Source organism: Cytobacillus sp. FSL R5-0569 (assembly GCF_038007265.1).
Taxonomy (GTDB): domain Bacteria; phylum Bacillota; class Bacilli; order Bacillales; family Cytobacillaceae; genus Cytobacillus; species Cytobacillus kochii.
The window spans coordinates 1326441-2249186 of sequence record NZ_JBBOWW010000001.1 but is presented as its reverse complement, the minus strand read 5'-3'; the positions used below and the strand labels follow the sequence as shown (position 1 = coordinate 2249186).

Below are 922746 nucleotides of genomic sequence, written 5' to 3'. Positions count from 1 at the left end.
CAAGATGATGAACTTACACCGCCAGCGTCCGTTTTAGAAATTCGCCAAAGAATTAAAGATAGTGATGGGTTATTATTTTTAACCCCTGAATATAATCACTCCATTCCTGCCTTTTTAAAGAACGCCATTGATTGGTTTTCAAGAGTGGAAAAAGTTATGGTCAATAAACCTGCGATGATTGTTGGTGCAACGCCTGGTGCAATGGGAACAGTAAAAGCGCAAATGCACTTGCGTCAAATACTCAACTCAGCTGGAGTCGGCGCTGTCACGCTTCCAGGAAATGAAGTTTTTATCGGTACCGTCCTTGATAAAGTAAATGAACAAGGAGAACTTGTACACGAACAAACTTTAGATTTCTTAGATCAGGTTGTAATCAATTTTATTAACTGGTCAGAAAAAGTAAAATAACATTCACTTCCATTATTAGATTAAACATATAAAAATCCGTAATGTCCCAAACAACGCTAATGTTTTTGAGACATTACGGATTTTATATTTGTATAAAATTCAAACTCTTTTATCAACTAGAATCCCCATTCAAAGTGTAATTGATAATCCCCTTCCGTTTTCAATATTCTTTCACACATTGATATCATGTAACATATTAGTATAGTGGTGATTAAAAAACTAAAATTATTACACACTCAACGAAGGTATATTACCGGAAATGTCGAAACTATATTTATACACAATCCTTATTTATAATTATTATAAAAAAGTATTGATTTTCGAATGAGAAGTGTTATTATTAATATATATCGTTAATATGTTAGTCATTCTCATATTTCGTTTATTTTTCACTTTTTCTCATATGCCTTTAAGTTCTACTTAAAGGCATTCTCTACAATTACATCATTATAAATGAGGGTTATAGCATGAACAAAGACCAAATAGAAAGCTTAATTCCCTTATTAAAAGAAAAAAATTTAAGGGTTACACCACAAAGAATACAAATTTTAACGACACTGATTGACATGAATGGACATCCAACAGCTGAAGACATTCAAAAAAGAATCCCTATCATTAGTCTCGCTACCATTTACAATAACTTAAAACTATTTGTTGAATTAGGAATCATTAATGAGCTACCTTATGGCAATGGATTAAGTCGCTTTGAATTTAGTCAGTCCAATCATTATCACGTTATCTGTGAATCATGTGGAAAAATTGCAGATATTAACTATCCGGAACTTACAGAAATTGAAGAAATGGTAGCTAATCTTACAGGTTTTTCCGTCAATAAACACAATATGGAAGTGTATGGGAAATGCCAAGAATGCATAGAGAAAGGATGATTCCGATGAAAAAAGAAGATAAAATTTGCCCAGTATGTAAAACAAAATTGATTAAATTAAAGCATAGTACAATTTGCGCTTGTGGTAATAAGATTATGAAAGATAAAATTCCATCATAAAAAAGCCATCAATATAGATGACTTTTCTCTATGACGACTATAATCTCGGGTCGACTTCATCTCCTTCGAGGGCAAGTATAGCGACAATACATTCATGAATTCGACCTATTTCTTCTTGCTTTACAAAGCGATTTAACGCCTCTATCCCTAAGGAAAATTCTTGTAAAGCTAATTTTTGTTTACGTTTCGTGTTTCTTTTCTTCAACCGCTCTAAGTATTTCTCTTCTAAATAATCCATGCCATATATGATTTGTAAATACTTTCTTCCCCTTACCTTTAACGCCGGTTGTAACAGCTTCCCTTTTTCCCATACGGTAAACTGGTTGGGTTTAACAACCATTCCTTCATGCCCTTCTTCTGTCATTTCTTTCCACCAACTAATTACTTGCTCCCAATCCGATTCATCTTCAATTAGTAAATATTCAGTAGGCCTAAAAATACTACATACGTTGGATAGTTCTTCCACATGAGTCATATGCCATGTATGGGGTTTTTCGTGATATACTCTTCCACTATGTGCTAGGATATGAAATGGAGCTATCACAATGCGATCTATGTCTGAAACTTCCCAGCAATACTTTTCATACACTTTTTGAAAACTTTCTGCACGTTCTAACTTCTCTTCATTTTCTTTTAACCACTGGTTCTCAACCAATGCTTCACTTAGTGCTTTATCCAAGATTTTTCGGTCTAAGATTGCACTTTCAGCTACAAGATTATATTGTTTATTGATTAAATCTTGTGCCTTTAAATTCCACGGCATGATCTCACAATCCAGTAATACAAAGTCTGTTTCGTACTTATCAAAATAGTCATTTTTCTTTAAACTAGATTGAATAACCGTTAATATTCGCTCTTCTATATCCTTTTTAAAAAAGCGCTTCCCACTTCTTGAATATATCGCACCTAAATTCCTAATCCCAGTATAGTTTAATGCTACTTCCTCATTCTTAAAAATGAGTAAAATCCCCCGTGAACCCATATGCTTTTTCTCAACAATAAGTTGATTAACACCATAATCCCGATAATATTTAAAAGCCTCTACTGGATGTTCTAAATAATCTGGCAACTGACTCGGAATAGGAACAGGACTCATAGTTGGAGGGAGATAAACCAGTTGACCAAAATGGGTATCGGCTGTAGATAACGAACCAATGACTGGTTTGACATACTTACCTTTCACACTTACATCTTCGAATTCTTCCATTTGTATGCGATAACCTTCAATAAGCGCTTGTATATTAGGGGGTTGCAACCTCTTGCTCTTCCATTCTATAATTGGGTTATGCTCTACACCGTTATAATTTTTGAGAGCATCCACCGCGACAAATGACTTCTCGGGATATCGATAGGCTGTTAATTTCCCTCCAAATACGACACCTTGATCAATATTAATCGTAGAGTTGATAGTAGTCGGATATGGTCTCGGATCATGCCCCCATATTATGGTCATATGACCTGTATGATGATGATACCATTCATCTCTTATGGGAATACCATCTTTCATGCGACTTGATGATTCACCGTATCGACAATAATCCGATATTTGTTGGGATTTTTTACCTATATACTCATCTTTAATCCCTGCATGCGTGCATACAAGCATCGGCACACCTTCATCCTCGATTATATAATGTGCCGGAGCATTTCCTAAAAACTGAATGAACTCATCCTTCAGTCGTTTTTGCTCTTCTTCTGAATAGGTAGCTAACCATTGATTGATTTCTTTAGCCGTCAATTCGTCACCATGTTGCAAAGTGACTTGATTTCCTTTTAACCATCTGTAGATTTTCCAACCATGATTACTATCAATCATATAAGCTAAGTTATTATTGACATGATTTTTAAAAAATAAAAGCGTTTCTAAAGAGCGCGGTCCTCGACTCATAATATCACCTAGTGATAAAAACTTTCTCCCAAAGGGATGAGTATAGAGCCCTTGTTCATTTTCTTCATAACCTAACTTCTCTAATAATTGTAATAGCTCAGTATAACAACCATGAATATCACCAATGATATCAATTCCTGCTCCCACATCAATAGGAGGAACTTCATCCATTCGTGCTATTTCAACAGAGTGATTCAATTCTTTTATCATATGAAGTTGATGATAACCTTCTGTTTTTAAATAACGCTTATTATATTGGAACCTTTTCATTTGTTGTTTAATGCGTTTTGAACCCCTTGGGAATATTCGTTCGTTATCTCTCATTAATAATGTATCTAAATCGATATCTAGCACAATTGCGCTTATCGGTAAATGATGGCGATGTGCAATGGAAATCAATTTTTTGCGATCATCACTATTTATATTAGTCGCATCAATGAAACTACATTTATTTAAACGACATCTTGCTTGTAGGGTTGATTCTAGTAGTTCAAATGCCTCTTTAGAAATCATTTGATACTGTTCAAATAAGATCTGCCCCACCTTGTTATTACTGCTTTCAACTGAGGTGTACTCTTGATCTGCAACTATTTTTCTATATTTATCTGAACTTAAAACTTCTGAGTCTCTTATTTGTCCGCTATCGATCCAGTTCTGCAATAATGTTGTTTTACCACTACCAGAAGGCCCAACAAGTAAAATGACACCAGCGTTAGGAATTGTGATTCTTCTCCTCATACCATCACCTCTTTTTCGAAAACGACTATTTGAGTCGGCGCACCTCGTTCATGATCTATATCACCTATACTAGAAATGCTTGCCTTATATGCATACATAGCAGTCATCTTCTCAACCCATGCATGTAATTCTGCTCTTGTCCATTCAAAGCGATGATCATAATGGCGCATGGATTCACCAAGTTGATAAAGTGTATTATATTCTTTATTCGGTGTTGTAATAATACAAACCGCAGGCTTATACTCTTGAAAAATAAGTTGCATGGCCGTTTGCAATTTTTCTTCGGCAATATGTTCAATCACTTCACATAAAATAAAGACGTCTTTATTCTTTAGTCCATCATCATAATAAAATACCGAACCCCATTTTTGCATTGGCATTAAGAAGCCCGGATTTTCGGCAGCTTTTGCATATCTTTTTGTCGCCTTTACCGTTTCTCGTTCACTTGGTTCAACTGCGATTATTTCACTCACATTTGGTAAAAAACCTAATCTAGTACTAAGTTTTCCTTCTCCACTCCCCATATCTATTATCTTTCTAAGATGAGGTTTAGATTGAATGATCTCGATTATCTTTTCATAACGTAGTTGGTTTAGTCCTTTTTGCTTCTTTTCCTTTTCAACCTTTGTGTGTTCGGTTATATTGTCGCCTAAGAGCCCTTTATACTTTAAGGCACGTTTATAAATCCATTCTTTTTGAGGATGATCATCTAGCCAACCTTCTCCGAAACGCTGAAGCTTTTCCGCCTCTTTTTCATCAATATAATAGTGCTTATAATTATCAATAACTGGAATGAGAATAAATAACTGCCTTAACCCCTTTTGTAACGTTGTCTCACCTGTAACAGTTACATAAAGAGGACTGTTTTTCGTTTCAGATTGCACAGATAAGCTAAATCCAAGCGGTGAAAACAACTCCCGAAGATTCTCTACAGAAAGGTCTGTATTTACTGGACCAAATGAATAAGAAAATTGAAATACCTGCCCCACATATGATAAATATTCTTCCTTAGGTAAGCCATTTAGGGCTGTCGCAAGAGGAGAGCGTATGAGCGATAAAAACAAACTACTAACTGCAAATTCACGGTCATTAATATAATGTGTAATATCTAACTTCTCTCCACTATCCCTTAATAAACTTATAGCATCCAAAACGACGTATATCGTTACTTTCACCTCATTGGGAGTAAAGGATTGATAAAAGAGACGTACTTTATGCCCTTTATGCTCTCTTTCATAAAGACGTTCAGGGTGTTTAGCCAATAAAAAAGAAAGGACATTCGCTCCTTCTCCTTTTGCATGAATCGTTAATTGCATAACAATCCCCCTTTTATATGTATTTAAACCATATTATACCACCAGCCATTCCTCAAAAGGAATTTTTCTTTTATAGATAAATATCGCCTCTCCACTAGTTAAACATCGAGAAATCTAGTATGATTATTAAATGATTATGAAGAAATGAGGATTACAAAATGAGTTTACTTACAGTTGATCATCTTAGTCATACTTTTGGCGATCGAACATTATTTAAGGACGTGTCTTTTCGTTTATTAGCAGAAGATCACGTAGGGTTAGTTGGAGCGAACGGGGTAGGTAAATCTACTTTAATGAATATTATTACAGGGCAACTTATTCACGATGGGGGCAAAGTGGAATGGACACCTAATGTTCAATATGGGTATCTGGATCAACATACTGTTTTAACCCCTGGAAAAACGATGCGCGATGCATTAAGAGATGCCTTTCTACCATTATATAAAAAAGAAGAAGAATTAAATGAAGTCACAGCGAAGATGGCAGATGCCACACCAGAAGAATTAGAAGTTTTGCTAGAGCAAATGGGAGAAATTCAAGATACACTAGAAGCAGGCGGATTTTATTCAATCGACTTAAAAATAGACGATGCCGCAAGAGGATTGGGATTAGATGCAATAGGTTTGGATAGAGATGTCGCAGCACTTAGCGGTGGGCAAAGAACAAAAGTCTTACTTGCTAAACTATTGCTTGAGCAACCTCAAGTTTTACTCTTAGATGAACCAACAAACTATTTAGATGTTGAACATATAGACTGGTTATCCAACTATTTAAAAGAATATCCGTATGCCTTCATTTTAATCTCGCATGATACTGAATTTATGAACGGTGTCTCAAATGTTATTTTTCATCTAGAATTCTCTAAACTTACTCGCTATACGGCTAGTTATGAAAAATTCTTAGAACTGGCAGAAATCAATAAAAATCAACATATCCAAGCATATGAAAAGCAACAGGAATTCATCAAGAAACAAGAAGATTTTATCGCAAAAAACAAGGCGAGATATTCAACCACAGGTCGTGCAAAAAGTAGGCAAAAGCAATTAAACCGGATGGAGAGAATTGATCGTCCTGAAACAGCCGCTAAACCTACTTTCGAATTTAAAGAGTCGAGGGCTAGTAGCCGTTATGTGTTTGAAGGCGAGAATTTTGAAATTGGTTATACACATGCCCTATTGCCAAAAATGTCAATTACGATTGAAAAAGGGGATCGCATTGCCATAGTTGGTTGTAACGGTGTCGGAAAATCTACCCTCTTAAAAACAATGCTTGGAAAAATCCCAGCGATTAGCGGAAAAATTGAAAGAGGTGACTTCCTCTACCCTTCCTATTTCGAACAGGAAGTGAAAGGCGAGCAAATTACACCCATAGATGATGTATGGAACGAGTTCCCAGCGATGGATCAGCATCAGGTACGTGCAGCTCTCGCTAAATGCGGGCTAAAAAATGAACATATTTCAAGACCAATGAACCAACTAAGTGGGGGAGAACAAGCGAAAGTACGTCTTTGCAAGTTAATGATGAACGAAAGCAATTGGCTGCTGTTTGACGAACCAACAAACCACTTAGATATTACTGCGAAAGAAGAATTAAAAAGAGCCTTAAAAGCATACAAAGGCACCATTGTCCTCGTTTGCCACGAACCCGATTTTTACGAAGATTGGGTCACAAAAGTGTGGAATGTAGAAGAGTGGTCAGACGCAATGAAATAGAAATATAAACAAGCAAGGTTCCTTTATTCTTTACTAGAGGAACCTTGCTTTTTATCAGTTATTTATTCTTCATATATCATTTTCTTCGTCATACCACCATCTACAGTAATATTCTCTCCGTTCACAAAGTTATTTTCTGGATCTGTTAAGTAAAGACAGGCTTTAGCTATATCAGCTACCGTCCCGACTCTCCTTGAAGGGTGCTGATGATGATCAACTTCTCGCAGTTCCGCCTTCTCATTCGTCTCAATCCACCCTGGCGAAATACAATTAACCGTAATGTGATAATCTGCTAGGGAAAGAGCTAATGCATGAGTTAAACTAACAATGCCACCTTTTGAAGCAGCATAGGCTTCTGAATTGACTTCAGACATCATCGAACGAGTAGAAGCCATATTTACAACTGCTCCACCAGTTTCGTTATTTTTCATATATTTCGCCGCTTCTTTCGTGGCTAGAAATACGCTTCTTACATTTGTATTGATGACACGATCCCATTCGTCTAATGTTAATTCGAACAAAGGTTTAAAGACAGATACACCAGCATTATTAATGAGAATATCTACTTGTCCATACTTCTCGATTGTTTGTTCTAATAATCGTTGAATGTCTGCTTCTTCTTGGACATTTATCTGAAGGCAATCAAGCCCCTTTGCTTCAAGCGCAGCAAAGTTAGAATCATCCCAATCAGCCACTACTACGTTGGCACCTTCCCGCCTATAAGCGAGTGCAACCCCTTGACCAATTCCATTTCCTGCACCAGTGACAATAACTGTTTTATTTATAAACTTCATTCACATCTCACCCCATCTAATTCAATTGACTTGCCTTTATTTTAGTTAAAAAGAAAAAGAGATGCCAGTATCAGCACCTCAGTCATCAATCAAACGATAAATCAAACACTACTATTGTACATAAAACGAGCGAATAACTGTTCTTTCATAAGGGGCCCCTTGAAGTGTTTTACCTTTTATATCAATAGTCATATTATAAACACCACTACTTAACTTAGCATTAAATTGGCCAATTGACCCATTAAGCGAAGTGTTTTGTACATCTAAAGGTGCCACTACTGTATTGCCGTTCTTATCCACTAATTTCGTATTCATTGTGATAGATTGTATATTGTTGTTTGATTGTAGGGAGAAAGCAACTGGATCCTTTGAGAAAAGTGGATTCATCTTTAGTTCTAGATTATTTTTCCCTTCATGGGTAACATTCATCACATAGGCATTATCTTTCTTATTAGATGTTAGTTGCACTTGCCAACGGCCTGTTTCAGATATAATGCCAGTAAAACTATGTGCTGCTGCCCCATTAAATATTTCTGCACTTTTAGGTGATGAAGCGTAACTTTGATACTCTTTTCCAGTTGGCGAGATTAATCTAACTTTAACATCCTTCGTTGATGTCCAGATTTGTATGTTTTTAAGTTGTTCATCCACATGAAAGGATTGTTTATAAAGGGCATTCCCTTGCCATTCGCCACCGTGGGTATAGGAGGAAATATCTTCAGACATAAATGTGTCGCTACTTTTTACATCATCCGTTTTCAATCCGGCTACAGATGATGTACGCAAATATGGTTCAATTCTAGAAAATACAGCGGAGCCCATACGAATTTTATCATGATCGAGAGAGGTGTCATTAAAGAGATGTGTACCATATGGTAATCTTGTACTCCAATCATTAACTAAACCATCATTTTCACCTTCAGAGGATAAGTATTGGCCACCCATCCATAAAGCGGACATTGACGGTCCCTTATTTGTCCCGGAAACAGTGTAATACTTATTCTTCGTTGCATTAGAATGATGATCAGTTATTGAGCGAAAGTGAGCCATTTCACCTACCTGTAAAGAAAAGGTCCCATCATCCTTTTGCCCTAACAACGTACCTAACCACCCTGCCCACCAACTATAAGCAAGGTCAGCCAAATGTGAACCATGATGAGGGGAACCTAATGTAATGACTCGACCAACATATGCGTGTGCACCATAATGAATGAGGGCCGCTTGTGTATCTGGCCCACCTTTACTGTGAGCGACAATATTTAATTTTCTCCCTTGAAAATGCGCGGAAATATCAGCAAGCATCGAAGCGAGAAGTTCACCGTTATCAAATTGGCTTGCCGAACCTTCCCCTGCCGCATCATGCAATTGTAAAAACACAGTTTGATAACCAGATTCATACGCTTTTGTATACATATCATTTACACCATGATATTCCGTTTCTTCATACCAACTAGTTGAACTACCATTTTTTCCTTGAACAAAGACAATCGGGGGTTTACTTGTATCTAAATTCGGTGGTACACTTCCGAGAAACCATTCTCCCGGCGTGAATACTTCTCCTGGTGGCTTAAGCTTTCCTTGAGGCGTAATCGTTTTAGCAGCAAATACTTGAGAGGTTGTTAACATAAATAGCGTGACGATGGCAATACAAGCGACCATTTTTTTCACTTCACATTCCTCCCTCTAATCAGGTTGAAAGCAAAAATTGCTCCCTTAAAAGGGTTATGCAAGAAATCCCCTTTTCCTCCTTTAATTTGTAAAAACACATCAAAAGATATAAAAAAAGTATGCAAGATACGAATAATATCCTACATACCTAAAACAATCATTATAATATAGATTCATATGTGTGCACATTTGCTCCATTTATAAACGGATTCGTTTGCGATTTTTGCAGGATGACTAATTGATGCATTGCCCTCGTACACACAGTATAGAATAAAAAGCGGTCCCTCTCTTTTTTATATTGTTCACCATCAGGGATAACAACAGCATCAAATTCAATCCCCTTTGCTAAATAAGATGGAATAATGGTAATTCCTTTTTGAAATTCCGTTGTTTTTTGATGGATAAGGTTCACATTGTTAAAATGAGGAAATAATTGACGGTAACACTCCTCACTTTGACTCGCACTCCTAGCAATGATCGCAATGGTTTCATGACCTAGCGAGACGGATCGACGAACGACATCTATGAGTATCGTTAGCGCTTCTTTCTCATCCACATTTTTGATAACGGGCTTTTCGCCACTTCGGTTAAAAGGAATGATATCTTCATTATTCAAAAGTAGACTTGAAGTAAATGTCGTAATCTCTTTTGTTGAACGATAACTTTGTCTTAATTGATAAACTGTAGCTTTTTCATTACTAAAAAGGACAGACTGATTGTCAGCGTGAAAGTGAATAGTTTGATTCACATCTCCCAATAACGTCCACTTACTATGCGGGAATAACTCTTTTAAATAGGCAAAGTGAAAGGGTGAATAATCCTGTGCTTCGTCAATAAAAATATGACGTACAGACGTATGACCATCTTCCTTTAGTAATTGTTGTTTTAAATATAAATAGGGTACCACATCTTCATACAGCATATCACCAGATACAGTTGCCTCTAATCCCGAATCATCTTTGTTACTTGTACGTAAAAACTCAACGTACATTGCAAGTATATCAACAAAATAGAAAGATTTGATTTGTTTCCGAAGTGGCTTAAGTCTCCTTTTTACAACCATTTTCATCAAATACGCTTGCTCAACTTCTGGTTGCATAAAGCCATCATTATCTATTTGCTGTGCCTTTTTATATGCTTGTAAATAATCTTCTTTATCAAGTAATTCTACTTCATTCTCAACCCATGCCTTTTTCCGTTCTGCTTTCTCCTTTTTCTTTATTATAGAAAGGATCCATTCTTGTATAAGTTGCAGTCTGTTCGCGATTGAGATATTACTTTCGTAAGAATAAAATTTCTCACCGATTTCATCGACAGTCAGCCATTTTTCATTATGAAAGGTGATATCACGGAAAATCATCCCTTCTATTAATAAATGGCTAATATATTGATCCATAGAAGATTTATAGGATAAAGAGGACTTATTTTCAATTTCCTGGACTCTTTTTTCACTTGAATCATTTTCTTGAAGAAGAAATTCTAATTGATCAAGCGGTGTTTCTATCGTAAGCTTTGCATCATACTTACTTTGAATGAAGTGCCAAAAAGTATCCTGCTTCATATTTTTCTCACCCAATTCTGGTAACACTTGAGAAACATAACTATTAAATAGCGGATTTGGCGAGAATAGCATGATATTTTCAGCATGTAATGATTTCCTATAATGATATAGTAGGTAAGCGATTCTTTGTAATGCTGCTGATGTTTTCCCACTACCTGCCACTCCTTGAACAATAATCAAATCGTCTTTCACATTGCGAATAATTGCATTTTGTTGCTTTTGAATCGTAGCAACAATACTTTTCATCTGTGCATTTGCGTGTCCACCTAACACTTCCTGCAGCACACTATCGCCAATCGTTAAACCCGTATCAAATAACCCTTCAATTTTCCCCTTTTTTATAATAAATTGACGCTTTAATAACATTTCTCCCATAATTGTTTCATAAGGGGTGTCATATTTTGCTTTTCCAGGTGTGTAATCGTAATACATACTCGCAACAGGTGACCGCCAATCATAAATAAGAAACTGCTCATCGTTTTCATCCATTAATGAGGCAACACCAATATATATGGATTCCTTTTCTTCCCCATCTTCCTTAAAATCAATTCTGCCAAAATAGGGTGAGTCTTTTTGTTTCGACAATATGTTGACATATTGATCGAGCATTCCCATTCGCCGTTCTCTTTCCCCTAATAATTCTGCTTGCTGCTTTACACTTTGAAATGTCTCAATTACATCGTCCATTTCCTCTAGGTTGACTGTCACATCATCCCAAAATCCTGTTTTTAATTGCTTTACATCCTTTTGTACGTGGTCGCGATTTTCTATATAAGCGACTTGCTTCTTAATCACTTCATGTATTATTCTATCAACCCTTTTTTGCTCTTCTTGTCGCTCTTGCATAGAATCACTCCTCGATAAAAAATTAGTTGACACATCTCAATATTTTTGGTATTATTATATTGGGTACTTTTACACAATAATAACAAACAGCCATACTTATGTATCATAGCATATTTTTTCAGTAAGTATCAATAGCTAAAAAATATTCATAATATTCAAATTATTTATAAAAGGTGGACATAATGAAATCTGATATTAGTGTTTTACGAATACCTATTCCTACTCCCACTCTTTGGCCATATACAACAACAAATAGCTACATCATTGGTAATAAAGAGGAAACTCTAATCATTGACACTGGTTATAATCAACCCATTACAAGAGAAACACTACATACAGCACTAAAAAAACATGAGCTTCCCATTCCGAAAGCGATTCTTCTCACCCATGGACATAAAGATCATTCACCTGGAGTGAAACAACTTCTTGATTGGCAAATACCTATATTTGCTCATCCACTTGAGGAGCCGGAAATCAGAAGGAATGTTCAAATTGATCACCTCCATTACCTTTCTGATCACGAAGAAATATCTATAGGCGATGAATCTCTGATCGCATTACATCTCCCAGGGCATTCTTCAGGCCATTTAAGCTTTTATTTACCTTCTAAGAAGATTTTACTGGCAGGTGACAATTTAATAGAAAAGGGAACTTCTTGGATTGGTACACCAGATGGGAATATGAAAGATTATTTCATCACATTAGAAAAAATAAAATCATTATCCTTAACAATGGTTGGTCCTGGTCATGGCGATTGGATAAATAATCCATACGAACATATTGATTATGTACTGAATAGAAGGATACAGAGAGAAGAACAAATTTTACAAATTTTAAAAGAGAATGAGCCCCTGTTATTACACGAAATTACGAATAAGATATACGCTGGTCATATTCACCCCTCAAACAAAGTAGTGGCAGAAAAAACAACAGAAGCTCATTTAATTAAGTTGATAGAAGAAAGAAAGGTTATACAGAACAGAAATGCTTACTCAAGTTATTCATGAAGTTGCATCTAACCAACAAATTGCTTTTTCAAGTGAACGGATAGTCGGGTGTATGAGTTTAATTTCACCCTTCTCATATGCATGCAAAGCATCTTTTGGATATATCCACCTGGCTTCTGCCACTTCATAAGGATCAGGAATTGGTTGTTGCCGTTTTGGAAGACGCGTAATAAAGAAACGTGTATCAAAACGTATTGGACTTTTTGCTGGTGTCGTTTTATGGCCGATATATGTGAAGCAGCGACAATCTAGCGCGGCTTCTTTTTCTTTTAATAACTCGATAAAACTTATTTCCTTTTTTAAGAGCCTTTTCCTATCGTTCAAACTTTCTTCTCTTTGAAATGAGAGCGGCTCCCCTGTTCTATCACATCCAAGGAAAACTCCAATTTCTTCATAGACTTCTCTTGCGGCAGCAACATAATAAGCTAAAGGGATATTTGCCTGATCTGTTGGAGCAATTAATCTATTAGATAGCAGTGAGTCTTTCTCATCCACTGCGCCACCAGGAAAAACATAATGCCCAGCAAGAAATTTCATTGTTGCTGGGCGTTTCGTCATATATACTTGTCCTTGTGGATTGATTAATAAGACTGTCGCCGCTGGCTTAGGAATAGTTTCCATGTATAAGTCACACCTTTTTAGAAGAATATCATCTTATTCATTTATACTTCTCTAACGCTAGCAAAATTCCTCTAACTTCTAGCTAACAATTATTCTCTTATTTGTCCATTGCCTTCAATAAAATATTTACTTGATGTTAATGCTTTTAATCCCATTGGTCCACGCACATGCATTTTTTGTGTGCTAATGCCAATCTCAGCGCCAAAACCAAATTCAAATCCATCTGTAAATCTTGTTGAAGCATTATGATAAACAGCAGCAGCATCTACATGATTCATAAAGGTTGCTGCACGACTATTATTTTCAGTTATAATTGCTTCTGAATGCTTTGTCCCATATTGACGAATATGAGTAATGGCGTCTTCAACAGAGGCAACTGTTTTAACGCTCATTTTTAAGCAAAGAAACTCACTGTGAAAATCTTCTGTAGTGGCTAATTCGATGTGAGGAAGAAAGGCTTTCACATATTGATCACCAACCATTTCAATTCCCTCGTTCTCCATGTAAGCTAAAAATTCTTCCCCGTATTTTTCCAACCAATGAGTATGAATCAAAAGAGATTCGATACTATTGCAAACAGAAGGTCTTTGTTTCTTCGCATTTAATACTACTTTCTTCGCCATTTCTAATTCCGCAAACTCATCAATATACATATGGCAATTGCCTGCGCCTGTTTCAATAACCGGCACGGATGCCTCACGTACAACAGTATCAATCAATCCTTTTCCACCTCTAGGGATAAGCACATCGAGAAAAGTATGAAGATGAAATAATTCTTTGGCAGCTTCTCTACTCGTATCTTCAATTAATAAGACGCTATCAATTGGTAGCTCCGTCGATTGTAATGCCCGATGAACAGTTTGGACAAGCGCACGATTACTATGTAGAGCCGTTTTACTCCCTCGTAAAATTACACAATTATTTGTCTTTAAAGCTAGTGAAGCTGCATCAATAGTTACGTTAGGTCTTGCCTCGTAAATCATGCCTATAACACCCAGTGGGACTGACTTTTGTTGAATAAGTAGACCATTTTCTTTTTTTATTGTCTGCAATACACGATCTATAGGATCGTCAAGTTGTGCGATATCAGTGACCGCTTGTGCCATTGCTTTTATTCTAGACTCATCTAACATAAGACGATCAATCATACTGTCACTCATGTGGCCACGCGCCATCCTTATATCTTTTTCATTGGCTAAACGGATCTCCTCTTGATCTTCTATTAATTGATTGGCAATGGCCTTTAATGCTTGATTTTTTTCTGCTGTCGTAGCTCCATTTAAACGATAGCTCGCTTTTTTTGCTAACTTACCTTTTTCATATACTTCACTTGTCATTTCCCTTCACTCCTATTCGATTCCAAAACTAATTTATCACGATGAATCACTTCTTTAATTCGGTTTTTCTCATGTGCTGTTTGCGTAAGATATTGACTAGAACAACTTACTTCTCCCCTAGCAATTAGTTGATTTTCAAACCTCACTTCAACAACCTCACCCGAAAGAAAACTTCCATCAATTTTAACAATTCCAGGTGATAATAGACTGCCACCACCATGCACAAGTGCTTTTTCGGCACCTTTATCCACATAGATTTTTCCTTTGACCGTTGAATGAAGGGCAATCCATTGCCGTTTCGTATTAATCTTTTTCATTTGCTGATTAGAAAGATATGTACCGTCTCCAGTTCCATTAAGGATGCTTATAAGTTTGTCTTCACCTTTACCAGTACCGATAAAAACCGGAACATTTAATTCCATAGCTGTTTTAGCAGCATTCAACTTTGAGTACATGCCGCCAGTACCAACTTTAGAGCCCGCACCGTCTGTCGCTTTCATTTGCACATCAGTAATTTCATTTAAGAAGTCAATTCGGCTGGCATTTGGGTACTTAAACGGGTTTTGATCATATAAGCCATTAATATCTGTTAAAATTACAAGTAAATCAGCATGAACAAGCCCGCTAACGAGTGCTGATAACATATCATTATCCCCGAAAGTCAATTCCTCAATAGAAACAGTGTCATTTTCGTTAATAATCGGTATGACTTTACGATCTAACAGTTCCATAATCGTATCGTACGCATTTCTAAAGCGGACTTGATTGTTAAAGTCGGATCGAGTCAGTAAAATTTGCGCTGCCAAGGTGTCAAATTTTAATAAAGCTTCCATGTAACTTTGAATTAATAATCCTTGACCGATAGCAGCCGAAGCTTGTTTCCCTTTTAATGTAATGGGACGGGAAGAATAACCTAGTTTTCTAAAACCTGCTGCTACTGCTCCCGAGGATACGACAATCACTTCATGGCCCATCTTCTGTATTTTTGCAATTGCTAATATATGATCGGTAAATTTATAGCGGTCAATCTCTCCCCTTTCATTCGTTAATGAACTGCTGCCAATTTTAACGATCATTCTTTTCTTCCCCATATGATTCATTCCTTTTAAGAGCGCGAACACCCATGTAGTGATGTCTCAGTCTAGTTTTTTAAAAGATAAAAAAAACCTAACTCAAGCCTTAATACATAAGGACGAGTTAGGTTCGCGGTACCACCTTAATTGAATGCTCTCTTTTAAACATTCCACTTTATGAGTTAACGTCTCAATCACCGCTGATGGTTTTCACCAGACTATAGAGGCAGGTTCAATAGGTTGAAACATGGTGGAATCTTTCAGCTGATAAATTCCACTCTCTTTCATGCCAATCCCTATTTACTAGCCCTCTTTCAATCGTTCATTTATAATTTTGACTCTTTCTTCTATTAAAACGTTTCAGTATTACAACTATTATAGCAGAAATCTTTCTCATGAAAAGAAATATTTATCGTAGTAATGAAATATTACCACTTCATATGTAATATTCATCAAACACATCTTTTCTTCAACTTTTTTGATACTGTAGATGAAAAACAGTTGTTCTATTTTACGTGTTAGTTGAACCAAGAGAAACGCTCTTCCTATAAATGTCTTACCACATTAATAGAAGAGCTCATAAATGCTTTATCTGTTTTTCAGTTCTTTTTCATAAGGTGCAATAACTTGGCTGGATGAAAGTTCTGCTATTCTTTCTTGCGTATAGCCTAATGATTGTAGGACATAATCCGTATTTTCCCCTAGTTTTGGCGATGCCGTTTTCACCTTAGGTGTAGATTTACTTAGCTGAAAAGGTAGTCTTGGGAGACGTAAATCTTCAATTGTATCATGTGTTACTTGTTCCCACATGTCGAGGGCTTCTGTCTGTTTTGCGTCAATGACTTCAGATATTTTTTTCACTTTGGAACTTGGGATACCTGCCGCGCTTAATTCCGTCACCCAATAATCAGCAGTTTCCCTTTGAAGTATCAGTTCTATTTTTTCTTTTAAGATGTATTGGTTTTCCACACGATTTTTATTATCTCTAAATCGCTGATCTGATAGCCACTCCATACTATTTAAAACCCGACATAATCTTTCAAATAGCGATTGATTAGAAATGCCAATCATGATATACGTATCGCTTGCCAAGTAAGCACCATAAGGAGCAAATGCCGTGTGACCAGAGCCGTTTTTCTGTGGTTCTTCTCCTGTCGCTAAAAAGGAAAGCATATGATAACTACTCCAAAATAAACCGGTTTCATATAAAGAAGTAGAAACAAATTGCCCTTCACCTGTATGCTTTCGATGCAAAAGTGCAGATAGAATACCAATCACACCCCACATTGCACTTCCTTGATCTAAAATAGAGACAGGTACTCTCGCTAATTCAGCGTCTTTGGCTCCATTGATACCCATGATACCTGTTTCAGCTTGAGCAATAGCATCATAGCCCGGTTGCAATTTTTGCGGCCCACTTTGGCCATATGCTGATAATGAACAATAGATGATTTGATTGTTTATTGCTTTCAATTTAGCATAACCTAATCCCATTTGCTCAGCTTTTCCCTGTCGGAAGTTCTCAACGAATACATCTGCCGATTCGACAAGATCATAAACGATTTGTTTCCCATCTTGTTTCTTAAGGTCGATGACAACCGACTCTTTATTTCGATTAATATGGAGAAAATATACACCTTCTCCACTCATAAATGGCCCCATTCCTCTGGCGTCATCTCCCGTACCCGGACGTTCAATTTTAATAATTTCTGCACCTAAGTCCGCTAGAATCATTGTTAAAGTTGGACCAGAAATATTGGTTGTGACATCAACGACTCTCATGCCTGCTAAAGGTCCCGTCATCCTTATCCCTCCCTGTAGTAAAAGAAATGGTACAAGTTAATAAGACCTTGGTAATCCTAATACATGCTGTCCGACAAAGCTTAATACTAAATTATTGGCAATTGGGGCAACCTTAAATAATCTCGCTTCTCTAAATTTACGTTCAATATTATATTCTTTGGCAAAACCATAGCCACCGTAAGTATCCATTGCCGCATTTCCAGCATTCCATGTCGCTTCGGAAGTAAGGTATTTAGCCATATTTGCTTCTGCACCGCAATTGACTCCCTCATCAAATAATTCAGCCGCCCTATCTCTCATTAGCTTTGCAGCTTCTATTTCCATAAATGCCTTAGCAATTGGAAATTGTACACCTTGATTCTTTCCAATAGGGCGATTGAATACTACACGTTCATTAGCATACTGTACTGAGCGATCTATAAAGTATAAACCATCTCCAACAGATTCTGAGGCAATTAATATTCTCTCCGCATTCATTCCACTAAGAACATATTTAAACCCTTTACCTTCTTCACCAATTAAGTTTTCTACAGGAATTTCCGCATTTTCAAAGAATACTTCTGTTGTCGCATGATTAATCATTGTATCAATCGGACGAATGGTTATTTTATCGCGTTGTTCTTTCATATCTAGTATGAATAAACTTAAGCCATCTGTTTTCTTCGTTACAGTTTCTTTCGGTGTTGTTCTTGCTAGAAGTAGCATTAAATCAGAATGCTCAGCTCTAGATGTCCAAATTTTTTGTCCGTTAACTATATATTTTTCTCCCTCTTTGTGGGCAAAAGTTTCAATACTAGTTGTATCACTGCCAGCTGTAGGTTCCGTAATCCCAAATGCTTGGAGTCTTGCTTCACCACTGGCGATTTTTGGGAGAAATCTCTGTTTTTGTTCTTCACTACCATGCCTTAATATTGCACCCATTGTATACATCTGTGCGTGGCAAGCACCCGCATTCCCGCCTGAGCGATTAATTTCTTCTAATACAATACTCGCTTCTGTCATTCCCAAACCAGCTCCGCCATATTGTTCTGGAATAAGAACTGAAAGCCACCCCTCATCTGTTAAGGCTTGAACGAAACTTGTTGGATATTCTTCCCTTTCATCCGTTTCTTGCCAATACGTTTCCGGAAATCTCTCACATAAACTTTTCACACTTTTTCTAATCATGTCATGTTCAGTATTGACTTTCGTCTGTGCCATTTTTACCCTCCTTTATTTTCCTTGCCATTGTGGTTTTCTTTTTTCATTAAAAGCATAAATTCCTTCTAAACGATCGTTAGAATTAGCACAACGATAATATGCTTCTAATTCTAGTGCGATTCCCGTAGATAAATCGCAATCTGCTCCTTTATTAACAACTTTCTTTAATGCCTTTAATGAAAGTGGCGCGTTCTCTGCAATTTCTGATGCCAACTTAATTGTCTCTTCTAATAAGCTTTCTTCTCGACAAACTTTATTCACGAGTCCATATGTCTCAGCTTCTGTAGCACTGATTCTTTTACCTGTAAATAAAATTTCTTTAGCTATTGCAAGTGGTAATACTCTTATGGCCATTTGTGTACCACCTATCCCTGGTATGAGACCGAGTTTCGCTTCAGGTAAACCGAATGAAGCGTTTTCATTTGCCGTGCGCATATCACAGCTTAATGCAATCTCCATACCACCGCCTAGCGCATAACCATTTACAGCACAAATAATAGGAAAAGGAAACTCACGAATTAATTCAGTCACTCTTTCAAAAATATCATGTTGTTTTTTCCAGTCACGTTGGCTCATTCCGTTTCGCTCTTTTAAATCAGCTCCAACACAAAAGCTTTTATCCCCCTCTGCAGTTAAAATAATGACTCGTAAATCTGGATCATATTTTAAGATTTCTAAACTTGATACGATTTCACTCGCCATTTTGGTGTTCAATGCATTCATTGATTGTGGACGGTTTAAACGTAAGATAGCAATTTGATTATGATGAGTTTTTTTTAGGTCAATCGTTTCATATGTCTCAACTTTCATTTATATCCTCCTTTTTTGCTATAAATGAGCATTTATTCCATACGCAATCATTGACATAGTTGCTCCTAATATTCTTGTTGGTTTAGTATGATTCATTAAAAGAAGTGGAGACGAATACCTGCTCATTTTTCGCCAAATGTTCGTAGATGTTCTTTGTGGAAATGCATCGTAACATTCATTCAATCATTAAAGGTTCCTTTAAATGATGTTTTTAATGGTTTGCTAGGAGTAACAACGAAGCTTCACGTTTTTTCTCACAAGTTGTCGTTCGTCTTCACCCTACTTATAAAAATGGTTATCTATAGGATACTGTATCCAATTTTCAATTGCAATATTTTTTAGAATTTTCTATTTACTTAATTGCTCATTAAGATGAGAGATCGCTGATTTGGGGATAATCACCCAATTGATAACATCTTCTCCCCATTGCCATACACTTTGGTGAAAACACCGACACTTACTTTCTTGGATATGCAGATGATAATAATAACAAGCATTAAAATATTTTCTATAACTGCTTGTTTCCTTTGTTTCAATTTCAGCTTCTTTCAACAATAAGCAATTCGCTAATAAATAATAAATGCGTTGCATGATAGAAATAGCTTCCATTTCTACTTCTGTAGGGCTAACTTGCCCTATTAGATTAAGATCTTCCTCTAATAGATGCATATTAGTTAATAACTTCTTTCTCAATGGGGTAAAATCAACAAACGTCACTTCATTTAAAATCGTTTTCATTGTTTGTATTAACACAGTATTTGCCTTATTTTTTGTAATTGCTCTTAAAACATCCAGCGCAACAATATTCGTCGTACCTTCCCATATTGACCCTAAATGTGCATCACGTACAAGTTTAGCATTTGCCCATTCTTCAATATATCCATTGCCGCCTCTCATTTCCATTGATTCACCTGCAATCACTCTTGCTTGTTTGCATATTACACCTTTTAACAAAGGTGTTAACAATCTTAGCATCGTTTTTGCTTTCTCATCCTTTTTAGTTTCGGTCAAATCAAAGGTATGTGCCGTGTATAGTGACATGGATGTCGCCACTTCCGATGTTAGCATCATTTCAAATAATTGTTTCTGCATGAGAGGAAGTTTGGCTAATGGTTTTTTAAATGCGATACGTCCTCTAGTTGTGTATAAGGCTTCTAAATAAGAGCGCCTGATGAGACCTGTAGAACGGACACTATTTGATAACCTTGAAGCGTTGACCATTGACATCATTTGTTTAAACCCATGATCAAGTTCCCCAACTAAGTAACCAGTCGCCCGCTCAAAAGTTACTTCTCCTGAAGCCATTCCTTTTGTCCCTAATTTATCTTTTAATTTATTGATCGTATAATGATTTCTTTCTCCACTAGGCAAGATTCTTGGTACTAAGAACATGGCCAACCCTTTTGTTCCTTCTTTTGCACCTGTTGGTCTCGCTAATACAAGTGCTACATCAGCACTAACATTTGAACAAAACCATTTATCCCCCGTGATTAACCATGAATCTCCATTAGCTTCTGCTCTGACTGAATTGGCACCCACATCCGAGCCGCCTTGCTTTTCTGTCATAAATTGAGCAGCCGTCATTCTATCACTCTTCGTGCTAATTAATTGGGGTAAGTATTCTTTCTTTAGTTTTACACTTCCATAATCCTCCAAAATCTTCGCCGCTGAGTCTGTCATACTCATCGGACAACATAAACCAAATTCAGCTTGAGCAAATACATACCAAAAAGTGTATTTCATCACTTTATTAAAAGCCGTTTCAGCCCCTATGACACCGCTACGATGACTCATGGCAACCAAGCCGAATTCTTCATAACCGATTTCCTCGAGACGTGAATAGGATGAATGATAATTAACATCGTTTATTCGTTGTCCACGCTTATCATACATTGTTAATGTTGGTGGATGTCTGTCCGCCTCTCTCGAAAGCGGATCGATTTCATTATTTGCTCTATCCCCTAACTCAATTAACTTATCTTTAACTAATTGATAATCATCATTTACATAGTGTGCTAATAAAAAATGAATATGGGGATCTGATAAGAAATAATTGATTTCTGTCGGTTCTGGCATGCCACCTTTTATCGGTTCCGGTTGAGGTACTTTAATAGACTCATCCATAAATCCACCTCCTAACTTATCCGCTGTTTAATAGAAAAGGTACCTAGCGCTTTGGCAACAACACTTCCATCTTCCTGAGTAAGGATAGACTCAACATATTGGATTCTTCTTCCTTCATGTATCATTTTCGCTTCTGCATACAAGATCCCTTCTTTAACAGGGGCGAGAAATTGAGTTGTTAATGAAATCGTCGCAACTTTAACATCTTTCATTGACCGAATAGTGACACCTATAACCGAATCCAATAAGGAGGCAGTTGCGCCTCCATGAACCACACCATTAGAGTTTAAATGTTGTTTTTGTACTGACATCTTAATGCGCGCTCTCCCTGCTTCCAATTCATCCATTGTAATACCAAGAAGCTGCCAATAAGGAGATGTATTAAACTCCTTTTCTAGCCATTGTAAGTATTCATTCTTCATAATAGAGACTTCTCCATTCATAAGGATTCTATTAAATGATCAATTTTTTCATCCCAAACGATGACACCGTCTAGGGCAAGCACACCTTCTCCTTCTTCAAGCACAATCAGAGGATTGATATCCATCTCTTTTAATCTACCATTTTGATTAGCAGCAAAATGTGATATCTTCTCTATCGCTCGAGCTAATGCCTGAATGTCATGACTGCCTTTTCCCCTAACTCCTTGCAAAACGGCATAACCTTTTAATTCCATTAGCATCTCAATTGCGTCTTCCTCACTGACTGGAGCTTTTCTTAGCGATACATCTTTAAATACTTCAATAAATATCCCTCCTAGCCCACAGACAATAATCGCACCAAATTGAGGATCCTCTTTCACGCCAATGAAAAATTCTACACCTTCTTGCTTAACCATCTCTTCCACAAGAAAGCCATCTATCTGTGCTTCTTTATTATATTTCTTTACACTTTCTGTTATCTCCTTAACCGCTAACGCTAATTCTTGTTCATTCTGTATATTAACAATAACACCACCTGCATCCGTTTTATGAAGAATATCGGAAGAAATGACTTTGCACACCTTAGGAATATCCCAGTCTACTTTCATAGTCTCTATCTCATCTACCTTATTGATGAGTACTCCTTTAGGTGTACGGATGCCAAAGTTTGTTAATAAATGTTTAACCTTCACTTCAGTCCAAATTCGTTCTTTTATTTCATCAGTATGATAAATGTTTTCACCAGCTACCTGAACATCATTAACAGTCTTTGTTGAATATTGTACTAGTAAACTTAGTGCAACCATCGTTTCATAAGATGTTTTATATACTGGGATATTATTTTGTTGTAAATACCTTCTTCCTTTGCCTGTTAATTCATCTGTGCCAGTAATCGTCACGAGTATCGGTTTATCTGTTTTCGCGTCTATTTCCGCTATTGCTTTGCAAATATTAAAGCCTAATTCGCCTCCAAATGTCGTTTGAAAAACAATGCTGTCTATTGTTGTATCTTCTAATAATACTTTCAATGTATCGGTTAGAATATGTTGTTCTTTTAAACTTTGCGCAGTCACATCAATCGGATTCATTGCAGATCCGTAAGTAGGGATTAAATCTGCCACTTTTCTCTTCGTTTCTTCAGTCAACGTAATCATATTAAGCTGCAAATCTTCACTATAATCCGCCATTGCAATACCTGCAGCTCCAGAATTAGAAATCGTTACCACTCTATTTCCAGCTGCCCTTTTTTGATTTAAAAAGACTTTGACTGTTGTGATTAAGTCATCAATATCATTCACTGTAATAATGCCATATTGTTTGGCGATTGCTTGATACGTTTCGTCAGAACCAGTCATTGAGGCTGTATGCGATAAAGCCGCTTTCTGTCCTAATTTTGACCTTCCAGCCTTCAACATGATGAGTGGTTTATCTTTTTCTTTTGCGGCTTTCGCTAATCGAATAAATTGTTCGCCGTCTGGAATACTTTCTAAATAACCAGTAATGATTGATGTCTGCTCATCCTTTACCATATAATTCATGACATCAAGTGTCGTAATATCCATCTGATTTCCCGTATTCACGACATAGGAAAATCCTATATTCTCTTCTTGTGCCATCCCAAATAATGAAAAGCCAATCGCTCCACTTTGAGAAGCAAACCCGACTGGTCCAGAAATAAAGGGCCGATCTGTTTCAAACGAGGTAGCAAACCCCATTGGTAGTGATAAATGAACATTTAATAAACCGACACAGTTGGGACCAAGAATATGAATATTCGCTTCCTTAGCCTTTTCTAACACTTCATTCTGTAGATTTGAACCTTCTTCTCCTATTTCTGCAAAACCTGAGCCAAAAAGTACGATACTTCTAATCGCTTTTTGTTTACATTGATCGATGATAGATAACATTCTTTTAGCTGAAACAGCAATTAATGCGACATCAACGGAGTCAGGAATATCAACCAAAGAAGGGTAACACTTATAACCACCAATTTCTTCATATTTAGGGTTAACAGGATAAATATTGCCTTTATATTGATGCTGAATAAGGTTTTTGATCGGTTTACCACTAATGGATGTGAAATCTTTTGATACGCCTACAATGGCGATTGATTCTGGGTGAAGAAATTTTTGTATCGCTTCATTTTTATCCATTCGTTATACCTCCAGTTCATTGCCTTGATTATAATTACTTCTTTTTCTTCGCCATTTAAGTAAATAAAGACATAATGCAATCACGATACCACCGATAATAAACGGCCACATTGGGACAAACATCATCAATCCTGCGATAAATAAAATGATTCGCTCTACTATGGCTAAAGTACCAGCTCCCACAAGATATCCTTCTAATGAAAAGGAAATGCAAGCAATTCCTATGACGGCAACAACTATACTAAGGACCGTATCCCACGGATCTCCGCGACCAATTAATATGGAAGGATTATAAATCATGAAGAAAGGGACGATAAACTTGACGGATCCTAACTGGACAGATTGAAAAGCTGTTTTCATCGGACTTGCTCCTGCTATACTTGCTGTCGAAAAGGCAGCTAATGCTACTGGTGGCGTAATATAGGAGACAGTTGCCCAATAAACAACGTATAAATGTGCTGCTATTGGATCCACACCAACAGCAACAAGTGCCGGTGCCATAATAACTGCTAAAAATACATATACAGCGGATACAGTCATACCCATCCCTAAAATAAAGCAGGTAAGTGCTCCACCAATTAGGATTAAGAAAGTATTATCTCCAGCAGCAGCCACTAATTCACGAGAAAATGAAAACGATACACCTGTAGCAGACAACGCACCAACAATAAAGCCTACCCCAGCAATAATAACAACGATATCAGTTAAGACCTTTCCTATATTCACGACCATATTTGCTAGATCTTTAGCTGACATCCTCGTTGATTTCTTTATCATGGCAATGAGTAACAATACAGCACTTGCATAATAAGGGGCTTGCCCTTCTGAGTTTAGTACTGCTAAGAAGAAAATCATGACTACGATTGAAAAAATATAATACCAACCCTCTTTTAACGTTTTCCAGAATGATGGTATTTCCTTAGCAGCCATCCCTTTCAATCCATTTTTGGCAGCATACCCATCAATTTGAATAAATAAGCCAAGATAATAAAGAAATGCTGGGACTGCAGCTGCTAAAGCGATTTCATAATAAGGGACCGCTAAAAAAGAGGCCATGATAAAGGCTGCCGAACCCATAATCGGTGGCGTAATGGTACCACCTGTAGACGCTGTCGCTTCAATAGCTGCTGCATAATGGGGTTTATAGCCTGTTTTCTTCATTGCCGGTATGGTCATTGCACCTATTGTCACTGCATTTGAAACGGCACTACCACTCAACATGCCAAAAAATGCACTCCCTACAACGGCAACCTTCGCAGAGCCACCCCTCGTTCTGCCAAAGATAGAAAGAGCGAGGTTGAAGAAAAAGTCACCACCACCAGTTTTCGTAATGACTACACCAAATACTAAAAATCCTAGTAATAAATTCCCAATCGTTGTATAAGCAATACCAAACACGCTATTAGAACTCATGATGTGATTTCTCGCTAAGGTAAGAAAATCATAAGACTGTCCTTGGAGCAATTCTATCGGTATAATTCCAGCAATAAGGGGATACAGTGAGATTACTAGACAGATCATCGCTAAAACAAGACCAGCTGCTCTTCTTAAAGCTTCAATAATTAACCCCCATAGAAGAATACTTGCAATTGTCGGTAAAACTGGAGCCTCCCAATCCCATCCCTCAATAATAATTCGTTCACCATTCAAACCAATGGCTATAGCAATGATCATGGATAATAAAAAACAGGCGATATCATACCATTTAATCGAAAGATCCGTTTTCTTTGCGGGAAACATAAGATAGGCACAAGGGAGAAAACAGGCTAATAATAAAATCATGTAAGCATTTTGAATCGGATTTATGCCAAATAATTCAAGATAGAATAACATGTTTACAGATAAGAAAATGCCTATTAAAGTGGAGCTAATAATAATCGTTTTCCAAAAAGTGTTTAAACGTGATTGCACCATAGACTAACCTCACCTCACATTTATCAGAATGGATGGTTATGATTCTCTCATTTTTAATTTACAGATTCCCGTTCCCGTAACCAGAGCGCTTCAAATTCCTCATCTGTTAATTCTTCTTTTTCAGCGAAGGCAACCGTTTTTTCCCATACTTCATTTAACGCTTCGTACCGTTCTATTAATTGATCATTTTTTTGTTGTTTTTCTTCACTCCATAAGCCTTCTTCTTTAAAGAAACGAATTGTGCCCTCATGAAACGGAATCCCTTTTGGCTCTGTTAAGACTTCATCCTTACTATATAGAGCTAAATTAGGTAGGGCATCGCCATATAAATGGAAAGAATCATTTAACGATTTAATAAACTGATAGATTGCCTCTTCACTTTGATCTGCGTATCCACCAATTAAATAGCCATGTCCCATAACATCCATACCTGTTTCCATACCTGCTCCTTGTTTTGTATTAATAGGAAATAACCACGCAGCCACTTCCTCTACTCTTCCCCATCCCCCGTTGTCATCTTTATCCATTTCTAACCAACGAATCCCACCTTTACTATGGGCTTCAAACATTGTAGATGCAGTCGGATTAATACCGGCAACATCAATTTGCCCTTGGATAAGTGCTTCTCCTTGTCCTGAATAGGAAGTGATTTTTACTGGCTCCACATCATTCCAAGTTAAGCCGGCGAAAGCAAGCATTGCTTCATTTTTTAAATTGACGGAAGTGTTTCCAGCTATTATTGGAATTTTCTTTCCCCTTAGATCTTTGAGAGTTTGTATATCTGAGTTTTCTCTTACAGCAAATCCGAATTGACTAATGGGTGCCCAATAAGCTCGAACATTTTGCGGTCCCCATTTTTTTGAAGTGAATTCTTCCTTTCCTTCGAATGCCAGTTGAATTTCATCTCCAACTTTACCTACAGAAGCAATTTCACGCCTTAAAGGCACCATTCTTCCAACACCACTTGCAGATGGAAGCATTCTCACCTTTGTATCATATTTTTCTGTCAACACATTCGCAATAGCCGACATTTCTGCATAACCACCAGAGCCTACATCATATACACTCCACGTCATTTGCTCAGCTAGGCCCGATTCATCTGCGAGCAACGAAGCTTGAGGAGCAGAGTTACATCCAGCTAAAAGAAAACATAGTAATAGCAGCAGTACTAATGGAAGCATTTTATTCCCTTTATTCATGTAATAACCTCCCATCCAGATATGGCCAATGAAAACAAAGTTATACAGGCGTAAACATGGGTAGCGTCATCTCTCCGACTTTTTGAAAGACGACTTTTACTTGTTGATCGCAATGAATTGCTTCCATATCCGTATCAATAATGTTCGTCATCATCCTAACCCCTTCTTTTAGATCGATGAGGGCAACACAATACGGCAAATCTTCTTTAAACGCAGGTCCACCAGCCCTTCGCGCAATTGTATAAGAATAAATCGTCCCCTCTCCGCTTGCTTCTACCCAAGTAACGTTTTCCTCTCCACAGTGAGGACATAGAATACGTGGGTAAAAGATATGCAAAGAGCAACTTTGACATTGTTGTATGAATAATTTTCCTTTCTCACACCCTTCCCAAAAAAACTTCGAATCATTATCAATAATTGGTAATGGCTTCATTATCTTATCCATCTGTTTAGTCCCTCCCTAAAATGACGACTGATGTTGAGGAAAGTGTTCCCCCTGTTCCATTTACAAGTCCTATTTTTGCTTCTTTCACTTGTCTCTCTCCACACTCACCTCTTAGTTGCCTAACCGCTTCAATAATTAAAAAAATCCCGTACATACCTGGATGTGCATATGAAAGGCCCCCGCCGTTCGTATTCATCGGAAAATCACCGCCTGGAGCTGTACGTTGATTTTTCACAAAATCGCCACCTTCACCACGTTTACAAAAGCCTAAAGATTCTAATGTGAGCAACACCGTAATCGTGAAAGAGTCATAGATTTCAACGAAATCAATGTCATCATGGCCAACTCCAGCCATCTCAAACGCTCGTTTACCTGATTGCGCAGCAGATGTCATGGTTAAGTCAGGCATCGCTTGAATAGACCAATGACTATGTGCCTCACCTTGGCCAAGGATCCAGACCGGTTTTTTCCGACAATCCTTCGCCCGTTCGGGTGATACAAGCACTACTGCCCCTGCTCCATCTGTTACAAGACAGCAATCTAGTATATGAAGAGGATCAGTAATCATTGGCGATTGCAGCACATCCTCAATGGATATCGTATCCCTTTTTGTCGCATATGGATTTAATTGAGCCCACTTTCTTGTTGCCACTGCTATTTCTGCTAGGTCTTCATTCGTTGTTCCGTATTGATGCATATGACGATGTGCCGCCATCGCGTAAGCACCAGCTGGTGAAGGTAAGCCAAAAGGTGTTTCATATTGTGCAGTAAACGTAGGTGGTCTTCCTGCTAAAGATCGCGACCTCTCTGACTTCTGTGTACTTCCATATAAAATTAATGCTACTTCACAAAGCCCTGCTTGAATGGCAGCTGCAGCATGGCCAATATGAGCTTCAAATGAAGAACCGCCTATCTGTGTAGAATCTGTATAGTTCGGCTCAATCCCTAAATATTCCCCCATTACAACAGAAGGAAATGTACCAACACCAGGTACTCCCCATAGACCAGCAACAAACAGACCATCTACATCAGACTTTGTTAAACCTGCATCATCTAGTGCTCGTTTTGCTGCGATTGCTTGAATTTGCAAGACAGATAAACCGTCTTTTACTTTTCCTTCCTCAAGCTCAATATCACCTACTCCGACAATGGCAGCAGCGTTTTTAATTGACATGATAACCCTCCATATGCATTTATTTGTAGAAATCCTTATGAAAGCAGTAATACCTAATAGATTGGTAGAAATATATTTTTTATTGGGTTTGGTCTTTTACAAAGAAGTTAACAGCGAGTATTTCAGGATGTATCTTGGTTGAGGATGTTGTTAGATCATTTTGTAGATTTTAGAAGAGAGATTAAAAATGAATCGATATATTTTTCATATTTTGCAATCGCTTACATATATCTGCCACCAGTTACTTCAATTACGTTCCCAGTGATATAGTCAGCATAATTAGAGCTTAAGAAAACGACAGCTTTAGCGATATCAAGAGGTTGACCTACTTTCTGCATCGGTATTTCTGCTATTTTCAACTCCTTTAACTTGTCAGGAATGGCTTTGGTCATATCTGTTTCAATAAAACCAGGTTGAATGGCGTTCACATTGACCTGGAATTTAGCTAATTCTTTTGCTGCAGCTTTCGTCATGCCAACAATTCCAGCCTTAGCGCCAGCATAATTCACTTGCCCCATATTACCAACCTTACCGGCAATGGATGAGATATTAACAATCTTTCCCTTTTCTTGTTTTCTCATATGAAGTGCAGCAGCTTGCATACATAAGAATGTCCCTTTCATATGTACTTGAATCACTTGGTCAAATTGCTCTTCTGTCATTTTATGAAGCATTGCATCACGTGTAATTCCTGCATTATTAACAAGCACATCTATATCACCAAAATGACTAATTGTCTTAGAGAAAAGCTCGTCAACACTTTCTTTTTTGGCAACATCTACTTTAACTGCTAATCCCCTTGATCCAACCTTTTCAATTTCATTCACGACAGATTCACATGCCTCTACATTCAAGTCACCAACGACTATTTGGGCGCCATGTTGAGCTAATAAAAGACTAATCTCTCTACCAATTCCCTTCCCAGCGCCAGTAACTATCGCTACTTTATTCTTTAAATCCATGAAACTACCTCCATTTCAAAAATATGATATTAATTAAGATTTTATATATTAAAAAATTTTTTGTCAATAAAAAATTAGAAAATTAAGATTATTTAACTATATTCGATTATTCTCAGCAAAAAAGACATTATTACTCCCTATTTTCTGATTGAATAATAATGTCTTTTCTAATTAGACTAATGGGCGTTCTCCGCCTAATTTAATTGTAATTTCATTCGCAATTCCCTTTATTAGTTCACCAATTCTTTCCGCTTCCGCTCCTTGCAACTGACTGGTTAAGCCGACTAAAGAAATGGACATCTCCACTGTATTTGTATTATTAAAAATTGGTGCAGCAATGCCAATTAAACCATCAATATATTCTCCATGTGAAATGGCAAATCCCTTTATTTTTATCATTTCTAACTCTGCTAATAATTCTTTCATTTCTTTTTCCGTTAAAGGACGAAGACCATCATTATAATCAATTAAACGTTTTGCTTCTTCTCGCCTTAGATTAGCTAACAAACACTTACCATAAGCCCCATCTACAATTGAGAAATGTCTACCTACTGATACATTTATACCAAATTGTTCTGCTTCTACCTTAGCAATAATGGTCGATTTTTTCTCACCAATTCGATTGACTAGGAAACTCGTTAATCCAGTTTCTTCTGTTAATCTTTCCAAGTACGGCATTATAACAGATAAATCTAGAATATTCTCTTTCGCTCTTTCTCCTAAAACAACTAAATAGGGGCCAAGACTATATCTTTTAGAGCTTTGATCATAACGTACAACGGATAGCTCTTCTAACTTTTGCAGTATGCGGTAACATGTGGTTGGGGTTAATGATAAGGCATTTGCAATTTCAGTTAAGTTACTTTTACTAAACTTTTTTCGACTCAATAATGTAAGGATTTTAAATGCACTGTCAACTGCAGGTACATTATATTTTCTTTTCGCCTTCTTTACATGCTCATCCATCTTTTCTACCCCTTCATTATCCTTTTTTCAGTAATTTTATATACAAAAAATTTTTTTGTCAATGAAATAAAGATTGTTTTTTTGAATGATATAAATTATCTGATATCTATATGGTAAAATAGTGGGAGCAGGAAAACATGTGAGGAGCGTTAATAGAATGGATATTAAACAATTAGAAGTATTTCTATCAGTATATAAACATAATAACTTTTCTAAAGCTGCTGAGGAACTATGTATCTCACAACCAACAGTTAGCTCTCAAATCAAATCTTTAGAAGACCAATTAGGGCTGCAATTATTCAATCGTAAAAATAAATCATTAGGTAACTTAACAGATGCCGGAAAGATTCTTTATCCCTATTCCACACAAATTCTTTCATTAGTAAAAGAAGCCGAAAAATCACTCACTCAATATAAAGAAGGGTATAAAGGTTCCCTCTCTCTAGTGACTTCCGATTCATTTTGTTACTGGATCTTACCAAAAATTTTAGAAAGCTTTCATATTTCCTATCCTACAATTGAAATCATACTACATACCGCTTTTACACCTAAAATGATCGATATGCTTTATCATCGTGAAGTGCATTTCGCCATTGCACGTTCCGCTCAAAAAGAGTTTATAGAAGAAGAATTAGTCAGCCATCATATTGGACAAGATCCCATTGTACTCGTTGCCTCAGCTAGCAATCGTTTAACAAATATTCCAAGTCCTCATTTAAGTGACTTAGCTGATGAAACCTTCATTGTTTATGGGAAAGAGTCAAACTACTGGGCACAAATTGAACAAAAGCTTTTTTCCTATGGTTTCCATATGAAAACAGGAATGGAGCTTAACGACATCAATGCAACGAAAAAAATGATCGAGATCAATCTCGGGATTTCTTTCTTGCCAAGTATTTCGGTACAAGAAGAGATTGAAAATGGTAAGCTCCAAATCATTCCAATAAGTGATAACCTGCATTTGTATCGTCACTCTCACCTTGTTTACCATCAAGATACCGTAATTGCTGGAGGAATACAGAAGTTTTTATCGTTTGTAACTGAACAGAAGCCCTATTTGATTTAAGTATATAAACCCCCTTATTAATGAGGTCTCTGCACTTTGTCTCATTAATAAGGGTAAGTGAATCAACTATATATCTCTGCTTGTTTTTTCCCAACAATGACGGCGTCAACCGCGGTAACACCATTACCTTCTTTATGGACAAGGATCGGATTAAATTCCATTTCTCTCCATTCCCCTTGATGAGATAAACAAAATTCGGATAAAGTTTGTATCGTTAATGCCAATGCTTTTATATCTGACTTAGGTTTTCCCCTCACTCCATTTAGAAGTGGAAATGCCTTAATAGAAGCAATCATTTGTAACGCTTGGCTCTCTGTAATTGGTGCAGGCAAGAAAACAACATCCTCAAGCACTTCCGTAAATACCCCACCGATACCAAACATGATTGTCGGTCCAAATGTAGGGTCGTCAATTGCTCCAATAATCACCTCAATTCCCTCATCTGCCATTTCTTCAATCATGATCCCTTCGATAAGATGTTCGATATGATGATGCTTTATCCTATTAATCATCCCTTCATAAAATTGCAGTAACTCTTGTTGACTGTTGATGTTTGTTTGAACCAACTGATAGTCTGATTTATGAGTGATCTCCTTCGAAACTCCTTTTAAGACAAGAGGAAAAGGAAGACTATGCTCATGCAGACCTTCTTGATTACGAACAAAAGAACCTTTAGGCACTTTTATACCAATCGATTGTAATAGTTGCTTTCCTTCCCATTCATTTAGTTTTTCATTTACGATCATGGGTGTATGCTTACGAATTTCTTTTCTCGTTTGATCGTAAGCTTGCTTTTCTGCCGTATAGTAATTTACGACATGTGCTAGGGCATTAATGGTCCGTGTTGGTGTAGGAATCCAAGGAATACTTTTTTCCTTAAAGACTGCCTTTTTTGTTTCTTCCTGTATTCCAGACCAACAAACAACAACGGGCTTATTAGCTTGTTTAATCAACTTACTGAGTTTGTCGATAATAGGTGTAAATAAATGATCCGTCATTTGAATATAAAGCACGATGGTTTGCACTTCAATTGCTTCAACTAGCACAGATAGAGTATCAAGTATTTGTTGAGGATTTTGATTCACTTGTGCCGTCATATCAACTGGGTTTTTAATAGAAGCAAAAGCTGGAAGAGTTTGTGATAATCTCTCTTTCGTTTCTGCTTTTAAAGTGGCAAGTTTCATTCCTTTACGTTCACATTGGTCAGCCATCATTATGCCTGCACCACCTGATTGTGTGACGATAACCGCCCCTCCGTCTTTAGAGATATTTTTAGCATAATGAAACAGTGATAATGTATCAATTAATTCTTCCTCATCATCAACAAGAACCACATTGTTTGCAGCAAAATAAGATTGATAAATCTTCGCATTACCTGCTAATGATGCAGTATGCGAACTAGCCGCATCCGCCCCGATAACTGACGTACCAACTTTCATTAATACTATTGGTTTATTATTTTCATGACTAGCCTTTATTGCACGATTCATTTTAGTTATATTTCTTGCTCCCTCTAAATATCCACCAATGACTTTTATGTCAGGACTTTTAGCAAAATAATCAATATACTCAAAGAAATCAACCGTGCTTTCATTTCCGCTAGATACAAAAGCTTGAAATCCGATACCCATTTCAGTTGCTAATGTATGAGTTAAAGAACCCATTGCTCCGCTTTGTGTAACAAATGCCATCGCTGCAGCATCACATGCTTTTAAACTGGAAAAGGAAGCAATCATCTGCTTATTTAAGTTAAATAACCCGAGAGAATTTGGACCGCAAATCGGCAAATGGTTTCCTTTTGAATACTCCCTTATCTCTTCCTCTAACTTCGCTCCTTCTCCACCTATTTCTGTAAATCCAGAACTAAAAATCAAAATACTTTTTACCTTCTTCGCATGTAATTGTTTAATAATAGATAATACACTTTTAGCAGCTACACAAATCAATGCTAAGTCAATATATTCAGGTAGTTCTTCTATCTTCTGATAGCATGGAAAACCTAATATCTCTTCATATTTTGGATTTACAAGATAAACTTCACCTTGATAGCCTACCTCTTTTAAATTCGCTATTGGTTTATAGCTGATTTTCGTTTTATCTCCACTAGCTCCTATAATAGCTACTGCGTTTGGTTCTAACATTGGTTTAAGGTCGTCACTCGTAAACATATTTTCACCTTCCTCTTAATACATATTTTTAGGTAGAAACAGAGCAATATCAGGAAAAAGATAAAGAATAATAATTAATAGGAAAATGGGAATTAAAAATAAACTTGCTCCTTTAAAAATTTGTTCTAAAGTAAGGTCTGGGGCTGATCCTCTTAGCACAAAACAATTCATCCCAACAGGAGGTGTGATCATTGCCATTTCCATCACCAAAACAATAATGACACCGAACCAAATTAAATTCATATCCATCGCTAGAATGATCGGTAGAATAATCGGTAATGTAACAACAACCATAGCAAGAGCATCCATTACCATTCCTAATAAAATGTACATAAGAATAATAAGCACAAATAATAGAAAAGGGGGAACTGAGATAGATTCGAAAATATCCGCTAATAGAAAAGGCAATCTTGTAATTGTTAAGAAGTAATTTAAGATAAATGCCATAATAATTATGGCAAATAAAAATCCTGTTGTTTTTAAAGTAGCAGATAATGCTTTAACAAATGACTGAATCGTTAATTTCCTTCTGATTAATGCAAAAATAAACGTAAAGAATGCCCCAATCCCTGCTGCTTCAGTTGGGTTAAACCATCCGATATACATACCCCCAATCACAATGCCAAATAACAAAATAATCCATATTGTAGATTTCAATGCGATGAAACGATCCTTCCATTTCACCTCTGTATGAATCATCGGTGCTAATTCTGGCTTTAAAGATACAACTACATAAACGGTGATCATATATAAAATGATAAGAATAATCCCCGGTATAATGCCCGCAACTAAAAGCTGTCCGATAGATTGTTCAGTCATCATCCCATATAGAATAAACAATGTACTCGGTGGAATGAGCACACCCAATGTTCCTCCTGCGACAATCGTTCCTCCGGTTAATGATTTGTTATAACCAGCCTTTAGCATTTCCTTCGATGCAATGACACCCATTGTGGCAGTATTTGCTAGGCTTGAACCTGAAGCGGCCGCAAAAACAGCAGAAGATGCAATTGTCGCCATCCCAAGTCCACCTCTTAATCTACTAAGCCAAAGTCTGAAAGTATTAAAGAGCTCTGTACTAATTCCACAGATAAATAATAGTTCTCCCATTAGAACAAACATAGGGATAGTGCTTAACGTATAACTAAAACTATGATCCCATGTCACTGTTTCAACAACTGTGGCTAATGCCGTCCAACCTTTCAAATAAAAGATTCCTAGTACAGCTGGTACGACCATTGCGATTGCAATGGGTACTTTAAAAAACATTAAAACAAACATGATCAAAATAACGATAACACCAAACCATTCAACCGGCATGTTCATCACCTCCTATATTTTCATGATTTAATGAAAGGATGAGCTTGAGCATTCTTAGAAAAGCCTCAGCTCCCCACATGAGAAAACCGATTGTAATGATATAATCAAAGGGGTAAAAAGGAATTTCTAAAAGAGTTGTAGATATAGGCATTGTTAGTTGATGAAAGATCCCGACATGAAGATAAATATAGGCAATGAGGATGGTAATAATAAATGTAAGAAATGCGCCAAATATCTCTAATACGCGTTGCCACTTATATGAAAGTCTGCTTGTAATAATATCTATTGTAATATGTCCGTTAACTTGTTCTGTATAAGCCAAACCACACATGATTAGCACTACCATACCTAACTGAACAATTTCGATATCACCAATAATAGGTGAAAATAACATCCGACTAAACACAGCAAAGGTAATAAATATCATCATCAGTGTCATCGTTGCTAACGCAATATATTTTGTTATTGCAGTTAAAAAGTGTATGACCTCTTCAAGCTTTCTCATGCATTCCACCACCTTAACTGTTTTAATTTTCAAATGGTAAAGGGTAATCTTCTTCACGGAGAATTTCAAAAAAAGCTTCTACCATTTCATCTCCATCAAATCCACGTTTATTTGCATCTTCTATCCATAACTCCCAAGCACCTTTACCTGCTTCACGGTACTTAATGTCTTCTTCTGTTGAAAGTTTAATATATTCACCTCTTTTTTCAACTGCTTTTTCTAGCTGCTCATTAGAAGCAGCTAACTCTGTAACATAACTCTTTGTAAACATTTCTGATAATGCAGGATTCAATTCTTCTGTAAATAATTTTTGTAAATCTGGTGGGAGCTGATCATAGAAGTTTTTATTCATTACAGGAATGAGTGGGTTTACGAGTACTGACATTTGTGTAATATAAGGGGCAGGTTCATAATACCTTACTGCTTCACCGCCAATAGGTGTATAAAATGCGGTATCAATCATCCCCTTTTCTAATCCTTCGTATATGCCTTCAGATGTGATCGATACGGGTGTTCCTCCTAATGATTGAATAAAGGCATTTTCGCCTTTTCCGCTCATTCTCATTTTTTTATTCTGTAAATCTTCCATTGTGTGAATAGGAGTTGTAGAAAATAAATCATAGGCATCTGTTGAGGTTGGTGGCATAAGGATGACATTATCTAACCCTTTGTCTGCAAATCGATCTTCGAATTTACTTAAAACCTTGTTTGCCTCAACAGGTCCTTGTAATGCAAAAGGTAAACTACCGATTGTATAAGGAAAAAAAGGTGTATCATAAAAATAGTTCGTTACGAGAAGACTCACATCATAGAGCCCTCCTTTTATATCTTGGTAAACGGAGCTAGACTTTCCTAAGGCACTCCCATGATAAATATTGACTTTAACTCTTCCATTCGTCTTTTCTTCCACCATCTTTTTCCATGGCTCCCACGCATTATAAGCATAGTGATGTGTAGATGGCTGCCAATTATTTATATCCATCACATACACTTCATCGGAAGCGCTTTCATTGGATGTCTGTTGACTACAGCCATTTAATAAAATACATACAAAAAATAAAGTCAATAGAAGAACCTTTTTCATTGGAAACACCTCCATTATTGTTCATAATCACATTTTCCGCTCGGCTAACGAACCAATAACTCCCTCTTTTCTCAATTGATCAATCTCTAATTTTTGATACCCTAATGCATGTAGAAGTTCTTCTGTATGCTGTCCTAAAACAGGTGGCCCTGCTTTTGTTTTAACATTTAGGGTAGAATTTTTAAGTGGACTTTTCACCAATTTAATATGTCCAAGCTTTACATGGGAAACTTCTTCTACAACCTCTCTCGCCTCAACTTGAGGATGTTGAAAAACTTGTTCGATATTATTTACTGGTCCAGCTGGAACACCTACTTGTGATAATTGAGTGAACCATTCATCTGCCGTTTTGGTTATCATCATATCTGCGATTCTATTTGTTAACACTTCACGGTTAGTTACTCTAGCTTGATTCGTTTTAAACCTCTCGTCCCCAATCCATTCTTCACGATCTAAAACAACGCAAAAATTCGCAAATAATTTATCATTACCACAACAAACCATTAATGGACGGTCACTGCATTTAAATACTTGATAAGGAACAATATAACTATGATCATTGCCAACTCTTGTTGAAACTGTACCTGCATTTAAATAACTACTTGCTACATTGGCAAGTGCACTTAATTGTACTTCAAATAGGGATAGATCAATAGATTGTTCCTTTCCTGTTTGATCTCTTTGTCTTAAAGCTGCGAGAATCGCTATTGTTACATATTGTGACGTCATAATATCGACTAGTGGAAGTCCCACTCTTGTTGCGTCTCCCTCTGGAAGTCCAGTAACATCCATTAGACCACCTATCGCTTGCATAACAGGATCAAATCCCGGTTCCCCTTTATACGGTCCCGTTTGCCCATATCCGGTAACCGAACATAATATAATATCTTTTTTTACCTTTTTAAGTTGTTGTAGGTCGAGACCTAACTTTTTCAAAGTACCTGTTTTAAAGTTTTCTAAGACAATATCTGCCTCTTGTACGAGCTTTAAAAAGATATCCTTCCCTTTTTGGTTTTTCAAATCCAACTCTACTGATTTTTTATTACGATTAGCGGTAAAATAATACGTACTTTCTCCACCTATGAAAGGGACCCAATCTCTCATACTATCAGTACCATTCGGTGCCTCTATTCTGATGACATCAGCACCTAAATCTGCTAGTATCATTGAACCCCCAGGTCCTGCATAAACACGAGATAAATCCAATACTTTTACGCCTTCAAGTGGTTGCCTATCACTCATCGACTACACCCTCACCTTTTTAATATCACTACTTAAAGAATACTTTCTTTCGATATGATGACGATTAGCATCCTTTTCCCCTAAGGCATCATTAGCAATCAGTATACGTTGTATATTTGCCGACCCTTCACCAAAGTGAAGCATATTCGCATAGTTTACATACTTCATAATCGGATATTCATCTGCTATACCATTGCCACCAAATATCTCTAACGCACTTCTTGCAGCTTTGGTAGATACTTCTGAAGCAAAATATTTTGCGTATGCACTTTGTCTAGTCGCCGCTTCGCCTTTATCTTTTAAGTAAGCGCTTTTATACGTAAGCAATCTTGCAGCCTCTGTTTCTACTACCATATCCGCAATCAAATGTTGAATCATTTGATATTGACCAATTGGTACACCACTCACTTCTCGTTCGTTTGCATAAGATATCGACTCATCAATACAACCTTGAGCAATACCAACCAATCGTGAAGAAACAGTTAAGCGTCCATAATCAAGCGCGTTCATCGCAATTTTAAAGCCTTCTCCCTCTTTACCTAATAATTGACTTTTGGAGATTCGATAATCCTCTAAAAATACTTCACAGCTTCTTGTCATATATCCTAGAGAACTGATTTCGATTGGTTTTGCATAAACCCCTGGTACATTAGTCTCAATAATAAATGCAGAAATGCCATTATGACCAGCTTCTGGATTTGTTCTCGCAAACAACACACCTACATCTGCCTCGTTAGCAAAAGTAATCCACATTTTTGATCCATTCAGCACGTACTCATCACCATCTAAAACAGCCGTTGTCTTCATTGCTCCAGCAGGGTCTGAGCCACCACCAGATTCAGTAAGAGCGAACATACCAATTTTCTCTGCCTTTATTAGAGAAGGGACATATTTTTCAATTTGCTGCTTATTTCCCCAATTTAAGATTGTAAAAGGGCAGGTCATTGCTTGCATATTAAAGGCATAACCTAACGATGGATGTGCTTTCGATATTTCTTCAGCAATGATAGCTAAATTAAGAAAACCTAATTCAGACCCACCATATCGCTCAGGAAAACAAGCACCAAAAAAACCTAGATTGCCCATTTTTTCAAAAATATCTTTCGGGAATAATTGATTTTTCTCATAATATTTAATATGAGGTGACACTTCTTTTCGGACAAACTCCTTTACCATTTGTAAGACTTGTTGGTTTTCATTTGTGTATTCGAACTCCATCTATCCCCACCACCTAATTAGAATTTTCTGAATTTATTAATTATACTATTATATATATTAATAATATTCAATATTTTATTAATAAAACAGATAATTTATTTGGGATAATGGATACAATTGATAGACATATGAGACTTTGTCCTTTAAAAATAGTAATTAATAATTATAGAGTTGATCTTTTTTGTTGAAACTTCTCTCTTGCTTGTATATACCAGTCATTACCTAAAGAATCGATAATAACTGTAACTGGAAAATTTTCTACTGTGAGCTTGTATACTGCCTCCGGACCTAACTCAGGAAATGCCACAACCTCAGCCTCTCTAATAGCCGTAGAAAGAAGTGCGCCGGTGCCCCCTATTGCTGCTAAATAAACGGCTTTGTTTCTTTTTATACTTTCCTTTACTTCTTCATTTCGATATCCTTTTCCAATCATTCCTTTTAAGCCATGCTCTAATAATAATGGTGTATATTTATCCATTCTACTACTAGTAGTTGGACCAGCGGAGCCAATCACTTGGTCAGGTTTTGCTGGGGTCGGACCAACGTAATAAATAAAAGCATTTTCTACCGTGAATGGAACCGTTTCTTGTTGAGATAAAAGATCATAAATTTTTTTATGGGCTGCGTCTCTTGCTGTATATATTAAGCCTGATAATTCGACTTGCTGTCCTGCCCTTAATGTTTCCAACTCTTCTGGTTTTAAGGGTAAAGTTAACTGCTTTTTTTCCAATTCTATCAGCCTCACATTCTCAATTCTTTATGTCTTGACGCATGACAATTTAAATTAACAGCCACAGGAAGTGCAGCGATATGACATGGTTCTAACTCGATTTTTACATCTATGGCAGTTGTATCGCCACCTAAGCCTTGAGGACCAATCCCCATTTCATTTATGTTCTTCATTAAATCTTTTTCTAATTGGGCAACTATTGGAGACTGATGATGTTGACCAATCGGTCTAAACAATGATTTTTTAGCTAAATAAGCGCAGCGTTCAAAATTCCCACCAATTCCAATTCCAACAACTAAAGGTGGACAAGCATTAGGTCCTGCATTTTCAACGGTTGTTAAGATGAACTCTTTTACGCCTTCGATACCATCTGCTGGGGTTAACATTTTAAGTGCACTCATATTCTCACTCCCTCCCCCTTTTGCCGACATATGGATAACGAGTTGATCTCCGGCTTTCATTTCAATATGAATAATGGCAGGGCTGTTATATGTTGCAGATTTATCTCTTGTCAGGGGATTATTGACGATAGAATGCCGTAAATACCCGTCTTTATATCCTTTCATTACACCTTCATTAATGGCACTTGTAATTGTTCCACCTTTAATCAAACAGTCTTGGCCTAATTCAACTATAAAAACGGAAACACCTGTATCCTGACACATAGGCACACGGTTTTCTGTAGCGATATTCGCATTTTCAATTAAATCTAACAGTATATCTTTTCCAATTGGTGACCTTTCTGTTTCTACCGCTTGTCGAAAAGCAGAAATAACGTCCTCGCCAAGGGCAAAGTTCGCTTCCTGACAAAGCTTCGCTACTTGTTCCACTATATGGTCATAAGCAATCACTTTCATCATCAAGCCTCATTTCCATTTCCAATTGGGCTATTTGCCAGTAGCCAATCCTTTATTTTTAAATTTTCAATATTGTATATATCATCTACTCTATAATCTACATCTGTGATCTTATGAGCCACTAATGACTGGAACTTCTCAACCATTTGTTTTTTACTGGCAGGATTCTCTGGGTCTCCTTTTGGAAATTCAGTTGCGACGCTATAACTTTCTTTATTACTTAAGACAATAGTTACCTTTGCACCCCATTGTTCTGGATAGGCATCCGTAAAATCCTTTGTTGATGCTACTCGTACTTTATTCATCATTTCTCTAATTTCACTATTATTTAATGATCTTTCATTAAAGTCTTGTAGAAAAGCGCTGCCTTTAAGGGCAATTAAGCTAACACAGAATTGCACACTAAATTTTGCTGCATAAATGGAACGAGGTTTGGGATTATCTGTTATATCTAATACCGTTTGATAGGTTTCTATGAGGATTTTTTCAATTTTAGTAGAGTCAATTAAATGTTTGTTCATCAATGTATGCACACAGTCCATACTCGGATGGGTATGACGACAGGAAGCATAAAGCTTAAAACCATTTTCCATTATTTTAAACTGCTCACCGAGTCCTTCAATAATCTTTTGTTCGTTGTACGAATCACTCATTGCCTTGAAAAAACCACGATCACCTTCTAATATCTTTGAGGCACCTGTAAAGCCTTTTTTAGCAAGAAGTGCTGCAAGTACACCATTATAGGATGCCTTTGCAGTATGAAGCTGTTTTGAATTGGCTCCATCTTCAATAAATTCCCATAACCCCGCTGCCTGTGTCCCTGCATTTCCCAAAGCATGAACGATTTGTTGTTTATTAAGCCCTAATAACTTCGCTGCTGCAGCTGCTGCTCCGAAAGTGCCACATGTTGCAGTATTATGCCAATAATAATAATGACTAGGCGTAACCGCTTCACCGATACGATAACAAACTTCATAGCCGATGACGATACTCGTAATTAATTCTTCTATTGATAAGTCATACGCTTCACACACAGATAAAGCAGCAGGAATCACAACTGTTGCTGCATGAATAATCGATCCTTTATGAATATCATCTAACTCCACTATATGGCTAGCAGCACTATGAATCATGGCAGCATTTGCAAGAGAAGTCCTTTCACCGGAAATAAGGGTTGCCTGTTCATTCCCTCCCATTTCAAATAACGTCTCTTTTAATGCAACCACTGGTGGTTCATCTATTCCTGCTATTGCTGAACCGTACCAATCTAAAATACATACTTTCGTAAACTCAATCACATCTTTTGGTAAATCTTGATAGTCTAAATTAACTATATATTCTGAAATTTTTTCCGTTAAAGCCATTGTCCATTCTTCCTTCCTTCGTTAAAGTAAACGTTTGCAAAAGATAAGGCAGCTCTGAAAAATTCGTGCTGCCTTCCTGATGAATCAATATTTATTTCATTCTTTCATTTTTTAAACTGTGAATAAGTGATTCACCTGTTCTTAAAATATGATGAGACAAAATCTCACCTGCATGCTCAAATCTTTTCTCTCTTATCGCTTTGATAATCTCCCGATGCTCTTCATTTGATGTAGCCGTCTGACCTGTAATAAAATGTGGTGTTTGTTGTGGTAGCCCATTCCATAGTGTGTCAATAAAACCATTTAATCTCTCCCAATGGCAGTGCTTTAATAATAATTGATGGAATTCTATATTTCTTTCAATAAATTCATCTACATCTTCACTATCTTCCATCAAATGTACAAGATCTATTAATCTCGTGATTTCAGTATCTGTAAGCAGCTTTGCACTTTGGATAAAAGCCATCTTCTCTAACTGTGCTCTTAAGGTGTACACCTCTTGTAAATCTGATAAATGAATCGTTTTAACAATAGCTCCTTTATGTGGTACTAGGGTAATTAAACCTTCAGATTCTAATTTTCTCAATGCTTCTCTAATCGGCATTCTACTGACACCAAGTTTTTCTGCTAAATCTGATTGTTTTAATCGTTCACCAGGTTTAAACTGACCTTTTATAATTGCTTCTCGGAGAACGTTACATACTTTTAAATGCAGTGTATCGCGATTATCTAATTTCAAATCAACATCAATCGTCAATGATCACTCACCCTTTACTCCCTTTTAAAACAGGATACAAAATCCAATTAAAATTGTCTATACTTTTCTGAAATTTATTTAAAGAGTAGTAAAACTAAGTGTTCGCCGAAAAGGGGTCAGCTAATACTAGCGTATCAAACATTTTACAGTTCACAATATGAAAGTGTCATCACCTTGATTCATTACACTCACTATTTATCTGTAGTAATTTCTTAGCCTGTTTATAAACGGGATAATCCACTAAACGCCCATTCACATTAATTGATGCTTTTCCCTCCTTCTCAGCGTCTTCAAACAGTCTAATCACTTCTTTCGCTTCATGAATACGGTTGTTATTCTCTTGATGATACACATCATTGATTCGTACGACTTGATTTGGATGAATCGCTAATTTACCAGCAAAGCCTATTTTCCTGCCATGGGTTGTTTCTTTAATGAGATCATTGCTATTCTCTAAATGAAGGAACACAGAATCAATAGGGGGTAGTATTTTAGCTGCTGCTGAAGCGTTTACTAATTGTGAACGTGCGTATAATAACTCTTCCCTCCCCTCTCCTACCTCAATATTTGTATCTAAACAATAATCAACCGCACCAAAAGCCAGTCTTTCAACGGTTTCTGTTGCAGTGGCAATGTCAAATGAATAATGTATCCCTTTTGCCGTTTCGATTAAGGGAATAAGAGCTATCGATTCATCTGCCAAATAAGTTGCTATCTCCTTTATCATGTTTTTATCTTCTGCTTTTGGGATAAATAGTCCCCGTGGCTTACATACTTTAACTAATTGGAGATCATGATAAAAATACGGACTTTCACTATCATTAATCCTAATATATACCCTTTGCCTATCCCATTCATTAAGTTCACTCATATAACCAGAGACCTTCTCTCTGGCTACATGCTTTTTAGAATGGGCAATAGAATCCTCTAAGTCAAGTATGATGGCTGATTGCTTAATTGTTAAAGCCTTATTTACCATCTTGGTAGAGATCGCAGGTACGAATAAAAAACTAAACATTTGATTCATCAAATATCCTCAACCTCCTACATTCAGCCAATATTATTTTGTAATTGAAGACAAATTTTATTTGTCACTTCATCAGTCGTAGCATTTCCGCCAATATCTCTCGTCTTTATCCCTGCATCAGTAACTTCTTCCATTGCTCGTAAGACCTCTCTAGCTAGTGCGATTTCACCTAAATGATCTAACATTAACGAAGCCGTCCATATTTGCCCGATTGGATTGGCTATTCCTTTACCATAAATATCTGGCGCTGAACCATGTACAGGCTCAAACATGGACGGATATTTCCCATTTATATTGATGTTTCCTGCAGGGGCTATACCAATACTCCCCATAATCGCTCCACCAATATCAGTTAAAATATCTCCAAAAAGATTACTAGCAACGATCACATCGAAATCGCTCGGTTTGGTAACAAAAAAAGCAGCTAGTGCATCAATATGCACAGATGATGTACGCACTCCTGTATAGCGCTTACTCACATCATTAAACACTTCATCCCAAAATGGCATCGAATGGACAATACCGTTAGATTTCGTAGCTGAAGTGACATGACCCTTACGAAGAACAGCTTGCTTAAACGCATAATCCATTACTCTTTCCGTTGCTTTTCTCGTAAAAATGGCGTTTTGGATAGCGATTTCGTCTGTTTCTTTATGTATTCTCCCACCAGATTCACTATACTCGCCCTCACTATTTTCACGTACAACTAGAAAATTAAATGCCCCTGGATCAACGAGAGGGGAGGTTAGCCCTTTAAATAATTTGGCTGGTCGGATATTAATGGTCTGCTCAAATTCTCTCCTAATGTGAATGAGTAACCCCCATAATGAAATATGATCGGGAACTTTGTTCGGATCTCCTACTGCCCCTAAAAAAATCGCATCAAAATTCTTCAGTCGCTCTAGACCGTCATCACTCATCATTTTGCCATGTTTGATATAATAGTCGCACCCCCATGGAAATTCAGTTGTCTCTAATTGAATACCACCATGTAAAGTCGCTGCTGTTTGGAGCACTTTTACGGCAGAAGGTACAACCTCTTTCCCGATACCATCACCAGGAATCACTGCTAATTCATATCTTTTCATCATTTTTACCTCCTCTATGTTGTCATTGTTATATATTTTCTTTTCTTTACTTCCTTTAATAAATCCTTTTCTTTTTTCAAATATTAAGTGAAGTCTTTATACTAAGTAACCGTTAGAGCGCTTTATTTTAAAGAACATCAAGTTATTTCTTCGGCATTTTAAGCAAGAATGTTTTAAATATCTAACCAATCTCATCCTTTAGGATATACTAAGATTGTACATAAAGATTTATCATAAATTTAAAAGGGTGGTTATATTTGCATACAGCAATTTCATTTCAAAATGTACATTATCACACTGATTCATTATCAATTATTAAAGACATAACTGGTACTATTTCATCGGGGAATATAACGACCGTTGTCGGTCCATCAGGCTCGGGCAAATCTACACTATTTCATTTATGTAATGGGATGAAATCAGCCTCATCTGGAGACATTTTCATTCATGGTGAGGATATTTTGACCATTACACCAACAGTTTTACGTCGTAATGTAGGAATAGTTCTGCAAAAAGCCATTATGATAGAAGGGGATGTCTATGATAATTTATCGTTGCCGCTAACCCTCAATGGAGAAAAGTTGTCAAAAGAAAAGGCGATTGAAATGCTTAATTTGATTGGATTGAATGAAGAATTTCTTCACCGCAAAGCAACAGACCTTTCTGGAGGGCAACAACAAAGGGTGTCTATCGCGCGGACATTATTGAATGAACCAGTAATATTATTGTTAGACGAAGTTACATCAGCCCTTGACCAAACTTCACAAAGGGAAGTTGAGCAACTAATTACATCCATTAATCAAAAGAGGAAAACAACCATTGTTTGGATTACTCATAATCTTGATCAAGCACTACGTATAGGGGATGAGACGTGGGTAATTATAGATGGCAAACTAGCGGCACATGGAAAAAGTTCTGAAATTGTTTCATCCTCTAATGATAAGGTCAAGCAGTTTTTTGAAGGTGGTGAGGAAAAATGACTTTTTTTCAATTATCTCTGACATTAATATTTGTTCTTATTCCTATTCTCTTATCTAAAACATTCAAGCTAGGTCTTGAAAAGGATGTCTTGATTGCGACCATTCGCTCAATCATCCAACTTCTTGCGGTCGGTTACGTGTTGCAATTCGTTTTTGATTCAGAAAGCTTTTTCTATATCTTTTTAATGATTATTCTCATTATTACTGCTGCCGTACATAATGCAAGAAAAAAAGGTGTGATGATTAAAGGCATTACATGGAAACTAATTCTTACATACTGCTTTATTGAAGTGTTGACCCAAAGTGTCCTTATTAGTCTTAAAATTATTCCAGCAACTGCGCAATATATGATTCCCATTAGTGGAATGATTATTGGTAATGCGATGGTATTATCAATATTATTTCTTAATCGATTTACCGCGGAAATTGAAAACAGAACAGGAGAAGTAGAACTTTTTCTATCATTGGGGGGTACACCGAAACAAGCCATCCATCGCCAGTTAATGACTAGTATTCGCGCAAGTACAATACCAACAATTGAGAGTCAAAAAACGATTGGTCTTGTACAACTACCTGGGATGATGAGTGGACAAATAATTGCAGGCGCTGATCCTGTTCAGGCTGTCCTGTTTCAATTGTTGATTCTATTTATGTTGCTTTCATCTGCTGTTATCACGAGTATTATACTTGGATTCCTATCCTATCCAACAATGTTTAATGAAAGGATGCAATTTGTGACTCATACGCCAAGTAAATCGGAATGATATCCTTTATAAAACGCGGACAAATGGAAATTTGTTCGTGTTTTTTCGTTTTAATAAACTCTATGCCCTTTTGAATTATTTTTTATTTCTAAAATAAAGCAAAGATGTTTTAAGGGAAGCGTAACTACCAATAGCCCCATAACCATAAAAATAACCCATAAAGACCCCTGCAATGAGATCACCTCTATGACTAATAAAAATCGATACAATTAACCCAATAAGTATAGCCACTGTTGGTACAAAAGGTTTACTAATCCCTAGAAAATATTTTAACATTTGCGTAAAGATAATCACGATGGGAATGGCGATCATAGCATCCCAAAAATTTGTATGTATGACGGGAAATTCCATCTCTTATTGCACCTTTCAATATTTAAACCAACAACATTGTTCTTTCTATTATTCTTCATCATTGCTGAAATACTCTTATAAAAGGATAAACCTCATGAAAATTGGTTACATTATAATTGAACAATCCAAGTAAACAGCAAAGGAAAATAAACATTTAAAAGGTTTTTAAGATACGATTTATATAAGTTCTGTATTATCTAAAAGATTAGGCGAATGAAAGCCTAGTCTATCGCATTAATGCATCATTTCAAATGGAGGCGAATCTACATGGCTATTAAAAAGAATATGGAGTTTAAAATTAAAGATGGTTTTTTACCGAACTTATGTTTGTCAAAATCTTTGAAGGTTTTGGATGTAAGTGATAGTAGTATTATTATTGAAATGGGGTCTTCACAAAGACGTGGCGTTTTCCCGCCAGAAAACTTCAATTATTGGATTAATAAAGGGATATTAATTGCCGTGAAAGACCATCAAAAGCGTATATCATAAAATTTTATACATACTTTTTTACCGTCATCATACCTTTGATAATGGAGGTGACTGTAGTGGAGCGAGAAGGCAAAAAGCCAGAAAATAAAAAAACGAAACAATTAGAAGCATTCATTCGTGAAAATAAAAATCAACCGTTAACAACTAATGAAGGGGTAAAAATTGCGAATGACGAAAATACTCTAACAGCTGGTGAACGCGGTCCCACCTTGATGGAGGATTTTATATTTCAGGATAAAATGGCTCATTTTGATAGAGAGCGTATTCCTGAGAGAGTAGTTCACGCGAGGGGATTTGCTGCCCATGGGGTTTTTCGTGTATATGAATCGTTAGAAGATATAACAATGGCTCATTTTCTTCAAGATCCTAGTTTAGAAACACCAGTATTCGTCCGTTTTTCTCAGGTGGCGGGCTCTAGAGGGGTAAATGAAACGAACCGAGATGTACGGGGATTTGCAACAAAATTTTATACAGAAGAAGGTAATTTTGACCTGGTAGGGAATAATATTCCCATCTTCTTTATTCAAGACGGTATTAAATTTCCAGATCTCATTCATGCAGTAAAACCTGAACCGCATAATGAAATTCCACAAGGTCAAACAGCTCACGACACTTTTTGGGACTTCATTTCGAGCAATGAAGAATCTGCAGCAATGATGATGTGGATTATGTCTGACCGGACAATTCCCCGTAGCTTTAGAACGATGGAGGGCTTCGGCGTCCATACATTTAGACTGGTTAATAAAAATAACGAAGCGAGATTTGTTAAATTTCATTGGAAGCCTGTACTCGGCCTGCACTCGTTAATTTGGGATGAAGCACAAAAACTTGGCGGAGCTGATGCCGATTTTCACCGCAGAGATTTATGGGAAAATATCGAAGAAGGTCACTTTGCTGAGTATGAATTAGGCATACAAGTCATAAATGAAGAAGACGAATTTAAATTCGGCTTTGATATTCTAGATGCGACTAAATTATGGCCAGAAGAGCTTGTTCCCGTACGGAAAATAGGTAAAATGACATTGAATCGAAATGTAGATAATGTATTTGCCGAAACAGAACAAGTTGCTCTTCACCCTGGTAGTATTGTTCGTGGTATTGACTTCTCTAATGACCCCCTACTACAAACGCGTATTTTTTCCTATTCAGATACACAAATATATCGTGTAGGAACAAATTTTCAGCAAATTCCTATTAATCGTCCTGTTTGTCCATTTCATAACAACCAACGAGATGGAGCAGCCAGATATATTATCGATAAGGATAAAGTCGCTTATCACAATAATTCCTTGCAAAACAATACACCTTATGAAGTACCCCCAGCAAGAGGAGGATTCCTCACATATCCTTCTCAAGTTGAAGGCATGAAAGTTCGAAAAACTGCTCCAAGTTTTACAGACCACTTTTCTCAGGCGAGGTTATTTTGGAATAGTATGAGTGATGTTGAAAGGAATCATATTTTCTTAGCTTTTAGCTTTGAATTAGGTAAAGTAAAAAGTAAAATGGTCAGACAAAATGTAGTCAACCTCATTGGTCATATTAGCCACGATCTTGCCACATCCGTGGCACATAAAATTGGTGTTGAGCCACCAAATGTGAAAGAATCATCGGAAACTGCGTCCTCTAAAGCACTTAGTATGGCAAACACAACTTTTTCGCCAGCTACTTTAAAGGTGGGGATCATCGTAGCTGACCAATATGATGCAGCTATTGTACGTCCAATATTACAACAGCTACTCGCAGCAAAAACTCGCCCGTTCATTATTAGTGAAACACAGGAAACATTGAATGGAACTGATGGTAGTACGCTTCAAGTCGACGATTCCTTTTTAACAGGCTCTCCACTGGTTTATGACAGTCTATTTGTCGTATCTGGAAGAGGAGCTACACCTCACTTTAATCAAAAAGCAAAGAGCTATATAATTGAACAATATAATCATTATAAACCGATCGGCTCTTCTCGAAGTGGCATGTACTTAATCCAAGAAGTTGGTATTATTAATAAACCTGGAGTAACAATCACAAATGGCCCTTTTAAAACTTATATACAAAATGTAGGTAAACAAAGGTTTTGGGAACGAGGATAATAGACAAAATACACAAGCATCAACTACCTTTGGCACCCATTTTACATTAGACCACTATTGTAGTGGTCTTCTCTTATGCTATGTCTGTACTTAATTGTAATCTGTGAAAAAGATGAACGTTTGAACGCCTATCGTATTGAAAGATAAGCACTATTTTAAGACTTTTTCATTCGATTTTGATAAAAAGAATACCTAGCGCTCTTTGCTCTACTTCTTTCTCCCATACCTCATCCCTTATTAGCCGTAAAGCTACAACTTTTACCTAAACAATCAAAAAAAGAAACACTCTTGAATCGTATAGACACGAAGCAAGAATGTTCATTTAAGTACTATTTCATATTATTTACCTGCTTTTGCTTTGTTCCCAAAAATCTCTTTTTCTAACCTTCTACCTGTTGGTGTAGCAGCTAACCCACCTTCAGCCGTTTCTCTTAACGCAGAAGGCATCGTTTGACCAATACGATACATGGCATCAATTACTTCATCACATGGAATTCTACTTGTGATACCTGCTAATGCCATGTCAGCAGCTGTCATCGCATTTGAAGCACCCATTGCATTTCTTTTCACACAAGGGACTTCTACCAAACCAGCTACAGGATCACATACTAAACCGAGCATATTTTTTAAAGTAATCGCCATCGCATGTGCTGCTTGAGAAGGTGAACCGCCTGCCATTTCTGTAATAGCTGCAGCTGCCATCCCACTCGCTGACCCCACCTCTGCTTGGCAGCCACCAGCTGCTCCGGAAATGGATGCATTATTGGCAACAATAAAGCCAAAAGCTGCGGATGTAAATAAGAATTCAATCATTTCCTCTCTTGTTGGGTTAAGTACATCCTTAACAGCAAACAACGTTCCAGGTACAACGCCTGCGGAACCCGCTGTTGGTGTCGCACAAATAGTTCCCATTGCTGCATTTACTTCATTTGTAGCAACAGCTTTGCTAACAGCATCTAGCAGTGTATGACCAGAAAGTGCTTTTCCACTTTTTATATATTTTTGTAATAAAACCGCGTCTCCTCCTGTTAACCCAGAAACGGAAGTTACACCATTTAAACCTCTTTCTACTGCTTGTTCCATAACGGTAAGATTACGATCCATTTGGGCAATAATATCTTCACGTGCGCGCCCGGATACTTCAACTTCTTGGCGAATCATCACTTCTGCAATTTTAATTTGCTCTTTGTCTGCAATTTCTACTAATTCTGCCGCGTTCTTAAATAACATATACATCCCTCCTACATGCTGTCATTAATCCACCATCTTGATGACTTGAGTGATATGTGGTAACTGAGCAATTTCGTCCATTAAGTTTTGATCAATATTTTGGTCAACTTCAATGACCATTAAAGCCATTTTCCCTTTTTCTTTTCTTGACACTTCCATATGACCGATGTTTATTTCATGTTGTGCTAAAAGGTAAGTAACTTTTGAAATCACACCAAATTGGTCATTATGGACCACTAAGATAGCGGGATGTTCACCTGTAAGTTTAAGCGCAAATGAATTTAATTCAATTATTTCAATAGAGCCTCCACCAATGGAAATACCAACTAGCTCCATTTCTTTATCATCATCGAACAATTTAATGCGCACAGTATTTGGATGATCGACAACTGCTTCTTCAACAGAAAACACGATTTCCATTCCCAGTTGCTCGGCTAATTGAAGCGATCCAGGGATGCGTTCATCATACGTATCGTAATCAAGAATTCCCCCTACAATTGCCACATCTGTTCCATGTCCCTTATACGTTTTCGCAAATGAACCATAAAGATATATTTCCGCCTTCGTTGGCTGTCTGCCAAATAAGGTCCGAGCTACCCTTCCAATTCGAGCAGCTCCAGCTGTATGTGAGCTAGAAGGTCCGATCATAACTGGGCCGATAATATCAAATGCTGATCTATATTTCATATCTTATGCTCCTTTATCATTAACTGACTCTTTATCTTATACATACTCATGTGTGTTCTCATTCTCATTCATCACTTTTATCTTTTGTAAATAATTATAAATAGTAAACTTAGAAACTCCTAAAATAGAAGCAACATATTCATTGGCTCCTTTAATTAAGAAGGTTCCTTTTTCCTCTAACCTTTTCACTGCCTCAATTTTTTCATCAATCGTCATACTTGCAGGTGCCTTTTTAAACGGTTGAAGGACTTGTTCTACCATTTCATGAACAATATCCTGTACGGATGTAAAGAAAGTTTCATCCTTTGTATCTTCTTCATTAAAGTTTGTTAACGTTTCAAGGACACCACCAAATTGCATCATCAAGCTTATATCGTAGTTCATACATAGCGCGCCAATAATTTTATTATGTTCATCTCGTAAGAAAACGGTCGATGATTTCATTACATTTCCTTTTGGTGTCTGCGTTTTATAGTTGGCAAGATCCTCTGCCTCATGGTTACCCTTTGCTAATTCGTTCAAAACTAAATCCGTAATTGGAGCACCAATTGAACGACCAGTTACATTACCGGCAAGATGTATAAGCGATTTCTTAAAATCTGCGAAATCATGAACACCTACTTCACAATGAGGGCCAAACATTTTCACAAGCATATCTGCCGTTCTAATAGCAAAGTCAAATATATGTTGATCCTTCTTTTTCATCTTTGTCACATCCTATACTCTTCGAATGAAACCGTTTTCAAAATGGTTGTATTTCAAATCCTAATCATCATAACACACATAAACTATAATTAAAATATTTTTTTAATGCATACAATTTTTTTGTAAAATCATTCTGAAAGAACTATAAACTAAGAACAACAAATAAAAACAGTGAGTCTAAAATAGCTTATGTAAGTTTATATGAGAATAGATTATATCCACAATTCACTCGAGAAAGAAGGGGGCATTTACTTGTTACGTGTCAACGTATCCCCACGTCTAACATCAAAATCACTCACTTTTCGTACGTGAGCAGAGTTTTTTTGTTTAATTTTGCCAACGCTCATAGTTTGGGACTCTTCTTGGAAGTGGAAAACTGCTTTTTTTATTTTGTGAGGGTTTCAGCTTGGATTAAATTTATGAGAGCAACTTTAAAATACTTTCAAATCATGCTACACACATCGACCCAAAAAACAACAAATGAAAAGCGAAAGAACAAAAGTCCTCTCGCTTTATCATCAAACATTTCTTAAGACTAAATGAAGACGATTATTTCTCGTGTCTTGCTCCTCTTCATCAGCTAAATCGTATTTCTTTAATAAATGAAATACATCGTTTAGGATTTCTTGGCTATGTTCTTCTTGGAAAAAAAGGTCGAACTTTGCATGCAAATCCTTAGGCAAATACGATTGCTGATCTATATACTTATTTTTTACATCAGTCATTGTGTGATCTAATTTGCATTCGCTCATCTTTTATCCCCCTTAATCAATTTTTCAATGTATGAAGTATAACATTGAATATAAGTTATTTGCTATATTTTAACCTGAAGTTCACATTCAATACTTTAACTTTCCGCTTCATCGTCTTGAACATATTGATAGTCCTCACGATTGATAGGGGTAAACCCTGCTGGATGATAAAACCTTAATAAATCTTTTGTTAATATTTCATCTGAAAGATCAAGTTTTTCTCTCGCTGCTTGTGTCAGTTGATCAAACTCCTCCTCATACGATATCATTTTACCGCTTTTACTATCATAATAACGCTGATTAATCATACTTATATCATTCGAGACAAAATCACCATTTCGTAATGGCGTTAGTTCGATATGACCTTTAGCTAATAAATCTGTTCCTAAACCTAAATATTGATTGGTTTCAACCCCTAATAAATGTAGAAGTGTAGGCCTAATATCCAATTGTCCACCGATAGGTTGAGGATAATCACCTGTTTTCACTCCAGGGATATGAATAAAGACGGGGACTTGTTGTAGTTTTAAACTTTCGAATGGTGTAATTTCTTTACCGATAATCTCTGCCATCGCTTCATTATGATTCTCTGAAATTCCGTAGTGATCACCATAAAGGACAATAATAGAACGGTCATACAATCCACTCTTTTTCAAACCTGTGAAAAACTTAGATAATGCGGAATCTAAGTAATTTGCTGATTGGAAATACTGATTAACAACCTTATCATTTGTATTAGCTTGTGGGAAATTTGTATCCCATTCGTCCATTTCAAAAGGAAAATGATTGGATAATGTAATAAATTTTGCGTAAAAAGGTTCAGGTAATCCCTGTAATATTGGCATCGACTCTTCAAAAAAAGGTTTATCTTTCAATCCATAATTCTTCGTATTTCTCTCATTCATATCATAATATGATGCATCATAGAAACGGTCATAGCCTTGAGAACGATACATTTCATTCCGATTCCAAAATGTTTTATAATTCCCATGAAAGGAAGCAGATGTATAACCATATTCCTTTAATATTCCTGGTGTAGATTGAAAGGTATTTTGCGCTTTATTTACATAGGCCGATCCTTGCGGCATGCCATATAAAGAATTATCAAGAATGAACTCAGCATCCGATGTTTTACCTTGACCCGTTTGATTATAGATTTGATCGAAATAAAACGTCTCCTCATCTTCTACTAAAGAATTGAGAAAAGGTGTGACTTCCTTCCCTTCTATTTTCATATTGATTACAAAATCTTGTAATGATTCCATTGAGATTACTATCACATTGCGATTTTGCGCCAATTTAAAATAATCCTGAGAAGGCGAAACATAGCGATCTTGAATTTCTTTTTTAATCTTTGCCACATCTTCGCTATCTGCCATTGCTCTTTCACTAGTCGCATGTATATTTTGATAAATGTCAAAAAGTGTGAAATTGTATAACCCTAAATACTTGACTATATAGGCGCGATCAAATGAGCGCTGAAATAACCCCGGTCGTTCCTTTTCTGCTAAAATGACATTTCCTATAACCATCATTATTCCTAAGAAAAGACCTAGCAATGCCATTTTCATGCTTCGATGTCCAACAATCTTAACTTTAAATACGGTTAAAAGGACGACCAACACGATCAAATCTATAAAAAAGAGAATATCTAATGGCTGTATGAGGGCGAAGGCACTATTACTTAATTGCCCCCCATTTGTTCTTGTTTGCATTAAGACTGGTATTGTAATGAAATCATTGAAGAATCGATAGTATACAACATTTGCATAAAGAATAATGGTTAAAAAAAGATCCATGATAAGTAAATAAATCATTTGTTTACGTTTATTAAATATATACAAGATAAAAAATAAGCTAGCAGAACTTAAAATATGTGTAGCTAATATAATCATTTGCGTTCCCAGCTCAATACTCATTCGAAACTGTGTGCTATATGTAATCAAGAGCTTCATAACAAAACTACTTAATGCAATGAGAAAAATCGTATGAAATGAAATATATTTATGGCTTTTTTCTTCCATTATAAAACCTCTTTCACGTTCTTTTATAAGTATAAATGCAATATGATATAGGCTTGCTCCTATTGAAGACGAAGACAAAAATAATAAAGTTTCAAAAATGAAGCTTTTTGATATCGTCCTGCTACACAAATAAAAATGTGAAAGCCTTCAAAGGTAAAGACCTTCGAAGGCTCTAAGTCATCAATAAACTCCTGATAACTCCATATAACTTACATTACATAACGGAATAATAATCTCGTCCGTTTCAGTAGATAAATAACCAGATACGACACGAGCTATCACAAGTGAACCATCTTCTACACGTAACATGATACCTGTTTGAGAAGTAAAGTTACTTACTACAGTGACCGTACGGCCAATGTAGTTGGTACATTCTTCTTCTAGTGTAGAGGCAAAATTTGAAACCCCTCTAGACATTTAAACCCCTCCTTATCCTAATTTGACAACAGATTGAATATTTTTAAATGGTACGAAGTATGTTGAAGTCCCGTCAGTAACAACGGCATAATCTTGTCTTACTGCTGCTAATACACCTTCAACTGGACCACCAGTAGTTTCTTTTTCTACAAAAGAACCCACTAAACGACTTAACTCATTTCTTAAACCTTCGAAATTACAGAAGTCATCGCCAGTTTCAATGTTCTGAGATGGTCTTCCACAACACTCTTTCCATTCTTTTTTCTTACCACCTTGATGACGATGTTTTTTCTTAGAGTCAGTACATAACATATTGTAATACCCTCCCTTCACTCCTTAATCACTAACTATCTTATGTTGTTTTCCTCAAACTGAATGGACGAGTTTCCCAGTACAAACGCCTTTTTTCTAACAATTCCTTTAACGCCCCACATATAATGTAAAAAAACATGATTGGATGTGTTTAGGTGAAATCCATATTAATGGTAGCTGATCACTTAGGAGCAAACGGAACAGTGACTTATATATTTACAATTAGTAAAGCATTAAAGCAGATGGGTTATACGATTATTGTAATCGGGAGACCGGGCGTATTAGGAGACAATTTTAAGCAAGAGAACATTCCTGTCTATGAGGTTGAAATTCCGAACAACTTTGACAAAAAATCTACCGAAATACAAGCAAAAATAGAAGAAATCATTCATAACCATCAAATTGATCTCATTCATTGTCATCAAGTATATTCAGGTATTTTGTTACTTCATATGGCACAAAAACATAACATCCCCTATGTCTACACCCTTCATGGCCTATATAATAGAAAAGATGAGTTATTAAAAATACTGCCAAAATGTAATCAAATCATTACTGTTAGCCAATTAGTTCAAGAGCAATTGGTTCAACAATATAATCTGTCATCTATTTTCATCCCAAATGGCATTGATGGAGATGATTATTTTTATCAATCTGATATAACTGTAAGAAAAAACCTTCATATCCCAGAAACAGGATTTGTCGTCTTTTATGCCAGCCGGCTCGAATTTGATAAAGCAGATATTTGCATGCGGCTGTTAAAATCCATTGCAGAATTGAGACAACCAAACCTATACGCACTTGTTGCTGGGGAAGGTTTTAGAACGAAACAAATTCATAATATGATTAAAGCGATGAATCGGAAAAGAGCAACACCCTACGTTCATTTATTAGGCTCACAACAAGATTTACGTCCCTTTTACTATTCCGTTAATGCGGTTGTAGGAACCGGAAGAACAGCAATGGAAGCGATATGCTGCGAAGTCCCAGTTATAGCAGCAGGAGCAAAAGGTTATAGTGGAATTGTGACAAAAGAAAACTGGGAAAAGATGAAATATGGCCATTTTGCTGATCATCAGGCAGATCAACCTATTCATCAACGGAATATCAAAAATGACATCCTCCAATTAATGACTTATGAAAAAAACCTTGGAATGAAAGATATTCGTCAAGCATTATTAAAAGATTTTAACATTGAGAAAATCACAAAAGATTTAACGAGTTTGTACGTAAACCTCCTCAATTAATGTTAAAATATGCTAAAAGAAACGAAAAAAGGAGGTGCAAGCTCCCCATGCCTAGAAAGAAAATCATATTCATTTCTTTCATAAGTTTAACAACGGTTTTCACCGCCATACTTATTTGTTTTGCGGTGCTAGAGGGAGTAACTTATCAAGCAGCTTCAAAACTGGCTGACACGCTTCAAGAAGAAGACATGCAAAAATTATTAAACGACCCTACAATCCAGCCATATATAAATGAAAAAGTCGAGCTTGCAACAATGAACTTAAGTAAAACGGACTTACCAATAAAAACGAGATCAGAAGCCATGACTAAAGTAACGCAAACCTTCAGCAATCAAGACATCAAGGATTTTTCTACAAAACTAAAACAAGGGTTAACGGAGAAAGATAAAGAAGAATTAATGGATACCGTTAATAAGCATTTTAGTGAAGAAGAAATTCTTTCACTAAAAATACTTGCCATACAAGAGCTTAAAAAAAGAGAATCTCAATCACAAAAGCAATAAACAGCCTGGCATGTTCAGGCACACAAAAAAGGCGTATAATAATAGACAATTAAACATATAGGAGGCACACAAAATTTGACTAACTTTCAAACGAAAGAAACACTGCAATTATTAAAAGATTTAGTTTCCATCCCTAGTCCATCAGGGAATACATATGAAGTAATTTCATTCGTTGAGGAATACTTGCGTGAACTTGGAGTACAAACACGAAAAAACCGCAAAGGTGCTCTTATCGCAACAATTACTGGCAAAGACAATTCCCAACATAGGATGTTAACTGCACATGTGGACACATTAGGAGCCATTGTAAAGGAAATTAAACCGAGTGGCAGATTAAAAATTGATCTGATTGGTGGGTTTCGTTATAACTCTATTGAAGGCGAGTACTGTCAGATAGAATCGTCAGATGGAAAAAAATATACTGGTACGATTCTCATGCATCAGACCTCTGTTCACGTATATAAAGATGCTGGGACAGCGGAAAGAAATATAAATAATATGGAAGTACGTTTAGATGAAGAAATACACTCCATTGAAGACGTTAAAAAACTAGGAATTGCCGTAGGAGATTTTGTTTCATTTGATCCACGAGTGGAAATAACCAACGCTGGATTTATCAAATCTAGACATTTGGATGATAAAGCAAGTGTAGCTATTTTACTGCAGTTAATTAAAGAAATCGTTACTGCTCGTATTGAATTACCTTATACAACTCATTTCCTCATTTCAAATAATGAAGAAATTGGTTATGGAGGCAATTCAAATATCACTGACGAAACAGTAGAGTATTTAGCTGTGGATATGGGAGCGATCGGTGATGGACAGGCAACTGATGAATATACGGTTTCTATTTGTGCGAAGGATTCTAGTGGGCCTTATCATTATCAATTGCGTAAACATTTAGTCGCTCTCGCAGAAGAACATCAAATCGGTTATAAAGTGGATATTTATCCATACTACGGTTCCGATGCATCTGCCGCTATTAGAGCTGGATTTGATATTATTCACGGATTAATAGGACCAGGTATCGATTCCTCCCACGCTTTTGAGCGCACGCATGAAAAGAGTATTCGTCAAACTTACGACTTACTTTATTATTATTTACAGTCAGAACTAGTGGGTTAAAGCTTAACATCCAATATGCAATTTATATAACCATACCTGCCAAAAACTTATCGTTTGACGGCAGGTATATTTTTTTCCTAATGCCCATCCCTTCTTAACTCTGAGATTTTCTTTAATACTTGAATTCGATACTGTCTCTTTATAAAGAGAACTTCTTGCTTTATCTCTCTTTGATGACGCACTGTCCCCATTTCTTCATGCACACGATAATTCACTAACTTTTCAGAAAGATAGCAAAATTCCTCACTTAGGCCAACCCGCAGCCACATCTCATAATCATGTGTATATCGATAACTAACATCTAATGGACCAACTTCGCGTAATAAATCCATATGCAGCATAACTGTACAACCGTGAATAAAACATCTATTTAATAAAGCTTTTAAAAAGTGACTTCGCAATGAATAGGTTTGATTAAAATAAGCATCTATCTGTGAATCACTCTTCCCAATTGTCTCACAGCCGGTATAACAAGCTCTTACGCCATATGTTTCCATATACTTTACTTGTTTTTCTATTTTTGTTGGCTTATAGCTATCATCGGCACTAAGCCAACAAAAATATTTACCTGTTGCAATTTGAATTCCAGCATTGAGAGCTGTAGCTGTGCCTCCATTTTCCTTCCTTACATAAGTAACCTGTTTTTTATATGGTTCAAGTTTATCAAGATGTAATGTGGACCCATCATCGATGACAATAATCTCGATATTTCCATATGTCTGTGCAAGCAGACTTTCAATTGCCTCACCAATATACCGGCAATTATAAAAAGGGATGACTACTGAAACTTTATCCATAAATTAAATGCACTCCGTTCTTTCTTTCTAGACGTATTGTCCAAACCACATGTGAGACTTAAGCATATTCATAATATTAGAGGATAAATGTGATAGGAGGAGTACATCTTGAAAGTATTATTTATATTCTATGTACCAAGTGGAGGAGTCGAAACCTTAAATCGACAAAGAAGTATTGCTTTAAAGGACGTTGGAATCACTTGTCATTTTCTATACTATGAAAACCGTAGAAATTATTTAAATGAACACTATAATCCTGTATTTATTAAAAATGATGAAGAAGAAATTATTAACCTTATAAAGAAACATCAATATGACGCCATTGTCATTACTTCTGATTTTAAAATGGTACCTGCTATCAAAAAAAGTGGATACAAAGGTAAAATCTTTGTTGAAATCCAAGGTTATGGGTCGATACAACAAACAAGATATGGTTTTTCTATTGGTAAAACATTAGCAGAGAATGATATTGATGGTTTTCTTAATCCAAGAACTCCCCATATTTCCACATTATTAAGTGAGATGTTCCCAAATGTGCCTAAGTATGAATTTAATAATTGCTTTGATTGCAGTCACTTTAACTATAAAGCGACTGGCAAAAGTTTTGTCCAACCAATTATTGGTTGGGTTGGTCGAATCGAGGATAATAAAAACTGGCAGGAATTTTTGAACATTTGTTTTCTACTCAAAAGGAAACTACGTAATCAGCTACAAGTCTACCTTTTTGAAGATCCCACACTATCTTTACCCGAAGATAGAGAGGATTTTTTTAAGGTGATGAAAAAGTATCATTTAGAAAAAAACATCAATTTATTACCGAATATTCCTAATGAGAAAATGGCTGACTACTTTTCCATTATTAGTGATTCTGGTGGATTTCTTTGTTCGACATCAAAAATAGAAGGTGCCCCATTAACAGCATTAGAAGCGATGAGCTGTAGATGTCCGATACTCACAACTGACTCTAGCGGTATAAGAACAGCTGTTACTCATAATGTTACCGGCAAATACTATGAAATTGGCAACCCAAAAGAAGCTGTTAAAGAAGGAATAGAGCTGATTCAAAACCAGACGCTCAGACAGACAATTATTAATAACGCAGTATCCCATGTAAAAACGAACTTTGCCCCCTCGCTTTATGCTCAGAATTTCAAGAAAATGATGACAAGTACATTACCAGTAAGTAACTGAATATGTTTTATGGATGGAAAAACAAATAAAAAATTCAAATACCAAATCTGTTACGTGCTGTTGTTTTTTAATTGAACGTAATGTCATCTTATAAGGAATACGTTGCAACTACTCATTTAAATATTTTATTAATTCAGATGCCTCTTTAAGGAATTGAAAAAAGTAGATTGTAATAATCATACATTAGGAAATGAATTGAGCAGTACATTACACTGCTCAATTCTGTTTTTACTCTATTGGTATAACTCGGAATCTTAACTCCATTGATTTATTCGCCCTTTAGGGTTTTACCTACTCTGCAATCATTTTTTTAACCATCTCTATCAGTTTAACAATTAGAACGCACAAAAGTATTTTATGTAAAAAGAAAACACTCCATATTCGGAGTGTTCATTTGGCATGTATTCATCTAGGTCACTATTTATAAAAACTAGTATCATTTTTATATCAACTTTTTTAAGTGTTTCCTCAATTTTTTACGATAAATGGCTTCGAGTTTACGTATTTCCAGTTTCATTGCCGGCTGATTTTTAGCTGATGTTGAATTACTATGAGAACGATATTTTGTTAGACTTTCATTAATAAATGCTATTGAAGTTTTGGCAAGGACCACTCTTAACCACATATCATAGTCTTGGGTATATTTATATTGAGGATTAAAATAGCCCACTTCATTAAATACATCTTTCTTTATCATAACTGTGCACCCGTTAACAGGATTGTAGTATAAAAATGTTTCATAAATATGACCGGTAGATAGAAAATTAATCGTTAAGTTTTTCATCAAAACTTCATTATTTTCATTGATGATATCATAGTTTGTAAAACTCATATCCACTAGACGATCTTCCATAAAATCTACTTGTTTTTCAATCTTTTCATGTTCAAATAAATCATCGGCACTTAACCAGGCAATATATTTACCTTTAGCAGCTTTTATTCCCGTATTTAATGCAGCTGCTGTCCCTTTATTTCTTTGATAAAGATAGGTTAGTTTATCTTTATACGCTTGCACTAAATGTACGTATTCAGTTGAACCATCATCGACAACAATTAATTCAATATTTTGATACGTTTGTTGTAATACACTTTCAATTGCTTGATCGACATATTGGCAATTATAAAAAGGAATAACGACCGAAACTAGTGGCTCCATATTTACACATCCTTCTTTATCTTATTCCTAAAGTGAGTTAACACATCATTTAAAGATTCTTTTAACGTGTAGTCTCTCACCCAACCTAATTCTCTTAATCTTTGTGCACTCATTGATGCGACATAAGATGGTCGTAACTCTTCCACTTCTTCAAAATGAATATTTTCATTTGTAAGAGATTTGTAAATAGCCATCACTTCAAGAAGTGTGTAAGATGTTTCAGAACAAATCTCGTACACTTCACCAACTTTTCCTTTTCTTAACAACAATTCGTAAGCCTTTATAGCATCTCTTACATCGAGAAAATCTCTTGTAGCATTGACAGCAATCTCAATAGCTTCTTCCTTATCATGAGAATGCATTGCTTCTATTTCTGCGATTCGTTGACCTAAAATGGCACAAATCCCCGTCGAATTTCCTGGCCCAATTAAATTCGTAGGTTTGGCTAAGATGACTTGGCTTTCAAAGAGCTGAATCCAGGACTTTGCCAGTATGACTTGTATTGTTTTACTAAGACTATAAGGGTTTTTCAGCGTCTCTATTTGATTGGGTTCAAACTCTAAGGCAGAACCCGGTATAAGAATGCGACAGTGTTTCACATGCTTTCTAGCTTCGTCTATTAATTTGGCTGTTGCCATCGTATTAACACTTAATACATCTACTGGATGTTCCCATGAATCAGTAACACTACATCTCCCAGCTAAATGTAAAATATAATCAGGCTTACTGACATTTACTGCTTCTTCAATTTGTTCAAGCGATAATAAATCACAAATAATTATATTATATGGTAATGATAATATTGGTTGATTCCTCATTAATGCATATACTTGATAACCTTGTTTATGAAAGAAATCACATGCATGCCGACCCGTAAACCCACCAGCACCAGTAATAAGGATTGTTTTCCCTTTACCCATATTGCCCCTCTCACTCTCCAATTCGAACAACTTACTAAATAGCATATGAAGAGTTTGTCTATTTGTTTCGGGCTCAATTCGTTAAAAAAATGGTGAAACTTGTCCAAGCACCTTACACTTCATTCACATAATGTATTACTAACTGACAAGCAAAGGAGGTGAACATTATGGGAACATTTTTAGATTCACAAAGTTCACAAAACTCAACAGCTAATGGTCAGATTAGTATACCTGTAACAGCTACACCAGCATTATTCGGTACATTAGGCTTGAATTTAGCAGGTGCTGGTGCTAATCCACGTGTAACATTTTCTATCAGTGCCGCCTTCACTTCATTAGCTACAGTGTTAACACCGATTGTCGTCAACGTATATCGTGTGGTGAACGGTACCCCAAGCCTCATTTATTCAGCCACACAATCATTAGCAGTTGCAGGTCTCGGAGTAGCTTCAACTACTGTATTATCTTTCAATGGTGCTGATTACAACCCAATTGATTCAACGACTTTTCCAATTTATCGCGCAACAATCAATGTAGGAGGCGGGGTAGTGTTATTTCCAACACGAACAGGACCAGAAACATTTTATGCAGCTGCCTATTCTGATTAATTCTTGAATGACGCAAAACACGGACAATATATGTTTTTAACATGTTTTGTCCGCGTTTTAATTTGAACAGAGCTATTCTATTTATGATATTTAGCAGGTATACCCGTCTATAACCGATTATAGCGCACTGCATATACATAGTATGTGGACAATCAAAAAGGAGAGGAACATATGAGGATTTTATTTGCAACCTTTTGGCAAATTCCGCATGTTGGTGGCGTATGGAAATATATGAACCAACTAAAGAATAGATATGAACTACTTGGTCATACAGTAGATATCATTGGCTTTACTCAAGGTCATAAAGCACTTGCGGTCATTAATCGTAATATTTTTATCCCTACACCCGCTGGACAACCACCTATGGCTGAGAGTAATGATCCAATTATTGGCTCTTATTCTTCCTTATTAGACATATATATAAATTGTTTCAAACAAATTGACCTTAGCGAATATAATGTCATACATGCCCAAGATATTTTCTCTTCTATCGCAGTCAATCGATTAAAACACCCTCACACTGCATCAGTTACTACAATGCATGGATGTGTAGCTCAAGAAATTATTGATGCCCATTATCATGGGCAAATAGAAAATCGCTCCATCGAAGGTGTTCAATATTTCTGTCAACTTGAAAAACAAGGAGCCGAAGCAAGCGATTGTACGATTGTGGCAAACCAATGGATGTATGAAAAGTTGATCTCCCAATTCGGTGTATCGAGTCAGCAATTAAACATTTTACACTATGGCTATGATATTGAAGCTTTTACTGCTAGCGCTAAGGAAACAACCAATATAAAAAAACCACGGAATAAAAAAGTGATTATTTTCACAGGGAGGTTCACACCATTCAAGGGAGTGAGGTTTCTTATTGAAGCACTTTCAATGCTTAAGAAAAAAAGACGTGATTGGGTATGTTGGCTGGTAGGGAACGGTCCTGAAGAGAACGAATTGAAAAAACTTGTTAAAGAAGCACGATTAGAGAAAGATATTGTCTTTCTAGGGCAACGAGACGATGTCCCTGCCTTACTGCAACAGTCAGATATGCTTATTTTACCAACGTTAATTGAGAACCAGCCTTTATCAGTTATTGAAGCACAAATTTCTGGGAAAGCCATTATCGCTAGTCAAGTCGGTGGTGTCCCCGAGATGATTCAACATGGAATGACAGGCATGCTAGTACCTCCAAAAAACGCCTACCCCCTTTATGAAACGATTGCTTATCTCTTACAAGAGCCAGCATTCTTGAATAATCTCGGTATGCGTGCCAAACATTTCGCACATGATTACTGGCGTTTAGCCCCAGCCATTGATTGTGTTATTGCCGTTTACGAAAAAGCCTTGAAGACAAAGCAAACATAGGGAGGAAGAAGCATGAATATTGTTATTAGTGGAGGAGCAGGATTTATTGGTTCACATTTAGTAGACTATTTTGTAAAAGAAGGAGCTAAAGTATATGTGATTGATAACTTCTCATCTAGCACAAATAAAAATATCCACCCTGAGTCAATCGTTCTTGATTGTGATATAAGAAGTGACAAAATAAAGCAACATTTTTCTAACATAAAACCTGATCTTGTTTTCCATCTTGCTGCCCAAGCAGATGTAACAAAATCTATCAAATATCCAACTGCAGATGCAGATATTAATATCGTTGGTACAATCAATCTACTAGAAGCTAGTGTACAAGCAAAAGTAAAACAATTTATATTCTCCTCTACCTCAGCTGTTTACGGAGAATCATCAGAGGATATTATTCACGAAACAGATTCCACTCAACCAATCTCCTACTACGGTATGTCAAAATATGCAGCAGAAAATTATATCCGCCTCTACCACCATTTATATCAATTACCCTATACGATATTACGCTATGGCAATGTGTATGGTCCTAGACAAACACCAAAAGGAGAAGGTGGTGTTATTGCTGTTTTCCTTCAAAAGATTTTATCCGGAGAATCACTTAATATCCATGGTAATGGTGAACAAACGCGAGATTTTATATTTGTTGACGATATCGTTCTGGCAAATGTGTCTGCTAGTAAACAAGTCTCAAATGATACCTTTCATGTGAGCACAGGTTTAAAGACTTCAGTTAATCAAATCATTGAAAAAATCTCGCATATTCATTCCAAGCCGATAAAGAAACAATATGTTACAAGTCGCCAAGGAGATATAAAAGATAGCTGCCTTTCCCGAGAAAAAATCAAACAGAAACTCAATTGGATACCAAACCATTCTATCGACGAGGGCTTACTACAAACCTATCAATTTATGAAAAACAAAAGCTAACTTAATGTAAAGGAGCTTTTTTATGAAGATTCTATTAGCTACGTATTGGGCGATTCCTCACTTAGGGGGAGTGTGGAATTATATGATTCAGTTAAGAAAAGGGCTTGAGGCACAAGGTCATGAGGTAGATCTAATGGGGTTTAATACACAAAACCGTCATGTCATTATTATTAATAAAGATATTAGTATTCCGATTACAACGTTTCCTCATACAGAACTTCCGCCTGATGAATTAATTGTTAAATATACCGCTTATCAAAGCAAGGAATATGAGAAGGCAGCTGCTCAAATGGATTTGGAAGCATATCATATCATACATGCACAAGACGTTATTGCAGCCCGGGCAATTGATCACTTAAAACTCAAACACCCTGCTCTCATTACAACTATACATGGATCCCTGACAAAAGAAATAAAAGAACAGTTTTTCCAAGACCCTTCATCAAAACTGGAGAATTTATCGTATTTTAAGAATTTAGAATACATCGGTGGAATGGCAGGTTATACCACTATTGTAGCTAATGAATGGATGAAAAATATTTTATGTAATGATATTCACATCGAGAGTCATCAACTAACTGTCCTTCACTATGGGTTTGATATTGATGATTTCTTATTACGAGCTGCAAAACCTGCAAACCATATTAGAAAAAGAAAAAAAAGACAGAAACTATTCATATATACAGGTAGACTCATTAAAGCAAAAGGTGTACAGTATTTGATCACCGCGTTGTCATATTTGAAAGAACAAAATAATGACTGGGTTTGTTGGATCATTGGTGATGGCGAAGAAAAACAGCATCTACAAAAACTAACGAATGATTATCATTTAAGAAATCAAATTCTCTTTTTAGGAGAAAGAAATGATGTCCCCTCTCTATTACAACAAGCTGATCTATTCATTTTACCAACACTCTCAGAAAACCAGCCTTTATCAATTATCGAAGCACAACTATCAGGATTAGCTATTATCGCTAGTGATGTAGGAGGCATACCTGAAATGATTGAAGATGGCGTAACAGGATTTCTTACACCGATAGGAGACTCAAAGAAACTAGCCGAAAAAATGGCTTTCTTACTACATGAGGATATGGTCAGAAGAAGTATAGGTACGAAAGCATTTGAGTTTGCTACTAGTCACTGGTCGTTAGCTAACGCCATTAAACTAGTACTCCCCCTCTATCATCAGGCGATACAGAAAAAACAGATGAATAATTGAATTAAAAAAACGATCAATCCGGTTTGATTCGCTAAAAATCTAAATGCGAATAATTTAAGAAAGAACTGCACCTCCAATTGTTAGGTCATGCGTCTAACCATCAGAGGTGCAGTTTTTCCTTATAGTTGATGACAATTATTCTCTTTCCTTCATTCTTTCCATCTCTGCTTTAAGCTCAATAAGCATTTCTTTATATGTTGGGAATAGATAGGAAAAATCTTTCCTTACCGTTTGCACTGTACGATCTAACTTTTCTACATCATCAGAGATAATCGATATATCATCTTTGTGAAATACTTCTTTTATTAAAGATAAGAGCTCATATTTTGAAACAGCTTGAGGCATACCTAAATGATACAGTCCTTGTATATCCTCCTGGATCATTTGATGAATCGCTTTCGCTAATTCTAAAGTTGTTACGCCATTCCAATACACATTACTGAAACCTTTTATGGTACCTGTTTGTTCCATAAACCATAAGAATAGGCCAATACCGTCCTGCTTTAACTCCGGACCTATAATTGATGTTCTTACAGTTAAATGGGGAGGTGAAGATACTTCACCTAATTGTTTCGATTGCGCATAAATAGATGTACCATCTGTTATGTCTTCTTCAGTATATCCACCCTTATCGCCTAAAAACACACAGTCAGTACTAATATGGATGAGACGACCGCCCCTTTTTTCCATAATACCTGCCAACGCTTGTGGCAGCAGACTATTCACTTGAAAGGCAAGCTTTGTATTAGCGCTCGCATGCTCGTTTAAGATACCAACACAATTTATAACGATATCTGGTTGTACTTTATCTATAACCGCTTCGACATCTGTTGTACGGGTCACATCTAAATATAGTTGATGATCACTTTCTGAATGTCCTCTTGAAGTTGTGTAGACGTCAAAGGTTGAATACGCATGAAAATAGGAGGCAAGCATGTGACCTGCCATGCCCTTCCCTCCCAAAATTAATAATTTCATTTTAAATAAACCCGCCCTTCTTCAACATCTTCCTCAGCTCCTCTTTATCCATTAACGATTGACCAGAATTATATTCTTCTAGATTAATCGGTTGATAATCTTTATAATAAGCCTTCAAACCATCGATATGAATAGAGGGTAGGATAACATAGTATTCATCATCATAAGTGACGGTCATTGTACTTTCATAATCTGATAGTAAAAGTTCATGGATTTTTTCTCCTGGTCTTACTCCAAGAATTTCTGTTCCAATATTCGGTTTTCCTGATGCCTCAATTAATAAGTCAGCGAGATCAGTAATTTTGCATGCAGGCATTTTCATTACAAATGTTTCACCACCGATACTTTCAAAAGTTGCTTTAAATACCAATTTAATTGCTTCCTCTACTGTTAAGAAAAATCTTGTCATTCTTGGATCGGTGATACCTACCTTTCCCTTTTCTTGTATTTGTCTCTTAAACACATGAATGACACTTCCATTTGTACCAAGTACGTTTCCACCTCTTATACAAACAAACTTTGTAGCCGAGTTTAATGTATTGGCATGGATAATCAATTTCTCCCCCATCGCTTTAGATAAACCGTAGAAGTTCGACGGGTTAGAAGCTTTATCTGTGGATATATATACAACTCTTTCTACTTTATTAATAATCGCTGCATCTATGACATTTTGTGTTCCAATTACATTGGATTTTAATGCCTCAATCGGTTGGTCTTCACATACAGGAACATGCTTAAGTGCCGCAAGATGGAAAACATAATGTACTCCTTGTGTTGCTTCAATCATTGCATCTTTTTCTTTTATATCTCCAATTAAAAAATGTAATGAAGGATGATGATCAAATGCTTCTTTCATTGAAAATTGATTAGACTCATTTCTAGATAGTATTCTTATCTCTTTCGGTTGTAAGAAAAGTAATTGCTCGACGAGTTCATAGCCCCATGACCCTGTTCCGCCGGTTACTAAGATGATTTTATCTTTAAACAACTGTCAGTCCCCCTAATAGTAGTTTGATTACTTTATCTGAAACATCCTCTGCTTCGTAGCCTTCAGGCAATTTCCAACTTGTCGGCTGACTCGTCATTATTTTTGCACAGGAAAGTATTCTTTCTGCATCAATACCAGAAATCATATTACTTCCACAGGCTAATGTTTCAGGTCTTTCTGTTGTATGGCGGATCGTTACAGTTGGAATATAGAATAAACAGCACTCCTCTTGGACTGTTCCACTATCCGTTAATACACAGAAAGCATTTTTCTCAAGCTGTACAAAATCAAAAAAACCAAATGGCTGATGGAATTCGACTAATGGATGTAAAACGAAATCGGTAAGGTGATCGATTTTGGATTTTGTGCGGGGATGAATACTGCAAATGACACGTTTATTAAAATGGTCAGCTACTTGATTAACGCCATTTAATATCTCAAGCAGCCTTTCTTGATGGTCGACATTTTCAGCTCTATGTGCAGTAAGTAACAAATAATTTCCTTTTTGTAGTGATAATGAGGTTAAGATATTACTTTGATTAATTTGGACCGAATAGTGTTGGATGACTTCATTAATCGGATTGCCTGAAGTATAAATTCTTTGTGGGGCAATCCCTTCTCTTAATAGGTTTTCTTTACTTCCTGGTGTATAAGGAAGGTTAACTGTTGAAATCGCATCAATTACACGGCGGTTTTTCTCTTCAGGCACTTCTAAATCATAACAACGATTCCCTGCCTCCATATGGTATACTGGAATTCCCATGCGCTCAGCTAAAATAGCACTGAGTCCACTATTGGTGTCTCCTAATACGAGAATTTTATCTGGTGCCTCATCTTGTAATATACCTTCTAGCTCGCTATACATTTTGGCTAATTGTTTCCCTAGTGATTGCTGTTTTGATGCTAATATATAATCAGGTTGTCTTAAGCCTAGTTCTTTAAAAAAGATATCGCTTAATTCGTTTGTAAAATTCTGACCAGTGTGTACAATAAGATGTTCATCAATTAATTGATCGAGTTTTTTTATGATTAAACTTAAGCGAATAATTTCTGGCCTTGTCCCCAAAATTGTCATGATCTTCATCCCTTCACTCCCTTTCCTTTCCATTACTAGACCATAGCACTTTTTTTATCTAATATTAATTTATGCTTGTATCTCGACTTTGCTATAGGCAAGTCTTTGAAAGATAAAATTGAAACATATACCTAAAAGGGGCGAAGGCAGTGGAGTATATATAATGAAAAAAAGCTATGATGCAATGGTATTTACCATATCATCATAGCAAGCAAAATTTTAGTTCTTCATTAGTTCACTACATTACATCATCATCCTTAATGAATCGGATAAAAAAAGGCATGACAAGACAAATAAGGATAAATATGAAGCCACTGAATAGATATACAATGGTTTAGGAAGGGTTAAAAAGATAAATAAAAGCGATCATAAATGAGGAAACGAGCGGTAAAAAGAAAGTAACTTTTCTTGACCTTACACTTTGATATTGATTTTCACCGCAATACATACACTTTATTGCCCTTCTAATAGTAAATAGCCTTTTAAATGTTTGCATCCAACTCCACTTGTGATGGCAATGTTGACAAATAGGCATGACAAACCTCCATAATTCCATTATCGTTTATAACCAAATTCACCCAAATAGTGGGCGTATGTATGAAAATCTGATCCGCCTGTTTGCAGATCTCATATTTTTTTGCCATTCTTTTGTATTTTTTCACATCTTTACTCGTATGCCTGCGATGCCAAACTTCAATACCATCGAGACCTAAATGCAGTAATTCTAACACTAATTGGTCATCTTTTATGAGCCGGGGATGAGCTAGCACAGCATGTCCACCAGCCTCATGAATAGTGGCAATCGCCTCTTCCGCAGACATCGTATCGAGTGGAACATGTGTTGGGCTATCATCACTGATGTATCGCCGAAAAGCATCAATCTTACACGATGCATAGCCCTTTTCAACTATAGCCATGGCAATATGGGGACGACAAATAAGCTCTCCTACCATCTGTTTTCTAATATCTCTCATATTAATATGCACGCCATAAGAGTTTAACAGTTTTAACATCTTGTTGGCACGATCTAACCGATTTTCAAAAATTAATGCAAGCTTTTTTTTAAGATGATTAGTTGGGTGAATACCGTAACCTAATATATCAATTCTTCTGTCTTTATATGATGATGATAGCTCAATCCCTCTAATAAGTTGAATAGGGAGATTGTGGGAGATGCTATATGCCTCTTCCACACCATTAATCGTATCGTGATCTGTAATACTGATAGTCTTTAATCTTTTTTCAACAGCATATTGCATTAACTCAAGAGGTGTTAGTTCACCATCTGAGGCAGTCGTATGCAAATGCAGATCAAAACCTTCCTCTTTAGTTACAGCAGCAATATCCAACACACTCAATCCCTCCCTTAACGATAATTATTCTTCTTCTGGTGGTCTTTTCCCCCTTTGTAATTCATTAATCGATAAACCAAAGTCATATTGCAGATGCGGGTAATCTTTAAAATGCTGCCAATCCCCACCCCATTCAAATCCTAACTTTTTCGCTTCTGCAACTACTTCATCCCAGTCAGCTTGGCCATTTCCATTCCCATCATATGTCATATCCCATACAACCTCTCCACCTTTTGTGACTAGTGCAAAATCAACAGCTAACCCATAATTATGATAAGATTCTCCACCTTTGGCATGTGTGACAATCTGTCCTTCTTCAGTTCGCCCTTTTGCATACAGCTCATCTTGTTCATGTAAACTGCGATAATCATCTGTAATCAATATATTGATTCCTTTGTCTTCTAATGATGTGATTAGCTGTTCTGTCTTAGCTCTTACTTCGGGATGAACCTCAACTGGTAAAGGTACATCTTTATACTTAAATAATGAACCAAATAAATATTGGATAAATAATAATAGAATAATAATTAATATGAGCACAAATACAAACGCCCTAAAAACTTTCACCATCTTCACCTTTTCTTTTCCCCCACACAAAGTTGTCTCTTTTCAATAGTTTATCAGTTTCATAAACGAATAATCGAAGAAAAAGGTTTCAGTTTTTTGATAAAGGGAATAAATGTAACAAACGTCAAAAGGAGTGGTACAAATGAATAAAGAGCAAATGGATGGTTTTAAAGATAAAGTAAAAGGAAAAATGAAAGAAGAATATGGTGATAGTACAAATAATACATCAAAAAAATCTGAAGGTAAGATGGATCAAGTGAAAGGAACAGTTAAAGAAAAGTTCGGCGATGTGAAGGAAGCTTTTAACAAACAAAAGTAAGAAAAAAGGTGATGATTCCTTTCATCACCTTTTTTCTTCTTTACATGCTGCTATTATCGAAAAAATAGCTCATTAAGATGAGATCATCATACTCATTAAAACGATTTTTCACTGCCTGCCTTTTAACACCTTCAACTGCAAAACCAGCACTCTCATACAAGTGGATAGCAGCTTTATTTTCAGCCAGCACTTCTAACTCTATTTTTTCTACTTTTGGGTGTTGTCTCCCCCATAAAAGTAAACTTGAAAGTAACGCTTTTCCTACCCCTTTTCCACGAAAAAATTGACTCACACTCATCCCGAAAGTTCCTGTATGCGCAATTTTCTTGCGACTGGCTACACTAAAATCTAACCTGCCAATAATCTCCTCTCCAAAAACAGCAATTAACAATAACTTACTTGGATCTTCAAGTACTTGCTGAACCTTTTGCTGTTGCTGTTTGAAGGAAACTTGATATTCATTGGGCTCAATCAATAAATAGGGAGATTGCTCTATGACATCCTTAGTAAACAGTAGCAACTCATTGGCATCCGAGCTTTCAGCATGTCGTATATAAAATTTCTTCCCATCTAGCATCCGAAATCCTTTTATTAACATCTCTCCCATTTAAGGCACTCCTTAGCAACCTATCATTTAATCATGCTAATATAATTCTACTCTAAGTATTTTTTTCCTGCCTATTTTCAATCTCATAGGAGATAAATAGAAAAGAGATTCCGAATATCCACATATGATGATTCGCCATTAACTTGCCATCTTTTGAAACAAACATCGTAAATTTTTCATTTAATGGCAAACGGAAGAAGTCATTTCTCCATTGAAAATATATCCCTTCATGCGACTGCTCATTTTCTTGAAAACTAGTTAATACTAAGTTCTCTTTATCCATCTTCAGTGAAAGAATACCGGTCATAGCAGAGAAAGGAAGGGGTAGACTTATATTCATATATTTTTTCCCTAAATGTTCATGTGCTGCATATAAAGCAATAAAGCAAACGTCATTGTTTATTTTTCTCACCCACGCTCGGGGATTTGTTCGCCCATCGACTTTAGATGAGACCGATACCAGCTCACCGTTCATTTCTATTTTATTGCTATGGAGGGGTAAATGGATTTGTTTAACGAAGCGGCTCACTTGGTAATAACAGAAAGCAAATGGTTTAAACCATTTAGCCCAATGTACAGTTGCATACAAGCGAAACTCGCTTGTATGTTCATAAAAATCTCGGTATGGTTTTGGAATCGAACGGGATGAATAACTTTGTAGTTCTTCAACAAGTCCCTCTACTTGTCTATTGTCTTTCACTTTAGTTAAAACTTCTTCACCAACCATCATGCCACCTCTCACATGACTCAATGGGATACTCTGCTTAACGAAACGACTTTGGGGTCGGATAAAAAACCAAGCTAAGCAACCACATAAAGCAAAAAAGACGCTATTCGTTATACCATGAAATTGAAGCATAAAAGGAATAGTAATCCCTTCATTTCCACCAAATCGACTTATGATATAGGCAACAGAAAATAAAATGGTTACACCTAAGGAAGCAAATGAAATGACAGCTAAGGATTTGTAAAACAATCTATGAATTCGTGCACTTAATGCATAATAAATCAGTCCATAGATTCCATATATATAAAGAACGACGGATACTACTTCTAACCAATAAGAAACAGCAATGCCAATTGCAAGAAGAAGCGGTGCAATAAGGACGGCTGTGCTACAGTAATAAAAACCCCTTCGCTTCCCTTTTAGTACGCGTCCTAAAAAACCAGCAAAAACCGGTAATAAAAAAGAAGCATAATGAAAATGGATACTCGTTAACCAAGTAATCATTGGTGAAAAACCAGTATCAATTCCATTATAATGAGCAAATGTCCATAATCCTCCAATTGCTAAATAAATCAAGCCAACATCAATCAAAAATTCTTCAAAGAGAGTGAAACCTCGGTTTAGAAAGCGGCATACCCCATAAAAACATATGAAAACCGTATAAAACAGGTAAATTGTAGAGAAAATCCAATTGGTCTCAACTGAAGTGAAAACCGTTAGTATAAAAATCGAAAGGACACCAATTGTAATGAATAGCCATCCGAATCTGTCTATCCAATCCCCTTTCTCAACAATAAGCAAGATCATTGTCGGGACATAAATCATTTGTGCTACGGTCAAAAGTAAAAAATAGCCACTATCGATTGATACGATAAGTGTGATAATAAATAAAATGATGTATAGGAGAAGTAATGTTTTTTTCTGTCTATTCATCAATAAAAGTCCCTTCATATGTAAACAATGTACCTATAAGCCGATTCATAACTTTTACTTTAATTCGAAACCGGCCAATCTTCTCATCGAATTGTTCATACACCTCTGCTTTTACTTGAAAGAAAGAGGGAATCTCTAACTCGTGTTTACCAATAAGCAACTTTTGCCGACCCGACACAATCTTTAAACCACCACAAGGTTGTACTTGAAAACATAGTGATGAGTATAAAGGGGACGGATATCCTAAAAAATCATCCACTTCTCTCGTCTGTTCATTCCACCTCATGTTTGCATCAAAAAAACGTACTTTCCCACCAATGAAAAACTTCCGCTCCCAATACACTTCGTTTTTTTCTATATTCAACGTATTTTTCACTTCAAACGGAATATTTTTACCATGTTCAGGGAACATTAAGCGTCTTTTTGTCGCTAAATATAAAAAAGGGCGTAGCCACCATTTATTTTCAATCATGTCCATTTTCCCTTTTCCTATAAAAATTGCCTCATTGAAACGGTATCTTTGCTGCATTCTCTTATGTAATCTTTCAAAATGTTCACCTAATACTTGCTCATACATAGTCATTTACGCTTTTTCACTCTCCTACAATTTTTAGCAGACGGTAGATGAGCCGAACTTAACCACCCAATCAGGGCAAGTATAATTAAACTAGTGTTAAACGTAAAAGGATTAAAGGGGGCAGTCATTAAAGATGGAATTCCGACAATTGCCGCTATGCCTAAAGCAAATAAAAGCAAGAGGGCTATTATAAACAGCTTCCCTTTTCGCTGAATAAATAAAAAGCTCAAGCCAAAGGCAATCTCACCTACACCAGCTATTACCGTCAATATTTTCGCATGCGCATATGAGACTGGCAATACATCAGTAATCATTTGCACCTCTAGGGGATGTTGTGTAATCAATTTAGGAACCAAACCGTGATAGATCCATATAAAAGCAAATAGAAAAGTAACTATCCAGTGAATGATAAAATTTCGATATTGCGTCTGAGGACTTTCCCCTTTTTCTAACCATCTTCGCAATACATCGAAACTAAGGGCCGTTGACCATCCTAATAAAGGTCGGAAAAAATAGTTATCTAGCAACATACCAAACTTACCTAATGGGACATCATAGTCATATTGGGTAATAAATAATGTCTTATTTTCTCCTTTAGGTTCATATTTCCAGTATCCTCTACCTTCCCTTATTGGCGAAAACGAATAATCGGTACCGAAATGAAGCGATGAAGTCTTTTTTCCATCCCTATCTACGCTACCTTTTGTTTTCCCCCATCCTATTATTTCTAAAAGTGGTGGGATATTTCGCTTATATGTAAAAGTTTGTACATCATCATCCAGTATTTCTTCATAGTGAATGCTTGAGAACCTGATATCCCATTCCACATGCTTAGTAGGTTCTTGTGTGTATGTCCAAACGTCATCTAGCGCACGATTGATATCAATCTCCACATAAATCGGTTTAGGCTTCATCAACCCACCTCCCTTATTTACCATTATAACTGATAATAAACGGTTGAATCACCAAATGTTGGAGAATAATCAATTCATACATAGGATTCTTTAATTAGATTAAAAGACGAAATTCTCCTTCGACTATCTTTCTACTCTCGAATCGGTAAAAGATATATCGAACTCATCAAAATAAATAAAATATTCAAATAATATTGACATTAATCAAATCTTTTTTGTATATTTAAAACTATGTATTATATATAAAACAAAGGAGGAATTAACATGAAAAGCACTTTATTCACTTTATTACTGTCAACACTGCTCCTTCTGACAGCTTGTGGAAATGCTTCTTCTACTACAGAGGATGGGAAGACCGCACTTACTTTTGCAGAGCCAGCACGAATTCTTTCCTTCGCCCCTCTCTATGTGGCAATTGAAAATGGATATTTTGAAGACGAAGGGATCGAGGCAAATATTGCTTCAGGTGGTGGTGGTTCCCAAGTAACAGCGACTATTCTTTCAGGAGATACACAATTTGCGCTAGCTGCACCACGTGCCATGTTATCTGCCATTGAGGCAGGAGAAGACCTTGTAGCCATCCAAGGATTAAATTCTGCTCTCACATATGAAGTAGCGCTGTCTGAAGCCTTTATGAAAGAAAAAGGCATAACAAAGGAATCCACTGTTGAGGAGAAAGTAAAAGCATTAGCTGGTGCAAAAATTGGCTCTAATCAAGTGGGAGATTCCGGCGATGTTTATTTACGTTATTTAATGGAAAAGTATGGACAAGATCAATCGACCCTTGAAACAGTAAAAATGGAAGGAACAGGATCAAAAGTCGGTGGAATGCAAGAAGGTATTATTGATGGTGGAATTGCGTCACCTCCATTCTCTGCACTGGTTGAAGCAGAAGATGGTGGTTCACTTGCACTCGAACTAAGTGAAGAAGAAATGTACGCTGAACTAGCTTGGGAGATTGTTTTTGCGAAAAGAGACTATATCGAAGACAACCCTGAACTTACTACAAAAGTTGTAAGGGCATTAGGAAAAGCAATTGAATTTACTCGGGACAATCCAGGTGAAGCTGCTGGATTAATTACAGGGTATTTTGAAGGAGTTGATCAAGAAATATTAGAAAAATCACTCACTTCATTAAAACCAACCTATGTCGGGTATGGTGAAATGACTCAAGCTGCATGGGATCACGCACAAGACCCTTTAGTTGAATTAAGTGAAATTTCTGGTGTAAGCCAAACTCATGATACGGCTGAAGAAAAACTTTGGACAAATCGTTACTTAAAAGAGGCTTTCCCAAAATAATAGGAAAGGAAGGGTACGATGAAAGATACACAATCAATACCTAAACTGCAAAGTCAATTCCTCGATGTCACTTATATGAACCATAAAACCGGTCAAGAGGTAACTGCTTTAAAAAATATTAACCTCGCCATTCAAGAAGGAGAATTTATTTGTATTGTCGGTCCATCAGGTTGTGGAAAAACAACTTTCTTAAATACTGTGATCGGTTTTATTGAACCGAGTAATGGGTCCATTCTTTTAGATAATAAGAAAATAGTCGGACCTGGGAAAGATCGCTCTATGGTCTTTCAATCTCCGAGTCTCCTTCCATGGAGAAATGTAATGGACAACGTCTTATATGGGGTAGAATTACAAAAGAGACTGAGTCCTGTTACAAGAGAGCTAGCGAAAACATATATCGAAATGGTTGGCCTCAAAGGATTTGAAAGTCATTATCCGCATGAACTATCTGGTGGTATGCAACAACGAGTAAACCTTGCAAGAGCCTTAACAGTGGAACCCTCCTTACTACTTTTAGATGAACCATTCTCCGCTCTTGATGCACAAACAAGAGAATTTATGCAACAGGAACTTGTGAGAATATGGAGTGAAACGAAAAAAACAAGTATTTTTATCACCCATCAAATCGACGAAGCTGTTTTTTTAGCTGATCGCGTTTTTGTGTTTGGTGCAAGACCTGGCCATTTAGTAGAAGATATTTCGATTGATTTAGTAAGACCAAGAGAATTGAAGATAAAAAGAGAACCACATTTTCTACAATATGTTGACCGTATTTGGCAGTTAATAGAAAATGAGTCAGCAAAACAAGGATTCGCCTAAGGAGGAGACATTCAGTGAGTAAAACCGAAATGACATCCACCATTCCAGTGAAAAATAAATCGCTAAAAATAAAAACAAAAAAAAGCACCGTCTGGATTAGTGTAACTTCCGTTATTCTATTTTTAATTTCTTGGGAATTGATTTCTTATTATAAGCTTATTAACCCACTATTTATAAGCTCACCTATTAAAATTGTTGAAGCGGCTACGACACTTTTTGCAGATCCTAGGTATTGGCAACATCTAGGTGTTAGTGCTTATGAATTTTCACTTGGGTTTATACTGGCTATGGCGATAGGGATTCCGATTGGCATATTTGCAGGGTGGAATCGTATTTTCAACAGTATAATTAGTCCATTTGTATCCGCTCTATACGTTACGCCAAAAGTTGCATTATTACCCATAATCATCATTGCTTTTGGGATTGGTGTGGCATCTAAAATCGTCGTCGTATTTTTAATGGCATTTTTTCCTATTGTCATGAGTGCACAAAAGGCCATGTCCACTCTAGATCAAAACTTAATTAAAGCAGCTCGTAGTTTTACCGCATCTGAATTCCAAATATTTAAAACGATTGCTCTCCCCTCCACAGTTCCTTTTCTTCTAAACGGTATTCGCTTAGGGCTAGGACAGGGATTAATCGCAATTGTCGTTGGTGAAATGTATGCATCTACAGCTGGTATTGGTTATCATCTCACACATGCAGGCCAAAATTTAAAAACTGCGGAAATGTTTGTAGGTGTCGTTGTAATCGCTGTTTCTGGTGTCATTCTCACCGGCATTATCGGCTTGATTGAAAAAAGATTTAGCTCATGGAAACCTGAATAATTATCAATAAGCAGCATAAAAAGGTTGAACTTATAGTAATGATAAGATCAACCTTTTGCTATTTATTTTATATGTTTTTCATTTTTGCATGTCAGTTGGGATTTGATATCTTTGATGAGTGGATGATAATTTCATAGCTGGCCTGGCAACGATAAATCATGTTTAATACCATTTTTCCTTCTTAGTCATGCGGTATTTTTAAAACCATTTTCCCAAATACCTTTCCTTTATCCATTTTCTCATGGACACTTTCAATATCTTGTAGATCATATACTCCATCAATTACTGGCTTTAACTTATGAGCCCCGTAGAAATCAATCACTGATTTAAATTCAGAAGCACTACCCATTGTTGTCCCTAGAATATGTAATTGCTTAAAGAAGATTCTTGGCATCACAACTTGCTCTACCGGTCCTAATGTCGCACCAAAGGAGACGATTTTACTACCAGGTTTAGCCAAATAGATGAGATCATTAAAGGTAGATCCACCAATACTATCAATACTTAAATCGGCACCACCTGATAGTGCTTTTAATTCCTTCACCCAATCCTCATTGCGGTAGTTTACTCCATCAGTAGCCCCTAGTTCCTTAGCATAAGCAATTTTCTCATCACTGCTTGAAGTAACAAAGACCGTCGCTCCTTTTGCTACAGCAATTTGTAATGCAAAAGTCGCAACGCCTCCTCCAATACCCGGAATAATAACGGTATCAGATGGTTTGACCTCTCCTTTTGTGACAACGGCTCGGTATGCTGTAAGTGCGCCTAATGGAATGGCAGCTGCTTCTTCTAATGTTAAATGAGAAGGTTTTTGTAGCACATTCTCAGCAGGTACTGTCACATACTGTGCATAAGTCCCGTTTGAGGGAACACCAAGTACTGTATGTTTAGCTTGAGGATAGTCAATGTTATCTCCCCAATCAAGCCCTGGATTGATGACAACTTCACTACCTACAGCGATACCTGAAACCCCTTCACCTAATGCTGCAATGACACCTGCCCCATCAGAACCTAAAACAGAAGGAACCGCGATTCCAGGATAAGCACCATATCGGATAAATACATCACGACGATTAACAGCAGCATAATGTAATCTCACGAGCACTTCACCTTTTTTGGGCTGTGGTGTCTCTACTTCTTCATAATATAATGGAGCAATCATATTTCCTTTTTTCATTTTGTCTTTTAATACAACCGCTTTCATTTATTCTACCCCTTTCCAAACCTCTCCTGTATGTAAAGCAATTATTTTACTTAATTAAACATAATACAAGTATACCAAACCAAGTGATTAATTCAAAAATTCTGATTTATTAGAACATCTATAGATTGACTTAATATGCTTGAAACGACAAATGCGAACATATCCAATGAAGATTATCCTCTGATATGTTCGCATAAAATCACATTCATAAATAAACATAATAGCTAAAATCATTGTCTTGTTAAGCTTCTATTAGGCTATTATTCTACTTACTTCCAGCATATAACCAGTAAATATTGTTACATTTTAAGCATATTTGCGAATAAGCTCTGTAAGTTTCGCTTCCATTTGAGGGATATCATTTACAGACAAACAGACCCTTAATTTCGTCTCATCTGTTTCCATAAGTTCTGAAAGAAAGGAGCCAAAGTCTCTTGCTCGGCGGTCGACTTCAATGAGTAATTCCACATTACTTTCACTTTGCTTCATGAAGATCAATTCTATTTCATCCAACCGGCCTCGAAACTCTCCGCTATCAGGAATAAATTCCCACTCTTGAGCAAACGGATATTTATCTCTTAATCTTCTAGGTACTTCTTCGCATACTACTTCTCTTAACCTAAATCCAATATCCTCCATGCTATGTAAAATGGAAGAAGATAATTGATTAGGCTCAACCTTTATAAAATCTGTGTCGTTAGGGTCCATAGCGTTCTTAATATCCCCTGAAGTCTGTAACCAAACCTTTGTTTTTCCGTAAGTCATCGGTGTATCATAAGGTAATTGAAAAGAAAAAGGCACTTCTTTTTCTTCACCTTCTAAAACGGTTATATTTTGTGTAATCAATTGGCGACTTAGAACTGCTGTTTGTGCGCTTACCCCATTATCATCATTTTCGACATCATATTTACAGCATATTTCTATATATAAATGTTCAATCTGTTGATCTATTTTCCCACCGGTGATTGCAATGACACCGTCGATTTGTTCGCCTTGCACAAAAGATGCTTTTGCAAGTTTTGTATCCACTTTACAGCCACCTATACCCACACTAGCTAAAACTTTAGAAAAGAAACTCATTCATTTCTTCCTCCTCATCATATTCATCCTCATCTATATTTTACCATGTAGTGATAGATATCAACACATATTTTACTTGGCTTTTACTACTTCCGACACATATCCTGCTTCACATTTGCCAGGTAATTTGGTAAGGAATGATGAGAAAAAACAGGAGTTTCTCATCCATGTAAAATAGAATATCTAATGAAGTATCTTTCTGGAACCAACACATCGGAAAAAAGGTGTTATTTTATTCAAATGAAAAATTGGTAAATGAGCTATTCAATCATACAAATTTTTTAAAATATAGATCTTTCTCATATAACCCCTTGTTTTTTTAATGCTGCTATTTCTCCCTCATCCAAACCTAATTCCTCTTGTAAGAACAAATTTGTATGCTCTCCGAGGATTGGTGGTGCCAGATCATACCTTATGTTTAATCCAGAAAAACGTAAAGGACTTTTCGTTAATTTCACCTCTCCCATCACTGGATGTAACATTGTTCCAACCGTTTCTCTTGCAATTACTTGCGGATCATTAAAGGCTTGCGTAATACTATTAACTTTTCCAGCAGGAATACCGTATTGGGAAAACTTCTCTAACCAATTGTCTGCTGTATTTGCTAACATTTGTTCAGCTATCCATGGGACTAAGATATCTTTATACTCTAAGCGTTTTTCGTTTGTTTGAAACCTATGATCACTTACCCATTCTGGTTTATCTAATAGTATGCATAATTGTCTAAACAAATGGTTATTTCCTACACAAATCATTAGCGGTTGGTCTTTACAATCAAAAACTTGATAGGGAACAACATTATTATGTTGATTGCCTAATCTTTTAGATTCCATACCAGTATTTAGGTAGCCACTCGCAATATTGGCCATTGAGCTGATTTGCACATCTAGTAAAGATAAGTCGATATGCTGACCCACACCGTTATTATCTCGCATCCTTAAAGCGGCTAAGATACCTATAGCGACATATTTAGAGGTAAGAATATCCGCAATTGGAATCCCCACTTTTGTTGGCTCACCATCAGGGTGACCTGTCACATCCATTAATCCACTCATCGCTTGAATAACTGGATCAAAACCTGGTTCTGTACGCATTGGACCTGTTTGTCCAAAGCCTGTTACAGAACAAAGTATAATCCTATTATTGATTTTTTTTAATTCATCAAAGGCAATACCAAGCTTTTTCAATGTCCCTGTTTTAAAGTTTTCAAGGACGATATCAGCTTTTGCTACTAACTGCTTAAAAATAGTCAATCCTTCATGAGATTTTAAATTAAGGGTAATAGAACGTTTATTCCGATTGGCTGTAAAATAATAGCTGCTGTGACCATTCACAAACGGCCCCCAATCTCGCATGCTATCAGTACCCATAGGTGATTCTATTCTAATTACATCGGCACCTAAATCAGCTAATATCATTGAACCAGCCGGTGCAGCGTAAACTCTTGATAAATCCAATACTCTAATTCCATCCAAGGCTCTATCCACGACTACCTCCCCCTTCACATCCATTCATTGAAATTTCGGTTTTCTCTTCTCTGTTACCGCTTTTACTCCTTCACGATGATCTTCTAATTCGGTTGTGATTGCCATAAACGAAGAAATCATATCTAATGATGACCTTAGGCTCATTGTTTGATTTTGATAGACAGCTCTTTTAATGAATCGAATGGCCGTTTGTGGTCCATTTGCTAATTTTTTGGCATAGTTCTCTGTAAAACCTTCCAACTCATCATCAGCAATTACAAATGTGACCAATCCCATTTCTTTCGCCTCATTAGCCGTCAATACTTTCGCTGTCCAAAGCATATCTAAAGCTTTGTCTATTCCAACTATTCTCGGAAGAAAATAAGCAGCACCATCCCCAGGAACTAAGCCGACTTTTGTATAACTTTCAGATAGCTTCGCTCCTTCTGCGGCTATGCGGATATCACACATTAATGCCATATCAAGACCTGCTCCAAATGCCGCTCCATTAATTTGTGCAATAACAGGTTGATCAATCTCTTCCAATAATAAAGGGATCCGTTGTACCTTTTTCCATAGTGAATTTTTTCTTGCAAGACCAGTGGTTACACGATCTTCATCAGAACGATAAAATCCCCTGCCTGCGCCCATCTCTTTCATATCTCCACCAGCACAAAAACCTTTTCCATTTCCTTTAACAATCACAACACGTATATCATTAGAATCTCGCACAGTCTGTAGTGCGTCAATCCATAAATCTAGCATTTCCTCACTAAACGCATTCATTGCATTTGGGCGGTTTAATATAATTTGTGCAATTCCGTCTCTTACCTCAAAATGTAAATCAGACATTTTCTTTACCTCCTTATAAAATGGATTTAACTTCGTGATTATCCACTAATAGTGACCAAATAGTGACTGGACTGTGTGCTATATAAGTGCTTAATTCCCCTTGCCAATAGCGCTCATTTCCAGCTTCATCACGCCATGACCATAACCGTTTTGTTAAATGATGCAGCGTATGTTCATATGTCATCCCAATAGCTCCATGGAGCTGATGGGCGGTCATCGCAATATCGCCTGCAACGGCACTCACCTTTATCTTCGTCAACATGATAGACAACGAATCATGGCTACCCTGAAGCATTTCCACTGCATTGTTAACAGCAGCTAAGCAAGCAGCGGTTTCTCCTACTAGAAGTGAGATATGTTGCTGCACTGCTTGAAAACGATATAAATTCTTGCCAAACTGTTTACGCTCACTTGCATAAGACAGGCACTCCTGTACTACTCGTTCACTAATGCCAGCAAGCATCGCCGCTTTAGCCAATGCATACAGTTGCTCTACTATTTTCTTACTCTCACAATCTTCTATTATTTTGATGGCTGAATCTCCAATATGAATGTCATGAAAAATCAAGGAATCACGTGGTTCACCGGCTAGATTCACCTGTTCATGTATCTTTGACTCGTTTACTGGTACGAGGACCATCATCCACTCGTTTTGACATTTAGCGAGGGCAACGATTTCTTTTGCTACCCTTCCCCAAGGTACATTTAAAGCCTCTCCGTTTAAGATATAGTTACCGTTATGTTTCCTAACTTCCAAAGGGTTTTGTTCATTAAAATGGAATGATAACGGTTGATCATGAGTGATCTTCATCTCGTACTGTGACAGAATCCATTTACTAATTAAAGTTTCAGGTAAAGGTAGAGGAATTGGGTATTGACCAACTAATCTAATAACTGTAAAACCATCTTCATAATCTCCACCCACTCCACCATATGCTTCCGGTATATTTACTCCTGTTAGACCCATGTCATTTAGGGATGCCCATAACTCATCATCAAATAAACCCTTTTGTCCCTTTTCAAGTAAGTCCTGTGTAGATTGTTTCTTCAAAAATTTACTGGCCGAATCATAAATATACTCTTTTATTTCACTCATTCTGATACAACCCCTTTGGCAATAATTCCTCGTAAGATTTCCGTTGTTCCCCCTCTTAGAGTGAAACCTGGGCCATGCAAAATAGATTGTGTATACAGCTCACCGATAGACTTACTATTTAATAAATCAGGGTGCTTAGACAATACTAACCTCACCGTCTCTGCCACTTTTGTTTCAAAAGTTGTTCCTCTATCTTTAACAAGTGAGGCAATAAATGAAACATCCTTCCCCTCGTCAAGATACTTTGCCACACCAATAGATAAATTTCTAATGCTCCATAGCTCTGGAAGGAGCGAGAGCATTTCTGTTAATCCTTCTCTATCATTTATCCTTTTTAGTTCATCAATTACACCTGAAAATAATGGGTATGTACTGAGTATTCTCTCTGGTCCACTTCTTTCATAAGCAAGTTCTGCCATTCCTTGTTTCCAACCATTCCCGATTTGACCGACCACTTGTTCATCTGGAACGAAAACGTTTTCAAAAAATACCTCATTAAAATGATGCTCACCTGTTAAAAAAGTGATTGGGCGAATGGTCACACCATTAACATGTAAATCAACAATTAACTGACTCATACCATCATGGCGATTTTCTTCATCTTCTGGTGATGTACGACATAGTACGACCATATAGTGAGCGATATGAGCACCACTTGACCATATCTTTGAACCAGTGAGTAGCCAGCCGCCAGCCGTTCGTACTGCCCGAGTTTTGATGGCAGCTAAATCAGAGCCAGCATTCGGTTCACTTAAACCAATAGCAAAGAAACATTCCCCTTTTGTGATTTGCGGTAAAAAAGTCTTTTTTTGATTTTCCGTCCCATATTTTAGAAGCAATGGCCCCGTTTGTCTATCAGCAAACCAATGAGCAGCAACGGGTGCACCTGCTACAAGCAACTCCTCTGTTAAAATATATCTATCAATGGCGCTCTTTTCACTTCCACCATATACCTGCGGCCATGTCATTCCAATCCAACCTTTATCACCTAGCTTTTTCGAAAAAGTAGATGATTCTCCACTTAGCCATGAATCACATGTAGGTGTAAAATGCTCGGATTGTATTTCTTCTCTTAAAAATGCACGGACTTCATTTCTAAATGACTGCTGATCTGATGTCAATTGAACAGTTGGCACTTCTAATTTAACCAATACTTTTCACCCTCTCATTTTATCGGTATTCGATACTATATATCTATATATAATATTTTATTTAAAATAGTCTTTTTTGTCAATTTTAAATATTTAGAATATTTACAGAGTAATTCAGTGTTTTAACCTAAAAAAGAGCACCTAGGAACTGTCTCCCAAATGCTCTTTTAAATCCAGTTTTTATAATGCCGTTTTAGCACCCAAATATTTCGGTTTCCAATAACTTGAAGACATATCAGCAATTGTTACACCTGTACTTGTTCCAGCATGAATAAATTGATTGTTGCCTAAATAAATACCGGCATGTGATGGTCCTTTTTTATACGTTTCAAAGAAAACAATATCACCTGGTTGTGGAGATGAAACAGATGTAGTCGCTTGCCAAATCGTCTCCACTGTTCGTGGTATGGAAACACCGATTTGATTAAAAACATATTTTAGAAATCCACTACAGTCAAACCCTGAAGACGGTGAATTTCCTCCCCAAGTATAAGGAACACCGATATGTTTTTTCGCTTCTTTTATTAATTGATTTACCTGTGACTGTTGGTTATTACTAGTTTGATTTCCACCAGCCGAGGAGTTAGATGAACTCACTTTTAATACCTGACCTGGACGGATTACATCCGTTGTTAAGTTATTCATATTTTTTAACTGCGCCACTGATAACTGATGCTTTGAGGCAATTAACCAGAGACTATCACCTGATTGTACTGTATAAGTTGATTGGTTTGTATTAGGGGTTGAAGGTGCCCCCCCTGAACTCACCTTTAGCTTTAATTTCTGCCCTGGATATATTCTATCGGAACTCAGCCCATTGATGTTTTTTAAATCAATGACAGAGATACCATGTTGATGTGCAATTTTCCAAAGTGAGTCTCCACTTTTGACTGTATAGGTACTTGTTTGTTCTGCCCCATTTACCTTCAGCTTTTGACCAACAACAATTGTAGAACTCTTTAGCTGATTCCACTCCATTAATTGATTGATGGAAAGATTATATGTATTAGACAATTTCCATAAAGTATCACCTGATTGCACTGTATGTGTTTGCGCTGCTCCAACTTCTGCATATGTTGCCGCAAAAAGAGTAGTAGCCGCTGCTATTGACACGAGTTGTTTTTTCATCTCTTTGTACACTCCTAATCTATCATTTCTCATTCATGATAGAGTGCATACGAAGAAAAACAAACCGTGAAAAACATGGTTTATATGTAATATAATTACAATTTAAAAGAAAATACATACTAAACTTCCAATAGCATCCACAATAAACAGTTCTTTATCACTAAAACAAAATGTAACACAAAAGAAAATAGTTACATTTTATTTGTCCATTTTGTGACACCTATGAAAAAAATGGGCCGATTTAATCAACTAATTGTTTTTCTTTTCTCTAAAGGGTCTTTCCTCCTATCCTTAAAAGGAAGATACATAAGTACAAATAACAATACTGCTACAGCCTCAAGAACAAAAATGTAATAAGGATATGGGCCAAAAAAGTCGAGCACAGAACTCGTCGCTGGTTTTCGAGAAAGAAACATATAATTTCCATCCGTAACATAGTTAATAACAGCCGCTATAATCGCAAATATATTAAGAGAAATAAACGCAGCTACACCCCCTTTACTTGATGGAGAGTACTTGAAGCTAAATATATAAAGTAGAGCTGTCCATACGATGATCATATGGATAAAGAAAAATTGAAAATAACGAAAATGTGGGTATCCGAAAAACAATTCTGGCGTTAAGATAGCCATAGTCGCTCCCGCAATACCAATATAATAAGTTAATTGAAAGAGCAAACGTTTTTGTAAAATAAGTAATAGCAAACAAAGTAGCACACTAATCGAGCATAAGTGAAGAGGCAAAGCAAAAGAGACATCCCACTTTCCACCTATCCATAACCAATAGTGATAACTTCCTTCTAAAAAGAGCAAGAGCAATAAGAATATTACTCTTAACATCGTTTTATGTCCGGCTAACCTTTTTCTCTGGAAATATAAGAAGAAGGATCCTATTAAAAAGAGTACTACCATTACAAGGTGTGAAGTAGAAAATATCTCAAAGGAGTAGTTGCTATGGTTTTGCTCAAATAGTTGCATAACATTCCTCCAATATATGTATCTAATTGTCCCTTATTGTTCTATTACAGAGCTAGTAGCAGGATCAAACATTCACAATAATAAGGAAAAGAACAAATTATGCCAAACACGTTATTTGTTCTTCTCCAATATCCATGCTCTTATAGTTCGTTCATGTTAATCATCACTCACTTTAACCAGTTGTTTACCTAAATTATCTCCCTTAAATAAGCCAATAAAAGCATGAGGAGCATTTTCTAAACCTTCCACGATATTTTCACGATATTGAAGCTTTCCTGAATTAACCCATTCTCCAAGTTGCTTCAAGCCTTCTTCGTGATTATTTGCATAATCACCAACAATGAAACCCTTCATTAATGCGCTTTTTTGTACTAATAACCCTTGTATTCTCGGCCCATGCTCTATTTCTGTCGCATTATAGGAGGAGATTTGTCCACAAAGAATAATCCTTGCTTTGTAATTAATTCTTTTTATTACTTCATCGGAAATATCTCCACCTACATTATCAAAGTAAATATCGACGCCATCGGGTGTATATTGTTTAACCTTATCCTTTATATTATCAGTTTTATAGTTGATGACTTCATCAAAATGTAGGTCTTCTTTTAAATATTGGCATTTTTCTTCCGTTCCAGCGATTCCTATCACTTTACAGCCTTTTAATTTAGCTATTTGCCCAACCGTTGAACCAACGGCACCTGCTGCTCCAGAGACCACAACCGTCTCTCCCTCTTTAGGCTCACCTATATCTAGTAAGCCAAAATAAGCTGTTAATCCTGGCATTCCCACAATACCTAATGCTGTTGATATAGGAGCTATAGAAGGATTTAATTTACGTACTTGATGACTTTTAGCTACATTATAATCAGACCAGCCAAGCCGCCCTTCCACATAGTCACCCACTTTAAAATTACCATCCTTTGATTCAATTACTTGACCTACAATTCCACCGGATAACACTTCATTTAATGCAAAAGGCTCAATATATGATTTTCGCCCACTCATCCTGCCTCTCATATATGGATCAACAGAAAGGTAAATGGTTTGTATTAATACCTCCCCTTCATTTAAACGAGGAAGTTCTTCACTCTCTACTAATTCAAAATTTTTATCATTTGGCATTCCGGTTGGTCTTTCGACTAATAGAATACTTCGATTACCCATTTTATCCCTCCATTTTATACGTTCTACTTCTCTATACCCTTATCAATTAAGGTAAAACAAAAGATAGGACGTCTGTGAACCTTCTTCACTCACAGACGCCCTCTTTTTACTCTACATCTACTTCTTCAAACTCACCATCTTTAATTACACCCATTCTGATAAAGTTTTCGATTGCCCCATTTTCTTCAATATGTTTCAAATCATATACTTTTTTATCATCTGGTAAATTAGTTAATCCATCTTCAATGTGTTCCCGTATAAGCTTAGCATCATCAACAGATCCCGCTGCTTTCATTGCCTCTACAAATACATACATTGCTAAATAGTGATAGCCTGCTTCAGAACCTGGGTCCTTGTCATGCTTTTCACGATACTTATCAATAAACTCCTTTGTTCCAGAATATTCTGTATATATAAGCGGAACAACACCTATCGCTCCTTCTAATACATCATATGAACCTGTCACATTTTTCATTTCATCCAATTTCGCTTGGTCCATCACGATAAAACCTCCGTCATATCCAAGCTGTCTTGCCTGCGATACAATTTTAGCAGTAGGTTCTGAAGGTCCACCAATGAAGAGGACATCTGGCTCTTCTTTTAATGCATTCGTTAAAAGAGTAAAAAAGTCTGTATCTTTAGAGTAATCAACTGAAGCTTTATGAACTACTTCTCCTCCTGCACTTTCCCAGTATGGAATAATCGCTTCAGCCCAATCTTTTCCATATTGCGTAACAGGCGGAATAGCAGCTAATTTTTTTCCGAAATTATCCATCGCATAATCGGAGAATGGCTCAATATATCCTTCATAGCTCGGCGGTATTCTAACAGTTAATGTATTCCCACGCTCAACAATATCTGGTTCACTCGAATAGGCTGATACGATGAAATTATCCACTTCGTTAAATACTTGTAACGCTGAGATGCCACCGCTATGTGGCGAGAATATAATTGGTGTTTGGTTTTCTTGAACTAAGCGTTTTCCATTTGATGCTGTTTCATTAGGTAGGTATTTATCATCCAAGGCAACAACATTCAGTTTGTATTTATCACCATTTACTTCAAAACCTTCTTTATTAATGTCCTCTACTGCCATCTTCAAACCATTTAATGTGTTTTCACCATAATAAGCAGCAGCACCACTCAATGGACCACTATAACCAATATTGACGACTTTCTCACCATTGCCACCACTTGATTGTGCACAAGCTGAAAGAAAAAAGATAGTGAATACGACTAAAACACTTAACCATTTCCGCTTTTTCATAAAACTCTCCCCCTTAATAATTATTACTTATGCACCAATATAAGCCTTTCTTACCTCTTGGTTTGATAAAAGCTCATCCGCAGTCCCTTGCAATGCAATCTGCCCATTTTCAAACACATAACCTTTCTTCGCAATACTTAACGCTGCAAATGCATTTTGTTCTGCTAAAAGAATGGTTGTTCCTTCTTGATTAATATTTTTAATGCTTTCAAACATTTGCTCAACAATAAGTGGTGCTAGCCCAATGGAAGGTTCATCAAGTAACATTAACTTCGGTTTAGCCATATAAGCTCTGCCGATTGCAAGCATTTGCTGTTGTCCACCACTTAGTAAACCTGCTGCTTCATTTCTTTTTTCGTAAAGAATCGGAAAAAGCTCGAACACATCATTTAATGATTGTTTCAATTGCGCTTTACGCTTACGATGAATATAACCTCCCATCATTAGATTTTGTTCTACGTTCATATAAGGAAACAATTTACGGTCCTCGGCACATTGGACAATCCCCATTTGTACAATCTTTTCAGGTGCCGTTTGATGAATAGGTACATCATTAAAAAGTATCTTGCCTGAAGTTGCTTTTAATAGACCACTAATTGTTTTGAAAGTCGTGCTTTTCCCTGCTCCATTCGCCCCTAGTAAAACAACAATCTCGCCTTCCACAACATCAATATCAATATCTTTAATACTTAAATATTTTCCATATTTAGCAGAAACTCCATCTAATTTAAGCACTCACCGTCCCTCCTAAATAGGCTTTGATGACCTCTTCATTTTTTTGGATCTCTGCTGGTGTTCCTTCCGCAATCTTTTCTCCATAGTTTAAAACCATAATATGATGCGCCAACCGCATAATCATCGGCATCTTATGCTCAATAAGACAAATCGTTAAACCTTTATCCGCCATTTTTTGGATTAATTTTGCCATTTCATCTGTTTCATCAGGATTGACCCCAGCTGTTGGTTCATCGAGAAAAACGATCTCAGGATCAGTAGCAAGTGCTAATGCGAAAGCAACACGTTTCTTCTCTTCTTGAGAAATATTTGTTACTAGTTGATCACTTACATGTGATAAGCCAACGAAATCTAAAGATTCCTCTGCTTTGGCGATACATTGTTGTTCTTCTTCTTTTAGCCTTTTCGTCCGAAAGATACTATCAAACAGATTAGATTTCGTTCGCAAGCGATGGCCAACGATTACATTGTCTTTCACCGTCGACATTTCAAATAAGTGTGTACTTTGAAATGTCCTTGCCACACCTAGCTTTGCTATCACATTCGCTGGTTGTCTAGTAATCTCCTCATTTTTATAGATAATCGTTCCTTCGGTCGGTTCGTGCACACCTGTAATCAAGTTAAAGAATGTACTTTTCCCCGCACCATTAGGGCCAATGATGGCGTTGATCTTCCCTTGTTGGACGGAATAATCCACTGACTTCACTGCTACATTTCCACCAAAACGCTTCGTTAAGCCTTTAACCTCCAGCATTTGTCTCCTCCTCCCTGTTTTTGTAAGCAAGAGATTCCTGTTTTTTCCGTTTTCTTTGATACAACTGCATTTGAATAAACCCAACAATTCCTCTAGGAGAAAAGATGATGAGTAATGTCAATAATGGACCAAATATGAGCATCCGATAATCTTGTAAGAATTGTAGATTTTGCGAGATGATCACGATAAGAAATGTCCCTACAATCGGACCAGCAAATGTACCAATTCCACCAACAATCATATAAGTAAGCAAATCAAATGTGATCGTTGTATAAGCTATTTCTGGACCGATGAAACGGATAAAACCTGCATACATCGCTCCTGCCAAACCAGCAAAAAAAGTGGAAAGTACAAAGGCAAGAAGTTTATTCCGTTTAGTTGAAATACCAAGTGATAACGCTAAATCTTCACTATTACGAATAGCGATAAATGTTCTCCCAGTTAGTGAATGCACGATACGATAAATGACAGCCACAACGAGGAGAAAAATGAAAAACGCTAAATAATATTGAGCTGTTGGTGATTGAAAAGTAATTGGACCGATTGCCTCTGGCAAAGGGATACCAATTAGTCCTCTTACGCCACCAGTTAGACCTTCCCACTTATCAATCACTAGATAAATAATATAGCCTACACAAAGGGTATATATAGCAAAAAAGTGTTCTTTCGTTCTTAAGGCAAACAGCCCGATGATTAACCCGATGAACATCGTTACCAATGGGGCTAACAAAAAGCTTAACCAAAAACCCATCTCAAGTTTAACAGTAAGGATGCCGATAACATACGCCCCAATTGCAAAGAAACCACCATGAGCTAAAGATAAGTAACCTGTATAACCCGCAAGTAAATTCAAGCCATAAACTGCGATGGTCCAAATAAAAGCCAAAGTCATAATATGAAGATAATAAAGATTCGGAATAACGAAAGGGAAAACGATTCCGAGAACGATGAGCAAAGGTATAATTACCTTCTTGTTTGTTAGAACGTTCATTCTATACGCCTCCTTTAGAGAAAATTCCTTGAGGCTTGATTGATAGAATGAGAATTAATAATACAAAAGCGATGATGTCTTTATAATCTGCAGAAAGGTAGGTTGCTCCTAAACTTTCCGTGAACCCTAGGATATATCCACCCAATATGGCTCCTGGAATACTGCCCATTCCACCGATGATGATAATGACAAAAGCTTTTAGGATTACCAGATGTCCCATTCCAGGAAAGACGAGGTTAATTGGTGACGTAAGTGAAGCACCAATTGCCGCCAGAGCACCAGCAATAAAAAAAGTGAGGATCGCTACTTTATGTGTGTTGATACCTACTAATTGCGCCCCTTCTCTATTTTGGGCCATTGCAATGATTGTCCTACCCGTAAATGTTTTCTTTAAGAACCAGTAAAGCAAAATCATTACCGCAATTGCTGCGAATACAATGAGTATTCTCTGCAATGTCAGTGTGAGACCAAACACTTCCACCACCTGCCCAAAAGGTGTTGACATTTGGCGATAGTCCGCTCCCCATATAAACTGTGCTAATGCTTCAAGAAAAAGTAAAATACCGATGGCAGCCACTTTATCTTGAATAGGAGGAGAGTGTCTTAGAGGATAGAACACAAGTCTCTCCATTAAGACACTTAATAGTCCGACTACACAAATGGAAACAACCATTGCGAGAATATAGTGTAAACCTGCTTCAGTCATCATAATTAAAGTGATGTATCCACCTACCATGTACAGAGCACCGTGAGCGAAATTTGGAATATGGAGAATGCCGTATACTAAAGTGAGCCCTAAAGCTACTAGGGCATAGACACTCCCAATTGTTAATCCATTAAACAATTGTTGCATTAAAAGTTCCATCATTTTCCCCCTTTTTCACGTCAGTAGAAGATTAGACTTTTTGTTGATTCACTTTCGATGCTTCTTCTTCTTTCAGTTTACGCCATAATATTTTCCCGCTAGATGTCATCGGGAAAGACTCTCTAAACTCAACCACTTTCGGAACTTTATAGGCAGCCATATGCTCTTTAGCCCATTGAATAATCTCTTCAGCAGATGTCTTTCCTTTACTGTCTTCATTTAATATTACGAAGGCTTTTGCTGCTTCTCCTCGTCTCGGATCAGGAATCCCAACGACACAAGCCTGTTGAATCGCAGAGTGACGATATAGAATCGACTCCACCTCTGTTGGCCAAATTTTATAACCTGAAGAATTAATCATTCTTTTTACACGATCAACAATAAAGAAATAACCCTCTTCATCTACTTTTCCTAAATCACCTGTTCTAAAAAATTGTTTTCCTTCTATAGTAATAAAAGCGCTTTCATTTTCTTCTGGACGATTATAGTAACCTTTCATTACTTGGTGACCATGAATGATGATTTCACCAACCTCATCGATTCCCAATTCTTCATTTGTAATAGGATCTATAATTCTAGCATCCACATCGAAGAAGGGAATGCCTAAACATTGCATTTTCGGATGATCTGTTGGATTTGAATGGGTTTGTGCAATTGTTTCGGTCAAGCCATACCCTTCTAAAAAAGTTAATCCAGTTAATTTCTCTAATTTCTGACCAACTGCTTCCGGCAAAGTAGCGCCACCACCGGAAATGCCAATAAGTGAAGCTATACGATCAGCTGTTAATTTTGGATTAGAAATAAAATCAATTAACATCGTACTTATAGCTGTCCAATTACTACACTGCTTTCTCTCAATAAGTTGTAATGCCGTATCTTTATTCCATCTAGTCATAATGACCATGGTACTTCCAGCATAAATGGGTACATGCATACTTTGCACCATTCCGGTCACATGGAAAAATGGCAAAGAAGATAAAATGACATTGCTACTTGAAATCCTCCCCCATAAAGCACCACCAACGGTATTGGCTTGAACAGAATAATTCGTATGCATACAGCCTTTTGGTACACCGGTTGTTCCTGAAGTGTAAGGAAGGACGATTAAATCATCCTGTTTGCTCGTATAATAAGGAACGATTTCTCTTATCTTTATAGCGTCATCCCACCGGAAATGATCTTGCTCTTCTGTCCATTCTTTTCGTGGTTCTGCAACTACATCTGGTCTATCTATGTTATCTTGTGGGTCAATATAATCTGAATAGGAGGCAATAAGTAGGTGTTTCAAAGAAGTCTGTTCAATCAGTGGTTTTACAATAGGTTGTAATTCTTGACCGATAACTGCTGTTTCAATTTGACAATCATTAATATAAAAAGCTAACTCACTCGTAACAAGCATTGGGTTAATCGGAACGACGACTGCGCCGATTCTCATAATGCTATAGAAACTAATGACAAACTGTGGAGAATTCTGCATAAAGAGCAGGACTTTATCTCCTTTTTTTACCTGTAATTCCGTTTGAAGATAACTAGAAACACTCTTCACTTCGTCTAATAATTGCTTAAAGCTTATTTCATTTCCATAATAATGGATAGCCTCTCGCGAAGGATATTGAAGTGCTGAGAATTCCAAGTTTTGGTAAACTGAAGTTTCTGGAACAATCAGTTTTTTTGGAAGCTTTGGCCAGTGATCAAAATGTCTTGTTTGCATTAATTTAATCTCCTCCTTAACTTTTTAGAATAGCTCATAGAGGTGTCATATTTAATTTAAGAACGTTTGAAGTCAGGTTGTCTTTTTTCTTTAAAAGCAGTAATTCCTTCATGATGGTCCTCTGTTGTTACCATCGTACCTTGTGTAATCCTTTCCTGTTCTAATACTTGTTTTAATGATAACTGATAAGATTCGTTAGTAAGTTTTTTAATAAATCCATACGCAATATTTGGCCCAGCACTTAATTTTTCCGCATATTGTTTTACATCATCTTCAAAGTGACCTTTTTTGTAAATATGGTTAACGATGCCAAATTCGTATGCTTTTTCAACTGTTAATGGCTCTGCGCTAAATAATAGTTCCTTCGCACGTTGTAATCCAACTAGTCGAGGTAGAAAATAAGAGCCGCCGCCATCCGAAATTAAGCCTACTTTAGAAAAGCTTAAAATAAATTTAGTTTCTTCTTCTGCTAAGATAAAATCACATGCTAGTGCTAGATTAAACCCTGCTCCTGCCGCATATCCATGTACGGCTGCAATGATTGGTTTCTCTACAGATTGTATTAAAAGAATAAGCTCATTCAAATTCCCAATATGTTCATAAGTAGCTATAGGCGATCTTGAACCCATCCTTTTTACATCTCCACCAGAACTGAAAGCTCTTCCCGCTCCCTTCAATACAATAACACGAATATCTTTATCCGCTTTGGCTTGTTGTAGTGCTGATTTTAACCCTTGAATTAGCTCAGGGCTAAATGAATTTAATGCCTCAGGACGATTTAATGTTAATTCCATTACACCATTCTCAATTTTCATTAGTAAATGACTCATTGTTTTCGATGTCATATCTTCACCTCATTTTTTTATTAAACGCCGATTACGCCTTCATCCGTTACAATAGGGGAAACGGCAAAAATATCTTTTTGAGCTGCGAATGCTACTTCCGTCTTCATACCGTGATTTGCAATCATTTTACCTACACGTGAAGCCATTAATAATTCTGTTCCTTTTTCTTTTGCACCCAAATAAAACTGATGGGCACACAGTGCTGTATCTGACATTTCCCAAGCCTTATGACTGCTAGTTATTAAACAATCAATATAATAACCGACTCCATAAAAGTCCTCGACATTAAATGCACCAGAAGATCCCGAACAAACAAGTACTACCGTCTCATCAAGATGTTCGCTACAAACTGCCTTAGCAGAATGTTTGGCATTTAAGAGGGATGCTATATACACTTTCTTTGCATTAAGAGCATGTTTGATGGCCACTGTTCCATTGGTGGTTGTTAAGATGATATCCTTACCTTCAACAGTTTTAGATAATCTTTCTGGATGGGGTGATTCAAATCCGTCTATCGTTAGCCCGTTATATTCTCCAACTAACACATATGTTCCTTTTTCACGAATGCTTGCTTCATATAATGCATCCTCTTGATTCGCTACTGGTATGACCGCCTTTGCCCCGTGTTGAATCGCAGTTGTTATAACTGATGTGGCCATCAAAATATCAAATACAACTACCACCTTCTGCCCATTTAATTTCTCTTTATCGATTTCTTCTTTTTTCATGACTACATGAAGTTTCACCATATCAATAACCTCACAATTTTCTTCTAGATGTCTTTACAGCATGTTGTATTAAGTTATTTACATATAAGTTTAGATTAGAAAAGCGCTCGTCTTTTGTTTGTCCGCGCTTCCAACGATAATAAATTTGCTGACATATAACGGCGAGTTTGAAGTAAGCAAATGTTAAATAATAATGAATTTGACTGACATCTGTCCCACTTTTTAGCGCATATGCTTGAATAAACTCTTCTCTTGTGAAGAAGCCTGGCTTTGTCGTCACCGACTCTTCTCCTAGACCTCTCTTCAATAGATCGGAATCATTTTTTTCATGCCAGTAGCTTAAGGCAACACCTAGATCTGCTAACGGGTCACCAACAGTTGACATTTCCCAATCAAAGACACCGATTAATCTTGTTAACTGTTGATTGAACATACTGTTATTTAACTTAAAATCATAATGGATAATCGTTGTTTTTTCGGAATGTGGGAGATGTGACTCTAACCAATTTGTAAGTTCATCAATCCCATTAATTTCATCTGTTTTACTACGATGATATCGGCTTATCCAGCCATCTACTTGCCTTTGCATGAACCCAGCTGGTCTCGTCATATCTTTTAGTTTGGTCTTCTGATAATTGATAGCGTGTAATTGCACAAGAGTGTTTACCATCAATTGTGATATTCTTTGACCTACATCATAAGTACTGTCACCATCAGGAATAGTGAGGGAATCGTCTATCACCACCCCTTTTTTTCTTTCCATAATAAAGAATGGTGCACCTAAAAGTTCTTTATCACTGTAAATAAAAGGCTTCGGTGCTTGATTGAAAAAAGGGTGGATTTCCTGTAGTACTTTATATTCTCTTTCCATATCATGCGCTTTAGGTGCTACTGGTCCCATAGGCGGTCTTCTTAACACAGCTTCCCAGTTGCCAGCTTTTAATTGATAGGTTAGATTTGATTTACCTGCACTAAATTGGGAGATTTCTAATGGTTTGTTAGGTATTTCTTCTATATTTGCTTTTAAATATTGTTCTAAGCGATGAACATCAAGCCCTTCACCTTCTCGAATGGGAATTGTATCAGAAGTCATGAACACCCTCCTCTGTTTTACTTAGTAATGCGAGAGGCTGATATTTTTTTAAGTTATCCCTTAAATGTTCTGGAATCAAAATAGAATGATCATTTATGAAGTTATAACACACAGTGACACAACTTGCTTTAGCAACCAATTTCCCATCCATCTTCTTTGTCAATAAATGCTGTAATTCAAAGCTTTTACGGCCAATATTGCTAACCTCAGTAGTCACAACTAGTTCCTCACCTGCGAAAGCTGGGGCAACATAATCACAATGAATAGAAGCCAAAATCATACTACTTTGTTTATTTCTATTAGGTAAAATCTCATAAAATAATTTCGTTCTTGCCTCTTCAAAATAAAGAAAATAACTTGTATTATTGACATGGCCAACAGCATCGGTTTCACTAAACCGTACATACACCTCTATTTGATGTTTTTTATGCATCATCAAATCCCCTCTTTAACAGGCACTTCTTCAATACCTTTTAAAATAATTTCGGTATAAAATCGTGCTAATTCCTTATCCGTTAGTTCACCATCTGTGCGAAACCAATAATAGCTATAATTCGTCATTCCTAAAAATCCGAATGCAAGAATATCCGTTCGAATATGATTACTAAACTCTCTTGTCTTTTTACCTTCATCAATAATTTTTTCAAAATTTAATCGATATTCTTTTCTCTTTAATTTAATTTGTGTGACATGATCTTCATGTAAATGCCTTAACTCCCGATGCACAATTCGTGCTTCTTTTCCCTGGGTGTCAATCTTACTTAATGTTAAATAAATGTTTTCGTAGAGCTTTTCTTTATTACTTAATGTTTGATTTTGTAAGATTTCCTCTTGTTCTTGTAATAAACCTTCGATGTATTCTAAATGGATATCCCTTAATACTTCCTGCTTACTGTTGAAATAATAATAAAAAGTACCTTTCGTCACATCGAGTTGATCGACAATATCTTGAATGGTCGTTTCCTTAAAGCCTTTATCATCAAACAAATCGATGCTTTTCTTTAAAATTTGATTTTTCACTAAAAGCCCTCCTGACTATGTCTATGCCTATTCTTAGACTAGTTCTCTTTCAATGAGAAGGGCAATCCCTTGACCTCCACCAATACAAGCGGTAATTAAAGCCGTCTGGCTCAGTGACCGTTGCAATTCATACACTGCTTTCGTAACAAGTATGGCACCTGTTGCGCCTAATGGATGACCATGAGCAATCGCTCCGCCATTCACATTCAACTTTTCAGGATTGAATGATAACTCCCTGTCACAAGCAATGACTTGTGCGGCGAATGCTTCATTCAATTCAATTAAATCAATATCTTCAAGTGTTTTTCCAGTTTTCTTTAATAGTTTTCTAACAGCAGGTACAGGACCTATTCCCATAATATTAGGGTCAACACCAGCGACAGTTGATTCTTTTATGACGGCTAATGGACGTAAACCGAGTGAATTCGCTTTTTCTCTTGACATGATAACAAGCGCCGAAGCCGCATCATTTAAGCCTGAACTGTTACCGGCTGTCACACTGCCAGCTTGCTTAAATGCAGGTTTAAGTTTAGCTAACCCCTCTATATTTGTTTGTGGTCTTGGGTGTTCATCCTCATTAAAAGTAATCGGCTCACCTTTTCTAGTAGGAATCTTTATCGGAACAATTTGTTCATTAAAACGGCCTTCTGCCATCGCCTTAGCCATTCTTGCTTGACTACGATTGGCATATTCATCTTGCTCTTGACGAGAAATATCATATTTTTCTACTAAATTTTCTGCTGTTATCCCCATAGGAGGATCTCCAACTTCATCAGGTGAAAGTCGTGATTTTCTAAATTGAGGGGGTCTTGGACTATACGGTTGATCAGCCCGATCCATCAAGTAAGGTGCCCTCGACATACTTTCTACTCCACCTGCAATATAGACATCTCCCTCACCGGCTTTAATCATTGCTGCAGCAAGTGCAACAGCATTCATACCTGATCCGCATTGGCGGTCTATTGTTAAGCCAGGTAGATTAAGAGAAAGACCTGATTGAAGACTTGATAATCTAGCAATATTTCCCCCACCACTTAGCACATTACCAAAAATCACATCATCAATCTCTCCCACATTCACTTGCGCCCGCTCTACTGCTGCCTTTATAACTTCGCCACCAAATACGTGAGCTGGAACGGAGGCAAGAGCACCTCCCTGCCTACCAATCGCTGTGCGTACAGCTGAAACGATTACTGCTTCTCTATTACCCATTTCACCCATCCCCTTCTCTTTACATCGCCGTTGTTCCACCATCTACCGCAATTGTTTCACCAGTAATGAAATCGGACGCACCACTGGCTAAAAATAGAGCCACCCCTTTTAAATCAGAGTCGGAACCAAATTTCCTAAGTGGTGTCCTCTGTAAGAAGCGATCGCTATTTCTTTCAATAAGAACCTTGGACATTTTTGTTGGGAAAAACCCAGGTGCAATCGCATTGACATGAATGCCTCTTGGTCCCCATTTCACAGCCAAATCTTTTGTAAAAGAAATAACACCACCCTTACTTGAGTTATATCCAATTGCGTCCATTAACTCTGGATTTGACCCCTTAAGTCCAGCAACAGAAGCTATATTAATGATTTTCCCTTGTTTTTCAACCAGCATTGCTTTACCAACAGCTTGTGACATTAGAAATGTGCCTACAACATTTACATTGACTACTTTTTGAAAGGCTTCTAGAGGCATTTCTTCTACTGGTGCCCCCCATGTTGCCCCACTATTATTGACAAGAATATCAATCTTTCCAAAACGCTGAATCGTTTCATCGACGACTGTTTGCACTTCTTCTGGATTAGTAATATCACATTTAAAAGTCAGTACTTCAACACCAAGTTCCTTTAAACGATCGGCCACTTCATCACAATTCTCTTTTTTCCTGGAACATAACACGATGTTTGCTCCAGCTTCTGCAAACCCTTCAGCAATTTGTTCACCTAATCCTCTTCCGCCCCCAGTGACAATAGCTGTTTTTCCAGATAGATCGAACAGTTCTTTTACATGCATTATTGGACCCCCTGTGCTACTTTTTTATATTTTTTTAACTCTTGTCTTGCAATCGCTCTTTTATGGACTTCATCTGGACCGTCTGCTAATCGTAATGTTCGAATATTCGCCCAACTTGCAGCAAGCGGTGTATCTTGACTTACTCCTTTTGCACCTAGTGCTTGAATGGCGTGATCAATAACTTGAAGTGCCACATTTGGTGCGACTACCTTAATCATGGCAATCTCTGTTTTGGCAGCTTTATTTCCAACAGTGTCCATCATATAAGCAGCTTTCAATGTAAGTAAACGAGATTGTTCTATATTCATTCTAGCTTCAGCAATCCATTCTTGAATAACACCTTGTTCTGCTAATGTTTTGCCAAAGGCAATGCGCTCTTGGACACGCTCACAAAGAATAGATAATGCTCTTTCCGCTGCCCCAATCGTTCTCATGCAATGATGAATGCGCCCTGGTCCTAATCTGCCTTGTGCAATTTCAAAGCCTCTCCCTTCACCTAGTAGCATATTACTAGCAGGGACTCTTACATTGTTATATTCAATTTCTGCATGACCATGAGGAGCATGATCGTAACCAAACACATTTAATGTGCGTTTGATTTTTACACCTGGTGTATCAAGTGGGACTAATATCATCGATTGTTGTTTATGTTTTTCGGCGTTTGGATCGTTTTTACCCATGACAATGGCAATTTTACATCTAGGATCACCTGCCCCTGATGACCACCACTTTGTTCCATTAATGACATACTCATCTCCATCACGAATAATGCTGGATTCGATATTGGTCGCATCAGATGAGGCCACATTCGGTTCGGTCATGGAAAAACAAGAGCGTATTTCACCGTTTAGTAATGGCTTTAGCCACTTTTCCTTATGTTCATCCGTTCCGTAGCGTACTAATACTTCCATATTACCTGTATCTGGTGCTGCACAGTTAAATACTTCAGGTCCTATAGATGACCTCCCCATTAACTCACATAATGGAGCGTATTCGATATTGCTTAAACCTGCACCATCTTCGCTATCCGGTAAAAATAAATTCCATAATCCTTCTGCTTTTGCTTTTGCTTTTAGTTCCTCCATAATGGTTGGATGGGTACTAAATCGATTTTCCTTACTTATTTGCTCCATATAGGTTTTCTCATTTAGGAAAACATATTGATCCATGAAATCACTAATTTTTGCTTGTAAACGCTTTACTTTTTCCGAATATTCAAAATTCATTACCCGCACCTCCTCTTATCCATTTGTTTTAACAAACGTGACATCACCTTTTAAAACTGCCTTCCCTGCTTGATTGACTGCTTTCACCTCAAATGCAATTTCCTGCTCCTCTTCAGCAGTCACTGTAGCAACCAGTGTAATCACATCATCAATAAAGACCATACCTGAAAAACGAATGCGATAATCCTTTATAAACCCTTCTTCATAATATGGTGTGAATAATTTGGCCAAATTACCCATTGTCCACATGCCATGAGCGATAATTCCAGGAAGTCCCGTTTTCTTTGCTTCCTCATCAACTGTATGAATGGGGTTAAAATCTCCAGATGCACCTGAATACTTTATTAAGTCCATTCTCGATACAGGCGCTAAGGTTTCTGACAATGTTTTTCCTTTTTCTAATGTCAAGATATTACTCATACACTCATCGCCTTTCTCACAGCTTCTGTAATGATGGTAATGGCTTCTTCTTTAAAAATGAGCTTCCCATCCTTATCTTCCCCATACTTCACTACGGAAAGAAAACCCATTAAACCATTGCTCCCTTTCTTTTCATAATAATCCTTTACTTCGGTCCAAACATAAACATCTTCTCCAACTAGGAGAGGTCTTTCATAATGAAACCTTTGCTCACCATGAATCAAACCTTTTTTAGGAAGCTGTAACTCTTCAATTGTGCCCGATTCAAACACACGTGGAAAAGTAGGTGGCGCAATATTTGTGCCATACTTACTTCTCTTTCCATATTCTTCGTCAATAAAAATGGGATGGGGGTCGCCAATCGATTGCGCGAACCGTTTGACTAACCCTCGTTCAACAGTATTCTTCACCTTATCTGATACTTTGCCGATCACATCCGTGTACATCCTGTGTATCAACTCCTATTTTAATTTTTTGGACCGCCCGCAACATAGATTACTTGACCGTTCACAAATGATGATTTCTCATCTGCAAAAAAAGCAACTGCATTTGCGATATCCGCAGGTTTTCCGCTTCTCGCAACCGGTATAGCCGCAATCGCTCCATTTACAAAGTCTGCAAAAGGTACCCCTACTCTTTCTGCTGTAGCCTTTGTCATCTCTGTTTCAATGAAACCAGGTGCAACACTATTTGCTGTGATACCATAACGTCCAAGTTCAATGGCTAATGTTTTTGTTAACCCTTGTAAACCAGCTTTTGCTGTTGCATAGTTAGCCTGACCTCTATTACCGAGAGCAGAAGTAGAAGAAATACTAATGATTCTGCCATAGTTTTGCTTGACCATATATTTTTGTGCGGCACGCGATGCATTAAACGAACCCTTCAGATGTACATCCATCACTAATTGCCAATCATCGTCCGTCATTTTAAACAGTAAATTATCGCGGATGATACCAGCGTTATTAACTAAAATATCAAGTGTACCAAACTGTTGCACAACTTCCTCCATTGCTGTTTCTACTTCGCCTGCTTCCACAACATTCGCTTTTTTCACGAAGATATGATAGCCCTTTTCCTTGAATTCTGCGGCTGTTTCTGCTAATGCCTCCTCATTGATATCAATAATAGCAATATTTGCCCCCTCTTGTGCGAAAAGCTCAGCGACGCCTTTACCAATTCCTCGGCTTCCACCAGTAATAAATGCAGTTTTCCCTGTGAATCTTGTCATTTTCATATGCCCCCTGTATCATTCCTTTATATTTGTTGTCCGATTTTCACATGTCCCTTCAGTAAGTTTCTTGAGATAATCATACGTTGGATTTCATCTGTGCCATCATATATTCTCCAAAGTCTTGCCTCGCGGTACCATCTCTCAATCGGAAGCTCTCTTGTATACCCCATGCCACCATGAATTTGTAATACGCGGTCCACGACTCTGTTCCCCATATTAGACCCATAAAGTTTTGCCATTGATGCATAGTGTCGATTATCTTCCCCTTGATCCAAAGTAAATGCAGCATTTAAAGCTAGCCACTTAGCTGCCTCAATTTCAACGGCTGAATCGGCAATTTGCCATTGAATTGCCTGTCTCTCAGCAATTGGTTTGCCAAAAGTTTCTCGTTCTTTTGCATAATCTAAGGCCATTTGCAATAGTCTCTCTGCTGCTCCAACTGCTCTTGCTCCTACTATCCAACGAGCAAATCCAATCCATTCAAGGCCAAGTTTATAACCACCATGCAATTCACCTAGTATATTCTTCTCTGGCACTCGTACATTATCAAATACAAGTCCAGCTGGTCCCCATTCACCCATCGTATGGATAAATTCTGATTTCCAGCCCATTTCACGGTCAGCGATAAAACAAGTGACACCATCTCTACCCTTTGTTTTCTTATGTAGCTCCTTATCCGTTATCGCGATGACCATTACGAAATCTGCTTCATTACCACCAGTAATGAAAGTTTTCTCACCATTTAGAACCCACTCATCTCCATCTTTCACTGCTGTCATGCGAATATTTTGCGTATCAGATCCTGCTCCAGGTTCAGTCATAGCGAAACAAGATTTTTTCTCACCATTTATCGTCGGAATTAAATAATTTTGTTTTTGTTCTTCATTAGCATAATAAAGAATGTTGTCAGCAGATCCACCAAAACTAAATGGCACAAACGTTTTAGCTACTTCAATACAAACAATGGCTTGCATCATTTGTCCCAAATCAGCTCCACCGTATTCCTCAGGTGTGTTAATTCCCCAAAAACCTGCTTCCTTTGCTTTTAACTGTAGTTTCTTCTGCACTTCTTTAGAAAGGCTTGGCTTTCCTTCTCGTTCATTCTTTAACACTTCATTTTCTAGCGGAATTAATTCTTTCTCCACAAACTTTCTAATGGTTTGTTGTACCATTTTTTGTTCTTCTGTTAACCGTAAATCCATTCTTTTCACCTCTATCTATTTATTTATACTAACTAGTTAGTATGTTAGAACTTCTTTACATACTAACCGGTTAGTTTTTTCACATTATTAATAACAACATGATCATTTTGTTTGACTCTTGCCTGTAGCGAAGCATAGAGTAGCCACCTATAAATGACATTATGAATCTATTCACTTTACAACCGGCTTAGAACAATGGTGTTAAATTTCATTGAACGTAATAGTTAGGAAACGCTTTCATTTTTTGATAAAAACGTTTGGCAGAGGTAACGGAACTAAAAACAAAGAAGTGTCTACAGCCAAACCACGCAGTAATTTTGCAAAGTTCTTAGTAGTTGAATGGAAATGTGTCATGGAGTAATAAAAACATCAAATATTATCTGACTAGTCAGTATGTTTTTAATATTCATTATAATATCAGAGATTTTTTCTCTTGCCAAGACTAAACCGATGATTTTTTGAATTTTTCTTGATTGCCATTAATGATAGAAGTAACAATATGAAGCGTATCCCATTCACCATTTGATAACGCGATCATTTGATAGTGCTTTGGAAAAAGTAATTGCTGAATCTCTAAAACACTTTTTCCTTCAAGATACAATTGCATGATTTCACCACTGAGATCCTCTAAATAATTCAATTTCGCTTGCAATTGTTCTTTACCATGAGGAAAATACCCTGAATGAGAACAAAACATTGCCTCAAAGTCATAAGTTAACAATTTTTTTATTGATTGCATTATTTCCGGAATGGATTCTGTATCCATCGCAATCTTTGTATGAGGCTGAACATATAAATCACCTGTAAACATTATCCCTTTATTGCGGCAAAATAGGGCCACATGGTCATCCGCATGACCAGGTGTCTCTATTACCTCCCAATCAAACTGTCTTGACGAAACTTTTTGCGATAATGGATAAGCAGGAAACGCTTTTCTTGCTCCCCATGTTTTTTGCCTATATAAGGGGTATGGCGCCTCTTCAGAACATATCTCTATCCCTAACCGATGACAAAAAATAGGAATTTGTTGCTTGGCAAACCACGAGGCATTGCCAGAATGATCTTCATGGCTATGTGTTAAAACGACCTGATCAACAAAATAGGATTGATAAAATTGAGTGAAGGCAGATGACATCGAATACGGCCCAGTATCAATCACCAAACCGTCGATAATAAAAGAAAATATTTTTCTTGAAATTTTACTATTCTTCAATAAATTCCCTTCGGCGCAAATCACACCTTCATGTTTATAAGATTTCAACATATCCGTAGTCCTTTCTTTTTTCTTTTTCGTCCCAAAATTTCAATATACTATATAAAGACATAATCGTTGGCACTTCTATTTTTGTTTCATGGGCAAGTTTAAGAACATACCCACACATCGATTCGTATTCCATTGCCTTACCATTTAACCGGTCTTGTAGCATAGATGTCTGATGATCTTTGGCATAGGCGGCTTTTTTAAAAATAGACTGAATCACTTTTTCTTTATCAAATGGATAACCTTGTCTTGCTGCCACAGAAACGGCTTCTGCTGCCACGTTTTTCGCCAAAGCACTTAATTCCACACTCTCTAATATTTCGCCAATTGTTGCTTTTGTTATAGCCGACAACGGATTAAAGGTAATATTCCAAAGAAGCTTTTTCCACTTATGGTTAAGAATTTCTTCTGTGAATTTTGCACTTATTCCTGCTCTTTGAAATAAATCAACCATTTTTCTCGCTTGATTGCTATCTTCTTTTTGTAATGCACCTATTAATAATTGATGTGCCCCCGATTCTTTCACACAGCCTGGTTCAGTTATACTTGCTTGCACATAAGTCGCACAAGAAAAAATTTTATTATTCGTTAGACTACGTGCCAATATTTCTTCATTATCCACTCCATTTTGCATCGTTACGATCATTGTCTCATCTTTAATAACACCCTTAAGGCTATCAGCTAACTTTTTCGTATCAGTAGACTTCACACAAAATAGAAGGATGTCTACTGAAGCTAACGCATGTATGTCATTAGTGAAAATCGTATGCTCATTATTTAAGTTAAGGATAGGATATTGCTCAGTAACTACTTTTATGCCCCTCTCTTGCAATCTAGTTAAATGCTTACCTCTGGCAAGAAAGGTCACTTCATGATGAGCATTTGCAAGTAATGCCCCAAACAAACTTCCAACTGCTCCTGCCCCAGCCACACCTATTTTCATACTTCTACCTCCCCATCATGACTTAAATGGTAATCAACCTTCTTAGATCCTTCCCATAACACAGTTTCCTTAGTAAGGAGTGAAACCGCTTTAGAAAAAATCGGTCCATCATAAACAAAGCTATGATATTCTCCTGCTTCTCCCATCGGACAGACTTCTTCTAACTTAATCTTCTGAAAAAACTCATCATCAATCTCTCTGCCTAGCCAACTATCAGATAAACAATCCGGACGGACTCTTATCACTTTAGCTCTATAACCACGCTGAATAAACGATTTTAGAAGTGCATCTACTTCTTCTTTTTTTCTCCATAATGGATAAATAGCCTGTAACCCGACTGTTGAAGCAAGCTTCTCTCCCCAATCTTTATGGGGCGTAAAATAAATGTCCCCAAATGCAATAGCCTCTAAATCATATTTTAACTTCAGTTGCTTTAATTCTTCTACAAATCTATCTGTATAATTATTTATGTCTGTATCAATAAAATGAATGGGTATACCTAATGATTCACTTTGTTTTACTAACAGATTTGTTTTTTCCCCATGACCGTATGTCCTTTTTTCAGATGGTTGTTTTGTTGTAATCAATACTTCAACACTTATTCCATTAGCCAATAAGTAGTCTAATGCCAAGCAAGCGTCCTTCCCCCCACTCCATGATAAAGCCGTTTTTCCCATATAATCCCCCTTATAATAAACTGAATATTCTTATAACACATCATACTCCTTTCACTCTTAGGTAGCAAATAAAACTGTTTGCAGAAAAGTTGTATTCAAGCATAGCCATTTGCTGTTATTCATCAGCAGACATCTCCTCACCTTTTTCTGTAAAATAACGTTGAAAAGAATAGCGAAAAATAACTACAACATAAAGGCAAGTGAATGCAAATAGGAGCAAACTCAATGTAATGATAATATTTTTTAATGGAATGAGATGAGTCATTAGTATAATGATACTTAAATAACCTACTTGTAACATACTTTGCAGCAATTGAAAGATACTTGTCACTCTGCCCATCATTTCTACAGGGATATTATTTTGGTAAAAAGTTAAGGCTCCAGCATTTAAGAAACTATTAAAAAAACCTAATAGTATAAAACTGCTCATCACAGCCGTAAATGACGTGGATAATGAGTAGATAACATATCCAATAGCCATCATGAACATTCCACAAGCAATCATTGATCGGATTGATAGTCTATTTGCCATCATGGTTAATACTAAAGCGCCACCAACCGATCCTATACCTGTAATACTCAAAAGAAAGCTATAATCAGTCTCAGAAAGGCCGACTACTGTTTGAATAAAAGCGACCTCTTGCGCATCCATAATATAGGAAATAATTACCAGAAATAAATAACCTAAGTAGACAAAGCTGACATATTTCTCTTTTTTTAAGAAGCTAAAAACAATGGTAAAATCTTCCTTTATTCTTTTAACTGTTAATCGAGGGATCTCCAACTTCTTATCCACATCAGGTAGAAAGCAAATAAAAAGGGCAGCGATGACAAAAAACAAACTAGTTAATAAAAGAGTCACCTCAACGGTTGTCAACAAGATAAATACACCAGCTATCGCTGGCCCAATAATAAAAGCACTAGATGATGTGACCGAACGGAATGTATTGAACTTTTTTCTTTTCTCAACAGGGACTATCATCGTTGAATAGGTTACTGACGCAGGGACAAAAAATGATTGGGCCACACTTAAAGCAATTAAAATAAGATACAAGTAGGTTATATTCGTTGCGAAGAACATGGTTACAATTAATAAAGCACGTAAAACATAAGTAATCATCACGATTTTCTTTTTACTACGATAATCTATAAAACTACCTGTCCACAACTTTGTCATCATGTTGATTATTGGTGAAATCACCCAAAGACCGGCGACAGCCGCTGCTGAACCATCTGTTATTTTGTACACCAATACATTAATGGCTGCTAAATATACAAAACTACCAATATGGGCACTAGAAAGTGAGATTAATAAAATGATTGGGTTTTTCCATTCTTTCAAATTATGTAATGATATCAATTGTCGCGCAAATCTCCTTTTAAACTAGAATTTAGGACCTTTGTTATTTACAAATGATACCATAAATATCCTCAACAAAATAAACAGGTTAATAATTATCTAAATTTTTTACACTTCTTTTTTGCCATATTAAATAATACTGTAAAAAACATATTGATGAAAAGAGGGAAAGGAATTGCTCAAAGATTCCATATCTGTTAGGTAGCAAAAGTGGACAGAACAATAATTGCCTGAGGTTGTGGGTGTGAACCGACAAAGGATTGGCGCTCTTAAAATATACACTCTTTAATTAGTGTATTAAGCGGTCGGAACTGAACTGCTTAAAAGAGATCACAGGAATTTTCATTATAAGGGGGGAAAATTATTCAATATCACATTCGTTAGTAAAGAGAAGATAGAAAACAATGGAAAAGGAGGTTGCCCAGTACAGTGTTCCATCTTTCTATTTTTTCACGTTTACACATCTCCTTCTGTAACCGTCTTGAATATACTTATCATACGCTTAAAAATACCTCAAAAAGGTTATGCTCTGTACGAAATATTGCATGTCCTACTAGCTTTCATTTAAGATAGTAGAGAATGTACATATATTGCAAAAAGAAAGGGTTTTCCAATTGAGTTCAACATTCTTTATTTTCTTACCAGCTCTAATCTTTTTTATTCTCTATATTGTGATGGTGTTTGTTCTTAATAAATACTCTAGTAGTAAAATAGCAACTATTGCCTTTACAATTATCGGCTTATTAATCTTCATTTACATTTTATTTTTCATTTTCACCTTTGTCCTTTAAAAAAATATTTCCATAATGCGAAGAAAGACAGGTGCAAATCACATTCGGTTTGCACCTGTTTCATTACAGAGATTCTTTACTAGCAACCATTTATCTAACAAGAATAATTTTCTTATTCTAAATTGTTCTTGTCATAAACACACTATTGGGATCTTCCTTATAGTGGTCAAATGGTTGGCAATATTGAAACCCTCTACTTTCGTACAATTTTCTAGCTGGTTCAAAAGATTCCATAGAACCTGTTTCTAAACTTAAACGCAAGTACCCCCGCTCCTTTGCTTCATGAAGCAAATGATCTAATAGTTTTCCTGCTACCCCTTTTCGTAAAGCGTTTTTGGCTGTTCTCATCGATTTGATCTCACCATGTTGGTTGTCTAGCTCTTTTAATGCAGCACAACCAACAAGTTGACCAGATTCCCAGCAGCTCCAAACGGTCACAGAAGGCTGTTTTAAACCATTTAAGTTCAATGCATGTGTACTTTCAGGAGGTGATTGACTACTCATATCCTCTAAATGTTCCATTATCAATTGTTGAATATCTGTACCTGATAAATCATCAATCTTCAATTCCATCATCTATTGTCCCCTTGAATTCTTTTTCTATTATTATATTGTTTTGAACGATTAGTTTTCAATATCTACTTTCCGAAAGATGATTTGATAGCTAAAAGCGAGTACGAGAATACTAGCAAGCATAAAGTAGACGCGTTCATACTGAATATATAATGGCAATTCCCCCTGAAGATTCATTAATAATCCACATATTGTCACTCCAATTCCTCCACCAATAAATTGAAGTAGTTGTAACAGACCCATACCTGCACTGTTCAATTCTGCTGATAATAGATAGGCTGTTTCATTGGCAACGCTGCTATTTAGCATAGAAAAACCGATACTTGCAAAAATGTAAGCACCCATAATAAAGTACGAATTGTAAGCTTGTAAAAAAGCAAATAGTAATGAGGCGAGCAGTAATGTTAATTGGCCAAGAGAAATAAAACGCTTGCTTCCATATAAATCAATCAACTTACCAATATAGGGTCCAGCAAGCATAGCGATGATGGCACCTGGAAATATCAATAGACCCATAGTAATCGGCTCTTTATGATGCAAATTCCCTAAAATAAGTGGCATCATAAATAAATTTGAAAAATGAAAAATAAAACCTGATAAACCAATGACTAATAATCGGATATAGTGTTTATTTAATAGTAATTGCGGAAATATAAATGGGTGATTCTGCTTCATCAAATAGAACATTGTAATGATTGCTAAACCTACAAATACTGCGCCGAATAAATAAGATGTTTGCGAGATAGTTAAAAGGGCGGCAATAGTTGTACAACTAGTAAGAAAGCAACCAAATATATCAAAGCTACCTTCCCTTCTTTCATTTTCCGGAGACAATTGCATTAATATAGGCAAAAAGACAAGAACCATTAGCGGTATTAGAAATAAGTAATTCCAGCCAAAAAATTGTGTTGCTACCCCACCTACTACTGGACCTAACCCAAAACCTAATGCTGCACCTGAACCAATCATGGCAATTGATTTTGCTCTTTCTGATATCGGCACATATCTACTAGCAATGATCATAGATAATCCTGGAACAGCCCCAGCACCCACCGCTTGTAAGATTCGTGAACATAAAAGGATAATAAAATTTTCAGCAAAAAATCCAACCAACGAAGAGCTTATAAATATACTAAGTCCAATAAGGAGCAATTTTTTTATAGAAATATAATCGGATAATCGACTAAATGTGAGTGTAAAAATGGCAAAAGCGATGGAGTATCCAGAAACCATCCACGAACCGATAATCGGGGTAATATGCAAGTTTGTTATTATATTGGGCAAGGCTATATTAAACATTGTTGTGTTCATAACGACAAACCAGCTACAAAAACAGAGTGCTAAAATTAACTTTTTATATTGTGGGTTCTCTTGCTTATGAGCGCTCGTTCGAGTGAAGGATGCAACGGCCATGTCTTTTCACCCCCTTTAATTATTTTCTGATTATTAATAATTATACAATAATTAAACTTTGATTCCTATTATTCCGCTTTTCGAAAGAAAACATAAACAATTTTTGCTGGGGTCTTGTTAGGAGTTTTTGAACCTAATTAACTCAGGCTAGCCTTGTTTGTGTGCACGGCTTTCATTTCTATCTTTCGTTCAGAGTAAAGTTCAAACATCATACGCTCGCCTTTTTCACCTTTTGTGCTTCTAAGTGAAGTACTTACCTTTTTTACCATACTCTTATCTGTTGCTTTCGCACAAGTATTTTCTTTTTATGAAAAATTGACTATAGACAAACACTTCTATTCGCCCGAAAACTCCTAATAATAGTGAATAATCGCTCGAAAAAAAATCATTCGAGACTAAGTGATGTCGTCTTCATAACAAACCTTTTGGTTACGTAAAAAGGACCCCCTTATCAATGAAGAGAGTCCAAAATTACTTAGGTTGTAAAAATAAACTTAGTTGTACTGCCCCCTTTAGACGACTCTACCTCTAGGCGTGCATCTATTCTTTCTTTTAACTCGGGGACGTGAGAAATAATGCCCACTAATCTACCGCTACTCTGTATTTCGATGAGTGATTCAACGGCTTGTTCTAATGATTCAGGATCAAGTGTACCGAAACCTTCATCTATAAACATGGTTTCCATCGAAACACCACCTGCATGTGATTGAACCACATCAGCAAGACCTAATGCAAGGGCAAGAGAAGCCTTGAAACTCTCCCCACCTGATAATGTTTTAACATGTCTTTCTTGTCCCGTATACTGGTCAAATACAAGTAGTTCTAATCCACTTTGTACATTTCCTTTGGAACGATCTGTTTTTCTCGTTAATTCATATCTTCCGTTCGTCATTTTATATAAACGTAAATTGGCTTGAATAAGGATATCATCTAAGAAAGCCGCTAAAACGAACCGCTCGAACGTCAATCTATACGTATTTTGTCCTTTCGAAATATCGGATAAATGACCAATGAGGCGATAACGTTCTTCTAAATCAGCAATTTCTTCATGAAGACTTTCTAAACGTGTATATGCCTTTTCATTATCTCTTTTCTTATACATAAGTTGATTGTATTGCTCATTTTCAAATTGAATCTTTTTAGCGAGTTCATTTATTTTCGATTCAATTTGCTCTAGATCTGGTTTCATTATATCTCTTAATTGTTTCGTCAACTCATTTAAGCGGTCATTAACAGAACGTAATTCTTCACGATACGAACGTATCTCTTGAGCGATTTGTTCCCTAAGTTCTTCTGAAATTTGCGCATTGGCATATTCACTATAACTTTTAAAGCCTTGCTTCTGCATTCGATTAACAAAGTCCGTTCTTTCCTGATGTAATTGTCCTTGTAAATGGTCATGTTGTTGGGTGAATGTTTCATAACGCGATTTCAAAATGGTTAATTGTTTGGCCACTTTTTCTTTCTGTTCTTCTGCCAACTTTAATTGGTCTTTTAATGTCTGCAATTTGTTCTGTTTATTTTGCAAAGCCATTTTGTATTGCGGTAAAGAACGTAAATCTTCTGGAATGGTCTTAATCAACCTTTGCAGCGAGGTATGATGCTTAATATATTCATTGTTTAGATCAACAACAGACTGCTTAAGCGTATCTGTTTTTTTTGCATACTGACTTTCCTCTTCTTCTAACAAAATGATTTTTTCTTGACATTGCTTCAACCTGGATTTTTCTTTTTCTAGTTGATTTTTCTGTTGTATTTTTTTTCTTTCGTTTTCTTCCACTTCTGCTAAAACTTCTTTTGCATTATCTAATGTTAGATGATGTAGATGCTCTGATTGTATTTCTGTTAATAGTTTCGCAATAGATTTTTCTATATGTTGTAATTTAGATTGTACTAGGTAGAAAGCTTGCTCTGCCGCTATTTTTTCCTTTTCAATGACTAATGCTTGATGTTTAGCTGCATTTAAATCCTCCTCAGTTGGAATGGTTTCATGACCATTAGCAATTGACGGATGATGAATTGAACCACAAACAAGACATGGTTCACCTTGTTGAAGCTCCTTTGCTAGAATACTTGCTTGTCCTTCTATCCACTTCTTCTCGAGTTCATGCTGAAGTGATTTACTATCATTCAAGCGAGCAATTGCGTTCTGTAGATATTTATCCTTTTCTTCATAAGATTGCTTTTCAAAAACTAATTCTTGTTCTAAGTGTATAAGTGATTGTAATTGTTTGATTTCATATTTGTATTGATGAAGTTGTTGTTCTATTGAAAGCATATGTTCTTGATTTTTCTCAAGCTCTTGCTTTTCTTCTTTTACTTTTTTTAATTCTTGCTGTAAATGATTAAGTTTTTGTTGGCTTTTATCAATCTCTTTCTTTTTACTAGTCATTGCATGATCTAATAATGAAACCTCTTTCTCTGTGTCAGCAAAGATGTGGATATCATCGTGTAAATTTTTTAATGACAACCATTCTGATTCTACTAATTCTCTTTCTTTCTCCCGAAGCAACTCCTTTTCTAATACTTTATTTGCATGTAATAGCCGTTCCTTTTGGATATTTTCTTCACTTTGGACTGATTGCATTTGCTCGGAAATATGATTAATTTCTTTTTTTAGAAGGTGGCAATTTTGTTCCTGTTCGAATAAGACAGCTGCTTTGTACGCTGAGGACAAATCTTTCTCTTTCTTCGCCATTATTTCCTCAGTATCTTTTAGCTGTTCATACCTTTCAGTTAATCGTTCCTTTAATGTGAATTGTTCAATAATCCGGTTCCCTTCTATTTTCTTTTGCTGAAATTCTAAACTTGTCTTTTCAAGCTCTTTTATCTTTTTTGACCAGTCAATTATTTTTTCTTCCATTTGTGCTAATTCTTCTGATAAAAGTTTTACAAACTGATAATGATTGATAGACTCAAGCTTATCCTCTTCTAGTACTCTCTGTAACTCCTGATTCATAACAGCATGAATTTGCTGCGCGATTCTCTGCTTTTGCTCGAATTTCACTTCCACATTTTTGCGCAGTTCAGCTGCTTCATCTTTTAATCTTTCTTCTATTCTTTTATATATCTCTGTATGAAATAGTTTTTGCAGGATGACTTCCTTTTCTTTACTATCTGAAGTGAGTAATTTACGGAACTCTCCTTGGGGAATCATCAGTATTTGCCTGAATTGGTTGCTATCAATAAGCATGATTTCTTTAATCTTTTCATCTACATCCCGAACATTCGCAGCTAATTGTTGCTGTGTACCATCATTAGAGATCGAATATAATTCGGCCTTCGCACCAACGGTTGTGAAGCCGTCCCCTCTTGTTTTTTTCTTCAATTGCTGAGGAGAGCGAACAATATAGAATCGTTTCTCTTTAATTGTGAATGTGAGCGATACTTCCGTTATTAACTCTTCTTCTGCAAACTGACTACGTAAGTCTGCACCCATTCGATCTTCCCCACTCGCCTTACCATAAATGGCAAATGTTATCCCGTCAAAAATAGTTGTTTTTCCCGCTCCTGTTTTTCCGGATATAACAAACATTGAACGACCACCTAATTGAGTAAAATCAATCTTTTCTTTACCGGCATATGGTCCAAACGCTTGCATTGTTAATAACAGTGGTTTCATCGGCCAACTCCCTCCCTTCTCATTTTTTCTATTACATCGACAATAATATTTTGCTTATCCTCAGTGAATTCAGCTGTGGTTACTTCTTGATAAAAATGCGAAAATAGTTCAAGTTCACTTTTTCTCTCATCAGTTAAAACATTTAATTTCGTCTTCTTTTTCATATCTTGCAAAGTACGCTTTCGTTCTAAATGAAGAATATTAGGGTATATTTGTCTTAATTTATTGATGGGGTCAATCAACGCACCTTCATCCAATAGGGTTACTTTTATATAATCATCCTTCTTCTGCTCGCTATAAAAACGCTCGTCTAATAACTCGTCTAAATAGCCCTCAATTTCCCTCATATCTCGGAGCGGTATTAAACTTTTTCTCTCTAATTGAAAAGTACCATTAGCATTCATCTCAACAATTGAAACCGATTTTTGTTGTTTTGCCTCTGAGAAAGAATACTTCATCAGAGATCCAGCATATTTAATTTTGTTATGAGATATCGCATCTGGACTATGTAAATGACCAAGAGCTGTATAATCAAATAAATCGAAGTTACGGGCACTTACACAGCCAGAACCACCTACAGATAATATTCGCTCTGAATCTGTCGTTTCTCCCCCAAGTACAAATGCATGACCGACGAGCACATTTGGCTCATTATGGTTCATCTTCTTTTCTATTTTTTCGATAATCGCTTTCATTGCCTCTTCATGTGAGATAATCCGATCATCATTGAAAGCATATTTTACTAGACCTGGTTCAGCAAAGGGAACAAGATGGAAATTCACTCCCTTAATATTGACACTGTCAACCGTGTCTTTCAGCTTTCCAGCTAAGTAAAAATCACTTTGTTGATACCATGAACTGCCAAATGATAATCGTTCTGCACTATCATGGTTTCCACCAATTGCCACAATGGGGACACCTAATTTTACATTGATTGTAAATAATACTTCATTTAATAATTCTACCGCAGCAACGGGCGGGACAGATCGGTCATAAAGGTCACCTGCTATAACTAAACAATCTGGTTGTTCTTCCTCAACAAGCTTAACTAATTGCTTTAGCATATATGATTGATCCTCAGTCATATAAACCCCATGAACAAGCTTTCCTAAATGCCAATCAGCTGTATGAATAAATTTCACTTATTTTCCCTCTCTTCTATGTATCTTTGTTTGCCTACTTTAACCTTTTATAAAAATGAGGCAAATCTGCCTTCATATTGCTTTTCTTCCACATTGTTACAAAATCTTCTAGTGTTATCTTATCTTCAATATTAATATATCTTTATAAAGTCGTACTTTCATAGCAAGCGAATGCTGCGCCCATTGGTAATACTTACACCCCATGTCTGCAATCCATCATACAGCATCGATTCGTAAGGTCTTATTGTTAATAATGAACTAAACCTTCCTTTTCCCATAATCGAACCATTTAACTCTGTAACCAATTTTCTCACCATATTATCACAAATAATCTACTATGATTACAAGCTATATCTTAATAACATTTTCTTAATGCAAAGATTAATATATTCCATTTCATTTTTCGAATATGTTTTAAAATAAAAACAAGTAAAGGAGTGAGCATAACAATATATTAGGGAAAATATGGGCTAGAACGGACAATAATCCAATGATTGGAAGGATAATCAGATTATCATATAAAAGGTGTACCGCTTGTTATGGAGTGAACGAGGATTATTATTGGTTCATCATAGTGATTGAATAATCATCTCGATGATTACTCCTACCGAGTGCAAAAAATGAACCGTGTGGGTCACAATTAACCAATTGCTATACATATGAAAGATTCCAAATGTATAGCAATTATGATATGATGGCAAATCCTTGCAAACATATTAATGATTGTGGGGAAGTACGAAGTCAGCAGGTAATACTTTAAAAATGTTTTGGAAAGATATTGAAGCATCATACCTTCCTATTACTTTTAATATGAATGATCTTGATGAGATGTTTCGTAAGTGGGCTCAGCATCATATTAAGTGAAAGGATCAACTATTATTTTTATATATAAAAACAGCCTAACAAATGTTAGACTGTTTATCATCGAATTATATTTTATTAACGTTAGCCGCTTGAGGTCCACGAGCACCTTCAACAACTTCGAAAGAAACTTCTTGACCTTCATCTAGTGATTTGAATCCTTCAGATTGGATTGCAGAATAATGTACGAATACATCATTTCCGTCTTCGCCTTCGATAAATCCAAAACCTTTTTCTGCGTTAAACCATTTTACTTTACCGTTTTTCATAACAAAAAATCCTCCTTATGGTTGAAAAAACAACCATATAAAAATTCACCTTTAATCATTGTACTTACAAAGACCTATCCAATCAAAGGAAAAGCTTTCTTTATATACCACTAATGAGTAACGGTTAAGTTAAATTTAGCATCTATCCCCATCACTGTCAACAAATTACGCTTTTAATCTTTTAGCTTCTCAGGCAAGCTTTGAATCGATTGAACAACCACATCTAACTTCGCCTCAATGCGGTAAAGTAAATACAATGTCACAATGATAGGAAAGCCGACTTCACTGATCATTTTAACAAGCTCACTCACATTCGTTCCCTCCTAAATTTGCGTAATAAGAATATAGAAGATAAATAAAAAGATGAACCTCTTTCCTTGCAAAAGATAGAGGTTCACCTAAAATTACAACTTGGTTACAATAACCTTATATTACACTATCTCATAATCAGTAACGGTTCTTTCTACAAGTCTTGCACCTTTAACATTTGTAAGCTTTCCTTTTGTTGATTGAACCGCTTCTGAAGCAATCATTTCTTCCATTACAGTAATGACTTCAGCGATGTCAATAGGTTCTTTAGGATCATCAACTGAAATGGTCGAAACACTTCCATCTGCCGTTCCAAAAGTTAACTCTAATTTTTTCGTCATTCTTTACTCTCTCCCTTCAAATAGTATTATTGTAAAATATCATGGTTGTCATTTCTTTGGATAGAAACGAGTGGTGATTGTGCTAAAGATCCATATGCCTCGGCAAATCGATATAATTGATCAGCCGTAGTTTCTGATATCACATGGCTAAAAGTTTTCACCTTATACTCCGCTTCTCCCTTTTCATTTACACCTGTTTCAAAACTTAAACGAAGCTTTGAATCAACTAAAATTGTTTGTGCCATATTCTCTCCCCCCTTTCACTTCTTATATAAAAGTTAATATGCAAAAGAGACAGGTTATCATCAGATAAATTAAAATTGAGCTACTTACAAGGTGCTTTCATTTATTAGAACTTAGAGGTTGTTCCACCCCTATTACATACAACAGATCACCTAAAAATAAGGATTTGTTTATACTATTTCTAGTATTTCTCAAAAAATAATACCTTTCTGCTTCTAAACTTAGTGCAAGCGAACAAGCAATCTTATGCGGTTTTCATACTATATTTAATAGCCGGAATAAGGAGGTGGTGACATGAACCTTGTGCAATTTTTGAACCAAAATTATTTTGTATTAATACCGGCGCTTTGGCTCATTGGACATGCACTCAAACAGACCCCTATTATCCCTGATTGGACAATCATTTGGATTTTGTTTATTTGTTCTATCGGTATTGGGAGCATCGGATATGGTTTTTCATTAGAGGCGATTGTTAACGGTATTATTGCAGCAGGGATCGCTGTTTTTGGTCATCAGGTTTTGAAACAAACAAAGGAAGGGATAGTGATAAATAAAAAAACAGATAACGAGGGCTGATATTTGAGGAGGTATGGTGTTCGTGAGAGTAAAGGCTACCGGCATGTTTGGTAGCTTTTATCTTTTTTCTAATTGGACATAAAAAAGACCACAAGTTTAAATGGCTTGTGGCCAAAGTAGATCAAAAGATCTAATAGGGAGGAGATCTTACACAATTATAGTATGTCCACATCTTTATTTTGTTTGGACAAACATCCCCGGCGTATTCATTATTTTATATAAAAATTGGTTCTCTATATGCATTTCTAGTGACACCAGTAGAAATGGCTGCTTCACTAACTGCTTTTGCCACATTATGTGCTACATTGATATCAAATGGATCTGGGATAATATAGTCTCTAGTAAGTTTTTCTTCGTTAATCATGCCTGCTATTGCATAAGCAGCCGCAATCTTCATTTCCTCATTAATCACTTTGGCTCCTACATCTAATGCACCTCTAAAAATTCCTGGAAAAGCTAATACATTGTTCACTTGATTAGGAAAGTCAGACCGGCCGGTACCAATGATGGCTGCTCCAGCATCTTTGGCTTCCTTTGGCATAATTTCTGGACTAGGATTAGCCATCGCAAAAATTATCGCATCACGATTCATTGTTTGTACCATTTCTTTAGATAATACACCTGCTGCAGAGACTCCAATAAACACGTCCGCCCCATTCATTGCCTCTTTTAACGTACCCGATAGAGACTTACTGTTTGTTATTTTGGCTACCTCTTCTTTAATCGCGTTCATCCCTTCCTCTCTTCCGCTATAAATCATTCCTTTTGTATCACAAAGAATCATTTCGCCAACATTTAATTTTCTTAATAATTTAATAATTGAAATCCCCGCTGCACCTGCACCATTAACGACTACTTTTATTTCATCAAGCTTTTTCCCCACAACCTTCAAGCTGTTGATTAAACCAGCTACTGTTACAATTGCCGTACCGTGTTGATCGTCATGGAAGACAGGAATTCCGCATTCTTCAACTAATCTTTGTTCAATTTCAAAACATCTAGGTGCAGAAATATCTTCAAGGTTCACCCCTCCAAATGAGGGCTCTAATAATTTCACCGTACGGACAATCTCATCTACATCATTGGTCTGAAGACAGATCGGCACTGCATCGACATTGGCAAACTCTTTAAAAAGAATCGCCTTTCCCTCCATTACAGGTAAAGATGCCTGAGCACCTATGTTTCCAAGGCCTAAAACGGCACTACCGTCTGAAACGACTGCGACCATATTGCCTTTACTCGTATATTCATAGGCTGACTCTTCATGCTCAGCAATCTTTAAGCAAGGTTCAGCTACACCTGGAGAATACGCCAAACTTAAATCTTCTTTCGTTTTTACTGGCACCTTTGTGGTAATACTAAGTTTTCCCTTATGCAAACGATGAAGCGCTAGTGCTTTCTCCTTTAATTCCATCATATAATCCTCGCTTATTTTTTATTTGAAAATTCAGATAATAAAGACATCAACTTTTGTCATGAAATCACCTGATAAGTATTTACTTAAAAAATTGAGAGAAGCAACCTTGTATACCTCTTCATTTACAAAGCGCTTCCCAATATAGTTTAATATTTTTCTAACAACTCAATGATGACTTTAAAAGTTGAAGTTGTGTCCATATAAGCATATCTGCCTTTTCCGTTATAAAAATTACCTCTTTGAATAACTGGATAGCCCATTTCTTCTAAAAGTGTAATCTTTTCATCCATATCTTTTACTACAAAGGATATATGGTGAACACCTTCTCCATATGATTCTAAATGTGTCTTCCATGTGCTTGGCGCTTTTCCAGGCTCAATTAACTCAATTTCTAATAATGGTGTTCGAATGAACATATAGCGACTATCCGCATCCGTTGCTTCACCGTTATAAACAACTTTTGTTATGTCACTATGACCTGATTGAATCACTGCTGGTTTTTTCACACCTAGTAATTGGCAAAACTTATCTGCTGCTCTATCTAAATCTTTTACCACAATGGCAAGTTGTTCCACAACATTTGTACCTAAAAGTGGCTTTTCTTCTCCCGCTTTGTATGTAGTATCCCTAGGTTCTGCACTTTCTAATAATTCAATCAAAGTTTTCGTTTCATTCGTTGTATCAACATAAATGTACCTTCCATCACTTGATGTAAACTCACCTGATTGAAGAAGCGGATAACCATTTTTTTCTAGGTTCGGCAAATGATTTTGAATCTTATCAACATCAACGGCAATATGATGGATTCCTTCTCCTGTTTCATTGAGAAATTCGCGCATTGTTCCCGGCTCCATATTAGGTTCTATGAGTTCAAATTGAACAGTCGGTGTATTTAGGAATGCTAGTTTACTTTGTGAAGCGGTCGACTTTCCTTTATATATTACTTTAGAGACTTCCTCATCACCTGTTAAGAACCAGCCAGGATTAGGTATACCTAACAGTTTTGAAAAATCAGCCGAGGCTTTTTCAATATCATTGACAACAAATGCTAATTGATTGACCTCTGTACTACCAAGAAGTGGCTGTATTTTCGTATTCGATGCCATAATCATTTATCTCCTTTCTTAACTAAGACCTCTGATGGCTAGGCCGCCATCACTCGAAATGACTTCACCAGTAATGGCGCGTGATTTACTCGAAGCTAATAATAAATATGGACCAACATGATCATCAGCATTCATTGCGATTCGTAATGGATTTCTCGTTTTTATGCTTTTCGCTTTCGTATCATTGTCGATTTCTTTCACAAATGGTTTTAAAGGTGGGATGACATTAAGTGCTGTTAATGTCCCACCAGGGGCAACTGCATTCACTCTTACGTCTGGGGCAACCTCAAAAGCTAATTGTCTCATTAAACCAATTTGCGCATGTTTACTAGCGGTGTACCATACTCCACCACCATCAGGGTAAAATCCTGCACCTGAAACGGTGAAAATGATATTACCTTTTGTCTTTTGCAATTCGTGAAGGGAAGCTTTCGCACCGTTGAAATATCCTTTAACATTAATGTTCATTAATAAATCATAAGCATCATTCATTGCTTCAGCAGTCACATTTTCGAATTTTGCAAATCCATCGAATACCCCTGCATTAGCAATAAAGACATCTAGTCCCCCAAATTTTTCAACCGCTTGATATACCGCTTTTTCGTGGTCTTCAAAAATAGTGACATCTCCTTCTATACAAATCACCTGCTCACCATATTGTGCCTTGATAGCAGCTAATCCGTCTTTTGAGCGATCAAGAATCGTCACATTTGCTCCTTCATTCAGAAATGAATCCACCACAGCTCTCCCAATACCTGATGCCCCACCAGTTACATAAAGCGAGCGACCACTAAACTCTGCCATCCTAGTTGTCCTCCTCTCTTCCTTGTGAATAAATTAAATAAAGATTGCTAGATTTCGAGTATTAATTGTTGTTTGATCCACGATAAATACCCGTTTCGATAGCTTCCATTTGCCGTTCTCGAACTTGAATTCATCACGACGCTCTCCTGAAATAATATCGTGATGGATATCTGTACTTCTACTTCTATAAAGAAGTAAATAACTATTCACTGACGCAAATTCTTCCTCTTTATAATCTTCCAGTTTTACATTACTGACAAAACGTCGAGTTCGAGAAGGTGGAATTTCCGCCCAAGCATAATCTGTTTTTAAACGATCCACTCTGAGTTTTAGCAAGTCAATATCATCATCAAAACAAAACATATCTGTCGTATAATCAGGTCGCTCTGTTCCTTCCTTATTTATACGGACTGGCATCTGATACTTCAAATCTTGATGCATCAAACTGAACCAGCCATCAAAATCGATATCATCCAATAATTGTGCTTCTTTATATAGCCATTGTTCAAATTCATAATTTGCAAGCATTTTTTCCATACTCATTTCATCTATCTCCTTCCTTCAAGAAAATTTAGCTATTCATTAGCTCCAACCAGTATTTATAAAAATTTCTTTGGTTCGCTTCAGAGAATTTATCATCATAAGCAACTCCAGGACCGATAAAGTCTACTGGTTTTCTATGCAGTCCCATTGTGTAGTTATAAGTTAAATTTTTCATTACTGGCATAGGGCCTTTTGCTGCGGCAGTAATGTCAGTAAATACTTCCGTATCGTCTTGTTCAAAAATGCCTGATGGGCTGAATGTAAGGACAAAGGATTCACGTGAACGTCTCTTCCAATCTTCAGGTGCATTTTTTTCTACTAAAAACCAAGCAATCACTTCCATTTTGTCGTGATCGATTGGTCGCCATAACCTAACAGTGGTATTGGAAATCAATTGCCCTTTTACTTTCGTATGAGAAATTAAGAAAGATAGATGTGGAAAGATGTTCCCGATCATATTCTTCAAGTTACTTAATACTTCAAACTGTTCTGACGATAAATTCGATTTATATTCTTCTATTAATTCTTCTGGAAAAGCAAAATCAGGATTTGGTGTACCAAGATTTAGTCCATGGCCATTTTCACTATGAATTTGATAACCCATTTTGGAATACGTTGCAGAGGGTACCATTCCTAATTTAGCAATTGAACCATGTGTCACCATTGTATGATAGGAGTCACCAACAAAATTATCAGCACCAATCTTCCAATTCGAATGAATCACGAAACGTTGCGGAGCACCGAGAACTTCCATTTCAGCTCGACCTACTAATATATCAAGATACCATTTAAAATCTCCTAAAAAATCATCTAATGATTCTGCCTCATCATTCCAAGTACCAAATAACAATCCTTTATAGGATTCAATTCGTACTTCTGTTAAACCCATAGTAGATTTATCTAGCTCTTCACCATAGATGTTTTTTTGTAGTGGAACACCAATTAAATCACCATTGTTTTTAAAGTTAAATCCATGATATGGACAAACAAAAGCAGATTTATTCCCTTTGTCTGCACGACACAACTTCATACCACGATGCGTACACATATTGTAAAATGCCTTGATGCTGCTATCTGCATTTCTAGATACAATAATTGAATATCCGGCTAAATCTCTCAGCATATAATCATTTTTATTAGGTATTTCTGATTCATGACCAATAAATATCCATGTTTTCATAAAGACTTTTTTATGTTCAAGATCATAAACTTTGGGATCAGCCAACACGTAGGCAGGTATTTCTCCTACTTCCGGTTTGACCGTATCATTCAAATGTTCCAATAATTCCGATTTTGTCATATCCTCTATGTCTTTTGCCGTTTTAATCATAATAATCCCCCTTCTTACCAATTGATTCATCGATGTCACAAAGATTATTGTACTAATTCTTACCCCACTTTGATAGATTGATCCTTATGTTTCAATGTTGAGAGAACACTTAAAGCTGCTAAGTAACTTGTCTTTGGGTTGTTTGGCATCGGATCATTTTCAACCACTAGTTTCACTTTTCCAAACGCCCCTTTAGCTGTAATCTCATGACTATTTTTCGTTGCTTTTGGATCAGCAATAATCTTCACTTTTGTCTCTTTTGAACCAAGTCCAGCTAATGATAGAATAATTGATACGTTAATATTCTTAGGAAACTGTTTAATCGCTTCATAGGCATTACCTTCAAATAAGACTGTTTTATTCTCGAGAGTAACACCGTTTAAGGCATGCGGTGGCTTCGTTGTTGTTAACGATACTTCTTGTAAAGCACCAATAGCCTTAGCAGCTTTTAATATATCCAAGCCTCCTACTGCACCTGAAGGTAAATGAATCGTTGTCCCTTGTTCTTTACAAATCGTTTCTAATTGGAGAAAATAGTCGTTATCAGAAAATGCGCCAACACTGCTCACAACAAGATCTTTACCATGTGTGAGAACCGATGTGGCATGGGCTCGAACAACGTCTACAGTAGCTGCTTCAACTATCACATCTATATCTGAAGCAATCAGTTCATCGATTGATTGGTAGCTTCGCAAATCATACTCTTCAGCCAGCTCATTTGCTTTCTCTTGATTTCTTGTATACAATCCAACGAATTGTGCGCCATCTACCAATTTATCGCTATTGATAGATTGTAGCAAAAATTTTCCGATATTTCCTCCACCTATTAATCCCAGCTTCATTTTTTAACCCTACTTTCTAATTCGCGAATCCATAAGTGTCTGCAAAAAATTCCAAGCTACAGTGTCTCGTTTCGCGTGAAATACCACTTTCTTTTAAACCAGGAAAATCTAAATGAAGGTCCTGGAATACAGTATGGTTATTGATAAATACAGCACCGGCTTCTAATTGATCAGCAAACGCAATCGCTTTCTTTTCATTTTCTGTCCAAACAGACGCACGTAAACCAAAATGGCTATCGTTTGCAAGCTTTAATGCTTCTTCATTTGTCTTAAATGAGAGAATCGGAATTACTGGTCCAAATTGTTCCGCTTGAACAATTTCGCTATTTTGATTAACACCAGTAATAATAGTAGGTTCAATAAAGTATCCATCATTCCAACCTTCTGGATCAATTTTGATTCCACCTGTAAGGACTTCTGCCCCTCCATCTTTCGCTCTCGAAATTAACCCTTTCACATATTCATATTGTGATTGATTATTTAACGGTCCCATCTCTACATCTGGTTGAATCCCACTACCAATCCGAATATATTGGAACTTTTTCCTTAATTTTTCCACAAGCTCTTCATAACGAGATTCATGCACATATACCCTTTTAACTGCTGAGCATACTTGACCAGCTGCTCGTAAGATACCAAATCTTAACTTAGTTATTAATTCATCATCGAGTTTCGCATCTTCCAAGATGATGGCTGCATCATTCCCGCCTAATTCCATGAAGATGTTTTTCACATTGCTAGCTGACGCTTTCATAATTTCTTTACCCGTTTCCGTACTACCAACAAAGGCAACTGTTCGTACACTAGAATCTTTGCAAAGTGCATCTCCTATTACTGAACCTGACCCTGTTACAACATTCAATACACCATTTGGAAAGTATGAAGCGACTTTTTCTAGAAATGTCATAATTGTTAGCGGACAACTTGTAGCTGGTTTAACGATGACTGTATTACCTGTTAAGATAGCAGGAATAACACGCTTAAATGTTAAAATCATCGGTGAATTCCATGGAGAGATTACCGCAGTTACCCCTCTCGGCCTTCTACGAATTTGCACTTTTTGTTTTCCATCTAATGACTCTGGTTGCCACCAAGTTAATAATTCATCGGACGCTTCTCTCATAATGTCGACACATCGAAGTAAATCTTTCTTTGCTTCAACTAATATTTTACCATTTTCCCTTACGAGTAAATTCACATTCTCTTCAACGATTTTTTCAATCGCTCCTGCTGCTACCTTCATTTTTTCTGCGCGTTCGTGAATATCTGATTGAGACCAAGATTCGAATGCCGTCACTGCTGATGTTATCGCTTTATCTACATGCTCCTTTGTACAAAGGGCAACTTCTCCAACTACTTCTTGCGTATTTGCTGGATTAATGACTTCTTTTTTATTTTCCGCTTCCAACCATTTACCATCAATTAAAAATTTTCCTGAAACTTTAGGATATGTTGAAATCATTATGCTTCCTCCTTTACTCAGATGTTTACTTATAACTTCTTCGGTTTAAACGCATCAGCAGCACCAGGAGGTCCCTCAAAGGGTTTAGCCATTGGCCCTACAGCTTCCATATCTACAACGATGATTGTCGGATTAACACTTTTTGCCGCTTTATTTATTTCTACGGCAAATTCATCACTTGAATGAATTCGTACCGCATCAAATCCCATAGACTCTCCCAATTGCACAAAATCAGGACTTAGTAGATCAACAGCTACTTGACGACCGTATGCATTTTTTTGGATATTACGAAGAACGCCATAACCACCATCATCAAATAAGATAACAATAAGTGGGAGAGCCTCCTCAGCAGCAGTCGGCATTTCACCAACATTCACCATAAAGCCCCCATCACCAGCCATTAATACCACTTTGCGATCCTTTGCAGCCATTTGAGCACCAATCGCTGTCGGTAACCCTTGACCTATTCCACCACCGGAAGCATGAATAGATGTTCTCGGTTCAAGAATCTCGAACAATCTGCTGCCCCATACATTAGCTTGTACTGTCACATCTCGTACGAGCACTGTATCTTTCGGTAATGCTGCTCTCATTTCGTCCATTATTTGTTCATATGGACCTAAAGTTGCTCGTAAATTTGCTCGTAATTTTTCTCGTAGTTGCTTTACTTCAGCCTTATACGATGGTTTATCTTGAACATCTTTTGTCTGTAATTGCGTGACAAAGTGATTTAAAATATCCTTCGCGTCTCCAACAAGTCCATAACTACAAGGGTAATTTCGATTTATTCCTTGCCAATCGGCATCAATTGCAATATGATTATTCGGCACTTCAACCTTCCAATTTGACGTTTCATTTCCTCTAAATCTCACACCGACACTAATTAACAAATCCGCATTCTTGAGCATTTCTTTCGTGTCTGGATAGGCAGCAAAATGACCAATACATTGAGGATGATCTTCAGGGATGCTTCCTTTTCCGGATTGGCTCGTAATAACAGCAGCTCCTAGCTGATTAGCCAATCTTGTTAACTCTTGGGATGCATTTGCTGAAATGACACCTCCACCAGCCCAAATCACAGGACGTTTCGCTTTAGCAACCAATGAGAGAATATCTTCAGGAATATATGTATTTGAGTTAACTTCCGGAGTTTTTACCGACCAGTCTTGTAAATGCAGGTCAGGAATAATCGCAGATTGATAATCAATGGGGATTTCTAACGAAACAGGACCAGCCGGCGCAGTTTGAGCAGTTACAACAGCCTGCCTTACCACTGCTTTTGCTTGATGTGGCACTCTTAAGCGCATCGCTTGTTTAGAACATCCTTCTAACATTGATAATTGATCTTTACATTCATGAATATAGCCACGGCCAGTACCTAAATAGGGGGATGCTACTTCACCAGTTAGATGCAGAAGTGGTACACCTGCTGCCCAAGCCTCAACAAGTGCGCCTGCTGCATTACCTGCGCCTGTTCCTGTACTTGTAATGACAACACCTAACTCTCCTGTAACACGTGCGTAGCCATCGGCCATATTTACCGCGCCACTTTCACCACGTGCACATACAAGATGGATGCTTCCTTCTCGTAAAATGGCATCATAAATCGGCATATTATGTATACTTACAATTCCAAATGCTGTCGTAACGCCCGCTTTAACAAGCTCTTGAACAATCGCATCAGCAACCGTAAAGTTCATCTCCGAGTTATCTGTTACACCCGCTGTCTCCATTTGCTTTGTTTCTGTCATAGTATCTTCCTACCTTTTTTGTGTATTTATAACGCCTTTCCTAATGCACCTGCTGTTTCAATAGTTGAGCCAGCGACATAGCTTGCATGTTTGGATGCTAAAAATAAAATCACACTAGCTACTTCTTCTGCTTCTCCAACACGACCAAGTGGTATATTTCTTTTCTTCGCTAAGTCTGCATAATAACTTTCTGGATCCATATCGGGTGCATTTTTCTTCCTTCTTCTCTCCCATTGATCCGTTCTAATTAAGCCAAGACTTACAGAATTCACAAGAATATTATCACTCGCCAGTTCTTGCGATAATGTTTTACTTAAATTAAGTAATCCTGCTCTTGTCGCAGCTGTTGCAATCATATGCCTTTCTGGTTCTTTCGCGAGCGTAGCATTTATATTTACTATTCGGCCGCCGCCACGCTTAACTAAGTAGGGATGAACAGCTTTTACAGCGTGGATGATAGCAAAATACTTTAATTGAATTTGTTGTTCCCATTGATCATCAGTAACATCAAAGAAATGTCCCATTACACTTTGCCCTGCTGCATTGACTAAAATATCAATACCTGAAAATTTTTCTGCCACACCTTTGACAAAACGCTGTACATCTTCTTTATTCGTTACATCACATGTTTCGGCAAAAATGCTATCAGCAGATGCTAAATCATTTAAATATTTCTCTGCCGTATTTTTTCTTGTTTCATCTCTACCACAAATAGCAACTTTAGCACCTTCAGCTAGGAACATCTCAGCCGTTTTCAATCCAACACCTGAAGTCCCCCCCATAATAATTGCTACTTTATTATTTAATCCTAAATCCATTACACTCTTCCTTTCTTAAGTCAGCCATTAAATCAAAGATTGTAATTTTGCCCAGCCTGGATCTGGTTTTCCCCCCATTGCTGCACGTGCTTCTTTGGATGGTGGCCCAGCAATCCCCCATTGATCCATTAAGTGTGGTACACGTTTCCATACTCTTGCTTTCCATTCTGCTTCATCCTCAATCGTTTCAAGATAACAAGTGTATTCCATAACAAAATTACCTGGGTCTTTGAAATAGCAAAAGATATTATCTCCTGGTCCGTGTCTACCTGGTCCCCATAGTTCATTCAATCCAGCTTTCCGCACATTAGCAATGCCACGCATGACCTCATCTACTGTATCAACTTCGTAAGCAATATGATTGACAGATGCATGACCCTCTTGATTAAAAGCAATGGAGTGATGTTTTCGATTACAACGTAAGAACACCATTTTATCTTCACTCCAGTCTGTCACTTTAAAGCCAAGAATATCTGTATAAAATTCTGTAATCATTTGTAAATCAGCGGTATTCATTACTACATGATTAAGTTTGACTGGATCTACATTTTTTTGATTCCAAATAGATGTATGAATTTCAACCCACGTCGATAATTCAATTACACGATTTTCTGGATCAGCAAAGCGGAGACCATAACCTTTACCTTCCTCATCTAAATAGCCCGGTGCTTGCACAATCGGTACGCCTTTTTCTTGTAAATATTCTGCAGCACGGTCAACTGCATGCTTATCCACCATGCCAAATGCGATATGATGAAGAGCACTTCTATCTCCACTGTGCAAGCTAAGAATATGATTCTCAGGTCCTGCTCCTCTGAAATAAACCGTTTGTTCATCCTCAGCCGTTTTGTCTAATCCCCAAACTTTTTCATAAAAGGCTGCTTGTTCTTCAATGTTCGGAGTAATAAGACTGATATGTCTTAAATGGGTAATACCAATCATCTTGAAACCTCCTCTATAAATAAAGCGAAAGTTCGTGGTAAATGTTTCGCTCGTTACAAATTATTGGTGAATATAGAATGTTAATAAAAATCGGTAAGGATAGACCATATGAGATTGGTCTTCCTTACCTCACTTAATTATTTATCTGCAATAATTGCTTCTCTTTCTTTCGCTCTTTGAAGACGAAGTTCTTCTAATTCGCTCCCTTTAACGTAAGTTGGCAAATTCGGTTTAACTGCACCAAGCATAACCAACATTAATGCTTCTTCGTCACCATCATTATGAATCCCACGATATACGCCAGGTGGGGAACTGATACAATCACGCTCGTTTAAACGAATTTCATGAACCTCATCACTATCTACTTCTTGAATCAACGCTTTTACACTTCCTTTAATAATGAAGAAAACTTCTTCAACATCATCATGTAAATGCAATGGTCCAATACAACCTGCAGGTAATACCATTGTGCTTAATGTAAAGTGCTCAGCTGCAATAACATTAGAATCAGCATTTGCAGTGGCTCCACGACCAATATATCTCATTTGTGCTCTTTTAAATCTTGGGTCAATTTCTTCTTGGAATTTAAGAACATTCCAATCTAATGAACGATCCTGTAATCTTGCTACATGCTTCTTTTCAAATTCTTTAACATCAAATGCCATTTTCAAAAACACTCCTTTATGTTTTATATTAGAAACACTGTTTCTCTTATAAATCAATTTTAAAATCTGTTAACAAAAAAGTCAACAAATTTTGAGAAAATTTTAAAAAGATAAATAGTTGGAATGAAACGATTAACCTACTATTGACTGGTTATTATGAACAACCCTTAACTCAGTTGATTCCCGCTTAAGAGTAAATAAATAAGCAACAAAACCTAAAGTGGAGGCAAAAATTAACACAATGATTGATGTCCCAAAGTCTCCGTTTGATAAATCTCGTAAATATCCCATAATATAACTGGCGAAACCACCCATAATATTAGTAAACCCCATCATACCTGCTGCTCTACCAGCGGTTTCAGGTGTAGAGAATTTCACAATAAATAAATTACTTAGATGGAAGACGCCACCTTGTGTACCCATAGCTAATCCCATGCAAATACCTGCAACTATCGCGTTAGGCGACATAATGCCACCACATAAAAAGATTGTTGTTAATGCAAATAAAATGGTCGCCATCAGGCTTGGGCGGTTTGTCTTATCTGATAAGTAACCACAAATAAGGACAAATCCTAAGGCAAATAACCAAGATAAGGATGTAATACTACTCATTGCTTCCCTAGAAAAACTCTTCGCTTCGATTAAATAAGTAGGTAACCATATACTAATACCAAAAAATAAGAAGGAAGACATCAGCATTCCAAACCATACAATCCAGTACCTATAGTCTTGAGCAAAATTTTTCGATCCATCTTTTTTATCAATCGGGTTTTTCTCACGTATATAGGCAAGCTCCTCATGTGTAATCCCTTTATGCTCTTCTGGTATATCTCTTGTAAGAAAATAAAAAAGTGGCAGTACAAGCAATAAATTAAAAGCAGCGAGTAGGAAAAATGCAGCTTGCCAATGGAGACTAGCAATGATAGCGGTTAGCATTAATGCACCAACAGCCGGCCCTAAATAGTTACCAGATAACCATGATGCTTGTGCTTTTCCTAATTCTTTATAATGGAACCAGTTAGCAATGAATTTTCCACATACAGGAATCATCATTCCCTCACCAAACCCAAGAACGATTCTTGACAAGATAAACATCTCATATGTAGTCGACAAGCCAGCGGTAATCATCGTAATGGTCCAAACAACCAAACCTAACATTGCTGTTTTTCTGGCACCTAGTTTATCAATAATTACACCCCAAAATAGGTTTGAAACCGCATAAGCAATTGTGAATATAAAAGTGATGAAACCAATCTTGGCATTTTCACCAGCAATCCCTAAGTCACTAAGAAAATCAGCATCTGTTTGAATAATAGAAATACCAAGCTTGTCAATTTGGCCAAAAAACCAAAAGAAGAATATCGGTACAGCAATATATAACCATCTTTTCTTTCCTGTTAACATTCTTTACCCTCCTATCATATGTGGAAAAAATCACTAATTAACAAAAATCACCTCCATATAAATTTCGATCCATTCAAAACTTTGTTTTTTATACAAAACAAAGTTTATATAATCTTAAAATTTTTAAAAAATTTTGTCAATACAGATTGTTATAAATTAAAACTATTTTCACTATACTTATAATGAAAATTGAACATCCCAACTGATTTCACTTATTTTAATAGTGAATACGTATTATTTTAAAGAAGCCCAAAAAGATTCGAAATTTTAGTCACTTTATCAGGTGATTTCATATATTTTTTAGAATCTATTTAATTTAATGATCTTTTTTATTGTGAACTATTTATAAAAAGTGAGTCCCTGCCAATTAAAGGAACGACAAATGAAGAGGTTGATGATGAGAAGTAATATATTAATCTAGTAGATTAATTTGTAGAGTTATTACTATGAGAGCAACACTAGGGGAAAGATTGTACATATATAAAAAACAATTACTCTTTCATACCTAAAGAAGGATAAACTGGAAAGAAGTAAGTTTCATGTGAAAGAAAAAGGTAAATCCAATAAAAAAACCCGAATCAATTAGATTCGGGTACAACAATTGTTAATGAGTAGTTCGTGTCTTCTAGTGAATCAATTTCCAATAAGTCCGGATAATTGTTTGGATATATCAAGGATTTTCGGTAAAGCAACTTTTTCGATAAAATCATTCTGATATGTGACATCAGTGGCGACAATATTAATGGCTGCTACTACTTTTCCACTACGATCATATATTGGCGCCGCTACAGATTGAATTCCTTGATGGAATTCACCTAAAGAAATTGCATAACCGTTTTTCCTGATTGTTTCTAATTCTTCAAAGAACCCAGGTAAATCAGTTTGCGTTTTTTCTGTATACGGTTTTAAGTTAGATCCATACACTGTCTCACGTAGCTTCCCTTCTGGTTGCATAGCTAATAAAAGCTTGCCATTAGCTGTTGCATGTGCAGGCAATCTTAAACCGATATTTACATTTATGGCAGATACCCCGCGAACAGGTGCACTACCTATGTATACGACTTCATAATCATCTAATATCGATAAATGACATGACGCTCCAGTTGTATCACGGAGTGTATCCAAATAAGGCTGAATGATTTCAGGTAAGTTTAAACTATTCAAATAAGCAAACCCAAGCTCAAGCACTTTTGGTGTTAAGCTATAGCGCTTTGTATGTTCATCTTGATGTAAGTAACCTAACGTTTGCAATGTATAAAGTAAACGGTATGGTACTGTACGACTTACATTTAGTTCCTTCGCAATTTCAGCTAGAGACATCGTTGGACGTCCACCGTTGAATAATTTCAAGATTTCTAATCCTCTGACTAATGAATTGGCATTATATCTCTCTTTTTCACCGTTAGCCACTCCATCACCCCACTTTCCCAGTAAATGCTATATTACTATTTTAACAAAAAATCGATGAAAAAGATATTAAGAATCATTTTCATTTATATATTTACAGGATTTTGCAGAAATGTCCGAACGGCTTCATTAAAAGATGCTGGGTCCTCTTGATAGCAAAGATGGCCTGTATTAGGAATGATCACCAACTGTGATTCGGCAATCGCATGATGAAATATTTTTGCCTCTTCAACAGGAGTTGCCTTATCAAATTCACCACATAATATTAAAGTTGGCGTTGTTATGCTCCCATAAATGTCCGTGTGATCCAAGGAATATAATGAGTTAGCAACCGAAATATATCCTTTCGGTCGAACTTGCGCCATAATTCTTTCTGCTTCTTTCACAACCTCCAGATTTGCCTCTGGCGCTAACAATTCTCTTACTCTTTGTCTTGCTAGTTCTTCTCCTGTTAGATTTGTCACATTATAAACTCTTCTAGTTAACTTTTTCCTGTTCTCTTCTTCACTATTCCCAGCAGCCCCTCGTGTTGGATCAGCAATAATAAGTAATTCAACTCGATCTTTGAATCGATAGGTAAAATCTATAGCAATAGCAGAACCCATTGAATGACCAAGTAAGTAAAATTTTTGTAATTCTAGGGCATCGACAAATTGCTTTAGTATATCAGCAAATTGCCGGAAACTTGTAAACTCTTCCTCCGGATCACTACTTTGACCATAACCTGGTGCATCCCAAACGAATACTTGAAAGTCTTTTGATAAATCATCCAATTGTTTTGTCCACGACTGAGAATTATTACCTAACCCGTGTAAAATAATAAGCGGCTTTCCCTCACCTTTCACTCTGTAATGAATCTTCATTTCTTTACTTACTCTTATGGTAGGCATTTTACTCCTCCTCTTTATTATGTTTCTATAACAAAACATTGTTTTAATTTTAAATAGATACCCATCATTTGTCAATCATTATTCTAAATTTTTAGATATTTCACTATTGTTATGTACTACTCTTACTTTTTTTTATGAGTAATCTTTATCAAACTAGGGTATGAATTTAATAATAAACTAGGAGGTGGAGAACATGCCCTGGCATACGACAGATTATCCAGATTCATTCAAAAACTTAGAAACAGCGATGAAGAAAAAAGCCATTGAAATAGCTAACAGTCTTATTCGTGATGGCTATAATGAAAGTCGTGCTATCCCAATTGCCATTGAACAAAGTAAAAAATGGTATAGCGATGCAACAACGAAAGAACGAAACCAAATGATTCAAGCAACTGACAGTGAGTTACAACCCGAAGGAAAAGGGGATAAAGAAAAGAGTAAACGAGTTCAAGAAGGACAACATGTACTACCACACGATGATGGTTGGGCAATTACAACTGATCATGGAAAAAAACCATCTGAGATCCTTCCTACGAAGGCAGAAGCAGTCAAAAGAGCAAAGGAAATCGCTCAAAATAAAAAAACACATCTTGTAATATATAAAAAAGATGGAACCATTGACGAGAAACATTCTTATGATATAGAAGAGTAACAATATATTACTGCCTATTCAAGCACAAACACAAACAAGCCGAATAAGGTTTCGGCTTGTTTGCATGCTCTTATACTTATTTTCTATCCTTAAGAACTTAGGAAAGAGGTTATCCTTTTTTTATCTTGTTTAACACATTGTTAAACCGCCATTAACAGAAAGTGTTTGCCCGGTAATATAATCCGCTTCCTTCGAAGCAAAAAAAGCGACAGCACCAGCAATATCCTCTGGTTGGGCTAATTTTCGGAATGGAATGGCTTTCTCTAGTGCAGCAGCAATCCCTTTATTATAAGATCCTATCTCCTGGAAAAGTGGCGTATCGGCTGGACCTGGCGCAATGCAGTTCACATTAATCTGATATCTGGCCATTTCTCTTGCAATCGTCTTTGTAAATGCAATTACACCACCTTTAGCAGCAGAGTAAACTCCTTCTCCACTTGAACCTACTCTCCCAGAATCTGAAGCAATGTTGACTACCTTTCCTTTCCCATTTTCTATCATTAATGGCAGGATCATTTTACATGTGTGTACTTGACCCATTAAATTAATGTCTATTACCTTTCTCCAAGTATCGGGTTCACTTTGTAAAAATGGTTCAATTTTATCCCATCCCGCATTATTTACAAGTAAATCAATACTCCCATACTTCTGCTGCACTTCCTTTACTGATCGTTCTACACTTTCTAAACTCGTAACATCACAATGTACAGCAAACCCCTCTCCACCTATTTCTTTCACAAGTTCAATAGTTTCTTTCGCATTATTTATATTGATATCACTGGCAACCACTTGATAATTATTTGCAACAGCTAAACAAATTGCTCTTCCCATCCCCCTACCGCCACCGGTAATATAGGCTATTTTACTCATTATTCAAACACTCCTTTTTACTTAAGTTACATTCAATTCTTTAGTAACGATTCTCTTAATTTAAACTTCTGGATTTTCCCACTTGCTGTTCGTGGAAATTCCTCTAGAAGGACAAAATGTTCGGGCCAATATTGTTTCGCTACCCCTTTTTCCAGTAAAAACTGTTGTAACATAGCTAAAGTAAGCGTAGTAGCCCCTTGTTTCAATTGAATAAATGCGCATGCTTTTTCTTGCAATCGTTCATCTGGCATTGCCACAACCTGCACATCATTGATCAACTCATACTCATATAGGACATTTTCAATATAAGATACGGGGATATTTTCCCCACCTCGAATAATAATATCTTTGTTTCTACCAGTAATTCTTAAATAACCATCCTCATCCAACACGCCTCTATCACCAGTAATAAACCAATCTCGATCGAATTCAGACTGCGTTTTCTCTATTTGTTTATAATAACCGCGAAATAAAGCCGGTCCACGGCAATAAATATTACCTTCTTCTCCCGCCTGGCAAGTCTCCCCTTCTTGATTGACAACCTTTACTTCCATGCCAGTGAAAGCAACACCATCTGTTTCCGTCAATTTTTGAATGGAATCAGTTCTCTTTGTTAAGGTAACTAACCCATTTTCTGTTTGCCCCCAACCGGCCAATATTTTGAATGATACAACCTTTTCTGCTTGCTTGACTAAGTTTCTCGGAATAGGGGCGCCTAAAGCAATAAAATACTTCAAACTACTAATATCTGCTGTGCTTTTTTTAGCCGCTACGATTGTGTCTTTTAGAAAAGGTGTAGCTCCAGCCGTAAAAGTCACTTTCTCTGTTTCTATAAGCTTTAAGAATGAATCTGGATTCCAAGTATCTTGGTAGACGGCTGTACCACCATATTGTGTTGGTAACCTTACACCGTATGCAAACCCAGTTTGATGGGCAAAGGTTGAAGCCATAAATAACACATCTTCATTCGTTAATTGCAAATGATCAATCCAATAATGGGAAGTAATACATAAAGTATTATGAGTATGCATGACACCTTTAGGAAGACCTGTTGTACCTGATGTAAAGATAATCTCAGTCACTTCATTAGGATCTATTTCTATATTTAGCTCATCTCTACGCTTTTGAAGTATGTCTATAGAAGTGACTATTGATGCAAACGATTTCATTTTTTCCGGTATTGGTAACGAATTTCCTACAACAACAATATTCTCAAGTTCCGGCCATTCGTTTAGACATTTTCCTACCATTTCAATATAATCATGGCCTCTAAAACAATCTGGAATAATTAATAATTTAGCCCCTGCCTCTTTAACCATATAAGTAAGTTCTCTTTCTCGGTAAATAGGTACAAGAGGGTTCGTAATCGCCCCAATTTTTGAAGCAGCATAATGTAGAATAACAAACTCATTCCAATTCGGAAGCTGAATAGAAATGACATCGCCTTTTTTTATACCTAAGTCCAATAAACCTAGTGCGACGCGATCGACCATTGAACCTAACATTTTGTATGTGTATCGACTTTTACTATCGATAATCGCTGTTTTATTTGGTGTACGTGTGATTGCTTCATCTAAGTAATCAATCATCGTTTTATTGAGCCATTGTGAAGAATATGATGTTAATCCATCTAATTGTTCCACAATAAACACTCCTTCATCTTTCATTTAACTTCTAAACGTAGAAAAATCTACTGGGCGTTTTTCTAGGAAAGCATTTTTTCCTTCCGCTGATTCATTAGATTGATAGAATAATGCTAAATTTGCCATTGACAACTGCGTAATCCCTTGGATATTTGCACTATCTGCATTGAAGGACAGTTTCAACATTTTAATTGCTGTTGGACTTTTTTGCAGTATTTTTTGTGCCCAGTCTTCTGACGCCTGCTGTAATTCATGTAATGGTACAACTTTATTCACTAGTCCCATTTCTTTACATTCATCAGCGCTATATTGTTCACATAAGTACCAAATTTCTCTTGCTCTCTTCTCACCAACGATTCTTGCTAAATAGGCAGATCCATATCCTGCATCAAAGCTCCCAACCTTTGGCCCTGATTGCCCAAACTTTGCGGTATCAGCAGCAATTGTTAAATCACAAACTACATGTAATACGTGGCCCCCACCGATTGCATAGCCATTAACAGCAGCAATAACTGGCTTAGGGATGTTTCTTATCGTTTGATGGAGATTCTCTATTTCAAGGCCAATTCCATTTCCTAGACCACCTTTACCATCATAACCACTTTCTCCATCTTTTTGTTTTTGATCGCCACCTGTACAGAATGCTTTTTCTCCTGTACCTGTTAAAATCACCACACCAACAGTGTTATCATCCCAAGCTTCACGAAAACACCAAATTAATTCTTTAATCGTTTGTGCTCGAAAGGCATTATAAACTTCTGGTCGGTTAATAGTTATTTTCGCTACGCCATTTTTCTTTTCTAGTATCGTATCTATTAATTCCATTAGTGATTCTCCTTTTCTTCTGATTTGAATTTATATTTTTTGATAAGATCGGAATTCTTTCCCTATAAGGTGTTTGGCGATTACCATTTGGTTTGCTTGGGCTGTTCCATCACCAATCTCTAATCCAATGACATCTCTTAATCGTTGTTCAAATGGCATTTCTTTTGTATAAGCATAGTGCCCATTTAAAAGGAGGCATTCATGAATCGCTTCACTACTATATTTAGGTGCAAGCCACTTAACAGATGCTGCTTCCTTCGTATGTTGTAAACCTTCATCACGCAACCACAGTCCTCGATAAGCTTGCCATTTAACGAGCTCCAGTTGAGTATAATGGTGTACTATCGGAAAAGAGACTGCTTGATTCACAGCTAATGGTTTGCCGAAAGAATGTCTTGTTTTCACATGTTCTATTGTTTCATCCAAACTTTGTGTGGCTGTACCTATACATTGAAGTCCTATTAAAAGTCGGCTTAAATCAAAGCCATTCATCACTTGAGAGAAGCCTTCATTTAGATTACCAATCAAGTATTGCTCAGGAATCATGACATCAGTTAAATAAACGGAGCCTCTACCTATTGGGATATTTCCCATATCTTCATAACCTCTACAGTCTACTCCTGGTAAATCACTAGGTACAAGAAAAGCGGATATTCCTCTATTTCCGGCAGTTGGGTCGGTTTTAGCAAAAAGAATAAATGCATCCGCCACTGTTGCCACACTAATCCCCGATTTCTCACCATTTAGAATGAAATGATCGCCTTTTCTAATAGCTGTTGATTGTATTCCCCCTGCATCGGTACCTGCTTGTGGCTCAGTAATTGCAATCCCAACAATCGATTTTCCCTGTGCAATTTTCGGAAGCCACTCTGATTTAATAGCATTATTTGCATGAATGGAGAGAATTTCTCCTATTAAAGCATTTAACATTACTGAATAAGTTAAATTAAAATCACCTTTGCCTATTTCTTCAGCAGCAATACCTGTCGTGATACAATCTGCCGCGCTTCCACCATATTTTTCTGGAATACGCAGACCTGTTACACCTAACTCCCCTAGCTCCTCCCATAAATGTCTCGGCGTCTTTTTTTCTCTGTCCCACTTTGTATATTGAGGTAATAATACCTCTTTAGAATATTGTCTTAAAATTTTTCGAAAGTCCTCTTGCTCTTCAGTAAATGAAAATTGTAACATCATCCATCCTCCTCTCAGTTACTATTAAGCAAGAACCATGCCAAATTAGTTTATTTGTTTGAAGCTGTTTATTCAGTTTCATTCTTCTTACTATTGCGAATTTATCTCACTTTTGCGAAATATATTTGCAAAAGTGAGTCATTATACAGTAGATGAACGAGTGTTATCAACAAAAAAAACGTAAACAAATTGGCTCTCTGCCAAAATCTGCTTACGTTTTCTACTTACTTAGGTTTTGATTTGATATTTAGCCATTTTTCTATATAAACTAGCTAAATGAATATTTAATTTTACAGCAGCCATCGTTTTATCTCCATCCGATTTTTCTAAAGCCTCAACAATAGCTTTTTTTTCTGTTTCTTTCACGATCTCTTCTAAGGTTTTTGAAGTATTATTGCTTGGTAAACACTGGGTTTGACTAGTCTGAGTCGCTATTCTTTTCACCATAGCATTGTCGCCTAACTCTTCTCCTAAAGAAAGTGTTACACCTCTTTCTACCACAGCTTTTAATTCTCTTATATTACCAGGCCATTCATGCTCCATTAAGCATTTTAGCAAATGTGGATGAATCTGATTTACGTTTTTATTTAGTTGTTGATTATATTTATCTAAAAAATAGTGAACAAGCGGTAATATATCTTCTTTTCTGTCTCTTAATGGGGGGATAGGCAGATCAAATACGAATAAACGATAATATAGATCTTGTCTGAATTCCCCTGCCGAGACGAGCTCAAATAGATCTCTATTCGTGGCGGCTATTATCCGAATATCCACTCGCTTTTTTCCTATGGAACCAAGCCTCTCAACTTCCCTCTCCTGCAATACCCTCAATAGCTTTCCTTGTGCAGCTTTAGGCAATTCAGAAATTTCGTCAAGGAACAATGTGCCATTCTGTGCTAGCTCAATTTTTCCTGGCTTGCCTGTTTTTTTCGCTCCACTAAATGCGCCTTCTTCATAACCAAATACTTCAGATTCAAATAATTCTGATGGAATGGCCGCACAATTGACTGCAATAAAAGGGCCTTTTCTCCTTGGACTGGCATGATGAATCGCTTGAGCGAATAATTCTTTACCAGTACCACTTTCACCGGTAATTAAAACTGTGGATGAACTAACAGCTATACGAGCAGCTAGTTCTTTCACTTCTAATAACTTTTGACTTTCACCGATAATATGCGCAAATTCATAATTAGCTGTATGTGTCTTAGGTGTATATTGCTCTTTTTCTTGTAATAAAGAAAGAAACTGTCTTAAAACAGGGAGAGAAATTTCATCTGCTTTTAAAAAAATAGTTAAACGATAATGACCATTTTCTTTATTAACTTTGACGATACAGAGAACCGATAAGATCGTTAGACAGTGAAGTTTGCCAATCAGATAAGGAAAATTACTAACTTCTATCAACTGACCTTTCAATTCTTGTATTGTAATCGCAAACCGTTGGGTAAATATAGGGTTAGCAGTAACCATTCTTCCGTGCTCAGTTACGATTAATATAGGATTTTGATGAGATTGTTCCATCAATGTAATGTCCTTCATCTTATTCAACCTCTAGGCCCGAGTAATTGTACCACGAGCTGACCTCTAATGACTTCATGATTATCTTCGTTTATGCATGATACCTTCATCGTCAACCAATGACGTTCGTTATGACAGTCTAGCAAATCTAACTTAGCTGTAATAATTTCGTCACGGTAGACAGGGTCATAAAATAACAGTTCTTTTTGAAGGAGCACACATGGACAACCTGGTAATTTTTCACTAACTACTTGATGGATCAGTCCTTCAATTAACAATGCGGGTACGATTGCTTTATGAAAAGGTTCATCCCATTTCTTATTGTGTAATTGGTAAACAGGGCTATAATCATTTGTTAGTTGCTGACAGCTCAAAATTTCTTCTTCTGTAAATTTTCTTGCTATGGCTGCACTGTCTCCGATCTTAAAACGAATGGTATCCATATCACTCTTCTCCTTTTTTACACGATGATAGGAAAAAGGGGTCTGCATGAAAGCAGCCCCCCTCCTTATTTCATAGATAAAACCATTTCATATTGTGTGTGCACATCTTTTAAAGCAGCTAATATCGCTTGACCCGCTTTGCCTTTATAATGATCTTTTACTCTCTGTATCAAAGGTTCTAAACCATCATTTAAACTATATCCTCTTAATAACTGGCGAATAAATTCTCTTCCATGCTCTGTTGCTAACGTGCATGATGCATCAATGATTACACCATACTTTTGATCCAATTCTAATGTAATTGTAATAGAATCATATAGGTTCCTTGCCGCCATTCCTTGAGGAAGCTTAGCGTGTCCTGCTAGAAAAAATGTATTCATGATAGTTGCTCTCCTTATCTTTGTTGAATTGCCACCTCTTCTTCTTCAAAGGGCCAAGATGGCAGTGGGTTACGCAATGGCTTATCTTCACGATAGCCTAGTGCATATTCACCTTGCATAACGGTATGAATTTCTCTCGTTCCTTCGTAAATAACCGGAGCTTTTGAATTTCTCAAGTATCTTTCTACGGGGTATTCATCTGAATAACCATAAGCACCATGGACTTGTACCGCATCATTTGCCGCCTCAAACGCAGCATCACACGCAATCCATTTGGCTAAGGACGTTTCTTTTGTATTTCTCTTACCAGCATTTTTCAGCGATCCAGCTTTGAAAACAAGTAGGCGTGAAATTTCTAGGTTAGCAGTCATCTTAGCAATCATTTGTTGAACAAGTTGATGCTTTCCTATCTCTTTACCAAATGTTTTTCTTTCATGACAATATTTCACACTTGCTTCTAAACTAGCAGCGATTAAGCCTACTGCACCAGCAGCTACTGTGAATCGACCATTATCTAAAGCTGACATGGCGATTTTGAAGCCTTCCCCTTCCTCACCTAAACGGTTGGCTACTGGTACTTTTACATCAGATAAGAACACTTCTCCAGTATTACCCGCTCGTATACCTAACTTTCCTTTAATGGCCTTTGTTTCTACTCCTGCAAATGTTCTCTCAACGATAAAAGCTGTGATACCTTTATGAGCTGCATCATGATCTGTTTTAGCAAATACAAGAAAGTGATCAGCAACATCACAAAGTGAAATCCAAGTCTTTGATCCGTTTAAAATATAATAATCACCATCTTTTTTCGCTGTCGAATTCATTGCTGCTACATCTGATCCAGCATTCGGTTCAGTAAGACCAAAAGCACCTATTTTTACACCTTTTGCTTGAGGAACTAAATATTTTTGCTTTTGTTCTTCAGTTCCCCATTGCAATAAGGTCATACTATTTAATCCAGTATGAACAGACACTGCTGTTCTATATGCTGTATCTCCTCTTTCTAATTCCTCAGATACAATTGCTAGGGTGTTATAATCCATCCCCGCCCCGCCGTATTGCTCAGGAATACATACACCCATTAATTGAAGTTCTGACAGCCTTTCTAAAATACGAGGTTCAAAATGTTGTTTACGATCCCACTCTTGAATATTTGGCATAATTTCATTGTCAACGAACCGTCTCACTAATTTTTTTACACTTTCTTGTTCTTCTGTTAATTCGAAATTCATCATCATAATTCCTCCTATATCACTTGATTTTTTTTCATTTCTTTTATTTCAGCTCTGGTATATCCCACTCTCTGTAATATTTCGGCTGTCTGTTCCCCATAAAGCGGCGGATGATGTCTTACTTTGACCGGAGATTTTGACAGCTTTAATGGAGAACCTGTTAATTTCAACGACGGTATATGAGGATGATTGCCCTCTATCACCATCTCTCTTGCCAGAACTTGTGGATCATTAAACATTTCGCTAATTGTATGAATTGGACCGTTTGGAATCGCATGTTCATCAAATAAACGCTTCCAATTTTGTTTTGAATTTTTTAACAACTCTCGTTGAAGAATTGGTATTAGCGAACTACGATTTTCAACGCGACTACGATTGGTGGCATACCGTTTATCGTTTATCAACTCAGCTAATTCTAAAATATTACAGAAACGGGCAAATTGTTGATCGTTGCCAACAGCAATGACCATTTCTCCATCAGCCACCGTAAATACTTGATATGGGGCTATATTTGGATGGCGATTACCTAACCGCTTAGGTTCTGTTTGACCGACCAAATAATTACTCGCTACATTAACTAAAGCCGATATTTGACAATCTAATAATGCTATATCAATCTCTTGACCTTCTCCAGTGTGCTGACGGTGTTGTAATGCACTTAATATTCCAATACAAGTATATAATCCTGTAATCACATCAGAAATGGCAACACCAACTTTCATTGGTGAGCCAGCTTCCTCTCCGGTAATATTCATTAAACCACTCATTGCTTGAATGATGTAATCATACCCAGGTAGATCTTTATATGGGCCACTTTGACCAAACCCTGTAATAGAAGCTAAAATAATTTTACTGTTCCATTCATTTAACTGCTCGTATCCAAGTCCCCATTTATCTAATGTACCAGTCTTAAAATTCTGTACTACGATATCAGCGTCTTTTACTAATTGACGAAAAACCTCCTTCCCTTCTTCAGCTTTTAAGTTCAATGTCATACTCTCTTTATTTCTGTTTGCACATAAATAATAAGCGCTTTCACCTTCAACAAAAGGAGGTCCCCAGAATCTTGTTTCATCTCCATTCTGATGATGTTCAATTTTAATGACTTCTGCACCTAAATCACCAAGTATCATCGTACAGAATGGTCCTGCTAACACCCGTGATAGGTCGATAATCTTAACCCCTTCTAATGCAAGCCCCATCTTTTATACACTCCATTTCTACAACAATAAAATAGAGTCAGCAAAATAAACTTTCCTCCGAAAAGTTTACTCTACTGACTCCTATTCACGGCTTGTTTTTCGGCAAGAAAAATCAAGTGAATCATTGTCAATGATTTTCATATTCACAATTCAAAAAGGGAAACCATTTTTGCAGTAAGGTAATTACTGTCATTGGTTTATATATTATATAATAATTAAAATTTTTAAAAAATTCAATAGTTTTTAAAAAAATAACGTGAAATAATAAAAAGAGGAGCACTAATGGCTCCTCTTTTTATTCTCTAATCATATCGTTTGAGTTTGTACTTGATTCAGTGTCAGTAAACAACTTTTTAAAGTCGGCATAATCATAATCTGATCGATTTACAGGAGTGAAATTCTCTGGTTCATAGAATCGAAGTAAATCAGCATTGACGACTTTATCTGAATATGCGAGCTTTTGCTCAACATTTTCATTCATCTCATCGCCTTTTGCAATAACTTCTTCATCTTCTATTAGTTCACCTGTATTTGAATCGTAATATTTTCCACCGATAGCTGTAATTGTTGGACTAACAAAATCTCCATTTCTAAACGGTATTAAATCATCATGTTCTTTTGAGAAAATATCAGTTCCAAAGTGAATATACTCTTTCGAATCGATACCAAGTAAATGTAATAACGTTGGTTTTAAATCAATTTGGCCTGCATATTCATGGTTCGTTCCACCTTCCATCCCTGGGACACGAATGAATAAAGGCACACGTTGTAAACTTGTATCAAGAAAATCATTATACTCTGTATCTAATACTTGTTCCATTGCTTTCTTATGGCTACTTGAAATTCCATAATGGTCACCATACATAACGATAATTGAATTATCATAGAGTCCTGATTCTTTAAGATAATTAAAGAACTCTTCAAGTGCTTCATCCGCATATCTTGCCGTTTGGAAATAATTATCCACAGATGGATCGCCAGTTGTATGTTTATCAATTGTCGCTTCTTCTTCATCTAATGGATACGGATAGTGATGAGTTACGGTAATAAACTTCGAATAGAAAGGTTGTGGTAATTCATCCAAATAAGCTTCTGATTGCTCAAAGAATGGTTTATCCATTAATCCATAGTCAGTTAAGTTATCTGAATTCATATCAAAATAACTTGCATCATAAAAACGGTCATAGCCAAATCCTTTATATATTTCATTCCTGTTCCAGAATGTCCCATTATTTCCATGGAATACTGCAGACGTATAGCCTTTTTCTTTTAAAATGGCTGGTGCTGCATGGAATGTATTCATTCCTTTTGTAGTAAAAGCAGAACCTTGTGGTAACCCGTACAACGAGTTTTCAAGCATAAATTCTGCATCAGCTGTTTTTCCTTGAGCTGTTTGATGGAAGAAGTTATCAAAATAAGTTGTGTTTTCTTCTTCAATTAATGAATTGAGAAATGGTGTAACTTCTTCTCCATGCAATTCATAGTTCATTAAGAAAGTTTGAATGGATTCCAAGTGAAGATATATCACATTCATATCCTTCCCAATACCGAATGTTTCTGGATTTGGTTCAGCATAATTAGATTGCGTAAAGTTCACGACTTCGGTTGTATCATTGCTATCTGCCATAACCCTTTGAGCTGATGCTTTCGTACTTTGTACTGCATCATAAATAGTATAATTGTACATACCGAGATATTTAACAATATAGTTTCTATCAAACCCACGTGTTAATAATTGTGGTCGATCTGCTTCAGCCAGTCCTAGGTTTGCACATGAGATTGCTAACCCTAAAGATAATACGGCAACCATGCGTCTCTTACCATAATCTTTCTTCTCGATCTTAACAAATTTAAATGCTAATAGACCAATTAAGAAAAGGATGTCTATGAAGAATAAGAAATCATATGGGCGTAGTAGAGTGGTTACACTTTTACTAACATCTGCAAAGTTCTGTGTCATTGTTAATGTTGGTAATGTAATAAAATCCGTAAATGAACGATAATATACCACATTCGCATATAACAAGAATGACATTATGCTGTATATCACTAATGTCGCAATATACTTTCGTCTTCCTTTAAAAAATAAAGCTAAACTAAGAAAGATCAACGATGACCCTAAAGGATTTAAAAATAAGAGAAATTGCTGTATTGGGCTGTCAACCCCGAGATTAAATTGAGTTAATTGTGTTATATACGTTTTCATCCAAAGGAAGAATACAGCTAACATAAAGAAGCCAATATATTTATCGAAGAATAAACTTTGACCTTTTTTAGATAAATTATCCATTATTGCACCTACCTTCTAGCACATTATTATAACATGCTTTTAAAAAAATTCTATAAGCAATTGGTAATAAAAACCCTTTTCTTACCAACTACTTTCCTCGTTTGTATTGAACAATAGCATATTATGATTATAGTCGATAATTATGAACGTTCTATGACAATGTAAATTTTTCTTTAAACTTAACGCTATCACGAGTTATAAATATACTCTTTTTTGAGCAAAAGTCAAGAAATAACCTTAAAGTCCTCCATAATCAAGAGCTGCTTAAAATTAAGCAGCCCTTAGATGTATTACCTAACATTTCAGTATTACTGACATACACATTTTGAATTAGCATATGTCATTCTATTTAGAACTGTTCATAGAAAAATGGACTAGCTTCATTAGTATATGATGGCTAACATGAATTATGCTAGCTTCAACTGTTCCTTCAAAAACGTTGCTAGTTGTAACATGCCGTATTTACCTGCAATTGCTTCAGCGTCTGCATTATAATTCGTATTTGTATTGATGTCATACGTATAAATGTTACCATCACCATCTTTTATAAATTCAATCCCTGCTACATCAATTCCTGCATATTCAAGAAATTTCTCATATTTAACCATTTGTTCAGTATCCACTTCTTCAGTAATTTCGAATTTAGGACGTATCTGTGGCTCTTCTCCCACTGGACAAAAAGCATCGCCAATTTGACAAGCATCTGCCGGACATAATTCAAAGCCTTCTGAAGTATCAACATTTACAGCATAATAAAACTTCCCGCCAATGAACTCTGCCCTTGTAATTATCTGATCCTCCGATTTTATATATTGCTGAATAAGAGTAATCCCATCAACAGGTTCTTCGAAGGAATTGCTATTAACATACGTTCTTAAAGAATCGATTGTTTGGAATAACTGCACACCTAAACCTTTTCCTGCACGATTGTGTTTCGTTATAAAAGGAGTGGTTCCTATTTTTTCAGCTGCAGTTATAATATTTTCTTTCCCAACTGCTCCAATTGTTTTTGGTGTTTTAATCCCGCTTTTTTCTAGTAGAGCATATTGTTTCACTTTACTCACCTCTAACGAAAGTGCGTTACTCCCATTTAACACTTGTCTACCGTGACTTTCTAACCATGTAATCACACTTGCTGCTAATTCTGGAGCGAAACGATGCCCTCTCGTGTGAGATGAAGCACTCATGCGATTATAAAACACACCTTCTGGTGGTGTAGAATTTAAATCAATTATTCCCTCATGTAAGTGCCATGTTTCGTAAGGTACTTGTAATTCATCTAATCTTCTTGTCAAATGGTCTGTCCATTCATCATTCTCGTGAATAATATATATCTTTTTCAAAGAAAACACTTCCTTTTAATAAAAACTATTATGTATGGTACCTATTATTTCACGGGTATCAGAAATTCGCAATTATTTCGTATAAAGATGCAATTAATCATACTTTAACAAAATCAAAAAAATGACTGTGAGATGAGGATCTCCAGTCACTTTATTCTATCATCTTGACGATTCTGTTTCATTTAAAGGTCCCGTTTCTAATGCTTCAGTCTGTTCTTCGGGATCTTTTGCAGGTACTGAGCGTTTCATAAAGAAGACGAGAATCAACGCTATAACCGAAATAAAAGTTGAAACAAAAAAGGCAAAATTAATCCCGTCTAATGTAGATTGCAACCCAATTTGTATCATCGCTTCTTGAGATAGTTCTCCTCCACCATTTTCACGTAGAGTAGTTTTTGCTAAATCTTCTCCGACTGCGTTTGCTTTATTAGACATAATTGTAATAAGCAACGCTGTACCAATGGCACCAGATACCTGATTAAGTGTATTATTCATCGCCGTACCATGGGGATAAAACCGTGGTGGTAATTGATTCAAACCGTTTGTAGACACAGGCATCATTACCATTGACATACCGAACATTCTAATCGTATGTAATACCATAATATGAATTGCTCCTGTATCCATACCAAGACGACTAAAAAAGAAAGTCGAGATTGTCATAATGCTTAAGCCGGTTAAAGCTAATATTTTCCCACCGAATTTATCAAATAACTTTCCAGTTAGGGGTGACATTGCTGCCATTACTAATGCACCTGGCAGCATCATTAAACCGGCATCAAAAGGGGCAATACCTCGGATATTCTGTACATAGATAGGAATGAGTAGCATCCCTGAGAACATCGCCATATTCACAACCATTGTAATAATCGTTGAGAGAGTAAACATTGGAAATTGAAAAACACCAAAGTTTAACATTGGTTCTTTTTGCTTGTTTTGTCTAATTATAAAAATGAATAGAGAAATAGCACCGACAATGATGGTTAAATAAACGTTTGCAGCACTCCATCCATCATTACCTGCTGAGCTGAATCCATATAAAATACCACCAAACCCAATACTAGACAATAATAATGAAAGAAAATCTAATTTAATTGATTGCTTTTCTTTTTTATCTCTTAACCATATAAAGCCTAATAGTAAAACGATAATTGCAATTGGAGAAATAAAATGAAACAACATTCGCCAATCATAATTTTCGACAATCCACCCTGACAATGTTGGACCTATCGCTGGGGCTGCCATTAATATTAAACCAAATATCCCCATCGCAGAACCACGCTTTTCAACAGGGAAAGAAACGAGCATCACATTCATTAGAACAGGCATTAATATAGCCGAACCAGAAGCCTGCATCATTCTTCCTATAAGTAACATGCTAAAAATATCGGCAAATCCAGCTACAAATGTTCCTAATGTGAACATAAGCATCGCAAATAAAAACAAAATACGAACACTATATTTACGGATTAAGAACGCAGTTGCAGGGATTAAGACCCCATTTACTAACATATAGCCAGTTGTTAGCCACTGGACAGTAGCTGTATCTACATTCAAATCCTCCATGATTGATGGTAAGGCGATATTTAATAGAGTATTGTTTAAAAACGCAATAAACGCACCCACCATTAGGATTGCTAATAATCCATAGGGTGGTGTATTTGAATTTTGGTGATTTGCGGTCATTGTTTCCCCTCCCTATACACATTGTTCAATTGTTTATACCACTATTTCACGTAGGACTTATCATAACTGATATGATTAGTGAATGCAATCATTATATTTCGCTTTGCGAATTTTTTCTTAGGAGAATTTTATGTTATGATACTAATTATTTAAAACTTAAAAATAAGGTGATATTTTTTGAAGGACAGAAAATTACATGTCATTCATTTAGCTCATGAATTATTTATTGAAAAAGGATTTCAAGCTACTTCTATCCAAGATATATTATCTTATACAGGTATATCTAAAGGTACATTCTATAATTACTTTTCATCAAAAGCAGAATTACTAATGGCCATCTTTAAAGATAGTTACAAACTGATGGAAAAGGAGAGAGATGCTTTACTTATCGGCAAAAGCCCACAAAGTATTGATGTTTTCAAGCAGCAAGTGGAACAGCAAGTCATGTTTAATCATAAACATCAGCTCATCTCCTTATTTGATGAAATGTTCATATCAGATGACATAGAACTTAAAGCATTTATAAGAAAAGGTCAGCTCCAGACAATTAAGTGGATTTATTACCGTTTTATTGATCTGTTTGGAGAGAATCGGCGAGCATACCTTCTTGATATGTCAATTATCTTCCTTGGTATTCTTCATCAGTTGAGCAAATATTATACTGAATTATTCCAATCATCGGTCAGTATTACTAAGGTTGTTCAATATAGTGTTGAGAGAATTGTAGAAATGACAAATCAAGTTGCGACAAAAGAAGTTCAACTATTCTCACCTTCATTAATCGATACAGAGATCAATGATTTATTAGGTACTGAAACACAAGATGAAATTAAGTATTTATGTGAACTTATCTTAGAAACGGAAGCACTAACTAAGGACGAAGAATTATTGATACAGTTTATTCAAGACGAACTCCTTTTAAGAAAAAAACCAAGGAAGTTTCTTATTGATAGTGCCTTAGAGACATTAAAACGGACAGATTCAATATGTAATAAAAGTAGTATAATACGGCTTCAGTCTATTGTTCACAACACTTCTTCCCCATCATAAAAAAGATAGATATTCTAACCATTTAGGGTAGAGTATCTATCTTTTTTTAATAAGGTTTATGCTGATAATAAAAATTGGGTGACTTACTTACATTTTTATAAGGTTTATGAAAAATGTGAGTAGTAGCTGGTGATAAAGGGGGAATAAGCCAAGTCCAATCTCCAGTGACTTCTCTCTTGTGTTTTCTTTCCTTCGTTTCAAATTGTTTGAATTGTTCTGCAGCCGTATGATGATCTACAATACTAACTCCGGCCCGTCGAAAAGAATGCATGACAGCTAAATTTAATTCGATTAATGCACGATCTTTCCAAAGTGAAGCATTCGAGCGAATATTTAACTCTAACAATTCTGCTATAATAGGTAACTGATTGTACCTATCTTCATCTGCTAAATTTCTAGCACCTATTTCTGTCCCCATATACCAACCGTTAAAAGGTGCCGCTTCATAAATAAGACCGCCTATTTCCATTTTCATATCAGCAATGATGGGGATTCCATACCATTTTAACTGTAATTCTTTAAACCAAGTATATTCGGGGTGTTCGATTTCTACCTCAACAATTAATTCTGTCGGTATCGTAAACCATTTGGGTTCTTCATTGTTCTTTTGAATAACAAGCGGTAATATATCGAAATGACTATAGGTTGGCTCCCACCCTAGCTCGATGCACTTTTTTGTAAATTCAATAGAAGATGAATCACCTAATATACCATCTTTGGTGTCATATCCAGCATATCTAATCAATTGGTGATTCCATATACGAAAGGTTGTATCACTCTCGTTACTTGGAAATACAGTAATAAAAGGTTTAATTTTCCCACTATTCGTCGCTAGTTTTATGTGCTCAAAAAGCGCCTTTGCTACTTCCTCTTCTGTGTTACATAATCTCTTATCGATGACTTGAAGTGTTTCCCAAAAGAAACGCCCTATACAACGATTACTATTACGCCATGCAAGTTTGCTACCATAAGCCAATTCTTCCTGTAATTGCGTATATGTTCCAGTTGATTCTATTTCATCAAATATCATACTTAATCTTCTATCCGCTTGTTCTTTTGTTTGCCTTGTTTCTTCGTAAAACTGATAAATAAATTCCTGAGCTTTTTGAAATAGTTCTTTAGACAAGATAGACTGAATCCTCCTGAATGTAGATTCGATAATACTATCTTACCATATCCCTTTCGTATATTAGAAAAATCATGGCTTTTCTGTCATTGTTTCTTTCCCGTACATGTTGCCCTTTTCAATATGAAACAACTTCGCCAAATAGGGATTGACAAATAAATGGTTTGGATCAAGTTTTGCTCTCCAAATGAGGAATTCTCTTAGGTGGCTGTATTTACGAGTCAACTCTGAAAGCTTTGCTTGATGAATCTTCCCCCAATGAGGACGCCCATTATACTTATTCATAATTGCTTCCATATCGTTAAAATAGGTTTCATATGGCATACCTTTAAACATATGAAAAGCAATATAAGCTGAATCTCTCCCAAAAGATGGGCTTAACCAAATATTGTCTCTTTTCACGACGCGACATTCGATTGGAAAATGGACCTTGTATTGCTGCTCTTCTATCTTTTTCCTTATTTCATCGAGACAAGCAACCATATGCTCTAACGGAATGGCATACTCCATTTCAACAAACTTTACTTTTCGTGGAGTAGCAAATAAATCATAACTTGGCGCATATTGCTCACTATCACTAATGGCTTTTGCGCTTATACGACTAACTGGTTTCGTTAGATTTGGCCATTTGCGACATAAGACAGATAGAAAACCAAATATATAATTCTCCATTATCATACTTTCCATCTTACGCCATTTTCTTTTCCTCGGCTTCTTGTCTGTTATATTCATTGTTTTTATTTGCACATGGTTAGAAAAGGGGAATAAGAAGCATTCAAAATGGCGATTGTGTTGGATATATAAACTAATATGAGACTTTAAATCACTATAAAGTATTTTCCTACTTTTATAAACATAGGTCGGTGCTTGAATGACCTTTAATTTCACCTTTACAACGATGCCCAACAACCCTAACGAAACGAGCGATGCATCGTACAATTGTGAGTTTACTTGACGAGAGATTAACAGTTCCTCTCCTCCTGCTGTAATCATCACTAGTTCTTCAACTTGTGTAGAAATATTGCCGAATTTCATACCTGTCCCGTGTGTACCAGTTGATATTGCGCCGGCAATACTTTGCGTATTTATATCACCAAGGTTTTCTTGGGCCCAACCTTTCTCACCTAAGTATTTGCCGATTTCATATAATTTGGTACCACCATATACCTCTACTAAACCTTGGTCCTCATCAAAAGAAATCATACCTGATAAACGGTCTAATGAAACGAACCACTCTTCGGTTTGAATTAGATTTGTGAAAGAATGTCCAGATCCTACCACTCTAATCTTCTTCTTTTCCTTTCTTGCATTATTTATAACTTTTATGACATCCTCTATGCTTTGTGGAAAAAATAGTTGCTCAGCATTGAATTGTACATTTTCTGCCCAGTTACGGATAGATGCGAGCGAAGTTTTTCTCATAGGAAACACATCCCTTCCCCTCTATACGTTTTTACAGTTGATGTAGATTGACTTTCCGAGTAGCAATGAATCTCTGTGAACCTTTCACATACCTCCCCAGCTTTCGCAGCTCTAAAAACAACTGCACTTCCTATGGATAAACGTTCTTTTGAATAAGACAATGGTGTTTGCACCTCGCCAGCACCTTCCATTGATAAAAGTCTCATGCCATATGGATATACGGGAAGTGGCATCTTCGTTTGATCAGTAACACCGGAAGCAATGTAACCTCCGCCAAGACATGTATATATATCCGCTTTCGCTTGACGAACAATAGGTATGGCAAAGAAGAGAGCAGGTTCATATTTAATCTCTTGATAATAATCAAAAAGAAGTGGTGAATAAAAGCCTGACCCGACAGTAATTTCCGACACTTGTTCGTCTGTTGCAGTATAATGGATACTACCAGTCCCGCCACCATTCACTAAAGCAGGTGTATACCCTTTTTGTAGTAAAGCTGTAATGATTGCTTCCCTCTTCCGTTTTACTTCTCGCTTTGCTTTTTGTTTCATTAAACGGATAATGGTATTTTTCCCATATGAATGCGGGACGTTATCACCAACGCCAGCAATTTGTGCTTCATATCCCATGATTCCCTTCCAGTGAAGCACATCACTAGCATGAATAGCTTCTACTATAGCTAGGACCTCAGAGGAGCTCCTTAAAGAAGAACGTCGAACCCCAAAATGAAATCCAAAAATATTTGTACTCATATCTATATCTACACAAATTGAAAACTGGCCATTTACAGACTTTGCTAGTTTTATTAAATAATCAACATGCGCTAAAGAATCGACCATGACAGTTATTTCTTTAGGATGCTCTCGAGCAATTAGCATTAGAGAATTTTCATCCATACTTGGGTATCCAAGCAAAATGTCATTAAAACCATCTTTCACTAATACTAAGCTCTCATCAGCAGAATAAGTCATAATACCTTGATAGCATTCATTTGAAGCTAAAATACGCTTGATTACATCAATGGAACGAATAGACTTTGTTGCTACTCTTATTTTTTTGCCTTTTGCATGCATTGCGATGACCTGGCAGTTTCGATCAAGAGCATCTAAATCTAATATAAGTGCAGGCTTCGATAAATTTTCTATTCTTTCCATATCCATTAAATCCCCACCACCATTATTTCGCAAAATATAAGAAAAGCGACTTTCTAATGGAAAGCCGCTCTTGTGCGTTGTATTAAAAATATTATTTAACACCTGTATTCGCTTTAACAGTTACTTCAGCATATTTCTTCTCATCTCGTTTATTTGAAACAACTGCACCAATATAGGCTGCTAGAAATCCTGCTGGAACTGATATGATTGCCGGGTTGGTTAATGGAAATATTGGATCACCAACAAGGATTGCTGTTCCTTCAGGGCTCAATACACTTGGACTAATAGCTACTAGAACAAGTGCAGTAACGAGACCGGTAACCATTCCTGAAATGGCACCCGCTGTGTTGAACTTCTTCCAGTATATTGTATAAATGATAACTGGAAGGTTCGCACTTGCTGCCACACAGAAAGCTAAAGATACTAAGAAGGCAACATTTAACGTTTGCGCAAATAGGGCAAGAATAATCGAAAGTACAGAAACACCAATGGAAGCATATCTTGCGGCTAGCATTTGCTCTCTCTCAGTTGCTTTACCTTTTTTAATAATTTGCCCATAAATATCATGTGCGAAGGCTGAAGCTCCTGAAAGCACAAGCCCAGCAACGACGGCAAGAATGGTTGCAAAAGCAACGGCAGAAACGAATGACATTAGGAAGTCTCCACCAAGTGCTTCAGCTAATAGAGGTGCTGCCATATTACCAGCTGCATTTGCTGCAACGATATCTTGTGAGCCTACAAACGCTGCAGCTCCAAATCCTAGGAAGATCGTTAAGATATAGAATATTCCTACAATCCAAGTAGCTGTGACAACAGAACTTCTCGCTGTTTTAGCATCTTTCACTGTGAAAAACCTCATCAAAATATGAGGAAGTCCAGCAGTACCTAATACAAGAGCGACCATCATTGACAATGTGTCAACACCGTTCGTATATTTCACACCTGGGTTTAAATAAGATTCACCGTGGGATGTTACCGTTTTCATTTGCTCAAACATACCGAGAATATTAAAGTTAAACTCTTTTAATACAAGGAATGAAATAATGACTGTTCCTATCATTAATAGTGCTGCTTTAATAATTTGAACCCAACTAGTTGCCGTCATTCCGCCAAATAAAACATAAGTTGTCATCATGACACCAACGATTACAACAGCAATCCAGTAATCAATACCCAACAATAATTGTATAAGTGCACCAGCTCCAACTAATTGAGCAATCATATAGAAAATAACAATCGTTAACGTACTAATTGCTGCGACTCCTCGAACTTTCTTTTCACTAAATCTGGCACTAATCATATCAGCAATTGTATATTTACCCAAATTTCTAAGTGGTTCCGCAACTATATATAATACGACTAAATAGGCTACTAAGTATCCAATTGAATAGAAGAAACCATCAAACCCGAATAATGCAATCGCGCCCGCAATACCTAAAAAGGAAGCGGCTGATAAATAATCACCAGCAATCGCTAAGCCATTCTGCCAACCGGTTAATCCCCCTCCGGCTGTATAAAACTCACTTGCTGTATTCGTGCGTTTTGCTGCCCAATAAGTGACCACCAATGTCATTGCTACGATTAATACGAATAAAGTTAAACCAATTCCACTCATAATTAACGTTCTCCTTGTGTTTTATGACTTTCAATGATTTGTTCTGCATCTTTATCAAATTTTGCAGCTTTTTTAACGTAAATCATGCATAAAACCCAAGTCATCACAAATTGTGCAAACGCATACATCCAAGTCCATGTAATAGAACCAATTGCCGGTTGATTAAGCACATTCGTAAACGAAGTCAGTATCGGTAGCATAAAATAAAAGAGCATGAAAAAAATAATCATTGGTACTAAAAAGGCTTTCTTAGCACTTAATAAACTTTTAAAAGCTGAACTACTTGCCACAACCTCATAATCTACATTCTCTTCCTTTTGGTCATGCGCTTTCGCTAAGTTATCCAATGGATCCCCTCCCATTTTCTGAAATATATGTATATTCTAAAAAATATAATTAATATATGCAATAGTATTTGTACTAAAAGAAAAGATTTATTTTTAGACAAGTTTCGACAATAACAAGAAATTTTAATATAATAGAAAGTAAATTATTTACTATAGTTTGCGAGGGAAATCATGAAGAGAGTACGTCTATTAAAAGACTATCAAAATTTTCAAAAAGGTACCCCTTTTCTCGTCATTACTGAATCTGAATTTATAGGTGTAAAAGAATATGTATTAAGAACATATGATTTACATCATCGATTACTAATCACCGACAAGGAATACGCCACATTGTTTTCACAAATTTGGAAAAACGAACCTCTTCTGTGACGCTTGCTTGTCTGATTGCATAAGAAGGCTTATAATAATGAGAGAATAAGAACGGTAAGGGTGAAAAGAACATGCTCGATGGTTGGTTTATGTGGTTTATACTTTTTTGGGTTGTCATATTAGTAATCCTTATGTCCATTGGTGGTTTCTTTATGTTCCGAAAGTTTTTAAAACGGCTGCCTAAAGCTGACGGTAAATCTGATATGGATTGGGAAGAATATTACGTAAGACAAACACAGCATTTATGGGGACAACAAGAAAAAGAGTTATTAAATGATCTCGTTAGTCCAGTACCAGAACTTTTTCGTGATGTTGCCAGACAAAAGATAGCTGGAAAAATTGGGGAATTAGCTGTAAAGGAAAAAGCAACAAAGATAACAGAGGAAATTCTCATCCGCGGCTACATAATTGCTACTCCAAAAAAAGATCATAAATTTCTAAGAAAAAAATTGGCACAAAAAGAAATCAACATGACACCATATGAACATCTTTTTTAAAACGAAGCAGAAATTGCACAATAACAAAGAAGCACCTTTAAAAGTTAGGACACTCTTAAAGGTGCTTCTTTTCTTGTTAAGTAGTTGGTCTTGATCTAACTTGTTTGACATTTACCGCTTTGTCCATTTTGCGAAATTGAACGAACATTGCCATACGCCATGGAACAATCATCGCAAATGCTAATAAGTAAAACATTCCTGCAAGTGCACCTATGTCTATAGTCGAACTTAGCATCAGTTTGGCAACGAGCCGAATAATAAGTAAACCTATTAAGATAAATATAAACGCTTTCGATTTCTTTAAATAGATTTCGTCTTCCTTCTTTTCAAATTTAGTCGTTTTGATTAATATTAAGGAAAACAATGCCCCTACTATAACAGCTTCCATTAATTCAATTGGCGTAACGCGAAAATAGGGAAAAATAAACATTAATGCCCCCGTACTCATAAACACGGGAGGTAAAATTATCTTCTTAATCGTGACTGGATGATTAGCTGCCTTCATTCGGATGAACATAGCTAATACTGCCATAGAAACAGCTCCAATTGATGTCAACAACACCATGTCCATAAAAAACATCCTTTTACAATAAAATCAATGACACTTATTATTATAGCTAATTCCTATTCAATAGTAAATTATATGTATGATATTAAGATAACACTCGCGATACTGCATCTATCACTCTAACTTCATCAAATGGTTTGATGATAAAATCTTTTGCCCCAGCTTCGATCGCTTCTACTACCATTTTTTGTTGACCCATGGCTGAACACATAACAATTCTAGCTGTTGGGTATTCAGCTCTAATTTTTCTCATTGCTTCTAATCCACTCATCTCTGGCATTGTAATATCCATTGTCACAAGGTCTGGTGTTAATTCTTCATATAAAGCAATGGCTTGTTTACCATTCTCCGCTTCGCCCACAATATCATGATTGGCTTTTTTTAATATATTTGTTAAAGTCAGCCTCATAAATTTTGCATCATCTACTACTAGTATCTTTGCCACCTATTATTCCTCCTCCAAACACATCCGCTACAACATCTCATATTAAAGAACTACGATTTCAAAGTAATATCACTCATTACAATATATCTAATTTTTCTAATAATTTCAATTTAAACCCAACGACAATTTTCGCAAGGAACAAAAAGCGAGTTTTCCTCGCTTTTTAATCCAATTATCACTGTTAAAAACCAGTAAAACCACCTGTCAACATAGTGAGAAGGGAGATTATATCAGTCATCCAATCAAAAAACAAGACGACACCCATTACTATCATTAAAATCCCACCAATTCTCATAATCTTTACATTATGTTTTTTAATCCATTTTATTTTACCGATAAAGAAAGACAATATTAAAAATGGCACAGCAAATCCAATAATATAGGCAATCATATAAAATAGGCCAGATCCAGGATTTGTCGCTGAAAGTAAAATAACTGATGCTAAAATAGGTCCAGAGCAAGGTGTCCAACCAGCAGCAAAGGCTAAACCTATTAAAACTGAACCGAAGTAACCAGTCGGTCGATTTTTAAAATCAAATCTCCTTTCTTTCATTAAAAATGCTGGTTTAAGTAAACCTAAGATCACTAGACCAAATATAACAATAAAAATGGCTCCAATTTGACGGATGAGGTCAGCATATTCATAAAAAAAGTTACCTATATAAGAAGAACCAAAGCCGATGGCAATAAACACAATTGAAAATCCTAATAAAAAGCATAGCGTATGTATCAAACTACGTTTTTGTAGCAGTGCATTCTCCGTTTTTAATTCACCTACGCTCATTCCAGTGATATACGATAAAAATGCCGGATATAATGGTAAACAGCATGGCGAGATGAAACTCAAAAAGCCTGCACCAAGAGCAATAATAAAATTCACATCAGTCATACCAACACCTCCATACCTTCCCCTTTTTCCTTCCCCATTCTATCAAAACATTATGAGAAAAGAAATTAATCTTTTTGAATAATTTGTGTCTAACATTTAACACACACGTTAAACACCAGTTTTATTTCGATATTGTATCAATCTCGTTGAATCATTTGGTGAAATGTATAATGAATGTAAAAAGTTTTACATAAGTTTCTTTTGAATTAATTACCATTATTCGCTATAATTAATAAAAGTATATTTGGGACAAAATAGAAACTACTTCATGGTTAGAACAAAATCGCAGAGGAGTTTTAGGTGCGTGAACAAACAAGACTTACTACTATTAATTGAACAAAAAAGACGAGAACTGATACAAACCGCTATGAGAAACGGCCTCAACTCTGCTTCTGCCATAAAATATAGTCAGGAGTTAGATTCTTTATTAAATGAATATAATCGTCTTTACGAGAGCAGACTCACATTAAATAGACAAGCATAAAAGGCTAACACTTGGATTAAACAAGTGACGTGATATCAGAGAATTCGACAATATGATACTGACTAAAGAAATAGACCAAAGCTAAAGTTTAGCTTTGGTCTATTTCTTAGTTGCAATGAAGAACCGAAAAATAAAGTTTGCTCTGTTTCTATCTATATGCAATTGAACCTAGTAACTTTATCTAACTATAGTTCGTAAGTTATTTTCCAGGTTGTTGCTTATTCATCGCATTCATCATTTGGTTAATTTTCTTCTGAGACGGCTTCTAGGAAAACACAACCAAACGTTGATATATCAAGGGTTCTTATCAAAATAATACGTACTTTTCCTGCTGAGAAAAATATACCATTTATCAATCAACAAGTCTAGTAAAAATAAACTCAAGCTACTATTTAAGGTTAATCTTTTACTAGTTTCTACTATAATATATTGTTCAGAAGTAGATTCCGACACATTCAAAACTTCCGAAGTATTAGAACCTAGTTTTCAACACATTAATACACCAAATCATCCTCATAAATCTCTTCTTCAGTTTGATAATCAAACGCTTTAATATCAACACTAACCACCTCATTAATATCTATAGATACTTCTTCCCCAGCTACAATTAACTTCAAATCACCTGTAGCAGCATGTATAAGTAACTGTTCTAGTTCACTTCTTTTTGACTCTGATAAAAATCCAATATTCAATGTGATCTCTCCATTTATGTAATTCATTTAAATCTCTCCCTTTTATAAGTTTTTTTATTTACTTTTATCTCTGAGGGAACGGGATAACCTCCCCATCCCCTCTATACATTTGTAAGCTGCCAATCATCCTCGACATAATTTACACCAATGTAGATATACTTTTGAGTTAAAAAGCTAAATATACTTGTGTTATACATATGCCTGATAATCCTTTTAGCATATTGTTCATAGGTGATATCATCATGCATAATCTCGCCCAGGACAATTAACTTTGTGTTTGGTGTTTCCTCATAGATACCTGGCAACACCTCGTGAACCCTGTGCAGATACACTTGCTTATCATCAAAAGCAATGCACATCTCGTGGTTAAATAGATAAGCGACTGGATAATACTCGTAGTGATTGTCAACCTGGAATCTTAATTTTAATTCTATTAAGTCGATTTTCATGATTCACCTCTTGACTATTTTATGTCGTCAAATTCTAACTTGATTATACAATGACGTATTTTTGTAGTCAAGTGTTATTTTAGATTTTTTTACTACTTTATGTAGTCATGATATGTTATTATTTATTTGGGGTGAGGAAACATGGCTATGAGGGCAAAATCAAACTTAAAAAACATACTAGATGAAAGAAATATACCAATAAGACAATTAGCTAAAGATACAGGGATTCAATTTGAAACACTTAGAAGGCTTTATCATGATACAAGTAAACAATATTCTAGGGATACGATAGGTAGAGTTTGCGAGGTATTAAAAATTGAAGTAAGTGATCTTCTTATACTTGTTGAAGACGAAAAAAACCACCAACAATAATCTGTCGGTGGTCTATTTGTGGTTCAACTTTTAAAAATTTCTCTAATGAAAAAATCTTCAATCGCCTCCACTGCATCTTTTCCTTTTTCTTCATCCCTGCCAAAAGACACGTGAATAAGAAATCCATTCTCATTCCTCTCTTTAGCTGTAAGCTTTACCTCTTCTTCGGTTATATTAATATGGTATTTACTAAAATCTATCATTTGGTACCTCATACTTTAATTAAATTTGAAAAAGAAAACTTTATACACCCCGCAAGGATTGTAAGTCCAGATCAGAACTAATTCTTCAATCAAAAGATCTCTCTAATAAAAAATTCTCTTATTGCTTCCACTGCTTCCTTGTGTTCCTCTTCATCTCTAGTAAATGTTGCTTCTATTATAAACCCATCTTTATTTGGTTCAATAGAAACCAGCTTTACAAAGTCCTCTGTTTTGGTAATATGATATTTACTAAAATCTATCATTAAATTACACACCCCCTGCTATGTGAAATTTTCACATATTATTAATAAAATAAATACAGGGAGTTGATGGGAAAAAGTATTGCTATCTTCTATCAAAACTTTTATTGCGATTCGTTAGCGACTGCTTCGGATCATTTTCGAACCTGACCTCAAATTAATTTTATTGGACAACTGATAAAGACTCAGTTTATTTTTATACTCTTTTTTCTTCTTTTTTAATCCATAATAATCATAAATTAGTTCCACTGTCTCATTCAAAAAATTGTAGCACGTTCCAATGTTCATTAATGGATCATGCTTACCTTTTAAAATGTGCGTCATATTGTTTTCATGTTTCAATAATTGATATGAATCAAGTCCATGAACTTCTCCTGAATAAATTTGATAGTACAACATGTATTCCACTTCTAATTCTAAGTATTTACATAAGGCTTTAAAGCTTTTCAATTTCCCATTAAAGTTGTACCAATATTTACGTGATTCTCCGCTCTTCAGGCCTAAGCTTTTAGCATAACCTTCGGTAACATCTCCAATAAAATTTTCACTAGTGCTCTTTTTAAAGTCCTTTTTAATTTCGTCTTTGGTTGTGTTTAAAAAAGACCTTACATCACTAGCAACTAAATTATCATCTATTAATTCTTGATATATCTTAATAGATTTCAAATGAGAAGAATATAAATAAGCTCTCCCCCTCTGATAAGTCTCTTTTTCTAAAATATATTTCAAGTAAACATAATTTTCCATAACCATCCTAGAAATTGCATTTAATGAATATCTGTCATCGACATCAATTAAACGTATTAAAGATCCAATTTTCCCATGCATATCTTCAAATAACCCTACAATTGCCATATCGTGCATATCAAATTGCCTATTATACTCAGGAGCAAATACCTCATCGAATATAACTTGTGATAATAGGTTGGATTCAATATGTGCCTTTTTTAAAAGTTTGATCAAACATATGTCCTCCTTACACTTAACATTATCGTTTTTTTCTAATTTCACGAATCTTTAACTGTGCAGATGAAATATCCTCTTGAGTCAATGATTCCAGACTGTATACAATATAATCAAATAAAAGTATGATCTTTAAAGAATTTACTTTGCTTCCATATTTCATATCTGCTCCATGTAATATCGCATTTCTACTAATAAATGATTTTAATTTTTCTCCATGCTTAAAAGAAACTAGAATGTTATCTTTATAATATTTGTTGATAGCTTTATTAAAACTCCATATTATATCATTTTCTTTGTTAAACACTATATCTAATAAAGTATTTATAATTTCACCATTTACATAGCCAGTTACCTGAAAAGAATCAATAAGCAAGCCCTCAAATTGAGAAAGTAAAGTAGGAACAGCTACATTATAAAAACCTAGATTGTGTGCCATTATTACTTCTCTTAATATGGGAATTCTACCATTTAGACTCTCTCTTTTTTCCCACAGTGAATGGAGATCATTTATTAAGTCTTGATCATAGTAGTCCAACATTATCTGATCAATAATTGTCTTCGTATAGTTAGAATCCTCTTTGTAAAAATTTGCAATCATTCTTATGGTTGGGATATCTAAAGCCGAATGAGGAGGATAGCCCATAGCGACAATAGCAAGCTTAAATACATCCAAGTCTTGCTCAGTTTCTTCCAGTAATGTTTTCCAATCAAACTGGTTAATTTCTTTCATATAGTCATTTATTGCATTACGTATTCCTGAAGTAATATCTTCCGTAATTTTCGAAGCGCTAATTATTCCTTCTAGTAAATTATTCTCTAATTTAACTGAATCTACAAGCTTAGTTATCTGATTCATCAATTGTCTCCCTTAATAATATTTTAAGCTAATTATAGAACTTCAATTGTTGTTATACTTTATTACTTAACCGAAACTCTCAACCTATATATTTTACCATCATATTCCTATAAAAGTTAACTAAACAGTGGATATTTTATGATAAATAAAGAAAATTTTAACTATTATATGGTATAATTTAACTATATTAGGAAGTGCTATATTGTTGAAACTTTTTTACCGTATCCCCAGGCTATAAATACCTAAACTTTGAAGATAATATTTTAGTCAAGATACAAGAGTAAAAATGGTTCTTCGAGGTCATTAAAGCAAAATAAAAAACCTTCTCCTAAACGCCCAAGTTATAGAAGAAGGTACCGCAAATAATGAATTGCCTAGGGAAGAAGATACTTCTTCTCTAGGTGATAACTGTTACTATTATAGCATTTCTACAAATTAAATTCGTAACATATTGTAAAACAAGTCATAAAGAAACCTTGCCACTTTTTCTTTCCTCTATCTTGTATGGCCATAAGATCATCTCCTTACAACTATTATAGAACAAGCGTTCCTATTTGTATAATATTTATAATAACAGCGTTAGGTCTTTAGTCCTGAGAAAATCGGTCACAAAAATACCATTCACCTAAATTAAAATTAGGAAAAATAGTAATAAACTATTATTTCTTATTTATTTAGTGTCAATTTACAATATTAGACTTTTATTCTATCAACAAATACCTTATACTGGAATTTGACAGGAAATAAATATCCAATTTTGTTAAAAAGAGGCCTCTTAAACACAAATGAACTATTTTCTGAAAAAAATGTAAGGGATGATAAATCTATGAAAAAACTATTTCTAATACTTACGCTTAGTCTTGGAGTTAGCGTATTTCACTTAGCAAGTGATGCCAGTGCATCTGAAAATAATAGCTATCCCACCCTAAAAGAGGTTAACCAGTTGAATGAAGAGCTTCAAATCTTAGTTGATGAGGCAAATGAGAAGCTCGAAAATGGAGAAGAGAATATTGAAGTATCTTCAGAAAATATGACTTTAGGATTCAACGTTAAAGATAATACTACCGTTAGTAAAAATAATGTAGGTATTCAAGCAATTGGATCTAAAAGCTATCAAGCATTTGTAGCAAATACATCAGGATTTAATTTTAGGCACGGAGTAAGTGGGAAATTCACATGGGACGGCAGTTTACTTAAGGCCATTACTTATGTCGAAGATCTTAGTGGAACAATGTATGGTAAATCAGCTAGCACAAACATTCAGGGAGTAGACGGCACTATTGGAAGAGATGCAAAGATAGGAAAATTAACAAGTAAAGGGACTTTTACTGCATTAAAATGGTCACCAATCTCTTATTATACTACTCTTGTTGTTGATTTTTATGCACCTACAAAAAGCTATAGAATCATTACAGCAAAAATCAGCAGTTAATATAGAAGGGAGCTTAAGCTTATGTCGAAAATTACTAAGGGTTTAACGTTTTTATTAATACTAATTATAGCTTTATTCGTTGGTTCGGGATCTGTGTTTGCTGATGTTCATATTACTAATTTTAGTGGCACAACAAAGGAAAGTACTGCATCCCACCCAAAAAATTATCATCACTTCTACTCAAGTAAAGATACAATAAATGTTAAATTTAAGGTAGATAAATTTATAAAGACTCATAAAAAAAAGCGTGTATATGTTGAAGTACAAAAAAGCAACGGACTTTGGTGGAGCACAAAAGCCACGAAGTCAGTGACGAGTACAAGTCAGATAAGCTTTAATGTCAGTTCTGGAGATGGCGATTATCGTTTAGTGATATATGATGAAGCAGAGCGTACTGGATATGATAAGCCACCACTTTACTATGCTAAATCTAGTAAATACTCTGGTTCTGTAACAGGACTATAGTCTATTTCTAAAAAGATTGTTTCAGATATAGTTGAAACAATCTTTTTAATTTAGTATTATTTGGATAATGTCGAGTGAATGACAAATCAAATTAAGGAGCACAAAGAAAATGGATTTATTTATGGTTTTTGTAATTTTTATTATACTTTTAATAATCAGTTCTGTGTTGAATATACTGCTGAAAAACACCAGAAAAAGAGACTGGCTAATTTCTTTATTCATAAGCATTGTCTTGAGCGTAATAATCTATGCCTTATTAAAAGGTTAATATTATGTTCCATAAATTTTACTTTCATCCCAAAGAAACAAGCATACTCGCTTCTTTGGGACATTTTTAATAATTTCAGTAAAGCATCCTATAATATATATCTAGTAATTTTGTTAACAATCGACTATTTGGTCAGGTTTGATTTCTTTTGCACCTTTATTTTATTGAATAAAAAACCTTTTACCTCCAACTTCTATTTAGGTGTATAATGAAATAACTCTTTTATTTACTATAAATTTCTTCGTATTAATTCTTCCGTTGCTTTTGATATTACTGTTTCTAAACTTGTGTTTTTATCAGGGGTGGTTTTGGCATGCACTAATTCAGAACTAGAAAATTCATTAAGAATTATCTTTTCTCTATATATCCTATTAGCTGAATCACGGTACTTAATATGAAAAGTTCTCACTTCTTTATTAGCGTTATTTTCTATTCTTATAGATGTTGAAAATTGTTGACCAGGAGCAATAAAGTGATTTTTTAATTTTAAAAATGGCTGTCTGCTATAAATTACATCTCTATATTCTGGATAGTAATTTATTGATTCTATTGTTGCTCCAGTGTTGCCAAAGTTTTTGATTACTAGATATGTGTGTATACTTTTTGATACTTGAACATCAGTTTCATAAATGACTACATAAGGTCTATTAGCTTCTTCAATAGAATACCTTGTTAATTTAAGTGACTTACTAGAAATAATGATAGCAATTAAAGATGTTATAAGACTAACTATAATTGCTGCTATTTGTATCCAATCAGTTGTTTCCATAGTAAAATAATCCTCCTTTTCATTTATTTTACTATAAAAGACATTTTATTAGGTATTCATTAGTAATTCTATTTAAGGATAAATTCATTTTAACCCTAATTACACTTGCAATAAAGTTAATATTCTTATATAATTTTAAATTCTTGCCAAAAAGTATAAAAATAATCTACAAAATAATTGGTAAGATAATAATTTACTCTCTTCAGTAATTTTATCTCAGTCCATACATTTCCCATACGGTAAAAATTATTACAATGAAGTAGATGTAACATTAGATAAATTAGACAATATGAATAGAAATGAGGAGGAAACTAATAAATGAGAAAGCGTTTGAAAATTATTAAGCATAAACATATCCAAGAAAAAGCTGCAGAAGAAATCCAGAGATTAATGCCTGAATATATTCTAGTAAACTTAGTAAAGGCAATAAATAAACATTTTTAATGTAATAGAGTAGATTGTTAAACATTTACAATCTACTCTATTTTTTGTATAGCATTATTAATAGAATTTAACAGGAGGTATTAACAGTGAGAGCCAATTGGTCTTTAGAGGAAACTGAATTACTAAAAAAAATTTATCACATAAAAACTTCAAATGAATTACAGGAATTCTTCCCACAATATACTAATACACAGATTTTAAGAAAGGCTAAGAGACTAGGACTAAAGAAGAGCCCTGCAGTGGCTAAACAATCTAGACTATCTAATTCTATCATTCAACGTAATGACTTATGGTCTGATGAAGAAAAAAGGATTGTACTAGAAAACTATGAACAATTAGGTGCAAAAGGAGTTAAAGAATTACTCAACAATCATAGATCAGAAGAACAAATAAAAAAGACTGCGTATAGACTTGGTGTAAGAAGAGAACAGAAAACAACTATATGGGAACAAACTGAAATTAATATTTATCAGGAGAGATTTCTTTCTGTAGAATTTGTCTATAAAAGGAGGTAATTATGCGCAAGCATCATATTCAACAAAAAAATAATTTCGTTGAATATGTAGTTGTTTAAGAAAAAATTTTATTGCAGAAAGGTTGGGGGTAACAGTTAGACAATTAAGGAAATATGAGAAACAAGAAAGCTTGATACCTATTGATAAGGCCTATTTATTAGCTCGTATGTTGAATGTGAAGGTTGATGAGTTGTATGAGGTAGTTTATGAAGATTAAAAAACGAGTCTTTAATACTATAAAAAAAGAAAAATAATCCATAAATACGAATCTTTGTATGTTACAATCCATATATACTTGGTAATTACATGCAAAATCAGGGGGATTAGAATGAAGAAAGCATTTGTAACAATTCTAACAACAAGTTTTATATTGTTTGCTTGCGGGGGAAACGAAGAAACTACAAAAGAAGAGAAACCTAAAAAAGAAGTAAATGTAGAAATTCAAAAAACAAATGACGATAACACTCAAGAAAAATTAAGTGCTCAATTAAAAGAAGAAGCTACTAAAGCTGATTTTGTTGAATTAAATGTTGATAATCCACCTAATGGTAAAAAAGTATTTATTGACGGAGAAGTAAGTTCACTTATAAAAGATGATTTTGTAAGTGAGTTCATTTTAACCTCAAAAGAAAATGACGGTTATGGAATGTATAAAATTAAATTGCTTGACTCTACTGATCAAGACTTTAACGAGGGTGATCAGGTAAGAATTTACGGAGGAGTTTCGGGTAAAGATGACACAGGCACCCCTGAAATATTAGCGAGTATATTAGAAAAGAAATAAAAATAGCCCTCTCAAATGAGAAAGGGCTATTTTATTAGAATGAACCTTTATTTAATCCACGTTGGAGTTCTTTAACTACTACTGAAGGTCTGCTTAAAGATCCATCTTGAACAGTGCCAAGGTGTTTTTGTAAAGCCTTAATAGTGTTTTTACCAAGTAACCCATCAGCTTTAGAGCCAACTTTTTTCTGTAAGGCTTTCACCATCGTGCTACCTTTTTTACCATTTCCGAAATCGATTGTTGTTCCGTAAAATGCTGTTGTAACACTGTTGCGAGTCTGGTCGCTAATGATGCCATCTATTGGTGTACCTAATGCCTTTTGCAGCGCTTTAGTTGTTGAGTTACCCCATTTACCATCTACGGTTAAATTAGCTTTAGGTTTTGATTTTGATGGCTTAGAATCAACCTTTTTCCCAAATGTGTCTGTTCCATAACCTTCATAATTATATTGAAGGTGTGGCTTATCGATAAAACTTTTCCAATCTCCACCCCATTCAAAACCAAGGCGCTTAGCTTCTTTAAGGGCTTTTTTTACATCGGCTGCACCATATCCATTCCAAAGTGTTTCACCTTTTGCATTTACAGGAACAAAATCCAAAGCCTGTCCTACCAAATGATAAGAACGCATAGTTTGAGAAGTACCTTTATTAACATTCTCACGTTGCTTTGCTTCTGATCTGATCGTTTCATAGATAAGGATATTTATATTATCTTTTTCTAGGTACTCATGCCATTGAATAGCTTTTGCTTTAGTGTTATCTGCAAGTTTAGCAATGTTGTTCAAGTTTCTTTCTTTATAAATTAATCCCATTTTTATCACTCCTTAAAATAATTAAAGCCATCCTAATTGGATGACTTAGTAACCCCTGTTCGTTTCGCACCTAATTCAAATAAGCCAGTTGCTGATAACCCTGCTAATCCACCTGACCAAATCCTTAATACCAAATCAAGGTCAGTAAATGGTGTAGCGATTACACCAATAACAAGCCCAATAACTACTGCTATAAGTGGTAAATAGTTCTTTTTAACACTGAAAGTACGTTTTACTAGCTCAACTACAGCGAGAATAATCGGGAGCAAAACTGTTGAAAAAATTAAAATTTCTTCCATTTATAACACCTCTTTTATTTTGTTAAAGCTTCTACTATTATGTAGATTAAGCCACCCGAACCTAATAGAATAAATCCTAGCTTCCAGAATTGCTCCTGGGAAAACTTTTTACCATTAAGCACATGGTCGAGTAACTTTTGAGTCATCTCTTGTTGTTTACCAGATTCCTTAAGCACAGTCATTTCAGTTTCTGTTAATTTATTTCTGATTTCGCTATTTAGCTTCTCTTGTTCGAGTCGATACTGTTCGAGTGATTGTATCCTGTTTTCATGATCATCAACTCTGTTATTAATGTCCACTCATCTCTCGACTCCTTTCTGTTTTCATTAAAATAAAAAAGACCATCCAATAGGACAGTCAGTTATTTTGTATTTAGTTTTTAGTGTTCTTCAAGGATTTCGTTCATCTCTTCTATTTGAAAAGATAATAATTTCATATAGTTGTCATATTCATCTGAATCCATTGTCTCGTTATAACTGGCATCTAATGCGACTTCATACATACTAATAGTTTCTAAGACATTTTCTTTTAGCTTTTGTGCATTTTCATATTCAACTGACTCTGACAAAATTTTAACCTCAGCTTCTTCAAATTGATTATTGAGGTCAATATTTCTATCGAATCCTTCATTGACTTTCCACTCACTAAGTTCTAATTCATTTGTGAAACTGGTGTAGTCAGTAAAATAATCAGCAGTCTCTTTTATTAGGGGGATATATGCTTCGTCTAAAACTGCTCTGAAGTTACTGAATTCTTTATAGTCTTTATAGAACTTAATCCCAAACAAGCTAATACCCACAACTAAAATAGCCAAAATTGCAATAGTCGCTTTTCTCTTCATTGGCTTTATTCTCCTCTAGTCTTTACAATTATGTTAAATTCCGAGATTAATACTACCATATTTTCGATAAATAGGAAATAAGTAATTGTATTTTAGTCCTATTTAGCTGACGTCATTGGTAAGAACACCTTATATTTACCGCACAAAATGTTCCAAGGTTTGGTAATCAGCTTATTTTCAAACCCAGTTCTTTACCTGTTGCAATCATCAAACTATTGAGAACTAGTTTATCGGGTCTTAGAAAATTATGATAATACTCTTGATTATTTTTTTGTAATTGATAAATCAGTTCTTTATTGTTAAATAACCTTGTAGTCTGTTTAACACATTCTTCAACCGTAGTAAATTCTAAATAATTTTTATCTTGCGAGAAATCCCCTGTAACTTCATAATGTAATTTTTCAGATACTATTGCCTTGCTTGCAGCAATATATTCTCCAAGTTTCCAACCATTTGATTTGTGTAGACCTATTGTTGATATGCAAATATCAGAGTTCTTTACTAATCTCATAAAATTCATTCTGTTTGTTATAGATTCATCCAATAAACAATCTGGATAATTTTGTTTAGCAAAATCTCTAATTGAAAATCCCCCTATAAAATTATTTCCATATTCCTTTTTTAAACCTCTAATACACTCTGCTCTAAAATTATCAATTTCAAATGTCTCATTAAAATCAAGACCATCCTCATTACTCCAAGTTCGAGTTATAAATAATATCATGGGACTCGAATCAATCTTTCTTGGTAGGAATTCAAAATCATCCACATAAAAATTTTGATGATAATTCTTTCCTAATATTTCTTTTGTGTACCATTTCAATTGACTAATTAAGCTTTGATCCACTGGTTTATCTAGTATATTACCTTTTGTAGTTACATGATAATTAAAACCTATGGGATAAATATTGTAGTTATATTGACTATGATAGCTCTCATTAAAACTTCTCTTGAAATAGAAATCTGCATTTTTAGCATATTCCCTTACTATTTGTTGATCAAATACATACCCATCTGCCATGTCGTAAAGTATGTTCATTTTATTATTTAAGATAACTTCAACAATACCTGTAAATGGATGTTTATTTGTTCTGTTAATTTCTAAATCAATTATCCCTTTGTTTTTCAACATCATGAATCCAGTAACTATTTGACTAATGTGGCCTTCATCTTTTTTATTCGAAAGATTCAATTTACATATTAATTTCATCAGAGTTCACACGCCCTTTACAAAGAATATATTGTTCTTTATAAAGATTATAAACTATTAATTCCTAAATAGTTTAAGGAAAAGAACTAAAAAACACCATAATAATATGCTTCTTTTTTTCAATAATAGTTTTTATTTTATTTCAGCGATTTATCCATGTTTCCCAATTGTGGAATCTTCTTTTTCGCTTCTCTTTTAGAATTGGCTTTTACTATAGTTCACGTAATTCCTTCTTTGTAAATTGTTCCTACTGAATATAATTTCAACTTTTAACTGAATCCAGATTTAACATCCTGAAATAACTGCTTTGAAATGTATATGTGATTTTATCCTTAGGTCAATTGTTTATTTGATTGACAAATGGATCGCCATTTTTAAACAAAATAAAAAAAGCCTTACTTGGCTTCTACAGTAACTTCTTTTTCTTTTTTTAAGATTTCTAATTGAGCATGGGCTAAATCTAAATCAAGAGTCAGATTCGCAATACGGTTGCTTAATTTAGATATGGTGCTTAATAATACTTTTTCTAATTCTGTTTGCTGGTTTTCATTTGATTTATTCATTATTCCACTCCTTTTAATTCATTTAATTCAGCTTTTAAATTAGCTATTTCAGCTTTCAATTCTTCAATCTCACTTACATTGATTTCGTTATTGTAGATTATATTTCTAATTTCATCATTGTTCTCTTGGGTATTTTTAACGACATACATCAACAGCTTTGATGTATTTATTGACTTAAAATCTTCCGCTGCGACCTGATCTGACCATTCTGCAATCAATCCAATCTGATGATTAGATTTTTCATAATCCCAGTTAAAATAAAATTCTTGAACTTGTAGAGAATCTACTACATCTCGTCCACTTCTATTCATTGGAGTTATGTCTGTTTTATAGGTGTATGAAGACGATTGATCAAACGCACTTGCTTCAACAGGGCGAAAACTATCTGTAGTTCCAGTTCTTGTTACTCTTAATGAACCATTCGAAGAAGGTCTAGCATAAATATGTGTGCTGTTTGTGGAAGGATTTACATCTAAATAATCTCCTTTAAACCCTTCAGCTCTTAATGGCCTCCACACAATTGGATTATTATTAGTCATACCTAAAGAGGTAACATAAACCTCACTATTAACACCGAGGTAAAGATTGTTTCCTGCATTATTACCAATTCCATCAAAGAAACCTTTATACCCTCTTACATTTCGATATATAGGATTATTTGAAGAACCATCTACATAACCTTTATTAACAAATCGAGTTTCATTGTCGGATCCAATATAAGCGTTGGTTGAAGTTGTATTAAATCCCATTCCAAAAAGTATAGCAGCTCGTAAATTACGATACACAACTGATCCATCTTCTTGAGTAAAGCCGGAACTTGTTATTCTAACTTCTCTGTCTGTACCGATATATCCATTAAACCCAGGTCCAAAACGTAGTCCTTGCGCTCTAATCGGTCTATAACTATAGTTTTCTGCAACACCATCAGATGGAATACTATTAACATCAACTATACGTGCTTCATTGTGCTCATCAGGAGCTAAATAAACATTTGAATTACTTGTACCTAGTGCTGCACTGGTCACTAGTAATCGATCAGCTTGGAAACGTATATCTCCTCCATCATTATAGCCGTATAATCCATTAGGACTTAAATACACATACCTCCCATTATTTTGCCTTAGTCGGATATTACCACCGGTGATGTCTAACTGTGTAAGGCCATCGCTAGACCGAAATTGAGACCCATAAATATCAATACCTCGAATAGCTCCTACAGTAATTGCATCAGCGACAATACCTTCATAAGTGATGGCAGAACGATAGGTTTTCCCTCCATCTCGACTAAATCCTAAACCATCAGTATTGAACCTCATATATCCGTTAGGGTTGCTTTGATTAATACCTATGATTTCTCCAGGTAAATACCTAAACAAACTATCCTGATTTCCATTTATAATGTCAGATGCTCTTATAATTGCGTCAGGTAGCCAATCTGTTTGTATCTTTTTCTTTCCGCTTAAAATATCTTGAAAGTCTTTAAGGGTATCGTATTGTTGAGTTTTATACCTACTTGCTATCCCCTCATTACCTAAGACATATTTAACATCAACTCTGTTTCCTTCCCAATCAAAGGTCTCGTCCACTTCCATAACTCTAACTTGTTGATTTAGGTTTAACTTACTTACATAGAGCCAAACTCTATCTCCTTCATCTAGAACATACTCTGGATAGCCATTGTTAGTGAGATCAACAGCATCTATTTCCGTTGAAACATTATAACTATTTTCAACTTGATTTCTTGCTGCTGCTGTTAAAGATTCGGAATCTTTGTAATTACCATCTTTTATGGCTGGACCTTCAATCCTTCCGTATTTAGTTATTAAAGGAGATTCATACTCTACTTCTAACTGGTATTCTGGTTCTTCTACCCCGTCACCTTCAGGCAAATCACCAAATCCTTTTGTCCAAGTATGAAAGCCACTTGCATCAACATTAACGCTAACATTCTTAATGTTTAAATCTTCATGTAACATCACATCCTTGTCACTACCTATTTGGTCATAAATATATACGTTATTACCACGAACTATATATTCACAATTAAAACGGTCAATTCCATATAAGAATCTTTCGGTTTTACTTTGATTATCTTGATATGAGAAAGTGTTGGACAATAGATTGCTTACTAGAAAAAAGTTATATCCTGTACCTTGAAATAAGGTTTCAAAATAAGTACCAGGAGTAAATGACTTATCTTCCACTTTATCCTGCATATAAAATCCATTTAAGTCCACGAAAAAACTTAATACAGCTGTAATTCCTATCGAGATATATTCTCCATCTGCTGCATATCCAGGATTAGTAATCGTATACCATTCACCATCAAATAAAATTTTCCATCCAAATTCGATTTTACTAATAAAATCCTCATTAATTTCAGCATAAACAAATGATATTGTTATTTCTCTTTGACCATTAACCCTTCTTTTTCGATTAACTTGTGCTATTGCGGGATATTCCTTTGATGATAAATCTTTCACTATAATAGCTGTTTGTCCATACATGAATATCACCTCCTTCAAATAAGAAAAGCACCTCAAATTGAGATGCTTTACTGCGCAGTTTGTTCCTGCTGCTCGGTTAATTTGTAATCTCGGATACCTTGATAATTGATCCTAAATGTTTCGTTTGATGCTTCGCTTCCTTTTTTGATTCTGCTTCTATAGTCGTCCATGTAATACCTTCTTTGTTCATTGTACCGACAGCAAATAGTTTCATTCTTCCACCTCTTTATAATGAACTTTTCGTTCTTTATAAAGATTATAATACGATCGTTCAATCGATACAAGAATTAATAATACTGCCTTAATGCTCCACAAACCAAACTCGCCACACGTTTTTTACCCTCGGCTGTCCAGTGCAATCCATCAGTTAAATAAGTGGTTTGATTTTTTTCGTTGTATCCCATATTGTGGTACATATCTATAACAGGAAGGTTGTAAAATTGCCCTATTGCTTTCACATCGTCCCCATAATCCTTTAACCCATTTCTCAATGTGGTTGCCGTTGTATCTGTCCATGCTCTTGGAGGTGTCATAAGGATTATTCGAAGATTAGGGACTCTGGTTAAAAGTCCTTCAATTAGAGTTTGATAAGCCCCTATAAACGTGTTAGTATCGAAGGCTGCCCCAACAGGCTGAATTGTTCCTCTCGTAGCGCTGTTCCCTTGGTCATTCGTACCACCCATGATGGTACACAATTCCGCTGTAGTGGATATATTATCTTTTTCAACCCACATCCCACCAGAACCGGACATTCTGCGCCCAGCAACGGCAGAGTTTGTAATGGTAGGTACAGGATATTGTTTTTGAACTTCTTTCCACCACGATTCTCCTTGTGTTAGACTGTCGCCAATCAAGAACCATTCACCAATGGAAATATCATTTTTGTTGTAGATTGTTCCACCCTTTGCTCCAATTAAATGAACTGGATAAGCAAAAGGGAAAATGGAAGTATTCATAATTCCAAAAAGAACAATGCCCGTGTAATTGCCGATATTCGCTACTGTTACTAACTCGATGGTGTTACTTTTATAGCAAACATAATAAAAAGTCGAAGTACTCATTTCAGCAGAGAAGGTTTTGGTTCCCGCTGCTAGGGTGAAGGCTGCGTTAGTTGTCCAAAGATTCCACGTAGTGAAAGCTATTATTTTGGCTGTAAAATCCACAGTAAAACGTACATTACCTCCAACAACCAAGTTGGAAGCTGTAACTACGTTATTCGTACCACCACTTGAACCTGCGTTCGAAATTGCCTGATCCATTTCAGAAAGCTTAGTTTTAAGCGTTTTGCTTGAATCAACGTATACCGCTTCTGAAACAGAGACGGGATAAACATATTGGTTATTATTATCTTTTAACTTTTTTAATTTTCCTTGCATGTTTTATCCCTCCTTATTTCAATGCCTCATAGTTTTGTGTTAATTCAGCAGTTGTTAATGCACGGTTGTAATAAGCTACATTCTTAAACAACCCTGCTTTTCCGCTTTGACCGATCTTTAATGTTTGCGCTGAAACTTGCCTTACTATATCTGTGGTTAGGATGGACGTTGATGCAACTTGCACATTATCAACATGAATCGTCAATGCTGTTCCTTGACGTTTAAAAGCAAGATGATAATATTTTGTTTTATCGGTGTATGCTGAGGTTGTCGCTTGCGGATTCCACGCGGTTGTTCCGTCTGCTTTTGTTCCGTATAGATTCCCTAAAATAGTATCATTCCATGCCCATTCAAACTTCATGACGTTATCGCTTGCGCCTACTAAGAATCTACTTACCAATAAATTTCCTGCATTTGAGCCGGAAATTACAGGTTGAAAAGTAACCGATAGGGTAAATTCTTCGGTATCGTTAAAATAAGTTTCAGGGTCAGTAATGATTTCTCCGTTTGTTATTCCACTATTTTTAAAGAATATTAACGAAACATCCTGAACATGATTTCCACTAGGTGCTGATTCCTTTATATAAGTTACTGACTGAACAATTGAAGGATTCCCAGCTGTATCCACCGCATAAACCTTAACTGTAGTTGTAGCTGTCAACGTAACTGTAGAAGAATATTGTACCCGTGTTCCAGATGTAACCGGATCGCTGCCATCCACGGTATACCAAATGGTTCCCGTTTCGTTTATGCTCATGTTCACCTTCTGCGTATCGCTAAAGGTTGCCGCAGGTGTAATCGTCAATACAGGTGGTGTCGTATCTGCCGGTGTCTGCCCTGATGTATCAAGCGTATAAGTAACAGTCTGAACCGATGAATTGTTACCTGTCGTATCTCGTGCAAATGCTTTGAGCGTGGTGGTTGCGGTAACGGATAAGGGAGCCGTGTACTTAGTGCTGCTTGTTGTAGGTGTCGAGCCGTTTAGCGTATAAAATATATCGGCTGTTTCATTGACGGATATAAAAACGGTTTTAGTCCCTGTGAAGGGCCCTCCCGCTGTGATCGTGAGAACTGGAGCAGTCGTGTCAGCTGGCGGTGGAGTGTCGGTGTCAATAATAACAGACTCTCCACCAAGCCAATCCTCGAATAAAATTACATTCGAAGGAGCGCCTCCGCCTTCGATAGCCATTACGTTTAGCTTGTCATTAAGCGTTGGATAAGTTCCTTTTGCAACGGTAATTTCTTGGGAAGTTTCTGCTAACTGTGCGGAAAGCCGACTGTTAACTTCTGTTATTATTTCTCCTGATTGTTGAATATCTTCATTTGCTTTCTTTATATTATTATTTAATTCTGCGAAATTATGGTTGAGTTTATTACGTCCATCATCACTTAATGGATTATTTATACTGTATATAGTCATTTGATGTACCTCCTTTTTTAGTAATATTTAAACCTAAAGTCAAAAGTGATGAGGAATTTTGATATTCCTTCAACATTAAAAATGTTATCTCCACTTAAAATAACTGGAAAGTAACGATTAGTTCTTTCTAGGATTGATGTTTCATTCAGTGAAATATAATGCCCGTTAAGAATAATTTTTGCTCCGCTATTTAATGTCCAATTAGATTGCTTATTTGGGTTATACTCAAAACGTTTCCCGATTGCATCTCTTAGAAGAAAATTATTAACTGTCTCTTTCACTTCTATGGTAATTATGCAATGGTTTTTTTCTTGAATTGTTTTAATTGGGACAGAACCAGCATTGTACAAAGTAAATGAGCTACTACTAAATTCATAATTTAACTTGTTAGGTTCAACATCCAAACCCATTCCAAATGACCAATTACCATCAAAATTAATTCCTTTTTGTAAATCAGTACTTTTGAATCGACTGATCCAATATGGTTGCCCAATTATTTTTAACGGAATATCAGCGATAGAATAAGTCTGGCTATTTGGGATTCGGTCAAATTGATAAGAATCAACAACCCTAACCAACATCAGTTTGTTTCCTTGGGTATTCTCCGTGATGTAAAACGAACCTAATTGTTTAAAAAAAGCAAAAACACGATCTCTTTTCAATCGAAAATCTGTCTTGTCTTTCGCTTTTATTCTCGCACTAATATTCATATCTCGACTCGCATCACGAAAACCAGTTTGAATACTTCCTGATAATCCCTGTACATTGTGTTCTGTAACCTCTTGTGCAACAGAAGAAATATTTAGATCTAGTCCTCTTAACCCGTATCCGAGATCATCGATGGGAAGGGGTATTTCTTCAAATTGCTCATTAAAAATTTTAAACATTAAACTGGTGCCACCCTTCCCTTAAAGATTGAATGTTTAGCTTGTTCATTAGCATTATATTTATCGTAAGCTCTACCTATATCCCTTTCTGATAAAACTGGTTTACATTCAATGCTTCGGCTGCTTTGTAATAGTGACATTAAAATTTGATTTTGTTCTAGAACAGCATTCAGCAATTCATTACTTTCGTTTGTATGTGTCCCCACACCAGATAACTGATTAGGACGTTTATTTCCTTGAATCTTTTTACCTGCTAATGCTAACAGTTTCATTGCTGCTGTTCTTTTGCTTGGGTCAGTAGGTATTACATACTCTGGGTAGCCTCCATCAGCTAACTCATACAAACCATGAGTGTTAATTAGTCCACCTGTTTTAAATGCGTTTAATGGATTCAGTCTCACACCATTTTTACGTAACTCATAATGGACATGTGGGCCCGTACTGTTACCTGTGCTTCCAACTAATCCTAATGCTGTTCCTCGTTTTACAGATTGGCCAACTGAAGCTAAGATACGACTCATATGAGCATAGTAATGTTCAAATGCGCCTTGTTTTACTTTGACAAGATTACCAAATCCACCGTTAAAACCATTAGATGCATAAGATACTACACCAGCAGTCTGAGATGGTATTGGTGTACCAGTTGGTGCTGCATAGTCAACTCCACCATGTAATTTCCCCCATCTTTGACCGAAAGGAGATGTGAAAGTAAACCCTGGAAAACTCAACTTACCTGGCACTCCTAAATCTTGCTCTGCTTTGGCAAACATCGATTTAACATAATCAATAGCATTATCTTTAACCATGTTAAAACCACCACGAGCAATCTTACCAACGACATTTGTATTGTCTGGTTTGACTATTCCTAGTGTGTCTAGAGCAATATTTAAGATTTTTGAAGGGTTAGTTGCATAATCCCATATATTTAAAGCAACATCTTTAATTTTATTGATTGCACCACTTATCATTCCACCTGTACCATGAGCATATTTAGGTACATCACCAAGTAATGATTTTGTCTCTTTTGCTGATAATACTTGTGAACCTTTAGGTAAATTCAATAAAGTGTCTTTTGATGGACTCAGCATGGATTTACCATCTGGAGTAGTTATTAACTCTCTACCTGCATTAGAGCCTTTACCATCACCAACGATAGCTAGGCCACCTTTATGACCTTCGGTTCCGTGAGCATATTTAGGTACTTCCCATTCGCTTATGCGTGTTTTAACGCTGAGTTTACCTAATACCCAGTTGACACCACCAATAACACCATTAACTCCCTTACCTAGACCTTCAGCCATTTTATTAGCAACTGATTTTACTCCATCACTAACTTTCCCTGCCATTTTCTTGATACCGCTACCCATTTTTCCAGGTAAAGCCTTAGCACCATCAATTAATTTATTGAAGTTTTTAAGCCCCTCATCTTTGAAACTAGTAAACCAATCCTTTGCTTTACCTACAAAACTCTTAATTCCACCTATTGCAGAATCCCATCCACCTTTTAGTTTTGAACCAAAAGTTTTAACGAATCCCCCAATACCTTTGACAATACGACCAATAAAATATAGCTGAATAAGATTCCATACTAATTCTACAGCGCCAGAAAATATTTGCTTGACACCTTCCCACATCTTTTTAAAATCACCTGTAAATAAACCAGAAAAAACTTTCACCACACCCATAATAATATTAAGTGCTCCTGTTATTACACCTTTAATATTTGTCCATACTGATTGGATAATCGAAAGAATAAAAGGCATCACAAATTGGATGACTGGTAAAATACCTTTTTCAAAAATAAATTTTATAAATTTATAGATGTTTTCCAGTGCAGAGACAATTGAATTTTTATTTTCCTCCCAGAAACCTTTGATAACAGCTAACTGTTCTTTAAAAAAAGATACAACAGCATCAATTGCTGGTTTCAACATCTCAAGCAAGTCTTTACCTAGTTTTTTAAGGTTACCTAAAAGATTGCTTATGCCCAACCTAAAAGTATCAGAATTTTTATAGAGTGTTATAAAACCAGTGCCTAACAAGGTTAATATCCCTATAACAATACCCACCGGTCCGATAAATGCCATTAACCCTAACCTAAGCACTTTAAACAATCCTCCTGCTCTACCTATTGCAGATAGTACAGGTGCAAAACCAGAAACGATGTTACCCAACAAAGCTAAAAAGACTCCACCAAATCCGATAATCGGGCCGAGTGCCATAGCTAAACCTGTAAATTTAATAATAGTTTTTTGTGTTTCGCCATCTAGATTATTAAATTTATCAACGATACCTGTTATAGCTTCAGTGATTTTAGTTGCAATTGGAGTTAAAGTAGTACCTAACTTAGACACAGACTCTTCAAATTTGAAACTAGCTTCACGAGATTTAACAAGCTCTTCGTTGTTTTTACGATAAGCTTCGTTTACATCTGCCAACCCTAATTTTGAAAGTTGTTGTAAAACATAATCTTCCTCTTTACCACTTTTGATAGACTTAGATAGTCCTTTATTAAACTTTTCTAAATCGACTCCAGAACGCTCAAGCATCTCTGCAAAAGGCCCGATTGCTGCTCCAGTTGCCAATGTCTCTTGCAAACCATCTGCCAAACCTTCAATTTTCAAAGTGTCAGAAAACTTGATAGCTGCCCCTGATAAAGCATCCATAGTTTTAATCAATCCGCCTTCACTAAGATCAGTAGCTAACAAGTTTGACACTGCTTCAACGTTGGAGTCAGTTTCATCTGAAATACCTGAAAGACGTTCCATCGCTTCTCTGGCGAAGTCGACACCTTTTCCAGCTTCTTGAGCATTTGTTTCCAGGCGAGCCATGTCACCTCTAAACTCTTCGGTGCCTTTCGTTACAGCTGCGAATCCTGCTACTAGTGGTGCAGTGATAGACATAGACAAATTTTGACCTAAACCTTTTAAACCATTGCCTATTCCACTAATCCTTCTTCCTGATGTTTCCGCTGAGTCTCCTAGCCTTGTCCATCCACTCGCTGCTATCCTCTGCTCTTCCTGCATCCGTGATAATTCTGAAGTATTACGTTCGATACTTCTATTTAAATTATTTAATGCAGCAACTTCTTGGTTGTAGGCTTGAGCAGCTTTTTCAGCTTCACTTGAGCCCTCACCATGTTGCTCAACCATCTTTTGATACCTTTTTCGAGCTTGATCAGTAATCTGACTTTGTACTTGTAACTTACGATTTAATCCATCGATTACAGTTTGATATTTATTTACTGACCTTTCGGCTCGATCAAAACTTGAAAGGTTGGCATTCATCTCGCTGTTGACAGTTTTCAACTTTGATTTAAGGTTTGTTAATCCACTGTCGATTCCCATGGTGTTTAAACCTAAATCAATTGATAAACCTCTAATCCTATCTTGCATGAGTTTACCTCCTTTCCGCTAAAATAAAAAATATTCATCAATTACCACCGAAGGCAGCGATCAATGAATCTTTTTGGGTTGGTTTGTTTTTGTCTTCTAGAATTTGAATAATGAAATGAAAAGGCATATCTAAAATTTGATTAATATCTTTACCAGATTCCATTAGTTCTCTTATTAACGTATCCAAATATTCCTTTTGCTTTGTTGGAGTAAAATCCTCATCTCCTAATGTTTCTTCGCCAGGAACTTTTTTGTTTCATCACTTTGTTTCCCTTGTGCGATAAAAGTAATTTGATTCTCCAACGTTGATATTGCTTCTGGTGCATGTAGTCCATTTAGTAAATCTTCTTTACTAAATTGATTACCATAAATTCTGTTAGTCACAAATTCTAACAATTCGTCAAACTGAGCTTTCTCGGATTCGAATTTGTTTTTTACCATTTTTTCATTTAAATCTACCGCTTCATAGACAATTGAAAATGGAATAAAGTTAGGTGTGAAATATTTCTTTATCTCATATTCCCCGTCTTCTCGTACACCTGTTACTAGTTCAATCATATTTCGTTTAAAAGTTGCCATATTATCTTCTCCTTAGTTCATTAATTTTCTTTTAATTATGCGCATAATTAAAAGAGCAAGCATTACGCTTGCTCTTTGATTAGAGGAATCCCTCTCTTGTTGTTGCTAGTAGTCAATTCTTCAATTCTTTCTTTAGTTACTTTTTTACTCGCTGGCCTTGGATATGGTTTATCTTTTTTATAAACCTTGTTATTATCTTCCAAGTCTGTAAAACCAACCAAAACTGTATATCTAGGTTTTTTATTGCTCATATATTAAGCTCCTTCTGGTGTAGTAATGGCTGTTGGATACGCAACACCAAAAATAGCTTGAAACAGAGCATCTCTTTTTTCGGTTTCACCTTTGACATCTAATCCAAAAATTACTGATTTCTCTTCGTCAAATCCAACAATATGACGATCCATAAATTCTGCTGTGATTTCATCTGAAGTAAACTCAACCCCGCCACCTTTCGTCTGACCACCAATGTTAGGTCTTAAAAAGATTCCCTTTGGTAAACCTACCCACTCTTTTGCTCCATTTGAATGAGTTTTAGCAAATACGCACGCTACATATGGAGGTGTATCGTTAGATCCATAAGCGTATAATCCATTCGATTGAGTCTCTAACCCAAATAAAACTCTACGATCTTCAGCAGGTATCTTGTGGAATGTAGACGACACAGTGATATTCCCTGCGGATGTTGCCATTTCCATTGTTTTGTTATCTCCATAAGCTCTTACAATTTCTTGTGGCATTTCGATATCTATATTTTGTAAACCTGGCAACCTAGTAATAACACCTTCAATAATGCTGACACCTGTTTCATCTAATTTGGCATAATAAAACTCGTCTATACCTGTGCTTGCTTTATACATTTTTTCCATTTTCATTCTCCTTTTTTAATTAAATAAAAAAGACACTAATTGATAGTGTCTAAATCGTCACGATATAAGTTGCCTCTATATCGTCTTGCATCTCGATAAATTTTTTCATCGTATTCGTTGATCCCACCATTTTGTATAAAACCAATATCCCATAAGATATTACCAACTCGTTTAGCTATTTGTTCTGTTTGTTTTCTATCTTTTGACCAAACCTCAACTTGCAGTAAAAAATCGTAACTAAGATAAGTATTATCAGCAAGTGTGCTTGGAGTAGGGACATCTAATGGTTGCAATACAATAAAAGGGTTAGTTACGTCACCTGTTTCAGGATATTCGTAAAATTTAATCCTTCCTTTTACGTGAGTGATGATGAAATCATCTTCGATTAGATGACGATAAACTTTATCTAAAATCTCCATTATAAACCCTTCTTCAACTCTTCTTTGATTACCTTACTATAGGCTTTCTCTGACAATTTTAACGCTCTTGCAACTGCACCTTTACCTCTTGGATTAGGGTTTTTAATTGTTCCCCATTCATTTAAATGAATAATTCGGTAACGATCATGTTCGCCTCTCCATAAAACTTTAATTGTTCTTTCACCATTTTTTATTTCTGGGTCACCTATAGTAATCTCTTTAATAGATTCACCCTTATCCTCAAAAGACTCAAATTGTCTACGTAGCTCTCTCACAAACACCTGAGCGCCACGTAATAAAGCTTTATCGCTAATCCTTTTAAATTCAGATCCGTTTAATTTCTGTTGGATTTCTTTTATAATTCTTGTGTTTCCTCTGATATTTACACTCATATCTCAGTCAACCTACCTATGATAATTATAAAATCTTTATTAGCTAAATCAGGTTTGACACTCTCAATATTGTAATACCTTGGCTCATTACCGTTTTTATAATAAACTGATTCGATTGTAAAGTAGTCCTCGTTGGATGGTACATATTCACCTTGGGTGTCTCTAATTTTAATAGTTAAATCAGTTAATGTACCGTTCGCTTTAGCTACTTCAATATCTTTCATCCAAACAGTGTCCACACTGCAAAAAGCGTTAAATATTACTTCCTTTTTCCTTTCACCAGGCTCTGGGCCATCATTAGGTGTGAACCTATAAAAAGTTATAGGAGTGTTTAAATTTCCTGATGTTGTTCGAGGTGATTTATAATTAAACTTCATTCTTCATCACCTTCAAAGTTAGCTAAGTCAAACCCCAGACTATGTATTTGTGATAAAAAGTTGTCTTCAAAGAATTCAACCGCATCATTATAGGAGTATCGTGCTCTTTCCATTACGAGCTCCTTGCCCAATAAATTCTGATTGATATCAAACTCACCACATTTATCAATCAGGTAAGCATAAGAAAAGGACAACAACCTTTTAAGATTATTGTCCTCTGAGCTATGAGAAATCCTCATTCTTTCTTTAAATTCTGTTAGTAATTCAGTAGTGATGGTCATTTAGCCACCTCCTAATTATGCCCCTTCTGGGACTTCAGGAGATGAAATTCCATCTTCGATTGCCAAATCATAAACAAGTGCAGCATTATTGTCTAATGGTTTACCAGTAGCAAACTGTTTAATAGTGTATAATGTAGCATCTTCCATAGCAAATGTTTCTGTATATTTGTTGAGTTTATACCCACCTGCAATTGCGGCAAGATATTGACCCTTAACAAAGAAAATCACTTTGCCTTCTGGAACAAATTCACTTTCAGCAATCGTAGGATTAAATGGTAAATTAGTTACATAAACACCATTTGCATTTTGAACAGTTGCTGATGCCTGAATATCAAAATTGTCAAAAGGATTCACAACCATAACCACTTTACCTGCAACTTTACGGGCTTTTCCTTTCTCATTAGCAGATAGCTTCTTAATTACATTTTTCAATTCAACAATCGTTTTACGCCCTGGTTCAAATGTCAAGGTTCCTGAAGAAGCTTTATCAGGATATACTCCGTTTTGTACTGCCCCGTTAAGGTCTTTAATCAAGCCAATAGGCTCATCTTTCCCTGTGCCTAATACAAAACCTCTTTCTAGTCCAACAGAAATAAGTTCAACTGTAACAACACGTGAGTATCTTTCAACCCATTTCGGCCCGAGTTCCAACATATCATTCGGCATAACAAGAAATCCAGTTAACTTATTTTGAGTAATCTTTTCTTCGTCAAAGTTTGTTGAAATTTGACCTGCGATACCGCCCATTAATTTACCCCATACTGCGCTTCCAGATGGATCAGATGTGATAATCCTTGTTACTGCTCCTAAATCTTGTAATCCAAGCTCTGATAACAATGGATGTTCGGTAGTTAAATCTTCAAAAATTCTTTCTTGAGTTGATTCTGGTAGGATGGATTCGTCATCAAATCCACCTTTGTCAATCACATTCTGAAAGAATCTTGTTTCTTCCGATGTTAAGACATGTTGTCCTCTGTTTTGCAGAATAGATCGATCCATCATCTCAGAATTCACTTCAGAACGAATTGAATTTGACACTTCTGTTTGTAATGCTTCTAAATAAGTTTCTAATGCTTTGGTTTGTTCTTGTTCAGTTCCACCGTTTAATGAGTCAGCAAAAGCTTTCTTTGCATTTTTAAAGTCGTCTGTTTTGTTAAATTTAATAGTCATATTTATTTACCATCCTTTTATTATAAATTTAAAAAGAGCTTACTCAGATTCTGTTTTTTAACAACAGGTTCCTGAATAGGCTCTTTTGGTTCGATTTTATTTTTCAGTTGTTTTAATTCATTTTGGAGATTGTTGATTGTTGCTTTTAGTTCATTTACTACTTCATTGTCTAACGCTTCATCTTCTATTTTATCGGCTAAACCAGCATCAATCGCTTCAGATGCAGTAAGCCAAGTTTCTTTAACAATCTTTTCATCAATTTCTTCTCTTGTTCCTGTGAAGCGAGTCATATAAATATCAGCGATAGATTTATCGATACTTTCCAATGCATTAAGAGTTTTTGTGATATCTGTTTTAGTGCCATAAGCATAGGTAGAGCCTTCATGTATCATCATTATTGACCCAGTATTCATGATGATTTTATCGCCAGACATTGCGATAATAGAAGCAGCACTAGCAGCGATACCATCAATATGTATTGTTACATTAGCTTCGTGATTTTTTAAGATATTATAGATACTAATACCGTCAAATACATCTCCACCATAAGAGTTAATATGTACTTCAATATTGTTTGTAGTGATATCTTTTAATGTAGACTCAACACTTTTAGCTGTGATTGAATCATACCACCAGGACTCCCCAATGTCCCCATACATAGTAAGTTTTGTTACATCTTCACTTACAGCTTCAGCCTTAAATACCTTTTCGATTTCAGGTAGTTTATTATACTTTTCATTTTTAAATCTTTTCACTTTCTCCTTCACCCCCTTTCATCATATCAATTAACTCTTGATAGTTTTTAGTAATAAAATACATATCCATCATAGGATCATCCACCCTCTCTCTGCCTATTAATTCCAGTAAATCATTACCAGTAAATAAACCAGATGCTCTCAACTTATCTAGATTATTAGCTTCATCAAATACGTCAACCATATTTGGTCTCATAATCTCGACTCGTTTACCTTGTAGATAATCTGATTTACCAATAAACTTATGATTTAACTCATCTTTAAAAAGTTTTAAGATAGGGGATATACAACCACTGCTGTAGAGTGCTTTAATCTTTTCAACGTCTGTTACAGACCCATTTAGCATTCCAATTGGAATTCCTAATGCTTTAGCAACCTGCTCAATATAGCCTTCTAACGCTTTACCAACTTCATCTACACTTGAATTTGCTTTGTTCTCAATTTCGTTGTAGGCGACACCTTTTTGCAATGGAAATACAGCACTTGTTTTTTCTTCAAAACCCTTGACCAACTTTTTAACATAGTTTTGCATTTTCCCCATAGTTCCCTCAGACTTATCATTTACCTGAGACATGTCAAACGCTCCCCTAATTTGAGCTTTTCGAAATTGTGCTTTAAGCATCCAGCCAAATAAATCTCCATAGTCTGCAAACAAACTGTCTAAGATTGGTCTGATTTTTTCGTTGGAGTATTCAAAGTAGATAACTTCACTCGTCTTAAAATTACGAGTGACTTTATAGTCCCCTCTTACCACAACATCTTTAAATGTGTCATCAAGGTATTCATACTCAACTCGAGTAAAATCATCCGCTATTAATAAATCATCAGTGTCTGATTTGATAATTAAACACTCATTATCATAAATAAGTTTATAAATCACAGTTTGCCAGAAAAGTGTTGCTGCCTGATTAGGGTTGGGTCTAACATTCAACTTATAATAAAAGTCATCCTTTAAGACTTCCTTATTATCTTTTATATAAAACTCCGCTTGGCTAATTGTGCGAGCTATTGTGTTTATACAGACATCAATAGCAAACTTTTTAAGATACGCTCGATTAGCTAAATGCATCGGAAAGTCATCCATATCATAGATAAAAATCGCATCGGGATTTTCCCCTTTTGCTTCCCTAAAGTAATCTAACCAACTCATTTTGCACCTCCTTTCTAAAAATCGAAGTCGTCTAGGATGAAATCACCACTCGCATCATCTAATTCGTTTGCACGATACAGAGCATGAATAAAAGCCTGAAATCCATCGGTTTTACGTCTTACTTCTTCTTTTTTTAAAAACTGTTTTCCATTTTGAGTTTCCTTTACATAAACATTGTTTGTAAACCAACGCATCAATGGGTTATCGCCAAAGATGAATTTATGATTCGCAAATCCATCTTCCACTCTAGGCGCTAATAAGGGATGGATATTTGATGGTCTACGTATCTCTTCAACTTCAAAACCTTCTTCCTCTAAAAGAGGTCTGAGTATGTCAAGCTTATAATTGTCAGCAATAATCTTATCGACACCATATTCTTCACGCATTTCTACAAACCAATTGACTATATGCATAGGACTAAGAGATGGTTCATCGATTACTTTCATTAATCCGTCTTTTTCCCATTTCTTTATTGGTGCTTTCTTCTCGCTACCGAATTCATTGGCTGTATTTGAATAGCCATAATGGACATCACAGAAATGTTTAATCGCATATGTAAAAGATTTAAATGCATATTCATCACCTTTTTTAAATAAAAGCCCGCATGTTGCAAAGTCTCTAACACTACCAAAGTCCAATGATCCTATCGGCTTTGTGTCCAATTTAAAAAATGGCCTATTAGTTGCCATTATCTCTTCATATGAAGCAACTGAATTTTCCATATTGTCTTCAATGAAGTTCATGCGTTTTGTTACAAAAGCTGATCTTCCCGATGGATTGTGTGATAGTTTTTTATATTCCTTTTGCATTGTGTTAAATAATCTTTTGCCACGTTTATTTAATGGTTGTTGCAGTGCGGGATTAGCTTTTACCCAATTATCAGGATTATCCATTTCTTCTAGGTCATCCAACTCACAAATGTATGGGAATACACCAGCAAATTCAGTTAGGCCATTTAGGATATCTTCACATTCTCGATACTTTACATCAAAAAATCCTTCTCTAACAAATCCTTTTGTCCCAATGAAAAATTGTCTACCGCAGTCTACTTTACCGATACCACCTGAAAATACATCGACAATTTCACTCGTTTCCATTTCGTGGTATTCATCATAGATGACTGTACCTTCTCGCCCACCATCTTGAGAGCTAGCATTAGATGACTTATATTCAAATACTGATTGAGTGGATAATCCAGTGATACTACTTTTATAAGCTTCGAATTCTTCTTGTAAATCCTCATTTTCTTTTTTATTGATGACTCTAAAGCATTCCATAAAGCTTCTCTTTGCCTGCTTTTCTGAGTTGGCAACAATTGAAACATCATAAAAATCAATCCCATGTAAGGGACTAATAAAATAGTTGGCTAATGTGGAGATAAATCCGTTTTTACCACCACCTCGCCCCATATTGATAACAAATTCGTCAAAAACAAGTTCTTTATCTTCTTTTTTAAATAAAAAAATGAATGGGGTTATAAACTTCTCCCATTCATCTAATTCAAAGTACCATAATTCGCTAAATTCTATGTAATTTTCAATTTGTTTATTGTCAAAATAATAAAGATCATCTCTAGGTAATATATGTTTTTCAATCAAAGCAATTAATAGGATTCTTTTTTTATTTAATATAAGCTTGCCACATTTCCATTTTTTTATATAATCATCTATGTATTTATTTTGTAACATAAGCTATCCACGTAACAATTTAGATTTTCTATTTTTCTCTGGCTTTGGCAACAATTCCGTTAATTGCTTGATGATAGATTGATAGGTTTTATCTCGATTATCATAGTTTTCTACTATTGGTCTTTTGCGATCATATGGTATTTGATTTTCACTTTGCTTAAACTTTTCATACTCCCCATTTTCTAGGATGTCTTTCCAGTTGTCATCTAACAAAATTCTTAACCTTGCAGCTTGAGTGATTAACCCTTCTGTTACATCCAGTTGAATTTTCGGGATATCTTTAAATAATCCTTTTAACCTTTCAATCTCTGACCCAACTCTATTTTCCATGTCATCTATTCTATCGTTTAGCAAATAAAGTACAGACACATCCAACGCTTTTGCTATTTTTACCAAAACATCTAAACTTGGAGAGTTGTCCCCTCTTTCGATATTAGAGTAATAATTAGTTGATATACCTGCTTTTCTTGCAAATTCAACCTGTGTAAACCCTTTTTCTTTTCGTTTTTCACGCATTCTAAAACCAACTTTTTGCTTGTCCAAATTAATCACCTTCTTTCTGCACTATCCAGATGGGGGGAGGGGGTATATTTCGATGAGATAACTGCTAAATTGACCCCCCATACCGTTCCCTTGTATAGTATAGAAACGATTTTTATTGACCGGGGGTATCGACTGATAATCTTGTTAATGCTTCTACAAATTTATTTTCTTCTTTTTTTAATTTGGTTATTTCATCGGTTGTTTTACGAATGTTTGCTGCACACTCTAATAGGTCTTCTTCAAGATATCCTTTTAACTCTCTGACTCGTTCCAATCTTAGAGTCAATAACTCTTTAACCTGTTCCATCTATTCATCAACCTTTTTCACATAATTTAATATTGTTGGCATCCCACACTTGGTACACGTTCTTGCATCTGGACACTTATTATCCACTTGAATATAACTACAATTCTTATCAATACACTTATGTTTGGCACGCTTATACTTCATCTCTTCACCACATCTCATCATCCCACTTAGGCTTCTTTCTCTTCCATCCTTGAAATCTATTATGTTTGCGATTATGACACTTGATACAAAGCGCCTCTAGATTATCCATATCAATAGCTTCCTCGTATGTACAATCTTCTAAGTCCTTAATGTGATCTACATCTAATCGCTTATGCTTATCAGGATTGTGCTTATCTGTAAACACATTACCTTGTCGCTTACACTCTTGACATTCATAATTATCTCTCTCTAATACATCTTGTCTAACTCTAAGCCAATCCTTATTTCTTTTGTAGAAATTGACTCTTACTTCTTTTTGCTTAAAGTCCACGCAAATCAGACCCTATCAATAGCTTTACATAAATCCTGAAATACCGCATATTTATCAGCCATTTAATTCACCTAATACACTCTGTAAATCTTCATTAATTTTGCTTTTAATTTCACCATAACTTGGTAACTCACCATCATCACAATGGATTATAGTCTCACCTTTTAGATACGTATTACCTACTAATACTCCAAACTTAACGGATACATTCGTTAAAATAGTTGCTTCTACGCCACCATTACTATAAGCATCAACATACTCTGGATATATTCCTGTAATTTTTATCATTACTTAATCTCCCCTTTACAATAATAAAAAAATAAAAAAGAGTGTTACCATACTGGCAATAGCCAGCGATACACTCTTTAGTCTAAACTCTTCTTTTTCGTTATTCGCCAATGCAGCTACACTACTTAAAAACAAAATTACAATTAAAAAAATAATAAACGTTGTTAACACTGATAAAACACTCCCTTAAATTTCAATCCCTAAAATTCCTTCCACTAACAATAATACTATCGAAGCAGGATGAGTCTTATAGAAAACCTCCAAATGGGTGAAGAAATATTTATTATCCAAAAAATGTTCCACAATAAATGACCACATATTCCTATATACCATTAATTCCCACGATGCTATTCTAGTAAGGAAGGATTTATCCCCCTTTTTCCTTTGCAAATCTTTTTAACAGTTCCCCAAAGGAGCTGTTTTTCTTTACTATTAAAATAAAAAACCTCCAACGCAGGGGAAGGAGGGTCTTGATTATTATGGTCAATTCATGTCTAAATTGAATTGATCTAATAACTAATTAGTAATATGTAATTCTATTAATTTATCAGAGTCACTTTTTTGAGTTTTTCTTTCTTCTGTTTTCCATTAACTTTTGATTTTTTAACGCTCTTTCTATAAACTTTTGCGCTGCTTTACCTTTTAATGGTTCAGATTTTTTTTGTTTCATAAAAATAGCTCACCTCACTAATTAATATTAGTGAATAGTGAGCTTTATGACATATTTAACTAGCCTCTTCTTCAAAATATGCTTCAACAATGCTGTCATCATATAAATCCATAAACATGTAAACTAGTCCTTCTTTATTGCTTACCCTTGATTCTTCTTCTATCATGGAGATGAATCCACGCTTTGTATACCATTCTACTTTTTCGATTAATGAATCGAGAGTGACAAACCTTTCATTTGCAGAAATGGCTATATCGATAATCTTGGAAATGATTTTCGTCCCAATACCATTATCTTGACAATCCTTTTTTACAGCCAGTCTGGCAATATCTAGACTATATTCATAATCTAACTCTTCAATCTCAGAGGAGTCGGCGTCAGAGATGTCAACCTCAATATTTAACTTTTGTTTCTTTAGAGTGAAGAAACCAACCAATTCATTTTTTAAAAATACAAGGTTGGTGCTCGAGGTAAAACCAATAGTATCGTAGTATGCATCTTGTTTTAGATAGTTTTCCATACTGGTGTTACCACATTTAAAACTTTTAAGGATACTGTGATCTGACTCATTTATTAGTCTAATATCTATATTATCTAGTTGATTGAAGTTGCTGTCTACGACCATTTTCTCTTCTTTGCTTTCTAAGTTTCATTAACTCTTCATTTCTTTTAACTAAATTTAAAAATCTTTCAGCATCTTTTCCTTTTACAGTTGGACGTTCACGCATGCTTACTGCCATATTAATCCCTCCTAGGAAACTATTTCTTTATTACTATTACCCTAATTATACACAAAACTATCTTTAATGGAATATATTTCTACTAGAATTACAATATTTATTTAATATTATGGACTAGTTATAAAACTTTCATTTTATTGGATTTATCGGCAAACTATAATTTATTTCCCAGTAATCAAAGTACCGCCTAAACCAATATAATTAATCTCATCTAACCCCTCGAACTCACAATGCTTTCTTTTGTCCTGAACAATCTTTTTTACAAGTTCTAAGCCTGCCTTATCGGCTTCTAAGAAGGATTTTTCTGTTGTAATTACTTTCGTATCAACATCATACGTTGTATTAGTTCTAGTACTTTTAAGTGTAGCTTTTACTTGCCATATGTGGATGTATTGCAATGCCTCCACTCTCCTCTTTATTAGGTCAATTCCTATTTTTTTATTGGTGACACCTTGTATGTTATGTATTAAATTAAGCCTTTACTTTGCTTAGTGTATCCCTTTAAGTTGTATTGCACCGTCTGCCATACACAACCAAACTCTTCGGCCATAATTTTATAAAACTCAATCTTTTTACCGTCCCAGTTTTTAAACGCTTCAATGATAAATTTTAAATCTTCATCACTTAATCTTGTGCTCTTTTTCTTTTCAGTAATAAATGAATGGTTTTTCTTTTTACTGAGAAGCTGGAGATTGTTAAAATTGTTATCACATTTCTCCTTGTTACGATGATCAATCTCTAGGTTTTTTGATTGCCACCAATCGATAGGAAACTCTATTGCTGCTGACATAATAAGCTTATGTACTGCCACTGGTTTACCTTCACCATTGTCGTCAACAAGCCAGTTATAAACGTATCCTACATCATTTACAGTAGGCTTTAACCACTTAACTAACTTTTTACTGTAGATAAGACCCCGTTCAATATCTGCTAAATACATGCTGTATCCTGGTATTTCTTTTATTGTCGATTTGTTCATTTTTTGCTCTCCCTTTATCTTTAAATAAAATAAGACCCAGCTATATCAGCTGAGTCCAAATATGTATGTATGCACTTTCTTTTATTTACTCTCTTTAAGTATGTAATCAATCAAACTTTTAAAATCCCAACCAAACTCATCCATAATTAGACCAACAATCCTATCTTGATTGTAATCATCTAATTTGTCATAGGTATCATTAAAGATACTTGTGTATACTGATTTACCTTTAGATATGTCTTCTACTGCTTCGCATAAATGTTTTGTGGCTTCATCATCTTCAAAAAAGACATCCTTAAACGTTAACCTAACCATCATTTAGCACATGCTGCCGATCTATATCTCATATTTTCAACATTTACTCTGACCATCTCTCTAATTCGCACATACTCCTGTGCCAATCCTGCCTGACCATTATTGTTAAAACGGTCAATATTAGCGTTTAGATAATCAACTAATAAATCCCTAATATCAGCCATTGAGGTTATATGGTCTTTATACTTTTTATTGCCATGTCTCGCCTTATGTGAGCGTTTATAAGCTAACCGAGTCTTTTTATCTCGATGGTAATCTAAAAATTGTTCTACAAGGTCATACAGCTTTGATACGTTGTAGTAATCTAAATTAGCGATAAAAGTATCTACATTAAATAACACTTGCTCATGTGTTGCGTTATCGGATACAACAACACCGTTTAAACGCAATTCTTCAATTATAGTACTAACCCAATCAAAAAAATCATCTGCTTTTTCCGTTCTCGCTCTTCGGCAGATTTCCATTATTCCTCGAGCATTATATAAAATAGTACTATAAAGCTTTTTATCAGTACCTTCCACTTTGGCAGTAACTGCTTTATCAATAAATCTCTCCTTATACTTATGGTTAATTTTATCGATAGCGTTTTGAGGATCACTATATCCTAACCCTTCACCAATTTGCTTTCTGGTTGCATAAATTTCTTTGTTTACATCCATGTAAAAATCCATAACTAAATTACTAAACTGTGCTTGCTTTACTAATTTTAATTCCATTTTTCTTCCTCCAACATTTTAAATTTTTGGAGGGAATCTCACCCCTCCTATAGTCTCTGTTAGAGGTCTATCTCACGACAGTCCAAGCAGGCTATTTTCACTTCCTGCAAATTTTCTCTGTTATTAACTCCCTCCCTAAAATAGAGGGCGTGTCATCACGACATGGCATTTAATCCTCAATCAACCACCCGTACAAAATAGAAGGGAGAGTTACTAAATTACACAGGTGATTGATGCAAGATTAAATTTTAAATAAAACAAAAAAACAGAGATAGCCGATAAGACTAACTCTGTTACTATAAAAAGGAAGTAGCCATGATATTTGTACTTGAGCTTTTTCTTCCTTTAACGAACATTAAAGAATATAGTTTAAGAACCTTGATATAACAAGGTTTACAAATGGAAGTAGAATATAAAAAATGATTTCCTTCATGAATAACAAGGGTTTACAATCATTTCAATTGTCCACGTTTTTTTGATGCTTTACTCTTTTTTCCTTTTTCTTTCCTTTAACAAACATTAACAAATATGACCTATAAACGTTGATATAACAAGGTTTATCGATATTCTATAAAGTGGAAATTCTACCACGATGTTACTGCATCAAGTGTTTGATAGGTTTCTTAACTTCTAGTTTCTTTTTATCGATCCACCAATTTCTCTTGAGTTCTTTCCCTTCCTTTAACGAACATTAAGGAAAATTGCGTATAAACCTTGGTATATCAATGTTTATAAATTGTTTGATAAATAAAATCGTAGCCAATTTCAGGTGTGTCAATAGATTAAGCATTGTTCAATTGTTTACATTTTTAATTCTTTCCTTTAGAGGTTATTACGGGAAACGTTCAACAAACGTTGGTATATCAGTGTTTAAAAGAAAAACAAAAATTGAATTCAAGGTGAAATACCATTAAATCAACCTTCACAACAATTAAAAAACGGTAGTACCTTTGCTCGTATATTTTTCTTTGTTGGTGTATTTCTTTTTCTTTCCTTTAACAAACATTAAGGAAAAATGCGTATAAACGTTGATATACATGGGTTTCTTTTTTTAAAAAAAGTTTAAAATACATGTTAGATGTCTTTATATCAAGGTTGGTAAAACTTAAAAAACGGTAGTGTCTTTCTTTTTTCTTCCTTTAACAAACATTAAAGAAAAACGCGTAAAAGCGTTGGTACATATGAATTCTGGAGCAATTTAGAAAACGAAATAAAAGGTGACCTTTGTCTGATTAAGGTTTAAAGGATTTCTATTTCAAAATTTTCTTCCTTTAGGGAGTACTAACAAAATGATGCAATGAAGGTTGATACAACAAGGTTTTAATTACCGAAAAAAAATGAAATAATCCTTAATGGTTGCTAGATTAGTAGTTAATGACGTTTCTAAACTTCTAGTTATTTTCCTTTAGGGGTTACTAAGGAAAAATGGTTGAATTAGCTGGTGTGAAAGGGTTTCTAACACATAGACAAGATTGAAATATTTGTGAAACCTTATAATCTATGGTGTTAAAGCATTTCCTATTTCAAAATTTTTCTTCCTTTAGGGAACATTAAGGAAAATAGTCAAAGGATGTTGATATACAGGGGTTTATTGATAGTTATATAAAGTAAAATACAAAGAGCCCTCAACTATATCAATGGCTGAGAGTGAATTCAATTGTTTACAATTCGTTTTCCTTATCATAGTAATAGATTTACACAAAAGTCTTGTAACCCTTGGGAGAGTAAGAGAGAAGGGGTGTCTCTATTGGTCGTTAACTCGGTTTTGATTATACTTTCTAATTTGATTCTTATTTTCTTATCATAGTAACAGAAAAACTAAAAAACGCTACATCCCTTGGGAGAGTAAAGATGAAGGGTATGCCTAAAAGCGTTACACACTATTGCCTCTTTGTTTTTTCTACTCTAAGTATGTTTTTGTTTTTCTTATCATAGTAACAGAATTGGAGAAAATCGCTGTATCCCTTGGGAGAGTAAGGTTTTGTAGGCGTTTCTATTTTCCTAAAGTTTAAATAATGAAGAGATTTTTAACAACGTACTTTTTTACTATATATGTAATTAAGTATATTATTAACTTAGTAATAATTAATATAAATATAAGTGATTATTAATATTAAGATAATAGTTAAACACTATATATTATATGTATGGCAAAAAAGTACGTTGTTAAATTCGCAACCTAGTAAGGCAGCTCGTCAACTGGTATATCTACAGGGATTATGGCTCCTTCTTCGATTAATCGTTCCCTTTCCTTTTCTTTTAGTTTTATGTATTGATCTTTTGATAATATTTTCATTTTTTCATATTTATGTGGCTCCTCATTAAATTCCTCATATTCATTTGTTATGTATGTGGTAGCTCTCCTTTCATCAAGTGATATAGCAATACTAAAGTAGTCCTGATTATGTATAAAAGTAATCATATTGTAGGCTTTTAGTTGACCCAGATAATGTGTAAGAGTTTTATTAGCCAATCCGGTTTTATCTGATAAACCTTCAATTGATATGTCGTATCCACTCTCATATAGGTCATTTTTGTATTTTAGATAGCAGTATAGGTAAAACCCTTCACATCCAATCTCTGGATTATTCATGCAGTATAAAAAGGTCTCAATAGGTATACAGTGGGTGTCATAAACTTCATAAAATGTGCCATACTCCAGTTCGCCTTGGATCATTCGCCTAAAAGCCTTAACTGGATACTTTATTGTAAAATTTCTTGGTAGCTTAGGGCGAATGTGTGCAGTCATTACCTCATCATCACTTAATAATTCAAATGTTAGTTCGTCTTCATCAAATGAATAGTATATTGGCAAATCATTACTAGTCTCTGTATAGCCCATTTCATCCAGCAATCCATTTTTCTTAATTATATAAGTGACTGATCTCGTCTCAGCTGCATAACCTAGGATACGTTTTAGGATGCTGTTGCTGACTGCTCCAGGATTATCCGTATATTTAGCGTAACGGTATAGCCAAGTGATTAAATAATAATATGAATAAGCAAATGCCTTATGTGGCGAATTGTTTATCCTAGCCTTTAGGTCCTCAAATATTTCGTTGGGTATGTAAATCAGCGATTCATTTTCATATCGATCAAAAATTTTATGTAGTTCTTGTTCTATTTTATTTCTCTCCCTTTTGCTTATTTTTAACTGTGAGATGTTCTCACGGTTAACTTAACTCAAGTTATACTTAGTCGTTAGATCGCTCTTTTAAATTTGGCCTATGTTTATAAATTAATTGGTACAAATCATTCATGAAATTCCTATCATCTGATAAGTTGTCTATAATTATCTGTAATGCATTATGTATTCCACTAACAATAAGAGCTTCTTTTGATGCTTGATTTAATGTCATCACTTCATCAACGATACCTTCCAGCTCATCCAAATTTTCTTTTGATTTAAAACGGTCTAAATCATATAAATCTTTTCTCATTTGGTTTAGTAAATAGACACTCACAATTTTTTGTTTATCAACTGGTGTCAACTCTTTTGAAAATAAATCTTTATTTATGCCTTCAAAATATGGAATGTTTGTTAAATCCACCAATCTCTTTTTGGGAATTTTAGATGTTTTACCCTTAATCCAGTCAGTAATAGTTTGATTACTTACTCCTATGTCTTTTGCTACATCCTTGTATTGCATATCGTAAACTTTACATATAAACTCCAATCCAATCATCATCTCACCCCCTTTTCAAGTTATATCTATATCATAAATCTGATTGAATCAGACTGTCAACTTTTCTTCTGATTGAATCAGATTTTAATTGTCCATCTTCCACCATATCTTGTAGTTCTGGGATGAGAGTGTTTAGTTTTTTGAGGTTTCTTAGTTGCTTTGTGTCTAGACCTAATTCATTTGCTAAGTCTTTTTGAGTTTTATTGTGAGAGGAATTATTTCCCTCACCAATATTTAACCCTTTCATATTTGAACTACCTTTTCTAATCCCATAGATTCTCTCTAGCTCACCAATACATCTTGCCATCTTCATTGGATTGACATTTCCAATACCACGTTGGAGAATATATCCTCTCTTAGTTCTCTAACTGTCATCTCGTCAACTGTTTTTGTTTCGCCTGTTAATGGTATTGTATGAAGCTGCTCGATAAAATGTTGATGATCACGGTCTTTTATTTGGGCTATATGTAGTAATTTAGCAAAACCTAAATGCGAAACCAATTTCGCTTTCTCCCCTAGTTCATCTGCAATCTGCATGAACTGCTGAGCGTTTCTGGGAGTCATATCTATGGATTCGACCCACTTCCCAAACTCACCGTGCACCAAATCTTTCTCCTTAACATGCTTCAGCCTGTGTCCAATTTCGAATATAGATTCTCCCGCTACACGTTGGTAGGTTTTTATCTCTGCTGTAATTACATTTAAATCATTTGATAATGCAATTTCATTTGTCATTTCTTTATGTTTTCTTTCTTATTTTTTAATTTTCATCAAAATTTTGATTAATAATGCTTGACTTGGCTTGTCCACTAGGTTAACTTTTGGTTGAAATCGTGGAAAACGGCTTGGCAGCAAAGTTGTTACCTACTGTCAAAGATCAAAAAAATAATCGATGATAATAGGTAACAACACTATACTTTTGTATGTCAATCTGTGGTATCCGTATCGTATAGCCCTTGTTTGTCGAGAGTTATTAACCCTAATAAATCTACACACCATCAAACAGCCCTAGGCGGCCATAAAAGCCATTTTAAGACTTATATGAGTGATTTATCTTACTAGCATATCTGCTACTGTCCTTCCTTCGTCAGCACTTTATGGTAGCTTTCACCCTTCGATGGTTAGCGTTAACAAGGAAACGCTTGTACCACCTATCCCCATTTATTTGCAGTGGCTGGGTCAGCACCTGACGTAATTTATTTACTTGTGCTTAACGGCATCTCACAAGGGAACTCCCTAAAAAAGACAATAAGAAACTAAACCTTGCACATTACGATTTTTTTTCGTATGATGAAGGCAGGGTAATTCCGTATTTAATTGTACGCAAGCAATTAATATGGTAAGTTGAAGCCATGTGTTGGTAGCACAGGCTTTTTTTTTGTTTATCTCTTTTTATTAATAGTCATTAACGGACTCGATGGCATGGCTTTTTCAAGCAATTTAAAGTCCTCCAGTGATTGCAAATACCTTTGGGTAGTGCTAATTTCACTGTGTCCAAGTAACTTAGACAAAGTATAAATATCTATGCCATTCAAAATGCACTGGACTGCGTAAAAATGCCTAAATGAGTGCGGAGAGATACGTTTCCCTTTTATCTTAGCTCTCTCTCCTGCTTCTTTTATTACGTTATACAAGCCTACATGTGATAGTTCTCCACCTTTGTAAGATAAAAAGTAGCGATCATCATTGAGCTTATCTTTAAAATACTCCTTACGTTTTCTATCATATTTAATCAGTATTTTTTTAAGCTCAGGACTAATATAAACCATTCTTTCTTTATTCCCTTTACCATTTACCAAAAGATAAGCTTCTTTGACATTGCTAAACTTAAGTCCTCTAATTTCCATCGAACGAAGTCCACAGTCTGATAACATAGCAATTATTGCTTTATTACGAGCTTCCATATAGTTTTGATAAGAAAAAACATTGATCATGGTCGTAATATCTTCGGAAGTGAATCCTTTTAATACCTTCTTAGGCACTTTAGGTAGTTCAACTTTTTTAGTTATATCTTCATCTAAATATTCTTCTGACACACACCAATTGAAGAAAGCTCTAATCATTTTAAACATTGAAACAATACTTTGAGGTTTCAATCCCTGCTGATGCTTGTAACGGACATAGGCTTTTAAATCGTAGACGGTGATACTCTCTAAGTTTTCAATTCCTCTTTTTTCTTTCAAATAAAGAGCTATTTGCTTTAACTCTTGTCGTTTGTTTTTAATGGTTTTAGGAGTATACCCCTTTGCTTGGCAATGATAAAAATACTCAGATATAACTTCATCAAGACGCAAAAAAACCACTCTCCCTGGTTAAGTTTCTACAGGAAAAGTGGTTATATTTTGATATGGAGAAAGTTACACCATTTTCTAGCAATTTTTAAAGGTGAAGGATTCACCCTGTGGATATTGATAGATTTAATTCTTACATAATAAATGGTGTAACTAGTTGATGAACCCTTGATATGTCAACGTTCGTAAGTTATTTTCCAGGTTGTTGCTTATTCATCGCATTCATCATTTGGTTAATTTTCTTCTGAGACGGCTTCATTCCCATTTGCATCATCATCATTTTAAGCATTTGTTCATTAATTGGTGGATTTTTCTTTAGATAGCTCATCATATATTTACGAGCGATGAAAAATCCTAGTGCTACACCAGCAAGTAATGCTAATATACCAACTAGAATATATGTCCACATACTACTTCCTCCTTCATGTTGTCTATCATACAGTGTACTAGACCAAAGGTTATTATACAATATTTGCTGATGATTTTCTCTAATTTAGACAAACTTTCTTTCTTTTATTGGCTTTAACCAGCCAAATCGATTATGAAAAAGGTCGATAGCTAAATAAGAACTTTCTTCTTTTCGTAGGACTTCAAAGAACACCGTCTCTGCATCATAGTTTCCTTGAGCCTCTAAACTAAGAAAACGATCATAGATCATCAACTTAGCTTGACTATTTTTTTCTTTAATATAAAACGCATTACTCTTATAAGAAACTTTTTTCTCTGCATATAATTCTCTATATAAATCATTATTTACTTTATCTTTTGGAATATTCTTGGTGATAAAGGCAATTTGTTTTCCCAAAATAAATTGGATCGTCCCAGTCGCTTGTTCATATTCCTTGAACAGCTGATAAAACATTTGCTCTCTACCAAAATAATGAGACGCAAAAGGTTCATCTATTAAATATAGCTGATACGTTCTCATAGAATTACTCCTTTTTTAGACAAGTCTTTTTCTTATTATAAAATTTTATTTCTGTATTTTCTGTCTCTTTTTGTTATAAATTTCTACTTTTTTTGTCGAAAAAAAACGAAGAGGGAAATTCCCTCTTCGCTCATGTTTATAAACTTTTTAATTTACTTACGATGTTCTCTACAGTAAACCCATACTCTTTTATTAGAATATCTCCTGGTGCAGAAGCACCGAATTGATCAATTCCTAAAACGTCGCCTTCTAGACCGACGTATTTATGCCAGCCAAATGATGCTGCCATTTCAATGGCTAAACGTTTGGTTACATTTTTAGGTAATACAGATTCTTTATATTCATTTGATTGAGCATCAAATCGTTTCCAATCCGGCATACTGATTACTGCCACATCAAAGCCCTCTTCTTTTAAAGCAGCTTTAGCCTTCACCGCTAATTCTACCTCTGACCCTGTCGCTAAAAGAAGCGCATCTGGTTGCTCTTTTTCTGCTTTTGCAATCACATAAGCACCTTTTAGAACTCCTTCAGGGGCTAACTCTGCTGAGTTTGGTAGTGTAGCAATATTTTGCCTAGTTAACACAAGTGCTGTTGGTTGATCTTTTGATTCAATCGCTAACTTCCAAGCAGCTGAAGTCTCATTTCCATCAGCTGGGCGAATAACTGCTAAATTTGGCATGGCACGAAGCGCTGCTAATTGTTCAACTGGTTCATGAGTAGGTCCATCTTCACCTACAGCAATACTGTCATGTGTAAGAACATAAGTAACAGGTAGCTTCATTAATGCTGCAAGCCGAATAGCTGGTCTTAAGTAGTCAGAGAATACAAAGAATGTCCCTCCAAAAACATTTAGACCACCGTGTAAAGCCATACCATTTAAAGCGGCACCCATAGCAAATTCTCGTACGCCAAACCAAATATTTTTTCCAGCATAATTAGTTGCTGAGAAGTCTTCTGCATCTTTAATCATCGTCTTATTCGAACCTGCTAAATCAGCTGAACCACCAAAGAAAGATGGTAAGTTCTTCGCAATACTATTGAGAGCTTCCCCTGAAGACGCTCTAGTGGCTAAACTTTTACCTTCTTCATATACGGGAATATCTTTATCCCAACCATTTGGTAATTCACCTTTGATTGCACCTTCTAGCTGTTCTGCTAATTCCGGATGATTTTTTTTGTAAGCAGCGAAAAGATCTTTCCATTCACTATCTGCTTTTTCACCGTTAATAGCTACATTTTGTTTGAAGTGTGCATATACTTCTTCAGGAACATGAAAATCTTCTTCAAATGTCCACTCATAAGCATCTTTTGTTAATTTTAATTCAGATGAGCCTAGTGGTGAACCATGAGAAGCAGATGAGCCTGCCTTATTCGGGGCTCCATAACCAATTACTGTTTTAACTTCTATTAACGTCGGTTGTGTAGTATTTTGACGAGCGTTGTCAATTGCCTGGGCAATTTCATCGAGATTATTTCCATCTTCTACTCGAAGATAATGCCAGCCATAACTTTTAAAACGATCGGCTACACTTTCAGAAAATGATTGATCTAAATCTCCGTCTAATGAGATGTCATTAGAATCATACATTACAATCAACTTTCCTAATTGAAGGTGACCAGCAAGAGAAGCTGCTTCTGCAGACACTCCCTCCATTAAGTCTCCATCTCCGCATATACTATATGTATAGTGGTCTACTACATTGTAGCCATCTTTATTATATTCAGCTGATAAGTGACTTTCAGCCATTGCCATCCCTACTGCCATGGCAATCCCTTGTCCTAATGGACCTGTTGTCGCATCTACACCTGGTGTATGGCCATATTCAGGATGTCCTGGTGTTTTACTACCCCACTGGCGAAATTCTTTAATATCATCTAAAGAAAGACCATATCCCGATAAATGAAGGAGACTATACAAAAGCATAGACCCATGACCCGCAGATAACACAAAGCGATCACGATTAAACCAATCAGGATTTTTGGGATTATGATTCATAAACTTTGTCCATAAAGTATACGCCATTGGCGCAGCTCCCATTGGCATTCCTGGATGACCAGAGTTTGCCTTCTCGACTGCGTCGATAGACAATGTTCTTATGGCACTAATTGATAAAGCATCTGTTTTGTTGAACATGAACGACATCCTTTCAATATATATCCTACAAATTAAATATAATAGACTTTCACCTTCAGTTACAACCAGAAAGGTAAAAAATTATATAATTGTCATATAAAACAACAACAAAGGAAACTGTTCGTGACAGTTTCCTTTTAAAAATTTATAAACACAATCTTAGTGAAGTGGTTTATTTTGTTCACGTTTTAACTTCTCTGGTGTAACATCATTACCTTCAGGGTCAATAACAGTAACACCTTTTAATGTATTTAACATAGAAGCTCTAAACTTCTCTAAATATTCTTTTCTTAATTTAGATTGTTCCTTTGCTTCTGGTTCTGATAAACCTTCTGTTTTCGCTTTCTTAGCAAGCGAATTAATTCTCGCTAATTTTTCTTTTGAAATCATTGTGCTACACTCCTTCCCATCCAAAAAGTTCTTCATTCCATATGGAGAAGATACTTAATAGCCATATTACTAAATATGACTGCATTTTACAAGAAAGCAGTTTTACAATCATCTTTTGATTTTCATTTCAGACGCCAATAAGTTGGTATCGTATTGCTTTATTATTAGGTATGGCAATGTAGCAGTGTTCTCAACTTAAAAATGTGAGACTATTAATATAGGGAGCGTATGTATGTAAATAAGGGGAATAAGGGAATAATACTTTCACTAACAACTAACGTTAAATGAAAAAACACGGATGAATCCTCGGAAACAAATAACCATTCACAGTTCACTTGTCTGAACCCACGAACGATTGTAGAATCTTTTAGTATGCCTTTATCTTGCTTGGTATCAGTACTAATATTTCTTAGTTTTTAAGTTAAATTACAACTAATCAATCGACTTAACTTATTATGCCTATATCATGATGATTCATTATCCATCTGCTCTATATCATCTATATATTCATTATACCTACGGTTTACTGTCGCTTTAGATATTTTATAACCAAAGCCTCTTAACGTTGCAGCAATTTCTGCAAAAGTAAGGTTATTTTGTCTCAATTTTACTATTTCTTCTATTGGTACCTCTATTCGTTCTCTTCCGTTTATATTTCCTTGGTTTTTTAAATTTTTTTCAGGTCGAAAGCCTTTTTGAACAGCTTTTTGCATCCCTCTTTTTATTTTTACATTATGTAGTTTTCTTTGATACTCTTCAACCATGCTAACAATTTGTAATACCATAGAATCAGAATCTGAAAGTTGCAATTCTCCATTATGGGCAATTGTATAAATCTTCCCATTTTCTTTAAGTATACAATGTAAGATGGCAATTTTAGCATTTCCTCTTCCAATCCTGGTTTCATCTTGAATAAGAACAGCCTCTGCTTGATTTTGTTTAAGTAACTCCAATAATTGCAACACACCAATTCTTTCTAAATCATAGCCACTTGCTTTCTCACGTATGACTTCAACTACATTCATATCCTTCATTCTCGCTAAATGTAAAAGTTCTTCTTCTTGTCTAGCAAGAGACGTTTCCTGGGTATCCTTCGTCGTACTCACCCTGCAATATATAATTACATTCATTCTCTTTCATTCCTTTAGTCTTCTAATATCACACTAGCTAAATTTGTTTCAGATATTATTTCACCATTTGTAATGGGAAGATATACCGTATCACCAGGATGTATTTTACCTAAATGTATATGATTAAATTCTTCTACCCAAGCAACAAAGTCTTTAGAAGACATATTATGGGCATCTTTAAACTCCTCCGCTATTTTCCATAAAGAATCTCCTTGTTTTACTTCAACTTTTACATATTCCTCCTGATTTGCATTACCAGTGTTCAAAAATAATAAGAAAACCATACCGAAACTAAAAGCGATAAGAATAATAGCATAACTATAAGAATTCCACAATTGTTTTATCATTAATTGCCACCCCTGAATAGAATATATGTTCGATTTAATAATTTTAGTATAATGCGAACATTTGTTTCTGTCAATAAGAAAATTCGAACTTATGTTTGTATCTATTTACTACTGATGGTATAATAATCTTAATGAAATTGACGAAGGTGCGTGATAGCGTGAAATTATCTAAGAGGCAGCAAGATATATTGAATTTTATAAAAGATGAAGTAAAACAAAAAGGTTATCCACCTTCCGTTAGGGAAATAGGTGAAGCTGTTGGACTTGCTTCAAGTTCAACCGTACATGGCCATCTAGCCAGACTAGAGAGTAAAGGTCTTATTCGTCGAGATCCGACAAAACCCCGTGCCATTGAGGTATTAAATCTAGAAGAGAGCAACCCAATACCTAAAGTGCAAACGGTGAACGTACCTATTATCGGTAAGGTTACTGCTGGTCACCCCATTACTGCGATTGAGAATGTTGAGGAATATTTCCCTTTACCTGAAAGAATGGCTCCGAGTGATGAAAATATCTTCATGCTTGAAATTATGGGAGAAAGTATGATTGAAGCTGGCATATTAGATGGTGATTATGTCATAGTCAAGCAGCAACAAACAGCAAATAATGGAGAAATCGTGGTTGCTATGACAGAAGATGATGAGGCCACCGTTAAGCGATTCTTTAAAGAGAAGAACTTTATCCGCTTGCAACCAGAAAACCCTACTATGGAGCCGATTATCTTGCACAATGTATCTATTTTAGGCAAAGTTATTGGTGTTTATCGTCAAATACATTAAAAAAGAGTGTCATTATTGACACTCCTTTTTAATAGTTTGCAATTATCTTTATATGTTACTCATACAATTATAAAATTTGAAAAATTCAGTAAAATAGAATCATTACATCGAGACAAAAATATATTATAATGAAATTTACACCAAGAATCAACCTAAGGTCGCAAAAAAATCTCGGCTTTAGGAGTGTGAAGGAAAAATGTTAATGAACATTCTCTTCGCTGCGTTGATTGGTGGAATTGTCGGTGTTGCAGGACATTTGCAGAGATTAGGCAAACTAGTCAAGCCACGGATGACGAAAAAATTCATTTATTTAGGGTTCTTAGAAGACATCTTACTAGGAGGACTGGCGGCCGTATTTGTCATTGTGACAACAACACCGGATTCCCCCACTGCTGTTTTCATCATCTCTCTCGTATCTGGTATGGGAGGTGAGGGTATCTTAAAATTATTAGATACCCTAAAAGTAAAAGATCAAGAATAAAATTTTATTCCGTTCTTATGAACGGTTTTTTGTTGTATATAACAAGAACAAATTTTATTTAGACAACTTCGCTTTTTACCTACTATTCTAGCCCATAGAACCACTCTCCTGAAGTACTGTTCATCCATTCAATACGAGCTAATGTTTTTAAATTTGATACCTACTACTTGACATGATGTTTTATGGGTAAATAAATATTAAAGCATTTTTCATGAAAACAAATAGCTAGGATGATTAAATGCCAATTATTCAATTGATTGGTAACTTGAACGACCTACTTCATCATACATACACCTTAAATTCAGTTCATAAATGAATCAATTGCCCCCCTTGATTTTACATACCCAATAACCCACAAGTACTAAATCGCTTAAAGTAACTATTTCTCATTGATTTCGACTATCCGCATCATTACTTATATTTTTTCTTCCTATTATTAATAAATAAATCTGTAGACAAACTCATTTAAGGAGTTTATCTACAGTCTGAAGCAGCCGTTAAAACGGTATTTGAAGATGCCTTTTAGTTTCAGCAATAGTTATTTTCCCATATATAAGCTTCCATTAAAACACAGTAAAAGCACTCTCAACTTACGGGGTTCCTAAGTTCCTTATACTTCAACTGCAACAATATCATCACAACAGATCGTAGTAATTCTTACACGAGCTTTCTTGTCACAACAACAATGATCGTGACGATCATCGTGACGATCACAGTCTGCTTTAGCTAGGAAGACTAAATTACCGCGAATATCGATAAACTCCCCGAACACATGGCCGCCACCTTTAAGAAACACTCTCACATCCTCACCACGGGAAACGTTCTTAAAGAACTCATCGCAGCCACAATCCTTATTGTCGTCTTTGCTGTAATTACCACAACCGTGATTGTTGTTGTCATATCCATATGAGTCTGAATATCTTGGTCTTCTTCCAAAAAAACAATTATTATATCCCATATCTCTTCCTCCTTTCTATCATTATGTTAATACTATATGTCGAGGGTATTGGAGGTGTACGGGCTATATCCCCCTGTTAAAAGACCATTTATTTTCTCTTTGTTTCTATCTTTTAATTTGCTATCCTATCCTAACTAAAATAAAGAAGCAGCCGTTATGGCTGCTTTGGTTGGACTCTTTTTAGTATCTAATATAGAGATACCAAGTTGAATGTTAATACTCAACAGGTATACTCCTTGCATACATATCTGTTTAGACACAATAAAGAAACTACTAACTATCGTGTTTCAACTGCAACGATATTATCGCAACAGATCGTAGTGATCTTTACACGATTTTTCTTGTCGCAACAATCATCGTGACGATCATCGTGACGATCACAGTTAGCTTTTGCTAAGAAAACTAAATTACCGCGAACATCAACGAATTCTCCTGTCACATGGTCGCCACCTTTAAGAAATACTCTTACATCCTCACCACGGGAGATATTCTTAAAGAACTCATCACAGCCACAATCCTTATTGTCGTTTTTACTGTAATTACCACAACCGTGATTGTTATTGTCATATGAGTCTGAATATCTTGAGCCTCTTCCATAGAAATTATTATTACATCCCATTTTTCTTCCTCCTTTCTATGATTATGTTAATACTATATGTGGATAATAAAGGAGGTGTACGGGCTATATCATCCTATTAAAAGACCATTTTATTTTCTCTGTGGACCTTCTTTTTGTTGTCAAACCTATCTAACTAAAATAAAGAAGCAGCCTTTATGGCTGCTTTGAACTCGATTTTTGGTATCTATTAAATAGATACCAAGTTGAATGTTAATACTAAACAGTTATAGCCCTTGCATCCGCTAAGACACAATAAAGAAACTCCTAACTATCGTGTTTCAACTGCAACGATATTATCGCAACAGATCGTAGTGATTCTTACACGATTTTTCTTGTCGCAACAATCATCGTGACGATCATCGTGACGATCACAGTTAGCTTTTGCTAAGAAAACTAAATTACCGCGAACATCAACGAATTCTCCTGTCACATGGTCGCCGCCTTTAAGAAATACTCTCACATCCTCACCACGGGAGATATTCTTAAAGAACTCATCACAGCCACAATCCTTATTGTCGTTTTTACTGTAATTACCACAACCGTGATTGTTGTTGTCATATGAGTCTGAATATCTTGAGCCTCTTCCATAGAAATTATTATTACATCCCATTTTTCTTCCTCCTTTCTATGATTATGTTAATACTATATGTGGATGGTCTTAGAGTTGTACGGGCTATATCCCCCTGTTGAAAGACCATTTTATTTTTCTCTGTGGACCTGTTTTATTTTCAAACCTATCCTAGCAAAAATAAAAAAGCAGCCATTATGGCTGCTTTTATCTGAGACCCTTTTTAGTTTTCTATTAATTAGTTGAATGATGATACGAAGCAGTTATACCCCTTGCAAGAACTTCTTTTAGACTCATAAAAAGGACTCTTACTATCGAGTTTCAACTGCAATGATATCATCACAACAGATCGTAGTAATCCTTACACGATCTTTCTTGTTGCAACAATCTTTGTGACGATCATCGTGACGATTACAGTTAGCTTTTGCTAGGAAAACTAAATTCCCACGAACATCGATAAACTCTCCGAACACATGGCCGCCACCTTTAAGGAATACTTTCACATCCTCACCACGGGAAATGTTCCTAAAGAACTCATCACAGCCACAATCATTATGATCATATCCGTATGAGTCTGAATAGTTTTGATTATTATATCCCATATTCTCATCCTCCTTTCTATGATTATGTTAATACTATATGTGGAAGATGAAGAGTTGTACGGGCTATATTACCTTGTTAAAAGACCATTTTATATTACATCTTCTTAAGTTTTTATGAAAAATCAGATGTTAAGGCTACTTCTATAAATTAAATGTAAAGAGGTTCATAATAAACGTCTCCAGGATGATCCTCACCTCTTATATTTTCAAATAAAAAAAGACTGTAGGTACCTCGATTACACCGAGTTTACCTACAGTCTGAAAAACCACTTTGGTATTATCTATTAATACATTTGTAAATATTGCTCGCGTTCCCATGGGTGAACTTGCGTTCTGAACATATCCCACTCAATTTCTTTTGCTTCAATAAAGTGCTCAAGAATATGTTCACCAAGTGCAGCAACCATTACTTCATCTTGTTTAAGAAGTTCTAGCGCGCTATAAAGTGTAGCTGGAAGATCTTTAATACCTTCAGCTTCACGTTCCTCTTTGCTCATAACATAAATATTACGGTCTACCGGAGCTGGTGGTGTTAGGTTGTTTTTCACACCATCTAATCCAGCCTTAAGAAGAACAGCCATTGCAAGGTATGGATTGGCAGCTGGGTCAACACTACGTACTTCTACACGTGTACTGACACCACGTGATGCTGGGATACGAATAAGTGGTGAACGGTTTCTCGCAGACCAAGCAACATAACAAGGAGCTTCATATCCAGGCACTAAACGTTTAAAAGAGTTTACTGTTGGATTTGTTACAGCTGTGAAACTTGGTGCATGGTTAATGATACCTGCAATAAAATTACGTGCTGTATCACTAAGTTCTAAATCACCTTTTGTATCATAGAATGCATTTACACCATCTTTAAATAATGAAACGTTACAGTGCATACCTGATCCGTTCACACCGAATAATGGTTTTGGCATAAATGTTGCGTGTAAACCGTGTTTACGTGCAATTGTTTTAACCACTAATTTAAATGTTTGGATGTTATCACATGCTGTAAGTGCATCAGCATATTTAAAATCGATTTCATGTTGCCCTGGAGCCACTTCATGGTGAGAAGCTTCAATTTCAAAGCCCATTTCTTCTAGCTCAAGAACGATATCACGACGGCAATTTTCACCTAAATCAGTTGGAGCTAAATCAAAATAACCACCATTATCATTAAGTTCTAAAGTTGGTTCACCTTGTTGATCTAACTTAAATAAGAAGAATTCTGGTTCTGGTCCAAGGTTAAAATCTGTAAAGCCGAGGTCTTCCATTTCTTTAAGGATTCTTCTTAAGTTATTACGAGGGTCTCCCGCGAATGGCGTACCATCTGGATTATAAATATCGCAGATTAAACGTGCAACTTTTCCTTTTTCAGCTGTCCAAGGGAAGACTACCCATGTGTCTAAGTCTGGGAATAAATACATATCTGATTCTTCAATGCGAACGAAACCTTCAATTGAGGAACCATCGAACATCATTTTATTGTCCAAAGCTTTTTCAAGCTGACTAATTGGGATTTCTACGTTTTTAATTGTTCCTAAAATGTCAGTAAATTGTAATCTGATAAATTTTACATTTTCTTCTTCAGCAATTCGTGTGATATCTTCTTTAGTGAATTTTGCCACCTTGTGTTTCCTCCTTTAAAGTCAAGAAAAGATTTTTTATTTTAATGGAAAAAGCGTGATAAATCACCTTGTCTTAAAGACGATCGAGTAAACCTACCTGCTTGCATAAATTCTTTACGCAAAAGCTTTCTCAATTCGTCATCTGACAAATCGTGTCTCACTTTTTCTTCTTGCTTCTTAAATGCTTGTTCATCCATCTCTTGTTGTTGTTTCACTGTGAATAGTTGCTTTATTCCAGCCATATTGACACCTTGATCAATTAAATCTTTGATCTCTAGCAATTTATCAATATCATTCAATGAATATAGCCTTCTATTCGTATCCGTTCTAGCTGGAGTAATCAATTGGTGTTCTTCATAATAGCGAATCTGTCTTGCTGTTAGCTCAGTCAGCTGCATCACAATGCCAATTGGAAAGAGCGGCATGGAACGACGTATTTCACTTCCAGTCAACCATCTCTCCTCCTTCATTCTTTTACTTTTAATTTCTTTGTATCTTATATCCTATTATATGTCGTGTTAGATAATCTGTCAACAAAATGTTATGTTTTATCACATGGAAATCATGAAATTTTCAAACTTTTTTCCTAATACTGAAAGAAGGCAGCGTATATCCGCCTCCTTTCCCTATATTTATTAATACTTTTGAATGAGTTTTTTCTCTAATAATTGGTCTAACGCTGTACAAATGGCGATTTTTACATGAGAATAGGTTAATCCGCCTTGAACATATGCTTCAAACGGGGGCCGAATAGGTCCGTCTGCTGTTAACTCAATACTTGCTCCTTGAATAAAAGTACCCGCAGCCATAATGACATCATCCTCATATCCTGGCATATATGCTGGATAGGCAGTAACGTGAGAGTTGATTGGGGAAGCATATTGAATCGCTTGACAAAAGGCAACCATCATTTTAGCATCACCAAATTGTACTGATTGTATAAGGTCTGTTCTCTCTGCATCCCATCTTGGATTAGTTTTCATCCCAAAGTATTCGAGAATTGCAGCTGTAAAAACCGCTCCCTTCAAAGCTTGTCCTACTACATGGGGGGCTAAGAAAAAACCCTGATACATCTCCTGTAAACTATATAGTGAGGCTCCAGCTTCCGCTCCAATGCCAGGGGAAGTTAATCGATAAGAGCACGCTTCAACAAGGGCTTTTTTTCCAACAATGTAACCACCCGTTTTCGCCAATCCACCGCCTGGGTTCTTAATAAGGGAACCGGCCATTAAATCGGCACCAACATGACAAGGTTCCATTTCTTCAACAAATTCACCATAACAATTATCGACGAAGATAACGACTTCAGGGTTGATGGACTTAACAAAATGAATCATTTCTTTAATTTCATTTATTGTAAATGATGGTCTTTCCGCATAACCTTTTGAACGTTGTATACCAACCATCTTTGTTGAGGATGTCATTCTTTCTTTGAGTACCTCAAAATCAACAGTACCATCCTCTTGCAATTCAACCGCATCATACCCAATACGAAATTCTTTTAGAGACCCTACCCCTTTACCTCTTATACCGACGATTTCTTCTAACGTATCGTATGGTTTACCAGTAATATATAAAAGGTCATCCCCCGGTCGTAAAATACCAAATAGCGCAGTGGATATAGCATGCGTACCAGAAATGATTTGTGGTCTAACCAATGCTGCTTCGCCACCAAAGACATCTGCATAGATTAATTCTAAAGTATCTCTACCCGCATCGTCATAACCATATCCCGTCGACGGTATAAAATGGCTATCACTTACACGGTGTTTTTGAAAACTCCGCAGAACCCGAAATTGATTCTCATCTATTCTTTCCTCTATTTTATGTGTCACACAAGAAATTTTTTTTTCTACTTCTTGAACAATCTCAGAAAGAGATTCTCCATTTATTAAGCTTTGGAACATGATTTACACCTTTACTTTCTATACTCTATAATGATTTAGCATTTGTGTGATTGGATGATCTTTGAAGTAAAAACCTTTAGCCAAATACATTTGTTTTTCTTCTATAAACTCACTACTCCGCACAATAGTCACCGTATTTAGGAGCGATAATAACTTTCCTTCTGAAGCAGGGATTGCAGCAGTATACGAATCCATTAATTGGGTGACCGCATGTTCAATTGCTTCTTTTAGCAAATAGCGATCACGATCATTTAATGCACTCATTTGTAACGTGTGCCTACCTTTTGTTGGAATGAACCTTTCATGTGCTTCATCTTTTTTATTATAAACAATCAATTGTGGAATCTCTTCCTGCTCTAAATCATCAATTAATTGTTGTACGGTTTGTTCATGTTGGGTGTAGTCCGGATTAGACATATCGACTACATGTAAAATGAGATCCGCTTCGTTTACTTCTTCTAAAGTAGATCTAAAAGCTGCAATTAACGTAGTCGGTAAGTCTTGTATAAATCCAACTGTATCGGTTAAAAGAGCTGTATATCCACTTGGTAAAGACATTTTTCTTGTCATTGGATCAAGTGTGGCAAATAATTGATTTTCTTCATAGGAATCAGCTTCGGTTAGGCGATTAAACAAGGTCGATTTACCCGCATTCGTATAACCTACTAAGGCTATTTGCAGTGCTTGGTTCTTCTTTCTTCTTTCACGATAACGCTTTCTATGATGAACAACTGCCCTCAATTGCTTATCAATATCATCAATTTTCCTTCGTATATGACGGCGATCTGATTCAAGCTTTGTCTCACCTGGACCTCTTGTTCCAATTCCCCCGCCTAAGCGTGAAAGTGCTGTTCCTTGTCCCAATAATCTCGGTAGTAAATATTTTAATTGAGCTAGTTCAACTTGCAGTTTCCCTTCTTTTGAACGAGCTCTGCCAGCAAAAATATCAAGAATCAACTGGGTTCGATCAATAATTCTTGCCGAAATGAATTCGGATAAGTTACGAACTTGACTAGGAGATAGTTCATCATTAAAAATAATCACATCTGCTTCGGTCTCTTCTTGTAGGCGTGATATTTCTTCAACTTTCCCTTTTCCTATATATGTAGATGGATGAATTCTCTCTCTTTTTTGTACAACACTTGTAATCACTTCACCTTTAGCTGTTTTTGTTAGAGACACAAGCTCATCCATTGAATAACTATATTGCAAATCGTCTTCAGTCGTTTGACAGCCGACAAGTATCGCTTTTTCTTTAAAAGACTGTTGTTCCATTAAAGCCCTACTTTCTTTTTAACATATCATTATCATATCAAATTCTTTTGTAATTCACTAATTATTCTTTACGTTAAAGGGAGAAAATTTCCGGTTATCCAAAATGTCCCTGCTAAGTAATCAATAATTATTGTTTACCACAAAAATTTATTTATTGAAAATCATTGATTTCATGCTTTTTCATGTTAAAATCTATATGTTTGTGTTTTAGCAGGATTTTAAGAACGTGTGGTGATATGTGATGTTAACTTGGGATTTTTTAAGTATGATTGGTACAATTGCTTTTGCCATTAGCGGTGCTATCGTAGCAATGGAAGAAGATTATGATATATTAGGCATTTATATTTTAGGTATTGTCACTGCCTTTGGTGGGGGAGCCATCCGTAATTTATTAATTGGGGTACCCGTATCAACATTGTGGGAACAGGGAACTTTTTTTCAAATCGCCCTCTTGTCTATTACATTGATTATTATTTTTCCCCATCACTTATTGAAGCATTGGCATAAGTGGGGAAACTTCACTGATGCCATCGGATTATCAGCATTTGCTATACAAGGTGCACTTTATGCTGCTGATATGAATCATCCATTAAGCGCAATTATCGTTGCCGCAGTATTAACCGGTAGTGGTGGTGGAATGATTCGTGATTTATTAGCACAAAGAAAACCTTTGGTATTACGATCAGAAATCTATGCTGTTTGGGCGATTATTACTGGGCTATTAATTGGATTAAATATTTTCACATCAGCAGTAGAACTCATAATATTATTCATAACAATTACAGCCCTTAGAGTATTATCTTACACTTATAAATGGAAACTTCCTACAAAACAAATTCAAGTTAAATTAAAGATAAAATAGTAAAAAAACAGAGCCACGTTTCAGCCCACGATAAAAGGTAGGAGACTGGCTCTGCTTAATTCAATTTCCATCTCTATTAATAACAAAAACAAGCTCCTAAATTAATCGGAGCTAAAACAAGGTCAATCATCTTCTTCAAAAACTAAGTCGTTGCTTCTAATAGTCATTAATTCATGGCGGTCATAATGACTTTGCATTAAAAGCCTCATGGATTGTGCGCGTATTGCCTTTTCGATAATATTTCTTATATATCTTCCATTAGAAAATGTTTGTGGATTTAAGACTGTTTTCACCCAAAGTAAGTGATCTTTTAATTTCCTTTCACTTTCTCTACTAAGTACGTACTCTTTTTGTTTCAGCATTCTTTGCCCAATCTCCATTAGTTGTTCAATCGAATAATCTGGAAAATCTATAACTAGCGGAAACCTAGAATGTAAACCCGGATTTAAAGATAAAAAATAGTCCATTTCTTTTGAATATCCGGCTAAAATCAGTATAAAATCATGCTGTTTATCTTCCATATGTTTCACTAATGTATCGATTGCCTCTTTACCAAAATCCTTTTCCCCTCCTCTACCGAGGGAATAAGCTTCATCGATAAAAAGTATGCCTCCGATTGCTTTCTTAATTAAATCTCTCGTTTTTTGAGCTGTATGGCCAATATATTCTCCTACTAAGTCAGCCCTTTCAGCTTCGATCAAATGTCCCTTTGTCAAAACATCCATTTTTTGAAATAGCTTACTTATTAACCTCGCTACCGTTGTTTTCCCTGTACCAGGGTTTCCCTTGAACATCATATGAAGGGACTGCTTTCCCGCTTTCAGTCCTGCTTCTTCTCGCTTCTTGTTCACATAGATCCAGGCATAAATTTCTTTTATCATTCTCTTCATTTCTTCCATGCCTACTAAAGCAGCTAATTCTTCTTCAATTTCTCTAAGAGCAAGATGCTCTGATTGTAAGGTTTTTTGTACAACATTCGGTTCGGGTATTTCCTTTGTTAAGGCTTTTCTTTTTTGAGAATTTAGTACAATACTGATTTGTCCATTATTTTTCAAACGAATCGGCTGATCCAATAGCTTTCACCTCACATTCTCTTGCACCAGTATACGCTAAGATTGCCTTAATTGTGACAAAAGCCTAGTCGTTATCTCAAGTCGTTATTTAGCCTATTCTATTATTAGAAGTTAGAGTCTTCTTGTTCATATATATTCAATTTGGAGGAAAATCATTAAAGTTTTTTTAGTGAAAACAAAATTGTTACTAATTAAATATAAATTATAGAACAACAGAATTTCTTCCAACAAGGTTGTCAAAGCATAAGAAAAAGCCCGCATCATTTGCGGACTCGACAAGGCAACTTTATTATTTTTGTTCCATATCTAGCGATACATTTCGTTGAGGAGCAAATGTTGAAATCGCGTGCTTATAAACAAGTTGTTGTTTTCCTTCTGATTCAAATAGGACAGTAAAATTATCAAATCCCTTTACTTGCCCTCTAATTTGGAAACCGTTTAACAAGAAAACTGTCACATTGGCATTATCTTTTCGCAATTGATTTAGAAATTGATCTTGGATATTGATTGATGTTTTCATTACAAATCCTCCTCTTTTATCTCTATTATTATGTATTCGATTTAATTTTCAGCTTTCCTTCAATCGTTACATAAATTTCATTTATTTTTTTATGGAAACCCTTTGAATCGAGAGCTTCACTCATATCTATCCAACTAACATCCAGTTTATTACGAAACCATGTTAGCTGTCTTTTGGCATATCTTCGTGAGTTTTGCTTTAGTTGATCAACAGCTTCGTCTAAAGTAATCAAACCATCAAAATAAGGGTAGAATTCCTTATATCCTATCGCTTGCATGGACTGACAGTTTTGCAACCCCTTATCACTAAACCCTTTCACCTCTTCCAATAGGCCATTATCCATCATCATATCTATTCTCTGATTAATTCGTTTATACAAAAGATCTCTGTCCATTGTTAAACCGATTACAGCGGCATTATATACCGATTCAAGTTCCTGTTTACTTTGCCATTCTGTCATCGTTTTTCCCGTACAATGGTATACTTCGAGAGCCCGAATCACTCTTCGAATATTATTAGGATGTATTTTTCCCGCAGATACCGGATCGACCACCTGTAATTCCTTATGTATACAAACATTCCCTTCAACTTTCGCCCTTTCCTCTAAGCGATATCGAAAATCATCATCTGAGGGGGCATTTGAAAATTGATAGTCAAATAGAACGGATTGTATATATAGTCCCGTCCCCCCTACAATAATGGGTAACTTCCCTTTACTACTGATTTCAGTTATCTTTTCTCTGACAATTGTTTGAAATTCAGCTGTCGAAAAACTTTCATCTGGCTCTTTAATATCAATTAAATGATGGCTGATACCTTCTGTCTCTTCTTTCGTTATTTTAGCTGTACCAATGTCCATACCTTTGTAAATTTGCATGGAATCACCACTAATAATTTCACCATTATATTTTTTTGCCAGTTCAATACTTGTTTTTGTTTTCCCTACAGCAGTAGGTCCTATAAGAATAATGATTTTTTCTTTTTGATTTGTCATTCACTCACACTGCCTTTTAGTCTTTCAATTTCTACCTTATCGTACCATAAGCATAGGAAGGAAAAAAGACAATCAATACTCAAACATTATTCACCCTTTTTCTACAAATTAAACCTTTTTTATTGCGGATTCGATTCTTTTTTACAATGGAGATTACATTTTTATAACGTTTTATTTACATTCAGGCTTCTATAGTCGTTTCATGTTACCTTATAAAAAGCGGAGTTTAAGATAAGATGTCTTATGAATATGGTCTTATGAAAATGGATTGAGACGAAGCAGAATTATAGGAAATTAGGTGATTGATAATGATAGGAAATGCTGAAATTGGAATCGATTTAGGAACAGCTAATATACTTGTTTATAGTAAAGCAAAAGGAATCGCTCTTAATGAGCCTTCTGTTGTTGCGATTGATACAGAAACAAAAAAAGTGCTTGCAGTTGGCTCTGAAGCAAAAGAAATGATTGGTAAAACACCGGGACGAATTGTCGCCATACGCCCACTAAAAGATGGGGTAATTGCCGATTTCGATACAACAACAGAAATGTTACGTCATATTATGAAAAAAGCTGCAAAAGCTGGTGGCTTCTCAATTAGAAAGCCGAGTGTTGTTGTATGTACACCTTCCGGGTCGACAAGTGTTGAAAGAAGAGCGATTCAAGACGCAGTACGAAACGCCGGTGCAAAAAAAGTTTTCGTGATTGAGGAACCTGTTGCAGCAGCAATTGGCGCTGGTATGCCAGTCGATGAGCCAGTCGCAAATGTAGTAGTTGACATAGGTGGCGGTTCAACTGAAGTGGCGATTATTTCCTTCGGTGGTGTAGTTGCTTGCCACTCCGTCCGTATTGGCGGAGACCGTTTAGACGATGATATTATTCAGTATGTGCGTAAAGAATACAACGTACTTATTGGTGAAAGAACAGCAGAGAATATTAAAATTGAAATTGGCCATGCGCTGATTAACCATGATGAATTAAAAATGGAGATACGTGGGAGAGATTTAGTTACTGGTTTACCAAAAACCATTGAGCTTTCTTCCTTTGAAATTAGGGATGCGATGAAAGAAGCGTTACTCAGTATTTTAGAAGCACTAAGAGCAACATTAGAAGATAGCCCTGCTGAATTAAGCGGTGATATCGTTGACCGTGGAGTCATTTTAACTGGCGGTGGAGCTTTACTTAACGGTATGCAAGAATGGATCAGTCAAGAGATTGATGTGCCTGTTCACCTTGCTCCAAATCCGTTAGAATCCGTCGCAATTGGAACAGGAAAATCATTAAAATACATGGACAAATTACAAACAGCCAATGCGAAATAATTAAAAAAGAGAGAACCGCGTATCACTAATTTTGCGGTTCTCTCTTTTTATGTGACCATAAGCGTTTTAGAGTTGATTTCCTGTATCCTTCTTAAAACAAAGGTCTCTTTAAAGCAAGTCTTACATAATACGCTTAAACATTTTTTCCATTTCATATATAGAATAATGAATGATAATTGGGCGACCATGAGGACAAGTAAAGGGATCATTCGTTTGTCGTAACTCATCAAGTAATGCTTGAATTTCATCGTTACGTAAATGGCGATTTGCTTTTATGGAACCTTTACAACTCATCATGATAGCCGCTTCTTCTCTCAGTTTTTTTATATCCACTCGTTTCATATTCAGCAATTGTTCTATCATATCCACAATCGTTTCTTGTTCCTCTCCTTTAGGAAACCATTGTGGATGCGCACGAACGATATAACTGTTGTGGCCAAACTCCTCTAAGAAAACTCCCACTTTTTCAAGTTCGTCTTTATATTCTTCAATCTTTATCACATCGTCATTCGCATATTCAAAGGTCATTGGAATCAAAAGCTCCTGTAATTCACTTTCTACTTTCCCAACCTTTTCCTTAAAAAACTCATATTTGATTCTTTCCTGAGCCGCATGCTGGTCAATGATATACAAACCATTATCATTTTGCGCAAAAATATAGGTACCATGCATTTGACCTATAGGATACATCGCTGGGACTCTAGAAGGAAGCACGAATTCCTCTTCTTCTGCAAGCGTTATATTTTCTTCTTCTTGTGAATCCACTTCTTTAGATGGAGCAGAAACTTCTATTGCAGGAGCCGTTTCAAAGATCGTATTTTTTACTTGTTGATTTGGTGTTACTGAATCTTCTTGGATGAATAGTACTTCTGTTTCTTTCCTTTCTTGCTCGATCTCTTTAAATGGTTTTCTTTCAGGTAAATGATCGAGGTGAAGGAATGTTTGTTCATCTTTTGGCTTAATTATTTTCTTTTCGGTAAAGCCACTTGGAATTAATTCTTCTTTTTTAAAGACTTGTTTAATGGTGGCCGTTACTAATTCGTTTAATTCATGCTCTTTACTTAACCGAACTTCCATTTTAGAAGGATGAACGTTTACATCTACTAATAATGGGTCCATTTCAATGTTTAATAAAACAATGGGATACCGTCCTATCGGCAATAATGTATGATAACCTTCCTGAATCGCTTTCACTAAAGGGTAGTTTTTAATAAACCTACCATTGATCATCGTTGAAATATAATTTCTCGAAGCTCTCGTTATTTCTGGTAACGCTACATAACCAGAAACCTTGAAGTCAAGGGACTGAGTTTGAATGGGAATCATTTTTTTGACAATATTTAAACCATAGATCGCCGCTAAAACTTGACGAACATCACCATTACCTGTTGTTTTTAACAATTGCTTATCATTATGGAGTAACCTGAATGAAATCTCCGGGTGTGATAAAGATAAGCGATTCATGACATCTGTAATATTACCTAATTCGGTATGAATCGTTTTCATATATTTAAGTCTAGCCGGCGTATTGTAAAACAAATCTGACACGGTAATATCTGTACCTTTACGACTAGCTGCCTTTTCCATCGTTACAACTTTTCCGCCTTCAAGCACCACTCTCGTACCTATATCACTATAGCAAGTCTTCAATTCAACTTTGGAAACGGAAGCAATAGAGGGCAACGCTTCCCCTCTAAATCCTAATGTGCGAATCCTAAATAGGTCGCTCTCGTCTTGGATTTTACTTGTCGCATGTCGGTGGAACGCATGGAGAACGTCATCTTCTGCTATTCCTTCTCCATTATCGATGATGCGGATACTTGAAAGGCCAGCTTCTTCTACTTCCACTTCTATAACAGAACTGCCTGCATCAATTGCATTTTCAACTAATTCTTTTACAACAGATGCTGGACGCTCAACGACTTCTCCTGCTGCGATTTTATTTGATAGATAATCATCTAAGAGCTTGATTTTACCCATTAGGATTCACCCTTTCAATCTTTATTTTAATTTTTTTTGTATCTCATATAAGGTATTTAATGCCGTCATCGGTGTCATTTCTAGAATGTCTAGTTTCTTTAGCTGATCAAGCAACTTTCTTTCCTTTGTTGCAATATTTGTTCCTCTTTTCGCTAGCGTTTCTTCTTCAAAGAATGACAATTGGCCAACCGCTTCTTCTTGTACGTCTATTTTTGTTGCTGTTGCATTTATTTTTGTTGAATCCTTTGCTTCTAGTCGCGTAAGGATTTCGTTTGCTCTTTGAATCAATGTCTCCGGTAGCTCTGCAAGTTGGGCAACATGTATACCATAACTTTTATCTGCTGAGCCTTCTTTAATCTTATGGAGAAATAGGACCTTCCCGTTTTGTTCAACTGCACTTACATGCACATTTTCTAAATGGGGTAACTCCTCTGCCAAAACAGTAAGCTCATGATAATGCGTTGAGAACAATGTTTTCGCCCCAATATGGTGGTGAATATATTCAATAATCGCCTGAGCAAGGGCCATTCCATCATAGGTCGACGTTCCCCTACCAATTTCGTCAAATAGGATAAGACTATTTTCTGTGGCATGAACAATGGCATTCCTTGCTTCTAACATCTCGACCATAAATGTGCTTTGTCCAGAGATTAAATCATCTGCCGCACCTATTCTAGTAAACACTTGGTCAAAAATAGGTAACACCGCTTGTTTGGCAGGAACAAAACAACCAACTTGTGCCAAAATTGAGGTTAAAGCAATTTGTCGCATATATGTACTTTTACCTGACATATTAGGTCCAGTAATAAGTAACAACTCTCTTTCATCATCCATATAACAGTCATTTGCTACATATTCTTGCGCATTCATCACTTTTTCAACAACCGGATGTCTCCCGTCCTCAATGACGATTTTCCGTTCACTAGAAAAGGTCGGTTTATGGTATTGCCGCTGTTCGCTAACCACAGAGAAACATTGCAATACATCCAATTCACTTATAAGCTTGGCAAGATTCTGGATGCGTGGAATATGCTCTTTTACCTGTTCTCTTACCTCTAAGAATAATGTGTATTCTAGTTCAACCGATTTTTCTTCCGCTTGTAGAATTAATGCCTCTTTTTCTTTTAGCTCTGGAGTAATAAACCGTTCAGCATTTGTTAAGGTTTGCTTTCGTTCATATAAACCTTCTTCTAACAGATGGAGATTAGACTTTGTCACTTCAATATAATATCCGAAGACACGATTGTATCCGATTTTTAATGACTTAATCCCTGTCTTCTCTCTCTCTCTCTTCTCAAGCTGAGCGATCCAATTTTTACCGTTTTTCGTTGCGTCACGATATTGATCGAGTGCTTCATTAAAACCGTCAGCAATAATATTCCCTTCCTTGATGGTTAACGGGGGATTATCGGTAATGGCTCTTTCTAACAAGTCGGTTACATCCTCACAAGGATCAAGTTCATTTGCCAACTGTTTAGCAACGTCATTCGTTAACTGATTCACTACATGACCTATTTTGGGTACTTGCTGTAATGATTTTTGCAATTGAAATAAGTCACGAGCATTGACATTACCGAATGCGACTCTACCTGCAAGTCGCTCTAAGTCATATACCTCTTTTAAAGTATCTCTTAGCTCTTCTCGTTCGAAATAATGATTCATGAAAGTTTCCACCATTGATTGTCGTTCTATAATGGCATCCTTATTAATTAACGGACGATCTATCCATTGTTTTAACATTCTCGAACCCATCGCTGTTTTCGTTTCATCCAGCAGCCAAAGAAGTGAACCTTTCTTTCCATTTGAACGCATCGTTTCAGTTAGTTCTAGGTTTTTCTTCGAGAAGTAATCAATTTTCATAAATTGGTTCACTTCATACACTTCAGCAAGTTGCAAATGGTCAAGGCTACGTTTTTGTGTTTTGTATAAATAATTATATAATCTCATTACTGTTTCACGCAGACGATCATTTGCTAACTTTGCTACACTTTCCTGAAACACTTCCCGAGTTTGGATATCGTCTTCAATAGAAATGGTCAGTACCATTCTCTCTTTCATCTTTTTGAGCCATTTATCTGAGAACTGCGAAGAGACGACAATTTCTTTCGCATTAGAAACTGAAAGCTCATTCAAAATGGAAGTAAAACCATCAGTTATAATGGTCGCTTTTGTTTCTCCTGTTGATAAATCACTATATGCAAAACCATAGGTATCATCTTCAAATGCGCTTACTGTAGCGATATAGTTATTTTCCTTTTCATTTAACCCCTTACCTTCCATCCGAGTCCCAGGTGTAATTAATTGAACAACTTCCCTTTTGACTACACCTTTAGCCTGTTTCGGATCTTCGGTTTGTTCACATATGGCTACTTTGTAGCCTTTTTCAATTAAGCGTTCGATATAATTCGGGGCTGAATGATAAGGTACCCCGCACATCGGTATGCGGTCTTCAGCTCCTCCGTCTCTACTTGTTAATGTAATTTCTAACTCTCTTGATGCTGAAATCGCATCGTCAAAAAACATCTCATAAAAATCGCCTAAACGAAAAAATAAAAAGGCATCTTGATAATCTGCCTTTACCCTTAAATATTGTTGTATCATCGGCGTATATGTTGCTGCCATAATTTCCTCCACATAATTTATAATCTATTATTTTCTTATCTCATTATATCATACTTGAAAGTCAACAAACGATTAGAAATGCTTCATACTCTTACCCGCCTTAACTCTTCAACACTTTGAAAAAAGAAAAAAACTAGGAAGTAAAACCTCCTAGTTAGTTTTTATTCCTCTTCAGTTCCAATGATGAAGTCTGGGTTTAAGTCTTCAAATTCCTCATCTTCTGCTTCTAATCCCCAATCTTCATCTTCGCAGTCACCAGCATCAGCAACTGCTACACAAATCTTTGTTTCTCCAATGACTTCAACAATAAACTCTCTCTCCACATGTACAATAATTTTATTGCCATTTTTAGAGATTGTTGCTTCAATACAGTTTGGTTGTTGAACGACCCGTGCAACAACTTCAATATCGTCAAGGATTTCTTCATCACGATACTTCACTTTGATTACATCTTTGTATTCCACGCACTCTGTAACTACTTCAGTTTGCGTGTTATCTTTATAAGAATACCAGATATTGATATCAAAGCTTCCGCTAACCTCTACAGTATTTCCCACCTTTTTCGCTTTGTACTTATGGTTAATGATCCAAGCACCAAGAATACTAGATGGGTGGTGTTGAGGACAAACCGTGTGATTGGACTGGATAAACTTACGTCCTTTCGCAACGACTGCCTTCGTTATTATCTCTCTATAGTCTCCCATTGCGAGCGAACCCTCCTCATTCATTTTCAATTCATCCTATGCGGGATATTAGACTAGTGTGCGACATATTTTCTTGTGGGCAATTAGCCAAATCCATTAGCATGCTTTATCATATGCCGCATACGGGCGATTGTTACGGACTGAGGTGGGCAAGGGCCCAATCTAGGAAAGATTTTTCAGCAACCTCTTGAAACATTCTCTCTCACTTTTGGTTCAAATACCGGTATTGATTGTCACGTAGCTGTTAAATTAATCATACGAGGATAGAAGTGGCGTTATTGTGATAGTTGTCTTACGAAAGATTAATTGGTAAGTTAAATAATATCTTGAAAACGCATCTCACTTGTAGAAAATTTGAATTCTCAAATTTCACCTTACTGTATAGTTTGTTCCCAATTATATTGTTTTCTTATAGTACACTTTTTCATTTCTCACAAAACGGCGCAAAATTAGAGATATAAATTTACTCCTCAATAGAAACAAATAAGATACATGCATAAGTGAGATTAGCCGTTTAAATAAGCACAGATCAGCAGCGCTGGGTACTATTGCTGGTCTTTAGACTACTTTTTTACAATATCTTTATAACTTTACAGTTTTTCATCAACAAAGGTTGTGCAGCTGCAACCGATTCAATCATTGCCCAAAGCGACAACGATGCAGATGTATTATTGCTTTTAAAAAGGGCGATTATGGATTGCAGGCAATTGGTTATAAATACGGTTGCATCGAATGTGATGTATTTTTTAACAAGCAAAAAAAGATCCTATTTTCCTCTTACACAACGAAGGAAAGGGTGATAAATCCACATATTTAACCTATATTGATAATCATTCTATTCAACAATAAGAAGTCCGAAATCTAAGAATATATTCATAAGTCTAAAGTAATCCATGAGAAACACTTCCTTTCTTAAAGAACAATAAACTTATAAAACAAGTTTCTAAAAGCTGCTGATATCAATAGTGAAAAATCAAAAGGGTGATCACATCGACTTGTGATCACCCTTCAATTTCATTCTTAATGTTGACAGCCTGAATTTTTCAATTGTGAACCGGTTTGACCAGATAGTAAATCGCCACCAGTTGACGAAATAATCTCATCTGTCACTCTGTTAGAAATGGCTGAAGAGACAATTTGTAATAAATCATTCACATCCACTTGAGATTGTTTAAACTCTTGAACAACAGGAATTGCATCTAGCTCTTCTTCAAGAGAATCAATTTTCGCTTCTGTTTTTCTTAAAGCTTCCTCTTTCCCATAATGTTGTAAATTAACCGCTTGTTTTTGTAGACCTTTAATTTGCGTAATAATCTTTGAAACTTTTTCATTCTCATTAATTTGTGCTTCCGCACGTTTAAAGAAATCTACTTCTTCCGTTTCAGCAATCATTACAGCTAGTTCTCTTGCACGCTTTACAATATCATCTTTAGAATACTTCGCCATCTTAGCTCACCTCAAGATTTTCTTTTTCTTCAATCATCTCACCATTAAGTGACCAAGTTTTAGCATCCGTCACTTTCACATTGACGATTTTTCCTATTGCTGTCTTCGGTCCTTTAAAGTTTACCAACTTGTTCTTTCTTGTATAGCCTGCTAATGTATCAGGGTTGTTTTTGCTTTCCCCTTCTACTAACACTTCAACTATTTCATCTTTGTATTTCTTCATAGATTCAGCAGATATTTCATTTACTAGCGCGTTTAATCTTTGTAAGCGTTCCTTCTTCACTTCCATTGGTACATTATCCTTCATTTTCGCAGCAGGTGTACCTTCACGAGGAGAATAGATAAAAGTATACGCCGCTTCAAAACCTACTTCACGATAGAGCGACATCGTTTCCTCGAACTGTTCTTCAGTTTCATTCGGATAACCAACAATTATATCCGTAGTAAAAGTTGCTCCTGGTATGTTTTCTTTTATTTTGCGTACTAACTCTAGGAACTGTTCTCTGGTATACTTTCTAGCCATAATTTTCAATACATCATTCGAACCTGATTGTACAGGTAAATGAATATGTTCTACAAGGTTGCCGCCTTTTGCAAGCACTTCAATGAGATGGTCATCAAAGTCACGTGGATGACTAGTTGTAAAACGGACCCTAGGAATATCAATTTTATGAATTTCATCCATTAAATCCCCAAGACCATACTTTATGTCTTTAAAGTCTTTACCGTAAGCATTCACATTTTGTCCTAATAAAGTAATTTCTTGATAGCCTTTTGCCGCTAATTGACGAACTTCTTGAATGATATCTTCCGGTCTGCGACTTCTCTCTTTTCCTCTTGTATAAGGAACAATGCAATACGTACAGAATTTATCACAGCCATACATAATATTTACCCAAGCCTTGATATTACCTCTTCTCACTTTAGGTAAATTTTCAATCACATCGCCTTCTTTAGACCAAACTTCAAGTACCATTTCCTTAGACATATAAGCTTCTTGTAAAATATTTGGCAAGCGGTGAATATTATGTGTTCCGAACACCATATCTACTTGGTTATATGTTTTAAGAATTTTATTAACGACAGATTCTTCTTGAGACATACACCCACAAACACCGATAAGTAAATCAGGATTTTGCTGTTTTAAATGTTTCAAATGTCCGAGTTCACCAAACACCTTATTTTCCGCATTTTCACGGATTGCACAAGTATTTAGAAGAATCACATTGGCATCATCTACGGATTCAGTTGGTTCATAGCCTAAATTCATAAAAATCCCTGCCATTACTTCCGTGTCATGCTCATTCATTTGACATCCATATGTACGGATATAGAACTTACGACCTTCCCCTAAGCCGGCAAATTCACTCGGTATTTCAAAATCCTTATGGTATTTGACATCTTCTTTTCCACGTTTCTTCGCATCCTTTAAAGATGGAGCTGTATACACATGTTCAAAATACTTACTGTAATCCTTTTCGGATTTTTTGTCCGCAGGATTTGCGACCTTTACTTGTTGACTTTCTAATCTTTGTTTTTCATTCATTTACGACATGCCCCTTTCTATGATACTGTAGGCGATTTCTATCCATTATTTCTATACACATTACTATAGTATAAAGCGTATTTCTATTGAACACAATAGCAATGCACCTGATCTATTCTTTTTCGTAGGAAAGTATTAAAAATAGGCGTACATTCTATAAAGAATAAAAAAGACCTAAGAAAATCAACAATGGATTCTCTTAAGTCTTTTATTTAATTTACATAAATTCTTCTACTAACTTATCAAAGTACGCTTGATCTAAGTTTAAATCAGCCTTTGCTAACGGTGTCTCTGAATAACCATGTAGCATTTCCTGATAAGACTTACGCTCTGTGTCTTGATAAATAAGTCCAGTTACTAATCCTTCGTGTTTCATTAAGGTTTGCATTGCTTGTTCTCTATTGGAAGAATCGTATCCTTCAATATCTTTTAATTTAGTTAAGTTCGCTTTAAACCAATCATACGTATTGATTTTGTTATAAGTGACACATGGACTAAACACATTAATAAGTGAAAATCCATCATGTTGAATTCCTTGTTCAATGAGAGCAGTTAAATCTTTTAAGTCGGTTGAAAAACTTTGTGCAACAAACGTAGCTCCTGCCGTTAAAGCCATTTCCATTGGTGAAATCGCTTGTTCAATGGAACCTTCAGGTGTTGATTTTGTTTTAAAACCGGTAGATGAACGCGGAGATGTTTGGCCCTTAGTTAAGCCATAAATTTGGTTATCCATTACGATATACGTAACATTAATATTGCGGCGAATAGCATGAATCGTATGCCCCATACCGATAGCAAAGCCATCCCCATCACCACCAGAAGCAATAACCGTTAAGTCCTTATTCGCCATCTTAACACCTTGAGCAATCGGTAATGAACGTCCATGGATTCCGTGAAATCCATATGAATTAATATAGCCAGAAATCCGTCCAGAACAACCAATTCCAGATACTACAGCTAACTCTTCAGGTTCTAAACCAACATTAGCCGATGCGCGTTGAATAGCAGCTTGAACAGAGAAGTCACCACAGCCTGGGCACCAATTCGGTTTTACATTATTTCGAAAGTCTTTAAACGTAGCCATTTAGAACAACTCCTTGCACTTTGTATGGATTTCGTGCGGCAAGAAAGGATTCCCGTCGTACTTATTATATTTAATGATTTTATTCGCATGTCCAACATTCATTTTGATAATATTTGCTAACTGTCCAGTGGCATTGTTTTCAACCACCACAACCTTTTTAGCAGCTGCAACTAACGGCATTAACTCATCAGTTGGGAATGGATGAATCAAACGAATATGTGCGTGATTAACCTTCAAACCGTCTGCTTCTAATCTAGTAATCGCTTCTTCAATTGCACCTCTTGTTGAAATGAAACCAACTAATAACAAGTCTGCTTCTTCATGAGGGGCATTTTTATATACTGGTGTATTAAATTTCACATTTTCAATTTTACGGAACCGTTTATCCATTTGTTGAATACGATTTGCTGCTGATTCCGATGGTTTTCCAGATTGATCATGCTCTACACCTGTAACATGGTGGATTCCATATTTCATCCCTGGGATTACCCTTGGCGATACGCCATCCTCCGTCACTTCATAACGTTTAAAATATTCTTTGCTATCTATTTCAGGTAGATCACCTTGCAGCTTCCCACGGCGAATTTCTACTTCATTAAAATTCAACGGTTCCACTGTTTGTTTACCTAATGATAATTGTAGATCTGATAAAACAATTACAGGACATTGATATTCTTCAGCTAGATTAAATGCTTCAGCAGTATCATAAAACGCTTCCTGTACTGTACTTGGTGCAAGAACAATTTTTGGAATTTCTCCATGTGTTCCATAAATCATAGCCATTAAATCTGACTGTTCTTGTTTCGTTGGTAGACCTGTTGACGGGCCACCACGTTGAGTATCAACGATAACTAATGGTGTCTCTGTAATACCCGCTAGGCCAATCGATTCCATTTTCAAAGATAATCCTGGGCCGGCTGAGGCTGTGAAAGCACGTACTCCTGCATAGTTAGCACCAATCGCCATAGTTGCAGCAGCAATTTCATCCTCTGTCTGAATAACAGTACCACCAAGTTCAGGTAATTTTTTTATTAGATACTCCATAATTTCCGAGGCTGGTGTAATTGGATAAGCAGCCATAAATCGACTTCCTGCAGCTAATGCACCCAGAGCAATGGCATCATTTCCGATCATGAACATTCTTTTCTTACCATCCGCTTCATCCAACTGCATCAAGCCATCTGTTTTACCTAATTGTTCAACTGTTGTATCATAGCCAGCTTTTATCGCTTCCATATTTTTATCTACAACGGCTTGTCCTTTGCGAGCAAAAATCTCTTCTACCACTTCTTTGAAAACTTCCACATCCAAATTTAAAACGGCACAAGTTGAGCCTACAGCGACCATATTTTTCATCAGTGATGTACCCAGATCAGTCGCCATTTGTGTAAATGGAATGGATAGAAGTAGCGCGTTTGTATCTTCTGGTTTCACTGGATTAAATTTTGCATCTGCTAAGATAATCCCACCATCATGTAACTCTTTATAATTGACATCTATCGTTTCTTGGTCAAACGCCACAAGAACGTCTAAATCATCCGCAACTGACCGAGTTTGAGAGGTACTCACACGAATTTTATTATTCGTATGCCCCCCTTTGATACGAGAAGAAAAATGACGGTATCCGTATAAATAATAGCCAAGGCGATTCAATGCAATAGAAAATATTTCACCAGTACTTTCAATTCCTTCGCCTTGTTGTCCGCCAACCTTCCACGAAAGTTGTTTCACCATGTCCTACACCCCTTTTATTACATGAGAAATATGTAAATAACTTGTATAATCTCTTTTTATACATCCATTTCACCATTTAACGTACTAAACGCTTTCAATTCTAGACCTAACAATGTAAAATTGCAAGCCTTTAAGATTAAATAATTGATAGATTTGTTTATTTTTTTAGATAGTTTTGAAAAATTCATCTATTTATCTACTAAATAACATATTTTTAAAATTATAATAGGTAATCTTTTCTACGACATCGTGTGGAAAGTGCTGTAATAATGTGTCAATCAAATATTGATATTCTCCAGCATGCTCAAGCCCTCTTAGTGGTGGTTCAGTGCCATCAAAGTCTGAACCAAGGCCAATATGGTCTTCTCCACCAAGGGAGCAGATATGATCAATATGTTTTAATACATCATTGATTGAAGCTCTATGTGGCTCATTTAAGAATTCTCTAACAAAAGTCAATCCAATCAAACCATCTTTCTTAATAAGAGCTCGAATTTGGTCATCGGTTAAATTCCTTGGATGTGAACAATAATGAAGACAATTAGAGTGTGAAGCAAACGGTCTCTTAGCTATATCCATTACATCCCAGAAGCCTTTTTCTGCTATATGAGAGACGTCACATAATATATTGCGTTCATTTAATATTTCAATAACCTTTTTGCCAAATCGTGATAGTCCTCCTGCATTCTCCTCTAATACACCATCGGCAACAAAATTTCCGTAATTCCAAGTTAAGCCGACCGATTGTACACCTAACCTTAACAGCGATTTTAATTTCACTTCATCATTGTAAATCGCATCACAGCCTTCTAGAGTTAAAACCGCCCCTATTTCATTTTCCTGTAATCCTTGAAGATCATCACTCGACTGAATTACCTTCACTTGAGGATGAGGTTTAACTATTTTCTCATAAAAAATATCAACCATTTGTAGTGCTGCGTTAAACTTTAATTCTGGATGAATTTTCTCTGGTACATAAATAGCAAACAATTGGACTTTCACATCACCGGCTAATAATCGATTGAGATTAGCCTGAAGCTGCTGCGAATACTGAAACTCAATGGAAGGGTCCAAAAACATTTTTACTAATACATCACAATGACCATCAACTATCTTCACTTTCTCACTCCCTTATTATTTAAATATACAAAATATTTCATTCATTCTCTATTGTTTTTCGTTCTACAAAGAGAAAAAACCCATTTGATAATCAAATGAGCTTTTACTTTTTCTGATGGGACATGACAGCCATTATCTAGGTTCTACGATCAGCTTTATAGCTGTTCTCTCTTCCCCATCTATCAAAATATCTGTAAACGCAGGAATACATACTAAGTCTACACCGCTAGGCGCTACAAATCCTCTTGCGATTGCTACTGCTTTAACCGCTTGATTCAATGCACCCGCACCAATTGCCTGGATTTCTGCTGCTCCTCTTTCACGTAGAACACCAGCAAGCGCACCAGCTACAGAATTAGGATTAGATTTTGCTGAAACTTTTAATATTTCCATTCCTAGCTCCTCCTCATTTTTCCCCCTCCTGAATGCTCTTTTTTTAAAGAGTTCATCAGGTTTCAATAAATGTTTCCACTGCTACTATATTCATAATGAAAAAGACATATTCCAGCTTGACCAGAAAAATTAAAAAATGAGGAGGTTTTTTTTAGCTATAAAATGGGTGATCATCATTAATTAAAACGCTTTCTATCTTCTTCGCTTTTCCTGTTTTCATATCAATGTCAATGGTTACGGCACTCAATATTCCTCTTCCACTTTTCGGTACTTCAAAACGAACCGGCATATTCGTAATAAACCGCTTTAATACAGCTTCTCTTTCCATACCAAGAATACCATCGTATGGTCCAGTCATACCTACATCACTCATGAATGCTGTCCCATTTGGCAGAATGCGTTGATCTGCTGTTTGCACATGTGTATGAGTCCCAATTACTGCTGACACTTTACCATCTAAATACCAGCCCATTGCTTGTTTCTCACTTGTTGTTTCACCATGAAAATCGACGAAAATAACCGGAGTTCTTTGCTTTGCCTCTTCAATAAGTTGCTCTGCCTTCTCAAAAGGGCAATCACTTGGTTGCATAAATGTTCGACCTTGTAGATTGATAACAGCTATTTCTTCACTATTATATTTTAAATAAACTAAACCCTTCCCTGGATTATTATCAGGGAAATTAGCTGGCCTAACTAAATACTTTGCTTCCTCAATGAAATCAAATATTTCCTTATTATCCCATGTGTGATTACCTAATGTCACCGCTTGTGCTCCAGCCGATAAAAATTCCCTGTATATTTTTTCGGTAATTCCTCTACCACCAGCAGCGTTCTCCCCATTAATAATGGTTATTTGCGGTCGATACTTTTCCTTTAACTTCGGTAAATACTCTTCTACCATTTCACGGCCTAATGATCCAACAACGTCCCCTACAAATAAAATTCTCATAAAATTCCCCTTCTAAAAATACTTGTATTCATACATACGCCAATCAAGCTCTATGCTAGATTGTTAGCTCTTTAAGATTTTTTATCCTTCAAAAAAGGAAGCGATGCCTAAAAGGCATCGCTCTTATTTCGCATATTCTACGGCTCTTGTTTCCCTAATAACCGTTACTTTTATATGACCTGGATAATCGAGTTCTTCTTCGATTTTCTTCCTTATATCTCTTGCAAGACGGTGTGCTTCCAAATCATCAATTTGCTCCGGTTTAACCATAATGCGAATTTCACGACCCGCTTGAATAGCAAATGATTTTTCAACACCATCATATGACTCTGAGATTTCTTCGAGCTTTTCTAAACGTCGAATATAATTCTCAAGCGTTTCTCTTCTTGCCCCCGGTCTTGCAGCAGAAAGTGCATCAGCTGCAGCTACTAAAACAGCGATAATGGATGTTGGTTCCGTGTCACCATGATGGGAAGCGATACTATTAATGACAACTGGGTGTTCTTTATATTTCGTCGCTAGTTCAACCCCAATTTCCACATGGCTTCCTTCTACTTCATGGTCAATCGCTTTCCCAACGTCATGTAATAATCCTGCTCGGCGAGCTAATGTCTCATCTTGACCTAATTCCGCAGCAAGCATACCGGACAACTGTGCTACTTCCATCGAGTGTTTCAATACATTTTGACCGTAGCTCGTACGGAATTTTAGGCGACCTAATATTTTGATCAAGTCAGGATGTAAACCATGGACACCAACTTCGAATGTCGTTTGCTCTCCAATTTCTCGAATATGCTCATCCACTTCTCGTCTGGCCTTGTCCACCATTTCCTCGATTCGAGCTGGATGAATTCTTCCATCCTGTACAAGTTTATCAAGTGCAAGACGAGCAGTTTCTCGTCGGATAGGATCAAATCCTGAAAGAATAACGGCTTCTGGTGTATCATCGATAATCAAATCAATACCTGTCAACGTTTCAAGTGTACGGATATTACGCCCTTCACGACCGATAATACGACCTTTCATTTCGTCGTTTGGCAAGTTAACAACTGACACCGTTGTTTCAGCTACATGGTCCGCAGCACATCTTTGAATCGCTAATGATAAGATTTCTTTCGCACGCTTATCCGCTTCTTCCTTCGCCCTTGATTCACTCTCTTTTACCATGATGGCAATATCATGTGCAACCTCTTGTTCAGTACGATCTAAAATGATGGATTTAGCTTCCTCACGAGTTAACCCGGAGATTCTTTCCAGTTCAGTTTGCTGAGACTGTACCATTTTGTCCACTTTGCTTTCCATCTCTTCAATATGCTGTTGTCTTTTGCCAAGAGAGTCGTCTCTTTTTTCCAAAACCGCTTCACGCTTATCTAGCGTTTCATCTTTTCGGTCTAGATTCTCTTCTTTTTGCAATAAACGATTTTCTTGTTTTTGCAGTTCATTCCTACGTTCACGAATTTCACGTTCCGCCTCTGTGCGAAGCTTATGATTCTCATCCTTCGCTTCAAGTAATGCCTCTTTCTTTAGAGCTTCTGCTTCACGTTTTGCATCTTCTAAGATTTGATCAGCAGCTCCTCGGGCACCAGCGATTTTTGCTTCCGTAACGGATTTTCGAAAGAAATAGCCAACAAAAGCAGCAACGATTAGGCCAAGCAAAATGGAGATGATATAACCTAGTTCCATCATTTCACCTCCTCTTGCTATAAACTTTTTTGTTACGTTTTTAAAGTGTTGGCATGTATACCGTTTTAACAATATACTGCACTTAAGCTTTTCAACGCTTTCATTCTTCTTATTGTTTGCAAATAATACAGTTATTTGGAAGCATTCTCCATTGTTTGCAACAGAGATATCTTCTGAAAAGGTTATTTCTACCTTCCCTTAACAAATATGCAAATTAACATATAAAAAATGTAAATTATACAGTTTTAATTGTAAAGCCGCAGAATTTCATTGTCAAGTACTTGAAGGTAGAGTATAAGTCCACAATGCCTGTTATTATGTATAATCACGAGCTCAAGAAGATGACGATTTTCACCGCATGATTTTTCTATACAAAAAGAGATATTCAACTATATTTATAAGTTGTGAATATCTCTTTTCGAAGTAACAAGAGTTACAGTAGTCTGTACTCTGCTTTCTCTCAATTAATCGATTAGTTCGAATTCCTCTTGTTCATCATCGCTGTTAGAAGATTTATCTACGTCTAAACCATAGTACTCCCGGATTTTCTCTTGAATTTGCAAACGAATTTCCGTATTCTCTTTAAGGAATTGCTTTGCATTTTCTCTTCCTTGACCTAAACGTTCATCATTATAGGAGTACCAAGAACCACTTTTTTGTACAATATCAATCTCTGATCCGAGATCAATAATTTCCCCTTCTTTTGATACACCTTCACCATACATGATATCAACTTCCGCTACTCTAAAAGGCGGAGCTACTTTATTTTTTACAATTTTAATTTTTGTTTTATTACCGACAATCTCATTGCCTTGCTTCAAAGCTTCTGCTCTACGCACTTCTAAACGTACCGTTGAGTAGAATTTTAATGCACGACCACCTGGTGTTGTTTCAGGGTTACCGAACATAACGCCTACTTTTTCACGAATTTGGTTAATGAAGATCGCAATCGTTTTGGATTTATTAATCGCACCAGATAGTTTCCTTAGTGCCTGCGACATTAATCTTGCTTGAAGACCGACGTGAGAATCTCCCATTTCCCCTTCAATTTCTGCCTTTGGTACTAAAGCAGCTACAGAGTCAATAACTAAAATATCAACGGCACCACTTCTAACTAAAGCTTCAGCTATTTCAAGGGCTTGTTCCCCTGTATCTGGTTGTGATAAAAGAAGCTCATCAATATTTACCCCAAGGTTTTGAGCATATACAGGGTCAAGTGCATGCTCTGCATCGATAAATGCTGCTTGTCCACCTGCTGCTTGTACTTCAGCAATGGCGTGCAGAGCAACAGTTGTTTTACCCGAACTTTCAGGCCCGTAAATTTCGATGATACGTCCTCTCGGATATCCACCTACTCCTAAAGCGGTATCTAGAGCTAATGAACCACTTGGAATAGTGGATATTTTACGCTCTGCTTGTTCTCCTAACTTCATAATCGAGCCTTTACCAAACTGCTTTTCTATTTGTTTCAACGCCATATCTAAGGCTGCTTGACGATCGCTCATGCTATTTCCTCCTTTAAATTTCGATTATCTATGATAAATTTATCATTAGGTCTTTCGATTTCATATTTATACTATAGCTTTTTTTTATGACTTTGTCGAGGAAAAAATCGAACATCCATTCGTTTTTTTTATCGGTTGGTTTTTTTGGAAAAATGATCGTTTTGCCAGATAGAAATCCATTAATCAAACCTCTTTCTCAGTATAAACTTCAAATTTCTTTTAATCTCCGACTATTCCTTTAGCTATATTGGCACCCTAGCCGATCATAACAAGCATCTATTGCTTCTTTAGAAGTGAGAAATCCGAACAACGTTAATCATTGTCCGGATTTCTTCAACTACTTACTTCCTTCAGTATCTAAAACGCCTCACTACGCCAAGGATTTCAATAGAAAATAGGCGCCATAAAGAGATGACCTCTTTCTGATTGATGTGCGGGAACCACCAAGGTTGAGCTTCTCAGCTCTTGCTTCACCATCGTGATAAATCCCTATATAAACGGTACCGACTGGATTGCCTTCTAATTCATCAGGTCCGGCAACACCCGTAAAGCTTACACCAATGTCACTTTCCATTAACTTGGCGACATTTTCCGCAAGTTCCTTTGCACATGTAGCACTGACAACACCTTCATTTTTAATTGTCTCTAGCTTTACATTGAGTACTTTAGCTTTTACTTCATTTGTATAACAAACGACGCCACCATTTATTAGCCCACCAGCTCCAGGAATCGATGTAAATGTTTCTTGAAACATGCCCCCAGTTAAACTTTCCGCAGCAGACAGGGTTAATTTCTTTTCCTGCATTCTTTTTGAGAGCTCTTTAAAGAGCGACGTATCATCATAACCGTAAAAATAGTCTCCTACTACTGCCATAATTTCTTTCTCTTTTTCTTCCAAAAGTGTTAAAGCAGTATCAAGATTATGATGTTTGGCTGTCAACCTCAATGTAACTTCATGATCTCCCGCTAACGGCGCAATCGTCGGGTTTGTTTGGTTATCAAGTATATCTTCTATTTCCGCCTCTAGCATTGCTTCACCAATGCCAAAGAATCTAAGGACACGCGACGAGATAACTGCTTCTTCTACTGATTGTGATTTTATTGCAGAAAATCCGTATTTCAAAAACATCGGTTCCATTTCTTTTGGTGGCCCAGGTAAAAGCATATATTGCTTATTTTCCGTCTGATAAAACATACCAGGTGCCATACCGTAATCATTAGGAAGTACTTTCGCACCAGAAAGAACTAAGGCTTGCTTACGATTATTTTCAGTCATCGGTCGATTCGTCCGTTTAAAATATTCTTCAATAGACGCCAGTGCTGTATCATCCATTACGAGATTTGTTTGCAAATGCTTAGCAATGGTTTCTTTTGTTAAATCGTCTTTTGTCGGACCAAGCCCACCAGTGAAGATAATGAGTTCAGCTCTATTTTCAGCAATTTTTATAGCAGACTCTAACCGCCCCGCATTGTCTCCGACGACCGTATGATAAAAAACATTCACACCAAGGTCAGCTAACTGCTGTGATAAAAATTTGGCGTTCGTATTGTTAATTTGTCCTAATAACAACTCAGAGCCAACGGCAATAATTTCAGCATTCATGATGACCACTCTCCTATTATTTTGAATTGGTAAAGGCATGTTTGTTTTTAATAAAATAATCAACGCCAGACCAAACAGTAAACACCATGCTCACCCATAGAGCAAATGTCGCAAAGTCAAATGGAATCAATGCGAAGATTGTATTATGCAGCAATAACGCAGATACAGCTATAATTTGCGTCCAAGTTTTAATCTTACCTAACATATTCGCTGCAACTACCTCACCACCACCTGCTAAAATCAGGCGAAGACCAGTTATTGCAAACTCCCTACTAATAATAATAATCACAATCCAAGCGGGAGCCATCCCTAATTCTACAAGGATGATTAATGCACTGGAAACTAATAACTTATCTGCTAAAGGGTCTAAAAATTTCCCTAAATTGGTTACTAATTGATATTTTCTCGCTACATATCCATCAATCCAATCTGTAACGGAAGCGAATATAAAAATAAGCGCGCCAACAAAATGAGCAATTGGGAGCGTCACACCGATAAAATTCATGTCTCCCCATGAGAAAGGGTTGTACATAATAATAATGAAAATCGGTATTAACAAAATCCTTGAAATCGTTATCTTATTTGGTAAATTCATAAGTTCCCTCCGGTAATTATGTAATTCTTCCCTTGGTGGGATGATCATATTTTATCAAAAAAAAGTCATAAAGCCTAAATTTGCGATACAATGTTAGGATTTATTTATATTTCCCACCTCAGGGGGCTAAACACGAAAATAGTCATCAATGGTTGATGACTATTCGCCAAGCGATGTAAAACGGATTGTAATGTTTTGGTTTACATACTCTGATGGTGAGACTTCATATTCGAGTCTCTCATCATTGATTTTAATTTCAGTAGCAGTTGTATTTCCAATGATTACTTGTACTTCTTTTTGATCTGTTAAATCTAACTCTTTTTCAACGCCTTCTTCCATTGTTTCTTCATAGAAGGTTTCATTATCAGCACTAGCCACTCTTACCCAGCTTTTACCTTCTGCTAATAAAGATAGTGTAAACGTATCCGTATTTTTCAATTCATATACAGTGTTTTTACCCGAGGATTCTTGTACACTTAACTCTTGAACTGGTTTCTCCTCTTCTTCTGCATTTTCATCTGCTGCATCGTCTTTTTCTTCCTCAGGAGCAGCATCTTCATTTTGTTTCTCATCTTTAGGCATATTATTTTCAACAATTGCACCTGGATTATTATTGTCTTCATTTGATTGCTTATCACTATTAGACACGTTATTTTCAACAAAATAATAAATGACAGCAATAACACCAATGATAAAGACAATAATTAAAACTTTTGGTAAAAGATCTAAAAACTTCGAAGTTGAAGGAGAGATATTCTTACTTGTTTGCACACGTGAAAGTTTCTCTGGAATATCTTCATTGGATGTTGCTGGAATTTCACTTTTATACTCATCTAACAGCTCTTCATGATTTAAGCCCACTGCCTCTGCATATTGCTTAATGAAAGCACGCACATAAAATTTACCCGGCATTATACGGTAATTACCTTCTTCTATGCCGATTAAATATCTTTTCTGTATTTTTGTAACTGTCTGTAACTCATCAAGAGACATCCCTTTTTGTAAACGTGCTTCTTTCAAACGACTACCTAATTCTGTCAAAACTAACACCTTCCAACATTACTAAAAATCAAAACCTCCGAAGCCTGTATCGGAGAACATATTATGATTGTTACGTTCGACTACATCATAGACGATATCTTCATCATGGTCGTGACGAAGCTCGATAATATAATCAAAATCATCCAAAGTATATTCTGAATTTTGCACAAAAACATCAGGATGTTCAATTACTTTAATAGCTGGGAGTCTCATTATCTCTCTCACAAGCTGCCAATGACGTTCATTTGCTCTTTTTGTCGAAACAATCCCATCAATGATAAATAAATTATCATCGCTATACTCATCTTCAATTAATTGATTGCGAATCGTTTGTTTAAGCAACGTTGACGAAACAAACAGCCATCGTTTATTCGCACAAACACTTGATGCCACAATAGATTCTGTTTTCCCAACCCTAGGCATGCCACGAATACCAATTAATTTATGGCCTTCCTTCTTAAATAATTCTGCCATAAAATCTACTAAAAGACCGAGCTCATCTCTGACAAATCGAAAAGTCTTCTTATCATCTGCGTCTCTCTGTATGTATCTCCCATGTCTCACAGCCAGCCGATCGCGAAGCTTTGGCTCTCTTAGTTTAATGAGCTTAATCGTATCCATCGTCTTTAATATTGATTCCAATCGAACGATTTGGTCATCATCTTTAGCAAGGATCAACATTCCACGCCTACCTTGATCAACTCCATTAATCGTAATAATGTTGATGGAAAGCATCCCTAACAATGATGAAATATCTCCGAGTAATCCAGGTCTGTTTTTTTGGATTTCATATTCGAAATACCATTCTTTTTTCTCCACCTAAAACACTCCTTATTCGCCTACAGTTCCAGATATTCTTATTACACAATATTAATTTATTTTTAATTAAATCTAGGTTCTATAATATATGATTTTCCACTAATATGAAAGGAAAATCCTTTTCGTTCGTAAAAATATATGTAAAATAAGAAAAAAGCAATTAAAGGCATATACACCTTCATTGCTTTTCCCATACCCGCTAATTATTTTTGTACTAATTTCACAACTAAATTAGCAATCGCATGTTGTTCTTCCTCACTTGCGACAGACCAAAGATCAGCAAGAATTTTCTCTTGGTCGTTTTTCGGCTCTACTGAACCAGCAAGATAATCTCCAATTTGATAAGCAATTTCACTTACCGTAGATTGATTCATCCCTTGATCTTGACCTTGTTCTAAACGCTCACCTAAAAAATCTTTCCATTGTTGCCAATTATCTAGTACAGACATTTGTATTTCCTCCTCGTTATAGACATTTGCCTCAACAGGTAGATGGTGCAAATGCAAAATATTAGAACGTACAATATTATCATGCAACGAGGAGAAATAAATTATTCATTCTTTATGTATACCAGCCACCATTGACACTTATGGTTTGACCAGTTATATAAGAAGAGGCGTCAGATAGTAAAAATGCACAAGCATGAGCTACTTCACTTGGATGACCGAACCGACCGATAGGAATATCATTCTTAATATCTTCCATTTCCATTACGTTAAAAGAGGACATCATCTTTGACTCAATGGCACCTGGAGCAATTGCATTTACCCGTATGCCACTATAGGCTACTTCTTTACTCAATGCCTTCACAAAGCTAATCTGTGCCCCTTTAACAGCTGAATAGACAGTTTCACAGGCAGAGCCTGTTTGTCCCCATATCGAAGAAATAAACTGTATATTTCCTCTTTGTTTTGTTACAAGTTTTGGCATTAATGCTCTCGTTAATAAAATCGGGTTTAAGACGTGTACGTTCATTAAATGTTGGACATCAGCATCTGTCATATCAGTTAATAGACCATAATAAGCATGACCGCTGCAATGAATGATCGCATCAAGTGAAAAAATGTTTTTAACAATTTTTTGATATCCTTCAGTTGAGGTTAAATCAGCAGAAATAGCAATATATTCACCGCCATAAGTATTCAAAGCAGCCATTAACTGATCAATACGAGACTGATTTTTGTTGTAATGCAAATAAAGGGAATAACCTTCTTTCGCTAATAACTGCGCAATTGCTTCGCCAATATCTCCACTAGCTCCCGTTATTAATACAAATTTCTTCATTTTTTTCCTCCAAAAAACAAATACATAAATCAAGCTAGCCCACCTAAAACGGGGCTAGCATTGTTTATTTTGGTAAAACTTGGCACACAGACATTCTTTCTTCCGAAATTAATTCTTTTGCCGCTTCATTAATATCATCCAACGTTAACTTTTCAAGAAAAGGAACAATTTGAAAGAGGTCCATATCATTGAATGAGTAACGAGTAAATTGATTGGCTATATATTCAGGAGAGTTAAGCGCCCTTAAAAACCCACCAATCTTCTTCTTGATTGAGCGTTGAAGTGCCGCTTCATCCCAATTTGCACCATTCGTAGACTGCAATAAAATCTCTTTCACTTTTTCAGCAAGTTTATTTGGGTCACTTGTATCTCCGCCAATCATAGCAAAGCCAAACCCAGATTCTTGGGAGTAATCGTAAGAGAAAGTATCATCGATTAAACCTTCTCGATAGAGATCATTGTAATGTTGCCCACTTTTTCCAAATAACAAGTCTAACATAATATTTAGGCTTAGTTCTTTTTTAAGCATCTCCGCTCCTTGCTGGCTGGCGTCGTTTGTTTTAATGCCCACCATACATTTCGGTGTTTGCACATTCATTCTTAATGTACTTATCGTTTCAGCAACCGTTTGCGGCTCTTGATCAAAGATTCTATCAATTGCAGGCTGCTCGCTATAACTTTTATTAGCCTGATTTTCCCTTACTTGAGCAATTATAGCTTCTGGGTCAACTGGACCCACTACAAAAAGCAACATATTACTTGGGTGATAAAAAGTATGATAACATTCATACAGCATATCCTTTGTAATGTGAGAAATACTTTCAATCGTTCCCGCGATATCGATTTTCACAGGGTGATGATGATATAGGTTTGCTATTAGACCATAATATAGACGCCAGTCAGGATTATCATCATACATTGTAATCTCTTGTCCGATAATGCCTTTCTCTTTTTCTACCGTTTCCTTAGTAAAATAAGGGTCTTGGACAAAGTCAATCAATGTAGTTAAATTCTCTTGAACGTTTGAAGTACTTGAAAAAAGATAGGCCGTGCGAGTAAATGAAGTAAATGCATTGGCAGATGCACCTTGGCGACTAAATTGTTGAAACACATCTCCATCTTCTTTTTCAAACATTTTATGCTCTAAGAAATGGGCGATACCGTCTGGTACTTTAACTGGTTCATTTTTATCAAGCGGAACAAAGTGATTATCGATCGATCCGTATTTTGTCGTAAATGTTGCAAAAGTCTTATTAAAACCATTTTTCGGTAGGACATAGACATCTAACCCATTGGCCATTTTTTCATAATAGAGTTTTTCTTGAAGCTGATCAAATGCGATTTGTTCCATTATTTTTGCACCTCTTTTCCATGAAGAAAGTAAATTGTATCAAGCTGAACTTTCTTAGCTACAGTTATAATGTCTTCCTTTGTAACTGCTTCCATTCCATTCATCCATTCAGTTAAGTCCATTTTTTGTTGAGAAACGATATTATGATAGAGCACTTCTGCGACACCTCTTGCCGTATCCATCGTTTCCAACATTTGGTTCTTAATAACCGCTTTTGTCTGCGTAATCTCTTCTTCTGTAAAGGCACCCTTCTGCATTTCCTCTAATTGTTCTTCAATAATAGAAGTTGCTTGCCCATAGCTGTTGTTGTCAATTCCAGACATCACCATCAATAGACCTTTGTGACTTTCCAAACGACTGGCGACATAATAGGCTAGAGAAGCTTTTTCTCTTACATTAATAAATAATTTTGAGTGGGAGAATCCGCCAAAAATTCCGTTAAATATTTGTAACGCACTATATTCAGGATCACCATAAGTGATACCAGTACGATAACCAATATTTAATTTCGCTTGTTTCACATCCTGCTCTTCCTTAATCGTTTCTGGCTCAATCAAATCGTTTGCTCTCGCCATTGAGGTTTCTTTAATAGATCGAGTTTTTAAAGGTAATAATTCACGAACATATTGTTCAACTTCATTCGTATCAATATCACCAATCATATATAAATCAAGCTCATCTTCAGCTAGAGCCTTTTCGTAATAATGATAAAGAGACGATTCTGTAATTAATGGTAAATCATCTAATTCACCGTGTACATGGAGCGCATAGGCTTCATCTTTACACATTTCTTGTACAAGACGTAAATTAGCATATCTCATTTTATCATCATTAACTGCTTGTATCCGCTGCTTTAATGTTCTTTTCTCACTTTCAACCACCTCTCGGTCAAAAGCTCCATTATTGGATAATGGATGGAGTAAAAGCTCTGAAAGTAATTCAAAAGCTTTTCTAAGTAATGGGGTCTGATCAGATAGAAATTTTTCATTTGCCATTTCAATAGTCATAGAAATAATGTGGTACTCCCCTTTTTTTGAGAGGTCCACATATAAGGAAGCGCCATAAAGCTCATCTAAGTATGCCCTCAACTTAGCCGTGGTAGGATATGCAGCGCTACTACTTTCTAACACATGCGGTAATAAAGCCCTTAGTGTGACAGTATCTTTACTTAAAGGCGCTTTCATTTTCCAAACAATCGTATTTGTTTTATATTTATCTGTTTTAATTTGATGGAGCTTAACACCATCAATTTCTTTAACTGTTTCTGTTGTAATATTCATTAATAAACCTCCTTATTCCTTTTTACCTTAAAACATACTATTTGAATCGCACTTCTTCCTATTTTGTCATCTTTTTAGTATATGTATGAAAAGAAAACAATATTTTCTATTATATACGTTAATAACCATCCTATGCTAATCTTGCAGACATCTATAGGAGAAAATAAGTAAAATAAAAGTCTCAGGGCCAATCTCCCGAGACTTTACTTATTATCTATTTCCTTTAATATACGGTACCCCAGAAGCTTTTGGCGCATCTGCTCTACCTATAAATCCAGTGAGTGCTATAATCGTTAATACATATGGTGCAACAAGTAGATAGACATTTGGGATATTCTCTAATAGCGGTAAGCTAGAACCAATAATACTCAAACTTTGGGCAAAGCCAAAGAATATCGCTGCACCCATTGCTCCTAAGGGATGCCATTTCCCAAATATCATTGCAGCTAATGCCATAAATCCTTGTCCACTAATTGTCGCATGACCAAAATCAGAAGAGATCGCTTGGGCATATACACCACCACCTATACCACCTAGCGCTCCCGAAAGTAATACGCCATAATAGCGCATTTTTGTCACATTAATCCCCATAGTATCTGCGGCCATCGGATGTTCGCCAACAGACCGTAATCTGAGACCGAATTTTGTCTTATAAATGACATACCAAGCAACCACAGCGAAAATGATTGCTACAAACGAAGTGTAATACGTATTAGAAAAGAATATCGGGCCAATAAACGGGATATCACTTAAAAGCGGGATATCTATTTTACTGAAGCTCTCTTGAATGATATCTGTTTGCCCTTTATCATAAATAAATTTTACTAGAAATAAGGTAACTCCTACTGCTAACAGATTGATTGCGACACCAGAAACAGTTTGATCCGCTCTAAAAGTGATGGATGCTACCGCATGAATAGCTGAAAAAATGACTCCAGCAAGCATGGCTACTAATAGCGAAACCCACGGGGTCGATGCCCCTAATACATCGGCAAACGATAAATTGAAGACAATTGCTGTAAAAGCACCTATTACCATTAATCCTTCTAATCCAATATTAATTACACCTGAACGTTCTGAGAAAGTTCCACCTAACGCGGTGAAAATAAGGGGTGCTGCCCAAAGTAAAGTAGTTGGCACAATAATCATTAATATTTCCATGATACCCACTTACTTCACCCCCTTCTTATTAATCTTTCTTATGAGTAATCGAATCATATAACTTGAAGCCACAAAGAAAACAATTAAAGCAATAATAATATCAACCAACTCGTTCGGAACGCCTGCTTCTAGTGGCATATTAAGGGCACCAACCTTCAAGCTCCCGAAAAGAATCGCCGCCAAAACAATGCCTATCGGTGAATTAGCACCTAATAAAGCTACAGCGATACCATCAAAGCCGACTCCAGTAAATCCACTTTTCACAGCGGCATATCCGAAAGTCCCAAGCCCCTCCATTGCACCAGCTAAACCAGCAAAAACTCCAGATATCACCATGGAAAGAATAATATTCTTTTTAACATTCATGCCTGCATAATTTGAAGCATGTTGATTTAAGCCAACAGCCTTCAACTCAAATCCTCTCGTTGTTTTCTCCAAAATAAACCACATAATAATAACAGCAATAATGGCAATAACAATTCCCCAGTGCATACGAGAGTAATCTGTTAAAGATTCTAATAAAGGTGAACGAAGACTTGCTGTTTCAGCAATTGGGTCCGAACTATCACTACCTTCTGACAATTTTGTTCGAATAATATAGTTCGTAATATGAAGTGCAGTATAATTCAACATAATTGTGACAATAACTTCATGAACACGATATTGTGCTTTTAAGAAACCAGGTATAAATGCCCAAATCGCCCCCGCTAAAGCAGCAGCTAGCACAGCTAAAGGTAAATGAATGATCTTCGGTAGTTCAAAAGCTACACCTACCCAAACAGCAGCTAACCAACCAACAATTAATTGCCCTTCAACTCCGATGTTAAAAAGGCCTGTTTTAAAAGCAAATGCAACTGCAAGGCCAGCTAATATATAGGGGATGATTTGTCTAACGGTTTCACCGAAAAAATAAACATCACCAAATGCACCATTCCACAGAGCTATAAACCCTGCAATAGCATCATAACCTGTTACAATCATTAATATAGTCCCGACAATGATACCAAGAAGCACGGCAATGATTGGTATTAATATGTTTTGCATACGGTTAGACATTTCCATCACCTACCTTTTTCTTCGTTGAACCAGCCATTAATAAGCCCAACTCTTGCTCTGTCGTTTCCTTGGGATCAACTATTGCAATGATTTCCCCTTCAAAAATAACAGCAATACGGTCACTCACATTCATGATTTCGTCCATTTCAAAAGAAACTAACAGCACGGCTTTACCTTGATCTCTTTGGTCAATTAACTTGCGATGGATGAATTCAATTGCACCCACGTCAAGCCCCCTAGTCGGTTGTGAGGCAATTAATAAATCTGGATTACGATCTACTTCTCTGCCGATAATCGCTTTTTGCTGATTACCTCCAGAAAGAGCGCGAGCTGGTGTATATTCACTTGGTGTTCGTACATCATATTCTTCTATTAATCTATTTGCTTGGTCATAAATCGCTTTCTTATTCATCAAACCTGTTTTCGAATAAGGCTGTTGGTAATAGGTTTGTAGCACCATATTTTCACCAATTGTAAAATCTAATACTAAGCCATGTTTATGGCGATCTTGCGGGATATGTCCAATACCTGATTCAGTTACTTTTCTTGTATTTAATTTAGTAATTTCTTTATTGTTTAACAGAATTGACCCTTTTTCTACTTTTCTTAATCCTGCAATTGCTTCTACCAATTCTGTTTGTCCATTACCATCTACACCTGCAATACCGACAATTTCCCCTTTTCTGACTGTTAAGTTTAAATTGTCTACAACTGCGATATTGCGAGAATCTTTTACTGTAAGCGATTGTATTTCTAATGACGCTTCTTTCGGCATAGCTTCTGTTTTTTCAGTTTTAAACGTCACTTCCCTACCAACCATTAAACTAGCTAATTCATCGGGATTTGTTTCAGATACATTTAGCGTTCCGATTCCCTCACCTTTGCGAATAACCGTTACTCGGTCACATACTTCCATAATTTCTTTTAGTTTATGAGTAATCAGAATGATAGATTTACCCTCTTTAATCAGCTTACCCATTATTTGAATAAGCTCTGCAATCTCCTGTGGTGTTAGCACTGCAGTAGGTTCATCGAATATTAGGATATCTGCTCCTCGATAAAGTGTTTTTAGAATCTCAACACGCTGTTGCATTCCTACAGAAATATCTGCAATTTTTGCTTTTGGATCTACCGATAAACCATATTTTTGTGAAATGTCGCTAACTACTTTTTCCGCTTCTTTTAAATCAATTTTACCTTTTGATGTGATCTCTTTCCCTAAAATAATATTTTCTGTTACTGTAAATTTATCAACTAACATGAAATGTTGATGAACCATCCCAATACCCAACTCATTCGCGACATTTGGATTGGTGATTTTTTCAATGTTTCCCCTGACTTTAATCTCCCCTTTTTCAGGTTGATAAAGACCGAATAAAACATTCATTAACGTTGATTTTCCTGCACCATTTTCTCCGAGGAGCGCATGAATTTCTCCTGGTTTAACTTGAAGTGTGATATTATTATTCGCTACAATACCCGGAAACTCTTTACGAATATTGAGCATTTCAATAACATATTCCACCCTCTCCACTCCTTACCCTTATGTAGTTAGAGGTCAGACCTCGCTTTTTATTTATGATTGATTGAACATCCATGAATGAAATTTTAGGCTTATCTTTAAAAACCTAATTGAAAAGGATAATTTGTTATTCTTTTCAATTAACCTTTTAAGTTAAAAAGGAATAAGAGATTTCAAGTCCCTTATTCCTTTCCTCATTACTCTGCTGTAAATGCCTTCGCTTCTTCTACTGATTGAGGAGGAGTAACTTCTCCACTCTTAATTTTTTCAATCCATTCGTTTACTTGTGTTTCAACTTCCGCTTTGGCAGCGAACTCTTCGTTGATTGGTGCCAAAGTCACTCCATCTTCATTTAAACCGTAAACAGTAGTTTCGCCACCAGGGAAGTTCCCATCTTTTGCTTTAGTAGCGATATCTTGTACAGCAACGTCTACACGTTTCATAGCAGATGTAAGGATAATATTATGATCTCCGACTACCCCTTCTGCTGATTGGTCTGCGTCAACACCAATTGCCCAAAGTTCTCTCTCTGGATCTTTTCCTTTTAAGTCACGTGCTTCTTTGAATAATCCATTACCTGTTCCACCAGCCGCATGGAAGATGACATCAATGCCAGAAGCATACATCTTAGAGGCTATTGATTGACCAAGCTCTGCTTTGTCAAATGCACCTGAGTAATTGCTTTCTACTTTAATATCTGGATTTACAGCTCTAACACCTGCAATAAACCCTGCTTCAAAGCGTTCAATAACAGGAAGTTCCATACCGCCGATAAAACCAACTGTATCCCCTTTTGTTGCATTTGCAGCAACGACACCAGCTAAGAAACCTGACTCTTGTTCTTTAAACATAATGCTAGCTACATTATCTGCCTCTACTTCTGAATCAATAATTGAAAATTGGCTATCTTTTTGTTGTTCGGCAATTTCAGCAATCGCATCATGCATCATCGCTCCAACACCAAACACTAAATTGAATTTTTGACGAGTTAAGTTATTTAAATTTGTTGCATAATCAGCATCAGATTGGGATTGAAGGTAAGTGTATCCACCTTTACCTTCTTCTAAGCCATTGTCTTCACCAAAAGCTTTAATCCCTTCCCATGCAGATTGGTTAAATGATTTATCATCTACGCCACCAACATCTGTTACCATTGCAACCGTGAATGACTCTTCTTTGTTGCCTTCTGAACTTGATCCTTTTTCGTTTTCTTCTGAAGAACCACATGCTCCTAAAATGGTACCTGCTGCTAGTGCAAAAGAAAGTACTAATCCAAGTTTACGTTTTTTCATTTTGCTCCCCCTTAAGGAATTGGTTTACATTAGTAGATGAGTATGATTGATTAGTTAATCCGTTTTCTAAGAACATGGAAGCTAAATTTGTCTGCTCTAAAATAGTTAACCGAGAGGAGTAATGGCTCGTCTTGTTCAGTGTAATGCATCTGCTTAAGAACGAGTAGAGCTGTCTCAGGGCTACAATCTAAAATAGGTGAGACCTTCTCGTGATAACCAATCGGTTCAATTTCAGAGACCGCATATGTAATTCTTCTGCCTGTTTTTTCTTCCAAATTTTCAAAAATAGATTCTTTTTCCCAAGAGATAGAGTCTGGAATATGCTTCGCCAACATTTTATCCAAGCAATGAACAACAGGTTCACCATTTGCCGTTCTCACCCGTTCTACTACTAAGATTTCTTCATCTGCTGAACAGGAAAAAAGTCTGATATCTTCCTCACTTGGACATTGCGTCTCTGAGCTAAGGAATATAGTCCCAGGTTGCATACCTGCTTGGGTAATCATATTAGTGATACTATTTAACTGTTCAATTCCTGATGTAAATAATGGCTTTGTATTTACGAACGTGCCGACACCGTGTCTACGAATAATGACATTCTCTTCTTCTAATATCCTTAATGCCTCTCTTAATGTCGCACGACTGACACCTAATTGTTTGGCAAGATCAAATTCTGAAGGTAATTTTTCTCTCTCTTTATAAATTCCTTTATCAATATCTTGCTTCAAACGATCAATTACTTGTAAATACAAATGGCGGCTATCTGACTTAATAGACATGCTGTGCTCCTCCAAATCCAAATCTCAAGACATCAGACCTCTGATGTTCAATCATCTCTACTAATCGAAAATACTATACCATTTTTCTAAATATAAAGAAACATATTTTTCAAAAAATGTCGAAAAAGATAGTGAAAAAAGTGAATATTTTTCACATTTGTTGACTCATAGTTGATGTCTTAAAGAGTTTTGTTTATTTATTTTCCCTTTCGTTATAGGCTTCTTTTGATAAAAATCAAATGCTACTAAAATATTTTAGAAACCTTTTAAAAAAAGAATAGGTCATATTTATAATAAATATTAACCTATTCTTTGTACATACTTTCTTTCAATTGTTGATTAAAGCTGTGTTGCTAAAAAGCGTTAAATATATTTTTAAGAAGATGCCTCATCCATACTTTGGCTGACGAGTACTGTTCTTGGTTTACTTCCCTCATAAGGTCCGACGATTCCTCGCAGCTCCATTTCATCAATTAACCTCGCTGCTCGCGTATAACCGATACGGAACCTCCTTTGCAACATGGAAACAGAGGCTGTTTGCATTTCAATGACAAGCTCAACTGCTTCATCATATAATTTGTCATCAACTTCACTTGCTTGTGAATCTGGTAAATCATCGGGAATCATTTCTTCTTGATATTGCGCTTTTTGCTGACCAATGACAAAATCAACAATTTCTTCTACTTCATCATCCGATAAAAATGCGCCTTGTACCCGAATAGGTTTTGATGCGCCGACTGGCATAAATAACATATCGCCTCTTCCTAATAACTTCTCTGCTCCGCCCATGTCTAAAATCGTCCTTGAATCCGTCATAGAAGAAACAGCAAACGCAATTCTTGATGGAATATTTGCTTTTATCACACCGGTGATGACATCTACTGAAGGACGTTGAGTCGCAATGATTAGATGAATACCAGCTGCCCTAGCCATTTGTGCTAATCTAGTGATTGCATCCTCAACATCCGATGAAGCAACCATCATTAAGTCCGCTAACTCATCAACAATAACAACGATGTAAGGGAGTAGTGGTTGCTTAGCTTCCTCTATTTTATTTTGCCTTTTTATAAATTCATTATAACCTTCTATGTTTCTTGTGCCTGTATGGGAGAATAATTCATATCTTCTCTCCATTTCGCTTACAACCTTTTTCAGTGCTTGAGAAGCTTTTTTGGCATTTGTCACAACAGGCGCTAATAAATGTGGGACGCCATTATATACATTAAGCTCTACCATTTTTGGGTCAATCATCATCAATTTCACTTCATGAGGTTTCGCTCTCATTAAAATACTAGTAATAATGCCATTAATACAAACACTCTTCCCACTTCCTGTCGCTCCAGCGACGAGCAAATGCGGCATTTTATTCAACTCTGCCGTGACAGCTTCGCCAGTAATATCTCTTCCTAAACCGATTAATAGTTTTGAATCATTGCGATCTTTACCTTTAGGTTCAATGACCTCTCTTAAGGAAACCATCGCAACTTCTGAATTCGGTACCTCTATCCCGATAGCTGATTTTCCTGGAATTGGTGCTTCAATTCGGATATCTTTTGCTGCTAAAGCAAGTGCTAAGTCGTCACTTAAACTAACAATTTTACTCACTTTCACACCTACATCAGGATGTACTTCATATTTGGTTACTGCCGGTCCAAGATGAACTTGGGTTACTTTAGCTTTGACACCAAAGCTTTGGAAGGTTCTCTCAAGCTTTGCTGCATTATCATGAATAAGTTTATATTCACCGCTTTGGTCGGTGTGATTAGGTGCCTTTAATAATTTCATTGGTGGTAGTTTATAATCCTTATTTTCCACTTCTGTAAATGTAATCGGTGGTACAGTCTCATCTTGCTGCTCTTCGTCCTCCGGTTGTCTCTCGCTTATCCCTTGTACCGGGACTGTAACATCTTGTTCTTGATCATAAGCATTTTGAGAAAAACTAGAAATAATTGGTTCTTCTGGTGTATTGTCTTTATCCATGTCTTCTGAGCTGTTATGGATTGTTATTGCCCGCTCTTCTTGATTCTCTTTACTTCTTCTCGTACGAGGTTTAGCATTGCGCTTATTCTTTTTACTTACCCAACCTTTTACATCATCAAGAAATGCTAGCCATTGTTTTTTTAGAAATTGAGCAAATGAAATGGTCATATCGCCCATCGCAGGGCCAAAAGTTTTCCCTGTAATTAATATAATTCCTACGATAATCAAGAGGAATGCAATAATTTTTGAGCCAGCTTCATCAAATAAATAATAGAAAACGGCAAACATTAATGCTCCAATCATGCCTCCACCTAAATCTGAAGTGCTGGCTTGATTTGTCACCTCACCCCAATAGAGACGCCATGTATTCATGATTACACTTGGGTCGGTAAATGCTCCCCCATTTGAAAGTAATTCAAATAACGTTACATGACTTAATAAAAGAAGTGCACTAATGATGAAGTACATGCCCACTAATTTCATATGAAAGAGATCAGGTCTCTCCCTTTTCCACATTAGAAATCCTGCATAAATCACTAATCCAATTAAACAAAGCATGTACCATTCGCCGGTAAAAAACCTGAAAAAAAGTACGATTGCTCCACCTACTGCCCCTAATTTCGCTATAGCAATCACTGCTAATGCGAGCATCACTAGAGCAGTTAATTCATATTTTAAAGTTTGTCTCACTTGTTGCTTTTTTCGCGTTTTACGCTTCTTTTTTTTCGCCATTTTATCACCTGATTTATAAGTACTTGAATGATGCATGAAAGAAGAGAGCAGCCTTTTAGTGGCTGCTCTACGTTTGTTCATTTATTATAGCATAATTTCATCCATCTTTTACTTAACTGAGGGTGATTTTTACTCCAGGTCCAATATTTTCATTCATGAAATCATTTGGGTCCGTACTCATTACTTGGATTACACGATATTCAGAACCACTAGTTAATTCCACTAGTAACGGGATACCTTCAAAGTTAACCACTTTTTGTTTCGCATATTCAGATGATTCAGCTTGGTATATCCATTCACTTGGCATGGCTGTATATAATATCATTGCACAAGCCCCTCCTGATGTTCATTGTTTTCAATTAACTCCTCAAGTTTTTTTAATGCTGGGCCAATACCACCTACTTCATTAATCAAACCAAATTCAACAGCATCAGCACCAATCACATTCGTTCCAATATCTCTTGTCAAATTTCCTTTAGCAAACATTAAGTCTTTAAACTTCTCTTCAGTAATCTGTGAGTGTTTTGTTACAAAGTTAATGACGCGTTCTTGCATTTTATCTAAATACTCAAAAGTTTGTGGCACCCCAATTACTAAGCCGGTTAACCGAATGGGGTGAATGGTCATCGTTGCTGATTCAGCAATATAGGCATAATCACAAGATACGGCTATAGGTACACCTATTGAGTGTCCACCACCTAACACGATTGAAACTGTAGGTTTCGACAATGATGCTAACATTTCAGCAAGCGCTAATCCTGCTTCTACATCTCCACCTACAGTATTTAATATTACTAACAAACCTTCTATTTTTGGATTTTGCTCAATGGCTACAATCTGAGGGATAAGATGTTCATATTTTGTTGTCTTATTTTGTGGCGGTAGTTGTAAATGCCCTTCTATTTGTCCAACGATAGTCAAACAGTGAATTTTGGAATCTTGAGATAGTTGCGGTACATTTGTTTGACCTAATTGCTGTATCTTTTCCATTAAAGGCGATTGTTTATCTTCTTTAGGTTGTTGCTCTTGATCATTCCCATTCATTTCAAAATCCATAAGACTTCTCCCTTCAAACTTTTATATATTTAGTATGAACAGGGATGGGATTTTCATTCTACTAATGCTTTTAGAAACGAAGATATCTATTATCGAAATAAAAATATAAGCAGGCAACCACGAATACGTAATTGCCTGCTTTTTTAGGACTCCATAATTATCGGTAAGATCATCGGACGACGTTTTGTTTTATCAAATAAGAACTGATTGAGACCTTCTCTCATATCTTGTTTGATACCTGACCAGTCAAAAGCTTCTTTCGATAGTTTGGCTTCAACAATTTCTTTTACCAATTTGCTTGCTTCTGCAAGTAATTCTTCAGATTCTCTAACATAAACAAAGCCTCTTGTAATAATTTCTGGTCCTGCTGAAATGATTTTTTGTTTTTTGTTTAACGTAACAACCACAAGTAATATTCCATCTTGAGATAATAACTTACGATCTCTAAGGACAATATTACCAACATCACCTACACCACTGCCATCAATTAATACATGTCCGGTTGGGATTTTCCCCACATTTTTCATGGTTCCTTTTGCTATTTCATATAATTCTCCCTTTTCAGGAATAAAAATAGCTTCACTTTCCATACCAGTCGACTCAGCTACTTTTGCATGTGCCTTTAACATCCTATATTCTCCATGAACAGGAAAGAAATATCTCGGATTCATTAAATTAATCATGAATTTAAGCTCTTCTTTGCTACCATGACTAGATGTATTAAAACTCCCTTTACCTGAGACCACATGTGCTCCGCCCCTGAACAATACATCAACTGTTTTTGATAAATAAACTTCCGAACCTCTCAAAGGAGAAGCAAAGAATATCACATAATCTCCAGATTGAATATGCACTTGACGGTGAGAGTTTTTCGCCATCTTATACAGCGCATCAATTGGCTCTCCTTGCGTACCTGTCACTAAATAAATGATTTCTTCATCTGCCAAGTTTTTCACATCGTTCATAGAAACCATTACGTCTTCATAAATATCCAAAAACCCTAATCTGATGGCAATATCATATATTTTTTGCAAACTTCTTCCTACTATTGCTACTTTTCGGTTAGTCTGTTTCGCAGCGTCAAATACTTGTTGAATCCTAATTAACTCAGACGCAAATGTAGCTACTACGACTCTCCCTTTTGCTTGATAAAAATGCTTCACTAAATCATCTAATACTTCAGCTTCAGATTTTGTGTAGCCCGGCTTTTCTGCTTCTGTACTATCAGATAATAAGCACAAAACGCCATTTTCTCCGATTTTAGCCATTTTTCCAATTTCGGCTTTATAAAGTGGGCCAGCCGCTTGGTCAAATTTAAAATCCCCAGTGTAGACGATACTGCCTTGTGAGGTATGAATACATACCCCAACACTGTCTGGGATGCTATGATTTGTTTTAAAAAATGAAATTTCACAATGATCAAAGTGTAGTTCAGTATCACTATGTATTTCCACTAGTTTAGCTTTCCCTTTAAATCCTTGCTCTTTCATTTTTGCTTTTGCTAACGCAATCGTAAGCTTAGTTCCGTATACCGGGGCCTCAATTTGACGAAGCAAATAAGATAAAGCTCCAATATGGTCTTCATGTCCGTGGGTTAAAAATACTCCTTGCACACGATCTTTTTGTTGAATAAGATAGGTGAAATCTGGAATAACCGTATCAATTCCAAGCATTTCGTTCTCTGGAAGCATTAAACCTGCATCGATTACGAATAAATCCTCATCAACTTCGATTATGTACATATTCTTTCCTAATTCACCAACTCCACCTAGTGCTGCTAACTTGATGCTTTCGTTCTGTCTTTTCACTTATGTATCCTCCTATAGTTCATTCACCCGATCAAAATCAGTTATTCCCATTATACTTTAACTAAGAAAATAATAACAACCAAATTTATGCATTTTTGCGGTTATTAAGCAATTTATCCAGTTAAATTAAGTAATTAAACACTTTAGTAATTAAAGAAGACGGCACAATAAAGGATAATTTTACTTTAGCAAATACTCTCCTCAAAAAGTGATACCTAATATCAAGTTTTTAATAATTCAGTTAGTCTTGCTTTTAAAAAAGAGAACGTAAAAGACTCAAGAAACGTGTAAACTTCCTTCATCCAGATTGATATATTGGGTTTGGATTTAACAAGGACTAAATAGTAGTAATCAAGGATTTAAATATCTCTAGTTCAGCTAGTATGTGAAAACTTCTCCAAGGATAGCTGCACTACTTATGTTTGCTCAATATATTTTAGATTTGTGTGAAATATACGAAGAGCCCCCTTTTTACTCCACTATCCAGTGTAAATATGTTATGGCATCACAAAAAAAATCTGAACAATTCAAACCCTAAGGTGGGAATGAACGTTCAGATTTTTTTGCTAACTATTTAATAATGGCAATCAGTGTAGCTCTTTCTTGTTCAGAAAGTGGTACCATTGGTAAACGCACCGAACCGACATCAAGGCCTTTGACCTGCAAAGCGGTTTTAACTGGTACAGGACTTGGCGCTGCAAACATCGCTTCCATTATTGGTAGTAAGGATTGGTGCAATTTTGCAGCCTCTTGATAGTGTCCATCTAAAAATGCTTGCACCATTTCTTGAATTTCAGAGCCGATTATATGTGAGGCCACTGATACAACACCTGCTCCACCAATGGATAAGACTGGTAAAGCGATACCATCGTCGCCACTATATAACAAGAAATCGTCATCTGTTTCAGCGATAATCTTCGTCATTGCATTAAGATCACCACTCGCTTCTTTTACAGAGACAATATTTTTAATCTTGGATAGTTCAATAATTGTTTCAGGTGCAATATTAACAGATGATCGACCTGGAATATTATATAACATAACAGGTAAATCTGTACTTGCTGCGATCGCTTTAAAATGTTCATATAAGCCAGCTTGGTTTGGCTTATTGTAATAAGGAGCGACTAACATGATGGCATCTACACCAATTTCTGCTGCTTTTTTCGTTAATTCAATGGATGAGTAAGTATTATTGCTACCTGTACCGGCAATAACTGGCACGCGTCCATCCGTTACCTTCACTACATGTTTAAACAAAGCAAGCTTTTCTTCTTTCGTTAACGTAGGTGATTCGCCTGTTGTTCCAGCAACAACAAGAGAATCTGTCCCATTCTCAATCAAATGATTGATCAACTGAGTTGTCTTTGCAAAATCAATATGCCCATTGATATCGAATGGCGTAACCATTGCTGTTGAAACTCTTCCGAATAAAACCATTTTTACACCTCTTTTTAATAATCACTTATATCATTTCTACTTGATCTTTTTCTAAATGAAAGGCATCATGGAGTGCATTGACTGCTTTCGGCAAATCTTCTTGTTCAACTAAAACCCAAATAGTCGTATGGCTATCTGCTGATTGCATAATTCTAATGCCTTGTTCCGAAAGTGCTGTTACAATTTTAGAGGCAACACCAGGTACACCTTGCATACCTGCACCGACAACTGAAACTTTCGCACAGCCTCTTTCCACTTTTGGTTCATGACCTAATCCATTTAAAATTTGTATCGCTTTATCGGTCATTTCTTCGGTCACTGTATAGGTTACTCCATGTGGATAAATATTAATGAAATCAACGCTAATGCCTTCTTTAGCCATTGCCTTAAAAACCTCTGATTGTAGGTCATACTGATTTTCTTTAGCAACCACTTTAATTTGCGTAATATTCGCTACATGTGCAATCCCGGTAACCGGCCTTTCTTTTATATCTGTTCCTCTACTTTGTTTCGTAACAGCCGTAACTAGCGTCCCTAAACCGTCTGTATAAGTGGAACGGATACGAATGGGAATTTTTGATTGCATCGCGATTTCAACTGCTCGTGGATGAATAACCTTTGCACCTTGATAAGCCATATTGCAAACTTCCGTATAAGTTACGACATCCAAAGAACGTGCATTCTGTGCAATCCGCGGATCAGCTGTCATAATCCCTTCAACATCTGTGAATATATCAATCCACTCTGCATTAAGGGCAGAACCTAGCGCAGCTGCTGAAGTATCACTACCGCCACGTCCAATCGTCGTTGTATCACCGTTTCTAGCTGATCCTTGAAAGCCTGCAACGACAACAACATCATGTAATTCTAACTCGTTTTTTAAACGTTCACATTTCATATCAATAATTTTCGCATTCATATGATCATGATTTGTACGAAAACCAGCTTGCGCACCTGTTAATGCGGTCGCCGTTAGCTCATTTTCTAAAAGCATATTCGTAAATACAACACTTGAAATAACTTCTCCACAAGATAGTAATAAATCTGTTTCACGTTTATTGATTTTGGCAAGGGGCGCACCAACAAGTGATAATAACGTGTCTGTTGCATAAGGGTCTCCCTTTCTTCCCATTGCAGAAACAACAACTACCACTTTGAACCCTTCCTGAACGGCATTTTTAATATGCCTTAATGCATGACTCCTGCCTTCTTCATTTTTTACCGATGTACCGCCAAATTTTTGAACGACGATTTTCATCTTAACACCTCGAGTAATTGCAATTTATTTCACTAACTTTAATTTAACAAGACTTTCTGCGATTTGTACAGAATTCCAGGCTGCACCTTTTAGTAGATTATCAGAAACGACCCACATATGGAACCCTTTTGGCTCATCTAAGTCATTGCGAATCCGACCGACGAACACTTCTGATTTACCAACACAATCTGCTGGCATTGGATAAATTTGCTGTTCAGGGTCATCTTGTAGTTCTATACCTGGTGCGGTACTTAACAAAGCTTTTATATCCTTTGCGTTAATGCCTTCCTGATCAATCTCAAAATACACAGATTCAGAATGACCAGTTCCTACGGGTAGACGAACACAAGTCGCAGCGACTGGTAAAGAAGGCAGATGCATAATTTTTTTCGTTTCATTAATCATTTTCATTTCTTCAAATGTATAACCGTTATCAACAAATTTATCTATTTGAGGAATGGCGTTAAAAGCGATTTGATAATGCTTTTTATCACCCTTTACTGGCAATACTTCAGGCGTGTATGCTTGATTATCTAGGATCGCTCTTGTTTGCTCTTGCAATTCATCAATAGCTGCTTGCCCTGAGCCAGAGACTGCTTGATAAGTGGAGACAATCACTTTATTTAAACCAAATGCTTTTCTAATCGGTTCAAGCGCTACAACCATTTGAATGGTTGAACAATTGGGATTGGCAATGATGCCATTATGGTTATGCAAGTCTTCTTCATTTACTTCAGGTACGATGAGTGGAGTATTTTCATCCATACGGAATGCACTCGTATTATCAACCACAATTGCTCCTCTCTTTACCGCTTCTGGAGCTAATTGTTTAGATACACTTCCCCCTGCACTAAACAAGGCAATATCTACACCTTCAAAACTATCAGGTGTAGCTTCTTCTACAGTATATTCCTTACCGTTATATTGAATCTTCTTCCCAGCTGAGCGAGACGAAGATAATACTTTCAACGTTGATATCGGAAAAGCACGCTCTTCCAATGTTTTTAACATTTGTTCACCTACTGCTCCTGTTGCTCCTACTACAGCTACATGGAAGTCTTTTTTCTCTGTCATAACCATTTCTCCTTCCGGCCAACATAATGATTGATATTTTTTAGTTTACCTTTCAGCTAACAAACAAGTGAGCGACTATCTTTCAGTCGTATTTCAGCTATGAGAGCGAGCTAGAGATAGTATACTAAGATTATTTTATATTTTATCATATTCCCGCATTAAAAAATAAAATTTTATGAGAAAACATGGCTTATCGCCAAGTCTACTGGCGAAAGCCGTCGTCTGCTAAATATTCATGAGTTAACAAAAGGAACTATGATAAATCTCGAACTTAGTTACCATCTTTGTATCTTTCTACAATGACTGGCTGAATCTGTTCACCATTTATTGCTTTCACTATTGTATCAGATAATGCGGTCATACGGGCGACCATTGAGTTCGGTTTCTTCACCGGGTCATCTTGCCCAAATGGGATAAAATAAATATTTTTTGTTGACATTAAACGCATGAGATTTGTGCCATTTAAGCCAAGTGCATCATTAGTCGATATACCTAGTACAACTGGTTTTTCGTTCCTTAATGTTGCTTTGGCAGCCATAAGCACTGGAGAATCTGTCATAGCATTTGCAAATTTACTCATGGAGTTTCCTGTTAATGGGGCAACAACCATGCAATCTAATGGGATTTTCGGACCTAATGGTTCTGCTTTTACAATAGAATCGATGACTTTATTCCCAGTCACTTCTTCTATTCTTTTAATCCAATCTTCTCCATCGCCAAATCTTGTCACCGTGTTTTGAACTGTAAAAGTCACGACTGGTATTACTTCAGCTCCTGCCCCGACTAACTTCTCTATTTCCGGAAAAACGGCATCATATGTGCAATGCGACCCAGTTAACCCGAATCCTATTTTTTTCCCTTTTAAATTCATGATTGTTTATCCTCCCTTTCATCAAAATTAGCCAAAATCAATTGTGAAAGAACATTAGCTAAAATACGTCCCGCTGTTTTTGGTGCAACGATTCCTGGAAGGCCAGGTGCTAATAGTGCTTTGACCCCGCGTTTCTCTGCGTACCTAAAGTCCGTACCACCCGGTTTAGAAGCTAAATCAATAATGAGCGTATGAACTGGCATTTTCGCTATTACTGACGCCACCACGACTTGTACGGGAATTGTATTAATGCATATATCTGTATCCACAACGGCTTCTTCAATATCACTCAAATGAAAAGGCGTAAGACCCATTTCAGTTATTCTCGCTATATGCTCGCTTTTTCTAGCTCCTACTTTCACTTTAGCTCCTAAAGCATGAAATGCACGAGCTATACTCATACCTGTTCTTCCTAGTCCTAATACAGTCACATTTGATCCGTGAATTGTAAAATCAGTATGTTGAATGGCCATCATTAATGCACCTTCAACAGTGGGGATTGAATTGTATATTGCGACATCATCACGATTAAATAATTGAACAACTTCACGATCTGCTTTGGTTGAAATTTCTTGAAGATAAGGAGGATTAATACCAGAATAAATTTTACAATGTTGCGGTGTTTTCTTTAAAATTTCTTCATTTATTGTAATTTTTTCATTAGAGAAAATTGTATCAATCTGTCCATCCACCCCAGCCCCAGGCACTGGCAATATAATGGCGTCAATGCATGTAAAGTCAACTTCATCTAACTTCTCCTTTACTGCACCAGAAAAAGCGTGGTCAAGCTGTTCAAAACCAACTAAATATAATTTTGCATCCAATTCTGTCAGCTTACGAATGACCTCAAGCTGCCTTGCATCTCCGCCGATCACTGCAATTTGTAATCCTGTCAGCATGCAACACTCACCTTCTTTTAAAGAACTTTTTATGTTCTTTTACTCAATTACTTCAACATCTTATGTAGAAATGACCTATTCGGTGAGTTCTCTAACAAAGAATAGACTCTAAGTTTGAACCTTAGTTGTGAAGAGAAGATTGATAAGGAATGAAGGACGAAACTCCTTACTTTAAAAAAACATTTTAAATAAGAAAAGTTATTAAATAGTGAGGTAGCGACTCATCTTTATTCACATACAATAAAATGCTAAGTGAGGAGGAAATGAAATGAAAAACATAACAGATTCTAGGTTTATTACAACTGACGATCCGAAATCTCAGCAGTTTGTCTTCCAGTTACCTAAGGAATGGGAAACAAGACCCTATGAGTATGAATGGGCAAAAAATTTTGCAGACAAAAATGAAATTGTTCTCGATGCAGCCTGTGGATTGGGGCATCCCTTAAAATTTTATCTAAGTGAGATATGCAAACACACTTTTGCCTGTGATATCGATGAGAGATTATTAGACAGAAAAGCCATTTTGTTAGATATGAAGGAAACATATACACATGACGACATACAAGAAGGAAATGTACAGCGATTGTTAAACAACTTATCTATGAATTGCTGTTCCTTAACTGATTTACCATACAGTGGGCAACTATTTGATAAAATCTTCTGTATTTCCGTTATTGAACATTTAAGTATTGAGGATATATATAAAAGCCTTGTAGAGTTTAAACGTGTATTAAAAGAGGATGGACTTATTATTTTAACATGTGATTATCCTACCATCGATCTAGACATGTTCAATCGTATGATTCACGAAGCTGGATTAACCTTTTTTGATCATGTGACCTTCACCCGACCTTCTAATGTCCTCACATCAACTATATGGGGAGAATTAAGTTGTTTTCGTGCGGTTTTAAAAAAGAACAAAGGCTAAAGAAAATATAATTTTTATAATAAAAAAGAACAATTTCCTATCTTAACAAACGGGAAATTGTTCTCTTTTATTTATAGCCCTTGAGGTAATTCACCATCTGGACTAATTAAGGCTAATGAGTAGTCATCTGTAAAGATCTTTTTCGCCATTTCATTGACTTCATCCATTGATACTTCATCAATTTCTTCAATAATTTTATCTAATGTACGATGAGATCCAAGCAATAGTTCATTTTTGCCGTTACGGCTCATGCGACTATTTGTACTTTCTAAACTTAGCATTAAGCCACCTTTTAATTGCTCTTTACTATTGACTAATTCTTTTTCTGTTATTCCGTTTCGTTTTAAAACGTCTAATGTGTTCTGAATCGTTTCGAAAAGAACATTCATTTGTTTCGCACCGGTACCGCCATATATTGTAACCAAACCACTATCTTTAAAAGAAGAGTGATAAGAAAACACAGAGTAAGCGAGCCCCTTATCTTCCCTCACATCTTGGAATAAGCGACTACTCATGCTACCACCAAGAATATTATTTAGAACGATCAACTGATACATATCATCATGACCGACTGGAAGTCCGTTAAACCCTAAACAAAGATGCGCTTGTTCCGTTTCTTTCTTTCTGGCGATCTTATTATTGTGAAAAGTAGGTACTGTTTCGTTTACTGCCGGACTACCACCTGTATATGTACCAAAATGCGACTCAACTTCTTTAATAAATGATTCAGGCACATTACCTGCAATGGAGATGACGACATTCTCAGGTATATAGTGATTATGCATATAGTCTCTTAATGTGTCCCCGTTAAACGTTTCTAGTGTTTCTTCCGTTCCGAGTATAGGGTACCCCAATGAATGACTTTCATATACACCCTTGCTTAAAACATCATGGACAATATCATCCGGTGTATCTTCATACATTTTAATTTCTTCGTAGACAACATTTTTCTCTTTTTTCAACTCTTCGTTATCGAAGGAAGAGTTGAAAAACATATCTGCTAGTACATCTAACGCAAATGAGGCGTGAGTATCCAGTACTTTTGCGTAATAGCATGTATATTCCTTTGATGTGAAAGCGTTCACTTGTCCACCAATACTATCAAAAGACTCCGCTATTTCTCTAGCTGTTTTTGACTCTGTACCTTTAAAAATCATATGTTCAAGAAAGTGGGAAATCCCATTATTCTCTTTATCTTCATTTCTTGATCCTGTTCCAATCCAAACGCCAATGGCAACAGAGCGGACAGTCGGAATATTTTCTAATACGATTCTTGTTCCATTTTTGCAAGTATATCTTTTAATCAAGCATGCTCCTCCTGTTCTGTTTGCAAGCTGTCTTTTTTTCGAATGATACGAAATGCTTTTCAAAACAACTGTTTATCATTCATTAGAAAAAAAGACTCATGATGGTAGAATAACATAAGTGTATCTATTGTTGCTATTTTTTGCAAAATCTCGCTTGTTATTTTTTCGGCTTTTCGTGTGATCCGATTCTTTCCTCTGATAATAAGGATGTCACTGTCCCAATTTGTAAGTCTTTGTCTTTAATCCCTACAATCATTCTGTCCAGTGCATTTGCTGTTGATTCTGTTGGATGCATTAAGACCATTGAACCATTTTCTACTTTATTGACTACACGATTAATAATCGTTTCAGGTGATGGTTTTTGCCAATCTATCGTATCGACAGTCCACATCACAGTAAGTAGTCCTTGCCCATTAGCAATGTTGACGGTTTGATTACGATAACTACCACTTGGGGGGGCAAACCATTTCACCTTTTGTTCAGTCGTCGCCTCTATGACTTCGTTAGTTTTCGCAATTTCTTCTTTTGTTTTTTGATCAGAAGCAACTTTCAAATCAGGATGCGTATAAGAATGATTGCCAATTTCGTGCCCTGCGGCAACAATCATTTTTGCTAAATCAGGGTTATTTTGCGTCCATCTTCCTTCTAAAAAAAACGTTGCTTTTACATTATGTTTCTTTAATGTTTCCAACATTTTAGGAAGATACTCATTTCCCCAAGCTACATTAATTAATAAACTAACCATCGGCTTGTCTGGATGGCCCTTATAAATCGGTGAAGGTTCTAAATCTTCTAGATGGATTTTTGGTTTTACTTCGGAAAATACGAGTTTCTCTTTATCAAAGGACCCGTCCTTTTTCATCTTTTTATAAGATGCATTCACATCAACCTTTAGTCCATTTAATCCTGGAATCGCCTTCCATACTCTATCTATAACAGCATCCTCGGCAGGTACTTCAAACGTCTTCGCTTGCTCCTTTATTTCTATTAAAAGCGGATCATCTACTTTACTTACCGATATGCTTTCATTCAGGGCTAAAGACATATATTGATCTGTAAACGGGTTCGCAACGATTAAAAATCCACTAATGACTATTACCAGCGTGTATCCAATTTTTCTCATAACACCAGCCTCCCTCTTCATTAAAATATGTTAAAGGAGGACAAGGTAGAACAGTTTAACTATTTGATAAAGCGCTTACATAATAACAATCCCTTCGACAAGTAAAAGAAACAAGCCAAGGGCTCACAAAAAACATCATCATTTTATATTCTAACAAAAAAAGAAAGAAAAAAATCAGGGGACAACCCTGACTTTCTTACAAGTTTATTTATTCTCAGCTTTTTCTTTTTGTTCACGCTGCTCTTTTAATACAGCTTTACGAGAAAGGTTCACTCTACCTTGTTTATCGATTTCCGTCACTTTTACAAGGACTTCATCACCTATTGAAAGCACATCTTCGACTTTTCCTACCCGCTCTTCAGCTAGTTCAGAAATATGAACAAGTCCATCTTTCCCATTAAAGATTTCTACGAAAGCACCAAATTTCTCTATGCGCTTCACTTTACCCAAATACATTTGTCCAACTTCTACTTCACGAACGATATCTTCAATGATTTTCTTCGCTTTTTGGTTCATCGCTTCATCGACTGAAGAAATAAATACTGTACCATCTTGTTCGATATCAATTTTTACGCCCGTTTCTTCAATGATTTTATTGATTTGTTTTCCACTTGGTCCAATAACATCACGGATTTTATCTGGGTTAATTGACATCATTAAGATTTTCGGTGCATATTGTGAAAGCTCTTTATTAGGTTCAGCAATTGTTGCTAGCATAGAATCAAGAATCTGCATTCTACCGATTTTTGCTTGTTGTAATGCCTCTTCTAAAATTTCTCTAGAAAGACCATCGATTTTAATATCCATTTGTAATGCTGTAACGCCTTTACTTGTACCTGCTACTTTAAAGTCCATATCACCTAAGTGATCTTCCATTCCTTGAATATCGGTTAGAATAGAGTAATAATCACCTGATTTGATAAGACCCATCGCAATACCAGCAACTGGCGCTTTAATTGGTACCCCAGCGTCCATCATTGCTAAAGTACTTGCACAGATACTTGCTTGTGAGGTGGAACCATTAGATTCCAACACTTCAGAAACAAGTCGAATCGTATAAGGAAAATCCTTTTCTGATGGAATAATTGGTTCTAAAGCTCTTTCTCCTAAAGCACCGTGTCCGATTTCACGACGACCAGGTCCTCTCATCGGGCCAGTTTCACCAACACTGAAATTAGGAAAATTATAATGGTGCATAAAACGTTTTTCTTCTTCAATGCCAAGACCATCTAAAATTTGTACATCACCAAGCGCCCCTAATGTACAAATGCTCAACGCTTGTGTTTGACCACGTGTAAACAGTCCTGATCCATGTGTACGTGGAAGTAAATCAATCTCAGATGACAGCGGACGAATTTCCTCTAGTCCACGCCCATCAGGTCTTACTTTATCTTCAGTAATTAAGCGGCGTACTTCTTGTTTAACAATTTTATCAAGTACTTGCTTTACTTGTTTAAGATAGTCATCATCAACTTCTTGCTCTTCAAAATGGGTAATCACTTTATCTTTGACAACTTTAATGGCCGCTTCTCTAGCATGTTTTTCTTGAACTTGAATAGCAGGAATCATATCCGCTTCACACATAGCGCGCACAGTTGCATTAATCTCTTCATCGACTTGATAAAGTGTAACTTCCATCTTGTCTTTACCAATTTCTTCAGCAATCTTCTCTTGGAAGGCAATTAATCGTTTTATCTCATCATGACCAAACATAATTGCTTCAAGCATCGTTTCTTCAGGAACTTCTTCTGCCCCTGCTTCTACCATGTTGATCGCATCTTTCGTACCAGCAACGACTAAATGAATATCACTTTTTTCTGTTTGTTCTACAGAAGGGTTAATGATAAATTCATTGTCAACTCTGCCAACAGTTACACCTGCAATTGGACCGGCAAACGGAATATCAGAAACACTTAATGCAAGAGATGACCCAAACATTGCCGCCATTTCCGAAGAACAATCTTGGTCGACACTCATAACCATACTGACAACTTGAACATCATTGCGGAAACCGTCCGGGAAAAGTGGTCGAATTGGTCTATCAATTAATCGGCTAGCTAGAATGGCTCTTTCACTTGGACGACCTTCACGTTTAATAAAGCCGCCAGGTATTTTACCGACTGCGTATAATCTTTCCTCATAGTTCACAGTAAGTGGAAAGAAATCTAAGTTCTTTGGTTCTTTTGATGCCGTTGCTGTACTTAGTACAGCTGTATCACCATAGCGAACCAATACAGCACCGTTTGCTTGCTTTGCTAATTGTCCAATTTCAACAGACAACTTGCGTCCAGCCCAATCTATGCTGTAGATATGCTTATCTTGTCCCATATTTGTACCCCTCTCTACCATTTCACTTACAAAATCATATATACTAAAGCAAAATGCCATGACATATTTTCATCATTAATACTATTATGCACACTTTTTCAAATATATAAAATAACAAAATTTTATGTAGAATAGCGTTTTTAGGCTAATAAAAAAGCGGGAAAAAATCCCGCTTCTTCAAATAAGAAGACAAGCTTCTTATTATCGACGTAAACCAAGCTTATTGATTAACTCACGGTAACGTTGTACATCTTTGTTACGAAGGTAAGTTAATAGGTTACGACGTTTACCTACCATTTTTAATAGACCACGACGAGAGTGGTGATCTTTCTTATGAGTACGTAAATGTTCGTTCAAATTGTTGATTTCTTCTGTAAGGACAGCGATTTGAACTTCTGGAGATCCAGTATCATTTTCATGAGTTTTGTACTCACTGATAAGTTCATTTTTACGTTCTTTAGTGATTGCCATCCGATTCACCTCCTAAAATTTCAATCCCCTGTTACTGAGCAAGCGTCGGTGACTCGACTTGCCAAGCAAAGGTTCATCAATCAATACGTTTATAAGAATACAACTTTTTTAGACAAAATGCAAGAATTAACCGTTGTTTTTTGCAAAATAATCGAGTGTTGCTTGCTTATCTTTAGCAATTTGCTCTATTAAAGCTTCAATTCCATTAAACTTTCGTTCATCTCTAATATGTTGATGCCACTCTACTTCAACCTCTTCACCATATATATCTTGATCGAAATCAAAAATATGAACTTCAATAGAAGGGGTCTTTAAGTCATCATGGAAAGTTGGCTTATAGCCTAAATTACAGACCCCTTTACGCCATTTTCCTTGAACAAAAATTCTTACAGCGTAAACACCTGTAGGCGGGGTGATGAAATCTTCGCTAACAGCAACGTTTGCTGTTGGAAAACCTAATTGTCTCCCTCTTTGATCACCTTGCACGACCGGACCACTAACTGTATAGTATCTTCCCAAAAGCGGAGGGATTTTTTCAACGCTCCCCTCTTTTAAGTAAGACCTAATAAGCGAGGAACTAATCTTGGCATTATCTCTTTTTAATTGTGGAATCGTGGTTGTAGAGAAATACCCATTAGCATGTGTCTTTATCGTATCCATAGTGCCTTTTCCGAATTTACCATACGTATAATCAAATCCAGCAGATACATGTGATACATTTAAATCAATAATATACTGATCGATAAAAGCTTCTGGATCTAGATTAGCAAATGCTTTAGAAAAGTGCACAATAAATAAATAATCAATGCCTAACTGTGCAACAATCTTAATTTTCTCATTTATCGGTGTGATGTATCTAATTTGTTCTTGTGGATCACCTAATACAGCTGATGGATGAGGATCAAATGTCATTACGGCACTTTTCAACCCTAGTTCAGCTGCCTTCTCCTTTGCATTTTGCATCACTTTCTGGTGACCAAGATGAACACCGTCGAAAAAGCCCAATGCCATTGAAAGAGGTGGCCAGCTATCTTTAGTATGGTTATGTGGATGTACTATTTTTATAACTTCCATGATCATTCACCTTTTTATATTGTTTAAACATGAAGATAGGCATAGAACGTCTACTTTATGTTAAAGAACGTTTACCTTTACCCTATTCACCTATGTATAGAACTTTAGTTGGCTTTATTATACCTGGTTTATCAGGATGATGGATATACAGGGCTAACGCTTGATTGTTCACAGTCTCCATTACAATAGGACCAGATACACTCTCAAGTTCTTCGGGAGTAGGAAGAACTGCGCCATTCTTCACTTTCATTGCTACTTTATCATTTATTTGATATTTCGGCAAATAGCTAATCCCCCATTCCAAAGGTTTGAGCACATCAGCTATTCTTCCCTCGTTCATCACTTCCTCCACTTGTGGTAATGTCAAACAATCCTCAATAGTAAAGTCTGCAGACCGGATGCGAGTTAAATCAGACATATGGGCAGGATAACCAAGAAGTTCACCCATCATAACTGCTAATGTTCTAATATATGTTCCTTTTCCACATGCAACACGAAAACGAAAAGTAATCCGTTCCCCATTATATACTTCCTGCTCATTTAGCAAGGTGATACGATCAATGCGCACTTTTCTACTTGGCCGCTCCACTTCTTGCCCTAGTCGTGCATATTCATAAAGTCTTTTACCATTCACTTTAACAGCAGAATACAGGGGTGGTGTTTGGACAATCTCTCCAGTTAATTGCTGGAACACCGCGATAATCTCTTCTCGAGTAATCGGTTTATCTACCTTCTTCTCTTCTACCACTTCACCTGAGGCATCTTCTGTCGTTGTAGAGAAACCTATTGTGACCTCTCCTTCATACTCTTTACCTGCATCCGTAATATATTCGGCAACCTTCGTAGCACGTCCAATACAAATAGGTAATACGCCAGTTACCTCAGGGTCCAATGTTCCTGTGTGACCCACCTTTTTCGTTTTTAGAATCTTGCGTAACTTGAATACACAGTCATGAGAAGTCATTCCTTTTGGCTTTAATAAAGGTAATATTCCTTCCATTTTGTACGCCCCTTTCAAATTCAAATTAAGGTGAAATAAATACGGATAGACAAACGTCTATCCGCCAATCATTATTTATTCCTTATCTTTGGATTGACCGTCATCTTGAATTTGATGAAGGAGTGTTTCAATACGATTACCGTAATCGATTGATTCGTCAAACTCAAAAGTGATTTCAGGGGTTTTTCTCAAACGTATTCTCTGACCAATTTCAGAACGGATAAACCCTTTAGCTTTAGCCAATCCTCTCAATGTATCTTCTCTTTGCTCTTCATTACCGAGAACAGAAATATAGACAGTAGCTTGTTGTAAATCACCTGTCACATGAACGTCTGTTACTGTTACAAATCCCACTCGTGGATCTTTAATTTTTCGACCGATAATTTCTCCGAGCTCTTTTTTCATTTGCTCGCCAACTCTATTTGATCTTAGGCTCAATTGTTACACCTCTTTTTCAAAGCCATTCAATATCTGTAATTGTCCGTTCAATCTCAGGAAAAGAATCAATTAATTTAAGCGCATTTGAAAGCTCCCACTCAACGGCTTGTTTACTTGAAGCTACAGCAGTTATGGCAATTTGCGTATGTTGCCATGTATCTTGAAACCCTACTTCTGCAACAGAAATGTTAAACTTCTGTTGCAGACGAGTGAGGATTCGCTGTAATACACTTCTCTTCTCCTTTAATGAACGAGCATCATATATCATACACTCACACGAAACCAAACCTACAATCATTTACGCTCAATTTCTTGCATAATATAAGCTTCAATGATGTCGCCTTCTTTGACATCATTGTAGTTCTTAATTGTGATACCACATTCGTAATTTGTTGCTACTTCTTTCGCATCATCTTTGAAGCGTTTTAACGCATCAATTTCACCTTCGAAAATAACAACGCCATCTCTAATTAGGCGAATACCAGAATCTCTTGTGATTTTACCTTCCGTAACATAAGAACCAGCAATTGTACCAATTTTTGATACTTTAAATGTTTGACGGACTTCTGCTTGACCAATAATTTTTTCTTCAAACTCTGGGTCTAGCATCCCTTTCATTGCTAATTCAATTTCTTCAATTACGTTATAAATGATGCGGTGTAGACGAATATCAACATCTTCTGCTTCAGCAGCACGTTTTGCATTCGTATCTGGTCTTACGTTAAAGCCGATAACGATTGCGTTAAATGCAGCAGCAAGCGTAATATCTGATTCATTAATGGCACCCGCACCTGTATGAAGAATACGTACTTTTACGCCTTCTACATCAATCTTATTTAATGCGGAAGTTAGGGCTTCAGCAGAACCTTGGACATCAGCTTTTACAACGATGTTTATGTCCTTCATTTCCCCTTCTTTCATATGCTCAAATAAGTTATCAAGGCTAACACGAGATTTCTCAGATCTTTGTGCCTGTAGAGCTAATTGTGCACGTGCTTCCCCTACTTGGCGCGCAGATTTCTCGTCTTCTAGAACAGCAAATCTGTCACCTGCTTGAGGGACATCATTCAATCCTGTAATTTCTACAGGAGTAGATGGTCCCGCAGTTTTTACTCGACGTCCAAGGTCATTAACCATTGCACGTACGCGTCCAAATGTATTACCGACAACAATCGGATCACCAACCTTCAATGTTCCGTTTTGTACAAGTAATGTGGCTACTGATCCTCTACCTTTATCAAGCTGTGCTTCAATAACTGTTCCGACAGCATTACGATTAGGGTTCGCCTTATATTCTTCTACTTCACCAACAAGGAGAATCATTTCTAACAACTCATCAATACCGTCACCTTTAATGGCTGAAATCGGTACAAAGATTGTATCTCCGCCCCATGCTTCAGGAACTAATCCATGTTCTGTTAGCTCTTGCATTACACGGTCAGGATTTGCCGCTTCTTTATCCATTTTATTAACAGCAACAATAATTGGTACCTCAGCAGCTTTAGCATGGTTAATTGCTTCAATTGTCTGCGGCATCACACCATCATCCGCTGCAACAACTAAAATTGTAATATCAGTTATTTTCGCTCCACGGGCACGCATTGTTGTAAATGCCGCATGACCAGGTGTATCTAGAAATGTAATCTTCTTACCTTTATCTTCTACTTGATAGGCACCGATATGCTGTGTAATTCCACCAGCTTCGCCAGCAGTTACCTTTGTGTGGCGAATGGAATCAAGTAATGTCGTTTTACCATGGTCAACGTGACCCATAATCGTTACAACAGATGGACGTTCCTCAAGATTAGTCTCTTCATCTTCAGTGAAATATGCTTCTAAATCTGTCACATCTACTAATACTTCTTCTTCTACATCAACACCATATTCGCCTGCAATTAACTCAATTGAATCTTTATCTAGTTCTTGGTTAATTGTTGCCATCACACCAAGCATAAATAGCTTTTTAATGATTTCTGAAGGCTCTCTATGGAGCTTCTTAGCAAGCTCACCAACCGTTAGTGATTCAGTAAAAGTAATTTTCTCTGGTAATTCTTTTACTTTTTTAGGTGCTGGTGGTTGAGGTGGCTTCTGCCCTTTATTCTTTGGTTTATTTTTTTGATTATTATTGCGATTAGGTTTTTGATTCTTATTATTATTATTATTATTATTTGGCTTATTTCTATTGCCTTTTGGTGCACCTGCTGGTTTATTTTTCTGATTGTTTGCAGGTTGTGCTTGCGCTGATTGTTGTTTTTGTGGTTGCTTCTCTTCTTGCTTATTGTAAATACCGTCTAATTTTGTTACTTCACCTGGTTCTAATGTTGTCATATGATTCGAAACCTCTATATTCATTTCCTTTAATTTCGTAATTACATCTTTACTAGATAGATTATGTTTTTTAGCATATTCGTAAACGCGAATTTTACTCATGCTTTCACCCCCGCTAGAATTAATCGAGCAACGTTAATAGCTTTTTGGCGAATCCAGCGTCTAAAACAGCCACCACTACTCTTGCTTCCTTGCCAATTGCTTGCCCTAACAATTCTCTGTCTGGGACAATCTTATAAGGAACAGCATAAGATTTACATTTGTCTGTTACTTTTTTTGTCGTATTAGCAGAAGCATCTGCAGACAACAAAACCAGCTTCGCTTTCCCTTTTCTAATATCGCTTATAGAAAGCTCTTCACCTGAAGTGATTTTACGCGCTCGATTGGCCAAGCCAAGTAATGACATCCATTTTCTCTCATTCATTTTGGACGGTCATTTCTCCTTTTCAATAAGATCTAAAAGTTCGTTATATATGTCCTCATCCACTTGTACATCTAGATGACTAGCTAAAATATTTTTCTTTTTTGCAAGTAAGATGGCTTCCTTGCTTTTTGTAAGATACGCTCCACGACCGGATTTCTTACCTGTAACATCAACCGAAACTTCGCCTTCTTTTGAGCGAACAATGCGTACGAGTGATTTCTTCGGCATCATTTCTCCCGTCGCTATACATTTTCTCATCGGAATTTTTCTGCTTTTGTTCACCAGCCATTCACCTCTTATTCCTTATCTTCAGGGAATGTAAAATCTTCATCTTCATCATCTTGATGATAGCTTAAAAGAGCTTCATCTCTTGGATATGTGCCGGCTTCTCTTGCTTCTGTCTCTGATTTAATATCAATTTTCCAACCAGTAAGCTTCGCCGCAAGTCTTGCATTTTGTCCTCGTTTCCCAATAGCTAGCGATAGTTGATAATCTGGAACAACAACCGTTGTCGCTTTGTCCTCTTCATTTACTACAACATCTAACACTTTAGAAGGACTTAATGCATTGGCTACAAAGACAACTGGATCGCTAGACCACTTCACAATGTCAATTTTTTCACCTTTTAACTCGTTAACAACGGCTTGCACACGTGTACCTTTAGGTCCAACACATGAACCAACTGGATCTACCTCTGGATTATCAGAATGTACAGAGATTTTTGAGCGATCTCCCGCTTCACGCGCAACAGATTTTAATTCAACAGTACCGTCATAAATTTCTGGTACTTCAATTTCAAAAAGACGTTTTAAAAGTCCTGGGTGTGTTCTAGAAACATAAATTTGTGGACCTTTTGTCGTTTTTTCGACTTTTGTAATAAACACTTTAATACGATCATGTGGGCGATACTGTTCACTAGGCATCTGTTCACTTACAGGTAAAATCGCTTCAATCTTACCAAGACTAACGTAAATAAATTTTGCGTCTTGTCTTTGGACAATGCCTGTCATGATATCCTCTTCTCGATCAATGAATTCAGAATAGATAATGCCTCGTTCTGCTTCACGAACACGTTGAGTAACGACTTGTTTGGCTGTTTGTGCAGCAATTCTACCAAAATCTTTTGGCGTTACTTCCATTTCTACAATATCTTCAACCGTATAGTTAGGATTAATCTTGCGTGCATCCTCGATAGAAATCTCTAATCTTGGATCAAACACTTCATCAACGACTTCTTTGCGGGCAAATACTTTCATAGTGCCACTACCTAAATTTAAATCAATACGGACATTTTGTGCTTGATTAAAGTTTCTACGATAAGCAGACACTAACGCGGCTTCCATTGCATCAATAATGACATCTCGTGAAATTCCTTTTTCCTTTTCAAGCAAAATAAGAGCATCTAATAATTCACTGCTCATGTGATTCATATCCCCCTTTAAATAAGTTGCGTTACGCCAATTGCTTTATGAGAAGACAATAGCTAAGCGAGCTTTTGCGATTTTTTCATACGGTAATTCTACCGTTTTCTTTCTTGTTTTAACTTTCATTTCAACTTTAACGATATGGCCATCGAAGTCTGTTAATACACCTTCAAATGTTTTTTCTCCATCTATTGGTTCATACGTTTTTATAAATACGTTTTTACCAATTGCTTTCATGAAATCTTGTTCTTTTTTTAGAGGGCGTTCCGCTCCTGGTGAAGAGACCTCAAGGAAATAGTTGTAAGGAATTGGGTCAATTTCATCTAATTTCTCACTTAAGCGTTCACTAACTACTCCACACTCTTCTATATCAACGCCTGTCTCTTTATCAATAAAGACACGAAGAAACCAGTCTTTTCCTTCCTTCACATATTCGATCTCAACTAATTCCAACTGAAGATCGCTCAAAATAGGAGTGACTAATTGTTCAACTTCTTCAGTCACTTTACTCATCTTTATCCCTCCTTCTAGCAAGATGCCTATTCATTATAAATGTAGCAGCAAACACTAGAGTTGCTGCTAATCGAGATATACCGGATCATCTTTGTAACCGATGAAAATTTTGGTTAATAACAAGACGAAAGAGTGGGTTGCCCCACTCTTGTTTGCGAAGATATCCGTTAGTATTTCCAATAAAACTATACCATAACCATAATTTTTATGCAAATGGAATAGCTGTAAAAGCGACTTAGAACAAACTTAACTGATTTTGGTCTGGTAATTCTTCTAAACAACCATGATTATTTAAGTACTCGATAATTGTTTTAGATACCTTACCTCTTTGCTGAAGATCTTCCTTCGATAGGAAGTCTCCTTCTCCTCTTGCTTTTACAATATTCAGTGCTGCGTTCGTACCTAATCCTGGTATAGAGTTGAACGGCGGAATCAGTGTATTACCTTCAATAATAAAGTCACTTGCACTGGATTTATACAAATCAACTTTTTGGAAACTATATCCTCTTTCATTCATTTCAAGCGCTAACTCCATTACAGTCAGCAAGTTTTTTTCTTTTGTAGAAGCATCTAAGCCTTTCGCATTGATTTCTTCAATTTTTGCTCGGATCGCCTGTGAGCCTTTTACCATCGCATCTATATCAAAATCTTCTGCACGAACGGTAAAATAAGCTGCATAATATAAAAGCGCATGATGAACTTTAAAGTAGGCTATACGTACCGCCATTAAGACATAGGCAGCGGCATGGGCTTTAGGGAACATATATTTTATCTTTAAGCAAGAGTCAATATACCACTCAGGTACTTCATTCTTCCTCATTTCCGCTTCCATCTCTTCTGTCAGGCCTTTTCCTTTTCGGACTGATTCCATAATTTTAAAAGCGAAAGCCGGTTCTAAGCCTTGATAAATTAAATACACCATAATATCATCACGACATCCAATAACTTCACTTAATGTGCATGTATTGTTATGAATTAACTCTTGGGCATTGCCGAGCCATACATCAGTTCCATGTGAAAGACCTGAAATTTGAACAAGCTCAGAAAATGTCGTTGGTTTCGTGTCTTCTAGCATTTGTCGAACAAACCTTGTTCCGAACTCCGGAATACCAAATGTCCCTGTTTTACACATAATTTGCTCTTCTGTGACGCCTAACGATTCCGTTCCACTGAAGATTTTCATTACTTCTGGATCATCGGTTGGAATGGTCTTCGGATCAATCCCACTTAAATCTTGCAACATCCTAATAACAGTGGGATCATCATGACCAAGTATATCTAGCTTCAACACATTATCATGAATGGAGTGGAAGTCAAAATGAGTTGTTTTCCATTCTGAATTACGATCATCAGCCGGAAACTGGATAGGTGAAAAATCATAAATATCCATATAATCAGGAACAACAATAATGCCGCCTGGATGTTGTCCAGTTGTTCGCTTAACACCGGTACAACCAGAAGCTAAGCGATCAATTTCTGCGCCTCGAATTTGAAGATTATTATCATTTTGATACGCTTTAACATAGCCGAATGCCGTTTTGTCTGCTACAGTACCGATCGTTCCTGCCCGATATACATATTCTTCACCAAAAAGAACTTTTGTATAGTTATGAGCTCTAGGCTGATATTCCCCGGAGAAGTTCAAGTCAATATCTGGTACTTTATCCCCTTTAAAGCCTAAGAAAGTTTCAAATGGAATATCATGGCCATCTTTACGATAATGCTGAGAACAGTTTGGACAATCTTTATCTGGTAAATCAAACCCTGAACCTACTGAACCATCATCAAAAAACTCAGAGTGTTTACAATCAGGGCAGACGTAATGAGGAGGCAGTGGATTAACCTCTGTTATTTCCGTCATTGTCGCAACAAATGAGGAACCTACCGAACCCCTTGATCCTACTAAGTAGCCATCATTTAGTGACTTTTTAACAAGTTTATGAGAGATCAAGTAAATAACGGCAAAGCCATGTCCGATAATACTTTTTAATTCTTTCTCTAAACGAGCTTCTACGATTTCAGGTAGTTCTTCTCCGTAAATACTTCTCGCCATGCTATAGCTCATTTCACGCATTTCTTCGTCTGCGCCTTCTATTTTTGGCGTATAGAGATCATCTTTTATTGGTTTGATTTCATCAATCATCTCAGCAATTTTATTCGTATTATCTACTACGATTTTTTTCGCTGTTTCTTTTCCTAAAAATGCAAAGCATTCAAGCATTTCATTGGTCGTGCGAAAATGCACATCAGGCAGTTCATGACGGTTGAGCGGATTTGCCCCACCTTGAGAATTTACTAAAATCTTACGATAAATCTTATCATTCGGATTTAAGTAATGAACATTCCCTGTGGCAACAACGGGGATATTTAATTTTTCACCAAGTTGTACAACGTTCGTAATGATTTCTTCGAGCGCCTTTTCGTCACGAACTAACTCTAATTCTAATAAATGAGCATAGACCTCTTTAGGGTGAACCTCTAGATAATCATAAAACTCAGCTATCTCTTCCACTTCATCAGGCGATTTTTGCATCATCCCTTCAAAAACTTCACCTTTGTCACATCCAGAACCAACAATAATACCTTCTCTATATTTCTGTAATACCGAGCGAGGAATACGTGGCACACGATAAAAATAATTAATATGAGCAATCGAGACTAATTTAAAAAGATTCTTCAATCCTTCACTCGTTTGCGCTATCAAAGTACAATGGGACGGTCTAGCCCTTTGATAAGCATTTCCTTTACCCATATTGTCATTAAATTGATCATGGTATTCAATGCCTTTAGCCATCGCATCCTTCAGCATTTTGATTAATATATAGCCTGTTGCTTCCGCATCGTATATTGCCCGGTGATGTTGAGTTAGTTCAACATCAAACTTCTTTGCCAATGTGTTGAGGCGATGATTTTTCATTTCAGGGTGTAAAAATCGCGCTAATTCAAGTGTATCTACAACGGGATTTGTTGCTTTTCCAAGACCTAATTTCTTATACCCTACATTTAAAAAACCCATATCAAATGAAGCGTTATGGGCCACAAGCACACTATCGCCAGTCCATTCGTAAAAATCTTTTAAAACGTCAGCTACTTCAGGGGCATTCTCTACTAAATCATCTGTTATGCCCGTTAAATTAATTGTCGTAGCAGATAATGGATGATGCGGATTAGCAAAGGATTCAAAACGATCAATAATCTCGCCGTCGTGAATTTTCACGGCTGCAAGTTCTATAATGGTGTCATAAACAGCAGATAATCCAGTCGTTTCAACGTCAAACACAACATAAGTATCTTCAGCTACTCGTCTATGAGCATCATTATAAGCAATTGGTACACCGTCATCGATTAAGTTCGCCTCAACACCATAAAGTATTTTGATACCATTTTTCTTACCGGCATTAAATGCTTCTGGAAAGGATTGAGCACCAGCATGGTCTGTAATCGCAATTGCTTTATGTCCCCACTTCTTTGCTTGTGAAACAAGCGCACTAACCGAACTAACGGCATCCATTTGGCTCATTGGTGTATGAAGATGAAGTTCAACCCGCTTTTCATCTTCCTTAGCTGTATCTTTTCTTTCAATTGGTTTAATTTCATTTAAATCATTACCAATCATGACTAGGTCACGCACGAAGGTATCATTTTGAATGCTACCACGAACTTTCAGCCACATGCCTTTTTGTACCATTTGAAAGAGTGCAGCATCTTCTTTATCTCGGGAAAACATTTTTACAAGTATCGAGCTTGTATAATCAGTAATTTTGAAAGTTAATAATGTCCGACCACTTCTGAGTTCTTTTGTTTCTGCATGAAAGACGTAACCTTCGACAGCAATTCTTCTTTCTTCATCAACTATATCAATTAGTTTGCGGAAGTCAGCATCATCTTTAATTGTCAGGCCAACTGTCAATGGCCCTTGTGGTATCGGTGTATCTGATTCTTGCTCTAATGCTTTCTTCTCCATTTCAATTGCTGCTTGCATGCCGCGTTCTTGATCTTCTTTTCTCTTTGCTTCTAAGAAACGCTCATATGCTTCATTGCTCTCTTCGGTTGACAATTCTGTTTCAATTTGAAATGGTGGAAATCCAAATGATTGAAAGCTATCAAGAATAAGGGGCGCATACTTATTTTTAATAGACTGACTTTCCATATCATTACTAACGGTAACGATTACCTTATTTCCCTTTATTTTCGGCACTTGCTCATGAAGAAGCTTAAGCATCGGTGGTGAGATGCCTTCAATTTCTTTCATACAAAATGTCCAATAATCTTGAATTAAGCTCTCATCATATTCTTGATTCGTAACAGTAATAGAAAAAGAGGTACGTGCAATATGAGAAAACTTGTGGTGCAATTGAGCTGCAAATCTTTGAAGAACAGTTGCCGGTAAGATTTGTTCTAAGCTAAAGGAAAAATGCCACCTTTTTTCCTTTTTTTGAATATATACTTTCATGATTTCGGCTTGTTCAAAATAATGAACAAAAGCATCTTCTGTTAATTCTAATTGTTGTAACAGGAGCTGAAAACGTTCTTTGTTTCCTTTTACATCGTTCATTTCAGCCCTCCCCCTTCATTAACGTTCTATTTTTCTTCAATCGGTCACTATTATATCATAATTAAATACTAGATTTGATAAAGTAAAAATCACGCTAATTGTCAACTATTTTGTGGTAATGTATATTATTTCCCCGAGGAATGAACGGGTTATTTAACACTTCAAAAATGAATGAAGCGTAGGCTATTAAGCATAAGTATCAAGCTATAATTCGGAAAGTGACGCAATTTATTAATAGGACTACAATCTAATTCTATCGATGATAAATAAAAAACCGATCCCATTCTCATCTTTAACATTTGACGACTAATGGGGTCGGATTATTTTTATATAGGAATGTTTAGGTTTTTTATGCTAACTGATTATGAATGAATTGTGGTAATTCATCCACCGATACTTCAAATTGCTCGCCTGTACTTCTTAATTTAACTTCTACGATGCCTTCATTTGCCTTTTTACCAACAGTAATTCGTAAAGGTAAACCGATTAAATCACTATCAGCGAATTTTACGCCAGCTCGTTCAGCGCGATCATCCCATAAAATACGATACCCTAAATCTTTCAAAGAATCGTATACTCTTTCACTTAATTGCACTTGGTCTTCTTTTTTCATATTTAAAGAAACAAGATGAAGCTGATAAGGTGCGATATTCTCCGGCCAAACAAGTCCATTTTCATCACTATGTTGTTCCGCAATAGCTGCCATTACACGAGAAACCCCGATGCCATAACAACCCATAATCATTGGTTGTGAACGGCCATTTTCATCAAGAATAGTCGCGTCCATAGCTTCACTATATCTCGTACCAAGCTTGAATATATGACCAACTTCAATTCCTTTTGCAAAAAGAATACTACCTTCTCCATCAGGTGATGGGTCTCCTTCTTGAATAAAGCGAACATCTGCATATTGTTCTACGGTAAAGTCGCGATCCACATTTACATTGACATAGTGGTAACCAGCTTCATTTGCACCGCAGACACCATTAACAATTGCACTGACAGCATGGTCGGCAATGATCCGTACATTTGCATGAACCGGACCAATGGAACCAATTTCACAGCCAATAACGGATTTTGTCTCCTCAGCATCAGCTAATTCCACATCATTGGCAGCGAGCAGATTCTTTACTTTAATATCATTGACTTCATGATCACCACGAACAAGTATCAATACATAATCTTCATCTACTTTAAACAGTAATGATTTTATGCATTTTTCTGCTGAGACATTTAAATAATCCACAATTTCTGCAATACTTTTTTGATTCGTAGTACTAACTTTTTCAATTTCTCTTAACTCTTCATTAGATTTTTCATATGTTGAAACTACCTCTGCCATTTCAATATTTGCTGCATATTGAGATGTATCAGAATAAGCAATCGTATCTTCTCCAATTTCGGACAGAACCATAAATTCATGAGTATCTTTACCACCCATTGCTCCAGAATCCGCAATAACAGCTCTAAAATTCAAACCTGCGCGAGAAAAAATATTGGAATAAGCTTGATAAAAAAGGTCGTACATCTCATCTAAACTTTCTTGGCTTGAATGGAAAGAATAACCATCTTTCATAATAAATTCTCGACCTCTTAGCACACCAAAACGCGGACGCTTTTCATCACGAAACTTCGTTTGAATTTGATACAGAGCAAGGGGTAACCTTTTATATGATTTCACTTCATCACGTACAAGACTCGTCACAACCTCTTCATGTGTTGGCCCAAGAGCAAATTCTCGCTCATGACGGTCTTTCATTCTCATTAACTCTGAACCATATGTATACCAGCGACCAGACTCTTGCCACAACTCTGCTTGCTGAAGTGCAGGCATAAGCATCTCTACGGCATTAATGGCTTCAAGCTCTTCTCTAATAATCGTTTCAATATTTTGTAACACTTTCCTTGCCATTGGTAAATAACTATAAATACCACTAGCATTTTGACGAATAAATCCTGCTCTTAATAAAAGTTGATGACTTTTAATTTCTGCATCAGCAGGGTTTTCCCTTAAAGTTGGAATTAATACCTGACTTTGTTTCATCTTAATTTATACACCTCTATTATTTATTTTCATTATCAAGGCTCAGAAACCATTTAGTGAAAACGGATCTCTGAGCCTCAGGTTTCATCTTCTTATAAAAAGAATCGCTGAATGTCATTCCATGTTACAACTAACATAAGCAGCATTAATAGCGCAAAGCCTACAAAGTGAACCATACCTTCTTTTTGTTTGTCAATCGGTTTTCCTCTAACTCCTTCAATAGCAAAGAACATTAATCTTCCACCATCGAGAGCAGGGATAGGCAATAGGTTCATGATACCTAAATTGATGCTTAAGACGCCTGCCCACTTCATTAAATAAAATATACCTGATTGAGCAACTGTGTCAACTGAAACATAGATACCAACAGGACCTGAAAGGGCATCAATCGTAAATTCCCCAGAGATTAACTTCCCTAAAATAACAAAAATTTCTTTTGTCCATAATAAGGTCTCCTCAGCACCGTATACAACTGATTTAAATGGATTTTTTTCCATCGGACTATATACACCGATCACACCGATTGTCGGACCATCTTCTATTTCTTGTGACTTAGGTGTAACCGGGATCGTCATTTCTTCCCCACCGCGATCAATTTGAAATTCAAGCTCATTATTAGGGTTTTTCTGAATGATTTCTACAACATCTTGCCAGCTTGAAATTTCTGCACCATCGACTGAATGAACAATGTCACCTTGTTTGAATCCTGCATCAATCGCTGCACCATCTTCTGTTAATTCCCCAAGCATCGGCGCATTTGATGGCATCCCCTGTAATAAAGCGATGATGACAAAAATAACAAAAGCTAAAACAAAGTTCATCATCGGTCCAGCGAAAATAGCCATTGTTCTTTGTCCTAAAGTTTTAGAAGAAAATTGGCGATCATAAGGAGCAATCAGTGTTTCTGTTCCATCTTCCACCAATACTGCTCGGCGATTCACCTTAAAAGTTTCTAATTTTTCTTCTTCCTCACCTTCGACATACCCTTTTAATATCAATTCATGTTCAATATCTGCATGTTCGATTTCGAGAATCCTTGCATCCGGATATTTATCTTTGTTATTTAAAATAATCTTCTGAACTTCATTTTGGTCATTGAAGACTAATCCTACACGGTAACCTGCTTTCAATTCGACCATTTCAACATCTTCACCAGCCATCCGAACATAGCCACCTATCGGTAACAACCGGATCGTATAAAGTGTATCATTTTTTGTAAATGAAAAAACTTTTGGTCCCATACCAATCGCGAACTCACGACATAGGATACCTGCTCGCTTCGCAAAGATTAAATGTCCAAGTTCATGGAAAAATACTAGTGCCCCAAAAATGATAATAAAGGCTATGACTGTACTCAATTTTTAACCACCTTTTTTTCTGAATCAAAAACGAATCAGCTTGATAAAAGCGAATAGATATAGGCTCTTGTTTCCTCATCTACTTCTTGTATTTCTGATAATGTCGGTGCTTTTATACAGGAATGTCTTGTTAAAGCTTTTTCAATTAACTCTTCAATCTTTAAAAAGCTTATTTTTCCTTCTAAAAATGCTGCAACCGCTGCTTCATTTGCTGCATTTAAAACCGCAGGCATCGATCCACCTTCTTTTCCTGCTTGGTAAGCAAGCGCTAAACAACGAAAGCGATCATAATCCATCTCTTTAAAATGGAGCTGGCCAATTTTGGCTAGATCTAATCGCTTATTCTTTAATGGTAAACGGTCTGGGTATGAAAGTGCGTACTGGATAGGTACCCTCATATCCGGTGTACCTAATTGTGCGATGACACTACTATCATGGAATTCAACCATTGAATGAATGATACTTTCATTATGAAGAAGACAGTCAATCTTATCATATGGTAATGAGAATAACCAATGAGCTTCGATTACTTCTAAGCCCTTATTCATCATTGTTGCCGAGTCAATTGTGATTTTAGCTCCCATTGACCAGTTAGGATGATTTAACGCTTGTTCAACTGTTACTGCTTCTAAATCCGCTCTGCTATAATCACGAAAAGATCCTCCAGAAGCGGTTAAAATCAATCTATCGATATTCTTCGCATTCTCACCTTGTAATGCTTGAAAAATCGCTGAATGCTCACTATCAACAGGTAAAAGGTCAACACCATAGTTTTTTGCTGCTTCCATGACTAAATGCCCCGCTGTTACCAATGTTTCCTTATTTGCAATAGCAATCGTTTTTCTTTCCTCAATTGCTTGTAATGTTGGTTCTAGTCCGACACGACCTAAAACAGCATTTACCAATATATTTGCTTTATTGTATACAGCCACTTCTGTTAAACCGAGTTGTCCATATGTAAATGATATGCTTGGAAACTCAGCTTTAAGCATCTCCATCGAACTTTTTTCTAAGACGGAAACAAGCTCTGGATGGAATTCATTGATTACTTGACGGGCAAAATGAATATTTTTTCCTACTGAAAAAGCTACTAATTGGAATTCATCAGGATGCTGTCTAATGATATCTAACGTTTGTGTACCGATAGAACCTGAAGCACCCATTAAACTAATTTTTTTCATTTCTAAAACATCTCCTATTAAGAAAAGTGTCTACTAAGCCACATATCATATGGTATGATTACACTTTCCCCGCTAAAAACGGCGTCTCTATATAATCGTTTCTCTACCCTGTCTTTTATTACATGATAGATAAGATAATATACATAAATGGCCAAACAAATAACAAGCTATCGAAACGGTCAAGGATCCCACCATGACCAGGTAATATTCTACCCGAATCTTTTACCCCGTAATGTCTTTTAAATGCTGATTCTGCCAAGTCGCCAACTTGTCCAAAGACAGCTAATAGACAGGTCATAAGAATAATGAGAATAGCGGGTTCACTAATATCTGTGAAAATCAAAAACAAACAAGCAACAACAACAGATGAAATAACACCGCCAACACTACCCTCTATTGTTTTATTAGGACTAATATCTGGCCATAGCTTTCTTTTTCCAAATGCCTTTCCAAAGAAATACGCACCTGAATCAGAAGCCCATATAATAAATAGGCTAAAAAAGATCCAAATAAGACCATTCTCCATCGCTCTCGTTTCTAGAAAGTAATGAAAACCAAAACCTATATAGATAGTAGAAATGAGCATAAAGGCAATATCATCATATGTAACACGATTCTTTGTTAATACTGTATATGTAAGCAAAAGAAGTACACCAAGTACTAAAATATCTGTCTTTCCAACTCCTGCTCGTATTAACCAAGCAAAATAAAATTCTGTAGGAATCATGATCATCCATAATATAAACGTAGATATGAGTCCTGGAAGGGAAAATAGATTAAACCCTTTCATTCTTAATAGTTCGTATAAGCCTACTGTTGCAAAAAAATAGGCAAGGAGCATCAATGGCCACCCACCAATAAATACTAGTGGCAAGAGAACTGCTCCAAAAATGATTGCTGTGATTACTCTTTCTTTCATTCATTTCAACACCTTTATTAAACTCCTCCAAAACGCCTTTGACGCTTTTGGAATACTTCAACTGCTTCAACAAAATGTTCTTCCCCAAAGTCTGGCCATAAAACATCTGTAAACCAAAACTCAGCATAAGCTAGTTGCCATAGCATAAAATTACTTAAACGAATTTCCCCACTCGTTCGTATCAGTAGGTCTGGATCGGTCAACTCATTTGTCATTAAGTATGATGAAAAAACTTCTTCTGTTAACTTTTCATCATCTATTATACCACTTTGCGCATCAATTAAGACGTTTTTAACTGCCTCAATAATTTCCGCTCGACTCCCGTAGTTCATAGCGAAATTTAACACTAACCCATCATTATGAGCAGTAGATTGGATCGCTTCGTCAATCGCTTTTAATGTCGCTGCCGGTAAAATAGATTTATTTCCTATCATTTTCACTTGAACATTCTCTTCAATTAATTCGGGTAAAAACGTTTGCAGAAATTCAGATGGCAATTTCATAAGGAAATCGACTTCCATTTTCGGCCTTTTCCAATTCTCAGTAGAGAAGGCGTATAATGTTAACGTTTTAACACCCAGTTGATTGGCGAATCGTGTGATTTTTCTAACGACTTTTGCCCCTTCATGATGACCTGCAACACGTGGCAACGTTCTTTTTTTAGCCCAGCGACCATTACCATCCATGATGATAGCTACATGCTCTGGAATTGGCTGTGCTTTAATATTATCTATTCTATCTTGAAGATCTATTGAGTCATTATTATTTTTCCAAAGTTTCATTTTATCGAACATTTGAATACTCCTTTTAATCGGCTGATTTACCATTAAATAAGTAATGCCATGTATTTAATGGATAAGCACCCTTTTCCGTTCATACTACTTCGATGATTAAACGAGTGACGCTTTTGCCATTTCAGATATATTCATTATAGGCAGAATAAGTAAGCACATCAATAACTTTCCTCCAATTGTGCTCCTCATTTTAAAGATTACCACAAAACGATGCAATAAGATATTTTTTTAAGATATTAATTAAAATTAAGAGTTCGATTTCAAGGATTGCCGTTTTGGTTTATCTGCCAACAAATTCTATCAGTAAAGAAAATAGTTCCATTTTCTTCTACGCTACTGCCTTTTTCACTTCATTCATAAAACACGAAGTTTTAGAATCGGTCCATTATAGAAAAAGCCCCCTATTTATCATAGAGGGCTTCGCCTACAATCGAAAAAGTATGTCCTATATAATGTAAATAAGATTATACTTCTAAAATTTCTTTTTCTTTATCTTTTGTAAGCTCATCAATTTTCTTAATGAACTCATCTGTTGCTTTTTGGATATCATCTGAGTAACCACGTTGATCATCCTCAGTGATTTCTCCATTTTTTTCTAGTTTTTTCAGATCATCATTACCGTCTCTTCTAATATTACGGATGCCTACTTTCGCTTCTTCCGCCTCTTTTTTCACAACTTTTACAAGTTCCTTACGGCGCTCTTCAGTTAGTTGTGGAATGGATAAACGAATAAGGTTTCCATCGCTTGTTGGAGTAAGTCCTAAATCTGATTTCAAGATTGCCTTTTCAATGTCACCTAATATAGATTTATCATAGGGTTGAATGACTAATAAACGTGCTTCTGGTACAGAAACACCAGCTAATTGGTTAATAGGTGTTGGTGCACCATAGTAATCTACTGTTATTCTATCTAATATAGAAGAGTTAGCTTTCCCAGCTCTGATACCGGCTAATTCGCGTGAGTAAGATTGTGTTGCTTTTGTCATACGTTCTTTTACATTAGCTATGATATTTTTTGGCATTTAGTTTTTCCCCCTTACGATTGTACCGATTGGCTCGCCTAATACAGCGCGATTGATATTTCCTTTTTCCATAATAGAAAAGACAATCAGTGGAATATTATTATCCATGCAAAGTGATGATGCCGTTGAATCCATGACTGCTAATCCCTCTTTAATGACATCTAAATAGGATAATTCATCGTATTTTTTTGCATTTTTATCGATTCGTGGATCAGCAGAGTATACACCGTCAACATTATTTTTTGCCATTAAGATAACTTCAGCATCAATTTCTGCCGCTCTTAGTGCAGCTGTTGTATCTGTAGAGAAATAAGGGTTTCCTGTGCCTGCAGCGAAAATAACGACCCTTTTCTTTTCCAAGTGACGAATGGCTTTTCTACGGATATATGGCTCAGCAACTTGTCTCATTTCAATTGAAGTTTGTACTCTTGTTTCAATCCCAAGTTGTTCTAAACTATCTTGAAGTGCTAAGGAGTTCATTACCGTTGCAAGCATTCCCATATAATCTGCATTAGCACGTTCCATACCCATCTCTTCACCAATCTTACCACGCCAAATATTTCCGCCACCAACAACGACAGCTACTTCAACATCTAGCTCAGCTAAGTCTTTCACTTGCTGTGCGACTGACTTAATTACTGATGGATTAATGCCGAAACCTTGTTCTCCAGCCAATGCTTCACCACTTAATTTTAAAACAACTCTTTTATATTTAGGGTCGCTCATAAGAACCTCCATAATGAATAGTAAGCAAAAAAAGCTTTTGCTTAAAATTTCAAATTACATTTATTCTAACAAACAGGGAACACACAGTGTTCCCCACAAATTCATCTACTATGGTAGATTTATTATTTTTTCACTTGGCTCATTACTTCTTCTGCAAAGTTATCTTCGCGTTTTTCGATACCTTCTCCTACTTCATAACGTACGAATTCGCTAATTTTACCGCCTTTAGAAGCAACAAATTTCCCAACTTTTTCATCTGGGTTTTTAACAAATGATTGATCGTTTACACAAACTTCTTCGAAATATTTACCTAAGCGACCTTCAACCATTTTCTCAACGATTTTTTCTGGTTTACCTTCGTTAAGCGCTTGTTGAGTAAGAACTTGACGCTCATGTTCAACTTCTTCTTGTGAAACTTCATCACGAGAGATATATTTAGGGTTTAATGCTGCAATATGCATAGATACGTCTTTTGCTGCTTCTTCATCAGTTGTACCTTCAAGTACTGTAAGTACACCAATACGTCCACCCATGTGTAGGTATGCGCCAAAAGCATCGTTATCTGTTTTTGTTTTAACTTCAAAACGGCGTAATGATAGTTTTTCTCCAATTTTAGAAATAGCTGTATTGATATGAGACTCAACTGTGTTACCATTTGTCATAGATCCTTGAAGTGCTTCTTCAACTGACGCAGGTTTTACACTTAACAAGTGCTCTCCTAATTCTTTTACAAGTGTTTGGAAACCTTCGTTTTTAGCAACGAAGTCTGTTTCAGCATTTACTTCAAGAATAACAGCTTCATTTCCTTCTACTTTAATAGAAGTTAAGCCTTCAGCAGCGATACGATCGCCTTTCTTCGCAGCTTTTGCAATACCTTTCTCACGAAGAAAGTCAATTGCTTTTTCCATATCTCCGTCTACTTCTTGAAGTGCTTTTTTACAATCCATCATTCCAGCACCTGTTTTTTCACGTAATTCTTTTACCATTTGTGCAGTGATTGCCATTATGGAATCCTCCTTATTGAATATGTAAATGTCGTATATGAACATTCAGCATGATTTTTTATTATTACATTATCTTTTCCAAATATTGCGTATGCCAATCGTTCTTTTGATTTGCAGGCAACAAATACGTCATTCTTTTTAAAAAAAGGTGATAAAGGGTGCTCCCTATTATCACCTTTTCAAAAATAACGCATTTCATAGCAATTATGCAGTCGTTACTTCTTCACCTTGTTTAGCTTCTAAAATTGCATCCGCCATTTTACCAGTTAAAAGTTTAACGGCACGAATTGCATCGTCGTTTGCAGGGATTACTACATCGATTTCATCTGGATCACAGTTCGTATCAACAATACCAACGATTGGAATGTTTAATTTATGCGCTTCTGCAACTGCAATGCGCTCTTTACGAGGATCAATGATGAATAAAGCATCAGGAAGAGCTTTCATATCTTTGATTCCGCCCAAGAATTTTTCTAAACGTTCTTGCTCTTTTCTTAATTGAACAACTTCTTTTTTAGGAAGTACTTCAAAAGTGCCATCTTCAGACATTCTTTCGATATCTTTAAGACGTGCAATACGCTTTTGGATTGTTTCAAAGTTTGTTAATGTACCACCTAACCAACGTTGGTTTACATAGTACATACCAGAACGAATTGCTTCTTCTTTAACAGAATCTTGCGCTTGTTTTTTAGTACCAACGAAAAGAACTGTTCCGCCTTCACCAGCTAGTTCTTTAACGAAATTATAAGCTTCTTCTACCTTCTTAACTGTTTTTTGAAGGTCGATAATGTAGATGCCGTTACGCTCAGTGAAAATGTATTTTTTCATTTTTGGGTTCCAACGGCGAGTTTGGTGTCCGAAATGTACACCAGCTTCAAGCAATTGCTTCATAGAAATTACTGACATGGATGTTTCCTCCTAATGGTTTTTATTTTCCTCCGCTCATATCATCTTTAACTAGAAACTGTATTGACAGCACCAACTAGTTAAATCAATAAGCGTGTGTATTAACACCGTTTTATAATATAGCATAACTCCAGTAAGTAAGCAAGACTTATCATCATTCCTTAGAAAATTTCAATAAAAGTTCTACCTCTTTTTTTCCTTTATTCATGCGTTTTGCAATTTCATCGACGGAGTGCCCTTGATGATAAAGGTCCTGAATAGAAGAATGGGTAGTCGCTTCATTCTTTTCTTTTTGACGGTCAATATGAGTATCCTTATTGGCTTGATTAGCTTGATAAATAGATGCAGCCTTCTTTTTAGCTGTTGTTGTCCGATAGCGTTTATTCAACTCTTGTGGATTTGGCTCATTTTGTACGTTAGATTCGTCATTTACTGGAGATAATATATTTCTTTGCTGGACCTGCTTCAAAAAAGCTTCGTTCTCTTCACGCATTTCCGTTATGTATATCGCTAATAATTGATCCATTTGTTCTATATTATTTTTTTGTTCTTTTTCTAAAGAAACAAAACGATTTTGCCGTAAATAAAGGAGAAGAATCGCAGTGATTGCGAGTATATTCAATATGAGACTAATGATAAGGAAGAAAACAATCATTATTTATCCCTTCTTTTTTGTCAACTATTAGTGACTCTCTACTTTTTAATTTTCAATAGGTAATACAATAAATTCTGATTTATCAAAATGAATGGTAATATGCGCATTCGGCTTTTTAAAAAGCTTGGCGTACTTACCTTTTTTTATCTTTGTTTGAGGGTATAGATCTCCAAGAATTTTGATAGCTAGCTTATCCTTTTGAAAAGTGTGGTGACTTTCTATCTCTTGTTTCTTTTTCGTTAGATTTAAGATTTCTTGCTCGATATGCTTCTTAGTCTTTTTATGTTTTAATGCCAACGGATGTCCCTGTTGACCCTCCTGCAATTTAGACTCAATAGAAACTAACTTTTGTTTTACGATATTTAAATCAGCAAGTTTGTTCGAGATTTCCCCTAACTTTTCTTGTAGTGAATAATCCTCATCTTTTAATTCAATTTCAGTATATGTAAAATGGTGATTGCCAATATCTTTGACAATCATTTCACCATATGTTGATAAATGCCCCCCGATGACAGATGCATTATTAGCATAAATATGTTCCTTGGCAAACACTACACTATGAAGGATTGAACGCTCTATATATATATTACTTTCAGATTCTACTACTGCTTGATTTAAAAAATGGGCTCTTATACTACCTTGAGCCTGAATTTTACCATATTGATTTCCGAGGACTCCACCTTCAATATAAATATAGCCTTGTGCCTCTAAATTTGCGTTTTCAACTGTTCCTTCTACCCTTATATTACCTGTTGCCACTATATGGCTTCCTGTTAAGACATTCCCTTTCACAACCACGTTACCATCAAATTTCATTATACCTTTTCCTGGATGATAATCACCATCTATCAGTTGTATCGGCAACACAGACAAGCTGTTTTTTGACAGTAAGACTTCACCATCAATTAAAGAATAATATTGCTCATGATGTAAGATCACATTTTCCCCTGGAGTGATGTGTAATTCTTTTCCATTCATGCTGTTAACCCTTTGTCCATGAACATCGATTCCGTCCGTTCCAGGTGTAGCTGGAAAAATAGTTGCGATCACCTCTCCATTTGCTACTGTGACCATATACTCATGTATGTCATTAAGCTTCTCTCGCTTATCACTATGCATATTTAACTTTTCCTTTACTAAATAAGCATCTCTTCCAGCGATTGGTTTCTCACCTTTTGCAATTTCGATTGGGGAAGTGTAGGCTAGAGGGTCTTCAACTATTTTCGCGATTAGCGCATGGTCAAGTCCGTATGTAATATTCGCTTTACGAATACTTTTTTCTATTACTTGTTTAATATTATCATCTTGTATCTCACTTGCCTGTATATGTAACAAAGCAGTTAACCTATCAGGTGATACAGAAATGATATGCCCTCCTACCATAGAAAAACCCTCCTTCAAAGAACATTAGACGATTTTTTCTAATGTTTTCTTTAACTTTTGAATTGCCTTTGAATGAATTTGTGAAATCCTAGATGTAGAAAGCTGTAAAACTTCACCAATTTCGGTTAATGTCAGTTCTTCTTTATAAAATAAACTAACCACTAATTGTTCCTTTTCGTTTAATTGCTTAATTTGTGATGTTAATTCTTCAATTAATTCATTTTTAACAAGCTGTTTTTCTGGTAAAATAGCTCTCTCATCTTGAAGAACAAATGAATAATCATCATAATCATAGTCACTCGGTTTTTCATCAATAGATAATAAGTTGGCCATGTATTGTTCATTTAGAGTAGCATATACTTCCTTAGTTGATAATTGTACCTCAAGAGCAATTTCTTCAACTGTGACATTACGCATATAGGCCTGCTCTAATCTTTCAATCGCCGCTTCCACTTTTTTTGTTCTTTCTCTCGTGCTTCTTGATAGCCAGTCTTCTTTTCTTAAACCATCTAAGATGGCGCCCCTAACTCTGAAGGATGCATACGTATCAAATTTAAGGTCACGATTTGGGTCGTATTTTTCTAGTGCATCAAATAAACCCATCATGCCTAGACTTTTTAATTCATCCCTTGACACGTTTTTAGGGAGACCTGCTGCAATCCTTTGAACATGATAACTCACAAGTGGCATATATCTTTTAACGAGGAAATTACCCGCGTCTTGATTTCGTGAACATACCCACTCATCCCAAGCTTTCTCTTCTGAAACTTGTAGCATTGATTGAATCTGGTTAAATACATGATTTAAACCAGATACTCACCTCCTCTAACAAATATTTATATATATGTCACTCCTTGATTAACCGTCTTAACCATCATCTTGCCATTCTCTGGATTGAACTCTATCGTTCGTCCACAGTGACCACCTACATCCTTACCTGTCACTTCAACTTGCAAGTTTTTTAATATTCGTTCTGTAGTGGCTATATTTCTTTCGCCAATACGGATCACATCTTGACCGGATGAAAATTTAAACATATGTGCCCCACCTGCATACTTAGCCATGATGGAAATACGATGCGCACCACTTTTAATTAACTCATCATACAAATGCTTAATTCCTGAATCAGCAAACTTAGCGGGGTTAAATACCTTTGATTTTGCTAAGGATGAGTCAGGGAGCATTATATGAACCAATCCTGCTATTTTCTTTTTTTGATCATAAAGTACGACACCTACGCAAGAACCTAAACCTGACGTCCTAATTAACTGAGGTGCCTGAACAATATGACAGTCAGCTATCCCAACTTTCACGACTTCACTTGTATTCATTATATTTATCCGTCACATTTCTTTAAGATTTCAGATAACGAGTGATTATCGAGGAAGATCAATAAGTGACAAAGCTCTTCTTTCGATTCTTCAACAATCTCCATACTCGTTTGAATAACTAATAACTCATCATAATCGTATGATTGTGTAATACAAGCATCACTGATTAATGCAGCTGACATATCGATACTTATAGCAGGAAGTGAACAAAAGAGTGGTTCTTCAAAAAAATCCCCAAGTGCAGAAGCATAGGCGCCTGTTAACATATTCATTAATTCCGCTAATGCTGATTGTTCCATGTGATCGTATAGACTACTAAACATTTCATTTTGGCTTTGTAGCAAGTTTGCTATCCACCGTTCTACATTTTGATAAGACATTAATAATAATAGTTGGCTTGAAAGAGAGCCTGATACTTGCGACAGACCCCCAACCGTTACATTCTCGTCATTACCGTTCGCCTCGACTACCTCTTGATAGGTATAGATGTGAACCGAGGGAACACGCATATTTACTTTTTTATCCAGCAAAGAAGAAAGTGCTGTTGCTGCATTACCTGCACCAATATTTGCTACTTCTTTTAACATATCTATAAATTTTGGGAGATGGTGTCGATTATTAATAGAATAAGAATCAGCCATTAAACTTCTACATTCTCCTCTATATTTAATACTTTAGCTAAGTCAATCAAAATAAGAATTTGTTGATTCATTTTGGCGACAGCTTTTATATAATCAAACGACTCTGTTCCTACCACTTCAGGCGGGGGCTCTAATTGTGATGTTGCAACATCTATCACATCATTAGCTGCATCGACAATTAACCCCACTTCCTTTTCACCTTTTTTCGTAATAATAATTCTAGTATGTTCGGAATAGGGGTGTTCGGGTAAATTAAATCTCGTGCGTAAATCGACAATTGGCAATATAACACCACGCAGATTAATGACACCTTTAATATACTTCTCTGTTCCTGGCACTCTCGTAATATGTTCTATTTTTTCTATTGAGAGTACATCTGCAACAGGTACCCCATATTCTTTATCACCAAGCTGAAATACAATTAATTGAACAGTATGTTGGTTATTTTCCACAGTCCAATCACCATCTTCCTATTATTTTATCAACTCATTACAATCAATAATTAGCGCTACTTGTCCATCGCCTAATATTGTCGCACCCGATATGGCAAAAACATTCGTTAAATAATCACCTAATGATTTTAGTACAATCTCTTGTTGCCCGATAAAAGAACTCACGATTAATGCAGCCAGCTTTTCTCCTTTTCGAACGATAACAACTGAAAGCGTCTCTGGTGTTTCTTCACTTTCATCATTCACTTCAAAAATAGATTGTAAAGAAACGAGCGGAACGACTTTACCTCTAAAATCGATTACTTGCTGATTATGTGTTTTCATAATGTCAGCTTTTTTTATAATTGCTGTTTCAATAATGGAGGATAAAGGAATAGCATACTTTTCATTTTCTACTTCTACTAACATAGCGGAAATAATTGAAAGGGTTAAAGGTAATTGAATGGAGAAGGTTGAGCCGTTTCCTTCATTAGACTGAATCGTAACATATCCACCTAATGATTCAATTGTACTTTTAACAACATCTAAACCGACGCCTCTGCCCGAAACATCGGAAATTTCCTTAGCTGTAGAAAAGCCTGATGAAAAAATAAGCTGATAAATATCTTGATCTTCCATAGAAGCGATCTCTTCTTCTTTAATAATCCCTTTGGAAATGGCTTTTCGACACACATTGTCCTTATTTATTCCTGCCCCATCATCCGTTATTTCTATGAAAATATGATTTCCACTATGATAAGCCTTCAAGATAATTGTTCCTTGTTGTGACTTACCTTTCGCTAAACGCTCTTCGGGCTTTTCAATTCCATGGTCCATTGCATTTCTAATCAAATGAACGAGTGGATCACCAATCTCATCAATGACTGTTCGATCTAATTCCGTTTGGGCACCAATAATCTCTAGGTTGACAGACTTATGTAAATCTTTCGCTAGTTGTCTTACCATTTTAGGAAAACGATTGAAGACTGTATCAATTGGAACCATCCTCATATTGAGAATTATATTTTGCAAATCTCCGGAAATACGAGACATATGTTCAACGGTTTCTTGTAACCCTTGATGGTCTAAATCTTGAGAAATTTGTAGTAGACGTCCTCTATCTATCACCAATTCCTCAAATAAATTCATCAAGATATCTAGTCGTTCTATGTTTACCCTAATCGTTTTCGTTGCATGTTTGCTCTGCTGTTTGAATGATGAAGTCTGTTGTTGTGCTACTTCAACCTCTTTTTCTGTAGGCAATACCACTTGTTCTACAGCTACCGCCGCTTCTTCACTTGCCTGAGACAAATCTATCGCTATGATTTCGACAGCGTCGATTTCAGATATTTTCAACAGCTCCATTTCAATCTCTTCTTTTGTGTTAGAGGAGAGAATAGTTACTGTAAACTCAAAGTCAAATTGTTCCTCTTCAAGAGCAGTTGCCTGAGGGTGCGATTTAATGATTTCTCCATTTTTCTCTAGTGTTTCAAAAACCATAAATACTCGAACTGCTTTTAATAAACAATCTTTATGTAATTGCACCGTCACTTCATAGGGGTGATAATCGGTACCTTTTGATTGACTTAATACAGTCCATTCATAATCATCGTAGGTCAGCTTCCCAAATTGCATAGTTTCCGGTGCATTTACATTCTCAAGCTGTTCTTTGCCATCCAAGCTCTGCAATTGTTTCACTACAGTCTCTACATTCAATTGTCCATTGCCTCCACTGGCAATAGATTCTACCATTTCTTCTAAGTAATCAGCTGCTAAAAATAATACATCAAGTACTAGTGAAGATACAGCTAGTTTCTCATTACGAATAAGATCTAACACGTTCTCCATTTGGTGAGTTAATTGGGCTAAATCATTAAACTCCATCGTAGCTGACATGCCTTTTAAAGTATGAGCAGAGCGAAAAATTTCATTAACAATGAATAAATCCTCTGGACTTTGCTCTAATTTAAGCAGCAAATCATTACAATTTTGTAGATGTTCTTTACTTTCTTCAATAAAAAGATCTAAATATTGGTTCATTTCCATCTAAGGACACCTCCATTAAACATACTTCAAGATTGTAGATGAGACATTTTGTAACTCTACTACTTCATCAGCTAATCCATTATCAACTATCGCTTTTGGCATCCCGTAAACGATGGCTGTTTCTTTCGATTCGGCAATAATGGTTGTTTTCGTTTTCTCTTTTAACTTTTGTGCTCCCTTTTTTCCATCTACGCCCATTCCGGTCAATACGACAGCTACTTGTCTATAGCCCTGCAATTCACTAAATGAAGCAAACAGCATATCAGCAGATGGACAATGCCCCACTTTTTTCTCCGGTGGTAATAAATGAGCAAAAAGAAAACTGCCTTTTTGATTTATAGTAAAATGTAAGCCGCCTTTAGCAATATAAGCAACACCTTTCTCCAACTTTTCTCCATCTTCTACTTCTTTCACCGTAATATGAGTCATTTGATTCAATCGGTTTGCTAAAGAATGGGTGAAATACGGTGGCATATGTTGGACAATCAGCATTGTTGCATTTATATCCTGCGGAAAACTTTGTAAAATAGATTGAATGGCTCGTGGCCCTCCTGTTGATGCAGCAATTGTAACGAGTAAAGGTTTTTTCTCTTTTAATACTAAATGCTCACCCTTTAGTTCTATATTACTATAATCGGCAGATGTTTTTATGTTTTTGTGAGGTTGTTTTATAGGACTAATTAACGATTTCATGTTTGTTTGTCGTGCTATTTTCACTTTTTCTATTAAATCATGTTTGATTTTATATAAATCTAAGGAAATCGGACCCGATGGCTTTTCTATAAAATCAAATGCGCCATATTTAAATGCTAGTATCGTATGATCTGTACTTACTTTCGCGGCACTAGATAACATGATAACTGGTAGAGGTTTATTTGCCATTATTTTTTGCAGCGCCTCAAGTCCATTCATAATTGGCATTTCAATATCTAGTGTAACGACATCAGGCTGTTTTTGAATCACTTCACGTACGCCCTCTTCACCATTTCTCGCTACACCTATTACTTCTATTAGTGGATCTCCAGATAAAAAATCGGTAATTAGCTTTCTCATAAATGCGGAGTCATCAATTACAACTACCTTTATCTTATTCACACCCATCACCTCCTACTTAAAAGCAAATGTTTTAAACGCTGGATAAAAGAAGTACCGCTTCCTTGTTCCATTCTTTCTATTTCATTTAATAATTGAGAAGTAATGAGTGCTAATTGTTTAGCAGCTTGTCCCTGTCGATCCAATTGGACAAAAGGGACTTGGTGTTGAACGGCTTTTTTCACTTTTTTATCTTCAAACACACATCCTAAATATACAATTTCCAATTGTAAGAACTTCTTTACTACTGCCGAAATACGCTCGTATGCTTCACCAGCTTGCTGTATGTCATCGACGCGATTCATAATCATTGAAAATTGAATATCCGACTGATTTCGGGCAATTTGTTTTATCGCACCATAAGCATCCATTATAGCTGGAGGCTCTGGTGTTGTAACAACAATCACTTCTTTAGAAGATGAAATAAATGAAACAGCTTCCAAACTCATCCCTGCTCCCATATCTAAAATGATGAAATCATATGTCCTTAAAACGACACTTAAATCATCAAGGAAGTTATCCACCTTTTGTTTATCCAGTTGCAATATATTTGAGAGTCCTGAACCACCGGCAATCATATCAATACCTAATGGCCCCTTTTCTATTAACTCATTAAATGAGCGCTTTTCATGAAAATAATCAGCTAAAGTAAATGGAAAAGAACGACCGATTAGAATATCTTGATTCCCCATACCTATATCCATGTCAATTAACAAGACTTTCTTCTGTTGCTCTTTCAATAAAATGGAAAGATTCAAGGATATATTTGACTTCCCCACGCCCCCTTTACCACTAATCACAGAGATGACACGACCTTCTTGATCGATAAAGGGTTGATTATTCCTTAAATGATCACGTAGTTTAGCTGCTTGATCATACATAAGCCGAATCCTTTTTGAGAACGATATTCAAAAATTTTTCCTTTGTCATCTCTTTCAAGTCTTCGGGTACTTCTTGTCCATTTGTCATATAAGCAATCCCTTTTTGAAAACGAAGCACCATTTCTCCTACTGCATTAAGGTTGCTCGTTTCATCTATTTTAGTAAATAGGAAACGGTCAATGTCCATTCTGGTAAATTGCTCATATATCTCTTTCATATCTTCTACTTTTGCAGTAAGTGACAGCACCAGGAACGTCTCAGTCGGAAAATCAGTGGCTTTTGTTACAGAGGAAAGCTCCTTTATATTTTCCTCGAGACGATAATTCCTTCCTGCTGTATCTATAAATATCACATCGTAATGAGCAAACTTTTCTACTGCCTGCTGATAATCTTCGGCAGAATAGCAAACCTCTAGAGGTGCATGGAAAATATCAGCATATGTCCTTAATTGCTCAATAGCAGCAATACGATACGTATCAGTTGTAATAAATGCTACCTGTTTCTTATGTTTTAATACCGCTTCAGCAGCCAGTTTAGCAATGGTAGTTGTTTTCCCAACCCCTGTTGGACCTACCAGTTTAATTAATTTATTGTTAAAAGTAATACCGCCAAATGAAATACCTTCTAGTTTACTAGTCAGATATTCTTCTATCCATTCTGTCACCTTGCTATCACGTAATTGCTCTGATTCTTTATACCATCTCGATAATAGATGGTCTGTCATCTCATTGATAAGAAATGCTGGCAATTCCATATTGTGTAATCGTTCAATCATTGTTTTAACATCTGTTGGCACGGTTTCAGTTTGCCTATGTAAATTGTTTCGCTTTTCTTTCATTAGCCCTTTCACTTCATTCAATTGCGTAATAATTTGTTGCATATTCTCTAACTCACTTGAAGAAGTCTGCGTTTGAAAGGCTGGTGGTTGATCAGATTTCTGCTGCTTTGCCTCAGGGTCGACACCTGCCATAATCTCTAGTTGCTCCTTTTTAAAGAGACCGAGAAATCCCGTTGCTTTTTTAGTTTTTTTCGTTTGTAAAATCATGGCATCTGGTCCTAAATCTTTACGTATTTTCTCTAATCCTTCTGCCATTGTATTAACAGTAAATTTTTTCACTTTCATTATAGATTCACCACTCCAACGCTTTGTACTTCTGCATTAGCTTCTATCTCATTGTAAGAGAGAATAGGCACTTGAGGAAAATACCTTTCCGTCAATTGTCTTACATATAAACGAACAGCAGGTGAACATAAGACCACTGGTGTATGATTCAACATAGAGCTTTGTTCGATTTGGTTTGCCAGAGACTCTAAAATCGTTTGTGTTTGTGTCGGATCTACCGATAAAAAACGCCCCTGTTCTGTTTGTTGAATTCCATCAGCAATAATCTTTTCTACTTTTCCAGATAAAGTAATCACTTTTAACGATTCACCTTCATCATGAAATTGATCGGTGATTTGTCTAGCAAGTGCTTGGCGGACATACTCCGTTAATAAATCTGTATCAGTTGTCGATCTAACAGTATCTGCTAAACTTTCAAATATCACTGGTAGATTCTTAATAGAGATGTTTTCTCTAAGTAATTTCGCCAGTACTTTTTGAATATCTCCCGTTGTTAAAGGCGTCGGTGTGACTTCTTCCACCAAAATAGGATAACTTGATTGTAAATGATCGATTAATTGCTTCGTTTCTTGACGACCTATTAACTCATGAGCATTATTTTTGATCACTTCAGTTAAATGAGTGGACACAACTGAGGGGGGATCAACAACGGTATAACCGTAAATTTCAGCTTGCTCTTTCGTGTCTTCATTAATCCATTTAGCTGGTAAACCAAATGAGGGTTCGATTGTATCAATTCCTTCAATAGAATCTTCCTCGACACCTGGACTCATGGCTAGATAATGATCTAATAAAAGCTCCCCTTTGGCCATAACATTCCCTTTTATTTTGAGTCGATACTCATTAGGTTGTAATTGAATATTATCTCTAATGCGAACGACAGGGATGATAATTCCTAACTCTATGGCTAATTGCCTTCTAATCATAACGATTCGATCAAGTAAATCGCCACCTTGATTCCCATCTGCTAATGGGATAAGCCCGTAGCCAAATTCAAATTCTATCGGATCCACATTTAATAGATTAATCACACTCTCAGGGCTTTTCATTTCATCTGTTTGCACTTCTTCTTCAATTTCTTGTAATTGCTCTTTGTCAGGTGCTGGTGTTTTAGAAATAAAATACCCGCCTGCTATTAACAAACCTGCGATAGGAAGTGTTAATAACAAGCCAATCGGTGTAAACACACCTAAGAAAAGAATAGTCGCGCCGGCAATATAGAGCATTTTAGGATATGAAAATAATTGCCCAGTTATATCTGATCCAATATTCCCCTCTGAAGCTGATCTAGTGACAACTAAACCAGTAGCAGTAGACATTAGAAGAGCTGGTATTTGGCTCACTAACCCATCACCAATTGTTAACATAGAAAAATGAGTGGCAGCTTCTCCTATTGGTAAACCTAATTGCGTGACACCAATGATTATTCCAACGATTAGATTAATTAATGTAATAATAATAGACGCAATGGCATCGCCTTTTACAAATTTACTCGCACCATCCATCGCTCCATAGAAATCTGCTTCCCGCCCGATTTTTTCACGACGATTTCTAGCATCTTGTTCAGAGATCATCCCAGCATTTAAATCTGCATCAATACTCATTTGCTTTCCAGGCATTGCATCCAAAGTAAATCTTGCTGCAACCTCAGATACACGCTCAGTCCCTTTTGTAATAACAATAAACTGAACGATTACGAGAATGATGAACACAACTAAACCGACGATTACGTTACCTCCAGTAACAAAGGAACCAAACGTTTCAACAACTTTTCCCGCATCACCTTCGGAAAGGATGGCACGCATCGTAGAGACATTCAACCCGATGCGAAATAAAGTCATTAAAAGAACAAGCGATGGAAATATAGAAAATTCCAGTGCTTCCTTCATACTCATGGCCATGAGTAAAACCATAAGTGCGAGCGCCATATTAATGATAATTAAAATACTTAATAGCCAATGGGGAAAAGGAATGATGAGCATAGCAACAATTAGAATAACGCTCAACAACACCGATAAATCTTTTACAGCCATCTGATTCTCTCCTAACGATATATAAAACAATCTATCTCTCCATCTTTTGATAGATGGTTATTTTTAATAGTTATCATTTCTCCAATTGGTTTTTCACTTTATATACATAAGCTAAAACTTCAGCAACCGCTTTAAAAAACTCTTCAGGTATACTCTCGCCAATATCAACTTGATCATAAAGACCTCTAGCAAGCGGTCTATTCTCTACCATGATTACTTTATGTTCATTAGCGATTAATTTTATTTTCTGTGCGACATGGTCTACCCCTTTAGCTGTAAGAATTGGTGCGTCTGCTTTCGACTCATCATATTTCAAACAGATAGCATAGTGAGTGGGGTTGGTAATGATGACATCTGCTTTTGGCACTTCTTGCATCATTCTTCTTGTCGCCATCTCCCTCTGCCTTTGTTTAATTTTAGATTTAATTAAAGGGTCTCCCTCCGAACTTTTATGTTCATCTTTTATATCTTGCTTTGACATTCGTAAATTCTTTTCATAATCATATTTTTGGTATAAATAATCTAATATTGCTAGAACCAATAACGCTAAGGAAGCAAATATCCCCATTTGGATGGTTAAATCAATGACTGTTTTCATTGCAGCCCCAATTGTTTTTTGTGAGAGAATGAGAATCTCGTCAATTCTTAACCACAAAATCGAAAAAACAACGACGCCAATGATACTAATTTTAAGAATCGATTTTAACATTTCAACGATAGCACGGAGAGAAAAAATTCTCTTAAAGCCTTTAATCGGGTCTAACTTCTCAAGCTTCGGTTCAACTGGTTTTGTCGTAAATAACACGCCAACTTGTATATAATTAGCAATGATTCCTGCGATAAGGGCCACTACCATAATTGGACCTACAATCATAATTAGTTCTTTTAAGATGTCCAATAAAATCTTAAAAACAGATGCTTCCGTTACATCAAGTAATAAATATTCATTAAAAGAATGCTCAAGCATTGTGATGATGGAAGTTTGCAGAAAATCTGCGGCAAAGAAAAAGAACGTAAAAACAGCTAGTAACATAATAGCAGTATTTACATCTTGGCTTTTTGCAACTTGCCCCTTCTTACGATTATCTTGTTTCTTTTTCGGTGTTGCTTTCTCTGTCTTTTCTCCAGCAAAAAGCTGTAAATCGAGTGTGAGAAACATTTTTTTATGCCCCTCCCATCAAGTTCATCAAGCCTCGTAAGAAATACAACATTTCTTCAAACAGTTTTGAAACAACTAACATCATCACACCCATCATAATAAATAAGATGATGAAGCTTACACCAATTTTCAACGGTAACCCGACTACAAAAACATTTAGCTGAGGGAACGTTCGAGCGAGAATCCCTAATGCCACATCAACAAGAAATAAACAGCTGACAACGGGAATAGCCATTTGAAAGGCAATAACAAACATTCTACTAAAAGCTTTCACCATATATTCAGCCATATTAGCATTTCCAAACGCAATCCACGGTTGATCAAGTGGGACATATTGATAACTATAGAAGATTCCGTCTAATAATAAATGATGACCATTGACCGATAATAGAAATAGGAGTGAGATAATGTATAAAAATTGACCCGTTAGCGGACTTTGTGCACCAGTTTGTGGATCAATGACATTCGCTAGAGCAAAACCCATTTGAAAGTCGATAAAACCACCTGCAGTTTGAATCGCCGATAATAATAAATAAGCAAGAAAGCCGATAAACAAACCAACCAATGCTTCTTTAAGAATGAGAAAAATATACATATTGTCTATTTCAAGTAATGGTAAATCGAGTGTAAATACCATAATCCATGCAATAAAAAAGCCAAGCCCTATTTTCATTGTATTAGGAACATTCCTATATGAAAAAATCGGCATCATCACAAAAAATGAGGTAATTCTTACAAATACTAATAGGAAACTTGGAAAATAGTTGAATAATTCTTGCATAATAACTTTAACCTATATACCTTGTTAAATTAGAAAGAATATCACTCGTATAGCTAACCATATAATTTAACATCCATGGTCCAAAGACGACTATACCAACTAACACAGCGACAATCTTTGGCACAAATGCTAGCGTCTGTTCTTGAATTTGTGTTGTTGCTTGAAAGATACTCACAATTAAGCCGACCACTAAAGCTAGTAATAATAATGGTCCGCATACAATTAGTACTGCCATTATCCCCTGCTCGGCGATTGAAATTACGGTTTCCGAAGTCATTTCTCTAACATTCCCTTACTTAAAAACTTTGTAGTAGTGATTTCACTACTAAATACCAACCGTCAACTAACACGAACAATAAAATCTTAAAAGGTAATGAGATCATTACAGGTGGAAGCATCATCATTCCCATCGACATTAATACACTGGCTACGACCATATCAATGACTAGAAAAGGAATAAAAATCATAAAACCAATCTGGAAGGCTGTTTTAATTTCACTAATAGCAAATGCTGGCACTAGTGCTGTTAATGGAATCTCCTCGATAGAAGTAGGCTTTTCAGCTCCTGAATAATCTAGAAATAGCTGTAGATCCTTTTCTCTCGTATGAGCACTCATAAACTCTTTAAAGGGAAGGGAAGCTCTATCATATGCTTCCTCTAGATCAATTTCTTCATTGAATAGGGGTGATAATGCTTGTTCGTTAACCTCATGAAAAGTAGGCGCCATCACAAAAAAAGTTAAAAATAAGGCAAGTCCAATTATCACTTGATTGGGAGGCATAGATTGAGTAGCTAATGCCGTCCTTACGAAAGAGAGAACAATCACGATACGCGTAAAGCATGTCATTAATATTAAAATACTTGGCGCTAAAGAAAGTACTGTTAACATTAGTAACAGTTTAATAGATGTTGAAATATTATCGGGTGAACTGTTATTAAATATCTCCATTACTTCATTCATGTTCGTGTTTACCCTTCTTCAAATTTTCAAGTTGGTCGGAACGTTTTTTTTTCATATCTGCCAGTTGTTTACTAAGAATATCTTGAAAAGATTGGTTCTTAACTTGTTCACTTTCCGACTTCTTCATTATCTTGAAAGGTTGAGTAAGAAACTGTTTTGCTTGCAATGACTGGTCGCCTTGTTCTTCATAATTTTTTAATAAAGTATCCCGCTCTTCTTTATCAGCGACCTCACTGATGAGTTGTACATTTTCACCAACGCCTAGTATATACACTTTTTCACCTATTTTGACGACTTGAACCGAGCGATTTTGACCTAAGGCAGTCCCACCAAGGTGATTAACGACATTGGTTGATTTATAAGAGCGGCTCTTTTTATTAACAAACTTTAACAAGCCATATAATAAGCCAACCACAAACACTGTAGCAAAAACCATCTGAATAAAATCCCAAGCATTTAACCCGACTTCCGTAGTGTCTGCTGTTATTTCTTCTGAGTGTATATTTGGTTCAATCTCATTTTTCTCTGTGGATTTTTCCTCATCCTTCACCATTTCCTCAACACTTCTAGATTCAGCTGACGCAGTCACATGAAGTAACTGCGTCAAAAATAAGCAGGAAATGGCTAGTATACATATTCTTCCTATTACTTGTTTATACATGTTCATTACATCTCACTTCTTACGGCTTATTGATTCAATGTTTTTGAAATCGCCTCGATAACCCTATCTGCTTGAAATGGTTTAACAATAAAATCTTTAGCACCTGCTTGAATGGCATCGATCACCATCGCCTGCTGTCCCATAGCAGAACACATAATAATCTTAGCTTGACTATTAATTTTTTTGATTTCCTTTAATGCTGTGATTCCGTCCATTTCTGGCATGGTAATATCCATTGTAACTAAATCAGGCATTGTTTCTTTGTACTTTTCAACTGCTTGTAAACCATCTGCTGCCTCTCCTACAACCTCAAAACCATTTTTCACCAATATATCTTTAATCATCATTCTCATAAAAGCTGCATCATCGACAATTAATATTTTTTGAGACATTTTCTATTCCTCCTTGGTTACCTTAACTTTTTAAGACGATCTTGTTGACTGATTATTGAAGTGACCCTTACACCGAAGTTTTCATCTATTACAACCACTTCACCTTTTGCTATTAATCTACTATTTATTAAAATATCTACTGGTTCGCCTGCCAATTTATCTAATTCAATAATTGACCCTTGCGTCATATCTAAAATTTCTCTTACAGATCTTTTGGTACGTCCTAATTCGACTGTTAGCTGCAATGGTATATCTAAGAGCATATCCAAATTATTCGTTTGCTTTTCAGCTGGTTGTTGCGAACCAAACTCTAAAAAGTTGGCCGGCTGAATCTGCGCCTGTACCGCTTGTTTTTGCATTGGCTCAGTTGGTGGTTGATAATAATTAGGCTGACTATATGTATCAACATTTTCAGTAGAGCTATGAGGCATATCACTCATTGATAAAGATGAGCTTGTCTCTTCCATCTGTGCAATCTCTTGCGGTTGTACATCACTTACTTTTTGTTGTTCCATTTCCTTGTCACTTTGTTCTTCAGCTGTTGTTTGTAATAACTCTTTCACTAAGCTTTTGGCAAAGTGATAAGGTAATACTTGCATAATATGAGAATCAATTAATTGACCAATGATGATGCGAAAAGAGATTTTCACTAGAGGATCTTCCCTAGGGATCGTTTCTGTCCCTTCACCTGTCGATAAATTCAGTATATCAATTGTCGGAGGAGATATATCCACCCTTTTCCCAAAAATAGTGGACATTGAAGTAGCAGCTGAGCCCATCATTTGATTCATTGCTTCTTGCACCGCACTTAAATGAATATCTCCCATGTCTGGTGATGGTTGACTTCCATCGCCACCAAGCATCAAATCGGCAATGATCGATGCATCATGTTGATTAATAACAAGAATATTCGTTCCCTTGAACCCTTCTGTATAATTCACCTTAATGGCAACATAAGGATGGGGGAATTCTTCAATTAATTTATCATATTCGATAACAGAAACAGAAGGAGTCGTTATTTCTACCTTCTGATTTAATAATGTAGACAAAGCTGTCGTCGAACTACCAAATGAAATATTACCTATTTCTCCAAGAGCATCTTGTTCAATAAGCGTTAGTTCTTGCCCTTTGTCTTGCTCTTCTGGAGCAGAACGAAAAAATGTTTCGTTCTCGTCTCCCGTTCCTTTTAACAATGCATCAATTTCATCTTGTGAAAGCATATCATTACTCATTTTCTTCTTCTCCTTTCACAAAATCCAAAATTTGTACAGCCATTTTTTTATGGACTTTCCCAGGTTGTCCTGTGAATTTTTGAATTTCGCCAACTTTAATCTGCATCGGTTCGTGAATGCCTTGATCCAATTCAATCACATCACCAATTGTTAAATCTAAGAAATCTTCAATACTAATATCCGTCGATCCTAATTCACATACAACGGGAATACTGGCCATCTCAATATTTTTTGTTAATCGTTCTATCTCTTCAGGCTCTCTGTTCTTTACATCTGATTCAATCCAATATCTTACTGATAACTTTGGCATAATGGCTTCTAATGCCACATGCGGGATACAAATGTTGATCATTCCACTTGCCTCGCCTATTGTGGCAGTGAGAGATATTACGACAACTGTTTCATTAGGTGAAACCATCTGCAAGAATTGGGGATTGACTTCAAAATCTGCATAACTTGGCTCGATGTCTATTACATTGCTCCAAGCCTCTTTCAAGAGAAGAAAAGCTTTCGAAAACGTATTAGACATAATCTTTGTTTCTATCTCTGTTAGGTTTTCTACTTTATTTAAGCTAGATCCTTTGCCACCCATCATGCGATCCATTAATGCGTATGCGATATTGGGATTTACTTCGATCAATATTTTTCCATCAAGTGGTGGAACATCGAAAACATTAAGGATTGTCATTTTAGGAACTGAACTAATAAACTCTTCATACGGAATTTGATCAGTAGATGTCACCGATATTTGCGCATAAGTTCTTAATTGTGCTGAAAAGTACGTTGTTAATAACCGAGCAAAATTTTCATGAATCCTTGTTATGCTTCTAATTTGATCTTTAGAGAACCTAAGAGCACGTTTAAAATCATATGTTTTAATTTTGCGCTCACTCTGTTCCTTTTTCAGTTGATCAGCGTCCATCTCTCCAGTTGAAAGGGCTGATAGAAGCGCATCTATTTCACTTTGCGATAAAACTTCTCCTGGCAAAAAAGTCACCTCCATATCTTTGAATTAAACTCTTATTTTTAAAAGATGAGTAATCTGTCAGCAATTATGTTATTGGAGGATTGATTCAGTTATATAGATTTTTTCAATTTTGCCCGATTCCATCAGGTCATTTATTTTTTTTGTTAAATTTTTCTGTAATAATAGTTGACCATCTTTACCTCTTAAATCATCTGCTTGCATTTCTGATAACTCTTGGATCATTAAGTTCTTCACTTGGAAATCTCTTTTCTCTAACTCTTCTTTCGCCTTTTTACTCTCCACTTGGATAGTAAAAGATATCCGTATATAATCGTCACTTGCTAGATTTGTCGTAATCTGGTCAATAGAGACAGTGCGTTCAAGAATATCATCAATAGAAGACTCGTTTGCATCCTTCGCAAATACATCCGTAAAGTAAAATAACGAACCACTAATTACTAGTAACAATGACAGAATTCCAACGATGAGCCATTTTTTATTCATCTTCACCGTTCTCCTCCCACATAGAATGAGCTTTAATCATACCAACAGCCTGGTAGAACTGCTGAATACTTTCCACTACTTCTAATTCATTTTCCTTCACAACATACTTTTTACCATTGGTAAGTGTGATTGTTGTATCAGGAAATGATTCGACTGTTTCGATATAAAACGCATTTAACCTAAACGATTGACCATTTAATCTCGATAATTTTATCAATTTATTGTAATAGGCAAACCAAAGCTTGCCTAAACCTCCCTTTTTAACGTTTCAAGTTAACTAGTTCTTGAAGAATCTCATCAGACGTCGTAATAATTCTTGTATTTGCTTGGAAGCCTCTTTGGGCAGTAATCATTTCAGTAAATTCTTCTGATAAATCAACATTAGACATTTCAAGTGATCCTGCCGCTAAGCTCCCTCTTCCGTCACCTGCCATACCAATATTAGCCACACCTGAGTTGGCAGAAGCTTGATAAAGGTTATTACCAGCTTTTGTTAACCCTGAGCTATTGCTAAATTTGGCTAAAGCGATCGTTCCAAGAATATCGATAAGACCATTTGAATAGACACCATTAATTTCACCAGATGCACCAATATTGAAGCTTTCCAGTTTCCCTTCCGTATAACCATCAGGAAATACATTGGCATTCGATGCTCCTTCTACTTGTGTAAGTGCAGAAAAATCAAGATTAACTAATAATTGACTTTCATCTTCATCCGTTGCCATATTATCTGTTACACCTGAAGGAACTGGTATTCTAATACCTTCTTTTAACGCATCAGCACCTACGATTTGTCCATTGGCATCAAAGCTTAATGTAAGATTATCCTCAGGTTGGGTTGGTGCCGTAACATTAAACGTCCAAGTACCATCTTCTTTCACATTTGATACATCAATTTGTAAGCCATGGGCGGATAAGACGCCATTCTTAACTTGAGACGCATTTACAGTTACATCACCATCAGGTGTTGAAATCGTATATACATCATCTTTTAACTCAACTTCCCAATCTCCTGTTTGTGTCCCCTTGTAACCTTCTGGATTTTTCACACTAATATTTCCAGCGTCTTCATCTGGATTTGTGATCGTACCAACAGAAGATGGTTTTGGCTCTTCATTAAAAAAGACACCCCAGCTATTGTCGCCCATCTTTTTAAAGTAAACAGTTGACGCATGGGCATTACCGTTGCTATCAATTGTTTTTATTTGTTGATTAAATACCGTTCCAATATTCGCATCTTTTGCTAGATTTCCTTGGACTGTGATTGATTCTGTTGTCACTGCAGGAAGGGTGGCATTCACATTTACAACCACATCACCTAATACACCGTTGCTATTATATGCCTGTACTTTTAACCCCTCACTATTCACTAGACTGCCATCATCATCCAAATAAAAATTACCTGCACGCGTATAATACTGGGCCCCACCTTGCTGAACGATAAAGTAACCATCTCCTTCAATGCCCAAATCCAATGCTCTACCGGTCGTTTGCATACTCGATCCAGAGTGAATAACATCGATCGTAGCCAAAGTAGACCCTAGGCCAACTTGTGTTGCATTTCGCCCACCACGTAATTCTGTCGGTGAGGATGGACCAGCCACCATTTGATTCATTGCATCTTTAAATGTGACTCTACTCTTCTTAAAACCGGCTGTATTAACATTGGCGATATTATTACCAATTACATCTAATTTTGTTTGAAAATTCTTCATTCCACTGATCCCTGAATACATTGAGCGTAGCATTGCATTTCCTCCTTTAAATCATCAAATATATCATTTCGCTTTTATTCAATTTTCATAATTTGCTGTGGGGTAATTAATTTTTCAGAACCTGAAATATGAAAATATGTTTGTCCATCTTTAAAGGACACTGACTCCACTTTAGCTATTTGATTTTCCCCTTGATCATCCTGATAAGTAATTTCTTTTCCGATTAATAAACTAGATTGAACTAATGTATTCTCATCAATCGTTGGCTGATTTAGTTCAGAAATATTACTTGGTGATAACTCGGTTCCATCTTCAAGAATAAATGTGACAGTAGAATCTTTGAACTGTATGGAAGCAACTTTTCCAGTTCCTTGCTCAACTTCCACATTAGCCTCATTAGTATTTAATTTATGCCAAGTAATCTCTTTACCTACAAATTGAGAATAAGATAGTAATTGGTTCTGCTCTTGAATGTTGATCATTTCTTCCATACTTGTTGTCAAATTAGTCATTTGTTCTAAAGAAGAAAACTGAGCCATTTGTGATATAAATTCTTTATCATCCATCGGGCTTGTTGGGTCTTGATTTTGAAGTTGAACCATTAATAATTTTAAGAAGTCATCTTTGCCTAATGTATTGCTATTATTGGTATTGGCTGCTTGTGATTGTGATAGCAATAAAGAAGAATCAATACTGTTTGTCATATAACTTACCACCTAAACCTTTAGATTTAATAATTCTGCTTCTAATTCATCGAAGAAAGAGGTTGCTTTATCCTCTTGTTCTTCTCTTCGGTTATGACCATCACCATCTTGATTTGGTTGATTCTTCTCTCTTTGACTGAACGATTCCTCTGCATGCTTTTGTTCTAAGGAGGTATGATAAATTTCGATCTTATCGACATTGATATTTTGTGAATGAAATGCTTGTCTGAGAGTTTGTGCGCTAGATTCAAATGCATCTTTGGCTGCCTGTGTACTTGCAATAATTCTAGCAATCATCACTTGATCTTTTTGGACAATTTCTATCTTCAATGTGCCTAAATGTTCTGGTGTGAGTTGTATGCTCAGTTTTTGTATCCCATTAACAGTCGTAAATTTGGCACGGGATAAGGTATTCTCAAACTGTTTTACTAATTGTTCTGCCGGAATTGGTTTACCATTTTGTAGAATATGTAATTGCAAAGTATCGTTCTTAGAGTTTGCAACCGGATTTGTAGGAACTTGCACAGTCTTTATATCCGGATTTTGATCCTCTATTCCTTTACTAATTGTTGAAAGTATTTCCACTTCTGTTTCCATTTGCTTCTGCTCACTATTTATTAACGTCATGCTTAGTGGTGAATGATTGACCAACTGTTGTGTTCGAAGTTGTGTCTCTCGGGCTTTTAAAGAAATGGATTGAGGTATCGGTACAACTGCTTCGTTTTCTAGTATTTTCACGATGTCTTTTACGAGTCCAGCTAATTGTTGTTGATTAAATGGTGATGGTTCCGTTTGTTGATTCATCATTTGCACAAGCTTTATTGTTTGGAAGACGGCTTTGTTCTGAGTGATAAGGTCAGTTGTTTGTGTTTGTGTTAGCGTTTGCGCACGCCCACCTTCCACTACTGAAACTAACTTTGAAAGAAAATTCTCTCTAGCTTCTGCCGTTTGAAGATCTATAGAAATATCATCTTGATTTTTCAACAATGACTGGATATGAGTAAAAATCAATTCCATCTCTTCTTCTTCAATGTTTAATAACTGACTAGCCTTTTCTACAACTAGCGGTTCATCTCGTAAGTCGATATACATAAACGATTGCCATTCTTCCGGCAAATCTTCCCACACTAATACTCCGAGAAGAGATAGCAAATCATCTTGCTTTGTAACTGCATCTTTCGTGACGTCGCTATTCGAACTGACCGTTTCCACAGTCGACAGAACACTCCCTAAAAATTGAGCGAAATCGCCTTTACCCACCTTCTCATTAGCTGATACTTCTTTAGTAGATTGATGGTTATTACTTATAGGTAACAGTGACATGAGTTCCATGAAACATCTCCCTCTTTATTCAGCGGCTTTCTCATCGTCATCTGTGGTAGAAGTATTTTCTACAGACGCTGTTACCAGGCTTGTAAATGAAGCAGCTTTTGTTGGTTCCATTTTTGCCAGTATATCAGCAAGTACTTCAGGTTTTACCTCTGCCAGGATTCGCACCGCTTCTTCTTCATTCATATTAGATAAAATAGGCGCAGCTTTTTTAGCAGCCATTTCTTCATAAGTTTTAATAATGTCACTAAACGCCCGCTTATTCTCTTCTTTCATTAAAACTAATTCGTCTACTCTATTTTCTAATCGTGTTTTTTCTTGGCTTGCTTTATTTAATTCATTGTCTTTACTTTCTACTTGATTTTGCAGTTGCTCAATTCTTGCCTCACGGTCATTGACCTCTGCCTCTAGTTCGATCAGTCTATTTTCCATTGTTTGTATCATTTCTGTTTGATTTTCTTCAAAAAGGGTAGATAGAACAGGAACATTTTGACCATACTTTTTCGCCACTTCAAAGATGTTATATCCACTTACAGTTAGGATTAATAATCCAATTGCGATAAGTCCAATTAAAGTGGTGGCAATGATCATAAATATCTTAATGACCGGTCTAGACCTTTTCTCTTTGTGACTTTCCATCTTATCACCTAAAGTTCTTTATGGATAAATTGCTGGATTGAAATATCATCCATTTCAATATTTTCTAATCTCTTCATTTCTGATACGTATTGCATCTTCTTCTTATCTTTAATGACTTCATATTTCTTGTACTCTGTCATTTTTTCTGCAAGCTTTTCTTGATAATAATACATTTGTGTACGAGCATTCATTACTCTTTTTTGATAATGACTAATTGTCTTTTCTAAATTCGAAATAAACTGTTGCTGATAACGCATTTCCACTACTTGTAAACCACTAACTAGTCTTTCAGATTGCAATCTATCTAGATCTTCTTTTTTCTTTAACAATTCATATAGTTTGGTCGCAGCTTCTTCAAAACGTCTCGTCGCTTGATTATAAATATCCAAAGCTTCATCTTTTTCACGTTCTTTTACATGCATAATTTTCTCAAACTTATATTTAAAAGACATTTGTTACTGTGCTCCTTCTCCAACTAGCGCAAATAGTTGTTCAATTCCATCATCAATCGTCACTTTTTCATCCGTTTGTTGTTTAAGAAAATTTAAAATTTGTGGATATAAAGCAATCGCTCGATCTATTTCTTGTGATGACCCTTTCTTATATGCACCGATATTAATTAAATCCTCTGATTGCCTATAAGTACTAAGTGATTCTCTTAAGCTCTCAGCTGCTTTTATATGCCTCTTACTACTAATTTGATTCATTACACGACTGATACTTTTGAGTACATCTACAGCAGGATATTGTCCTTTATTAGCGAGTTCTCTATCTAACACATAATGACCATCCAATATACCTCTCACAGTATCAGCAATTGGTTCATTCATATCATCACCATCAACAAGCACTGTATAAAAGGCAGTGATAGAGCCCTCTATGGAGGTGCCAGTTCTCTCTAACAGCTTAGGTAAAACAGAAAAAACTGATGGCGTATAGCCTTTTGTTGTCGGAGGTTCGCCAATTGCTAAACCTATCTCCCGTTGTGCCATTGCTACCCGAGTAACAGAATCCATTAGCATCATAACCTTCATGCCTTTGCTACGAAAATACTCTGCAATGGCTGTCGCTGTATAGGCACCTTTTATTCTCATTAATGGCGGTTGATCCGAGGTAGCTACAATGACAATTGAACGTTTTAATCCTTCAGGACCAAGATCTCTCTCGATAAACTCACGGACTTCTCTTCCTCTTTCACCAATTAAAGCGATGACATTAATGTCTGCTTTTGTATTTCTGGCAATCATGCCGAGTAGAGTGCTTTTACCAACACCACTACCTGCAAAAATGCCCACTCTTTGGCCGTTACCAACTGTTAGTAAACTATCAATCAACCGAACGCCTACTTCAATTGGTTCGCTAATGGGTGGTCGCAAGAGAGGATTTGGTGGCTCTTGTTCTGTTGGCACCTCTCTTAATCCTTTTGGAAGTAGAGACCCGTCTAATGGTTGTCCCAAGGAATCAAGGACATTCCCTACAAGAGAAGTCCCAACTTTAATTTCTAACGGTTTTCCTGTTGTTTCTACTAAACTACCAGGTGATATATCAGTAACTGTTGTATATGGCATAAGAATAATATTCTCATCTTTAAATCCGACCACTTCTGCACGTATCTTCCTACTCTTCTTACCTTGCACATGAATATAGCAAACATCACCAATGGAACTAACCGGCCCTTGAGATTCAATCATTAGGCCAACAACTCTCTTGACCCTCCCGTATTTTTTGAAACTATCTGTATCATGAATTTCCTCTAATAACTTATCCAAGTTCATGATGGGTCTCCAACCATTCTGATAGTCTTTCTTTGATCTCGTCTATTTGACTTTTACATGTGGCATCAATTCGACCATTATCTGAATCAATTACACAATCTACTACAGAAAGTTCTTCATCGGGAAGGATATACAGGCCAGCTTCAACAGGTAACATTGCCTTAAGTTCATCCTTATAGCTTAATAACTCTAGATATTTATCAGGATGAACAATAAGTTTAATGTTTTTGTAATGCTTTGCTTCTCTTAATGCGTTTTTTACATAAGATTGATAGTGCTCCGAATGATGAGTTAATTCCGTGGCAATGATTTTTTCTGCTACATTCATACTAATCGTTAATATCGTTCGGTCCGCTGACTGAATAGTTTCTTCATAATCAGTTTTTGCTGCATTAATTATCTCTTTTACTTCTGCTAATCTAGAGGTATATGAGTTAAATCCATCTTCTTTACCTTTACTCATCCCGGTGAGGTAACCTTCCTCATATGCCTCTTTACGTACCAATTCTTGTTCTTCTTTTGCCTTTTCCTTTTCTTCTTGAACTGTTTGATATATGCGATCAGCATGCTGATTTGCCGATTGGATAATTTCTTCCGCTCTCTTCTCTGCTTCATTAATCACCTGGTCATAATAGGCAGACATCTGCTGTGATGGATGATCCTCTGATTGTTTAAACATCGGCCGAATAGAGATTGTTATTTGCTCCTCTTCGCTTAAGTAATCGTGAGTAGAATGTTTAAATAACCTAGACAATAATATCATCCCCTCCGCCTCTAGCGACGATGATTTCCCCAGCTTCTTCCAGTCTGCGTACAATTGCGACAATTCTTGATTGTGCTTCTTCGACTTCTCGAAGTCGAACTGGTCCTAAAAATTCCATTTCCTCTTTAAATGTATCTACAGTACGCTGTGACATATTTTTATAAATAATCTCTTTTACTTCTTCACTAGACACTTTCAAAGAAAGCATGAGATCTTCACTTGCACAATCTCTTATCACTCTCTGAATCGCTTTATTATCAAGCGTAACAATATCCTCAAACACAAACATTCTTTTCTTTATTTCTTCAGCTAAATCTGGATCTTGAATTTCTAATGCATCAAGAATCGTACGTTCAGTTGAGCGATCCACGCCATTGAGCACTTCTACTACAGACTCGACTCCACCAGTTTGCGTATAATCTTGTGTAACAGTAGCGGACAGCTTTCTTTCTAAAATTTGTTCGACCTCATTAATAATTTCAGGAGAAGTGCCATCCATTACTGCGATTCTTCTAGCAATATCTGCTTGCGTATTTTGAGGTAATTCCGACAGTATTTGACCAGCCTGCTGTGGTTCTAAATAGGAAAGAATTAACGCAATGGTTTGCGGATGTTCATTCTGAATAAAATTCAATATTTGTGTTGGGTCAGCTTTTCTGGCAAAATCGAATGGTCTCACTTGAAGCGAGGAAGTTAAACGATTTATTATCGCTGTTGCTTGCTCGTTTCCTAATGCCTTTTCGAGCACAGTCTTCGCGTATCCGATACCCCCTTGCGCAATGTAATCTTGAGCAAGAGCGATTTGATGAAATTCATCTAGCACTTCTTCTTTTGCCTCAGTGTCTACTTTTCTTACACCGGATATTTCTAAAGTCAACTTTTCAATTTCTTCTTCACTTAAATGTTTATACACATTAGAAGCAATATCTGGACCTAAAGATATTAATAAAATGGCTGCTTTTTGCCGTCCTGAAAGATTTTTCTTCTCCCTTTTCACGCTTGACTGGCCTCCTAATCTTCCGTAATCCATGTTCTTAGGAGCTTGGCAAAGTCTTCCGGTTTCTCTTTAGCTAGCTTCTCTAATTGCTTGATTCGGATGCTTGCCTCTGTTTCCTTTTCCTGATGTACATCAGGAATAGAATCATTTAATTGCTCTTCCACTTCATACTCTACAATATCTTCTTCTTTCTCTTTTTTATTACGTAAGAATAACCATAGTAATAATATAATTACCAATAATAGTAACCCTACAACCAAATATATCCACCAAGGAATCGTTCCTGTTTCTTCATTTGGAAACTCAACTTTTCCATTGAACTCTTGAACGGAGACAGCTATTTTATTTTGTAGCTCTTCATCGGTTAACGTTTCATCCAATGTGTCTTTATCGATGGATGTACGGATAATGGTTGATAAGATTTGCGTTATATCATTAATCCGATCTTGTGGCAATGAATTTGGATTATTAGCATCAGGTGGTTCCACCATTACTTGAATGCCCAAATCCCTTACTTTATATGGGCTTTCAACAATTTCTTTTCTTATTCTGTTTACTTCATTATTAATTGTTTCTTCTATTTTTTCATAATCGCCGTTGCTATTTGAACCTTCAACATAAGAAGAGCCGAGTGCATCCGCACCATCTTCACTTTGTGGGATACCTCCTTCTGTATCTCCATTCCCTGTAAAGGTTTCTGTTAGCTTTTGTGCACTAATGGCTATTCCTTCCATATTCTCTTCATCTACTGGTTCGACAAGATTTTCTTCTCTATTCTCTTGTGTGAAATCGACATCTGCTGTAACAGACACCACTACTTTTTCTTGACCCATTAATGTAGCTAGCATCGTTTGCACTTGACGTTGGATATCCTTTTCGATTTCTTTTTTTATTTCATGTTGTACAGCAAATTGATTGCCTGTCGAAAATTCTTCACTGTTTTTCAAATCAAAGTACTCAAAGTTTTGATTAGTTATGACGATATTATCAGTAGGTAAATTAGGTACACTTTTAGACACTAAATGATAGAGTGCTTGGATTTGTTGATTTTCAAATTTATAACCTGGATCCGTGTTTAAAACGATAGACGCCGATGCTTGTTCCTCTGTTTCATTTAAAAACACACCAGATTCAGGCATGTTTATCATGACTTTAGCGTTGTTAATACCATCAATACCTTTCATTAACTCTGCTAATTCAGACTGCATCGCATCTAGTTTCATCACGTCAAATTCATTTTCCGTCATCCCGATTCCAGCATTTTGACTAAAAAATGAGTAATCAATATTACCGCTATCTGGGATTCCTTCTGCAGCTAGCTCTACCATGAGGCTATCTACTTGTTCTTCTGGTACTTTAATAGCTGTACCACCTTCAACGATTTCTGACTTAATCCCCTTAGCATCTAAATTTTCCTTTATACTGCCTGTTTCTGAGGGTGTCAGGTTACTATATAGTGGGACTAAGGTGGTTCTAGTCGAAAGAAAAACAATGATACTAATACCAATGATTAATAATAACGGAGCACCGATTATTAAAGCCTTTTGCCCCTTTGTTTTCGCATCCCAGAACGTTCTCACCTTTGTACCATATGCTTGCAAAGAATCTTTCATCTAAAAATCCCCCGATGGTCCTTGGTTATTCATTAGACGAGAATGCATGATTTACACTTGCATTCTCATCATCTCTTGATATGCTTCGACTGCCTTGTTACGCACTTCTAGTGTTAAAGACATGGATACACTCGCTTTTTGAGCGGTGATCATTACGTCGTGGAGATCAACATCCTGCCCCGTAGCAAGCTTTGTCGTCATTTCATCCGATGCTATTTGCCTTTCATTTACACTACCAATTGCATTTTTCAAAGCCGAAGCAAAGCTATTATGTGCATCACTCGGTGTAATCTCTTTTACATTTTGAGCATTATTCGGACTATTTGTATGTACGACGGGAGAGAAGCTATTAATATTCATCTCTTAGTCTCCTTCTTATTTACCTATTTCCAATGCCTTCAATAGCATATTCTTATTCGCATTAAATACAGTGACGTTTGCTTCATATGAACGTGTTGCACTCATCAAATCTACCATTTCTCTTAATGGATCCACATTTGGCATTTCTACATACCCTTCTGCGTTAGCATCAGCATGAGATGGATTATAGACGAGTTCAAAAGGTGTTTCATCTTCAACAATTCTCGTTACCTTTACACCATTACCTGTTTGACTTTTTTCATTTATTGCCGTTTGTAAAAATGATGAAAAGCCGTTATCTTTCGCTTGAAGCACGACGGATTTTCTCCTATAAGGGTCTTCCCCAGTCACGCTGCGAGTAGAATCAGCATTCGCCATATTTGAAGAGATGACATCCATCCTTAACCTTTGCGCTGTCAGTGCGGAAGCTGTTGTATCCAAACTATGAAAGATAGTCATCAATTATCTACCTCCCTTAATTACGTTTTCAAGTCCATTAAACTTACTACTCATGCGATCAACCAATGCGTTATATTGAATTTGGTTTGCTGCAAGCTCTGACATTTCTTGATCCATATCTACGCTGTTACCACTTTCGTTATATGTTACATTTTTCTTTGTTAAGACTGTGGTATTTAAATTAGATGGCGTCAAATCAAAATGCCTTTCATCCGTTTTATATGTATTCATGTTAGATAATGCGGAATCAAAAGCAGATTTGAAGCTTACATCCTTCGCTTTATATCCTGGGGTGTCAACATTCGCGATATTTTGCGAGATCACCTTTTGTTTTGTCGATGTTTGTTGAATTGCGTTTTCAATAATCGACATGGATTGTGAGAAGACTTTCACAAACTTCACCTCGTTTTTTCCAAAATTCTCCCCAATTAGCACTTACTAATAAATTCATCTATCATCATTGTAAAGAATATGAAATAATAAGTCTATGACCTAGAAGGGTTTTTTGGTAATTCTTTTGTCCTATTTTCGACATTTTTCTTCCTAGGTAAAAATACGCTTCATTTTTCCGTTTTTTTTAAAACACTATTCATTATCAGTTGAATCAAGCGTTCGAATATATTATTTAATAGGCATAAAGGACTATAATGATTATGTTTATTGAAAATAGGTTTAAAGTTCTACTTTATTCGTTATTACTTTATTATTTCGTTCGTAATAAAGTTGTAACACAGAAAAATTTGACACCATAAAAATAACACGGTAACGCATCATTGCGTTTCCGTGTTATTTTTAAACTTTTTTTATTTTACTTCTTAGTTAGATTTTAATTTTTCTAATTCGAAAAGGAATTTATCGTTCAATACTTTAATATAAGTACCTTTCATCCCTAATGATCTTGATTCAATTACGCCAGCACTTTCTAATTTTCTTAGTGCATTAACGATAACAGAACGTGTGATTCCTACTCTATCGGCAATCTTTGAAGCAACTAATAGACCTTCTTTTCCGTCTAACTCTTCAAAGATATGCTCAATTGCTTCTAACTCACTGTATGATAAAGAGCTAATCGCCATTTGTACAACTGCTTTACTTCTAGCTTCTTCTTCAATTTCTTCTGCTTTTTCACGAAGAATTTCCATACCTACTACTGTAGCACCATATTCAGCTAAAACTAAATCATCATCTTCAAAGGCATCTTCCACTCTTGCAAGAATGAGGGTACCTAAACGTTCTCCTCCACCGATAATAGGAACAATTGTCGTTAAGCCAGCGCCAAATAACTCCTTATTTTCGATAGGGAATGCAGTATATTCACTATTCACATCTAAATTAGATGATGTCTCTTGAATGTTAAATAAGTTTTTAGTGTACTCTTCTGGGAACTGACGATCTTCAAGCATTTTCTTCATTCGCTCATTTTCGATTTGTTGATTCGCAGCATATCCTAATAGTTTACCTCTACGGCTTACTACGTAGATATTTGCTTCGATAACAACACTTAAAGTTTCTGCCATTTCTTTGAAGTTAACTGGCTTACCTGCAGCCTTTTGTAGCATTGCATTAATTGTTCTTGATTTTTTTAATAAATTCATTGATTTTTCCTCCTATAACTTTGGAACATTATTTCAATCCCTTGAATGTTTCGTTACTTTTTTTTTTGCTAAGATTTGCTTGATTAGGAGTACAATGAAATTTCATCAAATAAGGATTATAATATAAATTGACTTAAATCTTTATTCTTAGAAATTTCCCCGAGCTTCTCTTCTACATATTGTGGCGTAATCACAATCTTCTCTAATGTTACCTCAGGCGCTTCAAACGAAAGGTCTTCAAGCATTTTTTCCATAATCGTTTGCAATCGTCTTGCTCCAATATTATCGGTATTTTGATTTACATCATAAGCAAATTCTGCAATCCTACGTATAGCATCGTCAGAAAATTCAATTTGTATACCTTCTGTTTCTAATAAAGCTTGATATTGTTTGATCAAGGCATTATCAGGCTCAACTAATATTTTCACAAAATCATCCACAGTTAATTTTGTCAATTCGACTCTAATTGGGAAACGTCCTTGCAATTCAGGTATTAAATCAGACGGTTTAGCGGTATGGAATGCCCCAGCTGCAACGAATAAGACGTGATCGGTTTTTACTGTACCATATTTCGTTACAACAGTTGATCCTTCAACGACAGGAAGAATATCTCTTTGCACACCCTCGCGAGAAACATCTGCTGAGGAGCCACCTGAGTTTTTACTTGCGATTTTATCAATTTCATCGATAAAGATCATACCAGATTGCTCTGCTCTATAGATGGCTTCAGAACCTACTTCATCCATATCAATAAGCTTTTGTGCTTCTTCGTTCGTTAAAACTTTTCTAGCTTCGCTTACTGTAAGTTTTCGCTTCTTCTTTTTCTTTGGCATTAATCCACCAAGTGCATCTTGCATATTCATCCCCATTTGTTCCATACCCGAACCTTGGAGCATATCAAACATAGACGGTTGCTGTTCTTCTATTTCAACAGTGATTATTTCATCTTCTAGCTCTAAATTTTCAAGCTTTGTTTTCACTACTTTACGCTTTTGCTGAATTGACTGATCATCTTGTTGCTCATGCTCGCTCTCTTGTTGATCATTCCCACCACCAAAAAACATTTCTAATGGGTTCTTATAATTGGCGGACTTTTTATTACTAGGTACGAGCAATTCGACAATGCGGCGATTAGCATTTTTCTCTGCTATTTCTTGCACACTTGCTACCTTTTCTTCTTTCACAAGTCGTACAGATGTCTCAACTAAATCTCTAACCATAGATTCTACATCTCTACCTACATAACCCACTTCAGTGAATTTCGTTGCCTCTACCTTAACAAATGGAGCACCAACTAATTTCGCAATCCTTCTTGCAATCTCAGTTTTACCAACTCCTGTTGGTCCAATCATTAAAATATTCTTAGGACTTACTTCATCACGAAGCTCTTCATTCAGTAGGCTTCTACGATATCTATTTCTTAATGCAACTGCTACAGCTTTCTTGGCATTTTTTTGACCGATTATGAACTGGTCAAGTCTTTCGACAATTTGACGGGGTGTTAAACTTGTCATTTTAACCATTTTAGCACTCCTTTGTTTTACAGTTCTTCCACAATAATATTGTGGTTAGTATATACACAAATTTCTGCAGCCATTTCAAGCGAAGCTTTTGCAATTTCCCGAGCTGTTAAATGTTCACCTGCAAATCTCTTTAAAGAACGACCTGCTGCTAATGCATAATTACCACCTGAACCGATTGCTAGTACACCATCGTCAGGTTCAATGACTTCACCTGTTCCTGATACGAGTAATAAACCGTCTTTATTCATAACAATTAAAAGCGCTTCAAGTTTCCGAAGAACCTTATCGCTTCTCCACTCTTTAGCAAGCTCTACAGCCGCTCTCTGCAAGTTACCGTTATATTCTTCAAGCTTTCCTTCGAACTTCTCGAATAAAGTAAATGCGTCGGCAACAGACCCTGCAAATCCGGCAATCACTTTGCCATTTGCAAGCTTTCTTACCTTTCTTGCAGTATGCTTCATGACAACCGATTCACCAAATGTAACCTGTCCATCTCCAGCCATTGCATATTCGCCATTGTGTTGTACTGCAAAAATTGTTGTTGCATGAAATTGTGACATGTTTATTCCTCCTTTTGGAGTATGTTAATAATCCACTATAGACTATATATGAGTATGACTATTTTTTTATCCATCATATAGTTAAACTTCTTTAAAATCTATGCTCTAGGATGATACTGATTATATGTCTTTTTCAAGTAATCAGGTGTAACATGTGTGTAAATTTGCGTTGATGAAAGAAAAGCATGACCTAAAAGCTCTTGAACTGTTCTCATATCAGCCCCATTTGACATTAAATGTGTAGCAAATGAATGCCTAATCTTATGGGGATGGATGCCACCTTCTAGAGACGACTTTTCAATCAATTTATTTAATATACCTCTTATACCGCGGTCAGTTAATGCGCCACCTCGGTGGTTTAAAAATAAATGGTTGCTCTTCTCTTTTTGGAGTTTTAGACGTCCATCATGACAATATTTTAAAAGAGCATCGTGAGCAAAACTTCCGAATGGTATGTATCGATCTTTTTTCCCTTTTCCATGAATAAGAATAACGGAAATATCCAAATCAATATCACTCAGCTGTATAGAAGCACATTCAGCTACCCTTATGCCTGTTGCATACAACACTTCTAAAATCGCCATATTTCTTTGGCCAAGTGCTGTATCTACCTCTACACTATTAAAGAGTTGTTCCATCTCTTCTTCATAAAAAAACTGCGGTAGTCTTTTATCACCTTTTGGGATGGATGTTAATTGGAAAGGATTATCGTTAACCATACCTTCTCGTACCAATAACTTAAAAAAGCTTCTTAAGCAGGAAATTTTACGAGCAATAGTCTTTCGAGCTAAACCTTCTTGATAAAGCTTTGTTAGAAATAATCGAACATCCATATATTCGACATCATTTAACTTTTTCAAACCTTGTTCAGCCATGAACATAAAAAATCCTTTTATATCCGTCTGATAATGCTCAATTGTATATTGTGAATAATTCTTTTCGATTTGTAAATATTCGATAAATAACTTTAAAGAAATGTTCACATTTTCGCTCATTTTTTGTACTCACCTCACAAGGGCTTCATCATACTATCATATTTAAGCAACCCACGCAAGAAAATTTACATATTTTTCACAAAGTTCTGAATTGTCTCTAATGCTCGATTAGCATGTTGTTCATTTCTCTCCTGCTTACCTTTAATTCTTTTTTCTAACTCTGGGAATAAACCAAAATTGGCATTCATAGGCTGGAAATTCTTCGGATTGGCATTAGCAATATATCTTGCCATACTCCCAATAGCAGTCTCAATCGGAAACTCTACTGTTTCTTTCCCTTTCACAAGTCGGGCAGCATTAATCCCTGCAATTAACCCACTAGCAGCTGATTCAACATATCCTTCTACGCCAGTCATTTGCCCAGCAAAGAATAATGATTCTCTATTCTTGAATTGATAAGTTGATTTAAGCACTTTAGGAGAATTAATAAAAGTATTTCTATGCATGACACCGTATCTTACAATTTCAGCATTTTCTAAACCTGGTATTAAACGAAGTACCTCTTTTTGTGGCCCCCATTTTAGATGCGTTTGGAATCCAACAATATTATAAAGTGTACCTGCTGCATCATCTTGACGTAATTGAACAACAGCATATGGCCTCTTCCCTGTTTTAGGATCCTCTAAACCAACAGGTTTCATCGGTCCAAAGAGCATTGTTTTCTTCCCACGAGATGCCATCACTTCGATAGGCATACAACCTTCAAAAAAGATTTCCTTCTCAAATTCTTTTAACGGCACAGTTTCAGCATTAATTAACGCTTCGTAAAATACATTGAACTCTTCCTCGTTCATCGGACAATTTAAATAAGCTGCTTCCCCTTTATCATAACGAGATTTCAAATAGACTTTATCCATATTAATGGAATCTTTTTCGATAATTGGTGCCGCTGCATCATAAAAATAAAGATAATCTTCCCCAGACAGTTCACGTAGTTTTTCAGAAAGTAATTCACTTGTTAATGGGCCTGTCGCAATAACAGTAATCCCTTCAGGAATATCCGTTACTTCCTCATTTATCACTGTCACATTCGGGTGATTCTTCACTGCTTCAGTTACCCTCGCAGCGAAGTCATGGCGGTCAACAGCTAAAGCACCACCTGCAGGAACTGCACTTTCATCTGCTGAAGAAATAATCACAGAATCTAATTGTCTCATTTCTTCTTTTAATACACCTACAGCATTCGTTAAATTGTTGGCTCTTAAAGAATTACTACAAACTAATTCAGCAAATTTATCTGTATGATGAGCTGCTGTTTGTCTAACTGGTCTCATTTCATATAAGCGTACTTGAATGCCTCGTTTAGCAATTTGCCAAGCGGCTTCACTTCCAGCTAACCCAGCCCCAACTACGTTTACTACCTGTTCAGTCATTAATTAATTCTCCTTACTTATTGTAAAATAATTTATATCATTCATTTAATTGTTCGTTTTAACTAAATCATAAACGAGTGTAATCTTTTAATCCCAAATTGCATTGTACAATATTACAAAAAAATTTGAAAGCATAAAGTATTTTTTTAATCGTTGTCTATCTCAAAAAATCATTTGTCCATCCACTGTGTGATTTTAACGTTTTTTCATAGAATACATGATGTTATTGCTTTCAGTCTCTTAACCATCTTTACCACACTCATCGCATTTTTATCATCTCATTTGATAACATTTCATCTAATACTTCACAAAAACTTCAAATTGTATTTTGATTCCATCATTCATTATTACTGATATAGAACAGTTATAAGATATTAAATAGTTAGTTGTTTTTTAAATAGGAACGACGATTTATCTTTACTTTCATATTCACATCTCTCAAATTCAATTAAACAAGATCTTTATATGACTTCGAAAAAAACCCTATCTTCTTTAAAATCAATTTGTTTTTTTGAACACACAAAAATATGCTTTTAATATAAAAAAACGAACAATTAATATAAATAATTAATAATTGTTCGTTTCTATGTCCACCTATACTTTTATATTAGAAATGAGCAAACCATTGCTCACTTCAATTTATCCTTGTTTCTCTTCTTTATAGTCGCATTCAACACACTGTACTTGTACACCCTTTTTCAGTTTTTTCTCAACAAGTAGTGATTCACATTTCGGACAGCTTCTTGCTATCGGCTTATCCCATGAAATAAACTCACACTCAGGGTAGCGGTCACAACCATAAAAGATACGGCGCTTTTTGCTTTTTCTCTCAATGATATTACCTTCTTTACAAGTAGGGCATTTCACACCGATTTCCTTCACTATTGCCTTTGTATTGCGACACTCTGGAAAGTTACTGCAAGCCATAAACTTGCCATAGCGTCCCATTTTGTATACCATCGGGCTTCCACATTGTTCACAATCTTCTCCCGCAGGTTCGTCTTTGATTTCTATTTCCTGCATTTCTTTCTCTGCTACTTCTAATCGTTTTTCAAAACCTTGATAAAATTCATCAATGATTTTAACCCAATTTTCTTTTCCCTCTTCAATATAATCCAGATCTTGTTCCATTTTTGCAGTAAATTCCACGTCTAATATCTCAGGGAAAAACTCCATTAATAGTACGGAAACAACTTCTCCTAATTCAGTTGGCACAAAACGTTTATTATCTAATGTGACATAGCCGCGCTTCTGAATTGTATCTAGCGTCGGTGCAAAAGTTGATGGTCTACCTATACCTAGTTCTTCAAGCGTTTTGACTAACCTTGCTTCAGTATATCTTGGAGGTGGTTGAGTAAAGTGTTGTTTCGGTTCGATATCCTTCTTAACGACTTTATCTCCCTCTTTTAAATTAGGAAGCATATTAGATTTTTCTTCCGTCTGATCATCTGTTCCTTCCACATAAACTTTCATAAACCCAGGGAACTTAATCTTTGAACCATTTGCTCTAAAGGTCACTTGACCGTTGATTAAATCAACACTCATTGTATCCATTATGGCAGGAGCCATTTGACTAGCAGTAAAACGTTCCCAGATTAAACGATATAAACGAAGCTGATCTCTTGAAAGATGCTCTTTCAGCGAATTCGGTTCCCTTAATATACTAGTAGGTCGGATGGCTTCATGTGCATCTTGAGCATTAGCGTTTTTCTTTTCTTTTCTTTTTGATGCTGGCAAATACTCTTTGCCATATTGGTTTGTAATATAATCCACTGCTTCACTTTGAGCAACTTCAGATACTCTCGTAGAATCCGTTCTCATATAAGTAATTAATCCGATTGTACCTTCTTTTCCCAAATCAATACCTTCGTAAAGCTGCTGAGCAAGCATCATTGTTTTCTTTGCTCGGAAATTTAATTTTCTTGCTGCTTCCTGTTGAAGAGAAGATGTAGTAAAAGGAACTGCAGGGTTTCTCTTTCTCTCCTTTTTTGTTACATCTGTTACTTCAAACTCATTATTCTTTAACTCTTTTAAAACAACTTGCACATCTTCTTCAGATTTCAACTCAAACTTCTTACCATTTAGGGCAAAAAAGCTTGCATCAAAAGTAGATTTACCTTTGACAAACTCTCCATCTATGCTCCAATATTCTTCTGGTTCGAATTTGTTAATTTCCTTTTCTCTATCAAGGATTAAACGAACGGCAATTGATTGTACACGACCGGCGCTAAGCCCTTTTTTAACCTTTTTCCATAGTAGTGGACTAATATTATAGCCCACTAACCTATCTAGCATTCTTCTTGCTTGCTGGGCATCAACTAAATCCATATTAATCGCTCTTGGATGTTTAAAAGATTCTTTAATGGCATCTTTTGTGATTTCATTAAATACAACACGACATTTTGAATCAATATCCATATCTAAGCTATGCGCCAAATGCCATGCAATTGCTTCCCCTTCGCGATCGGGGTCAGCTGCGAGATAAATTTTCTTCGCTTTTTTTGCAGCTGTTTTTAACTCTTTTAATACGGGTCCCTTACCGCGAATCGTTATATATTTTGGTTCATAATTATTTTCAACATCTACACCCGTCTGGCTCTTAGGTAAATCCCTTACATGCCCCATGGATGCTTTCACTTTATATTTTTTCCCCAAGTATCTTTCTATTGTTTTTGCTTTAGCTGGGGATTCTACGATTACTAGAAAATCTGACATCCAGTTGTCCTCCTCAAGAGGGAATAAATTTGCTAAACCCGCTGTTTCTTTCATTTTAAATAAATGTTTATTCTTATTTATTGACCATTTTCTACCTATTTAAATGCTCAATCGTATTTGTTCTTCGAAATATCCACTATTATTAATCAATTTATTTAGCTTTGTCAAATCTAAACCGCTACTATCGCCTCTCCATTTGCTGTCATACAAACAAACTTCTGAAGCAAAATGTATAACAGTTTTTCAATAATTTCAACCTTTTTCATAAAAATTCCTGTAAAATTTATGATTTTTGCCCCTAATATACCAGCTCTTCTATAATATCTTCCGCTGAAAGTATTAATTTCGCACCATTTTGAATCAGTTCATTCGTTCCTGAGAAAAAAGGTGAAAGAATGCCTCCTGGTACCGCAAACACATCTCTACCTTCTTGAACAGCAAAGTTAGCAGTAATAAGAGAACCACTTTTCCTTTTTGCCTCAATGACTAAAGTCGCACGGCTAATACCACTAATTATGCGATTTCTCATTGGAAAATGCCATCTTTCCGCTTTTGTATGCGGTGGGTACTCTGATAACACAAGATGATTACGAGACATTTGCTGAAATAAATGGCGGTTACCTGTTGGATACATATTAAAAAATCCACTTCCCAATACACCAATCGTATGCCCACTCAAGTGCATAGCTACCTTATGAGCATGGGCATCTACTCCTTTTGCTAAACCACTTGCGATAATAAATCCTCTTTTTATGAGTGTCGGAAAAATTTCTTCGATGACTCTCGCTCCGTATTCAGTCATATTTCGACTTCCGACAACAGAAAGAATTGGTTTCATATTGAGTAACGACAAGTCTCCTTTTGCATAGAGAAACCAAGGTGGCTGATACGTTTCCCTCAAAAGCTTAGGATAATTTTCATCCATAATTGAAATGATTTTTATGTCGTTGTTTACGTACTGTGAAAGTAGCTCTTCCATGTTTAAGGTAAGAATTTCATCATTAATTTTATTTCTCATATCTGCATTTAGGAAGTGAAAATAAGGGAGAGGGTTTGGTCGCTGAAAAGAGATGGAGGAAAGGGTGGGATCTGCTTTTACAATTTGATATAGCGTTTTCCACGATACAGATCGACAATGATGGAGAGTGAGTAGTTTAGTTGTCATCAAATCATTCATAAGAACGCACTCCTTTTTTTCTGAATTTTAAGAATATTATTTTATTTAATAAAGTCCCCTTCTTTAAAAAGGGGACTTTATCTATTAATTAATGCGTTTTACATTTATCATAAAGATCAGTTTCTTTTAACACTTTAATAAGTGTTTCACCCATTACTGAAGGTGTATCAGCTACTTGTATTCCGCACTCATTCATTACACGGATTTTTTCATCAGCGGTTCCTTTACCACCAGAAATAATCGCACCAGCATGGCCCATACGTTTTCCTGGAGGCGCTGTACGACCACCAATAAAGCCAACAACTGGCTTAGTCATGTTCGCTTTTACCCACTCAGCAGCTTCTTCTTCTGCAGTACCACCGATTTCACCAATCATGATAACTGCATAAGTTTCAGGGTCATTATTAAACTCTTTTAGTACATCGATGAAGTTTGTACCATTAACAGGATCTCCACCAATACCTACAGCAGTTGTTTGTCCAATTCCAGCTTCTGATAATTGGTGCACTGCTTCATAAGTTAATGTACCAGAACGTGAAACTACACCCACATGACCTTTTTTGTGAATGTATCCTGGCATAATACCAATTTTACATTCATCTGCTGTAATAACACCAGGACAGTTAGGTCCAACTAGACGCGTTTTCTTACCTTCCATGTAACGTTTCACTTTCACCATATCAAGTACTGGAATGTGTTCTGTGATACAGATAGCAAGATCTAATTCAGCATCAGTTGCTTCCATGATTGAATCTGCAGCAAAAGGTGCTGGAACATAAATAACAGATGCAGTCGCACCAGTTGCTTCAACAGCTTCTTTCACAGTATTAAAAACAGGTACACCTTCGACTTCCATGCCACCTTTACCAGGAGTCACACCGCCGACAATTTTAGTACCATATTCAAGCATTTGTTTTGTATGGAATAGCGCAGTTGAACCAGTAATTCCTTGTACAATCACTTTTGTATCTTTATTAATAAATACGCTCATGTTTTTTTCTCCTTCCTGATTTCCGTATCTCAAAAATAATAACTAAGGCACTATGCCCATTATCACTTTTTTCGCCATCTACCTATAGGTCTTATCCTACAAGTGATACGATTTTTTGCGCTCCGTCAGCCATAGAGTCTGCTGCAACGATTTCAACATCAGATTCAGCAAGAATTTTCTTACCTAAGTCCACATTTGTACCTTCTAAACGTACAACTAGAGGAACTTCTAATCCAACTTGTTTAGCCGCTTCAACAACACCTGTAGCAATAACATCACATTTCATAATTCCGCCAAAGATATTAACGAAAATACCTTTAACATTTTCATCAGAAAGGATAATTTTGAATGCTTCAGTTACTTTCTCAGCAGTCGCACCGCCCCCAACATCAAGGAAGTTTGCCGGATCGCCGCCATAATGCTTGATAATGTCCATTGTAGACATAGCAAGGCCCGCACCGTTAACCATACAACCAATGTTACCATCAAGTGCGATATAGCTTAAGTCATATTTAGAAGCTTCAATTTCTTTTGTATCTTCTTCTTCTAAATCACGCATTTCTAAAATGTCTTTACGACGATATAATGCGTTGCTATCGAAGTTTAATTTTGCATCAAGGGCCATTACTTTACCGTCCCCTGTTACAACTAATGGGTTAATTTCAGCAATTGAACAATCTTTTTCTACATATGCTTGATAAAGACCCATCATAAATTTAACAGCTTGGTTTACAAGCTTTGTAGGGATATTAATATTAAAAGCAATACGACGTGCTTGGAACGCTGTTAATCCAACAACTGGATCAATTTCTTCTTTGAAGATTTTCTCTGGAGTAGCTTCTGCTACTTCTTCAATTTCTGTTCCGCCTTCTTCAGAAGCCATTAGCGTTACGCGAGAAGTTGCACGGTCTAAAACTAGTCCAACATAATATTCTTTTTGAATGTCGCAACCTTCTTCAATAAGCAAACGTTTTACTTCTTTTCCTTCTGGTCCTGTTTGGTGAGTAACAAGCGTTTTACCTAGAATTTCTTCAGCATATGTACGCACTTCTTCCAAGTTTTTAGCTACTTTTACTCCGCCAGCTTTTCCACGCCCACCTGCATGGATTTGCGCCTTTACAACACAAACGTCAGTACCTAATTCTTTTGCGGCTTCTACTGCTTCTTCAACAGTGAATGCTACTTTACCATTTGGTACTGCAACCCCGTATTGTCTGAGGACTTCTTTTCCTTGATACTCATGTATATTCATTTCCCATCCTCCTAACTAACTCTTCAAAAAATTAGACTGCGTTTACATTTTATATAATGTGACAAAAGTTGTCTACTGTATTAGCTGAAATATTCAATCAGCTGATTCAATACTTATTCAAAAAAAGTGCTTTAAGCCTTTATCTCATCGCATTTTTTCTATTTCAAAAAAATATTATTGTTTCAACTACTTTGCCTTTTCAAAAAGATGAATAATTACCATACTCCACTTGAATGGGTCAAAAAGTATTACTGTTGATTCAGTGAACGGACACCATTATTTCGCACTTCTTCGTCTTTCGCTTTTCTGTCTACTTGATAAATAAACGCGAAAACTTCCGCGACTACTTGATACAGCTCTTCAGGTATCTTTTCATTCATATTTAATTTTCCTAGTAACTCCACTAAAGAAGGGTCTTCTTGAATCGGTAATTCATGCTGTTGTGCAACAGTTATTATATTTTCTGCAATAAGCCCTTTTCCCTTTGCAGAAACGACCGGTGCATCCATCTTTTCTGAGTAAGTTAAGGCAACTGCTTGTTTAGCGTTTTGTCCATTCATATTCGCATATCAACACCTGTAATTTGAAATGTATCCGTCTTATCCGTCTTATCCTCTTCTACTTTACTTGTTATTTCGGAAAAATTAATTTGTGTTAATTGATAATTCGTTTCGTTTAATTTACGTTTAATCAGCTCCTCATATGGCTGGGTATCTGGGAGCAGTTTTTTGTTTTCAGTTGAAATATTCATCGTGATTACTCTGTTTTGAATCTGCAACTTTATATAGGTTTCACCCAATGTTTCCATATTTAAATGAAATAGCACCCGACAGAAACTTGGATCAATTTCCCCATTCTTTTTCCTTTTACTTGACCACTGCATTGAAAGGAGTTTACTGAATGGGCTTAGTGGAAATGGCAACTGTAGGGCAAAGTGGGAGAGTCCATTTGTATCATGTGAAAGTAGCTGCATCCCAGTGATTTTATTTAATAACTCCTTAGCAGCTTCACTCAGAGCAGGTTGCTGGATTTCTTTGATCAACTGTAAAATGAGTGGTTTAATCGCCTGAATGTTGATTGGCTGTCTTTCATTAAGTTGCTGTTCATAAGTTAAACCGAATAAAGCTAATATTTGCTTTAGTTCACCCTTTATCATCACTGGGTTATGTAATTGCTGCCTGTTTTCTTCCGCAATATTATACAAAAGTTGTTGCGTTTTTGAATAAGCGTTTTTATTTATGTTTTCTAGCACTTGAAGTTGTTCTTGCATACGAGAATAAACATCTACAAGTGGTAATGAGGTTTGCTTGATGGGGATTGATGGATGGTCATATAATTTCGCCAGACCATCCTTTATTAAACTTGTTATCTGGTTAGCATTTAATGGCAATGTAATTTCTCCATTTTTTATGCTAGCCTGTAAGTTAGTCCCACTCTCCCATGTAAATGAAAAAGCATGATTCAATTTTGTTAATGTGAGCAAAAAAGGGGCCGTTTGTTTTTGTAATCCCCCGCTTTGTATATTTTGTAAAAGAGATAATATTGCTTTATTTTTTTCATCTGAACTGGTATATAACAGCTGCTGAATGATTTGTTCTTCACTGCTTTTCGACGAAAATACACCTAACTTTTGTAACAAGGAGAAACTTTCTTTTGCTTGAACGCTATTTTTCAGCCAGCCATCCATTAAACTTGTTAACATTTTATCATTGAAAAGATGGTTAAATTTATTTAAAAGGTTATCAAGTGTTTGAGCTGTTTCGTTATTGAGATAGGGCGTAAGCTTATGTTGAAGATTGTTTATTGCGAACGTGATTGTTGGCTCATTTTTCATGCTATGTACGGCGTTGAAAACTTCTTTAGTTAATGGTAATCGTCTATCTAAAAGTGTTTTAAACACAGCGATATCTTGTTTTGTATCTCCTGTCATCCAATGAGTAAATGATTTTACAAGTGATTGAGTAAGTGGAATCTCTCGACTTTGAAACCATTTAACTAGCTCAACCTTTTCTTGTGTAGCATTTATTCCCATCGTTTGTAAAATCGCTTGGGGCGATATGCCTTTTAAAAGTTGATTTTCATCGATAATTTGTAAGTTAATTCCTTCACCATTCTTTTGCACCACAAACCAAATATCACTATTGTTAATTAGATTGATTGCGGTTTTCGCATAAATCTTCTGAGCCCCTATTTGAATTTCAGCAATGTTTTCCTCGTTCACCTTCAAAACTTTGCCCTTTAACAATTGCCCCGGCCGTAACATGAGTGGCTGGTTTTTTATTGGGTCTTTTGAAACCAGCGTTAATTCATTCACTTCCACCAACCTTATCACCTTCTATTGTCAATTAGATAGTCTTTAACTGGAGCAAAGCTACGACGATGAATGGGCGATATTCCTTTTTCTTCAATTGCACGCAAATGTTCCTTTGTACCGTAGCCCATATTCTTTGCAAATCCATAGTCAGGAAATTGTTTATCATAATCTTTCATCAACCTGTCACGTTCTACTTTTGCTACAACCGATGCAGCAGCAATACTAATACTTTTGCTATCGCCCTTTATAATTGATTCACTCGGGTAGGGTGTGGGTAATTTAACGGCATCAATAAGCAAAAAATCAGGTTGAGTATGTAAACTATTTACCGCATGTATCATCGCTTTTTTCGATGCCTCTAAAATATTCATTGTATCAATTTCATGATGATCGATCATACATGTTGAAACAGCAGTTGCTTCCTCCATAATTCTTTCATAATAATACAAACGTCTCTCTTCAGAGAGTTTTTTTGAATCATCAATACCTAGAAGCTGAATGTTCTCAGGTAAAATAACGGCGGCTGCTACAACTGGTCCAGCTAACGGTCCTCGCCCCACCTCATCTATACCGGCGATCAACCGATAACCTTCCTTATTAAATAGCTTTTCGTATTTTTGCATGAGCTCGTACTTCTCTAGTAAGGCTTCTCGTTTTTCTATTTGCTTTTCCCAGCGTCCTAATGCTTTTTGCACACCTTTTCTTTCATCTAATCTTAATGTTTTTATGTAGTCATCTTCTCTATCACTATTCTTTAATAATTGCTCTATTTCTTTAATCGATTTCATATCTGCACTCTCCTATTTCATCGACAGATTGGTCAAATTCTTAAACATTTGCATTTATGGACGAAAAAATAAAGGCCTATGATTAAGACCTTTATACTCGGATAATGTACTTACTCCATTCTTCTTTCCATTCAATGAACACATTACTCTTCTTCTATTATATCTTTCGGACTTTCTAATGTTAAGCGACCAAATTTTTCTGAGCGGAACTCTCTAATGATTAACTCTGTCACCTTATCATAATCAACTGTACCACCGCTCACTAAGCAGCCTCTTTTTTGGCCAATTTCATCAAATAGTTCTACGATTTCTTCAGGAAGCTCATTTAATTGATACCTCTCAACTAACTTCTCTGGGTAGTGTTCTGTCATAAATCTCAGAGCATAAACAGCAATATCTTGTAGATTTAAGATCGTATCTTTAATCGCACCAGTTAATGCAAGCTTTAAACCAATTTCTTGATCTTCGAATTTCGGCCATAAAATCCCTGGCGTATCAAGTAGCTCCATCTCTTTTCCAACTTTAATCCAACTTTGTGCCTTCGTGACACCAGGCTTATTACCTGTTTTAGCGATATTCTTCTTCGCCAGGCGGTTAATTAAGGTTGACTTACCTGCATTAGGTATGCCAACTATCATTGCTCGAATGGCTCGCGGCCTTATTCCCTTTGCTTTTTGCTTGTCGAATTTCTCTTGAAGTAATTGTTTGGCTGCTAGAGTAATATCCTTCATACCCTGACCATCTTGTGAATTAATACTAATTGCGGTTAATCCTTTGCTTTTAAAATATTCAATCCACTGTTTCGTTAGGATAGGATCGGCCATATCTGCTTTATTAAGCAATACTAATCTAGGCTTTTGTTGAATAATCTGTTCAATCATTGGATTGCGTGAAGATAGAGGAATCCTTGCATCAACCAATTCAAAAATAATATCGACTAATTTTAACTTCTCTGTTACTTCTCGTCTAGCTTTCGCCATATGTCCTGGAAACCATTGTATTGTCATTACGTATCATCACCTTTAAATTCACATTTCAAACTTACGCTTTATTAAACATTTAAATTACCTATTACGTACTAAAAAAACACAATCATGGCGCTTGTTTAAGGAAAAGGATAAACTCATCCTTTAAGTTAAGAGAAATCATGCAATCACCTTAAGCGCCATATTGTGTTTTAGATGTTATCATTCATTCAAATCTACTTAATTAATCTAATATCCTCAATCGGCCAATAAATAATTCCAGCAGTTCCTAATACATCTTCCATAGGAACTGGGCCAATATGACGGCTATCTTTACTAAAGCGGCGATTATCACCCATTACAAACAAATGGCCCTCAGGCACTGTTTCTTGGCCGATTTTCTCTTCTAGCGTAAATGGCTCTGTTAATGGACCGTCAGCTACTTGTTGCTTATACTCGTCAAGATATGGCTCCTCATAAGGTTCCCCATTTACGTATAATGTATCATCCTTATATTCAATTTTGTCTCCAGGTAAACCAATGACCCTTTTAATATAATCTTTATTTTCTGGTGCATGAAAAACAATGATATCGAACCGATCAGGCTCTCCAATTTTATAACTGAATTTATTGACAATCATTCGGTCTTGATCATGCAGTGTTGGCATCATCGATAATCCGTCTACCACTATCGGTGCAAAAAGAAAATATCTAATAATTGCTGCTAGCAAGACGGCGACAACTAATGCCTTTGTCCATTCCCATAATTCACTTTTCTTCTTAGCCATCGTTTCCCCACCATTCTTTCTCTTTTAAAAGCATAGCCACTTATACAGCTGCGTTTTATTCTCTCAATTATTGACATACTCTTATTTTATACATAAAAGAAGTAGACGATGCAACTATACAATGAACTATTGTTTGATTTAGTAGAATCAAACTGCTTCTTAACACTACCAATGCTGAAAAAACAGCCTATAAGTATGTTATTATCATATCAGAAATGAGAAATATGTATAGAAAAAGAGCTTGTAAAAATACAAGCTCTCCTTTCTTCATTTTAACTAAGGTAACATAAGTTGAACTTACATCCCTTTTGTTAAACCGATTATCGAATTTCTTTAATACGAGCTTTTTTACCACGTAGGTTACGTAGGTAGTAAAGTTTCGCACGACGGACTTTACCGCGACGAATTACTTCAAGCTTCGCAATTTTAGGTGTGTGTACAGGGAATGTACGCTCTACGCCTACACCGTAAGAAATCTTACGAACTGTGAAAGTTTCGCTAATTCCACCACCACGACGCTTAATCACAACTCCTTCGTATACTTGGATACGCTCACGAGTTCCCTCTACGATACTAACGTGTACACGTACAGTATCACCAGGACGGAATTCAGGTAGATCCGAACGAAGTTGTTCTTGAGTGATTTCTTGAATTAATTTATGCATCGTTTTCAACTCCTCCCAAGACGCTCATGCAAACCATTTGTGTTACAGCGGAACATCGTTATCAGACAAAAGACTTTTAACAAGCCCAAGTCACAAAGATTATAATACCATATCATCCGCAGAACATCAATGTTAAATCTGTTCTTTTTTAATTTCTTCTAACCAATTTCTTTCTTCATCAGTCAAATCTATTTGTTCAAGTAAATCAGGACGTCGTTGATACGTTCTCTTTAACGATTCCCTCTGTCGCCATTGTTCAATATGAAGGTGGTTTCCTGAGGTTAATACGTCCGGCACTTTCAATCCTCGAAAATCAGCTGGTCTCGTATAATGAGGGTGTTCAAGCATCCCAGTACTAAAAGAATCTTTCATATGTGACTCTTGATTTCCTAAAACATTAGGCAATAATCTCACCACACTGTCAATGACAACCATAGCTCCTAATTCTCCACCTGTTAACACATAATCACCAATGGAAATTTCATCAGTTACAATATGTTCACGAATCCGTTCATCATAACCTTCATAATGTCCACATATAAAAATTAGATGCTCACTTTCGGCAAGCTCTTCAGCCTTTTTCTGTGTAAATCTTTCTCCTTGAGGACATAGAAGAATAACACGAGGATTTGCATCACTTTTACTCTTTATATCACTGACAGCATCAAAAATCGGCTGTGGTTTTAACACCATACCCGCTCCGCCACCATAGGGATAGTCATCGACTGTTTGATGCTTATTATCCGCATATTCCCTAAAGTTCACTACATTATAAGATGCAGCTCCTGCTTCACTTGCTTTTTTTAAGATAGAATGACCGAATACACCTGCAAACATTTCTGGAAATAGAGATAGTACATCTATTTTCATTATAATAGGCCTTCTAACAAATCGATCATAATCTTCTGATCAGCGATATTTACTTCCTTAACGACATCAGCAATATAAGGAATGAGGATTTCTTTTTTCTGCTTACCTTTAATCACCCAAACATCATTCGCACCTGGTGAAAGAATTTCTTTAATTTCACCAAGCTCTTCACCATCCATCGTGTAGACTTTACACCCAATGATTTCGTGATAATAAAACTCATCTTCTTCTAATGCACTCAATTGCGATTCATTTACCTTTAAAATGCCACCTTTAAGCTTTTCAGCTTCTTGCATACCGACAACCTCTTCAAAAGTAAGTAAATCAAAAGACTTATGTTTGCGGTGGGATGAAACTGTTAATTCTCTCCCTTGTTTATTATCAGGCATAAATAAGGTCAATTTATTTCCTGGTGAATAGCGTTCTTCTGTAAAATCTGTTCGAGAAATGACGCGAACTTCACCACGAACACCATGGGTATTTACAATTTTACCAACATTAAACCATGTTTCCATTTCATACTCACCTCTAGCGGATATCGTCAACCAATCCATCTTTAATGATAATCGTTTTTCCTTTTTCGATCTCTTCCCAATTATCTCCCTTTTCGATGGTTATTAACGATTGAACTTCTTTTTCTTTTAATTCACTTCCAAGTGGAAGCATATGTAATTGCTCTATTTGAAAATCAAGTAATTTCATTTTTTCATTTCTTGATTCTATTTCTTTATCAAAAAAGGAGCGAAGATGGCCATTTTGGGCCTTTTGGTTCTTCTCCCACTTTCTCATTTCAAACTTAAATTGATCACATTCTTTTTGTAGTTGCTGTTTTTTCCATTCATAGTTATTTAATAATTCCTGTTTACTCGTTTCAGTTAAAACTTGTTTCACAGTAACCGTTTGAATAATTTGCAAGATCAACCAGCCTCCATTCAATAATAGAATGTGAAAATTTTGTTTAATGGTGAAAAAAGGAGGGTCTCCCCTCCTTTCTCATGTATGTTTATTCAGCTATATCGATAGAATCGATTATTTAATTTCTAAGAAAATCTTTTTTTCTTGAGAAGTACCTGCTGCATAAACAACAGTTCTTATCGCTTTTGCAATGCGCCCTTGCTTACCAATTACCTTCCCCATGTCATTCTTGTTGACAGAAAGCAAATAGGTCACCGCTCGGTTTTCTTCACGAATACTCACTTGAATATCTTCAGGAAAATCAACCAGGGGCTTCACAATTGTCTCGATAAGGTCCTTGATCATAAGTTAATCACTTATTTTGCATGCTTTGCATTATGGAATTTTTCCATAATACCAGCATTTGAGAATAAGTTGCGAACCGTATCAGACGGTTTAGCACCATCTTGTAACCATTTAAGCGCTAGTTCTTCATTGATATCAACACTTGCTGGTTGAGCAACTGGATTATAAGTTCCTACTGTTTCAATGAAACGTCCATCACGTGGTGAACGAGAATCAGCTACTACAATACGATAAAAAGGAGATTTTTTAGCTCCCATACGTTTTAAACGAATTTTTACTGCCATTTTTAAAGCACCTCCGAATAGTTTCACACAAGATAGTATATTATCAGATACTACCCTGGTTTGTAAAGGTTTTTTTCTTTACATAGTATTTTTTTATTAAAAAGGGTTAAAAGGAAGCTTTAAACCGCCCTTTTTCTTCCCTTTTTGTTGCATTCCTGACATCTGTTTCATCATTTTTTTCATTTCTTCAAACTGCTTCAGTAAGCGATTGACCTCAGGGACCGTTCGCCCACTACCTTTTGCAATTCGTTTTCTTCTACCTGCATTAATGATCTCAGGCTGACTTTTTTCTTCTTGTGTCATTGATTGAATAATGGCTTCAACATGGGCAATTTGTTTATCATCAATTTTTAAGTTATTCAGCCCTTTTACCTTGTTTGCACCAGGCATCATCTTTAATAATTCATCAAGTGGCCCCATCGTCTTCACTTGACCAAGTTGCTCTAGAAAATCATCAAGCGTGAACGAAGCTGTACGCATTTTCTTTTCTAGCTCTTTCGCTTTTTCCTCATCTACATTAGCTTGCGCCTTTTCAATAAGTGAAAGCACGTCACCCATACCTAAAATTCTTTGGGCCATTCTCTCTGGATGAAAAGCTTCAATTGCATCTAACTTCTCACCAAGTCCAATAAATTTAATCGGTGTTTCCGTGACTGAGCGAATAGATAGTGCTGCTCCACCACGGGTATCACCATCTAATTTAGTTAATACCACACCAGTGAGCCCGAGCTGTTCGTTAAAACTAGACGCTACATTAACAGCATCTTGTCCCGTCATTGCATCAACTACAAGGAAGATTTCGTCTGGATTTGTCAAGTCCTTTACATCTTTAAGCTCAGTCATCAGGGTTTCATCCACATGTAAACGACCAGCTGTATCGATTAACACATAATCATGATGGTCTTCCTTCGCTTTAGCAATGGCTTGTTTGGCAATTTCAACAGGACTAACTTGATCTCCTAAGGAAAACACAGGCATATTAATTTGCTTGCCCAATGTCTCCAATTGCTTAATAGCCGCTGGTCGATAAATATCAGCTGCCACTAACATTGGATTACGGTTATATTTCTTCCTTAATAAGTTTGCAAGCTTTCCTGTCGTTGTCGTCTTACCTGCCCCTTGTAACCCAACCATCATAATAACAGTTGGTGGACGATTGCTAACAGCGATTTTACTTTGTTCGCCGCCCATAAGCTCTGTTAATTCTTCTTTAACAATTTTGATGACTTGTTGTCCTGGAGTCAGACTTTTCATTACATCTTGTCCGACAGCACGTTCGCTTACCTTTTTAACGAATTGTTTAACTACTTTAAAGTTAACATCGGCTTCAAGTAATGCTAAGCGAACTTCACGCATCATTTCCTTTACATCCGCTTCACTTACTTTTCCTTTTCCGCGGATTTTTTGAATTGTATTCTGCAGTCGGTCGGCTAAACCTTCAAATGCCATGCACGCCGCCTCCTAATCTAATTTCTCAAGCTCTTCCAGCAAGGCTTCATATTGTTCTTTTAAGCTTTCTGGTTGAAAATTACTCTTTAATTTTGCAATAATTTTAGCGCGCTCTTGAAATTTATGAAACAATAATAACTTCTCTTCGTATTCCTCAAGCATCGCTTCTGTACGCTTTATGTTATCATAAACTGCCTGACGGCTCACGTGATACTCTTCTGCAATTTCACCTAAGGAGTAGTCATCAAGATAATAAAGGGACATATAGCTGCTTTGTTTTGGTGTTAACAACGATTGATAGAAATCATACAAATAATTCATTCTCGTTGTTTTTTCAAGCATCTCTAAACCCCCTTGTTAAGTGAAAAGCCTTTACAATGTAAAGTTTACCTATCACACACTGAATTGTCAAGCATAGACTGACTTTTATAGTGTGTCAACTTATATATAAGCTATATTAGTGAGCCAAGCTTCCGTCATTTTAAAATAACCGATTTCATTAAGTAAAGCTCATTGCATTCTTCAGCAATGAGCTTTGTTCTTATTCTTATTCTTATTCTTCTGCTTCAACCATTTCGGCAAATAATCCATACACATATTGTTCTGCATTGAATGTTTGTAAATCATCCATTTTCTCACCTAAACCAACTAATTTCACTGGGATTTCCAACTCATTTCGAATGGCCAAGACGATGCCGCCTTTAGCTGTTCCGTCTAATTTCGTTAAAACAATACCTGTTACATTTGTCGCTTCTTTAAACGTTTTCGCTTGAACCATTGCGTTTTGCCCAGTTGTCGCATCTAAAGCTAACAGAACTTCATGAGGTGCACCTGGTACTTCTCGTTCAATGACACGTTTTACTTTTTCAAGTTCTTTCATTAAATTCACTTTGTTTTGCAGGCGACCAGCTGTATCACAAATAAGTACATCTGCTTTTCTTGACTTTGCTGCCTGTACAGCATCAAACATCACTGCAGCAGGGTCAGATCCTGCCCCTTGTTTAATTACTTCAACCCCGACTCTTTCGCCCCATACTTCAAGCTGTTCAATCGCCCCAGCACGGAACGTATCTCCTGCGGCTAACATAACCTTTTTTCCTTCCCCTTTTAGCTTATGAGCAAGTTTTCCTATTGTCGTTGTTTTCCCCACACCATTGACGCCGACAAACAACATAACTGTTAGACCATCGTCTTGAATATTTAAATCTGCAGAAGATTCGCCTGCTCTTTCATAAATATCAATTAATTTTTCAGAAATAACTGCATGGACCTCTTTCGGATCTTGAATATTTTTTCTTTTCACTTCCATCTTTAATTCTTCTACTAATGTCATGACAGTATCAAAACCAACATCTGCTTGGATAAGAATTTCTTCTAATTCTTCGAAGAAATCTTCATCCACTTTACGATATCTTGCAACTAAATCATTAACTTTGCCAGAGAAATTATCTCTTGTCTTTGATAACCCGTCTTTAAATTTCTCTGTAACAGTATCCGTTTGTGAAGTGATTTTTTCTTTCAACCTCTTAAAAAAACTCATTTTCATAACTCCAATCTGCTAATAATTACTATTAATATGTATGAGGATAAGCCCCACTAACTAATTACTAATGGGACTTATCATTATGTTAGCTCATCGCCATCTCTTTTGTTTCTTCAAGCCTTACAGATACCATTTTTGAAACGCCGGATTCTTGCATCGTAACACCATACAATACATCCGCTTCCTCCATTGTTCCTTTTCTGTGAGTAATCACAATGAACTGTGTTTCATGGCTATAGTTTCTTAAGTACTTCGCATAGCGGTGCACATTAGCTTCATCTAAGGCTGCCTCTACTTCATCTAATATACAAAATGGGACAGGCCGGACTTTTAATATAGAAAATAATAACGCAATCGCAGTTAAAGCTCTTTCTCCACCAGATAAAAGCCCTAAATTTTGCAGCTTTTTACCTGGTGGTTGCGCGACGATATCAATACCAGTATTTAATAAGTCCTCAGGATTTGTAAACTTAAGATCTGCACGTCCCCCACCAAATAATGATTGAAAAACAGATTCAAAGTGGAAACGAATTCCTTCAAATGTTTCTTGAAATCTCCTTTTCATTTCCACATCCATCTCATCTATGACTTGGAAAAGCGTGTCTTTTGCAGCTAGTAAATCGTTCTGCTGTTCTAATAAAAACTCGTAACGTTCTGAAACACGTTCATATTCATCAATGGCACCTAAATTAACCGTGCCAAGTTCATCTATTGCTAATTTGATTAACTTTACCTTTTTGCGTGCATCTTCCACATCAATACTTAGTGGGAATGCCTCTTTCGCTGCTTCATAAGAGAGCATATATTCTTCACGCAAATGTGTTAAACGGGTCTCTAACTCTACGTCTAATCGATTAATTTTCACTTCAAGATCTTTTAATCCTTCTACTCTTCCTTTATGAAGACGTTTTAACTCTTTTAACTCCACTTCGATATCTTCAAGTACTGTTTGCAATGAAAATCTTTCTTCTCTGCGTTTAGCGATTAGTTCAATCGTTTGATTCTTATCTTCACGCTTTCTCATTGCTTCTTCTTCGAGATGTTGTTCTCCTGAGGAATTATTTGTCATTTCTGATGATAATAAATGCAAGTCATCTATAACGAGTTGTAATTTCTCTTCTGTGTCTGCTTTTTCTGAGACGATTGAACGCAAACGATCTTGTGCAGATTTTAGTTGCTCACTTTTAGAAGCAAATTGCACCTTTAATTCGTTTATCTCTTCTTGTAAGCTTTCTTTTGACGTTTGTTGTACATTCTTTAATTGCGTTAATTCTTTAATTTGGTTATCTAATGAGATAATTTCTTCAGCATAATTTCGCAGTATTTCTGTTAATTCGTTTTCTCGATTGACGAAGCGGCTTTTCTCTTCAACAAATTGTGCCTTATCCAGGTCATACAAAGAAAGGCGATCATTTACTCTTTTCTCTTCATACTCCATATCTTTAAGGAGACCAAGACGGCTTTGCTCTTCTTCGCGTAATTGTTCTCCCTTTTGCTTAAGCGTTTCTAATATATGCTCAGCATCTTTGAACTGTTGCTTCATTTTCTTCACACGTGCCTCAAGTTCTTTTGTTTGCTGATCCATATGAGTGATTTTATCATTCAAATCATCCAGCTCATTTTTTCTACTTAATATCGATGATTTATTCTGTTTAACCGCTCCGCCTGTCATTGAGCCACCAGGATTAACGATATCACCATCGAGTGTGACTATTCGTACGCGATACCCTAATAGCTTGGCTAGCGTATTAGCTCCTTTTAAATCACTGGCAATTATTACGTTGCCTAGTAAGCTTTCAATAGCAGGAGCATATTTAGCATCATATTGCAGTAAAGAAGCAGCTGTCCCTATGTACGCTTCGTGTTCTTTCACAATTTTTAATTGCGCTTCATTCAATGTTTTCTTTTTTAACACATCAAGTGGCAAGAAAGTCGCTCTACCATAGGATTGGCTCTTTAAATATTGAATGGCTTTTCGCCCATCAGCTTCTGTCTGCACAACGATATGCTGCATTGCCGCGCCTAACGCAACTTCCATTGCAGTTTGATATTCTTTAGGAACTTCAATTAACTCCGCCACTGCTCCTTCAATACCAGTAAGGCGATTGTTTCTTTCTTTCAGTACTTCTTTCACACCTTGGAAAAACCCGGAATAATCTTCTTTCAACTCTTCCAACATTTCTTTTCTAGACTGTGCTTGTTGTAGAAATTGAATGGCTTGATAGTATTTCTTTTCATCCTTTTCATAGGTTTGTTGCAACATTTCATATTCTTTTTGCTTTTGCCTATATTGGTGTATATGGTTGTCTAACTGTGCCTTAACTGCCTCATGATCATGCAATAACGCCGCTTTACGTTCGAGCAATACTTCTCTTTCCTCAATATATCGACTATTATCACCAATCAACTTTTCTTCACGCGTTGCTTGTTGCGTAAGTTGTTTTTGCAACATCTGCTGTTCATTCTTTGCTGCTGCTTCAGTATTTAAAAGATCAATATACTCACTTTTTAAGTTCTCAATTTGTTCATCAATATCAACGCTATATAACTTCAACTGTTCTAACTTCTCGGAAAGTTGTTTTTCATAAGTAGAGGCCTCAGACTTTAAAGCAAGCGTTTTTTGATCTTGTTCTTGTCTTAACTTTTTAAGTTCCTCTACACGTATGGTTAATACTTCTTTGTTTTTTTGTAACTGTTCTTTGTTTTGCGAAGCATTTTTCTTTCTTTCCTTAAGCACTTCTTTACGACCTTCAAGTTTTTCTAATGCTTCACTCGCATGGAGGAGTACTTCTTGTAATTCATTAACTGATTCATCCAATGCGACTGTGCGGTCTCGTACTTCAGCAATTTTCGCTTCTTTCGTTTGTACCTCTGCTGAAAGGGCTATTTCTTGCTGTTGCTGTTGATCAAAATCATTCGAGTGCTGTTCCCATTTTTTATGCAAATCCTCTATTTCATAAACTGTTAAACCGACTTCAAACTGTTCAAGCTCCTCTTTCTGCTGTAAATAATCTTTAGCAATAGAAGCTTGCATCTTCAATGGTTCAACTTGGGTTTCTAATTCGTGAAGAATATCGTTTACCCTGTTTAGATTATCTTTTGTTTCACTTAGTTTGACTTCCGCCTTCTTTTTACGTGTTTTATATTTTAAAACACCTGCAGCCTCTTCAAAAATCGTTCTTCTTTCTTCCGGCTTACTATTAAGAATTTCCTCTACTCTTCCTTGGCTTATGATCGAAAATGCTTCTCTCCCTAGCCCCGAATCCATAAATAACTCAACAATATCCTTTAATCTACAAGGTTGTTTATTAATTAAATATTCACTATCTCCCGAACGAAAAACCCTTCTTGTTACACTAACTTCACTGTAGTCAAGTGGTAAAAATTGATCATGATTATCTAGCGTTAAAGTAACTTCTGCATAGTTTAATGGTTTGCGTGTATCACTACCTGCAAAAATAACATCACCCATTTTCACGCCACGTAACGATTTAGCTGATTGTTCACCTAATACCCAACGGATGGCATCCGTAATATTACTTTTACCACTTCCATTAGGGCCAACAACTGCAGTTACACCAGTAACGAAATCAACTGTTACTCGTTCAGCAAAAGATTTAAAACCGACGATATCGAGTTGCTTTAAAAACAAAATTCTGCTCCTCCCTTACTAAATCTCCTTTTCACCTTTATAAAGATTTAGTTCACATGGTTTTTAAGTACTTCTAATGCCATTTGCGCTGCATGTTGTTCCGCTTGTTTTTTTGAACGACCTGTACCAGTTCCAAGCTCTTCACCGTTTAGATAAACAGTTGACTCAAATTCACGATTATGAGCCGGTCCCTTTTCCTGCAGAATCTTATATTCAATCATTCCCGCTGAATCTCTCTGCACTAATTCTTGTAATTGGCTTTTAAAATCCATTACATGAGAAAATGCGCCAGAGTCTATCTTAGGAAAAACATATTTTTCTAAGAAGCAAACAACAACATCAATCCCTTGGTCTAAATATAGTGCTCCAATAAAGGCTTCAAAGACATCAGCTAATAGTGCCGGACGCATTCTCCCCCCAGTCATTTCCTCTCCTTTGCCTAGTAAAACATATTGGCCAAAATCTCTTTCATTAGCAAATTCAACCAAGGAAGGTTCACACACGACCGCTGCTCTTAATTTTGTTAATTCACCTTCACTCATCATCGGATATTTAATATAGAGAAATTTGGATACTGTTAATTCCAATACCGCATCTCCTAAAAATTCGAGTCGTTCATTATCTTCATGAGGCTTTCTTCGATGCTCATTCACATATGAAGAATGAGTAAAAGCTTGTCTTAATAATTTTTCGTTTTTAAATTCAATAGATAATACCTGTTGTAATTCTTTAAACTTCTTTTCATCCGCACGTTTTCTTTTCTCTTTTTCTTTGTAATTACGCATTTTAACAGCCACCTTGTACCTTAAATAAATTTATCCTAAATGGTGATAACCACACATATTTGTCTACATTATTAGACGTGGTTTATTACTGATGACAAACCTTATCTTTTTATATACATCATTCTCTCTTAGTTTAAGCAATTTTACATAAAAACACAAAGAAACTTGGCAGAAAGAATTCTTAACCAAGTTTAAAGCGCTAATGAGGATAAATCTGGATGTACTTACTGTCCGTCACTACCTGATTAACTCAAGTCACGGCGGACAATAAGCACAAAAGTGACATCTGGCTCATTAACTGCTATTTATATAGAAAGATTGAGTGAGGGATATCCCTCACTCATACTTATCTAACGATTAGTTTTTTGCTTTTATGTAATTTACAGCGTCACCCACTGTTACAATTTTTTCAGCATCATCGTCAGAGATTTCCATATCAAACTCATCTTCTAATTCCATTACTAGTTCAACTACATCTAGGGAATCAGCACCAAGATCATCTTTGAAAGACGCTTCTTCTTTTACTTCTGCTTCATCAACACCAAGACGATCAACAACGATTTTTGTTACACGTTCTAATACTTCTGCCATGCTTGTTCACCTCCCCTCAAGATATTATAGATGAAAGTTAATAAATACGAAAGATGTTTTTAGTAAATGCAACAATCACGTAATCTTAAATCTTTCATTTATATGTAAACCCTTTAAAAAAGGACTTACTGTTTACATATACATACCACCATCAACATGCAAAGTTTGACCAGTCATATACTTACTATCTTCAGAAGCAAGGAAGTTAACTACTTTTGCAATATCTTTTGGCTCTCCGAATGTTGCCAGTGGAATATTAGCAAGCATTTGCTCTTTAATTTCTGCATTTAATTCATCGGTCATTTCTGTCGTAATAAACCCAGGTGCAATCGCATTAACCGTAATGCCTCTCGATGCTAATTCTTTGGCTGTTGTTTTAGTTAAGCCGATGACACCAGATTTAGCAGCTACGTAATTTGCTTGGCCTGGATTTCCTGTTGTTCCAACAATAGAGGAAATATTAATAATCCGTCCGCTCCGCTGCTTCATCATTTGTCTAGTTACAGCCTTCGTGCACAGAAATACTCCCTTAAGATTGGTATTGATGACAGCGTCCCATTCATCTTCCTTCATTCTCATCAATAGGTTATCCTTTGTAATGCCTGCATTATTCACTAGAATATCAATACGGCCAAAATGTTCGATGACCGTTTTAATCATATTTGTAACTGATTCACTATTAGAAACATCACATTGAATTGCAAATGCTTCTGACCCTAATGATTTAATTTCATCAACTACTTCATTGGCTCTCGCCTCACTACCTGCATAATTGACAGCTACTTTTGCCCCTTCTCTGGCAAGCTCTAAAGCTATTTCCCTACCAATCCCTCTAGAAGCACCGGTTACAATTGCAATTTTATTTGATAACTTCATTTTGCAGCCTCCTTTATGGCTTCGATAGTTGACTCAATGGACTTACTATCAGAGATAGCAAAAAGTTGAACATTACGGTCTACCTTTTTGATAAGGCCTGATAAAACCTTTCCAGGTCCAATTTCAATAAAAGTATCTACACCTAAAGCAAGTAACTTCCTTACAGTATCCTCCCAAAGAACAGGTGAATATAATTGTTGCAATAGCTTTTCTTTGATTTCTCCAGACGCAGTGATTGGCGTTGCTGAAACATTCGCAATCACTGGCACACTTGCATCCTGTAATTTGATTTCATCTAATACGCTTAATAGACGATCAGCTGCTGGTCTCATTAGTTGCGAATGGAAGGGACCACTTACTTCTAATGGTAATACTCTTTTCGCACCTGCCATTTTTGCTTCTACGCCAGCTAGTTCTACACCTTGTTTTGTACCGGAAATGACAATTTGTCCAGGTGAATTCAAATTGGCTAATTGTACAGAATGACCTGATTCAGTAATCTTATCGGTAATAGCTTGCAGTGCTTCTCTTTCCATACCAAGAACTGCAGCCATTGTCCCTTCTCCATTAGGAACAGCATCTTCCATAAATTCACCACGTTTATGAACAGCATAAACACCGTCAGTAAAAGAAATGGCTTCTGCTGCAACAAGTGCTGAATATTCTCCTAAACTATGGCCAGCAACATAATCTGCTGTGATGCCAGATTGTTTGAATGCTTCCAAAACCGCGATACTTGTTGTTAACAATGCCGGTTGAGCATTCATCGTTTGCGTCAACTGTTCTTGTGGGCCTTCGAAAATAAGTTGTGAAAGAGAGTATCCTAAACGTTCATCAGCTTGTTTAAATAATTTTAAAACGTTCTCATTCTCATCAGCTAGTGATTTCCCCATTCCGACAGTTTGTGAACCTTGTCCTGGAAAAACAAATGCAATTTTCCCCATATTATCCGCCTCCCATTATGATTGAATTTCAAGCGACGCTTTCACTTTTTCAGCTACTTCATGCTCTACCATAATTCTTGTCTGCTTTACAGCACTGTACAAAGCATTGCGATCAGACGATCCATGTGCTTTAATAACTGGTGCCTTTAGTCCAAATAATGCTGCTCCACCATATTCAGAGTAGTCCATTTTTCCTTTCAACTCTTTCAGATCAGGCTTTAATACTGCTGCAGCTAGTTTTGATTTCAGATTACTTGTCATTGCCGTTTTCAACATTTTAAACAGACTCATCGCTGTCCCTTCAATGGTCTTTAATACCATATTGCCAGTAAAACCATCGGTCACTACCACATCTGCTACGCCATTTAGTAAATCACGCGCTTCAACATTTCCAATAAAATTGATATCAGCTTGTTGCAATTTAGTAAAAGTATCCTTTGTTAGTTCGCTTCCTTTTTTCTCCTCTGTACCAATATTCAACAAACCAACTCTAGGGTTCTTAACTCCTCTTACCTTCTCTGCATAAATCGCCCCCATCAAGGCATACTGCGTTAAATGCTCAGGTTTAGCATCGACATTTGCTCCTACATCTAAAAGTAAGAAACCTTCTCCTCCTATGGTTGGCAAAGTAGGGGCTAGCGCTGGTCTTTCAATCCCTTCAATTCTACCAACTACAAATAATCCAGCAGCCATTAAGGCTCCAGTATTACCTGCAGATATACAAGCATCAGCCTTACCATCTGCAACAAGTTGTGCAGCTAACACCATTGATGCTTGTTTTTTTCTTCTTACAGCGCGAACAGGTTCATCAGTGCCCAAAATCATTTCGTTCGTATGAAGCACTTGAATTCTGTCATCATTTGATGTCAAATATTTTCTAATCTCATCTTCATTACCTACTAAAGTAATTTCAATATCATTGAAGTCTAACGCAGCCTTCATAGCACCATGAACAATTTCCTCTGGTGCATTGTCACCACCCATTGCATCTATGGCAATTTTCACATCTATTCATCCTTTAGTCTCATTTAATATTTTTATTGATGCGAGCGATACATATCAAACTCACCTTTAAAAACACATTCATTATGTACGGTACTTATAACCTCTATCTTTGTCCGATCGTTATCGATACTTATCACTTTCGCTTTACATACTACTCGTTCCCCTTGCTTTACCGAGCGAGTAAAGTGAATATTTGCTTTCGCTGTTAAGGCAAGGTCATCATTAATAACCGCGACCGCTAAAGAGTTTGCTTGAGCAAATAAGTGATGTCCACGCGCAATTTGATTTCGTTTAAAAACGTGCTCCTCTTTGACATCGAATATAGAAATGGCTACATTATCTAACTCAATATCAATGATTTCCCCTATTACTTCCTCAATAGGCAGCGCGACAACCTCGTCCTCAAAATTTTTTTCAGCGACTGTTTTTATTCTTTCTCTCAATTCAGGTATTGAGAGCTCTAACCGATCAAGCCTAATCGTCTGCACACTGACAGAAAACTTATCGGCTAAATCTTCATCCGTAATGAATGGGTTCTCTTTTATCGTTTCTACTAACAATGATTGTCGTTGCTTTTTATTTCTTTTCATTTTTTATACACCGTCCAAGAAAATTAAGACTAGGTACTAATAGTAGTATATAATTATAGCTATTATATTGCAAGAAGTAATTATTGCTACTATTGACCTTTTAAAGTCTTAAGCTTACTAGCGAGCATCTAGGCAATGTTTACCTCAAACTATTTATTCAAATAGATAGCTGCTTCTAGTCCGCATATCTCCTTTCATTCCCTTTTTATTAATCTAACTTCTCACCTTCAAGCACACCATTATCCCTTAAGTAATCCCTCAATATTTGATATTTTTTTTCATACCAAAAGCTATCTGTCTGAATTAATTGAGTAGCATCATTTCTTGCCACTTCAAGCGCACGGTAATCATGCACCATGTCAGCTACCTTGAATTCAGGAAGCCCACTTTGCTTGCGACCAAAAAAATCACCTGGACCACGTAGCTCTAAATCCTTCTCACTTAAAACAAACCCATCATTCGTTTCTGTCATAATCCGCATTCTTTCTTTACCAACTTCTGACTTAGGATCAGCTAGTAATATACAATAGGACTGTTTATCTCCTCTACCAACTCTTCCTCTTAATTGATGAAGCGTAGCTAGCCCAAAACGATCAGCATCGTAGATGAGCATCATTGTGGCATTCGGTACATTGACACCTACCTCAACCACAGTTGTAGATACTAGTACTTGCGTCTGATTGTCACTAAACTTCTTCATCACATCTTCTTTCTCATCAGGGTGTAGACGCCCGTGCATTAAACCAACTTTATACCTATCCTGAAAATATTGCATAAGAATAGTGTGGACATCAATTGCATTTTGGACATCAAGTTTCTCTGATTCTTCAATGAGTGGGCAAATCACATAAGCTTGCTGTCCTCCACGCAATTCTTTCTCCATAAAGCCTAATACCCTTTCTAACATATCTAGTTTTGCCCAATACGTTTCTATTACTTTCCTACCTGCTGGCATTTCATCAATGATGGATACATCCATTTCGCCAAATGCGGTTATGGCCAAAGTTCTCGGTATTGGCGTCGCAGTCATGAATAACACGTTAGGGTTTTCACCCTTTTGTCTTAATACACGACGCTGCTCAACACCAAAGCGATGTTGTTCATCTGTAATAACAAGTCCTAATTTTTTAAAAACAACTTCCGTTTGAATAAGCGCATGTGTACCAATAACAATATCAATGTTACCAGCCTCTAATTCTGCAAGTAGTTCTCTTCTCTTTTTCCCCTTCACTGAACTTGTTAATCTTTCAATCCTTATTGGATAATTCGCAAACATCATAGCCAGTGATTCTGCATGTTGTTCAGCTAAAATCTCTGTTGGTACCATTAATGCACCTTGATAACCCGCACTATTAGCAGCGAATAACATAATAGCAGCAACTGCTGTTTTACCTGATCCAACATCACCTTGAAGCAGTCGATTCATACGATAGTTAGATTTCATATCAAAGAGAATTTCATTGACAACTCTTTTTTGTGCACCCGTCAGTTCAAATGGAAGTGTATCTATAAATGACTTTAAGCGTTGCAGATCATAATCAATGTTCACACCTGCACTACTTTCTCTTTCTATTTTTCGTAATGCTTGGATTTTTAATTGGAAATAAAAGAACTCTTCATATACTAACCTTCTTCTTGCTTGCTTTAGCATTTCCGGAGTATCAGGATAATGTAATGTACGAATCGCTTTTTCACGCGCCATCAACCGATATGCCCCAATATATTCTGAAGGGAGTGTTTCTACTATATCGTGTCCGTATTGATCAAGTGCGTGCTTAATATAGCGACGTAAAGACTTCACTGTGACTTTGCCTTTAACAGCATAAACAGGTTCAAATGCATTCGTTTGCGTAACCTCACCTTTGCTGAGTTTACCTAGTGTAATCGTTTGGCGATGTTGGTCCCACTTTCCCGTAATAGTAACTGTATCATTTAATTCTATTTGTTTTTTTAAATATGGTTGATTAAAAGCAATTACTTGTATGAGGTAGCGATCGACTAAAACTCTAAATGTTAAGCGCGAACGTTTACGTCCATAAAAACTAAGTGTGGGCTGTGAATGAACTTTCCCCTCAACTGTAATTCTTTCTTCATGTTTGATTTCACTTAAATCTTTTAGACGATAATCTTCATAACGAAAAGGCAAGTATTCAATCAAGTCGCCTACAGTGGTGATCCCCATATCTTTCAGATTATCTGCAGCAGATTGACCCAACCCCTTTATATGATCTACTTTGTCACTTAACATACTTGACCCTCCTTTTCAAAACAGCCTTTCTTTACGAGAAATAAAGAAAACTCGCCCTTTTGGCGAGCACTAAGGCGAAGACAGAGGCATAGTTTCATAATTCAAATGATTAAATAACTAACCTCTAATTCCCCTCCTAACCATCGATATCAAATTCCAATTGCAGTAAGTAGGAGAAGGCAGTGAGTCATTTGATGAAAAAAGACCACGGGAGCAGTGTAAAAGAAGCTACCCATGGTCATTCTCTTCTATTTATTCTACCGAGAAGATAAATGCATATAATGGTTGTTTGCCGTCGTGCACTTCTACTTCGACATCATCATACTTCTCTTCTATATAGTTAAGAATTACTTCTACATCTTCTTTTGAGGCATCTTCACCTTGAATAATTGTGACAATTTCCGAATCTTCATCTATCATCTGGTCAATTAAACTTTTAGCAGATTGAAGCTTATCCTTATCTTTAACGATAATTTTGCCTTCTTCAATCCCCATAAAGTCGCCTTTTCCAATCTCAAGACCATCGATACTCGTATCACGGACTGCGAAAGTGATCTGACCTGTTTTCACATGCGATAACGCTTCAGACATATAATCCTTATTCTCTGATAGTTCCGCGGATGGATTAAAGGCAAGTAGCGCACTCATTCCTTGAGGAACCGTTTTGGAAGGAACAACAATGGCATCGGTTTCTGATACTTCACACGCCTGTTCAGCAGCCATAATAATATTTTTATTATTTGGTAAGATAATTACTTTTTCTGCATTCACTTCTTCAATCGCCTTGACAATATCCTCTGTGCTTGGATTCATTGTTTGGCCGCCTTCAATTACTACATGCGCCCCAATACTACGGAAAACCTCAGCAATTCCGCTTCCCATTGAAACAGTGATCACTCCGTATTCACGTTTTTCTTGGGGAACTTTAGCATCATTTTGTGATGCGGAAGCCTTTTCATCTTCGTCAAGAATGTTTGTGTGCTGCAAACGCATATTCTCGATCTTCATATTAATAAGATTTCCGTACTTTTGTCCATAGGATAAGCAATCCCCTGGTTGTTCAGAATGAATATGAACCTTCACAAGGTTTTCATCAGCAATCACAAGTAGGGAATCACCATATTGACTTAAGTCTTGACGGAATTTGTCTTCAGAGAATGGATTCGTAGCTAACTTCTCAGATTCAAATCTAACCATAAATTCTGTACAGTATCCGAATACAATATCTTCTGTATTCATATGGCTCTGTACACTTTTATGATGTTCCGCACTTACAAGCTCCTCCATTTTCGGAAGAGATGCACTGGAGTCAGGTAATGCTTCTCCTTTTAATTCTGCTAGAAAGCCTTCATATACAAAAAGTAGACCTTGTCCACCACTATCAACTACCCCTACTTCTTTTAACACTGGTAGTAGCTCTGGTGTACGCTCAAGAGAAGCTTTAGCTTCATTAACGATTGCTTGCATAATTTGAACAATATCATCTTCTGTTTGTGCTACTTGTACTGCTTTGTTTCCAGCATCTTTCGCAACAGTTAATATTGTTCCTTCAACAGGTTTCATCACCGCTTTATAAGCAGTTTCTACACCCGCTTCAAATGCAGATGCAAATTCAAGTCCATTTACACTTTCTTTCTGCTCAATATGCTTTGCGAACCCACGAAAAAGCTGAGAGAGAATTACACCAGAGTTACCACGAGCGCCCATTAATAGACCCTTTGAAAGAGCAACCCCAACTTTACCAATATGATTGGTTGTTATATTTTTAACTTCCTTTGCACCAGAAGTCATTGACAAGTTCATATTTGTCCCAGTATCACCATCTGGAACAGGGAAAACATTCAATGCATCTACATAATTCGCATTTGTAGATAAATGATTAGCTCCTTGGACAATCATTTTCGCAAATTGTTTTCCTTCTAAAACTTTAATTGACACGAAATTTTCCTCCTCATTACGGGTTCGTTACACGAACACCTTGAACAAAAATATTAACAGACTCAGTACTTAGACCGACTGTTTGATCTAAAGTGTATTTAACTTTGGATTGCACATTATGAGCAACTTCAGAAATTTTCGTTCCGTAGCTAACAATAATATACATGTCGATATGTACTTCATCTTCTTCCTGACGCACGATGACACCTTTAGTAAAGTTTTCTTTACGCAGGATTTCAGATAAGCCGTCTTTTATTTGATGTTTAGAGGCCATGCCAACAATACCATAGCAGTCGACTGCTGCTCCTCCTGCAATTGTCGCAATTACGTCATTTGAGATATCAATTTGCCCGTAGTTATTCTTTAGTTCGATGGACATTTTGTTGTTCCCCCTTCTGGTAAATTACTGCTTCTTCTTAGCTAGTCTTCGTTTTCATTGTGAATATCTAATGAATGACAATCATTGTTTGATGAAGCCATGGAACGAATAGACGCATGTACTACACTTTTCATAAAGAATATTTTACTATACATGTAAGCATTTTAAAAGCCATACTTACCTCTTTCATATTATAACGTATTTTCACAGCATATATGTCAAGGTTTTTTTCTTGATAGAATAGAGGCAAACTATTGCATTGTAGGTGTTTGTATGATAAATTATTAAAGTATCTTTTTAGTATGAAATTAGTGCGAGCTACTTTCATATTAAGTTAGATGTAACTGACAATTGTGATCGAAACATGAAAATAATGATGTCATGTTTTAGTAAGGAGGGAATATAGATGCCACGCCAATGTGTAATTACTGGAAAGAAAACAAAAACAGGTAATGCTCGTTCTCATGCGATGAATGCTAACAAACGTACTTGGGGTGCTAACCTACAAAAAGTACGCATTCTTGTAGACGGTAAACCTAAACGTGTATGGGTTTCTGCAAGAGCTTTGAAATCAGGTAAAGTTGAACGCGTATAATGAATGAGAGGGTACCAGTATTGGTACCCTCTTTTTTTATACAATATTCGCACTAAAGACGTTAGAAAAAAAGATTGTACTCTTTACTCCTTTTTAAATGTCCCTAGCATCGCCCTCACAATGCCTCCCAAAAATTTAGGCAGCTTGATTGTATAAAATCTCATTTAAGTCCCTCCTCAAAGTCTCACACCTTAAGTAATAAACGTACGCACTACTTCTTTTTATTCATATTAGAACAAAGGAATCAATATTAGTTATTTTTCATCCTTACTTCTTATCACCATTAATATGCCTTTATCAAAAGAAAAAGTACCATTATCATCAATAAGTTCATTACTTATACAAAGAGTTGACCCTAAAGGTACGAAGTGATTAGTTAATGGGTACTTGAATCCCGTTAATGTCAAGTTCCTCACGTTTTCTGTTACCGGAATAAAAGATATATATGGATAAGATGATTCCTTAGCAATTTGATAATGGCCGCTCTTTTTAACCATAATTTGATTTTGTTTATCAACTAAACGAATAGGTACTAGAATGTCATTTAGAAGTGGTTGAATTAACAGTTGAGTATTAGCAAAAAAATGATCTAATCTCCCACCTGTGGCTCCAAATACCGTAATTTCTTCTGGCTTTTGTTCGATCGCCCATAAAAGTGCTAGTTCCATATCCGTTTCATCCTTTTCCGGTTTTACCCTTTGTAGATGAGGAACATGCTGCTTAATCATACTGTACTGACTTTCATCAACTGAATCAAAATCTCCAAATGCATAATCAATTGCGATTCCCTTTTTAATTAATGTATAGGCGCCACGGTCAACACCTATCCATAATACTTCATCAAAACAATAGTCATTGAGATTGGGTAGATACTGTTGTGGTCCCCCTGCTAATATATTGATTTTCATCTCTACGCCCTCCACTTTTCCTATCCTTTTAGGTTATGAACTATTTATTCTTTTAATTGTTAACTATCGTAAAATGCAAGAAACATAAGAAAAGCTGACTCTAAGTATAATCTTAAAATCAGCTTTTTCAGGTCAATTCCGCAGTCTAGCGATTGCTTCTTTACGGTCTTGTTTATTATAAACGGCAGAGCCTGCTACTAAAACATTCGCTCCTGCAGCAATGCATTTTTTTGCAGTCTCCTCATTTACCCCACCATCCACTTCGATTTCGAGAGAGGGGTTAGATGTTTTACTCCATTCTTTTACTTCAGCAATTTTAGGTAAAACATTTTCAATGAATGATTGTCCACCAAAGCCAGGGTTCACAGTCATCAATAACACCATATCAACATCAGTTATCACATGCTTAATCGCTTCGACAGGTGTCGCTGGGTTAATCACAACTCCTGCTTTAACACCCAAGGATTTAATGAGATGTATTGTACGATGAAGGTGTTTACACGCCTCAGCATGAACAGTAATAATATCTGCTCCTGCTGAGGCGAAGCTTGGAATATATTGATCAGGGTTTTCTATCATAAGATGAACATCTAATGGTAGGTTCGTTATCGGTCTAATGGCTTCAACAATTAACGGACCAATCGTAATGTTAGGAACAAAGTGACCATCCATCACATCTACATGAATATAATCCGCTCCCCCACGTTCGACATCAAGAATTTCTTCTCCTAATTTAGAAAAATCTGCAGATAAAATCGATGGTGCAATTTTTACCATGCGTTAATACCTCGGCTTTCTGTCTCTTATTTCGTCTATAAAAGTAATATAGTGCTCATAGCGATAACGTGGCAAATCTCCAGATTCTATAGCTTGTTTAACTGCACATTTAGGTTCCTTCAAATGCATGCAACCTCTGAATTTACATGAGCTGCTTAGTTCTTGGATGTCAGGGAAATAATTTTGTAAGTCCTCTTGCTCAATTTCAGTAAACTCTAAAGAGCTAAAACCCGGTGTATCAGCAACAAGTCCACCATTAATCTCAATGAGCTCCACATGTCTTGTTGTATGTTTTCCTCTCCCTAAATGAGAGGATATATCGTCTGTTTTTAATTGCAAATCAGGACGTAATACATTTAAAAGTGAAGATTTACCAACACCTGATTGACCAGCAAATACGGATATTTCTCCCGTAATGAAAGGATAAAGATCCTCAATCCCTTCCGCCGTTTCGGACGAAGTCAAAACAACTTTATAGCCTGCTTTTCGATAGTTATCAGCATATACAGCTAGTGTTTCTTGTTCCTCTTTACTTGCCAAATCCATCTTAGTGATACAAATAATAGGCGTAATATGATTCGATTCTACCAGGACAAGAAAACGATCTAATAACGCTGTACTAAAGGTAGGTTCAACACTTGAGAAAATGAGAAAAGCTTGATCTACATTCGCTATAGGTGGGCGAATAAGTTCATTTTTACGCTTTTTCACTTCTAAAATATACCCTTCTTTATCATTTTCTGCTTGATAGTGTACTTCATCTCCGACTAATGGAGTTATTTTATTTTTACGAAAGACACCACGTCCACGACATTGGATGATTTCTTTATCCTTGTTCAAAACATAATAAAAGCCACTTAAAGCTTTTATGATTTTGCCTTCTGGCATAGTAGTCCTCCTACATCACTGTTCATACGGAACATTTTCTTGAATAATCATTTGTCCATCCCTCATAATTTGGTAAGAAGCGGTTTCTCCTGGTTGTATTTGCAGTGAAAAGGAAATAACTCGATCTTCAGTAATATGAATCGTATTAAATGGCTCATCAATATTGTTGTCCATATCTTCTATAAAGATTTGTACTTCTTGAGGTTGTCCGACATTATCAGGATTTGGCTTATACGGTACATTCACTTCTCTTTTCACTTCTACAGGAACTTGTTCCGGCCCACTTGATAGATAAACTTTTACTGTGTCCCCGTCATTTAAAGATGCTCCAGCTCCAGGTTCCTGCCGAATGACCTCACCTTGAGCAATCTCAGCATGATGCTCTTCTCCAGCTACTTCAATTGTTAATCCACTAGATGCTTCGTATTCTGCTAGGGCCTTATCATTATAACCGGTTAAATCTTTTAATTCTATCGGTTCCTCCCCTTTGCTGACGACAAAGATGAGCTCTTCTTCTTGGGGAATCACTTCTTCTCCGGGATCAATATTCTGTTCTAGAATTGTTCCCTTTGCTTCCTCACTAAATTCTTCTTCTGATTGGATAGATTGGAAACCCTCTTCTTTTAGTAACTCTTCTATATCACTATATGGGCGACCAGTAAAATCCTCCATTGAATAGCGTTCTTTACCGATACTTTCATAAATATTTACTGCTGTTCCTTCTTTCTGTGTCCTCCCTGCTCTCGGTTCGGTTCTTATAACTTCCCCTGCTTTCACTTCATCATTGTTTTGTTCGATTTCTTCACCAATCGTAAATCCTTCTTCTTGTAACAATGTTTTCGCGTCATCAACGCTCATATTTGATACATCTGGTACAGTAACATCATCAGGTGAAAGCATCTCAGGTAAAACAGTGACGGAAAGAACAAATAGCACAACTAATAGAACAAAAGTAGATATAAGGATCATTGGACCTTTTTTTCGTTTTTTCTTCTTTTTCGTATCTTCTTTTTCTTTTTTTGGACTTTCCTTTTTTACAATAGGTACAGGACTATCTTCATTTTTTTCTTCAATTTTATGAATAATCGTTTCGTCAGTAGGATGGTACATTTTATCTGCAGTAATGATCGGAATTGCTTTTGTAGCATCATCGTCATCAGGTACAGTAAACTTTCTTTCGTTCATCCTCTCTTCATTCAAAGATGTAGAGAGGTCTTCTTCCATTTCATCGGCACTATTATAGCGATGGAAAGGGTCCTTTGCTGTTGCCTTCAATACGATATTTTCAACACTTTGTGGTATATCTGGGTTCCATCTTCTTAAGGAAGGCGTTTCTGATTGCAAGTGTTTCAATGCAATAGAAACAGCTGATTCTCCTGAAAACGGTAATCTTCCAGTTAACAGCTCAAACATGACAATCCCTAATGAATATATATCTGATTTACGGTTTGCCATACCGCCTCTTGCTTGTTCTGGTGATAAATAATGAACCGACCCTAATACGGAATTCGTCTGGGTAATGCTAGTTGCACTTAGAGCCATTGCAATTCCAAAATCAGTAATTTTTATCTTGCCTTCATGATCAATTAAGATATTATGTGGTTTAATATCACGATGAATAATCTGGTTTTGATGGGCGTGAGAAATAGCTGATGTCAGCTGTTTCATAATATCAATCGCTGTTTCCAAAGGGACAGGCCCGTTTTTTTGTATGTATTGTTTTAATGTTTGACCGTCAACATATTCCATGACGATGTAATATAGGGTATCTTCTTCTCCAACATCATAAATCGTCACAATATTTTGGTGAGTTAGGCTTGTAGCTGATTGAGCTTCACGGTGAAATCGTTTAATAAACTCATCATCTTCAGCGAAGTCTAGACGCAACATCTTTAATGCCACGTTTCGATCTAGAATCATATCATGAGCTAAATAAACGTTGGCCATGCCGCCTCCACCGACCATTTCCAAAATTTTATAACGGCCGTTTATACGCTTACCAATCATCAACGTTTATCACCCTCTCTCACAATCATCTGCATACTCGATGATTACGAGGGTAATATTATCTTCCCCTCCATTTTCATTTGCTCTTTTAATCAACTCAGTAGCTTTCTCCTCTAATGAGTCATTTCCATTTATAATCGATTCCATCTCTTGTTCTGAAACTTTGTTTGACAAACCATCAGAGCATAGCAATAGTCTATCATCTTCCTCAAAAATAATTGTTTTAATATCTTGGTTTACATCTTCTTCCGTACCGAGCACACGTAACACTAAATTTTTCATCGGATGATTTTCAGCATCCTCTTTTGTAATTTGCCCTGACCGAAGCAGTTCATTAACAAGGGAATGGTCGTCAGTTAGCTGCTGAAAACCCGCTTCATTTCTAATATAACACCGGCTATCACCTACGTTTACAATCGTAGCAAATCGACTAGTACAAATAGCAGCAACAACGGTCGTACCCATACCTTCACATTCAGTTACTTCTTTACTGTGAGCATATATAGCCTTATTGGTTTCATTAATATGGTCATGCAACCACTTTTCTGCTTGGTCCGCGGTTTCAATCTTTGGTGCAAGCAGCCACATAGATTTTAGCTTTTCCTTGGCCATTTCACTAGCTACATCACCAGCTCGGTGACCGCCCATACCATCAGCTACAATAGCTAAGCGATCACCACTGGCGTTTGTAAAAATGCCACCATTATCTTCATTTCGCTGACGAAGTTTCCCTACATCAGTCATAAAAACAGCCTTCATACTGTCACCTCGTTTCTTCTTTTCTCTCCTTTGCACGAAGTTGTCCACATGCTGCATCAATATCATGACCTTGTTCTCTACGGATGGTCACATTAACCCCACGATTTTTCAAAGCCTTTTCAAATTGAAAAATCTGCTCTCTAGGAGTTCTTACATAGTCTCTCTCAGGTACGTAATTGACTGGGATTAAGTTAATATGACACTTCAATCCTTTAACGAGATCAGCAAGCTCTTCTGCATGCTCTACTTGATCATTGACTCCTCCAAATAAACCATATTCAAAACTTACACGTCTACCTGTCTTGTTCACATAATAATGAATAGCTTCCATTAAATCGGGCAATTTATAAGCGCGGTTGATTGGCATTAATCTTCCTCTTATATCATTATTAGGGGCATGCAAGCTGACAGCAAAATTGATTTGCATATTTTCATCAGCAAATTTATAGATTTTCGGGATAATTCCGCTTGTAGATACAGTGATATGTCTAGCACCAATATTCAAGCCATCATCATGATTAATAATTTTCAAGAAAGACATCATTTGATCATAATTATCAAACGGTTCCCCAATACCCATAATGACAACAGAACTTACTCTTTCATCTGTTTCATCTAACGCTTGTTGTACTTTTACGACTTGAGCAACGATTTCTCCTGCTTCTAGATGACGTTTTAATCCTCCTAAAGTCGAGGCACAAAATGTACAACCAATACGACACCCTACCTGTGTTGTAACACAAACAGAATTACCGTATTCATGACGCATTAAAACCGTCTCAATTGAATAGCCATCGTGTAACTCAAATAAAAATTTAATCGTGCCATCAGTAGATTGTTGCTGAATAATCGTTTTTAATGTTGTTAAAGTAAATGAAGCATCGAGCTTTTCTCGCAAACTTTTTGATAAATTTGTCATATCATCGAAGTTTGTTACTCTTTTTGTATATAACCAATCAAAAATTTGACTTGCGCGGAATGCTTTTTCATTATTTTCTTTTAACCAGTCCTTTAGTTCGTCTAATTGTAATGAATAAATGGATGGTTGATGATTCGTTTCTGTATTTTTCTTTGTTGCACTTCTTTCCATGTGATTACACCTTCTTTCTCAGACAAGCGATATAAAACCCATCTGAACCAATATATTGCGGTAATACTTGTATTTCAAAATCATTCACAAACGTTTGTAACGCTTGTGGTAGCCTTGCCTTAAGTGTTGAGTCTCCAACAAATTCTTTATGGTCACTTAAAAAACGTGAAATGACTTGATGGTTTTCAGATTCATCAACAGTGCATGTACTATACACTAGCATACCACCTTTTTTTAATAATGGGGTGATGGCATTTAATAAATCCAATTGAATGGACTGCAGGCGTGATAAATCATCTTGTTTTTTTGTGTATTTCATATCAGGTTTTCTACGCATCACACCTAAACCTGAGCACGGCGCGTCTAGCAAAATACGATCAAACGACTCTTGCGGGAAATGATCTTGAACTTGTCTACTATCGAGAGCAAGAGTATCAATATTCTCTAATCCTAATCTGTCTGCTGTTTGTGCAATAAGCTTAACTTTATGCTCATGGAGATCTATCGCTATAACCTCTCCACTCCCCGACATCGCTTCAGCTATATGAGACGTTTTCCCACCTGGAGCTGCACAAGCATCAAGGATCTTTTCATTCTTTTGAGGATTTAGGGCCAAGCAAGCTAACATTGAACTTTCATCTTGTATTGTGATAAGTCCATTTTTGAATGCTGTAGACTTGGCAAGATTTCCTCGAAGAGCATGAATGGCTTCTGAAACCCATTCACTCCGTTTCACGGCATATCCTTCCTCTTCTAATAATGTAATCACTTCTTCTGTCGTAGCCTTCGTAATATTTACACGCGCTGTTTGAGTCGGAGCTTGTAAATTAAGCTTACACATTTCCTCCGTTGTTTCTATCCCAAATTGATCCACCCATCTAGCAACGAGCCATTCTGGGTGACTTGTTGCTATTGAAATTCTTTGAATAGGATCTTTGATCTCTTCCACTTGTCTAATCCCAGTTCTTTGTACATTTCGTAATATCCCATTCACAAATGAAGCAATGCCTTTATGGCCTTTATTTTTTGCTATTTCTACGGCTTCATTTAATGCCGCGTGATCAGGAATTTTATTTAAGTGAACCATTTGGTAAACCGTGATCCTTAATAATTGCTTTACCCAAGACTCCACTTTATTTGGTTTTTTTATATAGGGCTGTAAATAATAATCTAATGTCATTTTACGTTGTAACGTCCCATAAACCAGTTCTGTCAGCAAACCAATATCTTTTTGTTCTAAATGATTTTGATTAATAGCATGGTTTAACAGGAGATTACTATACGATTGGTTCTTTTCAATTGCATCTAACAAATCCATCGCGACTTCTCTTACATTTTTCTTTCTTTGTTTTTTCATCGATTGTCCCCTAACTTCATGCCAACTTGAAGATGGGCACCTGCGCCGCGCAGGTAATCTTTCGCTTTCATGCGTTTTTTACCTGATGGCTGAATCTCCGTTAGCTTCAATATCTGACCATCGCCGGTGGAGACATTGATGCCATCCTCTTCTAATCCGACAATCGTTCCAGGCACTTGATTTGATTTTGATTCAATGATCACAGAAGCCCACACTTTCATAACTGCATCAGACAAAGTCGTATAAGCAACTGGCCAAGGATTCATCCCTCTAATATGGTTATAAATTTCTAATGCTGGTTTACTCCACTGAATTTTTTCTTCTTCACGCTTAATATTGTATGCAAATGTTGCTAAATTTTCATCTTGTTGTTTCGGAAGCAAATCACCTTTTAATAATGGTGGTAATGTTTCTAGCAATAGTTTGCTACCAGCTTCACTTAATTTATCATGTAAGCTACCAACAGTATCATCCTTAGCGATTTCGACTTCTACCTGTGTTAAAATATCGCCTGCATCCAATTTTTCAGCCATATACATAATCGTAATACCAGTCTTTTCTTTCCCTTGGATGATGCTGTAATGAATCGGTGCTCCACCTCTTAATTCTGGCAATAATGAAGCATGTACGTTAATGCAACCATATTTAGGTGCATCTAACAATTGCTTAGGGAGAATTTGCCCGAATGCAGCCGTGATAATAAGTTCAGGCTCTAGATTTAAAACAGCTTGCAAGTCCTCTTTATTTTTAACTTTCTCAGGCTGTAGCACTGGAATACCATGTTTTTGTGCTTCCACCTTTACTGGTGGTGGAGTTAACACCTTTTTCCTTCCCACTGGCCGGTCAGGTTGTGTAACAACTGCAATGACTTCATAACCTGCTTGAATAACACTTCGTAATACCGGAACTGAAAAATCCGGTGTTCCCATAAATACAATTTTCGTCATTCTTCATCCAACCTCTCTAACTCTTCTGCCTCTATATATCTGCTAACTTTAGTGGTGAATAGGATTCCATCCAAATGATCAATCTCATGTAAAATGGCTCTAGCAAGAAAACCTTCTGCTGCGAACTCATATGGCTTTCCCTTTCGATTGAATGCTTTTATTTTCACAAATGACGGTCGTGTGACATCACCATAAATACCGGGAAAGCTCAAACAGCCTTCTGGATCTGTTTGTTCACCTGATGTTTCGATTACTTCGGGATTTATCATCTCAATCGTGCCATGTTCATCTTCAATATTTACAATCGCTATTCTCTTATTGAGACCTATTTGAGGAGCAGCTAGTCCTACACCATCAAATTCAATCATTGTATCATACATATCATTTAATAGCCTTACTAATTTTTTATCAAAAACCGTTACCGGTGTACATTTTTCTTCTAAAATTGTATTAGGGTACATCACTATTTGTTTAACACTCAAAATATAAATCCTCCATAACATCTTCTCATTCAACAGGCAGCCATAGCTAGACTAAAATTATTACCATTCTCGACGATTTTCTCTATCTATAACCTTTTTTAGTTATTTTTCTTTACATCAGAATAAATGGATTAACATCCACAGATATTTTCAAAGAAGTCGAAGTCACTTCTTGCTGATATTGATCTAATATCTTTTTTAATGATTGATTTAACTCTGGCTCCCGTTTGTATTTTATCAAACATTGGTAGCGATATCTATTGTTGATTCGTGGAATAGGTGATGCGACCGGACCAAGACAGAGGGCGCTTTTAGTTAAGCGACTAGTCAGAAATGTGGTAATTTTTTCTGTGACATCTAACGCTTTCATCAATTGCTCGTGACTGACCGTAATAAGTGTAATAAAATAAAAAGGTGGGTACTTTAAACCTTTTCTGATCATCATTTCGCGCTCATAAAACTGGTCGTAATTTTGTTCAGCTGCTAACTCAATACTATAATGTTCAGGACTGTATGTTTGAATGACCACTTCTCCTGGTAATTGATGACGCCCTGCTCTTCCACTCACTTGCGTCAATAACTGAAACGTTTTTTCTGATGACCGAAAATCTGGCAAATGAAGCATTGTATCAGCTGATAATACACCGACAAGCGTTATATTTGGAAAATCGAGTCCTTTGGCAATCATTTGGGTCCCAAGTAGAATATCTGCATGGCCTTTTTGGAACTCATTTAGCAGTCGCTCATGAGAGCCTTTTTTACTCGTTGTATCCACATCCATACGAATAACTCTCGCTTCAGGCAATACTTTATGGAGTTCTTCTTCTACCTTTTGTGTCCCTGTGCCAAAATAACGAATATGATCACTCTGGCATTCTGGACAAACAGAGGGGACATGATCCTCATATCCACAATAATGACATTTCATTTGCTGCTGGTGGCGATGATAAGTTAGTGAAATATCACAGTTCGGACAATTAACAACATAGCCACAATCACGACACATGACAAAAGAAGAATATCCACGTTTATTTAAGAAAAGTACAGTCTGCTCTTTTTTTTCTAGACGTAATTGAAGCTTTTCTAATAAGGATGAAGAAAACATTGAGCGATTTCCACTTCTTAGCTCTTCACGCATATCTACAATATCCACATGTGGTAAATCTTGATTATTCATCCTCTTCGGCAAACTTAACAAAGTGTATACACCTTTTTTAGCACGAGCAAATGATTCGAGTGAAGGTGTAGCGCTACCTAAAATAACGGGGAAACTCCCTTGCTTCCCTCGTTTTATTGCTACATCTTTTGCATGGTATTTTGGGTTTTCCTCTTGTTTATAACTTGTCTCATGTTCCTCATCTATAATGATGAGACCGAGGTTTTCAAACGGAGCAAATACAGCTGATCGCGCTCCAACAACGACTTTCACTTCTCCCCGCTGAACTTTTCGCCATTCATCATACTTCTCACCAGCAGATAATCCACTATGCATCACAGCTACTTGATTCCCAAATCTTCCTTTGAAACGATGAACCATTTGTGGGGTAAGTGAAATCTCTGGCACTAAACAAATCGCTTCTTGACCTCTCTCTAGTACTTTCTGTATCGACTGTAAGTAAACTTCTGTTTTCCCACTCCCTGTTACGCCATACAATAAAAACACTTCATGAAGGGATTTTGCGATGCGATCATGGATTGGATCGATGGCTTCTTGTTGCTCATTTGTTAACAGTAATGGTTCTGTTCGTGCAAAATAACGATTTTCATAAGGATCACGATAAATTTCACGTTCGCTCTCCTCTAATACTTCTTTTTTCACTAGTTCTTTTACAACGGCATTCGATATTTGTAGTGTTGCCGTTAAGTCAGTTAAGAATATCCAATCTTTATTTTCGATAAAGTAATTAATCACGTCATGTTGTTTTTGTGCCCGTGGGGTAAGAGACGATTGATAAGTCTTTAATTCCTCTGTTGAAAGAGCGCTTCTAATGGCGAGGCGTTTTTTCTTTTTTATTTTATCTTTCACTTCATAAATAATTAGAATATGACCTTTCGTTACTTCTTGCTGTAACAATGATAAATAGCCTGTTTCTTTCGCTTCTTCCCACAGGATGCTATCTTGGTTAGTAAATAAGCCTTGTAAGGTTTGCGGCAACAACTGTTTGTTTTCAGTTGAAACTTGTAATTTTTTTTGATATTTTGCTTTAAGTGCTGCTGGTAACATCGCTTGATAAGCAGAGATCCGATAACTTAAAGTTTCTTCTGATAGCCAATTTCCTAATGAAATGAGCGATTCAGATAATACAGGTGTTAAATCTAACGGCTCAATGATTTTTTTTAATTTATTAAGCGTGGACTGAGGTTTGATCCCAATGACAAAACCTTGAATTCTCCTTGGCCCAAATGGGACAACGACTCGCATCCCAATTTGAATGACCGTCTCAAGTGATTGCGGAATAACATAATCAAAAGGTCGATCTGTTTGCTTAGCCGGTACATCAACAATGACCTCAGCAATCATTTCCCCTCATCCTCATATAAATAAAGTGCTTCTTTTAAAATGCTTTCTGCTACGTCATGTTTTGACATCAACGGGAGATCTGTTTTAGTCCCATCTCGTTTATAGAGAGTAACAACATTCGTATCTGTTCCAAATCCGGCACCCGCACTTGTTACATCATTGGCTACAATCATATCAGCATTTTTCTTTTTCAGCTTTCCTCTCGCATATACATCCACATTATTTGTTTCTGCCGCAAAACCCACCAACACTTGATTGTTTTTTCTTTTACCAAGTGCCATTAAAATATCTTTAGTTCTTTCTAATTCCAATTGTTGATCACCATCATTCTTTTTCACTTTCTGATCATAAATATATTTAGGCCGATAATCTGCTACAGCAGCCGTTTTTATCACAATATGAGCATCAGCAAAACGCGCAATCATTTCTTCATACATTTCTTCCGCACTTTCAACTTGTATCACTTTTACACCATGAGGTGGAGAAATATGGACAGGACCTGATACTAATGTCACATCCGCACCAAGTTTCGCTGCGACTTCTGCAATCGCATAGCCCATCTTACCACTCGAATGATTGGTTAAATAACGAACAGGATCAATTTTTTCTCTTGTCGGCCCTGCTGAGATCAATAACTTTTTCCCTTTTAACAACGGTTCCTTTTGATTGAAAAAATGATTCATATGCTCCACAATCTTTTCCGGTTCTTCTAATCTACCTTTTCCAACATAACCACATGCTAGATAGCCTTCACTCGGTTCAATAAATTGATAACCAAACTGATGAAGTGTATCAATATTTTTTATCACTGCAGGATGATTGTACATATTGACATTCATCGCTGGTGCAACCCATACCGGCGATGTGTGTGCTAACAATGTTGTAGAAATCATATCATCTGCGAGGCCATTTGCAAGCTTACCAATAATATTCGCAGTTGCTGGTGCAATCAATATCAAATCTGCCCAGTCTGCTAAATCAATATGAGCAATCTTACTAGCGTCCTTTTCATCGAAGGTATCAAAATATACTTCATTACGTGACATCACTTGAAAAGTTAATGGTGACACAAATTGTCTAGCTGAATCGCTCATCATTACTTTCACACAAGCTCCCGCTTGCGTTAACTTACTTGTTAAAGCTACCGCTTTATAAACAGCAATACCACCGGTTACACACAACAGGATTTTTTTACCATTCAACATCTATACAAACCCCCAATATTCAAAAGGTTATTTTTCTTTTATTATGAATAATTTCGCTCACTTTTTCATCTATCTCTTCTTGTTTTTTATAAATATTATGGCTATGAACAAAAATAACAACCTCCATACAGGTTGTTATTTTTTCATATATGTGTATTTTACCTTTTTTCCCCTTCATGCGTTGTATCACCTAAGCGATAAAATAGTTCGTTTGCATTAATCTCTTCTAACGCTTTACCCACATTTTTATGTGATACATATTTTTCCAAACGATATTGCTCTTCATTATTTTGTAATTTCCGTGCTCTTTTAGCAGCCACAGACACAAGAGAGTATTTTGAATCAATTTTTGTCATCAATGAATCAATTGATGGATTTAACATATTATTCAGCCTCCAACATTTTCAAATATCTAGGTTCAACGCGAGTGCGACGGCAATGTTCTGCCACTACAATCGCATTAATTCTGTCACAAGCGTTTTCCACTTGATCATTTTCTACAACATAATCATATAATTTCATCATTTCAATTTCTTCTTTAGCTGCACTTAAACGATTATTAATTATATCTTCTGTTTCTGTGCCTCGTGTAACAATACGATTTTTCAATTCAGATAAACTAGGTGGAACTAGGAAGATAAACAAGCCATCAGGAAACTTCTCACGCACTTGCTTTGCACCTTGTACTTCTATTTCTAAAAATACATCCTTGCCCTCGTTTAACGTTTGTTTCACATAATCAACAGGGGTTCCATAATAGTTGCCAACAAACTCAGCATACTCCAATAATTTATCTTGCTCTATTAATGTTTCAAATTCTTCACGAGATTTAAAGAAATAATCTACTCCATCAACTTCACCTTGTCTCGGTTTTCTTGTTGTCATAGAAATAGAGTATTCAAATGCCGTATCAGGCTGCGAGAAAATCTCTTTTCTCACTGTTCCTTTTCCTACACCAGATGGACCTGAGAGTACTATTAATAAACCTTTTTCCTTCATTAGAAAATCCTACCCTTCATCGATAACATCATCGCGGTCATTCAGTCGTGCAGCTACTGTTTCCGGCTGAACAGCAGATAAAATGACATGATCACTATCCATGACAATGACTGCTCTCGTTCTACGGCCATATGTTGCATCTATCAGTACACCACGGTCTCTTGCATCCTGAATAATTCTCTTAATTGGTGCCGATTCCGGACTCACTATTGATATGATTCTATTGGCAGAAACAATGTTTCCGAAGCCAATATTAATTAATTTTATTGACATATGCGTCCCCCCGTCATCAGTTAACTATTTTGACCTTTATCACGCGTTTCTAAACCGCTTTATTCAATATTTTGTACTTGTTCTTTCATCTTTTCTAATAGACCTTTCATCTCAACTACTTCTCCAGCAATGGTAGAATCATTCGCTTTTGAACCGATTGTATTGACTTCGCGATTCATCTCTTGAATCATGAAATCAAGCTTCCTGCCAATTGCATCTTCCAAGGAAAGGGTCAATTGAAATTGATTACGATGTGATGCGAGTCGTGTCAATTCTTCATTGATATCGGCCTTATCTGCAAAAATTGCCACCTCTGTAATAATTCTTGATTCATCAATATGACCATCAGCATATTCTTCCATTCGCTTTCGCAAACGGTCTTCGTATTGCTTTACCACGTTAGGGGCTAGGTCATATAAGCGGTTAAGACATTCAGTTAGTAAACCGAGCTGTTTAAAAAGATCCTTCTCTAGCTCCTTACCTTCAGCTAACCGCATCATTTGCAGCTCTTTACCAGCTTCATTTGTCGCTTCAAGAATCAGCTCATCTAGCCATTCGTCTTCTTCATCCACTTCCACAATAGCAAACACATCTTCATTAAGTAAATCTTTTAGCCCAGGCTCACTACTTAACTTATATTTTTCTTTCACTTCTGTCATTGAACGATAAAATTCGTCTAACAAATCCCAATCCACACGTATCTTCTTTTGTTTCGATCCCGTTTGTTCTATGGTTGCATAGACTTCTATTCTACCACGCTTAATATATTGATTAAGCGTTTTTTTTATTTTATCTTCCAGCTTGAGAAATTGCTTTGGAATGCGCAGGAAATATTCTGTAAAACGATGATTAACCGTTTTTACTTCAATCGTGATAGAGAAGGTGTCAGTTTGCCTTTTACCCTGTCCATACCCTGTCATACTCGCTACCATCGTTTAACCACACTTCCTTTCGCCGTTTGCGGGAAGTACCTACAACTTTCTTATACAAATTTGGCACTAACCATACCTTTTCTTACACTCATATATTATGTAGTTTTCTTTAAAAAACCAAAAGGTAATAGAGTTTCACTCTACTACCTAAAGGATTATATCATATTTCACTTCGATTTTCTTGCCAAATATGTGAAGCCAAGCAAAAATGTTGGGACAGCTGATAAGCCAACAATCATTAACCAATCACGACCAGCGATTGGTACTGTGTGGAAAATTTGTTGCAATGGCGGCCAATATAAAACAATCAGCATAAGTAAAACCGAAGAAATAACCGCCCAGACAAGATACATATTACCGAATGGATTTCGAGCAAAAACTGATTTTTCACTTCGACAATCAAACACATGAATTAATTGAGCAAGGACTAATGTCGCAAAAGCGACGGTTTGCGCATATGCGAGCTCACTAGGATCGCCTTTATATGTGAGCATAAACGCAAGTAAGGTTACTCCACCAATTAAAAAACCTCTTGAAATAACCTTCCAGCCAAGCCCTCTTGAAAAAATGCCTTCTTTAGGATTTCGCGGCTCTCGCTTCATGACATTACCTTCTGGTCGATCTAAACCTAACGCCATCGCCGGCAGGCCATCTGTTACTAAATTCACCCAAAGTATTTGTATAGGTACTAGCGGCAGAGGTAGCGCTAAAATCATTGCAAATAGCATAACCAGTATTTCGCCAACATTAGATGCAAGTAAATACCTTACAAACTTTCTAATATTATCGTAAATATTTCGCCCTTCTTTTATTGCTGATTTAATGGTTGCAAAGTTGTCATCAAGTAAAATAAGAGAAGATGCTTCTTTTGCTACATCCGTACCAGTAATGCCCATCGCAATGCCAATATCGGCAGCTTTGATAGCTGGCGCATCATTGATTCCGTCCCCTGTCATAGCTACAATATGACCGCGATTTTGCAGAGCTTTAACAATCTTTAGTTTATGTTCCGGTGATACGCGCGCAAACACAGATACATCATCCACTACATCTTCTAACTCTTCTGTACTCAATGTAGCTAATGTTTTTCCTTCCATTACTTTTGTTGACTTATTAAGAATACCTAATTGTTTAGCAATTGCTTGAGCAGTTGTAATATGGTCGCCTGTAATCATCACTGTCTTAATTCCTGCTTCTTTACATTCTTTAACCGCAGCTCGTACCTCTGTCCTTGGTGGATCAATCATTCCTTGTAAACCTATAAACGTCAATCGATTTTCTGCATCTTTTTCTGATGTTATTCTGCCCTCATTAGTCAATTCCTTATATCCTATTGCAATTGTTCTTAGTGCTTGGGAGGCTAAACCGTGAATTGCCTCATTAACTGATCTATGCATCTCTTGGGTCATTGCTTGCTTACGATTTTCCCACAGGATACTCTCACAGTTCTGCGCCAACACATCCGGTGCTCCTTTACAGACAACAAATCTTCTGCCACTGGCATCCCTTAACACGATACTCATCATTTTTCTAGTTGAATCAAAAGGAAATTCCTCGAGAATTTCATATTGATTTAATAAAGAGGGGCGACTATATCCTGCTTTCATCCCAGCGACTAACAATGCACCTTCTGTTGGATCACCGTCAATGACAAATTCTTTATTTTTCTTATGAATTTCAGCATGATTACAAAGCATACCAAACATCAATAATTGTTGTAATGTTTTTTCATTTTTCGGATCTATACGTTTTTCACTGCGATAAAAATCTCCTTTTGGTGTATAGCCAATGCCATCTACTTGCCATGTGTTCCCACCACTCCATAAATGGGTGACAGTCATTTTGTTCTGAGTCAAGGTTCCCGTTTTATCGGAGCATATGACAGAAGCACAGCCTAATGTTTCTACTGCTGGGAGCTTTCTGACAATCGCCTTTTGTTTAATCATGCGTTGGACTCCTAGCGATAAGGCCACGGTGACTATCGCCGGTAATCCCTCTGGTATAGCTGCTACAGCTAACGATACCCCTGTTAAGAACATCGTATATAATTCTTGTCCTTGTAGCACACCGATACCTACGACAAGAACCGTTAAGAATAGTGCGACAACAATGAGAATTTTCCCTAATTGTTCCAACCTTCTTTGCAGCGGTGTTGTCATCGTTTCCGCACTTTGAATCATATCAGCGATTTGTCCCATCGCTGTTTTCATTCCTGTGCCAATGACAACCCCCACTCCGCTACCCTTCGTTACGATCGTACCCATAAATCCCATATTTTCCATATCGCCGATTCCGGGGTTATCTTGCTTAATTGCTGCGACTGTTTTTTGCACCGGTAATGATTCACCTGTTAAGGCCGATTCTTCTATTTCTAAGTTATTGCACTCGATTAAGCGGATATCCGCCCCAATTCTATCACCGGAGGAGAACTTCAATAAGTCACCAACAACGACTTCTTTTGAGGGGATTTTCTTCCATTCTCCATCACGTAATACTGTTGCATGAGGTGTGGATAATTCTTTTAGCGCACTTAATGACTTCTCTGCTTTTCGTTCCTGAAAAAAACCTAATACTCCGTTGATAAGCACAATCGCAATAATGGCGATTGCATCAATATATTCACCCAGTAGCCCAGATATCAATGTGGCTACTAATAGAATTAAAGTCATAAAGTCTTTGAATTGACTAAAAAATAAGAGTAAAGCGGATTGCTTTTCTCCTTCTGCTAATTCGTTATATCCAAATTGCTCCAATCTTTTTTGCGCATCTTCTTCAGACATGCCTTCATGCCTATTTGTGTTTAACGTGTCTTCAACCTCTCTCGCTTCCATCTCATGGTATTTCATTCGGACATCACACTTCCTCCTTTTCATTTTAAGAGAATTCGCATCTACTACATGCGAACCGTCCTGCTTCCCCTACTATCTCGATGGAGAGCTGTCCTATTTTTAAGGCTCTCATGAAAGCTTATTCAGTCTCGTCCTAAAAAATGCTATGCTATTATGAGAAAGAATGTATTTTACATAAACAGAAAGCTTTTAAAAACCATTTGTTTATGGGAAAATAGCTTCCATAAAGTAAAGAGACGCCTTTCGGATAACTAAGAGCGTAGAAAAGGATGTTAGAGATGTCATTTGATGGATTATTTACAAAAGCGATGGTAGAGGAGCTACAAGCTACTCTTAAAGGTGGTCGAATTAATAAAGTTCACCAACCATATAAAAATGAAATCATCTTAGTAATTAGAGCTAACGGAAAAAATCATAAATTACTATTGTCTGCGCATCCAAGCTATGCACGCGTACAATTAACAAATGAAGCATATGATAACCCCAGTATTCCACCGATGTTCTGCATGCTTTTAAGAAAACATTTAGAGGGATATATATTAGAAGATATTCAACAAATGGACCTAGATCGTATCATAGTATTTAACGTTAAAGGTCGTAATGAAATTGGCGATATCTCATATAAGAGGCTCATCGTCGAAATCATGGGACGTCACAGTAATATTACATTGGTCGATCAAGAACGAAACATGATCTTAGATTGTATCAAGCATGTATCTTATGCGGTAAATAGTCATCGTGCCCTGCTTCCGGGTCAACTTTATGTGGCTCCTCCGGCTCAAAATAAAGCCAACCCATTAGAAGCTGATGAGACGGATGTATTACGAAGAATGGACTTTAATAGTGGGAAGTTAGATAAACAACTTGTCCAACATTACAGCGGGTTTTCTCCCCTACTTGCAAAAGAAGTTGTATTCCAATCTGGATTAGCCAACCGTACAACAATACCTGCTGCCTTTATTAAGACAATGGATAAAATAAAAAACAAAGAAGTTCAACCGACCATTACAATAAATGAACATAAAGAGACTTTTTATTTCCTCCAGTTAGATCATATTCAGGGAGAGCAGCGTCATTTTGAGAGCTTAAGTCTAATGCTTGACCGCTATTATTTCGGCAAAGCAGAAAGAGATCGTGTCAAACAACAAGGCAATGACTTGGAAAAATTTGTTAGCAATGAAAAAGAAAAAAACACAAAAAAGATAGAGAAATTAAAACTAACCATGCAAGAAGCAAAAAACGCCGAGCAATTTCAATTGTACGGTGAATTAATTACAGCTCATATGTACGCCATTCAAAGAGGGATGGATGAGATTGAAGTGAACAATTATTATGATGAAAATAACAGCAATGTGCTTATCCCTCTAGATACACAAAAAACACCTTCGCAAAATGCACAGATATACTTTAAGAAATATCAAAAAGCTAAACACGCTAAACAAGTTGTACAAGAACAAATAGATCAAGCCTATGAAGAAGTTAACTACTTCGATCATCTTTTACAACAAATACAAGCCGCTTCACCGAAAGATATTGAAGAGATACGGGAGGAACTTATTGAAGGCGGTTACTTACGTGAAAGACAAAAAAAACAGAAAAAGCCGGTCAATGCCAAACCTATCCTGGATTATTTTGTCGCTAGCGATGGGACAGAAATCATTGTTGGTAAGAACAATAAACAAAATGATTACTTAACGAATAAGTTAGCTGCAAAAGACGACATCTGGCTCCATACAAAAGATATCCCTGGGTCACATGTGGTCATTAGAGATAAAGCGCCAAGTAATGAAGTTATACAAGAAGCTGCTTGTTTAGCTGCTTATTTTAGTAAAGCGCGTAACTCAAGTAGTGTACCCGTCGATTACACAAAGGTACGTAATGTAAAAAAGCCGAGTGGTGCTAAGCCCGGGTTTGTCATTTATGATCAACAACAAACAATCTTTGTCACCCCTGATGAAGAAAAAGTCATTTCACTTAGTAAAAAGAAATAACAAAACCCAATTGAGATGAACGCCTTACTCTACCAGGCGCTCCATCCAATTGGGTTTTTTATTAGTTAAAAGTTACTGTGCTGTATAACCACCATCTACTAATAAGGTTGTACCATTTACAAAGCTCGCATCATCACTTGATAAGAATAAAACAGCTTTAGCAATTTCTTCTGGTTTTCCAAGTCTACCTTGTGGGTGAAGGGAGGCCAGGTGATTCTTCACATCTGATTCTAATTCCGATAATAAAGGCGTATCAATGTATCCCGGACAAACCGCATTTACACGGATATTTTCTTTCGCATATGCCGTACATAAGTTTTGTGTTAACAGTTTCACGCCACCTTTTGCAGATGAGTATGCTGGTATATTAGGGAGTGAGACAAAGCTATGAATAGATCCTGCATTCACTATTACACCGCCGCTTCCTTGTTTTTGGAATTGTTCGATTGCGTATTTATCTGATAGAAACACACCAGAAAGATTAATATCAATCGTTTTTTTCCATTTATCATAATCTAATTCAGCTGCTGGCCCATCACTGGCAATACCCGCATTGGCATACATGATATCCAATTTTCCAAACCGATTAACTGTCTGTGCAACGACATTTTTCACATCTTCTTCTTTTGATACATCTGTTTTAACAAATAAAGTCTCATATCCTTCTTTATTCAAAGTATCAGAAAGAGCTTGTCCCTTGTCAGAGAAATCAGCTATGACAACCTTTGCACCTTCTTTTACATATTCTTTGACAACTGCTTCACCAATACCACTTGCTCCACCTGTTACGATTGCTACTTTATCTTGTAATTTCATTTTAATCTCCTCTTTCTTTTCATTATCTTGCTGTCGCTCCACCATCAATGACAAACTCTGCCCCTGTAGTGTATGCTGAATCGTCTGAAGCTAAAAAGAGCACTGTATTAGCTACATCTTTTACTTTACCTAAATAACCGAGTGGAAATAGGTTCTTTCCTAGTGCATCTTTTGACTGACCAGTCTGTTCTGAAGCATAATCAGCCATGCCAGTATCAATATACCCTGGATGGATAGAATTTACTCTAACACCCATTGGAGCATATTCAATGGCAGCGTCCTTAGTCATGACACGTACAGCACCTTTACTTGCACCATATAAAACATGGCCTGGAGAGCCAACTAAGCCAGCAATAGAAGAAGCGTTAATCACAGAACCTTTCTGCCGCTCCGCCATTAATGGCATAATATGCTTCATTCCTAAAAACACACCCCCTACATTAATAGCCATTAATTTATTCCATTCCACTAGCTCAATTTCAGCTAGTGGTTTAATAAGATAAATCCCTGCATTATTGAAGAGAATATCTACCTGGTTATAAGCTTTTATCGCCTCATCAGCGACCTTACGCCAATCATTTTCATTACTTACATCATGGCGAACAAATATTGCTTCCCCACCATTTGCCTTGATTTCTTCGACGGTACCTTGACCAGACGTTTCATGAATATCTGTCAGAATAACTTTTGTTCCTTCTTGTGCAAAAAGAAGTGCCGTTTCTTTCCCAATCCCCGTGCCACCACCAGTAATAACAGCCACTTTTTCATTTAATCTCATAATCTTATCCCTTCTCTGCTGTCATATTTACATGAATATCCTTACTTATCAACAATTCATTCATTGTTCACCCCACATCTACAATGATACAAACTTTAACTTTTTAGCGCTATCCTATAAGATACTGTTTATGAGTAGCTATTTTACAGTCATATATAGGGGGAATTTCATGGCTCAATCTCATGATCGTTTTGAAGAAGTTACATTGCGGGAATTTATATTCTTTATGAAAACATATAGGCAAAACTTAGAAGAAAATATCCGGATCTACCTCAATGTCGAGGGGATTTCTGACGAAGAGCATTTTGAGGCGGTTACACTGCTACTCCGTTCCTTTACAGAATGGTTTCACCATATACACATGGGAGAAATGGAGGAAGACATTCATAATCAGTTAATAGATTGGCTTTATGCGCAAATATCCATTCTATCCACTGAACGATTATATTTGTTTTCATTGATTCTACAAAAAGCGGTAACAACCTTATTAAAGAAAGAAAAAATTCATAAGAACGATGGGTTTATCATGTTTTTATTTAACTTACAATCAGATTTACTGAAAACATATCAGCAAATAGCAAAAAAAGAGAAGCAAATACCTCATAGAGCACCCTTAACTAAATTAAGTCAATTATTAATTCGTTCATCGAAGACGGAACTCCCCGATATCCTAAAAAAATGTGAAGATTGGTTTGGGTTTAAACGCTGTGTTTTTTATGGTTATATTCCGTGGTCCAATGAATTTTATGGTGCAGTCGGAACAGAAGTTATCAAAGTACAGAGTATGAAAGGTCAATTAGGAGAGAATTTCTCAGTCTTCTCTACAAAGAAACCAATTTTCTTAAAAGACCCTAAGCAATTAATTAGACAAGAACATATTGAATTATTCGGCTTATCTTCGATTATCTTTCTTCCCATTTTATGTGAAGAACAATTATATGGCTGGTTAACTTTTGACCAAAAGGGAGAGGCGTTTGAATATAGTAAAGAAGAGTTAGATTATATCAATGAAGTAGGTATATTATTGGGTTTATTCTTTTCTCGAAAAAGTGGAAATGATAGGATCCAATCCTCCATTCATCTTACCCAAAGGGAGCATTCTATTCTCATCCTACTAGCTGATGGTCATGATAATAAAACCATAGCCTCCATGCTCTATTTAAGCGAGCATACGGTGAGAGATTATGTCAGTCAATTAATGACTAAACTAAAAGCAAAAAATCGCACACAAGTTGTGGCGATTGCTTTTCAATCGGGATTATTACATTAATTCCTCTTTACTGATAAAACTGTATACTGTTAGATAGGCTAAGCGAAAAGTTTGCTATTGCTAACTTTTCGCCGCCACTTATTTATGCAAATGCTTTCCCCCATGCTTGCGGGTCTTTTCTCCATTCAGTTAATACTGCAAAATCGGATGCCTCGATTGTCCCTTGATTCTTTGCAACTTCTTTTAATGATTCAAAATCGGAAAGTGTGTGAACGGAAACATTTGCTGCCTGAAGTAACTCTTCGCCTTTTGCTAATTGATAAGTAAAAATAGCGACAACCCCTAGAACTTCACACCCTGCCTCTCTTAGTGCTTCGACAGCGTTGATCACACTGCCACCTGTCGAAATTAAATCTTCGACGACGACAACTTTTTGCCCTTTCTCCGCTTTCCCTTCAATTTGTTTGCCTTTACCGTGAGCTTTCGCCTTTGACCGAACATAGCACATCGGTAAATTCATCCGATCACTTACCCATGCAGCATGTGGAATGCCTGCAGTCGCTGTCCCAGCAATCACCTCAGCGTCTGCATAATGTTCCTCAATAAGTGCTTGTAGCCCTTGCGCAATTTCATTTCTTACTTTAGGATAAGCTAATGTTAAGCGATTATCACAGTAGATTGGTGATTTAAGACCAGATGACCACGTAAAAGGATCTTTAGGATTTAGTGCGACTGCTTTAATAGTTAATAAACTTTCTGCTATTTGTTTTTTCATACGGAAATACCCTCCCAAAGATTCTTGATTTGATAATAGGCAGCAAGGGAATTAGATGCTCTAGTAATGGATCGCCCTACGACGATTGCTGAAACACCTTCAGCTCTGGCAAAATCAGGTGTTGCCACTCTTTTTTGATCTTGCTTGTCGTCAGTCTCCATTCTTATTCCTGGTGTCACGGTCAAAAAATCAGCGCCCACCTTCTTGGCAATTTGTTTGGCTTCAAAAGGCGAACAAACCACACCATCTAAGCCTGCTTGCTTTGTTATTTGGCTATAATGCAACACAGATTCATTTAAAGAAACAGGGATTAACTGTTCACTATTCATTTGCTGCCTAGATGTGCTCGTTAATTGCGTAACAGCAATAAGCTTTGCCCGTTCCTTTCCTTGCACTTTCCCTTCCTCAAGTCCTTCAACAGCTGCCCGCATCATCTCTATACCACCAGCTGCATGGACATTCACGAGATCACAACCGAGACGAGCAAGTCCTTTCATGGCACTTTTGACTGTATTCGGAATATCATGCAGTTTCAAATCAAGGAAAACTTGGTGGCCTTCAGCTTTTAATCGTTCCACAATTTGTGGACCTTCTTGATAATATAACTCCATTCCAACCTTTAAGAATAATTGCTCATTTGTGAAAGGTTTGAGAAAATCTTCCACTTGTTGACGGTTAGCAAAATCAAGCGCGATGATGAGTGAGTTTTTCAACTGTTTTCCAGCTCCTTCCGGTACATTCAGAAATATGATCAAATCCTAAAGAATGAATAAGTTCTGGCAACTCTGCTATGATTTTTGGGCAGATAAATGGATCAACAAAGTTCATCGTTCCCACTGCGACGGCGCTCGCCCCGGCATAAAAATATTCAATCACATCTTCAGCTGATTCCACGCCCCCCATGCCGATGATTGGAATCGCTACTTGTTGGCTTACCTCATGAATCATGCGAATAGCAACTGGTTTAATGGCCGGCCCAGAAAGACCACCCGTTTTATTGGCGATTACTGGTTTACCGGTCCTTATATCAATTCTCATACCAACAAGAGTATTGATCATCGTTAATCCGTCAGCACCACCTTGTTCAACAGCCTTTGCCATTTCAACGATATTTGTGACATTCGGCGAGAGTTTCACGTATACAGGAACAGCTGATACTTCCTTTACCTTCTTCGTTAATGATTGCGCAATTTCTGGCACGGTTCCAAAAGCAATACCACCTGTTTTCACATTGGGACATGAAATATTTAATTCAAGTGCATGGACATTCGGCGCTTGCGAAATTTCTTTTGCCACCTCGATATAATCTTCTTCCATTGAACCGGCGACATTAGCTATGATTGGTACATCAAACTGCGAAAGCCACGGTAATTCTTCCTCTACGACTTTCGTCAATCCTGGGTTTTGCAGGCCGATTGCATTCAGCATTCCGGCAGATGTTTCCGCTACCCTTGGTGTGGGATTACCGAATCTTGCATCTTTCGTTGTGGCCTTAATCATAATCGCACCGAGCTGACTTAAATCAAACAAGTCACTATATTCTCTACCGAAACCGAAGCAACCAGATGCCGGCATTATTGGGTTTTTCAACTCAAGCCCTGGTAAACTAATATTCAAAGCGCTCATATGACAACCTCCCCTGCCTTAAAGACTGGCCCATCGCTACAAACCTTTTTATAAGACACGCCTGTGGGATCTTCTGCTGTATGGCATACACAGGCAAAGCAAGCACCGATTCCACAACCCATTCTCTCTTCTAATGATAAAAATACTTTTTTATGTCTATATTCTTGTTCAAGTGCTTGGAGCATGGGCGTTGGCCCACAAGTATACAAAACATCGAACGTTATATTTTCATTCTTAATAATATCTGTGACAAATCCTGAATAAGCGTAACTACCATCAGCAGTCGCGATAAAAGTAGGACCTAATTGTTTAAACTCTTCTTCATAAAAAACAGCATTCTTTGTTTGATGCCCGAGGACATGAATAACTTTTACACCATTGGCAGTTAGTCTTTGCGAAAGTTCATATAGCGGGGGGACTCCAATACCGCCACCGACAAGCAATGCCGTATCAGAAGCGTCCGTCTCCTCTACAGGAAATCCGTGACCAAGCGGACCTAATACATCAAGAAGGTCGCCTTGTTGTAACGTTGCTAACAAGCGTGTACCTTTTCCTTCTGCACGATAGATCATCGTGAAAGTCTGTTCGTCTTGATTGATATTTGCAATCGAGATGGGCCTTCTTAGAAGCGGTGAAAGACCACTATTCACTTTCAAATGAACAAATTGTCCTGGCTCTTTCATTTCATGAACAAGCTCACCTTTTACGGTGAGCTCATAAATATTTGTTGCGATTTCTGTTTGATCAATCACTTGACATAATTCTTGTTTGATCATAAGAAAACCGCCTCCTGTACTGCTTTTTCTTCTAAATTATTCATTGCATCAGCAGAGAAAGTCATCGATTCAATTACTTGGAGAATGGCATCTGCTGTATCTAAGGATGTTAAACATGGGACCCCATTTTCAACCGATTCTCTACGAATTCTAAAACCATCTCTTGCTGGCTGCTTCCCTTTTGTTAAGGTGTTTATAACAATTTGCGCTTGACCGTTTCGGATGACATCAAGTAAATTTGGTTCATCTGTGCCAATTTTATTCGTAATATCAACCGGTATACCCGCACTTTGAAGATATTCTGCCGTTCCACTGGTTGCCATCAATCTATAACCGATAGAGGCAAAGCGTTTTGCTAGACTCAAAGCTTCTTCCTTATCTTTATCTGCTACAGTCATTAAAACCGTGCCATATGGATAAATTTTCATACCTGAAGCAACTAATCCTTTATATAATGCTTTCTCAAGCGTTTGATCTTTGCCCATCACTTCACCAGTTGATTTCATTTCTGGTCCAAGCGTAATGTCAACTCTCCTCAGTTTCGCGAAAGAAAATACCGGTACTTTAACGTATACGCCGGCTTTCTCCGGCACTAAACCATTTTCATACCCTTGACTTTGTAATGTTTCTCCTAAAATAACCTTTGTTGCAATTTTTGCCATTGGTACATTTGTAATTTTACTTAAAAAAGGTACCGTTCTACTTGAGCGAGGGTTCACTTCTAGCACATAGACTTCACCTTTTGAGATGACATATTGGATATTTAACAATCCGATAATGCCAAGCCCTTTTGCCAATCTCTCGGTATAATCAACCAGCTTCGCCTGAATGCTTTGGCTAATATTTTGCGGAGGATAGACAGCAATTGAATCACCTGAGTGTACGCCAGCTCGTTCGATATGTTCCATAATCCCAGGAATCACTACCGTTTCTCCATCACTAATCGCATCCACTTCGATTTCTTTACCAGTTAAGTAACGATCGATTAATACCGGATGTTCAGGATTTACTTTTACAGCATTCTTCATGTACAGCAGGAGTTCTTCTTCTTTGTAGACGATTTCCATCGCGCGACCACCTAGTACATAAGATGGTCTGACTAGAACAGGATAGCCGATATCAGTCGCGATCTCCACTGCTTCTTCAACCGATAATGCTGTTTTTCCTTCTGGCATCGGAATGTCTAATTTGTGCAATGCATGTTCAAACTTGTCGCGGTCTTCTGCACGATCAAGATTTTCAAGTGAGGTTCCTAAGATTTTCACTCCTCGTTCAACAAGTCCTGCCGCTAAATTGATCGCCGTTTGGCCACCGAACTGAACGACAACCCCTTCAGGACGTTCAAGGTCGATGATATGCATGACGTCTTCTATTGTTAAAGGTTCGAAGTAGAGCTTATCCGAAATACTGAAGTCAGTTGACACGGTTTCTGGATTGTTGTTAATGATGATCGCTTCATATCCTGCCTCTTTAATTGCCCAAACGGCGTGGACAGTGGAATAATCGAATTCTACCCCTTGACCAATTCTAATCGGACCAGACCCTAATACGAGCACGCTTTTTCTATCTGTTACAACAGATTCGTTCTCATCTTCATATGCTCCGTAATAATAAGGTGTTTCCGACTCAAATTCAGCTGCACAAGTATCGACCATTTTATAAACTGGTGTAATGCCCGCATTTTTTCTCTTTTCATAGACTTCTCTTTCTTCCATTGACCATATTTGTGCAATTGTTGTATCAGCAAACCCTAGTTTTTTTGCTGCCTGCAAGATTTCTAGATCACCAATATTCGCCGCTAATTGATCTTCCAGCTTAACAATTTTATTGAATTTGTATAAGAAAAACAAATCAATTTGGCTCCATTCATGAATGGTTTCAATGGTGACACCGCGCCTTAATGCTTCTCCGATATAGAATAATCGTTCGTCGCCTGCTTTACGAATCCGCTTTTGTAAAAGGGCATCATCTATTTCGTCTCCATTTTGTAATGCGAGATGATGAACATTTGCTTCTAGTGATCGGACAGCTTTTAAAATCGATTCTTCAAAGTTTCGACCAATCGCCATGACTTCCCCAGTTGCTTTCATTTGTGTCCCTAATGAACGGTTAGCCGATTCAAATTTATCAAAGGGCCAGCGAGGAATTTTGGTAACGACATAGTCCAATGCTGGTTCAAAGCTGGCATAAGTTTTCCCTGTTACCGGGTTCATCATTTCATCCAAAGTTAATCCGACAGCGATTTTCGCTGCCAACTTCGCGATCGGGTAGCCAGTTGCTTTAGAGGCTAAGGCAGAAGAACGGCTAACCCTCGGGTTTACTTCAATAATGTAGTAATGGAAACTGTAAGGGTCAAGGGCTAATTGTACGTTACAGCCCCCTTCAATGCCGAGTGCTCTAATAATTTTGAGCGAAGCGTTTCTTAACATTTGATATTCACGATCACTTAACGTTTGGCTCGGCGCGACGACAATGCTGTCACCAGTATGGACGCCTACAGGATCAATGTTCTCCATGTTACAAACAACGATGGCATTATCATTTGAATCTCTCATAACCTCGTATTCTATTTCTTTAAAACCAGCAATACTTTTCTCTAACAAACATTGCGTCACCGGGCTGTTTTTCAAACCGCTTATAACAATTTCATTTAGTTCTTCTTCGTCGTGGCAAATACCTCCACCTGTTCCACCTAGTGTGAAAGCAGGTCTGACGATGACTGGGTAACCAACAATTTCAACAAATTGTTTGGCCTCTTCTAGCGTGTGAATAATTTCACTATCTGGTACTGGTTCACCGAGCTCATTCATTAATGTACGGAATAAGTCGCGATCTTCTGCTTGTTCAATAGCCGAAAGTTTCGTACCTAATATCTCGACATTACATTCTTCTAATACGCCTGATTTGGCCAATTCAACCGCCAAGTTTAAACCAGTCTGACCACCTAATGTTGGCACGAGCGCATCTGGACGTTCTTTCCTAATAATTTTACTCACAAACTCAAGTGTTAAAGGTTCGATATAGACTGCATCAGCAATCTCTGTATCTGTCATGATCGTTGCTGGATTCGAATTAACGAGAATGACTCGATATCCTTCTTCTTTTAGAGCGGTACAAGCTTGTGTACCCGCGTAGTCAAATTCTGCTGCTTGCCCAATGACAATCGGTCCTGATCCAATTACAAGTATGCTTTTTATGTCTGTACGCTTTGTCATTGATAAACACCTTCCTGTCTGTTCATTTCAATTAGTGTTAAAAACTGTTCAAAAAGTCCGTTGGCATCTTCAGGTCCGGGTGAAGCTTCTGGATGATACTGTACAGTGAAAGCAGGGTGCACTTTATGCTTTAACCCTTCAACCGTGCCATCATTTAAAGCAATATGTGTTATTTCAAGGTCTGTCTGTGTAATCGATGCTTCATCTACAGAGTAGCCGTGGTTTTGTGAAGTGATCGCAATCTTACCTGTAGCCAATTCCTTTACAGGATGGTTCGATCCACGATGACCAAATTTCATCTTTTCCGTATTGGCCCCGCAAGCGAGCGCAAAGATTTGATGTCCAAGACAAATGCCGAACAGTGGAACTTTCCCAAGAATCTCTCTAACCATCTCAATTGCTTGTGGCACATCTTTTGGATCCCCAGGGCCATTTGATAACATGATGCCATCAGGACTTAAATTTAAGATTTCTTGTGCAGTCGTGTTGTATGGAACAACAATGACGTCACAATCTCTTTTATTCAATTCTCTTAAAATCCCGTGTTTCATACCAAAATCAACTAATACTACTCTTCTGCCACGCCCTGGTGATGGGTAAGGCGTTTTTGTTGATACTTGTTTTACTTGATCGACTCGCAGTTTGGTTGCTTTCATTTTTTCTAATATCTCGGCAACATTTTCTTCCATGCTACAAATCGTCCCTTTTAAAGTTCCTGCTTTACGGATGATTCTTGTTAATTTTCTCGTATCAATCCCAGCGATGCCTGGAATGTCTTTCATAGAAAAGTACTCAGCAAGCGATTGTTGATGACGAAAATTTGAAGGATATTCCGCTGCTTCTTTCACAATGAAGCCACTGATAGCTGGATGAATGGATTCAAAGTCATCACGGTTAATACCATAATTACCTATTAACGGGTAAGTTAAAGTAACGATTTGGCCACAATATGAAGGGTCAGATAACACTTCTTGGTATCCTGTCATGCCTGTATTAAACACGACTTCACCCATCGTTTGTTTACCACTACCAAAGCCTTCACCAATAAATACTGTGCCATCTTCTAAAATTAATTGTCTTTTCACGCTGTTACACTCCCCTTTTTAAAGACTACCTTTCCAGCAACAATTGTCGTTGTTGGCCAACCTTTACACTTCCAACCAGCAAATGGTGTATTTTTACCTTTTGATAAGAAGGTATCAGGATCAATTGCTTCTTCCTTTTCTAAATCAAGCAATACAATATCCGCCCTGCTTCCTTTTTGTAATAGTCCTCTATTTAAAGAGAAAGATTCAGCTGGTTTTCTTGTTAAGAAATCGATGAGTTGCTTTAGTGTGAAAATACCTTTCTTAACAAAGTTCGTATAAAGAAGTGGAAAAGCTGTCTCCAATCCTACAATACCGAATGGTGATAATGTCATCCCTTCAGCCTTCTCTTCTGCTGCATGCGGGGCATGGTCAGTTGCGATAAAATCGATTGTACCATCTAGTAGACCCTCTAACAGCGCTTCTTGATCGTCTTTGCCTCTAAGTGGAGGATTCATCTTATAGTTTGTATCAAGACCAGGGATATCTTCTTCTGATAATAATAAGTGGTGTGGTGTCACTTCTGCCGTTACTTTAATTCCTGCCCTTTTGGCATCTCTTACCACCCTAACCGATTCTTTTGTGCTAATATGACAAACATGATAATGGCAATTTGCTGCCTCTGCTAATAGCACGTCTCTTGCAATATGCACAGATTCACATACTGAAGGGATACCATTTATACCTTGTGCTTTTGAAAACTTCCCTTCATGAACAGCTCCTTTATGAATTAGTGTATTTTCCTCGCAATGAGCGACAATTGCCATATCTACTTCAGCTGCTTTCTTCATGGCTGAATACATCATATCAGCTGACTGTACGCCAACCCCGTCATCAGTAAAAGCGAAGGCCCCTGCTTCTTTAAGTGCTGCAAAATCTGTTAGTTCGAATCCAGCTTCTCTTATAGTGATAGATGCATATGGTAATACTTCTACTACGCCTGTTTCAGTGATTCTTTTATGTAGTGTCTCCATTTGTTCCTTACTATCTGGTACAGGTCTTGTATTAGGCATTGCAGCAATTGTAGTAAATCCGCCTCGTGCCGCTGCCTGTGTACCAGTTGCAATTGTTTCTTTATGTTCACCACCCGGTTCGCGCAAATGGACATGAAGGTCGACAAATCCTGCTGTTACAAGTTGACCTGTTGCATCAATGACCTCATGATCATTTACTACGATGGATTCACCGATTTCTTCAATCTTCCCATCATTAATTAACACATCCTGTTGAAGTAAGTCCCCTTCATTAGTAAGCAATTGACCATTTTTGATGATGATTCCCATTACGCTCTCCCCTTTCAAATTGTTCAATTATTCTTTTTAATACCGCCATTCTAATAAATACACCATTTTGCATTTGTTTAAAAATTCTTGACCGTCCACACTCAACTAGACTGTCTGCAATCTCTACGCCGCGGTTAACTGGTGCAGGGTGCATAATAATGCTGCCCTTTTTCATCATTTTCTCCCGTTCAAGTGTTAACCCAAATGCTTTATGGTATTTTTCAGCGTCCCATCTACCACCTTCATGACGTTCATGCTGTACCCTAAGCAGCATGATAACATCAGCTTCTTTGACCGCTTTATCGATAGACACATATTGTCCATGTTGTGCCATGTCTTGATCGAACCATATTTCTGGTCCTGAGAAAATTACGTTCGCACCTAACCGATTTAAGCTCTCTGCATTTGACCTGGCAACACGGCTATGACGTAAGTCACCAACGATGGCTACCTTTAACCCTTTAAAGCTAGCGAATTCTTGTTTGATCGTTAGTAAGTCAAGCAAAGACTGTGTTGGATGATGGCCACATCCATCGCCTGCATTAATAATCGCACTATTGGTTTTCCCAATCAGTTGATCAAAATAACAATTCTCATTATGCCTGATGACAGCTAGTTGAACACCAATTGCTTCAAGCGTCTTTACTGTGTCATAGAGCGTTTCACCCTTTGACACACTAGAAGTACTCACTTCAAATGGAATAATATCTAAGCCCAATCTTCTTTCAGCTACTTCAAAGCTACACTTTGTTCTTGTACTGTTTTCAAAAAAGAGATTAGCGATAAAAACTTTGTTTTTAGGTTTCCACATTTTACCGTTAATAAAATGCTCTGCATCGGCTAAAATCCCTTGAATTTCGTCTATTGTTAGATCAGTTGTAGTGAGACAATGTTCCATAAAAGACAGCCTCCTTTTTTTATTGAAACGTAAAGCTTGATCAACCTTGACTTCTTTGCTTTGCTATTAAAAAACACCTTGACAAAAACAAGTCAAGGTGTCGAATAAACATGAGTGTACAAAAGTGGGATTTTTCTTCCCACTTTGAACTGAGCTCTTCAACACCCTTATGAACCTCTCTGGATTCCTTTTAAAAGGCGTAATTAGTTTTCAAACATATTTTCATCTACATCCGGTTTACCCGGTAAGACTAAGTTGAGTATAACCCCAGCAATTGCAGCAATCGCCATTCCCTCTAAGTTGAATACCCAAAGTTGTAAATGCGCGCCGCCAATTCCTAATACTAGGATAACAGAGGCGATAGCTAAGTTACGGTTATTACCAAAGTCCACTTTATTATCTACAAGCATCCTTAACCCTGAAGAAGCTATGATACCGAATAGAAGGATTGAAACACCGCCCATAACAGGTGTCGGTATTGAACTTATTAAAGCTGTTACTTTTCCGACAAAACCGAAGACGATGGCAATCACTGCTGCGCCTGCAATTACATAAACACTGTAAATTTTGGTGATCGCAAGTACACCGATATTTTCTCCATACGTTGTTTTCGGTGGCCCACCAATGAGAGCTGATAACATGGTTCCCATCCCATCACCTAAGATTGAGCGATGTAAGCCTGGGTCTTTAATATAGTCTTTGCCAACGACTTTTCCGAGTACAAGTTGATGACCGATATGTTCAGAAAGAGTGACAACAGCTACTGGAATCATCAATAGAGCAAGATCAAGAGTAATTCTGACATCATAATCCATTACAGGAAAGATAAATTCAGGCATTTCAAACCATGCAGCTTTTGCAACAACCGAGAAGTCAACAATACCAATCATGAGTGAATATACATAACCGATAATTATACCAGCAAGAATCGGAATCATTCCAAACATACCTTTTCCATATACTGAGATAACTACTGTAGCAGCAAGTGTAATTAAAGCTGCCGAGAAGTGAAGCATGCTATATTCTCCTGTTACGGGGTTGTTCATGGCCATGTCTATTGCTGTTCCTGATAACGCAAGTCCAATAACGATAATAACAGGTCCTGTAACAATTGGTGGTAATAATTTTAAAATCCAACGATAACCTGCTTGCTTAATAATAAGAGCGACAATCCCATAAACGAGACCTGCCATAAAGCTCCCTATCATAGCAGCACCAGGTCCACCTTCGAGCTGTGCCGTCTGTATAGGGATAATAAATGCGAACGACGAACCTAGATAAGCAGGTACTTTCCATTTTGTAATCATTAGGAAAGCAAGTGTGCCGATACCACTTGAGATTAGTGCAATGGCCGGACTTAATCCTACTAAGTATGGTACTAAGATGGTTGCACCAAACATGGCGAATAAATGCTGTAAACTGAGAGTGAGCCAATGTACTGGCGTTGGTTTATCATGTATGTCTAATACTGGTTTATTCATGGTGGTATTTCTCCCCTTTAATATAAAACCCTCTTTGCCTGCGGACAAAGAGGGTTGGTAAGCATAGACAGGAGCAGTCTATTACTTCCCCCTTTGTCAGCCTCTCTGGACTGCATTTAAAAAGGGCTCATTTATTTTTCAAAAATACTAACTTGATCTGTTTGATCAATTTCATTTAGTTCGACAACTATTTTTTCTGAACTTGAAGTTGGAATATTTTTCCCCACATAATCGGCTCTAATCGGTAATTCTCTATGACCACGATCGACAAGCACACCTAATTGAATAGCTGAAGGTCTACCTATATCAATTAAAGCATCTAATGCTGCTCTTACCGTTCTTCCAGTATAAAGGACGTCATCAATGACAATCACTTTCTTATCGTTAATATCAATCGGGATATTTGAACCCTTAACAAGTGGTTCTTGATTAGCTGTCTTCTTTGATAAGTCATCTCTATATAGCGTAATGTCAATTTCACCAACCGAAACCTTGGCACCTTCAATTTCTTCTATTCGTTTTGCTAAGCGATTAGCAATATAAATTCCTCTTGTCTTAATTCCAATAAGCACACAATCCTCTATGCCCTTATTCTTTTCAATCATTTCATGAGCTATTCTTGTCAGTGCTCTTCTTATCGCTTGTTCGTCCAGTACAATGGCTTTTTGTGACATCTTTTTCACCTCATTTTATACTAAAAAACCCTCTCACCTAAGGATGAGAGGGTAAACGATTGTACTTTATTTGAACATACAACAACCGTATGTTCATACCGTTTCCTTCCCAGCCTCACGGGACTGTTCTTAAAGGACTTATTTAACTGAATTCATCTTATAACACTTCAACTTATGTGTCAACAATTATTTTTCCAACATAGCAATTAGCTGTTTAAAATCAGCTGGCAATGGTGCCGTAAATTCAAGGTACTCATCTGTTCTTGGATGATTAAATCCTAACACACCTGCATGAAGCACTTGTCCTCCGAATTCAAGCGTTTTTCGCGGTCCATATTTCGGATCGCCAGCTAATGGAAAGCCAATATATTTCATGTGAACACGGATTTGATGCGTTCTTCCCGTTTCGAGCTGACATTCTATCAAAGTAAAATCTTTAAAACGATCGATAACATTAAAATGCGTTACAGCATGTTTGCCACCATCCACAACCGTCATACTTTGACGATCTTTCGTATCTCTGCCAATTGGCGCATCAATTGTGCCATGATCATGATTGACAACGCCGTGAACAATCGCTTTGTATTTTCTCGTCACCGTCTTATTAACTAGTTGCTCTACTAACTTCTCATGGGCAAGATCATTTTTAGCAACCATCAGAAGGCCGGAAGTGTCCTTATCAATGCGATGGACAATACCTGGTCTCATAACCCCATTTATACCTGATAAGTCTTTACAATGTGCCAATAATCCGTTTACCAATGTACCTGTTCCATGTCCAACCGCAGGGTGTACAACCATTCCCCTCGGTTTATTGACAACTAAAACATCACTATCTTCATAGTAAATATCCAAATCCATATCCTCAGCAACTACATCTAATGGCTCTGGATCAGGAATAATAATATCAAGATGGTCTTCATTTACTACTTTATAATTTGTTTTCACTTTATTACCATTGACAAGCACATGTCCTGCTTTTATCCATTCTTGCACTTGTGTTCTTGACCATTCTGCATTCAGATTAGCCAGCACCTTATCAATTCGATCACCCGCTTGATTATCGGTGACATTATGTTCCACTTTGCTCATTTGCTTTCTCCTTTTTCACTTCTCTTTCCTCTCGTATCATCTGTATTAATAACAACACGACACCTACACATAGAGAGGAGTCCGCAACATTAAATATCGGGAAGTTATATCCGAACGGGAAAATATGAATAAAATCAACCACTTCTTTTCGCCAAAGACGATCAATAAAGTTTCCAATTGCACCACCTAATATAAGTGCTAATGAGAGCTGAAGAAGCCATTTTCCCTTCGCATGTGTTTGCATATAATAAATGATTCCGATGATGACAATAACAGTAATCAAATAAAAGAACCACATTTGACCTTCTAATATTCCCCAGGCTGCACCTGTGTTCCGATGGGAAGTAATATACAGAAAATCTTCAATGACAGTAATACTTTCACCAAGCGTAAAATTCTTGACAATTAACCATTTAGTCCATTGATCAAAAGCAATAATCAATAAAGCGATTATGTAGAAAAACACAAAGGCAACCTCCAATATTCATTTGTATACCTTTGCATTTTAGCATAAACCCATAAAAAACGGTAGCTTTGCTCTTTAAGCGATCGTTTTAATCATATAGGGCTTTACGATAGAACCTTTTAAGAGACTGACAATCGTCCATTGTTTTCAGCGTAGGGATTAATGTTAATAAATCCTCTGGCAAAAACTCACCAGAAATTTCACATGTGCCGAATTGGCCATTTTCATACTTCTCAATTGCCTTTTCAACATCATATAATTCATCTAATATCATTTCATTTATAAAGGGGTGAAGATTACTTTGCATTAACCTCTCAAGTAACTCTTGTCTCGTATTACGAAGCTCTTCAATTAGTGGAATAACATGTGGTTGATTGTTCAAAAAAATCCCCCTTCATCCTACAAGATTGTTCATAAAGTTATTATGAGCAACTGGCTAATTTTGAACGCCTCTAAAGATTTTACAAGCTGAACAAGTTTTGCAGGTTGAGGAAAATTTTATTAGTTTTTACTCATTATCATGAAGGATTAAAATGGAAAGTGTGAAAAGCCGAGACATTATAAAAACCATGCACTAACATACTTGCTTTATGGTAAAAATCATTTTTAGCTTTACTTCATTTTCTATCTTCATTAATCCTTTTTATATAATTAGAAAAAGACCCGAACGGTTAGTCCGGGCCAAAAATATGGTAGTACTTTTTAACCTACTGCCACTTAGCTCAAATGGCTATAGTTTTCTTTTACGACAGTAGCACAACGTGGGCAAAGTGTTGAAAATTCATCTACTTCCCCTACTTCTGGTGTGACAGTCCAACAACGTTCACATGTTTCGCCTTCAGCTTTGGAAACTAGGATTGCTACATTGTCAAATTTATGTGCTTCATTTGGTGCTTGTTCTAAGCTGCCTGCCACTTCAAATGCAGAAACGATAAAGAGTTGTGGTAGGCTCTCTGAAATAGAATCAAGTAATGAATTGGTTTCGTTATCGACATACAACGTTACTTTTGCTGTCAATGATTTACCGATTACTTTTTCATTTCGTGCTTCTTCTAGAGCTTTTAGGACATGATTTCTTAATTTCATGAATGCTGTCCATTTTGCCGTTAATTCTTCCGCATTGGCAAAAGTTTCTACTGACGGCATATCTGTCAATTGAACACTCATCTCTTCCACATTTGGAATGTGACGCCAAACTTCATCAGCTGTATGAGAAAGAATCGGTGATACAAGCTTAGTAAGGGCAACTAAGCTATCATAAAGCACTGTTTGAATCGCACGACGATCATGTTGATCTTGCGCTTCAATGTACAATACATCTTTCGCAAAGTCTAAATAGAACGAACTTAAGTCTAATGTGCAGAAATTATTCACAGCATGGTAAATACCTGCAAATTCATAGTTCTCATATGATTGAAGCGATGTTTCGATTAGTTTATTTAACTTCACTAACATAAACTGATCGACTTCACGTAAATCATCATAAGAAACTCGATGTACTGCTGGATCAAAATCAGCTAAGTTTCCTAATAAGAAGCGGAAAGTGTTTCTAATTTTACGGTAAACTTCTGCTACTTGTTTTAAGATTGGATCAGATACTCTTACATCTGCTTGGTAATCAACTGATGCAACCCAAAGTCTTAAAATATCTGCACCTAATTGGTTCATCACTTTTGAAGGTACAATGACATTACCAATTGATTTACTCATTTTTCTACCTTCACCATCTAAAACAAAGCCGTGACTTAAGATGCCTTTATATGGCGCCTTACCAGTTACAGCGACACCTGTTGATAATGATGAGTTAAACCAACCTCTATATTGATCAGATCCTTCTAGATAAAGGTCTGCTGGTCTTTGTAAATCTTCACGTTCTAGCAATACAGCTTGATGCGAAGAACCGGAATCAAACCACACATCCATAATATCAGTTTCTTTTGTAAATACTCCATTTGGGCTACCTGGATGAGTAAATCCTTCAGGCAATAATTCCTTTGCCTCTTTTTCAAACCACACATTAGAACCGTGCTCTCTAAATAGGTTGGATACATGATTAATGGTTTCGTCTGTAATAATCTCTTCTCCATTTTCTGCATAGAATACAGGAATTGGCACACCCCATGCGCGCTGCCTAGAAATACACCAATCGCCACGATCACGAACCATATTATAAAGCCTTGTTTCGCCCCATGCTGGTGTAAATGTTGTATCATTAATTGCTTGCAATAATTCCTGTCTAAAATCTTTAATTGACGCAAACCATTGAGCCGTTGCACGGAAAATAACTGGTTTTTTTGTGCGCCAATCATGTGGATAAGAATGCTTGATAAAAGAAAGCTTCAATAACGCGCCAACTTCTTCTAATTTTTCAGTGATTGGTTTATTCGCCTTATCATAGAAAAGACCTTCAAAGCCAGGCGCTTCTTCTGTCATTACCCCTTTATCATCTACTGGACATAATACATCTAAACCATATTTAGATCCGATGTAAAAGTCGTCTTCACCATGTCCTGGAGCCGTATGAACACAACCAGTACCAGCGTCTGTAGTTACATGGTCACCTAGCATAACAAGTGAATCACGGCCATATAATGGATGTTCAGCAGTCACATATTCTAAGTCACTACCTTGAATGGTTTGAACGACCTTAGGATTTTCCCAGCCAATCTCTTCTGATACAGCCGCTAGCAGGTCTTCAGCTACTAAATATTTTTCGTTATCCACTTCAACGACAACATATTTTAGTTTCGGGTGGACAGAAATACCTAAGTTAGCTGGCATTGTCCAAGGAGTAGTTGTCCAAATAACAATACGTACGTCATCAGTTAAAACATCTTTGCCATCTTTCACTTTAAATCCTACATAAATGGAAGCGGATTGCTTATCTTTATATTCAATCTCAGCTTCAGCTAATGCAGACTCAGATGATGGTGACCAGTATACAGGTTTCTTCCCTTTATAGATATAACCTTTCTTCGCCATCTCACCAAAAACTTTGATTTGTTGGGCCTCATAGGCAGGTTTTAATGTAATATAGGGATTTTCCCAATCTCCACGAACACCTAATCGCATGAATTGTTCACGTTGATTTTCGATTTGACCGTACGCATATTCTTCACAAAGCTTACGGAATTCTGCTACCGTCATTTCTTTACGTTTTACACCTTTATTCGTTAACGCTTGTTCAATGGGTAATCCATGCGTATCCCAACCAGGTACATATGGTGCATGGTAACCACTCATTGACTTATAGCGGTTAATGAAGTCTTTTAAAATTTTATTTAACGCATGTCCGATATGAAGATCGCCATTCGCATAAGGAGGACCGTCATGCAGGACAAACAACGGTTGATTTTTCGTGCGCTCAAGCACTTTTGCATAAATATCTTGTTCATTCCATTCTGTTTGCATTTCAGGTTCTCTTTTTGGCAGATTTCCTCTCATTGGGAAATCTGTTTTAGGCATTAATAAAGTATCTTTGTAATCCATAGCTCATTTCCTCCTCAACATACTACATAACATTATGACCAAAGTAGCGTTCATACATAAGGTACTCGGAAAAAACACAAAAAACCCCTCATCCCAAAAAAGGGACGAGAGGTTATATATTCCCGCGGTACCACCCTTGTAGATAGAGAAATTTCCTATCCGCTCAAAAATCAATTCGTAACGTGAACGTCTACGCCTTACTCTAACTTTTTAGCTCAAGTAAGGAACTCAAGGGTGATGTTCAAATTCTTCTCCTTAATATCAGGCTTTCACCTTCCCTGAATCGCTGAAGTGGAAATCCACTCTTTTAAGTAAGATAGAATGCTACTATCCCTGTCATCGTTTTATCATGTTTTTTCTAGATTATATGCGATAGGATACAACTTCGTCAAGTCGTCGTTCATCTTAAAAGATAAAAGTATCTTATACTCTAGACTCTTCTTCTTTTGTAGACTTTAATTCTGTTGTATCTAGCTCATATTCCATTAAGTGGTCCCAGTCATCATTCTGAAGCATATCTAATTGGGCTTCAATTAACATTTTAAAACGATTTCTAAATACTTTCGATTGCTTTTTCAAATCTTCTATATCTAGCGCAATCTTCCTTGCTTTAGATAATGATTCATTCACAATCCTATCGGCGTTTTTCTCCGCTTCCCGAATAATTAACTTTGCCTCTTTCTGTGCGTTTCGCTTCACTTCTTCGCCAGCTTCTTGCGCAACAACAATCGACTTATTTAACGTCTCTTCAATCGTATTAAAATGTCCGACTCTTTCATTTAAGTCGTTTAAACGCTCTTCTAATTCCTTCTTCTCACGAATAATGATTTCATAGTCTTTAATCACTTGATCTAAAAACTCATTTACTTCATCTTCATCATATCCACGAAAACCTTTGCTGAACTCTTTGTTATGAATATCTAATGGTGTTAATGGCATAAGGCCACCTCCTAGATCAGTTGGTCAAATTATGTACATTTGTTAACATGTAATTCGACAGTTTCTTGCAGATTCCTGCATAAAATTCGATACACTTTCAATTTTATATCGGTAAAACACTATAATCATTATAGCTAAAAAAGATTATTTTTGTATACCGACAACTACTTTCCATTTTTCTTTCTTCGTTTTTCCCTCTATCGCAATAACCTTACAGCGCCCATAGCCTCTTACTGAAATTGTATCACTCTCACGGCAATCGAATGCTACATTTTCTTTCATTGCCCAATTTACTTTTACTTTTTTTGCAGAAATGAGTTGTTGCGCCTTTTGTCTAGAAAAATTATAAATCGATGCAATAAGCGTATCAAGTCTTAAGGATGACATTGTAAAAACTTTTTCTTGCCACTGCTCTTTTGCATCGATAACAGATGAAAATGGCTTTTCTTCAAGTTGAACAGAAGCTTTCCCAACAGATTCTAATTGCATAGAAATATAAGAGGATACTTCCTTAGAGACAATTACTTGTATCGTATGACCTTCAAACAAAATATCTCCAAATTTACTTCTTTTCAATCCGAGTGACATCAGGCTTCCAAGTACTTGGGGATGCTCGATTAATACGAATTTATGCGGATAATTTACTTGGTATAACTCTAAGCGAAAATCGTCCATTTCCGGTATAAAATAATCAGGAAAAATAAGCGCGCGTTTTCTTTCAGCGTTTCTATGTCCACCGTCAAATTGGACGCGCACATCACTTTGAGAACCAATGATGGTGTGTAAAATATCTTGTTCCCTTGGATCGAGAAAATCTGTAAGCTTAGGCGCATACGTTTGTTCAACCGTTTGTCGCCAACTTAACACTTGATCAATAAACTCTCTCTCTTCCATACGAAAATGTTGATATATATTTGACATTAGCTTACTCCTTTAAAACTGGTTAGGCAAGAAATGCCTAATTTCTCGCTTACCCCTATGTTTACAATTGTATAATAGTATAACATTTATTTTTTTATTTGTTTTACAACTGTCTTAGAATCCGATGATTTGTTATTGATAAAAACAAAATACGAGCTAAGCATTAGCTCGTATTTTTTACATCATCCAAAAAAATATTTGTCTTATTCCGGATGTAGCTAAATTTAATACTAATATCGCTACAATCGGCGAAATATCTAACATCCCACCAATTGGCGGAATGACACGTCTAAATGGTTCAAGAAATGGTTCACAAATTTTTGTTAACATTTGCCCAATACTAGATTCTCTTGCATTCGGAAACCATGACATGAGTATGTATATAATCAATGCCCATGAATAAATCTCCACGGCTGTTATAATAATCGAAAATAAAGTTGCCATATTTAATTTACCACCTCGAGTTTTCTTCTTCATGTTCCTGAATCATTTGTGAAATATTCCCAGATACTTCAACGTTTTCAGGTGTACATAAAAAGATGTCCATTCCAATTTTTTGTATATCTCCACCAATGGCATACACAGTTCCACTTAAAAAATCAACAATGCGCTTTGCCTGGCTTTTATCAATTCTTTGGAGATTAACCACAACTGCTTTTCTATTCTTCAATTGATCAGCAATTTCTTGAGCTTCAGCATAGACCCGTGGCTCCACAAGGACAACTTTTGATGATTTTTGCTGACCGCCTTGTCCTTGAACGGATTGTAAACTTACGACATTTTGTTTTGTTGCAGCGTGCTGCCTTTGAGAAGTCCGCACAGAGGTTGTTTCTTGCTCTTCTTTACGATCCCTACTATTAGCGTAATCATCTTCTCTTGTCTCATAGTTGTCTTCTTCGTCATCTAAAAAGAAATATGATTTAAACTTTGATTTTATACTCATCTGCACCTAGCCTCCTTACTTTTCTTTTCCAACTAAAGCCGTTCCTATACGGACCATTGTTGCCCCTTCTTCAATAGCAATTTGATAATCATTGGACATCCCCATTGATAATTCTTTACACGGTGCATGAGATAATTGAAGGGATAATACTTCTTTCTGAATCAACTTCAAATTTCGAAAACAATTTCTTAATACTGTCTCATCACTTGTAAATGGTGCCATTGTCATAAGACCAACTACTTCTATTTGTTTAAAATCTGACAGTGATTTAACAAAAGGAATGATTTCTTCTTTGGATAACCCTTGCTTCGAATCTTCTCCAGACACATTAACTTGTACAAAGCATTTAATTGGTTTATTCGCTCGCTTTTCAATCTCTTTTGCAAGAGATATGCGATCTAATGAATGGATATAATCCACTTTATTGATGATATTTTTTACTTTTCTAGATTGTAAGCTTCCGATATAATGCCAAACAGCCCCATTTTTAATGACAGCTTGTTTTTCTAATAGGCCTTCATCGCGATTTTCCCCAAGGTTATTAACCCCCGCTGCAATTGCCTCCTGCGCTCTTTCTGTTGATACATATTTTGTCACAGCGATAATTTTCACTTCATCACTAGAACGATTAACTTTCTCACAAACAGCTTGTATATTTTCCTGTATATTCTCTAGGTTTGTTTGTACATTCAAGATGCTATTCCTCCTCACGCAAACCAATAAAGCTCATCAATCTACCCGTTTTTCCGTCATCTCTTCGGTGTGAAAAAAACAAGGATTCATGACAGCTTGTACAATATTCAGTAGTATGAATATTATCTCGTAAAACACCATATTTCTGCAATATGAGCTGATTACATCGTTTTAAATCTAATTGATATTGACCTTTAGCTATTTCATTATATACACTAGGAGCTATTTCTCCTAGGCAATCGTTCACTTTGTTAATTACATAATTATCTACAATATAACAAGAACGACATATACCCGGGCCTATAACAACTTCGACCTCTTGTGGATGAATTCCTTTTTCACGGAAGGCATCAATCGCATTTTTAGCGATTTCAAAGACCGTCCCTTTCCATCCTGCATGAGCAACAGCCATATGCTGACTCTTTGGATGAAAGAAATATAGGGGAATACAGTCTGCGTAACACATGGTTAATAATAAATCTTTTTCATCTGTAAACAAGGCGTCTGTAGCAGCAAATGATGTATCATACTCTTTTGCGCCCTTACCTCTATCTTTAGTTTGAACATATTCAATATGAACACCATGAGTTTGTTCTGCTCCCACCCAATTCTCTAACGGAAATTGTAATTCTTGTGCTAATGCTATTCGATTTTGAATAACATGCACTTGTTGGTCACCTACATGAAAGCCAAAGTTTTGCGATGTGTAAGCTTTGTCACTATACCCATCATTTTTAGTTGTAAACCCACAGGTAAGTCCATATTTTTCAAACCAATGTTTTATAATCAAATATTTTTCATTCGTTAATTGAAATGGCTCCATACACTTTCCCCATTTTTTTCTTTAGTTTACCATATTGCGATTAAGGTTTACAGCTATAACTATCGATTGCTATATTCTTCTTTTGGTTCATTTAATTGATATTGATGAGGAAAACGGACAAGGATCACGTCCTCCCCAATCTTTAAAATATCGCCCCATTCAATCACAATATCCTCCAGCTTATTAAAAAAAGGAAGCATTTTGTTTTGTTGACTAATGAAAATACAGTCTATTTTCCCAGTTGCTACATCGATATCAATATCACTAATAAATCCTAACTTCTTACCATCTGCAACATTAATAACATCTTTCATTTGAAAGCTTGAGATCCTCATCATTTTAAACGCCTCCTTTTAATACAATATATGTTGAGAAAGATTAAAAATACCGAGTTCATATTTGGTGTGATTTGAGACTAAGTGGATCTCAAGATGTTTACTTATAATATTTGTCAAGCAAGCATTTATTGTAGGTGTATCCTACTTTTTTGCGTAATAGTTCTTCTGCTTTTGTCCGTTTATATAAAACAAATATTTGTATCCAGTTTTACCTATTTGTGTGTATTTCCTATGAGATTTCTTACATTTCCTCTTATGCTATGCAAGCTCTAACAGAAGGATCTTTTTTGGATTAGCACTCACATCTATATAAAAAAAGAGCTTAACACATTTGTGTCAAACTCTCCTGGCATATTAGCTTTGAATATTTTTATTCATTTGTTTAATAGCTGCTTTTTCTAAGCGTGAGACCTGAGCCTGAGAAATACCAATTTCTTCAGCAACTTCCATTTGTGTTTTTCCTTGAAAAAACCTTTTGCGTAATATCATTTTTTCTCGATCATTCAGGCGTCTCATGCCTTCTTTTAGTGCAAGTTCTTCCACCCATTGAATATCCTTATTCTTTTCATCACTGAGTTGATCCATTACAAAGATTGGGTCGCCGCCGTCATTATAAATAGGCTCAAAAAGTGATACAGGATCTTGTATTGCATCAAGGGCGAAAACAATTTCTTCATGCGGAATATCCAACTCTTTCGCAATCTCTTCAGCTGTTGGTTCTTTTGAAGTTTTACTCATTAGGCGTTCTCTTACCTGCAAGGCTTTATAGGCGATATCACGTAAGGAACGAGATACCCTTATTGGATTATTATCGCGTAAATATCTACGGATTTCTCCAATAATCATAGGAACAGCATAAGTGGAGAATTTTACATTTTGGCTTAAATCAAAATTATCAATAGATTTCATAAGACCGATACAGCCAACTTGAAATAAGTCATCAACAAATTCACCCCTATTATTAAACCGTTGAATGACACTTAAAACGAGTCGGAGGTTCCCATTTACTAGGCTCTCCCTTGCTGATATATCTCCATTATGCATTTGCTTGAAGAGTGCTCTCATTTCTTCGTTCTTTAGTACTGGAAGCTTTGATGTATCTACTCCGCAAATTTCTACTTTATTTCGAGTCAATCCCATTCCCTCCTCACAGGAGCTGCTGTACAAAAATCAGTATCTCCGCGAGAAGGAAAAATATGCACAAGAAAAATGCGCATAAAATGCAAAAAAAAGAAATATCCTTTATTTAACAGATATTTCAACGACGAAAAAAATTTTTTTACACCATTTTATTGAATTCTTTTTTCAAACGTTTAATGATTCTTTTTTCTAATCTTGAAATATAGGATTGAGAAATCCCAAGCATATCAGCAACATCTTTTTGTGTTTTTTCCTCATCCTCACCAAGTCCAAAACGCAATTCCATGATCTGTTTTTCTCTATCAGATAATTGATGAAGTGCTTTGATTAAGAGCTTTTTATCGACATTTGCTTCTAAATCCTTAGTGATTATATCTTCCTCTGTGCCAAGAACATCTGATAATAATAATTCATTCCCATCCCAATCAATATTAAGTGGTTCATCAAACGAAACTTCCGAGCGAATTTTGTTATTTCTACGTAAATACATTAATATCTCATTTTCAATACATCGTGAGGCATATGTAGCCAGTTTGATTTTTTTCTCCGGATTAAAAGTATTAACTGCCTTTATTAAGCCAATTGTTCCTATACTAATGAGATCTTCAATATTAATGCCTGTATTCTCAAACTTGCGTGCAATATACACTACTAAACGCAAATTCCGTTCAATTAAAATTGACCTTGCTGCTTGATCTCCTTTAGGAAGCTTGTTTAACAATATTGCTTCTTCTTCTTTACTAAGTGGCGGGGGAAGAGCTTCGCTACCACCTATATAATATATTTCATCTGTCTTTAAACCTAATTTCATTAAAAGCTTATACCAATAATATGATAAGCGAAATTTAAGTTTACGCACTCTTTCTCCTCCCTATAATGGTTTATTTCTCATGCACTTTAACTAACCTTCTTTGCACCTGTTAACATTTTTGGATGTACAATACATTGAAAGCGATTCTCTGGGGACAATTTTTGCATAGTAAATGAAATTAACCCTTTATCCACTGCAATGACTTCATTATCTTTAACCAAAGTAATCTTCTCTGGTTTGAGGGCAAGTCGCATTTGATTATCGTTACCGACCACTTTTGCAGGGATCACTCGGACAACTGACATCCAATCGTTCGGGATTTCCCACCTGCCTTCTATCGCACCATCTGGATCTTTTGCCATTGTTGTAATCGCTTCTGGAAAAGACTCTTTATGCTGGTCAATCGAAACAATCATCACAGGTACTCTTGTTAATGGATCGTAAAGCTGATTACCACTATCTATTAGACCTTGGAACTCATAGGTTTCGCCTTTTAGTTGAATTTGCACATTTACATTCGACTCATAATTGATCTTGGTCATTTCAATAGAATCATAATTTTTCTTTGAAAAATGCCAGGCAATAGGGAAACCTAATAATACGAATAGCCAGCTAATAGGGTCACCAAAGCCCTTTACGGATGCAAGCATCACGGTTGATGTTAGATCTAAATCAAATTGAATAAAATAATGAACAGCAATTAAACTACCACCGATTAAAAAGGTTACTGCATAAAATGTACTTAACGCTTTAATAAAAAAAGTTAATCTTCTAAAACCAAATACAATAAAAACCATGAAAATAGAAAATAACCACTTACCTATTGGATGACTGGAGTATGCATGAATCGGTGTAATGGATAATAAGATTATTATTGAGCCTACCAAACCTCCTGTGGCTATTCTCCATAATTTAACTTCGATTTTCAGAAGAATAGACGTTAAATATAGGAGAAGACTATCAAACAACAAATTTAATGCCCAAATAATATCTAAATAAATGGCCAATCTGCCTTCTTCCCCCCTAAAACTAACAATGTATATTCTTATGGGTGGCTGTCTTATTGATGTGCTAAAAAAAGTATAGCCTATTCATCAAGATAAAGATGTCACTTTCTGTTGGTAAAACAGCAGAAATTTTCACTATTCTTTTCTTTTTTTGTCAGTTTTTTGCGGTCTGTCTCACGTGGGGAAAATGATGAAAATGGGGAAGTTTTTAATGTTACTAACTTTTTAGTGAGTTCTTATCTTTGATTAACATAAATATAGAATAGTATTTTACTAATCGTACATATATTTGTGGGGCATTCTTCTTTTAAAACAAAAAAAAGCCAATGTCCTTAAACTTAAGGACATTGGCTTTCTTACACAAATTGAATTATCTTCTGCGGTTACGGTTTCTTAAAAATGTTGGGATATCTAATGTATCTTCTGGATGTTCCTTTGCTGTATTCCTTGATGGCTGCTCATGTGTGGCAGCTTCTTCCCGCTCACGTTCACGATACGTTTCACGCTTTTGCACCTGTGATCCGACACCAATATTTCCTTTATTCTGGCCGAATGCAGGCTTTGATGGCTTTGTTTGAATAACTTCTTCATTGAAGCCAGTCGCGATAACTGTTACAACAATCTCATCCTTCAAATCCTCATTGATAACAGAACCAAAGATCATATTAACATCTTGATCTGATGCTGATGCAACAATATCTGCTGCTTCTTGTACTTCATACAAGCTTAAGTTTGATCCGCCTGTAATATTCATTAGAACCCCTTGCGCACCATCAATAGACTTTTCTAATAATGGAGAAGAGATGGCCTTCTTGGCAGCTTCTGCTGCTCGATTTTCTCCTGCAGCTAATCCGATTCCCATAAGTGCAGAACCTTTATTGGACATAATTGTTTTTACATCAGCGAAGTCCAAGTTAATCAAACCAGGTGTGGCAATCAAATCTGAAATACCTTGAACACCTTGGCGAAGAACATTATCTGCTTCACGGAATGCTTCAAGCATCGGTGTACTTTTATCTACAATTTCTAATAAACGATCATTAGGGATAACAATCAATGTATCCACAGCATCTTTCATAGAAGCTATTCCACCAGCTGCTTGAGTAGAACGTTTACGACCTTCAAATGTAAAAGGTCTTGTCACAACACCCACTGTTAAAGCGCCTAAATCACGTGCGATTTGAGCTATAACAGGAGCAGCACCTGTACCTGTTCCTCCGCCCATTCCAGCAGTAACAAATACCATATCTGCACCTTTTAATGCTTCTTCTACTTGCTCTTTACTTTCTTCAGCTGCCTTTTTTCCTACTTCTGGATTGGCACCTGCACCGAGTCCTCTTGTCAATTTACCACCAATTTGCATCTTCACTTCGGCTTTGGATAGGTTTAGCGCTTGAGCATCTGTATTCACTGCAATAAATTCAACACCTTGTACACCATGCTCAATCATGCGGTTAACGGCGTTATTTCCTCCGCCACCAACTCCAATTACTTTTATCGTTGCTAATGAATCTAAATTCGTATCAAATTCCAACATGACAAATCCTCCTAATTCGTCGATATTCCTAAGAACACCTTTTTTTCGATTCGCTCATTTATCTTGATGATTAACTGTTTAATAGCTAACTCACATCTACTGTAAATTTACAATCTGCCTTGCTATTAATCTATTACAATACATTGTTTTGTTTTTGCTACTCGAAAAAGTATCCAAGGAACTTTTTAACTCTTGATGTCACTTTTTGTTCCGGCTCTTTTTCTGTGCTTTTCTTCGGCTGTGTTTGCTTTTGTGTTCTCTTTTCATTTGCTTCAGGCTGATCGACAATTGCCTCCATGTTCTTTCCTTGTATCTTTGCATTTTTATATGCAAACTGTATTAAGCCAACTGCTGTACAATATTGTGGTTCTCTAACCCCAATATAATCAGGTACGGCTATTCTCACTCTATTCTGGAAGACCACTTGAGCAAGTTCTAATACCCCTTGCGTATTTGCAACCCCTCCACATAAGACATAACCACCTGGAAGGTCTGATGCCCCTAGCCTTCTTATCTCATGTTGAATAAGATCAAAGGTTTCTTCCATTCTTGCTTCAATAATATCTGCTATTTCTAGCTGATTAAATTGCTGATGTTGATCACTGCCGATAATTGGTACACTAAATACCTCTTCCTCTGAAGCATGATCATAAAAAGCATACCCATGTTTTATCTTAATTTTTTCAGCATCTTCAGTTGAAGTTCGTAAACCAATCGATAAGTCTTTAGTGATATGTTCTCCTCCAACAGGCAATACACTTGTATCCTTTAGTACCCCATTTTCAAAAATAGCAATCGTTGTTGAACCACCACCTATATCAACAAGTGCCACACCTAAGTTTTTCTCATCTTTCGATAAGGCGAAAGCACCTGCTGCTAACGGCTGAAGGGTAATATCCATAATTTCTAGGCCTGCGCGTTCAACGCATCTAAGCGTATTATGTAATAAAGTTTTAGATCCGGTTATGATGGTACCTTCCATTTCTAACCTTACACCAATCATACCTCTTGGATCATTGATTTCATCTAATCCATCTACAATAAATTGCCTTGGAATAACATCAATAATTTCTCTCTCAGGTGGCACTGATACCACTTGGGCAGCATCCATCACACGCGCTACATCATCATCTGAGATTTCCTTATTTTCACTTGACACGGCGACTACACCGTGAGAAGGCTGAAGCATAACATGGTTACCAGTGATACCTACTATCACTCTTCTAATCTCCATGCCAATCATTCTTTCAGCTTGTTCAATTGCTCTTCTAATAGAATGAACGGTTTCATCTATATCAACAATGGAGCCCTTTCTTAATCCTTCGGAAGCTACATTGCCAACACCAATAATGTTTAAAGAATCATTGACCATCTCACCAATGATTACTTTTACACTGGATGTACCGATGTCAAGGCTGACATATATTTCATTGCTGTTCATTCTGTGGCACCTCCCTTTTTGCGAGTCTACTTTTTTAGTTACTTACTCTTGCAGTTTTCATTATAAAACCTTTATATATTAAACTGATAAACCAAATTTGATATTAATAAAATTATTCGTCAAAACTAAACTATTCCCTTTTTTAAAATCAATTTTTTTCTAAATTTTCATTCTTACTTGTCCACCTGGCTAATAAAATCCTTCGAATAACAGCGATGTTTTGAAATAACCTCACACCGAAGGCAAATACAGCTGCTAAATATAAGTCTACACCAAGATGAACCCCTAGAAAAGCAAGACCTGCTGCAAGCATAATATTAAAGAAAAATCCGGATACAAAGATCTTTTCACTATACACATCTTGTAAATGGGCTCTAATACCACCAAAAAGTGTATCAAGTGCAGCAAGAATAGCGATTGATAAGTAATTGGCGTATTCATCAGGAATTTGAAAATCTGTCATAAACCCGATAAACAACCCGATAAATAAACCTAAGATGGGTAGCCACATTATGAATGTCCTCCTTCGCTCTTCTTGCCCGCCTCCTTCATATCAGTCATTTGAATTGGTTCATTGTAGGCTGGTACAGTAATCTCATTTTCCGCTAGTTGTATATCGAGTGTTAAATTTTCTATAAAAAAGTCTTCTATAGATTTAGAAACTTGCATTCTTTTATACATTTGTTCCGCATCCTGCTCATTTTCTACAATAACCCTCAATTCTAACGGTAAGGCCTGAATAGAATAACCATCTATTTTAGTTATATTATTAATATCTCTTATCACAGTAGAGTTGATTACCCGATGACCACCGATTGCTACTTCTTTCGCACCATAACGGTTGAGTTCATTTAATAACCTCTTCAATAAATCGGGTGTGACCTTGCCCACTTGTGAGCCGATAATCAATTCCTCAGCAATAGGTTGTATCGTTAAAATCAAACCTGGACCTGATTTTTCTGTCAACCCTACTTCTGTTTTGAGCTCATCCAATGTTGTTCTCAGAATCTCTTCCTTATTAGCAGCTATATTATTTTCATATTGCGCTATTTTTTCTTCTTGTGATCTGATTTCCTCTAGCAACTCAAGCCGTAATGCTTCCTCATTTTGCAGATCTTCCCGCAATTGCCATGTATCTCTTGTATCTCTTACATCTGTATTCTTGACCGTTTTAAACTGAATGGCTAGCATGACACCAATTAAGACTGTAATTATCGTAAAACCCCATTGCTTTTTGTTCATCGTTTCACCTATCTTCTTTTTCCATCAATTATTATACCTATCATGATAGAAAAAGCACTAACTACCAATTATCGGGTCCATTATGATTTCTGATTTACTCTCTAATGAAAACTGAATATTTTCATTGACAAGTAAGTCTTTAACACCGCCAGCAATATTTAGTGCCGATGTGAGAACATCCGCATCTCCAATCGCAGATATAACAAATGGGGCTGGGTGTTGCTTCCCGTCCACTTCAATGACTGGTCCGTTACAGACAATATAAGAGGAATGCGTTAAGCGCTGACCATTAATGGCGACAGCTGAAGCACCGGCAATGTATAACTCATTAATAACTTGAAACACATGATGTTCATGTACGATGTAATTATTCGCTGAATCGGCTTGAGGATTGTATTCCCCGTCCAAGAGAGTGACATTTACACCAGGGCCACTCACTTTGACTTTGCCCAAATACATTCGATATTTATCGGCATCCTCGGCAAGATTACTATATACTTGCTCATCTTGAGAGAATTCTTTTTCTATTTTTTGCAGAGCATCTTGTGACTTGTACAATTCTTGTTGAAGGCTAAGATTTTTTTCTTCCAAATCAATCAATTCACGTCTTAATTGCTGATCCCTCTCCCACTGGTTACTCGTTATACTACTGTCACCCTTTGTATCTTTCGCCAATTGAAAGGAATAAGCAATTAGAAAACCTAATCCAATGAAAACAAGTGAAAAGATAACCTGATTATTCTTCAACTTCCTCTTCTTGTTCTTTTTCATTCTCATTAGCTCCCCCTTCGCCATAAGGCTTAAAGTAAGAGCCCACTTCCAAATCAATAATTCCTTTTACTTCGGGATCAAGTTGAGCGACAATTGCCGGGTAATGAGACATTTTATCGACAAAGGTAGCTAATGTAGCGATTACTTCATACCCATCATTCATGTATAGCGTAATTGCCTCTTTATCTGTTTCTTTAGGTGTCGCGTGTATTTCTGAAATTGAATTACGAACTTCTTCTGGTAATTGACCAAGAGACGCAATCATCTTCTCTAACACATTTCCTTCAGAAAATTGAAATAAAATAGGTGCACTGGCTGGGAACTCACTTTCACCTTTTACTGAGAGAGTTTTACCGTTTTCAAGAACGGGTATATAATCCTCACCTTCCATAATATAAGCTACTCGTTTATGTTCTTTCACCGAAATAACGACTGTATTTGGAAACTCAGTTGCTACTTTTACCTCTTTCATTTCTGGTAGTTTTAAAAGCACTTGCTCAATCTCAGCTTCATCAACTTTCCATATATTCATATCTTCAGTTAATCCACTTTGATCTACAATCGTTTCATTGCTGAAGACAGTGTTACCTGATACTTTAATTGCTTTTATATTGCTCAACGGTGACTGGAAATAAACTACTAAGGCAATCAGAAATAAAAAGAAAATAAGTAGGAAAATGAGTCTACGGTTCGCTTTCTTTTTTCTCTGCTGTTTTAATTTAGGAATTCTATCTTCTATGGATACTATTTTTCCTTGTTCCAGCATCATCACCTCGTACATCGTTACTCACAGCATATATCCTTATTTTCGGTTAATTAAACTAATATATTAACATAATGAGATAATATACCTAAATCTTTATTCACTTATCATCATTCTATTGAATGATTATATCACAATAATTGGAATGGAAGTTGGTCTTTTTCGCTACTTACGCCCAATTATTTCAACTTCTGTTTGCAATGCTATGCCCTTCTCTGCTAATACCGTATCCTTCGCATGTTGAATCAGACCCAAAACATCTTCAGCAGTTGCCTGATTACTATTCACGATAAAATTCCCGTGCATTGGCGAGATTTGGGCGCCTCCCAGTGAATGTCCCTTTAAACCAACTGCTTCAATCAGCTGACCAGCATGATGTGGTAGTGGATTTCTAAAAATACTCCCTGCACACGGGGAATCCCATGGTTGTGTTTCTTTTCGATAAGCCTTATTACGTAACATCCTATCAATAATCGCTTCTTTCTCTCCTTGCACTAAGCGAAAAATCGCTTCAACAACAATGCCAGGTCGTTCTTTTTGTAAAATAGACGTACGATACGAAAATTTCATTTCTTCGTTTGTTAACCAGTGCATTTCACCATTCGGAAAAAGGATATACGCTTTCTCAAGAATAGTTGCGATATCCGATTGATGTGCACCTGCGTTCATAAAGACTGCTCCACCAACAGAACCAGGAATTCCACTTGCAAATTCTAGCCCTGCATACCCTTGTTTACTCACTTTTGTAGCTAATGCTACAAGGGGGTATCCTGCACCGACCCTTAGGAGTTCCTGTTCTAGTTCGAGGTGGGCAAAGCCTTTACCGAATTTAATAACTACTCCCTCAATGCCATCATCAGCTACTAATAAATTAGAGCCTCTTCCTATGACAGTCCATTTCATTTTATGCGAGACAATAACATCCATCGCTTTACTCAAATCTTCTATTGTCCTAGGTTCAATAAAAATATCGGCAGGTCCACCGATTTTCATCGTTGTATGATAAGCAAGCGGTTCTTTTTCTTTCACCGTTCCATTTATAGCGTTTTTCAACTTACTAAATACGCTCTGCATAACATCCGCCCTCTCTGTATCGTCATTCTATATTATGCTAATACCATCAAGAATGGGCTACATTACTACTTGTCTTTCATTAATTTTTTCATGACATTATATAACCGATCGGCTGCATCTGGGACGCCTATCTTCTTTGCAGCAGATTTCATTGCGACAATTTTGTCCTCATCTAATAAAATCCGGTCAATCGATTCAATTAATTTATTCGCACTCAAATCTCCTTCTAGGAGTAATTCTGCTGCGCCATGGTCGCTTAATGCTCTCGCGTTCTTTTCTTGATGATTATTCGTAACATATGGGCTTGGTATTAATATACTTGGGATGCCTAATGACGTTAATTCAGCTAGGGTTGTTGCCCCTGCTCTTGTTACAGCAAGGTCCGTTCCCGCTAATACTTCTGGCATATTATGAATAAAAGGCTTGATTTTGATATTTTCGGGATTTCCAGCCAATTCAGCCTCTTTCTTTACACTTTCATAATGGACCTCACCGGTGATATATAATACTTCATACGGCCTAGATGCTAACTGTGTAAATGTTTTTAACACGGCATCATTAATCGGCCTTGCTCCCCTACTACCACCGAAAATCAAAACAGATGGTTTAGCTGGATCTAGACCCACAGATAATTTACCATTAATGGCATTTTGTCCAAGCACTTCTGTTGCTCTGGGATTACCCGTCATAACTACCTTTCCTTTAGGAAAGCTTGCCACAGCTTCATCAAAGCATACAGCTACTTTATCAACATATTTACTAAGGAACTTATTTGTTAAACCAGGTACACTATTTTGTTCATGAATGATTGTTGGAACCCCCAACTTGGCACCAGCGTATACAACTGGCCCACATACATAACCACCTGTACCAATTACGACATCTGGCTGAAATTCCTTCAACATTTTTTTACTTTCTTGAACACCTTTTAAGAACCGCCAAATCGTTTTCACATTATCTAAAGATAAGCTTCTTTTAAATCCTGAAATTTCAATTGACTGAAAAGGTATATTAGCACGAGGAACAATCGATGCCTCTAGCCCATTTTTAGTACCTATGTATAAGAATTCTGCGTTTTTATCTTGCTTTTGAATTTCTCGAATTAAGGCAAGCGCAGGGTAAATATGTCCACCTGTGCCACCACCACTTAATGCAATTTTCATGCTTTCACCTCAAACAAAGCTGTTAGTTTCCTTACTGTTTACTAGTCTTACTTTATCCTATTCTACTATATTTGCACTGAAAGGAAGAAATGATAACCTACAATGTCATGCAAATGTAATGAATTTGGAAAATCTCTTTCCCTTTTGAAATAAATGAATGTTCTACACTAACAAATTAAACCAAGTAATACCACATAATTGAAGCTTTAACTATATATTCTTTTTTAATTTGCGATTTTCCTATCAGCAAAAAAAGAAACCCTAAAATGGGTTTCATTAATAACGAGAATACCGACTAATATTAAGTAGCACACCAATTGCCATTAACATAAGGGTCAATGAAGAACCTCCATAACTTAAGAATGGTAAAGTGATCCCAGTTACTGGCATTAAACCAGTGACTACTCCAATATTAATCATTACTTGTATGGCAACCATGGCGATAATTCCTACTGCCAAAAAACTACCATATAAATCTGGTGCACCAAGCGCTACTCTAATTCCTCTCCATAAAAGAAGAGCGAAGAGTAAAATCACGAATGTGCCCCCTATAAAACCTAATTCCTCAGATAATATAGCAAAAATAAAATCTGTTTGTGGTTCTGGTAAATAGAAGAATTTCTGTCTGCTTTCTCCTAAACCTAAACCGAATAATCCACCTGGACCAATTGCATAAAGAGATTGTATAATTTGAAATCCACTTCCTAAAGGGTCCTGCCAAGGATCTAAGAAGGAAGTAATTCTTTTGATTCGATAAGGAGCAGAGAGCACTAAAGCAACAAAGCCTCCTATACCGATTAAACCTAAAAATGCGAAATGTTTAATTCTTGCACCTGACACGAATATCATTACAATACAAGTCCCTACCATTACAGTTCCCGTGCCTAAATCAGGCTGTAACATGATTAAGCCGAAAGCAAGAAATACTAGACCTAATGAAGGTACTAACCCCTTCTTAAATGAGGTAATGAGTTTCTGTTTTTCGGAAAGGAACTTAGCGAGAAAAGCAATCATCGCTAGTTTCATAAACTCGGAAGGTTGAATAGAGAATGCACCAACCCCTATCCAACTTCTTGATCCATTTCTAACATTTCCTATACCAGGTATTAATACTAATAATAGCAACACAAAACAAACAATGATGATGACTTTTGCCCATGTTCTCCATGTCCAATAATCGACATTCATAAGAAAGAACATGGCTACTAAACCCACAACTGCAAATAGTAACTGCCTTTTCGCGAAGAAAAAAGCGTCATCAAACTTGTAATCTGCCCAAATGGCACTGGCACTATAAACCATCGTTAGTCCAACAGCTAAGAGCATGAGCGTAACAATAATTAATATCATATCTGGAGTGGCTTTTTTAGTTGGCAAAGTCAACACACCTCTAAATGCAAGTTTTAGGGCTGTTTGCAGTTTCCTCTACCGAACAAAATCAAGCTTAGCTAAAGGAATAGGATCATTTGAACCGGCAGACAAGCCCTTTACTTAAGCTTATGCACCGCTTCTATAAAAATGTCTCCTCTTACTTCAAAAGTTTTATATTGATCCCAACTTGCACACGCGGGCGAAAGTAAGATAATATCTCCTTCTTTTGAAAGGTCAAAAGCCAGTGGCACAGCATCTTCCACATTATTGGCATGTACGATGCTTTTTATCCCTGCACAAGCAGCAGCAGCGTCAATTTTTTCAGCCGTCTCACCGAAAGTTACGACGGCTTTTACATTTGTAAGTGCTGGTATAAGCTCATCAAAGGCATTACCACGATCAAGACCGCCAGCTAGAAGAACAATCGGCTGATCAAAGGCAGCTAAAGCTTTCGTTGTCGCTAAAATATTTGTTGCCTTTGAATCATTATAAAAACGCCTTTTATTCTTTTCGCCAACGAATTGTAGACGGTGCGCTACTCCTTGAAAAGTCGTTAAAACTTGATAGATGGCTTCATTATTAATACCGGACAATTTCGCAGCAATGATACTTGATAGAATGTTTTCTAAGTTATGTGCCCCCGGGAGAACAATATCGGTAATAGATATAATTGCTTCCTCATTAAAGTAAATGATGCCGTCTTTGATATATCCACCTTTTTCCAATTCTCCAGTGGTAGAAAACGGGATAATTGTTGCTTTTGAATGGGCAGCTACTTCCATCACTGCTTCTTGATCAGCATTTACAATGAAGTAATCTTCCTCCGTTTGGTTTTTTGTGATATTCGCTTTTGCACTGATATATTCTTTCATTGTGCCATGATAATCAATATGTGCTTCATAAAGATTGGTTAAAATAGCAATTTTTGGGCGAAATGCTTCAATTCCCATTAATTGAAAAGAAGACAACTCAATAATAATTGTATCTTCCTTCTTCGCGTTTTCCGCAACGATAGAAGATACCTTTCCGATGTTACCAGCAATAAGCGAAGACTTATTAGCAGCCTGAAAAATTTCATTAATGAGCGTTGTCGTTGTTGTTTTCCCATTTGTACCAGTAATAGCAACAAATGGAGCTTGGGATATTTGATAAGCCAGTTCTACTTCCGTAATAACCGGTAACCCTCTATCAATCGCCCCTTGGACAATAGGGTTGCTATATGGAATGCCAGGGTTTTTTACCACATATTCAAACCCTTCATCAAGCAAGTCGACTGGGTGGCTTCCACAAATTACGGTAATACCTTGCTGTAATAAGCTTTGGGCCTCCGGATTTTCATCTAGAGGTTTATAGTCATTTACCGTTACAAAAGCACCTAACTTATGTAGTAGAGATGCCGCACCGACACCACTTTTAGCAAGTCCTAACACGAGTATTTTTTTATGATGATAATGATTCACTGTTTTCATTACATCCACACCTCTACATAGATTCCGAGAATGGCACAAAGAAGACCTACTGTCCAAAATGTCACAACAACGCGCCACTCTGACCACCCTACAAGCTCGTAGTGATGATGTAATGGGCTCATTTTAAATACACGTTTACCTGTTGTCTTGAAAGAAGCTACTTGAATAATCACTGATAATGTTTCAATAACAAATACGAAGCCTATGATTAGTAAGATTAGTTCAAACTTTGTCATGATGGCAATCGCTGCAATTGCTCCACCCAATGCAAGTGATCCTGTATCACCCATAAAAACTTTGGCTGGATGTGCATTGAATACAAGAAATCCAAGAAGTGCACCAACAACTGCTACTGAAAACACTGATACTTCAAATAATGATTGACTCCAAGCTAGGACGGCAAATGCACCAAATGCGATTGCTGCTGTCCCACTTACCAATCCATCTAACCCGTCTGTTAAGTTCACAGCATTTGAAAACCCAACGAGCCAAAAAATAATAAATAAGGCATAGCCCCATCCTAAATCAATGGAAAAATCGGTTAAAGGAATCGCTACTTCTGTACTAAAACCGGTTTGCTTTAATACGAAGAAGAATATTATTGAAATAATAATCTGTCCGATTAGTTTTTGCAATGAAGTTAAACCTAAGTTTCTTTTCATCACTACTTTAATAAAATCATCTAAGAATCCTAATAAACCAAAACCTAAAGTAACGAGAAGCAGCAAATAAGTGGTACTTGTCGGTCCTTGGAATTTAGCAGTCATAATGAGCGTACTTAATGTAATTGAAAATAGAATCATTAAGCCACCCATTGTAGGCGTTCCTGTTTTCTTCTGGTGGGATTTTGGTCCTTCTTCTCTTATGCTTTGACCGAATTTAAGTCTCCTTAAAAAAGGTATGAACAACGGAGAAATGAGTACGGTAATTAAGAAACCTAGGATTATTGTAAATAATATCACTTGCTCCATCATTATTGTTCACAACCTTTAACGGGTATTGAGAATTGTTTTACTTGTTTTTTTCTTAATCGTTTTATCATATATTCTAAACCTTTCAATCATTCATGATCATGTTATTTTTTTAGTCACTTGCTACTTGTTTTCTTTTTTTCAATGGCTTCCTTCGCTACTAATCGATCATCAAAATCAAAATGCTCATGACCAATTATTTGATATGTTTCATGACCTTTACCTGCTATTAGTATACAATCCCCAGGTTCTGCCTGATTCACTGCATATTGTATAGCCTCTTTTCGATCAATAATTGAAACATAAGATTCGTTCTTCACACCAGCTTCCATATCTTTCAAAATACTTTCAGGGTCCTCGGTACGGGGATTATCAGATGTAAATATAGCATCAGTACTATGTTTACAAGTAATTTGAGCCATTAAAGGCCTTTTCGTACGATCTCTATCTCCTCCACAACCGACAACTGTAAAGATTCTTTTCTTTGCTAATTGTTGCACTGTTTTTAATGCATTCTCTAAACTATCTGGCGTATGAGAGTAATCTACAATAACGGTGAAATCTTGATGAGCATCTACCGTTTCGAATCTCCCTGCAACGCCAGCTACACTTTCAACAGACTGGATAATTTGCTCCATAGAAATATTAGAAGCAAAAGCTGCAGCAATACTTGCCAATACATTATATACACTAAATTTTCCTATTAACTGAATATGAAGAGAATAGGTTCCGATTGGACTGTCTAATTCAAATGTGGTGCCAGAAGCATTCATTTCTATATTTCTTGCCCGAAAGTCCGCATCTCGATCAATTCCATACGTTAGTATATATGCGGAAGTTGATTTTTCATAATCATATGACGCTGGATCATCTACGTTCAAAACAGCATATTTCGGTCGATCATAATGATAGGCATTCCCCAGTTGTGCGAACAGAAGGCCTTTAGCACGACGATATTCATCCATAGTATGGTGGTAATCTAGGTGGTCTTGCGTTAAATTTGTAAATACAGCTACATCAAAATCACAACCATGTACTCTACCTTCATCTAATGAATGAGATGACACTTCCATCACTGCTGATGTGACGCCAGTATCTTTCATTTGTTTAAATGTTCTCTGTAAAGTAAGACTCTCAGGCGTAGTGTTTTTAATTTCATATTTTTGCTGACCAATTTTAGTATACATTGTGCCCATCAGACCCGTTTTTTGACCAGCATCTGATAAAATTTTATCAATGATATGTGTTGTCGTTGTTTTCCCATTTGTACCTGTCACACCTATTAAGTGTAACTGTTGACTTGGCTGCCCGTAAAAGGCATCTGAAAGTAAAGATAGTGCTCTTCTTGTACTCTTCACAACAATCACGGGTACCTTTAAGGAGAGCTCTTTCTCAGAAATAACGGCTACTGCTCCTTTTTCGACAGCTGAAGCAGCAAAGTCATGACCATCAACTGTGTAGCCTTTTATACAAACAAATAAGCTACCTTCTTCTACTTTACGGTTATCATTTTCAATTGATTGAATTTCAATATTGTCTACATCATTATATTGAAGATAAGGTTGCAACTTTTGTAGCAACGTATGTAATTTCATAAAACTCCATTCCTCTCATACAAACTTCTCATAAAACATTTTTACGATCATTTTGTCTAACCTATGCGTTAAAGATGATAGGCGTATAATATTTTACATGATTCAGCGATAATTTTCTATGAGTTTCTTATAATTGCCTCGTTTAAACGGTTTTTTCTATAAAAATAATAGCACTTGATCCGCCAAAAGCCTTCTTATCATCCATTATACGCTATTTAAACCCTACTAATTATTGGACTCAACCTCTAGCTCCTTTGTTACATATGCTGATTGATTATAATCATAAACTTAGAAAAAGGCGGCTTTTAATCGCCGCCTTCCTCAGTGTCATCATGCTGTTCATCGTTGAAATAGAGGCGTATGGTGGAACCTTCTTTGATTTTTGTACCAGGAAGAGGCGATTGTTTTACAACTGTATCTCCTTGTCCACTAGCTTCAATTTGAAGGTTAATCATCATCTCACCTAACTCCAATTTTGTTATACCTACTAAATCAGGTACTTCTAAAAGCGGTGTATCTGGCCAAGCATACTCTTTTTCTACTTGATCTTTCCTAGGTTCAACTCCCATAGCTCGTAAGCTATCACCAATAATGTTACCAACAATCGGAGCAGCTACAACACCACCAAATTGGACCGTGCCTTTCGGATTATCAACAGCTGTATAAACGACAATCTCAGGGTCGTCAGCTGGTGCAAAGCCAATAAAGGAAACAATATGGTTGTTTTCTAGATATTTACCACCTTGAGCCTTCTGGGCTGTTCCTGTCTTACCTCCTACTCTATACCCTTCAACAAATGCATTCTTACCTGACCCTTGAGCAACTACGGTTTCTAATGCTCTGCGAATCTCAGTTGATGTCTCTTTTGATATTACCTTTCGTTTCGCTTCAGGTGTGACTTGTTTTAGGACATCGCCTGTTTTAGAATCCACGATTTCTTTAGCAATATATGGTGTATACAATGTTCCACCGTTTATAGCTGCAGAAATGGCGGCAACTTGCTGAATGGGTGTGACTGATACCCCTTGACCAAATGCCGTTGTCGCTTGCTCTACTGGTCCAACTTTATCTAAGTTAAATAGTATTCCTGTAGATTCCCCTTGTAAGTCAATCCCCGTTTTTTCTCCAAAACCAAAATCATGAATATATTTAAATAAAGTGTCTTTTCCTAACCGTTCACCAAGATTAACGAAACCTGGGTTACAAGAATTTTGTACCACTTCTAAATAGGTTTGTGAACCATGTCCACCTTTTTTCCAACAGCGAAGCTTGGCTCCGCCTACTTCTACATAACCTGGATCGTGAAAATGATCATGATCTAGATCAACTTTCCCCTCTTCCAATGCGGCTGCCAATGTAATAATTTTAAAAGTTGATCCTGGTTCGTAGGAGCTCCAAATAGGTAAATTACGATTATACACATCTGCAGATACATTACGAAAATTTGCAGGATCAAATGTCGGTCTACTAGACATTCCGAGAATTTCTCCTGTATTCGGATCCATCGCAATCGCTATTAATCCATCTGGATTATACTTAGCCTCTGCATTGTCAAGTTCTCTTTCAATAATTGTTTGTACTTTTGTATCAACAGTTAACTTTAATGTATCACCGTCAACGGGTGCTTGATAATCATCAGCCATATCATTCATTCTCTGTCCTTTTGCATTTGCATAAAACTTAACCGATCCTTTTTCTCCACTTAGTTCTTTATCGTAGTATAATTCTAGACCCATCAACCCTTGATTATCAACGCCAGCAAAACCGAGCACATGGGATAGATAATCACCAAACGGATAATGCCTTTTAGAATCCTCACCGATATATACACCATCTATATTTAATGACCTTACTTCTTTTGCTTTTTCATGGGTGATTTTTCTGCCACCAGTAATTCTTACACTCGATTGTTTCTCTGTAATTTCTTCAAATACTTTTTCTTTAGATAAATTAAGCGTAGCGGCTAACTTTTCAGCAGCATCGTCAGGCTCGGTAATTTGTCTCGGGACGACGTAAACCGTTGGAGCACTTACATTGGTTGCTAAAGCGACTCCGTTCCGATCAACAATTTCCCCTCTTTCAGGCTCAAAAGGGATATTCCTACTCCATAATTCTTTGGCTCCATCTGTGAGAACATTTCCTATAAAAAATTGGACATAGCCCAAGCGAACATCAATAATTAAAAAAACAAATAACCCAATAAATAATGCAGCAATTAATCTTTTTCGAACGGTTACATTAGATACACGCATAAATGGAACGAACCCTCCTTTTTTATCTGGCTCGTTCCATTTTATGTTTGTACATTATTTTTAGAACAGAAGCTCGTCTTTAACTTCTACTGTTCGCTCGCACTTTTATCATCTTTCAGTTCTTCTCCCTCATTAGTAGAGGTTTTCTTTCCACTTTGTTGAAAATCTACGATTAAGTATTCATTCTCTTTTATAGCGCTTCCTGGAGCTAGATTTTGCTTGACAGCAAAACCGTTGCCCACACTGTTAAGCTTAAGATTAGATAGCTTAACGAACTTCATCACATCTCTCATCGACCAACCAGTTAAGTCTGGAACAGTAAGCTTCCCATCCGTTTTAAGAATAACCTTTTCACCTTCTAACACACTTTCTGTAGCGCCTGGTGATTGTTCTACAACCTTTTTACCCTCACCGATAATAATTGGCTGCATACCATTTTTCTCCAATGACTTCTTCGCTTCTTCAACAGATTTTCCTTCAAAATTCAATCCTTTACTCACTTGAAGTTTATCGTAGTCAGTAGGTTCAATACTTAAATAACTTAAGCTATTCTTCATAACCGGTTTAAAAATTTCTGAAACAGGATCGCTGCCTGTTTCTGTATTTTCAAGCTCCGGTTGCTGAACAGCCACATATACTAGTAATTCAGGGTCTTCAGCAGGTGCCATTCCTAAAAAGGAGAACACATAATTTTCTCGCCCTGTAATATAGCCACCACCCTCTTTGGGTATTTGTGCTGTTCCTGTTTTACCAGCTACTTTGTAGCCATCAATTTGATAATGGTTATGGCCTGTCCCATTCTCAGAAGAGACAACCGTTTCCAATACCTTTCTAACTTCCTTGGCTGTATTCTCAGAAATCGGTTGACCCTTAATCTCTTCTTTTGCTTCTTTTACCACTTTATCATTGTTTGGGTTAATTATTTCACTTATTACATGAGGCTGCTTCATAGACCCATTACTAGCAATAGCAGTCGCCGCTTGTATTTGTTGAATGGGTGTAATAGCGGTTCCTTGACCATAAGCCGTTGTTACTTTTTCAAATGGCCATTCGTAAACGATTTTCCCTCCAGCTTCATTAGGTAAATCAATTCCGGTTGGTTCTTCAAAACCAAATTTCGTCAAGTATTCTCGATATGTTTCATAGCCTAGTTGATCTTTTACCATTTTCGCTATCGCTACATTAGAAGAACGTTGAATGCCTTCTAAATACGTAATTGAACCCCATCCTTGTCCATTATTATGGTCTCTTACTGGTGGAGATTTTTCCGTAACTTTATACGTACCAGATTCGAAGGTTGCATTAGGTGTAAATACCCCTTCCTCAATTGCCGCTGCTAACGTAAAAGCTTTCATTGTTGAACCTGGTTCAAACGAATCCTCAATAGCGAGATTACGCCATGTTTGGTCAATGCCTTCCCGTGTTTCTGGATTAAATGTAGGTCGTTGGCTCATCGCAAGAATTTCGCCTGTTTTCGGGTCAGCGACAACGGCGACCATCTTTTCTGGGTCATACTTTTCACTTACTTTGCTCATTGCTTCTTCTAAAAAGATTTGAATTTTATTATCGATTGTTAAATATACATCATTTCCGTCTTCTGCTTTTTCTACGACTTCTTCACCATTTGGTAATAAGTATCCCCAAATATCTTTTTCATAAGAAAACTTGCCATCTTCCCCTAACATTAAATCATTCAAGCTCTTCTCTAAGCCCATAATTCCTTTGTCTTCGAGTTTTCCATCTTCACCTTCTACGGAATCAACATACCCGATAAGATGCGAGGCAAAAGTTCCATTAGGGTAAAAACGGATGGTTTGCGGTTGAAAAACAATACCTGGCAACTCTAACTCTTCTATTTTCTTCTTTTGACTAACTGTTAATTTTTGACCTGCACGGCCGAATTCCACTTGGAATAACTGTTCATCCTTGCCTCGCCTCTCATTGATTGTTAATCTTTCGTAGATTTCAGACTCTTCCATATCAATGACTTCAGCTAATTGCTTTGCCGTCTCATCTGCTTCAACCACATGTTTCGGATTATCTTTATTCTTGGTCATTTTTTCTGATAAGACGGCAACTAAAGTGTAAGCTGTACTATCCTCAGCAATGACATTGCCATTACGATCGTAAATTGTCCCACGTTTAGATTCAATGGTTGTTGAACCTTGGTACAACTGTTCAGCTTGTGCAGCAATGACTTTACCACCCGCTTCACCAGACACTTGAATAGAGATAAACCGGAAAAGCAAGACAAAAAAGAGCAGACTGAATATCATAAACAATATCGCTGCTCCAACATTCATATTTCTTTGCTTCTTATACATTACTCACCACCAACAACCTTAGGAGATTCATTCATTTCAAAGCCAGATTTTTCAGCTGCTTGTTTTACACGGTCTGGACGACTTAATTCCTCGATTTGCATTTTTAAATCACTATTCACACTCTGTTGTTCAGTGATTGCTTTTTGCGTGTCTTGAATTTCCGCATTTACTTCATATAAACCTGCTTGATTTGAAATAATTGTTGTGGCGCCAAAGAAAACTGCACCCGCAAATACGATACCCATTATTTTTTCTCCAGGCGAGAGCAATGATTTACGATCTTTTATTTTCTTTTTTGGCGCTTGAGCCGGCTGATTAGATACATGTTGTTCTTGCTGTAGTTTACGAGCTACATTCTCCATATTTCCCCTCCTGAGTGTGTATCTTTTATTTTATATTTTTTCTATAATCCTGAGTTTAGCTGAACGAGATCGATTATTATGGGATAACTCCTCTTCAGATGGAATAATAGGTTTTCTGTTCACTAATTTCATCTTAGGTTGATATTCATCAGGAATAACCGGCAGTCCCGGTGGTAGATCTGGTGTTGAGCTGGCCTCTTTAAAAGCCGCTTTACAAATACGATCCTCTAACGAGTGGAATGTAATAACACTCACTCTCCCACCACTTTTTAGCAAGCCCATCGCTTGCTCTAATGACTGCTCGAATACCCCTAATTCATCATTAACAGCAATGCGTATCGCTTGGAAAATCCGCTTAGCTGGATGACCCCCTTTTCTTCTAGCTGGGGCAGGTATGCCTTCCTTGATCAAATCTACTAATTCACCTGTTGTTTTTATCGGCGCTTTTTCTCTTGCTAACTCAATTTTTCTTGCAATTTGTTTAGAAAATTTTTCTTCACCATATTTAAAAAAGATTTTCACAAGTTCGTTATATGACCAATGGTTGACAACATCATAGGCTGAAACCTCCGCTTGCTTATTCATTCTCATATCGAGCGGAGCGTCATGATGATAACTAAAACCTCTTTCCGGTGTATCCAATTGAGGAGATGAAACACCTAGGTCATACAAAATACCATCCACTTCAGAAATCCCTCTTGCATTCAATTCTTCCTTTAAATGACTAAAATTACTTTTTACCAGTGTCACTTGCCCACTGAACTTAGCAAGTTTCTCCTTCGCATTCTCAATTGCCGTTTCATCTTGGTCAAAAGAGAATAATCTTCCTTCACTTGAGAGCTGTGATAATAAATATTCACTATGCCCAGCTCCACCTAAAGTACAATCCACGTATATCCCATTTTCTTTCACATTTAGTCCATCTACGGTCTCTTTTAAAAGTACTGTTGTATGATTAAACATTGTTGCTCATCCTTCCCAACCTGTAATTGTGTGTAAAAGTCCCCTTATATATTCATTCGGGTTAGGCCTTGTTTAAATATCAAAGCCAATCATATTTTCTGCAATTTCAGCAAAAGATTCTTCTGACTCTGCAAAATATTCTTCCCAAAGGCTTCTACTCCAAATCTCAATTCGGTTGGAAACACCTAATACGACACATTCTTTATCTAATTTTGCATATTGCATTAGTGGGGAAGCGATATTTACTCGTCCTTGTTTGTCAATTTCACATTCTGTTGCACCCGAGAAGAAAAATCGGGTAAAAGCGCGGGCGTCCTTTTTTGTCATGGGTAAAGCTTTAAGTTTCTCTTCAAGCTCTTTCCATTCTGTTAAGGGATAACCAAATAAACATTGATCCAAACCTCGTGTTAATACAAATGTCTCTCCTAAGTTCTCACGAAATTTAGCAGGTACGATTAAGCGGCCCTTTGTATCAACATTATGATGGTATTCTCCCATAAACATACCCGCTTCACCCACTTTCTAACACAAATGTACCACATTCCCCCACTTTCCTCCACTATTTTAAATGATTCGCTCACGTCCAATAAATTCCTGCTGTTTTTTTATTTTTCAAATATTTTTCTTTCGCTATCTTTTTACAAAAATATTTGCTTTTTTTACCTTATCCATTTCATTTTGAATTAAGCTGAAAGAGAATTGTCAAAAGAAGAAGATTCGTTAGTCACACATTTTAAAAATCGACAAAGACATATTCTTACGGACAACTACAAAATCTTCCCTTGTCGTTTGGCTAGCCTAAACCTCTCCCACCTTTTATGTGCCTATTATTTTACTTTGTGCACAAAAAAAGACTTAAATCCTCCTCTAATATTGAGAAGTATTTAAGTCTTTTGCTTTATACCTTCATCACTTTATGCGTACCATCAAAAGGTAGTTCATGATCGAGAATCCGGGAGAAGAATGATAAACCATACTTATTGATAAAATAAAGTCCATTCCAAACCCTTTCTTGTGGGATACCGTCTGGTTTTACGGAAGATTGGATACGATCAAATTTCGAGAGTATATTTGTATATTTTTGCTCAGTCGATTGTTTAAATTTAGTTTGTATAAATGCAATTTGCTTTTGTACAAGTGCTTGATTTTTTTCTACGAGTGGGTACATACCCTTTTCTTTCTCTGAAGTATAAGCTAACAACTGTTTGTAAGATTCTTCAATTTTCGCTTGTAATTCGCTTAAGATTTCATCTCGTTCTTTACTTTGGACTGATTGAAGAAATTGATTCTTTCGTTCTTCAGTACCATTCATTAATACGTCTTCTAATTGTAATCCAAGCTCTGTCATTTCCGATTCAATTGCTCTCTCTAAAATCGTAAAATTCAAGCGCGGAACAAGTGGCGGCATTTTTAAAGAGAACTGCTCAAATACTTTTTGCAGTTCAGCCCAGTACGCGATTTCCCCTGGTCCAGCAATAAACGCTAATGTGGGGAAAAGTAATTCCTGTGTTAAAGGTCTTGTAACAACATTATTACTCAGTTTCTCGGGTGTTGTTTCAGCCATCGTTAACATTTCTTCTAATGTGAAGCTTATTTTAGCATCTGTATTCACAAAACATTGGGTTTGATGATTGTAATCAAGTAGGATTCTCTCTTTAAAAACTTCATCATAATAGAAGAGATTAGCAGCATTTTCACTAATTTCTAGCATTTTTGCATAACCATCAGCTTGTAATCTCTGTTGATTTTCAAGCACAGCTGTTGTCATTTTTGTCGAAGCTTTGATTTGCTCAGCTAATATGCCCTTTTCCAATTGTCTTAATTGCGCATTACCTGAATCAACCAATAAAAGACCATGTTCTTTAAACATCCCCATAATTAAATGAGCAAATATGTCTACATATGTTTTCGATTGTTCTATAGCCTTATGAATGAATGACATAATATCTTTTGTAAATGCGGTTTCACCAAATGACTCAATGATGTCGTCAACCCACTTGATACAAACATCTGAATCAATAGCGATATTTGATACCATCTTTTTATCATTCGGTGATTCTGGATAAACCAGCTTTTTCATTTGGTTGTTTTCATAACGATAAATATGGTTTACCTCTTGATAATCATGATCCTCACCAGCAATCCAAAAAACAGGTACAACAGGAATATTTAATTCCCGCTCTTTTTCCTTAGCAAAGGCAATGATAGAAATGACTTTATGTATGGAATAAAGAGGTCCAGTCATTATACCTGCCTGCTGCCCTCCAATAACAACTACACTTTTATCATCATTTAGCTTTTTAAGAGATTCTTGTACCTTCTCAGATGTTGGAAAGCCATTCATGAAATCACTTATATGACTTACTAGCTTATCTCGTGAAAAATTTCTCTGACCAAGTTCTTCTATACGTCTCTTTAAATCACTAATATGATTATAACGGTAGTGGAAGTATGGCTGAATTTTCTCATCTTGAGCAGTATACTCTGTTGCAAACCGATTAGTGGCCGGTATTGTGAGATGCAAAATCTCCATCTATGAACTTCCTTTCTAAACACATTTTCCAAGTATCTTTATGAGTATAGCATTGTCAGAAAAGAAAAGAAAAAAACTTTGCTTATGATGGGCTAGATTTTAACTTCTTTTGATTTCATCATTCATAATGATAATATATTTCCTTAGCCAACTAAAGAGTCTTTTTTAAAACATCAAATGACTAATTCTGTTAAAAATACCAATTGCTATTAAAACACAGTAAGCAGTGAGAAAAAACAAAAAATTAATGCGCCAATATCCTTTGAACAATTTACCGTAATCTATTTCTTGCTTAACCCGCCAATAATACAATAGATAAAGTATAGCAGTACTAATAAGGAAAAGAAAAATCAACCAAATGTATGAGCGATTCCAAATTGAAGCAATCATAAAATGGACAGAGAGAATGAGCAGCAATGTGCTAAAATCAAGAGCTAGATGTACAGATTTCTTATGCTTTTTCGTCACTTGTTTACAAATGATAAAAACGAGTAAATACCCTAGAAATGGTATAGTAATAAATGTCGCAATCATCGAGGATAAAAATACACTCAATCTTTCTCCCCCTTTTTCTCCATCCCCTTGATCATAAAATAACAAGATGTTAATAATGGTACACTTTCTTGATTTTTATTTGCTTGGGTAAGACAGTAACCAACAATTGCATCAACTTCTGTTTTCCTGCCTTCAACAATATCTTTAAACATAGATGATTGATTATGAGCAGTCTTCCTACAAATTGATATAACATATGCTTCGATCTCTTGACTATCTTTAATTAAAAGCGCAGCTGTTACTTCTGTAAATAAGATTTTAAATACTTTAAAATAAGATGGGTCTTCAATTAGTAAACCATTTCGAATCTTTAGAATGGCTGTTAAAGGGTTAATCACAGCATTTGCAACTAATTTTTTCAGCATGATGTCCTCATAGTTCTGATAAAGCATGAATGGAAAATCTTCGCTATTAGCCATTACATTTGAAAGTTGGATGGGTTCAGCATTTTCCGTTAAAGGAGCAAGCTTTGTTACTCCTAACCCCGTATGATTCACTTCATTTTTATTTACCTTTAGTGCACCATGTTCAACTGTACCAATATAGACTTGTTGATTTTTTAACCGTTCGAGCTTTTCTAAATGACCCATACCATTTTGCAGGAAGATAAATAACGTTTTTGTATGTATGCTAAGAGTGGCAAGGAGTGTGTCAAGGTGATATTCTTTTACAGCAACAAAGGTAATCTCATCTTGCCCTTTCCAATTATGTATATATTCAACATGAATACGTTCATTCCTCCGATTTTCTTTCGTATTTAAAAAGATACCTTCTAAGGAGATAATGTCCTTTTGCTCATCTGAACGCACATAAAGAGTAACCTCATGTTGTTTATTTAAATAGAAGGCATATAATAGTCCGATAGAACCTCCGCCAATAATCCCAATTTTCATCATTATCACTTCACTTACAATGTATTTAGTCTCATTTTAGCAAATTTCGCTATTGAAAGGTGAGACGATTCTTTTTTTCTTGAAAGTTTCATCTATTTTTCTTTTTTGTTTGACTAGGTATAACATAATTATTACTAAAAATTCTACATGCAAATAAACAATATAGATCTAAAAGAGTACATTCGTTTCACTTTTAAAATAAATAATGATATGAGGTAATACGAACATACTTGTGAATTTTTCAACATTTACGAAACCGATTAAACAAGAAAAGCGTATGCATAATAACGAAAGGAAATGATGATATGTATTTTCCATCAAAGAAAGATTTATGGTTGTCAATAATCTATTGGTTATGTGCATTGTTTTTTATTATTCCACCCATCTTCTTTCCAAACTTCGGTGTTTGGATAAGCCCATCGTTCCTAGATAAACAATGGATAAAAATCTCTACTTTATCGCTCATTGGATTATGTCTGCTGTGGATTTGGTTTAAGACAGGGTATACAATTAAAAGCGATGTTCTTACTATTCAATATGGCCCTTTTAGGTGGACAATCAAGTTAGCTGAAATACACAGCGTTACGGAAACGAAAAACCCGTTTACAGATCCTGCTTTGTCTATTGATAAACTTGAAATTAATTATGGGAAGTTCAAAACAATTGCCATTTCACCTAAAAACAAAACTGAGTTTATCAATCAACTGAGAAAGCAAAACTTAAACATTAGCACCGATAAGATCAATTGGTAGATTGTACATTTCCAGAAATTCAATCAATAAATATCTATAAAAGAAAAAACCCTGATTACTCTCCTAAGAAAGGTCAGGGTAGGGTCTTTAAACTGGATTTACTGGGTGTTTTCTAGAAACGATTGGTATATCTTTTGTTGCGTATAACTCAAAGCGGTTAATAAGGGCACTTCTAAGCTCGCCTGGAGCGATAATATCATCTATAATGAGTTCCGATGCCAATTTATAAATATCAATTGTTTCCTTATATTCTTTTTGTTTTTCTTGTACATACGCAATGCGCTCTTTCATATCTTCAATTTCATTAATCTTATTAGAATAAACAGCATTAACTGCAGCCTCAGGTCCCATAACGGCTATTTGAGCAGTTGGTAAGGCAATACAGCAATCCGGTTCAAAAGCAGGTCCCGCCATCGCATACAATCCCGCACCGTAAGCTTTCCTGACAATAACTGAAATCTTCGGTACTGTCGCGGAACTCATTGCAGCAATTAACTTCGCACCATGTCTAATAATACCTGCTCTTTCTACTTTTGTGCCAATCATAAACCCTGGAACATCCGCTAGAAATAACAATGGAATATGATAAGCATCACATAGTGAGATAAACTTTGCTGCTTTATCAGCCGAGTCAACAAAAAGAACGCCACCCTTAACCTTTGGCTGATTCGCTATAATCCCGACTGGCTTTCCATCTATTCTCGCTATTCCAGTAATAAGTTCAGCAGCGAATAATTTCTTCATTTCAAAAAAACTATTCTCATCAACTAGTTGTTCAATACATTCATACATATCAAATGGGGCATTTTGATTCACAGGAATGATCTCTTCTAAAGACTTACCAGCTTTAGGCGCTACAGGTTCTTTAGTTGGAGGTAACTCTTGAAAATTCCCCGGAAAATAAGATAAATAGTTTTGTGCAACCGTAATCGCTTCTTCTTCACTGTATGCTAAGTAATCGCCACAACCACTAACAGAACAATGCATTCTTGCTCCGCCCATTTCTTCTAAGGAAACCTTTTCCCCAATCACTTTTTCCGCCATTCTTGGTGATCCTAAATACATAGAAGCATTCCCGTCTACCATAATGACAATATCACAAAATGCGGGAATATACGCGCCGCCTGCTGCAGATGGTCCAAATAGTAAACAAACTTGTGGTACAACACCTGAAAGTTTTACTTGATTATGAAAAATTCTCCCAGCACCTCTACGGTTTGGAAACATATCTAATTGATCAGTTATTCTTGCACCGGCTGAATCTACTAAATAAAGCAATGGAGCTTTAAGTTTTTCAGCTGTTTCTTGAATTCGAATAATCTTTTCAACTGTTCTAGCTCCCCATGAACCTGCTTTAATAGTAGAATCATTCGCCATCACACAAACTGTGCGCCCATTAATCTTTCCTACTCCCGTGATGACTCCATCAGCTGGCAATCCTTCTTCACTACAGTTAGCAAACTTACCATCTTCTTCGTAAAAACCATCATCCAATAATAGTTCCAAACGCTTTCGTGCAAATAATTTATTTTGGCCTTCAAGCTTTTCGTGGTATTTAGGTGCACCACCTGCTTCAATTTTCTTTCGTCTCTCTTTTAAATCGTCTGTTAATGTTTGTATCGTTGTCATGATTTATCTCTCCTTATTCTAAAACTAATAAAGAATCGCCTTCATTTACAAAATCACCGATATTAACTTTTAATTCAGCTACTTTACCGCCTTCATTGCTCTCAACAGGAATTTCCATTTTCATACTTTCTAAGACAAGCACTTCCTGCCCTGCAGTAATTTCATCACCATTTGCAACTAACACATTAAGAACTGTACCTGCCATATTTGCTACGATTTCTTTCATTTTCTTTTCCTCCTTGGATGGTATTACTGTTTTTTTATTAAAGATTTATTTTTCAAAAAATCAGTTGTATATTTACCTTTACTAAAATCTTGATCAGCTAAAATTTCTACAAACAACGGAGCATTCGTTTTAATACCAGAAATTTCTAGATCATTAAAAAATTGTGCTGCCTTTTGTAATGTTTCCTCTCGATTCTCGCCATTTATAATACATTTCGCTATCATTGGATCGTAAAACGGAGTTACTTTAGAACCTTCAACATAGCCATAATCAATACGGATACCATCAAGGTTTCCCCATTTTAGTTTACTAATCGTACCAGGTGAAGGCATAAATGTAACGGGGTCTTCCGCATACAGGCGGAACTCCATCGCATGTCCAACTGATTTGATTTCACTTTGCTTAAGGGGAAGTTCATTTCCTTTAGCAATATCAATTTGCCATTCTACAAGGTCAATCCCGGTGATTTGTTCTGTGACAGGATGCTCGACTTGGAGACGTGTATTCATTTCAAGGAAGTAGAAATTCTCATCCGCATCGACGATAAATTCAACGGTACCAGCATTTTTATAACCTACTGCCTCTCCTGCTTTAATAGCAGTCTCAAGCATCTTATCCCTCGTTTTCATTGAAAGAGAAGGGCTAGGCGATTCCTCAATGACTTTCTGATGCCTTCTTTGAATAGAACAATCTCTTTCAAATAAGCTAACAATTTGTCCCTTATCATCACCAAATATTTGTACCTCAATATGACGACTACCCTCTATACACTTTTCTACAAATACTTCATCACTGCCAAAATATGCTTTCGCTCTTGATTTTGTCGAGGAGAAGGCATTTTTGAGCGCTTGCTCAGTTTCACAGCGCACCATACCGATTCCACCACCGCCCCCACTTGCCTTAAGCATAATAGGGTAACCATATGTTTCAGCTAAAGCCAGAGCAGCTTCAACTGTTACAACACCACTATTGCTACCGGGCACAATAGGTACACCCGCTTTTTCCATCGTTTGCCTAGATATAATCTTATCTCCCATTTTTTCAATTGTGTCAGGGTTTGGACCGATAAAGATAATACCTGCTGCATGAATTCTTCTAGCAAATTCTGCATTTTCCGATAAGAAACCATAGCCTGGATGAATGGCATCAACTTTCTCTGCTAAAGCTATTTGAATGATTTTCTCAACATTTAAATAAGATTGATTGACCGGTGGTGGTCCAATTAAAAATGCTTGATCTGCCTCAATAACAAAAGGCATCTCTTCATCTGCCTCTGAGTATATTGCTACCGTTTCGATCCCCAGTGCTTTACAAGTTTTAATAATTCTTAAGGCAATTTCTCCTCTATTGGCAATTAAAATTTTCTGCAATCATTTATTCTCCCTTCGTTCGTTGTTACATTAACCAAATGCAAATAAAATTAATTTATCGCAATATTCCCTATTTCTACAAGGTTCGCTCTTTTTCCTTCTTTTTTATTGAAAACGCTTACGTTTATTTTTGAACAATACATTTTTATGTCTTGAATGATAAAAGAATGACAGTTTACTAAAGAAATTTTCTTAATATTGTTATATAATGATATAGAGTAAGCGCATTCAATAAATTACATAGGTGTTTTAGGGGGATGAATCATGAGCTATAAAGTTGAAAGACTAAAAGTAAATTACAGAACCTTAGAAGATTTTAAAAAGTTTAAAGAATATGGTCTTCAAGAATTATCAATGCTCGAGGATCTCGAAGGCAATATAATAGAAAACGGAAGCCAATCGCCTTTTTATGGCATTTACTTTGGGGACCTACTTGTTGCCCGCATGAGTCTTTATAAAGTAGAAGCTAAATTCGACCGTTACTTCCAACCTTCTCATGATTATTTAGAACTTTGGAAGCTTGAAGTATTGAAGGATTATCAATCAAAAGGTTATGGAACAGCACTTGTTAACTTCGCCAAGAGCTTTAACCTACCTATTAAGACAAACACAAGAATTAAGTCAAAGGAATTCTGGGAAAAGATGGGCTTCACTTCAGCCCAATATGATATGGATAGGGATTTAGGGGAAAATCCTGTTCTATGGTTTCCCGAAGGTATGGTAAAGGAATCTTTAAAAGAAGACGAATAAACATAAATAGGCACTCCATTAGGATGGAGTGCTCTTTTATGTTTATAATTTAAAATAAAAATGGATAAGGAAATTTAAGTATAAATAGTATCAATAAATTGTAGGATAGAAACTAAACACGAACATTCTTTTCGCGATCGTCCGTTTTTAGTACAACCATTTTTCTTGCCTTCTCCATTATTTCTACAAGCGCCTTATAATCCTGCTCCAATGTTTGTATTTCTTTTAATAACCTTTCATTTTCAGCAGCTAAATAAAATGTTTGTTTTTCTAAAGAAATAATTTTCCCCTCATACTGAGATAATGAGTTTTTTTCAGCAGAATTGGCGTTTTCCGCTTGTTCAAATACAGATTTAAGGCTCTCTACAATTTCATTAAAGCTTAATTGCGGGTGGCTTGTTGAAACATGTTTATCTTTTGCCACCTCTTCAACAACCAATGATGTTAGTTCTGGGTCCTTTTTACGGTTCTTTAATTCTTTCCGTTGTTTCTTTGCTACATCTATCGCTTTCTTATATTGCTTTCTTACATAAGAGTTCCAACGAAACCCACACGCAGCACCTGTTCTTGATAGCTTTTTACCCACTTCTTCAAATGCTTGAAGTTGTGTTCCTCCCCCTCTTATCTGGCGAAGAACGACTTCAGCTAGCAAAACATCTTCATCTTGTGACCACGCATCTTGACGAGTAGAAGACATCCCTAACCCCTCCTAGTAGTGTTTTTATTTCATCTTATGCTTATACTAGAAAAGATAGACTTAAACATGGGATATTCACTCGTTTTCTTTATTTACTTATTTTTTGTTAAAAATTTATTTACCGCTTGATGATGACTTTCCATACTCCAAAGTGTCGAGCAAGTGCGAACTTCTTCTTCCATTCTTTTTTCTAATTGTGTGACCTTCCACTTACGAACAAGGATCTCTTTATAGGCAGATAAAACATTTGTATGAATTCTATTAATGTTGGCAAAGAATTGTTGCACTACTTCCATACTCACTTGATCATAAATAGCATGAATAAAACCTTTATTATACAAGTCTTCTGCCGGGAGTGGCCTAGCTTCCATCAGTAACTTTAAAGCGACTTCGTTCTCCAACTTCTCTAACAATAGGCTACCTCCGCCCCAACCTGTAGTAATGGCTAAAGTACCTTGAATAAAGCCCATTTTCGTTCCTTTTTTAGCGATGCGGAAATCACATGCTGTAGCTAGTTCACAACCACCACCTACTGCAGTTCCATTAATAAGGGCAATTGTCGGCTTGTTGAGTGTAGTGAGCTTATATAAAATCTTTGACATTTTAGATAGCATGTTATAGGCATCTTCTGCAGTGATCAAATTTTGAAAAGCGGATAAGTCACCACCAGAGCAAAAAGCACTCTCTCCTTCTCCAGTGATGACCAACCCTTTTATATTTGCTTCTTGTTTAGTCATTTTAATTACTTTAAGTAGGCCATCCATTACCTCATAATTAATGGCATTTCTCTTATGTTCTCTAGTAATCGTGAATACAAGCAAATTTTCTTCTTTATGTATTGAATAACTGCTCATTATCATCAAATCTCCTTTAAAAAGTATAATTTAACTAAAATAATTAGGAATCCGTTTTGCAAAGCATTTAGGTCCATTGGGCTTATACCTTGGTTTTTCATTATCATTTTTATGTTTGACGGGTTTAAATCCATTATTCCTACTGATTCAGCCTAATAAGATTCCACTTCGAAATGCAGTTCTTTCTCGCTCTAGTATGAACCTTTTCTCAAGTTGTAGATGCGTAATAGGTGATTACGGGTGCTCAAGAATACTCCACTGCATAACCTATCTACTTTTGCCAGCTAAATTGACAATAGAAAAAACGCTGAAGCTTTTATTGCTCCAGCGTTTTGTCATATGAAAAATTAGTTGTTTACAACTTCTTTTCCTTTGTAAGTTCCACAAGCTTTACAAACGCGGTGTGAAAGTTTCATTTCACCACAATTTGGGCATTCTACCATACCAGGAACCTGTAATTTAAAATGGGTACGACGTTGTCTTTTTGCAGTTTTAGATGTTCTTCTAAAAGGTACAGCCATTATTCCCACCTCCTTATAGAGATTTAGAGTCGTTCAAACTTGAGGATTAACTTCTATTAATAAAATAGAGTAGAAAAGACCTCTCTATATTTTGAACATACACTATGAAGAAAAAATTATTAAGACCAGCTTTCACTGTTTTCTTCCAGTTATGAATCAGAAGAATCCTTTTGATTAAGTAGCTGAGCAAGTCCAGCAAGACGTGGATCAATCTTTTCCGTTTTCTCTTGCTCGGAAATGACCTCCCAATCTTTTCCTGATTGAGGAGCGCCCTCTTCACCGCTATCATCGCAGAATACTTGCATAGGGACCTCAAGCACAAGCAGTTCATGTATAATAGGCATCATGTCTATTACATCACCTTGCACTTGATGAACTTCCTCTTCAGTTTCATAATCACTAGCTTTCAAGAGGAATGTTTCAATTGTTTCCACACTAATTGGATATTTAACGTCAACTAATGTGCGAGAACAAGGGAGAATCAAATGACCTTCCATTTTAAAATGGACAATCACTTTCTCAGAATCAATATCTGCTCGACCAGTAATTCTCATTGGTGATGCATCTCTGATTTCAGCATCCATTTTGATTACTTCATCAACATTGACGATTTCATCAAAAGAGAAGTCCTTGCTTCGATATTTCTGTAACTGACTTAAAGTCCATTTCATATAAATCACCCCAAGGCAACAAAGGTAATTATAGCTTTCATATAATTATTTGTCAATATTTTTTCTTTACAGTCAGAAGGTTATTGAAAAGAGATTCATTTATCTCATTTTCTCTTAGTATTGTAACCAATTTTGTTCAATTTGCAAACCTTTATCGTCGATTTATGTAAGCATTAGTGAAATTTTATTTCTTCATTTATAATTAAGATTTAAGAAGGAGTGGTTAACAGATGAAAGCTGTTGGTATTGTCGTTGAATATAATCCTTTTCATAATGGGCATGCCTATCAAGTAGAGCAAGCAAAAAAAGAAACAGGTGCAGACGTGGTGATTTGTGTGATGAGTGGTAATTTCCTGCAAAGAGGAGAGCCGGCAATCGTATCAAAATGGGCACGGGCTGAAATGGCATTGGCTGGTGGTTGTGACCTTGTTTTTGAACTTCCTTTTTCATTTGCGACATCTCAAGCAGATATATTTGCAAATGGAGCCATTTCAATACTCGATGCCACTCTGTGTCAATATTTATCATTTGGTAGTGAGCAAGGTAGTATACAGCCCTTTTTATCAACTTATCGTCAGTTACATCAACATGAAAAGGAGTATAACCAACTGATTAGAAATTATAGTAAAGAAGGCTATAGTTATCCTAAATCTGCATCTCTTGCTTTCCAACAATTGACCATCGATGAAGAAATAGTGGACCTAACTAAACCAAATAATATTCTTGGCTTCCAATACATAAAAGCTATAAAGCAACAAAATGCGAAAATGGAGCCAACAACCATCGCAAGAAAGAATGCCGAGTACCATGATGAAGACTTTAACTCATCAACCATAGCAAGTGCAACTAGCATAAGAAAAAAGATATTTTCTCAAGAAGCAAATATAGAAGAAACTTTTAAATATATGCCGAGAACCTCATATGAAGCCTTGCATTCGTATTATAAAAAGTTTGGAGTTCTGCATCATTGGGAACTGTATTGGCCTATGCTACAATACCGCTTGCTCAGTTCGTCACCTGCTCAACTTAGAGAAATTTATGAGGTTGAAGAAGGAATCGAATTCCGTTTAATCGAAGCGAGCAAGACTTCAACTTCTTTTCAAACATTTATGGAAGCAGTGAAAACAAAACGATATACTTGGACACGCATCCAGAGAATTTGTTTATATATACTTATCAATGCAGGTAAACAATCTATGTCACATTTAAAACAAGCACCATACCTTCGCCTCCTTGGTATGTCCAAAAAAGGAAGGGTTTACTTAAATAAATATAAAGGCGAGTTTAAGCTTCCTCTCATTTCTAAGGTCTCAGACAAAAATCGAGAGTCATTAGCACTAGATCTTAAAGCAACTAGAATATATGCGCTTGCAGCTAATTCTCCACAACAGCAGGAGCTTTTAAAACTTGACTTTAGCCAACCACCAATCATTTATGACAAATGATATAGATACGTGCCGAATGTTTACTGCGAAAAACAATATTTGAGAGATGGTCGAATAAAACTGCTTTTGCTCGTCTATCTCTCATTTTTTTAATCTGGATGGACGCGAAATTCGATTGTGACTGCTATCTTGGCTTTTTTCACTACGGATAGACGCACTTTTCCCTTTTGTTCTGCTATCTTTATCATTTTAATTCTGGATGGACGCGCAAGACCGTTTTGCTTATCTATCTTGAAGTTTTCCACTCCAGATGTACATATAAATTCCTTTGATTGGCTATTTCTAGTTGACCGAGCTAGGTCCTTCTCATCTTCATTCTTCACACTACTTGTACACCTAGGCAATAGAATTCGAATAAATTTACATAGTTTGTATAATTTGGTGTTACTTATAACTAAGCAGAAATAAATCTCATAAAAAAAACGGAGAAATTCTGATGATTGAGCAGAATCTCTCCGTTTATACATTACATGCCCCACACGACAGGGCCTTGGATCTATGATTTATTTTCTACCCCTTCTAAGTACTTCACGGCATCAGCAAAAGTGTCAATTGGGATGATTTTCATATCAGTATCAATATCTTTAGCTGTTTTAACAGCTTCTTTGTAGTTTGACTTATTACTATTATTCTCATTCGGTGCAAAGAAAATGTCTGCGCCGGCATTATCTGCAGCCACAATTTTTTGATCTATTCCACCGATGCGCCCTACTGTGCCATCTGGTGAGATTGTGCCAGTTCCAGCGATTTCATAACCCTTTGTTAAATCTCCCTCAACTAACTGATTATAAATTTCTAATGAAAACATAAAGCCAGCTGATGGACCTCCAATTTCACTTGTATCAATCGCCACTTCTGGATCTACTGATATCTCTTTATCATCCACTAAAGTAATGCCCACACCAGCCTTCCCAGTCGCAGCAATTTTCTCTAGTTCGATATCGGTTTCTCTTTGTTCCCCATTTCTTTCAAACGTAAGGGATATGCTATCATCTTCCGATTTTGATGAAACCATATCAATGAATTGCTCCGAAGATTGAAAAGATTTTCCATCTACTTTTGTTACCCTATCTGATGCTTCAAGTTTCCCTTCTGCTGGCATACCTTCCATAATATTAAGTACATACACACCTTGATAATTGTAATTCACATCTAATCCAGCATGTTGATATGCCACTTCTATGGCTGACTGCTTGGAGTTATCCATTAAGTATAATTGCCTTAACTGATATTCTCTATCTGTTTCATCATCTCTTCGAATATCCTCGATAGGATAAATATGTTGATATTTTTGCCATTTTGCCCATAAATAAGTATAAATATTAGCTTTGCCCATTCTTATAGTCGTAAGCATGAAACTACCTGTAGCGCTGTCACCATTCTCAACTTCAATGATTGGTTCTAATTCTTTCGCCATACCTGGCTTTGAGACATAATAAGGAAGTTGTATAAAAGAAGTAACAAGGACGAGTAATGCTAAGACGAAGAAGGAGCGAGCCCAAATTTTTCTTTTCATTCATTTGGCTCCTTCCAATTTTTGATAATTTCTTTTATTGTGTCGATATATTTGAGCGCTTCCTCTTCTCCTATCTTAATTATTTCATTTATATTTGTAAAAGCTTTTGAACTATACATCTCTACACTTGGTCGAATCATCACATTGGATGCTATTTCACGGTTAATCACATTCTCCATTTGTAAAATATCTAGGCTCTGCATAATAACATCATAAATGGAGTGTATCTCTGTCTGAACATTTACTCTTGAGACATCAACAGCAATAATAATATCTGCGCCCATATCTTTTACAACTGAAACAGGCACACGGTCAATAACCCCTCCATCAACTAGTAGCCGTCCTTCAACCTTTTCAGGTACAAAAATACCAGGAATAGATATACTTGCTCTAACAGCTTCTGCTATTGGCCCGTCTTGAAAAATAACCTTTTCTCCCTTCTGGATGTCAGTTGCGACTACAGAAACAGGAATATTTAAATCTTCTATTTTCTTGTCTTGTGTGAATACACGGATGAATTCCTTCACTCGATTACCAGCGACAAATCCCATTCTAGGGACCGTAAAATCTAAATAATACTTTCTTTTAAAAACAGTGGAAAATTTATATAATGTTTCAATATCTATTCCTGTAGCGTAAAAGCAGCCTACCATTGCCCCCATACTGCTCCCTGCAATCATGTCAATTGGTATATCTTCATCCACAAGCGCTTTTATTACACCAAGATGTGCAAACCCACGCGCACCACCAGATCCGAGAGCAAGACCTATTTTTGGTCGAACCAAAATCTTTCCCTCCAATCCCTTTCATAAAATGATTGTCTTTCTTCTTTAATGTATTGATATCAAACAACCAAATACTATTTATTATCTTATGTATAAATAGTTGCTTTAGTTAACAGACGAATGATTTCATTTTCAGATATTTCCATACTTTTTTTTGTGAAGTTCGAATCTTTTTAAAATGAAGATTCATCAATAGTAAGTAAATGTCATTTTGAAATCAATGGTCTAATTTTTCATCTGTCGTCGTATATTCAATAGAAGAAGGACATGCTTACATTGTGTTCCAGCCGTATTACATAAGGGAGGCTCGTTCGTGTCACGTTCAAAGTTAAAAACATTCATGCTTGCACTTTCGGCATCATTAATCGCCGTTTCACTTATATTATATCCACAAGAATCCGTTGATGCATCGAGAAGGGGCCTCGAAATGTGGTGGGAGATTGTTTTTCCTTCACTTTTACCGTTTTTTATTATAGCCGAGGTTTTAATCGGTTTTGGTGTAGTAAAATTTATTGGTGTACTATTAGAACCACTCATGCGACCACTATTCAGAGTTCCAGGTGTAGGTGGCTTTGTGTTAGCCATGGGAATGGCATCTGGTTATCCAGCTGGAGCAAAGTTCACTGTAAGATTAAGACAAGAGAAACAAATATCACGTCTGGAAGCAGAGCGACTTGTTTCCTTCTCTAACTGTTCCAATCCCTTGTTTATTTTTGGCGCAGTGTCTGTTGGTTTCTTTCATAATACAAAATTAGGGATTATCCTTGCTTTAGCCCATTATCTTGGTAATTTAACTGTAGGTTTAATCATGCGGTTTTACGGACGAAAGGAAGAAAAGAAGAACACTAAGATAGCGACGCCCCCCGCGCGAAAATTTTCATTTAAGGAAGCATTTAATGTCTTACATGAAACAAGATTACAAGAACAGCGTCCATTAGGAAAACTTGTTGGTGATGCTGTAATATCTTCTATTCATACTTTATTAATGATCGGTGGCTTTATTATTTTATTTTCGGTCATAAATAAATTATTATTCCACATCGGCATTACAGACTTTTTCGCTCATGGGCTCGGTTTATTATTATCTATTTTCCAAATCTCCCCTGATTTTAGTAAAGCATTATTTTCTGGCATATTTGAACTGACTCAAGGAAATCAGATGACTGCTCAAGTCGATCATGTTCCGTTGCTACAAAAAGTAATGATCGCCAGTGCTATCTTGGCCTTCTGTGGATTTAGTGTTCAATCACAAGTCGCAAGCATTATCGCTCAATCCGATATTCGTTTTAAGCCATTTTTCATCGCTCGTATTATTCATTCATTTATTGCTGCTTTTTACGCCTACCTTTTTTGGCATTTACTCTACGACCGTGTGTCATTTGAGCAACCATCTAACGCCATACCCGTTTTTCAAGGCGAAGCCTTTACCATATATGATTACATGATAACACTTGGACCTCTCATTACTTTATTTTCTCTTATTATATATATTTTCATCTACTATCGTAGGCATTTTCTTTCCCATTAGTACACGACCTTAAAACTAAAAGATTGTATAAAAAAAGGCAGACACTCCCTGAGTTGATCTGCCTCTTTATTTTACTTAGCGAATTTTTTATGTAGCGCATCTTGTACCACAGCTGGAACGAGGTCAGAAATATCTCCTTGATATTTTGCCACTTCTTTTACGATACTTGAGCTCAAGAAGGAATATTGATTATTCGTCATAACAAAGAATGTTTCAATCTCATCATTTAATACGCGATTCATCGATGTGATTTGCATCTCATATTCAAAGTCAGATACTGCCCTTAGACCGCGAATGATTGCTTTTGCATTTACACTTTTTGCATAATCCACTAATAAACCTTGAAAAGTCCCAACCTTGACATTAGGAATGTCTTTCGTCACTTCTTCAATTAAATGAATTCTTTCTTCAACAGAAAAGAGTGGATTCTTAGAAGAATTATTAAGTAGCACGACATGTATTTCATCAAATACTTTTGCTCCCCTTTTAATAATATCTAAATGGCCAAAAGTAATTGGATCAAAACTTCCTGGGCATACGGCAATCCCGCTCATTTTTATTCCCCCTGCTTTCTAATTTATTCATTAGGTACAATATAACGATAAATGGAAACAGCAATGATACCATAGCTTTCATACTTTACTTGTTCTAAGTCCCCGCATAATGTGGGTAATTGTATATCCGAGCTATGTTCACACATTATAATGCCACTTTGCTTTAGTAACCTCTGTTGACTAATGATTTCTAACAATTTAACGAGTTGCTGCTTTTTGTAAGGTGGATCAAGGAAGATATAATCAAATTGCAACTCCCTTTTCATAATGGCTTTTAAAGCTCTTTCTGCGTCATTTCTATAAACTTCAACGTCTTCTTCGATTTTACAAATTCGTAAATTTTCATGTACTGTATGTATTGCTTTGCTATCACGATCAACGAAAATCGCTTTTTCTACACCTCTACTTAATGACTCAATCCCAAGGCCGCCACTTCCAGCGAACAAATCAAGTGCAATGCCACCATCAAAATAGGGTCCTATCATATTAAAGATTGCTTCTTTTACTTTATCAGTTGTTGGTCTTGTTGATTTGCCAGGAACGGCTTTAAGTTGCATTCCTTTATATTGACCAGATACTACCCGCATACTACTACTCACCACTTATTCTAAATTCAATTTTTCTTCATCATCCTACCATACTTTTTATAGGAAACAAACTCATATTCTCCTAAGTATTTCAAGAGATGTCGAATAAAAATGTATAACAATGTCTTATATGGAGATAATGAAATTAACAGCATCTAAACGATGTTGTTGCCAACCGCGGAGAAGACTTACGTTTCCCCATAAGTTCTTCCTCCGGTTTCTCCTCTCCCTTTACCTTCTGCCTATTAGATGGTTGGAAGGACCCTGTAGGTTTTTGCTACAGGGATTTTTTTATTTTTATCGACGGTGAACTCATTCCACATATGCTTTCCTTTTACATGTCAAAATAAACTTTATTACCCTCTTCTCTGAAGTTTATATGAAAAATAGACTGGAGCCATTTTTTTTCTAAATAATACTCTCCATTCATCTTTTTCAGTGGATGTTCTAACAAGCCAAAAACCTCTTCGTTTCTTATAAAAATCGACTGGTCTGAATATAGACGATAAACATCTTTGTCATTAAAGATTGCCCATTCCGTTTCAGATAAACGCTCTGTTTCAAACTCGAGGAATGACATTGTCTTTTGTAGAGGTACCCACTCTATTCCATCAATTTCAATTACTTTCACAGTTAATTTTTTATTATTCCAATGATAATCTTTCATTGTATATAATTCTAAAGAAACCGGTTGTTTATTCCTTAATAATTCAGCAAAGAAGTTCGTTTGTTTTCCCGTTATTTGATAAAGTATCTCATCCATATCTTCTGGTACGAAACTTTCATCCAAGTCGGAAATATTGGCAACAAGCTGTTCCAACTCACTTGAAGTTAGCTTTTCTTTTAGTTCGTTAAAAGCATACATACTTAAATCAAACCGAGGATTTTCATCAATAATAAATGAGGTTAACAAATCCAATAACCATTCTATTTCTTCACTTTCAATAGAATGGAAATAGAGAGCGTCTACTAATTCTCTTTCTAATAATTCTCCACTAGGTAAAATGAGAATGCCTCCAAATAGACCACTTTTCAACTGATTAGTTGTAATGATACTTAAAAAGTTTGCTTCTTTTACCTTTTCTTCATGTTTTTGTATCAGTTCTTTGATCTCAGGATAGTGATTACCATAGTACGAATACTGCGTTTCGTTTCGCTCGGTGTTTATTTCTTCATTATACCAAAGCAGTGCCGGATTGTTGGTCTTACCAGAAAAGAAGTAATAATCTATTAGATCCTCTTTTACGAACCCAGATAAAGGAATACCAGCCAGCCACTTTCCATTTCGATGGTGAGATTCAATGATTTTTAATTCCACATGATCTATAGTGACACCCTTTAATTGAAATAACCAATCACGAATCAAAGTGTTAGTCTTTTTATTTAGAGGCAAACTATAGGTAATATGTAACTGACTACCTTTAGTTTCAATTATATTTTCAGCTCGCCAAACTCTCTTACACTCATCTTTATCATTATATGTACATGTCCAATTTGAAGCTTTCTCCGGTACGATTATTTCGTAAATGGATTTGTCAGATAAACTAGAAATCGTTTGAAAGACTTGCACAGATTTTTCATCTGAATGAATGGTAACATTTGTTTGTGCACTTTCTTGTGCATTGACAGTTTGCTCATCTGTTATGAATTGGTCCCATTGGTTAAAAAATATACAGAGAATAATGATAACAAAAAGAATAGAAATGACCTTTTTCATCTTGTGCTCCCTTACTACTCATTCAAGAGATAATTGTACCTAATTATATATAAACACCGAATATCCTTCTAATCAATAAAAAAAAATGATAAAGTAGGGAAGTGTTGATTAAACATAAAAGGAGAACAAATATGATTCAAAGATTTATTGAACTCGGAGAAGGGTTTTCTGACATTTATGAATTGATAGAGATAGCGAAAAGGAATGATGACCGCCTTAAACATATGATGGTTTTACATACAACCATAAATGACAAGGCGATGAGTTCACTTATCGTGATATTAAACCCACCTGCTGAAGGTAAATTCCAACCTATATATATATGCAGAGAAGGCGTGCCAAATCATACAATCAAACCTAATAAACGCTTTCAATTATTTGCGGATACAGCGAAAGAGTTAAATAAAGAACTCATCCAATTCAATGTGAAACCTTCGACACTTTTCTCTGAGAAAGACTTATATTTTCAACATTTAATCGCTATTTTCAGGTTAAATCACTATTTACCTGCACTAACTTAAACAAACCTAGGCACTATATTTACTATATGTGCCTAGGTTTGTTTAAGTTGTTAAATGCCCATCTTATAATCATACTCTTTTGCTTTATCTGGTTTTGCGTTTTCAAATTCAGTTTTTAAAAAAGGTTTGTATGAAGGTTCAACTTTTTTAACAAACGAATATGAACTAATCTTTTCAGTTAAAGCGTCGATATCCTCCATGTTACAATAAACAACTACGTACTTTAACCGTTTCGATACAAAATGAACGTTCCCAAAGCGACGTAACATTTTCGCTTGCTTTAATGAATAAAGCCAAACAATTAAACCTTGCCTCTCTCCAAGCATAATACTTCCCCTTTTGTTCAAATGATTGTTATTAGTCTAGCATATATTTCATTATTTTTACAATGTGATTGATTTTTTCATTCTCTATCTTTTTAAAAAAACAGTGCGGTCATGACCGCACTGTTAAGCAGAACAGCTACATGCTCCGCCTGATCCACAACCACCCGAACAAGCATTATCAAAAAATGGGTTACCTGTTGGGACTTTAATATGTTGAGACACAGAGTGACTTATAATGACGCTAATTTCGTCAAGCAAACTCTGTAACTCTGTTTCCGATTGCCTATACGCTGCAACATACGGATCCATATCCATTTCTCTCTTTAACTGACGTATAGACATCGTAACTCTTTTATAATCAGGATGATACTTACCAAATCGTTGTACATCCTCATAAAGATCTTTCATTTCAACAAATTGACGAATCTTTTCCTGAGTTTCAGGATTTGATTGCATCTCCTTGAGGCATTGCTTGTATTGAGTAGCTTCCTCAGACTTGACAATCATCGTGACAATCTCATCGGCTACGTCCAATATCTCTAATCTTTCTAAAGTAGCAAGCATCTGGAAGCTCACCTCCACTTTTCATCATATCATGGAATACCTAAAATCTAAAGTACTGAGAAGAATTATTCCACTTGTACGATAAATTCTTTTGTCAAAAAGTAAAGCGCGGGATCACTACTCACTACTTCTAGTTTGATATGATGTTTCCCTTGTGACAACCCTTTTATTTTGAAAGCTGCGCGGTTGATTTCTTCTGTTTTCTCCCCATCAACATAAACAATAAACTTTCCCTTCACCCCTTGTCGATCTTCTCTAAATGTTATCCCATCAACAATACATTCAATAAATACATCGTTACCTTCCACTAAATGCTTGACGAAGAAATCTTGTGGCCCTTTTGCCATTGCCGTTGTTACCGGAATAGATTCTCTAATTTCAAGCCCCTTAACAGGAGCTAGTATGCTATTTGTTTCTGGCTCTGGAATATCTTTGGTGCAAGCTACTAATAAGATGAATAAAATACAAAGCGAGAAGTATTGATATATTTTCTGCAAGCTCATCAACCCTTTTTATTATGTATTATTTGCTTTTACATAATAATTACTCATAAAAAATAGCCTTCTTCCTAAGCGAAGAAGACCATTTATGATTGACTGTTCATTGCTTGAAACATGCTCATCATCATAGATGCCATCTGAACCCCATTAGAAAACTTTTCTACATGATGAGGAATTGTTTTTTTATGATAATGTAAAGACGCTACTTCTAATTTCTGTATTTCTGTTGGGTTTCGCGATAACGTTCGATACCACTGTGGCTGTTCTCTAACGAACTTTTTTAATTCTTCATTTTGTTGAATATACTCTCTTATATCTTTACGCAAAGATTTTCACCTTCTTTAATCTTTTTTAAATGCAAATGGATTTGGCTTTTGAGCAATTGAATTTGATTTAGTAGAGCTTTTAGAGGATGTAGCTCCTCCTTGAAATTGTGATAACACCCCTTGAATTGCACCGAGAGCCTGGCTCATATTTGTAATATAACCTTGTACTTGATTAACATCCATGTTTTTTACAGTTCCCATCACTTGATTGATCCAATCTTGTTTGTTTTCAGTAGTGGTTTCGGAAGAATCACTCTTCTGATCACGCACATCTTGCTCATCATCTTCCAATAGGTACCATTCTTCATACAATTGCTGCATCGACTTTTTGCCGGACCTCACTTCTTTTAGTACTGATGGATTCTTTTTCACATAAGACTTAAACCGTTCCACAGTTGGGTGCAATTGTTTCTGTGCCACTATTATTCACCTCGTTTTCGTTACAAATGCCTACTTTATTGTATGAGTGCACCTCCATAATAGTGATAAATTTCTATATTTCTATTGGTTAGGTTTCTGTTACGATAAAGATAAGCACATATACAAAACTTCATTTTATTGGAATGAGGATGAAAACGTTATGCTTAAAGTTAATGATATAACAAGGAGTTTCACAAATTATGACAAAGAAAGATTTCTTACTTCAAAAGTTTTCACAAATTATTGCCGAGACTAATGACAAAGATTTAGCGTTAATCGATAGTATTGTGGATAGTTTAGAAAGAGAGCAAAATGGGGCTAATCGTTCATATATTGAAGCATTTATGAATGTAGAAGAACAGTTAGAAGATGATGCTGTTACAATTTCCATCCCTATTACACCTTTACTTTATAATCCGCTTGGTATTGTTCACGGAGGTATGATTGCTACACTCATTGATACTGCAATGGGTACTCTAAGCAATGAAGCAGCTCCGTTAGATAAGGTGGCAGTGACTACACAATTAAACATTCATTATTTAGCTGCAATTAAAGGCAACAACCTTACTTGTCATGCAACAATCACTCATAGAGGAAGTCGTATGATGGTCCTCTCTGCAGTCGTTGAAAGAGACGACGGTAAGAAGGTTGCAACTGCTTCCTCTAACTTTTTTGTTATCGGAAAGTGAACAAAAAAAAGACGTGCACTCATCATACAATGAGTATGCCACGTCTTTATTCTTGTTCCCATTTTTCAATAAAGTTTTGTGTGAAGTGCTTCTTATGAACACCTACACCAATGTGAGTAAATTGTTCGTTCAATAAAGTTTCACGATGCGCACTACTATTTAACCATCCCTCCATTACTGAAGGTGCATCTACATAATTAGCAGCGATATTTTCACCAGCAGATAGATAAGCAACCTCGCCCGCTTTTAGGCGATCTGACAGTTCACCATATTCATCCGACGTATGCGAAAAGGCTTCACTTTCATACATATCCACACTGTGGTTATATGCTACTTCTTGGGTCTGCTCATCTAAGCTAAGCTCATTCACATTATATCTTTCTCTCATTACGTTTGTAATATCAATAATCTGCTGCTCCATTCCTCGATTGATAGCGGCTTCTTCCTCTTCTTCTATATCATTTACGACAAATAACTCGCCCCTATAAACTAATTCATAAGGCCTTAACATCACGAAAGACTCATCATTTAGAAAACGTACACTAGAAAGCGTACCTGTAAATTTATCTAAATAAAGTAATGCATAATAATCGCCAATTCTAATAATTGGTCTCATATTCATGTCCGCTTCTGATAACTCAAAGCGATAAACACTACCTTCGAATTCAATTTCTATATTTGTTTCTGCATATAACGAAGAATAAATTTCTCCTGATGGTTGTCCTATTTTAAAAGGGGTAACATCCACTTCTTCACCTGTGGCAAATATGGAAATAACTTTCCCTTCCCATATACCGACTTGTATATATTCATGGTTGCCATTCGGATAAATCCACCATTCATAGCCTTGAAGTGTAGGATCAATCCGTTCCGGTTCACCAAACTCTTTCTTTATATCCGAAGCTTTTGACCCCATTAAAGTAAGCAACCCTTCTTCAGGCATCTCAGCAACCATTGACTCTTCATCCTGTTGATTACCTATCGTCTCATCTTGAGCAACTTCTGTACCCTCATCACTCAACAGCAGTTGATCTTCACTACTAAAATCTAAGTATAACCATATAACGGTAAGAGCCAATATCAGTACAAATACGCGTAATACACTCTTCAGAGAACTTGCACCTCCCATGACTTCTTTTAAACCCGGACACTTCTATTATATCCATGTCATAAACATGAGTATCGTTAAGAATCACATAACTTCCAATCTTTCCAATACACGAAAAAGTATTTTTTATAACATATGTTTAAATATAGTATATCATCACATAGAAATGGATAATAGCAAGTTGTTTATGAATTAAGAAAACCTTTACAACAACTATAAGGTACGCTTCAATAAAGAAGCTAATTTAAATTGTTTAAAAATCTCGATTTAAAGGTTTATACATCTTATTATACATGGAAATGAACTTTATATCATTAACCTCTATATGTATCATTCTTTTCACTAATTTTTTCATTATACATATATGAAGGATGTTGGGAATACTAGTGTTAGGTGAATATAATGATCCATTTGAAAAAGATTGCAACTTGTCCATTTTTCAACTATTATTAAATTTGAGATGATTCAATATTGGTTCTGTTTACCAATTGTTTTTTTCAGGAGGGATTGATTATTATGAAGCTTGAAAATACGGGTTTAGAAAACAAGCAAGTTGAACTAAAGCGACTAGATGACCTAATGGATTCTTATCAGTTAGTACGTGCAGGACAGTGGGATTATGAAAGAGTTACATACGATCGAAAATTTGAATTAAAAGAAGGAATCTACTATCTTCGTGTATTTGGACATGCAGTCGAAGGGGACGTTGGCGCTAGAAAGGCGACGATTCAATTACTTACTCCTTTATTAGGCAAACATTATTATCCTCATGGAGTAGAATATGGGGATGGCGAACACTTTCCACAATCACTTGTTAAGCAATCTGAAAAGATCCTAACAGACATTAATAATGATTTAGAACAAATACTTAAGTAAGCAAAAAAAACGTGAAGAACAAATCTTCACGTTTTTTCTATCGAATCGATAGAGCAATGCTCTATTTTCAAAACCACCTTACCAACGCGAAGTCCAGTCAATAATCGAATATCTTCAATAATTTGTTTTTGTAAAATCATCAAATCTGTTAATACTTCTTTATAAGGTCTAATACTTAATCTTACTTCAATTATCACCTGATCATCTAATCGCGTAATAATATCTTCACTACTTCTTCTAATTAACCTTACCTTTTCCTCTGCACCATCCATTTGAAGATAGCGTATATTGGATTCTACAATGGATGAAATGATAAATTTGCGTACTTTTTGTTTTTCCACATCTCGCTTTTCCAATTGCATCATCCATTCATTTCTGAATTCAACCTTATTAAGTAAAGGATATTATAGTTAATGCAGTTTGATCTCATTTTGTTCTGCTATGTTTACAAAAAGTACTCTTTAGACAGTAACCTAAAAACTTCCTGTTTCTTACTATTTGATGGTCTTACTTACTTTATTCTCATTTATTCTTTCTTCATTTACAGTTTTATGTATTACTGTGTCAAGTATTGACATGGAAATACAAGCAAGCAAAAAAAGTCCGAACCTATTCGAATGATACTAGCACTCGAATAAGCTCGGACTTACATGACTTTGGACTTTTTAGAATCCGAATATCGCTTTGATTAATGATGTTGTTTCTCCGCCATGATAAAAAACATATAGTAGTAAATAAACGGCTACCCCCGTAATGGCAGTAGCAAACCAAATAATACTTGTAAAGGGACCGATCTTTCTATGAAGCTTTAACTTATTCTTATATCCCGTATACAAGTTAATGATTCCAAGTACCGCTCCTGATGTGGCCAATGTAATATGAAAGACAAGAAAAAGGGTATAATAAATTTTTATATCATCAGGGCCACCAAATGATGTATTTCCGATAAAGATTGTTCGACTAGCATAAATAATAAAGAATATGATGGCAAAAATGCCAGCTAATGTCATCGATTTTTTATGTGCGTCAATTTTTCTCTTACTAATTTGAACCCAACCAATTGCCACCATAATGGCACTTAACACGATAAAGGTTGTACTGATTGTTGGTAAGACAGGCAATGAATGCTCCATAGTAACTTCCTTTCTCTTATCAAACTTCCTATATGTACTTTATTCTTCATATAATTACATGAAGAAGCTATGCTCATTTTATAAAAGTATTCCTTCTTTTTCAATCATGATTGAATGGTTTTCGTAAAAGTTCTTTAATTGTTCAAAAATGGAGCCTACCTTAGTAGCTAGGTAGGCTCGAGATTTATTCCACTGTTCTTGGGTTCATGAGCTGATTTTCAGCTTCTTTCTCCTCTGACTGTTCTTTGCGATACCATTCAAAAAATACAAGAGCCAAAACATATCCATAAACAATTTCCTGTATAATTTTCATAATAACGCCGCCTAACTGCTGATCATGCAGTAGAGACATACTATTAAACATTTCTGGCCCACTTAAATTTAATCCTGCGAGGGTTCCTGTAGGAACACAGAGAGCTAATGCTTGTCCCCATGCATGTGGATCAGAATACGTTGCATACATCGGTGCGTCTGCAAATATGATCAGTGCACAAGCAGGTGTTAATAGAATACCATCTGCAAAAATATAACCGACTTTTTTTAGCCCACTTATTCTTTGCTGCTCAGGTAACGGCGTGATAAGTGGCCACCACATACATATAGCAAAGAGAAATAAGATGATTGTATAAACTGTATGCAAAGTCATATCTACTTTAATTACATCAAAAATCAATGGGATATGGTAAAAAGAAAATAAGCCATTAAAAAAGATTAAAGCAATTAATGGTTTTGTAAAAAAGCGAAACAATGGTTTTATGATTGGTAAGGCAATAAAGGAACGCCACATCCATTTAGGAATTCCGTAAATAAACAAGATTGGCACAACTAAATAGAGTACACCCATTTGAATCATATGTGCATAAAACATCAAATGTCCCATTAGATCAAGCGGAGATCCCTTAATCAGATATAAGACTAAGATTGCACTTGAAAAGAATAGCGCTTCTTTCTTATGTAATGGTTCACTATTTGCAAAACGGTGGCGAAACTTAACGGTCACTAAAAAATACAAAATTAACAACAAGACCAATGCTAGAAGAAAATACGGACTCCATAATGCTCTAAATCCAAAAATACTAAGTGGCATTCTTACGTCACCTCATTTTATGTAATACTACAGGCCATCATTATTGTTTCTGATATCAATGTCTATTATACGCTTGTCTTAAAGACCGTGGCAACCCACTTTATGGAATCGGTGTCAACATCTTACCTTGATTGTTGTAACTGTCATAAATTTTTAAGAATTGTAGCTCAATTTTGTTATTCATCTATTACATGAATTAATTAGCAATCTATTTTAACCATTTTTAACCCACAAAAAAAACGACTGAAATTTATCAGCCGTTTTTCATTTTACCACCAAATAATTGTCATGAATGCCAGCAGAGTAATGAAAGCTACAAAGACACCTGAATACAGGAACAATGCAGGAGCTTCATGTCCTTTATGGCTCATATGCATGAAATAATATAGTTGGAAGCCTACTTGAACGATTGCTAGTACTAAGATAAACGGAATGGTAAACCATCCGGAAATATCATAGCCAACAGCAATGAAAGCCACAAATGTTAAAAAGATCATCATTGCAAATGAAACAACCTGATATCTCATTTCCTCTGCGCTTTTTCTGCGACGATATTCAATGTCAACTTTTGGGTTACCTGAGTTTAATTCTTCATTTGCCATCAGTTATCCCACCATTCCCATTAAATATACAACCGTAAAGATAAACACCCATACAACATCAATAAAGTGCCAGTATAAACTTGCAACATAAAACTTTGGTGCTGTATAAAGGTCTAATCCACGTTTTGCATTACGTACCATTAATGTAATGATCCATGCAAGACCAAATGCAACGTGACCACCATGGAAGCCTACAAGTGTGTAGAAAGCTGTACCAAATGCTGAACTTGTAAATGTATGATGGTATTCATGTACATAATGGTTGAATTCATAAACTTCTAAACCAAGGAAAGCTAAACCGAGTAATACGGTAATGCCTAACCATAACTGCATTTTTTTGAAGTTGAAATTCTTCATATGGTACATTGCATAAACACTTGTTAGTGAGCTTGTTAATAACAACATTGTCATAACAAACACTAATGGTATTTCAAAAAGGTCTTTTGCTAAATAATGGTCACTGTTTGGTACACGATCCTTTAATGCTAAATAAGTCGCAAATAAAGTCGCAAATAAAACAGTTTCACCACCAAGAAATAGCCAGAAACCTAAAAATTTATTCTTTCCGTCGAGGGTTTGCTTTTCAGGCGCTGCAGGCCATGTTTCATATGTGAATTTTTCATCTGCCTTCATTATGCCTTACCCCCTTTATCATCATCCATTAATTCCTCTTTATGAATATGATATCCGTGGTCATCTTTCACTGATCTAAAGAACATAGAACCAAAGACAACCAACATGCCGATAATAAGTACTGGGATGCCCCATGAATGTTCATTATGGTACATTGCACCAAATGCCGCGATAAACAATCCTACTGAAATAACAAATGGAACAAATGAATTGTTAGGCATATGGATGTCACCTATTGGCTCAGCAGGAGTCATCTCTTTATTACCTTCCATTTTCTCAATCCAGTAAGCATCTAACCCACGTACAAGCGGAAGCTGTTTAAAGTTATAAAACGGTGGTGGTGATGGTATTGCCCATTCAAGTGTACGTCCGTCACCCCATGGATCGCCACCAACTTTTTTATTCTTCGCAATGGTCATAACCACATTAATTAATAATACGATTGTTGCTACCGCCATAAAGAAGGCACCAACAGTACTTACCATGTTTGCCATATCAAATCCTTGACCACTGTTAAACGTAAAAATACGACGCGGCATCCCCATTAAACCTAAGAAATGTTGAATAAAGAAGGTTAAATGGAACCCAATTAAAAATAACCAGAATGTTACTTTACCAAGGGCTTCATTCAACATTGTGCCAAACATCTTCGGCCAATATAGATGTAAACCGCCAAGTAATGCGAAGACAACTCCACCAACGATAACATAATGGAAGTGAGCAACAACAAAGTAACTATCATGGTACTGATAATCCTGTGCAGCTGACGCAAGCATAACACCTGTTACTCCACCCATTGTAAAGGTTGGTATAAACGCAATAGCATACAACATTGGGGTTGTAAATTTAATGCTACCGCCCCACATTGTAAAGAGCCAGTTAAATATTTTAATCCCCGTCGGAACAGCGATTGCCATTGTCGCCACAGAGAAAATGGCATTAGCGATCGGACCTAATCCAGTTGTAAACATATGGTGAGCCCATACCATGAAACCTAAAAACCCGATTAACACAGTAGCGAACACCATTGATGAATAACCAAACAATCTTTTTCTTGAGAAAATCGCAAAGATTTCCGAAAAGATACCAAAAGCTGGTAATACTAAGATATAAACTTCTGGGTGTCCAAAGATCCAGAATAAATGCTCCCAAATAATTGTGTTACCACCCATATCTGGGTTAAAGAAATTTCCTCCAAATAAACGATCAAAAAGCATTAAGAAAAGTGCCACAGTTAATGGAGGGAATGCAAATAGTATTAATGCTGACGTCACAAACGTTGTCCATGTAAATAATGGCATACGCATATAAGTCATTCCTGGTGCACGCATATTAATAATCGTTACAAGGAAGTTAATTCCCCCTATTAATGTACCCGCACCTGAGATTTGTAATCCTAGTACGTAAAAATCTATCCCGTGACCTTCTGACGCAAGTGAAAGGGACGCATAAGAAGTCCAACCAGCATCAGGAGCTCCTCCTAAAAACCATGAAAGGTTTAGAAATACACCACCAAAGAAAAACAACCAGAACCCTAAAGAGTTAAGGAAAGGGAATGCAACATCACGTGCCCCAATTTGTAGTGGCATAACCGCATTCATAAATGCGAATATCAACGGCATCGCTGCCAAGAAAATCATTGTTGTACCGTGCATAGTGAGTATTTCATTGTATACTCCAGCACTTACAAAATCATTGCCTGGTACGGCTAGCTGGATACGGATAAACATTGCCTCTAGTCCACCGACTAGGAAGAAAAATCCACCAGCAATTAGATAAAGGATGGCGATTTTTTTATGGTCAACAGTTGTTAAGTAATCCCATAAAACGGCGCCAACACCTTTTTTCTGAGCATAGGTACTCACAATTTTACCTCCTTCTTAAACGCAAATCGCCTTATCAATCCTCAACTTTAAGGCCCATTAAGTAATCTGTTAATGCATCGATTTCTTCATCTGAAAGGTCACCATACTGACCTGTCATTTTATTTCCAGGCTTAAATTCTTCTGGATCTTTTATCCAAGCTTTCAGATTCTCTTCTGTATGCTCTAAGTATCCAGCTATATGCGTACGGTCACCAAAAGTTGTCAAGTTAGGACCAACAGCATTTGCTCCTGTAGGTGTAACTGCATGACACCCAATACAGCTTTGATTAAAGATTTCTTGCCCTTGTTCTGCAGACGCAGTTTCAGGTTGAGCTGCTTCTTCCATAGAAGCCAAGTCTTCAGCCCAAGCATCAAAATCATCTTTTGAAATAGCTTTTACTTTAAAGTCCATTAATGCATGTGATGGTCCGCAAAGCTCAGCACATTTCCCATAAAAAATATTACCTACTTCATCAGCTTTTTTACTATCAAATTCTAACCAAAACTTATTCGTATTTTCAGTATTGGTATCAAGCTTACCACCAGCAGCTGGAATCCAGAATGAATGTTTCACATCTGTTGATAGTAGATTGAAATATACTTTTTCGTCAGTAGGAACTACTAGCTCCTGGCTAGTTACAATACCTTGATTCGGATATTCGAACTCCCACCAATAAAGATTCGCTTTAACATTTACCACCGTTACATCCGTTTTCCCCTCTTCATTCTTATCTTCCATAGGAGAAACATCAGCTAAGTCAAACGTAGCTGCAACAGTCGGTACAGCTAAAACTAGAAGTAATAAAATTGGTATAACAGTCCAGATAATCTCTAATTTGTGACTTCCTTCAACTTGTTTAGGAATCTTATCGTCTTTACGACGAAACTTAAACAGTACGATAAGGAAAATGACTGTCACGACAATAATGACACCAACCATAATGAATGTACTCAATAGCATAAGGTCATATTGTGTTTGCGCAACTTCACCCGCTGGTTGTAGTGCCGATATAAATGGCTCACCACAGCCGGCTAGAAATAACGTCGTTACAGCTAACATAAATAGCAGACGCCCTTTTGCAAGCCTTTTCATAGCTTATTCATACCCCTCTTTCGTGAAAATTTCTTTGAGTGCTAAAACTTAATATGGATAAATCTCTCAACAAGAGAGAATCTCCCAACAAATGAAAAATGAGCTACCCACCAGTAAAATTAAGTAAAGCCCAACACATACTTCTAATCATATTGTTACAAACTTTGGAAAAGGTATTCCTATCTTAGAAAACAACTTTCTTAAAAAGCTTGTCTTCCTTACTATTATGTTCACTTTTTTAAATATGTAAGTAATCTCATTGTGTTTGCTATGTATTTATGAGTAAACATAATATCCAGATTATTAAAAAAATCTCAGACAGATTTCAAGCTAATTTTACGTTTTCATCCTATTTCCCTTTTAGTATGTGATACTGGAAAGCATTTAATGACAGATTAAAAGTTAAGCACTAACTCCACTATAAAGCAAATTAGTTTACATTACCATATTTGTCATTAAATTCACCAAAGCAGTAAAAATAATTAATTCCAAATCATTTACAATTCCACACAAAACAAGTGTGATGCATTCACTGTATATTAAATCACATTTTTTAGTTATTTTGTGAAATTTTCTAGAATTAATTATGACTAATTTGTGTCAGAAGTTTGTTTTCCATTATATATTCATCACTTTTCTGAGATAATTAAGTTAATAATTTTTTCATTAAATGATAAATTAAGGTAATAACACAACTTATGCTTTTTAGAAATATTTACATGACAACTATATTTCTAGCAGACAAAACTTATGTTTTCAAGGGAAATAAGGATGAATACGGAAGAATTTTTATAAGTATTGTAATATTTTGATGAATCCTGTAGTATCAAAAAAGTGAGTATACATAGACGTATTTTTTTCACATTTACTTCAATCATAACTTATCCGAATAAAATGAAGTAAATAAACATAATGAACACAATTTTTTGGTTATACAATATGACTAATATCAGCATTTAAATGGTATTTATAAGTATAATCACGCGCCGCGTAAACCTATATTCTTATAGCCATAGCGCTCATACATACCTATACATTCAGAAGAAGGTGAAAGATTTGCAACGATCATTAAAATGGTTCGCTGTCCTAACAACAATAGGCATGCTACTCATTCTATTAGGCGGGGCATTAGTTACAAAGACAGATTCGGGAGACGGCTGCGGGGCATCATGGCCATTATGTCACGGTGAATTTATCCCAAGCAATATTTCACCCGAATTAATTATTGAGCTCGCTCATAGACTTGTTTCAGGTTCTGTCGGATTTATGGTTCTAATTTTAGCCATTTGGTCATGGAAAAAGATTGGTCATGTAAGAGAAACTAAATTTCTAGCCATTTCATCTGTCATCTTTCTAGTATTGCAAGCACTCATCGGTGCAGCTGCAGTCATGTGGGGACAATCTGATTTTGTGATGGCACTCCATTTCGGTATTTCATTAATATCATTTGCCGCTGTTCTATTACTTACTTTGTTAATTTTCGAAGTGGATAAGAAGTTCCAAGCAGAAAAACTTGTTCTCGATCAACGAATGAAGCGCCACATTATCGGGGTTACACTCTACAGTTATATCGTTGTTTATACAGGTGCGCTCGTACGACATGTAAATGCTAGTCTCGTTTGTATCGATTGGCCATTCTGTAGGAATGACGCCATCGGTCTTCCCCTAAATATGTATGAATGGATTCAGATGGGACATCGTGCAGCAGCTGGTTTCATATTTATTTGGATTACCTATATCATGATACTGGCACTGAAACATTATAAGCATCAGCCAGTTATTTATATCGGCTGGATTATCTCGTTTATTTTAGTCAGTTTGCAAGTCATCGCTGGTGCACTAGTTGTAATTACCCAATTAAACTTATACATTGCGCTCGCCCATGCATTTTTTATTTCTTGCTTGTTTGGGGTGTTAAGCTACTTTATCCTTCTCACAACACGAAGCAAAGCAAATGAATTGACTCAATCAAAGAAAACGGACAATAAAAAAGACAAAAACGTTCCATTATCATAAATTTTCTTTTGATTAAAGTAAGCAAAAAAACTTTTCCTCTATTTAAGAGGAAAAGTTTTTTTTATTATGATCGCGCTAATTCAATTAAAAGATCACCAGTAGCAATCGATTCACCATCAGCTGCATAAATTTCTTTTACCGTACCTGTAAATGGAGCTTGTACAGTTGTTTCCATTTTCATCGCCTCAGTAATCATCAAGTGGTCACCTTGATTAACGACGTCACCTTTGTTTACTACTGCCTTAATAACTGTTCCAGGCATTGTCGCAGCAATATGTGTTTCATTGTGAGGATCTGCCTTTACTTTCGTTGCAACGGAAGATTTAATACTTTCATCTTTTATCACCACTTCACGAGGTTGTCCATTTAGTTCGAAATAAATCACTCTCGTTCCATCTGCCCGCGCTTGACCAATTGACACTAATTTAACAATAAGCGTTTTTCCTTTTTCAATTTCCACTTCAATTTCTTCACCTAAGTTCATACCGTATAAGAATGTAGGTGTATCAAGAACAGAAACATCACCAAATTGCGTATATGTTTTGTGGTAGTCCATGAACACCTTAGGATAAAGTGCATAGGCAATTGCATCAAAGCTTGTCACTTCTCTACCTAAATCTTTATATAAAATCGCTTTTATTTCATCAAAATCAACATGTTCTAGCAGCTCCCCAGGTCTAACAGTGATGGCTTCTCTATTTTTCAATATCGCCTTTTGTAGATCTTTAGGGAATCCTTGATACGGTTGCCCTAAATAACCTTCAAACAGCTCGACAACAGAATCAGGGAAGTCTAGTGAAGCACCTTTTTGAATGACCGCTTCTTCATCTAATTGATTTTGTACCATGTATAGAGCCATATCTCCTACAACTTTTGATGATGGTGTAACTTTGACAATATCACCAAACATTTGATTGACGCGGGAATACATCCCTTTTACATCATCCCATTTCTCTCCTAGACCAACTGCTTTTGCCTGTTGTTGTAGGTTACTATATTGCCCTCCAGGCATTTCATGTTGATAAATTTCCGTATGAGGTGCTTTCATACCACTTTCAAATTCTTGATAATATTTACGTACATCTTCCCAATAATAAGAAAGCTGTTCTAATGCATCCACACTCATCTCAGGTTGTCTTTCTGACCCTTCTAACGCATAATATAATGTATTTGCACTAGGTTGTGATGTTAATCCAGCCATTGTACTTAAGGCAACATCAACAATATCAACGCCCGCCTCGATTGCTTTTGCATAAGTGAAAATTCCATTGCCACTAGTATCATGCGTATGCAAATGAATAGGAATATCTACAGTTTCTTTCAATTCTGAGATGAGCTCAAAAGCTGATTGCGGCTTCAATAATCCAGCCATATCCTTAATCCCTAAAATATGGGCACCTTGATTCTCGAGTTCTTTTGCCAACTCTTTATAATACGCTAGATCATATTTCTTTCTTGTTTTATCAGAAATATCACCTGTATAACAAATGGCTGCCTCAGCAATTTTGCCTGTCTGTCTAACAGCATCTATTGCTACCTCCATACCTTTTACCCAGTTTAAACTATCGAAAATTCGGAAGACATCGATACCTGCATGTGCTGACTTTTCTACAAACTCTTGAATAACATTGTCCGCATAGTTTTTATAACCAACGGCATTAGATGCTCTTAACAACATTTGTAAGAGAATATTTGGCATCTTCTGACGTAATGTTAATAATCTTTCCCAAGGATCTTCTTTCAAAAAGCGATAAGCCACATCAAAAGTCGCACCGCCCCACATCTCTGAAGAAAACATTTGCGGAAGTAGTTTGGCCGTCGGTTCAGCAATATTTTGTAAATCCTTCGTTCGGACTCTTGTCGCTAGTAAGGATTGATGAGCATCTCTAAACGTCGTATCTGTTAATAGAACATTCTTTTGTTCCTTAATCCATGACACAAGCCCTTCTGCACCACGTTCTTCAAGTACTTGCTTTGTACCAGACTGATACTCATTAGGTAAAATAATTTTAGGCATTCTTGGTTGATCAAATGCTGGCTTCTTCTGCTTTTCGATTCCAGGGAAACCATTAACAGTTACATTACCGATGTATGACAGCATTTTTGTTCCCCGGTCTTTTCTTTTTGGGAAAATAAACAGTTCCGGAGTACGATCAATAAATGATGTATCATATTCACCTGTCAAAAAGTTTTTATGTTTAACAACATTCTCTAAAAACGGAATATTGGTTTTTATCCCTCTGATTCTAAATTCTTGTAAATTTCTAACCATTTTTGATGCAGCTTGTTCAAAGGTAATTGCATGAGTTGAAAGTTTCACCAATAAAGAATCATAATGGGGTGTGATTACTGCACCTTGGTAAGCATTACCTGCATCTTGACGAACACCAAACCCTCCACCACTACGATAAGCCATTAGTCTTCCTGTATCAGGCATAAAATTGTTCAAAGGATCTTCTGTCGTTACACGAGATTGAATCGCATATCCCATTGTTTTGATATCTGCTTGATCAGGTATACCAATTTTTTGACTGTGTAATTCATATCCTTCAGCAACTAAAATTTGTGTTTGAACGATATCAATACCAGTTATCATTTCAGTGATTGTATGTTCAACTTGGACACGAGGATTTACTTCAATGAAATAAAACTCTTCTCCTGAAACAAGGAACTCAACTGTTCCTGCATTAATATAATCGACGTTCTTCATTAATTGTACGGCTGCCTCGCAAATACGTCCTCTTAATTCCTCATCTAACGATACACATGGTGCGACTTCGACAACTTTTTGGTGACGTCTTTGTACAGAACAATCCCGTTCAAACAGGTGAATAATATTGCCATGTTGGTCCCCAATAATTTGCACTTCTATATGTTTCGGATTTTGTACGAATTTCTCGACATACACTTCATCATTTCCGAATGCCGCTTTTGCTTCAGATTTCGCGCGATTATATGCTTCTCTCACTTCCTCGCCACTGTTAACTATCCTCATTCCACGACCGCCACCACCAAGTGAGGCTTTAATAATAATTGGGTAGCCGTAATCTCTTCCGAATTGTTCTACTTCCTCAACAGCTTGCACCGGACCATCAGAACCAGGAATAACTGGAATATTCGCACTTTGAGCTTGTGACCGCGCCTTTACTTTATCTCCAAACATATTCAAATGTTTAGATTCAGGCCCAATAAACTTAATACCTTCTTCTTCGCATCTTCTAGCAAACTGAATATTTTCTGATAAAAAGCCATAACCAGGATGAATCGCATCAACTCCGCTATCTTTTGCGATTTTAAGGATACCCTCGATATCGAGGTAAGCATCAATCGGCTTCTTACCTTCACCAACAAGGTATGCTTCATCTGCTTTGTATCTATGATACGACCCTGAGTCTTCCTTTGAATAGATCGCAACTGTACGGATATTTAATTCCGTACAGGCACGAAAAACGCGAATGGCAATTTCTCCTCGATTGGCGACTAATACCTTACTAATCTTTTGACCCATAATAACACCCCGTATATTTTTATCGTCTATTATATGTAAAACGACCACCCATACTTGCTGTTGTATTTACTGGTTTGTCAGTCGTTACATCTTGTTCTTCTTTATCTTTATATTTCTTTTCATAGTTTACAAACATTGATACATTCACTAAAATGCCCATTGAAACCATAAGTACTAATAAAGATGATCCACCATAGCTTATAAATGGTAAAGGTACCCCAGTTAAAGGAATGACTCCTGATATACCGCCAAGGTTAATAAATGCTTGAATGCCAATCATACTAGAAACACCTATAGCCAATAAACTTCCAAATGCATCTTTACACTTGAGTGCGACAAATATGCCTTTCAGTACGATAAAACCTAAAGCAAAAAGCACAAACATCACACCAAAAACACCCAGTTCTTCAACGATAACAGCCATAATAAAATCTGTATGAGCTTCTGGTAAGTAGCCCATTTTTTGAATACTTTGTCCTAATCCTAAACCACTTAATCCACCATTACCAAGGGCGATAAATGCGTTGGACAATTGATATCCCCCTTCAGCTTCAAACGGATGGAGGAAATCGAATCTTGCTAGCCTAGTATCTGTAAAGATTTTATCTCTTAAAATAAGCATCATTGGAACTAAAAAAATAGCACCAATACCAGCTAACTTTAATAGGTTTTTCATATTCATACCAGAAGATAAAATAATCGCTAGACCAATTAAAAAGATAATTCCTGCCGTTCCATAATCTGGTTCCATCGCAATCAGGCCACAAACGAGAATCAAATAAACAAGCGGTGGTACAACGCCCTTATTAAATTCATTAATATACGATTGTTTCTTTGCATAAACGGCAGACAAATAAACAATAACAATAACCTTTACAAACTCCGATGGTTGAATAGAACGGGTACCTAAATCAATCCAGCTTTGTGCGTTATTAACCGCGTTCCCGATAATCGATACAAGTAACAATCCAAAAAATGAAAAGAAGACGATTGGAATGAGAAACTTGTTACTTTTATATGCTTTATATGGGAATAGAGCAGCAACAATAAACGCAATCGTACCGAGAATTAAATGTGTTCTTTGTTTATCATAAAAGTAGTCACTAGCAACTCCATTATGTTGGACAGCAGTCACCATGCTTGAACTATAGACCATAACCAGTCCAAAAATACATAACAGACCTAATACAACGATCAATGAATAATCATAAGATTTTAGAATTTTTTTAAACATATGCCTCTTCCTTTATTCTCTTAAGTAGTATATTTATTCTACTATAGCATTGATTTTCCTGCCAAAATAAAGATAAAAAGGAATGTAATTAAAACGTAACCCGTTAAATGATTACATCATTGTTCTGTATTATTTCATTTAATGTGACATACTAATTAATATATTTATACATCATAATTATTTATTTGTCTACTATATATGCTTAATTCATAGAATCAATTGTATAGATTAGCATAATATTGGCTATTAATTTTAAAGCAGCATAACATATTATTTCTTCTTGTTTTTTCTCTACTCTTCTCTTCTCTCCCCTTAACCAAGTTCTAATAAATAAAAAAACTCAAGCTAATATCCTTAGCTTGAGTTTTTAATATGTTTTATTTTTTTACCGATGCTTCATGTAGAATGGATAATTCTCTCTCAAGTTTATCAAGAATTTCTTTTCCATCTTTATCAGCAATTAATCCAAGTCTCACAGCAAAATCAATTTCACGAGATAAGCCAAACATCTGCGTATCAAGTACTTCTTCGTATAATGGACATTGAGGCATAGTCAAATTATCCATTTGGACTTTGATTAATTTTAATATTTTTTCAGCATCTGCTTGTAATAGAGCATTAGCTCTTTCTTTATGATCAATAACCATTTCAGAAGCCAACTTTCAATCCCCCCGTTTCCGAGCGATTATCCTATCTATAAATTTTAAACTTAAGTGAAAAAAAAAGCAAGGATAATCAGGGGATATCCGCTGATTAAAAAATACTAAAATGATATTCCTCTGCCATAATCTTCAAAATTTCTGCACCGGCAATACTATTCCCTCTCTCATCTAGGGCAGGAGAGAAAATGCCTATACCTAACTTCCCTGGCACAACTGCCATTATACCACCCGATACACCACTTTTCGCAGGAATTCCCACTTTAATTGCAAACTCACCTGAAGCATTATACATACCACAAGTTACCATGAATGTTTTGCATATTCTTGCAACTTCCTCCTCAATTAATATGTTTCCTGTTTGCGGATCACGACCATTATTGGCAAATACAGCTGCAATTCTTGACAAATCTAAACAATTCATTTCAATCGCGCATTGTTTCGTATAAATATCAATTAACTCATCTACATCTCCATCAATCACTCCATGTTGTTTCATAAAATAACATAATGAACGATTTAAGTCCGTTGTCTTATATTCCGAATCTGCTACCTCTTTATTGTAACCGATGGCTTTACCACCTAATAAGCATTGGACAAAGTGGAGAATACGGCGCCATTTCTCATCGGGAGAATTACCATTTACCATGCTTGTAACCGCCAATGCTCCTGCATTGATCATTGGGTTCAGAGGTTTAGAGTGTGAGCTCGTCTCAAGCTTAATCATTGAATTATAAGGATCCCCAGTTGGTTCCATACCTACTTTTTGAAACACATTTGTGTATCCTTGATCAATTAATGCTAGTGCTAGAACAAGCACTTTTGAAATACTTTGTAATGTGAACTTTTGTTCAATATCTCCAGCTGAAACACAAACATCACTGCCTCGAGTAATATGAAAGACAGCTGCTGAAACATTTGACTGATCAGCAGCCTTCAAAGCCGGGATATAATCTGCTACTTTACCTTTAGCAACAAGCGGTTTTACTCGTTCAATTATTCCTAACAATTCTTGATCAGTCTGACAACCCATAACACCCCTACTCTCCTTCAATATTTCCTTATAGTTTAATACATTTAGTAACATTCCATTCGAGTTGAAATGACATTTGCAGTTAAAAGCGTTATACTTTATAAGGAACATTAGATATTAGTGACACAAGCAGGGGGTATGACAAATGAAGGATATCATCCATATTACAGGCAACGTCAAATATACAATTACACTCGATCCAAGTGTATGGATTTTTGATGATCGAAAAATTGACCTTGATACATATTTTGAGAATCAAGAAGAATTACCGAATGAAAAGGAGGAATATACGAAAGCAGCCTCTAAACATTGGGATCGTGAAATAATGGAAGGTGCAGTTTACCCACCAACACTTAAAACGGAGAAGAAATTTGAAAAAGTTCGTGTCTTAACCGGTACTTTTGGGATTCCCTTCTTGCCTTTTCTTACAAATGCCGAGCCAAATAGTGGATCGAGGACAATAGAAGTACATTGTGAGAATGAAACAGTCAGTATCCCTATGACAGAGGCAGAAAGCCTCATTCTCGCCTTTTCTTTAAAGGGTAAACCTTTGAAAGAAGATGGTCCAGTGCATATTTATTATAAAGATGGAAGCAATCGCCTTCAGCCAATTAAAAACGTACAAGATTTCCATATTATATAAAAAAAAAGACTGAATCGAGAGCAACTATGCTCGTTCAGTCTTTTTTATATAGAGTTATTTAAGAGTTTCCTTATAAGATATCAGCAGCGAGTTGAGCTAGCCCTGACCTTTCCCCTTTAATCAATTTGGAATGGCCGGCAATCTTCTGATCTTTAAACTTTTCTACAACGTAAGTAAGACCATTATTATAGGCATCTAAATATGGATGGTCAATTTGTTCAGGATCCCCCATTAAGACAATCTTACTACCCTCGCCAACTCTTGTTAAAATCGTTTTTACTTCATGCTTTGTTAAATTTTGTGCCTCGTCTATAATAATAAACTGGTCAGGTATACTTCTCCCTCTTATATAAGAAAGAGCCTCAACCTCAATTGAACCCATTCCTGCCAAAATGGCATCTAATTCCCCCGGCTTCTTAACATTAAATAAGTATTCAAGATTATCATGAATCGGTTGCATCCATGGCCGTAATTTCTCTTCTTTTTCTCCTGGCAAGAACCCTAAATCTTTACCAACTGGGACAATTGGTCTAGCGACAAGTAACTTTTTGAAATCTCCTAAATCCTCAGTCTGCATTAGGCCTGCAGCTAGCGCGAGTAACGTCTTTCCAGTTCCTGCTTTACCAATTAAAGTCACAAGAGGCAAGTCCCTGCGTAAAAGCAGTTCTAATGCCATCGTTTGTTGTACATTTCTTGGTTTAATTCCCCAAATATGATCATAATCAAAAATAAGTTTTTTCAACTTCCCTTTCGTTTGATCAACAATGCCAAGTGCAGAAGCTGATGAACCAAGCGCATCTTTTAGAATGACAAATTGATTAGGATAGAATGAATGGTTCCCTACTTTATTTAGTGATAATTCTCCTTGACTGTAAAATTCATTCACCATATCTAAATGGAGATATACTTCAAGAAAACCTGTATATATATGTTCATTTTCAATCACACGATCGCTTAAAAAATCTTCGCTTAGTAAACCAATAGCATCTGCCTTTACTCTTACAAGTGCATCTTTACTCACAAGAATAACTGGTCTACCACCTTCTTTTGTCTCTTCTTCTAATGAGAGGTTCTTAGCGACAGCCAAAATCCGATTATCATTCGTTTTTTCAACAAAAATTTCTTGGAGCTGGTGAAAAGAACGATGGTTTAGTTCAATGCGTAAGCTTCCTCCATTTTCAAGAAGGATTTGCTCATGCAATTTCCCGGACTGCCTCATACTGTCAATCATTCTTGATACTTGCCTTGCATTCCTCCCAATTTCATCCATATACCTTTTTTTCGAATCTACCTCTTCTAACACTACAGCTGGAATAACGACTTCATTATCCTCAAAAGAATAAATGGAATTTGGATCCTGCAATAAGACATTTGTATCTAACACGTATATTTTACTCAACCCGATGCCTCCCGCCATTAGAAATACATTAGTGCATAAATAGTTCATTGCTTGTTAGTTTCAACATTTTCAAATATCAACATGGACAAATCTAACTTTGCTAAAATATATGATTTATCGCATAAAGATAGAAGAACTTTCGCACACTAGTTGTAAACATTTACTTTTATTAAAGTTTAATCTTGATGGAGGTAGTATAATGAAGTACTTTCACGTTCTACTATCATTATTTATCGTACTCAACTTAACGGGGTGTGGTGCACAAAATAACGCACAATCTTCACAAAATGAGAAAGGTACACCTCATACAGTTAATGTAAAAAATAGTACCATATCTGAACAAGAAGTATTGACTGGACAAGAGACTTCTAAGCACTTAGCCACATTAGCTTCTGATAATCGTCGTGTGAACGATGCAACTGCTGTCGTATTAGGTGACTATTGCATCGTAGGTATTGATATTGATGAAGATGTTGAGCGGTCTGAGGTTGGCTCAATAAAATATGCAGTTGCTGAAAGCTTAAAGCATGACCCCTACGGTGCGAACGCTGTAATTATTGCCGATCCTGATTTATATGCCCGACTTAAGGAAGTAAAAGAGGATGTGGAAAATGGTCATCCGATAAAAGGGATTTTAAATGAGTTAGCTGATATTTCTGGTCGAATGATGCCAGAAGTACCTGGTGATATCATTGAACCGAATAAATCAGAGGAAACGGAAGAATCAAAAGAACAGCTTAATGAAACAGAATCAAAAAAATTAAATAAACATCAAGAAGAACAATCGAATTATCATAAGTAATTCACAACAGCATCCTTTCATTTCAAAAACAGCTAGTTTATAATAAGGAAAATGCTTGTTTATTAGAAAAGGATGTATATAAATGAAAGTACAATGCGTTATTTGTGATAAAATTGAATCAATTGATAATGAATCTTATGAAGCAAAACGGTTAAGAAACCGACCTATTCACACATATATGTGTGTTGAATGCAATGACAGAATAACTACGAAGACGAATGAAAGAGCAGCTACAGGCAACTTTAAATTGTATAGAAGTAAGCAAGAAGAAGAAGAATGGTAATTTAAAATCCCTCCGTTAGTGATGAAACGGAGGGATTTCATATTAGTTAACAAAATGCCATCTTTTTTTCCAACCTTTTGAAATAATCCTGCTTTGATATAATTGCATTCTCTTCCTCGAAGCTGCAAAAAAAGGAGTTGGCTTAATACGAAAATGAATAAGGTCTTCTATGCCCCATGGTGCCGTTATGACTAATTGATTTTCGTTATCTAACTTTACGCCAATAGCGGTGGCCGTCTCCGGAAATTTCGCAATAGCGTCCTCTGAGGATTGATAAGGCAGCAGGCCATTAACAGAATGCATTCTAGCTTCATTCTTAACTGACCAAGGAATATGCGGTAGTATTTTATGTAATTTTTCTTCATAGTATTTTTCAATGGTTTCACTCAATTGCTGATCATCATAATAGATTACATCAACATCAGGCAATGGCGTCTTTTCTTGAAAATGATGGAGGGTATCCCATACTTTTGATCGAACAAAACCAGCACAAATCCACCAATCAGGTAAATGAAGTTGTTTAGCGGCTTTTAATATGGCCATCATTTCTTTATCATCTCTAATTAACTGTAAAATATCGCCTTCATTTCGAATCATCTATTTCCTCCCCTAAGCTTTCTCCAATCCCTTCAATAACCCACTCACCACTAAACGCCAAACCATAACAAGTTCCATGAAATTGTCTAGCTCAATCAATGGAAAAATTTCTGAAGCATACTATCAATTCCAAACAAAAGGGACAAACTCGACAATTACCTTTTCGATATAAAATAAAGCTTTCATTCACTAACTTTTGCAGGCGCACTGTTTAGTACCTTTATTTTATCGATAAAGTAGAGAGCTGTACATAAGATATTAATTGTACAAAATGCACTATCATTGTCCAAGGTGGTTTAAGAAATTATCTTCAAAATATGTTCATGAACGAAATACTCTTCAATCCGGTAGAGCCGTTTTGAACAAATAATAATGTACCCTTTTTCCTCACGTCTAATCAAGATTCTAGCCTATCACTCCTATTCTTTCTCAGTTCTGAGGCGATTGAATCTTCGCCCCATCGTCAAATCTTTAAAGGCGCACTATTTTCCTTTGTACTACTACAATATAAAAAAACGTCACAATCGGGTGACGTTTTTTTATATCGTGGGGAAGTTTTTGTATTTTTCAGGTTCTGCTAATATTTGTTTTAACATCACTTCTATTAATTCAATCGGATATTTTGTGGATTTACTATCTTCATTATCCCTATAAGAGACATGATAGAATAGATCAGCTTTTTCATATTGGATTTCGTTAATTCCATGATCATTTTTCAACATTTGTAAAAACATTTCTTCTGTTTCGGTTGCTGCTTCATCCTCTGGTCTGGCATCAGTCACAACTTTAATGGTAAGCCAATTATAAATGGTATCATGCACGTTCAATTAAAATCTCCCCCACTCTTCATTATTCCGCGCTGGCTCTTTGTTGTTTCTTTTCTTGATGAAGACGGATTTTATATATAATTAATATGACAGCAGCAACGACAAGTCCTTCTGCAATTGGTAAAAATACCCCTAAGAAAGTTAGCATTGTACATCCCATAAATAAGAACGCATATATAATTATTGATTTTAGTAAAGGGAGCTTTTTAGCAAATCCTAATTTAAAGACAATAATACAGAGCGCAACAATGGTGAGATACAACAACCACATCCCAAGATCTGAATTCTCATGAACTTTATATAGTGCTGCAAAAAAGGAAAGGCGATCTTCAATCATGCTCCAAATCCTCCTTAGTATGTATTAAGGAAGGAGGCAATATGAATTACCTCCTCTTTTTCGAGTGACTATGTTTGCTTAAGCTTCAGCGTATTTTTTCTTTTTAGCTGCTTTTTCTCGTTCGTTTTTATCTAGAATTTTTTTACGAAGACGAATCGATTCAGGTGTAACTTCACAAAGCTCATCATCATTTAAATATTCTAGTGCTTCTTCAAGCGTCATAATTCTAGGCTTTTTAATTGTTGACGTTTGATCTTTCGTTGCACTACGAACATTCGTTGCATGCTTGACTTTTGTAATATTAACAGCTAGATCATTTTCACGTGTATGTTCACCAACAATCATACCTTCGTAAATCTCTGTGCCTGGCTCTACAAATATTGTACCACGGTCTTCTACCTGCATGATACCATAAGTAGATGCTTTTCCACTCTCCATGGAAACTAGAACCCCTTGTCTTCTTCCACCTACTTGACCTTGCATCATTGGTTGATAGCTGTCAAAAGTATGGTTAATGATTCCGTAACCACGAGTTTGTGTTAAGAATTCGGTTGTATAACCAATTAATCCACGAGCAGGGACATGGAAAATTAATTTCACTTGACCGTTCCCGTTATTAACCATATCTAGCATTTCACCTTTACGCGCACCAATAGATTCCATAATGGCACCAGTATACTCTTCAGGAACATCAATTTGAACGCGTTCAATTGGTTCAGACTTAACGCCATCAATTTCTTTTATAATAACAACTGGCTTAGATACTTGAAGTTCGAAGCCTTCACGACGCATATTTTCAATTAAAATAGATAAGTGAAGCTCTCCTCGACCAGATACAGTCCATGCATCAGGAGAATCCGTTTCTTCAACTCTTAAGCTGACATCTGTTTGTAATTGCGCATGCAAACGTTCTTCGATCTTTCTTGCAGTAATATATTTTCCTTCTTTACCAGCAAATGGACTATTGTTCACTTGGAAGGTCATTTGTAATGTTGGTTCATCGATTCGTAATACAGGAAGAGCGTCTTGGTGATCTACTGGGCAAACTGTCTCCCCGACATTGATATCTTCCATTCCAGAGACAGCAATTAAATCTCCTGCTTTTGCTTCTTGAATTTCAAGGCGTTTCAAGCCAAAGAAACCAAACATTTTTGTTACACGGAATTGTTTAACAGACCCATCAAGCTTCATTAACGCAACTTGTTCGCCTACTTTCATCGTTCCGCGGAATACACGACCAATCCCAATTCGTCCAACATAATCATTGTAATCTAATAGTGCTACTTGGAATTGTAAAGGTTCTTCACTATTATCAATTGGTGTTGGGATATTATTGACGATTTCTTCATATAAGCATTTCATATCTTCATCTTGTTTTTGTGGATCTAGACTAGCTGTTCCATTAATAGCAGAAGCGTAAACAACAGGGAATTCTAATTGCTCTTCCGTTGCATCTAATTCAATAAATAGATCAATAACTTCATCAATGACTTCTTCAGGACGAGCAAAGTCTCTATCGATTTTATTGACAACGACGATTGGTGTTAAGTTTTGCTCTAATGCTTTTTTCAATACAAATCGTGTTTGTGGCATACAACCTTCATAAGCATCGACTACAAGCAATACCCCATCAACCATTTTCATAATACGTTCTACTTCCCCACCAAAGTCAGCGTGCCCTGGTGTGTCAAGTATATTAATACGCGTATCTTGATATTTGATAGCTGTATTCTTAGCAAGGATTGTAATTCCACGCTCTCTCTCGATATCGTTGGAATCCATTGCACGTTCTTCTACATGCTCATTTGTACGGAATGTTCCAGACTGCTTTAATAATTGGTCAACCAAAGTTGTTTTACCATGGTCAACGTGGGCGATAATCGCAATATTACGTATATCATCTCTATGTTTCAACTATGTTTCCTCCTAGCTGATTGTGTAAACCTTCTTACTATGTGAAGATATATAATCAGTTTATTTTCTTTTCATTTTTGACTAAAAATCACTGCCTTCATACTATAACTGATACATTATATCACATATATTGTAGAAAACTAACTTCTTTTTGTGTAAAATAAGTTCTGTGGACGATTATGGTATCCAATGTACAAAATTGGAGGTTAGGATTAAAATGAAAAATATTAAATGGCCATTATTAGCTTGTGCGATTGCTGCGGCTATATGTATAGGCGGAATTGGTATTGCTATCGGAGAAAGAAGTATTCTTGGTTTTCTTCTATGTATCGTAGGTATTGTTGCTGTTATGGGATACGGCTTTACGCTGAAGAAAAAAATGCGAGAAAACGGAGAATTATAAAGGCTAAATCACAACCTCAAGTAAGAAAAATGGTGCCGACTATCCTGAATTGGACAAGCTTGGCACCATTTTTTTATTACCAATTTCCACTGTTTAAATACTGCTGAAGAATTTCTTTATGTACACCCGGCCTTGCAACAAATACTGAAGTTTGAGGTGTAATCATCAAGGCTTCCCCTTTTAAATTAGTCGTTTTTCCTCCTACTTCATTGATTAAAATCATACCGCCACCGTAATCCCATGGAGCAAGTCGCAAACTTATATAAGCATCTAGGCGACCAGAAGCAACATAGGCCATTTCAAGCGCAGCAGAACCATACGATCTTGTTCCTCTCGCATCCTTTACTAATGGAGCAAGGTAACTAGGGTCAATACGCTTGTTACTCGTTACCCAAGTGGCATTGATGCCAATTATTGCATCTTTTACTTCACCCTTAGTCAATGGCTTCAGCTTCGTGTCATTCATGTATGCACCTTCACCACTAATCGTATGATACATTTCATCATGTACCACATCATAAATCATCCCGACTTTACCGACTCCCTCATGAAATACACCAATGGAAATGGCAAAATTTCTTTGTTGGTGAATAAAATTCATGGTGCCATCAATGGGATCAATCACCCAAATAATCCCACCTACATCCGCAAAATCATCACCAAAACCTTCTTCGCTTAAGATGCGATGTGATGGAAAATGGTCATGTATTTTACCAATAAGAAATTGCTCGGTTCCTTTGTCCATATCCGTGACAAGGTCATTGCGATGAGATTTTGTTGCAATGGTTAATTCTTCACTAAATGATGCTTTGATTCTCTCTCCAGCTTCCTTCACCCATGTGGTGGCTAATCTATGTATTTCATTCCAATTAGTCATTTTCATCCTCCACTCTTTATTAAGCGGTATAAAATACCATTAGCTTATCGAAAAAATAGCAATACTTCAAGTGAACAGCTTTAAAAAGCAATAAGCGAACTTAACTGCTTGCTGTTAAGTTCGCTTTAACATCTTTATTCATCACAACTTAAAATGCATTAAGCTTGAGAAGTTCCTGTCTGATTTTTTCAAGCTTTTTCTTTGTAGATTTTACTTCCTCTTCATCTTTCAGTTCTAAAGCTTCAAAAAGTGTTGCTAACTCATAATCCATCTCTAATCGCAATACTGCCGTTCTTTCTTTTTCAAATGTAGCCATTTTGATTGAATTAATTAGCTGCTTCATTAGACAGTGCACCCCTTTTCGTTTTAGTAATTTCACAAGAAAAGTTTTCTGATTATTTTTACTTTTATCATATGAAGCTTCTTTTCACAGTGCAACAAAATTGTACGTTTACCTATGAAGAAGATGATTTTACCCAATTGATTATTATTTTGGTGTACAAAATTGGTTCTCTCTCCCGGTTTTATGCTACAATATGCGACATAGTAAAACGGTTTAAGGAGTGTTTACATATGACATTTAATGGATTTAAGAAAGAAGATTTCGATGTTTTTACAATTGATGGTTTAGAAGAAAGAATGGAAGCCTTAATTGCAACAGTAAGACCCAAACTTGAAGCACTTGGAGAAACATTTTCCCCTTTTCTCTCTGCAGAAACAGGTGATGAAATGATTCCTCATGTGGCTAAGCATGCGAGAAGGACAAAAAATCCACCAAATGATACTTGGGTCGCTTTCGCCAATAATACAAGAGGCTATAAGATGCTTCCTCACTTTCAGATTGGTCTGTGGGAAACGCATGTATTTGTCTGGTTTGCCATTATTTATGAAGCACCGAATAAAGTTGAGATTGCTGAAAAATTGCAAACCAAAATAGATAAAATCTATGATGATATCCCACAAGACTTCGTTTGGTCATTAGATCACACGAAACCAGAAGTGATCAAACATAGCGACCTTACAAAGGATGAGCTAGAAAACATGTTTGTTCGACTACAGAATGTCAAAAAAGCAGAGTTACTCTGTGGTATAAATATGACAAAAGAAGAAGCAATTAAACTTTCTGCTTCTGAATTTATTACTTACACAGAGAGTGTTTTTAAAAAAGTTATACCCCTCTATAAATTGTAATAAACCTCTGTAAAGTTTAATCATTTTATAAAAAGAAAAAAGCAGTGAAGACTGGTTCAAACCGTCTCTTACTGCTTTTTCTTATTACATTTTAATTTTACTACTCTCATCTGCTTTTTTTGCCATTTGAACCGTGCGATAAGAAGAATACCCACTTATTTCTTCAAAATCATTACAAAGGTTTCTCTCTTGTGCTTTGCCCGGTACGATTTCTTTAAAACGACGATAAGCAGCCATGAAATCTTCACGTTGAATACCTTTTTCGTAAGCTTTTTCGACTGCTTGAAAAAAAGCAATCGCATCTATAATTTCTTCTGTTGACCAATCGCTTTCCATTGGATATTGATACTCCATATAAACACCTCTCACTTAGATTACATGCTGATTGTACGGGAGTTAACGAAGAAGAGCAAGCATATGCTAAATTTTAGAATCTAAAAAAACATAGACAAGTTTATTTAGTGGATATGCATATATCTTAGTATGGGAAGAATCCACTCAAATGAATCATTTCATACGGATAATTGAATCCTATAAAGATGATGGAGTGTTAACTATCTATCCTAACGAATGGAGTGCAAAGTTAGCGCAATAAAAATTTTTGTTTATCTTTCTATGCAGGAGGAAGGATAAATGCTATAATTCACTTGTTTGTTTGCAAAATTGATTGTTTAAAGAGGTGTGAATTTAATTGTCTCAAACAGAAACACCATTATTTAATGGACTTCTCTCCCACGCAAAACGCGAACCGATTCAATTTCATATTCCTGGACATAAAAAAGGAAGAGGGATGGATCCTGATTTCAGAAATTTCATTGGAGAAAATGCACTTTCTATTGACTTGATAAATATAGGTCCACTAGATGACCTGCATCGCCCATCAGGCATCATAAAAGAAGCACAAGACTTAGCAGCTGAAGCCTTTGGTGCTGACCATACGTTCTTTTCCGTACAAGGTACGAGTGGTGCTATTATGACGATGGTTATGGCTGTTTGTGGTCCTGGAGAAAAAATTATCGTACCAAGAAATGTGCACAAATCTGTCATGTCTGCCATTATCTTTGCTGGCGCAACCCCTATCTTTATCCACCCTGTCGTTGATAAAGAGTTAGGTATCTCACACGGTATTACAACTGATGCTGTTGAGAAAGCGTTAGAACAACATCCAGATGCCAAAGGGTTACTTGTTATTAACCCTACTTATTTTGGTATTGCCTGTGACTTAAAGGAAGTTGTTGATTTGGCCCATTCGTACGATATTCCTGTATTAGTAGATGAAGCACATGGTGTTCATATTCATTTTCATGATGAGCTTCCATTGTCTGCCATGCAAGCTGGTGCAGATTTAGCTGCTACGAGCGTCCATAAGCTAGGTGGTTCTATGACACAAAGCTCCATTCTTAACTTAAAGGGTACGAGAGTGTCAGCAAAAAGGGTACAGTCCATACTTAGCATGCTAACAACTACCTCTACCTCTTATTTACTTCTTGCCTCATTAGATGTTGCTAGAAAACGTTTAGCCACTGAAGGAAGAGCAATTATCGAGGAAACTATTGAGCTTGCTCAATATATGAGGAAAGAATTAAACGAAATTGAACATATTTATTGTGTAGGAAGAGAAATTCTTGGTACAAATGCAACCTTTAATTACGACCCTACAAAATTAATCATATCTGTGAAAGATTTAGGTATAAGTGGGTTTGATGTAGAAGTATGGTTAAGAGAGCATTACAATATCGAAGTTGAATTATCTGACCTATATAATATTCTCTGTATCATCACAGCTGGTGATGATAGAACTGATGCAGATAAGCTTATTCATGCCTTGAAAGAGCTATCTAAAGAAAGACACGGGAAAGCAGCGAAAGTAAACCCGCAAGTGTTATTACCCAATATTCCATTATTAGCACTATCTCCTAGAGATGCATTTTATGCTGATAGTGAACTTGTTCCTTTTGATGAATCAGAAGGTAGAATTATTGCTGAATTCATTATGGTATACCCACCAGGTATTCCTATCTTTACTCCTGGGGAGATTATTACAAAGGAAAACCTTAACTATATCAAAACAAATATGGAAGCCGGACTGCCAGTCCAGGGACCAGAAGATTATGATTTTAAATATATTCGAGTAATTAAAGAACATAAAGCGATAAAATAAAACTCGAGATAAAATGATAATTGGCTTAGTTTCACATTTCTATTGCGAATCAAATGACATATTTGATTCGCATTTTTTATGGAAAATTATTATGATAAGAACCCAATAAAAAATGCCATAGATTTAATCTATGGCATTTGCACTCTGTTTATTATAAAGATTAATAGTTTAATATATCATCTATTCTTCAATGTGCATCTTGCTATGCTCGTTTTTACATCCACATTGACCGTATAAAACTGTCACCTTTTCATCTTCAAAAACTTCAATAGTTTCGTCACATATTTGACAAACGATGGTACCCATTCTTTATCCATCCTTTCATCATTCATTGTAATCGTTTTCATCATATATATTATAATAATACATACTATTTAACTTATCAAGCCCTTTTTTTTAACTAATAACGATAAAATAAGACATACTAAATCACACAAAAGAAAAAGAAATCAGCACATTAACTGATTTCTTGTACCTTATTAACCTTGATTTATCTACAACCTTACTTATTTAATTCAAGCTTAAAAAATTGAATAAGTTCAGCTGTTTGTTCATTACTTTCAATTTGAAAAGCTTTTTGGAGGTAATGGCGATCATCAAGATCTTTTATATCGAGGAGAGTAGAACAACTCGTCTGCAAGCAAACCACAAGGGGTTTTGTAAAGAAAGGGACCGCAAAAATGGCAAAATCGTAGCGAGTAATAGAAGAAGAAAAGCCAACAAATCTGGCATGTACATCCTCTAAATCATCATACATTTGATTTAAAAACTTCATATCCACCCTCCTTTAAATAATTTGAATATTATTATAATTTATCTTTGATCTCTATGCAACATTTTCATTGTCACATATATTTCACTGGTGATAGAATAGATATAGTGTATACCCTAAGGATTTTTGAATGGAGGCTTTTTTAAATGAATGCATATGCATCGATTAAGCTAGTGCCTGCATCCAAGATTGACACAATTACAACAACTGAACTAAGAGGTTATTTCCAATATTATAAAGACATCACTGCGAAAACTGGAAATCAGGTGGATTGGGCCTATAGTCAAGCTGCTTTCCCATATGAGATCATTGATTCTAATGAGAAACAAGGGGAACAAATTACTCTCTATTCTGAAAATGAAAGATATCGTGCCATCCTTATTTCTATTCAAAAAGAAAAAATAATGGATAATGATGATACACCGAGGATTCAAACAAATATTTGCTTTACATTGCCTGAAGTAGCGACGTTCGGCGATAAAGGAAAAGCAAATGAATATTGCAAATTTCTCGCTAAAAAACTACAAGCCGAGCTTCATCTATTCAATGGACGAGTCATGTACTACTACAAAAGAAAACTACAATGAAAAAAATACTTCAGCTAGAGGGGTTATAATCTTCATGCGAAAACCAGTCATAATTACTTTAATCATTGCACTTATTTTCACATTCATCTCGCCTTTTATTTTTAGTAAATATCTCGAAGATGTACCAGAACCATTAGAACAATCATTTTTGTTTGGGGGGCCATTTCCATATGCCAAACAGAGCGTAACCGTTTCAGACGATACATCATCCTACCCGAAAGTAATAGAATTCACCTCACCCCTTGACGCTGAGACGAGTATCCAATGGGTTCCATTTCTTTTAAATATTTTAAGCTACTTTCTATTATTCTTCTCAATCTACTCCATTACTTCACGATTTATTAATGGGCGGGCAACAAGAAAAGAAAAAGAGGATCAGCCTTAAGCTGCCTCTTTTTCTTTTTGTATTTTGTTTGGATCTAGAAACTCATAGCCCTTCTCTTGTATGCCATTAATAATTCCTTTCAATGCTTCATTGGTCCATGAACGATCATGTGTTAATAGAATAGCTCCATTACTCAAATAAGGGTTCTCTACCATGATCTTTTCTAATGCATCTTTTGACTGGTAATCTACTTCCCAATCATACCCAAAAGTCCAATTCATTGGTATCATTTTCTCTTCTTTAGCAATTCTCAAGCTAGTGTCTGTATTCGCCCCAAACGGAGCTCTGAAAAACTGTGGTCTACTTCCAATGATCTCCTCGACTAAATCATTTAAAGAAATGATTTCCTCTCTTTGCTTATCTTCTGAAATCTCCGTTAAGTTCTCATGGTGATATGTATGGTTACCAATCTGGAAACCTAAATCAGCTATTTCTTTCAATGTCTTTTTACCTTCTTCACTTTGCAGGAAATGACCATTGACAAAAAAAATAGCAGGCACATTTTTTTCCCTTAATGTTTTTGCCATTTCCAATGCATACTTGTCCGGTGCATCATCAATCGTTAACAATACAACTTTATCATTAGCATCTTTTATCGGCTCAACCTTCCATGTTTTTTCATTAACGATATATGATGGTTGGACATCAACTTCTGCCAAATCTTCTTTCTCTTCAGTTACTTCTTCATCCTTTTCTTCTTCTTGTGCCGTTTCTTCCTCATGCTCTGTTTCTTCTATCGCTTCATCGCCTTTTGGCTCATTCGTTGTTTCTTTTTCTTCATTACCACATGCTGTAACAACTAAAACAAGACTAAGTAATAAAACGAAAAAACTGTTCTTCATCACATTCATTCCTCTCAAGTAATTCTTTTGTTAAAAGTTATCTTATTAGATCATCTATGTAGAACATAATGAAATAGAAAAATAAATATACGGTAATACTGATAGAAGTAGCTAATACTGTTCTCATTTTTGAATGTAATAAATGATTACCCAATACCATAGCAAAATAAACAAATATAAGCAGGATGATGACCTTCATACTTAATTTGTCATATCTTGATAACCATTCAACAAATGTATAACCACTCCATATGATTAACTGTAAAATAACGACCGTATATAGCCTCATACCCTCACCGTCCTGAAAATTTGCACTTTTATTTCTATCATTGTATGCATGCGAACAGAACGATATTTCCATTGTACCATACAACATATACCAAAAACTTCCGTATTATTTCCAATTAAGTGAAAAAAGTGCTAATTTCATGTAGAATTTTAGTCGTTGTGAGATCTGGGTTATCCTACATTATGAAAAATAACATAAGTCACTCTTATCAATAATCTGAATTTTTTTTGCATTCCGGGAATTTTATCTTAAACAGCCACTTTTATGCAAAAAAACTGCACCAGCAAATGTAGCAAACATTTGTGGTGCAGTTCATCATATAAACAGCTATTTGTAAAATAATTATTTTACAATATGAATAGGTGTACCTAGAGCAACCTCAGCTGCTTCCATTGTAATCTCACCTAAAGTTGGATGAGCATGAATAGTCATCGCAAGATCTTCTGCAGTCATTCCCGCTTCAATTGCTAATCCGAGCTCAGCAATCATATCAGATGCATTTGCACCAGCGATTTGCGCACCGATTACTAATCCATCTTCTTTACGCGTAATTAACTTCACATAACCATCTGTGCTATCAAGAGCCAATGCACGACCATTTGCAGCAAATGGGAACTTAGCAGCTGTATACTCAAGACCTTCCTCTTTTGCTTGGGCTTCTGAATAGCCTACAGTTGCAAGTTCAGGTTCTGAGAATACAACAGCAGGAATGCCAAGATAGTCAATTTCAGACGGTTCACCAGCAATTGCCTCAGCAGCAATTTTACCTTCATACGAAGCTTTATGTGCTAGTTGAGGTCCAGCCACAACATCACCAATAGCAAAAATGCTATTTACATTTGTACGACATTGTTTGTCAACTTCAATGACGCCTTTATCAGTCATTTTCACACCTACTTGCTCAAGGCCAAGTTCATCTGTGTTAGGACGACGACCAACCATAACAAATAAGTAATCAGCTTCTAAAACTTCTTCTTTACCTTTTACTTCATAAGTTACTTTTACACCATTTTCAGTTTCTTCAACTGACTTTGCAGATGCTTTAGTAATAATTTCTGCACCTTTTTTCTTTAAGTTCTTTTTCACAAGTGTTGTCATTTGTTTCTCAAAACCTAGAAGAATATCATCTGCACCTTCTAGAATAGTTACTTGAGAACCAAAGCTTGCGTATGCACCACCAAGCTCGACACCAATTACACCGCCGCCAATAACAGCGATTTTTTCTGGAATTTCCTCAAGCGCTAGCGCCCCTGTAGAATTTAATACACGTTTAGAATATTTAAATGCTGGTAGTTCAATTGGTCTTGAACCAGTTGCAATAATCGCATTTTTGAAAGTGTATGTTTGTGCGGAATTGTCATCCATTACACGTAACGTGTTGGCATCGACAAAATACGCTTCACCTTTAACAATGTCAATTTTGTTCCCTTTAAGTAAGCCTTGAATACCGCCTACTAACTTTTTCACTACGCCAGCTTTAAATTCTTGGACTTTAGAGAAATCAACTTTTACGTTTTCAGCTGTAATACCAATTGATTCTGATTCTTTAGCCGTTTCATAACGGTGACCAGCAGAGATCAATGCTTTAGATGGAATACATCCAACGTTTAAGCATACGCCCCCTACTTCACCTCTTTCTACGATTGTTACTTTTTGTCCTGTTTGTGCGGCACGAATGGCTGCCACATATCCTCCTGGACCTGAACCAATTACTATAGTATCTGTTTCAATTGGGAAATCTCCTACTACCATTTCTTACGCCTCCATTAGCAATAATTCTGGGTCATTTAGTAAACGCTTGATGTGATTTAGTGCATTTTGAGCAGTAGCGCCATCGATGATGCGGTGATCAAAGCTCAATGATAATGCTAGAACTGGTGCTGCGATAATTTCTCCATCTTTGACGATTGCTTTTTCAGCAATTCGACCGATACCTAAAATAGCTACTTCTGGTTGGTTAATAAGTGGTGTAAACCATTGACCACCAGCAGAGCCGATATTTGTTATCGTACAAGAAGCACCTTTCATTTCGCTTCCTGAAAGTTTTCCATCTCTTGCTTTTGTAGCTAATTCATTTATCTCATTTGACGTAGTGAATATGGATTTACGGTCAGCATCTTTAACCACTGGTACAAGTAACCCTCTATCAGTATCAGCAGCGATACCAATATTGTAATAATGCTTGTGAACGATTTCTCCCGCTTCTTCATCTAGAGAAGTGTTAAGGACTGGATATTCACGTAATGCACTTGTTAATGCTTTTACTACATAAGGTAAGAAGGTTAATTTAATTCCTTTTTCTGCGGCAACTTCTTTGAACTTCTTACGATGAGCAACTAATTTTGTTACATCGATTTCGTCCATTAATGTCACATGTGGAGCCGTTTGCTTCGTCTTAACCATTGCTTTAGCAATCGCTTTTCGAATACCACTCATTTTTTCACGTGTTTCAGGATAGCTTCCTTCAGGAATAGACTGAGTTTGGGATTTCTCCTCTTCCTTACTTTCAACCGAAGCGTCTTGTTGTTGAGGCTCAGTGTCAGCTTGTTGCTCATTTCCACCTTCTAAGAATAGATTAATATCCTCTTTTACCACACGTCCATTTTTTCCGCTACCGCTTACTTGTTGAATATCTACACCTTTTTCTCTTGCGTATTTACGTACTGAAGGCATAGCAATAACACGCTGATTAGAATCAGTGTTTGTTTCAGAGATGACTTTTCCTTCTTTTTTGTCTTCATCTTTAGGAGCTGTTTTCTCTTTTTCTACACTTTCTCCTTCTTCAGCAGTTCCTTGAACTTGAGATTCTGTTTCTTTCTTTTCCTCAGACTCTTCTTCTTCATGGTCACCTTTAAACTTTAAGTCTTCATAACCAGGTGCATCGAAGCTAATAAGTACTTGTCCAACAGTGGCTACGCTACCTTCTTCTACGTGAATCTCTTCTACTTTCCCTTTTACAGGAGAAGGTATTTCAACTACCGCTTTATCATTTTGAACTTCACAAAGAACATCATCTTCTTGAACTTCATCACCAGCTTTTACAAACCATTTGACGATTTCGCCTTCATGGATACCTTCACCGATATCAGGCAATCTAAATTGAAATGCCAATTAAATTCACCATCCTATTGTATCATAGTTATTAAAGAAATTAGGGGTCACGTTCCCTATTTTATTTAAAATTCAATTACTTTTTTTGCAGTTTGAATAATGTCTTTATAGTTCGGCAACCATACTGTTTCCGCTTGTGGAAAAGCAAACACAGTATCAGGTGCTGCTACACGTAATACAGGTGCCTCTAAGCTAAGAATCGCACGGTCGTTAATTTCAGCCACAACATTTGCTGCAACACCAGCTTGTTTTTGTGCTTCTTGCACAACAATTGCTCTGTTTGTTTTCTCAACTGAAGAAATAATTGTTTCAATATCAATTGGGCTAACTGTTCGAAGGTCAATCACTTCTGCTGAATGTCCTTCTTTTTCTAATTCGTCAGCCGCCTTTAAAGCTTCATGAACCATTGCACCATAAGTAATAATTGAAATGTCATTACCTTCACGTTTCACTTCAGCTTTACCTAGTGGAATTGTATATTCTTCTTCAGGTACTTCTTGGCGGAATGAACGATATAATTTCATATGCTCCAAGAAGATGACAGGATCATTATCTCGAATCGCAGAAATTAAAAGACCTTTTGCATCATATGGAGAAGAAGGAATAACGACCTTTAAACCGGGTTGTTGAGCCATCAATCCTTCTAAACTATCAGCATGCATTTCTGGTGTGTGTACACCGCCTCCAAATGGTGAACGAATAGTAACAGGGGCATTATATCTTCCTCCAGAACGATAGCGCATACGAGCAAGCTGTCCGGAAATACTATCCATTACTTCATAAACAAATCCAAAGAATTGAATTTCAGGAACTGGGCGATAGCCTTGTAAACCAAGTCCGACTGCAAGACCGCCAATTCCAGATTCCGCTAATGGTGTATCAAACACACGCTCTTCGCCGAATTCTTTTTGAAGACCTTCAGTAGCACGGAACACTCCACCGTTTACGCCTACGTCTTCTCCAAATACTAATACATTCGGGTCATTCTTAAGTTCTGTACGAAGTGCATCAGTGATTGCTTGGATCATTGTCATTTGCGCCATGGCTTACTTCGACTCCTTCTCTTTATAAATTTCATATTGTTCTTTAAGGTGATAAGGCATTTCTTCATACATAATATTAATTAAGTCAGTTACTTTTTGTTTTGGTGTGCTATCAGCTTCTTTAATAGCCACTTTTATATCTTCTTTTGCTTTTTCAATGACCTCGTTTTCCATATCTTCATTCCATAACTTCTTGCCTTCTAGGAATTTACGGAAGCGAACAAGTGGATCTTTCTTTTCCCATTCATTATCAAGATCACTTGTTCTGTAACGCGTCGGGTCATCGCCAGCCATTGTGTGAGGACCGTAACGATAAGTTAATGTCTCAATTAATGTTGGTCCTTCTCCATTAATAGCGCGCTCACGTGCTTCACTAACAGCAGCATAAACAGCTAGAGCATCCATACCATCAACTTGAATACCAGGAATTCCTGCAGCAACCGCTTTTTGTGCAATTGTTTTAGCAGCAGATTGCTTCTCTACAGGTGTTGAAATGGCAAAGCGATTGTTTTGAACAATGAAAATAGCAGGTGCTTTGAAGGCACCAGCAAAGTTAATTCCTTCATAGAAATCACCTTGTGAAGCTCCACCATCACCAGTATAAGTAATCGCTACTTTCTTTTCGCCACGTTTCTTAATTCCTAATGCTACTCCTGCAGTTTGAATGTATTGTGCACCAATAATAATTTGTGGTGCAATCACATGGACGTCCTCTGGGATGTTTCCACCTTCAAAATGACCTCTAGACCATAAGAATGCTTGAGCAAGCGGAAGGCCATGCCAAATGATTTGAGGGACATCTCTATATCCAGGTAAAATAAAATCTTCTTTCTCTAAAGCAAATTGTGAAGCCAGTTGAGATGCTTCTTGTCCAGCAGTTGGTGCATAAAAGCCCAGTCTACCTTGTCTATTTAAAGAAATGGAACGTTGGTCAAGAATACGTGTGTACACCATCCGTTTCATTAGTTCTTGTAATTGCTCATCTTTTAGATCTGGCATTGCTGATTCATTAACAACTTTACCTTCTTCATCTAAAATTTGCAGTGTTTCAAATTGATCTTCTACTTTTTCAAGTTGCTTCTTTACATCTAAACTAGCCTTTTTCGTTTTTGAAGCCATAAAAAGTCACCCTTTCTTATTTTAAAAACGCTTAATTGATTATCAAATGGAGAATATCACGTTTATATTTGTCTGATGACAACACATAGTATAGTTTTCCACAAATACCAACAAAAAAAACGTCTTTATTATTATAACTTCTTTTCTTCAAACTGTACTAGTTGTATCACAAAAATGAATGACACACTTTTCTTCGTTTGCATTTATTTTAATATAAGGTTTTTCATTCGTCAATTGTGAAAACCTTTATTTTTTTGGTTTTAAATCATTTCAAATAATAATAAATGAAAATTTAAAACTTTAACTGTCTTAATCTGTACTATATAAAAGAGAGGTTTTATCCATCTGTTATAATAAAGGTAATATTCATAAAAAGAGATATAATTAGACTATTTTCATTATTTTATAATCCGCTTTTTCGAAACTTTCCAGTATACTAGTCTGAATAAACTCTACCAAAATCTTTGAGCACATATTGATCTCCCTCACAAAAAACAGATTGTAACTTTTAAGTTTTATTAATCAAAAGATCACTTTTTTAAGGAAAATAATTATATAAACAAACAACGAGCAAATCCATATTATTGAATTTGCTCGTTACATATACTCTTTTAACGTATACTATTCTTTTTTCTCTTCCATTTCTATACCAGCATCTTTATAAAACGCAAGCTTCTTATCATTATATTCTTTCGTTTTCTCATTAAATGTTTCATTATTTTCTACAATCTTCTCATATGATTGATTAATTTTCTCAATTTGGGTTTCAAGCTGTTCTAATGTAACATCTTCTTTCTTAAATAGCTCATACAATTCGATGTCCATTTCAGTTGAATTCATATAATGATTATATAATTCACTGTGTACATCATAACGCTGCATCATAACATCGTATAATTCATCAGCTGACTTTTTTAAATCTTCATCTTCTATTTTATTTATTTGCTTCTCCGTTTTTTCGAACTCTTTTTGCGAAGCTTTAATGCTACCTTCTTCGTTTTTCATTAATTCTTGTCGTTCATTAACAAGTTCAATCGCCTCATTTGATAGTTCTTTAATTTGATCGAATTCTTTCATACTTAAAGCAATGATTTGATCATAAATTTCTTTTTCTTTTTTCTCAATTTCTACAAGAGGCTCCTGTTGATTTTTGAATTCTTGTTCAGCTTGCGCAACTTCCTCTAACGTATTGAGCATCTCTTCTTTTGGACTTTGACTACAACCACCTAGGAATATGATACTTGCGACCATTGTTAGTCCAATGAGTTTTACTTTCTTATACATCCTATCCCTCCACATAAATTTGTCTAGACCATTATGTATCTCTCTTTGCATAAACTTGTCTAATTATAAAAAAATTTGTCGTTTATCACTTCTACTATATCGATACTTTAAACATTTTACAATTATTAACTAGTACTATATATATTCTTGTTATTTTGAACTATGCTTTAGGCGCTGGCCCATACAATTTGCTTCTCATGGTCATAGCCTATACTAATCGTCCGCTAAGGATGAAAATGAAAAATGCTGGAGGTATAAACATATGTATGGATATGGATACGGTAATGCTGGTTGTGGAAACGGTTGTGGTGGAAGCGGATTTGCTTTAATTATCGTTCTCTTTATTTTATTGATTATCGTAGGGGCAGCTCTTTGGAACTAGTATTAGGAGGGTGTAGATCCTATCTACACCTTTACATACAGAATAAGTCAATGATTAGATTAACTTTTTCAATTTTGTTTGGTAAACTTATTTCATTACCTTTTCAATTGAAAAGATAGGGAACATAAGACATCCTTATTTCACTAAAACTTTTCAATAAATCTTAAAAAATACAAAAACATAATATTTACCTTTTCAAGGAGTGTTGAGATTTTGTTAACGATGAATGATATTGTCCGGGATGGTCATCCTGTGTTAAGGAAAGTAGCCGAAGATGTTATTTTACCAGCTTCTTTAGAGGACAAGAAACTATTAAACGATTTGATGATGTATGTACAAAATAGTCAAAACCCTGTCATTGCGGAGCAATATGGATTAAGGCCAGGAATAGGGTTAGCAGCTCCACAGATAAATGTATCAAAAAGAATGATTGCCGTTCATTGTTCGGATGAAAAAAACAACTTAATCAGTTACGCACTCTTCAACCCCAAAATTATTAGCCATTCAGTTGAGAAGGCATATTTAACAGCTGGTGAAGGCTGTCTTTCAGTGGATGAGGCGATTGAAGGGTTTGTTCCAAGGTATGCACGAGTTACAGTTAAAGGGTATAACATTGACAATGAGGAAGTTAAAATAAGATTAAAAGGCTTACCTGCTATTTGTTTTCAACATGAAATTGATCATTTAAACGGTGTGATGTTCTATGACCATATAAATCAACAAGACCCTTTCAAACCGATTGAAAATGCTATTGCGATAGAAAGAATGTAAAGTACTCGAGTTATGGAGGAGAGTATGATTACTCCCCTCCATTTTAATCTTTACCCAGGTCTTTCGTTATATTAATTCCAGCCTTCTTAAACCCTTCCATATCCCATCTTCATCTACATGTTCTGTCACCATATTTGCGACTTTTTTAACTTCTGGAAAAGCGTTTCCCATAGCAACACCGACACCACTGGCCTCAAGCATTTCAATATCATTTAAACCATCACCAAAAGCGTATACATCTTCCATACTGATGTTTAGTCTCTTAATCATCTCTTTTATCCCTTCTGCTTTTGTACCTCCAGTTGGGACAACGTCAGTAGATACACGATGCCATCTTACAAAGCCAAACTCGTCATAACCATCTAAATATAGGCTTTCATCCTCATGTTTACAGAAAACAAGTGCCTGATAAATCTCTTTCTTTTCATAGAAAATAGCATCTTCTTCAGGGTGTGGAAAATCTAGGCTATCCATACTTTCTTGAATATATGGGTGATGAGAAACAGATGACTTCATTGTCTCTTCATTTAAATAAACCATCGGATGACCATTTTTATGTGTATGTTTCTCTAATTGTCTTAACTGGACCTTATTTAATGGGTTTTTATAGATGACGTTTCCTTCAAAAACAACATATTGACCGTTAAAACTAACAAAAGACTCAATATCTAATTGCTCTCTAATATGCTTAAACATAAATGGAGCTCTTCCTGTAGCAATCGCTACATAAATGCCATTTTCCTGTAACTGCTTGACCGCTTTTTTCGTTGAATCAGGTATAACATTTTCTTTATTGAGCAAAGTCCCGTCTATATCAAAAAATACAATTTTCATTTTATAACTCCTTTTTCTACCTACATGATAAATGATTTCGGTTTATTACGATTTCCACCACTAAAACCTTATAACCTTCTTGTTTAATATGTCAAACAACTACAGTCAATAACATTTTTTACTAAAACTCTAACCGAAGGCTTTACTTTACAGACATATCGTATACAATAGGATTAAGGGAATTGAATCGAAGAGTGTTTAAAGTATGACAAATAGTAGTGAAAACGGATTTTGAGCCCTTCAAACTTGCGAAGGGCTCCTTCATTATTGTAAATTTATAATCAATACACTTAATTACATACATGACTTCAGAAATGAAATAGCAATTCGTAAAATAAAAAGTCACTGTTTTAGACATAAATAAGAATGGGCATGATGATGAAAGCCTCTAGACTGATTTAATTTTATTATACAATTAACGCTTTAACTAAGTAAATACATAAGATTGTGTTAAGAAATCCAACGATGTTAAGTATATAAGACAACTATTTGGCTTAGTCTATAAATTATTTAAACATACGATGTAAAGTCGAGTAAGTAATGCTAAACATTGATTCCTTAAAAAAGGTCTTTGTTACCTTGGTAGGTAACCATACTAAAAATAAATAATTAGTCAATGTATGAGCAGTCTTTTTTCCTTAATATACTTACATGTGACGATCTCTTATCCTATATCTCATGTTACTTTTTAAAAATATAGATAAAGACTACGGAATAAGGAGAGATACCCTATGTTATTTAAAGTTTACTATCAAGAGTCCGCGAAAGAAGTGCCTGTACGTGAGCACACAAAAACCGTGTATGTAGAAGGTAAAAATGAAAGGGACGTCCGAACTAAACTAAAAACGCGTCCAATCAATATTGAGTTTGTTACAGCAGTTGAAGGTGACTACTTAGCTTATGAGCAAGACCATCAAGATTTTAAAGTATTGGAGATTGAATAATTTATGAAATTTGTTAAAAATGACCAGACTGCTGTATTCGCTCTTGGTGGTCTTGGAGAGATCGGAAAAAATACGTATGCAGTACAATTCCAAGATGAGATTATCCTAATTGATGCGGGAATTAAATTTCCGGAAGATGAATTATTAGGGATTGACTATGTTATTCCTGATTACACTTATTTACAGAAGAATGAAGACAAGATTAAAGGTTTGTTTATTACGCACGGACACGAAGACCATATCGGCGGGATTCCGTATTTATTAAAAACGATAAATATCCCCATTTATGGTGGAAAACTAGCACTAGGCTTATTAAAAAATAAGCTTGAAGAACATGGTTTACTAAGACAGACGAAGTTATATGAGATTCAGGAAGATGATATCATTAAATTTAGAAAAACTTCTGTGACATTCTTTAGAACAACGCATAGTATCCCTGATTCTTATGGGATTGTTGTAAAAACTCCTCCAGGTCAAGTCGTTCATACTGGAGACTTTAAATTTGATTTTACGCCAGTTGGCGAACCTGCTAATTTAACTAAAATCGCTGAGATTGGTAAAGAAGGTGTCCTTTGCTTACTTTCAGATAGTACAAATAGTGAAATTCCTGAATTTACGATGTCTGAAAGAAAAGTCGGAGATAGCATTCAAGATATTTTCCGTAAAGTAGAGGGTAGAATTATCTTTGCTACCTTTGCTTCGAACATTCATCGTCTTCAGCAAGTAACAGAAGCAGCTGTAAGGAACGGAAGAAAGGTCGCAGTGTTCGGAAGAAGTATGGAAGCTGCAATTAATATTGGTCAAGAGCTTGGTTATATTACTGCACCAAAAGATACATTTATTGATGCACAGCAAATTAATCGTCTACCTGCTAACCAAGTCACTATCCTTTGTACGGGAAGTCAAGGCGAACCGATGGCAGCACTTTCAAGAATCGCAAATGGTACACATCGCCAAATACAGATTCACCCTGGTGATACTGTTGTCTTTTCTTCTTCACCAATACCTGGTAATACGATTAGTGTAAGTAGAACAATTGATCGTCTCTCACGCGCTGGTGCCGAAGTGATTTATGGTAAATTAAATAATATTCACACATCAGGACATGGTGGACAAGAAGAGCAAAAGCTTATGTTAAGATTAATTAAACCAAAGTTCTTCATGCCGATACACGGTGAATATCGCATGCAAAAAATGCACGCTGGCCTAGCTATAGATTGTGGTGTGAATGAAGAAGATATTTTCATCATGGACAATGGTGATGTGCTAGCCCTCAGTGATCAGACTGCTCAAGTTGCAGGGAAAATCCCATCAGGTAATGTGTATATCGATGGTAATGGTATTGGCGATATAGGAAATATTGTTCTACGTGACCGCCGCATTCTATCAGAAGAAGGACTAGTTGTGGTTGTTGTTAGTATTAACATGAAAGAGTTTAAGATTTCTGCTGGCCCAGACTTAATTTCCAGAGGATTTGTATACATGAGAGAATCTGGAGACCTTATCAATGATGCACAATCCTTAATCGCTAAACATTTAAATAAAGTGATGGAAAGAAAAACAACACAATGGTCTGAGATTAAAAATGAAATTACAGATACACTTGCTCCGTTCTTATATGAAAAAACAAAACGCCGTCCAATGATACTACCTATCATTATGGAAGTATGATAAAAAGCATTCGAGTTTACCTCGAATGCTTTTTTTTAGCTTAACATCTTTTTTTCTAAACGATTAATATCATTATCTGCCCCAATAACAATAAGTACATCTTTATATTGTATAATTTCCGTAGCTTGTGGCGAGACAATAATACTTGACCTGCGTTTGATTGCTACTATATTCACACCATACTTCGCTCTTATATCCAAATCAATAATCGAATGGCCGCCAATTCTTTCATTTGCTTCAATTTCAACGATGCTATGCTCATCAGATAACTCTAAATAATCAAGTATACTATTGGAGGCTAACTTATGAGCAATCCTAATCCCCATATCTCTTTCAGGGTGCACAATGACGTCTGCCCCTATTTTACTTAATACTTTGCCATGATAATCATTTTGAGCTTTAACAGTTACTTTTTTAACGCCATTTTCTTTTAACATTAATGTTGTCAGTATACTTGCTTGAATATCGTCTCCTATGGCTACAATTACGTGATCAAAGTTACGTAAACCCAAACTTTTAATAACAGCATCATCTGTTGTATCACCTACTACTGCGTGAGAGGCAATAATTGAAAACTCATTCACTCTTGCCTCATTCGAATCAATGGCCATTACTTCCATCCCTTGTTCCGTTAGCTCTTTACAAATACTACCACCAAATCTACCTAGACCAATGACAACAAAGTTTTTTCTCATAAGTAAACCTCCGAATTATCACCTATTAACGAACATTATTCTACCACATTTATGAATGGAAAAGCCATAAATGTAGTGATTCATTTTATCTTTTCGATTTCAATAAAAAAAGCTGAGATTTATGAATCTCAGCTTTTAAGCTACCCTTTATTCAGCTTTCTCCATTTCATCCAACACACGATTAACGCGCTTTGTTAACATTTTCATTCCGCTACCACCCGCTTGGAAGTGACGAAGAACACCCTCTTTATCAAATACATAATAAGCAGGGACATATTGATTTTCAAAGGCATCATTCAATTTATGTTCACTATCAACATAAATTGGTTGTGTGATATCGTGTTCTGCAGCCACTTTCTTGATTTCTTCTAAATCTAGATCATCTTCAGACCTTGGCATATGAACAGCAATCACATTTAACTTTCCATTATATTCATCTCTAAATTGATTCACTTGAGGCATGGCTTCTTTACATAGATGACAACTGATAGACCAAAAATGAATAAGTGTTGGCTTTTCACCAATAAGCTCCTCTTTTGTCACTTGTCCATTTAACCATTCTGTTGCTCCCGTTAATTCAGGCATTGGCGCACGTAATTTCATATAGTCAATCTCCCTTCATGAATATATAACTCTGAAGAAAAGAGACCTAACAAACGAATGTTAGGCCTCTTTTCTTATGTAACCCAACAATGGGTTTATAAGACTCTAAATGAATTATAGAGTTTTTTGACCTGGTTTCCAGTTAGCTGGGCAAAGGCCACCCGTTTGAAGTGCTTGAAGCACACGTAGGGTTTCATCAACGTCACGGCCAATGTTGTTATGGTTTACTACTGAATACATTAACTCTCCTTCAGGGTTAATGATATATAGCCCACGAAGTGCTACACCTTCTTCTTCAATTAAGACACCATAGTCACGTGATACAACATGGTTTGTATCCGCAGCTAATGGATAGTTAAGATCACCAAGTCCATTTTCTTTACGATCAGTATTAATCCATGCTAAATGAGTGTGAATAGTATCTGTTGATACACCAATTACTTCTGCATCAAGATCTTCGAATTCATCATAGCGATCTGACATTGCAGTAATTTCAGTTGGGCAAACAAAAGTGAAATCCATTGGATAGAAGAAAAGAACTGTCCATTTATCATTCTTCATATTTTCTTCAAGACTTACTTTACCAAATTCCTTATTAGCCAATACAGCGTCCATTTCAAATCTTGGTGCTTGTTTTCCTACCATACGTTCTGCCATGATTAATTCCCTCCAGTAATTATGTACTAAACAAGAATTGATATGTATATTCTCATTTGCAACTTGTTCATCGATAATAATTATACATTTCTTATTGATAATAGTCAAGGTAAATTAAAATGAATTTAAATTAGGATTTATTCTAAATTATTCAATTTATTATCTATATTATTATATTATCAAAAAGAGCTAGGCGATGAAAATAATTGAGCGTGCGCTCGATTGATGTGAAATGATTACGCCCTATTCCCTTTATAATTCAAGTAATCACCGATATAGTTAATCGCTAAATTAATTGCTCCCTCATCCGGCTTAAGACGTGCATGGTGTAAACCAAAAGGAGAATTAACTCCTAGCCAAAACATAAAACCGGGAATTTCACGTAGCATATAACCAAAGTCCTCACCAGTCATCGCTTCTTTACAAATAAATAGGTTTGCTTCATTATGGCCTTCTGTGAATTGCATGAGATCGGCGGTTAACACTTCATCATTGTATACTTGATAATAATTACTTCCATAATCGATTGTTGTTTGACATTCATAGCCCACTTCTACTCCTTGTACAAGCGCCTCAATTCTTTGTTTTACTCTGTTCATCGATGTTGGTGAGAGCGTTCTGATCGTTCCCTCTATTCTTGCATTTTCAGCAATAATATTTTGTACTGTACCACCAGTGATTTTTCCTACTGTTACAACAGCACTATCAAGAGGGTCAATGTTTCTTGAAACAATGGTCTGAAGTTGATTAACTAAAGAGCATGCTGCTACGACCATATCTATTGTTTGATGAGGATACGCTGCATGGCCACCTTTGCCTTTTAAATCGATAAACAATTCTGACGTATTAGCAAACAACAGTCCTTCTTTCACAGCGATTGTACCAACAGGGTATTCTGGTGCAATATGCAAAGCGAAAATCATGTCAGGTTTCCATTGTTGAAATTCTGCTGATTCTAATAACGGCTTGGCTCCACCTGGTCCTTCTTCAGCAGGTTGAAAAATAAATACCATATCATCATTAATTGGATGATTGACGATATTAGTTATTACACCAAGTGCGATTGCCATATGAAAGTCGTGACCACAGGCATGCATATTTCCTTTATGCGTAGATTGGAAAGGATAGTCTGTTTCTTCATCAATTGGCAGACCATCTATATCTGCCCTGTAACCAATCGTTTTGGACGGATTCAAGCCCTTAATCCTTAAGATAATACCAGTTCTCCACGTTTTTACTTCCATTCGCGTTTGATCCAATGAGGCAATATATTCTAATAAATATTTCTGTGTTTTCACTTCTTGAAATCCTAGTTCCGGTATTTTATGCAAGTCTCGGCGTATTCTCACAAATAGATTATCAATCAACTACCATTCTCCTCCATATACAAAAGCGTGGAAATAAACTTCCACGCTTTTTCTATATTCATTTTACCTTATGATTAAAGTTGACGAAGTTCTTGCTTAATTTCTGTTTTTGATTTTGTTTTTTCATCAATTTGTTTGATGACCTTTGCTGGTGTACCAGCTACAACTGTATTAGGTGCTACATCATCAATGACAATTGCACCCGCTGCAACAACAGCACCTTTACCAACTGTTACGCCTTCTAAAATAACTGCATTTGCCCCAATTACTACGTCATCCTCAACAATAACTGGTTTTGCAGAAGGGGGTTCAATCACACCTGCTAATACGGAACCTGCACCAATGTGGCAGTTTTTACCGACAGTTGCTCGTCCACCAAGAACAACATTCATATCGATCATTGTTCCTTCTCCGATAGCAGCACCGATATTAATAGAAGCACCCATCATAATGACCACATTGTCGCCAATTTCAACTTGATCACGAATGATTGCACCTGGTTCAATACGTGCTTTAATGTTTTTCATATCTAATAATGGAATAGCAGAATTACGGCGATCATTTTCGATTACATAATCTTCAATTTTCGCTTCATTATTCTTAATTGCTTGTTCAATTTCAGCCCATTCACCAAAAACAACACCGCTTTGACCATTCAGAAAAGATTGACTTGAGCTACCAAAATCGATATTCTCTAAATCACCTTTAATATAGACTTTTACAGGTGTAGATTTTGTACTATTTTGAATAAAAGAAATGATTTCATTTGCATCCATCATTTTCATTGTAATTCCTCCTTTGATGTTCATATATGTATAAACTAACTAGAATTAATTTAACAAACTAACGCATTGAAAACAAGTGATATTATCATTTTTGTTCTTCAGCTATATGTTGCTTAATTAATTCGACAAATGCTTGTACTTGCTTCAGCTCAAAAGCTGATTCATATCCAAGTAACCATGTATCACGACTAATAGGTTGTTCGTTTTCATCCTCTAGGGGACTAATAAATATATTTTTCTCCATCCCCGTTAATGTAATGGCAGGTAATATCGCATAACCTATCCCGTTTAAGGTCATTTGTTTACAGGTCTCAATTTGATCGACTACAATCGTCCTTTTCGGTGGTGTCTTAAATTTCCTTAGCCACCAGTCTTGTATCTCTTGATAATAATTTGAATCACTTTTGAATTGAATAAAGGGCCGATCGGTTTCTAATATTTGATTTGTATCCTTAATCTCTGTATCAACAAGATACAGACTATCTTTAAATAAAGGTATCTTAACACCTTTCCAATCTGGTGTACCGCGAATAATCCCAATATGTACATCGTCATCATAAAGTGACCTTAAAATTTCACTACTCCAGCCTGTAATCAAGGATATTTTCGCTTGAGGATAGGTATTAACAAATTTCTTTAATACTTGAGGTAACCAATTTTGCCCGACAATGGAAGCTACAGCAATTTTCAATGTCCCGTATACTTCAGTATTTAAAGACTGAATCGATTCTTTTACCTTTTCCTCAGCTATCACGACCTCATTTACAAACTTGATGACCATTTCACCTGCTGGTGTTAAGGACAATCCCTTTTGAGATCGTACGAATAATCTACTTCCCCATTCTTTCTCGATATTTTGTAACCTTTGAGAAAGAGCTGGTTGTGATACAAACAAACGTTCAGCTGCTTTACGCATATTCATTTCTTGTGCAAGTACACTTAACATATGGAATTCCGATAGAGAAGCCACTTTTGACGTTCACCACCTCTAAAACTCACACCACTCACCTTCACATTCGGGCAAGTGGGGGAATAATCTTGACAGACGGAAGCTCCCAATATCTTTTGGGAGCTCTTTAGTCCTTCTTCTTTTTGCTATGCAATGCTTTTTGCAGTTGAACTAATAAGGATCTACGGGTAAGAATACCTTCAAAGTACCCTTCATCATCTTCAACACAAATAAATGGATGATCGACTAATAGTCCTGTGGCATTTCTAAGAGAAGTATTAATATTTAGGCGTGGTATATCATGATTCATAAATTCTTCTACACGCTTTTCTTCCAATTGATCGAATTCAATTCTCTGTAACCCAAGAATAGATTCCATAATCATTGGAGTGCTAATCAATCCATGGAGCTTATAGTGAGGATCTAAGACAGGAATAGCTGTGTAACCACTTTTCGTCAAAACTAAAAGGGTGTGCTCTAAATTATTGCCGATTTGAACATGTGCCACTCGCTCTGAAGGAATGAGCAAGTCTTTAATATCAATTTCTAAAAACTCTTCACTGTGGAGACTGATCATAATTTGAAAACTCCTCAAACTTTAATGATTTGTATTCAATTATGATTTTATCATAGTTTCCTCATATCTGCCTTATATTTACCCCATAAACCTATCCTTTACTTGTATGAATATTTCTACTACGATATTGACAGTAAGGACAATGAAAAATCAAGTTTTGGTTTGATTGCGCAGTAAGTGTTTTATCCATCTTCGCTCTTCTATCACAGTTTGGACAAATAACCTCTGGTACCATATCAACATCACCTCTTTTATAGAATGACCGAAGAACGATGAAATTATTTAGCCGATGGGAATGAAGAAGACAAATCCTTATTTAACTCGATAACATGTTTTACTCTCTAAATATAATTTATCTGTTGCTTCATTCATTTATTAGCCCCTCATTGTATTTTGGAGGATTGAATATCATCTTGAATGTTCGCTTTTTTGTATCCCTACGTAAGCAAGAGCAGGTGGTGTGGTGATAAGTTTTGCCTTCCTTACCCGTAATTTTTATATCAAATAAAAAAAAGAGACCATTTAGTTGGTCTCTCCGCTTATAAGGGTATGATTACTGAATGAGCTCGAACACTTCAATTGTTATCATATCAACATTATCAAATTGATAACGTTTAGGCTTCTCTTTGTCATTGTAAACTTCCAATTCGAATGTTTCGTTTTTCGGATGATAAGTAACTTGGCATTTTCTTTCACCATTCACCTCAAAAAATCTCTGTGTGGGTTCTGAGCCAGTTGCCTGCTCTTGTAAATTCTTTAATCTAGTCAATATGCCTTGTAATTGTGACAATTGTTTATCTCCTTTCCAAAACAACCCTTTAACTTAAGGTTTCTCTCTAGGCATGTTTTTATCCTACTTCTAAAAAAGCGGTTACTAAACCGTTTTTTTCACATGCCAATATTAACAGGATAATTAATATGGTATGATTACACAAGTAAAAGAATAAAAAAAGTCCAGATTTTTTCAAAGTTCGACTTTTCAGGAGGAATGATTGTACGTGAAATCAATTACTATTTATACACAACCAGAATGCCCACCGTGTGAAATTACTAAAATGTTTTTAAAAGACTACGGATTTTCTTTTGAACAAAAAGATATTAAAAAAGACCCTAAAGCAATGAAAGAACTAACACAAACATATCATTCCTACTCAACCCCAACGGTCGTTATCGAAAACGAAGTGATTAGCGGATTTAATTTAGAAAAGCTAAAAGAATTATTAGATATAGAAGAATAATCAATGAATAAAAAAGGCTTCCAGGTCAAAAGAGGAAGCCTTTTTAGACGAAATTATCGAAAAACGTAAAAGATTGTAATGGCTGCTAAGGCAACAAAAAAAACAACATAGACGACAAGGATAGGATTGAATAAATAAGGTCTTTTCTTCACCTCATCGGGGATGTCTGCATCCAGTTCCTTATTCGTTGATGCTTTTTCCTTTAATATAGATGAAGTGGATATCAATGACCAAACGATGAGAACTAAACAAATAACTATTAAAGCAATTAACCAGCCGCTCACCCTATTTCACTCCTTTACATAATACGTTCTAGTAAAGATAGGATGTGCGCTAAAGTATGAATTATGCTGGTTGATATTGCCTTTACCTATAATAGCCCGTCTCTCTCATATAAAAAATCATAGGAAAGATCTGCGAATAAATACTCTGTTGCTGTTAACGGAAAAGAAAAAGTTCTAATTGTTTCTCCCGTCTCAATATCTGTATACAAATCTGACAATAAACCTTTTTTATTACTTTTCATTCTCATTATATGCTCTAAAAAATATGGTCTCCAGCTCCAATTTTTATGCAGGTATTCATCTTGTTGTATCCAATTCTTATTTTTCTTAAAAATATTTGGTGTTTGTTGAAAACCATCTTCATTACAAATATATAACCTAAAGGCAACATGATCTAACTTCGTTGCTAGTTTTGTCAGGAATGGCACATAAGATTCATATACATGGTTTTTCTGTAAGTATTCTGTCATCGTTTCGTTAAACTTTTCAGTTATCGTGTGTAATGAGTGCAATTTTTTCTTTTCATAGGTGATAAATTGATGACATTTTTCTTTTAATTTTTCCTTCAAGATATCTCGATCAACAAATACACTTCCAGCTTTATGTAAATAGTCTCCTTGGTAATATCTCCCACCATTTCTCCAAGCAAACTGTAACTGAAAATCCATATCAATATTTTCAAATAATAATGTTGCACCAATCTTTCTGGCTAACATCGATAGAGAATAAAGAATTTCTTGATAATGATGATTATTTGATGAAGAACGTAAAGCTTTTAAATCAATTCTTAAAATATTTGGTGCTAACTTCCCAATCTGCTCTAAATTATTATTCGCTTCTCCTAAATTATCGATGGCAATTTTAATGCCATATGTACGATAATAACTAATGAAATGATCCAAATAGTCAAAATCATCATCGATAGGTGTTCTTTTCGTCATACTGATGACAATTCGATCTAACGCAATACCTTGATCCTCATATTGTTTTAAAATATTCAGTAGATGCTCACTATCTTGATTTAATAGCAAATCAACATTTCGATTAATATATATCATTACATCATCTTTCATTTGAATAGCATGCTCTAACGCTTTTTCCAGCAAAATATCATCGACTTTATTACGATATTCTTCTGGTATGGAATCGTCAGCTAAAAATGACTTCAAATCAATCTCATTATTTTCAGTTATAAACTTACCAATCACTTCATAACCGATAATTCTATGCTCATCCGCACTAAATATCGGAAAAAAATACGGCATAATATGTTTGCTGTCTTGTAAGATTTCTAATGGTTCCATAAAGTGGCACTCCCATTTATCTGAACTTTTAATACGATATCCCATTATATCATATTCTCCCCTACATATTGCCAATAGGTCGAAAATTAAAATTATATATATGTGTGTAAAAACTATTAACCTATACACCCTTACAATTTTTTCTAGTTAATTATTACAAATTGTTATCAATGATTGGAAATATTGGTCTTTGCTGTTTTTTCGTTCATATATTTGATAGTATGAGAGAGTATATTAAAGAGATTGGTTGGTATAATGTAATGGCAGATAAAATGACTCGGAGAAGTTTTTTTAAAAAAAGTATGGGATCTTTCGTAGCTCTAGCCGCTATCGGTACTGGTGGCTTTTTTTATGCACGTGATATTGAGCCGAAATATTTACAAGTAATTCATCATAACATCATCAAACCTCAATTACCCCACTCTTTTCATAATTTAAAAGTTGTACAATTCAGTGATACACATTTAGGCTTTCATTATGACTTAAATGAACTCAAAAAATTAATGAATAAAATTAACTCATTCCAGCCTGATTTAATTTTCTTCACTGGAGATTTAATGGACAAACCTAATGAGTATCCTTACATCAATCAAATTAGTCCCATATTATCAAAACTTCATGCATCGATTGGTAAATTTGCTATCTATGGCAATCATGATCACGGTGGATATGGTTCTGATATTTACAGAGAGATAATGGAAGAGTCGGGATTTGAGGTTTTACTTAACGAGAGTAAAAAAGTAACCATTAATAATGAGAGCATATATATTTCAGGCATTGATGATGCGATGCTCGGTAAACCAAATTTCCAAACTACTTTTGCGGACATACCTAATGACGGGTATCATATATTTCTATCACATGCCCCTGACTTAGCTGATGAAGCAAGTCAATATCATGTAGACTTTCAATTTAGCGGCCATAGTCACGGTGGACAAATTCAAATCCCCTTCATTGGTGCACTGGTAAAGCCACCCTTTGGAGAAGTTTATTATGAAGGTTTTTATGATGTAGGGGATGAAAAACCACTTAAATTATACGTTAATAGAGGAATTGGGACAACAAGACTACCTTTTCGTTTTCTCTGTCGGCCCGAACTAACAATCTTTACTTTGAAAAGTCAATAACATCGTTTTTTTTATTATATTGGGTGAGTTATTCATTAAAATGAAAGCTCACCTTAAAAATAATCCACCACATTCCTATTCATTTAAAAAAATGTATGTTACAACTTCTCCTATCATATATATATGGTACCCTTCTCTAGAAAGGATGGATCGGAAATGTATCATATTGTTCAACCTGGAGAATCGATGCAGCTGATTGCCGCAAATTACCGTATACCCTATCACCAATTACTATTAGCAAACCCTGCTATTGTTAATCCATCAGTTATTTATATCGGGCAACAAATAATAATTCCTGGACTCCCTAATTCATCAGATATTCCCTATTCTATTGTTGTATCCAAAGAAAAAAGAACGCTTTCCTTATACAAAAACAGACAATTAGTGAAAACATATCCGATTGCAGTTGGTAAGATGTTAACAACTACACCTGTAGGTCAATTCGTTATCGTTAACCGTGAACCAAACCCTGGAGGTCCTTTTGGGGCATTATGGCTATCACTCTCTAAGAAGGGATACGGCATTCACGGCACAAACGACCCGAGTTCAATAGGTAAAGCTGTTTCGAAAGGATGTATTAGAATGCATAATAGTGATGTGCTTGAATTAGCTAGTTTAGTTCCCAATGGAACCTCAGTCGTTATTACTTAATAAATTATAGCGTATTTGAACTTACCCTTTTGTATTTCCTTAAAAAGGGGTATAATGTATACTAATAATTTAATTTTTTCTAAAATATGAAAGGAGTACTTCAATTGAACTCTGCAAGCAATGAGCACCACCCTCAGTTAAAACCAACGGTAGAAAACCTCTCACAAGCAATCTTCACCGTTAACCGTCACGCCAAAACGGCTCCAAATCCGAAGTTTTTATATAAAGTGAAACATGATTCGCTACAAAAACTTCTGAAGGAGGGTAAAGCAAAAAAGATTGGTCTACATTATTCACGAAACCCAAAAAATAGCCAACAACAATCAGACGTATTAATTAAGTGTGGTGCCTACACCTTTCACTTACCACCTTCAAAAATGGATTTTACAGCGTTGCCCCATTTAGGAAACCTGGACTCGTCAGTAAGAAATCCACGCTCCTCTATTTCTTTAAGCCAAGCCAAAAAGCTACTCATGACTTATACCGGTTTAAAAGAAGGCCAACATCATCCAAATAATCGTAAATCAAATAAATATGAAAAACCTGTATTTAAAAAACTAGGGGAATCCTACTTCTAAAATAGTACCTTACCTTTTTAAATAAAAATGAAGTGATTGAAGTCTAGTTTATTCTACCTAAACAAAGCTATACACCAAAAAAACCCGAACCAATTGGCACTCTCCCGTAAGTATTCAGATATCTTAACCTGTCTACTTACGTGAGGTCACAGCAAATGGTTCGGTTTTTATATTGGAGAAAATCCAATTCTACTAGAGATAAAAATGGAATCTAATTAAATTCTAAGCTTAAACAAACAAGTAAATGAGAAAATGCCAAGCAATAATGTGCACCTGTCACTTTATTTACAATAACTCTAAAATGACGTTTACAAGGTTTTGGATATCAGGCTTACTTACTTGTGCATCTGCACCAACCTTCTTTCCCTGATGTAGAAGATCTTCCGTAATAAGCGATGAAAAAATAACTACAGGTGTGGATTGCCGTTTACTATCTTGCTTAATATATTTTGTCAGAAAATGACCATTCATTAATGGCATTTCAATATCAGTAATAACAAGATCGACTTTATTTTTATCAGATGCTAAATGGTTATAACATTCTTCTCCATTTTCAAAGAAAAGTAACTGCTGAAAGCCAGCCTTATTTAATGTTTCTTTTAATATACTGCGTAGCATTGGGGAATCTTCAGCAATAACAATTCTCGCATTCTTTTTATCACCAGCAATATCCGCTTGTAAATCATCTTTGGAGAAACCAATATTGGGATTGATATCAGTCAGGATTTTTTCAAAATCAAGCATTAGAATCATATTTTCTGATTGTTTTACTACGCCAAGTGTATAACTATTATCATTATTATAAATATCATCAGGTTTTTCAATTTGATCCCATGACAGACGATGAATCTGCCTTACTTCATCTACGTGAAATATTACCTTTTGCTTATTAAACTCTACAATGAGAAAACTACTGTCATCTTTAACAATTTGTGTATACGAGTCTTGATTGGAAACCAATGCATTTCTTAAGCTAATAACGGGCAAAACTTCACCTCTTAGTTGTGTAATCCCTAAAATAAATGGATGGGCATGTGGAATAGGCGTAATCGCCAATGGTGCAACAATTTCTTTCACCTTATAAACATTCATTCCATAATGTTGATTATTTACTTTGAATTCAATTATTTCTAGTTCATTCATGCCGCTTTCTACAACTGATTGTCTCTCTGAAATCATATAAACGTCTTCCTCTCAATCTTTTTCTTACCCTTAGCTTATATCGGCTAAAAACAATAAGTATAGATAAGAAGAAGTAGATTTTTAGTTCTCTTCAGGCTTAATCCTATTTAAGAAGAATAATCCCACTAGCGTTAAGACGATTAAGGAGCCCATCCCAAACCTACTAGCTATACTACCGTGAGAAGCAAGCAGATACGTAATCGTTCCGAAAATAAACGGGCCAATAATCGATGAGACTTTGCCGGAAAACGCGAATAATCCAAAAAACTGGCCTCTCTTATCTTCTGGTGTAAGATCGACAATATAAGTTCTCGATGTTACCCACATGGATCCTAGAGCGATTCCAAACATACTACCAGCTATCCAGAACATCCAGGCATTAACGGCAAAAGTACCGATTATTAAAGCAACTAATAGGAGCAGACTCACATATCTAATGGCCCGATAAGCACCAACTGATTTGGTAATATAACCGAAAATAAAAGAGCCAATAATACTTGATACAGTTGAAACTAAATACAGTAGGATAAATTCTCCTGCAGAAAAGCCAACAATGGTGCTCGCATAAGGTGCCATCATTGCGATTGTTGTTGCTAAGGCATCATTTAAGAAAAAGTAAGCAATCATAAATGTAAAAATTACCCGATGTGATTTTATTTCTTTAAAAGTTTTATAAATCTCCTTATATCCTGACAAGAAAGAAGCTTTGTTTTCGACCTGTACTTTTTTCGGATTATCTTTTATAAAAAAGAATAAAGGTAATGAAAATAATAAAAATAAAATGGCAGTTGGAATAAAAGCATGATGGAAATCACTGTTTCCTACATATAAATATACAGTTAACCCTAGTAATGTACCTAAATATCCTATAGCAACACCAAATCCAGATATAAGAGGAACATCTTCTTTTTTCCCTAAATCAGCTATCATCGTGTCATAGAAAACAAGACTTGAATGAAAGAAAAACTTCGCTATAATAAATGAGACTATTACGAGGGCTAAATACAAAGGAACACCCATGATGGTACTTGTCAAATTTACCTCTGCAAATATGCCCATTAAAATGGTAAAGCTTACAGATAACAAGGTAAAGATAACGATATATTTTTTCTTTCTCCCTGTTCTGTCAATGAGGACACCAAACAATGGGCTAAAAATCACCAATAAAAAACTGGCTATTGAATTCGCGTAAGCAATAAAAGTATTCGCTAATTGTTCTTGTACTTCATTATTCCCGATAATTTCCTGCATATAAAATGGCCAAAAAATGGTATTAATATTGGAGGAAAAAATCGTATTGGCAAAATCATATAATGCCCATGAAATAATGGGTAAGGTTAAATATGCCTTCCACGATTGATTTCCTTTTTTCTTTTTTAATCCTCTTTCTATTTCCACTCTCATTCTCCCCTCTACATTTGCAAATTAAAATTAGGTAATTTTTTCTTTCATCATACCATTTTTTAGAATTTATTTTATCTCTTTTTTCTAAAACCTTATTTATTAGCAGTTAAGAAATTGTAAATAAAGCTACATAAGAAAAAGGTTTATCCTATAGGAAAACTTTTGTACAATAAAGAGATAAAACCATGTATTCGGAAAAGAATCAATGTAGAAAGACAACAAAATCATTTAAAATAAATCTTTTTTCGCAAATGGTTTGTATAACTACACTACATATAAATATGTTTGAACCGTTCTCATTATTTTTAATTTGAGGTGAATCCATTGGAACATTTAGTTAATCCAAAAGTTAAATCCATTGAAATTTCGGGTATTAGAAAATTCTTTAATATGGTCTCAGATACAAAAGATATGATTTCTTTGACTATCGGACAACCTGATTTTTCCACACCCACACATGTAAAAGAAGCAGCTAAATTAGCGATTGATGAAGATTATACATCGTATACACATAATGCGGGCGATTTGAAATTAAGAGCAGCAGCAACTAATTTTGTTAAAGAAAAATATCAGTTAGATTATGATGAATCAACTGAAGTGATTGTTACTTCAGGAGCTAGTGAAGCAATAGATATTACTTTAAGAACAATATTAGATGAAAATTGTGAGGTTATTCTTCCTGGCCCGGTTTATCCCGGCTATGAGCCTATTATTCGCCTCTGCGGGGCAACACCCGTCTATGCAGATATAACAAAAAATCAATTCAAAATGACAGCAAGCGTCATACTTCCTCTTATCAATGAAAACACAAGAGCAATTATTTTACCTTACCCATCAAATCCAACTGGTGTCAGTTTATCTAAAGGTGAAATCGAAGAGATTGCGCATCTAATAAGAGGAAAAGATATTTTTATTGTTGCAGATGAAATTTATAGTGAGTTAAGCTTTGATTCGCAACATTTCTCCATTGGCTCAATATTAAAAGAGCAAACCATTGTCATTAACGGCTTATCAAAATCACATGCCATGACTGGATGGCGAATCGGGTTATTATTTGCTCCAGAGAAAATAGCTAAGCATATCTTAAAAGTTCATCAATATAATGTGACCTGCGCCTCATCTATCTCGCAAATGGCTGCGCTACAAGCATTAACAAAAGGGATAGATGATGCTCTCCCCATGAAGGAAGAATATAAGAAAAGACGGGATTATGTTTTTCAGCGCCTAAAAGCGATGAATCTTGAGGTGGTTAAACCGAACGGAGCGTTTTACTTTTTTGTAAAAATTCCATCGAAACAAATATCCTCATTCGATTTTTGTTTACAATTAGTGAAGCAATCAGGTGTCGCTGTCGTGCCTGGCAGTGCTTTCTCCTCTTACGGGGAAGGTTATTTTAGATTATCTTTTGCCTATTCAATGACTACATTGGAAGAGGGTTTAAATCGATTAGCTTCTTTTCTTGAAAAACAATAAAAAAGCTTTGTCGGCCCACTTCCTGCCGACAAAGCTTTTCTTTTTATAAAAAACTACCTTTCCCAATATTTATATAATGCCTGTGTTCCACTTTCCCCTTCTCCTTCAGCAGCTAATTTTTCATACATTTCTCGCGCTAACCTTAGGCCAGGTGTTTCCATTCCCATTTTTTCCGCTTCATCTAAGGCAATTGTCATATCTTTAATAAAGTGTTTTATATAAAAACCTGGAGAGAAATCACCAGAAATCATTCGTGGGACAAGATTAGAAAGTGACCAGCTCCCAGCTGCCCCACTAGTGATACTTTTTAATACGTTTTCACTATTTAATCCTGCTTTTTCTGCATAAATAATTGCCTCACAAACACCGATCATATTCGAAGCTATTGCTATTTGATTGGCCATTTTTGTATGTTGTCCAGCTCCAGCAACTCCTTGATAGACAATGTTTTCGCCCATATATTGTAGAATTGGTAAAATTGCCCGATAGGCAGTATCTTCACCACCCACCATAATAGACAATTTTCCACTTTTAGCACCTATATCTCCACCTGAAACAGGCGCATCAATTGCATAAATCTCTTTTTGTTTTGCCCTTTCAGCAATTTCTTTCGCAAGAGTAGGCGTTGACGTTGTCATATCGATTAAATAAGTATGTGGATTTGCATTTTCAATTAATCCTTCTTCACCTAGATAGATTGATTTCACATCATCAGGATAGCCAACCATAGTAATAACAATGTTTGCTTGCTTGGCTAATTCTTTAGGTGAATGAATCCAACTAGCCCCTTGAGATATTAATTGAGCTGCTTTTTCTTTTGTACGTGAATAGACCAGGACTGTATAGCCTGCTTTAATCAAATGGAGAGCCATACTCTTCCCCATCACTCCTGTACCAATAAAACCAATCTTCGTCTCTTCTTTATTCATTCTCTCTCTCCTTCAAAATAAATATATTGATTATTCTATCATTTATATTTACTATTTGAAAGATAACGGTTTATCAAAGTTGTGAAGAAAAATGAGTTAAATAACCCTTCGCCACACTATGCTCATTATTGATTATTTCGATAGAAACTGCTTGATTCTCAATCATATTTTCAATGTCAAAAACATGTAAATCTTTTTGTAGTGGTATGGGTTCCATATAGATGAAGAAATCTTTATTCCCTTCAGGTTCAATCACTTCTACCGCTTGCCCGTTTTCATTACCATAAAAGATTTCATCTGCCCCTAAAGCTAAGGCTAGTTCTTTATTATGAATATTGACTTTAATGACATAAGCTTCTTCTTCTAATAACACTTTATCATTTAACTGAAATCTAAATTGTAATTCATTTGTTTTCGTCAATAAAGCATCTGCGTGATGATTAATAATTGATTGCTGATCATTACTCGTACATCCACTAAGAAAAAAGAGAAGGCATACGATAAATATTCGACGACTCAACATTTTCTACTCCCCTTCCAGATACGATTAATCCAGTTATCGTCAAACTTAACAACAATTATTCATACATCTATTTTCATTTATTTAAAAAACCCTTGACAATATTTCTGTCTATCCTTTATCATCATAATTCGTAAAGGCTTATAAGTTTACTCGGAATTAGAGGGGATAAATATGATACAAATGTTAATAACTGGATTGATTTGCGGTGCGTTATTAGGCTTTGTTATGCAACGTGGGCGCTTCTGTTTAACAGGGGGCTTCCGTGATATGTTCATCGCAAAAGATAATCGAATGTTTTATGCCTTACTCATTGCTATTTGCGTGCAAAGTATTGGCGTGTTTACTCTTATTCAATTAGGAATCATCGATTTCACTGCTGGTAATTTCGCTTGGTTAGGAGTTATCTTTGGTTCTTTTGTATTTGGTATCGGCATCGTATTAGCCGGTGGTTGTGCGACTGGTACATGGTATCGAGCGGGAGAAGGTTTACTAGGTAGCTGGATTGCTCTGTTCGCTTATATGGTAATGGCTGCGGTTATGAAAACAGGCGTACTCGCACCTTTAAATACAGAAATAAGTTCAATTACTTTACCGGAAAACTCAATTGCTGCTACATTTGGTATAAGCAACTGGATTTTCATTATCGCTTTATTACTTATAACTGGCGGTCTTGTTTATCGAGAGCTTAGAAAGCCCAAAATTGCGATACCATCTTTAAAACCTAAACGTACTGGACTTAGCCATTTATTGTTTGAAAAAAGATGGCATCCATTTGTCACTGCAATTCTTGTTGGGCTAATCGCTCTCCTTGCATGGCCACTAAGCGCTGCTACAGGTAGAATGTTTGGTTTAGGCATTACAACACCATCTGCTAACATTCTACAATATTTAGTGATTGGTGATGCTGCATTAATTAACTGGGGAGTGTTTCTTGTATTAGGAATCTTCATAGGATCATTTATCGCAGCCAAAGGCAGCAAAGAATTTCGTTTTAGAATGCCTGATAAAAAAACAGGTATAAATAGTTTTATTGGTGGATTATTGATGGGGTTTGGAGCTAGCCTTGCCGGTGGCTGTTCAATAGGCAATGGACTAGTAATGACTTCAATGATGACATGGCAAGGATGGATCGGTCTCTTATTTATTATTTTTGGTACTTGGACCGCTGCCTACTTTGTCTATGTTAGACCACAGAAAAGACGTGCTTCTCAAAGTACGACATCACAACAAGCTGTATAGGGGGAAACAAACATGCAAAAAACATTAGAAGTAATGGGTCAAGTTTGTCCATTTCCATTAGTGGAAGCAAAGTCTGCAATTGAATTGATCCAATCAGGAGATGAACTAATTATTCAATTTGATTGTACACAAGCAACTGAAAGTCTTCCACGCTGGGCTGCAGAAGCTGGTCACCAAGTAACCAACTATGAACAACTTGGAGATGCAGCTTGGACGATCACAATTCAAAAGAAATAAATCAATAAAATCGTTGTAACTAATAAGTTTTTAGCAAAATTATTGAACCGAACAATACCTTTGTTCGGTTTTTTTATCTACCATATACTCTTATTGAACGAGATAAAAAATATCCTCACATAATTACCCTAATACACCATATTTAGAACAAAAGAAAAGCTAGCCAATCGGCTAGCTAATAAGGGGAAAATGAGAATGATTTAGCTGACTTAAGGTTTTCTTAAGTGCATATTTAAGAATTACCCGCATCAGTCAGAACCTAAACCATTTTTTATAACTTTTTATAGAAAAAATTTTCTAGTGCCGATTCAATTTCAACAGCATTCGGCAAATTAAGGAGAATATCTATTTTTTTCTCAATCTCTGCCTTATTTAACTTACGTATATGCGCTCTGGTCTTAATTATGGCTGCTGAGTGAACAGAGAACTCATCTAAGCCCATTCCCACTAATAATGGTATTGCGACCTCATTGCCCGCCATATCACCGCAAATACTGACGGATTTCCCTTCTTTATGGGCAGCATCAATGACATTTTTGATGAGTCGTAAAATAGCAGGGTGGTAAGGTTGATATAAATACGAAACCTGCTCATTAGATCGATCGGCAGCCAATGTATACTGAATGAGATCATTTGTACCAATACTGATAAAGTCAACTTCTTTTGCAAATGCCTCAATCATTAGTGCCGTAGCTGGAATTTCGACCATCATACCAAGTTCTATATGACCAATCTCTACCCCTTCTCCTATCAGTTTCTCACATTCTTCTTTGAACATAAGCTTGCCTTGTCTAAACTCTTCAATTACAGCAACCATAGGAAACATAATCTTTAATGTTCCAAACGCACTTGCCCTTATTAATGCGCGTAACTGTGTCCGTAGAATTGATTGTTCACCTAAACAGAAGCGTATTCCTCGTAGGCCTAAAAAAGGGTTCATTTCTTTTGATAATTTTAGATATGGCAGTTCTTTATCGCCACCGATATCAATAGTTCGAACAACTACCGGTTTGCCATCCATAGACTCTAGAACCGATTTATAAACGTGAAATTGTTCTTCCTCAGTCGGTAATTGCTTTTTTTCCATAAAAAGAAACTCGGTTCTAAATAAGCCGATTCCTTCTCCCCCATGCTCGATAACCCCTTTTGCTTCCTCCATACTACCGATATTTCCAACAATAGAGAAATATTGCTCATCGAGTGAAATCGTTCTTTCTTTTGCTAACCAAGATAGTTCGGACAAATCTCTTAAAGTCTGTTCCTGTTTCTTTTCATATTCTTCAATCAATTCAGGCGTCGGGTTAATATGAACGATACCAGTATACCCATCAACGACAAGTACATCACCATTCTCGATATCACCTAAGGCCGTTTTTGTACCCACAACAGAGGGAATATTAAGTGATTGGGCAATGAAGGCAGCGTGAGAGGTTTTACCTCCCACATTTGTCACTGCCCCTTTCACTTTGCTAGGATTCAAAAGTGCTGCGTCTGATGGTGTTAAATCCTCGGATACAATAATTACATTTTCCGTCACCATGGCTGGGTCAAAAACAGGTATCCCTAAAAGATGTGCCTGCAATCGATTGGCAACATCTTTAATGTCTGCTGCTCTTTCTTTTAAATACTCGTTCTCAGTTTGTAATAATAAATGAATATAGTGATCGGTTATTTCTTTCACAGCAAATTCTGCATTATACTGTTTCTTCATTATCCGATCTATCACTGGTTCAATTAATTCCGGATCCCTCAAAACAAGAAGATGTGCATCAAAAATTGTAGCATTTTCAATTCCTGCCTCGGTACTCGCATGCTCTTTAATTTGCTTTAATTCATCAACGGTTTTTTCGAGTGCTTCATAAAAAAGGTTAACTTCTATCGTACTGTTTTCGACCTTTTTACACTCGATCTTCACATCAATTGGCTCAAAGCGAAAAGCTTTTGCAATAGCGATTCCTTCTGATGCAGGTATCCCTTGTAAGAAAGCCATTATTCCGCAAGACCTTCTTCTTTAAGCATTGTAGCAAGTTGTTCAATAGCTGCCTCTTCATCGTTACCATCAACGATAATAGTAATTTCCGCACCTTTGCCAGCTGCTAATGCCATTACACCCATAATCGATTTTAGATTTACTTTTCTCTCTTTATACTCTAATTGAATATCTGAAGTAAATCTGCTCGCTGTTTGCACCAATTGTGTGGCTGGTCTAGCATGAATTCCTGTTGGTGAAGTTACAATAAATTTTTTCTCTATCATTTTCATCGATCTCCTTTTTCATCACTCTTATATGTAATATAGATATCCATTAGAATAACATATTTTTTAGGATTCTTTTACTATATCACATGTATAAAAAACAAACCTTTTTTAACTTCTAGGTTCAGTTAAATATTGATAAATAACATCCCCACCTCTTTGTGCAATTCCTCTAATGTATTTAAAATCTTCCCTTTTTACAATGACTGAGCGAAAAGTTAAAAAATCTTCTTTTTTCACATAGTACTCTTCAATCTCTTTGTTCTTTAATTTGTTTATGATTTCATCTATTGATGATGCATCCATATTATTCACCTCTGCTTCCTTCTATTTTATAAAAAAAATGCGCTCTTTTAAAGAGAATCAAATAGATTTAGGTTATATCTATAAATCAACGTAAGAACTATGGATGACAGCAAAGGTGGAAAATGTAGACGCGTCACACAAAAGGGTTTGTATTTTTCGTATTATTAGTGTAAATTCCTTTACGAATAAACAGTTTTAGTGCAAAATGGTTATTAACAAAAAATTTGGAAAGAAAAGGGGCAATTTATGTGAAAAAAGCTGAAGTTGGAAACATTATTGAATTTAGAGATGGCTTAAGAGGCATTGTCGAAAAAGTAAATGAGAACTCCGTCATCGTTGACTTGAGCTATATGGAAAACTACAGAGATTTAGAATTAGAACACAGGACAGTAGTAAATCATAAAAACTATAAAATTGTCCAAGAAAATTAATATAAATCCGAGAAATAACTATAAAATAATCGACATTTCAATAAAAAGAAAAGTCCGAACAAAGTGAATTCCTTCATAAGAATTCAGATTTGTTTGGATTTTTTTGTTTCTGCTACTCCTACATCAATGAAAGTTGCGATGCTAACATCTAGTTCCTTCAGACAGAATATATAGTTATCACCCATACCATCTCTCTACTCCAGTTCTACCTATATACTCAACCTTTTCTTTCTCTTTGACATATATTCGTCATAAATATAATCCTCAAATGAGATAATCATATTTTTTTTACTGCTTTTTTGATAGAATAATGATTGGCTTGCATGAAAGGGGTTATATGAAATGCGTAAGAATTTACCTGACATTCGCTTAATTGTCGGGATCGTCCTTGCACATGTACTAATGTATTTCACATTTGAGGACAAATCAATCTTCTGGTATATCTTTAGTGCCACCATGTTATTTCTTATTAGTTTTGCCATTATAAGTATAGAACTAGATCATCAAGAAACCTTTACCCAAAACTTATTATGGGGTACTTTATCAGGGGTTTTTCTATATGGCATTTTTTGGTTAGGTTATACAGGATTAAGTTTTATTGGCCTCTCGATCACAGAACCTGTTGCAAAGCTCTATAGTTATTATGGAGCTAAGAATATATGGCAGTATTTGTTATTAATATTTCTTTTCGCTCCAGGTGAAGAAATTTTCTGGCGTGGATTTGTACAAAAGAGGGTAATGAACTATACCAATGGTTTTCTTGCTGTTGGCATCTCTTCTATTCTTTTTGCTTCTGTACAGTTTTATTCAGGCTCATGGGCTCTGGTACTGGCAGCATTAATAGCAGGATTATATTGGGGAACCATTTACCTTTGGAAAAGAAGCATTGTTTTACTTATCACTTCACATATTATATTTTCCTTGCTCCTTTTTGTATTCTTTCCTCTAGTATAACCAGAAAGATTTTGTAAAATAGTCGTAAGCATATATTTACTATTTCTTAGCTATTAGCTCCATCCAAAATTATTAGAGGAAAATTGTAACAAGTACGCAGCATTTCTCGTCTAATGCTTTGATCACGTAACTTAGGGAGGAAATTTGTTTTGAAGAACTTTTTTAAATTGTTAACTGTTCCCTTAGCTATCTTTCTATTAGCAGCATGCGGAACATCAGAAACAGACAATGGCAATGGTGAAAATAATAATAGTAATCCACCAAATGAAGAAGTAGATGAAGATCAAAATCAAAATGAAAACAAAGAAGATAGCCAAAAAAGTGAAAATGAAATTCGCGTGATGGAGGAAAATTTATCATATGAAATAGACGGTGAAACAAAAGAAGAAACTGCTTTTCTTAAAGAAAGTGACAATCAAGCGTTTTCTTTACATGTTTTACCTGATTTCACCTTAACTGCAGAGGAACCAAATAAAGATATCCTTCATTTAAATGATCAATCTGAGGTGTTTATGCGAATTGAGGTACTTCCTGAAGAAGTAGACATGAAACAACTTGAGGAGAATACAATGATCCAACTTCAATCTGTTAACGAAGAAGTAGAGCATCCTTCTCTTCCTCAAGATGACTTTTTCAAAGATGCTGTTATGATGGAAGCTTCATCTGAAACCGATACAGTAACGGCATTTATTATCCACAATGATTCAGCCCAAGTAAAGCTGACTTTATTTAATAAGAATGAAGATACCAACTATAAAGATGCTTTTATAGAAATGGCAAAAACGATTCATACAAAATAATAAAAAAGAGACTGTCCTAGCTGTCAGTCTCTTTTTTCATCCATAATAAGATGATAAATGTTAAACTAATATAACCAAATAAAGGATATAAATAGGAAAGCAGTTCTCCATATTCAATGAATGAACCGAAATAGCAGATGGTAAAAATCCCAATCACTGTTACAACCGTAGGAATATTAAAATATTGCCGAATTTGCCTTTCCACTCCAAAAACGTTTCCAATTACTGAAGTAAATATTTCACCATAAATAACAAATACGAATATCCAATATATTGAAGACGCAAGTGACTTCATAATTGCTGCCATAGGGATTTCATAACTTTCTAAATTAGGAATATTCACCAATGACAAATGACTAGAAACTAAAATCATTGTTAGTGCAATCCCACCAAAATATCCTCCCCATTTAATCGTATGTATATCTTTAATATCCGAAGCAACTGGAACTAACACAGCTTGCGCTAACATTAAATTAAATGCGGCATACGTAAATGGAGATACAACTGATTTCCAACCATCCTCAGCAAAAGGAATATATAAAATATTTTCTAAAAAGAAAGGCTGTTGAATAGAGAAAAACAATAAGATGAAACTAAAACTGATCATCATAGGAACGACAACAACGTTTACGGCAAATAATCCTTTTATACCTACAAGCATTGTTATAATTGATAAAGCAATTGTAAATACCACACCAATTGATTTAGATAATCCTAGTTGTTCTTCAAACACAGCACCTGCACCTGAAAGCATAACAGCACAGACACCTAATAACATGATGAGCATTAATCCATTGATAATTAAACCAAAATGCTTTCCAAACAAATGTGTATTTAACTCTTGAAAAGATCTTGCATTTATTTTTGCAGCAATGATCATTAGTTTTGATCCTAAAAACACAAATATATATCCACTCATTAAAATCCCAATTAAACCAATAAAACCAAATCTCGAAAAGAATTCGACGATTTCCCTCCCAGTTGCAAACCCTGCGCCAACAACAGTCCCTACATAAACTGCTGCGATTTGAAAGGAAGCTCCCCAATTAATTTTCGTCAAGTCGATCTCCTCCTTCTCCACAATATATGTAAAGAAGGACAAACAAAGACGAGCTTTTTCTTACGGAATACCTTTTTTCTAATTTTAATAAAAAAGATAATCAAAATACTTGAAAGTCAAATAAGGTCAAAGTATACTGTATTCATAAGGTCAAAGTTAGTCAAAGTCAAAAGGAGGAAACTTTAATGAAATGTCAAGCATGCAAACAAAATGAAGCGAATGTCAATATGAGATATGCGATTAATGGTAAGGAGACAACCATTCGTCTTTGTCAAAGCTGTTACGAGAATGAAAAACAATCTCTTCCTGCCTTTGGTCCGACGATGAATGGTTTCTCAGGTTTTATACCATTCGATGATCTTTTTAAACAATTGACAAATGAGCAAAATGCTCATCATCAAAGTCAACAACCGAATGAACCATCTCAAAGAAAACAAAGTGGTAGTGGTGGATTCATTGATCAATTCGCTAAAAACTTAACGCAAATGGCTAGAACGGGTCTCATTGATCCCGTGATTGGTCGAGATAAAGAAATAGCACGAGTAATTGAAATACTAAATAGACGAAGTAAAAACAATCCAGTATTAATCGGTGAACCCGGTGTGGGGAAAACAGCTATCGCTGAGGGGTTTGCACTAAAAATAGCTAATAGTGATGTACCAAAGAAATTACTCAATAAAGAAGTTTACTTGTTAGATGTGGCCTCCCTTGTTTCGAATACAGGTATTAGAGGTCAATTTGAAGAAAGAATGAAACAACTAATAAATGAAGTACAAACACGAAAAAACATAATCCTTTTTATTGATGAAATCCATTTATTAGTTGGTGCGGGTTCAGCTGAAGGATCAATGGATGCTAGCAATATTTTAAAACCTGCACTAGCACGTGGTGAGATGCAATTAATTGGGGCAACTACACTTTCTGAATATAGAAAAATAGAAAAAGATGCAGCATTAGAAAGACGATTCCAACCAGTTCACGTCAAAGAACCAAGTTTAGAGGAAGCAAGACATATCCTCGAAGGATTAAAAGACAATTATGAAAGCTTCCATGATGTTATTTATACAGAGGAAGCCATCACAGCTTGTGTAGAACTATCGTCAAGATATATTCAAGACCGCTTCTTACCAGATAAAGCAATTGACCTTATGGATGAAGCTGGCTCAAAATTAAACCTAACATTAGGTGTTTCATCTGATGAGGATATTGAATTGCGTTTAAAAGAAATAGCAAAGCAAAAAGAACAGTTGCTTAAAGAAGAAAGGTATGAAGAAGCAGCTCAATTAAGAGATAAAGAAACAGAATTGGAGAAGGCTCTTGGTTCAAACACAAGAGAAAGAGCGAAAGTAGAAGTCGAACATATCCAAAAAATCATTGAAGATAAAACCGGTATACCAATCGGAAAATTAATGACAGATGAACAATCTAAGATGAAACATTTACAAGAAAATCTAAACCGTAAAGTTATTGGCCAAGAAGTAGCAGTCGAAAAAGTAGCAAAAGCTATTAGAAGAAGTCGTGCAGGTCTTAAATCTAAACATCGACCTATCGGATCGTTTTTATTTGTCGGACCAACAGGTGTTGGTAAAACAGAATTAACGAAAACATTATCTGAAGAATTATTCGGTACAAAAGAATCTATGATAAGACTTGATATGAGTGAATATATGGAAAAACATAGTGTAGCGAAAATTATTGGTTCTCCTCCAGGATATGTTGGTCATGAAGAAGCAGGACAATTAACAGAGAAAGTACGTAGAAATCCGTATAGCATTATCCTATTAGATGAGATTGAAAAAGCACATCCCGATGTGCAGCACCTTTTTCTACAAATACTTGAAGATGGTCGCTTAACAGATAGTCAAGGTAGGACTGTACACTTTAACGAAACCGTTATTATTATGACAAGTAACGCCGGTGTTCAAACAAAAGAAGTCCAAGTCGGCTTTGCAACGGATAACAACGCTTGGAATGAAGCAAGTATACTCGACTCATTAGGACAATTCTTTAAACCTGAATTTCTAAACAGAGTTGACAATATTGTTGAATTTAAATCATTAACCAAAGAGCATCTTCTTATTATCACTGATTTACTATTAGAAGAATTGAATTTAATCTTAGCACAATCTAATATACACCTAAGTGTGACAGATGAGGTAAAAGCAAAATTGGCACAATTAGGTTATCACCCTGCATTCGGTGCCCGCCCTCTCAGAAGGGTCATTCAGGAACAATTAGAAGATAAGATTGCAGACAAAATTATTGATGAGGAAGAACAAAGCGAATTAACCGCAGTTTTAAAAGAAGATATGATTGTCATTCGATAAAAGGATAAATTACATCAAAAAAGGAGAGGTTTGTTGCCTCTCCTTTTTTCCACATCATTCTTTAAAGTTTTTTATCATCGACTTGATTCAGCCACTTCTCAATTGATCCAACAACGGATTCTACACAACCATCTTCAAAAGGAGAAATCAGATTTGCTTCAGATACTAATCCTGTAAATGATTGGCTACCGCCAAGTTTACATAAATGAAGATAATCATTCCAAGCTTCTTCATGGTTCTCTTGTGATTTTTGCCAAAATTGAAAGGCACAAATTTGCGCCAACGTGTAATCTATATAATAAAATGGCGAGCTATAAATATGGCCCTGTCTTTGCCAATAACCGCCTCTTTCTAGATACTCGTTGTCTTCATAATCTTTATAAGGCATATACTTTTTCTCAATCTTTCTCCATGCTGCTTTTCTTTCCGCTGGAGTAGCTTGATAGTTTTCATAAACCCAATGCTGAAATTCATCAACAGCTACGCCATAAGGCAAGAAAATTAGGGCACTGCTTAAATGGGCAAAGCGATATTTGTCTCCATCTTCTTTAAAAAACGTATCCATCCATGGCCAAGTGAAAAACTCCATACTCATTGAATGTATCTCTGCCGCTTCATGTGTTGGCCATATATATTCAGGAATCTCAAAACCTTTGCTTGCGTAAACTTGAAAAGCGTGACCTGCTTCATGTGTTAAAACATCAATATCCCCTGATGTCCCATTAAAATTAGAGAAGATAAATGGTGCTTGGTAATCCTCAATAAATGTACAATAGCCTCCACTTTCTTTCCCCTTCTTCGCGAGTAAGTCCATTAATTCATTATCAATCATGAAATCAAAAAATTCGCCTGTCTCTGGTGAAAGTTCTTGATACATCGTTTGCCCTTTATTAATAATCCAATCGGAAGAGCCTTTAGGCATTGGATTGCCAGAAAGAAAATTAAACGGTTCATCAAAATACTTTAATGAATCCACGTCAATTCTTACGCGCTGTCTTTCTTTTAATTTAGCGACCATCGGGACAATAAACTCTTCCACTTGTTTTCTAAACTTTGCAACCATATTGGCATCATATCCAATTCTAAGCATTCGATAATACCCTAGTTCAACAAAGTTTTCATACCCTAATTGATGAGCAATCTCTGTTCTTATTTTAACTAAGTCATCATAGATTTGGTCTAGTTTATGTTCGTTATCCGCCAAAAATTGGAACTTAGCCGCACTCGCTTCTTTCCTTAGTTGGCGGTCTTTCGATTCTATGTATGGATCTAGCTGCGCTAATGTTAATTCTTTGCCATCAAAATTTATTTTTGCGGAAGCGATCAACTTATTATAATCACTTGTCAGTTTATTTTCCTTTTGTAGTAATGGTACAATTACCGGCTTGAAAGTTTTCAATTCACTATCAGCTAAAGCAAATAACTGTTTGCCCCATTTGTTTTCGAGCTCTTCGCGAAACTTAGATTGCACTAGTGCTTCGTAAAATTGTGTACTAAGTCCTTCTATCTCTGGGCCTATCTCATCTGTATAATCTTGTTCTTGTTGATAAAATTGATCATTCGTATCAATCGAATGCCTGATCATAACCAAATTTAACATCGTATACAATTTATTTCGTATACGATTAATCTTTTTCATCGCTTCTATTTGTTCCTCAGCTGTTTTTGCTTGTTTAAATGCCAGTAGTGCAGCATCAAATTGAACTTTTGCTTTGTCCATTTGCGGCCTTTTGTATTCATATTCAGGAAATTTCATTCCCTACACCTCCAAGTAATAATCGCTAATTTGTATGTTTTTCATGAAGAAAAAAATTTTAAGCAAGTTAACTCTTTCTATAATAGATTATAAAATCCTGCATATTTATTATTAAATTATGCTCAGGACTTAAGTAGCGACCAACAATGATTAAATTTAATTAGAAATTTTCAATTTTCTTTTAACATAGAATTACTTCACTAAAGTTCACAACTCTATAATAAAAGAAAAAAACGATTCTGTATGAACCGTTTTTATCGATTACTAATAGATAACCCGAGTTTTTTTATTAATTTTATAGCTGTCTCTTTTTCTTCTGCATCTAATTCACTCATTAATTCATGAATATACTCTTCGTGGCCTGGAAATACGTCTTCAATAAACGCCTTACCATCTTCCGATATTTCAGCATAAGTCACTCTTCGATCATTCGGGCATGCAACTCTTCGCAAATACCCTTTACTTTCTAATTTGTCAACTACATACGTAATACTTCCACTAGCAAGCAAAATTTTACCACCTATTTGCTGTAAAGGTTGATTACCTTTATGATATAGTAATTCTAGTACAGCAAATTCAGTTGGATTTAATCCATAGGTTTGAATTTTACGATTAACAATTTCATTAATCGCTCTATTCGCTCTTGAAAGCACAATATATAGTTTGAGTGATTGGCTAGATTCTGTCATGTCTCCAATCCTCCTAAAATAATTTAAAATAGAGATTATTGAATTCAAACTAATTATAAGTAACGAACAGCATACTGTCAATTTCTATATTTTTACTAAAAATACTCATGGATCCGATTTTATGGAGAAGAAAAAGAAAATGAAAAGAAAGAATAATTATTTCCTATATGTAATTATAGTTATTATGCCGTCTATTCTAGGAATGCTTACTATTTATCATTATGTAACAGACCGTGATGAAACAGAAAGATTAAATGACGCAAAGTGGATTGCAACCATTCATCAAAAAAACTGGGATCAATTCATCTCTGAAACAGTTACCACATTAGATATTTTAGCATTATCAATTGACGCTCAAAATGATATGGAAACTGTTCGTGAAGTAGTAAGAAGCACACAATTAACTGACATGAGATATGGCAGTATGTTTCTCCTTGACGCAACAGGTACCTTCGAAACAGGAACATCAGAATTATTAAAGGATCATGACTTTAATAATGATCCGTATATCCAAGAAATTATGCGCACGAATGATTTAATTATATCCGAAGAAGTGGAAACATTAACACCTGAACAACAGGTCATCGGGATTGCAAGCCCTATTCTCGATGTTAATTTCCAACTAGAAAGAATTGTAGGTGCACATTTAAGAGTAGATTACATGCAAAATATTATGAGGATGCTTACTCCTGATGCTTCCATCTCCATTACGAACTCTAGTGGTAAGCAAATAATGAATATGAATGGTGGTATAGGTAAGAATGATCAAGTTTATACTTTACCAATTGATCGTCTACCTTGGAATATTGAAGTGAGTGTTTCAGATGTCGCTAGCGGTAATTTACTTAAGCGTACAGCAATCTTCTTCTTTCCCCTTTTTATATTACTTCATATTTTCTTTTTCTTTATAAAATATTTCATGTTAAAAAAACATGCCAAAAATGCTGAGAAAGAAAATGAAATACAGAAACTAGAGCTAGTCGGAAATTTAGCTGCAAGTACAGCCCATGAAATCAGGAATCCACTTACTGGTGTGAAAGGTTTAATCCAATTATTATCAGAGAAACATAAACAAGAAGAAGATCAGTATTATTTCTCTATTATAAATAATGAAATCAGTCGTATCAATGAAATCGTTAGTGAGTTTCTTATTCTTGGGAAACCGACAATTGAAAAGAAAGAACATATTTATGTACAAGACATTATACGTGAACTAGAACCACTTATTAAATCTGAAGCCAACTTAGCCAATATCCACTATGAAGATTCTTTACCAGAAGAACCCGTAGGAATATATTGCAACAAAGATCAAATGAAGCAAGTGTTTTTAAATATCGCCAAAAATGCTCTTGAGTCAATGAGTAGTAATGGATATTTGTCTATATCTCTCACAACAAGCGCTCATCATTGTTATCTCACCATTAAGGATACTGGAGTAGGTATACCAAAGAAAGAGATGGACAGAATCTTTGAACCTTTTTACACTTCTAAAGATTATGGTACAGGTCTTGGACTTGTTGTATGCAAAAGGATTGTCGAAGCAAATAAGGGAGAAATCACAATCGAAAGTAGTGCTTCTAACGGTACAGTTGTGACGATCATTTTACCGCTAGATTCTCATTCATTTGATTCATAAACATATCAATCATAAGGGAAGCCTTATAAAAGATTTGCTTCCCTTATAAGATGGATATGTTTCCTTCTGCTGGAAAGGCTAATAAAAAAGGAATTAACCTATATTTTTTCCATTTCCTACTTTTTGTTTTTTATATGATAGCTAAATGTCATAGGATTCGACTAAGTTCTAACATACGTAGTCTTTCAAGCAATAAGAAATAAAAAAGGATGAAAAATAGTTGTATTTCACATACAACTAATGTTTGAGGATAGAAGTACAAATGGTAACTGAAAAGGATGTCTTTTAGAATATTTCAATTTTTTTAAAGAAAGACTTGATTTTTGTTCATTTAACTCCAATAATTATTTCGTATATTGAATTATTATTACATAAAAGGAGTCCTTCCAATGAGCCAAGCTATTTCTCTTAAAGCCCTTCCTAAACAAGGAAATACTAGCTATCGTATTTTATTTATTATTGGGCTTTGTCATTTGCTAAATGACGCCATTCAGGCGATAATCCCCGCAATGTTCCCTATTTTAGAAAGATCAATGGGACTAAGTTTCACCCAATTAGGGATGATTGCATTTGCATTAAATATTGTTTCGTCTGTTCTTCAACCTGTTATTGGCAACATGACAGACAAAAAACCAATGCCTTTTGCCTTACCCATTGGGTTAACCATTACTTTATTCGGTATCATTGGACTGGCTTTTGCGCCTAAGTATGAATGGATTATCATTTCCGTCATATTTATAGGATTAGGATCTGCTATTTTTCATCCTGAGGGCTCAAGAGTTGCTTACATGGCCGCTGGTCCAAGAAGAGGATTAGCCCAATCCATTTATCAAGTTGGTGGAAATAGCGGTCAATCGCTAGCCCCATTAATTACCGCCTTGGTACTCGTTCCTTTTGGACAAAAAGGAGCTTTATGGTTTACTATTGCCGCTTTTTTAGCTGTTTGTTTTCTCGCCTATATTGCCATTTGGTATGCTAAAAATCTAAGATTGCAAGCAGCTAATAAAAAGGCAAAGAAAAAGGTAGCTGCACATAAACCACTTACTAAATCAGTAAAAATAGCATTAGCTATTGTGCTCATTCTTATTTTTGCCCGATCTTGGTATGTTTCTGGGATGACAAACTTTTATGCCTTTTACGCAATTGAGAATTATGAATTCTCTATCAGCGGCGCACAAACAATGCTATTTGTATTTTTATTAGCTGGTGCTATTGGTACCTTCTTCGGAGGACCTTTAGCAGATAAATTTGGACGTAAGACAGTTATATTTTTATCATTGGCCCTATCTTGTCCATTTTCCATACTCATTCCATTTGTGCCAGCTAGTATTGCGTTTGTATTTTTGGCACTTACAGGCTTTATACTGATGCTTAGCTTTTCTGTAACAGTTGTCTATGCACAAGAATTAGTACCTGGTAAAATCGGTATGATGTCTGGCTTAACAGTTGGATTTGCATTTGGAATGGGTGCAATTGGATCGATTGCATTAGGTTATTTAAGTGACTGGGTTGGTATAAACCAGACGATGATGTTCACTGGGTTACTTCCTTTAATCGGGTTCCTCACCCTATCATTACCATCAGATCAAAAAATTGCTGAATGGAATGAATGATTAATGAATGTTAGTTACTATTCATAATTGACATTAAAGAAGAGGTCACATTTTTTATATGACCTCTTTCCTTAATTATGCATATACTAGGCTAAATGATTACTGCATCTTATTGATAAAAATCAGGGATGATTCTAAAGAGGTGATTTATAAAATGACAGAAGTGCTATATGGAACAATCCTTTCAGCTATGTCTACAGGACTTGGTGCATTGATTATTTTGTTTATTGGCCAATCGATGACACATAAATGGCGTGATATATTACTCGCATTTACTGCAGGTATTATGATGGCTGCTTCAACAATGAGTCTTATTCCAGAGGCATTAAATGCAGGAGGGTTTTTACCATTAGTCGTAGGAATTTTTCTAGGGGTTTTAACTTTAACATTGCTAGAAAAAAACATTCCACATATTGACATCGCTCATAACAAAAAAGGGATTGAATTTGATGAAAAAGCGATGTTAATTGTTGCTGCTATTACACTTCATAACATTCCAGAAGGACTTTCTGTTGGTGTTAGTTATGCGTCCGAAAACGGAGGAGACACTGGTAATTTAATTGCATTTGCCATTGGTTTGCAAAATGCACCTGAAGGATTCTTAGTTGCTTTATTTTTGGTCAACCAAAAAATTAGTAGACTTAAAGCATTTATTGTTGCCACTTTAACAGGTACAATTGAAATTTTCACAGGCTTATTAGGATTTTATTTAACCTCTTATGTTGCTTCACTTGTCCCTTATGGGCTCTCATTTGCCGCAGGAGCCATGCTATTTATTATTTATAAGGAATTAATCCCAGAGAGCCATGGAGATGGTCATGAAAGAACATCTACCTATTCTTTTATCATTGGTTTACTTTTCATGATCTTATTAATTGACCTTTTTTAATTTCATACAGCTTTGGTTTTTATATTTACATGGTATTGTTTAATATTCAACTTAAATTCTCGGGTCCTACGGGGCTCGGAGTTTATTTTTGCCTTCTGATATTCATATATAAGCATGTCTAGTTCCTGACTATGCTGGATAGTTAATTTGTCATTAATACCTACTTTCCACGCACATTTCATCATAATTTCTCTTTTCATTTGAATCTTGTCCAATAATTCCCTTTGATTTAACTTCAACTTTTCTCCTCCTAAATTTGTCCTGCTTTCGATTATTTTTTGTCTACTTGAGAAATTATTACAAGAATTTTTATAAAAGTAAATAGATTCGCAAAATAAGACAATCTTTTTTTATATCAACATGATTCGACACTTTCTGAGAATAGTTTGCATTACTTTTCGACAAGTACTTAAAATCATTAACAGTAGTAAACTTTTTAAAAATCGTATATATTTAAAGTATAAATAAGATTGAATTAAGGGAGTTTTAACGATGAAATTACATATTGCTTGTATACAGATGGATATACAATTTGGCCATCCTGAAGAAAACTATAAGCACGTAGAAATAAAAGTAAAGGAAGCTTGTGAAGTTCAACCATATCCAGATATTATTGTCCTACCAGAAATGTGGACAACTGGATATGATCTAGAAAATTTGTCGTCCACTGCTGATGTTAAAGGTGAAAAAACAATTGAATTCTTAAAAAACTTAGCAAAAAAATATCAAGTCCATATCGTAGGCGGATCAGTTGCTACTAAGCGTGATAAGGAATACTTTAATACGATGATTTCAGTTGATAAAAACGGAGAATTGCTACAAGAATATCATAAAATGCACTTATTTAAATTAATGGATGAACATAAATTTTTATCTGCGGGAGAAGAAAAAGGCAGCTTTAATATTAATGGTGAGAAAGTAGCCGGTATGATTTGTTACGATATTCGTTTCCCTGAATGGTTTCGAGCACATACATTAAACGGGACCAAAGCTATTTTTGTTGTAGCAGAATGGCCAAAACCAAGAGTCGATCATTGGCAAACATTATTAAGGGCAAGAGCGATTGAAAACCAATGTTATGTGATTGCTTGTAACCGTGTAGGGCAGGATCCTAATAATAGATTCGCTGGACACTCGATGATCATTGATCCTTGGGGGGAAGTTCTCGAAAGTGGTACGGAAAAAGAGGAGATTGTCACAGCGACGATTGATCTTTCGGAGGTTGATCGTGTCAGGAAAACCATCCCTGTTTTCGATGATCGCAAACCTGAATTTTATTAATATTTTCAAGAAATACATGACTAGCTAAAATCAAATACGAGCAAATACTGTTATATATCTGTCAGCATTTGCTCGTATTTTTTAGAGCCAAATTAGGTTCGCAGCTTCTTTTATACTTGGCCAACCAGCACTCACAACAGTGGATTTTGCCGTCTAAAGTAGGCCAACTACTACTATTCTATTTTCGCCCACATTTCTGGTGGATTTACTTCATAGATCCCATTCTCGCGATACATATATTGATTCGTAATAAATTCCCTTCTAATCGTGGCAAAGTCATCATGAAAATTTTTAATATATTCATTTATCTCTTTCTCTTCATATTTCACACCTTTTTTCAACCCTTTTACCATATGTTCAAAAATGATAAGCTTTTTCTTTCTTTGAGCAGGAATAGATTTTAATTTTCCATCAGTTTGAATAAAAGCGTCTAGTACTTTCTTTCTATATGCGTTGTCTTGCTCCATTTCTTCTAACTCCTCCTTTTGGCTAATGATTTTCTCTAATGTAACAGCTTGATGAAGAATAATCTTTTCGTTTAAATAATAATAGACCGTATTTTTTTCTCTTCTTGTATAAACTAAATTAATATCCCTTAATTTATGAAGGTGATGTGTAATCGTTGGTGGTGTTAATCCTAACTTTCCTGCTATTGCTTGTCCGTGTAATGGCCCTTTTGATAACAAATAAACAATTCTTATTCTCGTTGGATCGCCCATGGTTTTATGAAAAGCAACAATGCGGTTTAATTGCATAATCCTTCACTCCTTTTCTTAACAACAGTTATGAATAAATCCATTTTAACATATATCTAATTAGATATATATCTAATTTTGAAACATAAATTACATTCTTCCTACTTATATTTTTAAAAAAATTAATTATTCATAGGAAGAATAATATGAAAAGTTGTTCCTACTCCCTCACTACTTTCCACTTGTACTGCCCCATTATGTTCATCAACAATCTTATATGAAACCATTAATCCAAGACCATTTCCCCTTTCTTTTGTAGTATAAAATGGCTGTCCTAGCTTTTCTAACTTATCCTGTGGTATTCCTCCACCTTCATCCTGAATTGAAATTCTTACAGTTTGATCCTCAAGACGTTTAATGGTAATTGTGATATATCCACCATCCGGCATTACTTCAATTGCATTCTTTATAATATTTATAAAAACTTTTTTTAGTTGGTTTCCTTCGCACATCATTTTTGGTAAACCATATTCATAATAAGTACGGAATTGGATATTATTCAGTAGGGCCTGAGCATTTAATAACTTAACCGTTTCGCGCATAATGTTAATTATGTCATTCTCCATATATCTCACGGCCTGTGGTTTTGCTAAAAAAAGAAATTCATTAATAATAGAATCGATTCTTGCGAGTTCCGTTGAAATAATATTAAAATACATATCATGATCAGATTCTTTTTTTAATGAGTTCTCAAGCAATTGTATAAATCCTTTTACTGCAGTCATTGGATTGCGCACCTCATGAGCAATACCTGCAGCAAGTTGTCCTAATACATTCAGTGTATCAGACTTTCTTAATCTTTCTTCCATTTCGACTTTATCCGTTATATCCTTAAATGTAGAAATTGTAAACTCTGAAAACAAATTATAGTTAACTAAATACTCAAATAATTTATTTTCATTTCCCTTACCTTGTAGTTGTATCCTTCCTTCATAAGAACCGTTCATTGTTATTTGTGTGATGATCTCTCTCATTTCATCTAAATTCCCAGAAAATCTAGCCATCATATGTTTTAACGACTTTCCGATTAATTCTTCACGACTTGCCCCTAATATTTTCTCTCCAGAAGGGTTAACGTCTTGTACCACTCCCTCGTTATCCCATAAAATGATACCTTCAAGTGTACCCTCGAATACTCTTCTAAACTTCAATTCACTCTTTCTTAACTCTTGTTCCATTTGGTTTCGCTCACTCACATTACGAAAAATACCCATATGAAAACCAGTGTAAGATTGTAATTTCATTGTAAATTCTAAAATCTTAGATTGTCCGTTAGGCATAAAGAATAGAATTTCATCTCTTATTGCCCCTCTTTTATATAATACATTTAGGATTTCCTTGTACTTTTTATCTTTATCGACAACAAAATCTTCAATCTTACATTTTGTAATTTCATTATATGAAGTTTCAAATATTCGACACGCTGATTCATTCGCATGTACAATATTACCACCATCCTCCCATAGGATGATTCCATCTATGGCTTCCATAAAGAGCTCTGAATAGATTCCTTCATCATTTGAGAGCTTTTCTAACAACTTTTGTCTTTCAAAAGAACTATTCGATGTTGGCAAACTACCTTACCCCCTAAAACAAATTATTCTACCACGAGGTTATTCTACAAAAATCGCCATAATCCTTTTTATTCATAATAAAAAAACAAGTACCCGCTTAAACTAGCAGAATACTTGTTTTCCCCATTATAGTTTAAATTTTTCTATAAGTTTACTTAATGTATTAGCCATTTCAACTAACTTTTGTACATATAGCTGGATGTTTTCCATTGAAGCATTTGTATGTGTAACAGAATTACTCGTCTCTTCTACTGCAGCTGCTGATTGTTGAGAAACCGCAGCAATATTTTCTATAGATTCGCTCATCCCAACTGAATTATCTAGCATTTCTACCATACTTGATGAAATATGTTCGATATCTCCATGGATATCAGTGATGGCAGTTGATATACTTTGGAAGGTATTGGCTGTTTGATGAATTTTATTACTACCAATCTCTACTTGCTCATAGCCGGCTTGTAACGATTCTACGACTCCAACAGACTCTGACTGAATTTTATTGACGATTGAAGTGATATCACTTATTGAATAGGAGACTTTTTCAGCAAGTTTTCTTACTTCCTCCGCAACAACAGCAAAGCCCTTGCCATGCTCTCCTGCTCTCGCAGCTTCAATCGCCGCATTTAATGCCAATAAATTCGTTTGGTTAGCGATTTCATGTATCACAGATATTAACTTATTTACTTGTTTCGTTTCTTGATCTAACCCTTTCACTCGATGCATCGAATCATTAATTATTTCATCTATCCTATTCATTTGCTCTTTAGAATTTTCCATCAATTCATTTCCTGCTAATGTCATATTCTTCACATTTGAGGCTGCTTCACGCATAGAAACACTTTTCGTTTCTGCATTCTCCACTTTAAATAAGTAATCTTCCATAATTTTTGATAAATCCGCACTTGCACTTGCTTGCTCTTCTGCTCCTCCCGATAATTCCTCCATTGTCGCCGATATTTCTTGACTAGCAGCTGCGACTTCAGATGAAACGGCACCAAGGTGAACACTTCTCTCATTTAAACTTTGTGAAACTGTAAGCATTTCTTGAATCATTTGGCGCAACTGGTGTTTCATTTGGTTAAAAGCGTCTGCGATTTCTGTAATTTCATCCTGATTATTCGAATAAATATCACTAGCTTTTAAGTTTCCTTTTGTTATTTCCTTTGAAGCTGTCACAACCTTTGTAAGACGATAAGCTAATTGTTTATTCACGATTTTATGACTAAAAAATCCGAAAATTGCTGATAGTACTAGTGACAGTACTAAGATAACAATTGAAACGATCATCATCCAACTCGCTTGGTTAATGGCAGATTCCTGCTCTTCCTTAATAATAGATGTTAGTTCATCTAATGTATTCATTGTTTGCTCGATGTAATTATCCACCTGCAACTTCCCTAAGCGGTATTCGCGTACATGTTGTAACTTCACATTTGGTGCGATTTCATCATAAAATAATTGATTTACTTCTTTATCATATTCATTGATTTTAACAAACATTTCCTGTGCTGTTTCCGATTGGATCATTGCTTGTATTTCTTGTTGTTTATTCTTTATGTCTGTTTCTAAATCTTCATATGTATTTAAATGTTTTGGATTAGAATCAATAATATAATTCCCAATTGTCCCGCCTTTTAAGTAGAAATCTGTGCCTATATCAGCGATTTCTAGCGCTCTTTCACTTGCCTTCTCTGCTTCATTAAGTTTAAAGGTACTGTAGACAAGCATAATAAAAGACAAAATCGTTGATATAGTGAATACGCCTAAAGTAAGCCACAAAGCTACCCCATACTTTTGACCGATTTTTAACTTTCTCCATTTATCTGACTTGGACACCCGTATTAACATCGCATTTAAGAAGGGGATGCTACTTTGTTTTAAACGCCATTTTTTCAGTAATTTCAATATAATTCCTCCTTTTAAAAAAATGTATCCCTTTTAACAATAATGATTCTATTATACTAGATTCTGCTAACATTATAATCGATAAAAAGGGGATATTGAAGTAGCATTTTAATTAAAAATAGTTATATATACCTATACATTTCAATGCCATATTACCTTTACATGTCCATGTTTTGGATTTTTATCCACTCGTTCACATGTTTGAATTGATTTATTTTCTTACATAATGGGTATATAATAAGTGATGTTTTAGGGGGTCTTTAATAAAGGAGGATTTATGAGACAGCGTGATTACTTTTTTGATAACGCAAAGTTTATTCTTATTTTCTTTGTGGTATTCGGACATTTGATTCGCTCTTTTATTGAAGATAGTGAAACAATTTATACGCTTTACAAAGTGATTTATACATTTCATATGCCTGCATTTATATTAGTTTCAGGCTTTTTTGCAAAAGGGTATTATCAAAAGGGATATATTCAAAAAATAGCTAAAAAATTGATTTTGCCATACCTTATTTTCCAACTAATCTATTCGGTCTTTTATTATTTCTTACATCAAGGTGCAGCCTTTAACGTGGATCCGCTTAATCCACATTGGTCGCTATGGTTCTTAATTTCTTTATTTTTCTGGCATCTATTGTTATTGATATTTGCCAAATTCAAACCTAGTGTAGCCATTATCCTCTCTTTTGCGATTGGGCTAGCTGTAGGATATGCTGATTGGGTTACAAACTATTTGAGCTTATCTAGAACTTTTGTGTTTTTCCCATTCTTTTTACTAGGTTATTTAATGAAGAAAGAGCATTTCCAAGTTTTATTTAGACCATCGGTTCGCATCGGTGCGATTGGTATTTTTGTAGCTGTCTTTGTGTTATTCTACTTTAATCCAAACATCAACTATGAATGGTTACTTGGGTCAAAGCCATATTCCGTCGTTGATGATGCATCTATTTCGTCCATGTTAACTAGATTAGGTTTCTATTTACTCAGTTTGATGATGATGGCATGTTTCTTTGCCTTTGTGCCTAATAGACATTATTCATTTACAAAGCTAGGTAAAAACACATTATACGTTTATCTTCTTCACGGGTTTTTCGTACGAGTATTTAGAGAAAGTGAAGTGCAGGATTTCTTCAATGATGCAAGAAGTTTTCTCTTGTTAGCAGGACTCGCCTTAGTGCTTACTTTGCTATTATCAAGCAAATGGGTCACCGCAGTGACTCAGCCGCTGATTGAGTTAAGCACTGCACGGTTTAAACAACTAAAGAGACAGATTAGAACGATCTTTCGATATTATCGTAGAAAATACCGAATTGGTTAAATAGGTAAGGCAGTAGTTACAGTGCTATGTAACTACTGCCTTTTATAATTTATACATCTATGGGCGCTCTTTCCCCATTATTTTAATACCATAAAAATCATTAAAAATTTTCAAAGGCTTTATTATTGACCGTTTATTTATATAGGTATATAATTTTATATTGTCAAAAGAAAAAAACAATATATGTCCCAGTAGCTCAGCAGGATAGAGCAACAGCCTCCTAAGCTGTAGGTCGTAGGTTCGATTCCTATCTGGGACGCTAATTATAAAAGGTCGATAACCCTTGGTATTAAAGGGGTTATCGACCTTTTATTTTTGTTTTTGTGTTTTATAAATCCATATATAAATTCTTATTTGGGGTCGGTTTGGGGTCGGAATAGATTTTTTTTGGTTTTTTCATCACTAAATCGCACCTCCAAGCTCCTTCAAAACCTTCAACAGCATCTGCATAATTTGTATAAGCGCTCCATTCTGAATACCAGTCCGTGCTCTAACACTTTTAATAAACATGCAAAAATGTGTGATATATTTTTCAAACAAAAAGGCGCTCTCTCATTGAGGTGCGCTCTGTATCGATAATATATCTATAAATTTAACCTTTATCGTTTCATAATTACTTTCAATATGTATTAATTGAGATTGACCATCAAGTTTAACAATTTTCCCTTGTACAGGATCTCTTTGCCACAACAATATTAAGACTTCAGTTTTCTCCCTATGCGCTTCAACTACTGCATTTCCTAGCTCTTCTAATTCAAATTCATCCCTTGAAGGTCTTTGTGGTTTTGATTTCTTCGGCATTTTCACTCCCATGATTAAGCTCCTCTCCTTACTATCCTGACTGGACCAATCGATAAGACATTACTTACCTTAAAAGTGCGCTGCTGTCTCTTGGTAAAACAATATGCACGAAAGTAATCTTCGTAAACGGCCAAAATTTTAATTCTTCTCTGGCTGATATCTCCCTTGTTATCCAGATAAATCATTTCTAATTCTTCTTTATTGTTAACTCCTCTAATAAGTAAACCTTTCATCGATTAGCCCTCCCTTACCATTATTTTATACGAACTTTTGTTCGATTTCAATTGAATTAAGAACAAAAGTTCGCATATAATATTAAAAAAGGAGATGTAGTTTATGATTCGTGACCGCGGAAAAATGAAATGGCAAGGGTTCTTTATGAGCGAACATACTGAATTACTTAAGAAGATACCAGCCGAATACGAAAAAGTAAAAAAGCCAGAATTAGATGAGCAAGAACTTGAGGAAATACAGATAATAACGATGGAATCATTAAACTACACCCTTACAATCAAAATGACCATTTGGGTTGATGGGTCCACAAAAACCTTTAAGGGCATTGTCGATAAAATCGATCATATTAATATGTGCATTCACTTGGAAACGAACAATTTAAAAATCTTAAAATTCCACATTGATGAAGTGATATCAGTCGAAAGGGTTTAACAACATGACTAGGATTAATGAAGCTGATCGTGAAGTACTAGAGCAAGCTATATACTTACCGATGATTATTATCATCCTTGAAAGAGATTTAAAGATCATTGAAAGGTCCCCGTTTAAGATTAAACAGCCTTATATTACCTTGATGGAAAATACAATAAAGAACGTTCAGCGTGATTTGAAAGAAGTAAAAAACAAGATGAGAAAAGGAAATATGAGAGTAAGCCAGATTGGACATGATGAATCATTTACCATGTATGAGTTCCATTACAAAGGTTATGATGAGCAGCATAATTATTTTAATCCAAGAATTAGGAATAAGTGTGAGGAACTTTTAAACTTTTACCTGAGCAAATAACGGGACTTTTTTACCTGTTTTTTGTTAATATAATTACATATTATAGGAAAGAGGTATGTTTTAATGAAATATGAGCCATTGGGATTTATTGATGATGGCGTTACTTATCATATTTATGCAGATGAAAATACAGTTACAGTAACTGCCAAAAAAGGAGAACTCGAAATTAAATGTATAGGAGTTACATTTAAAGAAACTATTGCAGAAGCTAAAGGACTTTTTAGTAGTGAACTTAATTCAAAAATGTAACACCCTCTCTTAATGAGAAGGGTTATTTTTTTGTCAATAAAGGACTTTTGACCTATATGTAGAATTATATCCAAAAGGAGTGATGGGTCATAAAGTTAGATAAAGAATGGGTAGAGTTGATTAAGGAGGCAAAGGAAATAGGAATTACAATTGATGAAATAACTGAATTATTGAAAGAAGGAAAGCCCCTCGATTGAGAAGGGCTTTGTCTAATTATAAAGAACACTTTTTCTACTCTAAGAAAGGTTTTGAATAATGCACAATACCTTCCACATTTTTTAGACCATTCTCAGTTAATTCTAAAGCCATAAATTGTTCGTCAGCAACATCAAATGGAGCTTGTATATTCCATAAGTGAGCTTGTTTAAAACCAAACTTTGGATAGTAATCTTTATGACCTAAAACAATAACTGAACGGTAACCAAGTTCTTTAGCTTTTTTTATCGCAGCCTGGATTAATTGCCTTCCAATTCCTTTTTTCTGATAATGAGGAGAAACGGAAACTGGAGCCAGTGCCAAAGAATCGACTTCGTTATTACCATCTACAATTTTTATTTTAGATAGAAGAACATGTCCAATAATATTTCCTTCTTCAGTTAAAGCAACTAGAGAAAGTTGAGGAATGAATGCATCCGATTTTCTAATTTTTTTTACCAGTAAATGTTCTGACTTATCGCTATACTCTTCGTAAAGAAAGGCTTCTTTAATAATATCTTCAGTTATAGTATATTCATTGTTACTCTCTGGTCGTATTGTAATGTTCATTTATAGTCTCCTTTTCTATTTTCTTACCTATAAATGACACTTTCTTTATGCGCAAAGTCATGAAGAAAGTGTTACATGACCAGCTCTAAACATAAGTGTGACAAACAAAAACCTCCAATATAATATGTCTTTATATTACAATGTGATGTAATTATGGTCAAACTTACAGTGCATTATTCCCTCTATTTTAATGGAGATTCCTTAAAAAATGGAGTAAAAGTAAATGAGCCCCTCGATTAAGAAGGATTTTTTTAAAATTTAGAGGGATACTTAATTTAATGAGGATTCAGTGACTTGGACAGAATAAGGATTAAATACAAAACTGAGGTGGAATGAATGCTTAAGCGATATGTAATAATATTAGGATTCCTCTTATTTTTTATTAATCCTATTCTAACTACAAAAGCAGAGTCAGTTCTTAACGCGGTAGGCTCTTACGTCACAACTGAGGATATTATTTTTGACCTTGTGTTTCCAACTATTGATAAAAGAGTGATAAAAGAGTATGGTGGTGATTCTCTCTTTGGTTGGAATTGGAAAAGAATTGTTGGTATAAATTACAATGACAATCACTCTTATGATGTCGCCATAAGAATTGTAATTCCCGATAAAAATAAGGAAGACCTAGTTACGGTAAGGATATCCCCCTCATGTAACAATAAGAAGCTTAATAAGTTAAAATGCAACCATGATTTTATGATAGAAGTATTAGATTACAAACACATTTCTTAAAAAAATAGAATATCTTTATCTAAACTAATGGATAGTATAATCAGGTTTATTAAAGGGCCCCCTCCGAAATGAGAAGGGCTTTTTAATTTTATAATGGTTTTGTCCAAACATCTAAAACTTTTAATGAATATACTATTCTATTACTAAAAAGGAGTGATAATATGGCTGATTGCAATAGAAATGCCTCTGGTATTTGTTCTGAAGCAGAAGGAATCAATACCATAGCTAGTGGAGAAGCCTCTCATGCTGAAGGAAGTGGGACGAGTTCAAGCGGCGATGCCTCTCACGCGGAAGGTTACAATACTCAAGCTATTGGTAATTCATCACACACAGAAGGAGCACTTACAATAGCCAGTGGTCTTGTTGCTCATGCTGAGGGTTATAATACATTAGCTTCCGGTGAAAATACACATGCGGAAGGGAATAGTACGGTAGCAGGTGGAAACGGCTCTCATGCTGAGGGTTATAGTACAAGCGCTTTAGGCATCGCTTCACATACTGAAGGACAAAGCACAACAGCCTCAGGGGACTATTCACATGCTGAAGGTGTGAATGCAAATGCGATTGGAATTTCTTCACATGCAGAAGGAATTGAAACTACAGCTAATGGGACTGCTTCTCATGCAGAGGGGTTTAATACATTAGCTGAGGGGAATAACTCTCATGCAGAAGGAGCGAATACAATAGCTAGTGAGCTAGCTGCTCACGCGGAAGGTTTTGATTCAACAGCTTCAGGAGAGGCGGCGCATGCAGAAGGAAATAATACCACTGCCAGTGGTGCTGGTTCCCATGCGGAAGGTTTAAATACAACTGCTATTATGCCAGGTGCTCATGCAGAAGGAAGCAACACAAATGCTTCTGGAGACTATTCACATGCTGAGGGTGAAGGTAGTTCTGCTGAGGAATATGCTACACATGCAGAAGGAGCCAACACAAGAGCAATAGGTTATGCTTCACACGCTGAGGGTGAGGAGACCGTGTCAAGTGGAGAGAATTCGCACGCAGAAGGCTATGCAACCGAAGCGAGCGGTGCCTTTTCTCACGCAGAAGGATTTTCTTCCATTGCATCAGGACCTTCCTCTCACGCTGAAGGTGCTCAAACATCAGCTAGTGGTATTCGATCACATACTGAAGGATACTTGACCATAGCTACAGGGGATCATGCACATGCAGAAGGTCAAGAAAATACTGCAAGTGGAGCTAATTCGCACGCCGAGGGAATATTTACGACCGCAAGTGGACAAATGTCACATGCAGAAGGGATAAACACTAGCACAGAAGGTTTTACTGCTACTCATATTATGGGGCGCTACGGTGATGCAGAAGAAAACTATTCTTGGTTTATTGGAAATGGTACAGACAGTGTTAATAGGGGATTAGGTGCAAAGTGGCTAGCAAGTAATGGAGAAATGTATATTGATGGGGCTTCTTATAATACTGGTGGTGCAGACTTTGCTGAGATGTTTGAGAGTATAGACGGAAATCCAATTGATGTGGGTTATTTTGTTACATTAGAACACAATAAAATCAGAAAAGTAACATCATCAAATGACTATGTTCTCGGTATTACTAGTGCTACACCCAGTATTATTGGTAATAGTGCTGGCCTTAATTGGCAAGGGAGATATCAGTTAGATAAATGGGGTCGTAGAACTTATCAAGAAGTAGAAATAACACCAATTTTAGATAAAGAGGGAAAAGAAATTATTTCTTCCAAAAAGGAGATTCAACCTCTGATGAATCCGAAATGGAACCCTGATCAAGAATATATCCCAAGGCACAAACGTCCAGAATGGATGGCTGTCGGGCTTATCGGACAAATCTTAGTGAGAGATGATGGAACTTGTGAAGAGAATGGGTACTGTCAATCGAATGATGAAGGCATTGCAACAATATCCAAAAATGGATTTAGAGTTATTAAAAGAACCGGTCCCAATCAAGTATTAGTATTAGTAAAAGGCAATGAACAAGAAGTGATAAATTTAAATACCAAATTCGAACAATTACAAGATGCACTTAACCAATTTCTAAAGAAAAATGATACTAATAGTTAAATTTTGACGAGAGATCTCTCTCCCTCGCTGTTTATCACTCCATTATTTTCACTTAAAGAGTATCCTTAGAATCATCCATTCTAAATAAATTTCCAAAGTTATGATTAAGAAACTTGTGCGTAATTCGGCTTAATTGTAGCGATAACTAAGAAGATTTTTAAGCCCCTCTCAAGTGAGAAGGGCTTATTTTATTCAGTAACTTCTTCCTCATTACATCTTTTTAAAGTCTTTTTTTGTTTTTTCTCATTAGTCTTTATATCGATATAAACAATAATTGATGCAACAATATAATAACATCCTAAATATGAGGTTGTATCAAAAAACTTTTCTGGTGTCCCCTTGATATACCACCAAATTATAGAAACAATAAGAAAGGTAATAGGGTATGAAATTAGTAGTGAACTGAATTTATTTGACACTTACTCTCACCGCCAATATTTATTTAAAGCCATTTTTTATGCTTTTTCAATGCTTTCTCTTCGCAGTTTGCTACAATCCAAACCATAAGTACACCCGTACCGACAATACTTGATTTAATACCAAATTTTATAATCGCTTGTGCAGCCTTTTTATATTGCCCTTTCTTTATCATTGATTTAATACCTTCAACAGTAGCTGTAGTTGCTGTTAGTCCAAAAGAAGCTTTAACTTCACTCTTAAGACAAGAATTAACAGCAGCAGTAAATTTAGGGTTTTCCTTTTTCAGTGCCATTATTTCAATCTCCGGAGGTTCAACATCATTATCGCCTCCGTTACCTCCCCCATTTCCTGCTCCGTTTCCTGGATCATTCTTATCAATAAATGCTCCAGAGGTAATTAACATATTCTTAATGTCTTGATACTCTGCCTTTCCAGTATATCTAGCATCAAGTACATCTTCATCAAATCCTAGTAAAATATCATTTTCTTCATCAACTATTGCTCCCTCTTCGACAAGAAACTGTAACTCTGAAGCTAGCTCTTCAGCCAGTATTTCTTCTTCAGCGGTTAAATCTATATTTTCAAAATCAATATCTACCTCTTGTTCCTCCGCATTAGCTCTTACTGGTATGTTCCCTATTAAAGAAAATAATAAAATTAAAACCATTAACCCCTTTAATCCCTTAGATAATCTTCCTTTTTTCATCTCTCTCTCTCTTTCTATATGATATATTTAACACATTACATTTTATTTAAATTTTTAGAAAATTTCAATGAAATTAATAATATTTTTACAAAATAGGTATTTTATACCTAAATACTAATAGATATAAAGGAATGATTCCATGAAACCTGAGAAAATGTATGTTTCTGTTACTGATGAGAAGGGTGATTAATACTATATTTTTGCCCAAAGTCATCCAGTAACTGTTGTAGGAACATCTGACAATGGAGGGATAAAAGTTGAAGGTAGCACAATAAAAGAAACCTTGCAGAAGTCATTTGAAGGAATGAAAAGATTTTAAATGAGGTAATTTTACTAAAGGAATAAACTTGATGATAAACGAAATATTAATTTATAAACTATTTTAATGCAGGAGTGATTCGCCTTGACCAAGTTAAGAATTAGTATTATTACAGTAGTTGGTATCTTATTCATATTTGCAGTTTTAGGAATAGTTTCTTTCTACAGTGCATGATCTTACAAGAGTAAAAGCCCCTCTCGATTAAGAAGGGCCTTTATTATTACTTCACTCTTAAAACTTGTCCAACACGAATTGTATAGTTTGCATCCAAGCCATTCCAACTACGAATTTGTTGTATAGTGCTACCATATCTGCGTGATAATGCATAGACCGTATCACCAGAAACCACAGTATGATAAACTGCTCCACTAGATGGCGTTAAATTAAACGCACGAACTAAGCCGTTTACGTGTCCCTGAGCAATAGATTGCAAGAATGAAGATTGTTTCAATTTATTCGCATCTGCCACAGTATCAATAAATCCATTCTCAGTAAGCAGAGCCGACATTCTTGTTTCTCTCAGCACATGGAAATTAGCTTGTTTTTTACCACGATCCCGAAAATCTACTACCTTCAAAATCTCTTCGTGAATACGACTTTGATATGTCGTTGTGGGAGCACCTACTCCGGGATAGACATAATCCTCATAGCCTGTACCACCCCCAGCATTAATGTGGATAGATAGATAGAAATCAGCTCCCCAATTATTTGCATCAGTAGTTCTTTGTGCAAGTGATACAGTTTGATCTCCTGTACGACTCATACGAACATCAGCATTACTATAATTTCTTAATAAATCACGTACCCTTGTAGCAATCTGCAAAGTTAATGCTTTCTCCTGTAAACCGTTCCCTACCGCACCTGGATCAGTACCACCATGACCTGGATCAATATAAATTTTAACCATAATTAAACCTCTCCTTTAATATATAAGTATTCCAATGGCAAATGTAACGTTTGTACACATTAACTAAATTCACATAGAAACCACCTCCTTTAATGACAATAAAAAAGACCGCCCTAATGGACAGCCTTATAATTTATCTTCTTTTTCTAACCAAGCCTTTTGATTTATTGCTTTCCTTGTAAAGCCGAAATGATTTTTATAAATTGTGTATAAAGTGATTCCTAGAGCAATACCTGCGGTAAGGACAATGCCAAATGCGTCAATACTCGCAGCTGTAAGCCACTCAAACTTAACATTAAGAGTCCCTAGAAACATCATGATAGCTGACAAGAAACCAACTACTTGAGCAACAACATCTTTATTCATGCTTATCACCTCCCTTCAATTGAATTTCAAGACCATGCACACGCTTATCTATTCTGTTAATTCTCATGTGGATGGCTTTGCGATCATCATCACTTTCTTTCATTTGCTCACGAAACTCATCTATAGATTTTTGTAGGTTGGCAATGGCATCACTTAACGGCTTTACAATAATTCCTTTAAAAATAAAAGAGATACCCCCAAAGAGAGTACCTAGTATGGCAAGTAGTGCAGCCCATTCTTGTAATGTTAATCCGATGAAAGTCAAAATTTCTCCCCCTTATGCAAAATAAAAAAGCCTTATTCGGCTTCTGGTGTTAATCTACCAAGAACTTTAGTTTTAATCACTTCAGACAATCGCCCTTCCACACCTGCCATGAAATAATCCATAATAGGCATAGTAAAGCTTCCGTCAACGTTTAATTGTTCGTTTGGTATACTTGATTGATCTGTACCCCGGAAATTCACTACCCGTAATTGTTCACCATTTTCAGTGATATTTCGGGAACTTGTTTCTATAAAAATATATTGTTCCATCATTCTGTTACCTCCTCAATGATTGGCTCTAATAGACCTAGTATCCGTGGCTTGATAGATTCGCCCAAATCAGCTAGGTTAATAACCCTTAAATCAATATCGACTTCCTGTTGCATTAACTCGTCTGATTCTTTCTGATAATTTTTCAATTTATCTTTTTTAAGCTGAATAGTACCATCCTCGTTATCTTTTTCTTTATACTTTTCGACGATTGTCTTTCTTACCTCATCACTTGCCTTAACTTCCTCCGAAATTCTTTTAAAGTTTCGCTGAACTGAAAAAGCTACCGATGTGGGTATTTCTTTGTCGAGCAAGGAGCTTAACCCATCAATTAAATTGTAAAGTTCTTGTACTGTTAATTTCATGCGATTTTCCCCTCCAATACCTTTATTTGATTGCGTAATAGTTGGTTTTCGGTTTTGAGCCAATTGATCTCATCTGAATGATTACGAGTTCTTTTATCAAGCTCTTGAATGCCCTTCATGTTGATTGAATTCATAAGATATTGTTCTACACCATCACCATCAATTAATTCATCGGCAATTTGATAGCCCTCACCTATAACTAATCCTTGTCTTATTCGAGAATGCCCACTTTCAACTTCTCTTTTAAGACGATATTGATAAATGGTTGATCTGTTGATAATATCTAACGCACTGTCTGTCCACTCTTTAATATCTTCTTTGTATGACGCCATTGAACCTGTTGGGAAACTTGCTGCTCTAATAGGGATGTACGTTCCTGTAGTTCCACTAGCTGTTGCTCTCACTTCGTTATTAGCTCTTACAAATAAATTTTGACCAGCAGTATTCGGATTTACTTCAATATAATTACCTTGAAATCCAGCTGCGACCACTTGGCGCCAAATAATACTTCCTTCATCAGCCATTCCAATACCTGTTGCTCTTATGTCACCGTTAGCACCCAGATATAAGTGAGTTCCTCCTGCTGATGTGTTTGTAGCAATTCCAGCAAAATAACCCTTATATCCCCTTGCATTACGGTATACCGGGTTACCAGAAGAACCATCCACATATCCCTTGTTAACAAACCTTGTTTCATCATCTGACCCTATATAAGCATTGATTGAATTAGTGCTGAAACCAAAACCATAAATAACAGAAGCTCGTAAATCACGATATACAACTGATCCGTCAGCTTGCGTAAACGCTGAACTTGTTATTCTTACTTCTCTATCTGTGCCGATATATCCGTTATATCCCGGTCCAAAACGTAGTCCTTGAGCCCTGATAGGTCTGTAACTGTAATTCTCTGCAACACCATCTGATGGAATACTTGAAATATTAACCACCCTGACTTCATTAGTTGAGTCCGGAGCCAAATAGACATTAGAATTACTTGTGCCTAGAGCTGCACTTGTTACTAGTGATCTATCAACACTAAATCGTTGAGAACCGCCTGAATTATATCCAAACAAACCGTCAGGATTAACATTTACATATTGCCCATTAGACTGCGTAAGACGGACATTTCCTCCAATGATTTCTAAGTTTGTTAAACCATCAGAAGAACGGAACTTAGAACCATATACGTCAATACCTCTTAATGCACCTACATTGATACGGTCAGCGTTCACGCTTGCGATTTTAGCAGCTGTTACAGCTAAATCATCAATTTGCGCTGTACCAATAATGGCATCTTGTAATTTTGCACGCGTAATAGACGCATTTGCTAATGCGCCGTTTTGTGCAGTAATACTATTTGCTGCCATTAAGTTTGCGGTAATTGAACCATCCACAATTAAGGCTGCATTGTTTTTTCTCCTAACAACTAAATTATCAATCCAAGCCCGATTTGTTGTCTCACCATTATTGGTAAAGCTTACTCGGAGCCTGATATATCCAACACCAAATGGCACTTTATAGGATCCAGTTAACTTAGTCCATGCATAAGTTTTAGTAGTCGTATATGCTACAGTAGTCCATGAAAGATGTTGTTTCTTGAGGTCGTAAGTCCTTACCCCATAGGACAATGAACCAGGTCCAACAAGATTATTAAAGCGATAATCTAGCTCGAAGTATAATTCATCACCTTCTTGAACCTTTATTATTCTTTCCTGTTGAGCATCTACATTTCTAATATCACTAGCCCACAACCCTAAGCATTTTGATGATCCATTATTGCCAGACCATGATGTCTGATCGACTACTTGAATAGTAGTATTAGAGTTTTCATTTATCCAACCAGAAGGCAATTGACCAACTTTGTCATCCTCAAAATCGCCATTATCAATAAGATTTGTAAAATCACCTACATCAAGTAATTTAGTGTGGATTTTCACATCCCCAGGTTGTACATTAATCGCACCAATAATCCCATCTCGGTCTACTTTCAATTCAATATCATCAGATAATAGCCTAATGGATGATTCTGCTGAAGTCATTCTACCGGTTAATGAATTAACTTCTTGAGTGGATGCTTTAAATGTTAAGTCATATGCTGTTTGGTCAATTTTTGTTTCTGCTGATGAAACACGGCTTTCTATGTCTTCTGGTGGAGGGGACCACCCAGCGAGTTTATTGCCTTCTATCACTTGTAAATCCCATATTTCTGCTTTCATTGGGACATATCCACCAGACCCACTGGATCTATTAGGCTGGATATACAGATGCGTATCTGTGGCTGTCATACCATTTGTTGTAAAATGTATCTCATAATCATAGATTTCTTCATCATTGGGATAAGGAGAGCCAACAGTCCACACATCACTCACTAGTTCATTATTTCTATAAACAGACACTGGATTACCCGAAGATAATTGGCTATGACCACCCATAGTAGTAATATTCCCAGAAATTTTTCTTATCTTAAACGCTAGGATATATTCAGTGAATGGCTTAAATATCGTATTGCTCAAACGTAAACCAGCTCCAGATGAACCCATTGACTCCATGGTATAGGTGTATGCATCAAATTGATACGTATTGCCCCATGGTGCAACTAGACTCTTTCTTGCTAAATTGCGCCCACTGATCTCCAAATTATTAAAATCAGACCTAAGCTCATTCACACTAGTAGAAATCCCATTAGCCTTAATATCAACCGCAGTAATTTGACTAAGAGCATTACTAACCTCACCATTTAATTCATTAACGTTAGCTTCAACATTTTGCGCTCGTAAAGACAATCCATCTAGGCTGTTATCAATTTGAAGAATTTTATTCTGGTAAACGCCATTGTCTACCTTATTAAGCAATTCCTCATTAACCAGATAAATCTTACCATCTACATAATCAAAGCCTGCTTTATTTGCAAGCTCAGACATCAAGCTAACCTCTGTTGCTGTTATCTCAGCATCAGTATATTGCTTTGAATCAGCTTGGATTTGATCGTATACATCTTGGCGAATCATATCAGCGTAAATAGTGCCATCAGCCAGTATGTCAGCAGTTTTTGATAGCTCCCTTAACTCTGCAGCGATATCGGGTCCGAATAATATATCATCACTAATTACCCTGTGTGTTGCTCCCATTACTTGCACAGACCAATCACTCGGTGTTCCATGCTGATTAACTGCTCTTACCCTGTAATACCAAACTTGATCAGTACCAACCGAATGGAGAAAACCACTAGTATTTCCCCTCCACAATAAGTGCTGTGTGTCTGGCACAAAGTCTTTTAACTGTGAGCCATATACTTCGTAGTGTTTTACATAAATCGAACTGCCGTAATCCCAATATAATTGAATAGCCCCCATTCCACCTAACGCTTCAACATTTATTGGAATAGTGGGCTTGATGTCTGGGAAACTTCCCTCAGTTACTTGGGATGGACTGTCACGAATTTTTTCAACTTCTTGTGCTAATTCTTCAAGGCGATTATCATCTAAATCAAGGAATTTCCCCATCTCAACAACCATGGTGCCATCAATATCTAGAATGTCATATTCCATGGCAATGATACGAGATTGTATTTCTATTGGTCTGGCAAACTTTCGATCTATTGCAATGGCGGTATCACCTAAACTAACTTTATCGTCAAATAAATCAACTGATAAGCTATAATTAACTACTGGCTTGTTATTGTTTTGGAGATTATCCCATGTTGCCAAAAGAAGTTCTCGAGGGTCCTCAATATCTTGATTGCTGTATTCACCAAATCGATGTAAGGCAACTCCATCACGAATACGACGGTATCGAGCAAATGCCTCTGGATTACCCACCCATTTTTCCCCTTTGGGTTTATCGAATGGATCACCATTAGCAATAGACATTTCAACATCGCCGAAATCAATGTAACGAGTGTTGCCACCGCCTTCTGTTTCAAGCGATGCTCCCCAACCATACATTGCAGTTACAGGGTAGCTTAAAACTTGTCTACCAATCTCGGTTGTATTGTGGTCGATTTCAAAGCGTTGACCTGTATCTTTGCCAAGTCGTTGGATGATTTTAATCTTACGAGCGACAATATTATTTTCCTCGTCAAACTCAACGATATCTTTAAATTCGCCGCCCCAAACTTTGATAATCTCCCAAATAGCATCAACCGACCGCATGCGATAAAAGTTTGTGGAGGCTAGTCCTAAATCAACTTCAACTTCTCCTATCCAACCAGTACCTTCAACAGCTGCATCTAATGCTACTTGTGCAGTCTTATCAGTAAATCGTTTGTCTAAAACAATATGCTCTGCAAGTTCTAAAAACTCTGGTTCACAGGTAGCTGTAGTTAATGGTCCTTCCATGCTGTCAGAGTCATCTAGCTCTTTAATAACAAATAGCCTTAAATCACCTTCATGATCACGAAAAACAACTTTATTTTCTTCAAGCACATATTTAGCATCTTCTGTATCTGCTTCAATAGTAAAAGAAAAAGGTGTTTCTGGTATCTTATTAACTTCGAGACGGTAAGGGGCACTAATAAGACCACTATCTTCAGAGATAATGGTCAATGGGTGGTCGTCTTGGTTAAAAATATATAAATCTGTCAAATTTTCACATCCTTTCTACAGGGGAATTGTCACCTCCTGTCGAAATAGGTCTATCGAAGGGGGTGAAACTAATGGCGAAAAAAATATCAAAACAGCGATTTGAACAAATAATTAATGAAGTACAAGAAGTGACTAAGAAAGAATTCGCTAAAGGTCTTGAAGAAGCTTATGGACAAGAAAGAATTGTCCCATTACAAGAGTTTACAGATGAGATACTTCCAAAATTACTTAGTAAAACTTTTGTTAATGCAAACACTCATGCAGAGTATGTGATTCATGATATTTTATCTGAATTAGATTTACTTACAGATGACGGCGATTAAGTTTATTTTTCTCAAAGTCAGATTTGATTATTTCAGCGATTGCTTTACCATTAACCTTTACAGGAGTGGGCAGCTCCTGACCTTCCAAAAGTTCAAGGATTCTGTCCATCTTCTGTTCAATTCTATCGAGTGGAGATACAGTAGTCGTTTTAACTTCTCTATTTGTATTGATATACAAATCCTTTGGTTCTTTTCCACCTAAAAAACCTTTTGCTCTAACTGGCTCATACTTTGTTTCACTCATCATTATCCCTCCTAATAAAATCTTTCATCATAAATCAAATCACAATCATGACTTGCTTTTAATATAACTTCACCTGGTTGTAACAACACATAATTAGATGACATACTGACCGCTGACCTTAAATCTTTGCCGTTTAAAAATACCTTGCGACCATCAAAGCTAATGACTAACCTATCACCAGCAACAAACTCATAATTTAACAAAATATAAAGCCCTACATTCGACTCTAACTTAAATGAGCTAGTAGCCTGGGCGAAATCCACTTCAATTACCCAAGGTGTCTCTGTCTGTCCGGTGATTATAAATTGTGCCGTTGTTGTGCTGATCAGCAATCTTTTAGTTTCTTTTGTCTTAGATGCTTCGGGGCGCCAAAATGTCATAGTGAAAAGGTGTGTACCATTTACCTCCCCATCCTCCGTAACGCTGCTGAGAATACCATAGTAGGTAAACTCTGGTTCATCAGAAAAAGAGATAGTTACTGGCTCCTCTGTAGATAAAATTCCATTTAACTCATTTAACTTTTCACGCAATTCAAAGTCAGACTCACACACCATCATAGCCTTTACTGTTAAGGGGACAGGTGTTTTTGTCCTTTTCTTAAAACGATAAGAACCGTTAAAACGCTGTGTGGCATGAATTTCATTAGGAGACAAAGAGCGACCCTTTACGTCTAATACATAAAAGTAACCAGATATATCCACTCCGTTATGGATCATACGAAACGGCTCTCCTAGATACTCATCATAAGCAATATCAAACATTAATTTGGTCGCCTCCTTTGTCTAAAACTAGCTCGGTTTTGCTCACCTGAAATGTATTTAATAACTCCTTGTGCTTCGTGACCACCAATATTGATTACCGCATATTGTTCTTCTCTGTCTGGCAATTCAATCTCATTTACTTCTGCATTAAAGGCATGCTCAATAGCCCTTGTTCCATCACTAAATGATGTATCAAAGGTTGCAGTACCACCGATATTTGCTAGTGCTATATTTGGAGTAAATGCGCTTCTTGCAGATGCAGCCAAATTTGTCATCGATGACATGATTGGTTTTTTTGCTCTGGTAATTGATTTTGTAATAGGTCCGCCAAAGTCCATACGGTGGATATCAGATAATGGTCCTTCCTTTGCAGGAGAGAACGGCCATAAATCACGAACAGCACCAACGATACCTTCAACTTTACTGACGATTTTACTTTTCATTGCCATCAATCCATCAATAGCGCTTTGAATTATCGCTTTACCTGATGCATATAGGTCCATGCCAGTAAAAAAGGATTTGATATTGTCCAAAATATTACTTACTTGTTGTTTGGCTTCATTCATTTTAGTTCGAACAGAGTTGACTATATCGCTAAACTTCGATTTAACAGTTGAAACTATATTTCCTATAATCGTAGAAAAATAAGATTTTATACTACTCCAAATCGAGGAGATTTTACTTTTAGCCGAATTCATGTTTTCTGAGATTGAATTTCTTATTGACTGGAATTTTTCTACTGTTTTCTTCCATAATTCGACTAGGGTTTTAGTGAAAAAGGATTTGATTTTTGACCAAACATCTTTGAAAAAATCACTGATTGCAGAAAAAACTTTCTTTGTTACTGCCCAGATAGAATCCCAGTTTTTGTAAATCACTATAGCCAAACTAATGACTGTTGTTATGACTAGACCAAGTGGACCGCCCGCGAATCTAAATAGATTAAGTCCGATCTTCCCTATCATCGGTAATACTTTGAGGATCGCTCCACCTACACCCGAAAACAACTTAACTCCAAATTGGACAAGCTTTGGAACGACTTTCATTATGGCTCCGCCAAATCCAGAGAAAGCTGTACGAACTGCAATAATCGGTGGAATCAATGCCATGAAACCACCAGCTAACATTACACCTAGTGCAATTAATTTACCTACCCATGGATGAGCAGCCATCATGCTACTGGTCCAAGCAAATATACTGTTTACCACTTGAAGTACTTTTGCCCCTATTGGAGCTATCGCTATTCCTAAATTAACTAAAAATGTAGTGATGTTACCGATTAATGCAATTACAGTTGGTGCATTATCTCGAATATACCCCATGAATTTTTGAAATTGCTGATTCTCCGATAAAGCTTGCCCCCATTCCTTAAAACGAGCAGTAAGATTTTGCAATCCTGTCATCATATCCGAAGCAAGTGGGCCAAACGCGGTAAACATACCTATTAAGCCAAGAGTGATGTTTTTTACTATTGCCCATATTTTAGGACCATTCGTTTGAAGATATGAAATGAAATTTTGTAGTGCGGTAGATCCCTTTATTCGTTCCGTAAAATTTACGAACGACTGACCCATATTCTTAAATCCCTGTGCCATAAAGTCTGTCATCGGAGCAAACGCTACTGTAAGGTTCATAAACCCTTGGATTAGTCCGCCTAATCCCGACATTACTTTATCTAAAATTGGAGCAGCACTTGTATTTAAATATCCAAAAAACTGTTGTGCTGACTTCGAACCCATAAACTTATCAAAGCTTGATGACAAGTCAGCGACTGTACCTGCAACGCTTTTAAACATTGGATTTAATGATGACAAAGCTTTTTCTATTCCAGTCATGGCACTTGCAAAAGCATTGGCTGTTTGTGGGGCTATTGCATCTTGAACACCACTCCACGTGCTTTTGAGCTTATTTAACGCCTTCATCGCCCTAATATTTTCCTTCGTACTTTTTGCAGTACCATCTATTATAGATTGAATAGTTGGTATAGCCGCCGCACCAAAACTAACAGCCGCACCGCCAGCAATACCAAAAGCTGCCTCAAGAGCAAATGTGTTACTTCCTGCTACAGCAATCATTGGTCCAAGAGTACCTAATAGTCCAACAACTGCCGCTATGATTGGTACTAAAGCCGGGCTAGCCATTAACATGCCCCCTTGGAACATGTTGGCTCCTACTGTTCCAAACGCTCGAATCGCATTTGCTAGTCCCTCAATCTTCCTTTGGAATTTATTTATCCGTTTATTTGCTTCGCTTGTCACTGCATTAACTCTAACTGTAGTGGTTTCAGGGAGACTTCTTATCGTTTCCCTAACCCTTCGCATTTTTCGCCTGAATTCACTAATTCTTGCACCCACGATTGCACTTAAATGAGAGCTCAAGACTCAACCTCCCTTCGGCTTGAAATTCGGCTTAAACCCTTTGAATTTATTGTTCAAATCAATCATTCGCTCAAGGTTTTTATCAGTACCCGTTATACCTTTTTCTAAGTTTCTTCTAGCTTGATTTGCATTGAAAATCTTTCGCTCACTTGCCCGTTTAGCATGTTGTGCATACCTATTCGCCATGGCTGTTTTCGCCATAAGTTCATACTGATCTATTTTTCGATTCAGCGCTCCTATCCTTAATGCTTCGTACTCCCATGGCTCCCATGACATAATGAGGTCCACATCGAATATACCCATTAATTGAGCAACGTCACTTATGACTGTTTTGTAGTCTGTTCCGTCAGAAACTTCCGGTTTTCTTTGGCTTCCTCGATCATTTCTAGAATGGCCTTTTTCTCGTTTTCGGTCTCCCCGAAGTCGCTCATCAAGTTCAAGTTCTTCCAATATTTCTTGACTTTTTGTTTGAAAAAACCCGAGTTATCCAACTTTCGAAATGCATCCTTAAACAACTGATCTGCATCGCCATTTTCCTCAATGTGTTTCAAAATAGCATTTTCAATGGATTCGAGTGAAGGTTTCTCACTTTTCAAATGAGAAAGAGCACAATCCCAAAATGCTGATAAAAATAGAATGTCAAATTCTAAGAGTTTACTATAAATATTGATTAGTCCACCTTGCTTGTTGCCCTGTGAATCTTCCTCGTTATACTTTTCATTTGCTACCTTCTCAAATTTAAAATCTGTACGTGCCTCGTATTCTCTTTCACCGATTGTTAATACAGCCATTTCAATAAAACCTCCTCATATCAAATAAAAGAGACTGGCATTAGCCAATCTCTTAAGCTCCTGTGCTTGTTCCTGTTTCACCAGGTTGTTCAAATTCATATGCACTTGCATTTGTAATACCTTCTGGTAACTCAGTAAGGGTTCCTTCAACTGATTCACCCTCAACTTGGAGAGTCGCGCTAATTTCGATGAAATTATCTCCCGGGCTAGACTTTTCAACCGATTCAACTAAGCAATAAGCAAATACAGCATCATAAGTGCCTTCTTCATTTGCAATTAAGTCAACTTCCCACACTTTCAATTTCTTCTTTTGCTTAATCGCATTAAGTACAGCTAATTGTCCAGCATCCTTTTTTACTCCATAAGCAGTTAGCTCAAAGGATTCGCTATTCTGACCATAAGCCAAGATGCGCCCCATTTTAGATTGCTCATCCACTAACTCATTCTCGATAGAGTACGTACCTTCTGTTTGTTCAGCGACGACTAGTGCATCTGAGCCAACAGTTGCATCAACCGGTTGGATTAAAAGGATAGTATCCTTACCATTTTGCTTCATTTTTAGTCCTCCTGTTCAATATAAAAACGGACATTAAGAATCCCTTGATAAGGAAAACCAATGTCCGCTGGGCTAAGCACCCTCATATTTGGATCAATCATAAATTTAAACACTTTAAAACCCTCGACATGCCAATTTTCTTTTGTTAGAGCCATTACCATTAGGTTAAGCATTTGCATCGTTTCTCGCTTACCCTGTGCGTCACTGTAGCAATGTAAAACCCAAGGTATGTTTTCGCTGTAAGATGTTTTGCTCTCAAATGGTGATACAGTAGGCTCACCAACTGTCACATAAGGAAACGGTGTATTCTGATTAACATAATCATAAACACCTGTAATTACGTCGTTTAAATCAGCATCTTCACTCAGACACTTGAAAATCGCTTGTTGTAATGGCCATAGTGCTGTTTCTTTCATACTATCACGCACCTAATCTACCTAATTCACGTTCAAAATGACGGCTCCCTGCTTCAATAGCTGGTTGCCAATATGGTTGAGGTTTCATACCACGAGTGTAGACATAACGATTTAGTTTTTCTGACCAGTAAACCCAAGGGGTACGTCGGCCGTTTCCTGTACTACTATAGATTCCTGTGCCGTATTCAACATAAATGGCATAGGCAGCACCTACTATAATCTCAGCTGATAACCCTCGATTATAATAACGAATTTCGATTGAGCTTCTTAAATGGCCATCACCTGTTGGGGCTAATGCCTGGGCTTGACCTTGTATCAATTCAGCAGTCTCAGTAATAACTCGTTTAACCTCTATGATAAATTCTTTTTCAAACCTATCAATCGCTCTATCAAACTGACGTAAACCACCCATCTCTATACCGATACTGATACTACTTCTAGCCATCAGCTAACAGCCTCAAATCAACCCTCATGATTTCACTCTGACCGCCTTGATCCAACGGTTTACCAACTAACTCATAAGTATCTCCTTCACATACTACACGCATTTTTGTCGTTATATCGGTACGATATGGAAAATACAATTGTCTATCAAACGGGTGGTTAGCTTGTTGAGCACGGTAAATAACTTCTGATTTCGGTGTATCCAAAAAACCAATAGATTCACCATATGTCTCCCATTCTCCTGGTAACCAACCACCGCCTCCATCAGGAGTCTTTTTCCCTTCTACAAGGAATGCAACGTTATGAGGAAACTCAGCGTAATGCATGAAATCTCACTCTCCTGTAAGGCTTTAGATTACGCTTAATCTTTTCTGGGAGGTCAGTGTCGTATGAATAAGATACTGACCCCATAGAACGGCTAGATAATCCATCAGCTTTGATTTTGTGCCTTAACGACTCACCTATAAAAAGCCTTACACCTGCAGGTGGATCATAGCCAACGAATGTAGCACCACAATAATCCTCTGCATACTCCAATAAGATTGGCACCATCACACTTAAGTATGTTTGGTGCTTCTCCTTATCGATTCCAGCAATAGAAGATACCTGATCAATTAAATAGTCCATCTACTCACCTGCTTTGGCATTTGATTTAGATGTAGTAAACTTCTTTTTGATTTTTTTATATCCCGGTGGCATTTGAGACGGCTGAACAATCATTTTATGACCTTTATGGTTGATTACTTCGATTTTATTCTTGGTCATTCTCATCACCTCTCAAATTATGATCCTGCTGGAGCCTGAGGAATTGTATTAAAACGGAATTTTACAATGCGGACTGCTTTAGGCTCATAAACTCGGTTCCAACGAGCTCCTACATTCAGCTCAGTGTTTGTTGGGAATATATTTGCTACACCGCCTTCGTTCCATGCAACACCACGTGGATGCAAGATAAAGATACGACGGTTAACTAAATTCTCTTCACCAGAATAAGACATCCCATTTCTAACGATTTCAGTTTCGATGATACCTGGGTGTGAGCCATTACCAAGTGCAATTGCTCCTTGGCCAAAGATATAAACCTCTGATTGTCCTGTAGAACTGTCAAATGGCAGAGAATCATCAACGATAACTCTTTTCCCAAGAAAATAACCGATTGGGCGACCTTGTTCAGATTGCGGCGCATACTCAATTAAGTCTTGTTTAATCAGTTCAGCTTCTACTGCAGAGTTCATCATTACTCCTGTTAGTAAGTTCTTCGCATCACCCATCAATTGAGTAGCATCAATAAAAGTGCGTGCATTAATTGTTCCAGCTTCACCATCACGGCTTGTAATATCATGAATCTTTGCAGACATTGAGCTACTTTTGAACACACCAGATAGAGTAGCAAGGAGATTACGTTGCAAATCTCGAGCCCAATATGCACTAACTCTACTCGCAATTGCTCCAGCAGGGTCAGCTCCACTTAATAATGCTGAAAGACCATTAGCACCCCAAGCTTGTGTACGAGCTTGTTTGCGTGCCATATCTTTGTTGGAAGTAATTTTGCTAACATCCATATCCCCTGAATCTCTCATAACTTGAGATTCAATATTTTCTAGATCATTCCAAAAAGGCATGTTAATAAGTGTATTTGATCCACCTGCAAGGGAATTGAATTCCTCATCATTTGTAATAATACCGCTCTGGATTAATTCCGATTTTTCCATTGTTGCTTGAATAGTATAAGGTGTGAAAATCTCCGGTTGAATAACATCTGCTAATCTAGTGATTGCCATATATAATCATCCTCTTTTCTTTTATTTGGCCGAAGCCTTAAATTTTTTGTATAACTCGGGGTCATCCTTTAACAGGCGACCTTGCTCAGTGAGATTAAAATGCTCTTTGCTAAATGGATTATTCTGTGGCGTCGGTCTATTAGGTTCACTAGGGTGAGGTTGTCTTCCTTTTAGTCCAGACGGTTCATCTTCACCAAATAAATACGCATCTGACTCTTTTAAACTCTTAAGCTGTTCATCTAACCCAATCAAATTATCTCCATCTAAACTAATTTTTTCTTGATCAAGAAGTGCTTTAACTGCCTTTGGATTCTTCGCTGCCGCATCCTTCAAAGCTAATTCCAACTTGAATTCCTTACGTTGTGCAGCAAGCTTACTATCAGACTCTTCTTTAGCGTCAGCATTTGCTTTTTGTAAATCTTTAATCTGGTTTTGTAAATCCTTGTTATCTCCCACCTTTCTAGAGAGGTCAACCAGTTGCGTATCTCGGTCTGCAATTTGTTGTTTATATGTGGTAATCTCATTCTCTAAATCTTTGACCCTATCTGCCTCTGACTTAAGGGGGTTAATAACTTTACCATGACTTGCCATAACCTTCTCAATTTGCTCCTCAGTTAATCCGAGAGCCTTCAAATCTTCTCTATTCATTTTCATTCTCCTCACATTGTTTTTACGTGTTATGAACACGATAGGATAGCTATTTACCGCATAACTGCGAATAAATACATAAAAAATAGCCTTGTTTTACGTCTATTGGCTAAAGACAAGTTCATCCTAACTAGCAAATTTACTTTTCCATTCTTCAAAACTGGTAAACGGCATTGTTGTCGAGGGTGGACTTATCTCCTTTTGTGCCTTTTTTAAAGCTTGTTTGTAAGTTAATCCATCAACCATGTATTTCTCGGTTCGATCAGCGATTTCTTGTTGATAATCAGGGTCCATGTAATCACGACCGCGACGATACTCGGGTAATAACCCATTTACTTTTCTTAATTTTAGACAACGACAATTAATATCCATCGATGCCACGCCCCATAAATGCGGTCCCTTGGATTTTAATCCTCTATAAGTGAAATACCCTTGCTCATTTGTTTCTTTTCCATCTAGTTCCCTGTGTGCGTGTCTAACCTTTAAATCTAAGGCAGAAAGCCACACACCAGTTATTGTTGTATATTTAGCTGCTTGCTCTTCGGATTTTTCTCCGGCAAGGCTCCTAGATCTCCCCGCTTCGGTACGGACAACGGTACGTGCTTTATGCTGGTTAAACTTGACTGAGTTTTGTAATCGTCTAGCGATAACAGCATATCCTTCACCCGCCTGGATACCCTGAGCAATCTCGATATTAATGCGACGTATAATTTGGTTTCGGTGTTCCTCAAGAACCGACGAGAGCGTTAGCTTATCTATTGGATTTTTAAGGATTTGTTGGATTAGTTCCATTGTTGGTAAAGTAACTCTCATAGAATAACCGGTGCTCATTTGATACAGATACATATGTCTAAGATATCCCTCAAGATAGACGTTTTCAGTAGATGTTTGAAGGACTTTCACTATCTCTTTATACGCTCCATTGAGAACGCTGTTTATCTGTTTGAGTTCTTTATTTAATCGATTGTACTTGTTTACATCAGTCCACGATATTTCACCATCTTTGTCTGCATACTTAACATACATATCAGCTAAAATTTTTGTAATGTCCATTAGACGGCGATTAAAGATTTTTTCAATGTTCGATTCTGCCTTTTTGGCAAGTTTGTCAAGATGTTCTTCAATCTCCAGTTGGTTCATCTTCATCCTCACCACCTAGAGACTCTTGTTGCTCGCTATAAGCTGATCTTTCCTTTTCAACTCTCTCTTGCTCAAGTTGAACATCATCAACAAATGGATGCTTGGCTCTTAAAGTTTCATCTGACACAAGCTCTCTTGATTTGTTAATATTATCAATTTGTTCAGTTTCATTAGTGATCATAGACTTGTTAAACGAAAAGGAGTAGTTTTTATAATTCGCCTGAGTATTCTCAGCTATCTCTAGATATTCGCAAATAAACCACATCAGCGACTTAAGGCCTTTATTGAACTTTCTTTCTAGCACATTCGCTTTCATGTCTAAGAAAGAGTACAAAAACTGTAAAGCCACACCTGATGGATTCTGCCCGAAGCTATCTTTTGTTGTATCAACTGCTTGCCCTGCATCATAAATTAATTCAGCCAGCCTTTTTGTTTGGCTATCAACGGCAGCAACTGGAATATCCGCTTGGATTGTATCTACCCCCGATCCGGGTTCATCTGATACACTGATCGCTTTAAACTTTTTTAGATTCGTCATGAATTCCTCTAGTGATGTGCCTTCATAACCTTTTAAGACATAGATCAAAGCTGCTACATCTTCTATTGTGTTTGTAACATCACTAATTATTAACTCATAGGCATCAATTAATTGTTTGTAAAATACTAAATCGCCAACTGCTTCTTCGTTGTTTTTGAATTCAATGAACGGCACTTTTCCCCACCCATAACCCTCTTTTCCATAAAAGAAATGTGACTGAGGATTTAAGGAATACGTAACATCCATCACTATGCCGTCATCTGATTCCTCATAAAATGTCACTTGTTGGTCATCCCAAAGTTCAATTTTACGTGTGCCGTCATCAAGATCATAGAAGCGAATACCACCGGTTAAATTTTTTCGCTTTGTATTATCATAGATTGGTATAAATTCCTGAGCAGGAACAATCATATAATCAAATTCGCCATTTTCATCAATATATGGGTGCAACCACTCTTTTCCCTTGTTCGATGCGTTTTTAATTAGCTCTGGAATAATATCTTCAAAATCATCGCCTAATAATTCAATAATCCTTTCTAAGGCGAGGTCTTCACTAACGTTGCTTTCGATAGTGATTGGTTTACCAGCCAGATATCCAACTTTCTGATCCACAATACGCTTATGCCACGCGGTGGGTAATTTGTTATTTGTTGCATCTTCATCAACAACCTTAATATCCCCTTCATACGTGAAGATCTGTCGTTTTGTAATATCAGATTCATTGAAATAATATCTCACTCCTTCATCCATTTTAGAGGTGTCGTGTTTCTCGATATATTCTTTTATGATATCTACTGTTTTAGGACTATTAGATTTAATAAAAGAAATTAATTCATCCGTATGTGTAGCCGTTTCTGGATACAATGTTTTCACCTACTTATTTCAATACTCCAAATCCGCCTTTTAAGTCTGATACTTCGTAGCCGTCTAATCCGTACCAAATAGCAGAAAAGGTATGTGGATCTATATTAAATTCATCTTCTATAATGATTCCTTCTTTATCTACTGCAAATGTTAAGTCTTTTAATTCCCTAATAGTGTTAGGACAATTTTTAGAGCAGATAATCTTTTTGAATCGTTTCACTTTCTTTGTGTTTTGTGTACGGGAACCAGGGAACTTTTTAGCGGCCCTAATTCTAAAACCATTTTGCTTGTAAAACTTTATCGTTTTAGGTTCAGCTGTGTCAGCCTTAATCAATTCTTGAGTTTCTTTAAACTCTTTTATATCCTCTGCTGTCTCAGGATCCGTTTTCCCATTCTTGTAATACTCCCAAAATATATATAAGTATTTCTTATCATGATCAACAACCATTCGAAGTAATGCATTATAGGAGTTAACAAAACCAAAGTCCATACCATTTGCTTTTATTGGATTTCTAATCTCACCTATAACCTTTAATACTTCGTCATGCTCCCACTCTTCGAACTGAGGTAATACCAAAGTTCCATTCACACCAAAACGACCTTTACGAGCGATTCTGTGAAGGTCTGGATCATGTGTTTTTAAATCCTCTAATTGTTCTATATAACTTTCAGGCAAAAACAAATTATCATCGGCTGTAGAATGATGATAATAAGTATTGTTGATTACGATTGATTTCTTTTGATAAAGTTCTTCATCATCCAAAAGAAAATAATTATTAACTTGATCTTTGAAGAAATGTTTATAGGTCCAATTCCCTTTGCTGACTGGGTTTGTAGAAAGCAACATATGAAGCGAGAAAGTAGGATGACGTAAACGCCCTAACAGTTCTTTAAAACCCTCATACTTGACCTCTGAACACTCTTCTAACCAGACGATGGATATATTGTTAATGGACTTCAACTTTTGCGGTTTATCCATTCCTTTGAAGATGATCTTGCTTCCATTCGGGAATCTAATCTGCATAGGCGAAGTAACACACCTAATTTTATGGTCCAATTCTAAGTCAATTATGATTTCTTCTAATAATGAAAAAGTTGAGTCTCTGTGAGTATCGTATACTTCACGAACAACCAAGGCTGTTCTTTTTTCTTCTAACAGTTTAAGTATTAGCTTGAGAGCAACATGATAACTTTTGCTGGAACCATATCCACCGACAAGAAAGTAGAACTTTTGTGACCAATCAAAAATAAAACCTTCAAAGTGAGGATTGACTTCTTTTTCAATCATGTTCGCTCACCTTTTCGTTTGATTAGAATCTCAATCGGTTTATCCTCATCACCATGGCTAATCTTTTCGATTTCGGCACTAGTCTTATCTATGCTTAACTGTATCTGTTCAAGTTTAAGCCTTCTCTCGTCCTCTTCATGAGCAAGGTCATTGAATTGCTTAATAAGTGATCGCAACTCACTCATCGCTCTAGATTGGGCATTTATAAATGTTGCATGACGGTCCCAAGCAAATTGATATTCCCATTCACGTTCTTCTGCGAAATCAGAATCCTTTTTCTTTTTGAGCACTTTTATGATCTCGTCTTTATCCTCTACATACATTATCTTTTGTGCTCTTATGATAGCAGCATACTGAATCTGTATCTGGTCATAAATCAAATCAGCAGGTGAACGTTCTTGCATTTGCTCCATGATTTCTAATGTCTCAGCAGGAAGGAACTTGGAGAAAAATCCGTGTTTCTCTGCTGCCTTGTTCCGTTTCGTGAATTGGTTTTGAGGATTGGGATTTCCACTTCTTTTTCTTGTTGCATCTTTTGTAAATTGGGTTGCAACCTTCTTCTTTTGGGTTGCATCCTTTTTAGTGGGATCTCTCGACCATCCTTCACGGCTTTTTCTGCTCTTCAAAGTACCAATTTTTATATCATGCTTATCAGCAAGCGCCTTTAATGTAATTTTTGATGTCTCAAATTCTTTCCTTATTTCCTCCCAATTCATTACATGGCACCTACCTCCTGTCTTTTTTTACAAAGAAAAAAGACCTCGATTTGAGGTCTAAATTTTATTCTATCTCTTCTTCAATTAATACATGGATGTGAGCGTCATATGTTGAGTCTGCCTCATGGATGAATACGTTTTTCACCTCAAAAACCCCTGCAACACTATTCAAAGGGCGCTTTATTGGATCAGGTTTATACTTTACATCAATATAATCCCCGACCCTCGGAATTATTGGCAAATTAAAACTTTGCCCATTCACAGTATCCTTCGGTGAATTTGAAGCATACACCTTAACTTTAAAACCACTCATTTTTATTCTCCCTTTCTAGTTGCATCTGAACAAAACGTAAATCCTCCTGATAATAAAATTAATTACCCACCTACTTTATTCCCCATTGTCTGCCACCGCCTCCTGGATCAATTAAACAAGAAATCCAAGCTAGCCAATCACTTCCTGGTTTCGGGTTCCTTTTCCATCCTCCACCACCTGGGTCTTGGTGATGTCCACCTCGTGGAGGGTCAGAATGGTGTCCTCCTGGCTTAGGGTCTCTTAAGATAGTATTGAGCATCATATACCTCCACAACCTGGGTCAATATGATGACCTCCTACACCTAGATCTGAATGATAGCCGCCACCACCTGGGTCCTTCTTAATTCTTCCTCCACCTGGATCTTTTCTCATTTCAAAAGCCCCCTTCGTTTTTTAATAGGAATGGAATAACACACATCACAAACGCCATCATTGTCATGGTACTCATTATAATCTGTGATTACTGCCTCACATTTAGAACAAATCCACAATCCTTGTTTCACCTGCTCCATATGCAATCCTCCCCTTTTTATAACATAATTCGCCATAAAACGGGGTAAATCCTCCTATAAAATCACCGAAAGGTGAGCAACGCACAAAAATAGAGGAAGCAGCTTGTTTAACTGCCTCCCCTGTCCTGCCTTCCATTTTAGCATGCCGATTTTTCGTGTTTCAACAAATGCACAAAGTGGCTTTTTTGGCTCAAATGGTTCAATATGGTTTCTTTGGCTTTTTTGACCTGATTTCTAGATATACACAAATGATAAGATATCTCTCGGAATGACATGCCATCTAGGATACAATCATAAATGACTTTATCGCGTTCATCTTCCAATAATTCGGCAGCAAACTCAATAACATATACTTTCTCTCTAAGTCGCTCTAGCCTGTTATATAAACGTTCTTCACGTAAATCCATGTTATTTAACTCCGCTTGGCTTTTTCCAGAGCTTCCTTTTGGCAAAGTTGCCTCTATCCCATATTGAGCAACACCCCAACTTTTCATAGGTGTAGAATATCCAAATAGTACTTTTTCAAGGCGCTCCACTTCTTTTTTCATCCAATGATAATCTTTTAACAACGATTCGATTCTTTTAATGCTGGCAGCTTCTTTCATACAGGAACCCCCTATGTTAAAATATAATTGGGTGCCGGGGATTCCTGGTCATGTCTCTGCATTGCAGGGACTTTTAATTTGCAAAAGGGAGAAGTTTTTTTCTTCCTTCTTTAGCTGCTAGCGAAGCATCTTCTACAGTTCTGTGATAACCGAAATAATAAACCTTCCCTCTATATTTGACAGTAGCTCTCCATTTTTTCTTATCTTTATCCCAAGTGACGCCTCTAGCACCAGATGTGTTATTTTTTTGAACCCTTGTATTTTGGTTGTTTTCGGACAAGGTTACTATTCTCAAATTATTTCTTTTATTGTTTAAAGTGTTCCTGTCTACGTGGTCCACAAATCTATCTGTTGGTGCGTCCATAATATATCTATGCATGCCGATCAAAGCAGGTTTCCCCTCTTTGTTTTTTGTGTTGCCCATCACATAATAGGATTCTGTCTTTTTGTTGTAATTTACAAACCAACTACCTGGGAAACTATCTACTTTTTCCAGATCAGAAGTATCAATAAATGTGTTGAACACATCACCGTTTCTACGTTTTATGAAGATGACGGTGGTCTCGCCAAGTGTCTCATATCTATTCTTCATTTAATCAACCCCTCTATATGAGCTATTTTCTTCTTTTGTTAAATTATTTATTTTTCATGCATACTTTTATTAATTATGGATAAATTATTATTGGGTAAGGAATTAAAAATCTTCCGCAGTGCCTACTTAGGTATATTTTCTTACCCACTTCCATAATATGGTCACACGATTAGAGAGAGCTTGGATGGGCTCTTTCTTTTCGTAGTAAACTTTCTCTATCTTGTGTTTACTTGTTTATCTTTAGATAGCATCTTTTGTTTAGATTTCTCTAATGCATCAATAACAACATCTATACTTTCAATTTTTGTAAAGAGCATCCGTACTGGTGTTTCTTCTACACTCATAACTTTATCTTCACCGTACTCATGATAAGCACCAATTTCATTTCTCTTCTCGTTATTCCAAAACAACACGGTACCGACTGTATCATCAGATTGCAAAAGTCCTGCAGCCACTTCAATATCACCATATCCAAATTCCAATTGCTTTGTTTTATCAATATCAACTATTGGCATAATTGTCCTCCTCTAATGTAATTTCATTCCACTTAATCAAATCTTCCCTAACCCCCTGAGCAGGACTCTCTGCGAAAAAGAGAAAGGTCAACTGGTCAAGGTGCGTAATATCTTGAACTGTGAATCTATTACCCTCGTGGATCAGCGTGCTGCCTATTGTGTAATTCATTGAAATTAACTCCTCCTACCTTTTGTTTCTTAATCATCATCTTCAACTAGAATTTTTGCTGCTTCCCATTCTGCGCCACATGATGAACAAACCCTATCGCCTTCCACTGTAGTTGGAAAATAACAATATCGACATTCCCAATGCATCCTCTTCCCCTCCTAATCAACTAATTATCCTTCGTATAAATTCTTCTTATTTAGAAAAGATAAATTTAGAAGGAGGTGTAATTTTATGTTAAAAAATGATTCTGTATTAGGACTTGGTGTATTAGCTGTCCTTCTAACAACAATATATACTGCAATATTAGCTTCCCAATTAACGGCTACAAAAAACAAAGTTGATTACCTGTACTATAAAGGCAAATTAAATAATACCGAATAAACACTTATTAGTTGTTCTAAAAGCCTTCTTTATACAAAAGTAGGCTTTCTATATTGTCCTACTCCTTTCAATTGCTAAACTGATCTATCATTTAGTTGCTTTAATTTACTATGCTTTAATAATTGGTTTCTCTAAATCAACATCATACAAATTCTCATCTAATACATCTAAAGAATCACTGTTTAAGAGGTCGTATGATTTATATGAATAAATCTTTGATGGTATAGGTAATCCTGTCTCCTTGCCAATTAAAGCATCATCGCAGTAGCACACAGGTAAATCACCATGTTCATCCAATTGTGATTCCAAGTGTTCAATCAGTTGCTTTAGGTATACTTGTTCCATCTCTATTCCTCCTTAATTAACTCCCTGCTTATCGTGTAAATTAAAATTGCCTACATACTTTTACTAATTGTGGATATGCTAATTATTGGACAAGGCTAAAATTCTCAAATGGCCATATAAGAATTCCTTGTCGTACGCAAACTCCATATTTTATAATTTCACTAAATGTTTTTCTTACTTCAGACGAACCTTCCTAGCTTTTTTATGAATAGGCTAAAGAGCTATAGGTTAGATTATTATTATCCTTTGTTGGAGGTATAGTCTATATGCTAACTCATATTTTTTTATGGTCCATGTTAATTTTGCCTTGGTTTGTTCTCCTTTTATTAGATACCAAAAGGGTGAAGTCCTTCATTCCAGGTGGATTAGTGAGTGCCTTGCTTTTGACAATATTATTTCAGCTATATCAAAGATATAATCTGGTTGAAGTTGTTGAAACAATTTTCCCTTTAACTAATACAACACCTTTCATCTATGGAATATACATAGTCTTACCCACAATATTTTTATACTTTACATTCGGTAACTTTTGGCTTTATATCACCCTTAACACTATAAGCGATGCAATCTTTTCTTTTGGAATAATGAACCTTTATGAATATTTCGGGATTTATAAAATGGATGATCACTTTCATATTGTAATTTTTATTAATTGTATTATCTGCGCTTCCTTAATTTACTTATTTCAAAAGTGGCAGTATATCGATCCATATAATTGAAAAGGTGTAAAGAATTCTTCAAAGTCAGTCGGCTCTTTTTTACTTAATCTATCTTGTGTTGCATAACCTCTAATTATTAAGAAATACTATAAACACTGATTTTTTGAAGGAGATGATTATCCTACTTTACTTAAATGAATCTATTATAGTATTGTTGGTTCTCGTATTATTTCCAGCTCCGTTTTCACTATTCTTTTTTAAAAAAATTCATTATGGCGTAGTCATAGCAACCATGTACGTAAATATTATTTTTATAATGTTTATTTTTGGATTTCTTGTAAACCTCTAACTGTTTTTTCTTAATTAATTCAAAAGGTGATTAAAACACCCAATCATTAAACCGAAATTCACATAGTATATAATGGATACGATGGATTTCTCTTTTTTTATCATTTCTTCGAAGAGCCACTGCCTGGGCTCTTCTTTTTATTTTTCTTGATTGATTAACTCTGGATCTTCGTATATGTTAAAATTTATTATGTTTCTTGCTGTTACAATTTCTACATAATGGTTGAATATTATCGATATAATCTGTTCCCCCTTTTGATAATGGCTTTATATGGTCTTTCGTTAATGTTTTTTTCTCACCACAAAGAGCACAACAATCATTTAATTTCTTCTTCAATTCCTTCCATTCTTCGAGTGTATGGCTACCTTCTGCACCGCGCTCTCTGGCATACCTTCTAGCTTTTAAATGAGAAATAACCTCAGGCTTATTTTTGACATAACGCTTGTGATAGACCTGTTTACTATCATCCTCTTTGCGCACTCCTTTATAGGCATGCTGTTCAATAAGAGGTAGTTTGTGTTTTCTAAATTCTGAATAACACAACATAGAACAAAAATGTCTCTTTTTCTTTTTATAGCTAGATGGTTTATCAGAAGAAAGTTTTCCACAATTTTCACAGTTAAATTGTATTTGCTTCCTGTTAGCATCACCGATTTTCTTTTTAGTTTCTTCTGAATGTTGATGTCCTTTTTGGAAACCTTTAACACGTTTTGTCATAAAATCACCCTATATATTTGATAATATAATTATACCAATGGGTTCTATTTTTCTAAGAGAAAGCTACTATGTTCATAAATATTGCCGATGACCTCAGCTTCACCTAAGTGATTCCCAAGTAATTCTTCCGTTGTATCAGAAAACTCGCTGACTTGAAGGATGATTTCATACAATCCATAATCTTCATTCCAAGTGCGTATATTGGCGGGTCGTTTCTTTAACAACTCGAAATTGCAGGGAAGCACCTATTAAATTTTGTGGTAGGATATAATGCGTCCTGGTACCTGTTATCACATGACTGCCTGTCACCCAATCACCAGTTAAAACTTCGATTCCGCGAAACTTGATTTCTCTCATTCCAAACCTCCTAAATACTTTTTTGTTGTTTTGCCATATTTTTTCATAGTTGGTTCTGGTAAGATTTATTTAATTCAAATCGATTGGAGGTAAATTACGATTGGACATTTTACGAAATAAAATACTCGCTCCTACTGTGGCTTTAGCATCCGGTGTTGTCTTTTTCTATTTGTTTGTAAAGTACATTGAACCGATTTCAAAGTTAGTTTTTAACTAAGATCACCCTTGGGATGATCTTAGGTTTTTTTCAAGGAAACACAATACAAAATCAGTAATCTAACCCTTTCAACTCATAAGCCCCGGCACTGTGGAAAATAACCCCATGCCGTTTGCTATATGGATTTTCATTTCTTATCTGCTGCTTCAATATGCCTTCCTCGTAGATGACAACAACCTGGAGCTTTTCTCGATCAAGACTAACTGCATTCGTTTCTACGATTCTTCTAGCCATTAACTTACCTCCACGAATCCCCTATCTCGGTCATATTTTAGTAATTTAATAGAATCCATGTATTGACGCTCGAACAGTTTTCTTTTTATTGAAAATTCTTTGGTGATTGTTCCTTTTATATCAATGATCTCGATTGTTCCATCTAATTTTTCTACTTCAAAATCCGCAACATATTCAATCTTTTTGTAAGTCTTCCCATTCTTCTTAAAGCCCTCTTGGAGAAGGTATCTCGGTTGCATCTTAAACCCTTTAATCTGTTTAGCTTGCAGCAACCATTTTAATTGGCCGTAATACATTGCTTCTGCTTTGCTATCAAACTTATGTCCATCGACAACTTGTTTATGGTTGCCGTACTTGTTGTATTTTCTTGCTCCCATTAATAACACTCACTTTGCCTCTCGTGGTTAATGACATCTTTCACATAGAATGCTTCTTCGACCTGTTCAAAGGAAAAGCCAATCATTTCACCAAGACCGATATATTCAGAGAGTAGCTCGATAAAGGTAATTGAACTTTTCGTCTTATCCAACTTAGATACGAGAGCAAAGATGTATCTGAACTGGGTTGCTATTGGCCGCCCCTTATCTGCTCCAGACAACAAGTAGATCATGTCAAAGTCTTCAAAGAATATTTCGTGACCGATATCCAGGATGAAGTGAAGCCCATCTGCATATTCGATTAACGCATCTTGTAGGTTGTTCTCTTTGTGTGCCCAAAACTTGAATACTTTCGGAAGTTCATTCGCACATTCCCCTAGCTCCACTTGAAGAGCCAGAGTAAGCTCTCCATAACGATCATCACCTTTGTAATCAATCCTGTTTCTAAATGCCTTCTGTGCCTCGTACATTGCGATTAAATCTAACATTAACCTTCCACCCTTCTTAATTTAGCCATCCACACTGACGAATAATTATGTCCAGCAAATACATTACGATTGTAGCTATCACGATCAAATGTCTTACCTTGTTTTGAGAACTCAGTCAGAGGAAAAATGATTTCGCATCCTCTTTTCACATGGTCCTGAATTGCCTTTTCGGCTTCATTTTTCCTTGCACGTCGAATGATTATATCTTGCATAGGTTAACCTCCTATTAATCTCATTAAGAGCTTCTAAGGCTAATTCTGTGTGTCGTGATATGTAATATAGCTGCCCTAGAGTTGCTTTTCTAAAATCCAAGGGTAAGTCCCCCATTTCTTTTGAAGACCATATCCTCTTTTGCTAAATGGATGAGAGCTAATAACACTTCGTCTGGATCTCTATTAAAACTACTAGCAATCAACCTAACGTCTTTTCCAACTTTCCACTGACGAGCGATTTCTTCTAGCTCCAACTCATCCCATAAAAAATCCAAATCCTCTAAAACAATGATTCTTTTTTGTCTTTGTTTTGTTGCGTTTTTAAGAACCATTACTCTCACCTGCTTCAGAATACTTCTCACCGATTGCCTTGCGAATCCGATCCAAGGTTTTCGGTCCTATACCTGGCGTTTTTTCTAACTCAAGAAATTTTTCGCGGAAAAATGATGTTGTCTTAGCAATACCTTTCAGTTCTCCCATATCCTCACCTAACGCAAAGCCCTCTTTCCTGCCTTGTTCATAAGCTTTCTGAATAACGGGGTTACGTTTCTTCATGAGGACATGTACTTCTCTGCATAGCATTTTCTACATGGCCCATCGACAAAGTATCCGTTAGGTTTCTTACACTCTGGACAAACCTTAGCCATGGTATGCCATTGATAGCCGCACTTTGTATCATCACATTCCATTAACACTAATTTTCCTGCAGGAGCTAGTAGGTATCCTTGTGTGCTACATTGCGGACATTTTAAAACTGGTTTCACATTTTGAATAGTCATTTCATATTCCTCCTTAGAACCAAGCGTTACTGCTTGTCTCTGAATCTATTTCTCTGAATGAAGCAAGTACATATTCATATTTCAAATCCTCATAATCTAGTTCATCTAATGGAAGCCCTTCTTGACTGACTGTGACGTTTAATGCTCTAAGTTTTCCAAGAATAAAATCACGTTTTAACTTCTTTTGCATTACAGCAGCTTTATAAAGGTTTCCCATTCCTTCAACTCCCCGAATTTTTTCGTAACTCCATCAAGCGCTCAAATTCGCTCATTTGTTCACCATCATTGACTGCTGGTTGATCGCTAGGCTGCGGTTTAAATTGTTGCTCATTTTCTTCAAACCAATCAGGCAGCATTTCTGTGCGTACAATACCTTTGCCTTTACGAGCGAAAGGTTTTACTTTAGAGTTGTTAAACTTCTCTCGTTCATAAGCTCGTACTCTATCGATTTCCATCAGATTGTTGCTATGCCACTCTTTAAGGATGAAATTCACAAAGTTAAAATTACGTTTGTTTTTGTTGTCAGCTAGTTTAATAGCTGCATTGACAATTTCTTGATTGCCTTTGAAGTCATCAATCCACTGATTAAGAGAATCCATTTGAATTGGTGATAATCGGCAAAGTGACTCTTCGAACAACTTGATGGGATGGTCTGTTGTTGTAGTAGTATTTTTTTCTTTAACATTATTATCTTTATTAACATTCTTATTATTGTCCCGTTGCTGTCCCATAGCTGTCTCATCGCTGTCCCACTTCTGACCCATTGATTGATTCTTATAGTGTTCAAAACCTTGATATTTAGCATAGTTAACGACTGTAAAGAGTGTCCCATATTCGGTTGATTTGGTCGTTATTCGTCCTTCATTTTCAAGTGATTTAATCTTCCTTCTCAAAGTCTCTAAAGGAGGCTTTTTGAGAGCATTTCCTCTACCTTCCTTATAAGCCAAATCATCTTGCAAATTTCTCAAAGACCTCAAATATTGACCTCTTTCAATTTTGATTCCAGCATGTTCTATTCCATCCTGAGAAAAGATCGCATTCCCAAGGATGTAAAAGAAAACCCTAAACTTAAGAACATCAGACCAAATTTCGTTTTCGAATATCTCCCTACTCACCTGGAAAGCGCCTTTCATTTTAACTACTCCTTTTACCTATTAATCTCGCAAACCGCGAATCGCTTAGTTATCCGTTTTACGGTATAATCCGGGTACTTTTGCATATAATCTAGTACAAGCGTCTTCAACTGTTCTTTGTCCTGCGCCTGCTCGAAAATCCAAGCAGGCAGGACTACATTTGTCTGGTTATTCATTTTCATCAAACACGATGTCTATATCTGCACTAGGCTTTTCATCCACTGGGGCAGCATCGATAATATCTGGTTGATCTACTTCTTCGGTGATATCCTTCATTTCTGGCACTTGCTCATCTTTTGAAACGGCCGTCTGCATTTCGACGGACAAGATACCCCATTTAGAAAGCATGTTTCTTAAGACCGTTTTCTTAGCCATAGCATCAAAGTCTTTTTTCCATCCGAAGTCACTCTTAGAGAATTTCTTTTTATGTGCTTCAATTTCTCCTCTTGTCCAGTAGACTGTTTTCTCAAAGCCATTGATCAACTTGAAATAACCGCAATACCCAATGACTTTGTCACTTGTGGCACCATCTAGATTGAGCTCTAACTCTTCAGTAAGACGATTCCACTTAACCAACTCCCCTTCTCTCACTTCGATAACATTAATTCCTTTATATTGGCCTGTACGGAGGGCTAACTGGATATAACCCTTGTAACCCAGTTGAAATTGAGCCTTGCCACTGTAAGGAACTATCCAGGCATACCCTAAATTTTTATCAACTGGTAAATCTAAAGTTGCAGCAACCATCGCGGAGGTAACTACTGTCATCGGATCAGTTTTTTGTAAATAAGAATCCCCGTTGTATAGGTTTAACAGTGATGACAAAAACTGCGGAGCCTTTTTATCAAGTACATCCTCAAATTTCTTTTTCATTGTTGGGGCATTTAATAGCCCTTTAAGTCCCCTTGCTTGAGGAGCAACCTTTTGAGGGGCTGCATCCTGTTTACTAGCAATTTGGTTTTTTAATGCTGCATTTGTTGCCATGATTAGTTCAACTCCTTAATGCCAAAACGGCGGGATGTAGATGGTTTGATTACTTCTTTATAAATGTCAGGGAATTTTTCTTTTAATGCCTTTGTATCCACTCGATTAGAAACAACATTCTTCCAAGTGATAATATGTGTGTCTACAATGCCCACCTCTGCATCTTTCAACTCTGCCTTGATCTTGTTTTCAATATCCTTTTTAGCTGTTTGAATGAGCTTCTCATCGTTCTTGATTTGCTCATAATTGATAAGCATTTCTTTATAATTGGCAGGAAGAACAATTTCTTTCCCTTCTTCTGCTTTGTTGTATTTCTCCTTGAGATATTGTTCAGCTGCACTTGAACCATCTAACTCAGGAGGAACAAAGCCAAGTACATGTTTTTCCCAGAAGTTAACCTCTGCCTCGATAATCATCTGAATTAACTCATCATCTCGCTCGATTTCTTTCCAAGTGAAGTGATTTCCACCAATCAAAACTGCGATATACGCTTTCTCTTTACCTGTTACAGCCAGATAATGTTGAACTTGCACCAGATAAGCAGCAGGGGTTTCATCTCCTTCCCATTCAGCTTTTAAATACGCACTAGCAGTCTTGCACTCTAGTAAGGCAGACTCTTTCATAACTTCGCGGTCAATGTTGGCCTTAATAAAGTGGTAATCAGGATGAGAAAACATGTAGTTGCGGCGGCGCACCTTTTTTTCAGTTCGCTTCTCAAATTCCTTAGCAACCACTTCCTCCATTTCATTGCCCCAGTATGCTGCTTCGCTACTGATTTCAGTCAGTTCAACTTGTCCTGTTTTTTCTAACCACAATTCAAAAGCTGTCTTATATTTGTTCAGCCCAAGGATAATACTTGCATCACTACCACCAATTCCTTTGGAACGTTCTTGTAACCACTCAAAACGGCTCATATCTTTTGTTGATATTGCATTGCTAACTGCCATTTGATATCCTCCCTTTACCGTTATCAAAGCTTTGTGCTAAAATAACTTTAAATATTGTTTTATCATCGGCTCCTGTTGCTCGCAGGAGTCTTTTTTATGCACTTTTGAACTCAAAGCCAAGTACCTCGCATAAATACCGTTGAAGATTGCCCTCCAAGATAATCTCACCGTCATATTCAACGATTTCATCACCTTCGAGAATCTCTTCTCCAAAGTAATCAATACCGGCATGTTCTGGCTGTACAACCAAATTCGGATAGCCTGTCCTTTGTAACTGTGTAACCTCAGGATGCTCCATCAATCAACCCTCCTTTAGATTTGTGAATTTGACACACCAGTCAATTTTCACGCCATCCTCTTGGAGTCTCTTAATCAATGCTTCAAGCGTGATTTTCTTACTCAAATGGCTCACTCCTTTCTGTTCGATTGTCAATGATCATGGCGCTTTATTCGCACCGTGCAGAGCCAAAGTAAGGGGATGGGGTGGGATTGGTAGATATACTTTGACACTGCACGGTGGGAACAAAAGTTCTTGTTTCCACACCGTATGAATGATATAATTAAGTTGGTTATTTCATATGAGTCGTTGAGTAGTGAGCCTGCCAGTTCACTGCTCATTTTTTTTGCTTGTAAAGTCTCCAATCATCAGCCCTAATATAAAAGCGTTAAAGGTAAATAAGAACATCAGAATAGCTGTATCCATTTATATTGCCCTCCTATCAATTTCTAATAGTTCCGTATCATGACCACCACTCAAAATAGCTAGTAGTGTATCTGGAGGTGTATTCGTAACTTGCCCCCATCTAATCGCATCAGATATTTTCAATTCCATCTTGTTATTCTCAATTTTCGAAATACTACTACGAGGCATATGCATGCGTTCCGCCAATTCCTCCTGAGACAATCCTCTAATCTGGCGATATCGCTTTAACAGCGAACCATATTGCAAGAAGATCACCTCCCTCCAAATGTTCGAAATTAGAACATTTTGTTCTAAAATGTGTACAGAAAATTTGAGAGAGTTGAAATATAATAGATTGTGAAGGAACACATCCGGTTTTTGCCTGGCAGCTTCGCCGGATGGTTTCTGACTCAAGAAATTTTTCGAGGCGGTATGTAGCGATGAATGGTTGGCTCCACTCATCGTTTACTACCACTAACTAACTTAAGCTGTTTATCTACTTGGATATCCATCATTGGATAAATCTCTTTTGCCTTAAGAACGTTGTAGATAAAAAGCCGTCCTTTTTGTGTCCATTGCGTATTCATGACTACCTTTGTAGTTCCATCACTTCTCAGTACATCTGTGGTTTTAGATTTCGTATATCCCTCTGACTTGTATTTGGTGTATAGTATCCACTGACCATTGATCTTATACTGGATACCTGATTCATGAAGTATCTTATTAAACTTCTGAGCTGACATTCCGTAATCAGCAGCGATTTGAGTGATAGTGACGGAATCTGTAGATGAAAGAATTTGATCTAAGTAAGTAATTTTCGGTTCGTATTCAGCAACACGTTGACCTAGCATAAGGTTTTCAGTGTGCAGTTGCTCTCTCTCCTCTTCTTTTTCAATGAGCATGAGGAGTGCTTCTTTGTATGTAGATGGGAGATTGAATGGTTGTTTAAGTTGCTGCTCCATCTTTTCGAATTGAGTTACGTAAGTTGCAGTGAAGAGCACACCTTTTTCACCAGTCATTTTATTGGCTACCATGTCGCAACCTTTTCGTGTTAGCAGATAACAAATTCTTTTTTCGCCTTTTTGATCTTCGTAAGTGCTTTTTATAAAGAAATCTAACGAACGCAATTTTGCGTTGGTTAAAATCTCGATATAATTCTCAACACTTCTTAATAAATCAGCATGTCGTTTACCTACCATTTCAGCAACTTCACGACTACCAACTAATAACTGGCCGTTTTGATTGATGATTTGCAAATTGTTCATTTACATTGCCTCCAAACTTTTTTGTTCTTGTTCTCGCATCCAAGCATCAAGTGTTTCGACCCTGAATAGGATTCTTGCACGAGCTTTGATGTGAGGAATTTGTTTCTGTCGTACCATCGTGTAGAGAGTATCTATATGGATACCAATAATTTCAGCTGCTTCTTGCGCAGTAATTGTTTTGCGGTTCAACCTTTCTTCACTCCATTCGGTTCAGTATTTTCTAACAATGAAACTACTTCTAAGAGCTTTGATAAAACCAGATCATTGGATTCACTATTCTCGATGTGTAAGGCCGCTAGAAGGATGTTGTACTTGATTTCAGCCCAAATTACTTTGTCTGTAAGGTTCATGGTGCTCCCCCTAACTTATGAAATAAGTTTCAAATTCGAATGCTCAAATTCTAGAGAAACAATCATTGTTGAGTTAATGTAGATTTTGAATGTGTCATTTTTCACGCCAATGAAGTCATCAGGCACATTCTCGTTTATCCAAGAAGGAACTTCTTTGAATAACTCGACTTGTTCATATTGATCTCCGGTTATTAGGACTAATCGTTTAACTTTCAAATTGGACCTCCTTCTAGGCAGTATGTTTCTTATTACCTTTTGGTAATTCATTTTCATAAGAAAAAACTGAATCAAAATTAAGATCAGTATAGTTCTTTAAAACACCAGCAATAAACTTGCTACCAGGATTTCTTTTTCCATTAAAAATCCTATTTACCGTACTATGTGCTACTCCAATTGTCTCAGCAAACTTACTTTCCGATAAGTTATTATCGTTAAGGTACTTTTTTAGAAAGTTCACTTTGACTATGATGTCTGTTGATTTTTTCAATTCACCACTTCCTTACCTTTTGGTAATTACCTTATGGTAATAATATATCATCTATTTTACCAAAAGGCAACACTTTTTCATAGAATTTTTAATAATTAATTGCCTTTTGGTAATACAGGGAACTAAAATGTAAATATCAGGTGAAATAATGGTTGAATGGATGGATAATATGAATGAATTTGGTACTTATATAAAGAAAATTAGAGAATCAAAAAATCTCACCTTAAATCAAGTTGCGCTATACTCTGAGATTAGTGCTGCTCAATTATCTAGAATTGAAACGGGTAAACGAGGAGTACCGAAGCCAGCTACTATAAAAAAAATTGCTGATGCACTTAGAGTAGAGTACGACAGTTTAATGATAGCTGCTGGTTATTTAGAACCTACTTTTTTAAATAAAGGGGACTCTTTTAGCAAAAAAGAAGAAAAAGACATAGCCAAAAGGCTTGAAGAATTAAGAGAAAGCAGAGGTTGGTCTAAAACTGAGGTTGCTAGGAGACTTGGCATAAAAACTGTATCTACATATGCCAACTGGGAATACGGTATAAGGACGCCAGATAAAGATATGTTATCAAAAATAGCATCTTTATATGGAACTTCTATTGATTACTTAATTACTGGTGAAAAAGGTAGTAAAAGAAATAATACAATATCCAAAGAAGAAAAAGACATTGCTAAAAGACTTGAAGAATTTAAGAAAGATCTCACAGAGCAAGATGGACTTAGTTTTATGGGAGAACCAATGAGTGAAGAAGCTATTGAATCACTAACCGACGCCATGGAACACATATTTAGACAAACACAAAGAATTAATAAAAAGTACATCCCTAAAAAGTATAGAGATAAAGAGAACGATTAGGAATGTGAGGCGCTGTTGTGAATTGGATAAAAAGCAAAGTAGATGTGTTGATAAATAAACAAAAGACTTGTGACCCATTCGAGTTAGCTGAGAAAAAGCATATACATGTAATCGAATGGGATTTGCATCATGAAATTAAAGGTTTCTATAAATATGATAGAAAAAATAAGTATATTGTTATTAACAGTAATTTGAACCAATTAGAAAAAAAGTTCACCTGTACCCATGAATTAGGTCACTCAGAACTACACCCAAGAGTTAATACACCCTTTTTAAGAGAAAAAACATTATTTTCATCAGAAAGAATAGAAGTTGAAGCAAATATGTTTGCTGTTTCTTTTCTTTTAAACCGTTGTGATTTTTCGGAATACACAGATATAAAACATGTTTGCATGGAGTATGGTATACCTATTGAACTTTCAGATATGGTAAAAAAATTTACTAGATAGCTAGGTCTAAAGATACGCGATAATAGTAGTTTAATTTACTATAGATTGGAATGATTAAAAGGTGGGAATAGAATGAGTTTTTTTGAAGGTTTGTTCGCAGTTATTGCAATATTAATAATATCATTTATTGCGGCAGCGTTTACTACTTATTGGGTGAGTGATGGAAATAATAAGCTAGGTTCCATAATTATGGTGGTTACTTTTCTAGTATGCTGCTCTTTTGGAACATGGATGATATTTTTCGTATGATGACAACAAAAATACCAGAAGGAAAAAGAAAAGATTTTAAATAGTTAACTACTCTGTCCAAAAGGCAGAGTTTCTTTTCAACCAAAAAGCGAACATATATTCTTAAGGAGGTTTTAAAATGGCAAACGTCGAGGATCGTGGAAACGGAAGCTATCGATTGACTGTAATCATCGGTTACAACGATAAGGGCATCCCCATAAGAGAAAGAAAAACAATAAAAGCAAAAAATATGAAAGCAGCAAAAAAAGAGCTTACCGTTTTTGAAGCAGAAATACTAACCGGGAAATACTTTAAAGCTGAAGATAAGCTAACATTAAAAACATTTATCCCTCAATGGTTAGATAAACACGCTAAAGATACTTTATCACCTGATACTCTACAAAATTACATCAGCATTTTAGAAAAGAGAATATTACCTAAGTATGGTCACTTCAAATTAGAAGAAATTAAAACTATCCATGTTGTAAATTTTATAAATGATCTAAAAAAAGATGGTCAACGTTTAGATGGTAAAGAAGGCAAACTTTCAGCCTCTTCCATTCTAAATTGCTATAAGGCATTTAATAATGTTTTATCCTGTGCAAAAAGATGGAAATTAATTAATGAAAATCCTGCAATTGGCGCTAAACCACCCAATGGTAAATCTAAAAAGTCAGAAGTGTACTCAAAGGAAGAACTAACTCAATTAATTGATTTACTGAAAGATAAAGATTTATTTTGGAGAACGTTAATTATGCTTGCGGTTACAACTGGAGCTCGAGAAGGTGAAATCGCGGCTCTGGAATGGAAACATATAGACTTTGAAAAAAACACAATTCGCATCGAACAAGCAATAACCGAAGTTTTAGGTCAAGGAGTCACTATAAAAGGTACAAAAACTGGTAAAGACAGAACCGTGACTGTACCTGATGGAGTTATTCTGTTATTAGATAGGCTCTATCACCAACGAAAAAAAGAAAAATTTAAAGTTGGCGATATGTTGGAATGGGAAGATCACTTCTTTGTATTTGCGAATGTATTTAATAAACCTATTCGCCCCGATAGTATCGGACAATGGTGGAGACGTTTTACATCCAAAAATAAATTCAAGCATATACGTTTCCACGACCTACGCCATACCTCAGCAACAATTCTTATAAATGAAGGTGTTCATGCAAAAGTAATTAGTGAAAGATTAGGACATGCGGATATATCTACTACTATGAACATATATGGGCATGTATTAGAAGAAGCTGATAAAACTGCCGCTAACCATTTTGACCAATTATTCAAGAAAAAAGCTTAGGGGTCCGTTTGGGGTCGAAATGGGGTCGAAATCGATAATTTTGTTCCATTTTTCATCCTATTATATCCTACACACATCCAAAAAACGTTGATTTAATAAGTATCTTTCTAACTTCTCCCCTACCATTCATATTAAGTAAGACCGCCTCCTAAGCTGTAGGTCGTAGGTTCGATTCCTATCTGGGACGCTAATTATAAAAGGTCGATAACCCTTGGTATTAAAGGGGGTTATCGACCTTTTATTTTTAATTTCCATTTCTTACATTCCAGTAAAAAATAATAGTTAGGGTCGGAATGAATTTTTTAATATTTTTATTCAAAAAATGTCCCTTCCTACTTACTTATTTATATGTAAACCTAGCTTAGCTCAATCAATCGATTATTTGTTTAATATACAGTGGTCATTAATATCATTTTTACTTCTTTAGGTTTTAAATCCAATCTTTCACATTTGATTAACATAAGATACAAAGTCAGCTGTCAATTAGATTTGAAAGGAAGTTTGATATTTATGGCTATAACTGTTCCTGTTCCAGGTTTAGGTGATGTTATTGTTCTTACCTCAGGTGGTGAAACTGCTGAATCAAGCTGTACATTTCCAGGTTCTGGAGCACCTGCACTAAAAGAATATCAAGTAGAGCAAGGTCAACTTTATATCATTGGGTGTAATAGTTTCCCATTAGGTGGAGGTACTGTTGCTTATATTTTAGATGCCCAAGATATTAATATACCAGATTTAATCAATGCAATATTAGGACTTGCTATTGTTCAGGATAGCGGCGGAAAGGTAAATAGATTCACTGCCATTTAATTTTCGATCCAGAGGGGTACAAGCCCTCTGGATTTACCCCAGCTACCTTTTGTTAATTTACGGCATCACCTAATCAACTTTAATCCATGTTAGCAAACTTTTCTATTGGTAGCATTTCCTAACGATGCATTGCTATTTTTTCATATCTGCAAGCATTTTGTTAGAATCAGCATGTTTTTATGGGTTCTCCGACTTAATGAAAACGAATAAGTTCCTCCTACGTTTTTATGTTCGAGTACTATAATTTGCTAATAAGTCCTATCTGATCAATTGAGCGCAACTTTAGTTTATTTATTTCATGGTACATTTTCTTATATTCTCATTACACACATAGTTATTTAACTTTTGGAGATAATTTAGATTAAATAACTAAAGATTACGGAGGGATGATCATTGCCTAACGCTTTTCAAGCAGTTATAAATTACATAAAATCAACATCGATAGAAGATGATCCTAAACAAAATCCACATATAGGAGAAGCCATGGGGTGTTGGTTGTACTACACTTCAATTGCTGAAGAAATTCCTGCATTAGAAACTTGTTTAAATACAACTACTGATAAAGACTTATTAGATTTATTAACTGAATCGAAAAGATTAGCTGAACACCAAAAAAGAACTTTAGAAAATTTTATGATAAATGAAGGTATCCCTCTTTCAAATACAGCTCAATCGAAGCCTAACTCTGATCCGAATAACATTCCATTAGGTGTTAAATCTACAAATGATGAAATTGCAAATTTAATTAGTATTAAAATCGCTTCAAATATCATGATGTGTTCAACTAACATGACTCAATCAATTAGAAATGATATTGGACTTATGTGGGCTAGATTTTATGCAGAAAAAATGATATTTAGTATGAATCTTAAAAACACAATGCACAAAAGAGGCTGGCTAAAAATCCCCCCTTACTTTCATCCTCCCGGAGCACCTAGACCCTGATCTTGGTGCTCATTTTGATAAAAGAATTCTTTAGATGTATGTACCCCTTTGTTTGCAATAATCTACAAAGTTCTTTCTTTATATTCCTTTGTTCATTTAATTCAGGCAAATTCAGCAGTTGAAAGAATGCTTCATCAAAATTTAATACCTTAAAAATGCTCTTGGTCAGTAACTATAATGACATCCACTTCATAAATCTCCTTGCCGTTATTGTCTTTTATTCCTATATAAACAGACTGTTTATTTAAATTTAATAAAAACACTGCGATTAATTTGGTCATCTAAATAAATTTGCGACTAAAATCTTCTTAATAAACACTACTATTTTAATCGGCACTATCCACTTCATAAATTTCTAATTATGTATCAAATTTCCTTTCGATTACCTTATTTTATCATTTCACAAAAAACACAAAATAGATTATCATTACATTATCACATATTAGTACCAGGTATAAAAGGAGTAAAACGTTTATGATGTTTCCAACAATTGTAAGTAAACAAGATAATGTAGTTCATATTGTTAAAAATCAAAAAAAGACGGAATGTGGTTTTACTTATCATCACTTTACAATAGTTAATCGTTCAGATTTAAGGCGGATAAAGTTTATTAGTAAAGATTCCATCACTTGTGCCATGTGCTTACAACATTACCTTAACCAAAAATAATTAATTCTTTCATTTATGAATGGTGCCAAATTAACTAGTGCAACCTAATTAACATGGAGGTGCCTTTAATGAGTGATATTGAAAAATCTCGAAAAATTGGCCAAAAACAATATGAAATGGATCCAATGGATCAAGGTTTAAACCTTTTCTCCATGATGATCAATCAGGCTACTGGCATTGATAAAGGAAATGATGGGATTATTGAAGAAGAAAAAAACAATCGTAAAGAATAAATAAATGGCTATAGATATTATACTTTTGATGAGTATATGTCTATAGCCATTTTTTTATATTATTTATAACAATACTACCCATGTATTGATGCTCTCCTTGTGCGTGAGGTGACCTTCTGTTTCTTCAAGAAAAAGATGAGCTTTTCTTGATGATGCATGGACTTCGAAAATAGTCGGTGAAACAACCACTCAGGTATATCACCTTCTAAAAAGTAATTTATACCAACAAACCAAAAGCGGTGCCACTGTATAATCGCTGCGATTAACATCTTATCACTCCTCCTTTGATAGGTTAATCATACCTTACCAATTTAAAGACAATATGAAGTCAATGTTAAAACTTATTAATTTTTGACTTTAGGATTTTAATAAAAATTATGATAAAATAAAATGTATTGCCTAGAAAACTGTCAAATGAAAACGTTAGTCAAAGATAAGAAGCTGTTAGGTATTTATGCCTCGACCGCTTTTCTTAATGCATATAAAAGGAGAAGAAAATGAAAGTCATTGCGTCAACATTAAACGCTAAATATATTCATACTAACCTTGCCATAAGGTATTTAAAAGCATTTGCTGAGCCTGATTTCAACGTTGAACTAGCTGAATATACAATTAAAGACCCAGTTATGAATATTGTTACTGATTTAATTAATAAGCAACCAGATGTCATAGGTTTCAGTTGTTATATATGGAATATTGAAGAAACAATTAAAGTCATTCGTATGATCAAAAAAATAAATGCGGAAGTAATAATTATACTTGGTGGACCAGAAGTGACCTATGATGTCCCTGAATGGTTAGAGAATGTTTCAGAGATTGATTTTATCGCTGTAGGTGAAGGTGAAGAAACTTTTAAACAGCTACTTCATCAAATAGATGGTGAAAAGGATTGGCGCAAAGTGAACGGCATTGCTTATCTTGAAGATGGCAAATTGCATGTTAATCCACAAAACAACAAACTTAACCTTCGTGAACTCCCCTCTCCTTTTCGATTTGAAGAGGATAAGAGGGAACTTGGCAAAAGGGTTACATATATTGAAACGAGTAGGGGCTGCCCTTTTAGTTGTCAATTCTGTCTTTCTTCCATTGAAGTTGGTGTTCGATATTTTGATCGTGAAAAGGTGAAAGAAGATATTCGTTATTTAATGCGAAACGGTGCGAAAACGATTAAATTTGTGGATCGAACATTTAATATTAGCCGGAGTTACGCGTTAGAAATGTTTCAATTTCTTATTGATGAACATATGCCTGGCGTGGTTTTTCAATTCGAAATTACAGCTGATATTATGAGGCCAGAAGTCATTCAATTTCTAAACGATCACGCACCTGCTGGTTTATTCCGGTTTGAAATTGGCGTACAATCAACTAATGATTATACGAATGAATTAGTGAAGCGAAAACAAAACTTTCAGAAGTTGACTCGAACAGTGACAATGGTAAAAGAAGGTGGCAAGATTGATCAGCATCTTGATTTAATTGCTGGTTTGCCTGAGGAGGATTATGCATCATTCAAGAAGACCTTCAATGATGTTTTTGCTCTGCGTCCAGAAGAATTACAACTAGGATTTTTAAAAATGTTGAGGGGTACAGGGTTAAGACAAAGTGCTGCCAATCACCAATATATTTATATGGATCAATCACCTTATGAAATCCTTGGAAACAATGTATTATCATTCCAAGATATTATCCGAATCAAACAAGTAGAAGATGTATTAGAAAAATATTGGAATGACCATCGGATGGATCATACGATTGAATACTTAGTTACAAACATTTTCCCTACCCCTTTTGATTTTTTCCAAGAGTTCGGAAGTTATTGGGAAGGGAAAGGCTGGTCAAGAATTGGCCACCAATTAGAAGATTTATTCCATCGATTATTTTCTTTCTTAGAGGATACAAAAGTGAAAAATTTAGAGGTCATAGAAGGCTTAATGAAATATGATTACCTATCTAATCAAAAATATAAACCTAGAAAACCTTGGTGGCCATCCTCAATTGACAAAAAAGAACGATCTTTGCTTTATCAACATTTTCTGAAAGATCCAAGTTCCGTCAGCAAAGACTTTGCTCAATTACATTTAAACGAAAAAGAACTATATAAGCATTCCATTGTAGAGAAGCTTCCATTTAATCTTGAGAAATATATTCAGACCGGTTTCATTGAAATGGATGAATCTGTGATGGTTGTATATTATGCCAAAGAACAGGCAGCTGTGTTTGCATCATAGAATGAAAAAACAAGCCAGAAAAGTAGTTTGAACTTTTCTGGCTTGTACTTTCATTTCTTATTAACCTTGACTTTTTTACTTGTAACTTCATAAATCTTTGAAGCGTTCAAATCGCCAAACTCCATCCCGAACTCAACATTCACTTGAGGAGGCTGTTTCTGTTTCCGCTCATTTTTCAACTGGTACATTTAACTTCTCCCTTTTCTTCCTTGTTTTGAATTGCGGTTGGCACCTTTATTTACATTTTCACCACTAGTAAATTCAGCTGAAAATTCAACATCTTCTTGATTGGCTTTTGGTGTCTTACTATATTTTTCAACAGCACGATGGCTAGCTTTTCTCTTCATTTTCTGACTCCTCCTTCATATTTCGTAAGAACAAACATATTTTCCGCCTAATTTAGGGTCATTATGCTTACCTTTTATTTCTTCATGTTCAATCTCATAAACGATTAAACAGAAGAGAAAGATAAAAAGAGGAGTGATAATAAGTGAAAAGAAAAAACAAGCAAGAGCGAAGCGAAATAGAAAGTTTACCACATCAAATTTCTTCACCTGACTTTCGAAAAAGTCATAAGAAGCTTCAACCACCTTTTGTAAACGAATTTGGGGTAACAATTGGGGATAGTAATTATGTATCAGAGCAGTCTCCACTTGAGAATTGGAGTGATGACGTAGACCCAGCTGTGATGGCTGGAGACAAATGGGTTCATCCAACAAATGATATTGGTTTTAATACCCCTGAGAATCGCGCACTTATAGAAGAAAAAGAATTACCGGATGCTCCCTTCTCTCACCCAACAAAAGATGCAGGTTATAAAGCAGATTAGAAAACCAAGCTCTTTATTAAGCTTGGTTTTCATATCAACCTAATTATCCAATAATAATTCTTTCCTTTGGATAATGATAATGTGGCTTTTCTTCTTTACCACCTATGATATATAAAAATGAGGTTAAGCCTATTCTACCGACAAACATTAGTATCATAATGACAATTTTTCCAGTATTACTTAAATCAGCTGTTATCCCCATGGAAAGACCAGTCGTTCCAAAAGCAGAGCAAACTTCAAATATTATGGAAATAAGTGATAAATGTGTATTGGTAATGCTAATCAACACCACTGCTACAAAGCATAAAAGCGTGGCTAAAATTGTAATAACCAAAGATTTCAATATATCATCTTGATGAATTTCTCTGCGGAAGATTTTCACATGTTTATTTCCTTTGGCAAAATTCCAGATAAATAAAATATTTAAGGCAAAGGTAGTTGTCCGTATACCTCCACCAACAGAGCTCGGTGAAGCACCAATAAACATCATAATACTCATAATCAAGAGGGTTGGTAAAGTAAATTCACTAACATCCATTGTTGCTAACCCACCACTTCTCGTCGTCGCTGACTGAAATAGTGCATAAAAGAAACTTTCATGCCATGATAGCCCTTTAAAAAAATGCTGAAACTCCATAACTAAAATAATAATTGTTCCAAAAACGAGTAAAAAAGCGTATGTAACGGTTGTTACTTTAGTAAATAAAGAAAAACGATACGGGAGAGAGTTTTCCCATTTACGTTTTAATAGAAAAGCTTTGACTTCGATTAAAACAGGAAAACCAATTGCCCCTAAAGAGATTAAAATGATTGTAATAAACTGCACGAAATAATCATGGGCATATGGAATCATTGATGAACCTGTTATATCTAACCCTCCATTTGTTGTTGCACTTACAGAGGCAAATAATCCGTGGAGAAAAGCTTCGTCCCACGTAGGATAATACTTTAAAAAATGAAAGCCAAGTATAAACATTCCTATTACTTCGATAAGAATCATTAATTTAATTATTTCTTTCACTAGTTGAACAAGCCCAGAAAGCGCATACTGATTGTGATCAACCATAATTAGTTTTCTACTCTTCAATCCAATTTTCTTACCTAACAACATCCAAAAGAATGTACCTAATGCCATAATACCAATTCCACCAAATTGCATAATAATCATAATCACAAAATAACCAAAAACACTATAGGTTTGTGATAAATCAACAACGGTTAACCCCGTTACGCTAACAGCAGTTACAGCAGTAAATACAGTATCTATAAAGCTAACTTCTACACCTTTTTGATTCACACCTGGTAAATAGAGGAGTCCTACAGAAATTGAAATCGACAAGAAATAATATGCAGTGATTATTTGTGCTGGCGAACGCCTATTTATCCAGTCTTTTAAATCTTTTAACAAACGTTTTTCACCTCAACTAAACTCAATTACACTCTATAATAATATAATCTACCCCTGTTTTGAAAGCTAATTATTCTTTCTTTGCCAAAACAAGGATACAAACAGCTAATTTACCACTCATGAAATAAACGCAATACATCATAATACAAATACAGTGATATCAATTACTGTAAATTATCTTTAGGAGATGTGTAATCATGCCAAAGAATAGTAATAAACTTTTAGTACCGGGAATTGAACAATATTTAGATCAAGTTAAATATGAAATTGCTCAAGAGTTTGGCGTACAGTTAGGTTCGGATACTGTTTCCAGATCTAACGGTTCAGTTGGAGGAGAAATTACAAAAAGATTAGTCCAACAAGCTCAAGCAGAACTTTCTGGAAAACAAAAATAACATGGCAAAAGTCCGAGGTTCAACTCGGACTTTTTATTATACCCATAAATCTTGCAATTATGGTGATTCTTTATTATATTTTTTCCTTTCATTATGTTTATCCCTTTTTTCATTATTGTGCTTGTCTTGATTATGCCTATTATGCCATTCATCGTCGTCATGAACATCGGAATTATCGGTATCATTTTGTTCTTTCTCATCATCGTCATCATCATCATTTTTATTTTTATGTTTTCCTTTAAATTTTTTATTTTCAATCTCCTTATTAGTGACAGCCGAAGAGTCATTGTGTTCATCATCAATATGCTTCTTATAACGAAACTTCTTCTCTTCAACCTCATTATTTGGTATTGATTCATTTGTCTCTATATTTGGATCGATAGCTTCATTATCATCAGAAGTGGGCACTGTCCCCTTCTCTTCCTTCACTTCTATGGATGTTTCCTTTTCTTTTTTTATTTCACTTTCTTTGTTATCTTCCTTACTTTCTTCTTTATCACTTGCAGTCTTTTTTTCTTCCTCAGATTCATTTACATCCGATTTTGCGGTATTGTCATATTCAGTCTTCTCGTTCAACTCCATGTATGCCCCTAGAGTAAGTCCTTTTTCTTGAGCTAACTCTCGTTCTGTTTTAGAGCCTTCAATTAAATGCAAACTTACATCTTCTTCATTTAATTCCCTTGTAACAAAGTCAGTATGTTTCCTTAATCTTTCTTCTTTAAAATATTGATCTGACATGACAACTGTGGCGAACGTTAATTCTTTTCCTTTTTGCATATAACCCTGACTCTTACAAATTAAAAGGATATCTGAAAATATGGTATCAAACTGTTTATTTTTCCAATCCGATATCTCTTGAATGATTTTTTTTCCATCTGCATTGTAACCCTTCAATTGAATCACTTCGAATTGTTCATTTACGGCTAGTTCAATACTTGGATTAATATCAATGGTCATATAAGCGTAGATTGTCTGTTCAGAATGATTAGGCCATAAGGATAAGCCTAAAAAGGAAAGAATAAATACAGCAGCAATCATAATCATTTTTACATATTTCGGTTTTTTAACAGATTCTACCTTATGGTTTTTCATCACAGGCTCAAACTCAATCTCTTGACCTATTTCATATATTGCTTCGTATTTATAACTAAAATAAAATTCTCCTTCATTTGTTAAAAGTGTTAAGAAACGTTCATCAATAGCGACAATCACTCCTCTTTTCACGTTTCTAACACCCCTTTCAAATAATCCTTTAAATAGACAAAGTCATTACATAGAACTAATGTCATTGCAATAATGTATTTACGATTTCTTTCTATTGTTTTTCTACTTACTTTTATTCTTGATTCCATATGCTTGATGGGTAATTTTTTGGTGGAATATAACAGGTCTTTCAACATCACATCATTGGCAATTAATTGGGCAATTTCAATAGCTGTCCTTCTTGCATCGGCATGTTTTGGCGAGCATTTTACAATCTCTTTGAAACTAATACCAAAATGAGATAAATCATTCGTGAACTTAATTATTTCTTCCTTCCTTGCCTGTTGATCTTGTATTTCTAAGTAGCCCCTTATCGATATTTCTGATTCTATTAATGCACTGGCTTGCTCATTCGAACCATCCTCATAGTGATGGCTTGCATCTAAACTAAGGTTCTGATGTTTCGATTGCTGTCTAATATAATCAATCACTCTTCGTTTAATAACAACCTCAGCAAAAGAAACGAAACTTGTCCCTTTTGCTCGATTATAATTATTAATAGCATCATTAAAAGCGATTAAACCCACGCTAAATTCATCATCGGAATCATATATAAATCTCCTGCAAACTAAAGATACCGACTTTGCTACAAAAGGTTTAAATTTATTTATAAACACATCTCTTAATTGTCGATCACCATTTTGAATTGCAAAAACTTCTTCTTCAATGGTTTTATGTTGTGTCTTCAAGCCTCTAAACAGTGATTTAATCATGCATTCACCTCTTTATTCACCCAAATTATAACACAGGAAATTTAGATGAATTGAGCATGAAGACTTGCCACAAACTTTATTAACCTATCTTTACAAATATACGGGTAAAATTAGAAAATTATAGGGGTAAAGAATATTTTTATACCACATTCACTACAATATAATGACAAAAGTTGTGCAACTTTCATACTTGTGAAATATAACTAAAAAAATGTTATCAAAAATTAAAATATATCAAAACGTCATCAAAATCTAAGACAACTTTCACTAAAATAATGGGAAAGCGAGAATATTTTATGAACTTATTTCAATAATTTTACATCCCTTTTATAAAAAAATAAAAAAGCCAATTTTCTCTTCATCTATTAGAAATCTAGAAGAGAAAATGGCTTATATTATACAAATTGAATGATTACTGCTTCTTCATTGTCCAACCTGTCCAACCATATAAAATAGTCATTAATGGACTTATTAAGCAAAATAAGGCAAATGGCAAGTAGGTTAATGTATTAACATCTAGCACTGTCGTTAGAAAGATTCCACAAACACTCCACGGTACAAGAGGATTAACCACTGTACCAGCGTCCTCTAAAACCCTGGATAAATATCGAGGATGCAAGTTCGCTTTACTAAAAGAGTCTTTATAAGCGTTACCTGTTAATAGGATAGATAAATACTGCTCACCTACAATAAAATTGATACCAACTGCCGTTGAAGCTGTTGCTGAAATTAATGGGCCACGTTTAGATAAGTAGTCAGTAATCCCACGAATAAGTGCTGCTAATATCCCTAATTTAATAAATAACCCTCCCATTGCTAAAGCCAATAGGACCAGTGAAATAGAGAAAAACATACTTTCCATTCCACCTCTAGTTAATAATGAGTCGATATCCTCAATCCCACTATTTGATGTATAACCACTAAATAAAATAGTAATAAGCTTAGCTAAATTCATTTCATTTTGCACAAAGAATGAAACAATAATTGCCGTAACGATTGAAGCTGCTAATGTAATTAAAGCAGGTATTTTCTTTATCGCTAGTACAACTAATACAAGAAAAGGTATGATTGCATACCATTTCACCAACCCTAGCGCTAATAAACCTTCCTGCATCTCATTAATTTTTACTAAGCTGGCTTCTTCCATTCCCTTCGGTGAAATTAGGAAAAAAATAATAAAGGATAAGATAAATACAGGAATTGTTGTCATACTCATTGTTTTAATATGATCAAATAAATCAACCCCAACTGTCATGGATGCTAAATTAGTTGTATCAGACAGTGGAGACATTTTATCTCCAAAAAATGCTCCTGAGATAATTGCACCTGCAGTAATAGCCGGGTTTAAATCTAATGCACCACTCAATCCCATAAATGCAACACCAATAGTCGCTGCTGTTGTTAATGAACTGCCAATACTCATACCAATAATAGCGGTAACAACAAAACTAATGGCATAAAAATAATTCGGTCCTACAATATCTAAAGAATAATAAATGAACGTTGGAATTGTCCCGCTTGCCATCCAACTACTTATTAACATACCAATAAAAAAGAATAAAAATGTAGCGCCAAGCCCTGACTTTGTCCCATCCATAATGCCTTGTTCTATTTCTCTATACTTAACGCCTTTACATAATCCATAAATAATTAAAATGATCATCGATAATACAATGGGAATATGTGGTGGTGCCTCAAGGGCAATCATACAATAACTTATACCACTAAGGAGAATGATTGTGATAAGTATAGCTTCCCATGTTTTTACTTTGATGCTTGGTTCTTGTTGCATAATAAATTAACCTCCAATATTTCTAAAAGCGTAAAAAAAGAGCTCATAAATCCCTTATTTAGGGACGAATGATCTCCGCGGTACCACCCTAATTGACAAGACACCACACTTGTCCACTTCATCTATTTTAACCTTTATAGGTAGGTGTAATTCGAAAAATTTATGACCTGAACTTTCACCAACCATTCAGTCTCTTTAGCTGTTCATAAATCCTCTACTGGCACTACCGGTTAAATTATATAAAAACTAATAATACTATTTTACTTAAACGCTTTTATGCACTAAAGTATTTTTGTAACGTATTTATACTATAATCTGTATTTCATTTACTGTCAATCATTATTTTCATATAAATAATTTGACCTTAGCCTATACTTTACGGACAACTACGGTTGCTAAAACTCGTCTGTGGATCAACCTTCTTCTTTAAAAAGCAAGATGATGTTCGTGCCAAACATGTCAGCCTTGTACGTTGATTGCTAAAATTAAAGATGCATATTAAAAGCACGCACAAAAATTGTGCGTGCCTGTAATTATACTTATTGTTGCTGCTGATCCATCGGATTATATAATGGTACATCTGGATTTTTATCTTGGAACCATCTAAGAGCAAAGTCATTTTCAAATAGAAACACTTGATGTTCATATCGGTCCTTCACAAGTAAACTACGTGAGCTAGAAAGGTTATCGTAATTGTCCTCACCTTCAACCCATCTTGCAATTTTAGAGCCTAACCTCTCCATTAATACTTCCGTGTTATATTCGTTTTTCATACGATGTTCAAATACTTCAAATTGTAATTGTCCAACTGCTCCGAGTAAATACTCATCTGTTTTCACAGTTTTAAAGAGCTGAATAGCTCCCTCTTGCACTAGCTGTTGAATCCCTTTATGAAAATGTTTTTGCTTCATTACATTCTTTGCTGTCACTCGAACAAATAATTCAGGGGTGAACTGAGGTAATTTTTCAAACTGGAAACCATTTTTATCACTTGTTAATGTGTCACCAATCTGATATGTTCCTGGATCATAAATCCCAATGATATCGCCACTTACAGCTTCGTTAACAGTACTACGATCATCTGCCATAAATTGTGTCGATTGTGCTAATTTCACTTGTTTACCGAGACGTGGAATATTTACACTCATCCCTCGTTCAAATTTACCTGAACAAATTCTAAGAAAAGCGATTCTATCCCTATGTGCAGGATTCATATTCGCTTGAATTTTAAAGATAAACCCTGAGAAGTCTTCTGTTAAAGGATTGATTTCTCCAACAGTCGATTCTCTTGGTTGAGGAGAAGGAGCAAACTGTAAATAAGATTCCAAAAACGTTTGCACACCAAAATTAGTCAAAGCACTGCCAAAGAAGACAGGTGTTAAATCCCCTGAAGCAATGCGGTCACGCGAAAATTCATTACCCGCTTCATTTAACAACATAATTTCTTCTAACGTTTGTTCATAAAGTCCCGATTGTTTTAGAGAATGATCTTCGTTAATTTCTCCTTCATCATTCAATTCAAGGAAACGATCCTCTTCATCTACCCTAAATTGTTCAATGCGATTATTAAAACGATCATAAATGCCTAGAAACTCTTTCCCCATTCCTATTGGCCAATTCATCGGATATGATTCAATCCCCATTACTTCTTCTAATTCTGCTAAAAGTTCTAACGGCATCTTACCTTGTCGATCCAATTTATTGATAAATGTAAAAATAGGAATACCTCTCATACGGCAAACTTTAAAGAGTTTTAAAGTCTGATCCTCGATCCCCTTTGCTGAATCAATGATCATTACTGCACTATCCACTGCTGTTAATGTACGATAAGTATCTTCACTGAAATCTTGGTGTCCTGGTGTATCTAAGATATTGATTTTAGCTTGATTATACTCAAACTGCATAACACTAGACGTAACCGAAATACCACGTTGTTTTTCTATTTCCATCCAGTCACTTGTTGCATACTTCCCTGTCTTTTTCCCTTTAACAGTCCCTGCATCACGAATGGCCCCTCCGAATAAAAGAAGCTTTTCTGTTAAAGTTGTTTTCCCAGCATCCGGGTGGGAAATAATTGCAAATGTTCGACGTGATAATACTTCGTCTTTAAATGTACTCATAATAAAATTCCTCACTAACATGTATAAATTCTTATCTGTCGCTACTGCGTACCCTCAATTTTATCCTTGTATTAGAAACTTTGCAATGCGTATTCAATATATGGCATTTTATTTAAAAAGATAACCAATGAGTTTGCACGTTTTATTCACAATATATAATCCTATTGTCATCCAATATTGTTTTATTACAAACAAAAAAGCTGACATAAGATATGCCAACTTTTAGTTGAAATTACTTCTCTAAATTGTTTTTCTTCTTTTCATTAGAGTCCTCATCATCATTAGCTAAACCTTTAGCAGAGTTTTTAAACTCTTTCAACGTCTCTCCCACTGCTCGTCCAATTTCAGGTAACTTCTTCGGCCCAAAAATAATGAGGGCCAGTACAAGTATAAGAATGAGACCCGGTATACCAATATTTGATAACATAGTATCACTCCTTTATGTAAGACATAACGTAAGGTGATTATTTATATTTCAATTCCCATTATAATTGAACACCAAATAAAGGCAAGTAAATTCCTTATTAACAATCCTTTTTAACACGATAAAAAGAGCCTAATGTGACTGATGTCACCCTTGGCTCCTTATCATTAGTTCATCTTCGTTCAATAAGATAGAAGGGTTTGCTTTACATAGAAAAACGGTGATTACCGATTTCTGTAACAACTTCTCTCGTATTCAACCAAGATTGCGGTACGATTGTTGGATTGTGGAAAAAGACCGTTTCATCTGGCAATGCATGATTTTTCATTGCTTGTTTTACTGCTTTTTTTGCTTCTTTATCTGCAGGCTTATTAATCGAACCATTGTCAACAGGTTGAAATTGCTTATTTTCATAAATAACATCGCGAATGGTATCAGGAAAACGTTCGTCCTGGACTCGATTAATCACAACTTCTGCAACAGCTACCTTTCCTTCAAACGGTTCGCCTTTCGCTTCTGCATGGATAAGTCTTGCTAAAAGATCCTGCTCCTCAGATGTTAACGAAATGTCAGGCTTCTTTTCTTCCTTTACCTTTTCCTCTACTTTAGGAACGATAAGCTTATCACCTTTCTGAACCGTTCGATCTTCTAAATGATTCATTATTGTTAATTCTTCCTCAGACACTTCTAATTGATCAGCAATGGAAGTAATTGTTTCGTCCTCTTTAACCTCATATATATCATAAACATCTAATGTCTCAGCATAAACGCGTAAATCAGCAGATTGGATGAAATGGACTAAAAACAATGTACTTGCTGCAAAGATAACTGCAATCAGTTTCAACATTTTTTCCTCCATTCATATATACATTTAAATCAAAATAACAAAATTAAGACTAACATGGATAGAAAGACTACTTCAAACGCAATGTTTTCCATGGGTAATTAGGATATTTCTCCCAGATTAATTTAGACTAGCATTATAATAAACTTCTACTACAATAATGGTGGAATAAAAACACAAATAAACCAAAATGTAGGGGGGGCAGTAATTGCTGGTTGAGATTTCATCCGTTTTAGATGATGACCCCTTTGAACCTGATCTGTCTCATAGCAGCGTAGGGAACATATTTAAAACAATTCATATTTTTGATATGCGCCCATGGTGAATCCTTTGGGCGTTTTTTATTTCCCTCAAGAAAATAAAAAGGAGGAAATGGAGAGAATCAAACGATTATTGGAGTAAAAAGCGAGGTGATTTAAAAGCGCATATCTTGTCTTCTCTAGAGGAATAAGATATACACTTTTACAATACTGATGACAAAAAATAAGCCATCTATCATAATAGATGGTATTGATCCCCATATGTGTTTTTCCAAATTTTCTTTAATGATTTAATAGCTCTCGTTGTGGTAATTCTCACCTTATCCTCTCTCCAACCTAAAATTTCTGCAGTTTCTTTAATGGTACATTCTTTTATTTTTCTTAACACTAATACATTTCGGTAATTCGTTTTCAAGTGGTTTATTGCCTGATATAACGCATGAACTCCCTCATCCTGAATAAATTGATTTTCTGGAATAGAATGATTTTTTATCCAAGCTTTATTTAAATATAACTCATGTTGTAACTTCTGTTGTTTTCTAATAAAATCAATCGTCGTATTTTTAGCAATACTGAATAACCAACTATGGATTTTGTCTGGGTGCTCAACCTGATTTTTTGACATAAAAGCTTTAATAAATGTATCTTGCGTTAGATCTTCCGCTGTTTCTTGTTGCTCAATCATTGAATAAATAAACCTAAAGATTTGATGATGATAAATACGATAGATTTCAATAAATGATTGGCCGTCTGATCCCAACCCCTTTTCATCCTTTCTTTATCTTTCCTACATATTACAATTCCAAAGAAACTTGAATTTTCCTTCTTTTCCTTTTCTAAAAAAAGCGACAAGTTTTTTCTAGAAAATAAGACAAGATTACTTTCAGTTTTAATCGAAACTATTTACCTAATACAAAAAACTTTCCATAACCTCCGTACTAATTTTCCTATACTTTATCTATTTAGTTCCTTTTAAGTGAAACATACCCTGTAACAATTATTTCTACTATTGTATATGCAAAAAAATATTTCTTTTTACCCACAGAACGAACATCAAATCTCTCCCCTCTTACTATCGACCCTATACTTATGAACGCAATCAAAAGACTTATAAAAAATTGTAAGATTTTCCAACACAACTACTAAATACTTAATTTTCTAAAAATTTGATCAATTATCTGTCCTTTTTTTTGAAAACAAGCAAAGAATCGGCAAAAATTCTCATAGCATTGGTTTCAAATGTACTAATTATTGATTTGTTCGCTATTACGATTAACTCATTTTAAAAAACGAACAAAAAAATTCGACATTTTCCGACAACTTTGAAGCCCTTCGTTAGCTAGAGTGTTAATCATAAGGAGAGCTACTTTTATTTTGAAAAGTAAACACTCCTTCATATATGAGGAGGTGAATACCAAGGATTATTCAAATATAATGAAAACATTTTTAGGAGGGGAATTACTTGAAGCGTAAAAGAAAAAATGGTTGGTTTCGTCTACTAAGTATTGCCATGATTGCTTTCTTAATCGTGCCAATGATGTTTCCTAGCATCAGCTCTGCTAGTAATAAAGGTGTAAGTACCTCTGTAGCAAAGTCAGCTAGTGAAGTAGCAGAAAACAAAATAAGCAAAACATTGACGAAAGAATTTAAAAAAGAAGAACAAGTCACATTTTTAGTGAAATTCAAAGAGAAAGCTGATCCTCAAAAATCAGCACAAAAAGCAGAAAAAGCTGCAGCTGCTCAAAAACAGTCTGCTGCTCAAGCAAAATATATGAAACGTTCAGCTATTGTTTCAGATATGAGAACAGTGGCAATTGAATCACAAGATAATGTGCTTTCTTACCTTGAAAAACAAGAAAAGAAAGGGAACGCAAAAGAAGTTCAATCTTTCTTTATCGTAAATGCTGTTGCTGTTACAGCAACTAAAGATGTAATGGAACAACTCGCTACTTTCCCTGAAGTGGAAAAAATTCTACCAAATGAAACAAGAAAGCTACATACACCAACGGTAGAAGAGCAAGCAAAAGCGGAAGAAGCTGGTAAGATCAATAATATTGAATGGAATATTGATCATATCGGAGCACCTGCTGTGTGGGAAATGGGCATAGACGGTTCAGGTACAGTTGTTGCTTCCATTGACACAGGTGTTCAATGGAATCACCCAGCATTAAAAGAGAAATATCGTGGGTTTGATCCTGCTAATCCAGAATCACCAAATCATGAGTACAATTTCTTCGACGCTGTAAGTGGCAATGAAGAATCTTATGATGACCACGGTCACGGTACACATGTAACGGGTACTATGGTTGGTTCTGAGCCAGACGGTGGCAACCAAATCGGTGTTGCACCTGGCGCAGAATGGATTGCTGCTAAAGCATTAGATGCTGGCGGTAGCGGTTCTGATGCTCAATTAATTGCAGCTGGAGAGTGGATTTTAGCCCCTACAGATGCTGAAGGGAATCCAAACCCAGCAATGGCGCCAGATGTGGTTAACAATTCTTGGGGCGGCGGTCCTGGAATCGATGATTGGTATAGAGAAGTAGTTCAAGCATGGCGTGCTGCTGAAATCTTCCCTGAATTCTCTGCAGGAAATACAACTTTATTTAATCCAGGTGGTCCTGGTTCAGTTGCGAACCCTGGTAACTTACCAGAAGCGTACACAACTGGAGCAACGGACATCAATGATAACCTAGGAAGCTTTTCATTATTAGGACCTTCCCCTTATGGAGGCATTATTAAACCAGATATTTCAGCTCCTGGTGTAAATATCCGCTCATCGGTACCTGGCAGTGGATATGAAGGTGGCTGGAACGGGACTTCCATGGCAGGTCCACATGTTGCAGCTGTTGCAGCTCTTCTTCGACAAGTGAATGCAAGTTTAACTGTTGAAGATATGGAAGAAATTATTTCTTCTACTGCGATACCTTTAACAAATGAAACATATACAGAAGTACCTAACAATGGCTTCGGTAATGGATTAGTAAACGCTTACGATGCTGTTAACTCTATCTTAGATGGATTGGGGACAATTAAGGGTACTGTCGCTAAAGATGGCGAAGATGAAGAAGCGCCAACATTAGAACATGAAGCAATTGAAGAAACTTATGCTGGTATGGATTTACCACTAGAAGTTTCAGCTGCTGACAATGTAAGTGTAACAAATGTAACCGTTGAATATACAGCTGCTGATGGAAGCACAAAAACAGTTACAGCTGCACGTGACAGTGGGGATTACAAATCTGGAACGTATAGTACAGTTATTCCAGGAGATGACATTGCTGAACCTTCTGTCTCCTATAAATTCATTGTGACTGACTTCGGTGGAAACACTGTTGAAAGTGATATGTATGAGGTATCTGTATTGCCTGGTATTACAGTTGGTTATTCAACAGACTTTGAATCAACTCCAGCTGGCTGGACTTCTTCTGGCGCCGCTAATAACTGGGAGTGGGGGGTACCGACTACAGGTCCTGAAAGTGCTTTCTCTGGAGAAAAAGTATTTGCAACTGGCTTAGACAGTCAATATGCAAGTAATGCAAACATGACACTTGTTATGCCTCCTATCGATTTACCAGAAGGAAATAGCTTTTTACAATTTAAACAATGGTATAACATTGAAAATAATTATGATTATGGCCATGTTTTCGTCTCAACAGACCAAGAAAATTGGACTCAACTTGCTAGATATACTAATCTTTCAAATGATTGGGTTGATGGCCAGGTTGATTTAAGTGAATATGCAGGTCAAAGAATTTATATCGGCTTTAACTTAACAACTGATGGTTCTGTAACCAGACCTGGTTGGTATATTGATGATGTTGCATTAACAGACACACCTCTTGAAACTGCGAAAACTGGAAAAGTTACATTAGAAAAGAAAGATGCGAAAACTGAAGCAAAAAAAGACGCGAAACCAGTAAACGCTGATAAGATCCAACCTAATACTGAAAATGCTACAGTTGAAAAAGGATCTGACAAAAAAGCAACTCCTATGTCTTTACCACTTGGTGCAAAGGTGAGTGTCCTTGAATCAGGTAGATCTGTAAATACGAACCCTGCTGATGGTTCTTACCAATTAGTACACGCGGCTGGAGAATTTACTCTTTTAGCAGAAACATATGGATTTGCTTCAGAAACACAAACCGTAAATGTTGAAGCAGATGGAGAAGCAGTTGCAAACTTCGTCTTAGATGAACTACCGCAAGGAACAATTAACGGTTCCGTAACAAATGAAAGAACTGGTGAACCAATTACTGGAGCAACTATCCTTCTTGTTGAGGATGCAAAAGTAACACCAGTTACAACAGATGAAAATGGTAACTATTCAATTACGGCTTATGAAGGTGAATACACTCTACGTGTAATGGCTAACTCTTATTCAAGTAAAGATGTGACGGTTACACTTGATGAAGAAAACGTGGAAGTAAATATCGAACTAAAACCATTCATCGGTTTTGAAGGTGAAATTGGCTATGATGATGGTACAGCTGAAAACGCACGTGCATTCTATGATGCTGGCAATGGCTGGGGTGTTCGTATGAGTCTTGAAGAGGGTCAAGAATCTGCAATGGTTACTGGCGGTTTATTCCGATTCTGGGATACATCTTTTCCAACACCTGGTGGAACAGATTTCCAAGTTGCGATTTATGATGCAACAGACAATGGTACCCCTGGTGAAAAACTAGCTGGACCTATTGATGCAACAGCATTAAGAAATGGTGAATGGACACATGTCGATCTTGCCACTGAAGGTGTAACAGTAGATGGTGATTTCTTCATGGTTTATATTCAAACAGACCCTAACCCTAATGCTCCTGGATTAGGAACAGATGAGAATGGAGATAACGCTGGACGAAGCTTCCAATTAGTTGGTGGCGCTTGGTCAGCTTCACCTGCTGCTGAAGGAAACTATATGATTCGTGCGGTAGTAAACTATGAATTAACATCACCTACCATTACTTCTCCAGCTGATGGAAGTTATACTAATGAAGAAACAGTAACTGTGGAAGGTTCAACACAACCAAATGTGGATGTTAAAGTGTACAATGGTGATGAAGAAGCTGGAACAACAACTGCTAGTGCAGAGGGTGAATTCAGCTTAGATGTTGAATTAAATGAAGGTGAAAATGTCTTAACTGCTACAGGTGTAAGCGAGGTTGGTGAAACGGATCCTTCAGAGCCAGTGACAATTACATTAGATCAAGAAGCTCCATCACTTGCTATTACTAGTCCTGAAGATGGTTCGAAAACAAATAAAGAAGCGGTGACTGTAGAAGGAACGGTTTCTGATGACCACTTAGATACTGTTACAGTAAATGGCCAAAATGCAAATGTATCTGATGGTACATTCTCAAAACGTATTTTATTAGATGAAGGTACAAACGAAATTACAGTTGTTGCTACTGACGAAGCGGGTAACTCTTCGACTGAAACTGTAACAATTGAAGCCAAATACTCAAGCCTTGATATTGAAAATCTTCAACCTGGTGAAGATAGAGAATTAGCCGCTGGTCAAACAGTGAAAATTGAATTTGACAGCGAGCCAGGCTTAAAAGCAACATTTGCATTAAAAATGCCTTTAACAAACTTACGTGCACAAACCACAAACGTAAATGACCTACCAATTATGGAAACATCTCCAGGTCACTATGTTGGTTATTATACTGCAACTTCTAATGTTGTAGCTCCTGGTGCAGAAATTGAAGTCACTGTTAAAGATAGCTTTGGCAATAAAGCAACGGAAATCGCTGAAGGAAAACTTTATATTAATGCACCAATAGATTAATTATTTTGCCCAAATGAAATAAAAAGAGGGAGATGCCTTTATTGGCATCCCCTCTTTTTATTTAGCAATTATCTAAAACAAGCAGCTCCAACGATGATTAAAAGGATGAATAATACAACGATCAGTGCAAAACCGCCACCGAAACCGCCACATCCGCCACCGTATCCGTAACCGCCATAACCGCAGCCTCCACCGTAACCATACATAAAAAGATCTCCTCCTATTTTTTATATTTACCCTTTATCCCAAAACCATTAGGTGATTAGCAGCAGCCACCGTATCCCCAAGAAGCTCCAATAATCACTAACAAAATAAATAAAACAACTAGGAGTGCAAAGCCTCCACCGTATCCAAATCCTTCTGACATTTGAATAACCTCCTTTATCTTGATTCTATATATCCTATTCAACTAACCTAATATGTGCGATAGTCAAATGCACATTTTTAGGGCAAATAACTATAGGCTTATCCAAGAGGAGTGTATCTTCTGTCTCTTGAACCCCTCCATCCAACTCTTACCGGTTTATATATAAATTGCTCGGCTTTCTCTTCTGGTTTACGTTCTGAATGCCGGGCAAACCTATTTTGCGAAGCACTCATTTATGGAGTTCCTTCTGAATGACTTGCTAATTCACTTTGCGAAGTACTCACTCTTCGGTTTCCTTCTGAGGGACTTGCTAGTCCCTTTTGCGAAACTCTCATTCACCGATTTCCTTCTGAGTAACCTGCTAATCCCTTTTGCGAGGCACTCACTCTTCGGTTTCCTTCTGAGGGACTTGCTAACCCCTTTTGCGAAGCACTCACTCTTCGATTTCCTTCTGAGGGACTTGCTAACCCCTTTTGCGAAGCTCTCATTTATCAATTTTCTTCTGAGTGAACTGCTAATCCCTTTTACGAAGCACTCACTCTTCGGTTTCTTTCTGAGTGACTTGCTAACCCCTTTTGCGAAGCTCTCATTCACCGATTTTCTTCTGAGTGACCTGCTAATCCCTTTTGCGAGGCACTCACTCTTCGGTTTCCTTCTGAATGACTTGCTAATCCCTTTTGCGAGGCACTCACTCTTCTGTTTCTTTCTGAGTGACTTGCTAACCCCTTTTGCGAAGCTCTCATTCACCGATTTTCTTCTGAGTGACCTGCTAATCCCTTTTGCGAGGCACTCACTCTTCGATTTCCTTCTGAGTGAACTGCTAATCCCTTTTGCAAAGCACTCACTCTTCGGTTTCCTTTTGAGGGACTTGCTAATCCCTTTTGCAGAGCACTCACTCTTCGGTTTCCTTCTGAGTGAACTGCTAATCCCTTTTGCAAAGCACTCACTCTTCGGTTTCCTTCTGAGTGACTTGCTAACCCCTTTTGCGAAGCACTCATTCACCGATTTTCTTCTGAGTGACCTGCTAATCCCTTTTGCGAGGCACTCACTCTTCGGTTTCTTTCTGAGGGACTTGCTAACCCCTTTTGCGAAGCACTCACTCTTCGGTTTCCTTCTGAATGACTTGCTAACCCCTTTTGCGAGGCACTCACTCTTCGGTTTCCTTCTGAGTGACTTGCTAACCCCTTTTGCGAAGCACTCATTCACCGATTTTCTTCTGAGTGACCTGCTAATCCCTTTTGCGAGGCACTCATTTATCAATTTTCTTCTGAGTGAACTGCTAATCCCTTTTGCAAAGCACTCACTCTTCGGTTTCCTTCTGAGGGACCTGCTAACCCCTTTTGCGAAGCTCTCATTCATCGATTTCCTTCTGAGGGACCTGCTAATCACTTTTACAAAGCACTCATTTATCAATTTTCTTCTGAGTGAACTGCTAATCCTTTTTGCGAAGCACTCACTCTTCGGTTTCCTTCTGAGGGACTTGCTAACCCCTTTTGCGAAGCGCTCATTTATCAATTTTCTTCTGAGTGACCTGCTAATCCCTTTTACGAAGCACTCACTCTTCGGTTTCCTTTTGAAGGACTTGCTAATCCCTTTTGCAGAGCACTCACTCTTCGATTTCCTGCTGAGTGAACTACTAATCCCTTTTGCAAAGCACTCACTCCTAGTTTTCCTTCTGAGGGACTTGCTAGCCCCTTTTGCGAAGCACTCACTCCTCGTTTTCCTTCTGAGTGACCTGCTAACCCCTTTTGCGAAGCACTCATTCATCGATTTCCTTCTGAATAGCGCATGTCCATTCCGCTCGACGTTTCCTAATATCTCCATACTCTCTGAATGCAGCGCATGTTTAATGTTAAGCTAACATTATAAGTTATGTATGCACCTATGAAGCTATCTTTCTTTTCTCCTGAGAACCGTGATTCTCCATATTGAGACGCTCCTTTTTTGCCCACCCCTTCTATCTCAGTGACTGAGACCACATTTTATGTGAACCAACATAAAAAGCCACAGAAACAAGAGCTGTGGCTTTCAGAGTGTAGACAAACTCCTTTTTCAAAAATTCATTTGAAGAAAAAGGAGCTTTGTTTCTTTTTTAGTTATATTGTTGTTGTTACGTAACAACAACATATATTGATGGGGTAGTAATTATAGAAAACGTTATTTAAGAATTTCTTTCCTTTGGCACAAGTTGATAAATTTCACCTGTTTCAAAACTATTCACTAATCGCCCTAGCCAATCATAATAATTTAGGGCCTCATGTAATTTTGTTACATCTTCACGAGCTGCTGCTAAAACCTCTTCTGGGGCATTTTCCTCTTCTATTAATAAATTGATTTCCTTTAATGATTTCTCGATTGCGGAAATATTCATGGAAATACTCGGTCTCCACTTCGTTGTAAAAAGATCAACAAAAGTTTGATGCCAATCTTCTTCAGCTTGATACTGATCTTTTCTTGACCCTTTTCTCCATACTTTTTCCACCATTTTTAATTCTAATAAATTTCTTACAGAGGTACTCATACTGGTTTTACTCATACCTAATTCTTCTTTCATTTCATCTAACGTCATTGGTTTTGCTTGAAAATATAATAAACCATATAACCTACCTACAGATGGTGTTATCCCGTAAAGATTCATATTTTGAGAAATGGTTTCAATTACTCTTTCTCTGGCTTTGTCTAACCTTTCTTCATACATTGTTTCATCATCACACCCATTTTTATTTCATTGATATTTATTATTGTTCATTATAGTTAACTAAAACTTGTCATGTCGAGAAATTTATAATTTTAGCTTATCATTTTTTCCTCCTATGTAAAGAAAGCACTTCAATTGGAATATCGAGCATTCAAGAGCATTTATAAGAATTCACTGTATACAGTTCGTACAGTTTTTACTGTACAAACTATATTATAGAATATGCTCATATATGAACTTTGCTCTTATTTCTTTAAACTCCTACAATTAAGGAGGTCGTAATTCACAGGAAAATAGAACGGGGATTCATAATTAAGAATGATGAAAATTGTCTCATTTTGTAGTTTTTGTTACAAAATAATTAATAATATAACGGTTTGATTCCATATATTTCACAAAGTAGGTAAATACAAAAAGTACCTAATAAGAAAAAACCATTTTTTCATTCGAATATGATCCAAATCCTGTAAAAACAAACATATACAAGTTAAACGAGGTGAAACAATGGATGAGAGAGCAAAAAAAATTAGCGTGAGTCAAGTATCAAAAATATTTGGCAAAAACACTAAAAAGGCCACTCAACTGTTAAATGAGGGTCAAAGTAAAAATGAAATTCTTAAACAGACCGGTGCAACCATTGGTGTTAACCAAGCCAATTTTGATGTTTATGATAGTGAAATCTTCGTCATAATGGGACTTTCTGGTAGTGGTAAATCTACATTAGTAAGAACCCTCAACCGACTCATCGAACCAACAACTGGAGACATTTATATTGATGGAAAGAACATTACAAAAATGTCCAAGGACGAACTAAGAGAAACTCGAAGAAAGAAAATAAGCATGGTTTTTCAAAAGTTTGCCCTACTCCCCCATCGTACCATTCTAGAAAATACAGAATATGGCTTAGAAATTCAAGGAATGGCCAAGGATAACCGTAAACAAAAAGCACTTGATGCATTAAAACTTGTTGGACTTGAAGGTTATGAGAATCAATATCCTGATCAACTAAGTGGTGGTATGCAACAGCGTGTTGGGTTAGCAAGAGCTTTAGCAAATGATACTGATATTTTATTAATGGATGAAGCTTTTAGCGCTCTTGACCCATTAATTCGAAAAGATATGCAAGATGAACTCCTTGATTTACAAAGCTCGATGGCAAAAACGATTGTCTTCATTACACATGACTTAGATGAAGCGCTAAGAATCGGGGATAGAATTGCGTTGATGAAAGATGGTGCCATTGTACAAATTGGTACACCTGAAGAGATTCTGATGAACCCATCTAATCAATATGTTGAAAGATTCGTTGAAGATGTGGATTTATCGAAAGTACTTACAGCTCAACATGTAATGAAGAGAGCGGAAACCGTACAGGTAGATAAAGGGCCAAGAGTAGCCCTACAACTAATGAAGAAACTAGGTATTTCAAGTATTTATGCTGTTGATAAAAAGAAAAATATTCGCGGTATTGTCCATGCAACAGCAGCAAAAGAAGCAGTTGATTCAGGAAAAACCATCGAAGAGATATTAGATACAAGTTATCAAACAGTAACGGAAGATACCGTACTTACAGATCTCTTTGATATTGTTTCTACTGCCTCCATTCCTGTAGCTGTGGTAAACGAAAATGGCCGCTTGAACGGTATTCTCGTTCGTGGTGCGGTAATTGCTGCACTCGCAGGCAATAACGATGCCATTAATGATTTTGAACATGATACGAGTACAACTCAAGATCAATCTATTAAGGAGGTGTACTAATCATGGAAGAAAGCTTTATTCCTAAAATTCCCGTCGCTAGCTGGATAGATGCCTTTGTAGATTGGCTGACTGTTACTTTTGCGATTGTATTTGACGGTATTACAATTGCACTTGAAGCGATTGTAAATGGTATGAATACAGTGTTAATGGCTATCCCAGCATTGATTTTAATCATTATTTTAGCAATCCTCGCGTGGAAATTGGCTAGCAAGGGCATTGCTCTTTTCACATTGATTGGACTGTTATTAATACAAAATCTCGGCTATTGGGAAGGTATGTTACAAACCCTATCCCTTGTCTTAACATCGGTTATTATTACCGTCATTATTGGACTACCAATAGGTGTTTGGGCTTCACAAAAAAGAACTGTGCAACAAATTGTTACACCCATTCTTGACTTTATGCAGACTATGCCGGCATTCGTTTATTTAATTCCAGCTATATTCTTCTTTAGTATTGGGGTTGTACCAGGTGTAGTTGCCTCTGTTATTTTTGCCGTACCACCAACTATCCGTTTAACCATTCTTGGGATTCAACAAGTCCCTACCGATATTATTGAAGCAACTGAAGCTTTTGGATCAACTGTAAAACAACGATTACTAAAGGTACAACTACCGTTAGCAACACCTACGATTATGGCAGGTATAAACCAAAGTATTATGCTTTCTTTATCAATGGTTGTTATCGCATCAATGGTTGGTGCGCCAGGTTTAGGTGCGGATGTTTATCGTGCAGTAACACAGATTCAAATTGGTACAGGTTTTGAAGCAGGTCTTGCGATTGTCGTTATGGCTATTATCCTTGACAGGCTTACTCAAAATATAGGAAAGAAAAAAAACTAGGAGGACTTTAACATGAAGAAAAAATGGCTATCTTACTTAATGGTTCCAGCTGTCGCATTAGGCTTAGCAGCATGTGGATCAAATGAAACCGACGAAAATGCAACTGTAGGAGATCAGGTTGATCACGAAATTATCGGTATCGATCCTGGTGCAGGCATTATGAAGGCGGCAAATACAACACTTGAAGAATATGAATTAAGTGATTGGACTTTAGTTGAAGGCTCTAGTGCGGCAATGACAGCTTCATTGAAAAAGGCTTATAATGCTGAAGAACCTATTATTATTACAGGCTGGAGTCCACATTGGATGTTCTCACAATTTGATCTAAAATATTTAGAAGACCCTAAAGGTACTTTTGGAGAAGAGGAAAATATCAATACAATCGTTAGAAATGGTCTAGCTGAAGACAAACCAAGCGCTTATCAAGTATTAGATGCTTTCAATTGGACTGAAGAACACATGAATGATGTGATGGTGAAGATTTCGGAAGGACAAGATCCTGCAGAAGCAGCGGCTGAATGGGTTGAGAATAACCAAGACCTCGTATCTGAATGGACTGATGGTGTTGATTCAGTTGATGGTGAAAAACTTAGCTTAGGCTATGTTGCTTGGGATACTGAAATCGCAAGTACGAATGTTATCAGTAAAGTTTTGACTGATTTAGGTTACGATGTGAATATTAGTCAAGTTGAGGCGGGTCCAATGTGGACTGGTGTTGCTGAAGGTAGTCTTGATGCCCATGTTGCTGGATGGTTACCTTTAACTCATGCTGATTATTATGAGAAATTTGAAGGTAAATTTGAAGATCTAGGTTCTAACTTAGAAGGAACGAAATTAGGAATAGTTGTACCTGAATATATGGATATTGATTCTATTGAAGATTTAAAAACAGCTGAATAAATGAATGCAAAACAGCAGTGAGTTAAGGCTCACTGCTGTTTTTTTACCCACTATTACGCTTCTTTTTTATGATTTTCCGTTTTAATATCCATACCTAATTGCTCAATGCTTTGTTTAATATTAGATTTGCCTGAGAAATTTTCGATTAATTCCTTAATATCCAAGCCTGACGATGCCTTCACAGATTCTTGCATTGTTGTCATTAAGTCAGTGGCATAGCCTGTCACTTTATTCGCTCCACCTTTTGCTCCACTACCAGTATCTACAACTGTAATTTTATCAATATTAGAAAGAGGACTTGCCACTTCTTTCGCATATGCTGGTAACATTTGAATAACCATATCCATAATCGCCGCATGCCCGTACTGCTCAAATGCCTCAGCGATTTTCCTTTTTGCTTCTGCTTCTGCTAAACCTTTCAAGCGTATAATTTCTGCTTCTGACTCACCTTGTGCCTTTTGTGCTTCTGCTTTGGCTAACCCATCTGCACGTACCCTTTCTGCTTCTGCACGCGCCTCTGATTCTATTCGATATTGATGCGCATCTGCTTGGGCAATTTGTTTCCGTTTTTCAGCTTCTGCTGACTGTTCCACTGAATAACGATCTGCGTCTGCCTTTTTCTTGACTTCGGAATCATACTGTCTTTCTCTTCGTAGTATTTCCTTTTCTTCTAATTCAATCGATTTCTGTCTTTCAATAATTTTTATTTGCATTTCTTGCTCTGTTACTTCTTGTTTAGCTCTCGCTGTTTCTAAATCATAGGCTTGGTCAGCACGTGCCTTAGCGATATCTTGATCACGACGATAATCCGCCATTTTCATTTGATTCTCTTTTTCTGCCTCAGCGATTTCCGTCGCTCTTTCTAATTCTGCTTTTTGTGCATCTTTATCGGCTTCTGCTCGCTTTATTCGCGTTTCTTTTTCTGCTTCTGCCGTAGCAATGTCTGCATCTCTTCTCACCTGTGCAATCCTCGGTTTACCTAATGAATCCAGATAGCCATTTTTATCTCTTACATCTTTGATAGTAAATGAAACGATAATTAAACCCATTTTCGCTAAGTCTTGTGAAGCGACACGCTGAACTTCTTGTGAAAATTTATCACGGTTTTTGTAAATTTCTTCAACTGTCATTGAACCAAGTATTGAGCGTAAATGACCTTCTAATACTTCTTTCGCTTCATTTTCACGATCTTCTTTCGTTTTACCTAAGAATTGTTCTGCCGCAGTCGCAATTTCACCAATCGAGCCACCAATCTTAATAATAGCCGTTCCATCTGCCATAACAGGCACACCTTGTTCGGTATATACTTCTGGAGTTGAGACTTCTAATTTGCTTGATAATAAGCTAAGAGGCTCTGCTTGCTGGAAAACAGGTAATACAAACGCTCCTCCACCCCGAATAATTTTAATACGATTACCTGCTTCATCAACATGTACATTCTTACTACCCAAATAACTACCTGTCACAATTAAAGCTTCATCTGGTCCAGCAGTACGATATTTCGTAACAAAAATTCCTAATAGCGCAACAATTAAAACCGCTACAATTCCAATAACAATCCATATTAAAAGCATAAGTTTCTCCTCCTTTATATCTGTTCATGTGTCGTAACAATGACTCGACTTTCTTTTACCTCAATGACTAATACTTTTTCGCCATTAGCGATTGCCTGCCCATTAAGGCTTTCAGCTGTTTTAGAAATTCTACCTGAATAGCTCTCAATCAATACTTCACCATAGCCCTTTTCTGGGATTGGAATGATAATAACTCCTACCCGTCCCCTTAACGAGTCTTCTGAATAGACAAGCGATTCTTCAGCAGATGACATTGGAACAAGTATAAACACATTTAATAGTACGGAAAAAATAAAGGCAATAATTACAGAGATTAATGCAATGAGAATACTATTCAACGAAGTTAATACTTCAAATAAATAACCACTTGCTGATAAAAAGACGATAAAGGCAAGTATTAATATTGGATTAAGAAAAGGGCTAGCTTCCTCTATTCCACCTAATACATCCCCAAAAAAGAATAAAAGAATAATTAGTACACCTGAGATAATCAACGCATACAAATACAGTGTTTCAACGGATAGGTTAAAAACTTCCATCATCATCATCCTTGTTTTCTATACTTTTCCTTTCTTTCACACAAATTCACACTCCCCCTCGTATAAAAATAGGTTGTAACATACATACGAATGAGCGGGCGATAGGTTTCAAATATTTCATTATTTGTCATGATTTTCTTCCATCTGAATATGTTGAATATAGAATAGGAGGGAACTGTTTGACACGTCAAGAAAGGAATAGAAAGCAACATTTTAATTTAGATAAATTACTGATTCTTCTCATAACACTTATGATTACTGCTATTACATCCCTTTACTTTTATAGTAGAAGTATCATTGTTATTGAAGCACCTAAGACTGATTATGGCGAGAAAATTGTTGTTCAACTACCTTCAGGACAAAAAGTGTTTACCTATGAAAAATTAGTAGTAAAGAAGGATGGTAAGCTAATATATCAAGGGGAACATCAAACAATCGCATTGACTGGTGGTAAAATTAAATATGAGGACTGGGATTGACAACAGGTGTCATCGTCATTTACGATAAGCAAAAATCATGAGAAAGGGGCATCAGAATGAGACAAGTGAGAAGAGCTTATCATACGATTAATGCTAAATTGGCATTAATGTTTAAGAAACAAAACAAGTTCTTTCATCCCAGCTTTCAAAAAATTGCTCATAGAGGTGCTGCCGGAACATGTCCAGAGAATACCATGATTGCTTTTGAGCGTGCGCTTCAATTAGGTGCTGACATGATTGAATTAGATATCCAGTTAACTAAAGACCGACAAATCGTTGTCATACATGATGCAACAATTGATCGAACTACAAATGGGACAGGTAAAGTATCTGATTATACATATGAAGAGTTATGCCAATTTGATGCCGGAAGTTGGTTCTCTCCAACATTCCAAGGTGAAAAAATTCCATTACTCAAAGATGTATTGAATAAATATTACAATCAGATAGGTGTTTTAATTGAATTAAAAAAGCCTGAAAAAAACCCAGGCATTGAAAGCTTACTACATTCTTTACTTATGCAATATTCTACTGATTCAATCATAATTCAGTCTTTCAACCTCGACTCACTAAGGAAGATAAAAACGCTCATGCCCTCGGTGAAATTGGCCTTATTAGTCAATTACCCCCTTCAAACTAAAGACATAAAAAGAATAGCACAGGAATTTGATTATGTGAGTTTGAAGTGGACAATGGTTAACAAAAAAGTGATGTCCGCAATAAAACAAGCTCAATTACGAACAATTATCTGGACAATTAATACTAAAAAACAATTAGCTAGTGTAAGGTGTTGGGATATAGACGCAATTGTCACTGATCATTTACAGTTATTAGCTAAAAGTGAGGAGTAAATATTAACGATCTTCACCTTTTTCCCATTCTATTAAATATTGGATGGTTTCAATGTCATTTTTCGTTTGAAGGTGAAAAATATCTTGGTAATTCTCATGCCCCTTCCCAATAACAAATATCCAATCACCACTTCCTCCTATTTCCCACATTTTCTTTATAGCCATAGTGCGATCCATTATGACTTCCCCATTTGTAAATGGTTTTGTTAAGTTATATAATTCTTCTTCTACAACCGTTTTACTCTCCCCATTTATATCATCTAATGTAAGGATAAACTGCCGACAATAAGTAGATGCCACCTTAACCATTTTAATTCGCTTGCTTTTATCCCTTTTTCCTCGAAATCCAAAAACCATATATATTTTTTTCGCTCTATTTTCCTTAGCTGTTTGGAGAAGGTAGATGAGAGCATCTTCTGTATGAGCATAATCAATAATAAATACGGCCCCTTTCTTATTGTAATATTTCTCCCATCTGCCAGGTACTCCTCTAAAATTCATTAATCCTTGCGATATTACCTCTTTTGATATGCCCGATTCTAAACAAGCAGCAATAGCGATAGCTGTATTATAAAGATTATGTTTCCCCGGTAATGGTGAATCTGCTACAATAGTATCTTTTTTAACACTTGATATTTTTAACTGATATTTTGCATCTTTAAACGTGAGCTGCAGATCATAATCGCCAGCTTTACCAATTGTTTTTATTTTATTATGTTCCTGCTCAAGTGCTATTTTCGCCCCCCATGTATCCTCAATGTTGACTAATCCAACGCCTTCATCTTTTAATAAAGAAAAGATTTTCTTTTTCTCGCTGTAATACTCTTCAATCGTATGATGATAGTCCATATGATCATGAGTTAAATTTGTAAAAATAGCTATATCAAGCAGTAATCCTTCTGTACGATGTTGATGGAGTGCATGGGATGAAATTTCTAGTATGATAAAATCATCCATACTTTCAGCTAATAAAGATTGTAGTTCTAAAGCGTCTGGAGTTGTATTTTTAGCTTTTCTTGTTTGGTTATTAATATTATTTTCTATCGTGCCTATCATTCCACAAGAATACCCTGCTTCTTTGATGAGATGGTGGATGAGATAGGCTGTAGTTGTTTTACCATTTGTGCCCGTTATCCCAATTAAGCGATGTTTTTTGCTGGGGTGGGCATAAAATATGCTTGCTAAAATGCCTAATGTTTTCCTAGAATCTTGAACTGCAATATACGGAACAGTGAGCGATAATCGCTTTTCCCCTATCACAGCAATCGCTCCATTTTTAATTGCTTCTTCTATATATTTATGCCCATCCTTTTCAAAACCGGAAATGGCAATAAATAAATATCCTCGTTTTACTTTCCTTGAATCTGTAGTTAAACCTTTCACTACTTCATGACCACTATCTTTTAAGTCCTTTTGTAATAAGTTAAATACATCAATTAATTTCATATAAAAAACTCCTTAAGGCACCAATAAAGTTACTATTTTTTGTATGCCCACGAACAAAAAAAATATGCCTTTATGAGACATATTAAGTATTACTATTAAAGTACTTGGAAAATAGAAGAATCGTAATTCTGATGTGGTACTCTACGTGCAAATTGTGAAAGGTATTTGTAACTTAAGCGACTATGTTGTGAAATAAGATACGCATCCTGTGTCGCTCCTGGCTTTCTTAGCGTATTCAATGCTTCTATCATCCCTCTTTCACTTTCCAATCCTACTCCGTGTCCAAAGTATCGGTCATTACCTAAATAGACTGCATTTTCTCCCGTCCATATTGGATGCTCGAAATCGGGATTATAAAAGTAAACAACATCTCCTGGAATGAAATCTCTTCCTATCCGTGTATCTATACCTAAGTCTTGATCATAATTCCAATCCCAAACTAAAAGACCTTGGAATAAAGTGTTAAATCGACTAATCGAAATTGAATCCAATACTGATTTATAAAATAACAATACAATTGCTGTAGAACATTCAAATGCATATAAGTGGCTATTATGAAACACATCCCTTATCGCATCCGAGGGTAATATATATGGTTTTAATACATAACCGTACTTCGTTTTTGTCCAAATCTGAGGGTTAAATCTTGATACATCAAATGGAGCGAATTCTGCTTTACTTTCATGTAACTGGTAAGCGGCTTGAATTAGTTTTTCTCTTAAGAGTAGCTCAAATTCAAAAACAAAAGCAGAATCATAAAAAAATTGCTGTGGTGAAGAATCGAGTGCTCTATAAATATCTTGTTGTATAGGACTAAATGAATGAATAGGGGGCTTCTCCTGTGACTGAATAATAATGGTCATAAACACTTACCTCCCTTTATTTAATTTTCTTCTGACAACATATAATACCAAATTATGTTCTGCCCCGTTCAGAGGTTCATAATAGCCAATAATAAGTTCATCTATTAGAAAATTATATAAAAATAACATTTTTCTGAAAAAGTATTGCTTTACAGCAAAAAAGCACTTACAATACATCATATATTCCAAAGTTTCAGAAATATATCACATCAGCAGGAGGCACTTAAATATGGCAACATTCCTTGTAGCAATTGTATTACTTATTCTTGGATACATGTTTTATTCGAAATTCGTAGAGAAAGTTTTTAGTATCGATGATAGTAGAAAAACCCCAGCGTATACAGAAGCAGACGGCATGGACTTTGTCCCAATGAGCTGGTGGAAAGGAAATCTTATTCAACTATTAAACATTGCTGGCACCGGTCCGATATTTGGCGCATTAATGGGTGCATTATACGGACCTGTCGCGTTTATATGGATTGTTATTGGCTGTATTTTCGCTGGAGCTGTTCATGATTATTTTTCAGGAATGCTTTCACTTAAACATAAGGGAGAACAATTCCCTAATCTCGTTGGTAGATATCTAGGGAATGGAATGAAAGTTTTTATTAATATATTATCCATTATATTAATGATTTTGGTAGCAGCTGCTTTTACAGCAAGCCCAGCCCAATTGATTTCTTCTATTACCCCACTTAGTTTTACTGTATCGTTAATGATTGTATTTGCTTATTTCGTTATTGCAGCGGTTCTCCCGATTAACCAAATTATTGGTAGAATTTATCCGATATTCGGTGCGATATTAATCTTTATGGCTGTGTCCATTGGTATCGCTTTACTATTTAATGGTCAACCTATTCCAAATTTAACTTTTAGCAATTTACACCCTGAAGAATTGCCAATTTGGCCATTATTAATGGTTACCATTTCATGTGGCGCTATATCTGGTTTCCACGCAACACAAAGTCCAATTGTATCAAAAACTTTAAAAAAAGAGTCTGATGGAAGAAAAGTATTTTACGGAGCAATGATTGGTGAAGGAATCATCGCCCTTATTTGGGCAGCAGCAGGAATGACATTCTTCGGAGGAACAGGTGGCTTACAAGAAGCTTTAGCGACCGGCGGGCCAGCAGGCGTGGTGAATGAAATTTCCATTTCACTTTTAGGTACACTAGGGGGCATTTTAGCGATACTTGGTGTTATTATTCTACCTATTACAACAGGAGATACAGCGTTACGTTCATCGAGAATGATGCTTTCTGAAACTATTTCGAAGTACTTGAACTTTAAAGGGAATGGACAGATACTACTTGTCACATTATTAGTTGGTGTTCCAACATTTCTTTTAGCAACGATTGATTATTCCTTTTTATGGAGATATGTTGGTTGGACCAACCAATTATCTGCCACGATTATGCTTTGGACAGCAACAAGTTTCCTACTAAAATCTAATAAGCAGCACCTCATAACAGGAATTCCAGCTATGTTCATGACAGGAGTATCTGCTACTTATATATTTTACGCACCTGAAGGATTGCAATTATCTTATCCAATATCTTTAACAATTGGGACAGTCTTATCGATCATCGTGTTAATCATTTACATCAAGAAAATAATTGACACACGAAGTCATAAGACAACTAACATAGAAATTGTCTAATCTGAAGCAGACTGGGAAAGTGTGAATCCCAGTCTCTTTTTATTATTATGGGCAATCAATTAAAATGAAGATAACTGTTGTCTACTATATACTTACAATGAGAAAACAACTCATTCACTAACAGGTAAAATGTTATTTGTCAACAATATACTTTGACAAACAACGTAAAAAAGTGCTAATTTTATAGAGAGCGTGATTTTAAATTTGCAATTATAGTAGGTGATGAATTTGAGTAAAAATATGAATAAAGATATGATTAAATTTATTAGAAAAAGTTATAATATGACACAACGAGACTTCGCTCGAATTGTGAGCTGCAGCTTCTCGCTCATCGCACTTGTTGAAGTGGGAAAAAGACGAGTCACATCGGATTTAGAAAATAAAGTCAAGGTAGCATTTGACTTAGATGATCAACAATTACAATCAATTTCTACATTAATAACTGAATTTAGTAAGGGCGTTCCACCTTTTATGTAAGCCACTATATCCAACCTTTCTCCTTTGCTTTAGTTATTGCTTCAATCCTATTCTTTGCCTCTAACTTATTAATGATTTCTGACATATAATTGCGCACCGTCCCAGCAGACAAAAAAAGGTGCGCCGAAACCTCCTTTGAAGTTAAACCCGACGCAATAAGCTTCAACACTTCCTTTTCCCTGGAAGTGAGTGGGTTATCTTGTCTCAATTGATTAAATACCAGTTCCGGAGAAAACATTCTCTGACCATTCATCACACGCCTAATGGCTTCAGCTAGTTCTTCACTCGGTCCATCTTTTAATAAGTATCCGTGAACTCCTGCTCCTATTGCCCTTTCAAAATAACCTGTTCTAGCAAACGTTGTTAAGATAATAACTTTACATAATGACTTTGCTTCAAATATTTCCTCTGCTAAATCTAATCCACCTTTTATAGGCATTTCAATATCTAATAAACATACATCTGGTGCCAATTGATGAATTAATTCTGTTGCTTCTTTTCCATTACTCGCTTGCGCTATGACTTCTATATCTTCCTCATAGTTTAATAATGTGCTTAACGCTCCTCTTAACATCTGCTGATCTTCAGCTATTAAAACTCTTATCATATCATTTAAGTACCTCCGAACTTTCTTTCTACAATTGGAATGAATACATTGACAGATAACCCTGTTTCATAATGGAAAAAGTTCAAGCTACCTTCAACTAACTCTAGACGTTCAGACATGCCTTTTAAACCATTCCCTAATTTCGTGTCTCGATTAAATCCTATTCCATTGTCTGAAATAGTTACCTCTATCCCTAAATTATTTTGCGATAATCCAATTACACAATGAGTCGCCCGAGAATGCTTAACGATATTTGTAATTCCTTCTTTTATACACATACTGATCATATTTTGCATCATTGATGTCATATTTTCACATCTATTCAGCCCTGTTACCTCCAGCGTAATATTGGCTGAATTTAATATCCCTTTGCAATCACTAATCGTTTCAGCAATTGTTAAAACTCGCATGTCTGCCACTAACTCTCTTACTTGTTTTAAGGCAATCCGTGAAGTCCGCTCGATTTCATTTACCTCTTTGGTGACAATTTGGGGATCAGCTTGATGCTTAGTCATTTTCGCTACTAGTTGAGATTTTAATGTTATATAAGATAGTGTATGACCGAGTGTATCATGTAAATCTCGAGCTATTCTCATTCTCTCTTCTCTTTTAATTAATACTTCAATCTGTTCGTTTGCTTCATTTAATTTTTCTTCTAACTCCATTTTCGTCGACATGGAGTGAATACCAAAAGGAGATATAATCATAACAACAACCATTACGAAGAGATAAGTGGATTCGCTCAACATTTCATATTGTAAAATAACAGGTAAAATCGAAGAGAATACAAATAAAATCATACTAATTGTAAACATCTTAGAATTACGCAGCCACCCGATGAAATTTGCACAATAGAACCCGAGCAATACTAATGAAGGTTGATAAAAATAGGTAAAAATAATAATAATGATAAATTGTAGTATTAACCAACCCATATAAGAGGACATTGGTGGATCAAAGAAAAGTTTCCTATAAGATAGAAAAAAAAGGAATAAAAGCATCCATCCAATCACTGCCTTTACCCCTGTTTCATTTATTAAAACAATAATCGGAAACATTAAATAGACCAAAAAAACATATGGGAGAAAACCATATTTGACAGGAAATAACTTATAACCCAAAAAGCTTACACCACCACTTCTTGCTTTCTTCTAATATAAATACTTAATACTACAAATAGAAGGAAATATCCTGCTAATACAGCAATATTCAGCAAAGAAGGGTTGCCACCTTCTGAAATCTCCCATACACCCGCTCCATAATGATAGGAAGGAATCGCTTTAGCAATTGACTTAAAAATTGATGGCAACACTTCAATTGGCATAAATAACCCCCCCATGAAAGCTAAGACCATATAAAAGAAATTACTGATTCCAGCAGCTGTCTCCACCTTGTTCATTGCACCAATAATTGTTCCAATAGCGAGAAAAGGTAAAGCGCCAATTAATATCCATAGCGCGCTTGTCAGCCATTGCCAAACGCTCAAATTAACCCCATTTATCACCGCACCAACAACAAAAATAATGGTTACAGAACAAATGTGAATCATCGTTTGCCCAACCATTTTTGCTGAGAAATAAACACTTGAACTAAGCGGGGTTGTTCTCATTAAAGTGGACCAACCATGAGCCTTTTCTTCTACTAATCGAATGCCCAACGTCAAAATACTCGTCCCCATCACACTAAAACAAGTAACGGACATTAAGAACCGACTGTTCCAACTGTCTCCCATTCCAGTATTAAATATATTTGTAAAAACAAAATAAAAAACGATAGGCATAAATAAAGACCAAAAAACAAAATAAGGATTTCTAAATATCCTTAATACCTCTACTTTTGTCTGCATCAACCATCCTCTCATTCACTGATCCCCCTTTCTACTGTTAATAATTCAAACGCATCTTCAAGTCTTGCCCGATGTAAATGAATGTCTCGCATAACGACCTTTTTTTCAAACAACTCCCCCAAAAGCGCATCAGTGGAAGAAGTTGTTAACACAATCCGTTGATCAGTTATTTTCGCACTTATGACATGAGAAAATGTTTGTAGCAAGCTGATATCAACCTGATCTGATTTAAACGAGATAGCTCCATCAGACAAATGACTTTTTAATTGTAAAGGTGAACCATCAGCAATCACCTTTCCTTGATTAAATAACATAATTCTCTTGGCAACATCATCAGCTTCTTGTAAGTAATGAGTGGTAAAAATAACCGTTTTACCTTCATCATTTAAATATTGTATCGCTTGCCAAAATTTTTTTCTTACTGTACTATCCATGCCAACAGTTGGCTCATCTAAAAAAACGATTTGTGGATTACTTATAATGGCTAATGCAAAATTCAACCTTCTTTTTTGACCACCCGAGAGTTTATGCGCCTTTTTCTTAAGCAGCTCTATAGGGATACCTGTAATTTCCAACACTTCTTCTAAACGTAAAGGGTTTTCATAATAACTACTAAACATGAGTAATACTTCTTTCACAGACAATGCATCAATGACACTGACCTCTTGGAGCATCACACCAATTCTTTCTTTCACCGCTCGCTCATGAGGTTTCTTATTTAAAATCAGTATATTTCCTGAGGTTGGTTTAACTAACCCTAATAACATCAGCAAGGTGGTTGATTTACCAGCCCCATTCTTCCCTAGTACAGCTAATAACTCCCCTTTTTCAACTTCAAAAGACACATCGTTAACTGCCCATAAATCCTTATACCTTTTAGTCAAATGTTTCGTAGCAATGATTGTTTCCATTAACACCATCTCCTTACTAAAATTATATGAGATGGCTTACTTGTCCGTTTAGTGTGTGATGTCACCCCCTTCACATGACAAATGTCACTACTTGAAATTCTTTTCATAAAAAAAACCACAGTTCAATCATCTGTGGCATTACTTCAATTAAGGTAATTTAGCTAACTTTTCATAAACATCTTGCATTGTAAAGCAGCCCTTTTCTTTGACTTTTTCAACATAACATACCCAAAGTTTAGCTGTTAACATGGCATCACCTAAAGCATGATGGCGATGTTTGACTTCAATCTGATTTTTTTCACATAATGTCTCTAGCCTAACAGAGTGTTCCACTGTATCAATGATACGATATAAAAAGGAGGTATCAAATACGCGATGTTTAAATGATGTTCGATAAAGCTGCCAAAACGCATGCTGAAAGAAGCGCTTTTCATGGTTTGAATGATGAGCAATGAAAGGTAAGCTCTCCGTATATTTCAAAAATTCCATTAACACATCTGCTAAAGGTGGCGCATTTTTTAACTCCTCTTCCTTCAATCCCGTTAAATGCTTTATTGATGAAGCTAAATCTTTTTCATATTGTATTAAAGAGTAAAAGTAATTGTCATGATCAATTCTTCCATTTAGGATTTTGACAGCTCCAATTGATAGTATCTGATCACCATTATCTGGACTAAACCCCGTTGTTTCTATATCGACAACTACAGCACTCATTTGATTTAATGACGTTTGTATCAATCGATCTTGATTTAAATCTTTTTGAAGCTGTCTCATGAAAGCCATTGATTTAGAGTCTTGCGTCTGGAGCCCACCGAACCTAGTTTGATTTAACTTTCGGACAAATTGAAAAAAGGGTTCAAAAGCCATTATTTCACTTCCTGCTCAATTACATCTTCTACATATTGATGAAGTCTTCTGCCATTTTTCAAAATCACCTTTATCTTACTTTTTTCTTCCCTATTCATGTTTCTCACATTTAAATAATGGCCATCTTCATAGGTTGACATAGGGGTAAGTAGTGAATGGCGTAATTTTAGTAACTGTTGGAAATCATGATGATACGGTAATAATGCGTGTTTATATGGCTTTTTACACATTAATCTTTCTAACCGTGACAATGTCGAGCTTTCAACTATTCCCTCCTTTATAGAAAGTAATCGAATGCCATTAACGAAAGGTAAGAATGCTGCGTACTTTATATTGATTTCCCCTTTATGTGATCCATGATTTTCCGTTAATATTTGCCCCAACGGCCCAATAGAGGTTTTTATATGCTGTATATTATCCAATAATCTCTTTAAGTTATAAGGATTTTTTTGAACTGCCTCATGCACACTTCTCTTTAAATGATTAATATATTCGCTTTCTCCCACTAACACTCTTGCATCAAAGAATATTTGCAGATGCCTCATTGTTGCCCAAGATTTTTCATCTACCCATGACTGTAGTTGCTCAAACCACTCAGGTTGTGACTTACACCAAAGGGGATTACTACTCATAATATTACCGTCACAGTATGGGTAACCAACAATATTGAGCCCCTCGGCTAATTCTTTGCCTAACTGATGAAAATATCTTTGCAAGGTGGCGTCTTTTTCTTCATAGATGATCCCATGATCTTGATCACTTATATAACCTTGTTCTTCTCTTCCACCGCTACCTGTTATAAACCAAGCAAACTCGCTCGGTGGTTTTTCCCCTAATCTTTTTACAGCATAATGAAACGTAGCTCTCATTACTTCATCATGAAAATTGTTTAATTGCACTTGATTAAACTTTTTCTTAGTTAATTCATAATCCCGCCAATCTCTAATCGCTTCATATGTCTCAAAATCATCCGTCGGCAAAAACAACACTTCCTTACAGAGGGTAAAAGCCTCCCACTATAGGAGGCTTCACCTTATGATGTTAATTTCGTTTGTTTCTCACTTGACATAAACTCTTCTGGATAACCATAGCTACCATGTTCACTCATGTCTAAGCCCATCACTTCTTCTTCTTCACTAACACGGAGACCATTCATCATTTTCTTCATTACGAAGAGAATGACAAATGAAGCAACAAAGGCAAAAAGTCCTGATGTTACAACTCCTAACGCTTGAACGCCTAATTGGCCAAATCCGCCACCATAGAATAATCCTGCTTGACCAGTTACCTGCTCTGCTAATTCTGGTGTTGCAAAGAATCCTGTAGATAAAGTACCCCATACTCCAGCTGCACCATGAACAGATAATGCGAAGATTGGATCATCAATTTTCATTTTATCAAAGAACTTTACACTAAAGAATACTAAAAGTCCGGCAACTAAACCTATAACAACAGCAGCCCAAGGTTCAACGAAAGCACACGATGCCGTAATGGCAACTAAACCTGCAAGTGCACCATTTAATGTTGTAACAATATCAGATTTACCAAGAACGATCCAAGAGATAGCTAATGCTGCAACCGCACCCATCGCTGCAGCTAAATTTGTGTTTAGTGCAACAAATCCGAAAAATGCACCATCAACTGATGTTGTACTACCTGCATTAAATCCAAACCATCCTACCCAAAGAATAAGCACAGCTAATGAAGTATAGACTTGGTTATGTCCTGCAATATTGTTACTAGAACCATCTTTATTGAACTTCCCGATACGAGGCTTTAATAAAATAGTTGCAGCTAAGGCAGCCATTGCACCTGTTAAATGGACAACTGTTGAGCCTGCGAAATCTTGCTTCTCATGTCCCGCTAACCAGCCTCCACCCCATATCCAATGTGCAACAACCGGATAAATAACAGCAGAGAATAAAATAGTAAAAACAACATAGACTGGGAACTTTGCTCTTTCAGCAAAACCACCTAAGGCGATACAAACAGCAATAGCAGCAAAGGCACTTTGGAATACAAAGAAAACCGTATCAGATAAACCTGAATCTCCACTTTCAGCTCCTGAATAGAAGAAGTCCGTCATGCCAACAAAGAAATTCGCGTTTCCTCCAAATATAAATCCATAACCTACAGCCCAGAAAACAAGGAAAGTTAATCCCACTGTAAAAATAGTTTTCCCGGTAATATGACCTGCATTTTTCATTCGTGTAGATCCTGCTTCAAGTAATATAAATCCACCAATCATAAAAATAACTAAAATTGCAGCAATCATTGTCCACACACTGTTCAGATAAAATATTTCATCCATATCTTTTCTCCCCCATTTCCTGCGTCATATAACTTAACTAATAGATGTTAGATTATATGACATCTATTAAGTTATTCTTATTTTATCGCAAAATTCTCATAAGTCAATGCTCAATTTTATATTTTTTAGAAAATTTACTCATCTTTTTACCTGTTAGTTTTTACCCATATGAATGATAGCCCTTACATTAGGAAACCTTATAAAAGAGCAATGTTTCACTTGCTCAAAATGACGAAGGAGTGATTTGTTCAATGAGCAGAAATAAATTAGTCGTTCCCGAATCAGGTCAAGTATTAAATCAAATGAAAGAAGAAATCGCTCAAGAATTTGGTGTACAACTTGGCGCAGAAACCACTGCACGTGCTAACGGATCAGTCGGAGGGGAAATGACTAAACGACTGGTTGCTTTAGGTGAACAACAGCTCCGTAATCAAAAATAACCATTAAGTAAAAAGCAATGCCCTAGGGAGGCAAAGAAAAGGTCTCCCACGGATCTTAAAGCGAGGAAGTGAATCGATTTAACGTTCACTCCCTCGCTATTTTTAATTTGTTTGTATGTACTCACCATTACCATGCAAATGATAAATGAAAAAATTAATAATTATATACTTCTCGTTCGGCTTCTTTACGGCATTCCACTTCTCATGCACACTCCTTATTTGTTCCGCTTTTTTTATATTTCCTTGTTAAACGATATTAAGTGAGAGGTATATCAAAGCTAAAAAGATCTTTATCGTAAAAGCCATGACGATAAAGACCTTTCTAATGTCAATTACCTAGAGGGGAGCCATAATTAGCACTCCAACTGCATTAGAACATCTCTTTTTCAATTATTGGCAAACGCATTTTCTTTTAACCTAAGAAAAAATATAGTGAACCAATATGAAGTAAAACATATCCCTAGGTCAATCAAAAATATATAGAACTGATTCATACTTCCATAAAAGCTTACGAAGCCTACCTTCTCTTCAATCGTTGCAAAACCAAATGCAATAATAGCACTCACAATAATTGTATATAAATAAAAGTTTCTTTGTCTATTTGTACAATATTGATAAACAAATAAAAAAACAACCGGAAGTAAAGAGGTCGTCATATTTGTTGCACTAGGTAATGAAGGAATGAGAAAATAATTATGAATAAACAAACCTTTCCGCAATAACATTGTATCGATAAAGGTCCATAACATATTCACTGTATATCCGTAGAAAAACACCTCAAATATCCGCTTTCGATCAATAAAAAAATAGACGAACACTAAAGGAGCAATAAAGAGAAAGAGTACCATCCAAAATTGCCAATGTGTATAGTCAGAATATGACTTCCAATAATCAGATAGCAATTGTTGAAATTGTTTACTATCTATATGTAATGCTGTTAGATATTCCTCCTTACTCATAACTTTACCTCCTTCACAATTAACCTCTTTCTCAATATGTTTCAAGAGATAGTTTTTTATTCACCTTTCATCGCTTTATCGACATACATAATTTACAAATAAAAGCTAAAAATACCTAATAATAACGGAAGGAGTGGCAAATAAGATGATGAAAATAATCAATGCAAAGTTAAAAACCTTGCTCGGTTTCTTTATTGGCAGTCTGGTGGTATCTATTATTTTTAATATTATTCAAATCAGCTTAATTTCTGAGGTCAAAGGAAAGTTAAGTACGGTTATGGATGAGCAATCAAATTAAAAGTACAATAGGTGAGTCCTCATAAAGCTAGAAGACTCACCAAAAAGCTATTCATGATTATTCCTTTAACTTCTTTTTATAATCGAGTGCTCTCTACTGTCGATATTAACCTCGAACTATTTGCCAAAGTTGTCTTTATTCCTTTAATAAATACAGTAATTCTAAGTAAAATGCACTTCTGTATTTGTTTTGTCTCTCCCAATACTTATAATTAAGTTCAACTATGCTATTTAACTTTCTGACACACCCCAAGGATTTGTAAATATTTTTACTAATACTAATGAAAAAAGAGGCTGCCCTTGTGGGACACCCTCTAATTATTTTAATGGAAACCTTGGTCGTCTTGATTTCGTATTTGTTGTAAATAATTCTCCGTATAAATACGTTGTGAATCTGGGACATTTTTTTCATTCTCTTCAGGATCAAATTTTGTTAAACCTTTCTTCTTCGCTACCCAGTCAATCACGAGTCCAAATCCTAGAAGGGAAAGAATCAAAATAAGAAACCACCACATTCTTTTATCACCTCTTTATTAGGATATCCTAAAAAAGAACAATTGTTATAATTATTTTTTGATTATTCTAATAATACCATAATTAGTAAAAAATATCAAATAGACACAAATGTCTTCGTGCATAAAAAAATCCTGTTATCAAAAAATATAGATGTAATAAAAATTAGAATAAGGAGATCATACAATGAAAACATTACAACGCATCGCTTTAGCGCTTGTTATTATTGGCGCGATTAACTGGGGACTTATTGGATTATTCCAATTTGATTTAGTTGCAACGATTTTCGGAGGCCAAGATGCCATTCTCTCTCGCATTGTCTATACATTAGTCGGAATTAGCGGCCTCATTTGCCTATCTCTTCTCTTTGCACCAATGACAGAAGAAGAAGACAGAGACGTCGATAATCGTGTTATTGATGGAAGACAAGTGAGTTACTCTACAGAATTCGCTGAGGAAAATGATTTATCTGATATAAAAGAAGAAGATAGAGAAAATCGAGATCAATAAATAAAAAAGTCCGGACATATATGTTCGGGCTGTATTTATGGCGTTAACTTCTATCCTACTGGTACTACAAAAAGTAGTATCCTTAAACAAACTGTGAATAAAAACTCTCTCCCCTAATCTATTTACCACGAAGCCTTGTTTAGCGAGGCTTCCTTTATTATGTTTTTAAGTTTCTCCAATAGACCTACCTACATTCATAATTCGTCTTTATGTTTTTGGCTTAGTTCGTACCTCCATCTTCCAAAAAATCAGAATAACTTTTCTCAACACAACATGGCACCTACTACTTAATCTGAATTTCACCACACTTAAAATCCTGAACCGAGGAATTCTGCAAAGAAGGTGAGCTAGGCAAAATAGGGAATCTTTAACTTCAAATTTACCTTATCATAATTTATTTACCCACTTTTTCTTAATATAACGAAATTATCACACTAATACATATTTTGTAATGTATTTCGATTGTGTGGAATTCCTCCACAATTTAAGCTTTTGTTGACACCTATTTTGAAAGGAGAATATTTTTTATGGAACATTTTTTATCATTTATATCGTGAGCTTTGTTACTTATATTCTTATATCCAATTAAGCAGAGCTTAAAGAAACGCCTCGTTTTAAAATCGGGCCTTTATTAACTATTTTCACTCATGAATAATTTATATATTGCATACACAAACTATCTATCGTGGCCAATCCTTACATAAGGAGAAAATCATGAAACTTAATAAGATAGGGAGTGTAATTATGGGAATTTTAAGCGGAAATCCAAAAGATGAACCACTACATTATGGTGAAGTTTATGGACTATTCACTAACCTTTTTACAAACAATGGAACGATATCTGGTTATGAGACACTTATGAACCATGCTGGCGATGATGACTTAAAAAAGCTAATAGAAGAAGCTATTAAAGGGTTACGTGCTGAGAACCAACAATTAGAAGAGCTTTTAAAAAGTAACGGAATCGGGTTACCACCTGCACCACCTGCCCGCCCTAATGCAGATTTAAATGATATTCCTGTTGGTGCAAGATCCACTGACCCAGAGATCAGTGCTGCAATCTCTGCTGATACTGCAGCTGGATTAGTTGCATGTAGTCAAGCAATTGGTCAATCAATCAGAGAAGATGTCGCAATGATGTATGGTCAGTTCCATATGAATAAAGCTCAGTTTGGTGCCAAAATGTTAAAGTTAAATAAGGAAAAAGGTTGGTTAATCCCGCCTCCTTTGCACATGAGTAAAGGAACAGAATCTTAATTTATAGGCGCCTCGAAATGAGGTGCTTTTTTTACTAATTTACACCCCACTCACTTTTCGCATTTTCTTCGCAGTAAGACTTGTTTACACTCGCTATTTAACGTGGCTGATTTACCTCATTTCACTTCCTTTAAGAGTCTATAGGGGTCTTTTCTCATATCCCAGGATTAACATGACATTTTCATATGAAAATTTGCAAGAAAATGATTTTATCAAGTAATATTTTAAATACTTGTTACGGGAATTCCTGAAAATAGAACTGTAAAATGCAGTTATCCCCCCCTTCAGAACTTGGTTACGAGTTATTCAAGAGTTCTGAACTAATGAAAACATAGCAGTGAATGATATGGGAAAACCACTTGAATTTATTATAGAAAATATTGGTGAAATGGAAGCTGACATTAAAGGAATAATGAAAAGTATGTAAGCTTCACCGCACCAGTTTCAATTACCTGTTCAACCAATTGATCTAACCAAGTAGTTTCAAAATATATTACAACATATGACAACAACGAAAGGTAAATATTCAGATAAAAAAAGAGAAGCTTTCGCTTCCCTGGTTCTTATAATCCTATTTGATCAACTGCATAAGTTGCATGTTCCTGGCTAAACCCTTCATAAACTAACTGGTCAATCAACCCACTTCTAGAGAATGAAGTAAAGTCAAGATAGTTCTTACCTGCCTGAACAGCCTGTTCTTTCCAGTCAACTTCAATGTGATCTACCGCATATGTTGCTTCTTCATTACTGTAACCTTCATATTCTAACTGTTCAATTAAACCAGTTCTAGAAAAGGCTGTATAGTCTAGGTAATTCACAGCAGTTTGAATTGCGTTATGTTGTGAAAGAGATAGTTCAGGTTCTTTTTCTTCCTTCACTTCTTCTTTAGGTTCTTCCTTTGGTTCTTCTTTTTCTTCAGTAGTTTCTTCAGCCATTTCTTCTGCATCTTCTTCTTTTACTTTTTCAGTTTCTTTATCTGTCTCTTCAGTTGCTACCTCTTCAGTGCTTGCAGGTTCAGCCTTTTCAGTAGGTTGTGTAGTTTCATCATCCCCACCTGAAAAGATAGCACCAATAATACCTAGTACAAAAATTGCAATAAATCCCATGCAACCAATCTTAAAAAACTTCTTCATATTCAGTTTTCTCCTTTAAATACTAAAATTGTAAACTTACTAGTATAATAGTACCGCAACATTTTCAGTATTTCAATAGTCTACTTAAGTAATACAAAGTTGGTAAATGGTGGTTTCAGTTGAAAAATTTATTGCGTATAATTTCAACTCGCAGACCTCTAGGACATTGTACCCTACCCCACAATCTAAAAAGCTTTATCCTTATGTTTTAGCCTTCTATAATAGTTCAACATTTGTTTAATTTGACTATCAGTAAAGGCATCAATCTTTATATCTTCTGTGCCTTTCTTTATTTTTTGCAGGATTATCAGTAATGACTTCACATTCAATCATATAATATAAGAAAGCACGGACACGTTGTAATTTGGAGTTTATAGTAGTTGCATTGTTATCTTGTTTTAGAAAAGGATAAACTGTTTGACTGTGTTTACTGTTATATCTTCAACATTTAAAACATTGCGATCTAAACAAAAGTCCTCAAATTGTTTAATCATAATACGGTAACTTTCTAGATTTTTAGGAGTTACATTTTAAAAAAAGCCTATCATCAAGAAAATCCTGAACAGCAAACTTTAAAAGCATAAAAAAAGACCACCTCACAAAATATGCGAAGTGGTCTTTCAGGATTGTAGCATTTCCAGCTACGACCATAATACATTATACAGTTTACTAACAGCGTTAAACTCTTGATACAACTCAATTAATGATTCCGACTGGGTTCGAACCAGCGACCTCTACCCTGTCAAGGTAGCGCTCTCCCAGCTGAGCTACGGAATCGTTTATGTATATATTTAAGACATTTATAAATATACTATTTTAGCGTATATCTGTCAATTGATTTCACTGGTATTTGCTTAATTTCATGAAGTTTTATAATTATAGAGCTCTTTACATATAATAGAAGTGGAAAATAAACATACATACTTAATTGAGTGAATCTTTCTTCATTAAGGAAATGAAGACTTACTATATGAAGTTTCATACACTGTGTGATAATATAACCCCATATAGGATTATTATTTTAACAAAGGAGTTCTACTTTATGAATACAGCAAAAGGGACAATCACGGACTTTACTTTTAAAAGTGAGGTACTAGGGGAAGATTTAGAAATACTTGTATACTTACCGGGCAATTATTCACCGCTATATAAATATAATATTTTAATTGCTCAAGATGGCAAAGATTATTTTCAATTAGGACGAATCGGCAGAACAGCGGATGAGTTGCTTGATGCAAAAGAAATGGAAAATACAATTATCATTGGTATTCCTTATAAAAATGTACAAGACCGCCGTCGTAAATATCATCCAGATGGTGAACAAAATGCTGCTTATATCAGATTCTTGGCTCACGAGCTTGTACCTTACCTTGACGAAAAATATCCAACGTACCAAATGGGAATGGGACGAGCATTGATCGGCGACTCCTTAGGGGCGACTGTATCTCTTTTAACTGCTCTACAATACCCTAATACTTTTGGGACAGTCATTTTACAATCGCCATTAGCGAATGAAAAAGTAATGGAAGAAGTCAAATCCTTTAAAGATACACATCTGTTAAATATATATCATGTGATTGGTACGGGTGAGACAACAGTCAAAACAACTGACGGTAAGGAAGAAGATTTCCTTACACCCAATCGGGAACTTTCACAATTAATAAAGGATAAAGGCTTCCCTTATTTTTATGATGAATTTGATGGCGATCATACATGGACATATTGGCAACCAGATTTAAAACGTGCTCTCAAGCAAATGCTTTAATGAAACAGCAGTTTGGCTACTTCTTAGTCAAACTGTCTTTTTCTTCTATATACATTCGTTAGTATATGATGATTTTTGAAAATTTGTTATAATAGTAAAATAAGACAAGTTCTTTAAAATATTTTATTTTGGAGGTAGAACTATGAAATATGGAATCGTTATTTTTCCGTCAAAAAAAATTCAAGACTTGGCGAACTCTTATCGGAAAAGATATGACCCTCACTACGCATTGATTCCTCCACATGTAACATTAAAATCATTTGAAGCTACAGAAGAAGAAGTAAAACAAACAACTGATGCTTTGAATGCAATTGCAAAAGTTCAACAACCTTTTCACATGAACGTTAAAAAGGTGAGTTCATTTCAACCTGTTAATAACGTTATTTACTTAAAGATTAACCCAACAGATGAACTCGAACGACTACATGAAAAAATCAATGAACAAACAGTTGGAGAAAAATCAGAATATGCTTTTGTCCCTCATATTACAATTGGACAAAAACTTTCCGATGATGAACATTCTGATGTTTATGGTTCACTGAAAATGCTTGATGTAGAACACGAAGAAACGGTTGATCGATTCCACTTATTATATCAATTAGAAAACGGATCTTGGAGTGTACATGAAACATTCCGCCTCGGAAAGGGTTAATGAACAACATGAACGTTAAAATAGTAGAAAACGAACAAGAGCTACAGGAAGCTTATCAAGTAAGAAAAGAAGTATTTGTAGAGGAACAAAAAGTTCCATTAGAAGAAGAAATCGATCAATTTGAAGACGAAGCTACACACTTTGTACTTTATAAAGATAATGAACCTAGTGGTGCTGGGCGTTTCAGAATTGTAGATGGCTATGGTAAAGTAGAACGCATTTGTGTAAAAGAAAATGCAAGAAAAACAGGAGCCGGCAAAGAAATAATGCATGCGATCGAATCTTTTGCTATAGAAAAAGGTGTACCTGCTTTAAAACTTCACGCACAAACACATGCGATTCCCTTTTATGAACGAATAGGGTACGAAGTCATCTCTGAAGAATTTCTTGATGCAGGAATACCTCACCGAACAATGAAGAAACAAATTTAAATGCAAAAAAAGAGGTGCATTCCGCATCTCTTTTTTGTCTTCATTAACAATGTAGAAGCTAGAATTTAATAAAAATCCGATCGTCTTTTTAATCATAAAAAATGGGGAAGAGCACACAATAACAAGGTCACAGTAAATTTGTTTAAGAGGTGTGTTTCCCATGCATGAATATATACATATTACTTTCGTTCTCGTTGTTGGATTTATTGCCCTTTTCATTATGACCAAGATTCTTGGAAAGTCGCAAATATCCCAAATCACTCCTTTTGACTTTATTTCTGCCATCGTATTAGGAGAACTAGTAGGAAATGCACTTTATGATGAGAATACAGGGATAAGTCAAATGCTTTTCTCTGTTCTTCTTTGGACCATTTTGATTCTTACTACAGAAAAAATCACACAGAAGTTCAGAAGAACAAGAAAATTATTAGAAGGCGGTCCTTCCATTGTGATTCGTAAAGGAAAAATTGAATATGGGCAATTGAAAAAGAATCATTTGGACCTCAACCAGCTGCAAGAATTACTGAGGGCAAAAGATATTTTCTCTTTAAGACAATGCGAATATGCATTCTTAGAGACAAATGGTACAATTACCGCCTTGAAAAAGCCTGAATATACAACGCCAACCATTGAGGACTTGCAATTAAAATATCCGAAGATTAAGGTGCCAATTAATATCATTTTAGATGGTGAGATTGTTCATGAAAACCTAAACATTCTCGGTTGGGATGTCAAATTTCTAGATGAAAAATTAAAAAAGAAAGGTTATGAGAATGTGAAGGAAATTCTATATGCTGACTGGGAAAAAGAAGACGGGTTACATATCCAGACCTATTGAAATATTATGCGTAATAATCAACGTGTTTTCCTTTTATTCCCTGTTTACCATTTGTTTCTCTATCTTTTAGCGAAGAGGATAAATGGTTTTTTCTATTGTCCTTATATAAATGATTGGTTTCTGTTTGACCACGGGATGGATCTACCCTTTCAATATTTCTATAAGTCATTGAGCGATTTCGATTCATAAACATTCGCTCTACATATTGTTGGTATGCCGTTTGAACGGTTGAGATTGGATAAATCATTACACTGCCCCCTTTACTTTACTACTAACCCTTTTCAATTGATAACAAACATATTTATTCTTTTTTAGCGCTAAAATCTTTGTTATGATTAATTTTATGCAGTAAATTTTTTAAGTTATGAGGCTAAATGATGAAAAGTGCACGATTAATGCAAGAACTAATTCAATTACATACACTGAAACGATCAGACTATCCATTTATACATGAAGAAGGAAAACGAGGGAACCTTTATTGTACCCATTGTGGTGAAAACGTTTTATTTTATTTAGGTATTCAGGATGAACCAAAATTTTATCATAACAATGAAAAAGAGTGCGCTTATGTGGACGAAGTCATTCCGAAAGCAACAGAGAAAACGAAAGAAAAAGAAGTCAATGGCTTTCGTTTACCTCAAGGTCGATCAATTCTCGAAGAAGTGGAAAAGCCTTTTAAAACCCCTGTACGTATTAAAAATATTCCACCATTTGCAGAAAATACAGCCTCTCAAGCTAGTCCTACAGAGGGGTATCTTCGTTCACTTGAAGAGCACGGGATTTCATTTGATCATGATCAAAAAAGAGCTGTTACGTATTGTCATGGTCCGTTACTTGTTCTCGCAGGAGCAGGAAGTGGAAAAACACGCGTTTTAACAGGGAAAACGGCTTATTTATTCAATGAATATCAAGTTGATCCCCGTTCTGTTCTACTCGTTACATTTACAGCTAAGGCAGCTAACGAAATGAAACAACGGATAAAAACTTATCCATACGTTACAGCAAAGCATATTAATCAAATGGTTTGCGGAACTTTCCATAGCATTTTCTATCGTATTCTTTCTTTTCATGATCATAATAATCAAAAATGGGACCACCGTTACCTTTTAAAGAACTGGCAGAAGGAACAAATGATCAAACAATCAGCAAGGGCCCTACATATTGATGAAAAGGATTTCCCTTTTGATATGGCCTTACAGTTAATTAGCTTTTGGAAAAACTCGCTGCAATCCCCTACGGATGTAAGGGCGAATGATTCATGGGAGGAAAAGGTACTACAAATGTATCAAGCCTATGAAGAAGAGAAACAGCGATTGAATACCTTTGATTTTGATGATATGCTCAGTAGCTGTTATGAGCTATTTAAAAAAAATCCGCAAATTTTAGCACAGTATCAAAAGCGATTTAAATACATCTTAATTGATGAATTCCAAGATGTAAATAAAGTTCAATTTGAATTACTTAGAATGCTAGTACCTGAAAGTGAGCATATTTGTGCAGTAGGTGATGATGATCAATCTATATATGCTTTTAGAGGTAGTGATCCATCGTATTTAACCGAGTTTGAACAGATGTTTGATGACAGTTTTCAAATTACATTACAACAAAATTATCGCTCTAGTCACGAAATCACTGCATTTGCGAGTCAAGTTATCAAAAAAAACAAAAGAAGAAAAGCAAAAAACATGGTCGCACAATTTAAAAACGAAGCATACCCTACACTCTTCTACCCTTACGATGAAGAAGAAGAAGCTTTAATGATTTTGACAGATATTCAAGAGAGAATAAGACAAGGGCACCAACCTAATGATTTTGCCATCCTTTATCGAACGCATTCAACAAGTCGTGCACTATTTGAACGATTTACCAGGTCTAATATTCCATTTAAAATAGAACAAGATGCCGAATCATTTTATGATCGCTTTATTATCCGGACACTGCTTAGTTTTTTAAGACTTGCGATTAATGAGGAAGATGCGCAGGCTCTTAAGGATATCTTACCGGCTCTTTTTTTAACACAATCACACTTGCAAGATATGAAAGCGAATAGTATCTTACATGATTGCAGCTTACTTGAATGTTTATCTATGGTACAGAGCAAATATGCGTTTCAACAAAGCAAAGCAAAGAAAACGGTAACTACGATTAAAGCAATTAAACAACTATCACCTTTATTAGCACTTGAAAAAATCGAAAAAGAGCTACAAATACAAGATTTCATTAAGAAGCGTGGTAATGAAGGAAACAAAATGGATAAAGGTTCAGAGGATTTAAAAGAACTAAAATTAATTGCTAAGAAGTTTACTACTTTACTTGAGTTCATTGAGTATGCGGATCATATGCGTGCAAAAATCAAAGAAATGAAGCAAATAAGTAAAACGATTGAGAACGCTGTAACCTTTAGTACTATTCATAAAGCCAAAGGGTTAGAGTATCCCTTTGTCTATATTTTAAGTGTAGTCGATGGCAGCCTTCCCCACGATTATGCCCTTGAAGAATATCGTACAGGAACAGAGCAGAGTTTAGAAGAAGAACGAAGACTATTATATGTAGCAATGACTAGAGCCAAGGAACAGTTACATTTATCACTTTTGCAGCATAGAAAAGGAAAAAAAGCCTATCCATCACGCTTTCTTCCCCATATCAAAAATAAAATATATAGTAAATAAAAAAACCTGCGTGTGTATCATCTCACGCAGGCAATCAATCGTTCGATAAAAAATTCTTGTCAGACTCTCATTATTTTTTATTAATCATTTTGTTTATTGTATTAAAGTCTAAAGACTTACCTTCTTTTACAATAGAATCGACAATTTTGTCTTCCATTTCTTGAGATACTGGTTTGTTGGCGATTTGCGACACCCTGCGAATGACGCCACGAACCGTGTCTTCATCTTTAAAATTCGCATTTTGTAACGAGCCCGCTAATTCAAATACATCCTTCATATTCACGCCTGTTTTTTTCTCGATATTCTTAAAAAAATGATTATCCATCCGCTACCTCACGCTCCTTCTTGAACTCCATTTATCTTATGTCGCCCAATTAAAAACGTGATAAAAATTTCTTTCAGAAAATTTATAACTATAAAAAAGAAGAGATGCTATTATTACACATCTCTCCAAAGAATAAAAGACAATTAGCAGAAACTAGCACCGACAATGACTAATAAAATGAAGAGGACAACGATTAAAACGAAAGTACCTCCAGCATAGCCACCGCCACCGCCGTAACCGTAGCCGCCGCCATAACCGCCACAACCACAATTGCCGCCATAGCCTCCAAAGCCCATATAAATTCACCTCACTAATGTATTTGTCCTTATACATTATGTATGGTTATATGAGAATGTTTGGGCATGTACCCGCTTGGCCCTTAATTCATTGAAATCAGGCTTATCCTTTTGGTTTGAAAATAAGGGCGCCAATAAAAGCAAACAGGATGGCGGATGAAATACCTGAGCTCGTAACTTCAAACATCCCTGTTAGTACGCCAATTAATCCATGTTGCTCTGCTTCTTGTAAAGCTCCGTGCACAAGTGAGTTACCGAAACTCGTTATGGGTACAGATGCACCAGCACCAGCAAAATCCAATAATGGCTCGTAAAGTCCTACCCCATCCAATATCGCTCCTAACACGACAAGCGCACTCAAAGTATGACCTGGTGTCAGTTTAAATACATCAAAACAAATTTGACCAATCACACAAAATAAGCCTCCAACAACAAAAGCCCAAAAAAACATTGGTAGCATATATTCATCCTCCTAACTTTATGGCATTTCAATCGCCACTGCATGTGCAATACATGGAATTGATTCATTTTGTTGTACTGTAAGTGGCGATAATAAGGCTCCTGTAGCGACCATTAAGATCTTTTTTAGCTCTCCTCTTTTCATTCTATTTAAGAGGTGACCATATAAAACGGATGCAGAACAACCTGCACCGCTTCCACCTGATTGCACGGGCTGATCTTCTTTATAAATGAGTATGCCACAATCTTGGAACTGTTCATCTGGAATAATAAGCCCCTTATTCTTTAATAATTCCAATGCAGTTACACGACCAATTTTTCCTAAGTCTCCAGTAACAATTAAGTCATAATAAGAGGGTTCTATTTGCATATCTTGAAAATGATTATAAATGGTATCTGCTGCTGCAGGAGCCATTGCCCCACCCATATTAAATGGATCAGTCACCCCCATGTCAACCACCTTACCGATTGTTGCAGCTGTCGTAACCGGATCATTTCCTCCATTATTTTGAACGAGAAGTGCTGCACCAGCACCTGTTACTGTCCATTGTGCAGTTGGTGGCTTTTGCCCTCCATACTCTGTAGGGTAGCGAAATTGTTTTTCAACAGCAGCATTATGACTTGCTGCTCCTGTTATAACTGCATTTGCCCCACCATAATTAATCATAAATGAACCAAGCGCTAATCCTTCCATTGATGTGGAACATGCACCAAACAAACCGAAGTAAGGTATTTCTAATGATCTTGCGCTGAGACTTGTCGGGGTGATCTGATTAATTAAGTCACCACCTAGGAAGAATTGCACATCTTTTTTTTCCATTTCTGCTTTTCTTAATGCCGTTCGACTAGCACCTTCCATTAGCACACGATGTGCTTTTTCATATGAATCTTCTCCCATCCATAAATCTTCATGGAGAAGATCAAAGTCATCAGCTAAATGACCATTTGCCTCAAACGGCCCTCCAGTCACACCGGTAGCAATAATAGCTGGGCGTTGACTAAAAACCCATGATTGCTTCCCCTTTAGCATTAAATTACCCCCATATATATTAGAATAGTTTTGATTAATGCAACCACAAAAGCTGAGAATACTCCAAATAATAGAACCGAACCTGCTAGCTTAAACATATTAGAACCGACACCGAGGACAAACCCTTCCGTGCGATGTTCAATTGCCGCTGAAATAACCGCATTTCCAAAACCAGTTACTGGCACTGCACTACCTGCTCCTGCGAATTGTCCAAGTCTGTCATAAACACCAAATCCAGTTAAAAGCATCGCAATAAATATCATAGTAGCTACAGTAGGATTACTTGCTGTTTGCTCTGTGAAATTAAAGAAATAGATATAAAAATATGAAATCGCTTGTCCTACTATGCAGAATAATCCTCCAACCCAAAATGCCCGAAGACAATTTTTCAAGACTGGGCGCTTCGTTTCATATTTTTTTTCTAATTGATCATATTGCTCTTGGTCAGGCGTTTTTTTTGGTTTAGCACACATCCTTATTCACCTTCCTATGTTAATTCTTTTTTCAACTTAACTATTTTCTCGAACTTTTTTTCGGCTTCTTTTGCACTAAAATTGGGATTCTTCATTTGTTCATGTAATTCGACTACTTCAAGAAAAATCTTAAAATCACTTGAAACAATAAATTTAACATCAGGATATTTATCTTCTAATTTCCCTGTAACATTTTTCTCAATTTTTTTCATGTGAAATCTTTGTAAATGTCTTACTTTGTAAACAACTAAAACGGTATCATCATTCTTTACAATTGCTGCATCATATAATTCTTTCTGTTTTTCGATATCTTTTTCTATACTTTGCAGCATATCTTCATCAGTTGACCGTGATTCACTATGTATTAATGACGGAGTAGGGTTTGTTGCTTTAACAAGTGATAACGGTGCTTCATTAGAATCATGTTTACTACATCCAGCAATTAAAAATAAACTTATAAATAGTAGCAAGTATTTTGGCATTCTTGTCCCTTCCTTACCTTTTTCATTATTTTTTTATTTTCTCTAAAAGTTAATTTCTTATCCAAAAAAAACAAAAGACGAACCTTTTATTAATGGCTCGTCTTTTTATATTAATTGCTTTTCTTCTTTTTCTTTCCACAACCACAACCGGAGGATTTTTTACTTCCCCCTGATTCTGCAATTCTCTTTTTAAAAGCTTCTTTATTTGTATATATTTTTTTGTTCAACTTCAAATGCCCTCCTTCATCATATATGCCTTTTACCTTTAACATATTCAAGTGAGGAAGAGCTCGTATAATCCAATAGCCCAATTTTTATTGAATAATCATTTTTTGAATGATCCCTTCAATAATTGCCGCCAATGCACTAATTGACAAAATCACCACTAACAACACACCTATTGTAGGGAAATATGCATACATTAAGTATATAATCACCGCACTCCATATCCCAGTGCACCAATAACAACTAAGAAGCTTACCAAAAAATCCAGTTATACCTTTATTTTTTGGAATGATATATGTTTCTATTTTCCCATGTTCATCCTCTTCATCAACTTCTAACATAAATGGTCTTCTTATAAATTCAGTGATTTGATCATAAACAATTAGTCTTGTTAGACGGAAAGAAGCAAATGAGAGTAAAAGAAATTCAAAAAAGGTAAGATCCATTCATATCTCCACCCTTCCATTAAAAAATATGCCTATTTTTTCAAAAAATAAGGCGTTTGTCCGTAACCCATAGCCTGTTTCATCAATATGTTATTAATGTAGATCAAAGAATGAATAAGGAGGAAAAGAATATGGGTTGTAACAAAAAGGATAATAAATACGGCAGCTGTGTAGCTGAAGTCGTACGTGCGATAAGAGATATCCAAGATCAAATTCGTGAAGATGAAGATTGTAATTGTGGCTCTAATTGTTTTTTAGAACCAATCGGTGCGATCTCTCCAAAGAGAGGTAAAAAGAAGAGAGTGAGACGCCCTAACACGCGCGTATTTACGTTAAGCACAGCTGATGGTTCACCATTCCACGCATTTTTAACAAATGTTGATGATTGCTCTTGTACGTCAATTTTCTTTAGAGTAGAAGAGATATTCGATAATTCATGTGCTACGCTAAGAGTTTTAGAACCAGTTACTGAAACAAGTCCTGGTTGCTATGAAACAGCTGATATTACAGAAGGTTGCTGCATTGATTTATCTAAAATTTGTAAAGTAGATGGTTTCCGTTCTAGTGAAAACTGTATCACTGTAGATTTGGATTGCTTCTGTGCAGTTCAATGTATTCAAGATATTTATTTACCAGTAGATAATTGTGTTGAATATTTCGAAGACTAATTGTATATAAGCCAGTCGTTTACTCGACTGGCTTTTTATATACAGTCTACTCACCTAAAACCGACCATTTTTATCGATTTTATACTATGAATATGAATGGTTTGCATACTGCCGCTTAATGTTTTAATCATTAACTCATTGCCTTGTTTTAACTCAATAAATCCCCTAATATGCTTATCATCACTTATAAATAAGCAAGGTACAGGAGGTAATTGCTTAGGAAAATGAAGGAGATAATCAATCCTTTCCTGGACATTCATATCCTTAAAACTTTTCACACGGTTAAACCCTTGCTCACTTTCTGACTGACTTTCCTCGTATTCCTCTAAAACTTGCTGTACATGTTCTTCTTTTTTCTCCACCTCACCTTGTTCATCTATTGAAGAATTTGTGATAACCTCTTTTTCTTCTTCCTCAACTTCATTTTTACTGGAATAAGTTGACTGCATTGATGTCGAAGGAGAAGGAAGATTAGATTGTTGTACATATAATAAAGGCTTCTTTTTTTTATTTTGTGTATCCATGTCTTTCACCTGTCCCTCTTCAATAAATTCGAAGCGCCAACATATTATATGTGAAATAAAAATGGGCGTTCATTTTAACTAACGGAAAGGAAATAATTCGCCAGAAGACTTCAATCTACGAAATGTTTTCATATAGAGTCCTACTACAATAAATTTATATTCATATCCCTGATTGTCTTATATCACCTTATTTAAAGTTTCTTTATCGATCAAAAAAATAATGAAAAAAGATCTTACGGAACAGTAATCAAATATTTCAGACTACTCTTCAATTATCAGTACATGTTACTAACGTTTTTTCAGGTTTTCCAAAAGATCAGTAGACAATGGTGAAGAAGTGTGTCATAAGTTAGATTAAGAATAACAGAAATAAGAAACTAAGCATGAAGCCTTTCATAATGTAAATGGCATGATGAGAGCTGAGTTTTGCACGACACTCAAATGCAAAATCTCACTTGAGTGCCCCGCTGATGAGATTGGCATAGCTTTCAAATACGAAATCTCACTCGAGTGCCTCGCTAATTGGATTTGCACCGCACTCAGATGCGAAACCTCTCTTGAGTGCCTCGCTATTGGGATTGGCACAGCACTCACATGCGAAATCTCTCTTGAGTGCCCAACTAATGGGATTGGTACAGCACTCACATGCGAAACCTCACACGAGTGACTCGCTAATGGGATTTCCACGGCACTCACATGCGGAATCTCACATGAGTGCCTCGCTAATGGGATTTCCACGGCACTCACATGCGAAACCTCACTCGAGTGCCCCGCTAATGGGATCTGCACAGCACTCGAGTGCCTCGCTATTGGGATTTGCACAGCTCTCAAATGCGCAAAATCTCACATGAGTGCCCCGCAAATAGGATTGGCATGGCACTGAAATACAAAATCAAAGATGTAAGCTGAGCTAAGTGCGTTTGCAAAATATGTGCAAACCGAAGATACACACACATTACCATGATTCTTTTTTTCATGTATATTATTAGCTGGACATTTCGCGTCTCGTTTCCACTCCAACACACCGTGCTATGGAAATAGAAAATGCGCACACAACTTGTCTTTAGTTAACGAGTTGTGTGCGCATGAAATAAATTGTGCAATTTTAAATGAATGCTAGCCATTCATTTATTAACAATTGTACTGAATTAGCGAATGTGATAACCAGAATCGACGTGAATATTTTCTCCCGTAATACCTCTTGACATGTCGCTAAACAAGAACACAGCTGTATCTCCTACTTCCTCAGGCGTTGTTGTTCTTTGTAATGGCGCATTCTCTTCGATTTCTTTTAAGATTGAATTGAATTCACCAATACCTTTAGCTGACAAAGTACGAATAGGACCAGCAGAGATAGAATTTACGCGAATATTCTCTTTTCCTAAGTCAACTGCTAAATATTTAACACTTGCATCAAGTGAAGCTTTTGCTACACCCATGACATTATAGTTTTTAATTGCTCTTTCACCACCAAGGTAAGTCATGGTAACAATGCTACCGCCTTCAGCCATTAATGGTCTTGCTGCTTTAGCAACAGCTGTTAAAGAATACGAACTAATATTATGCGCTAACAAGAAGCCATCCCTAGATGTATTCATATACTCTCCTTGAAGCTCTTCTTTATTGGCAAATGCGATACAGTGTGCAATACCATTAATTTCTCCAACTGCTTCTTTTATTTGTCTAAAACAACTCTCTACATCTTCATCATTCGTCACATCACAAGGTAATACAAGTGAGTTCTCCGCACCATCAAGGGTACTTACTAAATCTCGGACACTTTTCTCTAATCTTTCACCAGCATATGTAAAAATGAGGTTTGCACCTGCTGTATGTAGTGACCTTGCTATTCCCCAGGCAATACTACGTTTATTCGCTACGCCCATTACAACGTAAGTTTTCCCTTTTAATGAGATCGTCATTTTATAATCCCCCTATAATTTATACATGTTATTAGTACCTAGTACTAATATTACATGAAAAACATTCAACTTTCAATAGGAATGTGACGCATGAGGTTATACAAAAAAAATACGAATAGACTCTGTCATAGAATCTATTCGTACCTAGAAATAATTAGTGAAGCTCTAATTCCCACTTCAATTCTTCCACATATTCCCGAGAACCGGTGACGATTAAGCGATCGTTTAATAAAAGCTCTGTATCACCGTGGGGAATAATTGTTTCTTGCCCCCTTAAGATACGAACAAATATAACATCACCGGCAAAAGGAAATCGTCTGATTGTCATTCCATCAAATTTAGAATTTCGTAATTTCACGTCATATAAGGTCGTTTCTTGATTTTCAAATATCTCCACTACACTCGGAGAAGCGATCAACGCTCGTAATAAAGTTTTCGTTGACAACATACTTGAAAATGATTCAATACCAGCAGCTATTGCCTTTTCTTCAAGAATGGGGTTTTCTAAACGACAAATGACACGATCAATTCCTGATTCATTCAGTGCTTCTGCCAGTTCAAGGTTAATATCCTCATCTCCAGTTGTAATCACAACAACATCAGCTTGCAATATTTCTGTTTCTTTTATTGCTTCCATTGAAAAAGCAGGAAGTTCATTCAACTCGAAGGCTGGTGTAATAAATGGTTCCTCTTTTTGCTGAGCTGTATGATAAACACTCGTTTCATACATATCTGAAGCTAATTCATTGGATAACGGCATTGTAATCTGGTTCGCACCAATGAAGGATACTTTAATCTTCTTCTCTTTAACCGTTTCTTTTGGAAATAATTTCTTAAAGACAATAGGTGTAAAGATGCTACTGATAACAGCTACCAATATTAGCATCCCCCCCATTTCTTCAGAGATCATACCCATTCTTTGACCAATGGTCGCAGCTGCAATGACTAATGAAAGCGTCGAAGTTAAAATAAATCCTGACGCGACAACAGTTTTCATATCATACCATTTCTTCATATAAAAAACCGGGATTAATTTAGATATGAGCAATGCCAATAATAATAATGGAATAAACACTAATAACATTGGCTCAGCGAAAAATGACCAAATATCTAAATCAACACCTACCATTACAAAGAAAATTGGTATTAAAAAGCCGTATCCAAACGAATCTAATTTATGAACAAGTTCTTGGTTTGGTGCCAATAATGAGACAAGTACACCTGCTAAAAATGCTCCTAAGATATTCTCTGCTCCAACAGATTCTGAAACAGCTACTAAGAAAATAATGAGTGCAAAAACAGCCCTCGTGCCAATTTGAATTGTTCCAGTTGATAGCGACTGTATGAAGTTATTATTTTTATATCTTCTTCCTACAAAGTATAAGATCACGCCAACAACAAATAGTAGTAATAATAACCATGTATTCCCTTCTCCGCCATCATTTACTGAAACAAATACGGCGAGTAGAATCATCGTTGCTAAATCGGCAATGACCGCTACAAGCAAGATGATTTGCCCGATATTAGTATTCATGATGTTTCCTTCTTTTAAGGTAGGAACAACAACGCCAAGTGAGATCGTTGATATAATTAACGTCATTAGAAACACATTATCGATAAAGCCTACTAAAACAAATACATATGATAAAACTAATGACACGATAAAAATACCGGCGAAAATGATGCTCGCAGTGAGAAATGCATTTGGTTCAGGTTTGCCATTTTCCAATCGGTGCTTTTTCTTTTTCGATGAAAATGCGGAAAAATCTATTTCAAGCCCACTTAGAAACATTAAGAAGATAAAACCTAATGTCGATAATGTTTCAAGCCACATATCCTCTTGTACTATATTAAATCCACTTTTCCCAATAATTAATCCTGCTAGAATTTCTGCTACTACAACTGGGATAAAGTTGATTTTTAGACGATGTAGTATAATCGGTACTAAGAAAGCTATCACGATAACAATTACAAGTGAGGCGACTGAATTTCCATGTTCCATTCTATATCACTCCTTTTTAATAAAATTAGTCGAAATAAAATCTAAACATATGAAAAATAAAAATGCAAACGATAAGAATTCTATAACTTTCATATCTAAACGATTCAAACTACTTTAAAAGTGAGGGACTGTAAATGAAACTAGATATAATTGGGGATATTCATGGTTGTTATAAAGAGTTTAAGGATCTAACCGTTCAGCTAGGCTATGACTGGCATTCAGGCATTCCTTTAAAACACGATAGGCAGCTCGCATTTATCGGTGATTTAACTGATCGTGGTCCACAATCATTAAAAGTCATTCAAACCGTATATCAATTAATAAAAAAGAATCGAGCTTATTATGTTCCTGGCAATCACTGCAATAAATTATACCGCTATGCACTAGGAAATCCTGTAAAGACTACTCACGGTTTAGAAACGACAGTAGAAGAATTACAAAGCTTAAATAAACAAGAAAGAAAAGATATACTTCGTAAGTTTATCGAGTTATACGAACAATCTCCTCTTTATTATTTACTAGACGAAGGAAGACTATTATTAGTACATGCAGGAATGAAGGAAGAGTGGATTGGTAAAAAAGATAAAAAAGCAAAAACATTTGCTCTTTATGGTGATATTACAGGAGAGAACCATCCTGATGGATCTCCTATTAGAAGAGATTGGGCACAAAATTATGCTGGACAAACATTAATTGTTTACGGCCATACACCTGTGAGAGAAGTGCGCAAAATCAATCAAACATATAATATTGATACTGGCGCAGTTTTTGGCAATAAATTAACGGCTCTTAAATACCCTGAATTACAGACTGTATCTGTTTCCTCTTCGCTTCCCTTCCAGGAGGGTAAATTTGCTCGCTTTGATTAACTTAGTAATGCTTGCATATCTTCAGGATAAGGAATTGAAAAGTTAAGGACTTCCATCGATATAGGATGGGTAAAAGATAGGGAAAAACAATGCAAGGCTTGACGTTGCAGCAATTTGGTCGAACCCCCATATAAATTATCTCCTACTAAAGGAAAGCCGATATGAGATAGGTGCACTCGTATTTGATGGGTTCTGCCCGTTTTTAAAGACAATTCTAATTCAGTGAATTGTCTTTCTTTTTGCTGAGATAGTTGTTTAAAATACGTCGCTGCATGTTTACCATTCGGGCTAACCATTCTTTCGATAATGCTATCAGGTTTTCTGCCAATTGGCTCCTCAATCCACCCTTCCTTTGTTGCCATTAACCCACAAACAAAAGCTTTATATTTTCTTTGAACACCATTATTTTGCTGCTGACGACTTAAAAGATGATGAACATGACGGTGCTTGGCAATTAATACTAAACCTGACGTCTCTCTGTCCAGTCTTGTAACAATATGAATAGTGGACTCTATTCCTTGGTTGATATAATAACCTAATAAGGCATTCGCTAAACTCCCACCTGGATGTTCTCGCGATGGAATAGTGCTCATACCTGCTGGCTTCACAACGATTAATACTGCATCGTCTTCGTAAAGAATGGAGAGAGGAATATTTTCAGGTTGCAAACCTTCACTTCTTTTCTCAAGTGGAAAGCCAACCTCTAATACATCGCCGTTATTAATCATATACCGCACATTTTGTTCTACTCCATTCACTTTTATAAAACCTCCAGCAAACTTTATATCTGTCAAAGCGGTTTTAGAAATATTTTGCTGTGATAGGAATGATTTGATATTAACTGGTGTATCAAGTGAATCAATTTGCCATTGTAAAGTAAACATTCTTTTATCTCCTTATAAACGGTGTAAATGCAAACAAAGACAGTTCTTTAAGAAGCATTGGGATACGAGTGAAATGAAGCTTATTTTTCCAGCCTACCTTAGGAATATTGCTGTGGACAGCAACTCAAAGCTTCTATATCATGCTCCTTTAGAAAATATCAGAGTTAAGTGTGCGAAAAATTTTATTATATTGCCATTCTCTTTTGTCAAACGCTTGGATGCTTGGTCATAGTGACTTTTTCTATTTTTGCTTGTGGATTACTGAACTTATACATTTTGCATTTACAGGAAAGAAAAATCCGAACATATTCAAACCCTTTGACAGAATTAGAATAACTTGTTCGGATTTCCATTCAACTAGCATCCATTTTACCCAAAGTCACTCAGTTAATCAGCAACAAATGAATCATGTACTCTTTTCCAAAATGGAAATGGTCTGAATCTAGCAAAGCGAATTTTTTCATCGGCTACACGGTATTGAATTGATTTTACATCTTTATGCAAAAGCGATAAATGATCGATTGTAATCTTAAAATCCGGTTCATTCACAGGCTTTAAAAGGCAAGCATGGTGTGCTGGTAAAACTAAAGGTGAACCGACTGTTCTAAACACTTTATTATTAATCGATGCCATTTCAGCTAATTGAATAGCAGGTAATGACGGATGTAATATCGCACCACCTAACGCCTTATTATAAGCCGTACTCCCTGAAGGCGTGGATAAACATAAACCGTCTCCTCTAAATCTTTCAAAATGCTGACCTCGAATCTCTACATCCATCACAAATGTACCATTCACAGCTTTAACTGTAGACTCGTTCAAAGCCAAATACCTTGTTTCTTTGCCCCCATTCAAATAGCGGACAATGACTTCAAGAAGAGGGTATTCCACCACTTGGAAAGGAGTTTTTGCTATTGCGATTACAAGCTTTTCAATTTCATCAGGTACCCAATCAGCATAAAATCCTAAGTGGCCCGTATGAACACCAACGAATGCTGTTTTATCAAGGCGGCTGCTATATCTGTGAAATGCGTACAACAAAGTTCCATCGCCACCAACAGAAATGACTATATCTGGTTGTTCTTCATCATATACTAGATCAAAATCAAGTAAGTACGATCTCATCTTATGCATCAATGTATTCGATTTCGTATCACCTTTAGACGTAATCGCAAATCTCATTGTTTAGTAGCTCCTCTTATTTTTCATTCTATGACTTATTCTTTTGCTGCTTTTCTTTATTTTGTGAAAAAAATGCTTGTGCATCTTGAATTTCTCCTCGAATCGATGACATTTCTTCATCTAATCTAAATGCTGCTTCAGCTGCTCTTTGTAATCTCATTTGAATATCAGATGGAAATTGGCCTTTATATTTATAATTTAATGAATGCTCAACCGTGGCCCAAAAATTCATCGCTAACGTTCTAATTTGAATTTCCGCTAATATCTTTTTCTCCCCATGGATAGTTTGTACAGGGTAAGCGATAACTACATGATAAGAGCGGTACCCACTTGCTTTTTCATGAGAAATATAATCTCTTTCTTCCACCACTTCAAAGTCATTTCTCATACGTAACAATTCTACTACCTTCATTATATCATCAACAAATTGACACATCATTCTCATACCTGCTATGTCTTGCATTTCTACATCCAACCTATTAAGTGGAATTCCTTTTTGGTTGGCTTTATCTAATATACTAGCTATAGGTTTTACCCTGCCGGTCACAAATTCTATAGGAGAGTGCTCTGGGACGAAATCAAACTGACTTCTCATCCCTTTTAGTTTCACTTTTAACTCTTCTACAGCTTGTTTATATGGCCCTAAAAATTGATCCCAATGCTTCATACATGCACCACCCTTATGTAAGTTCATTTCTCTAACTTGATTTAGTTAGAAATTTTTGCAATAAAGCGACGAAAGAAACTTAGGTACATGATTTACTCTTCATTAGTAGAGAAGTTACTCAAACATAGCCTCGACTTTCTCAACCATTTCATCTCCATAATTACTGTTACCCCGTATATTTTCAATAAGATATTGTAATTCCTCTTGAAATAAAGGTAATTTAAGCTTTTCTTTTCCATCATGCAAATACACTTCACCATTAAAAACCAATGCTTGCTTTAATTGTTGCCATAATGATTCATGTAACATGATATATGTATAATCATCATTTTTTTCTGTTATGTATATAAATGATAAATGGTCGGAATCTACTAGCATCTGTTCTCTTGGCTCGAAATCATTCACAGATAAAGTAGAGTCAATTTCTAATAATAATTCCTTTCCTTCATCATTCCATAACGCACTTTGTACTTCTACTTTTTTATTCATTTCATCTACCTCCAAACTCTTACATTTTACCATAGAAGGGGAAAAAATCTCAAAGAACATTGCAGATTATGCGATACAGCGCCATAATAATGATAAGTATTAAGAAATCATGTATCTCTCATTTGATTATACATGTAGTCGAGAGAATAGGAAGGATTAATCATGTCACAAAATATAGAAATTGAATTTAAAAATATGCTTACAGAACAGGAATTTGCTCAATTAAGAAAGCATCTTCATATAGAAGACAAAGATTTCTTCACACAAATCAACTATTATTTTGATACGCCAACTTTCTTTTTAAAAAACGAAGGATGTGCGCTTCGAATTAGAGAAAAAAATAATCAATTCGAACTCACATTAAAGCAACCTCACCCAGATGGCTTATTAGAAACTAACCATGATCTTCAACCGGAAGAAGCAAAGCATATCATCAAACAAGGGTACATCGATAAGCAATATTTAGCTTCACTTAAAAGTGACCTCCATTTCCCTGAGGAGACGTTTAAGTTATTTGGTTCTTTATTAACAAGCCGTGCAGAAAAAAATAATGCGGACGGTTTAATCGTCCTAGATAATAGTGAATATTTAAATAAGGTGGACTTTGAATTAGAATATGAGGTTTTGAATAGGGAAAATGGCTTAAATTCCTTTAAAAAACTATTAAAAGAGATGAATATACCGATAAGAAAAACAGAGAACAAAGTGAAAAGATTATTTCGGGAAGTTCAGAAAAGAAGAATAGATGATTAACAAGGACATATGAGGAGAGTCATAATGAATATTGATCAGCTTAAACTATTAATGCAAATGCAAAGCTTACAAACCTTTCTTCCAAATACAACGCAAAACAGCAATACAACTGATTTTTCACAATTATTATCAAATTCAATTACAGCAAGAATGAATGATTCTTCTGCTGATTTCTCACAGGAGATAGGAGCAGTTCAAACGATAGCCGAAACAATGCTCACCTCTTCTCCTGTTTCTCTTCCTCCTGTACAGCTTACGAAGTTTAAAGGAGAGAATAGTGATCAATCAATTCAAGATATCATTCATCAAGCTGCATCCGCCTATAACGTACCAACTGAATTAATTACTGCTGTTATTCAACAAGAGTCCAACTTTAATCCGAATGCAGTTAGTTCAGCAGGTGCAAGTGGTTTGATGCAATTAATGCCCGAAACAGCTAAGTGGCTTGGTGTGAATGATAGATTTGATGCCACCCAAAATGTTATGGCAGGAACAAAATATTTAAGACAAATGCTTGATCGTTATGGGAATAATACCGAGCTAGCTTTAGCAGCATATAATGCTGGTCCTGGTAATGTTGATAAGTATAATGGCATTCCACCCTTTAAAGAAACACAAAACTATGTTCAAAAGGTGACAGAGAATTTACTAAACCAAAAACAATTTGTCTAAGTATCGTAGTGACTTCATTTTTGAGTCACTACTTTTTTGTTTTAGAAATCCAACCTCGAGAATCATCCTCCGTACTTGTTTTCCAAGAGATCTGCCCCATATAATAGAACTGAAAATACCTGCATACTGAATATTAATTCGTGGCACAAAGCTATTTGTTTGAGATATAGCCGTTACATTGATAAAATAATATCAAAACATGAAGGAATTATGTCTAGCTGATGAAATAATCATCGCTTTTATTAACATACTTTTGTTTAAAGGGGTTCTATCACAATGGTCGAGAATATCAATACTCCGTTCGACGCGTTAGGTGAGGAAAAACTTCACCTACTTGTTGAAGCATTTTATAAACGGGTTGGACAACATCCTGAGCTCGTCCCAATCTTTCCTGACGATCTAACTGAAACAATTAGAAAACAAAAGCAGTTTCTGACACAATTTTTAGGCGGCCCGCCATTATATACCTCAGAACACGGTCACCCGATGCTGAGAGCACGGCACCTACCTTTTGCCATCACAATGACACGTGCGAAGGCATGGCTCTCTTGTATGGAGGATGCAATGAATGAAGTCGAATTGGATACACGCTTGAAAGAAGGATTTCTCGAGAGACTGACTCTCACAGCACAACATATGGTAAATACACCTGAAAAAGATGAATTAGAGGGTGATGACAAATGAATCATGAAGAATTTGAAAGTAAATCTGTCTCACCACATTGTCATGGTAGTGAAAATAAGCCGTTAGAAATCTATATGTTTATTGATCCGCTATGCCCAGAATGTTGGAGTTTAGAGCCGATAATTAAAAAACTGTCTGTAGAATATGGTCGGTATTTTTCTCTCAAGCATGTAATAAGTGGGAAGCTCAATGCTTTAAATAGAGGCAAAAGGCAAAACTACGACCAATTGGTTGAACAATGGGAGAAAACCGCTAGTCGATCAGGGATGTCATGTGACGGCTCTGTTTGGTACGAAAATCCGGTATTATCCCCTCAGTTAGCCTCCATTGCTATTAAGGCAGCCGAACTACAGGGCAGAAAAGCCGGCATTCGTTTTTTGAGAAAACTTCAAGAGAAGTTGTTTCTCGAAAAGAAAAACGTATCAGACTTTGATGTATTAAAAGAATGCGCCAGCCAAATTGGCTTAGACGTAGTTGAATTTGTAACCGATATACATTCAGAAAGTGCTGCAAAAGCATTTCAATGTGATGTAAAGATTACAGCTGAGATGGATGTAGAAGAAATTCCAACGATGGTGTTCTTCAATGAAAACATTGAAGATGAAGGCATAAAAGTTACAGGGCATTACAGCTTTGATGTGTATGAGCAAATACTAAAGGAAATGGTTCCATATAGACTCGAACCTTCTCCATTACCTGACATAGAGCTGTTTATTAAACATTATAAACTTGTCGCAACTTCAGAAATAGCAGTCGTCTATAATATGACGGAGCAAGAAGTAAATAAAGAAATGAAAAAACTTCAACTGAAGCAAGTGGTCGAGCAAGTACCTGCAAAGCACGGATCTTTTTGGAAATCACTAGACTGATGATACTTATCATCAGTCTTTTTTATGCCGTGGTTAAAGGGCGGACTAAAAGGAAAAACCTCACCATTACAGTATGAAGCGTCTCCCCTATTCATGCTCACACTCCCTGTTAATCGCCTAACATGACAAAATTAGTTCTCTCTTCTATTGTTCACACCATTGGCTTCTCTTGTAAGTGAAACGAAACTTCTATCTAATGCTGTTTATCGTTAATTGCAATGCCTGTTTCTTAGTCAAATGGTTTGTAAGACCCAATCAAGTGGGGAATCAGTTTATGGATGGTATGTCATATTTATTTTTCTTAAAAACATAAGTCAATCAACCTTCAATCCACATTATAAAACCCTACACTCTCTCATGAGGCGTAGGGTTTTTCATGTAAATATATTTAACAAAGGGGATGGGAGAAATTTTTCACGATCAAACAAAGGGGTAAATTGTTTGTTTGTGATTAACTTCACAATACAAATATACCATGGCTTTTTTAAGCTCGCAATAGTTTGTGTACCATTTCACATTATTGTCAAATTCTCTACTACTCATAGTGAACTGCCATTATTATTAGAAAACATCTTGTCTTTTTTCATTACTTTTTGTTTACTTTAAAGTTAGCAGCCTAAATCATTTGATAAAGGCTGCTAGATAAAAATATTAAATCGTTTCTAACAATTGTTCCATCTCATTTAACTTTTCTTCAAACACTTTACATGCTGCCTTAATCGGTTCTGAACTTGTCATATCCACACCCGCTTTTTTAAGCACTTCTATCGGGTAATCAGAACTACCTGCTTTAAGGAAACCAATAAAGCGATCAACTGCCGGTTTTCCTTCTGTTAAAATTTGCTCACTTAAAGCCGTTGCAGCACTATAACCGGTAGCATATTGGTATACATAATAATCGTAATAGAAGTGAGGGATTCTTGACCATTCTAATCCAATTTCCTCATCAATAATGATATCCTCACCACCAAAGTATTTCTTGTTCAGTTCATAATACTTTTCAGTAAGTGCATCTGCTGTTAAAGCTTCATTATTTTGAGCCATTTGGTGAATCTCATGCTCAAATTCTGCAAACATCGTTTGACGGAATACTGTTCCTCTAAACCCTTCTAAGAAATGATTGAGTAAGAATAAACGTTTTTTATCATCATCAATCGTTTTTAATAAATGATCATTTAATAACGCCTCATTACAAGTTGATGCTACTTCAGCCACAAAAATGGAATAATCACCATAAGCATATGGTTGCGACTTACGTGTATAATAACTATGAACAGAATGACCAAATTCATGTGTTAATGTGAAGAGGTTATTGATATTATCTTGCCAATTAAGGAGGATATAAGGATTCGTACCATAAGCACCAGAAGAATAGGCACCACTTCTCTTCCCTTTATTCTCCCAAACATCCACCCAGCGATTCTGTAGACCCTCTTCCAAAATACTGCGATATTCCTCACCTAAAGGAGCTAAGCCTTCAATCATTAGCTTTTTGGCTTCATCATAAGTAATCGCCATTTTTACATCCTTTACTAAAGGTGTGTAGAGATCATACATGTGCAATTCATCTAATTGCAAAACTTTTTTCCTTAGTTTCACATATCGATGAAGCAAATGAAGATGATCATTAATCGTGCTTACTAATTGATCATAAACAGATTCTGGTATATTATTCGCTGATAAAGCGGCATGTCGAGCTGATTGATAGTTTCGTACCTTTGCATTGAAATTATTTCTTTTCACATTTCCACTTAACGTACTAGCGAATGTATTACGAAACTGTCCATAGGTTGTATACATCGCACGAAAAGCATCTCGACGTACACGCTGATCATCACTCTCTAGGAAGTTGATAAATCGACCGTGTGTCACTTCAACCTCTTCTCCCTCTTCGTTTTTAATCGAAGGGAATGTTAAATCAGCATTATTTAACATTCCAAAAGTATTACTTGATGCATCCATTACTTCTGATGCTTGTGCAAGTAAGGCTTCTTTTTCCGCTGTAAGTACATGAGGACGTTGAAGATTGATTTCTTCAAGTGCATGTTCATACATTTTTAATTCTTCTTTCTCGGCTATATACTGTGCTAATTGATCTTCATCAATGGCAAGAATTTCTGGCACTATGAAAGCAAGTTCACTAGCAACCACTGAATACAGCCCTTTGATTTTATCATCTAAACTTTGATACGTTGCATTTGTTGTATCTTGATCATATCTCATTCTTGCATATGTAAAGAGCTTCACAATACGAGAAAGTAAGTGATCTTGATATTGTAAAACATCATAAAGAACCTCTGCACCTTCATGCAACATCCCTTTAAACTTGCCTGCTTCTTTAGATAACTCTTTTACTTCATTAAATTCTTTATTCCATTCATCGTCACTTGAAAAAATATCTTCAAGACGCCAAGTTTCTTCAACTGGAACCTCGTTTCTTGTTGGTAGTTTCTTAACTGTAGAATCGTTAGCCATATTGTTTTCCTCCTACATTCATTATGTTAAAAATTACTATCTGTTACTATCTTACATCAAATGAAAGTAATTGTTCAGTATTATGTTTCACCAATTGATTTAAAATACTTCAATATCAACTTAATGCCATTTTCATAATTATTTCCCCTTCTGCCTTACTTATTTTCTTATTTTTCATATCAGAAGACCTGATTTGAAATTTGGTACCGTCGATTTTCTCAATTATTTTTATAGTGTATAAAAGATGTAAATAAGCATCGATTACTTCTTTAAGATCTATGGGTACCTCTACACGTATACGAATATCTTTTCTCTCCAAGCGGCATTGCATGGAATCATATGCATCTTCTATAGAAAATAACTCTTCATGGCGTAATATATCTATAAAAATATATGTTTGCCACTGAATTGGTGAAGTACTCAGCTTAGCACTCCCCCTTACAGGAAGACCACAAAAATCTGGTAGATTTCCCATATGAAGCCCGCAACGGTAGATTTCATCTTTAAATCGTTTAGAAAATGAGCTATATTTAAAGCTTCCATACCTTTTTATATTCTCCCTTTCTTGCAACCAAGAAGAAAAGCCCATTCTCATTCTATTAATTCTTAGATTCAATAATTCGTACAAATTATTCGAGCGAAGTGGCTTTAGATCTATATGGGCAAAAGACTTTTTCGTAGAAATTGGTAGGAGATGAGAAAGTATATACAAATTTTCTGTATCAACGTTTAAAATAGGGATAATAAATTTTTTAGCGGAAGTTTGCTGAAGAAAAGAATAATGAAAAGCGGTTAAAGAAAATAAATGATTTCCTATAGTATGGAGCTGTTGGTGGGATAATATCCACAGTGGTTTTATTCCTGACTTTATATAGCCATTTGTACGCTTATGAACTATTTTTGTAGGAATTATTGAACATTGAAACTCAATGGCATAAACAAGTCCGTTATGTTCAAAGCTGAGATCCGCCCTTTGATGGATGTTAGCGAAATATTTTTCAACCTCAACATTTTTATAGTATTTTCTTAATAAATCGTATAACAATAATTTACCTTTTAAGTGGACTTCTGACTCTTTTTCATATGATTCAAAGCATTGACTATGCGGTTTATGAGCAAAGTGAGACTTTTTAAAGATGCCATTCTTTAAAATGACAACACCCTTACACTCTGGACAGTAAAAAGACTTTTCCTTATATTTACCGTATTGAACATCTTGGGCATTCATAAGTTTGCCATCATTCGTTATTGCCTTTAACAATGTATGTTCACATCCTTTCTATACATTCTATCTTCTCCCCTATCATTCTTTATTCCTGCATAAAAAGAAAAGACCGACTTCTTAAAGAAATCGGCTTTTTTATTAAAAGTATTTTTTTAGTACAATTAAAGCATTTTCAGCGATAATTACCTTTCCATATTCAGAAATCACGTGAATGGTTGTATCTGTTTCATGCCCATATTCAAGTAGTATACTTAGAATATTATCAATTTCATCCTCTTCGAATTGTTCCTCGGGAAATTCGACGATTAAATAATAGTTATTCTTGTATGAACGCAGTTGCGTATGAACATTTCCTAGTTCCACTCTCTTGGATAATGAAATGATATCCTCAAAGTCTCTAAAGGCAATAACGAAATCTAATTTTTCTTCCGCTTCCTCTTCTTCATTTTCCTGTAATTGATCAAGCATTGCTTCTACTCTTTCATCTACAGCAAAATCCTTCATTTTTTCATCAGAAACAGGGAGCTCTAACTTTTGTCCGTCTTTAGATAACTGCGCCTTCGTTACTAAGATTTCTAATCCTTTATCGAGTGCTTGAACTTGAATCCACAATGGACCTTCCATCACAAAATCTTCTTCTGTGTGAACCTCATCCATCATATCCCAAAAAAGTTCTTCACTTCTCTCTCGGTTGTACCATATTTCATCACGATCAAAGCCTCTTTCCTCAATATCAATATATGAGATATAAAACTTCACCGTGTTTTCATTAATTCTCTCGATTTCCACTTAGCAACTCTCCCTTCTTGCTTTTTGTGAAGGGATTATAACCCCTAATTTGTACTACTTTACTACCATTTACCCTATTTCAAGAAAATTATTCTTTTAGTGATCATTCTAGCAAGAATAATGAGAAAATAATGTGTAACAACAGATATACCTATTATGTTTTACCTTTTGTTATATTTTATGATAAATATGCTGTAAAGGGAATGCCCAAAAATACAATTGGCAAAAAACGAATGAATGCCTATATTCGTTAATACAATATATATTTATTGTGTTTGTATTTTATCAAAAAAACCTGTCCCCTACAAGAAACAAGCTTAGGCTGATGAAAAGCTTTTTTTCGCTATTGATTTGTGATAAAACACTGTAATGGCCTTTGGAAATAATCGAGTATGAATAACAGTAAAATGATTAGTACGAATATCATGGGGCAGAAATGTGGTTCTTCTATTATGTATCAGAAATATCTAGTGTATAGACTAAAGAATTTGGTTCGGCTATCTTTACTGTATCTCTGGAGATGGATGCGCAATGCTTTTTTCTAAACTTATCCAAAAATTATTTGAAAGAAACTAAAAAACGAACAAATCATATAAAAGGATTTGTTCGTTTTCATTTAAGCATACTTAGGATTAAATGTGAAGTTAAGTGAGTACGATTGGTTTTAGTTAACCAACTTTTGAGCCTCACGTAGATGATACGTACGAACCTTCCTAGGAAGGAAGCGTCGAATTTCATCTTCATTATAACCTACTTGTAATCTTTTCTCATCTAAGATAATCGGTCTTCTTAATAATCCAGGATTATCTCTTATCAATTCAAATAAATCCTGTAAAGGCATCGTTTCAAGATTAACATCCAATTTTTGGAATGTTTTAGAACGTGTTGAAATAATCTCATCTGTTCCATCTTCTGTCATACGAAGGATTTCTTTAATTTCATCAATTGCTAAAGGTTCTGAGAAAATATTTCTTTCTTTGTATGCAATATCGTTTGCCTCTAACCATGCTTTTGCTTTTCTACATGATGTACAACTTGGTGAAGTGTATAATGTGACCATTTTACAATTTCACACTCCTTAGAAATTTAAAGTATATTTTATTCGCCGTAATTGTTTAATTATGCTATTCTTACTGATTGTTACACTTGTTTCCGTTTTCAATGAACAGGCTTACTTTCTCATTGAGAATAATCCACTAGGCTGTAACTATTGTTGTAATTTATAATTAATTTAAATAAGCTGTTCCACTTCATTATACACCATCTGTGGAACAGATGATATATATTTTTCTATTCTTCATACACTTAAATGCCAATTAAACAATTAACTTCTGCCTTAGTGAATCTATAATATAAGACGTTTTCATTTAAAAAAGGTTTCATGAAATATTGATTTTTTTATTTGTTCACAAACTGTTCAATTATAGAATAATGAAATCTGTTACTATTTAACCTATATAACTATGATAGACATTTACCCCTTTTTTTTTAAGAATAAACATTTACTTTCTCAATAATCGACTTTAAATGAAAAAAACTTTATAAGAAAATGATGTTGAGCCATTCTTTACCTAAAAAGAAATCCCGAACATTGAGGTTGTTCGGGATTTCTATGGATTAAATATCTTTCAAAAGATCATTATTATTGTCATTCTCAGAAAAAGTAAGGACTTCATCTACTGGTTGATATGATGCTCCATAGAATTGAGTGTCCTTGTAAGTATGAATCAATTCATATGTTTTAATCATTGCATCGAAAATCATTTCTTCCGTTTCATTATTAGGTGCCCAGAATAAAATTTCCATTGCATTCACTTCATTTGTTGCAAGAGATCGACGACGGTAACCTATAGATTGAGCGTGCTCAAAGCCTTCTCTTTTATAAAATTTCAAGCGTTTCTCCGTATCAGTATCTTCATAATCAACAGGTTCAACTTCTAAGATAATCGGTTTGCCTTTTTCCTTTAATTGATCAATTAATTTATGTCCTAAACCTTGTCCTCTTGAATCTTTGGACACAAACAGGTAGTCGATAAAGACAAAAGTTTCAAGTTCAACATACATTAACACATGCATTGGACCCTCATCTTTATGATAAATATCAGGTCGCTCTTTCAAAAGTGTTTCCATATGCTCTTTTGACTTCATCTCTTCTACAGGAAAATACTGATTCAATTTTTCATACCAATGCATGGACCAAACCCCTTTATTATTTAAATATTTCCAGTCGTGATAAACTTCCAGCTTTCTCTTCTTGTATAAGAAAATCGTATAAATAAGTCATCATTCACGTATAAATAAACTAAGTTGTAACGCTCTATCAAAGTATTTGTGATTTTCATTCTTTTCATTCTTTAATAAATGCTTTATTATTAGAAATAGAACATCATCAGAATAACTTGAATTTTCCGAAAAGAAAATTGGAGGTTTATCAATGATTGGTTACTTTTCAGACTTGATTATCGTTTCATTGCTCATACTCAGTTTAACTTCCCTTTTAGGTGTACTAATAAACAGCTTGGGAATAAAATTATTTGGCGGCAAGAAAAAATCCGAATTCGTAGACCAATCTGCATTTATGCAAACCGGATGGAAAAACGTGGGCGGAAAGAAGAAATAATCCTCATCCTATATACTATGATAACGCATACACAATAAGTGTCAAATAATAAGCAGCTGATAAACATACTATCAGCTGCTTATTTTTTAATTTAATGGGGTATAATCAACATTTTCTGTATAATGATTGCCGGCATTCCACAATAAGAATTCGTCAATTCCTTCCTCATTCAAAGCCCTAATTTGATCCTCTATTTCTTGCTTACCATAAGGCTTGTAATTACCGGTACCTAAATAAGATGCAGTAAAATCCTGTAGCCAAGGTCTAGAAATAGGCGGAGAAGCTAGTTCCTCCCGTTTGGCATTCTCTACCTTTGCGTACTCTTTAATAAGCTTGTAAGGTTCTAAATCTGGTTTTTGAATCCCAAAGTATGGCCCCCAGTGGCTCGGATAGATCATTGAAGATATGACATCCACATGTTCTGAGATTTTTGAGAAGTTCTGTCCAATCCCAGGTGCCTCTGGTAAAGTAGCCGTATAACCAAAAATATCAACAGATACTTTGACACCATAAGGCTCTAACTGTTCTTTCGCAAACTTAACGAAGTCTGTAACAGCATCTACTCTCAGCTGCACATCATCTTTACCGTTCGTATACTTTCCTTTACCATACTTCAATGAATCAGCCATATGCTCAAATCCTTCAGGGAAACGAACATAATCAAATTGAATTTCCTGGAATCCCATTTTAGCTGCTTCTATAGCAATATCTACATTATATTGCCACACTTCTTCCATAAACGGATTAACAAAGGCTTCTCCTCTTCCGTTTGTCCATACTTTATTTCCTTCTTTATACGACCATTCAGGCTTTAACTTGGCTAGTGTTGAATCCTTAAAAACAACGACCCTCGCAATAGGGTAAATCTCTTTTTCTTCTAATGTCGTTAACATCTCTTTCGTATCTTTTATATAAGGTTCGACAATATCCTTATATTTACTATCATCTTCCGGCTGGTATGTAAGATTTCCCCAATCATCTTTAATATCAATAACCATCGCATTTAATTCTGTCTTATCAACAAAATTTGATAACCGTTCAAAATTTGCTCCTCCTGCCGATGGACCAGTAACATAAATACCTCTAATAGCATCTGGGTAGGTAAAGTCGTAGCCTGAATCGTATGTAAACCGTTTCATTTGTTCAGGTAATTCCATAAAAAAACCAGCATATTCTTTCTGTGCATGAAGCTGATAACTTTGTTGTTCAGCATTCGCATGGTCTAATTGTGGCACTACACTTAATAAAAGTAAGAAAAAAGCAACTTTAATCGCCCTCACTATTTTTCCCTCCTCATCCATATATTTTCTTTTTCTTATCTCCTATTCTACTAGAAGTTAAACCCAATGCAAAAGAAAATAGTAATAATGAGAAATATTTTAATTTTTGCGATAGTAATTTCATACAAACTATTGTATACTATATTCATACATTTTAGTGATTGAAAGCACTAAACATATTCCTAATATTCATATTTTTCCTAACTGAATATTTGTTCCGAAAATATTTTTTTAGGTTGGAGGCAGGTCTTAAGCAGATTTAATCTACGAAAAAACGACCTCAATAAGAGATCGCTTTTAAGTTAACTTTTATGATCTTTTTGGTATTGTGCAAATTCTTTTTCAGAACAGAAAACAAAGTGACCAGGACGAACTTCACGCATTTCAACCTTCTCATCAGCACTATATTGATGAACAGCTGGGTCATATGCTTTTCGCTGACGTGTTCTTTCTGACTCTGGATCAGGTAATGGAATAGCAGATAATAATGATTGTGTATAAGGGTGCATAGGATTGCTATACAACTCTTCCGCTGTGGCAAGTTCAACTAGCTTACCAAAGTACATCACACCAATTCTATCACTAATATACTTAACCATTGACAAATCATGAGCAATGAATAAGTAAGTTAACCCTTTTTCACGCTGAAGTTTTTTCATTAAGTTAACAACTTGTGCCTGAATAGATACGTCAAGAGCAGAAATCGGTTCATCAGCAATAATGAATTCAGGTTCAACAGCTAGCGCTCTAGCTATACCGATACGCTGTCTTTGTCCACCAGAGAACTCATGTGGATAACGGTTAGCATGCTCTTTATTTAAGCCTACTGTTTCAAGTAACTCATAGACGCGTTCCATACGCTCTTTTTTCGACTTTGCAAGCCCATGAATATCAATACCTTCAGCAATGATATCCGCAACCGTCATACGAGGATTTAAGGATGCATAAGGGTCTTGGAAAATCATCTGCATTTTACGGTTAAATGCTTTTAGTTGATTGGTTGACTTTTTACCATGAACATTTTCACCATTAAATAAAACTTGTCCATCAGTGGCATTATACAAGCGTATAATTGTTCTACCGGTCGTTGATTTCCCACAACCTGACTCACCAACTAGACCAAGGGTTTCACCTTTGTAAATATCAAAAGTAATGCCATCAACCGCTTTAACCATATTCGATTTACCAACATTAAAATGTTGTTTTAGATTTTTTATTTCAACTAATTTCTCTGCCATAACTTAAATACCCTCCTTCACAATTACTGGTTTATCAAAATTGGAGGACATTTGACGTTGACGCAACTTCACCGCTGCAGGTGGTTCAACATGAGGTGCATCAGGGTGTAACAACCAAGTTTTCGCAAAATGTGTTTCAGAAATTTGAAACATTGGTGGTTCTTCCTCGTAATCAATGGCTAATGCATATTTGTTCCTTGCAGCAAATGCATCACCAATTGGCGGATTTGTTAAGTCTGGTGGCGTACCAGGAATGGCAGCTAATTCATCTTTTGTATCATTATCAACACTTGGCATAGAAGCAAGTAGTCCCCAAGTATAAGGGTGCTTCGGATCATAAAAGATTTCATCTACTGTGCCTATTTCAACGATTTGACCAGCATACATAACAGCTACACGATCTGCCACATTGGCAACAACGCCTAGATCATGAGTGATAAAGATAATAGATGTGTCCATTTTCGCTTGTAACTCTTTCATTAACTCTAAAATTTGAGCTTGAATAGTTACATCAAGAGCGGTTGTAGGTTCATCAGCAATCAGTAATTTAGGGTTTGTAGCCAAGGCTATAGCTATCATTGCACGCTGTCTCATACCACCTGAGAATTCATGCGGATATTGATTTACTCGTTTATCAGGCATCGGAATACCAACTAGTTCTAATAACTTTATTGCACGTTTTTTAGCATCTGCTTTAGATAATCCTTGGTGCTTAATCAAACCTTCCATGATTTGATTACCAACTTTCATTGTTGGGTTTAATGAAGTCATTGGATCCTGGAAAATCATACTTATATCTTTACCGCGTATGTTTTCCATTTCTTTTTCTGATTTAGGTACAATATCATCACCATAGAAAAGAATTTCTCCACCAGTAATTTGTCCTGGAGGCATTGGAATTAGTTTCATTAGTGTTTGTGAAGTAACACTTTTACCTGAACCTGATTCACCAACAATAGCTAATGTCTCACCTTTATGAAGGTCAAAGCTAACACCACGAACAGCTTGTACCGTCCCTCCATAAGTTTGGAATGAGACTTTTAGATCTTTTACTTCGAGAATTTTTTCCATGTTCTCACTCCTTATTTACGGCTTCTTGGGTCGAGTGCGTCACGTAGACCATCACCGACTACATTGAATGCAAAAATGGTTAAACAAATAAAGATCGCAGGGAAGAATAATCGCCATGGGTAATATCTTAACGCTGGTAAACCATCATTGGCCATTGTACCCCAACTCGCTAGAGGCGGTGTTAAACCTAATCCTAGGAATCCAAGATAAGCTTCTGTAAAGATCGCAGAAGGAATTGTTAATGTCATTGTAACTAAAATTGGACCCATTGAGTTTGGAATTAAATGTTTACCCATAATTCTTGTTGTATTTGCACCTAAAGTTTTAGAAGCAAGAACAAATTCTTGATTCTTCAAGCTAAGTACTTGCCCTCGAACAATCCGGGACATATTAATCCATCCGGTTATTGTCATAGCAATAATCATCGTACTTAAACTTTGGCCAAGCACAACCATTAACAAGATAACTAATAACAAGTAAGGAATGCCTGATAAAACATCGGCACCACGCATCATTATTTCATCGGTTCTACCACCTTTGTATCCGGCGATTCCGCCCCAGGCAACACCAATAAATAAATCGATTAACGCAGCTGCAACACCGATAAAGATCGAAATTCTAGCACCTTCCCACGTACGAGCAAACATATCTCGTCCAAGATCATCGGTACCGAACCAATGCTCAGCAGAAGGTGGCTGATTTTTATTTGTTAAATCATTTGACTTATAGTCATATTCTGTCATATATGGTCCAAAGATTGCCATGAAGATGAGAATAATAAGTAGGACTATACCAAACATAGCAAGCTTATTTTTTCGGAATCTAATGAAGACATCTTTCCAAAACGAAAGACTTGGCTTCGAAATCTTTTCGGCATCATCTAATTGTGTGCCGACAACTTTGAATTTATCATTCGCACTTTGCATGATTTATTATTCTCCTTTCTTCCCAGCTAGTTTAATCCTTGGGTCGATGATTCCATACGCAATATCCACTAGGAGAATAGCTAATAGTAAAAGAATACTATAAAACACTGTCACACCCATTATTACTGTATAATCACGATTTGTAATACTTGTTACGAAGTGGAAACCTAACCCTGGAATACCGAAAATCTTCTCGATAACAAAGCTACCTGTTAAAACACCAGCAGTTAATGGTCCTAAATAAGTAACTACCGGAAGAAGAGCATTTCTCATTGCGTGCTTAACTGTAATTACTCCACCGCTCAAGCCTTTTGCTTTAGCAGTTTTAATATAATCATTTGCTAATACCTCAATCATACTAGATCGTGTGAGTCTTGCGATATAAGCCATCGGTCCTGCTGCAAGTGCAAGAGCTGGCAAAATGGTATGCATAAATGATTCCCAACGAGCTACCGGGAATATTTGCAGTTTTATTGCTAAGAAATATTGTAAAAATGTTGCCATAATGAATGATGGCACGGATATGCCTAAAACAGCAACAGCCATTGTTGAATAATCTTGCCATTTATTTTGCCTTAAAGCAGCGATTACACCAAATAAAACACCTAAGGCAACGGCAATTAGTATTGCTTGAAAGCCTAATACAAAAGATACAGGGAATCCTTCTGTGATTAAATCATTAACTGTTTGACTTTTGTATTTAAAAGATGGGCCAAAATCCCATGTTACTACATTGATTAGATAATCAAAATATTGTTGATACCATGGCTGATCTAAGCCATAATGTGCTTGTAAATTCGCTTCAATTTCTGGTGGTAGTTTCTTTTCTGAAGCAAACGGGTTTCCAGGTGCAATGCGCATAAGGAAAAATGTTGCCGTTACAATTAGCCATAATGAAATTATCATATATAACAGACGTTTTCCTATATATTTCGTCATTGTCCAACACCTCCAATTGATTTTACTGAGGTCAGTATGTCTACAACTGCAAAGCTCATAATAGATAATATAATACATTTTTACCATTAGAAGGATAATACCTATTACAAGAACGAAGGTATATAGGAAGTTTCATCCCATATACCTTACATTTAAAAGATCAAATTATTCAAAGTGAGCCCACTTAAATTGAACATCGCCTAATCCAGATACAAAAACATCATTTAGGTTATCATCTTTAACCCAGTTATTTGTATAGAAATAAATTGGTGCAACCGGCATTGCTTCCATAAAGATTGCCTCTGCATCCTTTAATAATTGTTGACGCTTTTCAGCATCTGTTTCAGTTTGTGATTGTTCAAGTAATTTTTGGAATTCAGGATCTTCCCAACCAGTGTTGTTATTTCCACCGTCAGCATCTTTGTACATTTCCAAGAAGTTCATAGCGTCATTGAAGTCACCTAACCAACCCATACGAGCAATTTGGAAGTCTCCACTATTTACACTATCAAGGAAAACATTCCACTCAGCATTATCTAGAGTTACATTAATTCCAAGATTTTCACTCCACATATCTTGAATGGCTTGAGCAATCTTTTGATGTGCTTCAGATGTGTTATAAGAAAGCTTGATTTCTGGTAATTCTGATGCATCGCTTAATCCTAATTCTTCAAGACCTTTATTTAAGAATTCTTTAGCAGTTTCAACATCATTATCAGGGAAGTACCCTTCTTCATTTTCTGGGAACATCGTAGGTGGAACGATTGCCATAGCTGGAAGTTGTTCCCCTTGTGTAATGTTATTAATAATTGAATCACGATTAATTGCGTGAGTTAAAGCTTTTCTAATATTTTCATTATCTAATGGTTCAATAGTAGTATTGAATTTGTAGTTATAAACACCGGCAATTGCTTGTGTTTCTAATCTACCATCATCTTTAAGTGCTTGCATTGCATCTGTTGGAAGAGCTCCTGTCGGAGAACCTGCCCAATCCAATTCACCATTATCAAACATAGATAATTCAGTATTTGGATCATTAATCATATACATTTCAATTTTATCTAATTTTACAGTGTCTTTATCCCAATAAGTGTCGCTCTTTTCAAGAGTGATTTGGTCACTATGAGACCATTCAGCTAAGTGGAAAGGTCCGTTTGTCGTATAATTTTCACCAGCATCTGTTGCCCAGTCTGGATTTTCTTTTGCGATTTTACTATTTACTGGTAAATAAGTATAGAAAGCTGTTAGTTCAAGAAAGTAAGGTGTTGGGTTTGCTAGTGTAACTTCTAAAGTTTTTTCATCTACAGCTTTAACGCCAACATCATCTAAGCTACCTTCTCCTGTGTTAGCAGCTTCTGCACCTTCAACATAATATAGTTGATATGCATATGTTGATTGATTAGCTGGGTCTAATGCCCATTTCCATGCATATTCGAAATCTTCTGCAGTTACAGGATCTCCATTTGACCATTGTGCATCTTCACGGATATTAAATGTGTATGTTTTTTGGTCTTCTGAGATTTCCCAATCTTCTGCCATAGCGGCTGCTGGTTTATCGTCTTGACCAATTCGAGTTAATCCTTCTAATACGTTACGAAGAACAGTACCAGAAGTAGAATCTTCAGCCAAACCTGGATTTAATGAAGGTGGTTCAGTATTAATATTTACTTTTAATTCTTGAGGTACATCACTACCTCCATCGCCACCATCTGCATTGTCATCGCCTCCGCCAGCGCAAGCTGCTAGAACCATGCTAGCTAAAAGTAGCATACTTAAAAAGATTGACCATCTTTTTTTCACGGTGAAACCCCCTATTTTTAATTCAAACGATTCTTCACAGAAATAACAGTTGTTCACATAGAGTAGATTGATGAAAAAATCAAACAATTTTTATTATAAAAAAAGAGTTGATTCCTTTATGCATACTAAGGAAAGTAAGTTTATTTTGATAGAACAAATTCCCTCTATTCAGATAATTCAGCTTGAATATTAAAATTTGTATCTATTAGACTACGATAAACTCACCTTTTCATCATTCCATCTACCTGTAACCGAACAAAATGTAATATGTTTGTAAAGATGTCGTTTGGTAGGTTTTATTATAGTTTCTTTAAAAGTTTATTTCAAGCCCGTTTTAAATAATCTAAATTATCTATATTTTTTCAAAAAAATGTCGAAACATGTATTATTATTGTCATGTAAGGGTTTTCATAAGTTTTTATTGGTATATAACAAATAAAAATTTTTTTTGCTGTTATAACGCTCACTTGATTTACTTCTACATATATTATATTATGATTACAAATAAATAATACAAATTGCTGTGAGAAAAGAGTAGTACATTTAAGATGGTTTTAAGAGAGCTTATGGTAGGTGAGAATAAGCAACCTATTAAATCGAATGGACTTTTTGAGCATGAATATATCGATTCACGTTAGACTAACGTTATCTGTCTTTAAGAGATTCACATATGTGAATAATTAGGGTGGCACCGCGGACCATTCGTCCCTAGATTTTTTAGGGATGAGTGGTCTTTTTATATGTTCATTTCTCATAGCAAATAGGAGGATTATGATGAAAAAAACACTCTTTTCTGGTATTCAACCCAGTGGAACAATAACAATTGGTAACTATATCGGGGCATTAAGACAGTTTGTTGAGCTGCAAAATGAGTATGATTGCTACTTTTGTATCGTCGATCAACATGCTATCACTGTTCCACAGGATCGCTTACAACTAAGAAACAATATCCGTAGCCTAGCAGCACTTTATGTTGCGGTAGGCTTAGATCCTAATAAGGCAACTCTATTCGTTCAATCCGAAGTACCTGCACACGCACAAGCCGCATGGATGTTACAATGTATTTCTTATATCGGTGAGTTAGAAAGAATGACGCAGTTTAAAGATAAATCTGCTGGTAAAGAAGCTGTCTCAGCAGGCTTATTAACCTACCCACCACTAATGGCTGGAGATATCCTATTATATGGTACAGATATTGTCCCGGTTGGAGAAGATCAGAAACAGCATTTAGAATTAACAAGAGACTTAGCAGAAAGATTCAACAAAAAATACAATGACATCTTTACGATTCCAGAAGTAAGCATTCCAAAAGTGGGCGCACGAATCATGTCACTTCAAGATCCAACGAAAAAAATGAGTAAATCTGACCCTAATAAAAAAGGATTTATCTCTATTTTGGATGAACCGAAACAAATTGAGAAGAAAATTAAAAGCGCTGTAACAGATTCTGATGGCATCGTTGCTTTTGACAAAGAGAATAAACCTGGCGTTTCAAATTTATTAACGATTTACTCGATATTCTCAGGTGAATCAATTGAAAATATTGTGAATAAATATGAAGGAAAAGGGTACGGTGATTTTAAAGGGGATTTAGCTACAGTAATTATTAGCCACTTAAAACCTATTCAAGATAAATATCATCATCTCATGGAATCAGCAGAATTAGATGAGATATTAGATGCAGGAGCAGAAAATGCCAATAAAGTTGCAGGTAAAATGGTTAAAAAGATGGAAAACGCTATGGGATTAGGAAGAAAAAGGAAATAAAAAAAAAAGGGACGTTCAAATTAAATTGAGCGTCCCTTTTTGATTTAATTTACCTTTGAACCATTTTCCATTTCCCATAACTTTTCAAAAAAAGGTTGTCCTTTAATGATATTCTCACAAAATCTTTCATGTTTCTTAGACCAACCTATCTTACTGTCTTCATATAAATTCATCCATGCATCATGGAAACCCATTGATTGAATACTTTTATACTCTTCAGGCATCCATTCTGTAAACCAATAGCGAATTTCCGCTTCATTTTCTGAACTATGAAGTTGATCTAGTGCCATAAACATTAATTGTTTGAGCTGCCTTTCCTTCCTTGTCAGGCCTTTCATTAATTCTGGATCTGGAGAAAGAATGTGAAAACTTTTTAGACTCGGCTTTTGTTCAAAAGTATATTCCATTTCATCGTGATTAGAAATCATTTCATATGTAAGTTGTTCTTGTCTTGGTATCAATCTACTCTTTCGAATTGGAATATGATACCCTATTGTATCAACGGCCATAATGCTTGTCCCATCAGTAATGACAAAACAATAATCCAATTGCACTCTTTCATGATTTTTTCTTAAATACGCTTTTTGATACACGTCATTCAATAGCTGTTGTGGTAATTCAGATAAATCATTTTCAATATAATGAAATAGTGCTGGTGTGATCCTTAGTAATGGTACTTGATCCAATAATTCAACTGCATCATCTTTTCGCCATTCATGAAATTGACAAACATTGTAACCATTCTCTTCCCCTTCAAACCAGTTCACCCAAACATCATGAAGATATAACATTTCCTAACCCCCACTCGCATGATTATTTGTCAATAAGTATGGGCAAACAACTCTGTTTTTATTCCTTTCTTTTACAATCTAATCCATTATTATTCTTTTTTTACCTTTGATTAGAAAGCAATTTGTACTTTATATTGAAATATACTTGCTATATATAGCGTATTTAATATGGAATTAAATGTTATAATATTCATTTATTATTCACTAAAATAAATATTAATATAATTTAGAATAAATAGTAAATAATTAAAACCCCACTCATTACAAAGCATATAACCGTTTTCTCCCCAAAAAAAAGAATGCAATTACCTTAAAAGGTCAATTGCATTCTTTTTCAGACTTACCAGCTAGGCCTTTACCTTCTAGATTTAGGGTTAAGAGCGTCTTTTAAGCCTTCTCCGATGAAATTTATTGCTAGTATGGTGATTGTAATAGCTGCAGCGGGCGGTACCCACATCCACGTTTTATTTCTTAATACGTCAGAATCACGGGCTTCAAATAACATATTACCCCAACTAGGTATATTTGCTGGAACACCAGAACCTAAAAAGCTTAAACCTGCTTCAGCAACAATTGTTACTGCTAACATTAATGTAGCCTGGACAATAATTGTTGAGGCTATGTTCGGTAATATATGTTTAATAATAATCTTTATCGGCCTCGTACCAATTGATTTTGCTGCTAAAACATACTCATTCTCTTTTTCCGAAAGAAAACGGCTTCGGACAATTCTGGCAACTCCTCCCCAGCTAAGGAAACTGATGACCAAGATCAATGTCCATACTCCTGATACTTTCCCTACTAATATCGTATTTAATACAATAACAAATATTAAAAATGGAAAATTCAAAACAAAATCTGTAATACGCATGAATATTTGATCAATCTTTCCACCATTATATCCAGCAATAGCTCCGACAATTGTACCAATAGATATAATTAGTACCATACAAGACAAGCCAATTAACAACGATGTCCTAGCTCCATAAACCATTCTGGTGAATACATCCCTACCATTTGTATCTGTGCCAAACCAGTGCTCTGCTGAAGGTTCCAGGTTCATTGACATAAAATTAATTCTAGAGATATCTTGTGTGGTGAATATTGGTCCAAAAATAGCGAGCAAGACAAACGCAGTAAATATAATTAAACTCGTCATTGCTATCTTGTTTTTGAGAAATTTATTGCGGGCAATTTTCCATGGAGATAGTTGTTTTTGGTTTGATTTTACTATTACTTGATTTGTATTTAAAGAAGCTTTCACCATAATTGCCCCCTATCCTAACCTAATCCTAGGATCAACTATACCGTAGAGTAAATCCGCAATTAAGTTACCTATTAATGTTAAAAATGAAAGCAGCATGGTAATTGTCATCAACACCGCATAATCTCTTCTATTAACAGACTCAAGGAACAATAGACCGATTCCTGGATAAGTAAAAATTGTTTCAGTAATAACCGCTCCACCTATTAATGTAGCTATATCAAACCCTAAAAATGTAATTAATGGAATCATTGAGTTTCTTAAAATATGTTTATTATAAATGGATGATTCACTGGTTCCCTTTGCTCTTGCTGTTCGGACATAATCTTTCCTACTGTTCTCAATAACATCATTTCTCAAGAATTGCGTATAAGATGCTGTTCCCATTAAACCTAGAATCAATGCAGGTAATAGCACATGATGCATTCGACTCACATAGTATTCCCATGTGCCTGGCTGTAACCCTACCTCTACTGAACCGGCAAAAGGAAACCAACCTAATTGAAAAGAGAAAAAATAAATCGCTATAATTCCAGCAACGAAAGATGGAATCGCTAAACCTACATAGTTGTATCCTGCTATAAGATTGTCTCCTAAGGTGTATGGCTTTCTACCAGCATACATCCCCATAGCAAAAGCAAAGATATATGTAATTATCAGTGCAATAATTGCGAGAAAAATCGTATTTGGCATTCGGTCAATGATTAAATCGTATACAGGCATTTTATGCGCTGTTGAGTTACCAAAATCTCCTTGAACGAAATTAGTAATCCATCTCCAGTATTGAATATGTATAGGGTCATTATAGCCCAACTTTTCTCTCATATCTTCAATATATTCGGGATTCGTATTTGATGGATCAATTTCCCCCCCAAAAGGGTCCCCTGGCATAAACTTCGCCAGGGAGAAAACCACAACAGAGGTAAGGAATAGTAACGGTATCATACCTAATATTCTTCGAAGTGAATATTGCAGCATGTTCCATTTCCCCTTATCATTTAAAAGTTCGCTTGTCTAATTATTCAGTTACATACCACTCATGTGTATTTGTTTCGTTGTAACCTACAGCATTAATATGAACTCCTTGAAGGCGCTTATTAATACCATATAAATCTAGATTTTCCCATAATGGAATACCAGGAAGCTCTTCATTGATAAGTTTTTGCCATTCAACATAAACCTCTTTACGATATTCTTTGTCGAACGCTTTCTCGCTTAAACCTTCATCTAGCAACCTTTGATTATCTTCATTTACCCAACGTCCATAGTTCCACTCTGCATTATTCGCCCATAGGCCAGATGGATCCGGATCAGAGCCAGTACTCCATGAACCAAAAAATGCTTCTAACGCTTCATCATCTTTATCTTTCATATCATTGTATAAGTTAAATTCGACTAATGATCCAGTCGCTAATTCCGTTTTTACGCCAATATCATTCCATGATTGGATGATTGCTTGAGAACGACCTTCAAATGTTGCATTCCCAGCATAGTGACCAAATGAAATGGAGAATGGTTCTCCTTCAGGATCTTCTACAAAACCGTCCCCATCAACGTCTTTATAGCCGGCCTCAGCTAGTAGCTCTTTCGCTTTTTCTGGATCATACTCATATTGATTTAATTCTGACTCCTCTGCTGCAATCCAGAAAGTTGAAGGAATAACTGTGTTAGATACTGTACCTTTACCTGATAAGAACGCATCAATCATCGCTTGACGATCAAGAGCATGAATTAAGGCATGGCGTAACTCTTTGCTTTTAAATTTGTCAAAATCATCAACATTTGTACGTGTTTCTTGATCACGGTGACCAAACCTTAAACCGATATAAGAATACCCTACACCTTTTGTTTCTTCAACTGTGATATGTTCCATCGTTTCAAGTTCTTCTACTTGTGCAGGAGCAACGCCCATAATGTCAACTTCACCATTCTGCAGGGCACCATTTGCTACTGCCGGATCAATCACTTTGACTACTACTCCATCAAGTTTTGGTTCACCTTTATAGTAATCTACAAACTTCTCTAACTCTACATATTCACCAGCTTTAACAGACTTAACTTTAAATGCTCCTAGACCTACTGGTGTTTGTCTAACTTGTTCTGATTCACCAAGCTCTGCTATAGCCACTCCCTCATAATGCTTTTTAGGCATTGGATAAGACCAAAGATTTTCAAGATTATTGATTTTTACAGATTCAAATGTAATTGCAATCGTATATTTGTCAACTAACTCAATTCCTTCAATTGTCTCCGCTTTTCCATCCTTTTTTTCTTTAGCTCCTTTAATACCTTCTACATAATTAAAACGTGGGCCAGTATACTCAGGATCAGCCATTGTTTCCAATGCAAATTGGTAGTCTTCTGCTGTTAGTTCCTCACCATTATGCCATTTTACGCCCTCTTTAAATTTGAACGTATAAGTGAGCTTATCATCACTAATTTCCCAAGTGGCAAGGTCTGGTTCATATTCTAATTCGTCATTTACTGAATAAATACCATCAGTCATGAAATTCAAGATTTCGGCATCAATCGCACTGCCATAATATGCTGGCTCTAATACACCCTCTGGAGCAGATGTCACTGCTACTGTCACATTTCCACCCTCAACCGGTTCACCAGTGTTGGCTTCGTCTTTATCTCCATCTTTTTCATTCCCACTCGTTTCGTTCCCGCTATTACAAGCTGCTAGAAACATAGAGAATACGAGTAATAACGAAATTAACCAAAAAGATTTCTTTTTCATTGTTCTCCCCCTAAATGATTTTTTAGTTATATAAATGACAAGCTACGTTATGACCAGCCTTCACCTCCTTTAAAGTCGGTTTCACTTCCATGCACTCTTTCATGGCATGTGAACAGCGTGGATGAAACGGGCAACCCGTTGGAGGATTGGCCGGACTTGGTACATCACCTTCTAAGATAATTCTCTGTTTCTTCTTTCTCGGATCCGGCTCAGGTATGGCCGAAATCAAAGCTTGTGTGTATGGGTGAAGTGGTTCTGCAAAAATACTATTCTTATCAGTTACTTCAACAATTCCACCTAAATACATCACAGCAATTCGATCACTCATATGCTTAACAACACTCAAATCATGTGCAATAAATAAAAATGTTAATTGAAATTCATTTTGCAGTTCCTTTAAGAGATTCAATACTTGGGACTGTACAGATACATCAAGTGCTGATACAGGTTCATCCGCAATAATTAGCTTTGGACGTAGTGCTAATGCTCGCGCAATACCAATCCTTTGCCTTTGACCACCAGAGAATTCATGAGCATATTTATAATAAGCATCTGACGGAAGTCCGACCTTATTAAGGAGATCCATGACTTCTTCTTTTAATTCTTTCACTGATTTCCCTCTAAAATTAACGAGCGGTTCTGAGACGATGTCCCCAACCATTTGCATTGGATTAAGTGAGGCGTATGGATCTTGGAAAACCATTTGAAAATCTTTGCGAATTGCTCTTAAAGTTTTTCCTTTCAAACTTGAAATATCTTGTCCATCAAAAATAATTTTTCCATCTGTTGGATTCATAAGTTTTAAAAGCGTTCGACCTGTCGTTGATTTGCCGCAACCCGATTCTCCAACAAGTCCAAATGTTTCGCCATTATGTATTTGAAAACTAACTCCGTCTACAGCTTTGACATGTCCTACCGTTCTTTGAAAAAAACCTGCTTTAATCGGGAAATATGTTTTTAAATCTTCTACTTCTAATAACACTTCTCGCTTCTCAGCTGTGTTATTTGACATATGTATTCCTCCCATTAGTCTGATAGCTGTTCTCATATAAAAGACAAGCAGCCTCATGTCCATTTTCAACAAAACCTAATAAAGGTGTGATTTCAGTACATTCAGGCATTCTTTTTGGACAACGATCAGCAAATCTACAACCAACTTCTGGCATATCTTTAAGGGATGGTACTAAGCCGTCAATCGACCCTAATTCTTTCTCTTCTTCATCCAATTTAGGGATCGATTGTAATAATAACTGTGTATAAGGGTGTTTAGGGTTATGAAAAAGTGCATCTACATTTGTTCTTTCAACAATTTTCCCAGCATACATAACAATTACATCGTCACACATTTCAGCAACGACCCCAAGATCATGGGTAATGAGAATTATTGCCATATTATTGATTGATTGAATTTCCCTTAATAAATCTAGTATTTGGGCTTGTACTGTCACATCTAATGCAGTCGTTGGCTCATCAGCTATAAGTAACTTTGGTTGGCAGGCAATCGCAATAGCAATCATTACCCGTTGCCTCATTCCCCCTGAAAGTTGATGGGGATATTCATCAACGATATTCTCTGGCCTTGATATGCCTACTTGTCTTAAAAGATGGATGCTTTTTTCTCGCGCATCCTTTTTCGAAATCTTCTGATGATTAAAGAGAATCTCCTGTAATTGAAAACCAATTGTGAATACAGGGTTAAGTGCCGTCATTGGTTCTTGGAAAATCATTGAGATATCATTACCTCGGATGGTATTCATTTGATTAATGGAGTAATTCTCAATATTCTTACCTTCAAAAACAATTTCACCACCAGTGACTTTTCCTGTTTCCTTCGGTAATAACTGCATAATGGACATAGACATGACACTCTTTCCACAGCCTGATTCTCCCACGACACCAAGAATTTGTTTTTTCTTTACGTCAAAAGATACATTATCTACTGCGTGATAGACCTTTCCGTCTATATCAAAACCTGCTTTTAATTCTTTTACTTGTAAAATTGTGTCCAAGCTAGGACTATCTTCTTTTCCTACCATTTCAACACCTCAATCGTAATATCTTACAGTATTGTAAAATATTTAGTACTAGGATTAATTATCTGTATATTATTACAAATAGATTACGAATACAAGGAATTTTTTCAAAAATCTATCTTTTGATAATATTATAAATAGTATGGAGTGGTCATGAAATAGTTCTTACATCCTGTTACTTGTATGTTAATATAAGGAAAAAATACTATTTTACTTACTTTGACAATTTCCTTATTTCCTTTACATGTTTTCTCACCTACTCTATTCTTTTTCCCACTGAGGCAAAAATAACTTCGAAGGAATAACCATGCTTTCTTTAAGCTTGATTTTCTTTTCATTGTCATACATTGAGACAATTTCATAGCCAATGGAATAGCCAAGCATTTTTGGATATTTCCCCTCACCGAATAGAATTTGGTCATGTAATTCATTGTCTCTCTTTATGTCTATATTGTTTTTTACATATTTATGCCAATAGTATCGTATTCTTTCTCTATCATGTTCTGTGCACCACTTTGAACGATACGATTTTCCACAACTCTTCTCCACTGCCCATTCTGCTAATCCTTCTAATACTATGCTATCCAATAGTGTATACTCAGCCATTTCTTTTTTTAATCTTTTCATTCTGCAGATATGATGGTATTCATGAACAAATAATGCTTCTAACTCTTTCTCATCTTCTAATGGAGCGAGAAATAAAAACATCTTGTCAGGGAATGACAAGCCAGACTTCACATAAGATGTTCTAAAGAATAATCCGCCTTGTGCAATTGGAAATAAGTAAATTGGGACATCTGGCCCTTTCCAGTTTTTTCTATACTTATTTAATAACAATTCAACCTTTTCCCATGTTCTATTTTCTTTTAACTGTTTGAATTGTTCTTTATTCCTTCTATTTGGTGAATACATGCCAAAGGAGGATAAGAATTGGTATAACCTTTGTGGCTCGTTTTCATGGAATGAATCTAACAATGGTTCAATTAACTTTTCTGGATCAGTAAAATGCTGATTTAACCATTCATCTGTTCTAATTACCGGCATATGTTTCTCTCCCATCAAATGTTGTTGTTTATTTTATGGAAGAGACAAATAATCGGTTCAAAAGAAAACCATAAAAATATAAAAAACACGGACAAATTCCGCCATGTAACAAAGCAGAACTTATCCGTGTTTCATTTTATTATTGATATTTTTTGAAGACGATTGTTGCGTTATGACCACCAAAGCCTAATGAGTTACTCATAACAGCTCCAATAGTTTTTTCTCTTGATACATTAGGTACATAATCTAAGTCACAATCTGGATCTTTTGTATTGTAATTAATCGTTGGTGGCAACGTACTATCTCTTAACGCTAAGATAGAGAAAATCGCCTCAACGCCTCCGGCAGCACCTAGAAGGTGACCTGTCATAGATTTGGTTGAACTAATGGCTAAATGATAAGCATGTTCACCAAAAACACTTTTCACTGCAACAGTTTCATATTTATCGTTATAATCTGTGCTCGTACCATGAGCATTAATATAATCGATTTGTTCAGGAGTGAGTCCCGCATCGTCAAGTGCCATTTTCATTGCACGCGCACCGCCTTCCCCCTCTGGTGCAGGTGCGGTAATATGATAGGCATCTCCAGTAGAACCATACCCAACAATTTCAGCATAAATATTGGCACCGCGAGCTAGTGCATGTTCTAATTCTTCAAGAATGAGAATACCTGCACCTTCTCCGATAACAAATCCATCTCTATCTTTATCAAATGGACGACTTGCTGTAGCTGGATCTGGATTGGTAGATAGCGCTGTGTTAGCACAGAATCCTGCAACAGACATTCTCGTAATTGGTGCTTCTGCTCCTCCTGTTACCATGACATCAGCATCACCACGCTGAATGACTTTAAAAGCATCACCGATTGAATTCGTTCCAGTTGCACAAGCGGTTACTGTACAAGAATTCACTCCCTTTGCACCTAATGTGATTGATACTTGCCCTGCAGCCATATCCGGTATCATCATTGGTACAAAGAATGGACTCACTCGGCGGTAGCCTCTGTTTAAAAAGGTTTCAAATTGATTCTCGAATGTTTCCATTCCACCGATTCCTGATCCTACCCAAACGCCAACACGATGCGCGTTTTCATCATTTATCGTCAAATTAGCATCTTTCACTGCCATGATTGAAGAAGCCACTGCATAATGAGTAAAGCGATCCATCTTTCTTGCATCTTTCTTCTCTAAATACTCATGAATATCAAAATCCTTCACTTCCGCAGCTACTTTAGCAGGATATTCATCAGCATTTAATCTTGTTAGCGGTCCTACTCCAGATTTTCCAGCTTTAATATTACTCCACGACTGTTCTACATTATTTCCAACCGGTGTTACTGCTCCAAGTCCTGTTACAACGACACGTTTTTTTTCCACTATTATGTCACTCCTTTTATATCAATAAAACCTATTATATTTATACTTATTTTCCCCATTTTAAAGCGATGGCTCCCCATGTTAATCCGCCACCAAATCCGACCATTACGATAATATCATCATCTTTAATTTTCCCAGCTTCTATCTCCTCAATCATAGCAATTGGTATAGAAGATGCTGATGTATTACCATATTTATCAATTGTTTTTGACATTTTTTCAATTGGTAACTCTAAACGTTGTCTAGAAGCTTCCATGATACGAATATTTGCTTGATGAGGGATAAGAAAATCTACATCCTCTTTTGTTAAACCTGCTTTTTCTAATACATTAATACAACTTTCACCCATTTGTCTAACAGCAAACTTATAAACTTCTCTACCATTCATCACAATGTACTTATCTTGATAGAGATGCTTCGCTCCACTCCCATCTGCTCCTAGTTCAAATGATAAAATGCCTCTTCCTTCAGATACAGGGGCAATGACAGCAGCACCCGCACCATCTCCAAAAAGGACAGCTGTATTACGATCAGACCAATCGGTTACTTTAGACAGCTTTTCAACGCCTACCACTAGTACATTCTGATACGTTTTCGTTTCAATAAATTGTTTCGCTGTAATCACACCGTACATAAAACCAGCACAAGCTGCACTTACATCCATAGCTGCTGCTTTCTTTGCCCCTAACTTTTCCTGCAATAAACAAGCAACACTTGGAAATGGCTGATCTGGTGTGACAGTTGAGACAATAATTAAATCGATATCTTCAGGAGACAAGTCTGCATCCTGTAATGCTTTTTTTGCAGCAGCGAATGCCATATCAGAAGTATCTGTATCGTCATCGGCAATCCGCCTTTGTTCGATACCTGTTCTCGTGCGGATCCATTCATCTGAAGTATCCATTATTTTTTCTAAATCAGCATTCGTTACTATTTTTTCGGGCAAGTATCTACCTAAGCCAACAATTCCAGCATTCATCTTTCCCACTCCCTTTTTCTTTTCCACTTTGTCGTTATAAGAAATTCAACCTTTTTGTTTACGAGAAATAAAATTTAATATCAATTATTAGTACTTGGTACTAATTTTATCAAATAAGCAGGTATAGTTTCAATATTTTTCTTCATAATTATTATTTTCGTCCAACCTTTTCTTTTATTCACCCATATATTATAAGGAATAACCTATACAATAGAAGATCAAAAGGAGGATTGCTTATATGAGTGAAGAACCGTTTTTTAATCAATTTATGTTTGGTAATAGAGATGCTCGTCAAAGTGAAGATTGGATTCTCGGAAGAAAACATCAGCAGGAGGAGGAAAAATCACCTTCTATTTTGAATACAATCGAACAATTAGATTTAGGGGAATTAATGGTCAATATGTCTCAATTAATGGATTCTGCAGAGGAATTAAAACCACTTTTAAAACATGCTGCTCCAATCGTTGAAGTCTTTATGAATAAAAAAAGCTAACGGCGATCCCACGCCGCTAGCTTTTTTCTTATTCATGCTCTTTTTGTGCATCTGCTTTCCCTAATTCATAAGCTTCATTCATCACTTGTGTAAACATCGTCATAAACGGTTGAATCATTTCCATTGATAAATTTACACCTGACTTTTCTAGTACCGCTTTTGCTTCAGGTAGATATTTCATCGCGATTTGCATAAATTCCATTGTTTTATCATTTGACATTCTGTGATCCTCCTATGATGGTTCTTTCGGTAAATTACCTGTTTCTTTATATTTTTTTACTGCTGCATTTAATTGTTGAATAAAGGTTGGAGATAATTCTGGACTATACGCACCTAATGAAATGACATCATCTTGAAAGTCAAAAGAAAGGTTCCCAGACTGCAGTTCTCCATTATGAAATTGTTCTGCTACTATTTCATACAAATGGTCAACATGTTGAATTGTACTTGTTAATACTGCTGATTTTCCTAAATGGGATTGGTCAGAAACATAACCAATGGCATATAAACCATGCTCTTTTACTTTTTCAATGACAGGGACATTATATCCATCACCTGCTGGATAAACGACATCTGCTTTTTCTATGACCAACTTGTCCATTAACCCCGCAGCCTTATGGGCATCATCCCAATTTTCAACATAATGTATTTTAACATTTGCTTCATCATTTTGAAAGTTCACACCATCAATAAAACCTTTTACTTCTGGCTGCCATTCAAATGCCGCAATAATACCAACAATATTAGTAGATGTCATCTCACCAGCCACCATACCTCCGAAAAAGCCCATTGCATATCCTTCAAAATTTAAACTTGTCGTATTTTCATTTTGTGCGTCCCCGTTAAAGCTTATAAACTGAATGTCTGGATATTGTGCTGATATTTGATTAAAGTACTCTGCATATTCATTTCCATGTCCAAAAATTAAATTGACCCCTTTTTTTGAAAATTCCTTTACCGCTCTTTCGACAACGAGTTGTGAGTTCATTCCTTCTTTATAATACACATCAATATCATAAGTAGACTGTATCTTGAGTAGGCCTTTATACCCTTTCGTACCCCACACTTGATCATTAATGGTATCCGGCACTAATAAGCCAGCCTTTTGCAGCTGACCCCCAGAAAATACCTGTCCACATGACGATAATAGAAGAAGGCATAGAACCAAACTCCCCCACTTAATTAAAGCTCTCTTCATTTCTATATCTTTCGCCCCTTTATGTTAGTTGATTTTTTCTTTCGAAAAGACCAACTAACATCATTCTAACCTTTTATCCTAGTGATTGAAAAGGTTTTTCCGATGAAAGTACTTTTATATTTATGGGAGAATATCCACATGTCTTTTCTGTTGACTAAGCGCTTTTTCCACCGATAGATGGTTATTAATATGAATTGTTTGAGGTTCGTCTCTTAAACTGTTATCTTCTTTTACAGTATGACTTCCAAGATTAATTTGTAAATAATCTACACATTGCTGCCAATGGTTTTCAATTCCACTGCTAATTATTTTTTCTCCACTCTTATTGTTTGATAAAAAATCATGCAATAAACAGGTGATGGCTTCGTCAATATAAACAGCATCAGCTCGCCATTCCTTTTCACTGACACTTTTATTGTGGTTATTATGCATTAGCTTTTGTTGAAAAAGCATTTCTTCCGGTTGAAACGGTCCATATACTGTTGGTAAGTAATAGATATGAGCATGAGAAAAGGTCTTTTGCACCCATTTTTTTGAATGACCTGTATACAACCATTGAATGGGCAAAGTAATCACACATTTTCGCTTTTCAAAAGAAATTTTATCTAAGATAGGAACTAAAAACCTCTCCATATTTATATCTTTAATATATAAACTGTAACCATCAATAAAAACAGTGGCCTCATCTTCGAGCAAAGTGTTTAAACTATCTATATCCACTTCAGTTAAGTTCGCATTTCTCCCAACGGATAATTGTTTTTCTAAAGCATCATCTGCCTTCAATGAATTGAGCAGTAAAACCTCTGTCCCTTCTTCTAACAACCCTTTACACGTAGCAAAACCTACAAAACTATAACCATCAATTACAACTGCTTGCTTCATACCCCAGCCTCCAGTCGTCTGTTTTATTGTATACTATGCGGAATTATCTTTATATATCATCGAAATCTCTCACTCAAATATGACTTATAACAAACTAGCAAGTTTTACATAACAAAAAAATTGTCTGAGGGATTTTTTCCTCAGACTTATAATATCGTCTCATTTTCGTTGAGAAATCGAATAATATGGTAGCTTAAACTATGCCTTTTCTCTGGTAATAAATAATTGATTGAGACTTGTTGATTGTTTTCTGACCATTTCACTGATAAGTCTTTTAAATGATGAGATTGTTTATATGCACGACTACTTGAGAGGATATGAATGATTTTTACTGGGAGGTCTACTTGAAGGAATTGTTCTTCATTTATTGCGATGGATTCATCTATCTCTTTAATATTACTCACAAGTGCAGCCTCAACTTCTTTCTTTAATTTTTTATAGAAAAATTTATGTTCTTTTTCTTGTTCCAAATGTGTTTTTAATGAAAAGATGGGATTGATAAACGTAATCGACCGTATATTCTCATTCATTTCATTCATTAATGCACCAGCGACAAGTGCGCCCATACCTTCAGCAATAATATGGATTCTTTCATTAATAATTTCATGTCTAATCGTATGGGCATACAATCTTTTTGCCATTTCAATGGCTTTACGACTTCCCCAATTTCGCCCATATAGATTCGAATAAAAGATAGTATAACCATCTCTTCTTAAGGCTGATATGAGAGATGATTTCCCTTCATTTTGTGTCCAGAAGCTTTGTTTCTCATCAACAAAATGGCGTTCATCCCCAATGATAAGAATACCGAAACCACTTGGCTTTTCTGGGTAATGAATCATATTCCATTCTGTATGCAGTTGAAAGTTTCGGCTATCCATTTTATTAACCCCTTTACTGTTGTTCATACTAATGTATGATTGTACAGGTAATTTGAATAGGATATTTGCCTAGCTTTTAATGAATTAGTTCAAACGCTTGATTCCAACTGTTATTCACATTTTAGACATAATCCTATGAAAAAAAATCAGTGAATCACGTTTATAATCCAACCATTGTATGATACTATTAAATAGACTGACATACGTATGAGGTGAGTAAAAATGCAATACATTTGGACGTTCATTTGGACATTCTTACTTATGAATATGGTTACTTATGTAGTAAGCAACATGAATGGTGTAAGTTATGATTTACAAACAGCAACCGTCCTTTCGGTTGTAGTAAGTATTCTTCTTTACATTCTTGCTGCTGTCATTCCTGCAGCACCAGAAGAGAAGGAAGGACTACATTAAGAATGGCAACAAAAGTCATCCAATATGGATGACTTTTGTTTTTTTACTTTCGTTAATATATCCAGTTTATGCTATTTTCTACTGGTTCATGATTGTTTTATGATGAGTTTTGTACTGTCACTAGAGATAGCTACATGTGATTTCGCTTGGATATTTCCCGCAATCATTTCTTTTGCTAATACTGTTTCAATTTCTCTTTGCATGTAACGCTTCAATGGTCTTGCACCGTATATGGGATCAAAAGCCGTTTCTGCAATAAAAGCCTTTGCCTTATCATCTATCGTTAAGTTAATTTGTTGATGAGTTAACCTTTGTTGTAGTTCATGGATTAGTTTTTCAACAATTCCTTTCATCTCTTCTTTACCTAAAGGATGAAATAAAATAACCTCATCTACTCTATTTAAAAACTCTGGCCGGAAATGCGATCGTAACATTTCTAATACTTTATTCCGAGTTTCTTCTATCATACTACCCTTCTCTTTCGCTTCATCGCGTTCAAGCAAAATATGAGATCCTATATTTGATGTCATTATGATGACGGTATTCTTAAAATCAACTGTTCGACCTTGAGAATCAGTAACCCTTCCGTCATCCAACATTTGTAAAAGAATATTGAACACTTCAGGATGTGCTTTCTCTATTTCGTCTAGTAATAGGACGGCATACGGATTCCTGCGAACCGCTTCTGTTAATTGTCCACCTTCTTCATACCCAACATACCCTGGTGGTGCACCAACTAGTCTTGATACCGCATGTTTTTCCATATACTCTGACATATCAATTCTAATGATATGTTCCTCACTATCAAATAAAGATTCCGCTAAAGCCTTTGCCAACTCTGTTTTTCCAACTCCTGTAGGACCTAAGAAAATAAAAGAACCAATCGGCCGTTTCGGGTCTTTTATGCCTGCTCTTGCTCGTAAGACCGCATCTGAGACAAGTGTGACGGCATCATTTTGACCGATGACCCTTTTTTGTAGAATCGACTCTAATCGCAATAACTTCTCCCGTTCACTTTCAACTAATTTAGAGACAGGTATACCAGTCCATCTCGATACAATATCAGAAATTTCTTCTTCGGTTACCTCTTCACGTAATAAACGGTTCTCATTTTCTTTATTATTCGCCTCTTCTTCTAATTGTTGTAACTCTTTTTCACATGCAGGGATTTTCCCATGTCTTAACTCTGCTGCCTTATTAAGGTCATACTTATTCTCAGCTTCCTCTAGCTCTCTTTTCAAAATTTCTAACTGCTCTCGTTTTGATTGTATCGATTGTATCGCAGCCTTTTCTGTTAACCATTTCGCTCTCATTTCTTTCGCTTGTTCCTTAAAGTTAGTAAGTTCTTCTCTTAGTTTCTCTAACCTACCTTGACTGATTTCATCAGACTCTTTTAGCAGAGCGGCCTCTTCAATTTCAAGCAACATTACCTTTCTTGTTACTTCGTCCAGCTCCGTAGGCATAGAGTCAATCTCTGTCCGGATCATTGCACATGCCTCATCAATTAAATCAATCGCTTTATCTGGTAAAAAACGATCTGTAATATAACGATCAGATAAAGTAGCTGCTGCAACAATAGCCCTGTCATGAATATTAACCCCATGATGAATTTCAAATCTCTCTTTTAAACCTCTTAAAATAGAGATAGAATCTTCTACATCAGGTTCTTTTATTAATACTTGTTGAAACCTTCTCTCTAATGCCGGATCTTTTTCAATATACTTTCTATGTTCATCCAATGTTGTTGCGCCAATACAATGTAGCTCACCTCGGGCAAGCATCGGCTTCAACATATTACCAGCGTCCATCGCACCTTCTGTTTTACCAGCTCCAACGATTGTATGTATCTCATCTATAAACAGAAGAATACGACCATCACTCTTTTTAATCTCTGCTAACACTGCTTTTAAGCGTTCCTCAAATTCACCTCTAAATTTAGCACCAGCAATTAACGCACTCATATCTAATGAGAAAATCGTCTTATCTTTCAGTCCCTCTGGTACATCTTTTCTAACAATTCTCTGTGCTAATCCCTCAACAATTGCTGTTTTACCAACACCTGGCTCCCCGATGAGGACAGGATTATTTTTCGTTTTCCTTGAAAGTATGCGAATTACATTACGTATTTCTTGATCTCTGCCAATGACAGGATCTAATTTCCCTGTTTTCACTTCTTCCACTAAATCTCTACCATATTTATGAAGTACTTCATAAGTACCTTCTGGGTTTTGTGATGTCACCTTTTGATTCCCCCTGATCTCTTCAATTGCTTGTTTGATATCCTTCTTTTTCATTAAAAAGAGGTCTGTAACATTCGTCTTTGCCACAATCACTGCCCATAAAACATGTTCAATGGATATATAATTGTCCCGCCATTGCAATCTTAATTCTTCTGCTTTTGACAAGGTTTTTCTTAAATCATTAGTAAGATAAAAAGAATTTAAATCCGCACCACTTCCACTAACCCTGGGTTTTCTTTCTAATAAATGTTGCAATGATTGTTTCACATTTTCAATTGTAAAATCACTTCGTCTTAAAATATTTGTAAAAAGATGATCCTCCTGCAAGAAGGAAAGGAATAGGTGCACCGTATCCACCTCTTGGTGACCTTTATTTGTCGCCATCCTTTTGGCAGTCATTAAACCTTCTTGCAAAGAGGTTGTCATTTGATTAATATCCAATCGCAAGTCACACTCCTGACCTTTTTTGACCTTTGTTTTATTATAAAATTATTTCCTACCATATGTAAAGCCATCCACATTTTGGGATGGCATCTGATCGGTTTCATTATTATGGTTTTCTTTGATAAGTCCATAATCGATTATGGTTTGAGTTTTCAGGAAATCGATCACCCGCACGAAGACTTACCACTTGTGGGTTATTCACATTACTGCCAGTTTCTCCAATTTCAATATATTTACCATTATTCGGCGCTTTCTGCCCTGCTCTAAATTGTCGATTTTGTCCCAAAATGAGCACCTCCTTCAAACTTACACTTTTATTATTTCCGCGAGAAGGAGGAATCATAAAGGAAATTGTAGGTATTGTGTTTTACTCAAATCAGATTGCAAGCCTAGCTTTGGCGCTTTTATTGTTGGGTGTACTTTTTAAATCACTCTTACTCCGCAGCTATCTTTGCCCATTTTTCCTCTCAATGGAAGAGCTATACCTTTTTGCTCACCTCAAACTGCCTAAATTCTCCTCTAATGATAAAAAGCACGAACCATTCTAGGAACAGAATAATTCATGCTTCAGGAAACTTATAGTAATTCAGTTAATAAGGCTTTTTGTGCGTGAAGGCGATTGCCTGCTTGTTGGAAAACAGCGGAGTGATCACCGTCAATAACAGACGCCGAGACTTCTTCCCCACGGTGTGCGGGCAAACAGTGAAGGAATAAATAATCTTCTTTTGCACAGGCTACTAGTGACTCGTTCACTTGATAATCATGAAAGACTTGTAAACGCATTTCATTTTCTTCTTCTTGACCCATACTCGTCCAGACGTCTGTATAGATGACATCAGCGTCATCAACCGCCTTTTTCACATCGTTTTCGACGAGAATTTTACTACCTGTCACTTCAGCAAATCCTTGTGCTAAAGCAACCACTTTTTCATCTGGTTCGTAGCCTTTGGGACATGCAATCGTCATATGCATGCCAACTTTTGCTGCTGCAATCATTAATGAGTGAGCTACATTATTGCCATCTCCTACATAAACACAACTGATACCTGCTAATTGTCCTTTTACTTCTTTAATCGTTAACAAGTCTGCTAGTGCTTGACAAGGATGATATTGGTCCGTTAACCCATTAATCACTGGAATAGTAGCATGTGTTGCAAGTTCTTCTATAATATCATGAGAAAATGTACGAATCATAATACCATCAACATAATTAGATAATACTTTTGCTGTATCTGCAATCGTTTCTCCTCTACCGATTTGCATATCATTACTATTTAAATATAGGGCATGACCGCCAAGTTGTAACATACCCGCTTCAAAGGAAACCCTTGTACGTGTAGATGACTTTTCAAAAATCATTCCCAATATTTTGCCCTTCAATGGCTCTTCGGCTTGATGATCCGTTTGCTTCATTTCATATGCCTTTTCGACAAGACCAATGATTTCTTCAGAAGAATAATCAGCTAATGTTAGCATATCCTGTCCTTGTATATCTAACTTTTTACCACATACAGTCGATGTTGTAATCATGATATCGTCACTTCCTTTACATTGTCTTTTTGCCAATCCTCAATTGCTACTGCTTGCCAATCCTTTTCGGTTAAAGCAAGTAAATAGGCCTCAAGCGACTCTAATTCACTAAAAGTGTGTAGTCTGTTTTTAACCGCCCATTCCCGCATACGTTGGTTTTCATCACCAGTGAACGGATTGTAAAGTGCAACAGTTGTTTCATCTAATTCGGCACCTTGAGCATCTAGCAATTTGGTATTTGACTCTTTTGCCAATTTCCTAATTACATCTGTTAATTCACCACTATACAAAACGGACCGTTCTTTATCTCCATGTAATTGGAACACTTTCTTTAAAGCTTGTGGTAAAGTCGCTGCTAACGCAATTCCTTCCCCAGTTGACTTCATTTCTGGTCCTACTTTAGCATCAAGACCTTTTAGTGCATAGTTAGAGAAAACCGGATATTTGACAGTAACAAATGTTTGCTTCGTATCTTCTGGAAGTTGGTCTTTTTCGAAAAATTGCTTTCCTAATAATACTTTCGTTGCCTCTTGAACCAATGGAATAGCAGTCACTTTACTTACAATTGGCACCGTTCGACTTGCCCTCGGGTTTACTTCAAGTAAGTAAACTTTGTTATCATCAATAATATATTGGATGTTCATTAAACCTTTATATCCAAGCTTTTTAACCATCAATTGTCCATACTTAATCATAAGATTTTGTACTTCTTTCGATAAGCTTTGTGGCGGTAAGACTGACATACTATCACCAGAATGAACCCCGGTCCTTTCAATATGCTCCATAACTGCCGGGATGAGAACATGCTCTCCGTCTGCGGCTAAGTCAAGCTCCGCCTCTTTCGCCTGTAAAAATTGATCTACAAGTACAGGGAATGGAATATCCTTCTTTTTATAAACTTGAAACGCTTCATCATTATAAATGGTTTCCATTCCCATCCCACCGATTACATAAGATGGTCTAATCAATACAGGATAGCCGATTTGGTTTACATATTGTTCGAGTTCAACTTCATTTTCTGCCACGTATCCTTGAATATGTGGGATTTCAAGTTCATCTAATAATTGATAAAATAATTCTCTATCTTCAAGGGTATCAATAGTTTTCGAATCAGTACCGAGTAATTTTACCCCGTAATCCTCTAGCTGATTAGCTAAGTTAAGCGCTGTTTGTCCCCCTACTTGAACAATGACTTCATTCACTTGTTCCGCTTCAATTACATTCATCACGTCTTCAATGATTAATGGTTCAAAATAAAGACGATCTGCTGTCGTAAAATCTGTGCTGACTGTTTCTGGATTATTATTAATCATAATCGTTTCAATACCTTCATCTTTTAAAGCAAAGACACTTTGTACAGAACAATAATCAAATTCAATTCCCTGGCCAATTCGTATCGGACCACTACCAATGATTAAAACTTTTCTTTTATCGCTCGGTATTTGTTCATTTTCTCCAAAATAGCTAGAGTAAAAATAATTGGAAGACGCAGCGAATTCGGCGGCACATGTATCAACCATTTTATAAGATGGGATTATCCCCATTTCTTTTCTTTTATGACGAACAGCTTTTTCATCGACCTGCCACACTGAAGCAAGGTAGGCATCACCAAAGCCCTTTTCTTTGATCAGTTGCATCATTTCTGGCTCAATATTTTCGAGTGAAGCTTGTGCAATCTCTTTTTCTAATGAGATTAAACGTTGGAAAGCTGACAGATAAAAATAATCAATTTTAGTGATGTTTTTTATCTCTTCAGCGCTTACCCCACGTCTCATTAACTCTAATATAATGAAGAATCTTTCATCTGTTTGGCCAGCTAACTCCTTCAGTAACGTCTCTTTTGTATCTTTTTTGATCCGAGGATAGTGAAGATCAAGTCCTTTTCCTTCAAGGGAATGAACCGCTTTGATCAGCGCTCTCTCCAAGTTTCTATCAATCCCCATTACTTCTCCTGTTGCTTTCATTTGCGTGCCTAATTTGCGATCAGCATCAGAGAACTTATCAAACGCCCATTTTGGAAATTTGACAATGCAATAGTCTAGTGCCGGTTCAAAACTAGCAAAAGTATCACCAGTAACTGGGTTAATAATTTCAGAAAGATGATAGCCTACAGCCAACTTTGCTGCCATTCTTGCAATCGGATATCCAGTTGCTTTAGAAGCAAGAGCAGAAGATCGACTAACACGAGGATTCACCTCAATCAGGTAGTAATTTTTACTTTCTGGGTCTAGAGCAAATTGAATATTGCATCCACCAATGATGCCTAACTCAGAAATAATTTTGACAGAAGCACTACGAAGCATTTGGTACTCTACATCGCTTAATGTCTGACTCGGGGCAACAACAATACTATCTCCTGTATGTACACCTACTGGATCAATGTTCTCCATATTACAAATGGTGATACAAGTATTGTTGCTGTCGCGCATCACTTCATATTCTACCTCTTTAAACCCAGCAATACTTCTCTCTACTAGCACTTGCGTAATCGTACTTTCTTTTAGGCCACTCTTAACGAAATGCTTTAATTCATTCATATCTGTTGCAATACCGCCACCTGTTCCACCTAGGGTATAAGCAGGTCGGATAATGATAGGGAAACCAATCTTTTCAGCAAACGCAACCGCTTCTTCCACATGATGAACGATTTCACTTTCTGGAACTGGTTCATTTAGGTCATTCATTAATTGGCGAAATGCTTCCCGGTCTTCACCTTTTTTTATTGCTTCGATACTGCTACCTAAAAGTTTCACCTCATATTTATCTAATACGCCTGCTTCACTTAGTTGAAAGGTTAAATTTAGACCTGTTTGACCACCTAAAGTTCCTAATAAGCCATCTGGTTTTTCTTTTTGAATGATTTTTTCAATACTATTTACTGTTAATGGTTCAAAGTAAATCTTATCTGCAAATGCGTGATCTGACATAATTGTTGCAGGGTTATTATTTACTAATATTACCTTATAGCCTTCTTCTTTAAGCGCCGCGCATGCTTGCGTGCCTGCGTAGTCAAATTCTGCTGCTTGCCCAATCACGATTGGTCCCGATCCGATGACCAGGATAGATTGGATACTGTTGTCTTTAGGCATATGCGATAACGCTCCCTTTCTTCTCTTCAATCGTTTGAATAAATTCTAAAAATAAATAATGCGTATCTGTTGGTCCAGGATTAGCTTCAGGGTGAAATTGTACCGTCTCAATCGGATAAATTTCATGAGTAAGACCCTCAACAGATTGATCATGCAAATTAATGAACCTTGTTTTAAACCCAGTTGTTTCTAAACTTACTGTATCAACAACATAGCTATGGTTTTGTGAAGACATCATGACACGTCCTGTTTTCAGATCACTAATAGGGTGATTCGCCCCTCTGTGTCCAAAAGATAACTTTGTTGTGTTCCCCCCAAGTGCAAGTGCTGCTAACTGATGTCCTAAACAAATCCCTAAAGTAGGGTAGCTCGTAATTACTTTTTTAAGTTCAGGTAAGACATTTTGAAGCGTTTTCGGATCTCCAGGACCATTGGACAGTAGGATACCATCAGGATTTAACTTAGCAACTTCATTGAATGTTGTAGAAAATGGCACAGTGGTCACTTTACAATTTTGCTGTAATAAGCTATTAAGTATTGATTTCTTATAGCCAAAATCATAAAGAACAACATGTTTATCACCTTCACCATATGTGTGCATCTGAGGATTAGAAACCAATTCAACCTTATGATCCTCTTGTTTACTCCATGTTGTTTCTTTTACAGAATGAGTTGACATAGTTGCTGGCATGGAACCAACTGCCCGAATTTTTTTCACAATTGACCTTGTATCCATATGCCCTAGCACAGGAATATTCCATTTATGCAAATACTCCTTCAGTGTATAGGAAGATTGATAATGTGAAGGTTCATTAGTCCCCTCATAAACAATCACTCCAGCTACATGTGGCTTCTTACTCTCAAAGTCTGATTCATTCACGCCATAATTCCCAATTAAAGGATAAGTGAAAACGATAATCTGATCTTTATAGGATGGATCTGTTAGCACTTCTTGATAACCTGTCATTCCTGTAAAGAAAACAATTTCTCCTGCAACCTCATTTTGTGGTGGCGTATTTAGCCATTCCCCTTTATAACAATGACCGCTTTTTAAATGTAGATACCCTTCCATCTTTAACACCTCGTGAACTTCTGTATATTCATTAAACAAAATTAATTTTTATGCATTTTTAGTTTTAAAAATGCAGCCATATTTCAGGCTGTCTGAACTGGAACTATATTCTTTTTTAGTATAGCGACTGCTTGATTGATCTCTTCTACTGTTACTGTTAACGGTGGTAATAATCTCAAGACATTTTCACCCGCCGATAACGTAAGCAAGCCATCATTTCTTAAGAATTGCAATAAAGATGCCGTATTTGTATTCATCTCTATACCAATCATTAATCCTAATGAACGAATAGCAGTTACCTCTTCTATATTGTATAGCGATTTCTTCAACTGTTCAAGTAAATATTCTGCTTTTTCATTCACTTCTGACAAAAAATCCTCATTGAAGACTATCTCCATTGTAGCGATTGCTGAGGCAATACTTAATGGATTTCCTCCAAATGTGGAACCATGGCTACCTGGACCAAAGTATTCCTTTAAATTTTCTTTGCCTATGATAGCACCGATTGGTAGCCCACTTCCAAGCCCTTTTGCACAGGTAATTATGTCTGGTTGTAGGTCATAATGTTGAAAGGCAAATGGTTTACCTGTTCTACCAATGCCTGTTTGAATTTCATCAATAATTAGCAATGCTTGGTATTCATGACATAATTGTTGCAATTCTTCTAAAAAGGCTGAATCTGCAAGATGAATACCACCCTCACCTTGAACCACTTCCACCATCACGGCCGCTGTTTCATTATCTATTAATGATTTCACCGACTCGATATCATTAAAAGTAGCATACGAAAATGTTGGCAGCATACTCCCAAACCCTTGTTTTACTTTATCCTGACCTGTTGCACCCATCGTAGCAATTGTTCGACCGTGAAAAGATTTATTAAAAGTTATGATTTTATCTTTACCTGTAGCTTTTTTGGCTAATTTAATTGCCCCTTCATTTGCCTCTGCTCCGCTATTTGCAAAGAATGTATAAGCTAAACCAGATGCATGAGCTAACTTTTCTGCTGCCACTGCTTGTTGTTCTTGTGTAAATAGATTGGATACATGCCAAAACTTATTTAATTGCTTTGTGATCGCTGCTTGGACTGAATCGGGACGATGACCTAAGTTAGTGACACCAATTCCGGAGGTGAAATCTAAATATTCTTTCCCGTTTTTATCTATTAGTTTTGTGCCTTTTGCATCTGCTGGTTCTACTTCCCAGCGAGCATATGTGGGGAATAAACGATTCATTATTGTACCACCTCTACTTGTTTTTTTGTCATTTTTGTCCCTATCCAAGCTTCTCCATTAAAAAAGTTGTGCTTCCCAGAAGCAATCATTACACTAGCAAGCCCTTGTTCTAACACCGCCACTGCAGAGTTTACCTTTGGTATCATCCCGCCCGATATCTCACCACTGTCAATATGCTGTTTTATTTCTTCTGTATCTAAATGCTCTACGAGTTGTTTATCAATTAATACACCTTCAACATCGGTGACGAATATACACATTTCCGCTTCAATTGCTTTTGCTACAGATGCAGCAGCAAAATCTGCATTGATGTTTAACTTCTTGCCACTTTCTGTTGTAGCAATAGGTGTTACAACAGGTATATAGCCTTTATTAAGAATTACTTCTAATAACTCCGCTTTCACTTTGGTAATTTCTCCTACTAACCCAAGCTCTGTTTCATTAATAAAATCAGCTTGTAGGAAACCGTGGTCACTTCCATTCAAACCAACTGCTTTAAAACCATTACTATCAAGCAATGTTGCTAACTTCCTGTTGGCTACACCTGATAACACCATTTCAACAATCTTCATAGTCTCTGGCGTTGTTTTTCTTAAACCATTGATAAATTGTGATTCTACCTTGTGTATTTGCAGCATTTTGTTTATTTCAGGACCACCACCGTGAACAAAAATAAGTTGGTAACCATTCTTCTGTAAATGATGTAAACTTTCAAAGAACGCAGGTGATAGCTGATCCATCACGCTTCCCCCACATTTTATTACAATACGCTTCATTGTCTATTCCTCCTTAGGAACGATAACTTGCATTTATTTTCACGTAATCATACGACAAATCGCATCCCCAAGCTTTTGCTAAGCATTCGCCAATATGTAGATCAACGTGAATTTCCACCATTTCACCAAGTAAATATGCCTTCGCTTCTTCTTCAGAAAAGGAAACGGGAGTACTCTCTTTTAACATTTGAATGGGGCCTATAGAAATATCTACATTATTCGGATCAACCTGTACTTGACTTTGCCCTAGCGCACCAATTATTCGTCCCCAATTAGCGTCTGCTCCGTGAATAGCTGTCTTCACTAAATTAGAACCAACAATTTGTTTAGCCGCTTTTTGTGCCTCTTCGTTTGTAATGGCACCCTTGACTATTACTTCAACAAGTTTGGTAGCACCTTCGCCGTCTCTAGCAATTGATTTTGCCAACTCTTCACATGTTTGTTTTAACAACGCTATGAAAATGGGCCAATCTTTATGAGCTGGACTCAATATTCCCGTTTCGCTCATCCCATTTGCCATAACAAGGACCATATCATTTGTAGATGTATCTCCATCTACTGTAATCTGGTTAAATGTCTCGTTTGTGATTTCTTTAAGTGCCATCTGTAGATCACTGGGACTTACCTGCGCATCCGTTGTCACAAAACCAAGCATTGTTGCCATATTAGGGTGGATCATTCCTGACCCTTTTGCTGCACCTGCCATATGAATCGTCCCACCTGCTATTTCAGCTGAGTAGCAAGTCTGCTTATCAATTAAATCAGTTGTTAAAATTGCTGTAGCAAAACTATTAGCATGTTCTTTTGTTGCTTGTGGTTGGATGGATTTTATCCCTTGGTCGATTTTTTCCATATCTAAAAATTCGCCAATGACTCCAGTAGATGCAACTCCGACTAAGTGCTCAGTCAAATTTAATTGCTCTGCAGTCAGCTTTCTCATCTTATAAGCGTCTTCAAGCCCTTGCTTTCCTGTACAAGCATTTGCACAAGCACTATTTACGACAATCGCTTGAAGCTTACCTTTAGCGGCAATACTTTCTTGGGTTACTAATAAAGGAGCTGCTTTAAAGGAACTTGTTGTATAAACACCTGCACTACTCGCTGGTTGTTCACTAACAATCATTCCAAGATCCTTTTTCCCTTTACTAAGCCCTGCATAAATACCATCAGCCTTAAAACCTTTTGGTGTTGTAATAGAGCCATCTTGTATATATGTAATAAGGCTGTTTTTAGTTGCTTCCATTGTTTGTCGTTCCTCCTTATGGGTATAACGGGGACATTTCCAGCCCTGTCGTTTCTTCCATTCCAAACATTAAATTTGCATTTTGCACAGCCTGACCAGCTGCCCCTTTCATTAAATTATCAATTACAGAGATAATTGTCATTCGGCCTGTGCGCTCATCAACATGTAAACCAATATCACAATAATTAGAACCGGCTACCTCTTTTACTGATGGATAATTACCGACTGGACGAACACGTACAAACGGACTTTGCTGGTAAGTATGCTCGTATAATTCCACTAACTGTTTAGTCGAGTAACTTTCTTTCAGTTTCACATAACTTGTAGCCATGATACCTCTGGTGATTGGTAGTAACTGTGTAGTAAATGTGATTGCTTCCATTTCCTTATTCCAAACCTTTAATTGTTGTTCAATTTCAGGTGTATGTTGATGTTGATTCACTTTATATGCCGAGAAGTTCTCATTCGCCTCGGCGAAACTCGACGTCCTTGATAGAGAACGACCCGCACCTGAGATGCCTGATTTTGCATCTACGATAATTTGATCTTTTTCTATTAATTGCTCAATAACTACAGGAGCTAAACCTAATAATGTAGCAGTCGGATAACAACCAGGGTTCGAAATCAGGTCAGAAGTTTTCACTTGGTCTCGATTCCACTCAGTTAATCCATATACCGCCTGATTAATCACCTCATCAGAAGTAGGGTCTTTCTTATACCATTGTTTATATTCTGATGCTGGTAATCTTAAATCTCCTGATAAATCTACTATTTTAATATTTTTATTCACAAATTGTGCCGCTAATTCACCCGATACACCAGAGGGGGTTGCTAAAAACACAATATCTGCACTTTCACTAATTTTCTCTGGCTCTATCTTTTGTAATTGATTGTTCATGATTCCGATTAAATGTGGATATTCATCAGAAATGGCTAAATTATCTCTAGTGGAATGTATAGAAGAGATTTCAAATTCGGGGTGGTTTTTTAATATTCTCAATAGTTCTGCCCCACCATATCCTGTAGTACCAATAATTGAAGCTTTCATCATGTCACCCTTTAATTTTGTATATTTATAAATTTTTATTCATATTTATTAAATATTTAACTACTATTATAGAAATTTCTGAAAAGAAATGCAACAGGTTTTTGTAAGTTTTTTTAACAAATTAAATAAAAATTTAGATTTAACACATTTTTCGGACTTTTATTTAAACCCCTACCCGAAGATAAGCCAATTAAACCAAAAATGATTAATTTATTAAAAAAATCTTTTTACTGTTCTTTTTAACCTTAACCTTCTTTCGTTCATCCCCATTTTTCTATACAATTGAATGCATAATAAAATACTCCCCTAGCTAAAGCAGGTTTATTTAAAACCTGTCTACCTTTAGGGGAGTATCTTATGTACTAATATCATGTTATTAACTACCGTATAAGTTTATTCACTATTTCCTTTATAACCACTTCATTGCTATCATCTTTTGTCACTATATATTTGATGTTTGACAGTTGCTCAATAAGGTTTTGATCGTTTTCATCCCTCAGTAATAGTACTTTAGGATAGTTTGCTTTTTTATGTCCTTCAATAATAATAACATCTGGATTCATATAAGTTAGTACTTGAATCTGCTCTTCAAGTGTCCAATTAAGCTTTTTTGCTTGCATTAATAGCATGCCTTCACCTTCGACAATGGTGGCAGTTGCTCCTGATACGATATGTCTACTACTATCTTTATTTGATACTACATCAGGTTCACCGTGGCCATGATGTTTAATCGTTGCAACATTCAAGTCTTTTTCTGCTAGTGCTTGTACAAGTTGAGTGACGAATGTCGTCTTACCACTATTTTGATAACCAACCACTTGCATAATTTTAGGTGTTACCACGGCCAATTGCTACCCACAAAATCTTCAAGCATGAAAACTTCAACAATATCTCCAACACCATAGCCTCTCGTACCACCTGGCAATGCCATAAATGCATTTGCTCTTGCTAAACTCATGACAATATTTGATTTATCAACACCGCTAGGTCGCACCATCAATGATCCATTTGTGACATACACATCGGCTCTAACGAATCTTGTAAATGGATTTGCTTTTGGAAAATCCTGCTGTAAGATTGCTGTTTCTTTTCTTAAATGAGGGGAGCGGCAACCTAACATATAACGAATGATTGGTCTTGCAAATAATTCGAAGCCAACATAACAAGCAGAAGGATTCCCAGAGAGGCCAAATAATAATTTTCCATTTATCTGTGCTACTGTCGTAACACTACCAGGTCTCATTGCGACTTTATTAAACAGAACTTCCGCCTGTAGCTTCTCGTATATCGCAGGGAGATAATCAAAGTCTCCTACAGATACACCACCTGTTGTGATAAGAATGTCTACATCATCAATTGCAGTTGAAATTGCTTCGTAACATGTATCAAATTCATCTGGTAGTTTACCATAATATTTCACATCAGCACCAACGCGCTCGATTTGCGCTATGAGCATCGTACTATTACTATTTCTTATTTTTCCATCCTCTAGTTCTTCTTCCACTTCTAATAATTCCGTTCCAGTTGCAAATAACCCAATAACCGGACCTTTAGCTACAGGTACTTCAGCATAGCCAAATGTCGCTAGAATGGCTTGGATACCAGGATTGATTTTCGTCCCCTTTTCAACGAGTACCTCGCCTTTCTTTGCATCTTCCCCTTGAAAAGAAACATTGTCACCAGCGTTGAAGCTACGCTTAATAGACATATACGATTGGTCCCCATCTTCAAACGATCTCGCTACCTCAAGCATAACGACGCAATCACATGAATCAGGGATTTTTGCCCCCGTCATAATACGTACTGCTTGCATTGGTCCTATTTTCTTTGATGATACGTAGCCTGCTCCAATATGATCAACTACTTCAAAAACGACCTCATTTTGTAAAGAAGCTTCTTTCGTATCTATAGACCTAACTGCAAAGCCATCATATGGGGAGCGATTAAAATGTGGTACATCACTTGTTGCCGTTAAATCTTTTCCTAAATATCTACCATGACTTTCCTTAATTGAGACAAATTCAACGGCGCCGCTTTGTTTATATCTCATTACTTTTTCAACTGCTTCAGCAACCTGAATCGGCTTCCTCTTTTCTAGCATCTGTTTCCATCCCCTAAATAATCTTTATCCGCCAATATAAGACATTTCAAGTTTTTTGCGATTTTTTCTCGTTTCGTCTGTTCTGACATCAGAGTAACGATCATTCCGATGGTTCCATATGTCAGTAACATATCCGACAATATCATCATCAGAGACATTTGACCGAATAAATGATTTAATATCATGTCCTTCACCATTAAATAAACATGTATATAACTGCCCATTAGCAGATAATCTTGAGCGGGTACAACTAGAACAAAAAGATTCAGATACTGAGGTAATAAATCCTACATCTATATCTGTACCAGTGTATCGATACCTTTTAGCAACTTCGCCAAAGTAGTCAGGATCAACAGGCTCAAGATCATAATGTTCATTTAATTGCTGGAAAATTTCTTTCTTTGTCACCACATCATCCATTTTCCAACCGTTTGTATCACCAACATCCATATACTCAATATATCTTAACTGTAGTGAATTTTCTTTACAAAACTTCGCCATTGGTAGGACTTCTTCATCATTTAAGCCTTTTTTCACAACCATATTAATTTTGACACCGAGTCCCGCTTCTTTTGCTGCGTGTATTCCCTTTATCACCGGACCTGTCCCAACATTGCGTCCATTAATTTCACCGAACAATTCATCTTTCAGACTATCTAAGCTAATATTCACCCGTTTTAACCCAGCGGCTTTTAATTGAGTAGCAAATTTAGGTAATAATACGCCATTAGTTGTTAAGCCGATATCCTCTAAGCCTTCAATTTGAGATAGTTTCTCCACTAATAAAGGCAATTCTCTCCGTAGTAAGGGTTCTCCACCCGTTAACCTAATTTTTTCTACACCTAAACCAACAAAAATCCGTGCTAATCTTTCAATTTCTTCGTAAGATAACAATTCATTCTTAGGTAGAAAAACAAAATCTGGTCCGAAAATTTCTGCTGGCATACAATATTGGCATCTAAAATTGCAACGGTCAATTACTGATATACGTAAATCTCGTAATGGCCGATTGAGTGAATCCTTAATATGAGTTTGTTTCATGTAAATCAACTCCGTCTTATCGATCACGTCGATAACTTTTTCTATAAATAAAATGTAAAATGATTTTATTCCAATATAACATGAAATCTTCTATTGGCATATGCCAATTAGAGTACTAAATATCGTTCGCTTCTCTACTTTAAGCTTTATCCCTGTACCTAAGGCAAAGGAGCGCTATTTTATTTCAATATTTTTTCATACAAAAAAACAGCAAGCAATGCTTTGCTGTTTTTTCTTACACCTTAATTAATCACGAACGCCTAATGCAATCTTTGCATATCTAGACATTTTATCTTTTGTCCATGGCGGACTCCATACAATATTGACTTCCGTGCTTTTTACTTCAGGGATATCAGCAAGCGCTGTTTTCACTTGATCAACAATTGTGCCAGCTAAAGGACAACCCATGGAAGTTAAAGTCATTTCAACTTCCGTATTTCCTTCATCATCCATAGTAACATCATAGACGAGTCCTAAATTAACGATATCTACTCCTAATTCAGGGTCAACAACAAGTTCAAGTGCGCCCATAATGCTTTCTTTTAAATCTTTGTCCATCGAACACAACTCCTCATATCATATGTTATAGCTATCATAACAAAAAAGTCATCAATGAAAAAGGAATAGCTGTTTTAACTATCTCTTTTTCTTATAAATATCGTTGAAACCATTCAACTGTTGCTAATAATCCTTCTCTGCTTACCTTATGTCCTGCATTTTCATCAACAATGAAATTCAACCTGTCTGGATGGTCCTTGTATAAAGGTTGTATCGTTTGAAAAAAGTCATAAGTTGGCGCAAATGGAACAGTCGTATCTTTTTTACCGTGCCAAAATAGCAACGGACGCCCTGATAAAACTTCCTCTTGTTTACTTAAATCATACTTTGTAATTTCATCTAGAACAGCCTCTACTTGAGTGTCTGATAATGGGAAATCCTTTACTTTTTTCCGCATTGTTTCAATTTGCATACCAGCAAACTTCTCATAATATGGCATGCCCATTAAACTAACTGCCACCTTCAACCATTTATATTGTGTTAAGGCACCAAGTGTAATAATTCCGCCCATCGAAGTACCTGCCACACCAATACGATTCTCATCAACTAACCCTTTAGCTACTAACTCTTCTTTTATCTCAGGTAATTCTTTAATTGTTTGAATAATCATATCCCAAAATTTCAATTGCAATTCAGGCTCTGGCAATCCATGACCTCTTTCACCATGTTCATTCACTTCTGGTAATATAACACGAAATCCTTTTTCAGCAAGAAGGTAGGCATAATGTAGGTTATGCTCTTTCGCACTAGTAAAACCATGAATGAAGAAAATGAGAGGCAATGATTCAGATTTAAACTCATCTTTCACGATATGCAAAGCGGGAATACCTTTTAATTCTTGATGATCAATAATAACCACTATGTCTCCTCCTATGTTAAAAACTATAAGAAAATGTAAACATCTTATAAAAGAGGTTATTTCTTTTACAAATGACCGTATACATTGGTAATATAGTGTAAACTTAGATTATAAGTACTACTTGAAAATATTAACTGCCTTTCAAGTTTAACATTTATTTGCGCCTTACCATACTTTAATGCTTATTAGATGAATGATTTTTTCCTATAAAAAACTGAAGGAGATATTATGACACAAAAACATTTAATCGTTCTTGATTTAGATGGCACTTTATTAAAAGATAATAAAACCATCTCACAAAAAACAAAAGAAGTCCTATTTAAAGCCCGTGAAGCCGGACATGAGGTGATGATTGCTACAGGAAGGCCTTATCGTTCAAGTGAAATGTATTATAAGGAAATGCAAATGACCACACCTATCGTTAATTTCAACGGTGCCTTTATTCATCATCCAACAAATCCAAAATGGGGAATACGCCATACGCCTCTTGATATGAAAGTGACAAGAGACATTATTGATGCTAGTCAAGATTTTAAGTTCAATAATATTATTGCGGAAGTGCTTGATGATGTATATTATCATTATCATGATGAAAAACTGATGAATATGTTTAATCTCGGTAACCCAAAAGTCACTACAGGGGATTTAAGAAACTTCCTGCCTGCTTCCCCAACAAGTATGCTCATTCATACAGATCAAGAGCAAATAACACAAATTCAGCGCCATTTGAATGATGTGCATGCTGAAGTTATTCATCAACGGAGCTGGGGCGAACCTTTCCATATTATCGAAATCGTTAAGGCTGGTTTAAACAAGGCAATTGGCATTCAACAAGCTTGTGATTATTTAAATATTCCTAAAGAGCGAGTGATTGCTTTCGGTGATGAAGATAATGATTTAGAAATGCTTGATTTTGCTGGTATTGGTGTGGCTATGGGTAATGGTATTGACGCTGTTAAAACAGCGGCTAATGAAGTGACCTTAACAAATGAAGAAGATGGGATTGGTATCTTCTTAAATGATTATTTGAATTTAAAAACACACTAACCAAAATCTACCCTTTTTAAAAAAAGTAAAAATGGTACAAAATAAAGGATGTCGTAGCAATTAGCTACTTCAATATTCTTCATTAAGGGGAGATTATAAATGGGCAAACGTAATAAATCGAAGCGCTTTATTAAGCAAGGTGCCGATAGTGTCACTCAGCATGATGCACGTATACCCTACCATTCAACATACTCGGAGGCAGAAGCTGAAAAGTTAAAGAATGTAAATGACTCTTCCCTCGGTGGAATATAAAATTTCGAAGGAAAAAGAGCTAACTTTTCTCGAGTTAGCTCTTTTTCCATCTTAAAAACTTTGCAGTATAATCGGAGTTCCTTTACTTCCCTTTTCAGAAAGGTAAGCGATTAAAGAACCGTTTTTTGGTAAATCTTCTTCCTTCACTTTCACAGCAATATTAAAATCACCATCTTTATTCACTTGAACAGGCTGTTCTTTTATAAGCAAAAAATGGCCATCTTCTACAGAATACATAACCGGCAACTGCCCCTTATAATGCCCCTTAATATGATAGATACCATCTTTGCCCTCAACTGTAATATTGTTAAAGAGTTGATCTTTACCATACATAAATGTGGTTTGTGAAGTTTGGTTTATTTCCATTCCTTCTGGCTTTATTACCTGTCCTAAAAATTTTGCCTCAACCTTATAACTGCCTGGGTTTAAGGTATTTTCATTTGCGGTTTGATAATCCCAAGTAGACTTCCATTCCTTTTTTTCTCCCGCAGAAAGGTTCTCTGTTTGAATCATTTGTAAAAAGGCTTTTCCATCCGAATACCTATATATTACTTTTCCATGTTCATCCACCACCTCATAATCATACTTTTGGGAAGAATTAAATTGCAATTCGACCAATTCATTTGTTTGATTATGAACAGTAAAAGTAAGGACCAATTTTTCTTCCGAAACCGCTTGAACTTCAAATTGAATATCCATATGGTTGTTTGCTTCCATTTCAGACTGCTGTGGAAGAAAATTCGTCGCAAGTATGGCACTAAGCAGTAAATGTAGCATAACTGCCCCCTTTCATTAATCTCTTCTAAAAACACCATAGACATCGGCAGTATTTACAATATTAGTGAATGCGTTAGGATCTACTTCTTGAATGGTTCTTTGTAAGTCAAATAATTCATATCTTGATACTACAATCATTAGCATTTCCCGATGTTCATTGGAAAATGCTCCTCTTGCAGGAATCATTGTAATTCCTCTAACCAATTTATTATGAATGGCCTTCTTCATTTCATCTTGCTTATTAGTAATAATCATCGCTGTAAGCTTTTCATGTCTTGTATGAATTGCATCAATAACCCGTGTGGATGCATATAATGTCACTAATGTATAAAGTGCTTTTTCCCATCCAAAAAGGAAGCCAGCTGTAATAATAATAACAGCATTTAATGAAAAAAAGTATGTACCAACTGGTCGATCCTTAGCCTTCGAGAGATACATAGCTATAATATCCATACCGCCTGTTGAAGCGCCCCATTTCAATGTGATACCGACACCGACAGCTGCAATGACTCCCCCAAACACAGCATTTAACAAAATATCTTTTGATACACTGATGACAGGGATAATCTCCATAGAAACAGTTGTAATCACAACACTTAAAAGGCTATATAAGGTAAAAAGTTTACCCACACGTTTCCATGCAAAGATAGCTATTGGTACATTTAAAATAAATAAAAGTATGCCAGTAGAAACTGCACCATTTAATATACTCGAAAGAAGTTGAGCTACTCCAGTAAAGCCGCTCGCATATACATTTGCGGGTATGAGGAAAAAGTTCATCGCTATCGCATTTAATATTGCCCCCACAACAATAATGATGATTTTTCTTGTTTCAATCCAATTCATATTGACCTCCTTAATCATCTCTCTATCTTTTCTTTACCCAAGTTTAGGTTTTTCAATGCATTCCATTGTTTTTTTTCCTAAGTTTCTATAAACTAGTATCATCTATAAGTTGAAAGCAGGTGAAATAATGTCAGTTAAAATTCTCGCTGACAGCGCATGTGACTTACCGTTAAGTTTTTTTGAAGAAAACGATGTCACACTTATTCCATTGAAGGTTCATTTAAATGGAAAGGAATACGATGACCTGTTGACGATCGATTCCAAGAATATTTATGAAGCCATAAGAGAAGGTAAGGTACCTAAGACCTCCCAAGCTTCTCCCCTTTTATTTGAAGAGATCTTTACGAATATGGCGAAAAATAAGGAAGATGGTATCTATATAGCCTTTTCTTCCGCACTTTCTGGAACATATTCCACTGCAGTTATGGTGTTAGATCAAGTAAAAGAAACCTACCCAGACTTTAACTTAACCATCATAGATAGTAAATGTGCTTCCTTAGGTTATGGATTAGTTGTACTGAATGCTGCAAAAGATGCAAAAGAGCAACTTACCAAAGATGAAATTGTTAGCAATGCAACATTCAATTGCGAACATATGGAACATTTATTTACGGTTAATGACTTAGAGTATTTAGCAAAGGGCGGTAGAGTTTCTAAAGCATCTGCCTTTTTAGGTGGGCTACTCAATATTAAACCACTATTGAATGTTGAAGATGGAAAACTTGTACCAATTGAAAAACATCGCGGTCGTAAAAAGCTCTTTAAACGGATCATTGATATCATGAGGGAAAGAGGCGTTGCCTTGGATAGACAAATGGTGGCTATTAGTCATGGTGATGATGAAGCCACTGCCCTAGAAGTGAAAGAGATGATTCAAAAAGAATTTGGTGTTGAACACTTTTATATTTCTCCAATTGGTTCAGCAGTCGGATCCCATGCTGGTGCCGGCACAATTGCAATTTTCTTTTTAAATAAACTTAAAGGTTAACGCACTTATACATACTTCTTTCCATTCTTTCAAACACTAAATGTGTACAGATGAAGAATGGAAGGGAGTTTATTTTATGTCTCATACAACTGATAATGACAAAAAAGCAAAAGATAACAACGCATTCAACCATGAAAAAAACATGGAAGAAACAAAAAATAAGCAAGAAGGTCGAAAAAGCTTTTCAAAGAAAACAGACCATCTTTGATTGAACAAAAGTTTTCAAATGATAAAAGTGAAGTCCTAAGATACCTCAAGTATTTTAGGACTTATACAGTTTACAAAACTTTCTCTTGAGATTGGGCTCAATGGATATTTTTCAAAGATTATTTTTTGTGCATATCCTTAACCATGTTGTTAGGATATACTATTTTCGTGGGTATAGCGGTGGGCGTCTTTTTAATCGCGTTTTTCCTATTTACGCTACTCATTTCTTTGTTTCTTCAACTATTAGTCGCGATTTCTCTTTTTGCCCGACTCATTTTTTTCTTCCTTCAACTTATAGTCGCGATTTCTCTTTTTGCCCTACTCATTTCTTTCTTCCTTGAACTATTAGTCGCGATTTCTTCATTTGCCCGACTCATTTTTTTCTTCCTTCAACTTTTAGTCGCGATTTCTCCATTTCCCCTACTCATTTCTTTCTCCCCTCAACTTTTAGTCGCGGTTTCCCTTTTTGCCCTACTTATTTCTTTCTTCCTTCAACTTTTAGTCGTGATTTCTCTATTTCCCCTACTCATCTCTTTCTTCCTTCAACCTTTAGTCGCGATTTCTCCATTTCCCCTACTCATCTCTTTCTTCCTTCAACTTTTAGTCGCGATTTCTCCATTTGCCCGACTCATTTCTTTCTCCCCTCAACTTTTAGTCGCGATTTCCCTTTTTGCCCGACTCATTTCTTTCTTCCCTCAACTATTAGTCGCAATTTCCCTTTTTGCCCGACTTATTTCTTTCTTCCTTCAACTTTTAGTCGCAATTTCTTTATTTGCCCGACTTATTTCTTTCTTCCCTCAACTATTAGTCGCAATTTCCCTTTTTGCCCGACTTATTTCTTTCTTCCTTCAACTTTTAGTCGTGATTTCTCCATTTGCCCTACTCATCTCTTTCTTCCTTCAATTTTTAGTCGCGATTTCTCTATTTCCCCTACTTATTTCTTTCTTCCTTCAATTTTTAGTCGCGATCTCTCTATTTCCCCTACTTATTTCTTTCTTCTTTCAACTATTAGTCGCGTTTCTCCTATTTGTCCTACTCATTCTTTCTCCCCCAAACTATTAGTTCTCGATTTTTCTATTTACTCATTTCTTTGTTTCTCTCTTTTACATCGCATATATTTCCTTCTCGCTCTTTTTTAGCAACGACTTCTACCAAGACCAAATCTTAGTTCTACCTTTACTATCAACTAATACAACTTCAGTCTTTGCCCGATTTCATAAGATTATTATGAAATCATACAAAAAAAGCGGGATGGCTCTCACACCTTCCCGCTTTCATTTATTTTGACTCATTCTCTTTTATATAAGTCCAACCTTCTTTTTGATACACCTTACCATCCTTCATCAATCGACCAAGTGCACGTTTAAAAGAAGCTTTGCTTAGTTGAAATCTATCCTTTATATCCTCTGGTGCGCTTTTGTCACTGTATGGCATAGCTCCATTACGTGATTGCAAGTAATTAAGAATGATTTCACTATCATCAAGTAACGCTTCTTGTTTTCTTGGATTGAGGGAGACATTAATCGAACCATCTTGTTTGACATCAATGATTCTACCGTTCACTTTTTCCCCAAGTCTTGGCTCTTGACGTCTTTCCGTTTCATGGATGAAGCCTTTTAGGCCATCTGCTGTGTAAATCCAGCTTCCAACTTTGGCTGTACGATAAATAAATCCGTGGATATCTTTATTAAGTTCTTCCCTTCCAGCCTTATGTGAAATACTAGCTATCACTTGATCTGTCGCAAGCTTCACATATATTCTACCGTTTCGATTAACCCTTAATGTAACATATACCGTATCATCAACAGTCGGCCATACTCGTTCGTGTACAGGTAAATCCTCTTTTCCCAGTAACATATCTTTACTAATACCAATATCAATGAATACCCCGAGCTCAGGATTAACATCTACTACTTTCGCCCAGCCATATACTCCAACGGTAATCTCAGGTAATGTCATTGTTGCTGTTTTTCTACCTTCAGAATCTACATAAATAAAGACAGAAATTTTTTGTCCTTCTGTAATTTCTTCTTTGACCTCATTCTTATGAAGCAGAACGTCCTCTTCTCCATCTGTTAAGAAATAACCAAAAGCCGCTTCTCTGGAAACTAATAACTCTGTAATTTTGCCGATCTCATCTATTAAAGCCATTTAAATCCTCCTAAAGTTGTTCGCATTGCTATATTCTACTATAATAAGAACATAAAGTGAAACTCTTTTCATGAGGAGGACAATTATTTTATGGCTAAAGAAAGTTCATTTGATATCGTATCAAAAGTAGATTTTGCTGAAGTCACTAACGCAATTCAAATTGCAATGAAAGAAATACAGACACGCTATGATTTTAAAGGAAGTAAAAGTAAGGTTACTTTAGAAAAAGAAGAGCTCGTCCTTATTTCTGATGACGAATACAAACTAGAGCAACTGAAAGATGTGCTAATTAGTAAGATGATTAAACGAGGGATCCCGATTAAGAATTTAGATTATGGCAAATTTGAGCCTGCTTCAAGTGGCACAGTTAGACAAAGAGCAAGCTTAGTTCAAGGGATTGACAAAGATAACGCGAAGAAAATCAATACATTAATTAAAAATAGTGGTGTTAAAGTTAAGAGTCAAATGCAAGATGATCAAATCCGCGTCACAGGGAAAAATAGAGATGATCTTCAACAAATCATCTCACTAGTAAGAGAAGCTGATTTAACAATCGATGTTCAATTTTCTAATTATCGATAATTACATACCAGCACAGAGGCAGTGATTCCACTGCCTCTTTTTTGTACTTAAGTTTGTCCTCATAACAATGTAAGGTTTTCAACATAATAAAAAGGGAAAACAACAGCAAGGAGGGATTAGGATGGATAATAAACAATTGCCAAAAAGCTTTATGGCACAACATCAAAATCATCAACCAGGAACGGAAGAGGAAATGATTCCTAAGCCGATCTATGTGAATGAAGATTATAAACCTGCTGGAAAACTAGAAGGTAAAGTAGCTATTATTACTGGCGGAGATAGCGGTATAGGTAAATCTACAGCTATTTACTTCGCTAAGGAAGGTGCAGACGTTATTGTTCCTTATTTAAATGAGCATGAAGATGCAAAAGAAACCAAAACATTAGTCGAACAAGCTGGGAAGACATGCCTTTTAATTAGCGGAGACCTTTCATCAGAACCTTTTTGTCAGGAAGTCGTAAAGCAAGCGTTAAATAAATTTGGGAAAATAGATATTCTTGTTAATAACGCTGGTGAACAGCATCCACAAAAAAATATCGAGGACATTAGTGGTCAACAACTTGAAAAAACTTTCCAAACAAATATTTATGCTATGTTTTATTTAACAAAAGCCACACTACCACATCTAGGAGCTGGCAGCTCGATCATTAATACCGCTTCGGTCACCGCTTATGCAGGTAATGAACTATTAGTTGACTATTCCTCAACTAAAGGGGCCATTGTCTCTTTTACTAGGTCACTTTCCTTGCAGTTAGCGTCCAAAGAGATTAGAGTGAATGGTGTTGCCCCTGGTCCTATATGGACACCATTGATTCCGTCCACTTTCTCTGCTGAAGAAGTTGCATCATTTGGAAAAAATGTTCCAATGAAAAGAGCGGGACAGCCCTTTGAACTCGCTCCGGCTTATGTCTTCTTAGCAAGCGACGATTCTAGTTATATGAGTGGACAAATGTTGCATATTAACGGCGGGAAAATTGTTAATGGATAGGGAAAGTAAGAGGGGGACAAGACTAAAAAAGAATGCTACATATCTTTTTCTCTCTGCCCCACTATTATGTAGTGTAATATAACCTTGAAATGCACCTAACCAATCAAATTACATTTACTATCAAAAAAAGATGCCGAGACTGTTTCGGCATCTTTTGTTCTCTATTCTCCTGTGCGATTTCTACCTCTTCTTCTAGCCAAGAATAAAAAGGCAAAGAAGGCAAGTAACACTGATAACAATGTTGCTCCATAAACAAAGTTAAACCCTTGCTTTTCGGTAAGAACATAAATTTCAGCTTCTTCTCGGTCTAGTACGAGATGATATTCATTTTGATCATTGCTTCTTACTAACCCACCAGCTAATAACCCTCGTAACTCTTTATCATTCTCTATCTCTTCTCCTGTTAATACTAAATCTTTCGTACCACTTGTATTATTGATGGCTACTATTGATGTTTCTTCTTTAAATTGTCTCTTAAAAACCGTAAAACCTTCACTTTCATGTAAAAGAGTAAAATCTCCTTTTGCAATAGAAGGTAATTTTTCTCTTGCTTTTGTTAGCTGTCCGATGTACTCAATTAACTCAGGATCCGTACGAAAATCCATTTGTCTGCGGTTATCGGGGGTTTCATTCCCAATTAACGCAATTTCACTACCATAATATAACATTGGAATCCCAGGGGTTGTAAACAAATACGTTAACGCTGTTCTCCACCTTGGTCCTGGATGTTCATTTAATGCGACTGGCTGATTTGTAAAACGAATCATATCTTTACTATCAATTAGTCTTGTAACCATATTTGGTTCTTCATATGTATCAATGTTATTTTCGATGTCACCAATAGTATCAGTCATTGACACATCCGGTTTTACAAATGCTTCCCTTATATTAGATGTTGAAGCATAGTCTGTTAAGCTATCTATACCGGTCATTTCATATTTAGCAATTTCTTGTGGGTCTGTGGACCATACTTCACCTAAAACAAAAAACTCATTATCGGTTTCTTTTACACTGTCTACAAAGCTTTGAAGAAAATCTTTATCTGTTAACTGGATGCCTTCTAAACGATAACCATCTACACCTGTTTCTGTTATCCACCATTTAGCCGCTTCGATGATATATTGTGCTGCTTCTTCATTCTCATAATTGATTTGGGGCAACCCAGCTAACCAATCTTTCGTGAACATATCTGGTGTTGAGATCTCCTCAGATTCCTTCAACCAATCTGATTTAGTAGGGTCGTTTACCCATGGGTGTGTAGCTGCAACATAATTTAGTGGGAAATCAATCATGACATTGATATCTCTTTTGTGTGCTTCTTCCACTAGTCGTTTAAATTCTTCCAACGTTCCGAAATGTTCTTCTGTTTCATAGAAGTCTTCCACCCAATATCCATGATAACCTTTATCGGCGTTTGCAAATATTGGGTTCAAGGTAATCGTCGTCATACCTAAATCTTCAATATGATCAAGTCTTTCAATAATACCAACAAAATCACCACCATGGAACGCTTCAAGGTCCTTCACATCCACATGGTAATCATTCTTACTATCTACATTGCTAAAACGATCAATCATAACATAATAAATAAGTTCATCCTGTAAGCTTCGTTTTTCTTCTGCTAATACACTTGGCACTAATGACACTAGTAATAGCGGAATTAAGATGAGGGTGATGACCTTTTTCATCTTTCTCCTCCTTAATGATAGTTTGTCTCTATTTTACAAAAACGTTAACCATTATAGATTAGCGGTTTGTTGTTACTTCGTCAAACAGAAGTGAACAAAATATTTAAAATCGTAACATTTCTTTTATATCGTACTAATTAATTGGAGTGAGATTTCTATTTTTATCGTAGAAAAAAAGAGGTGCTCCCATAATAATTAAAAAGGGAACACCTCTTTTTTTAATCAACAATATTAATATTATAATCTTTAAACCAATAATGGATTTGTGCTAAGTGAGCGAGAAGCTGCGGTCCAGTCATTAATTGTCCAAACCATGGAACTTGAAAAGCAGAGCCTTCAGTTGCTACGATTTCTCGTAAATTCTTTTCATCGAATAATTCAAAAAGAACGGAGGATGATTCTTCTAATACGTCGTTCAACATTTTTGTCACAATGCTAATATAAGCAGGGTTATGTGTTTTCGGATAAGGACTTTTTTTACGATATAATACCTCGTTTGGTAATACCCCTTCCAACGCCTTCCTTAGTATTCCTTTTTCTCGATTACCATGCATTTTCATATCCCATGGAATATTCCATACATATTCTACTAGGCGATGATCCGCGAAAGGAACACGAACTTCTAAACTAGCTCCCATACTCATTCTATCTTTACGATCTAATAACGTTGTCATAAAGCTAAGCATGTTTATATAGAATAATTGCCGTCTTCTTGCTTCTTCCGGTGTTTCTCCTTCTAAAAGTGGGGTTTCAGCAATCGCTTGATTAAATTTATCCATACTGTAATCTTTTAAGTTTAATTTCTTTCTCCAATCTTCTTTCAGGAGGCGCTGTCTTTCATCGATTGATCGCATCCAAGGGTATCCAGTTCGACTGAGATCATCCGAACGATGAAACCATGGATAGCCTCCAAAAATCTCATCCGCACATTCTCCCGACAAACTAACCACATGCTCTTTTTTAATTTCACGACAGAACCAAAGTAGAGAAGAATCGATATCTGCCATACCTGGTAAATCTCTTACATGAACTGCTTCAACTAAATGAGCGGCAAGCTCCTCCTGTGAAATAATGCAATTCTGGTGAATGGTATGGAAAGTGTCTGACATTTTCTTAATATAAAAACCATCCGCATTTGGTTGAAAATCGTTTGCCTTAAAGAATTGATCATTGCCTTCGTAATCAATACTATAGGTTTTTAATGGTGGTTTTCCCTCTTTTTGATATGCTGTGGCTGCAATGGCTGTGATCGCACTTGAATCCAATCCACCAGATAAGAGCGTACATAAAGGAACATCCGATACGAGTTGTCTTGTTACTGCATCTGTAACAAGATTACGTACTTTTTCTGCTGTCTCATCTAAAGAGTCTTCATGTTTTTTGCTTTCCACATTCCAATATCGCCAAATCTTTAACCCTTGTTGTGATAGTGTTAATGCATGAGCTGGTCGTAGCTCTTTCACCCCGCGAAAAACACCTGATCCTGGGGATCTTGAAGGTCCAAGACCGAATACTTCTGCTAATCCCTCTCTATCTACTTCTGTTTTTACTTCTGGATGTGCTAAAATCGCCTTTATTTCTGAACCGAACAGTAACCCCTTTACTGTCTCTCTATAAAAAAGCGGCTTAACCCCTAATCGATCTCTACCAATAAAAAGTTCTTGACCGTTTTCATCCCAAATCGCAAAGGCGAATATCCCATTTAAATATTGAAGGCAATTTTTTCCCCATTCAATGTAAGAAGTTAGTAGCACCTCTGTATCAGAATGACCCTTAAACGAATATCCTTTTATAAGGAGATCTTTTCTTAAATCTTCTGTATTATAAAGTTCGCCATTGTAACAAATTGTATAGCGATTTTGATTCTTATCAATAGTCATTGGTTGCTTTCCGCCAACTGGATCAACAACGACTAATCGCTTATGACCAAACCCGGCTGGCCCAGAAGCAAAAATATTCGTATCATCAGGACCCCTTTTAGATAAAGTATTCGTCATTTTTTCTAGTGTCGGACGTTCATTTTGCATATTTGTATTGAAGTCAACCCAGCCCGTGATTCCACACATGGCTTCTTCACCCTTTCTACGAGCATCATAGATGCAGCAAATATTTAAGCGGATAATTAATGATGTCAAACGAGTGGAATTGCCCGGAACATCATGCATGGATTTATTCTATGCGAGCTAAAATAAATGGTTAATTGTCCTAGATAAAGGTTATAAAACATTAGGAAATTGCCAAAAAATAGAGTGAAAGACTTTTACCTGGAGGTTTATGATGAACAGACAACAACGACTCAATTTAATAGAACAACAATCAAGAGCCTATATGGAGGGGAATGTTGAATTTATTAATAATCAGTGGGTATTTTTTGACCAGGAAACGGATGAAGCATCTTCATTAGAAGAGTATCGCCAACAAGAAATTGAGGTATTTAGACTGAAACGGTGGCGAAAAGGTGTATTATCACTCAATGGCCAAATCCATTGCGGCAGTGATCTGCTCCATTTAAAAGATCAAGATCAGATAAGAATTAAAAAGCATCTCGTTTTCTCATTAGAATCATTATTAGAAGAAGTAAATGACGATGCCTTTGTACAATTCATCACTAGTTTAAACAGCATTGATTTCTCCATTTTTGATTGTATTTACTGCTATAATCAGTTGACATTTTTCGGTGATGAAACAAGAAAAAGCGGTGTTAATTTTATGATTTTTGATAATCAAGAGCATATTTGTAGCGTACAGCATCATTTCTTTTATTATGAAAAAGAGACAGACCGTTTCGAATTTACTTTAAATAGTGGAAAAAGAATGGTCATTGAAAAAATCTCTTCTTCCGGATAAAATGAGCATACAAAAAAAAGAAAAAAAGACTGTAGACACTCACTACAAGCTCGTCTACAGTCTCATTTCCAATGTTATGATCATTGCTGCTGCAACCCTTTTTCAAATTCTTGGTTTACTAATGGCTTTTGAAAAAAATACCCTTGAGCAAAGTGGCAATCCAGTTTCTTCAGCACTTTCATTTGCTCTTCTGTTTCTACACCCTCTGCTAACACTTTTAACTGCAACCCTTTCCCCATCGTAATGATTGCTTTCACAATCGCAGCATCAGATGTATTCATACGTAAATTATGTATAAAAGAACGATCAATCTTCAATGTATCAATTGGCAAATCCTTCAAATAACTTAATGAGGAATATCCTGTACCAAAATCATCAATCGATACTTGAATGCCCATTCTTTGCAACTCTTTCATAACTGCAATACTATGTTTTTTATTTTTCAGCATCGTACTTTCTGTTAATTCTAAAATTAAATACTTTGGTGGAAGGCCCGATTGTTGCAGGGCATCTTTAACAACCTTTAAAAAATGCTTTTGTTGAAATTGACGTGCAGCTACATTAACCGATATTTGTAAATGTGTAAAACCTTGATCATGCCATAATTTATTCTGCTTACATGCCTCATTTAATACCCATCGACCAATATCGTTAATGAGTCCTGTTTCCTCTGCTAAAGGTATAAATTGTGCCGGAGAGATATTTCCAATTTTCGGATGGTACCATCTAATCAAAGCTTCACTACCAAAGAGCTCTCCACTTTCTAAACAAACGAGGGGCTGGTAATGAAGTGTGAACTGTTTATTTTTTAATGCTTTTCTTAAATAGCCTTCCATCTCGAATCGTTTTAACACTTCTTCATTCATTTCTTCAGAAAAAAAGGTTAATTGATTACCACCTTTCTGTTTGGAAAGATGCATCGCGATATCAGCATTTTTCATCAGTTGCTCGGAATCTATCCCATCATTTGGATATAAACTAATGCCGAAACTTGCTGTGACATGAATCTCTTGCTGTTGAATAATAATGGGACGGTCGATGGTCTCAAGTAAAGTCTGTGTGAGCCTCATTATTTCTTCTGTCTGTAAATTCTCAGGTAATAAGCATAAGAAGCGGTCCCCACCAAAGCTCCCTAAAAAGCTATCGGTTGGTAAGGTCTGATTGACACGATAAGCCAGTTGCTGAATGATCTGATCGCCTATTAAATATCCAACACTTTCGTTAATCATTTTAAAACGATCGATATCAATAGATAGTAAAGCAAAAGATTGCTGATTTTTTTTCGCCCTTTTCATTGACGAGATTAATTGTTCAGTAAATCTATGTTTATTTGGGAGTCCAGTTAAATGATCATAGTACGATAATTCGGTTAATTTATTTTCGATCTTCTTTAGTTCTGTAACATTTTTAGCAATTCCATATATACAACTTACCTTTTCATCTCGAATAACTGGGATGAGTTTAATATCATAAAAGTCTTTCTTACCAAGTTTCCCAATGATATCTGTTTGGAACTGCTGTGTTTCCCCCATTCTTGCACGGTCAAAAAAAGCTTTGATAATCGGAAGTTGGCAATGATCAAATAAACGAGTAAATGGCAGACCAATTAGTTCCTTTGCTGTATAGCCCGAATTTTCCTCTAAAGCTGAATTGACACTTGTAAAACGATCCTCAGCATCAATAGTAAAGATAGATTCTGTGTTATTTTGGAACAAAACATGATAGCACTGCTTTAAATTTTGGCACTCTATCATTAATTGTTTTGTTCGTTTACGATCATTGACAGGTAATTGAATAAACGAATCGACCATCATCGGCTCCTCCTTTGTTACTGAAATAAACGATGGCACCTGATTTTCAAGCTGCATTTGTCCATTTTGTCAATTCCTGATAGTATAGCTGCCATTTCGTATCCTCCTGCGAGTGTATGTCCACCTTTCATTCGTCAACGTTTGATACTTTATAATCCAACCTCGATTTAAATTATAAGGACTTTATCTTTGACGATAATAAAAAGGTCTTTCCTCTAACACTCACAATTCTTTTATCGGTTTATTCTCATTTAATTGAATAACCGCCCTCATCTTTTACTTCATGATCAATCATGGAGGTTCTCATCCGTACAATGTTGACCATACCCTCTAATAATAGGGACTGTGTCAGGTAGCGCAACTTCGTTTCATGTAGTATTAAATGCCTAAAACAAGAAAGTTAATATAGTACTATCTGATTAAAAATACCATAAAAGGCGATATAATGACACGAAAAAAAGAAAAAAGCTGCTAATTTTAGCAGCTTTCAATAGAGCCTTTACACCTACATAAATGGTTTGAATCCTAATGGCAAACTTAAGCCTAAATAAAGGACAAGTAAAAAAGCGACAATTAATTGTACCCATAAAATGGTTGTTTTTTTGCCCTTTTTATTACGAATTAAGATCATTTCCCACATAGAGATAATCCATAGGCCAACAAGCGCTTTCAATACATACATAATATCAATATTACTAATTGAGAAAAGCATACCTACACCTGTGGCAATGATTAATAAGTAAAATAATCTTAGAATCATATGTACCACTTTATCTTTGCCATTTTTCTGCAATGATAAGGCAACAAAGAATAGAATAAAGGCAACGATCCATGTTGTTAAATGTGCATGTGTCACATTAGAACCCCCTTAAATTTCTTATTCTCTTATCCTTAGAGAATAATTCGTTTACATCATACCATAATCAAATAGATAAAGCCTAAAGATTACTATCAATCTTTACAATAATGATTAATTAATAGTCATTATTGTATTAGATAACTGCCCTACACCTTCAACTGTGATTTCAATATGATCACCTGGCTTTAGAAAACGTGGTGGTTTAAAGCCATTACCAACGCCAGCAGGTGTACCTGTGGCAATAATATCTCCTGGTTCTAGCGTCATCCCTTTTGAAAGGATGTGAATAATCTTCTCGATAGGAAAGATAAATTTTGAAGTATGAGAATCTTGTCTTACTTCTCCATTGACCTTAGTCGTAATACGCAAATCATTAGGATTTGTTAACTCTTCTTTCCCTACAATCCACGGACCTATCGGACATGATTGATCCAAGCTTTTCCCTAAAAAGTATTGCTTATGTTTAGATTGTATATCTCTTGCTGTTATATCATTAATAATCGTATATCCAAACACATAATCTAACGCTTCCGCTTCTTCTATCTCTTTGCCTTTTTTACCGATAATTACTCCTACTTCTCCTTCATAATCTAACATTTCTGTTAGTTGTTGATAATGAGGGATTTCTTCGTCTGGAGCAGCTACTGTTGTAGGTGACTTCGTAAAGACAATCATTTCTTTAGGAATATCTGCTGAACTTCCCATTTCAATTGCATGTTCTGCATAGTTTTTCCCTACACAGAAAACATTCTTTTTCGGCCTTGGAATTGGTGCTTTTAATTGAATGTCTTCTAAGGCTATCAACAGGGTAGATTCACTTTCATTGCTTATTAATTCCTGTATGAATGTGTCGCTCCATTTTTCATGTCCGATGGCATCCACTAAATCTTCTGGCAAAGGTACCCCTTTGTTTTGTGCAGCCTCCTGCAAAGGTAAGACCATTTTTTCTTCTTTCACAAGTACGCCGTAAGCTTGTTTATTATTGTATTCATATGTTATGTACTTCACACTCTACACCCCTTTTTAAATAAGTATAGCGTAAATTAACTGAAATGTTAGCAAATGATTGTGAATAATAGATGACTCTTACTTTTGAATTCTTTTAAATGTAGACGGCTTTTGCCAATAAGTGAACCATCTCCAGCACCATTCAAATGGGCCATATACAAAATATTTCATCCATATTATGCTGAATAGAATTTGACATACGTATAATATAATGGCAATCATTGTTCCTGTCAGCAATGATACATTGCCATACAATCCAAACCCATAACTATAAAATAAACATGTAGCCACAATGGATTGCATTAAATAATTCGTCATAGACAAGCGCCCGATTGTTTGTAAAGGTTTTGTGATTATCCCTATCTTGCTATTAACGAGCACAAGGATGAGTAGGCTATACCCAACCGCTACCAATGGGCCCCCAAAGATATCTTGTATATATTGCATTGCTAAATTAGTACTAATGAAATATGGTAATAGTTTAATAAGGTATCCAGTAGTAAGAAATACAATCATGAGAACAATCGCTGTCATCCGTCTTTGTTCAAGTTTTTCAACCACTTGAAGCTTTCGTAGCCCTGCTCCAATTAAAAACAATGGTAAAATACTAATCATTAAAATGGGCATTGTGGCCAAATTATTATTCATTAACCAGTCATCTATATTCTGACGTACGATTTCTAGCCATGTGCCTGATTGATACACCTGAACAATGTCAGCAACAGATGTCGTCATCATCGCCGAAAGATCTGGTTCTATGAATAACGTAAGAAGTAATATCCCAACTAAGAGTAGATTTGGAATGATATAAATGAGTAGACCAAGTAAGATTAACAGTTTCCCTGACAGTTCTATGAATAAAATAAGAGCAAATCCTGCGATAGCATAAGTAACTAAAATATCTCCATGCCAAATGAATAATGCGTGACATAAACCGATGATTAATAAAAATAGAAATCTTCTTGCAAGTAATAATGGACTATGAACGCCTTTTAACTCTGCCCTTTCTTTTAGAATCATGACACCATAGCCAAATAATAAAGAAAATAACGGATAAAAACTCGCTTGAAAAAATACATCAATAATAGGAAAAACCGTACTATCCCCTGCTTTATCCCAATAATTAAACGGATCTATATGCGTATATGGTGAATGGAAAGATAAAAAATTGACTATTAAAATACCAAATAAAGCGAATCCCCTCATTGCATCGATGGAATGAATTCTTCTGTTTTCGTTAAGCGATTGCATAACTTCCTCCTAAGAAATTGTTTTTACAATTGAACTAAGTCGTTCCTTTTACCTCCTTCTCTTTTCCCCAGTCTATCCCGACTGCCGGTCTTTAATTTGTTAACTGGTCACTTATTTCTATTAGAATCTGATGAGAGAATAAAAGTAGAGCCACCTGAAAACAGTTAACCTATTTCTTCCTTTAATTCCAATATTCATCAACACACTACCTTAATATAGCATATTTTCTACTATCAATTTAATCATTTTCTCTTACTATTTTTTTGCAGTTTCTTAACGTACATTACCGAACATGAAAAAAAGCACATCTTTACCTTAAAAGATATGCCCATACTTCTCATTAATAAATAAATCCAAAAAACATGCGCTCTCGCTTCAAACAAATTTTTCAATTAACATATCTACCGTCTTTCCCACTTGTAGCCCAATAATCGTTACGTAAATGAATTTTTTGGATTTTTCCTGAAGCTGTTTTTGGTAGTTCGTTTGTAAATGTTACGCTAGTTATCGCTTTAAAATGAGCCATATTTTCACGAGTAAAAGCAATAATATCTTTTTCGTTCACCCCGTCCATCCCTTCCTTTAAAACAATAAAGGCATGTGGGGTTTCTCCCCATTTCTCATGTGGTACGGCAATAACAGCTGCTTCCAAAATGGCAGGATGTTCGTATAATACACCTTCAATTTCTATTGAAGAAATATTTTCACCACCGGAAATAATAATATCTTTCTTACGATCCACAATGTCTATGTTGCCATATTGATCAACTGTCCCCATATCACCAGTATGTAGCCAGCCATCACGAATCGTTTCTGCCGTTGCTTTTTCATTTTTCCAGTAACCTTTCATTACCCCGTGACTACGCACAACCACTTCGCCAATATCTTTGCTATTACTTGCAACTTCTGCACCATATTCATCCACAACTTTCACTTGAGAACCAATCATTTGATAACCGGCTTTTGCCTTCATTCTATATGTTTCTTTTTCATTTATTTGGATATGAGATCTGATTTGTGATATCGTGCTTAGTGGTGAAGATTCGGTCATCCCATATACCTGGATAAAGTCCCAGCCCATCTCAGCTTCCACTTTAGAAACAAAAGCAGGTGGCGGGGCAGAACCTGCAATCACTACGCGAATAGGATGTGAGAACTTCGTTTGATACTGATCATAGTATTGCATTAAGCTATTCAATACAGTCGGTGCCATATGAACGATAGACACTTTATATTTCTCCATTGCTTGAAAGATGACTTCTGGTGTCGTTTTACGCAGACAAAGTTGTTTTGCCCCATTCGCTGTATAATAAAATGGCGAACCCCAGCCGTTAACATGAAACATCGGCAGTACATGAATAAGTGTATCTTGATCACTCACCCGCAAATGATGCATCGTACTTAATGCATGTAAGTAGTTGTTACGATGAGTAAGCATCACACCTTTTGGGTCTCCTGTTGTTCCACTCGTATATAACAAAGAACATACATCCTCTTCGTCTATTTCTTCTCTACAAAAACTTTCTTCAGGAAAAGATGCTAACCAATTGTCATAACCAATTTCAGTTGTATCACCATCCATATCATGAACAATAATCGTTTCTACTGTTACTAACTGATCTTTAATTGGTTGTATCAATCTATACAGTTCTTGATCAACGAAAAGTACTTTTGATTCACTATGATTTAATATGAAAACGTAATCATTTGGCTGCAGGCGGATATTAAGTGGAACCATAATTGCATTTAATTGATATACACCATAAAACCCTTCAAGCATTTCCACAGTATTTGGCGCTAAATAAGCGACACGGTCTCCCTTTTGTACACCAATGCTTTCTAGCCCATGTGATAGTTGATTCACCCTTTTATTCAATTGATTATATGTAAGTGTGAGCGTATCACCATATATTGCTTCTTTATCTCCATATAACCTTACCGCACGATCTAGAAATTCAGTTAATATTAATGGTACCTTCACGGTAAATCACTCCTCGCTAAAATAATTAAAATTTTCTGATTATAATTATTTTAGCATTTCAACAGTCTGACATCTATATTTTTCACCCTTAATCATAAAGTTTCTTCACACTATTACACTAGGCACATAGGATAATGATAAATAGATAATTAGGGCATTCGCCCGTTTTCAAAACTTCAGTGTATGCAAAGGGTGTTTATATGCCAGCAATTGTTGGAGCTGTTCAAGTAATTTCTATAGGAAGTAGTTCCGTCTTTAACATTGGTGATATTTATAAGGTAATGCCCCTCTCTAATGCCAAAACGTTTTCTGGAGCCGGTTCTTTTAATACAGGGGATGGATTAGATGTTGTTAACTACAATAGCACAACCAACACATATGATAACGATAGCGTTGACCAAGGTAACTACTTTAATGCATAACTTTAAGGTGATGAGCGATGAATAATTATTATATTCAACAATCTATTTCTATTCAGCTAATTAAAATCGGCGGGGTCTCAAACTCTTCCGTATTTCAAATTGGCAGTGCAGGTATTATTAAACCATCCTCCCACTTGTATAATACGGGAGGGTTTACCGAACCTGCACCAGAATATGAAGAAACGCCAATTGCCCCAGGAACAACAGTAGGGACACCACTCGTTCCCTTAACTGCTCCATCGAAACCATAATAAGATTGGAAAGGCGGCGATTTTAGGATGAGTCAAGATCTTTACACGTATTTTCAACAATTACAAGCTTATGTACAAATGCAAGAACAGCGAATTCAAAAGCTTGAATCTTCAATGAAAAAAATGAAGGAAGAAATGGCACAAAATGATCGTCAGCCTATTCATATCGACCGGATCGAATATAAATTTGACCAGTTAAAAGTAGAGACATTGGAAGGGACATTAAACATTGGCTTAAATCCATCAGATTTGCAAGATATTGATGATTTCTCTGTCGATCAAAAAGAATTACAAACACCTTATTCTCCCAAAAATTTGTTTAAAAGAAATATGGAAATAGAAACGGCATTATTAACTTTTATAGAAGGGGAGCTCCCACAAATTGTTGAAGAAGCAGAAGCAAACTTAAAAATGCCAAAGGATAGCTCCTATGTAGAATTTATTAAAGAGGATATTAAAAAGCAGCTTTCTAGTCGTGTAGACTACTATTTGAAACAGCAGTCTAATCGTAATCTAGACAGCCAGGAAGAGAAAACAAAAGTGATTGAAACATTAAAAACGGAAATACGAAATGGTGTCTATGCCTTCCTTAGTCATTTACCGGAGAATATGAAGGAGATGAAAAAAGAATGAATTTCCAAGTATATAACCGCGAGTTATGTGTGGGAGATGTGCGGATAATTGGTGTGTCAAGTTCATCCATATTTCTTGTCGGTGATGCGGAAACGATACAGCTTGCCTCTACCTTTGATACACCACCTGAATCACTAATTATCGGTCCCTTTGTACCACTAACACCGGAGTAATTACATGTTTAAAAGAACATCAGTTGTAGACCAGATTAAGGTGGACACATTTGGCTTCTCCTCCATTTTCGAAATCGGCGATACTTCTTATATCCAAGGTTATTCCAGGGCATTGGCACTGCAGCGAGACGCTGAAATCTTTTATGGTAAAGAAGGTAATTACAACGCCTATGACCTCTATAGAGAAGAATTAATTATTCCGAAAATAACTGAAAATATCCAAACTCACTATATTCAACATAAACCCATTATTAAAGTTAAGAATATAGATATTTTAGGCGTTTCATCAAGCTCAGTCCTTCATATTGGCAATACGAAAGATATTAGTATGGAATCTCGTGTGAAACATTTTAGACAATTTGTGAAAAACGAAGAATAAAGGGTGTTTATTATGCCGGCAATTATCGGCCCTGTCCAGATAATCAATGTTTCAGGTGGTATTGTTCAATTCGGCGATTCACTTTATATATCACCAAAAAGTAACTCTAAATCCACTACTGGCTCTGGAACTTTGAACACTGGTGGATTTATAATGACAAACAACGGGCTCAGTGCAAGTAATGTATTAGATGCAAACCTATTGGATCAGCCAACTGTAGGCAACTTATAAGAATACACTAAAAAGAGGGCAACTGCCCTCTTTTTATATTTCCAAAAAATAACCGCCATCAAAGAAATAAAGGTACTTTTGTGCGACTTTCCTTTTTGTTATCTGTTCGACCGCTTTCGTGTATAAATCAATTTGAACTCGGTATCTATCAATTAAAATTGGCGCTGCCTCATCCATTCCGCCTCTAAAACGATCGGTAATGCGATCTGATTTGTAATCCACGATAACAAGGCCCTTATGATCCTCAAACAAACAGTCAATTATTCCTTGTACTAATACCGTATCTTCTGCTTGATCCCAATGGGAGTAAACTTCACTAGCTGGCAAAGCAAGGTTAAACGGTACTTCTCTTTGCAAAGTTATTGCTTTTCTCATACGCTCAGCTAGCTCACTTTCAAGGAAGTCAACAATCAAAGCTGGGTCAATGACCGTAGCTTGCTCAGCTGTTAACAGCTCTTTTCTCACTAGATGTTCTACTTTTTCCGTTATATGCTTTTCATCTGTTGGATCATGTAAGTCTAAGTGTTGCATCACTGTATGCAAGGCCGTTCCTCTTTCAGCAGGTGTAATGGACTTTTCTTGCATGAATAACGGTCGATTTAAAATTGGCTTTTTAAACCCTTTAACTAATTCTTGCCCACTTTCCTCTTGAGAAAAGATTTCTTTTTGCCTTTTTATTTCAGAAACTGACTGTTTCGATCTTGATTTCATTGCTGATTGATAAGGATATGACCATTCCAGACGATGCTTAATCGTTTCATAATAACGAGATTTTTTATCGACTCTTTCTCCCTGCTGTACTTTTTCTAAGAGAAGGTCAGATTCATTTTGATTTTCATCAATAACCGCCTTCGCTTCTTCTTTTGCAACAATTTGAACTTCCCAACTAGATGGATGGTTATGAATTGCTGCTACTACCGGACTCAAACTAGTATCTAAAGTTGCGCTATCTTGATGTCGGATGATAGCAGGTGCGATCCAGTCTAAATAGCTTGTACTTTGAGCACGAGTAAAATCATCAAGTAGCCAGTCTGACTTCCTCGACACCCTTTGCCAATCCTTCAACTTCTTAGCCATATTTTTCGGTGAAGCAATCAAGAAAAGCTTTTCCTTCGCTCTTGTCAAAGCAACATAAAGCACTCGCATTTCTTCAGCAAGCATCTCCATTTTTTTCTTACGTTTGAAGGCAAGCTGCGGTAACGAAGCAAGAGAAATCCGTTTATTTGCATTCACATATTTATATGCTAACCCCAGATCCTTATCTAGCAAGAAAGACTTCTTCAAATCCATCGTATTAAAGTTTCGTGCTAGCCCTGGCATAAAGACAAAAGGAAACTCTAACCCTTTACTTTTATGAATAGTCATGATACGTACTACATCTTCCTGTTCTCCTAAGGCACGGGCAGCCCCTAAATCGTCTCCTCTTTCTCTCATTCTTTCAATAAAGCGCAAAAATCTAAACAATCCTCTAAATGATGTAGCTTCATATTGTCTTGCCCGATCATATAAGGCGCGCAAATTAGCTTGGCGTTGTTTTCCACCAGGCATCCCACCTGCAAAATCATAAAATCGTGTTTCTCTATATAATTGCCAAATCAAATCAGATAAAGCACCTTGTCTGGCTTTTTGTCGCCAATTTTCTAACTGCAATAAAAACGGCTTTAGCTTGTCATAAATGGCAACCTTAGCTCCTGTTTGAACTTCAGAACAAAATTGTTGAACTGCTTCATAATAAGCACCAGTTTGATGAGGAACTCTTATGGTCGCTAATTGATTCTCTGTTAGACCAACAATTGGTGAACGTAATACAGCGGCTAATGGAATATCTTGATATGGATTATCTATCACTTTTAAGAGTGACATCATAATGGAAACTTCGGTAGCATCAAAATAGCCCTGTGAAAGATCAGCATAAACAGGAATACCTTGCTGTTTTAATTCCTCTATCATTTGTGGTGCCCATGTCATTGAACGCAATAAAATCACAACATCTCGATACTTCATCGGTTGCTCTTGCTTAAGCTTTGCATTATACACTTGTTTATGGCTAGCCATTAATTCTTTAATTTTCTTTGCTATGAGTCTTGCTTCTAATTGTGATTGCGCGAGCTCTTCCTCCTCAAACGAATCAGGTTGTTCCGTATGATCTTCATCTTCAAGATCAATCATCGATAACTCAATGGGGTGCTTCACTTCTTCAGGATAAGCAGCTCCAGGAACAAGTTCAGCTGCTTCATCATAAACAATCTCCCCTACATTTTCCCCCATAATTTGCTTAAAGATAAAATTGGTGCCATGTAGGACTTCTTTTCTACTGCGGAAATTCCGCGCCAGATCAATGCGTAAACCTGTTGATTCACCGTCAGTCGTGAACCGATTATATTTGTTTAAAAATAAGTTCGGTTCTGCTAAACGGAAACGATAAATCGATTGTTTTACATCTCCAACCATAAAGAGGTTTCCGTTTAACTCATTATCATTTGTGACTAGTTGAAGAATCGCCTCTTGTACCATATTCGTATCTTGGTATTCATCGACAAGCACTTCTTTAAATTGTTTTTTATAGGCAAGGGCAGCGTCTGTAGGAATGAATTGATTAAATTGATCAACAACCCCAAGAATATCCAAACAATAATGCTCTAAATCAGCGAAGTCTACTAGTCCTTTTTCTGTTTTAACTGCTGCAAACCTCTCTGCAAATGCTTTTACTAATTGTGCTAATCCTGCAATATGTGGCTTCATTTCTAACATATCTTTTAGAAAAGATTCTGCTTTCCTGCTAAAAAGCTCTTCTTTCAGTTTCTTCAAGACACCCTTCGCTTGATCTCGCACTTTTTTCGACTCTTCTATTAGTTCTGGCTCAAACTCTTCCCCTTTACAAGCCTTTAAAGTTTTAAATTTATAAGACTGCATTGCCTCATACAATGTCTCCCAAGATTGCTCAGCCGCCTGTATTAAGATATCGACTAGTTGGATATCTGCTACAAAGTTGTCCGCTCTTGGCGCTGGTCCCCCAGGTTGCTTTGTTAACTCAAGTGCGTGGGTTAATAAACTTCTCACACCTTGTAATTGCAGGCGAACATCTGAGAGGAGATAACCGACAAATGGAATATCGCCCATATTTGCAGTAGGAGTCACATTGTACATCTCAATCATCTTGTCCAAATAATCATCCATTGACGGATTTGCTCGAGCAAAATCATAGATTTGTCTAATCATATCTTGAAGCGCCACATCACTGCGATCGTTTGTGAACGTATCCACTAAGTGGTAAAATGCTTCGTTATCTTCTTTACCATAAGCTTCTTCAAATAAATCATCTAAAACTTCATCTCGTAATAATTGAGCCTCTGTTTCATCTGCAATTCTAAATCCTGGGTCTATATTGATTAAATAATAATATTTCTTTATTACCTCTAAGCAGAAAGAATGCAACGTTGAGATGGATGCTTTATTGAGCAAAGTTAATTGTTTACGTAAATGATAGGAATGTGGGTCCGCTTGAATTGCCTTCTCTAGCGCTTCTCCTATTCTATGACGCATTTCTGCTGCTGAAGCATTAGTAAATGTGACAACAAGGAGCTCATCGACATTCATGGGATTGTCAGTGTTTAATATTTTGGTAATGATTCTTTCAACTAGTACAGCGGTTTTCCCCGATCCTGCTGCTGCCGCTACGAGAATATCTTGATTTGTCGCATGGATCGCTTTCCATTGATCATCTGTCCAAGTAAGATTCTCAGGCTTTGGTGGAATGATAGATTTAGGCATCCTTTTCTGCCTCCTCTCTTATTCGAGTTAGCACTTCATCTCTCGGTTTTTCATCTAATAATCTAAATGTATTCGTTTCTAATGACTCATCAAATTGACAGATGGATTTAAAAGAACAAAATGTACATGGCGTCCGTTCTTTCAATTTATATGGTGATATCTCCACTTGACCACCAGTCATTTGGTTACCCGTTTTAATATATTTATTTCTCACGAATTGTCGCAAATAATTAAATTCCGCTTTATCAGCAACCTTGGATCGCTTTGATAGCGACCCATCTTTATTAAAGCCAGCAGAAATAATCGGCGAATCGCCTGTTGTTAAAGACTTGTCCATTAAACGTACAACATTTTCTTCTCCTAATAATAATCCCTTCATTTTGAACTTTTTCAAGATCTCTTTTTCTATCTCGTCTAAACCAAGCATTTTGCTTGAGTTAATCATTGGATTATGAACATGAAAATACAGAACACCCGCTGGATCAGCTTTCATACCGATGAGTTCCTCTGAATGGGCAATGACAATATCCAAATAGGTTAACATTTGTAACGATAATCCGTAATATACCTCGTTAATATTCACGTCTTTCTCACTTGACTTATAATCAATAATGCGTAAATACGATCCTGTCTTCTCACCTTTCGCTTGATCAACACGATCAATGCGTCCCACTAGTTCCATCATACTGCCATTTTTCAATGGAAAAGATAGAGATGGCCAATCACCAGAAGGTCCAAAGCTCATCTCTAAACCGACGGGTGTGAATCCACTGGCTTTTGCATGTTCTCCCATAATAAAGGATGCACGGCTAATGATTTGCTCCAGTTTTCGCTTAATATAGAAGTATCGATTAGAGCTTAGGAGGATTTCATGCTGTAATTTAGGTGCAAGTAGTTCAACGGCTTCTTTTGCAAGTAATTCGCATTGTTCCCTTGTCATATCTGACCATTGCAAGTCCTTATGCATAACCGTTTCGGTTATATATTTTAGGGCGGCATGAAATAATTCACCAATATCAGGTGCTTCTAATCGAAAGACTTGCCGTTCTCTCAAACGCAAACCATATTGGGCATAATGTGAGAACGGACAGCTATGAAAAAGTTCCATTCTTGATACACTTGCACGAATCGTTTCACCATACAATGCTTTACTAATCTCTTCATCTAGTTGTTCTGTCCTATTCTCATAATGTAAACTTGCTAAAACCTTGTTTGTGATATCTTGCCAGCCTGATTTCTGTAAATAAATATTATACGTATCCCACCACATGTCATAAATGGCATAATTGCGTTTCTGTAATTGTAATTGCGATGTTAAAAACGTTAATGCTGTATTAATATGACTGATATAGTCTATTTGTCCTTCTTCATTTAGTTCTGCTGGATCTGACATCAAATACTCTTCTTTTATTTGTACAAATTGATCTTGTATTCTCTTTATAAATGGAGAGGGAATGAGTGCCTTACCTTCTTCGTTTGCCATTGGATAGCTAACAAATAAATAATCTGACGGTGTGACAAATGCCTTATACGCCAAAAACTCTTCATCTAACAATCTCGTTTTCGTTGAAGGAGCTACTTTCATTCCTAGTGACAATAACTGCTCGCGATCATCATCTGCTAATACACCTTCTTCTGGAAACTTTGCTGGTAGAACCCCTTCATTTAAACCAATAATAAAGGCAGCTTTCATATCAGCCACTCGTGACCTTTCCATATCAGCAGCAATTACCTGGTCCATTGCAGGTGGTACAATACTAAATTGTAGTGCTTCAATACCTGCATCTAATATTGTCGCAAAGCGCTCTGTCGTCATCTGCTCACTACCAAGCATTTCTACATATTCATCCAATAGCTCAACAACTGCATTCCATGCTTGGTTATGCTCTCGAGATCTAACAAGCTCTCCTCTTTCTTCCGTCTCTATTTGCAGTTTTTCTATTTTGGCTGGGATATCTGTTTCTTCTAAATATAAATAAAGGGCTTCTGCGTATTCCCTGCCTGTTTCCGCTTTCTTCATTCGCCTTGAAAGTCTCAATAGTGGTGCAGCTACGATATCTCTTAATTGGTTGACTTCTTCTTCTATGTCTCTTTCTGCATCTGTTTGCCCTGTATTTGTCATCTCAAGGCCACGAATTCTCCGATATTTCCAGCGCTCTTTCTTTGTCCATTTACTACCTTGTATGCCATAAGATAAAACATAATTTTCTAACCGGTCCATCTTCTCACGTAATAATGAAGACGAATAGTTAAGTGGAAAAATCATTTCAGTTTTTATCGTACGGAAAACAGGTTCATATCGCCAGTTACTCATTAACACCTCTAAACTGGAACGAATAAATTCGACAACAGGATGATGTAACATGGACTTCTTTCTATCAATAAATAAAGGAATCTCATAATCATTAAACACGGTTGTAATTAAATCATGATATTCATGACCGTTTCTCATAAGTACGGTTATATCTTTATACCTTAACCCTTCATCACGAACAAGGGCACGAACCTTCCGGGCAATCCCCTCAATTTCTGCTCTGCGATTCATTGCATGGGCAATCATGACCCGTGCCTCCCCACTAAATGGGATAGTCGGACGCACTTCAAAATTGGCTTCAAAATGTCTCAATGATTCATGCTTGTTTGTCGGAACTTGAGAAAGTAACTCATATTCGACTTGATGTTTTTGTTGCTTAGCTATCTCTAGAATTGTTTGATATGTCTCACCTGTTTGCCTAAATAAATGGAGGGCATCTGGTGGTTCGTTATCAAACGGCTGATCTAACGTTAGGGCAATTGTCATATTTGGACAATGACGGATAAGTGCTTCAATAACGCGGTATTCCTGTGGTGTAAAACTATGAAAACCGTCGATATAAACTGTTGCCTTTTGCAAATAAACCGATTCATTTGCTTTTTCAGCAAGTAATTGCAAATAGTCTTCCGAGTCTAAGTATTTATCCAATATACCGGCTTCAAACTTCGAATAAATCAATTCTAAATCATGCAGTTTCTCTGCTAACACTTTTTTCTCATGATCATTCTGTTGTAATTGCGCTATTCGCATTTGTAATTCAGTAGGGTTCACACAATAGCGTTTAAACTCTGTTAACATGCTTTCCATCTGCTGGATAAAGCCATTTTTATCAGCTGCATTTTGAAAAATTTTCAGCTCATCCTTCTGTTCCTCAATAATCTTGCGAATGAGCATGTTTGTACCAATACTACTTAAATGATAACGGCTTATTCCACCAGTCTCTTGCAGAACTCGCCATGCTAATCTCGTGATAGAAAAAACTTGTGTTCTAATCATTCCTCCTAAACCTTTAGAACTAGCTAATTTATATTCAGATTGAAACGTCATCTGTTCTGGAACAATATAAATAATTGGTGAGCCTTCAGGATTTTCTTTCATAAGTTGCTTTATCTCACTGACCATCTTCTCGGTTTTTCCTGTCTGAGACCGACCAATTAACATCTTTACTGTCATGTATTTTCACCTTCACTTTCAATGTGAATCGACCTATAGAATCTTTGTTCCTATTTTAGCACATCTCTCACACTTTTCTCCTTTTTGTGTTTAAAGTAAATACAGGGAATTCCGCTTGGTGCTTAACATTGTTGCAGGATAGATGCATGTGCTCTATTCTTTTTCTGTTCTTATTCAAAAATTTAAAAAGCCCAGCAAACGTCTGCCGGGCTTTCCTCTAAACTATCTATTTTTTCGTTTTTTCTACACTTGTATTTAATTTAATTTCTATTCTTTTACCTACATACCAAAGAATAGCAATGATGAGGATGACGATGGCCGTTCTCGTCGGTTTTGTAATCAGTGAGGCAATATCATGCCCGACAAAACTCATTGTAAAAATCATCACCATTTTTCCTGCTATGACTGCCAATGCGTATTGGGCAATACTTATTCTCGATAAGCCAGCCACAATATTTACAATAGCAGATGGTGTAAAAGGGAAGCATAGTAATAAAAATAACGGTGCAAAACCATGCTTTTCAACCCATGCCATTAATTTTTTTACTTTATCATGGTTTTTAATTACACTTAAGAATCGCGCTTGGCCATATTTTCTAATGATAAAAAAAACGAGCAAAGCTCCTGCAACTGAGCCAATCCAAGAATAAAAAAATCCGCCCCATAATCCGAACGCATTCGCATTAGCCATCACGAATAAAAAAAGCGGGAGAAAAGGTAAAAATGCCTCTATTAAAGGTAGTAGAATTCCTGGAAGAGGGCCAAATGAACGATATTCTCCAATTAGAGCTAATATATTTTCTAGTGTAAGCCACTGTCTGATACTCTCTAAATCCATCCATACTCTCCTTCTCTCGCTCGAAAAAACATAGATATTCTTCTTTTAGTTAGTTAAAAATTGCTGTAACTCTTGTTTGTTTGCTTCTAAATCAACCTGTAAAACAGCCATTCCACTGATTCTAACATTTTGGTAAGTGCCATCTGCTGGAATTCTTAATGACTCTACTTGCGGGCTTCCATTCATTAAAACATCTTTTCCCATATATAAGATGTCACTTGTTTTCATATTGGTATTGACGTAAGGTGTAACAACTCCTACTAGTTTAGGTAGTTTAGCTATCGTATTTAAACTAGTAAATTGATTCATTACTGCTTTAATCGCGTTTTGTTGTCTTTCAACTCGACCGAAATCGCCAACCGCGTCATTTCTGAATCTGACATATCCTAATAGGTGTTCGCCATCCAATTTCTGTAATCCCGGTTTTAATGTTACACCGATTTTCTGAGACATCTCTTTCTCCACATTGATTTCTACACCGTTTGGAAAAGCCACATCAATGACCTTTTCAAACCCCTCAAAATCAAGAATTGCATAATATTGCGAGTCGATGTTAAAGTTCTCTTTAATCGTTTGCCTTAATAATTCTGGACCTCCATAAGCAAGTGCAGCATTAATACGATTTTGACCATGTCCTGGAATATCGACATACATATCGCGCATAAAAGAAATCATTTTATAAGTGCCTGAATCAGGTTGATAATGTGCAACCATAATTGTATCTGCACGTGCATTTTCTTCTCCTCTTGAGTCACTACCTAAGAGTAAAATATTCGTTCCACCGTATTGATCTTTTTCACCATTAAATTCGTATACTTGCTCTGGTACACTTGAATCATTATCTGCTTTAGAAGTTTGTAGACCTTGTTTAAATTGGTAGTAAGAATATCCTACTACTGCAACAACAACAAGCAAGAATATGATAAATAAATTTCTTATTATTTTGCCAAATTTCCGCTTTTTCTTCTTTCCTTGATGTCTTTCAGATCTCATTTTAGATGTATCCTTTCATCCTATTATTCTTTTCTTTCTTTTTGTAAATTATATCAGATTATCCCGATACTGTTACTTTTGGAATAAACAGAACAGTAACTCTTTTAAAAGATATACTAGAATTATACACGTTACAGCCTTTTTTCTAAATCATTTCTTCATTATCTTTACATCTTTTTAAAGATATTTCCGTCCCTTTATATATGACTGATACAGCATGAAAAAAGTTTCACTTACGAAATATTACCAAATACCCCGAAAGTGATCACACTTCCGGGGTAAGCATCTTTAAATATATTGATTAAACCAATTTTTTATATAATGAAGTCTCTTCATTCTTAAGTTTGGGTGACCACTTCTAGAGAGTTCATGATTAGCTTGTGGAAAACGAATAAACTTCGCTTGTTTGTTATGGTGTTTTAATGCAATGTAAAATTGCTCTGCTTGTTCAATCGGGCATCTTAAATCATTTTCACTATGTAAAATTAATAGTGGGGTGTCTACTTGTTCCACAAATGCTAATGGTGAATGTTTCCATAATTTTTCTATATCATTTAACTGGCCTTTTATTTGCCAGTCAGTGAAATAATAGCCGATATCACTTACACCATAAAAGCTAATCCAGTTAGATATGGAGCGCTGGGTAACAGCTGCCTTAAAACGATTTGTATGTCCTACAATCCAATTTGTCATAAATCCACCGTAGCTACCGCCTGTTACCCCTAACCTCTCACGATCAATTCCCTCATCATATTCGAGAACATAATCGACAGCAGTCATGATATCTTCATAATCTTTGCCACCATAATCTCCTCTAACAGCATCTACAAAAGCTTGTCCATATCCATGACTGCCCCGTGGATTTGTATATAACACCGCATAGCCCTCTGCGGCTAACACTTGAAACTCATGGACATATGTATTGGCATACATCGTGTGTGGACCACCATGAATCTCTACAATAAGAGGATACTTCTCTCTTGTCTCGTGATTTATCGGCTTTATTAACCAACCTTGTAATTCCCAGCCATCTATCGATTGATATTGAAGGACCTCTGCATCAGCAACAGCCGTCTCCTCAAAGAACGCTTGATTAATATTTGTCAGTCTTGTTTTTTCCCCACTAGTCACGTTCAACAAGTATAAATCTCCTGGATTAATAGGTGTGCTAATCGCTACTATCGCTTTATCTATCGTGCCCCCTGTAGAAACACCATAAATATGATGCCTTTCTTCTAATAATGCGGGATACATCGCTCCTTCAACTGTGCCAAAATACAGTACTGTATTGCCATGGTCAGATGCTAGAAAATAGAAGCTCGAGCTATCCTCAGCCCATAAAATCTGTGAAGCATTTGCAGACTGATGGAAGTCAGCAACAACATAATCACCGACTTGTACATCCCATTCTTCTGTTAAACAAGTCAATTCTCCTGAGAATACATCTAATGTCCATATCTTGGACAAAGAAGCATTCTTATAAGTCGACTTCGACCCAATTAGCCCTAAACATTTGCCATCAGGGGACCATGATACATGAGAGAAGCTGGCAACTCCTTTTGTCATATTCTCCATCTGCTTACTTTCAACATCTAATATGTAAACATCATTATTGAAGGAATGATCTTTATCTGTTGCCAAATCGGCTAATAATGCGATGGATTGATTGTCCGGAGACCAGCATTGGAGATAATAATCCTGCTCTCCTGTTGTAAGCCATTCACGCTCTCCTGAAGCAATATCAATTACGCCAATATGTTGATAATCACCAGACCATAAACCTTTGGCGTCAGACTTATATTTCATCCTTTCTATTTCAACCGGCTCTGGTTTATCCTTGTTTTTTTCTGGAAGGTTCTCTTTCTCTACAGTTGATTGAAAAGCGATTCTTTTACCATCCGGTGACCATATAGGGTTGGTCGCACCATTCGGTTCATTTGTCAGCTGTTTTGCTTCGCCTCCATTCATTGATAACATAAATATTTGATTCACCTCATTATTACGATTAGAAACAAATGCGATTTGTGACCCATCTGGTGACCATCTTGGTGCCAAGTTTCTCCCTTTTCCGTATGTTAATTGTTGCGTTTCTGCAGGTTGATTGGTATTTATGTAAAACAAATGAGAGCTATATGTATTTTCTTCTTCACACATGGTCGTTTCTATATAAATACAATCATAGCCATTCTTACTTAATTGTGGATCAGTTACCGACTTCAGTTGATATTGATCCTCCGGCTTGATTCGTTTTTTTGCATTCATCCTCTTCACTCCTCTATAGGTTCTTCTCACTTTTATTCGTGACGTAAGGAATATTCCCCTTTATTTACCCACTTTTATTGTGAGTAATTCATACCTCTCTTTCAAGCTAAAAATCAAATAACAAAAAATGGATACAGTTGCATGAATATTTTAATGAGAGTAGAATATAATAAGAACAAATGTTCTATACCAAAAAAGGAGAAGTATTTACGATGACAAGAATTCCTGAGCGAGACCGGAATATTATGGAACAAGCGATTTATTTGCCAATGGTGCTTACGATACTTAATAGGGATTTAAAAGTGATTGATGCAAGTCCGTTTAAGTTGAAGCAACCTTATGTGAATTTAGTTGATGAAACAATGAGGGTAATTCAGAAGGAATTAAGAAGCGTGAAGCACTATATGAATAAAGAAAAGTTGAGTGTACAAGAAATTAAGCGCGATGAAGCATTTACAATGTTCATGTTTCTTTATAAAGGATATGAAGAGCAGCATAATTATTTTAACCCTCGTATACGAAATAAAGTCCATGAATTACTGGAGTTTTATTTATTCAAACGTTATACTTCATCGCAAATTAGCCAATAATATCCATCATAATCTGCGAAGGAAGTTAATGTTTTCTGAAACTTTCTCAGCTTTTTTCCTTTTTAGAAAGTAAAGCGATTTTCGTTCCGTTTCTTCAATTCTGCTCGATAACGTATCTTTTAACAGAACGGTTCTTAGAATTTGATTTTGAAATATGTTATGTGAAACAGGGATAATATGCGTACGCCTATTTCTAAAAGTTACTTCTGTTTGTCCTCCCTCATGCGGACGATAATGGAGCACATGCTCATTAGATATCCATATACAGTTGGGGTTTGTAGCAGAAGCTGTGGGAAAAAAATAAATGAGATTAGTGGGATCAATCGTAATAGGTGCTTTATGTGTAATACCTGTCAGTTGTCTTGTCCCCTCTTTTCTACCTTCATAGCTAGCACCAAAAAAGCGACAACTTTTCTTAATAATTTCAAGCGGTTTAAAAGGCGAAACCGCTTCACCTTCGATTTCATAAATATGAGAATAAATCTTACTACCATATTCAATAGGCAAAATCATCATTGTTTCTGTATTAATTTCATACTCTTCAATCATCGTTTCCTTCTCAGCCATAAAACGGTACACCCCTTTACTTTTTTTGAAAAATAAACTAAATATTTTTAAAATTAGCTCTATTTTACCAGAAAGAGAAGATGATAACCAGTCTTTTTTCCTATTTAATTGACAATTTATTTGAAAATAATATATTTAATTTTTTAAAAATTCAAAAATAAGTTGAATAAATACAATTCTTTACATATACTAATAAAAAGCCATTGGGGTGATTTTTATGAAAGAAAAATCATACGCCGAATTAATGAAAGCAAGCGCCATGAAACGCAAAAGAAAGAAAGAAGCATTTGTTTTAGACTTATATGTCGACATGGTCATTAGCGACGCTATCCTAAACAGAAAACTGCAAGCTGTAAAAGTGAAATTAGATAAAGCATTAGACTGCAAAAATAAAAAAATGTTCATTACACTATCAAATGAATATATTCAACTGCAAAAAGAATATGGCTCGTAACCTATTATCCTCCACCACCAATGGGGGATTTTTTATTTTTGAATTATACTGGGAATCAAGGTAAGGAAGGGAAAAAATTAAAAAAACAAAATATACACACCCCCCGTTGCAAATGCAAAAGGCTGTGTGCACAAAATGGTACCTCTTTTTTATCTATTCATCGTCTCGATGTTTTATTTGATATTCTTCTAAGTCAATGATTCGATCCAACATTGTCGGATGTCCATAGCGAAATACCTTCACAAGTAATGGTGGATTCACTTGACTAAGACCAGCTTTGGTAAGCTCTTGAAAAGTTTCGATCCCCGCTTCTGGATCTTTTGTTAATTCAACTGCATAATGATCCGCTCTTGTTTCTTGATAGCGTGAAACTAAATTGGACAACGGACTAGAAATGAACAGAAGCATGGAAATAATTATAAGAAATAATGGTAATGAACGGATATCATTTACTGCTGGAATCTTCAATGCATCTCCATACTTCGTTACCGCCCATTCCATTATGCGATAAGTTAAATACAATCCAACTAAAGATAATAATAAATATCCGCCTATGCCAATATATATATGCTTCTCAACATAGTGCGCCATTTCATGTGCCATAATAAATAAAATACCGTCATCATCTAATCTATTTAATGTTGTATCCCAGAGAACAATCCGGGAATTTGATCCAATACCAGTAACATAAGCGTTCAAAGCATTCGTTTTCTCCGCCATATCAACTTCAAACACATGGTCAGCTGGGATGTTTGCTTCATGAGCAAGCGCCAATATTTTACTCTCTAATTCCTTATTCTTTAAAGGAGAGAAATCATTATATAACGGATCAATGACCACTGGTTGAAGGAACATTAAAAACAATGAAAAAGGAACGGTTAACATCCAAGCATATAGCCACCACCGCTTCCTGCTTTTATTAATAAGCAGATACAATACATAAACGATAAGCACCATCATGCCAAAGTTCACCCAAAAGTCTATAAGTTCATCTTTCATCCAGCTAGCAAAGCTTTGCGTAGAAATATTGTACTGCTTTGAAAAATGATAACTGATATAACTGAGTGGTGTCGTAGCGATAAAAGCGAATAGTGACAACCAAGCAACATAAATAGACGTTTGCACAAATTTGAATTTAGAAGATTGCTCAGCCCATTTTTTAAATGCACCAGATAACCCCAATAAAAGAATTGATAAGTAAAACATCCATTCAAAAGGTGTAGACAAGAAAAATAGTAAATTACGTATTTTTGAATATTCCTCAGTTAATACAAGTTCTCTACCATTTAAAAAAGTGGCAGGATCAGCAACTGTACCTTGATACTCGAATGGTAAATCTGTATTTGCAAAATGGAATAAATACCAATAAAAGAATAAACCATATAAAAAGTAGCCAAGAATGCCATAAAGACCAATTTTTCTTGCCAATTTGTTCCCTCCTTTAATCTCAATGAAAAAAGTACAACCCTTCATACTTAGTTTAGTATACTTTTCCATATTTAGAACTGCAAAAAAGAGGAAAGAAATAACTAACTGATGAATAAGGAGTAACCTGACAAAACAATAATAGCACTAAGGACAACAAAGACTACATTCGCGCCAATATAAGCAACAATAAACGCAATCGCTGCACCAAGTAAGCCGTACCAGATGCTTTCTCCAATAAGCAAAACCCCAGGAAAAATAAGAGCACCGAGAGTCGCATAAGGAACATTTTTCAGAACAGATTGCACAAATATAGGCAGTTCCTTTCCTTTAAAAAGTAAAAATGGCGCAACCCTTGGAAGATATGTAACAAGACCCATGCCAATAATTAACCAAAGTACTTCATTGCTCATTTTGCCGATCCTCCCTCTTCATTCCTTCTATAACCTCAACAAGAACGGAAGAAATTAAAGTTGCTATAACAATTGACCATCCTGTTGAAAGTGCACCGGTAAAGGTAAAAATAGTGTTTAATCCGGCAGCAATAGCAGCAAGGTAAACAACTTTAGCACTGCCTTTCATCGAAGGGACAAGTAGACCAATAAACATTGCATATAGCGCAACTGTCATGCTTTCTTGTAACACTTGTGGCAAGTTTGCACCAACGACGAACCCAAGAGCAGTAAAGGTAACCCAGCTCATATACCCAATGATATTCACACCTAAAATAAAACCAGTTTTTTGCACGCCATCTTTTGTAGCAATAACTGAAAAAGATTCATCTGTAATGCCGAATGAATAGAGTGCCTTTTTCATTAGTCTGTCATCTTCGGCTTTTTCATTAAGCGCTGTACTCATCAGAAAATGGCGAATATTAACAATAAAAGTTGTAAAAATAATTTCGAAAGTACTCGTCCCTAAACTAATTAAGCTAAGTGCCATATATTGTGATGCACCTGCAAAAACAATCATACTCATAAGTACAGTCTCTATAAAAGATAAACCTGTTGTCTTTGCTAATAAGCCAAACGTAAGTGCAACGGGGGCATAACCAATCGCAATACTTACACCAGCCTGCACCCCTTTTCGAAATGGTACTTCTCTTGTTTGTAACAATAGCTCCGCCAAGATTTCTCCCTACCCTTCATCCCAAAAAATAGTATAATATTGAATAAATAAACTGATTAGTTATTTGTACAATATATTATACATTCGTACGTTATAATAAACAATCATTTTCGGAGGAATTATGGATAATATTCAAAAAAATATCGGTGTTAACTTAAAAAATCTACGTAAAGCACGAGGTTTAAGTCTAGATACTACAGCAAACTTAACTAATGTAAGTAAAGCGATGCTTGGGCAAATAGAACGTGGTGAATCCAACCCAACAGTGACAACATTATGGAAGATTGCCACAGGATTACAAGTTTCCTTCTCATCTTTAATTAAGGAACAGCAGTCTCCTATTCATGTGGTTAATCGCCATGATATAAGCCCCATTATGGAGTATAGTGGGAAATATCGCGTATATCCGGTCTTCCCATTTGACCCAAGGAAAAAGTTTGAAATTTTTACTGTCGAGATTGAGACAGGTTATGAACATCTATCAGAAAAACATAATGAAGGTGTTGAAGAGTATGTAACGGTGATTACTGGTACACTACAACTTGAAATTAATGAACAACAATACACCATTCAACCAGGTAATTCCATCCGTTTCTCCGCCAACAAAGCACATACGTATCGCAATATTGGGGAAGATATGATTATTTATCAAACAGTTTTGTATTACCCTTAAGTTTAAGGGTTGCAATTCTGTTTCTTTTTTTGTAGAATCATTTCATAGCTAATGATTCTGAAAATAAAAGAGGGGTGATCCTATTCACCAATTAGACGAAGATGGCTATTTGCATCCTGAAGAGTCAACGGTCATTCAAAAGATAAGTAAAAAAACAACGATAGAGCCAAATGCAATAGCCGTAGTCACTAGCCTATATCGCATTGGCCAAGGCATTAAAAATAAGCTAGAGCAAGAAGTGTTAGCCAAGCATAAAATCTCTTGGACTTCCTTTTCGATTCTTTATGATTTATGGATATATGGAAAAATGGAAACAAAAGAGCTTGCCCTTTCTGCAGGTGTATCAAAAGCAACAATCAGTAATATTATGCGTACATTAGAGAATAAGTCATTTTGCAGAAGGGAAACCGACCCAAGAGATCGCCGAAACACTTTTGTTGTGATTACACCTAAGGGTAGAGACGTCATTGAAGAGCTTTATCCCGAATTTCATGAGGGAGAAATCTCCATTGTTAAAGGGTTAAAAACGGACGATCAAAAGCAATTAGCTGCAACCCTTTACCGGCTCATTAAAGACAATAAATTTTAATAAAGAAAAAGTGATGATAGAAGTCTTAGTAGCAACCTCCTCCCTATCACAGAGAGCCGACAAATGACTGAGAGTCGGTATAAAGGATGAAGCGAATTACAACTTCTTGAACTTTCATTGCTACTTGCAATGAACGGCTACGTTCGTTAAATGTTGAGGTGGAGAAGTATTATACTTCTCAATTAGGGTGGTAACGCGTGAAATCCACGTCCCTTTTATCAGGGATGTGGATTTTTATTATTTTTTAAGGATGTGAATAATTGTGAAAGAAAAATTATCAGAACAGCAATTAAAAGAGTTACAGAGACAATTAAAGTTATACAAACAAGGTGTGCAAGAAATAATACCCACTGAAGAATTAGAAGAAAAGTTAGCAAAATCTATTTTATTAAATAAACCTTTAAAGATAAAGCTTGGCTTAGACCCTTCAGCTCCTGACGTTCATTTAGGTCATACGGTTGTTTTAAAGAAATTAAAGCAATTTCAAGATAATGGTCATACGATTCAATTATTAATTGGGGATTTTACTGGTAAGATTGGTGATCCGACAGGTAAGTCCATCGCTAGAAAACCATTAACCGATGAAGAAGTGAAGCATAACGCCCAAACTTACTTTGAGCAATTTGGTAAAGTACTCGATATGGAAAAAGTTGAATTACATTATAATTCAACATGGCTCTCTCAACTTAAGTTTGATGAAGTCATTCAATTAGCAGGTAAAATTACCATTGCCCGCTTAATGGAACGTGATGACTTTGAAGAAAGAATTGCCTTCGGGAAGCCGATTTCTTTACACGAATTCTTCTACCCAGTCATGCAAGGATACGATTCTGTTGTGCTTGAATGTGGTATTGAGTTAGGAGGCACTGATCAACACTTTAATGTCCTTATGGGTAGGCACTTTCAAGAGAAATTTGGGAAACCTAAGCAAATTGCGCTGTTGATGCCACTACTTGAAGGGTTAGATGGCGTTGAGAAAATGTCAAAATCGAAGAATAATTATATCGGTATTAATGAACCAGCAAACGAAATGTACGGGAAAGCGATGTCCATTCCGGATGAACTCATGGTGAAGTACTTTACACTTATTACTCCACTTACACCTGAAGAAATAACTGAGATAGAAGAAGGGCTAGATAAGCGAACCCTCCATCCACGTAATGTAAAGATGCAATTAGCAAAGCTAATTGTACAAATGTACCATGATGAAGAGGCAGCTGAAAAAGCAGAACAACAATTTATTACGATTTTCCAAAAAGGAGAAGTACCTGAAGAACTGCCGACAATGACATGGACTGGCCCAACTTCTATCACCATTGTGCAATTGTTAGTAGATACAGGCTTACTGCCTTCAAAATCCGAGGCTAAAAGAATGATTGCTGGTGGCGCAATTAAAATAGATGGTAAAAAAATCATCACTGATATGGAAACGACTACGATTAGCCATAATATGATTGTTTCAGTAGGTAAAAGAAAATTCATGAAATTATTGTTAAAGAATTAGGTTGTGAGGTAATTTAAAAATAGTCACCTTTTATCAGGTGGCTATTTCAATGTTTAGGCTTCTTCTACTAACAGTTTTTCCAAAAGGGAGCTAGCTGTCTCGTCCACTCTTTTTTATCATATTTCCGCCACATATCTGCTGTTTGCAGCATCGGATCCCCAGAATAAAAGCGCTCGTATAATTCATGACGAGAACCAAAAGGTGAACCTATTAAATCCCAAGCTAATTTAAATAGCTTCGTCCTTTCTTCTGCAGTAGCATTCTTCCCTTTATAATACTGTTGTGTCAACTGACTGATTTGACCTGATAGATCGGCCATGGACGAAGGTAATTGTATCAAGCCGCCAGCACCTATTAATTGAATGATTTCAACTGCATTGGGATAATATTTCGTCCCCAGTACTCTCGCTGTTTGAATATAATTAAAATCTGGAATATAAATGTCTTTCTCCAACTTTCCATTTTGTTCAGCGGCAATGATTAACCCTTCAATTGTGCGAATTTGGATAATAAGTTCCCCTAGCTTTTCTTGTACATGTAAATAGCCATCTGCTCCAATCACATGTGCCATGGCATTTGCTACTGCTGCCATAAAAGATAACTTCGTTTGCAAGCGCACAATGGCTTGATGATACGCTAAGCTATTAGAAATAGAATCAACTTTTAACTGAGCTAAAGCAATAGGGTTATCATGCAGTAAAACTCTCTCCCACGGAACAAAGACATCATCGAAAATCAGGACCGCATCCATTTCATCGTATTGTGCACTAAGGGAATGTTCAACTTGCGACGCTTCTGCAAAAGACTCACGACAAACCATATGCAAGCCCTTAGCATTTGCGGGCACAATCAGCATATGCGCTAAATCGTTCTTCGCCTCATCTAAAGGTGCTAAGGGATAAACAATAATATCATGGGCATAAGGTGCGGAAGTGCCAATCATCTTAGCCCCATTAATATATACGCCTTCGTTTGTCTTTTTTGTTATTCTCAATAAACCTAACTTTTTCGTATTATAATACTCATTAGCACTCCGGTTGATTTGCGGATCTCTTTGAACAATGGCAATGAAACGATTTTCTCTTTTGGCTATATGATAATAAGCCTCTATTTTTCCTGGGAAATGCGGATCTAATTCACGATACGCTTCTCTATTTGCATACCAGCCTGCCACTCGCGAACGGGCATAATCGGAAAGTCGACTCATCATGCCGTTCGTATCTTTCGCCCATGCCTCAAAAGCCGTGCGCCTTTCCTGTAATTCAGTGATATTTCTTGGCAAATAAAAAGCCTTATGCACCCATTGCTGTAAATCATCATCAAAATAACCGATTAATGGCTGTAACTTTGGGTTCGTTAATTGCGAAAACAAGGATTCAATCGTCGTCAACGTACCTCTAAAATTTGTATCTTCGGTAATATCAATTCTTTTACCGTTCAACCACACATTTCTGCCATCCTTTAAGCTTTCTATAAACAAGCTTATTCTCTCCCTTCAGCAGGATAAGTCTGATTATGTGCTAATGGCGGTGAATACACATGAAAACTAATGACCTCGAATGGTGTGGGATTAAACATGAGATGAATGGTATCCCCTTGTACATGAAAAGACTCATCTGCCTTATATGACTCAATTTTATTAACCGATAAATCTTTATGATAAATGAGATTAAGTAAGCTTCCCTGAACAACATAAACTTCTCCTTTTGAAAAACCATGATCATGGACAAGCGTTTTAGCAAATGGCGGAAGATAAACAACAATGACCTCAACCTGCTGATTGCGATAAATGACGTTTCTCCCATACTCTAACATCCCTTGCGGTTGTGTAATATAAGGCTCCAACTCTTTTGAACAAATATTTAATGAACGAATCGCCTTATCTAAAGGCACTTCTTTTTCTTGTAAAACTTGGCGAACTTTTTCTTGAAATGTCACGGTGTAAATCGCTCCTTTACATGCAATTCTATGAATAGTTGATCGACTTTCTCAACTTTCTAAAATACAATATGACAAGCTTGTACTTTCGTGATTAGAATGCAAGAAAATGAGTAGAAGCCTAGGTTATAATTCTATGAAAGCACTAATACCCTTTTATAAGATGTTTAACAGGAGGCCGAACTTTTGAAAATATCGAGTAAAGGTGAATATGCGCTGCGTTCATTAATTGTTCTCGGGAATAATGAAGGAACTGTTATAACCATCAAAGACATTTCAGCTCAAACATTAGTACCTGTTCAATATTTGGAACAAATTCTACTTCTTTTAAAAAGCCATGGTTATGTAAAAAGTAAACGAGGTGTCTACGGGGGCTATATGTTAAAGAAAGAAAGTCATGAGATTAATATAGGAGAGGTCATTCGTCAACTAGAAGGTCCACTTGCACCGATGAGTTGTGTCAGTATCACCGCTTATGAATATTGTCCATTAGAAGATCAAGGGTGTGTGCTTCAGCCACTATGGGCACTATTGCGTGAAGAAATTGCCTTTATCTTAGATCAAGTTTCATTACAAGATTTGATCAACCGCAACATTCCTTCACCAAGACAAAATCATTAAATAGAAATCACCCTGCTATCGTATTTATAAACAATCTATTGATAGAACAAAAATCAAGTCCCCACCACAAAAAAAAGAGTCCACTAACGGACTCTTTCTCACACTAAAATCTTCATTTATGCAAGTATTGCACGGTCACTGTTCATTTTTTCACCACGAATTTGTTGAAATTCATTTAATAATTTTTCAACCGTAAGCTGCGATTTTTGCTTCTCATCCGCAGAAAAAATAATCTGGCCTTTATCCATCATAATTAACCGATTTCCTAGATCGATCGCTTGCTGCATATTATGAGTTACCATTAATGTCGTTAATTGGTATTTAGCAACAATTTCTTTCGTTAAATTCGTAATCAATTCTGCCCGGGATGGATCTAAAGCAGCCGTATGCTCATCCAATAAAAGGATTTTAGGTTCTGTGAAGGTTGCCATCAAAAGAGACAATGCCTGCCTCTCACCACCTGATAATAAACCTACTTTTGCTTGCAGTCTGTTTTCCAAACCTAAATGAAGCATCTCTAATTTTTCTTGAAAAAACAATTTTCTTTTCTTCGAAACGCCTATATGCAAGCCGCGTGATCTCGTTCTTGTGTAGGCAATGGCTAAGTTCTCTTCGATCGTCATTGCAGGTGCAGTCCCTGCCATTGGGTCTTGGAATACGCGCCCTATTAGACGTGCCCGTTTATTTTCCTTTACATTCGATACATTTTTTCTATCAATAATTATTTGACCGACATCCGGTATTAACTTCCCTGAGATAATGTTCATTAAAGTCGATTTTCCTGCACCATTACTACCAATGACCGTCATAAAATCGCCTTGATGAAGATCGAGATTCATCTGTGTTAGTGCAATCTTCTCATCTGGTGTGCCTTCATTGAAGATTTTATGAATCTGATTTAATTCAAGCATGTCGTCACCCCTCTCTTCTACTTATTCCATTCCTGCTTGAAGCATTCGTTTTTTCTTTCGTTGTCTCTCTTTTTGCTTCTCAAGAATCTTCGGTAGTACAAGCGCGAAGACGACAATCAATGCCGTAATTAATTTCATATCTCCCGTTTCTAAGAACTCCACGCGTAGCGCTAATGTAACAATAATTCGATACAGAATCGCCCCACCGATAACAGCTAATGTTGCTCGAACAATTGTTTTTGCACCAAAAATCGCTTCGCCGATAATAACAGAAGCAAGCCCAATAACAATCATGCCTATACCCATGCCGACATCACTGAAACCATTGTATTGTGCCACTAAGCCACCTGATAAAGCTACCAAACCGTTAGATAGCCCTAGACCTAATATTTTTAATGTATCTGTATTCGCTGAAAAGCTACGAATCATCGTTTCATTATTACCTGTTGCTCGAATGGCCAGACCAATATCAGTTTTCAAGAACCAATCAATAATTACTTTGACAAAAAGAGCCAATATCAGCATGAGAATTAAGATTGCCCATGTTTTTGGCACAAAGCCAATGAAAGCTAAGGCGTTATCTAAACCTAATCCTTGCCAAAAATCAGTTAGTTTTGTAATGACGGTTTCCTCTGATAATAGTGGGATATTCGACTTACCCATAATGCGTAGATTAATAGAGTACAAAGCAATCATCATGATAATCCCTGATAATAAAGGATTGATCTTTCCTTTTGTGTGAAGTAATCCTGTCACGCTGCCAGCTAGGAAACCGGCAACGAATGCTAAAATTGTTGCTAAGAATGGATTCGTTCCTCCTACAATTAAAACGGCAGCAACTGCTCCACCAGTGACGAAACTACCATCAACAGTTAAATCAGGAAAATCTAATACTCTAAAAGATAAATATACACCTAACGCCATTAATGCATAAATTGCACCTGCTTCAATGGAGCCAAATATTGCTGAAGGCATTATGCTCTCTCCCTTTCATCTGTCGTGCTGATTAAGATACCTGTCATTATTCAATAAATTCCGCAGATTCTTCCCATTCAGGATTTAGTTCAACACCCATTGCTTCAGCCGCTTCCTTATTTATAACAAGCTTTAGATTTTGTGGATATTGTACATCCATTTCGCCTGCTTCTTTCTCACCTTTTAATATTTCTGCTGCCATCACACCTGCTTCATAACCGATATCATTATAATCAAACCCGTATGCAGCAAATCCGCCACGAGCGACAGAATCTAATTCACCAACAAAAAGTGGAATTTTCTTATCTGTTGCCACTTGAACGACTGACTCTAGAGCTGTTACTACTGTATTATCTGTAATGATATAAAGGACATCTGCTTTACCGACTAATGATTCTGTAGCTTGTTTTACTTCAGCTGATGTTGAAACAGTTGCTTCAGCTAATTTCAATCCTGTTCCTTCTATAACTTCTTTCACTGTCTCAATTTGCGATACAGAGTTGGCTTCACCCGAATTATACACAACGCCAATTGTTTCAATATCAAAATATTTGTTTATGAATTCTACTGTATTCGGTATGGCATCTGGGTGATTATCTAATGTGCCTGTAATATTTCCGCCAGGTGCTTCCATAGAATCAACAAGTCCGCCACCAACAGCATCTGTTACAGAAGTAAACACAATCGGAATATCCTTTGTAGCATTTAATGCACCTAGTGCACTTGGTGTAGAGTTAGCAAAGATTAAATCCACCTGATCACTTACAAAGTTGTTCGCAATCGATTGATTATTATTTTGATCCCCTTGTGCAACTTGTGTATCAAATTCTACTTCTAATCCCTCATCCTTCAATGCTTGTTGAAAGCCAACAGATGCTGCATCTAAACTTGGATGTTCAGCGATTTGCGTGATACCGACTTGATAGCTTTTATCACCGCTTTCTCCACTTGCCTCATTCGTTGTTTCTTCAGAGTTTCCGCATCCTGCCAATATTAATGCACTTAATAATCCAGCTGTCGATAATGTTTTCCACCTATTTTTCTTTTTCACTATTCATTCATCCCCTTTACTTTATCGCTTTTATGCTTTGGTGCTTTGGTTCATTAAATTATATACATATAATACTAAGGAGACAAGAACTTTTTATTATTTTCCAAAAATTCATGTTATCTGACACTAAAAAATAGAATGAATTCCATGAAATTGGAACTACAATTAATATATAATTAATTATTATAAATTTTCAATTAATTTAATGTATATTACTACCACTATTGAATAAAAATGATCAGCTAATGGATACCCTTTTCCCAACATACCATTCTACATCGTTTGCATTGAATCCTGCCGTGCGTTCGCTTTTAAGCGAAGTTGTACTTTTTCTGTAGTAATCTTCTACAGTTAATAACTGCTTGGAATAATCTACGTAGGAATCTTGTTGGATAGTAGCTTGTCCTATATAAGACGCCGTAACAGTTGTATATTAATTCATGGCATAATCCAATATCCCTACTTTTAAATCTAATCTAAGCTATGGTATGGTACACCCCTCTGTCAATTGCTTAAGGCACACCTGGGGTTTCGCTATGTGGTAACCTTCTTGTACACTCGTTGTATCCAATGAAATGATGCCTCGATACGTGCCTTTATACATCCACTTGCCAACCACTTTTATTGTTACTCCCCCCTCCCCCATCAGCAACGAGCTCCCTACAAAAACTTTTGAATAGTTACCTTGAGCAAAAGAACCTCATTTTCAGTAGTCTTATATTTTTTCTCTCTTCAAACCAATTCCAACAAGTATTGTTATTAGCAGAAGCACTTTTATTAGGATATAAAACGAGAAAACCCCTTATGAAAGCGCATTCATTTTAACATGTCGCAAATTGACTAACAGCTTGCGTGCAGTCATGCAACATCACCATTAACGGAACTTAATCACTCCCTTCATAAGATGATGGCACATATAAGGTAAGTTCTCCTGCCGTATGATCCACTAATACTATAACCAGCTGCTAGTACTGATTCTTTTGGTACAGGGTCAAATACCTTACATACTCATAATAAACTAATTGCCAATAAATTGCATAATTTTTTTACGTTTTTTTCTCCTTAAATCTACTCATTCTATTTTAATTTCTAGAAACTACGAAAGAGTTACAAAGAAATGTCGTTGGCTGTAACGAAATACGAATTGGGTCGTCTAATGAAAAAAGTATTATTAGAGGGGATTTATTTGAAGTGGTTTTTTTGGAGGTCTAGTTTTTATCATTTTGGTTCTAACAAGTATTCTTATTTTTTTTAGAAACTCTACTCCACCAGTACCTATCATTACAGTAGGTAAAGATAAAATACCTTCTACTCAATGTTCTTATTGTTGGCATAGTCTCAATAGTGGGGAAATGTGTAGATGTTGTCTACTCATCACATATAGAAATGGCCAAAGTCCATAAGCCAACAATCGTTTCCCCTAATGAAGATATTTACATTGAATTTAAATGTAAACCCAGCTATCATACTTTCACCATTGAACAATGGACAGATGATGAAATGATAACCTCAAAAGATATGACAAAAGAGACAATCACAATAACCTCACCATCAAAAGCAGGGATCTATTATTATCACCTTATTGCTCATTGGAAGGAAGGAACGATCACTTATGCTTTTACCATCCTGGTCGTAGACAAGTAAGAAGAAAGAGGGGCTCAAATAATGTACAGATTACCATTCATATTTATTATAATGCCCCCAGAACACTAAGGTATTTTATGAAGAAACATGTATTTCTAAGTCAGGTTGACCCCCTTTAAACGCTTATTGTCTATACTCAGTGAATGGAAATTTAACTCTCTTGATTATTTCAACATTCAGAAAAAGACACCCCCCAAATAGGATGTCTTTACAATCTTTTTGTAAGGAACTAAGTACATTTACCCGACAGAGCTTTCTGTCTCTATCCTTGGCTTGCGACGTAACTTTACTTGATAATAAGTCGTTTTGTTTTTTATAATAAATTCGGGGATTCCGCCTCTATGGGCATGGGCATCTTTAAATTCTCGACTTTTCATCCAGCCTTTAAAGCCTGTTGGATCTTCCCATCTTGTAACAATAGTTATTTCTTCATAGTCTTTCGTATTTTCCGTTAACATCACTTCTAAACCAACGAAGCCCGGCATCGTTTCTACCTTACCTTCTCGATTAAATCTCTCAACAAACATATCAGCATTTCCTGGTTGAAGGTGAACAGTATTTGTTACAATATACATCTCAGGTTCCCCCTTAAAATTGATTTGGTTTAATTAATGGCACTTTACCATCAAATATTACATCAGCATCAAGTTTATATACTTTTTTAAGTAATTCTGCATTTAGGATTTCCTTGGGGAGACCGGTTGCGACAATTTCCCCTCCTTGCAGAACTACCATTGAATCACAATACATCGCTGCATATTGGAGCTCATGAAGTACCATGACAATGGTCATTTTAAACTGTTGATTCAGTTCTTTTAGCAATGACATCAGTTCAATTTGGTGTCCGATATCCAAGTAAGTCGTCGGTTCATCCAAGAGCAAAATATTCGTTTTTTGAGCAAGTGCCATCGCAATGCGGACACGTTGCTGTTCTCCTCCCGATAATGTTTGCACAAGACGATCGCTCATATGAGTAATACCAGTTACCTTCATTGCCCAGTCAATGATTTCATTGTCTTCTACGTTCTCACTTTTCATCATTTTTTGATAAGGTGTTCTTCCATACGCAACCATTTGTCGCACTGAGAACCCCGGCATCCCCTCCTTTAGCTGAACGAGCATAGCTAACTCTTTCGCTAAATTCTTTCTTGTATAGTTATTGATACTCTCATGATTTATAAGAATATCTCCTCGGTTAGCGGATATAAGTTTCGCTACCAATTTTAATAGTGTCGATTTACCCGATCCGTTCGGTCCGACAATCCCTGTAATTTGCCCTGTTGGAAATGTCAGATGGATATCTTTTAATTGAAAATTCCCTTGCTTATACGCGACTTGCTGCAAATCTATCATGCAGAAACCCTCCTCTTCCTTAATAAATAAAGAAAGAATGGTGCACCTATGCAAGCGAGCAATATCCCAACAGGTAACTCAATTGGGTCAAACAATGTTCTTGCTACAGTATCGGCAAAAGCTACTAAACTAGCTCCACCTAGGATTGAAAATGGTAAAAGATAGCGATAATCTTCACCAATAATTAATCGAATCATATGAGGTACGACTAGACCAACAAAACCAATTAACCCTCCAACACTGACCGCGGTTCCTGCTAAAAAAGAGGCCAACAATATCATTTGCAATCTTGCCCACTCTACATTTTGACCAAGTAGTTTTATTGTTTCGTCACCTAAAAGCATAAGATTCGCTTTCTTAATAGCAAAAAAAGAAAGCAGTACACCAATAACTGCATATGGCAACATGAATTCAAGATGATACCAACTGCGCCCATTTAAGCCACCAGATAACCACGAGAGAACAGCTTGCACTCGGTCACTATATATGACCATAACACCATTCATTAACGCACCTAAAAGGGCATTCATTGCTACACCTGCCAGAATAATTTTCACTGGAGAAGCGCCTTTTTCCCATGCTAGTAAATAGATGAGTATCGTTGTTAGAAATGCGCCAATAAATGCACCTGCCGGCAATAAATAGCTGTAAGCAGGAAAAACGAGCATCGTTATGACAGCAAGTAAACCGCCACCAGCAGAAACACCAATAATCCCCGGGTCTGCCAATGGATTTTTCATCACACCTTGCAACAAAGCCCCCGAGGCAGCAAGACATGCGCCCACTAGTAAAGCAACTAGTACCCTTGGTAAACGTAAATCGAATATAATCGTCTGATACATTTCCACCCCATTTCCTTGAAAAGCTTGGAGGATTTCAACTAACGGTATGGAAATAGCTCCGAAGGAAATACCTGCATAGATAGATAGTAGTGTAAGGACAATTAGGACCACGAAAGTCAACACGACTTTCCTATTTTTTACTACATTCAATGATGGTTCACTTCACTTTCAACTTCTCTGAGAGAAAACTGACTGCTTCCACAACCCTTGTGCCAGGATTTGTACCAAATAGGTCAGCAGGTAACACTTCAATTCTGCCGTTTTTCACAGCTTCAATAGAGTTCCAAGCTGCATTTTGTTGCATTTCTTTTATAAACCCATCCCTCACCTCTTCGGGATTCCCGTGGGTCATTAACATGACAAAGTCAGGATTTGCTTCAATAATTCTCTCTGTATTGATTTGCGCATATTGTGGGAAACTCTCTAACGCTTGATAATCTGCAGCAATATTCTCACCGCCTGCATGTGTTAGGATATCCCCACTTAAGGAATTCGGTAGAGCGGCCATATATGTTCCTGGCGCACCATAAACAAGTAAAACGCGAGCTGCAGTCGATGGCTGTTCTACCTCTTTTAACTTCGTTTCTAGATCTGACCTTACACTCTTCGCCTCTTCTTCTTTATCTAACATCGATCCATAAAGTGAAATTTGATTCATTATGTCTTCAATTGAATTAGCTTCTGTTAAAATTACTTCTGCTCCTAATGATTCCAATGAAGGTACATCTTTTTCATTCAACGTTCGATTGGCTAATATTACGTCAGGTTTCAGTAATGCTATTCTCTCTAAATTAACTTCATGTGTGGAGCCAATTTGTTGTTCTCCCTCGGCTTCTTTAATCCAAGTATCGGCATTCGGTCTGCCAACTACCTTCTCTCCCAATGAATAAATAATATCGACATCACCATTGCTTAATGCGGCTATTTTAGTCGGCTCCTCAACAAAACCGATTTCCCTACCAGCAAAATCTTCTATTGTATATGACGATTCTACTGAAGAGGAGACCGCATGTTCTATATCTTGTACACCACAGCCTACTAAACTAATGGATGTGCCAAGCAAAAAAGCGCCTAACCATTTTCTCATCACTTTTTATCCCCTTTCTACTAACTTCGCATGGACAACTAGCCTTCCTTCTGTTCGATCTAAAGAGTAATCACAAGTTGAAAGGGTGACAATTCTATCATTTCCTGTTATTTGCACATCTGTCTCATGTACAGACTTTTCCTTTAGCGAATGAATAAAGTCGCCATATTCTTTGTCAGATGAAAAATCTGTATCAATATAATAAAAATCAGTCTTCGTTTGATAAACAGAGAAAACTTCCAAATCATAGCCTTGATAAAGCGTATCGTAATAGATGACTGGGTGCTTATTAAAGAAAGATGAATCCAAATACTTCTTCAAACCAGCGAACATTGTACCATCCTTCATTCGATGTCCATATATGACCGTATTAAGATCCTCCTCATCGCTGATATTATTGCGATAATCCATGAAGATACTTCCAGCTCTAGTTTCTTCTCGCAAGTAATTTCTTGTTAAATAGTAGTCATTATCCCGTGTTTGTAATATCGGATAATCAATCGCTGTATCGTCAACCGTAATCCAGCCTATAATATCTTCATTTAATTCTTTTAATGGTTCAAACTGCGCTCTTAATCCCGTTGTTTGCGTATTTGGCTCATGTTCATCTGCCCGATAAATCTCTTGCACATTATTCATGTTTTGCCTGTTCTCATAATAGTCATAAAAAATGAGAAAAAGTTGTGAACCAGCATAGAGGAAAACACCAATAGCCAAAAGGTTAACTAATGTTTTGAGCATTTTCATTGTCATGTTCCTAAAGGAACTAAATACAGTCCCGTACGAATATTATGCTCTACACAAACATCTACGCCATATATATCTTTAATTAAGGATTCGTTGACGATTTCTTGGGGCAGACCAGATGCAACAATTTCACCATCACACATGACAATAAGCTGATCAGAATAGCGTACTGCCTGATTAATATCATGAAGAACCATCACAATCGTTAAACCGTATTCTCGGTTAAGTAATTGAATCAGCTCTAATAATTCCAACTGATAATACATATCCAAATACGTTGTTGGCTCATCAAGGAAAAGCATTTTTGTTTTCTGCGCTAACGCCATCGCTATCCAAACTCTTTGCCGTTCTCCGCCAGATAATTGATTCAACTGCCGCTCTCGTTTGTCTTCAAGCTTGGTTAATGAAATTGCCCAATCGATGACTTCCTCATCCTCTAAGGACAACTTTTGAAAGGCTCGCTTATATGGTAATCTACCAAAAGCAATGAGCTTCTCTACTGTTAAATCTATCGGCGCTTCATTTTGCTGGTAGACTGTTCCTACTAACTTTGCGAACTCCTTTGCTTTAAAGTGGTGTATTTGTTTGCCATCGATCATTATCGATCCAGCTGTCAACTTTTCATCTCTTGCTAATAATGATAATAGCGTTGATTTACCGGACCCGTTAGGCCCTATAATGGTAGAGATTTTCCCTGCTGGAAAAACCCCAGTATTGTCTTTTAATATTTGTTTTTCCTTATCGTATGAAAATTGAATGGATTTAAATTCCATAAATTTTATCACTCTTTCTTAATAGAAATATTAAGAACGGCCCACCGATGACAGCCATAATCGTCGAAGCTGGTATCTCTAGTGGAGCGATTAGCGTACGACCTAGTGTATCAGCCGTCAAAATTAATAATGCACCTGCAATAGCAGAAAATGGGATTAATCGTTTATGATCCGTACCGATTAATTGCCTAGCAATATGAGGAACGAGTAAGCCAACAAATACAATGACTCCGGCAACAGACGTTGCAACTGCAGCTAAAAGTACAGCGATGGCTGATATCATTATTCTTGAGACATTGACATTCATACCTAAATTCTTAGCCTTTTTATCTTGCAATGCCAATAGATTACACCATGGACTGACTAAGAATGCTAGCACGAGACCAAGAATGCCATACATGACAATGATTTCAACCTCTGCCCATGTTTTCATTGTTAACGTAGAGCTATTAGATGGACCGAGGGCGATATTGAAATAACTGCAGATCATTAAGAGTGCTTCTCTTAATCCTGTAAACATTGCGCTAACAGCAATACCCGTTAAGATAATACGTAAAGGACTTAATCCTGATTTCCAGCTCATAGAATAAACGAGAAAACAAGCGATACTTCCCCCAATGAAAGCAAATAACGGCCCACTTATATATAAGCCCGGAAGAAACAACATACCAAACAAAGAAAAGAAGCTCGCCCCGGCAGAAATCCCAATGACGCCTGCATCAGCTAATGGATTCCTCATTACCGACTGAAACAACACTCCCGCTACTGATAGGGCGGCACCAGCAAACATTGCAACGATAATGCGGGGATAGCGTAAATCGCGAATGACAGCTACTTCCTCATTTCCTCCATAAAACAGGTCCATTATTAATTCTTTGATCGTGACAGATACACTTCCACTTAAAACAGAAAAGCCCGTCACTACTAACAAAAGAATGGTTACTATTACAAAATAGAAATTTTTTTTATTCATAAGCTTCTTCCTTTTAATCTACGTATAGTATGTCTACAAGCTCATCAAGTGCGTTTGTTACATTCAAATTAGCGGTTGTGGCAAATAAAGGTTCCCTCAGATCGTATACGCGATTATTTTTAACTGCATTAAAATGTTGCCAAATATTATTGTCTTTGAACTCACTATTAAACATTTCAACTACTTCATCGGGCATCCCATGTGATAATCGCAAAATGACATCAGCATCTGCTTCATGTAAATACTCTGTATTTGCTGATATATATTCTTCGTTAAAGCCAGTAATTGCGTTCTCACCACCAGCAACCTTCACTAAATTACCTACATAAGAGTTTTCTGTTGCCACTAAGTAGCTTCCAGGAATCCCGAGTAAGATTAGTACTTTTGGAGATTGATATTGTGCGGTTTTTTCTTGTACCTCTTCAATTTTACTTTCAACGTTTTGAGATAGAGCTTCTGCTTGAGCTTCACGATGATATGTACCTCCTAATTCCTTGATTGTTGTGATCATACTTTCTACACTTTGAAAGTTGAGAAATTCTGTTTCAATTCCTGCATTTACAAACGAGTCCTTCAAGTCATATTCTAATGTAGTCACTGATAAAACCTTATCAGCATTTAATGTTTTAATGACCTCCATATCAGGCTTCATAGGATTTCCAACCTCGACAACATCTTGATATCGTTCAGGTAGTGGAAATGAAGTGGTAGGTATTCCGACTAAATCCAGCTCCAGTTCGTTCATCACTTCTGCTATAGCAGTAGTTGTTGCAACAATTCTTACTTTTTCCTCTTCTGTTTGACCTTCATCTTTCGCTTCCTTCTCTTCACCTGCAGTCTGTCCGCCTGCACACCCAGCAATGAAAAATAATAGCATGATGCAAAATGTTAGTTGAATTCTTTTCATAAGAAACCTCCAAATGGGACTGCTGTTCAAAATGCGAACAGCAGTTTATTACTAAATTCCTTACATACCCATTCCTTTTAATCTGTATTTTCTAAATAAATAGAATCCAGACAAAAGAAGTAATGCTGCATAAATGCCTACTTGAAGATAATTTAATGAATCACCTGTTTTTACATTGGTTACATTTTTTTGATTATCTTTTGGTTGTTCTTGATTATCATTACGGTCAAATGGCAAATGACTATCATTGTTATTTCCACTTCCGCTACCCTTATCTTCCCCAGGAGTGATTGGAGGGGGTGTTTGACCATTACCATCATCGTCAATTTCAACATCCAAGCTCGATACATCTAACACAAATCGAACAGGATAAAGATGTGGTGCACCAATGGCTTCAATAGCAGCTACATATGTTTCTTGGATTGCTTCGATATCAACTGATAATACACGTTCTTCAGCTTCTTCGTCTCTACTTATTTCTTCTAAAGCTACCTTTTCACCAGCAATATCAAATTCAATTGTTCCTAACGTATCAAGCCCCGTCACTTGTGTAAATTGCAGGGAATACTCACCGTCATTTACAGTTAATAAAGCTTCATCCGCAAAATATTTCGCAAATGCAGATTCCGTATCAGAATCTACACCAAGAATAGATAATGGTAATGGATACTCACCATCTGCTAACACATCATCATTTGGTGCTGGCTCATTATCACCTGGTTCTTCTGTGCCTGGTTCTTCAGTTCCCGGATTCTCTCCTCCAGGTTCTTCAGTTCCTGGATCATTTCCAATTGGTTGGATGCTGTCTACATCATACTCAAGTGCTACATCATGAGTACTACCATAAGACATAACCATACGTAAATTAGTCAATTGGTTCACATCTGCTATTTGGAATTTAACTAGTTTTGTTTGTTCTGCAGCGTTCTCACTTACTACTTCTACATCTTCAAAAACATCATTTAATTCTGATTGAAGATTAGTAATTACATGACTTGCCCCTAAGTTGAAAGAAATATAAGGAACACCCTTTGCAATCGTTAACGTCGCTGGGCTTTGGAAAAATCCTGCCCAATTTGCAGGTGCTGGTTGCCCATCATATAACACTTGATATTTGATTGTATATTGACCATCTGCTAACTCTTCATTTCCTGGCTCTTCAGTTCCCGGTTCTTCTGTGCCTGGCTCCTCAGCTCCCGGCTCTTCTGTGCCTGGCTCCTCAGTTCCCGGCTCTTCTGTGCCTGGCTCTTCCGTTCCTGGCTCCTCAGTTCCCGGCTCTTCCGTGCTTGGCTCTTCTGGATTTGGTTCTTCAGGTTGATCTAATTCAACAGTAGTAATTGAATTTTCATCAAAAGAAAGTTGAATGGTATGGGTTCCGTAAGACATGAATAATTTCACATTTGTTGATTGATTCAGTCCATCAATAGGAAATTGATATACTCTTGAGGCCTGGTCTTCACTTACAACTTGGGCATCTTGATAGGTACCATTGGACTCTGTTTGTATCTTTTGCATTACTTGGTTGGCACCATTAATTTTTATCGTGATGCTTAATGCTCCATCTTTTGCTATTAATGATGCAGGATTTTCAAAAAAGCTATTCCAGCTTGCATTAGGCTGACCATTATATAAAATTTGATAATTAATGGTATACTTCCCATTTGCTAAATCTTGCGCAGCATTTACTTTTATTGGTGAGGCATTTTGTAAAACAGCTAAGGCAAGGACAAATAGTGCAACTGTTACTCTTAATAAGCGTTTCATATTTAACCCCTTTTCATTTGTTTTTGATAAGTGAATAAAATAAATAAAGCTGCACCGATAGCTAGTAGAACATAAAGTTGAACATTGTCTCCAGTCTCTGGATTAGCTACAACTTCTTGTTCTTGATTCTGTCCGCTGGTATTATTATCTTCTTCACCACCAGATGAAGCAGGTGCTGTTTCTTGATTATTCGTTGCCGCCTCAATTAACTTTGCATTCGCTTCATCAAAAGACAGTCTAATAGAATACCAGTGATCATAAGAGGCATCTGCAACGACATGAATTTTTGCATTTACAGGTTGAGAAATACTATTTACTGTAAACTGAACTGTTTCATTTTCACCGCTAGTTGATAGCACAGATACATTTTTTGATTCAACTTGGAAATCTTTAATCATGCTGCTCGTTGTTGTTAATTGGACCGTTATTTTGCCACCTTCTACTTTTACTTTTGCTGGCTTAGCAAAATACCCATCTGCCATGGATGCTGAGCCACTATCTGGTTTAATAACTGAGTACGACACAGAATATGTACCATCAGTTAGTGCAGCTGACGTATGTAGGGCTGGAGTAATGACTAAGAATACAATTACTGATAAAAGTAGAGCCGAAAACTTTTTGACTAACAAAAATATACCCTCCTCTATATAATTGATTATCATTCTCAATTATATTGAAATAAAAAAACTTATCTTCACCCTTATACAATAAGCCATAGGAATTTAATTGATTATCATTCTCAACTTTATACAAAAAAATAATATGCCTCCTTCCCCTTTATGGACTAGGTAATTAGGATGATAACCGTTACAACGTAATTGTAGTTGATAATGATTATCATAGTCAATTGTTTTTTCGCAAATATTTAACATTTTTTTCACTTCTTTCGTTCAACACCAAATATTGGTCTATATTTTGGTCGAATGAATACTACCCTACTTTGTCAAGAAGCACATTACTATCTACTTGATTACTAAGCTAAAACATACTCACCTTTTATAGATAGCAAGTATCTTATTTGTGACTTTCCCATATACTTCTTCCTATTTTCTTAGATTTATTTTCCTATTCCGGGTCTAAAGCGTTACGCATGATTTTGCCCAGCTCTCATTTCCGTGAGTGATGCGACAAAATTCCTTTTGCGCGCTTTACAACAAAATGAAGGTATTGTTTTATATGGTGTATGCTAGGTTCTCCTTCTGGTACTGAAGTAAATATATTTAGTTTTTTTACAGCTGTTATTATCTCCACAAAAAAACCTTTAACAACTAATGAACAAATAGTGGTTAAAGGGTTTTTTAAACAGTTAGTTTCCTTGGAAATTCGGCTTTCTTTTCTCTGCGAAGGCTTGTAATGCTTCCACTCTGTCTTTTGTTGGTAGTAACACTTCATAAGCTTTTCTTTCAATATGTAATCCTGTATGTAAGTCAGTATTCATTCCTTGTTTAACAGCAAACTTTGCTTGTTTAAGTGCGATTGGGCCATTATTAAGCATTTTACTCGCAAATTGTATGACTGTATCTAACAATATATCTTCATTACATACCTCATTTACGATACCGTATTGCTGTGCTTCTATGGCTGATAACCTCTTCGCTGTTAGTATTAATTCCATTGCTTTTGTTTCACCAATTAAGCGAGGAAGCCTCTGCGTCCCTCCTGCTCCAGGAATAATAGCTAGACCTGTTTCAGTTAAGCCTACCTTAGCAACATCCGCCGCAAATCTAAAATCACAACATAGAGCAAGCTCTAAACCGCCACCAAACGCAAAACCATTAATAGCTGCAATCGTCGGCTGAGGCAACTCTGCAATCATATTAAAAACGTCCCCCATTTTATATAGGTTTCGCCTTACTTCCTCATCGGTAAGATTTCTTCTTTCTTTTAGGTCTGCACCAACACTAAATGCACGATTGCCCGTCCCAGTTAAAATAACTACTCTCACCTCTGGGTTTGCTCGAACATTTTCTACTTGCTGTTGTAACTCAATTAACGTTTCATAATTAAATGCGTTTAACGCATCAGGACGATTTAATTTTATTGTAGCAATATAATCGTTGATATCTAATTGAATTTGTTCCATACTCTAGCTCCTTTTCTTTTTTAAAAAATATTCATAACAATATTCGCCACTAAATCATGAAAACCCTTTCAAATATAAAACAAAGCCATTCACCTTAAAAAATTACATAGGAAAAACTAGCCTTCCCTATGAAGAAAAGCTAGTTACCTTCTTTATAAACCTTTAATATAGTTATCTACGATTTTGTTAAAAACATCAGTTTCCTCTAGAAAAGGGCAATGACAACTTTCCTCAAATATATGCAGCTTTGCATTCGGTAAAGCATTTAAAAGATGCTTGCCTGCCGCTACTGGTATCAACTTTTCTTCCTTACCAAAGCATAGAAGTGTGGGAATGTCGTAATCGGGTAGAGAGCTACGATAATCAACGACTGATTGATCAAACAGAATGGCACTTGCAACGGAAGCAGGTAATCTTGTCGTTTCTTCAAGCATCCAATCTAGCTCGCTTAGACTTAATTCTTTTTTAAACATTAGTGGAATGAAGCCTTTTAAAAAGGCTTTTTGGTCTCTTTGCACTTCTCTCATAAAACTAGTTAAAGTCTCCATATCAAAGGCGCCTATTGAGAAATCAGGCCATTTAAAATCGGAGGCAAGTTCATCTACGATTACTGTCGATTTAATATGTTTATCACCAAATAACTTTAAGTACTCCCATATGACAAATGCCCCCATCGACCAGCCAACAAGGGTCACATTCTCTAGTTTTAAATTTGTGATAAATTGTCTAATATCTTCGGCATACTGTGCAATGGTATGGCCATGATGGATTTTTTCTGATTGACCATGTCCTCGTAAATCTGGTATTAACACACGATAATCAGTCTTAAAGTATTCTATCTGCTTTTCAAAGAATCGACCACTCATCCATACACCATGAATAAAAATGACTGGTTCACCATTACCTACATCTTCAAAATAAATACTTGTACCGTCACTTAATTTCATTATTGTCACATCATCAACCTCCATTTTAAAAAATTCAATAATAATATAATCTATGCCTCAATCTATAAAAGTAGTGGCAAAACAATAGCTAAAATTTATCTTCTCTTATTTATTATACAACTCTAAATTTTATAAAAATATTGTATCTCAAAGTTTTTTCAAACAATTAAAGGAGCCGAACAAACAGGAGTTGTTCGGCAAAAAATATATTTTCAGTTATTTTAGTTGTAACTCCTTTATAGACAATAAAGAATGCAGACGATTTAATTCTTTATCTAATCTTTCCTTTACATGATTTTCGACAATAAAACGATGTTCTTCTGTTCTTTCAATCTCTTTATCTAAAACATATACACCCTGAAGGACTGTTTCTGCTCCTAAACTGGATATAACTGGTTTCAATGCATAATCAATCATAAGTAAATGTCCGAATGAGCCCCCTATCACAAGCGGTAATACAGATTTATCAACGAAGCCTTTTTGAGGTAATAAATCCAAATAAGCTTTTAGTACACCTGTATAAGAGGCTTTAAATACTGGTGTTAATATAATTACAGCATCTGATTTTTCTACTTTTTCATTCGCTGCGATAATTGCTGGGCTATCAAATTTTGCATGAATTAAATCTTCAGCAGGTAGCTCCCTTACTGTAATTTGCTCATATGGCACGCCCTTTTTGTTTAAAAAAGCAATCGCTTCTTGCTCTAATCCGTTTAAACGGGAATTGTTTGATGTGCTTCCCGATATGATTACAACATTTGTCATCTTCAGACGCCTCCTATTTTGTAACTGTCAACTTACTAAATTTTTTACCATAATGATGCTCTGGCAAATGGTCATACCCAAATAAATTCTTTCTTAAAGTACCTTCTTCATACTCTCTTCTTACGAGCCCCCTATCTTGTAGGATTGGAATGACATGCTCAACGAACTCTTCGAATGTACCTGGAGTGACGGCATATGCAACGTTAAACCCGTCAACTCCTGTCTCTTCTTTCCATCCTTCTAATTGATCAGCAACAGAGTGTGCTGTACCAACAGCCACTTGACCCATCCCGCCAACACCAACAAATTTGGCAATGTCATCGACCGTCCAACTCTTTGTAGAATCTATATTCGTAAATGTTTCAACGATTGACTGAATGGCGTCATTTTTAACGTACTCGATTGGTTGATTTGCTTTATACTCTGAGAAGTCGATACCACTCCACCCCCCAAATAACGCTAATGATCCTTCATAACTAGCATGGTTTTGATAGTCCTCATACTTAACTCTAGCATCTTCCTCTGTTTCACCGATAATAGGCGTGACGAGAGAGAGAATCTTTACTTCACTGGGGTCTCTCCCCTCCGCTCTTACTGCTTCCCTAATTTTATCGACTATTACTTTACCGGCTTCTTTTGTGGGCACACTTATAAAGACCAACTCTGCATGTTTAGCAGCAAACTTTCTCCCTCTTGTAGATGCACCCGCTTGAAAAATAACCGGTGTCCTTTGCGGAGAAGGTTCACATAGATGTGCACCTGGCACCTTAAAATATTTCCCTTCATGGTTAATATCGTGAACTTTACTTGGATCTGTATAGAGCCCTTTTTCCTTGTCTAAAACCACTGCGTCGTCTTCCCAGCTTTGTTCCCACAGTTTATATGTGACATCTAAATATTCATCAGCTATCTCATAACGTTCATCATGGCTGATTTGTTGATCTAGTCCTATATTTAGTGCGGCACTATTTAAATAAGATGTGACAATATTCCAACCTATTCTTCCTTTTGTTAAATGATCGAGAGTGGACATCCTCCTTGCAAATACATATGGATGTTCAAAACTAGTTGAAACCGTTAGACCAAACCCTAAATGTTTTGTTACTTGCGCCATTATAGGAACAACGAAAGCAGGATCATTAACTGGCACTTGTACCCCTTGTTTAACCGCTGCTTCTCTAGAATTTTGATAAACATCATATGTACCAAGCACATCTGCCAGGAAAATGGCATCAAAACGTCCCTTTTCAAGTACTTGAGCCAAATGTGTCCAATATGATATGTCTTTATAAGTGGAAGATTGATCATCCTTATGTGTCCATAGTCCTGGTGATTGATGCCCAGCGCAGTTCATATCAAAAGCATTGAGGTACATTCTTTTCGCGGTCATTTTTAATTCTCCTTTAGTGATCATATTTTATAAAAAACTCATCAAGTGCTTTACTTAAACCACCTTTTCCAAATTTGATTCTCGTTTTATTGTTTCGATTTTCAATTTGATTCGAGGCAAAATCCAAAAACGCGATGACGAACAGTCTCCTAACAATTATTGAATGCAACCCTTTGTCATAAAGCGATTGTTCAACCGTATGGAAGATTCCTTTATTAATATTAAAAGATTGACAACACCATCTAATAAAGTGAAAGTCAGGTAGATTCAAGTACATGCAGCCTGATAGGTTTTTAGCTACATTGGGTGCTTGATTACTAATTGTTGACTGCATGTAACTCACTCCTTTTCATTTGCTCCATTCCATCATTTTTTATTTTGTTGTTTCTTTTTCAGAGCAAATCGTTTCTTCTCGGTAATGTCAATTTGGGTAATATCCCCTTCGTGTACAGTAATGGTGACACAACCATATTCGAGTTCCTTTAATGTTGTGAGAATGGTATGAATTTTATCTTGATCAATGTGTTTTTCCATAAAATTCTCCTTTATGGGACTTATTTTAGTCTTTTTACAAGCTCCTCTATTTCTGTAAGTGTTAACTGTTCTAATTCATGTCGCTTGAACTTTATTTCATCTATAGTAAGCATAAGGTTGATTAAGGTTTGTTTTCTCTTTGCTATCGCTTTTTGTAAAAACTTAGCCAACCTCTTTCCCCCCCCACTCGGTGTTCTTTTTTTCTTCATTCATCGTATCTAGAAATTCTGTTGTATCCTGAATAATTTTGGTCTGATCATAATCCATGGATGCTACATGGTATGAGTTGTAAAGGACTCGAAGCCATTTATGATCTGTTTGAATTTCGATAAAAATACGATCTGTATTCTCTGGAGGTACGACATGATCATGGATAGACTTAAAGCATAATATTGGGCAATGAATTTGAGATAAACTTTTTCCTGCGTCACTCATTACCTTTTGTAAAGAGTGAACTGCTTTTACCGGAATATTATCGTAAGTAATTTCATGTATAGTCGGATTTTTGATATCTGGGCTACCTTCGTCAATATAGTGTTTCTCATCGTAATATCTTAAATACTCGTAATCTGGTAATGTCAGTGCAGTATTAATTAGGATCAGACCATCCAGCTCTCCATATTTCTTAGCTAACAACAGCGCTAATGCACCGCCCATAGATTGACCTAAACAATAGACTTGTTTGCACTTCTCCTTTAATTGCTTATAAGCTGTAACAACATCATTGAACCAATCATCATAACCATATAACTCTAAATCTCTGCTTTTTGTTCCATGTCCCGTGAGCCTTGGGGCATGAACAGTAAAACCCCTATTTGCAAGTTCCGCACCCAAGTCCTCAATGCTCTGCGGTGTTCCAACAAAGCCATGAATGAGGAGAATACCAATGTCCCCACCTTCATAATAAAAAGAATCTGCACCTGGTATAACTGTTGATTCTACTCTTTTCATTTTTTCGTCCTCCTTTATATTGCAACATTTTGGTGGACAATGGTTGACTACCATTGCCGATTTTTCCCGTTGATGTAAATCTAGCTGCACTACTGCCTTTGGAGGTCCAATCAGCAACTTTAATTCCAACTTAACAAATAGGTTTAATCAGTTTAAAAACAGCATTTGTATAGAGGAGATCATCCCTTGGTGATTAAATCATGCAAAATAAAAAACCTCTTCTGACAAGAAGAGGTTAAAGTTCCGTTCTTTATCTCTCCTTATCTTTCAAGCAACAGCTTGCTGGAATTGGCACAGTGCAATAAATTGCCTGTTGCCGAGGCTTCAAAGGGCCAGTCCCTCCACCTCTCTGGATAAGAAAAATCATATTAAATTTTATATCATTTACTCTATAATATTTATCAATATTTGTCAATTATTTTTTAAAAATTAAGATGATTTACTCATTCGCCCATCCATTCTGGCTTATGAAAACCTTTAAAGTTTTCTTCAATTACTTTTGCAAATTCCTCCGACTCTATGGCTTCAATGATATCCTTTGCCATTTGGGCGTCCTTATCTTCTTTACGAACAACAATCCTATTTTGGATTTCCTCAGGAATTTGATCCCGATAAATGGCTGTTGTTAAATCTAATCCTGCAGCAACCGCAAAGTTACCATTAACAGCAGCAAGATCAACTGATTCAAGAGACCTTGGCAGTTGGGCTGCATCTACTTCATGGAATTTCAAATTTTTCGGGTTAGATAATACATCATTTACTGTTGCATTGACTGGGTTTATATCATCTTTCAATTCTATTAAACCAGCATCACGCGCAACTGTTAATCCTCTCGCTAAGTTTGTAGGATCATTAGCAATGGCCATCGTGCTGCCATCTTTCACTTCTTCAAGGGAGTTGAATTTTTCTGAATAAATACCAATTGGAGCTGTAGGAACAGAAATAATATCTACTAGATCCATCCCTTTTTCAGTGTTAAAATTCTCTAAGTACACTTTATGTTGAAATAAATTACCATCCAAATCTCCACTATCTAAAGCAATATTCGGTTGAACATAATCATTAAATTCCTTTACTTCTACTTTGTACCCTTTTTCCTCAAGTAGTGGTGCTACACCTTGCTCAAGCATATCACTATAAGGAACTGTCGCCCCTAAGACCATCTCTTTCTTTTCTTCGCCGGATGAACCTGATGTCCCACATGCACTTAAAACAGTGCAACAAGTCAGTACAAAAAATAATAACCAAACTTTTCTCATACCCTTCACCTCTTATTTTAATTATTTATCTTTTCACCTTTACGATATTTACTTCCTGGATGACCACTCGGTAAAAGGGGCGAGCCATGAGTAAAAAGCTTTTCTCTTAACGTACCCTTTTTGTATTCCTTTTTATATAAACCACGTTCTTGTAGAATCGGAATAACAAGCTCAATAAAATCTTCCAAATCTGCTGGCGTTACTAAATGATTTAAATTAAAACCATCGACACCAGAGGCTTCAAACTGATATTGAATTTGGTCTGCTACTTCTGATGGATTGCCGACAATTATATTGTCTCTATCTAATCCTTCTAATTTTGAAATCGCTTCTTTAATCGATAGTTTTTTCTTCGCATCTTTCGTTAATGAAGCAGCTTTATAATGCCCATGCTCTGTAGCTTTAAATTCAAATGGGTTATCTAACTCATCCTTTGTAAATTCCGCAACATTATAACCGCTTGCGCCCCCAAACTGTGCTTTCGCTGCATCTGCACTCCATAATTGGTTGTATTCAGCAAATTTCTCTTCCGCTTCTTCAGTTGTCTTACCTACGATGACTGTTAGGAAAGTGAATATTTTAATATCTTCCGGATTCCTGCCATATTCTTCCGCTTGTTTTCGAATATCCTTTGTATAATGTCTTACTCTTTCAGGTGTTGGCCCACCTACAAATACACATTCTGCATGTTTTGCTGCAAAAGCACGTCCTTTAGGAGAAGTCCCTGCTTGATATAAAACAGGTGTTCTTTGTTGTGACGGTTCTGTTAAATGCGGTCCTTCGACATCAAAATATTCTCCTTTATGGTGAATTTCATGGATTTTCTTACGGTCGATTAATACCCCTTGTTCTGTATCTTCTATCACTGCTCCATCTTCCCAGCTTGATTCCCACAGTTTATAAACGACATCCATATATTCATCGGCAATTTCATAACGCTTATCGTGTTTGATCATATCTTTGAAACCAAAATTTCTTGCTGCATTAGGAAGATAAGAAGTAACGATATTCCATGCCACTCTTCCTTTTGTCAAATGATCTAATGTGGAAAACCGTCTTGCCTGCCCAAAAGGTGGCTCATATGTTGTACTCACCGTTAATGCAAATGACAGATGCTCTGTCACTGCTGCCATAGCAGGGATGACAAACGCCCCATCATTAACAGGAAACTGTAATCCATCGTTAATTGAAGGTTCTTTACTTTCTTTATACGTATCATAAACACCTAATACATCCGCAAAAAAGACAGCATCGAATTTTCCCTTCTCGAGTGTTTTGGCTAATTCCATCCAATAATTAATATCTTTATAGGCACGATGTCGTTTGGAATCTTTATGCTTCCATAGCCCATGAGAATTGTGCATTGCACTTGTCATTTCAAATGCATTCAATATCATTTGTTTTTTATAACTCATACTGCCATTACCTCCTCTAATACTTCTACAAAAGAAGCATAATAATGTATTTATCAATTGTGCTAAGAATGTTTATCGCTTTTGGTGGTCCAATCAGCCATAAAAAAACCTCTTCCAAAAAGGAAGAGGTAACGTACGCTCATAAATATTTCATTCTCTTCCTATCTTTCAAGCTAAATGCTAGCTTGCTGGAATTGGCACAGTACTTGCAATGCTAAGTCTGTTGCCGAGGCTTCGTAGGGCCAGTCCCTCCACCTCTCTAGATAGTGGTTATTTAATTGATATAGTTACTCTAAAATATTTAGAATCTTTTGTCAACATGTTTTTTAACTTATGCTTCCTGATTTTCTAGTACCTTTTTCTTAAGAGCACGTCGCAGTATCTTTCCTGTTGTATTCTTCGGCAATTCTTCTAAAAATTCTATAGAGGAAGGAATTTTGTATTTGGCTAACTTTTCTTTACAATAAGTCAATAAATGTGCCTCTGTTAAATTTTCAGTTTTAGGTACAATATAGGCTAAAACTTTTTCTCCTGTATTCTGATCAGGTACACCTAAAACAGCCGCTTCTACAATGTCAGGATGGTCATAAAAAACCTCTTCTACTTCCCTTGGATACACATTATAGCCACCAACAATTATCATATCTTTCTTACGGTCAACAATGTAGAAGTATCCTTCTTCGTCCCTCTTAGCTAAGTCACCTGTATATAACCAATTTTCCTTTAAACAGGCAGATGTTTCTTCAGGCATTTTGTAATATCCTTTCATAACGTTAGGGCCTTTCACAACAAGCTCCCCTACTTCACCTACAGCGACCTCTTCTCCTAATTCATTAACTACTCTATTTTCAACATGAATAATAGATGTGCCAATCGACCCCGGTTTCCGTGGACGATCTAGTGGGTTAAAGCATGTGACCGGAGAAGCTTCTGATAAGCCATAGCCTTCAGAAATAACCACATTGAATTTCTTCTCAAAATTTTCTAACAATGCAACAGGAAGTGAAGCACCTCCAGAAATACATAATCTCATAGATTGGAAGACACCAGGGTTGCCTTCAGGATATTGATAAAGAAAATTATACATTGTAGGCACGCCGGCAAAAACAGTTGGCTTGTATTTTTCCGCTAAACGGAAAATTTCTTTCGGACTAAATTTAGGGTCTATTAAGATTGTTGCTCCACTTATCAGAGGTGCATTCAGAGCAACAGTTAAGCAAAACACGTGAAACATAGGTAAGGTTGTAATCACCGTATCACGTTCATTAATCTGCAAATAGTCCGCGACATCACTCGCATTACTATACAGGTTACGATGAGTTAACATGGCTCCTTTAGGTTTGCCTGTTGTTCCTGATGTATAGAGTATAATCGCGACATCATCGGGTGTAACATCTGCATCAACAAATGTTACATCTCCATTGGAAACAAGCTCTGAAAACGATTTCAATTTAGGAAATACCGACTTATCTCCCAGAGCTGGAAGTCCACTTGTTTGACCGGTTTCGCAGACAATATAATGCTTAATATCTGTTAATAAATGATGCATTTTTTCTGCTAATGGTAATAATTGCTCAAGCATAATCACCGCTTTTACATCACCATCTCTTAAAATATAGCCAATTTCTTCAGGCGTATAGATAGGGTTTATCGGTATGACCTTTGCTCCTAGCTTTAACGCACCATATAAACTAATAACAAAATGCGGCGAATTACCAAGTAGCAAGGCAATATGATCACCTTCTTTAATACCTAATGACGAAAGTCCTGATGCAAACCTTGTTACTTGTTCATCGAGCTTTGCGTATGTACATGCTTGATCCATAAAATAATACGCATTTTTTTCCCCATTTTCTAAGGCAATCTTGTGAAGCTGACTTGTTAAATTCAAGTTTCTCCCTCTTTTCTGAATGAATAGTCATTCATTTTTATAATATAAATTTTCTAAATTTATTATATTAAAAGAAATTTCAGGATTCAAGTAGTCTACGGATATCTACTCTATTTTTTTCTTTATAATAAAATAAAAAGCATAAAAGTTCTTCATCCTAAACGGTGAAAATACTTTCATGCCTTAGTAAAAACAGACTGATACAGCTCTAATAAACTAAATTTACAAAGTCTTCTATAGTGATATTACCGAAATAATGTTTTATATTTACACCAGCTAGCGCCTTTTCAATTTCGCTTTTTTCGTAGCGGATGCCTTCTAACTTTTCTTCAATATCGGTTACATCTCCGACACCAAAGAAATCACCGTAAATTTTACATTCAGTAATTTGTCCTTTTGTTACATTCAGTCTAATGTCAATAGAACCCACTGGGAATCTTTTAGAATGCTCATAATCAAATTTTGGTGACTTGCCATAGTTCCACTCCCAATTTTGATATCTTTGTTCTGAGATTTTGTGAATTTCTTCCCAGTCTTTTTCTGTTAGGCGATATTCACTTACTTCACTACCTTCAAAAATATGATGTAAAATTAGCTGTCTAAATTCTTCGATAGAAATTTTTTCAGTTAAAAATTCAGAGATGTTTGCTACCCGGCTACGAATAGATTTGATTCCTTTTGATTCAATCTTATCTTTTCTCACTTTAAGTGCAGAGACAACATTTTCAATTTCTGAATCGAGCATTAATGTTCCATGGCTAAACATTCTCCCTTTTGTAGAGAACTGTGCATTTCCAGAAATCTTTCTCCCATCTACTGTCAAATCATTTCTACCGCTTAATTCTGCATTTACACCTAACTTTTTTAGAGCAGTAATTACTGGTTCAGTGAATTTTAAGAAATTATGAAAGCTTTCGCCATCATCCTTTGTGATGAAACTAAAGTTTAAATTACCAAGATCATGGTATACAGCACCGCCACCAGATAAACGGCGCACCACATGCAGTCCATTTTTTTCAACGTATTCTGTATTGATTTCTTCAATCGTATTTTGGTTTTTACCAATTATGATAGATGGTTTATTTATGTAGAACAATAGATATGATTCATTAATATCTAAATTCTTCAACGCATATTCTTCAATAGCTAAATTAATGCGAGGATCTGTAATTCCTTGATTATCTATAAATTTCATGGTACCACTCCTTTAAATTTCAAAAGTCATGCCAAATGCGGCTAGACTAATCGGTCCTTTGTACTCTGTTAAAGCTTCATCCTTTAACGATTCTATATTACCATAATGGGGCAAATGGGTTAATAGAAGATGCTTCACTTTAGCTATTTGTGCTAACCGACCAGCATCATAGCTATTCATATGTCCCGCATTTTTACCTTCTTGATGTCCATAAAAATTACACTCACATAGAAGTATATCTGCTTCATGAGCAAACCCTTCTAACTCTTCTTTATATGAGGTATCACCTGTATATACAATTACTTTATTATCTACTTTTATGCGCATCGCAAAGCATAATACAGGGTGGTTAGTCCGTTGAAAAGTAATTGTAAAGGGGCCAACTGTTAATGGTAGGCTCTCTTTAATAGGTACACCTTCTGAGATATTTTTATAATTTAATTTTTGGAATTCATATTCATTTTCATCATGCCCATAAATCGGTAAAATACTTGTTTTTTTTCCTAAGTACCCTTGAATTAAACGAGCATGTTGAAGTACACCTATATCAGCATGATGATCTGGGTGGTAGTGGGAAAGTATGACTGCGTCTAACTCCTCTGGTTGTTTAATCTCTTGCATTTTGGATATAACAGCACTTCCACAGTCAATTAATAATGTAAAATCATCATGCTCTAATAAGTACCCCGCAGTTGCTTCTCCCACTTTTGGATAACCTCCACATGCACCTATAACCGTTAACTTCATTGCATTTCCCTCCTTTTGATTCATCTCTAACTATACTAAATAATGCCCATTTTTTCATTTTTCTAATTTGTATTGAAACAGTTGTTGACTACATTAAACTGTTATAATACAATGTAAATATCAAAACAATTCAATTAACGATTAGGAGGCTTCAACCATGGTTCAAAACATTTTAGATTTCTTTAGGAATCTCCCACAAAAGCAATGTACTGAATGCGGGAAGTCCATCGAAGAGCAACATGAATGTTACGGTAATAAGTGTGACCATTGTTTAGGTGTCTCAGATTTATAGAATGCTAGTTTCCATCCCTTAATATATAACCATTGGAAGAAGAAGGCCTGCTCCCCTTAGCAAGTCTTCTTTTTGTTTTACTCCAACAAGCCTTCTAGTATGAATGACTTTTGAATCCAGGTGTAAAAAGAATAAATACTGTTACAGGAAACCTCAGCTTGGCATTTCTTTCTGGTTTTTGATCTGAGTGAGACGCAAATCACCTTTGCTCAGCTCTCATTTCCAATTTCCGATTTTGACTGACTTGGAAACTCTATTTGCTCGGCTTCATTTCTGTTATTCAAACAGAATGACTTATTTAAGTCCGGACTCTCTTACCCCGCTGAGTGAAGATTGGTTTTGCTGGAGTGAGCTAATTCATACAATATTTTAGCGCTGCTTAGATTTACCTTTTAAATAAGCACAGTGAAATAACTGTTATCTAAAATCACTTTATTAGAAACAAAAAAACCAGCCCACACTTGATGTGCGAGCTGATTTGATGATGATTCAATCCTACATTCATGATTTTATAAGCCCTTTAAACACATACCTTTCCATAAGCTCAGCGATTTCACTTTTCGAAAGTGGGGCATGCTGTCTTTCCCAATCAAAAATGAGTGATATGTATAACTTTAACATAATAAAGGCAGTCAATTCAGGGTCGCACGGCTCGATTTCTCCTTTATCAATACCTAATGTTTTTACCTTTTCTCCTATATAAGAAATGATTTCTCTTTCCATTTTGTTCGTCATCTCTATAACTGCAGTGGTCCCCATTTCTTTTCCCTCTTGGAACAGCTTAATTGTTAATTGATGCTCTAGTCTATATTCCAAAATGCGATATAGAGCTAAATGTAAATTTTCTTGTAAAGATAAATCTGGTGACAAAACCTGCTCTGCCTCTATTTTCATTTCTCTAATAAGTGCCGTAATAATTTCATCAAATAATTCTTCTTTATTTTTAAAAAAAGTGTATATAGTCCCTTTTCCTACATTAGCAATTTTGGCTACTTGCTCCATTGTTGTAGCTTTATAGCCAAAAAGAGAAAATGATTTTGTGGCAGCTTGAATAATTAATTGTTTACGGTCAACGGCCATTTACTTCTCCCCTCTCTATGACCAAACTGTTCATATTGTCAAAAAATCCTTAAAAAAGAAACCGCTCCTTTATGAAAATAAAAAAAGCGGTTGCAATCAACTCATTACTTATTTTTCATTCTGTCTAAGACAACTGTTGCTAAAGAATCAATAAACGCTGGATGACTATTTGGCATTTCTGGACGATAGTAGGCAGCTCCTATTTCATCTGTAACCACCTTACATTCATAGTCATTATCATATAAGACTTCTAAATGATCAGCGACAAAACCGACTGGTGCATAAATAAATGCTTTATAGCCTTTTTTTGCATGTAAATCTCTTGTTAAATCCTGCACATCAGGCCCTAACCATGGGTCAGGTGTATTTCCTTCGCTTTGCCAACCGACAGCAAATTCACGAACGCCAGCTTCTTTAGCAATTAACTCAGCTGTTTCTTGTAGTTGATCAGGATATGGATCACCATATTCTTTAATTTTTTCTGGTAAGCTATGTGCAGAGACAATTAATATATATTGATCTCTTTCTTCACTTGACATTTTAGCGATTTGCTTCTTCACACCATCTGCCCAAAATTGAATAAATTTCGGTTCCTTATACCAACTATCAACTGAGTAAATAGTTGGACCACCAAGCGTCTGAGCTTTATCTTCTGCTCGTCCATTATAAGATTTGATGCTAAAAGTAGAATAATGTGGTGCAAGAACAAGACTGACAGCTTTAGTAATCCCATCATTATGCATTTGTTGAACTGCATCTTCAACGAATGGTTCTATATGCTTTAAACCGATATAAGCTTTAAACTCATATTGATCTTGAATCTGATTTAAATGTTCTTGAAGTGATAGCGCTTGATTCTCAGTTATTTTTGCTAATGGCGATATTCCTCCAATCGCTTTATAGCGACTCTTTAAATCTTCTAACATCTCTTCCGATGGAGTTCTACCATGTCTAATATGTGTGTAGTAACGTTCAATATCTTCTTCTTTATAAGGTGTTCCATAAGCCATTACTAACAAACCAATTTTTTCTTTATTCATTCTTACACCTCTTTAAAAATGATTACTTTTTCTTTTATTATTTCCCAAATTGTTCCTTAGAATAACTGTGGATAAACGATGTGAGTTTTTTTAATGTCTCAGGATTTACTTCTGGGAAGACACCATGTCCTAAGTTAAAAATATATCCGGGTTGACTCATGCCTTCATCAAGAATAGCACGGACCTTTTTCTCAATTACTTCCCACGGAGCAAGTAACAAGGCTGGCTCTAAATTCCCCATCACTGTCTTTGAAATACCCCTTGACCTTGCTTCACTAATTGGCAACCTCCAGTCAAGGCCTACAACATCAATTGGAAGGTCATTCCATTCATTCGCTAAATGACTCGCGCCAACACCGAACATAATAAGTGGTACCCCTTCATCTTTCAAACTAGAGAAGATTTTTTCCATGACGGGTTTAATATAAATACGATAATCTTCTACATTTAATGCACCAACCCAAGAATCAAAAACTTGAATGGCACTAGCACCTGCTTTAATTTGCGCTTTTACATATGTGATTGCCATTTCACCTAATTTATCCATAAGTGCAAACCATGCTTTTGGTTCTGAATACATAAACGCTTTTGTCTTATAATAATTTTTAGAAGGTCCACCTTCAATCATATAACTCGCTAATGTGAATGGTGCACCGGTAAAACCAATTAACGGTACAGTTAATTGCTCTTTTGTTAATAACTTAATCGTATCTAGAATATATGGAACATCTTCTTCAGGATGTATCTCGCCGAGCTTCTCAACGTCTTGCATCGAACGAATTGGTTCATCAATGACTGGACCAACACCAGGTTTTATGTCAACTTTCACACCGAGACTTGGAAGCGGTGACATGATATCCTTGTACAAAATAGCCGCATCATTGTTATACTGTTCTACAGGAAGTCTTGTTACATATGCGCATAATTCAGGTTGATGTGTAATCTCAAACAAAGAGTATTTTTCCTTAATTGCGCGATATTCCGGCTGTGATCTGCCTGCTTGTCTCATATACCACACAGGCACATAATCAGTCTTCTCTCCTCGAGCCGCCTTTAGGAATGTATCATTTATAGTCATTAAATTAAGTCCACCTTTCATTTGCCTTATGTATTTTCCATACAAATAAGCTTAGAATTATTCTTATTTAGTAAATGTTCACATTAACTATAACTTTTTTCGGTGTTTATTGTACAGTACCCGCTTCAAATGTCGAAAATTTGACGTTTTTATCACTAAAATCGAGGTGAAAGTAATGAATCTTTATATGACAAGCGGCACTAAAAATTTCCTACTTCCCCTGATGGAAAAATTCAGTAATGAGAATATCGTTCTCATGCAAAATAGTCAGAATACCCTGTTAGTACATGAAACAGAAAGCAAAAAAAGTAAGTTTCAACAACCAAAATCTTATCACATCCATGATTCAACTGGAGACCTTCATAGAAGTAAATTTATTGCTATTCAATATATCCCCTTAACTGATGAAGGAAAACCCATTTTCGAATTCAAATTTCAGCAATTCTCTTCAAACTTTACAAATACAATTGGTTTTAGAGCAGCTAGGGTTTTAACTCCGATGAAAGGTCATACTTATGTAATTATTACAGCCTGGGACTCCGAATCTTCATATAAGAACTGGGAAAGTACAAATCCTATAGCAAAAAAAATACAGGAAGAACAAAGTAATAAGAAAGAATTACTATCAGATCCTGCATATACCAGTTTTTATTATATACAAACGACAGATAAATAAAAGCTTCCCACTTGAAAAAACATCAGCCAATTACAGTAATAGAAAAAAACGCCAGCGACGAGAATGTTTATAAAAAGGCTGAGGCTACTTCACTTCGCCTCAGCCCTATCAATTTTATATCACTATATTAAAAACATCGCTACAATTGTTGTCACAATCAAACCAATGACGACAGGAAGAAAATTACGCCTCGCTAACTCAAATACATCCACTTTACATATAGCGGCAACGGGAATCATTGCCCATGGAATTAACGCTCCGCCACCTACCCAAATTCCTGCAATTTGACCTAAAGCAGTTAATGTTGCTGCACCATCACCAATCGCTGTACCAAACAAACTACCAATAGATCCAGCCAATGATATTCCTGAAAAACCTGAACCATCCAAGCCAGTTATTGCTCCTACTACCGTTAATGTAATCGCACCAACTTGTGCAGTTAATGGTACAACAGATGCAAGTGCAACGCCTAAATCGTTGACGATTCCATGTGAATGTTGAGGAAGCCGCTCTCCGATGATTGCTTGAAACCCAGCATCTCCCAAATAAAAGAATGCAGCAATTGGAATCACTGGTCCAAATACTTTAAACCCGAATTGAAATCCTTCGACTAAATAAGTGGTTATTTTTTCGAGGCCTTTTTGTCTATGAGAAAATAATGTAATCGTGAGTAAAATGAGAATAGCTGTACCCCCAATTAAAGCGGTTGCATCCCCTCCTTGAAGGTCGAATAAAAACATAACAACCACATCAATCACAAATAAAACGGGAATAAGAATAGCAAAAATCTTTTTTTGTATTGGTGTAAGTAGGTTTGCTTGCGGTAAATCAGTTGGTAAATCTGCACTTTCCGTCATAGCAGTTGACATATTAAGTTTGCCTGAATTCATATCCCTCTTAATAAAGAAAAACGCTGTTAAGGTGGTCACAACACCCATAACAATAACGAGTGGAATACTTGCTGAGATGACATCGCCAACTGGTAACCCTGCTGCGTCTGCAGTCAGTTTAGGAGCAGCTTGAATAACAAAGTCTCCTGATAATGCTATACCATGACCAAATAAGTTCATTGACATCGCTACTGCTAGTGCAGGTAGACCTGCTCTTAAAGCAACTGGTAATAACACTGCACCAATTAAAGCAACTGCCGGGGACGGCCAAAAGAACCATGAAATTCCCATCATTAAAATCCCTATTACCCAATAAGCTAACGTTGGTGTTTTAATCAGTTTTGTAAATGGTGAAATCATGACATCATTAATGCCTGTTGATGTTAATGTTTTACTCATACCTACAATAATTGAGATGACTAATATTGTAGGTAGTAATTCCGTAATAGCAAAAATAAAACTGTTAAAAATTCCACTGATCGAAGAATTAATCGAATTCGTTGCTGTGATCGCTATTAAGAATATCCCGACTATACAAATAAAGGTTGTATCTCTTCTAGCGACCATAAATCCAATAATTAATAAGATAAACACTACATAAATCCAATGTATTGCTGTTAATTCGACGCCCATGTTCGTCATTCTCCCCCCTCATCCATTTATTAGGCATCTGCCCTAATGGATTACTTTAAAATATGTTTGGGAGAAAAAGTTGTGTGTATCACCATTCGACATGGCCAATTTTTTTGTCGGAATTCCCCAGGAAATATGTTTTTATAACAAAAAAACCACAGAAGTAACATCTGTGGCAATTAGTTCAGTTATTTTGTTGGATTCTTCTTAACCGATAAGCATTTTTAGCGACCGCCCCTAATTGTTCCAATAAATGAAAATTAGCATAGGCACCAACTACAGCACCAATCCCAGGAATCATTTGTAACATTTTAATTAAGTCAATATGGTCCCTGTATTCTTGTTGAAATACCTGCCAGTCCATATCTACAAGCTCTGCTTTCCTATTTTCCCAATCTTCAATGATATCCATTGTTTCTCTCCGTTTATCATCACTTGAAAATGCTAATTGGAAAATATGAAGTAAAAATAATCTTTCTTCATATTCTGAAGTATCATAACCATATATCATTGCTGCTTCAAATAGGAACTTCATTTTTATGCTAAGAAGCAGTGGAAAATCTGCTAACCCACCTATAAATCCTACAGCACCTGTTCCTGCTCCTTCAACGGAAGCCGTGTTTCTGTATTTAATCAACGTCTCTGTTAACTTTTCATCTTGTTCCTGTAACGTAACCACTATATGAGAAGGTCTCTTAGTTGTATATTCACTCCCCCATAATGTAGCTTTTACCATATGTTTGATAGCATCTGTTATCAAGTGATGAGCTTTTTCTGGGATTAATCCATTGAATTTATCTTGGGCATGCTTGGATGTTCTTTTCCATAACCTTGACTTTTTCCGCATTTGATAAAGCCAATCTTTTACTTCTCTTGAGACAGCATCCTCATAACTCCCCATAATATCACACACTCCATTATCAATTATTACTTCTATCAGCTTACGATTGAGAACGCAATGTTTTCATCATATAAAGATATGCATAACCAACGGCTACTAACCCACTTAAAACGAGCACACCAAAACCTACAAAGAAACTTCCTTTTATCATAATGAGTAACGCATAAATGATGGCTTGAATGATTAGTACACGAGCAATTAACCATTTAAATGAATTTTCTCGAATTTTAACATCGACTGGGTATAAATCTATCCATAATTTATTTTGATGTTGTCTCCACAATGGTACGAGTTGAAACCCAGTTAGATAGATAAAAAGCATGGCAATAACTATTTGTGCGATTCCATTATTAATAAAATAGATTAACACACCGCCGATGGCTGTTAAACGGAAAAAGATGCCTAGATAATCTCCCGTTCGGAGAAAAGTTCTTAAGTATAAATAATGAAAGGTGTTTTCCTGCTGATAGGAAACCGATTGTAACACCCAGTCCAACCATTTTCTCCGCTTAATTTGATCACGTAAATGTGGTACATCTGTAAACATATTTGCCACTCGATAAAACTTGGCCATTTTTCTCTCTTCAGATTGAATTAAGAATTCCCATTTTAATCCTTTTCCTTTTGTTTTCTGATAAAAATACAAATAAAGTAATAAAAGAATACCTATAGTGGCGATTGTGAACCCAATATGTGCTGAGCTAAATATGAAAAATAACAACGCAACATTAATGACGAATCTAACAAATGAGTCAATTAAATGGGTAGTATAATCCATCTCATATTGGACTCGCCAACGAATAAGCATATTCACACCCTTTACTAACAACAAAATAATTAAAAACGGAAAAAACGAACTGAAATCTCCTTGATTTACACTTGCATACATTGGCATTAACACGGCCAAGCCAATTAGAATTAAGTATGAGGATAATAAAAAGCTAGTTAAAATTGCTTTCTTGAAATACATACCTAGTTTATTCTCTAATGGCAGTAAAAACACACGATCTGCTTCTTCTAAAAATGTATAAATCGGGCTATATGTAACGATAAGACCAAGTAGAATGGCCATAATTTCTGCCACTGGAAAATCTGAAGTGAGCGTTTTTAGCCACTCTTGATAATAATAGGCCACTGTACCAATAAGAAATACCATTACAATAACGATGTGGCCATTGAAAATATATTTTAAGTAGCGACTTAGTTCCTTTGTTCTATTCGCAAAGCGATTCTTCCAGATACTTTGTATATCATTCATAATTTTCTTCCTTTGTTAACTGGATATATAAATCATCTAATGTAGCACCGGCCATATTAAATTGTACCCTTAGCTCTTCTAATGTGCCTTTCGCTCTAATTTCACCTTCATGTATGATCACAAAGCGATCACAATATCTTTCTGCAGTTGCTAAAATGTGAGTGGACATCAGGATACCTGCGCCGGTATTCTTCATTTTCTCCATTAAATTCAATAGTGATTGAATTCCGAGCGGATCAAGCCCTACAAAAGGTTCATCAACAATATATAAGGAAGGTTGAACAAGGAAAGCACACATAATCATTACTTTTTGTTTCATTCCTTTTGAGAAATGGGCAGGAAACCATTTTAAGCGCTTTTCCATCCTAAATTCCTTAAGTAACTGCGCTTTTCTTTCTTTTAAGGTTTCGCGTTCGAGTCCATAAGCCATAGCTGTCATTTCTAAATGTTCATCTAAGGTTAATTCATCATACAAAATAGGCGTTTCTGGTATAAAGGTATATTGTCTACGATACGCATCTTTGTCACTTAAGAATGTTTTCCCATTAATTGTTATCTCACCTTTATTTGGCTCCATAAGACCAATAACATGCTTGATTGTTGTACTTTTACCTGCACCATTCAGTCCAATTAATCCTACAATTTCATTCGGTTTGACATCAAAGGAAATACCCTTTAATACGGGATTTCTCGTATAACCACCTGTTACCTCTTTAATATTTAATAAAGTCATTTGATCGACCTTCCTTGTAAAAAGTTATTCTTATTGTAAGTAAATTAAAACCATATTGTAAAGAAAACAACTATTTTTTTGGGTGACGCATATCTCTTCTTATTACGGGCATTCTATTTTATGAAGGGGAATACAAATCAACATTCATTATCTTAATGAATGAACTTGAATGAGGTGTCTACGGCAGACAATAATCTTTCAAACCGATTGTAGCTTCAAATGCAACTATTAAAGGAGATGTTTTTATTGCACAAATGTAATGAAAACGCATTGAGCTTTTTTTAAACATTTAAATCGCTTTACCGAAAGTGGTTTAAATCATCATTTCTAAATGAGGTGTTTATTAAAGATACCAATTACAAGTAGTTTGTGATGGTAGTTATTCAATGCATTTAACAAAACTGTCAAATGAGGTGTTTGTTAAAGAGTATTTCCAAGAGTAGAAGCCAAGAAGCATTCCCCTTCAATTTCGGCAGGATTCTTATTGAATCCTGCTTCTTTTATTTATGATTTGTCTAATTTTATGATAAAATATGGTCAATTCAAGCATAAGGGAGATGAAAAGAATATGAGTGATTGCATCTTTTGTAAAATAGTAGCTGGGGAAATCCCATCAGCAAAAGTGTATGAAAATGAGCATGTCGTTGCATTTCTAGATATCAGTCAAGTAACCAAAGGTCATACGTTGATTATTCCAAAGGTTCATAAAGAAAATATCTTTGAATTAGATGAAGAAACAGCCCGTCACGTATTTGAAGCTGTTCCAGCCATTAGTCGTGCGCTTAAAGCAGAGTTCCAGCCTGATGGATTAAACACGATTAATAATAATGGGGAAATTGCTGGCCAAACGGTTTTTCATTATCATATGCACCTTATTCCTAGATATGGCCAAGGTGATGGTTTAGGTGTCGTATGGAAAACACATACTTCAGAATATACGCCTGAAGATCTCCAAATGATGTCACAACAAATACATAGTCATTTATCATAAAGCTTTTATCAGGCACAGCAAGATCTGTGTCTGATAAAACCTATTCACAAGTATTTCTATCAACCTTCCATGTAGTTGTATCTACACTCAAGAATCAAAAGCCAATAAATATATATTTTCTCCTCTCCATCTCACTTTCCTTTAACCATCGTCCTAAAAGAAACCTTACTTAAAATATTTCTAAAAAAATTCAAAATCTTTTTAATTAATTCTGTACAAATGTGTTTTTTTTGATAACATAATGATATCTTTATTTCGCTACAGCGATATAGTACAACATTGTGAATGATGGAGGGAAAAGCATGAAACGAGCATTTAACTTTAATGCAGGTCCAGCAACTTTGCCATTTGCGGTCCTAGAAAAAGCAAAAGAAGCTTGGCTAGATTTTAATGGAACAGGTATGGCTTTAATGGAGTTAAGCCATAGAAGTAAAGATTATGAAATAGTACATAACAAAGCTATTGCCTCATTAAGAAACATCCTATCCATCCCAGATGATTATGAAGTTCTTTTTCTACAAGGTGGAGCGAGTTTACAATTTTCTATGATCCCAATGAATTTGTTAAAGCCAGATCAGACGGCAAACTATATCCTTACTGGCTCATGGTCAGATAAAGCATTAAAAGAAGCCAAAAAGGTTGGTTCCACCCATGTTGCTGCTTCGACGAAGGAAACGGGCTATCATCGCATTCCTGAGCTAGAGGAAATTAATTTGTCAGAAGATGCAGCTTATCTCCATCTAACGAGTAATAATACGATCTTTGGGACACAATGGCACCAATATCCAAATACACAAGTCCCGCTTATTGCAGATATGTCAAGCGATATCTTGTCCCGCCCATTTCAAATAGAGCAATTCGACCTTATTTATGCAGGTGCGCAGAAGAATTTAGGACCTTCTGGGGTAACAGTAGTTATTATTCGTAAAGAACTCATCCAAAGTCAACCAGCACTACCTACTATGTTAAACTATGAAACGTTTGCAAAAAATAACTCTTTATATAACACACCTCCAACACTAGCGATTTACCTTCTCTCTCTAGTTTTAGAATGGGTAGAAGAAAATGGTGGGATAGAGGCAATAAGCAAGAGAAATGAAGAGAAGTCTTCCCTCTTATACAATATGATTGATAATAGCAATGGCTTTTACATTGGGCATGCTGATGAGAAGAGCCGATCTCATATGAATGTCACTTTTAACTTAAAAAGCGAAGAACTTTCTACCAAATTCCTTGAAGAGGCGAAACAAATAGGATTTGTTGGGTTAAATGGACATCGCTCTGTTGGAGGATGTAGAGCATCTATTTATAACGCTGTTCCATTAGAACATGTAGAAGCTTTAGTATCATTTATGAAGAACTTCAAAGAAAAATATTAACCATAAAATAGATATGTTCATATGATATTTGTGATGTTATAATTAATAAAAGTTCTCGCTGCAAGCAATGAGTGCATTGTAGGAGAATACAGTTCAAAATGAGATTAGCTTGAGGAGAGATGAGAAAATGAAAAGTAAAAATATTGTGGCCCTTGCCCTTTTGGCAGGAATGGGTGTTGTCCTACATGCCATAACTCCACCGATTTTTATGGGTGTAAAGCCTGACATGATGTTAGTCATGATGTTTTTAGGCATTTTATTATTTACCGACGTCAAAAGCGTTGTTCTTATTGGACTTGTAAGTGGTATTCTTTCAGCCTTGACTACAGGATTTCCAGGAGGACAAATTCCTAATATTATTGATAAGCTGATAACTGCCTTTATCTTTTATGGTCTTTTGTCACTGTTAAAGAATATCAGCGCTAAATCAATTGTCGCTATTGTCTTAACAGCGATTGGCACACTGATATCTGGATTTATATTTTTAACATCTGCTTACATCATTGTAGGTCTACCAGGTGCCTTTATCGGGTTATTTGCAGCAAGCGTCTTACCAACCGTATTATTAAATGCCGTTTTAATGGCAGTATTGTTCCCAATTACAAAATCTATTAATAAAAGGACTAAATTAAATGAACATGCGATTCATTTATAAACGTCCTCACCTGTAGTAGACTACAGGTGTTTTTTTATGTTTAATATAGCTACTAAGCGTGGAATATAAGGGGTAATAGATGTTCTTTTTACTGGATTCATGTATGATATACGTAGACATTAAAATTGAGAGGAGAGTTTAGATTGAAAGCGAAATCACTTTTTTTAGGCTTTGTCGTTGGCGGGGTAGCAGCTGCTGCAGCTACACTCTTTACTGCACCTGCTTCTGGTAAAGATACCCGAAAATATATTACTGTACAATCAAAATCGGCTTCTATTCAAATAAAAGAATTAGGTAAACAACTAACTGATATCAAGAATCAGATCGTCCATGTAGGTGAAGAAGGGAAAGAAGCTCTTTCCACTTTAACCGAAGACGTATCATCTTCCATTAAACAATGGAAAAGGGAAATACTGCCCCATCAGCAAAACTTACAACAAGAAATCGCAAATATTGAAAAATCAATAGCTGAATTAGAACAAACATTAAAACATGCCAATCCAATGGACAAAGAATAAATACCCTTCTATTTTACAATCCTTCTTTTTTCTCTAATTATTTTAGAAAAAAAGAAGGATTTCTTATTTTAAAAAAGAAATCTAATATATTATGTTATAAAAATGGTTTGCTTTAAGATTATGCCAAATGCTAACAGAAGTATTACTCCTAAAAACAAGAAACAAAATCTAAAAATTATGCAAATTAATATCTTTATTAATTTTTGCTTTATTGGCATAATAAATATACAATAATAAAAAAGTAGGTGAAGCGAAATGTCAGAAACGAATTTCTCAATCAAGGAAGCCATGCTTTTCAGTCAAAGGGTTGCTCAATTGAGTAAAGCTTTATGGAAATCTATTGAAAAAGATTGGCAACAATGGATTAAACCATATGACTTAAATATCAATGAACACCATATTTTATGGATTGCTTATCATTTAAATGGCGCATCCATTTCTGATGTAGCGAAGTTTGGCGTTATGCATGTATCTACCGCATTTAATTTTTCTAAAAAGCTTGAAGAAAGAGGATATCTTGAATTTTCAAAAAGAGAAAGTGATAAAAGGAATACTTACATTAAATTAACGGATAAAGGTGAAAGCGTTTTTCTAGAATTAATGGAAACATATCATCCAGATAAAAATTCTGTTTTTTCAGGTGCGATGCCTTTAAAAGAATTATATGGAAAATTCCCAGAAATCATTGAAGTGATGGCCATTATCCGCAACATTTACGGAGATGATTTTATGGAAATATTCGAAAAATCATTTTCAAATATTGATAACGAATTTGAGGAAAAAGATGGTAAACTATTAAAGAAGAAAGAATATACAAAAGAATTAGTATAATTTTGTACGATAAAAGCGGAATTATAAACAAACTTCTCCGCTTTTTTATTTTGGTATAAAAGACAATATATTCATTGATTATAAAATAAAATAATGAAAACCCTTACATCCTTTCACTTTTATGTTGAAATATAACAATCATTTTTTTATCGAAAAAATGGTATTGATTTTTCTTAAAGAGGAGAGTAAAGTAGTGTTTGAATTTAAAACATGAGCGCTGAACTGCGAGGGATTATTTTGTTTATGAGCTGTGTAAAGGAGATAAATGTTAACAAGCAGTATGGACAATTATGGTTGGACTTCATGTCTGCTATACTGGCATTTACAGTCTTTATTATCACATATTTACCAATGAATTATTTGTTTCCTGATACAGTGATTAATACAGAAAGTTTAAGTATCTTTACCCTCTTTCTGATTGGATTGTATCCTATCCATAAATTGATTCATTATATTCCATTAATGCCTGTAAATAAAAATATAAAGAAATCGTTGGAATTACGATCAAAATGTGTACCCATGATACAATTAAAAGTCAATGAACCAGTACCTAAATTGATGTATCTAAGTGCTTTAATCGCACCAATACTATTTATTAATGGAACACTTTTGTTGTTAATGTTATCATTTCAACAATATGGAGCGTTTTTCATCATTCTTTTATCTTTGCATATTGGATTATCATGCCGTGATTTAATCTATATAAAAATCGTAATGAACACACCTAAATTTTCATATATTGAAGAGAATGAGGTTGGACTCAATATATTAATACAAATCAAGGAAACTAGATAAAATCCACTCTTCCAACCTTTTATACTATCTTTTTATGATTATTTTTGATATTGTAAAACAATAGACTACGATTGACTAGGGGAGGGAATCATCGATGATCTCCATTTTTATTATTTTTGCTGTATTTATTCTATACAATATTAACAGACTTACTTTTTCCTTATGTTTACAAAAGGAAATCCCAGAGGAGAAACAACCTAAAGTATATCGAACAATTAATGTTTTAATTACGATACTGCTTATTTCTTCCTTTGTTGAAATTGCATTTACTTAAAATAAATGTAAAAAAAGCGGCGAGATTTTCGCCGCTTTTTTCTCTCTATGGAAAAGCTTGAGGTATGAATTAATTAGCAAACCCAAGAAGCTCCAATAATTACTAATAAAATGAAAAGGACAACGAGTAAAGCGAAACCTCCACCGTATCCAAATCCTCCACCGCCGTGTGACATGGATTTTCCTCCCTTCTATCGTCCGTTATAAGTTCTTTCTTTATGTCTTATAACGCTATTTTTTATAACCAAGCAGCACCTACGATGACTAATAGAATGAAAAGAACAACAATTAAAGCGAAGCCTCCGCCGTATCCAAATCCTCCACCCATGATAACACCTCCCTTATTAGGTTGTTACCACATACTATTCAAACACTCTGTCGTGCGAATAGGCGCGTATCTCGTCTTTTTATATTTTCTCTAAACTTCTTTGGACGAAATATCATTTTCAATTTCTTTATATCCTATGTTGGACTCTCCAGAATGGTTAGTCTAATACCCAAAATTTTCTTAAATAAACCTAATTTTGTAGTAAATATTTTTGTTAAGGAAATGATTTGTGTTATAGTATTTACTGTGTATATACAACAATAAACGTGGGAGTGTTCAACATGAAAAAATGGATTTTATCCCTTTCTGTTGCAACAGGTGTATTAGTTTTAAGCGCTTGTAGTTCAGGAGATTCTGAAGTAGTAGTCGAAACAGGAAACGGAAATATTACACAAGAAGACTTTTATCAAGCCTTGAAAGAACAATATGGTGAACAAGTTCTTCAAGAACTCGTTTATGAGAAAGTCCTCTCAGAAAATTATGAGGTTTCCGAGGATGAACTTAATGAACAAGTAGATACAATGAAAGAACAATTAGGTTCTAACTTCCAATTAGCACTTGCACAATACGGTATGGAAAGTGAAGAAGACCTAAAAGAAATGTTAAGAACAGGTCTAATGCAAGAAAAAGCGGCAATTAAAGATGTTGAAGCTACCGAAGAAGAAATGAAGGAATACTATGAGAATTATAAGCCAGAAATCCAAGCGCGTCATATTCTTGTAGCCGATAAAGAAACAGCTGAAGAAGTGAAAAAGAAATTAGATGATGGCGAAGACTTTGCAAAAGTGGCTGAAGAATATTCAACTGATACAGCATCTGCTGCCAATGGTGGCGATTTAGGTTGGTTTGGAGCTGGCCAGATGGTTGCAGAATTTGAAGAAGCTGCCTATGCATTAGAAGTAGATGAAATTAGTGATCCTGTTGAGTCACAACATGGTTTCCATATCATTCAAGTAACTGACAAAAAAGAAAAAGAATCATATGAAGATATGAAAGAAGAAATTGAATATCAAGTGAAAGTAGCGAAAGTCGACAGTACAATTATTCAAGAAGCAATGCAGAGGGAATTAGAAAATTCAGGTGTGGAAGTAAAAGATAATGATTTTAAAGAGTTATTCAAAGCTCCTGAAGCAGAAGCCGATGATGCTGAAGCAAAAGAAGAACAATAACATAAAAGACCTGGTTATATGACATAACCAGGTCTTTTCTTTGGTCTCGAACCCATTAGACTATTTATGGGTATATTTCCTTTCGTATCTATGGTTCGACCTTTATTATCCTTCTTGCCTTTCATATTGTTCTCGTTTGTCATCCCTAGCGGATTCTAACCTTTGCATATAAACTTCACCTTCCTGCTCAATTTGAGCATTTTCCGCCTTTCTTTCATCCCTACCTGTCTTAATCGCCATAAATGCGCTAATGAAAATACCTGCAATCACAAAGTAAAGCCATATAGGTATCATTGGACTCCTCCTTACTCTCTTATTAGAAAATATGTCTGCTCGTCCCATAATATGCAAAAAATTTTTCATAACCATTTTGCTCACCTTACTCTCATTTCCATAGGCATCACGAACACATACACCCGACTGGTAAACCGCAAAAAAAGCAAGTTATGTGACATTCTTACATTTCACATACTTGCTTTTCTAAGTTATTCATGAAAGGTCGGCTTATAAAATGCCCGATTATCTAACGCAAAAACTCTTTCTGTGTATTCACCTGGTTTGACTCTAGATAATGATCGATCAAGCATATTCATTTTCGCATCTAAATTATCAATATAATGAATGATTTCCGCTTCTTTAATTAAAGGCGGTTTCGGGCTACCCCATTCTGCCTTACCATGGTGAGACAGAACAATATGCTGTAAAATAACGACCTCTTCTACTTGAATTGATAGCTCCTCAGCCGCCGTCTCAATCTCACTTACCATGATGGAAATATGGCCGAGTAAGTTTCCTTTTACTGTATAAGTTGTGGATATAGGACCAGATAGCTCTGTAACTTTACCTAAATCATGCAGAATGATACCTGCATATAATAAATCCTTATCCAACGTAGGGTAAAGATTTGCAATCGCTTTAGCGAGATCTAACATTGAAACAACATGATAAGCTAAACCTGAGACAAATTCATGATGATTTTTAGTCGCTGCAGGATATTCTAGAAACTCAGCTTGATATTTCTTTAATAAATGTCTAGTGATTCTTTGAATATTAGGGTTTTTCATTTCAAAAATGTATTGTGTGACTTTCCCCATCATTTCTTCAGCGTCAATAGGGGCAGTTTCTAAAAAGTCTGCTAACTTTACCGTATCGTTTTCATTTGACGTACGAATCTGTCTTATCCGTAGCTGTTGTCGTCCACGATAATTTAAGATATCTCCCGCCACTTTGACAATTGTTTCTGGCACGTAATTATTTTCATCCTGTTCGGAAACATCCCAAAGTTTTGCTTCGATATCCCCACTTTTATCTTGAAAAATCAAAGTTAAAAAAGGTTTACCGTTACTTGCCACACCTTTTGTAGCATTTTTTATTAGTAAGAACAATTCAACCTGCTCTCCTGTATCGTAATAAACAATTCCTTTAGTCATCGTTACACCTGCCTCCTCTAAGTCTTACCTTTAAGTAAAAGTATATCATATCTATCTTAAAGCCTTCATTTTTAAAAGCTTGTTGCTGTTTGTAGTTCACTTAAATCAATCACTTCATCCCCGTTAAAACTTTGCAACATCCCTTTATGACAAGTAAAGAAAATTATCTGCTCCTCTTTACCCCTTAGTACTCGCATTACTTCTTCCAGTCTTTTATGATCAAAGTTCACAAATCCATCATCAATTATAAAAGGGAGCTGATACCGATGGAACACAATTTCTGCCAAGCTCAACCGCAAACTAATATAAAGTTGCTCAGCTGTTGATTGACTTAACGATCTTGGCTCAAAAAACATCCCTTCCTTATGCTCTAATAATAAATGGTCTTTGTCGCTATCATAAAAAATCCGCTTATATTGACCTAATGTTAAATCAGAAAAATACCTCTCAGCTTTCTTTAATATTTTTGGGAATTCTTCTTCTTTAAAGGTGTTTACCGTTTCAGATAGTAAGCTCTTTGCTGTTGCATACACGGCCCATTCCTTTGCCAACTCATTCCATTCTGCTTTTAATTGTTTGTATTTGTGTAATAGTTCAGCATAAATTCCACCTTCTTCTAATTGTTTAATTTCATAAGAAAGATGATGTAGTATTTCTTGTTGCTTGGTTATTCTTTCTTTCTTCGTATCAATGCTTATTTGGTATTCTTTTATTTGTTCTTCTGTCGGTCTTAATTCAACATATTTATTTAATGTCTCTTGTGATAAGTTTGTCATATTTAACTTTAATTTTTCGGTTCGTAGCTCTTCTTTAATGGCTTGCTTCCTTTTAGCAGCCATCCCTTTTTCTTTAAAAGCTATGATTGAAGACACACCTGCTTCTTCTAGTAACGATTGAATATGCTTTTCTCTACTTGCTATTTTCTCGTCTATAATCGTAATATCTGATTGGATTGATTCTCTTATTTCCTTATTTTTTTCAAAGTTTGCAAGTTTGTTTCTTTCTTTATCGATGATATCTTTTAACTGAATCACGCCATCAGCATAAGAGCGTGGTTCGATAACCACTAACGAGAAATAATGAGATAGTTTCTCCTCTATATTAGTAATAGATTGGCTTAAGTCATCCAATTTCGCTTTCTTTATCTTCCTTTTTCTAATCGCGCCCTTCATCTCTTCAATCAATAAGAAGGCATCAAGTAATTGATTTTTCATAGTTGATTTATTTAATTTATATGGCTCGGCAATGAGATCTATCTTACTATCAACTTCTCTCATCTCACCTTCCCACACTTCATATGCGGCAATGATTTTTTCATACTGACTATTGACATAATCTAATCGCCGAGCGTATTCGGCGACTTCGGCTTCTTGCTCTTTATCCCTTTCAATTTGCTGCTTCCATTCATATACCTGCTCCTTAGCAGCGATGGGCTCTTGTTTTTCTAATACCACTTTTTGTTGTCTTAAATAATCTAATTCATCCTTTATTCCATCAGAGTAGACTGCCTTCTGTTTAAAAAAAGAACTAATAAAAGTAAAACAGATTCCACCAATCGCTAATGCTTGGATGAGGAATGAAGCTTCAAAGAATCCCCATATGCCAATGAAAATAAATAATAATAAAAGTGAACTTATCTTCATATATTCAATTTTTTGGGATCTCTTATCCTTAGTAATTGCTTGTTTATGTTTCTCTGTAAGCAATTGTATATTGACATTGATTTCAGTTAATCTCTGATGGTGACTTTCCTTTTGCTCAAAAGTAGTGATTTGTTTAAGAATGTTTGCTCTCTCTTCTCTTGATAGTAACTTCTTTCTACTTTCATTTATTTTATTTTCTAATCCATTTAATTCAGTTCTTATAGTCTCCGACTCTTCATCCAATTGTACTTTTCTATCGGACAACCGCGACTTTTTCTTCATTACATTAGAGATAAGTTCTTTTTGAAACATACTCGTATCAAAAGATAAAATCTCTTCGTCAGATATTTGCATATGCAGCTTATCTGACATATGCTGCAATTCTTCCTCCAAAGCTTTTATTTCGAGTTGCCATTCATTCTTCGTCTGCACTTGATTCTCTCTGACAGTATTCAGTTCGCAAACAGCTTCGATTTCTGCTCTATTTTCAAGTATTTGCTTCTGTAATCCTGCATTCATTAATTTTTCGTCAAGGGTACTTCTTTTCATGATGAGTTCATTTCTTTGGTCTTCTAATACTTCCTTACTCTGTTGTATAGCCTCTAATTGCTTTAACCCATCTATTGGAAATTCATCTACGTCTAATTGACTTTCTTCATCTAGTAAACTTAAATAATGAAGATATACTTCCTCAACCGTAAACCACTTCCTTAAAGAGCTTAGCATCCCTTCTAACTGTTCCACTTCTTGTTCAAGTAGTTCGTTATTATAAATTAATTCTTCTTTTTTCTCAGTTCGTTCTTTATAAAGGTTATTCGTTTTTTCCGCTTTTTTTAGATTTTCATATGCTTTTTTTAGCTCTTTTAAACCGCTGTTTAAAACTGGCTTTGTTCCAGATGGCTTAAAACGCAAATCGAGTTGCTTCTGCAAATATTGTTCTGCCTTTAAAATGCCATCTGTTCCAACAACCGCGGAAGAAAATAAAAAATGCCCTAAATCTTCTTTACTAAATGATTGCACATTTTGAATATCAAACAGGTCAAAAGAGAAGATCGCTCGGTATAATGGTTGGTCCATCCCTTGGAGCAATTCCTCTAATAACGTAGAACCACCGCTTCTTCCGGAACTGAGCACAACGTTCACTTCATCCGGTGTTCTTTCCTTTACTCTCTCAATCATTGCTTCATGACCATCTGGTAAAGTGAAAATCAATTTTCCACCATATTGACTACTATTCTTAGGTTTATAATTTCTTTCATTTCCTTTTTTAGATGGAAAACCAAATAACATACTATGAATAAAAGACATCAGTGTTGATTTACCCGCTTCATTTTGCCCGTAAAAACAATGAAAATCGTTTAACTGTTTAATTTTGATATTTTCCCATTTTCCGTAACCATAGATCTCCATACCTTTAAGCTTCATTCGTTCACCCCCTCCACTAATAGTTCAAGTAACAATTGTTTTGCATCTGCAACAATTTCTTTTTGATCTGTTTGTGATATTTCATCTATCCATCGACTTGCTTGTTTATGCCTATATAATGGGGATAATGCCTTCAGTACTATTTCTTCATTTGCAAGATCTAACATTTCTTTATAAAAAGGTGACTGACTTCGTAAACTTTCCTCATCCCACACTAACTGCTTTTTAACTTTTAACTCATTTACCCAAACGAAGGATTGTTGTATTCGTTCAGTTTCTTGGAGAAATTCTATTAATTCACCTGACCTAAAGGCCTTTTCTTCTATTTCACTCATACTTAAGTGTTGTAATTCTAATTTAAGTATAATGGCTTTTCCTTCTCTTCTTTTTGATTCTAACAATTTGATACAATTTGATAATAAAACCTCAAAAGAATTGAATGAACTACAATCAAGGACCACTTCATCCCAAACCACATCATTTGTCTCAATAAATCGCTTCTCGCAAATATGCTCTTGTAATTCTATTAAATAACAACCCTTTATACCTGTTTCCTTTTTATGTCTTCCTTGTATATTCCCTGGATAAATAATTGGTGGTACAGTATTGATTTCAGCTCTTTTATGTATATGACCAAGGGCCCAATAATCAAACTGCTTTTCTATCAAGTCAGAAATCGTAAACGGTGCATAGTTCCCGTGTTCTGTTAATCCTTCCAAATTGCCATGTAAAATGCCGATATGATAACCAGCCGCTTCTTCTTTCTGATAAAGCTGAACCATTCTTTCATCGACATGTCGTTCTTTGTAACTAAAGCCATAAAGATGAATAATTGTATCGTTTTTTTGAAATCTAGTTACTTCTGGTATTTCACCAAAAATAAATACATTCTCTGGCATCGTTAATTTAATCCACTCTCCACCAAGATGATCATGGTTACCATGAACAATAAATGCACGAATGCTAGCCTTATGTAAACGTAACATCTGTTCTCGCAAGATGTTTTGTGCTTTTATACTCCGATCACTTGCATCATATAAATCTCCCGCTAAGATAACAAAATCAACTTTTTCACTTATTGCAACATCAATGAGCTTAATAAATGAACGGAATGTACTTTCCTTTAACCGCTCAAATATGAAGTCGGGTAAGTCTTTTAATCCCACCATCGGGCTGTCTAAATGTAAATCTGCAGCATGAATAAATTTGATAGGCTCCATTTTTTATCCCTCTTACATTTTTCTTTTATTTTAACGCAAACCAAAAGCGAATGCACGTTCTTACTTGGTCGATTGTAGAATTAAAAATGTTCAATTTTAATGAAGGGATTAGACGACTCAGCTCCGTCACCATAATGGTAGTTTTGACCTTTATATCAACTTGCTAAATTCTATTAAGAAATATTCGTTTTTTATCGCATAAGAAAAACCGGACTCATCTCCCGGTTTTGTTTAGATAATAATCAACTGCTTTTCTCTACATGCGGTGTAAGATTCGAGTTGACACCCTATTTTTGCCGTTGCCAATAGTAAATGGCTAGTTGTGTACGATCGCGTAGCTCCAATTTATCAAGAACAATAGAAAGAACATTACGTACGGTTCCTTCACTTAAATAAAGCTGCTTCGATATTTCTTTATTCGATAAACCTTCCACCACAAGTTCCATTACGTCTTTCTCCCTTTCGGTTAATGCCCAGAACCCATCTGACTTATTTTGTAGCACAAGTTTATCAAGTACTTCCGGAGTAAGAACCCTCGCATTTGATCCGATTGCACGAATCTGTTTGGCCATATCTTTAATCGTACTAGATTTTATGATGTAGCCCTCAGCACCTGCTTTTAAAGCAAGCCGAATATTCATTTCGTCTTTAAAGGTTGTCAACATCATTATTTTAATATGTGGCCAGTTTCTTTTTATAACCTTGGTACTTTCAATTCCATTCAACACCGGCATTTGGATATCCATTAGAATAACATCTAGCTGCACTTTCTCACAAAAAGAAATCGCTTCACTTCCATTTTCGACCACACCAACAATTTTTATATCTTCTTCTTTATCGAGAAGTAATTGTAAGCTCTGACAAATTAAACGATCATCATCCACAATTAATATATCCATAGCTACTTCCCCCTTCTCTGTAAAGGTAAAACACATACGAGCAAGTACCCATTTTGACGATCAATTGTAAAGCTTCCTTTTAACATTCTTGCCCTTAATTGTAAACTTCTTAGTCCACTTCCGTTCACTGATTTTTGGGTATTGGTACCGTTATCATGGATTTTCAACCTTACAAGTGTTTCAGTAATATCAAGTTCAACTTTCGTTTTCGTCGCATTACTATATTTACTTACATTTGTAATAGCTTCCTTAAGACATGCTTCCAACATCACCCAAGATTGAGAAGATACATTTTCAACATTTCCATTATATTGAAAATCTATGAGTAATGGCTCTGAATCTACTACGATTCTTTGCAACCTATCAACACCTATATAAGTAACTGGTGTGAGATTATGAACTGTATTTCTTAATCTCGTTGTACTCCTTGAAAGCCTGATTTTCACCTGTTCCAGAAGGGTGTGTGCTTGATTTTTATTTTCTACTTGTTCATATGCTTGAATAGCTAGAAGGGCACCTGTTAAATCATGCCCCAGGTGGTCATGCAGTTCTCTTGAAATCCGATTTCTTTCCTTCAGTTCTGCTGCCTTTTCCACCTCAAAATAAGCTTCTAAAAGCTCCATCTTGATCTGTTCAAGCTCATGCTTTTCTTTTCTTTCCTTGTCTAAAGCCTTTTCTAGTTGCTTACGTTCTTTCATTGACTGATAAGTGAAGCTTCCGACTAATACTGTGAGTAAACTATACCAGATCAAAGTCATATCAAAGGCAGAGTAAGCAATCATGAAAATGGTCATTGGGAAAACCAACCACCACTTCCCGACTATTGCTGCTTCGAAAATAGCGATGGCTAAACCGTATAGGGCAAACGGAAAATATGGAATGAAAACGATACAGAGGACTATTTCAATAATAAAACTCCATTTTGGTATAGAAAATCTTATACGTATGCTCATAACAATGAGCAAAAGCAGGATAAAAACAATTGCCTCAAAGCCAGCAGTACTTGTGAGCCAAAGATGTGCTAGGATAAGTAATTGTACTATTCGCCAAAATATCACAAATCTGAAATATCGCTCGTACACTCTCATATGCACACCTCTCCTCAGCTATCAATGCAATTTTTTCGCACTTCCTGTAATTAAAAATAAAAACATATACAAAATAAGCATTCCATTCACAAGCAGAAACTTCTTCAGTTCGCCCCCAAAAACAATCCAGTCTATACCCCAAGCTAGCCAAAAAGTCGGCAAAATAATCGCTATTTTTTGTAATAATTCAGGTAACAACTCGATTGGAATCAAGACGCCACCGATTAAAGCAATTATACTGATAATCGACATAAAAATTAACATGGATATTTCTTTATTACGAAAAAATGAAATCCACATTAGTGCAAAGGCAATCGATGCCATACTAAATGTAATAAATAAAATGAGTAACCAAAAGGGCTGGTAAAGTTCTTTCCCAATTAATACGCCTCCATAAACTAAAATCAGACATTGTAATATTAAAATGAAAAAATATGCTAGCAAATTTTGTGCTAGATAACTAAAATGACTGATGGGGGCAATTGATACCTTTTTAGCAATTCCTCTCATTCTATCTTCTAAAATTAATCCAGAGAGCTTCAAACTAATAAACAAAATAAAAATACCAAAATATTGATATCCGTATGGAAGATGTGGCCAATACTCTCCTGATGGCAGAAAGATCGCAACAACTGGGAAGAGAAATAGAATCAACAAACTTGTTTTATTTGCAATACTTCTCTTCAGTACAAAGTGGAAAACAGTCATTTAAATCTTCCTCCTACCGAGCACAAACACAATAATAAAAGTAATTACAATTCCTACTCCTAACCGAAACATATAAATATAAGCATCAGGAAATAAATTGCTTTGTGCATAACCAATTGCATTAGCAGCTAACAATAGAGGATTAAGGTATTCATTAATGAATGTGATAACCGTATAATCAGGAATTGGAAAAAACAACCCTGCCAACACAATACATCCAATTCCATATACTTCACTTAACCGTTCTGCTAATTTAAAGTTCTTTACTGCAAAAATAAGAATTAAACTTACAAGGCTTGATAGTACAGCCAATAAGCCAATGATGTACATTACCCAAAATCCATTTCCCCACTCCACCTTTAAGCCTATTCCTGTAAATAGAAATAACAAAAAACCCAGAAAAATGGAATATAACATGCCACATAATGAGATTGAGAGAGCATAAAAAGGTCGGCTAATCGGCGCCACCATTAAACGTTGCCGTCTTGGAGAAAATAAATCATCTTGAATATGGGCAATCACGATTGAACCGCCAAACAATTGAAACACGAGTGTCATTAACTGTGCTGTATCATAGAACGCAGGATCACCGTATTGATTTTTTAAGTCTCCTAATACGAAATAAAAAATGGTAATAAGGATAATCGGAACAACTAAGAGCAGCAATAGCGTAATATAGTCTCTACTCATTCGAATCACTGTATAAGGAATGGTTCTTAGGACACGCATCATGCACTACCTCCATCCCTTAAGGTTCTTCCAGTCAAAGTTAAGAAAACATCCTCTAAATTTGCTTTTTCTACATTAATGCCGACAACACCAGAGTCCTCTTTTATAATCGTTAAAATACGATCAAGGTGTCCTGAATTAGCAGAAGATACAACCAAAATTTGATTCCCATCTTTAATGACTTGTTTTACATCTGGCAGTGCCTGAATACTCTCCAAAGAGACTTCTTCAGGATGACTTACTTCTACCTTGATTCTCTCTTCATGCTGAATGTTTCGAATCAAATCTTGAACTGTTCCTCTTGTAATGATTTGCCCTTTATCTAATATCACAACCTCTGATGCAATCGCCTCAACCTCTTCCATATAATGCGTTGTATATAGAATAGTCGTTCCGTTTCTTTGTAATTTCTTTACAGCTTGCAAAATATGGTTTCGCGATTGAGGATCTATCCCCACCGTCGGCTCATCCATAATTAAAAACTTAGGATCATGAACTAAGGAACATGCAATATTCAGCCGCCTTTGCATTCCTCCAGAAAAATTTTGTGCCCTTCCCTTTGTATGTTCTGCTAATCCAACAAACGCTAAGGCCTCTGCCACCCTTCTTTTTCTCATTTCCCCTTTTAACCCGTAAATTCCGGCAAAAAAGTTCGCATTCTCCTGTGCTGTTAATTCTGGAAAAATCGATATTTCCTGCGTGACTAAACCAATTTTTTCTTTGTTTTTATTCTGAAATGGTTTTTTTCCATCCCCAAATAACGTAACATTCCCTTGATTAACTGTCTCCATTCCTGTTAGGCATCTAATTAATGTTGATTTTCCCGCTCCATTAGGACCAAGTAAACCAATAATTTGACCCTTATTTATATCCAAATCAATGTAGTCCAACACTAGTTTCGAATCATAACGTTTCACAATCCCATTTAGTGAGGCAATCATCCGCTCACACCCTTTCGCCTTGTTAGTGTAAGTATGTCAAGAAAGGCAAAAAGCAAATAGTTACATTTGTCATTAATTTATTTTACTTCACTGCCTCTTCTTCAATAAAGGGGGAAAGTTGTTACGAACCGATAAATAAACATTAGCAGAGCCGGCAGATTAATGGTCACTACTACATTTATCAATTCTTTTTTGCTAAAAAAGCTTCTCCATACACAAGTATGAGAAGCTTGAATGTAAATAACTACTTATTTTTCTTTCTTCGTTAATTGAATCGCTTTTTTAATATCTTTATACGAAGATGAGCGACCATACATTAAGACACCGCCGCGATACACTCGTGCACCGAATATCGCCAAAATAATTGTTGTCACAATAAGAACGGCCATGCCTAATATTGGTTCCCATACCGGCAATGAAAGCATTCCTACTCTTAAGAACATCAGCATTGGCGTGAAAAAAGGAATATAAGAGGCAATAGTAATAAAAGTTGTATCTGGGTTAGATAGACCATACATTGAGAGTAAAAAGCCCACAACTACTAACATCGTCATTGGCATAATCATTTGTTGAACATCCTCAATCCGACTAACTAAAGACCCAAGAAAGGCGGCTAGGGTCGCATATAAAAAATAGCCTAATAAGAAAAAGATGGCTGCATAAAATAATATACCAAGAGATAAGTTGCTAAACCCAAACGCTTCGAACCAGCCACCTTCAAGCTTAGACATGCTTTCTCTCAATGCAATAAAACCAATGGAACCTAATATCAGCATTTGTGTCACACTCAAGAGAGCGATTCCGAGTATCTTAGCAAACATTTGCTGAACAGGTGGGGTACTTGATATAAGAATTTCCATGATTCTAGATGACTTTTCAGTTGCCACTTCATTAGCAATCATACTCGCATACATGATGACAGCAAAATAAATTAAAAATAAGACCACATAAACAAGACCTCTTGCCTGACTTAATTCTTCTTGAGACTTGGCATTTTCCTCAAGTGCAGTCGTCTCAAACGATACAGGTGCATACAATGTTTGCAATTGCTCTGGTGATAAATTTATACTCTCTGCAGTTAATTCTGTCTTTATTTGCTGCAAAGCTGTTTGCAATAAGCTAGAGATAGTAGTATCAGCTATACTCAAAGATTTATATTCACCGCTAATGAGATTTTCACCGTTAGAAGTTAAGTAAAGTGCACCTGTAAATTCCCCAGATATTACCTTCTCGTCCACTTCAGCTTCTGACTGTTGTACACTTTCTAAGATGACTTCCTCTGATGTATATGCCTCTATGCGTTCTATTGCTTGGATGGAACTGTTTGTTTCATCTATCACTGCCACTTTCGGTGTTTCTTCATTTGAAAAAGCATCGATAATAGTTGTAATATTGGCTAACAGCACAAATAAAAGTGCCGTAATAATTGTCGTAATAAGAAAAGACTTTGTTTTTATTTTTGTCCAATACGTATGCCATAGAATTGTCCAAAAATTACTCATAAGAAGCACCTGCCTTTTCGATAAAGATGTCATTTAAAGATGGTTCTTCAAGCATAAATTTGCGAATAAATCCTTTGCCAACAATATCCTTTAGTATATCGTCCGCTGCCAATTCATTTTCAATTTGCAGATGCACCCCTTCTGTCGTCATTTTAAATTTCTTCACCGCAGGATGGTCTTGTAAAAAAGCCATTGAAAAATCACCATGAATGATTAATGTTTTTTTTCCATAAGAACGCTTAATTTCCTTCAATTCACCATGTACGACTGGCCTACCTTTTTGCATGATACAAAGATGCTCACATAACTCCTCAACATGTTCCATACGGTGGGAAGAAAACACGATTGATGTACCACTATTTTTCAAGTCTACAACTGCGTCTTTTAGCAGCTCTACATTTACTGGATCTAGCCCGCTAAATGGCTCATCAAGAATCAATAGCTTAGGTTTATGTAAAATACTAGATATAAATTGTATCTTTTGTTGATTCCCTTTTGATAACTCCTCTACTTTTTTTGTTTTGTAATCAGGTACTTTAAAGCGATCAAGCCAGTTGTCTAACTCCTTCAAGGCAGATTGTTTATCCATCCCTCTTAGCCGTGCTAAGTAAACAAGTTGTTCTCTCACTTGTAATTTTGGATATAACCCACGCTCTTCAGGTAAATAACCAATCTGACCACTCACTGAATAATTAATGGGTTTACCTTGCCAAGTGATGTTTCCTTTGGTTGCATCAATTAACCCTAAAATCATTCGAAAAGTAGTCGTCTTTCCAGCACCATTCGCTCCTAAAAAACCAAACATTTCCTTTTCAGGTATTTCTATAGATATATCATCTACTGCGGTAAATTGACCGAACTTCTTCGTAACATTTTCTAATTTTAAAGACATATAAATTCTGTCCCTCCCTTTCATTTATTTACGATATAAAACTAAAAAAGATTCATTAAATAAGTATGTTTCTTTTTGCAAGATTGATGGAATTATGCCAAAATATAATTAAATATCGGAATATTCAACTACATTACAAGGAGTCTTTATGATGAAAACTTATAAATTAACGGCATTCGAACCAACTGGTGAAAAAATTCTTGATGAATCATTCGAATCAGCAAATGATCAAGAAGCCAAGGTGACCGGAGAAAACCTCCTGAAAGAAAAAGGATTAGAAGAGAAAACACATCGTTGCTCATCTCCAGCAGGAAAGCTTATATTATTTCACCGATAGACCTCAGGTTATACTATACACCACGTATCAAATAAAGACACGCATGTTTCTGATAAAACATGCGTGTCTTTCATTCCTGTTATTTCCCTGTGAATCGAGGCTGCCTTTTTTCAATAAAAGCGTTTATGCCTTCTTTATGATCAGATGTTTTCCTCATTTGTGCTTGACCACTTTTTTCGAGCTCTAATAATTTTAACAATAATGGGCGATTCTTATCTGTCAGTATTTTTTTTGTTTTAATCATCGCAAGGATTGGAAGATGACTCAGATGGTACACTTTTTTATTTACTGCTTCGTCAAGATCATCACCTACGACTTCATGAACAAGTCCTCTCTCCCATGCTTCTTCAGCTGTCATCGGTTTCCCTTCCCATATGAGGTGCTTTGCTTGGTCGGGCCCTAACTTACTTTCAAGGAAAAAGTGGGAACCACCGTCCGGGATTAACCCTATACCAATAAAGTTCATCGCTAATTTACTATCCTTATGAGCATAAATGAAATCGGTAGCTAAAGCTAAACTTAATCCGAGCCCTGCAGCTGCACCTTTTATTGCGCTAATGGTGATTTTAGGCATACTATACAATGTAACAACTAACTCATTAATCGCATCCATCACAACGGGGAAATCGTTTTCATTCGCATCCATCAGCATCGTTTTAATGTCTCCGCCTGAAGAAAATGCTCTACCCGCCCCTTTCAGAACAACGATATCTATTTCTTCTAAATTACTTAGCTCTTTCATTACAGCAGCAAGCTCATGAATCATTTCCACATTTAGTGCATTTAATGACTCTGGCCGGTTCATTTCTACATGCGCTACTCTTCCCTCAATCGAATAATTAACGGTCTTTGTATCAAAATCAAGCGCCATTCATTTTCCTCCTTAAGTTTGGATACCTCTATTATAAATAAAATATTTTTTATTTTCCAAATATAATTGAATTTTTTTACTAGAAAATGAATGACTGTTCATATTGAAAATAATTACTGATTAATTTTATCCATTTGATATTTCTCTCGTAAATCACGTTTTAAAAATTTCCCTACAGATGTTTTGGGAATTTCATCAATAAAAATGACATCATCAGGAATCCACCATTTTGCAAATTGAGCGCTTAATGACTGAAGCACTTCTTCAGCAGTCACTTTCCCTTTGTATTGTTCATGTAATACAACATAGGCTAATGGACGCTCTTGCCACTTTTCACTCGGAATACCAATAACAGCAGCTTCAAAAATGGCTTCATTAGCCATGAGCGCATTTTCTATGTCAACAGAAGAAATCCACTCTCCACCACTTTTTATTAAATCCTTCGTGCGATCAACAATTTTCAAAAGTCCTTCTTCATCAATGGTGACAACATCACCCGTATGAAGCCAGCCATCTTTAAAACTCGAGGCAGTCCGCTCATCATTATAATATTCGGTTACAATCCACGGACCTCTTAAGCAGAGCTCGCCCATCTGCTTTCCGTCCCACTCCACTTCAATCCCTTTTTCGTCAATCACTTTCATTTCTAATCCCGGAACCAATAATCCTTGCTTGCTTCTTAACTCCAGTTTCTCTTCAAAATCTATATTTTCTTGATAGCTTTTTAGATTGGAGACAGTTGCGAGTGGACTTGTTTCTGTCATTCCATAAGCATGAAGAAACGGTATCTTATACTTTTCTTCGAACACTCTAATCATGCCTTTTGGTGCAGCAGATCCGCCACACAGAATGCTTCTTAAAGAACTTAAATCATATTTTTTCGCTTGCAATTCCTTCAATAATCCAAGCCAAATAGTTGGTACACCTGCAGTAATTGTAATCTTATATTCTTCTATTAGTTCGGCAATTAATTTAGGCGTAAATGCAGGCCCAGGCATGATCAATTTTGTGCCAAACCACACCCCTGCAAAAGGTAAGCCCCATGCATTGACATGAAACATCGGGACGATAGGTAGGGCAATATCTTTTTCACTTACACCAACACTATCCGCTAAACCTAATGCTAAGCTATGGAGCACAATTGCCCGGTGAGAGTAAATGACGCCTTTAGGATTTCCGGTGGTCGCCGATGTATAACACATCCCTGCCGGGTCATTTTCATCTAGATCATCAGGATATTGATAATTGGGATCTGCCTCTTCTAGTAGACTTTCATAATTATATGCTGGAGATAAAGTTGTAGTTGGAGGTTCCTTATGGTCACTCATAATGATAAATGCTTTTACATTGGAAAGTTCGTCTCTACATTGTTCAATTAATGGAACTAACTCTTCATCTATGAGGAGAATTTTATCTTCTGCGTGATTAATAATATAGGTGATATGCTGAGATGAGAGTCTAATATTAATTGTATGCAACACCGCTCCACTACAAGGAATCGCAAAATATGCTTCCAGATGGCGGTGATGGTTCCAGGCAAATGTCCCTACCTTCTCCCCTCTTTTAATACCAAGCCTTTGTAAACTTGAAGCAAGTCTTCGTGTTCGTTCTGCCATTTCCTTATACGTAAATGTTTGAATACCACCTGCTGTTCTAGATACAACCTCTTTTTTTGCGAAAAACGTTTCTGCTCTTTTTATCATCTGTGCCATCGTCAAAGAAGAATGATTCATCACCAATCGCCTCCCTTTTAGTAACCGTTTACATTATCATAGATGTTTATGCGCTTTTGTACCTATTACATTCTTGTTTTTTTAATAAAATCCTCTATTAAAGTTGCCATAATTAAATCTAGTCTATTTTCACAAACAAAAAAGCTGCACCTTTAACCAAGGTACAGCTCACATTAAGCTTATATAGACTTTGCCTCAATATTAAAGAGCTCATTTAACATAGCTATTTTTTTATCCGTGTATTCAACAAAACTTTCATTGTAGGATTTAGGGTCTTTCGGATTTGCAAAATGAGTAATTTTACCTGTTTCAGGATGGATAAACTTACTTGCTGCCCCGCAGCCAATTCCGATAATCGTTTGCATTTCTTCCATAATCATAATATTGTAAAGACTTTCTTGTTTCGGTAATGCATAGCCAACGTTTTCTAAATTTCCTAAAATATTTTTTTGACGATATAAATAGTAGGGCTCATAATGATGTTCAGCCGTCCACTCTTCTGCCATATTCATCATTCTTTCTGCTTCTTCACGATCTGCAACCTTATATTTCTGCCGGTTCTTTGTCATTTCAGAAGCTCTTTTAAAAGATAATGTATGAACAGTCAGTGACTCGGGTAGTAATTGCTTTGTTTCATTTAATGAGTGTGCAAACTCTGTTGTGCCTTCATTTGGTAAGCCAATGATTAAATCCATATTAATATTGTTCATACCCATACTTCTCGCCAGGTGGAACTTATCGATTGTTTCCTCAACCGTATGATGCCTCCCAATCGCTTTTAACGTTTCTTGCGTATATGATTGTGGATTGATACTGATACGATCAATATTCCATTTTTTTAATACATTTAACTTATCTGCAGTAATCGTATCCGGTCTACCTGCCTCGACCGTAATTTCCCGAATGTGACTCACATCTGGAAACGACTCATACATTTCTTCATATAGAAGGTCCATTTCCTCTGCTGTAATACTTGTTGGCGTACCTCCACCATAATATACGGTTGTTACTTTGATGTCATTTTCCTTTAACCATTCTCCCATATGTCTGATTTCATAATGCAGCCCAGCTAAGAAGGAATCGACTCTACCTTGTTTACCACCAATTGCATAAGCAGGAAATGTACAATAAGCACATTTTGTTGGGCAAAAGGGAATGCCGATATAGATACTGACTTCTTTTTTTAAATCATAAAGGTCAGGAATCGCCGTTAATTGTCGTGCAACGATTTTTTCCATTAGATTAATTTTTTCATCTGAAATCAAATAATCTTTTTTCAAAGCTTGATGAGCATCTTCCTTACTACTTCCAGACATCATATGACGATGATAAAGCTTTGTTGGCCTTATCCCTGTTAATATGCCCCATTTCTGCACAATACCTGTCCAATCTTGTAAAACAGTTAAATACACATGGGAAGCTGCATACTTTAATTGATTAAAGAATTCCTTTTCTGTCTCAAACGCCTTAAGATTCTTTCTATAGTTAGCGGTATAGACTTCTTCCTCGCTTGTAGTAAGCTGAACACTCATGTTAATCTCTTCACTTACTTCATAGTGGAAAGATATAACTACATCTGCACCCTCATGTTTATCAAGTTTTACAGAGCATTCTTCAAAAAATAAATTACCAATTAACTGCAATGGTCTTATATAACGGTTATCATTCAAACCTAAAATAGATATATTCATTGTTAATCACCTTTATACTTTCTCTTGATCAAACTTCTTTAAGTTTACAAAAAAAAGACCTTACGGGTCAATCTCCATTCACAGGTCGTTTGTATTTTAGTATATCAGTTTGTTAGCTATATTTGGCATATGCTGCTAAAAGCCCCTCCCTTAAATTAAGGAATACGAATAAGAAGCTTTGAAGGTAGCAACCGTTCTACCACCTTCAGAGCTTCTACCTTACTTCAAGAGATTCATTTTCCTTAAAAATTGGATAGGATGTTGTTTGCGGAAATGCTCTTTTACCATATATGTTACACCATGTTCATCATTTGTTCTTGTTACCCAATCAGCTTGCTTTTTTAAGACATGAGGGGCATTCCCCATCGCTACACCTAAACCCGCACCTTCAATCATCTGCAAATCATCATAGCCATCTCCAATGGCTACAATTTCTTGCGGTGCAATATCAAGTTCCTTACTTAATCTCAGTAAACCATTCCATTTGGATACACCATAAGGGACAATATCTAAACGAGAGTCATTTAGTTGGGTAATAGCAATTTCCTCATCATACATGACATCTAATGCTTTTTTGGCATGTATAAGATCATTGGTATTTTCAAAGTAAATTTCAATTTTTGGTGGTTTAACTGGATCTTCTAGCAAATTTTCACTCAGAGACTCAACAAACTGGTGGGAATAAAAAACAGGATCACCTGTTGAGAACACCGTTTTAGCGAGGATATTATTATTTGTTTTTGTCTTATTTGCTAGTGAAAACTTTTCATGCACAAGTCTTATTTGACAAGGGAATCCTTCTAATAAGCGTACAATATCAAAGGTTACTTCTTTTTTGATGCGTTTTACTTCAATTGGTTGTTCCAATTTATCCGCTGTATAAGCTCCAGCTGATGTTACAAGGATGGAATTTAATTTTAATGCTTTAGCCACTTTCTTAGCCGATGGAAAACTTCTTGCTGTTACTAACGTCACATAAATTCCCTTTTGCTGGACGTATTCGATTGCTTCCTTTGTTGATTTATGCAGCCTTCCATTACTTTGAAGAAGGGTACCATCAATATTTATAGCTAAGAGACGATAAATCATCTTTTTGCCCCCTATTCTGGATGAAAATTGTCCTTATGACACTTTTATGTACCCGCAACAGAAAATAGAACAGGAAGAATAGAGATAAAGAAGTCTGTTCTCTTTGCGTTTTAAACATAGTTACGTTTCCTGCCGTTCCTTAATCTTTTTTTATCAAAATTCCGCGACATTTGTATTTGTATATAAGCCCTCACATCCTTAAGAAGGCATGAGGTTTTTACACCTGCACGAAAAAAAGCACAACTTTGCTATTGAAAGCAAGGTTGTGCTTTTATGAAATAGAACCAAGTCTATTACTCATGAATTACTCGGCTGCACCGTATAAATCTTCGAGAGGCTTCATGATTGTTTTATTTAAGTCTGTGATAACTTCACTCATTTTTTGTTCATCGGCCATAAGTTTAGAAATCAGTTCGTGTTGTTGTACAAGGGCAACTGTTTTTTGCGCTTGATCCACTTCTTCTTGTGTAATTTCTTGACCAGACATTTGCTTCTGTTGTAACTGAATTTGAATATTTCTAAAGTTATCAAACATCGATTTAGCTGATGGATCTGCATTCACCTTATCATAAGAATCCTTTAAGCTTTGATATTCATTGCTTTCACGGATTGCTTTTTCTAATTCGATTGCTGCGTCTTGTAAATTATTTGCCAAATTGAACACTTCCTTTTCATAGACTTCCACCACTATAACAGACAATGGAAGTAAAATCGAGGAAAAACCTATAAAATATAAGGATTTATAATATCCATATGGCAGTAATACCTTGAAACACACCTACTAGACCACCCAGTAAGGCTCCAAGAAATGTAATCATTCTTAATTCCTTATTAATAATCGAGAACACCATTTGCTCTAACCTTTCAACAGAAAATGAGTCTACCTGTTCTTTTACAATTTCATTAAGCTTCATTTTTTCCATTAAAACAGATATTCTATCAGCTAATAACTTACTTATTCCTACTGTTGCTTTCGGGATAAGTTCAGTAATAATATAAGGTCTTATTGTTGCTGTTAGTTGACTAATTGGCATTTGAAATATTTCATGAACTTGAACAAATCGAAACACAGTCTGCTTTATGAATGGAAGGAGGTTATCTCTTCCTATTTTATCTTCAAACTCAGCAATATTTTTATCTAATAATTTTCGCCATTCTTTTCTAAGGAGTGATGTTAAAAGCTCATCTGTTCCAGGATGATTTAAGAATTTTACGATTTCAGGTTGTAGTTTTTCCCCTAATTTCACATTGCCTAAAAACATTTGTAGCATACTTTTAATCATGCCACTTCGTTTTTGGACAAAATCATCGGCCATCCTTTGAATACTTTCTTTTCCTTCTTCACTTGCGAAATAATTCTTTGCTGATTGCACAATCCAATTGCTTAGTTGAGGCAACTGTTCCTCCACTTTACCTACAAGTTTTTGTGGCAAGATTTCTTTCATTGCTACATCTTGATTTGTACGCATCCAATTCTCATATTTCACCTCTAAAAACGCACCAATCTTATCCTCAGCCATTTTTGCAGGTTCATTTATATCTATTTGTTCCAACAGATGCTCTAACGTTTTTTCTGTTTTCAATTTCTTTTCTACTTCTACCACGGCAAATTGTGTCAGCATTGTTTGAAAACGCTCATTTTGTAGTTTCTTTTGTATCCCTTCTGGTGTTAACAAATGATTTATGACAAGCTTACCCATTTGTTCGGCCATCTCACCTCTACGTTTAGGAATCAACCCTGGTGTAAAAGGAAGACGCCATTTCCCAATATAAATCGCTCTATAAGGCTTAAATATCATTTTAATAGCTAAATAATTTGTAACTCCTCCAATGATGGCACCAGTAGCAACCATCATTAGTAGGGTCGTAAAAATTTCTTTCATTCCGCTCTCTACCTTTCTTCTTTCACCAAATTCTTTGTGCAATCGCACCAATTTATCTTGCCATTCATAAGATAGCGTATCAGCATTCGCCTAGATTTTATTATATAATTACTCGCTTCTTGCGGGCAAATGGGGATTAATGATGACACGATATACAAACATTAAAATGAGAGTACTTCCGTATGAAAATAAGATGGTTCTAGAGCTCAACCCAGCATTAGCAGAACATTTACTAATTTCTAATGAGGAACATATCCGTTTATCATTAGGGCAAAAACAATTAACCATTCGCCTCATTTATCGTCAAGTAGATGAAAAGGAACTGTTCATTAGTCAATCTGTATTCGATTATTTCAATATACCATTTGAAGGGCACCTCATGCTTGTTAATTATATTGTTCAAAGCAAGGTATTGTCACTCGGGCCAATTATTGCTATCATGACTGACTTTTTTGAAATGGGAGATCAATCTCCTCCACATTTTCGCACCATCCATCAATTTTGCCATGAAATCAATCAAACTGTTGAGCTTTTAGGAGGAATTGCTTATGTTTGTCATCCCAAAGATATTAAAGAAACTGAAGTCCATGGTTATATAAATATCGAGGGTGAATGGAAGAAACAACTACTGCCACTTCCTGATGTTATTTATAACCGCGTTCACTCTAGAAAGATTGAAAGCTCACCTAGCTTTGCAAACCTTAAAAATTTGCTATATAAAAATGCCATCCCTTTTTTTAATGAACAATTTTTATCAAAGAAAGATGTATATGATTTCTTATTCGACGAAACTCATTTACGTACCTATTTACCAGAAACAGAAGATTATTCGAAAGAAAAGTTACTTTATTTTATAGAAAAGTATCCATCTATCTTCATAAAGCCCGTAAATGGAAGTCAAGGGAAACAAATTATTCACATACGTAAAAATAAAGATATGTACGCCGTTGGTTACTCATCAGGGAAAAAGGCAAAAACAAGCCACCCATTCCATCATCTTGATAGCTTCATATCGCAATTCGAGAAAGAGCATAGAACAAGTAACTATATTATCCAAGAAGGCATACCGCTCATTCAACTCAACAAAAGACCGATTGACTTTCGCATTCTTTGTCATAAAAATAGGCAAAACATTTGGAAAGTTACCTCTGCTGTAGCCCGAATCTCTAATGCAGAACAATTTGTATCTAATCTTGCCCAAGGAGGGGAAATGAGAAAACCACTAGCACTGCTAACTACACTATTTGATAAAACCACCGCAATACAAATATTAGCATTAATGAAAGAAATTTCAATAGAGCTATGCACGATGATTGATCAAAAAACATTTGGCCTATATGGTGAACTCGGCATTGATATGGGCGTTGATTATGAGGGGCATTTGTGGATGATTGAAGCAAACTCTAAACCATCTAAGCAAATTGATGGTGAATTCAATCAGATCAGACCTTCTGCAAGAGCACTTGTAGAGTATTGTACTTTTTTAGCTTTTTCAACATAACAATAAGGAGGAAAAATCAGCATGAAAACACTTGGTATTATGACACTTTACGAAACAAGTGAAAGGACCTATATAACAGCTATTGCTTCACAAGCTAAACATCACGGGTATCAATGCTTTCGTTTTATTCCGAAAAACATCCTACCACACAATAATGAAGTAAATGGAGAGCTATTTAATGAAGTAACCGAACAATGGGAGTCTACGGTTTTTCCATTACCTGAACTGTTATATGACCGTTGTTTTTATCAAGAAGATGATCATTCAAAAAAATGCAAAGTCATAACAAATTGGTTAAAAAAGAGTGGTAAGACCCAATTCTTAGGTCAAGGACTTCCAAATAAGCTCGAAATATATGATGCCCTAAAACATTCTAGACTCGCTCCTTATTTACTGCAATCAGATCCTTTCACTTCAGCGAAATCTTTCATTAAACAGTTAAAAAAGCAGTCACCACTCGTATTAAAACCAGTAAATGGGTCACAAGGTATAGGTATTTATGTTATCTCAATCAAAGGTGACTCAATGATTATCAAAACAGACAAAGGCTCTAAGCAGATTGAACAAACGCTTCCCATTCATAAAGCAACGGTTTGGTTAGAGAGGCTGACAAAAAGATATCAATATCTAATCCAACCATTCTTATTACTCGTTGATGAACAGAATCGCCCCTTTGATTTACGCGTTTTTCTGCAAAAGGATGCTAACGGTGAATGGCAAGAACAAGCAAGAGCCATGCGAACTGGTCATGAAAACGGCATAATTTCTAATTTAAGTGCCGGTGGAACAACCTCTTCCTATGAGCATTGGCTAGATAGTATTCCAAAAAGCCAAAAGTCGTTTTTACAGGAAGAATTAAAGGAAATATTAATTATTCTTCCCTCAATTATGGAATCATGCTTTTCAACACTATTTGAATTAGGTATCGACATCGGAATTGATCAAGAAGGTGGCATCTGGATTCTTGATATTAACTCTAAACCTGGCAGGAAATTGGTCTTACAAACAAATCCACAATTAGCAGATGTCCTTTACACTTCTCCATTTAAGTATGGAGATTACCTATTATCCCAACGGGCATTAGCTGAAAGGAAGTGAAAGAATGATGAATCAAACATTTATGATAGATATCACCTCAGACTATAAAGGCTGTGTATTCTTGCCAAACCATATAAATCTAAATACTGCCCTTTACAAATTAAATTTCGGTACAGTTACCATTGATGCTAAATTTAAGCAACAACCGAGCTCCAAACAAGCAATCACCATCAGTGAAGATCTCGCTAAAGATATTTTCTTCCCTTATGTCAAGCACCCTCTTCATATTTTTATACATGATGAAACATTAACAATCGGACCCCTTGTTGGCATTTTCACGTCAGGGTTCACATCATTTCCCATGCGGCCTATCGGTGATCGCTCAATTATTTTTTCTAAACTCTTATCTGTAAGTACTAGTGTCGGTGCACTTCCTTTCGTATTTGGAGAGAAGCATATCAATTGGGATTCTGGTACTATACAAGGTTTATTTTATTTACAAAATGGGTGGAAGACAATTGAAGTGCCTTTCCCAAACGTAATCTATGATCGCCTTCCAAATAGAAAAAGTGAACGGCAAAAACAACAAAAAGAAGTAAAGTCACGACTTGAACAAGAATATTTAATTCCTTGGTATAATCCAGGCTTTTTTAATAAAATGGATATTTATGATCGTTTATTTCAAGTCGAGGAAATTTCGGAGTATTTACCTGAAACACAGCCGTTTAGTTCTTATTCCGCTATCGAAAACATGCTCGCCAAATATGGCCATATATACATTAAACCAATGAATGGCAGTCTGGGATTAGGTATTCATCAGATTATTTATAACAGAGAAGACAGTGCTTATTATTGTCGGTACAGAGATTTAAAAGCTGGTATGAATAAACTAAAGAAATTCTCTAGTCTAGAAGGGTTAATGAAGCATATTTTTGCAGGTAAAAACCTCGAAAGAATGATTATCCAACAGGGTATATATCTGTTGAAGAAAGAGAAATGCTCCATTGATTTTCGGTTACACACGAATAAAGATTCAACAGGACAGTGGATTGTTACTGCTTGTGCAGCAAAAGTAGCTGGAAATGGAAGTGTTACAACCCATGTAAAAAGTGGAGGTACGATTCAATCATTAGATGAAATTTTCGAGGATCCAATTGAAAGAGAAGAAATTGCTAATAAATTGCAAACAGCTTCCTTAAAGTTAAGCGAAGCAATAGAAAATAATATGGAAGGTCTTGTCGCAGAAATAGGCTTTGACTTAGGCATAGACCAGTCAGGAAAAGTTTGGTTTTTCGAAGCGAATTCAAAACCAGGACGTTCAATCTTTACACATCCAAGTATGAAAAAATTTGATTTCTTAACACGTAAACTTTCTTTAGCATATAGTATCTACCTAACAGAACAAGCAATGAAAAGCCCTGAGGCATTGTTTAGATGACTACTTCCTACTATGACCCTTTATCTCAAAAGTGGTATCACGCACAGGAAAAAATGTTTGGAAACAATAAAATAAAAACAGAAAAACTCTTTCATTATTCAAAAAAATGGTTGCCATTCTCATTAAATGAAGATTCTCATCGAATCGGTCCAATTATAGGGATCTTAACAAGCAAAGGAAAAAATAAAAAATTAGCGGGCAATGGTCCGCTATTTTTATCTCTTGTACAACAATTTTCAAAAATAGGAGCATTACCTATTGTCTTTACGCCAGATGATTTTGGAGTATCATTTGTAACTGGTTATACATTTCATCCATCTCTAGGAAAATGGATACAGGTCTCATCCCCTCTACCTGATGTCATATATAACCGTATTCCTTTCCGCAACCTAGAAAAAGAAACTGATTTTACTGCACTTACATCGTTCTTACAAAAACATAATATTCCTTTTTTCAATCCCTGTTTTATAAATAAATTGGAAATGCATCATTTATTAATGGAATCTTCCTCATTAAAACCTTTATTACCAGAAACTTCGTTATTAACTTCTGAAGAAATGCTACATGATTGGCTGAAAGACAAACAAAAAATATATATCAAACCCGTTAGTAGTGCAAAGGGAAAAGGAATCTTTCGAATCTCCCTACAGGAAAATCACTATTTAATGGAAGGTGTTCATCTAACAAAAGAGTTCGCTACCTTAAACGAATTATGGAATGAATTAAAAGTTCATTTAGCTAAGGACCGATATATCATACAAGAAGCAATTGAACCAGCATTATATGATGAATCAAGATATGATTTCAGAATATTATCACATAAAGAGAAGAACAATTTTGTCATTTCTGGGATTGGTATAAGGCAATCTAGCAGTCACCAACAAGTCACAACACATGTACCCAATGGTGGGAAGATATTGCCTTATGAACTATTTGCTAAAGAAGAGGACTATATATTTTTCAATTCAATCATACAAGAGGTGGGTCATTTATTAAATAAACAACTTGGTTTATTCGGGGAATTCTCTTTAGATATAGGTGTAGGTGCGAACGGTAAATTCTACTTGTATGAAGTAAATTCCAAGCCTATGAGTTTTGATGAAGAGCATATTGAAAACAAACGAATCAAAGCAATTTGTCACTTATGTATGCAATTAAGCGGTTTTCCCACTTTTCCTCATTAAATTATGTTTATTTTCATTTTCAGAACTCCTCGATTCAAGTTAAAATGAGAACAAGGGGGAATAATCATGATTTCACATTTTCAATTTCAATCATTATATGAAAACAAAGAATTACCAGGATGGAAATTTTCTTTTTTTCATCATGGCAAAAAGTATTTAGGTATATATCATCGTGATGGAAAAATTGAATGGTTATCCACTGTTCCGGACCAAAATCATGAAGACAAGTTAAAAAGCCATATTCACGAACTCATGCTTTACCATGTGTATGACCGGTAAAGAATTGTGGAAGAATATGAACCATTCTTCTGAAATTAAGGAGGTTCATTTATGGCAAACAAAAAAGACGATTTAGAAAAAGATTTACCATATGAAGGACGCGATGAAGCCTTTCTCGATGTTGATCGTTATATTAACGAAGGAATGTCCGGAGGTACTGTGCATGTTAGTGGAGGACATACGAATATCGAAGAAGCGAGAGAACTAGAAAAAGAACAACCTCCGCATTGCTGTGATGAAGAATAGACTAAAAAGGAACGATTGTTCACAATCGTTCCTTTCCTTTTACCAAAACATCTTACCTACTTTTCACAATCATATTAACAGCTTGTTGTATCTCTTCTTCTGCATTTCTACCTTCTGAATTTGCTTCTCTTATACAAGCTTCCAAATTCTTTGCGACAACATAACCAATCGTTCGGTCAATGCCCGAGCGAATAGCTGAAAGCTGAGTAACGACATCTTTACAATGTTGCTCTTCTTCCATCATCCGTAATACGCCTCTCATTTGACCTTCTAATCTTTTAAGCCTGTTTTTCATATCCTCTGTATAATCCATTTATTCACCTTCTAACCTCATTTTCAATGATTAGGGTCATCATTAATCATCTGTGTTAGCGAATGTAAAAGCATACCCATAATTTTAATGACGATTAAATTGATGATTTATATTATATCATGTTTCTACTGTTCCTCCCTATGCACAATAAAAAGACAACAAAACATTTATAAGGAAATAATTCCCTAAAAATATTCAGGCATAATCTTTTAAATATCAACCATAATAACTATTACAAGCGGCAAACACGCTTAAAACTTCTACTATCGATGGGTTAAACCAAATATGGTGCAAAGAAAATTGCGTTGGTTCATTGCCAACTAACCCAGCCAAAAAAAAATTTAGAGGAGTGGAAACACATTATGGCAAACCAATCTTCAAATCAATTAGTAGTACCAGGAGTAGCTCAAGCTTTAGATCAAATGAAGTACGAAATCGCAAGTGAATTCGGAGTTAACCTTGGCGCTGAAACAACATCTCGTGCGAACGGTTCTGTAGGTGGAGAAATTACTAAGCGTCTTGTTCAAATGGCTGAACAACAACTTGGTGGCGGAAAGTTCTAAGCTGCAAAACTTAATAATATGGATTAGCCCCCTATCACCTAGGGGGCTTTATTTGTTTAGATCATTTTTTCTGGTACAACCCATTTATCATATTGATCTTCAGTAATATATCCTGATTTTAATGCCGCTTCCTTCAATGTTAGCTCCTCTTTAAAAGCTAACTTAGCAATTTCAGCTGCTTTTTCATACCCGATATGGGGGTTTAAAGCTGTCACTAACATGAGGGATTGATTGACAAACAGAGAGATTTTTTCAGTATTAGCTTCTAAACCAACAATGCAATTTTTATTAAATGAATTCATACCATCACTAAGTAATGTAATACTTTGAAGCAAATTAAAAATGATTACTGGCTTAAAGACGTTTAATTCGAAATTACCTTGACTGGCAGCAAAGCCTATCGTTGCATCATTTCCAAATACTTGACTTGAAATCATTGTCAACGCTTCGCTTTGTGTTGGGTTTACTTTTCCTGGCATAATTGAACTTCCTGGCTCATTAGCAGGTATCGTTAATTCACCAATCCCACTTCTTGGTCCACTCGCAAGCCATCTAACATCATTAGCAATCTTCATTAAATCTGCAGCTAAACCTTTTAAAGTTCCATGAAGATGAACAATCTCACTATGACTTGTTAGTGCTTGAAATTTATTAGGAGAAGAAGTGAACGAGAGCTTCGTTAATTTAGAAATCTCACTAGCCATCTTATCACCAAACGACGGGTCAGCATTAATACCTGTTCCGACAGCAGTTCCACCGATAGCCAGTTCTCCTAGTGCTAGTTTCGCTTCATTGATAAGGCGCTCATCCTTCTCTAACATATAACGCCAACCGCTTATTTCTTGTCCTAATGTAAGAGGAGTTGCATCTTGAAGATGAGTTCTTCCTATTTTTACGATATCTGCAAAATCGTTTTCCTTCTGTAGAATGACATCCTTTAAACGAATAAGCGCAGGAATTAAATGTTTATCCACACTGTTCAGTGCTGCAATATGCATCGCTGTTGGAAAAGTGTCATTAGAACTTTGCGACATGTTTATATCATCATTTGGGTGAATAGAAATATCTTCATTATCCAATAATTCATTTGCCCGTCTTGCCACTACTTCATTGACATTCATATTTGTTTGCGTTCCACTGCCTGTTTGCCATACAGCTAAAGGGAAATGTTCATCAAATTTCCCAGCTAACACCTCATCACACGCTGCAACAATTGCATTTTTCTTTTCTTCTGATAACTTATTTAATTCATGATTGACTATCGCTGCTGAGCGTTTAATCGTAGTAAAAGCATAAATTAACTCTAATGGCATTTTTTCAATACCTATTTTGAAATTATTGCGACTTCTTTCTGTTTGTGCACCCCAATATTTTTCAGCAGGCACATTAATTTCACCAATCGTATCTTTCTCTACACGATATTCAGTCATCTTACTACCTCCCAAAAATTCTTGTCTATCTATTATTTTCCTAATTTAAAGCATTTTAAAATAGGTTTATAAAAGCTCCATCCTTAGTTTTACATTCCTAATCAACAGAATCAAGTTATTCGACTTTTCTATTAATAAATCCGACAAAGATTAAACGTAAAACATTCTAATTATAAAATGTTTAACTTAAAAATAAAGGGGTAATTTTTTATTAAATTCTTTTAAAAGGAGTTACATATCATGAATAGAAAAATTATCTCTTCCAGTTTAAAATTTGAAAAATCATTAAATATAAAGAAAATGATTGCTATATACCAAACTGCATATAAATACGACGGCACAATTTATTTTCTTTATCAACATAATGTAGTGATCCCTTCTCACTTGTCAAAACTAGTAACCTTTCTGATGATGGTCCGACCGAAAGACGAATTGAAAGTGATTGTGGAAGGTACTGAGCCAGAAGAAATACTTATTCAAATTAAAACGTTGTGTACGAATGATGTTCACTTTACAGCAGAGCCTAAAAGTTTATTATTGAACAGAAGTGTACATGTATAAGATATCTTATTTTAGTAAAGGTATAGGGAAATAAGAAAGATTCTCCATGAGAATAAAGATTCTCTCAGTAGATTTTTCATTATTTCCCTTTAAATATCATATTTAATTAAACCAGTCAAAAAACTGATTCCTTTTATCTTCTAACCAGTTTCTTATTTCATCCCTCTGTTCCTGTTTCTCCTTGTTACGTTGCTGCTTTTTATATTTATCATCGATTTTATCGACATTAAAGCTTTCAATCGGTTTTCCTTGAAGCACTTTTTCCATTACTTCCTTGAAAATTGGCGCTGTGCCTTCACTACTACTCGTCGTCAAATAATGATTACGATCACTTTGATCATAGCCAACCCAGATGGCACCTACTAGATGAGGAGTATAACCAACAAACCATTGGTCCTTTGTCCCACTTAAACCTTCAATCCCTAACTGTGTTGAACCAGTTTTCCCTGCGATTTCAACTCCATCAATTTTAGCAGCTTTCCCTGTACCATAATCGACGACACCTAATAGCATTGCTGTCACTTGATTTGCTGTTTGTTCAGAGATTACTGTTTCCTTCTTACTTTCCCATTGAACGAAAGGCTCATCAGATTGGGTTTTTATTTCAATAATTGTATGAGCTTCTTCTTTCTTACCACCATTAGCAAAAACACTATAACCTTCAGCCATCACTTTAGGAGACACAGGACGGCTTGTCCCACCCAAAGCAAGAGCTAGGCCTCCATCCAATACATTCTTCGGAATGCCGAATTGCTCGGCCATCTTCTTTCCTCTATCTACACCTATTTCATTATATAACCATACAGCCGGTAAATTGATAGAATGCATCACAGCCTCATACATTGGTACTTCACCTAGATATTGGTTATTATAATTATTTGGAGCATACTCACCAAATGATAATTTCTCATCTTTCAACATATCTGTATTTTCCCATCCAGCTTCAATTGCAGCAGCATAAGGAATAATCGGTTTCATCGTTGAACCTGGTTCTCCCACAGGGTGAATGGCTCTATTATGTCCAAGGAGCGTATGCTCACCTCTCCCACCAACTAAAGCACGAATGCCACCAGTTTCAGGATCCATTAATATCATCCCACTTTGAACCGGTCGCTCCCCTGTTGTTGAAGGAAAAATCGCATCATTTTGATAAGTAGACTCTATATCAGCTTGCATACTAGGATCTAATTCGGTATATATTTGATAACCTTGCGTTAACAACTCATCTAATGAGAGATCATATCGATTCATTGCTTCTTCGAGAACAGCATCAACATAATAAGGGTACTTTCCTTTCATTGGATCAGCTTCCCCTTCTTTAAAACTCATTTCTACATTTATTGCTTGATTCATTTCCTCTTCATTAATATATCCATGTTGCTTCATTTGCTTTAAAACAAGATTTTTTCTTGCTATTGCCTTTTGTTTGTCATTGTATGGATTAATCGTAGAAGGTGCTTTAATTAAACCAGCCAACATTGCAGATTCACTTAACGATAATTCGCCTAAATCTTTAGCAAAGTATTTATTAGCTGCTTTTTTCACCCCATACGCACCCTCACCAAAATAAATTCTATTCAAATACATTTGTAGTATTTCTTCTTTACTATATTGGTGTTCTACTTCTCTAGCTATAAAAAACTCTTGAAGCTTTCTGTCATATGATTTTTCTGCAGTGAGAAGTTCATTTTTTACAAGTTGTTGAGTGATTGTGCTTCCGCCTTCAACAATTCTACCAGCTCGTATATTGGTTAAAAAAGCGCGGCCAATCCCTTGATAATCGACGCCTTCATGTTGAAAAAAACGATGATCCTCAATAGCAATAACAGCGTGTATGAGTGATTCCGGTATCTCTTCAAAGGCTACTCCTTCATTTTTGTTAGCAGAAACCTTACTAGCTACTTCACCATTTTTATCATAAATAATCGTTGGCTTGCTTAATTGACTATTTAGACCTTCAATATCATTATTTGTTGCAAATGGAATGATATAGATTAAACCAAAAAGGACTCCCAGTGATATGAGTAATAATATTACCTGCCATATATGCAATTTCTTTATCATGTTTTTCAACCAAACAAATGGTGTTTTTTCCCTTTTCATAACATCTCCACCTTATGTTCCTAGCAAGAAAATTTCTATTATTATAGGATTATACTTCATCAATAAGGGTAAAGTATAACATAAGACGAAAGGGTGATAAGATTGTTAAACTTTCAAACAATTATTGTCGGGTATGATGATTCTGAAAACAGCCGTCACGCATTGGAAAAAGCACTTTCTTTCTCTACGACTGACACAAAAATCATTCTAGCTCATGCTGATGAAGAAGTGATTGAAAATTCTTATTCAGCAACTGAAAAAAACCCTCAGTTAAGATCGAATAATATGATTGTTGAAGGCATGCAAATACAACCGCTCCATATTAGTAATCACGCAGAAGAAAAGACGACACATTCAACAATAATTAACAGCGTCGAACAAGCGATTACACATGCTAAACAAATTGCTGATGAAGCTGGAAAAAAATTAGAAATAAAAATATTGGGAGGCAAACCGGCAGATGCTATATGCGAATTAGCTGAAGAATTAAAAGCAGACATTATATTCGTAGGAAGTTCCTCAAAAGAAGGATTAAAAAGAATTTTCTTAGGAAGCAATAGTGAAAAAATAACAAAAGAAGCGCCATGTAGCGTAATGGTCGTCAAATAATAAGCAAAAAACCCAACTTTGTTGGGTTTTTTGCAGCTATGTATTAAATGAATTAATATTGATGTTGAAGTTCTTCAATGACTTCAGCGAATCTCTCCTTGGCAGAAGTTTCATCAAAGCTACTATAAATACGGAAATGCTCTTCGTCAATAATTCGGTAATGTTGACTAATGATATTTTGTTGCAAAACATAGCCGCTTTTATTCTGTATTTCTTTCCACCAAATCTTTCCACCTAGAGTTTTCTCTTTACGAAAATCAATTCCCTCTCTCACTACTGTTTCAATTACCTCTAAAGGCTCGTTTCCGAACAAAAACCTTACTGTCTCTGTTTCTCTAAACAATGCACATACAGCAACGACAGTCGACCAACCAGCATTGGCCCGGCCTTTTTCAATTTGTACAAGTGTTTTTTTTGAAACACCAACGATTTCTGCCATTTTGTCCTGTGTATAACCAGCTTCAGTACGAATTAAGCGCATCTTTTCCGAAACTTTTAATATGATTTCATCTCTAGTCAAAATCATTTCATTCCCTTGATTTATTTTTCGTGTATTTTTACACCTTTTCATATCGATTATAATTAAATTTTTCGAACCTTTCAAATAAAAATCGAAATGAATAAACAACATATACATCATACATTTTTCAACAAATGTCATTTTGTGTTATAAAAATATTTAAAAGTCCAATCCACATCGATTGATAATCATATTAACATTGCAAGAAAGATTACTCAAATGAACATAACCTAATTGCAAATAATTAAGAAATACGGACTATATAAAATGGATTATTTTTAAAGAGAAGCAGGCAATTTTCACCACCACCTACCACTGATCAAATATTATTATTTTTTGTCAAAAAGTACGTTCCTCATATGTATGATGGCATCCTTCTCCTATTCATAACCGCTTAATAATATTATTTCAATTATAAACTTATCCTTTAAAACCCATAAAAAAACCGAACACATGTGAATCTCCTTTAAGAAGAATTCACATGTTGTTCGGAAGTAATGCATGACGCATGAATTATTTATGCATTATTAATTATTATTTAGCTAATTTTTTTTCGCGTCTTTCTTCTGCAGCTGTATTATAAACTGCACAAGCTGCATCCCCTGTAATATTCACAGCTGTACGCGCCATATCTAATAATCTGTCAATTCCGAGAATTAACGCAATTCCCTCTACAGGTAAACCAACTGATTGTAATACCATGGCAAGCATAATTAAACCTACACCCGGTACGCCTGCTGTCCCAATACTAGCAAGGACCGCTGTTAGAACTACTGTCACTAATTGACCAATACTTAAATCAATACCATATACTTGAGCAATAAAAATAGTCGCTACACCTTGCATAATCGCTGTTCCATCCATATTAATCGTTGCTCCTAAAGGTTGAACGAAACTACTAATATGCTTAGGTACTTTTAAGTTCTCTTGGGCTACTTCCATTGAGATTGGTAAAACAGCATTACTGCTAGATGTACTAAATGCCACTCCCATTGCCGGTGTAAACCCTTTAAAGAACTTCAAAGGATTTTTTCTACCACCTAAGAAGTATACTGTACCTCCATATACAATAATTAAATGTATGATTAGTGCAGCAACAACTAGGATGAAGTATAAGCCCATTGCTTTAATTGCTGAGAAACCTTGACTTCCGATTGCTGAAGCAATTAAACCAAAAGTTCCGTATGGTGCAAATTTCATTACAACACCAACAAGATACATCATAATCTCATTGCCTTGTTCAATTAGCTTTATAACACCTTGTGTTTTTTCTCTTAACATCGTTAGAGCAAAACCAATAAATGCTGCAAAAACAATGATTTGTAACATATCACCAGAAGTCATCGCTGCAAATGGATTAGCAGGAATCATATTAAGTAAGGTATCACTTACTGGTGGTGCTTCTTCTGCATTGAATTCAGCATTAGCTGTGTCAAATGTGCCAACTTCGCCAGGCTTAAATATTAAAGCCAAAGAAATTGCAATGACAATAGCTATTGCAGTTGTTACAAGGAAATATGAAATGGTTCTAACACCGATTCTCCCTAATTTTTTCGGATCCCCTAGTCCAGTAAATCCGAGAATTATTGAGAATAAAACTATTGGTACAACTAACATCTTAATTAAATTAAGAAAAATTTGTCCAAGTGGATAAAATAACCACGTATCTAGTACTTCAAATACGTTTGGAGCGGTTACATTTAAGATAATTCCAACAACTGCACCGACAAGTAACGCAATAATAATTTTTGTGGTAATTTTCATAGAAGTCCTCCCATAAAATAATATACTCGAATTACAATCGTAATATATAAAAGTGTGTTTCTGCAAAACATTTTGTCCATTCGTGATAAAAAATAGAACTTTATACCCATAATAATGGTTTTATTTTACTTTTAAATGTCGAAAGGGTGAGATTTTTGTCGAAGTGGAAAATGAGTATCGATTCCTCTCTTAAACTTCACTTATTAGAGCCTTATCATTCAGAAGATTTTTATTTATTAATCGAAAAAAATCGTGCGTATTTAGCTGAGTGGTTGCCATGGGTGCAATTCACAGATAGTATTGAAAAAACAAGTGCAATGATTTCCTCATGGCTCCAACAATATCATACACAGAACGGGATTTTTTTAGGTATATTTATAAATCAAAAATTAATCGGTTCTATTAGTCTTCATACAATAGACTGGCAAAATAAGCAAGCAAGCATTGGTTATTTATTAGACCAGACACATCAAGGAAAAGGTCTTATTACGAAATCAGCTAATCACCTCATTAACTATACGTTTTCTCTTTTACATCTTCATCGCCTAGAAATCAAATGTGCCGTACAAAATGAAAAAAGCCGTAAAATACCAGAAAGATTAGGTTTTACTCAAGAAGGTATTCTCAGAGACAACGAATACATTAATAACCATTTTCATGACCTTGTTCTTTATTCTCTGTTAAGTACAGATCACAATTGGTAAAAGATGTATGAATATTATACCCTTAATTGAGCCTAAATGGAACAGTAATTCGTTCTTTCGACCTTCATATTTACGGAATTTTCGAATAAAATAGTCTTAAATAAGAAGTTACCCTTTGACTGATTATATTTTCTTAACGTATAATTATTTTTAAAATATTCAAACTGAGGTGGTAAAATGGGATATTCTATCGCATCGGTGGATTAGCGAAAATTAAGTTATTGCATGAAATAGTCTTAAATGAAGTTTTTTCTAATTATGATGATGAACTTACTATGGAAAAGAAATACAGTGATTTACATGGTAATCGAAGCTATTCCATATTTTTTTAAATTAAAGACGATAAATCTTTACCTCTAAATTTGAAATAGGAAAATTTAAGTATATATCAAATAGATACTTAACTCATTGATTGCTTCGATTGCTTGTAATAGGAGCTCATCTATTTTTCAATTCTCAGGAGGTGACACCCTACCCTTTATTGGGTTTAGGGGAATTTATTTGGACATATTAAACTTGGTTATTGTTGCCATTTTAATTGGCTTAACGGCATTCTTTGTCGTTTCAGAATTTGCTATTGTGAAAGTACGAAGCTCAAAAGTGGATCAATTAATCGAAGAAGGTAGCAAGAGAGCCATCTCAGTAAAAAAAGTAACTACTCATTTAGATGAGTATTTGTCTGCCTGTCAATTAGGTATTACGATTACGGCATTAGCTCTCGGTTGGCTTGGTGAAACAACATTTGAAAATCTACTTTTACCGATATTCCAGTTGTTTCATATACCTGCCTCATTATCTCATATTTTGATTATTGCATTCGCCTTTACCATCGTTACATTTTTACATGTTGTCGTTGGAGAGCTTGCGCCGAAAACAATTGCTATTCAGAAAGCCGAAACGGTCACATTAATGGTAGCCAAGCCTTTAATTTGGTTCTATCGCATTATGTTCCCATTTATCTGGGTGCTAAACGGATCTGCCAGATTGTTAACAAAAATGATTGGGCTAAAACCTGCTTCTGAACACGAAATGGCTCACTCTGAAGAAGAATTAAGGATTATTCTTTCAGAAAGTTATGAAAGCGGGGAAATCAACCAATCGGAATTTAAATATGTGAACAAAATATTTGATTTTGATGACCGCATTGCGAAAGAAATTATGGTCCCACGTACAGAGATTATTTCTATTTCTAAAGATGATACCCTAGAGGAATTTTTACCTACCGCCAAGAATGAAAAGTTCACACGGTATCCCATTATAGACGGTGATAAAGACCATATCATCGGTATGATCAATGTGAAAGAAATCTTAACGGACCTAATTTCTTCTAAGTCTCAGTCAACAATAAAACCGATATCCACTTATATTCGTCCTATCATTCGTGTAATCGATTCTACACCGATTCATGATTTGTTGTTAAAAATGCAAAAAGAACGTATCCATATGGCTATATTGATGGATGAATATGGTGGAACTTCAGGATTGGTGACCGTTGAAGATATTATCGAAGAAATTGTCGGTGATATTAGAGATGAGTTTGATGTGGACGAAGTACCAAGTGTTCAAAAAGTGAAAGATAATCATTATATCTTAGATGGAAAAGTTTTAGTTAGCCAAATTAACGATATTTTAGATATTTCCATCAATGATGAAGATGTTGACACAATAGGTGGTTGGTTGTTAACTGAGAATTATGAAGCCAAAGAAGGCGACTTTATTGAACAGGAGAACTTTGTGTTTACTATTGTAGAAATGGAAGATCACCATATCAAATTAGTGGAGGTATACAAGAAACCAGTAATTGAAGAAATAGCTCCTTCCCAAATTCCTTTGTCTACAGAATCACAAGTCCAAATATGAAATAAAAAACCGCGCTGAAATTCAGCGCGATTTTTTTATTTTGCCATTCATTTTTTAGGAAAAAACAATCGGAAAATGGTTCCATTATTTGTTTCACTTTGAACATCTATTTTACCACGGTGTAAAGAAACTAATTGTTTTACGATTGACAAACCAATCCCAAATTCACCAAAATAACTGTTCGTTCTTGAACTGTCCGCCTTGTAGAATCTTTCCCAAATCCAATCAACTTCTTTTGGATCTATACCAATTCCATTATCTTCAATTTCAATACAAATATCATGCTCATTCTCAAAGGCGCGCATGGATATCCATCCGTTTTCTGTGAATTGAATACTATTTTTAACAATATTAATAAGAATTTGAATCAAGCGGTCATAGTCAGCATGAATATAGATATCATCTGCTGCCTCAATATAAATTTGGTTATTTTTTTCATCTGCTTGCATTAGAAGCTGTTCACTTACGACTTCAAATACCTCAATAGCTTGAATATCAATCATATGTAATTCTAATTGGTTTGAACGAATCTTCTCATAGTCTAAGTTTTCATTTACTAATCTAATCAACCTTTTAGCTTCACGGTCAATTAAATTCATCCCTTTATCAACTTCCTCTTCAGGAATCAATTGATTTTTAATTCCTTCTGCTAATCCACTAATAGTCGTTAATGGTGTCCTTAATTCATGTGAGACATCGGCAAGAAATTTTTGTCTGCGATTTTCTAGCCTTTCAATTTCCTCTTGAGATTTTTTTAATTGCACAACCATCTCATTAAAATCCCTTGCTAAATAACCTAAATCATCCTTGGAATCATCTGGCACATTTACATTATAATCGCCTGATGAAATCATTGAAGTTGCTTTTCTAAACGCTCTCACTCTAGTTGATAAGTTACGGGAGAAGATTAAACTTAAAAAGATTGCTGCCGTTGCAGCTATAGCAATCGTATACAATAAATATTGATTAAGCTGTCCAATCATTTTTAAAGACGTACTTATCGGCGAAAGTAATAAAATTCCACCGGTTATGTTTTCACCTTCCATTGACGGTAAAGCTACTAATGATACTTCCTGTTCAAACCGTTTAATATCATGAAGGATTGTTACAGACTCACCTTTTGACAACTTTTCCCACTCTTTTTGGGAAAGGCGTATACTAGGGTCCATAGAAACATTGGGGTAGATGATATCTGCATTACTATCGAATAAAATATATTGAATATTTCTTGCTTCAAGTAGCTTACTATATTTATTCAAAAAAGTTTGTGGACTTTCTTCATGAATGGATACATCTTCTAAAATCTGCTGGCCATATTCATTTAATTCTTCCACTTTGTTTTCAAATATATAACTTCTTACAAATTGTGAAAAAATCAAACCCATTAATAGAAACGCCAGTATTAGAATAAGAACATGACTGGATAGCAGTTTAAGAAAATATTTATTTCTCATAGGTATCCGTCGACTCATCAAATTTGTAACCTACACCCCACACAGTATGGATAAATGGTTGATCTGCACTGCCTATCTTTTTCCTTAAACGTTTAATATGAACATCGACTGTCCTTTCATCTCCATAAAATTGGTATCCCCATACTTTATCGAGTAATTGCTCTCTCGAAAATACTTGTTTTGGATGGGTAATAAAGTAATACAATAAATCGAACTCTTTAGGTGTTAAATTTGAAAGCAGTTCATCTTTAAAGTAGACTTCTCTAGCTTCTTTACTAATTTTGAAAAAATGGCTTGTCGTAAAGTGATGATCCTTCTCTGTTGTATCTGATTGAAATCTTCTAGATACGGCTTTAATCCTCGCCATTAAAGTTAACGGGCTAAATGGTTTCGTCACATAATCATCCGCACCCATCTCAAGTCCAAGTACTTGATCAGATTCACTGTCTTTCGCTGTTAACATAATAATGGGCACACTGCTAATATCACGGATCTTTCTACATAATGTTACACCGTCCATAGCTGGGAGCATCCAATCGAGTATAATTAAATCCCATTCTCCTTTATTAAACGCCTCAAATCCTGATTGTCCATCGTGGACAAAGGTTCCTTTATATCCTTCTTTCATGAAAAACATTTCAAGCATTGTACAAACACTTTCATTATCTTCAACTACTAATAAATTCATGTATAACCACCATCCTTTAAACAGGTAATCTAAGTTTATTGTATAGGTATATTTTCATTTTAATAAAAGAATTATATCTCATTTATGTGTCAAAACGGTGTTAAAAATATGAAAGTCACATTTCGTCATCACTAAATGCAATCGAAAGATGACTTCGATATTTATTTTCGATTTTAACAAAGGTATACTTATGATAAATAGGAAGGTGAATAAAATAATGAACGACAATCCATCTTATAACGAATTAGACGAAGAAACTCTTTTTTTAGTCACACAAACTTTTAAAGCCTTATCTGATCCGACAAGGCTTAGAATCCTACATTTACTTTTTCACGAAGAACACTCGGTAAATGAGATTGCCGATAAGCTCTCTCTGTTGCAATCAACTGTCTCCCATCAATTAAGATTCCTAAAAAACTTGAGGCTAGTTAAATTCCGACGTGAAGGAACTACTTTATATTATAGTCACGATGATGAACATGTTATGCATTTATTAAAACAAACAATAGAACATACTCGCCATTCTTAATTACACACGTCCTTATGGTTTGGACAACCACTGCTTCTGCCTTCAACTTGGATTGTACTATGATTGATGCCAAATTGATGAGAAAGTAATTCTTTTGTTTCTTTGAGGACAGTATCATGGTGCCCATCATCATTTAAGACAATATGGCAACTAAAAGCAGGGAATCCTGAAGTAATCGTCCAGAGATGTATATCATGTACATCCTCTACATTTTGAAGTGTTTTGATGGAGGCTTTAATTTCCTCAATTTGCATCCCGTCAGGTACCCCTTCCATCAATACATGAAAGGCTTCTTTTGTCACTCTATAGCCGCTATTTATAATCAGAATAGCAACAATTAAACTTGCTATTGGGTCAGCAATACCCCAGTCAAAAAAGTAGATCAGTAAACCTGCTATAATCGCTCCTACAGAGCCTAGTAAATCTCCAATTACATGAAGAAACGCACTTTTCACATTAAGGTTTTCATCTTTGTCACCTTTCATTAAGATAACAGCTGCTACTATATTGATAAGAAAACCAATTGTAGCAATTGTTAACATACCTAAGCTTGCTACTTCTGGCGGTGAGATAAACCTTTTCACACTTTCAATCATGATAAGAATAGCGATGACTATTAATGTTACCCCATTTATCGCCGCCGCTAAAATTTCAAACCTTTTAAATCCGAATGTTTTTTTGTTGGTTGATTCCCTTTGAGCTATCTTGATGGCAATATAGCTTAACCCTAACGCTCCTGCATCACTTAACATATGGCCTGCATCTGATAAAAGTGCTAAACTATTCGTCCACAGACCACCAATAAACTCAATAATCATGAATCCAAAAATTAAACAGAAGGTAAGTAATAATACATTTTGATTGTTAGACGAATGATGATGATGAGAATGGGAATGATCATGACTCATTATAATTCACCTCTTATATATGAATATATGTTCATATATTACATTATGAAGAACTAAACGAAATTGTTCAACTGTTTTGTATGAAATCGAATGAAAAGTTTGTTTATAGTCCAAAATATGGTATTGTTTACAAAAATAATATTTTACACATAATAACAAAACCATACGAACAAAGCTTCTTCAACAGAAAGTAGGATTTTTCATGATAAAAGCACTCATCAACCGTAAAGCATATTTTATTTATAAGTTCTTAATGATCATTGCTGGTGCTACACTTGCTGCTTTATCAATTGAATTATTTCTTATACCAAATCTGATTATAGATGGTGGCATTATTGGTATTTCCTTAATCGTTAACCATTTAACAACCATCCATTTCGGTGTATTATTTATTTGTTTTAATATTCCTTTTTTAATTGCTGGTTATAAGCTATTAGGAAAAAGTTTTTTTCTTGCTTCCCTAATAGGCATTATCTCTTTAGCAGGAGTCGAATCACTATTTCATCATACCTCTCCTTTTACATCTACCCCGTTACTGGCAACAGTATTCGGAGGTGTCATCCTAGGAGCAGGAGTGGGGCTAGTCATTCGACATGGTGGTGCGTTAGATGGAACTGATATTATGGCAATTCTTTTAACAAAAAAAATCCCCTTTTCTATAGGGGAATTTATCATGTTCTTTAATATTTTCGTTTTTGTCTGGGCAGGATTCGTCTTGGGGTGGGAACAAGCCATGTATTCAATCATCACTTACTATATTGCTTCTAAAACGATTGATATGGTTGTACAAGGTTTTGAAGGAGATACGAAAGCTGTGCTCATCGTTTCTGACCATTATAAGGAGATGGCTGATTGTATTATTACAAAGCTAGGAAGAAGTGTGACGAAGTTGAACGGCAAAGGTGGATATATTAATACTGATAAAGAAATTATTTATGTTGTTGTGACTCGATTAGAAATATCTAAACTTAAAACTATCATTGCTGAGATTGATCCTCTTGCTTTTACAACCATAATGGACACACAAGAAGCACGAGGTAGTAAATTCAAATCTGCTCTTCATTAGTTTTAAAATACTGCCATTCATCTATTGCTGTTTAACCACCACCCATAAAAATACGAACAGAAGCGAATCCTCAACTGTTCGTATTTGTCATGATCATTGAATTTTCAGTGGTCACCTTTATAGATATTTTCTATGAAGCGCCTTTCCATCATAAGTAAAAACCATTTCCTTCTCTTCTACAATTGTTTCCATATGAACCGCTCTTCCCCATAACTGATATACATAAGGCAGAACTTTCTCTAAGTATTTCAAATCAAGCTCAATCCCTTCAAACCAATGCTTTAAATACAACTCACCATTCTTCATATAATCTCCATCATTTACCGTCAGATAAGGAAATCCCCCATTTACTCTCATACTAACTAGCTGATCGCGCACATTTTCCCATCCTTTATCGACAACTTTATAATCTTTTCCTTGCTTTTGAAATAAATACATATCCTCTCTCATCACTAAATCTTTTGTCAAGTAATTCCGGATAAACGAGATATCAGATTCAATTTCTCGTACTTCAAACATTTTTTCCCTACCAGAGCCAACCTCTACTCCTCTCCTAATCATTTCTTCCGTAGGGTGATTATATCGTTCTTCAATATCCTCAAAAATCTTCAAGCCAAGGTAATAAGGGTTAATACTTGTTTTTGATGGTTGCACAACACCAGCATTTAATTTCGCAAATTCCAAAGCTTCTCCAGAAGTAAGATCCATCTCCCTTAAAATTCGTTGATGCCAAAAGGAGGCCCAGCCTTCGTTCATAATTTTCGTCTCAAGTTGTGGCCAAAAGTAGAGCATCTCTTCTCGCATCATTGTTAAGATATCTCTCTGCCAATCAGTCAATTCACGGCTGTATTGTTCAATGAATAAAAGTATATCTTTTTCTGGCTTAGGTGGGAACTTCTTCATTTTTTTCTTTTTCTGTTTTACTTCTTTTTGATCAAGTCCCCATAAATCGTCATAAGGCGTTTCAACATGGAAAGACGAGCTCTCTTCTTCTTCTTCATGATCCCAAATAAATTTCGGGCGCATAAGAGAAGGATCTATATGCTCTTCAATAGCTAAAATGGCATCTAAAAATGTCTCTACTTCTTTTTTTCCATAGTCAATTTCATATTTTCTAATACGCTCTGCCGTAGCAGACATGCTTTCAACCATATCTCTCTTTGTATTTTGGAATCGAACATTATTTTTAAAAAAGTCACAGTGAGCAAGGACATGTGCGACAATTAATTTGTTTTGAATTAAAGAGTTGGAATTTAATAAAAAAGCATAACAGGGATCAGAGTTAATCACCAATTCATATATTTTCGACAAACCGAGATCATAATGTAGTTTCATCTTAAAAAATTGCTTTCCAAAACTCCAGTGGGAAAACCTTGTTGGCATCCCATAAGCACCAAAAGTATAAATTATTTCTGCTGGACATACCTCATATCTCATCGGATAAAAATCCAGTCCAAAACCTGTGGCGATTTCTGTGATTTCGTCTATTGCATACTCTAACGATTTATGTTCACTACCAAGCATTCTCTCACTCCCTATCTTCACCTTTAACATAATCTATGATAGAAAAAAGAGAATGATGAGTATACTTCAGTCTTTCAAACAAGACTTTTAGTGATCCATTTAATCCTCATTTAGACAAACAAAGGATGCCCTTAAAATGAGCATCCTTTGTGAAATAATTATTTTTTTCTAAAGGAGACGCTAGGCGTTTACTACATTCTTTTCACTTTCGCTCCTGCTCTTCAACAGTTAAATTTAAAAATTTACTATCGTCTAGTCGATGAGTTACTTTAACAAGCACAGTCAAATCTTTTCCATCCTCTTTTACTTGAAATATAAAAGTATCAATGACTTCATTTTCTGAAATCATCCGTCTTCCAGCATACTGATAATCAACAACTTCTTCCTCTGGGTAATCTTCCTTCACAACCACTGTTGCAATTCTGCCGTATTTTTTATAATCGACTTTTTCTTTATGTTCTCCATGTGTATGTACGTCGGCAAATACTGGTGCCTGAATGTAGTTTAAACATACTACAGTAAGTAACAATAAAAGTAGCTTTTTCATACAATAAACCCCCGTTTATCTAAAATTACTACTTCTATCTTTTTCAAATTGTAACTCGATTATGTATCAATGTAAGAAATTTATTTTTATACAGGTAAAACTTGATAAACGTGCAATAACAGGTTGACCAAATTTTTGGTTGAAAAAATAATTCATTATGGCTCAAACTAATCTTAACTCCCAAGGGAGGAGAATGAAAATGAATAAAGTGGATTATGACCGTGCGTTATATTATACTCACCGATCCGAATGGGATAATTTACTCATTCTTATGGTTAGAACAAGTGATCAATTTTTAGCGAAAAAAATCGAGCATTTTCTACATGCGTACAATTTTGAAAAAGATTACACGATTATCGAACAGCATCTATATACACTTCTACGTTATATTGATCACGCCAATCAATTATCGGAAGAAGAAATGAAAACAGCTTCACCCTATTTTATGTAGAATTCCACCAAATAATGTAAGAGCACTATCTATTTGTAGTGCTCTTCTTTTATTTGACAAAGTTATTTTTCACTGCAAAAATGGCCGCTTGCGTGCGGTCATCGACGTCTAACTTTGATAATATATGAGACACATGTGTTTTTACCGTTTTCTCTGTTATAAATAAATCGGTCGCTATTTCTTTATTGGATTTACCTTTACCCATTTCGGATAATACTTCTTTTTCTCTTTTTGTAAGTTCATGCCATAAATGTATGTCCTCATTTTCATGTGAGAATTTTGACATTAAATGAGTGGTCGCTTTAGGGTGGATATAATTTTCCCCGTCCATTATTTCATTCATCGTTTTTACGAGCTCATCTGGTTCAACATCCTTAAGTTGATAACCTGATGCGCCGGCTGCTATTGCAGGGATACAATGGCTTTGATCTGAATAACTTGTCAGTATGAGTATTTTTACTTGAGGAAATTTCTTTCTAATTGCTTTAGTTGCTTCGATTCCATTCATGTCAGGCATATCAAGATCCATTAAAATAAGATCAGGCATACATTGTTCTGTTAATTTTATTGCTTCCTCTCCAGTACTTCCTTCACCAACAATATGGATATCCTTTTGTGTTTTCAAAAAAAAGATAAGCCCTTTTCTTACAACATGATGATCGTCAATAATTAATACATTCACCCGTTAGACCCTCCTCTCAATTGAACAGGCGTATAATGATCTTCGTCCCCTCCCCTTCACTAGTAGTTATTTCCATTGTACCATTCCGCCGTTCAGCTCGTTGACGCATATTTCGCAATCCATGGGAAGGTAAGAATACAGATGGACTGTAATTAAATCCTACACCCTGATCAGTTATACTCATCTGTATTATCTGTTTATCCTGGTTGAAATCAATTGCAATATCAATCTTATCCTGACCAGAATGCTTCTTACAATTCATCATTGCCTCTTGAGCTATCCTCCATAAAGTTTCTTCTGTTTGTGGAGAAATATTTGTTAATGTATTAACATGACAATGTAACTGAAGCCCAAGCATTTCACTGTATTCTTTTAATGATGTAAGCAACCCGTTTTCTAGACTTTTTGGTTGTAACTGCCAGATCAGATCACGCATTTCATGAAGTGCTTGTTGGGAAAGCTCTTGTATATAAGCAAATGTTTCTTGAACAGTTTTAGATTTTGTTATCTCTCTTCCTCCTCGAGCCGTTAAACTAACCGAAAATAACAATTGATTGACAGAGTCATGCAATTCCTGTGCAAGGCGATTTCTTTCCTCAATAAGTGCCATTTCTCGTTCCCTCTCAGTTAATGCCATTCTTTTTAATGTCGATCCTATTTGAAAAGCAACAGATTCTAATAAAGAAAGTTCCTTTTCTGTGAAATGAATTTTATTCGGAGCTCCTACATTTAAAATGCCGAACATTTCTTCACCAAAGCGAAGGGGAACTGTTGCATGATGGGTTAAACCTTCAATGTCAGCATATCCATTCTTTTTTGCCTCTTCAATTCTTTTACAATTGATAATATTACTCGCACGGTTTAATTCACCGTTATTGTAACGATTTACACACCAGCATTCTTTCGAACACATCGGAGCTAACTGATTTGTTGTTAATGCTTGGGGCAATTGATGATGTGCGATTAGTGTTGGTTCATGGTTCTTGATTAAAAAAAGCCAGCCTGTTTGTAATTGAGTGACTTGTAGCAATCTTTCTAATACAGCAGACAATGTTTCTTTCATTTCGCTTCCTTCATTAAGTAATTCCGCTATTTCCTTAAGTATGACTGCTTCACGAATTTGTTGATCCGCCATTCTCTTTAACCCTCTCTTTATGACTATTATAACGAGTATTTATGTAATGATCTTCATTCGCATCGATGAAAATATCTCAGCCTAAGGTCGTATATATGAAGCTTATTTGCTACTACTTTTAACTAAAATTGGTGAATCCTCAGCAATTATCCTCAAAACGCGAATCCACTTTGTTTGGCTTTAAATAAGCTACTGCTAAAACAAACCTTTACTACAATGATCTCTTTAATGAACTTTACTTTTATTTACCCTAGGGTTCATGAGGGATTAACAAGGCCATTACTTGAATAAAAAAATCGAACATATTCTCATCCTTTAAGATTTGAATGATGTTCGAATTTTTTTAGTTTTTCAATTCCTCTTGTATCAATTGATCCACTTTCTTCATTAGTTCCACTTGAACATGGTCAAGCTTTTCTTGACTCAAGCTTAATGATTCGCTTTTAACACCGAAGTAAAACTTAATCTTTGGTTCCGTTCCTGATGGGCGTAAACAAATCCATGTACCATCAGCGAAGAAGTACTTTAATACATTAGATTTCGGAAGATGAATATCCGAACGATGATCACTTTCTGTACGAATACTTGTTAAATAATCTTCTGTCGCGATATGACTAAGACCTTCTATATCAATTGAAGATGCATTTCTAAACGTAGAGAGTATGTTTGCAATTGTTTCTGTACCTGCTTTGCCTTTTAAAGTTATCGACTTTAATCCTTCACGGAAATAACCATACTTTTCATAAATCATCATTAATACATCATAAAGGGTTTGGCCCTTTTCTTTATAAAAAGCAGCTGCTTCAGCAATTAATAGTGCTGCTTGAACAGCATCCTTATCTCTTGCAAAATCACCAATCAAATAACCATAGCTTTCTTCATAACCAAAAAGGAATTTATACTCACCTGTTGTTTCATATTCTTTTATTTTCTCAGCAATAAATTTAAAGCCTGTAAGTACATCTTTTGTAGTTAAACCAAACGAAGCTGCAATTTCTCTTCCTAGCTCTGAAGTTACAATTGTTTTCAATACAATTCCATTTGACGGAATGCTATCTTTATCCTTCTTTTGTGCTAGCATGTAGTAAAGAATTAGAGCACCTGTCTGATTGCCTGTCAGAAGCTCATACTCATTTTTATCATTTTTAACTGCTATTCCTAATCTGTCCGCATCGGGGTCAGTAGCAATAAGTAAATCAGCATTTACCTCTTTCCCTTTTTTTATAGCCAACGTAAATGCAGACCTTTCTTCAGGATTAGGGCTATCTACTGTAGGAAAATCACCATCAGGTTTTTCTTGTTCCTCTACAATATGAACATGCTTATAATTCAAGCTTGCAAGCCCTTCTCTAACCGGTTTATTGCCAGTGCCATGTAATGGAGAAAATACGATAGAAAGATCCGTTTTTTCTCCTATAGAACGGTCTTCTGAAATTGTCTGTAACTTTTGAACATAAGCACGATCAATAGATGCGCCGATTGTAACAATCAGTTCTCTCTCTCTTAACAGTGCTTCTTCTTCTACTTCAATAAGTAACTCGTTTTCAATTTGATTTACTTTTGCTATAACTGTATCGGCATCTTCTGGTATCAATTGTGCTCCATCCGGCCCGTATACTTTGAAACCATTGTATTCTTTTGGATTATGACTAGCCGTAATGACAATACCAGCATATGCATGCAAATACCTTACAGCAAACGAAAGCTCAGGTGTGGGTTTTAACTCATCGAAGATATATGTTTGAATATCATTTGAAGCAAGCGTTTTTGCCGCTTCTAAAGCAAATTCTGGTGACATATGTCTTGAATCATAGGCAATCACCACACCTCTTGCTTTTGCTTCCTGCCCTTTTTCAATTATGTATTTGGCTAAACCGTAAGATGCTTTTCTAACGGTATAAATATTCATTCTATTTGTGCCTACACCGATCTCTCCTCTCATCCCACCTGTTCCGAACTCGAGGTCTTTATAAAATGCATCTTCCAAATGGTTTTCATTGTCATTTAATTGAATTAATTCTTCTTTCATTTCAGAAGTCAATTGCGAATATGTATTCCATCTATCTACATTGCTTTTCCAATCCATCGTTTTCCCCCCTAGTTAAATGCCTCTTTCCATTATCGACTAAAATAATCCATTTTGTAAGCTATTCTCTCTTATTAAAAATAGTGGATTTTTATAAAATTTTCAATAAATTACTGCAGTTTCTGTTTCAATTTCTTTAAAGGATATATCCCTAAGAGTCCACATTCATCATTTTCCAAAAAGAACACGAACAAATAAATTTGTTCGTGCAAAAATAGCTATCTATAGAATTTATTTATGATTACGATATTGAATTTGATAAATATCATGCCTTCTATCTTTCAAATGTCTTACTGTACCGTCCTGTCTTTTCCTTCTTAATACCTCTAAGTCTACATCACCAATTTGCACCATTTCAATATTTGCATTCGTCTCCCCGACAATTCCATCCTTAGCAAACTCGAAATCTGAAGGTGAAAAAATCGCTGATTGTGCATATTGTATATCCATATTTTCTGTTTGTGGTAAATTCCCTACTGTACCTGATATTGCTGTATAAATTTGATTTTCAATTGCCCGAGCTTGTGCACAGTATCGAACACGTAAATAACCTTCTCTGTCCTCGGTACAAAAAGGAACGAATATAATTTTTGCTCCCAAATCAGTCGCAATTCGAGCTAATTCAGGGAATTCAATATCATAACAAATTTGAATCGCAATTTTTCCACAATCAGTATCAAAAACGCGGACAGCGTCACCTGGGGATATCCCCCACCATTTTCTTTCATTAGGAGTAATATGGAGTTTATATTGCTTTTCAATCGTACCATCACGTCTAAATAAATAGGCTATATTATAAATTTTATCCTCATCCTCTTTTACAAAATGAGATCCACCTATAATATTTATGTTATACCTAACAGCTAAATCAGTGAATAATTGAATATACTCTTCCGTATACTCAGTAAGCTTCCTTATGGCAAGACTCGGTACTTTCTCGTCCAGAAATGACATTAATTGCGTCGTAAATATCTCTGGAAAAACTGCGAAGTCCGCTTCTGCATCTGACGCAACATCTGTGAAATACTCGACTTGACTAGCGAAGTCTTCAAACGATTGAATTTGGCGCATCATATATTGTACGACACAAATTCTAACTGGATAACTTGTTTTATAAAATCTTTTCGTTGTCGATTTATAATCAACATTATTCCATTCCATTAATGTTGCGTATTTATTGGATTGCCTATCATCTGGCAAGTAATTAGGGTTTATCCTCATCAGTGTAAAACCATTTAATAATTGAAAGGATAATACAGGGTCATATATTTTATGAAGTGATACTTCATTAACATATTCTCTCGGACTCATCTCTTTTGCATGCTTATGATAATTAGGGATTCGCCCTCCAATAATAATACTCTTTAGATTTAACTCCCGAGCTAGCTCCTTTCTTTGCTCGTAAAGACGGTGACCAATCTTCATTCTACGATACTCAGGATGAACCATTACTTCAATACCATACAGATTGTAGCCATCATCGTTATGGTTAGTTATATAACCGTCATCAGTGACATCAGCCCATGTATGGCGATCATCATATTCATCAAAATTAATAATTAAACTGGAACAAGAACCAATGATTTCACCATCATACTCTGCTACAAATTGTCCTTCCGAAAATATATTTAAATGGCTTTCAAGGTGATCTCTTTTCCATGGATCCATTCCTGGAAAACATACCTCTTGTAGCGCAATAATTTTGTCGATATCTTCTTCTTTCATATTTCTAATAATCATTTTTTTCTCAAATTTGCTTAAATCTAATTTTCTCATAAATACTCCCCTTATTTTCATTGAAACAAACGTTTGTTACTCTTATACCCCTATTTTCCCTTTTCTAATCTTAGGCAAATGGTCTCCCTATAGATTCATTTGTCAACACATAACTATGCTTGATTTGTGTTGATTTTATGACTTTTTATAGAATTTTCTCAAGCATCGTTTATTTTTACGTTAAAGAGACGTATAATTTGTTAAAATACGTTAGTATACATATTTTTCATTTCGCCTATAAATATGAAAAAAGGGAGAACGTTATGAAACCAACAGAAAAGAAGGATGCTAGGGAAAGTATACTGTTTACAGCATGGGCTGCCTCAGTCATTGCTGTTTTCGGCAGTTTATATTTTTCGGAAATTAGACAGTATGAGCCATGTGAATTATGCTGGTACCAAAGAATTCTTATGTATCCTCTAATTGTCATTTTAGGCATAGCAGTAGTTAAAAAAGACTTTCGAATCAGCTTTTATACGATGATTTTATCTGGAATTGGAGGACTCATCTCTATTTACCATTACGGTATTCAAAAGTTTTCTTTTTTAACTGAAAGCGCGCCAGCATGTGGCAGAGTTCCTTGTACGGGACAGTATATTAACTGGTTGGGCTTTATCACTATTCCATTTCTAGCATTGGTTGCATTTATTATTATTTTTATTTGTAGTGTCATGATATGGAAAAAAACAAAGGGGGAGAAGACCGAATGAAAAAAATTATCATATTCTTAGCAGTCATTATTATTCTTTTTGGTGGAGTTGCACTGTTAACAAAAATGCAGAACGATCAAAAAGTTTCAGGGGACAACCCTTACGGAACAACTGATTTAGAGCAAGAAACGATTGATCAGTTAGATGATCCTAATTATAGCAATATTGTGTTACCGGAGGATTTAGAAAGTCAATTAAGTGAAAGCGGCGAAGCTACAGTATACTTTTTTAGTCCGACATGCCCTCACTGCCAAAGAACAACTCCAATTGTTGCTCCTTTATCTGATGACTTAGGCGTTGACTTATTACAATACAACTTACTAGAATTCGATCAAGGTTGGAATGACTTTGGTATTTCAGAAACACCAACTATCGTGCATTATGAAGATGGAAAAGAAGTAGCTCGTATTACAGGATACCAAGAGGAAGCTGTATTTCAAGATTGGTTTGAGGAAAACGTAACAGAATAAAAACGGATTAAAATTAAAAAAACGACCAAATTTATTTTTGAACATTTGGTCGTTTTTTTGTATTTCCCTTTAATGATTCTTACTGTAAGTATGCTTGGTCTATATTTATTGGCTCTTTCGTTTGTTCAGGAAGGAAATGATGAAAGGAAAATGGAAAAGAGATATCAAAACGATTTAAAATCTCAGTATTTCTTTTAAATAACTCACAATGTTCTTTCTTCAACCCTGCATCTTCAAGAAGGTGCATTAAAGTTTGTAAACTAGCCAATACCGAGTAAGCATCTCCTAAAGTTTCCATACACTTCTCTGTCGGCTTTAAAATATTCATGTCACCAAATGCCTGTAATTCTTTTTCTGAAAAATAATGAGGTAAAACATGATGAAACATTTTATCGACCAATGCTTCAATTTGCTCCTCTTGTTCTGTTGTTGCCGCAAAAACTACTTTCACAAGTAACCCACCTTTGTTCACTAATACTTCATGATTACCAATAGAATAGCATAAACTACTTTTGCCTCTCGGTGGTAATTATCACCATGATTTTATATACTATTGATGCAAATATCGTTTTCTAAAAGAGAACTTAAATAATCCTTGTTAAATACACTTTCATCTATATGAATAAACACTATATGAAATGCTTAAAAGGAAGGAAGTAAATAATGGTAACAGTAAGTAAAAAAGGAGAATGGTTTGAATTAACCATTCCAAAAAAATGGGCTGGACAATCTGCAACGCAATTGTTTAGAGAGATTTGGGGCGCCCCTAAAAAGCTGACTCATCAAATGCGCATGGAACAATGCGTAAAAAAGAATAACAACCCTATTATATGGGAAAAGCCACTAATCCATGGAGATCGGTTACAATTCAAACTTTTAACGGATCATCAGGTAGAAAATCTTGAGAATGATGGTTTCTATACAGATGTAGATGTTAGGTACGAGGATGATCACTTAATCATTTTTAACAAACCTGCTGGGATGGAAACACACCCACACACCTTAGTCCAAAAAAATACCCTTTTAGATGCAGCCAAATATTATATGCAATTCCAGGGTGAATCTACTTACATCCGACATATTCACCGATTAGATAAGGAGACATCTGGTGTGATACTATTTGCCAAACATTCTTTAGCAGGTGCTATCCTTGATACAGAACTTGCACAAAGAACTATCAAGCGCACGTATATGGCTCTCGTCCATGGCCAACTTAAAAATAAACATGATAGTATTGAACTCCCCATCGGAAAGGATCGCCATCATTCCAATAAGCGGAGAGTCTCAACTACAGGGCAATATGCCAAAACGACCTATGACGTCCAAGCTTATGACAGCAAAAGAAATATTTCACTCATTACTTGTCAACTTGATACAGGCAGAACCCATCAAATTCGTGTCCATTTAAGTCATATCGGACATCCACTCGTTGGTGATCATTTATATGGAGGAAAGAACCTGCTAACAAGACAAGCATTGCATGCTTATAAACTCGAGTGGCAGCACCCCTTCACAAAAGAAAAACAGGAAATCACTTGTCCAGCACCAGCAGACTTCCGCTCATTATGTCCATAAAGGAAACAAAGTACAAAGTCTACTATCAGCTCTTTTATTTATCTATTTACAATCGATAATAAAAACACAAAACAACGAGCAAATTCGAAGTGAAGTGCTCCTTAAATTTAGCCATAAAAAAACTGCACCTCCAATTGTTAGCTCATTTCTAACAATTGGAGTACAGTTCAAATTGTTCGTTTTACTTATTTTAATCTGTCGATTTCCTCATGGACCTCATGATGAAACTTACGATAAAGGCAAGCACAATCGCACCAATGATCGCTGGAATTATAGCAAAATCTGCGATTACTGGTCCCCAGTCTCCTAAAATAAGAGTCCCTAACCAAGCTCCGATGAAGCCAGCAATAATATTGCCTATAACTCCTCCTGGGATATCTCTACCTGCGATTAAACTCGCTACCCAGCCGATAAGTCCACCTATAATTAATGACCATAAAAAGCTAAACAATGCTCTTCACTCCTTCATTACATCTATTTCATCTTCATTAGATGTACACTTAGGTTGTGAAAGCACTCAACGAATCATTCATTCAGTTTTTTCCTAATATGGAAATATCAATTACAAATCGTCAGGATTTTTACCCATCCGTTTATTTTTATTATATTCGTCAATAACACTCATATCCTCGTCAGACAGAGCAAAATCAAATATAGCTTGATTTTCCTCTAGCCTCTTTAATTTCGTTGTTTTAGGTATAACAATTACTTGATTTTGTATATGCCAACGCAGAATAATTTGCGAGACTGTTTTATTATATTTTTCACTTAAGGTAACAAATTGTGGCTCCTTAGACAGTTCACCTCTTGCAATTGGCGCCCACGCCTCCACTTGAATGTTATTACTCCAGCAATACTCACGAAGTGGTTGTTGTGATAATTGCGGGTGCAATTCAACCTGATTTACCATTGGCATTATATTTGCGTCTTTTTTTATTTCTTCTAAGTGATGTTCGTGAAAATTACTAACGCCTATTGCCTTTACTAACCCTTCTTCATACAAATACTCAAGTGCTCGCCACGTATCTTTATACTTTTTTGGCATGGGCCAATGAATTAAATATAAATCAATATAAGATAAATGTAATTTTTTCAAACTTTTCTTAAAGGCTGCAATCGTCTGCTCATATCCATGATCATCATTCCAAACCTTTGTCGTAATAAACAGCTCTTCTCTATGTATGCCACTTTGTTCTATTGCTCTGCCTACACCTTCTTCATTATCATAGAAGCTGGCAGTATCGATTAAGCGATAACCTAGTTGAATCGCATTCCTTACGACATTTTCCACTTCCTTACCTTCTTCTACTTTATATACTCCTAAACCAAATTGGGGCATCAAGACCCCATTTGCTAATTTTACATTAGGTATTTTTACCATCCCTCATCCTCCTCAAGTAAAAAGTCTGTTTTTTTATTTCCATAAAAATATAAACGATGAAGCGGTCGAGTCATTGCCACATATAACAACTGTATTTCTAAAGGAGCTTTTGAGGTAAATACTTCATCAATCGAAAAGATAAATACTACGTCAAACTCTAAACCTTTTGCTAAATAAGCCGGAACAATGACGACTGATTCTTTAGGAATTTGTCCATGTTCTCCTAGTAAATAAACCACCATATCGCCAGTTTTTTCAAATTGTTGATAAAGCTTCATACAATCGTTCATCGTTTTCCCAATTAATGCAAAAGTTTTAAACCCTTCTTCTTTTACTTTAAGTAATTTAGCCTCTAAGACATTTATATAGTGCTTGCCTTCGGGGGATGGGATAAACTGCGGATGCTCTCCATGTCTAACAACAGGCTTTACTTCAGGAAAGGTATACGGCAGTTTTTTTAATATATGATTAGCTGCTTCCATAATTTCTACAGTAGTCCGGTAACTCTTCTGTAATTCTGTATAAGTGGCTCGAGGGAAAATCTCAGCCTTTACGTCTTCCCAAGATGTAAGCCCTCTATAAGAGTGAATACCTTGTGCTAAGTCTCCCACTAATGTAAACATATCGGTATCAGCTGCTTTCTTAAGAGAAAGAAGTTCCATGAACGTATAATCTTGCGCCTCATCGATGACTATGTTTTTTACTTTCCACTCTTTTTCAATTCCAAACAAATGAACCTGCAAATACAATAATAAAGCTAAATCTTCTCTTTCATACATTCGCCTCTTAAACAAGTCTTGTTGATACCGTATAATATTTTCTGCTTCTACTTGTGTTAACTGATTATGTGAGCGTTTTACTAATTGCTGTGGATTTTGAAATAAATCTTTATAATAGGACCAAATATTCTTTTTAGGAAATTGCTTCATATATGTAGCTACCGATGTCTTTATTGCCGTTTTCATTTCATTCAACCTTGCTTCTTTCTTATCAAGGGCTTGTGATACATATTTTTTTCTCTTCACGGGATCTTTCGCTTGATATAATGCTCTTTCAATTTTGTCATCATAAAACATTTCAATTTTCTCAAGCATTTTCTTTTTTTTATGTTTTATTTCATTTTGTAATATCGAACGTAACTTATTTATTCTCTTATACAAAGGTAAATAATAAAAATCTTCTTCCAATAATTGCACAAATCTTGCACTTTTATATAATCGATACTTATCAACATAAAAATCAGTAGGCGGATGAAAAGTTAGAAATATTTCTTTCATATATTCATTCAGTATTGTTTGAAAAACTTTAGACCCCTTCAATTTTGATATTTGAAGCGCATGAACTGTTTCCTTTTGATGATTTTTCTCTAATAATTGAATTAACTTATCATCTTTTTTCAATTTTATATTTTCCTTTTGTAACGCTCCTATTACATAATCCTCGTACGTTTTTTGCTTAATATTCTCAACACCAAGCTCAGGTAGCGCTTCGGAAATATAATCAAGGAATAGATTACTTGGAGCAATAATCATCAATTGCTCAGGTTGAAAGTTTTCTTTGTATTGGAAGATAAAATAACTAATTCGGTGTAGAGCAATCGTCGTTTTACCACTTCCCGCACCGCCTTGAACGATGATAGGTTTATTCAAATCAGCTCTGATAACTTTATTTTGTTCCTCTTGTATAGTAGATACGATTTCTGTGAGGCGATTACTTGCACTTCCAGCTAGGGTTTCTTGTAACAATTGATCATTTGTTGTCAAATCAATATCACGAATCTCAGTTAGGAGGCCTCGCTCCATCATAAATTGTCTTTTTAATAAAAGCTCACCGTTAAAATTCTCTCCATTAGAGACATACGAAACATCCCCTAGTCTGCCTTCATAATAAAGATTTGCTATTGGTGAACGCCAATCGACAATTAATTGATCCTGATTTTCTCTTGAGTATAAAGACGTTTTCCCAATATAGATAACTTCTTCCGCCGGTTGATCATCTCTGGAAAAATCAATTCTTGCAAAATAAGGTTTGAGACGGGACTTTTTCAAACTTGATAGCTCTTCTTTTGACATATCAAAAAAGCGAGCATTCGTTAATAAGGACGAATAACCTAAGCTGGAATCGACGTCTTTAAAGGCTGCTTTCATATTGTCTTGAAAATTATCCTTCGATGTCTCTGCTGTTTTAATAACAGCTTCCATATATCTTTTTGTATATTCTAAGCGCTGGTTTTCTTCATTGTAATCGGGGTGTTGATGTACCGTTGTCATATCATTTACCTCCATTTTAATAATTAGCCGCTGATGGAGAGTAATCTGACGTTGTGTAAGTGAGAAGAAATATATATTATCAGAAAAATGCATAACAATCAAATAAATGCGCAGTACTTTTAAGACATTCCAATATGAATAGATATTAATTAAGTTAAGGAATAATGTAAAAGTAAAGAAAAACTTTATTAATTTTTTGTAAAGGCGAATACAACCAATTCATGAAAAATAGTATGGATTTCACTCACTCATACTCTTAGAAAGTTAGTAATAACAAGGGATATAAAGGTATTTAATTAAATAATAAGAAACATTACAATTAGATTACATTTGAACATAATTCGACATTTTTCTTCTAGACCCGAAAATTACGCTTTATACAATAAAATTTTTCGTTTAAAATAATAACGTTTGAAGGGTTTATTTTCCGAAAATTACTGGGGGTATTAATGATGGTTTTTAAAAAACAAGATAAATTCAATAAATTGTTAAGTGATATTGCAATCAACTTAAAAGAAGGAGCTATGTATTTCGCCGATTATAAGCTAAATAACATTAGTGACTTAAAAATTTTCTCAGAAAAAATGAAAGAATACGAAACAAAAGGCGACACACTTGTTCATGAAACAATTAAAGAATTAAACAATGCCTTCATTACACCAATTGAAAGAGAAGATATTCTTCATCTTGCAATGGCAATGGATGACGTATTAGATGGTTTTGAACAAACAGCAGATTTATTTGAAATGTACTCCATCATTAATGCTGATGAATATATGTTAAAGTTTGTAGAAGCTATTCAACAAAGTGCAGTAGAAATTGAAAAATCAGTTGAGCTATTATCCTCTAAAAAGTTGCTAAAAATACGAGATCATGCAATTAAAATCAAAGACCTAGAATCAAAATGCGACGGCGTATTACGCCAATCTATTAAACATCTTTTTTCTGTTGAAAAAGATCCAATTCGCATCATTCAGAAGAAAGAAATTTACGAAAACCTAGAGGAAATTGCTGACAGCTGCCAAACAGTTGCCAACGCATTCGAAACAATTATAATGAAAAACGCGTGAGGAGCAATAACTAATGGATGCAATTTTAATTATCACAGTATTAATCGTCATTTTTGCTTTAGTCTTTGACTTTATTAACGGATTTCACGATACAGCGAATGCTATTGCAACTTCAGTGTCAACGAAAGCTTTGAAACCTAGACATGCTATTATACTAGCTGCAACAATGAACTTTGTAGGTGCAATGACTTTTACAGGTGTTGCGAAAACGATTACGAAGGATATTGTCGATCCTTTCACCTTACAAAACGGCTCAATTGTCATTCTATCTGCCCTTATAGCAGCGATTTTCTGGAACCTTTTGACTTGGTATTTCGGCATACCAAGTTCATCCTCTCATGCTTTAATTGGTTCAATCGCAGGTGCTGCCATTGCGTCAGCTGGCTTTTCTGCATTAAACTATAGTGGATTTATCGGTATTATACAGGCACTCATTTTTTCACCACTGATTGCTTTTGCAGCCGGATTTATTATTTATAGCATTTTTAAAATTGTTTTTAGAAATAATAATTTAACAAAGACAAATAGAAATTTTAGAACGATACAAATTTTCACCGCTGCATTGCAATCATATACCCATGGTACAAATGATGCACAAAAAGCGATGGGGATTATCACACTAGCGTTAATCTCCAATAACTATGTAACTTCAACGGACATTCCTTTTTGGGTCCAATTATCTTGTGCAATCGCGATGGGACTGGGTACATCTGTTGGTGGTTGGAAAATTATTAAAACAGTTGGCGGTAAAATCATGAAGATTCGCCCTGTTAACGGAGTAGCAGCAGACATTACGGGGGCAATGGTCATCTTTGGTGCAACCGCACTACATATGCCAGTTAGTACAACTCATGTTATTTCTTCATCTATCCTCGGTGTAGGCTCAGCCCATCGAGTAAAAGGAGTCAAATGGGGAACAGCACAACGTATGTTAATTACTTGGGTTATTACTTTGCCGATTTCAGCAACAATAGCTGGATTAACTTATTTGATTTTGAGTTCTTTCTTATAATGCAAACAAATCCTTAAGGGTTTATATCCTTTAAGGATTTTTTGTCTTCTTCTAATAAGAACACATATATAACAAATACTATAAAGAACTTGAAAATCTTCATAAAAACGAATACTATAGTCCATGTGACCTTTTTTCGTTCGTATTATTACACACGACCATGTATTTACAGCTTGGAGGATTCTAATGTTTAAGTTAAAAGAAAACAATTCTACAGCAAAAACAGAAATACTCGCCGGTTTTACAACTTTTTTAACAATGGCATACATTGTTGTTGTTAACCCAGTCATTCTTTCTGACGCTGGTGTCCCATTTGATCAAGTCTTTACTGCAACGATTATTGCAGCAGTTGTTGGTACACTTTGGATGGCCCTTTTTGCTAATTATCCAATTGCTATTGCTCCCGGTATGGGATTAAATGCTTATTTCGCCTATTCTGTTGTTGGTGGGGGCTTAGATTATGTAACAGCTTTTGCTGCCGTCTTCGTAGCCGGACTAATCTTTGTGATTTTATCTTTAACTGCTTTTCGTGAAAAATTAATTGAAGCCATTCCCGAAAACTTAAAAGCTGGAATTTCAGCTGGTATTGGTTTATTTATTGCATTTGTTGGACTGCGAATGTCCGGCATTATTACAAGTGATCCTAGCAATCTTGTTGCTCTAGGGGATTTAACAGCAACTTCGGCAATATTAACGCTAGTTGGTTTAGTCATCACACTCATTTTAATCGCACTAAATGTATCTGGAGCACTGTTTTTCGGCATGATTATAACAGGCTTAATCGCGTTCTTTACTGGGCAACTACAGTTTAGTGACGGGCTTACATCTTTACCTTCGCTTCCAGAAGGCATTTTAGTATTCAACCCCATTTCAGCTATTGGGGACGTCATCACTCATGGCCTTTATGCGGTTGTTTTCTCGTTTTTATTAGTAACAATATTTGATACAACCGGAACAATGATTGGTGTTGCCCAACAAGCTGGTTTAATGAAGGGGAATAAATTGCCACGTGCAAGACAGGCTTTATTATCTGATTCATTAGCCACATCTGTCGGTTCTATGTTCGGAACAAGCCCTACAACTGCTTTCATTGAATCTTCTAGTGGAGTTGCCGCCGGTGGACGAACCGGACTAACTTCTTTGACAGTAGGTATCCTTTTTATCGTTGCTGCATTCTTTAGTCCACTTGTCAGTGCGGTTTCAGGCATTGCTGCCATTACTTCGCCTGCACTCATAATTGTTGGTAGCTTAATGATGGGAAGCTTAGTTAAAGTTAAATGGGGTGAGTTTGATGAAGCTTTCCCAGCCTTTTTAATTATTTTGACGATGCCGCTCACTTCTAGTATTGCTACAGGTATTGCACTCGGATTTATAACACATCCAATCTTAAAAATATTTAAAGGCAAAGGTAAACAAGTTCATCCACTCGTTTATATTTTCGCTGTATTATTTCTCATTCAATTGCTCTTTTTACCACATTAAAGTTGAATGATTAAAACATATATTAGCTAAATAAAAAATCCGAACACCTCACCAAATGCTAAAGCAATTTAAGCATCTGATTGATGAGTGTTCGGAATTTTTATTTACCAGTATAGATTGAATGAGTTATACTTCTACCTCTTCAATTTTATTATGTGGGTTATTATAAACTTCTTGGTCAATATCTTTCGTAATTTTACTCGTTAATATACCCGAAGTCATAGAACCACTTACATTTACCGCTGTTCTTCCCATATCAATTAACGGTTCAATTGAAATCAATAAACCCGCAAGCGCGATAGGTAAATCTAAAGCTGAAAGGACGAGAATGGCTGCAAAAGTTGCTCCTCCACCTACTCCCGCAACGCCAAATGAGCTGATAACAACTATAACGATAACAGAAAGTAGAAAACTTGGTTGTAATGGATTAATCCCGACCGTAGGTGCAATCATAACAGCTAACATAGCCGGATAAATACCCGCACAACCATTTTGTCCAATCGAGAGACCAAATGAGCCAGCGAAATTGGCTATTCCATCTGACACCCCTAATGATTTTTGCGTCTTAATATTTAAAGGTAATGCCCCAGCACTTGTTCTTGACGTAAAGGCAAACGCAAGCACCGGAAAAGCTTTTCTTAAGTATTGTAGTGGACTTAATCCGACAAATAGTAATAATAACAAATGAATTAGCATCATAACCGCTAACGCTACATATGAAGCAATGACAAATTTCCCTAAATTATAGATTGCAGAGAAATCACTTAATGCAACTGTCTTTGTCATAATAGCTAGCACGCCATAAGGAGTTAATCTAAGGATTAGTGTAACCACACGCATAATAATGCTATAAAAGGCATCGACAATTTTTGCAAATACCTCTGCTTGCTCAGGTGTTTTTCTTCTTACGCCCAAGTAGGCAATACCTAAGATTGCTGCAAATATAACGACCGATATCGTTGAAGTCGCTCTCGCTCCTGTTAAGTCAAGAAAAGGGTTTGCAGGAAGTAACTCTAAAATTTGTTGAGGCAATGTTTGAGCTGCTAGTGATTGAGATGTTTCTTCCATTTGTGTCCCTCTACTGATCTCTGCATCTCCCTCTTCAATTTGGATGGCTTCTAAATTAAAGACAGTCGCCGAACCAATACCTACAATAGCAGCCAAAGCTGTAGTCCCAAGTAGTATTCCGATAATTAATACACTAATTTTACCAATATTACTTGAGAGGCTCAATCTTGTAAACGCTCCTAAAATGGAAATAAACACGAGTGGCATAACAATCATTTGTAAGAATTTAACATAACCCCCACCAACTAGTTGAAACCAATCTGTTGACCTTGCCAATACTTCTGAAGTTGGTCCATAAATCAGTTGCAATGCTAAACCAAACAATATACCTATTCCCAATGCCGTAAAGACTCTTTTAGAAAATGAAATATGTTTACGTTGCATAATAAATAATAAACTAATAAAACCAATCATTAATGCTAAGTTAATAATAAACCATACATTATCCATCATTACCCCTCCTAATATCTTACTTTTGCACAATTTCATATGATAATACGATTATTCCTATACGTCAAGTATGAATTCCGATTTAATTATCCTTTATGGTATATGCTTTTTTCATGAATATATACCAATCTATCTATTGGCCTTCTCTTATTTAACATTTTCAACTGTTTACATATTTTTTTATTCCCCTTTGAAAGGCAAAAAGCTGCAGCATCGCTTAAAATAAGCTAACGATGCTACAGCTAAAATCAAAACTCTTATTACTTATAAGCTTCTTACCTTCTCGCTGCAAGCTTTCATAGCAGTGAGAACAGATGAACGAAATCCTGTTTCTTCTAACTTGCTGACCGCATCAATAGTCGCACCTCCAGGGGTACAAACCTCATCTTTTAACACTCCAGGATGTTTACCAGATTCAAGCACCATCTTTGCTGCACCTAATACTGCCTGAGCACCTAGCTTATAAGCAGTGTCTCTTGGTATACCGTCCTTTACTGCTCCATCGGCCAGTGCTTCTATAAATAAAAACACATATGCAGGAGAAGAACCGCTAATTGCTGGAATGCCGTCCATTAATGACTCGTCAACTACTTCCACTTTCCCGATAGCAGAAAAGATGCGTATTACTTTACTTAATTTCTCTTCATTAATATACTGGTTGCTACTTAGCACACTCATTCCCTCACCAACCAGTGAAGGTGTATTTGGCATTGTACGTACTGCCATTACATTTCGCTCAAAGTACTCTTCGATATCATTTAGAGTAATGCCAGCAGCAATTGTTACGATAATGCTATGTTCATTTACTACTTCTTTTATTTCATCAATTACTTCCTTATGATCCTTAGGAGGAACCGCTAAAAAGATCACTTCGGCGTTTCTTGCCACTTCTTTATTGGAGTGGGTTGTATGAATCGCATACTTTGCTTCTACCTTATGTAGTGTTTCTTTCGTTCTTGCACTTGAAATAATTTCATGATGACTGACTAAACCGTTTTTTAATATACCTCCAATAATCGCTTGTGCCATTTTTCCACAACCGATAAACCCTATCTTTTTTTCCATTATTATCACTCACCTTTTCCATGCTCTGGTTCATTTTAACATGAACACAGCTGTATTCAAAAAAGTGTTTAATCTACTTCTTTAAGACAAACGTAGAACAAATGATACTATATTTGCTACAAGCTTACCTTATTCATTAGATGAACTTCATCAAAAAAAATAACCCAAAGCATCAATGCTTTGGGTTATTTTTTAATTAATTATCTTGAACATCTTTTCGATTCTTTTTAAACATTTTTGATAATACTTCATACACAATAGGAACAACAACTAGAGTTAATAAGGTCGAACTTGCAAGACCCCCGATAACTGTGATACCTAATCCTTTAGAGATTAAGCCTCCACCGCCTGAACCAAATAATAATGGAACCAGCGCACCCATTGTAGCAATAGCTGTCATTAGTATCGGACGAAGACGAGTGGCACCCGCTTCTAGAATAGCGTCTCTCATCGTCATACCGTTTCTTTCCATATGAATAATCCGGTCAACCAATACAATAGCGTTCGTAACAACGATACCGATTAACATGAGTAGACCCATCATAACCGTAACAGAGATTGTTTCCCCTGCAATGTATAATCCGACAAATGAGCCAATTACTGCAAACGGTAGTGAGAACAGAATGGCAAACGGTGCAACACCCTCACCAAATGTAACAACTAAGATGAAATATACAATCGCAATAGCGGCAAGCATTGCTAAACCTAATTGCGTAAACGTTTCATTCATATCTGCAGTTACACCAGCAACATCAAGAGTTACCCCTTGTGCCAAGTCTAAATCATCGATACCTTTATCCAGCTCACTCGTAACTTTGGATAAATTATCTGAAGTTACTGTTGCAGAAACTGTTGCATAGTACTCACCTTTACTACGAGACAATGTATTTAATGTTGTTCCTTCTTCTACATTAACAAGCTCAGATAATGGCATTTCTTGGCCTGTCGCAGTCGGAACCTCTGTATCTAATAACTCATCAATTGATTTCGCAGGCTCAGCAGCTTCAGTTTGAATAATGACATCTATTTCATTACCATCACTTTGAACAGTTGTCAGCACTTCACTATTACCTTTATCGTTTAACGCCATAACGATTTGACCTGTCGTTAAGCCATACTGCATGACATCTGCTTGCTCAACTTTTAAGATATGTTCTACATAAGCGTCTTCTGCCGTAGATGAAATATCATCTAAGTTATCAGTATCATGCATGACATCTTCCACTTGTGTCACGGCATCATTTAGTTTATCTAAATCCTCACTATACAATGTATAGCTTACTTCACTAGTATTCGCACCCATTGAAGAAAAGTCCTGAGATTTCCACTCACCAGATTGTTCTATATTAAATACATATTCTTCAATTTCTTCTCTTACCTCTGGGAAGTTCTTCATATCTGGATCAAAAATTAGATACATAAGAGCCCCACTAGCGCCCCCACCCATCATCATAGCAGCAGGATCTACATTGTCTGGGTCATTAATGGACAATTGTAGTATATCAATATCATCGCGTTTTAATAACTCTTCTTCTACTTCAGAAATATTCTCTTCTGTTATATCCATCTTTTCGCCGGTTTCAGGTGTATATGTTAAATACATTACCTTCTCTTCTTCACTTCCAAGGAAGCTAAAACCGATTAATGGAGTCAATGCTAATGATCCAGCTAATAAAAGAATAGCGATAGCTGACGTAATAATTTTATGGTTTAACGCTTTACTTAGAATGCCTTTATACCATAAAGCAAGTTTACCTACTTCTTTATGATTGCTCTCCTCTTTCTTACCGTAAAGTTTTTTCTTGAATAAGAAATGAGATAGGGCTGGGACAATTGTAATCGCAACAATTAATGAAGCACCCAATGCAAATGTCATCGTTAAAGCAAACGGAACAAATAGCTCACCAACCATTCCACCTACGAAAATTAACGGCGCAAAAACGGCCACAGTTACTAATGTAGATGAAAGAATCGGCTTAAACATTTCAATAGTCGCTTCCCTTACTAAAGCACGACCATTTAATTTTTCCTCTTTCAAATGTAAGCGACGATAAATATTTTCAACAACAACAATCGAGTCATCGATTACACGACCAATTGCTACTGTAACCGCTCCAAGAGTCATAATATTTAACGTAATATCCAACCAATTAAGGACTAAAAATGCCATAAAAATCGACACCGGAATGGAAACAATGGATATAATCGTTGACTTAAAGTCTCTTAAAAAGAGTAGAATAATTAATACAGCAATTAAACCACCAAAAAGTGCTTTTTCGACCATTGTGCTAACAGACTTTTCAATCGGTTCACCCTGGTCTAAAGAAATATCAATGGCAAGGCCATCATACTTTTCTGTTTCTTCTTCAACATAGTCTTTTACACGATTAACTACATCTACTGTGTTATCCTGTTGTCCTTTTACAATTTGGATCGCAATCGCATTTTCTCCATTTGTACGAGAAACAGACTCTACTTTACCTACTTGTTCAATTTGAGCAAGTTCACTTAGCTCAACAAACGGTTGTGGGTGGTCGGCAGTTGGCGTTACTGGGATCATCATTTCTTTCAACTCATCAACAGTTGTTACTTTCCCATCTACCGAAACAGCTTCTTCAGCTTCTTCAAAATCAAATAGCCCTAAAGATAATGCCATATCACTTGCTTGAATCAGTTCTTTTACATCATCTTGATTCAATTCAAACTTGGCTAGCTCTTCTTCATCCCAAGTAAATTCAACTTGTTCAATATGTTGACCAGTCATTGTTGCAGATGCTACTCCTTCAATCTTTTCAATATCAGGCAAGATCACATCTTCAACTAATTCAGTCAGTCCAACTATATCTTCTTCTGTACTACTAATTGAAAGTGCAACTACTGGCATCATATTCATGCTGATAGATGTCACAGTCGGCTCTTCCACATCTTCAGGAAGATTTAGATTAGCAATCGCTCTTTCTAGTTCAACCTTTTTATCATCCATATCAACGCCATATTTATATTCTACTTGAATACTTCCTACATTCGCACTTGAATTAGAATAAACAGCATTGACATCATCTAGCCCTTCAACTGCCTGTTCAATTGGCACTGAAACCTCTTCCATCACTTGCTCAGGTGTGGCACCAGGATAAACACCATTTACCATTAAAAATGGAATAGAGATATCCGGGATTGTTTCAGTTTTCATCTGTGTAGTTGAGTAAACACCTGAAACTGTAATAATTATGGTTAATAACCACACAGCGAGCTTATTCTTTAAAACGAAATTGACTATGCCCTTCACATTGACACCTCTTTTTTTATTAATTCGATTTTCCTTTACCCGATAACCATTATGTATATAGTAGAAATCAGCGTAAATGAAGTCTTACATATAGGAATACTCACTATCATACCCAAAAAAAATCGTTACTGGTTCTATAGAATCTATTTTGTTTGTTTTCTTGACGCCAATCTCGGGTATCCTATAGAATATGACTAGTGGGTCACATCACCAATAAATATAACTGACCGGTCAGTCAAGTGTCAATTATATTATTGTGAAGTTTTTGTTAACACGGAGATTCTTCTTCGGTTAAGGAGTTGTTACAGATGAAAGAAAAAGAAAAAATAATTATTGAAGCTGCGATTAAATTGTTCGCTAAAAAAGGATATACTGCCACATCTGTACAAGATATCGCCACTGATAGCGGCATTTCCAAAGGTGCGTTTTATTTATATTTTAAATCAAAAGAAAAATTGTTAGAGTCCTTATTAATATATTATTTTGATCAATTAACTGAAGAAATCATGCAGTGGGACAATAAGAACCTCACAGCCAGAGAAAAATTCAAGGCACAAATCAATACAACCATTGATATGTTAATTCAACATAAGGATTTTATTATTACTCAAACAAGAGAACAAACCATACCTATTAATGAATCAATTAAAGAATTATTATTCACAAAGCAAATTGAAATGAATGAATTTTACCGCAAAAGTTTATCTTCTATATATGGAGAAGAAATGACTCCTTATTTATGGGATTTATCTCAACTCCTTGATGGTCTTTTTCATTCATACGTAAAAATATTAATCATTGACAAAGAAATATTTAAGCCTGAGCATGTGACTGATTATTTATTAAATAGAATGGACTCTTTAGCAGAAGGTCTAAAAAAAGAAGAACCTTTGATCACTGAAGCTAAGATGAACCGTTTCCTGCATAATTTTAATATATGTTTACCAAATACTAGTCCATCGACTACCATCGCAGATATTAGAAAACAAATACAAGCATGCGATGATAAGGAAACATTAGAGGTCTCCCTCGATATGATAGAAGAAGAAACCCAAAGGGAATATCCCAGACTTCCAGTCATTAAAGGAATGATTACAAACTTTAATCAATATCCTGATTTAAAGAAGCAATTGAATGATTTATTACAAATATAGAATGAGAGAAATTTGTCGATAAAAAGACCAACCTTTTTACTGGACATTTTCACTTTTAACGTTTATTTTACTATAAACAGGTAATATAAAGAGATATAGTGTAAATGAAGTAGAAGACTTCTGTACTTATAATTTATAAGAATGGATGGTGGAGAATATGGCAAATAACAAAGTTACGAATATCAGAAAGAATGAAAAGAAAGATGTAAGTATCGGAACAAGCGTGTCTTTAAATGGTCTCGTTACAGCAGTCTTTGATAATATGGTTCACGTACAGATCGGAGCCAAAATTGTCACTGTCAATATAAAGGATTTATATTCAGAAATCAATCAAACGTTACTTCCAAACCAATCAGTAAAAACACCATCGCAATCCGTCTAAAAACTGGTGAGAAATCTTATTACAGATTATATTTCCTAGGATAGTTAGTCTATAAATAAGGGCTAGTTATCCTTTTTTAATTAGATAATCAACGATACATTTATGAAATAAAACCGTTCGTTGTTGATGATTTAAAGGTTTACAGAAAAATTTTTCCTTCATCCTTTGCTTATTAACACTAGTTATTTTCATTTTTTAACGGTATGGCCTTTCCACATAAGAATATTCATTCTATTATTTTATTTACTTTGATGAATACTGAGATACTGCTTTTCTTCATTTTAGGTAAGCAGGACTTCAAAAAGAACCCTACAAATATTCATATCCTTCGCAAATATGATTTCTTTCACTGCTTAGTTATTGTTATTGACTAATGTTAACAGAGCCATAAAAATACTTACCTTGTTCAACGAACGATTCCTCAAGTTGAACAAGGTAAGTAAATTTGACCATGATACTGATACTTGAAATTGTCTAGTTTTATCAATAGAATTATAAGGATTTATCATCCACTACTTTAATGGATTTTTTTCATTTCTTTTAATCTTGTAGCATCACCTAATATTTGAATTAAGGATGCATCTTCTATAAGTAAATCCCCCTCTATTTCTACTACCCATGTATCATTAGCAATCATCTTCATAATTTCTGCTCCTTCAGGTAATTGCTGTAAGGCAGAGCGTCCATATGCAATCCAACTCGTTTTCGCACTACGCTGTTGATCAAGGGTGGACTCTTCATTAAAAGTATACTCCTGATCCTTTTCTGATAAATGAATCAAATCTTCTATAATTGCACTTGCTGTTGGATACATACCTGCACCTGGCCCCTGCAAACTAATACTCCCGACAATATCCGCCTCGATATGGATAGCATTTTGCACACCTTCCACCTGATATAAAGGATGGTTACTTTCAACTAACACTGGCCGAACAGCACATTTTACTTGAGAATGAGCGTATTCAATAGTTGCCACGTGCTTGTATCTAAGACCTAATTCATTAAAGAAAGTAATATCTGATTTAGCAATACTCGCAATCCCGTTTCTTTCAATCTGCTCGCTTTTTGGTTTCTCTCCATAAATCAACTCACTTAAGATAGCGGCTTTATAATACGCATCAAAGCCTTCAACATCATTCGTCGGATCCGCTTCCGCATAACCTAATTTTTGCGCTAGCGCCAGAGCATTATCAAATGATAATTGCTCTTCTCTCATTTTAGTTAATATAAAATTAGATGTACCATTCAATATGCCTTCAACCTTAGTTACTTTATTAGCATTTAGTAGTTTTTTTAAAGTTTGAATAATAGGAATACCGCCTGCTACAGTAGCCTCGTAGCCGACTGAGACATGATATTTTTTTGCTAATTCTCTTAAGATATTACTTTTTTCTGCAAACATCTCTTTATTTGCCGTAATTACGTGGCGACCTTTTTCAATCGCACTTTGTAAATAAGTTGCAGCCGGTTCAATACCAACAATTGCATCAATTACTACATCAATATTCTCCAATTGTTGGATTTTTTCATATTGGTTTGTCAACATAACTGACTGATCGGGGGCAGTATGCTTCTTAATGTCCCTCACTAGAATAGCAACAACCTTTACTTCTTCACTTAATAACTTTTGTAAACGCCCTTGATGCTGTTGAATTGTACGGTAAACGCCTTTACCAACAGTACCATAGCCAAGTAAAGCGATATTTATCGTCAAAACCCTTTACCTCCCATTACATCATATTACTGTAATTTTTGACTAAGTTTAGCAAGCTCTCTTGCCTTTAATTCTCTGCGCAATATTTTTCCACTGATTTTTGTTTTAGGTAGTTCTGTGACAATTTCCATTTCTCGTGGGGCAGAATGAGCAGCTAATCTTGTTTTTACAAACTTTCTAATCTCTTCAAGTAGTACATCACTGCCTGTAAATCCTTTTCTTAGGACAATAAAGGCTTTGACGATTTCTCCTCTTAATGCATCTGGTTTTCCAATGACTCCAGCTTCTGCTACAGCAGGATGTTCAATGAGCTTACTTTCAACCTCAAAAGGTCCGATTCTCTCCCCGGAAGAATTGATCATATCATCACTCCTACCTTGGAAGAATATATATCCATCTTCATCTTGAACAGCTAGATCTCCTGATACATACCAACCTTCAAAAGGAAAATATGACTGGTATTTCTCCTCATTCTTCCATACTTCTTTCATGATTCCTGGCCATGGTGCTTTAATTGCTAAGTGACCAATCGACCCTCTTGATTGTTCGACACCATCATCATCGAGGATAGCGATGCTTATACCAGGAAATGGTCGACCCATTGATCCGGGTTTAATTACTTCTGAAGGTAAATTGACAATTAATTGTGCCCCTGTTTCAGTCATCCACCATGTATCATGAATTCTTTTCCCTAACGTTTCTTGTCCCCAATAAATGACCTCAGGATTTAACGGCTCACCAACACTTAATAAATGTCTTAAGTTGGATAAATCATAATCATTTGGTAGGTCATTTCCTTCTGCCATTAACATTCTGTATGCTGTCGGTGCACTATACCATACAGATACTCCAGTTGTTTCTAATGTATGATACCAACCCTTTGCATCAAAGCGGCCACCATTAACAACAATTGTCGCTCTATTTAACCAAGGTGTGAAAATGCCATACACAGTTCCCGTAACCCAACCTGGATGTGCGGTACACCAATACACATCATCATCTTTTAAATCGAGTACCCATTTCCCCGTTTGATATTGATGAACCATCGCTCTATGAGCATGAATAATTCCTTTTGGCTTTCCTGTTGAACCGCTCGTATAGTGGATGTTTAAACCATGCTCGAGATCAACCCACGTCGTGATATCTTCTTCTTTTACTGTTTTCTCTAATTCTTTGATGAGTGAAATTTCTTTTTCACCTAATAATTGTACGTCATCAGCATCAGTAAGAAATATCTTCTCTAAACAAGGCAGTTCGTTCTTTGGTACCCTGTTAAGTAAGTCAGTATCCGTAATCAAAAATCTCCCATCACAATCAGAGATTCTATCTTTTACTGCTTCCTCCATAAATGCTTCAAAAAGAGGACCCGCAATTGCGCCGAGTTTAATGGTGGCAATCATTGTAAAATAACAATCGGGATGTTTAGGTAGAAAAATAAAAACGAAATCACCTTTTTTCACCCCTTGGTTTCTTAAAACGGTGGCGATATGATCCGTTTTTTCTTTAATCTCTGCGAATGTGTATGTCTCTTCATATGAACCATTCACATAATGCAACCCTATTTTGTTTCCATAACCGTCAACCACATGTTTATCAATACATTCATGAGCCATATTGACTAGACCTGATTGGCTCCAGCTAAACTGTTGTTTAACCTCATCCCATGAAATATTTTGACATGCCTCTTCATAGTTTGTTAAGTTGTAATCTCCTTCAATGGGGGCAAGCTGTTGCCGCTCTATCACTGTCATAATTCATTAGCTCCTTTATCTTTAGATTGCTTTCGAATGAGATAAATCTAATAATTGCAAAATCTCATCTTTTAGTGCAGCAAGATCTTTATCTCCTCTTGATCTTGGTTTTGATTTTTCAATTTTTATTTCTTGATATAATTCTCCCGGCTGTCCCCTAAGAATAATAATGCGATCGGCTAAATATAATGCTTCATCAATATCGTGCGTTACTAAGAGGATAGTTGATTGATAGGTTTGCCAGAGATTCAGTAATAAATCTTGTAATTGCATTTTTGTAAAAGCATCTAATGCACTAAACGGTTCATCTAAAAGTAATATTTCTGGTGAGGTAACGAGGGCTCTGGCAATGGCCACCCTTTGCGCCATCCCTCCAGATAAATCTTTCGGGTAATGGTTTTCAAACCCTTCTAGCCCAACGGCTTTAATATATTGCGCTATTTTACTTTGAACTTTTTTTTGTAGACCGAATCCGATATTGTCATAAACTTTTAACCAAGGCATCAATCTAGGTTCTTGGAAAATCATCCCGATTTTCTTATGAACATCATGGACAGTTTCGCCATCTATTACAACCTGGCCATCATATTGTTTATCCAAGCCGGATAATACACGTAAGAGCGTACTTTTACCGCAACCACTTGTTCCTAAGATTCCAATGACTTCACCTTTTTCTACCTTTAAGTCAATATTTTTGAATCCCGTTGTTCCATTTGAAAAAGTTCTAGACACTCGCTCAATTGATAACAATCTTACCACCTCCTACTTCTTGACGATCGTATCTTGCCAATGCAATGTTTTTGTCTCTAACCCTTTTAAAATGGCATCTGTTATTTTTCCTAATATGGCAAATAAGACGATACTAGAAATAATTAATTCCGGTGCATAAGTGTTTTGGCCATAAACAAGCAAGTAGCCAATACCTGTAGAAGCTCCCATTAATTCAGCTGCAACAACAAACATCCAACCAAGTCCCAATCCGCTTCTCAGCCCTACTAAAAAAGATGGCAAAGCTGCTGGTAAGATAATCTTACAAATTAATTGCCATGAGCTAAAATGATAGATTTTCCCCACTTCAATTAGTTTACGGTCAATTCCTTGAATGCCTGAAACGATATTTAGATAAACTGGGAAGAAAACACCGACAGCGATTAAAACCACCTTGGAAGGTTCCCCAATTCCCATCCAAAGAATAAATAATGGCACCCATGCCAATGAAGGTATGGAACGAAAAGCTTGGATCAGGGGATCTAATAAACTTTCAACTGTTGAAAAGTAGCCAACAGCGGCGCCGATAATTAAAGCTGCAGCAGTGCCAAATAAGAAACCAAGCACAAGGCGATATAATGTAATGCTCGTATGTGTCCATAAACTTCCATCTGTCGTCATTGTCATAAGTGATTGCAAAATGATTGATGGAGCCGGGAGTAAATGAGGAGGGAACACACCGATCCGACTCAAGTACTCCCATGCAAGAATAAGTAAGATTGGCACGATACTTCCAAGTAATACCCTTTGAATACTAGGGTTAATTTTTCTATGCTTCTCCTTACCCTCATTTACTTTGGGGATCGCTATGACTTCCTTCATATTCATTCTCCTTTACCAACCCTATTGAATGACCTCTGTTGAGAAATCTGGGTTTATTAATTCATCAACCACTTTACCTACGTCATCACTCTTAATAATGCCTTCTTCTTTTAAAACCTCACCAGCAGCATTTAATGCTTCTATTTGCACTTCACCAGGTATTGGTTCATTAAAGTCATTTCTCTCTAATTCTTTTTTCGCTACCTCTAGGGTGATTTGTGCTTCTTCTGCCAGTATCTCTGCCGCTTCTTCAGGATTTTCTAATACCCATGTACGAGCTTTTTCATAAAGCTCAATTACTTTTTTCACTTGTTCAGGATACTTCTCAGCAAATTCGCTTCTCACATTTAATGTGCCATAAGTGTTAAAATCGATATTTCGATAAATAAATTCTGTGTCTGCTTCAAGTTCTAATTTAGCCATATGTGGATCTAAACCAGCCCAAGCGTCTACTTGCCCTGTTGTTAATGCCGTTCCACCGTCAGCATGTTGCAAGTTAACGATTTCAACATCCGCTGATGTTAATCCGGCTTCATTTAATGAGCGCAGTAAAAAGATATATGGATCTGTTCCAATCGTTGCTGCTACTTTCTTTCCCTTCAAGTCTTCAACTGATTTGATAGCTGATTCTTTCGGTGCAACTAATGCCGTCCATTCTGGTTTTGAGTATATATAGACTGATTCAATTGGAGCACCATTTGCTTTTGCAATTAATGCCGCTGCACCTGCAGTTGAGCCAAAATCAACACTGCTACTATTAAGAAACTCAAGTGCCTTATTACTCCCTTGACTGAGGACAAACTCAACATCAATATCATCTTCGGCAAACGCTTCTTCTGCCCAGCCGAATTTCTTTAAAACTACACTTGTTGGAGAATAATAGGCATAGTCTAAAACAATTTTTTCTGGTTTTCCTTCGCCATTACTATCATCAGTGCTTGCCTCACTATCCCCGCAAGCACTAATGAATCCAATTGATAAAACGACAATTAAAAATACGAACCATTTTTTCATCGATGACTCTCCTCAATCTCGGTTTTAAATTTCACAAGCAAAGGTTACAATAGAACCTCTTAATCTCTGTGCCTCTTTATATGTGCAGCGATTTTGTACCACTTCAAGTCCGGCTTCTTTTGCTATTTCAACTGCTTTTGGTGAAATGACACCTTCTTGTAGCCAGAAAACTTTCGGTTGGATTTCTACTGCCTCTTTCGCCACTTCTATCGCAGCTTCAGGGCTTCTAAATACTTGCACAATATCAATGGTAAAAGGAATGGATTTTAAATTTGGATATGCCTGTTCACCTAATACTTCTGTTTCTCTTGGATTAACTGGCACGATTTGATAACCTAATCTTTGCATTTTTCTTGCTAAACGGTAACTTGGTCTAGCAGGATTTCCACTTAATCCAACAACAGCTATCCTTTTTGCTCTTTGCAGTTCTTTGCCATCCACATCTTCTTTTAATGAGGATGATTGTAATGCCCATCGAATAACACCTTCATCATTTACTGCTGTTTCTCCTTTTTGTTCTCCCTTCGAAGAAATACCAGTCGCTTCATAGAAGGCTTGATCTAAGTCATTGGTTAAATCTCTAACCGATTCAATCCCAACTGATAAACGTATGAGTTCCTCACTTACACCGCTTTTAATTAAATCTTCTGCACTTAACTGTTGATGTGTGGTTGAAGCCGGATGAATAATGAGTGACTTCGCATCACCTACATTGGCTACATGAGACCACAATGCAATTGTATCTATCACTTTTTTACCTGCATCTCGGCCACCTTTAATACCGAAGTTCACAATGGAACCGAAGCCAGTGTTTAAATATTTCTTCGCGAGTTCATGCGCTGGATGCTCTGCTAAACCTGGATATGCGACCCAATCGACAGCTGGATGAGCGTTTAAGAAATGGGCTATCTTCGCTGCATTTTCCGTATGTTTCTCTATACGTAAATGGAGTGTTTCCAATCCTTGGAGTAAAAGAAATGCACTATGTGGGCTTAATGATGACCCAAAATCGCGCAGCAACTGAACACGAAGTTTTGTACTGAAAGCGAGTGTACCAAACTCATTCGCATAAACAATACCGTTATAACTTGGATCTGGCTGAGTAAAACCAGGAAACTTATCATGATTCCAATTAAATCGTCCGCCATCAACTACAAGTCCGCCAATTGTTGTTCCATGACCACCAATCCATTTTGTTGCCGAATGAATGACAATATCTGCTCCCCATTGGATTGGTTTGCAAAGATAAGGTGAAGCGAAAGTATTATCAATAATAAGAGGAATATCATTATCATGAGCAATATTTGCAACTGCCTCTACATCTAGGACATGAAGACTTGGGTTCCCAATAATCTCTCCATATAAAGCCTTAGTTTTTGGCGTAATCGCTTTACGGTAATTCTCAGGGTCAGATCCATCAACAAAATGAACTTTAATCCCATATTTCGGAAGTGTTATGGCAAAAAGATTATATGTTCCACCATAAAGGTTCGACGCTGCAACAATCTCATCACCCGCTTGGGCAATATTCATAATTGAAAGAGCTATAGCTGCCATTCCAGATGAAGTCGCTACTGCCGCTACCCCATCTTCTAATAAAGCAATACGTTTTTCTAATACATCTACCGTTGGATTACCGATTCGTGAATAGATATTTCCCGTCTCATCTAATGAAAATAGGCTTTGCGCATGGTCTGTATTATGAAAAACATATGAACTTGTTTGATAAATAGGAACTGCACGAGATCCCGTTGTCGGGTCTGGTGATTGACCTCCATGTAATAAAATCGTCTCATCATCATAAGTGTTAAATTGATTCGTCATTATATACTCTCCTCTACTTTTTAGTCGGATGATTAAAATAAATAACCCCCTCTTCATAAGAAGAGGGGGTTGCCTCATCTTATCTTCCAGACATTTACTGCCTGCAGGATTTAGCACCTTTTCAAGCAATTGCTTGAAGGTTGCCGGACTTCATAGGGCCTGATCCCTCCGTCACTCTCGATAAGAAATATTTTATTTTTTAAAGCGTTAATACTTTAATTACAAATAGAATTATATCCAAAAAATGATTTGTCGTCAATATGAAATCTGAATATATTTTATATTCCAATAAAATATTAGCTCTATCACATAAAAAGCCCTTCTACCTAGAAGAGGCAGAAGGGCTTTGAATTAACGAGCTCACCTTCTCCTTATCTTTGGATAATATCCTCTGAAATTAGCACCATACAAAAGATTGCTGGTTGCCGAGGCTTCTCTGGGTCAGTCCCTCCGCCTCTCTGGATAAGAAGTTCATATTTATTTGTTTAACATCATATACCCTTTTATAGGGAATCGTCAATAACATTTTGAAAATTTATTTATTTTCATCCTGGATAAGCGTCAAAAAGTGATACAGTATCTTAGCTGTTAACCCCCATATCACATGACCTTTATAAGTATAAAAAATTTCTTGCATCCTCCGCGTTTGCCATTTATATTTTTCCCCATTAGGAATGAGATGATAGGGAAAGCTACTATTAGGCTCTGGCTTCATCTCAATATAATGAATAGATGGTCCCTCTTTCAAAAAATAAGCAAGTGGTACTGTGAAAATTTGATCCACTTCCTCTGGATTTAGCTTAAGATCACTGATGCTCTCTATTGTGCCTACAAACGGATAAATCACTGTATCATAAGGTGTCACTACATAATCAAGTTCTGAAAAAACAGAGACTTCTCCAATTGGGATACCTAACTCTTCACTGGTCTCCCTTTTTGCCGTCTCTATTAAATCCACATCGTCTTGATCCATTTTCCCCCCAGGAAAGCAAATTTCCCCTGGCTGTCTTCTCATAGATAAAGACCGTACTTCAAACAAAATATGTATTTCTCCATCTTTTTCTATTAGGGGAAGAAGAACAGCGAATTTAACCAATCTGGAGCTACCCAATATATCTGATTGACGATGCTGTATCTCTGATCTTATTTCTTCCAAATCCATGTTAATTACCTCCAAACCACACGACTTAAATCTTTATTTCACTTTCTGCAATCTATCAATCATCCCCATTGTGCAGACATTTAAATCTAAGCCTATTAGCTTCTTATCCTCTGCACTAAGTTCAACATCGTGCGCTGTTAATAAATAATGTTTTACTTGTTCCAACAATTCCGATTGTATGGCTTCTTGCATTTTTATTATGTCATTTCCTTGGAGAAAAACGTCATCTGCAACTGAAGTAAATATAGGTAACCAATAACGAATTTGAGTAAAAACATCCTTTGGTTCAGGGCCCTCACCATAATGCCCAAAAAAGATATGTTGTGGTTGAAGTGATTCGATTTTTTCAACAGAAGATAACATCGCCTCTGGATCAAATTGATTAGGAGAAGTCGATGGCAGAACTAATGGATAACCTTTTCTTGCTATGTTAGGATAAAATACGCCAATTGTATCGCCAGTAAAGAAGCCATTACTTTTCGAATCATGGATTGAAAAGTGGTGCTTTGCATGGCCAGGGGTATCATAGAAAGTTAACAAACGCCCACCGATATCCAATGATTGTCCCTCTTCCATCGCGACTAATCTCTTCTCATCAATTGGCACAATCGGATTAAATAGTTGATCAAAATCATCGCCATATACCATTCTAGCACCAGCAATTAATTTACTAGGGTCAGCTAAATGCCGTTTACCTCTTGGATGAACATATACTTTTGCTTCTGGACATTGTTCTAAGAACAAACCAGTTCCCCCAGCATGGTCTAAATGTACATGAGTGACAATAATATGCTTGATGTCTTCAAGGTTAATGTTCAATTCCTGCATTCCTTCTATAAGATGGGGAATCGAAGGACTAGCACTTGTTTCAATCACTGTTAATTCTTCAGCACCTAATATATACGCCCCCGTACGCTCAGGTGTTTGTAAATCCATTAAATCAATCAATTGAATATCATTACCTAAATCTTGAATTTTGTGCAAAGGAAACCCCTCCATATTACTCTTTATGAAAATTATGACATAAGTAGATGAAGAGAGCTACTTAAAAGAATTACAGATAAAAGTGCTCAAATCTACATAGTGCTAAGTCAGTTGAGCAAAAAAAAACACAGCATCAATCGCTGTGATATAACTAAAAAGCTCGATTGCTTTGTTCTCATCATTTTTCAAAACCTGCCTCCGAAACGCTCGTAAGTAAGCTATTACACTTCAGAACTTAGTTGCGAACCTTTCAAAACAGGCTCTCATTAAGCCAACTTTTCCTTCTGTTCTTGTTCTTTAAAAAAGCCTTTCATCGCATGGAATACATCAGCCTTCTGCTTTAAAATATAATAACGGAACAAATCATTTTTTATATTTTTGTATGCTGACATTAAAGTGGAATGGCGGTTATATTGATTCACTTCCCCGTAGCCAAACATACTTGATACTTTCATTAACTCTTCAACAAGTTTTACACATCTTGCATTATCTGAAGTTAAATTATCCCCATCTGAGAAATGGAATGGATATATATTATATCTGACTGGGTTATACTTTTGATCAATTAACTCCAATGCTTTACGATAAGCAGACGAACAGATTGTGCCGCCACTTTCTCCTTTAGAAAAGAAATCTTCTTCTGATACTACCTTTGCTTCTGTATGATGCGCAATAAATTCAATTTCTACCGTTTCATATTTCGTTCGTAAAAACCGAGTCATCCAAAAGAAGAAACTTCTCGCCATATATTTCTCCCAGATACCCATCGATCCACTTGTATCCATCATTGCTAGCACAACTGCTTTCGATTCAGGCTTCACGACTTCATTCCAAGTCTTGAACTTTAAGTCTTCTTGATAAATGGGGTGAAAAGCTGATTTCCCGTGCATCGCATTTCGCTTAAAAGCTGACATCATTGTTCTCTTTTTATCTATATTCCCCATAAGACCAGTTTTGCGAATATCATTAAATTCAATATTCTCAACGACAATTTGATCTTGTTCCTTTTTCTTTAAGTTCGGTAGCTCCAATTGTTTAAATAACGCTTCCTCAATTTCCATTAAAGAGACTTCTGCTTCAAAGTAATCCTCACCCGCTTGATCCCCTGCACCTTGCCCTTTACCTTGCCCTTTCTGACCTGACCCATCTCTCGCTACTACATCACCAACTTGACTATCGCCATCACCTTGACCGACATGCTTATTCTTATCATAATTGTAGCGAATTTTATATTCATCTAAGGAACGAATCGGTATTTTAACGACATCACGACCATTGGACATGACAATGTTTTCTTCTGTAATCAGGTCAGGTAAATTGTTTCTGATGGCATCCTGTACTTTTTCTTGATGGCGTTGTTGATCATCATGCCCTTTACGATGGAGGGACCAATCTTCCTGTGACACGACAAACTGATGGTTTTGATTTTTTTCGGTCATTCTCATTTGCCCTCCTTTTTTGTTTATAAAAAACTTTAAGGATTTTACGGAATTCATTCACATATCCCACCCAAAAACATACAATATGACGAGTGTCCATTGCTAACCTGAAAATATTTACTTATAGCTAGGTTCAAAAAATGTTGATTACTCTATCCTATGCTTTAAAACAGAATTATTTACATATTATTTAGACAATTATTAAAGTTGGGCGATTACTATCTATCATCCATCGTTCAACTAATACAAAATTGAATATAATGAAAAAAGCAATGGGGTCCATTGCTTTTTTCATTGTTTGTAGCTTTTATGATTTTCGCTTACCGACTTCCTGTTTAGGGTCAGGTGTTTTTTGCATTTCTTTCAATTCTTCTTTCGATTTCATTTGTTCCATTTCTTTTCCAAGAGTTTCTATTTCTTCTTCATTGCTTGCCATTGAGCTATTTTCCGGTACTTTTTCTTCTTTTGACATATTCGTCACCTCTATTGTTTAAATACCCTATTTCTGTCTTTTTTAAACAATAGACTGGACGGTTTACCTATTTAATAGACTACCCACATAACGAAGTAAATCATTTGCAGATGTGGAATTATAGCCATGTTCATCAATAAGACGTGCGACTACTTCATTAATCTTCTTCAATTGTTGTTCATCCGGTGTTTTTGAAGAAGTTGTAATTTTGACGACATCCTTTAAGTCAGCAAATAATTTCTTTTGAATAGCTTCACGCAGGCGATCATGCGAATTATAATCAAATCGTTTACCTTTTCTAGCATAAGCACTAATACGAATGAGAATTTCTTCACGAAATGCTTTTTTAGCATTTTCTGAAATCCCGATTTGCTCCTCAATCGAGCGCATTAGTTTTTCATCTGGATTGATTTCTTCTCCAGTAAGTGGGTCTCTTAGTTTAGCCTTATTGCAATAAGCCTCAACATTATCAAGGTAATTCTCCATTAATGTTTTCGCTGATTCTTCATAAGAGTAAACAAATGCCTTTTGCACTTCTTTCTTCGCAATTTCATCGTATTCTTTTCGAGCAAGTGAAATAAAGTTCAAATATCGTTCTTTCAGTTCAGCAGTAATGGATGGATGTTGATCTAATCCCTCTTTTAATGACCTTAATACATCTAAGGCATTAATCGACGTCATCTCTTTACGAATGATGGTAGAGGAAATGCGATTGATTACGTAACGGGGGTCGATGCCACTCATTCCCTCATCTGCATGTTCTTTTTTCATTTCTTCTACGTCTGCACGATTAAAACCTTCTACACTTTCACCATCGTATAAACGCATCTTCTTAACTAAGTCAATATCGCCTTTTTTCGGATCCTTCATTCTTGTTAATATTGTAAACATAGCAGCAACTTTTAATGTATGGGGAGCAATATGAACATCTGACACATCACTTTCAAAAATCATTTTCTCATAAATTTTCTCTTCCTCGGTTACCTTCAAATTATATGGAATTGGCATCACAATAATCCGTGAATGCAGTGCCTCATTTTTCTTATTACTTATAAACGAACGATATTCCGTTTCATTTGTATGAGCAACAATCAATTCATCCGCTGATATTAAGGCAAACCGGCCTGCTTTGAAGTTCCCTTCTTGCGTTAATGATAGGAGATGCCATAGAAATTTTTCATCGCATTTAAGCATTTCTTGGAATTCCATCATACCCCGATTGGCCTTATTCAGTTCCCCATCAAATCGATAAGCTCTTGGATCAGACTCGGAACCATATTCGGCAATTGTGGAGAAGTCTATACTTCCTGTTAAATCAGCAATGTCTTGAGATTTAGGGTCAGAGGGGCTAAATGTACCAATCCCTACCCGCTTATCTTCTGAAAACATCACTCTTTCGACTATTACATCTTCAATTTTTCCATTATATTCTTGTTCAAGCCTCATCATATTGAGTGGTGATAAGTTTCCTTCAATTCTAATTCCATATTCATCTAAAAAGTCTTTGCGCAAATGATGTGGGATAAGATGAAGTGGGTCCTCATGCATTGGACAGCCTTTAATGGCATATACCGCTCCTTTATCTGTTAATGAATAGGCTTCTAACCCTCTCTTTAACATCGTCACAAGGGTTGATTTCCCGCCGCTTACCGGCCCCATTAATAATAATATCCGCTTTCTCACATCTAATCTTTTCGCCGACGGATGAAAATATTCTTCGACAAGTCGTTCTAATGACTCTTCTAGGCCAAATAATTGATTGCTAAAGAATTCATATGTTTTCTGCCCTTTCACATCATTAACACCAGCGTCTTTGATCATATTATAAACCCGTGAATGTGCGGACTGGGCAACCCATGGCTTTTCTTTTATGATTTCTAAGTACTCTCCAAAAGTCCCTTCCCATTTCAACTTTTCCTCTTCTCGTCTATACAACTCCACTTTTTTTAGAATATCCATATGGACCTCCCCCTGTCACATTATCAGAGACGATTATTACAATCTATGCTTGAAGAAAAACAAACATGCTTACCGAAAACAAATGACAAAAAATTTAGTCGGTTAAAGGGCTTTTACAAATAAAAACAACATTAGATTATCCATCCCCCAAGATCTGTAAAAAGTGGGTCTTGAATAACGCTAATATCTAATACACATTCCTATGCAGAACTGTCCAATAATATCCATGATTTGCATTCACTATTTAAATTTATTAGGATATAATAAAGTTATATGTTGTGTTTCTATTTTTAGGAAAAAGGAGGCCATACATAATGGGTACAGTCCTAATTTTAGGTGTGATGGTGGCATTTTTAGTTTCAATTTTCACAGCGGGCTATGATGATAAGCCTGGTAAGCACATTAAATAATATGCGCTAACACAAAAAAAACTGCGAGAGTCTAACTCCCGCAGTTTTTTTATCGTTTATCTAAACCTTTTTCTTGAACAAATTGCTTCATGTACATTCTCTTTTTACGCTCAAACATACCAGCAATCTGACTTGTCCAAGTATCATCACGCTTACCTGCTGTTCGCTCTTTATAGTAAGCAGAAATCACCTCATTATATGCTTGTAATTCTTGAATATATATGTCCTTGTCCTGTTCATATTCATTTTCATGATAAATATGGTTCATTGGTAGACGCGGCTTTTGCGCATTCCTTTTCGCTGGGTACCCAACTGCTAGTCCGAATAATGGTATCACATGATCAGGTGTTTTTAATACTTCGCTTACTTCTTGAAGTTGATTCCGTAAGCCACCAACATAACAAATGCCAAGACCCATGGATTCAGCTGCTAAGCTTGCGTTTTCGGCTGCTAAAGCTGCATCGATTAAAGCCACCATAAATTTTTCCGTACTTTCAATGGACTCAGTTAAATCTATCCCTTCTAGTTCTGCAATGACTTCATGACGATGAAGATCTGCGCAAAACACAAAGAAATGCCCACTGTCTGCAACAAACCCTTGGTTTCCTGCCAATTCGGCCAACTTTTCCTTCTTCTGTTGGTCGGAAACACCTATAATAGAATACGCTTGTACAAAACTTGAAGTAGAAGCAGACTGAGCGGCTGTCACAATCTCCTTAATTTGCTCTTTCGTTAAACGTTTATCCTCAAAATGGCGTACTGAACGATGGTCTTTCATCAATTGAATCATTTCATTCATCATCTCATCTCCCCTATGTAAAAAAATTAGTATATAAAAAGAAGATCTTGCCAAATGTAAGAGCAGACCTTCTTATTCACGCTAGCTCATTCGTGGATATCCTTGCTGACGCAGGGCTTCATAAATCAAAATAGCTGCTGTGTTTGATAAATTTAGTGAGCGCATATGCTCATTCATAGGTATTCTTAAAGCGCGATCAAGATTCGCTTGAATAAATTCCTTTGGTAAGCCAGTTGTTTCTCTTCCAAAGATAAAGAAGTAATTTTTTGATTGATCACTATAATCAAAAGTAGTATGCGGTTGTTTCCCATGTTTTGTTAACAAGAAAAATTCGCCGTCTTTATTTTTCTCTAAAAATTCTTCTAACGAATCATAATAAACAATATCTACATACGTCCAATAATCTAAACCCGCTCTTTTTAACATCTTATCATCCGTTGAAAACCCTAATGGTCGAATTAAATGAAGCGTTGTATAAGTAGCTGCACAAGTACGAGCGATATTACCTGTATTGCTTGGAATTTCTGGTTGATATAAAACAACATTCACTGACACTAACTGTTCACCTCTATTATAATATCTCGCTCTTATTATACACTTCTTCAGCTCATTACGAAAGGTAAGTGCTAGGCATCATAAATCGTAAAGAATTTATATTTAATATTTTCAGTATAAGCGGTAGAGTCTTCATAATCCCAATAGCGTTTGCGACTATTAGTCGTATGGGCATTTACAAGCGGCATATTCTGTTCATCTTTAGCCGTCACAATCGTCGTATGGTCAAAACGACCATCTCCTTGAAAATCATAACAAATGACATCTCCTAGCAATAATTCCTCAGGACGCTCCACTTCTTTCGCTCGTAATCCAATTGTCGAGTTAGCTAAATGAATACGCATAGAATGAGCTACACTCCAACTATAGCTCCAATTTTTACTGCGCATCCACCACCCCGTTCCCCTAGCAGGAAATCCGCGCATCGGGGCTCCTCCTGCATGTAGACATTGAGAGATATAATTCGTACAATCGACATCAAATGCATGAAACTGTGGATTATGGCTATTCCACCATTTTTCTGCGTATTGTACCGCTTTTCTGCGGTCAAAATGAAATGGATAAGATGAACGCGAATCTTCCTCTAAGATATCAACCGTGTCTTGATCATAAAGAACCAACTTTTCTTTATCCTCAACGAGCGTTTCTTTATAAAACTCAGCCACTCGTTCTTCCACCTCTTCTTCAATATAAAAAGTCTTTCCTTGCTTAATTAAATATTGAAAATGCGCCTTATACGAAATATATTTACTATCTTCTTGAATGTGCGGCTCTCCTTTGATTTTTCCAATTGCCTTTGCCTTTACGATACTTGCTCCCCTTTTTTCTAAACTTCTTTTTTTATTTTTTATCTTCATACAAGTATGAATAGATTCTCTCTCATTGCTGACACATTGCCTGACTCTTTTTTCTAATAGTTCTTGCAATTGTTCTTTCATCGTATCACTCCCTCCATTAACATGCATATGTTCATAAGAGGGGTTTAACGATAAAAAAAGAGAAAGTAATCGCATTACTTTCTCACATACTACATAATAGGATTAAACATCTTTAAACCTTTTTCGATTTCTTGTTGGACTTCAGGATCCTCTTCTGTAGCTTGCATTGCTTGTAAAGCTTTTTCTGCCTCTTCGCCTCCAATTTTCCCTAATGCCCATGCTGCTGTTCCTCTAATTACTGGTCGTGGGTCTTTTTTCATTAACATGATTAAATCTCCCACAGCTGATTCATCCTTAAAATGAGCTAGAGCGATAATACTATTTCTCTGAATAGGTTTCCTCCCTCTCCACGAACCAGAAAGACGACCAAACTTCTCCTTAAACTCTCTATTGCTCATATGAAGTATCGGTTTTAACAAAGGTTTGACAATTTCTGAATCTGGCTCCATTTCTTCATGAAAATGAAAATCCTTGCCTTTATTTTCTGGACAAATCGTTTGACAAGTATCACAGCCATAAATTCGATTCCCTAATTCTTCGCGAAACTCATCGGGCATAAATCCTTTTGTTTGCGTAATAAAGGAAATACAACGTTGCGCATTTAGTTGCCCGCCTTGAACGAGTGCACCTGTAGGACAAGCATCAATACATTTCGTACAAGTCCCACACTTTGACTCTAGTGGCTCGTCCGGTTCAAAAGGAATATTTGTGATGGTTTCACCTAAATAGACGTAAGAGCCGAATTCAGGTGTAAAGATAGAACAATTCTTTCCACTCCACCCTATACCCGCTCGCTCAGCTACAGCACGGTCAGATAAAGCACCTGTATCGACCATTGATGTAAATCGGACATCAGGAACAAGCTCTTCCAAGTAGGCTTCTAACTTACTTAGACGATCCTTCAACACTAAATGATAGTCATCTCCCCAAGAAGCACGGCAAAAAATACCTCTTCTCTCACCCGGTTTACTCACTACGCGCTCTCTCATCTTTGTTGGATAAGCTAGGGCAATACTAATAATCGACATCGGTTGATCCATCAATAACGCAGGGTTGACTCTCTTTTCTATATCAGGCTCTTCAAAACCTGATTGGTATCCGAGCTCTTGTTGTTTCATTAATCTATTCCGCAAACCATCAAAAGTTGATGCAGTGGTAAATCCAATCTTATCTATTCCAATCGTCTTACTATAGCGAATGATTTCTTCTTTTAGTTCAGCTATATTCAAGGATTATTCACTCCTCCTCGGTTTTCCATGTGATTCATCTTCCCTCTCATGATAAACTAGTTATTATAAAATCAGGAGGTGTAAACATTGGTAATCAACATTTCAAAAGATTTAAAGACCTTATTCCCTCAATTCAAAATAGGCATCATTACATACAATCATATCACTATATCAGGTTCTCCCCAAATGGTAAAGGGCCGCTTACAACTCTTTCAAGAGTCATTATTTTTTGATCTTGAAGAAAAGAATATAACTGAATTTGCAGGGATAAAAGAATGGCGAAGTATTTTCAAACAAACAGGTAAAGACCCCAACAAATATCGTCATTCTGCTGAAGCAATGTATCGAAGAATTAAAAAACAGAACTACCTACAGAGCATCAACAGTGCCGCTGATATTAATAATTTTTTCTCATTAAAATACGAAGTCCCGATTGGCATATACGATTTAGATTGTATCAACGGAAATATTGATGTGAGAATCGGAGCTGATGGAGAAGTTTACGGAGGATTAAACGGACGTGATAATTCACTAAAAAACTTAATTATTTTAAGTGATTCACTTGGGCCATTTGGTAGTCCATTTGTAGATTCTACTAGAACAAATGTTAATGAACAGACAACCAATGCATTACAAGTCGTCTTTTTAAGACATTCAATTGAAACAGTTGAGGCACAAGCACTGCTCAACTCACTAAAAGATATGTTTATCCAAGTTCATGGAGGTAATGGTCAAGTTGAGGTAATAGTTTAAAAAAATAATATCCTATTTTTCTACAGCATTAAATTTGGCTATAGAAAAAATGCACCCCACTTGTTAGATTGTGTCTAACAAGCGGGGTGCATTTCACTCTTATTTTGTTCGATTTTTAAGTCTATTATTTCTTAGCCATTAAATATAGAAAATACGGCGCCCCAATAAATGATACAATTACTCCCGCTGGTATGCCAATCGTATCAAGTAAAACTCTGCCAACCGTATCTGCTGAAAGTAAAAGTAAGCCCCCAAACATTGCCGCAACAGGCAAAAACAACTGATGTCTAGGACCGACTAAGCTTCTTGCAATATGGGGTGCTAACAAACCGATAAATGCTATACCACCACTAACGGATACTGACGCAGCTGCCAAGGCCACGGAAGCCAATAACAGTATATACCTTTCCTTATTCGTTTTAACTCCAAGACCTACAGAAAGCTCTTCATTTAAAGCCATCGTATTTAGCGTATTTGATTTAAAGTAAATGAACGGGATTAATATTGCAAGCCAAGGAAGGAGAGCAAAGACAAATAACCAATCATCTCCCCATATTCTCCCTGCAGCCCAGTTGGCGAAGAAATCATACTCTTCTCTAGCCATTTTAGAAGCAAGAGTTAACAATGCACCATTTATAGCAGCAGCTAATCCTACACCAACTAAAAGCATTCTACCAGGTTGAATGCCCTCCCCTCTCTTGTAAGAGAGAAGGTAAATGAATATAGCGGTAATTAATCCTCCAATTAAAGCGAATAGTGGCAACAAATATAAATGATTGCCTGTACTATTTCCAAATAACAAAACAAAGAAAACGACAAACAAACCGGCACCTGAATTAATTCCTAGTATTCCCGGATCTGCTAACGGGTTCCTCGTAATGCTCTGTAAGATTGCCCCCGACAAAGCTAAACCCATGCCTGCGAGCACCGCAATCAGTATCCTCGGCAATCTAAAGGTAAATAAAATCAGGTTTTCCTTCGCCGTTCCATTACCAAGTAATGTTGGCAAAAGACGATCGGGACTTAAAGAGGCAAATCCTGTTGCTACACTAATTGTAAAGATAAGCAATAGTAACACAAACGTCGAGATAATGATAATAATTGAACGTTTAAAGTGGCGGGCACTAATCATATTAATGATCTCCCCTTTCTTGCAAGGTACAAGAAGAAAGGTAGGCCAAGTATTGCTACAATTGCTCCCATTGGTGTTTCAAAAGGAGGATTAACCATTCTTGCTGCCGTATCGGCTAAAACTAAAAACACACTACCTATTACGGCTGAACACGGAATAATCCATCTATAATCCGTACCGACTAAAAATCTCACGATATGAGGAATTAATAAACCAACAAAAGCAATCGCCCCAACAAGAGAAACCGCGGCACCTGCTAATATAAGAACAACCGTCATGAGCACAGCCTTAACAATAAAAGTTCTTTGCCCTAAGCCTTTAGCCACATCTTCTCCAAAGCTTAATACAGTCAAACTTCTTGAGAGCATGATGGCAATTATAATACCGAAAAGTACTGTAGGTGTAACAATTTGCAACTGTGCCCATGTTGTTCCTGAAACGCCACCAGCAGTCCAAAAGGCAATACTTTGTGATAATTTATTTATAAGTGCTATCCCTTCTCCAATCGATGAAAGAAATGCAGTAACTGCCGCACCAGCTAACGTTATTTTTAGTGGACTCATCCCACCTCTTTTCATTGCGCTAAATCCAAATACTAAGCAAGCAGCAATCCCTGCTCCAATAAATGAGAATAACATAATAATCATATAATTTGTATTGCCTACATACGAGAAGGCAATCGCTAGTCCTAAACTTGCACCTGCATTTAAACCTAGTAAACCCGGATCTGCTAAAGGGTTTTTTGTCATTCCTTGCATAATGGCACCACTAACAGCAAAAGCCGCGCCGACAACAGCAGCTCCTAGCTCACGAGGTAATCGTATACTTCTTATAATTTGGTGGTCTTCGTTTCCTTGTTCATAAGCAAATACAGCTTGCCAAACATCTGCAAATGAAATACTCGCTGCTCCAACCGAAATAGCCAAAACTAAGCTACCTACTAAAAGTAGGCAGCTTAGTGCTAGAATAATAGAAGCAATTGCAGGACGTGCATATATTTTCTTTTCCTTTGCTTCATTAAAAGTATTATTTTTCATTATATTACTTAGCCCCAAGTAAATTTTCAACGATAAATGTTAATTCTTCTTCCAATGAAATGGGATCATTGAAATAGAAAGAAGAAGAGTCAAATGTAAACACGCGGTCATTTTCCACTGCTGGGATGCCTTTCCAAACATCTGTTTCAGTAAAGGAATTATCGGCTCCTTGTCCATCTCCTAGGAAAATATAATCTCCAGCATATTTTGGTATGACTTCTGAAGATATAGCTAAGTACCCTGGTCCAAATACTTCTTCTTCTACCGCTTTAGGTGCTTTTAAACCAAGTGCTTGATAAATGATTTCTGTTCCGCGTCCCCAGTTCTCACCATACACATACATGTCTTTACCAAATGTCTCAAATACCATAATAGTCGCATCATCACCAATTGCCTCTTTTACTTTCTCACCTTCAGCAGCTGTCTTTTCTTTCCACTCTTCCACCCATGCTTGTGCTTCCTGCTCTTTTCCTAACACCTTACCTATTTCAAGGTGTTGATCTAAATAGCCATATTTTTCATAAGTTAATGTGACGGTTGGCGCGATTTCTTTGTATTTATCTAAATTTTCGTCAGTTGAATATGCAATAATTAAATCTGGTTCTAATTCTAATAATTTCTCTACATTATCTGCTGTAATGACTTCAGAATCTTTCAGTTTATCACCATAAAATTTGTTCGCTTTAGACCACTCATCTATTGCTACTGGCGTAATCCCTAATGATAGAACATTACCAGTGTAAGCCATAGATGCTACTCTTTCAGGATTAGCTGGTAACTCCATTTCTCCATTTTCTGATTTATATGTAAATGTTTCTTTTTCCGTTTCCTTACTGCCTTCACCTGACGATTCATTCCCACCATTTCCGCAAGCTGTTAAAACTAATAATAGAATAAAAAATAAAAATACCAATTGCTTTTTCAAGTTCTCCATCCACCTTTAAAATAATAATCATTCTCAATTATAGTCAAAAAAAGAAGCAAATCATTAAACGACTTGCTCTTGAACTACCATCCTACTATCAATTAAATCATAAGTTAAGCAGATTGGTTTTTGTGTACGTGGATCAATACCAATTTCTGCATCAATATTAAATACTTCTCTTAAAATCTGCTTATTCATAACTTCCTTCGCAGCACCATTTTTAATAATTTTGCCTGCTCTCATAGCAATTAAATAATCAGCAAACCTTGCTGCATGGTTTAAATCATGAATAACCATAACAATTGTTCTATTTTCTAACTGATTAAGCTCTTTTAACAGTTCTAATACTTCCAATTGATGACACATATCTAAATATGTAGTCGGCTCATCTAATAAGATTATATCAGTCTCTTGAGCCAAAGCCATCGCGATCCATACTCTTTGCCGCTGTCCACCAGACAAGGCATCTACTTCTCTATCTTTAAATTCTGCAATTCCTGTTACTTGGAGTGCCCAATCTATCACCTGGCGATCTTTTGCTGTTAATCTCCCCATACCCTTTTGATATGGAAATCTTCCATAAGATACTAGCTCTGAAACCGTTAAGCCTTCAGGAGCATCAGGAGATTGAGGAAGAATGGCCATTTTTTGTGCAATCGCTTTTGTCGATTCCTTACTGATTTGCTTACCATCAAGATATACAGACCCAGCTTTGGCTTGGATAATTCTTGCAATCGTCTTTAAGACAGTCGATTTACCACAACCATTCGGCCCAATAATAGCCGTAATCTCACCGTCTGGTATCATCATGTTTAAGTTCTTCACAATCTCTCTATCACCGTATGCAATTCTTAAGTCTTCAGTAAATAATCTAGACAAGGTCATTCACTCCATCCGAACATTTTAGATCATCATCATGTCATTGATAATGATTATCAACTTCAAAGAAAATTTTATCTAATAAAAGCTATCCTGTCAACCATCAATACGAAAAGTTTTCATTTCCACCATATTTCTTGTTAACCAACCTGTATTCTGCATATATTTTTTAAGGAGAATGCATTTCTCGTTACTGAAGCCTTTCATCCATTCTCTTCACTCATTATGCACTTCGTTAAGGTTAGTAAAAAACAACAAAACTAATCACTTCAACTAAAAAAACTGTAGACAATCTGCTAATAAATAGAGATTGTCTACAGTCCTTTACTTCCATATAAGCGGGTGAAGGGAATCGAACCCTCATCATCAGCTTGGAAGGCTGAGGTTTTACCACTAAACTACACCCGCAAATACCGGTGGTCGGGGTCGAACCGACACTCCGTGATGGAACACGATTTTGAGTCGTGCGCGTCTGCCAATTCCGCCACACCGGCAAATATTCTTTTATTTAATTATGGTGCCGAGGACCGGAATCGAACCGGTACGGTAGTCACCTACCGCAGGATTTTAAGTCCTGTGCGTCTGCCAGTTCCGCCACCCCGGCATGAGGTGTATAAAAATGAGTGAATATGTATTGGAGGCGGCAACCGGATTTGAACCGGTGGTGAAGGTTTTGCAGACCTCTGCCTTACCACTTGGCTATGCCGCCATCAATATAAATAACTACTTGGAGCGGAAGACGGGATTCGAACCCGCGACCCTCACCTTGGCAAGGTGATGTTCTACCACTGAACTACTTCCGCAGATCTGGCTGGGCTAGCAGGGTTCGAACCTGCGAATGACGGAATCAAAATCCGTTGCCTTACCACTTGGCTATAGCCCATTTGTATATTCTATGCATGAAAGCAAAAAATGTGAATTTAAAATAATGGGGCGGCTGATGGGAATCGAACCCACGAATGTCGGAACCACAATCCGATGCGTTAACCACTTCGCCACAACCGCCATAATTGGCAGGGGTAGTAGGAATCGAACCCACATCAAAGGTTTTGGAGACCTTCGTTTTACCATTAAACTATACCCCTAGATGGTGGAGGGGGGCAGATTCGAACTGCCGAACCCGAAGGAGCGGATTTACAGTCCGCCGCGTTTAGCCACTTCGCTACCCCTCCATAAAAAACAATGCCGGCCAGAGGACTTGAACCCCCAACCTACTGATTACAAGTCAGTTGCTCTACCAATTGAGCTAGGCCGGCAAATGGTGGCTCAGGACGGAATCGAACCGCCGACACAAGGATTTTCAGTCCTTTGCTCTACCGACTGAGCTACTGAGCCAAAACTTATACGTTTTGCAATACGTTTTACAATATGTTTTAAATTAATTTGTGTGAATTTATGTAGTGGCGGTCCGGACGGGACTCGAACCCGCGACCTCCTGCGTGACAGGCAGGCATTCTAACCAACTGAACTACCGGACCAAATTGCGGGGGCAGGATTTGAACCTGCGACCTTCGGGTTATGAGCCCGACGAGCTACCGGACTGCTCCACCCCGCGATAATATGAATGGTGGAGGATGACGGGATCGAACCGCCGACCCTCTGCTTGTAAGGCAGATGCTCTCCCAGCTGAGCTAATCCTCCAAAATGGTGACCCCTACGGGATTCGAACCCGTGTTACCGCCGTGAAAGGGCGGTGTCTTAACCGCTTGACCAAGGGGCCAATTTATATGTTTAATGGCGGAGAGCAAGGGATTTGAACCCTTGAGACGGCTATAAACCGCCTACACGATTTCCAATCGTGCTCCTTCGGCCAGCTCGGACAGCTCTCCATTGGCTCCGCAGGTAGGATTCGAACCTACGACCGTTCGGTTAACAGCCGAATGCTCTACCACTGAGCTACTGCGGAATAATTTAATAGTATGTATGCCCGGCAACTTCCTACTCTCACAAGGGGACAGCCCCTAACTACCATCGGCGCTTTAGAAGCTTAACTTCCGTGTTCGGTATGGGAACGGGTGTGACCTTCTCGCTATCGCCACCGGACTTTTTAAAGACATATATTATTATAACGTCTTTAATAAAATTTTCAAGAGAAATTTTAAATCATTCTCTGAAAACTAGGTAATGTTGAAGAAGATTGTTTTGAGTAATCGCCTGAATGCGTGCTGACGCGACTACTTACGTAGTGCTGTCTAGCTGCGGCGGCTTGAAGCCGCCCGCATTTCGTATTGTCCAGCTACAGCGCCTAGGTAGGCGCTTTCGCTTTTCGTTTTTGGTTAAGTCCTCGATCGATTAGTATTAGTCAGCTGCATGTGTCGCCACACTTCCACCTCTAACCTATCAACCTGATCATCTTTCAGGGATCTTACTAGCTTGCGCTATGGGAAATCTCATCTCGAGGGGGGCTTCATGCTTAGATGCTTTCAGCACTTATCCCTTCCGCACATAGCTACCCAGCGATGCCTTTGGCAAGACAACTGGTACACCAGCGGTGCGTCCATCCCGGTCCTCTCGTACTAAGGACAGCTCCTCTCAAATTTCCTGCGCCCACGACGGATAGGGACCGAACTGTCTCACGACGTTCTGAACCCAGCTCGCGTACCGCTTTAATGGGCGAACAGCCCAACCCTTGGGACCGACTACAGCCCCAGGATGCGATGAGCCGACATCGAGGTGCCAAACCTCCCCGTCGATGTGGACTCTTGGGGGAGATAAGCCTGTTATCCCCGGGGTAGCTTTTATCCGTTGAGCGATGGCCCTTCCATGCGGAACCACCGGATCACTAAGCCCGACTTTCGTCCCTGCTCGACTTGTAGGTCTCGCAGTCAAGCTCCCTTGTGCCTTTACACTCTACGAATGATTTCCAACCATTCTGAGGGAACCTTTGGGCGCCTCCGTTACTCTTTAGGAGGCGACCGCCCCAGTCAAACTGCCCACCTGACACTGTCTCCCATCCCGATAAGGGATGTGGGTTAGAATTTCAATACAGCCAGGGTAGTATCCCACCGACGCCTCCACCGAAGCTAGCGCTCCGGCTTCTAAGGCTCCTACCTATCCTGTACAAGCTGTACCAAAATTCAATATCAGGCTACAGTAAAGCTCCACGGGGTCTTTCCGTCCTGTCGCGGGTAACCTGCATCTTCACAGGTACTATAATTTCACCGAGTCTCTCGTTGAGACAGTGCCCAGATCGTTACGCCTTTCGTGCGGGTCGGAACTTACCCGACAAGGAATTTCGCTACCTTAGGACCGTTATAGTTACGGCCGCCGTTTACTGGGGCTTCGATTCAAAGCTTCGCGTGAGCTAACCTCTCCTCTTAACCTTCCAGCACCGGGCAGGCGTCAGCCCCTATACTTCGCCTTGCGGCTTCGCAGAGACCTGTGTTTTTGCTAAACAGTCGCCTGGGCCTATTCACTGCGGCTCATCAAGGCTTTAACACCCTAATGAGCACCCCTTCTCCCGAAGTTACGGGGTCATTTTGCCGAGTTCCTTAACGAGAGTTCTCTCGCTCACCTTAGGATTCTCTCCTCGCCTACCTGTGTCGGTTTGCGGTACGGGCACCTTATTCCTCGCTAGAGGCTTTTCTTGGCAGTGTGGAATCAAGAACTTCGGTACTAAATTTCCCTCGCTATCACAGCTCAAGGTATGTGACCATGGGATTTGCCTCATGGTCCCTCTAACTGCTTAGACGCACATCCAATAGTGCGCTTACCCTATCCTCCTGCGTCCCCCCATCACTCAAACAGAATACGGTGGTACAGGAATATCAACCTGTTGTCCATCGCCTACGCTTTTCAGCCTCGGCTTAGGTCCCGACTAACCCTGAGCGGACGAGCCTTCCTCAGGAAACCTTAGGCATTCGGTGGATGGGATTCTCACCCATCTTTCGCTACTCATACCGGCATTCTCACTTCTAAGCGCTCCACCAGTCCTTACGGTCTAGCTTCAACGCCCTTAGAACGCTCTCCTACCACTGAACATCAACGATGTTCAATCCACAGCTTCGGTGATACGTTTAGCCCCGGTACATTTTCGGCGCGGAGTCACTCGACCAGTGAGCTATTACGCACTCTTTAAATGGTGGCTGCTTCTAAGCCAACATCCTGGTTGTCTAAGCAACTCCACATCCTTTTCCACTTAACGTATACTTTGGGACCTTAGCTGGTGGTCTGGGCTGTTTCCCTCTTGACTACGGATCTTATCACTCGCAGTCTGACTCCCATGGATAAATCTTTGGCATTCGGAGTTTGTCTGAATTCGGTAACCCGATGAGGGCCCCTAGTCCAAACAGTGCTCTACCTCCAAGATTCTTACGCATGAGGCTAGCCCTAAAGCTATTTCGGAGAGAACCAGCTATCTCCAAGTTCGATTGGAATTTCTCCGCTACCCACACCTCATCCCCGCACTTTTCAACGTACGTGGGTTCGGGCCTCCATCCAGTGTTACCTGGACTTCACCCTGGACATGGGTAGATCACCTGGTTTCGGGTCTACGACCACATACTCATTCGCCCTATTCAGACTCGCTTTCGCTACGGCTCCGTCTGTCCAACTTAACCTCGCATGTAATCGTAACTCGCCGGTTCATTCTACAAAAGGCACGCTATCACCCATTAACGGGCTCTAACTACTTGTAGGCACACGGTTTCAGGATCTCTTTCACTCCCCTTCCGGGGTGCTTTTCACCTTTCCCTCACGGTACTGGTTCACTATCGGTCACTAGGGAGTATTTAGCCTTGGGAGATGGTCCTCCCTGCTTCCGACGGGATTTCTCGTGTCCCGCCGTACTCAGGATCCACTCTGGAGGGAACGAAGTTTCAACTACAGGGCTTTTACCTCCTATGGCGGGCCTTTCCAGACCTCTTCGTCTATCTCGTTCCTTTGTAACTCCGTATAGAATGTCCTACAACCCCAAGAGGCAAGCCTCTTGGTTTGGGCTAATCCCGTTTCGCTCGCCGCTACTCAGGGAATCGCGTTTGCTTTCTCTTCCTCCGGGTACTTAGATGTTTCAGTTCCCCGGGTCTGCCTTCCATACCCTATGTATTCAGGTATGGATCCTATCCCATAACGGATAGGGGGTTTCCCCATTCGGAAATCTCCGGATCAAAGCTTACTTACAGCTCCCCGAAGCATATCGGTGTTAGTCCCGTCCTTCATCGGCTCCTAGTGCCAAGGCATTCACCGTGCGCCCTTATTAACTTAACCATATGTTTGGGTTGCTTTCGCTTCCCTCACGGTTGTGTGTTTTTAAAAAAGTTTAGTATCTCTACTCTATTATATAGAGAGAAAATAACTAAGGTGGCGATTACTCGGTAATCTTCTTCATTACATTATCTAGTTTTCAAAGAACGATTGATGAATGGTAAGCTTTGGTATTCTCGTCAGCTTACGCTTCCTTGAATCCTTCGCTACTTTCACCTTATTTTGAGAGATTATACTCTCAAAACTGAACGAACAGTCTAACATCAAGTTAATTCCGTATATTCCTTAGAAAGGAGGTGATCCAGCCGCACCTTCCGATACGGCTACCTTGTTACGACTTCACCCCAATCATCTGTCCCACCTTAGGCGGCTGGCTCCAAAAGGTTACCCCACCGACTTCGGGTGTTACAAACTCTCGTGGTGTGACGGGCGGTGTGTACAAGGCCCGGGAACGTATTCACCGCGGCATGCTGATCCGCGATTACTAGCGATTCCGGCTTCATGTAGGCGAGTTGCAGCCTACAATCCGAACTGAGAATGGTTTTATGGGATTGGCTAAACCTCGCGGTCTTGCAGCCCTTTGTACCATCCATTGTAGCACGTGTGTAGCCCAGGTCATAAGGGGCATGATGATTTGACGTCATCCCCACCTTCCTCCGGTTTGTCACCGGCAGTCACCTTAGAGTGCCCAACTAAATGCTGGCAACTAAGATCAAGGGTTGCGCTCGTTGCGGGACTTAACCCAACATCTCACGACACGAGCTGACGACAACCATGCACCACCTGTCACTCTGTCCCCCGAAGGGGAAAGTCCTATCTCTAGGATTGTCAGAGGATGTCAAGACCTGGTAAGGTTCTTCGCGTTGCTTCGAATTAAACCACATGCTCCACCGCTTGTGCGGGCCCCCGTCAATTCCTTTGAGTTTCAACCTTGCGGTCGTACTCCCCAGGCGGAGTGCTTAATGCGTTTGCTGCAGCACTAAAGGGCGGAAACCCTCTAACACTTAGCACTCATCGTTTACGGCGTGGACTACCAGGGTATCTAATCCTGTTTGCTCCCCACGCTTTCGCGCCTCAGCGTCAGTTACAGACCAGAAAGTCGCCTTCGCCACTGGTGTTCCTCCAAATCTCTACGCATTTCACCGCTACACTTGGAATTCCACTTTCCTCTTCTGCACTCAAGTTCCCCAGTTTCCAATGACCCTCCACGGTTGAGCCGTGGGCTTTCACATCAGACTTAAGGAACCGCCTGCGCGCGCTTTACGCCCAATAATTCCGGACAACGCTTGCCACCTACGTATTACCGCGGCTGCTGGCACGTAGTTAGCCGTGGCTTTCTGGTTAGGTACCGTCAAGGTACCGGCAGTTACTCCGATACTTGTTCTTCCCTAACAACAGAGTTTTACGATCCGAAAACCTTCATCACTCACGCGGCGTTGCTCCGTCAGACTTTCGTCCATTGCGGAAGATTCCCTACTGCTGCCTCCCGTAGGAGTCTGGGCCGTGTCTCAGTCCCAGTGTGGCCGATCACCCTCTCAGGTCGGCTACGCATCGTCGCCTTGGTGAGCCGTTACCTCACCAACTAGCTAATGCGCCGCGGGCCCATCTGTAAGTGATAGCAGAACCATCTTTCAATCTAATTATATGTATAAATAGATATTATCCGGTATTAGCCCCGGTTTCCCGGAGTTATCCCAGTCTTACAGGCAGGTTGCCCACGTGTTACTCACCCGTCCGCCGCTAATCTTTGGGAGCAAGCTCCCTCAGATTCGCTCGACTTGCATGTATTAGGCACGCCGCCAGCGTTCGTCCTGAGCCAGGATCAAACTCTCCAATAAAGTGTTTGATTAGCTCATTTGCACCTATGGTGCTTTGTTGCTGATAAATCAGCTTTTTTAGAATTACGCTTGACGTTTTATGTTCGTTCAGTTTTCAAAGAACAATCTCTTTCGCTTTAGAAGCGACTTTCCAATAATAACACATCTATTATTATGGAGTCAATACTTTTTTAAATCATCCGTCGCGTTAGCTGTTTTTCATACAGTTATTAGCGACGGTTATTAATATATCATCATTTTTCTTCTAGGTCAACCACTTTTTGCTTTTTTAATATAATTTATTACAAACTGTAATATCGGTGTTTAATCCCTTTTCCTTTTGTTTCTTCACTAATCACTTTAATAAACCCTTTATCAATTAAGTATTCTAGTAGAATCACCAAATCCACTGAGTAGTGTCTCAGTTCTTTATGCTGGATGATTTCTTGAATTGTCCAAACTGATTGTTCTGCTAAAACTTCAAGTAAATGGCCAACTCCAGCCTTTGTTCGTGAATGAATTAAAAATTCACTAGCTAAAAATAATAGCTCTAACCTTTTCTCAAGCGGCTCATGACTTTGTACTAACTCTTCATAAAGTTTCATTATTTCTGGTTCCATATGGCGAATTTGATTCCACAATGTTACTTCTGGATGGAAACCATTTTCTATAATTGAAAGCCTTGCTAAATGATGCAAAGAATGAACAACATTATTATAAGCATCGAAATAATTCTGATTTTCAAACAAAGTTTTCCCATCTGTATATCTTCTTATCAGCTTAGCAAACTCTAGTCCCATTTTGAGCTTTCTGTCCTTGAAAGGGAATTCGTTTAATTTATCACGCAAGTTTCCTATATATTCATTGCGATCAAATAAAACCTTCCCACTATAAAGCCAGTCAAAAATCTTTCTATTACTCCCCATAAGTATCCATTGATCCAATTGTTGCTTCGTTATTATTTGCATTGAGGCTTTCTTATCTTCAAATGTGTAATGCTTCACAAAAATAGGCGTATCCGCATTTTCTACGATAATTAATAGTATTGCATCAAACGTATCTCTATTTGAAATTGTCTTTTCATTTCCCTCTACAATTAACACACCTAGTGTATTTAGTTGACTAGCTCTTTCTTGATAAATAGGACGGAGTATATCTTCCATCATAACGCCCCCATAATTTCGTATTAATATATATTAGTTCGACAATTCATCTAAATTTCCTTTGATAAACACCAACAAATAGTGACAATTTTTTTATTTTTTCTTACAATGATATGATATAGTTAGTGTTTAGGAGGGAACAAAATGGCAAAAAAATATTCGAGTAAAATAAATAAAATAAGAACCTTCGCTTTAAGCTTAATATTTGTTGGATTTATTGTCATGTACATAGGTATCTTTTTCAGAACTTCACCATTAATTATGTCTTTATGTATGCTGCTTGGTGTATTATTCATTATTGCTAGTACGGTTATTTACTTGTGGATTGGCATCCTTTCAACTAAAGCAATACAAGTTGTTTGCCCAAATTGTAACAAGCCAACCAAAATATTAGGACGGGTTGATATGTGCATGCATTGTCGTGAACCACTAACGCTCGATCGCTCACTAGAAGGAAAAGATTTTGACGAAAAATATAATCGAAAAGATACTTCATTAAAACAGTAGATTTTCACACGCCAAAAAGGATGTAAATCTTAAAACAAACAATATGTTTACTCATTTGTATAGAAAACTAAGCAAAAAAATACAGAGAAAAAGCTGGCAGCAGTACGCTGACAGCTTTAGACATTTTTTAATGCATTTCTTTTTTCTTTGAACACTCTGGACATTCCCCATAAACTTCCATTCTATGGTGACTTACTTTAAAGCCAGTCACATGTGCCGCTAATTGTTCAACTTCATCCAAACCAGGATAATGAAAATCAACAATTTTACCACAACCTTCACAAATGACGTGATAATGTTGTGTTGTTACAAAATCAAATCTGCTGGATGAATCTCCATAGGTTAGTTCTTTTACTAACCCAACCTCACGAAATACTCTTAAATTATTGTAAACTGTAGCCACACTCATATTTGGGAACGTTCCCTCTAATGCTTTGTATATGTCATCAGCTGTTGGGTGCGTCATTGAGTTTATTAAATATTCAAGTATCGCATGACGCTGTGGAGTAATGCGAACCCCTGTATCTTTTAACGTATCCAATGCTTCTTTAAGATGTGTTTGCGCCACCGTCATGCACCTCTCTTCTATTCATTCTTAAATTATAATCTTTATAAATAGTTTACTAATAATTATTGAAAGTTGTCAATAACCGCGTTTCAAGAAGTATGTTTTTCTTATTTTATCATATAGACTAAACTCATCTAATATTCCATCTTTAATAAACTTAACTTTGTTAATACCTTTGTATTTCTCATCCCACAAATCAACAGATCTAACCTGTCATCATAAAAAATTCCGGACTCATTTTAAAAGTCCGGAAAATATATTTGAGGAGGTATGCCCTAGTTTAATCATATTCAAACTAGCTTTACTTGCGTGGACAAAAGCCTTAAATTTTTTAAAATGGGCAAGTTATTATCATGTTATTTAAAAGCCTAACCTTTTCTATCCTGTAAGAAATGCAATGCATCCTCTACATGTCCTTTTACTTTCACTTTTCGCCACTCTTTTATTAGTCTGCCTTCCTCGTCAATCACAAATGTAGAGCGTTCAATCCCCATATATTCTTTACCAAAATTCTTTTTCAACTTCCAAACTCCGTAGCTTTCTGCAACTTCATGATTTTCATCTGCAAGCAAAAGAAATGGTAACCCATGTTTCTCAATAAATTTCTCATGACGTTTAATTGGGTCAGGACTGACACCAATAATGACCGTATTCACATCAGAAAAGTCATTATGCTTATCGCGGAAATCACATGCCTCAGTCGTACAACCAGGTGTCATATCCTTAGGATAAAAATATAATACGACATTTCTCCCGCGAAAATCTTCTAGATTAACAACTTCTCCATTACTTGCTTCTAATGTAAATGCGGGTGCTTTTTCTCCAAGTTCTATACTCATAAATCGCTCACTCCTTAACCACGTTTTTCTTAGACTATAAAAAACAAGAGTGAAATACAAGTAAACACCCTTCTTCTCATTGATCATTCTTATTATCAATATTAAAAACAACTCTTGCGACAAATGCTGTTGGAATGACATAACCTATCAACGCTTCAACCATCGCAACCATACGGCCTAAACCCACAGGGATAACATCTCCATAACCCAATGAAAAAAGAGTAACAGCACTAAAATAAAAACCTGATGCAAGACGATCTAAGAAATTAATACCTCCATAGCTTGTTTCATCTATTAGCACAACATGCCCATTTAAATCGAGAATAATATATATTAACCCAAAAGCAATTAAAATCGTAGCATATAGACAAATTAAATAAAAAAAGTTATCTAATGACACCCATCTTCCCTTCGTTCTTTTAGGGGTTAAGAGGCTTTGCATACTCATAAAAATACATAATGTAACAGTAAAAATAACGAAAAAAAATAGCAAGACTAACCTCACCTCTCTCGTGACGGTATTACCATTATACGTTCAACCTTTTGAGAGTATGACAAGTTGTCTTACTGACTATAGATATGAAAATATTTTGCTTTTAACATATCGATAGCTTACATGTTAAAATATAAAGGGAGATTATATTACTTAAGGAGGAATATTGATGCATTTTATCAATTCCGAACGACTACATAAAGAAGCTGTTGAACACATTGTCGGGGGCGTAAACAGCCCTTCTCGTTCTTATAAAGCGGTTGGTGGAGGATCACCTGTTGCAATGGAGAGAGGCCAAGGTGCTTACTTCTTTGATGTAGATGGGAATCAATATATTGATTATTTAGCAGCCTATGGACCCATTATTACAGGACATGCTCACCCTCATATAACGAAAGCCATTAAAGAAGCTGCCGAAAGAGGAGTACTATTTGGCACACCTACTCCGTATGAAGTAGACTTTGCTAAATTGCTAAAAGAGGCGATGCCTAATTTAGAAAAAGTAAGATTTGTGAATTCCGGTACTGAAGCTGTGATGACAACCATAAGGGTTGCAAGAGCGTATACAGGAAAAGATAAAATAATTAAATTTGCCGGCTGTTATCACGGACATTCAGATCTAGTACTAGTTGCAGCTGGTTCTGGTCCGTCAACCCTTGGTACACCTGATTCTGCCGGGGTACCTCAATCGATTGCAAAAGAAGTAATCACCGTTCCTTTTAATGACATTGATTCATTTAAACAAGCTATGGATAAATGGGGACATGAGATTGCAGGAGTTTTAGTAGAACCGATTGTAGGGAACTTCGGTATTGTCGAGCCCTTACCAGGGTTCTTGGAAGAGGTAAATGAGATAAGTCATGCACATGGTTCACTCGTTATATATGATGAAGTTATTACTGCTTTTCGTTTTCACTATGGAGGTGCACAGGATTTATTAGGTGTGCAACCAGACCTCACAGCATTAGGAAAAATCATTGGCGGCGGCTTACCCATTGGTGCCTACGGTGGAAAAAAAGAGATTATGGAGAGTGTTGCTCCACTAGGTCCCGCCTATCAAGCAGGAACAATGGCAGGAAACCCTGCATCAATCTTAGCTGGAATTGCTTGCTTAGAAGTATTAAAACAACCTGGGGTATATGAATACTTAGATAGATTAGGTGAAAAGCTTGAAGATGGCATCATGAATGCGGCCAAGCAGTTCAATATTTCCATATCAATTAATCGATTAAAAGGGGCATTAACTGTTTATTTTACTGATGAAAAAGTAATCAACTATGAACAAGCAGAAAATACGGACGGTGAGATGTTTGCTAAGTTCTTCAAGCTTATGTTAAATAGAGGCATCAACCTAGCACCTTCCAAATATGAAGCATGGTTTCTTACAATTGCTCATACAGAAGAAGATATTGACGCTACCATTCAAGCAGTCCATGATACTTTCGAAGAATTAGCCAACCAATAAATAAAATATTCATTTTTTATACACAAAAAGAGAGCCAACTAGCTCTCTTTTTCTCTTGATATATACTATGAAAACGTTTACAAATATAGATTCCGCTATACATTTTTATACATTCTCAACCTTTTCCATATCCATAAAAATGTATAAATAATTGATTTCTGAAAATTCATGTGATATGATAATGAAAATATTCTGTATAATTCCTTCGTTACCGAAACACTTTAATGCGTTACCCAGTTAAATAACATTTCAATTAACTTCGCTAGAAATCTTAACAATCTAGCAACCTCAAAAACATTACTAAACTAGGAGGTGAACGGCTTAAGGCATTGCCTCAAAAAGCCGAATACTATGACTCAACAATGGACCCCTTCCCAATTCAAAAATTTTAATAATCAAGAACACGATGCATGTGGGATTGTTTCTTCATTAGAAAAAGAAAAAATTCCAACACGTGAAAATATTTTCAGTTGTATAGATGCATTAGTAACAATGAACCACCGTGCAGGATTTATTAATGGAGAAGGAGATGGCGTCGGGATTCATATCGATATCCCCCGTACACTCTGGAAAGAAAAACTTAAAAATGCTCAAATCGATTCAACAGTTGTTGACACACCCAATTTTGTCGTCGGTCATCTCTTTTTCACTCGTAATGAACAAAGTGAAACCTTCAAAACAGAAGTACGCCAACTTCTTGATGATAAAGGGTTTTCTTTAATTTTCGAATCAGATGAAGTGACAGATTCTTCTGCACTTGGCCCAATAGCGATTCAAGAGAACCCTGTTTTTTGGCAAATTGCATGTATGGTTGATAAAAATGAAACAGATCTGAATCAAGCGATATTAGAAGTTATTGTAGAAGCAGAAAAAAATGAATTTATTCACGTAGCATCCCTTAGTCAGTATCATGCTGTATATAAAGTAATGGGAGCTGGCGATATTTTACCTAAATACTACCATGACCTAGCAAACCCATTGGTAGCTTCGACTATGACTCTTGGCCATAATCGTTATTCGACTAATACACTCTCAAGCTTTTTTCGTGTGCAACCATTTGCCGTCTTAGGGCATAATGGTGAAATTAATACGATTGCAAAATTACGCGACGAAGCTAGAATGATTAATGTACCACTCGTTAGAGGAGGTAGTGATTCCCAAGATTTAAGCAGAACCATTGAAACACTCATTTGTAGAGATGGCTATTCATTATTTGAAGCGATGGACGTACTCTTCCCTCCAATCATTAACGAAATCAAGTCATACCCTCCTCATTTGCAAGATTTATATACTTATATAAGGGAAGCATGGGGACATTTCGCTCAAGGGCCTGCTGGAATTATCTCAAGATTCGGAGACGAAGCAGTATATAGTGTAGACTCCCTTGGATTAAGACCCCTTTGGATGTTAGAGACTGAAAGTTCTTATTTATTCTCATCTGAACCAGGGATTATTTCATCGAGTGAATATGTAAATGAACCAAAGCCCTTATCTCCTGGTGAAAAAGTTGGCTTCAAATGGAACGGTAATAAACTAGAAAAATATGAACATGAAAACTATCAGGAAGAAACATTTAATCGCTTCTCTTCTCGTGTAAATGTTAAAGATTATAAAAATCGTTTAAGTGCGCCAGTTTTGAATAAAGTAACTACAATGGCTTTCCCTACAAAAATTCATAATGGTCAATATAAAGCGTTTGGTTGGGAAAGAGACCATGTGAACTTAGTAGAACAAATGGCAGAAAAAGGCGCGGAACCTATCCGTTCACTTGGCCATGATGCTCCATTAGCTGCTTTAAATGGTGAGAGAACAAATATCGCTGATTTTATTAAAGAAAGTGTCGCAGTTGTTACGAACCCTGCCATCGATAGAGATAGAGAAACAGAACATTTCTCTACTAGAACAATTATCGGTAAAAGACCGTCGCTCTTTAATAATGAAGAATCAATAGATGTACTTGAATTACAAACACCATTATTAATAGAAGGAAAATTAGGATACGAGTGTGTTAAGGAAATCAATCAGCCTAGCTATGATCAAGTAACTGAATATTATCAAGCACAAAAGAAAATTGCCTATCTTTCTATCACTTTTTCAAAAGATGAAACGATTAAAGAGGCAATTTCACGCTTATCAAAAGAAGCGATTGAATCAGTTAAAGCTGGTAAAACACTTATTGTCTTGAATGATGCTAGTGCTCATCAAGAAGATTCCTACTGGATGGATCCACACTTAGTCGTATCTGCCATTGATCAAGCATTAGTAAAAGAAACAATAAGAAGAGACTGTTCTTTACTTTTACGTTCCGCTTCTATCAGGTCATTACATGATATTATTACAGCTTACGGTTTAGGTGCTGATTTAATTAGCCCATATTATATGTTTGTAACTGTTGCTAACGAAGAAATAACTCCTCTTGTTAACTTATATTCAGCTTTAACAAAAGGGTTGGAAAAGGTAATCTCTACAATCGGTATTCATGAACTAAGAGGATATGGTCGCTTATTCTCAACTATTGGCTTAAACGAAGAAATCGCTGAATATTTAAATATCATCAATTTCTTTGGTTCAGGTGAGCTTAAATACAATTTTGGTCACATGAAAGAAGATGCTTTATTAAGAGCTGAAGACTTTATTAACGAGAAAAACAGAATCGGGAAAACCTTCCATCTATTCCCGAGAATTTGGAAAGCAATTGGTGAAGTTGCATCCACAGGTGAATATGATGCTTACCGTGAAAAGATAAGCGAACAAGAAGCTCAGAACCCAACAACCATCCGTCACCTAACTGATTTTAAACAATCAGAAACCAAAATTTCACCAGAGGATGTTAATATTTCTGTTGGAGATCATAACTTACCATTCGTTATTTCTTCTATGTCATTTGGTTCTCAAAATGAAATTGCTTTTAGAGCCTATGCAGAAGGTGCAGAAAGACTAAATATGATTAGTTTAAATGGCGAAGGCGGAGAAATAAAAGATATGCTCGGGAAATACCCTCGTACAAGAGGTCAGCAAGTTGCCTCAGGACGATTTGGAGTAAACGCTGAGCTTCTTAACTCTTCTAACCTCCTTGAGATTAAAATCGGCCAAGGAGCAAAACCAGGTGAAGGTGGACATCTACCAGGCTCTAAAGTAACAGCTAAAATAGCTGAAGCTAGAAATGCAACAATTGGATCTGATTTAATTTCACCTTCAAATAATCATGATATTTATTCTATTGAAGATTTAGCACAAATGATTCATGAATTAAAAACAGCGAACGATAAGGCGAAAGTGTCAGTTAAAGTTCCTGTTGTGCCTAATATTGGAACAATTGCTGTAGGGATCGCTAAAGCTGGTGCGGATATTATCACTTTAAGTGGGTTTGATGGCGGTACAGGTGCAGCTAGAATCCACGCGCTCCAACATGTTGGATTACCAGTTGAAATTGGTGTTAAAGCGGCACACAACGCCTTACTAGAAGCTGGATTAAGAGATTATGTTGAGCTATGGGCAGACGGCGGCTTAAAAAGTGTTAGTGATGTTTTAAAAGTGATGTTACTTGGTGCAAATAGAGTCGGGTTTGGTACTTTATCAATGTTAGCCATTGGTTGTACAACTTGCCGTGGGTGTCATCTAGATACTTGTCATGTTGGAATTGCTACGCAAATTGATTCAGAGGCACAAGCAAAAGAACATGGGTTAAGAAGATTCGTTCCTCGTCAATTTGAATCTGCTGTCCAAGGTTTAGTTAACTTATTTTCTGCTTTCGGTAAAGAACTGCAAGCACTTGCGGGTAGCATCGGTATTCGCAATTTACAAGATGCCATTGGACGTACAGATTTACTTGAACAAATAAAAGGAAAAGAACAATTGAATTTAGACTACTTACTTCGTACATTAGAGATTTCACAGCTCACCAATAATGAACAACCTAAAGAAGTGAGTGAGGCACAATTACAAGTAGCTGTTGGTGCTGAATATCTAGACAAGAGTGTAGAAGAATTACACCAATCGCGTACCTTCTCTAATGTTACTTCAGAGCAAAGGGTGCTTGGTAGTCGTGTATCTTGTCACCGTGTAAGAGGACGCTTAGATGGATCATATAAAACCCTTCCTCCAGTTGACCTCAAATATAATGATGGGTCTATCCCTGGTAACGGATTAGGAGCCTATAACAGTTTCGGCATAAACATCGAAGTAGCAGGCGGTGCACAAGATGGTATTGGTAAAACTTCCTTCGGTGGTCAAATCTTAATTTTTAAATCGAAAGGTAAGAATGGACAGTATTATAATGGATCTGTTGGAAAAGGTTTTGGCTATGGTGCACAAGTGGGACTTCTCGTTGCCCAAGGAAACGCTGATGCAAGAGCTGGTATTCGTCTATCTGGAGCTGATATGATTATCGGTGGACAACTAACAAGTGCAATTCCAGAGAAGGAATTTGGGAAAATCGGTACAAATGCGAATATTAAGGGATTTGCGTTTGAATATATGACAAACGGTCGCGGCCTTGTATTAGGTGATCCGGGCCCATGGATTTGTGCAGGGATGACAGGTGGCGTCGTCTACTTAAGACATCAACCTGAAATGGGATTAACAAAAGCGGCAATTGAAAGAAGAATAGCTAAAGGTGCAAAAGTAAACGTAACCGAGCTTGACCAAAATGGACTAGATGATGTAAAAGAACTATTAGAAAAATATATCAATCTATTGATGGATCAAAACCAAGAAGAAGAAGCAATTGGTTTAAAAGCTCTTTTATCAGATTTAAGTAGTCACTTTTTGCAAGTTGTTCCAGTTAAAGAACAAGCCGATCCTTCTGTTTCAACTGAGTGATATAACATACATTTCTTTTGCTAAGAAATACTAATTTGATTTTGTTTTTCTGCTAAACTTGAGACACGAGGAATTCTAATGATGAATTTCTCGTGTTTCTTTATGAATTTATGTGACTCATTTCACTGGGAGTGCGGAAACAGATTCGGGCTTCAACATTATCGGTTATCCGTTTGTCTTTAAATGCCAATCTGAAGTTAATTGATATTTCGCCTCATTTCTAGCTAATTATTCTCTCTTGCTGGATTTTGATGCGATTCTCTGCTAGTCCAAACAAATTTCTCCCTCTTGCTTGCCTTTTGATGTATTTCTATTTTTTCATTTAGAATTAATCAACTTTAATTTTTTATTAATTTTAACGACTTTTCATATTTGTCTATTGAACTTATACTAATATCCATGTATAGTACATAATTGTTTAATAAAGAAAAAAAACGTATAAAGTAAGAGTGGGTGTTTATCATGACAGCCATACTAATGATTGAGCAGAAAGGATTATTTAAATATGAAGCTTGGCGCCCGCATTCTGAAAACGGGGATCGCAATCATACTATCTTTATTTTTAGCAGAACTTTTTCAACTCCCATCTCCTGTTTTTGCAGGGATTGCAGCTATTTTTGCACTGCAACCAACGATTTATCGTTCTTATTTATCTGTACTTGAACAAATTCAAGGAAATATAATCGGAGCAGTAATCGCGGTATTATTTGTACTATTATTTGGTCATGAAATTCTCATTATCGGTTTAGCAGCAATAGTGGTTATTACGATTAATTTAAAATTAAAACTTGATAACACTATTGGTTTATCACTCGTTACAATGGTAGCGATTATGGTCACACCAGGAGATACCTTTACTGAGTTTGCCATTCTTAGGTTCTCGACAGTTATCCTCGGGATATTTTCTGCATTTATTGTTAATCTGGTGTTTATTCCACCGAAATATGAGAAGAAGTTATATGTAAAGATTTCTAATCTAACCGAAGAAATTACAAAGTGGATTCGCTTAAATATAAGGCATGCCTCTGAACATCATTTATTAAAGAATGATATACGGACCATGCAAGAAGGATTAACAAAGATTGATACGCTTTTTTCTTTATATAAAGAAGAACGTAATTACTTTAAAAAGAAGAACCATTCCAAACCGAGAAAATTAGTCATTTACCGGCAAATGAATGCCGCGAATAAAAAAGCTCTAGATACTTTAACAAAGATGCATCGCTTTGAGAATGATTTAGCAGAAATGCCGGAAGATTTTCAACACCTTATCCAGCAACAATTGGATATTATTACTCATTATCATGAACATGCGGTATTAAAATTTATTGGGAAAGTTCGACCGGAAGTCGTTTTTGAAGAAGGCGATATTACTTTAAGCAGAAAGGAACTTTTCACGCTCTTTTTAGAACAACAACATCTCATTTCAGATGATGGGCAGGTAGAATTAGCTCATACTATGCATATTGTATCTGCAATGATGGATTATAATGAACAAGTGGAACGATTGAATTGCCTTATTAGTAGCTTTCAAAAGTTCCATAAAGAAGACTCTTCTTTAACATTAGATGAAGCCGTTGACGAACAATAATCAATAAGAGGCTACCGGATATAAAATCTCCGATAGCCTCTTTTCCTCTAAATTTTTCTAATTCTTCATCCTCGGATCTAAGGCATCTCTTAATCCATCCCCCATTAAGTTAAAGCCGAGAACTGTTAACATAATGGCTATGCCAGGGAATATCATTGTCCACGGTGCTTGGATAAGTAACACTCTTGCATCTGAAAGCATTTTACCCCATTCCGGATTCGGTGCCTCTGCTCCTAAACCTAAGAACCCTAGAGCTGCTGCTTCAATAATAGCCGTACCAATTGCCAGAGTTCCTTGAACGATAATAGGTGCCATACTATTGGGAAGTACATGCCTAAATAGAATTCGATTATTTTTCATCCCAACTGCCTTCGCGGCTACAATATACTCCTCTTGTTTAACACTTAAAACTTTTGAACGAATTAACCTCCCAAAATTAGGAATATTAATAACAGCTATCGCAATTAATGCATTCTGCAGTGATGGTCCTAAGACGGCCACAATAGCAATTGCCAAAAGAATACTTGGGAAAGCAAGCATTATATCAAAAATCCTAGAGATAATCGTATCGATCCATCTCCCGTAATACCCCGCAATAATCCCTAATAAAGAACCCACAACAGCCGAACCCATTACCGCTAAGAAACCAACCCATAACGATATTCTCGCCCCAAAAATCACTCGCGAAAAAATATCTCTCCCAAAATCATCAGTTCCAAACCAATGTTCCGCTGATGGGGCTTGAAGCCTATTTGCCATATTCTGCTCATTAATGCCCTGTGGCGCAATGAATGGTGCAAAAATCGCTAACAGTATAAAAAATACAACAATCCCTGTACCGACTAAGGCAATTTTGTTTTTCATGAAGCTTTGTAACGCCTCCACCCAAGGCGATTGTACTTTATCTTCATTATTTTTTGGCTGAATAGGTGGTTTATTATTTACTGACACTTCCACGTCTATTCCTCCCTTAACGATAATTAATTCGCGGATCGATTGCAGCGTACAATAAGTCTATGAATAAATTAATCATGACAAATATAAATGCAATCACTAATATTCCAGATTGAATGACAGGATAATCTCTCGCACTAATCGCATCGTAAATATATCTGCCCATACCCGGCCAACTAAATATCGTTTCGGTAAGAATCGCACCACCTAACAATAATCCTGTTTGCAAACCTATCACAGTAAGAACAGGAATCACTGCGTTTTTTAATGAATGCTTGTACACAACCCAAAACATTCTTATTCCTTTAGCTCTTGCTGTTCTAATATAGTCAGATTTCATTACCTCTAACATTGAAGATCTCGTTATTCTAGCAATGATGGCCATTGGAATTGTAGCTAAAGCAAACGCTGGCAATATTAAATGACGTAACACATCAACAAATTGATCAAACCTACCTTGAATCAATGTATCTATTAAATATATATTTGTTATAGATGTAACAGGGTTCCTTACCTCTTCCCTTCCAGATGTCGGTAACCAATCAAGCTGAATAGAGAAGAACCATTGTTCCATCAAACCTAACCAAAAAATAGGTATAGAAACACCGATCAGTGCTAAAATCATCGCTATGTAATCAAACCAAGAATGCTGAAACCATGCACTTATGATACCAGCATTAACCCCTATAAAAATGGCAATTAACATTGCGCAAAAGGATAACTCTAAAGTTGCTGCTAAGTATGGCCAAATTTCCTGATTTATCGCTGTATTGGTTTTGATTGATTCTCCCAAATCACCAGTCAATAAATCTCCCAAATATGTAAAGTACTGAATATACCACGGTTGATCTAACCCGAGCTGTTGCGTTAAGGCCTCTATCGCCTCTTCCGTAGCTAATTGCCCTAATATGATTTGAGCTGGATCACCGGGAATTGCACGAATCATTAGAAAAACAATCAGTGATAAACCTAATAGAACGGGTATTAATGCAATTAACCGCCTAACTGTGTAAGTAAACATCTTCTCACCTCTATTACTACATTATTATCAGATGAATAGAAAAGGGAGTGTGCCACTCCCTTTTTCTATCTCTATTGATTTATTGACTGACCTCCACATGTGAAAGCAAATCAGACCCTGTCGGATGTGGTAGGAAATTCTTAATATTAGATTTCCCAGCTAAAATAGGACGTGAATGTACAAGCGGAATCCATGGTGCATCTTCTTTTATAATTACTTGTGCTTGTTTGTATAACTCATCTCTTTTCGCTTGATCAGTAGTTGCTTGCGCTTCTAATAATAAATCATGTACTTCACTGTTTTTGTAGTAAGTGTAGTTATTTGAACCGATGGCATCTTCATCTAATAATACATACAAGAAGTTATCTGCATCACCATTATCACCTGTCCATCCAAGTAAGAATGAATCAGCTTCTCCATTATTAGCTTTTTCTAAATATGTTCCCCATTCATATGAAACAATCTTAGCTTTAACGCCAATTTCAGCAAAATCAGCTTGTAGGGCTTCAGCTATTTTTTGGCCGTCCGGCATATATGGTCTTGGAACTGGCATTGCCCATAATTCCATCTCAAATCCGTCTTCATATCCAGCTTCCTTAAGTAATTCTTTTGCTTTTTCTGGATCGTATGGATAGTCTTCAATTTCATCATTATAACCAGAGATTACCGGTGGCATTGGATTTACAGCTGGGTCCGCTGCGCCAGCATAGAATGCATCGATGATTTCTTCTTTATTCACCGCATGGTTAAGTGCTTGACGGACTAACTTTTCTTGTAAAGGACCTCTCGTATTCGTTAATCCAACATAAGCAACATTCATTGTCGGTCTCTCAAATGTTTGTAGGTCTGGATTATCTTCAATTTGTTGGACGTCGCTGAAATTCACACCATCAATTAAATCAACTTCTCCTGAAGCTAAAGCGTTTAGTCTTGCAGAGTTCTCAGGAATAGATCTGAAAATGACTGAGTCTAATTTTGGTAAACCTTCATCCCAATACTCTTCATTTTTTACGATTGTGATTCTGTCATTTCTTTTCCATTCTTGAAATTTAAATGGACCCGTTCCAACTGGGTTTTCAAGGAATTTATCACCATGCTCTTCAATGGCTGTTGGACTGGCGATACCAAATGGTGACATCGCTAAGTTTTTATAGAACGGTGCAATTGCTGTATTTAACTTGACTTCAACCGTATAATCATCAACTGCTGTTACACTATCAACCTTATCTCCAAATTGAGAATTGTAATAATAGAATTGTTCTTTATTCCCTGCCATCCAACGTTCGAAGTTGAATACGACAGCTTCCGCATTAAAATCTGTTCCATCATGGAACTTAACTCCTTCACGTAGTTTAAGTGTCTGAGTCAACCCATCTTCACTTGTTTCCCAATCTGTTGCTAGACCAGGATGAAGCTCCGTATCTTGCTCACCAAATTCAACAAGCGTTTCAAAAATATTTTTCGTTACTTTAAAAGCTTCACCTTCAGTTGTAATTGCTGGGTCAAGAGAAGTTGAATCTCCTCCTCGACCAAAGACAAGTGTTCCTCCAGTGCTCCCTTCATCTGCTTCTCCGCCTTCATCTCCATTATCACCTGACGCAGAACTATTACATCCAGCAAAAATAAGGGTACTAACCATTAATACAATAAGTAGCCAAAAACTTTTCTTTTTCTTCATTCTTCATTCTCTCCCTTCTAATTTGCAATCTCTTTCTCATATAAATGGCAAGCCACCATATGTCCATCTTCTATTTCCTGCAAAAGTGGTCGTTCTTGCTTACAAATCTCCATACATTTTGAACATCTCGTATGGAAAGCACAACCGTTTGGTGGATCAGCAGGGTTAGGGATATCTCCAGATAGCACTCCCTGAGTAACAGCTATTTCTGGATCAGGAATCGGAACGGAACTTAGAAGTGCTTCTGTATATGGATGAAGTGGCTTATCATACAATTGTTTAGCGGTTGTTAACTCAACCATTCTTCCTAAATACATAACTCCTACACGGTCGCTAATATGTTTGATCACCCCTAGGTCATGGGCGATAAATATATAGGTCAGACCGAATTCTTTTTGTAAATCTTCTAATAAATTCAATACTTGTGCCTGTATGGATACATCTAGAGCAGACACAGGTTCATCAGCAATAATTAATTTGGGTCTGGTCATTAATGCGCGCGCAATTCCAATCCGTTGTCTTTGCCCCCCACTAAATTGATGGGGATAGCGTTTAGCATGGTAACCACTTAATCCAACAACTTCAAGCATTTCTCTTACCTGCTTCTTCCGTGTAGCTTTATCTCCAATCCCATGAACAATTAAAGGTTCTTCTAATATTTGTTCGACTGAGTGACGTGGATTGAGTGAAGCAAATGGATCTTGAAAGACCATTTGCATGTCTTTTCTCAATTTTCTCATCTCATAATCTGATAATTTCGTAATTTCTTTACCGTTAAATGAAATTTTCCCTTCGGTTGGCTCAATTAATCTCATCAACATCCGTCCAGTTGTTGACTTCCCACAACCCGATTCACCAACGATTCCTAATGTTTCTCCTTCATTAACAAAAAAACTAATATCATCTACTGCTTTTACATCCGCAACTTTGCGATTAAAAACGCCAGCAGTAATCGGAAAATATTTTTTTAGATTTTCTACTTCTAATATTGCTTTACTCATGAGACTTCCCTCCTCTTCTCATGTAGAAAGCATCTTACCGTATGCTCTTCACCATCTTCCATAAACAATACAGGGTCTTCCATTACGCAGCGTTCATGAGCAAATTCACATCTTTCAGCAAAACGGCAACCTTTTGTAATTGAGCCTGGTTTCGGTACATTGCCTGGAATAGAATATAATCTGGAATGCTCTCCCCTAATATCTGGAACCGACTTTAATAACCCCTGTGTATAAGGATGCTTTGGGTTTTTAAATAAATCTCCTACCTTTGCTTCTTCTACCACTTGTCCTGCGTACATTACAATGACACGCTCACACATTTGCGCCACTACGCCAAGGTCATGTGTAATCATCATAATAGAAGTTTGCAAAGTTTTATTTAGCTCTTTCATCAGACCAAGAATTTGCGATTGAATGGTTACATCCAAAGCAGTTGTTGGTTCATCAGCTATTAGTACTTCGGGATTACAGGACAGTGCCATGGCTATCATTACCCGCTGTCTCATTCCACCAGACAACTGATGCGGATACTCTTTCATTATCGCCTCTGCCCTTGGTAAGCCTACTAGTTTTAGCATTTTAAGTGCGATTTCATTTGCTTCTTTTTTTGTCTTTTTCATATGTATTTTGATGCCTTCTGTCATTTGTTCCCCTATTTTAAAAAGCGGATTGAGGCTAGTCATTGGCTCTTGAAAGATCATAGCAATTTCATTACCACGAATTTCTCTCATTCTCTTTTCATTAGCCCCTACTATATTCTCACCGTTAAGTAGTATTTCCCCGCCAATTATTTTCCCAGGTGGTTGCGGCACAAGCTTCATAATAGACAATGATGTTACGCTTTTACCACAACCTGATTCACCAACAATCCCTATTACCTCTCCTTTATGAATAGTAAAACTTACCTGATCGACGGCGGTTACTTCTCCGTCTTTAGTTACAAACGAAGTTTCTAGATTTCTTACCTCTAATACTGGAGATTGCGTCACTATGTCACCCCTTTATCAGTTTCTTCTACATTCTCCCTCCGTTTTTTAATATTTTATAAAATATGTAAGAATAAGTCTATTGTTTTTTCAGAAATATTTAAATATAATTATAATTCTTTAAAATTACGCTAGTTTATTATTTTTTTATAATATAATTCCGAATTTTCCAATTATTAATATAATAAAATAGCAATTTATATATTTTATAGAGTCGGGAGTCACAAGCCTTATCTGCATTTACATTCGAGTGTATCTTAGGAACTACCTGTTTTCAGATACTAACTCAAGCCAACAGAAACTAAAAAATCACATACATGTCTAAATTCTAAAAAGAATTTTACATGAATGTGATTTCGATAGCGTTACCATCTAATTACGATTCGAGTTGTTGTACTTGGAAAAGCTTATAATAATGACCCTGTCTCTCCATTAATTCCTCATGTGAGCCCGTCTCCACAATTTCACCATATTCAACAACAACAATGCGATCGGCATGTGTGATTGTAGATAATCTATGAGCGACGATAAACGTCGTTCGATCCGTTGCCAAATCATTTAATGCCTCTTGAATAAGATGTTCGCTTTCTAAGTCTAATGCTGAGGTCGCCTCATCTAATATAAGAATTGGAGGGTTTTTCAAGAAAATACGTGCAATAGCAATTCGTTGTTTTTGCCCACCGGAAAGCTTTACTCCTCGTTCTCCCACTTTCGTTTCATACCCTTCAGGCAAATCCATTATAAATCCATGTGCATTAGCTGCCTTAGCTGCTCTAATGACCTCTTCATCACTAGCATCAGGCTTTCCGAGTAATATATTTGCTTTTACTGATTCACTAAACAAAATATTATCTTGTAGTACCATACCAATATGATCTCGTAAACTTCTTACTTGGAAAGAACGAATATCTTCACCATCAAGTAATATTCGCCCACCTGAAACATCATAAAAGCGGGGAATTAAACTAACTAGTGAAGATTTCCCTCCACCACTCATTCCAACAAGTGCAATGGTTTCCCCTTGTTTCACATCTAAATTAATATCACGAAGAACAGCACCATCTTCATTATTATATTTAAAATGAACATCTTTGAACTCAATATGGCCAGCTACATTTCTACAAGGGATAGCATTTTCTTTATCATCAATATCATATTTTTCATCAACTAATTCAAACACACGGTCCATTGAAGCGATAGCTTGTGTCAATGTTGTCGATGAATTGACTAGCCTTCTAAGTGGATTATATAAACGGTCAATATAAGCTACAAATGCCATCATAACACCTAAAGTGATTTGTCCTTGTATTACTTGATATCCAGCAAAGGCAATTACTAGGAGTGGAGCAATATCAGTAATTGTATTCACGACTGCAAATGCTTTCGCATTCCACTTTGTATGATCAATAGCCTTTGATAAAAAGTTACTGTTATGCTTCGTGAAATTTCTTTGTTCATAATCTTCTGTGGCAAAACTTTTAATAACGGCCATTCCTTGAACTCTTTCGTGTAAATAACCTTGAACCTCAGCTAAAGCTTGTGATCGATCTCTTGTTAACCTTCGTAAATTTCCAAAGAAATACTTTACACTTAATGCATAAAACGGCATTAAAATAAGCGATACAATCGTCAATTTAACATCCATCGTAAACATAATTGCAACAGCTATAATAATGGTGGCCATATCCAGCCATAAATTCATCAGTCCTGTAACAACAAAATTCTTTGTTTGCTCTACATCATTTATGATTCTAGATATCACTTCACCTGATCGATTATTCGCATAAAATTTAAAGCTTAATTTCTGAATATGAGTAAAAAGTTTATCTCTAATATCAAATAAAATCTTGCTCGCTACCCATTGTGCGAAATATTGTCGATAATATTCTACTGGTGGCCTTACAATTATAAAAATAATCAACATCATACCCATGATCGTTAAAAGTTGTGTCATTTTTTCAGGTTGTGTAAGCGCATCATTTCCGACTATATCATCGATTACATATTTAATTAACAGCGGGATTAACAATGGTATTGCAAATTTCACAATACCAATTAGTATTGTTAAGAAAATCTGTAGGCGATACGGCTTAACAAAATGCATATATCTTTTAATTATGTTCAATTTTAGCCTGTCACCCTTTTTGTTCATTTATCTTTTAATCTATCCAGATTGTCATGATTCATTTCTTCTTCAAGCCTTCTAGATATTCATTATGTAAAGATAATACCATTTATTTTTCATGCCAAATAAAAACCTGTTGTTTATCATATCAACAGGCGCAAATAAAACATTTTATCTTCGGTAAGTTAAGTATCTTTCATACCAACCATCCACAAAATCCGGTGCAAAAGGACCTTTTCGTTGTCTGATTAAGAATATCAACTTGTCCACATTTGCCCACAAGATTTTATCAATCGGTGTGGGGTAACGCATTTCTTGCCGATGACGCTCATATTCATCTTCATCCAATAAATTAAACGTCATATCCGGAAAAACTTTAATATCTAAATCGTAATCAATATACTTAACCGCCTCTCCATCGTAAATAAAAGGAGAGCTTAAATTACAATAATAGTACACGCCATCTTCTCTCAGCATTCCGATAATATTAAACCAATATTGTGAGTGAAAATAACAGATTGCCGGTTCTCTCGTAATCCAAGTTCGACCATCTGATTCAGTAACCATTGTACGATCGTTTGCTCCAATAATTAAGTTTTGCGTACCTTTAAGGATTGTTGACTCTTCCCAGACGCGATGGATGTGCCCATTATGTTTATAACTATGAATTTGTACCGGTTCACCTTCTATGGGTACCGCCATTCTTTTCCCCTACTTTCCTTTCTGGAAGCTTTGGAACCTTTTATTAAAAAGGACATCCTCTCAAACTTATTACCTTCTATAATGCTTCCGATAAGTTGATTGATGATTAAAGGTAACAAAGTGCAGATCCTATTTTCTATTTATTATAACGTTAAAAAATGAATTTTAAAACAAAGACAGCTTAATTGTCGGTAGATTCAGCAGTAATTAGGTATGTAATGCTCATCCTATTGTATCATTCTTGCCTTTAACATATGTTTACTAAACGATAATCTTTGCATTTTTAATATTTTGTTTGCGAAACAATTTCACAACTTCATTCGTTTGCTGTTCGAATACAGCCACTATTTCATCTAATTCATCATTCATTTTTTGGATCTCACTGTGAATATCGCTTACAGCTGTTCTAGAGCGTAAACGAGAAAGTTCATTTTGAAGTTCATGACATCTCTCCACTTCACTTTGCAAATAAAGTAAATGATCCATTGTTTTCATTTGTTCTTCAACCAATGCTTGAAATTCATTCATAAAAATACACCAGCCTTTAAAGTCTTTTCTAAACTATTCTATCTTTTTTGTATCGATTCCTTTGCAGATTATTGTTGATGAGATAGAACTTTTGTCGAAATAAAAGAAGACTAAATATAAAAAAGCACCCCTTTTGAAAAAAAGGAGCGCCTTTTAATGAAGAACTATTGTTGATTTTGGTTGTTTTGGTTTTTCGCTTTTTGCTTATTAGCTTCAGCTTGTTGATTTTGTTGTCTTACTTCTTGAGCGTTTGTTTCACTCGCAAATTCTTGATTATATTGTTGTTGGTTTTGTTGTTGTTGATTTTGCTTTTTAGCCATCCTAATCACCTCCACGCTCATTAATTTAACCAGAGCGAGAGGAATTATCCATTTTTTTCGAAGTAATTATATTCCGAATATTACATCAAACCAATAATGAGATGCCACCATCCACTATTATCGTTTGTCCACGAATCATGCTAGCATCATCAGATACTAAAAACATGACCGAGTTGACCATATCATCAATAGAGACCATTCTACCTGCTGGCGTTTTTTCACTTGCTTCAGCTAATAACTCTTCTCTATTCGGAAAATGTTTTAATGCCTCTGTATCCACTGCTCCACCTGATACGGCATTTACACATATATTTTTCGGTGCTAATTCAACAGCTAAATATCTTGTTAAAGCCTCAACAGCAGCTTTAGAAACACCGACTACAGTATAATTTTCCAAGTAGCGAATAGAACCTAGTGAGCTAATGCTGACAATCTTTCCACCGCCATTTTTCTCCATTAACTTAGCTGCTTCTTTCGCACAAAATAACAACGCTTTACTATTAATATTCATTGTCCAATTCCAATGAGTTTCCTCTAGTTCCATGATAGGTCTTTGTACGCCTGATGCAGCATTACTAATGAAAACATCTAAACGGCCAAACGTTTCATCTATTTGCGCAAACATTGATTTTATTTTTTCATTATCGCCGACATTTGCTTTAATTGTTAATACTTTTCTTCCTAATGATTCGATCTCCCGAGCGACTTCTTCCGCTTGTGAACGACTACGAGCATAGTTTAAAACAATATCATAACCCTCTTGTGCAAGTCTCAATGCAGTAGCTCTGCCAATGCCTCTGCTACTTCCTGTAATTAGTGCAACTTTTCCTTCATTCATCTAAAAACTTGCTCCTTTCAATGTTCAATTCTTCCATCGTACCCATTTTATCTTGTTGTGTTATGATTGACAATCTCATTCATCCATTATCCCCTTATACTGCATGTACTGCTTGAACATTTTTTGATGGGAGACGGGAAATGGATATTTTTTTATGTCTTCTAAGGATACTAACTTTACATTTTCTGTTTCGGTTACTGAATGAATTTCCCCTTCATACAAATTGATATGCCATGTAAGATGCGTGAACACATGATCGATTTGACCAATACGCTGTTTAATTTTCAAATGCGTATCGTATGACTTAGATAATTGATTTTGGAGTTGCTGTTTATCTGAATCGATTTGAAGATGAATTTCTTCATTAGGAAACTCCCATAAATTAGCTAATAATCCTTTATTTGGCCTTTTGCGGATTAATAACTGCCCCTTACTATTAGAGAGAATGGCGGAAGCAATCTGAACATGCTTTTTTTTCACCTTTTTAGTTTTTACAGGTAATTCCGCTTGCTTACCTTCATAAAAAGCATGACAATGATCCCTCACTGGGCATAATAAGCAAGATGGGGAAGTTGGCGTACATATAAGCGCACCTAACTCCATTAAAGCTTGATTAAAATACGATGGGTTGTCATGAGAAATTAACTCTCTTACCGCTGCTTCAAATATTTTTCTCGCTGAAGCTTTAGCGATATCATCCTCGATCATGAGAATACGTGAAAGAACACGCATCACGTTGCCATCAACTGCAGGTTCTGGCTCGCCATAGGCAATACTTAATATCGCACCAGCAGTGTAAGGGCCAACACCTTTTAATGCAGAAATATCCTTAATATTGTTAGGTACTACTCCGTCATACTGTTCCTGTACTTCTCTGACTGCAGATTGTAAATTTCTTGCCCTAGAATAATAACCAAGACCTTCCCAAAGTTTCAGCACCTTTTCTTCTTCCGCTTCTGCAAGATCTTTCACTGTAGGAAACGCCTCCATAAAACGTAAAAAGTACGGGATAACGGTGTCGACTCTTGTTTGTTGGAGCATGATTTCAGACACCCATACTTTATATGGATCTTTATCCTTTCTCCATGGTAGGTCTCTCTGCTCTTTTTCAAACCAAGATAATAAATCCTGTTGAAATGCATAAATATCTATAGGATTATCTTTTAGTTGAGAATTGTTCATTTTTTTTAACCTCCATGATTTGAAACTATGTTAATTAGGGAATATACTAAATAAAATATTAAAAACAAAAAGGAGGAATTCCTCTTTTGGATACCGGAACTCACGTAGTCATGGGACTGGCGCTCGGAGGACTTGCAACACTTGACCCCGTTGTTGCCAATAGTTCAATAACAGCAGCAAGTGTAATGGTCGGTACAATAATTGGATCACAAATACCAGATATCGATACCATATTAAAATTAAAAAATAACGCTTCATATATAAGAAATCATCGGGGTGTTACTCATAGCATTCCAGCGGTGATACTATGGCCATTACTAATAACAGGTGTTATTTATTTATTTTTTCCGGAAACAAATCTTTTTCACCTTTGGTTATGGACCTTTATAGCTGTATTTTTACATGTATTTGTCGATATTTTTAATGCTTATGGCACACAAGCTTTAAGGCCATTTTCATCGAGATGGGTAGCATTAGGTATGATCAATACATTTGATCCGTTTATTTTTGCCATGCACGTCTTTGGCTTGTTTCTGTGGATATTCGGAATGGACCCAGGATATACATTCCTAGTTATTTATTGTATTTTATTTATTTATTATATTTTACGTTATTTTGCAAAGAAATCCGTTGAAGCGAAAGTTCAAAAGCTCATCCCTGACGCAACAGAAATCATTATATCACCAACTATGAAATACAACCAATGGAGAATTGCTATAAAAAATAAAGATAGCTTTTTTGTTGGACGCGCCCTTAGAGGTCAAGTTCGTATTGTTGATCAGTTTAAGCGTGTACCTATACCAAAAACACCGATTTTTAACGCAGCAACGAAAGATAAGAATATCTCTGCCTTTCTTTCCTTTTCTCCAGTATATAGATGGGAAATTGAGACAATCGAAAACATTGTAGAAATTAGATTTATCGATTTAAGATATCGTAGCAATGAATATTATCCATTTGTTGCTGTTGCCCATTTAGACAAGGATTTAACGATCATCAACTCATATACGGGCTGGATATTTAGTGAGGAGAAATTGAAGAAGAAATTAGATATTATTACAAATTAAACAGTAAATGTGCAAACACAACAAATAAGCTCCCCCATTAGCTCCTATTAACGAACGGGGGAGCTCTCTTTTATGGCTTAATTCATTTTATTTTTATCTTCCTCAAGTAAATGCTTATATTTTGGATTTTTTGCGATAAACTCATGTAATTTAGCCCCATGATTTTCAATCCATTGGCTGACTACTTTAGCAGTCATCTCTTCACCCTGATATTTTTTTCCTGCCTTCGCATAGGTCGCTTCAAAATCCTCCCAAAGCAATTCAATCCATGTTCTGGCAATGTGAACAGACAATTGATCATTTATTTCCAATAAACGATTAAGAAGTTTATTTTGAAATTCATTCATCTTTTACCCTACTTCCAAATTATTTTTTCCGTGTGTGAAATACGTATTTGCTTATACTAATGAATAGGCGAAGTTGAATAAATGACGCTTCGCAAATATTTTTAGAAATGAGGCAAAAACGATGCGTAATAAAGCCGCTCATTTCCCTAATCAGAACCACAATAAGTTTGACGGTGAACCACGTGCCAAAGCTGAGTTTGCTTCCAAAAGAGCAGATGGAACGATACAAACACAGCCACAGGAACGGATGAAGGCATCATCAAATCGCAATAGCAATACAACTGATTTTTAAACTTAGGGGGTTAATTTACATGGTAAACAAAAAAGAAATCTTTGGTGAAAACGAATTTAACAGTCCGTTTGCATCCGGACATTTCAATCCGAAAAAGGCACATTACCAAGTAAATGGAGAGACACAACAAACGCAAAATCTTATTAAGCTCAAGCGAACTTTACAAAAAACCCCTTAACACTGAAAGAGGATGATAAATACGTCATCCTCTTTTTAAAGATTTTTCAACTTGCCGAGCATTGCAATCGGTAAAGCTTCTTGCTCTTGATCTCCAGATAAGCGATAACCCCAAGCAAAAACGCCATTCATATAATCAATTTTAAAGTAAGAGCCTGGATCTCCCTCTATTTCATATATTTCATTTGTAATAAAGTCATCGGGATTGAGCAAATACGACTTAGCCATCACTGTTTTTCTTTCCAGTACAGCGAATTCATTAACCATTCCTAATTGCTCAGCTTTTCTAGATTTTTCTCTTAATTGAGCAATTTCTTGTTTTAGCTCATATTCGCTCAATTGGCTATACCTTTTTTCTTGCATAGTAAAAAGACCTCCTCATACATCTTTATTTTCTTTTAAATAGGCATCAATTAAATGCAAAGGAAACCCTTTTCGAAATAACGCTTGCTTTAACTTTTGCTCATAGATGAATGGTTCTTCATGATTATATTTTCTACTTATTTTTTCAGCTTGACGTTTCAGAGCTCCCATCTCCTCATCATCGTCTTTATCTAATTGTATTTCTTCAAGTGCCAACTGAATCATATCATAACTGAAGCCTTTTCTCGTTAACATTTGCTCTATTTTTTGCTGCATCATTCTTGAGGAATCTTTTTTATATTTAAGCGTATATTTCTGACAAAGAGAAATGGCTGTTTCAACTTGCTCTTCCTTTGGGTATAGTTCTATAACATCTTGTATGATTTTTTCAGCTATACCTTTATCTTTCAATTCATGTCTAATTACATTTGGACCTTTATCTGTCGTATTCTTTTGGGTTCTCACAAATGCAATAGCGAATTCTTCATCATTCAAGAATTGGTATTGATATAATTTATGGATCACTTCATCTATCAACTCAACAGCATACTCTTTCTTGATTAAATGTGTACGAACTTCAGATTCAGAACGCATTCTACTAGAAAGATAATGGATGGCCGTATTGTACGCCTTTCTAATCTCATCTTGGAATTGAATTTCTCCGATGAGTAAGGAATCAATCTCTTTCCCTTTTTTCATATTATATTTAATTAATACATCTTCATCCACACTGAAGGCATACGTCTCTCCATGCTCACTGTCGGTATAGATATTGTAGCGATCTTTATTTTTCTTTTGAATCGTAATTTTAGTAATTGTAGGCATATCCTCACCTCACTTTAACTTTACCACAAAAAAAACAGGTTTAAATCCACTTTTCATTGAATTCATTTAGAAATAGAAGAGAATTTTTGCGGAGGGGTCAACATGAAAATTGCTTTAACAGGCGGAACGGGCTTTATTGGACAAAAACTAACTGACCAATTATTACAAGAAAATCACCAAGTTTATATACTTACAAGAAATAAAGGAAAGAAGCAAGAAAAACAAGGTCTCCACTTTGTTCAATGGTTAAATGAAGGGGATGAACCAGAAGAAATGCTAGAAGGAATAGATGTCCTCATTAATTTAGCTGGGGAATCAATCAACAGTGGTCGTTGGACTGAAGAAAGAAAAAGACGAATATACCATAGTCGAATGCATGCTACAAATGAGGTAATACGCCTAATCGATCATCTAAACGAAAAGCCATACACCCTTATTAATGCAAGTGCTGTTGGCTATTATGGCACATCAGAAAAGCGTACATTTGACGAGGCAAGTGCTTATTCTGGTGAGGATTTTTTAAGTACTGTCGTTAAAAACTGGGAGGATATAGCAAAAACTGCCGAAAAAGATTGGAATATACGCACGATATGTTGTCGTTTTGGCATCATTCTCGATAAAAATGCAGGGGCGTTACCTAAGATGGCCCTTCCATATAAACTCTTTGCTGGAGGTAGAATTGGTAGTGGTAATCAATGGCTTTCTTGGATTCATATTAATGACGTTATCTCCGCAATCGTTTATATGATTGAACATGAATCAATAGAAGGTCCCGTCAATTTTACTGCTCCAAACCCAGTAACCATGAATGAGTTTGGCCATACATTAAGCACTGTGCTCCATAAACCACATTGGCTACCTGTCCCTTCATTTGCAGTAAAAGCTATCCTTGGTGAAATGAGTAAGCTCGTAACTGAAGGGCAAAAAGTTACACCAAATAAGCTTCTGAGTCATGATTACCCTTTTCATTTTACTCATTTAAAAGAAGCATTAGAAGATATTTATCAGAAGTAGCTTTTATATTTTGATGTTACAAATACACTCTGTTGATTAAATACAGAAGATAAGTGATTCTTTTGAGTGGTCACGCATCTTTTGTTTACGTAAATAGACCATTTCTTTCACTTTTTTTGCTCTGATTTTTTCTTTTAACCACTTTTCTACTAAGAATGGTCGTTTATCCATTCGCCGTGCTTCTCCGTTAAGTTAATTGAACTTTTTCGGGGAAGAAATTCTTCCCTAGGACGATCTGGGGCATGATTCTTTTCTGAGGACGGTGATTTCTCCTATTTCCTCACTCTCGTGAATTTCTGTATAATTTTCAAGCTAGCAAAGTACTTTTTGATTGTTTGTACTCCTATGGAAATTAATACAAAACTGCTTTTTCGCGATTTTTTGTGTTTTTGGATTTAAAATCTATTTAGGTATAGTCCTTTTCCTTTTTCTTTCTGCCTTTTGCGCGTATCTTCTGTTTGCGCGCAGTTCTTTTCCTTTTCTTGCTGTCTTTTGCGCGTATATACGATTTACGCGCAGTTCTTTTCCTTCTCTTACTGCCTTTTGCGCGTATCTTCTGTTTGCGCGCAGTTCTCTTCCTTTTCTTGCTGCCTTTTGCGCGTATCTTCTGTTTGCGCGCAGTTCTCTTCCTTTTCTTGCTGCCTTTTGCGCGTATCTTCGTTTTGCGCGCAGTTCCCTCCTTTTTCTTCCTGTCTTTTGCGCGTATATACCATTTACGCGCAGTTCTCTTCCTTTTCTTTCTGTCTTTTGCGCGTATCCACTTTTTGCGCGCAATTCCCTCCCTTTTCTTGCTGCATTTTGCGCGTATCTTCTGTTTGCGCGCAGTTCTCCCCCTTTTCTTGCTGCATTTTTTCACATATACACGTATTGTCTGCAGTTCTCCTTTTTCTCCTCTAAGGACGACAGGAAGGCTATTCTTCCTCTTGCGACACTCTCAGTTTCTTTCCCTTCTAAAAAGCCAACACTTTCACGATTCTCTCCCCTTCTCGAACACTTTTATTCTCTATTTACTTCCTCATCTCTTACTTCAATCGTATGGTACTCGTAAAAATAGGGCAATCTAATAAAGTTTACTACTAATAAGAAAGGGTGAATGTTATGGCAAATGATAAAAAGAGGAAAGAACGGAGCTTTAGTGGTCTTTCAAGCATGCAAGAAGTTACATATGCAAAAGAATTTAAACGTGCTGATCGTGCAGCCAAAAACCCCCTTCAGCAAAGACATTAGATTTATTTTCTCATCAAAAAAGATGCCAGTACATCAAACACAAGGTTGATGTACTGGCATCTTTAATTAACCACTTCTTTCTTTACTATTTTGCAATTGATGATAGAAACCTTTTTCTTTCAGCAATGATTGATGTGTACCCTCTTCTATTATTTTTCCATCTTTTAATACGTAGATTCTATCCGCATTTTGAATAGTATTTAACCGGTGGGCAATGACAAAACATGTTCGATTAATCATCAACTTTTGTAATGCTTGTTGAATCTTCACCTCTGTAACCGTATCAATATTACTCGTAGCTTCGTCTAAAATTAAAATTTTTGGTTGTGCCAAAAAAGCACGGGCGATACTAATTAATTGTTTCTGTCCTTGACTAATCCCGCTGCCATTAAAACTCAAAGTCGTGTCATACTGCTGTGGTAATTTCATAATAAATGAATGAGCATTTGCCTTCATTGCAGCTTGTATAACATCCTCATCCGTTGCCTCAAGATGACTATAGCGGATATTATCCTTGACGGTCCCTTGAAAAAGAAAGGAATCTTGCAGAACAAAGCCCATATATGATCGTAAGCTCTCTTTATGTATTGTGGAGATATCACGATCATCTAATAATATTCTCCCTTTACTCACTTCATAGAAACGACTAATAAGTTGAATTATGGTTGTTTTACCTGCGCCTGTTGGACCTACTAGAGCAACAGTCTCACCAGGACGGGCTTCAAGATATATATGAGAAAGTATTTCTCTGTCTTCCCCGTAAGTAAACGATACGTTATCAAAAATAACCTCACCATTTACATTTTCAAGCATCTGCTTATCTTTTTCACTCGTTAATTCATCTTTTTCATCAATCAGCTCAAAAACTCTTTCAGCTCCAGCAATGGCAGATAATAACGTATTAAATTGATTGGCTAAATCATTGAGTGGTCTTGTAAACTGTCGAGAATACTCTGTAAAAACAACTATTGTACCAATGCTCACTCCACCGTTTAATGCAAGTATTCCGCCAATCGCAGCAATGACGGCAAAGCTGAAATTATTCAATAAATGCATCAACTTAGGAATAAACCCTGAGAATGTTTGTGCCCAAAATCCAGAAATTCTTAGGTTTTCTGCTTTATGCAAAAAATCATCCATCACTTTCTCTTCTTGTGAAAACATTTTGATTAATTTCTGCCCAGAAATAGATTCCTCAATATAGCCATTCATTTCTCCTAAGTTTTTTTGCTGCTCTTTAAACAACATACTTGTTCGCTTCGTAATCCATTTCATTCCATAGAACATCATCGGTATGATTAAAAGAGTCAGAATTGTTAGCAACGGACTCAACCATAACATGACTGCAATCGTACCAACGAGTGTGAAAACACTAGATATGATTTGGATAATTGAACTATTTAAAGTCGCACTAACATTTTCAATATCATTTGTAATCCTACTCATCAATTCCCCAAGTTGTCTTTTGTCAAAAAAAGCTACAGGTAAGCGGTGTATTTGTCGGAATAAATCTGCGCGCATATTAAATACAGTGTCTTGAGACACACCGATCATCCAATAGTTTTGTAGCCATAGTGACAATGATTGAACGATATAAGTTACAAGTAAACCTAGTAATAACCAAACGAAAACAACCGCTTCATTTTCTTCTATAAAATTATCTATTGTTATTCCTACTAAAAAGGGACCAAGTAAAGACATCGCTGAACTAATGACAATCATAAAAAAGAGTAATAATAGCCGTGTTTTATAGATGGCAAGGTAAGACCAAATTCTTTTAATGACCGCACCGAAGTCATTGGGCTTACGTTGCTTTTTCTTCCTATCGTTAATTTGATTATGTATCTTTGGTTGTTTAAATGGGGCCATTATTTTAGTAAACACTATTCATAGCCCCCTGTTCTGACTGAGAATACGCTATTTCTCGATAAAGAGTAGATGTATTCATCAATTGATCATGTGTTCCCTCTTCAATGATTTTTCCATCATCTATAAGCATAATTTTATCCGCTCTCTTGGCCGTACTTAATTTTTGTGTGACAATGAATAAAGTACATTTATATTTATCAATCGCATCCAATACTTTGGACTCTGTTTGTAAATCCAAAGCACTCGTACTATCATCCAATATGAGAATATTAGGCTTTCTAATTAAAGCACGAGCAAACGATAATCTTTGCTTTTGACCTCCTGATAGATTAATTCCTTTTTGTCCTAATTTTGTTTCATAGCCATCTTTTAAATCAGTAATGGTTTCATGTATTTGCGCGTCTTGTGCCGCCGCTTTCATTTCAGATAAAGTCGCGTCTGATTTACCCCATGCTAAGTTTTCTTCCACTGTACCACTAAATAAGATGGACTCTTGAGGGGTAAAACCAATTCTCTTTCGTAAATCATCCATTTTAACATCTTTCAGATTCATACCATCCACATAAACTGCACCTTCAGTAGGATCATATAATCTAGGAATAAGTTGTAGAATAGAACTTTTACCAGCACCTGTACTACCCAATATAGCGACAGTTTCTCCTGGACGAATATGAAAACTAATATCTTTTAAGACATATGTAGACATCCCTGGGTACCTAAATGAGACATGCTCAAATGTAACCGCTCCTTTTAACTGCTCAAGGCTTTTGCCATCTTCTTCATCTTCTAAATCAATCTTCGCCTCAAGTACTTCAACAATCCGTTCAGATGAAGCACGCGCTCTCGAAAAAGCCATAATGATGAATGAAAACATTGAAAAGACAGTAGTCATTCTCGTAGCATAATTAATAATTGAAACGACTTCCCCCACTTCTATATTTGTCGCTTGCAATTGTTCTCTACCGATCCATAAAATAAAGATAATACAAACATTCATTATGAATAGTAATGCAGGCATAGCTGCTTCCATCAATCTTAGAGCACTTGCTGTTTGTTCCTTTAAGTTATTACTTACATTCATAAACTTTTTTACTTCATGGGTTCTGCGGTTATACGCTTTAATCAACCTTAATCCTATTAAACTTTCCTGCATGACATTATTGACTGTATCCAGTTTTTGTTGAACAGACCTAAACATCTTACCGCCTTTAGTCATCACAATAACAAGGAAGATCACTACAACCGGTATGGTAATTAGAAAAATAAGCGCTAACTGCCAATTCACTAGGACAGCTAATATAAGACTACCTATAATGAGTAAAGGAGCCCTTAACATAATTCTTAAGCCCATAAACACGATATTTTGCACTTGTGTCACATCATTAGTCATTCTTGTAATCAAGGATGCGTGAGGAAAGGTATTAAAGTTGGTGAATGAAAAAGATTGCACCTTTTTCATTAGTTTCTTTCGAATACTAAATCCTAAATTTTGTCCAACGAAGGCTGCATAATATGAGTTTGTAATCCCTGAGAAGAAGGCAATTAATGATAGTAGGAGCATCATACCTCCCCAATAAAGGACCACACTCATATCATTATTTAGAATACCTTCATCAATAATTTTGCCGATTAATAATGGTTGAAGCAATTCAACTGATAACTCAATAAGCATAAGTATTAATGCAATATATGCCGCGACTCGATAAGGTTTAATAAATTTGAGTATCTTTGTCATAGTTTTCCCCCAAACTAATACTTCGTTTAACTAAATAGATATGAACTATCATATACCTTTTTACATAATTTTTAAATAATTCATTCTGATTTTTATTTCTTTAATGTTATGTTAAAATTTTTAGAGGTAGAGAACATTGACTTTTTCAAAAGTTGTTCTTCGTTTTTAACACAATTTAGCATACTTACCTTGAACATTTTTCAATGCTTACTAAGCATTTAACCTATTATTCAATCATAAGGGATTTTTTAACTATACGACTAAATTTTCTTTGTAATCCATATACTAACATGCATCATGTCATGTGTATTGTATTCTCAAAATGGTTAAAAAAGTAACTTACTTATAATTATAAAACTAAAGGATGCGATAAAAGGTGAAAAATACGAATCACGACCAACAATTACATAATGATGTTATTGAAACATTAAGGGAGACAAGCCGTACTTTTTTCATTCCAATCAGCTTATTAGTAACAGAGTTACGAGAAACCGTTGCATCTGCTTACCTTTGTATGCGCGCAATTGATGAAATTGAAGATCATCCTGATTTGGAACCAGCTTTAAAAAGCAAACTATTGCATAATATCGGTGACGTCCTTCAATCCGCTCAATACAATAAAGAAACCTTTATTAAGATGTTCAAGCCATTTGAAAACGAATTACCAGAAGTTACTCTTCGCCTATATGATTGGATTTCTTTCTGTCCAGATGAAATTAGAGTAAAAGTAGTTGAGTCAACTGCAATCATGGCATCTGGGATGGGTGATTGGGTTGATAAAGATTGGCAAATACAATCAGAAGCGGACCTTGATCAATATACGTATACAGTTGCTGGATTAGTTGGTGTGATGTTAACCGACATATGGAAATGGTATGACGGAACTGAAGCTGATAAAGAGCTTGGAATTGGTTTCGGTCGTGGACTTCAAGCTGTTAACATTTTAAGAAATTATAAAGAAGATGCAGAACGCGGTGTAAGCTTTTTCCCAGATAGTTATAGCCTAGACGATATGTTTGATTATGCGCATAAAAATCTATCTCGAGCTGACGAATACGTAGCGAGTATCGAGACAGAGACAATCGTGAATTTCTGTCAAATACCACTTTCACTTGCCCATGGAACATTAAAAGCGTTAGTAGACGGTCGAGAAAAAATGACTCGTGATGAAGTAAATGAAACTGTTAATAAAGTAATAAAGAAAACATCATAATAAAAGGCAGCGACTGTAAACTTCGCTGCCTTTTATTTTAACATCTAGGAGATTAATTTTAATCCAATTGCTGCGCCTAAGATAAGCGCAATACAAACAAGTCTTTTCCATTCTCTCGGTTCATTAAAAACGACCATTCCTACTATCGCTGCTCCAACGGTACCTATTCCAGTCCAGATAGCGTAAGCAGTACCCATAGCAATATCCGTCATTGCAAATGAAAGTAAAGAAAAACTGATCGCAAATGATAAAGCAAGGAAAATAATAGATTTCCATTGCTTATCAGCTACTTTCTTCAAATGGTATACACCGAGAACCTCAAAGCACCCTGCAACAACTAAGGCAATCCAGTACATTATTGAGATCCTCCTTTCTCAACCGGTGCACGGTCAGATAATAACTTCAACCCGACCACACCTGCTAGAAGCATAATAATTAATAGTACTTTCATCAATTTAAATGGCTCCCCGAAAACGACCATTTCTACTATTACTGTACCCGCCGTACCTAAACCAGCAAATACTGCATAAACAGTTCCTACTGGTAAATGCTTCGTAGCAAGAATTAATATTATAAAACTTAATGTAATTATAATTCCAGTAGCAATCCATTCCAGTGTGTTTTGAGCATATTTTAATCCTGAAACCCAACCAACCTCTAACACGCCTGCTAAAAATACAAGTAACCAATGCCTAGTCATCTATACCCCTTCTTTCTAGTTGTTTATCATTGTACGCCTTTAAAGTATATCGGCCAGATAGCACGAACTCTTCTGTAATAGCTGTCTTCTCCATTAAAAATAAGATCAATAACCGCACCATCAACAATCGTAATATAAGCAAGTGCTTCCTTTAGATACTTCTTTTGGTCATTTTCTTCACTCGAGTGTTTCCTCATATATTTTGCTAACAACCGTTCCATATCTGCAAAGAATGGATTGACTATTCGCATTAACTCATTATAAAGTTTCGCTGGAGGGAAGTAAGACACCCTCAGTAAGAATTTTGCATGCTCGTTATGCTTGTTTTCCTCGACAATCCAATCAAAAAAATAAACTAAATTCTCTTCTAATGAATGATCTTTCCTCGAAGCAAATAAGGTAATCATCTTCCGCTTTTCCTGCTGAAACACATAGTTTGCAACATGTAAAAATAAGTCATCTTTTCCTTTAAAATGAGCATATATCGACGGTTTCTTAATACCTACATCTGTGGCTATATCCTGTAAAGATGCTCCCTCATATCCCTTATCTGCGAAATGGACTAGCGCAACATCACGAATAAGTTCTGCACTCACCAATTATCACACCCCTTCAACTAACGACCGTTAGGTAGATTATTTCACAGGATAATATGAAAGTCAATAATGACATTTGGTTACTTCACTTTCAATTATTGCCCATCTTGCCTTACAGAAATTGATCAATTCCTCAAACCCCTATGAAGCCCCACCTTCTCATTATCTCCAAATTTCCTTTTTCATCTCGCTTCCAATTTATTGTCACTTGTTTTTATAAATTGACAATAATCACTACAAATATCAAACTGAGACAAATTCACAAAATAAAAAGACCAGAGGGACCGTTTTTTAAACGATCTCCTCTAGTCTTCGGATGTGATTATATGCTAAGTTGAACTACATTAGTTTAACTTGATTTCTTTCCAAGATACGCTTCCATAATACGCGCATCACTTAATAACTCTGTTGCATTACCACTTGCAACCATTTTTCCAGTTTCAAGCACATAACCTTTATCTGAGATTTTCAGAGCTTGTCTCGCATTTTGTTCTACTAACAATACAGTCGTTCCTGATTGATTAATCTCTTTAATGATTTTAAAAATATCGGCAACAACAAGTGGAGCCAATCCCATTGAAGGCTCATCTAATAGCAACAATTTCGGCCTACTCATAATCGCACGAGCAATTGCAAGCATCTGCTGTTGACCACCAGATAATGTTCCCCCAAGCTGCTTTTCTCGTTCCTTCAAAATAGGAAAGCGCTCGAGCATTTTATTTAAATCTGAGTCTATCTCCGTATCCTTCCTATGATAAGCACCCATTTCTAAATTCTCTAGCACTGTCATGCCTGCAAGAATCTGTCTCCCCTCAGGAACGAGGGCAATACCCTTTCTTAAGAGCTGATCAGGGCGTAACCCCGTTACATCTTCACCAAGGAAAGAGATCTTCCCTGCCGAAGGTTTTAATAATCCGGATACACTTTTCATTGTGGTTGATTTCCCAGCGCCATTTGCCCCTAAGATGGTGACAATCGTTCCTTCTTCCACTTCTAGCGATACATCTTTTAACACTTGAATTTTCCCATAACCGGCATGAATACCACTAACTTCAAGCATATTGATCTTCCTCCTCCTTACCGAGATAAGCTTCAATTACTTCTGGGTGGTTCTGTATCTCAATCGGAGTACCTTCTGCTATCTTCTTGCCAAAGTTTAATACAGCTATGCGATCACATAATTTCATCACAAGTGGCATATCATGTTCAATAATTAAAACCGTTATGCCCTTCTGTTGAATCTTCTTAATTAAATCAAACAGGTCGCTTGTTTCAGTCTCATTCATACCAGCTGCCGGTTCATCAAGCAGGAGTACTTTTGGCTCACTAGCAAGTGCACGTGCAATCTCGAGCCGCCTTTGTTGTCCATAGGCGAGATTTTCTGAAGTAACATCAGAAAAAGTAGATAATCCGACAAAGTCTAAAAGTTCTTCTGCTATACCTTTTATTTTTGCTTCTTCTTCCTTTTGTGAAGCTGTACGAAAGACGCTTTTTAACACACCTGAGCGAGTGCGGGAATGCTGCCCGACCATGACATTTTCAAGGGCCGACATTTCAGGGAATAAACGGATATTTTGAAACGTTCGGCATATCCCTTTTTCGGTAATGTTATGTGATTTCATCGTTGTAATATCTTCATCTTTAAAAGTAATTTGTCCTGAAGTTGGTGTAAACATAGACGTAATCAAATTGAACATCGTTGTTTTACCGGCACCATTAGGGCCTATTAAACCAAATATTTCTCCCTCATTTATTGAGAAGGTAACATCAGTCAAAGCACTTAATCCACCAAAATTTTTACATACTTTTGTGATTTCCAGTACCATGCTTCTGCCCCCTTTTTCTACCCTTTTTACTTAAAGCCTTCAATAATGGCACATCGATAAGTCCTTGTGGGCGGACAGCCATCATAATAATGATAATCAGTCCATAAATCATATAACGATACTCGCTAATAAACCTTAGCACCTCAGGCATTAATGTTAAGAAGAATGCTCCGAATATTGGACCCCAAATCACTTCACTACCACCGAACACAACAAAGATTAAAATTTCAACCGCACGATGATAGGCAAAATCGGCAGGGCTAATATAAGCAAGTATATGAGCATACATTGCCCCGGCAAAACCGGCAACAAGTGCACCTTGTGCAAAGGCTAAAACCTTATAATAAGTGATATTGATTCCCATTGATTCCGCAGCTTTTTCATCTAATTTGATAGCAGCAAAAGCTCTTCCCACTCTTGATTGGTGCTGTCTTCTGAAAAACCAAATCACAAAAATGGTAATTAATAACAGAAGGATAAAAATACTTAAAAATATAAATTGATTATTTTGTAATCCAATAGAGCTCGGTTGAAAACCAAATCCTTGTAATGTTTTCAGTATTTCTCTTCCTATATGAGGGATTCCTGATATACCTACTGAGCCATTCGTTACGCTTTCCCAATTGACAAAAATCACACGAATAACTTCTCCAAAACCTAAGGTTACAATGGCTAAATAAACACCCTGAAGCCTTAATGTTGGAATACCAATAAGTACTCCACATAAAGCGGCAACTAATGCACCGATGATAATACCGATGATAATAGGCAACTCAAAATGAATCGTTAATAGTGCTGATGTATAAGCGCCAATTCCCATGAAACCAGCATTCGCCAATGATAACTGTCCTGTTGATAGTGTTATATATACACTGATACCTAAAATAATATTAATTAAAATAAAGCAACCTACTTGTAAATAGTACGGATTAATTAATTCTGCTAGCATCCTGCGTTCACCTTCTTACGTTGAAATTTTCTGGCCAAACAACCCTTGAGGCCGAATGAGAAGAATAATAATAATAGCTAAGAATGCAATAGCATCTCGATAGCCTGAATCTCCGTATACAACGATGAAGGTTTCCGCTAATCCTAAAATGAGGCCACCGAACATGGCTCCTCTCACACTGCCCATTCCGCCAAGAATGATAATCGCTAAACCTTTTAAGCCCATTGATAGACCCATCTGCGGCGTTACTGAGTTAAAAGCCATTCCGACCAATATACCAGCTATTCCACCCATGGCTGAAGCAATGATTACTGTCATCAGGATGGTTTTTTTCGTATCCACACCTAAGAGACTCGCCGTTTCTAGATTTTCTGCCGTGGCTCTTAATGCCTTTCCAGCTCTTGTTTTACCTAACCAAAATGTTAATACGAGCATTAACACGATAGAAATGACGAAAATAACGATTTGTACTAAATAAACGGTGATTGATCCTATTTGAAAACTGATTTCAGCAAAGCTTGTTCTAAATGGATGATTCCCTGCACCAAAAAGATGGTGTGATAAGTTCTCTAAAAGAATAGAAACACCTATTGTACTTATTAGTGGGGCTAGATGTGATACACCTTGTTTATGCCTTAACGGTCTTAAAGCAAACCTCTCTAATAAGTAACCCATAATAGCCGTAATGATGATTGCACCCAGAAAAGCAACCCATAAAGGCGCATTTAATGTCGATGTAATCATTACTCCAATAAATGCTCCAAACATAAAGATCTCGCCATGTGCCATATTGATAATACCTAAAACGCCAAATACTAAAGTAAATCCAAGGGCAACAATTGCATAAATGCTGCCCAATGTTAGTCCATTAATTAATTGTTCTATTAACACGGTGTCTCACCTTCTAACACATTTTTCTTCTTACTTAAATTCAACGAATTTTTCTCCTTCAATAACTAACACCGTAGGGTCCATTAATACATCGCCCTCTTCGTCAAAAGAGAAATTGCCGAGAATTCCTTCAAAATCCTTTGTTTTTGCTAATGCATCTCTTACAGCATCACGATCTGAACTTCCGGCATTTTTAAGTGCATCTGCTAGAATGTATAATGCGTCATAGGCTTGAGCAGCGAATTGATCTGGAACATGACCATGTTCCTCTTCAAATTTCGTCACAAATTCCTGTACTTTTTCATCTTCTTTTTCGCTATACCATGGTGTTGCTACTATCAACCCATTTGAAGACTCACCGGCAATATTGATAACTTCCGGAGAATTGAATCCGTTACCACCAACAAACGGAACATCAATCCCCATTTTCCGTGCTTGGTCCATAATGACTGCCCCTTCGTTATAAAGCGCTGAAGCAAGAATTAAATCGGGATTCAAATTTTTAATCTTCGTTAATTGGGCATTATAATCCGATTGACCTTTTTGGAACGTTTCTGTCGTTAAGACTTCAAGTCCCATTTCTTCAGCTGTTTTCTTCATCGTGTCATAACCAGACTTTGTAAACACATCATCATTCCCGTAAAGAATAGCCACTTTCTTCACATCATATTTGTCTATTGCTTGTTGCATTGATGCAGGAATAGCCAACGCTTCAGGAATAGAATTACGGAAAACATAATCGCCAATCTGAGGGATCCCCTCAGCAGTTGTAGACGTTCCGATAATCGGCACACCACTTAAGTCTGCTTCTGGTCCAACGACATTCATTTCTGTACTAAGTGTCGGACCAATAATTGCTGTTACATTATCTGAGTTAATTAATTTTTGAGCAGCAGTTAAGGCTTGGTCTTGCTTACCTGCTGAATCTTCAAAGATTAGATTGATTTTCACATCACCTTTTGCATTTATTTCTTCCTGAGCTAACTTTAAACCACCTTGTATAGCTTCACCGTATGCAGCACCTGATCCAGTTAAAAAGGAGACCACTCCAACGTCTGCTGAAACCTCTCCTCCTTCAGTACCACTTGATTCTTCATTACCGCCGCCTCCACATGCGGTTAAAAAAAGCACACTTGAAAGCGCTGTAAATCCTACCAATTTTTTCATTAAACCTCTCATTTTCCTTGCCCCCCGAGAAATTAATTCATTTTTCAAAACTATATTACTATTAAAATATAAATATATTGCATTGTAAATAAAATATTTTAAAAATTCAGTACACAAATCCATTAATATACTAAATATTATCTTCTTTTGTCTATATGGGACAAAAGAATGACCATATCATTGTGTTGAAAATATATTGATATAGCTCATATAAAAATATATGATTAATAAGGTGAGCATTTGGGTAGTTACTATAATTGACTTTCTAAAAAAATTTTGAGGGAGAAGCCCTATTTGTACGTCTTTTTTTTATTGTCTTTTCTATATAAATAAATTCCCTCTTTTTTTGGAATGTTAATTATTAAACTAGAAAAAATTGTATTGGAATGTGGAAGGAGAAAAAGAATGGAAACAGGAATTATAATATCTATAGCAATTTATATGCTAGGTATGCTTTATATAGGGTATTACTCCTATAAAAGAACATCTAATTTAAATGATTATATGCTAGGTGGACGAGATTTAGGACCATTAACAACTGCACTTAGTGCTGGAGCCTCAGATATGAGTGGCTGGCTTGTAATGGGTCTTCCTGGTGCTATGTTTGCCACAGGGTTAAGTTCGGGCTGGATTGCTGTAGGATTAACAGTTGGTGCCTTATTAAACTGGATTTATGTGGCACCACGATTACGTGTGTACACAGAAATTGCGAATGACTCTATTACTATTCCAGGATATTTAGAAAATCGTTTTGGCGAAAAAGCCAAAATATTGCGAATGGTTTCCGGTGTTGTTATTTTAGTATTCTTTACATTTTATGTATCATCCGGGATGGTTTCTGGTGGCGTCTTATTTGAAAGTATCTTCGGCCTTAATTACCATACTGGACTCTTAATTATTGCAGGGGTAACAATTGCTTATACTTTATTTGGAGGATTCCTTGCTGTTAGTTTAACTGATTTAGTTCAAGGTTTAATTATGGTTATCGCTTTAGTATTAGTACCAATTGTTGCCTTAACTGAGATTGGTGGCTTAGGTGTCGCTGTTGATACAGCAAAAGAAATTGACCCTGCTCTACTAGATGTCTTTCGCGGAACTTCATTTCTTGGGATCATCTCATTATTAGCATGGGGACTTGGATACTTTGGTCAACCTCATATCATTGTTCGTTTTATGGCTATTAAATCAGTAAAAGACGTGAAAAAGGCAACATGGATGGGTATGATTTGGATGGTATTTTGTATTATTGGTGCCATGTTTATTGGCTTCGTTGGGATTGGTTTCTTCAATAATACTCAATATTCAATCGATGATCCAGAAACAGTATTTATACTATTAGGCGAGATTTTATTCCATCCATTAATTACTGGGTTTATTATTGCAGCGATTTTGGCAGCAATCATGAGTACTGTCTCATCTCAATTATTAGTAACATCAAGCTCTCTTACTGAAGATATTTATAATTCCTTCTTACGTAAATCGGCCACTGATAAAGAGTTGGTATTTATCGGTAGATTGTCAGTTTTAATTATCTCGGTAATTGCTTTATATCTTTCTTGGGAAAAGAATTCTACGATCTTAGATCTTGTCGGTTATGCATGGGCTGGATTTGGTTCTGCATTTGGACCTTTAGTATTACTTAGTTTATATTGGAAGCGTATGACAAGTTGGGGTGCACTAGCTGGTATGATTTTCGGAACTGCGACAGTCATCATTTGGTCAGCAGCAGGTTTATCTGATACCCTTTACGAAATAATTCCAGGATTCCTAATCAGCTTATTAGCTATAATTGTGGTTAGCCTTTTAACGAGCAAACCACCTAAAAAAGTGGAAGAAGATTTCGATGAATATCAACGAGTGATTAAATCTTAATTTCTAGAGAGTGAAAAGTCCTAGGCGAGTTGCCTAGGTCTTTTTTTTGCTCTTTTTATACTATTGGCTTTCATAGGTCTTTTTTAATATAATATGGGGTATGTGACTTGAATGTCCATCGTAAGGAGGATAAAAGCATGGATTTACAATTAGATAGAATAGAATCCTCTACCAATATAGAAGAAATAGCCGAAATGATTAGTATCCAACTTAAAAAACCTGTTGTTATTGAAGATGCACAGTTTTCTTTAATTGCCTATAGTTCTTATTTTACCGAGGATTATGATGAAGTGAATAAGCAAACCATCTTTAATAAACAATGGCCCATCTCAATCTTTGAAAGATTTACAGATGAAGGTATCGTTGATCAGTTAACTAAGCATAAGAAACCTTTTCGTATAAAAGCAATGAAAGATATTTCACTGAATAAACGGGTTGTTGTTTCCGCTATTTATCAAAATGACATTTACGGTTATATATGGATACAAGAAACAGCACCTAAGTTAAAAGAAAAAGAGTTAGCGTTCCTGGATGCCGCTTCTTCTCATATCGCATTCTTGCTTAATCGTGACAAGCTCGCTAAAGATGGTAAGGTTGAAGAAGATCATTATTTTTATGAAAAAGTCATCGAAGACTCATTCCAAACGAAACATCAATTAAAGGTAGAGGCAGCTTCAGCAAAGGTTACATTGCCTAAAGCTTTTATTGTTGCTGTATTTAAGGTGGAAGAAGGCGATGATAAAAACTTTGAAGAAATCATTAATACGGTAAGATTATCTGTCAATAATATGACTCAGTCTGCCTATATTTTCTTCTACCACTTAGAAATGATTGTTTTGCTTGCTAGTCATGATCAACAAGATGTTTCTTTAGAAGAGAATGCAGAACACCTCGTACAGTCAATACGTTTGCAATATGCAGATACATCGTTGGTCGTTGGGATTGGAAATAAGTATTCTTCTATCTATAAATTAAGGCAAAGCTATACAGAGGCTCTTGAGGTTTTACAAACCGCTATGTTTTTTAATAAGGAACAGTCTCTTCCAATCAATTATCGAAAACTAAAAACATTACGCTATTTAGCTATCATTGAACAACATAATAAACAAACCAATTATAGTAATGAAGATTTAGTTATTTTATTGACGAAGGATCAAAATAATCATACGAATTATATTGATACATTAGAAGCTTACCTTCTCAATAACTGTCGTCTCAAGCCTACAGCAGAAGAATTGTTCATTCATGAAAATACGCTAAAGTACCGATTAAAGAAAATACATCAATTAACTACGATTAATTTTGATGACTTTAATACACGATGCCAATTATTTATAGATCTACAATTACTGAGGCGCAAACAATCAATTATAGCCAACCATCAAAACTCAGGATTAAACAATAATAATCCTTTATGAATGGAAAAGAAGAAACCAATCATTGAATGATTGGTTTCTTTATTGTCATTTAAGATTTACTTATGATTACAGAAGCTAGCTTATTAAACTTTCAATAAGTAAGACCAGGCAAATTGTGCATATAGCTCTGCACCCGTTACTAAAGCATCTTCATCTATATTAAACCTACCATGGTGATGTGCCCATTCGGTATCCTTATCCTTATTTCCACTTCCTACAAGCGCAAAGCTGCCTGGTGCGTAATCCAGATAAAAACTGAAATCTTCTCCACCCATTGTTGGTTTTTCATCAAATAGGACATCAGGGCCAAAACAGTCGACTGCCACCTCTTGGACTAACGCAGCACTCTCCTCATGATTAATTACTGCTTGGGTCCCTCTCGTATACTCAACCACTGCCTTGCCACCGTATAGACCAGCAACATGATTTGCATAGTGAGATAATTGCTCCTCTATGTGATCTCTAACTGCAGGTTCAAAACAACGAACGGTTCCCTCAAGTTTAGCATTTTCAGCAATGACATTAAATCTAGTTCCAGACTCAAGCTTTCCTACTGTTACAACTGCTCCTTGCTGTGGATCAATTGTTCTTGAAACAATCGACTGCAAATTCAGCACAAAGGAAGAAGCCATCACTGTTGCATCTATACAATCATGTGGAATTGCACCATGTCCCCCTTGGCCTTGAAAAGCTACATGAAAAATATCAGCAGATGCAAACTGAGGTCCTGAGGTACAAGCAATTTTATTTGTCTCCATTTGGGACCAAATATGAATACCAAACACATGATCAACCTCTGTCATTGCTCCTTGCTCGACCATTGCTAGTGCACCTCTGGCTGCTTCTTCAGCTGGTTGAAAAATAAGACGAACACTTCCACTTAATTCTTCCTTCATACTATTTAAAACATCCGCTGCTACTAATAGCATGGCTGTATGTGCATCATGGCCACAAGCATGCATTTTCCCTTCTACTTGTGATGCGTAAGATAATTCTGTATTTAGCTCTTCTACAGGTAGGGCATCAATATCCGCTCTTAAAGCTACTTTTTTTCCAGGCTTACCGCCAGTAATTTCAGCAACTATACCAGTCGGTTTCATTCTCCGATATGGAACTTGTAAATCTTCCAAGTAGTTAGCAATAAACTCTGTTGTTTTTACTTCTTCCCATGATAATTCCGGCTCACTATGAAGCTTTCTTCTTAATTGAATCACTTCATTCGCTCTCGCAAGTATTGCCTCTTTAATATAGTTGTTCATGTTAGTTCACCTCCGTGAGATGTTTTGCTGCTTCAAATAAAACATATACTGCTTTTTCAATATCTTGATGGTCTGACCATTCTTCTGGGCAGTGGCTTAATCCATCTTTGCTTGGGATAAAGATCATAGCCGCCTTCGTTTGTTCAGCAAATACCATGGCATCATGTCCAGCCCCACTGAAAATAGATTGATAAGATATTTTATATTTCTCGCAGCCCTTTTCTAATTGCTTCTTCATCTCATCATCTAATATTGTTGGTGACATATATAATTGTTCTGCAATAGAGATGGATATTTTCTCACTTTGTAACTGACGAATAAAAGTTTGTGTTTCCTCTAGTAGAGTTTTCAATTTAGCTTCTTCTGTTGACCGTAAATCAATCGTAAATGTAACCGACCCAGGTATAACATTTGCTCCATTCGGATAGACTGATAGTTTACCAACTGTAACGACAGTCCCCTCTCCGTAAGTTTCAGCAATCTTAGGTAGCTTAGCAATCATATGTGCTGCCATTACAAGCGCATCTGCACGACCATCCATTGGTGTTGTTCCTGCATGACCTGCCTTTCCCTTAATTGTTATCTCCAATTGTGATAAACCCACAATGCCTTCTACGATACCAATTGAGGTCTTCTCATTTTCTAAAATCGGTCCTTGTTCAATATGCAGTTCTAAGTACGCCTTCATCGTATCTCTGTCACGCTTCTTTACGAGGTCTGGGTTCAAACCAATACTCTTCATCGCTTCAACTGTGGAAACTCCTTGTGAATCCGCCAACTCTCTAAATGTCTGGTCTGTAAGCTTACCTGTTATACTTCTAGATCCCATTAACCCGCCACCAAACCTTGACCCTTCTTCTTCTACTAGTGCCACAACTTCCAATGGATACTTAGGTTTAATGCCATTCTCTTGGAATAGTTTTGCCACTTCCAATCCAGCTACCACCCCAGCAGGGCCATCATAATCACCACCATGTGGAACAGAATCAAAATGAGAGCCGATTAAAACGCTTGGTCCATTCACCTCTCCAGCCAATTTACCAAAAATGTTCCCTACACCATCTTCCGATACAGTTAATCCGTAGTCTCTCATGACATCCTTCAAATAGTTTCTTGCTTGTAAATCTTCATTTGAATAAGTAAGTCTCGTTGTACCTTTTCCGGGCGTACTTGTATACTTACCAAGTGTTTTTATATGTTGATCAATTCGAGTTAATACATTACTCAACATTCATCACTCCTTCATTTCGATTGCGAATTTATAAGAATTGGACAAATAGACCTGCTAAAATAACCGAGACGATCGTGACGGTTATAAACCCGCCCACTAACATTGGTGGCAACATATGACTAGTGAGGATATTTCTTTCCTCTTCATCATCTGTTAATGATTTAATTACTTCATTGGTAATAATGTAATCTGCTGGAAATCCGTATAATGCGGTTAAAGATACAGCAAAGGCCATCTCTTTACTTACCTTAAGAATTTTACCGACGATCATTGAGAAAATATACATACCGATTACACCAATGACGATTGTTGCAATTAAAGGATAAATTATTTCTAGCATCATACTTGGTGTTGCTTGCTTTAGTCCATCAAAGATAAATAACATCAATGCCATAATTGCGAAACCAAACCCATTTGCTTTTTGTAACGACTGCTTCTCTAAAAATCCAAAACTTGTAGCAATCACACCAAATAATAAACAGAGGACAAACGGACTAATTGAAACGACCGGGGTTAATACAGTTGACACAAGATAGGCAAAGAAAGCAACTATACCTAGACGGAAAAACTTAAAAAAGTCTGTATTGTACTTCTCAGGTAGCCATTTAAACAACTTTAATTCTACTTCTTCAGTTGTGGCTGCTGTCTCCTCGACAGAATCCTTTATTTTCAATTCCCCTTTACGTACTTGCTGAAGAAGCTTTTTCCCTTCCTTTTTCAAGACAAAGGATGTCAGTGGATAACCAGCAAAACCTTGCATAACGTAAATAACAATGGCAAATACGGATAATGATACAAGTCCCGCTTCGGCAGCTGCGTCTGACATCAATAATGCCGATACTACACCACCAACAAGTGGTGGAATAGCCACTACCATTGTTTGAAAATCGAAAAGTAGTACACCAACTGTAAATAAAATGACAATAATGCCTAAGATTCCAGAAAGAGCAATCACTACCGTTTTCCACTGCTGCTTTAATTCCCGTAAAGAAAGCAATGTACCCATATTAGTAATGAGCAAATACATTAATAATGTTGCTACAGACGATGGGATACCAGCCACTTCAACAATATCCGTAGGGAAGAACGTCCAATATCCAAGGAGAAATAGTGAAGCACATATAAACATGGATGGCACCCATGCCTTTGTTCTGGTAGCTACCACATCCCCAATAAATAAAATTCCAATTACAATTACAAAAGCCATTAGCTGAGACATACATGCCACTCCTTTAAATTCGATTTTGATATTTTACAATAGTATCACGCTCCTTTTTAAATTAAAAGAACATTTTGTCTTTTATTATTATTTTTAATAATCTTTTTATTTGAAAGCGCTTTTATTTCTATAAATTCACTTAAATAGCATATAATTGTTAACTAGTTCATCCCTTCTCTTCAACATAAGTTAAGGTAAACGATTACTGTCAAACTACTAGGCATGGTAAGATTTAAAATTGTTGTACAAAAAAAAGACATACCCTCTGAATTAAAAAGGTATGTCTTTGCATTACGATAATAAACTTTTCGCAGCAACTGCTAGCTCCAATCTTTCTAAGGATTTCATATACGCCAGTTTCACGTTATGATCTTTTACATTCATTTCTTTAAATAGCATTTTCACTATACCCTCATTCTGAAACCAATCTTCTACCTCCGGCTTCTTATGACTAGTATCTTTCCATACATGAACAAGCACAGGACTAAATAACTTTTTCGCACCGCTTTTTAAATGACCATCTGCAATTCTTGGCTTATAGGTTTTTGTCGGTATTCCCTCCTGAACGACGCAATAGACATTCCTCCAGTAATCACTTCTTGACCCTGTATGGGGATGTTGGTTCGCCCACTTCACATAGCTTCGTAGTTGAGAAGGGTTTTCGTATAGAAGTGTGTACAATTTATACCCTAATTCTATTCTCTGATTCAACTTTGTAAATAAATGAACAACTAACCCTTTTAACTGTGATATTCCATGCGTCTGATACGGAAAAAGAATATAGTTAAAAGCAAAAACATCTTGTAATTTGAACTCAAGTGTTGAAGTCACTTCTTCTTTAAAAATTGGGTTTTGTACCACTCTTTTTTCTATATAGTTTTGTTCATTAATAATAAGCGCATGTGTAAGGATATGTGATTGCTTTTGCTGCCAAAAAATGGACCATACGGCTTGCATAAATGAAGAAACTCCTAAATGAGAGAGCAAATGAAATAACGGCTTACTTTGTCTGACACTTTCCTCGTATAGCAATAACTGTGGATATGCATCTTGAAAAATCAACCAATTGGCTCGTTCCATAAATTGAAAGAACGCATTCTGTTCTGTCTCACTTAATATCTTTGATAATAAATCCCCCTTTAAATCTGTCATATTCCAACCCGCATTTCTGGAGACGAAATGGGCTAGCAAAGCCCAATGCACTTGGGGGTATTTCAAATAAAACGCGAGATAAGCATTTGTTCTTGTCACATTATTGAGATTACAAGCTGTTGTTTGTTGGTTTATCTTTTCTAGAATCTGTTGTTCGTCAAGATTAAGTTCATTTATTGTGTTCTGCTTGTTTTTCTTTAGTAAGGTCACTAATTCTTTTTTTAGCTTTCTCCTAGTAATAGAAGATTTTAAGCTTTTTCTTCGCCATTTATGAATTAAAAATATGGAAAACACCACCATTATGAATGATAATTTTGTCCAATGAATACTCATGTATTAATATTGCTTACATTGTTAGGAAAAGTAACGAAAAGGGTGAATATCATGAAGGTCTCAAATGGAATCAATCATTTAATTACTACTTTAAGAGCTGACCAAACAACTTCGGGTACTTGGGAATATCCTTTTGAATCTAGTATATCCACTGATACGTATATGATTATTTTATTAAGAAGTTTGGAAATTGATGATGAAGAGATGATAAAACAATTGGTTAAAAGGATACTAAGTAAACAAGAGGAAAACGGAGCATGGAAACATTATTACGATGAAAGAGGAGGCAGTCTTTCCTTAACTGTCGAGGCATATCATGCATTGTTGTATTCTGGTTATATCGATAAAAAAGATGATCGAATGAAAAAAGCAAAACGATTCATTTTACAACAAGGGGGCATAGAGGAAACCCATTTCCTAACCAAGCTGATTCTTACCATCACAGGACAGTATGAATGGCCAAAGTTCTTTCCCCTACCAATTGAACTAATGCTCATCCAACCTATCATGCCAATTAATTTCTATAGCATCTCCGTATACGGCAGAGCAAATATAGTTCCCATTATGATTATCGCAGAAAAGAAGTTTCGTTTTCGAACAGCCAGCAGTCCAGATTTATCAGATCTGTTCACTTCGAGAGAGGAAGCAAATTTTAGTTGGTCCCGTTCCTCTGAATGGCGAACCATACACAAAACAATCAAATCAAGTATTAAGAAAATTATAGGCCTACCACAAGAGTTACACCAACTGAGTATGAGCCGTGCAAAACAATATATGATGAATCACCTAGAACCTGACGGGACCTTATTTGGCTATATTAGCTCGACATTTTTAATGGTGTTTGCATTACTTTCATTAGGACATAAAAAAGATGATCCGTTAATTGAGAATGCGGTAAAAGGATTATACGGATTCAAGACAAAAGTAAAGGGTCATACACATATCCAATTCACTACTGCTTCTGTTTGGAATACAAGCTTGCTCAGTTATTCTTTACAAAAAGCTGGATTAACACCAAATGATCCAATGATAAAGAAAGCAACTAATTATTTACTTAGTAGACAACAATATAAATTTGGAGATTGGATCATTCATAATCCCAAGACAAAACCAGGAGCTTGGGGATTTTCTAACATTAACACTTTTCAGCCAGATACTGATGATACCTCAGCCACTCTTCGTGCAATTACAAACTCTGCAAAAATCGATGATAACATAAAAGAGGCTTGGAATTTAGGCGTGAATTGGCTCGTTTCCATGCAAAATGATGATGGCGGTTGGCCAGCTTTTGAAAAGAATACCAATAATAAGTTACTAGCTTTAGTACCAATCCAAGATAGTGAATTTATTCTCACCGATCCAAGCAGTGCCGATTTAACAGGAAGAGCCATGGAGTTTTTAGGCAATTACACACAAATGCCACACCAACATTCTCATTTCGACAAAAGTATTGAATGGCTTAAAACACACCAAGAAAAGAACGGTTCATGGTATGGCAGATGGGGCATTTGCTATATATACGGGACTTGGGCAGCTCTTACGGGATTATCAGCAATTGCATATGATAATAAAAGTCAAATGATCAAGAAGGCTACAAGCTGGCTACGATCCATTCAAAATGCTGATGGAGGTTATGGGGAATCCGCTTTAAGTGATAAACAAAAAAAATATATTCCATTAGGTGATAGTACGCTCACACATACTGCATGGGCCATAGATGCATTAATTTCGGTAAGTCAGAAGCCAGATGAGACAATTAAAAGAGGCATAAAATACCTCCTCACATCTTTGGACAATGACGATTGGAGCGAAGACTACCCAGCAGGGCAAGGCCTCGCTGGTGCGATTTATTTTCATTATCACAGTTACCGTTACATTTTCCCTCTTTTAGCCTTATCACATTATCGTGAGAAATATGGAGAGGAATGAGGAAATCAAAACAAAAAAAGCCTTAGCAATTCTAATGAATATTGTTAAGGCTTATCTACACAATAATTCCTATCCAATCAACTTCCCTGCTACATACGAACTAATTCTTTCATACTTTTTAACGATGGTGGTCGTAAATCATCAGGAATTGCTGCTTCATATTTCTTTCCAGCAGTCTCTTTAACAAACTCTTCTCTTGCCACATCGATTAAATTTGTATCCGTCAATAAATCAAATAAAGTTAATGCCATTGATTTTGCTGCTAAATGCATCCCCTTCAGTCCAATGGAGGACCCATAAGAAGCTGTAGCTTGCCAAGAATGGGGTTGAACACCAACTGGTGCACAAGTTGTCATGATTTGACCTACAGGTGTAATCCAACTTACATCACCAACATCTGTTGATCCCCCTATACATTGCCCTTTCAAATGTTTGAAATGATTTTTATCCGTTGGTAATAGATCTTCTAGTTCAATACCGAACTGCTTCTTGGACATTTCAACAACTTCGTTATCGACTGTTGCTACCAACTTTTCTGCAAAATTTAATTCATCTTGATTAAATGAAAAAGACACACCTTCCATATTTTTTAACATTACCTTATTAAGTGTGTCATTAGGCAAGACATTGTACGCATATGCCTTCACTTGATGCTCAACTTTTGTTTCAGTCATTAGTGCTGCACCTTGTGCAATTTTCTCTAATCGGTTGAACATACTATCTACTTGTTCTTTCGTAGTTGCACGCAAATAATACCATACACTTGCTTGATCAGGTACGATATTAGGTGCAAGGCCGCCATTAGTAATGACATAATGTATCCTTGAGCCATCTAATACATGCTCTCTCATATAATTTGCTCCAACATTCATTAATTCCACGGCATCTAATGCACTTCTCCCTGCATGCGGAGCTCCAGCAGCATGAGCAGTTATTCCCTTAAATTGATATTCTACCGAAACCATTGCTTGCATTGACATATTGACAACAAAATTCGCTACACCTGGATGCCAAGTTAATGCACAGTCTAAATCATTAAATACTCCTTGTCTTGCCATAAATGTTTTCCCAGAAAGAACTTCTTCTGCAGGACATCCATAATAACGAATCGTTCCATTTATTTCACTCGTTTTCATTGCTTCGCTCATCGCGATAACAGCTTCCACACCAGCGGTTCCTAACAAATTATGTCCACATCCATGTCCAGGTCCACCACTAATAATCTCTTCCCTGTTTGTAGATACCGCTTGTGAAAGTCCTGGTAAGGCATCAAATTCTCCTAATATTCCAATAACAGGCTTCCCGCTTCCATATTCGGCAACGAATGCTGTTTGTGCTCCTCCTACGTTTTCTTGAATGTCAAACCCTGCTTCTTGTAAGACTTGTTTTTGTAAATTCGATGCGTATTCTTCCTCATAAGCAACTTGTGGATGATTCCATATATCTTTTGCCATATCTGAAAAAAATTCTTCTTTATTTTTTATCCAATCTATAAGTTCTTCTTTGATCATTATAAATTCCTCCTTTATAATTACTTTCTTTTCTCTAATGATATACAAATGATGATAGTTAAGATGATACAGATAATTCCTTTAAAAAAAGTGGGAATAGGTATTAGATTTACAAATAATCCTACTGATAATGCAATACCTCCGTATAACGGCTTCTTAAGGGCAAACTGCGCAAATATACCTCCAAAAATAGCAGGAACAATATATATAAATGCTCCTTGAATCGATTCCGGAATAATTGATACGAGATAAGATCCAGAAACAATAATGAAAATTAATATGGCCATATTCATTAATGATGTTGCTCCTATTGCAAGAGCCGCAACAATTTCACCTTTTTTCGTTCCAGGTTCAGCACCAACAGCATTTTGAGCTGCCGCAGCAGAAGGCAAGCACATATTAGCAATATTTCCTGTTAAAAAGGCTTGATAGGTACCAGATATCCCTAAAGTTGGATAATATGATATTGGCTCCATAAACCAGGCATACCCGATGGCGGCAGCATAAGCTATCAACCCAGTAATAATTGGTTGCCAACCGGGATGTATACCTAATACAAAGGATAGATATAGAGGAAGTGAGATAGTCAATACAATGACCAACCCAATAGTTAGGCGTCCCCAGAAATGTGATTTTTGATGAAAAGTATACATTTCATATGAATGAATCACCTCATTTTTTTTAGCTGCTATATTACTTTCGGAAACCGCCATACTTTTCCCTCCTTAAAGGACAAAATAACTAACTGTTAAACCAACAATAATCGATACACCTAATGACCATTCATGTAAAAATTTGAGTTGATGACTTTTATTTGCAATAAAACTCACGATTAGCATCGCAGTAGCCGCTGCTAAAGCAACAATAGCTGTTTCCACCCCTTTGAATATTTCACCTGCAACAAAGTTACCAAAAACCGCAAGCATAGCCGCACTTGACACAATCATCATAATGGGGAGTTTGCCATCTGCTTGTTGTTTATTTGATACTTTTCTTTCAATCTTTGCTAATGATTTAGTAAATAAGAAGACAAAGAGTAGCCAACCACATCCACCAATACATAAAACCCATGCGACAGTTGCAAACGCTTCTGCAGTAAAACTTTCAGATCCAAGTTCTGTTCCATAAGCGGTTGCAGCCAAATTGGCGCCCATCGATTCAGTAGCAGCAGAACCTATAATGCCTATTCTCATTAATGTTAAAGGGTCACCTAGTAAAGTAATTAAAGATACAGCTACAACCACAATCCCAAATGAAGGACCTATTGCGTTAATCATCCCAACTTTTAAAGCGCTGTTAACATCTTGCTTACTTAGACCTACACTTTCACTTGTTTTCTTTGCCATTTGAATAAATTTAATTCCTTGGAAAATGACTACACCAATGACTGTAAGTGAGATAATCCACACAACTGGATGGCTTGCTATTTTTATTGCCTCCTCCATCATCATCCTCCTAAAATTTATAATTTTCTGTTTTTTTATGATAGTTATATTGAAAAACAATTTATACAAGCTGTCAATTATGATGTAAGGAAATCTAACAATTAAAACTCCGCAAAGATAAGGATTTTTACTTACTTTAATAATTCTTTTTGAACAATAAAACGCTTTCACCGTTTTATTAGAATAAAAAAATCGAGGAAAACTCCCCGATTTAGGTATTACGATTTATTTTTAAAAAACAACGGTTTTATTACCATATACAATCACGCGATCTTCAAGATGCCACTTTACTGCTCTCGCTAGAACACTGCGTTCGATTGAGGCTCCTTTTCTCTTCAAGTCCTCTACTCCATCCCTATGATCAACTCGACTTATATCTTGCTCGATAATCGGCCCCTCATCTAAATCATTGGTTACATAATGTGAAGTTGCACCGATAATCTTCACTCCGCGAGCATAGGCACGATCATATGGTTTCGCACCAACAAATGCCGGTAGAAACGAATGATGAATATTAATGATTTTATTAGCTTGAGCAGAAACAAATCGAGACGTCAAAATTTGCATATAACGAGCGAGAATGACAACATCTATATTATACTCTTCAAGTAATTGTAGCTGCTTTGTTTCCACTTCTTCACGATTTTCTTTCGAAGCAGGGATATGGTAAAAAGGAATTCCTAATGACTCAACAATTTCTTTTGCCTCTAGATGGTTACTGATAACTAATGGAATTTCCATCATCATGTCGCCATTCTGCCATTCTAATAGTATCTCTCTTAAACAATGGAGCTGCTTTGAAACAAAGATTGCCGTTCTTTTTAATTCACTATTTTGTTGTAACTTCCATTCCATATCAAAATCTTGAGCAACATTTATAAATGACTCTTTCATTTGTCCAAATTTTTGTGGAAGTTCAGGACACTCAAATTCAATGCGCATAAAAAAGTTGCCACCTTCATGATCAGTGGAATATTGACTGGATTCGATAATATTAGCTTGGTGTTGAAATAAAAACTTCGAAATGTGGGCGACAATCCCTGGTTGATCAGGGCATTTGATGAGCAAGCGACCCCTGTTTTTATTTTTCTCTTTATAAACTTTTGCTTGATTATTAAATAATGTATTCATGTTGCACTCCTTCAAACTATTTATTGCATTTTAACCTTTTCTTTCATAAAGACGCAAACCTTTTGCAAAAAAAAACACACTCATTGTACATTGCTTGAATTTAGACCCCATTCTCTTATACTATAATAGGAGCATGCAACCTGTGTTTTTATGTTACAAAAATATGACTTTAGTGGCATTTTTGACATAAATAATCGTATTTCGACAAAAAGGAAGGTATAATTATAAAATCACAGGATAATAGTTTCATATAAGGAGGAATTATAAGATGGAATGGGTATTAGCCATTTTACTTGGTGCAGCTGTTGTGTTGCTCATTTTATCATTTGTTAAGGGTAAACAATCGAAATCAGAACAAGAACAACATATTGACCAGGTTTCTTTTTCCTTAATGGATGAAATTCACCAACTACAGCAAAAAGTAAAATTCATGGAAATAGATGCTGAGATAACAGCGGTAGAAGCAGGTACATCTGAAGTACAATCGGATCATAGATTACTTCTACGTGAAATGATTGACCTACATAGAAGAGGATACTCCAACGAAAGCATCGCTCAAAAACTAAAGATGTCATTACAAGAAGTGAATAACCTACTAGCTCCATACGAAAAACGTAGTACGGAAAGGAGTAAAGTAGCTCAATGAGTGAGAAAACGATGCGCAGCTTTGCTGGTGGTTTAATTGTCGCAGCAGTCATTCTCGGGATTACTTATTTCCTTAGTCCGGCCGAAAGCAAACAAACAGAAGCTGCCGAGCCAAAAGCAACAGAAGAAGTCGATCAACCCGCAGAAGCAACCAAAGAAGAACTTAGTACTGAAGAGATGGAAGAAGCCTTACAATCTCAAGGATTTATTATTCATAGTGAAGAAGAATGGAACAATATTAATAAAGATATGAAAGATATCGCTTCTGTTAAAGAAGAAAATGAAAAGCTAAAAAAGCAACTTAACGATGCAAAAGAAAATGAAAATGAAAAAGCTGTTTACCGTACGATGCTCACAGTTACCTCTGGTATGACTAGTATCGACGTCGGTAATGCACTTGAGTCTGCAAAAATCATTAAAAATGGTAAAGACTTCTTTGATGCCGTAGAGAAAAAGGGTCTAGAAAATGATCTACGTCCAGGGACTTTTGAAGTAAATAGTGACATGTCAATGAACGAACTTGTAAATAAGGTATTTAAGAAATAACCATCATGGGAAAAGCATCTGATGTCATCAGGTGCTTTTTTATTGCCTTCCTAACTCTTCGTTCATAAACAAATAGTGAGTAGCAACTGTTTCCTCATACCAATCAGAGCGATTTCAGATAGTTAACTGCTCGTATTCAATTTGTCGGTCATCATGTGTAAAAATCGGAAAGATTGCTGCGCAAATTTGATTTGCTCAGTCATCAATCATGCATTCTACAATGTTAGCTGCACAAACTCGATTTACACTTACATAAAGCATAAATTCTTCAATTGAGCAAAAGTCGACTTTCCCCTACTTATAAAGATATTTCGATAAAAAATAGAGCAAAAGCTACATAACTCTCTAACGTTGCTTAAGTTTCTAAGAAGAAAATGAATAATCGTGATATATTAATGTCAAAATACTCCTATATCATTCTATATCGACCAAAAATGAGTGAAGTTTAAATTGATAAAAGAAGATTGGGGAATGTTCATTATGAGTATTTATGTATATCAATCATTTCAACTAAAACAAGAAAACTTTCAAGAAGGCATACAAAATCTCGCTAATATCAAAAGCTTTCGCAACGAAAACTACAGTCACGAGGTTGAAATTCTCTGCCCTATTTCCGGTAATGACCATACCTATTGCCTCATTGCCATATATGAAGGACTCGCCGAGATGGAATTGCAAAATAAAAAAATGTTTGAAGACGAGAAGTATAAGAAAATGATTAGTGATTTCTTCATCGAGCATACTGTTCAGAATAGTATAGAGACCCAATTGTTACGAAGCCTCCAATTACCACCTAAAACAAAGAAATAATAGATAAACATTTCGTTGCCCTATACAAATATCAGAAAATTCATTATAATTAACGCGTCTTGGATTACTTGAAAAGAGGCGTTAATTATGACAGATAGAAGCGATCAAGGTAGGAATATACTTATTTTTATAGGGATTATCACAATTGCATTCAATTTACGCCCTGCGATTACTTCAGTTGGCCCCATTATTGGTGACATACAACATGAATTGCAGTTTAATACGAGTACAGTGAGTTTACTAACCACGCTCCCTTTATTAGCCTTTTCATCTATCTCCCCCTTTGCTCCTTTTTTTGCAAAAAAATGGGGAATTGAGAGGGTGATTTTCTGCGGTCTAACACTGATAGGTCTAGGTGTCTTCATGCGCTCTACTAATTTTATTTTCATACTATTTCTTGGTACCTTCATGATCGGGTTAGGGATAGGTATTTGTAACGTGTTACTCCCAAGTCTTGTTAAAGCACAATTCCCATTAAAAATAGGGCTAATTACTGGCATATATACGTTAGCAATGGGGGTATTTGCTGGCTTTGCACCAGGTATTAGTGGAACACTTTCTAGCAATGGGATTGCATGGAAAACCAGTCTACTAATTTGGGTAATCCCTATTTTACTTGCTTGTCTTCTATGGATACCATTTATTAAAAAGACACCTAAAAAAAACCCTGTTCCTCTCCTTTCATTCTCTACATTGTTTAGGTCGGGAATAGCATGGCAAATCACCGGTTTTATGGGGTTGCAATCGTTTATCTATTTTGGTTTTTCCACATGGTTACCAGAGATATTGATAGTAAAAGGTTTCACGTTAGAAATGGGTGGTTGGATGCTAACTATCATGCAAATCTCGGGTTTACCAGCGAGTTTTTTTATTCCTATTTTAGGAGAAAGATTATCACATCAAAAATGGATTGGGTTAGGGATTGGTACAACCCTTATTACAGGTTTATGCGGGTTATTTCTCACTTCAAATATGGTGATCACATTTCTAAGTATTATCCTCATTGGTCTTTCTTTAGGAGCTGCGATAAGTCATTCATTAGCATTAATGAGTCTACGATCTATGAACAGTGAACAGGCTGCCTCTCTTTCTGGCATGGCCCAATCTTTTGGTTATTTATTGGCAGCATGTGGTCCTTTCTTACTTGGACTTCTTTATGACCTTTTTCACCAATGGCATACAGCATTTTTTGCCCTTATTACTATTGCCGTTCTTTTTACTTTATGTGGGATCGGGGCTGGAAGAAATGTTTTTGTGCAGGAAACCACAAACCTCAAGCAAATCTCTTAAATCATTTAGCTGGGTTCATAATTACAACCCAGCTTTTTTTACTTACTACTCTTTGATTACAGGAATCCAAATTTCTGAGTAAAAATTGCTACGGTTGGAACCTTCTTCAGGATATACCTCTAACTCAGCTGTTCCCGCATGTCTATAACCGCTCGTTGGAAACCATTCTGAGAATATTTGTTTCCACGTGTGTTGGATTGCTTTAGGCATCTCTCCATGCACTTGAAATACGGCCCAAGTTGAGGCTGGTATCGTTATTGTTTCAAAACTAGTAGAATGCCCATTATGATTGACAGCAATCCAATAGTCAATTTCCCTATGATTTATATGATCCACGCAAACCCCAAGCACACCTTTTATTGAGCCATTATTTAATGAAAGTAAGCGATCACAAGTCCCATCTTGATTCACTTGATTCCATAACTTTGGAATTTCTGTTAGGTTTGCATCGTTTTCAAGGGAATAATTCTTTCTTATGCCTACTACTTGAAAGCTATCTTTTGAAATTATTGTATGATTCATTGGTTCCGCTCCTTCTAATGTTACATGTATTTTTA

Annotated in this window: 935 protein-coding genes, 19 tRNA genes, 3 rRNA genes, 3 pseudogenes, 5 riboswitches and 3 other annotated features (2 of these 968 running past the window's edge); of the genes and pseudogenes, 196 read left to right on the top strand and 764 right to left on the bottom strand. The window is 36.2% G+C overall.

The window, feature by feature from the left end:
* Positions 1-408: the 3' portion of an NADPH-dependent FMN reductase gene (locus tag MKX78_RS11660; protein WP_095373340.1), read on the top strand. Its footprint begins 135 nt before the window's first position; the window shows 408 of its 543 coding nt (coding positions 136-543); its start codon lies beyond the left edge, outside the window; it ends in the stop codon at positions 406-408.
* A gap of 467 nt (positions 409-875) precedes the next feature.
* Positions 876-1295, top strand: a complete 420-nt coding sequence (locus tag MKX78_RS11655; RefSeq protein ID WP_307314065.1) for a Fur family transcriptional regulator — start codon at positions 876-878, stop codon at positions 1293-1295.
* A 156-nt stretch (positions 1296-1451) separates the two neighbouring features.
* Here MKX78_RS11655 and MKX78_RS11650 read toward each other — a convergent pair whose 3' ends face one another.
* Together MKX78_RS11650 and MKX78_RS11645 are read right to left on the bottom strand one after the other, a co-directional pair.
* Positions 1452-4040: an AAA family ATPase gene (locus MKX78_RS11650; RefSeq protein WP_307314067.1), complete on the bottom strand. Its 2589-nt coding sequence runs from the start codon at positions 4038-4040 to the stop codon at positions 1452-1454.
* Positions 4037-5356 carry a 3' terminal RNA ribose 2'-O-methyltransferase Hen1 gene (locus MKX78_RS11645; protein WP_307314070.1) on the bottom strand — a complete coding sequence of 440 codons (1320 nt, stop codon included), beginning with the start codon at positions 5354-5356 and terminating at the stop codon, positions 4037-4039. Before MKX78_RS11645 ends, MKX78_RS11650 begins: the two co-directional genes overlap by 4 nt.
* A gap of 158 nt (positions 5357-5514) precedes the next feature.
* On the opposite strand from MKX78_RS11645, the gene MKX78_RS11640 reads away from it, so the two are divergent.
* Positions 5515-7068, top strand: coding sequence for an ABC-F family ATP-binding cassette domain-containing protein (locus tag MKX78_RS11640; RefSeq protein WP_095373344.1), 1554 nt, complete (start codon positions 5515-5517; stop codon positions 7066-7068).
* 62 nt (positions 7069-7130) lie between these two features.
* Here the strand turns inward: MKX78_RS11640 and MKX78_RS11635 are convergent, their stop codons facing one another.
* The 3 genes from MKX78_RS11635 to helD form a co-directional block, all read right to left on the bottom strand.
* Positions 7131-7862, bottom strand: a complete 732-nt coding sequence (locus MKX78_RS11635) for an SDR family NAD(P)-dependent oxidoreductase (RefSeq protein ID WP_095373345.1) — start codon at positions 7860-7862, stop codon at positions 7131-7133.
* Positions 7863-7973: 111 nt separating this feature from the next.
* Positions 7974-9521, bottom strand: a complete 1548-nt coding sequence (locus MKX78_RS11630) for an esterase/lipase family protein (protein ID WP_307314798.1) — start codon at positions 9519-9521, stop codon at positions 7974-7976.
* A 169-nt stretch (positions 9522-9690) separates the two neighbouring features.
* On the bottom strand, positions 9691-11937 hold the full coding sequence (gene helD, locus MKX78_RS11625) for an RNA polymerase recycling motor HelD (RefSeq protein ID WP_095373346.1): 2247 nt from the start codon (positions 11935-11937) through the stop codon (positions 9691-9693).
* A 182-nt stretch (positions 11938-12119) separates the two neighbouring features.
* On the opposite strand from helD, the gene MKX78_RS11620 reads away from it, so the two are divergent.
* Positions 12120-12944, top strand: coding sequence for an MBL fold metallo-hydrolase (locus tag MKX78_RS11620; RefSeq protein WP_095373347.1), 825 nt, complete (start codon positions 12120-12122; stop codon positions 12942-12944).
* Here MKX78_RS11620 and MKX78_RS11615 read toward each other — a convergent pair.
* The 15 genes from MKX78_RS11615 to MKX78_RS11545 form a co-directional block, all read right to left on the bottom strand.
* A complete protein-coding gene (locus MKX78_RS11615; RefSeq protein ID WP_095373348.1) occupies positions 12939-13565 on the bottom strand; it encodes an NUDIX hydrolase in 627 nt (208 codons plus the stop codon). The genes MKX78_RS11620 and MKX78_RS11615 overlap by 6 nt on opposite strands.
* Positions 13566-13654: 89 nt before the next feature.
* Positions 13655-14902 carry a glutamate-5-semialdehyde dehydrogenase gene (locus tag MKX78_RS11610; protein WP_307314083.1) on the bottom strand — a complete coding sequence of 416 codons (1248 nt, stop codon included), beginning with the start codon at positions 14900-14902 and terminating at the stop codon, positions 13655-13657.
* The gene (gene proB, locus MKX78_RS11605; RefSeq protein ID WP_307314086.1) at positions 14899-15993 is read right to left on the bottom strand and encodes a glutamate 5-kinase; all 1095 of its coding nucleotides are present in this window, start codon (positions 15991-15993) and stop codon (positions 14899-14901) included. Before proB ends, MKX78_RS11610 begins: the two co-directional genes overlap by 4 nt.
* Positions 15994-16563: 570 nt before the next feature.
* A complete protein-coding gene (locus tag MKX78_RS11600) occupies positions 16564-17778 on the bottom strand; it encodes a CaiB/BaiF CoA transferase family protein (RefSeq protein WP_095373351.1) in 1215 nt (404 codons plus the stop codon).
* A gap of 36 nt (positions 17779-17814) precedes the next feature.
* Positions 17815-18978 carry an acyl-CoA dehydrogenase family protein gene (locus MKX78_RS11595; RefSeq protein ID WP_307314087.1) on the bottom strand — a complete coding sequence of 388 codons (1164 nt, stop codon included), beginning with the start codon at positions 18976-18978 and terminating at the stop codon, positions 17815-17817.
* A 12-nt stretch (positions 18979-18990) separates the two neighbouring features.
* Positions 18991-19788: an enoyl-CoA hydratase/isomerase family protein gene (locus MKX78_RS11590; protein ID WP_307314088.1), complete on the bottom strand. Its 798-nt coding sequence runs from the start codon at positions 19786-19788 to the stop codon at positions 18991-18993.
* Between the two features lie 348 nt (positions 19789-20136).
* Positions 20137-21912, bottom strand: coding sequence for an acyl-CoA dehydrogenase family protein (locus tag MKX78_RS11585; RefSeq protein WP_307314091.1), 1776 nt, complete (start codon positions 21910-21912; stop codon positions 20137-20139).
* An 11-nt stretch (positions 21913-21923) separates the two neighbouring features.
* Positions 21924-22334, bottom strand: a complete 411-nt coding sequence (locus MKX78_RS11580) for a PaaI family thioesterase (protein WP_180316969.1) — start codon at positions 22332-22334, stop codon at positions 21924-21926.
* Between the two features lie 17 nt (positions 22335-22351).
* Positions 22352-24487, bottom strand: coding sequence for an acetate--CoA ligase family protein (locus MKX78_RS11575; protein WP_307314093.1), 2136 nt, complete (start codon positions 24485-24487; stop codon positions 22352-22354).
* A 3-nt stretch (positions 24488-24490) separates the two neighbouring features.
* Complete coding sequence (locus MKX78_RS11570; RefSeq protein ID WP_341050984.1) at positions 24491-26401, bottom strand: TRAP transporter permease; 1911 nt, start codon at positions 26399-26401, stop codon at positions 24491-24493.
* Between the two features lie 53 nt (positions 26402-26454).
* Positions 26455-27600 (bottom strand): TAXI family TRAP transporter solute-binding subunit, encoded by a 1146-nt coding sequence (locus MKX78_RS11565; protein WP_307314098.1) that lies wholly within the window; start codon positions 27598-27600, stop codon positions 26455-26457.
* Positions 27601-27640: 40 nt separating this feature from the next.
* On the bottom strand, positions 27641-28045 hold the full coding sequence (locus MKX78_RS11560; RefSeq protein ID WP_095373358.1) for a Zn-ribbon domain-containing OB-fold protein: 405 nt from the start codon (positions 28043-28045) through the stop codon (positions 27641-27643).
* Between the two features lie 4 nt (positions 28046-28049).
* A complete protein-coding gene (locus MKX78_RS11555) occupies positions 28050-29219 on the bottom strand; it encodes an acetyl-CoA acetyltransferase (protein WP_095373359.1) in 1170 nt (389 codons plus the stop codon).
* 221 nt (positions 29220-29440) lie between these two features.
* Positions 29441-30181: a 3-oxoacyl-ACP reductase FabG gene (gene fabG / locus MKX78_RS11550; RefSeq protein ID WP_095373360.1), complete on the bottom strand. Its 741-nt coding sequence runs from the start codon at positions 30179-30181 to the stop codon at positions 29441-29443.
* Between the two features lie 171 nt (positions 30182-30352).
* Positions 30353-31147, bottom strand: coding sequence for an IclR family transcriptional regulator (locus MKX78_RS11545; protein WP_095373361.1), 795 nt, complete (start codon positions 31145-31147; stop codon positions 30353-30355).
* Positions 31148-31304: 157 nt separating this feature from the next.
* Here MKX78_RS11545 and MKX78_RS11540 point away from each other — a divergent pair, with 157 nt between their 5' ends.
* Complete coding sequence (locus MKX78_RS11540) at positions 31305-32213, top strand: LysR family transcriptional regulator (RefSeq protein ID WP_307314105.1); 909 nt, start codon at positions 31305-31307, stop codon at positions 32211-32213.
* A 62-nt stretch (positions 32214-32275) separates the two neighbouring features.
* On the opposite strand, the gene MKX78_RS11535 is transcribed toward MKX78_RS11540, so the two are convergent.
* The 12 genes from MKX78_RS11535 to MKX78_RS11480 all read right to left on the bottom strand — a co-directional run bounded on the left by MKX78_RS11535 (position 32276) and on the right by MKX78_RS11480 (position 45573).
* Positions 32276-34381 (bottom strand): acetate--CoA ligase family protein, encoded by a 2106-nt coding sequence (locus MKX78_RS11535; RefSeq protein ID WP_341050979.1) that lies wholly within the window; start codon positions 34379-34381, stop codon positions 32276-32278.
* Positions 34382-34396: 15 nt separating this feature from the next.
* A complete protein-coding gene (locus MKX78_RS11530) occupies positions 34397-35701 on the bottom strand; it encodes a TRAP transporter large permease (protein WP_307314110.1) in 1305 nt (434 codons plus the stop codon).
* Positions 35691-36206 (bottom strand): TRAP transporter small permease, encoded by a 516-nt coding sequence (locus MKX78_RS11525; protein WP_095373365.1) that lies wholly within the window; start codon positions 36204-36206, stop codon positions 35691-35693. The genes MKX78_RS11530 and MKX78_RS11525 overlap by 11 nt, the downstream gene beginning before the upstream one ends.
* A 22-nt stretch (positions 36207-36228) precedes the next feature.
* Positions 36229-37290, bottom strand: coding sequence for a TRAP transporter substrate-binding protein (locus tag MKX78_RS11520; protein WP_233435258.1), 1062 nt, complete (start codon positions 37288-37290; stop codon positions 36229-36231).
* Positions 37291-37317: 27 nt separating this feature from the next.
* Positions 37318-38532 (bottom strand): CaiB/BaiF CoA transferase family protein, encoded by a 1215-nt coding sequence (locus MKX78_RS11515; RefSeq protein WP_307314116.1) that lies wholly within the window; start codon positions 38530-38532, stop codon positions 37318-37320.
* Between the two features lie 3 nt (positions 38533-38535).
* On the bottom strand, positions 38536-39750 hold the full coding sequence (locus MKX78_RS11510) for an acyl-CoA dehydrogenase family protein (protein WP_341050974.1): 1215 nt from the start codon (positions 39748-39750) through the stop codon (positions 38536-38538).
* 163 nt (positions 39751-39913) lie between these two features.
* Positions 39914-40480 (bottom strand): Fe-S-containing hydro-lyase, encoded by a 567-nt coding sequence (locus tag MKX78_RS11505; protein ID WP_095373370.1) that lies wholly within the window; start codon positions 40478-40480, stop codon positions 39914-39916.
* Between the two features lie 11 nt (positions 40481-40491).
* Positions 40492-41337: a fumarate hydratase gene (locus MKX78_RS11500; protein WP_095373371.1), complete on the bottom strand. Its 846-nt coding sequence runs from the start codon at positions 41335-41337 to the stop codon at positions 40492-40494.
* A 2-nt stretch (positions 41338-41339) separates the two neighbouring features.
* Positions 41340-42701, bottom strand: a complete 1362-nt coding sequence (locus tag MKX78_RS11495; RefSeq protein ID WP_095373372.1) for an MmgE/PrpD family protein — start codon at positions 42699-42701, stop codon at positions 41340-41342.
* 91 nt (positions 42702-42792) lie between these two features.
* On the bottom strand, positions 42793-43458 hold the full coding sequence (locus MKX78_RS11490; RefSeq protein WP_095373373.1) for a GntR family transcriptional regulator: 666 nt from the start codon (positions 43456-43458) through the stop codon (positions 42793-42795).
* Positions 43459-43627: 169 nt separating this feature from the next.
* Positions 43628-44485, bottom strand: a complete 858-nt coding sequence (locus MKX78_RS11485; protein ID WP_233435395.1) for an HpcH/HpaI aldolase/citrate lyase family protein — start codon at positions 44483-44485, stop codon at positions 43628-43630.
* 23 nt (positions 44486-44508) lie between these two features.
* Entirely contained in the window at positions 44509-45573 is a 1065-nt protein-coding gene (locus MKX78_RS11480; protein ID WP_095373375.1) for a tartrate dehydrogenase, read from the bottom strand.
* A 257-nt stretch (positions 45574-45830) separates the two neighbouring features.
* Here MKX78_RS11480 and MKX78_RS11475 point away from each other — a divergent pair, with 257 nt between their 5' ends.
* On the top strand, positions 45831-46553 hold the full coding sequence (locus MKX78_RS11475) for an ABC transporter ATP-binding protein (protein WP_095373376.1): 723 nt from the start codon (positions 45831-45833) through the stop codon (positions 46551-46553).
* Positions 46550-47317, top strand: a complete 768-nt coding sequence (locus tag MKX78_RS11470; RefSeq protein WP_341050967.1) for an ABC transporter permease — start codon at positions 46550-46552, stop codon at positions 47315-47317. The genes MKX78_RS11475 and MKX78_RS11470 overlap by 4 nt, the downstream gene beginning before the upstream one ends.
* Before the next feature lie 75 nt (positions 47318-47392).
* Here MKX78_RS11470 and MKX78_RS11465 read toward each other — a convergent pair whose 3' ends face one another.
* Positions 47393-47668 carry a hypothetical protein gene (locus MKX78_RS11465; protein WP_095373378.1) on the bottom strand — a complete coding sequence of 92 codons (276 nt, stop codon included), beginning with the start codon at positions 47666-47668 and terminating at the stop codon, positions 47393-47395.
* A gap of 267 nt (positions 47669-47935) precedes the next feature.
* On the opposite strand from MKX78_RS11465, the gene MKX78_RS11460 reads away from it, so the two are divergent.
* Together MKX78_RS11460 and MKX78_RS11455 are read left to right on the top strand one after the other, a co-directional pair.
* Positions 47936-48157 (top strand): hypothetical protein, encoded by a 222-nt coding sequence (locus MKX78_RS11460; protein WP_095373379.1) that lies wholly within the window; start codon positions 47936-47938, stop codon positions 48155-48157.
* Between the two features lie 56 nt (positions 48158-48213).
* Entirely contained in the window at positions 48214-50244 is a 2031-nt protein-coding gene (locus tag MKX78_RS11455) for a catalase (RefSeq protein ID WP_341050965.1), read from the top strand.
* 339 nt (positions 50245-50583) lie between these two features.
* Here the strand turns inward: MKX78_RS11455 and sdaAA are convergent, their stop codons facing one another.
* The 7 genes from sdaAA to MKX78_RS11420 all read right to left on the bottom strand — a co-directional run bounded on the left by sdaAA (position 50584) and on the right by MKX78_RS11420 (position 56371).
* Entirely contained in the window at positions 50584-51474 is an 891-nt protein-coding gene (sdaAA, locus tag MKX78_RS11450) for an L-serine ammonia-lyase, iron-sulfur-dependent, subunit alpha (protein WP_322909291.1), read from the bottom strand.
* Positions 51475-51498: 24 nt separating this feature from the next.
* The gene (gene sdaAB, locus MKX78_RS11445) at positions 51499-52161 is read right to left on the bottom strand and encodes an L-serine ammonia-lyase, iron-sulfur-dependent subunit beta (RefSeq protein WP_341050963.1); all 663 of its coding nucleotides are present in this window, start codon (positions 52159-52161) and stop codon (positions 51499-51501) included.
* A gap of 36 nt (positions 52162-52197) precedes the next feature.
* Positions 52198-52866: a helix-turn-helix transcriptional regulator gene (locus MKX78_RS11440; protein ID WP_095373383.1), complete on the bottom strand. Its 669-nt coding sequence runs from the start codon at positions 52864-52866 to the stop codon at positions 52198-52200.
* Between the two features lie 518 nt (positions 52867-53384).
* A complete protein-coding gene (locus MKX78_RS11435) occupies positions 53385-53618 on the bottom strand; it encodes a group-specific protein (protein ID WP_095373384.1) in 234 nt (77 codons plus the stop codon).
* 95 nt (positions 53619-53713) lie between these two features.
* Positions 53714-55642, bottom strand: coding sequence for an LTA synthase family protein (locus MKX78_RS11430; RefSeq protein ID WP_322909290.1), 1929 nt, complete (start codon positions 55640-55642; stop codon positions 53714-53716).
* A gap of 180 nt (positions 55643-55822) precedes the next feature.
* On the bottom strand, positions 55823-56059 hold the full coding sequence (locus MKX78_RS11425) for a hypothetical protein (RefSeq protein WP_307314144.1): 237 nt from the start codon (positions 56057-56059) through the stop codon (positions 55823-55825).
* Positions 56060-56071: 12 nt separating this feature from the next.
* Positions 56072-56371 (bottom strand): DUF2642 domain-containing protein, encoded by a 300-nt coding sequence (locus tag MKX78_RS11420; protein ID WP_095373387.1) that lies wholly within the window; start codon positions 56369-56371, stop codon positions 56072-56074.
* A gap of 155 nt (positions 56372-56526) precedes the next feature.
* On the opposite strand from MKX78_RS11420, the gene MKX78_RS11415 reads away from it, so the two are divergent.
* The 3 genes from MKX78_RS11415 (at position 56527) to MKX78_RS11405 (ending at position 59246) form a co-directional block, all read left to right on the top strand.
* Positions 56527-57618: a glycosyltransferase gene (locus tag MKX78_RS11415; RefSeq protein WP_307314146.1), complete on the top strand. Its 1092-nt coding sequence runs from the start codon at positions 56527-56529 to the stop codon at positions 57616-57618.
* A gap of 47 nt (positions 57619-57665) precedes the next feature.
* On the top strand, positions 57666-58121 hold the full coding sequence (locus MKX78_RS11410; protein ID WP_307314148.1) for a hypothetical protein: 456 nt from the start codon (positions 57666-57668) through the stop codon (positions 58119-58121).
* A gap of 102 nt (positions 58122-58223) precedes the next feature.
* Complete coding sequence (locus MKX78_RS11405; protein ID WP_370873311.1) at positions 58224-59246, top strand: M42 family metallopeptidase; 1023 nt, start codon at positions 58224-58226, stop codon at positions 59244-59246.
* A 77-nt stretch (positions 59247-59323) separates the two neighbouring features.
* Here the strand turns inward: MKX78_RS11405 and MKX78_RS11400 are convergent, their stop codons facing one another.
* Positions 59324-60043 carry a glycosyltransferase family 2 protein gene (locus tag MKX78_RS11400; RefSeq protein ID WP_307314152.1) on the bottom strand — a complete coding sequence of 240 codons (720 nt, stop codon included), beginning with the start codon at positions 60041-60043 and terminating at the stop codon, positions 59324-59326.
* Between the two features lie 108 nt (positions 60044-60151).
* Here MKX78_RS11400 and MKX78_RS11395 point away from each other — a divergent pair, with 108 nt between their 5' ends.
* Positions 60152-61234, top strand: coding sequence for a glycosyltransferase family 4 protein (locus MKX78_RS11395; protein WP_095373392.1), 1083 nt, complete (start codon positions 60152-60154; stop codon positions 61232-61234).
* A 442-nt stretch (positions 61235-61676) separates the two neighbouring features.
* On the opposite strand, the gene MKX78_RS11390 is transcribed toward MKX78_RS11395, so the two are convergent.
* Both MKX78_RS11390 and MKX78_RS11385 read right to left on the bottom strand, forming a co-directional pair.
* The gene (locus MKX78_RS11390; protein ID WP_095373393.1) at positions 61677-62390 is read right to left on the bottom strand and encodes a glycosyltransferase; all 714 of its coding nucleotides are present in this window, start codon (positions 62388-62390) and stop codon (positions 61677-61679) included.
* 2 nt (positions 62391-62392) lie between these two features.
* The gene (locus MKX78_RS11385; protein ID WP_157733992.1) at positions 62393-63310 is read right to left on the bottom strand and encodes an NAD-dependent epimerase/dehydratase family protein; all 918 of its coding nucleotides are present in this window, start codon (positions 63308-63310) and stop codon (positions 62393-62395) included.
* Between the two features lie 167 nt (positions 63311-63477).
* Here MKX78_RS11385 and MKX78_RS11380 point away from each other — a divergent pair, with 167 nt between their 5' ends.
* The 4 genes from MKX78_RS11380 to MKX78_RS11365 all read left to right on the top strand — a co-directional run bounded on the left by MKX78_RS11380 (position 63478) and on the right by MKX78_RS11365 (position 67429).
* The gene (locus tag MKX78_RS11380; protein WP_095373395.1) at positions 63478-63918 is read left to right on the top strand and encodes a hypothetical protein; all 441 of its coding nucleotides are present in this window, start codon (positions 63478-63480) and stop codon (positions 63916-63918) included.
* 171 nt (positions 63919-64089) lie between these two features.
* Positions 64090-65280, top strand: coding sequence for a glycosyltransferase family 4 protein (locus tag MKX78_RS11375; protein ID WP_095373396.1), 1191 nt, complete (start codon positions 64090-64092; stop codon positions 65278-65280).
* A gap of 12 nt (positions 65281-65292) precedes the next feature.
* Positions 65293-66210, top strand: a complete 918-nt coding sequence (locus MKX78_RS11370) for an NAD-dependent epimerase/dehydratase family protein (RefSeq protein ID WP_341050953.1) — start codon at positions 65293-65295, stop codon at positions 66208-66210.
* 22 nt (positions 66211-66232) lie between these two features.
* Positions 66233-67429 carry a glycosyltransferase family 4 protein gene (locus MKX78_RS11365; protein WP_322909284.1) on the top strand — a complete coding sequence of 399 codons (1197 nt, stop codon included), beginning with the start codon at positions 66233-66235 and terminating at the stop codon, positions 67427-67429.
* A 135-nt stretch (positions 67430-67564) separates the two neighbouring features.
* On the opposite strand, the gene MKX78_RS11360 is transcribed toward MKX78_RS11365, so the two are convergent.
* The 6 genes from MKX78_RS11360 to MKX78_RS11340 all read right to left on the bottom strand — a co-directional run bounded on the left by MKX78_RS11360 (position 67565) and on the right by MKX78_RS11340 (position 72392).
* Complete coding sequence (locus MKX78_RS11360; protein WP_095373399.1) at positions 67565-68407, bottom strand: dTDP-4-dehydrorhamnose reductase family protein; 843 nt, start codon at positions 68405-68407, stop codon at positions 67565-67567.
* Position 68408: 1 nt separating this feature from the next.
* Positions 68409-69395, bottom strand: a complete 987-nt coding sequence (locus MKX78_RS11355) for a polysaccharide biosynthesis protein (protein WP_095373400.1) — start codon at positions 69393-69395, stop codon at positions 68409-68411.
* On the bottom strand, positions 69388-70479 hold the full coding sequence (wecB, locus tag MKX78_RS11350; protein WP_307314169.1) for a non-hydrolyzing UDP-N-acetylglucosamine 2-epimerase: 1092 nt from the start codon (positions 70477-70479) through the stop codon (positions 69388-69390). The genes MKX78_RS11355 and wecB overlap by 8 nt, the downstream gene beginning before the upstream one ends.
* A gap of 325 nt (positions 70480-70804) precedes the next feature.
* The gene (locus MKX78_RS24515; RefSeq protein WP_445662663.1) at positions 70805-70966 is read right to left on the bottom strand and encodes a hypothetical protein; all 162 of its coding nucleotides are present in this window, start codon (positions 70964-70966) and stop codon (positions 70805-70807) included.
* Positions 70953-71822: a PHP domain-containing protein gene (locus MKX78_RS11345; protein WP_341050951.1), complete on the bottom strand. Its 870-nt coding sequence runs from the start codon at positions 71820-71822 to the stop codon at positions 70953-70955. The genes MKX78_RS24515 and MKX78_RS11345 overlap by 14 nt, the downstream gene beginning before the upstream one ends.
* A 24-nt stretch (positions 71823-71846) precedes the next feature.
* Positions 71847-72392: a M15 family metallopeptidase gene (locus MKX78_RS11340; protein WP_322909674.1), complete on the bottom strand. Its 546-nt coding sequence runs from the start codon at positions 72390-72392 to the stop codon at positions 71847-71849.
* A 139-nt stretch (positions 72393-72531) separates the two neighbouring features.
* On the opposite strand from MKX78_RS11340, the gene MKX78_RS11335 reads away from it, so the two are divergent.
* Positions 72532-72708, top strand: a complete 177-nt coding sequence (locus tag MKX78_RS11335) for a CsbD family protein (protein ID WP_095373403.1) — start codon at positions 72532-72534, stop codon at positions 72706-72708.
* Positions 72709-72748: 40 nt separating this feature from the next.
* Here the strand turns inward: MKX78_RS11335 and MKX78_RS11330 are convergent, their stop codons facing one another.
* The 4 genes from MKX78_RS11330 to MKX78_RS11315 are packed head-to-tail and all read right to left on the bottom strand — an operon-like array spanning position 72749 to position 76466.
* Entirely contained in the window at positions 72749-73315 is a 567-nt protein-coding gene (locus MKX78_RS11330) for a GNAT family N-acetyltransferase (protein ID WP_322909280.1), read from the bottom strand.
* A gap of 52 nt (positions 73316-73367) precedes the next feature.
* Positions 73368-74975, bottom strand: coding sequence for a YndJ family protein (locus tag MKX78_RS11325; protein ID WP_341050950.1), 1608 nt, complete (start codon positions 74973-74975; stop codon positions 73368-73370).
* Positions 74968-75558 carry a DUF4166 domain-containing protein gene (locus MKX78_RS11320; RefSeq protein ID WP_095373406.1) on the bottom strand — a complete coding sequence of 197 codons (591 nt, stop codon included), beginning with the start codon at positions 75556-75558 and terminating at the stop codon, positions 74968-74970. The genes MKX78_RS11325 and MKX78_RS11320 overlap by 8 nt, the downstream gene beginning before the upstream one ends.
* Positions 75555-76466, bottom strand: a complete 912-nt coding sequence (locus MKX78_RS11315; RefSeq protein ID WP_322909277.1) for a DoxX-like family protein — start codon at positions 76464-76466, stop codon at positions 75555-75557. The genes MKX78_RS11320 and MKX78_RS11315 overlap by 4 nt, the downstream gene beginning before the upstream one ends.
* Positions 76467-76730: 264 nt before the next feature.
* On the opposite strand from MKX78_RS11315, the gene MKX78_RS11310 reads away from it, so the two are divergent.
* From MKX78_RS11310 to MKX78_RS11300, 3 genes are read left to right on the top strand one after another with little or no spacing between them, the layout of a single operon-like run.
* The gene (locus tag MKX78_RS11310; protein WP_095373408.1) at positions 76731-77768 is read left to right on the top strand and encodes an ABC transporter substrate-binding protein; all 1038 of its coding nucleotides are present in this window, start codon (positions 76731-76733) and stop codon (positions 77766-77768) included.
* 18 nt (positions 77769-77786) lie between these two features.
* Positions 77787-78587 (top strand): ABC transporter ATP-binding protein, encoded by an 801-nt coding sequence (locus tag MKX78_RS11305; RefSeq protein WP_307314180.1) that lies wholly within the window; start codon positions 77787-77789, stop codon positions 78585-78587.
* 14 nt (positions 78588-78601) lie between these two features.
* Positions 78602-79414 (top strand): ABC transporter permease, encoded by an 813-nt coding sequence (locus MKX78_RS11300; protein WP_095373410.1) that lies wholly within the window; start codon positions 78602-78604, stop codon positions 79412-79414.
* A gap of 181 nt (positions 79415-79595) precedes the next feature.
* Here the strand turns inward: MKX78_RS11300 and MKX78_RS11295 are convergent, their stop codons facing one another.
* The 40 genes from MKX78_RS11295 to MKX78_RS11100 form a co-directional block, all read right to left on the bottom strand.
* Entirely contained in the window at positions 79596-80618 is a 1023-nt protein-coding gene (locus MKX78_RS11295) for a zinc-binding dehydrogenase (protein WP_328199249.1), read from the bottom strand.
* Between the two features lie 306 nt (positions 80619-80924).
* The gene (locus MKX78_RS11290) at positions 80925-81698 is read right to left on the bottom strand and encodes a sporulation protein (RefSeq protein ID WP_341050947.1); all 774 of its coding nucleotides are present in this window, start codon (positions 81696-81698) and stop codon (positions 80925-80927) included.
* 299 nt (positions 81699-81997) lie between these two features.
* Positions 81998-83185 carry a CaiB/BaiF CoA transferase family protein gene (locus MKX78_RS11285; protein WP_307314187.1) on the bottom strand — a complete coding sequence of 396 codons (1188 nt, stop codon included), beginning with the start codon at positions 83183-83185 and terminating at the stop codon, positions 81998-82000.
* A gap of 24 nt (positions 83186-83209) precedes the next feature.
* A complete protein-coding gene (locus MKX78_RS11280; protein ID WP_095373414.1) occupies positions 83210-84016 on the bottom strand; it encodes an enoyl-CoA hydratase/isomerase family protein in 807 nt (268 codons plus the stop codon).
* A 13-nt stretch (positions 84017-84029) separates the two neighbouring features.
* Positions 84030-85112: an acyl-CoA dehydrogenase family protein gene (locus MKX78_RS11275; RefSeq protein ID WP_340974705.1), complete on the bottom strand. Its 1083-nt coding sequence runs from the start codon at positions 85110-85112 to the stop codon at positions 84030-84032.
* Entirely contained in the window at positions 85109-86263 is a 1155-nt protein-coding gene (locus tag MKX78_RS11270) for an acyl-CoA dehydrogenase family protein (RefSeq protein ID WP_307314190.1), read from the bottom strand. The genes MKX78_RS11275 and MKX78_RS11270 overlap by 4 nt, the downstream gene beginning before the upstream one ends.
* Positions 86264-86443: 180 nt before the next feature.
* Positions 86444-87391, bottom strand: coding sequence for a C40 family peptidase (locus MKX78_RS11265; protein WP_095373417.1), 948 nt, complete (start codon positions 87389-87391; stop codon positions 86444-86446).
* A 245-nt stretch (positions 87392-87636) separates the two neighbouring features.
* Positions 87637-88368 (bottom strand): YwaF family protein, encoded by a 732-nt coding sequence (locus tag MKX78_RS11260; RefSeq protein WP_095373418.1) that lies wholly within the window; start codon positions 88366-88368, stop codon positions 87637-87639.
* 156 nt (positions 88369-88524) lie between these two features.
* Positions 88525-89532 carry an NADP-dependent oxidoreductase gene (locus MKX78_RS11255; RefSeq protein ID WP_095373419.1) on the bottom strand — a complete coding sequence of 336 codons (1008 nt, stop codon included), beginning with the start codon at positions 89530-89532 and terminating at the stop codon, positions 88525-88527.
* Between the two features lie 106 nt (positions 89533-89638).
* Positions 89639-90799: an ABC transporter substrate-binding protein gene (locus MKX78_RS11250; RefSeq protein ID WP_307314196.1), complete on the bottom strand. Its 1161-nt coding sequence runs from the start codon at positions 90797-90799 to the stop codon at positions 89639-89641.
* A 27-nt stretch (positions 90800-90826) separates the two neighbouring features.
* On the bottom strand, positions 90827-91534 hold the full coding sequence (locus MKX78_RS11245; protein WP_307314199.1) for an ABC transporter ATP-binding protein: 708 nt from the start codon (positions 91532-91534) through the stop codon (positions 90827-90829).
* Complete coding sequence (locus MKX78_RS11240) at positions 91527-92288, bottom strand: ABC transporter ATP-binding protein (protein ID WP_095373422.1); 762 nt, start codon at positions 92286-92288, stop codon at positions 91527-91529. Before MKX78_RS11240 ends, MKX78_RS11245 begins: the two co-directional genes overlap by 8 nt.
* The gene (locus tag MKX78_RS11235; protein WP_095373423.1) at positions 92275-93279 is read right to left on the bottom strand and encodes a branched-chain amino acid ABC transporter permease; all 1005 of its coding nucleotides are present in this window, start codon (positions 93277-93279) and stop codon (positions 92275-92277) included. Before MKX78_RS11235 ends, MKX78_RS11240 begins: the two co-directional genes overlap by 14 nt.
* A 1-nt stretch (position 93280) precedes the next feature.
* The gene (locus MKX78_RS11230; RefSeq protein ID WP_095373424.1) at positions 93281-94144 is read right to left on the bottom strand and encodes a branched-chain amino acid ABC transporter permease; all 864 of its coding nucleotides are present in this window, start codon (positions 94142-94144) and stop codon (positions 93281-93283) included.
* A 31-nt stretch (positions 94145-94175) separates the two neighbouring features.
* The gene (locus MKX78_RS11225; protein ID WP_341050944.1) at positions 94176-95855 is read right to left on the bottom strand and encodes a long-chain-fatty-acid--CoA ligase; all 1680 of its coding nucleotides are present in this window, start codon (positions 95853-95855) and stop codon (positions 94176-94178) included.
* A 56-nt stretch (positions 95856-95911) separates the two neighbouring features.
* Positions 95912-96700, bottom strand: a complete 789-nt coding sequence (locus MKX78_RS11220; RefSeq protein WP_341050942.1) for an enoyl-CoA hydratase/isomerase family protein — start codon at positions 96698-96700, stop codon at positions 95912-95914.
* Positions 96701-96720: 20 nt separating this feature from the next.
* Positions 96721-97449: a 2-phosphosulfolactate phosphatase gene (locus MKX78_RS11215; protein WP_341050939.1), complete on the bottom strand. Its 729-nt coding sequence runs from the start codon at positions 97447-97449 to the stop codon at positions 96721-96723.
* 10 nt (positions 97450-97459) lie between these two features.
* Complete coding sequence (locus tag MKX78_RS11210; RefSeq protein ID WP_328199233.1) at positions 97460-98521, bottom strand: phosphotransferase family protein; 1062 nt, start codon at positions 98519-98521, stop codon at positions 97460-97462.
* On the bottom strand, positions 98511-98954 hold the full coding sequence (locus MKX78_RS11205) for an acyl-CoA thioesterase (RefSeq protein ID WP_341050936.1): 444 nt from the start codon (positions 98952-98954) through the stop codon (positions 98511-98513). The genes MKX78_RS11210 and MKX78_RS11205 overlap by 11 nt, the downstream gene beginning before the upstream one ends.
* 2 nt (positions 98955-98956) lie before the next feature.
* Positions 98957-99541: a TetR/AcrR family transcriptional regulator gene (locus tag MKX78_RS11200; RefSeq protein WP_341050933.1), complete on the bottom strand. Its 585-nt coding sequence runs from the start codon at positions 99539-99541 to the stop codon at positions 98957-98959.
* A gap of 33 nt (positions 99542-99574) precedes the next feature.
* A complete protein-coding gene (locus MKX78_RS11195; RefSeq protein ID WP_341050932.1) occupies positions 99575-100753 on the bottom strand; it encodes a thiolase family protein in 1179 nt (392 codons plus the stop codon).
* 19 nt (positions 100754-100772) lie between these two features.
* Positions 100773-101546 carry an SDR family oxidoreductase gene (locus tag MKX78_RS11190; protein ID WP_307314214.1) on the bottom strand — a complete coding sequence of 258 codons (774 nt, stop codon included), beginning with the start codon at positions 101544-101546 and terminating at the stop codon, positions 100773-100775.
* The gene (locus MKX78_RS11185) at positions 101546-102772 is read right to left on the bottom strand and encodes an acyl-CoA dehydrogenase (RefSeq protein ID WP_341050928.1); all 1227 of its coding nucleotides are present in this window, start codon (positions 102770-102772) and stop codon (positions 101546-101548) included. The genes MKX78_RS11190 and MKX78_RS11185 overlap by 1 nt, the downstream gene beginning before the upstream one ends.
* 15 nt (positions 102773-102787) lie before the next feature.
* Positions 102788-103192, bottom strand: coding sequence for a MaoC/PaaZ C-terminal domain-containing protein (locus MKX78_RS11180; protein ID WP_307314219.1), 405 nt, complete (start codon positions 103190-103192; stop codon positions 102788-102790).
* Entirely contained in the window at positions 103189-103638 is a 450-nt protein-coding gene (locus MKX78_RS11175; protein WP_095373434.1) for a MaoC family dehydratase N-terminal domain-containing protein, read from the bottom strand. Before MKX78_RS11175 ends, MKX78_RS11180 begins: the two co-directional genes overlap by 4 nt.
* A 20-nt stretch (positions 103639-103658) precedes the next feature.
* On the bottom strand, positions 103659-104420 hold the full coding sequence (gene fabG, locus MKX78_RS11170) for a 3-oxoacyl-ACP reductase FabG (protein WP_095373435.1): 762 nt from the start codon (positions 104418-104420) through the stop codon (positions 103659-103661).
* Between the two features lie 26 nt (positions 104421-104446).
* Positions 104447-105625 carry an acyl-CoA dehydrogenase family protein gene (locus MKX78_RS11165; protein WP_095373436.1) on the bottom strand — a complete coding sequence of 393 codons (1179 nt, stop codon included), beginning with the start codon at positions 105623-105625 and terminating at the stop codon, positions 104447-104449.
* A gap of 442 nt (positions 105626-106067) precedes the next feature.
* Complete coding sequence (locus MKX78_RS11160; RefSeq protein ID WP_445662662.1) at positions 106068-106889, bottom strand: MBL fold metallo-hydrolase; 822 nt, start codon at positions 106887-106889, stop codon at positions 106068-106070.
* Positions 106873-107829, bottom strand: coding sequence for a ketopantoate reductase family protein (locus MKX78_RS11155; protein WP_307314226.1), 957 nt, complete (start codon positions 107827-107829; stop codon positions 106873-106875). The genes MKX78_RS11160 and MKX78_RS11155 overlap by 17 nt, the downstream gene beginning before the upstream one ends.
* Positions 107826-108506, bottom strand: coding sequence for a Dph6-related ATP pyrophosphatase (locus tag MKX78_RS11150; protein ID WP_307314228.1), 681 nt, complete (start codon positions 108504-108506; stop codon positions 107826-107828). The genes MKX78_RS11155 and MKX78_RS11150 overlap by 4 nt, the downstream gene beginning before the upstream one ends.
* A gap of 115 nt (positions 108507-108621) precedes the next feature.
* Positions 108622-109866 (bottom strand): MFS transporter, encoded by a 1245-nt coding sequence (locus tag MKX78_RS11145; RefSeq protein ID WP_341050922.1) that lies wholly within the window; start codon positions 109864-109866, stop codon positions 108622-108624.
* Positions 109867-110774: 908 nt separating this feature from the next.
* A complete protein-coding gene (locus MKX78_RS11140) occupies positions 110775-111230 on the bottom strand; it encodes a GNAT family N-acetyltransferase (RefSeq protein ID WP_095373699.1) in 456 nt (151 codons plus the stop codon).
* 51 nt (positions 111231-111281) lie between these two features.
* Positions 111282-112643: an MFS transporter gene (locus MKX78_RS11135; RefSeq protein WP_095373440.1), complete on the bottom strand. Its 1362-nt coding sequence runs from the start codon at positions 112641-112643 to the stop codon at positions 111282-111284.
* A 475-nt stretch (positions 112644-113118) separates the two neighbouring features.
* Positions 113119-116265 (bottom strand): SMC family ATPase, encoded by a 3147-nt coding sequence (locus tag MKX78_RS11130; RefSeq protein WP_322909264.1) that lies wholly within the window; start codon positions 116263-116265, stop codon positions 113119-113121.
* Positions 116262-117407 (bottom strand): exonuclease SbcCD subunit D, encoded by a 1146-nt coding sequence (locus tag MKX78_RS11125; RefSeq protein ID WP_095373441.1) that lies wholly within the window; start codon positions 117405-117407, stop codon positions 116262-116264. Before MKX78_RS11125 ends, MKX78_RS11130 begins: the two co-directional genes overlap by 4 nt.
* A 158-nt stretch (positions 117408-117565) precedes the next feature.
* Positions 117566-117712: a hypothetical protein gene (locus MKX78_RS11120; RefSeq protein WP_180316972.1), complete on the bottom strand. Its 147-nt coding sequence runs from the start codon at positions 117710-117712 to the stop codon at positions 117566-117568.
* Positions 117713-118336: 624 nt separating this feature from the next.
* Positions 118337-118537, bottom strand: coding sequence for a cold-shock protein (locus MKX78_RS11115; RefSeq protein ID WP_095373442.1), 201 nt, complete (start codon positions 118535-118537; stop codon positions 118337-118339).
* Positions 118538-118710: 173 nt separating this feature from the next.
* A complete protein-coding gene (locus MKX78_RS11110; RefSeq protein WP_263624176.1) occupies positions 118711-118830 on the bottom strand; it encodes a YvrJ family protein in 120 nt (39 codons plus the stop codon).
* 138 nt (positions 118831-118968) lie between these two features.
* A complete protein-coding gene (locus MKX78_RS11105) occupies positions 118969-119187 on the bottom strand; it encodes a DUF2922 domain-containing protein (RefSeq protein WP_095373444.1) in 219 nt (72 codons plus the stop codon).
* Between the two features lie 26 nt (positions 119188-119213).
* Positions 119214-119432, bottom strand: coding sequence for a DUF1659 domain-containing protein (locus tag MKX78_RS11100; protein WP_095373445.1), 219 nt, complete (start codon positions 119430-119432; stop codon positions 119214-119216).
* A 292-nt stretch (positions 119433-119724) separates the two neighbouring features.
* On the opposite strand from MKX78_RS11100, the gene MKX78_RS11095 reads away from it, so the two are divergent.
* Positions 119725-120006, top strand: a complete 282-nt coding sequence (locus MKX78_RS11095) for a phage holin family protein (RefSeq protein ID WP_095373446.1) — start codon at positions 119725-119727, stop codon at positions 120004-120006.
* A 214-nt stretch (positions 120007-120220) separates the two neighbouring features.
* Here MKX78_RS11095 and MKX78_RS11090 read toward each other — a convergent pair whose 3' ends face one another.
* The 14 genes from MKX78_RS11090 to MKX78_RS11025 form a co-directional block, all read right to left on the bottom strand.
* The gene (locus MKX78_RS11090) at positions 120221-121423 is read right to left on the bottom strand and encodes an NAD(P)-dependent malic enzyme (protein ID WP_307314243.1); all 1203 of its coding nucleotides are present in this window, start codon (positions 121421-121423) and stop codon (positions 120221-120223) included.
* 146 nt (positions 121424-121569) lie between these two features.
* Entirely contained in the window at positions 121570-122529 is a 960-nt protein-coding gene (locus MKX78_RS11085; protein WP_095373448.1) for a VOC family protein, read from the bottom strand.
* Positions 122530-122547: 18 nt separating this feature from the next.
* Positions 122548-123333, bottom strand: coding sequence for an SDR family NAD(P)-dependent oxidoreductase (locus tag MKX78_RS11080; protein ID WP_095373449.1), 786 nt, complete (start codon positions 123331-123333; stop codon positions 122548-122550).
* 33 nt (positions 123334-123366) lie between these two features.
* Positions 123367-123876, bottom strand: coding sequence for an aromatic-ring-hydroxylating dioxygenase subunit beta (locus MKX78_RS11075; RefSeq protein ID WP_095373450.1), 510 nt, complete (start codon positions 123874-123876; stop codon positions 123367-123369).
* A gap of 28 nt (positions 123877-123904) precedes the next feature.
* Positions 123905-125206, bottom strand: a complete 1302-nt coding sequence (locus MKX78_RS11070; protein WP_095373451.1) for an aromatic ring-hydroxylating dioxygenase subunit alpha — start codon at positions 125204-125206, stop codon at positions 123905-123907.
* A 59-nt stretch (positions 125207-125265) separates the two neighbouring features.
* Positions 125266-126048 carry an aspartate dehydrogenase gene (locus MKX78_RS11065; RefSeq protein ID WP_095373452.1) on the bottom strand — a complete coding sequence of 261 codons (783 nt, stop codon included), beginning with the start codon at positions 126046-126048 and terminating at the stop codon, positions 125266-125268.
* A 16-nt stretch (positions 126049-126064) separates the two neighbouring features.
* The gene (locus tag MKX78_RS11060) at positions 126065-127510 is read right to left on the bottom strand and encodes an aldehyde dehydrogenase family protein (protein WP_307314250.1); all 1446 of its coding nucleotides are present in this window, start codon (positions 127508-127510) and stop codon (positions 126065-126067) included.
* Between the two features lie 29 nt (positions 127511-127539).
* Complete coding sequence (locus tag MKX78_RS11055; protein WP_340974670.1) at positions 127540-129261, bottom strand: thiamine pyrophosphate-binding protein; 1722 nt, start codon at positions 129259-129261, stop codon at positions 127540-127542.
* Positions 129262-129287: 26 nt separating this feature from the next.
* Positions 129288-130079, bottom strand: coding sequence for an SDR family oxidoreductase (locus MKX78_RS11050; protein WP_095373455.1), 792 nt, complete (start codon positions 130077-130079; stop codon positions 129288-129290).
* Between the two features lie 27 nt (positions 130080-130106).
* The gene (locus MKX78_RS11045) at positions 130107-131021 is read right to left on the bottom strand and encodes a VOC family protein (RefSeq protein ID WP_307314255.1); all 915 of its coding nucleotides are present in this window, start codon (positions 131019-131021) and stop codon (positions 130107-130109) included.
* Positions 131022-131158: 137 nt separating this feature from the next.
* Positions 131159-131686, bottom strand: coding sequence for a cupin domain-containing protein (locus MKX78_RS11040; protein ID WP_095373457.1), 528 nt, complete (start codon positions 131684-131686; stop codon positions 131159-131161).
* A gap of 132 nt (positions 131687-131818) precedes the next feature.
* The gene (locus MKX78_RS11035) at positions 131819-133090 is read right to left on the bottom strand and encodes an MFS transporter (protein WP_095373458.1); all 1272 of its coding nucleotides are present in this window, start codon (positions 133088-133090) and stop codon (positions 131819-131821) included.
* A gap of 633 nt (positions 133091-133723) precedes the next feature.
* Positions 133724-134500 (bottom strand): IclR family transcriptional regulator, encoded by a 777-nt coding sequence (locus MKX78_RS11030; protein WP_095373459.1) that lies wholly within the window; start codon positions 134498-134500, stop codon positions 133724-133726.
* An 83-nt stretch (positions 134501-134583) separates the two neighbouring features.
* Positions 134584-135387 (bottom strand): alpha/beta fold hydrolase, encoded by an 804-nt coding sequence (locus MKX78_RS11025; protein WP_095373460.1) that lies wholly within the window; start codon positions 135385-135387, stop codon positions 134584-134586.
* A 193-nt stretch (positions 135388-135580) separates the two neighbouring features.
* On the opposite strand from MKX78_RS11025, the gene MKX78_RS11020 reads away from it, so the two are divergent.
* Positions 135581-136039, top strand: a complete 459-nt coding sequence (locus MKX78_RS11020; protein ID WP_095373461.1) for a DUF2188 domain-containing protein — start codon at positions 135581-135583, stop codon at positions 136037-136039.
* Between the two features lie 129 nt (positions 136040-136168).
* Here MKX78_RS11020 and MKX78_RS11015 read toward each other — a convergent pair whose 3' ends face one another.
* The 12 genes from MKX78_RS11015 to MKX78_RS10960 all read right to left on the bottom strand — a co-directional run bounded on the left by MKX78_RS11015 (position 136169) and on the right by MKX78_RS10960 (position 150665).
* Entirely contained in the window at positions 136169-136909 is a 741-nt protein-coding gene (locus MKX78_RS11015) for an SDR family NAD(P)-dependent oxidoreductase (protein WP_095373462.1), read from the bottom strand.
* A gap of 32 nt (positions 136910-136941) precedes the next feature.
* Positions 136942-138552 (bottom strand): AMP-binding protein, encoded by a 1611-nt coding sequence (locus MKX78_RS11010; protein ID WP_341050917.1) that lies wholly within the window; start codon positions 138550-138552, stop codon positions 136942-136944.
* A 24-nt stretch (positions 138553-138576) separates the two neighbouring features.
* Positions 138577-139377 carry a 1,4-dihydroxy-2-naphthoyl-CoA synthase gene (gene menB, locus MKX78_RS11005; RefSeq protein ID WP_095373464.1) on the bottom strand — a complete coding sequence of 267 codons (801 nt, stop codon included), beginning with the start codon at positions 139375-139377 and terminating at the stop codon, positions 138577-138579.
* 30 nt (positions 139378-139407) lie between these two features.
* Positions 139408-140571 carry an acyl-CoA dehydrogenase family protein gene (locus MKX78_RS11000; RefSeq protein WP_322909257.1) on the bottom strand — a complete coding sequence of 388 codons (1164 nt, stop codon included), beginning with the start codon at positions 140569-140571 and terminating at the stop codon, positions 139408-139410.
* A gap of 228 nt (positions 140572-140799) precedes the next feature.
* Positions 140800-142110 (bottom strand): sigma-54 interaction domain-containing protein, encoded by a 1311-nt coding sequence (locus tag MKX78_RS10995; protein ID WP_341050914.1) that lies wholly within the window; start codon positions 142108-142110, stop codon positions 140800-140802.
* Between the two features lie 5 nt (positions 142111-142115).
* Positions 142116-142580 (bottom strand): hypothetical protein, encoded by a 465-nt coding sequence (locus MKX78_RS10990; RefSeq protein ID WP_095373467.1) that lies wholly within the window; start codon positions 142578-142580, stop codon positions 142116-142118.
* Between the two features lie 17 nt (positions 142581-142597).
* Positions 142598-142912 (bottom strand): DUF3870 domain-containing protein, encoded by a 315-nt coding sequence (locus MKX78_RS10985; protein ID WP_095373468.1) that lies wholly within the window; start codon positions 142910-142912, stop codon positions 142598-142600.
* Positions 142913-142926: 14 nt separating this feature from the next.
* A complete protein-coding gene (locus MKX78_RS10980) occupies positions 142927-144144 on the bottom strand; it encodes an acyl-CoA dehydrogenase family protein (RefSeq protein ID WP_341052740.1) in 1218 nt (405 codons plus the stop codon).
* Positions 144145-144158: 14 nt separating this feature from the next.
* Positions 144159-145346, bottom strand: coding sequence for a CaiB/BaiF CoA transferase family protein (locus tag MKX78_RS10975; protein ID WP_328199186.1), 1188 nt, complete (start codon positions 145344-145346; stop codon positions 144159-144161).
* A 295-nt stretch (positions 145347-145641) separates the two neighbouring features.
* Positions 145642-147636: an LTA synthase family protein gene (locus MKX78_RS10970; protein WP_095373470.1), complete on the bottom strand. Its 1995-nt coding sequence runs from the start codon at positions 147634-147636 to the stop codon at positions 145642-145644.
* A 407-nt stretch (positions 147637-148043) separates the two neighbouring features.
* A complete protein-coding gene (locus MKX78_RS10965; protein WP_341050912.1) occupies positions 148044-148979 on the bottom strand; it encodes an ATP-grasp domain-containing protein in 936 nt (311 codons plus the stop codon).
* 159 nt (positions 148980-149138) lie between these two features.
* Positions 149139-150665 carry a DHA2 family efflux MFS transporter permease subunit gene (locus MKX78_RS10960; RefSeq protein WP_095369418.1) on the bottom strand — a complete coding sequence of 509 codons (1527 nt, stop codon included), beginning with the start codon at positions 150663-150665 and terminating at the stop codon, positions 149139-149141.
* Positions 150666-150842: 177 nt separating this feature from the next.
* On the opposite strand from MKX78_RS10960, the gene MKX78_RS10955 reads away from it, so the two are divergent.
* Positions 150843-151715 (top strand): TetR/AcrR family transcriptional regulator, encoded by an 873-nt coding sequence (locus MKX78_RS10955; protein WP_328199183.1) that lies wholly within the window; start codon positions 150843-150845, stop codon positions 151713-151715.
* A gap of 46 nt (positions 151716-151761) precedes the next feature.
* On the opposite strand, the gene MKX78_RS10950 is transcribed toward MKX78_RS10955, so the two are convergent.
* The 5 genes from MKX78_RS10950 to MKX78_RS10930 all read right to left on the bottom strand — a co-directional run bounded on the left by MKX78_RS10950 (position 151762) and on the right by MKX78_RS10930 (position 157379).
* The gene (locus MKX78_RS10950; RefSeq protein WP_095369420.1) at positions 151762-152841 is read right to left on the bottom strand and encodes a nitric oxide synthase oxygenase; all 1080 of its coding nucleotides are present in this window, start codon (positions 152839-152841) and stop codon (positions 151762-151764) included.
* Between the two features lie 72 nt (positions 152842-152913).
* Positions 152914-154263 (bottom strand): D-arabinono-1,4-lactone oxidase, encoded by a 1350-nt coding sequence (locus tag MKX78_RS10945; protein ID WP_341050908.1) that lies wholly within the window; start codon positions 154261-154263, stop codon positions 152914-152916.
* On the bottom strand, positions 154260-155423 hold the full coding sequence (locus MKX78_RS10940) for an alanine racemase (RefSeq protein WP_340974652.1): 1164 nt from the start codon (positions 155421-155423) through the stop codon (positions 154260-154262). The genes MKX78_RS10945 and MKX78_RS10940 overlap by 4 nt, the downstream gene beginning before the upstream one ends.
* Before the next feature lie 85 nt (positions 155424-155508).
* A complete protein-coding gene (locus MKX78_RS10935; RefSeq protein ID WP_095369422.1) occupies positions 155509-157032 on the bottom strand; it encodes a solute symporter family protein in 1524 nt (507 codons plus the stop codon).
* Positions 157033-157034: 2 nt separating this feature from the next.
* Positions 157035-157379 carry a DUF485 domain-containing protein gene (locus tag MKX78_RS10930; RefSeq protein WP_233435262.1) on the bottom strand — a complete coding sequence of 115 codons (345 nt, stop codon included), beginning with the start codon at positions 157377-157379 and terminating at the stop codon, positions 157035-157037.
* Between the two features lie 171 nt (positions 157380-157550).
* Between MKX78_RS10930 and MKX78_RS10925 the strand changes: the two genes are divergently transcribed.
* Positions 157551-157748 carry a hypothetical protein gene (locus tag MKX78_RS10925; RefSeq protein ID WP_341050906.1) on the top strand — a complete coding sequence of 66 codons (198 nt, stop codon included), beginning with the start codon at positions 157551-157553 and terminating at the stop codon, positions 157746-157748.
* 71 nt (positions 157749-157819) lie between these two features.
* Positions 157820-158245: a DUF2621 domain-containing protein gene (locus MKX78_RS10920; RefSeq protein WP_095369425.1), complete on the top strand. Its 426-nt coding sequence runs from the start codon at positions 157820-157822 to the stop codon at positions 158243-158245.
* Between the two features lie 76 nt (positions 158246-158321).
* Here the strand turns inward: MKX78_RS10920 and MKX78_RS10915 are convergent, their stop codons facing one another.
* The 3 genes from MKX78_RS10915 to MKX78_RS10905 form a co-directional block, all read right to left on the bottom strand.
* Positions 158322-158816, bottom strand: a complete 495-nt coding sequence (locus tag MKX78_RS10915; protein ID WP_095369426.1) for a CcdC family protein — start codon at positions 158814-158816, stop codon at positions 158322-158324.
* 82 nt (positions 158817-158898) lie between these two features.
* On the bottom strand, positions 158899-159258 hold the full coding sequence (locus tag MKX78_RS10910; RefSeq protein WP_095369427.1) for a response regulator: 360 nt from the start codon (positions 159256-159258) through the stop codon (positions 158899-158901).
* 181 nt (positions 159259-159439) lie between these two features.
* Positions 159440-160147, bottom strand: a complete 708-nt coding sequence (locus MKX78_RS10905; RefSeq protein WP_307314300.1) for a cytochrome c biogenesis CcdA family protein — start codon at positions 160145-160147, stop codon at positions 159440-159442.
* Between the two features lie 304 nt (positions 160148-160451).
* Between MKX78_RS10905 and MKX78_RS10900 the strand changes: the two genes are divergently transcribed.
* Entirely contained in the window at positions 160452-160631 is a 180-nt protein-coding gene (locus tag MKX78_RS10900) for an aspartyl-phosphate phosphatase Spo0E family protein (RefSeq protein WP_095369429.1), read from the top strand.
* 494 nt (positions 160632-161125) lie between these two features.
* Here MKX78_RS10900 and MKX78_RS10895 read toward each other — a convergent pair whose 3' ends face one another.
* Both MKX78_RS10895 and MKX78_RS10890 read right to left on the bottom strand, forming a co-directional pair.
* Positions 161126-161350 carry a hypothetical protein gene (locus MKX78_RS10895; RefSeq protein WP_341050902.1) on the bottom strand — a complete coding sequence of 75 codons (225 nt, stop codon included), beginning with the start codon at positions 161348-161350 and terminating at the stop codon, positions 161126-161128.
* 74 nt (positions 161351-161424) lie between these two features.
* Positions 161425-161772: a hypothetical protein gene (locus MKX78_RS10890; protein ID WP_341050899.1), complete on the bottom strand. Its 348-nt coding sequence runs from the start codon at positions 161770-161772 to the stop codon at positions 161425-161427.
* A 141-nt stretch (positions 161773-161913) separates the two neighbouring features.
* Between MKX78_RS10890 and MKX78_RS10885 the strand changes: the two genes are divergently transcribed.
* Positions 161914-162144 (top strand): helix-turn-helix domain-containing protein, encoded by a 231-nt coding sequence (locus MKX78_RS10885; protein ID WP_341050896.1) that lies wholly within the window; start codon positions 161914-161916, stop codon positions 162142-162144.
* 23 nt (positions 162145-162167) lie between these two features.
* Here the strand turns inward: MKX78_RS10885 and MKX78_RS10880 are convergent, their stop codons facing one another.
* The 4 genes from MKX78_RS10880 to MKX78_RS10865 form a co-directional block, all read right to left on the bottom strand.
* On the bottom strand, positions 162168-162347 hold the full coding sequence (locus MKX78_RS10880) for a hypothetical protein (RefSeq protein WP_341050894.1): 180 nt from the start codon (positions 162345-162347) through the stop codon (positions 162168-162170).
* 89 nt (positions 162348-162436) lie between these two features.
* Positions 162437-162610, bottom strand: a complete 174-nt coding sequence (locus tag MKX78_RS10875; RefSeq protein ID WP_341050893.1) for a hypothetical protein — start codon at positions 162608-162610, stop codon at positions 162437-162439.
* 114 nt (positions 162611-162724) lie between these two features.
* Positions 162725-163570: a DUF5677 domain-containing protein gene (locus tag MKX78_RS10870; protein WP_341050890.1), complete on the bottom strand. Its 846-nt coding sequence runs from the start codon at positions 163568-163570 to the stop codon at positions 162725-162727.
* Positions 163571-163595: 25 nt separating this feature from the next.
* Positions 163596-164429 carry a hypothetical protein gene (locus MKX78_RS10865; protein WP_341050888.1) on the bottom strand — a complete coding sequence of 278 codons (834 nt, stop codon included), beginning with the start codon at positions 164427-164429 and terminating at the stop codon, positions 163596-163598.
* An 826-nt stretch (positions 164430-165255) separates the two neighbouring features.
* Between MKX78_RS10865 and MKX78_RS10860 the strand changes: the two genes are divergently transcribed.
* Positions 165256-165861 (top strand): hypothetical protein, encoded by a 606-nt coding sequence (locus MKX78_RS10860; protein WP_341050886.1) that lies wholly within the window; start codon positions 165256-165258, stop codon positions 165859-165861.
* A gap of 21 nt (positions 165862-165882) precedes the next feature.
* Positions 165883-166326, top strand: coding sequence for a hypothetical protein (locus MKX78_RS10855; RefSeq protein ID WP_341050884.1), 444 nt, complete (start codon positions 165883-165885; stop codon positions 166324-166326).
* A gap of 497 nt (positions 166327-166823) precedes the next feature.
* Here the strand turns inward: MKX78_RS10855 and MKX78_RS10850 are convergent, their stop codons facing one another.
* Complete coding sequence (locus MKX78_RS10850) at positions 166824-167363, bottom strand: hypothetical protein (RefSeq protein ID WP_341050882.1); 540 nt, start codon at positions 167361-167363, stop codon at positions 166824-166826.
* Between the two features lie 318 nt (positions 167364-167681).
* Here MKX78_RS10850 and MKX78_RS10845 point away from each other — a divergent pair, with 318 nt between their 5' ends.
* The 4 genes from MKX78_RS10845 to MKX78_RS10835 all read left to right on the top strand — a co-directional run bounded on the left by MKX78_RS10845 (position 167682) and on the right by MKX78_RS10835 (position 169106).
* Positions 167682-167807, top strand: coding sequence for a hypothetical protein (locus MKX78_RS10845; protein WP_341050880.1), 126 nt, complete (start codon positions 167682-167684; stop codon positions 167805-167807).
* 86 nt (positions 167808-167893) lie between these two features.
* Complete coding sequence (locus MKX78_RS10840) at positions 167894-168322, top strand: hypothetical protein (RefSeq protein ID WP_341050879.1); 429 nt, start codon at positions 167894-167896, stop codon at positions 168320-168322.
* An 82-nt stretch (positions 168323-168404) separates the two neighbouring features.
* Positions 168405-168539, top strand: a complete 135-nt coding sequence (locus MKX78_RS24510) for a helix-turn-helix domain-containing protein (protein ID WP_445662661.1) — start codon at positions 168405-168407, stop codon at positions 168537-168539.
* 111 nt (positions 168540-168650) lie between these two features.
* Positions 168651-169106 (top strand): hypothetical protein, encoded by a 456-nt coding sequence (locus tag MKX78_RS10835; protein ID WP_341050878.1) that lies wholly within the window; start codon positions 168651-168653, stop codon positions 169104-169106.
* Between the two features lie 34 nt (positions 169107-169140).
* On the opposite strand, the gene MKX78_RS10830 is transcribed toward MKX78_RS10835, so the two are convergent.
* The 46 genes and pseudogenes from MKX78_RS10830 to yneA all read right to left on the bottom strand — a co-directional run bounded on the left by MKX78_RS10830 (position 169141) and on the right by yneA (position 206031).
* Positions 169141-169917 carry a M15 family metallopeptidase gene (locus MKX78_RS10830; RefSeq protein ID WP_341050876.1) on the bottom strand — a complete coding sequence of 259 codons (777 nt, stop codon included), beginning with the start codon at positions 169915-169917 and terminating at the stop codon, positions 169141-169143.
* 32 nt (positions 169918-169949) lie between these two features.
* Complete coding sequence (locus tag MKX78_RS10825) at positions 169950-170216, bottom strand: holin (RefSeq protein WP_341050875.1); 267 nt, start codon at positions 170214-170216, stop codon at positions 169950-169952.
* Positions 170217-170230: 14 nt separating this feature from the next.
* The gene (locus MKX78_RS10820) at positions 170231-170515 is read right to left on the bottom strand and encodes a hypothetical protein (protein ID WP_341050874.1); all 285 of its coding nucleotides are present in this window, start codon (positions 170513-170515) and stop codon (positions 170231-170233) included.
* A gap of 80 nt (positions 170516-170595) precedes the next feature.
* Positions 170596-171057, bottom strand: coding sequence for a hypothetical protein (locus MKX78_RS10815; RefSeq protein ID WP_341050872.1), 462 nt, complete (start codon positions 171055-171057; stop codon positions 170596-170598).
* 166 nt (positions 171058-171223) lie between these two features.
* Positions 171224-172267: a glycosyltransferase family 1 protein gene (locus tag MKX78_RS10810; RefSeq protein ID WP_341050870.1), complete on the bottom strand. Its 1044-nt coding sequence runs from the start codon at positions 172265-172267 to the stop codon at positions 171224-171226.
* Positions 172268-172662: 395 nt separating this feature from the next.
* Positions 172663-172830, bottom strand: a complete 168-nt coding sequence (locus tag MKX78_RS10805; RefSeq protein WP_341050868.1) for a hypothetical protein — start codon at positions 172828-172830, stop codon at positions 172663-172665.
* Positions 172830-175337 carry a phage tail protein gene (locus tag MKX78_RS10800; protein WP_341050866.1) on the bottom strand — a complete coding sequence of 836 codons (2508 nt, stop codon included), beginning with the start codon at positions 175335-175337 and terminating at the stop codon, positions 172830-172832. The genes MKX78_RS10805 and MKX78_RS10800 overlap by 1 nt, the downstream gene beginning before the upstream one ends.
* A gap of 76 nt (positions 175338-175413) precedes the next feature.
* Positions 175414-175551 carry a hypothetical protein gene (locus tag MKX78_RS10795; protein WP_341050864.1) on the bottom strand — a complete coding sequence of 46 codons (138 nt, stop codon included), beginning with the start codon at positions 175549-175551 and terminating at the stop codon, positions 175414-175416.
* Positions 175552-175624: 73 nt separating this feature from the next.
* Positions 175625-176713, bottom strand: a complete 1089-nt coding sequence (locus MKX78_RS10790; RefSeq protein WP_341050862.1) for an SGNH/GDSL hydrolase family protein — start codon at positions 176711-176713, stop codon at positions 175625-175627.
* Between the two features lie 13 nt (positions 176714-176726).
* Complete coding sequence (locus MKX78_RS10785) at positions 176727-178133, bottom strand: chitobiase/beta-hexosaminidase C-terminal domain-containing protein (protein ID WP_341050859.1); 1407 nt, start codon at positions 178131-178133, stop codon at positions 176727-176729.
* Positions 178134-178150: 17 nt separating this feature from the next.
* Positions 178151-179020: a phage tail domain-containing protein gene (locus MKX78_RS10780; protein ID WP_341050856.1), complete on the bottom strand. Its 870-nt coding sequence runs from the start codon at positions 179018-179020 to the stop codon at positions 178151-178153.
* Entirely contained in the window at positions 179020-182415 is a 3396-nt protein-coding gene (locus tag MKX78_RS10775) for a peptidoglycan DD-metalloendopeptidase family protein (RefSeq protein WP_341050854.1), read from the bottom strand. The genes MKX78_RS10780 and MKX78_RS10775 overlap by 1 nt, the downstream gene beginning before the upstream one ends.
* A 37-nt stretch (positions 182416-182452) precedes the next feature.
* Entirely contained in the window at positions 182453-182602 is a 150-nt protein-coding gene (gene gpGT, locus MKX78_RS10770; RefSeq protein ID WP_341050852.1) for a phage tail assembly chaperone GT, read from the bottom strand.
* Positions 182603-182640: 38 nt separating this feature from the next.
* On the bottom strand, positions 182641-182994 hold the full coding sequence (gene gpG / locus MKX78_RS10765) for a phage tail assembly chaperone G (RefSeq protein WP_341050850.1): 354 nt from the start codon (positions 182992-182994) through the stop codon (positions 182641-182643).
* 62 nt (positions 182995-183056) lie between these two features.
* Entirely contained in the window at positions 183057-183245 is a 189-nt protein-coding gene (locus MKX78_RS10760) for a hypothetical protein (RefSeq protein WP_341050848.1), read from the bottom strand.
* A gap of 3 nt (positions 183246-183248) precedes the next feature.
* Positions 183249-183860 (bottom strand): major tail protein, encoded by a 612-nt coding sequence (locus tag MKX78_RS10755; protein WP_341050847.1) that lies wholly within the window; start codon positions 183858-183860, stop codon positions 183249-183251.
* A 35-nt stretch (positions 183861-183895) separates the two neighbouring features.
* Entirely contained in the window at positions 183896-184279 is a 384-nt protein-coding gene (locus MKX78_RS10750; RefSeq protein WP_341050845.1) for a tail completion protein gp17, read from the bottom strand.
* Positions 184279-184671: a hypothetical protein gene (locus tag MKX78_RS10745; protein ID WP_341050844.1), complete on the bottom strand. Its 393-nt coding sequence runs from the start codon at positions 184669-184671 to the stop codon at positions 184279-184281. The genes MKX78_RS10750 and MKX78_RS10745 overlap by 1 nt, the downstream gene beginning before the upstream one ends.
* Positions 184668-185048, bottom strand: coding sequence for a phage head-tail adapter protein (locus tag MKX78_RS10740; RefSeq protein WP_341050841.1), 381 nt, complete (start codon positions 185046-185048; stop codon positions 184668-184670). Before MKX78_RS10740 ends, MKX78_RS10745 begins: the two co-directional genes overlap by 4 nt.
* Positions 185045-185329, bottom strand: a complete 285-nt coding sequence (locus MKX78_RS10735; protein WP_341050839.1) for a phage gp6-like head-tail connector protein — start codon at positions 185327-185329, stop codon at positions 185045-185047. The genes MKX78_RS10740 and MKX78_RS10735 overlap by 4 nt, the downstream gene beginning before the upstream one ends.
* 15 nt (positions 185330-185344) lie before the next feature.
* Entirely contained in the window at positions 185345-186499 is a 1155-nt protein-coding gene (locus MKX78_RS10730) for a phage major capsid protein (RefSeq protein ID WP_341050836.1), read from the bottom strand.
* Between the two features lie 20 nt (positions 186500-186519).
* Entirely contained in the window at positions 186520-187254 is a 735-nt protein-coding gene (locus MKX78_RS10725) for a head maturation protease, ClpP-related (protein ID WP_341050834.1), read from the bottom strand.
* On the bottom strand, positions 187241-188404 hold the full coding sequence (locus tag MKX78_RS10720) for a phage portal protein (RefSeq protein ID WP_341050832.1): 1164 nt from the start codon (positions 188402-188404) through the stop codon (positions 187241-187243). Before MKX78_RS10720 ends, MKX78_RS10725 begins: the two co-directional genes overlap by 14 nt.
* Positions 188405-188418: 14 nt before the next feature.
* Entirely contained in the window at positions 188419-190092 is a 1674-nt protein-coding gene (locus tag MKX78_RS10715) for a terminase large subunit domain-containing protein (RefSeq protein ID WP_341050830.1), read from the bottom strand.
* A 3-nt stretch (positions 190093-190095) separates the two neighbouring features.
* A complete protein-coding gene (locus MKX78_RS10710; RefSeq protein WP_341052738.1) occupies positions 190096-190422 on the bottom strand; it encodes a hypothetical protein in 327 nt (108 codons plus the stop codon).
* 27 nt (positions 190423-190449) lie between these two features.
* Positions 190450-190608: pseudogene (locus MKX78_RS10705) on the bottom strand (helix-turn-helix domain-containing protein); the annotation flags it as partial.
* Positions 190609-190747: 139 nt separating this feature from the next.
* Complete coding sequence (locus MKX78_RS10700; RefSeq protein WP_341050828.1) at positions 190748-190942, bottom strand: hypothetical protein; 195 nt, start codon at positions 190940-190942, stop codon at positions 190748-190750.
* Between the two features lie 148 nt (positions 190943-191090).
* Entirely contained in the window at positions 191091-191417 is a 327-nt protein-coding gene (locus MKX78_RS10695; protein ID WP_341050826.1) for an HNH endonuclease, read from the bottom strand.
* A gap of 54 nt (positions 191418-191471) precedes the next feature.
* Entirely contained in the window at positions 191472-191705 is a 234-nt protein-coding gene (locus MKX78_RS10690; RefSeq protein WP_341050824.1) for a hypothetical protein, read from the bottom strand.
* 725 nt (positions 191706-192430) lie between these two features.
* Entirely contained in the window at positions 192431-192895 is a 465-nt protein-coding gene (locus tag MKX78_RS10685) for a GNAT family N-acetyltransferase (RefSeq protein WP_341050822.1), read from the bottom strand.
* 70 nt (positions 192896-192965) lie between these two features.
* The gene (locus tag MKX78_RS10680; RefSeq protein ID WP_341050819.1) at positions 192966-193115 is read right to left on the bottom strand and encodes a hypothetical protein; all 150 of its coding nucleotides are present in this window, start codon (positions 193113-193115) and stop codon (positions 192966-192968) included.
* Between the two features lie 161 nt (positions 193116-193276).
* Positions 193277-193513, bottom strand: coding sequence for a hypothetical protein (locus MKX78_RS10675; RefSeq protein WP_341050816.1), 237 nt, complete (start codon positions 193511-193513; stop codon positions 193277-193279).
* A gap of 68 nt (positions 193514-193581) precedes the next feature.
* Positions 193582-194094, bottom strand: coding sequence for an HNH endonuclease (locus MKX78_RS10670; protein ID WP_341050813.1), 513 nt, complete (start codon positions 194092-194094; stop codon positions 193582-193584).
* Positions 194095-194175: 81 nt separating this feature from the next.
* Positions 194176-194412 carry a hypothetical protein gene (locus tag MKX78_RS10665; RefSeq protein ID WP_341050809.1) on the bottom strand — a complete coding sequence of 79 codons (237 nt, stop codon included), beginning with the start codon at positions 194410-194412 and terminating at the stop codon, positions 194176-194178.
* Positions 194409-195125: a BRO family protein gene (locus MKX78_RS10660; protein WP_341050807.1), complete on the bottom strand. Its 717-nt coding sequence runs from the start codon at positions 195123-195125 to the stop codon at positions 194409-194411. Before MKX78_RS10660 ends, MKX78_RS10665 begins: the two co-directional genes overlap by 4 nt.
* 2179 nt (positions 195126-197304) lie before the next feature.
* On the bottom strand, positions 197305-197979 hold the full coding sequence (locus tag MKX78_RS10655) for a hypothetical protein (protein ID WP_341050805.1): 675 nt from the start codon (positions 197977-197979) through the stop codon (positions 197305-197307).
* Positions 197980-198319: 340 nt separating this feature from the next.
* Positions 198320-198811, bottom strand: a complete 492-nt coding sequence (locus tag MKX78_RS10650) for a helix-turn-helix domain-containing protein (protein WP_341050802.1) — start codon at positions 198809-198811, stop codon at positions 198320-198322.
* 31 nt (positions 198812-198842) lie between these two features.
* A complete protein-coding gene (locus tag MKX78_RS10645) occupies positions 198843-199124 on the bottom strand; it encodes a hypothetical protein (RefSeq protein WP_341050799.1) in 282 nt (93 codons plus the stop codon).
* The gene (locus MKX78_RS10640) at positions 199121-199546 is read right to left on the bottom strand and encodes a DUF3102 domain-containing protein (RefSeq protein ID WP_341050796.1); all 426 of its coding nucleotides are present in this window, start codon (positions 199544-199546) and stop codon (positions 199121-199123) included. The genes MKX78_RS10645 and MKX78_RS10640 overlap by 4 nt, the downstream gene beginning before the upstream one ends.
* A 647-nt stretch (positions 199547-200193) precedes the next feature.
* Positions 200194-201105 (bottom strand): tyrosine-type recombinase/integrase, encoded by a 912-nt coding sequence (locus MKX78_RS10635; protein WP_341050794.1) that lies wholly within the window; start codon positions 201103-201105, stop codon positions 200194-200196.
* A gap of 187 nt (positions 201106-201292) precedes the next feature.
* Positions 201293-201511 carry a YneF family protein gene (locus tag MKX78_RS10630; RefSeq protein WP_095369430.1) on the bottom strand — a complete coding sequence of 73 codons (219 nt, stop codon included), beginning with the start codon at positions 201509-201511 and terminating at the stop codon, positions 201293-201295.
* Positions 201512-201595: 84 nt separating this feature from the next.
* Positions 201596-202030 (bottom strand): sporulation inhibitor of replication protein SirA, encoded by a 435-nt coding sequence (gene sirA, locus MKX78_RS10625; protein ID WP_095369431.1) that lies wholly within the window; start codon positions 202028-202030, stop codon positions 201596-201598.
* Between the two features lie 136 nt (positions 202031-202166).
* Positions 202167-204164, bottom strand: a complete 1998-nt coding sequence (tkt, locus tag MKX78_RS10620; RefSeq protein WP_341050791.1) for a transketolase — start codon at positions 204162-204164, stop codon at positions 202167-202169.
* A gap of 159 nt (positions 204165-204323) precedes the next feature.
* Positions 204324-204554, bottom strand: a complete 231-nt coding sequence (locus MKX78_RS10615) for a DUF896 domain-containing protein (protein WP_095369433.1) — start codon at positions 204552-204554, stop codon at positions 204324-204326.
* Between the two features lie 464 nt (positions 204555-205018).
* On the bottom strand, positions 205019-205684 hold the full coding sequence (locus MKX78_RS10610; protein ID WP_095369434.1) for a YneB family resolvase-like protein: 666 nt from the start codon (positions 205682-205684) through the stop codon (positions 205019-205021).
* Positions 205685-205698: 14 nt separating this feature from the next.
* The gene (gene yneA, locus MKX78_RS10605) at positions 205699-206031 is read right to left on the bottom strand and encodes a cell division suppressor protein YneA (RefSeq protein ID WP_095369435.1); all 333 of its coding nucleotides are present in this window, start codon (positions 206029-206031) and stop codon (positions 205699-205701) included.
* Between the two features lie 131 nt (positions 206032-206162).
* Here yneA and lexA point away from each other — a divergent pair, with 131 nt between their 5' ends.
* On the top strand, positions 206163-206810 hold the full coding sequence (gene lexA, locus MKX78_RS10600; protein WP_095369436.1) for a transcriptional repressor LexA: 648 nt from the start codon (positions 206163-206165) through the stop codon (positions 206808-206810).
* Between the two features lie 196 nt (positions 206811-207006).
* Complete coding sequence (locus MKX78_RS10595) at positions 207007-207291, top strand: DUF4257 domain-containing protein (protein ID WP_224936226.1); 285 nt, start codon at positions 207007-207009, stop codon at positions 207289-207291.
* A gap of 610 nt (positions 207292-207901) precedes the next feature.
* On the opposite strand, the gene MKX78_RS10590 is transcribed toward MKX78_RS10595, so the two are convergent.
* From MKX78_RS10590 to hflX, 8 genes are all read right to left on the bottom strand, one after another.
* A complete protein-coding gene (locus MKX78_RS10590; RefSeq protein WP_157733734.1) occupies positions 207902-208087 on the bottom strand; it encodes a hypothetical protein in 186 nt (61 codons plus the stop codon).
* A gap of 439 nt (positions 208088-208526) precedes the next feature.
* Positions 208527-208868 (bottom strand): hypothetical protein, encoded by a 342-nt coding sequence (locus tag MKX78_RS10585; protein ID WP_341050789.1) that lies wholly within the window; start codon positions 208866-208868, stop codon positions 208527-208529.
* Positions 208869-209136: 268 nt separating this feature from the next.
* Positions 209137-209478, bottom strand: coding sequence for a hypothetical protein (locus MKX78_RS10580; RefSeq protein ID WP_095369439.1), 342 nt, complete (start codon positions 209476-209478; stop codon positions 209137-209139).
* A gap of 269 nt (positions 209479-209747) precedes the next feature.
* Positions 209748-210038 carry a hypothetical protein gene (locus MKX78_RS10575; RefSeq protein WP_341050787.1) on the bottom strand — a complete coding sequence of 97 codons (291 nt, stop codon included), beginning with the start codon at positions 210036-210038 and terminating at the stop codon, positions 209748-209750.
* 284 nt (positions 210039-210322) lie between these two features.
* Positions 210323-211657, bottom strand: a complete 1335-nt coding sequence (gene glnA / locus MKX78_RS10570; protein WP_095369442.1) for a type I glutamate--ammonia ligase — start codon at positions 211655-211657, stop codon at positions 210323-210325.
* 41 nt (positions 211658-211698) lie between these two features.
* Positions 211699-212109 (bottom strand): MerR family transcriptional regulator, encoded by a 411-nt coding sequence (locus MKX78_RS10565; protein ID WP_095369443.1) that lies wholly within the window; start codon positions 212107-212109, stop codon positions 211699-211701.
* A 183-nt stretch (positions 212110-212292) separates the two neighbouring features.
* Positions 212293-213564, bottom strand: coding sequence for a methionine gamma-lyase family protein (locus tag MKX78_RS10560; RefSeq protein ID WP_095369444.1), 1272 nt, complete (start codon positions 213562-213564; stop codon positions 212293-212295).
* 18 nt (positions 213565-213582) lie between these two features.
* On the bottom strand, positions 213583-214839 hold the full coding sequence (gene hflX, locus MKX78_RS10555) for a GTPase HflX (protein WP_307314327.1): 1257 nt from the start codon (positions 214837-214839) through the stop codon (positions 213583-213585).
* Positions 214840-215080: 241 nt separating this feature from the next.
* Here hflX and MKX78_RS10550 point away from each other — a divergent pair, with 241 nt between their 5' ends.
* A complete protein-coding gene (locus tag MKX78_RS10550; RefSeq protein ID WP_341050785.1) occupies positions 215081-215701 on the top strand; it encodes a trimeric intracellular cation channel family protein in 621 nt (206 codons plus the stop codon).
* Between the two features lie 122 nt (positions 215702-215823).
* Here the strand turns inward: MKX78_RS10550 and spoVK are convergent, their stop codons facing one another.
* The 3 genes from spoVK to miaA all read right to left on the bottom strand — a co-directional run bounded on the left by spoVK (position 215824) and on the right by miaA (position 218288).
* On the bottom strand, positions 215824-216774 hold the full coding sequence (spoVK, locus tag MKX78_RS10545; RefSeq protein WP_095369446.1) for a stage V sporulation protein K: 951 nt from the start codon (positions 216772-216774) through the stop codon (positions 215824-215826).
* 289 nt (positions 216775-217063) lie between these two features.
* Complete coding sequence (gene hfq / locus MKX78_RS10540) at positions 217064-217294, bottom strand: RNA chaperone Hfq (RefSeq protein ID WP_095369447.1); 231 nt, start codon at positions 217292-217294, stop codon at positions 217064-217066.
* A 28-nt stretch (positions 217295-217322) separates the two neighbouring features.
* Positions 217323-218288 (bottom strand): tRNA (adenosine(37)-N6)-dimethylallyltransferase MiaA, encoded by a 966-nt coding sequence (miaA, locus tag MKX78_RS10535; protein WP_095369448.1) that lies wholly within the window; start codon positions 218286-218288, stop codon positions 217323-217325.
* 308 nt (positions 218289-218596) lie between these two features.
* Here miaA and mreBH point away from each other — a divergent pair, with 308 nt between their 5' ends.
* Positions 218597-219607 (top strand): rod-share determining protein MreBH, encoded by a 1011-nt coding sequence (gene mreBH / locus MKX78_RS10530; protein WP_095369449.1) that lies wholly within the window; start codon positions 218597-218599, stop codon positions 219605-219607.
* A 120-nt stretch (positions 219608-219727) separates the two neighbouring features.
* On the opposite strand, the gene mutL is transcribed toward mreBH, so the two are convergent.
* The 34 genes from mutL to dpaA form a co-directional block, all read right to left on the bottom strand.
* Complete coding sequence (gene mutL, locus MKX78_RS10525; protein WP_341050782.1) at positions 219728-221587, bottom strand: DNA mismatch repair endonuclease MutL; 1860 nt, start codon at positions 221585-221587, stop codon at positions 219728-219730.
* 21 nt (positions 221588-221608) lie between these two features.
* Positions 221609-224209, bottom strand: a complete 2601-nt coding sequence (mutS, locus tag MKX78_RS10520; RefSeq protein ID WP_341050779.1) for a DNA mismatch repair protein MutS — start codon at positions 224207-224209, stop codon at positions 221609-221611.
* Between the two features lie 161 nt (positions 224210-224370).
* Positions 224371-224913, bottom strand: coding sequence for an outer spore coat protein CotE (locus MKX78_RS10515; RefSeq protein WP_095369452.1), 543 nt, complete (start codon positions 224911-224913; stop codon positions 224371-224373).
* 1020 nt (positions 224914-225933) lie between these two features.
* Positions 225934-226359 carry a RicAFT regulatory complex protein RicA family protein gene (locus MKX78_RS10510; protein WP_095369453.1) on the bottom strand — a complete coding sequence of 142 codons (426 nt, stop codon included), beginning with the start codon at positions 226357-226359 and terminating at the stop codon, positions 225934-225936.
* A 1-nt stretch (position 226360) separates the two neighbouring features.
* Positions 226361-227905 (bottom strand): tRNA (N6-isopentenyl adenosine(37)-C2)-methylthiotransferase MiaB, encoded by a 1545-nt coding sequence (miaB, locus tag MKX78_RS10505; RefSeq protein ID WP_341050776.1) that lies wholly within the window; start codon positions 227903-227905, stop codon positions 226361-226363.
* Positions 227906-228122: 217 nt separating this feature from the next.
* Positions 228123-228989, bottom strand: a complete 867-nt coding sequence (locus MKX78_RS10500) for a 2-oxoacid:ferredoxin oxidoreductase subunit beta (protein WP_095369455.1) — start codon at positions 228987-228989, stop codon at positions 228123-228125.
* Complete coding sequence (locus tag MKX78_RS10495) at positions 228990-230723, bottom strand: 2-oxoacid:acceptor oxidoreductase subunit alpha (RefSeq protein WP_341050773.1); 1734 nt, start codon at positions 230721-230723, stop codon at positions 228990-228992.
* A 192-nt stretch (positions 230724-230915) separates the two neighbouring features.
* The gene (locus tag MKX78_RS10490) at positions 230916-231842 is read right to left on the bottom strand and encodes a dipeptidase (RefSeq protein ID WP_095369457.1); all 927 of its coding nucleotides are present in this window, start codon (positions 231840-231842) and stop codon (positions 230916-230918) included.
* 132 nt (positions 231843-231974) lie between these two features.
* A complete protein-coding gene (gene spoVS / locus MKX78_RS10485; protein WP_095369458.1) occupies positions 231975-232235 on the bottom strand; it encodes a stage V sporulation protein SpoVS in 261 nt (86 codons plus the stop codon).
* 151 nt (positions 232236-232386) lie between these two features.
* Positions 232387-233184 (bottom strand): TIGR00282 family metallophosphoesterase, encoded by a 798-nt coding sequence (locus MKX78_RS10480; protein ID WP_095369459.1) that lies wholly within the window; start codon positions 233182-233184, stop codon positions 232387-232389.
* A gap of 123 nt (positions 233185-233307) precedes the next feature.
* Positions 233308-234867, bottom strand: a complete 1560-nt coding sequence (gene rny, locus MKX78_RS10475) for a ribonuclease Y (RefSeq protein ID WP_095369460.1) — start codon at positions 234865-234867, stop codon at positions 233308-233310.
* A 464-nt stretch (positions 234868-235331) separates the two neighbouring features.
* The gene (gene recA, locus MKX78_RS10470) at positions 235332-236372 is read right to left on the bottom strand and encodes a recombinase RecA (RefSeq protein WP_095369461.1); all 1041 of its coding nucleotides are present in this window, start codon (positions 236370-236372) and stop codon (positions 235332-235334) included.
* 370 nt (positions 236373-236742) lie between these two features.
* Positions 236743-237975: a competence/damage-inducible protein A gene (locus tag MKX78_RS10465; RefSeq protein ID WP_307314351.1), complete on the bottom strand. Its 1233-nt coding sequence runs from the start codon at positions 237973-237975 to the stop codon at positions 236743-236745.
* 16 nt (positions 237976-237991) lie between these two features.
* Positions 237992-238570, bottom strand: coding sequence for a CDP-diacylglycerol--glycerol-3-phosphate 3-phosphatidyltransferase (pgsA, locus tag MKX78_RS10460; RefSeq protein WP_095369463.1), 579 nt, complete (start codon positions 238568-238570; stop codon positions 237992-237994).
* A 159-nt stretch (positions 238571-238729) separates the two neighbouring features.
* On the bottom strand, positions 238730-239620 hold the full coding sequence (locus MKX78_RS10455) for a helix-turn-helix domain-containing protein (protein ID WP_095369464.1): 891 nt from the start codon (positions 239618-239620) through the stop codon (positions 238730-238732).
* A gap of 12 nt (positions 239621-239632) precedes the next feature.
* Positions 239633-240430, bottom strand: a complete 798-nt coding sequence (locus MKX78_RS10450; RefSeq protein WP_095369465.1) for a DUF3388 domain-containing protein — start codon at positions 240428-240430, stop codon at positions 239633-239635.
* A gap of 203 nt (positions 240431-240633) precedes the next feature.
* A complete protein-coding gene (locus MKX78_RS10445; protein WP_095369466.1) occupies positions 240634-240879 on the bottom strand; it encodes a DUF3243 domain-containing protein in 246 nt (81 codons plus the stop codon).
* 112 nt (positions 240880-240991) lie between these two features.
* Positions 240992-241714, bottom strand: coding sequence for an elongation factor P 5-aminopentanone reductase (gene ymfI / locus MKX78_RS10440; protein ID WP_341050771.1), 723 nt, complete (start codon positions 241712-241714; stop codon positions 240992-240994).
* Between the two features lie 64 nt (positions 241715-241778).
* Positions 241779-243065 carry an EF-P 5-aminopentanol modification-associated protein YfmH gene (yfmH, locus tag MKX78_RS10435; RefSeq protein WP_341050769.1) on the bottom strand — a complete coding sequence of 429 codons (1287 nt, stop codon included), beginning with the start codon at positions 243063-243065 and terminating at the stop codon, positions 241779-241781.
* Positions 243065-244345, bottom strand: a complete 1281-nt coding sequence (yfmF, locus tag MKX78_RS10430; protein ID WP_307314356.1) for an EF-P 5-aminopentanol modification-associated protein YfmF — start codon at positions 244343-244345, stop codon at positions 243065-243067. The genes yfmH and yfmF overlap by 1 nt, the downstream gene beginning before the upstream one ends.
* Positions 244346-244555: 210 nt before the next feature.
* Entirely contained in the window at positions 244556-245515 is a 960-nt protein-coding gene (locus MKX78_RS10425; protein WP_095369469.1) for an ABC transporter permease, read from the bottom strand.
* Positions 245516-246562, bottom strand: a complete 1047-nt coding sequence (locus tag MKX78_RS10420) for an ABC transporter permease (protein WP_095369470.1) — start codon at positions 246560-246562, stop codon at positions 245516-245518. It abuts the gene before it with no gap.
* Positions 246555-248087, bottom strand: a complete 1533-nt coding sequence (locus tag MKX78_RS10415; RefSeq protein WP_307314359.1) for an ABC transporter ATP-binding protein — start codon at positions 248085-248087, stop codon at positions 246555-246557. Before MKX78_RS10415 ends, MKX78_RS10420 begins: the two co-directional genes overlap by 8 nt.
* 194 nt (positions 248088-248281) lie before the next feature.
* Positions 248282-249376 carry a BMP family lipoprotein gene (locus tag MKX78_RS10410; RefSeq protein WP_095369472.1) on the bottom strand — a complete coding sequence of 365 codons (1095 nt, stop codon included), beginning with the start codon at positions 249374-249376 and terminating at the stop codon, positions 248282-248284.
* 50 nt (positions 249377-249426) lie between these two features.
* Positions 249427-250155, bottom strand: a complete 729-nt coding sequence (locus tag MKX78_RS10405) for a GntR family transcriptional regulator (RefSeq protein WP_095369473.1) — start codon at positions 250153-250155, stop codon at positions 249427-249429.
* 375 nt (positions 250156-250530) lie between these two features.
* Positions 250531-252867, bottom strand: coding sequence for a DNA translocase FtsK (locus tag MKX78_RS10400; protein WP_095369474.1), 2337 nt, complete (start codon positions 252865-252867; stop codon positions 250531-250533).
* A gap of 112 nt (positions 252868-252979) precedes the next feature.
* Positions 252980-253192, bottom strand: a complete 213-nt coding sequence (locus tag MKX78_RS10395; RefSeq protein ID WP_307314363.1) for a YlzJ-like family protein — start codon at positions 253190-253192, stop codon at positions 252980-252982.
* Positions 253189-253911, bottom strand: a complete 723-nt coding sequence (locus MKX78_RS10390) for a ClpP family protease (protein ID WP_233435397.1) — start codon at positions 253909-253911, stop codon at positions 253189-253191. Before MKX78_RS10390 ends, MKX78_RS10395 begins: the two co-directional genes overlap by 4 nt.
* Positions 253912-254066: 155 nt before the next feature.
* Entirely contained in the window at positions 254067-255731 is a 1665-nt protein-coding gene (locus tag MKX78_RS10385) for a ribonuclease J (protein ID WP_218971969.1), read from the bottom strand.
* 570 nt (positions 255732-256301) lie between these two features.
* Positions 256302-257168, bottom strand: coding sequence for a 4-hydroxy-tetrahydrodipicolinate synthase (gene dapA / locus MKX78_RS10380; protein ID WP_095369477.1), 867 nt, complete (start codon positions 257166-257168; stop codon positions 256302-256304).
* A gap of 25 nt (positions 257169-257193) precedes the next feature.
* A complete protein-coding gene (dapG, locus tag MKX78_RS10375) occupies positions 257194-258426 on the bottom strand; it encodes an aspartate kinase (protein WP_307314365.1) in 1233 nt (410 codons plus the stop codon).
* Between the two features lie 24 nt (positions 258427-258450).
* Positions 258451-259500, bottom strand: coding sequence for an aspartate-semialdehyde dehydrogenase (gene asd, locus MKX78_RS10370; protein WP_095369479.1), 1050 nt, complete (start codon positions 259498-259500; stop codon positions 258451-258453).
* A gap of 271 nt (positions 259501-259771) precedes the next feature.
* Positions 259772-260371 carry a dipicolinate synthase subunit B gene (gene dpaB / locus MKX78_RS10365; protein WP_095369480.1) on the bottom strand — a complete coding sequence of 200 codons (600 nt, stop codon included), beginning with the start codon at positions 260369-260371 and terminating at the stop codon, positions 259772-259774.
* Positions 260368-261270, bottom strand: coding sequence for a dipicolinic acid synthetase subunit A (gene dpaA / locus MKX78_RS10360; RefSeq protein ID WP_095369481.1), 903 nt, complete (start codon positions 261268-261270; stop codon positions 260368-260370). The genes dpaB and dpaA overlap by 4 nt, the downstream gene beginning before the upstream one ends.
* A 268-nt stretch (positions 261271-261538) precedes the next feature.
* Between dpaA and MKX78_RS10355 the strand changes: the two genes are divergently transcribed.
* Positions 261539-262198, top strand: coding sequence for a class I SAM-dependent methyltransferase (locus MKX78_RS10355; RefSeq protein ID WP_307314369.1), 660 nt, complete (start codon positions 261539-261541; stop codon positions 262196-262198).
* A 71-nt stretch (positions 262199-262269) separates the two neighbouring features.
* Here MKX78_RS10355 and MKX78_RS10350 read toward each other — a convergent pair whose 3' ends face one another.
* The 89 genes from MKX78_RS10350 to MKX78_RS09910 all read right to left on the bottom strand — a co-directional run bounded on the left by MKX78_RS10350 (position 262270) and on the right by MKX78_RS09910 (position 353880).
* Positions 262270-263505 (bottom strand): M16 family metallopeptidase, encoded by a 1236-nt coding sequence (locus MKX78_RS10350; protein ID WP_307314370.1) that lies wholly within the window; start codon positions 263503-263505, stop codon positions 262270-262272.
* Positions 263506-263662: 157 nt separating this feature from the next.
* Positions 263663-264628: a polysaccharide deacetylase family protein gene (locus MKX78_RS10345; protein WP_307314372.1), complete on the bottom strand. Its 966-nt coding sequence runs from the start codon at positions 264626-264628 to the stop codon at positions 263663-263665.
* Positions 264629-264832: 204 nt separating this feature from the next.
* The gene (gene pnp, locus MKX78_RS10340; RefSeq protein WP_095369485.1) at positions 264833-266956 is read right to left on the bottom strand and encodes a polyribonucleotide nucleotidyltransferase; all 2124 of its coding nucleotides are present in this window, start codon (positions 266954-266956) and stop codon (positions 264833-264835) included.
* A 201-nt stretch (positions 266957-267157) separates the two neighbouring features.
* Complete coding sequence (gene rpsO, locus MKX78_RS10335) at positions 267158-267427, bottom strand: 30S ribosomal protein S15 (RefSeq protein ID WP_095369486.1); 270 nt, start codon at positions 267425-267427, stop codon at positions 267158-267160.
* A gap of 126 nt (positions 267428-267553) precedes the next feature.
* Positions 267554-268501: a bifunctional riboflavin kinase/FAD synthetase gene (ribF, locus tag MKX78_RS10330; RefSeq protein WP_307314377.1), complete on the bottom strand. Its 948-nt coding sequence runs from the start codon at positions 268499-268501 to the stop codon at positions 267554-267556.
* 82 nt (positions 268502-268583) lie between these two features.
* The gene (gene truB, locus MKX78_RS10325) at positions 268584-269501 is read right to left on the bottom strand and encodes a tRNA pseudouridine(55) synthase TruB (RefSeq protein WP_095369488.1); all 918 of its coding nucleotides are present in this window, start codon (positions 269499-269501) and stop codon (positions 268584-268586) included.
* A 75-nt stretch (positions 269502-269576) separates the two neighbouring features.
* On the bottom strand, positions 269577-269939 hold the full coding sequence (gene rbfA, locus MKX78_RS10320) for a 30S ribosome-binding factor RbfA (protein ID WP_095369489.1): 363 nt from the start codon (positions 269937-269939) through the stop codon (positions 269577-269579).
* Positions 269940-269955: 16 nt separating this feature from the next.
* A complete protein-coding gene (locus MKX78_RS10315; protein WP_095369490.1) occupies positions 269956-270237 on the bottom strand; it encodes a DUF503 domain-containing protein in 282 nt (93 codons plus the stop codon).
* Complete coding sequence (gene infB / locus MKX78_RS10310; protein WP_224938628.1) at positions 270234-272369, bottom strand: translation initiation factor IF-2; 2136 nt, start codon at positions 272367-272369, stop codon at positions 270234-270236. Before infB ends, MKX78_RS10315 begins: the two co-directional genes overlap by 4 nt.
* Positions 272370-272388: 19 nt before the next feature.
* Positions 272389-272691, bottom strand: coding sequence for a YlxQ family RNA-binding protein (locus MKX78_RS10305; protein WP_095369492.1), 303 nt, complete (start codon positions 272689-272691; stop codon positions 272389-272391).
* A gap of 9 nt (positions 272692-272700) precedes the next feature.
* Positions 272701-272973 carry an RNase P modulator RnpM gene (gene rnpM, locus MKX78_RS10300; RefSeq protein WP_095369493.1) on the bottom strand — a complete coding sequence of 91 codons (273 nt, stop codon included), beginning with the start codon at positions 272971-272973 and terminating at the stop codon, positions 272701-272703.
* Positions 272974-272987: 14 nt separating this feature from the next.
* Entirely contained in the window at positions 272988-274112 is a 1125-nt protein-coding gene (gene nusA, locus MKX78_RS10295) for a transcription termination factor NusA (RefSeq protein WP_191812158.1), read from the bottom strand.
* Between the two features lie 45 nt (positions 274113-274157).
* Complete coding sequence (gene rimP, locus MKX78_RS10290) at positions 274158-274628, bottom strand: ribosome maturation factor RimP (RefSeq protein ID WP_095369494.1); 471 nt, start codon at positions 274626-274628, stop codon at positions 274158-274160.
* Positions 274629-274863: 235 nt separating this feature from the next.
* Positions 274864-279183 carry a PolC-type DNA polymerase III gene (locus MKX78_RS10285; RefSeq protein WP_307314384.1) on the bottom strand — a complete coding sequence of 1440 codons (4320 nt, stop codon included), beginning with the start codon at positions 279181-279183 and terminating at the stop codon, positions 274864-274866.
* A 349-nt stretch (positions 279184-279532) separates the two neighbouring features.
* Positions 279533-281227, bottom strand: coding sequence for a proline--tRNA ligase (locus tag MKX78_RS10280; RefSeq protein WP_307314385.1), 1695 nt, complete (start codon positions 281225-281227; stop codon positions 279533-279535).
* Positions 281228-281319: 92 nt separating this feature from the next.
* Complete coding sequence (gene rseP, locus MKX78_RS10275; protein ID WP_307314387.1) at positions 281320-282585, bottom strand: RIP metalloprotease RseP; 1266 nt, start codon at positions 282583-282585, stop codon at positions 281320-281322.
* 35 nt (positions 282586-282620) lie between these two features.
* A complete protein-coding gene (gene dxr, locus MKX78_RS10270) occupies positions 282621-283766 on the bottom strand; it encodes a 1-deoxy-D-xylulose-5-phosphate reductoisomerase (protein WP_095369498.1) in 1146 nt (381 codons plus the stop codon).
* A 118-nt stretch (positions 283767-283884) separates the two neighbouring features.
* Complete coding sequence (locus MKX78_RS10265) at positions 283885-284685, bottom strand: phosphatidate cytidylyltransferase (protein ID WP_095369499.1); 801 nt, start codon at positions 284683-284685, stop codon at positions 283885-283887.
* Positions 284686-284702: 17 nt separating this feature from the next.
* A complete protein-coding gene (locus MKX78_RS10260; RefSeq protein ID WP_095369500.1) occupies positions 284703-285479 on the bottom strand; it encodes an isoprenyl transferase in 777 nt (258 codons plus the stop codon).
* Positions 285480-285943: 464 nt separating this feature from the next.
* On the bottom strand, positions 285944-286501 hold the full coding sequence (gene frr / locus MKX78_RS10255) for a ribosome recycling factor (RefSeq protein WP_095369501.1): 558 nt from the start codon (positions 286499-286501) through the stop codon (positions 285944-285946).
* Complete coding sequence (gene pyrH / locus MKX78_RS10250) at positions 286502-287227, bottom strand: UMP kinase (protein WP_095369502.1); 726 nt, start codon at positions 287225-287227, stop codon at positions 286502-286504.
* Between the two features lie 122 nt (positions 287228-287349).
* On the bottom strand, positions 287350-288231 hold the full coding sequence (gene tsf / locus MKX78_RS10245) for a translation elongation factor Ts (protein ID WP_095369503.1): 882 nt from the start codon (positions 288229-288231) through the stop codon (positions 287350-287352).
* Between the two features lie 204 nt (positions 288232-288435).
* A complete protein-coding gene (rpsB, locus tag MKX78_RS10240) occupies positions 288436-289137 on the bottom strand; it encodes a 30S ribosomal protein S2 (protein ID WP_095369504.1) in 702 nt (233 codons plus the stop codon).
* 154 nt (positions 289138-289291) lie between these two features.
* The gene (locus MKX78_RS10235; protein ID WP_095369505.1) at positions 289292-289792 is read right to left on the bottom strand and encodes a hypothetical protein; all 501 of its coding nucleotides are present in this window, start codon (positions 289790-289792) and stop codon (positions 289292-289294) included.
* A gap of 45 nt (positions 289793-289837) precedes the next feature.
* On the bottom strand, positions 289838-291175 hold the full coding sequence (locus MKX78_RS10230) for a DUF342 domain-containing protein (RefSeq protein ID WP_341050758.1): 1338 nt from the start codon (positions 291173-291175) through the stop codon (positions 289838-289840).
* Between the two features lie 24 nt (positions 291176-291199).
* Positions 291200-291952 carry a FliA/WhiG family RNA polymerase sigma factor gene (locus MKX78_RS10225; RefSeq protein ID WP_289433539.1) on the bottom strand — a complete coding sequence of 251 codons (753 nt, stop codon included), beginning with the start codon at positions 291950-291952 and terminating at the stop codon, positions 291200-291202.
* 59 nt (positions 291953-292011) lie between these two features.
* On the bottom strand, positions 292012-292506 hold the full coding sequence (locus MKX78_RS10220; protein ID WP_180316976.1) for a chemotaxis protein CheD: 495 nt from the start codon (positions 292504-292506) through the stop codon (positions 292012-292014).
* Between the two features lie 5 nt (positions 292507-292511).
* Positions 292512-293147 (bottom strand): chemotaxis protein CheC, encoded by a 636-nt coding sequence (locus tag MKX78_RS10215; protein ID WP_095369509.1) that lies wholly within the window; start codon positions 293145-293147, stop codon positions 292512-292514.
* Positions 293147-293599 (bottom strand): chemotaxis protein CheW, encoded by a 453-nt coding sequence (locus tag MKX78_RS10210; protein ID WP_095369510.1) that lies wholly within the window; start codon positions 293597-293599, stop codon positions 293147-293149. Before MKX78_RS10210 ends, MKX78_RS10215 begins: the two co-directional genes overlap by 1 nt.
* A gap of 21 nt (positions 293600-293620) precedes the next feature.
* A complete protein-coding gene (locus MKX78_RS10205; protein ID WP_307314398.1) occupies positions 293621-295624 on the bottom strand; it encodes a chemotaxis protein CheA in 2004 nt (667 codons plus the stop codon).
* 15 nt (positions 295625-295639) lie between these two features.
* Entirely contained in the window at positions 295640-296725 is a 1086-nt protein-coding gene (locus tag MKX78_RS10200) for a protein-glutamate methylesterase/protein-glutamine glutaminase (protein ID WP_307314400.1), read from the bottom strand.
* Positions 296725-297597, bottom strand: coding sequence for a MinD/ParA family protein (locus MKX78_RS10195; RefSeq protein ID WP_095369512.1), 873 nt, complete (start codon positions 297595-297597; stop codon positions 296725-296727). Before MKX78_RS10195 ends, MKX78_RS10200 begins: the two co-directional genes overlap by 1 nt.
* Positions 297590-298720, bottom strand: a complete 1131-nt coding sequence (gene flhF, locus MKX78_RS10190) for a flagellar biosynthesis protein FlhF (RefSeq protein ID WP_307314403.1) — start codon at positions 298718-298720, stop codon at positions 297590-297592. Before flhF ends, MKX78_RS10195 begins: the two co-directional genes overlap by 8 nt.
* Positions 298720-300753 (bottom strand): flagellar biosynthesis protein FlhA, encoded by a 2034-nt coding sequence (gene flhA / locus MKX78_RS10185; RefSeq protein WP_095369514.1) that lies wholly within the window; start codon positions 300751-300753, stop codon positions 298720-298722. The genes flhF and flhA overlap by 1 nt, the downstream gene beginning before the upstream one ends.
* 73 nt (positions 300754-300826) lie before the next feature.
* The gene (flhB, locus tag MKX78_RS10180; protein ID WP_095369515.1) at positions 300827-301912 is read right to left on the bottom strand and encodes a flagellar biosynthesis protein FlhB; all 1086 of its coding nucleotides are present in this window, start codon (positions 301910-301912) and stop codon (positions 300827-300829) included.
* Positions 301913-301916: 4 nt separating this feature from the next.
* Positions 301917-302693, bottom strand: a complete 777-nt coding sequence (gene fliR / locus MKX78_RS10175; RefSeq protein ID WP_095369516.1) for a flagellar biosynthetic protein FliR — start codon at positions 302691-302693, stop codon at positions 301917-301919.
* 7 nt (positions 302694-302700) lie between these two features.
* Positions 302701-302970: a flagellar biosynthesis protein FliQ gene (fliQ, locus tag MKX78_RS10170; protein ID WP_095369517.1), complete on the bottom strand. Its 270-nt coding sequence runs from the start codon at positions 302968-302970 to the stop codon at positions 302701-302703.
* Between the two features lie 19 nt (positions 302971-302989).
* The gene (gene fliP, locus MKX78_RS10165; RefSeq protein ID WP_095369518.1) at positions 302990-303655 is read right to left on the bottom strand and encodes a flagellar type III secretion system pore protein FliP; all 666 of its coding nucleotides are present in this window, start codon (positions 303653-303655) and stop codon (positions 302990-302992) included.
* Positions 303648-304322, bottom strand: a complete 675-nt coding sequence (locus MKX78_RS10160) for a flagellar biosynthetic protein FliO (RefSeq protein ID WP_307314409.1) — start codon at positions 304320-304322, stop codon at positions 303648-303650. The genes fliP and MKX78_RS10160 overlap by 8 nt, the downstream gene beginning before the upstream one ends.
* A 20-nt stretch (positions 304323-304342) precedes the next feature.
* Entirely contained in the window at positions 304343-304708 is a 366-nt protein-coding gene (locus tag MKX78_RS10155; protein WP_095369520.1) for a response regulator, read from the bottom strand.
* A 17-nt stretch (positions 304709-304725) separates the two neighbouring features.
* Complete coding sequence (gene fliY, locus MKX78_RS10150; RefSeq protein WP_095369521.1) at positions 304726-305940, bottom strand: flagellar motor switch phosphatase FliY; 1215 nt, start codon at positions 305938-305940, stop codon at positions 304726-304728.
* Positions 305933-306928, bottom strand: coding sequence for a flagellar motor switch protein FliM (gene fliM / locus MKX78_RS10145; RefSeq protein ID WP_095369522.1), 996 nt, complete (start codon positions 306926-306928; stop codon positions 305933-305935). The genes fliY and fliM overlap by 8 nt, the downstream gene beginning before the upstream one ends.
* Before the next feature lie 69 nt (positions 306929-306997).
* On the bottom strand, positions 306998-307411 hold the full coding sequence (fliL, locus tag MKX78_RS10140; protein WP_095369523.1) for a flagellar basal body-associated protein FliL: 414 nt from the start codon (positions 307409-307411) through the stop codon (positions 306998-307000).
* A complete protein-coding gene (locus tag MKX78_RS10135; RefSeq protein ID WP_095369524.1) occupies positions 307404-307628 on the bottom strand; it encodes a flagellar FlbD family protein in 225 nt (74 codons plus the stop codon). Before MKX78_RS10135 ends, fliL begins: the two co-directional genes overlap by 8 nt.
* Before the next feature lie 43 nt (positions 307629-307671).
* Complete coding sequence (locus MKX78_RS10130; protein ID WP_416337081.1) at positions 307672-309159, bottom strand: flagellar hook protein FlgE; 1488 nt, start codon at positions 309157-309159, stop codon at positions 307672-307674.
* A gap of 41 nt (positions 309160-309200) precedes the next feature.
* The gene (gene flgD / locus MKX78_RS10125; RefSeq protein WP_095369526.1) at positions 309201-309830 is read right to left on the bottom strand and encodes a flagellar hook assembly protein FlgD; all 630 of its coding nucleotides are present in this window, start codon (positions 309828-309830) and stop codon (positions 309201-309203) included.
* Between the two features lie 12 nt (positions 309831-309842).
* Entirely contained in the window at positions 309843-311162 is a 1320-nt protein-coding gene (locus MKX78_RS10120) for a flagellar hook-length control protein FliK (RefSeq protein ID WP_341050749.1), read from the bottom strand.
* Between the two features lie 15 nt (positions 311163-311177).
* Complete coding sequence (locus tag MKX78_RS10115; protein ID WP_307314425.1) at positions 311178-311798, bottom strand: MotE family protein; 621 nt, start codon at positions 311796-311798, stop codon at positions 311178-311180.
* 8 nt (positions 311799-311806) lie between these two features.
* Complete coding sequence (gene fliJ / locus MKX78_RS10110; RefSeq protein ID WP_095369529.1) at positions 311807-312250, bottom strand: flagellar export protein FliJ; 444 nt, start codon at positions 312248-312250, stop codon at positions 311807-311809.
* Between the two features lie 3 nt (positions 312251-312253).
* On the bottom strand, positions 312254-313573 hold the full coding sequence (fliI, locus tag MKX78_RS10105; RefSeq protein ID WP_095369530.1) for a flagellar protein export ATPase FliI: 1320 nt from the start codon (positions 313571-313573) through the stop codon (positions 312254-312256).
* Positions 313560-314327, bottom strand: a complete 768-nt coding sequence (gene fliH / locus MKX78_RS10100) for a flagellar assembly protein FliH (protein WP_322909229.1) — start codon at positions 314325-314327, stop codon at positions 313560-313562. Before fliH ends, fliI begins: the two co-directional genes overlap by 14 nt.
* Positions 314320-315366, bottom strand: a complete 1047-nt coding sequence (gene fliG / locus MKX78_RS10095; RefSeq protein WP_095369532.1) for a flagellar motor switch protein FliG — start codon at positions 315364-315366, stop codon at positions 314320-314322. Before fliG ends, fliH begins: the two co-directional genes overlap by 8 nt.
* Positions 315348-316946, bottom strand: a complete 1599-nt coding sequence (gene fliF, locus MKX78_RS10090) for a flagellar basal-body MS-ring/collar protein FliF (RefSeq protein ID WP_307314433.1) — start codon at positions 316944-316946, stop codon at positions 315348-315350. Before fliF ends, fliG begins: the two co-directional genes overlap by 19 nt.
* Positions 316947-316997: 51 nt before the next feature.
* On the bottom strand, positions 316998-317306 hold the full coding sequence (gene fliE / locus MKX78_RS10085) for a flagellar hook-basal body complex protein FliE (protein WP_095369534.1): 309 nt from the start codon (positions 317304-317306) through the stop codon (positions 316998-317000).
* 15 nt (positions 317307-317321) lie between these two features.
* Complete coding sequence (flgC, locus tag MKX78_RS10080) at positions 317322-317765, bottom strand: flagellar basal body rod protein FlgC (RefSeq protein WP_095373475.1); 444 nt, start codon at positions 317763-317765, stop codon at positions 317322-317324.
* Positions 317766-317768: 3 nt separating this feature from the next.
* Positions 317769-318158 (bottom strand): flagellar basal body rod protein FlgB, encoded by a 390-nt coding sequence (gene flgB, locus MKX78_RS10075; protein ID WP_095369535.1) that lies wholly within the window; start codon positions 318156-318158, stop codon positions 317769-317771.
* Between the two features lie 422 nt (positions 318159-318580).
* Positions 318581-319360 (bottom strand): GTP-sensing pleiotropic transcriptional regulator CodY, encoded by a 780-nt coding sequence (codY, locus tag MKX78_RS10070; protein WP_095369536.1) that lies wholly within the window; start codon positions 319358-319360, stop codon positions 318581-318583.
* Positions 319361-319476: 116 nt separating this feature from the next.
* Positions 319477-320874 carry an HslU--HslV peptidase ATPase subunit gene (gene hslU / locus MKX78_RS10065; RefSeq protein WP_445662672.1) on the bottom strand — a complete coding sequence of 466 codons (1398 nt, stop codon included), beginning with the start codon at positions 320872-320874 and terminating at the stop codon, positions 319477-319479.
* Positions 320875-320900: 26 nt separating this feature from the next.
* Complete coding sequence (gene hslV, locus MKX78_RS10060; protein ID WP_095369538.1) at positions 320901-321443, bottom strand: ATP-dependent protease subunit HslV; 543 nt, start codon at positions 321441-321443, stop codon at positions 320901-320903.
* Positions 321444-321541: 98 nt separating this feature from the next.
* On the bottom strand, positions 321542-322438 hold the full coding sequence (xerC, locus tag MKX78_RS10055) for a tyrosine recombinase XerC (protein WP_340974534.1): 897 nt from the start codon (positions 322436-322438) through the stop codon (positions 321542-321544).
* Positions 322439-322503: 65 nt separating this feature from the next.
* Positions 322504-323811, bottom strand: a complete 1308-nt coding sequence (gene trmFO, locus MKX78_RS10050; RefSeq protein ID WP_341050742.1) for an FADH(2)-oxidizing methylenetetrahydrofolate--tRNA-(uracil(54)-C(5))-methyltransferase TrmFO — start codon at positions 323809-323811, stop codon at positions 322504-322506.
* Between the two features lie 639 nt (positions 323812-324450).
* A complete protein-coding gene (gene topA, locus MKX78_RS10045) occupies positions 324451-326526 on the bottom strand; it encodes a type I DNA topoisomerase (protein WP_328199097.1) in 2076 nt (691 codons plus the stop codon).
* Positions 326527-326824: 298 nt separating this feature from the next.
* On the bottom strand, positions 326825-327703 hold the full coding sequence (dprA, locus tag MKX78_RS10040) for a DNA-processing protein DprA (protein ID WP_341050740.1): 879 nt from the start codon (positions 327701-327703) through the stop codon (positions 326825-326827).
* An 88-nt stretch (positions 327704-327791) separates the two neighbouring features.
* Positions 327792-328694: a succinate--CoA ligase subunit alpha gene (sucD, locus tag MKX78_RS10035; RefSeq protein ID WP_095369542.1), complete on the bottom strand. Its 903-nt coding sequence runs from the start codon at positions 328692-328694 to the stop codon at positions 327792-327794.
* 91 nt (positions 328695-328785) lie between these two features.
* Positions 328786-329946 carry an ADP-forming succinate--CoA ligase subunit beta gene (gene sucC / locus MKX78_RS10030; protein WP_095369543.1) on the bottom strand — a complete coding sequence of 387 codons (1161 nt, stop codon included), beginning with the start codon at positions 329944-329946 and terminating at the stop codon, positions 328786-328788.
* Positions 329947-330194: 248 nt separating this feature from the next.
* Positions 330195-330506, bottom strand: a complete 312-nt coding sequence (locus MKX78_RS10025; protein ID WP_341050738.1) for an EscU/YscU/HrcU family type III secretion system export apparatus switch protein — start codon at positions 330504-330506, stop codon at positions 330195-330197.
* The gene (locus MKX78_RS10020) at positions 330503-332266 is read right to left on the bottom strand and encodes a hypothetical protein (RefSeq protein ID WP_341050736.1); all 1764 of its coding nucleotides are present in this window, start codon (positions 332264-332266) and stop codon (positions 330503-330505) included. The genes MKX78_RS10025 and MKX78_RS10020 overlap by 4 nt, the downstream gene beginning before the upstream one ends.
* Before the next feature lie 8 nt (positions 332267-332274).
* Positions 332275-333048 (bottom strand): ribonuclease HII, encoded by a 774-nt coding sequence (locus tag MKX78_RS10015; protein ID WP_341050735.1) that lies wholly within the window; start codon positions 333046-333048, stop codon positions 332275-332277.
* A 143-nt stretch (positions 333049-333191) separates the two neighbouring features.
* The gene (gene ylqF, locus MKX78_RS10010; protein WP_251161464.1) at positions 333192-334055 is read right to left on the bottom strand and encodes a ribosome biogenesis GTPase YlqF; all 864 of its coding nucleotides are present in this window, start codon (positions 334053-334055) and stop codon (positions 333192-333194) included.
* A 194-nt stretch (positions 334056-334249) separates the two neighbouring features.
* Positions 334250-334801 carry a signal peptidase I gene (gene lepB / locus MKX78_RS10005; protein ID WP_095369548.1) on the bottom strand — a complete coding sequence of 184 codons (552 nt, stop codon included), beginning with the start codon at positions 334799-334801 and terminating at the stop codon, positions 334250-334252.
* A 320-nt stretch (positions 334802-335121) separates the two neighbouring features.
* Positions 335122-335466: a 50S ribosomal protein L19 gene (gene rplS / locus MKX78_RS10000; RefSeq protein ID WP_095369549.1), complete on the bottom strand. Its 345-nt coding sequence runs from the start codon at positions 335464-335466 to the stop codon at positions 335122-335124.
* 132 nt (positions 335467-335598) lie between these two features.
* Positions 335599-336336: a tRNA (guanosine(37)-N1)-methyltransferase TrmD gene (gene trmD, locus MKX78_RS09995; protein WP_095369550.1), complete on the bottom strand. Its 738-nt coding sequence runs from the start codon at positions 336334-336336 to the stop codon at positions 335599-335601.
* On the bottom strand, positions 336336-336851 hold the full coding sequence (rimM, locus tag MKX78_RS09990; RefSeq protein ID WP_095369551.1) for a ribosome maturation factor RimM: 516 nt from the start codon (positions 336849-336851) through the stop codon (positions 336336-336338). Before rimM ends, trmD begins: the two co-directional genes overlap by 1 nt.
* A 13-nt stretch (positions 336852-336864) precedes the next feature.
* A complete protein-coding gene (locus tag MKX78_RS09985) occupies positions 336865-337251 on the bottom strand; it encodes a YlqD family protein (protein ID WP_095369552.1) in 387 nt (128 codons plus the stop codon).
* A gap of 114 nt (positions 337252-337365) precedes the next feature.
* Positions 337366-337593 carry a KH domain-containing protein gene (locus tag MKX78_RS09980; protein WP_095373476.1) on the bottom strand — a complete coding sequence of 76 codons (228 nt, stop codon included), beginning with the start codon at positions 337591-337593 and terminating at the stop codon, positions 337366-337368.
* Positions 337594-337607: 14 nt separating this feature from the next.
* The gene (gene rpsP / locus MKX78_RS09975) at positions 337608-337880 is read right to left on the bottom strand and encodes a 30S ribosomal protein S16 (protein WP_095369553.1); all 273 of its coding nucleotides are present in this window, start codon (positions 337878-337880) and stop codon (positions 337608-337610) included.
* A 96-nt stretch (positions 337881-337976) separates the two neighbouring features.
* Positions 337977-339329, bottom strand: a complete 1353-nt coding sequence (gene ffh, locus MKX78_RS09970) for a signal recognition particle protein (protein ID WP_095369554.1) — start codon at positions 339327-339329, stop codon at positions 337977-337979.
* A 12-nt stretch (positions 339330-339341) separates the two neighbouring features.
* Entirely contained in the window at positions 339342-339671 is a 330-nt protein-coding gene (locus MKX78_RS09965; protein ID WP_095369555.1) for a putative DNA-binding protein, read from the bottom strand.
* 211 nt (positions 339672-339882) lie between these two features.
* Positions 339883-340869, bottom strand: coding sequence for a signal recognition particle-docking protein FtsY (ftsY, locus tag MKX78_RS09960; protein ID WP_095369556.1), 987 nt, complete (start codon positions 340867-340869; stop codon positions 339883-339885).
* An 88-nt stretch (positions 340870-340957) separates the two neighbouring features.
* Positions 340958-344524 carry a chromosome segregation protein SMC gene (smc, locus tag MKX78_RS09955; RefSeq protein ID WP_328199081.1) on the bottom strand — a complete coding sequence of 1189 codons (3567 nt, stop codon included), beginning with the start codon at positions 344522-344524 and terminating at the stop codon, positions 340958-340960.
* A 47-nt stretch (positions 344525-344571) separates the two neighbouring features.
* Positions 344572-345309, bottom strand: coding sequence for a ribonuclease III (rnc, locus tag MKX78_RS09950; protein ID WP_095369558.1), 738 nt, complete (start codon positions 345307-345309; stop codon positions 344572-344574).
* A 357-nt stretch (positions 345310-345666) separates the two neighbouring features.
* On the bottom strand, positions 345667-345900 hold the full coding sequence (locus tag MKX78_RS09945; protein ID WP_095369559.1) for an acyl carrier protein: 234 nt from the start codon (positions 345898-345900) through the stop codon (positions 345667-345669).
* A gap of 132 nt (positions 345901-346032) precedes the next feature.
* Entirely contained in the window at positions 346033-346776 is a 744-nt protein-coding gene (fabG, locus tag MKX78_RS09940; RefSeq protein ID WP_095369560.1) for a 3-oxoacyl-[acyl-carrier-protein] reductase, read from the bottom strand.
* Positions 346773-347720 carry an ACP S-malonyltransferase gene (gene fabD, locus MKX78_RS09935; RefSeq protein ID WP_095369561.1) on the bottom strand — a complete coding sequence of 316 codons (948 nt, stop codon included), beginning with the start codon at positions 347718-347720 and terminating at the stop codon, positions 346773-346775. The genes fabG (MKX78_RS09940) and fabD overlap by 4 nt, the downstream gene beginning before the upstream one ends.
* Positions 347721-347735: 15 nt before the next feature.
* Positions 347736-348725: a phosphate acyltransferase PlsX gene (gene plsX / locus MKX78_RS09930; protein ID WP_095369562.1), complete on the bottom strand. Its 990-nt coding sequence runs from the start codon at positions 348723-348725 to the stop codon at positions 347736-347738.
* A gap of 32 nt (positions 348726-348757) precedes the next feature.
* Complete coding sequence (fapR, locus tag MKX78_RS09925; protein WP_095369563.1) at positions 348758-349315, bottom strand: transcription factor FapR; 558 nt, start codon at positions 349313-349315, stop codon at positions 348758-348760.
* 208 nt (positions 349316-349523) lie between these two features.
* Complete coding sequence (recG, locus tag MKX78_RS09920) at positions 349524-351563, bottom strand: ATP-dependent DNA helicase RecG (RefSeq protein ID WP_307314473.1); 2040 nt, start codon at positions 351561-351563, stop codon at positions 349524-349526.
* Between the two features lie 252 nt (positions 351564-351815).
* The gene (locus MKX78_RS09915) at positions 351816-353501 is read right to left on the bottom strand and encodes a DAK2 domain-containing protein (RefSeq protein WP_341050728.1); all 1686 of its coding nucleotides are present in this window, start codon (positions 353499-353501) and stop codon (positions 351816-351818) included.
* A gap of 16 nt (positions 353502-353517) precedes the next feature.
* On the bottom strand, positions 353518-353880 hold the full coding sequence (locus tag MKX78_RS09910; RefSeq protein WP_095369566.1) for an Asp23/Gls24 family envelope stress response protein: 363 nt from the start codon (positions 353878-353880) through the stop codon (positions 353518-353520).
* Between the two features lie 406 nt (positions 353881-354286).
* Here MKX78_RS09910 and rpmB point away from each other — a divergent pair, with 406 nt between their 5' ends.
* Positions 354287-354475 (top strand): 50S ribosomal protein L28, encoded by a 189-nt coding sequence (rpmB, locus tag MKX78_RS09905; RefSeq protein WP_095369567.1) that lies wholly within the window; start codon positions 354287-354289, stop codon positions 354473-354475.
* A gap of 83 nt (positions 354476-354558) precedes the next feature.
* Here the strand turns inward: rpmB and spoVM are convergent, their stop codons facing one another.
* The 17 genes from spoVM to MKX78_RS09820 form a co-directional block, all read right to left on the bottom strand.
* On the bottom strand, positions 354559-354639 hold the full coding sequence (spoVM, locus tag MKX78_RS09900) for a stage V sporulation protein SpoVM (protein ID WP_095369568.1): 81 nt from the start codon (positions 354637-354639) through the stop codon (positions 354559-354561).
* Positions 354640-354729: 90 nt separating this feature from the next.
* Positions 354730-355383 carry a thiamine diphosphokinase gene (locus MKX78_RS09895; protein ID WP_328199072.1) on the bottom strand — a complete coding sequence of 218 codons (654 nt, stop codon included), beginning with the start codon at positions 355381-355383 and terminating at the stop codon, positions 354730-354732.
* Between the two features lie 132 nt (positions 355384-355515).
* Positions 355516-356160 carry a ribulose-phosphate 3-epimerase gene (gene rpe / locus MKX78_RS09890; RefSeq protein ID WP_224938574.1) on the bottom strand — a complete coding sequence of 215 codons (645 nt, stop codon included), beginning with the start codon at positions 356158-356160 and terminating at the stop codon, positions 355516-355518.
* 3 nt (positions 356161-356163) lie between these two features.
* A complete protein-coding gene (gene rsgA / locus MKX78_RS09885) occupies positions 356164-357048 on the bottom strand; it encodes a ribosome small subunit-dependent GTPase A (RefSeq protein WP_095369570.1) in 885 nt (294 codons plus the stop codon).
* A gap of 15 nt (positions 357049-357063) precedes the next feature.
* Entirely contained in the window at positions 357064-359055 is a 1992-nt protein-coding gene (gene pknB, locus MKX78_RS09880) for a Stk1 family PASTA domain-containing Ser/Thr kinase (RefSeq protein WP_307314487.1), read from the bottom strand.
* Positions 359056-359064: 9 nt separating this feature from the next.
* On the bottom strand, positions 359065-359814 hold the full coding sequence (locus MKX78_RS09875) for a Stp1/IreP family PP2C-type Ser/Thr phosphatase (RefSeq protein WP_095369572.1): 750 nt from the start codon (positions 359812-359814) through the stop codon (positions 359065-359067).
* Positions 359815-359818: 4 nt separating this feature from the next.
* Positions 359819-360904, bottom strand: a complete 1086-nt coding sequence (gene rlmN / locus MKX78_RS09870) for a 23S rRNA (adenine(2503)-C(2))-methyltransferase RlmN (protein ID WP_095369573.1) — start codon at positions 360902-360904, stop codon at positions 359819-359821.
* A 4-nt stretch (positions 360905-360908) separates the two neighbouring features.
* A complete protein-coding gene (gene rsmB, locus MKX78_RS09865; protein ID WP_341050725.1) occupies positions 360909-362261 on the bottom strand; it encodes a 16S rRNA (cytosine(967)-C(5))-methyltransferase RsmB in 1353 nt (450 codons plus the stop codon).
* Complete coding sequence (gene fmt / locus MKX78_RS09860) at positions 362258-363208, bottom strand: methionyl-tRNA formyltransferase (protein WP_322909219.1); 951 nt, start codon at positions 363206-363208, stop codon at positions 362258-362260. The genes rsmB and fmt overlap by 4 nt, the downstream gene beginning before the upstream one ends.
* Positions 363205-363690, bottom strand: coding sequence for a peptide deformylase (gene def / locus MKX78_RS09855; protein WP_341050722.1), 486 nt, complete (start codon positions 363688-363690; stop codon positions 363205-363207). The genes fmt and def (MKX78_RS09855) overlap by 4 nt, the downstream gene beginning before the upstream one ends.
* Positions 363691-363802: 112 nt before the next feature.
* Positions 363803-366211 carry a primosomal protein N' gene (priA, locus tag MKX78_RS09850; RefSeq protein ID WP_328199063.1) on the bottom strand — a complete coding sequence of 803 codons (2409 nt, stop codon included), beginning with the start codon at positions 366209-366211 and terminating at the stop codon, positions 363803-363805.
* Positions 366208-367416 carry a bifunctional phosphopantothenoylcysteine decarboxylase/phosphopantothenate--cysteine ligase CoaBC gene (gene coaBC, locus MKX78_RS09845; RefSeq protein ID WP_341050718.1) on the bottom strand — a complete coding sequence of 403 codons (1209 nt, stop codon included), beginning with the start codon at positions 367414-367416 and terminating at the stop codon, positions 366208-366210. Before coaBC ends, priA begins: the two co-directional genes overlap by 4 nt.
* A 158-nt stretch (positions 367417-367574) precedes the next feature.
* Positions 367575-367799 (bottom strand): DNA-directed RNA polymerase subunit omega, encoded by a 225-nt coding sequence (gene rpoZ, locus MKX78_RS09840; protein WP_095369579.1) that lies wholly within the window; start codon positions 367797-367799, stop codon positions 367575-367577.
* 1 nt (position 367800) lies between these two features.
* On the bottom strand, positions 367801-368415 hold the full coding sequence (gene gmk / locus MKX78_RS09835; protein WP_095369580.1) for a guanylate kinase: 615 nt from the start codon (positions 368413-368415) through the stop codon (positions 367801-367803).
* Positions 368416-368424: 9 nt separating this feature from the next.
* Positions 368425-368688, bottom strand: a complete 264-nt coding sequence (gene remA, locus MKX78_RS09830; RefSeq protein WP_095369581.1) for an extracellular matrix/biofilm regulator RemA — start codon at positions 368686-368688, stop codon at positions 368425-368427.
* Between the two features lie 59 nt (positions 368689-368747).
* Positions 368748-369620 carry a YicC/YloC family endoribonuclease gene (locus MKX78_RS09825; RefSeq protein WP_224938566.1) on the bottom strand — a complete coding sequence of 291 codons (873 nt, stop codon included), beginning with the start codon at positions 369618-369620 and terminating at the stop codon, positions 368748-368750.
* A 167-nt stretch (positions 369621-369787) separates the two neighbouring features.
* Complete coding sequence (locus MKX78_RS09820; RefSeq protein ID WP_307314500.1) at positions 369788-372466, bottom strand: cation-translocating P-type ATPase; 2679 nt, start codon at positions 372464-372466, stop codon at positions 369788-369790.
* Between the two features lie 281 nt (positions 372467-372747).
* Between MKX78_RS09820 and MKX78_RS09815 the strand changes: the two genes are divergently transcribed.
* A complete protein-coding gene (locus MKX78_RS09815; RefSeq protein ID WP_341050716.1) occupies positions 372748-374460 on the top strand; it encodes an Rqc2 family fibronectin-binding protein in 1713 nt (570 codons plus the stop codon).
* 72 nt (positions 374461-374532) lie between these two features.
* Here the strand turns inward: MKX78_RS09815 and MKX78_RS09810 are convergent, their stop codons facing one another.
* Positions 374533-375276, bottom strand: coding sequence for an SDR family NAD(P)-dependent oxidoreductase (locus MKX78_RS09810; protein WP_095373477.1), 744 nt, complete (start codon positions 375274-375276; stop codon positions 374533-374535).
* A gap of 22 nt (positions 375277-375298) precedes the next feature.
* On the bottom strand, positions 375299-376054 hold the full coding sequence (locus MKX78_RS09805) for an SDR family NAD(P)-dependent oxidoreductase (protein WP_341050711.1): 756 nt from the start codon (positions 376052-376054) through the stop codon (positions 375299-375301).
* Between the two features lie 169 nt (positions 376055-376223).
* On the opposite strand from MKX78_RS09805, the gene MKX78_RS09800 reads away from it, so the two are divergent.
* Entirely contained in the window at positions 376224-377324 is a 1101-nt protein-coding gene (locus MKX78_RS09800) for a LuxR C-terminal-related transcriptional regulator (protein ID WP_095369585.1), read from the top strand.
* An 82-nt stretch (positions 377325-377406) separates the two neighbouring features.
* Here MKX78_RS09800 and pyrE read toward each other — a convergent pair whose 3' ends face one another.
* From pyrE to MKX78_RS09580, 44 genes are all read right to left on the bottom strand, one after another.
* Positions 377407-378039, bottom strand: a complete 633-nt coding sequence (gene pyrE / locus MKX78_RS09795) for an orotate phosphoribosyltransferase (protein ID WP_095369586.1) — start codon at positions 378037-378039, stop codon at positions 377407-377409.
* Positions 378036-378752, bottom strand: coding sequence for an orotidine-5'-phosphate decarboxylase (pyrF, locus tag MKX78_RS09790; RefSeq protein ID WP_095369587.1), 717 nt, complete (start codon positions 378750-378752; stop codon positions 378036-378038). Before pyrF ends, pyrE begins: the two co-directional genes overlap by 4 nt.
* Positions 378724-379665, bottom strand: coding sequence for a dihydroorotate dehydrogenase (locus tag MKX78_RS09785; protein ID WP_095369588.1), 942 nt, complete (start codon positions 379663-379665; stop codon positions 378724-378726). The genes pyrF and MKX78_RS09785 overlap by 29 nt, the downstream gene beginning before the upstream one ends.
* The gene (locus tag MKX78_RS09780; RefSeq protein WP_341050708.1) at positions 379662-380441 is read right to left on the bottom strand and encodes a dihydroorotate dehydrogenase electron transfer subunit; all 780 of its coding nucleotides are present in this window, start codon (positions 380439-380441) and stop codon (positions 379662-379664) included. The genes MKX78_RS09785 and MKX78_RS09780 overlap by 4 nt, the downstream gene beginning before the upstream one ends.
* Positions 380438-383656: a carbamoyl-phosphate synthase large subunit gene (gene carB, locus MKX78_RS09775; protein ID WP_341050705.1), complete on the bottom strand. Its 3219-nt coding sequence runs from the start codon at positions 383654-383656 to the stop codon at positions 380438-380440. Before carB ends, MKX78_RS09780 begins: the two co-directional genes overlap by 4 nt.
* A complete protein-coding gene (locus MKX78_RS09770) occupies positions 383653-384741 on the bottom strand; it encodes a carbamoyl phosphate synthase small subunit (RefSeq protein ID WP_095369591.1) in 1089 nt (362 codons plus the stop codon). The genes carB and MKX78_RS09770 overlap by 4 nt, the downstream gene beginning before the upstream one ends.
* Positions 384738-386024, bottom strand: a complete 1287-nt coding sequence (locus MKX78_RS09765; RefSeq protein WP_341050702.1) for a dihydroorotase — start codon at positions 386022-386024, stop codon at positions 384738-384740. Before MKX78_RS09765 ends, MKX78_RS09770 begins: the two co-directional genes overlap by 4 nt.
* Positions 385987-386922, bottom strand: coding sequence for an aspartate carbamoyltransferase catalytic subunit (locus MKX78_RS09760; RefSeq protein ID WP_341050699.1), 936 nt, complete (start codon positions 386920-386922; stop codon positions 385987-385989). Before MKX78_RS09760 ends, MKX78_RS09765 begins: the two co-directional genes overlap by 38 nt.
* 203 nt (positions 386923-387125) lie before the next feature.
* Entirely contained in the window at positions 387126-388403 is a 1278-nt protein-coding gene (locus MKX78_RS09755) for a uracil-xanthine permease family protein (protein ID WP_095369594.1), read from the bottom strand.
* A gap of 131 nt (positions 388404-388534) precedes the next feature.
* Positions 388535-389077, bottom strand: a complete 543-nt coding sequence (gene pyrR / locus MKX78_RS09750) for a bifunctional pyr operon transcriptional regulator/uracil phosphoribosyltransferase PyrR (protein ID WP_095369595.1) — start codon at positions 389075-389077, stop codon at positions 388535-388537.
* A gap of 186 nt (positions 389078-389263) precedes the next feature.
* Positions 389264-390169: an RluA family pseudouridine synthase gene (locus tag MKX78_RS09745; protein ID WP_328199043.1), complete on the bottom strand. Its 906-nt coding sequence runs from the start codon at positions 390167-390169 to the stop codon at positions 389264-389266.
* Entirely contained in the window at positions 390150-390635 is a 486-nt protein-coding gene (lspA, locus tag MKX78_RS09740) for a signal peptidase II (protein WP_341050696.1), read from the bottom strand. The genes MKX78_RS09745 and lspA overlap by 20 nt, the downstream gene beginning before the upstream one ends.
* An 88-nt stretch (positions 390636-390723) precedes the next feature.
* Positions 390724-391017, bottom strand: a complete 294-nt coding sequence (locus MKX78_RS09735; RefSeq protein WP_224938549.1) for a hypothetical protein — start codon at positions 391015-391017, stop codon at positions 390724-390726.
* A gap of 335 nt (positions 391018-391352) precedes the next feature.
* A complete protein-coding gene (gene ileS / locus MKX78_RS09730) occupies positions 391353-394124 on the bottom strand; it encodes an isoleucine--tRNA ligase (protein WP_095369598.1) in 2772 nt (923 codons plus the stop codon).
* Between the two features lie 97 nt (positions 394125-394221).
* Positions 394222-394473, bottom strand: a binding site (T-box leader).
* Between the two features lie 74 nt (positions 394474-394547).
* Positions 394548-395063, bottom strand: coding sequence for a DivIVA domain-containing protein (locus MKX78_RS09725; RefSeq protein WP_095369599.1), 516 nt, complete (start codon positions 395061-395063; stop codon positions 394548-394550).
* 144 nt (positions 395064-395207) lie between these two features.
* On the bottom strand, positions 395208-395984 hold the full coding sequence (locus MKX78_RS09720) for a YlmH family RNA-binding protein (protein ID WP_095369600.1): 777 nt from the start codon (positions 395982-395984) through the stop codon (positions 395208-395210).
* A 177-nt stretch (positions 395985-396161) separates the two neighbouring features.
* A complete protein-coding gene (locus MKX78_RS09715; protein WP_095369601.1) occupies positions 396162-396428 on the bottom strand; it encodes a YggT family protein in 267 nt (88 codons plus the stop codon).
* 7 nt (positions 396429-396435) lie between these two features.
* On the bottom strand, positions 396436-396927 hold the full coding sequence (locus tag MKX78_RS09710; RefSeq protein ID WP_095369602.1) for a cell division protein SepF: 492 nt from the start codon (positions 396925-396927) through the stop codon (positions 396436-396438).
* A 15-nt stretch (positions 396928-396942) separates the two neighbouring features.
* Positions 396943-397620 (bottom strand): YggS family pyridoxal phosphate-dependent enzyme, encoded by a 678-nt coding sequence (locus tag MKX78_RS09705; RefSeq protein ID WP_095369603.1) that lies wholly within the window; start codon positions 397618-397620, stop codon positions 396943-396945.
* A gap of 4 nt (positions 397621-397624) precedes the next feature.
* Positions 397625-398443: a peptidoglycan editing factor PgeF gene (pgeF, locus tag MKX78_RS09700; RefSeq protein ID WP_095369604.1), complete on the bottom strand. Its 819-nt coding sequence runs from the start codon at positions 398441-398443 to the stop codon at positions 397625-397627.
* 59 nt (positions 398444-398502) lie between these two features.
* The gene (locus MKX78_RS09695) at positions 398503-398781 is read right to left on the bottom strand and encodes a YlmC/YmxH family sporulation protein (protein ID WP_095369605.1); all 279 of its coding nucleotides are present in this window, start codon (positions 398779-398781) and stop codon (positions 398503-398505) included.
* Positions 398782-399135: 354 nt separating this feature from the next.
* Entirely contained in the window at positions 399136-399915 is a 780-nt protein-coding gene (gene sigG / locus MKX78_RS09690; protein WP_191812371.1) for an RNA polymerase sporulation sigma factor SigG, read from the bottom strand.
* A 145-nt stretch (positions 399916-400060) separates the two neighbouring features.
* Positions 400061-400780: an RNA polymerase sporulation sigma factor SigE gene (gene sigE / locus MKX78_RS09685; RefSeq protein WP_095369607.1), complete on the bottom strand. Its 720-nt coding sequence runs from the start codon at positions 400778-400780 to the stop codon at positions 400061-400063.
* Positions 400781-400818: 38 nt separating this feature from the next.
* Positions 400819-401739 carry a sigma-E processing peptidase SpoIIGA gene (gene spoIIGA, locus MKX78_RS09680; protein ID WP_095369608.1) on the bottom strand — a complete coding sequence of 307 codons (921 nt, stop codon included), beginning with the start codon at positions 401737-401739 and terminating at the stop codon, positions 400819-400821.
* A 370-nt stretch (positions 401740-402109) separates the two neighbouring features.
* Positions 402110-403276, bottom strand: coding sequence for a cell division protein FtsZ (gene ftsZ, locus MKX78_RS09675; protein WP_307314547.1), 1167 nt, complete (start codon positions 403274-403276; stop codon positions 402110-402112).
* 157 nt (positions 403277-403433) lie between these two features.
* Positions 403434-404717: a cell division protein FtsA gene (gene ftsA, locus MKX78_RS09670; RefSeq protein ID WP_095369610.1), complete on the bottom strand. Its 1284-nt coding sequence runs from the start codon at positions 404715-404717 to the stop codon at positions 403434-403436.
* 148 nt (positions 404718-404865) lie between these two features.
* On the bottom strand, positions 404866-405228 hold the full coding sequence (locus MKX78_RS09665) for a small basic family protein (protein WP_095369611.1): 363 nt from the start codon (positions 405226-405228) through the stop codon (positions 404866-404868).
* Positions 405228-405959, bottom strand: a complete 732-nt coding sequence (locus tag MKX78_RS09660; protein ID WP_307314552.1) for a DUF881 domain-containing protein — start codon at positions 405957-405959, stop codon at positions 405228-405230. Before MKX78_RS09660 ends, MKX78_RS09665 begins: the two co-directional genes overlap by 1 nt.
* 57 nt (positions 405960-406016) lie before the next feature.
* Positions 406017-406730 (bottom strand): DUF881 domain-containing protein, encoded by a 714-nt coding sequence (locus tag MKX78_RS09655; RefSeq protein ID WP_095373479.1) that lies wholly within the window; start codon positions 406728-406730, stop codon positions 406017-406019.
* Entirely contained in the window at positions 406696-407496 is an 801-nt protein-coding gene (locus tag MKX78_RS09650; RefSeq protein WP_307314556.1) for a cell division protein FtsQ/DivIB, read from the bottom strand. Before MKX78_RS09650 ends, MKX78_RS09655 begins: the two co-directional genes overlap by 35 nt.
* A gap of 162 nt (positions 407497-407658) precedes the next feature.
* Entirely contained in the window at positions 407659-408567 is a 909-nt protein-coding gene (gene murB / locus MKX78_RS09645) for a UDP-N-acetylmuramate dehydrogenase (protein ID WP_341050691.1), read from the bottom strand.
* Between the two features lie 65 nt (positions 408568-408632).
* Positions 408633-409730: an undecaprenyldiphospho-muramoylpentapeptide beta-N-acetylglucosaminyltransferase gene (gene murG, locus MKX78_RS09640; protein ID WP_095369614.1), complete on the bottom strand. Its 1098-nt coding sequence runs from the start codon at positions 409728-409730 to the stop codon at positions 408633-408635.
* A 276-nt stretch (positions 409731-410006) separates the two neighbouring features.
* A complete protein-coding gene (gene spoVE, locus MKX78_RS09635; protein ID WP_095369615.1) occupies positions 410007-411107 on the bottom strand; it encodes a stage V sporulation protein E in 1101 nt (366 codons plus the stop codon).
* A 110-nt stretch (positions 411108-411217) separates the two neighbouring features.
* On the bottom strand, positions 411218-412570 hold the full coding sequence (murD, locus tag MKX78_RS09630) for a UDP-N-acetylmuramoyl-L-alanine--D-glutamate ligase (RefSeq protein ID WP_307314560.1): 1353 nt from the start codon (positions 412568-412570) through the stop codon (positions 411218-411220).
* A complete protein-coding gene (mraY, locus tag MKX78_RS09625) occupies positions 412570-413544 on the bottom strand; it encodes a phospho-N-acetylmuramoyl-pentapeptide-transferase (protein ID WP_095369616.1) in 975 nt (324 codons plus the stop codon). Before mraY ends, murD begins: the two co-directional genes overlap by 1 nt.
* A gap of 113 nt (positions 413545-413657) precedes the next feature.
* A complete protein-coding gene (locus tag MKX78_RS09620) occupies positions 413658-415136 on the bottom strand; it encodes a UDP-N-acetylmuramoyl-L-alanyl-D-glutamate--2,6-diaminopimelate ligase (protein WP_307314562.1) in 1479 nt (492 codons plus the stop codon).
* A gap of 305 nt (positions 415137-415441) precedes the next feature.
* The gene (locus MKX78_RS09615; RefSeq protein WP_095369618.1) at positions 415442-417388 is read right to left on the bottom strand and encodes a stage V sporulation protein D; all 1947 of its coding nucleotides are present in this window, start codon (positions 417386-417388) and stop codon (positions 415442-415444) included.
* A gap of 86 nt (positions 417389-417474) precedes the next feature.
* Positions 417475-419712, bottom strand: a complete 2238-nt coding sequence (locus MKX78_RS09610; RefSeq protein WP_307314567.1) for a penicillin-binding protein — start codon at positions 419710-419712, stop codon at positions 417475-417477.
* The gene (ftsL, locus tag MKX78_RS09605) at positions 419712-420074 is read right to left on the bottom strand and encodes a cell division protein FtsL (RefSeq protein WP_095369620.1); all 363 of its coding nucleotides are present in this window, start codon (positions 420072-420074) and stop codon (positions 419712-419714) included. The genes MKX78_RS09610 and ftsL overlap by 1 nt, the downstream gene beginning before the upstream one ends.
* A 30-nt stretch (positions 420075-420104) precedes the next feature.
* On the bottom strand, positions 420105-421037 hold the full coding sequence (gene rsmH, locus MKX78_RS09600) for a 16S rRNA (cytosine(1402)-N(4))-methyltransferase RsmH (protein WP_307314569.1): 933 nt from the start codon (positions 421035-421037) through the stop codon (positions 420105-420107).
* A gap of 72 nt (positions 421038-421109) precedes the next feature.
* Positions 421110-421541, bottom strand: a complete 432-nt coding sequence (gene mraZ / locus MKX78_RS09595) for a division/cell wall cluster transcriptional repressor MraZ (RefSeq protein ID WP_095373480.1) — start codon at positions 421539-421541, stop codon at positions 421110-421112.
* Positions 421542-421935: 394 nt separating this feature from the next.
* A complete protein-coding gene (gene bshC / locus MKX78_RS09590; RefSeq protein WP_307314574.1) occupies positions 421936-423570 on the bottom strand; it encodes a bacillithiol biosynthesis cysteine-adding enzyme BshC in 1635 nt (544 codons plus the stop codon).
* 165 nt (positions 423571-423735) lie between these two features.
* Entirely contained in the window at positions 423736-424125 is a 390-nt protein-coding gene (locus MKX78_RS09585) for a DUF3397 domain-containing protein (RefSeq protein WP_095369623.1), read from the bottom strand.
* Positions 424122-425018 (bottom strand): 2-dehydropantoate 2-reductase, encoded by an 897-nt coding sequence (locus MKX78_RS09580; protein ID WP_341050685.1) that lies wholly within the window; start codon positions 425016-425018, stop codon positions 424122-424124. The genes MKX78_RS09585 and MKX78_RS09580 overlap by 4 nt, the downstream gene beginning before the upstream one ends.
* A gap of 305 nt (positions 425019-425323) precedes the next feature.
* Between MKX78_RS09580 and MKX78_RS09575 the strand changes: the two genes are divergently transcribed.
* Positions 425324-425770 (top strand): PH domain-containing protein, encoded by a 447-nt coding sequence (locus MKX78_RS09575; protein ID WP_095369625.1) that lies wholly within the window; start codon positions 425324-425326, stop codon positions 425768-425770.
* An 87-nt stretch (positions 425771-425857) separates the two neighbouring features.
* Here the strand turns inward: MKX78_RS09575 and MKX78_RS09570 are convergent, their stop codons facing one another.
* From MKX78_RS09570 to MKX78_RS09560, 3 genes are read right to left on the bottom strand one after another with little or no spacing between them, the layout of a single operon-like run.
* A complete protein-coding gene (locus tag MKX78_RS09570) occupies positions 425858-427399 on the bottom strand; it encodes an acyl-CoA carboxylase subunit beta (RefSeq protein ID WP_307314581.1) in 1542 nt (513 codons plus the stop codon).
* 13 nt (positions 427400-427412) lie between these two features.
* Positions 427413-427625 carry a biotin/lipoyl-binding carrier protein gene (locus MKX78_RS09565; protein WP_095369626.1) on the bottom strand — a complete coding sequence of 71 codons (213 nt, stop codon included), beginning with the start codon at positions 427623-427625 and terminating at the stop codon, positions 427413-427415.
* Positions 427626-427648: 23 nt separating this feature from the next.
* Positions 427649-428995 (bottom strand): acetyl-CoA carboxylase biotin carboxylase subunit, encoded by a 1347-nt coding sequence (locus MKX78_RS09560; protein ID WP_307314585.1) that lies wholly within the window; start codon positions 428993-428995, stop codon positions 427649-427651.
* A 264-nt stretch (positions 428996-429259) separates the two neighbouring features.
* Here MKX78_RS09560 and MKX78_RS09555 point away from each other — a divergent pair, with 264 nt between their 5' ends.
* Entirely contained in the window at positions 429260-429745 is a 486-nt protein-coding gene (locus tag MKX78_RS09555; RefSeq protein WP_095369628.1) for an N-acetyltransferase, read from the top strand.
* A gap of 112 nt (positions 429746-429857) precedes the next feature.
* Here MKX78_RS09555 and MKX78_RS09550 read toward each other — a convergent pair whose 3' ends face one another.
* The 4 genes from MKX78_RS09550 to MKX78_RS09535 all read right to left on the bottom strand — a co-directional run bounded on the left by MKX78_RS09550 (position 429858) and on the right by MKX78_RS09535 (position 432488).
* Entirely contained in the window at positions 429858-430442 is a 585-nt protein-coding gene (locus MKX78_RS09550) for an RsfA family transcriptional regulator (protein ID WP_095369629.1), read from the bottom strand.
* A 92-nt stretch (positions 430443-430534) separates the two neighbouring features.
* Positions 430535-431296 (bottom strand): enoyl-CoA hydratase/isomerase family protein, encoded by a 762-nt coding sequence (locus MKX78_RS09545; protein ID WP_307314590.1) that lies wholly within the window; start codon positions 431294-431296, stop codon positions 430535-430537.
* Between the two features lie 347 nt (positions 431297-431643).
* Complete coding sequence (gene rpmF / locus MKX78_RS09540; protein ID WP_095369631.1) at positions 431644-431817, bottom strand: 50S ribosomal protein L32; 174 nt, start codon at positions 431815-431817, stop codon at positions 431644-431646.
* 149 nt (positions 431818-431966) lie between these two features.
* Entirely contained in the window at positions 431967-432488 is a 522-nt protein-coding gene (locus MKX78_RS09535) for a YceD family protein (protein WP_095369632.1), read from the bottom strand.
* Positions 432489-432718: 230 nt separating this feature from the next.
* Here MKX78_RS09535 and MKX78_RS09530 point away from each other — a divergent pair, with 230 nt between their 5' ends.
* Positions 432719-433933: a nucleotidyltransferase gene (locus MKX78_RS09530; protein WP_307314596.1), complete on the top strand. Its 1215-nt coding sequence runs from the start codon at positions 432719-432721 to the stop codon at positions 433931-433933.
* A gap of 89 nt (positions 433934-434022) precedes the next feature.
* On the opposite strand, the gene MKX78_RS09525 is transcribed toward MKX78_RS09530, so the two are convergent.
* The 3 genes from MKX78_RS09525 to MKX78_RS09515 all read right to left on the bottom strand — a co-directional run bounded on the left by MKX78_RS09525 (position 434023) and on the right by MKX78_RS09515 (position 436234).
* Positions 434023-434256 (bottom strand): hypothetical protein, encoded by a 234-nt coding sequence (locus MKX78_RS09525; protein ID WP_307314598.1) that lies wholly within the window; start codon positions 434254-434256, stop codon positions 434023-434025.
* A 173-nt stretch (positions 434257-434429) separates the two neighbouring features.
* Entirely contained in the window at positions 434430-435449 is a 1020-nt protein-coding gene (locus MKX78_RS09520) for a SepM family pheromone-processing serine protease (RefSeq protein WP_341050682.1), read from the bottom strand.
* Complete coding sequence (locus MKX78_RS09515) at positions 435446-436234, bottom strand: patatin-like phospholipase family protein (protein WP_307314603.1); 789 nt, start codon at positions 436232-436234, stop codon at positions 435446-435448. The genes MKX78_RS09520 and MKX78_RS09515 overlap by 4 nt, the downstream gene beginning before the upstream one ends.
* 313 nt (positions 436235-436547) lie before the next feature.
* On the opposite strand from MKX78_RS09515, the gene ylbJ reads away from it, so the two are divergent.
* Positions 436548-437762 (top strand): sporulation integral membrane protein YlbJ, encoded by a 1215-nt coding sequence (ylbJ, locus tag MKX78_RS09510; RefSeq protein WP_341050678.1) that lies wholly within the window; start codon positions 436548-436550, stop codon positions 437760-437762.
* Between the two features lie 71 nt (positions 437763-437833).
* On the opposite strand, the gene coaD is transcribed toward ylbJ, so the two are convergent.
* The 3 genes from coaD to MKX78_RS09495 all read right to left on the bottom strand — a co-directional run bounded on the left by coaD (position 437834) and on the right by MKX78_RS09495 (position 440620).
* Positions 437834-438316, bottom strand: a complete 483-nt coding sequence (gene coaD, locus MKX78_RS09505) for a pantetheine-phosphate adenylyltransferase (RefSeq protein ID WP_095369637.1) — start codon at positions 438314-438316, stop codon at positions 437834-437836.
* A gap of 23 nt (positions 438317-438339) precedes the next feature.
* On the bottom strand, positions 438340-438903 hold the full coding sequence (gene rsmD / locus MKX78_RS09500; protein ID WP_095369638.1) for a 16S rRNA (guanine(966)-N(2))-methyltransferase RsmD: 564 nt from the start codon (positions 438901-438903) through the stop codon (positions 438340-438342).
* A gap of 334 nt (positions 438904-439237) precedes the next feature.
* Positions 439238-440620 carry a hypothetical protein gene (locus tag MKX78_RS09495; RefSeq protein ID WP_322909203.1) on the bottom strand — a complete coding sequence of 461 codons (1383 nt, stop codon included), beginning with the start codon at positions 440618-440620 and terminating at the stop codon, positions 439238-439240.
* Positions 440621-440751: 131 nt separating this feature from the next.
* On the opposite strand from MKX78_RS09495, the gene MKX78_RS09490 reads away from it, so the two are divergent.
* Complete coding sequence (locus tag MKX78_RS09490; RefSeq protein ID WP_095369640.1) at positions 440752-441141, top strand: DUF7147 family protein; 390 nt, start codon at positions 440752-440754, stop codon at positions 441139-441141.
* A 50-nt stretch (positions 441142-441191) separates the two neighbouring features.
* On the opposite strand, the gene MKX78_RS09485 is transcribed toward MKX78_RS09490, so the two are convergent.
* The 5 genes from MKX78_RS09485 to MKX78_RS09465 all read right to left on the bottom strand — a co-directional run bounded on the left by MKX78_RS09485 (position 441192) and on the right by MKX78_RS09465 (position 443277).
* Positions 441192-441467: a YlbG family protein gene (locus MKX78_RS09485; protein ID WP_095369641.1), complete on the bottom strand. Its 276-nt coding sequence runs from the start codon at positions 441465-441467 to the stop codon at positions 441192-441194.
* 123 nt (positions 441468-441590) lie between these two features.
* Positions 441591-442031, bottom strand: a complete 441-nt coding sequence (locus tag MKX78_RS09480) for a YlbF family regulator (RefSeq protein WP_095369642.1) — start codon at positions 442029-442031, stop codon at positions 441591-441593.
* Positions 442032-442096: 65 nt separating this feature from the next.
* Positions 442097-442528, bottom strand: a complete 432-nt coding sequence (locus MKX78_RS09475) for a hypothetical protein (RefSeq protein ID WP_095369643.1) — start codon at positions 442526-442528, stop codon at positions 442097-442099.
* A gap of 89 nt (positions 442529-442617) precedes the next feature.
* Positions 442618-442857 (bottom strand): YlbE-like family protein, encoded by a 240-nt coding sequence (locus MKX78_RS09470; RefSeq protein WP_191812444.1) that lies wholly within the window; start codon positions 442855-442857, stop codon positions 442618-442620.
* A gap of 15 nt (positions 442858-442872) precedes the next feature.
* Positions 442873-443277: a YlbD family protein gene (locus MKX78_RS09465; protein WP_095369644.1), complete on the bottom strand. Its 405-nt coding sequence runs from the start codon at positions 443275-443277 to the stop codon at positions 442873-442875.
* 200 nt (positions 443278-443477) lie between these two features.
* Between MKX78_RS09465 and MKX78_RS09460 the strand changes: the two genes are divergently transcribed.
* Positions 443478-443966, top strand: coding sequence for a PaaI family thioesterase (locus MKX78_RS09460; protein WP_307314616.1), 489 nt, complete (start codon positions 443478-443480; stop codon positions 443964-443966).
* A 46-nt stretch (positions 443967-444012) separates the two neighbouring features.
* On the opposite strand, the gene MKX78_RS09455 is transcribed toward MKX78_RS09460, so the two are convergent.
* On the bottom strand, positions 444013-445095 hold the full coding sequence (locus MKX78_RS09455) for a CAP domain-containing protein (protein ID WP_307314618.1): 1083 nt from the start codon (positions 445093-445095) through the stop codon (positions 444013-444015).
* Between the two features lie 495 nt (positions 445096-445590).
* On the opposite strand from MKX78_RS09455, the gene MKX78_RS09450 reads away from it, so the two are divergent.
* Positions 445591-445950 carry a YugN family protein gene (locus MKX78_RS09450; RefSeq protein ID WP_095369647.1) on the top strand — a complete coding sequence of 120 codons (360 nt, stop codon included), beginning with the start codon at positions 445591-445593 and terminating at the stop codon, positions 445948-445950.
* Positions 445951-445976: 26 nt separating this feature from the next.
* On the opposite strand, the gene MKX78_RS09445 is transcribed toward MKX78_RS09450, so the two are convergent.
* The 7 genes from MKX78_RS09445 to coxB form a co-directional block, all read right to left on the bottom strand.
* On the bottom strand, positions 445977-446306 hold the full coding sequence (locus tag MKX78_RS09445) for a hypothetical protein (protein ID WP_095369648.1): 330 nt from the start codon (positions 446304-446306) through the stop codon (positions 445977-445979).
* A gap of 309 nt (positions 446307-446615) precedes the next feature.
* The gene (locus MKX78_RS09440) at positions 446616-447083 is read right to left on the bottom strand and encodes a DUF420 domain-containing protein (RefSeq protein WP_095369649.1); all 468 of its coding nucleotides are present in this window, start codon (positions 447081-447083) and stop codon (positions 446616-446618) included.
* A 184-nt stretch (positions 447084-447267) separates the two neighbouring features.
* The gene (ctaG, locus tag MKX78_RS09435; protein ID WP_095369650.1) at positions 447268-448170 is read right to left on the bottom strand and encodes a cytochrome c oxidase assembly factor CtaG; all 903 of its coding nucleotides are present in this window, start codon (positions 448168-448170) and stop codon (positions 447268-447270) included.
* 269 nt (positions 448171-448439) lie between these two features.
* The gene (ctaF, locus tag MKX78_RS09430; protein WP_095369651.1) at positions 448440-448772 is read right to left on the bottom strand and encodes a cytochrome c oxidase subunit IVB; all 333 of its coding nucleotides are present in this window, start codon (positions 448770-448772) and stop codon (positions 448440-448442) included.
* Between the two features lie 3 nt (positions 448773-448775).
* Positions 448776-449405, bottom strand: a complete 630-nt coding sequence (locus tag MKX78_RS09425) for a cytochrome (ubi)quinol oxidase subunit III (protein WP_095369652.1) — start codon at positions 449403-449405, stop codon at positions 448776-448778.
* Positions 449405-451270 (bottom strand): cytochrome c oxidase subunit I, encoded by a 1866-nt coding sequence (gene ctaD / locus MKX78_RS09420; RefSeq protein ID WP_095369653.1) that lies wholly within the window; start codon positions 451268-451270, stop codon positions 449405-449407. The genes MKX78_RS09425 and ctaD overlap by 1 nt, the downstream gene beginning before the upstream one ends.
* A gap of 34 nt (positions 451271-451304) precedes the next feature.
* A complete protein-coding gene (coxB, locus tag MKX78_RS09415) occupies positions 451305-452363 on the bottom strand; it encodes a cytochrome c oxidase subunit II (RefSeq protein WP_095369654.1) in 1059 nt (352 codons plus the stop codon).
* A gap of 1056 nt (positions 452364-453419) precedes the next feature.
* Between coxB and MKX78_RS09410 the strand changes: the two genes are divergently transcribed.
* Positions 453420-454379, top strand: coding sequence for a COX15/CtaA family protein (locus MKX78_RS09410; protein ID WP_095369655.1), 960 nt, complete (start codon positions 453420-453422; stop codon positions 454377-454379).
* A 64-nt stretch (positions 454380-454443) separates the two neighbouring features.
* On the opposite strand, the gene pyc is transcribed toward MKX78_RS09410, so the two are convergent.
* From pyc to glsA, 4 genes are all read right to left on the bottom strand, one after another.
* Positions 454444-457887 carry a pyruvate carboxylase gene (gene pyc / locus MKX78_RS09405; protein ID WP_307314628.1) on the bottom strand — a complete coding sequence of 1148 codons (3444 nt, stop codon included), beginning with the start codon at positions 457885-457887 and terminating at the stop codon, positions 454444-454446.
* A gap of 19 nt (positions 457888-457906) precedes the next feature.
* Positions 457907-459121 (bottom strand): FtsW/RodA/SpoVE family cell cycle protein, encoded by a 1215-nt coding sequence (locus MKX78_RS09400; protein ID WP_095369657.1) that lies wholly within the window; start codon positions 459119-459121, stop codon positions 457907-457909.
* 377 nt (positions 459122-459498) lie between these two features.
* The gene (locus tag MKX78_RS09395; protein ID WP_095369658.1) at positions 459499-459780 is read right to left on the bottom strand and encodes a YlaN family protein; all 282 of its coding nucleotides are present in this window, start codon (positions 459778-459780) and stop codon (positions 459499-459501) included.
* Positions 459781-459874: 94 nt separating this feature from the next.
* A complete protein-coding gene (gene glsA / locus MKX78_RS09390) occupies positions 459875-460813 on the bottom strand; it encodes a glutaminase A (RefSeq protein WP_095369659.1) in 939 nt (312 codons plus the stop codon).
* A 145-nt stretch (positions 460814-460958) separates the two neighbouring features.
* Here glsA and MKX78_RS09385 point away from each other — a divergent pair, with 145 nt between their 5' ends.
* Positions 460959-461456 carry a hypothetical protein gene (locus MKX78_RS09385; protein ID WP_095369660.1) on the top strand — a complete coding sequence of 166 codons (498 nt, stop codon included), beginning with the start codon at positions 460959-460961 and terminating at the stop codon, positions 461454-461456.
* A 70-nt stretch (positions 461457-461526) separates the two neighbouring features.
* Here MKX78_RS09385 and MKX78_RS09380 read toward each other — a convergent pair whose 3' ends face one another.
* Positions 461527-462873, bottom strand: coding sequence for a PhoH family protein (locus MKX78_RS09380; RefSeq protein WP_380043141.1), 1347 nt, complete (start codon positions 462871-462873; stop codon positions 461527-461529).
* A gap of 181 nt (positions 462874-463054) precedes the next feature.
* Here MKX78_RS09380 and MKX78_RS09375 point away from each other — a divergent pair, with 181 nt between their 5' ends.
* Positions 463055-463657 carry a YhcN/YlaJ family sporulation lipoprotein gene (locus tag MKX78_RS09375; protein ID WP_095369662.1) on the top strand — a complete coding sequence of 201 codons (603 nt, stop codon included), beginning with the start codon at positions 463055-463057 and terminating at the stop codon, positions 463655-463657.
* Positions 463658-463739: 82 nt separating this feature from the next.
* Positions 463740-463940 carry a YlaI family protein gene (locus MKX78_RS09370; RefSeq protein ID WP_095369663.1) on the top strand — a complete coding sequence of 67 codons (201 nt, stop codon included), beginning with the start codon at positions 463740-463742 and terminating at the stop codon, positions 463938-463940.
* 42 nt (positions 463941-463982) lie between these two features.
* On the opposite strand, the gene MKX78_RS09365 is transcribed toward MKX78_RS09370, so the two are convergent.
* The 4 genes from MKX78_RS09365 to typA all read right to left on the bottom strand — a co-directional run bounded on the left by MKX78_RS09365 (position 463983) and on the right by typA (position 467615).
* Positions 463983-464537, bottom strand: coding sequence for a nucleotidyltransferase family protein (locus MKX78_RS09365; RefSeq protein ID WP_095369664.1), 555 nt, complete (start codon positions 464535-464537; stop codon positions 463983-463985).
* Between the two features lie 539 nt (positions 464538-465076).
* The gene (locus MKX78_RS09360; RefSeq protein WP_307314810.1) at positions 465077-465358 is read right to left on the bottom strand and encodes a hypothetical protein; all 282 of its coding nucleotides are present in this window, start codon (positions 465356-465358) and stop codon (positions 465077-465079) included.
* Positions 465359-465386: 28 nt separating this feature from the next.
* Positions 465387-465701, bottom strand: coding sequence for a YlaH-like family protein (locus MKX78_RS09355; RefSeq protein ID WP_095369666.1), 315 nt, complete (start codon positions 465699-465701; stop codon positions 465387-465389).
* 78 nt (positions 465702-465779) lie between these two features.
* Positions 465780-467615 carry a translational GTPase TypA gene (gene typA, locus MKX78_RS09350; RefSeq protein WP_095369667.1) on the bottom strand — a complete coding sequence of 612 codons (1836 nt, stop codon included), beginning with the start codon at positions 467613-467615 and terminating at the stop codon, positions 465780-465782.
* A gap of 217 nt (positions 467616-467832) precedes the next feature.
* On the opposite strand from typA, the gene MKX78_RS09345 reads away from it, so the two are divergent.
* A complete protein-coding gene (locus MKX78_RS09345) occupies positions 467833-468018 on the top strand; it encodes a YlaF family protein (RefSeq protein WP_095369668.1) in 186 nt (61 codons plus the stop codon).
* Positions 468019-468094: 76 nt separating this feature from the next.
* Here the strand turns inward: MKX78_RS09345 and MKX78_RS09340 are convergent, their stop codons facing one another.
* Together MKX78_RS09340 and MKX78_RS09335 are read right to left on the bottom strand one after the other, a co-directional pair.
* Positions 468095-468895, bottom strand: a complete 801-nt coding sequence (locus MKX78_RS09340; protein WP_307314641.1) for an inositol monophosphatase family protein — start codon at positions 468893-468895, stop codon at positions 468095-468097.
* A 148-nt stretch (positions 468896-469043) separates the two neighbouring features.
* On the bottom strand, positions 469044-469238 hold the full coding sequence (locus MKX78_RS09335) for a hypothetical protein (RefSeq protein ID WP_095369670.1): 195 nt from the start codon (positions 469236-469238) through the stop codon (positions 469044-469046).
* A 230-nt stretch (positions 469239-469468) separates the two neighbouring features.
* Between MKX78_RS09335 and MKX78_RS09330 the strand changes: the two genes are divergently transcribed.
* Positions 469469-470086 (top strand): YktB family protein, encoded by a 618-nt coding sequence (locus tag MKX78_RS09330; RefSeq protein ID WP_307314644.1) that lies wholly within the window; start codon positions 469469-469471, stop codon positions 470084-470086.
* Positions 470087-470170: 84 nt separating this feature from the next.
* Here MKX78_RS09330 and MKX78_RS09325 read toward each other — a convergent pair whose 3' ends face one another.
* Entirely contained in the window at positions 470171-470440 is a 270-nt protein-coding gene (locus tag MKX78_RS09325) for a UPF0223 family protein (protein WP_095369672.1), read from the bottom strand.
* 337 nt (positions 470441-470777) lie between these two features.
* Between MKX78_RS09325 and MKX78_RS09320 the strand changes: the two genes are divergently transcribed.
* Entirely contained in the window at positions 470778-472247 is a 1470-nt protein-coding gene (locus tag MKX78_RS09320) for an aminotransferase class I/II-fold pyridoxal phosphate-dependent enzyme (protein ID WP_095369673.1), read from the top strand.
* A 180-nt stretch (positions 472248-472427) separates the two neighbouring features.
* On the opposite strand, the gene MKX78_RS09315 is transcribed toward MKX78_RS09320, so the two are convergent.
* Positions 472428-472553 (bottom strand): GapA-binding peptide SR1P, encoded by a 126-nt coding sequence (locus tag MKX78_RS09315; RefSeq protein ID WP_095369674.1) that lies wholly within the window; start codon positions 472551-472553, stop codon positions 472428-472430.
* Positions 472554-472749: 196 nt separating this feature from the next.
* Positions 472750-473022, bottom strand: a complete 273-nt coding sequence (locus tag MKX78_RS09310) for an SAV0927 family protein (protein WP_095369675.1) — start codon at positions 473020-473022, stop codon at positions 472750-472752.
* A gap of 143 nt (positions 473023-473165) precedes the next feature.
* Here MKX78_RS09310 and MKX78_RS09305 point away from each other — a divergent pair, with 143 nt between their 5' ends.
* A complete protein-coding gene (locus MKX78_RS09305) occupies positions 473166-473606 on the top strand; it encodes a DUF1885 family protein (protein ID WP_307314650.1) in 441 nt (146 codons plus the stop codon).
* A 34-nt stretch (positions 473607-473640) separates the two neighbouring features.
* A complete protein-coding gene (locus MKX78_RS09300) occupies positions 473641-473991 on the top strand; it encodes a hypothetical protein (protein ID WP_095369676.1) in 351 nt (116 codons plus the stop codon).
* Here MKX78_RS09300 and MKX78_RS09295 read toward each other — a convergent pair.
* The 7 genes from MKX78_RS09295 to MKX78_RS09265 form a co-directional block, all read right to left on the bottom strand.
* Positions 473988-474833 (bottom strand): polysaccharide deacetylase family protein, encoded by an 846-nt coding sequence (locus tag MKX78_RS09295; RefSeq protein ID WP_307314653.1) that lies wholly within the window; start codon positions 474831-474833, stop codon positions 473988-473990. The two genes, MKX78_RS09300 and MKX78_RS09295, sit on opposite strands and share 4 nt — an antisense overlap.
* A 37-nt stretch (positions 474834-474870) precedes the next feature.
* On the bottom strand, positions 474871-475122 hold the full coding sequence (locus tag MKX78_RS09290; protein WP_307314655.1) for a hypothetical protein: 252 nt from the start codon (positions 475120-475122) through the stop codon (positions 474871-474873).
* A 342-nt stretch (positions 475123-475464) separates the two neighbouring features.
* Positions 475465-476874, bottom strand: coding sequence for a dihydrolipoyl dehydrogenase (gene lpdA, locus MKX78_RS09285; protein WP_307314658.1), 1410 nt, complete (start codon positions 476872-476874; stop codon positions 475465-475467).
* A gap of 3 nt (positions 476875-476877) precedes the next feature.
* Entirely contained in the window at positions 476878-478233 is a 1356-nt protein-coding gene (locus MKX78_RS09280; protein WP_095369679.1) for a dihydrolipoamide acetyltransferase family protein, read from the bottom strand.
* 65 nt (positions 478234-478298) lie between these two features.
* The gene (locus MKX78_RS09275) at positions 478299-479276 is read right to left on the bottom strand and encodes an alpha-ketoacid dehydrogenase subunit beta (RefSeq protein WP_095369680.1); all 978 of its coding nucleotides are present in this window, start codon (positions 479274-479276) and stop codon (positions 478299-478301) included.
* 3 nt (positions 479277-479279) lie between these two features.
* Complete coding sequence (gene pdhA, locus MKX78_RS09270; RefSeq protein WP_095369681.1) at positions 479280-480395, bottom strand: pyruvate dehydrogenase (acetyl-transferring) E1 component subunit alpha; 1116 nt, start codon at positions 480393-480395, stop codon at positions 479280-479282.
* A 621-nt stretch (positions 480396-481016) separates the two neighbouring features.
* A complete protein-coding gene (locus MKX78_RS09265) occupies positions 481017-481679 on the bottom strand; it encodes a YkyA family protein (protein WP_095369682.1) in 663 nt (220 codons plus the stop codon).
* A 262-nt stretch (positions 481680-481941) separates the two neighbouring features.
* Here MKX78_RS09265 and MKX78_RS09260 point away from each other — a divergent pair, with 262 nt between their 5' ends.
* The gene (locus MKX78_RS09260) at positions 481942-482061 is read left to right on the top strand and encodes a YjcZ family sporulation protein (RefSeq protein WP_095369683.1); all 120 of its coding nucleotides are present in this window, start codon (positions 481942-481944) and stop codon (positions 482059-482061) included.
* Between the two features lie 213 nt (positions 482062-482274).
* On the top strand, positions 482275-482832 hold the full coding sequence (gene def, locus MKX78_RS09255; protein WP_307314666.1) for a peptide deformylase: 558 nt from the start codon (positions 482275-482277) through the stop codon (positions 482830-482832).
* Positions 482833-482898: 66 nt separating this feature from the next.
* Here def (MKX78_RS09255) and MKX78_RS09250 read toward each other — a convergent pair whose 3' ends face one another.
* Positions 482899-483666 (bottom strand): Cof-type HAD-IIB family hydrolase, encoded by a 768-nt coding sequence (locus MKX78_RS09250; RefSeq protein WP_307314667.1) that lies wholly within the window; start codon positions 483664-483666, stop codon positions 482899-482901.
* Positions 483667-484397: 731 nt separating this feature from the next.
* On the opposite strand from MKX78_RS09250, the gene MKX78_RS09245 reads away from it, so the two are divergent.
* Positions 484398-484610 carry a DNA-dependent RNA polymerase subunit epsilon gene (locus tag MKX78_RS09245; RefSeq protein ID WP_095369686.1) on the top strand — a complete coding sequence of 71 codons (213 nt, stop codon included), beginning with the start codon at positions 484398-484400 and terminating at the stop codon, positions 484608-484610.
* A 3-nt stretch (positions 484611-484613) separates the two neighbouring features.
* A complete protein-coding gene (rnjA, locus tag MKX78_RS09240) occupies positions 484614-486281 on the top strand; it encodes a ribonuclease J1 (protein WP_307314671.1) in 1668 nt (555 codons plus the stop codon).
* A gap of 35 nt (positions 486282-486316) precedes the next feature.
* On the opposite strand, the gene MKX78_RS09235 is transcribed toward rnjA, so the two are convergent.
* The 8 genes from MKX78_RS09235 to MKX78_RS09200 form a co-directional block, all read right to left on the bottom strand.
* Positions 486317-486976: a potassium channel family protein gene (locus MKX78_RS09235; RefSeq protein WP_095369688.1), complete on the bottom strand. Its 660-nt coding sequence runs from the start codon at positions 486974-486976 to the stop codon at positions 486317-486319.
* A gap of 147 nt (positions 486977-487123) precedes the next feature.
* Positions 487124-487579 carry a TlpA disulfide reductase family protein gene (locus tag MKX78_RS09230; RefSeq protein ID WP_095369689.1) on the bottom strand — a complete coding sequence of 152 codons (456 nt, stop codon included), beginning with the start codon at positions 487577-487579 and terminating at the stop codon, positions 487124-487126.
* A 114-nt stretch (positions 487580-487693) separates the two neighbouring features.
* Positions 487694-488236 carry a peroxiredoxin gene (locus MKX78_RS09225; protein ID WP_095369690.1) on the bottom strand — a complete coding sequence of 181 codons (543 nt, stop codon included), beginning with the start codon at positions 488234-488236 and terminating at the stop codon, positions 487694-487696.
* A gap of 236 nt (positions 488237-488472) precedes the next feature.
* Positions 488473-489603, bottom strand: coding sequence for an N-acetyldiaminopimelate deacetylase (locus MKX78_RS09220; protein ID WP_307314675.1), 1131 nt, complete (start codon positions 489601-489603; stop codon positions 488473-488475).
* Between the two features lie 74 nt (positions 489604-489677).
* Positions 489678-490388: a 2,3,4,5-tetrahydropyridine-2,6-dicarboxylate N-acetyltransferase gene (gene dapD, locus MKX78_RS09215; RefSeq protein ID WP_095369692.1), complete on the bottom strand. Its 711-nt coding sequence runs from the start codon at positions 490386-490388 to the stop codon at positions 489678-489680.
* Between the two features lie 85 nt (positions 490389-490473).
* The gene (locus MKX78_RS09210; protein WP_095369693.1) at positions 490474-491358 is read right to left on the bottom strand and encodes a LysR family transcriptional regulator; all 885 of its coding nucleotides are present in this window, start codon (positions 491356-491358) and stop codon (positions 490474-490476) included.
* 106 nt (positions 491359-491464) lie between these two features.
* The gene (gene cbpB, locus MKX78_RS09205) at positions 491465-491914 is read right to left on the bottom strand and encodes a cyclic-di-AMP-binding protein CbpB (RefSeq protein ID WP_307314679.1); all 450 of its coding nucleotides are present in this window, start codon (positions 491912-491914) and stop codon (positions 491465-491467) included.
* Between the two features lie 553 nt (positions 491915-492467).
* Positions 492468-492704, bottom strand: a complete 237-nt coding sequence (locus MKX78_RS09200; protein ID WP_095369696.1) for a YkuJ family protein — start codon at positions 492702-492704, stop codon at positions 492468-492470.
* Between the two features lie 208 nt (positions 492705-492912).
* Here MKX78_RS09200 and MKX78_RS09195 point away from each other — a divergent pair, with 208 nt between their 5' ends.
* Positions 492913-493152, top strand: coding sequence for a glutaredoxin family protein (locus MKX78_RS09195; RefSeq protein WP_095369697.1), 240 nt, complete (start codon positions 492913-492915; stop codon positions 493150-493152).
* Between the two features lie 53 nt (positions 493153-493205).
* Here the strand turns inward: MKX78_RS09195 and MKX78_RS09190 are convergent, their stop codons facing one another.
* Positions 493206-493436 carry a hypothetical protein gene (locus MKX78_RS09190; RefSeq protein WP_095369698.1) on the bottom strand — a complete coding sequence of 77 codons (231 nt, stop codon included), beginning with the start codon at positions 493434-493436 and terminating at the stop codon, positions 493206-493208.
* A gap of 86 nt (positions 493437-493522) precedes the next feature.
* Positions 493523-494740 (bottom strand): EAL domain-containing protein, encoded by a 1218-nt coding sequence (locus tag MKX78_RS09185; protein ID WP_307314682.1) that lies wholly within the window; start codon positions 494738-494740, stop codon positions 493523-493525.
* A 170-nt stretch (positions 494741-494910) separates the two neighbouring features.
* Between MKX78_RS09185 and MKX78_RS09180 the strand changes: the two genes are divergently transcribed.
* The 3 genes from MKX78_RS09180 to MKX78_RS09170 all read left to right on the top strand — a co-directional run bounded on the left by MKX78_RS09180 (position 494911) and on the right by MKX78_RS09170 (position 497096).
* Positions 494911-495867, top strand: coding sequence for a metallophosphoesterase (locus tag MKX78_RS09180; protein ID WP_307314684.1), 957 nt, complete (start codon positions 494911-494913; stop codon positions 495865-495867).
* A 156-nt stretch (positions 495868-496023) separates the two neighbouring features.
* The gene (locus tag MKX78_RS09175; protein WP_307314687.1) at positions 496024-496518 is read left to right on the top strand and encodes a L,D-transpeptidase family protein; all 495 of its coding nucleotides are present in this window, start codon (positions 496024-496026) and stop codon (positions 496516-496518) included.
* 86 nt (positions 496519-496604) lie between these two features.
* Positions 496605-497096, top strand: coding sequence for a YkyB family protein (locus MKX78_RS09170; protein ID WP_180316977.1), 492 nt, complete (start codon positions 496605-496607; stop codon positions 497094-497096).
* Between the two features lie 285 nt (positions 497097-497381).
* Here MKX78_RS09170 and MKX78_RS09165 read toward each other — a convergent pair whose 3' ends face one another.
* Together MKX78_RS09165 and MKX78_RS09160 are read right to left on the bottom strand one after the other, a co-directional pair.
* Positions 497382-498275, bottom strand: coding sequence for a chemotaxis protein CheV (locus tag MKX78_RS09165; protein WP_095369702.1), 894 nt, complete (start codon positions 498273-498275; stop codon positions 497382-497384).
* An 84-nt stretch (positions 498276-498359) separates the two neighbouring features.
* On the bottom strand, positions 498360-499676 hold the full coding sequence (locus MKX78_RS09160; RefSeq protein WP_307314692.1) for an MFS transporter: 1317 nt from the start codon (positions 499674-499676) through the stop codon (positions 498360-498362).
* Between the two features lie 330 nt (positions 499677-500006).
* Between MKX78_RS09160 and MKX78_RS09155 the strand changes: the two genes are divergently transcribed.
* Entirely contained in the window at positions 500007-501155 is a 1149-nt protein-coding gene (locus MKX78_RS09155) for an aminotransferase A (protein ID WP_322909196.1), read from the top strand.
* 53 nt (positions 501156-501208) lie between these two features.
* On the opposite strand, the gene MKX78_RS09150 is transcribed toward MKX78_RS09155, so the two are convergent.
* Both MKX78_RS09150 and MKX78_RS09145 read right to left on the bottom strand, forming a co-directional pair.
* Positions 501209-502084 (bottom strand): NAD(P)-dependent oxidoreductase, encoded by an 876-nt coding sequence (locus MKX78_RS09150; RefSeq protein WP_341050665.1) that lies wholly within the window; start codon positions 502082-502084, stop codon positions 501209-501211.
* Positions 502085-502157: 73 nt separating this feature from the next.
* Positions 502158-502607, bottom strand: coding sequence for a hypothetical protein (locus tag MKX78_RS09145; RefSeq protein ID WP_095369706.1), 450 nt, complete (start codon positions 502605-502607; stop codon positions 502158-502160).
* Between the two features lie 171 nt (positions 502608-502778).
* Here MKX78_RS09145 and MKX78_RS09140 point away from each other — a divergent pair, with 171 nt between their 5' ends.
* Together MKX78_RS09140 and MKX78_RS09135 are read left to right on the top strand one after the other, a co-directional pair.
* Entirely contained in the window at positions 502779-503846 is a 1068-nt protein-coding gene (locus tag MKX78_RS09140; RefSeq protein WP_341050663.1) for a YeeE/YedE family protein, read from the top strand.
* 12 nt (positions 503847-503858) lie between these two features.
* Positions 503859-504083 (top strand): sulfurtransferase TusA family protein, encoded by a 225-nt coding sequence (locus tag MKX78_RS09135; RefSeq protein WP_341050661.1) that lies wholly within the window; start codon positions 503859-503861, stop codon positions 504081-504083.
* Between the two features lie 271 nt (positions 504084-504354).
* On the opposite strand, the gene ptsP is transcribed toward MKX78_RS09135, so the two are convergent.
* The 3 genes from ptsP to MKX78_RS09120 all read right to left on the bottom strand — a co-directional run bounded on the left by ptsP (position 504355) and on the right by MKX78_RS09120 (position 506645).
* A complete protein-coding gene (ptsP, locus tag MKX78_RS09130) occupies positions 504355-506073 on the bottom strand; it encodes a phosphoenolpyruvate--protein phosphotransferase (protein WP_445662660.1) in 1719 nt (572 codons plus the stop codon).
* On the bottom strand, positions 506073-506339 hold the full coding sequence (locus MKX78_RS09125) for a phosphocarrier protein HPr (protein ID WP_095369710.1): 267 nt from the start codon (positions 506337-506339) through the stop codon (positions 506073-506075). The genes ptsP and MKX78_RS09125 overlap by 1 nt, the downstream gene beginning before the upstream one ends.
* Positions 506340-506450: 111 nt before the next feature.
* Positions 506451-506645, bottom strand: coding sequence for a hypothetical protein (locus MKX78_RS09120; RefSeq protein ID WP_307314814.1), 195 nt, complete (start codon positions 506643-506645; stop codon positions 506451-506453).
* A 248-nt stretch (positions 506646-506893) separates the two neighbouring features.
* Here MKX78_RS09120 and MKX78_RS09115 point away from each other — a divergent pair, with 248 nt between their 5' ends.
* The 3 genes from MKX78_RS09115 (at position 506894) to MKX78_RS09105 (ending at position 508830) form a co-directional block, all read left to right on the top strand.
* Complete coding sequence (locus tag MKX78_RS09115; RefSeq protein WP_095369711.1) at positions 506894-507076, top strand: YkvS family protein; 183 nt, start codon at positions 506894-506896, stop codon at positions 507074-507076.
* 342 nt (positions 507077-507418) lie between these two features.
* Complete coding sequence (locus tag MKX78_RS09110) at positions 507419-508030, top strand: CPBP family intramembrane glutamic endopeptidase (RefSeq protein ID WP_341050658.1); 612 nt, start codon at positions 507419-507421, stop codon at positions 508028-508030.
* Positions 508031-508179: 149 nt separating this feature from the next.
* Positions 508180-508830: a hypothetical protein gene (locus MKX78_RS09105; RefSeq protein WP_341050656.1), complete on the top strand. Its 651-nt coding sequence runs from the start codon at positions 508180-508182 to the stop codon at positions 508828-508830.
* Between the two features lie 16 nt (positions 508831-508846).
* On the opposite strand, the gene MKX78_RS09100 is transcribed toward MKX78_RS09105, so the two are convergent.
* Positions 508847-509890, bottom strand: a complete 1044-nt coding sequence (locus tag MKX78_RS09100; protein WP_233435265.1) for a YkvI family membrane protein — start codon at positions 509888-509890, stop codon at positions 508847-508849.
* Between the two features lie 185 nt (positions 509891-510075).
* Here MKX78_RS09100 and MKX78_RS09095 point away from each other — a divergent pair, with 185 nt between their 5' ends.
* Positions 510076-512217, top strand: coding sequence for an ATP-dependent Clp protease ATP-binding subunit (locus MKX78_RS09095; protein WP_341050654.1), 2142 nt, complete (start codon positions 510076-510078; stop codon positions 512215-512217).
* Between the two features lie 61 nt (positions 512218-512278).
* Here the strand turns inward: MKX78_RS09095 and MKX78_RS09090 are convergent, their stop codons facing one another.
* Together MKX78_RS09090 and MKX78_RS09085 are read right to left on the bottom strand one after the other, a co-directional pair.
* Complete coding sequence (locus tag MKX78_RS09090) at positions 512279-513973, bottom strand: M3 family oligoendopeptidase (protein ID WP_340974331.1); 1695 nt, start codon at positions 513971-513973, stop codon at positions 512279-512281.
* Between the two features lie 254 nt (positions 513974-514227).
* Entirely contained in the window at positions 514228-514662 is a 435-nt protein-coding gene (locus tag MKX78_RS09085) for a MarR family winged helix-turn-helix transcriptional regulator (RefSeq protein ID WP_095369716.1), read from the bottom strand.
* Positions 514663-514801: 139 nt separating this feature from the next.
* On the opposite strand from MKX78_RS09085, the gene MKX78_RS09080 reads away from it, so the two are divergent.
* The 3 genes from MKX78_RS09080 (at position 514802) to MKX78_RS09070 (ending at position 518800) form a co-directional block, all read left to right on the top strand.
* A complete protein-coding gene (locus MKX78_RS09080; RefSeq protein WP_341050651.1) occupies positions 514802-516298 on the top strand; it encodes an ATP-binding protein in 1497 nt (498 codons plus the stop codon).
* 389 nt (positions 516299-516687) lie between these two features.
* Positions 516688-517911 (top strand): MFS transporter, encoded by a 1224-nt coding sequence (locus tag MKX78_RS09075; RefSeq protein ID WP_095369718.1) that lies wholly within the window; start codon positions 516688-516690, stop codon positions 517909-517911.
* 154 nt (positions 517912-518065) lie between these two features.
* Positions 518066-518800, top strand: a complete 735-nt coding sequence (locus MKX78_RS09070) for a ZIP family metal transporter (protein WP_095369719.1) — start codon at positions 518066-518068, stop codon at positions 518798-518800.
* Positions 518801-518802: 2 nt separating this feature from the next.
* Here the strand turns inward: MKX78_RS09070 and MKX78_RS24505 are convergent, their stop codons facing one another.
* Complete coding sequence (locus MKX78_RS24505; RefSeq protein WP_380043309.1) at positions 518803-519015, bottom strand: aspartyl-phosphate phosphatase Spo0E family protein; 213 nt, start codon at positions 519013-519015, stop codon at positions 518803-518805.
* A gap of 277 nt (positions 519016-519292) precedes the next feature.
* Between MKX78_RS24505 and MKX78_RS09065 the strand changes: the two genes are divergently transcribed.
* Positions 519293-520081, top strand: coding sequence for a carbon-nitrogen family hydrolase (locus tag MKX78_RS09065; RefSeq protein ID WP_095369721.1), 789 nt, complete (start codon positions 519293-519295; stop codon positions 520079-520081).
* Between the two features lie 173 nt (positions 520082-520254).
* Here the strand turns inward: MKX78_RS09065 and MKX78_RS09060 are convergent, their stop codons facing one another.
* The 3 genes from MKX78_RS09060 to MKX78_RS09050 all read right to left on the bottom strand — a co-directional run bounded on the left by MKX78_RS09060 (position 520255) and on the right by MKX78_RS09050 (position 524315).
* Positions 520255-520836 carry a DUF2087 domain-containing protein gene (locus tag MKX78_RS09060; protein ID WP_224937820.1) on the bottom strand — a complete coding sequence of 194 codons (582 nt, stop codon included), beginning with the start codon at positions 520834-520836 and terminating at the stop codon, positions 520255-520257.
* A 122-nt stretch (positions 520837-520958) separates the two neighbouring features.
* Positions 520959-522410: a PAS domain-containing sensor histidine kinase gene (locus tag MKX78_RS09055; protein WP_095369723.1), complete on the bottom strand. Its 1452-nt coding sequence runs from the start codon at positions 522408-522410 to the stop codon at positions 520959-520961.
* Between the two features lie 126 nt (positions 522411-522536).
* Positions 522537-524315, bottom strand: a complete 1779-nt coding sequence (locus tag MKX78_RS09050) for a methyl-accepting chemotaxis protein (protein ID WP_341050648.1) — start codon at positions 524313-524315, stop codon at positions 522537-522539.
* 277 nt (positions 524316-524592) lie between these two features.
* On the opposite strand from MKX78_RS09050, the gene MKX78_RS09045 reads away from it, so the two are divergent.
* Both MKX78_RS09045 and MKX78_RS09040 read left to right on the top strand, forming a co-directional pair.
* On the top strand, positions 524593-525636 hold the full coding sequence (locus MKX78_RS09045; RefSeq protein WP_095369725.1) for an acyltransferase family protein: 1044 nt from the start codon (positions 524593-524595) through the stop codon (positions 525634-525636).
* A 185-nt stretch (positions 525637-525821) separates the two neighbouring features.
* Positions 525822-525895, top strand: a tRNA-Arg gene (locus MKX78_RS09040).
* Positions 525896-526188: 293 nt separating this feature from the next.
* Here MKX78_RS09040 and MKX78_RS09035 read toward each other — a convergent pair.
* Both MKX78_RS09035 and MKX78_RS09030 read right to left on the bottom strand, forming a co-directional pair.
* A complete protein-coding gene (locus MKX78_RS09035) occupies positions 526189-526449 on the bottom strand; it encodes a YolD-like family protein (protein ID WP_341050645.1) in 261 nt (86 codons plus the stop codon).
* Positions 526450-526451: 2 nt separating this feature from the next.
* The gene (locus MKX78_RS09030) at positions 526452-526670 is read right to left on the bottom strand and encodes a hypothetical protein (protein ID WP_341050642.1); all 219 of its coding nucleotides are present in this window, start codon (positions 526668-526670) and stop codon (positions 526452-526454) included.
* Positions 526671-526773: 103 nt separating this feature from the next.
* On the opposite strand from MKX78_RS09030, the gene MKX78_RS09025 reads away from it, so the two are divergent.
* The 4 genes from MKX78_RS09025 to MKX78_RS09010 all read left to right on the top strand — a co-directional run bounded on the left by MKX78_RS09025 (position 526774) and on the right by MKX78_RS09010 (position 527904).
* Positions 526774-527103 carry a YolD-like family protein gene (locus MKX78_RS09025; protein ID WP_341050640.1) on the top strand — a complete coding sequence of 110 codons (330 nt, stop codon included), beginning with the start codon at positions 526774-526776 and terminating at the stop codon, positions 527101-527103.
* A 4-nt stretch (positions 527104-527107) separates the two neighbouring features.
* Positions 527108-527458 carry a hypothetical protein gene (locus tag MKX78_RS09020; protein ID WP_341050637.1) on the top strand — a complete coding sequence of 117 codons (351 nt, stop codon included), beginning with the start codon at positions 527108-527110 and terminating at the stop codon, positions 527456-527458.
* A gap of 63 nt (positions 527459-527521) precedes the next feature.
* Positions 527522-527707, top strand: coding sequence for a hypothetical protein (locus MKX78_RS09015; protein WP_341050635.1), 186 nt, complete (start codon positions 527522-527524; stop codon positions 527705-527707).
* Between the two features lie 89 nt (positions 527708-527796).
* Positions 527797-527904: an anti-repressor SinI family protein gene (locus tag MKX78_RS09010; protein WP_341052734.1), complete on the top strand. Its 108-nt coding sequence runs from the start codon at positions 527797-527799 to the stop codon at positions 527902-527904.
* A 34-nt stretch (positions 527905-527938) separates the two neighbouring features.
* Here MKX78_RS09010 and MKX78_RS09005 read toward each other — a convergent pair whose 3' ends face one another.
* Positions 527939-528472, bottom strand: coding sequence for a GNAT family N-acetyltransferase (locus tag MKX78_RS09005; RefSeq protein ID WP_341050633.1), 534 nt, complete (start codon positions 528470-528472; stop codon positions 527939-527941).
* Positions 528473-528808: 336 nt separating this feature from the next.
* Between MKX78_RS09005 and MKX78_RS09000 the strand changes: the two genes are divergently transcribed.
* Both MKX78_RS09000 and MKX78_RS08995 read left to right on the top strand, forming a co-directional pair.
* Complete coding sequence (locus MKX78_RS09000) at positions 528809-529204, top strand: hypothetical protein (protein WP_341050632.1); 396 nt, start codon at positions 528809-528811, stop codon at positions 529202-529204.
* Between the two features lie 161 nt (positions 529205-529365).
* Positions 529366-531258: a peptidase G2 autoproteolytic cleavage domain-containing protein gene (locus MKX78_RS08995; RefSeq protein WP_341050630.1), complete on the top strand. Its 1893-nt coding sequence runs from the start codon at positions 529366-529368 to the stop codon at positions 531256-531258.
* A gap of 442 nt (positions 531259-531700) precedes the next feature.
* On the opposite strand, the gene MKX78_RS08990 is transcribed toward MKX78_RS08995, so the two are convergent.
* The 7 genes from MKX78_RS08990 to MKX78_RS08960 form a co-directional block, all read right to left on the bottom strand.
* On the bottom strand, positions 531701-532384 hold the full coding sequence (locus MKX78_RS08990) for a hypothetical protein (protein WP_341050629.1): 684 nt from the start codon (positions 532382-532384) through the stop codon (positions 531701-531703).
* Between the two features lie 539 nt (positions 532385-532923).
* Positions 532924-533610, bottom strand: coding sequence for an N-acetylmuramoyl-L-alanine amidase family protein (locus MKX78_RS08985; RefSeq protein WP_341050628.1), 687 nt, complete (start codon positions 533608-533610; stop codon positions 532924-532926).
* Between the two features lie 126 nt (positions 533611-533736).
* A complete protein-coding gene (locus MKX78_RS08980) occupies positions 533737-533976 on the bottom strand; it encodes a hypothetical protein (RefSeq protein WP_341050626.1) in 240 nt (79 codons plus the stop codon).
* On the bottom strand, positions 533969-534241 hold the full coding sequence (locus tag MKX78_RS08975) for a hypothetical protein (protein WP_341050624.1): 273 nt from the start codon (positions 534239-534241) through the stop codon (positions 533969-533971). The genes MKX78_RS08980 and MKX78_RS08975 overlap by 8 nt, the downstream gene beginning before the upstream one ends.
* A 32-nt stretch (positions 534242-534273) precedes the next feature.
* Entirely contained in the window at positions 534274-534513 is a 240-nt protein-coding gene (locus MKX78_RS08970; RefSeq protein ID WP_341050621.1) for a hypothetical protein, read from the bottom strand.
* Positions 534510-534875, bottom strand: coding sequence for a hypothetical protein (locus MKX78_RS08965; RefSeq protein WP_341050619.1), 366 nt, complete (start codon positions 534873-534875; stop codon positions 534510-534512). The genes MKX78_RS08970 and MKX78_RS08965 overlap by 4 nt, the downstream gene beginning before the upstream one ends.
* A complete protein-coding gene (locus MKX78_RS08960) occupies positions 534872-539458 on the bottom strand; it encodes a phage tail spike protein (protein WP_341050617.1) in 4587 nt (1528 codons plus the stop codon). Before MKX78_RS08960 ends, MKX78_RS08965 begins: the two co-directional genes overlap by 4 nt.
* A gap of 71 nt (positions 539459-539529) precedes the next feature.
* Here MKX78_RS08960 and MKX78_RS08955 point away from each other — a divergent pair, with 71 nt between their 5' ends.
* The gene (locus MKX78_RS08955; protein WP_341050615.1) at positions 539530-539781 is read left to right on the top strand and encodes a hypothetical protein; all 252 of its coding nucleotides are present in this window, start codon (positions 539530-539532) and stop codon (positions 539779-539781) included.
* On the opposite strand, the gene MKX78_RS08950 is transcribed toward MKX78_RS08955, so the two are convergent.
* The 23 genes from MKX78_RS08950 to MKX78_RS08840 form a co-directional block, all read right to left on the bottom strand.
* On the bottom strand, positions 539762-540025 hold the full coding sequence (locus MKX78_RS08950) for a hypothetical protein (RefSeq protein ID WP_341050613.1): 264 nt from the start codon (positions 540023-540025) through the stop codon (positions 539762-539764). The genes MKX78_RS08955 and MKX78_RS08950 overlap by 20 nt on opposite strands.
* 11 nt (positions 540026-540036) lie before the next feature.
* The gene (locus tag MKX78_RS08945) at positions 540037-540786 is read right to left on the bottom strand and encodes a distal tail protein Dit (protein WP_341050611.1); all 750 of its coding nucleotides are present in this window, start codon (positions 540784-540786) and stop codon (positions 540037-540039) included.
* The gene (locus MKX78_RS08940) at positions 540786-543164 is read right to left on the bottom strand and encodes a phage tail protein (protein ID WP_341050609.1); all 2379 of its coding nucleotides are present in this window, start codon (positions 543162-543164) and stop codon (positions 540786-540788) included. The genes MKX78_RS08945 and MKX78_RS08940 overlap by 1 nt, the downstream gene beginning before the upstream one ends.
* 3 nt (positions 543165-543167) lie before the next feature.
* On the bottom strand, positions 543168-543440 hold the full coding sequence (locus tag MKX78_RS08935; RefSeq protein ID WP_341050606.1) for a hypothetical protein: 273 nt from the start codon (positions 543438-543440) through the stop codon (positions 543168-543170).
* Between the two features lie 44 nt (positions 543441-543484).
* Positions 543485-543955, bottom strand: coding sequence for a tail assembly chaperone (locus tag MKX78_RS08930; protein WP_341050603.1), 471 nt, complete (start codon positions 543953-543955; stop codon positions 543485-543487).
* A gap of 52 nt (positions 543956-544007) precedes the next feature.
* The gene (locus MKX78_RS08925; protein WP_341050601.1) at positions 544008-544511 is read right to left on the bottom strand and encodes a phage major tail protein, TP901-1 family; all 504 of its coding nucleotides are present in this window, start codon (positions 544509-544511) and stop codon (positions 544008-544010) included.
* 2 nt (positions 544512-544513) lie between these two features.
* Positions 544514-544927, bottom strand: coding sequence for a DUF3168 domain-containing protein (locus tag MKX78_RS08920; protein WP_341050599.1), 414 nt, complete (start codon positions 544925-544927; stop codon positions 544514-544516).
* Positions 544928-544931: 4 nt separating this feature from the next.
* A complete protein-coding gene (locus MKX78_RS08915) occupies positions 544932-545372 on the bottom strand; it encodes an HK97 gp10 family phage protein (RefSeq protein ID WP_341050597.1) in 441 nt (146 codons plus the stop codon).
* Positions 545365-545697, bottom strand: a complete 333-nt coding sequence (locus tag MKX78_RS08910) for a phage head closure protein (protein WP_341050595.1) — start codon at positions 545695-545697, stop codon at positions 545365-545367. The genes MKX78_RS08915 and MKX78_RS08910 overlap by 8 nt, the downstream gene beginning before the upstream one ends.
* A complete protein-coding gene (locus MKX78_RS08905; RefSeq protein ID WP_341050592.1) occupies positions 545684-545998 on the bottom strand; it encodes a phage head-tail connector protein in 315 nt (104 codons plus the stop codon). The genes MKX78_RS08910 and MKX78_RS08905 overlap by 14 nt, the downstream gene beginning before the upstream one ends.
* Complete coding sequence (locus MKX78_RS08900) at positions 545999-546136, bottom strand: hypothetical protein (RefSeq protein ID WP_341050590.1); 138 nt, start codon at positions 546134-546136, stop codon at positions 545999-546001.
* 17 nt (positions 546137-546153) lie between these two features.
* Positions 546154-547152: a major capsid protein gene (locus MKX78_RS08895; RefSeq protein ID WP_341050587.1), complete on the bottom strand. Its 999-nt coding sequence runs from the start codon at positions 547150-547152 to the stop codon at positions 546154-546156.
* Between the two features lie 21 nt (positions 547153-547173).
* A complete protein-coding gene (locus MKX78_RS08890; protein ID WP_341050585.1) occupies positions 547174-547800 on the bottom strand; it encodes a phage scaffolding protein in 627 nt (208 codons plus the stop codon).
* A 126-nt stretch (positions 547801-547926) separates the two neighbouring features.
* Complete coding sequence (locus MKX78_RS08885) at positions 547927-548940, bottom strand: phage minor head protein (RefSeq protein ID WP_341050584.1); 1014 nt, start codon at positions 548938-548940, stop codon at positions 547927-547929.
* Positions 548921-550342, bottom strand: coding sequence for a phage portal protein (locus MKX78_RS08880; protein WP_341050581.1), 1422 nt, complete (start codon positions 550340-550342; stop codon positions 548921-548923). The genes MKX78_RS08885 and MKX78_RS08880 overlap by 20 nt, the downstream gene beginning before the upstream one ends.
* Before the next feature lie 13 nt (positions 550343-550355).
* Positions 550356-551630, bottom strand: coding sequence for a PBSX family phage terminase large subunit (locus MKX78_RS08875; RefSeq protein WP_341050578.1), 1275 nt, complete (start codon positions 551628-551630; stop codon positions 550356-550358).
* Positions 551627-552346 carry a phage terminase small subunit gene (gene terS, locus MKX78_RS08870; RefSeq protein WP_341050574.1) on the bottom strand — a complete coding sequence of 240 codons (720 nt, stop codon included), beginning with the start codon at positions 552344-552346 and terminating at the stop codon, positions 551627-551629. The genes MKX78_RS08875 and terS overlap by 4 nt, the downstream gene beginning before the upstream one ends.
* Before the next feature lie 64 nt (positions 552347-552410).
* A complete protein-coding gene (locus tag MKX78_RS08865; RefSeq protein ID WP_341050573.1) occupies positions 552411-552659 on the bottom strand; it encodes a hypothetical protein in 249 nt (82 codons plus the stop codon).
* A gap of 70 nt (positions 552660-552729) precedes the next feature.
* On the bottom strand, positions 552730-552918 hold the full coding sequence (locus tag MKX78_RS08860; RefSeq protein WP_341050571.1) for a hypothetical protein: 189 nt from the start codon (positions 552916-552918) through the stop codon (positions 552730-552732).
* Between the two features lie 109 nt (positions 552919-553027).
* Positions 553028-553171 carry a hypothetical protein gene (locus MKX78_RS08855; protein WP_157733841.1) on the bottom strand — a complete coding sequence of 48 codons (144 nt, stop codon included), beginning with the start codon at positions 553169-553171 and terminating at the stop codon, positions 553028-553030.
* A 137-nt stretch (positions 553172-553308) separates the two neighbouring features.
* Positions 553309-553776 (bottom strand): sigma-70 family RNA polymerase sigma factor, encoded by a 468-nt coding sequence (locus MKX78_RS08850; protein ID WP_095371164.1) that lies wholly within the window; start codon positions 553774-553776, stop codon positions 553309-553311.
* A 73-nt stretch (positions 553777-553849) separates the two neighbouring features.
* The gene (locus MKX78_RS08845) at positions 553850-554368 is read right to left on the bottom strand and encodes a hypothetical protein (protein ID WP_322910554.1); all 519 of its coding nucleotides are present in this window, start codon (positions 554366-554368) and stop codon (positions 553850-553852) included.
* Between the two features lie 215 nt (positions 554369-554583).
* Complete coding sequence (locus MKX78_RS08840) at positions 554584-554883, bottom strand: hypothetical protein (protein WP_322910555.1); 300 nt, start codon at positions 554881-554883, stop codon at positions 554584-554586.
* 400 nt (positions 554884-555283) lie between these two features.
* On the opposite strand from MKX78_RS08840, the gene MKX78_RS08835 reads away from it, so the two are divergent.
* Positions 555284-555433: a hypothetical protein gene (locus tag MKX78_RS08835; RefSeq protein ID WP_322910556.1), complete on the top strand. Its 150-nt coding sequence runs from the start codon at positions 555284-555286 to the stop codon at positions 555431-555433.
* A 108-nt stretch (positions 555434-555541) separates the two neighbouring features.
* On the opposite strand, the gene MKX78_RS08830 is transcribed toward MKX78_RS08835, so the two are convergent.
* The 21 genes and pseudogenes from MKX78_RS08830 to MKX78_RS08730 form a co-directional block, all read right to left on the bottom strand.
* Complete coding sequence (locus MKX78_RS08830) at positions 555542-555778, bottom strand: hypothetical protein (protein WP_322910557.1); 237 nt, start codon at positions 555776-555778, stop codon at positions 555542-555544.
* Positions 555779-556963: 1185 nt separating this feature from the next.
* Complete coding sequence (locus MKX78_RS08825; RefSeq protein WP_251163167.1) at positions 556964-557503, bottom strand: HNH endonuclease; 540 nt, start codon at positions 557501-557503, stop codon at positions 556964-556966.
* Between the two features lie 44 nt (positions 557504-557547).
* Positions 557548-557676, bottom strand: coding sequence for a hypothetical protein (locus MKX78_RS08820; protein ID WP_285840944.1), 129 nt, complete (start codon positions 557674-557676; stop codon positions 557548-557550).
* A 10-nt stretch (positions 557677-557686) separates the two neighbouring features.
* On the bottom strand, positions 557687-557860 hold the full coding sequence (locus tag MKX78_RS08815; protein ID WP_251163166.1) for a hypothetical protein: 174 nt from the start codon (positions 557858-557860) through the stop codon (positions 557687-557689).
* Between the two features lie 268 nt (positions 557861-558128).
* On the bottom strand, positions 558129-558311 hold the full coding sequence (locus tag MKX78_RS08810; protein ID WP_341050565.1) for a hypothetical protein: 183 nt from the start codon (positions 558309-558311) through the stop codon (positions 558129-558131).
* A 5-nt stretch (positions 558312-558316) separates the two neighbouring features.
* A pseudogene (locus MKX78_RS08805) lies at positions 558317-558688 on the bottom strand (DUF1064 domain-containing protein); the annotation flags it as partial.
* Positions 558688-559176, bottom strand: coding sequence for a dUTP diphosphatase (locus MKX78_RS08800; protein ID WP_341050563.1), 489 nt, complete (start codon positions 559174-559176; stop codon positions 558688-558690). The pseudogene MKX78_RS08805 and the gene MKX78_RS08800, both read right to left, overlap by 1 nt.
* Positions 559176-559388: a hypothetical protein gene (locus MKX78_RS08795; protein ID WP_341050562.1), complete on the bottom strand. Its 213-nt coding sequence runs from the start codon at positions 559386-559388 to the stop codon at positions 559176-559178. Before MKX78_RS08795 ends, MKX78_RS08800 begins: the two co-directional genes overlap by 1 nt.
* Before the next feature lie 89 nt (positions 559389-559477).
* Positions 559478-559720, bottom strand: a complete 243-nt coding sequence (locus MKX78_RS08790) for a hypothetical protein (RefSeq protein WP_341050560.1) — start codon at positions 559718-559720, stop codon at positions 559478-559480.
* A complete protein-coding gene (locus MKX78_RS08785) occupies positions 559710-559943 on the bottom strand; it encodes a hypothetical protein (RefSeq protein ID WP_341050557.1) in 234 nt (77 codons plus the stop codon). Before MKX78_RS08785 ends, MKX78_RS08790 begins: the two co-directional genes overlap by 11 nt.
* Positions 559944-560180: 237 nt before the next feature.
* Complete coding sequence (locus MKX78_RS08780) at positions 560181-560384, bottom strand: hypothetical protein (RefSeq protein WP_341050553.1); 204 nt, start codon at positions 560382-560384, stop codon at positions 560181-560183.
* A 4-nt stretch (positions 560385-560388) separates the two neighbouring features.
* Positions 560389-561300, bottom strand: a complete 912-nt coding sequence (locus MKX78_RS08775; protein WP_341050550.1) for a DnaD domain-containing protein — start codon at positions 561298-561300, stop codon at positions 560389-560391.
* 168 nt (positions 561301-561468) lie between these two features.
* A complete protein-coding gene (locus MKX78_RS08770; protein ID WP_341050546.1) occupies positions 561469-562284 on the bottom strand; it encodes a recombinase RecT in 816 nt (271 codons plus the stop codon).
* 2 nt (positions 562285-562286) lie between these two features.
* Positions 562287-563231: a YqaJ viral recombinase family nuclease gene (locus MKX78_RS08765; RefSeq protein ID WP_341050543.1), complete on the bottom strand. Its 945-nt coding sequence runs from the start codon at positions 563229-563231 to the stop codon at positions 562287-562289.
* Positions 563232-563325: 94 nt separating this feature from the next.
* Positions 563326-563529 carry a YqaI family protein gene (locus MKX78_RS08760; protein WP_341050540.1) on the bottom strand — a complete coding sequence of 68 codons (204 nt, stop codon included), beginning with the start codon at positions 563527-563529 and terminating at the stop codon, positions 563326-563328.
* Positions 563530-563934: 405 nt separating this feature from the next.
* Complete coding sequence (locus tag MKX78_RS08755; RefSeq protein WP_341050538.1) at positions 563935-564180, bottom strand: helix-turn-helix domain-containing protein; 246 nt, start codon at positions 564178-564180, stop codon at positions 563935-563937.
* A 191-nt stretch (positions 564181-564371) separates the two neighbouring features.
* The gene (locus tag MKX78_RS08750) at positions 564372-565178 is read right to left on the bottom strand and encodes a phage antirepressor KilAC domain-containing protein (RefSeq protein WP_341050535.1); all 807 of its coding nucleotides are present in this window, start codon (positions 565176-565178) and stop codon (positions 564372-564374) included.
* Complete coding sequence (locus MKX78_RS08745) at positions 565179-565367, bottom strand: helix-turn-helix domain-containing protein (protein WP_341050532.1); 189 nt, start codon at positions 565365-565367, stop codon at positions 565179-565181.
* The gene (locus MKX78_RS08740; RefSeq protein ID WP_341050529.1) at positions 565364-565528 is read right to left on the bottom strand and encodes a hypothetical protein; all 165 of its coding nucleotides are present in this window, start codon (positions 565526-565528) and stop codon (positions 565364-565366) included. The genes MKX78_RS08745 and MKX78_RS08740 overlap by 4 nt, the downstream gene beginning before the upstream one ends.
* 15 nt (positions 565529-565543) lie before the next feature.
* A complete protein-coding gene (locus MKX78_RS08735; protein WP_341050527.1) occupies positions 565544-565744 on the bottom strand; it encodes a hypothetical protein in 201 nt (66 codons plus the stop codon).
* Between the two features lie 13 nt (positions 565745-565757).
* The gene (locus tag MKX78_RS08730) at positions 565758-566015 is read right to left on the bottom strand and encodes a helix-turn-helix domain-containing protein (protein ID WP_341050525.1); all 258 of its coding nucleotides are present in this window, start codon (positions 566013-566015) and stop codon (positions 565758-565760) included.
* Between the two features lie 148 nt (positions 566016-566163).
* On the opposite strand from MKX78_RS08730, the gene MKX78_RS08725 reads away from it, so the two are divergent.
* The 5 genes from MKX78_RS08725 (at position 566164) to MKX78_RS08705 (ending at position 570612) form a co-directional block, all read left to right on the top strand.
* Complete coding sequence (locus MKX78_RS08725) at positions 566164-566874, top strand: helix-turn-helix domain-containing protein (RefSeq protein ID WP_341050523.1); 711 nt, start codon at positions 566164-566166, stop codon at positions 566872-566874.
* Positions 566875-566891: 17 nt separating this feature from the next.
* A complete protein-coding gene (locus MKX78_RS08720) occupies positions 566892-567323 on the top strand; it encodes an ImmA/IrrE family metallo-endopeptidase (RefSeq protein ID WP_341050522.1) in 432 nt (143 codons plus the stop codon).
* 367 nt (positions 567324-567690) lie between these two features.
* Positions 567691-568857, top strand: a complete 1167-nt coding sequence (locus tag MKX78_RS08715; RefSeq protein ID WP_341050521.1) for a tyrosine-type recombinase/integrase — start codon at positions 567691-567693, stop codon at positions 568855-568857.
* A gap of 510 nt (positions 568858-569367) precedes the next feature.
* Positions 569368-569667 (top strand): hypothetical protein, encoded by a 300-nt coding sequence (locus MKX78_RS08710; RefSeq protein WP_095369726.1) that lies wholly within the window; start codon positions 569368-569370, stop codon positions 569665-569667.
* 393 nt (positions 569668-570060) lie between these two features.
* A complete protein-coding gene (locus MKX78_RS08705) occupies positions 570061-570612 on the top strand; it encodes a DUF3231 family protein (protein WP_341050520.1) in 552 nt (183 codons plus the stop codon).
* A gap of 149 nt (positions 570613-570761) precedes the next feature.
* On the opposite strand, the gene MKX78_RS24500 is transcribed toward MKX78_RS08705, so the two are convergent.
* On the bottom strand, positions 570762-570893 hold the full coding sequence (locus MKX78_RS24500; protein ID WP_157733738.1) for a YopX family protein: 132 nt from the start codon (positions 570891-570893) through the stop codon (positions 570762-570764).
* Positions 570894-571086: 193 nt separating this feature from the next.
* Here MKX78_RS24500 and MKX78_RS08700 point away from each other — a divergent pair, with 193 nt between their 5' ends.
* Together MKX78_RS08700 and MKX78_RS08695 are read left to right on the top strand one after the other, a co-directional pair.
* On the top strand, positions 571087-571281 hold the full coding sequence (locus tag MKX78_RS08700) for a hypothetical protein (protein WP_095369728.1): 195 nt from the start codon (positions 571087-571089) through the stop codon (positions 571279-571281).
* Positions 571282-571349: 68 nt separating this feature from the next.
* Positions 571350-571514 carry a hypothetical protein gene (locus MKX78_RS08695; RefSeq protein ID WP_180316979.1) on the top strand — a complete coding sequence of 55 codons (165 nt, stop codon included), beginning with the start codon at positions 571350-571352 and terminating at the stop codon, positions 571512-571514.
* A gap of 74 nt (positions 571515-571588) precedes the next feature.
* Here the strand turns inward: MKX78_RS08695 and MKX78_RS08690 are convergent, their stop codons facing one another.
* Positions 571589-571783 carry a hypothetical protein gene (locus MKX78_RS08690; RefSeq protein ID WP_095369729.1) on the bottom strand — a complete coding sequence of 65 codons (195 nt, stop codon included), beginning with the start codon at positions 571781-571783 and terminating at the stop codon, positions 571589-571591.
* A gap of 228 nt (positions 571784-572011) precedes the next feature.
* Between MKX78_RS08690 and MKX78_RS08685 the strand changes: the two genes are divergently transcribed.
* The gene (locus MKX78_RS08685) at positions 572012-573742 is read left to right on the top strand and encodes a B12-binding domain-containing radical SAM protein (RefSeq protein WP_095369730.1); all 1731 of its coding nucleotides are present in this window, start codon (positions 572012-572014) and stop codon (positions 573740-573742) included.
* A gap of 50 nt (positions 573743-573792) precedes the next feature.
* Here the strand turns inward: MKX78_RS08685 and MKX78_RS08680 are convergent, their stop codons facing one another.
* Positions 573793-573930, bottom strand: coding sequence for a hypothetical protein (locus MKX78_RS08680; protein ID WP_307314721.1), 138 nt, complete (start codon positions 573928-573930; stop codon positions 573793-573795).
* Positions 573931-574089, bottom strand: a complete 159-nt coding sequence (locus MKX78_RS08675; protein ID WP_180316980.1) for a hypothetical protein — start codon at positions 574087-574089, stop codon at positions 573931-573933.
* A gap of 143 nt (positions 574090-574232) precedes the next feature.
* Between MKX78_RS08675 and MKX78_RS08670 the strand changes: the two genes are divergently transcribed.
* Positions 574233-574571, top strand: a complete 339-nt coding sequence (locus tag MKX78_RS08670; protein ID WP_095369731.1) for a DUF3905 domain-containing protein — start codon at positions 574233-574235, stop codon at positions 574569-574571.
* Between the two features lie 43 nt (positions 574572-574614).
* Here the strand turns inward: MKX78_RS08670 and MKX78_RS08665 are convergent, their stop codons facing one another.
* Entirely contained in the window at positions 574615-575979 is a 1365-nt protein-coding gene (locus MKX78_RS08665; RefSeq protein ID WP_307314723.1) for a TrkH family potassium uptake protein, read from the bottom strand.
* Between the two features lie 197 nt (positions 575980-576176).
* Here MKX78_RS08665 and MKX78_RS08660 point away from each other — a divergent pair, with 197 nt between their 5' ends.
* A complete protein-coding gene (locus MKX78_RS08660; RefSeq protein ID WP_095369732.1) occupies positions 576177-576374 on the top strand; it encodes an alpha/beta-type small acid-soluble spore protein in 198 nt (65 codons plus the stop codon).
* 57 nt (positions 576375-576431) lie between these two features.
* On the opposite strand, the gene MKX78_RS08655 is transcribed toward MKX78_RS08660, so the two are convergent.
* The 7 genes from MKX78_RS08655 to MKX78_RS08625 form a co-directional block, all read right to left on the bottom strand.
* Entirely contained in the window at positions 576432-577598 is a 1167-nt protein-coding gene (locus MKX78_RS08655; protein WP_095369733.1) for an anti-sigma factor domain-containing protein, read from the bottom strand.
* Positions 577595-578350, bottom strand: coding sequence for an RNA polymerase sigma-I factor (gene sigI / locus MKX78_RS08650; protein WP_095369734.1), 756 nt, complete (start codon positions 578348-578350; stop codon positions 577595-577597). Before sigI ends, MKX78_RS08655 begins: the two co-directional genes overlap by 4 nt.
* Positions 578351-578762: 412 nt before the next feature.
* Positions 578763-580142 (bottom strand): Na+/H+ antiporter NhaC, encoded by a 1380-nt coding sequence (gene nhaC / locus MKX78_RS08645; protein WP_180316981.1) that lies wholly within the window; start codon positions 580140-580142, stop codon positions 578763-578765.
* Between the two features lie 539 nt (positions 580143-580681).
* Entirely contained in the window at positions 580682-582262 is a 1581-nt protein-coding gene (locus MKX78_RS08640) for a peptide chain release factor 3 (RefSeq protein WP_341050512.1), read from the bottom strand.
* 232 nt (positions 582263-582494) lie between these two features.
* Positions 582495-582689: a twin-arginine translocase TatA/TatE family subunit gene (locus tag MKX78_RS08635; RefSeq protein WP_095369736.1), complete on the bottom strand. Its 195-nt coding sequence runs from the start codon at positions 582687-582689 to the stop codon at positions 582495-582497.
* Positions 582690-582891: 202 nt separating this feature from the next.
* Entirely contained in the window at positions 582892-583533 is a 642-nt protein-coding gene (locus tag MKX78_RS08630; RefSeq protein ID WP_180316982.1) for a cell wall hydrolase, read from the bottom strand.
* 181 nt (positions 583534-583714) lie between these two features.
* Positions 583715-583828, top strand: a riboswitch (TPP riboswitch).
* Positions 583829-584025: 197 nt separating this feature from the next.
* The gene (locus tag MKX78_RS08625) at positions 584026-584550 is read right to left on the bottom strand and encodes an RNA polymerase sigma factor (RefSeq protein WP_307314729.1); all 525 of its coding nucleotides are present in this window, start codon (positions 584548-584550) and stop codon (positions 584026-584028) included.
* A 702-nt stretch (positions 584551-585252) separates the two neighbouring features.
* Between MKX78_RS08625 and MKX78_RS08620 the strand changes: the two genes are divergently transcribed.
* Positions 585253-589575, top strand: a complete 4323-nt coding sequence (locus tag MKX78_RS08620) for a S8 family serine peptidase (RefSeq protein WP_341050510.1) — start codon at positions 585253-585255, stop codon at positions 589573-589575.
* A gap of 68 nt (positions 589576-589643) precedes the next feature.
* On the opposite strand, the pseudogene MKX78_RS08615 reads toward MKX78_RS08620, so the two are convergent.
* The 8 genes and pseudogenes from MKX78_RS08615 to MKX78_RS08580 form a co-directional block, all read right to left on the bottom strand.
* Positions 589644-589724: pseudogene (locus MKX78_RS08615) on the bottom strand (YjcZ family sporulation protein); the annotation flags it as partial.
* A 113-nt stretch (positions 589725-589837) separates the two neighbouring features.
* Complete coding sequence (locus MKX78_RS08610; RefSeq protein WP_095369741.1) at positions 589838-589942, bottom strand: YjcZ family sporulation protein; 105 nt, start codon at positions 589940-589942, stop codon at positions 589838-589840.
* A gap of 335 nt (positions 589943-590277) precedes the next feature.
* Entirely contained in the window at positions 590278-590430 is a 153-nt protein-coding gene (locus MKX78_RS08605) for a hypothetical protein (RefSeq protein ID WP_341050508.1), read from the bottom strand.
* A gap of 102 nt (positions 590431-590532) precedes the next feature.
* Positions 590533-590685: a hypothetical protein gene (locus MKX78_RS08600; RefSeq protein ID WP_341050505.1), complete on the bottom strand. Its 153-nt coding sequence runs from the start codon at positions 590683-590685 to the stop codon at positions 590533-590535.
* Positions 590686-590940, bottom strand: coding sequence for a hypothetical protein (locus MKX78_RS08595; RefSeq protein WP_341050503.1), 255 nt, complete (start codon positions 590938-590940; stop codon positions 590686-590688).
* Positions 590941-591144, bottom strand: a complete 204-nt coding sequence (locus MKX78_RS08590) for a hypothetical protein (protein ID WP_341050501.1) — start codon at positions 591142-591144, stop codon at positions 590941-590943.
* A 342-nt stretch (positions 591145-591486) separates the two neighbouring features.
* Complete coding sequence (locus MKX78_RS08585) at positions 591487-591705, bottom strand: hypothetical protein (protein WP_341050500.1); 219 nt, start codon at positions 591703-591705, stop codon at positions 591487-591489.
* A 398-nt stretch (positions 591706-592103) separates the two neighbouring features.
* Complete coding sequence (locus MKX78_RS08580) at positions 592104-592640, bottom strand: GbsR/MarR family transcriptional regulator (protein ID WP_095369743.1); 537 nt, start codon at positions 592638-592640, stop codon at positions 592104-592106.
* A 504-nt stretch (positions 592641-593144) separates the two neighbouring features.
* Between MKX78_RS08580 and MKX78_RS08575 the strand changes: the two genes are divergently transcribed.
* The 3 genes from MKX78_RS08575 to MKX78_RS08565 are packed head-to-tail and all read left to right on the top strand — an operon-like array spanning position 593145 to position 596140.
* The gene (locus MKX78_RS08575) at positions 593145-594398 is read left to right on the top strand and encodes a quaternary amine ABC transporter ATP-binding protein (protein ID WP_307314733.1); all 1254 of its coding nucleotides are present in this window, start codon (positions 593145-593147) and stop codon (positions 594396-594398) included.
* Between the two features lie 2 nt (positions 594399-594400).
* Complete coding sequence (locus MKX78_RS08570; protein ID WP_095369745.1) at positions 594401-595240, top strand: ABC transporter permease; 840 nt, start codon at positions 594401-594403, stop codon at positions 595238-595240.
* Positions 595241-595252: 12 nt separating this feature from the next.
* Positions 595253-596140, top strand: coding sequence for a glycine betaine ABC transporter substrate-binding protein (locus tag MKX78_RS08565; RefSeq protein ID WP_307314735.1), 888 nt, complete (start codon positions 595253-595255; stop codon positions 596138-596140).
* A 53-nt stretch (positions 596141-596193) separates the two neighbouring features.
* Here MKX78_RS08565 and MKX78_RS08560 read toward each other — a convergent pair whose 3' ends face one another.
* Entirely contained in the window at positions 596194-597714 is a 1521-nt protein-coding gene (locus MKX78_RS08560) for a flotillin family protein (protein ID WP_095369747.1), read from the bottom strand.
* 14 nt (positions 597715-597728) lie between these two features.
* Positions 597729-598253 (bottom strand): hypothetical protein, encoded by a 525-nt coding sequence (locus tag MKX78_RS08555; protein ID WP_322909186.1) that lies wholly within the window; start codon positions 598251-598253, stop codon positions 597729-597731.
* A gap of 179 nt (positions 598254-598432) precedes the next feature.
* Here MKX78_RS08555 and MKX78_RS08550 point away from each other — a divergent pair, with 179 nt between their 5' ends.
* Entirely contained in the window at positions 598433-598732 is a 300-nt protein-coding gene (locus MKX78_RS08550; protein ID WP_095369749.1) for a hypothetical protein, read from the top strand.
* Between the two features lie 56 nt (positions 598733-598788).
* The gene (locus tag MKX78_RS08545) at positions 598789-599583 is read left to right on the top strand and encodes a glycerophosphodiester phosphodiesterase (protein ID WP_095369750.1); all 795 of its coding nucleotides are present in this window, start codon (positions 598789-598791) and stop codon (positions 599581-599583) included.
* 3 nt (positions 599584-599586) lie between these two features.
* Here MKX78_RS08545 and MKX78_RS08540 read toward each other — a convergent pair whose 3' ends face one another.
* Both MKX78_RS08540 and MKX78_RS08535 read right to left on the bottom strand, forming a co-directional pair.
* On the bottom strand, positions 599587-601029 hold the full coding sequence (locus MKX78_RS08540) for a UDP-N-acetylmuramoyl-L-alanyl-D-glutamate--2,6-diaminopimelate ligase (RefSeq protein WP_341050496.1): 1443 nt from the start codon (positions 601027-601029) through the stop codon (positions 599587-599589).
* A gap of 95 nt (positions 601030-601124) precedes the next feature.
* Positions 601125-601892: a protein-glutamine gamma-glutamyltransferase gene (locus MKX78_RS08535; RefSeq protein ID WP_341050494.1), complete on the bottom strand. Its 768-nt coding sequence runs from the start codon at positions 601890-601892 to the stop codon at positions 601125-601127.
* Between the two features lie 229 nt (positions 601893-602121).
* On the opposite strand from MKX78_RS08535, the gene MKX78_RS08530 reads away from it, so the two are divergent.
* Both MKX78_RS08530 and MKX78_RS08525 read left to right on the top strand, forming a co-directional pair.
* A complete protein-coding gene (locus MKX78_RS08530; protein ID WP_307314746.1) occupies positions 602122-603552 on the top strand; it encodes a carbon starvation CstA family protein in 1431 nt (476 codons plus the stop codon).
* Positions 603553-603780: 228 nt separating this feature from the next.
* The gene (locus tag MKX78_RS08525; RefSeq protein WP_306469957.1) at positions 603781-604029 is read left to right on the top strand and encodes a helix-turn-helix domain-containing protein; all 249 of its coding nucleotides are present in this window, start codon (positions 603781-603783) and stop codon (positions 604027-604029) included.
* A gap of 4 nt (positions 604030-604033) precedes the next feature.
* On the opposite strand, the gene MKX78_RS08520 is transcribed toward MKX78_RS08525, so the two are convergent.
* The 7 genes from MKX78_RS08520 to MKX78_RS08490 all read right to left on the bottom strand — a co-directional run bounded on the left by MKX78_RS08520 (position 604034) and on the right by MKX78_RS08490 (position 610571).
* Positions 604034-604636, bottom strand: a complete 603-nt coding sequence (locus tag MKX78_RS08520; protein WP_095369755.1) for a response regulator transcription factor — start codon at positions 604634-604636, stop codon at positions 604034-604036.
* Positions 604637-604641: 5 nt separating this feature from the next.
* On the bottom strand, positions 604642-605757 hold the full coding sequence (locus tag MKX78_RS08515; RefSeq protein WP_095369756.1) for a sensor histidine kinase: 1116 nt from the start codon (positions 605755-605757) through the stop codon (positions 604642-604644).
* Positions 605758-605762: 5 nt separating this feature from the next.
* A complete protein-coding gene (locus MKX78_RS08510) occupies positions 605763-606497 on the bottom strand; it encodes an ABC transporter permease (RefSeq protein WP_341050492.1) in 735 nt (244 codons plus the stop codon).
* Complete coding sequence (locus tag MKX78_RS08505) at positions 606494-607393, bottom strand: ABC transporter ATP-binding protein (protein WP_341050491.1); 900 nt, start codon at positions 607391-607393, stop codon at positions 606494-606496. Before MKX78_RS08505 ends, MKX78_RS08510 begins: the two co-directional genes overlap by 4 nt.
* A 147-nt stretch (positions 607394-607540) precedes the next feature.
* Complete coding sequence (locus MKX78_RS08500; protein WP_095369759.1) at positions 607541-608260, bottom strand: exonuclease domain-containing protein; 720 nt, start codon at positions 608258-608260, stop codon at positions 607541-607543.
* Positions 608260-609240: a DUF294 nucleotidyltransferase-like domain-containing protein gene (locus tag MKX78_RS08495; RefSeq protein ID WP_341050489.1), complete on the bottom strand. Its 981-nt coding sequence runs from the start codon at positions 609238-609240 to the stop codon at positions 608260-608262. Before MKX78_RS08495 ends, MKX78_RS08500 begins: the two co-directional genes overlap by 1 nt.
* Before the next feature lie 53 nt (positions 609241-609293).
* Entirely contained in the window at positions 609294-610571 is a 1278-nt protein-coding gene (locus tag MKX78_RS08490; protein ID WP_322909183.1) for an ammonium transporter, read from the bottom strand.
* Between the two features lie 251 nt (positions 610572-610822).
* Here MKX78_RS08490 and MKX78_RS08485 point away from each other — a divergent pair, with 251 nt between their 5' ends.
* The gene (locus MKX78_RS08485; RefSeq protein WP_095369762.1) at positions 610823-611011 is read left to right on the top strand and encodes an alpha/beta-type small acid-soluble spore protein; all 189 of its coding nucleotides are present in this window, start codon (positions 610823-610825) and stop codon (positions 611009-611011) included.
* A 386-nt stretch (positions 611012-611397) separates the two neighbouring features.
* On the opposite strand, the gene MKX78_RS08480 is transcribed toward MKX78_RS08485, so the two are convergent.
* Positions 611398-611970: a hypothetical protein gene (locus MKX78_RS08480; RefSeq protein WP_095369763.1), complete on the bottom strand. Its 573-nt coding sequence runs from the start codon at positions 611968-611970 to the stop codon at positions 611398-611400.
* Between the two features lie 145 nt (positions 611971-612115).
* On the opposite strand from MKX78_RS08480, the gene MKX78_RS08475 reads away from it, so the two are divergent.
* Positions 612116-612268, top strand: coding sequence for a hypothetical protein (locus tag MKX78_RS08475; protein WP_341050486.1), 153 nt, complete (start codon positions 612116-612118; stop codon positions 612266-612268).
* A gap of 322 nt (positions 612269-612590) precedes the next feature.
* Here the strand turns inward: MKX78_RS08475 and MKX78_RS08470 are convergent, their stop codons facing one another.
* Positions 612591-612782, bottom strand: coding sequence for a hypothetical protein (locus MKX78_RS08470; protein ID WP_095369764.1), 192 nt, complete (start codon positions 612780-612782; stop codon positions 612591-612593).
* A 184-nt stretch (positions 612783-612966) separates the two neighbouring features.
* Between MKX78_RS08470 and MKX78_RS08465 the strand changes: the two genes are divergently transcribed.
* Entirely contained in the window at positions 612967-613290 is a 324-nt protein-coding gene (locus tag MKX78_RS08465; RefSeq protein ID WP_095369765.1) for a DUF378 domain-containing protein, read from the top strand.
* Positions 613291-614034: 744 nt separating this feature from the next.
* A complete protein-coding gene (locus MKX78_RS08460; RefSeq protein ID WP_095373485.1) occupies positions 614035-614547 on the top strand; it encodes a DUF3231 family protein in 513 nt (170 codons plus the stop codon).
* Positions 614548-615110: 563 nt separating this feature from the next.
* Here MKX78_RS08460 and MKX78_RS08455 read toward each other — a convergent pair.
* Both MKX78_RS08455 and MKX78_RS08450 read right to left on the bottom strand, forming a co-directional pair.
* Positions 615111-615680 (bottom strand): Ltp family lipoprotein, encoded by a 570-nt coding sequence (locus MKX78_RS08455; RefSeq protein WP_341050485.1) that lies wholly within the window; start codon positions 615678-615680, stop codon positions 615111-615113.
* Positions 615681-616384: 704 nt separating this feature from the next.
* Positions 616385-616457, bottom strand: a tRNA-Val gene (locus MKX78_RS08450).
* Positions 616458-616722: 265 nt separating this feature from the next.
* On the opposite strand from MKX78_RS08450, the gene MKX78_RS08445 reads away from it, so the two are divergent.
* The 4 genes from MKX78_RS08445 (at position 616723) to MKX78_RS08430 (ending at position 619366) form a co-directional block, all read left to right on the top strand.
* A complete protein-coding gene (locus tag MKX78_RS08445; RefSeq protein ID WP_095369767.1) occupies positions 616723-617445 on the top strand; it encodes an alpha/beta hydrolase in 723 nt (240 codons plus the stop codon).
* A 142-nt stretch (positions 617446-617587) separates the two neighbouring features.
* The gene (locus MKX78_RS08440) at positions 617588-618097 is read left to right on the top strand and encodes a YjcG family protein (RefSeq protein ID WP_095369768.1); all 510 of its coding nucleotides are present in this window, start codon (positions 617588-617590) and stop codon (positions 618095-618097) included.
* An 8-nt stretch (positions 618098-618105) separates the two neighbouring features.
* Entirely contained in the window at positions 618106-618528 is a 423-nt protein-coding gene (locus MKX78_RS08435; protein WP_095373486.1) for a GNAT family N-acetyltransferase, read from the top strand.
* A gap of 160 nt (positions 618529-618688) precedes the next feature.
* Positions 618689-619366 (top strand): DUF421 domain-containing protein, encoded by a 678-nt coding sequence (locus tag MKX78_RS08430; protein ID WP_095369769.1) that lies wholly within the window; start codon positions 618689-618691, stop codon positions 619364-619366.
* 4 nt (positions 619367-619370) lie between these two features.
* Here the strand turns inward: MKX78_RS08430 and MKX78_RS08425 are convergent, their stop codons facing one another.
* A complete protein-coding gene (locus MKX78_RS08425; RefSeq protein ID WP_341050480.1) occupies positions 619371-619613 on the bottom strand; it encodes a hypothetical protein in 243 nt (80 codons plus the stop codon).
* Positions 619614-619743: 130 nt separating this feature from the next.
* Here MKX78_RS08425 and MKX78_RS08420 point away from each other — a divergent pair, with 130 nt between their 5' ends.
* On the top strand, positions 619744-622035 hold the full coding sequence (locus MKX78_RS08420) for an ATP-dependent helicase (protein WP_328197172.1): 2292 nt from the start codon (positions 619744-619746) through the stop codon (positions 622033-622035).
* A gap of 70 nt (positions 622036-622105) precedes the next feature.
* Here the strand turns inward: MKX78_RS08420 and MKX78_RS08415 are convergent, their stop codons facing one another.
* The 7 genes from MKX78_RS08415 to MKX78_RS08385 all read right to left on the bottom strand — a co-directional run bounded on the left by MKX78_RS08415 (position 622106) and on the right by MKX78_RS08385 (position 625771).
* Positions 622106-622360 (bottom strand): stage VI sporulation protein F, encoded by a 255-nt coding sequence (locus tag MKX78_RS08415; RefSeq protein WP_095369772.1) that lies wholly within the window; start codon positions 622358-622360, stop codon positions 622106-622108.
* A 143-nt stretch (positions 622361-622503) separates the two neighbouring features.
* A complete protein-coding gene (locus MKX78_RS08410) occupies positions 622504-622656 on the bottom strand; it encodes a YjcZ family sporulation protein (RefSeq protein WP_095369773.1) in 153 nt (50 codons plus the stop codon).
* A gap of 103 nt (positions 622657-622759) precedes the next feature.
* Entirely contained in the window at positions 622760-623116 is a 357-nt protein-coding gene (spoVAE, locus tag MKX78_RS08405; protein WP_095369774.1) for a stage V sporulation protein AE, read from the bottom strand.
* 18 nt (positions 623117-623134) lie between these two features.
* On the bottom strand, positions 623135-624145 hold the full coding sequence (spoVAD, locus tag MKX78_RS08400) for a stage V sporulation protein AD (RefSeq protein WP_095369775.1): 1011 nt from the start codon (positions 624143-624145) through the stop codon (positions 623135-623137).
* Positions 624145-624618, bottom strand: a complete 474-nt coding sequence (gene spoVAC / locus MKX78_RS08395; protein ID WP_095369776.1) for a stage V sporulation protein AC — start codon at positions 624616-624618, stop codon at positions 624145-624147. The genes spoVAD and spoVAC overlap by 1 nt, the downstream gene beginning before the upstream one ends.
* A 14-nt stretch (positions 624619-624632) precedes the next feature.
* Positions 624633-625100, bottom strand: a complete 468-nt coding sequence (locus tag MKX78_RS08390; protein ID WP_322909178.1) for a YhcN/YlaJ family sporulation lipoprotein — start codon at positions 625098-625100, stop codon at positions 624633-624635.
* A 314-nt stretch (positions 625101-625414) separates the two neighbouring features.
* Positions 625415-625771: a DUF1360 domain-containing protein gene (locus tag MKX78_RS08385; protein ID WP_095369777.1), complete on the bottom strand. Its 357-nt coding sequence runs from the start codon at positions 625769-625771 to the stop codon at positions 625415-625417.
* Between the two features lie 131 nt (positions 625772-625902).
* Between MKX78_RS08385 and MKX78_RS08380 the strand changes: the two genes are divergently transcribed.
* Positions 625903-626439, top strand: coding sequence for a CotY/CotZ family spore coat protein (locus MKX78_RS08380; protein WP_095369778.1), 537 nt, complete (start codon positions 625903-625905; stop codon positions 626437-626439).
* 50 nt (positions 626440-626489) lie between these two features.
* Here MKX78_RS08380 and MKX78_RS08375 read toward each other — a convergent pair whose 3' ends face one another.
* From MKX78_RS08375 to MKX78_RS08360, 4 genes are all read right to left on the bottom strand, one after another.
* Positions 626490-626963: a CotO family spore coat protein gene (locus tag MKX78_RS08375; RefSeq protein ID WP_095369779.1), complete on the bottom strand. Its 474-nt coding sequence runs from the start codon at positions 626961-626963 to the stop codon at positions 626490-626492.
* A gap of 393 nt (positions 626964-627356) precedes the next feature.
* Complete coding sequence (locus MKX78_RS08370; RefSeq protein WP_341050474.1) at positions 627357-627710, bottom strand: hypothetical protein; 354 nt, start codon at positions 627708-627710, stop codon at positions 627357-627359.
* Positions 627711-628111: 401 nt separating this feature from the next.
* A complete protein-coding gene (gene fabI / locus MKX78_RS08365; protein ID WP_095369781.1) occupies positions 628112-628885 on the bottom strand; it encodes an enoyl-ACP reductase FabI in 774 nt (257 codons plus the stop codon).
* A gap of 154 nt (positions 628886-629039) precedes the next feature.
* On the bottom strand, positions 629040-630887 hold the full coding sequence (locus MKX78_RS08360; protein WP_341050472.1) for a monovalent cation:proton antiporter family protein: 1848 nt from the start codon (positions 630885-630887) through the stop codon (positions 629040-629042).
* Between the two features lie 134 nt (positions 630888-631021).
* Between MKX78_RS08360 and prpE the strand changes: the two genes are divergently transcribed.
* On the top strand, positions 631022-631756 hold the full coding sequence (gene prpE, locus MKX78_RS08355; protein ID WP_095369783.1) for a bis(5'-nucleosyl)-tetraphosphatase PrpE: 735 nt from the start codon (positions 631022-631024) through the stop codon (positions 631754-631756).
* Here prpE and MKX78_RS08350 read toward each other — a convergent pair.
* From MKX78_RS08350 to MKX78_RS08335, 4 genes are all read right to left on the bottom strand, one after another.
* Positions 631753-632640, bottom strand: a complete 888-nt coding sequence (locus MKX78_RS08350; RefSeq protein ID WP_340978489.1) for an RluA family pseudouridine synthase — start codon at positions 632638-632640, stop codon at positions 631753-631755. The two genes, prpE and MKX78_RS08350, sit on opposite strands and share 4 nt — an antisense overlap.
* A 387-nt stretch (positions 632641-633027) precedes the next feature.
* Complete coding sequence (locus MKX78_RS08345; protein WP_095369785.1) at positions 633028-633822, bottom strand: NAD kinase; 795 nt, start codon at positions 633820-633822, stop codon at positions 633028-633030.
* Positions 633823-633850: 28 nt separating this feature from the next.
* Complete coding sequence (locus tag MKX78_RS08340; protein WP_095369786.1) at positions 633851-634489, bottom strand: GTP pyrophosphokinase; 639 nt, start codon at positions 634487-634489, stop codon at positions 633851-633853.
* A 114-nt stretch (positions 634490-634603) separates the two neighbouring features.
* Positions 634604-634978 (bottom strand): UPF0738 family protein, encoded by a 375-nt coding sequence (locus MKX78_RS08335; RefSeq protein WP_095369787.1) that lies wholly within the window; start codon positions 634976-634978, stop codon positions 634604-634606.
* 162 nt (positions 634979-635140) lie between these two features.
* On the opposite strand from MKX78_RS08335, the gene MKX78_RS08330 reads away from it, so the two are divergent.
* The 4 genes from MKX78_RS08330 (at position 635141) to MKX78_RS08315 (ending at position 637956) form a co-directional block, all read left to right on the top strand.
* Positions 635141-635731: a CYTH domain-containing protein gene (locus tag MKX78_RS08330; RefSeq protein ID WP_322909173.1), complete on the top strand. Its 591-nt coding sequence runs from the start codon at positions 635141-635143 to the stop codon at positions 635729-635731.
* Between the two features lie 24 nt (positions 635732-635755).
* The gene (locus MKX78_RS08325) at positions 635756-636403 is read left to right on the top strand and encodes a lytic transglycosylase domain-containing protein (RefSeq protein ID WP_095369789.1); all 648 of its coding nucleotides are present in this window, start codon (positions 635756-635758) and stop codon (positions 636401-636403) included.
* 276 nt (positions 636404-636679) lie between these two features.
* Positions 636680-637087 carry a globin domain-containing protein gene (locus tag MKX78_RS08320; RefSeq protein WP_095369790.1) on the top strand — a complete coding sequence of 136 codons (408 nt, stop codon included), beginning with the start codon at positions 636680-636682 and terminating at the stop codon, positions 637085-637087.
* Positions 637084-637956 carry a ClpXP adapter SpxH family protein gene (locus tag MKX78_RS08315; protein ID WP_341050468.1) on the top strand — a complete coding sequence of 291 codons (873 nt, stop codon included), beginning with the start codon at positions 637084-637086 and terminating at the stop codon, positions 637954-637956. Before MKX78_RS08320 ends, MKX78_RS08315 begins: the two co-directional genes overlap by 4 nt.
* 651 nt (positions 637957-638607) lie before the next feature.
* Here the strand turns inward: MKX78_RS08315 and pepF are convergent.
* The 5 genes from pepF to MKX78_RS08290 form a co-directional block, all read right to left on the bottom strand.
* Positions 638608-640431 carry an oligoendopeptidase F gene (gene pepF, locus MKX78_RS08310; protein WP_095369792.1) on the bottom strand — a complete coding sequence of 608 codons (1824 nt, stop codon included), beginning with the start codon at positions 640429-640431 and terminating at the stop codon, positions 638608-638610.
* A gap of 115 nt (positions 640432-640546) precedes the next feature.
* On the bottom strand, positions 640547-641692 hold the full coding sequence (locus tag MKX78_RS08305; protein WP_341050464.1) for a competence protein CoiA: 1146 nt from the start codon (positions 641690-641692) through the stop codon (positions 640547-640549).
* 102 nt (positions 641693-641794) lie between these two features.
* Positions 641795-642445, bottom strand: a complete 651-nt coding sequence (gene mecA, locus MKX78_RS08300) for an adaptor protein MecA (RefSeq protein ID WP_341050462.1) — start codon at positions 642443-642445, stop codon at positions 641795-641797.
* 664 nt (positions 642446-643109) lie between these two features.
* Positions 643110-643505, bottom strand: a complete 396-nt coding sequence (gene spxA, locus MKX78_RS08295) for a transcriptional regulator SpxA (protein WP_095369795.1) — start codon at positions 643503-643505, stop codon at positions 643110-643112.
* 557 nt (positions 643506-644062) lie between these two features.
* Complete coding sequence (locus MKX78_RS08290) at positions 644063-644638, bottom strand: GNAT family N-acetyltransferase (RefSeq protein WP_095369796.1); 576 nt, start codon at positions 644636-644638, stop codon at positions 644063-644065.
* Positions 644639-644879: 241 nt separating this feature from the next.
* On the opposite strand from MKX78_RS08290, the gene MKX78_RS08285 reads away from it, so the two are divergent.
* On the top strand, positions 644880-645065 hold the full coding sequence (locus MKX78_RS08285) for a hypothetical protein (protein ID WP_095369797.1): 186 nt from the start codon (positions 644880-644882) through the stop codon (positions 645063-645065).
* Positions 645066-645151: 86 nt separating this feature from the next.
* Here MKX78_RS08285 and MKX78_RS08280 read toward each other — a convergent pair whose 3' ends face one another.
* The 6 genes from MKX78_RS08280 to MKX78_RS08255 all read right to left on the bottom strand — a co-directional run bounded on the left by MKX78_RS08280 (position 645152) and on the right by MKX78_RS08255 (position 652319).
* Positions 645152-646366, bottom strand: coding sequence for a putative glycoside hydrolase (locus tag MKX78_RS08280; RefSeq protein ID WP_095369798.1), 1215 nt, complete (start codon positions 646364-646366; stop codon positions 645152-645154).
* Positions 646367-646647: 281 nt separating this feature from the next.
* Positions 646648-647583, bottom strand: a complete 936-nt coding sequence (locus MKX78_RS08275) for an ABC transporter ATP-binding protein (protein WP_095369799.1) — start codon at positions 647581-647583, stop codon at positions 646648-646650.
* Positions 647584-647586: 3 nt separating this feature from the next.
* Positions 647587-648654 carry an ABC transporter ATP-binding protein gene (locus tag MKX78_RS08270; RefSeq protein ID WP_095369800.1) on the bottom strand — a complete coding sequence of 356 codons (1068 nt, stop codon included), beginning with the start codon at positions 648652-648654 and terminating at the stop codon, positions 647587-647589.
* Positions 648655-648665: 11 nt separating this feature from the next.
* Complete coding sequence (locus tag MKX78_RS08265; protein WP_095369801.1) at positions 648666-649580, bottom strand: ABC transporter permease; 915 nt, start codon at positions 649578-649580, stop codon at positions 648666-648668.
* A 6-nt stretch (positions 649581-649586) separates the two neighbouring features.
* Positions 649587-650519, bottom strand: a complete 933-nt coding sequence (locus tag MKX78_RS08260; RefSeq protein ID WP_095369802.1) for an ABC transporter permease — start codon at positions 650517-650519, stop codon at positions 649587-649589.
* A 165-nt stretch (positions 650520-650684) separates the two neighbouring features.
* Positions 650685-652319, bottom strand: coding sequence for a peptide ABC transporter substrate-binding protein (locus MKX78_RS08255; protein ID WP_095369803.1), 1635 nt, complete (start codon positions 652317-652319; stop codon positions 650685-650687).
* A gap of 514 nt (positions 652320-652833) precedes the next feature.
* Positions 652834-653032, top strand: a binding site (T-box leader).
* A gap of 61 nt (positions 653033-653093) precedes the next feature.
* On the opposite strand from MKX78_RS08255, the gene trpS reads away from it, so the two are divergent.
* Positions 653094-654086 carry a tryptophan--tRNA ligase gene (trpS, locus tag MKX78_RS08250; protein ID WP_095369804.1) on the top strand — a complete coding sequence of 331 codons (993 nt, stop codon included), beginning with the start codon at positions 653094-653096 and terminating at the stop codon, positions 654084-654086.
* A gap of 44 nt (positions 654087-654130) precedes the next feature.
* Here the strand turns inward: trpS and MKX78_RS08245 are convergent, their stop codons facing one another.
* From MKX78_RS08245 to MKX78_RS08205, 9 genes are all read right to left on the bottom strand, one after another.
* Positions 654131-654877: a YjbA family protein gene (locus MKX78_RS08245; RefSeq protein WP_095369805.1), complete on the bottom strand. Its 747-nt coding sequence runs from the start codon at positions 654875-654877 to the stop codon at positions 654131-654133.
* A gap of 355 nt (positions 654878-655232) precedes the next feature.
* Positions 655233-656144: an oligopeptide ABC transporter permease gene (gene opp4C, locus MKX78_RS08240; protein WP_095369806.1), complete on the bottom strand. Its 912-nt coding sequence runs from the start codon at positions 656142-656144 to the stop codon at positions 655233-655235.
* 9 nt (positions 656145-656153) lie between these two features.
* The gene (gene opp4B, locus MKX78_RS08235) at positions 656154-657119 is read right to left on the bottom strand and encodes an oligopeptide ABC transporter permease (protein ID WP_095369807.1); all 966 of its coding nucleotides are present in this window, start codon (positions 657117-657119) and stop codon (positions 656154-656156) included.
* A gap of 40 nt (positions 657120-657159) precedes the next feature.
* The gene (gene opp4A, locus MKX78_RS08230) at positions 657160-658884 is read right to left on the bottom strand and encodes an oligopeptide ABC transporter substrate-binding protein (RefSeq protein WP_095369808.1); all 1725 of its coding nucleotides are present in this window, start codon (positions 658882-658884) and stop codon (positions 657160-657162) included.
* A 22-nt stretch (positions 658885-658906) separates the two neighbouring features.
* On the bottom strand, positions 658907-659896 hold the full coding sequence (locus MKX78_RS08225) for an ABC transporter ATP-binding protein (protein ID WP_095369809.1): 990 nt from the start codon (positions 659894-659896) through the stop codon (positions 658907-658909).
* Entirely contained in the window at positions 659886-660920 is a 1035-nt protein-coding gene (locus tag MKX78_RS08220; protein ID WP_191814890.1) for an ABC transporter ATP-binding protein, read from the bottom strand. Before MKX78_RS08220 ends, MKX78_RS08225 begins: the two co-directional genes overlap by 11 nt.
* A 258-nt stretch (positions 660921-661178) precedes the next feature.
* Positions 661179-661961 carry a DUF2268 domain-containing protein gene (locus tag MKX78_RS08215; protein WP_191814889.1) on the bottom strand — a complete coding sequence of 261 codons (783 nt, stop codon included), beginning with the start codon at positions 661959-661961 and terminating at the stop codon, positions 661179-661181.
* A gap of 139 nt (positions 661962-662100) precedes the next feature.
* Positions 662101-663339, bottom strand: a complete 1239-nt coding sequence (gene fabF, locus MKX78_RS08210) for a beta-ketoacyl-ACP synthase II (protein ID WP_095369812.1) — start codon at positions 663337-663339, stop codon at positions 662101-662103.
* 46 nt (positions 663340-663385) lie between these two features.
* A complete protein-coding gene (locus tag MKX78_RS08205) occupies positions 663386-664318 on the bottom strand; it encodes a beta-ketoacyl-ACP synthase III (protein ID WP_095369813.1) in 933 nt (310 codons plus the stop codon).
* A gap of 238 nt (positions 664319-664556) precedes the next feature.
* On the opposite strand from MKX78_RS08205, the gene MKX78_RS08200 reads away from it, so the two are divergent.
* A complete protein-coding gene (locus MKX78_RS08200; protein WP_095369814.1) occupies positions 664557-664811 on the top strand; it encodes a hypothetical protein in 255 nt (84 codons plus the stop codon).
* 28 nt (positions 664812-664839) lie between these two features.
* On the opposite strand, the gene MKX78_RS08195 is transcribed toward MKX78_RS08200, so the two are convergent.
* From MKX78_RS08195 to MKX78_RS08180, 4 genes are all read right to left on the bottom strand, one after another.
* Positions 664840-665031, bottom strand: a complete 192-nt coding sequence (locus tag MKX78_RS08195; protein WP_307317888.1) for a ComZ family protein — start codon at positions 665029-665031, stop codon at positions 664840-664842.
* Between the two features lie 12 nt (positions 665032-665043).
* Positions 665044-666009 (bottom strand): BMP family ABC transporter substrate-binding protein, encoded by a 966-nt coding sequence (locus MKX78_RS08190; protein WP_095369816.1) that lies wholly within the window; start codon positions 666007-666009, stop codon positions 665044-665046.
* A gap of 120 nt (positions 666010-666129) precedes the next feature.
* Positions 666130-666891: a hypothetical protein gene (locus MKX78_RS08185; RefSeq protein WP_095369817.1), complete on the bottom strand. Its 762-nt coding sequence runs from the start codon at positions 666889-666891 to the stop codon at positions 666130-666132.
* 146 nt (positions 666892-667037) lie between these two features.
* Complete coding sequence (locus MKX78_RS08180; RefSeq protein ID WP_307317891.1) at positions 667038-667772, bottom strand: hydrolase; 735 nt, start codon at positions 667770-667772, stop codon at positions 667038-667040.
* Positions 667773-667994: 222 nt separating this feature from the next.
* Here MKX78_RS08180 and MKX78_RS08175 point away from each other — a divergent pair, with 222 nt between their 5' ends.
* A complete protein-coding gene (locus MKX78_RS08175) occupies positions 667995-668186 on the top strand; it encodes a YjzD family protein (RefSeq protein ID WP_191814879.1) in 192 nt (63 codons plus the stop codon).
* An 86-nt stretch (positions 668187-668272) separates the two neighbouring features.
* Here MKX78_RS08175 and clpB read toward each other — a convergent pair whose 3' ends face one another.
* The 14 genes from clpB to MKX78_RS08105 all read right to left on the bottom strand — a co-directional run bounded on the left by clpB (position 668273) and on the right by MKX78_RS08105 (position 685422).
* On the bottom strand, positions 668273-670867 hold the full coding sequence (gene clpB / locus MKX78_RS08170; RefSeq protein ID WP_341050449.1) for an ATP-dependent chaperone ClpB: 2595 nt from the start codon (positions 670865-670867) through the stop codon (positions 668273-668275).
* Positions 670868-670976: 109 nt separating this feature from the next.
* Positions 670977-671156, bottom strand: coding sequence for a YjzC family protein (locus MKX78_RS08165; protein WP_095369821.1), 180 nt, complete (start codon positions 671154-671156; stop codon positions 670977-670979).
* Positions 671157-671446: 290 nt separating this feature from the next.
* Positions 671447-672400, bottom strand: coding sequence for an ornithine carbamoyltransferase (gene argF / locus MKX78_RS08160; RefSeq protein WP_307317900.1), 954 nt, complete (start codon positions 672398-672400; stop codon positions 671447-671449).
* Entirely contained in the window at positions 672397-675489 is a 3093-nt protein-coding gene (locus tag MKX78_RS08155) for a carbamoyl phosphate synthase large subunit (protein ID WP_341050446.1), read from the bottom strand. Before MKX78_RS08155 ends, argF begins: the two co-directional genes overlap by 4 nt.
* Positions 675482-676561 (bottom strand): carbamoyl phosphate synthase small subunit, encoded by a 1080-nt coding sequence (locus MKX78_RS08150; protein WP_328198735.1) that lies wholly within the window; start codon positions 676559-676561, stop codon positions 675482-675484. The genes MKX78_RS08155 and MKX78_RS08150 overlap by 8 nt, the downstream gene beginning before the upstream one ends.
* An 83-nt stretch (positions 676562-676644) precedes the next feature.
* Entirely contained in the window at positions 676645-677796 is a 1152-nt protein-coding gene (locus MKX78_RS08145) for an acetylornithine transaminase (protein ID WP_341050445.1), read from the bottom strand.
* Positions 677796-678572 carry an acetylglutamate kinase gene (gene argB / locus MKX78_RS08140; RefSeq protein WP_095369826.1) on the bottom strand — a complete coding sequence of 259 codons (777 nt, stop codon included), beginning with the start codon at positions 678570-678572 and terminating at the stop codon, positions 677796-677798. The genes MKX78_RS08145 and argB overlap by 1 nt, the downstream gene beginning before the upstream one ends.
* A gap of 13 nt (positions 678573-678585) precedes the next feature.
* Positions 678586-679815, bottom strand: coding sequence for a bifunctional ornithine acetyltransferase/N-acetylglutamate synthase (gene argJ, locus MKX78_RS08135; RefSeq protein ID WP_340978441.1), 1230 nt, complete (start codon positions 679813-679815; stop codon positions 678586-678588).
* 16 nt (positions 679816-679831) lie between these two features.
* Positions 679832-680863 (bottom strand): N-acetyl-gamma-glutamyl-phosphate reductase, encoded by a 1032-nt coding sequence (gene argC, locus MKX78_RS08130; protein WP_095369828.1) that lies wholly within the window; start codon positions 680861-680863, stop codon positions 679832-679834.
* Between the two features lie 380 nt (positions 680864-681243).
* Entirely contained in the window at positions 681244-681705 is a 462-nt protein-coding gene (gene mobB, locus MKX78_RS08125; protein WP_095369829.1) for a molybdopterin-guanine dinucleotide biosynthesis protein B, read from the bottom strand.
* Complete coding sequence (locus MKX78_RS08120) at positions 681699-682964, bottom strand: molybdopterin molybdotransferase MoeA (RefSeq protein WP_341050444.1); 1266 nt, start codon at positions 682962-682964, stop codon at positions 681699-681701. Before MKX78_RS08120 ends, mobB begins: the two co-directional genes overlap by 7 nt.
* A gap of 24 nt (positions 682965-682988) precedes the next feature.
* Positions 682989-684005, bottom strand: coding sequence for a GTP 3',8-cyclase MoaA (gene moaA / locus MKX78_RS08115; protein ID WP_328198732.1), 1017 nt, complete (start codon positions 684003-684005; stop codon positions 682989-682991).
* Positions 684006-684251: 246 nt separating this feature from the next.
* On the bottom strand, positions 684252-684563 hold the full coding sequence (locus MKX78_RS08110; RefSeq protein WP_095369832.1) for a metal-sulfur cluster assembly factor: 312 nt from the start codon (positions 684561-684563) through the stop codon (positions 684252-684254).
* A gap of 91 nt (positions 684564-684654) precedes the next feature.
* Positions 684655-685422, bottom strand: coding sequence for a prolyl oligopeptidase family serine peptidase (locus tag MKX78_RS08105; RefSeq protein WP_095369833.1), 768 nt, complete (start codon positions 685420-685422; stop codon positions 684655-684657).
* 228 nt (positions 685423-685650) lie between these two features.
* On the opposite strand from MKX78_RS08105, the gene MKX78_RS08100 reads away from it, so the two are divergent.
* Together MKX78_RS08100 and MKX78_RS08095 are read left to right on the top strand one after the other, a co-directional pair.
* Entirely contained in the window at positions 685651-686469 is an 819-nt protein-coding gene (locus tag MKX78_RS08100) for a Cof-type HAD-IIB family hydrolase (RefSeq protein WP_095369834.1), read from the top strand.
* A gap of 99 nt (positions 686470-686568) precedes the next feature.
* Positions 686569-686721, top strand: coding sequence for a hypothetical protein (locus tag MKX78_RS08095; protein WP_191814850.1), 153 nt, complete (start codon positions 686569-686571; stop codon positions 686719-686721).
* Between the two features lie 51 nt (positions 686722-686772).
* Here MKX78_RS08095 and MKX78_RS08090 read toward each other — a convergent pair whose 3' ends face one another.
* Both MKX78_RS08090 and MKX78_RS08085 read right to left on the bottom strand, forming a co-directional pair.
* The gene (locus MKX78_RS08090) at positions 686773-687498 is read right to left on the bottom strand and encodes a BsuPI-related putative proteinase inhibitor (RefSeq protein ID WP_307317924.1); all 726 of its coding nucleotides are present in this window, start codon (positions 687496-687498) and stop codon (positions 686773-686775) included.
* 15 nt (positions 687499-687513) lie between these two features.
* Positions 687514-688344 (bottom strand): YitT family protein, encoded by an 831-nt coding sequence (locus MKX78_RS08085; RefSeq protein ID WP_095369836.1) that lies wholly within the window; start codon positions 688342-688344, stop codon positions 687514-687516.
* Positions 688345-688471: 127 nt separating this feature from the next.
* Between MKX78_RS08085 and MKX78_RS08080 the strand changes: the two genes are divergently transcribed.
* The 3 genes from MKX78_RS08080 to MKX78_RS08070 all read left to right on the top strand — a co-directional run bounded on the left by MKX78_RS08080 (position 688472) and on the right by MKX78_RS08070 (position 690601).
* Positions 688472-689332: a DegV family protein gene (locus MKX78_RS08080; RefSeq protein WP_307317926.1), complete on the top strand. Its 861-nt coding sequence runs from the start codon at positions 688472-688474 to the stop codon at positions 689330-689332.
* A 76-nt stretch (positions 689333-689408) separates the two neighbouring features.
* The gene (locus tag MKX78_RS08075; RefSeq protein WP_095369838.1) at positions 689409-689540 is read left to right on the top strand and encodes a DUF3941 domain-containing protein; all 132 of its coding nucleotides are present in this window, start codon (positions 689409-689411) and stop codon (positions 689538-689540) included.
* Positions 689541-689707: 167 nt separating this feature from the next.
* Positions 689708-690601 (top strand): hypothetical protein, encoded by an 894-nt coding sequence (locus tag MKX78_RS08070; RefSeq protein ID WP_341050440.1) that lies wholly within the window; start codon positions 689708-689710, stop codon positions 690599-690601.
* Positions 690602-690817: 216 nt separating this feature from the next.
* Here MKX78_RS08070 and MKX78_RS08065 read toward each other — a convergent pair whose 3' ends face one another.
* Complete coding sequence (locus MKX78_RS08065) at positions 690818-691690, bottom strand: CvfB family protein (RefSeq protein ID WP_095369839.1); 873 nt, start codon at positions 691688-691690, stop codon at positions 690818-690820.
* 90 nt (positions 691691-691780) lie between these two features.
* Here MKX78_RS08065 and MKX78_RS08060 point away from each other — a divergent pair, with 90 nt between their 5' ends.
* A complete protein-coding gene (locus tag MKX78_RS08060; protein WP_341050437.1) occupies positions 691781-692272 on the top strand; it encodes a YajQ family cyclic di-GMP-binding protein in 492 nt (163 codons plus the stop codon).
* 121 nt (positions 692273-692393) lie between these two features.
* A complete protein-coding gene (locus tag MKX78_RS08055; RefSeq protein ID WP_281202608.1) occupies positions 692394-693260 on the top strand; it encodes an SDR family oxidoreductase in 867 nt (288 codons plus the stop codon).
* A 161-nt stretch (positions 693261-693421) separates the two neighbouring features.
* Here the strand turns inward: MKX78_RS08055 and MKX78_RS08050 are convergent, their stop codons facing one another.
* Positions 693422-694948, bottom strand: coding sequence for an alpha-amylase family glycosyl hydrolase (locus tag MKX78_RS08050; protein ID WP_340978427.1), 1527 nt, complete (start codon positions 694946-694948; stop codon positions 693422-693424).
* 218 nt (positions 694949-695166) lie between these two features.
* A complete protein-coding gene (asnB, locus tag MKX78_RS08045) occupies positions 695167-697014 on the bottom strand; it encodes an asparagine synthase (glutamine-hydrolyzing) (RefSeq protein ID WP_340978693.1) in 1848 nt (615 codons plus the stop codon).
* A gap of 211 nt (positions 697015-697225) precedes the next feature.
* On the opposite strand from asnB, the gene MKX78_RS08040 reads away from it, so the two are divergent.
* Positions 697226-697795 carry a DUF2777 domain-containing protein gene (locus MKX78_RS08040; protein WP_095369844.1) on the top strand — a complete coding sequence of 190 codons (570 nt, stop codon included), beginning with the start codon at positions 697226-697228 and terminating at the stop codon, positions 697793-697795.
* Between the two features lie 80 nt (positions 697796-697875).
* Here MKX78_RS08040 and MKX78_RS08035 read toward each other — a convergent pair whose 3' ends face one another.
* The 5 genes from MKX78_RS08035 to MKX78_RS08015 all read right to left on the bottom strand — a co-directional run bounded on the left by MKX78_RS08035 (position 697876) and on the right by MKX78_RS08015 (position 704705).
* Positions 697876-699606 (bottom strand): putative bifunctional diguanylate cyclase/phosphodiesterase, encoded by a 1731-nt coding sequence (locus MKX78_RS08035; protein ID WP_341050435.1) that lies wholly within the window; start codon positions 699604-699606, stop codon positions 697876-697878.
* A 505-nt stretch (positions 699607-700111) separates the two neighbouring features.
* Positions 700112-700462, bottom strand: a complete 351-nt coding sequence (locus tag MKX78_RS08030) for a YisL family protein (protein WP_224937709.1) — start codon at positions 700460-700462, stop codon at positions 700112-700114.
* Between the two features lie 114 nt (positions 700463-700576).
* Positions 700577-701473 (bottom strand): fumarylacetoacetate hydrolase family protein, encoded by an 897-nt coding sequence (locus MKX78_RS08025; protein WP_341050431.1) that lies wholly within the window; start codon positions 701471-701473, stop codon positions 700577-700579.
* Between the two features lie 78 nt (positions 701474-701551).
* Complete coding sequence (locus MKX78_RS08020; RefSeq protein ID WP_095369847.1) at positions 701552-702724, bottom strand: DUF418 domain-containing protein; 1173 nt, start codon at positions 702722-702724, stop codon at positions 701552-701554.
* A 388-nt stretch (positions 702725-703112) separates the two neighbouring features.
* A complete protein-coding gene (locus tag MKX78_RS08015) occupies positions 703113-704705 on the bottom strand; it encodes a long-chain-fatty-acid--CoA ligase (RefSeq protein WP_095369848.1) in 1593 nt (530 codons plus the stop codon).
* A 200-nt stretch (positions 704706-704905) separates the two neighbouring features.
* Between MKX78_RS08015 and MKX78_RS08010 the strand changes: the two genes are divergently transcribed.
* From MKX78_RS08010 to MKX78_RS07985, 6 genes are read left to right on the top strand one after another with little or no spacing between them, the layout of a single operon-like run.
* Positions 704906-705127 carry a spore germination protein gene (locus MKX78_RS08010; RefSeq protein ID WP_095369849.1) on the top strand — a complete coding sequence of 74 codons (222 nt, stop codon included), beginning with the start codon at positions 704906-704908 and terminating at the stop codon, positions 705125-705127.
* Positions 705128-705144: 17 nt separating this feature from the next.
* Entirely contained in the window at positions 705145-705378 is a 234-nt protein-coding gene (locus MKX78_RS08005; protein ID WP_095369850.1) for a spore germination protein GerPB, read from the top strand.
* A 27-nt stretch (positions 705379-705405) separates the two neighbouring features.
* Complete coding sequence (gene gerPC, locus MKX78_RS08000; RefSeq protein WP_341050430.1) at positions 705406-706011, top strand: spore germination protein GerPC; 606 nt, start codon at positions 705406-705408, stop codon at positions 706009-706011.
* Entirely contained in the window at positions 706008-706184 is a 177-nt protein-coding gene (locus MKX78_RS07995; protein ID WP_095369852.1) for a spore gernimation protein GerPD, read from the top strand. The genes gerPC and MKX78_RS07995 overlap by 4 nt, the downstream gene beginning before the upstream one ends.
* Positions 706185-706188: 4 nt before the next feature.
* Positions 706189-706563: a spore germination protein GerPE gene (locus MKX78_RS07990; RefSeq protein ID WP_095369853.1), complete on the top strand. Its 375-nt coding sequence runs from the start codon at positions 706189-706191 to the stop codon at positions 706561-706563.
* A 12-nt stretch (positions 706564-706575) separates the two neighbouring features.
* Positions 706576-706794: a spore germination protein gene (locus MKX78_RS07985; RefSeq protein ID WP_095369854.1), complete on the top strand. Its 219-nt coding sequence runs from the start codon at positions 706576-706578 to the stop codon at positions 706792-706794.
* A gap of 33 nt (positions 706795-706827) precedes the next feature.
* On the opposite strand, the gene addA is transcribed toward MKX78_RS07985, so the two are convergent.
* The 5 genes from addA to MKX78_RS07960 all read right to left on the bottom strand — a co-directional run bounded on the left by addA (position 706828) and on the right by MKX78_RS07960 (position 718145).
* A complete protein-coding gene (addA, locus tag MKX78_RS07980) occupies positions 706828-710565 on the bottom strand; it encodes a helicase-exonuclease AddAB subunit AddA (protein ID WP_341050427.1) in 3738 nt (1245 codons plus the stop codon).
* Positions 710558-714052, bottom strand: a complete 3495-nt coding sequence (gene addB / locus MKX78_RS07975; RefSeq protein WP_095369856.1) for a helicase-exonuclease AddAB subunit AddB — start codon at positions 714050-714052, stop codon at positions 710558-710560. The genes addA and addB overlap by 8 nt, the downstream gene beginning before the upstream one ends.
* 226 nt (positions 714053-714278) lie before the next feature.
* Positions 714279-714890, bottom strand: coding sequence for a TVP38/TMEM64 family protein (locus MKX78_RS07970; protein WP_341050425.1), 612 nt, complete (start codon positions 714888-714890; stop codon positions 714279-714281).
* A 45-nt stretch (positions 714891-714935) separates the two neighbouring features.
* Positions 714936-715883: an LCP family protein gene (locus MKX78_RS07965; RefSeq protein WP_095369858.1), complete on the bottom strand. Its 948-nt coding sequence runs from the start codon at positions 715881-715883 to the stop codon at positions 714936-714938.
* 288 nt (positions 715884-716171) lie between these two features.
* Positions 716172-718145 (bottom strand): S9 family peptidase, encoded by a 1974-nt coding sequence (locus MKX78_RS07960; protein WP_341050423.1) that lies wholly within the window; start codon positions 718143-718145, stop codon positions 716172-716174.
* 212 nt (positions 718146-718357) lie between these two features.
* Here MKX78_RS07960 and MKX78_RS07955 point away from each other — a divergent pair, with 212 nt between their 5' ends.
* Positions 718358-718735, top strand: coding sequence for a hypothetical protein (locus tag MKX78_RS07955; RefSeq protein ID WP_095369860.1), 378 nt, complete (start codon positions 718358-718360; stop codon positions 718733-718735).
* A 6-nt stretch (positions 718736-718741) separates the two neighbouring features.
* On the opposite strand, the gene MKX78_RS07950 is transcribed toward MKX78_RS07955, so the two are convergent.
* Positions 718742-719302 carry a competence protein ComK gene (locus tag MKX78_RS07950; protein WP_095369861.1) on the bottom strand — a complete coding sequence of 187 codons (561 nt, stop codon included), beginning with the start codon at positions 719300-719302 and terminating at the stop codon, positions 718742-718744.
* Positions 719303-719519: 217 nt separating this feature from the next.
* On the opposite strand from MKX78_RS07950, the gene MKX78_RS07945 reads away from it, so the two are divergent.
* On the top strand, positions 719520-719756 hold the full coding sequence (locus MKX78_RS07945; RefSeq protein WP_095369862.1) for an IDEAL domain-containing protein: 237 nt from the start codon (positions 719520-719522) through the stop codon (positions 719754-719756).
* 153 nt (positions 719757-719909) lie between these two features.
* On the opposite strand, the gene MKX78_RS07940 is transcribed toward MKX78_RS07945, so the two are convergent.
* The 3 genes from MKX78_RS07940 to MKX78_RS07930 all read right to left on the bottom strand — a co-directional run bounded on the left by MKX78_RS07940 (position 719910) and on the right by MKX78_RS07930 (position 722309).
* Complete coding sequence (locus tag MKX78_RS07940) at positions 719910-721184, bottom strand: M48 family metallopeptidase (RefSeq protein ID WP_095369863.1); 1275 nt, start codon at positions 721182-721184, stop codon at positions 719910-719912.
* Positions 721185-721285: 101 nt separating this feature from the next.
* On the bottom strand, positions 721286-721594 hold the full coding sequence (locus MKX78_RS07935; RefSeq protein WP_095369864.1) for an AzlD domain-containing protein: 309 nt from the start codon (positions 721592-721594) through the stop codon (positions 721286-721288).
* Positions 721584-722309: an AzlC family ABC transporter permease gene (locus tag MKX78_RS07930; protein WP_095369865.1), complete on the bottom strand. Its 726-nt coding sequence runs from the start codon at positions 722307-722309 to the stop codon at positions 721584-721586. Before MKX78_RS07930 ends, MKX78_RS07935 begins: the two co-directional genes overlap by 11 nt.
* A gap of 121 nt (positions 722310-722430) precedes the next feature.
* Here MKX78_RS07930 and MKX78_RS07925 point away from each other — a divergent pair, with 121 nt between their 5' ends.
* From MKX78_RS07925 to tyrS, 3 genes are all read left to right on the top strand, one after another.
* Entirely contained in the window at positions 722431-722982 is a 552-nt protein-coding gene (locus tag MKX78_RS07925; RefSeq protein WP_095369866.1) for a helix-turn-helix domain-containing protein, read from the top strand.
* Between the two features lie 109 nt (positions 722983-723091).
* Positions 723092-723571, top strand: coding sequence for a MarR family winged helix-turn-helix transcriptional regulator (locus MKX78_RS07920; RefSeq protein ID WP_095369867.1), 480 nt, complete (start codon positions 723092-723094; stop codon positions 723569-723571).
* 4 nt (positions 723572-723575) lie between these two features.
* Positions 723576-723788 (top strand) — a binding site (T-box leader).
* Between the two features lie 39 nt (positions 723789-723827).
* Positions 723828-725075, top strand: a complete 1248-nt coding sequence (gene tyrS, locus MKX78_RS07915; protein WP_307317971.1) for a tyrosine--tRNA ligase — start codon at positions 723828-723830, stop codon at positions 725073-725075.
* A 67-nt stretch (positions 725076-725142) separates the two neighbouring features.
* On the opposite strand, the gene MKX78_RS07910 is transcribed toward tyrS, so the two are convergent.
* Together MKX78_RS07910 and MKX78_RS07905 are read right to left on the bottom strand one after the other, a co-directional pair.
* A complete protein-coding gene (locus MKX78_RS07910; RefSeq protein WP_341050421.1) occupies positions 725143-726555 on the bottom strand; it encodes a 4-hydroxyphenylacetate 3-hydroxylase family protein in 1413 nt (470 codons plus the stop codon).
* Between the two features lie 2 nt (positions 726556-726557).
* Positions 726558-727013, bottom strand: a complete 456-nt coding sequence (locus tag MKX78_RS07905) for a cysteine dioxygenase (protein ID WP_157733746.1) — start codon at positions 727011-727013, stop codon at positions 726558-726560.
* 186 nt (positions 727014-727199) lie between these two features.
* Between MKX78_RS07905 and MKX78_RS07900 the strand changes: the two genes are divergently transcribed.
* Complete coding sequence (locus MKX78_RS07900) at positions 727200-727634, top strand: RrF2 family transcriptional regulator (RefSeq protein WP_307317969.1); 435 nt, start codon at positions 727200-727202, stop codon at positions 727632-727634.
* A 116-nt stretch (positions 727635-727750) separates the two neighbouring features.
* Here MKX78_RS07900 and MKX78_RS07895 read toward each other — a convergent pair whose 3' ends face one another.
* Genes MKX78_RS07895 through MKX78_RS07885 form a run of 3 tightly spaced genes read right to left on the bottom strand, consistent with a single transcriptional unit; the run spans position 727751 to position 730574 of the window.
* Complete coding sequence (locus MKX78_RS07895; protein WP_095369872.1) at positions 727751-728545, bottom strand: ABC transporter ATP-binding protein; 795 nt, start codon at positions 728543-728545, stop codon at positions 727751-727753.
* Between the two features lie 21 nt (positions 728546-728566).
* The gene (locus MKX78_RS07890; protein ID WP_095369873.1) at positions 728567-729520 is read right to left on the bottom strand and encodes an ABC transporter permease; all 954 of its coding nucleotides are present in this window, start codon (positions 729518-729520) and stop codon (positions 728567-728569) included.
* Positions 729521-729566: 46 nt separating this feature from the next.
* A complete protein-coding gene (locus MKX78_RS07885) occupies positions 729567-730574 on the bottom strand; it encodes an ABC transporter substrate-binding protein (protein ID WP_307318747.1) in 1008 nt (335 codons plus the stop codon).
* Positions 730575-731915: 1341 nt separating this feature from the next.
* On the opposite strand from MKX78_RS07885, the gene MKX78_RS07880 reads away from it, so the two are divergent.
* Entirely contained in the window at positions 731916-732215 is a 300-nt protein-coding gene (locus MKX78_RS07880; RefSeq protein ID WP_307318682.1) for a hypothetical protein, read from the top strand.
* A gap of 239 nt (positions 732216-732454) precedes the next feature.
* Here MKX78_RS07880 and isdG read toward each other — a convergent pair whose 3' ends face one another.
* From isdG to MKX78_RS07765, 23 genes are all read right to left on the bottom strand, one after another.
* On the bottom strand, positions 732455-732790 hold the full coding sequence (isdG, locus tag MKX78_RS07875; RefSeq protein ID WP_289433299.1) for a heme oxygenase: 336 nt from the start codon (positions 732788-732790) through the stop codon (positions 732455-732457).
* Positions 732791-732803: 13 nt separating this feature from the next.
* Positions 732804-733568, bottom strand: a complete 765-nt coding sequence (locus MKX78_RS07870) for an ABC transporter ATP-binding protein (protein WP_095369878.1) — start codon at positions 733566-733568, stop codon at positions 732804-732806.
* On the bottom strand, positions 733565-734530 hold the full coding sequence (locus MKX78_RS07865) for a FecCD family ABC transporter permease (RefSeq protein ID WP_307318687.1): 966 nt from the start codon (positions 734528-734530) through the stop codon (positions 733565-733567). Before MKX78_RS07865 ends, MKX78_RS07870 begins: the two co-directional genes overlap by 4 nt.
* Positions 734531-734567: 37 nt before the next feature.
* Positions 734568-735497 (bottom strand): ABC transporter substrate-binding protein, encoded by a 930-nt coding sequence (locus MKX78_RS07860; protein ID WP_307318690.1) that lies wholly within the window; start codon positions 735495-735497, stop codon positions 734568-734570.
* A gap of 6 nt (positions 735498-735503) precedes the next feature.
* Complete coding sequence (gene srtB, locus MKX78_RS07855; protein WP_307318692.1) at positions 735504-736244, bottom strand: class B sortase; 741 nt, start codon at positions 736242-736244, stop codon at positions 735504-735506.
* 2 nt (positions 736245-736246) lie between these two features.
* A complete protein-coding gene (locus tag MKX78_RS07850; protein WP_307318695.1) occupies positions 736247-737017 on the bottom strand; it encodes an ABC transporter ATP-binding protein in 771 nt (256 codons plus the stop codon).
* Complete coding sequence (locus MKX78_RS07845) at positions 737007-737990, bottom strand: FecCD family ABC transporter permease (protein WP_307318697.1); 984 nt, start codon at positions 737988-737990, stop codon at positions 737007-737009. The genes MKX78_RS07850 and MKX78_RS07845 overlap by 11 nt, the downstream gene beginning before the upstream one ends.
* Before the next feature lie 13 nt (positions 737991-738003).
* Positions 738004-738897: a heme ABC transporter substrate-binding protein IsdE gene (gene isdE, locus MKX78_RS07840; RefSeq protein ID WP_307318700.1), complete on the bottom strand. Its 894-nt coding sequence runs from the start codon at positions 738895-738897 to the stop codon at positions 738004-738006.
* Positions 738898-738957: 60 nt separating this feature from the next.
* Positions 738958-740661 carry an NEAT domain-containing protein gene (locus tag MKX78_RS07835; protein ID WP_341050413.1) on the bottom strand — a complete coding sequence of 568 codons (1704 nt, stop codon included), beginning with the start codon at positions 740659-740661 and terminating at the stop codon, positions 738958-738960.
* A 2-nt stretch (positions 740662-740663) separates the two neighbouring features.
* Positions 740664-741290 (bottom strand): NEAT domain-containing protein, encoded by a 627-nt coding sequence (locus MKX78_RS07830; protein ID WP_157733747.1) that lies wholly within the window; start codon positions 741288-741290, stop codon positions 740664-740666.
* A gap of 677 nt (positions 741291-741967) precedes the next feature.
* Positions 741968-742744: an enoyl-CoA hydratase-related protein gene (locus MKX78_RS07825; protein WP_307318708.1), complete on the bottom strand. Its 777-nt coding sequence runs from the start codon at positions 742742-742744 to the stop codon at positions 741968-741970.
* A gap of 152 nt (positions 742745-742896) precedes the next feature.
* Positions 742897-743700: an alpha/beta fold hydrolase gene (locus MKX78_RS07820; RefSeq protein WP_180316986.1), complete on the bottom strand. Its 804-nt coding sequence runs from the start codon at positions 743698-743700 to the stop codon at positions 742897-742899.
* A gap of 207 nt (positions 743701-743907) precedes the next feature.
* Entirely contained in the window at positions 743908-744456 is a 549-nt protein-coding gene (gene ssuE / locus MKX78_RS07815) for an NADPH-dependent FMN reductase (protein WP_095369889.1), read from the bottom strand.
* 13 nt (positions 744457-744469) lie between these two features.
* On the bottom strand, positions 744470-745846 hold the full coding sequence (locus MKX78_RS07810; protein WP_307318715.1) for an LLM class flavin-dependent oxidoreductase: 1377 nt from the start codon (positions 745844-745846) through the stop codon (positions 744470-744472).
* A gap of 13 nt (positions 745847-745859) precedes the next feature.
* Entirely contained in the window at positions 745860-746180 is a 321-nt protein-coding gene (locus MKX78_RS07805; protein ID WP_095369891.1) for a hypothetical protein, read from the bottom strand.
* Between the two features lie 32 nt (positions 746181-746212).
* Positions 746213-746380, bottom strand: coding sequence for a YezD family protein (locus MKX78_RS07800; RefSeq protein WP_095369892.1), 168 nt, complete (start codon positions 746378-746380; stop codon positions 746213-746215).
* 20 nt (positions 746381-746400) lie between these two features.
* The gene (locus tag MKX78_RS07795; protein WP_157733748.1) at positions 746401-746550 is read right to left on the bottom strand and encodes a hypothetical protein; all 150 of its coding nucleotides are present in this window, start codon (positions 746548-746550) and stop codon (positions 746401-746403) included.
* The gene (locus tag MKX78_RS07790; RefSeq protein ID WP_095369893.1) at positions 746543-747331 is read right to left on the bottom strand and encodes an alpha/beta hydrolase; all 789 of its coding nucleotides are present in this window, start codon (positions 747329-747331) and stop codon (positions 746543-746545) included. The genes MKX78_RS07795 and MKX78_RS07790 overlap by 8 nt, the downstream gene beginning before the upstream one ends.
* A 257-nt stretch (positions 747332-747588) precedes the next feature.
* Positions 747589-747691: riboswitch (SAM riboswitch) on the bottom strand.
* An 83-nt stretch (positions 747692-747774) separates the two neighbouring features.
* Positions 747775-748590, bottom strand: a complete 816-nt coding sequence (locus MKX78_RS07785) for a MetQ/NlpA family ABC transporter substrate-binding protein (RefSeq protein ID WP_095369894.1) — start codon at positions 748588-748590, stop codon at positions 747775-747777.
* 17 nt (positions 748591-748607) lie between these two features.
* Complete coding sequence (locus tag MKX78_RS07780; protein WP_341050408.1) at positions 748608-750005, bottom strand: LLM class flavin-dependent oxidoreductase; 1398 nt, start codon at positions 750003-750005, stop codon at positions 748608-748610.
* 158 nt (positions 750006-750163) lie between these two features.
* Positions 750164-750275, bottom strand: a riboswitch (SAM riboswitch).
* A 61-nt stretch (positions 750276-750336) separates the two neighbouring features.
* On the bottom strand, positions 750337-751896 hold the full coding sequence (locus MKX78_RS07775) for a fatty acid--CoA ligase family protein (protein WP_095369896.1): 1560 nt from the start codon (positions 751894-751896) through the stop codon (positions 750337-750339).
* A 208-nt stretch (positions 751897-752104) separates the two neighbouring features.
* The gene (locus tag MKX78_RS07770; protein WP_095369897.1) at positions 752105-753091 is read right to left on the bottom strand and encodes a lipoate--protein ligase; all 987 of its coding nucleotides are present in this window, start codon (positions 753089-753091) and stop codon (positions 752105-752107) included.
* A 12-nt stretch (positions 753092-753103) separates the two neighbouring features.
* Positions 753104-753838, bottom strand: a complete 735-nt coding sequence (locus MKX78_RS07765; RefSeq protein WP_307318727.1) for an MBL fold metallo-hydrolase — start codon at positions 753836-753838, stop codon at positions 753104-753106.
* 157 nt (positions 753839-753995) lie between these two features.
* Here MKX78_RS07765 and yhfH point away from each other — a divergent pair, with 157 nt between their 5' ends.
* The gene (gene yhfH, locus MKX78_RS07760) at positions 753996-754130 is read left to right on the top strand and encodes a protein YhfH (RefSeq protein WP_095369898.1); all 135 of its coding nucleotides are present in this window, start codon (positions 753996-753998) and stop codon (positions 754128-754130) included.
* A 501-nt stretch (positions 754131-754631) separates the two neighbouring features.
* On the opposite strand, the gene MKX78_RS07755 is transcribed toward yhfH, so the two are convergent.
* The 3 genes from MKX78_RS07755 to hemE form a co-directional block, all read right to left on the bottom strand.
* Positions 754632-755210 (bottom strand): TetR/AcrR family transcriptional regulator, encoded by a 579-nt coding sequence (locus tag MKX78_RS07755; protein WP_095369899.1) that lies wholly within the window; start codon positions 755208-755210, stop codon positions 754632-754634.
* Positions 755211-755314: 104 nt separating this feature from the next.
* Positions 755315-756250, bottom strand: a complete 936-nt coding sequence (gene hemH / locus MKX78_RS07750) for a ferrochelatase (protein ID WP_095369900.1) — start codon at positions 756248-756250, stop codon at positions 755315-755317.
* A 37-nt stretch (positions 756251-756287) separates the two neighbouring features.
* Positions 756288-757328: a uroporphyrinogen decarboxylase gene (hemE, locus tag MKX78_RS07745; protein ID WP_095369901.1), complete on the bottom strand. Its 1041-nt coding sequence runs from the start codon at positions 757326-757328 to the stop codon at positions 756288-756290.
* A 175-nt stretch (positions 757329-757503) separates the two neighbouring features.
* Here hemE and MKX78_RS07740 point away from each other — a divergent pair, with 175 nt between their 5' ends.
* On the top strand, positions 757504-758004 hold the full coding sequence (locus tag MKX78_RS07740) for an antibiotic biosynthesis monooxygenase family protein (RefSeq protein ID WP_095369902.1): 501 nt from the start codon (positions 757504-757506) through the stop codon (positions 758002-758004).
* A gap of 122 nt (positions 758005-758126) precedes the next feature.
* Here MKX78_RS07740 and MKX78_RS07735 read toward each other — a convergent pair whose 3' ends face one another.
* From MKX78_RS07735 to MKX78_RS07720, 4 genes are all read right to left on the bottom strand, one after another.
* The gene (locus tag MKX78_RS07735) at positions 758127-759527 is read right to left on the bottom strand and encodes a hypothetical protein (protein WP_095373488.1); all 1401 of its coding nucleotides are present in this window, start codon (positions 759525-759527) and stop codon (positions 758127-758129) included.
* 184 nt (positions 759528-759711) lie between these two features.
* Positions 759712-760428: an EcsC family protein gene (locus tag MKX78_RS07730; RefSeq protein ID WP_095369903.1), complete on the bottom strand. Its 717-nt coding sequence runs from the start codon at positions 760426-760428 to the stop codon at positions 759712-759714.
* A 40-nt stretch (positions 760429-760468) separates the two neighbouring features.
* Positions 760469-761686 carry an ABC transporter permease gene (locus tag MKX78_RS07725; RefSeq protein ID WP_095369904.1) on the bottom strand — a complete coding sequence of 406 codons (1218 nt, stop codon included), beginning with the start codon at positions 761684-761686 and terminating at the stop codon, positions 760469-760471.
* Complete coding sequence (locus tag MKX78_RS07720) at positions 761679-762419, bottom strand: ABC transporter ATP-binding protein (protein WP_095369905.1); 741 nt, start codon at positions 762417-762419, stop codon at positions 761679-761681. The genes MKX78_RS07725 and MKX78_RS07720 overlap by 8 nt, the downstream gene beginning before the upstream one ends.
* 568 nt (positions 762420-762987) lie before the next feature.
* Between MKX78_RS07720 and MKX78_RS07715 the strand changes: the two genes are divergently transcribed.
* The 7 genes from MKX78_RS07715 to MKX78_RS07685 all read left to right on the top strand — a co-directional run bounded on the left by MKX78_RS07715 (position 762988) and on the right by MKX78_RS07685 (position 767862).
* Entirely contained in the window at positions 762988-763410 is a 423-nt protein-coding gene (locus tag MKX78_RS07715) for an HIT family protein (protein WP_095373489.1), read from the top strand.
* A 302-nt stretch (positions 763411-763712) separates the two neighbouring features.
* Positions 763713-764789 carry a 3-phosphoserine/phosphohydroxythreonine transaminase gene (gene serC / locus MKX78_RS07710; protein WP_095369906.1) on the top strand — a complete coding sequence of 359 codons (1077 nt, stop codon included), beginning with the start codon at positions 763713-763715 and terminating at the stop codon, positions 764787-764789.
* A 127-nt stretch (positions 764790-764916) separates the two neighbouring features.
* On the top strand, positions 764917-765444 hold the full coding sequence (locus tag MKX78_RS07705) for a tryptophan transporter (protein ID WP_095369907.1): 528 nt from the start codon (positions 764917-764919) through the stop codon (positions 765442-765444).
* A gap of 143 nt (positions 765445-765587) precedes the next feature.
* Positions 765588-765962, top strand: coding sequence for a YtxH domain-containing protein (locus MKX78_RS07700; protein WP_340978372.1), 375 nt, complete (start codon positions 765588-765590; stop codon positions 765960-765962).
* 255 nt (positions 765963-766217) lie between these two features.
* On the top strand, positions 766218-766793 hold the full coding sequence (locus tag MKX78_RS07695; protein ID WP_224937656.1) for an HTH-type transcriptional regulator Hpr: 576 nt from the start codon (positions 766218-766220) through the stop codon (positions 766791-766793).
* 243 nt (positions 766794-767036) lie between these two features.
* A complete protein-coding gene (locus tag MKX78_RS07690; RefSeq protein ID WP_180316987.1) occupies positions 767037-767588 on the top strand; it encodes a DUF3267 domain-containing protein in 552 nt (183 codons plus the stop codon).
* Positions 767589-767682: 94 nt separating this feature from the next.
* A complete protein-coding gene (locus MKX78_RS07685; protein WP_095369911.1) occupies positions 767683-767862 on the top strand; it encodes a hypothetical protein in 180 nt (59 codons plus the stop codon).
* A 73-nt stretch (positions 767863-767935) separates the two neighbouring features.
* Here MKX78_RS07685 and MKX78_RS07680 read toward each other — a convergent pair whose 3' ends face one another.
* Both MKX78_RS07680 and MKX78_RS07675 read right to left on the bottom strand, forming a co-directional pair.
* Positions 767936-768037, bottom strand: coding sequence for a YjcZ family sporulation protein (locus MKX78_RS07680; RefSeq protein ID WP_095369912.1), 102 nt, complete (start codon positions 768035-768037; stop codon positions 767936-767938).
* Positions 768038-768099: 62 nt separating this feature from the next.
* Complete coding sequence (locus MKX78_RS07675) at positions 768100-768189, bottom strand: YjcZ family sporulation protein (RefSeq protein WP_095369913.1); 90 nt, start codon at positions 768187-768189, stop codon at positions 768100-768102.
* 281 nt (positions 768190-768470) lie between these two features.
* On the opposite strand from MKX78_RS07675, the gene MKX78_RS07670 reads away from it, so the two are divergent.
* Positions 768471-769358, top strand: coding sequence for a peptidylprolyl isomerase (locus tag MKX78_RS07670; protein ID WP_095369914.1), 888 nt, complete (start codon positions 768471-768473; stop codon positions 769356-769358).
* Positions 769359-769463: 105 nt separating this feature from the next.
* Here the strand turns inward: MKX78_RS07670 and MKX78_RS07665 are convergent, their stop codons facing one another.
* The 11 genes from MKX78_RS07665 to MKX78_RS07615 all read right to left on the bottom strand — a co-directional run bounded on the left by MKX78_RS07665 (position 769464) and on the right by MKX78_RS07615 (position 781835).
* The gene (locus MKX78_RS07665) at positions 769464-769652 is read right to left on the bottom strand and encodes a sporulation YhaL family protein (RefSeq protein WP_328198678.1); all 189 of its coding nucleotides are present in this window, start codon (positions 769650-769652) and stop codon (positions 769464-769466) included.
* Between the two features lie 191 nt (positions 769653-769843).
* Complete coding sequence (gene yhaM, locus MKX78_RS07660) at positions 769844-770788, bottom strand: 3'-5' exoribonuclease YhaM (RefSeq protein WP_341050403.1); 945 nt, start codon at positions 770786-770788, stop codon at positions 769844-769846.
* A gap of 71 nt (positions 770789-770859) precedes the next feature.
* Positions 770860-773856 carry an ATP-binding protein gene (locus tag MKX78_RS07655; protein WP_341050401.1) on the bottom strand — a complete coding sequence of 999 codons (2997 nt, stop codon included), beginning with the start codon at positions 773854-773856 and terminating at the stop codon, positions 770860-770862.
* Entirely contained in the window at positions 773853-775076 is a 1224-nt protein-coding gene (locus MKX78_RS07650; RefSeq protein WP_307318745.1) for a metallophosphoesterase family protein, read from the bottom strand. Before MKX78_RS07650 ends, MKX78_RS07655 begins: the two co-directional genes overlap by 4 nt.
* A gap of 287 nt (positions 775077-775363) precedes the next feature.
* Positions 775364-775975: a response regulator transcription factor gene (locus tag MKX78_RS07645; protein ID WP_307318340.1), complete on the bottom strand. Its 612-nt coding sequence runs from the start codon at positions 775973-775975 to the stop codon at positions 775364-775366.
* 2 nt (positions 775976-775977) lie between these two features.
* Entirely contained in the window at positions 775978-777063 is a 1086-nt protein-coding gene (locus MKX78_RS07640; RefSeq protein ID WP_307318339.1) for a sensor histidine kinase, read from the bottom strand.
* A 21-nt stretch (positions 777064-777084) separates the two neighbouring features.
* Positions 777085-777771, bottom strand: a complete 687-nt coding sequence (locus MKX78_RS07635) for an ABC transporter permease (protein ID WP_307318338.1) — start codon at positions 777769-777771, stop codon at positions 777085-777087.
* Entirely contained in the window at positions 777772-778503 is a 732-nt protein-coding gene (locus tag MKX78_RS07630; RefSeq protein ID WP_233435274.1) for an ABC transporter permease, read from the bottom strand.
* Positions 778500-779441: an ABC transporter ATP-binding protein gene (locus MKX78_RS07625; RefSeq protein ID WP_307318335.1), complete on the bottom strand. Its 942-nt coding sequence runs from the start codon at positions 779439-779441 to the stop codon at positions 778500-778502. The genes MKX78_RS07630 and MKX78_RS07625 overlap by 4 nt, the downstream gene beginning before the upstream one ends.
* A gap of 248 nt (positions 779442-779689) precedes the next feature.
* Positions 779690-780943, bottom strand: a complete 1254-nt coding sequence (locus tag MKX78_RS07620) for an ABC transporter permease (protein ID WP_307318333.1) — start codon at positions 780941-780943, stop codon at positions 779690-779692.
* A complete protein-coding gene (locus MKX78_RS07615) occupies positions 780936-781835 on the bottom strand; it encodes an ABC transporter ATP-binding protein (protein WP_307318332.1) in 900 nt (299 codons plus the stop codon). Before MKX78_RS07615 ends, MKX78_RS07620 begins: the two co-directional genes overlap by 8 nt.
* A gap of 151 nt (positions 781836-781986) precedes the next feature.
* On the opposite strand from MKX78_RS07615, the gene MKX78_RS07610 reads away from it, so the two are divergent.
* Positions 781987-782172, top strand: a complete 186-nt coding sequence (locus MKX78_RS07610) for a YhzD family protein (RefSeq protein ID WP_095369924.1) — start codon at positions 781987-781989, stop codon at positions 782170-782172.
* 79 nt (positions 782173-782251) lie between these two features.
* Here MKX78_RS07610 and MKX78_RS07605 read toward each other — a convergent pair whose 3' ends face one another.
* From MKX78_RS07605 to MKX78_RS07580, 6 genes are all read right to left on the bottom strand, one after another.
* On the bottom strand, positions 782252-783043 hold the full coding sequence (locus tag MKX78_RS07605) for an enoyl-CoA hydratase (protein WP_095369925.1): 792 nt from the start codon (positions 783041-783043) through the stop codon (positions 782252-782254).
* Between the two features lie 113 nt (positions 783044-783156).
* Positions 783157-784776 carry a long-chain fatty acid--CoA ligase gene (locus tag MKX78_RS07600; protein ID WP_307318331.1) on the bottom strand — a complete coding sequence of 540 codons (1620 nt, stop codon included), beginning with the start codon at positions 784774-784776 and terminating at the stop codon, positions 783157-783159.
* 179 nt (positions 784777-784955) lie between these two features.
* A complete protein-coding gene (locus MKX78_RS07595; protein WP_307318330.1) occupies positions 784956-786467 on the bottom strand; it encodes a coproporphyrinogen III oxidase in 1512 nt (503 codons plus the stop codon).
* 219 nt (positions 786468-786686) lie between these two features.
* On the bottom strand, positions 786687-787556 hold the full coding sequence (locus tag MKX78_RS07590; RefSeq protein ID WP_307318329.1) for a Cof-type HAD-IIB family hydrolase: 870 nt from the start codon (positions 787554-787556) through the stop codon (positions 786687-786689).
* A gap of 304 nt (positions 787557-787860) precedes the next feature.
* Positions 787861-788211, bottom strand: a complete 351-nt coding sequence (locus MKX78_RS07585) for a YlbF family regulator (protein WP_095369928.1) — start codon at positions 788209-788211, stop codon at positions 787861-787863.
* A gap of 85 nt (positions 788212-788296) precedes the next feature.
* Positions 788297-789439 (bottom strand): DUF445 domain-containing protein, encoded by a 1143-nt coding sequence (locus MKX78_RS07580; protein WP_307318328.1) that lies wholly within the window; start codon positions 789437-789439, stop codon positions 788297-788299.
* 142 nt (positions 789440-789581) lie between these two features.
* On the opposite strand from MKX78_RS07580, the gene MKX78_RS07575 reads away from it, so the two are divergent.
* The 6 genes from MKX78_RS07575 (at position 789582) to MKX78_RS07550 (ending at position 795125) form a co-directional block, all read left to right on the top strand.
* Positions 789582-790940 (top strand): YheC/YheD family endospore coat-associated protein, encoded by a 1359-nt coding sequence (locus MKX78_RS07575; protein ID WP_328198663.1) that lies wholly within the window; start codon positions 789582-789584, stop codon positions 790938-790940.
* A 21-nt stretch (positions 790941-790961) separates the two neighbouring features.
* Positions 790962-792038, top strand: coding sequence for a YheC/YheD family endospore coat-associated protein (locus MKX78_RS07570; protein WP_095369932.1), 1077 nt, complete (start codon positions 790962-790964; stop codon positions 792036-792038).
* A gap of 7 nt (positions 792039-792045) precedes the next feature.
* Complete coding sequence (locus MKX78_RS07565) at positions 792046-793416, top strand: YheC/YheD family endospore coat-associated protein (protein WP_095373491.1); 1371 nt, start codon at positions 792046-792048, stop codon at positions 793414-793416.
* Positions 793413-794600 carry a YheC/YheD family endospore coat-associated protein gene (locus MKX78_RS07560; RefSeq protein WP_307318324.1) on the top strand — a complete coding sequence of 396 codons (1188 nt, stop codon included), beginning with the start codon at positions 793413-793415 and terminating at the stop codon, positions 794598-794600. Before MKX78_RS07565 ends, MKX78_RS07560 begins: the two co-directional genes overlap by 4 nt.
* Before the next feature lie 66 nt (positions 794601-794666).
* The gene (locus MKX78_RS07555; RefSeq protein WP_251161279.1) at positions 794667-794879 is read left to right on the top strand and encodes a YheE family protein; all 213 of its coding nucleotides are present in this window, start codon (positions 794667-794669) and stop codon (positions 794877-794879) included.
* 51 nt (positions 794880-794930) lie between these two features.
* On the top strand, positions 794931-795125 hold the full coding sequence (locus tag MKX78_RS07550; protein WP_095369935.1) for a hypothetical protein: 195 nt from the start codon (positions 794931-794933) through the stop codon (positions 795123-795125).
* Between the two features lie 52 nt (positions 795126-795177).
* Here MKX78_RS07550 and MKX78_RS07545 read toward each other — a convergent pair whose 3' ends face one another.
* Positions 795178-795438 carry a metal-sensitive transcriptional regulator gene (locus MKX78_RS07545; protein WP_095369936.1) on the bottom strand — a complete coding sequence of 87 codons (261 nt, stop codon included), beginning with the start codon at positions 795436-795438 and terminating at the stop codon, positions 795178-795180.
* A 362-nt stretch (positions 795439-795800) separates the two neighbouring features.
* On the opposite strand from MKX78_RS07545, the gene MKX78_RS07540 reads away from it, so the two are divergent.
* Positions 795801-796001 carry an alpha/beta-type small acid-soluble spore protein gene (locus tag MKX78_RS07540; protein ID WP_157733752.1) on the top strand — a complete coding sequence of 67 codons (201 nt, stop codon included), beginning with the start codon at positions 795801-795803 and terminating at the stop codon, positions 795999-796001.
* Between the two features lie 56 nt (positions 796002-796057).
* On the opposite strand, the gene fumC is transcribed toward MKX78_RS07540, so the two are convergent.
* Positions 796058-797431 carry a class II fumarate hydratase gene (gene fumC / locus MKX78_RS07535; RefSeq protein ID WP_328198655.1) on the bottom strand — a complete coding sequence of 458 codons (1374 nt, stop codon included), beginning with the start codon at positions 797429-797431 and terminating at the stop codon, positions 796058-796060.
* Between the two features lie 240 nt (positions 797432-797671).
* Here fumC and MKX78_RS07530 point away from each other — a divergent pair, with 240 nt between their 5' ends.
* Positions 797672-797992, top strand: a complete 321-nt coding sequence (locus tag MKX78_RS07530; protein WP_095369938.1) for a hypothetical protein — start codon at positions 797672-797674, stop codon at positions 797990-797992.
* 102 nt (positions 797993-798094) lie between these two features.
* On the opposite strand, the gene MKX78_RS07525 is transcribed toward MKX78_RS07530, so the two are convergent.
* Positions 798095-800095: a transglycosylase domain-containing protein gene (locus tag MKX78_RS07525; RefSeq protein ID WP_307318316.1), complete on the bottom strand. Its 2001-nt coding sequence runs from the start codon at positions 800093-800095 to the stop codon at positions 798095-798097.
* 102 nt (positions 800096-800197) lie between these two features.
* On the opposite strand from MKX78_RS07525, the gene MKX78_RS07520 reads away from it, so the two are divergent.
* Positions 800198-800704, top strand: coding sequence for a universal stress protein (locus MKX78_RS07520; RefSeq protein WP_307318314.1), 507 nt, complete (start codon positions 800198-800200; stop codon positions 800702-800704).
* Positions 800705-800756: 52 nt separating this feature from the next.
* On the opposite strand, the gene MKX78_RS07515 is transcribed toward MKX78_RS07520, so the two are convergent.
* On the bottom strand, positions 800757-801224 hold the full coding sequence (locus MKX78_RS07515; RefSeq protein WP_191815030.1) for a helix-turn-helix transcriptional regulator: 468 nt from the start codon (positions 801222-801224) through the stop codon (positions 800757-800759).
* Between the two features lie 534 nt (positions 801225-801758).
* A complete protein-coding gene (locus MKX78_RS07510) occupies positions 801759-802988 on the bottom strand; it encodes a dicarboxylate/amino acid:cation symporter (RefSeq protein ID WP_095369941.1) in 1230 nt (409 codons plus the stop codon).
* Between the two features lie 155 nt (positions 802989-803143).
* Here MKX78_RS07510 and MKX78_RS07505 point away from each other — a divergent pair, with 155 nt between their 5' ends.
* Positions 803144-803692: a GNAT family N-acetyltransferase gene (locus tag MKX78_RS07505; protein ID WP_095369942.1), complete on the top strand. Its 549-nt coding sequence runs from the start codon at positions 803144-803146 to the stop codon at positions 803690-803692.
* A gap of 501 nt (positions 803693-804193) precedes the next feature.
* Positions 804194-805552, top strand: coding sequence for a hemolysin family protein (locus MKX78_RS07500; protein ID WP_307318311.1), 1359 nt, complete (start codon positions 804194-804196; stop codon positions 805550-805552).
* A gap of 47 nt (positions 805553-805599) precedes the next feature.
* Here the strand turns inward: MKX78_RS07500 and MKX78_RS07495 are convergent, their stop codons facing one another.
* Together MKX78_RS07495 and MKX78_RS07490 are read right to left on the bottom strand one after the other, a co-directional pair.
* Entirely contained in the window at positions 805600-806937 is a 1338-nt protein-coding gene (locus MKX78_RS07495; protein ID WP_322909124.1) for a HAMP domain-containing sensor histidine kinase, read from the bottom strand.
* A gap of 58 nt (positions 806938-806995) precedes the next feature.
* Positions 806996-807694 carry a response regulator transcription factor gene (locus tag MKX78_RS07490; protein ID WP_095369945.1) on the bottom strand — a complete coding sequence of 233 codons (699 nt, stop codon included), beginning with the start codon at positions 807692-807694 and terminating at the stop codon, positions 806996-806998.
* A 217-nt stretch (positions 807695-807911) separates the two neighbouring features.
* On the opposite strand from MKX78_RS07490, the gene MKX78_RS07485 reads away from it, so the two are divergent.
* The gene (locus MKX78_RS07485) at positions 807912-808223 is read left to right on the top strand and encodes an ArsR/SmtB family transcription factor (protein WP_095369946.1); all 312 of its coding nucleotides are present in this window, start codon (positions 807912-807914) and stop codon (positions 808221-808223) included.
* Here MKX78_RS07485 and MKX78_RS07480 read toward each other — a convergent pair.
* The gene (locus MKX78_RS07480; RefSeq protein WP_095369947.1) at positions 808220-809131 is read right to left on the bottom strand and encodes a cation diffusion facilitator family transporter; all 912 of its coding nucleotides are present in this window, start codon (positions 809129-809131) and stop codon (positions 808220-808222) included. The genes MKX78_RS07485 and MKX78_RS07480 overlap by 4 nt on opposite strands.
* Before the next feature lie 202 nt (positions 809132-809333).
* On the opposite strand from MKX78_RS07480, the gene MKX78_RS07475 reads away from it, so the two are divergent.
* A complete protein-coding gene (locus MKX78_RS07475; protein ID WP_095369948.1) occupies positions 809334-810197 on the top strand; it encodes a YitT family protein in 864 nt (287 codons plus the stop codon).
* Positions 810198-810314: 117 nt separating this feature from the next.
* Here MKX78_RS07475 and MKX78_RS07470 read toward each other — a convergent pair whose 3' ends face one another.
* Together MKX78_RS07470 and MKX78_RS07465 are read right to left on the bottom strand one after the other, a co-directional pair.
* Positions 810315-811721: a SpoVR family protein gene (locus MKX78_RS07470; RefSeq protein WP_095369949.1), complete on the bottom strand. Its 1407-nt coding sequence runs from the start codon at positions 811719-811721 to the stop codon at positions 810315-810317.
* Between the two features lie 202 nt (positions 811722-811923).
* Positions 811924-812268, bottom strand: coding sequence for a DUF3889 domain-containing protein (locus MKX78_RS07465; protein WP_095369950.1), 345 nt, complete (start codon positions 812266-812268; stop codon positions 811924-811926).
* Positions 812269-812467: 199 nt separating this feature from the next.
* Here MKX78_RS07465 and MKX78_RS07460 point away from each other — a divergent pair, with 199 nt between their 5' ends.
* Entirely contained in the window at positions 812468-812719 is a 252-nt protein-coding gene (locus MKX78_RS07460; protein WP_095369951.1) for a YhdB family protein, read from the top strand.
* A gap of 49 nt (positions 812720-812768) precedes the next feature.
* Here MKX78_RS07460 and MKX78_RS07455 read toward each other — a convergent pair whose 3' ends face one another.
* From MKX78_RS07455 to MKX78_RS07440, 4 genes are all read right to left on the bottom strand, one after another.
* Positions 812769-813401 (bottom strand): response regulator, encoded by a 633-nt coding sequence (locus MKX78_RS07455; protein WP_095369952.1) that lies wholly within the window; start codon positions 813399-813401, stop codon positions 812769-812771.
* A gap of 16 nt (positions 813402-813417) precedes the next feature.
* Entirely contained in the window at positions 813418-814536 is a 1119-nt protein-coding gene (locus tag MKX78_RS07450) for a GAF domain-containing sensor histidine kinase (protein WP_307318304.1), read from the bottom strand.
* Between the two features lie 343 nt (positions 814537-814879).
* Positions 814880-816622 (bottom strand): phospho-sugar mutase, encoded by a 1743-nt coding sequence (locus tag MKX78_RS07445; protein ID WP_095369954.1) that lies wholly within the window; start codon positions 816620-816622, stop codon positions 814880-814882.
* Positions 816623-816853: 231 nt separating this feature from the next.
* Positions 816854-818398 (bottom strand): bifunctional GNAT family N-acetyltransferase/carbon-nitrogen hydrolase family protein, encoded by a 1545-nt coding sequence (locus MKX78_RS07440; RefSeq protein WP_095369955.1) that lies wholly within the window; start codon positions 818396-818398, stop codon positions 816854-816856.
* Positions 818399-818661: 263 nt separating this feature from the next.
* Here MKX78_RS07440 and MKX78_RS07435 point away from each other — a divergent pair, with 263 nt between their 5' ends.
* Positions 818662-819108, top strand: coding sequence for a disulfide oxidoreductase (locus MKX78_RS07435; protein ID WP_095369956.1), 447 nt, complete (start codon positions 818662-818664; stop codon positions 819106-819108).
* Positions 819105-819578: a thioredoxin family protein gene (locus tag MKX78_RS07430; RefSeq protein ID WP_095369957.1), complete on the top strand. Its 474-nt coding sequence runs from the start codon at positions 819105-819107 to the stop codon at positions 819576-819578. The genes MKX78_RS07435 and MKX78_RS07430 overlap by 4 nt, the downstream gene beginning before the upstream one ends.
* Positions 819579-819657: 79 nt before the next feature.
* Here MKX78_RS07430 and MKX78_RS07425 read toward each other — a convergent pair whose 3' ends face one another.
* Positions 819658-820029, bottom strand: coding sequence for a DUF5365 family protein (locus tag MKX78_RS07425; RefSeq protein WP_095369958.1), 372 nt, complete (start codon positions 820027-820029; stop codon positions 819658-819660).
* Between the two features lie 212 nt (positions 820030-820241).
* Here MKX78_RS07425 and MKX78_RS07420 point away from each other — a divergent pair, with 212 nt between their 5' ends.
* Positions 820242-821153: an RluA family pseudouridine synthase gene (locus tag MKX78_RS07420; RefSeq protein ID WP_307318297.1), complete on the top strand. Its 912-nt coding sequence runs from the start codon at positions 820242-820244 to the stop codon at positions 821151-821153.
* Positions 821154-821343: 190 nt separating this feature from the next.
* Here MKX78_RS07420 and MKX78_RS07415 read toward each other — a convergent pair whose 3' ends face one another.
* The 3 genes from MKX78_RS07415 to MKX78_RS07405 all read right to left on the bottom strand — a co-directional run bounded on the left by MKX78_RS07415 (position 821344) and on the right by MKX78_RS07405 (position 824804).
* Complete coding sequence (locus MKX78_RS07415; RefSeq protein ID WP_224939070.1) at positions 821344-821604, bottom strand: GlsB/YeaQ/YmgE family stress response membrane protein; 261 nt, start codon at positions 821602-821604, stop codon at positions 821344-821346.
* A gap of 111 nt (positions 821605-821715) precedes the next feature.
* Positions 821716-822534, bottom strand: a complete 819-nt coding sequence (locus MKX78_RS07410) for an aldo/keto reductase (protein ID WP_095369961.1) — start codon at positions 822532-822534, stop codon at positions 821716-821718.
* Complete coding sequence (locus MKX78_RS07405) at positions 822528-824804, bottom strand: HelD family protein (RefSeq protein ID WP_095369962.1); 2277 nt, start codon at positions 824802-824804, stop codon at positions 822528-822530. The genes MKX78_RS07410 and MKX78_RS07405 overlap by 7 nt, the downstream gene beginning before the upstream one ends.
* 452 nt (positions 824805-825256) lie before the next feature.
* Here MKX78_RS07405 and MKX78_RS07400 point away from each other — a divergent pair, with 452 nt between their 5' ends.
* The 3 genes from MKX78_RS07400 to MKX78_RS07390 all read left to right on the top strand — a co-directional run bounded on the left by MKX78_RS07400 (position 825257) and on the right by MKX78_RS07390 (position 828368).
* Positions 825257-825874 (top strand): DUF47 domain-containing protein, encoded by a 618-nt coding sequence (locus MKX78_RS07400; RefSeq protein WP_095369963.1) that lies wholly within the window; start codon positions 825257-825259, stop codon positions 825872-825874.
* Between the two features lie 13 nt (positions 825875-825887).
* Entirely contained in the window at positions 825888-826886 is a 999-nt protein-coding gene (locus MKX78_RS07395; protein ID WP_095369964.1) for an inorganic phosphate transporter, read from the top strand.
* 186 nt (positions 826887-827072) lie between these two features.
* Positions 827073-828368 (top strand): NCS2 family permease, encoded by a 1296-nt coding sequence (locus tag MKX78_RS07390; RefSeq protein WP_095369965.1) that lies wholly within the window; start codon positions 827073-827075, stop codon positions 828366-828368.
* 126 nt (positions 828369-828494) lie between these two features.
* Here MKX78_RS07390 and MKX78_RS07385 read toward each other — a convergent pair whose 3' ends face one another.
* From MKX78_RS07385 to MKX78_RS07375, 3 genes are all read right to left on the bottom strand, one after another.
* The gene (locus MKX78_RS07385) at positions 828495-829886 is read right to left on the bottom strand and encodes an L-cystine transporter (protein WP_307318291.1); all 1392 of its coding nucleotides are present in this window, start codon (positions 829884-829886) and stop codon (positions 828495-828497) included.
* 264 nt (positions 829887-830150) lie between these two features.
* The gene (gene proC, locus MKX78_RS07380; protein WP_095369967.1) at positions 830151-830951 is read right to left on the bottom strand and encodes a pyrroline-5-carboxylate reductase; all 801 of its coding nucleotides are present in this window, start codon (positions 830949-830951) and stop codon (positions 830151-830153) included.
* Positions 830952-831147: 196 nt separating this feature from the next.
* Positions 831148-834237 carry an efflux RND transporter permease subunit gene (locus MKX78_RS07375; RefSeq protein WP_341050383.1) on the bottom strand — a complete coding sequence of 1030 codons (3090 nt, stop codon included), beginning with the start codon at positions 834235-834237 and terminating at the stop codon, positions 831148-831150.
* A 308-nt stretch (positions 834238-834545) separates the two neighbouring features.
* On the opposite strand from MKX78_RS07375, the gene MKX78_RS07370 reads away from it, so the two are divergent.
* Both MKX78_RS07370 and MKX78_RS07365 read left to right on the top strand, forming a co-directional pair.
* Positions 834546-835391: a TetR/AcrR family transcriptional regulator gene (locus MKX78_RS07370; protein WP_095369969.1), complete on the top strand. Its 846-nt coding sequence runs from the start codon at positions 834546-834548 to the stop codon at positions 835389-835391.
* A gap of 157 nt (positions 835392-835548) precedes the next feature.
* Positions 835549-835773 (top strand): hypothetical protein, encoded by a 225-nt coding sequence (locus MKX78_RS07365; RefSeq protein ID WP_095369970.1) that lies wholly within the window; start codon positions 835549-835551, stop codon positions 835771-835773.
* A 517-nt stretch (positions 835774-836290) separates the two neighbouring features.
* On the opposite strand, the gene MKX78_RS07360 is transcribed toward MKX78_RS07365, so the two are convergent.
* The 15 genes from MKX78_RS07360 to queG all read right to left on the bottom strand — a co-directional run bounded on the left by MKX78_RS07360 (position 836291) and on the right by queG (position 853613).
* Positions 836291-837487 carry a homoserine dehydrogenase gene (locus MKX78_RS07360; RefSeq protein WP_307318285.1) on the bottom strand — a complete coding sequence of 399 codons (1197 nt, stop codon included), beginning with the start codon at positions 837485-837487 and terminating at the stop codon, positions 836291-836293.
* A gap of 26 nt (positions 837488-837513) precedes the next feature.
* Positions 837514-839238 (bottom strand): acetate--CoA ligase, encoded by a 1725-nt coding sequence (acsA, locus tag MKX78_RS07355; RefSeq protein WP_328198628.1) that lies wholly within the window; start codon positions 839236-839238, stop codon positions 837514-837516.
* Between the two features lie 21 nt (positions 839239-839259).
* Positions 839260-839988 (bottom strand): ABC transporter ATP-binding protein, encoded by a 729-nt coding sequence (locus MKX78_RS07350; RefSeq protein ID WP_307318281.1) that lies wholly within the window; start codon positions 839986-839988, stop codon positions 839260-839262.
* 12 nt (positions 839989-840000) lie between these two features.
* Positions 840001-840828 carry an ABC transporter permease gene (locus tag MKX78_RS07345; RefSeq protein WP_233435275.1) on the bottom strand — a complete coding sequence of 276 codons (828 nt, stop codon included), beginning with the start codon at positions 840826-840828 and terminating at the stop codon, positions 840001-840003.
* 21 nt (positions 840829-840849) lie between these two features.
* Positions 840850-841842: an aliphatic sulfonate ABC transporter substrate-binding protein gene (locus tag MKX78_RS07340; RefSeq protein WP_322909117.1), complete on the bottom strand. Its 993-nt coding sequence runs from the start codon at positions 841840-841842 to the stop codon at positions 840850-840852.
* Between the two features lie 24 nt (positions 841843-841866).
* The gene (locus MKX78_RS07335) at positions 841867-843666 is read right to left on the bottom strand and encodes a PLP-dependent aspartate aminotransferase family protein (RefSeq protein WP_095369976.1); all 1800 of its coding nucleotides are present in this window, start codon (positions 843664-843666) and stop codon (positions 841867-841869) included.
* Positions 843667-843742: 76 nt separating this feature from the next.
* Positions 843743-843853, bottom strand: a riboswitch (SAM riboswitch).
* Positions 843854-844034: 181 nt separating this feature from the next.
* Positions 844035-844135, bottom strand: a riboswitch (SAM riboswitch).
* Between the two features lie 66 nt (positions 844136-844201).
* Complete coding sequence (locus MKX78_RS07330; protein WP_095369977.1) at positions 844202-844828, bottom strand: NUDIX hydrolase; 627 nt, start codon at positions 844826-844828, stop codon at positions 844202-844204.
* 33 nt (positions 844829-844861) lie between these two features.
* The gene (locus MKX78_RS07325; protein WP_328198624.1) at positions 844862-845812 is read right to left on the bottom strand and encodes an MBL fold metallo-hydrolase; all 951 of its coding nucleotides are present in this window, start codon (positions 845810-845812) and stop codon (positions 844862-844864) included.
* A 266-nt stretch (positions 845813-846078) separates the two neighbouring features.
* The gene (gene yhbH, locus MKX78_RS07320; protein ID WP_095369979.1) at positions 846079-847251 is read right to left on the bottom strand and encodes a sporulation protein YhbH; all 1173 of its coding nucleotides are present in this window, start codon (positions 847249-847251) and stop codon (positions 846079-846081) included.
* A gap of 307 nt (positions 847252-847558) precedes the next feature.
* The gene (locus tag MKX78_RS07315; protein ID WP_180316988.1) at positions 847559-847723 is read right to left on the bottom strand and encodes a hypothetical protein; all 165 of its coding nucleotides are present in this window, start codon (positions 847721-847723) and stop codon (positions 847559-847561) included.
* 63 nt (positions 847724-847786) lie between these two features.
* Positions 847787-849682, bottom strand: coding sequence for a PrkA family serine protein kinase (locus MKX78_RS07310; protein ID WP_307318272.1), 1896 nt, complete (start codon positions 849680-849682; stop codon positions 847787-847789).
* 459 nt (positions 849683-850141) lie between these two features.
* A complete protein-coding gene (nfsA, locus tag MKX78_RS07305) occupies positions 850142-850891 on the bottom strand; it encodes an oxygen-insensitive NADPH nitroreductase (RefSeq protein WP_095373493.1) in 750 nt (249 codons plus the stop codon).
* Positions 850892-850972: 81 nt separating this feature from the next.
* Positions 850973-851446 (bottom strand): tRNA (uridine(34)/cytosine(34)/5-carboxymethylaminomethyluridine(34)-2'-O)-methyltransferase TrmL, encoded by a 474-nt coding sequence (trmL, locus tag MKX78_RS07300; protein ID WP_095369981.1) that lies wholly within the window; start codon positions 851444-851446, stop codon positions 850973-850975.
* Between the two features lie 71 nt (positions 851447-851517).
* On the bottom strand, positions 851518-852384 hold the full coding sequence (locus tag MKX78_RS07295) for an amidase domain-containing protein (protein ID WP_095369982.1): 867 nt from the start codon (positions 852382-852384) through the stop codon (positions 851518-851520).
* Positions 852385-852473: 89 nt separating this feature from the next.
* Positions 852474-853613, bottom strand: coding sequence for a tRNA epoxyqueuosine(34) reductase QueG (gene queG / locus MKX78_RS07290; protein WP_095369983.1), 1140 nt, complete (start codon positions 853611-853613; stop codon positions 852474-852476).
* Between the two features lie 87 nt (positions 853614-853700).
* Here queG and MKX78_RS07285 point away from each other — a divergent pair, with 87 nt between their 5' ends.
* Complete coding sequence (locus MKX78_RS07285; RefSeq protein WP_095369984.1) at positions 853701-854366, top strand: B3/B4 domain-containing protein; 666 nt, start codon at positions 853701-853703, stop codon at positions 854364-854366.
* 124 nt (positions 854367-854490) lie between these two features.
* On the opposite strand, the gene MKX78_RS07280 is transcribed toward MKX78_RS07285, so the two are convergent.
* From MKX78_RS07280 to MKX78_RS07160, 25 genes are all read right to left on the bottom strand, one after another.
* Entirely contained in the window at positions 854491-855498 is a 1008-nt protein-coding gene (locus tag MKX78_RS07280; RefSeq protein WP_095369985.1) for a FecCD family ABC transporter permease, read from the bottom strand.
* On the bottom strand, positions 855495-856535 hold the full coding sequence (locus MKX78_RS07275) for a FecCD family ABC transporter permease (RefSeq protein ID WP_095369986.1): 1041 nt from the start codon (positions 856533-856535) through the stop codon (positions 855495-855497). The genes MKX78_RS07280 and MKX78_RS07275 overlap by 4 nt, the downstream gene beginning before the upstream one ends.
* Before the next feature lie 4 nt (positions 856536-856539).
* Positions 856540-857460, bottom strand: coding sequence for an iron-hydroxamate ABC transporter substrate-binding protein (locus MKX78_RS07270; RefSeq protein WP_341050375.1), 921 nt, complete (start codon positions 857458-857460; stop codon positions 856540-856542).
* A gap of 63 nt (positions 857461-857523) precedes the next feature.
* Positions 857524-858339, bottom strand: a complete 816-nt coding sequence (locus MKX78_RS07265; protein WP_095369988.1) for an ABC transporter ATP-binding protein — start codon at positions 858337-858339, stop codon at positions 857524-857526.
* A 337-nt stretch (positions 858340-858676) separates the two neighbouring features.
* Positions 858677-858747 (bottom strand) — tRNA-Gly (locus MKX78_RS07260).
* Positions 858748-858750: 3 nt separating this feature from the next.
* A tRNA-Leu gene (locus MKX78_RS07255) sits at positions 858751-858833 on the bottom strand.
* 21 nt (positions 858834-858854) lie between these two features.
* A tRNA-Leu gene (locus MKX78_RS07250) sits at positions 858855-858943 on the bottom strand.
* Between the two features lie 31 nt (positions 858944-858974).
* Positions 858975-859048: transfer RNA gene (locus MKX78_RS07245), tRNA-Cys, on the bottom strand.
* A 19-nt stretch (positions 859049-859067) separates the two neighbouring features.
* Positions 859068-859142: transfer RNA gene (locus MKX78_RS07240), tRNA-Gly, on the bottom strand.
* Positions 859143-859147: 5 nt separating this feature from the next.
* Positions 859148-859222, bottom strand: a tRNA-Gln gene (locus tag MKX78_RS07235).
* Between the two features lie 46 nt (positions 859223-859268).
* Positions 859269-859344, bottom strand: a tRNA-His gene (locus tag MKX78_RS07230).
* A 6-nt stretch (positions 859345-859350) separates the two neighbouring features.
* Positions 859351-859424, bottom strand: a tRNA-Trp gene (locus MKX78_RS07225).
* A 3-nt stretch (positions 859425-859427) separates the two neighbouring features.
* A tRNA-Tyr gene (locus tag MKX78_RS07220) sits at positions 859428-859511 on the bottom strand.
* 11 nt (positions 859512-859522) lie between these two features.
* Positions 859523-859595: transfer RNA gene (locus MKX78_RS07215), tRNA-Thr, on the bottom strand.
* Between the two features lie 3 nt (positions 859596-859598).
* Positions 859599-859674 (bottom strand) — tRNA-Phe (locus MKX78_RS07210).
* Between the two features lie 66 nt (positions 859675-859740).
* A tRNA-Asp gene (locus MKX78_RS07205) sits at positions 859741-859817 on the bottom strand.
* A 3-nt stretch (positions 859818-859820) separates the two neighbouring features.
* Positions 859821-859894, bottom strand: a tRNA-Met gene (locus MKX78_RS07200).
* Positions 859895-859904: 10 nt separating this feature from the next.
* A tRNA-Val gene (locus tag MKX78_RS07195) sits at positions 859905-859980 on the bottom strand.
* Between the two features lie 4 nt (positions 859981-859984).
* Positions 859985-860059: transfer RNA gene (locus tag MKX78_RS07190), tRNA-Glu, on the bottom strand.
* Positions 860060-860074: 15 nt separating this feature from the next.
* A tRNA-Ser gene (locus MKX78_RS07185) sits at positions 860075-860168 on the bottom strand.
* A gap of 2 nt (positions 860169-860170) precedes the next feature.
* Positions 860171-860245 (bottom strand) — tRNA-Asn (locus MKX78_RS07180).
* Positions 860246-860264: 19 nt separating this feature from the next.
* A 5S ribosomal RNA gene (gene rrf, locus MKX78_RS07175) occupies positions 860265-860382 on the bottom strand.
* Between the two features lie 229 nt (positions 860383-860611).
* A 23S ribosomal RNA gene (locus MKX78_RS07170) occupies positions 860612-863544 on the bottom strand.
* A gap of 286 nt (positions 863545-863830) precedes the next feature.
* Positions 863831-865379: ribosomal RNA gene (locus tag MKX78_RS07165) — 16S ribosomal RNA — on the bottom strand.
* The 16S, 23S and 5S rRNA genes sit together here with 17 tRNA genes alongside, the layout of an rRNA operon.
* A gap of 281 nt (positions 865380-865660) precedes the next feature.
* Positions 865661-866521, bottom strand: a complete 861-nt coding sequence (locus tag MKX78_RS07160) for a nucleotidyltransferase-like protein (RefSeq protein WP_251163047.1) — start codon at positions 866519-866521, stop codon at positions 865661-865663.
* 144 nt (positions 866522-866665) lie between these two features.
* On the opposite strand from MKX78_RS07160, the gene MKX78_RS07155 reads away from it, so the two are divergent.
* Positions 866666-867028 carry a YgzB family protein gene (locus MKX78_RS07155; RefSeq protein WP_095369990.1) on the top strand — a complete coding sequence of 121 codons (363 nt, stop codon included), beginning with the start codon at positions 866666-866668 and terminating at the stop codon, positions 867026-867028.
* Positions 867029-867155: 127 nt separating this feature from the next.
* On the opposite strand, the gene perR is transcribed toward MKX78_RS07155, so the two are convergent.
* The 3 genes from perR to MKX78_RS07140 form a co-directional block, all read right to left on the bottom strand.
* The gene (gene perR, locus MKX78_RS07150; protein ID WP_180317040.1) at positions 867156-867596 is read right to left on the bottom strand and encodes a peroxide-responsive transcriptional repressor PerR; all 441 of its coding nucleotides are present in this window, start codon (positions 867594-867596) and stop codon (positions 867156-867158) included.
* A 368-nt stretch (positions 867597-867964) separates the two neighbouring features.
* Positions 867965-868435, bottom strand: coding sequence for a thioredoxin-dependent thiol peroxidase (gene bcp / locus MKX78_RS07145; RefSeq protein ID WP_095369992.1), 471 nt, complete (start codon positions 868433-868435; stop codon positions 867965-867967).
* A gap of 76 nt (positions 868436-868511) precedes the next feature.
* Positions 868512-868928 (bottom strand): ion channel, encoded by a 417-nt coding sequence (locus MKX78_RS07140; protein WP_224935704.1) that lies wholly within the window; start codon positions 868926-868928, stop codon positions 868512-868514.
* Positions 868929-869097: 169 nt separating this feature from the next.
* On the opposite strand from MKX78_RS07140, the gene MKX78_RS07135 reads away from it, so the two are divergent.
* The 3 genes from MKX78_RS07135 to MKX78_RS07125 all read left to right on the top strand — a co-directional run bounded on the left by MKX78_RS07135 (position 869098) and on the right by MKX78_RS07125 (position 876805).
* Complete coding sequence (locus MKX78_RS07135) at positions 869098-870393, top strand: glutamate-1-semialdehyde 2,1-aminomutase (RefSeq protein WP_341050371.1); 1296 nt, start codon at positions 869098-869100, stop codon at positions 870391-870393.
* A gap of 351 nt (positions 870394-870744) precedes the next feature.
* Entirely contained in the window at positions 870745-875214 is a 4470-nt protein-coding gene (locus MKX78_RS07130) for a glutamate synthase-related protein (protein ID WP_328198529.1), read from the top strand.
* Between the two features lie 505 nt (positions 875215-875719).
* Positions 875720-876805, top strand: a complete 1086-nt coding sequence (locus tag MKX78_RS07125) for an FUSC family protein (RefSeq protein WP_307317977.1) — start codon at positions 875720-875722, stop codon at positions 876803-876805.
* A gap of 57 nt (positions 876806-876862) precedes the next feature.
* Here MKX78_RS07125 and nikC read toward each other — a convergent pair whose 3' ends face one another.
* The 11 genes from nikC to mutY all read right to left on the bottom strand — a co-directional run bounded on the left by nikC (position 876863) and on the right by mutY (position 888140).
* The gene (gene nikC / locus MKX78_RS07120; RefSeq protein ID WP_233435343.1) at positions 876863-877756 is read right to left on the bottom strand and encodes a nickel transporter permease; all 894 of its coding nucleotides are present in this window, start codon (positions 877754-877756) and stop codon (positions 876863-876865) included.
* Positions 877757-877775: 19 nt separating this feature from the next.
* Positions 877776-878780, bottom strand: a complete 1005-nt coding sequence (locus MKX78_RS07115; RefSeq protein ID WP_095369997.1) for an ABC transporter permease — start codon at positions 878778-878780, stop codon at positions 877776-877778.
* A 79-nt stretch (positions 878781-878859) separates the two neighbouring features.
* Positions 878860-880458, bottom strand: a complete 1599-nt coding sequence (locus MKX78_RS07110) for an ABC transporter substrate-binding protein (protein WP_307317981.1) — start codon at positions 880456-880458, stop codon at positions 878860-878862.
* 17 nt (positions 880459-880475) lie between these two features.
* Positions 880476-881459 (bottom strand): ABC transporter ATP-binding protein, encoded by a 984-nt coding sequence (locus MKX78_RS07105; protein ID WP_095369999.1) that lies wholly within the window; start codon positions 881457-881459, stop codon positions 880476-880478.
* A complete protein-coding gene (locus MKX78_RS07100) occupies positions 881456-882448 on the bottom strand; it encodes an ABC transporter ATP-binding protein (RefSeq protein WP_307317983.1) in 993 nt (330 codons plus the stop codon). Before MKX78_RS07100 ends, MKX78_RS07105 begins: the two co-directional genes overlap by 4 nt.
* Positions 882449-882821: 373 nt before the next feature.
* Complete coding sequence (locus tag MKX78_RS07095) at positions 882822-884570, bottom strand: ABC transporter ATP-binding protein (RefSeq protein ID WP_095370001.1); 1749 nt, start codon at positions 884568-884570, stop codon at positions 882822-882824.
* Between the two features lie 171 nt (positions 884571-884741).
* Entirely contained in the window at positions 884742-885272 is a 531-nt protein-coding gene (gene ntdP, locus MKX78_RS07090) for a nucleoside tri-diphosphate phosphatase (protein ID WP_095370002.1), read from the bottom strand.
* Positions 885273-885533: 261 nt separating this feature from the next.
* Positions 885534-885800 carry a YgaB family protein gene (locus MKX78_RS07085; protein WP_307317986.1) on the bottom strand — a complete coding sequence of 89 codons (267 nt, stop codon included), beginning with the start codon at positions 885798-885800 and terminating at the stop codon, positions 885534-885536.
* Between the two features lie 164 nt (positions 885801-885964).
* Positions 885965-886120, bottom strand: a complete 156-nt coding sequence (locus MKX78_RS07080) for a gamma-type small acid-soluble spore protein (RefSeq protein ID WP_224935696.1) — start codon at positions 886118-886120, stop codon at positions 885965-885967.
* Positions 886121-886205: 85 nt separating this feature from the next.
* Entirely contained in the window at positions 886206-886958 is a 753-nt protein-coding gene (gene fabL / locus MKX78_RS07075) for an enoyl-[acyl-carrier-protein] reductase FabL (RefSeq protein WP_095370005.1), read from the bottom strand.
* Positions 886959-887033: 75 nt separating this feature from the next.
* Positions 887034-888140, bottom strand: coding sequence for an A/G-specific adenine glycosylase (gene mutY / locus MKX78_RS07070; protein ID WP_307317989.1), 1107 nt, complete (start codon positions 888138-888140; stop codon positions 887034-887036).
* 86 nt (positions 888141-888226) lie between these two features.
* On the opposite strand from mutY, the gene MKX78_RS07065 reads away from it, so the two are divergent.
* On the top strand, positions 888227-889207 hold the full coding sequence (locus MKX78_RS07065; RefSeq protein ID WP_095370006.1) for a metal-dependent hydrolase: 981 nt from the start codon (positions 888227-888229) through the stop codon (positions 889205-889207).
* A gap of 77 nt (positions 889208-889284) precedes the next feature.
* On the opposite strand, the gene MKX78_RS07060 is transcribed toward MKX78_RS07065, so the two are convergent.
* Positions 889285-889554 (bottom strand): YfhJ family protein, encoded by a 270-nt coding sequence (locus MKX78_RS07060; protein ID WP_095370007.1) that lies wholly within the window; start codon positions 889552-889554, stop codon positions 889285-889287.
* Positions 889555-889675: 121 nt separating this feature from the next.
* Between MKX78_RS07060 and MKX78_RS07055 the strand changes: the two genes are divergently transcribed.
* Positions 889676-889846, top strand: a complete 171-nt coding sequence (locus MKX78_RS07055) for a small, acid-soluble spore protein K (protein ID WP_095370008.1) — start codon at positions 889676-889678, stop codon at positions 889844-889846.
* 19 nt (positions 889847-889865) lie between these two features.
* A complete protein-coding gene (locus tag MKX78_RS07050) occupies positions 889866-890024 on the top strand; it encodes a YpzG family protein (RefSeq protein WP_095370009.1) in 159 nt (52 codons plus the stop codon).
* A 35-nt stretch (positions 890025-890059) separates the two neighbouring features.
* On the opposite strand, the gene MKX78_RS07045 is transcribed toward MKX78_RS07050, so the two are convergent.
* A complete protein-coding gene (locus MKX78_RS07045; protein WP_095370010.1) occupies positions 890060-890386 on the bottom strand; it encodes a YfhH family protein in 327 nt (108 codons plus the stop codon).
* Between the two features lie 15 nt (positions 890387-890401).
* The gene (gene recX, locus MKX78_RS07040) at positions 890402-891211 is read right to left on the bottom strand and encodes a recombination regulator RecX (RefSeq protein WP_341050364.1); all 810 of its coding nucleotides are present in this window, start codon (positions 891209-891211) and stop codon (positions 890402-890404) included.
* 102 nt (positions 891212-891313) lie between these two features.
* On the opposite strand from recX, the gene MKX78_RS07035 reads away from it, so the two are divergent.
* Positions 891314-892225 (top strand): TIGR01777 family oxidoreductase, encoded by a 912-nt coding sequence (locus MKX78_RS07035; protein ID WP_341050362.1) that lies wholly within the window; start codon positions 891314-891316, stop codon positions 892223-892225.
* A gap of 36 nt (positions 892226-892261) precedes the next feature.
* On the opposite strand, the gene MKX78_RS07030 is transcribed toward MKX78_RS07035, so the two are convergent.
* Both MKX78_RS07030 and MKX78_RS07025 read right to left on the bottom strand, forming a co-directional pair.
* Positions 892262-892396: a hypothetical protein gene (locus MKX78_RS07030; protein ID WP_267892247.1), complete on the bottom strand. Its 135-nt coding sequence runs from the start codon at positions 892394-892396 to the stop codon at positions 892262-892264.
* A gap of 231 nt (positions 892397-892627) precedes the next feature.
* Positions 892628-892999, bottom strand: coding sequence for a hypothetical protein (locus MKX78_RS07025; RefSeq protein ID WP_341050359.1), 372 nt, complete (start codon positions 892997-892999; stop codon positions 892628-892630).
* 324 nt (positions 893000-893323) lie between these two features.
* Between MKX78_RS07025 and MKX78_RS07020 the strand changes: the two genes are divergently transcribed.
* On the top strand, positions 893324-893452 hold the full coding sequence (locus tag MKX78_RS07020; RefSeq protein WP_095370014.1) for a YfhE family protein: 129 nt from the start codon (positions 893324-893326) through the stop codon (positions 893450-893452).
* 66 nt (positions 893453-893518) lie between these two features.
* On the opposite strand, the gene MKX78_RS07015 is transcribed toward MKX78_RS07020, so the two are convergent.
* Together MKX78_RS07015 and MKX78_RS07010 are read right to left on the bottom strand one after the other, a co-directional pair.
* Complete coding sequence (locus tag MKX78_RS07015; RefSeq protein ID WP_341050357.1) at positions 893519-895336, bottom strand: ABC transporter ATP-binding protein; 1818 nt, start codon at positions 895334-895336, stop codon at positions 893519-893521.
* Positions 895326-897056, bottom strand: a complete 1731-nt coding sequence (locus MKX78_RS07010) for an ABC transporter ATP-binding protein (protein WP_341050356.1) — start codon at positions 897054-897056, stop codon at positions 895326-895328. Before MKX78_RS07010 ends, MKX78_RS07015 begins: the two co-directional genes overlap by 11 nt.
* A gap of 376 nt (positions 897057-897432) precedes the next feature.
* Here MKX78_RS07010 and MKX78_RS07005 point away from each other — a divergent pair, with 376 nt between their 5' ends.
* Positions 897433-898269 carry a squalene/phytoene synthase family protein gene (locus MKX78_RS07005; RefSeq protein WP_095370016.1) on the top strand — a complete coding sequence of 279 codons (837 nt, stop codon included), beginning with the start codon at positions 897433-897435 and terminating at the stop codon, positions 898267-898269.
* Between the two features lie 44 nt (positions 898270-898313).
* Here the strand turns inward: MKX78_RS07005 and MKX78_RS07000 are convergent, their stop codons facing one another.
* The 8 genes from MKX78_RS07000 to MKX78_RS06965 form a co-directional block, all read right to left on the bottom strand.
* Positions 898314-898625 (bottom strand): DMT family transporter, encoded by a 312-nt coding sequence (locus MKX78_RS07000; protein WP_095370017.1) that lies wholly within the window; start codon positions 898623-898625, stop codon positions 898314-898316.
* Positions 898625-898969, bottom strand: coding sequence for a DMT family transporter (locus tag MKX78_RS06995; protein ID WP_095370018.1), 345 nt, complete (start codon positions 898967-898969; stop codon positions 898625-898627). The genes MKX78_RS07000 and MKX78_RS06995 overlap by 1 nt, the downstream gene beginning before the upstream one ends.
* A 26-nt stretch (positions 898970-898995) precedes the next feature.
* The gene (locus MKX78_RS06990; protein WP_157733756.1) at positions 898996-899565 is read right to left on the bottom strand and encodes a TetR/AcrR family transcriptional regulator; all 570 of its coding nucleotides are present in this window, start codon (positions 899563-899565) and stop codon (positions 898996-898998) included.
* 349 nt (positions 899566-899914) lie between these two features.
* Positions 899915-900625: an ABC transporter ATP-binding protein gene (locus tag MKX78_RS06985; RefSeq protein ID WP_095370020.1), complete on the bottom strand. Its 711-nt coding sequence runs from the start codon at positions 900623-900625 to the stop codon at positions 899915-899917.
* A complete protein-coding gene (locus MKX78_RS06980) occupies positions 900618-901391 on the bottom strand; it encodes an ABC transporter ATP-binding protein (protein WP_341050353.1) in 774 nt (257 codons plus the stop codon). Before MKX78_RS06980 ends, MKX78_RS06985 begins: the two co-directional genes overlap by 8 nt.
* Positions 901363-902340, bottom strand: coding sequence for a branched-chain amino acid ABC transporter permease (locus MKX78_RS06975; protein ID WP_095370022.1), 978 nt, complete (start codon positions 902338-902340; stop codon positions 901363-901365). Before MKX78_RS06975 ends, MKX78_RS06980 begins: the two co-directional genes overlap by 29 nt.
* A gap of 15 nt (positions 902341-902355) precedes the next feature.
* Complete coding sequence (locus MKX78_RS06970; protein ID WP_095370023.1) at positions 902356-903231, bottom strand: branched-chain amino acid ABC transporter permease; 876 nt, start codon at positions 903229-903231, stop codon at positions 902356-902358.
* A gap of 30 nt (positions 903232-903261) precedes the next feature.
* Positions 903262-904410, bottom strand: a complete 1149-nt coding sequence (locus MKX78_RS06965) for an ABC transporter substrate-binding protein (RefSeq protein WP_095370024.1) — start codon at positions 904408-904410, stop codon at positions 903262-903264.
* A 393-nt stretch (positions 904411-904803) separates the two neighbouring features.
* Between MKX78_RS06965 and putP the strand changes: the two genes are divergently transcribed.
* Positions 904804-906270, top strand: a complete 1467-nt coding sequence (putP, locus tag MKX78_RS06960; RefSeq protein ID WP_095370025.1) for a sodium/proline symporter PutP — start codon at positions 904804-904806, stop codon at positions 906268-906270.
* A 137-nt stretch (positions 906271-906407) separates the two neighbouring features.
* Positions 906408-907688 carry a PucR family transcriptional regulator gene (locus tag MKX78_RS06955; RefSeq protein ID WP_095370026.1) on the top strand — a complete coding sequence of 427 codons (1281 nt, stop codon included), beginning with the start codon at positions 906408-906410 and terminating at the stop codon, positions 907686-907688.
* Between the two features lie 83 nt (positions 907689-907771).
* Here MKX78_RS06955 and MKX78_RS06950 read toward each other — a convergent pair whose 3' ends face one another.
* From MKX78_RS06950 to MKX78_RS06935, 4 genes are all read right to left on the bottom strand, one after another.
* On the bottom strand, positions 907772-908947 hold the full coding sequence (locus MKX78_RS06950) for an amidohydrolase (protein WP_307318008.1): 1176 nt from the start codon (positions 908945-908947) through the stop codon (positions 907772-907774).
* A 1-nt stretch (position 908948) separates the two neighbouring features.
* The gene (locus tag MKX78_RS06945) at positions 908949-910175 is read right to left on the bottom strand and encodes a Zn-dependent hydrolase (RefSeq protein ID WP_370873394.1); all 1227 of its coding nucleotides are present in this window, start codon (positions 910173-910175) and stop codon (positions 908949-908951) included.
* Positions 910176-910206: 31 nt separating this feature from the next.
* Positions 910207-911397 (bottom strand): hypothetical protein, encoded by a 1191-nt coding sequence (locus tag MKX78_RS06940; RefSeq protein WP_095370029.1) that lies wholly within the window; start codon positions 911395-911397, stop codon positions 910207-910209.
* Between the two features lie 291 nt (positions 911398-911688).
* Positions 911689-912759, bottom strand: a complete 1071-nt coding sequence (locus MKX78_RS06935; RefSeq protein ID WP_233435344.1) for a DUF2515 family protein — start codon at positions 912757-912759, stop codon at positions 911689-911691.
* 174 nt (positions 912760-912933) lie between these two features.
* Here MKX78_RS06935 and shc point away from each other — a divergent pair, with 174 nt between their 5' ends.
* Complete coding sequence (shc, locus tag MKX78_RS06930; RefSeq protein WP_341050350.1) at positions 912934-914811, top strand: squalene--hopene cyclase; 1878 nt, start codon at positions 912934-912936, stop codon at positions 914809-914811.
* Between the two features lie 89 nt (positions 914812-914900).
* Here shc and MKX78_RS06925 read toward each other — a convergent pair whose 3' ends face one another.
* From MKX78_RS06925 to purU, 4 genes are all read right to left on the bottom strand, one after another.
* Entirely contained in the window at positions 914901-916322 is a 1422-nt protein-coding gene (locus tag MKX78_RS06925; RefSeq protein WP_341050347.1) for an amidohydrolase, read from the bottom strand.
* Positions 916323-916342: 20 nt separating this feature from the next.
* Positions 916343-917035 carry a small-conductance mechanosensitive channel gene (locus MKX78_RS06920; protein WP_307318012.1) on the bottom strand — a complete coding sequence of 231 codons (693 nt, stop codon included), beginning with the start codon at positions 917033-917035 and terminating at the stop codon, positions 916343-916345.
* A 12-nt stretch (positions 917036-917047) separates the two neighbouring features.
* On the bottom strand, positions 917048-917767 hold the full coding sequence (locus MKX78_RS06915; protein ID WP_307318013.1) for a DUF5058 family protein: 720 nt from the start codon (positions 917765-917767) through the stop codon (positions 917048-917050).
* Positions 917768-917998: 231 nt separating this feature from the next.
* A complete protein-coding gene (purU, locus tag MKX78_RS06910; protein WP_307318016.1) occupies positions 917999-918898 on the bottom strand; it encodes a formyltetrahydrofolate deformylase in 900 nt (299 codons plus the stop codon).
* A gap of 268 nt (positions 918899-919166) precedes the next feature.
* Here purU and MKX78_RS06905 point away from each other — a divergent pair, with 268 nt between their 5' ends.
* The 4 genes from MKX78_RS06905 (at position 919167) to MKX78_RS06890 (ending at position 922189) form a co-directional block, all read left to right on the top strand.
* Positions 919167-919544 (top strand): hypothetical protein, encoded by a 378-nt coding sequence (locus tag MKX78_RS06905; RefSeq protein ID WP_095370035.1) that lies wholly within the window; start codon positions 919167-919169, stop codon positions 919542-919544.
* Complete coding sequence (locus MKX78_RS06900) at positions 919541-920089, top strand: hypothetical protein (protein ID WP_095370036.1); 549 nt, start codon at positions 919541-919543, stop codon at positions 920087-920089. Before MKX78_RS06905 ends, MKX78_RS06900 begins: the two co-directional genes overlap by 4 nt.
* Positions 920090-920569: 480 nt before the next feature.
* Complete coding sequence (locus tag MKX78_RS06895) at positions 920570-920899, top strand: hypothetical protein (RefSeq protein WP_095370037.1); 330 nt, start codon at positions 920570-920572, stop codon at positions 920897-920899.
* An 87-nt stretch (positions 920900-920986) separates the two neighbouring features.
* Positions 920987-922189 (top strand): CynX/NimT family MFS transporter, encoded by a 1203-nt coding sequence (locus MKX78_RS06890; protein WP_341050344.1) that lies wholly within the window; start codon positions 920987-920989, stop codon positions 922187-922189.
* Between the two features lie 45 nt (positions 922190-922234).
* Here the strand turns inward: MKX78_RS06890 and MKX78_RS06885 are convergent, their stop codons facing one another.
* Positions 922235-922746: the 3' portion of an AraC family transcriptional regulator gene (locus MKX78_RS06885; protein ID WP_307318022.1), read on the bottom strand. 346 nt of this gene lie beyond the right edge of the window; only the last 512 of its 858 coding nucleotides appear in the window; its start codon lies beyond the right edge, outside the window — the gene reads right to left on this strand; the stop codon is at positions 922235-922237.

Excerpts from the sequence above, each read along its gene's own strand:
- MKX78_RS11655 (WP_307314065.1), top strand. The coding sequence starts at position 876 with ATGAACAAAGACCAAATAGAAAGCTTAATTCCCTTATTAAAAGAAAAA.
- MKX78_RS11650 (WP_307314067.1), bottom strand. The coding sequence starts at position 4,040 with ATGAGGAGAAGAATCACAATTCCTAACGCTGGTGTCATTTTACTTGTT.
- MKX78_RS11645 (WP_307314070.1), bottom strand. The coding sequence starts at position 5,356 with ATGCAATTAACGATTCATGCAAAAGGAGAAGGAGCGAATGTCCTTTCT.
- MKX78_RS11640 (WP_095373344.1), top strand. The coding sequence starts at position 5,515 with ATGAGTTTACTTACAGTTGATCATCTTAGTCATACTTTTGGCGATCGA.
- MKX78_RS11635 (WP_095373345.1), bottom strand. The coding sequence starts at position 7,862 with ATGAAGTTTATAAATAAAACAGTTATTGTCACTGGTGCAGGAAATGGA.
- MKX78_RS11630 (WP_307314798.1), bottom strand. The coding sequence starts at position 9,521 with ATGGTCGCTTGTATTGCCATCGTCACGCTATTTATGTTAACAACCTCT.
- helD (WP_095373346.1), bottom strand. The coding sequence starts at position 11,937 with ATGCAAGAGCGACAAGAAGAGCAAAAAAGGGTTGATAGAATAATACAT.
- MKX78_RS11620 (WP_095373347.1), top strand. The coding sequence starts at position 12,120 with ATGAAATCTGATATTAGTGTTTTACGAATACCTATTCCTACTCCCACT.
- MKX78_RS11615 (WP_095373348.1), bottom strand. The coding sequence starts at position 13,565 with ATGGAAACTATTCCTAAGCCAGCGGCGACAGTCTTATTAATCAATCCA.
- MKX78_RS11610 (WP_307314083.1), bottom strand. The coding sequence starts at position 14,902 with ATGACAAGTGAAGTATATGAAAAAGGTAAGTTAGCAAAAAAAGCGAGC.
- proB (WP_307314086.1), bottom strand. The coding sequence starts at position 15,993 with ATGGGGAAGAAAAGAATGATCGTTAAAATTGGCAGCAGTTCATTAACG.
- MKX78_RS11600 (WP_095373351.1), bottom strand. The coding sequence starts at position 17,778 with ATGACGGGACCTTTAGCAGGCATGAGAGTCGTTGATGTCACAACCAAT.
- MKX78_RS11595 (WP_307314087.1), bottom strand. The coding sequence starts at position 18,978 with ATGGCACAGACGAAAGTCAATACTGAACATGACATGATTAGAAAAAGT.
- MKX78_RS11590 (WP_307314088.1), bottom strand. The coding sequence starts at position 19,788 with ATGAAAGTTGAGACATATGAAACGATTGACCTAAAAAAAACTCATCAT.
- MKX78_RS11585 (WP_307314091.1), bottom strand. The coding sequence starts at position 21,912 with ATGGATGAGTCTATTAAAGTACCTCAACCGGAACCGATAAAAGGTGGC.
- MKX78_RS11580 (WP_180316969.1), bottom strand. The coding sequence starts at position 22,334 with ATGAAGAATGAATACTTACAATGGCTAGAAAAGGAGTTTAATACATCT.
- MKX78_RS11575 (WP_307314093.1), bottom strand. The coding sequence starts at position 24,487 with ATGGATAAAAATGAAGCGATACAAAAATTTCTTCACCCAGAATCAATC.
- MKX78_RS11570 (WP_341050984.1), bottom strand. The coding sequence starts at position 26,401 with ATGGTGCAATCACGTTTAAACACTTTTTGGAAAACGATTATTATTAGC.
- MKX78_RS11565 (WP_307314098.1), bottom strand. The coding sequence starts at position 27,600 with ATGAATAAAGGGAATAAAATGCTTCCATTAGTACTGCTGCTATTACTA.
- MKX78_RS11560 (WP_095373358.1), bottom strand. The coding sequence starts at position 28,045 with ATGGATAAGATAATGAAGCCATTACCAATTATTGATAATGATTCGAAG.
- MKX78_RS11555 (WP_095373359.1), bottom strand. The coding sequence starts at position 29,219 with ATGTCAATTAAAAACGCTGCTGCCATTGTCGGAGTAGGTGATATTGAG.
- fabG (WP_095373360.1), bottom strand. The coding sequence starts at position 30,181 with ATGGATTTAAAGAATAAAGTAGCGATAGTTACTGGCGCTGGGAAGGGA.
- MKX78_RS11545 (WP_095373361.1), bottom strand. The coding sequence starts at position 31,147 with ATGGATGAGCATGTAAAGAAGGCGAAAAGAAAATATAATGTACCTGCA.
- MKX78_RS11540 (WP_307314105.1), top strand. The coding sequence starts at position 31,305 with ATGGATATTAAACAATTAGAAGTATTTCTATCAGTATATAAACATAAT.
- MKX78_RS11535 (WP_341050979.1), bottom strand. The coding sequence starts at position 34,381 with ATGTTTACGAGTGACGACCTTAAACCAATGTTAGAACCAAACGCAGTA.
- MKX78_RS11530 (WP_307314110.1), bottom strand. The coding sequence starts at position 35,701 with ATGCCGGTTGAATGGTTTGGTGTTATCGTTATTTTGATCATGTTTGTT.
- MKX78_RS11525 (WP_095373365.1), bottom strand. The coding sequence starts at position 36,206 with ATGAGAAAGCTTGAAGAGGTCATACACTTTTTAACTGCAATAACAAAA.
- MKX78_RS11520 (WP_233435258.1), bottom strand. The coding sequence starts at position 37,290 with ATGAAAAAGGTTCTTCTATTGACTTTATTTTTTGTATGTATTTTATTA.
- MKX78_RS11515 (WP_307314116.1), bottom strand. The coding sequence starts at position 38,532 with ATGAGTGATAGGCAACCACTTGAAGGCGTAAAAGTATTGGATTTATCT.
- MKX78_RS11510 (WP_341050974.1), bottom strand. The coding sequence starts at position 39,750 with ATGGAGTTCGAATACACAAATGAAAACCAACAAGTCTTACAAATGGTA.
- MKX78_RS11500 (WP_095373371.1), bottom strand. The coding sequence starts at position 41,337 with ATGAAAGTGATTGCTTATGACCATATAGTGGAACAAGTAGCGAAGCTT.
- MKX78_RS11495 (WP_095373372.1), bottom strand. The coding sequence starts at position 42,701 with ATGGCTTTAACGGAAAAAATTTCAGAATATATAGTTAATTTAGACTAT.
- MKX78_RS11485 (WP_233435395.1), bottom strand. The coding sequence starts at position 44,485 with ATGAATCAAATGTTTAGTTTTTTATTCGTACCTGCGATCTCTACCAAG.
- MKX78_RS11480 (WP_095373375.1), bottom strand. The coding sequence starts at position 45,573 with ATGAAAAGATATGAATTAGCAGTGATTCCTGGTGATGGTATCGGGAAA.
- MKX78_RS11470 (WP_341050967.1), top strand. The coding sequence starts at position 46,550 with ATGACTTTTTTTCAATTATCTCTGACATTAATATTTGTTCTTATTCCT.
- MKX78_RS11465 (WP_095373378.1), bottom strand. The coding sequence starts at position 47,668 with ATGGAATTTCCCGTCATACATACAAATTTTTGGGATGCTATGATCGCC.
- MKX78_RS11460 (WP_095373379.1), top strand. The coding sequence starts at position 47,936 with ATGGCTATTAAAAAGAATATGGAGTTTAAAATTAAAGATGGTTTTTTA.
- sdaAA (WP_322909291.1), bottom strand. The coding sequence starts at position 51,474 with ATGTTATTTAAGAACGCGGCAGAATTAGTAGAAATTGCAGACAAAGAG.
- sdaAB (WP_341050963.1), bottom strand. The coding sequence starts at position 52,161 with ATGAAATATAGATCAGCATTTGATATTATCGGCCCAGTTATGATCGGA.
- MKX78_RS11440 (WP_095373383.1), bottom strand. The coding sequence starts at position 52,866 with ATGAAAAAGAAGGATCAACATATATTTGACTTTGCTATTAGAACGGCA.
- MKX78_RS11435 (WP_095373384.1), bottom strand. The coding sequence starts at position 53,618 with ATGAGCGAATGCAAATTAGATCACACAATGACTGATGTAAAAAATAAG.
- MKX78_RS11430 (WP_322909290.1), bottom strand. The coding sequence starts at position 55,642 with ATGGAAGAAAAAAGCCATAAATATATTTCATTTCATACGATTTTTCTC.
- MKX78_RS11425 (WP_307314144.1), bottom strand. The coding sequence starts at position 56,059 with ATGTCTAGAGGGGTTTCAAATTTTGCCTCTACACTAGAAGAAGAATGT.
- MKX78_RS11420 (WP_095373387.1), bottom strand. The coding sequence starts at position 56,371 with ATGTTATGTACTGACTCTAAGAAAAAACATCGTCATCAAGGTGGTAAG.
- MKX78_RS11410 (WP_307314148.1), top strand. The coding sequence starts at position 57,666 with ATGCCTAGAAAGAAAATCATATTCATTTCTTTCATAAGTTTAACAACG.
- MKX78_RS11400 (WP_307314152.1), bottom strand. The coding sequence starts at position 60,043 with ATGGATAAAGTTTCAGTAGTCATCCCTTTTTATAATTGCCGGTATATT.
- MKX78_RS11390 (WP_095373393.1), bottom strand. The coding sequence starts at position 62,390 with ATGGAGCCACTAGTTTCGGTCGTTATTCCTTTTTATAATTGCCAATAT.
- MKX78_RS11385 (WP_157733992.1), bottom strand. The coding sequence starts at position 63,310 with ATGGGTAAAGGGAAAACAATCCTTATTACTGGTGCTGGTGGGTTTACG.
- MKX78_RS11380 (WP_095373395.1), top strand. The coding sequence starts at position 63,478 with ATGGGAACATTTTTAGATTCACAAAGTTCACAAAACTCAACAGCTAAT.
- MKX78_RS11375 (WP_095373396.1), top strand. The coding sequence starts at position 64,090 with ATGAGGATTTTATTTGCAACCTTTTGGCAAATTCCGCATGTTGGTGGC.
- MKX78_RS11370 (WP_341050953.1), top strand. The coding sequence starts at position 65,293 with ATGAATATTGTTATTAGTGGAGGAGCAGGATTTATTGGTTCACATTTA.
- MKX78_RS11365 (WP_322909284.1), top strand. The coding sequence starts at position 66,233 with ATGAAGATTCTATTAGCTACGTATTGGGCGATTCCTCACTTAGGGGGA.
- MKX78_RS11360 (WP_095373399.1), bottom strand. The coding sequence starts at position 68,407 with ATGAAATTATTAATTTTGGGAGGGAAGGGCATGGCAGGTCACATGCTT.
- wecB (WP_307314169.1), bottom strand. The coding sequence starts at position 70,479 with ATGAAGATCATGACAATTTTGGGGACAAGGCCAGAAATTATTCGCTTA.
- MKX78_RS24515 (WP_445662663.1), bottom strand. The coding sequence starts at position 70,966 with ATGCAAACATTTAAAAGGCTATTTACTATTAGAAGGGCAATAAAGTGT.
- MKX78_RS11340 (WP_322909674.1), bottom strand. The coding sequence starts at position 72,392 with ATGGTGAAAGTTTTTAGGGCGTTTGTATTTGTGCTCATATTAATTATT.
- MKX78_RS11335 (WP_095373403.1), top strand. The coding sequence starts at position 72,532 with ATGAATAAAGAGCAAATGGATGGTTTTAAAGATAAAGTAAAAGGAAAA.
- MKX78_RS11330 (WP_322909280.1), bottom strand. The coding sequence starts at position 73,315 with ATGGGAGAGATGTTAATAAAAGGATTTCGGATGCTAGATGGGAAGAAA.
- MKX78_RS11325 (WP_341050950.1), bottom strand. The coding sequence starts at position 74,975 with ATGAATAGACAGAAAAAAACATTACTTCTCCTATACATCATTTTATTT.
- MKX78_RS11320 (WP_095373406.1), bottom strand. The coding sequence starts at position 75,558 with ATGACTATGTATGAGCAAGTATTAGGTGAACATTTTGAAAGATTACAT.
- MKX78_RS11315 (WP_322909277.1), bottom strand. The coding sequence starts at position 76,466 with ATGAAGCCTAAACCGATTTATGTGGAGATTGATATCAATCGTGCGCTA.
- MKX78_RS11310 (WP_095373408.1), top strand. The coding sequence starts at position 76,731 with ATGAAAAGCACTTTATTCACTTTATTACTGTCAACACTGCTCCTTCTG.
- MKX78_RS11305 (WP_307314180.1), top strand. The coding sequence starts at position 77,787 with ATGAAAGATACACAATCAATACCTAAACTGCAAAGTCAATTCCTCGAT.
- MKX78_RS11295 (WP_328199249.1), bottom strand. The coding sequence starts at position 80,618 with ATGAAAGCGGTTGTATTAAAAGACAAAATGAAAAAAGGAAATATGATT.
- MKX78_RS11290 (WP_341050947.1), bottom strand. The coding sequence starts at position 81,698 with ATGAGTTTCTTTTCTAAAGTTTTAGCTAGTGTGGGTATAGGTGGCTGT.
- MKX78_RS11280 (WP_095373414.1), bottom strand. The coding sequence starts at position 84,016 with ATGTCTGATTTACATTTTGAGGTAAGAGACGGAATTGCACAAATTATA.
- MKX78_RS11275 (WP_340974705.1), bottom strand. The coding sequence starts at position 85,112 with ATGAGTGAAATAAAAGAGTATATTTATGATTCGGCCAGTAAATTTTTG.
- MKX78_RS11265 (WP_095373417.1), bottom strand. The coding sequence starts at position 87,391 with ATGAAAAAACAACTCGTGTCAATAGCAGCGGCTACTACTCTTTTTGCG.
- MKX78_RS11260 (WP_095373418.1), bottom strand. The coding sequence starts at position 88,368 with ATGCAACTATTTGAGCAAAACCATAGCAACTACTCCTTTGAGATATTT.
- MKX78_RS11255 (WP_095373419.1), bottom strand. The coding sequence starts at position 89,532 with ATGGGTAATCGAAGTATTCTATTAGTCGAAAGACCAACCGGAATGCCA.
- MKX78_RS11250 (WP_307314196.1), bottom strand. The coding sequence starts at position 90,799 with ATGAAAAAGCGGAAATGGTTAAGTGTTTTAGTCGTATTCACTATCTTT.
- MKX78_RS11240 (WP_095373422.1), bottom strand. The coding sequence starts at position 92,288 with ATGCTGGAGGTTAAAGGCTTAACGAAGCGTTTTGGTGGAAATGTAGCA.
- MKX78_RS11235 (WP_095373423.1), bottom strand. The coding sequence starts at position 93,279 with ATGAACGTTCTAACAAACAAGAAGGTAATTATACCTTTGCTCATCGTT.
- MKX78_RS11230 (WP_095373424.1), bottom strand. The coding sequence starts at position 94,144 with ATGGAACTTTTAATGCAACAATTGTTTAATGGATTAACAATTGGGAGT.
- MKX78_RS11225 (WP_341050944.1), bottom strand. The coding sequence starts at position 95,855 with ATGCAAACAAGACATTTTGATCACTGGCCAAAGCTTCCAAAAAAACTG.
- MKX78_RS11220 (WP_341050942.1), bottom strand. The coding sequence starts at position 96,700 with ATGACATCGAAAACAATGAGTCATTTACTAATGAAAATTGAGAATGGT.
- MKX78_RS11215 (WP_341050939.1), bottom strand. The coding sequence starts at position 97,449 with ATGGTGAAACTTCATGTAGTCATGAAAAAAGAAGAAATCGATAAAGAG.
- MKX78_RS11210 (WP_328199233.1), bottom strand. The coding sequence starts at position 98,521 with ATGACTTCTGATACAATTCCCATTCGAGAAGGTGAAGGGCTTGATGTT.
- MKX78_RS11205 (WP_341050936.1), bottom strand. The coding sequence starts at position 98,954 with ATGCATAAAAAACATCAAATAGAGGTGTATGTACGGTTTAGTGAAACC.
- MKX78_RS11195 (WP_341050932.1), bottom strand. The coding sequence starts at position 100,753 with ATGGGTAATAGAGAAGCAGTAATCGTTTCAGCTGTACGCACAGCGATT.
- MKX78_RS11190 (WP_307314214.1), bottom strand. The coding sequence starts at position 101,546 with ATGCATGTAAAAGAACTGTTCGATCTATCTGGAAAAACAGCTATTGTC.
- MKX78_RS11185 (WP_341050928.1), bottom strand. The coding sequence starts at position 102,772 with ATGAATTTTGAATATTCGGAAAAAGTAAAGCGTTTACAAGCAAAAATT.
- MKX78_RS11180 (WP_307314219.1), bottom strand. The coding sequence starts at position 103,192 with ATGAGTAATATCTTGACATTAGAAAAAGGAAAAACATTGTCAGAAACC.
- MKX78_RS11175 (WP_095373434.1), bottom strand. The coding sequence starts at position 103,638 with ATGTACACGGATGTGATCGGCAAAGTATCAGATAAGGTGAAGAATACT.
- fabG (WP_095373435.1), bottom strand. The coding sequence starts at position 104,420 with ATGACAAGATTCACAGGGAAAACTGCATTTATTACTGGTGGAAGCCGA.
- MKX78_RS11165 (WP_095373436.1), bottom strand. The coding sequence starts at position 105,625 with ATGGATTTACGGTTAACAGAAGAACAAAAAATGGTACAACAAACCATT.
- MKX78_RS11160 (WP_445662662.1), bottom strand. The coding sequence starts at position 106,889 with ATGTTGAAATCTTATAAACATGAAGGTGTGATTTGCGCCGAAGGGAAT.
- MKX78_RS11155 (WP_307314226.1), bottom strand. The coding sequence starts at position 107,829 with ATGAAAATAGGTGTGGCTGGGGCAGGAGCAGTTGGAAGTTTGTTTGGG.
- MKX78_RS11150 (WP_307314228.1), bottom strand. The coding sequence starts at position 108,506 with ATGGGAAAAACGGCTTTATCATGGAGTGGGGGGAAGGACGCTTGCTTG.
- MKX78_RS11140 (WP_095373699.1), bottom strand. The coding sequence starts at position 111,230 with ATGGAATTGAAGATTGATGATTTATCAGGTACAGATATTCAACAATTG.
- MKX78_RS11135 (WP_095373440.1), bottom strand. The coding sequence starts at position 112,643 with ATGGCCGTTGCATCCTTCACTCGAACGAGCGCTCATAAGCAAGAGAAC.
- MKX78_RS11130 (WP_322909264.1), bottom strand. The coding sequence starts at position 116,265 with ATGAAACCACTGTTATTAACAATGCAAGCGTTTGGACCATATGCCGGT.
- MKX78_RS11115 (WP_095373442.1), bottom strand. The coding sequence starts at position 118,537 with ATGAAAAACGGTAAAGTAAAATGGTTTAACGCAGAAAAAGGTTTTGGA.
- MKX78_RS11110 (WP_263624176.1), bottom strand. The coding sequence starts at position 118,830 with ATGATCAGTGAAGTCGGCTTTCCTATCATTGTGACATTGTATTTACTT.
- MKX78_RS11105 (WP_095373444.1), bottom strand. The coding sequence starts at position 119,187 with ATGACGAAAAAATTAGAGTTAACTTTTGGAACGGCAGATGGAAGTGTT.
- MKX78_RS11100 (WP_095373445.1), bottom strand. The coding sequence starts at position 119,432 with ATGGCACAAACAATTTTAGTTGATTCAAAGCTTCGTTTAAGTTTTGAA.
- MKX78_RS11095 (WP_095373446.1), top strand. The coding sequence starts at position 119,725 with ATGAACCTTGTGCAATTTTTGAACCAAAATTATTTTGTATTAATACCG.
- MKX78_RS11090 (WP_307314243.1), bottom strand. The coding sequence starts at position 121,423 with ATGATGGAATTAAAGGAGAAAGCACTAGCGCTTCATCGTTTGCATAAG.
- MKX78_RS11085 (WP_095373448.1), bottom strand. The coding sequence starts at position 122,529 with ATGGCATCGAATACGAAAATACAGCCACTTCTTGGTAGTACAGAGGTC.
- MKX78_RS11080 (WP_095373449.1), bottom strand. The coding sequence starts at position 123,333 with ATGGCAGAGTTTAGTGGTCGCTCGCTTTATGTAACTGGTGGGGCATCA.
- MKX78_RS11075 (WP_095373450.1), bottom strand. The coding sequence starts at position 123,876 with ATGAGTATGGAAAAAATGCTTGCAAATTATGAATTTGAACAATGGCTA.
- MKX78_RS11070 (WP_095373451.1), bottom strand. The coding sequence starts at position 125,206 with ATGATTAAAACGGCAAAAGACATAGAGGATATGACAAAATCGGAATTA.
- MKX78_RS11065 (WP_095373452.1), bottom strand. The coding sequence starts at position 126,048 with ATGAAGCTGGGATTAATAGGTGGAGGAAATATCGGAAAATTTTTGCTA.
- MKX78_RS11060 (WP_307314250.1), bottom strand. The coding sequence starts at position 127,510 with ATGATTTCAACATATCCTAAAGTTTCAGGAAAATTTTTAATTGATGGT.
- MKX78_RS11055 (WP_340974670.1), bottom strand. The coding sequence starts at position 129,261 with ATGACAGAAACAAAGCAAATGGAGACAGCGGGTGTAACAGATAACTCG.
- MKX78_RS11050 (WP_095373455.1), bottom strand. The coding sequence starts at position 130,079 with ATGGATTTAGGATTAAATAATAAAGTAGCAATTATTATGGGGGGGACT.
- MKX78_RS11045 (WP_307314255.1), bottom strand. The coding sequence starts at position 131,021 with ATGATTGGTATTACCCATTTAAGACATATCAGTCTTATTACTCCGAAC.
- MKX78_RS11040 (WP_095373457.1), bottom strand. The coding sequence starts at position 131,686 with ATGGCATTTGATGTTAAAGAATTTGAAAAGAAGCATGTAGCAAGATTA.
- MKX78_RS11035 (WP_095373458.1), bottom strand. The coding sequence starts at position 133,090 with ATGTTAACAGGAAAGAAAAGATGGTTATATATTGCTGTACCGATATTC.
- MKX78_RS11025 (WP_095373460.1), bottom strand. The coding sequence starts at position 135,387 with ATGCCTACCATAAGAGTAAGTAAAGAAATGAAGATTCATTACAGAGTG.
- MKX78_RS11020 (WP_095373461.1), top strand. The coding sequence starts at position 135,581 with ATGCCCTGGCATACGACAGATTATCCAGATTCATTCAAAAACTTAGAA.
- MKX78_RS11015 (WP_095373462.1), bottom strand. The coding sequence starts at position 136,909 with ATGAGTAAAATAGCCTATATTACCGGTGGCGGTAGGGGGATGGGAAGA.
- menB (WP_095373464.1), bottom strand. The coding sequence starts at position 139,377 with ATGGAATTAATAGATACGATACTAGAAAAGAAAAATGGCGTAGCGAAA.
- MKX78_RS11000 (WP_322909257.1), bottom strand. The coding sequence starts at position 140,571 with ATGTTACAATTTTCATTTACTGAAGAGCAAGAGGACTTTCGAAAAATT.
- MKX78_RS10995 (WP_341050914.1), bottom strand. The coding sequence starts at position 142,110 with ATGAAGGACATTACATTGATGGAACAATCTCATCAAAATCCTATATTA.
- MKX78_RS10990 (WP_095373467.1), bottom strand. The coding sequence starts at position 142,580 with ATGCAGACCCCTTTTTCCTATCATCGTGTAAAAAAGGAGAAGAGTGAT.
- MKX78_RS10985 (WP_095373468.1), bottom strand. The coding sequence starts at position 142,912 with ATGAATACATTTTTTCTAGCAGGACACGCTAAGCTTCCTCAAGGAATG.
- MKX78_RS10980 (WP_341052740.1), bottom strand. The coding sequence starts at position 144,144 with ATGAATTTCGAATTAACAGAAGAACAAGAAAGTGTAAAAAAATTAGTG.
- MKX78_RS10975 (WP_328199186.1), bottom strand. The coding sequence starts at position 145,346 with ATGGGGCTTGCATTAGAAGGGGTTAAGATTATCGACCTATCACGGGTG.
- MKX78_RS10970 (WP_095373470.1), bottom strand. The coding sequence starts at position 147,636 with ATGGATAATTTATCTAAAAAAGGTCAAAGTTTATTCTTCGATAAATAT.
- MKX78_RS10960 (WP_095369418.1), bottom strand. The coding sequence starts at position 150,665 with ATGACCGCAAATCACCAAAATTCAAATACACCACCCTATGGATTATTA.
- MKX78_RS10945 (WP_341050908.1), bottom strand. The coding sequence starts at position 154,263 with ATGAGAAAAACTTCGCTCGCATCTATCCGTAACTGGGCAGAAAATGTA.
- MKX78_RS10940 (WP_340974652.1), bottom strand. The coding sequence starts at position 155,423 with ATGGATATGGAAAGAATAGAAAATTTATCGAAGCCTGCACTTATATTA.
- MKX78_RS10935 (WP_095369422.1), bottom strand. The coding sequence starts at position 157,032 with ATGAGTGGAATTGGTTTAACTTTATTCGTATTAATCGTAGCAATGACA.
- MKX78_RS10925 (WP_341050906.1), top strand. The coding sequence starts at position 157,551 with ATGAAGAGAGTACGTCTATTAAAAGACTATCAAAATTTTCAAAAAGGT.
- MKX78_RS10920 (WP_095369425.1), top strand. The coding sequence starts at position 157,820 with ATGCTCGATGGTTGGTTTATGTGGTTTATACTTTTTTGGGTTGTCATA.
- MKX78_RS10915 (WP_095369426.1), bottom strand. The coding sequence starts at position 158,816 with ATGGACATGGTGTTGTTGACATCAATTGGAGCTGTTTCTATGGCAGTA.
- MKX78_RS10905 (WP_307314300.1), bottom strand. The coding sequence starts at position 160,147 with ATGACTGATGTGAATTTTATTATTGCTCTTGGTGCAGGCTTTTTGAGT.
- MKX78_RS10895 (WP_341050902.1), bottom strand. The coding sequence starts at position 161,350 with ATGAATTACATAAATGGAGAGATCACATTGAATATTGGATTTTTATCA.
- MKX78_RS10890 (WP_341050899.1), bottom strand. The coding sequence starts at position 161,772 with ATGAAAATCGACTTAATAGAATTAAAATTAAGATTCCAGGTTGACAAT.
- MKX78_RS10885 (WP_341050896.1), top strand. The coding sequence starts at position 161,914 with ATGGCTATGAGGGCAAAATCAAACTTAAAAAACATACTAGATGAAAGA.
- MKX78_RS10880 (WP_341050894.1), bottom strand. The coding sequence starts at position 162,347 with ATGATAGATTTTAGTAAATACCATATTAATATAACCGAAGAAGAGGTA.
- MKX78_RS10875 (WP_341050893.1), bottom strand. The coding sequence starts at position 162,610 with ATGATAGATTTTAGTAAATATCATATTACCAAAACAGAGGACTTTGTA.
- MKX78_RS10865 (WP_341050888.1), bottom strand. The coding sequence starts at position 164,429 with ATGAATCAGATAACTAAGCTTGTAGATTCAGTTAAATTAGAGAATAAT.
- MKX78_RS10860 (WP_341050886.1), top strand. The coding sequence starts at position 165,256 with ATGAAAAAACTATTTCTAATACTTACGCTTAGTCTTGGAGTTAGCGTA.
- MKX78_RS10855 (WP_341050884.1), top strand. The coding sequence starts at position 165,883 with ATGTCGAAAATTACTAAGGGTTTAACGTTTTTATTAATACTAATTATA.
- MKX78_RS10850 (WP_341050882.1), bottom strand. The coding sequence starts at position 167,363 with ATGGAAACAACTGATTGGATACAAATAGCAGCAATTATAGTTAGTCTT.
- MKX78_RS10845 (WP_341050880.1), top strand. The coding sequence starts at position 167,682 with ATGAGAAAGCGTTTGAAAATTATTAAGCATAAACATATCCAAGAAAAA.
- MKX78_RS10835 (WP_341050878.1), top strand. The coding sequence starts at position 168,651 with ATGAAGAAAGCATTTGTAACAATTCTAACAACAAGTTTTATATTGTTT.
- MKX78_RS10830 (WP_341050876.1), bottom strand. The coding sequence starts at position 169,917 with ATGGGATTAATTTATAAAGAAAGAAACTTGAACAACATTGCTAAACTT.
- MKX78_RS10825 (WP_341050875.1), bottom strand. The coding sequence starts at position 170,216 with ATGGAAGAAATTTTAATTTTTTCAACAGTTTTGCTCCCGATTATTCTC.
- MKX78_RS10815 (WP_341050872.1), bottom strand. The coding sequence starts at position 171,057 with ATGAAGAGAAAAGCGACTATTGCAATTTTGGCTATTTTAGTTGTGGGT.
- MKX78_RS10810 (WP_341050870.1), bottom strand. The coding sequence starts at position 172,267 with ATGAAATTAATATGTAAATTGAATCTTTCGAATAAAAAAGATGAAGGC.
- MKX78_RS10805 (WP_341050868.1), bottom strand. The coding sequence starts at position 172,830 with ATGAATAAATCAAATGAAAACCAGCAAACAGAATTAGAAAAAGTATTA.
- MKX78_RS10800 (WP_341050866.1), bottom strand. The coding sequence starts at position 175,337 with ATGTATGGACAAACAGCTATTATAGTGAAAGATTTATCATCAAAGGAA.
- MKX78_RS10795 (WP_341050864.1), bottom strand. The coding sequence starts at position 175,551 with ATGAAACTATTTGCTGTCGGTACAATGAACAAAGAAGGTATTACATGG.
- MKX78_RS10790 (WP_341050862.1), bottom strand. The coding sequence starts at position 176,713 with ATGCAAGGAAAATTAAAAAAGTTAAAAGATAATAATAACCAATATGTT.
- MKX78_RS10785 (WP_341050859.1), bottom strand. The coding sequence starts at position 178,133 with ATGACTATATACAGTATAAATAATCCATTAAGTGATGATGGACGTAAT.
- MKX78_RS10780 (WP_341050856.1), bottom strand. The coding sequence starts at position 179,020 with ATGTTTAAAATTTTTAATGAGCAATTTGAAGAAATACCCCTTCCCATC.
- MKX78_RS10775 (WP_341050854.1), bottom strand. The coding sequence starts at position 182,415 with ATGCAAGATAGGATTAGAGGTTTATCAATTGATTTAGGTTTAAACACC.
- gpG (WP_341050850.1), bottom strand. The coding sequence starts at position 182,994 with ATGGCAACTTTTAAACGAAATATGATTGAACTAGTAACAGGTGTACGA.
- MKX78_RS10760 (WP_341050848.1), bottom strand. The coding sequence starts at position 183,245 with ATGAGCAATAAAAAACCTAGATATACAGTTTTGGTTGGTTTTACAGAC.
- MKX78_RS10755 (WP_341050847.1), bottom strand. The coding sequence starts at position 183,860 with ATGGAAAAAATGTATAAAGCAAGCACAGGTATAGACGAGTTTTATTAT.
- MKX78_RS10750 (WP_341050845.1), bottom strand. The coding sequence starts at position 184,279 with ATGGAGATTTTAGATAAAGTTTATCGTCATCTAATCGAAGATGATTTC.
- MKX78_RS10745 (WP_341050844.1), bottom strand. The coding sequence starts at position 184,671 with ATGAGTGTAAATATCAGAGGAAACACAAGAATTATAAAAGAAATCCAA.
- MKX78_RS10740 (WP_341050841.1), bottom strand. The coding sequence starts at position 185,048 with ATGAAGTTTAATTATAAATCACCTCGAACAACATCAGGAAATTTAAAC.
- MKX78_RS10735 (WP_341050839.1), bottom strand. The coding sequence starts at position 185,329 with ATGACCATCACTACTGAATTACTAACAGAATTTAAAGAAAGAATGAGG.
- MKX78_RS10730 (WP_341050836.1), bottom strand. The coding sequence starts at position 186,499 with ATGACTATTAAATTTAACAAAACAGACGACTTTAAAAATGCAAAGAAA.
- MKX78_RS10720 (WP_341050832.1), bottom strand. The coding sequence starts at position 188,404 with ATGAGTTGGTTAGATTACTTTAGGGAAGCAAAAGGGGAAAATCCCGAT.
- MKX78_RS10715 (WP_341050830.1), bottom strand. The coding sequence starts at position 190,092 with ATGTTACAAAATAAATACATAGATGATTATATAAAAAAATGGAAATGT.
- MKX78_RS10710 (WP_341052738.1), bottom strand. The coding sequence starts at position 190,422 with ATGGAAAATAGAGTTGGGTCAGAGATTGAAAGGTTAAAAGGATTATTT.
- MKX78_RS10700 (WP_341050828.1), bottom strand. The coding sequence starts at position 190,942 with ATGGAACAGGTTAAAGAGTTATTGACTCTAAGATTGGAACGAGTCAGA.
- MKX78_RS10690 (WP_341050824.1), bottom strand. The coding sequence starts at position 191,705 with ATGATAAAAATTACAGGAATATATCCAGAGTATGTTGATGCTTATAGT.
- MKX78_RS10685 (WP_341050822.1), bottom strand. The coding sequence starts at position 192,895 with ATGGAAAACTATCTAAAACAAGATGCATACTACGATACTATTGGTTTT.
- MKX78_RS10680 (WP_341050819.1), bottom strand. The coding sequence starts at position 193,115 with ATGGCAGTAAGCATGCGTGAACGTCCAACTGTAAAAGGAAAAGATGCT.
- MKX78_RS10670 (WP_341050813.1), bottom strand. The coding sequence starts at position 194,094 with ATGAACAAATCGACAATAAAAGAAATACCAGGATACAGCATGTATTTA.
- MKX78_RS10665 (WP_341050809.1), bottom strand. The coding sequence starts at position 194,412 with ATGATGGTTAGGTTAACGTTTAAGGATGTCTTTTTTGAAGATGATGAA.
- MKX78_RS10660 (WP_341050807.1), bottom strand. The coding sequence starts at position 195,125 with ATGGAATTAAAATTAGTAAAGCAAGCACAGTTTAGTAATTTAGTTATG.
- MKX78_RS10650 (WP_341050802.1), bottom strand. The coding sequence starts at position 198,811 with ATGATTGGATTGGAGTTTATATGTAAAGTTTACGATATGCAATACAAG.
- MKX78_RS10645 (WP_341050799.1), bottom strand. The coding sequence starts at position 199,124 with ATGAAGATGGCAAGATGTATTGGTGAGCTAGAGAGAATCTATGGGATT.
- MKX78_RS10640 (WP_341050796.1), bottom strand. The coding sequence starts at position 199,546 with ATGACAAATGAAATTGCATTATCAAATGATTTAAATGTAATTACAGCA.
- MKX78_RS10630 (WP_095369430.1), bottom strand. The coding sequence starts at position 201,511 with ATGTGGACATATATTCTAGTTGGTATATTAGCATTACTTGCTGGTGTA.
- sirA (WP_095369431.1), bottom strand. The coding sequence starts at position 202,030 with ATGAGAACGTATCAGCTATATTTAATAGATGAACCTTTTGCGTCTCAT.
- tkt (WP_341050791.1), bottom strand. The coding sequence starts at position 204,164 with ATGTTCAACAAAACAGATGCTTTATCAATTAGTGCCATAAGAACATTG.
- MKX78_RS10615 (WP_095369433.1), bottom strand. The coding sequence starts at position 204,554 with ATGATTTCAAAAGAAAAATTAGCGAGAATTAATTCGCTTGCTAAGAAA.
- MKX78_RS10610 (WP_095369434.1), bottom strand. The coding sequence starts at position 205,684 with ATGAATGTAATTATATATTGCAGGGTGAGTACGACGAAGGATACCCAG.
- yneA (WP_095369435.1), bottom strand. The coding sequence starts at position 206,031 with ATGATAAAACAATTGTGGAATTCTTATAGTTATGCTATTATTCTTATC.
- lexA (WP_095369436.1), top strand. The coding sequence starts at position 206,163 with ATGAAATTGACGAAGGTGCGTGATAGCGTGAAATTATCTAAGAGGCAG.
- MKX78_RS10595 (WP_224936226.1), top strand. The coding sequence starts at position 207,007 with ATGTTAATGAACATTCTCTTCGCTGCGTTGATTGGTGGAATTGTCGGT.
- MKX78_RS10585 (WP_341050789.1), bottom strand. The coding sequence starts at position 208,868 with ATGGGATGTAATAATAATTTCTATGGAAGAGGCTCAAGATATTCAGAC.
- MKX78_RS10580 (WP_095369439.1), bottom strand. The coding sequence starts at position 209,478 with ATGGGATGTAATAATAATTTCTATGGAAGAGGCTCAAGATATTCAGAC.
- MKX78_RS10575 (WP_341050787.1), bottom strand. The coding sequence starts at position 210,038 with ATGGGATATAATAATCAAAACTATTCAGACTCATACGGATATGATCAT.
- MKX78_RS10560 (WP_095369444.1), bottom strand. The coding sequence starts at position 213,564 with ATGTTCCAAAGCTTAATAAATGGAGAATCTCTTTCTGAGATTGTTCAA.
- hflX (WP_307314327.1), bottom strand. The coding sequence starts at position 214,839 with ATGGAACAACAGTCTTTTAAAGAAAAAGCGATACTTGTCGGCTGTCAA.
- MKX78_RS10550 (WP_341050785.1), top strand. The coding sequence starts at position 215,081 with ATGTTAACTTGGGATTTTTTAAGTATGATTGGTACAATTGCTTTTGCC.
- hfq (WP_095369447.1), bottom strand. The coding sequence starts at position 217,294 with ATGAAAACATCAATCAATATCCAAGATCAATTTCTAAATCAATTGCGA.
- miaA (WP_095369448.1), bottom strand. The coding sequence starts at position 218,288 with ATGACAAATCAAAAAGAAAAAATCATTATTCTTATAGGACCTACTGCT.
- mreBH (WP_095369449.1), top strand. The coding sequence starts at position 218,597 with ATGATAGGAAATGCTGAAATTGGAATCGATTTAGGAACAGCTAATATA.
- mutL (WP_341050782.1), bottom strand. The coding sequence starts at position 221,587 with ATGGGTAAAATCAAGCTCTTAGATGATTATCTATCAAATAAAATCGCA.
- mutS (WP_341050779.1), bottom strand. The coding sequence starts at position 224,209 with ATGGCAGCAACATATACGCCGATGATACAACAATATTTAAGGGTAAAG.
- MKX78_RS10515 (WP_095369452.1), bottom strand. The coding sequence starts at position 224,913 with ATGGGAGACTATAGAGAGATAATAACGAAGGCAGTCGTTGCGAAAGGA.
- MKX78_RS10510 (WP_095369453.1), bottom strand. The coding sequence starts at position 226,359 with ATGGCGAAGTATTCTAAAGATGATATTGTAAAGCGTGCAAGAGAACTA.
- miaB (WP_341050776.1), bottom strand. The coding sequence starts at position 227,905 with ATGAATGAAAAACAAAGATTAGAAAGTCAACAAGTAAAGGTCGCAAAT.
- MKX78_RS10500 (WP_095369455.1), bottom strand. The coding sequence starts at position 228,989 with ATGGCTACGTTTAAAGACTTTCGAAATAATGTAAAACCGAATTGGTGC.
- MKX78_RS10495 (WP_341050773.1), bottom strand. The coding sequence starts at position 230,723 with ATGGTGAAACAACTTTCGTGGAAGGTTGGCGGACAACAAGGCGAAGGA.
- spoVS (WP_095369458.1), bottom strand. The coding sequence starts at position 232,235 with ATGGAAATATTAAAAGTTTCAGCAAAATCTAATCCTAATTCTGTAGCT.
- MKX78_RS10480 (WP_095369459.1), bottom strand. The coding sequence starts at position 233,184 with ATGAGAATTTTATTTGTAGGGGACGTTGTTGGATCATTAGGCCGTGAA.
- rny (WP_095369460.1), bottom strand. The coding sequence starts at position 234,867 with ATGGAACTAGGTTATATCATCTCCATTTTGCTTGGCCTAATCGTTGCT.
- recA (WP_095369461.1), bottom strand. The coding sequence starts at position 236,372 with ATGAGCGATCGTCAAGCAGCCTTAGATATGGCGTTGAAACAAATAGAA.
- MKX78_RS10465 (WP_307314351.1), bottom strand. The coding sequence starts at position 237,975 with ATGAATGCTGAAATTATTGCCGTTGGCTCTGAGTTGTTATTAGGACAA.
- pgsA (WP_095369463.1), bottom strand. The coding sequence starts at position 238,570 with ATGAATTTACCAAATAAGATAACGATTTCAAGGATTTTGTTAATACCG.
- MKX78_RS10445 (WP_095369466.1), bottom strand. The coding sequence starts at position 240,879 with ATGTCTGTACTAGATAATTGGCAACAATGGAAAGATTTTTTAGGTGAG.
- ymfI (WP_341050771.1), bottom strand. The coding sequence starts at position 241,714 with ATGAAGAAATTTGTATTAATAACGGGAGCTAGTGGAGATATTGGCGAA.
- yfmH (WP_341050769.1), bottom strand. The coding sequence starts at position 243,065 with ATGGAACAAATCGCATTTGATCAGCTTCAAGAAAAACTCTATTATGAA.
- yfmF (WP_307314356.1), bottom strand. The coding sequence starts at position 244,345 with ATGAATATTACAACAGAAACAGTTAAAGAAATTGATGGTGTTAAGCTC.
- MKX78_RS10420 (WP_095369470.1), bottom strand. The coding sequence starts at position 246,562 with ATGTCTAACCGTATGCAAAACATATTAATACCAATCATTGCCGTGCTT.
- MKX78_RS10410 (WP_095369472.1), bottom strand. The coding sequence starts at position 249,376 with ATGAAAAAACGTAAACTTGGATTAGTACTTTCTTTTGCACTAGCAGCA.
- MKX78_RS10405 (WP_095369473.1), bottom strand. The coding sequence starts at position 250,155 with ATGTCTATTAAGTCAGATAGCCGCCATTTGTATTTACAAGTAATTGAT.
- MKX78_RS10400 (WP_095369474.1), bottom strand. The coding sequence starts at position 252,867 with ATGGCGAAAAAAAAGAAGCGTAAAACGCGAAAAAAGCAACAAGTGAGA.
- MKX78_RS10395 (WP_307314363.1), bottom strand. The coding sequence starts at position 253,192 with ATGATATTATATACAGCCATGCCAAGTGAATGGATATACCAAGCTGAA.
- MKX78_RS10390 (WP_233435397.1), bottom strand. The coding sequence starts at position 253,911 with ATGAATGGGAATGATCAAGAGCAACAACCTAAAGAAGATAAACAATCG.
- dapA (WP_095369477.1), bottom strand. The coding sequence starts at position 257,168 with ATGGTTTTATTCGGAAGAGTTTCAACAGCAATGGTTACGCCATTCGAT.
- dapG (WP_307314365.1), bottom strand. The coding sequence starts at position 258,426 with ATGAAAATCGTCGTTCAAAAATTTGGCGGTACATCGGTAAAAAATGAA.
- asd (WP_095369479.1), bottom strand. The coding sequence starts at position 259,500 with ATGACAGAGAAAAAAGACTTCCATGTAGCTGTAGTAGGAGCAACAGGA.
- dpaB (WP_095369480.1), bottom strand. The coding sequence starts at position 260,371 with ATGAATTTAAAAGGGAAAAAAATAGGATTCGGGTTAACTGGGTCGCAT.
- dpaA (WP_095369481.1), bottom strand. The coding sequence starts at position 261,270 with ATGCTGACAGGATTACAAATTGCAGTGATCGGCGGAGATGCAAGGCAG.
- MKX78_RS10355 (WP_307314369.1), top strand. The coding sequence starts at position 261,539 with ATGAAAAACATAACAGATTCTAGGTTTATTACAACTGACGATCCGAAA.
- MKX78_RS10345 (WP_307314372.1), bottom strand. The coding sequence starts at position 264,628 with ATGAGAAAAATTGGATACACGCTGGTAATAGTCATTAGTGGATTTTTA.
- pnp (WP_095369485.1), bottom strand. The coding sequence starts at position 266,956 with ATGGGACAAGATAAGCATATCTACAGCATAGATTGGGCTGGACGCAAG.
- rpsO (WP_095369486.1), bottom strand. The coding sequence starts at position 267,427 with ATGGCAATCACTAAAGAACGTAAAAATGAACTTATCAGTGAGTACAAA.
- ribF (WP_307314377.1), bottom strand. The coding sequence starts at position 268,501 with ATGGAAGTTATAAAAATAGTACATCCACATAACCATACTAAAGATAGC.
- truB (WP_095369488.1), bottom strand. The coding sequence starts at position 269,501 with ATGGAAGGAATATTACCTTTATTAAAGCCAAAAGGAATGACTTCTCAT.
- MKX78_RS10315 (WP_095369490.1), bottom strand. The coding sequence starts at position 270,237 with ATGATTGTAGGTTTGGTTTCGTGTGAGTGTATGATATATGATGCTCGT.
- infB (WP_224938628.1), bottom strand. The coding sequence starts at position 272,369 with ATGAGTAAAATTCGCGTTTACGAATATGCTAAAAAACATAATCTATCT.
- MKX78_RS10305 (WP_095369492.1), bottom strand. The coding sequence starts at position 272,691 with ATGAATGAGAGAAAATGGATGTCATTACTTGGCTTGGCCAATCGAGCG.
- nusA (WP_191812158.1), bottom strand. The coding sequence starts at position 274,112 with ATGAGCAGTGAATTATTAGATGCTCTTATTTTGCTTGAAAAGGAAAAA.
- rimP (WP_095369494.1), bottom strand. The coding sequence starts at position 274,628 with ATGAGTAAAGTGACTGAAGAAGTTGAACAATTAGTCACTCCTATTTTG.
- MKX78_RS10285 (WP_307314384.1), bottom strand. The coding sequence starts at position 279,183 with ATGAACGATGTAAAAGGAAACAAAGAACGTTTTCAGCTCCTGTTACAA.
- MKX78_RS10280 (WP_307314385.1), bottom strand. The coding sequence starts at position 281,227 with ATGAAACAAAGTCAGGTATTAATTCCAACTTTAAGGGAAAACCCTGCT.
- dxr (WP_095369498.1), bottom strand. The coding sequence starts at position 283,766 with ATGAAAAAAATTAGTTTAATGGGTGCTTCAGGTTCTATCGGTACACAA.
- MKX78_RS10265 (WP_095369499.1), bottom strand. The coding sequence starts at position 284,685 with ATGAAAGAAAGAGTAATCACAGCAATCATTTTTGGAGCAGTTCTCTTG.
- MKX78_RS10260 (WP_095369500.1), bottom strand. The coding sequence starts at position 285,479 with ATGTTCGATAAAATGAAACTTTGGAAAAATAATAATGACTCAATAGAT.
- frr (WP_095369501.1), bottom strand. The coding sequence starts at position 286,501 with ATGCCAAAAAATATCATAGCTAATGTAAAAGAACGTATGACAAAAGCA.
- pyrH (WP_095369502.1), bottom strand. The coding sequence starts at position 287,227 with ATGAGCGACCCTAAATATAAAAGAGTTGTTTTAAAATTAAGTGGTGAA.
- tsf (WP_095369503.1), bottom strand. The coding sequence starts at position 288,231 with ATGGCAATCACTGCACAAATGGTAAAAGAATTACGTGAAAAAACAGGT.
- rpsB (WP_095369504.1), bottom strand. The coding sequence starts at position 289,137 with ATGTCAGTAATTTCTATGAAGCAATTGCTTGAAGCTGGTGTACATTTC.
- MKX78_RS10235 (WP_095369505.1), bottom strand. The coding sequence starts at position 289,792 with ATGATTGTTTTCTTCCTTATCATTAGTCTCATATTGAATATACTCGCA.
- MKX78_RS10230 (WP_341050758.1), bottom strand. The coding sequence starts at position 291,175 with ATGGTAGGAGGGCATATCATTTCTGTATCACCTGATAGGTTAACTGCT.
- MKX78_RS10225 (WP_289433539.1), bottom strand. The coding sequence starts at position 291,952 with ATGCTACAAGTTTCAGAAGAGAAAGCTTGGGATGAGTGGGTATGTTCA.
- MKX78_RS10220 (WP_180316976.1), bottom strand. The coding sequence starts at position 292,506 with ATGAATACAAGTGAAGTCGTGAAAGTTGGGATAGCTGACTGTCATATT.
- MKX78_RS10215 (WP_095369509.1), bottom strand. The coding sequence starts at position 293,147 with ATGGCTGATTCTTATTCTATTAATAATCGACACCATCTCCCAAAATTT.
- MKX78_RS10205 (WP_307314398.1), bottom strand. The coding sequence starts at position 295,624 with ATGGAAATGAACCAATATTTAGATCTTTTTATTGAAGAAAGTAAAGAA.
- MKX78_RS10200 (WP_307314400.1), bottom strand. The coding sequence starts at position 296,725 with ATGGGTGTGAATAAGATAAAGGTAGTTGTAATTGATGACTCCGCATTT.
- MKX78_RS10195 (WP_095369512.1), bottom strand. The coding sequence starts at position 297,597 with ATGTATGATCAAGCAGCTAAACTACGTGATCATTTAAGGAATAATCAA.
- flhF (WP_307314403.1), bottom strand. The coding sequence starts at position 298,720 with ATGAAAGTGAAAAAATTTACTGTTAATACAATGGCAGAAGGATTAGAG.
- flhA (WP_095369514.1), bottom strand. The coding sequence starts at position 300,753 with ATGGCTGTAAAAGATTTATCGGTGTTGTTGAGCGTTATTCTAATTGTT.
- flhB (WP_095369515.1), bottom strand. The coding sequence starts at position 301,912 with ATGTTTCTCACACTCGATTTACAGCTTTTTGCTGGAGAAAAGACAGAG.
- fliR (WP_095369516.1), bottom strand. The coding sequence starts at position 302,693 with ATGCAAGAATTATTCAACTATTTTCCAAGTTTCCTATTAGTATTTGTA.
- fliQ (WP_095369517.1), bottom strand. The coding sequence starts at position 302,970 with ATGACTTCGGAAACCGTAATTTCAATCGCCGAGCAGGGGATAATGGCA.
- fliP (WP_095369518.1), bottom strand. The coding sequence starts at position 303,655 with ATGAATGAAGTAATGGAGATATTTAATAACAGTTCACCCGATAATATT.
- MKX78_RS10160 (WP_307314409.1), bottom strand. The coding sequence starts at position 304,322 with ATGAACATGTATAAACAAGTAATAGGAAGAATATGTATACTAGCCATT.
- MKX78_RS10155 (WP_095369520.1), bottom strand. The coding sequence starts at position 304,708 with ATGTCTCAAAAAATATTAATTGTCGATGATGCAGCTTTTATGAGAATG.
- fliY (WP_095369521.1), bottom strand. The coding sequence starts at position 305,940 with ATGAGTAATGATATGCTTTCACAAGATGAAATTGATGCATTGTTAAAA.
- fliL (WP_095369523.1), bottom strand. The coding sequence starts at position 307,411 with ATGAATAAAAAATGGCTCATCGTTGGAATTCTGTCATTGTTACTAGTA.
- MKX78_RS10130 (WP_416337081.1), bottom strand. The coding sequence starts at position 309,159 with ATGCTACGCTCAATGTATTCAGGGATCAGTGGAATGAAGAATTTTCAA.
- flgD (WP_095369526.1), bottom strand. The coding sequence starts at position 309,830 with ATGACAAACAGTATTGATTCTTCTTTATTGCTATCACAATCACAAGCA.
- MKX78_RS10120 (WP_341050749.1), bottom strand. The coding sequence starts at position 311,162 with ATGGAACTCATGTCACTGTTACCTATAAGTAATAACCATCAATCTACT.
- MKX78_RS10115 (WP_307314425.1), bottom strand. The coding sequence starts at position 311,798 with ATGGAAAGTCACAAAGAGAAAAGGTCTAGACCGGTCATTAAGATATTT.
- fliJ (WP_095369529.1), bottom strand. The coding sequence starts at position 312,250 with ATGTCTTTTAAATATAAGTTTGAGAAAATTATGCATGTAAAAGAACGT.
- fliI (WP_095369530.1), bottom strand. The coding sequence starts at position 313,573 with ATGAACTTGGATAAGTTATTAGAGGAAATTCATGATACAGATAGTTTC.
- fliG (WP_095369532.1), bottom strand. The coding sequence starts at position 315,366 with ATGGATTACGGAAGATTAGGAGGCCAGTCAAGCGTGAAAAGGGAGAAG.
- fliF (WP_307314433.1), bottom strand. The coding sequence starts at position 316,946 with ATGAAAGATTCTTTGCAAGCATATGGTACAAAGGTGAGAACGTTCTGG.
- fliE (WP_095369534.1), bottom strand. The coding sequence starts at position 317,306 with ATGAATATTAATAGCTTCTCTCCCGTCGTACATACAAATAGTCCGAAT.
- flgC (WP_095373475.1), bottom strand. The coding sequence starts at position 317,765 with ATGACTATCTTTCATAGTTTGGATACAACAGCTTCCGCACTGACAGCG.
- codY (WP_095369536.1), bottom strand. The coding sequence starts at position 319,360 with ATGAATTTATTAAAAAAATCAAGAACAATTAATGCAATGCTACAAAAG.
- hslU (WP_445662672.1), bottom strand. The coding sequence starts at position 320,874 with ATGACAAGTTTAACACCCCGTCAAATTGTCGAAAGACTTGACCAGTTC.
- hslV (WP_095369538.1), bottom strand. The coding sequence starts at position 321,443 with ATGTCACAATTTCATGCAACAACAATTTTTGCAGTACAACACAATGGC.
- xerC (WP_340974534.1), bottom strand. The coding sequence starts at position 322,438 with ATGAGCGAAAATGTGAACATTTCTTTAAAGTTATTTATCGAATATTTA.
- trmFO (WP_341050742.1), bottom strand. The coding sequence starts at position 323,811 with ATGACTGAACAGGTAGTAAACGTAGTTGGGGCTGGGTTAGCTGGAAGT.
- topA (WP_328199097.1), bottom strand. The coding sequence starts at position 326,526 with ATGTCAGATTTTCTAGTAATCGTAGAATCCCCAGCTAAAGCAAAAACA.
- dprA (WP_341050740.1), bottom strand. The coding sequence starts at position 327,703 with ATGAATGATTTGATGACAACTAAACTACTCACTCTCCATCATTGTCGA.
- sucD (WP_095369542.1), bottom strand. The coding sequence starts at position 328,694 with ATGAGCGTATTTATTAATAAAGATACAAAAGTGATTGTACAAGGAATT.
- sucC (WP_095369543.1), bottom strand. The coding sequence starts at position 329,946 with ATGAATATACATGAGTATCAAGGAAAAGAAGTCCTCAGACAATACGGG.
- MKX78_RS10025 (WP_341050738.1), bottom strand. The coding sequence starts at position 330,506 with ATGAATGGACAAAACGCTAAACAAGCAGTTGCCTTAACTTACTCAGAA.
- MKX78_RS10015 (WP_341050735.1), bottom strand. The coding sequence starts at position 333,048 with ATGAAATCGATTAAAGAAATAGAGCAATTATTAAAGAATAGTGATAGA.
- ylqF (WP_251161464.1), bottom strand. The coding sequence starts at position 334,055 with ATGACAATACAATGGTTTCCAGGACATATGGCGAAAGCTAGACGAGAA.
- lepB (WP_095369548.1), bottom strand. The coding sequence starts at position 334,801 with ATGGCTAAGAAGAAAAGTGAATTATGGGAATGGACAAAGGCATTAGTT.
- rplS (WP_095369549.1), bottom strand. The coding sequence starts at position 335,466 with ATGCATAAATTAATTCAAGAAATCACTCAAGAACAACTTCGTTCGGAT.
- trmD (WP_095369550.1), bottom strand. The coding sequence starts at position 336,336 with ATGAAAATAGATGTACTATCTCTATTTCCAGAAATGTTTGCAGGTGTA.
- rimM (WP_095369551.1), bottom strand. The coding sequence starts at position 336,851 with ATGGAAACATGGTTTAATGTTGGTAAAATTGTAAATACCCATGGTGTT.
- rpsP (WP_095369553.1), bottom strand. The coding sequence starts at position 337,880 with ATGGCAGTAAAAATTCGTTTAAAACGTATGGGAGCTAAAAAATCTCCT.
- ffh (WP_095369554.1), bottom strand. The coding sequence starts at position 339,329 with ATGGCATTTGAAGGTTTAGCCGACCGACTGCAGAATACAATTCAAAAA.
- MKX78_RS09965 (WP_095369555.1), bottom strand. The coding sequence starts at position 339,671 with ATGCTTGAAAAAACAACGAGAATGAATTATTTGTATGATTTCTATCAA.
- ftsY (WP_095369556.1), bottom strand. The coding sequence starts at position 340,869 with ATGAGTTTTTTTAAGAGGTTGAAAGAAAAAATCACTTCACAAACGGAT.
- rnc (WP_095369558.1), bottom strand. The coding sequence starts at position 345,309 with ATGCGTAATTACAAAGAAAAAGAGAAAAGAAAACGTGCGGATGAAAAG.
- MKX78_RS09945 (WP_095369559.1), bottom strand. The coding sequence starts at position 345,900 with ATGGCAGAAGTATTAGAACGTGTAACAAAAATCGTTGTTGATCGTCTT.
- fabG (WP_095369560.1), bottom strand. The coding sequence starts at position 346,776 with ATGAAGTTATCAAATAAAATTGCAATTGTAACCGGTGCTTCTAGAGGG.
- fabD (WP_095369561.1), bottom strand. The coding sequence starts at position 347,720 with ATGGGGAAAATTGCATTTGTTTTTCCAGGACAAGGTTCACAAACTGTC.
- fapR (WP_095369563.1), bottom strand. The coding sequence starts at position 349,315 with ATGAAAAGAAATAAAAAGCAACGACAATCATTGTTAGTAGAAACGATA.
- recG (WP_307314473.1), bottom strand. The coding sequence starts at position 351,563 with ATGTTAAGTGACAAAGTAGATCATATAAAGGGGTTGGGTCAATCTGCT.
- MKX78_RS09910 (WP_095369566.1), bottom strand. The coding sequence starts at position 353,880 with ATGTCCATCGAACTAAAGAATAACTACGGGCAAATTGATATCTCAAAT.
- rpmB (WP_095369567.1), top strand. The coding sequence starts at position 354,287 with ATGCCACGCCAATGTGTAATTACTGGAAAGAAAACAAAAACAGGTAAT.
- spoVM (WP_095369568.1), bottom strand. The coding sequence starts at position 354,639 with ATGAGATTTTATACAATCAAGCTGCCTAAATTTTTGGGAGGCATTGTG.
- MKX78_RS09895 (WP_328199072.1), bottom strand. The coding sequence starts at position 355,383 with ATGAAAATCAATATATTAGCAGGGGGACCACAACAGTATCTACCCAAT.
- rpe (WP_224938574.1), bottom strand. The coding sequence starts at position 356,160 with ATGGTAAAAATTGCACCATCGATTTTATCTGCAGATTTTTCTAAATTA.
- rsgA (WP_095369570.1), bottom strand. The coding sequence starts at position 357,048 with ATGCCAGAAGGCAAAATCATAAAAGCTTTAAGTGGCTTTTATTATGTT.
- pknB (WP_307314487.1), bottom strand. The coding sequence starts at position 359,055 with ATGATTGGTAAGCGTATAAACGGCCGTTATAAAATTTTGGAAATGGTC.
- MKX78_RS09875 (WP_095369572.1), bottom strand. The coding sequence starts at position 359,814 with ATGAAGGCTGTTTTTATGACTGATGTAGGGAAACTTCGTCAGCGAAAT.
- rlmN (WP_095369573.1), bottom strand. The coding sequence starts at position 360,904 with ATGGAAAGAAGTGCAACAAAGAAAAATACAGAAACGAATCATCAACCA.
- rsmB (WP_341050725.1), bottom strand. The coding sequence starts at position 362,261 with ATGAAAAAACAAAGAAAGAAAAATGTAAGAGAAGTCGCGATGGATTTG.
- fmt (WP_322909219.1), bottom strand. The coding sequence starts at position 363,208 with ATGACGAAAATTGTATTTATGGGAACACCGGATTTTTCAGTTCCGGTA.
- priA (WP_328199063.1), bottom strand. The coding sequence starts at position 366,211 with ATGATTGCTGAGGTCATTGTTGATGTACCGGCTAAGCAAACAGATCGA.
- coaBC (WP_341050718.1), bottom strand. The coding sequence starts at position 367,416 with ATGTTGAATGGTAAAAAAATCCTGTTGTGTGTAACCGGTGGTATTGCT.
- rpoZ (WP_095369579.1), bottom strand. The coding sequence starts at position 367,799 with ATGTTAAATCCATCAATTGATTCATTGATGACAAAAATTGATTCAAAA.
- gmk (WP_095369580.1), bottom strand. The coding sequence starts at position 368,415 with ATGAAGGAAAAAGGTTTATTAATAGTACTCTCAGGTCCATCTGGTGTA.
- remA (WP_095369581.1), bottom strand. The coding sequence starts at position 368,688 with ATGTCAATAAAATTAATTAATATTGGCTTCGGAAACATTGTTTCTGCC.
- MKX78_RS09825 (WP_224938566.1), bottom strand. The coding sequence starts at position 369,620 with ATGGTAGCGAGTATGACAGGGTATGGACAGGGTAAAAGGCAAACTGAC.
- MKX78_RS09820 (WP_307314500.1), bottom strand. The coding sequence starts at position 372,466 with ATGAAATACCATGAGATGGAAGCGAGAGAGGTTGAAGACACGTTAAAC.
- MKX78_RS09815 (WP_341050716.1), top strand. The coding sequence starts at position 372,748 with ATGTCATTTGATGGATTATTTACAAAAGCGATGGTAGAGGAGCTACAA.
- MKX78_RS09810 (WP_095373477.1), bottom strand. The coding sequence starts at position 375,276 with ATGAAATTACAAGATAAAGTAGCAATCGTAACAGGTGGAGCAAGTGGT.
- MKX78_RS09805 (WP_341050711.1), bottom strand. The coding sequence starts at position 376,054 with ATGAGATTAAATGAAAAAGTGGCTGTTATTACTGGTGGTGGCACGGGG.
- MKX78_RS09800 (WP_095369585.1), top strand. The coding sequence starts at position 376,224 with ATGGCTCAATCTCATGATCGTTTTGAAGAAGTTACATTGCGGGAATTT.
- pyrE (WP_095369586.1), bottom strand. The coding sequence starts at position 378,039 with ATGAAAAAACAAATAGCAGAAAGTTTATTAACTATTAAAGCAGTCGCA.
- MKX78_RS09785 (WP_095369588.1), bottom strand. The coding sequence starts at position 379,665 with ATGAGCGCTTTGAATATTAGTTTACCAGGGCTTGAGTTGAAAAACCCA.
- MKX78_RS09780 (WP_341050708.1), bottom strand. The coding sequence starts at position 380,441 with ATGATCAAACAAGAATTATGTCAAGTGATTGATCAAACAGAAATCGCA.
- carB (WP_341050705.1), bottom strand. The coding sequence starts at position 383,656 with ATGACAAAGCGTACAGACATAAAAAGCATACTTGTAATTGGATCAGGA.
- MKX78_RS09765 (WP_341050702.1), bottom strand. The coding sequence starts at position 386,024 with ATGGGAATCATCATCAAAAATGGTCAATTGCTTACTAATGAAGGGGAC.
- MKX78_RS09760 (WP_341050699.1), bottom strand. The coding sequence starts at position 386,922 with ATGGAACATTGTCTCACTACAACTGATCTAACAATAGACGAAATTCAA.
- MKX78_RS09755 (WP_095369594.1), bottom strand. The coding sequence starts at position 388,403 with ATGAATAAACCAGTATTAGACATACATGATAAACCAACGCCAGTACAT.
- pyrR (WP_095369595.1), bottom strand. The coding sequence starts at position 389,077 with ATGTCACAAAAAGCCATTGTACTGGACGAACAAGCGATAAGAAGAGCA.
- MKX78_RS09745 (WP_328199043.1), bottom strand. The coding sequence starts at position 390,169 with ATGAGCAAAGTGGAACATAATGTCACCGATAATCAAGCGGGTGATCGA.
- ileS (WP_095369598.1), bottom strand. The coding sequence starts at position 394,124 with ATGGATTACAAAGATACTTTATTAATGCCTAAAACAGATTTCCCAATG.
- MKX78_RS09725 (WP_095369599.1), bottom strand. The coding sequence starts at position 395,063 with ATGCCATTAACACCATTAGATATTCATAACAAAGAGTTCAGCAAAGGT.
- MKX78_RS09720 (WP_095369600.1), bottom strand. The coding sequence starts at position 395,984 with ATGTCAAATATATATCAACATTTTCGTATGGAAGAGAGAGAGTTTATT.
- MKX78_RS09715 (WP_095369601.1), bottom strand. The coding sequence starts at position 396,428 with ATGGCAACTTTATTTTCGATTATTATAACAGCCGTGGAGATTTATTCA.
- MKX78_RS09710 (WP_095369602.1), bottom strand. The coding sequence starts at position 396,927 with ATGAGTATAAAATCAAAGTTTAAATCATATTTCTTTTTAGATGACGAA.
- pgeF (WP_095369604.1), bottom strand. The coding sequence starts at position 398,443 with ATGGAGCCATTTCAATTAACGAATGAAAAATATTTGATTATAAAACAT.
- MKX78_RS09695 (WP_095369605.1), bottom strand. The coding sequence starts at position 398,781 with ATGATGAGGATCTCAAGCTTTCAAATGAAAGATGTTATTAATGTTGCA.
- ftsZ (WP_307314547.1), bottom strand. The coding sequence starts at position 403,276 with ATGTTGGAATTTGATACGAATTTAGATTCATTAGCAACGATAAAAGTA.
- ftsA (WP_095369610.1), bottom strand. The coding sequence starts at position 404,717 with ATGAACAGCAATGAAATATATGTCAGCCTTGACATCGGTACATCCAGT.
- MKX78_RS09665 (WP_095369611.1), bottom strand. The coding sequence starts at position 405,228 with ATGTGGCTACCCATCTTAGGTTTATTTATCGGGTTGTTTATCGGGTTT.
- MKX78_RS09660 (WP_307314552.1), bottom strand. The coding sequence starts at position 405,959 with ATGAACAAAAAGCAATGGGGTTTTACGATAATTACAGTCTTAATTGGT.
- MKX78_RS09655 (WP_095373479.1), bottom strand. The coding sequence starts at position 406,730 with ATGAAAAAGAACAAGAAGAGGAAGTTGAAGAATAATCAGGTTATCTTT.
- MKX78_RS09650 (WP_307314556.1), bottom strand. The coding sequence starts at position 407,496 with ATGCTGGAACAAGGAAAAATAGTATCCATAGAAGATAGAATTCCTAAA.
- murB (WP_341050691.1), bottom strand. The coding sequence starts at position 408,567 with ATGCAGAGCGTATTTAGTAAGTTGAAAAACGCTATAAATGGAACGGTG.
- murG (WP_095369614.1), bottom strand. The coding sequence starts at position 409,730 with ATGAAAATTGCATTAAGTGGTGGTGGCACAGGTGGACATATTTACCCT.
- murD (WP_307314560.1), bottom strand. The coding sequence starts at position 412,570 with ATGAAAACAGTGAATCATTATCATCATAAAAAAATACTCGTGTTAGGA.
- mraY (WP_095369616.1), bottom strand. The coding sequence starts at position 413,544 with ATGATGGAGCAAGTGATATTATTTACAATAATCCTAGGTTTCTTAATT.
- MKX78_RS09620 (WP_307314562.1), bottom strand. The coding sequence starts at position 415,136 with ATGAAATTACATACGTTGCTACAAAAGTTGCAACCTTATCTTCAATAT.
- MKX78_RS09615 (WP_095369618.1), bottom strand. The coding sequence starts at position 417,388 with ATGCGTGTATCTAATGTAACCGTTCGAAAAAGATTAATTGCTGCATTA.
- MKX78_RS09610 (WP_307314567.1), bottom strand. The coding sequence starts at position 419,712 with ATGTATAAGAAGCAAAGAAATATGAATGTTGGAGCAGCGATATTGTTT.
- ftsL (WP_095369620.1), bottom strand. The coding sequence starts at position 420,074 with ATGGAGAATGTAGCTCGTAAACTACAGCAAGAACAACATGTATCTAAT.
- rsmH (WP_307314569.1), bottom strand. The coding sequence starts at position 421,037 with ATGTTTAATCATACAACAGTACTTTTAAAAGAGACCGTAGATGGACTA.
- mraZ (WP_095373480.1), bottom strand. The coding sequence starts at position 421,541 with ATGTTTATGGGAGAATACCATCATAATGTTGATACAAAGGGCCGCTTA.
- bshC (WP_307314574.1), bottom strand. The coding sequence starts at position 423,570 with ATGGAGATTTTGCATCTCACAATACCGGCCACTAATCGGTTTGCAACA.
- MKX78_RS09580 (WP_341050685.1), bottom strand. The coding sequence starts at position 425,018 with ATGAAAATTGGGATTATTGGCGGAGGTTCTATCGGACTATTATATGCC.
- MKX78_RS09575 (WP_095369625.1), top strand. The coding sequence starts at position 425,324 with ATGTATTTTCCATCAAAGAAAGATTTATGGTTGTCAATAATCTATTGG.
- MKX78_RS09570 (WP_307314581.1), bottom strand. The coding sequence starts at position 427,399 with ATGACAACGATACAAACATTAACAGACGATTTAAAAGAGAGACGAAAG.
- MKX78_RS09565 (WP_095369626.1), bottom strand. The coding sequence starts at position 427,625 with ATGAAAGAAATCGTAGCAAATATGGCAGGTACAGTTCTTAATGTGTTA.
- MKX78_RS09555 (WP_095369628.1), top strand. The coding sequence starts at position 429,260 with ATGAGCTATAAAGTTGAAAGACTAAAAGTAAATTACAGAACCTTAGAA.
- MKX78_RS09550 (WP_095369629.1), bottom strand. The coding sequence starts at position 430,442 with ATGTCTTCTACTCGTCAAGATGCGTGGTCACAAGATGAAGATGTTTTG.
- MKX78_RS09545 (WP_307314590.1), bottom strand. The coding sequence starts at position 431,296 with ATGAGCAGTTATTCAATACATAAAGAAGAAAATTTGCTTGTATTCACG.
- rpmF (WP_095369631.1), bottom strand. The coding sequence starts at position 431,817 with ATGGCTGTACCTTTTAGAAGAACATCTAAAACTGCAAAAAGACAACGT.
- MKX78_RS09535 (WP_095369632.1), bottom strand. The coding sequence starts at position 432,488 with ATGAAATGGACTTTAAGTCAGTTACAGAAATATCGAAGCAAGGACTTC.
- MKX78_RS09530 (WP_307314596.1), top strand. The coding sequence starts at position 432,719 with ATGAAAGCTGTTGGTATTGTCGTTGAATATAATCCTTTTCATAATGGG.
- MKX78_RS09520 (WP_341050682.1), bottom strand. The coding sequence starts at position 435,449 with ATGAAAAGAAAAATTTGGGCTCGCTCCTTCTTCGTCTTAGCATTACTC.
- coaD (WP_095369637.1), bottom strand. The coding sequence starts at position 438,316 with ATGAGCGGGATTGCCGTATGCCCAGGAAGTTTTGATCCAATTACTTTT.
- rsmD (WP_095369638.1), bottom strand. The coding sequence starts at position 438,903 with ATGCGGGTAGTATCTGGTCAATATAAAGGAATGCAACTTAAAGCCGTT.
- MKX78_RS09495 (WP_322909203.1), bottom strand. The coding sequence starts at position 440,620 with ATGAAAAAGGTCATTTCTATTCTTTTTGTTATCATTATTCTCTGTATA.
- MKX78_RS09490 (WP_095369640.1), top strand. The coding sequence starts at position 440,752 with ATGATTCAAAGATTTATTGAACTCGGAGAAGGGTTTTCTGACATTTAT.
- MKX78_RS09485 (WP_095369641.1), bottom strand. The coding sequence starts at position 441,467 with ATGCTTGGAGAGAGGCAAGGTTTAATTGTTTGGCTTTATTCATTAAAG.
- MKX78_RS09480 (WP_095369642.1), bottom strand. The coding sequence starts at position 442,031 with ATGCTTGCTACTTTAGAAAGATTAGAGATATTGGACGTAGCCGATGAG.
- MKX78_RS09460 (WP_307314616.1), top strand. The coding sequence starts at position 443,478 with ATGACAAAGAAAGATTTCTTACTTCAAAAGTTTTCACAAATTATTGCC.
- MKX78_RS09455 (WP_307314618.1), bottom strand. The coding sequence starts at position 445,095 with ATGGGAGGTGCAAGTTCTCTGAAGAGTGTATTACGCGTATTTGTACTG.
- MKX78_RS09450 (WP_095369647.1), top strand. The coding sequence starts at position 445,591 with ATGAAGCTTGAAAATACGGGTTTAGAAAACAAGCAAGTTGAACTAAAG.
- MKX78_RS09440 (WP_095369649.1), bottom strand. The coding sequence starts at position 447,083 with ATGGAGCATTCATTGCCTGTCTTACCAACAATCAGTACAACCTTTATC.
- ctaG (WP_095369650.1), bottom strand. The coding sequence starts at position 448,170 with ATGCCACTTAGTATTTTTGGATTTAGAGCATTATGGAGTCCGTATTTT.
- ctaF (WP_095369651.1), bottom strand. The coding sequence starts at position 448,772 with ATGGCAAATGAAGAATTAAACTCAGGTAACCCAAAAGTTGACATTGAA.
- MKX78_RS09425 (WP_095369652.1), bottom strand. The coding sequence starts at position 449,405 with ATGAAGGCAGATGAAAAATTCACATATGAAACATGGCCTGCAGCGCCT.
- coxB (WP_095369654.1), bottom strand. The coding sequence starts at position 452,363 with ATGAAAAGGCTTGCAAAAGGGCGTCTGCTATTTATGTTAGCTGTAACG.
- pyc (WP_307314628.1), bottom strand. The coding sequence starts at position 457,887 with ATGGGTCAAAAGATTAGTAAGGTATTAGTCGCCAATCGAGGAGAAATT.
- MKX78_RS09400 (WP_095369657.1), bottom strand. The coding sequence starts at position 459,121 with ATGTTTAAAAAAATTCTAAAATCTTATGATTATTCATTGATCGTTGTA.
- glsA (WP_095369659.1), bottom strand. The coding sequence starts at position 460,813 with ATGGGTTGTCAGACTGATCAAGAATTGTTAGGAATAATTGAACGAGTA.
- MKX78_RS09385 (WP_095369660.1), top strand. The coding sequence starts at position 460,959 with ATGAAGGATATCATCCATATTACAGGCAACGTCAAATATACAATTACA.
- MKX78_RS09380 (WP_380043141.1), bottom strand. The coding sequence starts at position 462,873 with ATGGCGGGAGGCATCGGGTTGAGTAAAATATACGTGTTAGATACAAAT.
- MKX78_RS09375 (WP_095369662.1), top strand. The coding sequence starts at position 463,055 with ATGAAGTACTTTCACGTTCTACTATCATTATTTATCGTACTCAACTTA.
- MKX78_RS09370 (WP_095369663.1), top strand. The coding sequence starts at position 463,740 with ATGAAAGTACAATGCGTTATTTGTGATAAAATTGAATCAATTGATAAT.
- MKX78_RS09365 (WP_095369664.1), bottom strand. The coding sequence starts at position 464,537 with ATGATTCGAAATGAAGGCGATATTTTACAGTTAATTAGAGATGATAAA.
- MKX78_RS09355 (WP_095369666.1), bottom strand. The coding sequence starts at position 465,701 with ATGATTGAAGATCGCCTTTCCTTTTTTGCAGCACTATATAAAGTTCAT.
- MKX78_RS09345 (WP_095369668.1), top strand. The coding sequence starts at position 467,833 with ATGAAAAATATTAAATGGCCATTATTAGCTTGTGCGATTGCTGCGGCT.
- MKX78_RS09340 (WP_307314641.1), bottom strand. The coding sequence starts at position 468,895 with ATGACTAATTGGAATGAAATACATAGATTAGCCACCACATGGGTGAAG.
- MKX78_RS09335 (WP_095369670.1), bottom strand. The coding sequence starts at position 469,238 with ATGAAGCAGCTAATTAATTCAATCAAAATGGCTACATTTGAAAAAGAA.
- MKX78_RS09330 (WP_307314644.1), top strand. The coding sequence starts at position 469,469 with ATGACATTTAATGGATTTAAGAAAGAAGATTTCGATGTTTTTACAATT.
- MKX78_RS09325 (WP_095369672.1), bottom strand. The coding sequence starts at position 470,440 with ATGGAGTATCAATATCCAATGGAAAGCGATTGGTCAACAGAAGAAATT.
- MKX78_RS09315 (WP_095369674.1), bottom strand. The coding sequence starts at position 472,553 with ATGGGTACCATCGTTTGTCAAATATGTGACGAAACTATTGAAGTTTTT.
- MKX78_RS09310 (WP_095369675.1), bottom strand. The coding sequence starts at position 473,022 with ATGAAGTTTTTAAATCAAATGTATGATGATTTAGAGGATGTACATGCC.
- MKX78_RS09305 (WP_307314650.1), top strand. The coding sequence starts at position 473,166 with ATGAATGCATATGCATCGATTAAGCTAGTGCCTGCATCCAAGATTGAC.
- MKX78_RS09300 (WP_095369676.1), top strand. The coding sequence starts at position 473,641 with ATGCGAAAACCAGTCATAATTACTTTAATCATTGCACTTATTTTCACA.
- MKX78_RS09295 (WP_307314653.1), bottom strand. The coding sequence starts at position 474,833 with ATGAAGAACAGTTTTTTCGTTTTATTACTTAGTCTTGTTTTAGTTGTT.
- MKX78_RS09290 (WP_307314655.1), bottom strand. The coding sequence starts at position 475,122 with ATGAGGCTATATACGGTCGTTATTTTACAGTTAATCATATGGAGTGGT.
- lpdA (WP_307314658.1), bottom strand. The coding sequence starts at position 476,874 with ATGGTAGTAGGAGATTTCCCAATTGAAACAGATACTATAGTAATTGGT.
- MKX78_RS09275 (WP_095369680.1), bottom strand. The coding sequence starts at position 479,276 with ATGGCGCAAATGACAATGATCCAAGCAATCACTGATGCACTTCGTACA.
- pdhA (WP_095369681.1), bottom strand. The coding sequence starts at position 480,395 with ATGGCTTCAAAAACGAAAAAGGCTAGTTTAGATGTAAAGAAGCAACTT.
- MKX78_RS09265 (WP_095369682.1), bottom strand. The coding sequence starts at position 481,679 with ATGTATAAGAAAGTAAAACTCATTGGACTAACAATGGTCGCAAGTATC.
- MKX78_RS09260 (WP_095369683.1), top strand. The coding sequence starts at position 481,942 with ATGTATGGATATGGATACGGTAATGCTGGTTGTGGAAACGGTTGTGGT.
- MKX78_RS09250 (WP_307314667.1), bottom strand. The coding sequence starts at position 483,666 with ATGAAAATTGTATTTTTTGATATAGACGGGACTTTGCTCAATAAAGAA.
- MKX78_RS09245 (WP_095369686.1), top strand. The coding sequence starts at position 484,398 with ATGTTATTTAAAGTTTACTATCAAGAGTCCGCGAAAGAAGTGCCTGTA.
- rnjA (WP_307314671.1), top strand. The coding sequence starts at position 484,614 with ATGAAATTTGTTAAAAATGACCAGACTGCTGTATTCGCTCTTGGTGGT.
- MKX78_RS09235 (WP_095369688.1), bottom strand. The coding sequence starts at position 486,976 with ATGAGAAAAAACTTTGTTGTCATTGGTCTAGGTAGATTTGGTGGTAGT.
- MKX78_RS09230 (WP_095369689.1), bottom strand. The coding sequence starts at position 487,579 with ATGAAATTACGTGCGCCAATGCCTGAATTAACGGGAGCAACAGAATGG.
- MKX78_RS09225 (WP_095369690.1), bottom strand. The coding sequence starts at position 488,236 with ATGGCAGAACGTATGGTAGGAAAACAAGCACCAAGATTTGAAATGGAC.
- dapD (WP_095369692.1), bottom strand. The coding sequence starts at position 490,388 with ATGAAAATGATGGATGCAAATGAAATCATTTCTTTTATTCAAAATAGT.
- cbpB (WP_307314679.1), bottom strand. The coding sequence starts at position 491,914 with ATGATCAGTCTCCACAGTGAAGAGTTTTTAGAAATTGATATTAAAGAC.
- MKX78_RS09185 (WP_307314682.1), bottom strand. The coding sequence starts at position 494,740 with ATGGAACCATTAGAAATCTTACAAGACAGCAAACATATTATGCCGTAT.
- MKX78_RS09180 (WP_307314684.1), top strand. The coding sequence starts at position 494,911 with ATGATTGGAAATATTGGTCTTTGCTGTTTTTTCGTTCATATATTTGAT.
- MKX78_RS09175 (WP_307314687.1), top strand. The coding sequence starts at position 496,024 with ATGTATCATATTGTTCAACCTGGAGAATCGATGCAGCTGATTGCCGCA.
- MKX78_RS09170 (WP_180316977.1), top strand. The coding sequence starts at position 496,605 with ATGAAAGGAGTACTTCAATTGAACTCTGCAAGCAATGAGCACCACCCT.
- MKX78_RS09165 (WP_095369702.1), bottom strand. The coding sequence starts at position 498,275 with ATGATTTCAGAGAGACAATCAGTTGTAGAAAGCGGCATGAATGAACTA.
- MKX78_RS09150 (WP_341050665.1), bottom strand. The coding sequence starts at position 502,084 with ATGAATAAAGAAGAGACGAAGATTGGTTTTATTGGTACAGGAGTGATG.
- MKX78_RS09145 (WP_095369706.1), bottom strand. The coding sequence starts at position 502,607 with ATGTTGAGTCGTCGAATATTTATCGTATGCCTTCTCTTTTTTCTTAGT.
- MKX78_RS09140 (WP_341050663.1), top strand. The coding sequence starts at position 502,779 with ATGATACAAATGTTAATAACTGGATTGATTTGCGGTGCGTTATTAGGC.
- MKX78_RS09135 (WP_341050661.1), top strand. The coding sequence starts at position 503,859 with ATGCAAAAAACATTAGAAGTAATGGGTCAAGTTTGTCCATTTCCATTA.
- ptsP (WP_445662660.1), bottom strand. The coding sequence starts at position 506,073 with ATGGCTTTCTTACAAGGGATACCTGCATCAGAAGGAATCGCTATTGCA.
- MKX78_RS09125 (WP_095369710.1), bottom strand. The coding sequence starts at position 506,339 with ATGATAGAGAAAAAATTTATTGTAACTTCACCAACAGGAATTCATGCT.
- MKX78_RS09120 (WP_307314814.1), bottom strand. The coding sequence starts at position 506,645 with ATGGATGCATCATCAATAGATGAAATCATAAACAAATTAAAGAACAAA.
- MKX78_RS09110 (WP_341050658.1), top strand. The coding sequence starts at position 507,419 with ATGCGTAAGAATTTACCTGACATTCGCTTAATTGTCGGGATCGTCCTT.
- MKX78_RS09095 (WP_341050654.1), top strand. The coding sequence starts at position 510,076 with ATGAAATGTCAAGCATGCAAACAAAATGAAGCGAATGTCAATATGAGA.
- MKX78_RS09090 (WP_340974331.1), bottom strand. The coding sequence starts at position 513,973 with ATGAAATTTCCTGAATATGAATACAAAAGGCCGCAAATGGACAAAGCA.
- MKX78_RS09085 (WP_095369716.1), bottom strand. The coding sequence starts at position 514,662 with ATGACAGAATCTAGCCAATCACTCAAACTATATATTGTGCTTTCAAGA.
- MKX78_RS09080 (WP_341050651.1), top strand. The coding sequence starts at position 514,802 with ATGAAAAGAAAGAATAATTATTTCCTATATGTAATTATAGTTATTATG.
- MKX78_RS09075 (WP_095369718.1), top strand. The coding sequence starts at position 516,688 with ATGAGCCAAGCTATTTCTCTTAAAGCCCTTCCTAAACAAGGAAATACT.
- MKX78_RS09070 (WP_095369719.1), top strand. The coding sequence starts at position 518,066 with ATGACAGAAGTGCTATATGGAACAATCCTTTCAGCTATGTCTACAGGA.
- MKX78_RS09065 (WP_095369721.1), top strand. The coding sequence starts at position 519,293 with ATGAAATTACATATTGCTTGTATACAGATGGATATACAATTTGGCCAT.
- MKX78_RS09060 (WP_224937820.1), bottom strand. The coding sequence starts at position 520,836 with ATGCAATTAAACCGCATTGTTGCTTTTCATAAAACCATGGGCGATCCA.
- MKX78_RS09045 (WP_095369725.1), top strand. The coding sequence starts at position 524,593 with ATGAGACAGCGTGATTACTTTTTTGATAACGCAAAGTTTATTCTTATT.
- MKX78_RS09035 (WP_341050645.1), bottom strand. The coding sequence starts at position 526,449 with ATGGGAGTGAAAATGCCGAAGAAATCAAAACCACAAAGACCTTCAAGG.
- MKX78_RS09030 (WP_341050642.1), bottom strand. The coding sequence starts at position 526,670 with ATGAAAGGTTTACTTATTAGAGGAGTTAACAATAAAGAAGAATTAGAA.
- MKX78_RS09025 (WP_341050640.1), top strand. The coding sequence starts at position 526,774 with ATGATTCGTGACCGCGGAAAAATGAAATGGCAAGGGTTCTTTATGAGC.
- MKX78_RS09020 (WP_341050637.1), top strand. The coding sequence starts at position 527,108 with ATGACTAGGATTAATGAAGCTGATCGTGAAGTACTAGAGCAAGCTATA.
- MKX78_RS09015 (WP_341050635.1), top strand. The coding sequence starts at position 527,522 with ATGAAATATGAGCCATTGGGATTTATTGATGATGGCGTTACTTATCAT.
- MKX78_RS09005 (WP_341050633.1), bottom strand. The coding sequence starts at position 528,472 with ATGAACATTACAATACGACCAGAGAGTAACAATGAATATACTATAACT.
- MKX78_RS09000 (WP_341050632.1), top strand. The coding sequence starts at position 528,809 with ATGCTTAAGCGATATGTAATAATATTAGGATTCCTCTTATTTTTTATT.
- MKX78_RS08995 (WP_341050630.1), top strand. The coding sequence starts at position 529,366 with ATGGCTGATTGCAATAGAAATGCCTCTGGTATTTGTTCTGAAGCAGAA.
- MKX78_RS08990 (WP_341050629.1), bottom strand. The coding sequence starts at position 532,384 with ATGAAAAAAGGAAGATTATCTAAGGGATTAAAGGGGTTAATGGTTTTA.
- MKX78_RS08985 (WP_341050628.1), bottom strand. The coding sequence starts at position 533,610 with ATGGTTAAAATTTATATTGATCCAGGTCATGGTGGTACTGATCCAGGT.
- MKX78_RS08980 (WP_341050626.1), bottom strand. The coding sequence starts at position 533,976 with ATGAATAAAGATGTTGTTGCTCAAGTAGTTGGTTTCTTGTCAGCTATC.
- MKX78_RS08970 (WP_341050621.1), bottom strand. The coding sequence starts at position 534,513 with ATGATGGAACAATATATTTTTATAGAAACAAGTTCCCGAAATATCACT.
- MKX78_RS08965 (WP_341050619.1), bottom strand. The coding sequence starts at position 534,875 with ATGAAATTAACAGTACAAGAACTTTACAATTTAATTGATGGGTTAAGC.
- MKX78_RS08955 (WP_341050615.1), top strand. The coding sequence starts at position 539,530 with ATGGCGAAAAAAATATCAAAACAGCGATTTGAACAAATAATTAATGAA.
- MKX78_RS08950 (WP_341050613.1), bottom strand. The coding sequence starts at position 540,025 with ATGAGTGAAACAAAGTATGAGCCAGTTAGAGCAAAAGGTTTTTTAGGT.
- MKX78_RS08945 (WP_341050611.1), bottom strand. The coding sequence starts at position 540,786 with ATGTTTGATATTGCTTATGATGAGTATCTAGGAGAGCCGTTTCGTATG.
- MKX78_RS08935 (WP_341050606.1), bottom strand. The coding sequence starts at position 543,440 with ATGTCATGGGAGCCATGGGAGTACGAAGCATTAAGGATAGGAGCGCTG.
- MKX78_RS08930 (WP_341050603.1), bottom strand. The coding sequence starts at position 543,955 with ATGGCTGTATTAACAATCGGTGAAAGAGAATACGAGGCACGTACAGAT.
- MKX78_RS08925 (WP_341050601.1), bottom strand. The coding sequence starts at position 544,511 with ATGAAGCAAAATGGTAAGGATACTATCCTTTTAATCCAACCGGTTGAT.
- MKX78_RS08920 (WP_341050599.1), bottom strand. The coding sequence starts at position 544,927 with ATGAAAGAAACAGCACTATGGCCATTACAACAAGCGATTTTCAAGTGT.
- MKX78_RS08915 (WP_341050597.1), bottom strand. The coding sequence starts at position 545,372 with ATGGCTAGAAGTAGTATCAGTATCGGTATAGAGATGGGTGGTTTACGT.
- MKX78_RS08910 (WP_341050595.1), bottom strand. The coding sequence starts at position 545,697 with ATGCATTACGCTGAGTTTCCTCATAACGTTGCATTCCTTGTAGAAGGG.
- MKX78_RS08905 (WP_341050592.1), bottom strand. The coding sequence starts at position 545,998 with ATGGACTATTTAATTGATCAGGTATCTTCTATTGCTGGAATCGATAAG.
- MKX78_RS08900 (WP_341050590.1), bottom strand. The coding sequence starts at position 546,136 with ATGACCAAGAATAAAATCGAAGTAATCAACCATAAAGGTCATAAAATG.
- MKX78_RS08895 (WP_341050587.1), bottom strand. The coding sequence starts at position 547,152 with ATGGCAATCACTAGATTAGCAGATGTTATTCAACCGGAGATTTTCACA.
- MKX78_RS08890 (WP_341050585.1), bottom strand. The coding sequence starts at position 547,800 with ATGAATAGAGAAGATTTGAAGGCTCTCGGATTAACTGAGGAGCAAATT.
- MKX78_RS08885 (WP_341050584.1), bottom strand. The coding sequence starts at position 548,940 with ATGAACCAACTGGAGATTGAAGAACATCTTGACAAACTTGCCAAAAAG.
- MKX78_RS08875 (WP_341050578.1), bottom strand. The coding sequence starts at position 551,630 with ATGATTGAAAAAGAAGTCAATCCTCACTTTGAAGGTTTTATTTTTGAT.
- terS (WP_341050574.1), bottom strand. The coding sequence starts at position 552,346 with ATGAATTGGGAGGAAATAAGGAAAGAATTTGAGACATCAAAAATTACA.
- MKX78_RS08865 (WP_341050573.1), bottom strand. The coding sequence starts at position 552,659 with ATGAGTGGTTTTAAAGTTAAGGTGTATGCTTCAAATTCACCGAAGGAT.
- MKX78_RS08860 (WP_341050571.1), bottom strand. The coding sequence starts at position 552,918 with ATGCTCAATACTATCTTAAGAGACCCTAAGCCAGGAGGACACCATTCT.
- MKX78_RS08855 (WP_157733841.1), bottom strand. The coding sequence starts at position 553,171 with ATGGAGCAGGTGAAACAAGGATTGTGGATTTGTTCTAAATGTGAGGCA.
- MKX78_RS08850 (WP_095371164.1), bottom strand. The coding sequence starts at position 553,776 with ATGAAAGAAGCTGCCAGCATTAAAAGAATCGAATCGTTGTTAAAAGAT.
- MKX78_RS08845 (WP_322910554.1), bottom strand. The coding sequence starts at position 554,368 with ATGAAGAATAGATATGAGACACTTGGCGAGACCACCGTCATCTTCATA.
- MKX78_RS08840 (WP_322910555.1), bottom strand. The coding sequence starts at position 554,883 with ATGCCAATAGTTGATATTGATAAAACAAAGCAATTGGAATTTGGATAT.
- MKX78_RS08835 (WP_322910556.1), top strand. The coding sequence starts at position 555,284 with ATGTTAAAAAATGATTCTGTATTAGGACTTGGTGTATTAGCTGTCCTT.
- MKX78_RS08830 (WP_322910557.1), bottom strand. The coding sequence starts at position 555,778 with ATGGAACAAGTATACCTAAAGCAACTGATTGAACACTTGGAATCACAA.
- MKX78_RS08825 (WP_251163167.1), bottom strand. The coding sequence starts at position 557,503 with ATGACAAAACGTGTTAAAGGTTTCCAAAAAGGACATCAACATTCAGAA.
- MKX78_RS08815 (WP_251163166.1), bottom strand. The coding sequence starts at position 557,860 with ATGAGAGAAATCAAGTTTCGCGGAATCGAAGTTTTAACTGGTGATTGG.
- MKX78_RS08810 (WP_341050565.1), bottom strand. The coding sequence starts at position 558,311 with ATGGCTAGAAGAATCGTAGAAACGAATGCAGTTAGTCTTGATCGAGAA.
- MKX78_RS08800 (WP_341050563.1), bottom strand. The coding sequence starts at position 559,176 with ATGTTAGATTTAATCGCAATGTACGAGGCACAGAAGGCATTTAGAAAC.
- MKX78_RS08795 (WP_341050562.1), bottom strand. The coding sequence starts at position 559,388 with ATGCAAGATATAATCATTCGACGTGCAAGGAAAAATGAAGCCGAAAAG.
- MKX78_RS08790 (WP_341050560.1), bottom strand. The coding sequence starts at position 559,720 with ATGGTTCTTAAAAACGCAACAAAACAAAGACAAAAAAGAATCATTGTT.
- MKX78_RS08785 (WP_341050557.1), bottom strand. The coding sequence starts at position 559,943 with ATGAAGAAACGTAACCCCGTTATTCAGAAAGCTTATGAACAAGGCAGG.
- MKX78_RS08780 (WP_341050553.1), bottom strand. The coding sequence starts at position 560,384 with ATGGGAAACCTTTATAAAGCTGCTGTAATGCAAAAGAAGTTAAAACGT.
- MKX78_RS08775 (WP_341050550.1), bottom strand. The coding sequence starts at position 561,300 with ATGAAAGGCGCTTTCCAGGTGAGTAGGGAGATATTCGAAAACGAAATT.
- MKX78_RS08770 (WP_341050546.1), bottom strand. The coding sequence starts at position 562,284 with ATGGCAACAAATGCAGCATTAAAAAACCAAATTGCTAGTAAACAGGAT.
- MKX78_RS08765 (WP_341050543.1), bottom strand. The coding sequence starts at position 563,231 with ATGGCAGTTAGCAATGCAATATCAACAAAAGATATGAGCCGTTTTGAG.
- MKX78_RS08760 (WP_341050540.1), bottom strand. The coding sequence starts at position 563,529 with ATGGAGCATCCTGAGGTTACACAGTTACAAAGGACAGGCTATCCGAAT.
- MKX78_RS08750 (WP_341050535.1), bottom strand. The coding sequence starts at position 565,178 with ATGAACAATTTGCAAATCATCAATCAAAACGGCCAGTTATTAGTTGGT.
- MKX78_RS08740 (WP_341050529.1), bottom strand. The coding sequence starts at position 565,528 with ATGAACCTTACAGACAAAGTAATTTGGGCTGAAATCAAGTACAACATC.
- MKX78_RS08725 (WP_341050523.1), top strand. The coding sequence starts at position 566,164 with ATGGTTGAATGGATGGATAATATGAATGAATTTGGTACTTATATAAAG.
- MKX78_RS08715 (WP_341050521.1), top strand. The coding sequence starts at position 567,691 with ATGGCAAACGTCGAGGATCGTGGAAACGGAAGCTATCGATTGACTGTA.
- MKX78_RS08710 (WP_095369726.1), top strand. The coding sequence starts at position 569,368 with ATGGCTATAACTGTTCCTGTTCCAGGTTTAGGTGATGTTATTGTTCTT.
- MKX78_RS24500 (WP_157733738.1), bottom strand. The coding sequence starts at position 570,893 with ATGACCAAATTAATCGCAGTGTTTTTATTAAATTTAAATAAACAGTCT.
- MKX78_RS08700 (WP_095369728.1), top strand. The coding sequence starts at position 571,087 with ATGATGTTTCCAACAATTGTAAGTAAACAAGATAATGTAGTTCATATT.
- MKX78_RS08695 (WP_180316979.1), top strand. The coding sequence starts at position 571,350 with ATGAGTGATATTGAAAAATCTCGAAAAATTGGCCAAAAACAATATGAA.
- MKX78_RS08690 (WP_095369729.1), bottom strand. The coding sequence starts at position 571,783 with ATGTTAATCGCAGCGATTATACAGTGGCACCGCTTTTGGTTTGTTGGT.
- MKX78_RS08685 (WP_095369730.1), top strand. The coding sequence starts at position 572,012 with ATGAAAGTCATTGCGTCAACATTAAACGCTAAATATATTCATACTAAC.
- MKX78_RS08680 (WP_307314721.1), bottom strand. The coding sequence starts at position 573,930 with ATGTACCAGTTGAAAAATGAGCGGAAACAGAAACAGCCTCCTCAAGTG.
- MKX78_RS08675 (WP_180316980.1), bottom strand. The coding sequence starts at position 574,089 with ATGAAGAGAAAAGCTAGCCATCGTGCTGTTGAAAAATATAGTAAGACA.
- MKX78_RS08660 (WP_095369732.1), top strand. The coding sequence starts at position 576,177 with ATGCCAAAGAATAGTAATAAACTTTTAGTACCGGGAATTGAACAATAT.
- sigI (WP_095369734.1), bottom strand. The coding sequence starts at position 578,350 with ATGATTAAATCACTGTTTAGAGGCTTGAAGACACAACATAAAACCATT.
- nhaC (WP_180316981.1), bottom strand. The coding sequence starts at position 580,142 with ATGCAACAAGAACCAAGCATCAAAGTAAAAACATGGGAAGCTATACTT.
- MKX78_RS08640 (WP_341050512.1), bottom strand. The coding sequence starts at position 582,262 with ATGAGTACATTTAAAGACGAAGTATTATCACGTCGAACATTTGCAATT.
- MKX78_RS08635 (WP_095369736.1), bottom strand. The coding sequence starts at position 582,689 with ATGTTATCAAATATTGGTATACCGGGTCTCATTCTTATACTTGTACTG.
- MKX78_RS08630 (WP_180316982.1), bottom strand. The coding sequence starts at position 583,533 with ATGTTGAAACTGATTGCAGTTATCTTTGCAGCAAGTACATTGTTTTTA.
- MKX78_RS08610 (WP_095369741.1), bottom strand. The coding sequence starts at position 589,942 with ATGTCAGAAGGATTTGGATACGGTGGAGGCTTTGCACTCCTAGTTGTT.
- MKX78_RS08605 (WP_341050508.1), bottom strand. The coding sequence starts at position 590,430 with ATGAGAGCTTCGCAAAAGGGGTTAGCAAGTCCCTCAGAAGGAAATCGA.
- MKX78_RS08600 (WP_341050505.1), bottom strand. The coding sequence starts at position 590,685 with ATGAGAGCTTCGCAAAAGGGGTTAGCAAGTCACTCAGAAAGAAACAGA.
- MKX78_RS08595 (WP_341050503.1), bottom strand. The coding sequence starts at position 590,940 with ATGAGTGCTTCGCAAAAGGGGTTAGCAAGTCACTCAGAAGGAAACCGA.
- MKX78_RS08590 (WP_341050501.1), bottom strand. The coding sequence starts at position 591,144 with ATGAGTGCTTCGCAAAAGGGGTTAGCAAGTCACTCAGAAGGAAACCGA.
- MKX78_RS08585 (WP_341050500.1), bottom strand. The coding sequence starts at position 591,705 with ATGAGTGCTTCGCAAAAGGGGTTAGCAGGTCACTCAGAAGGAAAACGA.
- MKX78_RS08580 (WP_095369743.1), bottom strand. The coding sequence starts at position 592,640 with ATGTATGAAGAAAGGTTAGACAAAGCCAGAGAAAGAGTAATTGAAACC.
- MKX78_RS08575 (WP_307314733.1), top strand. The coding sequence starts at position 593,145 with ATGGATGAGAGAGCAAAAAAAATTAGCGTGAGTCAAGTATCAAAAATA.
- MKX78_RS08570 (WP_095369745.1), top strand. The coding sequence starts at position 594,401 with ATGGAAGAAAGCTTTATTCCTAAAATTCCCGTCGCTAGCTGGATAGAT.
- MKX78_RS08565 (WP_307314735.1), top strand. The coding sequence starts at position 595,253 with ATGAAGAAAAAATGGCTATCTTACTTAATGGTTCCAGCTGTCGCATTA.
- MKX78_RS08560 (WP_095369747.1), bottom strand. The coding sequence starts at position 597,714 with ATGCTTTTAATATGGATTGTTATTGGAATTGTAGCGGTTTTAATTGTT.
- MKX78_RS08555 (WP_322909186.1), bottom strand. The coding sequence starts at position 598,253 with ATGGAAGTTTTTAACCTATCCGTTGAAACACTGTATTTGTATGCGTTG.
- MKX78_RS08545 (WP_095369750.1), top strand. The coding sequence starts at position 598,789 with ATGAGACAAGTGAGAAGAGCTTATCATACGATTAATGCTAAATTGGCA.
- MKX78_RS08540 (WP_341050496.1), bottom strand. The coding sequence starts at position 601,029 with ATGAAATTAATTGATGTATTTAACTTATTACAAAAGGACTTAAAAGAT.
- MKX78_RS08535 (WP_341050494.1), bottom strand. The coding sequence starts at position 601,892 with ATGACCATTATTATTCAGTCACAGGAGAAGCCCCCTATTCATTCATTT.
- MKX78_RS08530 (WP_307314746.1), top strand. The coding sequence starts at position 602,122 with ATGGCAACATTCCTTGTAGCAATTGTATTACTTATTCTTGGATACATG.
- MKX78_RS08520 (WP_095369755.1), bottom strand. The coding sequence starts at position 604,636 with ATGATAAGAGTTTTAATAGCTGAAGATCAGCAGATGTTAAGAGGAGCG.
- MKX78_RS08510 (WP_341050492.1), bottom strand. The coding sequence starts at position 606,497 with ATGAGAGGATGGTTGATGCAGACAAAAGTAGAGGTATTAAGGATATTT.
- MKX78_RS08505 (WP_341050491.1), bottom strand. The coding sequence starts at position 607,393 with ATGGAAACAATCATTGCTACGAAACATTTGACTAAAAGGTATAAGGAT.
- MKX78_RS08500 (WP_095369759.1), bottom strand. The coding sequence starts at position 608,260 with ATGGCTTTTGAACCCTTTTTTCAATTTGTCCGAAAGTTAAATCAAACT.
- MKX78_RS08490 (WP_322909183.1), bottom strand. The coding sequence starts at position 610,571 with ATGGATGAAATATTTTATCTGAACAGTGTGTGGACAATGATTGCTGCA.
- MKX78_RS08485 (WP_095369762.1), top strand. The coding sequence starts at position 610,823 with ATGAGCAGAAATAAATTAGTCGTTCCCGAATCAGGTCAAGTATTAAAT.
- MKX78_RS08480 (WP_095369763.1), bottom strand. The coding sequence starts at position 611,970 with ATGAGTAAGGAGGAATATCTAACAGCATTACATATAGATAGTAAACAA.
- MKX78_RS08475 (WP_341050486.1), top strand. The coding sequence starts at position 612,116 with ATGATGAAAATAATCAATGCAAAGTTAAAAACCTTGCTCGGTTTCTTT.
- MKX78_RS08470 (WP_095369764.1), bottom strand. The coding sequence starts at position 612,782 with ATGTGGTGGTTTCTTATTTTGATTCTTTCCCTTCTAGGATTTGGACTC.
- MKX78_RS08465 (WP_095369765.1), top strand. The coding sequence starts at position 612,967 with ATGAAAACATTACAACGCATCGCTTTAGCGCTTGTTATTATTGGCGCG.
- MKX78_RS08460 (WP_095373485.1), top strand. The coding sequence starts at position 614,035 with ATGGGAATTTTAAGCGGAAATCCAAAAGATGAACCACTACATTATGGT.
- MKX78_RS08455 (WP_341050485.1), bottom strand. The coding sequence starts at position 615,680 with ATGAAGAAGTTTTTTAAGATTGGTTGCATGGGATTTATTGCAATTTTT.
- MKX78_RS08445 (WP_095369767.1), top strand. The coding sequence starts at position 616,723 with ATGAATACAGCAAAAGGGACAATCACGGACTTTACTTTTAAAAGTGAG.
- MKX78_RS08440 (WP_095369768.1), top strand. The coding sequence starts at position 617,588 with ATGAAATATGGAATCGTTATTTTTCCGTCAAAAAAAATTCAAGACTTG.
- MKX78_RS08435 (WP_095373486.1), top strand. The coding sequence starts at position 618,106 with ATGAACGTTAAAATAGTAGAAAACGAACAAGAGCTACAGGAAGCTTAT.
- MKX78_RS08430 (WP_095369769.1), top strand. The coding sequence starts at position 618,689 with ATGCATGAATATATACATATTACTTTCGTTCTCGTTGTTGGATTTATT.
- MKX78_RS08425 (WP_341050480.1), bottom strand. The coding sequence starts at position 619,613 with ATGATTTATCCAATCTCAACCGTTCAAACGGCATACCAACAATATGTA.
- MKX78_RS08420 (WP_328197172.1), top strand. The coding sequence starts at position 619,744 with ATGAAAAGTGCACGATTAATGCAAGAACTAATTCAATTACATACACTG.
- MKX78_RS08415 (WP_095369772.1), bottom strand. The coding sequence starts at position 622,360 with ATGGATAATCATTTTTTTAAGAATATCGAGAAAAAAACAGGCGTGAAT.
- MKX78_RS08410 (WP_095369773.1), bottom strand. The coding sequence starts at position 622,656 with ATGGGCTTTGGAGGCTATGGCGGCAATTGTGGTTGTGGCGGTTATGGC.
- spoVAE (WP_095369774.1), bottom strand. The coding sequence starts at position 623,116 with ATGCTACCAATGTTTTTTTGGGCTTTTGTTGTTGGAGGCTTATTTTGT.
- spoVAD (WP_095369775.1), bottom strand. The coding sequence starts at position 624,145 with ATGCTAAAGGGGAAGCAATCATGGGTTTTTAGTCAACGCCCAGCTATT.
- spoVAC (WP_095369776.1), bottom strand. The coding sequence starts at position 624,618 with ATGTGTGCTAAACCAAAAAAAACGCCTGACCAAGAGCAATATGATCAA.
- MKX78_RS08390 (WP_322909178.1), bottom strand. The coding sequence starts at position 625,100 with ATGCCAAAATACTTGCTACTATTTATAAGTTTATTTTTAATTGCTGGA.
- MKX78_RS08385 (WP_095369777.1), bottom strand. The coding sequence starts at position 625,771 with ATGGATCTTACCTTTTTTGAATTTCTTTTACTCTCATTTGCTTCTTTC.
- MKX78_RS08380 (WP_095369778.1), top strand. The coding sequence starts at position 625,903 with ATGGGTTGTAACAAAAAGGATAATAAATACGGCAGCTGTGTAGCTGAA.
- MKX78_RS08375 (WP_095369779.1), bottom strand. The coding sequence starts at position 626,963 with ATGGATACACAAAATAAAAAAAAGAAGCCTTTATTATATGTACAACAA.
- fabI (WP_095369781.1), bottom strand. The coding sequence starts at position 628,885 with ATGACGATCTCATTAAAAGGGAAAACTTACGTTGTAATGGGCGTAGCG.
- MKX78_RS08360 (WP_341050472.1), bottom strand. The coding sequence starts at position 630,887 with ATGGAACATGGAAATTCAGTCGCCTCACTTGTAATTGTTATCGTGATA.
- prpE (WP_095369783.1), top strand. The coding sequence starts at position 631,022 with ATGAAACTAGATATAATTGGGGATATTCATGGTTGTTATAAAGAGTTT.
- MKX78_RS08350 (WP_340978489.1), bottom strand. The coding sequence starts at position 632,640 with ATGTTTACTTTACAATGGCAAATTGATTCACTTGATACACCAGTTAAT.
- MKX78_RS08345 (WP_095369785.1), bottom strand. The coding sequence starts at position 633,822 with ATGAGATTTGCGATTACGTCTAAAGGTGATACGAAATCGAATACATTG.
- MKX78_RS08340 (WP_095369786.1), bottom strand. The coding sequence starts at position 634,489 with ATGAAGCATTGGGATCAATTTTTAGGGCCATATAAACAAGCTGTAGAA.
- MKX78_RS08335 (WP_095369787.1), bottom strand. The coding sequence starts at position 634,978 with ATGAATAAAAAAGTAGAAGTACAAAGTGCGTTATGGAATGATGAAGGA.
- MKX78_RS08330 (WP_322909173.1), top strand. The coding sequence starts at position 635,141 with ATGTCACAAAATATAGAAATTGAATTTAAAAATATGCTTACAGAACAG.
- MKX78_RS08325 (WP_095369789.1), top strand. The coding sequence starts at position 635,756 with ATGAATATTGATCAGCTTAAACTATTAATGCAAATGCAAAGCTTACAA.
- MKX78_RS08320 (WP_095369790.1), top strand. The coding sequence starts at position 636,680 with ATGGTCGAGAATATCAATACTCCGTTCGACGCGTTAGGTGAGGAAAAA.
- MKX78_RS08315 (WP_341050468.1), top strand. The coding sequence starts at position 637,084 with ATGAATCATGAAGAATTTGAAAGTAAATCTGTCTCACCACATTGTCAT.
- pepF (WP_095369792.1), bottom strand. The coding sequence starts at position 640,431 with ATGGCTAACGATTCTACAGTTAAGAAACTACCAACAAGAAACGAGGTT.
- spxA (WP_095369795.1), bottom strand. The coding sequence starts at position 643,505 with ATGGTCACATTATACACTTCACCAAGTTGTACATCATGTAGAAAAGCA.
- MKX78_RS08290 (WP_095369796.1), bottom strand. The coding sequence starts at position 644,638 with ATGCATTGGTATGAAAAATTGAATCAGTATTTTCCTGTAGAAGAGATG.
- MKX78_RS08285 (WP_095369797.1), top strand. The coding sequence starts at position 644,880 with ATGATTGGTTACTTTTCAGACTTGATTATCGTTTCATTGCTCATACTC.
- MKX78_RS08280 (WP_095369798.1), bottom strand. The coding sequence starts at position 646,366 with ATGGATGAGGAGGGAAAAATAGTGAGGGCGATTAAAGTTGCTTTTTTC.
- MKX78_RS08275 (WP_095369799.1), bottom strand. The coding sequence starts at position 647,583 with ATGGCAGAGAAATTAGTTGAAATAAAAAATCTAAAACAACATTTTAAT.
- MKX78_RS08270 (WP_095369800.1), bottom strand. The coding sequence starts at position 648,654 with ATGGAAAAAATTCTCGAAGTAAAAGATCTAAAAGTCTCATTCCAAACT.
- MKX78_RS08265 (WP_095369801.1), bottom strand. The coding sequence starts at position 649,580 with ATGCAAAGTGCGAATGATAAATTCAAAGTTGTCGGCACACAATTAGAT.
- MKX78_RS08260 (WP_095369802.1), bottom strand. The coding sequence starts at position 650,519 with ATGACGAAATATATAGGAAAACGTCTGTTATATATGATAATTTCATTA.
- trpS (WP_095369804.1), top strand. The coding sequence starts at position 653,094 with ATGAAAAAAACACTCTTTTCTGGTATTCAACCCAGTGGAACAATAACA.
- MKX78_RS08245 (WP_095369805.1), bottom strand. The coding sequence starts at position 654,877 with ATGTTATATCTTCATGATGTTTGGGTGAACTGGTTTGAAGGGGAAGAG.
- opp4C (WP_095369806.1), bottom strand. The coding sequence starts at position 656,144 with ATGGTGAAAGCTTCTTTAAATACAAATCAAGTAATAGTAAAATCAAAC.
- opp4B (WP_095369807.1), bottom strand. The coding sequence starts at position 657,119 with ATGCTGCAATATTCACTTCGAAGAATATTAGGTATGATACCGTTACTA.
- opp4A (WP_095369808.1), bottom strand. The coding sequence starts at position 658,884 with ATGAAAAAGAAATCTTTTTGGTTAATTTCGTTATTACTCGTATTCTCT.
- MKX78_RS08225 (WP_095369809.1), bottom strand. The coding sequence starts at position 659,896 with ATGTCAAATAACACAGCTGAGAAGCGAGAAGTGTTATTAGAAGTAGAA.
- MKX78_RS08220 (WP_191814890.1), bottom strand. The coding sequence starts at position 660,920 with ATGGTAGGAAAAGAAGATAGTCCTAGCTTGGACACAATTTTACAAGTA.
- MKX78_RS08215 (WP_191814889.1), bottom strand. The coding sequence starts at position 661,961 with ATGCCGGTAATTAGAACAGATGAATGGTTAAATCAGCATTTTACTGAT.
- MKX78_RS08205 (WP_095369813.1), bottom strand. The coding sequence starts at position 664,318 with ATGAATGCTGGAATTGTTGGCTTAGGTAGATACTTGCCCGAAAAAATA.
- MKX78_RS08200 (WP_095369814.1), top strand. The coding sequence starts at position 664,557 with ATGAGTGAAGAACCGTTTTTTAATCAATTTATGTTTGGTAATAGAGAT.
- MKX78_RS08195 (WP_307317888.1), bottom strand. The coding sequence starts at position 665,031 with ATGTCAAATGATAAAACAATGGAATTTATGCAAATCGCGATGAAATAT.
- MKX78_RS08190 (WP_095369816.1), bottom strand. The coding sequence starts at position 666,009 with ATGAAGAGAGCTTTAATTAAGTGGGGGAGTTTGGTTCTATGCCTTCTT.
- MKX78_RS08185 (WP_095369817.1), bottom strand. The coding sequence starts at position 666,891 with ATGAAGCAAGCAGTTGTAATTGATGGTTATAGTTTTGTAGGTTTTGCT.
- MKX78_RS08180 (WP_307317891.1), bottom strand. The coding sequence starts at position 667,772 with ATGGATAGCCGAAACTTTCAACTGCATACAGAATGGAATATGATTCAT.
- MKX78_RS08175 (WP_191814879.1), top strand. The coding sequence starts at position 667,995 with ATGCAATACATTTGGACGTTCATTTGGACATTCTTACTTATGAATATG.
- argF (WP_307317900.1), bottom strand. The coding sequence starts at position 672,400 with ATGATTACAACATCGACTGTATGTGGTAAAAAGTTAGATATACAAGGA.
- MKX78_RS08155 (WP_341050446.1), bottom strand. The coding sequence starts at position 675,489 with ATGCCTAAAGACAACAGTATCCAATCTATCCTGGTCATCGGATCGGGA.
- MKX78_RS08150 (WP_328198735.1), bottom strand. The coding sequence starts at position 676,561 with ATGGAAGGGTATCTACATTTAAAAAGCGGTCATTGTTATAAAGGGGAA.
- MKX78_RS08145 (WP_341050445.1), bottom strand. The coding sequence starts at position 677,796 with ATGAATCGTTTATTCCCCACATATGCTCGCTGGGAAGTAGAACCAGCA.
- argB (WP_095369826.1), bottom strand. The coding sequence starts at position 678,572 with ATGAAGCGTATTGTAATAAAATGTGGGGGAAGCGTGATGGATCAGCTA.
- argJ (WP_340978441.1), bottom strand. The coding sequence starts at position 679,815 with ATGGAAGCAACTAAAAACAGCCTTATTACATATATACAAGATGGCTCT.
- argC (WP_095369828.1), bottom strand. The coding sequence starts at position 680,863 with ATGAAAGCTTCAATTATTGGTACTACAGGATATGGTGGGGCAGAACTA.
- MKX78_RS08120 (WP_341050444.1), bottom strand. The coding sequence starts at position 682,964 with ATGCTAGAAAAGAGGAAGCCGATTCAGGTTGCTGAAGCAGTTGAAAAA.
- moaA (WP_328198732.1), bottom strand. The coding sequence starts at position 684,005 with ATGAAACAAACTCATATTAAGGATTCACTCAATCGGCCATTACGAGAT.
- MKX78_RS08110 (WP_095369832.1), bottom strand. The coding sequence starts at position 684,563 with ATGGACAAAGATTTAAAAGAAAGCATTATGGGCGCACTTGAACTTGTT.
- MKX78_RS08100 (WP_095369834.1), top strand. The coding sequence starts at position 685,651 with ATGACACAAAAACATTTAATCGTTCTTGATTTAGATGGCACTTTATTA.
- MKX78_RS08095 (WP_191814850.1), top strand. The coding sequence starts at position 686,569 with ATGGGCAAACGTAATAAATCGAAGCGCTTTATTAAGCAAGGTGCCGAT.
- MKX78_RS08090 (WP_307317924.1), bottom strand. The coding sequence starts at position 687,498 with ATGCTACATTTACTGCTTAGTGCCATACTTGCGACGAATTTTCTTCCA.
- MKX78_RS08085 (WP_095369836.1), bottom strand. The coding sequence starts at position 688,344 with ATGAATTGGATTGAAACAAGAAAAATCATCATTATTGTTGTGGGGGCA.
- MKX78_RS08080 (WP_307317926.1), top strand. The coding sequence starts at position 688,472 with ATGTCAGTTAAAATTCTCGCTGACAGCGCATGTGACTTACCGTTAAGT.
- MKX78_RS08075 (WP_095369838.1), top strand. The coding sequence starts at position 689,409 with ATGTCTCATACAACTGATAATGACAAAAAAGCAAAAGATAACAACGCA.
- MKX78_RS08065 (WP_095369839.1), bottom strand. The coding sequence starts at position 691,690 with ATGGCTTTAATAGATGAGATCGGCAAAATTACAGAGTTATTAGTTTCC.
- MKX78_RS08060 (WP_341050437.1), top strand. The coding sequence starts at position 691,781 with ATGGCTAAAGAAAGTTCATTTGATATCGTATCAAAAGTAGATTTTGCT.
- MKX78_RS08055 (WP_281202608.1), top strand. The coding sequence starts at position 692,394 with ATGGATAATAAACAATTGCCAAAAAGCTTTATGGCACAACATCAAAAT.
- MKX78_RS08050 (WP_340978427.1), bottom strand. The coding sequence starts at position 694,948 with ATGAAAAAGGTCATCACCCTCATCTTAATTCCGCTATTACTAGTGTCA.
- asnB (WP_340978693.1), bottom strand. The coding sequence starts at position 697,014 with ATGTGTGGAATCACGGGCTGGGTTGACTTCAATACAAATATGCAAAAT.
- MKX78_RS08040 (WP_095369844.1), top strand. The coding sequence starts at position 697,226 with ATGAACAGACAACAACGACTCAATTTAATAGAACAACAATCAAGAGCC.
- MKX78_RS08035 (WP_341050435.1), bottom strand. The coding sequence starts at position 699,606 with ATGGTCGATTCGTTTATTCAATTACCTGTCAATGATCGTAAACGAACA.
- MKX78_RS08020 (WP_095369847.1), bottom strand. The coding sequence starts at position 702,724 with ATGCAATCGCTTAACGAAAACAGAAGAATTCATTCCATCGATGCAATG.
- MKX78_RS08010 (WP_095369849.1), top strand. The coding sequence starts at position 704,906 with ATGCCAGCAATTGTTGGAGCTGTTCAAGTAATTTCTATAGGAAGTAGT.
- MKX78_RS08005 (WP_095369850.1), top strand. The coding sequence starts at position 705,145 with ATGAATAATTATTATATTCAACAATCTATTTCTATTCAGCTAATTAAA.
- gerPC (WP_341050430.1), top strand. The coding sequence starts at position 705,406 with ATGAGTCAAGATCTTTACACGTATTTTCAACAATTACAAGCTTATGTA.
- MKX78_RS07995 (WP_095369852.1), top strand. The coding sequence starts at position 706,008 with ATGAATTTCCAAGTATATAACCGCGAGTTATGTGTGGGAGATGTGCGG.
- MKX78_RS07990 (WP_095369853.1), top strand. The coding sequence starts at position 706,189 with ATGTTTAAAAGAACATCAGTTGTAGACCAGATTAAGGTGGACACATTT.
- MKX78_RS07985 (WP_095369854.1), top strand. The coding sequence starts at position 706,576 with ATGCCGGCAATTATCGGCCCTGTCCAGATAATCAATGTTTCAGGTGGT.
- addA (WP_341050427.1), bottom strand. The coding sequence starts at position 710,565 with ATGCCTAAATCTATCATTCCACCAAAGCCTGAGAATCTTACTTGGACA.
- addB (WP_095369856.1), bottom strand. The coding sequence starts at position 714,052 with ATGACAGTAAAGATGTTAATTGGTCGGTCTCAGACAGGAAAAACCGAG.
- MKX78_RS07970 (WP_341050425.1), bottom strand. The coding sequence starts at position 714,890 with ATGGATTTAGAGAGTATCAGACAGTGGCTTACACTAGAAAATATATTA.
- MKX78_RS07965 (WP_095369858.1), bottom strand. The coding sequence starts at position 715,883 with ATGAGATCTGAAAGACATCAAGGAAAGAAGAAAAAGCGGAAATTTGGC.
- MKX78_RS07960 (WP_341050423.1), bottom strand. The coding sequence starts at position 718,145 with ATGAATGCAAAAAAACGAATCAAGCCGGAGGATCAATATCAACTGAAG.
- MKX78_RS07955 (WP_095369860.1), top strand. The coding sequence starts at position 718,358 with ATGACAAGAATTCCTGAGCGAGACCGGAATATTATGGAACAAGCGATT.
- MKX78_RS07950 (WP_095369861.1), bottom strand. The coding sequence starts at position 719,302 with ATGGCTGAGAAGGAAACGATGATTGAAGAGTATGAAATTAATACAGAA.
- MKX78_RS07945 (WP_095369862.1), top strand. The coding sequence starts at position 719,520 with ATGAAAGAAAAATCATACGCCGAATTAATGAAAGCAAGCGCCATGAAA.
- MKX78_RS07935 (WP_095369864.1), bottom strand. The coding sequence starts at position 721,594 with ATGAGCAATGAAGTACTTTGGTTAATTATTGGCATGGGTCTTGTTACA.
- MKX78_RS07925 (WP_095369866.1), top strand. The coding sequence starts at position 722,431 with ATGGATAATATTCAAAAAAATATCGGTGTTAACTTAAAAAATCTACGT.
- MKX78_RS07895 (WP_095369872.1), bottom strand. The coding sequence starts at position 728,545 with ATGCTTGAATTAAATCAGATTCATAAAATCTTCAATGAAGGCACACCA.
- MKX78_RS07890 (WP_095369873.1), bottom strand. The coding sequence starts at position 729,520 with ATGCCTTCAGCAATATTTGGCTCCATTGAAGCAGGTGCAATTTATGCA.
- isdG (WP_289433299.1), bottom strand. The coding sequence starts at position 732,790 with ATGTATATTGTAACAAATACTGTTCACCTTCAACCAGGAAATGCTGAT.
- MKX78_RS07870 (WP_095369878.1), bottom strand. The coding sequence starts at position 733,568 with ATGATAGATTTGCAGCAAGTCGCGTATAAGCAAGGGAATTTTCAATTA.
- MKX78_RS07860 (WP_307318690.1), bottom strand. The coding sequence starts at position 735,497 with ATGAGAAAATGGTTAGGCGCTTTTTTGCTTGGCACATCCATTAGTTTA.
- srtB (WP_307318692.1), bottom strand. The coding sequence starts at position 736,244 with ATGAAAATGCTCAAAACATTAGTTAACCTTTTGGCTATTGGTGTTTTC.
- MKX78_RS07850 (WP_307318695.1), bottom strand. The coding sequence starts at position 737,017 with ATGGAATTTAAATCCATTCAATTTTCATACGATAAGGAAAAACAAATA.
- MKX78_RS07845 (WP_307318697.1), bottom strand. The coding sequence starts at position 737,990 with ATGAATAAAAAAAATTTCTATTTTGTAATAGTAACCATTCTTTTGTTA.
- isdE (WP_307318700.1), bottom strand. The coding sequence starts at position 738,897 with ATGAAAAGAATTCAACTAACATTTTGCATCATGCTATTATTTTTCATT.
- MKX78_RS07835 (WP_341050413.1), bottom strand. The coding sequence starts at position 740,661 with ATGAAACGCTTATTAAGAGTAACAGTTGCACTATTTGTCCTTGCCTTA.
- MKX78_RS07825 (WP_307318708.1), bottom strand. The coding sequence starts at position 742,744 with ATGGAACAAATTCAATTAGATATCAACGATTATATTGCTACAATAAAA.
- ssuE (WP_095369889.1), bottom strand. The coding sequence starts at position 744,456 with ATGACAAATGTTGTAATCATATCGGGAAGCACATCAAACAATTCCCGT.
- MKX78_RS07810 (WP_307318715.1), bottom strand. The coding sequence starts at position 745,846 with ATGACCGCGAAAAGAATGTACCTCAATGCTTTTGATATGAACTGCGCT.
- MKX78_RS07805 (WP_095369891.1), bottom strand. The coding sequence starts at position 746,180 with ATGCAGTCAACAATTAGTAATCAAGCACCCAATGTAGCTAAAAACCTA.
- MKX78_RS07800 (WP_095369892.1), bottom strand. The coding sequence starts at position 746,380 with ATGGAAAAACACATTGATCAAGATAAAATTCATACCATTCTCACAACA.
- MKX78_RS07790 (WP_095369893.1), bottom strand. The coding sequence starts at position 747,331 with ATGAAAAGAGTAGAATCAACAGTTATACCAGGTGCAGATTCTTTTTAT.
- MKX78_RS07785 (WP_095369894.1), bottom strand. The coding sequence starts at position 748,590 with ATGAGAAAAGTTTGGTTATTATTTTTTGTACTGACTTGTTGCACTGTT.
- MKX78_RS07780 (WP_341050408.1), bottom strand. The coding sequence starts at position 750,005 with ATGAGTTATAAAAAACAAATGATATTGAATGCATTTGAAATGACAAGT.
- MKX78_RS07770 (WP_095369897.1), bottom strand. The coding sequence starts at position 753,091 with ATGAAATTTATAGATAATCAAGGAATTACAGATCCTCGCATTAATTTA.
- MKX78_RS07765 (WP_307318727.1), bottom strand. The coding sequence starts at position 753,838 with ATGAAGTTAACGGTTATAGGTGCATGTGGAGGTTATCCAAAAGTGGGA.
- yhfH (WP_095369898.1), top strand. The coding sequence starts at position 753,996 with ATGGTTCAAAACATTTTAGATTTCTTTAGGAATCTCCCACAAAAGCAA.
- MKX78_RS07755 (WP_095369899.1), bottom strand. The coding sequence starts at position 755,210 with ATGGCCGTTGACCGTAAACAATTAATTATTCAAGCTGCCACAAAATCA.
- hemH (WP_095369900.1), bottom strand. The coding sequence starts at position 756,250 with ATGAATAAAGAAAAAATTGGTTTGTTAGTAATGGCTTATGGAACACCT.
- hemE (WP_095369901.1), bottom strand. The coding sequence starts at position 757,328 with ATGACTATAAATGATACATTCCTAAAGGCGGCTCGAGGAGAGAAGACT.
- MKX78_RS07740 (WP_095369902.1), top strand. The coding sequence starts at position 757,504 with ATGAATCTTTATATGACAAGCGGCACTAAAAATTTCCTACTTCCCCTG.
- MKX78_RS07735 (WP_095373488.1), bottom strand. The coding sequence starts at position 759,527 with ATGGGCGTCGAATTAACAGCAATACATTGGATTTATGTAGTGTTTATC.
- MKX78_RS07730 (WP_095369903.1), bottom strand. The coding sequence starts at position 760,428 with ATGGGGAGTTATGAGGATGCTGTCTCAAGAGAAGTAAAAGATTGGCTT.
- MKX78_RS07725 (WP_095369904.1), bottom strand. The coding sequence starts at position 761,686 with ATGAATGATATACAAAGTATCTGGAAGAATCGCTTTGCGAATAGAACA.
- MKX78_RS07720 (WP_095369905.1), bottom strand. The coding sequence starts at position 762,419 with ATGACTTTATTAAATATTAAAGAGGTAACAGGTGGTTATACGAGAAAT.
- MKX78_RS07715 (WP_095373489.1), top strand. The coding sequence starts at position 762,988 with ATGAGTGATTGCATCTTTTGTAAAATAGTAGCTGGGGAAATCCCATCA.
- serC (WP_095369906.1), top strand. The coding sequence starts at position 763,713 with ATGAAACGAGCATTTAACTTTAATGCAGGTCCAGCAACTTTGCCATTT.
- MKX78_RS07705 (WP_095369907.1), top strand. The coding sequence starts at position 764,917 with ATGAAAAGTAAAAATATTGTGGCCCTTGCCCTTTTGGCAGGAATGGGT.
- MKX78_RS07695 (WP_224937656.1), top strand. The coding sequence starts at position 766,218 with ATGTCAGAAACGAATTTCTCAATCAAGGAAGCCATGCTTTTCAGTCAA.
- MKX78_RS07690 (WP_180316987.1), top strand. The coding sequence starts at position 767,037 with ATGAGCTGTGTAAAGGAGATAAATGTTAACAAGCAGTATGGACAATTA.
- MKX78_RS07685 (WP_095369911.1), top strand. The coding sequence starts at position 767,683 with ATGATCTCCATTTTTATTATTTTTGCTGTATTTATTCTATACAATATT.
- MKX78_RS07680 (WP_095369912.1), bottom strand. The coding sequence starts at position 768,037 with ATGTCACACGGCGGTGGAGGATTTGGATACGGTGGAGGTTTCGCTTTA.
- MKX78_RS07675 (WP_095369913.1), bottom strand. The coding sequence starts at position 768,189 with ATGGGTGGAGGATTTGGATACGGCGGAGGCTTCGCTTTAATTGTTGTT.
- MKX78_RS07670 (WP_095369914.1), top strand. The coding sequence starts at position 768,471 with ATGAAAAAATGGATTTTATCCCTTTCTGTTGCAACAGGTGTATTAGTT.
- MKX78_RS07665 (WP_328198678.1), bottom strand. The coding sequence starts at position 769,652 with ATGATACCTATATGGCTTTACTTTGTGATTGCAGGTATTTTCATTAGC.
- yhaM (WP_341050403.1), bottom strand. The coding sequence starts at position 770,788 with ATGACTAAAGGAATTGTTTATTACGATACAGGAGAGCAGGTTGAATTG.
- MKX78_RS07655 (WP_341050401.1), bottom strand. The coding sequence starts at position 773,856 with ATGAAGCTTAAAGGTATGGAGATCTATGGTTACGGAAAATGGGAAAAT.
- MKX78_RS07650 (WP_307318745.1), bottom strand. The coding sequence starts at position 775,076 with ATGGAGCCTATCAAATTTATTCATGCTGCAGATTTACATTTAGACAGC.
- MKX78_RS07645 (WP_307318340.1), bottom strand. The coding sequence starts at position 775,975 with ATGGATATATTAATTGTGGATGATGATCGTTTAATTTGTCAGAGCTTA.
- MKX78_RS07640 (WP_307318339.1), bottom strand. The coding sequence starts at position 777,063 with ATGAGAGTGTACGAGCGATATTTCAGATTTGTGATATTTTGGCGAATA.
- MKX78_RS07635 (WP_307318338.1), bottom strand. The coding sequence starts at position 777,771 with ATGACTGTTTTCCACTTTGTACTGAAGAGAAGTATTGCAAATAAAACA.
- MKX78_RS07630 (WP_233435274.1), bottom strand. The coding sequence starts at position 778,503 with ATGATGCGTGTCCTAAGAACCATTCCTTATACAGTGATTCGAATGAGT.
- MKX78_RS07625 (WP_307318335.1), bottom strand. The coding sequence starts at position 779,441 with ATGATTGCCTCACTAAATGGGATTGTGAAACGTTATGATTCGAAACTA.
- MKX78_RS07620 (WP_307318333.1), bottom strand. The coding sequence starts at position 780,943 with ATGAGTAATTTTTGGACAATTCTATGGCATACGTATTGGACAAAAATA.
- MKX78_RS07615 (WP_307318332.1), bottom strand. The coding sequence starts at position 781,835 with ATGTCTTTAAAATTAGAAAATGTTACGAAGAAGTTCGGTCAATTTACC.
- MKX78_RS07610 (WP_095369924.1), top strand. The coding sequence starts at position 781,987 with ATGAAAACTTATAAATTAACGGCATTCGAACCAACTGGTGAAAAAATT.
- MKX78_RS07605 (WP_095369925.1), bottom strand. The coding sequence starts at position 783,043 with ATGGCGCTTGATTTTGATACAAAGACCGTTAATTATTCGATTGAGGGA.
- MKX78_RS07600 (WP_307318331.1), bottom strand. The coding sequence starts at position 784,776 with ATGAATCATTCTTCTTTGACGATGGCACAGATGATAAAAAGAGCAGAA.
- MKX78_RS07595 (WP_307318330.1), bottom strand. The coding sequence starts at position 786,467 with ATGAATATATCTATTTTAGGTTTGAATGATAACCGTTATATAAGACCA.
- MKX78_RS07590 (WP_307318329.1), bottom strand. The coding sequence starts at position 787,556 with ATGATTTATCGTCTCTTAGCTATAAATATTGATGGTACCCTTCTTCAA.
- MKX78_RS07580 (WP_307318328.1), bottom strand. The coding sequence starts at position 789,439 with ATGAAAGAAATTTTTACGACCCTACTAATGATGGTTGCTACTGGTGCC.
- MKX78_RS07575 (WP_328198663.1), top strand. The coding sequence starts at position 789,582 with ATGACACGATATACAAACATTAAAATGAGAGTACTTCCGTATGAAAAT.
- MKX78_RS07570 (WP_095369932.1), top strand. The coding sequence starts at position 790,962 with ATGAAAACACTTGGTATTATGACACTTTACGAAACAAGTGAAAGGACC.
- MKX78_RS07565 (WP_095373491.1), top strand. The coding sequence starts at position 792,046 with ATGAATCAAACATTTATGATAGATATCACCTCAGACTATAAAGGCTGT.
- MKX78_RS07560 (WP_307318324.1), top strand. The coding sequence starts at position 793,413 with ATGACTACTTCCTACTATGACCCTTTATCTCAAAAGTGGTATCACGCA.
- MKX78_RS07555 (WP_251161279.1), top strand. The coding sequence starts at position 794,667 with ATGATTTCACATTTTCAATTTCAATCATTATATGAAAACAAAGAATTA.
- MKX78_RS07550 (WP_095369935.1), top strand. The coding sequence starts at position 794,931 with ATGGCAAACAAAAAAGACGATTTAGAAAAAGATTTACCATATGAAGGA.
- MKX78_RS07545 (WP_095369936.1), bottom strand. The coding sequence starts at position 795,438 with ATGGATTATACAGAGGATATGAAAAACAGGCTTAAAAGATTAGAAGGT.
- MKX78_RS07540 (WP_157733752.1), top strand. The coding sequence starts at position 795,801 with ATGGCAAACCAATCTTCAAATCAATTAGTAGTACCAGGAGTAGCTCAA.
- fumC (WP_328198655.1), bottom strand. The coding sequence starts at position 797,431 with ATGACTGAATATCGTGTAGAGAAAGATACGATTGGTGAAATTAATGTG.
- MKX78_RS07530 (WP_095369938.1), top strand. The coding sequence starts at position 797,672 with ATGAATAGAAAAATTATCTCTTCCAGTTTAAAATTTGAAAAATCATTA.
- MKX78_RS07525 (WP_307318316.1), bottom strand. The coding sequence starts at position 800,095 with ATGAAAAGGGAAAAAACACCATTTGTTTGGTTGAAAAACATGATAAAG.
- MKX78_RS07510 (WP_095369941.1), bottom strand. The coding sequence starts at position 802,988 with ATGAAAATTACCACAAAAATTATTATTGCGTTACTTGTCGGTGCAGTT.
- MKX78_RS07495 (WP_322909124.1), bottom strand. The coding sequence starts at position 806,937 with ATGGGTTTGATTTTTTCACAATTTGTAAGAAGTTATATATTTGAAAAC.
- MKX78_RS07490 (WP_095369945.1), bottom strand. The coding sequence starts at position 807,694 with ATGAATTTATTAGTAGTTGAAGATAATGAAAGTGTTTGTACAATGCTT.
- MKX78_RS07485 (WP_095369946.1), top strand. The coding sequence starts at position 807,912 with ATGAACGACAATCCATCTTATAACGAATTAGACGAAGAAACTCTTTTT.
- MKX78_RS07480 (WP_095369947.1), bottom strand. The coding sequence starts at position 809,131 with ATGAGTCATGATCATTCCCATTCTCATCATCATCATTCGTCTAACAAT.
- MKX78_RS07475 (WP_095369948.1), top strand. The coding sequence starts at position 809,334 with ATGATAAAAGCACTCATCAACCGTAAAGCATATTTTATTTATAAGTTC.
- MKX78_RS07470 (WP_095369949.1), bottom strand. The coding sequence starts at position 811,721 with ATGCTTGGTAGTGAACATAAATCGTTAGAGTATGCAATAGACGAAATC.
- MKX78_RS07465 (WP_095369950.1), bottom strand. The coding sequence starts at position 812,268 with ATGAAAAAGCTACTTTTATTGTTACTTACTGTAGTATGTTTAAACTAC.
- MKX78_RS07460 (WP_095369951.1), top strand. The coding sequence starts at position 812,468 with ATGAATAAAGTGGATTATGACCGTGCGTTATATTATACTCACCGATCC.
- MKX78_RS07450 (WP_307318304.1), bottom strand. The coding sequence starts at position 814,536 with ATGGCGGATCAACAAATTCGTGAAGCAGTCATACTTAAGGAAATAGCG.
- MKX78_RS07445 (WP_095369954.1), bottom strand. The coding sequence starts at position 816,622 with ATGGATTGGAAAAGCAATGTAGATAGATGGAATACATATTCGCAATTG.
- MKX78_RS07440 (WP_095369955.1), bottom strand. The coding sequence starts at position 818,398 with ATGAGAAAATTAGATTTAAGCAAATTTGAGAAAAAAATGATTATTAGA.
- MKX78_RS07435 (WP_095369956.1), top strand. The coding sequence starts at position 818,662 with ATGAAACCAACAGAAAAGAAGGATGCTAGGGAAAGTATACTGTTTACA.
- MKX78_RS07430 (WP_095369957.1), top strand. The coding sequence starts at position 819,105 with ATGAAAAAAATTATCATATTCTTAGCAGTCATTATTATTCTTTTTGGT.
- MKX78_RS07420 (WP_307318297.1), top strand. The coding sequence starts at position 820,242 with ATGGTAACAGTAAGTAAAAAAGGAGAATGGTTTGAATTAACCATTCCA.
- MKX78_RS07410 (WP_095369961.1), bottom strand. The coding sequence starts at position 822,534 with ATGGTAAAAATACCTAATGTAAAATTAGCAAATGGGGTCTTGATGCCC.
- MKX78_RS07405 (WP_095369962.1), bottom strand. The coding sequence starts at position 824,804 with ATGACAACGGTACATCAACACCCCGATTACAATGAAGAAAACCAGCGC.
- MKX78_RS07400 (WP_095369963.1), top strand. The coding sequence starts at position 825,257 with ATGGTTTTTAAAAAACAAGATAAATTCAATAAATTGTTAAGTGATATT.
- MKX78_RS07395 (WP_095369964.1), top strand. The coding sequence starts at position 825,888 with ATGGATGCAATTTTAATTATCACAGTATTAATCGTCATTTTTGCTTTA.
- MKX78_RS07390 (WP_095369965.1), top strand. The coding sequence starts at position 827,073 with ATGTTTAAGTTAAAAGAAAACAATTCTACAGCAAAAACAGAAATACTC.
- MKX78_RS07385 (WP_307318291.1), bottom strand. The coding sequence starts at position 829,886 with ATGGATAATGTATGGTTTATTATTAACTTAGCATTAATGATTGGTTTT.
- proC (WP_095369967.1), bottom strand. The coding sequence starts at position 830,951 with ATGGAAAAAAAGATAGGGTTTATCGGTTGTGGAAAAATGGCACAAGCG.
- MKX78_RS07370 (WP_095369969.1), top strand. The coding sequence starts at position 834,546 with ATGAAAGAAAAAGAAAAAATAATTATTGAAGCTGCGATTAAATTGTTC.
- MKX78_RS07365 (WP_095369970.1), top strand. The coding sequence starts at position 835,549 with ATGGCAAATAACAAAGTTACGAATATCAGAAAGAATGAAAAGAAAGAT.
- acsA (WP_328198628.1), bottom strand. The coding sequence starts at position 839,238 with ATGACAGTGATAGAGCGGCAACAGCTTGCCCCCATTGAAGGAGATTAC.
- MKX78_RS07345 (WP_233435275.1), bottom strand. The coding sequence starts at position 840,828 with ATGAAGGAAGTCATAGCGATCCCCAAAGTAAATGAGGGTAAGGAGAAG.
- MKX78_RS07340 (WP_322909117.1), bottom strand. The coding sequence starts at position 841,842 with ATGAAAAAATGGTTCGTATTTTTAATTGTCGTTTTATCAATTGGATTC.
- MKX78_RS07335 (WP_095369976.1), bottom strand. The coding sequence starts at position 843,666 with ATGACGAATCAATTTAACACTTATGATGATGAGACGATTTTATTACAT.
- MKX78_RS07330 (WP_095369977.1), bottom strand. The coding sequence starts at position 844,828 with ATGGATTTGGAAGAAATAAGATCAGAGATACAGCATCGTCAATCAGAT.
- yhbH (WP_095369979.1), bottom strand. The coding sequence starts at position 847,251 with ATGACCGAAAAAAATCAAAACCATCAGTTTGTCGTGTCACAGGAAGAT.
- MKX78_RS07315 (WP_180316988.1), bottom strand. The coding sequence starts at position 847,723 with ATGTCAAAAGAAGAAAAAGTACCGGAAAATAGCTCAATGGCAAGCAAT.
- MKX78_RS07310 (WP_307318272.1), bottom strand. The coding sequence starts at position 849,682 with ATGGATATTCTAAAAAAAGTGGAGTTGTATAGACGAGAAGAGGAAAAG.
- nfsA (WP_095373493.1), bottom strand. The coding sequence starts at position 850,891 with ATGAATGAAATGATTCAATTGATGAAAGACCATCGTTCAGTACGCCAT.
- MKX78_RS07295 (WP_095369982.1), bottom strand. The coding sequence starts at position 852,384 with ATGAAAGAACAATTGCAAGAACTATTAGAAAAAAGAGTCAGGCAATGT.
- MKX78_RS07280 (WP_095369985.1), bottom strand. The coding sequence starts at position 855,498 with ATGATTAGTGCCCGCCACTTTAAACGTTCAATTATTATCATTATCTCG.
- MKX78_RS07275 (WP_095369986.1), bottom strand. The coding sequence starts at position 856,535 with ATGAAAAATAATACTTTTAATGAAGCAAAGGAAAAGAAAATATATGCA.
- MKX78_RS07160 (WP_251163047.1), bottom strand. The coding sequence starts at position 866,521 with ATGGAAGATATACTCCGTCCTATTTATCAAGAAAGAGCTAGTCAACTA.
- MKX78_RS07155 (WP_095369990.1), top strand. The coding sequence starts at position 866,666 with ATGGCAAAAAAATATTCGAGTAAAATAAATAAAATAAGAACCTTCGCT.
- bcp (WP_095369992.1), bottom strand. The coding sequence starts at position 868,435 with ATGAGTATAGAACTTGGAGAAAAAGCACCCGCATTTACATTAGAAGCA.
- MKX78_RS07135 (WP_341050371.1), top strand. The coding sequence starts at position 869,098 with ATGCATTTTATCAATTCCGAACGACTACATAAAGAAGCTGTTGAACAC.
- MKX78_RS07130 (WP_328198529.1), top strand. The coding sequence starts at position 870,745 with ATGACTCAACAATGGACCCCTTCCCAATTCAAAAATTTTAATAATCAA.
- MKX78_RS07125 (WP_307317977.1), top strand. The coding sequence starts at position 875,720 with ATGAAGCTTGGCGCCCGCATTCTGAAAACGGGGATCGCAATCATACTA.
- MKX78_RS07115 (WP_095369997.1), bottom strand. The coding sequence starts at position 878,780 with ATGTTTACTTACACAGTTAGGCGGTTAATTGCATTAATACCCGTTCTA.
- MKX78_RS07110 (WP_307317981.1), bottom strand. The coding sequence starts at position 880,458 with ATGAAGAAAAAGAAAAGTTTTTGGCTACTTATTGTATTAATGGTTAGT.
- MKX78_RS07105 (WP_095369999.1), bottom strand. The coding sequence starts at position 881,459 with ATGAGTAAAGCAATATTAGAAGTAGAAAATCTAAAAAAATATTTTCCG.
- ntdP (WP_095370002.1), bottom strand. The coding sequence starts at position 885,272 with ATGGCGGTACCCATAGAAGGTGAACCGGTACAAATTCATAGTTATAAA.
- MKX78_RS07085 (WP_307317986.1), bottom strand. The coding sequence starts at position 885,800 with ATGAATGAATTTCAAGCATTGGTTGAAGAACAAATGAAAACAATGGAT.
- MKX78_RS07080 (WP_224935696.1), bottom strand. The coding sequence starts at position 886,120 with ATGGCTAAAAAGCAAAATCAACAACAACAAAACCAACAACAATATAAT.
- fabL (WP_095370005.1), bottom strand. The coding sequence starts at position 886,958 with ATGAATGAAGGAAAAGTTGCACTAATTACAGGAAGTAGCAGAGGCATT.
- mutY (WP_307317989.1), bottom strand. The coding sequence starts at position 888,140 with ATGAACAATTCTCAACTAAAAGATAATCCTATAGATATTTATGCATTT.
- MKX78_RS07060 (WP_095370007.1), bottom strand. The coding sequence starts at position 889,554 with ATGAATGAATTTCAAAATAAACTTCTTAATCGTTTATTGGAAATAAAT.
- MKX78_RS07055 (WP_095370008.1), top strand. The coding sequence starts at position 889,676 with ATGCGTAATAAAGCCGCTCATTTCCCTAATCAGAACCACAATAAGTTT.
- MKX78_RS07050 (WP_095370009.1), top strand. The coding sequence starts at position 889,866 with ATGGTAAACAAAAAAGAAATCTTTGGTGAAAACGAATTTAACAGTCCG.
- MKX78_RS07045 (WP_095370010.1), bottom strand. The coding sequence starts at position 890,386 with ATGCAAGAAAAAAGGTATAGCCAATTGAGCGAATATGAGCTAAAACAA.
- recX (WP_341050364.1), bottom strand. The coding sequence starts at position 891,211 with ATGCCTACAATTACTAAAATTACGATTCAAAAGAAAAATAAAGATCGC.
- MKX78_RS07035 (WP_341050362.1), top strand. The coding sequence starts at position 891,314 with ATGAAAATTGCTTTAACAGGCGGAACGGGCTTTATTGGACAAAAACTA.
- MKX78_RS07030 (WP_267892247.1), bottom strand. The coding sequence starts at position 892,396 with ATGGATAAACGACCATTCTTAGTAGAAAAGTGGTTAAAAGAAAAAATC.
- MKX78_RS07020 (WP_095370014.1), top strand. The coding sequence starts at position 893,324 with ATGGCAAATGATAAAAAGAGGAAAGAACGGAGCTTTAGTGGTCTTTCA.
- MKX78_RS07010 (WP_341050356.1), bottom strand. The coding sequence starts at position 897,056 with ATGACAAAGATACTCAAATTTATTAAACCTTATCGAGTCGCGGCATAT.
- MKX78_RS07000 (WP_095370017.1), bottom strand. The coding sequence starts at position 898,625 with ATGTACTGGATTGCCTTAGTTGTTGCAGGGTGCTTTGAGGTTCTCGGT.
- MKX78_RS06995 (WP_095370018.1), bottom strand. The coding sequence starts at position 898,969 with ATGACTAGGCATTGGTTACTTGTATTTTTAGCAGGCGTGTTAGAGGTT.
- MKX78_RS06985 (WP_095370020.1), bottom strand. The coding sequence starts at position 900,625 with ATGCTTGAAGTTAGTGGTATTCATGCCGGTTATGGGAAAATTCAAGTG.
- MKX78_RS06980 (WP_341050353.1), bottom strand. The coding sequence starts at position 901,391 with ATGGTACTGGAAATCACAAAAGTATGTAAAAATTTTGGTGGATTAAGT.
- MKX78_RS06975 (WP_095370022.1), bottom strand. The coding sequence starts at position 902,340 with ATGCTAGCAGAATTAATTAATCCGTACTATTTACAAGTAGGTTGCTTT.
- MKX78_RS06965 (WP_095370024.1), bottom strand. The coding sequence starts at position 904,410 with ATGAGAGGTTTAATGAAAAAATTGGTAGGATTTACAGCGCTTTCAAGT.
- putP (WP_095370025.1), top strand. The coding sequence starts at position 904,804 with ATGGAAACAGGAATTATAATATCTATAGCAATTTATATGCTAGGTATG.
- MKX78_RS06955 (WP_095370026.1), top strand. The coding sequence starts at position 906,408 with ATGGATTTACAATTAGATAGAATAGAATCCTCTACCAATATAGAAGAA.
- MKX78_RS06950 (WP_307318008.1), bottom strand. The coding sequence starts at position 908,947 with ATGAACAACTATATTAAAGAGGCAATACTTGCGAGAGCGAATGAAGTG.
- MKX78_RS06940 (WP_095370029.1), bottom strand. The coding sequence starts at position 911,397 with ATGTCTCAGCTAATGGCTTTTGTAATTGTAATTGGAATTTTATTTATT.
- shc (WP_341050350.1), top strand. The coding sequence starts at position 912,934 with ATGAAGGTCTCAAATGGAATCAATCATTTAATTACTACTTTAAGAGCT.
- MKX78_RS06925 (WP_341050347.1), bottom strand. The coding sequence starts at position 916,322 with ATGATCAAAGAAGAACTTATAGATTGGATAAAAAATAAAGAAGAATTT.
- MKX78_RS06920 (WP_307318012.1), bottom strand. The coding sequence starts at position 917,035 with ATGGCGGTTTCCGAAAGTAATATAGCAGCTAAAAAAAATGAGGTGATT.
- MKX78_RS06915 (WP_307318013.1), bottom strand. The coding sequence starts at position 917,767 with ATGGAGGAGGCAATAAAAATAGCAAGCCATCCAGTTGTGTGGATTATC.
- purU (WP_307318016.1), bottom strand. The coding sequence starts at position 918,898 with ATGAATACATTATTTAATAATCAAGCAAAAGTTTATAAAGAGAAAAAT.
- MKX78_RS06905 (WP_095370035.1), top strand. The coding sequence starts at position 919,167 with ATGGAATGGGTATTAGCCATTTTACTTGGTGCAGCTGTTGTGTTGCTC.
- MKX78_RS06900 (WP_095370036.1), top strand. The coding sequence starts at position 919,541 with ATGAGTGAGAAAACGATGCGCAGCTTTGCTGGTGGTTTAATTGTCGCA.
- MKX78_RS06895 (WP_095370037.1), top strand. The coding sequence starts at position 920,570 with ATGAGTATTTATGTATATCAATCATTTCAACTAAAACAAGAAAACTTT.
- MKX78_RS06890 (WP_341050344.1), top strand. The coding sequence starts at position 920,987 with ATGACAGATAGAAGCGATCAAGGTAGGAATATACTTATTTTTATAGGG.